The organism is Micromonospora musae (assembly GCF_003626545.1).
GTDB lineage: Bacteria > Actinomycetota > Actinomycetes > Mycobacteriales > Micromonosporaceae > Micromonospora > Micromonospora musae.
Genome location: NZ_RAZS01000002.1, coordinates 1 through 898078 on the forward strand (window position 1 = coordinate 1; position 898078 = coordinate 898078).

General features: G+C 71.7%; 743 protein-coding genes, 1 tRNA gene, 15 pseudogenes and 5 riboswitches. Of the genes and pseudogenes, 411 read left to right on the forward strand and 348 right to left on the reverse strand.

The features are described 5' to 3' along the window. The first annotated feature begins 150 nt into the window (after window positions 1-150). The 4 genes from D7147_RS04360 to D7147_RS04375 all read left to right on the forward strand — a co-directional run bounded on the left by D7147_RS04360 (window position 151) and on the right by D7147_RS04375 (window position 3990). Entirely contained in the window at window positions 151-1383 is a 1233-nt protein-coding gene (locus D7147_RS04360; protein ID WP_120675167.1) for an RNA-guided endonuclease InsQ/TnpB family protein, read from the forward strand. Window positions 1384-1606: 223 nt separating this feature from the next. Continuing rightward, window positions 1607-1954, forward strand: a complete 348-nt coding sequence (locus tag D7147_RS04365) for a L,D-transpeptidase family protein (protein WP_233563004.1) — start codon at window positions 1607-1609, stop codon at window positions 1952-1954. Window positions 1955-2170: 216 nt separating this feature from the next. Further along, a complete protein-coding gene (locus tag D7147_RS04370) occupies window positions 2171-3331 on the forward strand; it encodes a low temperature requirement protein A (protein ID WP_120674008.1) in 1161 nt (386 codons plus the stop codon). Between the two features lie 98 nt (window positions 3332-3429). Then, window positions 3430-3990: a hypothetical protein gene (locus tag D7147_RS04375; RefSeq protein ID WP_120674009.1), complete on the forward strand. Its 561-nt coding sequence runs from the start codon at window positions 3430-3432 to the stop codon at window positions 3988-3990. Window positions 3991-4125: 135 nt separating this feature from the next. On the opposite strand, the gene D7147_RS04380 is transcribed toward D7147_RS04375, so the two are convergent. Continuing rightward, on the reverse strand, window positions 4126-4374 hold the full coding sequence (locus D7147_RS04380; RefSeq protein WP_233562925.1) for a hypothetical protein: 249 nt from the start codon (window positions 4372-4374) through the stop codon (window positions 4126-4128). Window positions 4375-4508: 134 nt separating this feature from the next. On the opposite strand from D7147_RS04380, the gene D7147_RS04385 reads away from it, so the two are divergent. The 6 genes from D7147_RS04385 (at window position 4509) to D7147_RS04410 (ending at window position 9789) form a co-directional block, all read left to right on the forward strand. Beyond that, window positions 4509-5303 (forward strand): L,D-transpeptidase family protein, encoded by a 795-nt coding sequence (locus D7147_RS04385; protein ID WP_158609270.1) that lies wholly within the window; start codon window positions 4509-4511, stop codon window positions 5301-5303. 190 nt (window positions 5304-5493) lie between these two features. Then, window positions 5494-6729, forward strand: a complete 1236-nt coding sequence (locus D7147_RS04390; RefSeq protein ID WP_147437332.1) for a hypothetical protein — start codon at window positions 5494-5496, stop codon at window positions 6727-6729. 11 nt (window positions 6730-6740) lie between these two features. Beyond that, window positions 6741-7073: a hypothetical protein gene (locus D7147_RS32865; protein WP_233562926.1), complete on the forward strand. Its 333-nt coding sequence runs from the start codon at window positions 6741-6743 to the stop codon at window positions 7071-7073. Between the two features lie 108 nt (window positions 7074-7181). Next, entirely contained in the window at window positions 7182-8102 is a 921-nt protein-coding gene (locus D7147_RS32595) for an RHS repeat-associated core domain-containing protein (protein WP_267900754.1), read from the forward strand. A gap of 27 nt (window positions 8103-8129) precedes the next feature. Then, window positions 8130-8831 carry a hypothetical protein gene (locus D7147_RS04405; protein ID WP_147437333.1) on the forward strand — a complete coding sequence of 234 codons (702 nt, stop codon included), beginning with the start codon at window positions 8130-8132 and terminating at the stop codon, window positions 8829-8831. Window positions 8832-8985: 154 nt separating this feature from the next. Next, window positions 8986-9789: a hypothetical protein gene (locus D7147_RS04410; protein WP_120674015.1), complete on the forward strand. Its 804-nt coding sequence runs from the start codon at window positions 8986-8988 to the stop codon at window positions 9787-9789. Window positions 9790-9811: 22 nt separating this feature from the next. Here D7147_RS04410 and D7147_RS04415 read toward each other — a convergent pair whose 3' ends face one another. The 3 genes from D7147_RS04415 to D7147_RS04425 all read right to left on the reverse strand — a co-directional run bounded on the left by D7147_RS04415 (window position 9812) and on the right by D7147_RS04425 (window position 11457). After that, window positions 9812-10087: a hypothetical protein gene (locus D7147_RS04415; protein ID WP_120674016.1), complete on the reverse strand. Its 276-nt coding sequence runs from the start codon at window positions 10085-10087 to the stop codon at window positions 9812-9814. Between the two features lie 47 nt (window positions 10088-10134). Further along, the gene (locus D7147_RS04420) at window positions 10135-10566 is read right to left on the reverse strand and encodes a RusA family crossover junction endodeoxyribonuclease (RefSeq protein WP_120674017.1); all 432 of its coding nucleotides are present in this window, start codon (window positions 10564-10566) and stop codon (window positions 10135-10137) included. Window positions 10567-10752: 186 nt separating this feature from the next. After that, window positions 10753-11457 carry a VOC family protein gene (locus tag D7147_RS04425; protein ID WP_120674018.1) on the reverse strand — a complete coding sequence of 235 codons (705 nt, stop codon included), beginning with the start codon at window positions 11455-11457 and terminating at the stop codon, window positions 10753-10755. 321 nt (window positions 11458-11778) lie between these two features. On the opposite strand from D7147_RS04425, the gene D7147_RS04430 reads away from it, so the two are divergent. The 4 genes from D7147_RS04430 to D7147_RS04445 all read left to right on the forward strand — a co-directional run bounded on the left by D7147_RS04430 (window position 11779) and on the right by D7147_RS04445 (window position 16278). Continuing rightward, on the forward strand, window positions 11779-13065 hold the full coding sequence (locus D7147_RS04430) for an ABC transporter substrate-binding protein (protein ID WP_120674019.1): 1287 nt from the start codon (window positions 11779-11781) through the stop codon (window positions 13063-13065). A 156-nt stretch (window positions 13066-13221) separates the two neighbouring features. Continuing rightward, entirely contained in the window at window positions 13222-14193 is a 972-nt protein-coding gene (locus D7147_RS04435) for a carbohydrate ABC transporter permease (RefSeq protein WP_120674020.1), read from the forward strand. Between the two features lies 1 nt (window position 14194). Next, on the forward strand, window positions 14195-15031 hold the full coding sequence (locus D7147_RS04440) for a carbohydrate ABC transporter permease (protein ID WP_120674021.1): 837 nt from the start codon (window positions 14195-14197) through the stop codon (window positions 15029-15031). Between the two features lie 38 nt (window positions 15032-15069). Beyond that, the gene (locus tag D7147_RS04445) at window positions 15070-16278 is read left to right on the forward strand and encodes an ABC transporter ATP-binding protein (RefSeq protein WP_120674022.1); all 1209 of its coding nucleotides are present in this window, start codon (window positions 15070-15072) and stop codon (window positions 16276-16278) included. Between the two features lie 122 nt (window positions 16279-16400). On the opposite strand, the gene D7147_RS04450 is transcribed toward D7147_RS04445, so the two are convergent. Continuing rightward, window positions 16401-17498, reverse strand: a complete 1098-nt coding sequence (locus D7147_RS04450; RefSeq protein ID WP_120674023.1) for a winged helix DNA-binding domain-containing protein — start codon at window positions 17496-17498, stop codon at window positions 16401-16403. 142 nt (window positions 17499-17640) lie between these two features. On the opposite strand from D7147_RS04450, the gene D7147_RS04455 reads away from it, so the two are divergent. Continuing rightward, the gene (locus D7147_RS04455) at window positions 17641-18024 is read left to right on the forward strand and encodes a hypothetical protein (RefSeq protein WP_120674024.1); all 384 of its coding nucleotides are present in this window, start codon (window positions 17641-17643) and stop codon (window positions 18022-18024) included. Window positions 18025-18305: 281 nt separating this feature from the next. Beyond that, a complete protein-coding gene (gene wrbA, locus D7147_RS04460) occupies window positions 18306-18923 on the forward strand; it encodes an NAD(P)H:quinone oxidoreductase (protein WP_120674025.1) in 618 nt (205 codons plus the stop codon). A 62-nt stretch (window positions 18924-18985) separates the two neighbouring features. Here wrbA and D7147_RS04465 read toward each other — a convergent pair whose 3' ends face one another. Next, on the reverse strand, window positions 18986-20923 hold the full coding sequence (locus D7147_RS04465; RefSeq protein WP_120674026.1) for a chorismate-binding protein: 1938 nt from the start codon (window positions 20921-20923) through the stop codon (window positions 18986-18988). Between the two features lie 256 nt (window positions 20924-21179). On the opposite strand from D7147_RS04465, the gene D7147_RS04470 reads away from it, so the two are divergent. The 3 genes from D7147_RS04470 to D7147_RS04480 all read left to right on the forward strand — a co-directional run bounded on the left by D7147_RS04470 (window position 21180) and on the right by D7147_RS04480 (window position 25601). Next, window positions 21180-22592 (forward strand): FGGY family carbohydrate kinase, encoded by a 1413-nt coding sequence (locus D7147_RS04470; RefSeq protein ID WP_120674027.1) that lies wholly within the window; start codon window positions 21180-21182, stop codon window positions 22590-22592. A 97-nt stretch (window positions 22593-22689) separates the two neighbouring features. After that, window positions 22690-25182 carry a sensor histidine kinase gene (locus D7147_RS04475; RefSeq protein ID WP_233562927.1) on the forward strand — a complete coding sequence of 831 codons (2493 nt, stop codon included), beginning with the start codon at window positions 22690-22692 and terminating at the stop codon, window positions 25180-25182. Further along, window positions 25179-25601, forward strand: a complete 423-nt coding sequence (locus D7147_RS04480; RefSeq protein ID WP_120674029.1) for a roadblock/LC7 domain-containing protein — start codon at window positions 25179-25181, stop codon at window positions 25599-25601. Before D7147_RS04475 ends, D7147_RS04480 begins: the two co-directional genes overlap by 4 nt. Before the next feature lie 239 nt (window positions 25602-25840). On the opposite strand, the gene D7147_RS04485 is transcribed toward D7147_RS04480, so the two are convergent. Both D7147_RS04485 and D7147_RS04490 read right to left on the reverse strand, forming a co-directional pair. After that, window positions 25841-27181: a GH1 family beta-glucosidase gene (locus D7147_RS04485; RefSeq protein WP_120674030.1), complete on the reverse strand. Its 1341-nt coding sequence runs from the start codon at window positions 27179-27181 to the stop codon at window positions 25841-25843. A 244-nt stretch (window positions 27182-27425) separates the two neighbouring features. Further along, complete coding sequence (locus D7147_RS04490) at window positions 27426-28037, reverse strand: DUF3159 domain-containing protein (protein WP_233563006.1); 612 nt, start codon at window positions 28035-28037, stop codon at window positions 27426-27428. 194 nt (window positions 28038-28231) lie between these two features. Between D7147_RS04490 and D7147_RS04495 the strand changes: the two genes are divergently transcribed. Then, window positions 28232-29113 (forward strand): phosphatase PAP2 family protein, encoded by an 882-nt coding sequence (locus D7147_RS04495; RefSeq protein ID WP_120674031.1) that lies wholly within the window; start codon window positions 28232-28234, stop codon window positions 29111-29113. Window positions 29114-29148: 35 nt separating this feature from the next. On the opposite strand, the gene D7147_RS04500 is transcribed toward D7147_RS04495, so the two are convergent. Beyond that, window positions 29149-29520: a VOC family protein gene (locus D7147_RS04500; protein ID WP_120674032.1), complete on the reverse strand. Its 372-nt coding sequence runs from the start codon at window positions 29518-29520 to the stop codon at window positions 29149-29151. Between the two features lie 123 nt (window positions 29521-29643). Between D7147_RS04500 and D7147_RS04505 the strand changes: the two genes are divergently transcribed. The 3 genes from D7147_RS04505 to D7147_RS04515 all read left to right on the forward strand — a co-directional run bounded on the left by D7147_RS04505 (window position 29644) and on the right by D7147_RS04515 (window position 32171). Next, entirely contained in the window at window positions 29644-30312 is a 669-nt protein-coding gene (locus tag D7147_RS04505; RefSeq protein WP_120674033.1) for a maleylpyruvate isomerase N-terminal domain-containing protein, read from the forward strand. Window positions 30313-30562: 250 nt separating this feature from the next. Next, window positions 30563-31723 carry a low temperature requirement protein A gene (locus tag D7147_RS04510; protein ID WP_158609271.1) on the forward strand — a complete coding sequence of 387 codons (1161 nt, stop codon included), beginning with the start codon at window positions 30563-30565 and terminating at the stop codon, window positions 31721-31723. 106 nt (window positions 31724-31829) lie between these two features. Continuing rightward, window positions 31830-32171, forward strand: coding sequence for an MmcQ/YjbR family DNA-binding protein (locus tag D7147_RS04515; RefSeq protein WP_158609272.1), 342 nt, complete (start codon window positions 31830-31832; stop codon window positions 32169-32171). Window positions 32172-32240: 69 nt separating this feature from the next. Here the strand turns inward: D7147_RS04515 and D7147_RS32315 are convergent, their stop codons facing one another. After that, entirely contained in the window at window positions 32241-32414 is a 174-nt protein-coding gene (locus D7147_RS32315; protein WP_158609273.1) for a hypothetical protein, read from the reverse strand. Then, entirely contained in the window at window positions 32399-32680 is a 282-nt protein-coding gene (locus D7147_RS32320) for a hypothetical protein (protein ID WP_158609274.1), read from the reverse strand. The genes D7147_RS32315 and D7147_RS32320 overlap by 16 nt, the downstream gene beginning before the upstream one ends. 284 nt (window positions 32681-32964) lie before the next feature. On the opposite strand from D7147_RS32320, the gene D7147_RS04525 reads away from it, so the two are divergent. Next, on the forward strand, window positions 32965-33327 hold the full coding sequence (locus tag D7147_RS04525) for an SH3 domain-containing protein (protein WP_147437334.1): 363 nt from the start codon (window positions 32965-32967) through the stop codon (window positions 33325-33327). 799 nt (window positions 33328-34126) lie between these two features. After that, window positions 34127-34729: a class I SAM-dependent methyltransferase gene (locus tag D7147_RS04530; RefSeq protein ID WP_120674037.1), complete on the forward strand. Its 603-nt coding sequence runs from the start codon at window positions 34127-34129 to the stop codon at window positions 34727-34729. 112 nt (window positions 34730-34841) lie between these two features. On the opposite strand, the gene D7147_RS04535 is transcribed toward D7147_RS04530, so the two are convergent. From D7147_RS04535 to D7147_RS32330, 4 genes and pseudogenes are all read right to left on the reverse strand, one after another. Beyond that, window positions 34842-35705 (reverse strand): DUF1028 domain-containing protein, encoded by an 864-nt coding sequence (locus D7147_RS04535; RefSeq protein ID WP_120674038.1) that lies wholly within the window; start codon window positions 35703-35705, stop codon window positions 34842-34844. A 46-nt stretch (window positions 35706-35751) separates the two neighbouring features. Beyond that, a pseudogene (locus D7147_RS04540) lies at window positions 35752-36965 on the reverse strand (low temperature requirement protein A). A gap of 108 nt (window positions 36966-37073) precedes the next feature. Next, window positions 37074-38465: an outer membrane protein assembly factor BamB family protein gene (locus D7147_RS32325; protein WP_158609275.1), complete on the reverse strand. Its 1392-nt coding sequence runs from the start codon at window positions 38463-38465 to the stop codon at window positions 37074-37076. Next, a complete protein-coding gene (locus tag D7147_RS32330; protein WP_158609276.1) occupies window positions 38462-39316 on the reverse strand; it encodes a hypothetical protein in 855 nt (284 codons plus the stop codon). Before D7147_RS32330 ends, D7147_RS32325 begins: the two co-directional genes overlap by 4 nt. Before the next feature lie 194 nt (window positions 39317-39510). On the opposite strand from D7147_RS32330, the pseudogene D7147_RS04555 reads away from it, so the two are divergent. From D7147_RS04555 to D7147_RS04565, 3 genes and pseudogenes are all read left to right on the forward strand, one after another. Then, window positions 39511-40467, forward strand: a pseudogene (locus tag D7147_RS04555) (LLM class F420-dependent oxidoreductase); the annotation flags it as partial. Between the two features lie 96 nt (window positions 40468-40563). Further along, window positions 40564-41355: an SDR family oxidoreductase gene (locus D7147_RS04560; RefSeq protein ID WP_120674040.1), complete on the forward strand. Its 792-nt coding sequence runs from the start codon at window positions 40564-40566 to the stop codon at window positions 41353-41355. A 137-nt stretch (window positions 41356-41492) separates the two neighbouring features. Continuing rightward, on the forward strand, window positions 41493-42245 hold the full coding sequence (locus D7147_RS04565; RefSeq protein ID WP_120674041.1) for an SDR family NAD(P)-dependent oxidoreductase: 753 nt from the start codon (window positions 41493-41495) through the stop codon (window positions 42243-42245). 44 nt (window positions 42246-42289) lie between these two features. Here D7147_RS04565 and D7147_RS04570 read toward each other — a convergent pair whose 3' ends face one another. Then, window positions 42290-43096, reverse strand: a complete 807-nt coding sequence (locus D7147_RS04570) for a LysR family transcriptional regulator (protein WP_120674042.1) — start codon at window positions 43094-43096, stop codon at window positions 42290-42292. 113 nt (window positions 43097-43209) lie between these two features. Between D7147_RS04570 and D7147_RS04575 the strand changes: the two genes are divergently transcribed. After that, complete coding sequence (locus D7147_RS04575; RefSeq protein ID WP_233563008.1) at window positions 43210-43437, forward strand: YciI family protein; 228 nt, start codon at window positions 43210-43212, stop codon at window positions 43435-43437. Between the two features lie 59 nt (window positions 43438-43496). Next, window positions 43497-43778, forward strand: a pseudogene (locus D7147_RS04580) (hypothetical protein); the annotation flags it as partial. 27 nt (window positions 43779-43805) lie between these two features. Here D7147_RS04580 and D7147_RS04585 read toward each other — a convergent pair. Continuing rightward, a complete protein-coding gene (locus D7147_RS04585; protein ID WP_120674044.1) occupies window positions 43806-45170 on the reverse strand; it encodes an acyltransferase family protein in 1365 nt (454 codons plus the stop codon). Window positions 45171-45475: 305 nt separating this feature from the next. On the opposite strand from D7147_RS04585, the gene D7147_RS04590 reads away from it, so the two are divergent. From D7147_RS04590 to D7147_RS04600, 3 genes are all read left to right on the forward strand, one after another. Continuing rightward, window positions 45476-45838: a YciI family protein gene (locus tag D7147_RS04590; protein WP_120674045.1), complete on the forward strand. Its 363-nt coding sequence runs from the start codon at window positions 45476-45478 to the stop codon at window positions 45836-45838. Between the two features lie 82 nt (window positions 45839-45920). After that, complete coding sequence (locus D7147_RS04595; protein ID WP_199734107.1) at window positions 45921-47105, forward strand: RNA polymerase sigma factor; 1185 nt, start codon at window positions 45921-45923, stop codon at window positions 47103-47105. A gap of 285 nt (window positions 47106-47390) precedes the next feature. After that, window positions 47391-48143, forward strand: coding sequence for a GNAT family N-acetyltransferase (locus tag D7147_RS04600; protein ID WP_120674046.1), 753 nt, complete (start codon window positions 47391-47393; stop codon window positions 48141-48143). 156 nt (window positions 48144-48299) lie between these two features. Here D7147_RS04600 and D7147_RS04605 read toward each other — a convergent pair whose 3' ends face one another. Together D7147_RS04605 and D7147_RS04610 are read right to left on the reverse strand one after the other, a co-directional pair. After that, entirely contained in the window at window positions 48300-49295 is a 996-nt protein-coding gene (locus D7147_RS04605; RefSeq protein WP_233562930.1) for a DUF1152 domain-containing protein, read from the reverse strand. 91 nt (window positions 49296-49386) lie between these two features. After that, the gene (locus D7147_RS04610) at window positions 49387-50355 is read right to left on the reverse strand and encodes an SLAC1 family transporter (RefSeq protein WP_120674047.1); all 969 of its coding nucleotides are present in this window, start codon (window positions 50353-50355) and stop codon (window positions 49387-49389) included. Window positions 50356-50570: 215 nt separating this feature from the next. Here D7147_RS04610 and D7147_RS04615 point away from each other — a divergent pair, with 215 nt between their 5' ends. The 3 genes from D7147_RS04615 to D7147_RS04625 all read left to right on the forward strand — a co-directional run bounded on the left by D7147_RS04615 (window position 50571) and on the right by D7147_RS04625 (window position 52993). Continuing rightward, window positions 50571-50957, forward strand: a complete 387-nt coding sequence (locus D7147_RS04615) for a YybH family protein (RefSeq protein WP_120674048.1) — start codon at window positions 50571-50573, stop codon at window positions 50955-50957. Window positions 50958-51399: 442 nt separating this feature from the next. Beyond that, window positions 51400-51582 carry a hypothetical protein gene (locus D7147_RS32335; protein ID WP_158609277.1) on the forward strand — a complete coding sequence of 61 codons (183 nt, stop codon included), beginning with the start codon at window positions 51400-51402 and terminating at the stop codon, window positions 51580-51582. Window positions 51583-51859: 277 nt separating this feature from the next. Then, window positions 51860-52993 (forward strand): methyltransferase, encoded by a 1134-nt coding sequence (locus D7147_RS04625; protein WP_120674049.1) that lies wholly within the window; start codon window positions 51860-51862, stop codon window positions 52991-52993. A gap of 3 nt (window positions 52994-52996) precedes the next feature. Here D7147_RS04625 and D7147_RS04630 read toward each other — a convergent pair whose 3' ends face one another. Then, a complete protein-coding gene (locus tag D7147_RS04630) occupies window positions 52997-53650 on the reverse strand; it encodes a site-specific integrase (protein ID WP_233562931.1) in 654 nt (217 codons plus the stop codon). A 166-nt stretch (window positions 53651-53816) separates the two neighbouring features. Here D7147_RS04630 and D7147_RS04635 point away from each other — a divergent pair, with 166 nt between their 5' ends. Further along, complete coding sequence (locus D7147_RS04635; RefSeq protein WP_120674050.1) at window positions 53817-54461, forward strand: hypothetical protein; 645 nt, start codon at window positions 53817-53819, stop codon at window positions 54459-54461. Window positions 54462-54572: 111 nt separating this feature from the next. On the opposite strand, the gene D7147_RS04640 is transcribed toward D7147_RS04635, so the two are convergent. The 6 genes from D7147_RS04640 to D7147_RS04665 all read right to left on the reverse strand — a co-directional run bounded on the left by D7147_RS04640 (window position 54573) and on the right by D7147_RS04665 (window position 60778). Further along, on the reverse strand, window positions 54573-55436 hold the full coding sequence (locus D7147_RS04640; protein WP_120674051.1) for a bifunctional helix-turn-helix transcriptional regulator/GNAT family N-acetyltransferase: 864 nt from the start codon (window positions 55434-55436) through the stop codon (window positions 54573-54575). A gap of 103 nt (window positions 55437-55539) precedes the next feature. Then, a complete protein-coding gene (locus D7147_RS33620; RefSeq protein ID WP_407663309.1) occupies window positions 55540-56058 on the reverse strand; it encodes a hypothetical protein in 519 nt (172 codons plus the stop codon). Window positions 56059-56264: 206 nt separating this feature from the next. Continuing rightward, window positions 56265-57227: a DMT family transporter gene (locus D7147_RS04650; protein WP_120674052.1), complete on the reverse strand. Its 963-nt coding sequence runs from the start codon at window positions 57225-57227 to the stop codon at window positions 56265-56267. 10 nt (window positions 57228-57237) lie between these two features. After that, complete coding sequence (locus tag D7147_RS04655) at window positions 57238-58227, reverse strand: N-acetylglucosamine kinase (RefSeq protein ID WP_120674053.1); 990 nt, start codon at window positions 58225-58227, stop codon at window positions 57238-57240. Window positions 58228-58232: 5 nt separating this feature from the next. After that, complete coding sequence (locus tag D7147_RS04660) at window positions 58233-59480, reverse strand: SIS domain-containing protein (protein ID WP_120674054.1); 1248 nt, start codon at window positions 59478-59480, stop codon at window positions 58233-58235. Then, complete coding sequence (locus D7147_RS04665; RefSeq protein WP_120674055.1) at window positions 59477-60778, reverse strand: D-tagatose-bisphosphate aldolase, class II, non-catalytic subunit; 1302 nt, start codon at window positions 60776-60778, stop codon at window positions 59477-59479. The genes D7147_RS04660 and D7147_RS04665 overlap by 4 nt, the downstream gene beginning before the upstream one ends. Before the next feature lie 795 nt (window positions 60779-61573). Between D7147_RS04665 and D7147_RS04670 the strand changes: the two genes are divergently transcribed. Both D7147_RS04670 and D7147_RS04675 read left to right on the forward strand, forming a co-directional pair. Continuing rightward, the gene (locus D7147_RS04670; protein ID WP_120674056.1) at window positions 61574-61927 is read left to right on the forward strand and encodes a hypothetical protein; all 354 of its coding nucleotides are present in this window, start codon (window positions 61574-61576) and stop codon (window positions 61925-61927) included. A 246-nt stretch (window positions 61928-62173) separates the two neighbouring features. Continuing rightward, on the forward strand, window positions 62174-62476 hold the full coding sequence (locus D7147_RS04675; RefSeq protein WP_147437336.1) for a hypothetical protein: 303 nt from the start codon (window positions 62174-62176) through the stop codon (window positions 62474-62476). Between the two features lie 158 nt (window positions 62477-62634). On the opposite strand, the gene D7147_RS04680 is transcribed toward D7147_RS04675, so the two are convergent. Continuing rightward, window positions 62635-63156 (reverse strand): hypothetical protein, encoded by a 522-nt coding sequence (locus tag D7147_RS04680; protein WP_120674058.1) that lies wholly within the window; start codon window positions 63154-63156, stop codon window positions 62635-62637. Between the two features lie 637 nt (window positions 63157-63793). Between D7147_RS04680 and D7147_RS04685 the strand changes: the two genes are divergently transcribed. From D7147_RS04685 to D7147_RS04695, 3 genes are all read left to right on the forward strand, one after another. Next, a complete protein-coding gene (locus D7147_RS04685; RefSeq protein WP_147437337.1) occupies window positions 63794-64330 on the forward strand; it encodes a hypothetical protein in 537 nt (178 codons plus the stop codon). Window positions 64331-64510: 180 nt separating this feature from the next. Then, window positions 64511-64822 carry a transposase gene (locus D7147_RS04690; protein WP_158609278.1) on the forward strand — a complete coding sequence of 104 codons (312 nt, stop codon included), beginning with the start codon at window positions 64511-64513 and terminating at the stop codon, window positions 64820-64822. 26 nt (window positions 64823-64848) lie between these two features. Continuing rightward, window positions 64849-65745, forward strand: a complete 897-nt coding sequence (locus D7147_RS04695; RefSeq protein ID WP_233562932.1) for an IS3 family transposase — start codon at window positions 64849-64851, stop codon at window positions 65743-65745. A 27-nt stretch (window positions 65746-65772) separates the two neighbouring features. On the opposite strand, the gene D7147_RS04700 is transcribed toward D7147_RS04695, so the two are convergent. Then, the gene (locus D7147_RS04700) at window positions 65773-66468 is read right to left on the reverse strand and encodes a hypothetical protein (protein WP_120674062.1); all 696 of its coding nucleotides are present in this window, start codon (window positions 66466-66468) and stop codon (window positions 65773-65775) included. A 683-nt stretch (window positions 66469-67151) separates the two neighbouring features. Further along, window positions 67152-67943 (reverse strand): GntR family transcriptional regulator, encoded by a 792-nt coding sequence (locus tag D7147_RS04705; protein ID WP_199734072.1) that lies wholly within the window; start codon window positions 67941-67943, stop codon window positions 67152-67154. A gap of 515 nt (window positions 67944-68458) precedes the next feature. On the opposite strand from D7147_RS04705, the gene D7147_RS04710 reads away from it, so the two are divergent. The 7 genes and pseudogenes from D7147_RS04710 to D7147_RS04735 all read left to right on the forward strand — a co-directional run bounded on the left by D7147_RS04710 (window position 68459) and on the right by D7147_RS04735 (window position 73573). Then, window positions 68459-70534 carry a glycoside hydrolase family 36 protein gene (locus D7147_RS04710; RefSeq protein WP_120674064.1) on the forward strand — a complete coding sequence of 692 codons (2076 nt, stop codon included), beginning with the start codon at window positions 68459-68461 and terminating at the stop codon, window positions 70532-70534. 143 nt (window positions 70535-70677) lie between these two features. Then, window positions 70678-71166 (forward strand): YcxB family protein, encoded by a 489-nt coding sequence (locus D7147_RS04715; protein ID WP_120674065.1) that lies wholly within the window; start codon window positions 70678-70680, stop codon window positions 71164-71166. A gap of 153 nt (window positions 71167-71319) precedes the next feature. Then, complete coding sequence (locus tag D7147_RS04720) at window positions 71320-71901, forward strand: DinB family protein (RefSeq protein WP_120674066.1); 582 nt, start codon at window positions 71320-71322, stop codon at window positions 71899-71901. After that, window positions 71885-72121 (forward strand): annotated as a pseudogene (locus D7147_RS04725) (transposase); the annotation flags it as partial. The gene D7147_RS04720 and the pseudogene D7147_RS04725, both read left to right, overlap by 17 nt. Before the next feature lie 62 nt (window positions 72122-72183). Beyond that, complete coding sequence (locus tag D7147_RS04730; protein ID WP_120675179.1) at window positions 72184-72804, forward strand: DinB family protein; 621 nt, start codon at window positions 72184-72186, stop codon at window positions 72802-72804. A 163-nt stretch (window positions 72805-72967) separates the two neighbouring features. Continuing rightward, window positions 72968-73216, forward strand: a complete 249-nt coding sequence (locus D7147_RS32080; RefSeq protein ID WP_147437338.1) for a hypothetical protein — start codon at window positions 72968-72970, stop codon at window positions 73214-73216. A 51-nt stretch (window positions 73217-73267) separates the two neighbouring features. Further along, window positions 73268-73573: a hypothetical protein gene (locus tag D7147_RS04735; RefSeq protein WP_120674067.1), complete on the forward strand. Its 306-nt coding sequence runs from the start codon at window positions 73268-73270 to the stop codon at window positions 73571-73573. 705 nt (window positions 73574-74278) lie between these two features. On the opposite strand, the gene D7147_RS32880 is transcribed toward D7147_RS04735, so the two are convergent. From D7147_RS32880 to D7147_RS33625, 8 genes and pseudogenes are all read right to left on the reverse strand, one after another. Next, window positions 74279-74443 carry a hypothetical protein gene (locus D7147_RS32880; protein ID WP_233562933.1) on the reverse strand — a complete coding sequence of 55 codons (165 nt, stop codon included), beginning with the start codon at window positions 74441-74443 and terminating at the stop codon, window positions 74279-74281. 149 nt (window positions 74444-74592) lie between these two features. After that, window positions 74593-75087 (reverse strand): GNAT family N-acetyltransferase, encoded by a 495-nt coding sequence (locus D7147_RS04745; RefSeq protein WP_120674068.1) that lies wholly within the window; start codon window positions 75085-75087, stop codon window positions 74593-74595. 94 nt (window positions 75088-75181) lie between these two features. Continuing rightward, window positions 75182-77575 (reverse strand): DUF3488 and transglutaminase-like domain-containing protein, encoded by a 2394-nt coding sequence (locus D7147_RS04750; protein ID WP_407663310.1) that lies wholly within the window; start codon window positions 77573-77575, stop codon window positions 75182-75184. Further along, on the reverse strand, window positions 77551-78825 hold the full coding sequence (locus D7147_RS04755; RefSeq protein ID WP_120674069.1) for a DUF58 domain-containing protein: 1275 nt from the start codon (window positions 78823-78825) through the stop codon (window positions 77551-77553). Before D7147_RS04755 ends, D7147_RS04750 begins: the two co-directional genes overlap by 25 nt. Continuing rightward, complete coding sequence (locus D7147_RS04760; protein WP_120674070.1) at window positions 78822-79817, reverse strand: AAA family ATPase; 996 nt, start codon at window positions 79815-79817, stop codon at window positions 78822-78824. Before D7147_RS04760 ends, D7147_RS04755 begins: the two co-directional genes overlap by 4 nt. A gap of 27 nt (window positions 79818-79844) precedes the next feature. After that, window positions 79845-82484 (reverse strand): fibronectin type III domain-containing protein, encoded by a 2640-nt coding sequence (locus tag D7147_RS04765; protein WP_120674071.1) that lies wholly within the window; start codon window positions 82482-82484, stop codon window positions 79845-79847. 150 nt (window positions 82485-82634) lie between these two features. Next, window positions 82635-83396, reverse strand: coding sequence for a fibronectin type III domain-containing protein (locus D7147_RS32600; RefSeq protein WP_199734124.1), 762 nt, complete (start codon window positions 83394-83396; stop codon window positions 82635-82637). A 1800-nt stretch (window positions 83397-85196) separates the two neighbouring features. Beyond that, window positions 85197-85418, reverse strand: a pseudogene (locus tag D7147_RS33625) (tetratricopeptide repeat protein); the annotation flags it as partial. Between the two features lie 220 nt (window positions 85419-85638). On the opposite strand from D7147_RS33625, the gene D7147_RS04775 reads away from it, so the two are divergent. After that, a tRNA-Leu gene (locus D7147_RS04775) sits at window positions 85639-85722 on the forward strand. Between the two features lie 671 nt (window positions 85723-86393). Here the strand turns inward: D7147_RS04775 and D7147_RS04780 are convergent. Continuing rightward, window positions 86394-88157 carry a hypothetical protein gene (locus D7147_RS04780; protein WP_120674072.1) on the reverse strand — a complete coding sequence of 588 codons (1764 nt, stop codon included), beginning with the start codon at window positions 88155-88157 and terminating at the stop codon, window positions 86394-86396. Between the two features lie 173 nt (window positions 88158-88330). Between D7147_RS04780 and D7147_RS04785 the strand changes: the two genes are divergently transcribed. Continuing rightward, window positions 88331-88660: a hypothetical protein gene (locus D7147_RS04785; protein WP_120674073.1), complete on the forward strand. Its 330-nt coding sequence runs from the start codon at window positions 88331-88333 to the stop codon at window positions 88658-88660. Window positions 88661-89124: 464 nt separating this feature from the next. Here D7147_RS04785 and D7147_RS04790 read toward each other — a convergent pair whose 3' ends face one another. Further along, window positions 89125-89394 (reverse strand): hypothetical protein, encoded by a 270-nt coding sequence (locus D7147_RS04790; protein ID WP_120674074.1) that lies wholly within the window; start codon window positions 89392-89394, stop codon window positions 89125-89127. A gap of 418 nt (window positions 89395-89812) precedes the next feature. On the opposite strand from D7147_RS04790, the gene D7147_RS04795 reads away from it, so the two are divergent. Then, on the forward strand, window positions 89813-90124 hold the full coding sequence (locus D7147_RS04795; RefSeq protein WP_158609278.1) for a transposase: 312 nt from the start codon (window positions 89813-89815) through the stop codon (window positions 90122-90124). Then, on the forward strand, window positions 90121-91047 hold the full coding sequence (locus D7147_RS04800) for an IS3 family transposase (protein WP_120674075.1): 927 nt from the start codon (window positions 90121-90123) through the stop codon (window positions 91045-91047). The genes D7147_RS04795 and D7147_RS04800 overlap by 4 nt, the downstream gene beginning before the upstream one ends. A 213-nt stretch (window positions 91048-91260) precedes the next feature. On the opposite strand, the gene D7147_RS32885 is transcribed toward D7147_RS04800, so the two are convergent. The 5 genes and pseudogenes from D7147_RS32885 to D7147_RS04825 form a co-directional block, all read right to left on the reverse strand. Beyond that, a complete protein-coding gene (locus tag D7147_RS32885) occupies window positions 91261-92139 on the reverse strand; it encodes a hypothetical protein (protein ID WP_233562934.1) in 879 nt (292 codons plus the stop codon). Between the two features lie 227 nt (window positions 92140-92366). Continuing rightward, window positions 92367-93573 (reverse strand): annotated as a pseudogene (locus D7147_RS04810) (MFS transporter). A 406-nt stretch (window positions 93574-93979) separates the two neighbouring features. Then, window positions 93980-94693: a DUF1963 domain-containing protein gene (locus tag D7147_RS04815; RefSeq protein WP_120674076.1), complete on the reverse strand. Its 714-nt coding sequence runs from the start codon at window positions 94691-94693 to the stop codon at window positions 93980-93982. Window positions 94694-94766: 73 nt separating this feature from the next. Then, a complete protein-coding gene (locus D7147_RS04820; RefSeq protein WP_199734073.1) occupies window positions 94767-95420 on the reverse strand; it encodes a tyrosine-type recombinase/integrase in 654 nt (217 codons plus the stop codon). 488 nt (window positions 95421-95908) lie between these two features. Continuing rightward, window positions 95909-96709: a pentapeptide repeat-containing protein gene (locus tag D7147_RS04825; RefSeq protein ID WP_120674077.1), complete on the reverse strand. Its 801-nt coding sequence runs from the start codon at window positions 96707-96709 to the stop codon at window positions 95909-95911. 517 nt (window positions 96710-97226) lie between these two features. Here D7147_RS04825 and D7147_RS32340 point away from each other — a divergent pair. The 3 genes from D7147_RS32340 (at window position 97227) to D7147_RS32605 (ending at window position 101074) form a co-directional block, all read left to right on the forward strand. Next, a complete protein-coding gene (locus D7147_RS32340) occupies window positions 97227-97424 on the forward strand; it encodes a hypothetical protein (protein WP_158609279.1) in 198 nt (65 codons plus the stop codon). A gap of 236 nt (window positions 97425-97660) precedes the next feature. Beyond that, entirely contained in the window at window positions 97661-100801 is a 3141-nt protein-coding gene (locus D7147_RS33330) for a discoidin domain-containing protein (RefSeq protein WP_120674079.1), read from the forward strand. 54 nt (window positions 100802-100855) lie between these two features. After that, window positions 100856-101074, forward strand: coding sequence for a hypothetical protein (locus D7147_RS32605; protein WP_199734074.1), 219 nt, complete (start codon window positions 100856-100858; stop codon window positions 101072-101074). Here the strand turns inward: D7147_RS32605 and D7147_RS04845 are convergent. Further along, a complete protein-coding gene (locus D7147_RS04845) occupies window positions 101052-101570 on the reverse strand; it encodes a hypothetical protein (protein WP_120674080.1) in 519 nt (172 codons plus the stop codon). The genes D7147_RS32605 and D7147_RS04845 overlap by 23 nt on opposite strands. 42 nt (window positions 101571-101612) lie before the next feature. Here D7147_RS04845 and D7147_RS33485 point away from each other — a divergent pair. Next, window positions 101613-101710, forward strand: a pseudogene (locus D7147_RS33485) (IS5 family transposase); the annotation flags it as partial. Between the two features lie 137 nt (window positions 101711-101847). Here the strand turns inward: D7147_RS33485 and D7147_RS04850 are convergent. Further along, a complete protein-coding gene (locus D7147_RS04850) occupies window positions 101848-103077 on the reverse strand; it encodes a PucR family transcriptional regulator (RefSeq protein ID WP_120674082.1) in 1230 nt (409 codons plus the stop codon). Window positions 103078-103347: 270 nt separating this feature from the next. Between D7147_RS04850 and D7147_RS04855 the strand changes: the two genes are divergently transcribed. Next, the gene (locus D7147_RS04855) at window positions 103348-104670 is read left to right on the forward strand and encodes a pyridoxal phosphate-dependent decarboxylase family protein (RefSeq protein WP_199734075.1); all 1323 of its coding nucleotides are present in this window, start codon (window positions 103348-103350) and stop codon (window positions 104668-104670) included. 73 nt (window positions 104671-104743) lie between these two features. Beyond that, window positions 104744-104881, forward strand: a complete 138-nt coding sequence (locus tag D7147_RS32345) for a hypothetical protein (RefSeq protein WP_158609280.1) — start codon at window positions 104744-104746, stop codon at window positions 104879-104881. 9 nt (window positions 104882-104890) lie between these two features. Here the strand turns inward: D7147_RS32345 and D7147_RS04860 are convergent, their stop codons facing one another. The 3 genes from D7147_RS04860 to D7147_RS04870 all read right to left on the reverse strand — a co-directional run bounded on the left by D7147_RS04860 (window position 104891) and on the right by D7147_RS04870 (window position 107501). Then, window positions 104891-105388 carry a hypothetical protein gene (locus D7147_RS04860; RefSeq protein ID WP_158609281.1) on the reverse strand — a complete coding sequence of 166 codons (498 nt, stop codon included), beginning with the start codon at window positions 105386-105388 and terminating at the stop codon, window positions 104891-104893. Beyond that, a complete protein-coding gene (locus tag D7147_RS33630) occupies window positions 105334-105609 on the reverse strand; it encodes a thiamine pyrophosphate-binding protein (RefSeq protein WP_120674088.1) in 276 nt (91 codons plus the stop codon). The genes D7147_RS04860 and D7147_RS33630 overlap by 55 nt, the downstream gene beginning before the upstream one ends. A gap of 575 nt (window positions 105610-106184) precedes the next feature. Next, the gene (locus D7147_RS04870; protein WP_233563010.1) at window positions 106185-107501 is read right to left on the reverse strand and encodes a cytochrome P450 family protein; all 1317 of its coding nucleotides are present in this window, start codon (window positions 107499-107501) and stop codon (window positions 106185-106187) included. 811 nt (window positions 107502-108312) lie between these two features. Here D7147_RS04870 and D7147_RS04875 point away from each other — a divergent pair. Next, complete coding sequence (locus D7147_RS04875; protein ID WP_456083612.1) at window positions 108313-110061, forward strand: FAD-dependent oxidoreductase; 1749 nt, start codon at window positions 108313-108315, stop codon at window positions 110059-110061. A gap of 8 nt (window positions 110062-110069) precedes the next feature. On the opposite strand, the gene D7147_RS33635 is transcribed toward D7147_RS04875, so the two are convergent. Beyond that, a complete protein-coding gene (locus D7147_RS33635; protein ID WP_158609282.1) occupies window positions 110070-110618 on the reverse strand; it encodes a hypothetical protein in 549 nt (182 codons plus the stop codon). On the opposite strand from D7147_RS33635, the gene D7147_RS33335 reads away from it, so the two are divergent. Next, window positions 110605-110730 (forward strand): hypothetical protein, encoded by a 126-nt coding sequence (locus D7147_RS33335; protein ID WP_267900751.1) that lies wholly within the window; start codon window positions 110605-110607, stop codon window positions 110728-110730. The genes D7147_RS33635 and D7147_RS33335 overlap by 14 nt on opposite strands. A 142-nt stretch (window positions 110731-110872) precedes the next feature. Here the strand turns inward: D7147_RS33335 and D7147_RS04885 are convergent, their stop codons facing one another. From D7147_RS04885 to D7147_RS04910, 6 genes are read right to left on the reverse strand one after another with little or no spacing between them, the layout of a single operon-like run. After that, a complete protein-coding gene (locus tag D7147_RS04885; protein WP_147437340.1) occupies window positions 110873-111829 on the reverse strand; it encodes an NHL repeat-containing protein in 957 nt (318 codons plus the stop codon). Then, entirely contained in the window at window positions 111829-113025 is a 1197-nt protein-coding gene (locus tag D7147_RS04890; protein ID WP_120674094.1) for a DUF1501 domain-containing protein, read from the reverse strand. Before D7147_RS04890 ends, D7147_RS04885 begins: the two co-directional genes overlap by 1 nt. Before the next feature lie 10 nt (window positions 113026-113035). Next, entirely contained in the window at window positions 113036-114376 is a 1341-nt protein-coding gene (locus D7147_RS04895; protein ID WP_158609283.1) for a DUF1800 domain-containing protein, read from the reverse strand. Further along, on the reverse strand, window positions 114373-115374 hold the full coding sequence (locus D7147_RS04900; protein ID WP_120674101.1) for an ABC transporter substrate-binding protein: 1002 nt from the start codon (window positions 115372-115374) through the stop codon (window positions 114373-114375). The genes D7147_RS04895 and D7147_RS04900 overlap by 4 nt, the downstream gene beginning before the upstream one ends. A 22-nt stretch (window positions 115375-115396) precedes the next feature. Further along, entirely contained in the window at window positions 115397-116194 is a 798-nt protein-coding gene (locus D7147_RS04905; RefSeq protein WP_120674103.1) for a heme ABC transporter ATP-binding protein, read from the reverse strand. Continuing rightward, on the reverse strand, window positions 116191-117198 hold the full coding sequence (locus tag D7147_RS04910; protein ID WP_199734077.1) for a FecCD family ABC transporter permease: 1008 nt from the start codon (window positions 117196-117198) through the stop codon (window positions 116191-116193). Before D7147_RS04910 ends, D7147_RS04905 begins: the two co-directional genes overlap by 4 nt. Before the next feature lie 566 nt (window positions 117199-117764). Here D7147_RS04910 and D7147_RS04915 point away from each other — a divergent pair. Further along, window positions 117765-117977 (forward strand): annotated as a pseudogene (locus tag D7147_RS04915) (IS5/IS1182 family transposase); the annotation flags it as partial. Window positions 117978-118101: 124 nt separating this feature from the next. Next, a pseudogene (locus tag D7147_RS33640) lies at window positions 118102-118261 on the forward strand (transposase); the annotation flags it as partial. Window positions 118262-118449: 188 nt separating this feature from the next. On the opposite strand, the pseudogene D7147_RS04920 reads toward D7147_RS33640, so the two are convergent. Together D7147_RS04920 and D7147_RS04925 are read right to left on the reverse strand one after the other, a co-directional pair. Continuing rightward, a pseudogene (locus D7147_RS04920) lies at window positions 118450-118896 on the reverse strand (permease); the annotation flags it as partial. A 326-nt stretch (window positions 118897-119222) separates the two neighbouring features. After that, complete coding sequence (locus D7147_RS04925) at window positions 119223-122528, reverse strand: S8 family serine peptidase (protein WP_120674109.1); 3306 nt, start codon at window positions 122526-122528, stop codon at window positions 119223-119225. A 430-nt stretch (window positions 122529-122958) separates the two neighbouring features. On the opposite strand from D7147_RS04925, the gene D7147_RS04930 reads away from it, so the two are divergent. After that, complete coding sequence (locus D7147_RS04930; RefSeq protein ID WP_233563011.1) at window positions 122959-123351, forward strand: Fur family transcriptional regulator; 393 nt, start codon at window positions 122959-122961, stop codon at window positions 123349-123351. 204 nt (window positions 123352-123555) lie between these two features. Here the strand turns inward: D7147_RS04930 and D7147_RS04940 are convergent, their stop codons facing one another. Further along, window positions 123556-124278 (reverse strand): class I SAM-dependent methyltransferase, encoded by a 723-nt coding sequence (locus D7147_RS04940; protein WP_120674114.1) that lies wholly within the window; start codon window positions 124276-124278, stop codon window positions 123556-123558. A 116-nt stretch (window positions 124279-124394) separates the two neighbouring features. Here D7147_RS04940 and D7147_RS04945 point away from each other — a divergent pair, with 116 nt between their 5' ends. The 3 genes from D7147_RS04945 to D7147_RS32905 are packed head-to-tail and all read left to right on the forward strand — an operon-like array spanning window position 124395 to window position 125537. Further along, window positions 124395-125243, forward strand: a complete 849-nt coding sequence (locus tag D7147_RS04945) for a class I SAM-dependent methyltransferase (protein WP_407663311.1) — start codon at window positions 124395-124397, stop codon at window positions 125241-125243. After that, window positions 125221-125361, forward strand: a complete 141-nt coding sequence (locus tag D7147_RS32900; RefSeq protein WP_233562935.1) for a hypothetical protein — start codon at window positions 125221-125223, stop codon at window positions 125359-125361. Before D7147_RS04945 ends, D7147_RS32900 begins: the two co-directional genes overlap by 23 nt. Before the next feature lie 23 nt (window positions 125362-125384). Then, on the forward strand, window positions 125385-125537 hold the full coding sequence (locus D7147_RS32905) for a hypothetical protein (RefSeq protein ID WP_233562936.1): 153 nt from the start codon (window positions 125385-125387) through the stop codon (window positions 125535-125537). Between the two features lie 314 nt (window positions 125538-125851). On the opposite strand, the gene D7147_RS04955 is transcribed toward D7147_RS32905, so the two are convergent. From D7147_RS04955 to D7147_RS04970, 4 genes are read right to left on the reverse strand one after another with little or no spacing between them, the layout of a single operon-like run. Then, window positions 125852-126274, reverse strand: coding sequence for a Fur family transcriptional regulator (locus D7147_RS04955; RefSeq protein WP_120674116.1), 423 nt, complete (start codon window positions 126272-126274; stop codon window positions 125852-125854). A gap of 5 nt (window positions 126275-126279) precedes the next feature. Continuing rightward, window positions 126280-127149 (reverse strand): class I SAM-dependent methyltransferase, encoded by an 870-nt coding sequence (locus D7147_RS04960; RefSeq protein ID WP_120674118.1) that lies wholly within the window; start codon window positions 127147-127149, stop codon window positions 126280-126282. Next, window positions 127146-127409: a type B 50S ribosomal protein L31 gene (locus D7147_RS04965; RefSeq protein WP_120674120.1), complete on the reverse strand. Its 264-nt coding sequence runs from the start codon at window positions 127407-127409 to the stop codon at window positions 127146-127148. Before D7147_RS04965 ends, D7147_RS04960 begins: the two co-directional genes overlap by 4 nt. Next, entirely contained in the window at window positions 127406-128719 is a 1314-nt protein-coding gene (locus D7147_RS04970) for a CobW family GTP-binding protein (RefSeq protein WP_120674122.1), read from the reverse strand. Before D7147_RS04970 ends, D7147_RS04965 begins: the two co-directional genes overlap by 4 nt. 160 nt (window positions 128720-128879) lie before the next feature. On the opposite strand from D7147_RS04970, the gene D7147_RS04975 reads away from it, so the two are divergent. From D7147_RS04975 to D7147_RS32090, 23 genes are all read left to right on the forward strand, one after another. Then, window positions 128880-129293 carry a winged helix-turn-helix domain-containing protein gene (locus D7147_RS04975; protein WP_120674124.1) on the forward strand — a complete coding sequence of 138 codons (414 nt, stop codon included), beginning with the start codon at window positions 128880-128882 and terminating at the stop codon, window positions 129291-129293. Between the two features lie 53 nt (window positions 129294-129346). Next, window positions 129347-129583, forward strand: a complete 237-nt coding sequence (gene rpmB / locus D7147_RS04980; protein ID WP_120674126.1) for a 50S ribosomal protein L28 — start codon at window positions 129347-129349, stop codon at window positions 129581-129583. Then, window positions 129583-129750, forward strand: a complete 168-nt coding sequence (gene rpmG / locus D7147_RS04985) for a 50S ribosomal protein L33 (protein ID WP_095565727.1) — start codon at window positions 129583-129585, stop codon at window positions 129748-129750. Before rpmB ends, rpmG begins: the two co-directional genes overlap by 1 nt. After that, window positions 129750-130055, forward strand: a complete 306-nt coding sequence (gene rpsN, locus D7147_RS04990) for a 30S ribosomal protein S14 (RefSeq protein ID WP_120674128.1) — start codon at window positions 129750-129752, stop codon at window positions 130053-130055. Before rpmG ends, rpsN begins: the two co-directional genes overlap by 1 nt. 91 nt (window positions 130056-130146) lie before the next feature. After that, window positions 130147-131619 carry a choice-of-anchor M domain-containing protein gene (locus tag D7147_RS04995; RefSeq protein ID WP_199734078.1) on the forward strand — a complete coding sequence of 491 codons (1473 nt, stop codon included), beginning with the start codon at window positions 130147-130149 and terminating at the stop codon, window positions 131617-131619. A gap of 309 nt (window positions 131620-131928) precedes the next feature. Further along, window positions 131929-133065, forward strand: a complete 1137-nt coding sequence (locus tag D7147_RS05000) for a WxL protein peptidoglycan domain-containing protein (RefSeq protein ID WP_407663315.1) — start codon at window positions 131929-131931, stop codon at window positions 133063-133065. 107 nt (window positions 133066-133172) lie between these two features. Continuing rightward, complete coding sequence (locus tag D7147_RS05005) at window positions 133173-134723, forward strand: TIGR03773 family transporter-associated surface protein (protein WP_120674134.1); 1551 nt, start codon at window positions 133173-133175, stop codon at window positions 134721-134723. Window positions 134724-134948: 225 nt separating this feature from the next. Next, window positions 134949-136502, forward strand: coding sequence for an anchored repeat ABC transporter, substrate-binding protein (locus D7147_RS05010; RefSeq protein WP_233563013.1), 1554 nt, complete (start codon window positions 134949-134951; stop codon window positions 136500-136502). Between the two features lie 58 nt (window positions 136503-136560). Continuing rightward, window positions 136561-137493, forward strand: coding sequence for a choice-of-anchor M domain-containing protein (locus D7147_RS05015; RefSeq protein WP_120675189.1), 933 nt, complete (start codon window positions 136561-136563; stop codon window positions 137491-137493). Window positions 137494-137519: 26 nt separating this feature from the next. Continuing rightward, window positions 137520-138233, forward strand: coding sequence for an anchored repeat-type ABC transporter ATP-binding subunit (locus D7147_RS05020; protein ID WP_407663316.1), 714 nt, complete (start codon window positions 137520-137522; stop codon window positions 138231-138233). Next, complete coding sequence (locus tag D7147_RS05025) at window positions 138233-139171, forward strand: anchored repeat-type ABC transporter permease subunit (protein ID WP_233562937.1); 939 nt, start codon at window positions 138233-138235, stop codon at window positions 139169-139171. The genes D7147_RS05020 and D7147_RS05025 overlap by 1 nt, the downstream gene beginning before the upstream one ends. Before the next feature lie 434 nt (window positions 139172-139605). Continuing rightward, the gene (locus D7147_RS05030; protein ID WP_407663317.1) at window positions 139606-140253 is read left to right on the forward strand and encodes a choice-of-anchor M domain-containing protein; all 648 of its coding nucleotides are present in this window, start codon (window positions 139606-139608) and stop codon (window positions 140251-140253) included. Then, complete coding sequence (locus D7147_RS05035; RefSeq protein WP_120674142.1) at window positions 140250-140900, forward strand: choice-of-anchor M domain-containing protein; 651 nt, start codon at window positions 140250-140252, stop codon at window positions 140898-140900. The genes D7147_RS05030 and D7147_RS05035 overlap by 4 nt, the downstream gene beginning before the upstream one ends. Window positions 140901-141550: 650 nt before the next feature. Next, window positions 141551-142999: a type III PLP-dependent enzyme domain-containing protein gene (locus D7147_RS05040; protein WP_233562938.1), complete on the forward strand. Its 1449-nt coding sequence runs from the start codon at window positions 141551-141553 to the stop codon at window positions 142997-142999. Window positions 143000-143010: 11 nt separating this feature from the next. Next, on the forward strand, window positions 143011-144315 hold the full coding sequence (locus D7147_RS05045; RefSeq protein WP_233562939.1) for a pyridoxal-phosphate dependent enzyme: 1305 nt from the start codon (window positions 143011-143013) through the stop codon (window positions 144313-144315). A 1-nt stretch (window position 144316) separates the two neighbouring features. After that, a complete protein-coding gene (locus D7147_RS05050) occupies window positions 144317-145510 on the forward strand; it encodes an aminotransferase class V-fold PLP-dependent enzyme (protein WP_120674147.1) in 1194 nt (397 codons plus the stop codon). Window positions 145511-145621: 111 nt separating this feature from the next. Then, a complete protein-coding gene (locus D7147_RS05055; protein ID WP_120674149.1) occupies window positions 145622-146383 on the forward strand; it encodes a class I SAM-dependent methyltransferase in 762 nt (253 codons plus the stop codon). 140 nt (window positions 146384-146523) lie between these two features. Beyond that, window positions 146524-147516, forward strand: coding sequence for a metal ABC transporter substrate-binding protein (locus tag D7147_RS05060; protein ID WP_120674151.1), 993 nt, complete (start codon window positions 146524-146526; stop codon window positions 147514-147516). 1 nt (window position 147517) lies between these two features. Then, on the forward strand, window positions 147518-148288 hold the full coding sequence (locus D7147_RS05065) for a metal ABC transporter ATP-binding protein (protein ID WP_120674153.1): 771 nt from the start codon (window positions 147518-147520) through the stop codon (window positions 148286-148288). Beyond that, window positions 148285-149172, forward strand: coding sequence for a metal ABC transporter permease (locus tag D7147_RS05070; protein ID WP_120674155.1), 888 nt, complete (start codon window positions 148285-148287; stop codon window positions 149170-149172). Before D7147_RS05065 ends, D7147_RS05070 begins: the two co-directional genes overlap by 4 nt. Further along, the gene (locus tag D7147_RS05075) at window positions 149156-149995 is read left to right on the forward strand and encodes a metal ABC transporter permease (RefSeq protein WP_120674157.1); all 840 of its coding nucleotides are present in this window, start codon (window positions 149156-149158) and stop codon (window positions 149993-149995) included. Before D7147_RS05070 ends, D7147_RS05075 begins: the two co-directional genes overlap by 17 nt. After that, window positions 149992-150300, forward strand: coding sequence for a metalloregulator ArsR/SmtB family transcription factor (locus D7147_RS05080; RefSeq protein ID WP_120674159.1), 309 nt, complete (start codon window positions 149992-149994; stop codon window positions 150298-150300). Before D7147_RS05075 ends, D7147_RS05080 begins: the two co-directional genes overlap by 4 nt. Window positions 150301-150704: 404 nt before the next feature. After that, a complete protein-coding gene (locus tag D7147_RS32090; protein WP_147437341.1) occupies window positions 150705-151220 on the forward strand; it encodes a hypothetical protein in 516 nt (171 codons plus the stop codon). A gap of 473 nt (window positions 151221-151693) precedes the next feature. Here D7147_RS32090 and D7147_RS32910 read toward each other — a convergent pair whose 3' ends face one another. After that, a complete protein-coding gene (locus tag D7147_RS32910) occupies window positions 151694-152167 on the reverse strand; it encodes a YxiG-like protein (protein WP_233562940.1) in 474 nt (157 codons plus the stop codon). A gap of 212 nt (window positions 152168-152379) precedes the next feature. Here D7147_RS32910 and D7147_RS32095 point away from each other — a divergent pair, with 212 nt between their 5' ends. Then, complete coding sequence (locus D7147_RS32095; RefSeq protein ID WP_147437342.1) at window positions 152380-152778, forward strand: hypothetical protein; 399 nt, start codon at window positions 152380-152382, stop codon at window positions 152776-152778. 142 nt (window positions 152779-152920) lie between these two features. On the opposite strand, the gene D7147_RS05090 is transcribed toward D7147_RS32095, so the two are convergent. Continuing rightward, the gene (locus D7147_RS05090) at window positions 152921-154108 is read right to left on the reverse strand and encodes a hypothetical protein (RefSeq protein ID WP_147437343.1); all 1188 of its coding nucleotides are present in this window, start codon (window positions 154106-154108) and stop codon (window positions 152921-152923) included. A 496-nt stretch (window positions 154109-154604) separates the two neighbouring features. Between D7147_RS05090 and D7147_RS05100 the strand changes: the two genes are divergently transcribed. Then, window positions 154605-156122 (forward strand): HEAT repeat domain-containing protein, encoded by a 1518-nt coding sequence (locus tag D7147_RS05100; RefSeq protein ID WP_233562941.1) that lies wholly within the window; start codon window positions 154605-154607, stop codon window positions 156120-156122. Window positions 156123-156199: 77 nt separating this feature from the next. On the opposite strand, the gene D7147_RS05105 is transcribed toward D7147_RS05100, so the two are convergent. Continuing rightward, the gene (locus tag D7147_RS05105) at window positions 156200-156586 is read right to left on the reverse strand and encodes a hypothetical protein (RefSeq protein ID WP_120674163.1); all 387 of its coding nucleotides are present in this window, start codon (window positions 156584-156586) and stop codon (window positions 156200-156202) included. Window positions 156587-156815: 229 nt separating this feature from the next. Between D7147_RS05105 and D7147_RS32355 the strand changes: the two genes are divergently transcribed. Next, complete coding sequence (locus D7147_RS32355; RefSeq protein WP_158609284.1) at window positions 156816-156992, forward strand: hypothetical protein; 177 nt, start codon at window positions 156816-156818, stop codon at window positions 156990-156992. A gap of 3 nt (window positions 156993-156995) precedes the next feature. On the opposite strand, the gene D7147_RS05115 is transcribed toward D7147_RS32355, so the two are convergent. From D7147_RS05115 to D7147_RS05145, 6 genes are all read right to left on the reverse strand, one after another. Then, a complete protein-coding gene (locus tag D7147_RS05115) occupies window positions 156996-158024 on the reverse strand; it encodes a hypothetical protein (protein ID WP_147437344.1) in 1029 nt (342 codons plus the stop codon). A gap of 58 nt (window positions 158025-158082) precedes the next feature. Continuing rightward, window positions 158083-158613, reverse strand: a complete 531-nt coding sequence (locus tag D7147_RS05120) for a hypothetical protein (protein WP_233562942.1) — start codon at window positions 158611-158613, stop codon at window positions 158083-158085. A 223-nt stretch (window positions 158614-158836) separates the two neighbouring features. Beyond that, the gene (locus tag D7147_RS05125) at window positions 158837-159355 is read right to left on the reverse strand and encodes a hypothetical protein (protein WP_120674170.1); all 519 of its coding nucleotides are present in this window, start codon (window positions 159353-159355) and stop codon (window positions 158837-158839) included. Window positions 159356-159527: 172 nt separating this feature from the next. After that, on the reverse strand, window positions 159528-159770 hold the full coding sequence (locus D7147_RS05130; protein ID WP_120674172.1) for a hypothetical protein: 243 nt from the start codon (window positions 159768-159770) through the stop codon (window positions 159528-159530). Window positions 159771-160498: 728 nt separating this feature from the next. Beyond that, complete coding sequence (locus tag D7147_RS05135) at window positions 160499-161101, reverse strand: DUF3885 domain-containing protein (RefSeq protein ID WP_456083824.1); 603 nt, start codon at window positions 161099-161101, stop codon at window positions 160499-160501. A gap of 787 nt (window positions 161102-161888) precedes the next feature. Next, window positions 161889-162197, reverse strand: coding sequence for a hypothetical protein (locus D7147_RS05145; RefSeq protein WP_120674176.1), 309 nt, complete (start codon window positions 162195-162197; stop codon window positions 161889-161891). A gap of 829 nt (window positions 162198-163026) precedes the next feature. Here D7147_RS05145 and D7147_RS32100 point away from each other — a divergent pair. After that, window positions 163027-163437 (forward strand): hypothetical protein, encoded by a 411-nt coding sequence (locus D7147_RS32100; RefSeq protein WP_147434612.1) that lies wholly within the window; start codon window positions 163027-163029, stop codon window positions 163435-163437. Window positions 163438-163623: 186 nt separating this feature from the next. On the opposite strand, the gene D7147_RS32360 is transcribed toward D7147_RS32100, so the two are convergent. Next, window positions 163624-164037: a contact-dependent growth inhibition system immunity protein gene (locus tag D7147_RS32360; protein ID WP_233562944.1), complete on the reverse strand. Its 414-nt coding sequence runs from the start codon at window positions 164035-164037 to the stop codon at window positions 163624-163626. A gap of 281 nt (window positions 164038-164318) precedes the next feature. On the opposite strand from D7147_RS32360, the gene D7147_RS05155 reads away from it, so the two are divergent. After that, window positions 164319-164762, forward strand: coding sequence for a hypothetical protein (locus D7147_RS05155; RefSeq protein WP_147434613.1), 444 nt, complete (start codon window positions 164319-164321; stop codon window positions 164760-164762). A gap of 458 nt (window positions 164763-165220) precedes the next feature. Here D7147_RS05155 and D7147_RS05160 read toward each other — a convergent pair whose 3' ends face one another. Beyond that, window positions 165221-165712, reverse strand: coding sequence for a DUF1877 domain-containing protein (locus D7147_RS05160; protein ID WP_120674180.1), 492 nt, complete (start codon window positions 165710-165712; stop codon window positions 165221-165223). A 744-nt stretch (window positions 165713-166456) separates the two neighbouring features. On the opposite strand from D7147_RS05160, the gene D7147_RS05165 reads away from it, so the two are divergent. Next, entirely contained in the window at window positions 166457-166858 is a 402-nt protein-coding gene (locus D7147_RS05165) for an Imm50 family immunity protein (protein WP_120674182.1), read from the forward strand. A 159-nt stretch (window positions 166859-167017) separates the two neighbouring features. On the opposite strand, the gene D7147_RS32105 is transcribed toward D7147_RS05165, so the two are convergent. Then, on the reverse strand, window positions 167018-167395 hold the full coding sequence (locus tag D7147_RS32105) for a hypothetical protein (protein ID WP_147437345.1): 378 nt from the start codon (window positions 167393-167395) through the stop codon (window positions 167018-167020). A 573-nt stretch (window positions 167396-167968) separates the two neighbouring features. Here D7147_RS32105 and D7147_RS05170 point away from each other — a divergent pair. Both D7147_RS05170 and D7147_RS05175 read left to right on the forward strand, forming a co-directional pair. Then, the gene (locus tag D7147_RS05170; protein WP_120674184.1) at window positions 167969-168571 is read left to right on the forward strand and encodes a hypothetical protein; all 603 of its coding nucleotides are present in this window, start codon (window positions 167969-167971) and stop codon (window positions 168569-168571) included. 376 nt (window positions 168572-168947) lie between these two features. Continuing rightward, window positions 168948-169178, forward strand: coding sequence for a hypothetical protein (locus tag D7147_RS05175; RefSeq protein ID WP_120674186.1), 231 nt, complete (start codon window positions 168948-168950; stop codon window positions 169176-169178). Window positions 169179-169839: 661 nt separating this feature from the next. Here D7147_RS05175 and D7147_RS05180 read toward each other — a convergent pair. Then, window positions 169840-170376, reverse strand: coding sequence for a hypothetical protein (locus D7147_RS05180; protein WP_147437346.1), 537 nt, complete (start codon window positions 170374-170376; stop codon window positions 169840-169842). A 381-nt stretch (window positions 170377-170757) separates the two neighbouring features. Here D7147_RS05180 and D7147_RS33645 point away from each other — a divergent pair. The 7 genes and pseudogenes from D7147_RS33645 to D7147_RS32610 all read left to right on the forward strand — a co-directional run. After that, window positions 170758-170895 (forward strand): annotated as a pseudogene (locus D7147_RS33645) (hypothetical protein); the annotation flags it as partial. 96 nt (window positions 170896-170991) lie between these two features. Beyond that, entirely contained in the window at window positions 170992-171243 is a 252-nt protein-coding gene (locus tag D7147_RS05190; protein WP_233562945.1) for a hypothetical protein, read from the forward strand. Window positions 171244-172206: 963 nt separating this feature from the next. Further along, window positions 172207-173094, forward strand: coding sequence for a hypothetical protein (locus D7147_RS05195; RefSeq protein WP_199734079.1), 888 nt, complete (start codon window positions 172207-172209; stop codon window positions 173092-173094). A gap of 91 nt (window positions 173095-173185) precedes the next feature. Then, window positions 173186-173590, forward strand: a complete 405-nt coding sequence (locus tag D7147_RS05200; protein ID WP_233562946.1) for an Imm21 family immunity protein — start codon at window positions 173186-173188, stop codon at window positions 173588-173590. A gap of 84 nt (window positions 173591-173674) precedes the next feature. Next, window positions 173675-174643 (forward strand): leucine-rich repeat domain-containing protein, encoded by a 969-nt coding sequence (locus D7147_RS05205; protein ID WP_120674196.1) that lies wholly within the window; start codon window positions 173675-173677, stop codon window positions 174641-174643. A gap of 577 nt (window positions 174644-175220) precedes the next feature. Continuing rightward, entirely contained in the window at window positions 175221-175862 is a 642-nt protein-coding gene (locus tag D7147_RS32915) for a hypothetical protein (protein WP_233563014.1), read from the forward strand. A gap of 553 nt (window positions 175863-176415) precedes the next feature. Beyond that, window positions 176416-176658: a hypothetical protein gene (locus D7147_RS32610; RefSeq protein ID WP_199734080.1), complete on the forward strand. Its 243-nt coding sequence runs from the start codon at window positions 176416-176418 to the stop codon at window positions 176656-176658. A 186-nt stretch (window positions 176659-176844) separates the two neighbouring features. Here the strand turns inward: D7147_RS32610 and D7147_RS05230 are convergent, their stop codons facing one another. Both D7147_RS05230 and D7147_RS05235 read right to left on the reverse strand, forming a co-directional pair. After that, the gene (locus D7147_RS05230; protein WP_120674200.1) at window positions 176845-177363 is read right to left on the reverse strand and encodes a hypothetical protein; all 519 of its coding nucleotides are present in this window, start codon (window positions 177361-177363) and stop codon (window positions 176845-176847) included. A gap of 377 nt (window positions 177364-177740) precedes the next feature. Then, a complete protein-coding gene (locus tag D7147_RS05235; RefSeq protein WP_120674202.1) occupies window positions 177741-178127 on the reverse strand; it encodes a hypothetical protein in 387 nt (128 codons plus the stop codon). A 360-nt stretch (window positions 178128-178487) separates the two neighbouring features. On the opposite strand from D7147_RS05235, the gene D7147_RS05240 reads away from it, so the two are divergent. Further along, on the forward strand, window positions 178488-179099 hold the full coding sequence (locus D7147_RS05240) for a hypothetical protein (RefSeq protein ID WP_120674204.1): 612 nt from the start codon (window positions 178488-178490) through the stop codon (window positions 179097-179099). A 169-nt stretch (window positions 179100-179268) separates the two neighbouring features. Here D7147_RS05240 and D7147_RS05245 read toward each other — a convergent pair whose 3' ends face one another. Continuing rightward, window positions 179269-179973 (reverse strand): DsbA family oxidoreductase, encoded by a 705-nt coding sequence (locus D7147_RS05245; RefSeq protein WP_158609286.1) that lies wholly within the window; start codon window positions 179971-179973, stop codon window positions 179269-179271. Between the two features lie 335 nt (window positions 179974-180308). On the opposite strand from D7147_RS05245, the gene D7147_RS05250 reads away from it, so the two are divergent. Next, complete coding sequence (locus D7147_RS05250; protein WP_233563015.1) at window positions 180309-181373, forward strand: alkene reductase; 1065 nt, start codon at window positions 180309-180311, stop codon at window positions 181371-181373. A gap of 952 nt (window positions 181374-182325) precedes the next feature. Here D7147_RS05250 and D7147_RS05260 read toward each other — a convergent pair. From D7147_RS05260 to D7147_RS05275, 4 genes are all read right to left on the reverse strand, one after another. After that, window positions 182326-183600, reverse strand: coding sequence for a barstar family protein (locus D7147_RS05260; protein WP_233562947.1), 1275 nt, complete (start codon window positions 183598-183600; stop codon window positions 182326-182328). 172 nt (window positions 183601-183772) lie between these two features. Beyond that, entirely contained in the window at window positions 183773-184117 is a 345-nt protein-coding gene (locus tag D7147_RS05265; protein ID WP_120675205.1) for a hypothetical protein, read from the reverse strand. Between the two features lie 52 nt (window positions 184118-184169). Further along, entirely contained in the window at window positions 184170-184514 is a 345-nt protein-coding gene (locus D7147_RS05270) for a hypothetical protein (protein ID WP_120674211.1), read from the reverse strand. A 136-nt stretch (window positions 184515-184650) separates the two neighbouring features. Then, a complete protein-coding gene (locus D7147_RS05275; RefSeq protein WP_147437347.1) occupies window positions 184651-186201 on the reverse strand; it encodes a hypothetical protein in 1551 nt (516 codons plus the stop codon). Window positions 186202-186834: 633 nt separating this feature from the next. Here D7147_RS05275 and D7147_RS05285 point away from each other — a divergent pair. Together D7147_RS05285 and D7147_RS05290 are read left to right on the forward strand one after the other, a co-directional pair. Further along, window positions 186835-187623 (forward strand): hypothetical protein, encoded by a 789-nt coding sequence (locus D7147_RS05285; protein WP_120674216.1) that lies wholly within the window; start codon window positions 186835-186837, stop codon window positions 187621-187623. A gap of 31 nt (window positions 187624-187654) precedes the next feature. Further along, window positions 187655-188131 (forward strand): DUF4279 domain-containing protein, encoded by a 477-nt coding sequence (locus tag D7147_RS05290; RefSeq protein WP_120674218.1) that lies wholly within the window; start codon window positions 187655-187657, stop codon window positions 188129-188131. Between the two features lie 466 nt (window positions 188132-188597). Here the strand turns inward: D7147_RS05290 and D7147_RS05300 are convergent, their stop codons facing one another. The 4 genes from D7147_RS05300 to D7147_RS05315 all read right to left on the reverse strand — a co-directional run bounded on the left by D7147_RS05300 (window position 188598) and on the right by D7147_RS05315 (window position 194281). After that, window positions 188598-190055 carry an SDR family oxidoreductase gene (locus tag D7147_RS05300; protein WP_120674220.1) on the reverse strand — a complete coding sequence of 486 codons (1458 nt, stop codon included), beginning with the start codon at window positions 190053-190055 and terminating at the stop codon, window positions 188598-188600. A gap of 772 nt (window positions 190056-190827) precedes the next feature. Further along, window positions 190828-191937, reverse strand: coding sequence for a 3-dehydroquinate synthase II (locus D7147_RS05305; protein WP_120674222.1), 1110 nt, complete (start codon window positions 191935-191937; stop codon window positions 190828-190830). After that, window positions 191909-192748, reverse strand: coding sequence for a 2-amino-3,7-dideoxy-D-threo-hept-6-ulosonate synthase (locus tag D7147_RS05310; protein WP_120674223.1), 840 nt, complete (start codon window positions 192746-192748; stop codon window positions 191909-191911). Before D7147_RS05310 ends, D7147_RS05305 begins: the two co-directional genes overlap by 29 nt. 72 nt (window positions 192749-192820) lie before the next feature. Continuing rightward, complete coding sequence (locus D7147_RS05315) at window positions 192821-194281, reverse strand: multicopper oxidase family protein (protein WP_120674225.1); 1461 nt, start codon at window positions 194279-194281, stop codon at window positions 192821-192823. Window positions 194282-194620: 339 nt separating this feature from the next. Here D7147_RS05315 and D7147_RS05320 point away from each other — a divergent pair, with 339 nt between their 5' ends. Beyond that, window positions 194621-195742, forward strand: coding sequence for a hypothetical protein (locus D7147_RS05320; protein ID WP_199734081.1), 1122 nt, complete (start codon window positions 194621-194623; stop codon window positions 195740-195742). Between the two features lie 563 nt (window positions 195743-196305). Here the strand turns inward: D7147_RS05320 and D7147_RS05325 are convergent. From D7147_RS05325 to D7147_RS05335, 3 genes are all read right to left on the reverse strand, one after another. Then, window positions 196306-197127 carry an ABC transporter permease gene (locus D7147_RS05325; protein WP_120674227.1) on the reverse strand — a complete coding sequence of 274 codons (822 nt, stop codon included), beginning with the start codon at window positions 197125-197127 and terminating at the stop codon, window positions 196306-196308. Then, window positions 197124-198086: an ABC transporter ATP-binding protein gene (locus D7147_RS05330; RefSeq protein ID WP_120674229.1), complete on the reverse strand. Its 963-nt coding sequence runs from the start codon at window positions 198084-198086 to the stop codon at window positions 197124-197126. Before D7147_RS05330 ends, D7147_RS05325 begins: the two co-directional genes overlap by 4 nt. 129 nt (window positions 198087-198215) lie before the next feature. Then, on the reverse strand, window positions 198216-198821 hold the full coding sequence (locus D7147_RS05335; protein ID WP_120674231.1) for a response regulator transcription factor: 606 nt from the start codon (window positions 198819-198821) through the stop codon (window positions 198216-198218). A gap of 286 nt (window positions 198822-199107) precedes the next feature. On the opposite strand from D7147_RS05335, the gene D7147_RS32110 reads away from it, so the two are divergent. From D7147_RS32110 to D7147_RS05350, 4 genes are all read left to right on the forward strand, one after another. Next, complete coding sequence (locus D7147_RS32110; RefSeq protein WP_147437348.1) at window positions 199108-199296, forward strand: hypothetical protein; 189 nt, start codon at window positions 199108-199110, stop codon at window positions 199294-199296. A gap of 1 nt (window position 199297) precedes the next feature. Then, window positions 199298-201556, forward strand: coding sequence for a TOMM precursor leader peptide-binding protein (locus D7147_RS05340; RefSeq protein WP_120674232.1), 2259 nt, complete (start codon window positions 199298-199300; stop codon window positions 201554-201556). Between the two features lie 35 nt (window positions 201557-201591). Next, window positions 201592-202290: a hypothetical protein gene (locus D7147_RS05345; protein ID WP_147434617.1), complete on the forward strand. Its 699-nt coding sequence runs from the start codon at window positions 201592-201594 to the stop codon at window positions 202288-202290. 167 nt (window positions 202291-202457) lie between these two features. Continuing rightward, on the forward strand, window positions 202458-203606 hold the full coding sequence (locus D7147_RS05350; protein WP_158609287.1) for a sensor histidine kinase: 1149 nt from the start codon (window positions 202458-202460) through the stop codon (window positions 203604-203606). 18 nt (window positions 203607-203624) lie between these two features. Here the strand turns inward: D7147_RS05350 and D7147_RS05355 are convergent, their stop codons facing one another. Both D7147_RS05355 and D7147_RS05360 read right to left on the reverse strand, forming a co-directional pair. After that, window positions 203625-204233: a response regulator transcription factor gene (locus D7147_RS05355; protein WP_120674238.1), complete on the reverse strand. Its 609-nt coding sequence runs from the start codon at window positions 204231-204233 to the stop codon at window positions 203625-203627. 117 nt (window positions 204234-204350) lie between these two features. Beyond that, the gene (locus D7147_RS05360; RefSeq protein WP_120674240.1) at window positions 204351-205871 is read right to left on the reverse strand and encodes a class I adenylate-forming enzyme family protein; all 1521 of its coding nucleotides are present in this window, start codon (window positions 205869-205871) and stop codon (window positions 204351-204353) included. 303 nt (window positions 205872-206174) lie between these two features. Here D7147_RS05360 and D7147_RS05365 point away from each other — a divergent pair, with 303 nt between their 5' ends. Both D7147_RS05365 and D7147_RS05370 read left to right on the forward strand, forming a co-directional pair. Further along, window positions 206175-207680 (forward strand): SagB family peptide dehydrogenase, encoded by a 1506-nt coding sequence (locus D7147_RS05365; RefSeq protein WP_120674242.1) that lies wholly within the window; start codon window positions 206175-206177, stop codon window positions 207678-207680. Between the two features lie 232 nt (window positions 207681-207912). Beyond that, window positions 207913-208089, forward strand: coding sequence for a thiazolylpeptide-type bacteriocin (locus D7147_RS05370; protein ID WP_120674243.1), 177 nt, complete (start codon window positions 207913-207915; stop codon window positions 208087-208089). A gap of 7 nt (window positions 208090-208096) precedes the next feature. On the opposite strand, the gene D7147_RS05375 is transcribed toward D7147_RS05370, so the two are convergent. After that, entirely contained in the window at window positions 208097-208318 is a 222-nt protein-coding gene (locus tag D7147_RS05375) for a hypothetical protein (protein ID WP_120674245.1), read from the reverse strand. Beyond that, window positions 208315-208890, reverse strand: a complete 576-nt coding sequence (locus D7147_RS05380; protein WP_199734082.1) for a hypothetical protein — start codon at window positions 208888-208890, stop codon at window positions 208315-208317. The genes D7147_RS05375 and D7147_RS05380 overlap by 4 nt, the downstream gene beginning before the upstream one ends. A 254-nt stretch (window positions 208891-209144) precedes the next feature. On the opposite strand from D7147_RS05380, the gene D7147_RS05385 reads away from it, so the two are divergent. The 8 genes from D7147_RS05385 to D7147_RS05420 all read left to right on the forward strand — a co-directional run bounded on the left by D7147_RS05385 (window position 209145) and on the right by D7147_RS05420 (window position 221132). Further along, window positions 209145-210206, forward strand: coding sequence for a hypothetical protein (locus tag D7147_RS05385; protein WP_199734083.1), 1062 nt, complete (start codon window positions 209145-209147; stop codon window positions 210204-210206). After that, on the forward strand, window positions 210203-212785 hold the full coding sequence (locus D7147_RS05390) for a lantibiotic dehydratase (RefSeq protein ID WP_120674247.1): 2583 nt from the start codon (window positions 210203-210205) through the stop codon (window positions 212783-212785). The genes D7147_RS05385 and D7147_RS05390 overlap by 4 nt, the downstream gene beginning before the upstream one ends. Further along, a complete protein-coding gene (locus tag D7147_RS05395) occupies window positions 212782-214410 on the forward strand; it encodes a hypothetical protein (RefSeq protein ID WP_120674249.1) in 1629 nt (542 codons plus the stop codon). Before D7147_RS05390 ends, D7147_RS05395 begins: the two co-directional genes overlap by 4 nt. Next, the gene (locus D7147_RS05400; RefSeq protein WP_120674251.1) at window positions 214400-216322 is read left to right on the forward strand and encodes a TOMM precursor leader peptide-binding protein; all 1923 of its coding nucleotides are present in this window, start codon (window positions 214400-214402) and stop codon (window positions 216320-216322) included. The genes D7147_RS05395 and D7147_RS05400 overlap by 11 nt, the downstream gene beginning before the upstream one ends. A gap of 8 nt (window positions 216323-216330) precedes the next feature. Then, window positions 216331-217809, forward strand: coding sequence for a hypothetical protein (locus D7147_RS05405; RefSeq protein WP_199734084.1), 1479 nt, complete (start codon window positions 216331-216333; stop codon window positions 217807-217809). A gap of 70 nt (window positions 217810-217879) precedes the next feature. Further along, a complete protein-coding gene (locus D7147_RS05410) occupies window positions 217880-218797 on the forward strand; it encodes a thiopeptide-type bacteriocin biosynthesis protein (RefSeq protein ID WP_120674253.1) in 918 nt (305 codons plus the stop codon). Beyond that, the gene (locus tag D7147_RS05415; protein WP_120674255.1) at window positions 218794-219966 is read left to right on the forward strand and encodes an FAD-dependent monooxygenase; all 1173 of its coding nucleotides are present in this window, start codon (window positions 218794-218796) and stop codon (window positions 219964-219966) included. Before D7147_RS05410 ends, D7147_RS05415 begins: the two co-directional genes overlap by 4 nt. Next, the gene (locus tag D7147_RS05420) at window positions 219963-221132 is read left to right on the forward strand and encodes an FAD-dependent monooxygenase (RefSeq protein ID WP_120674257.1); all 1170 of its coding nucleotides are present in this window, start codon (window positions 219963-219965) and stop codon (window positions 221130-221132) included. Before D7147_RS05415 ends, D7147_RS05420 begins: the two co-directional genes overlap by 4 nt. Before the next feature lie 130 nt (window positions 221133-221262). Here the strand turns inward: D7147_RS05420 and D7147_RS05425 are convergent. Further along, a pseudogene (locus D7147_RS05425) lies at window positions 221263-221427 on the reverse strand (transposase family protein); the annotation flags it as partial. Between the two features lie 176 nt (window positions 221428-221603). On the opposite strand from D7147_RS05425, the gene D7147_RS32920 reads away from it, so the two are divergent. From D7147_RS32920 to D7147_RS05460, 7 genes are all read left to right on the forward strand, one after another. Further along, the gene (locus D7147_RS32920; protein ID WP_233562948.1) at window positions 221604-222404 is read left to right on the forward strand and encodes a hypothetical protein; all 801 of its coding nucleotides are present in this window, start codon (window positions 221604-221606) and stop codon (window positions 222402-222404) included. Between the two features lie 329 nt (window positions 222405-222733). Then, window positions 222734-222904: a hypothetical protein gene (locus D7147_RS32365; RefSeq protein WP_158609288.1), complete on the forward strand. Its 171-nt coding sequence runs from the start codon at window positions 222734-222736 to the stop codon at window positions 222902-222904. A gap of 194 nt (window positions 222905-223098) precedes the next feature. Next, window positions 223099-223329, forward strand: coding sequence for a hypothetical protein (locus D7147_RS05440; RefSeq protein WP_120674259.1), 231 nt, complete (start codon window positions 223099-223101; stop codon window positions 223327-223329). Window positions 223330-223396: 67 nt separating this feature from the next. Further along, on the forward strand, window positions 223397-223678 hold the full coding sequence (locus D7147_RS05445) for a hypothetical protein (protein WP_233562949.1): 282 nt from the start codon (window positions 223397-223399) through the stop codon (window positions 223676-223678). A gap of 963 nt (window positions 223679-224641) precedes the next feature. Further along, window positions 224642-227596, forward strand: coding sequence for an ATP-binding protein (locus D7147_RS05455; protein WP_120674262.1), 2955 nt, complete (start codon window positions 224642-224644; stop codon window positions 227594-227596). Window positions 227597-227676: 80 nt separating this feature from the next. Beyond that, the gene (locus D7147_RS32370) at window positions 227677-227841 is read left to right on the forward strand and encodes a hypothetical protein (protein WP_158609289.1); all 165 of its coding nucleotides are present in this window, start codon (window positions 227677-227679) and stop codon (window positions 227839-227841) included. Window positions 227842-227855: 14 nt separating this feature from the next. Continuing rightward, window positions 227856-234044, forward strand: a complete 6189-nt coding sequence (locus D7147_RS05460; protein ID WP_120674264.1) for a S8 family serine peptidase — start codon at window positions 227856-227858, stop codon at window positions 234042-234044. A gap of 125 nt (window positions 234045-234169) precedes the next feature. Here D7147_RS05460 and D7147_RS05465 read toward each other — a convergent pair whose 3' ends face one another. The 5 genes from D7147_RS05465 to D7147_RS05485 all read right to left on the reverse strand — a co-directional run bounded on the left by D7147_RS05465 (window position 234170) and on the right by D7147_RS05485 (window position 238935). Further along, window positions 234170-235039 carry a DUF6745 domain-containing protein gene (locus tag D7147_RS05465; protein WP_120674266.1) on the reverse strand — a complete coding sequence of 290 codons (870 nt, stop codon included), beginning with the start codon at window positions 235037-235039 and terminating at the stop codon, window positions 234170-234172. A gap of 225 nt (window positions 235040-235264) precedes the next feature. Then, window positions 235265-235834 carry a DM13 domain-containing protein gene (locus D7147_RS05470; RefSeq protein WP_120674268.1) on the reverse strand — a complete coding sequence of 190 codons (570 nt, stop codon included), beginning with the start codon at window positions 235832-235834 and terminating at the stop codon, window positions 235265-235267. Window positions 235835-236004: 170 nt separating this feature from the next. Further along, window positions 236005-237186: a lactonase family protein gene (locus tag D7147_RS05475; protein ID WP_120674270.1), complete on the reverse strand. Its 1182-nt coding sequence runs from the start codon at window positions 237184-237186 to the stop codon at window positions 236005-236007. 169 nt (window positions 237187-237355) lie between these two features. Continuing rightward, window positions 237356-238435: a glycoside hydrolase 5 family protein gene (locus tag D7147_RS05480; protein ID WP_199734085.1), complete on the reverse strand. Its 1080-nt coding sequence runs from the start codon at window positions 238433-238435 to the stop codon at window positions 237356-237358. A 17-nt stretch (window positions 238436-238452) separates the two neighbouring features. Continuing rightward, window positions 238453-238935 carry a peroxiredoxin family protein gene (locus D7147_RS05485; RefSeq protein WP_120674272.1) on the reverse strand — a complete coding sequence of 161 codons (483 nt, stop codon included), beginning with the start codon at window positions 238933-238935 and terminating at the stop codon, window positions 238453-238455. A gap of 225 nt (window positions 238936-239160) precedes the next feature. On the opposite strand from D7147_RS05485, the gene D7147_RS05490 reads away from it, so the two are divergent. Both D7147_RS05490 and D7147_RS05495 read left to right on the forward strand, forming a co-directional pair. After that, window positions 239161-239835 carry an RNA polymerase sigma factor gene (locus tag D7147_RS05490; protein WP_120675218.1) on the forward strand — a complete coding sequence of 225 codons (675 nt, stop codon included), beginning with the start codon at window positions 239161-239163 and terminating at the stop codon, window positions 239833-239835. Beyond that, the gene (locus D7147_RS05495) at window positions 239832-240056 is read left to right on the forward strand and encodes a hypothetical protein (RefSeq protein WP_120674274.1); all 225 of its coding nucleotides are present in this window, start codon (window positions 239832-239834) and stop codon (window positions 240054-240056) included. Before D7147_RS05490 ends, D7147_RS05495 begins: the two co-directional genes overlap by 4 nt. 25 nt (window positions 240057-240081) lie before the next feature. Here D7147_RS05495 and D7147_RS05500 read toward each other — a convergent pair whose 3' ends face one another. Then, the gene (locus D7147_RS05500; protein ID WP_233562951.1) at window positions 240082-240411 is read right to left on the reverse strand and encodes a hypothetical protein; all 330 of its coding nucleotides are present in this window, start codon (window positions 240409-240411) and stop codon (window positions 240082-240084) included. A gap of 358 nt (window positions 240412-240769) precedes the next feature. Here D7147_RS05500 and D7147_RS05505 point away from each other — a divergent pair, with 358 nt between their 5' ends. The 4 genes from D7147_RS05505 to D7147_RS05520 all read left to right on the forward strand — a co-directional run bounded on the left by D7147_RS05505 (window position 240770) and on the right by D7147_RS05520 (window position 242933). Then, window positions 240770-241366, forward strand: coding sequence for a sulfite oxidase-like oxidoreductase (locus tag D7147_RS05505; protein ID WP_120674276.1), 597 nt, complete (start codon window positions 240770-240772; stop codon window positions 241364-241366). Further along, on the forward strand, window positions 241336-242076 hold the full coding sequence (locus tag D7147_RS05510; RefSeq protein ID WP_120674278.1) for an FAD-binding oxidoreductase: 741 nt from the start codon (window positions 241336-241338) through the stop codon (window positions 242074-242076). Before D7147_RS05505 ends, D7147_RS05510 begins: the two co-directional genes overlap by 31 nt. A gap of 2 nt (window positions 242077-242078) precedes the next feature. Then, on the forward strand, window positions 242079-242372 hold the full coding sequence (locus tag D7147_RS05515; RefSeq protein ID WP_120674280.1) for a DUF6510 family protein: 294 nt from the start codon (window positions 242079-242081) through the stop codon (window positions 242370-242372). A gap of 150 nt (window positions 242373-242522) precedes the next feature. Next, window positions 242523-242933, forward strand: coding sequence for a GNAT family N-acetyltransferase (locus tag D7147_RS05520; protein WP_120674282.1), 411 nt, complete (start codon window positions 242523-242525; stop codon window positions 242931-242933). Between the two features lie 204 nt (window positions 242934-243137). Here the strand turns inward: D7147_RS05520 and D7147_RS05525 are convergent, their stop codons facing one another. Continuing rightward, complete coding sequence (locus D7147_RS05525) at window positions 243138-244055, reverse strand: NADP-dependent oxidoreductase (protein ID WP_120674284.1); 918 nt, start codon at window positions 244053-244055, stop codon at window positions 243138-243140. A 409-nt stretch (window positions 244056-244464) separates the two neighbouring features. On the opposite strand from D7147_RS05525, the gene msrB reads away from it, so the two are divergent. From msrB to nhaA (D7147_RS05560), 7 genes and pseudogenes are all read left to right on the forward strand, one after another. After that, the gene (msrB, locus tag D7147_RS05530; RefSeq protein WP_222864453.1) at window positions 244465-245016 is read left to right on the forward strand and encodes a peptide-methionine (R)-S-oxide reductase MsrB; all 552 of its coding nucleotides are present in this window, start codon (window positions 244465-244467) and stop codon (window positions 245014-245016) included. 9 nt (window positions 245017-245025) lie between these two features. Next, on the forward strand, window positions 245026-245532 hold the full coding sequence (gene msrA, locus D7147_RS05535; RefSeq protein WP_120674288.1) for a peptide-methionine (S)-S-oxide reductase MsrA: 507 nt from the start codon (window positions 245026-245028) through the stop codon (window positions 245530-245532). A gap of 202 nt (window positions 245533-245734) precedes the next feature. Next, on the forward strand, window positions 245735-245875 hold the full coding sequence (locus D7147_RS05540; protein WP_233562952.1) for a low temperature requirement protein A: 141 nt from the start codon (window positions 245735-245737) through the stop codon (window positions 245873-245875). An 80-nt stretch (window positions 245876-245955) separates the two neighbouring features. Continuing rightward, on the forward strand, window positions 245956-246375 hold the full coding sequence (locus D7147_RS05545; protein ID WP_120675222.1) for a low temperature requirement protein A: 420 nt from the start codon (window positions 245956-245958) through the stop codon (window positions 246373-246375). A 169-nt stretch (window positions 246376-246544) separates the two neighbouring features. Beyond that, window positions 246545-247201 carry a TetR/AcrR family transcriptional regulator gene (locus tag D7147_RS05550; RefSeq protein WP_120674290.1) on the forward strand — a complete coding sequence of 219 codons (657 nt, stop codon included), beginning with the start codon at window positions 246545-246547 and terminating at the stop codon, window positions 247199-247201. A 527-nt stretch (window positions 247202-247728) separates the two neighbouring features. Then, entirely contained in the window at window positions 247729-248157 is a 429-nt protein-coding gene (locus D7147_RS05555; RefSeq protein ID WP_120674292.1) for an OsmC family protein, read from the forward strand. Between the two features lie 263 nt (window positions 248158-248420). Continuing rightward, window positions 248421-250347: pseudogene (nhaA, locus tag D7147_RS05560) on the forward strand (Na+/H+ antiporter NhaA). A gap of 26 nt (window positions 250348-250373) precedes the next feature. Here the strand turns inward: nhaA (D7147_RS05560) and D7147_RS05565 are convergent. Beyond that, window positions 250374-250982, reverse strand: a complete 609-nt coding sequence (locus tag D7147_RS05565) for a helix-turn-helix domain-containing protein (protein ID WP_120674294.1) — start codon at window positions 250980-250982, stop codon at window positions 250374-250376. Window positions 250983-251089: 107 nt separating this feature from the next. On the opposite strand from D7147_RS05565, the gene D7147_RS05570 reads away from it, so the two are divergent. Continuing rightward, a complete protein-coding gene (locus D7147_RS05570; protein WP_120674296.1) occupies window positions 251090-252523 on the forward strand; it encodes an MFS transporter in 1434 nt (477 codons plus the stop codon). Between the two features lie 144 nt (window positions 252524-252667). Then, entirely contained in the window at window positions 252668-253408 is a 741-nt protein-coding gene (locus D7147_RS05575) for an SDR family NAD(P)-dependent oxidoreductase (RefSeq protein WP_233562954.1), read from the forward strand. A 327-nt stretch (window positions 253409-253735) separates the two neighbouring features. Here the strand turns inward: D7147_RS05575 and D7147_RS05580 are convergent, their stop codons facing one another. From D7147_RS05580 to D7147_RS05590, 3 genes are all read right to left on the reverse strand, one after another. After that, entirely contained in the window at window positions 253736-255583 is a 1848-nt protein-coding gene (locus D7147_RS05580; protein WP_120674298.1) for a glycoside hydrolase family 15 protein, read from the reverse strand. A 158-nt stretch (window positions 255584-255741) separates the two neighbouring features. Next, window positions 255742-256374 carry a response regulator transcription factor gene (locus D7147_RS05585; RefSeq protein WP_325050635.1) on the reverse strand — a complete coding sequence of 211 codons (633 nt, stop codon included), beginning with the start codon at window positions 256372-256374 and terminating at the stop codon, window positions 255742-255744. An 8-nt stretch (window positions 256375-256382) separates the two neighbouring features. Beyond that, on the reverse strand, window positions 256383-257489 hold the full coding sequence (locus tag D7147_RS05590) for a sensor histidine kinase (protein ID WP_147437349.1): 1107 nt from the start codon (window positions 257487-257489) through the stop codon (window positions 256383-256385). 140 nt (window positions 257490-257629) lie between these two features. Between D7147_RS05590 and D7147_RS05595 the strand changes: the two genes are divergently transcribed. Further along, window positions 257630-258223: a CDP-alcohol phosphatidyltransferase family protein gene (locus D7147_RS05595; protein WP_120674304.1), complete on the forward strand. Its 594-nt coding sequence runs from the start codon at window positions 257630-257632 to the stop codon at window positions 258221-258223. Next, a complete protein-coding gene (locus D7147_RS05600; RefSeq protein WP_158609290.1) occupies window positions 258220-258690 on the forward strand; it encodes a VTT domain-containing protein in 471 nt (156 codons plus the stop codon). The genes D7147_RS05595 and D7147_RS05600 overlap by 4 nt, the downstream gene beginning before the upstream one ends. A 46-nt stretch (window positions 258691-258736) precedes the next feature. Here the strand turns inward: D7147_RS05600 and D7147_RS05605 are convergent, their stop codons facing one another. From D7147_RS05605 to D7147_RS05615, 3 genes are all read right to left on the reverse strand, one after another. Further along, a complete protein-coding gene (locus D7147_RS05605; protein ID WP_120674306.1) occupies window positions 258737-259273 on the reverse strand; it encodes a GNAT family N-acetyltransferase in 537 nt (178 codons plus the stop codon). Window positions 259274-259386: 113 nt separating this feature from the next. Continuing rightward, window positions 259387-259764 carry a PPOX class F420-dependent oxidoreductase gene (locus tag D7147_RS05610; RefSeq protein WP_120674308.1) on the reverse strand — a complete coding sequence of 126 codons (378 nt, stop codon included), beginning with the start codon at window positions 259762-259764 and terminating at the stop codon, window positions 259387-259389. Beyond that, window positions 259761-260177 carry a hypothetical protein gene (locus tag D7147_RS05615; protein WP_120674310.1) on the reverse strand — a complete coding sequence of 139 codons (417 nt, stop codon included), beginning with the start codon at window positions 260175-260177 and terminating at the stop codon, window positions 259761-259763. The genes D7147_RS05610 and D7147_RS05615 overlap by 4 nt, the downstream gene beginning before the upstream one ends. A 225-nt stretch (window positions 260178-260402) precedes the next feature. Here D7147_RS05615 and D7147_RS05620 point away from each other — a divergent pair, with 225 nt between their 5' ends. Next, window positions 260403-260954, forward strand: a complete 552-nt coding sequence (locus D7147_RS05620) for a TetR/AcrR family transcriptional regulator (protein WP_120674312.1) — start codon at window positions 260403-260405, stop codon at window positions 260952-260954. A 241-nt stretch (window positions 260955-261195) separates the two neighbouring features. On the opposite strand, the gene D7147_RS05625 is transcribed toward D7147_RS05620, so the two are convergent. Then, window positions 261196-261753, reverse strand: coding sequence for a hypothetical protein (locus D7147_RS05625; RefSeq protein ID WP_120675229.1), 558 nt, complete (start codon window positions 261751-261753; stop codon window positions 261196-261198). Window positions 261754-261999: 246 nt separating this feature from the next. Here D7147_RS05625 and D7147_RS05630 point away from each other — a divergent pair, with 246 nt between their 5' ends. Beyond that, window positions 262000-262605, forward strand: coding sequence for a TetR/AcrR family transcriptional regulator (locus D7147_RS05630; protein ID WP_120674314.1), 606 nt, complete (start codon window positions 262000-262002; stop codon window positions 262603-262605). Window positions 262606-262716: 111 nt separating this feature from the next. Here the strand turns inward: D7147_RS05630 and D7147_RS05635 are convergent, their stop codons facing one another. Then, window positions 262717-263640 (reverse strand): cupin domain-containing protein, encoded by a 924-nt coding sequence (locus D7147_RS05635; protein WP_120674316.1) that lies wholly within the window; start codon window positions 263638-263640, stop codon window positions 262717-262719. Window positions 263641-263711: 71 nt separating this feature from the next. Here D7147_RS05635 and D7147_RS05640 point away from each other — a divergent pair, with 71 nt between their 5' ends. Both D7147_RS05640 and D7147_RS05645 read left to right on the forward strand, forming a co-directional pair. Beyond that, window positions 263712-265088: an FAD-dependent oxidoreductase gene (locus tag D7147_RS05640; protein WP_120674319.1), complete on the forward strand. Its 1377-nt coding sequence runs from the start codon at window positions 263712-263714 to the stop codon at window positions 265086-265088. Between the two features lie 34 nt (window positions 265089-265122). Then, on the forward strand, window positions 265123-265830 hold the full coding sequence (locus D7147_RS05645; protein ID WP_120674321.1) for an alpha/beta fold hydrolase: 708 nt from the start codon (window positions 265123-265125) through the stop codon (window positions 265828-265830). A gap of 114 nt (window positions 265831-265944) precedes the next feature. Here the strand turns inward: D7147_RS05645 and D7147_RS05650 are convergent, their stop codons facing one another. The 7 genes from D7147_RS05650 to D7147_RS05680 all read right to left on the reverse strand — a co-directional run bounded on the left by D7147_RS05650 (window position 265945) and on the right by D7147_RS05680 (window position 274279). Beyond that, complete coding sequence (locus D7147_RS05650; protein ID WP_120674323.1) at window positions 265945-267180, reverse strand: low temperature requirement protein A; 1236 nt, start codon at window positions 267178-267180, stop codon at window positions 265945-265947. A 546-nt stretch (window positions 267181-267726) separates the two neighbouring features. Further along, the gene (locus tag D7147_RS05655; protein ID WP_120674325.1) at window positions 267727-268068 is read right to left on the reverse strand and encodes a hypothetical protein; all 342 of its coding nucleotides are present in this window, start codon (window positions 268066-268068) and stop codon (window positions 267727-267729) included. A gap of 212 nt (window positions 268069-268280) precedes the next feature. Then, the gene (locus D7147_RS05660) at window positions 268281-270095 is read right to left on the reverse strand and encodes a hypothetical protein (RefSeq protein WP_147437350.1); all 1815 of its coding nucleotides are present in this window, start codon (window positions 270093-270095) and stop codon (window positions 268281-268283) included. Window positions 270096-270316: 221 nt separating this feature from the next. Next, a complete protein-coding gene (locus D7147_RS05665; protein ID WP_120674329.1) occupies window positions 270317-271066 on the reverse strand; it encodes a cation transporter in 750 nt (249 codons plus the stop codon). After that, window positions 271066-271395, reverse strand: a complete 330-nt coding sequence (locus tag D7147_RS05670) for an ArsR/SmtB family transcription factor (protein ID WP_120674331.1) — start codon at window positions 271393-271395, stop codon at window positions 271066-271068. The genes D7147_RS05665 and D7147_RS05670 overlap by 1 nt, the downstream gene beginning before the upstream one ends. A 115-nt stretch (window positions 271396-271510) precedes the next feature. After that, window positions 271511-272749 carry an MFS transporter gene (locus D7147_RS05675; RefSeq protein WP_120674333.1) on the reverse strand — a complete coding sequence of 413 codons (1239 nt, stop codon included), beginning with the start codon at window positions 272747-272749 and terminating at the stop codon, window positions 271511-271513. A 99-nt stretch (window positions 272750-272848) separates the two neighbouring features. Continuing rightward, the gene (locus D7147_RS05680; protein ID WP_199734087.1) at window positions 272849-274279 is read right to left on the reverse strand and encodes an MFS transporter; all 1431 of its coding nucleotides are present in this window, start codon (window positions 274277-274279) and stop codon (window positions 272849-272851) included. A gap of 203 nt (window positions 274280-274482) precedes the next feature. Between D7147_RS05680 and D7147_RS05685 the strand changes: the two genes are divergently transcribed. After that, entirely contained in the window at window positions 274483-275646 is a 1164-nt protein-coding gene (locus tag D7147_RS05685) for a class I SAM-dependent methyltransferase (protein WP_120674335.1), read from the forward strand. Window positions 275647-275743: 97 nt separating this feature from the next. On the opposite strand, the gene D7147_RS05690 is transcribed toward D7147_RS05685, so the two are convergent. The 4 genes from D7147_RS05690 to D7147_RS05705 form a co-directional block, all read right to left on the reverse strand. Continuing rightward, a complete protein-coding gene (locus tag D7147_RS05690; protein WP_199734088.1) occupies window positions 275744-276724 on the reverse strand; it encodes an SDR family NAD(P)-dependent oxidoreductase in 981 nt (326 codons plus the stop codon). 113 nt (window positions 276725-276837) lie between these two features. After that, the gene (locus D7147_RS05695; protein WP_120674337.1) at window positions 276838-277329 is read right to left on the reverse strand and encodes a carboxymuconolactone decarboxylase family protein; all 492 of its coding nucleotides are present in this window, start codon (window positions 277327-277329) and stop codon (window positions 276838-276840) included. Between the two features lie 183 nt (window positions 277330-277512). After that, window positions 277513-278979 (reverse strand): amidase, encoded by a 1467-nt coding sequence (locus D7147_RS05700; protein ID WP_233562955.1) that lies wholly within the window; start codon window positions 278977-278979, stop codon window positions 277513-277515. A gap of 48 nt (window positions 278980-279027) precedes the next feature. Next, entirely contained in the window at window positions 279028-279525 is a 498-nt protein-coding gene (locus tag D7147_RS05705) for a winged helix-turn-helix transcriptional regulator (protein ID WP_233562956.1), read from the reverse strand. A gap of 426 nt (window positions 279526-279951) precedes the next feature. Here D7147_RS05705 and D7147_RS05710 point away from each other — a divergent pair, with 426 nt between their 5' ends. Both D7147_RS05710 and D7147_RS05715 read left to right on the forward strand, forming a co-directional pair. Beyond that, complete coding sequence (locus D7147_RS05710) at window positions 279952-280182, forward strand: hexameric tyrosine-coordinated heme protein (RefSeq protein ID WP_120674343.1); 231 nt, start codon at window positions 279952-279954, stop codon at window positions 280180-280182. 265 nt (window positions 280183-280447) lie between these two features. Then, entirely contained in the window at window positions 280448-281281 is an 834-nt protein-coding gene (locus D7147_RS05715; RefSeq protein ID WP_120674345.1) for a mycofactocin-coupled SDR family oxidoreductase, read from the forward strand. Window positions 281282-281361: 80 nt separating this feature from the next. On the opposite strand, the gene D7147_RS05720 is transcribed toward D7147_RS05715, so the two are convergent. Further along, a complete protein-coding gene (locus D7147_RS05720) occupies window positions 281362-282297 on the reverse strand; it encodes an NADP-dependent oxidoreductase (protein ID WP_120674347.1) in 936 nt (311 codons plus the stop codon). A gap of 110 nt (window positions 282298-282407) precedes the next feature. Then, window positions 282408-283046 (reverse strand): HD domain-containing protein, encoded by a 639-nt coding sequence (locus D7147_RS05725; RefSeq protein WP_120674349.1) that lies wholly within the window; start codon window positions 283044-283046, stop codon window positions 282408-282410. A gap of 393 nt (window positions 283047-283439) precedes the next feature. Here D7147_RS05725 and D7147_RS05730 point away from each other — a divergent pair, with 393 nt between their 5' ends. After that, entirely contained in the window at window positions 283440-284507 is a 1068-nt protein-coding gene (locus tag D7147_RS05730; protein WP_233562957.1) for a GlxA family transcriptional regulator, read from the forward strand. A gap of 77 nt (window positions 284508-284584) precedes the next feature. On the opposite strand, the gene D7147_RS05735 is transcribed toward D7147_RS05730, so the two are convergent. Beyond that, complete coding sequence (locus D7147_RS05735; RefSeq protein ID WP_120674352.1) at window positions 284585-285250, reverse strand: hypothetical protein; 666 nt, start codon at window positions 285248-285250, stop codon at window positions 284585-284587. 421 nt (window positions 285251-285671) lie between these two features. Here D7147_RS05735 and D7147_RS05740 point away from each other — a divergent pair, with 421 nt between their 5' ends. After that, window positions 285672-286346 (forward strand): DUF6891 domain-containing protein, encoded by a 675-nt coding sequence (locus D7147_RS05740; RefSeq protein WP_147437351.1) that lies wholly within the window; start codon window positions 285672-285674, stop codon window positions 286344-286346. 63 nt (window positions 286347-286409) lie between these two features. On the opposite strand, the gene D7147_RS05745 is transcribed toward D7147_RS05740, so the two are convergent. From D7147_RS05745 to D7147_RS05760, 4 genes are all read right to left on the reverse strand, one after another. Next, window positions 286410-287864: an alkaline phosphatase PhoX gene (locus tag D7147_RS05745; protein WP_120674356.1), complete on the reverse strand. Its 1455-nt coding sequence runs from the start codon at window positions 287862-287864 to the stop codon at window positions 286410-286412. Window positions 287865-288054: 190 nt separating this feature from the next. Continuing rightward, complete coding sequence (locus D7147_RS05750; protein ID WP_120674358.1) at window positions 288055-288462, reverse strand: arsenate reductase ArsC; 408 nt, start codon at window positions 288460-288462, stop codon at window positions 288055-288057. Beyond that, a complete protein-coding gene (locus D7147_RS05755) occupies window positions 288459-289196 on the reverse strand; it encodes an aquaporin (protein WP_199734089.1) in 738 nt (245 codons plus the stop codon). Before D7147_RS05755 ends, D7147_RS05750 begins: the two co-directional genes overlap by 4 nt. Further along, window positions 289193-289564, reverse strand: a complete 372-nt coding sequence (locus D7147_RS05760) for an ArsR/SmtB family transcription factor (RefSeq protein WP_120674362.1) — start codon at window positions 289562-289564, stop codon at window positions 289193-289195. Before D7147_RS05760 ends, D7147_RS05755 begins: the two co-directional genes overlap by 4 nt. Before the next feature lie 131 nt (window positions 289565-289695). Between D7147_RS05760 and D7147_RS05765 the strand changes: the two genes are divergently transcribed. Continuing rightward, on the forward strand, window positions 289696-290169 hold the full coding sequence (locus tag D7147_RS05765) for an ArsI/CadI family heavy metal resistance metalloenzyme (RefSeq protein ID WP_120674364.1): 474 nt from the start codon (window positions 289696-289698) through the stop codon (window positions 290167-290169). Between the two features lie 93 nt (window positions 290170-290262). On the opposite strand, the gene D7147_RS05770 is transcribed toward D7147_RS05765, so the two are convergent. The 10 genes from D7147_RS05770 to D7147_RS05815 form a co-directional block, all read right to left on the reverse strand. Next, window positions 290263-291759 carry an FAD-binding oxidoreductase gene (locus D7147_RS05770; RefSeq protein WP_120675235.1) on the reverse strand — a complete coding sequence of 499 codons (1497 nt, stop codon included), beginning with the start codon at window positions 291757-291759 and terminating at the stop codon, window positions 290263-290265. Between the two features lie 205 nt (window positions 291760-291964). Next, the gene (locus D7147_RS05775; protein WP_120674366.1) at window positions 291965-292360 is read right to left on the reverse strand and encodes a VOC family protein; all 396 of its coding nucleotides are present in this window, start codon (window positions 292358-292360) and stop codon (window positions 291965-291967) included. 218 nt (window positions 292361-292578) lie between these two features. Further along, entirely contained in the window at window positions 292579-293811 is a 1233-nt protein-coding gene (locus D7147_RS05780) for an MFS transporter (RefSeq protein ID WP_120674368.1), read from the reverse strand. Window positions 293812-293963: 152 nt separating this feature from the next. Beyond that, a complete protein-coding gene (locus D7147_RS05785) occupies window positions 293964-294548 on the reverse strand; it encodes an NAD-dependent epimerase/dehydratase family protein (RefSeq protein ID WP_120674370.1) in 585 nt (194 codons plus the stop codon). A 402-nt stretch (window positions 294549-294950) separates the two neighbouring features. Next, entirely contained in the window at window positions 294951-295619 is a 669-nt protein-coding gene (locus D7147_RS05790; RefSeq protein ID WP_233562958.1) for a TOPRIM nucleotidyl transferase/hydrolase domain-containing protein, read from the reverse strand. A gap of 65 nt (window positions 295620-295684) precedes the next feature. Next, the gene (locus D7147_RS05795) at window positions 295685-296650 is read right to left on the reverse strand and encodes a phosphotransferase enzyme family protein (protein ID WP_120674372.1); all 966 of its coding nucleotides are present in this window, start codon (window positions 296648-296650) and stop codon (window positions 295685-295687) included. An 80-nt stretch (window positions 296651-296730) separates the two neighbouring features. Beyond that, window positions 296731-297909, reverse strand: coding sequence for a ferritin-like domain-containing protein (locus tag D7147_RS05800; protein ID WP_120674374.1), 1179 nt, complete (start codon window positions 297907-297909; stop codon window positions 296731-296733). Further along, on the reverse strand, window positions 297887-298744 hold the full coding sequence (locus D7147_RS05805; RefSeq protein WP_120674376.1) for a phosphate/phosphite/phosphonate ABC transporter substrate-binding protein: 858 nt from the start codon (window positions 298742-298744) through the stop codon (window positions 297887-297889). Before D7147_RS05805 ends, D7147_RS05800 begins: the two co-directional genes overlap by 23 nt. Then, window positions 298741-299871 (reverse strand): acyl-CoA dehydrogenase family protein, encoded by a 1131-nt coding sequence (locus tag D7147_RS05810; protein ID WP_120674378.1) that lies wholly within the window; start codon window positions 299869-299871, stop codon window positions 298741-298743. Before D7147_RS05810 ends, D7147_RS05805 begins: the two co-directional genes overlap by 4 nt. 303 nt (window positions 299872-300174) lie before the next feature. Beyond that, a complete protein-coding gene (locus D7147_RS05815; RefSeq protein ID WP_120674380.1) occupies window positions 300175-301422 on the reverse strand; it encodes an MFS transporter in 1248 nt (415 codons plus the stop codon). A gap of 121 nt (window positions 301423-301543) precedes the next feature. On the opposite strand from D7147_RS05815, the gene D7147_RS05820 reads away from it, so the two are divergent. Continuing rightward, the gene (locus D7147_RS05820; RefSeq protein ID WP_120674382.1) at window positions 301544-302512 is read left to right on the forward strand and encodes a LysR family transcriptional regulator; all 969 of its coding nucleotides are present in this window, start codon (window positions 301544-301546) and stop codon (window positions 302510-302512) included. Between the two features lie 15 nt (window positions 302513-302527). On the opposite strand, the gene D7147_RS05825 is transcribed toward D7147_RS05820, so the two are convergent. Continuing rightward, window positions 302528-302992: a heme-degrading domain-containing protein gene (locus D7147_RS05825; RefSeq protein ID WP_120674384.1), complete on the reverse strand. Its 465-nt coding sequence runs from the start codon at window positions 302990-302992 to the stop codon at window positions 302528-302530. Window positions 302993-303163: 171 nt separating this feature from the next. Here D7147_RS05825 and D7147_RS05830 point away from each other — a divergent pair, with 171 nt between their 5' ends. Next, a complete protein-coding gene (locus D7147_RS05830) occupies window positions 303164-303823 on the forward strand; it encodes an MBL fold metallo-hydrolase (protein ID WP_120674385.1) in 660 nt (219 codons plus the stop codon). Between the two features lie 9 nt (window positions 303824-303832). On the opposite strand, the gene pdxR (D7147_RS05835) is transcribed toward D7147_RS05830, so the two are convergent. Next, a complete protein-coding gene (pdxR, locus tag D7147_RS05835) occupies window positions 303833-305263 on the reverse strand; it encodes a MocR-like pyridoxine biosynthesis transcription factor PdxR (RefSeq protein ID WP_120674387.1) in 1431 nt (476 codons plus the stop codon). A gap of 118 nt (window positions 305264-305381) precedes the next feature. On the opposite strand from pdxR (D7147_RS05835), the gene D7147_RS05840 reads away from it, so the two are divergent. Together D7147_RS05840 and D7147_RS05850 are read left to right on the forward strand one after the other, a co-directional pair. Continuing rightward, window positions 305382-306098 (forward strand): isocitrate lyase/PEP mutase family protein, encoded by a 717-nt coding sequence (locus tag D7147_RS05840; RefSeq protein WP_120675239.1) that lies wholly within the window; start codon window positions 305382-305384, stop codon window positions 306096-306098. 249 nt (window positions 306099-306347) lie between these two features. After that, complete coding sequence (locus D7147_RS05850; protein ID WP_120674389.1) at window positions 306348-306875, forward strand: GNAT family N-acetyltransferase; 528 nt, start codon at window positions 306348-306350, stop codon at window positions 306873-306875. A gap of 50 nt (window positions 306876-306925) precedes the next feature. Here D7147_RS05850 and D7147_RS05855 read toward each other — a convergent pair whose 3' ends face one another. The 3 genes from D7147_RS05855 to D7147_RS05865 form a co-directional block, all read right to left on the reverse strand. Beyond that, a complete protein-coding gene (locus D7147_RS05855; protein ID WP_120674391.1) occupies window positions 306926-307801 on the reverse strand; it encodes an alpha/beta fold hydrolase in 876 nt (291 codons plus the stop codon). Between the two features lie 261 nt (window positions 307802-308062). Beyond that, on the reverse strand, window positions 308063-309250 hold the full coding sequence (locus D7147_RS05860; protein ID WP_158609291.1) for a low temperature requirement protein A: 1188 nt from the start codon (window positions 309248-309250) through the stop codon (window positions 308063-308065). 134 nt (window positions 309251-309384) lie between these two features. Next, window positions 309385-310236: an oxygenase MpaB family protein gene (locus D7147_RS05865; protein ID WP_120675241.1), complete on the reverse strand. Its 852-nt coding sequence runs from the start codon at window positions 310234-310236 to the stop codon at window positions 309385-309387. 171 nt (window positions 310237-310407) lie between these two features. Here D7147_RS05865 and D7147_RS05870 point away from each other — a divergent pair, with 171 nt between their 5' ends. From D7147_RS05870 to D7147_RS05885, 4 genes are all read left to right on the forward strand, one after another. Then, window positions 310408-310821, forward strand: coding sequence for a YciI family protein (locus D7147_RS05870; RefSeq protein ID WP_120674395.1), 414 nt, complete (start codon window positions 310408-310410; stop codon window positions 310819-310821). Between the two features lies 1 nt (window position 310822). Next, window positions 310823-311968: an RNA polymerase sigma factor gene (locus D7147_RS05875; RefSeq protein ID WP_120674397.1), complete on the forward strand. Its 1146-nt coding sequence runs from the start codon at window positions 310823-310825 to the stop codon at window positions 311966-311968. A 258-nt stretch (window positions 311969-312226) separates the two neighbouring features. Beyond that, window positions 312227-314917: a pyruvate dehydrogenase (acetyl-transferring), homodimeric type gene (gene aceE / locus D7147_RS05880; protein ID WP_120674399.1), complete on the forward strand. Its 2691-nt coding sequence runs from the start codon at window positions 312227-312229 to the stop codon at window positions 314915-314917. 177 nt (window positions 314918-315094) lie between these two features. Further along, the gene (locus D7147_RS05885) at window positions 315095-316825 is read left to right on the forward strand and encodes an FAD-dependent oxidoreductase (RefSeq protein WP_120674401.1); all 1731 of its coding nucleotides are present in this window, start codon (window positions 315095-315097) and stop codon (window positions 316823-316825) included. A 267-nt stretch (window positions 316826-317092) separates the two neighbouring features. Here the strand turns inward: D7147_RS05885 and D7147_RS05890 are convergent, their stop codons facing one another. The 3 genes from D7147_RS05890 to D7147_RS05900 form a co-directional block, all read right to left on the reverse strand. Beyond that, window positions 317093-317848: an SDR family oxidoreductase gene (locus D7147_RS05890; RefSeq protein ID WP_120674403.1), complete on the reverse strand. Its 756-nt coding sequence runs from the start codon at window positions 317846-317848 to the stop codon at window positions 317093-317095. A 146-nt stretch (window positions 317849-317994) separates the two neighbouring features. Then, window positions 317995-318603, reverse strand: coding sequence for a TMEM175 family protein (locus tag D7147_RS05895; protein WP_120674405.1), 609 nt, complete (start codon window positions 318601-318603; stop codon window positions 317995-317997). 425 nt (window positions 318604-319028) lie between these two features. After that, window positions 319029-319940 carry an NADP-dependent oxidoreductase gene (locus D7147_RS05900; RefSeq protein ID WP_120674406.1) on the reverse strand — a complete coding sequence of 304 codons (912 nt, stop codon included), beginning with the start codon at window positions 319938-319940 and terminating at the stop codon, window positions 319029-319031. Window positions 319941-320082: 142 nt separating this feature from the next. On the opposite strand from D7147_RS05900, the gene D7147_RS05905 reads away from it, so the two are divergent. Both D7147_RS05905 and D7147_RS05910 read left to right on the forward strand, forming a co-directional pair. Continuing rightward, complete coding sequence (locus D7147_RS05905; RefSeq protein WP_120674408.1) at window positions 320083-320562, forward strand: MarR family winged helix-turn-helix transcriptional regulator; 480 nt, start codon at window positions 320083-320085, stop codon at window positions 320560-320562. Between the two features lie 289 nt (window positions 320563-320851). Then, window positions 320852-321373, forward strand: a complete 522-nt coding sequence (locus D7147_RS05910) for a hypothetical protein (RefSeq protein WP_147437352.1) — start codon at window positions 320852-320854, stop codon at window positions 321371-321373. Between the two features lie 22 nt (window positions 321374-321395). On the opposite strand, the gene D7147_RS05915 is transcribed toward D7147_RS05910, so the two are convergent. After that, window positions 321396-321674 carry a helix-turn-helix domain-containing protein gene (locus D7147_RS05915; RefSeq protein ID WP_120674412.1) on the reverse strand — a complete coding sequence of 93 codons (279 nt, stop codon included), beginning with the start codon at window positions 321672-321674 and terminating at the stop codon, window positions 321396-321398. 65 nt (window positions 321675-321739) lie between these two features. Between D7147_RS05915 and map the strand changes: the two genes are divergently transcribed. Continuing rightward, window positions 321740-322522: a type I methionyl aminopeptidase gene (map, locus tag D7147_RS05920; protein ID WP_120674414.1), complete on the forward strand. Its 783-nt coding sequence runs from the start codon at window positions 321740-321742 to the stop codon at window positions 322520-322522. A 23-nt stretch (window positions 322523-322545) separates the two neighbouring features. Here map and D7147_RS05925 read toward each other — a convergent pair whose 3' ends face one another. Continuing rightward, window positions 322546-323079, reverse strand: a complete 534-nt coding sequence (locus D7147_RS05925) for a DUF1697 domain-containing protein (RefSeq protein ID WP_120674416.1) — start codon at window positions 323077-323079, stop codon at window positions 322546-322548. Between the two features lie 153 nt (window positions 323080-323232). On the opposite strand from D7147_RS05925, the gene D7147_RS05930 reads away from it, so the two are divergent. Then, the gene (locus D7147_RS05930; RefSeq protein WP_120674418.1) at window positions 323233-324753 is read left to right on the forward strand and encodes a low temperature requirement protein A; all 1521 of its coding nucleotides are present in this window, start codon (window positions 323233-323235) and stop codon (window positions 324751-324753) included. Here D7147_RS05930 and tnpA read toward each other — a convergent pair. Next, window positions 324652-325068 (reverse strand): IS200/IS605 family transposase, encoded by a 417-nt coding sequence (tnpA, locus tag D7147_RS05935; RefSeq protein WP_120674420.1) that lies wholly within the window; start codon window positions 325066-325068, stop codon window positions 324652-324654. The genes D7147_RS05930 and tnpA overlap by 102 nt on opposite strands. 26 nt (window positions 325069-325094) lie before the next feature. Here tnpA and D7147_RS05940 point away from each other — a divergent pair, with 26 nt between their 5' ends. Further along, window positions 325095-326339 carry an RNA-guided endonuclease InsQ/TnpB family protein gene (locus D7147_RS05940; protein WP_199734090.1) on the forward strand — a complete coding sequence of 415 codons (1245 nt, stop codon included), beginning with the start codon at window positions 325095-325097 and terminating at the stop codon, window positions 326337-326339. A 24-nt stretch (window positions 326340-326363) separates the two neighbouring features. Here D7147_RS05940 and D7147_RS05945 read toward each other — a convergent pair whose 3' ends face one another. The 3 genes from D7147_RS05945 to D7147_RS05955 all read right to left on the reverse strand — a co-directional run bounded on the left by D7147_RS05945 (window position 326364) and on the right by D7147_RS05955 (window position 328364). Further along, complete coding sequence (locus D7147_RS05945; RefSeq protein WP_120674422.1) at window positions 326364-326864, reverse strand: hypothetical protein; 501 nt, start codon at window positions 326862-326864, stop codon at window positions 326364-326366. Then, window positions 326861-327619 (reverse strand): SDR family oxidoreductase, encoded by a 759-nt coding sequence (locus D7147_RS05950; protein WP_120674424.1) that lies wholly within the window; start codon window positions 327617-327619, stop codon window positions 326861-326863. The genes D7147_RS05945 and D7147_RS05950 overlap by 4 nt, the downstream gene beginning before the upstream one ends. Window positions 327620-327764: 145 nt before the next feature. Beyond that, window positions 327765-328364 (reverse strand): copper resistance CopC family protein, encoded by a 600-nt coding sequence (locus D7147_RS05955; RefSeq protein WP_158609292.1) that lies wholly within the window; start codon window positions 328362-328364, stop codon window positions 327765-327767. Window positions 328365-328557: 193 nt separating this feature from the next. On the opposite strand from D7147_RS05955, the gene D7147_RS05960 reads away from it, so the two are divergent. The 6 genes from D7147_RS05960 (at window position 328558) to D7147_RS05985 (ending at window position 333133) form a co-directional block, all read left to right on the forward strand. Next, complete coding sequence (locus tag D7147_RS05960) at window positions 328558-328980, forward strand: hypothetical protein (protein WP_120674428.1); 423 nt, start codon at window positions 328558-328560, stop codon at window positions 328978-328980. Between the two features lie 40 nt (window positions 328981-329020). Next, on the forward strand, window positions 329021-329383 hold the full coding sequence (locus tag D7147_RS05965; protein ID WP_120674430.1) for a sigma factor: 363 nt from the start codon (window positions 329021-329023) through the stop codon (window positions 329381-329383). 100 nt (window positions 329384-329483) lie between these two features. Then, on the forward strand, window positions 329484-330368 hold the full coding sequence (locus tag D7147_RS05970; protein ID WP_120674432.1) for an RNA polymerase sigma-70 factor: 885 nt from the start codon (window positions 329484-329486) through the stop codon (window positions 330366-330368). 91 nt (window positions 330369-330459) lie between these two features. Continuing rightward, a complete protein-coding gene (pdxR, locus tag D7147_RS05975) occupies window positions 330460-331857 on the forward strand; it encodes a MocR-like pyridoxine biosynthesis transcription factor PdxR (protein ID WP_120674434.1) in 1398 nt (465 codons plus the stop codon). A 41-nt stretch (window positions 331858-331898) separates the two neighbouring features. Further along, window positions 331899-332315, forward strand: a complete 417-nt coding sequence (locus D7147_RS05980) for a cupin domain-containing protein (RefSeq protein ID WP_120674436.1) — start codon at window positions 331899-331901, stop codon at window positions 332313-332315. A 2-nt stretch (window positions 332316-332317) separates the two neighbouring features. Beyond that, window positions 332318-333133: an NAD-dependent epimerase/dehydratase family protein gene (locus D7147_RS05985; protein WP_120674438.1), complete on the forward strand. Its 816-nt coding sequence runs from the start codon at window positions 332318-332320 to the stop codon at window positions 333131-333133. Between the two features lie 99 nt (window positions 333134-333232). On the opposite strand, the gene D7147_RS05990 is transcribed toward D7147_RS05985, so the two are convergent. From D7147_RS05990 to D7147_RS06000, 3 genes are all read right to left on the reverse strand, one after another. Next, window positions 333233-333859: a LysE family translocator gene (locus D7147_RS05990; RefSeq protein ID WP_120674440.1), complete on the reverse strand. Its 627-nt coding sequence runs from the start codon at window positions 333857-333859 to the stop codon at window positions 333233-333235. A gap of 3 nt (window positions 333860-333862) precedes the next feature. Continuing rightward, window positions 333863-334375 (reverse strand): acyl-CoA thioesterase, encoded by a 513-nt coding sequence (locus D7147_RS05995; protein WP_120674442.1) that lies wholly within the window; start codon window positions 334373-334375, stop codon window positions 333863-333865. 125 nt (window positions 334376-334500) lie between these two features. Continuing rightward, window positions 334501-334716: riboswitch (cobalamin riboswitch) on the reverse strand. Window positions 334717-335431: 715 nt separating this feature from the next. Continuing rightward, on the reverse strand, window positions 335432-340942 hold the full coding sequence (locus tag D7147_RS06000) for an ATP-binding protein (RefSeq protein WP_120674444.1): 5511 nt from the start codon (window positions 340940-340942) through the stop codon (window positions 335432-335434). Between the two features lie 422 nt (window positions 340943-341364). Between D7147_RS06000 and D7147_RS06005 the strand changes: the two genes are divergently transcribed. Next, complete coding sequence (locus D7147_RS06005; RefSeq protein ID WP_233562959.1) at window positions 341365-344727, forward strand: S8 family peptidase; 3363 nt, start codon at window positions 341365-341367, stop codon at window positions 344725-344727. 42 nt (window positions 344728-344769) lie between these two features. On the opposite strand, the gene D7147_RS06010 is transcribed toward D7147_RS06005, so the two are convergent. The 11 genes from D7147_RS06010 to D7147_RS06060 form a co-directional block, all read right to left on the reverse strand. Next, window positions 344770-346806, reverse strand: coding sequence for an AfsR/SARP family transcriptional regulator (locus D7147_RS06010; protein ID WP_120674446.1), 2037 nt, complete (start codon window positions 346804-346806; stop codon window positions 344770-344772). Window positions 346807-346957: 151 nt separating this feature from the next. Beyond that, complete coding sequence (locus tag D7147_RS06015; protein ID WP_199734091.1) at window positions 346958-347482, reverse strand: sigma-70 family RNA polymerase sigma factor; 525 nt, start codon at window positions 347480-347482, stop codon at window positions 346958-346960. A 113-nt stretch (window positions 347483-347595) separates the two neighbouring features. After that, window positions 347596-350412, reverse strand: coding sequence for an AfsR/SARP family transcriptional regulator (locus D7147_RS06020; RefSeq protein ID WP_147437353.1), 2817 nt, complete (start codon window positions 350410-350412; stop codon window positions 347596-347598). Window positions 350413-350531: 119 nt separating this feature from the next. Continuing rightward, window positions 350532-352031 (reverse strand): MFS transporter, encoded by a 1500-nt coding sequence (locus tag D7147_RS06025; protein WP_120674450.1) that lies wholly within the window; start codon window positions 352029-352031, stop codon window positions 350532-350534. Window positions 352032-352144: 113 nt separating this feature from the next. Then, the gene (locus D7147_RS06030) at window positions 352145-353200 is read right to left on the reverse strand and encodes an aldo/keto reductase (RefSeq protein ID WP_120675247.1); all 1056 of its coding nucleotides are present in this window, start codon (window positions 353198-353200) and stop codon (window positions 352145-352147) included. A 273-nt stretch (window positions 353201-353473) separates the two neighbouring features. Next, window positions 353474-354661: a hypothetical protein gene (locus D7147_RS06035; protein ID WP_147437354.1), complete on the reverse strand. Its 1188-nt coding sequence runs from the start codon at window positions 354659-354661 to the stop codon at window positions 353474-353476. A 121-nt stretch (window positions 354662-354782) separates the two neighbouring features. Beyond that, a complete protein-coding gene (locus tag D7147_RS06040) occupies window positions 354783-356522 on the reverse strand; it encodes an ABC transporter ATP-binding protein (RefSeq protein WP_120674454.1) in 1740 nt (579 codons plus the stop codon). A gap of 82 nt (window positions 356523-356604) precedes the next feature. Next, the gene (locus D7147_RS06045) at window positions 356605-358287 is read right to left on the reverse strand and encodes an ABC transporter ATP-binding protein (protein WP_233562960.1); all 1683 of its coding nucleotides are present in this window, start codon (window positions 358285-358287) and stop codon (window positions 356605-356607) included. Then, the gene (locus tag D7147_RS06050) at window positions 358284-359126 is read right to left on the reverse strand and encodes an ABC transporter ATP-binding protein (protein WP_120674456.1); all 843 of its coding nucleotides are present in this window, start codon (window positions 359124-359126) and stop codon (window positions 358284-358286) included. Before D7147_RS06050 ends, D7147_RS06045 begins: the two co-directional genes overlap by 4 nt. Before the next feature lie 11 nt (window positions 359127-359137). Further along, the gene (locus D7147_RS06055) at window positions 359138-360211 is read right to left on the reverse strand and encodes a FecCD family ABC transporter permease (RefSeq protein ID WP_233562961.1); all 1074 of its coding nucleotides are present in this window, start codon (window positions 360209-360211) and stop codon (window positions 359138-359140) included. Then, the gene (locus D7147_RS06060) at window positions 360208-361269 is read right to left on the reverse strand and encodes a FecCD family ABC transporter permease (RefSeq protein WP_199734092.1); all 1062 of its coding nucleotides are present in this window, start codon (window positions 361267-361269) and stop codon (window positions 360208-360210) included. The genes D7147_RS06055 and D7147_RS06060 overlap by 4 nt, the downstream gene beginning before the upstream one ends. 102 nt (window positions 361270-361371) lie before the next feature. Between D7147_RS06060 and D7147_RS06065 the strand changes: the two genes are divergently transcribed. Beyond that, the gene (locus tag D7147_RS06065) at window positions 361372-362415 is read left to right on the forward strand and encodes an iron-siderophore ABC transporter substrate-binding protein (RefSeq protein ID WP_120674460.1); all 1044 of its coding nucleotides are present in this window, start codon (window positions 361372-361374) and stop codon (window positions 362413-362415) included. A 137-nt stretch (window positions 362416-362552) separates the two neighbouring features. Then, window positions 362553-362993, forward strand: a complete 441-nt coding sequence (locus tag D7147_RS06070; RefSeq protein WP_120674462.1) for an OsmC family protein — start codon at window positions 362553-362555, stop codon at window positions 362991-362993. A gap of 15 nt (window positions 362994-363008) precedes the next feature. Here the strand turns inward: D7147_RS06070 and D7147_RS06075 are convergent, their stop codons facing one another. The 3 genes from D7147_RS06075 to D7147_RS06085 are packed head-to-tail and all read right to left on the reverse strand — an operon-like array spanning window position 363009 to window position 366197. After that, window positions 363009-364748, reverse strand: coding sequence for a multicopper oxidase family protein (locus D7147_RS06075; protein WP_120674464.1), 1740 nt, complete (start codon window positions 364746-364748; stop codon window positions 363009-363011). Next, window positions 364745-365197, reverse strand: coding sequence for a DUF6220 domain-containing protein (locus D7147_RS06080; protein ID WP_120674466.1), 453 nt, complete (start codon window positions 365195-365197; stop codon window positions 364745-364747). Before D7147_RS06080 ends, D7147_RS06075 begins: the two co-directional genes overlap by 4 nt. Before the next feature lie 10 nt (window positions 365198-365207). Next, complete coding sequence (locus D7147_RS06085) at window positions 365208-366197, reverse strand: carboxymuconolactone decarboxylase family protein (protein ID WP_120674468.1); 990 nt, start codon at window positions 366195-366197, stop codon at window positions 365208-365210. A 144-nt stretch (window positions 366198-366341) separates the two neighbouring features. On the opposite strand from D7147_RS06085, the gene D7147_RS06090 reads away from it, so the two are divergent. Together D7147_RS06090 and D7147_RS06095 are read left to right on the forward strand one after the other, a co-directional pair. Further along, on the forward strand, window positions 366342-367472 hold the full coding sequence (locus D7147_RS06090; RefSeq protein ID WP_120674470.1) for a sensor histidine kinase: 1131 nt from the start codon (window positions 366342-366344) through the stop codon (window positions 367470-367472). After that, window positions 367469-368131: a response regulator gene (locus D7147_RS06095; RefSeq protein ID WP_120674472.1), complete on the forward strand. Its 663-nt coding sequence runs from the start codon at window positions 367469-367471 to the stop codon at window positions 368129-368131. The genes D7147_RS06090 and D7147_RS06095 overlap by 4 nt, the downstream gene beginning before the upstream one ends. Window positions 368132-368158: 27 nt before the next feature. Here the strand turns inward: D7147_RS06095 and D7147_RS06100 are convergent, their stop codons facing one another. Continuing rightward, window positions 368159-368680 (reverse strand): hypothetical protein, encoded by a 522-nt coding sequence (locus D7147_RS06100; protein WP_120675253.1) that lies wholly within the window; start codon window positions 368678-368680, stop codon window positions 368159-368161. 109 nt (window positions 368681-368789) lie between these two features. On the opposite strand from D7147_RS06100, the gene D7147_RS06105 reads away from it, so the two are divergent. Then, window positions 368790-369260 (forward strand): TspO/MBR family protein, encoded by a 471-nt coding sequence (locus tag D7147_RS06105; protein ID WP_120674474.1) that lies wholly within the window; start codon window positions 368790-368792, stop codon window positions 369258-369260. Between the two features lie 22 nt (window positions 369261-369282). On the opposite strand, the gene D7147_RS06110 is transcribed toward D7147_RS06105, so the two are convergent. Further along, window positions 369283-370224, reverse strand: coding sequence for an RNA polymerase sigma-70 factor (locus D7147_RS06110; protein WP_120674476.1), 942 nt, complete (start codon window positions 370222-370224; stop codon window positions 369283-369285). 183 nt (window positions 370225-370407) lie between these two features. On the opposite strand from D7147_RS06110, the gene D7147_RS06115 reads away from it, so the two are divergent. The 4 genes from D7147_RS06115 to D7147_RS06130 all read left to right on the forward strand — a co-directional run bounded on the left by D7147_RS06115 (window position 370408) and on the right by D7147_RS06130 (window position 372964). Continuing rightward, entirely contained in the window at window positions 370408-370893 is a 486-nt protein-coding gene (locus tag D7147_RS06115; RefSeq protein WP_120674478.1) for a carboxymuconolactone decarboxylase family protein, read from the forward strand. Window positions 370894-371023: 130 nt separating this feature from the next. Continuing rightward, window positions 371024-371674: a tetratricopeptide repeat protein gene (locus tag D7147_RS06120; RefSeq protein WP_120674480.1), complete on the forward strand. Its 651-nt coding sequence runs from the start codon at window positions 371024-371026 to the stop codon at window positions 371672-371674. A 10-nt stretch (window positions 371675-371684) separates the two neighbouring features. After that, entirely contained in the window at window positions 371685-371948 is a 264-nt protein-coding gene (locus D7147_RS06125) for a DUF7161 family protein (protein ID WP_120674482.1), read from the forward strand. A gap of 5 nt (window positions 371949-371953) precedes the next feature. Then, window positions 371954-372964 (forward strand): MFS transporter, encoded by a 1011-nt coding sequence (locus D7147_RS06130; RefSeq protein ID WP_120674484.1) that lies wholly within the window; start codon window positions 371954-371956, stop codon window positions 372962-372964. Between the two features lie 41 nt (window positions 372965-373005). On the opposite strand, the gene D7147_RS06135 is transcribed toward D7147_RS06130, so the two are convergent. The 4 genes from D7147_RS06135 to D7147_RS06150 all read right to left on the reverse strand — a co-directional run bounded on the left by D7147_RS06135 (window position 373006) and on the right by D7147_RS06150 (window position 381799). After that, window positions 373006-373569 (reverse strand): GNAT family N-acetyltransferase, encoded by a 564-nt coding sequence (locus D7147_RS06135; RefSeq protein ID WP_120674486.1) that lies wholly within the window; start codon window positions 373567-373569, stop codon window positions 373006-373008. Window positions 373570-373648: 79 nt separating this feature from the next. Then, window positions 373649-375112: a family 43 glycosylhydrolase gene (locus D7147_RS06140; RefSeq protein WP_120674488.1), complete on the reverse strand. Its 1464-nt coding sequence runs from the start codon at window positions 375110-375112 to the stop codon at window positions 373649-373651. Between the two features lie 11 nt (window positions 375113-375123). Further along, the gene (locus D7147_RS06145; RefSeq protein ID WP_120674490.1) at window positions 375124-377667 is read right to left on the reverse strand and encodes an alpha-L-arabinofuranosidase C-terminal domain-containing protein; all 2544 of its coding nucleotides are present in this window, start codon (window positions 377665-377667) and stop codon (window positions 375124-375126) included. A 79-nt stretch (window positions 377668-377746) separates the two neighbouring features. Further along, a complete protein-coding gene (locus D7147_RS06150; protein ID WP_120674492.1) occupies window positions 377747-381799 on the reverse strand; it encodes a family 43 glycosylhydrolase in 4053 nt (1350 codons plus the stop codon). Window positions 381800-382092: 293 nt separating this feature from the next. Here D7147_RS06150 and D7147_RS06155 point away from each other — a divergent pair, with 293 nt between their 5' ends. Then, window positions 382093-383067 (forward strand): hypothetical protein, encoded by a 975-nt coding sequence (locus D7147_RS06155; RefSeq protein ID WP_147437355.1) that lies wholly within the window; start codon window positions 382093-382095, stop codon window positions 383065-383067. Here the strand turns inward: D7147_RS06155 and D7147_RS06160 are convergent. From D7147_RS06160 to D7147_RS06180, 5 genes are all read right to left on the reverse strand, one after another. Continuing rightward, window positions 383043-383408 (reverse strand): YybH family protein, encoded by a 366-nt coding sequence (locus D7147_RS06160; RefSeq protein ID WP_120674495.1) that lies wholly within the window; start codon window positions 383406-383408, stop codon window positions 383043-383045. The two genes, D7147_RS06155 and D7147_RS06160, sit on opposite strands and share 25 nt — an antisense overlap. Before the next feature lie 72 nt (window positions 383409-383480). Next, complete coding sequence (locus tag D7147_RS06165) at window positions 383481-384191, reverse strand: SDR family NAD(P)-dependent oxidoreductase (RefSeq protein ID WP_120674497.1); 711 nt, start codon at window positions 384189-384191, stop codon at window positions 383481-383483. Window positions 384192-384689: 498 nt separating this feature from the next. Beyond that, window positions 384690-384989: a muconolactone Delta-isomerase family protein gene (locus tag D7147_RS06170; RefSeq protein ID WP_120674499.1), complete on the reverse strand. Its 300-nt coding sequence runs from the start codon at window positions 384987-384989 to the stop codon at window positions 384690-384692. Between the two features lie 42 nt (window positions 384990-385031). Next, a complete protein-coding gene (locus D7147_RS06175; RefSeq protein WP_120674501.1) occupies window positions 385032-385796 on the reverse strand; it encodes an SDR family NAD(P)-dependent oxidoreductase in 765 nt (254 codons plus the stop codon). 228 nt (window positions 385797-386024) lie between these two features. Further along, entirely contained in the window at window positions 386025-387236 is a 1212-nt protein-coding gene (locus D7147_RS06180; protein ID WP_233562962.1) for an MFS transporter, read from the reverse strand. 77 nt (window positions 387237-387313) lie between these two features. Here D7147_RS06180 and D7147_RS06185 point away from each other — a divergent pair, with 77 nt between their 5' ends. Further along, window positions 387314-387865, forward strand: a complete 552-nt coding sequence (locus tag D7147_RS06185) for a TetR/AcrR family transcriptional regulator (protein WP_120674505.1) — start codon at window positions 387314-387316, stop codon at window positions 387863-387865. A gap of 16 nt (window positions 387866-387881) precedes the next feature. On the opposite strand, the gene D7147_RS06190 is transcribed toward D7147_RS06185, so the two are convergent. Next, window positions 387882-389252 carry an aminotransferase-like domain-containing protein gene (locus D7147_RS06190; RefSeq protein ID WP_158609293.1) on the reverse strand — a complete coding sequence of 457 codons (1371 nt, stop codon included), beginning with the start codon at window positions 389250-389252 and terminating at the stop codon, window positions 387882-387884. A 207-nt stretch (window positions 389253-389459) separates the two neighbouring features. On the opposite strand from D7147_RS06190, the gene D7147_RS06195 reads away from it, so the two are divergent. Further along, complete coding sequence (locus D7147_RS06195; RefSeq protein WP_120674509.1) at window positions 389460-392150, forward strand: M14 family zinc carboxypeptidase; 2691 nt, start codon at window positions 389460-389462, stop codon at window positions 392148-392150. A gap of 66 nt (window positions 392151-392216) precedes the next feature. Here the strand turns inward: D7147_RS06195 and D7147_RS06200 are convergent, their stop codons facing one another. From D7147_RS06200 to D7147_RS06210, 3 genes are all read right to left on the reverse strand, one after another. After that, window positions 392217-393620, reverse strand: a complete 1404-nt coding sequence (locus D7147_RS06200) for an FAD-binding oxidoreductase (protein WP_120674511.1) — start codon at window positions 393618-393620, stop codon at window positions 392217-392219. A 257-nt stretch (window positions 393621-393877) separates the two neighbouring features. Next, window positions 393878-394480, reverse strand: coding sequence for a hypothetical protein (locus D7147_RS06205; protein ID WP_120674513.1), 603 nt, complete (start codon window positions 394478-394480; stop codon window positions 393878-393880). Beyond that, the gene (locus D7147_RS06210) at window positions 394477-395355 is read right to left on the reverse strand and encodes an ABC transporter ATP-binding protein (RefSeq protein ID WP_120675255.1); all 879 of its coding nucleotides are present in this window, start codon (window positions 395353-395355) and stop codon (window positions 394477-394479) included. The genes D7147_RS06205 and D7147_RS06210 overlap by 4 nt, the downstream gene beginning before the upstream one ends. Before the next feature lie 204 nt (window positions 395356-395559). On the opposite strand from D7147_RS06210, the gene D7147_RS06215 reads away from it, so the two are divergent. Beyond that, complete coding sequence (locus D7147_RS06215; RefSeq protein ID WP_233562963.1) at window positions 395560-398283, forward strand: AAA family ATPase; 2724 nt, start codon at window positions 395560-395562, stop codon at window positions 398281-398283. A 104-nt stretch (window positions 398284-398387) separates the two neighbouring features. After that, a complete protein-coding gene (locus D7147_RS06220; RefSeq protein ID WP_120675259.1) occupies window positions 398388-398834 on the forward strand; it encodes a VOC family protein in 447 nt (148 codons plus the stop codon). Between the two features lie 207 nt (window positions 398835-399041). Here the strand turns inward: D7147_RS06220 and D7147_RS06225 are convergent, their stop codons facing one another. The 3 genes from D7147_RS06225 to D7147_RS06235 all read right to left on the reverse strand — a co-directional run bounded on the left by D7147_RS06225 (window position 399042) and on the right by D7147_RS06235 (window position 402501). Continuing rightward, complete coding sequence (locus D7147_RS06225) at window positions 399042-400643, reverse strand: tannase/feruloyl esterase family alpha/beta hydrolase (protein WP_120674515.1); 1602 nt, start codon at window positions 400641-400643, stop codon at window positions 399042-399044. A gap of 111 nt (window positions 400644-400754) precedes the next feature. Beyond that, complete coding sequence (locus D7147_RS06230; protein WP_120675261.1) at window positions 400755-401450, reverse strand: TetR/AcrR family transcriptional regulator; 696 nt, start codon at window positions 401448-401450, stop codon at window positions 400755-400757. A 220-nt stretch (window positions 401451-401670) separates the two neighbouring features. Next, window positions 401671-402501: an oxidoreductase gene (locus D7147_RS06235; protein ID WP_120674517.1), complete on the reverse strand. Its 831-nt coding sequence runs from the start codon at window positions 402499-402501 to the stop codon at window positions 401671-401673. 426 nt (window positions 402502-402927) lie between these two features. On the opposite strand from D7147_RS06235, the gene D7147_RS06240 reads away from it, so the two are divergent. Beyond that, complete coding sequence (locus D7147_RS06240) at window positions 402928-404559, forward strand: ABC-F family ATP-binding cassette domain-containing protein (RefSeq protein WP_120674519.1); 1632 nt, start codon at window positions 402928-402930, stop codon at window positions 404557-404559. Window positions 404560-404593: 34 nt separating this feature from the next. Continuing rightward, the gene (locus tag D7147_RS06245) at window positions 404594-404860 is read left to right on the forward strand and encodes a hypothetical protein (RefSeq protein ID WP_199716560.1); all 267 of its coding nucleotides are present in this window, start codon (window positions 404594-404596) and stop codon (window positions 404858-404860) included. Window positions 404861-404938: 78 nt separating this feature from the next. Here the strand turns inward: D7147_RS06245 and D7147_RS06250 are convergent, their stop codons facing one another. Then, window positions 404939-405442 (reverse strand): hypothetical protein, encoded by a 504-nt coding sequence (locus D7147_RS06250; RefSeq protein ID WP_120674523.1) that lies wholly within the window; start codon window positions 405440-405442, stop codon window positions 404939-404941. A 203-nt stretch (window positions 405443-405645) separates the two neighbouring features. Between D7147_RS06250 and D7147_RS06255 the strand changes: the two genes are divergently transcribed. From D7147_RS06255 to D7147_RS06275, 6 genes are all read left to right on the forward strand, one after another. Next, window positions 405646-407001, forward strand: a complete 1356-nt coding sequence (locus tag D7147_RS06255) for a BTAD domain-containing putative transcriptional regulator (RefSeq protein ID WP_120674525.1) — start codon at window positions 405646-405648, stop codon at window positions 406999-407001. 247 nt (window positions 407002-407248) lie between these two features. After that, window positions 407249-407752 (forward strand): PH domain-containing protein, encoded by a 504-nt coding sequence (locus D7147_RS06260; RefSeq protein WP_147437357.1) that lies wholly within the window; start codon window positions 407249-407251, stop codon window positions 407750-407752. A 32-nt stretch (window positions 407753-407784) separates the two neighbouring features. After that, window positions 407785-408252 carry a hypothetical protein gene (locus tag D7147_RS06265; RefSeq protein WP_147434628.1) on the forward strand — a complete coding sequence of 156 codons (468 nt, stop codon included), beginning with the start codon at window positions 407785-407787 and terminating at the stop codon, window positions 408250-408252. Window positions 408253-408411: 159 nt separating this feature from the next. Continuing rightward, window positions 408412-408540: a hypothetical protein gene (locus D7147_RS33340; RefSeq protein WP_267900752.1), complete on the forward strand. Its 129-nt coding sequence runs from the start codon at window positions 408412-408414 to the stop codon at window positions 408538-408540. Window positions 408541-408545: 5 nt separating this feature from the next. Next, on the forward strand, window positions 408546-409703 hold the full coding sequence (locus D7147_RS33345) for a sensor histidine kinase (RefSeq protein WP_147437358.1): 1158 nt from the start codon (window positions 408546-408548) through the stop codon (window positions 409701-409703). Beyond that, a complete protein-coding gene (locus D7147_RS06275; protein ID WP_120674533.1) occupies window positions 409700-410305 on the forward strand; it encodes a response regulator transcription factor in 606 nt (201 codons plus the stop codon). Before D7147_RS33345 ends, D7147_RS06275 begins: the two co-directional genes overlap by 4 nt. Window positions 410306-410327: 22 nt before the next feature. On the opposite strand, the gene D7147_RS06280 is transcribed toward D7147_RS06275, so the two are convergent. Next, window positions 410328-411209, reverse strand: coding sequence for a LysR family transcriptional regulator (locus D7147_RS06280; protein WP_120674535.1), 882 nt, complete (start codon window positions 411207-411209; stop codon window positions 410328-410330). Window positions 411210-411281: 72 nt separating this feature from the next. Between D7147_RS06280 and D7147_RS06285 the strand changes: the two genes are divergently transcribed. Next, complete coding sequence (locus tag D7147_RS06285; protein ID WP_120674537.1) at window positions 411282-412619, forward strand: MFS transporter; 1338 nt, start codon at window positions 411282-411284, stop codon at window positions 412617-412619. Window positions 412620-412688: 69 nt separating this feature from the next. On the opposite strand, the gene D7147_RS06290 is transcribed toward D7147_RS06285, so the two are convergent. Further along, window positions 412689-413993, reverse strand: coding sequence for an FAD-binding oxidoreductase (locus D7147_RS06290; protein ID WP_120674539.1), 1305 nt, complete (start codon window positions 413991-413993; stop codon window positions 412689-412691). A gap of 141 nt (window positions 413994-414134) precedes the next feature. Between D7147_RS06290 and pdxR (D7147_RS06295) the strand changes: the two genes are divergently transcribed. Next, window positions 414135-415562 (forward strand): MocR-like pyridoxine biosynthesis transcription factor PdxR, encoded by a 1428-nt coding sequence (pdxR, locus tag D7147_RS06295; protein ID WP_120674541.1) that lies wholly within the window; start codon window positions 414135-414137, stop codon window positions 415560-415562. 165 nt (window positions 415563-415727) lie between these two features. On the opposite strand, the gene D7147_RS06300 is transcribed toward pdxR (D7147_RS06295), so the two are convergent. Beyond that, window positions 415728-416681, reverse strand: a complete 954-nt coding sequence (locus tag D7147_RS06300) for a sulfite exporter TauE/SafE family protein (RefSeq protein WP_120674543.1) — start codon at window positions 416679-416681, stop codon at window positions 415728-415730. Window positions 416682-416992: 311 nt separating this feature from the next. On the opposite strand from D7147_RS06300, the gene D7147_RS06305 reads away from it, so the two are divergent. The 3 genes from D7147_RS06305 (at window position 416993) to D7147_RS06315 (ending at window position 419134) form a co-directional block, all read left to right on the forward strand. Next, complete coding sequence (locus D7147_RS06305) at window positions 416993-417382, forward strand: YkvA family protein (RefSeq protein ID WP_120674545.1); 390 nt, start codon at window positions 416993-416995, stop codon at window positions 417380-417382. Window positions 417383-417638: 256 nt separating this feature from the next. Next, window positions 417639-418319, forward strand: a complete 681-nt coding sequence (locus D7147_RS32375; protein WP_158609294.1) for a hypothetical protein — start codon at window positions 417639-417641, stop codon at window positions 418317-418319. Next, complete coding sequence (locus D7147_RS06315) at window positions 418316-419134, forward strand: HoxN/HupN/NixA family nickel/cobalt transporter (RefSeq protein WP_120674547.1); 819 nt, start codon at window positions 418316-418318, stop codon at window positions 419132-419134. The genes D7147_RS32375 and D7147_RS06315 overlap by 4 nt, the downstream gene beginning before the upstream one ends. Here D7147_RS06315 and D7147_RS06320 read toward each other — a convergent pair. The 4 genes from D7147_RS06320 to D7147_RS06335 are packed head-to-tail and all read right to left on the reverse strand — an operon-like array spanning window position 419118 to window position 423678. After that, complete coding sequence (locus D7147_RS06320; RefSeq protein ID WP_120674549.1) at window positions 419118-421238, reverse strand: cytochrome c oxidase assembly protein; 2121 nt, start codon at window positions 421236-421238, stop codon at window positions 419118-419120. The two genes, D7147_RS06315 and D7147_RS06320, sit on opposite strands and share 17 nt — an antisense overlap. A 54-nt stretch (window positions 421239-421292) precedes the next feature. Beyond that, window positions 421293-421850 carry a copper resistance CopC family protein gene (locus D7147_RS06325; RefSeq protein ID WP_120674551.1) on the reverse strand — a complete coding sequence of 186 codons (558 nt, stop codon included), beginning with the start codon at window positions 421848-421850 and terminating at the stop codon, window positions 421293-421295. Between the two features lie 26 nt (window positions 421851-421876). Next, window positions 421877-423091, reverse strand: a complete 1215-nt coding sequence (locus D7147_RS06330; protein WP_120674553.1) for a Dyp-type peroxidase — start codon at window positions 423089-423091, stop codon at window positions 421877-421879. Further along, complete coding sequence (locus tag D7147_RS06335) at window positions 423088-423678, reverse strand: copper chaperone PCu(A)C (RefSeq protein WP_120674555.1); 591 nt, start codon at window positions 423676-423678, stop codon at window positions 423088-423090. Before D7147_RS06335 ends, D7147_RS06330 begins: the two co-directional genes overlap by 4 nt. Before the next feature lie 265 nt (window positions 423679-423943). Between D7147_RS06335 and D7147_RS06340 the strand changes: the two genes are divergently transcribed. After that, entirely contained in the window at window positions 423944-424540 is a 597-nt protein-coding gene (locus D7147_RS06340) for a CGNR zinc finger domain-containing protein (protein ID WP_120674557.1), read from the forward strand. A 41-nt stretch (window positions 424541-424581) separates the two neighbouring features. Here D7147_RS06340 and D7147_RS06345 read toward each other — a convergent pair whose 3' ends face one another. Genes D7147_RS06345 through D7147_RS32930 form a run of 5 tightly spaced genes read right to left on the reverse strand, consistent with a single transcriptional unit; the run spans window position 424582 to window position 429739 of the window. Further along, entirely contained in the window at window positions 424582-425265 is a 684-nt protein-coding gene (locus tag D7147_RS06345) for an ABC transporter ATP-binding protein (protein ID WP_233562964.1), read from the reverse strand. Beyond that, entirely contained in the window at window positions 425262-426263 is a 1002-nt protein-coding gene (locus D7147_RS06350; RefSeq protein ID WP_120674567.1) for an ABC transporter ATP-binding protein, read from the reverse strand. The genes D7147_RS06345 and D7147_RS06350 overlap by 4 nt, the downstream gene beginning before the upstream one ends. Further along, complete coding sequence (locus D7147_RS06355; protein ID WP_120674569.1) at window positions 426260-427138, reverse strand: ABC transporter permease; 879 nt, start codon at window positions 427136-427138, stop codon at window positions 426260-426262. Before D7147_RS06355 ends, D7147_RS06350 begins: the two co-directional genes overlap by 4 nt. Beyond that, window positions 427131-428144: an ABC transporter permease gene (locus D7147_RS06360; protein ID WP_120674571.1), complete on the reverse strand. Its 1014-nt coding sequence runs from the start codon at window positions 428142-428144 to the stop codon at window positions 427131-427133. Before D7147_RS06360 ends, D7147_RS06355 begins: the two co-directional genes overlap by 8 nt. Next, window positions 428141-429739: an ABC transporter substrate-binding protein gene (locus D7147_RS32930; RefSeq protein WP_233562965.1), complete on the reverse strand. Its 1599-nt coding sequence runs from the start codon at window positions 429737-429739 to the stop codon at window positions 428141-428143. Before D7147_RS32930 ends, D7147_RS06360 begins: the two co-directional genes overlap by 4 nt. Before the next feature lie 481 nt (window positions 429740-430220). On the opposite strand from D7147_RS32930, the gene D7147_RS06370 reads away from it, so the two are divergent. From D7147_RS06370 to D7147_RS06400, 7 genes are all read left to right on the forward strand, one after another. Continuing rightward, window positions 430221-431210 (forward strand): 3-oxoacyl-ACP synthase III family protein, encoded by a 990-nt coding sequence (locus D7147_RS06370; protein WP_233562966.1) that lies wholly within the window; start codon window positions 430221-430223, stop codon window positions 431208-431210. A 3-nt stretch (window positions 431211-431213) separates the two neighbouring features. Next, the gene (locus D7147_RS06375; protein ID WP_120674577.1) at window positions 431214-432305 is read left to right on the forward strand and encodes a cytochrome P450 family protein; all 1092 of its coding nucleotides are present in this window, start codon (window positions 431214-431216) and stop codon (window positions 432303-432305) included. Next, entirely contained in the window at window positions 432302-434011 is a 1710-nt protein-coding gene (locus D7147_RS06380) for a fatty acid CoA ligase family protein (protein ID WP_120674579.1), read from the forward strand. Before D7147_RS06375 ends, D7147_RS06380 begins: the two co-directional genes overlap by 4 nt. Beyond that, a complete protein-coding gene (locus D7147_RS06385) occupies window positions 434008-435039 on the forward strand; it encodes an NAD-dependent epimerase/dehydratase family protein (protein WP_120674581.1) in 1032 nt (343 codons plus the stop codon). Before D7147_RS06380 ends, D7147_RS06385 begins: the two co-directional genes overlap by 4 nt. Beyond that, window positions 435036-438053 carry a non-ribosomal peptide synthetase gene (locus D7147_RS06390; protein ID WP_120674583.1) on the forward strand — a complete coding sequence of 1006 codons (3018 nt, stop codon included), beginning with the start codon at window positions 435036-435038 and terminating at the stop codon, window positions 438051-438053. Before D7147_RS06385 ends, D7147_RS06390 begins: the two co-directional genes overlap by 4 nt. 291 nt (window positions 438054-438344) lie before the next feature. Continuing rightward, window positions 438345-440960, forward strand: a complete 2616-nt coding sequence (locus D7147_RS06395; protein WP_158609295.1) for a M14 family zinc carboxypeptidase — start codon at window positions 438345-438347, stop codon at window positions 440958-440960. A 174-nt stretch (window positions 440961-441134) separates the two neighbouring features. After that, window positions 441135-442295: a DUF4185 domain-containing protein gene (locus D7147_RS06400; RefSeq protein ID WP_120674587.1), complete on the forward strand. Its 1161-nt coding sequence runs from the start codon at window positions 441135-441137 to the stop codon at window positions 442293-442295. A gap of 264 nt (window positions 442296-442559) precedes the next feature. Here D7147_RS06400 and D7147_RS06405 read toward each other — a convergent pair whose 3' ends face one another. Beyond that, window positions 442560-443318 (reverse strand): SDR family NAD(P)-dependent oxidoreductase, encoded by a 759-nt coding sequence (locus tag D7147_RS06405; protein WP_120674589.1) that lies wholly within the window; start codon window positions 443316-443318, stop codon window positions 442560-442562. Between the two features lie 160 nt (window positions 443319-443478). Here D7147_RS06405 and D7147_RS06410 point away from each other — a divergent pair, with 160 nt between their 5' ends. The 3 genes from D7147_RS06410 to D7147_RS06420 all read left to right on the forward strand — a co-directional run bounded on the left by D7147_RS06410 (window position 443479) and on the right by D7147_RS06420 (window position 447970). Continuing rightward, the gene (locus tag D7147_RS06410) at window positions 443479-444396 is read left to right on the forward strand and encodes an AraC family transcriptional regulator (RefSeq protein ID WP_120674591.1); all 918 of its coding nucleotides are present in this window, start codon (window positions 443479-443481) and stop codon (window positions 444394-444396) included. A 242-nt stretch (window positions 444397-444638) separates the two neighbouring features. Beyond that, the gene (locus tag D7147_RS06415) at window positions 444639-447011 is read left to right on the forward strand and encodes a glycosyl hydrolase family 95 catalytic domain-containing protein (protein ID WP_199734094.1); all 2373 of its coding nucleotides are present in this window, start codon (window positions 444639-444641) and stop codon (window positions 447009-447011) included. 227 nt (window positions 447012-447238) lie between these two features. After that, entirely contained in the window at window positions 447239-447970 is a 732-nt protein-coding gene (locus D7147_RS06420; RefSeq protein WP_120674594.1) for a dienelactone hydrolase family protein, read from the forward strand. Between the two features lie 77 nt (window positions 447971-448047). On the opposite strand, the gene D7147_RS06425 is transcribed toward D7147_RS06420, so the two are convergent. Beyond that, window positions 448048-449532, reverse strand: coding sequence for an FG-GAP-like repeat-containing protein (locus tag D7147_RS06425; protein WP_407663318.1), 1485 nt, complete (start codon window positions 449530-449532; stop codon window positions 448048-448050). A gap of 399 nt (window positions 449533-449931) precedes the next feature. Between D7147_RS06425 and D7147_RS32380 the strand changes: the two genes are divergently transcribed. The 3 genes from D7147_RS32380 to D7147_RS06440 all read left to right on the forward strand — a co-directional run bounded on the left by D7147_RS32380 (window position 449932) and on the right by D7147_RS06440 (window position 456828). Next, a complete protein-coding gene (locus D7147_RS32380) occupies window positions 449932-453225 on the forward strand; it encodes a DUF2961 domain-containing protein (RefSeq protein WP_158609296.1) in 3294 nt (1097 codons plus the stop codon). Between the two features lie 64 nt (window positions 453226-453289). Beyond that, window positions 453290-454735 carry an FG-GAP repeat domain-containing protein gene (locus D7147_RS06435; RefSeq protein WP_120674598.1) on the forward strand — a complete coding sequence of 482 codons (1446 nt, stop codon included), beginning with the start codon at window positions 453290-453292 and terminating at the stop codon, window positions 454733-454735. 71 nt (window positions 454736-454806) lie between these two features. Beyond that, complete coding sequence (locus D7147_RS06440) at window positions 454807-456828, forward strand: N-acetylmuramoyl-L-alanine amidase (RefSeq protein ID WP_233562967.1); 2022 nt, start codon at window positions 454807-454809, stop codon at window positions 456826-456828. Here D7147_RS06440 and D7147_RS06445 read toward each other — a convergent pair. The 7 genes from D7147_RS06445 to D7147_RS06470 all read right to left on the reverse strand — a co-directional run bounded on the left by D7147_RS06445 (window position 456795) and on the right by D7147_RS06470 (window position 462827). Continuing rightward, window positions 456795-457733: an STM4011 family radical SAM protein gene (locus tag D7147_RS06445; protein ID WP_120674600.1), complete on the reverse strand. Its 939-nt coding sequence runs from the start codon at window positions 457731-457733 to the stop codon at window positions 456795-456797. The genes D7147_RS06440 and D7147_RS06445 overlap by 34 nt on opposite strands. Continuing rightward, on the reverse strand, window positions 457730-459055 hold the full coding sequence (locus D7147_RS06450; RefSeq protein ID WP_233562968.1) for an STM4012 family radical SAM protein: 1326 nt from the start codon (window positions 459053-459055) through the stop codon (window positions 457730-457732). The genes D7147_RS06445 and D7147_RS06450 overlap by 4 nt, the downstream gene beginning before the upstream one ends. Then, a complete protein-coding gene (locus D7147_RS06455) occupies window positions 459052-459855 on the reverse strand; it encodes an STM4013/SEN3800 family hydrolase (RefSeq protein WP_120674604.1) in 804 nt (267 codons plus the stop codon). The genes D7147_RS06450 and D7147_RS06455 overlap by 4 nt, the downstream gene beginning before the upstream one ends. Further along, window positions 459843-460946, reverse strand: coding sequence for an STM4014 family protein (locus tag D7147_RS06460; protein ID WP_120674606.1), 1104 nt, complete (start codon window positions 460944-460946; stop codon window positions 459843-459845). The genes D7147_RS06455 and D7147_RS06460 overlap by 13 nt, the downstream gene beginning before the upstream one ends. A gap of 1 nt (window position 460947) precedes the next feature. After that, the gene (locus D7147_RS06465) at window positions 460948-461895 is read right to left on the reverse strand and encodes an STM4015 family protein (RefSeq protein ID WP_120674608.1); all 948 of its coding nucleotides are present in this window, start codon (window positions 461893-461895) and stop codon (window positions 460948-460950) included. A 6-nt stretch (window positions 461896-461901) separates the two neighbouring features. Continuing rightward, window positions 461902-462030, reverse strand: coding sequence for a hypothetical protein (locus D7147_RS33350; protein WP_267900753.1), 129 nt, complete (start codon window positions 462028-462030; stop codon window positions 461902-461904). Between the two features lie 182 nt (window positions 462031-462212). Beyond that, window positions 462213-462827 carry a TMEM175 family protein gene (locus D7147_RS06470; RefSeq protein ID WP_120674610.1) on the reverse strand — a complete coding sequence of 205 codons (615 nt, stop codon included), beginning with the start codon at window positions 462825-462827 and terminating at the stop codon, window positions 462213-462215. Between the two features lie 388 nt (window positions 462828-463215). On the opposite strand from D7147_RS06470, the gene D7147_RS06475 reads away from it, so the two are divergent. Then, a complete protein-coding gene (locus D7147_RS06475) occupies window positions 463216-464103 on the forward strand; it encodes an RNA polymerase sigma-70 factor (RefSeq protein ID WP_233562969.1) in 888 nt (295 codons plus the stop codon). A gap of 90 nt (window positions 464104-464193) precedes the next feature. Here the strand turns inward: D7147_RS06475 and D7147_RS06480 are convergent, their stop codons facing one another. After that, entirely contained in the window at window positions 464194-464928 is a 735-nt protein-coding gene (locus D7147_RS06480) for an SDR family oxidoreductase (RefSeq protein ID WP_120674614.1), read from the reverse strand. A gap of 190 nt (window positions 464929-465118) precedes the next feature. On the opposite strand from D7147_RS06480, the gene D7147_RS06485 reads away from it, so the two are divergent. Next, window positions 465119-466819: a peroxidase family protein gene (locus D7147_RS06485; RefSeq protein ID WP_233562970.1), complete on the forward strand. Its 1701-nt coding sequence runs from the start codon at window positions 465119-465121 to the stop codon at window positions 466817-466819. Between the two features lie 61 nt (window positions 466820-466880). Here D7147_RS06485 and D7147_RS06490 read toward each other — a convergent pair whose 3' ends face one another. The 3 genes from D7147_RS06490 to D7147_RS06505 form a co-directional block, all read right to left on the reverse strand. Then, entirely contained in the window at window positions 466881-469361 is a 2481-nt protein-coding gene (locus D7147_RS06490) for a M14 family metallopeptidase (protein WP_120674616.1), read from the reverse strand. Window positions 469362-469739: 378 nt separating this feature from the next. Beyond that, entirely contained in the window at window positions 469740-470735 is a 996-nt protein-coding gene (locus tag D7147_RS06500; RefSeq protein WP_120675269.1) for a ribonucleotide-diphosphate reductase subunit beta, read from the reverse strand. Window positions 470736-470779: 44 nt separating this feature from the next. After that, window positions 470780-473170 carry a ribonucleoside-diphosphate reductase subunit alpha gene (locus tag D7147_RS06505; protein ID WP_120674620.1) on the reverse strand — a complete coding sequence of 797 codons (2391 nt, stop codon included), beginning with the start codon at window positions 473168-473170 and terminating at the stop codon, window positions 470780-470782. A 132-nt stretch (window positions 473171-473302) separates the two neighbouring features. Beyond that, a riboswitch (cobalamin riboswitch) is annotated at window positions 473303-473521 on the reverse strand. Between the two features lie 254 nt (window positions 473522-473775). Next, window positions 473776-473948: riboswitch (cobalamin riboswitch) on the forward strand. A gap of 27 nt (window positions 473949-473975) precedes the next feature. On the opposite strand from D7147_RS06505, the gene D7147_RS06510 reads away from it, so the two are divergent. From D7147_RS06510 to D7147_RS06555, 10 genes are all read left to right on the forward strand, one after another. Beyond that, window positions 473976-474653 (forward strand): energy-coupling factor ABC transporter permease, encoded by a 678-nt coding sequence (locus D7147_RS06510; protein ID WP_120674622.1) that lies wholly within the window; start codon window positions 473976-473978, stop codon window positions 474651-474653. Beyond that, entirely contained in the window at window positions 474650-474964 is a 315-nt protein-coding gene (locus tag D7147_RS06515; protein ID WP_120674624.1) for an energy-coupling factor ABC transporter substrate-binding protein, read from the forward strand. The genes D7147_RS06510 and D7147_RS06515 overlap by 4 nt, the downstream gene beginning before the upstream one ends. Further along, window positions 474965-475714, forward strand: coding sequence for a cobalt ECF transporter T component CbiQ (cbiQ, locus tag D7147_RS06520; RefSeq protein WP_120674626.1), 750 nt, complete (start codon window positions 474965-474967; stop codon window positions 475712-475714). After that, on the forward strand, window positions 475708-476604 hold the full coding sequence (locus D7147_RS06525) for an energy-coupling factor ABC transporter ATP-binding protein (RefSeq protein ID WP_199734095.1): 897 nt from the start codon (window positions 475708-475710) through the stop codon (window positions 476602-476604). The genes cbiQ and D7147_RS06525 overlap by 7 nt, the downstream gene beginning before the upstream one ends. A gap of 157 nt (window positions 476605-476761) precedes the next feature. Further along, window positions 476762-478651 (forward strand): Na+/H+ antiporter NhaA, encoded by a 1890-nt coding sequence (gene nhaA / locus D7147_RS06530; RefSeq protein WP_120674628.1) that lies wholly within the window; start codon window positions 476762-476764, stop codon window positions 478649-478651. Between the two features lie 450 nt (window positions 478652-479101). Beyond that, a complete protein-coding gene (locus D7147_RS06535) occupies window positions 479102-480535 on the forward strand; it encodes a PQQ-dependent sugar dehydrogenase (RefSeq protein ID WP_158609297.1) in 1434 nt (477 codons plus the stop codon). 114 nt (window positions 480536-480649) lie between these two features. Next, the gene (locus D7147_RS06540; protein ID WP_120674632.1) at window positions 480650-480832 is read left to right on the forward strand and encodes a hypothetical protein; all 183 of its coding nucleotides are present in this window, start codon (window positions 480650-480652) and stop codon (window positions 480830-480832) included. Window positions 480833-481039: 207 nt separating this feature from the next. After that, window positions 481040-482806: a thiamine pyrophosphate-dependent enzyme gene (locus tag D7147_RS06545; protein WP_233562971.1), complete on the forward strand. Its 1767-nt coding sequence runs from the start codon at window positions 481040-481042 to the stop codon at window positions 482804-482806. After that, entirely contained in the window at window positions 482803-485889 is a 3087-nt protein-coding gene (locus D7147_RS06550) for an FAD-binding and (Fe-S)-binding domain-containing protein (RefSeq protein ID WP_120674634.1), read from the forward strand. The genes D7147_RS06545 and D7147_RS06550 overlap by 4 nt, the downstream gene beginning before the upstream one ends. Further along, window positions 485886-486974, forward strand: a complete 1089-nt coding sequence (locus tag D7147_RS06555; RefSeq protein ID WP_120674635.1) for an enolase C-terminal domain-like protein — start codon at window positions 485886-485888, stop codon at window positions 486972-486974. Before D7147_RS06550 ends, D7147_RS06555 begins: the two co-directional genes overlap by 4 nt. A 38-nt stretch (window positions 486975-487012) precedes the next feature. On the opposite strand, the gene D7147_RS06560 is transcribed toward D7147_RS06555, so the two are convergent. Continuing rightward, on the reverse strand, window positions 487013-488788 hold the full coding sequence (locus tag D7147_RS06560; protein ID WP_233562972.1) for a glycoside hydrolase family 15 protein: 1776 nt from the start codon (window positions 488786-488788) through the stop codon (window positions 487013-487015). A 231-nt stretch (window positions 488789-489019) separates the two neighbouring features. Between D7147_RS06560 and D7147_RS06565 the strand changes: the two genes are divergently transcribed. From D7147_RS06565 to D7147_RS06615, 11 genes are all read left to right on the forward strand, one after another. Next, complete coding sequence (locus D7147_RS06565) at window positions 489020-491464, forward strand: low temperature requirement protein A (RefSeq protein ID WP_158609298.1); 2445 nt, start codon at window positions 489020-489022, stop codon at window positions 491462-491464. A gap of 122 nt (window positions 491465-491586) precedes the next feature. Next, entirely contained in the window at window positions 491587-492207 is a 621-nt protein-coding gene (locus D7147_RS06570) for a TetR/AcrR family transcriptional regulator (protein WP_120674641.1), read from the forward strand. A 137-nt stretch (window positions 492208-492344) separates the two neighbouring features. Continuing rightward, window positions 492345-493547, forward strand: coding sequence for an FUSC family protein (locus tag D7147_RS06575; protein ID WP_233562973.1), 1203 nt, complete (start codon window positions 492345-492347; stop codon window positions 493545-493547). 99 nt (window positions 493548-493646) lie between these two features. Then, window positions 493647-494480, forward strand: coding sequence for an ABC transporter ATP-binding protein (locus tag D7147_RS06580; protein ID WP_120674643.1), 834 nt, complete (start codon window positions 493647-493649; stop codon window positions 494478-494480). A gap of 37 nt (window positions 494481-494517) precedes the next feature. Further along, window positions 494518-495504, forward strand: coding sequence for an ABC transporter substrate-binding protein (locus tag D7147_RS06585; RefSeq protein ID WP_120674645.1), 987 nt, complete (start codon window positions 494518-494520; stop codon window positions 495502-495504). Continuing rightward, window positions 495501-497606, forward strand: coding sequence for an iron ABC transporter permease (locus tag D7147_RS06590; protein ID WP_233562974.1), 2106 nt, complete (start codon window positions 495501-495503; stop codon window positions 497604-497606). Before D7147_RS06585 ends, D7147_RS06590 begins: the two co-directional genes overlap by 4 nt. 142 nt (window positions 497607-497748) lie before the next feature. Continuing rightward, window positions 497749-498561 (forward strand): TIGR02452 family protein, encoded by an 813-nt coding sequence (locus D7147_RS06595; RefSeq protein ID WP_120674647.1) that lies wholly within the window; start codon window positions 497749-497751, stop codon window positions 498559-498561. Between the two features lie 229 nt (window positions 498562-498790). Beyond that, window positions 498791-499948 carry a low temperature requirement protein A gene (locus tag D7147_RS06600; protein WP_120674649.1) on the forward strand — a complete coding sequence of 386 codons (1158 nt, stop codon included), beginning with the start codon at window positions 498791-498793 and terminating at the stop codon, window positions 499946-499948. A 139-nt stretch (window positions 499949-500087) separates the two neighbouring features. Further along, window positions 500088-500182, forward strand: a riboswitch (glycine riboswitch). A gap of 266 nt (window positions 500183-500448) precedes the next feature. After that, window positions 500449-502197, forward strand: a complete 1749-nt coding sequence (locus D7147_RS06605; protein ID WP_120674651.1) for an amidohydrolase — start codon at window positions 500449-500451, stop codon at window positions 502195-502197. Between the two features lie 251 nt (window positions 502198-502448). Beyond that, a complete protein-coding gene (locus D7147_RS06610) occupies window positions 502449-503405 on the forward strand; it encodes an alpha/beta fold hydrolase (protein WP_120674653.1) in 957 nt (318 codons plus the stop codon). A 10-nt stretch (window positions 503406-503415) separates the two neighbouring features. Then, on the forward strand, window positions 503416-504303 hold the full coding sequence (locus tag D7147_RS06615) for a thioredoxin family protein (protein ID WP_233562975.1): 888 nt from the start codon (window positions 503416-503418) through the stop codon (window positions 504301-504303). 51 nt (window positions 504304-504354) lie between these two features. Here the strand turns inward: D7147_RS06615 and D7147_RS06620 are convergent, their stop codons facing one another. From D7147_RS06620 to D7147_RS06650, 6 genes are all read right to left on the reverse strand, one after another. Further along, the gene (locus tag D7147_RS06620) at window positions 504355-505170 is read right to left on the reverse strand and encodes an SAM-dependent methyltransferase (protein ID WP_120674657.1); all 816 of its coding nucleotides are present in this window, start codon (window positions 505168-505170) and stop codon (window positions 504355-504357) included. A gap of 218 nt (window positions 505171-505388) precedes the next feature. Next, complete coding sequence (locus D7147_RS06625) at window positions 505389-506075, reverse strand: SDR family NAD(P)-dependent oxidoreductase (RefSeq protein ID WP_120674659.1); 687 nt, start codon at window positions 506073-506075, stop codon at window positions 505389-505391. Between the two features lie 337 nt (window positions 506076-506412). After that, window positions 506413-507084 (reverse strand): acetoacetate decarboxylase family protein, encoded by a 672-nt coding sequence (locus D7147_RS06635; protein ID WP_233562976.1) that lies wholly within the window; start codon window positions 507082-507084, stop codon window positions 506413-506415. 182 nt (window positions 507085-507266) lie between these two features. Continuing rightward, window positions 507267-508232: an ROK family protein gene (locus tag D7147_RS06640; RefSeq protein ID WP_120674661.1), complete on the reverse strand. Its 966-nt coding sequence runs from the start codon at window positions 508230-508232 to the stop codon at window positions 507267-507269. A gap of 4 nt (window positions 508233-508236) precedes the next feature. Beyond that, window positions 508237-509706: a M81 family metallopeptidase gene (locus D7147_RS06645; protein WP_120674663.1), complete on the reverse strand. Its 1470-nt coding sequence runs from the start codon at window positions 509704-509706 to the stop codon at window positions 508237-508239. A gap of 13 nt (window positions 509707-509719) precedes the next feature. Continuing rightward, a complete protein-coding gene (locus D7147_RS06650; RefSeq protein WP_120674665.1) occupies window positions 509720-510865 on the reverse strand; it encodes an ROK family transcriptional regulator in 1146 nt (381 codons plus the stop codon). Between the two features lie 295 nt (window positions 510866-511160). Here D7147_RS06650 and D7147_RS06655 point away from each other — a divergent pair, with 295 nt between their 5' ends. From D7147_RS06655 to D7147_RS06675, 5 genes are all read left to right on the forward strand, one after another. After that, a complete protein-coding gene (locus D7147_RS06655) occupies window positions 511161-512960 on the forward strand; it encodes a peptide ABC transporter substrate-binding protein (protein ID WP_120674667.1) in 1800 nt (599 codons plus the stop codon). A gap of 77 nt (window positions 512961-513037) precedes the next feature. Continuing rightward, on the forward strand, window positions 513038-513997 hold the full coding sequence (locus D7147_RS06660) for an ABC transporter permease (protein WP_120674669.1): 960 nt from the start codon (window positions 513038-513040) through the stop codon (window positions 513995-513997). Then, window positions 513994-514914, forward strand: coding sequence for an ABC transporter permease (locus tag D7147_RS06665; protein ID WP_120674671.1), 921 nt, complete (start codon window positions 513994-513996; stop codon window positions 514912-514914). The genes D7147_RS06660 and D7147_RS06665 overlap by 4 nt, the downstream gene beginning before the upstream one ends. A gap of 12 nt (window positions 514915-514926) precedes the next feature. Continuing rightward, window positions 514927-517059 carry an ABC transporter ATP-binding protein gene (locus D7147_RS06670; protein ID WP_120674673.1) on the forward strand — a complete coding sequence of 711 codons (2133 nt, stop codon included), beginning with the start codon at window positions 514927-514929 and terminating at the stop codon, window positions 517057-517059. Then, window positions 517056-517754 (forward strand): copper homeostasis protein CutC, encoded by a 699-nt coding sequence (locus D7147_RS06675; RefSeq protein WP_120674675.1) that lies wholly within the window; start codon window positions 517056-517058, stop codon window positions 517752-517754. The genes D7147_RS06670 and D7147_RS06675 overlap by 4 nt, the downstream gene beginning before the upstream one ends. Before the next feature lie 9 nt (window positions 517755-517763). Here the strand turns inward: D7147_RS06675 and D7147_RS06680 are convergent, their stop codons facing one another. Further along, the gene (locus tag D7147_RS06680; protein WP_233562977.1) at window positions 517764-519905 is read right to left on the reverse strand and encodes a copper resistance CopC family protein; all 2142 of its coding nucleotides are present in this window, start codon (window positions 519903-519905) and stop codon (window positions 517764-517766) included. Window positions 519906-520120: 215 nt separating this feature from the next. Here D7147_RS06680 and D7147_RS06685 point away from each other — a divergent pair, with 215 nt between their 5' ends. Together D7147_RS06685 and D7147_RS06690 are read left to right on the forward strand one after the other, a co-directional pair. After that, on the forward strand, window positions 520121-520690 hold the full coding sequence (locus tag D7147_RS06685) for a sigma-70 family RNA polymerase sigma factor (protein WP_120675282.1): 570 nt from the start codon (window positions 520121-520123) through the stop codon (window positions 520688-520690). A 78-nt stretch (window positions 520691-520768) separates the two neighbouring features. After that, on the forward strand, window positions 520769-521518 hold the full coding sequence (locus D7147_RS06690) for a zf-HC2 domain-containing protein (RefSeq protein WP_120674679.1): 750 nt from the start codon (window positions 520769-520771) through the stop codon (window positions 521516-521518). 144 nt (window positions 521519-521662) lie between these two features. On the opposite strand, the gene D7147_RS06695 is transcribed toward D7147_RS06690, so the two are convergent. Next, entirely contained in the window at window positions 521663-522211 is a 549-nt protein-coding gene (locus D7147_RS06695; RefSeq protein WP_120674681.1) for a DUF5872 domain-containing protein, read from the reverse strand. 180 nt (window positions 522212-522391) lie between these two features. After that, window positions 522392-524308: a glycerophosphodiester phosphodiesterase family protein gene (locus D7147_RS06700; protein WP_120674682.1), complete on the reverse strand. Its 1917-nt coding sequence runs from the start codon at window positions 524306-524308 to the stop codon at window positions 522392-522394. 176 nt (window positions 524309-524484) lie between these two features. Here D7147_RS06700 and D7147_RS06705 point away from each other — a divergent pair, with 176 nt between their 5' ends. Next, on the forward strand, window positions 524485-524853 hold the full coding sequence (locus D7147_RS06705) for a GntR family transcriptional regulator (protein ID WP_120674684.1): 369 nt from the start codon (window positions 524485-524487) through the stop codon (window positions 524851-524853). Then, window positions 524850-525863, forward strand: coding sequence for a hypothetical protein (locus D7147_RS06710; protein ID WP_120674686.1), 1014 nt, complete (start codon window positions 524850-524852; stop codon window positions 525861-525863). Before D7147_RS06705 ends, D7147_RS06710 begins: the two co-directional genes overlap by 4 nt. 238 nt (window positions 525864-526101) lie before the next feature. Here D7147_RS06710 and D7147_RS06720 read toward each other — a convergent pair whose 3' ends face one another. Together D7147_RS06720 and D7147_RS32940 are read right to left on the reverse strand one after the other, a co-directional pair. Continuing rightward, window positions 526102-527145, reverse strand: coding sequence for an OmpA family protein (locus tag D7147_RS06720; RefSeq protein WP_120674688.1), 1044 nt, complete (start codon window positions 527143-527145; stop codon window positions 526102-526104). After that, window positions 527142-527591, reverse strand: coding sequence for a helix-hairpin-helix domain-containing protein (locus D7147_RS32940; protein ID WP_407663313.1), 450 nt, complete (start codon window positions 527589-527591; stop codon window positions 527142-527144). The genes D7147_RS06720 and D7147_RS32940 overlap by 4 nt, the downstream gene beginning before the upstream one ends. A 410-nt stretch (window positions 527592-528001) precedes the next feature. Between D7147_RS32940 and D7147_RS06730 the strand changes: the two genes are divergently transcribed. Then, entirely contained in the window at window positions 528002-530827 is a 2826-nt protein-coding gene (locus D7147_RS06730) for a M36 family metallopeptidase (RefSeq protein ID WP_233562978.1), read from the forward strand. A gap of 80 nt (window positions 530828-530907) precedes the next feature. Here the strand turns inward: D7147_RS06730 and D7147_RS06735 are convergent, their stop codons facing one another. The 9 genes from D7147_RS06735 to eccD form a co-directional block, all read right to left on the reverse strand. Then, window positions 530908-560934, reverse strand: a complete 30027-nt coding sequence (locus D7147_RS06735; RefSeq protein WP_147437359.1) for a toxin glutamine deamidase domain-containing protein — start codon at window positions 560932-560934, stop codon at window positions 530908-530910. 95 nt (window positions 560935-561029) lie between these two features. Next, window positions 561030-561356, reverse strand: coding sequence for a hypothetical protein (locus D7147_RS06740; RefSeq protein ID WP_120674696.1), 327 nt, complete (start codon window positions 561354-561356; stop codon window positions 561030-561032). After that, on the reverse strand, window positions 561349-561789 hold the full coding sequence (locus D7147_RS06745; RefSeq protein WP_120674698.1) for a YbaB/EbfC family nucleoid-associated protein: 441 nt from the start codon (window positions 561787-561789) through the stop codon (window positions 561349-561351). The genes D7147_RS06740 and D7147_RS06745 overlap by 8 nt, the downstream gene beginning before the upstream one ends. Before the next feature lie 12 nt (window positions 561790-561801). After that, window positions 561802-564198 (reverse strand): WXG100 family type VII secretion target, encoded by a 2397-nt coding sequence (locus D7147_RS33495; protein ID WP_147437360.1) that lies wholly within the window; start codon window positions 564196-564198, stop codon window positions 561802-561804. 58 nt (window positions 564199-564256) lie between these two features. Continuing rightward, window positions 564257-564646, reverse strand: a complete 390-nt coding sequence (locus D7147_RS06755) for a hypothetical protein (protein WP_120674703.1) — start codon at window positions 564644-564646, stop codon at window positions 564257-564259. A gap of 108 nt (window positions 564647-564754) precedes the next feature. Then, window positions 564755-565045, reverse strand: a complete 291-nt coding sequence (locus tag D7147_RS06760) for a WXG100 family type VII secretion target (RefSeq protein ID WP_120674705.1) — start codon at window positions 565043-565045, stop codon at window positions 564755-564757. Window positions 565046-565085: 40 nt separating this feature from the next. Next, window positions 565086-565433, reverse strand: coding sequence for a WXG100 family type VII secretion target (locus tag D7147_RS06765; protein ID WP_120674707.1), 348 nt, complete (start codon window positions 565431-565433; stop codon window positions 565086-565088). A gap of 139 nt (window positions 565434-565572) precedes the next feature. After that, window positions 565573-566979 (reverse strand): type VII secretion protein EccB, encoded by a 1407-nt coding sequence (gene eccB / locus D7147_RS06770; RefSeq protein ID WP_120674709.1) that lies wholly within the window; start codon window positions 566977-566979, stop codon window positions 565573-565575. A gap of 3 nt (window positions 566980-566982) precedes the next feature. After that, window positions 566983-568380 (reverse strand): type VII secretion integral membrane protein EccD, encoded by a 1398-nt coding sequence (eccD, locus tag D7147_RS06775; protein ID WP_158609299.1) that lies wholly within the window; start codon window positions 568378-568380, stop codon window positions 566983-566985. Between the two features lie 222 nt (window positions 568381-568602). Between eccD and eccCa the strand changes: the two genes are divergently transcribed. Beyond that, the gene (gene eccCa, locus D7147_RS06780; protein ID WP_199734115.1) at window positions 568603-572532 is read left to right on the forward strand and encodes a type VII secretion protein EccCa; all 3930 of its coding nucleotides are present in this window, start codon (window positions 568603-568605) and stop codon (window positions 572530-572532) included. A 147-nt stretch (window positions 572533-572679) separates the two neighbouring features. Here eccCa and D7147_RS06785 read toward each other — a convergent pair whose 3' ends face one another. The 3 genes from D7147_RS06785 to D7147_RS06795 all read right to left on the reverse strand — a co-directional run bounded on the left by D7147_RS06785 (window position 572680) and on the right by D7147_RS06795 (window position 577275). Then, window positions 572680-573903 carry a S8 family serine peptidase gene (locus D7147_RS06785; protein WP_120674716.1) on the reverse strand — a complete coding sequence of 408 codons (1224 nt, stop codon included), beginning with the start codon at window positions 573901-573903 and terminating at the stop codon, window positions 572680-572682. Beyond that, complete coding sequence (locus D7147_RS06790) at window positions 573900-575660, reverse strand: S8 family serine peptidase (protein ID WP_120674718.1); 1761 nt, start codon at window positions 575658-575660, stop codon at window positions 573900-573902. Before D7147_RS06790 ends, D7147_RS06785 begins: the two co-directional genes overlap by 4 nt. Before the next feature lie 169 nt (window positions 575661-575829). Beyond that, entirely contained in the window at window positions 575830-577275 is a 1446-nt protein-coding gene (locus tag D7147_RS06795; RefSeq protein ID WP_120674721.1) for a hypothetical protein, read from the reverse strand. A gap of 376 nt (window positions 577276-577651) precedes the next feature. On the opposite strand from D7147_RS06795, the gene D7147_RS06800 reads away from it, so the two are divergent. Continuing rightward, window positions 577652-578467 (forward strand): SDR family NAD(P)-dependent oxidoreductase, encoded by an 816-nt coding sequence (locus tag D7147_RS06800; RefSeq protein ID WP_120674723.1) that lies wholly within the window; start codon window positions 577652-577654, stop codon window positions 578465-578467. A 232-nt stretch (window positions 578468-578699) separates the two neighbouring features. Here the strand turns inward: D7147_RS06800 and D7147_RS06805 are convergent, their stop codons facing one another. Beyond that, the gene (locus D7147_RS06805) at window positions 578700-579509 is read right to left on the reverse strand and encodes an alpha/beta fold hydrolase (protein WP_120674724.1); all 810 of its coding nucleotides are present in this window, start codon (window positions 579507-579509) and stop codon (window positions 578700-578702) included. Between the two features lie 54 nt (window positions 579510-579563). Between D7147_RS06805 and D7147_RS06810 the strand changes: the two genes are divergently transcribed. The 11 genes from D7147_RS06810 to D7147_RS06860 all read left to right on the forward strand — a co-directional run bounded on the left by D7147_RS06810 (window position 579564) and on the right by D7147_RS06860 (window position 598183). Then, a complete protein-coding gene (locus D7147_RS06810; protein WP_199716564.1) occupies window positions 579564-580241 on the forward strand; it encodes a TetR/AcrR family transcriptional regulator in 678 nt (225 codons plus the stop codon). A 144-nt stretch (window positions 580242-580385) separates the two neighbouring features. Further along, window positions 580386-584138 carry a S8 family serine peptidase gene (locus tag D7147_RS06815; protein WP_233562979.1) on the forward strand — a complete coding sequence of 1251 codons (3753 nt, stop codon included), beginning with the start codon at window positions 580386-580388 and terminating at the stop codon, window positions 584136-584138. 104 nt (window positions 584139-584242) lie between these two features. Then, window positions 584243-585157, forward strand: a complete 915-nt coding sequence (locus D7147_RS06820) for a LysR family transcriptional regulator (protein ID WP_120674728.1) — start codon at window positions 584243-584245, stop codon at window positions 585155-585157. Window positions 585158-585233: 76 nt separating this feature from the next. Beyond that, window positions 585234-585794, forward strand: coding sequence for a cysteine dioxygenase family protein (locus D7147_RS06825; RefSeq protein ID WP_120675286.1), 561 nt, complete (start codon window positions 585234-585236; stop codon window positions 585792-585794). Window positions 585795-585813: 19 nt separating this feature from the next. Continuing rightward, the gene (locus D7147_RS06830) at window positions 585814-586914 is read left to right on the forward strand and encodes a YeiH family protein (protein WP_120674730.1); all 1101 of its coding nucleotides are present in this window, start codon (window positions 585814-585816) and stop codon (window positions 586912-586914) included. A gap of 247 nt (window positions 586915-587161) precedes the next feature. Then, window positions 587162-588337 (forward strand): hypothetical protein, encoded by a 1176-nt coding sequence (locus D7147_RS06835; RefSeq protein WP_199734096.1) that lies wholly within the window; start codon window positions 587162-587164, stop codon window positions 588335-588337. Between the two features lie 58 nt (window positions 588338-588395). Then, entirely contained in the window at window positions 588396-590015 is a 1620-nt protein-coding gene (locus tag D7147_RS06840) for a hypothetical protein (protein WP_147437361.1), read from the forward strand. A gap of 57 nt (window positions 590016-590072) precedes the next feature. Then, window positions 590073-593672, forward strand: a complete 3600-nt coding sequence (locus tag D7147_RS06845; RefSeq protein ID WP_120674733.1) for a hypothetical protein — start codon at window positions 590073-590075, stop codon at window positions 593670-593672. Next, on the forward strand, window positions 593669-597022 hold the full coding sequence (locus tag D7147_RS06850) for a right-handed parallel beta-helix repeat-containing protein (protein WP_120674735.1): 3354 nt from the start codon (window positions 593669-593671) through the stop codon (window positions 597020-597022). Before D7147_RS06845 ends, D7147_RS06850 begins: the two co-directional genes overlap by 4 nt. A 270-nt stretch (window positions 597023-597292) precedes the next feature. Further along, complete coding sequence (locus D7147_RS06855; RefSeq protein ID WP_120675288.1) at window positions 597293-597781, forward strand: sigma-70 family RNA polymerase sigma factor; 489 nt, start codon at window positions 597293-597295, stop codon at window positions 597779-597781. Between the two features lie 135 nt (window positions 597782-597916). Beyond that, window positions 597917-598183, forward strand: a complete 267-nt coding sequence (locus D7147_RS06860) for a zf-HC2 domain-containing protein (RefSeq protein ID WP_120674737.1) — start codon at window positions 597917-597919, stop codon at window positions 598181-598183. 69 nt (window positions 598184-598252) lie between these two features. Here the strand turns inward: D7147_RS06860 and D7147_RS06865 are convergent, their stop codons facing one another. Beyond that, complete coding sequence (locus D7147_RS06865) at window positions 598253-602611, reverse strand: ExeM/NucH family extracellular endonuclease (protein ID WP_233562980.1); 4359 nt, start codon at window positions 602609-602611, stop codon at window positions 598253-598255. Between the two features lie 224 nt (window positions 602612-602835). Between D7147_RS06865 and D7147_RS06870 the strand changes: the two genes are divergently transcribed. Together D7147_RS06870 and D7147_RS06875 are read left to right on the forward strand one after the other, a co-directional pair. Then, window positions 602836-603579, forward strand: a complete 744-nt coding sequence (locus D7147_RS06870) for a VOC family protein (RefSeq protein WP_120674739.1) — start codon at window positions 602836-602838, stop codon at window positions 603577-603579. 176 nt (window positions 603580-603755) lie between these two features. After that, complete coding sequence (locus D7147_RS06875; RefSeq protein WP_158609300.1) at window positions 603756-607622, forward strand: S8 family serine peptidase; 3867 nt, start codon at window positions 603756-603758, stop codon at window positions 607620-607622. A gap of 95 nt (window positions 607623-607717) precedes the next feature. Here D7147_RS06875 and D7147_RS06880 read toward each other — a convergent pair whose 3' ends face one another. Then, complete coding sequence (locus tag D7147_RS06880; RefSeq protein ID WP_158609301.1) at window positions 607718-608683, reverse strand: helix-turn-helix transcriptional regulator; 966 nt, start codon at window positions 608681-608683, stop codon at window positions 607718-607720. Between the two features lie 153 nt (window positions 608684-608836). On the opposite strand from D7147_RS06880, the gene D7147_RS06885 reads away from it, so the two are divergent. Beyond that, window positions 608837-609520, forward strand: a complete 684-nt coding sequence (locus D7147_RS06885) for a DUF305 domain-containing protein (RefSeq protein ID WP_147437362.1) — start codon at window positions 608837-608839, stop codon at window positions 609518-609520. A 277-nt stretch (window positions 609521-609797) separates the two neighbouring features. On the opposite strand, the gene D7147_RS06890 is transcribed toward D7147_RS06885, so the two are convergent. The 6 genes from D7147_RS06890 to D7147_RS06915 all read right to left on the reverse strand — a co-directional run bounded on the left by D7147_RS06890 (window position 609798) and on the right by D7147_RS06915 (window position 615129). Then, window positions 609798-611813, reverse strand: coding sequence for an LVIVD repeat-containing protein (locus D7147_RS06890; protein ID WP_120674747.1), 2016 nt, complete (start codon window positions 611811-611813; stop codon window positions 609798-609800). Between the two features lie 155 nt (window positions 611814-611968). Continuing rightward, window positions 611969-612457, reverse strand: a complete 489-nt coding sequence (locus tag D7147_RS06895; protein ID WP_120674749.1) for a DUF2231 domain-containing protein — start codon at window positions 612455-612457, stop codon at window positions 611969-611971. A gap of 139 nt (window positions 612458-612596) precedes the next feature. Then, window positions 612597-613265 (reverse strand): spermine/spermidine synthase domain-containing protein, encoded by a 669-nt coding sequence (locus tag D7147_RS06900; RefSeq protein WP_407663319.1) that lies wholly within the window; start codon window positions 613263-613265, stop codon window positions 612597-612599. A 103-nt stretch (window positions 613266-613368) separates the two neighbouring features. Then, a complete protein-coding gene (locus D7147_RS06905) occupies window positions 613369-613791 on the reverse strand; it encodes an acyl-CoA thioesterase (RefSeq protein WP_120674751.1) in 423 nt (140 codons plus the stop codon). 61 nt (window positions 613792-613852) lie between these two features. Continuing rightward, window positions 613853-614629: a hypothetical protein gene (locus tag D7147_RS06910; protein ID WP_120674753.1), complete on the reverse strand. Its 777-nt coding sequence runs from the start codon at window positions 614627-614629 to the stop codon at window positions 613853-613855. Continuing rightward, window positions 614626-615129: a SigE family RNA polymerase sigma factor gene (locus D7147_RS06915; RefSeq protein ID WP_120674755.1), complete on the reverse strand. Its 504-nt coding sequence runs from the start codon at window positions 615127-615129 to the stop codon at window positions 614626-614628. The genes D7147_RS06910 and D7147_RS06915 overlap by 4 nt, the downstream gene beginning before the upstream one ends. Window positions 615130-615272: 143 nt before the next feature. Here D7147_RS06915 and D7147_RS06920 point away from each other — a divergent pair, with 143 nt between their 5' ends. Beyond that, a complete protein-coding gene (locus tag D7147_RS06920; protein ID WP_120674757.1) occupies window positions 615273-616091 on the forward strand; it encodes a DUF3152 domain-containing protein in 819 nt (272 codons plus the stop codon). Window positions 616092-616214: 123 nt separating this feature from the next. On the opposite strand, the gene D7147_RS06925 is transcribed toward D7147_RS06920, so the two are convergent. Together D7147_RS06925 and D7147_RS06930 are read right to left on the reverse strand one after the other, a co-directional pair. Continuing rightward, window positions 616215-616676, reverse strand: a complete 462-nt coding sequence (locus D7147_RS06925) for a DUF5709 domain-containing protein (protein ID WP_120674759.1) — start codon at window positions 616674-616676, stop codon at window positions 616215-616217. 78 nt (window positions 616677-616754) lie between these two features. Then, window positions 616755-617519: a hypothetical protein gene (locus tag D7147_RS06930; protein WP_120674761.1), complete on the reverse strand. Its 765-nt coding sequence runs from the start codon at window positions 617517-617519 to the stop codon at window positions 616755-616757. A gap of 302 nt (window positions 617520-617821) precedes the next feature. On the opposite strand from D7147_RS06930, the gene D7147_RS06935 reads away from it, so the two are divergent. Continuing rightward, window positions 617822-619408: a DHA2 family efflux MFS transporter permease subunit gene (locus D7147_RS06935; protein WP_120674763.1), complete on the forward strand. Its 1587-nt coding sequence runs from the start codon at window positions 617822-617824 to the stop codon at window positions 619406-619408. 217 nt (window positions 619409-619625) lie between these two features. Here D7147_RS06935 and bla read toward each other — a convergent pair whose 3' ends face one another. From bla to D7147_RS06985, 10 genes are all read right to left on the reverse strand, one after another. Next, entirely contained in the window at window positions 619626-620564 is a 939-nt protein-coding gene (bla, locus tag D7147_RS06940) for a class A beta-lactamase (RefSeq protein ID WP_120675292.1), read from the reverse strand. 285 nt (window positions 620565-620849) lie between these two features. After that, window positions 620850-622076, reverse strand: a complete 1227-nt coding sequence (locus tag D7147_RS06945) for an ROK family protein (protein ID WP_120675294.1) — start codon at window positions 622074-622076, stop codon at window positions 620850-620852. Between the two features lie 109 nt (window positions 622077-622185). Further along, on the reverse strand, window positions 622186-623289 hold the full coding sequence (locus D7147_RS06950) for a substrate-binding domain-containing protein (RefSeq protein WP_120674765.1): 1104 nt from the start codon (window positions 623287-623289) through the stop codon (window positions 622186-622188). 53 nt (window positions 623290-623342) lie between these two features. Further along, the gene (gene mmsB, locus D7147_RS06955; protein ID WP_120674767.1) at window positions 623343-624641 is read right to left on the reverse strand and encodes a multiple monosaccharide ABC transporter permease; all 1299 of its coding nucleotides are present in this window, start codon (window positions 624639-624641) and stop codon (window positions 623343-623345) included. Further along, on the reverse strand, window positions 624638-626185 hold the full coding sequence (gene mmsA / locus D7147_RS06960) for a multiple monosaccharide ABC transporter ATP-binding protein (protein WP_120674769.1): 1548 nt from the start codon (window positions 626183-626185) through the stop codon (window positions 624638-624640). The genes mmsB and mmsA overlap by 4 nt, the downstream gene beginning before the upstream one ends. Before the next feature lie 432 nt (window positions 626186-626617). Continuing rightward, on the reverse strand, window positions 626618-626998 hold the full coding sequence (locus tag D7147_RS06965; RefSeq protein ID WP_120675296.1) for a YccF domain-containing protein: 381 nt from the start codon (window positions 626996-626998) through the stop codon (window positions 626618-626620). 50 nt (window positions 626999-627048) lie between these two features. Beyond that, window positions 627049-627351 (reverse strand): STAS domain-containing protein, encoded by a 303-nt coding sequence (locus tag D7147_RS06970; RefSeq protein WP_147434687.1) that lies wholly within the window; start codon window positions 627349-627351, stop codon window positions 627049-627051. Window positions 627352-627356: 5 nt separating this feature from the next. Then, complete coding sequence (locus tag D7147_RS06975) at window positions 627357-627647, reverse strand: BON domain-containing protein (RefSeq protein WP_407663320.1); 291 nt, start codon at window positions 627645-627647, stop codon at window positions 627357-627359. Between the two features lie 57 nt (window positions 627648-627704). Further along, entirely contained in the window at window positions 627705-628268 is a 564-nt protein-coding gene (locus tag D7147_RS06980) for an STAS domain-containing protein (protein WP_120674775.1), read from the reverse strand. Then, entirely contained in the window at window positions 628265-628651 is a 387-nt protein-coding gene (locus D7147_RS06985) for a hypothetical protein (protein ID WP_120674777.1), read from the reverse strand. Before D7147_RS06985 ends, D7147_RS06980 begins: the two co-directional genes overlap by 4 nt. Before the next feature lie 170 nt (window positions 628652-628821). Between D7147_RS06985 and D7147_RS06990 the strand changes: the two genes are divergently transcribed. The 3 genes from D7147_RS06990 to D7147_RS07000 are packed head-to-tail and all read left to right on the forward strand — an operon-like array spanning window position 628822 to window position 631408. Beyond that, window positions 628822-629496, forward strand: a complete 675-nt coding sequence (locus tag D7147_RS06990) for a response regulator transcription factor (protein ID WP_120674779.1) — start codon at window positions 628822-628824, stop codon at window positions 629494-629496. Then, entirely contained in the window at window positions 629493-630848 is a 1356-nt protein-coding gene (locus D7147_RS06995) for a sensor histidine kinase (protein ID WP_120674781.1), read from the forward strand. Before D7147_RS06990 ends, D7147_RS06995 begins: the two co-directional genes overlap by 4 nt. Further along, window positions 630845-631408 (forward strand): GerMN domain-containing protein, encoded by a 564-nt coding sequence (locus D7147_RS07000; protein ID WP_120674783.1) that lies wholly within the window; start codon window positions 630845-630847, stop codon window positions 631406-631408. Before D7147_RS06995 ends, D7147_RS07000 begins: the two co-directional genes overlap by 4 nt. A 106-nt stretch (window positions 631409-631514) precedes the next feature. Here the strand turns inward: D7147_RS07000 and D7147_RS07005 are convergent, their stop codons facing one another. The 3 genes from D7147_RS07005 to D7147_RS07015 are packed head-to-tail and all read right to left on the reverse strand — an operon-like array spanning window position 631515 to window position 634755. Continuing rightward, window positions 631515-632921 carry an ABC transporter substrate-binding protein gene (locus tag D7147_RS07005; RefSeq protein ID WP_199716678.1) on the reverse strand — a complete coding sequence of 469 codons (1407 nt, stop codon included), beginning with the start codon at window positions 632919-632921 and terminating at the stop codon, window positions 631515-631517. Window positions 632922-632950: 29 nt separating this feature from the next. Then, entirely contained in the window at window positions 632951-633796 is an 846-nt protein-coding gene (locus D7147_RS07010; protein WP_120674785.1) for a carbohydrate ABC transporter permease, read from the reverse strand. Then, window positions 633793-634755, reverse strand: coding sequence for a carbohydrate ABC transporter permease (locus D7147_RS07015; protein ID WP_199716679.1), 963 nt, complete (start codon window positions 634753-634755; stop codon window positions 633793-633795). Before D7147_RS07015 ends, D7147_RS07010 begins: the two co-directional genes overlap by 4 nt. Before the next feature lie 251 nt (window positions 634756-635006). On the opposite strand from D7147_RS07015, the gene D7147_RS07020 reads away from it, so the two are divergent. Both D7147_RS07020 and D7147_RS07025 read left to right on the forward strand, forming a co-directional pair. Further along, a complete protein-coding gene (locus tag D7147_RS07020; RefSeq protein ID WP_120674787.1) occupies window positions 635007-636278 on the forward strand; it encodes an MFS transporter in 1272 nt (423 codons plus the stop codon). 78 nt (window positions 636279-636356) lie between these two features. After that, window positions 636357-637454: an SRPBCC family protein gene (locus tag D7147_RS07025; RefSeq protein ID WP_120674789.1), complete on the forward strand. Its 1098-nt coding sequence runs from the start codon at window positions 636357-636359 to the stop codon at window positions 637452-637454. 58 nt (window positions 637455-637512) lie between these two features. Here the strand turns inward: D7147_RS07025 and D7147_RS07030 are convergent, their stop codons facing one another. Further along, on the reverse strand, window positions 637513-639105 hold the full coding sequence (locus tag D7147_RS07030; protein ID WP_120674791.1) for a GMC family oxidoreductase: 1593 nt from the start codon (window positions 639103-639105) through the stop codon (window positions 637513-637515). Between the two features lie 196 nt (window positions 639106-639301). On the opposite strand from D7147_RS07030, the gene D7147_RS07035 reads away from it, so the two are divergent. The 3 genes from D7147_RS07035 (at window position 639302) to D7147_RS07045 (ending at window position 649438) form a co-directional block, all read left to right on the forward strand. Beyond that, complete coding sequence (locus D7147_RS07035) at window positions 639302-642103, forward strand: family 78 glycoside hydrolase catalytic domain (RefSeq protein WP_199734097.1); 2802 nt, start codon at window positions 639302-639304, stop codon at window positions 642101-642103. Window positions 642104-642217: 114 nt separating this feature from the next. Continuing rightward, window positions 642218-646066 (forward strand): family 78 glycoside hydrolase catalytic domain, encoded by a 3849-nt coding sequence (locus D7147_RS07040; RefSeq protein WP_199734098.1) that lies wholly within the window; start codon window positions 642218-642220, stop codon window positions 646064-646066. Window positions 646067-646210: 144 nt separating this feature from the next. Next, on the forward strand, window positions 646211-649438 hold the full coding sequence (locus tag D7147_RS07045; protein ID WP_233562981.1) for an alpha-L-rhamnosidase: 3228 nt from the start codon (window positions 646211-646213) through the stop codon (window positions 649436-649438). Between the two features lie 153 nt (window positions 649439-649591). On the opposite strand, the gene D7147_RS07050 is transcribed toward D7147_RS07045, so the two are convergent. Next, window positions 649592-650623, reverse strand: a complete 1032-nt coding sequence (locus tag D7147_RS07050) for a LacI family DNA-binding transcriptional regulator (RefSeq protein ID WP_120674797.1) — start codon at window positions 650621-650623, stop codon at window positions 649592-649594. A 317-nt stretch (window positions 650624-650940) separates the two neighbouring features. Here D7147_RS07050 and D7147_RS07055 point away from each other — a divergent pair, with 317 nt between their 5' ends. The 9 genes from D7147_RS07055 to D7147_RS07095 all read left to right on the forward strand — a co-directional run bounded on the left by D7147_RS07055 (window position 650941) and on the right by D7147_RS07095 (window position 661115). Beyond that, on the forward strand, window positions 650941-652464 hold the full coding sequence (locus tag D7147_RS07055; RefSeq protein ID WP_120674799.1) for a sugar ABC transporter ATP-binding protein: 1524 nt from the start codon (window positions 650941-650943) through the stop codon (window positions 652462-652464). A 76-nt stretch (window positions 652465-652540) separates the two neighbouring features. Beyond that, window positions 652541-653602: an ABC transporter permease gene (locus tag D7147_RS07060; RefSeq protein WP_120674801.1), complete on the forward strand. Its 1062-nt coding sequence runs from the start codon at window positions 652541-652543 to the stop codon at window positions 653600-653602. Beyond that, window positions 653592-654656, forward strand: a complete 1065-nt coding sequence (locus tag D7147_RS07065; protein ID WP_233562982.1) for an ABC transporter permease — start codon at window positions 653592-653594, stop codon at window positions 654654-654656. Before D7147_RS07060 ends, D7147_RS07065 begins: the two co-directional genes overlap by 11 nt. 31 nt (window positions 654657-654687) lie before the next feature. Continuing rightward, a complete protein-coding gene (gene rhaS, locus D7147_RS07070; RefSeq protein WP_120674803.1) occupies window positions 654688-655773 on the forward strand; it encodes a rhamnose ABC transporter substrate-binding protein in 1086 nt (361 codons plus the stop codon). A gap of 62 nt (window positions 655774-655835) precedes the next feature. After that, complete coding sequence (locus D7147_RS07075; protein ID WP_120674805.1) at window positions 655836-656189, forward strand: L-rhamnose mutarotase; 354 nt, start codon at window positions 655836-655838, stop codon at window positions 656187-656189. Then, the gene (gene rhaI, locus D7147_RS07080; RefSeq protein ID WP_120674807.1) at window positions 656186-657367 is read left to right on the forward strand and encodes an L-rhamnose isomerase; all 1182 of its coding nucleotides are present in this window, start codon (window positions 656186-656188) and stop codon (window positions 657365-657367) included. Before D7147_RS07075 ends, rhaI begins: the two co-directional genes overlap by 4 nt. 31 nt (window positions 657368-657398) lie before the next feature. Continuing rightward, entirely contained in the window at window positions 657399-659459 is a 2061-nt protein-coding gene (locus D7147_RS07085) for a bifunctional aldolase/short-chain dehydrogenase (RefSeq protein ID WP_120674809.1), read from the forward strand. A 16-nt stretch (window positions 659460-659475) separates the two neighbouring features. After that, window positions 659476-659691, forward strand: coding sequence for a helix-turn-helix domain-containing protein (locus D7147_RS07090; protein WP_120674811.1), 216 nt, complete (start codon window positions 659476-659478; stop codon window positions 659689-659691). Continuing rightward, window positions 659688-661115, forward strand: coding sequence for a rhamnulokinase (locus D7147_RS07095; protein WP_233562983.1), 1428 nt, complete (start codon window positions 659688-659690; stop codon window positions 661113-661115). Before D7147_RS07090 ends, D7147_RS07095 begins: the two co-directional genes overlap by 4 nt. A 23-nt stretch (window positions 661116-661138) precedes the next feature. Here D7147_RS07095 and D7147_RS07100 read toward each other — a convergent pair whose 3' ends face one another. The 10 genes from D7147_RS07100 to D7147_RS07145 all read right to left on the reverse strand — a co-directional run bounded on the left by D7147_RS07100 (window position 661139) and on the right by D7147_RS07145 (window position 670754). Then, the gene (locus tag D7147_RS07100) at window positions 661139-661810 is read right to left on the reverse strand and encodes a FadR/GntR family transcriptional regulator (protein ID WP_120674813.1); all 672 of its coding nucleotides are present in this window, start codon (window positions 661808-661810) and stop codon (window positions 661139-661141) included. 41 nt (window positions 661811-661851) lie between these two features. Continuing rightward, window positions 661852-662703, reverse strand: coding sequence for an amidohydrolase family protein (locus D7147_RS07105; protein WP_120674815.1), 852 nt, complete (start codon window positions 662701-662703; stop codon window positions 661852-661854). Beyond that, a complete protein-coding gene (locus tag D7147_RS07110) occupies window positions 662700-663710 on the reverse strand; it encodes an aldo/keto reductase (RefSeq protein WP_120674817.1) in 1011 nt (336 codons plus the stop codon). Before D7147_RS07110 ends, D7147_RS07105 begins: the two co-directional genes overlap by 4 nt. After that, window positions 663707-664042, reverse strand: coding sequence for an L-rhamnose mutarotase (locus D7147_RS07115; protein WP_120674819.1), 336 nt, complete (start codon window positions 664040-664042; stop codon window positions 663707-663709). The genes D7147_RS07110 and D7147_RS07115 overlap by 4 nt, the downstream gene beginning before the upstream one ends. A 56-nt stretch (window positions 664043-664098) precedes the next feature. Continuing rightward, window positions 664099-665124, reverse strand: a complete 1026-nt coding sequence (locus D7147_RS07120) for an ABC transporter permease (protein WP_187398628.1) — start codon at window positions 665122-665124, stop codon at window positions 664099-664101. Continuing rightward, window positions 665121-666650: a sugar ABC transporter ATP-binding protein gene (locus D7147_RS07125; protein ID WP_120674821.1), complete on the reverse strand. Its 1530-nt coding sequence runs from the start codon at window positions 666648-666650 to the stop codon at window positions 665121-665123. The genes D7147_RS07120 and D7147_RS07125 overlap by 4 nt, the downstream gene beginning before the upstream one ends. Next, window positions 666650-667699: a sugar ABC transporter substrate-binding protein gene (locus D7147_RS07130; protein WP_120674823.1), complete on the reverse strand. Its 1050-nt coding sequence runs from the start codon at window positions 667697-667699 to the stop codon at window positions 666650-666652. The genes D7147_RS07125 and D7147_RS07130 overlap by 1 nt, the downstream gene beginning before the upstream one ends. A gap of 75 nt (window positions 667700-667774) precedes the next feature. Continuing rightward, window positions 667775-668548, reverse strand: coding sequence for an SDR family NAD(P)-dependent oxidoreductase (locus D7147_RS07135; RefSeq protein WP_120674826.1), 774 nt, complete (start codon window positions 668546-668548; stop codon window positions 667775-667777). Next, window positions 668545-669909: an L-fuconate dehydratase gene (locus D7147_RS07140; RefSeq protein WP_120674828.1), complete on the reverse strand. Its 1365-nt coding sequence runs from the start codon at window positions 669907-669909 to the stop codon at window positions 668545-668547. Before D7147_RS07140 ends, D7147_RS07135 begins: the two co-directional genes overlap by 4 nt. After that, window positions 669906-670754 carry a fumarylacetoacetate hydrolase family protein gene (locus D7147_RS07145; RefSeq protein WP_120674830.1) on the reverse strand — a complete coding sequence of 283 codons (849 nt, stop codon included), beginning with the start codon at window positions 670752-670754 and terminating at the stop codon, window positions 669906-669908. Before D7147_RS07145 ends, D7147_RS07140 begins: the two co-directional genes overlap by 4 nt. Window positions 670755-671058: 304 nt before the next feature. On the opposite strand from D7147_RS07145, the gene D7147_RS07150 reads away from it, so the two are divergent. The 4 genes from D7147_RS07150 (at window position 671059) to D7147_RS07165 (ending at window position 677380) form a co-directional block, all read left to right on the forward strand. Next, the gene (locus D7147_RS07150) at window positions 671059-674457 is read left to right on the forward strand and encodes a glycosyl hydrolase family 95 catalytic domain-containing protein (RefSeq protein ID WP_120674832.1); all 3399 of its coding nucleotides are present in this window, start codon (window positions 671059-671061) and stop codon (window positions 674455-674457) included. A gap of 132 nt (window positions 674458-674589) precedes the next feature. Continuing rightward, window positions 674590-675354: a (Fe-S)-binding protein gene (locus D7147_RS07155; RefSeq protein WP_120675310.1), complete on the forward strand. Its 765-nt coding sequence runs from the start codon at window positions 674590-674592 to the stop codon at window positions 675352-675354. Beyond that, entirely contained in the window at window positions 675351-676781 is a 1431-nt protein-coding gene (locus D7147_RS07160; RefSeq protein ID WP_120674834.1) for a lactate utilization protein B, read from the forward strand. Before D7147_RS07155 ends, D7147_RS07160 begins: the two co-directional genes overlap by 4 nt. After that, entirely contained in the window at window positions 676778-677380 is a 603-nt protein-coding gene (locus D7147_RS07165; RefSeq protein ID WP_120675312.1) for a LutC/YkgG family protein, read from the forward strand. Before D7147_RS07160 ends, D7147_RS07165 begins: the two co-directional genes overlap by 4 nt. Window positions 677381-677422: 42 nt before the next feature. On the opposite strand, the gene D7147_RS07170 is transcribed toward D7147_RS07165, so the two are convergent. Then, window positions 677423-678304, reverse strand: a complete 882-nt coding sequence (locus D7147_RS07170) for a sigma-70 family RNA polymerase sigma factor (RefSeq protein ID WP_120674836.1) — start codon at window positions 678302-678304, stop codon at window positions 677423-677425. Window positions 678305-678449: 145 nt separating this feature from the next. Between D7147_RS07170 and D7147_RS07175 the strand changes: the two genes are divergently transcribed. Beyond that, entirely contained in the window at window positions 678450-678914 is a 465-nt protein-coding gene (locus tag D7147_RS07175) for a carboxymuconolactone decarboxylase family protein (protein WP_120674838.1), read from the forward strand. Window positions 678915-679040: 126 nt separating this feature from the next. After that, window positions 679041-680633 carry a glycosyltransferase 87 family protein gene (locus tag D7147_RS07180; protein WP_158609302.1) on the forward strand — a complete coding sequence of 531 codons (1593 nt, stop codon included), beginning with the start codon at window positions 679041-679043 and terminating at the stop codon, window positions 680631-680633. Window positions 680634-680703: 70 nt separating this feature from the next. On the opposite strand, the gene D7147_RS07185 is transcribed toward D7147_RS07180, so the two are convergent. Continuing rightward, a complete protein-coding gene (locus D7147_RS07185; protein WP_120674842.1) occupies window positions 680704-681270 on the reverse strand; it encodes a TetR/AcrR family transcriptional regulator in 567 nt (188 codons plus the stop codon). Window positions 681271-681367: 97 nt separating this feature from the next. On the opposite strand from D7147_RS07185, the gene D7147_RS07190 reads away from it, so the two are divergent. After that, window positions 681368-682585, forward strand: coding sequence for a DUF418 domain-containing protein (locus tag D7147_RS07190; RefSeq protein ID WP_120674844.1), 1218 nt, complete (start codon window positions 681368-681370; stop codon window positions 682583-682585). 144 nt (window positions 682586-682729) lie between these two features. Continuing rightward, window positions 682730-683890, forward strand: coding sequence for a CapA family protein (locus tag D7147_RS07195; protein ID WP_120674846.1), 1161 nt, complete (start codon window positions 682730-682732; stop codon window positions 683888-683890). A 45-nt stretch (window positions 683891-683935) separates the two neighbouring features. Here the strand turns inward: D7147_RS07195 and D7147_RS07200 are convergent, their stop codons facing one another. Further along, on the reverse strand, window positions 683936-684694 hold the full coding sequence (locus tag D7147_RS07200; protein ID WP_233562984.1) for a FadR/GntR family transcriptional regulator: 759 nt from the start codon (window positions 684692-684694) through the stop codon (window positions 683936-683938). 135 nt (window positions 684695-684829) lie between these two features. Between D7147_RS07200 and D7147_RS07205 the strand changes: the two genes are divergently transcribed. The 9 genes from D7147_RS07205 to D7147_RS07245 all read left to right on the forward strand — a co-directional run bounded on the left by D7147_RS07205 (window position 684830) and on the right by D7147_RS07245 (window position 692957). After that, entirely contained in the window at window positions 684830-686116 is a 1287-nt protein-coding gene (locus D7147_RS07205; RefSeq protein ID WP_233562985.1) for an ABC transporter substrate-binding protein, read from the forward strand. 76 nt (window positions 686117-686192) lie between these two features. Continuing rightward, complete coding sequence (locus tag D7147_RS07210; protein WP_199716682.1) at window positions 686193-687143, forward strand: carbohydrate ABC transporter permease; 951 nt, start codon at window positions 686193-686195, stop codon at window positions 687141-687143. After that, on the forward strand, window positions 687140-687955 hold the full coding sequence (locus D7147_RS07215; protein WP_120674852.1) for a carbohydrate ABC transporter permease: 816 nt from the start codon (window positions 687140-687142) through the stop codon (window positions 687953-687955). The genes D7147_RS07210 and D7147_RS07215 overlap by 4 nt, the downstream gene beginning before the upstream one ends. Window positions 687956-687962: 7 nt before the next feature. Beyond that, on the forward strand, window positions 687963-689111 hold the full coding sequence (gene dgoD / locus D7147_RS07220) for a galactonate dehydratase (RefSeq protein ID WP_120674854.1): 1149 nt from the start codon (window positions 687963-687965) through the stop codon (window positions 689109-689111). A 5-nt stretch (window positions 689112-689116) separates the two neighbouring features. Beyond that, window positions 689117-689752: a bifunctional 4-hydroxy-2-oxoglutarate aldolase/2-dehydro-3-deoxy-phosphogluconate aldolase gene (locus D7147_RS07225; protein WP_233562986.1), complete on the forward strand. Its 636-nt coding sequence runs from the start codon at window positions 689117-689119 to the stop codon at window positions 689750-689752. Next, a complete protein-coding gene (locus tag D7147_RS07230; protein ID WP_120674857.1) occupies window positions 689749-690699 on the forward strand; it encodes a sugar kinase in 951 nt (316 codons plus the stop codon). The genes D7147_RS07225 and D7147_RS07230 overlap by 4 nt, the downstream gene beginning before the upstream one ends. A gap of 31 nt (window positions 690700-690730) precedes the next feature. Beyond that, window positions 690731-691960 (forward strand): D-mannonate dehydratase ManD, encoded by a 1230-nt coding sequence (gene manD / locus D7147_RS07235; RefSeq protein ID WP_120674859.1) that lies wholly within the window; start codon window positions 690731-690733, stop codon window positions 691958-691960. Then, window positions 691950-692495 (forward strand): gluconokinase, encoded by a 546-nt coding sequence (locus tag D7147_RS07240; RefSeq protein ID WP_120674861.1) that lies wholly within the window; start codon window positions 691950-691952, stop codon window positions 692493-692495. The genes manD and D7147_RS07240 overlap by 11 nt, the downstream gene beginning before the upstream one ends. A gap of 120 nt (window positions 692496-692615) precedes the next feature. Then, window positions 692616-692957: an MmcQ/YjbR family DNA-binding protein gene (locus tag D7147_RS07245; RefSeq protein ID WP_120674863.1), complete on the forward strand. Its 342-nt coding sequence runs from the start codon at window positions 692616-692618 to the stop codon at window positions 692955-692957. Window positions 692958-692982: 25 nt separating this feature from the next. Here D7147_RS07245 and D7147_RS07250 read toward each other — a convergent pair whose 3' ends face one another. Further along, on the reverse strand, window positions 692983-693555 hold the full coding sequence (locus D7147_RS07250; protein WP_120674865.1) for a TetR/AcrR family transcriptional regulator: 573 nt from the start codon (window positions 693553-693555) through the stop codon (window positions 692983-692985). A 73-nt stretch (window positions 693556-693628) separates the two neighbouring features. Here D7147_RS07250 and D7147_RS07255 point away from each other — a divergent pair, with 73 nt between their 5' ends. Beyond that, window positions 693629-695413 (forward strand): ABC transporter ATP-binding protein, encoded by a 1785-nt coding sequence (locus D7147_RS07255; protein WP_233562987.1) that lies wholly within the window; start codon window positions 693629-693631, stop codon window positions 695411-695413. A gap of 73 nt (window positions 695414-695486) precedes the next feature. Here the strand turns inward: D7147_RS07255 and D7147_RS07260 are convergent, their stop codons facing one another. After that, window positions 695487-696923 (reverse strand): nitroreductase family protein, encoded by a 1437-nt coding sequence (locus tag D7147_RS07260; RefSeq protein ID WP_120674867.1) that lies wholly within the window; start codon window positions 696921-696923, stop codon window positions 695487-695489. Between the two features lie 230 nt (window positions 696924-697153). Between D7147_RS07260 and D7147_RS07265 the strand changes: the two genes are divergently transcribed. The 11 genes and pseudogenes from D7147_RS07265 to D7147_RS07315 all read left to right on the forward strand — a co-directional run bounded on the left by D7147_RS07265 (window position 697154) and on the right by D7147_RS07315 (window position 707395). Further along, window positions 697154-698434, forward strand: a complete 1281-nt coding sequence (locus tag D7147_RS07265; RefSeq protein ID WP_233562988.1) for a multidrug effflux MFS transporter — start codon at window positions 697154-697156, stop codon at window positions 698432-698434. Between the two features lie 365 nt (window positions 698435-698799). Next, on the forward strand, window positions 698800-699561 hold the full coding sequence (locus tag D7147_RS07270) for a DeoR/GlpR family DNA-binding transcription regulator (protein ID WP_120674869.1): 762 nt from the start codon (window positions 698800-698802) through the stop codon (window positions 699559-699561). Between the two features lie 79 nt (window positions 699562-699640). Continuing rightward, window positions 699641-700981 (forward strand): ABC transporter substrate-binding protein, encoded by a 1341-nt coding sequence (locus D7147_RS07275; protein WP_120674871.1) that lies wholly within the window; start codon window positions 699641-699643, stop codon window positions 700979-700981. 59 nt (window positions 700982-701040) lie between these two features. After that, window positions 701041-701976 (forward strand): carbohydrate ABC transporter permease, encoded by a 936-nt coding sequence (locus D7147_RS07280; protein WP_120674873.1) that lies wholly within the window; start codon window positions 701041-701043, stop codon window positions 701974-701976. Then, complete coding sequence (locus D7147_RS07285) at window positions 701973-702842, forward strand: carbohydrate ABC transporter permease (RefSeq protein WP_120674875.1); 870 nt, start codon at window positions 701973-701975, stop codon at window positions 702840-702842. The genes D7147_RS07280 and D7147_RS07285 overlap by 4 nt, the downstream gene beginning before the upstream one ends. Further along, a complete protein-coding gene (locus D7147_RS07290; RefSeq protein ID WP_120674877.1) occupies window positions 702839-703876 on the forward strand; it encodes a zinc-dependent alcohol dehydrogenase family protein in 1038 nt (345 codons plus the stop codon). The genes D7147_RS07285 and D7147_RS07290 overlap by 4 nt, the downstream gene beginning before the upstream one ends. A 156-nt stretch (window positions 703877-704032) precedes the next feature. Next, on the forward strand, window positions 704033-704836 hold the full coding sequence (locus D7147_RS07295) for an SAM-dependent methyltransferase (protein ID WP_233563021.1): 804 nt from the start codon (window positions 704033-704035) through the stop codon (window positions 704834-704836). Between the two features lie 64 nt (window positions 704837-704900). Beyond that, window positions 704901-705020: pseudogene (locus D7147_RS33500) on the forward strand (VOC family protein); the annotation flags it as partial. A gap of 20 nt (window positions 705021-705040) precedes the next feature. Beyond that, complete coding sequence (locus D7147_RS07305; RefSeq protein WP_120675321.1) at window positions 705041-706300, forward strand: RNA-guided endonuclease InsQ/TnpB family protein; 1260 nt, start codon at window positions 705041-705043, stop codon at window positions 706298-706300. Continuing rightward, window positions 706297-706575, forward strand: coding sequence for a VOC family protein (locus D7147_RS07310; RefSeq protein WP_233562989.1), 279 nt, complete (start codon window positions 706297-706299; stop codon window positions 706573-706575). The genes D7147_RS07305 and D7147_RS07310 overlap by 4 nt, the downstream gene beginning before the upstream one ends. A gap of 112 nt (window positions 706576-706687) precedes the next feature. Next, window positions 706688-707395 carry a phosphatase PAP2 family protein gene (locus tag D7147_RS07315; protein WP_120674881.1) on the forward strand — a complete coding sequence of 236 codons (708 nt, stop codon included), beginning with the start codon at window positions 706688-706690 and terminating at the stop codon, window positions 707393-707395. Window positions 707396-707481: 86 nt separating this feature from the next. On the opposite strand, the gene D7147_RS07320 is transcribed toward D7147_RS07315, so the two are convergent. After that, entirely contained in the window at window positions 707482-709044 is a 1563-nt protein-coding gene (locus D7147_RS07320; protein WP_120674883.1) for a hypothetical protein, read from the reverse strand. Between the two features lie 356 nt (window positions 709045-709400). Here D7147_RS07320 and D7147_RS07325 point away from each other — a divergent pair, with 356 nt between their 5' ends. Then, window positions 709401-710192: a maleylpyruvate isomerase family mycothiol-dependent enzyme gene (locus tag D7147_RS07325; RefSeq protein ID WP_120674885.1), complete on the forward strand. Its 792-nt coding sequence runs from the start codon at window positions 709401-709403 to the stop codon at window positions 710190-710192. 33 nt (window positions 710193-710225) lie between these two features. Here the strand turns inward: D7147_RS07325 and D7147_RS07330 are convergent, their stop codons facing one another. Continuing rightward, window positions 710226-711257, reverse strand: a complete 1032-nt coding sequence (locus D7147_RS07330; RefSeq protein WP_120674887.1) for a LacI family DNA-binding transcriptional regulator — start codon at window positions 711255-711257, stop codon at window positions 710226-710228. A 123-nt stretch (window positions 711258-711380) separates the two neighbouring features. On the opposite strand from D7147_RS07330, the gene D7147_RS07335 reads away from it, so the two are divergent. The 7 genes from D7147_RS07335 to D7147_RS07365 all read left to right on the forward strand — a co-directional run bounded on the left by D7147_RS07335 (window position 711381) and on the right by D7147_RS07365 (window position 719371). Next, a complete protein-coding gene (locus tag D7147_RS07335; RefSeq protein ID WP_233562990.1) occupies window positions 711381-712604 on the forward strand; it encodes an amino acid ABC transporter substrate-binding protein in 1224 nt (407 codons plus the stop codon). A 5-nt stretch (window positions 712605-712609) separates the two neighbouring features. Beyond that, window positions 712610-713497 (forward strand): branched-chain amino acid ABC transporter permease, encoded by an 888-nt coding sequence (locus D7147_RS07340; RefSeq protein ID WP_120674889.1) that lies wholly within the window; start codon window positions 712610-712612, stop codon window positions 713495-713497. After that, complete coding sequence (locus D7147_RS07345; protein ID WP_233562991.1) at window positions 713481-714611, forward strand: branched-chain amino acid ABC transporter permease; 1131 nt, start codon at window positions 713481-713483, stop codon at window positions 714609-714611. The genes D7147_RS07340 and D7147_RS07345 overlap by 17 nt, the downstream gene beginning before the upstream one ends. Window positions 714612-714687: 76 nt before the next feature. After that, a complete protein-coding gene (locus D7147_RS07350) occupies window positions 714688-715425 on the forward strand; it encodes an ABC transporter ATP-binding protein (protein ID WP_120674891.1) in 738 nt (245 codons plus the stop codon). After that, complete coding sequence (locus D7147_RS07355) at window positions 715415-716164, forward strand: ABC transporter ATP-binding protein (RefSeq protein ID WP_120674893.1); 750 nt, start codon at window positions 715415-715417, stop codon at window positions 716162-716164. The genes D7147_RS07350 and D7147_RS07355 overlap by 11 nt, the downstream gene beginning before the upstream one ends. Window positions 716165-716276: 112 nt before the next feature. Next, on the forward strand, window positions 716277-717239 hold the full coding sequence (locus D7147_RS07360) for a LamG-like jellyroll fold domain-containing protein (RefSeq protein ID WP_120675330.1): 963 nt from the start codon (window positions 716277-716279) through the stop codon (window positions 717237-717239). 35 nt (window positions 717240-717274) lie between these two features. Next, window positions 717275-719371 carry a PQQ-dependent sugar dehydrogenase gene (locus tag D7147_RS07365; protein WP_120674895.1) on the forward strand — a complete coding sequence of 699 codons (2097 nt, stop codon included), beginning with the start codon at window positions 717275-717277 and terminating at the stop codon, window positions 719369-719371. Window positions 719372-719491: 120 nt separating this feature from the next. Here the strand turns inward: D7147_RS07365 and D7147_RS07370 are convergent, their stop codons facing one another. Further along, window positions 719492-720526: a LacI family DNA-binding transcriptional regulator gene (locus tag D7147_RS07370; RefSeq protein WP_120674897.1), complete on the reverse strand. Its 1035-nt coding sequence runs from the start codon at window positions 720524-720526 to the stop codon at window positions 719492-719494. 212 nt (window positions 720527-720738) lie between these two features. On the opposite strand from D7147_RS07370, the gene D7147_RS07375 reads away from it, so the two are divergent. The 3 genes from D7147_RS07375 (at window position 720739) to D7147_RS07385 (ending at window position 723955) form a co-directional block, all read left to right on the forward strand. After that, complete coding sequence (locus D7147_RS07375) at window positions 720739-721890, forward strand: Gfo/Idh/MocA family protein (RefSeq protein ID WP_120674899.1); 1152 nt, start codon at window positions 720739-720741, stop codon at window positions 721888-721890. After that, window positions 721887-723047 (forward strand): dihydrodipicolinate synthase family protein, encoded by a 1161-nt coding sequence (locus D7147_RS07380; RefSeq protein WP_120674901.1) that lies wholly within the window; start codon window positions 721887-721889, stop codon window positions 723045-723047. The genes D7147_RS07375 and D7147_RS07380 overlap by 4 nt, the downstream gene beginning before the upstream one ends. Window positions 723048-723115: 68 nt before the next feature. Beyond that, window positions 723116-723955, forward strand: coding sequence for a sugar phosphate isomerase/epimerase family protein (locus D7147_RS07385; protein WP_199734120.1), 840 nt, complete (start codon window positions 723116-723118; stop codon window positions 723953-723955). A 229-nt stretch (window positions 723956-724184) separates the two neighbouring features. Here D7147_RS07385 and D7147_RS07390 read toward each other — a convergent pair whose 3' ends face one another. Genes D7147_RS07390 through D7147_RS07400 form a run of 3 tightly spaced genes read right to left on the reverse strand, consistent with a single transcriptional unit; the run spans window position 724185 to window position 726618 of the window. Beyond that, window positions 724185-724928 (reverse strand): amino acid ABC transporter ATP-binding protein, encoded by a 744-nt coding sequence (locus D7147_RS07390; RefSeq protein WP_120674903.1) that lies wholly within the window; start codon window positions 724926-724928, stop codon window positions 724185-724187. After that, the gene (locus D7147_RS07395; RefSeq protein WP_120674905.1) at window positions 724925-725704 is read right to left on the reverse strand and encodes an amino acid ABC transporter permease; all 780 of its coding nucleotides are present in this window, start codon (window positions 725702-725704) and stop codon (window positions 724925-724927) included. Before D7147_RS07395 ends, D7147_RS07390 begins: the two co-directional genes overlap by 4 nt. 44 nt (window positions 725705-725748) lie before the next feature. Further along, the gene (locus D7147_RS07400; RefSeq protein WP_120674907.1) at window positions 725749-726618 is read right to left on the reverse strand and encodes an ABC transporter substrate-binding protein; all 870 of its coding nucleotides are present in this window, start codon (window positions 726616-726618) and stop codon (window positions 725749-725751) included. A gap of 277 nt (window positions 726619-726895) precedes the next feature. Next, window positions 726896-727007: riboswitch (SAM riboswitch) on the reverse strand. Window positions 727008-727273: 266 nt separating this feature from the next. On the opposite strand from D7147_RS07400, the gene D7147_RS07405 reads away from it, so the two are divergent. Beyond that, window positions 727274-727687, forward strand: coding sequence for a nuclear transport factor 2 family protein (locus D7147_RS07405; protein ID WP_158609303.1), 414 nt, complete (start codon window positions 727274-727276; stop codon window positions 727685-727687). 30 nt (window positions 727688-727717) lie between these two features. On the opposite strand, the gene D7147_RS07410 is transcribed toward D7147_RS07405, so the two are convergent. Beyond that, window positions 727718-729829: an amylo-alpha-1,6-glucosidase gene (locus D7147_RS07410; RefSeq protein WP_233562992.1), complete on the reverse strand. Its 2112-nt coding sequence runs from the start codon at window positions 729827-729829 to the stop codon at window positions 727718-727720. A 206-nt stretch (window positions 729830-730035) separates the two neighbouring features. Here D7147_RS07410 and D7147_RS07415 point away from each other — a divergent pair, with 206 nt between their 5' ends. The 4 genes from D7147_RS07415 (at window position 730036) to D7147_RS07430 (ending at window position 733327) form a co-directional block, all read left to right on the forward strand. Next, window positions 730036-730356 carry a hypothetical protein gene (locus tag D7147_RS07415; protein WP_120674911.1) on the forward strand — a complete coding sequence of 107 codons (321 nt, stop codon included), beginning with the start codon at window positions 730036-730038 and terminating at the stop codon, window positions 730354-730356. After that, a complete protein-coding gene (locus D7147_RS07420) occupies window positions 730350-730637 on the forward strand; it encodes a hypothetical protein (RefSeq protein ID WP_120674913.1) in 288 nt (95 codons plus the stop codon). Before D7147_RS07415 ends, D7147_RS07420 begins: the two co-directional genes overlap by 7 nt. 200 nt (window positions 730638-730837) lie before the next feature. After that, window positions 730838-732412 carry a Na+/H+ antiporter gene (locus D7147_RS07425; RefSeq protein WP_233562993.1) on the forward strand — a complete coding sequence of 525 codons (1575 nt, stop codon included), beginning with the start codon at window positions 730838-730840 and terminating at the stop codon, window positions 732410-732412. Between the two features lie 36 nt (window positions 732413-732448). Continuing rightward, window positions 732449-733327 carry an SDR family NAD(P)-dependent oxidoreductase gene (locus D7147_RS07430; protein WP_233562994.1) on the forward strand — a complete coding sequence of 293 codons (879 nt, stop codon included), beginning with the start codon at window positions 732449-732451 and terminating at the stop codon, window positions 733325-733327. Window positions 733328-733444: 117 nt separating this feature from the next. On the opposite strand, the gene D7147_RS07435 is transcribed toward D7147_RS07430, so the two are convergent. Further along, window positions 733445-735505, reverse strand: coding sequence for a glycosyl hydrolase family 28-related protein (locus tag D7147_RS07435; protein ID WP_199734100.1), 2061 nt, complete (start codon window positions 735503-735505; stop codon window positions 733445-733447). 67 nt (window positions 735506-735572) lie between these two features. Further along, on the reverse strand, window positions 735573-737945 hold the full coding sequence (locus D7147_RS07440) for a galactose-binding domain-containing protein (protein ID WP_120674918.1): 2373 nt from the start codon (window positions 737943-737945) through the stop codon (window positions 735573-735575). Window positions 737946-738141: 196 nt separating this feature from the next. Between D7147_RS07440 and D7147_RS07445 the strand changes: the two genes are divergently transcribed. Then, window positions 738142-739323 (forward strand): low temperature requirement protein A, encoded by a 1182-nt coding sequence (locus D7147_RS07445; protein ID WP_120674921.1) that lies wholly within the window; start codon window positions 738142-738144, stop codon window positions 739321-739323. 54 nt (window positions 739324-739377) lie between these two features. Here the strand turns inward: D7147_RS07445 and D7147_RS07450 are convergent, their stop codons facing one another. Beyond that, a complete protein-coding gene (locus D7147_RS07450) occupies window positions 739378-740556 on the reverse strand; it encodes a low temperature requirement protein A (RefSeq protein ID WP_120674923.1) in 1179 nt (392 codons plus the stop codon). Between the two features lie 258 nt (window positions 740557-740814). Here D7147_RS07450 and D7147_RS07455 point away from each other — a divergent pair, with 258 nt between their 5' ends. The 8 genes from D7147_RS07455 to D7147_RS07495 all read left to right on the forward strand — a co-directional run bounded on the left by D7147_RS07455 (window position 740815) and on the right by D7147_RS07495 (window position 750930). After that, a complete protein-coding gene (locus D7147_RS07455; protein ID WP_120675340.1) occupies window positions 740815-741657 on the forward strand; it encodes an alpha/beta hydrolase family protein in 843 nt (280 codons plus the stop codon). Window positions 741658-741971: 314 nt separating this feature from the next. Beyond that, window positions 741972-742757 carry an ABC transporter ATP-binding protein gene (locus D7147_RS07460; protein ID WP_120674925.1) on the forward strand — a complete coding sequence of 262 codons (786 nt, stop codon included), beginning with the start codon at window positions 741972-741974 and terminating at the stop codon, window positions 742755-742757. 76 nt (window positions 742758-742833) lie between these two features. Beyond that, a complete protein-coding gene (locus tag D7147_RS07465; protein WP_120674927.1) occupies window positions 742834-743559 on the forward strand; it encodes an ABC transporter ATP-binding protein in 726 nt (241 codons plus the stop codon). 19 nt (window positions 743560-743578) lie between these two features. Beyond that, entirely contained in the window at window positions 743579-744457 is an 879-nt protein-coding gene (locus D7147_RS07470) for a branched-chain amino acid ABC transporter permease (RefSeq protein WP_120674929.1), read from the forward strand. Continuing rightward, window positions 744454-745566, forward strand: coding sequence for a branched-chain amino acid ABC transporter permease (locus D7147_RS07475; protein ID WP_120674931.1), 1113 nt, complete (start codon window positions 744454-744456; stop codon window positions 745564-745566). The genes D7147_RS07470 and D7147_RS07475 overlap by 4 nt, the downstream gene beginning before the upstream one ends. Before the next feature lie 81 nt (window positions 745567-745647). Beyond that, window positions 745648-746934: an ABC transporter substrate-binding protein gene (locus tag D7147_RS07480; protein WP_120674933.1), complete on the forward strand. Its 1287-nt coding sequence runs from the start codon at window positions 745648-745650 to the stop codon at window positions 746932-746934. A 344-nt stretch (window positions 746935-747278) separates the two neighbouring features. Continuing rightward, entirely contained in the window at window positions 747279-748040 is a 762-nt protein-coding gene (locus D7147_RS07490; RefSeq protein WP_325050638.1) for a TetR/AcrR family transcriptional regulator, read from the forward strand. A gap of 85 nt (window positions 748041-748125) precedes the next feature. Then, window positions 748126-750930: a LuxR C-terminal-related transcriptional regulator gene (locus tag D7147_RS07495; protein WP_233562995.1), complete on the forward strand. Its 2805-nt coding sequence runs from the start codon at window positions 748126-748128 to the stop codon at window positions 750928-750930. A gap of 69 nt (window positions 750931-750999) precedes the next feature. On the opposite strand, the gene D7147_RS07500 is transcribed toward D7147_RS07495, so the two are convergent. The 4 genes from D7147_RS07500 to D7147_RS07515 form a co-directional block, all read right to left on the reverse strand. Next, window positions 751000-751539, reverse strand: a complete 540-nt coding sequence (locus tag D7147_RS07500) for a GNAT family N-acetyltransferase (RefSeq protein ID WP_120674938.1) — start codon at window positions 751537-751539, stop codon at window positions 751000-751002. Between the two features lie 108 nt (window positions 751540-751647). Beyond that, window positions 751648-752721 carry an alcohol dehydrogenase catalytic domain-containing protein gene (locus tag D7147_RS07505; protein WP_120674940.1) on the reverse strand — a complete coding sequence of 358 codons (1074 nt, stop codon included), beginning with the start codon at window positions 752719-752721 and terminating at the stop codon, window positions 751648-751650. After that, window positions 752718-754136, reverse strand: a complete 1419-nt coding sequence (locus tag D7147_RS07510) for an aldehyde dehydrogenase family protein (RefSeq protein WP_120674942.1) — start codon at window positions 754134-754136, stop codon at window positions 752718-752720. Before D7147_RS07510 ends, D7147_RS07505 begins: the two co-directional genes overlap by 4 nt. A 51-nt stretch (window positions 754137-754187) precedes the next feature. Further along, the gene (locus tag D7147_RS07515) at window positions 754188-754853 is read right to left on the reverse strand and encodes a TetR/AcrR family transcriptional regulator (protein ID WP_120674944.1); all 666 of its coding nucleotides are present in this window, start codon (window positions 754851-754853) and stop codon (window positions 754188-754190) included. A 137-nt stretch (window positions 754854-754990) separates the two neighbouring features. On the opposite strand from D7147_RS07515, the gene D7147_RS07520 reads away from it, so the two are divergent. From D7147_RS07520 to D7147_RS07535, 4 genes are read left to right on the forward strand one after another with little or no spacing between them, the layout of a single operon-like run. After that, entirely contained in the window at window positions 754991-756130 is a 1140-nt protein-coding gene (locus tag D7147_RS07520) for an acyl-CoA dehydrogenase family protein (protein ID WP_120674946.1), read from the forward strand. A gap of 23 nt (window positions 756131-756153) precedes the next feature. Continuing rightward, the gene (locus D7147_RS07525) at window positions 756154-757326 is read left to right on the forward strand and encodes an acyl-CoA dehydrogenase family protein (protein ID WP_120674948.1); all 1173 of its coding nucleotides are present in this window, start codon (window positions 756154-756156) and stop codon (window positions 757324-757326) included. Then, complete coding sequence (locus D7147_RS07530; RefSeq protein ID WP_120674950.1) at window positions 757323-757787, forward strand: MaoC family dehydratase; 465 nt, start codon at window positions 757323-757325, stop codon at window positions 757785-757787. The genes D7147_RS07525 and D7147_RS07530 overlap by 4 nt, the downstream gene beginning before the upstream one ends. Then, entirely contained in the window at window positions 757784-759334 is a 1551-nt protein-coding gene (locus tag D7147_RS07535; RefSeq protein WP_120674952.1) for a long-chain-fatty-acid--CoA ligase, read from the forward strand. Before D7147_RS07530 ends, D7147_RS07535 begins: the two co-directional genes overlap by 4 nt. Before the next feature lie 73 nt (window positions 759335-759407). On the opposite strand, the gene D7147_RS07540 is transcribed toward D7147_RS07535, so the two are convergent. Continuing rightward, entirely contained in the window at window positions 759408-760217 is an 810-nt protein-coding gene (locus D7147_RS07540; RefSeq protein ID WP_120674954.1) for an inositol monophosphatase family protein, read from the reverse strand. A gap of 142 nt (window positions 760218-760359) precedes the next feature. Here D7147_RS07540 and D7147_RS07545 point away from each other — a divergent pair, with 142 nt between their 5' ends. Continuing rightward, on the forward strand, window positions 760360-761136 hold the full coding sequence (locus D7147_RS07545) for a maleylpyruvate isomerase family mycothiol-dependent enzyme (RefSeq protein ID WP_120674956.1): 777 nt from the start codon (window positions 760360-760362) through the stop codon (window positions 761134-761136). 3 nt (window positions 761137-761139) lie between these two features. On the opposite strand, the gene D7147_RS07550 is transcribed toward D7147_RS07545, so the two are convergent. Then, window positions 761140-761514, reverse strand: a complete 375-nt coding sequence (locus tag D7147_RS07550) for a hypothetical protein (protein ID WP_120674958.1) — start codon at window positions 761512-761514, stop codon at window positions 761140-761142. Here D7147_RS07550 and D7147_RS07555 point away from each other — a divergent pair. From D7147_RS07555 to D7147_RS07570, 4 genes are all read left to right on the forward strand, one after another. Further along, window positions 761513-762271: a DNA-formamidopyrimidine glycosylase family protein gene (locus tag D7147_RS07555; protein ID WP_120674960.1), complete on the forward strand. Its 759-nt coding sequence runs from the start codon at window positions 761513-761515 to the stop codon at window positions 762269-762271. The genes D7147_RS07550 and D7147_RS07555 overlap by 2 nt on opposite strands. Before the next feature lie 142 nt (window positions 762272-762413). Further along, window positions 762414-762752 carry a PadR family transcriptional regulator gene (locus tag D7147_RS07560; protein WP_120674962.1) on the forward strand — a complete coding sequence of 113 codons (339 nt, stop codon included), beginning with the start codon at window positions 762414-762416 and terminating at the stop codon, window positions 762750-762752. Next, window positions 762749-763576 carry an ATP-binding cassette domain-containing protein gene (locus tag D7147_RS07565; protein WP_120674964.1) on the forward strand — a complete coding sequence of 276 codons (828 nt, stop codon included), beginning with the start codon at window positions 762749-762751 and terminating at the stop codon, window positions 763574-763576. The genes D7147_RS07560 and D7147_RS07565 overlap by 4 nt, the downstream gene beginning before the upstream one ends. Next, complete coding sequence (locus tag D7147_RS07570; RefSeq protein ID WP_120674966.1) at window positions 763573-764256, forward strand: ABC transporter permease; 684 nt, start codon at window positions 763573-763575, stop codon at window positions 764254-764256. Before D7147_RS07565 ends, D7147_RS07570 begins: the two co-directional genes overlap by 4 nt. 6 nt (window positions 764257-764262) lie before the next feature. On the opposite strand, the gene D7147_RS07575 is transcribed toward D7147_RS07570, so the two are convergent. The 7 genes from D7147_RS07575 to D7147_RS07605 all read right to left on the reverse strand — a co-directional run bounded on the left by D7147_RS07575 (window position 764263) and on the right by D7147_RS07605 (window position 771014). Continuing rightward, the gene (locus D7147_RS07575; protein ID WP_120674969.1) at window positions 764263-765486 is read right to left on the reverse strand and encodes an RNA polymerase sigma factor; all 1224 of its coding nucleotides are present in this window, start codon (window positions 765484-765486) and stop codon (window positions 764263-764265) included. A 3-nt stretch (window positions 765487-765489) separates the two neighbouring features. Further along, window positions 765490-765825 (reverse strand): YciI family protein, encoded by a 336-nt coding sequence (locus D7147_RS07580; RefSeq protein WP_120674971.1) that lies wholly within the window; start codon window positions 765823-765825, stop codon window positions 765490-765492. A gap of 86 nt (window positions 765826-765911) precedes the next feature. Then, entirely contained in the window at window positions 765912-766496 is a 585-nt protein-coding gene (locus tag D7147_RS07585) for a hydrolase (RefSeq protein ID WP_120674973.1), read from the reverse strand. A gap of 56 nt (window positions 766497-766552) precedes the next feature. After that, window positions 766553-767965 carry an MFS transporter gene (locus D7147_RS07590; protein ID WP_233562996.1) on the reverse strand — a complete coding sequence of 471 codons (1413 nt, stop codon included), beginning with the start codon at window positions 767963-767965 and terminating at the stop codon, window positions 766553-766555. Next, window positions 767962-768399: a MarR family winged helix-turn-helix transcriptional regulator gene (locus tag D7147_RS07595; protein WP_120674975.1), complete on the reverse strand. Its 438-nt coding sequence runs from the start codon at window positions 768397-768399 to the stop codon at window positions 767962-767964. The genes D7147_RS07590 and D7147_RS07595 overlap by 4 nt, the downstream gene beginning before the upstream one ends. Window positions 768400-768474: 75 nt before the next feature. Then, the gene (locus D7147_RS07600; protein WP_407663314.1) at window positions 768475-770226 is read right to left on the reverse strand and encodes an alkaline phosphatase family protein; all 1752 of its coding nucleotides are present in this window, start codon (window positions 770224-770226) and stop codon (window positions 768475-768477) included. After that, window positions 770226-771014, reverse strand: a complete 789-nt coding sequence (locus D7147_RS07605) for a CDP-alcohol phosphatidyltransferase family protein (RefSeq protein ID WP_120674977.1) — start codon at window positions 771012-771014, stop codon at window positions 770226-770228. The genes D7147_RS07600 and D7147_RS07605 overlap by 1 nt, the downstream gene beginning before the upstream one ends. Window positions 771015-771105: 91 nt before the next feature. Between D7147_RS07605 and D7147_RS07610 the strand changes: the two genes are divergently transcribed. The 8 genes from D7147_RS07610 (at window position 771106) to D7147_RS07645 (ending at window position 777856) form a co-directional block, all read left to right on the forward strand. After that, complete coding sequence (locus D7147_RS07610; RefSeq protein WP_120675346.1) at window positions 771106-772086, forward strand: zinc-dependent alcohol dehydrogenase; 981 nt, start codon at window positions 771106-771108, stop codon at window positions 772084-772086. A gap of 3 nt (window positions 772087-772089) precedes the next feature. Next, the gene (locus D7147_RS07615) at window positions 772090-772488 is read left to right on the forward strand and encodes a 6-pyruvoyl trahydropterin synthase family protein (RefSeq protein WP_120674979.1); all 399 of its coding nucleotides are present in this window, start codon (window positions 772090-772092) and stop codon (window positions 772486-772488) included. Between the two features lie 280 nt (window positions 772489-772768). After that, complete coding sequence (locus D7147_RS07620; RefSeq protein ID WP_120675348.1) at window positions 772769-773794, forward strand: glycosyltransferase family 4 protein; 1026 nt, start codon at window positions 772769-772771, stop codon at window positions 773792-773794. Then, window positions 773791-774693 (forward strand): class I SAM-dependent methyltransferase, encoded by a 903-nt coding sequence (locus tag D7147_RS07625; protein WP_120674981.1) that lies wholly within the window; start codon window positions 773791-773793, stop codon window positions 774691-774693. Before D7147_RS07620 ends, D7147_RS07625 begins: the two co-directional genes overlap by 4 nt. A 64-nt stretch (window positions 774694-774757) precedes the next feature. Beyond that, complete coding sequence (locus D7147_RS07630; RefSeq protein ID WP_120674983.1) at window positions 774758-775720, forward strand: lysylphosphatidylglycerol synthase transmembrane domain-containing protein; 963 nt, start codon at window positions 774758-774760, stop codon at window positions 775718-775720. Window positions 775721-775778: 58 nt separating this feature from the next. Next, entirely contained in the window at window positions 775779-776432 is a 654-nt protein-coding gene (locus D7147_RS07635; RefSeq protein ID WP_120674985.1) for a GTP cyclohydrolase II, read from the forward strand. Continuing rightward, window positions 776429-777127 carry a RibD family protein gene (locus tag D7147_RS07640; protein WP_120674987.1) on the forward strand — a complete coding sequence of 233 codons (699 nt, stop codon included), beginning with the start codon at window positions 776429-776431 and terminating at the stop codon, window positions 777125-777127. The genes D7147_RS07635 and D7147_RS07640 overlap by 4 nt, the downstream gene beginning before the upstream one ends. Window positions 777128-777241: 114 nt before the next feature. Continuing rightward, window positions 777242-777856: a VOC family protein gene (locus D7147_RS07645; protein WP_120674989.1), complete on the forward strand. Its 615-nt coding sequence runs from the start codon at window positions 777242-777244 to the stop codon at window positions 777854-777856. 30 nt (window positions 777857-777886) lie between these two features. On the opposite strand, the gene D7147_RS07650 is transcribed toward D7147_RS07645, so the two are convergent. Continuing rightward, window positions 777887-778591 carry a permease-like cell division protein FtsX gene (locus tag D7147_RS07650; protein ID WP_120674991.1) on the reverse strand — a complete coding sequence of 235 codons (705 nt, stop codon included), beginning with the start codon at window positions 778589-778591 and terminating at the stop codon, window positions 777887-777889. 411 nt (window positions 778592-779002) lie between these two features. On the opposite strand from D7147_RS07650, the gene D7147_RS07655 reads away from it, so the two are divergent. Beyond that, window positions 779003-784621, forward strand: coding sequence for a GH92 family glycosyl hydrolase (locus D7147_RS07655; protein WP_120674993.1), 5619 nt, complete (start codon window positions 779003-779005; stop codon window positions 784619-784621). A gap of 66 nt (window positions 784622-784687) precedes the next feature. Here the strand turns inward: D7147_RS07655 and D7147_RS07660 are convergent, their stop codons facing one another. The 3 genes from D7147_RS07660 to D7147_RS07670 form a co-directional block, all read right to left on the reverse strand. Continuing rightward, window positions 784688-785788, reverse strand: a complete 1101-nt coding sequence (locus tag D7147_RS07660; RefSeq protein ID WP_199734101.1) for an L-dopachrome tautomerase-related protein — start codon at window positions 785786-785788, stop codon at window positions 784688-784690. Window positions 785789-785948: 160 nt separating this feature from the next. Next, complete coding sequence (locus tag D7147_RS07665; RefSeq protein ID WP_199734102.1) at window positions 785949-786491, reverse strand: hypothetical protein; 543 nt, start codon at window positions 786489-786491, stop codon at window positions 785949-785951. Then, a complete protein-coding gene (locus D7147_RS07670; protein WP_407663321.1) occupies window positions 786484-787767 on the reverse strand; it encodes a molybdopterin-dependent oxidoreductase in 1284 nt (427 codons plus the stop codon). The genes D7147_RS07665 and D7147_RS07670 overlap by 8 nt, the downstream gene beginning before the upstream one ends. Window positions 787768-788023: 256 nt before the next feature. Here D7147_RS07670 and D7147_RS07675 point away from each other — a divergent pair, with 256 nt between their 5' ends. Then, complete coding sequence (locus tag D7147_RS07675; RefSeq protein ID WP_120674997.1) at window positions 788024-789088, forward strand: NAD-dependent epimerase/dehydratase family protein; 1065 nt, start codon at window positions 788024-788026, stop codon at window positions 789086-789088. Between the two features lie 101 nt (window positions 789089-789189). Here D7147_RS07675 and D7147_RS07680 read toward each other — a convergent pair whose 3' ends face one another. Continuing rightward, window positions 789190-790578 carry a hypothetical protein gene (locus D7147_RS07680; RefSeq protein ID WP_120674999.1) on the reverse strand — a complete coding sequence of 463 codons (1389 nt, stop codon included), beginning with the start codon at window positions 790576-790578 and terminating at the stop codon, window positions 789190-789192. Window positions 790579-790723: 145 nt separating this feature from the next. On the opposite strand from D7147_RS07680, the gene D7147_RS07685 reads away from it, so the two are divergent. From D7147_RS07685 to D7147_RS07695, 3 genes are read left to right on the forward strand one after another with little or no spacing between them, the layout of a single operon-like run. After that, window positions 790724-791413, forward strand: coding sequence for a glycosyltransferase family 2 protein (locus D7147_RS07685; protein ID WP_120675001.1), 690 nt, complete (start codon window positions 790724-790726; stop codon window positions 791411-791413). Beyond that, window positions 791410-792090: a TIGR04282 family arsenosugar biosynthesis glycosyltransferase gene (locus tag D7147_RS07690; RefSeq protein ID WP_120675003.1), complete on the forward strand. Its 681-nt coding sequence runs from the start codon at window positions 791410-791412 to the stop codon at window positions 792088-792090. The genes D7147_RS07685 and D7147_RS07690 overlap by 4 nt, the downstream gene beginning before the upstream one ends. Further along, window positions 792087-792737: a class I SAM-dependent methyltransferase gene (locus D7147_RS07695; RefSeq protein ID WP_120675005.1), complete on the forward strand. Its 651-nt coding sequence runs from the start codon at window positions 792087-792089 to the stop codon at window positions 792735-792737. Before D7147_RS07690 ends, D7147_RS07695 begins: the two co-directional genes overlap by 4 nt. Before the next feature lie 21 nt (window positions 792738-792758). On the opposite strand, the gene D7147_RS07700 is transcribed toward D7147_RS07695, so the two are convergent. Next, on the reverse strand, window positions 792759-793781 hold the full coding sequence (locus D7147_RS07700; RefSeq protein WP_120675007.1) for a sensor histidine kinase: 1023 nt from the start codon (window positions 793779-793781) through the stop codon (window positions 792759-792761). Next, window positions 793774-794466, reverse strand: a complete 693-nt coding sequence (locus D7147_RS07705; protein WP_120675354.1) for a response regulator transcription factor — start codon at window positions 794464-794466, stop codon at window positions 793774-793776. The genes D7147_RS07700 and D7147_RS07705 overlap by 8 nt, the downstream gene beginning before the upstream one ends. A gap of 163 nt (window positions 794467-794629) precedes the next feature. On the opposite strand from D7147_RS07705, the gene D7147_RS07710 reads away from it, so the two are divergent. After that, entirely contained in the window at window positions 794630-797518 is a 2889-nt protein-coding gene (locus tag D7147_RS07710) for an Hsp70 family protein (protein ID WP_120675009.1), read from the forward strand. A gap of 67 nt (window positions 797519-797585) precedes the next feature. Here the strand turns inward: D7147_RS07710 and D7147_RS07715 are convergent, their stop codons facing one another. The 4 genes from D7147_RS07715 to D7147_RS07730 are packed head-to-tail and all read right to left on the reverse strand — an operon-like array spanning window position 797586 to window position 802767. Beyond that, window positions 797586-799682, reverse strand: coding sequence for an alpha-galactosidase (locus D7147_RS07715; protein ID WP_120675011.1), 2097 nt, complete (start codon window positions 799680-799682; stop codon window positions 797586-797588). A 22-nt stretch (window positions 799683-799704) separates the two neighbouring features. After that, entirely contained in the window at window positions 799705-800529 is an 825-nt protein-coding gene (locus D7147_RS07720) for a carbohydrate ABC transporter permease (protein ID WP_233562998.1), read from the reverse strand. Then, complete coding sequence (locus tag D7147_RS07725) at window positions 800526-801461, reverse strand: carbohydrate ABC transporter permease (RefSeq protein WP_233562999.1); 936 nt, start codon at window positions 801459-801461, stop codon at window positions 800526-800528. The genes D7147_RS07720 and D7147_RS07725 overlap by 4 nt, the downstream gene beginning before the upstream one ends. Window positions 801462-801471: 10 nt before the next feature. Further along, window positions 801472-802767, reverse strand: a complete 1296-nt coding sequence (locus D7147_RS07730) for an ABC transporter substrate-binding protein (protein WP_120675015.1) — start codon at window positions 802765-802767, stop codon at window positions 801472-801474. A 144-nt stretch (window positions 802768-802911) separates the two neighbouring features. Here D7147_RS07730 and D7147_RS07735 point away from each other — a divergent pair, with 144 nt between their 5' ends. The 12 genes from D7147_RS07735 (at window position 802912) to D7147_RS07790 (ending at window position 816588) form a co-directional block, all read left to right on the forward strand. Beyond that, window positions 802912-803670, forward strand: coding sequence for an SDR family NAD(P)-dependent oxidoreductase (locus tag D7147_RS07735; RefSeq protein WP_120675017.1), 759 nt, complete (start codon window positions 802912-802914; stop codon window positions 803668-803670). 38 nt (window positions 803671-803708) lie between these two features. Further along, complete coding sequence (locus D7147_RS07740; RefSeq protein WP_120675019.1) at window positions 803709-804419, forward strand: FadR/GntR family transcriptional regulator; 711 nt, start codon at window positions 803709-803711, stop codon at window positions 804417-804419. Window positions 804420-804484: 65 nt separating this feature from the next. Continuing rightward, window positions 804485-805630: a galactonate dehydratase gene (gene dgoD / locus D7147_RS07745; RefSeq protein ID WP_120675021.1), complete on the forward strand. Its 1146-nt coding sequence runs from the start codon at window positions 804485-804487 to the stop codon at window positions 805628-805630. Between the two features lie 89 nt (window positions 805631-805719). Next, window positions 805720-806547: a hypothetical protein gene (locus D7147_RS07750; RefSeq protein WP_199734103.1), complete on the forward strand. Its 828-nt coding sequence runs from the start codon at window positions 805720-805722 to the stop codon at window positions 806545-806547. After that, window positions 806544-807188: a bifunctional 4-hydroxy-2-oxoglutarate aldolase/2-dehydro-3-deoxy-phosphogluconate aldolase gene (locus D7147_RS07755; RefSeq protein ID WP_120675023.1), complete on the forward strand. Its 645-nt coding sequence runs from the start codon at window positions 806544-806546 to the stop codon at window positions 807186-807188. The genes D7147_RS07750 and D7147_RS07755 overlap by 4 nt, the downstream gene beginning before the upstream one ends. Before the next feature lie 37 nt (window positions 807189-807225). After that, window positions 807226-808101, forward strand: a complete 876-nt coding sequence (locus D7147_RS07760; protein WP_120675025.1) for an SMP-30/gluconolactonase/LRE family protein — start codon at window positions 807226-807228, stop codon at window positions 808099-808101. A gap of 364 nt (window positions 808102-808465) precedes the next feature. Next, window positions 808466-811762 (forward strand): S8 family serine peptidase, encoded by a 3297-nt coding sequence (locus D7147_RS07765; RefSeq protein WP_120675027.1) that lies wholly within the window; start codon window positions 808466-808468, stop codon window positions 811760-811762. A 180-nt stretch (window positions 811763-811942) separates the two neighbouring features. Next, entirely contained in the window at window positions 811943-812524 is a 582-nt protein-coding gene (locus D7147_RS07770) for an IS607 family transposase (RefSeq protein ID WP_120675029.1), read from the forward strand. Further along, window positions 812521-813900, forward strand: coding sequence for an IS607 family element RNA-guided endonuclease TnpB (tnpB, locus tag D7147_RS07775; RefSeq protein WP_120675031.1), 1380 nt, complete (start codon window positions 812521-812523; stop codon window positions 813898-813900). The genes D7147_RS07770 and tnpB overlap by 4 nt, the downstream gene beginning before the upstream one ends. A 76-nt stretch (window positions 813901-813976) precedes the next feature. Continuing rightward, window positions 813977-814549, forward strand: coding sequence for a nucleosidase (locus D7147_RS07780; RefSeq protein ID WP_120675033.1), 573 nt, complete (start codon window positions 813977-813979; stop codon window positions 814547-814549). A 210-nt stretch (window positions 814550-814759) separates the two neighbouring features. Then, window positions 814760-815596 (forward strand): metallophosphoesterase family protein, encoded by an 837-nt coding sequence (locus D7147_RS07785; protein WP_120675035.1) that lies wholly within the window; start codon window positions 814760-814762, stop codon window positions 815594-815596. A 110-nt stretch (window positions 815597-815706) separates the two neighbouring features. Further along, window positions 815707-816588, forward strand: coding sequence for a S1 family peptidase (locus D7147_RS07790; RefSeq protein ID WP_120675037.1), 882 nt, complete (start codon window positions 815707-815709; stop codon window positions 816586-816588). 129 nt (window positions 816589-816717) lie between these two features. Here the strand turns inward: D7147_RS07790 and D7147_RS07795 are convergent, their stop codons facing one another. From D7147_RS07795 to D7147_RS07815, 5 genes are all read right to left on the reverse strand, one after another. Further along, window positions 816718-817338 carry a GNAT family N-acetyltransferase gene (locus D7147_RS07795; protein WP_120675039.1) on the reverse strand — a complete coding sequence of 207 codons (621 nt, stop codon included), beginning with the start codon at window positions 817336-817338 and terminating at the stop codon, window positions 816718-816720. Then, the gene (locus D7147_RS07800; protein ID WP_120675041.1) at window positions 817328-819376 is read right to left on the reverse strand and encodes a penicillin acylase family protein; all 2049 of its coding nucleotides are present in this window, start codon (window positions 819374-819376) and stop codon (window positions 817328-817330) included. Before D7147_RS07800 ends, D7147_RS07795 begins: the two co-directional genes overlap by 11 nt. Beyond that, window positions 819373-820161 (reverse strand): ABC transporter ATP-binding protein, encoded by a 789-nt coding sequence (locus D7147_RS07805; protein WP_199734123.1) that lies wholly within the window; start codon window positions 820159-820161, stop codon window positions 819373-819375. Before D7147_RS07805 ends, D7147_RS07800 begins: the two co-directional genes overlap by 4 nt. 104 nt (window positions 820162-820265) lie before the next feature. Beyond that, window positions 820266-821294: a FecCD family ABC transporter permease gene (locus tag D7147_RS07810; protein WP_120675045.1), complete on the reverse strand. Its 1029-nt coding sequence runs from the start codon at window positions 821292-821294 to the stop codon at window positions 820266-820268. Continuing rightward, window positions 821291-822394, reverse strand: coding sequence for a FecCD family ABC transporter permease (locus tag D7147_RS07815; RefSeq protein WP_407663322.1), 1104 nt, complete (start codon window positions 822392-822394; stop codon window positions 821291-821293). The genes D7147_RS07810 and D7147_RS07815 overlap by 4 nt, the downstream gene beginning before the upstream one ends. A gap of 64 nt (window positions 822395-822458) precedes the next feature. Between D7147_RS07815 and D7147_RS07820 the strand changes: the two genes are divergently transcribed. The 6 genes from D7147_RS07820 (at window position 822459) to D7147_RS07845 (ending at window position 829696) form a co-directional block, all read left to right on the forward strand. After that, window positions 822459-823484 (forward strand): ABC transporter substrate-binding protein, encoded by a 1026-nt coding sequence (locus D7147_RS07820; RefSeq protein ID WP_120675050.1) that lies wholly within the window; start codon window positions 822459-822461, stop codon window positions 823482-823484. Window positions 823485-823680: 196 nt separating this feature from the next. After that, complete coding sequence (locus D7147_RS07825) at window positions 823681-825279, forward strand: pyridoxal phosphate-dependent decarboxylase family protein (protein WP_120675052.1); 1599 nt, start codon at window positions 823681-823683, stop codon at window positions 825277-825279. A 37-nt stretch (window positions 825280-825316) separates the two neighbouring features. Beyond that, window positions 825317-826633, forward strand: coding sequence for a lysine N(6)-hydroxylase/L-ornithine N(5)-oxygenase family protein (locus tag D7147_RS07830; RefSeq protein ID WP_120675054.1), 1317 nt, complete (start codon window positions 825317-825319; stop codon window positions 826631-826633). 74 nt (window positions 826634-826707) lie between these two features. After that, window positions 826708-827301 carry a GNAT family N-acetyltransferase gene (locus D7147_RS07835; RefSeq protein ID WP_120675357.1) on the forward strand — a complete coding sequence of 198 codons (594 nt, stop codon included), beginning with the start codon at window positions 826708-826710 and terminating at the stop codon, window positions 827299-827301. Beyond that, entirely contained in the window at window positions 827298-829133 is a 1836-nt protein-coding gene (locus D7147_RS07840; protein ID WP_120675056.1) for an IucA/IucC family protein, read from the forward strand. The genes D7147_RS07835 and D7147_RS07840 overlap by 4 nt, the downstream gene beginning before the upstream one ends. Before the next feature lie 62 nt (window positions 829134-829195). Further along, window positions 829196-829696 (forward strand): anthrone oxygenase family protein, encoded by a 501-nt coding sequence (locus D7147_RS07845; RefSeq protein ID WP_120675059.1) that lies wholly within the window; start codon window positions 829196-829198, stop codon window positions 829694-829696. A 25-nt stretch (window positions 829697-829721) separates the two neighbouring features. On the opposite strand, the gene D7147_RS07850 is transcribed toward D7147_RS07845, so the two are convergent. After that, window positions 829722-830207 carry a GNAT family N-acetyltransferase gene (locus D7147_RS07850; RefSeq protein WP_120675061.1) on the reverse strand — a complete coding sequence of 162 codons (486 nt, stop codon included), beginning with the start codon at window positions 830205-830207 and terminating at the stop codon, window positions 829722-829724. Window positions 830208-830338: 131 nt separating this feature from the next. Here D7147_RS07850 and D7147_RS07855 point away from each other — a divergent pair, with 131 nt between their 5' ends. From D7147_RS07855 to D7147_RS07880, 6 genes are all read left to right on the forward strand, one after another. Continuing rightward, complete coding sequence (locus D7147_RS07855) at window positions 830339-830731, forward strand: hypothetical protein (RefSeq protein ID WP_120675063.1); 393 nt, start codon at window positions 830339-830341, stop codon at window positions 830729-830731. Continuing rightward, complete coding sequence (locus D7147_RS07860) at window positions 830731-833238, forward strand: DUF4132 domain-containing protein (RefSeq protein WP_120675065.1); 2508 nt, start codon at window positions 830731-830733, stop codon at window positions 833236-833238. The genes D7147_RS07855 and D7147_RS07860 overlap by 1 nt, the downstream gene beginning before the upstream one ends. A gap of 148 nt (window positions 833239-833386) precedes the next feature. Beyond that, window positions 833387-833980: a GNAT family N-acetyltransferase gene (locus D7147_RS07865; RefSeq protein WP_120675359.1), complete on the forward strand. Its 594-nt coding sequence runs from the start codon at window positions 833387-833389 to the stop codon at window positions 833978-833980. Window positions 833981-834071: 91 nt separating this feature from the next. Then, window positions 834072-834482 (forward strand): type II toxin-antitoxin system Phd/YefM family antitoxin, encoded by a 411-nt coding sequence (locus D7147_RS07870; protein ID WP_120675067.1) that lies wholly within the window; start codon window positions 834072-834074, stop codon window positions 834480-834482. 155 nt (window positions 834483-834637) lie between these two features. Beyond that, a complete protein-coding gene (locus D7147_RS07875; RefSeq protein WP_120675361.1) occupies window positions 834638-834946 on the forward strand; it encodes a hypothetical protein in 309 nt (102 codons plus the stop codon). After that, a complete protein-coding gene (locus D7147_RS07880; RefSeq protein WP_120675069.1) occupies window positions 834943-835341 on the forward strand; it encodes a hypothetical protein in 399 nt (132 codons plus the stop codon). The genes D7147_RS07875 and D7147_RS07880 overlap by 4 nt, the downstream gene beginning before the upstream one ends. Window positions 835342-835480: 139 nt before the next feature. On the opposite strand, the gene D7147_RS07885 is transcribed toward D7147_RS07880, so the two are convergent. From D7147_RS07885 to D7147_RS07895, 3 genes are all read right to left on the reverse strand, one after another. Further along, the gene (locus D7147_RS07885; protein WP_120675071.1) at window positions 835481-835873 is read right to left on the reverse strand and encodes an SCO5389 family protein; all 393 of its coding nucleotides are present in this window, start codon (window positions 835871-835873) and stop codon (window positions 835481-835483) included. 224 nt (window positions 835874-836097) lie between these two features. Continuing rightward, entirely contained in the window at window positions 836098-836589 is a 492-nt protein-coding gene (smpB, locus tag D7147_RS07890) for an SsrA-binding protein SmpB (protein ID WP_120675073.1), read from the reverse strand. A 209-nt stretch (window positions 836590-836798) separates the two neighbouring features. Next, window positions 836799-837692, reverse strand: a complete 894-nt coding sequence (locus tag D7147_RS07895) for a LysR family transcriptional regulator (protein WP_120675075.1) — start codon at window positions 837690-837692, stop codon at window positions 836799-836801. 95 nt (window positions 837693-837787) lie between these two features. Between D7147_RS07895 and D7147_RS07900 the strand changes: the two genes are divergently transcribed. Next, a complete protein-coding gene (locus tag D7147_RS07900; RefSeq protein ID WP_120675077.1) occupies window positions 837788-838609 on the forward strand; it encodes an NAD(P)-dependent oxidoreductase in 822 nt (273 codons plus the stop codon). Further along, a complete protein-coding gene (locus tag D7147_RS07905) occupies window positions 838606-839025 on the forward strand; it encodes a RidA family protein (RefSeq protein ID WP_120675079.1) in 420 nt (139 codons plus the stop codon). Before D7147_RS07900 ends, D7147_RS07905 begins: the two co-directional genes overlap by 4 nt. A 42-nt stretch (window positions 839026-839067) precedes the next feature. On the opposite strand, the gene D7147_RS07910 is transcribed toward D7147_RS07905, so the two are convergent. After that, window positions 839068-841296, reverse strand: a complete 2229-nt coding sequence (locus D7147_RS07910) for a hypothetical protein (RefSeq protein ID WP_120675081.1) — start codon at window positions 841294-841296, stop codon at window positions 839068-839070. A 167-nt stretch (window positions 841297-841463) separates the two neighbouring features. Here D7147_RS07910 and D7147_RS07915 point away from each other — a divergent pair, with 167 nt between their 5' ends. The 3 genes from D7147_RS07915 (at window position 841464) to D7147_RS07925 (ending at window position 845773) form a co-directional block, all read left to right on the forward strand. Then, window positions 841464-843131 carry an FAD-dependent oxidoreductase gene (locus tag D7147_RS07915; RefSeq protein WP_233563000.1) on the forward strand — a complete coding sequence of 556 codons (1668 nt, stop codon included), beginning with the start codon at window positions 841464-841466 and terminating at the stop codon, window positions 843129-843131. Continuing rightward, entirely contained in the window at window positions 843128-844585 is a 1458-nt protein-coding gene (locus D7147_RS33505) for an ATP-binding protein (protein ID WP_120675083.1), read from the forward strand. Before D7147_RS07915 ends, D7147_RS33505 begins: the two co-directional genes overlap by 4 nt. Before the next feature lie 138 nt (window positions 844586-844723). After that, window positions 844724-845773: an aldo/keto reductase gene (locus tag D7147_RS07925; RefSeq protein ID WP_120675085.1), complete on the forward strand. Its 1050-nt coding sequence runs from the start codon at window positions 844724-844726 to the stop codon at window positions 845771-845773. 143 nt (window positions 845774-845916) lie between these two features. Here the strand turns inward: D7147_RS07925 and D7147_RS07930 are convergent, their stop codons facing one another. The 7 genes and pseudogenes from D7147_RS07930 to D7147_RS07960 all read right to left on the reverse strand — a co-directional run bounded on the left by D7147_RS07930 (window position 845917) and on the right by D7147_RS07960 (window position 852120). Next, window positions 845917-846432, reverse strand: coding sequence for an NUDIX domain-containing protein (locus tag D7147_RS07930; RefSeq protein ID WP_120675087.1), 516 nt, complete (start codon window positions 846430-846432; stop codon window positions 845917-845919). A 112-nt stretch (window positions 846433-846544) separates the two neighbouring features. Then, window positions 846545-847111: an NADAR family protein gene (locus D7147_RS07935; RefSeq protein ID WP_120675089.1), complete on the reverse strand. Its 567-nt coding sequence runs from the start codon at window positions 847109-847111 to the stop codon at window positions 846545-846547. A gap of 192 nt (window positions 847112-847303) precedes the next feature. Beyond that, complete coding sequence (locus tag D7147_RS07940) at window positions 847304-847942, reverse strand: SRPBCC family protein (RefSeq protein WP_120675091.1); 639 nt, start codon at window positions 847940-847942, stop codon at window positions 847304-847306. Window positions 847943-848100: 158 nt separating this feature from the next. Next, a pseudogene (locus D7147_RS33510) lies at window positions 848101-848451 on the reverse strand (ArsR/SmtB family transcription factor); the annotation flags it as partial. A 27-nt stretch (window positions 848452-848478) separates the two neighbouring features. Then, window positions 848479-850575: a xanthine dehydrogenase family protein molybdopterin-binding subunit gene (locus tag D7147_RS07950; RefSeq protein ID WP_120675094.1), complete on the reverse strand. Its 2097-nt coding sequence runs from the start codon at window positions 850573-850575 to the stop codon at window positions 848479-848481. 34 nt (window positions 850576-850609) lie between these two features. Further along, a complete protein-coding gene (locus D7147_RS07955) occupies window positions 850610-851599 on the reverse strand; it encodes an FAD binding domain-containing protein (protein WP_120675097.1) in 990 nt (329 codons plus the stop codon). Continuing rightward, window positions 851596-852120, reverse strand: coding sequence for a 2Fe-2S iron-sulfur cluster-binding protein (locus tag D7147_RS07960; protein WP_120689859.1), 525 nt, complete (start codon window positions 852118-852120; stop codon window positions 851596-851598). The genes D7147_RS07955 and D7147_RS07960 overlap by 4 nt, the downstream gene beginning before the upstream one ends. A gap of 95 nt (window positions 852121-852215) precedes the next feature. On the opposite strand from D7147_RS07960, the gene D7147_RS07965 reads away from it, so the two are divergent. Next, window positions 852216-852800 (forward strand): nucleotidyltransferase family protein, encoded by a 585-nt coding sequence (locus tag D7147_RS07965; protein ID WP_199734104.1) that lies wholly within the window; start codon window positions 852216-852218, stop codon window positions 852798-852800. A 9-nt stretch (window positions 852801-852809) separates the two neighbouring features. Here the strand turns inward: D7147_RS07965 and D7147_RS07970 are convergent, their stop codons facing one another. The 5 genes from D7147_RS07970 to D7147_RS07990 all read right to left on the reverse strand — a co-directional run bounded on the left by D7147_RS07970 (window position 852810) and on the right by D7147_RS07990 (window position 858969). Beyond that, the gene (locus tag D7147_RS07970) at window positions 852810-854039 is read right to left on the reverse strand and encodes a glycoside hydrolase family 16 protein (protein ID WP_120675103.1); all 1230 of its coding nucleotides are present in this window, start codon (window positions 854037-854039) and stop codon (window positions 852810-852812) included. 316 nt (window positions 854040-854355) lie between these two features. Next, complete coding sequence (locus D7147_RS07975; protein ID WP_120675105.1) at window positions 854356-855735, reverse strand: GH1 family beta-glucosidase; 1380 nt, start codon at window positions 855733-855735, stop codon at window positions 854356-854358. 29 nt (window positions 855736-855764) lie between these two features. Further along, entirely contained in the window at window positions 855765-856604 is an 840-nt protein-coding gene (locus D7147_RS07980) for a carbohydrate ABC transporter permease (protein WP_120675107.1), read from the reverse strand. Beyond that, entirely contained in the window at window positions 856597-857592 is a 996-nt protein-coding gene (locus tag D7147_RS07985) for a carbohydrate ABC transporter permease (RefSeq protein ID WP_120675109.1), read from the reverse strand. The genes D7147_RS07980 and D7147_RS07985 overlap by 8 nt, the downstream gene beginning before the upstream one ends. A 75-nt stretch (window positions 857593-857667) precedes the next feature. Continuing rightward, complete coding sequence (locus D7147_RS07990; RefSeq protein WP_120675111.1) at window positions 857668-858969, reverse strand: ABC transporter substrate-binding protein; 1302 nt, start codon at window positions 858967-858969, stop codon at window positions 857668-857670. A gap of 145 nt (window positions 858970-859114) precedes the next feature. Here D7147_RS07990 and D7147_RS07995 point away from each other — a divergent pair, with 145 nt between their 5' ends. From D7147_RS07995 to D7147_RS08005, 3 genes are all read left to right on the forward strand, one after another. Then, on the forward strand, window positions 859115-860314 hold the full coding sequence (locus D7147_RS07995) for an ROK family transcriptional regulator (protein WP_120675113.1): 1200 nt from the start codon (window positions 859115-859117) through the stop codon (window positions 860312-860314). A gap of 1195 nt (window positions 860315-861509) precedes the next feature. Continuing rightward, a complete protein-coding gene (locus D7147_RS08000) occupies window positions 861510-864137 on the forward strand; it encodes a discoidin domain-containing protein (RefSeq protein WP_120675115.1) in 2628 nt (875 codons plus the stop codon). A gap of 139 nt (window positions 864138-864276) precedes the next feature. Continuing rightward, the gene (locus D7147_RS08005) at window positions 864277-865410 is read left to right on the forward strand and encodes a carboxylate-amine ligase (protein WP_120675117.1); all 1134 of its coding nucleotides are present in this window, start codon (window positions 864277-864279) and stop codon (window positions 865408-865410) included. 27 nt (window positions 865411-865437) lie between these two features. Here D7147_RS08005 and D7147_RS08010 read toward each other — a convergent pair whose 3' ends face one another. Both D7147_RS08010 and D7147_RS08015 read right to left on the reverse strand, forming a co-directional pair. Then, a complete protein-coding gene (locus tag D7147_RS08010; RefSeq protein WP_120675119.1) occupies window positions 865438-867222 on the reverse strand; it encodes an N-acetylglutaminylglutamine amidotransferase in 1785 nt (594 codons plus the stop codon). Between the two features lie 191 nt (window positions 867223-867413). Then, window positions 867414-867836, reverse strand: coding sequence for a MarR family winged helix-turn-helix transcriptional regulator (locus D7147_RS08015; RefSeq protein WP_233563001.1), 423 nt, complete (start codon window positions 867834-867836; stop codon window positions 867414-867416). 81 nt (window positions 867837-867917) lie between these two features. On the opposite strand from D7147_RS08015, the gene D7147_RS08020 reads away from it, so the two are divergent. After that, window positions 867918-869711, forward strand: coding sequence for an ABC transporter ATP-binding protein (locus D7147_RS08020; RefSeq protein ID WP_120675120.1), 1794 nt, complete (start codon window positions 867918-867920; stop codon window positions 869709-869711). A 68-nt stretch (window positions 869712-869779) separates the two neighbouring features. Here D7147_RS08020 and D7147_RS08025 read toward each other — a convergent pair whose 3' ends face one another. Continuing rightward, a complete protein-coding gene (locus D7147_RS08025; RefSeq protein ID WP_120675122.1) occupies window positions 869780-870340 on the reverse strand; it encodes an NADPH-dependent FMN reductase in 561 nt (186 codons plus the stop codon). Window positions 870341-870482: 142 nt separating this feature from the next. Here D7147_RS08025 and D7147_RS08030 point away from each other — a divergent pair, with 142 nt between their 5' ends. Continuing rightward, complete coding sequence (locus D7147_RS08030; RefSeq protein WP_120675124.1) at window positions 870483-871001, forward strand: MarR family winged helix-turn-helix transcriptional regulator; 519 nt, start codon at window positions 870483-870485, stop codon at window positions 870999-871001. Here the strand turns inward: D7147_RS08030 and D7147_RS08035 are convergent. Beyond that, window positions 870998-871831 carry a TetR family transcriptional regulator gene (locus tag D7147_RS08035; RefSeq protein ID WP_120675125.1) on the reverse strand — a complete coding sequence of 278 codons (834 nt, stop codon included), beginning with the start codon at window positions 871829-871831 and terminating at the stop codon, window positions 870998-871000. The genes D7147_RS08030 and D7147_RS08035 overlap by 4 nt on opposite strands. A gap of 107 nt (window positions 871832-871938) precedes the next feature. Here D7147_RS08035 and D7147_RS08040 point away from each other — a divergent pair, with 107 nt between their 5' ends. Together D7147_RS08040 and D7147_RS08045 are read left to right on the forward strand one after the other, a co-directional pair. Then, window positions 871939-872871, forward strand: coding sequence for an ABC transporter ATP-binding protein (locus D7147_RS08040; protein WP_120675129.1), 933 nt, complete (start codon window positions 871939-871941; stop codon window positions 872869-872871). Continuing rightward, window positions 872868-874493: an ABC transporter permease gene (locus D7147_RS08045; protein WP_120675131.1), complete on the forward strand. Its 1626-nt coding sequence runs from the start codon at window positions 872868-872870 to the stop codon at window positions 874491-874493. The genes D7147_RS08040 and D7147_RS08045 overlap by 4 nt, the downstream gene beginning before the upstream one ends. A gap of 140 nt (window positions 874494-874633) precedes the next feature. Here D7147_RS08045 and D7147_RS08050 read toward each other — a convergent pair whose 3' ends face one another. Together D7147_RS08050 and D7147_RS08055 are read right to left on the reverse strand one after the other, a co-directional pair. Further along, on the reverse strand, window positions 874634-875374 hold the full coding sequence (locus D7147_RS08050; protein WP_120675133.1) for a Crp/Fnr family transcriptional regulator: 741 nt from the start codon (window positions 875372-875374) through the stop codon (window positions 874634-874636). Window positions 875375-875484: 110 nt separating this feature from the next. After that, on the reverse strand, window positions 875485-876012 hold the full coding sequence (locus tag D7147_RS08055; protein ID WP_120675135.1) for a hypothetical protein: 528 nt from the start codon (window positions 876010-876012) through the stop codon (window positions 875485-875487). Window positions 876013-876184: 172 nt separating this feature from the next. Between D7147_RS08055 and D7147_RS08060 the strand changes: the two genes are divergently transcribed. The 4 genes from D7147_RS08060 (at window position 876185) to pglW (ending at window position 884566) form a co-directional block, all read left to right on the forward strand. Continuing rightward, entirely contained in the window at window positions 876185-876976 is a 792-nt protein-coding gene (locus D7147_RS08060; RefSeq protein WP_120675137.1) for an adenylate/guanylate cyclase domain-containing protein, read from the forward strand. Between the two features lie 114 nt (window positions 876977-877090). After that, complete coding sequence (locus D7147_RS08065) at window positions 877091-879232, forward strand: hypothetical protein (RefSeq protein ID WP_147437364.1); 2142 nt, start codon at window positions 877091-877093, stop codon at window positions 879230-879232. A gap of 11 nt (window positions 879233-879243) precedes the next feature. Beyond that, complete coding sequence (locus D7147_RS08070) at window positions 879244-880113, forward strand: hypothetical protein (RefSeq protein WP_147437365.1); 870 nt, start codon at window positions 879244-879246, stop codon at window positions 880111-880113. Between the two features lie 79 nt (window positions 880114-880192). Then, a complete protein-coding gene (gene pglW / locus D7147_RS08075; protein WP_120675143.1) occupies window positions 880193-884566 on the forward strand; it encodes a BREX system serine/threonine kinase PglW in 4374 nt (1457 codons plus the stop codon). On the opposite strand, the gene D7147_RS08080 is transcribed toward pglW, so the two are convergent. Genes D7147_RS08080 through D7147_RS08095 form a run of 4 tightly spaced genes read right to left on the reverse strand, consistent with a single transcriptional unit; the run spans window position 884516 to window position 887697 of the window. Next, window positions 884516-885490, reverse strand: a complete 975-nt coding sequence (locus D7147_RS08080; protein WP_120675145.1) for a hypothetical protein — start codon at window positions 885488-885490, stop codon at window positions 884516-884518. The genes pglW and D7147_RS08080 overlap by 51 nt on opposite strands. Further along, entirely contained in the window at window positions 885487-886089 is a 603-nt protein-coding gene (locus tag D7147_RS08085; protein WP_120675147.1) for a hypothetical protein, read from the reverse strand. Before D7147_RS08085 ends, D7147_RS08080 begins: the two co-directional genes overlap by 4 nt. Next, on the reverse strand, window positions 886089-887261 hold the full coding sequence (locus tag D7147_RS08090) for a hypothetical protein (RefSeq protein ID WP_120675150.1): 1173 nt from the start codon (window positions 887259-887261) through the stop codon (window positions 886089-886091). Before D7147_RS08090 ends, D7147_RS08085 begins: the two co-directional genes overlap by 1 nt. Before the next feature lie 7 nt (window positions 887262-887268). Next, complete coding sequence (locus D7147_RS08095; protein WP_120675152.1) at window positions 887269-887697, reverse strand: hypothetical protein; 429 nt, start codon at window positions 887695-887697, stop codon at window positions 887269-887271. A 270-nt stretch (window positions 887698-887967) separates the two neighbouring features. Between D7147_RS08095 and D7147_RS08100 the strand changes: the two genes are divergently transcribed. Next, on the forward strand, window positions 887968-889014 hold the full coding sequence (locus tag D7147_RS08100; protein WP_147437366.1) for a hypothetical protein: 1047 nt from the start codon (window positions 887968-887970) through the stop codon (window positions 889012-889014). 14 nt (window positions 889015-889028) lie between these two features. On the opposite strand, the gene D7147_RS08105 is transcribed toward D7147_RS08100, so the two are convergent. The 3 genes from D7147_RS08105 to D7147_RS32960 all read right to left on the reverse strand — a co-directional run bounded on the left by D7147_RS08105 (window position 889029) and on the right by D7147_RS32960 (window position 890858). Then, window positions 889029-890171: a Shedu anti-phage system protein SduA domain-containing protein gene (locus D7147_RS08105; protein ID WP_158609304.1), complete on the reverse strand. Its 1143-nt coding sequence runs from the start codon at window positions 890169-890171 to the stop codon at window positions 889029-889031. Between the two features lie 64 nt (window positions 890172-890235). Continuing rightward, window positions 890236-890568: a hypothetical protein gene (locus D7147_RS08110; protein WP_233563002.1), complete on the reverse strand. Its 333-nt coding sequence runs from the start codon at window positions 890566-890568 to the stop codon at window positions 890236-890238. Beyond that, entirely contained in the window at window positions 890565-890858 is a 294-nt protein-coding gene (locus tag D7147_RS32960; RefSeq protein WP_233563003.1) for a DivIVA domain-containing protein, read from the reverse strand. The genes D7147_RS08110 and D7147_RS32960 overlap by 4 nt, the downstream gene beginning before the upstream one ends. 319 nt (window positions 890859-891177) lie before the next feature. Between D7147_RS32960 and D7147_RS08120 the strand changes: the two genes are divergently transcribed. The 5 genes from D7147_RS08120 to D7147_RS08140 form a co-directional block, all read left to right on the forward strand. Beyond that, entirely contained in the window at window positions 891178-891417 is a 240-nt protein-coding gene (locus D7147_RS08120; RefSeq protein ID WP_120675159.1) for a winged helix-turn-helix domain-containing protein, read from the forward strand. A gap of 72 nt (window positions 891418-891489) precedes the next feature. Beyond that, window positions 891490-895074, forward strand: coding sequence for a BREX-2 system adenine-specific DNA-methyltransferase PglX (gene pglX, locus D7147_RS08125; RefSeq protein ID WP_120675161.1), 3585 nt, complete (start codon window positions 891490-891492; stop codon window positions 895072-895074). Continuing rightward, window positions 895071-896285 (forward strand): hypothetical protein, encoded by a 1215-nt coding sequence (locus tag D7147_RS08130; protein WP_147437367.1) that lies wholly within the window; start codon window positions 895071-895073, stop codon window positions 896283-896285. The genes pglX and D7147_RS08130 overlap by 4 nt, the downstream gene beginning before the upstream one ends. 127 nt (window positions 896286-896412) lie before the next feature. After that, window positions 896413-897726, forward strand: coding sequence for a hypothetical protein (locus tag D7147_RS08135; protein ID WP_120675165.1), 1314 nt, complete (start codon window positions 896413-896415; stop codon window positions 897724-897726). 50 nt (window positions 897727-897776) lie between these two features. Then, window positions 897777-898078 (forward strand): IS5 family transposase (locus D7147_RS08140; RefSeq protein ID WP_120675367.1); only part of this gene is annotated, 302 nt, incomplete at its 3' end.

Here is an 898078-nt window from a genome sequence, read left to right on the forward strand (position 1 = left end):
GGCCACGAGGTCTCCGGTATGAAGTTCTTGCTTGGTCGCAGAACCAGATACCGGAGGCCTCTTCAGTTGTCGATCACCGCCACGCCGGGACCTTCATCGACCACCACGACTTCTGAAACACGCCTTAAAGCAACATGTACGGTGCTTCTCGTGCAGCTTCGGTACAACTTCCGCGTGTATCCGACGCCCGGCCAGCAGATCGGCTTGGCTCGGGCGTTCGGGTGTGCGCGGGTGGTGTTCAACGATGGGCTGCGTCTGCGTCAGCAGGCACGCGAGGCAGGCGAGAAGTACGTGTCGGACGCCGAGTTGTCCAAGCGGCTCATCACACAGGCCAAGCTGACTCCGCAGCGGGCGTGGCTTTCCGAGGTGTCGGCCGTGGTGTTGCAGCAGGCACTCGCGGACCTGAACACCGCGTACCGCAACTTCTTCGCCTCGATGTCGGGCAAGCGCAAGGGCCGCAAGGTCGCCGCGCCTCGGTTCCGGTCCCGCAAGGACAACCGGCAGGCCATCCGGTTCACCAAGAACTCCCGGTTCACAGTTCTCGACAATGGCCGCCTGCGACTGCCGAAGATCGGCGACTTGGATGTGCGCTGGTCGCGATCTTTGCCATCGGACCCGTCGTCGGTGGCGATCATCAAGGACGCGGCGGGGCGGTACTTCGCCTCGTTCGTCGTGCAGACCGCCGAGGACGAGACGTTGCCGCCGGTCGAGTCCGAGGTGGGCATCGACCTGGGGCTGACGCACTTCGCGGTGCTCTCGGACGGCACGAAAGTGGCCGCGCCGAAGTTCCTGCGCCGCGCGGCGCGCAAGCTCAAGCGGCTGCAACAGGCCCTCTCCCGCAAGCAGAAGGGCTCGAACAGGCGCAAGAAGGCCGTCGTCAAGGTCGCCCGCGCCCACGCGCGGGTGGCCGACACCCGGCGCGACTGGCAGCACAAACTGTCCACGACCATCGTTCGCGAGAACCAAGCGATCTATGTCGAGGATCTGTGCGTGACCGGTCTCGGCCGGACCCGGCTGGCCAAGTCCGTGCACGACGCCGGATGGGCGTCGTTCACAGGCATGTTGGAGTACAAGGCCGCGCGGTACGGCCGCACATTCGCCCGGGTGGACCGGTTCTTACCGTCCACCCGCACGTGTTCCGACTGCGGACGGATCGGCGAGAAGATGGCGCTCAACGTCCGAGCGTGGGACTGCCCGTGCGGCAGTCACCACGACCGCGACGTCAACGCCGCCAAGAACATCAGGGCCGCTGGACAGGCGGACCTCAACGACCGTGGAGCGCAGGTCAGACCACCAGCGATGGCGGCACCGCGCAGCGAAGCGGTAACCCACCCAGACGCCGCGCGGACCACGCGCAGCGTGGAGGGAATCTCCGTCCTCTAGGGCGGAGGGATGTCAAGCCGACACCTACGCGACCTGGAGGCGTACGCGAAGGTGCGGGGTCGCTGGTGGCCCGCCTTGCCCCGACACCGGCCAGGATCGGGTCGAAGGGGTTCAGCGACAACCACACCGAGGGCGTGCCGACCACGCCGACCGGGGTCTACTCGATCGGCCCCACCATGTCGGCATCGCCGCGAACCCCGGCGTCCGCTACCCGTACCACCGGCTGTTCAGCGGCGACTGGTGGAACGAGAACCCGACCTCCCCGCGCTACAACACCTTCCAGCAAACCGCCACCAACCCGGGAGGGAACAGTGAGGCGCTGTGGCAGGAGGTGCCCGCGTACACCCACTTCGCCGTGATCACGTACAACATGGCGCCCAACGTGCCGACGCCGGTGCCGTACGCGGGCAGCGGGATCTTCCTGCACGAGTTCAGCCGCAGCGGCGGCAACGCCACCGCCGGATGCGTGGCCGTCTCGCACACCCATCTGGTCACCGTGCTGCGCTGGCTGAACCCGGCGCTCTCCCCGCGCATCGTGCTCAGCCCCTTCCCGAACCTCGGCCGCTACTGACGCCCCTCGTGGCTCGGCTGCACAAGTTGTCGACCAGCCGCCGTGACCGTGCGCGTCGTCGTCGCGGCGGATCGAGGCGACGGTAACTCGACGAGAGTCCCGTCGTTGGTCGCGATGAGCCGCGAGTCTGCGGCCGCCAGGTGAGCGGGCCTCACCTCGGGAAACGCGACGACCTCGACGTGAACAGGTCAGCGGAGGCAGCGGGGCGGCTGATCGATGACGAGCACGGAGGCCTCCGGGGTACGACGTGACCCCAGGTCGTTCAAACGGGCGACGCTGCTGGAGCTCTTCTTCGACGTCTTCTACGTCGCCATGTTCGCGCAGTTGTCGATGCGGTTCGCCGCGGACCCGAGCTGGGGTGGATTGGGGCAGAGCCTCATCCTGCTGCTGGCCGCCTGGTGGACGTGGTCGGTCACCGCGCTCGCCACCGAGTTCTACGATCCCCGGCTACGGGTGATCCAGATCGTGATAGCCAGCACGGTCTTCGGCGTGGTGCTGATGGCCTGCGCCGTACCGGGTGCCTATGGCGATCGTGGTCTGCTCTTCGCCGGCGCGTACGTCGGCCTGCACCTCGTACGTGGGATCCTGCTCGTCGCCGCGCTGCGTCGGCGCTCCGCGCACGCCCGGGCCCAGCGGTTCCTCTTCTGGTTCTGCGTCTCCGGCTCGCTCTGGCTCGTGGGCGGGTTCGTCGATCCGGCCTGGCGCGCTCCGCTCTGGGCCGGTGCGCTCGTCATTGACTACCTGGCCGCCGCGCTGCGCTACCCAACGCCCCTGCGGGGGCGGGTGCCACTCGACCAGTACGACCAGCTGAGCGTCCACTTCGGCGAGCGGTACCAGCAGATCGCCATCCTGGTCCTCGGCGAGCTGGGGTTGATGGCCACACTGCAATTCGGCGGCGTGGAATACTCTCCCGCCCGGACAGTCGCCTTCCTCGCGGCGATCGCCATCGCCCTGCTCTTCTGGCAGATCTACGTGCTGCAGACCGACAAGTTCGTCGACCGATCGGCACACCGCAATCCGCGAGGTGCGGCGCGCCTCGCGTCGTACGTCTACGCGGTTCTGGTCACCGGGGTGATCGCCACGTCGGCCGGGGTGGAGCTGGTCATCCACCAACCCCTCGGAACCACCCCGGCGACCTGGCTCGTCCTTCTCGTCGGGGGACCGGTGCTCTTCGTGCTCGGGCGGATGGGCTCCGAGTACGTGCTCCTCCGCCTGCTCTCCCGGTCCCGGCTGGGCTGGCTGGCCCTGCTGGTCGTCCTGACTCCGGTGCTGAGCGCGCTGGCCCCGATCTTCGTCACCGTCGTCACCATGGGCGTCCTCGTCGGTATCACGCTCACCGACATGTGGCGCACCCGACGCGAAGCCACGGCACAGTAGCCCGAACGCCGGCCGCCAACCCCGGACCGGGCTCGTGTTATTCACCACGACAGGCAGGTCAGCCCCGGTCCGAGCTACGGTAACGTGAGTCGACTTCCATGGAGTTCCTGTCCCACACAGGCTCGGGGTTCACCGGCGCGCCATTGGGATGTTCGATGGTGGAGAAGCGAAGAACCATGGTGATGACCGGCCCGGCGACGCTGATAGGCGCTTTCCTGCGGGCATCTGTGCAGAATCAGAAGGCGGAGCGGGACGAACTGCGCGCCAGCCTCATTGCGACGAGATGGTGCGATGCGGGCGGGGTCATCGATGAGGCATTTGCGGGAGCACTGCGAGAAAAATTCGGCGAGCAGCCCTCGCTGCATCAGATCAGGAAGTTCACCCTCCGGTTCTTCTGGACCTACAAGAGCGCGAAGCGCATCTGCACGCCGGAGCAGGTGGAGCTGACGCTGAGATGGGGGGTGGGTGAGAAGGTCTCGTTGGATCAGATCGACGGCAGGGTGCTGGAGGCGGTCAAGATGCTGGCGCTGGCCGCCGTCGTAGCAGATCTCGAACTGTCCCCGTCCGAGCTGGACGAACTGTTGGCGCAGGCGGAGCGGCGGGCCTACGTCACCGGCTACCGCGCCACGCTACGAGATCAACCACTGCTGTCGACCTGACGACGCCGGCTGCGGCCGGACACTTCGCATGAGGAGCTGCGCGCGGCGTAACCCGACGCGTATGCGCCCGAACGCGAGCCCGTGTACTCGCCGTTCTGGCTGGCAGGACGCGTGCATGTTCCCGGACGACGGTGGTCAGACGGCGGTGCCGCGGACGATCGCCACGGCGACCCGGCAGAACTCGTCCATGTCCGGGTTGAAGCCGGCCGCGATGTCCGGGTGCAGGCCGGCTCGCGTCTCGTCGAGCAGCCGTTGGCAGACCTGTTCGACCGGCTCGCCGGCGTAGCCGGCGCGGATCCGTTCGGTGGCTGCCTGGAGCGCCGAGGTCAGCTGATCCTCCAGCGGGCCGCGCAGCGCCTTCACCACGGCGATGTCCGCTACCACACCGGACGGTGGGGCCAGGGCCGGGGAGTTGCGGACCCGCCTCTGACCCGCACAGCGGTCCCGGGCCTCTGCTGGACAGGAACTCAGGCTTAAGGGGACATCATGAACATTCTTCGTATGTCACTATGTTCGATATGAAGCGGAGAACATTCGTGCTCGGCGCCGCCGCTGGCGTGGCGGCTCCGGCCCTCGTCGGTTCGACAGCCGCAGCCGCCGCGGGGACGCGGGACAGCACCTGGTGGACGGCGACCGGCGTGGCGTCCTCGACGAACAAGCGGGGGAACGTGACGCCGCCCAGCAACAGGGCTGCGCAGCTGAAGACCCTGCCGTCGCAGACCCAACAGGTCATCATCGTCGGCGGGAGTAGTTACTCCACCACCTACGCGACCCTCGAGACGTACGCGAAGGAGCGGGGCCGCTGGTGGCCGGTCTCCGCGCCGGTGCCAGCTCGCATCGGGTCGAAGGGATTCAGCGACAACCACACGGAGGGCGTGGCCACCACGCCGACCGGGGTCTACTCGATCGGGCCCACCATGTACGGCAACGCCGCCAACCCTGGAGTCCGGTACCCGTACCACCGGCTGGTCAGCGGTGACTGGTGGAACGAGAACCCGGCATCCTCGCTCTACAACTCCTTCCAGCACAGCGCCACCAATCCCGGCGGATACAGCGAGGCGCTGTGGCAGGAGGTGCCGGCGTACACGCACTTCGCCGTGATCACGTACAACATGGCGCCCAACGTGCCGACACCGGTGCCGAACGCGGGCAGCGGGATCTTCCTGCACGAGTTCAGCACCAGCAGCGGCAACGCCACCGCCGGGTGCGTGGCCGTCTCGCACACCAACCTGGTGGCAATTCTGCGCTGGCTGAACCCGGCGCTGTCGCCGCGCATCGTGATCAGCCCGTACGCGAACCTCAACCGCTACTGACGCTCACCGTCGTCACCCGGAGGCCGTCCCGCTCATCCCGAGCGGGGCGGCCCCTGTCCCGTCCCCACCCCGCTGCGGCGCTCGGTCCGCGCCTGCGCTATCGCGCCGCGATCGCCGGACGATAGCTGCGCGTGTATGTCGTTCTCCTAGCTTCTACCCGACGTATCAGCCCTTGACCGGAGGGTAACGGGTGAGAAGGAACCTGAGAGGGCCGCTGATCGCGGCCCTGGTGATGGCGTTGGCCGCCACCGTGGGCGGGACGGCTGTCCTGTCCGACCAGAGACCAGAGGGCAGCGCGAGCGCCCACGACGACGGAACGGGTCTGTTCGACCGGCTGGGCGACGCTGCCCGGGGCCTGGTCGGTGACGGACCGGGCCGGCCGAGGCCGGAGGTGATCAGCGCCGGCCTGTCGGTGCACGAGAAGGCTCCGGCGGCGAAGGTGTGGCCACCGCAGAAGCGGGTCAAGGAGTTGACCGGCAAGCGGACGGCGAACAGTAAGACGTATCAGCTGTCCGACGGGCGGACGCAGGCGGAGATCTCCGCGGCGCCGGTGCACTACAAGGACTCCAAGGGCCGTTACCAGGCGATCGACACGACGGTGCGGCCGACGAACGAGAAGGGTTACGTCCAGGGCAACCGGACGAATTCGTTCACCAGCCTGTTCGGGGACAGCTCCGAGGAGCTGGCGCGGTTCGAGCGGGACGGCCGGAGCATCGAGTTGGGTCTGTCGGGTGCCGCGAAGGCGGTCATGCCGAAGGTGTCGGGCTCGACGGTGACCTACGCCGGCGTGGCGGGCGGCGCGGACGTGGTCTACGACGTCACGCCGACCGCGCTGAAGGAGGAGATCGTCCTGCGCGAGGTGCCGGCCGGGCCGGTGTCGTGGACGTTCACGCTGGGCACCGCGGGGCTGACGGCGCAGCAGCGCGAGGACGGGTCGATCGCGTTCGTGCGCGCGGGCGGCGGTGAGCCGGTGTTCGTGATGCCGCCGCCGTTCATGTACGACGACAAGGACGACAAGAACTCGCCGCACGGGAAGGTGTGGTCGGAGAAGGTCACCCAGAAGGTGGCGCTGGCCGGTGGCCGGTCGACGATCACGGTCACCCCGGATGCGGGCTGGCTGGCCGATCCGGCGCGGGTGTACCCGGTGGTGGTCGACCCGACCATCAAGATTCAGCCGGTTCCGGACGACGCCCAGGACGTGCAGATCTACAAGGGCAACCCGGGGCACGCGTACGGGCAGGATCCGACGACTTGGCCCTTGAAGGTGGGCAAGGGTTACAAATCGGGAGGAGGCGTATTGCCGGTGGGTGGACGAGGTGCTCAGGCTGCGACACGCACGGTAGATGTAGGCGGGAGCTCTATAGGCTATCGAGTCGTGCAGACGGGACCAAATTCGGTGAATGTCGGGACCTACTGGCTGAACTAGTTAGGACGGCTGTGAGAAACCTATTGGAACTGGGGCGGCTGCTCTCTTCGATCAACTGGGGTAAGGGTCGGGCGGACCTCGGGAAAGTCGAACTGGAGTTTCTCGAAGCGGTAACGTTCGCTCCAGCGGATGACATCATCCGTATGCTCGAAACGGTCCTCGACGAGGACTACGCTGGCCTTCCAATTTGGGCCCGCAACCTTGCCTATCGCTTGGCCTGCCTGCAGCGACCCAATGACTCGTCTCTGCTGCGGGAAGCGGCGGCTGACCTCTTCAACCACGGCCCAGACTGGGACCGCATAGCGGCGGAGTTGCGAAAGCGGGCTGACGCTGCGGAGGAATAGGGTCGAGTTGATGGTGCCTGTCGTCGTACTGGCGGCAGGCACCGCTCCGCTTAAGGCCAGTGAAGGAGCGGCAGCTACGGCTACAACCCGCGCACCGACGTCGAGACGCTGACCGACAAGACCGGTGACACCAAGGCCACCTACGGCTACAGCGCGTACGGCAATAACGACGACGCCCAGTTCACGGGCATCGACAAGCCGGACACGGCAGACCCGACCAAGGAGCCCTACAACGCCTACCGGTTCAACGCCAAGCGGTGGGACCAGTCCTCCGGCAACTACGACATGGGCTTCCGCGACTACAGCCCAGGTCTCAACAGGTTCCTGTCCCGCAACAGCTACAACGGTGCTCTGGCCGACATGAGCCTCGGCCTCAGCCCTTTCACCGGCAACCGGTACGCCTTCGGCGGCGGCGACCCCATCAGCGCCATCGAGATCGACGGACACTGCTGGGACTGGGCCCAGGACGTCTGCGACGCCGCGGAAAGCGCGGCAGAATGGGTCGACCACAATTCGGATGCCCTCACTGACCTCGCCGTGGACACCGCCGAAATCATCCTCGGTAGCGCGGCGATCGGTGGCGGCATCACGATGGTGGCTGGGGGCATCTCGGCATGCGTCGCGAGTGTGCCGGCGCTCGTGGGAGTGGTCACCGCTCCCATCACCGGTGCGGCCTGTGCTGGTGGGGCCGCCGCCGCGTTGGGTGGCGGAGCCCTGGCCGTCGGTGGCGTCGCGATGGTCGCTCACGGAGCATCGAACTGGTGGGACGATCTGAAGCGATTCGAGTCCCCGCGTGATGGCGACAGCGTAGGAAGCTGGGAGACGCCCAAGCCTGACAACCCGACGAGGCGCGACGACCGGTGGCTCAAGCGAAACGGGGTCGACCCGCACACGGTCAAGGACGGCTCGCCTGGTCAGGAATCACACTTCGATCTCTACGTCGACAAGAACGACAACATCTTCGCCGTCCGGAAGGGTACGGATCCGAACGAGGGATTGTATGTTGGGAACATGTCGGAATACAAGTGACTAGGCGCGGATTGGAGGGATGGTTCCATGGATGAGGGTCAAGGTTCGGAGGCTGGCTACCCAGGCTTTATGGTGATGCGACCGCCTCGTCTCCTAAAGAACATTGGCACACTCAAGCGCGTCGCGGTGGCCAAACTGGCTGGCATCCGAATGATTAGCGCCTCATTTTCCGGGGAACGCCTGCTGTTTCAGCCTTGGCTGACGGTCATGGTTGACGAGGGTCCTTGTGTTTCTGTCACGGGGGTCTACCGGACCGACACGTCGCTGAGAAACGAGCCGGAGGAGGAGGGTCCGGTCTTCTGCCTGAGAAAGTCCACCTGGCTGTCTGCCGCCGACCTCGCCTTGGTGAAAGGGGCATATGACTTCAGGTCGCATCTGCGGGGCGGCGAGCAGGTCGTTGACTCCTTCGCGTTCGTCAACCGAAGCGCCGGCCGCGAGGCGATCGGTATAACGGAAGAATTCGTCACCTCGATGAACACTTCTGAGTTGACGCTGCGTGCCGCCGACCGCGCCAGTTCTCAATTTCAGTTCATCAAAATAGAGGTAGGGGGCGAGATTCGTGCCTTCAATATCGGATACTCGCCGGTGACGACCTCCATCGACCTGGTGGAGTCGGCACTCCCTGAGTGGTTGGCGTCGGTCGATCGGGCTGTCAATGTTCCGGGATTTCAGCCGGACGGTCCGCTGACCATCAGCATCGACCGATCGGTGCCGGAGCTCATAGGTTAGGCGGGCAACCGCATAGTTAGGAAACGAGGAAGGGTGGGCCCGCCGCTGCGCGGTGGGCCCACCCTAACCGGCGCGACCGTCGCCCCCGCGCCGGCCTCGACCACGCCACCCACCACGTCGGGTTGTCTTCGTCGACCTCGGCTACCGGCCGTCGGTGACCCCCGCCGAGGTGCTGGCCCGGGTGCTGCGTGCGCTCGGCGTGCCGGCCGCCGAGGTGCCGTGTGGGATCGACGAGCTGGCCGGCTGGGTGCGGTCCCGGGTCGCCGGACGGCGCCTCCTGCTCGTGGTGGACGGGGTCACCGGTGCCGAGCAGGTACGGCCGTTGATTCCGGCCGGCCCCGGGCCCGCGCTGATCGTCGCCGGGCAGCGGCACCTGCGCAGCCTCGACGGCGTCCGTCGGATCGACCTCGACCCGCTCAGTGTCGCGGAGGCGAGGCCGCTGCTCGCCAGGTTCGCCGGCACCGACCGGCTGAACGCGGACCCGGCCGCGGTGGCCGAGCTGGTGCGGCTCTGCGCCGGCTCGGTGCTGGCGCTGCGGATCGCCGGGTCACGGTTGGCAAGCCGTCCCGACCTGCCGGTGGCCACCCTGGTCGCGCAGCTGCTCGACGGCCACGACCGGTTGGACCTGCTGGCTTACGAGGACCTCTCGGTGCGTGCCCGTGTCGCGACGGCGGTCGCCGCCGTGCGGTTCGCCGACGAGGTGGCCGGCCGGCTGTTGGAGCAGCTCGGCGAGGCGCCGGACGCCCCGGTTCTGCCGGAGCGGAGCGCGGCCCGGCTGGGGGTCAGCGTGCACCGGGTGTGGCAGGCGCTGGAGGAACTCGCCGACGCGCACCTGCTGCGCCGCGACGACCCGGCCGGCTACCGGCTGCCGGCGCTGGTGCGCGACTATGCGGCGGAGTTGGCGAAGGTTTCCGCGCCGACGCTGACCGGCTGGCGGATCGACCCGGTCGCCGCCTGAGCGCCTCCGGGCCGGGTAGTGGTCAGACGGCGGTGCCTCGGACGATCGCCACGGCGACCCGGCAGAACTCGTCCATGTCCGGGTTGAAGCCGGCCGCGATGTCCGGGTGCAGGCCGGCTCGCGTCTCGTCGAGCAGCCGTTGGCAGACCTGTTCGACCGGCTCGCCGGCGTAGCCGGCGCGGATCCGTTCGGTGGCTGCCTGGAGCGCCGAGGTCAGCTGATCCTCCAGCGGGCCGCGCAGCTTCCGCTGCACCGGGTCCAGCCCGCGCGGGTCGAGCGTGACATGTGGCTCCGACATCGGCGCTCCCTTCGTCGGCGTCCGCGGTACCCCACCGCGGACGTCGGTCAAACCACGTTCGGTACGGCGGCCACCCGCACCTGGTACGAGAAGTCCTCCGCCGGCTTTTCGATGTACGACAGCCGGCGGATCTGCCGGTCGTCGGAGTAGAGCGCGACGTCCACGAGGACGCCGAGGTGGGCGAGGCCGATGTTGGCCACCCGCTTCTTGTCCTGGAGCACCGCGCACACCCCGCCGAGCAGGGTGCTCGCGTCGGAGGTGCGGTGCCCCGGCGGGCAGCGCAGCACGAGGTCCACCTCGATCGGCCCGGTGAGCGGGGTCCAGCCGGTGTGCTGGGCCGCCGTCAGGGCCGCTTCGAGGAGGGCGCGGACCCTCGTCGCCTGCCGGTGCCCGGCGGCGAAGATGGACAGCGCCTCGGTCTTGACCGGTGGCAGGCCGCTCACCTCGAACGTCAGGGCGAGAGCGCGGGTGTCCTGCACGACGGCACCTCCTCGTTGCGGACGATCCTGCCCAACCGGTGGATCGGCGGTGGGTGTTCCGTGGAGAACCAACCGATCGGGCGGGGTGGGGTCGGCCGGAGGCGTATCGACGTCGGCGGCGTACGCGCTGGCAGTGGAGCTAGGAAAAAGCTAATGCACCGGGCGGGCGCTGGGTAGCGTGGTCGCTCATTGGGTGGGACGCGGCGCGAAGGCGCAGAACTCGTTCCCCTCCGGATCGGCCATGATCCACCAGTCGATCCTGTCGTCCCGCTCCCGCAGCAGCGTCGCGCCCGCCTCGATCAGGGCGGTCGGCTCCGGCTCGGTAAGCCCGACGTCCCAGTGCATCCGGTTCTTGACCGTCTTGCGCTCCGGCACGGGCATGAAGATCCAGTAGTCCCAGGGGAAGCCGGCGGCGCCGACCAGGCGCGCGTACCCCTCGTCGCTGGTCTCGATCGTGCCACCGACGACCCGGGCCCACCAGGTGGTCTGCGCGACCGGGTCGGCCGCGTCGACGACCAGCGCCACCGGCCCGGGTCGCGAGCCCTCCTCGGGTGGGAAGGCGCAGAAGACGTTGCCGTCCGGGTCGGCCAGCACCCACCAGCCGAGCTCGGCGTCCGGCTCGCGGACCAGCGTCGCCCCGGCTGCCAGCAGCGCCGTCGGTTCGGCGTCGGCCATCCGCAGGTCGAGGTGGACGCGGGTCTTGCCGGTACGGGGTTCGGGCACCGTGTTCACCCAGATCGACTCGGCGTCGGAGCGGGCGGCCCGTGGGTCGACGCGGGTGTCGCCGTCGCCGAGGTCGACCAGCTTCGCGTCGAGGATGCCGGCCCAGAAGGCGCCGAGCCGGTGGGCGTCGGCCGCGTCGAGGCAGAGGTCCTTGAAGTGCGCGATCACCGTGCCATTCTGCGGGAGCGATGTGACGTTTCCGCGAACCGTTTCCGCTCTCGCCCGCCCTCGTGGGCATCAGCTCCGCGCAACTTCCCCGAAGTTGTCGTGTCGGATGTGTCGGAGGCGACAACTTCCCTGATGTTGCACGAACTGCCCGGCCACCGCGGGGTTGATCGCGTGAGGTTTCGTGGCTCCGCAGGTCGGGCAGTGTTGGGGCCACGAAACGTCCGGGGATCGATCATCGCTGGTCGCGGCCCCGACCGTCTCGCCGTGCGCCGGGGCACGGTGGCCTCCCCGGCACGTGGCCGAGCAGAGGGGGGAGGGGTGATGAACGAGCCCGACGAGGCCGTACGTCGACGCCGACCACGGGTGCGTGCGGTGGCGGCGGCCGCCGCGGTGGCGCTGGCGGCGCCGTTGACGGCCTGCGGTTCCGGTGGGGACGGCGGCACACCCACGATCAACCTGTACTACCCGCCGGAGCAGAACCTGCAGAAGGTGGTCGACACCTGCAACACCGCGGCCGGCGGCCGTTACAAGATCGTCTACCGGGTGTTGCCCCGGCAGGCCGACGACCAGCGGGTGCAGCTGGTCCGCCGGCTCGCCGCCGAGGACAGCGGCATGGACGTGCTGGGCCTGGACGTCACCTGGACCCAGGAGTTCGCCAGCGCCGACTGGATCCTGGAGTGGACCGGGCAGGACAAGGTCGAGGTGGAGCAGGGCACACTCGCCGGCCCGCTGGAGACCGCCCGCTACGAGGACCGGCTCTACGGGGCGCCGAAGAACACCAACGTGCAGCTGCTCTGGTACCGCAAGGACCTGGTGCCCGAGCCGCCGAAGAGCTGGGACCAGATGATCTCCGCCGCACAGGAGCTGAAGCAGCAGGGCAAGCCGCACCAGATCCTCACCATGGGCGCGCAGTACGAGGGCCTGGTCGTCCTCTACAACACCCTGGCGGAGAGCGCCGGCGGCCGGATCCTCAGCGACGACGGCGGCAAGGCGGTGATGGACGAGGGCACCGTACGGGCGCTGGAGCAGCTGCGGAAGCTGGCCACGTCGGGCGTGACCTCGCCGTCGTTCAGCAACGCCACCGAGGACCCGGTGCGGCTGGAGTTCCAGTCCGGCGCGGGCGCGTTCCAGGTGAACTGGCCGTTCGTCTACCCGGCGATGCAGGAGGCCAACCCGGAGCTCGCCAAGCAGGTCGGCTGGGCTCGGGTGCCGGGCATCGACGAGAACACCCCGAGCAAGGTCACCATCGGCGGGGTCAACCTCGCGGTCAGCCGCTACTCGAAGCACCCTGAGCTCTCCTTCGAGGTGGCCAAGTGCCTCCGGAACGAGCAGAACCAGAAGTTCTCCGCCATCAACGACGGCGTGCCGCCGACCATCGAGAAGGTCTACGCCGACCCGGAGATGGCCGAGGCGTACCCGATGCGGGACACCATCGTCGAGGAGCTGAAGGAGCCGGCGGTGCGCCCGCTGACGCCCGCCTACCAGAGCATCTCGACGGTGATGTCGGCGGTGCTCTCGCCGCCGTCGCAGATCCGGCCGCAGCAGACCGCGGACGAGCTGCGCGAGGCCATCGCCGACGCGCTCGAGTCGAAGGGGGTGCTGCCATGAGCGAGCGCAGCGAGCGAATCAGGCAGGTCAGTGCGGTGGAGTCTCATGGTGTCGTCGACCGAAGGGAGGCGACGGCATGAGCGAGAACAGCGAGCGAATCGAGCGGGTCAGTGCGGTGGAGCCTCATGGCGTTGCCGACCGAAGGGAGGCGACGGCATGAGCGAGCAGAGCGAGCAGACCGCCGTCCGGGGCGACGGGCGGCACGCGGCCGTGCCGACCCAACGGTCCCGACCCCGCCGGGCGCCGTTGAGCGAGAACAAGAAGTCCGAACGCAGACTCGGCTGGCTGCTCTGCGCGCCGGCCGCGCTGGTGATGCTCGCCGTGACGGCGTACCCGATCATCTACTCGGTCTGGCTCTCCCTGCAGCGCTTCGACCTGCGCTTCCCCGACGAGCGGGCGTTCGTGGGGCTGGAGAACTACGTCACGGTGCTCAGCAACGAGTTCTGGTGGACGGCGTTCGGCGTGACCGCCCTGATCACCGTGGTCACCGTCGCGGTCGAGCTGGTGCTCGGCATGGGACTCGCCCTGATCATGCACCGGACGCTGGTCGGCCGGGGCATCGTGCGGACCGCCGCGCTGATCCCGTACGGCATCGTGACGGTCGTCGCGGCCTTCTCCTGGCGGTACGCGTGGACGCCCGGCACCGGCTACCTGGCCAATCTGTTCAGCGACGGGGCGCCGCTCACCGAGCGGGCCAGCTCGCTGGCGATCATCATGCTCGCCGAGATCTGGAAGACCACCCCGTTCATGGCGCTGCTGCTGATGGCCGGTCTGGCGCTGGTGCCCGAGGATCTGCTCAAGGCGGCCTCCACCGACGGGGCGACCTCCTGGCAGCGGTTCACGAAGGTGATGTTGCCGGTGATGAAGCCGGCGATCCTGGTCGCGCTGCTCTTCCGCACGCTGGACGCGTTCCGGGTCTTCGACAACATCTTCGTGCTCACGGCAGGCGGCAACGAGACCTCGTCGGTGTCGATGCTTGCCTACAACAACCTGATCCGGGGCTTGAACCTCGGCATCGGCTCGACCATGTCCGTGCTGATCTTCATCGCGGTGGCGATCATCGCGTTCGTCTTCGTGAAGCTCTTCGGCACCGCTGCCCCCGGCAGCTCGGACGACGAGAGGCGTTGAGATGGCTACCGAAACCACCACGCGCGCCAGACTGCGGTGGGGCCTGCTGGACGCCGTCGTGGTCGTCTTCGCGCTGATCCCCGTGCTGTGGATCGCGTCGCTGTCGTTCAAGACCCCGGCCACGCTGACGGACGGGAAGTTCATCCCACGCGAGTGGACGCTGGAGAACTACCGGACGATCTTCGCCACCGACCAGTTCGTCCGGGCCCTGGTCAACTCGATAGGCATCGCGCTGATCGCCACCCTGATCGCGGTGGTGCTCGGCGCGATGGCCGCGTACGCGATCGCCCGGCTGGACTTCCCCGGCAAGAAGCTGCTGGTCGGGGTCTCCCTGCTGATCGCGATGTTCCCGCAGGTGTCGCTGGTCTCCCCGCTCTTCGAGATCGAGCGGCAGGTCGGTCTCTTCGACACCTGGCCGGGGCTGATCCTGCCGTACATCACCTTCGCGCTGCCGCTGGCGATCTACACGTTGTCGGCGTTCTTCAAGCAGATCCCGTGGGACCTGGAGAAGGCGGCGAAGATGGACGGCGCCACCCAGGGGCAGGCGTTCCGGCGGGTCATCGCCCCGCTGGCCGCGCCCGGACTCTTCACCACGGCGATCCTGGTCTTCATCTTCTGCTGGAACGACTTCCTCTTCGCCATCACGCTCACCTCGACCGAGCGGGCCCGTACGGTGCCGGTGGCGTTGTCGTTCTTCACCGGCGCGTCCCAGTTCGAGGACCCCACCGGCGCGATCTGCGCCGCCGCCGTGGTGATCACGGTTCCGATCATTCTGTTCGTGCTCTTCTTCCAGCGCCGCATCGTCTCCGGCCTGACCTCCGGCGCAGTCAAGGGATAGGTGGTAAACGTGCGTAGCCAAGGGATCAGGTGGTAACAGTGGCTGAGATCGTGCTCGACAAGGTGAGCAAGCGGTTCCCGGACGGGACCGACGCGGTGCGGGACGTCGACCTGGAGATCGCCGACGGTGAGTTTGTGATCCTGGTCGGCCCCTCCGGCTGCGGTAAGTCGACCACGCTGAACATGATCGCCGGGTTGGAGGACATCAGCTCCGGTGAGCTGCGCATCGGTGGTCAGCGGGTGAACGACAAGGCACCCCGGGACCGCGACATCGCCATGGTCTTCCAGTCCTACGCGCTCTACCCGAACATGACGGTCCGGGAGAACATGGCCTTCCCGCTGCGCCTGCAGAAGCTGGATCGGGAGACCATCAACTCCAAGGTCGAGGAGGCGGCGAAGGTCCTGGAGTTGACCCCACTGCTGGACCGCAGGCCGGCCAATCTCTCCGGCGGTCAGCGGCAGCGGGTGGCGATGGGCCGGGCGATCGTACGCCAGCCGAAGGCCTTCCTGATGGACGAACCGCTCTCCAACCTGGACGCGAAGCTGCGGGTGCAGATGCGGACGGTGGTGTCCCGGCTGCAGAAGCAGCTCGGCACCACCACCGTCTACGTCACGCACGACCAGACCGAGGCGATGACCCTCGGCGACCGGGTCGTGATCATGCGGGGCGGTCAGGTGCAGCAGGTCGGCCCGCCGCAGGAGCTGTACGACCATCCGCGCAACCTCTTCGTGGCGGGCTTCATCGGCTCGCCGTCGATGAACTTCCTGCACGCCGCCGTCGAGGAGGGCAAGCTGCGGACCGCGCTCGGCGACGTGCCGATCGGCGACCGGCTCCGCCGGGAGCTGGAGGCGGCCGACGCGCCCCGGGAGCTGATCCTCGGGGTACGGCCGGAGCACTTCGAGGACGCCGAGCTGGTCGACGCGGAGACCAGACAGCGCGGCCTGGAGTTCGAGGCGCCGGTGGAGATCGTCGAGTCGATGGGTTCGGACAAGTACGTCTACCTCATGGTGGAGGGGGAGCGGGCGAGCGCCGCCGAGCTGGAGGAGCTGGCCGCGGACGCGGGCGCGGCCGACCTCACCGGCGGTGGGGCGAACCTGGTCACCCGGCTCTCGGCGGAGTCGTCGGTCACCGAGGGGGAGAACCGGCGGGTCTGGTTCAACCTGGAGAAGATCCACCTCTTCGATCCGGCCAACGGTCGGAACCTGACCCTGCACGAGGGGCGGGCCGCCGGAGCGCTGGCGAGCTGAGCGCGGTCACGGAAACGGGCCGGCGGGAATATCCACCGCCGGCCCACGCGACAGCCGCTCGGCGGCGGGAGACTCCGGCGAACACCGCCGCCGACCCGAGCACGGCCTGCCGGGTGCCGGGCCTAGACAGTGTCGGCCCAGCTCACCTCGAGCGGCAGGCCGAGGAACTCGGCGTAGCGGGCGAGGGCGTGTTCCGTCCGGGAACGGTCCAGCTCCGCCAGCGGCGTCACCCCGACCTTGACCCGGGTCTTGCCGATCGTTCGCCGCCAGGTGCCCACCACCCGCCCGCCGGAGACGATCGTGGGTTGGAAGATGCCGTTGTTGCCGGGAATGATCGCGTCGCGGTGGGCCGGATCGAGCATCAGCGAACGGTCCTTGTAGCCCAGCAGGTACTCGTCGAAGCCGGGCAGCACCCGCACGTCGTCGACCGGCACCGGGGCGGCGTCCAGCAGCGCGCCGTCGACCAGCATCTCCTCCCCGTCGACCGTCACGGCGGCCAGGGTGTCACCGGCCGCCGCGAACCCGCGCCGGGCGTCGGTGAGGGTCAGCCCCGTCCAGCCCGCGAACTCGCGGGCGGTCACCGGGCCGTGTGAGCGGACGTAGCGGCGGGCGAGGAGCGCGAGCGCCTCGTCCCGCTCGGGGCGCAGCGGGTTGGGCGCCCACTCGTCCAGCAGCGCGAAGGTCTGCTCCGTGCCGATGTTCGGCGCGACGCAGGTCACGCCGCGCACGCTCGCGTACCAAAGCAGGTGGTAGCCGCGCTGGCCGTCGGTGCCGATGCCGGCGGCGTTCAACGTCTCCAGGCAGCGGGCCCGGGTGAGCCGCCCTCCGGCCAGCGCGCTGCCGAGCACCTCCACCGCACGGTCGGCGTCGGCCTCGTCGAGGCCGAGGGCGGCCCGCCGGGTCGCCGCGGCCGGCAACGAACGGACGCCGGTGAGCTCCAGCATCCAGCGGGCGTCGCGGGCCGGAACGAGGTGGACGGTGCCCCGCATCGGCCAGGTGCGCAGCGCCTCCCGCCGTTCCAGCGCGGACTGCACGTCGGTGAGGGTGAACGCGGGCAGCCGGGCGCCGAGCGACCAGATCCCGCTGGCCACATCCTGCGCTTGCATCGCCCCGAACCACTCGACCACCTCGGCCACCGTGCGCGGATGCGGGACGGGCCGGGGGCCCAGCAGGAGACTGCTCATCCGCAGGGCGAGCGCCTCGCTCGCGGTCAGCCGCATGGGATCCCCCTCCACCGGTCGCGCGTCAGCCTAGGCGTGGCCACCGACAGCTTCGGGTCCCCGCGACGGACAGGCATAACGGCACGGCGAGGGGGGATGCGACGGCGTAAGTACGCGCACCGCGCGTGCGGAAGGGAGAGCCATGACTGCGTCCAGCGAGCCGATGCGGGGCGGCGCGCCGGCCCGGTCCCGGGCCGATCGCACCCCAGCCAAGACCAGCACCGCCGCGACCTTCGCGCTGGTGTTCGGCGTGTCCGCCCTGGTGTGCACGCTGACGGCCATCCTCGCGTGGGCCGGGATCATTCTCGGCATCATCGGGATCATCGTCGGCGTCTTCGGGCTCCGGATGGCCAAGCGGCCGGGCGTGACCGGTCGGGGTGTGACCATCGGCGGCCTCACGCTCAGCATCATCGCGTTGATCCTCGGTCTGGTGTTCATCGCGGGGGTCGCGACGTTCCTCAACAACCAGGGAGCGGCGGACCGACTGCAGGAGCAGGTGGACGACCTGCGTAACCGGGTCTCGTGATCCGGAACGGGGAGGGGCGGGCGGCCGGTACTGCCGTGCGGTGACGCCCGGCGACCGGCCGACCGCCCCTCCCCGCGCCGCGCCGGCCCTCGCGTCGGCCCTCGCGCCGGCGGAGCGCGGTCGTGGACGTCGCCGGGGTTGCCGGCCGCGGCGACCTGAGGCACCCGTGCGGGCACCGAGTCGCCGTCGGCGACATCCCGGCGGACCAGCGCCGTCCGGGGACGTTTGTGGCAGAAGGTGACGGGTAGTCGCCGGAGCTGACACAGGAAGGGGACGTTCCGATGGCTGACCGGGTCAAGGTAGCGGTGATCTACTACAGCGCCACCGGCACCACCTATCAGATGGCGCAGGCCGCCTGCGAGGCCGCCGGCGACGCGGGCGCGGAGGTGCGGCTGCGCAAGGTGCGCGAACTCGCGCCCGACGAGGCGATCCGCTCGAACTCCGGCTGGCACGCCCACCACCTCGAGACCCAGGACGTCCCCGAGGCGATGCTCGACGACCTCTCCTGGGCCGACGTGTTGATCTTCGGGTCGCCGACCCGGTACGGGGTGGTCGCCGCCCAGCTCAAACAGTTCATCGACACCACCGGCCCGCTCTGGAGCCAGGGCGCCCTGGTCAACAAGGTCTGCTCGGCGTTCTGCACGACGGCGACCAGTCACGGCGGCCAGGAGACCACGCTGACGTCGCTCTTCTCGGTCTTCTACCACTGGGGCGGGATCGTGGTGACCCCCGGTTACACCGACACCAGCCAGTTCATCGCCGGAAACCCGTACGGCGCCTCGCACACCAGCAACAACGGCGAGACGGCACCGGACGACATCGCCCTGACCGCCACCGCGCTCACCGCCCGGCGCGCGGTCCAGATCGGCGCCGCCGTGAAGAAGGGCCTCGCCGGTTGAGCCACCGGTGACCGGCGGCCGGGCGGAGGCCTCGCGCCCCGCCCGGCCGCCGTCCCGTCCGGCTAGGCCCGCTCGGCCGTGGATCCGGTCGCGCCCGTCGACTCGAACCGACCGGCGGTCGGCGGCAGCAGCGCCGGCAGCAGCTCGGCCAGGACCTCCAGCCCGTCCGGGCTGAGCACCGACTCCGGGTGGAACTGCACCCCGGCGAAGCCCGGCCCGCGCAGCGCGTGCACCGCGCCGTCGACGCCGTCGCGCGCCAACTCCACCCGGCCGTACGGGGTGTCCAGACCGTCGGCCTCGGCGCGGGCGGTGAAGGTGGCGTAGAAACCCACCCGGCGGGGCGTGCCGAAGAGGTCGACCTCCCGCTGCAACCCCTGATACGGGGCGATTCGCTGGTGCAGCGGCAGCCCCAGCAGGCCGGCCAGCAACTGGTGCCCCAGGCAGACCGTGAGGGTCGGCCGTCCGGCGGCCAGCAGCCCGGCCAGCAGCGCGCGCAGGGCCAGCATCTTCGGATCGGTCATGCTGCCCGGATCACCCGGGCCCGGGCCGACCACCACCAGGTCGTACCCGTCCAGCGGGCCGGGCGCGTGCCACGGCCGCACGGTCACGGCCAGGCCGAGCCCCCGCAGCTGGTGGGTGAGCATGCCGGTGAAGGTGTCCTCACCGTCGACGACCAGCGCCGAGCGCCCGACCAACACCGGAAGCACGCAGGCGCCCGGTGCCCGCTGGTCCAGCCAGAACCGGGCCAGCGGCGCGTTGCGCGCGGCGAGCGCGGCGCGCACCTCCGGGTCGTCGGCGAGCCGCGGCGCCGGCTCCCCGGCGGACCGGGCCGCCTGCGGACCGAGCCCGAGCGCGGCCAGCACGCCCGCGGCCTTCGCGTGGGTCTCCGCCACCTCGCCGGACGCGGAGGAGTGCCGGACGAGGGTGGCCCCGACCGACACCCGCAGCGCCCCGGCGGGGGAGATCTCGGCGGTGCGGATCAGGATCGGCGCGTCCAGGGTCTGCCGGCCGGCGTCGTCGTGGCCGAGCAGGGCCAGCACCCCGCCGTAGTAGCGCCGCCCGGTGCGCTCGTGCCGGGCGATCACCCGGCAGGCGTTCTCCATCGGGCTGCCGGTGACCGTCGGCGCGAACATCGTCTCGCGCAGCACCTCCCGGACGTCGCGGGTGCCCCGGCCGGCGAGCAGGTACTCGGTGTGCGCCAGATGGGACATCTCCTTCAGGTACGGGCCGACCACCTGCCCGCCCTCCTCGGCGACGGCGGCCATCATCTTCAGCTCCTCGTCGAGGACCATGTAGAGCTCCTCGATCTCCTTGCGGTCGGCGAGGAAGCCCAGCAGCGCGGCGCGCTCCGGGCCGGTGTCGCCGTGCCGGAAGGTGCCGCTGATCGGGTTCATCATCACCAGGCCGTCGTCGACGCTGACGTGCCGTTCCGGGCTCGCGCCCACCAGCACCCGGCTGCCGGTGTGGACCACGAAGGTCCAGTACGCGCCCCGCTCGGCCAGCAGCAGCCGGCGCAGCGCCGCGAACGCGGCCACCAGCGGCGGGTCCTGCACGGTGGCGGTCAGCGTGCGGTGGATGACGAAGTTGGCGCCCTCGCCCCGACCGATCTCCTCGGTGAGCACCCGCTCGACAGCGGCGGCGTACTCCTCGTCGGTGACGTCGAAGGCCGCGCCGCTGGTGCGCACCGGGCGGTCGGGGAGCGCCGCGAGCGCCTCGGTCAGCTCGATCCGCTCGTACCGCTCGACCTGCAGGCACTCCAACGGCATCCCGTCGTCGACGCAGGCGAAGCCGCGCTCGGTGATCTGCCGGTAGGGCACCAGCGCCAGGGTGCGCGGGCCGGGTGCGCCCTCGGGCAGCGGGATGTCGGCGAGCCGGTCGACCGTGCGGACCGGACCGGCGAAGAGCTCCAACCCGTCGGCGTCGGCCCGGCGGATCAGGGCGAACGGGCCCGGGTCGGCGCCGGCGGAGACGGCGGCGAGCAGATCGCTCAGGTGGGTCATCGGATTCTCCTGGAGTCGGGCGTCGCCCGGTGCGGGCGGCCTGGGTGCTCTGGGAGATCCGGCGACCGCCTCGACAGGCGGCCGCGTGTGGAAGCTACGCGCGGAGGATGGCCGCCGGGTCGGCGGGCCACCAGCAGGTGAGGTGCGCGGGCATGCGCCCACCCTACGGGTACGCGGGCCCGCGCGGAAGCCGATCCGCGTACGCCGTACCCGACCGATGCCTGCGCCGGACGTACAGCGGGTAACTTGACCGACGATGAACATTCTCGCGCTCGACCTGGGCACCTCGTCGGTTCGCGGGCTGGTGCTGGACGAGGACACGCAGCCCCTGCCCGGCGCCCTGGCGCGGCGCAAGGTCAGCCTGGCCGTCGGCGACGACGGCACCGGGACGTTGGAGGCCCCGGACTACGTCGCCTGTCTGGTCGACTGCCTGGACGAGCTCTCCGAGGCGGGGCACCTGCGCGACGTCGAGCTGGTCGCGGTCTCCGGGCAGTGGCACTCGGTGCTCCCGCTGGACGCCGCCCGCGAACCGCTCGGGCCGGCGCTCACCTGGCTCGACACCCGGCCGGTGGCGTCGGCGTCGATGACGGGCCCGGCCGACCCCGACGACTACCACCAGCGCACCGGCACCTGGTGGCACCGTGGCTACTGGTCGTTGCGGCTGCCGTGGCTGCGCGAGCGGACCGGCAGCCGGGTGACGAGCTTCGCCGGGCTTGTCGAGTACGTGCTGGGCCAGCTGCTCGAAGAGGTGCCGATGTCGATCTCCCAGGCCTCCGGCACCGGCCTGCTCGACCTGCGGACGCTCACCTGGGACGACGAGGCGCTCGGGCTGGCCGGCGCGCGCCCCGGCGAACTGCCGGAGCTCGCCCCGATGCGGTGGCGCGGGCGGCTGCGACCCGAGCAGGCGAAGCGGTGGCCGGAGCTGGCCGGGGTGGGCTGGACGGCCGTGGTCGGCGACGGCGGCGCGTCGAACGTCGGCTCGGGCTGCGTCGAACCGAGCCGGGCGGCGGTGACCGTCGGCACCTCGGCGGCGGTGCGGTTGATGCAACGGGTGCCGGCCGGGCAGGAGCTGCCCCGGCTGCCCGAGCGGCTGTGGCGCTACCGCGTCGACCATGACCACGTGGTGACCGGGGCCGCGTACTCCTGCGGTGGGAACCTCTTCGCCTGGGCCAATCGGGAGCTGAAGCTGCCCGGCGGCGCCGAGCTGGACGCGGCGCTGGCACTGATCCCGCCCGGTGGTGGCCGCCCGGCCGACCCCCGCTACGGCGGAGACCGGCCGCCGGGCCTGGCGCCGGCCGGCAGCGGCGAGCTGCGCGGGCTGAGCTTCGGCACCACGGCGGTGGACATCCTCGCCGGCCTCATGCAGGGCCTCTGCGACCTGGTGGCGCGGGACCTCGAGGTGCTGGAGTCCACTGTCGAGCAGCAGGTGGCGGTGGTGCTGGGCGGCGGGGCGATGGCCGCGTCGGTCTGGTGGCGGCAGGCGTTCGCCGCGGCGCTCAGCCCGCGCGCCGTGTCGCACCAGCGGAATCCGGAGATCGGTGCGACCGGCGCGGCGCTTGTCGCATTGGGACGGTTCGAGGTGGCCGTCGAGTTGGCCGACATCGGCCGGACGGATGAATTGATCTCACCGACCGCGACAGGTCGATCCCGCTCACCGTATTCTTCCTGAGCCTCGGTGGCGCTCGAGCCGTTGACACCGCTCCCTCGCCTGGTTGGATGGATTCCGCTCCCCGGTCGCGGTGGACGCGAGGGGAGGAGGAGGCAGCGTGCGCGTAGGTGCGGGCCCGGCACTCGGCTCGATGGCCGGTCAGCACCGCCGGCGCTTCGACGAACGGGTCGTGCCGCACCGGCGCCGCTCGCCGATGCGGCTGCGCGACTGGCGCCTGCGGACCAAGCTCGCCACCGTCCTGGTGGTGCCGTCGGTGGCGTTCCTGGTCCTGGCCGGCGTGCAGACCAGCTCCCTGGTCGGGCAGACCACCGTGCTCAGCGACTTCGCCGAGCAGGTCGGGATCGGTCGGGAGATCACCACGGCGGTGCACCGCATCCAGCAGGAGCGGGACCGAACGGCGGGGGAGCTCGCCGAGCTTCGCCGGGCGGCGGGCTCGGCCGACCGTAACGCCGCGATCGAGGAGTTGGAGCCGTTGCGGGCGGCCACCGACCAGGCCATCGCGGACCTGCGGCGGGCGGCGGACCCCCTGGCGGACGCGGACGCGTCCTGGCGGGTGGCGTTCTCCGAGGTGCTGGAGGCGTACGACCGGATCGTCTACATCCGCCCTGCCGTGCCGCCCGCGGTGCTCAGCAGCGACACCATCCTGAGCAACTACCACCGGGCGGTCGGTGCGCTGCTCGACCTGCTGGCCGAGCCGAACCCGGGTCAGGACCGTCCGGCACTGAGCGACGCCGTGCTGCGTTACGTGCAGTTCGCGCGGGTCAAGGAGCTCGCTTCCCGGATCCGCGCCGAGCTCTACGCGGCGGCCCGGGCCGGCCGGTACGGCTCGGAGGACCAGGTCGTCCTCTCCGACCTTCGCGCGCAGCAGCTCACCGCGCTCGGCGCGTTCCGGGTCGCCGCCACCACCGAGCAGGTCCGCCGGTACGACCAGATGTCGGTCGACCCGGCGTTCGCCGCCGCCGCCGAGCTGGAGGAGCGCAGCCTGCCCACGACCGGGGTGACGCCCGCGGTGCTGCCCGCGACGCAGTGGTGGGCGGCGAGCGAGCGGCGGCAGGAGCTGCTGGGGCAGGCCGAGGAGAGTGTGCTGACCGACGCGGTCCGGCAGGCCGACGACGCCGCGACCGGGCAGCTGCGGACGACGCTGCTGGTCGCCGGTGGGATCGTCGCGGTGCTCCTGGTCGCGGTGCTCATCTCGCTGCTCATCGGCCGGTCGCTCGCCAGGTCCATGCGTCTGCTGCGGAGCCAGGCCCTACGGATCGCGCAGGTGGAGCTGCCGGACGCCCTGGACCGGCTGCGAACCGTCAGCGGCGGCGTACCGCACATCGACGTCGCGCCGGCTGTGGTCCGGTCGCTGGACGAGATCGGGGAGCTCGCGGAGGCCTTCGTGGCGGTGCACCGCAGCGCGGTGAGCGTCGCCGTCGAGCAGGCCTCGATGCGGCGCAACGTCAACGCCATGTTCGTGAACCTGGCCCGGCGCAGCCAGGTGCTGGTGGAGCGGCAGCTCGAACTCCTCGACGATCTGGAGCGCGAGGAGAACGACCCGGACCAGCTGGAGAACCTGTTCAAGCTGGACCATCTGGCCGCGCGCATGCGGCGTAACGACGAGAGCCTGCTGGTGCTCGCCGGCACCGAGTCCACCCGACGGTGGCAGCGGCCCGTCGGGCTCGGCGCCGTCCTGCTCGCCGCCGCCGCGGAGATCGAGCAGTACCAGCGGGTCCGGCACGAGTCGGTGGCCGACCTGCACATCGTCGGTCACGCCGTCGGGGAGCTGGTGCACCTGCTCGCCGAGCTGCTGGAGAACGCCACCGCCTTCTCCCGGCCCGACACCGTGGTCTCGGTGACCGCCCGCGCCGACGCAGCGGACGCCGTCATCGAGATCACCGACCGGGGGCTGGGGATGAGCCCGGCCGCGCTGGCCGAGGCGAACACCGTGCTCGCCACGCCGCCGGCCGCCGACGTCGCGACGGTCGAGCGGATGGGTCTCTTCGTGGTCAGCCACCTGGCGGCCCGGCTCGGCGTCCGGGTGCGGCTGCACGGTGGGCAGGGGGGCCTGGTCGCTGTGCTCCAGCTGCCGGGCGTGCTGCTCGCGCCGGCGCCGGCGGAGCCGCTCGACGCGGCGATCCCGGCGCGGATGTTGACGACCGGGTACGTTGCGGCCCCGTCGGCCGGTGCGATCGACCTGCCGGTGGCGGGACGCCGGCCGGTCGCGGTGCCGCGCCAGCGCCGACCGCTGCCGGTACGCGCCGAGGACGTGCTCGCTCCCCCCACCGTCGACGGGGGCGGCAGCTGGTGGTCCCGGCAGGGGCCGCCGGCGCCGAAGGCCCCGGGACCGGTCGCCTCGGCCGCGACCCCGGTCACCGGGGGTGTGAACGCGCGCGGGCTGCCGACGCGGGTGCCGATGGCGCAGCTCGCCGCGATGCACGGTTCGGTACGACCCCAGCCGGGGCCGAACGCGCACGACCCGGATCCGGACGCGGTCGGCGGAATGCTCTCCCGCCTCTACAGCGGAGTACGGCGGGCCGAGGCGGAGGACACCACCGAGATACCTGTGCCGCCGACCGGCGGGCACGGCGAAGGAGGACGACAGTGACGACGTTGAGTCAGGAGGCGCGTGACCTCAGCTGGCTGGTCAGTGGCTTCGCCGAGCGGGTGCCGGGTGTCGCACACGCGGCGGTGGTCTCCTCGGACGGGCTGTTGGTGGCGATCTCCGACCACCTGCCCCGCGACAACGCGGACAAGCTCGCGGCGGTGACCTCCGGGCTGATGAGCATCACCTCGGGCGCGGCGCAGATGTTCGACGGGGACGTGGTCAAGCAGACGGTCGTCGAGATGGGCCGTGGCTACTTCCTGGTCATGCAGGTGCGGGACGGCTCGATCCTCGCCACCCTGGCGGCCTCCGACGCCGACATCGGCGTGGTGGGCTACGAGATGGCCCGGCTCGCCAAGCAGGCGGGGGAGATGCTCACCCCGGCGTTGCGGGCCGAGCTGCAGCAGGCGTTGCCGCGCTGAGCGACGCCGCGGGCCCGAGCGGTCGGCTGTCCTCAGGGCGTGTGTCGAAGTCCCTGGCCGGCCTGCGGCGGGCCCAGACGACGACCGGCGGCGTCGGCGCTTCGTTCGGATACGACACCGGTATCCGAACGAATCCCCGCCTTGCCGGACCGCCGCCTGGACTCCGCCTCGGCTCGACCGACGACTTTGACACACGCCCTGAGCCCGGCGCCCCGGGCTCGGGGCGCCGAGTCCGGGGTTCAGATGCCGTTGTCGGCGATGACCGTGCGGTACCAGTGGGCGCTGCGCTTGAGGATGCGCCGCTGGGTGGCATAGTCCACGTACACCAGGCCCCAGCGCTGGTCGTACCCCTCGGCCCACTCGAAGTTGTCGAGCAGGGACCAGACGTGGAAGCTCTCCAGCGGCACCCCGTCGGTGAGCGCCCGGTGCGCGGCGGCCAGGTGGTCGCGGAGGAACGCGACGCGTCCCGCGTCGTCGACGGTGCCGTCGGTGCCCACGGTGTCCGGGGTGGGCAGTCCGTTCTCCGTCACGGTGATCGGGATCGGGCCGTAGTCGCGGGTGACCCGGGTGAGGATGTCGTACATGCCCTCGGGGTGGATCTGCTGCCACTCGGCTTCCGAGGTCGGATGGCGTCGGGCGGTGCCGCCCTGGGCGGTGACGTAGATCGGGGTGTAGTACTGCACGGCGAGGATGTCGATGGGCGCGGAGATGACCTCCAGGTCGCCGTCGGCGATGCCCTGAACCATTCGGCTCTGCGCCCCGAGGTCCGCCAGCACGTCGTGCGGGTAGCGGCCGGTGAGGACGGGGTCGAGGTAGAGGCGGTTCTCGTACCCGTCGTAGAGCCGGGCGGCGGCCGCCGCTTCGGGGGAGTCGTCGGCCGGGTAGCAGGGGTGCAGGTTGAGCGCCGGGCCGATGCGGCCGGGGCCGGTGGCGCGCAGCGCCCGTACGGCCAGACCGTGCGCGAGTTGCAGGTGGTGGGCGACCAGGTAGGCGGCCTCCGGGTCCTGGCGGCCGGGTGCGTGGTGCCCGGAGAGGTAGCCGTTCTGCACGACCGTCTTCGGTTCGTTGACGGTGAGCCAGGTCGGTACCCGGTCGCCGAGCGCGCGGAACATCGTCTCGGCGTACTCGGCGAAGCGGTACGCGGTGTCCCGCGACTCCCAGCCGCCGGCGTCCTGGAGCGCCTGCGGTAGGTCCCAATGGAACAGGGTCGCCATCGGGGTGATCCCGCGTTCGTGCAGGCCGTCGAGGAGGCGGCGGTAGAAGTCGAGGCCGCGTTGGTTGGGCGCGCCGGTGCCGTCGGGCTGGATTCGCGGCCACGCGATGGAGAACCGGTAGCTGCGCAGCCCGAGGTCGCGCATGAGGTCGAGGTCGTCGCGGTACCGGTGGTAGTGGTCGGCGGCGACGTCGCCGGTGTCGCCGTTGCGGACGCGTCCCGGGGTCCGGCTGAAGGTGTCCCAGATCGACTCGCCCCGGCCGTCGTCCTTCGTGGCCCCCTCGATCTGGTAGGCGGAGGTGGACGCGCCCCAGCCGAAGCCGGCCGGGAACCGCAGCGGGGCTCGCCGTGGGGTGGGCATCGACATCTGTTCTCCTCGTGCGCCGGGCGCCCACGATGCGGGAGCGCTCCCACAATTATCGCAGGTAGGCCTGTCGGCACCTGCCGGCGACCGTCCGGTGACCGGCCGGGGGACGAAGCGCGAAAAAAGAGGCCGACGCGGGATCACGCGTGGGACCTCGACGGAGTAACGTACGTCACTGGAGAGGCCGCTCCCCCCGTGGCGGCCTCTCTCCTTCTTTGTGGAGCCGCCGGTTCCCGCCGCCGACGCCTCAGCGCTCCACCGGTTCGACCGGATGGCGCAGCCCGGGGTGACCGGCCGGCAGCGACCGGCGCACCACCAGCCAGCTCACCGCCAACGCCGCCGCCACCAGCGGCCAGGTGAGCGCGACCCGCGCCGCCACCAGCGCCACCACCTGCCCGCCGAGATAGAGCGGAACGAAGACGGCGACCCGCAGCACGTAGGTGGCGGTCCAGACCCAACTGCCCCGCCCGTACGCCCGCACCAGCGCCGCGTCCCGCCGCCACCGGGTGCGTTGGCCGAGCGCGGCGCCGACCACCACACCCAACAGCGGCCAGCGCAGCAGGATGCTGACCGCCCAGGCCAACGTGCTAGCCGCATTGGAGAGCAGTTGGAGCAGGAAGAAATCCTCGGCGCGACCGGTGCGCAGCGCGATCAACGCGGCCACGCAGACCGCCAGCAACCCGATGAGCACCGAACGCGGCCGGTCACCCCGGCGCAGTCGCCAGACCGCCACCCCGGCGCCGGTCACCAGCGCGGCGCCCACCCCGACCCAGATCGACTCGCCGCCCAACAGCCAGCCCACGGCGAACGCCACCGGCGGCAGGGTCGCGTCGATCGCACCCGCGCGGCCGCCGAGCAGATCGGCGAGGGACTCCGGACGTCCCCGATCAGCGGCCTCGGCGTCTCCGGGGCGCTGCGGCGCGCCGCCCGAAGGCGGGACCTCGTGCTGCGGTCCTCCCGCCACCGTCACCTCCTGACCTCGGGACAAACCTAACCGTAGGAAGGAGTCGGCCCACCCGTCGCCCGCATCGAAGCGCTCGCTAACGTTGGCACGTGCGGGCGACGGCGAGGGGTTGGACGGCGGTCTGGCTGGTCCTGTTCGTTCTGGTGCAGGTGGCCGCGTTCCTCGTGGCCTGGCGGGTGGCCGTACACACCGGGCTCGGCCAGTGGGTCGACACAGTGGCGCTCACCGGCAACCGGATCGGGCAAGATCGCATCGACGAGCCGGTCGACCGGATCCTGAACGCCATGTCGGTGGTCTCGTTGCTGGCCGCGACCATCGTGATCGGGTTCATCGCGCTGATGCGGGGCCGGATCGCGCTGGCGATCACCGCGACCCTGCTGATCGCCGGCGCCAACGTGACCACCCAGCTGCTCAAGTACGGGCTGACCCGCCCCGACCTCGGCATCGACCTCGAACGCATCTACGCCGGCAACAGCCTGCCGAGCGGGCACACCGCGGTGGCCGCGTCGGTCGCGGTGGCGCTGGTGCTCGTCCTCCCGGCCAAGGCGCGGCCGCTCGGCGCGTTCGTCGGCGCCGGCTACGCGGCCGCAGCCGGGGTGGCGACCCTCTCCGCCGGCTGGCACCGGCCCAGCGACGCGTTGACCGCGTTCCTCGTGGTGGGGGTCTGGGCGGCGCTCGCCGGGCTGGTCCTGCTGGTGACCCAGCGCGAGCAGGCGCAGGTCTCCACCGCCGACGCGCACCGGGTCGCCGCCATGGTGCTCGGCGTCGGCGGGGTGATCGCCCTGGTGATCTCCGGGCTGGCGCTGGGCTGGTTGACGGATCTGCGCGGCGTCTCGCCGCAGGCGCTCTCCCGGCGGGCGCTCTTCGTCGCGTACGCCGGAAGCGCGGCCGGCATCGCCGGAACGATGGCGGTGGTGATGGCGCTCGTCCTCGCCGTGGTGCACCGGCTGGTGCCGCGCCACCAAGGTTGACGCGGCACCGGCCGGGTGAGCGACCGTCGCGTCGATCAGCCGTTGGGGCGCGACTCGATCGCCTGCAGGGACCACGAGTTCCCGTCGGGATCACGGAAGTAGACGAAGTTGCCCCACGCCTGCGCATCGACCTCGCTCGCCTCGACGCCCGCGTCGAGCAGCTGCTTGCGTGCCGCCTCGGCGTCGGCGACCACCACCTGGATCTCCTGCGTGCCAGGGGTCTTCTCGGTGATGCCGTCGCCGATCACGATGGAGCACGCCGAGCCGGGCGGGGTCAGCTGAACGAACCGCAGGCTCTCGTGCACCCGGTGGTCGTGGTCGGCGTTGAAGCCGACCTTCTGGTAGAACGCCTTGGCCCGGTCGACATCGGTCACCGGTACGGGGATGAGCTCGATCTTCCAGTCCATCGGACCACCGTAGGGCGTGGATACGACAATTCCCGGTCGCAGCGCGGGTGCCCGCCCGTCGAGTCCCGGGACGGCCGGCCGGACAGGCCGCGTGAGAGGGTACCGGCGGCGGACGGAGCAGCTGTGCAGACGGTACGAGCGGCATTCCGGGACGAGTGCGCCCGGCTGGGCGAGGCGCTGCACGGCCTCTCCGAGGCGGACCTGGACCGGCCGACCGACTGCCGACCCTGGACCGTACGCGAGCTGCTCGCCCACGTCCGCAGCGGCGCGGGCCGACTCGCCGACATGCTCGCCGCGCCCGCCCCGCCGCGGGCGGAGGTGGACGCCGCCGGGTACTTCGGGGCGCCGAAATTCACCCCTGAGGTGGACGCCGCCCGCATCGACAGCGGTCGGCGGGAGGCCCGCGAACTCGACGGCCCGGCGCTGGTGGCGGACTTCGACCGGGCGTGGCGGGCCACCGACGTCGCGGTCGCGTCCGCGCCCGCCGACCGGGTGGTGCGGACCCGGCACGGCGACGCGATGAGCCTCACCGAGTTTCTACGTACCCGAGTGGTCGAGGTCGGTGTGCACGGCCTGGACCTGGCCGCCGCGCTCGCCCGCGAGCCGTGGCTCACCCCGACCGCCGCGCAGGTGATCGCCGAGCTGCTCGCCGGTGGGCGGCCGGTCCCGGCCGAACTGGGCTGGGACCCGTTGACCCTGATCCGTAAGGCCACCGGACGCGCCCGGCTCGACGACCGGGAGCGGGCGGTCGTCGCCGCGGCCGGTCTCCGCTGGCTCTCCTTCGGCGGCTGACCCGCCGGCTCACCCCGGCTTGTCGGAACGCCCCCTCCCGGTGACGGCGTCGCGATCCGGTCACCCGCTGCGGTTGCCGACGTTAACCTCGGCGCGTCGGAATGATGGGCGTTGCGGAGGCGGGCCGGTGGTGAACCTTGCGGAGCAGGCGGCCGGCGATCAGCCGTCGTCCACGGTCACCCGGCCACGCGACCGGGCCGCGCCCGCCGGCTGACGGCCGCTGATGCGACCCGGACCATCCGACAAGGGGGTGAGCTGGGAGGAACTCTTCTTCGACCTCGCCTTCGTCTTCGCCCTCACCCAGTTCTCGCAGCTGCTGCACGAGGACCACGGCTGGGCGGGGATCGGCCGGGTGCTGATCCTCTTCGTCCCCGTCTACTGGGCCTGGGGTGGGGTCACCCTCTACATCAACCAGCGCGACACCGATGCTGTGGTGGACCGCGTCGGCGTCTTCACGCTCGGCTTCGCCAGCCTCCTGATGGCCCTGACCATTCCCGGCGCGTACGAGGACCACGGGCTGCTCTTCGTCGGGGTCTACATCGCCAGCCGGGCGCTGTTGGCCGTCCTCGCCCTCCGCAAGCGCCTCTCCTGGCGGAACCTCCTCGTCGGTCCGTACGTCTTCTTCCTGCTCGTGGGGCCGCTCCTGGTCGCCGGCGCGCTCATGGACGGCGCGCCACGGATCGCCTTCTGGGCCGTCGCCGCGACCGTCGACCTGCTGAGCCCCTGGGTGGTGCGTCATCTGACCACCCAGCCCAGGGCGCAGCCCGTGCACTACACCCACCGGTACGGTCTTCTGATCATCCTGGTGCTCGGCGAGTCGGTGATCGAGGTCGGCGCGGTCTCCGTCGACGGTGAGCTGAACCCGGTCCGGCTCACCGCGATCGGCGCCGCCTACGCGATGGTCGGCGTCCTCGCGTGGCTGTACTTCGGTTTCGGCCTGCCGGACTTCCGCCAGGCCCTGGAGCGTGCCGCGGACCAGGTGGACCTCCGTCGCGCGATCCTGGTCTACGGGCACCTGCTCTTCAGCTTCGGGATCATCGCCATCGCTGTGGGCCTGGCCGACACGGTTCCCGCGCCGCTCGACCCGCTGCCGATCCGCGAGGCGATGCTCCTCTTCGGCGGCTGCGCGCTCTTCCTGGGCGCCTTCGCGTACGCCCACTGGCGGATCCACCGGACGATCGCCTGGCGCCGGATCGGTGGCACCGTGGCCTGCCTGCTTCTCGTGCCACCGGCCATGGTGATGCCGGCCCTGGCGGGTGTCGTGTGCCTGATCCTGGTGGTCGCCCTGGTGGCCGCCGCGGAGCAGCTGGCCGTCCGCCGCCAGGGCGGCGACGCGGCCGGCGGCTCGGCCGGGTACCGGCCGTTCAGCGACGAGGACCCGGATTCGGGGCCGGCGACCGCGGGCGTGTGACCACCGCCCGCCGCCGGTCGCGCCGTGTTCGTGGCCGCCACCCCGGGTCCGCTTGACTATCGTCGACGGGGTCCGGCCACTGGAGACGACAGCGAGGAGCCCGTCCGTGATCACTCTGGCTGACCTCCGGGGCTACGCGACGGCGCTGCCCGACGTCGTGGAGCAACCCCACTTCCGGCTGCCCGGCTTCCGCGTCGCCGACCGGCTCCTCGCGCACCTGGAGAAGGGCGACGCGCACGCGATCGTGTGTGTCGGGCAGGCGGAAGCCGGCGCGGCGGCCGCCGATCAGCCGGACGTCTACCAGGAGGTGTGGCGCAACGGCCGAATCTTCGTCGGTCTCCGCGTCGACCTGGCCAGGGTCACCGAGGAGCGCATGCGGGAGCTGGTCGAGCAGGCGTGGCGCAACCGGGCGCCGAAACGCCTGGTTGCCGAGTACGACGGCCGCTGACGCCGGCCACCGGCGCGGTGGCCGGGTTCGCGCCGGGGAGCTGCCCGGACGTCGCCGGGGAGCCGGTGGTCAGCGGCGCGCGGCGGTCACGGGCGCCGTCGATCGGGACCGCGCCGGGTCCGCGAGCAGCCAGCGGGCGGCGCCGGCGACGCCGAGGGTGACGAAGACGGCGAAGCCGAGCAGCGCCACCTGCGGGCTCACGTGACGCAGCGCGATCCCGACGCCGATCACCGGCACGGACATGCCCAGGTAACCGGCGAGGAGGATGTCGGCGAGCGCCTCGGCCCGTCCCTCCGGGTGGAGATGGCGGCGGTGGTGCCGAGCACGCCCCGGAGCATCGCGCCGGCGCTGGCGCCGGCTCCGCTGAGTACCGCACCGATGACGAAGAGGGTGAGGCTCGGCGTGCCGAGCCAGGCGGCGACGACGGCGAGACCGATGCCGGACACCAGCAGCGCCGTGCCGACCGCGAGGCTGCGGCGCAGCGACCAGCCCGGTGCGGTGATCTGCACGAGCACCCCGGCCGCGCAGCGGCGGAACCATCGATACAGCGTTTGCCGCGGGGCGTAGTTCGCGGGTACGTCAGGCCATGACGTACCGGTGCGTATGCCGTCGATGATCTGTCGTCTGGTCTACGTGCACGGTCTTCCCCGCGAGTATTCCGTAGGCAGCAACGGGTACAGGGATGGTAGGCCCGACGCTGTCCGTAGCGGCCCGATGTCTACGAGAAGCGAAAGGTTCAAGCACATCTATCGATGTATGCTGCGCGGGAAGTCACCATTGTGGAGGGAGACCGATGACCACGCGACGAATGAGTGCTCGGCTGGCAGCTACCGTGCTGCTCGCGGCGGCGGTGACCTACGTTGTGCCCGCGACACCGGCGTCGGCGGCTTGCGGGCAGGGCTGGTCGGACCGGAGCAGCCGTACAGCCGTGGTGACGGCAGACGGTGTCCGTTACCGCACCGGGCCGCACACGTCCTGCACCGCCTATGGCCAGGTGAATCGCGGCGTGACGGCGTACCTGGACTGCGCCACGCGCGGCGACACGGTCAACGGCATCGCCGTCTGGTGGCACGCACGCTTCAGCACCGGTGGGTCCGGCTTCATCAGCGGGGCGTACCTCAACCCGTGGGTCCAGTACACCACCGAGAACTGCTGATCGGCCGATCGGCCGGGGCCAGGGCTCGTACTCGGGGACGAACGACCGAGTCCCGGCCGATCGACGGTTCGACGTGGGTCCGATCTGCGCGGCCCGGCAGGTTCTCGCCGCTAGCCCCGCTCCGGCGGGAGCGCGTGTCCTGCTTCGATCGGTGCGCGACGGATGCGCTACCGCGTCTCGGTGAGAAGCACCCGGCGTGGCTCGGCGCGCCGCTCCAACCAGTAGCCGCCGAGGGCGAGCGCGATCAGGGCGTCCTGGGTGAGCAGCGAGGTCGGCAGCCCGAGCAGCCGGATCGGCGGCCCCCCTCCTCGTCGGGTGACGTCCCGGGTATGGCGAGGGTCGGATTGAAGGGGCCGTACCGCAGCAGCGGCAGCAGCGCCGCCACGGCGGTCGCCATCCGCCGGTCGCGCCGTACGCCGCGGATGATCAGCCACAGCATTACGTGGCCGGTGCAGCTGGCGCCGACCATCTCCGAGGTGCCGTGCCAGCGGGCGTGTGGCCCGTACCCGGGCCCCGAAGGTGTGACGCCGGTTCCAGTCGGCGAGCCAGGGCACCACCGTTATGGCTGCGGCGCTGGCGAGGAGCAGTCTCCGGCCCCACCTCGACCGCATGGTGTTCCTCCTCATGCCCGCTCCTCGAACGACCCCGTTCCGGCGCCTGCTTCGATCCCGCGCGCGCCACGTAGCGCGCCATGCACGTCACGTCACATTTCGAGCCGGGGTTCAGCCGGGGCGGGTAGCCTCGCTGCGGTGAGCGCTACACCGAGGACCACCGCCGCCCGCGAGGCCGGAGAGACCCCGTGAGCTGCAGCGTGCTGGGCCGGCACTCGGACGTCGAAGGCTCCGGTCCCGCCCCGCGACCGCAGCGGCCGATTCGGCCGGCGGTGGCCTCCCCACGACAGCAGTGGGCGGTGGAGACGATGGCCGTCGCCCCCGACGACCAGGTGTTGGAGATCGGCTGCGGTCGGGGAACCGCCGTCTCCCTCGTCGCGAGCCGGCTCACGTCCGGGCGGATCGTCGCCGTCGACCGCTCGGCAGCGATGGCCCGGCTCGCGGCCGAACGCAACGAGATCCATGTCGACTCCGGCCGCGCTGAGATCAGGTGTGCGGAGTTCGAACCGGCCGACTACCGGCCCGGCCACTTCGACAAGATCTTCGCGGTCAACGTGAGCCTGTTCTGGCTCGGTGCCACGACCGCACAGATCGAGCGGATGCGTGACCTGCTGGCCCCGGGCGGCCGGCTCTACGTGTTCGGCGAGCGGCCGACCTCCGTGCACGCCACGGCGAACGCCGCCGCCACCGAACGACTGCTCACGAGGCACGGCTACACCACGACCACCTCGCTCGCGACCCGCGGTCAGGGCCGGGTGCTCACCTGCGTCACCGGCACCCCGGCCCGCTGAGTTCGCCGGCCGGCGGCGAGGTACCCGCCGGACGACGGCGGGCACCTCGGTCCCCGATGTGCCGTCCGGCTTCGGCTCGGCGTCGGCCTCACGCGAGGGTTGACCGGGCGGCTCAGGCGCCGGTGCGCGGGGCGGGCACGTGCGGCGCGGCGCGGCGCAGATGCTCCAGCACCACCGGGTCGATGCGCCCCGGGACCAGCCGCTCCTCCAGGTTCTCCATCCCGGCCCAGGAGGCCAGCGTCTCCTCCGGGCCGGCCGGGTCGACCGGGTGGCCGAGCGCGGCGAGTAACGTGCCGACCTCGGTGGCCACCGCGCCGCTGAGGTCGAGCAGGGTCGCCGGGTCGGGCCGGCTGAAGAGCAGCGTGTGCACGGCGAGTAGCCGGTCCAGCTCGGTGACCGGGTCGGGGTGGTCGTCGACGCGCAGGTCCACCACGACGTCGCTGTTGCCGCCGTAGCCGCCGCCGGCCCGCACCACGAGCAGCCCGGCGCTCTGCCGGCCCCGCCGGTCACCTCCGGCCGCGTCACCCGCCCGCAACGCGGCGAGCAGCCGCTGTGGGAACCCGAGCGCCGAACCGCCCAGCCAGCTGTCCCGCATCGCGTCGATGACCTGCGGACCGGCGAGGATGTTGCCCTGCGCGGCCCACCCGTCGCCGGCCTGGCCGCCGGCCCAGTCGTGGCACTTCGCGCCCGTGAACGTGGCGCCCGGGCCGGTGGCGGCGACCACGCCGAGCTGCCGGTGGTCCCGCTCGGCGTCTGCGGCGACCAGGCCGGCGACCACGTCGGCGGCGGCCACCCCGGTGCGGAGCATGGTCAGCCCCTGCGGGCGGTAGGCGAGGTTGGCGCTCGCCTGGGTGGCCAGCGCGCCGGCGTCGGCCTCGGCGGCCGGAACGAGCGCACCGGCGGCGAGGAACTTGCTGGCCACGGCGACGCCGTGCAGCTTGCCGTCATCGGAACGGGCGACGATCGAGAAGGTCACTCGCAGAGACTAACCCGCGCGCCGGCCCATCAACGCCCGTGGATGATCAGAACGGCGGGGCGGCCGGCTCCGGTGGATGTCCGCGCGCCCGGCGGGCGTCCGCCACCGCGACCGCCGCCAGCACCCCAACCGCCGTGGCGCTGGCGGCGAGCGCCGGCGCGCGCACCAGCAGCGGCGCCGACGCGAGGAGCGCCAGCACCCCGATCCACCGCGACGGCGACACCCGCCCGAAGACCTCGTACTCGAATCGGGACCGCCCGGCCAGGAAGAGCGCCGGCCCACCCAGCACCACCGCCACCCACGCCCAGGGCGGTGCCTCCGTCGGATGGTCGACGACCAGCTCGTAGCCGACCGCCACGGCGGAGAGGCCGATCACCATCACCAGGTGCGTGTCCGCCGCGGACCGGCCGATGCTCGCCGGATGCCGGGACTTGGTCACCGCCTCCGCGAGGATCTGCCCGGCCCGCTGGATGTAGATGCGCCACAGCACGACCGTGGTCGCCAACGCCAGCGCGAAGGCGGCCGCGTGCGTGACCCCGTACGGTCCCTTGCTGTACGCGACCCGGCCACCAGAATCGTCTCGCCGAGCGCGACGAGGAAAAACTGCTGGTAGCGGTCGGCCAGGTGCTCCCCGGCGATGTCCCAGCGGGAGATGGTGGACCGGCCAAGCCCGGGCACCGGCCAGCCGAAGCGGGCGGCAAGGTACTCGACGATCAGCGCGGCCGTCCAGAGCGACACCCGCCAGTTCACCGGCAGCAGCGCGCCGACGATCCAGAGCACGCCGGTGGCCGCGAAGGTGAGCGTCATCCGCAGCTTGAGTCGCCGGTACTTGTGCGGGCCGAGCGCGATGAGCAGGGTCAGCGGCCGGGACAGCTGGGCGACCACGTACGCGACGGCGAACATCAGGCCGGTCATGGTGAACGCGCGCGGGATGGCGACCCCCATCACCATGCTCGCCACCAGCGCCGTGATCACGATCCCCTGCACCCACGCGTGCTGCGGGTCGTACCGGCTGGTGGTCCAGGCGGTGCCCTGCCAGACCGACCAGAGCGCGAGGAGCAGCAGCAGGGTCTTCCCGCCGCCGGTGACCGCACTCCACCCGTGCGCGCCCCCGCCGGGCTCGGTGAGGTCCTCGAAGGCGCGGGCCGAGATCCGGGTCAGTGCGAAGACGTAGACGATGTCGAAGAAGAGCTCCAGGAACGTGGCCCGGCCCGGGTCCCGGACCGTGGGCATCAGGTGGTTCTTCCTCCCGATGGCCATGTCAGCGCCCGTCCGCGATCCAGTCCACCCGGCAGTCGTAACACCTCCGGCGGCCCGGCCCGTCGGCAACCGGGAAACCGCCCCGCCGGCCGTGCTTGCCCGACCCGCTTAGGTCAGGCTGTCCAGCGGCAGGGAGAGCGTGGCGGTCTCGGAGAGGAGGTAGAGGCTCGGGTCGACCAGGTGCAGGCGCATGGCGGCCGGTTGCGGCTCGATCGTGGGCAGCCGCTCGCCGTCCGGGGCGCGGAACCGCCAGAGGCCGCCCTCCTTCGTCTGGGAGTCGCTGCGGGGGACGAGGATCGTGTTCCGGGCGATGACCGGTGTCGCGGGACCGAACTGGTCGGGGTGGCGGGCGTGCCACCGCAGCGCTCCGGTGGCCCGGTCCAGGACGAAGAGACCCGTCGCGCCGGAGACGCACACGACACCGTCGCCGACGGCGAAGATGGTGGAGTTCAGGCCGAGCAACTCGGCGGTCTCCCCCTGGGTGCGGTAGGTCCAGCGTGGGCGGCCGGAGGAGAGCTCGAACGCCTTGATCTCGGTGGGCGCGTCGAAGGGCTGCTGGTGGCTGACGTAGAGGGTGTCCTCGTCGGCGTGGTGCTGGTCGAGCCGGGCCGTGAGGAAGGACCAGCGCAACTCGCCGCTGCCGGGGTCGAACGCCACGATCTCGTTACGGAACGGATCGCCCGTTCCGGTCGGGCGGCTCCGCGACCGGTGCCGGCACGTGACGGCGAGGCCCTGCCCGGTGGTGATCAGCCAGGCGAGCCGCATGGGTGAGCGCGGCCAGTCGGTGGTCTCGCCGGGGGCGCGCGGCAGCCAGCGGGCGGCGCCGACGTCCACGTGCCAGCGCTCGGCGCCGGTCTCCGGGTCCCGGCAGGTCAGGACGCCGGTCAGGTCGCGGTCCACGGCCTCGACGAGGATGCGGTCGTTGCCGGCGGTCGGCCACATGAGGCCCAGGGAGCTGTCGGGGATGTCGACCGCCCACCGGATCCGTCCGGTGGCCGCGTCGACGAGGTAGAGGGTCTCCTTCACCTCGGCGGCGACGATGCCGCCCCGGGTGAGGCCGGTGGAGAGGCCGATGTTGCGCAGCATCGTCTGCCGCCACACCTCCCGCCCCTGCGGGTCCACGGCGACCAGCAGACCGTGCTGGGTGTTGTCGTCGTACCCGCCCGCGATCAGCAGCCCGTCAGTCTGAAGCAGCGAGCCGTTGGAGGTGACGCCGGTCGTGACGCGCCAGCGGATCGCCCCGGTGGCGCGGTCGAGGGCGGTCAGCGTGCCGAACCCGTCGAGCACGAACAGGGTTGTGGCATCGTGCCGGGGCTCGATGCCGTACGTGCCGACGGCGGACCGCCACCGGTCGCTCGACGGGGAGTCGACGGGGGCCGGATCGGTGAACGGGCCGCCGGGGGCTGCGCCGGGCGCGGCGGTACGCGAACGCCAGGCCCACGCCGCCGCTCCGACGGCGCCACCTGCGGCGGCGGCGAGCAGCAGGGTCCGCCGCCTCATCGCACCGCGAGCGTGCGGTAGGCGCCGAGCAGCGCGGTGAACCCGGGATGCGTCACCGCGTCGGGTCCGGCGGCCTCGGCGAGCCGGCGCAGCCGCTGCTCGGCGTCGGCGGCGCAGGCACGGATCTCCTCCCCGCCGCCCGGATTCCTCGGCTTCGGCCAGACATAGTCGGTGTAGGCGTCCTCGTCGGTCGTGGCGAACTCGGTGGCCACCCCGTCGGCCCAGTGCACCTCCCGGCCGCCCTTGGACACCCCGTGGACCGAGAAGCGCCACACGGTCAGGACGTCGGCGGTCAACTCCGGGCCCATCGACACGGCGAGGGCGTCGACGTCGCGCGGTGCCACCGCGAAGTTCTGCGGATTGGTCTGGCTCCACGGGCCGGGCAGCTTCGCCGGGAAGCGGAACGAGTAGTTGACGCTGGCGGCGATGCCGCCGCCACTGGGCCGGCCGCAGACCGGCGCCTGCAGCGTCTCGTGCACGACCAGCTTCACGCCGGTGAGCACCGCGGTCTCCTCCGTGGGGTTGCGTAACGTGACCAGCAGGCGCAGGGTCGGCAGGCTCGGTGCGTCGGCGCCCGCCGACGCCTCCGGGTACGGCGACACGCTCGGTCGACCGTCGGTCGGAACATCTTCCAACACGGTGACGGCGGTGGACTCCCCGGCGAACTCCGCCTCGACCAGTTCGAGGCGCTCGTCGGCGGGCGCCGCCGCCTCCGGGGAGTCCGCAGTGGTCAGCTGCAGCACGCTGAAGACGATGGTGGCGACGAGGCCGACGACGGCGGTCACACCGGCGACGGCCTCCCAGGAGACCTTCCGGCCTCCGGCCGGGCGACGCGGCTGAGGGGGCGGCACGAGAGCACCTCGGCTTCCGGCAGCGGCTGTACGGACACCCTACGAAAGGCGAACCTGCCGCCGGCAGCTCTGTCGCGAGCACGACATGCGCCGATGGATCCCCACCGCCGGCCGGTGCCCGATCCCGCCGAACACGGATCTTGCTCCGGTACCCGGTTACCGGGCAGTATCGACCGATGACGAAGCGATGGGGCATGACGGTGCCGCTGACCGCAGTTCCGCTCGCCGACCACGCCGCGGTCTACGCCGCCCTCGACCGGGCCGGGTTCACCGACGTCTGGTCCTCCGAGGTGGCGGGGACCGACGCGTTCACCCCGCTGACGCTCGCCGCCGTCTGGCAGCCGCGCCTGCGGCTGGGTACCGCCGTGGTGCCCGCCTTCACCCGGGGGCCTGGGCTGCTCGCGATGAGCGCCGCCGCGCTGGCCGAGATCGCACCCGACCGCTTCACCCTCGGCGTCGGGTCCTCGTCACCCGTCGTCGTGCAGGACTGGAACGCGGTGCCGTTCACCGAGCCGTACCGGCGGACCCGGGACGTGCTGCGCTTCCTACGTGCCGCGCTGGCCGGCGAGACCGTGGACGGCGACTTCGACACCTTCACCGTGCGCCGGTTCGCGCTGGAGCGTCCGCCCGCCGTACCGCCGCGGCTGGTCCTCGCCGCGCTGCGCCCCGGCATGCTCCGGCTGGCCGGTGCCGAGGCCGACGGGGTCATCCTCAACTGGTTGGCCGCCGACGACGTGCCCCGCGCGCTGGCCGAGCTGGGCGCGCCGGGGCCGGGCTTTGAGGTCACCGCCCGGATCTTCGTCTGCCCCACCGAGGACGCGGCGCACGCCCGGAAGCTGGGCCGCCGGCTGATCACCAGTTACCTCACCGTCCCCGCGTACGCGGCGTTCCACCGCTGGCTCGGCCGGGAGGACGTACTCGGACCAATGTGGAAGGCGTGGGCGGACGGCGACCGGCGCGCGGCCCTCGCCGCCGTGCCGGACGACCTGGTCGACGCGCTCGTGCTGCACGGCTCGCCCGAGCAGCTGCGGCCGCAGGTGCAGCGCTACGTCGACGCGGGCGTCGAGGTGCCCGTACTCGCGGTGCTGCCGACCCCCGAGCTGGCCCCCGGCGGACCGGCGGCGCTGGCCGACCTCATCGCCCGGCTCGGCCCGGCGGCGGTGGCCCCCTCGGCCTCCGGTGCGACGGCGGTGTCGGCTTCGACGTTCGGCTCGGGCTCGCTGCCCGGCCCGGGAGAGGAGAGCTAGGTGAACCTGACCGACCGGGTCGTGGTGATCACCGGTGGGGCGGGCGGCATCGGCGCCGCGCTGGCCCGCCGGTTCAGCGCCGAGGGGGCCGCCGCCGTTGTCGTGGCCGATGTGGACGCCGAGGCCGCCCGCGCGGTCGCCGACGGCATCGGCCCGCTCGCGCACCCCGCGGCCGTCGACGTCACCGACGAGGAGCAGGTCCGCGCCCTCGTCGCCGACACCGAGCAGCGGTACGGCCGCATCGACCTGTTCTGCGCGAACGCGGGCGTCACCACCGGCGGTGGGGTCGAGGTGGACGACGCGGGATGGGACCGCGCCTGGCGGGTGAACGTGCTCGCGCACGTCTACTCGGCCCGGGCGGTGCTGCCGGGGATGCTCGCCCGCGGCGGCGGTCACCTGCTGCACACCTGCTCGGCGGCGGGCGTGCTCACGGCGGTCGGGGACGCGCCGTACACGGCGACGAAGCACGCCGCGCTCGGCTTCGCCGAGTGGCTCTCGGTCACCTACCGGGACCGCGGGATCCGGGTGAGCGCGCTCTGCCCGCAGGGCGTCGACACCCCGATGCTCGCCGACGGGCTGGCCGCCGGTCACCTCGGGGCGCGGGTCGTCGCCGCCTCCGGCGCGGTGCTCACCCCCGACCAGGTCGCCGACGTTGCCGTGGCCGGGCTGGCCGAGGAGCGCTTCCTGATCCTTCCGCACCCGGAGGTCGCCGGGTACGCCCGCCGCCGCGCCGAGGACCCGGACGGCTGGCAGGCCGGCCTGCGCAAGCTCGTCCGCCGCCTCACCACCTGAGAGCCACCTCGACCGATACCCGTCGGGTATCAGTGCTTGCCAAATCGATCATTGTTCCCGCAGCTCCCGCGAGGTGCACTGGCGAAGCGGGCGGTCAACAGGCCGCCGTTCACAGCAGCTATCACGGGAGATCGAACATGGGTCAGCTCGACGGCAGGGTCGCGGTGGTGACGGGGGCCAGCGAGGGCATCGGCTTCGCCAGCGCGCTTCGCTTCGCCGAGGAGGGCGCGTACGTCTACGTCACCGGACGGCGCAAGCCGGAACTCGACGCCGCGGTGACGCGCATCGGTGCGGCGCGCGCCAGCGGAGTGCAGGGTGATGTGACGGATCTGGCCGACCTCGACCGGCTCTTCGCCACCATCGGCGCCGAGGGGCGCCGGATCGACGTCCTCTACGCCAACGCCGGTGGGACACCGATGTCTCCGCTGGCCCAGGTGACCGAGGAGGACTACGAGAACGCCACCCAGCTCAATCTGCGCAGCGCGCTCTTCACCGTGCAGAAGGCCCTGCCGCTGCTCAACGACAACGCCTCGGTCATCCTCTGCTCGTCCACCACGGCCGGCCGTGGGGCGGCCGGCGTCGGGCTCTACGCCGCGGCCAAGGCCGGGGTCCGGTCGTTGACGCGCACCTGGGCGAACGAGCTGAAGGAGCGGGGGATCCGGGTCAACGCGCTCGCGCCGCACACCACGGAGACGCCGATGCTGCGCGGGAACGCTCCCGCCGGTACCAGCCCGGACGAGTTCCTCGCGATGCTGGCCGCGGGGGTGCCGCTGGGGCGGGTCGCCGACCCGGCCGAACAGGCCGCTGCGGCGCTCTTCCTCGCCTCCGACCAGAGCAGCTACATCACCGGTATCGAACTGCTCGTCGACGGCGGCGTCAACCAGATCTGACCGCGGGTGCCGGGCCGGCGCCGGGGCGCCGGCCCGGTCAGCCGTCAGCTCCGCGACGCGACCGCGACCGCGGTACGAACGAGTTGGTCACGCGGAGCCGACCTGGTGGCGCGCGGCCAGGCCAGCACGATCTGGTTGCTCGGCACGCCGAGCACCGGAACGGCGACGACGGAGGAACCGAGCCGGCCGGTCGCGCTCGCCCCGAGTACGACCACGAACTCGCCGAGCGCGATCCGGTCGAGGAGTTCGTCGAGGCCCACCGGCGGCGGCTGCGCCCGGAAGCGCTCATCGCTCTCCAGGTCTTCGACGGTCAGGCTGTCGCGCACGGCGAGCGGGTGCCCCGCCGGAAGGAGCGCCACCGGAGTCTCGGCGAGGAGATCGACCGCGTCCAGCCCGTCGAACTCGTCGGTGCTGCACATGAACGCCGCGTCGGCCGTACCGGAGCGCAGGGCGGCGCCCATGTCGGTGGTGAAGAGAACCTCCACCGGTACCGGATCCGGGCCGCGCCGGTAGGCGTCCAGCGTCTCGGCGAGCAGGCCCACGCCGGTGCCGGCCGGAGCGGCGAGCACCAACCGGCGCGACCGGGCGGCCTGCTGGGTACGCCGTACCCCGCTGTCGAGCGCGCCGAGGATCTTGCCGCTCTCCCGAAGGAACACCTCACCGGCCGGGGTGAGGTCGACCCGCCGGCTGGTGCGATCGAAGAGGCGGACGCCCAGCCGGCGCTCCAGCCTGCTGATCGCCCGGGACAGCGGCGGCTGGGCCATGCCCAGCTCTTCGGCGGCGCGGCCGAAGTGCCGGTGCTCGGCCACCGCGACGAAGTAGACGAGGTCCCGAACCTCCGGTCGATCCATACCCCCAGGGTACCGATCGTGACCGTGGCGATACCTTGCCCGCGGCCGCGACCTGCCCGTTTCGGGCCGGGCCACGCCGTGCCGCAGATCAGATCACCCACCCGTCGTTGAAGGTGATCAGGTACCGCTCCACCGCGATCTGCAGCGTCGAGGCGGTCGACGGCGAGCCCGTCTTCAGCGAAGGCCCGTACGTCGAGACCAAGGAGCACCTCGGCGGCTTCGCCGTCGTGGACGTGCCCGACGACGAAACGGCGCGGTACTGGGCGGGCAGGCTCGCGACCGCGCTCGACTGGCCGCAGGAGGTGCACCGGTTCCGGGGTCCCGGGGCACGCCCGGCGTGACGGCTCCGGGGAGTTCAGCGCGGTGACCGGTTCCACCGCCGAGCAGGCGATCACCCGTCCTCGGCGCGCGGGTCGTCGCCGCCTCCGACGCGGTGCTCACCCCCGACCAGGTCGCCGACGCCGCCGTGGCCGGGCTGGCCGAGGAGCGCTTCCCGATCCTTCCGCACCCGGAGGTCGCCGGGTACGCCCGCCGCCGCGTCGAGGACCCGGACGGTTGGCAGGCGGGCCTGCGCAAGCTCGTCCGCCGCCTCACGCCCTTACCTGCCCGCGCGGTCCGACTCCGCGACACGTCGCTCTCGTGCCGGATACGGTGCGCGGCTTCCCATGGGCGCAGGTCATAGTGGTCCGGCATGGATCCGGTCCGGGTCTCAGTCGCGCGGTCGGCCCGCCGACGGTATTGAGCGCTGGATCCGCAGCACTGCCGCGCCGGCCAGGTAGGCGATCAGCGCGGCCAGCGGCAGACCGATCAGGTAGCTGCCGGTGCGCGGGGCGGTGTTGTTGCTGAAGAGGCCGACCACGGCGGCGGCGAAGCCGACGACGGTGAGCAGTAGCCGGGGGAGCGGGCGCCTCAACAGGTCGGCGACGCCGGCGGGCAGCCACGCCGGTCGGATCCGCGGCCGCCGCTCGCGGCGCAGCTCGATCCGCCCGAAGATGGCGACCAGCGCGGCTAGGACCACGGCCAGCATGATCAGCCAGGGGATCCGGAAGAGCCACCAGGCGGCGCTGCCCACCGCGGGGGAGGGGAGTGCGTTCACGGCATCGAGCAGCCCGGCGAGCAGGATCACCGCGGTCAGGTGCCAGAGGAAGAGGGTCAGCACGACGGCATTGAGCCCGACCACCACCGTCCATGGGCGCAGCCGGCGCAGCCAGCGCTCCGCCCGGTCGCGCAGCAGCATGATCAGCCCGAGCTGGGCGGTGGCCAGCGAGAGCAGGGCCAAGCTCGGTGGCGACATGTTCTGCAGCCGCTCGCCGGGCACATTGATCATGCTGGTCGGGTACGGGCCGACCACCGTCAGCAGGATCAGCGCGAGCAACCCGGCCACCAGCAGCGGTACCCCCAGCCGCGGCCGGATCGGCAGGTCGCCGGTGCGCCAGGCGAACCCGACCTGGTGCATCGCCAGCCAACCGAAGAGGAAGTTGCCGTACCCGAGTTCCTTCGCGCCGAGGACTCGCGCGATGTCACCGAAGAGGAGGAGCACCAGCAACGCGGCCGGTACGGCCAGCCCGAAGCGTTCGTGCAGCGGGTACGTCACCGGGGTCAGCAGCACCACGAACAGATAGGCGGAGAGGAACCAGAGCGGGATAGTGGCGTACCAGGTCACCATCCGGACCTGGGACGGCTCGGCGCCGACCAGCCGGGCCACCAGGCCGGCCACGGCGAGGGTCACCAGCAGCACGGTGGTCGGCCGCATCAGCCGGCCGCTGCGATCCTGGAGCCAGGCCACCGCGTCGTCGCCGCGTCGCCGGTGACTGGTTAGCGACGCGGCGTTGGCGTACCCGCCGACCAGGAAGAAGACCGGCATCACCTGGAACAGCCAGGTGCCGGGCCGAGCGTCCACCAGGTCCTCGAGTGCGGAGCGCCCGACCAGCTGGCCGGCCGCGTCGTGACCGATCGAGCTGATGAGCCAGTGGCCGATCACCACCGCGATGATCGCGAACGCACGGAGCAGGTCGACATAGCGTTCCCGCTCGGCCGGGGTGTTCCGGGCGAGCTGGCTCAACCGGCCCCGCATGTGGCCAGGCTAGTGCCGCGTCAGGCAACGTTTGCCCTGTTGTGATGGGACGCGCCCTGTCCGATGCCGTGCCGGGCGGCACGGGGCCGTCACCGTGTACCGGCGCGCCGCACGTGACTGAGACGTCGCTGAAGCGGGGAAGCACTCCGGCCGGACCAGCCCGGACGCTTCAGACCTGATCGACTTTGCGGAATGGTGTCGTATCGAGGCATCGCCGTTCGTGGAACCTGTGTACGGCAGCCGGCTGGGCCGCCGAACACGAGGAGCCGGGAAGGCCCTCGCCCCGGGACTGAGAGGAGACGCGCATGACGGAGTACCTGATCACCTTCAACGACGAGTGGGTGGCCGAGCACACGGCGGAGGAGTTGCGTCAGAAGAGCACGGCCAGCTGGGCCGTGATGAAGGAGATGCAGGCCGACGGGATCCTGCTGTTCAGCAACGGCGGGCTCGACCGCTCCACCGCGATCTGCAGCGTCGAGGCGGTCGACGGCGAGCCCGTCTTCAGCGACGGCCCGTACGTCGAGACCAAGGAGCACCTCGGCGGCTTCGCCGTCGTGGACGTGCCCGACGACGAAGCGGCGCGGTACTGGGCGGGCAGGCTCGCGACCGCGCTCGACTGGCCGCAGGAGGTGCACCGGTTCCGGGGTCCCGGTGCACGCCCGGCTTGACGGCTCCGGGGAGTCGAGCGCGGTGACCGGTTTCACCGTCGAGCAGGCGATCACCCGTCTCCACCAGGAGGAGTGGGGGCGGATGGTCGCCGGGCTCGCGCGTCGCTTCGGCGACCTCGACGTCGCCGAGGAAGCGACCGCCGAGGCGTTCGTCGCGGCCGCGGAGCGGTGGCCGCGCGAGGGCGTACCACCGAATCCCGGCGGTTGGCTCGCCACCACCGCTGCCCGTAAGGCGATCGACCGGCTCCGCCGCGAGTCGCAGCGCGACGCCAAACAACGGGAGGCCCGGATCGTGTACGACGACACCCCGCCCGAGCCGACCGGCCCGGTCGAGGACGACCGGCTCAGACTCATCTTCACCTGCTGTCACCCCGCGCTCGCGATGGAGGCGCGGGTGGCGCTCACCCTCCGCCTGCTCGGCGGCCTCACCGTCGCCGAGATCGCCCGCGCCTTTCTCGTGCAGGAGGCCACGATGGCGCGCCGCATCACCCGCGCCAAGGCGAAGATCAGCGCGGCGCGCATCCCCTACCGGGTGCCCTCGGCCGACGACCTCCGCGAGCGAATCGCCGGCGTGCTCGCGGTCGTCTACCTCGTCTTCAACGAGGGCTATCTCGCCGGTGCGGGGGACGAGCCGGTACGCGTCGACCTCACCGACGAGGCGATCCGCCTCGGCCGCCTGCTCCGGGCCCTCCTGCCGGAGCACGGCGAGGTGGCCGGCCTGCTCGCCCTGATGCTCCTCATCGATGCCCGGCGGGCGGCGCGGGTCTCCCGCACCGGAGAGCTGGTGACGCTCGACGAGCAGGACCGCGGCGCCTGGGACCGCACACTTCTCGCGGAGGGCAACGCCCTGCTCCGCGAGCGGATCGAGGCGGTGGCGACGGGCGGTGACCCACCGGGGCGCTACCAGCTGTTGGCCGCGATCAACGCCGTCCACACCGGCGTCCCCTCCGCCCGGGACACCGACTGGTCCACCATCGCCGCCCTCTACGGCCGCCTGGTGCTGCTCGACCCCTCACCGATCGTGCGGCTCAACCGGGCGGTCGCGGTCGCCGAGGTCGACGGGCCCGGGGTCGGGCTCGCCGAGATCGACCGGCTCGCGGGGGCCCTCGACGGCTACCACGCCTTCCACGCCGCGCGCGCCGACCTGCTGCGGCGGCTCGGGCGCGGCGGGGAGTCGCGGGCCGCGTACGACCGGGCCATCGGGCTCGCCGGCAACTCCGCGGAGCGCGCCTACCTCACCCGCCGCCGAGACCAGCTCGTCGGGTGACCGACACGTACGGCTGATCCGGCAGCGTCAGCGGGAGATGCGGATGCGACGGTCGGAAGAGAGTTGACAGGCTCGCGTCGGCTGCGGCAATCTGGCAGCCGCCCACGCGACCCGGCGTAGGCACTCTGCATGAGGGAATGACGCCTGTGATCCAGGTAGGCCGAGCGGCCGCCTGAGTGTCGAGCACGTGACGACTGATCGTCGCGCAGCTCCAGCTCGGTTCAGCGGTCCCACGTTTCTTCCGCCGACCGCAGCTTCTCTCCTGCATCGAGGTTCACGTTGAGCATGGATCTTCGTATCCAGCAGTCCGTCGTCGCCAACCTCTCCCAGCGGCCCGCGCCCGTCGAGGTGGGGCCGTTCGTGATCGGGATGGATCCGACGACGACCAGTCCCCACATCAACTACGCGACGCCGCGCCCCGGAACCACCATCACCGCGGCCGACGTCACCGCCCTGGTCGCCGCCTTCCGCGCGGCTGATCGCCGACCGCGCCTGGAGTACGTCACCAGTTGCGCTCCGGAGCTGGAGGCGCTTCTGGTCGCCGCCGGCTTCAGCGTGGAGGCCCGGCACACCTACCTGATCTGTGTGCCCGGCGCACTGCGTAAACCTGCCACGCTCGACCGGCTCTCGCTGTGCGAGCCGGCCACCGACGGTCAGCGCGCCGCGTTGATCAGCGCGCAGAACGAAGCCTTCGGCGGCGACCCGGTCGCCTCCGAGGCCGACGTGGCGCGGCTCCGGCGGATGCAGAGCGCCGGCGGGGTGGCGGTCATGGCCGTCACCGACGACGGCACCTGCGTGGGTGGGGGAGGGGCGTCCCCGCCCGTCGGTGCGGTGAGCGAGGTGGCTGGCATCGCCGTTCGCCTGCCCTACCGCCGCCGTGGACTGGCGGGCGCGATCACCGCCGGAACCACCCGGCGGCTCTTCGCCGCGGGCGTGGAGCTCGCCTGGCTGGAGTCCTCCGGTGAGGAATCGGGACGGGTGTACGAGCGCGTCGGCTACCGACCCGCTGGTCAACGGCTCTACATCGCCGTGGAGTGAGGGCCGCAGCCCGGGCCGCGGTCACCGACCGAGGCCCGGGCCGCCTCCGCGGCTGTCCCGCGGGTCGTGAATGGACGCGCGGGACAGCCGCCCCGGTTGCCGGGTCATCCGGAGTCGCGGTGATCCCTGAGCGGGCGTGGCACACCCCAGGGCTGTTCAGTGTGGATACGCGCGGGGGATGCGGGCGTGCAGGAGTTCGTCGCGGAACGCCTGGATGCGCGCGATGACCTGTCGCCTGCCGATGGTGTTCTCGATGCGGTCGAGGTAGAGGCACCGCGCGGCGAGTTTGTCGAGGTCGACGGTGAAGTAGATGGCCATCAGCGGGTTGACGAAGAGGTCGCCGCCGGTGGTGCGCCGGCTGAACCGGACGTCTCCGAACGCGCCGCTGGTCGCGGCGGCGATCTGCCCCTGGACGATGCTCGGCCGGTCCGGGGTGGCGGCCTGGGCGTCCGCGACGGCATCGCGGTACAGTGCCGCCTCCCGGCTGGGGCCGGGGATGGAGAGTGCGCCGAGGTAGCCGCCGTCGCGGTCGAGTGCGGCGAGGTTCTCCAGCACCTCGACGTGGTTGACGCCGTCGTAGGCGTCGATGCCGAAGCCGAGACTGGTCACCAACTTGACCGGCACGTCCAGCTCGGCCACGGCGGCCAGGCTGGTGATGTCCTCCACCGGGGTGCCGAGATCGCTCTCGTCGCCGCGCAGCAGGATGTCGGTGCCGCCGTCGACCAGCACCACCGCGTCGAGGTCGAGGCGTTCGACCAGGTGCCGGTACGCCGCCCGGAGCGTCTGGACGCCGAGCGGCGGAATGGCGTACACGGTCGACGGCAGCTCCTGCGCCGCCAGCCACCGGGCGAGGGTCCGTTCGGGGAAGTACCAGTCCGGGCTGGTGGTGTCGGGCCGCACCGCCGCTACGTGCTCCGCCACCCATGATTCCCGGTCGATCAGTTCGAGCTCGGAGAAGGAGAGGCTGGCCAGGTGCACCTGCGCGCCGCGGTTCCGGAGGGCGAACGCCAGGGGCAGGCCGGCGTAGACGTCGAATCCCCCGCCCGCTCCGGCGATGAGGATGTTCCGCGCCGGAGCCAGCGCGGCGAAGAGCGGCGGAACGGCCAACGAGAACGCGCCGGATTCGGCCGGCAGCACGGAGCGGTTCGTCACCGCCCAATGATCATCCACGCCCGCTCGCTGACTCCTGGCGGTCCACGGGCCGGACCCCGAGCCGCTGTGCCGGCGCGGACGCGCTCGCCGATCAGCCGGGCGTTGCCGGTGGGGTGGGCGGCGGCAGGAACCGCCCGCGCGCCACGGCCACGACCGACCGTACGGCGATACCGCCGATCAGGATCGTGATGGCGGCCAGCAGGAGGTACGCGTAGATGCGATGACCGGGCGGTTTGCCGTCGCTGATCCAGTGCAGGGCGACCGTCGCCACCGCGGCCCAGGAGAAGGTGAACGACCAGAAGCCCGGGCCGAAGTGCAGCCGCAGGTAGAGCGGGAGCAGGCGGATCTGCGCGAGGACCAGGAGCAGCCCGTACCCGGAGATCAGCATCACCCAGACGTCGATCTCGCCGCCGTTGCGGGCGAAGAGCGCGATCCCGGCCACGGCGGCGGGGGCGATCTCGATCGCGAGCGTCGGTACGAGCGGCGCCGGGAGCCGCGGCCGGGTGAAGAGGCGGTTCATGATCAGCGAGCCGAGCACCAGCCAGCAGATGAGCGCGAGCCCGAACATGACGTCCGCCAGGGTGTGCTGACCGACGATGTGCGCGGCGGTCGCGGCGATGAAGCCGCCAGCCACGGTGGGCAGGAAGTAGCCGGGGTGGATCTGGTCGATGTCGAGCCGGCCGTAGATCCACTGCCCGGTTATCCAGCCGCCGTAGAGCAGGGTGAGGACCAGGAAGATGTCGACGAGGATCCGTCCGACGCTGCGGTTGTGCGGAGCGACGCCCTGCGCGGCGAGCAGCAGCGGGGTGATGACGGCGAGCGAGACGAACGCGCCGGTGACCGGGTCCACCATGTCGTGGACGAAGGTTCTGGGCCGGGGCAGTGCGTACGCCGCGTACGCCACCAGCACGACGATCCAGGTCAGCGCGGCGAGCGCCAGCAGGGCGTTGCCGATCTCCGCCGGTACGTGGCCGTCGCGTCCGGCCACGACCCAGGCGTTGCCCAGGCCGGCGAGGCCGAAGGGGATGCCGAAGAAGTTCGGCGGAATCCGGACGGCCATCTGACACCTTCCCTGGCGGGCGGTCCCGATCGGGCGTTTCCGGTCTCCATCCTGCCCGCAGCCCGATCCGCCGCGCGGTCGATTCGGCCAATCGCGGGGGCGGCCGGGTCGGTGGGTGCCCGCCGCCCGGATGATCATCGGATTTCGGTGTCCCGCGCGCCCGCCGGTGGCGGATTCCCGCCGGTTTCCGTCGGCGAATGGCAACGTGGTAGCCCATGGACAGGGAACACGTTGCCGGCTGGATCGCCGCCTACGAGCGGGCGTGGCGTACGCCGGGCACGAACGCGCTGGTCACGCTCTTCACCGAGGACGCGAGTTACCGGCAGGGGCCGTACTGGACGCCCGTCGCCGGTCTGCCGGCCATCGGCCGGATGTGGGAGAAACAGCGCAAAGGCCCCGACGAGGTGTTCCGGATGACCAGTGAGATCGTCGCGGTCGACGGTGACACCGCGGTGGCACGGCTGGAGGTCCGCTACGGCGACCCGGTCGACCAGGAGTACCGCGATCTGTGGATCATGCGTTTCGCCCAGGACGGACGTTGCCGCCTCTTCGAGGAGTGGCCGTTCTGGCCGGGGCAGCAGCCGGAGAACCCGCCGCAGTGAACTCCGGCCCGAGGAGCCGATCACGGCAGGAGACAGGGTTGAGGAATATCGGAACGAAACCGGCGCTAAGCCGTTGCAGGGTTTGAGAGCGCTTTGACCTGGGGCTCGGCGGGGGCGGAGCCTTCGGCAGTCGTGTTGATCACTGACTGCCTGGAGGTCCGGGGTGTCGAGCAGTTGGGCGTCGCGGACGCGTCGGCGTTGAAGGCGTACGGCGAGCGGGACCGGTTGCGGCGCGGCCCGGTGCGGGTCTCCGGGCCGCAGATGAAGTGGGCGCTTGAGCGGGCGGCGGAGATCGACGCGTTCGGTATGGGTGAGCTGGACGTGTCCGGGATAACGCCGCGGCGGCTGGCGGAGCTGTCGCGGTACGGCGTGGACGGCAAGGCGTCCCTGCTGCGGCGCCACGGCGACTCCCGTCGCCTGGCCACCCTGCTGGCCACCGCGGTTGCCGCCGATCGACTCGGACGCGGATGCGGCGGACGGGTTCGACGTCCGCGACGAGGACGTCGCCCGCCTCGCCCCGTTCGTACGGCACCACATCAACATGCACGGGCGGTACTCGTTCCAGCTGCCGGACATGCCCGGCCGGCTGCGCCCGCTGCGCGACAAGGACGCCACCGACGAGTGATGCGCCGCGTTGGGCGGGGATAGCTCTCCCTGCCCAGCCCATGGGCTGGTTTGCCTGCGGAGAGGTCGCTGTGCGAGCCTCTTACCTCATCTCTCTGAAAGGGCTGGTCGTGACGCTCGGCATGGTTCTCGGCGACTACTCCTCTCGCGCTTCGACGCGGGAGCGGTAGCCCTACCTGCCCTGACACACGCGCCCGTGCTGCAGCACGGGCCGTTTGCCCTGCTCCTCGTCGAAGTGCTCTTCGTGCCCCTGCACGTTCGATCACGAGGAGTACGCGGTGTCCACGATCCACTGGACCGAGACGAACACCCCCCGTTCCGCCCGCTGGCATTCCGAGAGCGCGACACCGCCTCCCAGCCGGATCATCGGAGCGGACGACCGTATGAGAGCCGACGCTGCTTACCGTCTGGCCTGTGACGGCACCGCCTTGCTGTGGCAGGGCGACTTCCACAACGCACGTCAACTACTGCAAGCGATGGGCCGCCGCATCGACCGGAAACCTTCCTGGCAAGGCGGCAGCCCAGCAGAGTCCTTCCACCTGCACCGCAGGGCGCGCGGCCGCCGGGCCCGCGTGCTCGGCAGGCTCATCGTCCGGCTGGAAGACAACTACTGCCTGAACCTGCGCAGAGCCCCCGATGTGCGCCAGGCATGCACCGAGGCGTACGGTCCACCGTCCGAGCCGATGGCCGTCTCGCTCACAGAACTACTGGGCGTGATCGGAGCGCACCAGTGGCGCACAAAGGGCGTGGAGGTACCCGCCCTCGACGCTCGCATTCACCCTCACTACGGCGTGTTCTCCCCAGTCAGGGGCGAATACGTCGACCTCGTCGCACATGCACCGCTCCCCGCACTGGCGGCCCACCGCGCAGGTCGCCGTACCGCATTCGACCTCGGGACGGGGACGGGAGTCCTCGCCGCCGTCCTGGCCCGCCGGGGAATCGATCACGTTGTGGCCACCGACATCAGCCCGCGTGCCCTGTCCTGCGCCCGCGAGAACGTCCGCCGACTGCACCTCACCGGGCACGTCGACATCGTGGGCCCCAGCCTGTTTCCCGAAGGGCGCGCGGACCTCATCGTCTGCAACCCACCCTGGATTCCAGCCCGGCCCACCTCCGCGCTGGAGCAAGGTGTCTACGACCTGGGCAGCAGCATGCTCCGCAGCTTCCTGGACGGACTCACCGCGCATCTCGAACCGGGAGGTGAAGGGTGGCTCATCCTGTCGGATTTGGCCGAGCGCCTCGGACTCAGGACGCGCAGCGAACTTCTGGCCGACATCAAGGCAGCGGGCCTGCATGTGGTGGACAGGACTGATACTCGGCCGCGGCATCCACGAGCGAGGGACACCACTGATCCCCTCCACGCCGCCCGAGCCACGGAAGTCACTTCGCTTTGGCGCCTCGCCAGCACTTGACGATCAGCGCCGGCTGTCGCCGGGGGCGAGCAGGCTGGTGATCTCGGCGATCGCCTCCGGGGAGGGGTGGATGTACTTCCGCACGTTCTCCGGCTTCTTGTGCCGCGACTTCGCCATCAGCATGAGCAGGCTCGCCTCGACCTCGCCGAGGTGGGTCAGGCTCGAATGCCGCCACTCGTGCAGGTCCCACCCGGTGCCGGGCGTGCCGCCGACTGAGGTGTGCTCGTCCAGCAGGGCGCGGGCCTGCCCGTACGACAGCCGGGCGAACCCGGTGTCCGGGCAAACGTCGCGCAAGCTGACGACCTTGCCCGGACCCGGGCGGCGGTGAGTGACGAACACCGTTCCCGCGTACGGCCCTTGAGCAGCCGGGGGCAGAAGGCGGGCGGTGCCGGCGTCCCAGGGCGCCAACACGAAGTCCTCGCGGACCTGACCGCGGCGGCGGGTGCGTGGGCGGGCGCCCTTGGCCTTGACCGGGCAGCGGCGGCCGGCGAGGTCCAGGTCCTCGATGTTGACGTTGAGGATCTCCTCCGCCCGCGCGCAGGTCTCATACAGCATGCGCCACAGCGTCTTCTCCCGCAGATGCACCTCGCGCCGCGCGATCAGCCTGTCGATCGCCATCTTCGAGCGGGCCGGGGTCTCCGAGTCCGGCGGAGTCATCCGCTTCGCCCAGGCCGGGACCGACGGGCCTTCGTACCCGCGCTCGCCGCACCAGCCGAGTATTCCTCAACCCCCGAGACCGCCCCGGACTGTGATGGTCCATACGTTGGACTGTCAAGAAATTTGACTAATATGGCTGACGTCGAATCGCAGAGCAGGAGACGTCATGACCGAGACCCAGTTCGCCGAGTCCACCGAAACCACCGTCGCTGCGGCCGTCGCCGAGTTCGAAGCCGCCTGGAACGATCCGCGTACCACCTCCATCGAGCTGCCGCCGGTCGACGTCAACCGGACCCTCGCCGAGCGGTACGAGGCCGATCCGCCGACCCGGATGACCGGCGCGCAGGTGTGGGACATGGAGGTCAGGAAGGCGTGGGATCCGCTGACCTACATCCCGTACGTGGTCAGCGAGGGTGAGTCGTGGGCGACCACCGACCTCCCGGACGGCCGCCGGCACCTGCGCTCCTCGATCCAGCGGGCCTGGCTGAGCGAGGAGCGCGGCCGAGTCCTCGAGGACGTCTTCACCGACCTCGCCGCCCGGCGGGTGATCTTCCTCGGCCGGCCGCGGTTGGCCGGCCCGCAGGGTGAGACCCTGCTCGCCGACCCGTACCAGCCGCTGTTCCACGTCGAGCACGCTGTGGGCGGCACCGAGGACGAGCCGGTCAACCTGTGGCGGATCGTCGTGCTGACCGAGTCGGTCGACCCGCGCTACGCGGCTGAGTTCGCGAAGGCCGGCGCGGCGGGCGGGCTGCCCGGCTTCCTCGAGATCTACCTCGCCCGCGACCTCGGCGTCACGCTGCGCCGGCGCTGACGCGGCGACCCGGCCGGTCGACGTCCGCACCGACGTCGACCGGCCGGCGGAGATGGGAGCGCCGGTCGCCGACGCTGCCGCGTCGAGGCGTTCGAGGTCGCGCGGTGCCCGTCAGAGGCGCTTCTCGAAGCAGAGCTGGTTGTACGGCGAGGCGCTGTAGACGTCGATCTCGCGGTAGCCGCTGCTGCGGTAGAGCGCGATGGCCTCGGCGAGCGAGCTGTGGGTTCCCAGCCGGAGCGTGCGTACGCCGTGCGCGGCGGCGTCGGTCTCCAGTTGGTCCAGGAGGCGTCGGCCGAGGCCGAGGCCACGAGCCGCCGTGTCGGTCCACAGGTGACGGATCTCCGCGATACCGGGGGAGAGCCGGACCCACACCCCGCAGCCGGCGGGCCGGTCGCGCTCGCAGGCGAGCAGGAGCGCCCCGTCCAGCTCCTCGGGCCGGGTCAACGTCGCGTCGTCGTACCCCTCCGGGAAGCGTTCGGCCAGCTCGGTCGCGTACCGGCGCAGGCACTGCCACGCCCGTGGGTCATCTGCCGCGACCGGGGTGATGGTGACGGTCGCCAGCCGTAACAGCCGCCGGACCTGCTGCTGAGCGGTCACCAGCTCGTCCTGCTCGGCCGGACCGAGCCGGCCGAGCAGGGCGACGACCCCGGCCCGGGATCTCCGGTCGAGGAGGCCGCGTTCGGCCCGGCCGGCGTCGGTGAGCTCGGCGATCCTGGCTCGACCGTCGGCGGGGTGCGGGACGACGCGGACCAAGCCCTGGTCTTCGAGGGTCCGTAGCAGTCGGCTGAGATATCCGGAGTCCAGACCGAGGCGGTCGCGCAGCTCACGAACGGGGGTGCGGTCGCCGATCTCCCAGAGCAGTCGAGCCGGCCCGAGCGGGCGATCGAGGTCGAGGTAGTGATCGGTGAGCAGGCCCAGACGTTCGGTGTAGAAGCGGTTGAAGTCGCGTACCTGCTCGACGAGGTCACTCTCCATCCCGCCGAGATTAGCTGACCGAGGTCAGACAAACCGTCGGCGAACCGGCCCGGATGGTCCGTGACCGCCGGCCGAGGCCGGTAGGTGGGCTCGTGCGTCCGCCTCAGGCGTGCCGGGTCGGGTCGTCGACCCCGGACGGAGGCGTCCGAGCCGGCGGTGCCGGAGAGCGATCCCGGCCGATACCGGTGATGCCGGTCGCCTGTTCATGGGCCCGGTTCAGGATCGTCTCCGCCTCGTGCCGGGCGGCGGTCACGATCCGCTCGGCTTCGCGCCGCGCCTCGGCGCGGTGATCGTCGGCCTGCTCCTCGGCGAGTTCGAGGATCTGCTCCACCCGGGTACCGAGGCCGCTCAGGGTGGGGCGTTGCCCGTCCCGCCGACGTCGCTCCGCGGCGCCCCCTCGTCCCGTGGTCGTCCGGTCGCCGGCCTCCCCGGCGTCCTCGTCGCGGGGGACCGGACCGTCGGGCACGAGGTCGGATTCCGTCGTACCGATGAGGGAGAGCGTGACCCCGAGCGCGGCGACCGCGATGCCCGACCAGAGGGCGGCCGGTCCGAGGGACGGACCGAACGCGGCGCCGACACCGAGCCCGAAGAGGACTGCGGCGGTCTTGGCAGGCTTCCGCATGGATGCTCCTCGGACGTGCGGGAAGGTTTCGTGTTCCAGCATGGCGAGCGAGTCAACGGGCTCGATCACCGACGGAACCTCCGCTGCCCCGGGACTGGTGCCCGGCCCCACGCGCTACCGGTACGCCCTCGCCGTGCGCCACGAACGACGCGGCCGCCGGTCCGGACTCGGGTCCGGGCCGGCGGCCGCCAAGGTTCGATCGGTGGTTACCGTACGGCGACGTCCGGTGCGCCGTGGTCGGGCGTGCGCGGGCCGGCGATGTTCGCTGCCGCCGCCTCGCCGCGCTTCTCGTCGGCGTAGACCATCAGGGTGGACCCGACGATGGCGAGGACGATGCCGATCGTGGCGTAGACCGACGGCACCTTCTGGTAGACGGCCAGCGAGAGGATCACGGTCAGCACAGGTGCCAGGGCGTTGGTCGTGGGGGCCACGATCGAGGCCTTGCCCCGGCTGAACGCCATCACCAGGAAGAGCGCGCCGACGGCGTTGAGCAGCTGGGTGACCGCCGCGAGGGTCGGCGCCTGCCAGGGCGCGTCGAGCGCCAGGCCGCCGGCCATCCAGATGGCGACCGGCACCAGCAGCAGACCACTGATCGTCATCCAGGTGAAGGTGGTGGCGTCGTTGACGCCGACGGTGGCCGCCTTCCGCATGAAGTAGGCCTGCACACCCCAGGCGACGCAGATCAGAATGGCGAGGAGCAGCCACAGTCCACCGGTGGCGGAGCCGTCGCCGTCGCTGACGCTGAACAGCACGACCGCGACCAGCGCGGCGACCACACCGAGCACGGCGAGCCGCGGGATGCGTTCCCGCAGCAGCGCCGTGGCCATCAGCACGGTGATCGCGGGGGAGAGCGCGATCAGCGGGAAGATCAGGTAGGCCGGGCCGATGGTGAGCGCCTTGAACAGCAGCAGCTGGCCACCGGCGCCGGTCAGGCCGACGAGCAGGCCGTACACGGCCGCGATCGGGCGGCGGTCCAGCCGGTTGCCGCGCAGCGCGGCGACGGCCGGGATGATCATGGTGAGGGACCAGACGACGTAGACCATGCCGTCGGGGTAGCCGTAGTCGCTGGTCGGGACGGCGGAGAAGGCTCCCCAGACGCCCCAGAAGAGCACGAGCAGCCCGGCGTACGGGATCCAACTGCGGCTGATGCGGGAGATGGATGTTGTCATCTGCGCCTCCTCAGGGGGCGGTGGCGGTGGGGGTGGGGGTGGAGGTGTTCCTGAGATGCTCGAGCGCGTCGGTGTTCAGTGGGCTGCCGGCCTGCTTCGCCGCGTAGAGCGCCGCGCCGACGACCGGTGAGTAGACGGGCTGACGAAGGTCGTACCCGCCGTGCAGCGCGTGCAGGTGCGCGCGGAAAGCCTCGCGTACCTGTGGCGCGTTGAAGGTGCCGCCGGAGTAGGAGACCAGCACCTGCTCTTCGACGGGGTAGCCGAGCCGGCCGCGGGTGGTCTCCACCAGTAGGGCGAGTTCCCGGCCGGCCTCGGCGAGGATCGCGGCGGCCGCCTCGTCGCCCTGGTCGGCGGCGCGGGTGACCAGGGGGCTCAGCGCCGCGATCTCGCCGCGGTCGCCGTGCCACCGGTTCAGCACGACGTCGATCAGGTCCAGGTCCGCGGCGAGCCCCAGGTGGTCGCGGAGAATGTCCAAAAGCGGGCCGGCGGGCTGCCGACCGTCGCTCATCCGGGAGAACGCCTGCAGGCCACGGATGGCGATCCAGTACGCGGAGCCCTCGTCGCCGAAGAGTTCGCTCCACCCGCCGACGCGCAGGCCGTGACCGGCGCGTTCGCCGTAGGTCATCGATCCGGTTCCGCTGATCACGTTGATGCCGTCCGCGGCGCCCAGCGAGCCGGACCAGCCACAGAGCATGTCGTTGTCCACCCGGTACCGGTCGTGGCCGAGTACCTCCCGGGGCGTCGCGTCGAGGGCCGCGACGTCCTCGCTCACCTCGCCGTAGGTGGGGAGCCCGAAGAAGGCGAAGTCGATCTCGGCCGGGGTGATGCCGGCCTCCGCGCAGACGGCGTCGACGCCCTCCTTGAGGACCCGGGCCACCAGGTCGATGCCTTCGCTGAAGTAGTAGCTGCTCGCGGTGGTGGCCTGGGCCGCTACCGTGCCGTCAGTCCGTAGTAGGCAGAAGGCGGTCTTGGTGCCGCCGCCGTCGACGCCGAGGAACATTCGTCTCACCTCCGGCTGGCGCCACTGTTGACGTCAGCTCTCTCGCTCGTTCGGGCCGGGAGGGCCCTGAGCTGGACCTGTTGCCGGCCTTGCCACGGGCTTACGGGCAGGGGGTGCATGATCGCGCCTTGGACGACCCGGTTGACCTCTCCGCCGGGGAAGGGGTTGTCGGGGGTGAGTCCGAGCGCCAGGGAGAAGTGCAGACCGATCAGCTGCGCGCAGATCACGGCGGGCAGCACCAGCGCGGCGTCGTCCACGTCCTCGACGTCCGGCAGGGTCCAGGTGTTGTCCCGGGCCGGCTGCCCGGGCCGGCTGCTGACCGTGACCAGGTTCCGCTCCGGGACGACCCGTAGCAGCTCGGCGACCATGTCGCGGTCGTACCGGCTGGTGTACGGGTCGTTGGACTCGTAGCTGACGACCAGGGTCTCGTCGTTGAGCACGGATTTCGGTCCGTGCCGGAAGGCCAGCGCGGACTCGGCCAGGGCCACCACCCGGCCGGCGGTCAGCTCCATGACCTTCAGGGCGGATTCCCGGGCCACGCCGTGCAGGGTGCCGCTGCCGAGATAGACGATCCGGGAGTAGCCGCGTGCGGCGAGGTCGGCCGCCGCGGCCGGCCGGGTGGCCAGGATCTGCTCGGCCGCGGTGGCGAGCCGCTCCGCCAGGCCGTCGTCGGGGCCGCCGAGGGCCAGCAGGCCGGCCAGCACCATGCCCGTGAAGCTGGACGTCATGGCGAAGCCCCGGTCGTTGGCCGCCTCGGGCAGCAGCAGCACCTGCCCGGTGGCCGTGTCGGCGTGCCGGGCGGCGAGCCGACCGTTCGCGTTGCAGGTCACCACCAGGTGCCAGCACTCGGTCAGCACCTGGCTGGCCAGCTCGGTGGCGGTGACGCTCTCCGGGCTGTCGCCGGAGCGGGCGAACGACACCAGCAGCGTCGGGACGTCCTCGGCGAAGCAGGCCAGCGGGTCGGCCACGATGTCGGTGGTGGCGACGGCGTCCACCCGCCGGCCCAGCGACGGGCGCAGCGACGAGGCCAGCACCTCGCCGACGTACGCGGAGGTGCCCGCCCCGGTGAGGACGATGCGCAGGTCGGGTCGTTCGAGCAGCGGCTTCAGGAAGGCGGCGTTCGATGCCGCCGACTCCGCCGCCAGTCGTCCGATCTGGCGCCACACGGCCGGCTGCTGGGCGATCTCGCGGCTGGTGTCGAGGGCGCCGCGCCGGCGCAGGTGCTCGACGTCGTGTCCGAGGAGGGTGCTCATGCGGCGCGCCGCCCTTCTGCGGGGGAGGCCGCGCGGCGGTAGCCGCGCAGGACGTCGCGGACGCGGTCGAGGACCAGCTCGACCGGATGGTTGTCGAGGGTGCCGTCGCGGACCCGTTGGTACTGGTCGGGCAGGTACTGGCTGAGCAGCGGCAGCGGGATGGTCCGCTCGGTCAGGTTGCCCAGCAGTCGCTGCTCGGCGGCCTGGATCTCCGGGTCCGGCCAGTAGTAGCGCATCCGGTCGCTGTAGCTGTACCGCCGGGCCAGGCGCTGTTCGGCGGCGGCGCCGGTGTAGTACTTCGCCCAGTGCCCGGGCTCGGCGAGCATCCGCTGCTCGACCACCTCCGGCAGGCGCGAGCGGTCGGGCTCGGGGACGAGTTCGGTCTCGATCGCGGCCAGCGCGAACAGGGCCTCCCGCAGCGCGAAGGTCAGGCCGGGTCCGACCTTGAGCACCGCCCAGTGATCCTCGACCAGGGCGACGAGGCGCGGGACGGTCTGGTAGTCCGTGGAGTGGGCCTCGAAGACCATAGTCGGTTCGTCGTCCAGGATCTGCTGGAGTTCCTTGCTGCGCTCCCGGTCGTAGTCGACGACCCGGAGGTGGTCGAACTCCACGCCCGGCTGGACGACCAGGGCCATCACCTGCGGCCATACGTGATCGAGGCCCTGCTCGGCGAAGGCGATGCGGTGCCGGTCCAGGGTGCTGCGGGCCGAGTCGGCGGTGGTGGGTCGCAGCTCCTCGATCGTCTCCTCGGCGCCGCCGGGGACCGGGACCTCGGTGCCGATGACGTACCGCAGTTGCCCCGCCCGCCCCATCGTGGCGGCGGTCTTCTCGGCGACGGCGAGCATGCGGGCGGCGCGGGCCGCCATCACCTCGTCGCTCAGCGGGGTGTGGTCGTCGGCGCAGGGGTAGCTGCAGTCAAGGTGGATCTTGGTGAAGCCGGCCTCGACGTACGCCGCCACGAGCACGTCGACGCGCGCCATGGCCTCCTCCGCCGGCAACGAGCGCCACCGGTTCGGACCCAGGTGGTCGCCGCCGAGCACGACCCGCTCGCGGGGGAGTCCGGCTCGGTCGGCGGCCTCGTGCACCAGATCGCGGAAGTCCGCGGGTCGCATACCGGTGTAGCCACCGTCCTGGTCGACCTGGTTCGAGGTCGCCTCGATCAACACCAGGTCGCCGTCTTCCCTGGCCTGGACCATCGCGGCCTGCAGGACCAGTGGATGGGCGGAGCAGATCGAGGTGATGCCGACCGATCTTCCCCTTTTGTGCAGGGCGATGACGGTGTCGAGCGGGTTACTCACGGGGCGGTTCCTCCTCCTCGCCGTTGCGAAGCTGGTAACGGACCCTACTGGTATTCCCCGTGGTCGGCTACTGTCTAGCTGGTATGTAAATTGGTCTGCTCCGGGATGGTTCAGAGGTCAGGCGGCGTCCCCGCTCCACAGTGGAGGCCCGCGCGAGCCCGGCGCGGCCCTGCCCGGGAGCCGGGCGGGTGGCGGCCAGGATGCCGACGCCGGAGGGTCGAGGCGCGGATGCGCGCTCGCTCAACGCGCTGGTCGTGGTGCGGAGAAGAGCCAGTCGCCGCCGGCCCCTGCCGAGCCTCGGCGAGAGCGGCTGCACCACCGACGCGTCATACGCCCGCTGTGCGCCGACGACCCGCTGCGCGCGGAAGGCGGGCGAGGCCCGAGCATCTCCGGACACGACGGTGCGCCCACCCGCTCGTTCTGCGAACTCCTTCGGGAGGCCGGCCTGCGGCAGGTTCGGCTGCATGGCCTCCGGGGCGCCGCCGGTCCGCGTCCTCCTCGCCAGGAGCACCACCAGCAACGACAAGCAAAAGGCCTAGGTCATGATCGGCGATCTAGCCGATGACCTGGGCCTTTCAGTGGAGCCGCCTGACGGAATCGAACCGTCGACCTACCAACCGACCTCTTCGTCCCGAAGGAATGATCAGCCGCCGATGAGCTGGCAGGCAGCCAGAGTGATCTGCCGAAACAGTCCGCCATCGTCCATGGGCGTCTGGCCCCGGCCGCCCCGGTGGTCACCCACTCGGTCACTCACCCCCGACCGCCCGCCGTGTGCGATCAGCGAGACTCGGATCTGTGCGGGATGCTGAGCCCACTGCCGAGGAGAGCGCCTTCTTCGCCGAACTCGCGAGGCAGGTACCGGATATCCAGGACTGGTACCACCAGGACGACGGCGGCGCCCTCTGGATGACTGCGTCGTACGACTTCGCCCAGGGCAACCAGATCTACGAGACCCTGCGGCTTGACTATGACGGTAAGAGCCTCCGTGGCGGCTGGAGCCCCTCGTGTCTCAACTGGGACGACGGCGTACGAGCCGACGACGCCTTGATCGACACCACGGGTCCCGATGGACTGCGACTCGATTGTGTTGACCCAACGACCGATGCTGCTGCGGCGGCGGCATGGTTCCGACGGCATATCGACCGCTAGCAGGCCCAACCACGCTGAGAAGCTACGCGGCACTATCAGCTTGCGAATCAGGTTGATCTACACGGAAAGTGACCGATACCAAGGGGGGATAACACAGAGCGTTGATGCAGCGTGCAGCGCGGCTACTGCTGATGCCTGGTGTTGACCGCTGCGTTGGGCACGGAACGGGCACGAAGAACGTTGGGAGGGAACATGGAGGTCACTTCTGGCGGTACCCCCGGGCCGCGTCTTGCCGACCATCTAGCCGTGCGCGGCAACAACGTCTATGGCCGTCTCCCCCATGCCCCGAGGGTGAAGGTCTTGGCCGAGATGTTCGTGCGTGCAGGCTGGCGTGCCCGTGCAAGCTTGTGGACTGAGTATGAGGTCGAGCAACAGTGGGTGTGCATCGAACTGGTCGAGCGGTCGCCTGATGAACGCCTTTTCAGCGGCGTCGTTGATCCGTCCCCTGCAGACGAACTCGGTGCCGTCCTCGCGGGTTTGGGCCTGCGCTACTCGATCGAACTGTGGAGCGACGACGGAACAAGCCTCCTGCGAGAACTCACCGGATGACTCGTTCGGTGTGAAAGAATGATCGGCTGTCGATGAGCTGGGCGAGCAGCAGGTCTTACCTGCGCGAACGGGTCCACCGTCGTCCATGGGCATCCGGCACCGGTCGCGTCCGTCGTCACCCAATTGGTCACTCGGCCCAACCATCGGTGTTGAAGCGGTCACGACTCTGCCGGCAGCACCCCTCGCTGCCGCAACCAGGCTTCGAGTTCCTCAGCGGTCCCGTTCAACGGCGGCTGGTCGTCGGTGAAGTACGAGTAGGGTGCGATGCCCACCCCCTCAACGATGTGACGCGGATCGTCTTCCGGCGCATCCGGGTCCAATTCGTGCGCAGACAGCGACGCCATGGAGAAGATCGCGAATCCGGCTTGCAGGTCAAACCCGATGTCGGATGGAGTGCCGAGGTGCCCTTTGGCGGCCAGGTCGGTCATCACCTCGTCCATGAACCGGTAGGTCAGCTGGACTCCGTCGAAGAAGACCTGGTCGTGTACGCCATAGCCGACTTCGACGAGTTCAATGGCGTCGTCTTGGTCGTATGTGACGACGAGCATCGGGTCCACCGAGTTATAGACGGCCCTGGTATGAGTGCCGGCGTGGACTGGCGGCCCGAGCTTCTGCTCAACTACCCCGCGTGGGTCACCGATCTTCACCGCTTCAACGCCGACCCCAGGAATGATCTCCATCCCCGGATTATGGGCCAACGCCTGCTGGCCGCACAGTCAAGCGAGGGTTGACGCCGCGCGTCGCGATGAGGCCGTGGTGGGGATGCGGCGCGCGCATCACGGGCAGGCCCCTGGCCTGCCGGCGACTGCCGGCCCGAGGGGTCGCAGAGGCAGCCGGGTCAAGGGCGGCCCGCAGGGCCGTCGCGCAGCGACGCGAAGCGCCCTTGACCCTGGAGGGGCGGCCCCGCACACTCCGCGCCGCATCCCCACCACGGCCGGCCGTGACTCGCCCTACGGCGCGGCGGTGCGACGGCCGCCGCGCCTCGGCCGGCTGCCGGCCCACCAGTTCCCCGGTCGACGGTCTGTCGTTCTGCGGCGGCCCACCGGGCTTCCCCGCTCTCCGCGCCAGCCGCCGGGCATCAGGCGCGACGGCCGCAGAGCGACAGCGGCAGCGGCCGGCGCGCGCCCATGCGGCGGCGCGTGCGGCCCGCCAAGGGCCGCCTTGATAGACGTAAGGACAGTCCTCACACACGGCCGGCAGCCGGCTTTGTCCCGTCACGGGACATGCCTGACACTCGCGTCCCACCACATGCTTGACACCACTGGCTGAGAGCGTGTGAAGTCGGCCCGGCTTGTCAGTGCGACCCGGAGGTGACGCGTGGATCCCGGCCGGCTGGAGACCTGGCGCGAGGATCTGCGTAAAGCAGTCGCCTCCGCGGTGCAAGATTTCGAAGACCGCTACGGGTACCCGCCGGACGAGAACGTCGTCAGCGAGCCGGACACGATCGCTGCTGAACAACTCGCTGTCGTCCGTCCCGCCATCCCTGACGACCTCGTAAACCTGTACGCGGCGGTCGGTGTCGTCGACCTACCGGACATCGGTAACGGGTTCTTCCTGCACACGGCCTCCCACGTGGCCCACGCCCAGGAGGCACGGAACCTCTGGCACGTACGCGGCCGACACGACGCCGACGTTGTCGTATTCGCCAGCGATGGCGGCGGCACCCAGTACGCGCTAGCCACGCCTCCCGGATCAGCCGTCTACCGACTCCCACCGGACCTCGTCCTCGACGGCATCTACACCTCAGAAGACCCGCGCTTCGACGTGGCCGCCCCGGACCTGTCTACCTTCCTCGACCGCTTGCTCCAGGCCGTGAAGACGTTCGCTGCATCGAGCACGCCGGCGAGCTTGTGATCGATCGTCTAGCCCCGCTATGGCACACCGATCGAGCCACGCAACTTCCAGCGCTCCTGGCAGACAAGGTGAGACAAGGCGGGCGTCAAACCGATCACCGTCCACGACGCCAGGTGAGCTACCCCCGCTTTCGTGGAGCTTCTTGATCATGGTCTGATGGCCGTGGGGAGGAAGTCGTCCGTGGCAGCACCGAAGAAGTACCCCGATGAGCTACGTCAGCGCGCTGTGCGTTTGTACCGCGAGTCGGACCCGAAGCCGGTGATCCGGCGTCTGGCTGAGCAGCTTGGCGTGCATCACGAGGCGCTCAGAAACTGGATCCGGCAGGCTGAAGCTGACATGGGTGAGCGTCACGACCGGCCGACCAGCGAGATGGCGGAGGAGAACCGCCGTCTGCGCAGGGAGGTCGCCGAGTTGCGGCGGGCGAACGAGATCCTGAAGGCCGCGAGCGCGTATTTCGCGGCGGAGCTCGACCCGACCCGGCGACGGTCATGAGGTTCGTCCACGAACAGCGTGACCAGTTGGCGGTCGCGCTCCTGCTACGGGTTCTGAACATCGGCGCCTCGACCTATTACGCGTGGGTGAAGCAGGCCGAGCAGCCCTGCGACCGCGACGTGGTCGACCTGGGGCTGGTCTCCAACATCCACGAGATCTGGGAGACCTCTGGGCGCACCTACGGCGCGGACCGGGTCCACCGGCAGCTACACCGCGACGGCATCCGTGTGGGCCGCAAGCGCGTCGAGCGGTTGATGGCCGGCCAGGGATGGCAGGGGGCGTTCCTGCGTCGAGGCTGGCGCGGCGGCTCCACGAAGCAGGACCCACGGCACACGCCAGCGCCGGATCTGGTCAACCGACAGTTCACCGCCGACGGGCCGAACCGGCTCTGGGTCGCCGACGCCACCCGCATTCCCTGCGGCGAAGGCGTGTTCTGGCTCGCCGCGGTCCGTGACGCGTTCTCCCGCCGGATCGTCGGGTGGAAGACTTCCGACCGCTGCGACACCGACCTGATCCTCGCCGCCCTCGAATACGGCATCTGGTCCCGCGACGTCCGCGACGGCCAGTTGATCCACCACAGCGACCGCGGGTCGAACTACACGTCGTTCCGCTTCGCGGAACGTTTGCAGGACAACGGAATCCTGCCCTCGATGGGCTCCGTCGGCGACAGCTACGACAACGCCCTGATGGAGAATTTCTGGTCAGCGCTGAAGATCGAACTCGTCTACCGCACAAGCTGGCGGACCCGCGACGAAGCCGAGAACGCGATCTTTGCCTACATCGACGGCTGGTACAACACCCGCCGCATCCAGAAGGAACTGGGCTACCTCAGCCCGAACGAGTACGAGACCGCCTGGCACAGCCGCCAGACCGAACCAGCCGAACCAACTATCGCCGACCCTGCGCCAGCCGGCAGCAGGTAACCACCGCTCCATCAAAGCGGGGGGAACTCACCGGTCGGAGTTGCCGCGCCATCGGCGTACCGCATCCACGATGGCGCCATCGGAGGGCTGGCCGGCGAGTCCGGCCGCGATGCACATCTCTGCGGCTACGGCCGGGTCCGTCTCCACCGCGAGCCGTTGGGCCAGGACGGGTGACATGGTTGCCCACTCCTGCGGGAAGGAGGCGAGCAGATCCGCCATCCTCAGACGAAGGTCCGGGTCGGAATCCTGCAGGACCTGCAGGTACGTGGGGACACCGGCCCGCATTGCCTCATACGCTGCGGCGTGCCAGGGATGGGTGACCGGGCGTTGATACCCGCCATGCTTGCGCCACTCTGGCGACCTGGACAACCACCAGTCCGAACGCTGCGATGCGAGCTCCCTGAGCGTCGGGATGTCGGACGCGGGCCTCGGCGATTCGTACAGCTCGACACAATCGAGGATCGTCCGCAGGAGGCGAGAGGCCACCAGCCGATCCGGTGCCTCCTGATCGGCAAGCAGATCGATCAGATACGGCGCTGCGGTCGCCGCCGGCTCCTCCACCAACCCTTGGTGCTGGAGATGGTCTTCGAGCTGCTCTTCCGCCTCGCCCCGGGCCCCCGGGTCCGGAGATCGAAGCGACTGCAACAGCCTCGGCACATCCGAAGCCGGCCCATACGGACCTTCCAGCGAATCCCAGTCGACGGCGTCCAGGTAGTCATTCACGGCCGGCAAAGTAGCATCGCCGACCGACCGCCAGGCGGATCGAGCGCTGAAAGGCCATATCGGCTGGCGTTCCTGCGACCGGCTGCGCTCCCAATGACCGTTGCTGTACTTCACTGCTGTACGCAAGCAGAAAGGCCACCTCCCGAAGCCGGGAAGTGGCCTTTCACCTGCGTGGGCGATACTGGGATCGAACCAGTGACCTCTTCGGTGTGAAGGAATGATCGTGACCACCTGACCTGCGGCCGGTAAGCCTCTGAGCTGCGTGAACGGTCCCCGATCGTCCATAGCCGTCCGTGGGTGTTCACCTCGATCGTCACTCAGTTAGACACCCACGCCTGGCCCGCCGTTCCGTCTGCCGCCGACCCGCCCGTCTGGGGAGCGGGCCGCCCGGTCCGCCACGTCAAGGCGGCCTTGACGCACGTACGGACGGTGCCGGAACAGACGGAGTTGGCTTTCGTGTCGCGGACCGCGCCCCGGCGGACACCGCCAAAGTGGCGCAGTTGACCCAACTGCGCCCGGCCACGGACCCTGCTCCCGGCGTCGGAGCTGGCCGGGTCAGGCCCGGCCGGCGGGGACACCCTCACCAGAATCCTATATTGAGGGCGGGGCATCCGCCGAGCTGGACGCCCCGACGTCAAGGAAGTCGTGTGCACCGCCCTGGGCGGTGCCGAGGACGAACTCGATCAGGCCGGATTGGTGATGGAGGCCCGGAAGCGGTAGCGGTCGCCGCGGTAGACCTGGACGGTCAGCTCGATCGGGCGGCCTGCCTGGTTGAAGGTGAGCGTGGTCGCCACGAGCATCGGCATGGTGTCGCCGATCTCGAACAGCTCCATCTCCCGTGGCGTCGGGTGCCGGGCTTCGCACGAGTAGTCGGCGACGCGCGGCGTCTGCGGCGGGTCGGCCGCGCGCAGGGTGGCGTAGAGCGAGGCGGTGTTGAAGTCGGTCTCGGCCAGGGCCGGGCAGGCCGCCAGCGGGAGCCGGTTGTGCTCGAGCACGACCAGCAGGCCGTCGAGGAAGCGGAGTCGGTGCAGTTCGAAGAGGTCGGCGCCGGGGGCGATGCGGAGGTCTTCGGCCTCGGAGACCGTCGCCGGGCGGACCGTGGCGGAGAGGACCCGGCTGCTCGGCGTGAGGCCGTTGACGCGGGCGAAGTCGGCGAGGCCCTGCACCTGGGGGGTCGCCTCGGTGGGAGTGGCCGCCGGCGGATCGGGGAGCTGGTCGAGGTCGGCGACGAACCATCCGCGCGTCGACGACGGGCGCACGATGCCGCGCGACTCCAGGTCGGCGAGGGCGGCTCGCAGCGTCACGCGCGAGACGGCGTATCGGGTCGCCAGCGCTCGCTCGGAGGGCAGCCGGTCACCTGGGTGGGCGGCGGTGGCGCGCAGGTCGTCTAGCAGCTGCTTGGCGGTTCGCTCGTAGAGGGGAAGCGCGTCGTCGGCGAACAGGCCACGGGGCATCCGCGTCCTCGCAACAGTCATACCAGCCAACCATACCAGTGCGATCGATCTTTGGAGCCGGACGCCCATGTCCGGCGCGCCGCTCCGCCTCGGGTCGTGGTGAACGAACCAAAAACTACCGGGAACCGGCCATTGACAAGCCAAGAATATACCACCTACGTTCGTCGGGCAGACCATCCGGCGCGGAATGGGGAACCCCACATGCGTGAGCTTCTGCTCGGCCTTGTCGCCACCGGCGGCTCGGGCCGGCATTTGGTATCCCTCTGGTCTGCATCGTGACTTCAGTGGTGAACGAGGCGGCGGCGTCGCGCTCCTTGGCCGATGCCGTCTCGCTCTCCGTGGATGCCAGGTCGAACCAGGTCGACCGGAGCTCGCGGCCGCCCGTACGGGCAGCCGTCGGATCTGCGTGACCCGGTCCTCGGCCCGGCAGTACGTATCGGCACGTTCGAGGTGACCCGATCTCGAGGATCCACAGCGACGAGCGACCGGCGCGACCCGGTTGTAGCGCTGCGCGACGAGCCCGAAGGGAGATTGACATGAGCAACATGAAGCGGCGGACCATGTTGAAGGTGGCACTGGGGGGTGCCGGCCTGACCGCGCTCCCTGCCGTGACCACGGCTGTGGGCGCGACCCCCGCGGCCGCCGCACCGCACCGCGGTCCCGACGTCGTCGGCGTCGGCGACACCTCCATCACCGTGGAGTTCGACGACAAGCTGCACAGCCGGGTGGCCTTGAAGGACGTCGACGTCACGCGCTTCGACGCGAGCGAGGCGCTGCTGCTGGGCGACACCGCGATCGAAGACTTCGCCTACCGTGGACACGAGACCCGTAAGACCAAGCATCACCGGCACGGCGCGGGCGTCCAGGTGACCATCGAGGGCGACTCCAGAACCGGCGTACGCAAGACGGTGGAGCTGACCTCCTTCCAGCGCCTCACCGGCATGATCGTGATGCGGGTGACCTACACCAACAAGTCCGGTGCCGACCTGAAGGTCACCGGGTGGCGCAGCGGAGCCCACCAGCTCCTCGCGAAGCCCGGCGGCTTCTACACCTTCTCCGGCACCACCCACGAGGACCGTCGTGACTGGGTGCAGCCAGTGACGGAGGACTTCGACCAGAAGAACTCGCTGGGGATGGACTCCTCCGACTACGGCGGCGGCACGCCGATGGCGTCCGTCTGGCGTTCGGGCGGGGGCATCTCCGTCGGGCACGTCGAACCCGTGGCGAAGATCCTGCGCCTGCCGGTCCGCAAGACGGCCGTCGGGGCGAGCATCGCCGTCGAGGGCGACGTCGTCCGTACCCTGAAGCCGGGCCAGCAGCTGACCACCGAAACTACCTTCCTGACCGCCCACTCGGGCGACTACTTCGTGCCGCTGCAGCGCTACCGCGACTACATGAGCGACATCGGCCTGCGCGCCCCCAAGACGCCGAAGCCGGCCCTCGAACCGATCTGGTGCGCCTGGGGTTACGAGCGCGACTTCACCGTCGAGCAGGTCGTCGCAACGCTTCCCAAGGTGCGTGAGGTCGGCCTCAAGTGGGCGGTGCTCGACGACGGTTGGCAGACCAACGAGGGCGACTGGGACCTCAACCCGCAGAAGTTCCCCCGGGGCGAGGCGGACATGCGCTCCTTCACCAAGCAGATCCGGGACGCGGGCCTGCGCCCGCGCCTGTGGTGGGCCCCGCTCGCGGCCGACCCCGAGAGCAACCTGTTCAAGTCGCGTCCCGACATGCTCCTGCTCGACCGCGACGGCAACAAGCAGGAGGTGACCTGGTGGGACGCCTACACCCTGTGTCCGGCGTACCAGCCCACTGTGGACTACTTCGTCGGCCAGGTGAAGAAGTTCATCGGTGACTGGGGCTACGAGGGACTCAAGATCGACGGCCAGCACCTCAACGGGGTCACGCCCTGCTACAACCCGGCCCACGGGCACGCCCGCCCCGAGGAGTCGACCGAGGGTCTGGCGCAGTTCTGGCGGGCGGTGCACGAGGCCGCGCACGAGGCGAACCGCAACGCGGTCATCGAGCTGTGCCCCTGCGGCACCGCCTTCGCCTTCCACAACCTGCCCTACATCGACCAGTACCCGGGCTCGGACCCGACCTCGTCCTACCAGGTCCGGACCAAGGGCAAGACGATGAAGGCGCTGATGGGTCAGGGCGCCAGCTACGCCGGCGACCACGTCGAGCTCAGCGACAACGGCAACGACTTCGCGTCCAGCTACGGCGTGGGCGCCGTCCTGTCGACCAAGTTCACCTACCCGGCGGGCCCGGACGACGAGAACGTGCTCACCCCGGAAAAGGAGGCGGTCTGGCGCAAGTGGGTGAGTCTGTACAGCCAGAACATGCTGCCCACCGGCGAGTACCGGGGCGAGCTGTACGACATCGGCTTCGACAAGCCCGAGGCGCACGTCGTGGCCAAGGAGAAGACCCTGCACTACGCCTTCTACGCCGACCAGTGGAACGGCGCGGTGGAGCTGCGCGGTCTGGGCCGGGGCCGCTACCGCCTGACCGACCCGTTCAACGGCGTCTCCCTCGGCACCGTCGACGCCAGGCACAACACGGTCAAGCTGACCTTCGAGAAGTTCCAGCTCGTCGTGGCCGAGCCCATCGGGTGAACTGAACCGAGGTGACGGATGAGCCGCGAGGTCTTCGAATCACCGGAGACCTCGCGGCCCTCCCGTACCGGAGAGCGGTCGTCGCACCAGGTCATCGAGCGACACCGGCCGCCGGCACCTCGACGGGGCACTATCGTTCTGGCGTGCAGATCCGATTTGACGTCCCGGCCGATCCCGCCTACCCGGGCCGCGTGGCCGCCGCGCTCAGCAGTGTTCGGCTGCGCCGGTACGGATATATCGGCGCGGTGCTGGCGGTGGTCGGGGTGATCGGTCTCGCCGTCGCGCAGGGGTCCGCGCGGGGCGACCGGATCGTGCCGCTCTTTACGGCGTTGGTCGTGGCCGGCGTGCTGTCGATGCTGTACGCGCCGTTCGTGCGGTGGCGCGCCCGACGCCGCTCCAGTGGCTACGCCGTCGCGGGCGCCTACGACATCACCGATGACAACATCATGATGCGCAGCGGCTCGGAGTCCGGCGGTATCGCCTGGGACGGGGTCGCCCAGGTGCGGAGCACCCCTGACTTCTGGATCGTGTACGTCGGCCGGATGCCGGCGACCGTGATCCCGCGCCGCTTGATGTCCGCCGAGGATGCCGAGACGCTGCGGGCCTTCATGGCCCAGCGTGGGCTGCTCTAAGGCGTGTTTCGTTAGAGGTTGTCTCACGTGGCAAGTTTCGCGAGCTGTAGCAGGTCAGGGCGGCGGCCATGGCCAGGCCTCGGCTCTGCCGGTCGTTGCGGACCACGTACGGGATCTTGAGACCACGAGTAGCCCATGGCAGGCTCATGCCGCATGATCGATGATTTCGCGAAAGCCAACCTGCACGGGAGGCTGCGGCGGGACCGCAAGGCGCTGCTTTGGAAACTCGACGGCTTGTCCGAATACGACGCCCGCCGACCTTTGACAGCGACCGGGACCAACCTCCTCGGCCTGGTCAAACACGTGGCCACCGTCGAGGCCAGGTACTTCGGCGAGGTCTTCGACCGCCCTTCCCCGGAACCGCTGCCCCGGTGGCAGGACTCCAACGGCAGCGATCTGTGGGCGACCGAGGACGAGACCCGCGATCAGATCATCGCGTTCTACCAGCGCACGTGGGAACACTCGGACGCGACGATCAACGCTCTTCCCCTCGACGCCCCCGGCCACGTGCCGTGGTGGCCGGAGCCTTATGCCGACACGAACCTGTTCGCCATCACGATCCATGTCCTCGGCGAGTCCATCCGGCATGCCGGGCACGCCGATATCCTGCGCGAGGGCCTCGACGGCCGGACCGGGTTACGCGCCGAACACGAAAACCAGATCGACGAGGAAGCCCGTGCAGCCTACTGCGCGAAGATCGAGCAGACCGCCAGGTCGGCTGACGAGGCGGCATGACCTGACCGACGGGCAGTGGGCTGCTCTGGCTCCGCTGCTGCCTGCCGCGCCGAGGACAGGTCGTCGGCCGAAGTGGGAGAAACGACAGCTTATTGATGGGATCCGGTGGCGGATCCGCATCGGCGCCCCATGGCGGAATGTCCCGGCTGAATACGCGTCCTGGCCCACCGTCCGGGGCGGAACGGGAGCAGCTCGCGCGGCCGCTGACCGCCCTGGTCGAGCAGCACGGCCAGCACATGTGAGGGTTGAGCCAGCCGGTTACGCATGGCAAGCTCGTTCGTCATGATCGATGAATTCGCGAAGGAGTACCTGCACAACGACCTGCGCGAGATCCGCGAAACGATGCTGTGGAAGCTCGACGGGTTGCCCGAGTACGACGTCCGCCGCCCGCTGACCATGACCGGAACCAACCTGCTCGGCCTGGTCAAGCACCTGTCGATCTCGGAATCGTGGTACTTCGGCGAGGTCTTCGACCGGCCGTTCCCCGAGCCCCAGCCCCGGTGGAACGACGTCCGGGAGCCCGGCGCGCTCATGTGGGCGACGGAGCACGAGACCCGCGAGGAGATCATCGACCGCTACCGCCGCGTGTCGAAGCACTCGGACGCGACGATCACCGCGCTCGCCATCGACGCCCCTGGCCACGTCCCCTGGTGGCCACGCCCCAACGTCAAGCTGTTCAACATCCTGGTTCACGTGCTCACCGAGACCAACCGGCACGCCGGACACGCCGACATCCTGCGCGAACAGCTCGACGGCGCGACCGGGACGGCGGCCCAGTACGCGAACACGCAACACGATCCGGCGTTCTGGGCAGCCCAGCGCGCGAGGATCGAGCAGGCCGCCAAGGCCGCCGCCGGCGCCAGGCCTGGTCACGACGATGATGCCGGCACCGCGCACGACTGAACCGAGTACCAGATGCAAGCCCCCGTTGTGTGCGCCATTGAAGATCGCCGCGGATGAACCGGGCGGCTTCCCCTGCCGGCTTCGGTCGGAGCTGCCGGAGTGCTAGACATCCGTCCACCGCTACTTGCTCCACATCGCCGGCACGTGTCCGAGCACGGCGAACATGGACATCGACTTGCAGGCGTACTGGTGCGATCCTCTCGGATGCCCGTGGGTGACGGTTGCCTCAGGCTCGGGCGACTACCTCGCAGGAGGCGGCTCCGGCCGCAGATCTAATGCGAGAACCAACTGCTCAAGCAGCGCGACCGTCGGCTGGCAGGGTGCTACTGATATCGATCTGAACGGCACCTCTCTGTGTCAAGTCGTCGGCAACAGAGAGGTCTCCGAAACCATCGTTCTGGTCCAGGCCTGACGCCAGCGTCCTTTCATTTCCGCTAGGTCGTGCTTCGAAGGTGGTACAACGGTGACTGAGTTGACGATCGAGTTCATCGGCGATGACCCACAGGTCAACTTCGCCGTTCAGAAGTGGATCGCCGATCGGGGTGCCCCGGCTGCCACCACCGACTCGGGTGTCGCGGTTCAGGTCAACAGCTGGGACGACTGTGAGCAGATCGGTTCCCTGCTTTCTACCTTCGTTGGGCAAAGAAAGGACTCCTTCGAGTTGCGCATCGACGGCCCCGGTGGGACATCCACTATCCACGAGGTGCGGATGGTGGCTGACGCCGAGTCGATGAAGACCTTCCTCGCCACTTGCGCCTACCTGCAGTGACCATGAGCTGACAGGACTTCCCGCCGGTGGCCGGGAGTGTGGATCTAACGGTGTTGTCGACGCTTCTGGGTGGTACTACGGGGGTGCCGTGAACCGCGCGTGTAGCCCCTGATCGTTAGCTGCCGCCGTCCCGGCGACGCCCGTAACCGGTGATCAGATGACACGGTTTAGTTAGGTACAGCAGGAACGATCACGGGAATCTCGGGAGTTAGGCAGTGAGCAGCGGAGAAGCCGGTTGGCGCCCGCGCCCGGGCGCCTACCGTGCTCCCGAAAATCTTTCCCCAGTCGAGCCCGGCCGCATCGTTGGCCTAGTTGCCAGCTGCGATCTCCGAGGGGCGTACCCCCATGATGCGAGTACCCGGAGCTTCACGGTCAGTGAGCTCGCGATTCTGGAGGACGGGCGGCGCGTGCTCCTGCACGCGGAACGTGGGTTCACTGTCACTGCTAGATCAACCGGCGTCCCGGGTGGTGTCATTCCGCTCGTTGAGAGTCAGGAAAGCATCACCCAGCACGTGTTGAACGCCGTGCTTCCCGACGACGAAGAGTGCGCAAAGGAGCACGCACATCCCCTTTGGTCATGGCTGGCCGAGCTAGCTTGGGCTCGCGGCCTGGAGGCGACCGCAGAAGACCTACGAGGTCTTCCATATCAGGTGGTCTTCACCGACACAGTGACCCGATGGCTCGCGGCTACCTGAGCTCCAACGCCTAGACCTGCATGTCGACCACGCCGGCCACTGCGCCGGCAGGAGGGGCGTAGCCAGGTTCGCGCAGCAGCATCGCCGGTTCGTCGTCGCGGGGGCTGACCGACCACCTCGAGGCGGCGAGGATGTCCCGGCCAGAAACGGCGGCGGCGAGCAGCAGGTTCGCCACCAGTTCCTCGGAGCTGGGGTCGAAGAAGGCGTCGGCGGCTGACGCCGGGCTCGCGTTCGGCGGCGGCGAAGTGCTCGGCGAGGCGACGGCCGCGTGCAGCGCCGGACGCCCACGGCCGCCGGTGAACCGGGCGGAGAGCAGCCGGCGCGCTAAGCAGCCAATCGTTTGGCCATGATGTGCTCCCGGCGGACCCCGTCGGGCATCAGGTCGCCGAGCTCGCCCGTGTCGTGGAAGCCGTTGCGCAGGTAGAGCGCCGAGGCGTTCGCGTTGCCCTCCACCACGGCCAGCCGTAGCGTTCCCGCGCCCACCTGCCGAGCCCACTGCTCCACGGCGCGCAGGAGATGGTCGCCAAGCCCTCGGCCACGTCCGACCGGCGCCACGTACATCGAGATCAGCTCGACGACGCCGTCCCGATCGGTCGGCACCCCGCTGGCCATCCCGACCGGCTGCCCGTCGAGCATCGCCACCACGTTGAACGCGCCGGCGATGGCGAGCCGACCACGCCAGCGGTCCTCCCGGTCGCCGTCGCCCTGCCAGTCGGCCAGCTGCGAACCGAAGGCGTACGGGGCCTCCGTCAGCGCGGCGAGCCGCAGCTCCCGCCAGATCTTCCAGTCACCTTCGGTCAGCACAAGCGTCTCGATCACCCCTGAAGGCTGCCGCAGCCCGGAGAAGCAGGCAATGGCCTTTCGGTCGCATCGTCGACGGGTCGACGAACAGCCGACCCGCACCTCGATCCGGTCAGCGCCAGCGCAGCGGGCCGGGGTGGATGGGCCAGAGCAGCCGCCGCCAGCGGGGACGGCTGGCGCGCAGACCGTCCACGTAGGCCCGGGCGATCCCGGTGGCGCGGTCGGCCTGCTCACCGGTGGCCGAGCCGGGGGCGAAGCCGACCTGGTTGAGCAGGTCGGCCAACTCGCCGACGTCCGCGGCCACCCCGGGCCGGCCCGGCGCGGCGGGCGTCGGCTCGGGCACGGCGTTCCGGGCCAGCCGGGCGATCTCGGTGGCGGCCAGGTCGGCGCCGACCGGCCGGCCGGCCAGCCGCAGCGCGTCCGTGACCTCCCGCCAGGCGCCGGCGATGCGCTCACCGGGGTCACCCCGTCCCAGCCGGCCGCGGGTGAGGGCCCGGCGCATCGCCAGCAGGACGAGCAGCGCCGCTCCGACGAGTAGGAGAAGGCCACCGGTCCCGCCACCCACCAGCACCGCTGTCGGTACGCCCCGGCTCTGCGGGGGCCCGCCCGGTGCTGCCGCGGGCTCCGGTGAAGCGGTGGGCTCCACGGACGGCTGCGGCGCCTCGGACGGCGGTGGGTCCTCCGGCGTCGGGCGGAAATCTTCCTCCACCGGTCGGGGCTCGTCGTCGGGGCGGGGCAGCGGATCGAACGGCACCCAGCCGACCCCGTCGAAGAGCACCTCCGGCCAGGCGTACGCGTCGCCGGCCCGCACCGGCCCGTCCCCGGTCGACTCGAAGCCCACCACCACCCGGGTCGGCAGGCCGGTGAGCCGGCCGAGCACCGCGAACGCGGCGGCGAACTGCTCCGACGTGCCGCGTTGCCCGCCGCCGTTACGGGGACCGAAGAGGAAGAACGCCAGGTTCGGGTACGCGTGCCCGCTCGGCGCGTCCGCGACCAGCCGGTAGTGCTCGGCGAGGAACTCCTCGACCGCCGTGGCCCGGGCGTACGGGGCGCCGTTCTCCTCGGCGAGCTGGGCGGCGAGGCGACGCAGCGGCTCGGGCACCCCGTCGGGTACCCGCAGCACCCGGCCCACCGGGTCGCCGGCCGGTACGTCCGCGATGGAAAGCAGGTTCTCGTCGGGGTGTTCCCGGTCTGAGGTGACCGTGTACCGCAGTCCGGGGGTCAGCCCCTCGGGCCGGATCAGCGTGCCGGTGAGCGGGTCGTACGCCACCCGCGCGCCGCTGACCTCGCGAGGAGTGGCGACAGCCGGCAGCAGCCGTCCGCTCAACTCGCCGATGGTGATCTCCTGCCGGACGGTCTCGATCGTGCTGCCGGACGCCGGGGTGACCGCCGGGAGGATCCGCCCCGCGTTGCGGTATGTCGCGCCGACCCGCCAGGTCACCCCGTCGTAGTTGCTGAGCACCGCCAGCCGGATCCGGGCCCGGTCGCCGCGCGATGGGTCGGCCGGCCCCGCCGACGAACCGGGCGACGCCGTCGCGTCGGAGGCCGGCCGGTCGGTGCGTACCCGCAGTAGCTCCTGCTCGGGGTGCAGCGCCCAGCCGGAGATCCGGACCAGCGGGTTCTCGTCCAGCGTCTCCACCCTCGGCGGTTCGACGTACCGGCGGGGGTCCACCGGCCGGCCGTCGACCTGCGCGACCACCGTCGGACCGAGCGCCGCGACCAGGCCGAGCACCACGACCAGCCCGACCACCGTGCCCGCCGCGAGGCGCAGCCGCACGACGGCCCGCAGTGCCGGCGCCGGCCCGGCGACCGGGTCGACGACGTCCGGCCTCGGCCGGGCGGAGGTGACCAGACCGAGGGCCGCGACCGCCACGAAGACGATGGTGGGCCACAGCGCCGGTGCGGCGTTCGGCCCGACCAGGTAGAGCGCGCCCGCGTACAGGAGCACGGCGGGCAGGTAGCCGGCGAGCACCCGGCCGCTCCGCAGCGCCACCTCCGCGCCCGCGAGCCCGGCCAGCCAGGTCGCCACCAGCGGGACGAGCAGCGTGTCCGGCGTGGGCTCGACGGGGATCATCGCGGTCAGCAGGCGGGGAATGCCGTTACGGGCGGCGTCCACGGTCACCTCGGCCAGGCCGCCCGGCAGGTCGGCGCGGGCCGCGGCCAGCCGCATCGACCAGCCGGTGAAGGCCGCCATGGCCAGCACCGACAGCGGCGCGACCAGCCAGGACGGCAGCCGTCGGGCGGCCACCCCGACCAGCACCGAACCGGCCGCGGCGGCGGCGACGAGCTGGGGCAGCAGCGGGCCCGCGTACACCCGGCCGAGCACCACTCCCGACAACGCGGTCATGACGATGAGCGCGAGCGGCACCGGTGCCGCCCGCAGCGCCGCCACGATCCGACGCCGCCGGCCCGGTCCGCCGGCCGGGTCGCTTCCGGTGGCGTCCCGCTCCACGTCGGCCGCGGCCGGGGCGTCGTGGACGGTCACCACCGGCTGATCCCGTCCCACTCGACGGCGAAGCCCGCCCCGTCGGCCGCGTCGATCACCACCAGCGCGGCCGCGCCCGGCGGCGTCGGCTCGGCCGCGCCGAGCACCCCGACCACCACCGACGGGTACGCGCCGCGCAGTGCCCCGACGTGCCCGAGGTCGCCGCGGCCGCCCGGCCCGGTGAGGAAGACGAGCGTGTCGCCGAGCCGGTCGGCGCGCAGCCGGGTCGCGGTGGCCCGCAGCGCGTCGTCCTCGGCGACGAGTTCGGCGGCGGCCAGCCGGTCCAGCGGAGCGGCGGGGGAGTCACCGCCGGAGCCGGCGTCGCCGTCCCCCGCCCGGCGCGACCGGACGCGCCGGCCCACCCATCCGCGGGCCCCGCCGCGGGCCGGCGCATCGTCGTTCGCCGCCGGACTCCCCGCCCGCTCCGGTGCCACGAACAGCAGGAGCACCGGCAGGTCCGCCCGGTGCGCGGCGGTGACGATCGACGCCGCCGCCTCGCAGCACGCCTCGAACGACGCGGCCCACCCGCCACCGCGCTCCGGGTGGGCGGCGGCCCGGTTGTCCAGCAGCACCACGAAGCGCGGCAGGCTCGTGTCCACGTTCTCCCGCACCATCAGCTGCCCCACCCGGGCGCTGGTACGCCAGTGCACCCGGCGCAGCTCGTCGCCGATCACGTACTCGCGTAACGAGTCGAACGTGATCGAGCCGTGCGGCACCGCGTCGACGCGGCCGTCGAGGCTGCGCCCCGCGCCGGTCGGCACCGCGTCCAGCGGGTGGATCCGCGGATGCACCCAGACCGGTACGGTGCCGCCGTAGGGGCGGGCCGACGTGACCAGCCCCAGCGGGTCCCGGCGGACCACCCGCAGCGGCCCCACCCGGACCACGCCCCGGCGCACCGTCGGCACGTCGTAGCGGACGGTGGTGTCGCGGCCCGGCCGCAGCCGCAGCAGCGGGACCGGTACCGGCCGGTCGCCGCAGCGGTCCTCGGCGAGGAGGTTCACCGCCCGTAGCCGCCCCGAGTTGCGTACGGTCAGCTCCATGCTGGCCGGCTCGCCGCGCCCCACCCGGTCCGGGGAGGCGACGCGGGTGACGGTCAGCCGGGGCCGCCGCGCCGCGACCGCGACGGCGTAGCCGACGGCGACGCCGGCCGCCGCGCCGAGCAGCGTCAACTCGGGGTACGCGAACCGGACGCCGGCGCCGAGCAGCACGAGGGCGGCGACGAGCAGCCCGACACCCCGGGCGGTCAGTACGAGGCCGGTACGACCGGTCACCTCTGCACCGGGGCCGGCTGACCCGAGGGGAGCGGCACCGGCACCGAGGCGACCGCCTGACGCAGCACCTCGGCGGCGGTCACCCCCCGCACCTGCGCCTCCGGGGTCAGCAGCAGCCGGTGCGCGAAGACCGGCTCCACCAGCGTCTTCAGGTCCTCCGGCATGATCCAGCCCCGGCCGTCGATGAGCGCGTACGCGCACGCCGCGCGGGTCAACGCGATGACGCCCCGGGGACTGACGCCCACCCGTACCTGCGGATGGGTTCGGGTGGCCGCGGCGAGGCGCACCGCGTACCCGTAGAGCGGCTCGGCGATGTGCACCCGGCGGGCCATCCGGACCATCTCCCCGACGGTCTCCGTGTCGGTGATCGCGGCGAGCGCCTCCGGGGAGCGCACTGTCGCGCCGCGCAGCACCTCCACCTCGACCGCCTCGTCCGGATAGCCGACGGAGAGCTTGACCAGGAACCGGTCGAGCTGGGCCTCCGGAAGCCGGTAGGTGCCGTCCATCTCCACCGGGTTCTGCGTGGCCACCACCAGGAACGGCTGCGGCACCGGATGCCGGACACCGTCCACGGTGACCGTGCGCTCCTCCATCACCTCCAGCAGCGCCGACTGGGTCTTCGGCGACGCGCGGTTGATCTCGTCGGCGATGACGATGTTGGCGAAGACCGGGCCCGGGTGGAACTCGAAGTCCCGGGTGGCCTGGTTGAAGATGGTCACCCCGGAGACGTCCGACGGGAGCAGGTCCGGGGTGAACTGGATGCGCCGCCACTGACCCTGCACCGTCGCGGCGACCGCCCGCGCGAGCGTGGTCTTGCCGACGCCGGGCACGTCCTCGAGGAGCACGTGCCCCTGGGCGAAGAGGGCGGTGAGCGCCAGCCGGACCACCTGCGGCTTGCCCAACACGACCGCGTTGACGTTCTCCGCCAGGCGGGCGGCGAGGGCGGCGAAGCGCTGTACCTCCGCCTGGCCGAGCGGTTCGGGGGTGTTCACGTGCGTGGCGCTCCTTGCCTGGGCGGGTCAGCAGGTGGGCAGGACGTTGATGTTGTCGCCACCCTCCAGGTTCAGCCAGGCCCAGGGAATGTAGTTCTTCCCGTCGTATGCGACCTGCACCCACCAGGTGCTGCGCTTGTCCCGGTTGTAGATGTAGGCGTACACCTCTTCGCCCGGCTTCTTGCAGTACGCCTTCAGTCGGGTCCCGGGCTTCGCCCACCCGACCTGCCGGTCGTTGTCCTGCCGGGTCACCGCGAAGATCTCGTTGCCGTTGCGGCCGTCCACGTCCCGGTCGCAGTACGTGGCCTCCTCGCCGGAGTCCCCGTTCTTGCAGGTGGCGATGCCGTACAGGGCGTCGGTGGCCTGGGCGCGGGTGGTCGTGCCTCGGCCGGCGGCGTTGCTCGCGGTCACCGTGAACGTGTAGCTCGTCCCCGGGCTCAGACCACTCACGGTGAGGGCGGAGCAGCCGCCGGACTTCGCCGGCTTCCCGGGCGTGCTCAACGTGCAGGTCGCCTTCCCGCCACCGGCGTCCACGGTGAAGCTCACCGTGGCCGAGGTGGTGGTCGCCGACGAACCGGTCACCGTGACCCGCGGCTCGGCGACCGTACGGGCGGTCGCGGTGCTCTCCGGACCGGGCCCGGCCTCGTTGACCGCCTTCACCCGCACGGTGACGTCGCGCCCGTTGCCCAGCCCGTCCACCGTGGCCCGGGTGTCGGTCACCTCGATGCTGCGCCCACCCACGTCCACCAGGTACTTCGCCACCGGCCGGCCGTTCGGCTCCGCCGGCGCCCACTGCAGCGACACCGTGCCCGGCCGGTCCGGCACCGTGGCGGCCCGCAGGTCGGTCGGGCGTCCCGGCGCCGCGTACGGCACCACCGTGTTGCTCACCGGGGAGGCCGCCGAGGCGACACCCCGGTTGTTGACCGAGGAGACGGTGAACGCGTACTGCCGGCCGAACTCCAGCTCACCGGCGGGCACCACGAGTTCGGTCTTCGTGGACTCCCCGGCCGGGGCGTTCGCGCCCGCCGACGAGGCGGTCACCGCGTACCGGGCGATCCGGTTGCCCTGCCCGTTCGCGGCCGGCCACCGGACGACGACGGTGCCGTCCGCCCGCGCCTGCGCGGTGACCCGGGCCGGCGGATCGGGCACGGCCGCCGTCGGCGTGACCCGGTTGCTGCTCCGCGGCGGGCCCGCGCCCTTGGCGTTGACCGCGTGCACCGAGAACCGGTACGTCTCACCGTTCGTCAGGCCCTTGACCTCCACGGCCCGCTGGTTGGCGCCCACCTCACGCCGCTGCCCGGCGCCCTCCACCACGTACCGGATGATCTCGGCGCCGTTGGCGGGCGCCGGCCGCCAGCTCACCCGGGCCTGCGCGTTCCCGGCGGTGGCGGTCACGCTGCGCGGCGCTCCCGGCTTGCCGACCTTCGGCTTCTTCGGCGGGGGCGGCGGCGGGGGAGCCGGCGGCGGGTCACCGCCGAGCACGTCGTTGGCGTACTTGTCGACCTCGCGGACCTGATGCTTGTCGTCCACCACCCGCGCGGTCGCCGAGTCGGGCGCGTTGATGAAGAGGTAGTTCTCCCGCACCTCCAGCTCCAACGGCCCCGCGCTCCGGCCACGGATGGTGTCGACCAGCCTGCCCTGCGCGTCGAACGTGTAGATCAGCCCGGTCGCCTCGTCGGCGCAGTAGAAGCGGTCCGCCCAGGCGACTGCCGGGCGGAGCCGGTCGCCGCTGCCCGGCACCGTGAACGCGCCCACCTCGCCGCCGCCCTCGGCCACCACGTGCACCCGCCGCTGCCCGGGCACCGTGACCGGCACCATCGACCCACTGGTGCGCGCCGGAAGCGCACCCGGCGCGGTCGTCGTGAGCGTCGTCGGCCGGACCTTGCCGCCGTGCACCGTGACCAGCGCGCCGGCGGTGCGGTCGAGCACCGCCACACCGTCGTCCAGGGTGGAGACCACCAGCTCGTGCGCCGGGTCGGCCACGTCGTACGTCTCGACCCGCTCCGGGCTCAGCCCGCCCCCGCCCCCGGCGGCGGGGGCCGAGGCCGGAGTGTCCGGCAGGTCGGCGGCGGTGATCGCGGAGACGGTGCCCTCGCTCGGCACCGCGATCCAGAGCCGACCCGCACCGTCGAACGCGCCGCCGGTGATGCCCGGGGGATACCGGACCGGCTCGCCGACCGGCGCGAGCGAACGTGGATCCAACTGCCGCACGACCCCCTGCACGGCGTCGACCACGAAGGCCGCGTCCTCGTGCAGGGCGACGTTGACCCCCAACCCGGGGGTGGTCCGCGTGGTCGCCGTGATCTGGAGCGTGGCCAGGTCCAGCGAGCTGACCTGCCCGGTGCTCAGGTCGCGCAGGATGAGCAGCCGGTCGGTCTGGGTGACCTCCATCGGATGCCGCCGGGTGCCCGGCACCTCGGTACGCGTGTCGACGCGGGCGGTGACCCCGTTGACCCGGGCCAACTCGCTGCGCCCCGCACTCCACAACCAGGAACTGGCGTCGTAGTTGCTGACCGCGTTGTCGGCCGCGCCGAGCCCGTGGACGGTGAGCCCCATCGCGGCGAGCAACGCGACCACCGTCGCGATGGTGACCAGGCCGCCGCGCGGCCGGCGCCGGCGCCGAGGGGTGCCGGACCCGGTCTTCACCGCGTCGTCGATGGTGGCCACTACCGGCTGCCTTCCGCGTCGTCGTGCCAGGTGACGGCCGCTGTCGGCAACCCCCGGCCTGAGCCGCTGCCATCATATGGGCCAGGTCACAGTCGGGGGAACCCGCAGCGTCCCCCTGTGGACACCGAGCGTGTGCGGAAGATCCTCACGTCAGGTCGTGGGGGTGCCACCTCCACGCGCCGTGCACACCTGCGCGGAGGTGGCGAAGGTCCCAGACGACCAGGCCGCGAGCACGGTGAAGCAGTAGTCGAACCCCGGGTTCAACCCGTTCACCGTGTAGCTGTTCTGGCCCGGGTCCACCGTGGCCATCGCCCGCATCGGCTGCCCGGCCCGACCGCCGACCACCATGAACGGCACCTTTCCGCCGGACGGGTCCGTCCAGTTCAACGTGATCGTGCTCAAGTCGTCGTGCAACCGCACGTCGCCGGGGGGCGGCCCGTTCACGGCCGAGGCCGACGGCGTGGTCGCCGCCGCCCCGTTCTCGCCGCCCACCACCAGAGCACCCACCCCGGTCGCCGCCGCTGCCGCGGCCACGACCACGGCGGCGGTCACCGCCACGGTCGTCGCCGCCCGGCTACGGCCGCGCCGCCCCGGCTCGCCCGGCGCCGGGCCGGTCGACCCGGACGGCGGTCGCTGCGGCCCGCCCGGATCGGCAGCCTGGGTGTTCCAACCGGCGGTCGGCGCGTCCGCCCCGGTCGTTTGCGGCGTGGCCAGGGGCAGCGCTCCGGTCGGGGCCTGCGCCGCCGCGAAGTTCACCGGCTCTGTCGACGGGTGCGGCGCCGGTTCGGTCCGCGGCGTCGACTCGGATGTCGGAGTGGACGCGGGCGCGCCCGCCGGCAGCACCTGCAACTCGGCGGTGACCCCCCACGGAAGCGCGTTCGGCCCCCACGCCGGCGCCGGTGGGATGCTCACCCCCGGCTCGCCGGCCGTGGGCGTGGATCGCGCAGGAGCGGTGGTCGGCGGCGGGGGCACCGGTGATCCGCCGAACGGCGGCGGCGGGAGCGGCGGCACCGGGATCGGCTGCGACTGGCCCCGCGAGAGCACCTGGCCGGTGGCGGAGGCCGACACAGGCCCGGCCTGGCCCGGTGGCGCGCTGACGGGCTGCGGTGCCGCTCCTGGCCCGGCTTGCTGGGGTGGTGCGCTCACGGGCGGCGCTGACACCGGGCCGGGTTGATGGGGTGGTGAGCTCACGGGCGGCGCCGACACCGGCTGGTGCGGTGGAGCGCTGACGGGTTGCGGTGCCGGTCCTGGTTGGGGCTGGTGCGGTGGTGCGCTGACGGGCTGCGTGTTGGTGGGCGGTGCCGACAACGGGCCGGGCTGGTGCGGCGGTGCCGACACCGGATTGGGCTGCTGCGGCGGCGCGCTCACGGGCGGTACGTGGGTGGGCGGCGCCGACACGGGCGCGGTGTGACCGACCGCTCCGGCGGCCGGGGGCGGCGGAACCGGCTGCTGTACCGGCGCCCCGGCCTCGTTCGCCCGGGACGGCGCCGGCTCCTGGACCCCGCCTTGCCGGTCCGCTCGGTCCCGGCTGGGCTCGGCGGCGAGCAGCGGCTCGATCTGCTGGACCCGGATCGTCGGCTTGTCCCAGCCCGGTGAGCCGGCCGCCGGCGACGAGTCCGGGCCGATCGCGGCCTCCCCGGGTGCCGATTGCTCGGGCTCAGCACGGGTCGGCACGGGCTCCGTGCCGGCGGCCGGCCGGGCAGACGTCACCGGCTGCGCCGGCGGGGCGGGGGGCACCGCCGGAGGCGCCGGCATCGGGGGCGGCGGCACCGGAGACCCCGCCAGGTGCGGCGGTGCCGCCGGAGACACCTGGGACGGCGGCACCGCCGCCACGGTGGGCGGTGCCGGCACGGTGCGCGGTGCCGGCGGCGGAGGGACCGGCGGCACGGGCTGCCGAGGCGGCCCGGCGTACCCCGGCGGCGGGGAAGGGATCACCGGTGGCGGCGGGATCGCGGGCGCGGGCGGAGGTGGCGGCGGGACCTGCGGTGCGGGCACGGCAGGCGGCGGCGGGACCTGCGCCGGCGTGGGCTCTGCGGTCGGCGCCCACGCCCCACTCGGCGGAGCCGGCGGCTCCGCCGAGCCGGGCCGCCGGGGGGACGGCGGCGGAACAGGGGCACCGGGCTGCGGCGCCCAAGGCGACGAGGGGGACGCCGCCGCAGCGCCCGGCGCGGCCGGTGAAACCGGGGGAACCGCGGGCGGAGGCGGCACCGGCCCACCGGTCCGCGGCGGGACCGGAGGCGACGGAACCGTGGCGCCGCGCTGCGCCCACGGCGACGGAGGCGGTGGCACCGGAGCGGCAGGGGCCGGCTGCGGAGCCGACGGGAACGGACCCGGCGGCGGCGGAACGGCGGCCGGCGACTGGCTGCCGGCCGCCGGCGAGGCGGTCCGCTGGACCGGCGGCAGGGCGCGAAACGCCAGCGTCGGTTCGGACAGAGCCGCCATCGCGCCGGCCCGGGCCGGGTCGGGCGGCGCGGCGGCCGGATGAGCGACAGGCGGGGCAGTGCCGCCGTGCTGCGCGAGGTACTGACGCGCGGCGCGTACCGCCGGATGATCCGCACCGAGCACCGCCGGCCCGGCGTCGGCGATCCGGGTGTAATTGCGACGGGCCTCGTGCCGATTGCCGAGCTCCTCCGAGACCCCGGCCAGGTCGTAGACGAGGGCCAACATCATCGGGTCCGTCGGCGGCCAGCGGCGCTCACCGGCGGTGTACGCCTCCTCCAGCACCCGCCGTGCGGCGAGCGGGTCGTCGGCCTCCCGATGCAGCCGGGCCAGCAGATGTGCGGTGTTGAGCACGTCCGGGTGGTCTTTCCCGTACGGCGGGCGCGCCGAATCGACGGCCTCGGTCAGCACCTGACGGGCGGCGGACAAGTCGCCCGCGGCGCGCAGAGCGAGCGCCCGGTGCTGAACGGCGGCCAGAGGGGAGGGATGGGACACATAGTCATGCTGCCTGTAGAAAGCCTCCGCACGCTACCCGGACCTGACCGCGTGCCCGAGCTTGCCGCCGTGACCTGGGCAGACGGCGCGCCCAATGGAGCGGGGGAACACGATGTGCATGATCCACGGCGGCCGTGTACAGTAACTCCCCGTGCGGCCCGCCGGGGCGGCCATCGGGATGCGAGATCATCCTGGTCGACACGGTAGGCTGAACGAGTAAGTCCGGGTGGCGGAATGGCAGACGCGCTAGCTTGAGGTGCTAGTGCCCGTATAGGGCGTGGGGGTTCAAGTCCCCCCTCGGACACGTTATCTCCACACGAAGCGTGATGGTTCTTCGTGTTTTGCGTGATCCCCGTCCCGTTGGGCGGGGATTTTTGCTGTCGTGGCGAGGAAGCTCCCCGCCGGGGTGAGCGGGTAGATCGTGGTTTCGGCTTCGATGGTCCACGCGTGGTGGTCACACACAATGATCATGTTGTTGGTGCGTAAGTAGGCGGCAAGCTTTTCTGGGTCGGGGCTGCGCAGTGTGGGATGGCGACCGTGCCCGCGCGACAATCTCTTGGCCTGTGACCGGCCTTTGACGGCACGAACAGCAATCCGTCCGAGCGCAGGGTAGTTGGTTGTGCGATGGGGTGCAGTCAGGGTGCGATCGTCAGCGGCCCGGGCTAGCCAGCTGAATGCGCTGGCTTCGCCCGGTCGCAGCGAGGTCAGGGCCTGCCGACCAGCTTGTGGAATGTTGCTGCAGAGGCCCCGAATGCCGCGCCAGCCGCCAGGGCTGCGGCGGGCAGCGAGTCGCCCGCCAGGTGCGTGAGTACGCCGGTCACCCCTCCGACTGCGGACGCGAAGAACAGCGTCACCGCTGCCCGGAAGCTGATCAACGGCTCTGGTCCCTGGTCCGGTCCTGCGCTCATCGGCCAGCTCGCACACGCGTCTTCATGTGGACTCCTCTCGTCGGGCCGCTCACCACGCACCACGAGGTCAGAACGGCAAGTCGTCGTCGGAATCCATCTCAAACGACGTCGGGCGGCCAGATATAACGGTGGATGTCACATGACCGTCTGCGAGGTTCCGGTCGCGGTAGGTTGTCGAGGCGCGCAAAGGGCGGCTGAATGCGTGCTGCCATGCCTGCTCCATCGAACTCTCCAGTGCGCGTTGACGCGCCTTCAGCGCCCGCGCGGCGAGCCAATGCAGGACGTCCCCAGACGTACAAGTGGCAAGCTCCTCGGCGACAGGCCCACCGGGCCAGGGCCACATCGCGGGCACAACGGTGAACCTAAGGCCAGTCGTGCGAGCGAGGCGTCGAAACCTCGCCACGTTCGCACGTGCGCGCTCCAACTCCGCACGAAGCTCCGGCTCGTCCTGCGCGACGCTCTCGATGACCTGCTCCATCGCCGCCGAAGTTGCCAGGCGCGCATCGGCCACCAGTCGCTGGCGCTCGTCCTCGGTTATCAGGCCGAACCTCATCGCCTCGTCCGCCGGTAGCAGCAGTCTGAACTGCGCTGGCTCGTCGGCCTTCTTTCCATGTTCGGCGTCGAGGTCCGCGCGCCAGTCGATGAGGACAGCCTCCGCGAAACCGCTGACCAGGTCGGACCGCAGCCCGTCAGCCGCCTTCAGCAGCGGCTCGATGCCCGGAATTGGTGTAAGACCGTCGGCGGACACCTTCAGCGGCCAAGCGGCCACACGGTTGCCGAGCGGTACCGTCAGCACCTTGCCAACAGCGGCCCAACTCGCGTGCGGCTCTGGGAGCATCCCGCGGAAGACCTTTGCTTGCCAACCATCTCGTATCGCGACACACCAGCCGGGTGGACGCACGACTCGGGTAGCAGAGGTGCGAACTTCGTCGCCGGTCAGCCATGCCTCAAAATCCTCCAACTCGACAGCCCGCTCGGCCCGCCAGACGGCAGTCCCGCCGCGGCCTGTCCAGTCGTAGGAGCTGAGCCCGGTGGTGTACTGCGTCCGTAGGGCGCCGCTGCCACCGTCCTCGTCGGTGATGGCGAGGTCGAGTCGGATCTCGTTCCACGCCATGCCCTGTTCGTACAACATCACCTCGTTGGCCTCTGCCTTTGGACCAGTGAGTAGATCGCGGGCGATGGCGTTGGCCACCTCGAACCGGGCATCGGAGTGCCAGGCGATGTCATTCTCGAGTGCTTCGGCGACCCGCAGCAGCCGTCGCTGGGCGTGGTTCGGGTGCCCCCCGGGTGCTTGGAGGGCGTTGCGCACATCTTCGGCGGTGAGCAACACCGCCTGCTCGGGAAGGGTGCTGGTAGCCGCCGCGGCCAGGTGCCACAACCCCATTGCCGCGTGCCGGCGGAGCGTCGGTGGGAGGCCACGCAGGTAGTCGTCGTCGAATGGCTCCTCGAAGGCGATGGCGGTCATGACCGCGTCAGTGAGCAACCTCGCCTGGTAGTCCCGGTGTGCCCGAACCGATTGGCCTGGCAGCCGCAATGACATCGCACGGGCTCTCATCGAAATGCCGGGCGGTAGCCGCAACCGCAGAGGCCTGGCTGTGGAGCGGCCTGCGCGGGAGTCCAACTTCATCCGCTGGGGCGTCGGGTAGCGCAGCAGGGTGGCGATGTGACTCAGCCGGTCCGGTTCGGGCAGCTGCTCTTGCCGGGCAACGTGGTCGGACAGCAGCTGACGTACTGTCTCGTCGCGTGAGCAACCCCGCCTCGCCACGATCATCGCGAGCGCGTCGTGGGCGCACACAGGCAGCCGGACGTTCGTCTCCTCCCGCTCGGCCATACCCCATTGTCCGACGCCGCCCACAATCCATCCCGGTCGTCCCACCACTCCGTCGGCAGATGGAGCGCGAGTCGGCCAGTGAGCCGTTAGCTGTTCAGGCGGAATTCCGGGCAAGGCTGCGGGTCACCGTTCCGGCGCACCCGCCCCGAAGACGGTCATGTTTAGATGCCTCTATGACTGAAGCCGCCTCGTTGACCTCTACGGAGGTGCCGACCCTCCGGGTCGTAGCTGATCTCGGCGAAACGCCACCGCTGGCTGACGTCGCCAACTACCTTCGTTTGCTGCGCCACCTCTGCGACACAGCGGCATTCATGGTTGACCCGACCAATGAGAGCCGGCACTACCTCATAGAGGGCGCGCAATATCGGCGCACTCGGGACCCGGGCGGATTCGCGGTAGCTCGGCTGTCTCTCGCAAGCCCGCTGGAGACGATCCTTGTCACCGTGGCGCAGGACATGAAGCCGGTGGCGTACGCCGTTGCTGCCATGGCTGCCGTAAAATAAGGGTTGACCCTTGTCATGGACTGGCAGAAGCATCGGCTGGACTTGCAAGAGCGGCGGCACAACCTTCGACCTGAGACAGAACTTAGCCGGGAAGCCGTCGCGTCGCGGATGGTCGACGACATGAACTATGTGGCCGTTAGGACCATGGGGGCTCACGGCGTAATGGTCGAGCCGGGAGACGACATACGTAACCTCCAAGTCCAAACCGCAGCGGCGCACGCAGTCAATGAACTCGCGAACTACCCCCTACTTGCTGCGGAGTCTGACCCGCCCAGTCCGCCCCGTCAGCGGTAGGGCGGGCTCGGGCGGACGGGCGGACCGCCCCACGGGTACAGCTGAGATCCCGCCCCGGAAACGCCGAAACGCACCGCATCCGGGCGGACCCAGGGCGGGACGAGTGGCGGTGTGGGGGCGGAACGCAGTCCGCGTGCTCGGGCTCGTACTCGTCCGCCTCGGGCGAGTAGCTACCCGCCCCGGCGTCGCCTTCGGCCTCCTGACCAGTGGCTCCCGCCGGGACCAGGGGCGACCCCGTTGGCGTCCTGCGGGTCCGGCAGGGGCGTGGTGTGGCGCTGCGACCAGTACGCCACGGCGAACGGGGCGACGATGGCGAGCACGCCTACGACCGCCTCCTGTACCGCCTCGGGCACGTCCAGGCCGAAGATGGCGAGCACGGCGACGACGGCACCGACGCCAGACACGATCGCGGCACGGTTGACGATGGGCTGACGGTTCACGGGCGGGACCTTTCGGTGGTGTGGCGGGGCCGCCTCACTCGGCGGACTCCGTACAGGTGTGGATGGTCTTGGCACCCTCGGTCGTGAGGACTAATACTGCAACGGCAGTTGTCAGGGGTAGCCGCGTCGGCGGTAGTGGCAGGTTTGGGCTTGGTGTTGGCGTCGTCTGCGCCATCGTGACCAGGCCCAGACCCGCTCGGACGAGTGCGTTGATCGCACTACGAGTGCGGTGAGCAGTCTTCGGATCTCCGGTACCGTGTAGCCGATCATCATGCCGTCGCCGGAGCGGGATCCCCTTTTGCGGTACGGGATCGGGCGACGGACAGCCACGCGTGGGCGGCCATGGACAGGGTGAGCTACCCCCGCTTTCGTGGAGCTTCTTGATCATGGTCTGATGGCCGTGGGGAGGAAGTCGTCCGTGGCAGCACCGAAGAAGTACCCCGATGAGCTACGTCAGCGCGCTGTGCGTTTGTACCGCGAGTCGGACCCGAAGCCGGTGATCCGGCGTCTGGCTGAGCAGCTTGGCGTGCATCACGAGGCGCTCAGAAACTGGATCCGGCAGGCTGAAGCTGACATGGGTGAGCGTCACGACCGGCCGACCAGCGAGATGGCGGAGGAGAACCGCCGTCTGCGCAGGGAGGTCGCCGAGTTGCGGCGGGCGAACGAGATCCTGAAGGCCGCGAGCGCGTATTTCGCGGCGGAGCTCGACCCGACCCGGCGACGGTCATGAGGTTCGTCCACGAACACCGTGACCAGTTCGCGGTCGCGCTCCTGCTACGGGTTCTGAACATCGGCGCCTCGACCTATTACGCGTGGGTGAAGCAGGCCGAGCAGCCCTGCGACCGCGACGTGGTCGACCTGGGGCTGGTCTCCCACATCCACGAGATCTGGGAGACCTCTGGGAGCACCTACGGCGCGGACCGGGTCCACCGGCAGCTACACCGCGACGGCATCCGTGTGGGCCGCAAGCGCGTCGAGCGGTTGATGGCCGGCCAGGGATGGCAGGGGGCGTTCCTGCGTCGAGGCTGGCGCGGCGGCTCCACGAAGCAGGACCCACGGCACACGCCAGCGCCGGATCTGGTCAACCGACAGTTCACCGCCGACGGGCCGAACCGGCTCTGGGTCGCCGACGCCACCCGCATTCCCTGCGGCGAAGGCGTGTTCTGGCTCGCCGCGGTCCGTGACGCGTTCTCCCGCCGGATCGTCGGGTGGAAGACTTCCGACCGCTGCGACACCGACCTGATCCTCGCCGCCCTCGAATACGGCATCTGGTCCCGCGACGTCCGCGACGGCCAGTTGATCCACCACAGCGACCGCGGGTCGAACTACACGTCGTTCCGCTTCGCGGAACGTTTGCAGGACAACGGAATCCTGCCCTCGATGGGCTCCGTCGGCGACAGCTACGACAACGCCCTGATGGAGAATTTCTGGTCAGCGCTGAAGATCGAACTCGTCTACCGCACAAGCTGGCGGACCCGCGACGAAGCCGAGAACGCGATCTTTGCCTACATCGACGGCTGGTACAACACCCGCCGCATCCAGAAGGAACTGGGCTACCTCAGCCCGAACGAGTACGAGACCGCCTGGCACAGCCGCCAGACCGAACCAGCCGAACCAACTATCGCCGACCCTGCGCCAGCCGGCAGCAGGTAACCACCGCTCCATCAAAGCGGGGGGAACTCACACCATGATCAAAGACACGGAGACCTCTCTGTCCCCAACGCCTTGACACAGAGAGGTGCCGTTAGCGAGACAGCCCCACGGCGCATTCACGTCGACAAAGTCGCGCGGCCAGCGGCAGATGAGGTCGACGTGAGCGAGACAATTCGCGCGCCCGGTGGTAGCGGCGATGGCTGGCTTGGACTGCTAGAAAACGTAGCTGTGTGGTCCACCGAACCATCGGCTGAGGTACTCAGATTGAATGTCGCCGGTCAGCAAGCCTGCTAGTGAAGCGCAGAAGCCAGCCTGATAACACTCCCAGTAGGGTCCTCTTTCCTTGAGCACCACCGGCCATTCGTTTGGTGTGATGCCGGGCTTGACATGCCAGAAGAGGAAGTCGCCGTTGCCGGTGTGTCCCCACGAGATCAGATCGTCGCCGGGCTCGAACCATGCCGGGACGTCTGCACGGTTGGATGCCCAGCGGGACGCATCGCCCAAGCGCCGACTCCCCGAGCAGTCTTCGGGCCCCGCGAACTCCGGACGAACACACTCGTGCGCGTAGGCATTGTGTTTCGCCAGGTCCGCCCAGTCCTCGGCGGCCCCGGGACCGCACACCGTGAGATGGTCGTCGACCATACCGACGCCGTACGCGTCGATGAACAACTTGTAGTCGCCAGGAAGTGCGACACCCAAGTCAGCCTCAACCGGCGACCAGTCCACTCCAGTCCCGGCACCGAGTTCCGGTAAGAGGAGCATCCGAGCGAGGTGTGCTGCGGCGTCCTTCGGGGACGAAGATCGGTCGCCGACCGCGCCGGTGTCCTCGACCAGACGCTCGCCGGAGACGATGTCGTCCGGCCGGAGCTGGTCGCCACCTGTACCAGTGACGACGGCGTAGGAACTCGAAAGCTCCACCACTACCAGGTCAACAGTCCGTTCGCCCCGACCGTTCTCACGGCAGGCAAGGAGGAAGCGTTCACCAGGGCGAGCCCAATGGCGTGGGTGATATCCCGGCTCGCCCTCCAGCCGCCAGCCTTGAGGTACTGCCGATACTGACTCGATGAAGAAGCTGAGCTTCTCACTACGCACGCTTCTCATGATGCACGACCCGCGCGGCATCCAGCATCAAGCAGAGTCTTGTTGACCAGGCCGGAGCCTGCCCTGATGGGTGAGAGTCGAGCAGCGTTCCGGGCATCCACGACAGGCCGGAGCGGCGCACTCTCATCGGCAAATCCGGATGCGGTGTCGGAGCCGTCTTCGCCTGGGCGCCCGGCCCTGAACACCGGGGTACCGCTGTTCAGGGCCGGGTGGGGTTGTTAGGCGGTTGCTTCGCGCAATCGGTGCCAGGCGAGGGTGGTGACCGCGGTCATCACCGCGGCGGCGATCCAGAACGGGGTGGTGATCTCCCAGACGCTGGCGAACAGACCGCCGAGGAGGGAGCCCAGCGCGGCTCCTCCGAGGTCCAGCAGTGCGTATACGCTGCCGACCCGACCGCGCAGGTGTGCGGGCACCGCCCGCTGCCGGACGGAGGCGACGGTGATGCCCCAGACCATGGCGTGGATGCTGAACACGACCAGGATGACCGCGGCCACCCAGGGTGTCGTCGTGGTCGCCAGGGTCACGTGCGTGACGACCTCGATGACCAGGCCGGCACGTAGCACCGTCGTGGTCCCGAAGGCTCGGGTGAGCTTGGCGGCGACTGTCGTACCGAACAGGCCGCCCACCGCGAAGGCGGTCAGCAGGAAGCCGTAGCCGACCTCGGACAGGTCCAGTCGCTGCCGGCAGTAGAGAACGAACACCGCGAACGCGGCACCGAACGCGATATTGCCCACGCCCATGGTGACGGCGAGGGTCCGCAGCAGCCGGTGCCGCCACAACCACCGCACACCGGCGGCGATCTCGCCGCGCAACGAGACCTGCGGCTGGCGTTGCTCGGGTGCGGGAACCGGTCGGATACCCGCTACCAGAGCTGCGGCCACAACGAACGTGAATGCGTCTAGCCCGAACGGTGCGGCGGCGGAGATGACGAACAACCACGCGCCCAACGGTTTGGCGACGAACTGGTTGCCGATGGTGAAGCTTGCGTAGAGCCGGGCGTTGGCGCTGGGCAGCTTCTCGGGTTCGACCACCGACGGAAGTAGGGCACCCATGCTGGTGTCCGCGAGGGTTTTCTCCGGTACCGAGCAGGAAGAGCACCGTGTAGATGATGGGCACGGTAACGGTCTCGGTCGCGATGGTGGCCGCCAACCCGGCGAGCGCGGCGGCACGTACCAGGTTGACGGCAACGACTAGCCGGCGCCGGTTGAGCCGGTCGACGTAGGCGCCGCTGATCAGTGCGAACAGCAGCCAGGGCAGCTGCTGGGCGAACGCGGCTCCGGCGATGAAAGCCGGACTGTCACTGACGGAGGCGACCAGCAGCGGGCCGGCGGCCATGGTGACGCCGTCGCCGATGTTGGACACCGCCGAAGCGGTCCACAGTTTGGTGAAATCCGCGCCCAGACGCGCGGATACAAGGGCACGCAAAAGAGCTCCTCGAGCCAAGAAAGGGAAGACGGTCGTAGGACCGCCCCGCGGCGAGGAGCACCGCACCGCCGGCTGGGTCTCTCCGGCGGCGAACGATCAGTGCGCGGTGTGCTCTCGCGGCGAAGCGGGGACCGTGACCATGGCGAGGCGCATCTCAGCTCCTAACTGTGGATCAACAACCCGAGCAGGGTAGCCGGGTCGCCGTTGCGGCTCAAGCGGATACAGACATGACCGGACAGGCGATGACGGACCCTGTCGCAGTGACCTGTACGCACGCACATCGGCACGTCCGGAAGCGAGTCATCCTGGCGAACAGTCGCCGAAAGTAGCGAGCACTTCGCGGCAGATTAGTGCACGTGATCATGGCGATCGGACAACGCCAGCTGCGGGGCTGATGGGCGACTGCTCAGGCGACTTCGTAGCAGCGGCGTACGCGGTCCAACCGGCCAGCGCGCAGGTCGGCGTCTGGAATCCAGAAGGAGACGTTGACGACCTCGCCCCACGTCGTGCCCGGTTCCGCCTCGACTTGTAGAAGGGGTCGGTGCTCTGGCGGATGGGACGTATCGGTGTCGCAGTAGCCAAGCAGACGATGCCGGGGTGCCTGCAACAACGGCCGAAGCTCCTCCAGCAGATCGATCAGCTCGACGATGTGGATGCCCAGCGCCTTGTCGGCGTCATCACGCAGGTTGGGTAGAGACGGCATCAGGATGGCGTCGAGTGTCAGGGCGGGGATGGTGGCTACCGCTTCTGCTCCGGACCCGGTGGGCAGGTGCAAGACCTGGCAGCCGTCGTCGCCGTGCTCGTAGTCGTAGGTCGCGGAGAACTCGTCGTCGTGGAAGAACAGCAGGTACCCCTGGCGTGGGAATGGCCAGTCGGCGCCCAGGATCGGGGCTATCTGCGCGCAGTCCGCTTGCGCCAGCAACAGCATCGGCGTTTCCCGGTAGACGGGCCACGCGAATGGTCGGGTCCTTGGCGCGCCGCCGATCATGCTGCCGTTCGCCGACGCTTCGGTACGTACGGCAAATCCGACCGATGGCCGTGCTAGAGCAAGGAAGCTGCCCGCAATCTCCGGCACCAGTCGGCGCCTGATGATGGCTTGAAGATCAGGGGAAAGATCCATCGCGGCGAGTCTTCCATAGTCTGAGCCTCGGGGCGCCCGCGCCGCTGTTCTCGGCAAAGGCGCGAGCGGCTGGCTATGTCCCGGAGGCCGTGTACGCGGCCAGGATGTAGTCGGGGCGCCGGTCGAGGTTCTTGCGGGCCCGGTCGTAGCGCTTGGTCGTTCGCGGGTCGGCGTGGCGGGCGGCGATCTGCACGTCGCGCAGGCTGACGCCGGCGTCAAGCATCGTCGTCACGAACGTGTGACGCAGCATGTGGGGATGCATCCTCGGCATCCGGATCCCTGCTGGCTGGGCCAGGTGCGTGAGCCGGCGGGTGGCGGCGTGCCAGTCCATCCGCCCGCCGAGTGTGTTGCGCAGGATCGGCCCACTGGGGCGGTCGTCGACGGCCCGGTCGATGGATCGGGCCACCGCCGGTGGTAGTGGGACCAAGACGACCTTGCCGCCCTTGCCCCGCACACGCAGTACCCGGTGGCCGTGCTCCTCGCCCAGGTCGGCAATATTCGACCCGCAGGCTTCGAAGATCCGCAGCCCGAGCAGGCCCCAGAGCGCGACCAGGGCGAAGTCGTTCGGGTTGCTCGACAGTCGGGCGGTAGTAATCAGCGCCTCGAACTGCAGGTGACCCAGCCCGAGGGTCGGCGACTCGGCCGGCACCGTGGGCCGGCGGACGTAGTCGGCCGGCGAGTGCTCCAGGATGGCGTCGATGACGCAGACCCGATAGAACCCGACCACGACCGACAGGCGCCGCGAGACCGTGGAGGGCTGGTAGCGACGTACGTCCTGAAGTCAGCGCACGTACCGCTCGATGTCCACCCGCGCGGCAGCCAGCGGGTCGAGAACCTGTTGGTACACCATCGTAGGAAAACCCGCAGGTCGGAGTCGGTATGGACGCGAGTCTGCCCACGGTAGCGGCCCAGGAAGGCGGACACCGCGGCGCGCAAAACGAGCTGATCGGTCGGTACGACGCTGGAAGCGGAAGGAGGAGGGGCAGCCATACATCACCGTGCGTCACCAGCGGCGATGAACGCCGGCCCACCCGGAGCGGCAGAAGAGGATGTCCTTGACGCCGATGCACGCTGGGAGCGGATACCGGCCAGTTCGTGGTGGCGGTGGTGCCCGGTGATCGCCGCCCGACTGCACCGCCGGGGTGCCGCTGGCGGAACGAGAGGCGCCGTCCCTCCCTCCGGTCGGGGACGGACGGCTTCAGGCGGCGCTCGGGGTCAGGACCCCGAGGCGGCGGCCTCCCGCACGAGGTCGAACATGAGCCGGGCGTATGGCTTCAGCACACCCTTGCTCGAGTAATCCACCTCGCGGAACAGAAGTTGCCGTTGGCCGGTGCCGACCTCCCGGTCGAGCATCCGCCGCAGCGACCGCTCGACCCTGGCGGTGAGATCGTCCGCCGGCCGGTCGACCAGCGGCGCCAGCGCACGCTGCAGAGCGGCCTCGGCGTCCGGGAGGTACAGGTAGTCCGTTCCGGTCGGCAGGCGCTGCCGGGTCAGGTCGACGCCGTGGCGGAAGTCCACGCCGACCAGGTCGGCCCCGGAGAGGTCGTTGCCGTGGATCTCGTTGGATTCCCGCAGGGCGAGCGCCCGGTACCCACGGGGTTCCGCCCGCCCCTGCTTCTCCAGGAACGCCAGGTTGCTCGTGAACCGCTCCGCGGAGCCGGGCGGTGGAGCGCCCCAGAACGTCGTCGACCTGATCCGCCCAGTGAACACGCAGTCGACGAGTTCCAGGTAGTCCGCCTTCAGACCGCGGATCTCCGCGTCCCGGAAGGTGCAGCCGACGAACCGCGAGTAGCCGGCCGTGCCGGTCAGCACCGCGCCGTCGAAGGAGCACCCGACGTACTGCGACAGCTCCATGCCGGAGCCCAGCGCCACGTCCTGGAACCGGAGTCCGTCGAAGCGGCACCGCTCGAAGCGGGCACCGACACCGACGAGCCCTGTCAACCCCTGCACGGAGTAGTCGACTCCGACGACCTCCTCGTGCTCGACGACCAACCGGTTGCCCTGCTCACCTGCCACGATCCACCCTTGCCGCTCGCACCCGCTACTTCTTCCAGTTTTACAAGGCGTAGTCGCACGTCAGGTAGTCGCCGCCCTACCGGCTACCGGAGTAGGGTCCGTTCTTCGATCACCTGGACCCTTGCGGCCCGCATCGGGCGACGCACGCTCATCGGCAGGAGCGGATGCACCACACGATCGACGACGGATCGTCGTAACGGAACGTCACGATGCCCCCCAAACCGGTCTTGCGGGTTTCGCTGAGTCCGCGGGTCGACTCGCGGACGGTTGAACGTCGGACGTGCCTCGCTCGCCTCATCGCCCGTCTGCACAACGCTGTGCACGGTCAGCTGTACCCGGCTGTGCACGTTGACCCGTACACCGACACGTGCCCTTAACGTGGAAGAGGGGCCGAGGTAGGACGGTGGGTTGGACAGCATTCTGTCCAGCCCACCGTAATCACCGACGCAGCGCGTGCCTGGCGGGGCCCGCAGGTTGGGCCCTACCTCCGCTGCGCGCAGGGCGTCAGGGAGGGCCGGTGACCGCCTGGTGGCGCATCGGTTCCTCGGTGCCCTCTCACTGGTCAGCCTTGCGCCGGCTGTCGTGCTGCGCGTGTCAACGCCGGCTGAATCTTGACCACCGCACGCGAGCCCTGCAACTCATCGAGCGGCTCTGGGGATTCGTCGAGGTCGACCCACCGCAGCCGTCCGCGCTGTCGGCTCCGCCTGAAAACTGACCCCGTGGTTCCGCCCGGAACAGAGGGCCGGTCGGCGAAACTGCGACAGATCGCGGGTTTCGCCCGCGGGTACAGGTAGTGCGGCAAGGTGTCGTGGCAAACGATGTAGGAGTCTTGCTCGCGGGCCTGCGTGACGAGGGCACGCAGTCGTCCCGGTGCCCCTTGACATCCGGAGAAGATCATCGGAGCCTGTGGGGATTGAGACAACGTTGTCAACGGGGGAGCGAGGCCATCCCATGTCCGATTTCGCGTTGAGCCGCAGGCGACTCCTCGTCCTTGCCGGTGCCATCGGCAGCGGCCTCGCCATCGCCTCGCCCGCCGGCAGCGCCCAGGCCGCGCCGCTCGCGCCCACGTCGCCGGTCGCGGCCACCGACCCGGTCGCCGCCACCTACCACGCACTGCTGCTCGCCCACACGCGATGGTCGGAGCAGCAGTGGGATCCGGCGCTCAACGCCTACCGTCTCGCGGACTTCCGCTTCGCGGTCGTCCTCGGCAACGCGGTCCTGCTCAACGCGCCCGGATACGACGCGGCAGCCGCTGGCGTCGACCGGGACACCCTGCACAGCCGCACCGTCGCCACCATCCGACGGTACGCGGCCACCAACCGCCTTGCCGGCGGCACCGAGTGGGGCCAGCGACTCTTCTGGGACAGCACCTTCGAGCTCTACTTCATCCTGGCCGCCCGGCTGCTCTGGGCCGACCTGGACGAGGCGACCCGCACCAACGTCGACAGCATCGCCCGCGGACAGGCCGCGTACGCCTCCGACCTGGGCACGGGTGACGACCCGCTCAGTGGCGACTGGACGCCGAACGGCCTGACCGGTGGCTGGATCGGTGACACCAAGCTCGAAGAGATGGGCGTCTACGCCCAGGCGATCGCGCCCGGCCTGGCCTGGGCGGCGGACGACGACCGCGCCGCCGAGTGGCGCGAACGGTTCCTCACGTGGACGATCAACGCGACCGGACTTCCCCCCGCCGACCGCGCCAGCCACGCCGTCGTCGACGGGCGGACGGTCGCGCAGTGGAACACCGCCCACAACATCCACGACTCCTTCCTGGTCGAGAACCACGGCTCCTTCGGGCCGCACTACCAGGAAGAGCTCTGGCGTACGGCGGGCCGCACCGCAGCGCACTTCCTGACCGCCGGCCAACCACTCCCCGAGGCGCTCACCCGGCAACCCAACGGCGCTGAGCTGTGGCGGACCATGCGACTGATGGCCAGCGACGCCGGCGAACCGTTCATGCCGATGGTCGCGGACCGCTACCACCTGTACGGCCGCGACGTCCTGCCGCTGGCCTTCCTCGCGCAGGTCCAGGGCGACCGGCACGCGGCCCGGGCCGAGGCGGACCTGGCCGACCGGCTCATGCCCTACCTGAACTACCCGCCCGAGGACCGACTTACCAAGTTCAGCGGCGAACCGAAGTACGAGCCGGAGGCGCGGGCCGAGGTCGCGATCAGCTATCTCTTCCACGCCTGGCGGGCCGCCAACGGCGGTGTCGTCCAGCCGGTCGACAGCACCACGTTCTTCACCGCGGCCGCCGGCACGAGGGACTTCGGGGAGCAGGCCGGCCTGACCGCCCAGCAGACCGCGACCGCCTTCGCCGCAGCGGTCAGCAAGACCGGCTTCGTGTCGTTCCTGTGGGCCCCCGCCCACGACAACTGGCTGTTCGACACGCGGGCCGCGTCGCTGCTGCCGAGGCAGTCCGCGCCCGTCCTCAGCCGCACCTCCGCCACGTACACCGTGGCGCGCGACGGTGTCGACGCCACCGCCACCGTCCTGCGGGTCGCCGGCGGCACCGCCGGATACGCCACGCTCCCCACCGGCACGGTCGTGTACGCCACCACCGGCATCGCGGAAGACGAGGGCGTCCTCACGCTGTTCAACCTGGACATGCCCGGCGTACCCGGGCTCACCGGCACCCGCACCTTCACCGGCGAGCAGGGGTCCGTCACCCTGGCCGGACAATCGGGCCTCGGCGACGGCGGGACCGACCAGGTCAGCCTCCCGCCCCGGTCAGCCCGGTGGGTGCGGATGCTCGGCCAGGCCCCCGCCACCCAGTACGGCTACTCGCTGTTCGCGCTCGCCGTGCTGGACGCCCGCGGCGTCGACCTCGCCACCGGCCGACCCACCACCGCCTCGTCGGCCGACCCGGCCTACCCCGCCCGAAACGCCACCGACGGCAACACCGGAACCCGCTGGGCGGTGGCTCGCGAGGAGCGCGCCCGCCCGGACAGTTGGCTCGCCGTCGACCTCGGCGCGCCGACGGACATCAGCGGCGTACGCCTGGACTGGGAGGCCGCCTACGGCACCCGGTACGTCATCCAGACCTCACTCGACGGCGTCACCTGGAGCGACGCGGCGGTGGTGCCGGACCGCCCGACCATCGCCGGCTCCTGGCTGGACGTCGACGGGCGTGCCGGCCTGGTGGTCCACAACGGCCAGAACCCGATCACGGTGACCGGCACCAACGTCACCCTCTCCAGCGGACCGGCCGCCGGCAGCACCCGGCTGATCGTCGAGGGGTACGCGGACGCGAACCACACGGCCCTGGCCGCGGCGGCGTCCCGTGCACTGCCGAGCGGCGGGCCGGAGGCGTTGCGGGTCAGCGACGCGGACGGATACCTCAGCGTGTTCAACCTGTCCGACGAGGACATCACGACGGCCACCGTCACGCTCCCGCAGCCCACGACGCCGCGCCTGTACCGCGGGAGCCAGGTCACCGGATCCGGCACCACCGACTACCAGGTCGACCTCGCCGCCGCCACCGCACGCGTCGAGCCACCCCGGTTCACCGCGACCCCGGTAGCGCCCGCGGGGGCGGTCCCCACCGGCACCCGGTTCGACGTCACCGACTCCCACCACCTCACGATCACCGCACCCGCCGGCGACATCGTGTCGGTACAGGTGGAGTGCGCCGCCAGCGGTGCCACCCGTCGGGTGACCGTACCCGCTGGTCGTAGCCGCGACGTCGAGTTCGCCGGTGCGCCGGTGACGCCCACCAGCGACCTCGCCCGGTCCCGGACGACCTACCCGACGTCGCCGCTGCCGGCCGGCATGACCAACCCGTCGGCGGCCGTCGACGGCGACCCGGGTACCTCCTGGGAGCCCGGTCCGACCGGCCGGATGGTGATCGACCTCGGAACGCGCCAGGACCTCGCCTCGCTCCACCTGACCTGGACCCCCGGTCGGCGCCGGCCGGTCACCGTGGCGGTCTCCGCCGACGGCCTCGACTACGTCGAGGTCACCTCCGTCGCGCGTCCGCGCCCGGAATCCGACATCGCCGTCCGGACCTCCGGGCGCTACGTGGCGATCGCGGTCGCCGACTGGCGGCACGGCGACGCGCGGCTGACCCACGTGGAGGTCTTCCCGGCCTGATCCGTCACCGGCGGTGGGCTGCTGACCGCCGAGGCGTTCCAGGCGCTGGGCAACATGCTGGGCACCAGCAGCGGGTCGCACACGCTGCACTACCTGATCGAGGACGCCTTCCTGGCCGGCGACGAGCTGTCCGACACGTTCCTCGCCCAGGTCCAGGGCCACCCCTCGTACGCGAGCGCTTGTTGCTCGGCCGGCAAGGAGATCGCCTCCGCGCCCTTCGAGCCACGAAGCGGTTGCCCCGATGGTTGCCTCAGTCGTCGGCGGCGACGATGAGAAAGATCTGCCCGACCGAGCGATCGATGAGCACGAACTCGTGAAAGTAGTCGTGCACACGTCCCCAGTCATGATTCGCCTCATCACCGAGCTCGCCGAGGTAGTAGATGCCATCGGCTGCGGCCAGGCGGGCGAACACCTCCCGCTGCAGATCAGCCTCCAGCTCGGTGGGCATGTCCCAGAGCGGATCCAACCAGTCACGCAGGATCTGTACGGCCTTCTCCTGGCTGATCGGCTCGTAGAGTTCGGGAGTAATCAACCGCAGCCAATACGGGCCGTGCCGGAGCCCCTCCGGCAGCACTCCACCACCTGCATAGTCGTCCCGGAACTGCTCATGCCCGATGAGTGCGGCAAGCAGCCCTCTATCGTCCGCGGACTCCGCTGAGAAGTGGAGCTGCTTGATGTCGACCCATCGGAACCCGTGCGCCTTCGGATCCGGAGCGTAGCGTCGAAACTTGATGAAGGAGCTACCCGCGTGAGTGAGCGCGCTGTCCATGGCAGCAGCCTAGAAGGCGGGCAAGAGGCCCTGCCGATCCACCGACCGGCGTCGTCGGTATCGCGGCTCGGTGGGCCTCAACAGCGAACCTCATCCGTCGGCTGACCGGCACGGCCACGCCGTCCTGGCGCGACGCATGACACCGAGCCTGAGCAGACCGTCGATCCTGGAACTGAGCACCGAACGCGAAGGTGCCACCGGCATCACGGCCGAACGGCTACGCGAGCAGATCGCCACACTTACCGACCAGCTCACCGCGGCCGACGTCGCGCAGCCTCTAACGATCGGGATCTTTGCCGTCAACGGCGTACGCGGACTGCTCGCCTCGCTGGCGCTCGGCGAGCGCGATGCTCAGCAGCGACCGTTGTAGACCGTCCAGGGTTCGGGGATCCCAGCCAGTGAGGTGTTGCCAGCGGTCGAGCCGGTACTTGACGGTGTTGGGATGCACGTGCAGGGCCTCGGCGCTGGCGGTGATGGAGAAGCCGTGGCCGGCGTAGGCGCGGACGGCCTCGCACAGGTGCGCCTGCTCCGTCGCCCGGCCCGAGTCGAGCAGCGGGCGGAGCCGATCGAGCTGCGGGGACAGGGTGGCGAGCAGCCAGGAGGAGCTGAAACGGACGACCTCCCCGGCGGGCGCGCCCTGCGCGACGCCCAGCGCGCGCTCAGCGTCGATGACGCTCTCGGCGGCGCCGACGAGGCCGGGACGGGGCAGGCCGAGCCCAGCGGTCGGTTGCCCGTCGAGACCGTCCAGCGCCTGGATCACGCGCTGCTCGGGTAGCCCCTGCGAGACGACCACCAGGACCCGGCCGCGCACCATCGCGCACTCGGCGCCGCCGTTGTCCCGCAGGCGCCGCCGCAGGTGGTCGAGGTACTCGGGCGCGGCAGGTGGCGCCGGGCAGCAGATCGCCTGGAACAGCCCGTCGGGGTCGAAGCCCAGCGCGCGCGCCAGCATCTCGGTCTCCTCGGCCGTGGCGCGACCGGCGTAGAGCGCGTCCAGGAACTGGTGACCGAGTCCGATGCGGATCTCGTCCCGTGACCGGGCGGCCTCGGCGTGACCGTCGGCGAAGGCGCTGGTGTTCCTTCGCAACCAGATCAGCGTCAGATCGACCAACTCCAGGACCAGCGACGTCTGCTCCGGCTCGTCGGGGCGTGCGCGAGCGGCCAGCGCGTTCCAGGTGTACTGGTACGCCCGGTGGTAGGCGCCGAGCACCACCTCGACCGGGAGCCCCTGCTGGGCGCGGCGGCGGCCCAGCGCTCGCGCGTGATCGGTCTCCGTGGCGGTCGGCGGGCGCCGTGCCGCCAACCCGGCCAGGAGCAGTACCGCCTGCTCGTGGATCCAGGCCTCGTGTTCCGCCCGCGACACGTTCACGTACGCGGCGGGCTGGTCTCGGCGGATGTCATCCATGATCTGTGTCACCAGGGTGGCGAGGCCGCTCTCGACCTCTCGACAGATCGCCGCGACCGCCGACCAGTCACGGGTGGTGTCGTCCTGCGTACTGCTGCGTGTCACGGGGGCGCCATTCTGTGGATTCCACAAACTCCGGCCAGGATATCTCAGGAAAAGTGCCCTACACGGTCTGAATCTTGGCGAATAACGTGAATCTAGAGCTGAAGTGCGGAAGCGCGTCGCCGTTGCCGAGCGGCGGCGGATTCACGGAGAGACGGTATGAAGCACACTTATCCCCTCGAGCCTGATCACGCCGAGATGGTCCGTACCGGACGTCTGGTCCTTGGGCGCGCGGTCGACTTCATTGAGAGTCTGCCGGATCGGCCCGCCTTCGTGGCCGACGAACCTGACGCTCGCGGGCGTGTCGGCGCCCTGCTGGTCCCGCCCCCGGAGGGACCGCAGGAACTGTCGGAACTCCTGGATCGCATCGACGCGGCGGCGGGGCAGGCGATAGAGACCACCGGTCCCGGCTTCCTCGGGTACGTGCCGACCGGCGGCCTCTACGCGGGGGCGCTCGCCGACCTCTACAAGAGCGCACTCAACCGGTACAGCACCCTCGCCGCCGCAGCCCCGGGCATCACGGCGATCGAGGAGAGCGTCGTCCGGTGGATCGCCCGCGACGTCTTCGGGCTTCCCGGCGGTAGCGGTGGCCTACTCACCAGCGGCGGATCCATGGCGAACTTCTCCGCCGTCATCGCGGCGCGGACCGCGCGGACCGTGCGGTCCGGCGCGAACCTGTCCGACGCGACGATCTACGTCTCCGAGCAGACCCACCACTCCGTCGGCAAGGCCGCCATCCTGGCCGGGTTCTCGCCGTACCGGATCCGGGTCGTGCCGGGCGCCGACGACCTGCGGATGGACCCGGTGGCCGTGGCCGACATGATCAAGGAGGACCACCTCGCCGGGCTGCGTCCCACCATGCTGGTCGCCACCGCCGGATCGACCGACACCGGCACCGTCGACCCGCTGCACCGGCTCGCCGACCTGGCGGCGCGCGAGGGCATGTGGTTCCACGTGGACGCCGCCTACGGTGGCTTCTTCGCGCTCACCGAGCGCGGCCGCGCGCGACTGGCCGGCATCGAACGGGCCGACTCCATCACCGCCGACCCGCACAAGAGCCTGTTCCTTCCGCTCGGGGTCGGTGCCATCCTGGTCCGCGACCGAACCCGCCTGGCCACCGAGCAACTGTCTGCTCCCTATCTCGACGACGTGACCTCCGACGACCTGCTGCCCGACTACGCCGACCTCGGGCCGGAACTGACCCGCGAGGCACGTGGACTGCGGGTCTGGCTGCCGCTGCACCTGCACGGAATCCGGGCGTTCCGGGACGCCCTCGACGAGAAGCTCGACCTCGCGACGATCGCCTTCGAGCGGCTGCGCGCGATACCGGAACTCGATCTGCCCTGGACGCCGGAGCTGAGCACCGTCGCCTTCCGGGTACGCGCCGAGGGCCGCACCGGCGCGGCGGCACGGCGGGCCGACGAACGTACGACTCGGCTGCTGGAACAGGTCAACGCCAGCCGCCGCGTCTATCTCAGCAGCACCGTCATCCGGGGCCGCAAGGTGATCCGGATGTGCATCCTGTCGCACCGTACCCACCGCGACCGTGTCGACGAGGCGCTCGACCTCGTAGAGAAGGCCCTCGCCGGCCTCTAGTGAGTGTGCGGCCGGGCGGGCGAATCTGATGAGGACGGATGGTGGCAGGCGGTGAAGTGAAGGCGAGAGGGCGATGACGAACCGTGTGACCAGCGCCGAGGGCGAGGCCGCCGACGTGCGCGGAGCGGCCGGGGCCGGTGGCGAGGCTTCCGGCGGGGCGGTGAGCGCCGGACCGGACTGGGACGCCACGACGGGCCACCGCCGGCAGTAGCTCGGCCAGCTACGGGGCGCCGGCCTGTCGAGTGGTATAAGTGTTGAGGCGGACGCCGAAGCTGATGATAAGGTCCGCCGAATCGATGATTTCGCGGGTAACCGGTCCGGCCAGCCCGCCCGCAATACCCAGGTCGAACGGATCGCCACGGAACAGGTCCTTCGCCTTGAGACTCGTCGTCCTGGGCGCACCGATGCGCTCCGCCAGCCGCAGCAGGGAGGTACGCGCGGAGATGGGCCCGTGTCCGGCGAGCATGACAGTTTTTCGCGCTGCGGTGATCAGATCCACGGCCCGCCGGATCGCCGTCGGGTCCGGGTGAATCCTCTGCGAGGCCGGTAGGTCCAGCGGAACATCGCGGTACTCGATGTCCTGCCACGTGTCGTCCGACGGAATGTTGAACACGACGGGACGGCGTTCGACGATGGCCCGCCCGATGGCCACCGCCAGGTCCGCTAGCGCGCTCTCAGGTGTCCGCGCCTGCTCGAACCCTGCGCCGGTGGGCAGCACAACGTCACGCTGCGGGATGTCCTGGAGGTTAGTTCGGCTGCCGGTGGCCCCTTCACCAAGCCGGTGAGCGTGTTGGTGAGGGCGGGACCGTGCGTAACCGTGACCACACCCAGCCCACCGGTCCGGCTGGGGTATCCGAACCGCATGAACATGGCGCCCGCCTCGTGCGCGGCGCCGAGGTAGTCGCCCCCGTCGAAGACAAAGCTCTGGACGCAGAACATGTTCGGCGTCGCCGATCAGCCCGAACATCGCCTGTACGTCGCGGCTTGCCAGGCACATGCATGCGCCGCATGCAGCTTCATCCTAGGTACCCCGCAGACGGCCTGGGTTCGAGCCATCGCATAACGGCTGGCGTCGACGGCCTCGGATACGAACGCCTCCGGCAACCAGCTCGCATGGTTGTCCATGGCAGGAACGCGAGCCTGCGTCCAAACGTTCACACCAGAGACATGCCTCACGGTCTGTCACCGAAATTGCCTGGACTACCCCTCGTCGACGTCGTCCCACCGATCAGCCATGCAGGTGGCGTCTATCCCGACAAGCGGATCGTCACATCCACACAGCACGCAGCCGAGTACCCGATAGGCGAGGACAACAACAATCACACGCACCAGGCCGGCGTAGATGGCGAGGTGTCCGGGGCTGGCGAACGTGCTGCCGTCGCCGACGTCGAGTCGGATCCCAGTCCCTCAGCGAGGATTGAGCGGCGGATAGCCGACGAGACGTGCGGCCTCGGCGACGACGCCGAGCCGCACGTCAACTCTGTCCGCTGTAGATTATCGGACCGGCCGGCGCCTCAGGCGGGGTCGGCCGTCGTCCTCTCGCCCACGGCCGTCGGCGTGAACCGCACCGGCAGGCTGAGCGGACCGCGCATCATGCCGGTCGGCGTCCAGGAGAGTCCCGGCAGGTCGGCTGCCGGGCGCAGGTCGGGGAACCGCCGCAACAGTGAACCGATCGCGATGAACGCCTCCAGTCGGGCGAGCGGGGCGCCGAGACAGTGGTGGATACCGTGCCCGAAGGCGATGTGCCGGGCCGCGGCTCGCTCCACATCGATCACGTCGGGCTCACCGCCGTTCTGCTGAGGCGCATCGCGGCTCGCGGAGCCGAGTGCGACGGCCACCACGTCGCCGCGCCGGATCTGCCGCCCGCCCAGTTCCAGGTCCTCGGCGACGTACCGGTTCGTGGACAGCTCGACCGATGAGTCGTACCGAAGAAACTCCTCCACCGCGGTCGCCATCAGCTCGGGCCGGCCGCGCAGCAGGTCGGCCTGCTCCGGCTGCCGGAACAACCCGATCATGGTGTTGGCCAGCAGATTGACCGTGGTGTCGTGGCCAGCGACGACGAGCAGCACTGCGGTACCGAGCAACTCGGCCTGGGTCAGCTGGCCGTCCTCCTGGTTCTGGACCGCGATCAGCGCGGACAGCAGGTCGTCTCCCGGTTCGGACCGCTTATGTTCGATCAGAGCGGCGAGGTACTGGTTGAGCTTGAGCGCGGCCGCCCGCTGCTCGTCGGACAACCGGCCCAACGTGGCGCTGGTCCAGCTGCGGAAGTCGCGTCGCTCCGGCCCCTCGGGTACACCCAGCAGCTCACAGATGACTGTGATCGGCAGCGGGCCGGTGAACGCCTCGACCAAATCGACCTCGCCCTGTGGTGCCATCGCGTCCAGCAGGTCGTCGGTGATCTGCTGGATACGCGGGCCGAGCTGTTGGATACGGCGCGGGCTGAAGGCGCCGGCCACCAGGCGCCGCAGCCGGGTGTGCGTGGGCGGGTCGGATTCCAACATGTTTCCGCCAAGCCCCACCCCGGGCTTGTTCATGATGAAGCCAACTGCCGCGAGCGCCTTCTCCGCCGGGGTCGAATCCTTCAACAATGCCGGATGGGTCAGCGCGATACGCGCCTCCTCGTAGCTGACCACTACCCACGCTTCGAGGCCGCTGCCGAAGCGGACCCGATGAACCGGTCCCTGTGCGCGGAGCTCGGCATATCGACGGAGAGAGTCCGCCTTGAATTCGGGGGTGATGGTCAGCGCCGGCCGACGCTGATCGACCTCGGTTCCGCTACCGTACGACATACGACGCTTATCTCCCTGGTAGGGCGAATGTTGAGAGAACATTCCCGCCAACAAAGTGACCCTGTTCGAATCGAATTCGTAGGTCTATTTCGTGAACGATGTTTCCGGCGAACCTGGTCGGTGGTTTCAGCTGATAGAAAGCAATATGCAAATGTCCGCCTGTGCCGCACGTGTCGCCGAGCCAGCCAAAACCAGGTGCACTGGCCGGTCACGTGATCTCGGATCGGCCGCCGAGGCACTGCCGTAGCCTAGCGGTTAACAGGACTGTATAGTCCAGACTAGGGTCCCCGGGAAGTGCTGTTGGCCACGGTCGGATGATCGTGGGCGCCAGCAAGCAAGCGCCCGAACGTTCCTCCCGACCTGTTCGGCACCCGAAGTAGGCTGCCGGACTCGGCGGGGCGAGACCAGGCTCACAGCCTGAACGGCGGTGTCTCGAAGTCCTAGATTGGACCAATTGGTCGACAACGTATGTGCTTCCCGTCGTGACCACGGTGTTGATTGCTCCGTGGGCGGCCGTGCCTTCTACCGAGCCTCACCGCGGGTTCCCGTCGCTGAGGTCGCGGCGTGCTGCGGCCTCCGGTCGGCTACCCACTTTCCCAAGCATTCCGGGCGCGCTTCGGCATGCGTGCACAGACCTGCGTCGGCAGGGGTGGGTCCGCCGGTAGCTATTTGATTCCGCCACAGTTTCGTATTTCCGCCGCGTTACTGCCTGTACTTCCTGGGGCAGCGCCGCGCCGTAGCACACAAGGTCACGCGAGTGGCACCTGCTCGCACGCCGAGCACCGAAGTGGAGAGAGCGATCGTGGATTTAAACGACGGGATAGCGGAGACGCGGCTTCCCCAGGGTTCGATGGTGACGACCGACGTCGTGGTCGTCGGCTCGGGCCCCGCGGGAGCAGGAGCCGCGTTGTTCCTGTCCACGCTGGGCATTCCGAACATCATGATCACGAAGTACCGTTGGACCGCCAACACCCCGCGGGCGCACATCACCAACCAGCGCACGATGGAGATCTTCCGTGACCTGGGCATCGAGGATCAAGCGCTCGCCGACGCCACTCCGCACGAGCTGATGGGCGACACGGTCTTCTGCACCTCCATCGCTGGCGAGGAGATCGGACGGATCCTTACCTGGGGGACCCATCCGGCCCGGTTGGCCGACTACCGGCTCGCCTCACCGTGCCTGCCGGCCGATCTTCCCCAGACCTACCTGGAACCAATCCTGGTGCGTAACGCGGCGCAGCGAGGTACCCAGGTCCAGTTCTCCACCGAGTACCTGGGGCACCGGCAAGACTCCGATGGCGTCGACGTCGACGTTCGGGACCGCCTTACCGGCGAGCAGTACACGATCCGGGCCAAGTACCTCATTGGAGCTGACGGCGCCCGCTCCAAGGTCGCCGCCGACCTCGACCTTCCGACGGAGGGTGCGATGGACATCGCCGGCTCGATGAACATCACCTTCAAGGCCGACCTCGCGGCGTACGTCGCGCACCGGCCTTCGGTGCTCTACTGGGTGCTACGTCCCGGTTCGGACATCGGTGGAATCGGAGCCGGGCTGGTGCGGATGGTGCGGCCCTGGAACGAGTGGCTCGTCGTTTGGGGCTACGACATCAACCAGCCTCCCCCGGTCGTCGACGAGGCGGCCGCTGTCCAGATCGTGCGCAATCTGCTGGGTCTGCCGGATATCGACGTGGAGATCACCGGCACGTCGTTGTGGGGCAACAACGAGATGTACGCGACGCACCTGCAGTCGGGGCGCGTGTTCTGTGCCGGAGACGCGGTCCACCGTCACCCGCCGAGCAACGGACTGGGGTCGAACACCTCGATCCAGGACTCCTACAACCTCGCCTGGAAGCTGGCAGCCGTTCTCCGTGGGCAGGCCGCGCCTTCGCTGCTGGACACCTACTCGGTGGAGCGGGCTCCAGTGGCCAGGCAGATCGTTCAGCGCGCGAACAAGTCCAGCCGCGAGTTCGTCCAGTTCTTCGAGGTGCTGGGCCTGCTCGACGCCAAGGATGAGGCCGAGATGGTCGCGCGCATCGAGGAGCGCAAAGCCAACACTCCCGAGGGGGCAGCCAAGCGGGCCGCACTGGTGTCGGCCATGGAGCTGAAGAATTACGAGTTCAATGCCCACGGCGTCGAGCTGGGGCAGTTCTACGAGTCGGATGCGGTAACTTCCGACGGCACTCGCCGGCCGGAGCCGAGCCGGGACTCGGAGCTGTACTACGAGCCGTCCACCGTTCCGGGATCCCGGCTGCCGCATGCTTGGGTGGGTGATGCCCGGCACAAGATTTCCACTCTCGATCTGGCACCGATGACGCAGTTCACGCTGTTGACCGGTATCGCTGGGGAGCCGTGGGTGGCGGCTGCCGACAAGGTCAGCCACGAACTCGGCGTGCCGCTCGAGGCCGTGCTGATCGGCCCTGGGCATCGAGTGACCGACCTGTACTACGACTGGGCACGGCTGCGGGAGATCGACGAGGACGGCGCGCTCCTGGTGCGTCCGGACAAACACATCGGCTGGCGGTCGATTCGGCTGCCCGCCGATCCGCACCGAGCGCTGCACGAGGCGATGTCAGCGATCCTCGGTCGGCCGGTTGCGGCGTGAGAGTCAGCTCACCCAGGAGACGCTGCCGCAGCGGGCGGTGCTTGCGCCTTAGAGACCGGGTGACCGGGTGACCGGGTGAGCGCGAAGCCGCTCAACGTTGATGCGTTGAGCGGCTTCGCGCTCGAGGGCGTTGGCCCAGCGGATTGCTTGACCAGCCGTACGTATAGCCATCGGTCGAATTGATTGCTACCTCGACGATGACCTCGGAGATGGCCGTCAACCGCCACGGCTACATCGCCGTCTTCATCGCTGGCTTCAGCAGTGTCGAGATCGTCGGCACATGCCAACGGCTCGGCAGCCCCCAGGCATCCGTGTGGGACCGCGTTCACCTGTCCAACGTCGATGCGCTCGGCGGCGCCATCGCCTACGACGAGGCCGAGGACCAGATCCTGCCGCATATCCACGTCAGCATCGGCCTCAAAGGAACACAGCGCCGCCGGCAGCCGCTCGCCCTTGACCCGGAGCAGGGGGCCCTGCGTGGTCACAAAAACGGTGGCCTGCAGCGGCTTGGCCTGCGCTTCGGCGGTCGAGCCGGAGGTGGCTGTGACAACCTTCACCGCCCCGCAGGGGCTGGAGAGCTTCCTGACCGACCCGGAGCGGGTCGCTTTGCGGGCCGCGCTCGGCGACGCCGCGCCGGTCAGCCAGGTGCTGCGGGTCCACGACGTCTGACGTTGGGATGTGGGGACGGGTGACCCGGCCGGGTGACCCGTCCCCACACTCACCGACAGGGCCATCGCCACCTGGCAGCAGCCTGTGCAAGCGGTCTCGTCCCGCGCGATGTACCTCCGGGGCGTCGCATCATGCGGCCGAGTTACACCGTCGGGTAGACCTGGAGTCGATGGTGTGCGGTGTCCGCCACCAGCACGTCCCCGTCTGGCAAGGCGCAAAGCCCACCCGGCCGCCCCATGAGCTGTTCCCCGGCTGGATCTGCGGCTGCGTCGCGGCGTTGGGCGATGGTGTCGAACTCGGCGAGCCGCTCCCGCCCCCACGGTGACAGATGCGCCGACCCGTACCACACCCCGATGCGCCGCAGCCGTTGATCGAAGCGATGGAGGCAACGGTGCCCCCAGTCGGAGACAACGAATCCGCCGTCGGGCATGGGGAGCACTGCGCTTGGCCGCAGGAACGGCTCGCCTCCAGGCGAACCGAGTGCCTGTCGGCACGTTCCCTGAGGGTCGAGGACCTGGATTCGGTCGTTGCCCCAGTCGGCTACCCAGAGGTGCCCCTCGCTATCGCCGTTCACCATCCACGGCCGACGGAATTGGCCCGGCCCCAGGCCGGTCGAGCCAACGACGGCGATCGGCGCGCCGTCCCAGGTGAGTCGCTGCAGCCGGTCGTTACCCGCGTCGGCAACCCAGATGCCATCCGGGTCAGCGGCGATACCGGCGGGGTGATCGAACAGGCCAGGCGCCGTCCCGGGACCGCCGATGCGGCTGATGAACCGTCCGTCGCTGCCGAACACCGTCACGGTGTGGCTGTGTTCGTCGGTCACGGCGATCCGACCTGTCCCGTCGGTGGCCAGCGCCACCGGGGCCATCAGCTGGCCGGTCTCGGAGCCATGCCCTGCGAACTCCGCGACCACGTCGGCATCAGGGTCGGGTCGATCCAACACGCTGACACGCACGGCGCGGCCGTGCGGCGAACTCCAGGAGGTTGAGCGGTTGAGCACCAGCAGGTGTCCCGTTGCCTCGTCGAGGCAGGCGTCAACCGGGTGAGCGAACCCCCGAGACTTGTTGCCCCATACGCCGATACTGAGTGCTGCGGTCATCACGCCACCGTCCGATCCAGCCGTAGGCTTCCCAACGCCTTGCCGAGCACCGCCGCAGCGTCGACGTTCAGGAACCGCTGAAGGATCGCGGTATACACCTCGCGCAGGTCCAACGATGGGCGCAGGTCACCGTCGATGCTGTCCTCGCGGCGCAGGCTGGGCATGTCACCGTAAATGCCGCCGGCCACACCGTTGCCGACCAGGAACGCGACTCCAGCTCCGCCGTGGTCGGTCCCGCCGCGGGACTCGGCGATACGGCGTCCGAACTCGGAATGGATCAAGATCAGAGTACGATCCAGTGGATCGCGCTGTGCCAGGTCATCGAGGAACACAGTGACGGCCTCGCTCAGATCGGCCAGCAGCCTGTGCTGCGTGGCGAACTGGTTCTCGTGCGTGTCGTAGCCGTCATGGGTGGTGTGAAAGATCTGCGCCCCCACACCGGCAGTGGCGATCCGCGCGATGATCTCCAGGCGCGCGGCGATGGGATTGAACGGCGGATACTGCACATCGGTCTCGCCGCGATCGGGAACCGCGTCGAAGGACCGGATCCCACGTATCGCCGATACCCCGACCTGTTGCGCCGAGCCCCACGGATTGGGGAGCGCCCGGCCCTGGTACAAGCTGGCCGCAAGTGCGGCCAGATCGGCATGAGCGACACCCCCAGCGCCGCCGCCGCGGCGGTCGGCCGGCGAAAGCAGGCCGTATCCTCCGATCGACTCCAGCGACGCCGCCATGACGCCAGGGGCGGCCAAGGCCAGCGGCATCGACCGGCCGATGTTGGTCAGTAGCACCGGGTTGTCGTGCTGCGGGTCCAACACCGACGCGACTCGGCCCAGCCACCCGTCACTGCGGACCTGGTGCGGTTCGGCGGTGTGCCACACGTCCAGGGATCGGAAGTGCGACCGGTCCCGCTCCGGGTAGCCCACGCCCAGCAGCACGGCCAGTCTGCCCTGCTCGTACAGGTCGCGGAATCCGGTAAGGGCGCCATGCAGGCCTAGCGAGTCGTTGATCGGCAGCACGCCCGACCCACCCGGCACGTCCTCGCGGCCCGGACGACGCAGTGTCGGCAGCTCAGAATCCGGCTGCAGGGCGAGGGTCGGGCGGACTGCGATGTAGTGCGGATCCGTGAAAGGCACGACGGTGTTCAGGGCGTCGTTGCCGCCGGCAAGGTGTATCACTACGAAACTGGAGGACATGGCCTTCCTTTCAGCAGTACTGGAACTCGGGCACTGCGACGGCAAGGGTCATGGCCCGACCGCTGGCGGGTCCCCCGTCGTCGCCGAGGCGCCCGATGGCCCGCGCCAACGAGTCCCGCGACTGCTCCGACACGTCATCAAGGTCAAGCGCCGACAGGCAGGCGTCCAACACGGGAAGCCCGGTCTGCTCGGCGCGGCTCGCCAGCAACGCTGACGCGCCGACCAGGCGGGCGGCGAAGTTGATCCGCTCCAGCAGGTTGGCGCCCTGGAGCCACGCCTCGCCACTGGCCCAGCCGGCAACGTTGGGTGGCGTCAGCAGGCGTTGCCCCATGAGGGCGGCCGCGTCGACGAGCTCACCGAGCCGGTGGTCGGGAACTGACCAGGACTGTGCGGTCCGGGCCAGTCCCACCACAAGCTCGACCGGCGACTTCACTTGTACGCGGCGTACTGCCGGGTCGAGAAAGCGGCGGCTGGTGAAGAGGGTGCGCAGCACCGCGCGAATGTCGCCACCGGTCAGGGTGAACGTGTCCGCCATGGCAGCGACGGTCTCAGGGTGCGGGCTCTGCTCGGAGAAGAAGAGGTACAGCCGGGTTGCGATGTATCGGGCTGTAGCAGGCTGCGCCATGATCGCCGCAACGACGTCGTGGCCGTTGGCGACATCTCGGCCCAGCATTTGTTGCGGGCTTCCGTGGTGGCGCTGCGCGTCGTAGTGGAACCACATCGGGCGAGCCCCGAGGTGGAACGCCGACGGCCCGGGACGGACCGACCACCCGGTGAAGGCCAGGGCGCTGGCGTGCACATCCTGTTCGTCATAGCTGCCGCGCCCCATCGAGAACAACTCGAGGAGCTCCCGGCCGAAGTTCTCATTGACCCGGTCGGCCGCACTGAGCTGGTTGTCCAGCCACACCAACATCGCGGGGTCGAGTGACAGCCGGACCAGCAGGTCCGCGAAACTGCCCAGGCCGTGTCGGCGGAACATCGCGAACTGGGCTGCCTGATCGACGCCGGCGTTGCCGTCCTTGAACGCGGTGGCGAACAGCCCGTGCCAGAACAGCGCGACCTTTTCCCTCAGGGGGTGTCCGCTGGTGATCAGTTGCCACATGACCTCGGGAGCGGCCATCGCGGCCTCGATCGGCAATTCGGTCGCAGGGAGATGCCGGTGCACGAGGTACTGCTCGTCATCGGCGGGCGGAGGTGGGCTCAGCAGCCGTTCGACGGTGGCCCGGTAGCCGAGCAGCTCCGCCTGGTCCAGCTCGGCGTCGGTCGGCGTGAAACCCGCCCTCCGCAGCAGATGGGCCAGCTCCGCCCGCGGTTTCCCAGCGGCAGCGCGATGCGCATGCGTCTGCGTCACTGCACCTCCCGCGCGGCGTTCGGGTCGTGCAGCCACTTGGCCATCAGCTCAAGTCCCTCGATCCCGGCCTGCGCGGGGGAGAACATCCGGTCGGGCAGCACCAGGATCCGGTCCTTCGCGATGGCGGGAACACTGGCGAGTGCCGGATTCTTCAGGAATCCGTTGGTGAGCTTGTCGAGACCGACCCCACCGGAATCCAGCGTCACGATATGGGTCGGTGCCGCCTTGACGAGCTGTTCCGGATCCAGATAACCACTGCTGTCGAAGCCTGCGTCCTCGATCGCGTTCGCTGCTCCTGCGAGCGTCACCAGGTCATGGTTGATGGTCCCCGGTCCGGTCGCGTACGGGCCGTTGTCGAGCCACATGGAGATGAACACGACCCGTGGCTTCACCGTGCTCCCGGCAACGGCCTCCCTGACGGCATCCAACCGGCCACGCAGTTGACCGACCAGTTCGGTCGCCTTCTGCTCGGCGCCGAGCGCTTCACCGATCAGCGAGATGTCTGCCAACGCGTCAGTGGTGACGCTCGGGAAGTGGCTCAACACGAGGGTGGGCACGCCGGCCTGCTGCAGCACCTTGAGCGCGTCGCGCTCGGTGTCGTGAGCCAACGTGATGAGCACGAGGTCCGGGTTGAGCGCGAGAATCTGTTCCGGATCATTCGCTACCGTTCCGACGGTGTGCCCCACCTGGCGCGCTTCAGCGGCGAACGGACTGTGCCGGTCTTCGGTGGACCACTCGGGGACGCCGATCAGCCGATCCGGGCCGACGAGGGAGAGCGCGATCTCCGCGGCGTTGGTTGACGCCGCGACGATGCGCTCGGGGCGGGATTTGATGGTGACGTCCCCCAGGTCCGTTTTGATCGTCCTGGGGTAGCCGTCGGCGGCCGCGGGGTGCTGGTCCTCACTCGCGCCGGCGCCCGCGCAGGCCATCAGCGCTGACGTCATGATCAGCGCCGCGACCAGCGCCAGAGCGCGGCGTACGGCGGTTGGTGCTCTCATGTCATTCCTTTTGAGGTAGTTACTAGGACTTGTTGTTCGGGGTCGGGATGTGACGCAGCGCCGTCACGGTCTGCGCGCCGGTGTCGGGACTGGGGCGCACAACGCTGTGCACGTGGTATGCGTCGCGCAGCAGGTCCGCGTCCAAGACCTTCTCCGGTGGCCCGTCGGCGCTGACGCGGCCGTCGACGAGCAGGACCAGCCGGTCGCACATCCGCGCCGCCAGGTCGAGGTCATGGACCACGACGATGACCGCGAGCTGCTCGGCGGCCAGGTCCCGGACGAGCTCCAGGACCCGGAGTTGGTGGCTCAGGTCGAGTGCGGACGTCGGTTCGTCGAGCAGCAGAGCGCGGGGCTGCTGCACGAGTGCCCGCGCGATCGCCACGAGCTGGCGTTCGCCGCCGGACAGGGTCGTCACGTTCCGGGACGCGAATGCGGAGATGCCGACCTTCTCCAGTGCCGCTGTCGCGTGGGCAGCATCCGCGGCGCCCTCCGCCTGGAAGCGCCCCAGGTGGGCGTGCCTGCCCAACAGGACGTAGTCACGGACGCTGAAGTCGAACTGCATGACCGGGTGCTGCTCGACAAGTGCCAGCTGCCGCGCCAGCAACCTGGGCCGCGCGCGGGCGACGTCCACTCCCGCGATCGTGATCTCGCCCTCGTCGGGGATGACCACGCCCGCGATCGCGCGCAGCAGCGTGGACTTGCCGGCGCCGTTGGGCCCGATGATGCCCACGACCTCCCCGGCGGAGGCTGCGACATCGACCGCGTGGAGGATGCGGGTGGCGCCCTGACGCAGTCCCACATTGCTGGCGTTGACGATCATCGAAGACCGCCCGTGGTCCCGCGCCGCCGCAGCACCAGGGCCAGGAAGACCGGCGCCCCGAACAGGGCAGTGACGATGCCCACCTGCAGGCTGGTGGGGCTGAAGGCGATGCGCGCGATCAGGTCGGCCAGGACCAGGAACGCCGCGCCTCCGAGCGCGCTGGCGGGCAACAGGATCCGGTTGTCCGGACCGATCACGAGGCGCAACGCGTGCGGGACAACGAGCCCCACGAAGCCGATGACCCCGCTGACGGCCACCGCCGCACCGGTCAACAGCGAAGTAAGCCCGAGGATCACCACCCGTTGGCGGGCCACGTCGAGCCCGGCCGCACGGGCACCGTCGTCACCGAGCAACAGGACGTTCAGGTCTCGTCCGAACACGGTCAGCAACAGGCAACCTGCCACCACCGGTGCTGCGGCCAACTGGACGTGCTGCCACGTTCTGGCACCGAGCCCGCCTTGCAGCCAGAAAACGATGCCGCGCAACTCCTCGTCGTTCGCCGCCGTCGCCACCATGATCGAGATGAGCGCGCCGAAGAAGGCGCTGACCGCGATGCCGACCAGCAGGAGTGTCACGGGGCCCCGGTTGCGGCGCAGGGCGGCAACCATGAAGACGAAACCCATCGCGGCGACGGCACCGACGAATGCTGTAGCCGGCAGCATCCAGGGGGTGAGCGCCGTCCAGCCGAAGTAGATCGCCGCGACGGCGCCGAGCGCAGCGCCGGAGGAGACTCCGATGACGCCCGGCTCCGCCAGTGGATTCCGGAAGACCGCCTGCATGGTTGCCCCCGCGATGCCCAACGCGGCACCCACCAACGCGCCGACGAGCACCCGCGGCAACCGGATGTAGTTGATCACGGTGGCGTGCTGCCCACCGGCTTCGTCGCCCGGAAGAGGCAGTCCGAGGTCGTCGGCCAAGGCAGTGACCACCTCGAGCGGGGGAATCCGGACCGGCCCCAACGCCACACCGGCGACGACAGCGACTGCCAGCCCGCAGGCCAGCACACCGCACACCACGAGGAGCCGGAGGACGAACCGTCGGGGCATTGTCGCTTCAGCCCCGGAAGTCGCCGGCTCTCGGCCGCGTACCGGAGCGCTCTCCAGCCGGAGGATCGGCCGGATCTCGGCTGCCCTCGCCATCAGAGTTCGACCCGAGTGGCGCGCAGATCGCGTACGGCGGTTTCGGTGCTGTGACGGCCGATCGTCCGCATGCCCTCGACGGGCATCGCTGTTCGGACGTGCCCGCCGAACGCGGACATCCGGTGCCGCCGCCTCTGCGTTCTGGGGGACGACCGGCGCGCAGGCCGTAGTCGAGTTCGGAAGACGGACTTGCCGAACGTGGGTTCACGTGTGGTGACCCGGTGGTGCCTTGACATGCTCTCGCCTTAATCGGAAACGGTAATCATTTTCGAATAACGTAGCGATAGCGCCTGGCCAGCGCAAGTCGTGCTCGACCCGGTCAGGCGCCGGATAGCGGGCGGCGGCGAGCTACCAGCGTGCCCAGCAGGAGTCGTTCGTTGTCCGTGATCGTCCGTTGGGCCTCGCGCTCCAGGTGCGTCAGGCGCACATCGTTGTCGGCGCTAGGTGTTAGAGCGGCTCGGCGGGAGGTGAACCACCTGGCCGAACGCATCAGCGGCCAACGCAAGCAACGCCGATCCAGGTGGCGGCGCCTCGAACCCGGCCGGCAGGCGCTGCTCGCTTTGGGCCATCTGCGCAATGGCGACACCTACACCCGACTTGCGGCCGGCGTCGAGATCGGCGTCGCCGCCGCCTGGCGCGCCGTGGGTATGGTCCAGCTGCCGGAACATCGCCAGCGCGGTCTTCGCCGAATGAAGATCCTCATCGTCAACCCGGTTATGGTGTGTCCTGCCGACCCTGCAAGGATCAACCGTCGCCCATGTGCTGGTGGTGCGTCGCGGTGAGTTGACCGATGAGGCGTGGGTGGTGATCTTGCCGCTGCTGCGGAGCCGGGTGGTACACGAGGGCGGTGGCGGGATCACCGTCAGGTCATCAACGGGATTTGTGGACGCCGCGTACGGGTGCGCCGTGGTGTGACCTGCCGGAACGTCTGGCCAGCCTTCACCTGGTCGTCGTCAGGGTCGGGTAGCCCGCACTGGAGCCGACCGGCTGCCTAAATCCGCCGGTTGCTTGCAGCCTCGGGGCGTCGCGGCGGCTACTCGTACGGATCAGCGGGGGCAGTCACCTCGCGCCACGAGTCGACCTGGACGTACGGGATTTCTTCGTCGTTGATCGGGTCGCGTCAGCGGTGGCGGCGAGCACGATGGGGTTGATCGCTGGGGCGGCGAGCAGGAAGGCGAGTGCGGCGGCCGGGGTGACGCCGCTGCGGATCAGGGAGCCTGCGATCGGCACGGCGCCGCATTCGCAGCCTGGGAGTACGACGCCGGCGACGCTGGCCACGGGAACGGCGAGGGCAGGATGCCGGGGGAGGGCGCGAGCCCAGAAGGACCGCGGTACGAACACCGCAATCGCTGCGGAGAGGAGCACGCCGAAGACCAGGAAGGGTACAGCCTGCACCATCACGGAGACGAACACCGTCGTCCACGTCGCGAGGGCCGGTGCGGCGAGCAGGTCCGTCAGTTGTTGACTCATTACGAGCAGGAGGAGCAGCAGGACGGTGAGGATCTCCAGGGAGCCGATCCGGTTGCCAATCAATGATCGGGCTGCGCTGAGGCGGTCCGCCAGGGCATGCGGCTGGTCCTCAGCCGACAGCGAGGCGTCCGTCTCTTTCTCACCGGGTGGGGCGATGCGCTCGGGTGCGGCCAACGCCGGCTCCCTTCTCTTCCTGATCGCTCAAGCGGGGCTCTGCAGCTGTCATGGCAGGGGCTCGGGCGGGCTGCGCGCTGAACCCGCGTATCCAAGCTCGGCGCTGGTCGGGTGGATCCAGTCAGTGGCGCGCGCCCTCGGGATCAGGGTGCCGGTAGCTCCTGGGCGAGCCGGGGCTTGGACTTTAGACGTTGGAGCCCGCTCCCGCGCCTAACGGGAGCGGGCTCCAACTCCGCTTTACGCCATTAGCTGACGGCGCCGATGTGGACGGCCCCACGGCCGACAATCGCGCCGTCGGCCGTGACGACGGCGAGCTCGCCATACAGCTGTCGGCCGGCCCCCGGAACGGATTGGGCGGTCACCGTCCCGTTGAGGGTGGCGGTGGCACCCTGGGGCAGGGCGAGGGCGGTGACGGGAGTGGTGAGCGCCCCCAGCGACGGGGCCGAGAACGAATCCCGGTAGTCGTAGGCGGTGGTGGTGCCCGGCCCGTCGACGGCGTACCCGTCGACGACCACCCGGTAGGTACCCGCCAGCGGGTTGGTGATGGTGACGGCCTCCTCGGAGTCACCGTCGGCTGACTGCCCAACCGCGGTGTCGTCACGGAACACCGTCAGGTCCAGGTCAGCGCCGAGGTTGGCGGTGTTGCCGATCCTGGCGGTGAAGCTCGTCGCACCGGCCGGCACCTCGACCAGATACTCCTGCTGGGCGCCCTCGGCGATGGTCGGCCGCTCGGCCTGCACGCTGGACAGGGCGCCACCCCGACCGGTTACCGCGACCGGGCCGAAGGCGTTGGTCAACGTCCAGCTCGCCGCGGTCGGCTGACCCGCGGTGACCGTCGGTAGTTCGATCACGTCCGGCTCGACCGTGACACCCTGCACCCGCGCCTGCAGTTGGAACGGGTTGTTCAGTGACGGCGAGGTCCGTCGTGACTCCACCTCGATCTCCCAGACCCCGGCGATCGGGTTCTGGTAGTCCCGCTCCTGCGGCTTGCAGGCAGCCGCGTCGGAGAAGTTGGTGTAGCAGGCGGTGCTGGCCGTCGGGTCCACCGGCACGCCGTACGGGTTGATGGCGATGAAGCGGGTCTGCGACCCGGTGGCGATGCCCGACAGGTTCACCTGCAGCGCACCGGCGCCCGCAGGGACTGTGACGAAGTACGAGGTGAAGTTGTTGCGCTGCACTGATCCTTCCGCCGAGAAGGAGAAGCTCGGCTTGGTGACGTCGTTGGACGCGACGACGACGGCGGACACCTCGAAGTCGATCACCGAGGTCTTCGGGTCGTCCACGGTGACGATGGTGCCGTGCGCGCCGGAGGACCTCGGCTTGGCGGTGATGCCGACCGTCACCGTCTTGTTCAGCGGCAGGATGACGGACTTCACTGCGGAGAACGTGCCGTCGTTGCCGCGTAGGGCCAGCTTGTGGATGACGGATCCGGCCGGGCCGCTGGTGCGGGTGAGCTTGACCTGGTAGGTCCGGCTCTGACCGATCTTATGCCCACCTTCGCCCGAGGCGCAGCGGTTGTAGACGCCGGTGCCTCGGTTGGGGTTCGGCACGAAGCGGTTCAACTCGCGGTCGTAGCGGGTCAAATTCTCTGACAGCTCAGAGCAGACCGGGGCGTCGGAGCTGTACGACCGCGTCTCGACGTTCTTGGCGAGCAGCTTCCACGCGCCCGGCACGTTGACCATGCCGTAGCCCTGCGCGTAGGTCGGGACGTCGGCGATCGGCTTGCCGGAGGTGTAGATGGCGCGGCGAAGCGCGGCCGGGGTGACACCCTTGTCGGTGGCCTTGGCCGCCGAGAGCAGCAGCGCCGCGGCGCCGGTGGCCTGAGGAGCAGCCATCGACGTGCCGTTGAGCATCTGGTAGCCCGCCGGCAGCGGGTAGCCGGCCTCAGGCACTGGGATGCCCGGCTGCCAGGTCGGCGCGGTCGAGATCGCCGATCCGGGAGCGGTGATGTTCGGCTTGAAACCGCCGTCCTCGCGCGGGCCGCGGGAGGAGAAGTTGAACAACGCGTTGTTCGTACGCACCACCGAGCCGTAGTTGGCCAGCCAAGTGTCCTTGCTGATGTTCGCCGCGACGCTGACCACGTTCTCGGCGACCGACGGGTCTCCGACGGTGTTCAGGCCGGGGCCGGAGTTGCCGGCGGAGATGAACAGCTGCACCCCGTAGATGCTGATCAGGTCGTTGTACAGCTGGGCGCGGGCGTTGGAGCCGTCGTTGAGCGTCGGCAGGCCGCCGATGGACATGTTCACCACGTCCACACGGCGGTTGATGACCAGGTCCGCCATGCCGGTCGTCAGCGCCGCGGCGGTGCAACCGCCGCCCCAGGAGCAGGCGCGGGCAGAGACGATCTTCGCGCCCGGAGCGGCCCCGTCGAAGGCGGTGTTGCCGAGCATGTCGTTCGCGGCCGTGATACCCGCGACGTGCGTGCCGTGGGTCGCCTCGATGATGCCGATGTTGACGTAGTCCGAGGTACCCGGGATGTTCAGCGGCGTGGTGTCCACGTCCTCGCGGTACTCCACGACGAAGGGCATCTGGTCACGCACAGCGGTGGCAGGGTTGTCGGTGCCGAAGTGGCCGATGTCGAACCGCTCGCGGTACGGGCGCATCAGGTTCTCGTCGGTGAAGGAGTTGTCCTGGTCGACGTCGACCCAGATGTCGTGGCTCTGCGGGTCGTACAGGATGCCCCACACGTCGGTGGTGTCGCCGTCGCGGTTGACGTCACCGCCCGGGTCGCTGGCCGCCGTGATGGACTCCCGGAAGACGTTGAATCGGTAGGTGCCCGTCGGTGCGGTCCAGGTCGCGCCGGCGGCGGTGAAGGAGGGCCCGGTCACCTCGGTGTTCATCCGCCGCCAGGTGCCGTCGTTCTCGGTCACCGGGTCCGTCGCGGTGACCCAGTCGACGATCTTCCGCTCACCGGTGGTGGTCTTCTGCAGCGCCGGCTGATCCAGGTCGACACCGGAATCCATGATGCCGATGGTGACCCCGCGCCCGTCCCACTTCGGGTGGGCGGCCTTGAATGCCTCCGCGCCGGTCTCGTGCGTCGGCATGTACGGGTTGACGGCCCGGGTGCCGGCGCCGGGTCCCGCGAGGGTGGCGGCTTGCTTCACCGACTTTCCGCCGCGAGGTGCGACAGCGGGCGTCGGGTCCGGCACCGGAATGACCTCGTCAAGGTCGACAGCGGCGACACCGGGCAGCGTGGCGGCCTTGACGGCCTTCGTGGTGGGCACGGTGGCCAGGACGTACCCGATCTGGTCGAAGCGCCGGTTGATCGTCCCACCGAGTGCCTTGATCCCGTCCGCGACCGCGTTCGCTTCGCCCTTTTCCGCGGCCACGATCAGCGTCACCGTCGGTGCGTGCTTCGCGGTGGCCTCGGCGAGGAGCTTGGCGTCATGCGCACCCAACGCCTCGGCAGGGGTCGCCTGCGCATTGTCGGGTGTGGAGGGGGTGGCGCTCGCGGTCGCGGTGCCACTCGTGACGGTCACGGCGCCAACGGCCAGGACCGATCCGAAGAGCGCGGCCAATGTTCGCCTGCTCAGGTTTCGGGATTCACTCACGTTCTCTTCCTCCAGAGAACAGGGCCCTGTCGATGCAGGGCGCGCGTGAGGGAATCCTTAGTGGTGTTGGTATTCGGTGTCGAGAGCCGAATCGACGTTGTGACATCCCCGTGACGTGGCGCCACCGTCGCCCCTCGCATCCACGACCCATGAGGCCGCGTAGTCGCCCGCCTCCGGAGGGCCTCGAACCGTCGTGCGGAGGGGCCGGGTGGACGCTGCCCTCCCGGTCAGTTCCGGCTCGGGTCGAGGCTGCGAGCGGTGGCGCGAACTGGCCGAGGGCTCGCCGGGATCGGAATCCGATCGGCGGCACCCGATAGGTGGCGTGGGCGCTGACACCGGACGACGCATAATGGCATGGCGGCAACAGGCCGTGTGCCGGCGGTCGGCCTGCGGCCGGCGTGATCACGAGAGGGCGACGGTGGACCAGGCGATGCCAAATGTGACTCGCAACACGCGGCAGCGGAGCGAGGTGCTGGCGTTGTTGCGAGAAGTCGAGGGCTTTCACACGGCGCAGCAACTGCACCAGATGCTGCTCGCCCGGAACGCGCGGGTCGGCCTGACGACCGTCTACCGGACGCTGCAACTGCTCGTGGACGCCGGCGACATCGACTCCACCCGACTGCCCGGGGGCGAGCAGCTGTATCGGCGGTGCGGCCAGAGCAAGCACCACCACCACTTGGTCTGCCGCGACTGCGGGCGAACGGTCGAGGTCGCAGGACCGGCCGTCGAGCGGTGGGCGGACCAGGTAGCGGCTCAACACGGCTTCACCGACGTTGGTCACACTTTGGAGATCTTCGGTACGTGCGCTCAATGCTCGCGTTGATTCTTGCCTCGCTACGGCAGTATCCGGTAACGCCGCGTGAACGACCCGCCGCCTTCTGCTCGATTCCGCTCGTGCGGTAGGCGATCGTGTCGTTGCGGTTGCCCGGGTGCGGTTCACCGACAGCGATGACCAGGCGGGTGGGCCAGGCCTCGGCGTTTCGAGACGCCCCTGGAGACCCTGTCGAATGAACGCCCGACGTCGCCGCTAGGGTCGGCGCACCGCTCGTACGACGTCCAGTGGCCCGATCTCGCCGACCAGGCCCGCCTCGTCCAACTCGGCGAGTAAAGCCTCGCCCGAGATGGTGTGCCAGCGGTAGTCGGTGTGATCCTCCCGCAGCGCGGTGCCGTCGTTGTCCAGGACCCGGTAGCGCATCCGCCAGGTCACCGCGTCCGAGCCGGACGGTTCGCCGGAGCCGCCACCTTCGTACGTGTGCCGGCCGACCCGCACGGTGCCGAATACCGAGAACGGGAGCGGTGCCGGCTCGGCTGGTGGTTGCAGGTTCAGCACCAGCGGTGCGCCGGGTGTGAGACGTTCGGCAGTCCGGAGCAGGAACGCCCGCCGTGCGTTCGGGTTGAGGTGGCCGATCATGTTCATCGCCAGGACGGCGCCGAGCCGAGTGGGCAGGTCGACGCTCAGCGCGTCACTGGCCACCACGGTTACCCGTTGCCGCAGGTCGGGGTGCGCTGCGATACGGGAGAGCAGTACCGCCCGCAGTACCGGCGACGGTTCCACCGCGACCACGTCGCCGTGCGGGATGACTGTGGCGAGGACCTCGGTGCCCAGTCCGCTGCCGGCGCCGACGTCGAGCAGGGTGGTGTCACCGTCGGCGCCGCGCAGCGCATCCGCCACTGGTGTCCGCAGGACTTGCCAGGCCTGCTCGCTGAAAAGGTGGAGGTATTCCCCGGAGACGCGGTACTCGTCGCTCATGCCGCCACCGTAGTGGAAACCGTTTCCGTTATCACGTAGGCTCGGGTTCTCGCCACCCGCCGCGTTCGGCGACTGGTTCGCCGTCTCCGGTCGGCCCTGCCCGACGAGAGGAGCACATGCTGATGACGGATCGAGCGCGGTCAAACGCTGCCGTCGAGGTGTTCGAGCAGGCTGCGTCGAGCTACGACCGGACCGGCGTCTCCTTCTTCGGCCCGTTCGGCGCCGAGCTCGTCAGGTGCGCCGGCATTCGACCGGGTGATCGTGTCCTCGACGTCGGTTGCGGTCGCGGAGCAGTCCTGTTCCCCGCCGCGGATGCCACCGGGCCCACCGGGCGTGTCACGGGCATCGACCTCGCGCCTGCCATGGTCAGCTTCACCGCGGAGGACCTCAGACGGGCCGGCCTGACCCACGTCGACGTGCGGGTCGACGACGCCCAGCAACCCGACTTCCCACCTGGAAGCTTCGACGCGATCCTGGCCGGTCTGGTCGTCTTCCTGCTGCCCGAGCCCCAGCAGGCACTGCGCACGTACGCGCGGCTGTTGCGACCGGCGGGCAGATTGGCGGTCAGCACCTTCGCGGCCCAGGATCCGGCTTTCGTCGCCGCGATGGACGCGTTGGCTGCACACCTGCCTGCGGACCAGCCGCGACCGGCGCCTGCGGCCGATCCGTTCGCTGACGAGCGGACGATAACGGCGACCATGGCGGTTGCGGACCTTGCTGTCATCACCATCCGGGACTACCAGGTCGAGAGCAAGTTCCGCGACGTCGGCCACTGGATGGAATGGATGTGGTCGCACGGCGGGCGGGCATTGCTGCGACACATCGTGCCCGAGCGTCGCGACGCCGCGATCGCCGACGCCGCCCGGGCGCTCGAACCCGCGCGCGTGCCCGACGGTGGCCTGGCCCTGACCACCGCGATCCGGATCACCGTCGCGACGCCGCGTGCCGGCGCCCCCGCTTCGTGAGCGTCCCGACAACAGTCGACAGCACGGCGAGGCGCTGACGCTGCTGCGCGAGGTCGAGCGCTTCCACTCGGCGCAGCACCGGCATCAGGTGCTACTGGCCGAGGAGGCTCGAGTCTGACCAGCGATTATCGGACACTGCTATTGCTGGCCGAGTCCGGCGCGGCCGACCCCGCCCGGCTGCCCGGCGCTGAGCAATTAGCCGTCCGGTGCGGCCAGAACGGGCACCACCATCACTTGGTGTGCCGCGACGGCGGACGAACGGTGAAGGTCGCCGGCCCCGTCGTGAAGCTGTGAGCCGACCCGGCTGCTGTCCGAGCGCCGCTTCACTGACGTCGGCCGGCCCGGAAAATCTTCGACACCTGCGCGGGATTCGGCCGCTGACTGTTCGCGACCGAGCCAGGGTTCGGATTGGGCCTGACTCGATGTCGTCGGCGACCGTGCGCGGCTGTCCGGCTCGGAGTTTTTCCAAGAGCTTGTGCCAGGACGTGCGGTGCCGCCGCCCCCCATGATCAAGTCGACCGGCGGGCCGGCGCCTCGGCGGTCTGCCGAGATGACGATCCGGGCAGCTGTCGGACCGCTCGTCACCTGGTCGGGCACACAGGCGGCGGCTACGTGGTGGCGCAGGTCGCACAGGTGCCCCGCAGGTCGAGCCGGTCGGCGTGCGGGATGAAGCCGGTGTGGTGGTGCAGCTCGCGCAACCAGGTTGCCACCAGATCGGGCGGGCACTCGAGCACCGCGTCACACCCGTCGCAGATCAGGTGCTGGTGTGGCGCCACCCCGCAGTGGCGGTAGGCGCGTTGGCCGTGTAGCTCGAACGTGTGGAGCAGCCCGGCGTCGGCGAGGCTGTGCAACGCCCGGTAGACAGTGGTCAGGCCGATATGTCGGTCAGTGCGGTTCAGCTCGGCGTGTACCGCCTGGGCGGTGATCGGGCGGGAGCGTCCGAGCAGCAGCGCCAGGACGGCCCGGCGCTGAGCTGTAGGGATCAGGCCCGCGACCTGTAGTTGTTGGTCGGGCACAGAGGGCGTGGTCATGGTGATCAGGGGCGCACGCCGACGTGCACGCTGCGAGCGGAGAGCCGGAACAGGTCACCGCGGTGTCCCAACCACTGCTCGTCCGCCGGTTCGAGGAGACGGTCCCAGGCGTCGAGATCGCCCGCGCTGAGCAGGCCGGTAGGTCGCAACCAACCGACCCGTCGGCTGAGGTGTGCCAGTACGGCCCGCCGTGCGGTGTCGTGCAGCGGTGGTGGCTGTTCGTCCAGCGTCGTGCGTGTGGTGACCGGCGACAGACCGGCTCGGCGCAGCGCCTCGGTCCACCCGTATGGCATCCGCCGGCTGCCAGGTAGGTCCGCGCGCATCCGGGTGAACCATCGGTCCTGCGCGGACTGGAGCCTCGCCTCTAAGCCGGGGTCGCCCAGGCCTATGTCCCAGGGCAGGTGCTGTTCCGGCAGGCCTCCCTCGGCGAGCGCGAGTCGTCCACCGGGGGCGAGCAGGCTGGCGAGCGTGCTGATCGCTGCCTGCTGATCGCCGAGATGGTGTACGGCGGCCGAGGCCCAGACGAGATCAGCCGGACGGTCGAGAGTCTCCCGCAAGGCGGGTATATCGTGGCGAATATCGGCGTGACGCACCTCGACGCGTATCCGCGGATCGGACCACGCGTTGCGGATGTGATCCTGGGCTAGGTCGACCACGGCCGGATGCCCGTCCACCGCGACCACCTGACCGCAAGCCATCATGCGGGCGATCGCGAGAGCCATCCCGGCGGCACCGCATCCGACGTCGACCGCGAGCCGGTCGGCGGGGCCGACCAGCTCGCGGGCAATCGTCAGGTACCAGGCCCGGTCGCGCCGAGCAGCGTCGACCAACTGCGGCGCCAGCTCGGCCCAGTCAACGGGAACGTCGGCACTCATCTGCCGCTCTGCGGTCCGCGGCGGGCGTACTTCTTGCGGAACTTCTCGACTCGACCGGCGGTGTCCAGCAGGCGCTGCTTGCCGGTCCAGAACGGATGACTCGCGGAGGAGATCTGGACGTCGATGACGGGATAGGTGTTGCCGTCGGTCCACTCGATGGTCTGGTCGCTGGTGGCGGTGGATCGGGTGAGGAAGGCGAAGTCGGCGCCCTTGTCGCGGAAGACGACGGGCCGGTACTCGGGGTGGATTCCGGGCTTCATGCGGGCTGAGCTCCTTCGGTGTCGGTGTCGGTGTCGGTGTCGGGTTCGGCCAGATCTTCGGTGCCGAGCGGAAAGCAGCCGGCGAACGGGTCGGGGTAGCGGCGCCAGGCCTCCTCACCGTCGGCGAGTTCGGCGTCGGTGAGCAGGCAGCCGGCGAGGGTGCGATGCAGCGCGACGGGGTCGACGTCGAGGCCGATGAAGACCAGGTGCTGGTGCCGGTCGCCGTAGTAGGGGTCCCACTCCAGCGCCGCGGCGAGCCGGCGCTGGTCGCACACGTGCTCCCACCGGTCCTCGGGAAGGCTGACCAGCCAGTGCCCGAGGGAACCCATCGCCAGTCCACCGCCGGCGAACTCCCACGCCACCACCGTGTCCGGCTGACTGGCGAGCCAGAAGTGGCCACGAGAACGGATCATCTCGGCGTTGACGTCCTCCAGGACGTCGTGCAGCCGCTGGGGGTGGAAGGGGCAGCGGGCGCGGAAGACGGTGGAGACGACACCGCAATCGGCCTCCGGTTCGTGCGCGCCCAACGAGTAGCCCTGCAGGCCCCGGGCGAGGACGCCGGGGATCTCCGGTCGGTGCCGGTCGGTGTGGCGCAGCTGGCGGGTGAGCGCGTCGGCGTCCACGAGGTCGTCGTCGACCCGGAAGTGCGCCGCCCACGGAGCCATCCGCTCCAGCAGCACGGTCAACCTGCTGGTGTCGAAGGCCCCCTCGCGGGACTGCCCCCAGAGCACCAGGGTGTCGGCGTACTCGATCTGCCGGACCACGACGTCCGCCAGTGCCCGGTTGTCGTCATCGGCGGCCTGAATGCCGAGCGTTGTGAGGTCGTCGGTGCTGGCGAGGGCATCGAGCAGGTGCTCGGCGTCGAGGACGGTGACGTAGGAGTCGACCCGGATCAGGTCGGTGATTGGGGCGCCGTCGACGAGGCAGTAGGTGCAGGCGGCCGCGACCGCCTCCGGTTCCACCACTTCGGGCAGCATCAGCACCAGGTCCTGACCGGGGTTGTGGCGGGCGAGCCGGACGAGGGTGGGCAGGACGTCCTCCCGCAGGGTGCACGAGATGCAGCCGTGCCTCAGGTTGGTCCGCTCGTCCTCGATGATGCCGGTGCCGGAGCGGACCACCCGGCGGACGACACCGTCCCGGATCCCGGTGAGGTCGTGTCGCACGAGCAGCAGCGACGGGTCCGCGGCAAGCAGCGTACGGGCGACGGCGAAGGTCGTCGTCGGCCAGAACCCGGACAGCACGGTCAGCGACGGGCGGGTATCGGCGTCGGCTGTCGCGACGTGGGCCGGGGCCTGTGGTGACGACGACATGCTGTTCCTCTCGACGTACATGAAAACGATTGTCATTCTAAGCAGATGGAAGCTGCTAACGCGAGCGAGCCCCTGGGGTCGCGACTGGGTCAGCCGAGCCAGGACGACAAAATCCTCACCGTCACGGTGCAGGTGAGGCTTTGATCCCGGTGCCCCTGGCGTGGATCTCGGCCGGTTCGAGGCCCTGCTGGCCCTGCTGGATGGGGGCGCCCTGTCGCCCTCCCCGCTGGCCGACGGGGAGGGCCCGCGTCTGCGGATTCATCCTGAGGCGCGAAGCGTGTACCGCGGACGCACCGAGATCGCGCTGACTCGGCGGGAGTACGACCTGCTCTGGTGCCTGGCCGAGCATCCACGTCAGGTCTTCACCCGACGTCAACTGCTGGGCCGCGTCTGGGGGCATCCCTACACGAGTCCGCGCAGCGTGGACGTCCATGTCCGCCGGCTGCGCGTCAAACTCGGCGCGGATGTGCCGGTGGTGACCACGCTGCGTGGCGTCGGTTACCGCCTGGGCGCCGACTGCTCCGTGGAGATCATTCGGGACCCCGGCGCGGGTCTGACCGAACGGGTGATGTAAAACTGAAAACCGTTGTCGTTACCGTGAGGGCCAGAGCAAGAGGAGCGGCCACTGTGTCCAGACGTTGTGATGTCACCGGCGCGCAGCCGAGTTTCGGAAACGCCGTATCCCATTCCCACCGGCGCACCCGGCGCCGCTGGAACCCGAACCTGCAGAACCACCGCTACTGGCTGCCGTCCGAGCGTCGCTGGGTGCGCTTGACCCTGACCACCAAGGCGCTGAAGACCGTCGACCGCAAGGGCATCGAGAAGGTCGTCGCCGAGTTGCGTGGCCGGGGAGTGAAGCTCTGATGGCCCGCCAGACCGATGTACGGCCGATCGTGCGGCTGCGCAGCACCGCGGGAACCGGCTACACCTACGTCACCCGCAAGAACCGGCGCAACGATCCTGATCGCTTGGTCCTACGCAAGTACGACCCGATCGTGCGCCGACACGTCGAGTTCCGTGAGGCGCGCTGATGGCCCGCAAGAGTCTCGGCAACCGGCAGGCACGCCGCGAGGAGCTGGTGGCGCGGCGCGCTGCGGCGAGAGCCGAGCTGAGGCGCCTGATCAGCCATCCCGACACCGAACCCGAGGTCCGTGCCGACGCGGTACGCCGGCTGAGCCGGCTGCCGCGCGACTCGAGCCCGGCTCGGCTGCGTTCCCGCGACCAGATCGACGGCCGCCCGCGCGGCGTGCTGACCCGGTTCGGGCTTTCTCGGGTGCGGTTCCGGGAGTTGGCCCTACGCGGCGAGCTGCCCGGGATCCGCAAGGCCTCCTGGTGACGCCGGCGATCAACGCGCCTCCGGAGGTACGCCTGCAATCGCGGCCACATGCACCACCGCGCGCAGGGGCGCGCGGTGTGAAAGGGGAGGTATGAATGCAACATTGAGGGCTCGCGGTTTCGCGGCCCTGATGGCCGGGGCGGTGGTGGTCGCAGGCACGGTACTGGCGCCCGCCGCTGCGTCGGCGGCCGAGAAGGTGGTGCTTTCCAAGGGGCACACCGACGCGGTCGACGTGCACTACGAGGGTGGTGCGCTGTCGTTGAAGGTGCACGACGACACGGTCAGTCCGTCGGTGACGCGGGATCCGGTGGACGTGACGTTCCAGGTCCTTCCGGACGCGGCGATGGCCGTTCCGGATGATCCCCGGTTCGCCTTCCTCGGGCCGGTGGGGAGCCAGGTCTGGCTGCTGCCAATGACCCAGGACCCGGACCTGCTGTGGCCGGGCTGGAACACGACCACGCTCAACTCAGGCGTGTTCGCCGGGGACAAGGTGCGGTTGAGCCTGGTCGACGTGCAAGGGCCGGGCAACGTCACGCTGTTCACCCAGGACGCGTTCGGTGGTCCGATCATCAAGTTCCGCGGCGATGACGGCCTTCCGGATGCGATCGATGTTCCGGTGCACACCCACGCGCACTCGAACTGGGCGTTCAGCGCGTTGGGCAGCTACACCCTGAAGTTCCAGGCCGACGCGACGCTGACCAGCGGCACGACGGTCAGCACCGGGCCGGTCGACTACTCGTTCGTCGTCGGCGAGCTGCCCGGCGGCGGACCGGAGGTCGGCCTGTCGGTCAGCGGCATGGCCGAGGAGTACCAGCCCAACGACACGGTGACGCTCAACGCCGTGCAGACGCCGCAGACCGAGCTGGATCACTACCACTGGTTCAGCAAGTGCCCGGGTGCGGACGACTACACGATCATCTCGGGTGAGGCGGGCGCGAGCTACTCCTTCACGGCGACCCGTGAACTGAACGCTTGCGAGTACGTGGCCAAGCTCTACGACGACGACCACGAGGTCGTCGCGGCCAGCGAGCCGGTGACCCTCTGGGTGGCGTTCCCGCCCGAGGAGCCGGGCACCTCGCAGACGATCACCGCGTCGATCGACGAGACGCAGGGCTCGCTGGTCATCAGTGTCAACCCGGACGACCGGGCCGTGGTGCTGCCGCCCGCGCAGCTCGGCCCGGCCGGTGACCGGTGGGAGAGTAACGGTGAGCTCCGACCGGTCACCGTGACCGACACTCGTGCCGGCCAGCCGGGCTGGAGCGCTTCCGGGCAGGTCCCGGCGGACTTCACCGGCCCGGACGCTGCGACGTTCAGCGCCGGCTACCTCGGCTGGACCCCGCAGGTCCTGGCTCAGGGTTCCGGTCAGGGCGTGGTCGCCGGTCCGCAGGTGGCGCCGTACGTCGTCGGGACCGGTGGCGGTCTCGGCAACAGCGCGGTGCTGGGCTCGGCGCCGGGCGGCGCTGGGCGGGGCACCGCGCAGCTGGGCGCGAGCCTGCGGCTGAGCGTGCCCACGGAGACGGCAGCCGGTACCTATACCGCCACCCTCACCCTCACCGCGATCTGATCGCTTCGATCCGTCCGGTGGTCGGGCGTTGAGCTCGGCCACCGGACGTCTGCGGGGTGGGCGTGCCGTTGCCGCGACCCGCCCGCCCCGCACCTCCTCTCGTCCTCCAGGAACGGACACCGTCCCCCAATGCGTCTGCTCGCATCCATCGCCGCCGGGATCGCCCTGCTTGGCGCTTCGCCCGCACCAATCACCTCGGTGCCGGTCACCTTCGCGGCGACCGGGTCCTGGTCGAACGCATCCACGCTGACGGCAGCGTCGACCGCGCCGCTCGACAGCGCCCTTGCCTCGGGGGCTGCCGTACCGGCGCTGGCCGCGCCCACCCCCTCCATCCCGGCGGGCCAGCCCGGGACTTCGGCTCCGCCGTCTCCTGCATCGCCGGGTCCAACCGCCGTGACATGGGGAGTGGCACCGTCAAGCGCGAAGGGCCCGAACGGCCGAGCGGCGTTCAACTACAAGCTCGACCCGGGCGCCACCCTGACCGACTACGTCGCGGTCACCAACCACTCGACGCGCCCGGTCACTCTGAGCCTCTACGCCAGCGACGCGTTCACCACGAAACAAGGCGGATTTGACCTGCTGGCCGGCGGCCAACAGCCGACAGACGTGGGCTCCTGGGTCCGCCTCCCCAGCCGTACCCTGACCATCCCGTCGACGTCCCGGCTGGACGTCCCGTTCACGCTCACGGTGCCGCGTAACGCCACGCCGGGGGACCACGCCGGGGGAATCGTCGCCTCGCTCGCCGCCGCGACGGCTGATGCGCAGGGTAATCAAGTCTCCGTCGACCACCGGGTCGGCGCGCGGATCTACCTGCGCGTGACCGGTGAGCTACAACCCGCGCTGACCGTCGAGAACCTGCGAGTCCAGCACACCGGCTCCCTCAACCCTCTTGCCGGTGGCACGCTCAGCGCCACGTTCACCGTCCGCAACACCGGAAACGCGCGGCTCTCCGGGCAGCCTGCGCTCGGCGTGGCCGGACCGCTCGGCCTGGCCAGGCGGTCCGTGGATGGTGCAGCCCTGCCGGAGATCCTGCCCGGCGCCGAGCTGACCACCACCGTACGTATGTCGGGTGTCCTGCCGCTGATACGGCTGACCGCGAGCGCGACCGTCACGCCTGCCGCTGTGGGTGACCAGGTCCTCGACCCGCCACCGCGGGCCGGCGCGGCGGAGGCCACCGTCTGGGCAGTGCCCTGGCCGCAGCTGGCCCTGCTGGCCCTGCTCGCCCTCGCTGGCTGGGCACTGATCGTGGCCCGGCGCCGGCGGGCGGCGCAGCTCGCTCAGGCGGTGGCCGCCGCCCGGGAGGAGGGCCGCGCGCAGGCCGGCCGGGAGGCCGGGCAGGCGCCGGACGGACCGGATGCCACGGCGGACACCGGGACCAGTGTGCAGCCGCAGGCGGCCGGCGACGGTGGAACGCGTACCCGACAACCGCCCGATGCCGGACGTTGATCGTCCCGGTGAGCGTCCCGCCAACCGACAAACCGCTATCGACCACACGGGAAAGGACGAGAAGTGACTCGGCTACACCTGGGGAGCCACCAGTGAGGATCAGAAGTATGCGCGCCGGTGCCGCGAGCCTCGCCGCCGTCGTGCTGGCATTGGCCCCCACAGCGACGCCGGCCTCCGCGGAACCGGTAGCCGTCACCGCAGCCGGCGCCGACCTAACCTCGGTTGCACTCGACGGCGACTCGATGTCGCTGCGTTTCCGGGACGCCTTGCAGGCGGCCAGCGGCGCGACCGGGCGCAACCCGGCCGACGTGGTGCTCGGGCCGGACGGCGGCCTGGCTGGCAGGGTGCCGGCCGGCGCAGCCTTCGCTTTCCTCGGACGTCCGGGCCACCCCGTGTGGTCACTGTCCGCCGGTGACACCGGGTTCCCCGCCCTGGACACCACCGGGGTACGCCCCGGCGCCGTCACCGGCGACCAAGTGACCCTCGCTCTGCACTCGACTGAGGGGCCCGGCACGTTCACCGCCTACACCCTGTCCGCCCCCGGCGCGGTGACCCCGCTGTTCGGCAGCGGTCCCAGCGCCAAGCGGTCGGTGCAGCTGCCGGCCGGCACGCGTACCGGCGGCCTGGTCTGGGCCTTCGACGCAGCCGGCGACTACCGGCTAACCCTGACCGCCTCGGCCGTACTACGTTCGGGGGAGAGGGTGCGCACCGAGGCGACGTACCGGGTCCGCGTTCCGGCGATCGAACCGGCCGAGCAGTCGATGCCCGCTCCGCTGAAGCCGGCCGCGCGACCGGGCGCGCAGGCATACGCTGCGCCGAAGCCCGCCGCCGCGCCGAAGCCCGCCTCGGTGCCGAAACCCGCCACCGCGCCGAAGGCGGCGGGCACCACTGCGGCGGGCCGTCAGGTGATCAGTGACGGGCACCTCGACATGGGCCCGCAGCTGAACGGAGACAGCTGGACGATCCGGATCAAGGATGACCGCAGCAGCCCTCCGGTCTGGCGGGAGACCGCCGACGTAGTCCTGCACGCCAAGGACAAAGCGAAGCTGACGGTGCCCGCCGGGGCCGACTTCCTCGGCAAACAGGGCGACACCGTGTGGCTGCTGCCGCAGACCCAGCAGGCGGGTGTCGTCTGGCCCGGCTGGAACACCCAGCACGAGTCCGTCGTGTCCGGCCTCAAGGGCAACGTCACGTGGACGCTGAAGGGGGTCAACGGGCCCGGCCGGTTCGCCCTCTACCTGACCGACTCTTTCGGCGGCGAGGACATACTGTTCGACTCCACCAAGCCGTTCCCGCAGAAGTTGGATATTCCGCTCAACACCCACGCGCACGGCAACTGGGCGTTCGGCAAGCCCGGCCTGTACCGCCTCGCGGTGCAGATGAGCGGAACCACCACCGGTGGCAAGGCGGTCACCGACACGAAGACGCTCACCATCGCCGTCGGCGACAGCACCGATCCGAACGCCGGCTTCGGCTCCGGCGGTGGCGGGGACGGCGACGACCGTCCGGATCAGGGCGGTGGTGGAGCTCTGCCGCGTACCGGTGCGGGTTGGGTGCTGACGGCCGGAGCGATCGGGATTGTCCTCGTGGCCGTTGGTGTGCTGCTGCTGCTCGTCAGCCGACGTCGCCGCGTAGGCCTCGGCGACGCACGGCCCTGAGATTCTTCCCGGTCCTGGAGGAGCTGGGGCGGCCTCGCCATCATCGAGGCCGCCCCGGGGCACGCAAGCTATCCGATAACAGTTCTCATTTTCATGTTAATGTTCTGGCGACGTCCGCAGGGCGGCAGTGGCTCCACGTCTGCGCTCGGGCCGAGGCTTCAGGGGGAAAAGGTGCGGACGTTCGCTGCCGGCGGGGTACACGCACGGGCTCGCCGCGGGGCACAGCTGCTGCTGTTTCCGGTCCTGATCGCGTTGTTGGCCACCGGCTGCCGGGCGGAGGCGCCATTGAGCGCGCACGACGAGCGCGTGCAGATCGTCACCACCACCGGAATCCTGCGAGACCTGGCAGCGCACGTCGGCGGTGACCGGGTGGCTGTCACCTCGTTGGTGCCCGACGGCGCCGATCCGCACAGTTACGAGCCATCGCTGCGGGACATCCGCGATGTCGTCTACGCCGACGTCGCGTTCAGCAACTACCTGCTCCTGGAAGAACAGGCCGTCATCAAGGCCCTGGACGCCAACCTGCGCGCCGGCGTACCGAACATCTCGCTGGCCGAAGGGGCGGTGAAGTACGCCGCGGAGATCATCCCGCTGGTCGAGGACGTCTCGCTGGACACCATCTGGCTGGGTATGCGGGTGCGCGGCACGGGCGCGACGCACGGCGCGAACCGCTCATCCGACGTGCTGCTCAGCGCGACCGCGGCGGACGGCCCGGGCCGAATGTTCGCCTACCTGACCGAGTCCTTCGGCAACCCATCGTTCTACGTCGACACCGCCGACGGGTTCGACCCCGCCGACGGCTACCGGGACGACACCGCCACCCTTCCGCCGGACGCGCACACGCACATGAGCTGGGCGTTCACCAAGCCCGGTGTCTACCGGCTGACCATGCGCGCACGGCTGGCCGTCGACCCTGAAGCCGCACCCATCCCGATGGGCGAGCAGAGCTTCACCTTCGCCGTCGGGGTGGACCCACACTCGGTGCCGGGCATGGCCGGCGCAGAGGTGCTGCACTCCGGACACGCCGACCTCACGGTCGATCTCGACGAACGAAGGCTCTACCTGTTCGCCGACCCGCAAGGCAGCGGCGAGGCGAATCAGCGGGTGTACGACCCCGACCACACCGTGATCGAAGTGCCGAACAAGGCCCTGCTCGAGGTGCCCGGCGACCGGAAGTTCCGGTTCCTCGGCCGCCCCGGCACGCAGGTCTACCAGTTGCCGCAGGCGGTCCTGGGCAAGCACGTGCATGGTGAGATCGACCCCCACCTGTGGCAGAACGTTCGTAATGCCATCTCCTACGTTGAGCTGATTCGCGACACCCTGATCAGGGTCGACCCGCAAGGCGCCGCGACCTATCGCGCGAACGCCGCGACCTACATCCGAGAACTGGAAGCGCTCGACACCTACGTCCGCGACACGATCGCCCAGATCCCCCCGTCACGACGGCATCTGGTCACCACTCACGACGCGTTCGGCTATCTGGGCCAGGCGTACGGCATCCAGATCTCCGGCTTCGTCACCCCGAACCCCGCCACCGAACCGAGCCTCGCCGACCGTCGCCGGCTCACCGAGACGATCCGCAACCTGCACATCCCCGCCGTGTTCCTGGAACCGAACCTGGCGGCCCGCTCCACCACCCTGACCGAGCTGGCCGATGAGAAGGGGCTACGGGTGTGCCCGATCTACGGCGACACCTTCGACCGCAAGGTCACCAACTACCTCGACATGATGCGGTTCAACGCCGAATCGCTGCGCGACTGCCTGACCACGGCGAAGTAAGGGAGAAACAGTGACGGCAGGACAGGCGCGACCGCCCATCCGCACCACCACCGCCATCATGCGCTGCGCGCTCGCGACGCTGATCATGCTCTTGGTTGCCCAGACCCCCGCGGCAGCCCAGGAGCCGACACCCGACCTGAGCCAGTCGATCGCCGCGGACCAACCCCTCGCCACCGGCCGGGCCACGCTCACCACCGGGCATGTCGACATCGGCCCGCGCTACGTCGACGATCGGTGGGCGCTGCTGCTGCACGACGGCACCCAGGCGCAGCTGGCGTGGCGTGATCCTGACGAGACTCTGCTCCGGGTCTCCGACGCCGCGCTGCAGACCGTGCCGGACGATCCGACGTACGCGTTCCTCGGCGTCGACGCCGGCAAGCGGGTGTACGTGGTGCCGCAGACGCAGAACCAGGACGTGGTCTGGCTCGGCTGGAACACGCAGGATCCCCGGGTGATGCAGACCATCGACCGCGGCGTCACGCTGACCATGCTCCGTGTACACGGGCCGGGAACCCTGACGACGTACCTCCAGTCGGGTAACTTCGGCGCGCCTCAGCCGCTGTGGCGATCCGCGGACTCCGCGGCTCAGCCCTTCTGGGCCGAGGTCAACACCCACACCCACGCCAACTGGGTCTTCACCGAGCCCGGCGTCTACCTGGTCGCGGTGCAGGTGTCCGCCGATCTGATCACCGGTGAGAAGGCATCAGCGACCGGCACACTGCGCTTCGCGGTGGGCGACGCGACCAGCGCGGACGAGGCCTTCGCCGCCACGGCGGAGATTCCCGTACCCGACGGCCAGGCAGCACCCGGCCAGGACCGGGCAGATGCCGACGATTCGGCCGGTGGCTCCCAGCCGCTGCTGATCACGGCGTTGACCGGAACGGCCGTTGTGCTCGCGCTCGGTCTGATCGTCCTCGTGCTGCGCGGGCGCGGCGCGAGACGGCGGGCCGAGCAGGAACGTCGTACGTCGCCGTCAGGAGACCAATCGTGAGAGCTCTAGAAATCGAGAAGCTGGATGTGGACCTCGGCGGTCGGCCGGTCCTGCGGGATGTACAGCTGCATCTCGATCGCGGCGAACTTGTCGGGCTGCTGGGCCCCAACGGCGCCGGGAAGACCACCCTCCTGCGCGCCATCCTGGCGCTGATCCGCACGCGCGGCGGCCGAGTGCTGGTGGAGGGCAAGCCGACGCGCCCCGGCCGGGCCGGGATCGGCTACGTACCCCAGCGCCACGAGTTCAGCTGGGACTTTCCGATCTCGGTGGAACAGGCCGTGATGAGCGGTCGTACCGGTCGGATCGGTCTGCTGCGCCGTCCCGGCGTGGCTGACTGGCGGGCGGTCGGCGACGCGCTGGACCGGGTGCAGCTCACCGAGCTGCGGCGCCGGCCAGCCGGTGAACTCTCCGGTGGCCAACGCCAACGCGTCCTGGTCGCGCGCGCTCTCGCGCTCGCACCGAGCATCCTGCTGCTCGACGAGCCGTTCACCGGACTGGACATGCCCACCCAGGAACTGCTGGGCGACCTGTTCACTAGCCTCGCGCAGGAGGGTCGCGCGGTGCTGATGACCACCCACGACCTCGTCGCGGCCGTGGACTCCTGCACCCGGTTGGTCCTGCTCAATCGCCGAATCATCGCCGACGGACGCCCGGCGGACCTGCAAGACGCCGAGCTGTGGACGCAGACCTTCGGGGTGAGCGCGACCTCCCCGCTGTTGAAGCTCGTGAGGGCAGCCTGATGTCGATCACCGACTTCCTCACCGACCTGTTCAATCCCGACCTCGCGTTCCTGCCCAAGGCGCTGGCGATAGCGGTCATGTCCAGCATCGTCTGTGGCGTCGTCGGCTGCTACGTCGTCCTGCGGGGAATGGCATTCATCGGCGACGCCGTGGCGCACGCGGTCTTCCCGGGCGTCGCGGTCGCCTTCGTCCTGCAGGGCAGCCTGGTGCTCGGTGGTGCGGTCGCCGGGACCGCCACCGCGCTGCTGATCGCGATCTTCTCGCAGAACCGGCGCGTCAAGGAGGACTCACTCATCGGCGTCTTCCTCGTCGCCGCGTTCGCCCTCGGTATCGTCATCATCTCGCAGGCACCCGGCTACGCTGGATCGCTGCAGCAGTTCCTCTTCGGCTCCATCACCGGCATTCCGGATCGCGACCTTTACCTGGTCGGGGGGACCGGCCTGGTCATCCTCAGCCTCGTGCTGGCCCTGCACAAGGAATTCGTCGCGGTCTGCCTCGACCGGGAGATATCCCGCTCCATGGGACTACCGGTCTTCTGGCTCGACATCGCCCTCTACGTCCTCGTCACCCTGGCTGTGGTGATCTCCCTGCAGACCATCGGCAACATTCTGGTCCTAGCCCTGCTGATCACCCCCGCGGCGGCCGCCCGTCTGCTCACCGACCGGCTCGCCGTGATGATGCTGCTCGCGCCGACGATCGGCGGCGTGTCCGCGCTCGTCGGGCTGTATCTGTCCTGGAGCTACGACACCCCGGTCGGGGGCACCATCGTCCTGGTCGCCACCGCCGTCTTCCTCGCCGCCTGGCTCTTCGCCCCACGACACGGCTTGGTCATTCGGCGTTGGCGACGCCCCGCCGGGCATGATCTCGGCGACGACACGGATCCGGGCCGCCAACTCCGTCCCGCTCGGACGCCCGACGCGGCACCGGCGGTGCGGTAGAGGCGGACGAGGGCGCCCCGCATGGGCGGTGGCGTTCCGCCGTCCTCCGCTGATCAGGCGCGGACTTCCGTCGGGTGACCGATGCCGCCGCTGAACGTTGGTGCCGGGTGCCGGGTGCCGGGTGCCGGGTGCCGGGTGCCGGGTGCCGGGCTGACCGGCAGGAAGGACGCCGGTCTCGGCCTCGGAGGCTCGGCCGCCACAGCCCGTTCTCCGCGGTGTTTCCGATGCCGTCGGGCGGGCTCGATCCCGGATCATCGGGGTTGACCGTCCGGCCCACCGCCCGGCCCGGGGCGGTGGGCCGGACGCCCAGTCGAAAACGCATCGCGTCGTTTCCTCCCAGCTCTATCGCGAAGAATCCGAAACGACTATCGTTTCCATTAAGCGCCGGTCCGCTCGGGACCGCCGCCGAGAGGAATTTCTTCGTGCATAGCACCATGCGTCATCTGCTGGCGTCGGGTGTACTGGGCGTAGCACTGGTCGCCACTGCCCTGCCCGCGCAGGCCGCCACCACCACGTCCAGCGTGGTCTTCAAGAAGGGTCACCTCGACGTCGTCGACGTAGCCTACGAGGACGGTGCGCTGGAAATCGGTGTCCATGACGAGGAGAACGACGTCGAGTACGGCACCGACGAGGTCAACCTGATCGTCAAGCGTCAGGCCAGGGTCACCGTTCCCGCTGACCCCGCCTTCGCCTTCCTCGGCACTCCGGGCGTGTCCAAGGTATGGATCCTGCCGGAGATCCAGAACCCCGACCTGATCTGGGCGGGCATCGCCGCGGAGGAGATCGAGGCCGGCGTCTTCACCAACGACGCACTGACCCTGTCCGTGCAGTCCGTTACCGGCCCCGGCCAGTTCGCCATCTACACCGAGAACGCCGTCGGTCAGCCGGGCGTCCTGGCCGACAGTGGCGACGGCCTGCCCGACAACATCGCGCTGACCGCCGGTGACCACACCCACGCCAACTGGGCGTTCGACAAGGCCGGCACCTACCGCGTGACCGTTCGCGCCACCGGTACACTGGCCGCCACCGGCCAGCAGGTGACCTCCGATCAGGCCACGCTCCGCTTCACGGTCAAGGGATGAGCGCGATGCGTACCCACAACCGGTTCTTCACCGGTCTCATCCTGACCGCGGCACTGCTCACCGGCACCGCTACGCCCGCCATCGCCGCACCGGTGGTGCTCTCCAGCGGCCACGTCGACGTGATCGACGTCGACTACGCCAGCGGCGCTCTTACCGTCAACGTCCTCGACGGCACCGGCACCACCGACGTCGAACGCAACCCCGCCGACGTGCTTTTCCGGGTACCCAACACTGCCAAGATCACTGTGCCTGGCGGTTCGGCGTGGTCCTTCCTCGGCACGGACGGTCAAGCCTGGGTCCTGCCCCAGGCAAGCGCCGCCGGTCTGCTCTACGCCGGCTGGAACACCACCGAAGTGCCCAACGGCGTCTTCCAGAACAACCGGGTCACGTTCAAACTCACCAGCGTCTCGGGCCCAGCCGGCTTCAGCGTCTACACCGTCTCCGGCGGCGCTCCCACCGTGCTCTTCGACAGCGGCAACGGCCTGCCCGACAGCCTCAATGTCAACCGCAACGTCCACGCCCACGTCAACTGGGGCTTCGATGCCGCCGGCACCTACGCCGTCACCTTCGAGATCACCGGGAAGCTCGCCTCCACCGGTGCCACCGTCAGCGCTACCAACACCTTTACCTTCGAAGTGCTGCCTTAACAGTCGGTACCTGATTCCGACGTCATGATAGATGTCCGCTCCCGTTAGGGCGCCTGTGCTGCGGGGGTCATGTCGGCGCGGCGCCTACTCTTCGTAGGCGCCGCGCGCGACCGGACGCCGTCGGCGCCAAGGCGTCTACATGTAGGCACTGGCCGAATCCGCACGCCGAGGAGATCGGTGCGACGTTGCGTGCGGCCGGTAGTAGTTGGCATGGACGCTGGACTTGACGTCAGTCCGAAACTGATCACGTTCTCAGCCCGCCGAGGACCGTGGTACCGCCACAGGGCGGCTCCCGGAGGTCTCGGTGGCGAGGAGACCACGCCGCTACGGAAAGTGGGTCGGTTGCCTCATTATCTCGCCTCCGGCAGGGGCCGGTCCGCCTAAGGGGTCGGGTCGGCTGGTCTGTGAGCGGAAGGCAGCGCCGCCCGCGTCTTCGTCCCAGAGTTTCCCGAAATAGTAGACAGAGGTATTTGCGTAGAAGTCCGACGCATGCGTAGTTGCCTATGTGTGACGTGTACTAAGTTGCTTATTCCGCACCCCTTGGCGGGTGCCGGAACATCGGTTACGTTGAATCAGGACGCCGCTACGAAGCATTCCGGCGAGAGAAGTAGGCGGCACCCGTGGCGCCACGGCTCACACCAGGAGTCGCATTGCCCCTCTACCTGTCTCCACGGATCGAGCCGACACTGCAGTCGGCGCTGGACGAAACCGCCCTGTTGGCGCAGCTCTCCGATGCGTTGGGATCTCCGCTCGGAGTTGTCCTGCCACAACAGCTGGCGGACAATGTCGGCGCATTCCGTTCAGTCTTCTCCGATCACCGACTTGCTGGTCACATCTATTACGCGCACAAGGCGAACCGGTCGAGCGCCCTGGTGCGCGAACTCGCCGCTACGGACGCGGGGATCGACGTGGCGTCGCTGTCCGAGCTGCAACACGCGCTTGGTGCCGGCTTCGTGCCGCAGCGCATCATGGCGACCGGCCCGAAGAATCAGGAATTCCTCTGGCTCGCCGCCCGCACCGGTGTAACCGTCAATGCCGATTCGGTCGCCGAGCTGGTACAGCTGGCCACACTCGTCACGGATTGGGCGTTGCCGCGGGTACGCGTGATGGCACGTCTGTCGGACTTCAATTCGTCGGGCGTGCGGCTGAGCAGCCGCCGCAGCCGCTTCGGAACGCCGGCGGCCGCGGTGACCGTGCTTCTCGACGTGGTCGAGAAGCACGCCGACGCCCTGGATCTGGTCGGTGTGGCGTTCCACCTGGACACCGTGGGGCTGCCGGAGAAGATCGTGGCAGTAGAGGGCTGCCTCGACGCGTTGGACGAGTGCCGCCGACGCGGGCTGCGGCCATGGTCGGTGGACATCGGTGGTGGCTTCGGCGTGGACTACCTCGCCGACGGTGCGCAGTGGGAGCAGTACACCTCCGCATTGACTGAGGCGGTGCTCGGCAAACGGACGCCGTTGACCTGGAATGCACACGGTTACGGTTTGCGCGCAGAGGGCGGCCACCTCCGGGGCTCCCTTAACCTCTACCCGGCTCATCGGCCGGTCTCCGGACCTGCGTACCTCGATCGGTTGCTGCGGTCCACCGCGCCCACGCAGCGCCGCCCCCTCGGGACACTACTGCTGGACAACATGTACGACCTGTACGTCGAGCCGGGTCGGGCCCTGCTCGACCAATGCGGCTTCGTCCTGGCCAAGGTTCTGGAGGTGCGCGACGAGGCCAACGGCGACACGTTCGTGAGACTGGAGTGCAACGCACGCGATGTCAGCCTCGAGGAGCACGGCGTGCTGATGGACCCGGTAGTCGTGCACCGAACCGTCCCAGCCGGTCCCAAGCCCGCCGAGGCGTATCTGTTCGGCAACCTCTGTCTCGAAGCGGATCTGATCACTCGACGCAAGGTCTTCCTGCCTTCCCGGCCCAGTGCCGGGGATTGGCTGGCCTTCGTTAACACCGCCGGCTACCTCATGGACTTCAGTGCCACACAGGCATTGCGGCAGCCGGTCGGCCGTAAGGTCGCGATGTACCGCGACGACGGCGCGTGGCGATGGTGCCTCGATGAGCAGTACTGGCCCGTTCACCATCGTGCGGAGGCAGCATGAGATTCGAAACGATGACCGATGCCGTCGGCAACACCCCGTTGGTGCGCATCGATCCCACCGTGCACACGCTGCGCAACATCGACTTGTACGCGAAGATGGAGCTGCTCAACCCGTTCGGCTCCCTGAAGGACCGCGCCGCGTGGAACATGGTCCGGCCCCTACTGACGCAGGCCGTCGCGCGCGGTGACACCGTCGTCGAGCTCTCCAGCGGCAACACCGCCAAGGCCCTCGCGGTCATCGCCGGCATGCACGGGCTCGCCTTCAAGAGCGTCACGAATCGTATGAAGGTCGCGGAGATCAAGGACCTGTTGCTGCTGCTCGGCGCGGAGATAGATGAGTTGCCCGGGCAGGCCGAGTGCCTCGATCCGACCGACGCCGACGACCCGCTGACCCGGATGTACCAGCGGCTAGCCGCTTCGGGCGGCGGCTATCTGCACACTGACCAGTACTTCAACGAACTCAACGTCGACGCGCACCTGCACGGCACCGGCCCGGAGATCATCAAGGATCTGGATGGCAGGGCCCCGGACTACTTCATCGCCTGCGTCGGGACGGCCGGTTCCTCCACCGGGGTCGCGGCCGCGTTGCGCCAGCACAATCCCGACGTGCGGGTCGTCGGGCTCGTGGCACACAAATCCGACTTCATCCCCGGCATCCGTACGATCGACGAGGTGCACGAGGTCGGCCTCTTCGACCCCGGCGTCTACGACACGGTGGAAACGATCACCGCCGACGACGCCATCGACGGCCTTCTCACTCTCGTGCGCCGTTGCGGCACGCTCGCCGGGCCGACCGGCGGCGGTGCCTACCAGGGCGCCGTACGCCACCTGCGCGCGATCGACGCCGAGCTCACCGAACGCCGTACCGCGGTCTTCATCGTCTGTGACCGCGTCGAGAGCTACATGAGCTATCTGCGGGAGCGGCGCCCCGAGCTGTTCGGCCGGCCAGCGCGGCGCAACTCGGTCGACACGGTGACCGAGGCGGACCTACGGCGGGCGGCGGTCGTGGACGTCGCGGCGGCCGAGCGGTGGATCGCCGAGCGCCGAGGGTTGGTAATCGACCTACGCAGCTCGTTCGCATATCAGGCGCTGCACATCGATGGCTCGATCAACATCGTCGACGAGATCTTTGCCGAGCTGTTGCACGGCGGGCTGCCGTTCGGTCGCCGCCAGCCGGTGTTGCTGGTCTGCCCGGTGGGGGAGAAGTCCGCCCGTTACGCCGCCTTGCTGACCCGGATGGGGCATCCGGACGCGCGCTCGCTCGAGGGCGGGATCATCGCCTGGCGTGACGCCGGCGCCGAGCTCGTGCGCGATTGACATGGAGGCACTCGACGAGCTGCGCCCGTGGCAGGAAGAGTTGCGCGCCCAGTTCCCGCTCATCACCGCCAACCCCGATGCGGTGTACCTGGACAGCGCCGCGACCTCCCAGAAGCCGCAGGCGGTCCTCGACGCGGTCCTGACCTACCTGACCACTGGCAACGCCAACGCGGCGCGGGGCACATATCCGTGGGCGAACCGGACCACCACCCGCATCGAACAGGCCCGCGACCGGCTGCGCCGCTTCCTCGACGACCCGGCGCCGGGGCGTTCCGGTGTGCACTTCGTCAGCGGCACCACCGAGGGCCTGCGCGCCATCGCCCGCGACTGGCTCGCCTCGCAGCTACGCGACGGCGACGACATCATCGTGCCCTTCGCCGATCATGCCGCCAACAACACACCCTGGTTGGAAACCGCGGAGCTGCTGCGCCACCGCGGCGTTTCGGTTGGCGTCCGGCCGATGCCGTACGACGCCGCCCACGACTACGACACCGACCGGCTCGCCGCGATGATCAGCGGCCGGACCCGTCTGATCGCGGCGACTCACGTACACCACGTCTACGGCAACGACATGAATGTGCCAAGACTGCGCGCGGCCGTCGGGCCAGACATCCCGATCTGCCTCGACGCTGCACAGGGCGTGGGACACCTGCCGTTGTCCACCGCGACGAGCGACGTCGACTTCGTGGTGTTCTCCGGGCACAAGGCGATGGCGCTGCCAGGCACCGGCGCGATCTGGGCGCGCAATGAACGCGGTCCGGAGTACACGCCCGCCGGCTGGCACGGCTCACCCAACACCAGTGGCATCATCAGCCTGGTCGCCGCGCTGGACTGGCTCGACGCCGCCGGCGTGGCCCGCGTCGCCCGCTGGAACACCGCCCTCGGCGCACGGCTCACCGACCGCCTGCGCACGCTGCCCAGCTTCGAGGTGCTGGGCTGCCAGAGCAGCCTGGCTGCCGACTCTCCGGTGCAGCAGCGCCAGGGCATCGTGACCTTCCGACATCGCTTGGTCGGCTCGAACGACCTTGGCTTCATCCTGGCCGCGCACGGGCTCATGGTCCGCGCGGACGGTCACTGTCAGGGCGACCAGGGTGAGAAGACGGCATCCGTACGGGTGAGCCTGCACGTTTACAACACGACCGAGGAAGTGGACCGGTTGCTGTCGGTCCTGGCCGAGCTCGACCGCGACTCCTGACCGACACGCACGGGATACGTCGGTTCTTCCGTATGGAATCACCTATGCTGCCGGTAATGGCTTCCGTTTTCACGTAGCCCTTTTCGTCCGCGCGTCGTTTCGGAGTCACCCATGGCAACAACCACCGGCGCGCCCGGCACCGCGCTCGATCGCACACAGGCCATCCGGTGGCGTCAAACCTGGGCCCAGGTCATGGGTGGATTCGTGCCCCACCTCGCCAGCCTCGAGGAGACGCTGTGCCGTGCCGCCGAGACCGTACGCGGCCGGGCGCCCAGCCGGGTGCTCGATCTCGGTGGCGGGCCCGGTGTGCTTGCCGAGCGGATGGCTCGGCGATGGCCCGATGCTGCCGTGACTCTGATGGACCTCGATCCGGTGCTCCTCGCGCTGGCGCGCGGCGCTCTGGACGGCGAGGTGCGGACATTGAAGGGTGATCTGTCGTCGCCAGGGTGGGTGGCCTCCGCGGGTGGCGACCATGACCTGATCACGGTGGTCATGACCCTGCACTACCTGCCACCGGTCCAGGTGCGCGCGTTCTACGACGACGCCCGCCGCTGTCTGGCGTCCGGTGGGTTGCTCATCGTCGCCGATCTCATGCCCGACGACGGAGTCCCGTCACTGATGAGCGCGCTGGATCCCGCGCCGGACGAGGCTGCCGCGGAGTTGGCCTGGGCGCAGTGGTGGGGCGGCGTGGGAGAGGTGAAGGGGCTGCGGCCGCTGCTCGCGCAGCGAGCAGCGGCTTTCAGGGAGCGCCCGCCGGCCGAATTCACCGCTCCGGCGTCATGGCACGTCGCCATCGCTCGGGAGGCCGGATTCGGGGAGGCTGGGATCCTCTGGCGATGTGGCAGGCACGCGGCGTTGGCGGCAGTGGCCTGAGATCCGGCCCGGTCGCTCCCCGACGAGGCGCCTCAGTGCGCCCGCGATGGGGCGGACCCGTGCACTCATGGCCATCTCGCTATTAGACGATACTTAACGAAAACGATTATCGTTCCTGACCTCAGGAATGGAGTGTCTTCGTGAAGCATCGGCAACGTACCTTCGTAGCCGCGGCCACCGCCGCGGCGCTCGTTCTTCTCGGCGGCTGTGGCTCGGGCGACGACAACGCCGCCGGGGGCGGCAGCGACGCCGCGTCCGGCAACAAGCTCGCCGTGGTCGCCACGACCCCCGAAGTGGCCGACTTCGTCCGCAACATCGGCGGCAGCGACGTCACCGTCACGCAGATCATCAAGCCGAACGTCGATCCGCACGACTACGAGCCCACCCCCGCGGACATTCAAGCGATCGGCAACGCAGCCATCGTGGTGAAGAACGGCGTCGGCCTCGAGAAGTGGCTCGACCAGACCATCGAGTCGGCCGGCTTCAAGGGCACCGTCGTCGACTCCAGCCAGGGGGTCACGCTACGCGAGGGTGGCCATGAGGAGAGCGAGGGAGGCCAGGACGAAGGCGAGGGCGAGCACGAGGGCGAGGAGCACGACCCGCACATCTGGCACAGCCCGCTAAACGCCAAGACGATGGTCGCCAACATCGAGAAGGGCCTCGCCGCGGCCGACCCCGCACACGCCGCTGCCTTCGCCGGCAACCTGAAGAACTACTCAGCCCAACTCGACAAGCTCGACGCCGACAACGAAGCCGCCTTCGCCAAGATCCCCGCCGACCAGCGCAAGCTCGTGACCAACCACGACGCCTTCGGCTACTACATCGACCGGTACAAGCTGCAGTTCGTCGGCTCGGTCATCCCCAGCCTCGACACCTCCGCCGAGCTGAGCGCACAGCAGCTCAACGACCTCGTCGCGAAGATCAAGGCGACCGGTACGAAGGCCATCTTCGCGGAGAGCTCGCTGCCGCCGAAGAGTGCGGAGGCGATCGCCAACCAGGCCGGCGTCAAGGTCATCAGCGGTGAGGACGCCCTCTTCGGTGACAGTCTCGGCGCCGAGGGCACGCCGGAGGGCACCTACCTCGGCGCAGAGCAGCACAACACCCAGGTCATCGTCGCGGGCCTGGGCGGCTGACATGGGCGATGTCGCGGTGGCCGACGCCGCCCTTCATTACTCCGGGGTGAGCGTCGGCTACCACGGCACGCCAGTGCTCACCGATGTCGACCTCAAGCTGGCCTCCGGGCAGCGCCTGGCCCTGGTCGGACCGAATGGCGCCGGCAAGTCCACGCTGATCAAGTCGATCCTCGGGCTGGTGCCGCTCCTCACCGGCACGGCCACCGTGCTCGGGCGTACGCCGACCCACGCCCGGACCCTCACCGGGTACGTTCCGCAGACCGACTCGCTCGACGCCGACTTCCCGGTCACCGCGGCTCAGGTCGTCATGATGGGACGCTACCGGCGCATCGGCTGGTGGCGTCCCACGCGTGCCGCCGACCGCCGCGCGGTCCGCGAGGCGCTCGACCGCCTTGGGCTGGCCGACCACGCGGGGAAGCACTTCGGCGTGCTCTCCGGTGGTCAACGCCAGCGGGTGCTGCTGGCCCGAGCCATCGCCGCCGAGCCGCAGCTGCTGCTACTCGACGAGCCGTTCAACGGTGTCGACGCCCTCAGTCAGGAAGCCATCCTCTCCGTCCTGCGCCAGCTCAGCACGGCCGGGACGACCCTGGTGCTCAGCACCCACGACTTGACCCTCGCTCGCGAGCTGGCCGACACGATCTGCCTGCTCAACGGCCGGCAGTGGGCGGTGGGCCCGCCCGCCGAGACACTGACCGTCGATACGCTGCGCCGCGCCTACGGCGGCCACGCTATCGAGGTGGATGGCGGCCGCACACTGCTGGTGGAGACGTGATCGAGCCGTTCACCGTGCCATTCATGGGGCGAGCCCTGGCCGAACTCGCGCTGCTGGCCCTCATCTGCGGACCGGTCAGCGTCTTCGTCTTCGCCCGCCGCCTGTCCTTCGTTTCCGACGCGCTGACGCACACCGTGTTTCCCGGCGTCGTCATCGGATTCCTGGCGGGTGGCATCGAGGGCATCGTCGTCGGGGCGCTGTGCGCCGGTGTCGTGACCGCGGTCGTGCTGACCCTGCTGACCCGCGGCGGGGCGCTGTCCGACGATGCGTCCACCGCCGTGGTGCTCACCGCCATGTTCTCGATCGGCGTGCTACTCGTATCCCGACGCTCGTCGTACACCTCGGATCTGACGTCGTTTCTCTTCGGGCGCATCCTGACGGTGACACCACGTCAGCTCATGGAGACCGCCGTGCTGGCGGTGGTCATCCTCGGGCTACTGCTGATCATGGCCCGCGCCCTGATTTTCCGGACCTTCGACCCGGTCGGGGCGGCCGCGGCCGGCTTCCGGATCGCCTGGCTCGATCTGTGTCTCAACATCATCGTCGCGCTGGTCGTCGTCGCTGCGGTGCGCGCCGTCGGCACCATCCTTGTCGTGGCGTTGCTCATCGTGCCGGCCGCAGCCGCCCGCATGCTCACCTCACGACTACCCGCGATGGCCGCCGTCGGAACCGGCCTGATCCTCGTCGCCGCATACGGCGGCCTACTGGCCAGCTGGACCGCCTCAATCGACTACGGCATTTCGTTGACCTCGGCGTCCGCCGTCGTCCTGCTGCTCGTGCTCGCGTACCTGCTGCTGCTCCCGCTGGGCGCGCTGCGCCTGAGGCGCAGCCGCAAGCAGATGGTCCCCGACGCAAGGAGATCGCCTCATGAACTGGTGGGATGACGCGCTGCACCGGGCCACGGCCGAGGTGCTGCTCGTCGGCGCGCTCGCCGGACTCATCGGCGTCCACGTCGTGCTGAACAGGCTGTCCTTCTTCACCATGGCACTGACCCACGCCACGTTCCCCGGCGTGGTGGCAGCCTCCATCATCGGCGTCAACATCCTCCTCGGCGGCGTGATCGCGGGCGCGATGGTCGCGCTGGGCGTCGCCGCGCTCAGCCGTCGACGCAGCCAGAACGCGGCCGCGGCGACCGGCGTGATGCTCTCCGGTGGCTTCGCGCTCGGCGCCGGACTCGTCGCCACCCAGAACGGCTTCAGCCGGGACCTGACGTCGTTCCTCGTCGGATCGATCCTCACGGTCAACCCGCAGGACCTGCTGACGACCGCCGTGGCGCTCGTCGTCGTCGCGGCCGTCCTGACGGCCTGCGCCCGACCGCTGCGATACACCGGCTTCGACCGCATGGGGGCGCAGGCGGCCGGCTTCGCCACCGGCGCCTGGGACGTCGTGCTCCTGCTGACCATCCAGGTGGTGGTCGTGACGATCGTGCCGGCCGTCGGCACGATCCTCGCCCTCGCCCTCATCGTGGCGCCGGCCGCCGCGGCACGCCAGTGGTCACACCGGCTGAGTATCATCACCGCGCTGGCCGTCACACTCGGCGCTCTCAGCGGACTCGGCGGCCTGTACGCATCGAGCCACTGGAACGTCGCCGCTGGTGCGAGCATCACATTGACCGCCACCGCGATCCTGGCGCTGTCGACGGTGCTGTCCCGGCTGGCCAAGTCCAGGTTTTCGGCGGCCGTCCGCTCCCGCTTGATCCCCGCATGAGCACCGCCCGCCTCGACGAGACGAGATCCACACTGGATCGCGCGGTCGTCGTGCTACGCGGCATGGCGTACGAGCACCGGTTACACATTCTCGTCTTGCTGCAGGCCGGCGAACAGACTCCAGCCTCGCTGGCGGAGGCCATGTCCACGGATTCGACAACCATCGCCCGCCATCTGCGGTACCTCAAGGACGCCCGGCTGATCCGGCGCAAGCGCCGCGGGCGACACGTCACTTACATGCTGCACGGGGAAGCCACCAGGCGGCTCATCGTGGATGTGCTGCACTACGCCGAGAACTCGGCCTGAATCGCTGGGACCAGGTCAACCGAACCGGCACTCCGGCGCGAAACGGTCTTCTGACTTGGCTTCACTCCGGGGCTGTCGACCCGGCCGCCTGCCCCCCGCAGCCGACGCTGGGGATGCTACTGATGGAGCAGTGGGCCTACCTGTGCGGCGTTCTGCTCGCCGACGAAGCGGTCAACTCGCACTGGTCCGCCCCGCACAGGGGCTCGGCCCGCGTTGCGTACGTGCCTTGTTCGCGGGCTGTACCTGTCGCACTCTCCCATCGCCCGCGCCCATGGATCGACGATGGCACAATGCCGGCGTCTTGTAAGAGGGGTATCGCGGGGAGAGTCATGGGTGACGTGAGCGGGTCGGGAGTTAGTCGCCGTAGCTCTTTCTGGGCGTCAGTGTCGGGCGTCATCACCGCCGTGGCAGCGCTGCTCACTGCGGTCGTTGGCGCTTGTGCCCTTGCCTACCAGGTATCCAGATCGGAGCCCTTGGAACCTAATTCCCCTTCCAATCAAACTCCTGCTACGCAGGCTCTCGGCCAAACCTCCAGCCCGTCAGCAGCAACGGGCCAGGCACGCGGACCTCTCTGGCACGGGACTCTGCTGTTCGATAACAATGGCGTCGACTTCGATACCACTCCACCGACCGCGCAACTCAGCACCGGCATCGACGTCTATGACGGAGGCGGCAACCAAATCGTCACCTATGGGGCGTCGCACAAGAACGTGGCGAAGTGGGCTATAGCGGGCGAGCCGACCGCCACCGCGTGCGCGGAGCTGCTTGGGCTGTATGGCGTAAACACCGCGGTTTACGATCAAGGCACGGTCTACTGCGTCCGTACACGTGGTGCCGGCCGCATTGTTTATCTGAAATTCTTAGGTCCGCGCGACGGCGCTTACGAGATCGAGGCCACGATCTGGCCTTCGCTCCGGTGATGCTCGTGGAGCCGCACGTCGCGCCGGCTCTGTCGCTGGTCCGTCTTCCTGGCGCGTTGGCGCCGCCGTCATGGCTTCCTGGCCGTCAGATCGAACTCGTGACGAGGAGGGCTCTGTGATGGCTCCAAAGCCACTGCAAGTACTGCTGCACCTCCTCCGGCGTGGCGACCCAACCGTGTTCGCCACCTACACGCAGACCGCCTACCAGGAGCCACCAAAGCCCTAGAACGTGGAGCATGCGCGGGGGGCTATCAAATTTGAGGGATTCCTGTGAGACAGTTCTCTGTGCGGGATCGCAAGTACGCCGCACTAATCGTGCTGAGCGACTATAGCGATTATGATGCGATGGAAGTTGTCGAACTTATCGATAACGGGCATGGTCCGCTTCTCCTTGAATTCAGGATGGATGAACGCTCGGCGCGATTGAGTTTTATCCTTCCGGAAGTCGAGATTCCCTTGCTTCGGGCAGCCCTTCAAGTTTTCGAAGAAGAGTTTTTTGAGCCAAGGCGGGCTGCGGGGGTTACGTGCCCACCTTGGTAGGGCGATGGAAGTGGCATTCTCACCTTCGAGAACATGGGGGAATCGCGAGCTTTAGACGGTAACGCTGCAGGATGACTACCGCGACATGGAGCTGTCGCGGTAGTCATCCGCAATTGTTGCCATCTCACTGCCCACACGTGGCCGTCGAGATCCGGCCCGATCTCCGGGTCCGTCAGCCGCTCATCCAACGACTTGCGCCAGATGTCCGGGCTCAGGGCGGTGCTCACCTCGGCCTGTACGCAGTGCTTGAAGAGGTATCGGAGGTGTGCTGGCTGGATGCCCGTGCTCGGGTCGGCGGTCGCGTAGACGATGACCTCGTAGTCGCGCATGTAGTTGGTGTAGGCGTGGTACACCACGGCCTGGTCGAACACGTCGTCCAGCGCGCGGCGCAACTCGGCGATCTCCACACCGCGTGTTCTATCAGGCGCGCCGCCGGCCTTGAATTTAGAAGAAGATCGCAGACGGCTGTTTGTGCGGGCGCGTTCCCAGCTGGAACACCCGGTCATCTGAAACCTGAGCGTCCAACTCGAGGCTCTGCCCAGGCGTCAGAAGTGACGGGTGTCTGGGCAGTGAGGGATGGATAGAGTTGACAACGGCAGTTGGCCTCATGTTGCGGGCTGTGGCTCGACGGGATAATGGCGCGTTCGAGCACTATCGAACTCATGTAAACCAGGATCCAGGAGAAAGAGAGCAACTCTATCCGCTGCTTTTTGAGGTGTTTCGTTTTGCTGTACATCTGAGGTTTGCCGACGATGCAGCTATCGAACACATCCGGGAATTTCTTAACCGACCCCGCTTGTTGCTGTGGCCTGACAGGGGATTTTCGAAGGCCAAAGCGGAAGCTCTGGTAAGGTCGGCTCTCGGGGAGTGTGGCCTTGTGGCTGGGATCGCGACTGGAGACGTTGTCGTCATCCGCATGCAAGTGTTCACGTACCTTGTTGAAGATATGCAGCTGGGCGACCCGGAACTGGATGCACTTATCGCCCAAGCTGAGCAGTGGGTTGCTGCTCCGCAGTGACAGGTCGGTAGCTGGCCTCTGGGCGAGCACCTGGACTGCCGATGAGCTGTGCCGTCGAGCTGTGTGGCCGGCTTCTGCGGGTCCCTATACCTGCTGTACCGGTCAGATTGGCAGCATGCTCTGATTCACCGATGGTGTTACATCAGCGTAGTTCTAGCTGAACGCCGTCCTCGGTGAGGTAGCGGACGAGGTCGTCGAAGGTGACGGCGGGCAGCCAGCTCTTTCGGTCGTAACCGGAGACTAAGTGGGTGCGCGCGACCTCGGAGTTGTGCCAGATCAGGCGGAAGCCGGGGGTCGCGCCGCCGCCGCCGGTGGCGGCATTCTCGTGTAGCCAGAACAGGTCGCCGCCGAACCAGCCTCCTGGGCCGTTGACGGCCTCCCCGATCGCGCAGAAGAAGGCGTCAAAGTCAGTGACGTATTGTCCGTCCAGGTGATACGCCGTGTCCGCGGGCTTGTCTGGAGCATGGTTCCGATGGACCACAGCTGCCCGTACCCAGAGGTAGCGGTCACTGCGGTCGAGCTCTGCCCACAGGTTGGGTTCAGTCGGGCCGCCGGCGCGCCACATGTCCCAGAGTGGGCGGTCATTGGTCGCCAGCGGCTCCGGGATCCGCGCATCCACCATGACGTCAACAAGGTCGTCACCGAGGTTGGACGGGCGCGTGGCTATGACGCTTCCGAACACGCGTTGTCCCCAGCCCATCGTGTGAGCCGTGCCGTCGACGCGCACGTGGGCCAGCTCGGCCTGGAACGACCCGCTGAGCCGGCGACGGCAGCCCAGCAAGGTCAACGGCGGACCCGGCGGCCAGCTGTCCGGCCGCTCGTGGAACAGGCCGGCGATGCCACGGCACTCGCCGGCCGGCGTTTCTTCGCTGGATCCGTTCGCCGTCGAGCACGCGAGCAGCCGGTAACCGAAGACAGCGGGCGCGATGGTGCCGCCACGATTGTTGTCGCTGTCGCGGCGATGGCCTTCGAGATCGATGTCGAGCAGGCCGGATCCGCCCGCGGCGGGCCGGTGACCGACGACGCGGACATTGAGCAGCTCCTCCATGCTCTCGTAGCACTCCTGGCACGAGGCCTCGCACCTCTCGCTCGCCGGGCGGCCGGGGACGTGTGCGCCCTCGAGAACGAAGTTGCCGAACCAGGTCGGCCCCGTGCCGTCGATCGCGGTGAGAAGCGGTCCGGACGGCGCGCAGCTCAACAGGGTGTAGCGCTCGTGCAGCGGCTCGTGCGGGAACACGCGGTCGACGAAGAGCCCGTCGATGTCCGTGTATTCGGTGATGGTGGCGCCGGTTTCCTCGTCGAGCAGGCGCCAGCGCATGGGGATTGACACGTGGTGACCTTAACCAGCGGGCACGCTTTGCGGCCGACGTGCAAACCGGCGGAGTACGACGCGGATCTGCAAGACGTCCGCTTCTGCCAGCCTTTGGTATGCGACGGCAGGCGGTGCACCATCACTCACCGCAGTGACGCCCGCGTTTGCTCAGCATCCGACCATCCTCGAGCTATGGGTGCCGGCCGAGGGATTCGATGAGTTCAACCACACATCGTCGGGCTGATCGAGGTTGTCCACGAGTTCTGGCCTGGCAGCTGAACGGGCTCGCGTGACCGGCGTGGACTCGTTTTGAACGGCCGGTGAGGGGTCCAGCATCCACTGGGCAGGGAAGTCGAGTGCCGGTGTCAAGTCGGCTGCAGTGCGGGGTCGATGACTGGGCCGAATCTAGTTCGATCGGGATTGTCGGCTCGGGCAGGATGGCGGGGTGATCTGGGGGAGACGGGGCAGTGGGGTTCAGTCGTCGGCGGTAGCGGAAGGCACCCCTCTCGGGGCGGTGCACGTCGCGGTCGACGGTGCCGCCGCCGGCGGGTGGGAGGCGTTGAACCATCTGGTCGAGGTGCTGATCGAGGTCGATGCTGCCGGTGACGAGGTAGTGGCGCGATCGGCGTTGAAGCTGGTGGCCGGCGTTGCGGGTTTGGTGGCCCGGCTGGACCGGCACGCGCGGCAGGCGCCCTGGTACGGCCCGTACCAGGAGGGCGCGTTGCGGCGGGTCGGGGCGCGTTTCTCGGTCGCGACCTCGGGGCCTGTCGCGATGGCGCTGGCGAGCATGCACGGTGACGGGCGGATCCGGGAACGCGCGGTCACGGCGATGGTCGGTCGGCCGTGCCCGGAGGTAATGCCGTTCCTGGTGCTGCGTACCGGTGATTGGGTCAAGCCGGTACGGGATCGGTCGCGTGCCGGGCTGGCGTTGTTGCTCGCCGACGATCCGGGTGGCTATCTCCCGGCGGTGCTGCCGATGGCGTTGCGCCTCGACGCGCGCCTGCGAGGTGGCTTCGCCGTCACCCAGATACGGGCGGCGTTGCTGTCGGCAGCTGACGAGGTGTGGCGCGGGCTGCTGGGATCGGGTGGCCGCCGGCAACGCCGGTTCGTGTTCGACATCGTCCTGGCTCAGGGCTGGCTGCGTCTGCCCGACTACGTGACCTGTGCCGAGGCTGACTCGGATGTGGGGATTCGGGTCCGGGCGGCGGACGCGGCCTGCCGTGAGGCGGTCTGGACCCGCCGGCATGACGTTCTGCGTCGCCTGGCCCGGTCGGTTCGTGCCGAGGTGCGGGTGGTGGCGTTGACCGGGCTGGTCCGGGTCGGTCAGGACAGCGACGTTGTCGCGTACCTGGACGACGACGCGCCGCTGGTCCGGGCGGTGGCCCGGGACGCGGCCCGGCGGCTCGGCGTCGACGCCCGGGAGCATTACCGGACCACGGTCAGCGACGGAGAGCCGGCGCCGGGTGCGATCGCTGGGCTTGCCGAGACCGGCTCGGCAGCGGATGCCCCGCTGCTGCGGCCGCTGCTGACCCACCCGCAAGCCAGGGTCCGCGGCCAGGCGGTACGAGCCCTGCGCCTGCTCGACGCGGTTGTGGCACGGGAGGTGCTTGCGCTGCTGCGGGATCCGTCGCCGGCGGTGGTCCGGGAGGTGACCGCCGCGCTGGGGCCCTTGCCCGGTGCCCTGCCGCCGGGCCTTCCGTGGCAGCTGCTCGGGGACGCCCGGATGGAGTTGCGTCGGGCCGGCTATCGCCTCCTGCGTGGCCACGGCGTCGACGTCCAGTTGCGCGCTGGCCTGGTCCTCACCCTCGACCCGGACTCTCGCCTGGCCCAACGTGGCAAGGCCGACGTGACCCGCCTCGCCCGCGACGGCGCACGAACCACTTGGCGCCGCAATCCACCACCGGAGCTGCCGGTCACCGCCGCGCAGCACGGTGAGCTCGCCGCGTTGGCGGCACGAGCGGCGGCGGCACTCGGCGAAGACACCAGCCTGATGCTCACCAGCTGGCTGGCGCGTACCCGCCCCGGGGCATGAGTGCGATCCCCGCCTCACAATGGTCCGTGACTCATCCCGGGCCGGCGGATCTGCTCGTGCGCCTGCGTACGGACATGTCAGGTGTTGAGGCTTGCCCATTGCGCGCAGGTCGGCAGCCCTCCGTAGTCCAGCCGGTAGGCAATCGCGCGCTCGGTGGCCGAATCCAGGGTCTCGGGCAGGCGATCGAACGAGCCGGGCCAGACATCCAGCAGCGAGAAGACTTCCTGGCCGTCCCGCATCGTCAGCAGCAGCATGCACCGCCAGTGCGGGGAAAACTCAGGCCGCCGCCCCGCCCGGTGCACGACCACGGGGCGTAGGTAGTGCACGGCCTCAAGGGCGGCGTGTTCGGCGAGCCAGCCGGCGCCGTGGTTGCGGTTGAACCCGTACGCAATCGCCTCGGCATCCAGCCGGATGAGTTCGGCGGTGTCGATCGCCTTGACGGTTCGGGGAACGCCGGACAACACACCCAGAGTCTTCCACGCGCCCGGACCAGGCTCCAAGATCCCCTGATCGGCGAGTGCGGGAGGTGCGGTCCGGCATGCTGGCCGGAGGACGCGTGAAGCCGTGCGTGGCGTGGCCTGGCCGTATCCCGACAACCGGTTCCCGCAGCACCTCGGGGTGCTCCAGCGCACTGTGCTCGAAGGCACGGAGCCGGCCAGATCAGTAGCCCATGACGCTGAGGGTGACTGGCTGGTGTCCGACGATGTGAACGATCCGTACGGCAACGCCGTCCTGGTCTGCGTGGAGCATCTGGTCGCGGCGGACGGCACGATCGCCGAACTGGCCGCGATGCCGCCAAGCATCGAGGCCTGGCGGCCCGACCCGGGCGAGCCCTGGCGTTTAGAGCCGCTCACGTACGCCGACGCGTAGGCCTCATCCGGTGCCGGTGGATCCGTCATCTGATGCCGCGAGGTCGTGCATTACTGCTTCGGGGAGGGACGGATTGGCTGCCGCAGCGGCGGCAACGCTGGTGTCGGCGTCGGTCAGTAGTTGGATGATCGTCTGTGCGGGCAGTGCGGGATGGCTCGCGGCTACATCGCCGCGGATGCCGGGAGTCGGATCCTGCGCGAGGGCGCGGTAGGCGCCCTGCGGCAGGTCGGTTCGGACGGCAAGCCGCCAGCGCACGTGTATCGACGGATGCGCGGTGAAGCGGCTGACGGTCTCGGCGGGCGTGCGTGGATTGAGGGTGAGCGCGTAGTCCAGGTCGTGCAGTGCGTCCTGGTGCCCGCCGTCGCAGCTCCACTGCTCTGCCAGCCGATGGCCGGAGCCGTCACATGCCGGGCACAGTTCTGCGGCCGGCGCGCGGCGCTCGGCAAGCGCGACGAGAAGGTGACTCGGTACGTGTTCGTTGCAGGCCAGTGCTCGGCGCACGCTCAGATGCGGATGGGTTGCGAGCCGCTGCGCCAAGGGGTCGCTGATCCTCGGCGATCTGGCGGCCTCGGCGACCACCTCCAGGTCCGGGTCGTCGGCGAGGGCGGCAACAACGTCGGCTGGCAGATGCGTGGTCGCGGCGAGAGCCCCACGGATGGCCGGGTCTGGGCTGGCGGCGAGCCGCCATGCCCAGTCCTCAGGGATCGGCGCGATGTCCGCCATGGCGATCACGACCGGTGGGTCGAAGCGGTCAACCTCGTCCGGCGGCAACAGCCCGCGCGACAGCAGACGAATCACAACATGGGCGTCACCGCGGCGAGCCAGGAGGCGGATCTGGTCTCCGCTGAGATCGTCTCGCTCGGCCAGCTCAAGCCACACCGACGGGTCGCCCAGCGCAGTCAGCTGTTCAACAAGGGAGGCTGGCAGGGCAGGGTTACGCGCCAAGCCGGAGCGCAACTCCCACAGTCTCTCCTCCTCGCCGAGCGCGCCTGCTGGTCGCTCGGTCCTGCGCCCCGGCGGATCGCTAGTCATCGGAGCGCCTGACGGCGAGAACCTGCACGGGCCCGCCAACTGATCAGCTGTGACCGCATCAAGCTGGCCGTTGTCTTGCCGTTCGGCGGGCCGGACCGCCGTACAGATGCACACGCTGATCGACGTCACGGTCAGCGACGGCGCTGAGGAACAGGTCCGGTCGAGGTGACGCGGATGCGACGTGCACCGTCCAGGCCTCGTAGTACCAGCGGGCGGAGCAGGCGCAACCGGTGAACCGGAAATTGGCCCGGAATCGGCCGTACTGACCAGGTCGGAGCGTGAACATCCGGTACGACGTGCGCCAAGCCGGGTACGCAGCCCCGGCGGGGAGACGCTTAATCACCACGCCGTCTGCGGTGAGGTCGACACGTAGCCCGACCGCCCGCACCGCCTGAACACCCGAACCGACGGACGACGCAGGCCGGTAGCCGTCAGCCTCGTCAGCCAGAACATCGTGCACGACGAGCGTCTCGCCCGCCGGCAGCGGCGGAAGTTCATACGCCTCCGCGACCGACCGACGTCGCACCGCGTGCGTCGCCCCGCGGGCGTGGGCACCCCAGCGGACCCGGACACGTTGCACGACGAGCACGGCGACCAGGATGCTGGACGACGCTGGGTAGCGCCACCACGTTTCGGCCGTTCGACCCCCGAACGGAGGTGCCGGCGGGCCCGAGGGGGTGAGCCCGGCCGGGCCGCGAGAATATCGGCCGTCATAGCTGCCCTACGGAGCCACGATCGCTATGGCGTGCGGGCGGCGGGGGAGAGCCGCTCGTACTCCGAGACGCACCAGTGGCTGTGATCCCGCATCACGTTCACGTCTGGTCGACGTTCCACGCCTGCGGCAGATCGCTGCCACAGACGTAACAGATGAAGTCGCCGTCCTTGACCACGCTCAGTTCCTTGCAGTCAGGGCAGCGACGGAACACGAACTCGCAGGTAAACCCGCCCGGGTGATCAAGCCCCACCTGTTTCAGAGCCGCCGCCACCGCTGGCCAACAACGCGGTTCGGGACAGTAGCCGGTGGACTGGTTGCTGACCTCGCTGACCGACCACCCGTCCGGCCGCCGCACCAGAGCGATCTCTCCGGCTGCGAGCACCGTACCGCCACCAGCGCATGCCACGTGTTCGCTGCGTCGGGCCGCCAACCGCAAGACACCAGCGGTGTCAACCACGTACGTGAACGGCTCTGCCAACTCTCGCGCATCCACCGAGGCCACCCAGTCGGCGAACTCCTCCGCCGACCGGATCAACCGCCCCTCATCACCCTGCAGCGCGACCACAGCGATGTCCGCAGGCCCTACATAGCGGTAACGCTGCTGCTCAACAACCACCACTCGACCGTAGCGCCCTTCTGAAACACGGCCTAAGTCTGTTCCGGCAGCGTTCGTACGTGCGTCAAGGTCCACTTGACGTCGCGGGCCGGGCAGCGCTCCTCGGAGGAAGGGTCGGCGGCATGCGGAATGGCTAGCGAGCGCAGGCGAGGAGCGAACTGGTGAAGGCCATCTAGGCCAAGTCCTCGGGCTTCACCTTTCCCTTCCTGAGAAGGTTCCTAGCGAGGAGCAGGCGGCCGAGGATGGCCGCGTAGACGTTGCTCATCAACACCAGGAATGCTGCGCCGAAGTCGCGCTGACCGGCCAACATCAGGGCAGGAAGACCCGCGAACAGCAGGACGGGCAACATGAAGAGCCACAGAGGGAACCGCAGGTAGTAGAGAAGGGAGGGGGCAGAGGGCTTAGACGAAGCCATTAGAACCTACAGAGACTAGGAGGCCGGAAGCCCGCCCGCGGACTGAGTGACCAGGTGGGTGACGACCGGAGCGGCCGACGCCGGTTGCCCATAGACGATGATGGAACGTTCCGCAGGTCAGCCCAACTACGCGCCCAGCTCAGTCACGCCTGATCATTCCTCCGGGACGAAGAAATCAGTGTGCGGTATCGGCGTGTGGATCGCCAAGCCACCAGACATCGTGTGTTGTCCATGCTTCGGCGACACCGGAGACGCAGAGTGTGGAGCCACCGTCGAAGTCGAGGACCAAGCCCCCATCTGGTCCCACTGTCACTACGGCGACCGTCAGGTTCAGCAGCTCAAGCAGCGCATGCAGCGGCCCGGCGGGATCGTCGGGATGCCAGGTCGAGAGTGTGCGACGGTGGTGGGCGAACCTCACAGGTCGTATCTATGGACAGACGCAGCTCCGTTGGCCTGCCGATCTCCTCGTCACTACTGAACGTGATGAAGGGCCAGGCTTGCCTAACGCCGATCTCGACGACAAGAAGGCCGGCGAGAGAGTACGGGTCGTGGGGCACGGCCTCAAGGTACCGGCCCAGGCAGGGTGACAAACCGAGTGACAACAGATGTGGACGGCGCCGGACGCCCGGGGACGTTCATGGATTGTTTCCACAGCTCCGGGTAGATGGAGCCGGAGGTGACCACGCCGTCATGGTTGCCTGGGGTCAAGGGCGATGGCTCGGCGGCATCTAGAGCCCGGACGATTGCTGGGAAAGCCATTCCGGGTGCTGTGCCTTCAGCGCGTCCCGTTGCTCGCGAGTGGGCAGAACGACATCGGCTCCACCGTCGTAGGGGTGATACAGCCATCGGAGATCGGTCGGCGCGAGGATCACGTTCGCCAACTCGTCGTCGGCGACGGCCCTCAACAGGACGTCAATCGCGCCCCGTCGCCAGGGAATCGTCTCTGCATAGAGCTGTGTATAGGTGCGGTGCTCGGGCTCTTCCTCGGGGTCTTCTAGCAGGGTCTGCCAGTGCCATGCCGACGGCGCGATTTCTGAACGCCTCGGCCAGATCTGGGGGGTGGTTGCCGGGCCCTCTGTCCATTCGCTGGTTACAACAAGAAGGACGGCACCTGGATCGAGCTCTGACAGCACCGCGTGATGTCGGTCGAGCACTATCGCGTACTCGGTCTCGTTGTCTGCGTACCGCTTCGATCCTGGCAGGCTGTGGAACCTCACCCAACGATCCGGGTATCGGCCGCGAAGCCAGTGGGCGAAGGGAGGGCACTCGGGCCAACGCTGCTCCCACAGTTCGGTCAGGGCCGGCGGGTTCAGCTCCTGGCTCGGTGTCACCGCCTTGTTGTACCTCAGGTCTAGGAGGGTCGCTCGCCCGGGGATCAGGGGGTGGACTACCGACGGATCTCGTCGCGCACGAAGGCCAGCCACTACGTCATGCACGAGGGCGTAGCGTGACCGGTGGGTGCCCGTCGGTCAATGAGTCGAGCACCGGTGTGACGACGGAGGTTGCGCGTTCGAATCCCGTCGACCGCCCGCCCCTACGGCGCCGCCGTGAGCCGTGCCCGTTGCGTGCCCGACACAGCGGTCAACACCAGCCAAAGGCGGTCCGTGCACGGCTCCGAGGCGTGGCCGATGGTTCGGCGACCAGCCAGCACATCCTCTGAGACTGCAAACCAACCCGATTCCCAAGCTGACAGTTCAGTTGGGTCAGGACCAGATCGCCGGCTCTAGCTGGTTCGGGCGGGCCCGGAACTGGGTGGTTCCGTCCTCGGCTTCCACGTGGTCGAGAGCAGTGCTGACGACAAGGACCTGGTCCTCCTGCTGACCGACGACATGGCACCTCACGAACGCCGGCCGGGGCAGAGCAGCGCCAGGACGGCTGTCGTCATCCATGAAGAAGATAGGCATCTTGTCCAGCTCCGACCCCGGGAGCCGGGTCCGTGGCCGGGCGAGGTTGGGTCAACTGCGTCACTGTGGCGGTGTCCGCCGTGGGTGCGGTCCGTGACACGAGAGCCGACTCGGGCTGTTCAGGCAGCGCCGTACGTGCCGTCAAGGGCCGCTTGACGTGGCGGGCCGGGCGGCGGCCTGCGCCCGCGGCGGGCCGACGGCGGAGATGAAGGTGCTACTTGGCCGTCTGCATCGGCTGACCGGTCAAGGCGCTGTAGCAGACAGTAACTAAGATCATGACGCCGGCGACTGCGAAAGCTGCGCCCATCACCCGTTCCAGCAGGATGAAGCGCGCTAGACGCTCCCCGTGTGGAACGTCGGGGAGCCAGCGCCACGGCGGGACTCGCTGTAGCACGCTTGCCGCGGACATCGATCGCCGCACGTGCCATTCCGTCACCCCGCGAAAGTTGGAGGCCATGGCGACGCCTACGAGGCTCACAGCCGGGCCGATGATGACAGCGGCCACGACACGCCAGGTCTCCATCTGACCCCTCCCGGTGTGGTTACTGGATCTTAGTTGGCCACCCCGGCAATTGGGGGGCCAGCGAGCGTAGCCGGTGACAGCAGTGTCTCGGGCTCGGAGCACACATGGGGCGCAAGACAGCGTGAAACGTCGGCAACCAGCGACCAATGGTGTGAGCCACGGACAGGCCGTGACCAGGATGCCGAGCAGCTTGACGCAGGTCAGGCCAAGGCGGCGCTCAGTCCCGCTTCAACGTCTGACCCTCGGGCTGGGTGACCAACTGGGTGACGGCCGGGGCGGCCGACCCCGGACGCCCACGGACGTCCACGGACGATGGGAGACTGTTCAGGCGGCTCACCCCGGCTACTCGCCCAGCTCATCGACGATTGACCATCCTTTCGGGACGAAGAGGTCAATCAGCCCGAAGCGTTCACGTTACTGCTTGCCGCCCCACCACACGGCCAGCAGTCCCACGAGCCCGACGAGGACGACGCAGCCAAGCCCGACGCAAATGAGCAGAGCGGCGGCGGCAAGAGGCCCAAGTTCCACCCCCGGACACTAGGCGGCTGGCAAGCCTGTGCCCGAACGGTGCCCGATGCAGTGGTTAACAGGGGCATGGGCCGACGTGGCAGATCTATGCAAGTCGACGTTGCGTAGCGTTTTTCGGTCAGACAGTTACCGAGGGTGCGGATCAACGCGCGTCCCAAGCTGACAGTCTGGGAGCCACCCCATCTCCCGGGTGCCCGACTCCCCGCTGGGTAGCCGGTCGAAGCAAATTGTGTGCCGCTAGCGTGCCATTGGGGAGAGCAGTGGGGGAAGCCGACGGCGGACATCGACACAAGGCGAGTACATGAATAAGGGAAAGACCGTGCTTGTGGCCGCTGGCCTTCTGGCAGCGCTGTTGCCAGGTGCCCTTGCCTGGCGGGCACTGTGGCCGGTCCGCATCGACACTCTGTGCGGGGTCTTCCAGTCCCGCCAGGGTGGGGTCATCCAGATCACGCCAGATCACGCCTTCACGGTGTCTGAGGCCCTGTTCGGGCCCAACGCGGACGGGTCTACGGACACGATTTCCGGTAGCGGCCAACTTGGTCCGGACGACCTCGCACCTGATGGTCAGGTAGTTCTGCGGATGAAGGATGCAAGAGCACAACTTGAATTGAACACTCAGCGCAGATGGCGGGGTGAGGTGAGCTTGTGGCAGTGGGCCGACGACCCGGGCACTGGTGAACGCGAAACCTTCGTCCAGAAGTCTGCCTGCTAGGCGCGGACGGGTCCGCCTTCAGTCCGTAAGAGGTCACGGAGGGTGGGGGAGCGGTGAGAGATGACGGAAGGCATTTCCGCTGCTCGGCCACCATGTGTCCAGATCGGCAGGGCGGGCAGTTGATCTCGTAATGCGTAGGTCGGGGAGGCTGCACGGTCTACGACTGCCCGGCGGGGAGATTCCCTCTCATCGAGCCAGAAACCGCAGGATGGCGTCCCGAAGCAGTCGGTCCGGGTCGCGAGGCCTGAGGTCAGGATCGGAGAAGGGATGGCCGGCAACGAGCTCAGCCAGAGACGACGCCAGTCGCTTCCGTTCCGCTCGTAGGCTCGACCATGCCGAGTCGGGTAGCCGCAGCACGTTGGAGAGCAGGTCGCCCGGGTAGTAGTCGCCCTCGGCCAAGGGATCTCGGAGCAGGACCTGAACTGCGAGGGGCAACAAAGCCGGCACGCCAATCTCTTGACCCAGCATGATGCGCAGGTCTTCGACCGTGAACTCAGCCAACGGCTTGCGTCGCAGCTGCGTACAGAGTGTCACGAGAGCCGAGGCGTCCGAGCCGGGGTCCGGCCAAACGTTCCGCTCAAGCTGCTCGATGGTCGTCACTGCGGTCAGGATAGTCCGCATGGCAACTCTCGGTCGCGATGAGGTTGGCGGACCATCCACGAGTCGGTAGCCACACGGCCCAGCGGGCGAGAGCGGGCACGAGGCGTAATCAGATTGGCCGCTAGCAGCAGGCGTTCCGGGCATCACGACCGGCCGCGGTGCCCTCCCAAACTGGCGGTCCTGCGGAGCAACGGAAACCAAGCCCCGCCCGCTGCGGTATGCAGGGTCTACTCCGCGACGAAGATGCCCACGCCATCTTCCAGGCGACACAGGTACTCACGGTGCGAATCAACCTGATTCCGAAGCTGACAGTACGCTCCGACAGCGACTTACAGCTTCTCGCTGGTTTGATTGAGGTGCGCGTGTCAGAGCCGTTCGGTGCTTTAGAGCCGCGCGAGTCCAGCCGCGGCCGGCGACTGGTCCTGGCTGGCATTGGTCTGGCTGTCCTGGGGCATCTGCTGGCTCTCGTCGCTGTCGTGGGCGCTGCACGATCAGCCGGAGGCGGTCGGGGCAGCGATGTCGACTTGGAGGCCGGCGGTCGCTTCGGCGTCGCTTATGCAGTGCTGTGTACGTACCTCGGCACGCAGACAGTCCTGTTGGCTGGCGTGGTCATCGCGTCCGCATACGGGGGCCAACGGTTGAAGGTAGGGCTGATCGCAGGCTGGGGTGGTGGCTTGGTGTTGACCGTCGGCGTTGTTGTCGCCTGGTTTGTACTCGGTGCGTAGCCGTCGACAGCAACGAACCTGGACGCCCGCAGCCAGCGCCACCCGCAGCCGGAAGGTCCTTCGAGGTCATGGATGCGAACGGACGCCGCTGGACGACGCGTCTAGAACTTGTAAGCGAGAGGTCGCCGGTTCGATCCCGGCCGGGGGCTCCGATTCCACCAGGCGAATCCCGGCGGGCGTCGCCGCGAGTGAGCGGGTCGACAGCAATGCGGTTCATGACAGCCGTCCGTCGAGCTTGTCGAGCGCCTGACGCATCGCGTCAAGGTCGACGTTCGACCGACGGAGCCCGACCAGCTCACCTCGTCGAAGACCGATCGTGTTCAAGGTGGCCCTTGACAGGCCGTGAGTCCGCCGACGGAAGCGGATTGGCCGGCTGCCTGCCGTGTCGGGTCTCAGGACCTCCGTGACAACCCGGTCGGGATGTGGGTGACACGTCCGGCTAGACGATCTTGTAATGATCAGTCCCACCAAAGAGCAATCGCGAGCCGTTGCCGAGCGGCGTACAGGTAGAAGTCACGCACCGCGGCGAGGTGGTGGTGCAGGTATGCCCGCGGGTGTCCGTCGAACCTGGGCATTCTGAGGGTCGCCAATGCGGCCGCAGCCTCGAGAGGCACTGCGGCCAGTGCCACTCCCGGATCCATGTTGCCGAGCAACTTCGCGACGTCAGCGACGGCGTCAGGTTCGAGCGCCGTTACTGGGTGCTCCTCGCGGTAAGCCGGATTGATCTCCGCATCGCCCGTAAACGCCCGTCGCAAGGTAGTGAGGCTTGCACGGGTGACGTGGCTGATTTCGCAGGCCCGCAGGATGGGAGCCGGGGACCAGTCGAGGTCCAGGTGGTCGGACGAAGGGATCAGCTCAAACGAGCAGAGGTTGTCCAACTCCTCAGCCGACCTGCGGCACGCGGCAAGCTGGTCCGCAGAGAGTCGTGCCAGTTGCTGCGTTACGGCCACGGACGAAGTGTCTCAGGCCCGAACCCGCAGGTGTGTCCCGGCTTGATCGAAGCGACCGCCGGTCGCAGCGGGCAATCCCCGCTCGCAGCAGGCGCATCGGCCGGAAGGTGTAGCGCAGGTCTTGATATCGACCTGTCACAGATCCCGAGACCCGAGACCCGACAGCCGGCCGCCGGCCGGTGCGGGAGAACTTTTTGTACATCTATCAAGGCGGCCCGCAACGGGCCGCACGCGCCGCCGCCTTGGGCGCGCCGGCCGCTGCCGCTGTCGCTCTGCGGCCGTCGCGCCTGATGCCCGGCGGTTGGCGCGGACAGCGGGAAGCCCGGAGGGCTGCCGCAGAACGACAGGCCGTTGACCCGGTGGTGTGGTGAGCCGGCAGCCGGCCGGGGCCCGCGCGGCCACGAGCCCGCGCGGCGTAGAGGAGGCACGCCGGCCGCGTCGGCGAGCTGGCCCACCGTGTGGGGACGCGGTCACTGCGCCGCCGGCGGGGGCGCAGCGGCTCCAGGATGGCCGGGGCTCCGTCCGCGCGTTGCGGTCAGTGGGTGGTTGCGGTAGGCCATCCCGCCAGCCGACGACCCGGGCAAGCCGAGCAGACCACCGCCCGGCCCGCCAGCGTCCGTACGAGCCGTCAAGGTCCGCGTGACGTGGCGGGCCGGGCGGCGGCCCGCTCCCCAGGATGGCGGGTCAACGGCAGGCGGGATGGCAGGATCGGCCTCGTTCTGACGAGCAACGGGAGGTGCCAGGATGTCTGGCTGGGTTGATCTCTTGAGTGAGTCGCACGGCATCCGGGCGATTTACGGCGAGGACCTGCCGGCACTGACGTCGGTTGACCTCCATGAGTTGGTCCTTCATCGCGACGGGCCGCGCGCTACGTTGCGCTTTGACCTTTCTCAGTTCCCCAAGTCGCCACCGAAGAAGTGGGCGGATCAAGGCTTCAACGTCGTTCAAGTCCAACTCACACTAGAGGATGTGCTGCACCTGACCATAGCTGGTTGGACGACCCGCGCTGTGCTTGACATCAATGTCGAGCCCACGGGCAAGGTGCTCTCGTTGAGGGCAAACAATGGCCCGGTGGGCATCAGCATTGACGCCCGATGGCTAGTTCTGTCGCACCTGTCGGCCTATTGCCGTGCCTCGGCTGAGTGACTATCTGGGTGAAGACGGGTACGAGCGGCGGACGTCCACGGACGATCCCGGATGGTGCCGCAGGTACATGCCTATGACCGCGCAGGTCAGCGAGCCGTGTTGGTTGCCTGGGGTCAAGAAGTCGCCGGGTTGACATCCATAGGAGCATCGGGATGGCGGTCAAGCGCCTGCTGCCGTCGCTTGCGGTTGACCATGTTGCTTAATCTCCAGCGCCCACCGATGAGCAAGCGCATTGGCAGCGTTGCGCCCCTGAACGTCGATCCGATAGACTCTGTCGCCGATTGTGATCGAATAAGCCACCACCGGCCACTTGCTTGTGGTGGCCCGTAAGGGCCAAATGATCGTGGTCGCTACGAGAGCAGCAATCCAGTTCAGCAGGTAAAGAGCCAGCGGTATGACGTTTAGCGCGAGTACGATCCCGGTCGTATCGACGGAATCGATGGCCCATCCCTTGTAGTCAGGTCGCCAAGCCAGGCGTCGGCGCCCTACTCGCCACGTTGCCCATACCCCGGCCTCATCCTTCGCAACCACCCGCACGTCGAAATTCTGCTCCAGCCGCCAGAGGCGTTCCGACCCCGAGTGACCAACTGGGTGACAACGGAGGCGAGCAAGAGTGGACGCCCACGGACACTGACGGACCATTCCGGCAGCTCAGCCCGGCTACTCCCGCAGCTCATGGCCTCGTGATCGTTCTTTTACACCGAACGAGTCGCGAGCCGACAGCGGCACGTTGCCGAGTTCCGCTCTTGAGTCGTCAAGGCGGTCCGCAAAGCGCGCCGCGCCGGCCCGGCCGGCCACACTGACGGATGACAAGACCTTGAAGACCTCGGGGCTCCGGCCCCGAACTCCGACCCTCCTCAGAGATCAGCCGGGGGCGGATCACCTCGCCGGGCACCATAAGGGCTACCAGCCTCCCCGGACAGGGTCGAGGTCGCTCGTCCGGTGGGGTGCTCCACCTTGTCTCGGTCCGGAGAGGCTGGACGGTCTGACGACTGCCCGACGAGGAGTTCCGCTTGCAAGCGCGGCAGATGGCAGGTAGTTGTATCAGCGATGCTGACATGGCCCCATGCGGTCGGGTGGGCGCATTTGGGTCGTTGGCACACTGACGCAGTGTCGGTTCTTGAGGAAGTCCGCCGTGCCAGGATCACCCATCGTCTCCTGATCGGAGTCACGGGCGGTTGGCTCTCCTTGGTGGCCTGCAACTACCTGGCATACCCGCTGTTCGACACGCTGTCTTTGTTCGCTCTGCTGGTGATGGCAGCGTGCTGGTTGTTGGCCGTGGGCGGCTCCGTGGCCGCTCTGGTCGCGCTGCTGCTTCTACGAGCGTACAGCTGGGCTTCCGGTGCGCTGGTCGTTGCCCTTGGGCTCGGGCTGGTTGTTGGGACCACGAACTGGGAACGCACATACGTTGACAGCCAGTTCGGCCTACACCGGAACCAACTGGCCGAGCTGGCCGAAAGCCACCGCGCCGGCTCGCTACCGCCTAATGCCGCTTTGCCGTGGCAGCTCAGGTACCTGTCTATCGACGGGCGGGCGCATCGGCGCGATGGCGCGCTGTATCTGCCGGTATGGCAGGACTGGCGAGCTGAGAGCGGGGTCGGTCTCGGGTACTTCCCGACCTCGCCGGGGCCGGACACCCTGGTTGCTACCGCGTCTGGCGACATGGGCCACCCGGTGCGGTATCTCGGGGATGGCTGGTGGTGGGTCGCCTAGATGTGGGCCGACCAAGGGCCAGTAACCGTGGCGCCCGGCGGTCATGAGGGGGCACGACCGGCATCCGGCTCTGCCGCCGGCCGCAGGCGTTTCGGGCATCACGGCCCATTGAGCGCGCTCTTCCAAATTGACGGTGCTGCGGGCCGCCTCTGGGCCGTCTGGGCCGTTCCTGAGCCGTCAAGCGCCGACCGAAGATGACCGAGAACGACCAGCAGCACCCGAAGAAGTAGCAGGTCAACCACCACATACGGGCGGCTGATCTGGCGGGCGACGGGCGAGTCAACCTGTACGCCGGATACAGCTAGTGTCTGCTGCCGTGGAGTTCGCTGCGGGAGTCCCTAGTCGGTGGATTGTGACCCTGCGGTCTGGCGGAGTCATGGAGCTGGCGGCTGACGCGTATAGCGAAGAGGACGGTCAACTGCTCTTCTACGTGTTGGTCGAGGCAGATGCTGATGAGCAGGATCAGATGGTGACCGACCGACGGACACCTAACGATCCACGACGCGTTGGCATCGTGGTGGCCAGGCTGCCGGCAGCCGAGGTTGTCGACCTCTACACCGCTCCGTCATGGTCCGACGATGGCAGCAGTGTCGATACGACCACCTGACTGTCGGCGCGGGGTGCGGCTGCCGACAGAAATGATGACAGCAACCGGCGCGGACGGAGCCGGCTTCACCTGAGCGGAGCTGGACGGTTGGCCGAGACCGGCGACACGAGCGGACCGACCCGGACGACGCGCCCAGAGCTTGTAAGCGAGATATCGCCGGTTCGATCCCGGCCGGAGGCTCCGATTCCACCAGACGAATCCCCGGCGGGCGTGAGCCGGCTGACAGCAACGCGGTTCAGGACAGCCGTCCGTCGAGGTTGCCGAGCGCCTGACGCATCGCGTCGAGGTCGACGTGTGGTTGCAAGACGCGGGGCCCGGGGGACGGAGTCCGACCGACGGAGCCCGACCAGCTCGCCTCGTCGAAGATCGATCATGTTCAAGGTGGCCCTTGACGGGGCCGCACGCACCGCCGCCTGGGCGCGGGCCGGCCGCTGTCGCTGTGCGACGGTGGACCGCGTTCCTCGGGTCAGGGGCCATGGCGCAGCAGCTCACGTGGCGGTGGTGGTTGTTTGGGGATAGGGATTGCAGGCTCAGACCTGTCGTCCGGACGAACAAAGCGGGGCGATCAGACGGACGAAAGTCCAGGTCACGTCCCGCTTCGTGTACGTGCCAAGCGAGCCCGAATCATCACGCGGCCCGGAGGCTGGTCTGTTGCGCCGGCTTATCCCGCGGGTGACCCGGTAGGCGCCGGCATGTCGCACTTGTGGAACCAGCTAAGCCACGAATTGTCCCGATTGCCGTCGTAGATGACAAGAGCTGGCTTTTCCTCGTCATGATCGACCCCGAGCTCCAAGACGTCCGAGGACTTCTTGCCGTCGAGACTGTGGTAGCTGAGGTCCAGGAACGGCCAGCCCTGCGTCGTGACCCGGAAACTCCATGTGCCCGATCCGGAGGTCGGAGCGACGCCGTCGAACTCCATCCGGATGCGGTATCCATCCACGTAGTTCGGATCACCCAACAACTCGTCCAGGTGAGTCTTCGAGAGTCGGGTTATCTCGAAGGTGTCGTCGGCCTTGAGGGTGAGAATCTCCTGCTCCGAGCCGCACCACACGCCAGGCATGTCCTGTTCCTCGGGCAGCGGTGACGACGGCGAGGCGCAACCGGCGGTGACTACGGCCACGACCGCCAGCATTGCCGGCCAGCGGCGAAAAGGAGCCAAATTCGGCCGCCCACCAAGCCCAGCCGGACTGAGTTCCATCAGTTCTCCTTAGCCGGCAGAACCGGACCAGGGCACCGGGTGTGGCCGCCGCAAGTGCCGCCGGCTGGTCCGGGGGTCTTGCGCCCGCCGGGCGTGATACGACCCTCGAACCTCCATTCGATCATGGTCAAAATCGTAAGGAGCAACCGGGTCACCGTTGCTATCGACAGCAACGGTGACAGCAACGGGCCGAGACGAGGGCGGCCACCGACTCCCGAGCGCGGACAGTCGTCCGAGGTCGCAACGAGCACGGACCCTGCTCGTCAGAGCACTCAGTTCTTCACCCTAAGAGACGCTGCGTCACGGCGGTGAGGCCGTCGCCTATGCTCAGGCACTGCGCAACGCCATCCGCCAGGACCTCGAACGCAACCCTGCCACCGCGTCCACCTCTTCCTCGCCGGACCTGGCGGCCTCGCACTGCTGCTGGGACATCGCTGGAATAGGGCCGCTCCGACAGGGGTCTATGAAGACCTCGGTGCCGGGCACGGCTACGTGTCGGCGTTCGAGGTCGACGCGTAACTCGGTTGCGAGCAGCGCGGGCAGGAAATCGCGGAAAGACTGCACCGGCGCGCGTAGTGCTGACTCAGGAGATCATCGATGCATGGGGATAGTCAGGTGAGCAAGGGAGAGCAGGTCGTAGACCTGAAATTTGTGGCGGCGCGAGGGCGCAGTGTCGAGGTTTGTTTCGAGCCGGTAGGTGCCACCTTTTCCCTGAGCGACGGCGACGCGGTCTTTCTCCGGACCGCAATCTCAAACGTGGCCTCGCTTGAGATTGTCTCGTGGCCTAACGGGATTGGGGTTTGGGTTCCCTACCCCGGCGACTATGCGATTATTGACTCAAACGGTAGCGAAATCGACACGCTCTGACCTCCTCCCCCATAAGAGAGGAGGGGTGATCCGGGTGTGCGATGTTTGCGATGATATTCAGGCGAGAGCATCAGGAGTGAACGCGCGGGTGCTGATCTGAAGCCCTGCCAAGTGTCACCTGGAAGGGCCCGGCTATCGTCGTGCGATTCGGCGGCCCGGCTTGGTTGCCGAGGTCGACGACGCGGACCAGGTGATCGAAGCCCAACGGCGAGTGACCGAGCGGCGAGTGCGGGAGTGTAGCCTTGCAGACCGTGGGCCCGGCGAGGACGTCACCGCTGTGACTGACGACGGAGCCGTGTTGATGCTTATCCCTCACTAGTTGTCGTCTAAGGCGTTAGCGCAAGCTCATCACTAATGTCGATTATGGATATCTGGTCGGCGTCTCCCCGGCGTTAGTGCCACTGGTGGGGAGAAGCTCTATTTCTGGTTCGATGCCAACGGCATTTTCAGGGAGTCGACCGTGAGTGACATTTTTGAGCAGGTTAAGAGTCACGTAACTGGCTGCAGACTGGGCCATGGTGCACATTAGAGAAGGGCCTGCTGGCTATCCATATAACGAAATCCTTTGGTCTGCACTCGACCGGCTGGCTGGCGCTGACCTGCTGCAAGCCCCAGGGGTGTATCTACATGGTGAGGATGACTTCCGAGCCTGGCTAGCTGATCTTGATTGCTAGTCGGCCAGCTGGCTACGGAACTCAGAGTCGATCCGGCACCCCATGGCTCAATGGAGCCCGAGTTGTCGGTAGACCTCGGCCTTGTCTGCGGGGTCGGCGTCACGGAGCACGGCCGCGATGTCCCCGAGGGCGGTCACCAGACTCGTGATCTCTGCCCGGGTGTTGCCCATCTTCGCTTGGAGTTCGACTTCGGCGCGGGTGCGTTCTGCCTGGGTTTGTGCGATCTAGCCGGATGGTGCTGGCCGGCGTTGTGCGAGCCGGGGCGCTGCGTGCCCGTACGATCTCGGCCGTGCATACCACCCCACCGGCTCCGATCGATATGTGTGCCGTCTTCCCGCAGTTGTGTGCGTTTGCGCGGAGCACCACCCGGCTGCATCCACGGAAGGGCTCGCCGTCGGAAGAGCAGAGCTCAGTTGGCGGGCCGCTGCTCTGGCCGGCAGACGAGCCGTGGCCGGCCTGTGACGGCATCGGCCTGGACGACCATCCAGGCGAGGCTGGGGTCCCGCTCGTGCCGGTGCTGCAATTGTTCGCCGATGATGTGCCCGAGCTGCCGTTCCCCGAGGGCTCGGACGTGCTGCAGGTGCTGTGGTGTCCGTTCGACCATGATCCCTGGAGCGCTCCGCTTCCACGCTTGCGCTGGCGGCGACGATCAGCGATCGGACCCCGGCTAACGGCGATGCCGGCACCGCATGAGGACGCCGAGGAGTGGTATGTGCCCGACCCGTGCGTCGTTGATCCCGAGCGGGTGGTCGAGTACCCGTCGTACGACCTACCGCGCGAGGTGTGGTCACAGATCCAGGAAGCGGCCCGGCGGGTCGAGGCTGACCATGGCTGGGAGTACGACACCGACCTGGCGGTCGCCCCCGGGATCAAGGTCGGCGGCTACCCCGGCTGGACGCAGTCGCCTGACTGGCCGGTTTGCCAGTGCGGGCTTCGGATGCAGCATCTGCTCACCATCGCTACCTGGGAGTTCAACCGAGGCGACGAGCAACGTTGGGTCCCCCTGGAGGAACGGCCCGCAATGATCGGCTGGGGCTTCGATAGCCGCGCTGACCATCCGTGGCGGTCGCTCCAGAACCCGGCAGGATTGATGCTCGGCGACGCCGGAGGTATCTACATCTTTGTCTGCACAACGTGCCCGGGGCGCCCCTACGACCACCGATTCGACTGCTCCTGAACAGACAGGATCACCGACGACAGCGTTCCGCCGCGTCTTGGCCGGGCACTCATGTATCGCCGGCCTGGCAAGAACGTGGGAGGTAGGGCCATTGCACTACACGTGGGTTTCGTCGGCTGGCGGACCGCTGCTCGTCGCTCCTCAATCGGCCTTATCACTGTGGACCGGCGCTGATAGCACAGATGGCCCCGTGGAGAGCCGGGCGTGCGCGATCGACGGCTACGTCGGTGTGGTCGCCATCGGTCAGCGGCAGGCGCTTGCTCTGTGTGACGAGCCGGCTATGACGACGTACCTACCCTCGGAACGGCTGTTCCTGCGATGGTCCGCGACGTACGAGGAAGACGACCTGGTGAGTGCTGCACGCCGAGCGGTACGTGATGGCGTGAACTCGGACGCGGAAGAGGATGTCCGCTGGGCCGGTGGACGGGACGGTCGTGATGTTCGATTCGGCGTGGCCCGGCGCCGAGTTGAGTTAAGTCGTACACCACCTCTGTAGACGCGACCGGAGCGGGTGACCCCGGCGGAGCTCGTGTGATCAGGCGTGGCTTGTTCGGCAGGTTGTAGAGGAAGGTCATCGGCGATGAGCGGTGTGGTGGAGGTGCGCAGTCCTGTGGACTTCGGCCAGCTTCGCGCCAGGCTCGGGGCGGCGGACGTCGTTCAGTTCAGTCAGCCGCTCACCGAGGCGGAGTACCGGTCGCTGGCCGCGCTGTTGGCCGAGCATCCGACAGTTCCGCTGCGGGCCTACGGGTCCGACGACGAGCTTGCGACGCTACGGTTCCTGCGCTGGTTCCCGCACGTGCGTCGGTTCAGCGTCGCTGAGTTGCGTCACTTGACCGATTTGGCGCCGTTGGATCAGTTGAGCGCCGATGTTGACTACCTCGACATCGGCGAGACCCGCAAGCCCGTCCACCTCGGCCCTGTGGCCGAGTTTCGCCGGCTTCGCAGGCTGAGGATCGTCGGGCACCGGCGTGGCCTCTCCGAACTGCTGAGCGCCAACCCGGGCCTGCGGGAACTATCGCTGTGGCGGCTTCCCGTGGACCGCGTCCTACCGGTGATTGCCCTGCCATGCCTGCAGGCCTTGGCGCTGACCCTTGGCTCGCTGACGAACAGCGAATGGCTCACCCAGATCCCCACGCTTCGCTACCTGGCGCTGCGCGGCGTTCGAGAAGTCAGCGACCTGACCCCGGTGACACGCCTACCCGCACTGCAGTGGCTTTGGCTGGAAACACTCACCGTCGAAAGGCTGCCGCACTTCGGCTCCGACACCAAGTTGGCGCGCGTCGACTGCATAGGGATGCGTCACCTCCGCCACCCGGAAGCCCTCCAAGGCCTCGCCGCCGCACCCCAGTTGCGGGAGCTTCTAGTCGCGGCGCCGCATCTGCCAGTCGACGCGGTCGTCTCCCTCGTTGACCATCCGACACTCGAACGCGCCACGATCGTATTGGGCAGCCAACAACGCGACCGCGACGCCGAGGACCTCCTGCGGCTGCCACCACCACGCCCGGACACGCAGTTCGCCACGATCCACGAGCTGACCCGCGTCCTGTGACCCGAGGCCCGTTGGTTGAGGCGGCGGTGATCCGACCCGGGGGAGCTGTTCGGGAGCTTCCGGGAACGGCCAGCTTAAGAAAGGTCCATGGCGCGTAGGTCACCTGGTGCGCGTCGTGCGCAGTCGAAGTTGGCCGGCCGAGATGCCGGCAAAATCCGTCCCATCGAGGGCCTGTCGAGCCGCGCAAACGCGGCGATCGTCAGACTCCAGCTCCGACATCCGGAGATTGGCTCGGTAGCAACCGGCCGGCTATCGTCGTGCGATTCGGCGGCCCGGCCGGTGGTTGGACCCTCGTCTAGACGACTGTTCCTGTGCGAGCTGGGATCCGGTGGACCAGCGGGCGTTTTGGAGAGGTGACGCCTGTTGCCACCGGCCGCCGACACGAGTTGCGGCGTGTCGTCAACGTGTTGGACGAGGAGTTTTCCGTAGGACGCTGCCTGATCCTCGAGCGGCCGATCTGAGTGCCTGGCATGCCCAGGCATGACGGCGGCGGCCGCAGGAGCGGCGAACGTAGCGAGTGCCGGATACGCAACTGTTGGCAGCTGGGAACGTCGGCTTGAATGACGTGGTGATCACGATGCAGGCAGTCGTCGAGGTGCCGATGTTCGACAGCGGGTCGGCGCCGCCGTGGCCGGTGGAGCAGTTGGCGCCGGGCTCGCGGCTGCTACTCAACGCGGACTGCACTGATGAGCGGGTCGGGTTGATCGTTGCGGCCCTCGCGAATCGGATCGATGTGGCGCCTCCTAGCGGCCGGAATGAGGTTGTGGACGCGCTGCTGGCCGAGGAGTTGCTCTTCGTTGCTGGTGGTTTGCAGGTGGTTGACACCGAGAGCGGGACGAACGTGGTGCCGGGTTGTTGCGTTGGGCTGGAGGACTGGCGGGATTGGGCACAGGCGCTCGCTGGCGGCTCGCCGTGGCTGGGACACGATCCAGGCCCGGAGGTGGAGGTAATCGGTGAGGATCTCCGGGTGTGGCAGGACGGTGGCCCGAATCGTCATCGCGGACGATGGGCCGGGCGCCATGTCAACATTCCGCGTCGTGCATTGCCGGGGCTGCTGCTGCGCGTTCGGCGGGACCTGGTGGGCTTCCTGGACGCCCTCGCCGGGTGGGCCGAACGGTCCGGACTGGGCCAGCGAGGGAGTGCCTTGGTGAAGGCGGTCGACCAGAACTTCGCCGTCACGGTGCCGTTGGAATTGCCTGCTGGCCAATCGAATTGGTGATCCCGGCGGTGTTCCGTCAGGCGAGCTCAAGATCCTCGGCGACTCGCGGGCCGCGAGAAGCGACCGCCTCTCCCGCTGGCGCGACCGGCTCCTACTCTTGATTCCTCAACGCCTTCGTCCTCGCCACACCGCTACCACCAGCACACACCCTGCAGTGGTCAACCTGGCGACGAACATCCCAAACCCGCGCCCGCCGATCTCACTACCCGCGCAGACGAGCCACGTGACATTGGAGTACTAGACTCGCCCAGCCGGTAGAGGCGGCCGCTCACCTCGACCACGTAGACCGGTGGCAATTAGCTTGCCGTGCTCTTGGTAGAGGGCTCCGAGCGGCGACTTCTCGCCCAGCCCTTCTTCGAGTTGATGGTCGAGGCTCATACGCTACGTTGACCGAGTGCCCGTACCTCGGCTGATTCCTATAGCGCACGAGCCTTCCTACCGTACGGACAGAATTGGCCACTACGACGACGGGTTGTTCCTCGCGTCGGCGTGGGACCACCACGCATATGTGCACCTCTTCGGCCACGATGGGACGTACCGGCATTCAACGATCATGCGCGTCACGGATCGAGCTGCGCTCGACGAGGCGCTCGAAGGACTGCTCGCGAGCCTGCCCGGCAAGTCGTACGGCGACATCGCGGTTCAACTGTTCCAGACCCACCAAGACGGCATCGTCTTCGGTCTGATCGATGAGTCCGGCGACCGGGCTGGCGACGGCGGCCACGTCGACTGGGTCGAGCTGTACCCAGATCGCCTCGGATTTCACGAGCCATGGGATGGGCTCTACGACACCTGACGCTGGGCCGATCAGCCGCGAGACTCGGCGCACTACGACGGCCCGATGACGGCCTCGCCGCATCCCACTCTGTGTCGTGCGCGTTGGCCGAGCAGAGCAGACGCAACTGCTGCGCTTGTTGCTCAGCCGGCAAGGAGATCGCCCCCGCGCCCTTGGAGCCACGCAGCGGTTGCCCCGATGGTTGCCTCAGTCGTCGGCGGCGACGATGAGAATGATCTGCCCGGCCGAGCGGTCGATGAGCACGAACTCGTGAAAGTAGTCGTGCACACGTCCCCAGTCATGATTCGCCTCATCACCGAGCTCGGCGAGGTAGTAGATGCCATCGGCTGCGGCCAGGCGGGCGAACACCTCCCGCTGCAGATCAGCCTCCAGCTCGGTGGGCATGTCCCAGAGCGGATCCAACCACTCACGCAGGATCTGTACGGCCTTCTCCTGGCTGATGGGCTCGTAGAGTTCGGGAGTGATCACCCGCAGCCAATACGGACCGTGCCGGGGCCCGTCCGGCAGCACTCCACCACCTGCATAGTCGTCCCGGAACTGCGCATGCCCAATGAGTGCGGCAAGCAGCCCTCGATCGTCCACGGACTTCGCAGAGAAGTGCAGCTGCTTGATGTCGACCCATCGGAACCCGTGCTCCCTTGGATTCGGGGCGTAGCGTCGAAAGTTGATGAAGGAGCTAGCCTCGTGAGTGAGCCCGTTGTCCATGGCGGCAGCCTAGAAGGCAGGCGAGAGTCCCTGCCGATCCACCGGACAGGCTCCAGTGGGCGTTCGTCCAAGCGTTCGTCTGTGGGCCGCTTTCGCCGCGCACCGCCAGGACCCACGGTTTAGGAAGTGTGGACACGGGCGGAAGCCGCTCGGCAGTAGCCTGGCATGACCTACGCCGCCACGCTGGCTGCCACTCCAGAAGCTGACCGCCGTTGACTGTCGTCGCCCATCCGGACGGGCACGACGGGATCGAGCCGGCCGCGCTCGCACCGTCAGTTTGGAAGAGCGTGCTCAACCGGCCGTGATGCCCGAACGCCTGCGGCCGGCGGCGGAGCTGAATGCCGCTCGTGCCCGCTCATGACCGCAGCGCAGCCCGTTTACTGGCCCGTGGATGGCCCGGCCTGCAGCTCCTCAGGAGCGGGCCGAAGCAGACCTAGCTGCGGGTCGAAGCAGACAAGGCCGTGCTCGGCCGCAATTCGTGCAGCACCGGCCGACACCTCTTCACAGCGGCTGTACACCATCGGGAAATAAACGATGGGTCCCGATGCCTCCCTGATCAGTGGCCCGGTCGACCACGGACTCCGCTCATCCTCAGTAAGGTCGATCCATCTCTCGAGAAGGGCCTCGACGTAGGCTTGGATACGCGGGGTCGCCGGCGTTCGTCCCTCGCCGGTGTACCGCTCGCGGAGCGCCTTTAAAGTCGCCAGCGCCACGGCGTTGTCAGCGGGCCTGTCACCTTCCCACACCGCCAAGTCGTAACTCACGAGCGGAGTGTGCCAGTCAGCGCTGACCCTGTCGCGCAGTGGCTACGGGGTGAGCGATGAAGAGCGGATCTCCCGTCCGGGGAGGCTGGTAGCCCTCGTGGTGCCGGCGAGGTGATCTGCGGCGGCATCTATGAGGAGGGTCGGGGTTCGGGGCAGCGCCCGAGGCCTTCAAGCTCCTGTTGTCCGTCAACGTGGGCGGCCGGCCCGGCCGATGCCGCCCGGAGGTCGCCAGCAGCCCGGCGCCGGGCCGGCGCGGCCTGCTTTGCGGGCCGCCTTGATCCTCTGGAGGGCAATTCGGCAGTCTCACCAGCACGCAAGTTGTCGTGTCACGGGACATGCCTGACACTCGCGTCCCACCAGATGCTTGACATGATCCATATCGGTTGGTCGGGTGGCTTCCTGAGCCGGGAGACGGCTACCGCAGGGAGGGCTGAGGACATGGAGGTGCTCGACGTCCTGGCGGCGTTCGGCTCAACCGGCCGGGTCGGCCTTCTTCATCCCGGCACCCGTTTACAGGAGGTCGTCGCCGCCTACGACATGCCATGGGACATCGGGCGGATCGACAAACGCCACAGATGGCCGCACCTGTACTCCTACGGCGACGTCGAGCTCGTCGTATGCCGCTGCCGGATCATCACCTCAGTGACAGTCCAGACCTGGCGAGGGACGGTTGAGCTGCCGAGCCCGGCACAGTCTGGCGAGGTCGTCGCCGTACCCGCGCGACTGACCTTCGCTCAGGTGGCCGACGCCCTGGCCGCCGCGGACTGCCAGTGGGAACGACTCAAGCCGATCGAGGGACAGTGCGGGCTGCGCACCCTGCCTGAACGCGTCGACTTCACCTTCGTCACCGACGACGGACCCGATCCCGTGCTGCACGTTGCAGGCACCTGGGCCCACGAACACGACTGCATGGCGGCGTCAGCCGTCGACGCTGCCTTCGCCGACGACTTTCCTCCCGAGCAGGACAACTGACCACGTGATTAAGGCTTGGACCTGTTGCCCCGGCAGGATTTGAACCTGCGACACACGGTCAGGAAGTCCACTCGCAGTCAAAGGGATGGGAGCTACCGCAAAGCTAATCGTCTTGCTCCGAGCTAGTACCGGCTCGGAGCAAGACGATCTCTCTTGGTACATCTGTCACTCAGACGGCGCAGGCTCCGTCCGGTCCGCACTGCTCTCCTTCTCCAAAAGGCATGCGCAACGCGGGAGTGGGGTGGCTTTCGTCCCAGGCCCGACGCAGGGCGCGGGTGAAGGTGGCGCGGTCCACGCCGCCTCCGATGCCGTACTTCTGATCGATCACGATGAAAGGGGTGCCGTGCGCGCCCATCCGCTGGGCACGGTACTGCTCCTCCTCGACACGCGTCTTGTACCTGCGGGAGACGAGCACCTCGCGAGTCTCGTCCTGATCGAGGCCGATCTCACCGGCGAACTCGATCAGCTGCTCCATCGTCCACAGCTGTCGGTTGTATCCGAAATGTGCGTTGAACATCTCAGTCCACGCCTCGTGGTGCTTGCCCTGATCGGTGGCGTACGCGAGGAGCTCGTGGGTGAGGTCCGTCGGGCCGAGGGTGCGGTCGATGGCGTGGTACCCGCCGAAGCCCTCCTCGTCGGCGGCGATCTCCACCGGTCGCAGCACGTTGTTCATCTGCGCGATGGTCATCCCCGCGTTCAGGCTCAGCTGCGTCTGGGTGATGCCCTCAGGCGGGATGCCGGGGTGCACCTGGAACGAACGGTGGATGATCTCTACCTCGTCGCCGTGCTCGAAGTCGGCCACGGCGTTGCGCAGGCGCTGCTGGGTCATGCCGCAGATGGGGCAGATGATGTCCGACCACATCTCGATCTGCATCATGCTTCCTTTCTTGCGATTTGTGCGTGACCCCATGATGAGTCAGATTCGAAACACTTACAAAAGGCACATCCATGTGCGCGAGGAGGTCTCATGACAGGCGCTCACACCGGTGTACGCGCAGCCGTCAGGCAGGTGCCCGGCCCCTGCGCGCACTGGAACGACGATGACGCGGACGTAGGCGCAGCGCTCATTGCCGGCGACGCCTTCGCCCCACCTCGCATTACGAACATGAGTGAGTGTTTTGTAGGCACGGTGCGGTGCTGAGACGATTGGCCCCTGGCGGGCGGCTCGGGCCATACGAGCGTCCCTGGAAAAAGGAAATGATGTTGGACATGTTCTCCCCGGCGACGTTCGGATCGGTTCATCTTGAGAACCGGATCGTGCTCGCCCCGATGACGCGTCTTCGCGCCCACGCGGACGGTTCGCCGAGCCTGGACATGGCGACGTACTACGCCCAACGTGCGAGCTTCGGGCTGATTGTCACCGAGGGTGTCTTTCCCTCCCTGGAAGGACGCGCGTACTTGAATCAGCCAGGTATCGCGACGAAAAGGCACGCCCAGGGGTGGCGTCGGGTGACGGATGCGGTGCATGACCGTGGAGGCAGCATCTTCATGCAGATCATGCACGCAGGCATGGCTACACATTCAGCGGTCACCGGCGGTTCGCGGCCGGTCGGGCCAAGCGCGACATCAGCAAAAGGGCTGGCCCGCACACAGGGCGGCAAAGTGGCTATGCAAGCCGCTCGATCCTTGTCTGAAGACGAACTGCGAGGCATAGCCGCATTGTTTGCTGAAGCCGCTGAGCGTGCAGTTTTCGCAGGCTTCGATGGAGTGGAGGTTCAGGGAGCCAACGGGTACCTGCTCCATCAGTTCTTCGCGCCCAGCACCAACAACCGATCCGATAGATACGGCGATTCTCCGGTCAATCGAGCCCGTCTTGCAGTGGAGGTCGTCTCAGCAGTTTCGAGCGCGATCGGTGCTGAGCGCACCGCCCTGCGAATATCACCTCGGCACCATTCGCATGGGATCAACGAGTACAACGATGACGCCACGAACGACACCTATCACGCGGTGGTCTCGGGTATCGCCCCACTGAACATGGCCTATCTGAGCTACTTACCGGAAGTCACGTCTCCGTTCGCGCAGGAACTGCGTGAACTGTTTGGCGGTCCCTTCGTTGTTAACACCGGCCCTCGAACAGAAACGACTTACCAAGAGGCCGACCGCCTGGTGAGCGGAGGTTTCGCTGACGCTGTCGCAGTCGGCCGCGCCGGGCTCGCAAATCCTGACCTGGTTCGGCGATGGCGACACGGGCTCGAGCTGAATCGCCCTCGGATGCAGCACTTCTACGTCGGTGGCGCGAACGGGTATACGGACTATCCCGAACTGGCAACTTGATCCGCGGCTCATTCAGTTGATCGTCCGGCCCCACCAAAGACGCGTCGCACCCATGACGGAGAATCCGATGTTCCGGGTGGCGAACGGATGGGCGAGCACGATCTTCGCCGTTGTCGTCCAGCGCCAGGGGGCGAGCTTCTGCTTTGGCGAACATGTTCCGAGGCTCTGAGTGGCGCATCGAGTGGCTGTGAGGAATTCAGCAGCGCTGGCTGACCACGCTCGTGATCTCTGCCTGGCTCCGATCATTGCCGGGTGTTGCCGATCTTCGCTCCGAGTTCGAGTTCGGAGCGGGTAAGTTCTGCCGGGGCTGGCCGGGGCTGGCCGGGGCTGGCCGGGGCTGGCCGGGGCGGGGCTGGGCGACGGGCGACGGGTCGCCACAGGGCAACTACGGCCACAGGCGGACGGACTCGCGCGCCGGTGGTAGCGGAGAGTTAGAGGGTTCAGGGCGTTGACTTTGGCTTCGGGTGATGGGGTTGAGATGAGCGAGTGGAAGCCGGTGGTGTATCGAGGGGACGGGGCGTGGATTGGGATCATGCCTGACGGCCGTCTCGGCGTTGGTGTGGAGTCGGAGGGCCGCGCCACTCTCACAGGCTCGGGGTTTGTTCCCATGTGGCCGTACCTGGAACGCGATCTTCCTGCGGTCTTGGCTGAACTCTCCCGAGCGTGGGCGGATCTCGGGCAGGGAGGAGTGTCCTCTCCGGAGGAGCTTTTTGAGTTGACGGTCGAGTCGGCATGGAAGTCCGGTCGTTCGTACTGGATGCAGCTGGCCGCTCCATGGGCTATTGAAATGTCTCGCCGAGACGGCTTCGATCAGGATGTCGTTCTGAGACTCCTTGCCGAGATGGCGGCCTCTGATGTGTTGTCGTCCGGAGTGCGGAAGCAAGCGCAGCGTGCTTGCGAATAGACGCGCAGGGCCGACCGTTCTTCGGGCGTGGCGAGTTGTCTTGCTCTTCTAGCGCAGGTCGACGTTGACCTGGTGCTCCGCGAGCATGTCTAGTAGGTAGTCCATGGTGGTCGATGCGCTCAGCAGGTGCCGGTCGTAGCCGGTGACGAGGTGGGCGCGCGCGGTGGCCGAGTCGTGCCACACCAGCCGGAATGGTGTCCGTGCGCCGAACCCTCCAGTGAGGCAGTCGTGGAGAGCATTGAGGTTCCAGCCGAAGTATCCGCCCGGCCCGTTGATCGCCTCGCCGATGGCGCAGTAGAACCCTTCGATGTCAGTGACGAATCGGCCGTCGAGGTTGTACGTGGTGCCCGCGGGCCGGTCCGGCGTACTGGCTCGGTGGGCGAGCGCTGCTCCGGCCCAGTGGTGGCGCAGGTCGCGGTCGTAGCCGGCCCAGACGTTCTTCTCCGTGGGCGGACCGGCGTACCAGTGCTCAAGAACGCGGAGCGCCCCTGCTGGTAGTGGCTCCTGCGGGTCGCTGTCGATGGTCATGTCGAGGAGCCCGGCACCGAACCGCGATGGTTCGCTGGCCTGGATCGTTCCGGACACCCCGGCGCCGATCACCTGGCTGGTCGAACCGTCGGCGGTGACCATGCGAACGTCGGCACGGATCCGGCGTCGGCGGAGGCTCGCCTTGGTCGACTGCCCGACCGTCTCCAGCGCGGCGAGTAGCAGTGGTTCCGGTTGGCAGCCGAGCAGCCGGACCTGCGGCACCGGCGGTGCGGCTTGCTCGCGGAACACGCCTGTGACGTCTCGGCAGGTCCCGTACGACCGCTCGTCCGAGCCAAGGAGGACGAATTCGGTGACGTCGCCGGGACGTGTCACCGCCTCTGTGCGGTCGTAGACGTAGACGAACCCGTCGAGGTCGATATCCACGGTCTCCGGCACCGTCATGTTCGGTCGTTGGGCGGTGACGACGACGTCGGAGAGGTACTCACCCCACCACGGTGGTGGGATGCCTGGCGATGGGGGAGGTGCCGTTATCGCGACATCGCCGAGCCAGGATCGTTCGGTGCTGAGCGCCTCAGCGGGCAGCCGGTCGAGCAGCTCGGCGAGCGTGCCAGCCGCGGTGCAGCCGACGAGCGTGAACCGTTCCCGCGGCCGGGGCGGCAAGTCGACGAAGAGCCCTTCGACCTCCCGGCACAGCGCCAGCGGGGTGTCGAACTCGTAGGACCAGTCGGAGCCGACCTCGCCGAGGAGCAGCCAGCGCGGACCGACGGGATGCTTCCACTCCCTCCGCCGCTGCTCCGGCGGAAGGTCGGGACCGGGACCAGCACTCGTCGACACGTCGCGACCCTACAAGCCGGATGCGTCCTGGCCGACAGGCCTTTCGTCGTAAGGCGAAGCATGCATCCGTACCGCGTCCGGCTGCTACTACCGGTCGCCGGCAACGGTCGGCGATGGTCCGGACCGGATGGGTACTGCTAACGCCAGGCCGGTCGTGCCGAGCGGATGTTGGCTAGGTGTGCTCCCCGTCGAACGGTTCGTCGCTCCACCGCCACCACGCCTCGTTGCCGTCGATGTGAAGCAGGAATTCAGGAACCTCGTGCCCCTCCGGAGACCGAAGCGTCACGGCGCTCCGGATTTCCTCGTACGCGCGCTCCCAGGACTCGACGTCCACATCACCAGCATCAAGCAGGCGCAGCTCCTCGGCGAAGAGCGGCCGCACCTCCGCGAGCCCTTCCCTCTGGTCGACCCGAGCGTTCAACCACGGAAAGTCGCCGCCGGTCACGACGAGATCGGCAAGTACCCGGCCGTCGTCGCGCCGGTGCAAGATCCAAGCGCTACCGTGATGATCGCTCACGATGACGACGTTAGTCAGAGCCACCACTTCTCGTGTGTACGCCCGGGCGGCTTCAGTCCGGACCTTCGGATCGGACGCCGGCGCTGACTATCTCCCCGCTGCGAACGAGTTCTCGGATAGCTGTAGTCATGGCCGGCACGCCCGGTCCCGGCACGATCAGCTGGTCAGCGGCCCAGAAGTAACTGCCGTCCGCGACTTCGCCGGTCTCCTTCCATCTCGCGAGCAGGCGGCGGACCTCGTCGAGGGTGAGGATCGTCAGCGCCCAACTGGAGCCATCAGGAAGGTCTACGAAGGCATCTACGTTGGCTGCGGACTCCTCGGTCGTGTCGGGACCGAGAAGGAACCGGGCCACGAATGTCGGCTCCGTGATGGTCACGTACGTATCGGCTGCGCCCATGAGCGCTGATCATGCCGGCCACGGATCGGTGCGCCAACCAGAACTTTGCCCCGTGGGTTGTGGCACGGGTGGACGTCGAGCGGTACGTGCTCAACAGCCACTCTCACGCGTTCAAACGGCAGGTGGGCGCGGATCGCTAATCCAGCGGACGGCCTTCCAGAGCCGCGCTCATTCGTTGCTTCACGTCCTGATCCGGCTCGGCGCTGATCGCCTGCCGCAACCGGGACTCCGCGTCGCTGGGCCAGGCGCTTCGGGGCCAGGCAGCCAACGTCCGCACGGACATGTTCCGGTTGCGAATGACCGGGCTGGCTATTGACGCGGCGATCAGTGGCCAGCCGACACCGGGCCACTTGTCGAGATCTTGAACGAGGAAATCGAGACATTGGTGGGCAGCCCACTGCCGCCCAAGCCCGAGCTCCCTGCCAGGACCCGAGGCGACTTCATCCAACGGGAGGACTTCGACCGCGAGATCGATCACCTCGCCGATGCTGTCTCGGTCCACCTGCCGGACGGCGCTGAACCACTTGCCCGACTCCAGGGGCTCTACCCGCAATTGCTGCAGCAACGTGTGCAACGTCGAGATCCCCAGGATGTTACAGGCTCGTTCGGCCCGCCAGAACATCACCGGATCGGCCGACTCCAGGGCCTCAAGGGCCATCGGCGGCCACCCGGCGCGGCCGATGAGTTGCTGGCACTCGGCAGCGAACTGCAGGCGGGCTGCTTCGTCCCAGCCGCCGTCGGGCCACCCCTGGCTCGGCGCGGAGTCGGAGACGAAGTCTCGGATCGCGCCGACTGCCAGCAGATGCTGCAGATCCGAAGCGCGGTCCCGCATCAGCGTCAGGTAGATGCGGGTGACCGCGGCACCGTCGGTGTAGTCGTGGATGTCCTGTGCCGGCCCGCCAGCGAACAGAGCCATCAGGAGATCACCTGTGGCACGCAGCAGTTGGTCGTCCACCTCGTCGGCACTCAACGCAGCCAGCAGATCGCCCCGGGACGCGGCCAGGTACGCCAGGTACTCGTCCATGACCGTATTGCGGAACCCCTCGCGCAGAACCCAGTCGAGAATCTCGCGCCGTTCGGTGCCGGCGAGACGTTCGACCAAGTGAATTCGCCCCCAGCCACGCACTTGCTTGGCGAGGTGCCAGAGATCGTCGTCGGCGTGGTCCTGCCCGTTGTCGAGCGCGACTGCGGCGTAGAGGGTGAACTCCTCGTGACGACCCAGCGTCAGCAGCACCTCGCGGTGCAGGTCGGCCGGAAACAACCCGAGCAGAGCGATCCCCAGCTTCACCGGTCCTCGATGTGCGGAATCCGTGGCGAGGTGCATGGCCACCTTGTGGAGACGGCCTCCGTCGATGCTGCTTTCGCGGATGCGGCCGATCAGCGAGTCGATTGCGCTCAACAGGTCATCGGTGCTCTTCGCGCGTTCGTAGAGACGGGCAAACTGACGGCGCGCGAGCCATCCGCCCGCAGCCACAGCCTTGACCGCGGCGAACAAGCTTCCGGCGACGTCAGTCTCGCGGATGGCGACGTGGTGGCTGACCACGCCGTCCCAGGCGCCGGAGGCGAACTTCAGCTGGCCCGCGACGTGCTCCTCGTCCGGGAGCACCACGTCGTCGAGTTCGCTGCCCTCCGCCAGCTGCACCTGCAGAAATCCGTAGATAGAACGCGGATCGGGATCGTGACTCACGGCCGCGCACGATACCGGCCTGATCATGCAGCGGCCGACTCATTTCCGCCCCTGTGAGCCCGAGCGTGCCTCTTCAAGCGCCTGAACTACGCCCTGCACCCCTGCCCGATGAGATACCGGGTGTTCGCCGCGCGCGGCGCGCGCCAGATCGCACCTTGTCGTGGGCGCGGGCCAGGTCGGCGACGGCCATCGTCGAGACCTGTGCCAGGACCCGTATCCCGTGCGCCGTGCGGAGGTGTGGAATCTGTACGTTGTCGACATCGACCTCGACGTCAGCGACCGGGGACCGTTGGAGAGCCTTCCTGCCATGCGTCAACGCGTGACCAGCCGCATGCTCAGACGGTGCGGAGTGTCCGGTGATTGGCCCAATATGGTGGATGGGTCGCTCAACGCACTCCAGAATGATCGCGTGACAGCAGGGGATGTGTGTGCGGAGGACTCGAGGCTGGGAAATCATGTCCACGTATCGCCGCAGTTCGCGACACGGGTAGTCCGCCTGAGTTCCATCGAGCCACGTGCGAACGACATCAAGTTAATCGGCAGTGATGACGACGGTGTGGGGTACAGCCTCGGGTTCCGTCCAAGGGCGATGGCCCTGCGGGTTCAGTCCGCCTCCCTGCCGGACGAGGCTGCGTGAGCCGGCTCATCGCTCACGAGCTGATGACGCTCGGTACCACAAGCCCCCGGCTCGGGATCGACGGGTCCACAATGCCGAACCGCTACCTGACCGTCGACGGTGTTCCTGCCTACCAGATCGGCTATTCGTGTGGCACCTGCGGGCTGGTCCTGCGCCGCCAGTCCGGTGTTCCGAGGGGATCACTATCGGCGGCCGCCGTACGAGATCGTCTCAACGCCGGGCTGGACGGGCTCGACATGGAAGTCATCGACGCTTTCGCTGCCCGACTGCCGCGCGGTGACTACCAGGTGATGCTGGTGGACACACTGCCGACGCTCGTCGCGCCGGGCTCAACCGGTGACTACTTCGCGTTCGACGGGCCGGCCGGCTGGCGCAACGAAGAGTTCGAGGACTCCATCGACCCCGCCAACAGGAGCTACTACCGACTCGATCGTCAGGGTATCGGCGACCATGAGGAACTGTTCGAGTTCGCTGTCCCGATGGGCGACCCGGCCGCGCTGGACGCCGATGTCGTCGCACGGTACGTCCGCGCGCCCGGCCGACCGACTGCCGTCGCCTTCGGGCTGCTTGACATCGAGAGCCCCTGGTTCAGGCGGGAACGGCACTGGGGCCTGTTCCACTTCCTGCTCGACGGACATCACAAGACAGCAGCTGCAGCGTCCAGCAACGCGCCAATCAGGCTGCTCACCTTTGTCTCGGCCGGTGAGTCGCTGGCTTCCGGCGACGAACTGTTGAGTCTCCCGGAGATCATCCGCGTCGGCGGCCAGAGCAGGGCGGACCGATGACAGCCACGGACGTTTCGGATCGGGTCACTCAGTGCTGATTTCCCAGTACGCCTACTTCGCGCTGAAATCGGCAAGCGTGCCCGCATCGGAGATCGCCGCCCGCCTGGGCATCGAGTCGGACGGAGCCGTGATCCGAGGCAGCCGCCGCCCGGCTAATCCAGTGATCCCGGCCGCGCACTGCTGGCAGGTGGTCTGCCGAACGCCGGGCATGACCGTTGACGAGCAAATTTCACACATCGTTGATCGCTTGTTTGTGCACGCTCCGCAGATCGGCGTGCTCGCGGCCGAGCTCGACCGGACAGACGGTAGCGGGTCGGCCGTCCTGCAAGTCGTGCGGGTTTTCGAGCCTCCTGCGGGCGAGCCGGAAGACCTGTCTGGGCAGGTTGACGGCCTGGAGAAGCTGCCCGGACAGCATCAGCTGCTGGGCTGGCACGTTGACCGGCGGACGCTCGAGTTCCTCCGGCTCACGGGCGCCGAGCTAGACATCGACGAGTACGCCTACGGCTGACGGTGTCGAAGCACCCGGAGTTCGGAGTACAACGTTTTCCGGACATGCTTGCCGCGGCGGCCCTTGGCGGTGATGCGGAGCGACTGGTCGGCGCACCTGACCGGGCCTTGATCCAGCGGTTCCCTGTCTCGGCAACGCGGCTGTGCCTGACGGGCTATTGTGTCCGCCTGTTGAGTCCCAGAAGTTGAACAGCAGTTCGCCGACGTTAATCGGTTTCCAATAGGTGATGTGGTCCTGCTCGTGGGGGCCGAGGGCGCTCAGGTCGGCCTGTGACAGCGGGGCTCGTAACTGCATGACGTCGAGTACCTGGGCGTCTGTCAGGTTGGCGATGGCGGCAGCAAGGTCGGAGTAATCGACGAACGTGACGGTGATATCGCCGGTGCGAGCACCCTGTGTGGTGGACGGGCGACGGCGCTGACCGTGTCGGCCGGAGCCTGGGCGGCCGACGGCGGGGCGGGCGCGCTGATTACCAGGCGCAGGGCGCGTAGTCCTTCAGGAAGCAGCCGTACAGGTCTTCGCCCTGTTCGCCGCGGACGATCGGGTCGTAGACCCGGGCCGCGCCGTCGACCAGGTCCAGCGGGGCGTGGAAGCCTGCGTCCGCCAGCCGCATCTTCGTCGGGTGGGGCCGCTCGTCGGTGATCCAGCCGGTGTCGACGCTGGTCATCAGGATGCCGTCGGCCAGCATCTCCTGGGCGCTGGTGCGGGTCAGCATGTTCAGCGCGGCCTTGGCCATGTTGGTGTGCGGGTGCCCCGGTCCCTTGTAGCCGCGGGCGAACTGGCCCTCCATCGCCGATACGTTCACCACGTATTTGCGGCGGGCGGTCGCTGCGGCCATCGCTGGTCGCAGTCGGCTGACCAGCACGAACGGCGCGGTCACGTTGCACAGCTGCACTTCGAGCAGCTCGACCGGGTCCACCTCGTGCACCCGCTGCACCCAGCTGTTGACCGGGTCGAGGTCCGGGACCAGACCGCCGGCGTCGATGGCGGTGGCTGCCGCGATCCGTTCCGGCGAGGCGGAGCCGCTGGTCAGCGCCAGCGCGGTGAGCGCCTGCGGGGTGACCGGGGTCGACTGCGGCGGGGCGATCAGGCCCGCCGGGTCGCCCTGGCCGGCAGGTTTGGCGAACGTGATCAGCTCTGGCAGGGGGCCGTCCGGCAGGGCCGCGGCCTCTGCGGCGACGAGCTGCGCGTATGCCCCGGGCGTGCGGCGGACGGTCTGCGCCGCATTGTTGATTAGGATGTCGAGTGGTCCCTGGGCGCTGACCGAGTCAGCGAGGGCGATCACCTGGGCGGGGTCGCGCAGGTCGATCCCGACGATCCGCAGACGGTGCAGCCAGTCCCCGCTGTCCGGCATCGCGGCGAATCGGCGGACCGCGTCGTGCGGGAACCGCGTGGTTACCGTGGTGTGCGCGCCGTCGCGCAGCAGCCGCAGCGCGATGTACATGCCGATCTTGGCTCGGCCGCCGGTTAGCAGGGCGCGCCGGCCAGTCAGATCGGTGCGGGCGTTCCGGCGCTCCCGGTTGAGCGCGGCGCAGGGTGGGCAGAGCTGATGGTAGAAGGCGTCCACCTCGTGGTAGCGCTGCTTGCAGACGTAGCAGCCGCGCGGATTGTGCAGGAGGCCGGCCGTGGCACCTACGGTGGGCGAGGCGAGCGGGATGCCCTGGGTCTCGTCGTCGATCCGGCCCGGGGCGCCGGTGGCGGTGGCTGCCGTTACCGCGCGGTCGGCCGCCGCGATGGCATCTCGGCGTTCCTCGCGTCGCCGCTGCTTGATCATTTTGTAGAGCTTCGCGGTGGCCCGTTGCACCCGCACCACGTCGGGGTGATCGGGAGGCAGGTCCTCCAACGCCTCGAAGACGCTGAGACAGGTCTCCAGCCGTTGACGGTCGATGCCGTATTTGCCGGTTTCGGTGATGTTGTCCGCTGTCATGCCGTCGCTGTCTCGTCCCGTTCCCTGCGCCGGATCTACCCGGCCCACCCCAAGTTCGACCCGGAACTGTACGCACCGCACGGTCGCCGATGCATCCCGCATCTGTTCAACAGCCCACAGATCATGGATGCCAACCTCGCCGGTATGACGGCCACCACGGCCTGCTCCTGTGCCGGCTACTTGCCGACCAGCGCCGCCATTCCGGACCGGCTAGAGTTGTGCGAGCTTCAAGGTCATGCCGATCGTCATCGGCGGCGGGGTAATGGTTCGTGTCACCCCTTGGACACAATTTAGTACATGATCCACTTGGGGTTGCCTGAGCGGACACGATCCGGGCCGTTGGCCTATAGGTCAGCTTGAGTCCCAGCTCGCGGTAGATCAGTGTCTTGTCCGCGGGATCCGCGTCGCGGAGGACTGCGGCGATGTTTCCTAGGGCTTCGACGGCTCGGCGCCGACTTCGGAGTCATCGAGCCGCCGGAGCTTGTCGCTCACCTGAACATGCTCGCCAACCGGTGCCGACAAGCCGCTGGCGGCACATGATTCGATACCCCGTAGCCTCTCGGGGTTCACCGCCGTCCGGGTCGAGTCACGTCGTCGGCCTGCGGTGGTCGGCACCGCGATAAACGCCCTGCACCACCTACTGGCCGCGCCGACGTTGCGCGGCTGGACGCCTCTCCGCCCGTGGCGGTGGAGCGCACCGGGTCGCCGCACAGAGGCGCGCCCCGCAGGCCAGCGAACGCCTGCAGGGCGTGTATCTGCGCGGAACCGTCACTCACTGTTCGCGGCAGAACTCCTCAATGGGGTAGCCGACGTGCCGATCGGCGGTGGGAAGGTGGCCCAGGATCCGGTCCCCGGGCTGCAGTTCGGTCGAGTTGAGCACCACCGCGTCGGGCCCGAGCACCCGCACGTGCCAGTCGTCCTGAAGGATCAGGTTGACCGTCTGCCCATTCGGCGCGACCGCGTCGATGGAGATCAATGGCCGGGTCTCGATCTTGACTCGGCCGACCGTGACCAGCCGGGTCTGACCCTTGGTGGTCACCGCGAGCACTTTGCTGCCCGCCTCCAGCTCGCTCAGGTAGTGCGTCCGCCCGTCCGCCGCGACGGTGTACGAGTGGATGGCGCCAGCGTTCACCCGGAACGGCCGGGTCGGCATGTACGGCAGGGGATGCGTCTCGCTGACGCAGAGCACCATTCCCTTGGAGTGGGAACCCACCAGGATCCCCTCGTCCTGCCCGAAGTACGTGCACGTGTCCACGCAGGCGCGTTCGCCCATGCCCACGTGCCGCGTCCGGGTGACCTCCAGCTCCACCAGTGGGATCTCGCCGTGCTGGCCGGTCGCCGCGCGGCGCAGCGCGGTGGCGTCTCCCACCGACCGGGCGGCCATCAGCACCCCGTCGGAGCCGACCTCCAGCACCCCGAAGAGAATCTCGGCCTCGGGCACGTCGTGGGCCACCGTGACGATCGTTCCCTCGGACTCGGCCGCCGCGGCGAGCACGATCTCCAGCGGGATCTTGGTGGGGTCGCGGAAGTCCAGGACCGCGATCTCCTCTTCGCGGGCCGCCGTACATGCCTCGGCGAGAGTCGGCGCGTCGACGATCTCGACGTACCGACCGAAGCGCACGCCGGGGTGCGCCGCCTGTTGCGTGGCCCGCTCCGCGCTCGGGCCGGGCAGCACCACCGTGTCGGCCTCCCCGAGGTGATCCGGCAACTCGCCGCCGCGCAGCAGCAGAACCTTGCCCAGTGTCGGTGGCAGGCCCGCGAAGGCCGCCGGGTCGGACGCCACCACGGCGTCCAGACCCTGGTGTACGGCCTCTTCGAGAATGGCTGCGGTCGCCTCGCGGGCTGCCCGGATGTCAAGCCAGCACAGTCTGTTGCCCGTCATGGTGTCCTCCCTCTAGGTCGTCGATCTGTTCCATCGGGTAGCGATGCACCAGCCGCGCCACCCTGCGCGCCAGCTGCTCCGGATCATGGGCCTGGAAGAGGTTGCGACCCATCGCCACTCCGGCGGCCCCGCCGGCCAGCGCGTCGGCGACGAAGCGGAGCAGCTCGGTCTCGCTGCCCCGTCGCGGCCCGCCGGCCACCAGGACCGGGATCGGGCAGATGCTGGTGAGGTCGAGCATCCCCGCCACCGAGCCGGGATAGACCGTCTTGACCAGGTCCGCGCCGAGGTCGGCGGCGATGGTGACCGCGTGTGCGAGCAGGGCTGGATCGCGGGGATCGTCGATCCGTGGCCCGCGCGGGTACATCATCGCCATCAGCGGCAGATTCCACCGATCGCACGAGTCGGCGATCCGGGCCAGGTCCTGAATCTGCTGGTGCTCCTGCTGCGAGCCGAGGTTGACGTGCACGCTGACCCCGTCGGCACCGAGGCGGATCGCCTCCTCCACCGCCGTGACGACGTACTTGGCGTCGGGGTCGGGAGCCTGGCTGGTGCTCGCGTTGAGGTGCACGATGAGCGACATGTCGGCGAACCTGTCCGGGCCGATGTGTCGCATGCTGCCCTTGTGCACCACGACCGCGTCGACTCCGCCGCCGGCGAGCTGGCCGACGAGCCGGTCGATGGGCTGGCTTGGCGTCACCACCGGGCCGTCGGCGATGCTGTGGTCGACCGGCGCGACGACCAGACCGGCGGTGCTGTGATGGTGCAGTCGGCGTAGTCGCAACGACCGTGCCGAATGGCTGTGTAGGGGCATTTTCATCCTTCCTGTCCCGAAGGTGTGCGGCCCGGTCCGGTGGGCCGGGGGTCTCTTTCGAGCAGGTCAGGATCAGACGACTCTGAATTGGGCCATCATGCCCATCCCGCTGTGGTCGACCATGTGGCAGTGATAGGGGTAGACACCGCGCCAGGTGTTGAAGGTCGCCTGTAGGCGCACCGACTGGCCGGGAAAGATGGTCACGGTGTCCTTCAAGCCGGACTCGGTGGGGTCGGCCGGGTTGGGCCCGCGATCGAGCACCCGGAACTGCACCAGGTGCATGTGGAAGTTGTGGGGAATGGTGGTGTTCGCGTTCGTAACCGTCCATTCCTCGGTGGTGCCCCACGCGATGGTGGTGTCGATCCGAGCCGGATCGAAGACCTTTCCGTCGATGTACGCCCGGTGGCCCGTCCCCGGTTCGTCCATTCGCAACTCCACCTGCCGCCGCACCGTCGGGGTGGGCAGCGTCGGCAGCGTGCGCAGCCGGGCCGGCACCGCGCTGCGATCCCGCGCCGCTGCCGGTACGACGTCGAAGCGCATAACCTGGCCGACCTGGTCCGTCGGGCCTGGGCCCATGAGGTTCTCCAGCACCACGGAGCTGCCCGGTGCGTAGCGGGCGAAGTCGACCACCACCTCCAGCCGCTCCCCGGGGGACAGCAGCAGGTACGACGTGTCGACCGGCGCCTCCAGCAGCCCGCCGTCCGAGCCGATCACGTTGAAGATCCCGCTGTCGGCGAGCCGCAGCAGGAAGATGCGCATGTTGCTGGAGTTCACCAGGCGCAGCCGGTACCGCCGCGCCTGCACCTGGAAGCGGGGCGTCGGCCGGCCGTTGACCAGGATGGTGTTCCGGTTCTCGACGTCGTCCATGGTCCAGACCAGTTGCGCGTCGGCGTCGAAATGGGCGTCGCGCAGCACCAGCGGGACGTCGAAGGAGCCGCGCGGCAGCGGCAGGGCCTCCTCGGTGGCGTCGGTGAGCAGGTAAAGGCTGCTCAGCCCGCGATAGAGGTGCTCGGCCTCCATGTGGTGGGTGTGGTCGTGCATCCACAGCGTGGCGTGCGGCTGGTGGTTGGGGTAGGCGTAGACGCGCTCCTCGCCGGGGGCGATCGTCACACCGCCGGAACCGTCGTCGCCCGGCGTGGTCGCCCCGCCGTGCAGGTGCACCGCGGTCGGCATGTCGAGCCGGTTGCGCTGCTGGACCACCACGCGGCGACCGGAGCGGGCCCGGATGGTGGGGCCGGGCAGGTCACCGTTGTAGGTGTAGACCTCGGTGCGGGTGCCGGGCAGGATCTCCAGCCGGCGGCGGTGCATGGTGACCGAGTAGTAGTCGGTGGTGGCCGTCCGACGGACCGGCCGCAGTGTCTGAGGCACCGTGAGCGGAACGGTGAACGGCGCCGGGACGGCGGCCGGCGGCGCGACGGTGGCCGCCGCGGCGGGCGTGTCGGCCAGCCGGTCGGCGAGGCTGGCGAGGCCACCGGTCGCGCCGAGGATGCCCGACGCCGCACCGAGGCGCAGTAACTGACGACGAGTGGACACGGTGGTCCCTTCCAATAACGGGGTGGTGCGAATTCCGGTGCGTCCGGCGGCCCGGTCCGGGCCATTGCGCCACGCCTAGATGATGAGGCGCAAAACGCCTTCCGTAAGGTGTCGGCGGGTCGGTCGGGGACACTTGTCATCGTCCCGCTGACGTTCCGTCATGTGCGTTTTTCACGGCCGTGCACAAAGCGGGGTGACACTTGTCAGTGGATCGTTTCCAGCACTTTCCCGCAGTGCTCCGAGGCCCGGATGATCCGAGGCGGAACGGCCGCCGGTAGTCGGCGGAACCGCTCATCCGAACCGGCACCAGTGGACGGTTTCCGATGCCTATGGGAGGTCATGGAGATGCTGGCTGACGCCGTGCCACCGCACACCGTGGAACTGGACACGACCGGCGTGACCGGTCTGCGCCTGTACACGCGTGGGCCGGTGAGCCTGCCATGGCTCGCCGACCACGTCGTACCGGTCGCGCGGGCCCTTGCCGAGGGTAGTGGACGCATCGTCTATCTCAGGCGGGGCTGGTTGCACGGCCCACACGTGGACATCATCGCCCGGCGCGCCTTCGGCCCGCCGCCGCCATGGCACTCCATCGCGGCTCAGCTCGACGCCGGGCCGCTGGACCCCGCCACCGCACTCACCGATGAGGTGTACCTGGCTCAGGCAGAGGAGTTCGGTCGGCTGGAGGGGTTGCCACAACCGTACGGCGCCTTGCGGACGCACGGCCTGGTGGAGTTCCTCTGGGCCGCCGGCATGGAGGAGTCAGCGCCGGCGTTCAATCAGCTCAAGGATGTGGTGCGCGGCATGCTCGGCCGGCCGCTGATGCGCCTGGTCGACGAGCTGTCCGCCCACCCGGAACGGGCGACCGTACGCCTCGCCGAGGCGTTCGTCGCGCTCGCCGACACGCACGCCCTCGGCACCGCGTACGGGGCCCTCTCGTTGCGCTGGCACGCGGAGGCCTTCCTGGCCTGGGCGAAGCCGGCCGGCAAGGTCCGGACCACCTTCGCCAACCGTCTCGTCAAGGAGGGCGACCAGATCCGACAGGTGGTCGCAGACCGGCTCGCCGACGCGGCGTCACCGGCCGCGTCGGGCTGGCGGGCCTCGCTCGGCTACTGCGCCGGCGCACTCGACAATGCGGCTGCGAACGGGGTGCTAACCCCGGACCTGGTCGACTCGGTGGGCCCGGACGGCGGGCCGCGGCGGCGCCTCGCCGGTGAACCGGACAGCGACTTCCACCGGGCGGTGGGGGAGTCGGGCGTGGCCGAGTCGCCGTCGCCGTTCTTCGCCTCGTACAGCTTGCTGACGAACCTGTTCTACCAGCAGCTGCCGCTGTTGACCGTGTCCCCGCTACAGCGCTACTACATGTGCCACGCGATCGCGGAGACCGTCGACGACGTGCTGGGAGAGCCCTGGCAGGAGCGACTGCGCAGCCAGCGCTGGAACCTCACCGCCTTCGCCCACTGACGCCCGGCGTCCGCAGCGTCCGATCCACTGCGCCCGATCCACGGCCTCGGCCGAGGATCGGGCGCCGTCGCCTGTGCCGGACGGTGCACCGCCGTGCCGGACGATGCACCGCCGTGCCGGACGATGTACCGCCATGCCGGTCTCACCGCCGTGCCGGCCCTGCCCGCCGCCTGGCCGTGCCGGCCCTGCCCGCCGCGCGGCCATGCCGGTCGGGCCGGTCCCGTCGCCCATCGGTTAGCGCGACCCGCACGCAGGCCCGGGAGGGCCCGACCCTGCCCCCGCATCCAGGAGCTCCGGATGCCAGGCGGCCGTACGGCCCCTCGGCAGACCCGGGAGGGTCACCGAGGGGCGCGTTCCACCGTGAGCGATCCAGCTGCGTGAGCACGTCCCTGCCCCGCTGACTGGGCGCCTGCGTCCACGCCGTGCCGCGCCCCTGCATCGGACAGGGTGCCGCAGCCGCAGCCGCAAACGAGCGCGGCGACGTCCGGGCGGCGAGCTCCGGAACCAGGGCCGGAACTCACCGTCCGGACGCCGCCGTGCTGGCGGGCCGGTACGGCCGCGGATCACTCCGGGCGCGGGTCCCAGCGGAATCGGCGGACAGCGATCAGGGTGCCCAGCACACCCCAGGCGAGCAGGATGCCGTGCTGCTTCCAGTGCAGGCCGTCGCCGGTGGTGAACGCCGACAACAGGGCGTCGTTGAACGGCTTCACGGGCAGCAACCCAGCCAGGGTGTTCAACGTGTCGGAGTGGATGGGGAAATAGCTTCCCGAGATGAAGACGAGCGGAAACTGCACGAACTGCACCACCGCGGGGGCCGCCTCGGAGTTGCTGACCAGAGAGGCGACCGCCGCACCCAGGGCGCAGTAGCAGACCGAACCCAGCAGCAGCGTGACACCGACCGAGGCCCAGTCGGCGGGCACCGGCGCGTCGTACAGCGCGCCCACACTCACTACCAGGACGACGTCGATGACGCTGACCATCAGGCAGTGTGCGAGGAGCCCGGCGAAGTAGATCCAGGCCGGCAGCGGGGTGGCGTGCAGTCGCTTGAGAACGCCGGTCTGCCGTCGGGCGGCGAGCGCGATGGCGAGCTGGCCGTAGCAGGCCCCGAGCACCGACACGGCGGCGATCGTCGCCGTGTAGTACTGCATGCCGGTACGGCCGTAGAAGAAGTCGCTGGCCTCCCCGCCACCGAAGACCGCACCGATGATGGCGATGAACGCGATCGGGAAGACGAACGTGAAGATCATGGCCTGTGGGTTGCGCCAGAACGACAGCTGCTCGTACCGAATCTGGTGGAGCAGCACGGCCAGGTCGCTGCGGCGGCGGGACGGGCGGTCGGTGGTCTCGTCGGTGGGGCCGACGGCGACGGGATTCAACGTGGTCATGCTGCCCTCCGGTTCCTGCGGCGCTGCCGACGTGACGTGGGCGCGGCTTCGGGCCGGCCGGCGGCGTCGCCGGTCAGGCTCAGGTAGACGTCCTCGAGGGTGGGCTGCTCCACCGCCAGTCGGTGCAGCGACGTCCCGCGTGCCAGCGCCCAGCCGGTCAGCCGGTGCAACGCCTCGGTGGCGTCGTCCACCTCGAGGGTCACGTTCGTCTCGTCGACCTCGGTGGGGACGACGGGCAGCTCCTCCGGTGCCACGCCGTCGGGCCGGGCGAAGCGGATCCGGGTACGGGCGGTGTCTCGGCCGCCGATCGTCTCCGGGGTGCCCTGTGCCACCACGCGGCCCGCGTTGAGCACCACGATCTGGTCGGCGAGCGCCTGCGCCTCGTCCATGTAGTGGGTGGTCAGCACGACGGTGGTGCCGAGATCGCGCAGGCTGCGGACGACCTCCCAGGCGCCGCGGCGGGCGGTCGGGTCGAAACCCGTGGTGGGCTCGTCGAGGAAGAGCAGCTTCGGGTCGCCGATCACGCCGAGGGCGAGGTCCAGCCGGCGCTTCTGCCCGCCGGAGAGGTCCTTCACCTTGGCGTCGCGCTTCTCGGCGAGTCCGACGAGCTCGACCACCTCGTCCACGTCACGCGGGGCCGGGTAGTAGCCGGCGCTGCGGGCGACCGTCTCCCGCACACGCAGGTGCGGTTCCACCGCGATGTCCTGGAGCACCAGGCCGACCCGCTCCCGCAGCCAGCGTTGCTCGGCCCGGTCGCCCGGGTCACGGCCCAGCACCTCCACGCGGCCGGCGTCGCGGCTGCGGAGGCCCTCCAGGATCTCCAGTGTGGTGGTCTTGCCCGCGCCGTTCGGGCCGAGGAGGGCGACGATCTCCCCCTGCTCGACGGTGAAGCCGATGCCGGCCACGGCCTCGTGGTCTCGGTACCGCTTGCGCAGTCCGTCCACGACCAGGGCGCTCATCGGGGGTGCTCCGGTGCTGTCACGGTCTTTCCCTTTCGATTGGTTTTCCCGGACGCTAGGGCGTCCGGCGGCCGGAGAGCGGCGTCGCTGACCGACATCACCGCAGGCCGGGACAGATGTCACCGGCGGTCAGAGCCAGCCCTGCTCGTAGGCGATGCGGGCGGCGTCGAAACGGTTGCGCCCTTTGAGCTTGCGCATCGCCGAGGAGGAGAGGTTGCGGACCGTCCCGGCGGAGAGGAAGAGCTCCTTCGCGATCTCCTTCACCGAGGCGCCGCCGACGGTGAGGCTGAGGATCTCCCTCTCGCGGTGGGACAGGGCCTGCGCCCGCGCCCCGGGTGGCCCGATCAGGGCCGGGTCGATGGTGAGACAGCCGGCAGCCACCCCGCGGACCGCGCCGACCAGGTGGGACAGGCGCGCGTGTTTCGGGATCACGCTGAGAACGCCCGCCTCCACCGCGCGATCCACCAGGGCTCGCGTGGGCGAGGCGGCGATCAGCGCGACGCCGCAGGAGGGGAGTGCTTCGCGTACCTGACGGGCGAGTTGAAGGCAGTCCGTGCCGGCCATCCCCATGCTCAGGATCACGATGGAGGGACGCAGCTGCCGGACCGTGGCGACCACGTGCTGGCCACCGTTGACGAGACCGACGATCTCGAAGCCCGAAACCGTCCGCAGAGTCTCCGCGAACGCGTCCAGGACCAGAGCGTGGTCGTCGCAGACGACAATTCGAATGCTCATTGGGCCACCCCGCTGGTGAGAGGATTCGCCGGTGGCCGGCGTTGCGGAGGCCAATCCGACGTTGCCCAAAAGCATGGCGACGCGGCCGTGATCGGAACAGTGCACCGATCCCGAGGCAAACATGAAATTGCACAGCCGGCGAACCTGAAATTTTCATGCCGCGCCGACGTGTGTTTTTCACATCGGGTCGGTGACGTCGGCACTGGTGGGGTCGCCCCCGGCGACGACACCATTTTCCCAACACAGGGCGAACATGATCCCTGCCCCACCTGAAACGAGGATCACCATGACGCACTCATCCGCACCCAACCGCGACTCCCGTGTGGCGGGCACCGCCAACGCCTTCGGCCCCGCCGCTGCGAACTCCGGCCTGCGGATCAGCCAGCACGACGCGTGGACGACGTCCGACACCCCGGCCACCACCTTCACCTGGATCTGCCTGGCGGACGCCGCCCACGACGAGCGGGCCGCCTGAGATGACCGGGGTCGCGGAGCCGTCGCTGGTGGGCTTCCGGCGGCACCTGCGCCCGGAGGTTATCGCCGGCGAGGCGACGTACCTCTTCTCGGAGCACGGTGTGACGGCCGTCCAGGCGGCCCGGATGGAACACCTCACCCCGCTGCTCGACGGCACCCGCGACGTGGCGACCGTGCTGCGGGAGGCCCCGGAGGAATGCGCGGGCCTGGTCCGTGACCTGGCCGACGCCGGGCTGCTCGTCGCCCGTACGCCCAGTGTCGGACAGCACGACCCGCGGGCCGTGGCGTACTGGGAGTCGGCCGGGCTGGACAGCGGTGCAGCGACCTCCGCCCTGACCGGTGCCGCCGTCCGGGTCCAGGCCGTGGGCGGGGTCGACGACACGGCGGTACGCGAGGCCTGCGCCACCGCCGGCCTCGCCCTGATGACCGGCGAGGGTACCGCCGACCTCGACGTGGTGCTCTGCGCCGACTACCTCGACGCCGAGCTGGCCGCGGTGAACCGGCGGCAGCGCGAGACCGCCCGGCCCTGGCTGCTGGCTCGCCCGGTCGGCACCCAGCTCTGGATCGGCCCGGTGCTGCGACCGGGTCAGGCCTGCTGGCACTGCCTGGCGCACCGGCTCTGGTTGCACCGGCGGGCCGAGGCGTACGTGCAGCGCGTCCTCGGACGGAACGGACCGGTGCCCCGTCCCGTCGCCGCCGTGCCGCCGTCGGCCGCCGTCGCCGCCCAACTCGTCGCCCTCGAAGCGACGAAGTGGCTGGCCGGCCACCGCTACGCCGGTCAGCAGGCGGTGTGGACGGTGGACACCCTCACCCTGCAAGGGCGGCATCATGAGCTGCGGGCCCGCCCACAGTGCCCCTCCTGCGGCGACCCGCAGCTGGTCCGTGAGCGCACCCGCCGGCCGGTCACTCCGGTCAGCCGGCCCAAGGCGTCGACCGACGGCGGTGGCCACCGGGCGCTCTCACCGGAGCAGGTGTGGCAGCGGTACGAGCACCTCGTCAGCCCGGTCACCGGGCTGGTCCGGGAGATCCGCCGGGACACGCGCGGGCCGGAGTTCCTGCACTCCTACCGTGCGGGCGCCAACCTGGCCCTGGACGTGCGCGGCCTGGACGACCTGCGCCGCGGTCTCCGCAGCGAGCACGGCGGCAAGGGCGCCACCGCCGAGCAGGCTCGGGTGAGCGCGCTCTGTGAGGCGCTGGAGCGCCAGTCGGGCACCTTCCACGGCGACGAGTTGTGCATCCGGGCCCGCTTCTCCGAGCTGGGCGACGAGGCCGTCCACCCCAACTCGGTGCAGTTGTTCGACGATCGCCAGTACGCCGACCGTGCCGCCTGGAACGCCCGGCACTCGGCGTTCCAATACATCGGCCCGCGCTTCGACGAGCAGGCCGAGCTGGACTGGACGCCGGTGTGGTCGCTGACCGCCGGGCGGCAACGCCTGCTCCCCACCGCCCTGCTCTACTACGGCACCCCGGCGGAGGCCAGCCAGCGCTGCCTGCGGGCCGACTCGAACGGCAACGCCGCCGGAGCCAGCCTGGAGGACGCGATCTGCCAGGGCTTCTTCGAGCTGGTGGAGCGGGACGCGGTGGCGCTGTGGTGGTACAACCGCACCCGGCAGCCGGGGGTGGACCTCGACGCCTTCGCCGACGGGTGGATGGTCGAGCTGCGGCAGGTACACCGCCGGCTGCACCGGGAGGTATGGGCCCTGGACCTGACCGCCGACCTGGGCGTGCCGACGTTCGTGGCGCTGTCCCGGCGGACGGACAAGCCGGCGGAGGACATCGTCTTCGGCTTCGGTGCGCATCTCGACCCGGCGGTGGCGCTGCGCCGGGCACTGACGGAGGTCAACCAGCTGCTGCCCGCCGTGGTGGAGGTGGACGCAAAGGGGCGTGGGTACGCCTGCGACGACCCGGAGGCCCGCCGCTGGTGGGCCAGCGCGACCGTGGCCAACCAACCCTGGCTGAGGCCGAACGCCGAGGTGTCGGCCCGCACGCCCGCCGACTACGGCTACGTCCCGGGCACCGACCTGCGCGACGACATCCATACAGTGCAGAGAGCGGTGACGGCGCGCGGCCTGGAGCTGCTGGTGCTCGACCAGACGCGGCCGGACATCGGCCTGCCGGTGGTGAAGGTGCTCGTACCGGGACTGCGGCACTTCTGGGCCAGGTTCGCGCCGGGGCGCCTCTACGACCTGCCGGTCCAACTCGGGCGGATCATGCGTGCCACCCGGTACGAGGACCTGAACCCGATCCCGATCTTTGTCTGATCCATCAGCGCGTCGCCGGAGTGAGGAGGGCCCACGTGAGCAGCCACATGTCGTGGCGGCAGCCCGGCCGGCAGGTCAGGACGGTCGCTCTCTGGTCGTTCCCGGAGGACGTGCTCGTGGAGACCGGCGCCCCGGACGGCAGCGTGCTGCTGCTGACCCGGTGGGGTGAGATCCGGGTGACCGATCCGGATCCGACGACGGTGGAGTCGCTGCGCCGGATGAGCTTCGGCCCGGTGTCCCTGGAGAACGTTCTCCGGGGTGTCGCGGACGACAGCGTCGAGGACCGGCGTCGCCGGCTCTCCGCGCTGCTGGACCGCCTTCAGCACGTGGTGGTCCGGTCGGTGGGCCTGGCCGACGGCCTCGGTCCGTGGCTCTCGGCTCTGCCGCTGACCCCGAGGGCGGTGTTCCGCTTGGCGCCGCCGCCCGCGGACGGCCTGGTGTGGCTCTCCCCGGCGGTCCAGACGCGCCGCGAGTCGGGTGGCCTGGTGCTGGAGGTGCCCGGCGGCGCATACCGGGTGGTCCTGCACCGCCCGGACGGCGGCCGGCTGGTCGACGCGTTGGCCGCGCCGAGCACCGTGGCGGCGCTGGCGGTGGCCGTCGGACTGCCGGCGGCGCTGGTCGGCGAGGCGGTGGCGCATCTGCTCGCGACGGGCGTGGCGGTCACTGGCACGCATGCCGAGCGCGCTGCGGCGACCAGTGTGGACACGCAGTCCGCGAGGCGGGCGCACGAGTGACGCCGCCCCCCCGCTCGGGTGACGCAGACCTTAACATCGAAGTCCGCCGTCATCGCGGATCCGCCGCGAGGGCCTGAACGCGTAGGCTCGCGCGGGAGGATCGGCGCTCGGGGGGCGTGCACATGGACCAGACACCGTCAGACGATTCAAACCGGATCAACGACGACGTGCGCACCGGTCCCACGGCGTCGCGACTTGCCCGGGTCGTGGTCGCCACCGTCGTCACCGGGCTCAGCCTGGTCGCGCTGCTCAACATCATCGAGACGGCGCAGGGGCCCCGCGCGGTCGTGCTCGCCCTGGTGGCGATGAGCGGCCTCCTGTCACTGCAGCTGTTCTTCCTGACCGATCGGGCCCGTCGGCTCCCCGGGTCGGCCCGTCTGGGGCTGCTCGTCGCCCAGTCGCTACTCGGTTTCCTACCGTTCCTCGTCTTCGGCCAGTCCTGGGTCGGGATGCCGGGCTTCGTCGCGGGCAGCTTCCTGCTGATGCTGGCACCTCCCCGCTCCGTCGTGGCCTTCGCGGCGACGGTGTTCGGCACCCTTGTGATTCAGTCGGCGATGACCACAGAGGTCCTGCTCGTCGCGTACACGACGGTGTCCACGGTGCTGACCGGTCTTATCGTCTACGGGTTGTCCCAGATGTCCATCCTGGTCCGTGAGCTGCACGCGACCCGCACCGAACTGGCCCGGTTGGCGGTGATCCGGGAACGGCTCCGTTTCTCCCGTGACCTGCACGACCTGCTCGGCTACAGCCTCTCCGCGGTCACCCTCAAGAGCGAGTTGACCCGGCGCCTGATGGTCCGCAACCCGACCCGAGCGCTCGCCGAATTGGACGACATCCTGGGCATCTCACGACAGGCGCTGGCTGACGTACGGCAGCTCGCCAGCGGCTACCGCGACATGTCGCTGGGCGACGAGGCCCGCTCGGCGCGGTCGGTGCTGGCCGCCGCCGACATCCAGGTACGGATGGAGATCGATCATCCCGCGCTGCCGCAGGCGGTCAGCACCGTGCTCGCCACCGTGCTCCGCGAGGGGATCACCAATCTGCTGCGGCACAGCAGGGCGCGCAACTGCGAGGTGCTGGTCACCGAGCAGGGCGGGCGCGTGCTGCTCACCATCGCCAACGACGGCGCCGACCAGGGGCCCGGCCTACCGTCCGAGCACGGGGGCAGCGGGCTGCGCAACCTCTCCGACCGGGCCGGGGCGCTCGGCGGCCGCCTGGTCACCTGCTGCTCCCCGGACGGCTGGTTCCGGCTCCGGGCGGAGCTGCCGGTCAGCCTGCCCGCCGCCCTGGAGGCGCCCGCCCAGCTCGCGTCCTGACCGGGCCGGGAGGCCGGGTCAGAGCCAGCCGGCGTCGCGGGCGATCCGGATCGCGTCGATCCGGTTTCGGGCGTTGAGCTTGGTCACCGCGGTGGTCAGGTAGTTGCGGACGGTGCCGGGGGACAGGAACAGCCGCGTGGCGATCTCGGTCGGCTCGGCGCCCTTCTCGGTGAGCCGGAGCACTTCGGCCTCGCGGGTGGTCAGCGGGCATTCGGCGCTGTCCCAGGCGGCGAGCGCCAGCTGCGGGTCGACCACCCGGCGGCCCGCCGCCACTCCCCGGATCGCGTCGGCCAGGATCTCCGGCGGGGCGTCCTTGAGGATGAAGCCGGCGACGTGCGCCGCCATCGCCCGGCGCAGGTTGCCTGGCCGGCCGAGGCTGGTCAGCATCAGGCAGCGGCAGCTCGGCAACTGCTCGCGCAGCAGACCTGCCGCGGTCAGCCCGTTGATTCCCGGCAGGTCGATGTCGAGCACCGCGACGTCCGGCCGTTGCGCCAGCGCCGCTGGCAGGATGTCGTCACCGGACGCCACCTCGGCGACGACGTTGATGTCGGGCTCCAGGGCGAGGAGTGCCAGGAGGGCGCCGCGGACCATGTTCATGTCCTCGGCGAGCAGAACCCTGATCGTCACCCGGCCAGCTTCGCATCAACGCGACGTCAGGGGACACTCGTCCTACCAGCACGACTCTCCGGCCGAACGTCGTCACGCGGCGACCCATCCGGATGTGCCATCCCGACTGAACGGAGGTTAATCGGCGGCGGCGCGGAGGGCGACGCGGTCGGGTTTGCCCGACACGGTCAGCGGCAGCGCGTCGAGGAACGAGAAGCCGGCCGGCACGTGCGCCGGGGAAAGACCGGCGGCGATGTGGTCGCGCAGCTGGGCAGCACCACACCGGACCCCTGGACGCAACTGCACCGCGGCGTGGGCGGTCTCGCCGTGGCGCGGGTCGCGTCGGTCGTACACGACGGCGTCGGCCACCGCCGGGTGGGCAAGGAGAACCCGCTCCACGGTGGACGGATGAATCTTCAAGCCGTTCGCCTTGATCACGCTGCCGATGCGTCCGACGAGGTGGAGGTAGCCGTAGCGGTCGAAGCGGGCCAGGTCGCCGGTGCGCATCCAACCGTCGTGCATCGTCTGCGCGGTCAAGGCCGGGTCGCCGAGGTAGCCGGCCAAGGTGGTCGCCGCGCGTACCCAGACCTCACCGGTGACTCCGCGAGGCGTTGCGGTCCGGCCGTCGGCCTCGCGGATCTCCAGATCGACCCACGAGAAGGGTCGGCCGACGCTGGCCAGGAGCTCCGGCTCGGTGTGATCGAGCGGGGTGAGGGTACACATGCCGCCGGCCTCGGTGCTGCCGTACAGCTGGGTCAGCCGTTCGCCGAAGAGCTTCACCGCCTGGGCGACCCGGGTCGGAGCGGCGTAGGTACCGCTATAGAGCACCTGGCGGAGCGAGGGCAGCGCTCGCCGGGCGGCCTCCGGCCGGTCTACCAGTTGGTAGAGGTGCGGCACCGCCAGGTAGACGTCCGTTACCCGGTGCCGGACGATGGTGTCGACCACTTCGTCCAGGTCGAAGCCGTCGCGGAGCACCACCGCGCCCCCGCCGATCAGGACCGCGTCGACCATGGTCGCCGTGGCGTGGCTGACCGGAGTCACTGACAGCATGGTCACCGGCCAGTCCGGCGAGCCGTCCCCGGCGGACACCCGGATCCGGTTGTCGCGGGCGCCGAACGTTTGCTGCACCAGCTTCGGGTCACCGGAGCTGCCGCTCGTCAGGTCGACCACCGCGATGTCGTTCGGGTGCCAGGCGGCGGTCGGAAGGAGATTCGACCGGTGCTGGCGCAGCTCGTCGGCGGCCAGCACCGTCAGCGAGGGCGCCGCGGCGGCCAACTCCCGACCCCGCCCGGCGTTCGCCGCGTCGACCACGAGGGTGCGGGCGCCGGTGGCGTTCAGCACCCGCCGGCGGGCGACTGTCGAAAGATGTTCACCGTCGGCGCGGGCGTTCATCGAGCGCACGTGCGTGACGGTGGCGCCGAGCAGGTGCGCGGCGTACCGGGTGACCAGCATGGCCGGCACGTTCGGCTCGGTCAGCACGGCCACCGTCTCCCCGCGGGCCACACCGGCGCGGGTCAGTCCGATGGCGGTCGCCAGGATCGCTGCGGCGAGCTCGCCGCCGGTCGTCGCGCCCTCCGGCCGGTACAGGACGGGCCGTCCGGGTCGCCGTTGCAGGGCGTCCAGCAGCCGCCGTACGTAGTGCGCCTCGCCGGTCTCCACCGTGACCTCCCCGTCCGCAGCCTCCGCCCGCCGCCGAGCAGGGCGGGGACCCGGCCAGCCTCTGCCCGGACCGTTCGCCGGGCCAGCGCCACCACGATGTCCGTCACGGATGCGGGTACGGGTGTCACGAACCCGGCATGACCGGTGTCACCGGAGTGAGGTGCGAGCGTCATCCGTCGATGACGGCGGCCGGGGTGGCCGGGGACAGTGGCGGCGGCGCCTCGTTGCGTCGTGTCCGGCGAGGTCCGGAATCCGTGGCGGCGAGACCCGAGGCCCAGTCCCGCGACGGAAACGGAGTGCACCATGCAGACGCCAACCCCCACCGACGGCACGGTCGTCAGGTTCCGCGACGACGCCCGGGCGGAGTTCCAAGCCGACCGGGTCGTCCTCACCAGCCCCGCCGGGGTGGTCGCGATGCGGCAGGTCGGCAGCGGGCTCGGCGCGGCGCTACGCCGGCTCGCCGACGGGCCGGTCGACCCCGCCGTCCTGCTCAGCGGGTTGACCGGGCGGGAGGCCGCCCAGCTGCGCGGGTTTCTCGACCGGGCGCCCCACCTGCTCGCCTGGGGCGTCGTCGCGGGTGGCCACGAAATGCTGCGGCTTGAGCGGACCTCGCCGGGAACGCAGTACGCGCCGGTCACCGTGGCGCCGGCCGTCCGGGTGCGGCTGTCCCGCTTCGCCTTCTGCCGCACTCGGGAAGGCGCGCTGGTGCTGGAGTCGCCGTTGGCCCGGCACCGGGTGCTCCTGGTGCACCCGGTGGCCCGACGCCTGGTGGCTGAGCTGGGCACCCCGCGTACCCCGACGGAGTTGGCCGGCGACGACCTCGACGTCGCGGCGGTCGGCACGCTCCTGGGTCATCTCGTCGGTGCGGGCCTGGTCGACGCGGCGGACAGCGCCGGCGGCTTCGAGTCCGAGGTGGATCTGACGCTGCGCCAGTGGTCCTTCCACGACCTGCTCTTCCACTCGCGCACCCGCCCCGGTCGCTACGACGACCCGATCGGCGGGATCTACCCGCACCGGGGGGAGATCCCGCCGCTGCCAGCCGTCAAGGAGCCGCCGGCGGGCCGCACCGTGGAGCTGTACCGGCCCGAGCTCGACGAGGTGCTGGCCCGGGACCCGGCGTTCACCGTGGCGTTGGAGGGCCGCCGGTCCATCCGCTCCTACGGCGAGGAGCCGCTCACCTTGCGCCAGCTCGGCGAGTTCCTCTACCGGGTGGGTCGGGTGCGGGTGCTGCGCGGTGCCGAGGGCGACCCGACCGGCAACGAGATCGTGGGGCGGCCTTATCCGACCGGCGGGTCGGCGTACGAGATCGAGCTGTACCTGACCGTGCGCCGCTGCGCGGGCCTGGACGCGGGGATCTGGTTCTACGACTCCGCGGCGCACCGGTTGGTGCTGGTCAACGACGAGCCGGCGGACCAGGCGGCGATGTTGGACATCGCCGCGGGAGCCACCGGCGGCGAGGCGGACGGTGACGTGCTGATCACCCTGACCTCCCGCTTCCAGCGGCTGTCCTGGAAGTACGCGGGCATCGCCTACGGGATGACGCTGCGGCACTGCGGGGTGGTCTACCAGACGATGTACCTGGTGGCGACGGCGATGGGGCTGGCGCCGTGCGGGCTGGGGATCGGCGACGCCGACCTGACCGCCCGGGTGCTGCGGCTTGACTGGCTGCGAGAGACGTCGGTGGGGGACTTCCTGCTCGGCAGCCGGCCGGCGGGTGAGCTGGGCACGTGGCGCACCGAGGACGGCTGGCAGCTGCTCAACGGTGCGGACTGGGCGCTGCGCGCCGGCGAGGAGCTGGGGCTGGGATGACCTGCCGAAGCTTCGTTCCACGGGCCGTCCGGGCCTGGTGTGCGCCTTCTCCGACAGGCACTCATCTCGACCCGGGCGGCCCTTTCGCGATTACGGCCGGCGCCGGTGTAATTGCCACCGTGATATGTGTCAGCAGGCGCTGACAAAGCATGGACACGGTCGTTGGGCGGGGCCAGAATTGATTTCACCGGAAGGGTTGAAGGAAAGCCCTTAAAACAGAAGGAGAAATGACATGAGCATCGACGAGACCACCGCGGCCCAGGACGACAAGACCTTCGACTCGTTCGAGATCGCCGACCTGGAGGTCCTCGAGGTCGCCCAGGGCGTGGCTCTGCCGGAGCTGGGCGCGTCGAGCGGCAGCATCGGCACCTCGTCCTCCTCCTCGACCTGCTCGTCCAGCACCTGCTGAACGACCGTCACGGTCGGACCGAGACCAGCCGGACCGGCGACGGGACACAGTGGATGAACGATGGCGAGAGCCAGCCGGCGTCGGGCGCATCGAGCGGCCACCCCGGGGCGCCATCGCCCTCGCCCACCCGCTCGTCCAGCACCTGCTGACGCGGCTGACGTCGGCTGTGCTCGTCCAAGTCGAAGTTGGACGAGTGCAGCCGACGTCGGTGCGCCTGGCCCTCGCTCACCCGCGCCGGGACACGTCCAGCGCGGTGGACCAGAGCGCGACGGCGGCCGGCAGGCCGACCACCGCGCGTACGGTTCCGTTACTCGTATCAAGACCGTACGCTGTCGCGCCGGCCGCGGCCACCAGGATCAGCAGTGCGCCGGTCCACCAGTAGCCGGGGACGTCGAAGATCCGGGCCAGTGGCAGGAAGTGCAAGCCGACGACCAGGCAGACGGCCACGACGATCAGCCCTGGTGAACCGGCCCGAAGCAGCCCGAAGACGGCGGCCAGGATCAACGCGGTCTGGGCCAGGTTGACCAGGTGGAACCACCGCATCGAATGCGGGTGGACGCGGCGGACCCGGGACGGACCGCGCGCCCGCAGCCGCCGGCCCGCCATCAGGAGAGCGCCGGCGCCGACCACGGCGGCCAGGTCGAGGGCGAGCCGGACGCCGGTGGGCACCGGTAGGCCGGTCACACCCACGATCAGCCAGAGCAACCCATAGATGACCATCGTGACGACGCCCATGGCGAGCGGGTCTCGGCGATTCACGGACTCGCCGCCCAATTGACGCGCGCCGGTGTCAGCTGACATGGGCAGACCTTAGCGTAGGTCGCTCAAAAGGCGCAAACCACCCGCCGGGACGAGCCGTCAGCGAATTGCTGACAGTTGTCAGGAACATTGTTGTTCGATCGCCGCGCGGGTCGAGAATCGAATTCCCAGTGAATTTCCTGCTCGTCGAGACAATTCCGGAAAGGTGCGTCGACATGACGACCGAGGCGTATGAGCCGGCCACCGACGTGATTGGTGTGCGGCTCCACACCAGGGGGCCCGTGACGCTTCCCTGGTTGGCACGATCCGTGGTGCCGGTGGCCCGCGCACTGCACGACGACGGCAACGCCGTCGTCCACCTCCACCGGGGCTGGCGGCACGGTCCCCACGTCGACATCGTCGCGTACGGCGGCGCCGGGGGCGCGGCGAACTGGGCCACCATCGCCGCACAGCTGGACGCCGGCCCACTGGACCCGGCCCGTGCCCTCAGCGAGGAGGACTACCTCACGCAGGCCCGCGAGTTCGGACGGTTGGAGGCGGTGCCCCCGCCGTACCTGCCGATGGCCGAACATGGCGCGGTGCAACTGCTCCGCCGGGAGGACAGCGGCCCCCGGCAACCGGCGCTGCGCGCCCTGGCCGGCTGGGAGGTGGCGCAGAGCGTCCTGACCACGCCGCTGCTGGACACGGTGGACGAGCTGGCGCGCCGGCCCGAGCAGGGCACAGTACGCCTCGGCGAGGCCTTCGCGGCGCTCGCCGACTCGTACTTCCTGGGGCTGGCGCACGGCGTCTACTCGTTCCGGTCGCACGTCGAGGCCTTCCTGGCCTGGGCGCGGCCCACCCGGGACGTACGCCCGGCATTCGCACAGCGGCTGGCGCGGGAGGCGACGGTGCTGCGCCCGGTAATCGAGCAACGGCTCGCCGGCACCCCCAGCGGCCCGGCGGCGGCCTGGCGGACGGCGTTCGCCTACTGCGCCGGCACCTTCGACGCGGCCGTGACCGACGGCACGCTCAGCCTCGACCTCCTGGACGAGATCACCGGCAGTGTGGACACCGCCGCGATGGGCCCGCCCAGCGCCCCCGACGTGGTGCCGACCGGCGACCAGCCGGACACCGAGTTCCACCGCAGGGTCGCCGCATCGGGCGCCTACGACCGGACCACCCAGTGGTTCGCCGCATACCGCGTGCTGATCAACCTCTTCTACCAGCAGCTTCCGCTGCTCACCGTGTCGCCGATGCAGCGCTACTACATGTGCTACGCGATCAGCGAGCTGGTCGACGAGGTGCTCGGTGAGAGCTGGCAGGACCGGCTAACCCGTGACCGGGTCCGGGTCGTCGCGACCGCGGGGAGGGCGGCATGACCCTCGCCCCCGCCGCCCCGGCGCCTCTCGCCCCGATCAGCACCACCTCGCCGGCGGAGCCCCTCTGGCAGTTGCGGATCAACCCGCTGCGCCGGGCCCGCCTCGCCGACCCGACGCTGCGGGCGCTCCTGGCCGACCTGACCGACGTGGACCGGGCGCTGTCCGACAGTGCCGCCCGCTGCGCCGACGATCTCTACCGGCTGATCGGTGCCAGCTCCGACGAGGCCGAACGCAAGCGCCTGGTGGAGGCCCGCCGCGCCATCTCCCGGGACCGGGAGCCCCGCACGGACCTCACGCATCTGCCCGCCGTGGCCGCCTGGGTCGCCGCCCGGCATCGCCGCGACGAGCTGCGGGCCCGGCTCATCGCCGAGCATCCGGCGGCGGCCGAGCGGGAACGGGGGACCCTCGCCGGGCTGTTGAGCGACGAGGACCTGCGCCGTTCGCTGGCTCTGCTCGCTCCCGAGGTGCACGAGGAGGCCGAGCGCTACCGGGCCGCCGTGGCCACCGGCCAACCGGTCGCCGCCCGAGGCCGCAAGTCCGAGCGCGGCCTGATCCAGTACGTCACCCGGGCCATGGTCCGGACCAGCCCGCTGGCCCGGTTCACCGCTGTCGGCATCGCGGTGCCCGGCCCCGAGGGGGTCGACCCGCGCAGCGTGCCGTTCACCGGGGCGCACTCGTTCCCCAGCCTGGACCGCGTCATGATCGCCTATGTGCTGGGCGGGCTGAACCCACCGGCGGGCGCGGCGCGGCTCGGTGCCTGGGTGGGGCTCTCGCCAACCTCCGCGGTGGAGCCGGAGCAGGGCGCGCTGTTCTTCCTGCGCCCCACCGAGGGCGGCTACCAGCGCCTCTCCGCACCGCTGCGGGGCCCGATCAAGCTGCTGATGGACGCGATCGCCATGGGCCCGCGTCCGGCCCGGGCGGTGGCCGGATACGTCGCCACGCACGCCGGCTGCCCACTGCCCGACGCCGAGCAGATCGTGCTGCGGGCGCTGGACAGCGGCATCCTGTGCACCTTCAACGAGGCCGAGAACGGCGACGCCGACCTGGCCGAACAGCTGGACCGGCCGGACACCCTGGCCGCCGACGCCCTCGCCGACGTGCGTGCCGGGTTGTCTCGGCTGGCCGACGGGCCGGTGATGGAGCGGGGCGCCGACCTGGCGACCCTGCGCGCCGACCTGGCCCGGGTCAGCGGGCTGGCGCAGCGGCCGGCCCAGGTGATGGTGGAGGAGGACTACCTCCTCCCGCCGGCCACCGTGGACACCGAGCCGGTGCGGGGCAACCTGGCCGACCTGGGCGCGGCGGTGGAGCTGCTGTCGGTCTTCGACTGGCTGCACGACGTGCGCATGATGACCACCCGGGCCTTCGTCCGGCGGTTCGGCGCCGGCGCCTGCGTCCCGCTCGCCGACCACGCCGACGAACTCGTCGAGGCGGTGTCCGCACAGGCTGTGGCGGCCGGGGAGTACGCCGCGACGCTCACCGACGACAGCCCGGTCGGCGACGACCCGCTGCTGCGCCTCTACGCGCTGCGCCGCCGGATCATGGCCTGGACCCGGGCGGAGATCACTCGAGCCGCCGAGGCGGGCGAGCCCGAGGTGCGGTGGTCCGCCGAGCAGGCGTACGAGCTCGTCGCCGAGCTGCCCGAGGAGTTCCGGCGTGACCCACTCAGCTACGGGGTGCTCGCGCAGTGGGCGGGGGACCGGCTGGTCGTCAACGACGGGCTGCCGGGGCACGGCATGCTCTACTCCCGCTTCCTCGACGGCGACCGGCGGCTCGGCGGGCGGGCGCTGCCGTACCTCGCCGACCGGCTCGCCGAGCGCTTCGGCTGGGACGGCGCACGGGTCGTGGAGGACCTGGGGCTGCACCGACTCAACGTCAACGCCCATCCCCGCGTGCTGCCGGACGGGTTGGGCCCGGACGACTGGTACGCGCTGCGTCTGGTGCACGATCCGGACACCGACACGCTCGCGGTCACCGATGCCGACGGGCAGCGGCTGCGGGTGCTGCCGCTGGGCACCGGGCACCCGGGGCTGTTCCCGCCGCCACTGTCGGTGGCGTCCTGCCTGGCGACCGGCGGCCGACTCAACAACTACCTGCTGGACCTCTGGCACGGCGGCAACCCGTGGGACCGAGCCCGTACCCGGATCGCCCCGCGGATCGCCGTCGGCGATGTGGTGCTGAGCCGCCGCCGCTGGTACGGCGGCGCCGAGCTGGACGGGGCGCTGGCCGCGCCGGAGGGCCCCGAGCGGTTGCTCGCCCTCACCGGCTGGCGCGGCCGGTACGGCGTACCGGAGGAGGTGGTGGTCAAGACCGCCTTCGACGACGAGGCGCCCCGGTCACTGCGCCCGGCCGACATCATGCCCCGCCGGCAGAAGCAGAAGCCGCAGTACGTCGACCTGACCTCCGCCCTCGGCACCCGGGTGCTGCCGCGGATGCTCGAGCGTCGGGCCGACGGGAAAGCCGTGGACTACCTGGAGGAGGCGCTTCCCGGGGTGGTCGACGGCACGCACGCCTACGAGTGGGTGGTCGAGATCGGCAGGCGCCCCGGCGGCCTGTTCCAGTACGGAGGGAAGAAGTCATGAGACTGCGCGCGCGACCGTACCTGCACTACGCGCCGACGCCCGACGGCGTCTACCTCGCCGGGGGCCGCGACCAGCTCGTCCTGCGGGGCTCAACGCTGCTGTTCCGGGTCGCCGACACCTGTGTGCCGCTGCTGGACGTCGGCACCACCGAGGACGAGATGGTGACCGCGCTGGGCGAGCGGGCCAGGCCGGTCGTCCGCCACCTGGTCGACCAGCTACGGGGGCACAACCTGCTCCTGGATTTCGCGGCGCACACCGTCGCCGAGCCGGACGAGGCCGAGCGGCAGCGGTGGGCCGGGCCACTGGCGTACCTGGAGGCGGTCTCCGCGGATCCGTACGCCGCCTTCGCGGCGGTGCGGGCAGCGCGGGTGGCGGTGGTGGGCCCCGTCGAGGTCACCGGGCCGGCGGTGCGGGGGCTGCTCCGGGCCGGGATCGGTGCGGCGGAGGCGCGGGATGCGGCCGACGACCTCAGCGGATTCGACGCGGTGATCCGCTGCCTCGCCGCCGGCGAGGCGCCCGAGCCGGCCGCGGCGCCGGTGCTGCCGGTGCTGCTGGACGGCCGGGTGCTGGTGGCCGGACCGGTGGTGACCGACACCGCGACCGCCGCCAGGTGGCCGGCGTGGCGGGACCGGGTCCTGGACCAGGCTGCGGCGGAGTCCGTGCCGCCGCCCGCTCGTCCGGTCGCGGACGCGCTGGCCGGTGCGCTCGCCGCGCACCTGCTGTTCACGGTCATCGCCGGTCAGGACACCCGCCGGGACGCATACGTCGTGCATTCCGACGCGCTCACAGCTGACCGGGTGGTGCTCGGAGCGCCGCTGGCCGACGACGAGCGCTGGCACCTGCTGGACGACGCCCAACCCGTTCCGCTGCCCACGATCGACGACCTGACCCCGGCCGTCTCCGCCCTCACCACCCGCTGGACCGGCCCGTACACCCGGGGTGACCGGGAACCGGAGCTGCCCCAGCTACCGCTGTCACAGCGCGAGCTGGCGTACCGCGACGGCCGGACCGGCTCGGTCTTCGCCGGTGGGCCCGACCTCCAGACCGCGTACGTCGCGGCGGCCATCGAGGGGATGCGGCGGGCGCCCGACGGCGGCGCGGCCGGACTGACCGAGGAGACCTGGCTGCTCGACGGCGCACTGCGGCTGCTCGCCGCGGAAGCCGAGCCGGCCCCCACGTTGGACCCGGCCGAGCTGGACCCGGAGACGCACCGGATCCGGCAGAGCCTGGGTGCCCAGCCGCACGTCGTCGACCTGCGCGCGGTACCCGGCCTGGACTGGCGGCTGGCCCGGGTGCGCACCCCGGACGGGGAGACGCTCGGCGTGGCATGGGGGCCGGACACGGACACCGCCGTCCGGGCCGCCGTGGGGGTGGCTGTCACCGCCGGACAGGTCGAGGCAGCTGGCGGCGAGCCGGCACCCGCCCTGCACACCGACGCCCTGCTGCTCGCCGATGACGGCGTGGTGCACGCGCTGCGCAAGCAGGTCACCGCGCTGGCCGCGGCGACCGGCCGCCGGTTCCGCGGCCGCGCCCGGCACGCCGATCCCGTCCTGGGTGAGCTTCCGTTCTGGTACGGCCCGGTCGAGGTTACCGGCGACATCGAGGAGCAGACCGATGGGCACTGACACCGACCGGCCCAACCTCGGGCCGGGGTTCGCCGCAGACGCCGCCGACGAGTGGCTCACCGCGCTGGCCCCCCTGCTCGCGGTCGACGCCACCGTGACGCTCGACCGCGGATTCGACCTGAACTGGCAGACCGGGCAGTGGCGCCGCAGCGCCGCCGACGGCCGCGAGCACCTGTCGGTGCGGGTGTACGACGACGAGGTGCAGATCGGCCCGCGCTGGGCACCGGGCACCGACGCCGGCTGCCCGGTCTGCGCCGAGTCCCGCGAGCGTTCGGTGCTGGAGCACCCGTTGCAGGCCCGCCTGGACCTCAACCGCTGGCGGACCGGCACCGGCGACCCACTGCTGCCGGACCTGCTGGCGGCGGCTGCCCGGAACCTGGCGGACGTGCCGCTGGCTCCTGGCGAGCTCGCTGTGGTCGGCCCGGCCGGTGTGCGGCGGCACCGGATCCCGCGGCACTTCTACTGCTCGTCCTGCGCACCGCGCTTCCACCCGGACCTGGACTGGCGACCGGAGTCGCTGACCCTGCGCAGCCACCCCGCCGCACCGGGCGACCCCACCCGGGCCGCGGACGGTGCCCGCCTGGTCGTTCCGGGGGCGCTGCGGGACCGGGTCGTCGACGAGCGCTTCGGCCCGGTCCAGAAGATCATCTTGGAGTCGGCCGCGCCCTTTGCCATGAGCATGTCGATCATGCCGGACGCGCCGGCGTGGGGACACGGCCGGGCGATGACCTTCCGGGAGGCCGAACCGGTCGGCCTCATCGAGCTCTACGAGCGCCTCGGCGGCTTCCCGTTCGACGCGCCAGTGCTCCAGGGGCTGACCTACCGTCAGGTCGCCGACCACGCCCTCGACCCGGCCACCCTCGGCGGGCACACCGACGAGCAGCTCGCCCACCCCACCGCCCGGGTGCTCCCGGTACACCCGGACAGCCCGATGGACTGGGTGTGGGGCCACGACCTCAGCACCGGGCGGCCGGTGCTGGTACCCGCCGAGATCGGCTTCTACCAGTACGAGTACCGGTACAAGTTGAACCGCCGGGCCGCCCGCGCCGCGCGCCGGGCCAACCCGCGGGAGAACCGCAAGCACTTCTACGACTCCTCCAGCGGCTGTGCCGCCGGCTCCTGCCTGGAGGAGGCCGCCCTGCACTCGCTGCTCGAGCTCGCCGAGCGGGACGCCTTCCTGATCGCCTGGCACCGGGCCACCCCGCTGCCGGTGATCCCCACCTCGACGATCACCGACCCGGACAGCAAGGCCCTCATCGACCTCATCAACGCTCGCGGCTTCGACGTCCACATCCTCGTCGCCACCCAGGACGTGGCCCTGCCGATCGTGTGGACCCTCGCCGTCAACCGGACCGGCGGATTCCCGGCCACCTTCCACTCCGGAGGGTCCGGCGCCAACCCGGCCACCGCCATCAGGGGCGCCCTACGGGAGGTCGCCCAGCTCGTCACCGACCCGCAGGACCCGGACACCTCCGACATCGAGCCGATGCTGGCCGACCCGTGGAACATGGAGGAACTGGTCCACCACCCCCGCTACTACATGCATCCGGCCACACTGGCCCGTGCCACCGCCGTGCTGGGCGGCCCGGAGACCACGATCGCCGAGGCGTTCGGCGACTGGCCCGGCCAGCTCGAGCGGGCCGCCGCTGGTGACGTTCGGGGCGCCCTGGACCACGTCCGGGAACTCTACGCAGCAGCCGGCATGGACCGGATGGTGCTGGTCGACCAGAGCACCCGGGAGCACCGGGACGTCGGCATCTCGGTGGTCAAGATGGTCGTACCCGGCATCCTGCCGATGTGCTTCGGCCACGCCCAGCAGCGGCTGCTGGGCCAGCCCCGGCTCGCCGCCGCGCTCGCCGGCACCGCCCAGGCCGGACGACCGCTGCCCTACGACCCCCACCCGTTCCCGTGAGCGCCGGGATGCGGGTTCCCGCCCCGTACACCGACCACACCATCGGCCGGGAGTCGCTCTGGTACGCGTACGCCGCCGGGGCCGACGAGACCGTGATCCCACCCTGGCTGTCCGAGCCGGTGCCTCCGATGGAGACGCACGTCCACCCGCCCACCCCAGCCGCCGCCGTCGGAGGCACCCGCCGGCCACTGCCGTACGGGACGGCGGAGCTGCTGTCGCGCACCGCGTACCCGCACGGGCAGGTGGCGGGGGAGGTGGCTGACCCGCTCGGGCACGCCCTGGTCGCCGCGTACGGGCCGCAGTGGTACGACCCGGACAACGTCTACAACCCCCACCGCGGCTATGCCTCGCCGCGCTGCCTGTACCCGGTGCAGGTCTTCGCCGACGACGGAGAGCACTGGACGCTGCTGGATCCCGACCGGCACGCGCTGACCACCCTGTCGGTACCCGGGCATCCGCCCCGGGCCCGGCAGCTCGCGCTGACCGGTCGCTACACCCGCATCCCGCGCGGCTACCGCTGGTTCCGCGGCTCACTGGTCGCCATCGAGACCGGCTACGCGCTGCGCGCCCTCGCCATCGGCCTGCACCACTTCCGGGTGCCAGCGTGGGTGCGGCTGCCCGACGCCGGGGCCGGCGCGGTCCTCGCCGAGGTGGGGCTCGACCCCGCCTGGGAGTGGTCGCTGCCGGTCACCGTCGGGTTGGGTGCGCCCCCTCTCGTGCCCGGCCCGACGCCCGCCGACCCGCCCGCCGAGTCACCCGATCCGGTCCTCGCCGAGGTGGCGGCGGTGAACCGGGCGCAAGCGTTCACTGACCCACCCACCCGGCTCGGCTCCGGTGTGCCGGCGGACGCGGCCGCCGCACCGACCGCGCCGGACTGGGCGGAGCTGACCTGGCGTCGGAACTCGGGACGGATGCCGGCGGGCCGGCCCGGCTTCGACTCCCGGCGTCGGCGGCTGCCGGCGGCGGTCGTGCACGACATCACACGCTGGCTGGCTGTACCGGCACCCGGGCCCACCCTGGCCGCCGTCCGCGACCGGATCACCGTCTCGGTCGCCCTGCGCGACATCGACGGGTACGCCGACGGCGTGCACCGGGTCGGGCCGGACGGCGAACTCGTCCTGCACCGAGCCGACCGGGAGATCACCACGAAGCTTGAGGCGACGTACGGCTACCCGCTCACCCCGACCGACGGCTGCGGCGTCCGGCACGCCTCCATGGTGTGGTTCCTGTCGGTCCGCCCCCGGGAGCTGAACGCCGCCTACGGGCCGACCGCCTGGACGGCCACCCAGTACGCCGTCGGCTGGGCCGCGCACGGCCTCTCCCTCGCGGCCAGCGCGGCCGACCTGTACGCCCGGCCGGTCCGGGCGTTCGTGGAGAACGCGACACGGAACCTGCTCGGTCTGGCCGGCGACGAGATGATCGCGCTCGCCGTGGTGGTGGGCACCCCGCGGCACGCCAGCGGCGGGCTGCTCGACATCAGGTTGTGAGGAGAGGTGCCGTGAGCGCGAGCAGTTACCCAGGTTCGCGAGCCCCGCAATCGAGAACAAAGGAGATGCCGTGACCCAGACCGTGCTCCGCCCCGACCACGCCGCGACCCGGCCCACCGAGTGGAGCTCGTGGCACCTGCACCTCGCCTCCGACGCCCGCTCGGTGCAGGACCGGGTGATCCAGGAGGTGATCCGGCCGGTGGCCGCCGAACTCGACGGTCGGCCCTGGTTCTTCATGCGTTTCTGGCAGGCCGGCACTCACCTGCGGTTCCGGGTCGGCGACCTGGGCTCCGAGGCGTACCACCGGGTGGAGGAGGCGTTGCGCGACCGGCTGGCCGAGGCTGGCCGGCTGGCCGACGACGAGGAACCCCTCGACGAGGCCGGCTACCGGGCCGGCGCGGTGACCTTCGCCGCCACCGAACGCGGTGCCGACCGGCAGGTGCTCGACCTGATGCCGCCGGGCGTGCATCGAGCCGTTTACGAGCCGGAGCACCTGCGCTACGGCGGTCGGTCGCTGATGCCCGCCACCGAGCGGCTGTTCCAGCTGTCCAGCGAGCTCGTCGTCGCCATGCTGCCCAGCCGGCCCTCCGAGGGGCTGCGCACCGGGCTGGGACTGCGAGGCACCATCGCCGCCGCGGCCGCCCTCGGCGGCCCCGAGCGGCAGGCCGAGTTCTACCGCCGCAGCATGGACGCCTGGCGGGTGTGGGCCGGCCACTCCGGCACCACGCCTGAGCAGCTGGCCGCCCTCTGCGCCGTCGACGCCACCGGCCCGGTCCCCGACCCGGACGCACACGGCCCGTTCCGCCGTTGGCACGCCGCCATCGCGGAGCTGGCCGAGCAGATCGCCGCCAGCGGCGACACGCCGCCGGCCCAGATCCTCTTCTCCCACGTCCACATGCTGCACAACCGACTCGGCCGCAGCCTCTTTGAGGAGCTGCGCACCTACGCCTGGCTCGCTGCGGCGTACCCGGACGGAAACCCGTCATGAGTAGCCCGCGGGTGGCGGTCGTCGGCGCCGGCATCGGCGGGCTGGCCCTGGCCGCGGCCCTCGACGCGGCCGGCACGGCCTACGAGGTGTTCGAGCGGGCCGACCGGCTCACCGAGGTCGGCGCCGGCGTCCAGCTCTCCCCGAACGCGGTCCGGCCCCTGCACCGGCTCGGCCTGCGGCCCACGCTGGACTCCCGGGCCGTCCGACTCGCCGCGGCGCAGATCCACGGCTGGTCCGGCCGTCCGGTGGCCCGCACCGAACTCGGCGCAGCCTGTGAGGTGCGCTTCGGCGCGCCGTACCTGGGGATGCACCGGGCCGACCTGCGCGACGCCCTGCACGCGCGGGTGGACCCCACCCGGCTGCATCTGGGCCGGCCATTGACCAGGGTGGATCGTGACGGCGAGGAGGTGGTGCTCACCTTCGCCGACGGCCGCACCCATCGGGCCGACGTGGTGGTCGGCGCGGACGGGCTGCGGTCGGCGGTCCGCGCGGCGCTCGTCCCGGACACGCCGGTCTTCTCCGGCCTCGGCGTGTTCCGTGGGCTGGTGCCGATGGACCGGCTGCCGGCGGGCGCCCGTGCGCCGGTGGCCCGGATGTGGCTCGGTCCGGGCAGGCACTTCGTCTGCTACCCGGTCAGCGGCGGCCGGGCACTCGGTTTCGCCGCCATCGCACCCCTGCGCCGGCCGCCCGTGGAATCGTGGTCCGTCACGGTGGATCCGGCCGAACTGGTCGCCGCCTTCGACGGCTGGCACGCCCCGGTCGCCGCCGTCGCGCAAGCCGCCCGCGAGGTCCGCTACTGGGCGCTGTGGGACCGGGAACCGTTGACCGCCTTGTCGGTCGGGCGGGTCACCCTGCTCGGCGACGCCGCCCACCCGATGCTGCCCTTCCTTGCTCAGGGCGCCAACCAGGCCGTCGAGGACGCCGTCGAGCTGGCCTCCTGCCTCACCGGCGCCTCCCGCGCCGACGCCCCTGACCGGCTGCTGCGCTACCAGCGGCAGCGCATGCCCCGGACCACCGCCGTGCAGAGCGCCTCTCGCGCGCAGGCTCGGCACATGCACCTCGCCGACGGCCCCGAACAGGCCGCCCGAGACGTGGCGCTGCGCCAGGCCGCCGACCTGGACGCCCGTGCCTGGCTGTACGGGTACGAGCCGGGCGGGGTGGCGGCGTGACACGGGTCGCGATCGTGGGCGGCGGAGTGGCCGGCCTGGCCGTCGCCGCGCTGCTGCGCCAGCACGGGGTGCCGTACCGCATCTACGAACAGGCGACCCGGTTCACCGCCGTCGGCGCCGGCATCCAGCTCTCCCCGAACGGGGTGCGGATCCTGCGCCGGCTCGGTGTGGGCCCGACGCTGCGCGAGCACGGCGTCGCCGCCGAATCGATCGAGATCCGACGCTGGGACGACGGCCGGCTCCTCTGCGCCCTCCCACACGGCGACGCGTGCGTGACCGCCTACGGCGCCCCGTACGTGCTTATCCACCGTGCCGACCTGCAACGCGGCCTGGTCGGGCTCCTGCCGGCTGCCGACCTCGGGCTCGGCCGGCGCGTCGTCCGCGTCAGCGAGGACGACGAGCAGGCCACGCTGCACCTCGCCGACGGCACCAGTGACACCGCCGACCTGGTCATCGGCGCCGACGGTGTGCACTCCGTGGTGCGTCCCGCGCTGATCGACGACACCCCACGCTACTCCGGCTACGCCGTCTGGCGCGGCCTGCTCCCGGTGGACGAGGTGCCCACACTGGGCCGCGTACCCCGGGTGCTCTTCTGGTTCGGGCCCGACGCCCACGTCACGTACTACCCGATCGCCGCCCGACAAGCGGTGCACGTCAGCGCGGTCTGCGCGCAGAGCGCGGAGACCGGCGACCCTGCCGTCGAGGAGCTGACCGCCGCACTGGACGGCTGGCATCCCGAGGTGCTCCGGGTCATCGGCGCGGCCCGTGGGGTCAGCCGCTGGGGACTGTACGACCGGGAGATCGCCGGGCCCTGGCACAGCCGTCGGCTGGTGCTGCTCGGCGACGCCGCCCACCCGACCCTGCCGTACCTGTCGCAGGGCGCCAACCAGGCGCTGGAGGACGCCCTGCTCGTCGCCGACCTACTCGCCGCGGACCCGGCCACCGCCCTCAATCGGTACGAGCGGGCGCGCCGCCCCCGGGTGGCGGAGGTGCACCGGCAGGCCCGGCATCGGGCCGCCCTCTTCCACCTGCCCGACGGGCCAGCGCAGCGCGCCCGCGACGAGGAACTGGCCCGGCAGGTCGACCTGAGCCACCTCCGGTGGCTCTACGGCCACGACCCCGACGCGGAGCTGGCGCACGGCGCGTCGACCGGCGGGAGCGGATAGATCGACCCACGAACCTGTGCGGAAAGCGGCGCTGACTTCGGCGCCCACACGGATCGGCTGGCCCGGGCGATCGAGGGCCAGCGCCCTGGCCGCGATGCCGCCACGCATCCGGCCTGGCGGCCCAACCCGGGCGAGCCCTGGCGTTCAGAGCCGGGTAGCCCTTGTCCGCGAACGTCATCACCTCGGCGCTGCTCAGCGCGTCGACGATGCCGTGAACGCGGGCGGCGCTCAGGTCATGAATGGCACCGGGCAGCGCCGCCGATGCCCAGACCAGGCGACCCGCAGCGTCCGCGAGGTGGCTCAGGGTTCGACTGGACAGCGGAATCGTGGCGGGGTAAGACAGCACGGCGAGGCTCCCGGTCGGGGCATCGGATCTTGGTCGACTGCTGTCTTACCTGGAGCCTCGCCCTCATCGATCTCCGGGTTAGCCGCACCCGCCGTGACCAGCACGATCACGATGAAAAGGGCTCATTGGGCAGCGCTGAGCAAGGAAACCAAGCCGCGCCCGCTGCGGTATGGAACTCGCTGAACCCGATCAACGTCAAAGCTGATACAGCTTCAACCTACGCGGACGTCGACGTGTCCGACTACACCTCTTCGAGCGACAGTCGGGCGGGCTGGTTCGACTGCAGCGCGGGCGCGGACGACATCAAACTGAACACACACTGGATGGACGGCTACAACGACTCGCAGAAGCACGCGGTGGTGACCCACGAGTTCGGGCACTCTCTCAAGCTCGCCCACGGGCCGGAGATCGCGGTGATGGACACGTGCCCGGCCTGTTACAACCCGAACATGAACAACAACCTGCAATCGTGGGACATCAACTCGTATCACAACGTATGGGGGGTACTGAGCATGAACCGCCGCCTTGTTCGACCGCTGGTCGCAGGCGCCGCCGCCGTCGCGGTGGCCTCCGGCGGATGGTTGGCCTACGACTCGCTGCGGGCGGGTGACATGCACACGGTGCACTCGTCCTACGCGTTCGATGTCACCGACGAGACGAAGGTCGCCGGGTTTGCCGACTACGTCGTCGTCGCGACGGTAAACCGCGTCGCGGAGGTGCAGGAGCGCGACGGCGCGCCCTACACCGTCTTCGACGTGACGGTGGACAAGACCCTCAAGGGCGAGCCGGTCAAGACGCTGCGCGTAGTCCAGCTGGGCGGAACCCTCGGCAAGGACACCTGGCAGGTGGAGGGCGAGTCTCTGCTACGGCCCGGCACGACCTACGTGCTCGCGGCGAAGACGGAGCAGGGGCGTGGGACGCATTAGCTGGTGGGCGGGGCGGATTTCCCGGTCGTTGACCGGTCCGCGACGCGTGCTGGCGGTGGCCCAGTGGTCGAGTGGCAGGACAGCGTCGCCCGCCAACGGTGGCCCTAGGAACTCCCGAAGAGCTCCTGACCGCCGTCCTTCGACCGAACACCCCTGGCCTGTCGCCCCGATCCCGGGCGACAGGCCAGGGGTGTTGTGAGGTAACCGGGCCGCGGGCACTCCTCGACGAGCTGCTCGTTCTTCGTCGCCGTCGACCATTGATCGCGGCTGAGGGTCCCCACCTCATATGGAGGTAAGGACCCTCAGCGCGGCTCGAAAGGAGTGAAGCCATGCCGGCCGTCGTTGATGCTGTCATTCCCAGCGACAATGGACTGTTCCTGGTCCGAGACGTCAATGCCGAAAGCTTCGAAGCTCGACTGGCGGCCTTTCAGGCATCCCGCATCATCGTCGGCGGCGACAAGAGCCTGGTCGACAGCCGACGGCGACGGCGCCGCAGGTGACGCGACTGGCTCGGTGACTGTTGTGGGCGGACTCTTCGACTGGCTCAGCTGCTGATCGGTGAACAGATGGCTATGGACAAGACCCTGCTGTTGGGGGCCACAGATCCTGATTGGGATCCACGGATGAGCGAGGTCGTGGCGGACCTCGAGGTGGTGTTCGGTTTCAAGCTTCCCCGGAGCCGGCGGGAAAGGAGATGTTCCTCGGGGGCGACGATCGGAGTCACGCGTGGTTGACGCTGGAGGGGGAGGATTGGGAGCCGTTCCGCAGCCATCCCTGCAACCTCGACGTCGCGACCGGTGAGCCGGAGTTGCTGTACGTGACCTCTTTGTTCGAGCGGTCGGCCGGCCTCGCCCGGTATCGCGTGATCCTGTTGCTGGACGACGCCTGCGTCCGGTCGACGCACTTTCCACGCGAGGAGTGGTGACTCGACCAGGCGGCCGCTGGCGCGCGCCACCACCGACGGCGTCGCCGTCTGCGTCTACCCTTACCGGGTGAGCCTTCCACCCGACCGGTACGCCTCAGCCGGCGAACCGGGGCCCGACCAGGCGCCCCGGCCGGCACCGACACCGGAGGCTCTGGAACTGCCCGACGACGTGAAGGATCTGGAAGGCTGGATCGTCGCCGTGCTGCGGGCCGCACCCGTCGACCAGATCTTCAGCGCGTCCGCCCGTGCTGAACGGCTGGCCACAGAGCGCTTCGGAGCGACGGCGACGGTGGCAGCCCTGCGACGGGTGCTGCCGATGGAGCTGGCTGCCCGCTTACCCCCGCCGTGACCGGCTCCCGGCCGATCAAAGACGGCAGTCCGGCGAGGCTCACCGCTCTTGCCGCAGATAACAGGGCCGCGCCATGTAGCCGCCAGAGGACGTCACCGTAGGCGACCCGTGCTGGTGTTGGGCGTGACCAGGGTCATGAGTGTCGTCCCGGGTCAGGGCCCCGGCAAAGTCGCGTGACGGGGTCTGGCTTGTGGAAGTTGGAGGGGAAGCGCCGCTGTTGGTGGCAGCAAGACGGGCATGACCCGACCGGAAGATCATCAAAGGCAACCAGCCCCACCTGCACCGCCAACTCACCGGCCTGCCCTGGCGGACAGTCCCGGACGCCACCCGCGACTGCGACCGCGGGCACGGCCGCCGCGAGATCCGCAGCCTGAGGATCCTGACGACCTCCACCGGCATCGACTTCCCGCACGCCGCCCAAGCCATTCAGATCCGCCGCCGTAGACGCCGCCTGGACCAGCCGAAACGCTTCACCACCGAGACCGTCCACGCCATCGCCGACCTCCGCGTCGACCAGGCGAGACCGGCACAACTGGCGGAGTGGATCCGCGGCCACTGGTGAAAACAAGATCCACTGGGTCCCCGACGTCACGTACGACGAAGACCGCAGCCAGAGCCGCACCGGCACCGGCCCCGACGTCATGGCCCGCCCTACGCAACGCAGCCATCGGCGCCCTACGCCTGACCGGGGTCACCAACATCGCCGCCGCCAACCGACACCACGCCCGTGACAGCACCCGCCCACTGGCACTACTCGGCATTACCTGACGACTTTGCCGGGGCCCTGGCGTCTCGCGGCCCATCGGGGCGCTTGGCCATGCACCTTGACGCGGACGAAGACGCCCGGAGGCGGCGGGCCAGCCACGGCCTCGACGGCGTCAGCCCGAGGTCGAGCTGAGCGTCCCGCGAGGCGAGTCGTGGGATGCTCTTGCGCCTGAGCACCGGAGAGGGAGATCATCACGCATGCTCGACCCCTCGCCGGAGGACAACACAACTTCACCGACAGTTTCCACGCCGCACTTCGTTGGTCGTGATCGGGAGATGGCGGCGCTCCGGGACGCCTTGGCCCGGCCGCCGGCGATCGTGCTGGTGGAGGGCGAGGCGGGGATCGGGAAGAGTCGACTGCTGCGAGAGTGGTTGGCCGCGCCGGACCAGCGCAGCGCCTTGGTCTCGGTGTGCCCACCGCTTCGCGAGTCGCTGACGTTGGGGCCGATCGTCGACGCGTTCCGGGGGATCGACGGGCCGGTGTCGCGGTTGCCGCTCACCGACCTCGCGGGGGCGTTACGGCCGCTGTTTCCCGAATGGTCCGCTGACCTGCCGCCCGCGTTGCCGCCCTTGGACGACGCGAAGGCGGCGCGGCATCGCCTGTTCCGCGCCCTGGACGAGCTGCTCCGGGCGCTGCGTGTCGACGTTCTCGTCCTCGAGGACGCGCACTGGGCCGACGAGGTGACTCTGGAGTTCCTGCTCTTCGTCACCTCCCGACAGCAGTCGGACGGGCCGAGCCTCGTGATCTCCTATCGGCCGGAGGAGGTGGACGTCGGATCGCTGCTGCTGCGGCTGACCTCCCGGTTGCCTGCCGGCGTGACCCAGCTGAGGATCGCCCTGGCGCCGATGGGACCCCCCGACACGGCGGCGCTGATCTCCTCGATGCTGGACGGCAACCCGATATCGCAGGAGTTCACGACGTTCATGCACGAGCGGACCGGCGGTGTTCCGCTGGCGCTGGAGGAGTCGGTTCGCCTCATGTGCGACCGCGCCGACCTCGTCTTCCGCGACGGGCAGTGGGTGCGGCTGAAGCTGCGCGAGCTACAGGTGCCGCCGACGGTGCGCGACTCCACCCGGGAGCGGGTGGGCCGTCTGTCGCCGGAGGCGCAGCAGGTGTTGCGAGCCGCGGCCACGTTGGCCGAGCGCGCCTCGGTGGCCACGATCGCGGTGACCGCCGGTCTGTCACCGGCCGCGTGTCGCGGCGCTATCGCGGAGGCGGCCGATGCCGGCGTCCTGGACGGGGACGACCGCGGCCAGTGGCGGTTCCGGCATGTGCTGGCCGCCACGGCCGTCTACGAAGCGATCCCGTTGACCGACCGCAGGCACTTGCACCTACTGGCCGGCCGGGCGTTGGAGGACATCCATCCGCCGCGGGTCGCCCGTCTTGCCCGCCACTTCCGTGAGGCGGGTGAGACGCGGTCCTGGGCGCGATACGCCGAGCAGGGCGCCGAGCTGGCCATGGCCTCGGGTGACCACACCAAGGCTGTCGACCTGCTGGTCGACCTGTTGTCGTCGTCCGAGCTGGCGCCGGGGGACCGGGCCCGGGTCGCGCGCATCGCCGGGGTAGCCGCACTGGGCCGTCGTGAACCCGTCGACGAGGTCTACCACCGGGTGATCCGTACCCTGCGCTCGGTGCTGGAGACCCCCGGTCTCTCGGCACGCCAGCAGGCCGAGATCCGCAACCCCCTGGGTCGGCTGTTGATCACCGGGGGTGAGGCGCAGGCCGCCCTCGGCGAGCTCGAACAGGCGGTGGCCAACCTCGACCATGACCCGGTCGAGGCGGCTCGGGCCATGACCTATCTCGGCTGGGCCTATGCGGGACCGTGGCCGGCGTCGACTCATCGCCGTTGGCTGGATCGCGCCGCCGAGCTCACCGCCGGATTCGACTCTCCCGCCGAGCGGTTGAACCTGGCCGGCAACCGGGCCGCCGCGCTGCTCATGCTCGGCGAGGAGGAGGCCTGGGACGTCGTCGCCGACCTGCCTGTCGACGGCGCGACCTCGGCGGAGCGGCTCGACGTGGCCCGCATCCACGCGAACGTCGGGACCGGGGCACTGATCTGGGGTCGGTACGCCGACGCGGAGGAGCACCTTGCCGTGGCCATGCGCCTCGCCGAGGCCGAGCAGGCGTCCCGCTTGCAGTACAACGTCCGGCTCGAACAGGCCAACCTGGCGTGGCTCACCGGCCGGTGGGAGGGTCTCGCGGAGCGGAGCGCGGCACTCGCCGACGCCGACCGTGACCGTCCGGCGCACTACCTCGGCAGCATTCGGCTCGCGGCCCGGCTGGCCGCCGCGACCGGACGGCGGCGCGCCGCGGAGGAGCAGTTCCGGCTGGTCCTCGAGGAGTCCGCCCGGCTCGGCGCGGTCGACGACACGATGGAGGCCGCCGCCGCGCTGGCCAGACTGTGGCTGACGGACGGAAACAGCGGGCGGGCGCTGCAGATCACGGACGAGCCGATGGAGACGGTCCGGAGCAAGGGCATCTGGGTCTGGGCGACGGACCTCGTCCCCGCCCGGATCGAGGCGCACCTCGCCGCGGGCGACCTCAAGTCCGCGACCCGCCTGGGCGACCAGTTCGCCAGAGGTCTGCGTGACCGTACGGCGCCCGCGCCACGCGCCGCGCTCACCGTGTGCCGTGCCCTGCTGCTCGCCGCGGCCGGAGACCACGCCCGCGCGGCGACGGCGTACGACGGGGCGGCGCGCGCCTGGGGCGCGCTGCCGCGCCCCTACGACGCGATGCTCGCCCGCGAGCGTCAAGCCGAGTCACTCATCGCGCAGGGCCAGAGCGACAAAGGCCGGGAGCTGCTGGCCGCACAGTACGAGCAGCTGTTCCGGCTCGGCGCCCGCGGCGACGCGGACCGGGTCGCACAGCGGCTCCGCGAGCACGGCGCCGAGGTCCCGCGGCTGTGGCGCGGCGGCCGACGAGGGTACGGCGACCAGCTCTCGCCTCGCGAGCTCGACGTGGTTCAACTGGTTGTCGCCGGTAAGACGAACCGGGAGATCAGCCGGATCCTGGCCAAGTCCCCGGCCACTGTGGATCAGCAGCTGCGTGCGGCGATGCGCAAGTTGAAGGTGACCTCGCGGACCGCGCTCGCGGTCAAGGCGGTGGAGGCCGGAGTCTTCGCCGAAGAAGATCCTCTCGATGAACCGTCGTGAAAATTGACGTATCCACTGGATAGCGACGGGCACTCGGCCCGCCGAGCATGACTCCATGATTCATAGCCCTTGGGCAGTGCATGCCTGAGCGACCTGTCGCGCGGAACGACTCGGCCACCGAGCACCAGCCACCACCCGAGCTGCCGCACGAGCCGCACCCCGGCGACACCTCCGACGCCCGCGACCCCGACGGTACGGATGGTGCCGACGACCACCAGAGCCACGACCCCTACCAGCCCCTGTAGGCCGAAGGACCCCCATGAGACTCAAAGCCCTCGCGGCAACACTAGCCGTAGCGGTCGGCCTGAGCGCGATCCAGGCGCCACCGGCGTCGGCCGCCGAGCCGGATCCCGGCGCGGCCGCCAACAAGATCGCGTCGAACCTGAAGGACCGCTTCCGCACGCAGCCGGCCTCCGACTTCTGGATCACGTTCGACACCAAGGCCGACCTCGGGCCGGCGAAGAAGATCACCGACTGGACAGCTCGCGGTCAGTTCGTCTACGACGCCCTGAAAGCAGCAGCGAAAAGCTCCGCGGCGTCCGTCACCGCCGAGCTCGACGAGGCGGGCGTGAAGTACACGTCCTACCCGCTCGTCAACGCCGTGCTCGTCAAGGGCGGCACGCAGCAGCTCGCGCTCGACGTCGCCTCGGTCGGGCAGGTCGCCGAGATCCACGCGACGCCGCAGGTGGCGCTGGTCGACCCCGTGGAGGAGAAGACCCCGGCCGACCGGGCGGCCCGCCCGGCCAGCCCGAAGACCGCCGCCGACGACGGCACGGTCACGTGGGGTCTGGACGCCATCCACGCCCCGCAGGCGTGGGCCATGGGCGCCACCGGTGCGGGCATCACCGTCTCCAACCTCGACTCGGGTGTCCAGTTCGACCACCCCGCCCTGGTGCACCAGTACCGCGGCACGAAGGCCGACGGCACGGTCGACCACAACTACAACTGGATGGCCACCCGGGGCACGTGCACGGGCGCGCCGTGTGACGACAACGGACACGGCACGCACACCATGGGCACCATGGTCGGCGTCGACGGCACCAACCACGTCGGTGTCGCCCCGGACGCGCAGTGGATCGCGACGAACGGCTGCTGCGACAGCAGCGGCGTCGAGTCGCTGCTGGCGTCCGGCTGGTGGCTGCTCGCCCCGACCGACCTCCAGGGGAACAACCCCGACCCGTCCAAGCGCCCGCACGTCGTCAACAACTCGTGGGGCCAGACCGTCGAGCACGCCTTCGACGACTTCTTCCAGGCCATCGACGAGGCCTGGAGCGCCGCGGGCATCTTCAGCGTCTGGTCCTCGGGCAACACCACGCCGTACGCGGCCTGCGACACCGTCTCCTCGCCCGGCTCGGCCACGAGCGCCTACTCCGTCGGCGCCTACGACTCGGACGGCAACCTCGCGTCCTTCTCCCGCAAGGGCGAGGGCGAAGGTGACCGGATCAAGCCCGAGATCTCCGCTCCGGGCGTCGCCGTCCTCTCTTCGTACCCGAACAACAGCTACACCGAGATGGCCGGCACCTCGATGGCGGCTCCCCACGTCGCCGGCGCCGTCGCCGACCTGTGGAGCTACGACCCGACCCTCATCGGGCAGGTCGAGGAGACCCGACGCCTGCTCGCCGATTCGGCCGTCGACGTCGACGACACCGAGTGCGGCGGCACCGCCGACTTCAACAACAAGTACGGCGAAGGCCGACTCGACCTCGTCCGCCTGCTCGAGCTCGCGCCCCGGCAGGGCGGCACCCTCACCGGTGTCGTCACCGCCGACGGCAAGCCGGTCCCCGCTGCCGAGGTGACGATCAGCGGACCGTTCAGCCGGTCGATCGGAACCGACGAGGACGGCCGGTTCACGACGAACCTGCCGGTCGGCGACTACCGGCTCAGCACCAAGGTCTTCGGCTACCTGACCGCGACCGCCGACGTCACGATCTCCCTCGGCCAGGACAGCTCGGTCAAGCTGCCGCTCACGGCCGCCGCGAAGCACGACATCAGCGGCCGCGTCGTCGACGACAAGAAGCAGCCCGTCCCGAACGCCGACGTGACCGTCAAGGACACGCCGCTGAAGGCGGTACGCACGGACGCCAACGGCGCGTTCACGGTCGCCGGTGTTCCGGAGGGCGGGTACACGCTGAACGTCAAGCCCAACGCCTGTTTCTCGCCCACGACCGTCCCGCTGACCGTCGGCGCGCAGAACGAGTCGCTCGAGATCTCCGTCGGGCTCGTCGTCGACAAGGGCGGCTACAGCTGCGCCGTCTCCGAGGGCGAGTACCTGCGCGGCACCGACCCGGTCGAGTTCCCGAGCGGCGTGTGGGCGACGGTGAAGCTGCCGTTCCCGATCGCGCTCTACAACGGCAGCCACGACAGCCTCGGTGTGAGCCTGCGCGGCGTCATCTCCCCGGACACCTCCACCGGACCCGGCAGCGGCGGGGCGGGCGTCTTCCCGTTCTGGCTCCAGACCCCCGTGGAGTTCGCCCCCGGTGGGGGAGTCTTCACCGCAGCCACCAAGGTCAACGGCGAGGACGCGTTCGTCGTCGAGTTCCGCAACGCCAAGCTCTGGGCCTACCCGACCCGGACGGAGTACACGGAGCCGGTCAGCTACTCGGCCACGCTCACCCGCTCCGGCACCGTGATCTTCGGGTACGGCGACGGCGTCGGGACCGACGACCCGGTGACCGCCGGCGCCACCGCCACCACCGGCATCCAGGGCTGGGCCGGCGTCGACGGCATCCGGTTCTCCGAGAGCGCCCCGGTGCTGCACGACGGGATGGTCGTCACCTACGACCTGCCTGACTTCGGTTACCTCGACGCGACGGTCGTCGACCAGAACGACGGACAGCCGGTGGCCGGGGCCGAGGTCTCCTTCTCGAACAAGTCCGGGCTCGTCGAGACCGTCACGACCAACGGCACGGGCGTCGTGCATCGCCAGCTTCCGGTCGGCGACTACACCATGACGGTGGACGCGCCGAACTACCAGATCGGGACGTACCCCTTCTCCCTCGACAAGCTCTACGCGAAGGCCAAGGTCGACGCGCGGCTGACCACGGGTGTCGCCGGGCTGAAGGCCGACGGCCTCGACGCGCTGCTCGGCACCGACCAGAACGGTGTGGGCTCGCTGACGCTGACCAACAACGGCTCCGCCCCGCTCACGTACACCTTGGGCGAGGCCGCGCGCCACCCCGAGCTCGACACCACGGGCGCCACCGCGCGCACCGGGACGGGTGCGGACAGCACGATCGACCTCACCGCCTGGAAGGCCGGCGCGAGCGGCATGAAGCCGTCGAACGCCGACGGCAAGGCTGCGACCGCGAAGGCCGCGGAGGCACAGGCGGCCGGCAAGGTCGGCGTGACCTCCGGCGGCGACGTCATCACCCGGATCCCCATCCCGGGCACGATCGCCGAGAAGGAGCCCTCCGGCGTCGGGTACGACGGCGACGTCTGGGTCCACGACTACAACAAGCGGACCAACACCGCCTACACGGTGACCGGCAAGCCGACCGGAAAGGTCTTCGACGCGTCGTGGAACCCCGCGTACCGGGCCTTCGACATGGCGCTCGACACCAAGACCGGTGACATGTGCCAGATGGAGGACAGCCCGGCCAGCTTCATCCACTGCTTCGACCGGAAGACCGGGAAGGAGACCCGGCAGGTCAAGGGTGACTGGTCCACCCTGCAGCTGACCGGACTCGCCTACAACCCGACGGAGGACGTGTTCTACGTCGGTGGCCGGGCGAACGGCATGATCGGAACCGTCGCCGGGACGTCGCACGACAACGCGGGCGCGCTGCTCTCCTTCTGCGCCCCGCCGCTGCCCGAGGTGATGGGTCTGGCCTACAACCAGGCCTCCGACACCATCTGGTACACCGACCTCACCACGAACCGGCCCACCCGCCTGCTGCAGGTCGACCCGGACGACTGCTCGCTCGTCAACGCGTGGTGGTTCCCGGGTCAGAAGGCGACGCAGGGCGGCGGCCTCGAGACCGACTCGACCGGGGCGCTGTGGGCGGCGGACCAGGTCGCCGACGACGTCGTACTGGTCGACGTCGAGGACGACCTGCTCACCGACCTGCCGTGGCTGTCGCTCTCCTCGGCCGGCGGCACCCTCGCCCCGGGCGCGTCGACGACCGTCAAGGTCTCGATCTCCTCGAAGGACGCCGAGCCCGGAGTCCTCGGGGCGAACATCGTGGTGCGGTCCGACTCCGGACGTCAGTCCAAGACGTACGTCCCGGTGACGCTCACCACCACGAAGTACCAGGTCGGCGTCAACGCCGGCGGCGCGAAGCTCACCGACGGCTCCGGCTACACCTGGTCCGCCGACCAGCCCGCCGGCAAGAAGGCGTGGGGCTACGAGGGGAAGACGAAGGTCACCTCCACGAAGGCCGGGATCGAGGGCACGACGGACGACATCCTGTTCCAGTCGCAGCGCACCACGCCCGACAAGCAGTTGTTCTACCGCTTCCCGGACGCGCCGAAGGGCACCTACGCGATCGATCTCGGGTTCGCCGAGATCGAGAAGGTGGCCAAGGGTAAGCGGGTCTTCGACGTCGTCGTGGACGGGTCGCTGACGGAGTACGCGTACGACCCGGCCGCGGCCGTGGGGCAGAACACCGCCGACTGGCGCACCGCCGTCGTGAAGCACGAGGGCGGTCCGCTGACCGTGGAGCTGCGGGGCTCGAAGGGCCTGAAGGCCCCGACCGTCGCCGCGCTGCGGGTGACGCTCGACCCGCGCGCTGACGCGGCGGAGCCGGATCCCCAGCCCGAGCAGCCGGACCCGGGCCCCGTGCCGGTGGCTCCGGCCGGTCGCTCGTACTCGATGAAGGTGACCGACGGGCTCTACCGCCAGGGCACTGAGGAGTCCGGGTGGCACGGCGACGACAGCTGCGGCGTGCTGTGGTTCGACTCCAGCTTCCTGTTCCCGTTCTACGACACGGCCTGGGACGGCGTGTGCGTGACGACGAACGGCCAGCTGATCTTCGACCGAGCCAGCGCCGTGGGGAGCAACACGGAGCTGCCGTCGCCGTACACGTTCGACGCGATCTACCCGTTCTGGGACGACCTGGTCGTCGACGACGAGGCGAACATCTACTTCGGCAGAACCGAGGTGGACGGCCTGGCCGCTGAGGTCATTGAGTGGCGCAACGCCACCTTCTACGGCGAGCCGGCGGCCCGGGTGAGCTTCTCGGTCACCCTGATCGCGGACGGCCGGATCCAGATCGGCTACGGCGACGGCGTCGGCGGCGACAACCCCCTCACCCGGGGATCGTCGGCGACGGTCGGCGTGGAGAGCCTGACCCGCAACCCCGCAGGTCAGTACTCCTTCGACCAGCCCATCCTCAAGGCCGGCCTGGGGCTGGAGTACACCCTCCCGGCCGCGGGCACGATCGAGGGCACGGTCACCGACAAGAACGACGGTAAGCCGATGGCGGGCGCGATCATCACGCTCAAGGGGCCGAACGGTGAACGGGTCATCACGACCGACGCGAAGGGTCGGTGGAAGGCCCAGGCGCTGGTCGGCGAGAACACCGTGGAGGTGTCGTCGCCGAACTACGTCACCGCCAGCCACCCCGTGACCATCGCCAAGAAGGACCAGGCCGAGGTCGTCGACACGGCGTTGACCACGGGCATCGCCACCGTCACCGGAGCTGACCTCGACTGGCTCCTCGACAAGGGCCAGAAGGCGACGGCCGACGTGACCGTCACCAACACCGGCTCCGCCCCGCTCCAGGTGCGGATCAGCGAGCAGCAGCGCACCAGCGACGGCGGGCACGAGGCCGCCGACCTTCCGTGGCTGAGCCTCAAGGGCGCGGCCGCGACCGGCACGGTCACGCTGGCGGCCGGGGCGTCCACCACGGTCACGGCGACGGCCGACAACGCCGGCGTCAAGCCCGGCGTACTCGTCGGGGACGTGCTCGTGGCGACGAACGCCGGCAAGGGCGAGACCCAGCTCAAGTCGGTCCGCCTGGCGACCTCGGCCTACTGGCGGGGCGTCGACGTGGGCGGATCAGGGTACGTCGATGCAGACGGCTTCTTCTGGTCGCCCGACCAGGCGCTCGGTTCGCGGCCGTGGGGCTACGTCGGCGGCAAGGCGCGTACCACCAAGGCCGACATCGCCGGCACCGAGGACGACGCGCTGTTCCGCACCCAGCGGACCGGCAAGACGTTCAGCTACGTGTTCAAGAACGCCCCCGCCGGGACGTACCGGATCGGCCTCGACTTCGCGGAGATCGAGAAGGTCAAGGCCGGCGAGCGTGCCTTCGATGTCCTGGTCGACGGCAAGGTCGTGCTCTACGACCACGACGTCCAGGCGAGGGCGGGTGCGCTGACCGCGGAGCTGAACACGGTCACCGTCGCGCACGCCGGCGGCGATCTGAAGATCGAGCTCAGTCGCGAGAAGGGCGAGGGCGACCCGATCCTCAACGCCCTGAAGGTCCAGGAGGACCCGCGCCCGTGAGTTAGCCGAACCGGTTCGCAAGCAGTGGTCAGAGCCTCCACGGAGAAGGATTGCCGTGGAGGCTCTGACCGTTCCTACCGACTTTGCGGCGGCCGTCGTTCGCGCACCTGTGCTGGCGACTCAGGTCACCTGGTCAGGAGTGGCTCCCAGCCGTCGCGGTGGCGCAGGCCGCGAGGTTGGAGCCGGATCTGGTCGTGCGCTGTTCCGGAGACCGGCTCGGTTCGTATCGTTTCGGGCCGGTCCACCACGACGCAGACGTCCTCGCCGGGCCACCACCAGCCGCAGGAGCGGGCCAGGCCGGCCCAGGCGTCGAGGTGTTCGGCTTCGTCCGGCCCGTACCGGGCGAGGCCGAGTCGCCGCAGCACGTCGTAGTAGGCGATCCATGACGCGTCCTGCTGCCCGTACCAGCACACGGGCAGCGGAGCGTCACCGGCGAGGGCCGCGCGTACGGGGAGGTAGTACCCGTGCGCGAGGCTGCGGTGCAGTGCCGTGCGTACGCCTTGATGCAGCACGACAGCGAGCGGAACTCCGTTGTCGAGCGCGCGTAGCGGCGCCAGCTCGGGCCACGGCTCCTTGGTCTTGCTCCTGCGCACCGGTGACAGTTCGGGATCGGTGTGGGTGACGCCCGCGCTGAGCGCGCCACGCAGCTGGGAGGCGATCATGGCGATGCCGCCGGCCAGCGGTGGTGTCCCGCGCGGCCGGGGGTCCCTGATGCGCTCGTAGAGCTGGTCGAGGGTGGGCCAGCCGGTGATCAGGGGGCGTGCCTTCTCCGGCGAGTCGACCCATTCGAATCGAGGTCGGGGCCGTGCTGCCCTGGCGTAGATGGCGGTCAGGCACCGCTCGGCGGTCGACCTGTCAGTCGGCTGGGTGGAGAGGGCGTGGTCCAGCCACTCCTGGCGAATTCGGATGGCCTGCTGCCACAGGTCGTGAGGGCTGCCGCTGCGATCGGCCTGTGGAGGATTCGCGGCGTCGCTGCGCCGCGCGGGGGCGCTCACAGCGCCAGGGCGTCGCCGCCCTTCCGGTACGAGATCATGGAACGACTATGGCCCACCGCGCGACGCCGACGCAAGGCGATTCTCCACCTGCACGGTCCGGTCGCAGGACGACGCCATTCCGCATGCGCAGACCCTCGTCGGGCATCACGGTGCACCGGTTGGCCCAAGGGCGGGGTACGCGCGAAGCTGCCGCACCGAAGGTCACAGTGCTCGCAACGGGCTGGATCAGGTGGTTTTCAGGTCGGCGGCTCCAAAGGAGACACTGAAGCGCTTGCACCAGATGGAGACGCTCCGGAAGTCCGCCGGATCCACGGAGGCCGGGAGTTCGTACACCTGGTCGCCGCGGTTGCCCTTGAGGCGGGCCACCTCGATCCAGCTGCCGTCGTCGAACACCCGCCAGCCGGCCGGCCCGCTCTTCACCGGCTGGTCGGTCAGCCATACCCGTAGGTCCGGCCCGTTGGACGTGTCGAGATCGCGAAGGACGAGCTGGTGCCGGCCGTCGGCGAGCCGGACGATCTCCGCACTGCCGGTCGTTTCATGCTCGTGAGTGATGAAGTCACCGGCGGAGACGATGCGATTCGCGCCCGGCCTCGTGGCGGCCGGGCGGGACGTAGCGTCGGCGGACGCGGAGCCGGTCGGTGTGGGAGCCCTCTCGGCGACCGGTAGCGCCTCGTCGACGCGAGTGTCGGTGAACAGTTTCCACGGCTGAAACCAGAAGAGCCCGAAGGCCGCGATGATTACGACCACGGTCACGCTTGCCCAGATCAGCGGCGGCCGTACTCGCTTCGTCCACATGCTCGCCAGAGTACGTCGCACCGGTCGTCGAATCGGCGGCCATCCATTTCCAGATTCTTACGGCTGTTCCGCTCACGAGATGCGGTGCGACGGCGGCCGCTTCCGGCAGTTTCACGCACAAACGCTGGTCCCGGTCGCGTCTGCGGCCGGGACCAGCGGTGGAGCTGAGCTCAGGAGGCGGCGATGCCTTCCATCCCGATGCCGTTCTCGAACTTCGGCAGCCCCTTCACCTCGGTGACGAGTTTGAGGGAGCCGTCCTTGCCCACCTCGTAGCCCTGCACGTTGCCGGCGGCGGCGTTCTGGACGTACAGGAAGCCGTCGCTGGCGGTCATGTCGATCGAGCCACCGCCGGTGTCGGCGGCGACGGCCTTGACGAGGACGAGCTTGCCGTCGCGGTCGACCTTGTAGGAGCTGATGGTGGAGCTGCCGGCGTTGGCGACGAAGAAGAAGTCGCCGACGCGCTGGATCCAGCACGGCGCCTGCTGGCCGTTGGGCACCGACGGCCCGATCTGGTCGAGTCCGCCGTCCTTCTCCAGCTCGAACCGGCTGAGCTCGTTGCTGCCGGATTCGGTGACCAGCAGTGTGTCCTCGGTGTCGAAGGTGAAGCCGAACGGGGTGTTGCCGGCGTCGCTGATCACGGGGTGTCGGGACAGCTCGCCGTGGCGGCCGATCTCGTAGCTGAACATCACGTTGGCGGCCTTCGTGCTCACCAGCACGAACTCGCCTTCGGGATCGATCTCGACCTGGGCCGGGGCGGTCATGAAGGCGGGCGGGTTCCCGTTGTGCAGCCCGAGTGACCGGTGCGCGCCCTCGATCGGCGACAGCCGGTCCTTGTGCAGGCGGAAGCCCTGAACGGAGCCTTCGCCGCCGGCGTTGAGCACGTAGACCAGGTTGCCCCGAACCGCCACGCTGACCGGCAGCAGGCCGTGCGACCAGACGACCTGGAGCTTGTCGAGCTTGGTGCCGTCGACCCGGAACACCGTCACGGTGTTGCTGCCGGCGTTGACCGCGAACAGCAGCCCGTCGTGATAGATCAGCGACCCTTGCGACGCCAGCGCGTCGCCCGGCGCGCCGACGGTGAATCCGCCGAGGCCGCCCGTCTCGAACTCGCCCTTCGGGGAGAGGTGGCCGTCGTCGTCGCGGTCGTAGACCTTGACCGTGTTGCCCTCCGCCTTGTTCGTCTGGACGAACAGCGCACCGTCGTCGCCGTCCTCGTGGTGCTGTCCGTGGCCACCACGGTCGTCGTGCCGGTACTCCGGTCCTCCGCCGTCGGCGAGAGCGAGCCCCGGGAGCGCCCCGACGCCGGTGAGCCCGGCGAGGAGCGCGGCAGTGGCGAGCGTTTTGCGCTTCATGATCTACCTTCCGGTCGTGACAGCCGCAAACGGGAAGAACTCTCCTGTTTGCAGGCTATGGCCACCTAACGTCGCGCCCGGGCTGTTTACCCAAAAGGTGGATATCCGGCATATTCGTCCCAGCATCCTGTCGGATGCCCATGCTGCCGGTCTCACGGACGGTGGCCCGTCACAGTCCGAGTCGTCCCAGCCTCGAGTTCGTCTCGGTCACCACGTCGGTGAGGTCCCGGTAGGGCTCGTCCCACGGGTCCTTGAGCCCGAAGCCCCGGTGCGGATTCTCCAACCAGCTGCACCAGTGCCAGCCCAGGCACCAGGGCCGCTCGGCGAAGGCGTCGGCGGAGGCCGCGTAAGCCAGGCCGCGTTCCCGTTGGTTGAGGAAGGAGCCGGTACGACCCGGGCTCATCACGGTCGGACACCAGTTGCCGGTGTCGGCGATGAGGACCGGCCTGCCGGTTCGTTCGTGCCACCGATCGACCATGTCCAGGGCCGCCTCCAAGCGCCCGGCCTCTGGTCCGGGAAACAGCTGTACGGAGAGAACGTCGACGTACGACGCCATGGCATCGAGCACCGGCTCGGGCGCGCCGACCCGACCGCCGTAGCGGTCGCCCAGGATCAGGTGGTGTGGGTCGTGCCGCCGGATCGCCTCACTGGCAACCCGGTAGTACGCCTCGGCGATGGCCGCCAGCTCTGCCGCTGGGTAGCCGGCACCGGTCGGGTGCCGGCCCCAGCAGGGGACGTCGACCAGGAAGTAGCCGAGCAGGTTCGGGTCGTCGGGCCGGCACAGCGTACGGGCCAGGTGGTCGCACCACTGTGCGAAAGCGGGCTCACGCGGATCCCGGTACGCCGGCACGCCGTTCCAGTGCTCGATCTCGGCGACCCGCAGCGAGAGCGTATACGGCACACCGGTGCCGGCGAGTTCGTCGGGCGGCAGCCCCTCCGAGTGACCCAGGTCGACGACCCGCCCCTCCGTGGACAGTCCGCTGCCGCTGACGTACTCGGAGGTCCAGCCCACGGTGTTGAATCCCCACGACGTCATCTCCGGGATCAGGCCCTCGCGGAGCCAACGTCGGCGCGAGCCGCCGTACCGGGACCGGTGAATATCGAGGTTGTGGGGGTAGCGCAGGTTGGTGTCGTCGGCGTGCACGATCCCGATGGAGCGGAACGGCTCACCGCCGGGCGTACGCAACCGCCAGCCGTCGCGGTGCTCCACAGTGAAGGCGGGCGGATTGCTGGTCATCTCCTGGGTCACTTCCTCGGTGGTCGACGCTACGCGGCCTGATGCTCGCGCAGGTAACGGACCAGGCCGGCGACATCCTCGGGGACGAGGCGCCCGATCGCCCCGCTGGAGTAGACGCTCACCACGACCTTGCCCTCCGGATCGAGCACGAACCCGGTCGACTGGAGATACCGCGGGTCGTCGTTGACGAACGCACCGGTCGCCTCGGCGAAGGCGTCCGGGTCGGCGCTGTGACCCACCGGGAACTCCAGGCCGTGCTCGGCGATCGTCTGCTTCGTCGTGGGCTCGTCATCGACCGATACCGCGACCACCTTGACGCCGAGTTCGGCGAGCTTCCCCAGCGACCGCTGGAAGGCGCGCAGCTGCGCGTTGCAGTACGGGCACCACGAGCCGCGGTAGAAGAGCACCACACCGAAGCCACCGGCGAGGGCGTCGGGCACTCGCAGGGTCTCCCCGTCGGGTAGGGAGAGCGTCAGCGCGGGAAAGTGCTCACCAGGCTGTAGCAGGCTCATTCTGAATCTCCTCGTTCGGTTTGCGCCGGGCACCAGAGCGGTCCTGCCGCGAACGGATCGGTCATGTCACTTTGGCGACGAGTTCCGAGCGAGTTCTTACCGCCGGGAGACCGCCGTCACATCGCGGGCCGCGAAGGCTTCCACGGCCCGCCCGACCCGGTCCGGTCCGCCGTCGATGATTCCGGCGGACGCCCCGGGTCGGCCGTGGCTACAGTTCGGTGCGTGATGCCGGCAGACCCGACGACGTTGGACGACAGTCCGGACACCTCAGGCCGACTCGACCCGGAGTCGGCCGAATGGGTGCGCACGCTCGGTGGTCGCGGCGCGGAGCGGGAGGCGGCTGTCGTGCGGCTGCACGAGCTCCTGCTGCGGGTCGCGCGCGGCGAGGTACGGCGCCGTAGCGGGTTGCTGCGCGTCGACGGCCCGGAGCTCGACGACCTGGCGCACCAGGCGGCGGCCGACGCGCTGCTGGCGATCACCAGCAAGATCGGCCAGTTCCGGGGGGAGAGCCGCTTCAGCACCTGGGCCTACAAGTTCGTGATCTTCGAGGTGTCGAGCAAGATCGGCCGCCACTTCTGGCGCCGGCCGCAGGTGCCATTGGAGGCCGAGGAGTGGGAGCGGTTGCCGGACCGGTTCGGCCTCGACCCGGCCCGGGAGTCCGAGTGGCGCGAACTGATCACCGCGCTGCGCCGGGCGGTGGAGACGGAGCTGACCGAGCGTCAGCGCCAGGTCTTCGTCGAGATCGTGCTGAACGGCGTACCGTTGGACGCCCTGGTCGCGCGGCTCGGCTCGAACCGGAACGCGATCTACAAAATCATGTTCGACGCCCGGCGTAAGCTGCGGACCGCTCTCGCCGCTCATGGGTATCCGCATGACAACACCTCGGAGCCGCAGCGATGAACGACATGTCCGCACTCGACCGTCTCCTGCACACCGACCCCGAAGACGTGGGCTGCGGCCAGGCGATGGAGATGCTGCACCTGTACGCCGAACTGGCCGCCACGAACGCCGAGGCGGCGGCAGAGCGCTACCGAGGAGTCGCCGCCCACCTGCGCGCCTGCGGCCCCTGCCAGGAGGACCTCGAAGGTCTGCTGGCCGCGATCACCGATCCGAGGCTCTGAGCCGCCACCACTCGTCTCCTCGCGGTCAGCGGTACCGGCCGTCGTAGCGGACTCCGCTGCGGGCATCCGTGAAGCTGACGCCGACAGGTACGCCCTCCTCGACGATCCACCGGATCGTGTACGTGGCCCGGTACGTCGGCGGCCAGAACGAGGCGAAGGTCCCGTCTCCCGTGACGGACCACTCGCCGGCTGACGGTGTGCCCCTGTCGACGTAGGTCGTCCGGCCCTCCGCCGTGAACGATTGAGTCGCGCCGTCGGAGAAGACGAGCTGTGCGGCGGTCAGGGCGGCGATCATGTCCACCGCGGCGACCGGCTGGCCGTCGACCACGTTTCCGCCGGTGGGAACCGGGTTCATCGAACTCTCCTAGCTATCATCCGTGGACCTTATCGTCCGTTTTATGTTCTGCAGGGGAGGCGCCTGTCGGATCCGGGAGGACGCCTCCCCAGGGTTGTCGTATGTACTGCTGCTGGCATCAGCGGTAGCTTTCCGCTGCGGTTTGCCGGGCAACGTGGGGCCAGCCTATCCTGGACGTGATAGTCCAGATAATATGCCTGGGACCACGGACGGCCCGGTCCCCGCCATGGAGAACCTCGTCATCCGGGCACTCGCTGGCGATGGCGCCGTGGGCAGGTGTCACATCGACACCAATCGACTGCATGGAAGCGCGGGCGGCAGCGGGAACGTGGCCGCCCGGCCACCTGGAGGGGGACGTATGGCAGTGATCACACGCGGCTTCGGCGGCCGCAGACGCGACGACACCGACCTCCCGCCCGGCCAGTACCGCACGGACGATTTCCCGGTGCTGTCGGCGGGGCCGACGCCGCGCATCAGCCTCGACGACTGGGAACTCGCCGTCGTCACCGAGACCGGCGAGCGGAGCACGTGGTCGTGGGCGGAGTTCACCGCCCTCCCTGCCGACGAGCCGACCGTCGACATCCACTGCGTCACGCACTGGTCGAAGTTCGGCACGAGCTGGCGGGGCGTCTCGCTGGACACGTTGCTCGCCGACGTCGAGACCGCGGCCGAGTACGTCGTCGCCCACTCCTACGGCGGCTACACCACGAACATCCCGATCGAGGACCTCCTCGACGGCCAGGCCTGGGTGGCGTACGAGTTCGACGGTGAGCCGCTGGTTCCGGTGCACGGCGGGCCGGCCCGTCTCCTCGTTCCGCACCTCTACTTCTGGAAGAGCGCGAAATGGCTACGGACTCTGGAACTGCGTCTCGACGACGAGCCCGGGTTCTGGGAGACGGCCGGGTACCACAACTACGGGGACCCGTGGCGCGAGCAGCGGTACCGGGCAGACTGACCTGGCAGTCGGCTACCGTCGCCGCCACCCGGGCGGAGACCGCGACGGCGCGGACGCTGATCCTCGACGTCGACGGCTGGACAGGTCACCTGCCGGGCCAGCACATCGACGTCCGGTTGACGGCCCCCGACGGCTACACGGCGCAGCGCAGCTACTCGATCTCGTCCGCCCCGGGGCCCGAGCGGCTCGAAGTGACGGTCCAGGTGGTGACCGACGGTGAGGTCTCGCCGTACCTCGTTGAGGTTGCGGAGCCGGGCGACCAGATCGAGATCCGCGGGCCGCTCGGCGGCTGGTTCGTACGCCGACCCGCCGACCCGCGCCCGGCGTTGCTGATCGGCGGCGGGTCCGGCGTGGCGCCGCTGATGTCGATGGTGCGTGCGGCGACGAGCCCCACCCGGCTGCTCTACTCGACCCGGTCCCCGTCCGACGCGCTCTTCACCGCGGAGCTCGCCACTGCGGGAGCCGCAGCCGATGGGCTCGTCGCAGTCACGCACGTCTACAGCCGGGTCGCGCCCGCAGGCTCTCCGGTCCCACCCCGGCGGTTGGACGCGGACGACCTCGCCCGGGTCGTCTGGCCCCGCGATGCCGACCCGGTGGCGTTCGTCTGTGGGCCCACCGGATTCGTCGAGACCGTTGCCGACCTGCTCGTCGGTGTCGGTCACGATCCCGCGAACATCCGCGCTGAACGTTTCGGACCGACCGGAGGATGACCATGTCGACCATCAACGGCGGAGGCGACGACGCGGCCTGGGTGGACGGCAACGCCCTCGCCGGACCGCTCGGCGAGATCATGGGGACCGACCTCACCGTCGCCGAACTCACCTGCGCAGGGTGCCGGACGACCCGCCCGCTGGCCGCGATGCGGGTGTTCGACCGAGCGCCCGGCCTCGTCGCCCGATGCCCCGGCTGCGAGGCAGTCGTCCTGCGCCTGGTGCGTACGGCCGACCGCGCGCTGGTCGACCTGCGTGGGGCGCTGCTCCTCAGCCTCCCGATGCCGACCGCCTGAGCGTCGAGAATTCGGTCAATCGCGCTCCTCCTGACGACGTCGGGGTCTCCGACGTCGGTTCGTATTGTCCGAGGCGAGATACTTTGCACTGTCAGCGACCTGACCGAGCGCGCTCAGGCCGCTGATCAGACAACGAGATCAGGAGAAGATATGCCGGGCAACGCCGAGAACATGGTCACGTTGACCAGTCCGGAGCATGATTCGGGTGGCTCGAACCTGTCCGGAGCCACCGGGCACGACGCGGAAGACCTCGTCATCACCGACAACAGCGAGCTCGGCATCTACGAGGCCGCGATAGGGGGCCGGACGGCCGCCGGCCTCGTCTACAGCAGGGTCGGGAACCGCGTCGTCCTGTCGGCGACGTCCGTGTTCCCCGAGTTCCGAGGCAGGGGAGTGGCGGGGAGGCTCGTCGCGGGCGTCCTCGACGAGCTGCGCGTCCAGGGCAAGACCGCCACCGTCACGTGTCCGTTCACGGCGGCGTTCGTCAATTCTCATCCCGAGTATGCCGACGTTCTCGACCCGGTCTTCCCTGGGCCGCACGTAGCCGGGCACGGGAGTTGAACACACGCCGACGCGTCTGACGTCGCGCTCATCGCTGGAGCAGCACGGTCGGCCGGGGTGCGCAGGGACTACGCGCGCTAGGGGCAGGGCTGGCTGCGGACGTGTACGGGCACGTCCGCAGCCCCGCAAGTGACGAGTCGCCCGAACCGGCCTACCCGGTCGGCGCGGGTCGACAAGGCGGGCAGGACCTCTGTCCCTGGCGCCCTACGGACGAACGCGGACGACGGTCTTGCCGGTGGTCCGCTTGGTCGAGTTGAAGGTGGCGACGGCGTCGTCGAGGGTCGTGACGTTGCCAATGTTCGTCCGCAGCCGGCCGTCGCGCACCCGCTGGACGATCTCCCCGAGCTGAGCGCGGTCGGCCTCGACGACGAAGTCGACCGCCAGGCCGTCCGCGGGCCGCGTCTCGACCGGCCCGACGACGGAGACCAGCGTGCCTCCGGCTCGGACCAGGCCTGCGGAGCGCCTCCCGATCTCGCCGCCGATGACGTCGAAGACCAGCTCGACTCCGCCGATGTCTTCGAGGGCGTCGTTCTCGAGGTCGACGAACTCCTGCGCGCCGAAGTCGAGCGCCTTCTGCCGGTCGGCAGCGCGCCCGGTGCCGATGACGTAGGCGCCCGCCTCGCGTGCGAGCTGCGTCACCGTCGAGCCGACCGCGCCGGCCGCTCCGTGCACGAGGACGCTCTGCCCCGCCCGAAGGCGGCCGTGGTCGAACAGCCCCTGCCACGCGGTCAGGCCCGAGATCGGCAGGCTCGCGGCCACCGTGAAGTCGACGTCACCGGGCAGCGGCGCGAGGTTGCGGGCCTCGACGGCCACGTACTCCGCCAGGGTGCCGTCGCGCGTCCAGTCGGTGAGGCCGAACACCCGTTGTCCCACGGAGAGTCCCGTGGTGCCGTAGCCGAGCGCGGTGACCACTCCGGCCAGTTCGTGCCCGGGGATCGACGGCGTCCGGTCCCGGCCGAGGCGATCGGTCCAGGTCGAGGGCCACGACAGCTCCGTCGGTACGAATCCGGACGCGTGAACCTGAACGACGACGTCGTTCAGCGCCGGCTCCGGCTCGGGCCGCTCCACCAGCGTCATCCCAGCCGTTCCTGCCGCCTGGTCCGTCACCACGATCGCTTTCATGCGAATTGTCTCCTTGCTCGTTGTCTCCAGCCGGCCGCCCTGGACCCCGCCGGTTCGCTCCGTGCACTGATCAACGCGTGCCGGGCAGGTCGTTCCTTTCCCACCGAATCGCGAACTGTGCTCGTGGCACCCGGTTTTCCGAAAGTGGCGCAGCGGTCCTAGCTCGGAGCCGGTGGGCAGGCCGGATACTTCGCCGCCAGCGGGGCACCCAGTAGGGCGCCCCGAACCTAGTCGGGGCATAACTGGTCGGTCAAGTCCACTTTCGGAGCCCGGCGGAGGCCGCGTTGAGTGCAACCCATCCCAGGCTGAAGCGCCCAATGATGGTGCTGGCCGGCCGCCTCTGGGCTCCGTCTCTGGACGCTATAGTCCATGGAAGGCGAGGGCTGCGGGAATAGAGTCGGCCCGCGAGGTGTCTGTACCTCTGCGTGCCCAGGCGCGCTTCGCCTGGTTCCTCAGCTTCGCACCGAAAGACGGGGAGGGGAGAGCTGTGCCCGAGCAGGCCCAGTACCACAAGAACCCGGAGGCCGTTTCGCGGCTCAACCCGGAGCAGTACCGCGTTACCCAGCAGGACGGCACCGAGCGCCCGTTCGCCAACGCCTACTGGGACAACCACGAGCCCGGCATCTACGTCGACGTCGTGTCCGGCGAGCCGCTGTTCGCATCGGTCGACAAGTACGACAGCCGCTCCGGCTGGCCGAGCTTCACGAAGCCGATCAGCAAGACCAACGTCGTCGAGCTCCAAGACTCCAGTCTCGGGATGATCCGGACCGAGGCCCGCTCGCTGTACGGGGACAGTCACCTCGGCCACATCTTCGACGACGGTCCCGCCGACAAGGGTGGACTGCGCTACTGCATCAACTCCGCGTCGTTGCGCTTCGTCCACCTCGACGACCTGGAGAAGGCCGGGTACGGCGAGTACCGCAAGCTGTTCACCAGTGACAAGAACACCGACGACAAGTAAGGGGACGACGTGACCACCGAAAAGGCGATCCTCGCCGGCGGCTGCTTCTGGGGTATGGAGGAGCTGTTCCGCCACCAGCCCGGCATCGTGTCGACTCGCGTCGGCTACAGCGGCGGCGACGTCCCGAACGCCACCTACCGCAACCACGGCACCCACGCGGAGTCGATCGAGGTCCTCTACGACACCGAGAAGACCGACTTCCGCGCGCTGCTCGAGTTCTTCTTCCAGATCCACGACCCGTCGACGAAGAACCGCCAGGGCAACGACATCGGCACCAGCTACCGCTCGGCGATCTTCTACACGAACGACGAGCAGAAGCGGGTCGCCGAGGACACGATCGCCGACGTCGACGCCTCGGGCCTGTGGCCCGGCAAGGTCGTCACCGAGGTCACCCCGGCGGGCGACTTCTGGGAGGCCGAGCCCGAGCACCAGAACTACCTGCAGACCTACCCCAACGGTTACACCTGCCACTTCCCCCGCCCCGGCTGGAAGCTGCCGAAGCGGGCATCGGCCTGACACCTCCGGCGCGCGGACCTCGGGTCCGCGCGCCGGCTCGGGCCGAGGTGGTCGGCCGGAGCGAGGAGTGGACCTCACCGGCGTCCGTCCGGGTAACGCGGTCGCTCGATCCGGTCCGGGACGGCACGTCCGCGGTTCCCGCCGCTGCCGTATGCCAGCTATGCCCCAGAACTGGGGCATAGCTGGCAGAACGGGCAAGTCGATGACGAGGGGCAACGCGGCCGAGCTGATACGGCAAGCCGGTGATCCACAGCGGGCCACGTTCCTGGAACTCTTCTTCGACCTGGTGTTCGTCCTCGCGCTCACGCGGCTCTCACGCGATCTGGTAGCGGATCTCGGATGATCCTCCGGCCGTTTTGATCGAGGATCACCGCGAACCTGGCCGAGCGCCACCAGCAGTTCTTCATCATCGTGCTCGGCGACATGATCCTGGTGACCGGCCTGGCGCTGGGCAACGGCGGCTTCACGCCGGACGGGGTCGCCGCCTCCGTCGGCGCCGAACTCGTCATCGCGAATCCACTCGGGCGCACCCCGCCGGCCTGGATCGCCGTCATCCTCGGCGGACCCGCGCTGTACCTGGCCGGACGGGCCCGCTTCGAGCACGCGGTGTTCGGTCGGGTGTCCCGGTCCCGACCGATCGGCATCCTCGCGCTGGCCGCGCTTGCGCCGGCGATGTTCCTCCTGCCGCCGGTCGCGGTCGCGGTCGCCGCCGCTGCTGCCCTCGTCCTGACCGGGATCGCCGGAGCCGACGCGGCCCGCGCCCGCCGAAACCCGTCCGAGCCGCCGTCCCCACCCGGCCAGCGGTGGGGACGTCTTGTCTGCCGGGCCTATATACGGGACTAAATAGTCCAAAATGAGACTCGCTCAATGATGTTCCGTGGATGCAACGCCCATTAACGATGCTGGTGCGCACCCTTCTTCTATCTTGATGTGGTCGAATGCGAAATAAGATTGAACGGACTCCACGGTCCAATTCTCAGTGGATTCCTCGGCGCGTCGATACACTTGACCAATGGGCGACGAGCAGGGGTCTGCGCCGACGAAGCCGCGGAGGATCAGTCAACGGGGCATCGCGACGCGAGAGCGGATCCTCGAGGCCGCGAACCGGCTGATGTTCGTACGCGGAGTGAACGCGACCACCCTTGACGACGTCCGTGAGGCGAGTCAGACGAGCAAGTCCCAGCTATACCACCACTTCGCCGACAAGCAGGAGCTCGTACGCGCGTTGGTCCGATATCGGGGCGCGCTCGTGCTCCAGCGCGAACGCGGAGGGCTGGAACGGCTCAGATCGTTCTCCGGGCTGGTCCGGTGGCGTAACGCGCTGGTCCAGGCCAACTCCCTGAACAACGGCAAATACGGGTGTGGCCTCGGGTCGATGGCTGTCGAGCTGTCCGATCAAGATGAGCAGGCCCGATCGATGCTGTCGGAGACGTTCGCGGCATGGGAAAAGCTGATCAGCGATGGTCTGCACCGGATGCGCGACAGCGGCGCGCTGCGTCAGGAAGCCGAACCGGAGAAGCTGGCCACCGGGTTGATGGCGGCTCTGCAGGGTGGCTACCTGCTGGCGAATACCGCGCACGACGTCGGACCCATGGAAGTCGCTCTGGACATGGCGCTGGAGCACATCAAGTCGTTCCTCACGGAGCCGTCCGGCGAGTCGACCCGCTGATCGAGCCTTCTCGTCGTGATCGTGCTGGTCGCGGCGGGTGCGGACAGTCCGGAGGTCGTTGCGGGTGATGCCGCCGTAAGCAACCTCGGCGGCGTCGATCCCGGTGGCGACGACTCGACTCGGCCGGCAGGCCCTCGACTCGGCCGGTAGGCCTACGCGGCAGCATTCCGGCGAAACTGCCCTCGCCTGGTTGGGCGGCGACGGTCGCCGCCCCGACGCGGGTACGACCGTACACCGCGCACCTGCTGGACCGATGGGTCCATCCCTGGGTTCGGCGTCGGCCGGGTGCAGCCGAGGGGTCTTGGGTCTGTACGCCGCCAGATGCAGCTAGAGACGCCGGATGGCGACGTCTGAGTGGTTCTGGTGGCTGGCGAGTAATTGGACTATCCAGTCCGCGAAGGCTAGCCTGCTGAGGCGCCCGGTCATGGGTAATACCTGGCCGCGGCCCCCGCTCGGACTGCGGCCCGGCTACTGCCGGATCCGCGTACCGGACTGTCACTACCGAGATCAAGAGGAAGGCGCGGCTGATGGAAACCGATCGGGACCGTGTCGTCGCATCCGCCCGAGCTGTCCTTCCGCTCAATGAGCGTCGGCGCACGGAGCTGACCAGCCGCGGCTTCACGTTCGTCGCCGACGAGCCGCACAACGGCGCGCTCGGCGAAGGCCCGACGCCGACGGAGTACCTGTTGATGGCGCTCGCGTCGTGCACCGCTCAGACGCTGCGGCAGTACGTCGACTACAAGTACGACAACGCCGGTGACATCACCGTCGAGATCGACTACCACGAGCCCGAGCAGGAAGGCGCAGAGCGCTACCTGAAGCGCACGATCACGCTGAGCGAGGAGCCCGATCCCGACGACCTGAAGGTGATGCACGACATCGCCGAGAGGTCGCCGGTGACCCTGCTGATTCAGTTCGCGTGGAGCGTGCGGACCGAGTTCGTCGGGCCGCGCTGAAATCAGGCCGCCTGCTGCTCGGCGATCGTGGCCGAGCAGCGGGCGCCGGTCTTTCCTCCCCAAGCGGCGACGGGGTTCCGTCGACCGCGACAGCCTGTTACGCCATGCGGCGACGTGCCCGCGGCGCGGGCTGTGGCGACCGCGAACCGATCCAGGTCGCGGCCCGGCCGCACCGATCCTGCTGAACGACCGCTACCGGGCGGCCGGCGCTGCCTCGTGGCCGTCGCCGGCGCCCCGGAAGGTGACGTGTGACCGAAAGCAAGATGAGCGACCGAACGATCTGGATGCGGAGTCTGGCGACACCGCTGCGAGCCTTCCTGCGAACCGAGGCCGGCAGCGCCGGCGTGCTCGTGGCCGCCATCGTCGCCGCACTGCTCTGGGCCAACCTCGACCTCGGCTCCTACGAAGCCGTCTGGCGCACCCAGTTGGCCCTGCGGCTCGGGAACCTCGAACTCTCCCGCGACCTGCACACCTGGATCAACAGCGGCTTGATGACGCTCTTCTTCCTGGTCGTCGGCCTTGAGACGCGGCGCGAGTTCGACCTCGGCGACCTACGCGACCGGCGACGCTTCGTGCTGCCCAGCCTGGCCGGCGTGATCGGCATGCTGATCCCGGTGCTGATCTTCCTGGCGGTCAACCACGGCGGCCCGGGCGCGCACGGCTGGGGCGTGGCCATGTCGACCGACACCGCCCTCGCGCTGGGCCTGCTGGCACTGCTCGGCCGGGGCGTGCCCGACCGGGTCCGAATCTTCCTGCTCACCGTGTTCGTGGTCGACGATCTGATCGCACTCGTCGTCATCGCCCTGGTCTACAGCGACGACATCAAGATGATGCCGATCATGGTGGCCGTGGCGGCGTTCGCGATCATGCTGGCGATTCGGGCGGCCGGCGTACGGCGTGGCTCGGCGTACGTGCCGTTCGCCGTCGTGATGTGGGGCGCGCTGCTGGTCAGCGGAGTCGACCCGGTGGTGGCCGGACTGGCCATCGGGTTGACCGCCTTCGCCTACTCTCCGGGCCGAGCTGAGCTCGAGCAGGTCAGCGGGCTGTTCCGGTCGTTCCGTGAGCAGCCGACGCCCAAGCTCGCGCGTACCGCTTCGATCGGCCTCGCGAACACGCTCTCGCCCAACGACCGCCTTCAGCGCATCTACCACCCGTGGTCCAGCTACGTCATCGTGCCGCTGTTCGGCCTGGCCAACGCCGGTATCGGCATCGACGGTCCGTTCCTGGCTCGGGCGTTCGCGTCGCCTGTCACCTGGGGCGTGCTGCTCGGATTCGTCGTCGGCAAGCCCCTCGCCGTGATCGGCACCTCGGCCGGGCTCACCTGGATCTCGCGTGGCCGCGTCCGCCCGGCCGTGGGCTGGGCGGGCGTGCTCGGTAGCGGCACGATCGCCGGTGTCAGCTTCACGGTGTCGCTGCTGATCGCCAGCCTGGCCTTCACCGGCGACCAACTCGCCGAGGCCAAGGTCGGGGTGCTCAGCGCCGCGATCGTATCCTCGGCGCTGACCTGGACGGTGTTCCGCTTCACCAACCTGCTGTCCAAGGAGAAGCGCACCCGGGCGCTCTTCGGCGACGTGACGGAGCTGATCGACCTCATTCCGGAGGTCGACGAGAAGTACGACCACGTCCGCGGCCCCGCCGATGCGTCGGTGACGCTGGTGCAGTACGGCGACTTCGAGTGCCCGTACTGCGGAAAGGCCGAGCCGGTCATCCGGCAGTTGCTGGGCCACGCCGATCTGCGTTTCGTGTGGCGTCACCTGCCCCTGTCGGACGTGCACCCCCAGGCCCAGCTGGCGGCCGAGGCCGCCGAGGCGGCGGCCGCGCAGGGCAGCTTCTGGCAGATGCACGACCTGCTCCTCGACCACCAGGAGAAGCTGAACATCCCGGATCTGATCAAGTACGCCGGCGACCTGGGTCTGGACCAGAACCGGTTCCACGACGACCTGATCAGCCATGCCCACGCCGCCCGCATCGACAGTGACATCGACTCGGCCGACAACAGCGGAGTGTCCGGTACTCCGACGTTCTTCATCAACGGCCGCCGCCACTACGGCGCCTACGACATCAACACCTTGACGGCCGCCATTCGGATGGCCCGAGCCCGGGCCCGCCTCGGCCGCGAGGCGCCAGCGACGATCCGAGAGCAAGAGGCTCAGCGCCGATAGCGATACCGGCGAAACAGCTCCCGCGTAGGGCCCCCCGCCCTCAAGTGGCGTGGGTCAGCCCCGGCCGGTCGCGGCGCTCCCGCCCCGTACGGTCCGGATCCGCAGGTGCGCGCGCTCGCCCTGGACGCCCAGGAGGCTGAGGATCTCCACGGGGTGCTCGTCGGCGTTGCCGAACCAGTGCGGGGTGTGGGTGTCGAATTCGGCCGCCTCACCGGGACCCATGACCAGATCCTTGTCCCCGAGGACCAGGCGCAGGCGGCCGTCGAGGACGTAGAGCCACTCGTAGCCCTCGTGGCTGGACTGCTCGGGCTCCGGTGAGCGCATCTTGGGCGAGATGATCAGTTTGTAGGCCTGCAGGCTTCCGGCCCGCCGGGTCAGGGGCAGCATGGTCATGCCGTGCCGGGTGACCGGCTTGAGGTGCAGGCGGGGATCGCCGGTCTGCGGCGCCCCGATGATCTCGCTGATGTCGACGCGCAGCTCGCGCGCCAGGGGGAGCAGGAGTTCCAGGGTGGGACGGCGCTGGCCCGCCTCCAGGCGGGAGAGCGTGCTCAGGGAGATCCCGGTGGCCTGCGCGAGGTGGGTCAGCGACAGGTTGCGCCGCGTACGCAGCCCTCGCAGGCGGGGCCCGACGGCTGCCATCGTCGACGCGGTCTCGTCATCCATGCCCCCAATATTGCCACCGCAGCAAGGATCTTTGCCTCTTCGTCCGAACGGTCCGACTGTGTCAGCAGGTGCCCCGACCAGGGGTGACGCCGGACAGGAGAGGTGCGATGACCCGAGGCAGCTTGCTCACCGCCCCCGCGGGTGGGCACGACAGCGAGTCGACATCAGGGGCCGGTGCGACGATGGCCGTGGTGATCCTGGTGCTGACACAGTTGATGTTCGTCGTGGACACCTCGATCGTGAACGTGGCCCTACCCGACATCGGACGTGAACTGGGCTTCTCCGACACCGGGCTGTCCTGGGTCGTGACCGCCTACGCGTTGACCTTCGGCGGGCTGATCCTGCTGAGCGGCAAGGTCGGCTCCATGATCGGCCCCCGCCGTGCCCTTCTTCTCGGCGTGTCGGTCTTCGTGATCGCCTCGATCGCCGGAGGTCTCGCCACCTCGGCGGAGCTTCTGGTGGCCGCCCGCGCCCTGCAGGGCGCCGGCGCTGCTCTCGCCGCGCCCAGCGTCATGGTGCTGATCATGGGCAGCACCGATCCCGGCCCGCAGCGCTCGCGCGCGATGGCGATGTTCGTACTCGCCGTCGGCGCCGGAGCGGCGGTCGGTCTGCTCGCGGGTGGGGTGCTCACCCAGACCCTCGGCTGGGAGTGGGTGATGTTCGTCAACGCACCGATCGGTCTCCTGGTCCTGCTCGGCGCCCTGCGCAACCTGCCGGAACTGCCGCGCCGACGCACCTCGCTGGACGTCGGTGGCGCCGCAGCCTCGATCGTGTTGATGGTGGCCCTGGTCTTCGCCTTCACCTCCGCCGCCGACCGAGGCTGGACCAACCCCCTGGTGCTGGGCGCGTTCGCCGTCGCCGTGCTCTCCCTGCTGCTGCTCCTGGTGGGTGAGCGTAGGCATCCGCACCCGGTGATGCCGCTGGCGTTCTTCGCCTCCATGCGCAGCGCGGGCCCGCTCCTGTCCATGCTGGTCGTTCCGGCCGGTCAGGTCGGCTTCCTGTTCTTCACCACGTTGCTCACCCAGCAGGTCCTCGGCTTCACCCCGATCCAGACCGGACTCGCGCTGGTGCCGTTCACGCTCGGCCTGATCGCCACCAACCAGCTCACCCCACGGCTGCTGCCGCGCCTGGGCGAGCGCGCCATCGGCGGTACCGGCCTGGCCGGCCTGGTGCTGGGCATCACCTGGATGGCGTCAGTGGCCGCCGACGCCGGCCCGCACACCTCGATCGTCACGGTGCTGCTGCCTTCGGTCCTGCTCGGCGCGGGCGCGGGCGCGACGTTCGCGCCCGTCACCGCCGTCATCATGCACCAAGCCCCCGCCGAGCACATCGGTGCCGCGGCCGGCCTCAACCAGGGCCTGCAGCAACTCGGTGGTGCGATGGGCCTGGCCATCCTCACCAGCGTCCTGGCCACCGCCGGCGGCCTGGACCACGGCCTGGGCGCGACCCTGCTGGCCACCGCGGCCTTTCCGTTGGCCGGCCTGATCCTCTTCGGCGGGTGGGCGCGCCGGATCCCCGCCCCCGAACCCACCCACGCGTGACACGCCACCCGCGACCTCGCCACGGGCACCCGCAAACGAGGCGCGCTGCCACCGCGCCCGACGGCCCGCCGGTGACCGCCACGACACCCATGCGCACCGCCCGACAGACCCGCTGACACCACCCGCACGATCAGAGGAAGCACCATGATGAGCCAGGACCTCGCCCACCGGACCGCCCTGGTCACCGGAGCCACCGCAGGCATCGGCCGCGCCACCGCCCTGGCCCTCGCTGCGCGCGGCGCCGACATCATCGTGCACGGCCGCGACCGGGAGCGCGCCGCCGACACCCTTCGGCAGATCGAGGCGATGGGCGCCACCGCCCGCTTCGAGCCCGCCGACCTCTCCGACCCCGCACAGGTGATCGCGCTGGCCGAGCGCGCCGGCGACGTCGACATCCTCGTCAACAACGCGGGCATCTTCCAGTTCGCCCGCACCGCCGACAACGACCCGGCCACCTTCGAGGCCCACATCGCCGTCAACCTGCGCGCCCCGTACCTCCTCGTCCAGGCCCTCGCCCCGGGCATGACCGCACGCGGCCACGGCGCCATCATCAACATCAGCAGCGGCGCCGCCAGCACCCCCGGCCACGGCAGCGGCATCTACGGCGCCACCAAAGCCGCCCTCGAATCCCTCACCCGCGTCTGGGCCGCCGAGTACGGCCCCGACGGGGTGCGCGTCAACGCCGTCGCCGCCGGCCCCACCCGCACCGAAGGCACCGCCGCGTACGGCCCCGCCTTCGAATCCGCCGGACAGGCCGTCGCCCTCAAGCGTCTCGCCGACCCCGAAGAGATCGCCGGCACCATCGCCTTCATGGCCTCCCCGGAGGCCAGCTACGTCAACGGCGCCACCCTCAGCGCCATGGGCGGGCAACCTGCCCTCGGGTAGGGCCCGCTGATCGAGGGAGCCGTGCTACCGAGATGCGGGCCAGTGCTCCGCCCTTCAGGGCGGGGGTGAAGGCCCGCGCGGGAGGGCCGCCAGGCCCGAGCGTGCCCGTGACCGTGGCAACGTCCCGTCGGGCTCCGGCGATAACCAAGCCGGGGTCTAACGCACCACCGTCGCCGCAGGGCTTGCGGAGACGATAAACGCCTGTGGAGTGGACGTAAGACCGGAGCAACCTTCGGCGGATCGCGGTGAAGCAGGAACCCACCCGGGCGTTGCGCGTTCCGTGCGCGGCGCGGAGGGAATCCCCGCCATTCATGGCGGCGGAGGAAGTCAATGGCGGCGTCGGGCGTCGGCCTCGGTGTCGAGCAGGTCGTTCAGCGTCAGCGCCGAGTTGATCAGAGACAGGTGGCTGAACGCCTGTGGGTAGTTGCCGATCTGCTCACCGGTCGCCGCGATCTCCTCGGCGTAGAGGCCGAGGTGGTTGCTGAAGGTGGACATCTTCTCGAGGGTGAGCCGGGCGTCGTCCAGGCGGCCGGAGCGGGCCAGCGCCTCGACGTACCAGAACGTGCACATGTTGAAGGTGCCCTCATGCCCGGGGAGGCCGTCGGGGGAGTGCACCGGGTCGTACCGGTGGACCAGGCTGTCGGAGACCAGCTCCCGCTCGATCGCGTTCAAGGTGGACCGCCAGAGGGGGTCGCTCGGCGTCACGAAGCCGACCGCCGGCATGGCGAGCAGCGCGGCGTCCAGCATGTTCTCGTCGTACGCCTGCACGAAGCTGCCGCGTTCCCGGTGGTACCCGCGGGCCATGACCTGGTCGTAGATCAGGTTGCGTTGCTCGGCCCAGCGGGTGGTGTCGCCGGGGCGGCCGGTGCGGGTGGCGAGGCGGATGGCCCGGTCCAGCGCGACCCAGGACATCACCCGGCCGAAGGTGTAGTTGCGTGGGTGGTGGCGGCTCTCCCAGATGCCGGCGTCGGGCCGGTCCCAGTGCTGGCAGAGCCAGTCGACGAGCCGGACGGTGCTCTTCCACACCTGGTGCGAGACGCGGATGCCCTGCTCGTCGGCGAGATGCATGGCGTAGAGGGCCTCGCCGTGGATGTCGAGTTGAAGCTGGTCGGCGGCGCCGTTGCCGATCCGCACCGGGCTGGACCCCCGGTACCCCTCCAGATGGTCGAGCACCTCCTCGTGCAGGTCCGAGGAGCCGTCCACCCGATACATGATCTTCAGCGGGTCCTGGTGGTCACCGGCCTCACGGATCCGCTCGTCGAGCCAGTTCATGTACCGGCTGACCTCCTCGGTGAAGCCGAGGCCGAGCAGCGCGTGCACCGAGAACGACGTGTCGCGTACCCAGGTGTAGCGGTAGTCCCAGTTACGGGTGCCGCCGACCAACTCGGGCAGCGCGGCGGTGGGCGCGGCGATCATCGCGCCGGTCGGCGCGTACGTCATGAGCTTCAACGTGATGGCCGAGCGCTCGACCATCTCCCGCCACCGCCCGGTGTAGCGGGAGCGCTCGACCCACCGCCGCCAGTAGTCCCGGGTCCACTCGAACATCCCCTCGACCTCTGCCGCGGAGATGGTCCGTGGCTCCGTGCCGGCCGTCTCCAGCACGATCCCGCCGGTGTCACCCTCGTTGAGCGTGCCGTACGCGATCAGGTCGCCGTCCTCCAGGCGGACCTCCCCGGTCTGCGCCCAGAGCTGCCGTACCGGGTCGACCGGGTTGAAGGTGAGCGTCGCCGACGGGCTGCGGAACAGGTACCCGTTCGGGTGGCGCTCCAGGTCGTGCCTCTCCCGGGCGTAGTCGAACCGGGGTCGGCACTCCACCCGGAAGCGCATGCTGCCCCGGACCATGGTGACGATGCGGACCAGGCGGTGCGAGTCGGTGGCCAGATCACCGGTGACCGGCATGAAGTCCATCACCTCGGCGACGCCGTCCGCGCTGATGAACCGGGTGATCAGGATCGGGGTGCCGGGCAGGTAGAGCTGCTTGGTGACGTATCGGACGTCGTGCGGGGCGATGCGGAAGTAGCCACCGCGTTCCCGGTCCAGCAGCGCGGCGAAGATGCTCGGCGAGTCGAAGCGCGGCGCGCAGAACCAGTCGACGGTTCCGTCGCACGTCACCAGGGCGGCGGTCTGCAGGTCGCCGATGAGCCCGTGGTCCTCGATCGCCGGATAGCTCTCCACGCCGCCTCCCGGTCTCGACAGCCTCCTGCGCAGTAACCTAAGGGACGAATTGTCCGGGTCGGCCCGATTCGTGGTCAGCCACCCGCGCGTGCTCGATGCGCCTCGACTGCTCCGGGGCGCGGAGACCCGCCACCGCTACGCCCCCGTCCGGGCACGAATCATGCGAGGCCGGCCTGGATGGCGAGGATGGCGGCTCGCACCCGGTCGCGGCTGCCGGTCTTCGCCAACACGTTCGCGACGTGGGTCTTGACCGTGCTCATCGACAGATGAAGACTCCGCGCGATCTCGTCGTTGTTGAGCCCGGCGCCGATCAACGTGAGCACGTCGGTCTCGCGTGCGGTCAGTTGGTAGGCGGCGAGGTCCACGCGGGTGGCCGGGCCGGTCGACCGCACACGTTCCAGAACCGCGCCGGTGATCTCGGCCGAGAGGATCGCGCCGCCGGCCGCGACCGTGCGGACGGCGGACAGGAGGTTCTGGGCGCTACTGCGTTTGAGGAGGAATCCACGCGCTCCCGAGGCGATGGCGTCCAGGACGTAGGCGTCATCGTCGAAGGTGGTGACGATGATGACGGCCGGGGCATGGGGAATCGCGGCCAGCTCCCGGGTGGCCTGCAGGCCGTCCAGTACCGGCATGCGGATGTCGACGAGGGCGACGTCGATGCGGGGATCGCGGCGGACGGCATCGAGGAGCTGCCGCCCGTCCGCGGCTTCGGCCGCGACGTGGATGTCCGGCTGGGAGCGCAGGATCTGGCTGAAGCCGTCGCGGACCAGCTGCTGGTCGTCGGCGATCACGACACGGATCATGGCCTGGCCACCGGCAGGACGGCCTCCAGTACGGTACCGCCGCCGGGGCGCCGGTTCACGTGTGAGCTGCCGCCGAGCGCCCGCGCGCGTTCCTCGACGCCGAGCAGCCCCGAGCCGCGCGTCACGGCCCGGGGCGGACCGATCCCGTCGTCGCTCACCCGCAGCCTGGCCTGGTCGCCGACGCGGATCAGCTCGACCCAGGCGGTCGTGGCGTTCGCGTGCCGGGCGATGTTGGTGACGGCCTCCTGGACGATGCGGTATGCCGCCAAGACGCCCACCTCGTCGAGTCCCGGCTCGGCGTCGAGCCGGACGTGCACCGCCACACCCTGCTGGCGCAGCGGCTCGGCGAGCAGTTCGTCGATGTCGGAGAGGCGGGGCGGGGCGCTCACGGCCACCGGTGCGTCCGGGTTGCGGAGATGTACGACGAGCGTGTCGAGCTCGCGCAGAGCGGTGCGGCCGCTGTTCGCGATCGTCCGCAGCGCCACCGCCGGGTCGCTGCTGAACTGTCCGGCCTCGGCCTGGACCACCATCGCGGTGACGTGGTGACCGACCACGTCGTGCAGTTCGCGGGCCAGATTCGTGCGCTGCGCGAGCCAGGCGGCCTGGTCACGTAGCTCGGCCGTCTCCCGGGTGAGCGCGTTGCCGCGGGACCACGAGCGCATCAGGACAGCGAGGAGATAGCCGGCCGCCACGAAGGCGAAGGGCTGTTCGTAGAGCCCGCGATGGTTCAGCAGGGCGACGGTGAGGGCACCGGCGGCGCCGGCCAGACCGGCCGCCCAGCCCAGCCACGGTCGACGGGCCGGATCCTCGCAGGTCGAGACGAACACGAGAGCGGCCGCCGCCAGACCCAGCTGGACCGACTCACCGGTGCTCACTATCGCCACGAACCCGGCGCAGGCCGCGAAGACCAGGGCCCGAGCGCCGGGCGGCAGGGCCATGGCCGTGAGGGCGGCGGGCAGCACCAACCACACCCAGCCCGTCGGTACGAGCACGTCCTGGTCGACCGTCGTGACCACGACTGTGACGATCACACCGGCCGCGCCGTAGGTGAGCCGGCGCGCGCCTCTGAGGCTGCGGACCCATTGCCCGATCGCGGTAACCACCTGCACAGTCTCGATGATCCGCCCTGGGCCGGCCAGGTACCCAGGTACCGGTCCGGTCGGTACCCCGGTACCGCGGCCGCGCCGAGGGTCGGCACCCCGGTACGTTCCGCCGGAAGGGCCAAGAACCGGAGCCTGCAGGTGTGACTCTCGTCGACTCCCGGCCCGTCCTGCAGGTCGGCCCGCTGCTCACCATCCCCAACTGCATCACCATCATCCGGACCCTCGCGGCCGTGACGCTCGGCATCGTCGCTCTCGCCTCCGGTTCGGTCGCCTTGATCGCGGTGGCGTACGGCATCTACTGGCTCGGTGACATGCTCGACGGCCTCGCCGCGCGGTGGCTCGGTCAGGAGACCCGAGCCGGCGCCGTCCTCGACATCGTGAGCGACCGGGCCTGCACTGCGGTGCTCTGTGTCGCCCTGGTCGCCCTGGTTCCCGATGTCTCGCTGGTCGCCATGGTGTTTCTGCCGTCGTTCATGGTCCTGGACACCATGCTGTCGCTGGTGTTCCTGTGCTGGCCTGTGCTCAGCCCGAACCATTTCCATGTCGTCGACCGGCGCGTATGGGCATTGAACTGGTCGCCGCTGGCGAAGGCGGTCAACACCGCCGGGGTCATCGGTGCTGTGGCCCTCGGGCAGTACTCGGTGGCGGTGACTGTGGCATTGGCCGTCCTCGCGGTCAAGGCGTGGTCCGCCGTGGCGGTGGCCAGGCTGCTGAGGCGGGACGGCCGGGCGTGAACGGTCTCGTGGAGGCTGCGGTCGCGCTCGGGTACGGGTTCGTCTCGGCCCTCGTCCCGGTCGTCAACGCGGAGGCCTACGCCGTGGTCGCCGGGCGTCCGGGCGGGTACGCCGTGATCGCCGTGGTCGCCCTGGCGGTCGGGCAGACCGCGGGAAAGCTGCTGCTGTTCGAGGCCGCTCGTCGCGGAACCGGCCGGCTGGCCCGGAGGCTCGCACGACGCAACAGATCGGGGCGCGCGGCCGCCCGGACCGCCCGCTGGACCGAGCCCGTCCAGCGCTGGCTCTCCGGCCGCCGCACCGGTCTGCCGACGGTGCTGCTCTCCGCCTCCGTCGGCGTCCCACCACTCGTCCTGGTCAGCGTCGCTGCCGGAACCGCCGGCCTGCGCCGCTGGGAGTTCGCCGTCGCATGCCTGCTCGGACGGGTACTCCGCTTCGCCGTCCTCGCCCTGCCCGCGACCCTCGCGTGACCCCGAACAGAGCCGCGGCGGCTCAGTCGTCTTCGTGCTGACGGAGTCAGCCGAGCTTCTTGACCAGAGTCTCGAAGGCCAGGTCGCGACGGCGGGGCAGGCCGAACCGCTCGTCGCCGTAGGGGAACGGGGTGACTTCTCCGGTGCGGACGTAGCCCCGCCGCTCGTACCAGGCGATCAGTTCGTCCCGTTGGGTGATGACCGTCATCCGCATCTCCCCGGCGCCCCACTCCTGCTCGGCGTGGCGCTCGGCCACGTCGAGCAGCTCGCGCCCCAGCCCGCCGCCCTGCTGCGAGGGTGCGACGGCGAACATGCCGAAGTAGGCGTGGTCATCGCGGCGCTCCACCTGGCAGCAGGCGACGAGCCGGGCCCCCTCCTCGACGACGAGCACCGAGCTGTCCGGGCTGGTCACCGCGGCGGTCACCATGTCGCGGTCGGTGCGCTGGCCGTCGAGCAGGTCCGCCTCGTGGGTCCAGCCGGCCCGGCTGCTCTCCCCCCGGTACGCCGACTCGACCAGGTCGACGAGGGCGTCGACGTCGGCGAGGCCGGCGATCCGGACGGTACGGTGCGTGGTGCTGGTCATCGGCGGAACTCCAGGAGTAGCGGCAGTCGGTGAACCATCGTATGCGGCCGACCAGGACGTCTACTCGCACCGGACCGCGATGAAGAGGAGGTGGAGGAGATGAGGAAGGGCGGTCATAGGCGGATGGCAATGCCGATCCTGCGGTCACGTCGCCCGAGGAGCAGGTCGAACCCGAACACCAGCCGGGCGATGGGGTAGCGGCGGGCCATGAGCCGGCGTACCCGTGCCGTCTCGGTCCGGTCCAGTAGTCGGGCCTGGCCCCGTACCGTTGGCGCGCCGGCGGCGACCCGGCCGTTCGGGTCGCACGGTGTCACGGTCACCGTGGCGTTGTTGCGGATCCTTCTGACTTTTCCGCTCTTGCGCTGGGTGAGCACGAAGAGCTCGCCTGCGTCAGCGACGAGCCCAACGGGGGTGGGGACCGGTCGTCCGTCCCGGCGGTAGGTGGTCACGGTGGCGTACCGGGTGTGGGCGATCTCGGCGGGCACGCTCATGCGGGAATCGCGTCGGTTCGCCGGTCCAGCCAGGACGCCCCCGCGATGGCCGCGGCACCGAGCGCCTCCCAGCCCGCCGCGTTGAGAAACGCCCTGGGCGCGCGACCCGTGGCCGCGAGCCCGGTGAGGCCGGCCGCCATCAACAAGCGGCGGGCCATGACGTACCTGGGAAAGCCGGGCCAGCCCTGCGCCGCCCCCAGCAGATAGGCCCCGCCCTCGCCGATCGCGGCGAAGGAGCTGCTGCCCAGCACGGCTGTCGTGTGGTCACCCGGTCCCCGCTCGGCGGGGCGCTCGAATCCGGAGAGGCGCTGTTGGCGGTCGGGGCTGACCACGCCCAGGGTCCCGAGGGCGGCACCGACCGCCCCCAGGCACGTCAGGGTCCAGAAGGTGGCTCTACCTCGTCCAGCGTTCATCTCTTCACTTCCTTGCATGTCTCGTTCGGTCGCCGGGCACGCCGGTGGCGGGACGCCGGCTCTGCCAGATCGACCAGGGTCGGGCGCCGAGCCTCGGACCCGCGCCGAGCCGGACCGCCGGATTCCAGGGCACGACATTCTCCACCGAAAGTGGTAGTGACATCACCGTTTTAACGGTAGCGCTAAAGTGGTGGTGTTGCCACCACTTCGATCGGAGGTCCGAAGATGCGGGCACCCCGCCGGGACCAGCTCCGCAACCGGCAACGGTTGATCACGGCTGCCCGCGAGGCCTTCACCGAGCACGGCCCGGAGGTCGCCCTCGACGAGATCGCACGCCGGGCCGGCGTCGGGACCACCACGCTCTACCGGCACTTTCCGGAGAAGGAAGGGCTGATCGAGGCGGTCCTCGACGACCTCGCCGCGGCGGTACGGGACAACGCGGAGCGCGCCATGCAGAACAGCGATCCGGTCGGCGCCTTCCGGGCGGTGTTCAGCCAGAGCTGCGACATGTCCGAGCAGGAGGTGGCGACGTTCGCCCAACTGGCTGGCGCCGGCAACCGTGCCGACAAGCACGCGCAGCGTCTGATCACATCCGTCGTCGGCCCGGCCACGGATCGGTTGCGATCCGCCGGCCGGCTGCGCGCCGGCATAACCGCCGATGACATCGCGACCTTCGTCCGCATGACCCTCAGCGGGGACGGCGACGAGGCTCGCGGTAAGGCGATCCAGGTCATGCTCGACGGCCTCGTCAGTCCGCAAGACGCCACGGCGACCTGACGTGGCCGCGTCCGGCCTGCTCCGAAGACGGCGTCCGGCGTGGCGGCTCACCACTTCCCGAGCGCAGTGCGGCCGGTCGGGAAGTTGCTCCAGCGCCTTGCTGGACAGCGGAATCTGGCGGGACGGAACAGTGCAGGCGAGGCTCCCGGCCGTGGCAGCGGACCTTGATCGACTGCTGCCTGGCCGGGAGCCTCGCCGTCATCTGTTTCGGGCTCAACTGACCCCGCCCTGAGCTACAGGGTCAGTCGCCCTTCGCGGCGCGGCCGAGGCGGATCGCCGAGATGAGGAAGAAGATGGCGCCGGGGATGGCGTAGCCGATCGCGTTGGTCAGCGTCGGGTTGTCCGCGGCGGCGCCCGCGATGAACGCCCCACCGGCGAGTACGGAGATGCCACCGCTGATGATCATCGGCCACTGGCCCCCCATCCTGCGCCGGGTGACCCCCACGAGCAGCTGGATCAGCCCGGCCACGATCGCCCACGCACCCCAGACGCCCAGCACCGCCGGAATGCCGGAGGTGCTCGCGACGGCGAGACCGACGGCGGCGAGCAGACTGACCGTGACGTTCGCGTAGAGCAGGGCGGGGGATCCGGTGGCGCGCGACGCGCGGGCGTCGATGATCGCGGCTGCCACGTCGAAGAGCGGGTAGAGCACGAGCAGCGTCACCGCGAGTGGGCCGAGGTGCTCGGCGGTCGTGAACGCCACGAGGGCCCAGACGATGGCGAACGCGAAGCGGACGAGGTACAGCCGCCGCAGGGCGGCTGCCGTCGTCGAGATGCCGGGCGCGGCAACGGTGGTCATGGTGATCCTCTCGGGGTTCCCTGTCGGAGCGGCGGTCGATCGGCGGGTGCCGGTGAGCTGGTCGATCAAGGGGCGTGGCCGGCTCGGCAATCAGGTAGAACGAACGTTCTGTCTCGGCCAATCATGAACGGCTCACTACGTACTGTCAAGACGGAACGTTCTGTCTACCGGTGGCACCGAGGTCGGAGCGCGGCCGCGACGCGGCGCGAGGAGTGAGACGGAACGTTCTGTCGCTACCATGGAGTCATGGCGAGCAGCGAAACCGACGTCCGGCCGTCCGAGGCGCGCCTGCGGCTACTCGGCGCGGCTTCCCGGATCTTCTATGCGGAGGGAATCCACTCGGTCGGCGTCGACCGGATCGTCGCCGAGGCGAGTGTGACCCGGGCCACCTTCTATCGACACTTCCCGGGCAAGGAAGATCTCGTCCTCGCCTATCTGCGCGGGGCCGACCAGGCCATCCGTGGCCAGGTGGAGGAGGCCGTCACGGCCGTCGCGGCCGGCCTGCCGGCGAGTGACGCGCTGCGGGCCATCGCGGCGTCGATCGCCGAGGGCATCCGGTCCTCCGGCTTCCGCGGCTGTGCCTTCCTGAACGCCGTGGCCGAGTACCCCGACCCCGACCACCCCGTACATCAGGCGGTCCTCGCGCACCGGCAATGGTTCCTCGACACCGTCACCACCCTGATGGCGCGCATCGAGCAGACCTCGGCCGAGTCCGCCGCGCAGCACTTCGTCATGCTGCGCGACGGCGCCATGGCGGCCGGCTGTCTCTTCGACCCCGAGTTGATCTGCGAGACCTTCCTCCGCGGCGTCGACGGACTCGTCCAGACGCATGCCGCACGGCAGCCGTCCTGACCGCTTGAGCGGTGGGGTTGGTCGGCGCGGCTCGATGACCCGGCGGCTCCGTGCGCACGCTCGGTCGGCGATCGCCGCGCGAACCGGCGGATCCTCGACGCAGGGCGGCGGTCAGCGGGCGTTCGCCGCGGCGTGCCGGCGTAGGCGCGACGGTGTGGTGCCGGTGATGGTCCGGAAGGCTTTGCCGAAGGCGGAGGGCGAGTGGTAGCCCACGGCGGCGGCGATGTCATCCAGGCCGCGGCCGGTGGTGGTCAGCAGGTCGGCTGCGATGATCATTCGGGTCCGCGTCAGGAAATCCGCGACGCCCATTCCCGTCGTCGCGGAGAAGCGCCGGACCAGCGTGGCCCGGGAGACCCCGGCGACACGCGCGAGGCTCGCGATCGTCCACCGTCGCTGCGGCTCGTTCACCACGGCGTCGACGACGGCCCGCAGGCTCGCGTCCGTCACGGCGGTCCATGGCGTGAGCAGGTTCGCGGTCGACGGAGCGCCGCGTTCGTCGCCGCGCAGGACGAGCACCAGCAGCGCCTCGCAGAGCGACGCGAGCAGGGCGCCGGTGCCCTGGGCGTCGAGTGCGGCCTCGCTGCGCATGAGCTCGCCGAGCGGGTGCAGTGGCGAGCCGGCTCCGAGGCCGAAGGAGGCGTGCACGATGTCGGGCAGGCCGGCGAAGAGGAGTTCTCCCGCCCCCGGCTGGTAGGTGTAGTGGCCGCAGAAGAGGTCGACGGCGGGGGCGTCCTCGCCGCGCAGGGTGGTCACCGAGTCGCCGGTGTGCCGCCTGGAGGGCAGCGGTGGCCCGTCCGCGACGACCCGTATCCGGTGCCGCCCGGCGCGCGGAAGGATGAGGACGTCTCCGGCGTGCAGCTCGACCACCCGATCGTCGATCTCGGCCACGCAGTCGCCGTCGAGCAGCAGGTGGAAAGGCACCTGCCCGGCCGCGCCGGGCGGATTGTCCAGGACGTGGGTGCCGGCCAGCAGGCAGCGCACATCGACGGCGCCCTCCAGGCGAGCCGAGCGGATGATTCTGCTGATCGAGTCCATGAGCCGATCACGATAATACTTGAGCCTCTTCCGTCTTGTCGGATCGCTCGCTCCGGTGAAGTCTGGGACCCATGACTTCACTGCACGCGGATCTGCTCGTGATCGGCTTCGGCAAGGGCGGGAAGACCCTCGCCGCGACCATGGGCCGCCAGGGTCGCCGAGTGATCATGGTGGAGCAGTCCGCGCTGATGTACGGGGGGACGTGCATCAACATCGGCTGCGTGCCGACCAAGGCGCTCATCCATCGCGCGTCGGTCCGGCCGCAGGACGCCGACCCGAGGTCATGGTTCGCCGACTCGGTGGCGTGGACGGCCTCGCTGACCTCGATGCTGCGGAAGAAGAACTTCGAGATGCTGGACACCCTCGACTCCGTGACGGTCGTGACCGGCACCGCCGCCTTCCTCGACGAGAAGCGGGTCGAGGTCACCGCCGGCGACGACCGGATGGAGATCACGGCGGACACCATCGTCATCAACACCGGCGCCCAGACGGTGGTTCCGGAGATTCCCGGCCTGCGCGACAGCGCCCACCTGATCACCGGTACCGACCTGATCGGCTCGCCCGACCTGCCGCGCCGGGTCGCCGTCGTCGGCGGGGGCTATCAGGGGATCGAGTTCGCCGCGACGCTGAGCCACTACGGCGCCGAAGCGACAGTGCTGGAACGCGGCGGCCGCATCCTGCGCCGCGAGGACGACGACGTCGCCGAGGCGGCCGAGAAGATCCTCACGGACCAGGGCGTCACCTTCGTCACCGGAGCGAAGGTCACCCAGGTCACCGACTCCGGTGCCGCCGCGGTCGTCCACTACGAGGCGAACGGCACGGCGGGCCGGATCGAGGTGGACGCCGTACTCGCCGCCGCGGGGCGGGCACCGCGTACGGCGGAACTGCGACTGGACGCCGCGGGCGTACGCACCACCGACAGCGGCGCGATCGAGGTGGATGAGTACCTCCGGACGAGCCAACCGCACATCTTCGCGGTGGGCGACGTCAACGGCGGGCCCCAGTTCACCTACATCTCCCTCGACGACTACCGGATCGTCGCCGACCAGCTGACGGGCGAGGGGAACCGCTCCACAGCCGACCGGGTGGCCGTGCCGTACACCCTCTTCATGACACCGCCGCTGGCCCGCGTCGGCCTGACCGAGACCGAGGCGCGCGCCACCGGCCGGCCTGTGCGCGTGGCCGCCAAACCGATCGCGGCCATCGCGGCGATGCCCCGCGCCCGCATCCTGGACGACGTCCGCGGGCTGATGAAGTTCGTGATCGACGCCGAGACCGACGCCATCCTCGGAGCCGCGCTGCTCAGCGTGGACGCGCAAGAGCTGGTGAACACCGTGGCGCTGGCGATCCGCAGCGGGGTGACCGCCGGCGGGCTGCGGGACGCGATCTGGACCCACCCCAGCTCCACCGAGGCCTTCAACGAGGTACTGGCCAACGTGGTGCGCTGACCCGACCGCGGCCACAGTCTCAAGGAGACACATCATGACGAGCAACCCCACCACCGCGACGCACCAGCTTCGGCCCGGCCTCGCGCTCACCGTGCGCGCGGCCGGACACGGTCGGCCAGTGCTGGTGCTGCACGGCGCCGGCGGTCCCCACACCATCGACTCGCTCCTCGTGCACCTCGCCGACGGGCAGCAGGTGCTCGCACCGACCCACCCCGGCTGGGACGGCACCACCCGCCCCGAGAGCATGACCAGCGTCGCCGATCTCGCCGCCACCTACCTCGAACTGCTCGAAGCAGAAGGGCTGAGCGAGGCGACAGTGGTCGGCGTCTCGTTCGGCGGCTGGGTGGCCGCCGAGATGGCCGTGCGCGACCGGGACCACCGCGTCGGCCGGCTCGTGCTCATCGACGCCATCGGCCCGCAGATCCCCGGACACCGCCCCGCCATGCCGAGCAACGCGCCACCGGAGAACCTGGCCGCGCTCCGCGCCTACACCCGAGACACCCTGGAAGACCCGACCCTGCTGGACCGGGCCCGGCTCCGTACGATCCCCGAACTCCTCGTCTGGGGTGCGGACGACCCTGTCGTCAGCGCCGAATTCGGCCGCCGTTACGCCGACGCCATCCCCGGCGCACGTCTCGTCCTCATCCCGGGTGCGGGGCACCTGCCCATGCGGGACGCGCCCGAGGCGACGTTCGCCGCCATCGACGCCTTCCTCGCGGAGGCCGCCCCCACGAGAAGCTGACTGCCGGGCGATCCGACGACCCGCCCAGGCGCATTCATCGACTCGGTCGTCGGCGAAGCAGGGCGGTGGCTCAGTACTGCTGCGGGCCGACGGAGCGCTTCAAGTTGGCCGCGGTCACGCCTCGGGCTCGCGATTGCCGGGCGTCTCCCGTGCAATCGGCGAGGCGAGATCCTCGAGCGGCCGCTGCCGGCTCCGCAACGCGTCGACCAGCGCGATAAGAGCCAGCACTCCGGCCACGACGCTCAGTCCGACCATCGGCGACCAGCGCGCCAACGCCGTCGTGACCAGCAGCAGAACCACCAAGCCGATCACCCGCGACCTGGGGACCCGGCCGAAGATCTCGTAGTCCAGCCGAATCCGAGCGAGGAGGAAGAGCACCGGGCCGCCCACCACGAAGAGCAGCCACGTCGGCCGCGGCGGCCCGAACGGTTGCGCGATGACCAGCTCGTAGCCAACCGCGGTGACCAGCACGCTGAGTACGATCAACGCGTGCGTCCGTTCCGACGCCGTACCCAACTGGCCGGGCAGGCCCGCCCGCCCCAACGCCTCGTTCAGCAACCGGCCGGCGCGGTGAAAGTAGATCCGCCACAGCACCGCGCTGGTGATGAACGCGATCCCGAAGGCGGCCGCCCGCTCCGCGGAGTAGTCCACGCCACCGAAAGCGGCGCCGATGACCAGAATCGACTCGCCGAGCGCGATGAGGAAGATCTGCTGGTGACGTTCGGCCAGATGCTCTCCGGTGATCCGCCAGCGACCGACCGCCGCGGCACCGAGCCGAGGCAGCGGCCAGCCCAGAGCCCAGGCGAGGTAGTCCACCGCCAGCGCGGCAGCCCACAGCGACAGGCGAAGCCGGTCCGGGCCCAACGCGCCGACCAGCCAGAGCGGTGCGGAAAGCGCTGACCAGGCGGCGAGTCGGAACGGCACCAGCCGCCGTGGATGGCCACGCAGTGCGGCCGCGACCACCAGCGGCCGCACCACCATCACCATCAGGTACGCGACCGTGAACGGCACCGCCCGCTCCTCCACGGCGCGCGGCAGCGTCACCGCCATCACCAGGGCGGCGAACATGGTGCCGATCACGACCGCCTGAATGATCGACCGTTCCGGCTCGTAGCGACTGGTGATCCAGGTGGTCTGCGACCAGATCAACCAGAGCGCCAGGAACAGCAGCAGCGTACGACCGAGCCCGCCGACGAGCGCCCAGCCGGTCTCGTCGCTGACGTCGGCGAACCGTTGCGAGACCCGGGTCAGGGCGACGACGAAGGCGAGATCGAAGAAGAGCTCCAGGAACGTGGCACGCCCCGAACTCGCTTCGGCGCGCAGCAGCGCAGCACCGCGTCCCGCCGCCATCGTCCGCTCCCGTCCGCCCCTGGCACCAACGAGTTGGCCGGCGGCCCTGACCGAACCGACAGACGGGTGTGGGGGCCGGCCGGCTGCTGGCCCCCACACCCTGTGACACATGCCCGTTCGTCATGTCGGCACGTGACCAGCGGATCCCGCACGATGCTTCTATCCGTGGTCGGCGGTGTCGGCGAGTCGGTACACCTGGCACCGACTTCGATCGGTGCGAGGCGACCGTCGGCCGGGCCGCCCAGGAACCAGGCCTCCACGGCGGGCATCCGGGTTCCCCGGATCAGGGCCGTGTCGTTTGAGGGCCCGGTCGGATCGGCTGCTGGCCGGCAGGGGCGTACAGCACTGAGGCCAACCGCGGCTGTCTGCGCCGACGCGGGATCAAGGCGGCCATCCCGGGAATGCACGGCGCGCCGTGCGCTACGAAGCCACCGTTCACGTCGCCTCGATCAGCATCTGGCTCCGGGGCCTGAAACGACACACGTAGAACATGATCTCGAATCTCACCCCGTGCCCTGCGGTTGCCGACCGAGGCGGCTCCAGCTCCTAGTCCTCGACGTCCACGTCCACGTCGATGTTCCCGATGCAGACGACGGTGTTGTTGGGCTGAGTCTGGTTGTCGTTCGTCGTCTCGACCGACGCGGACTGCTCGTAGCTGACGTCGCTGTCCTCGATCTTGTTGTCGCTGATGATCTGGTTGATGCTCACCTTGTTGGTCTGCTCGCTGTTCGCGCAGGCAACCTCGGTGCGGTCCGAGGCCTGTTCGTAGGGCCGCTCCGAGGCCTGTTCGTACGGCGCGGCGTGCGCGGCAGCGGGCGTGCCGAGCAGCAGGGCGCCGCCGCCCAGCGCCACCCCTACGGCGAGCTTGGTCAGAAACCTCTTCGACATGTCCCTCACTCCCTCCTGGTCGTCTCGGGCAGACGAGCCATGACGAACATAAGAAGGATTCATGTCCGCTCGGAGCGCTTTCCGGGTTTCTGACGCAAGCAGGCCTTCGACTGCTATACGAAGTCGCCTCACATTTCCGGGTGATAGGCCTGGTTCAGTCTCGTCTGCGGCGACTCATGGGAACGTTTGGCTGTACCCCTGATGGGACTGCCTCAGCCTCCGTTGGAGCGGAGTGACTGGCGACCGGTCTCCTCATTTGGCTCGTTGTCCGCCGCAGGCTTGCCCAGCCGGGCCACCCAGTCGACGAACTCCGCGTCCTGCCTCGCCAGCGGCTCGCCGTCCGCCGGGGTGCCCGCGCCGTCCCCGTCGGCCCGGGACTTGCTGCGCCGGAACAGGCCCAGCCGGCCGCTGGCCCGCCCGCCGGCCCGTCCCGCCTCGACGACGGATGCCGGGCCGGTCGGCGCGGTGCCGGTCGCGGGCGGGGGCCCGGCGCGCCGGGCGCTCGCGAGGGCGTCCCAGTTCGCGGCCAGGTTCAGGTTGGGCAGGGGCGGCCGGTGCCGGGGTGGGAGCGCCGGCTCGAGCCTCTCTTGCTTGCCGGCCGGTTGGATCGCCTCGGCGCCAGGAGCGGGCTCGGTGGAGGGCGGCACCCGTCGCGCCGGAACGACCGGCCAGGTCGACTGAACCTGCGTCCGGTCGGTCTTCGGCGGTTGGTACATCCGGAGGGTTCCCGGGGCGACGAGTGCCCCGCCGGTCGGCATTCCGTCGGGCCCGATGTTGTCGGCCTCCGTCTCCGCCGTTCCGGAGTCGTCCCCGCCGGATCCCGCGGGAAGGTGGGCCGCCGTCGCGGGGATCGGTTCCGATGTCTCCGAGGTGTCGTCGAGATCGGCGGGTACGGCGCGGGCCGCCGGCACGGTGGCGACCGCCGGTGCGGCGGTCCGCGGCGCGTGGTCGGCCGGTACGGCGCTGTCGTCCCAGTCGCCGGGCGGCGCATCGAGGCTCAGCGGTTCGGCGGCGCGCGGGAGCTCCGCTGCGATTGCACCGGTGACCGGCAACGTGCCGGCCAGGTCGGCGGGCCCCGGCTCGTCGGCCGGCGTCATGGCCTGCGGCACGGCCGCGTCGACGGAGAGTGGACGGAGGACCTCGGTCGGCTCGACCGCCTCCTCATCGGCCGTGCGCCGCAGGAGCGGCCAGCGGAACGACGCGACGACGGCCGAACCGAGCAGACCGGCGACGACGGCGAGCAGCGCGGTGTAGTAGGGCGTGATCTGGTACCGGTCGACGGCCTCGCCGGGACCGGCGGTCAGGTAGGCGAAGGCGACCAGCACCGGGCCCGCCGCGCCGGTCGCGCCGTTGACCAGCGGCGGATGCCCGCGCCGGCGGGCCAGCCCGCTGGTCACCGCGCCGAGGAGCAGGGCTACCGCCGGCAGGATCAGGATCGCCTGTCGTTGGGCCGCCTCCGCGCCGAGCCCGACCGGTTCCAGCACACCGAGCCGTACGGCGGGCAACACCCCGGCGGTCGCCAGCGACGGGACGACCGGGACGAGCGCCAGCAGCCAGACCACGCCGCCCACCGCCGCCATGTTCCAGCCCAGCGGCGGCTTCACCAGTGCGGCGATCGCACCACCCGCGCCGACCAGCGCGCCGAGGATCGCGCAGATGCCGACGGCCCAGATCGGGTCCACGGAGAGACGCTCGGCCGCCTGGACCGGCCGGACGCAGAGCGGCGCCACGACGGTGGCGCCGAGCGCCGCGGTGGCGGCGATCGCCACCAACCTGCCCGTGCTTCCCGGCTCCCCGTAGCGGCGGGCCAGGCGTGCGGTGACGACGGTGCCGGCCACGGCGGCGTATGCCGCGAACCAGCCCACCCAGACGAGCTGGGCAGGCCACTGGTTCACTGTGGTGTCGGCGGGTGCGCCGGTGAGCTGGACGATGCCGAGGCCGAACGCGATGCCGAGCTGACCGGCACCCGCGAGCACTCCCAGCCCGAGCGCTGTGAGCAACAAGTTACGCCAGGTACGAAGGACCATGTCCGGAACGTTACGCAACTGATGCAGACATTTACGGCGAAATGCTGGATTTCACATCGGACTGCAGTGTCGACGGTCACCCTCAGTGCGGGTCAGGCGCGCGGTTCGGGTGCTGCCGCCACTGTGGCCAGCATGTGGACGACGTCCGGGTGGTGACGGTCGCCGCGTCGGCCAGTGTGGAACGTCGAGGCGCGGGTCCAGCCCGCTCCTGGTCGGCGCGTTCAGGTCGCGTCGGCCGCGCAGCAGGAGCAGCCCGGCCGGCATCCGCACGCATCGACCCCGCCGGCGCCGGGCTCACCGGCGGCGGCGTCGGTGCGGGGGGCGTTCAGCGGGACGGCGCAGCAGGCGTCACCGCGCCACGCCTCGCGACCCTCCTTCACCGCCACCGCGGCGATGACCAGCGCGGCGATCGGGTCGGCCCAGGACCAGCCGAAGAGACTGTTCACCCCCAGACCCACGAGCAGTACGCCGGAGAGGTACGTGCAGAGCAGGGTCTGCTTGGAGTCCGCGACCGCCGAGCGTGAACCGAGTTCCCGCCCGGCGCGGCGCTGCGCGTACGACAGCACGGGCATGATCGCCAGCGACAGCGCCGCCAGTACCAGCCCGATGCTGGAGTGCTCCGCCTCGGCGCCGCCGACGAGCGCCCGTACCGACTCCACAGTCACGTACGCGGCGAGGGCGAAGAACGAGAACGCGATGATCCGTAGTGCGACCTTCTCGCGTGACTCGGGATCGCGGCCGGCGAACTGCCACGCCACCGCCGCCGCGGACGACACCTCGATCACCGAGTCGAGCCCGAAGCCGATCAACGCGGTCGACGACGCGAGCGTGCCGGCGGTGATCGCCACGACCGCCTCGATGACGTTGTAGGTGATCGTGGCGGCGACCAGCAGCCGCACTCGCCGGGCGAGCACCTGACGGCGCGCGGGCGGCGGCCCCGCCGGGGGCCGACCGATCAGGGGCAGGTCCATCAGCAGCAGCCCTTCTCGTCGGCATCCGGGCAGGCGGCCGGGTCGACCGCCAACACGAGACCGAGCAGGTCCGCCAGGGCGTGTGCCAGGCGGCCGTCGGCCAGCTCGTAGCGGGTGCGGCGGCCCTCCGGCACGGCGACCACCAGGCCGCAGCCACGCAGACACGAGAGGTGGTTCGACAGGTTCTGCCGGGTCGTGCCGAGCAGGTCGGCGAGCTCCGCCGGGTAGCCCGGCCCCTCGCGCAGCGCCAGCAGCAGCCGGGCCCGCGTCGGATCGGAGAGGGCGTGACCGAAGCGGGCCAGCACCTGGCCGTGCGTCAACGTCTCCACTCGTCGGACAGTACAGCATGCGATGTACTAAGCCGCGAACTCGGGCGTAGTCGCTCCGAGCCGGTGGCGGAACAGGCGGGTCTCCGCGGCCCTCCGCCCGTTCGCACCGCCTGGTTCACACCCGGGCTTCCACGCGCTCCGGCGCGGGGTCGAGCGGCAGGTCGCGCAGCCGGCGGATCGGGGTCGAGAGGTAGATGATCGGGGAGAGCACGGTGAGCGCGCCGAAGATCAGCAGCGTGGTGCGGGCACCGAGCGGCCCGGCCAGGGCGCCGGCGAGCAGGCCGCCGAGCGGGATGGCGCCCCAGGAGACGAACTTGACCGTGGCGATCACCCGCGAAAGCAGCTCCGGGGGGCTGGCGAGCATCCGGTAGGTGCGGGTGGTCACGCTGAGCACCACCGAGCAGCCGGCGAAGACGAGGTTGCCGACGGCGAAGGCGAGGTAGCCGGCGGTGCCGGTGCCCAGCGGGATGACGAGCGCGCCGGCCACGCTGACGACCGCCGCGATGATCAGGCCGCGTGCGGTGCCGACCCGATCGGTGAACCGGGTCGTCAGCGCGGCGCCGATGAGCGAGCCGAGGCCGTCGACGGCGATCAGCAGGCCGACCAGGAGCGGCGGGGCGTGCAGCTCGCGCAGCAGGTAGTACGGGAAGAGGGCCAGCATCGCGCCGGAGACGAAGTTCGTCGCGGTGGCGTCCCACATCGCCGGCCCGATGATCGGGTGGCGGAGCACGTAGTGCCAGCCCTCGCGGATCATCGTGACCATCGGGGGCCGCTCGACCGGTCGCTGCACCCGCCGGGCCGGAAGGGTGCGCAGCAGCGTGGCGGAGATGAGATAGCTGACGGCATCCACGAAGAGCGTCGGCACCGCGCCCAGCAGCTGCACCGCGAGCCCGCCCAGCGACGGCCCGCCGAGCTGCGCGGCGGCATGCGTACCGGAGGTGAGGCTGTTGCGCGCCTGCAACTGCGCCGCCGGCACGATCTCCGGCAGGAAGGTCTGGTTCGCCACGTCGAAGAGCACGTTGGCGAAGCTCGTCACCAGGGCGACCGCGACCAGCTGCGCCACCGTCAGGGCGTCGAACCACCACGCCAGGGGGACGGACGCGATGGCGAGCGCCCGGATCAGATCCAGGGCGACCTGCATGCCGCGCAGCGGCAGGCGCTGCACGATCACCCCCGCCGGCAGGCTGATCAGCAGGTACGCGAGATAGCCGGCCGCCGTGATCAGACCCATCTCGAACGCCGACGCGTGCAGCACGGTCAGTGCGGTCAACGGCAGGGCCAACCCACCGACCGCCGAGCCGAAGAGGCTGGTCGTGCCGGCGACCCACCAACGCCAGAAGACAGTAAGTTTCATAATGGAACTGACCATAGTGATGGCTGCGCGGAAAGTCGACCTCGCCCTCCAGACCCGCGACGCGCCGGCGGAGGGCCGGGCCGGATCGCGGGGAATCGGTCAGGACGCCGGAGCGCCGCCCCGGATCGCGGCCGCCTCTTCCTCGGTCGCCACCACCGGTGGCGCCGCCGGCATGGGGCGGCGGGCGGTCTCCGGCGCGAAGTACACCGCGATGCCGCCGACCAGCCCGGCCGCCACCAGCAGGAAGGCGGGGGCGATCAGGCTGTGGGTGCCGTCGACCAGCGCCGCGGCGACCAGCGGCGTCGTGCCGCCGAAGAGCGAGGTGGAGATGTTGTACGTGATGGAGAGCGCGCCGGCCCGTACCCGGGTGGGGAAGAGCGTCGGCAGGGTGCCCGGCTCGGTGCTGTCGAAGCAGAGGTACATCAGGCCGACGAGCAGCGTGCCGAAGAAGACGGCGACCACCGTGCGTTGCTGGATGATCAGGAAGGCCGGCACGGAGAGGACGACCAGCAGGACGCAGCCGGTCATCATGACGGGCCGACGCCCGACGCGGTCGGAGAGCCGGCCCGCGAACTGCAGCAGCACCATGAGGATCACCAGGACGACCACCACCACGATCAGCGAGGTGTTCTGGGAGAAGCCGAGCTGCGCCGACAGGTAGCTCGGCAGGTACGCGGTGAGCATGTAGCTGGGCACGTTCAGCACGAGGACGAGGCCGAGGCAGACCAGCAGCGGGCGGCGCTGGTGGCGGACCAGTTCCTTCGCCTCCCTGCGGAGCCCGGCCGAGCGCTTCGGCGCGCGGGTCTCCAGATGCTCGAAGGCGGGCGTCTCGGTCAGCCGCAGGCGCAGGTACAGGCCGACCAGGCCGAGCGGGCCGGCGACGAGGAACGGGATTCGCCAACCCCAGGAGTCGAGGTCGGCTGTGGACAGCACGCTGGTCAGGAGCGTCACCAGCGACGCGCCGAGCACGAAGCCGGTCAGCGTGCCGAACTCGAGCCAGCTGGCCACGAAGCCGCGCCGGCGGTCCGGCGAATGCTCGGTGATGAACGTCATCGCCGAGCCGTACTCACCGCCGGTGGAGAAGCCCTGGATCAGCCGGGCCAGGAGGAGCAGCACCGGGGCCCAGACGCCGACCTGGGCGAAGCCGGGGAGCAGCCCGACGGCGAACGTGCCGAGCGACATCGTGATCACGGTGAAGACGAGCACCCGCTTGCGACCGATGCGGTCGCTCAGCGGGCCGAAGAAGAGGCCACCCAGAGGACGGACGAGGAAGGCCGCGGCGAAGGTCGCGAACGACGAGAGGAGCTGCGCCGACTGGCTGGCCTCGGGAAAGAACACCCGCCCGATCGTCACGGCGGTGAAGCTGTACACCCCGAAGTCGAACCACTCGATCATGTTGCCGACCGCGGTCGCCGCGACGGTACGCCGGAGATCGCCGAGGCGGACGACGGTCACCGCACCCGGGTCAGGGCGCCCCGCCGCGCCGTCACCGGTCGGGGCCGAGCCGTCCGGACCGGCGTCTTCGCTCATCTCGTACGCCCTCCTGGCCTGCGTTGTACGACCGCGGCGGGCGGGCCCGTCCCGATCGCGGGGAGGCGCATTCCCGGCCGCGGGTTCGCGAAACGCGCTCCCATTCGTTCCGGCTGCCGACCGCGGTTCACCACCCGCCACGACCGGGCCTTTTCGTCCGGCGATGGTGTCCCGGAGCAGGGGGCCTGTGGGACCATCACCGCATGAGGCGGACCTTGGCCGACGTGGTCGGCCGGCGTTACGAGGGCTACTTCCGCGACCGCACTCCCGTGCCGTTCGAGATCGTCGACCGTGACGGCGCTACCCACGGCTTCGGGGTCAGCGAGGCCCTGCCACCCCGGTTCAGTCTGGTCGTCCGCGACGACGTCGGTCAGCAGGCGCTGCACTCCCTCGACCAGCTCCAGGTGGTCCTCGCGTACCTCGCGGGACACCTCGACGTCGAGGGTGATCTGTTCGCCGCGCTGACCATGCGCCGGTTCTTCTCCGACGTGCACCCGATCGCCTTCCTCGGCCGCTGGCTGCCGGCCCTGGTGCACGGGCGGTACGGCCACGACCAGCGGTCGATCTCCCGGCACTACGACGAGGATTCCGACTTCTTCCTGACCTTCCTCGACACCCGGCACCGCTGCTACACGGAGGGCGTCTTCGCGCGGGACGACGAGGCGCTGGAGGACGCGGTGACCCGCAAGCTCGACCTGGCACTCGACGCCATCGGCGTCGGTCCGGGGGACCGGGTGCTGGAGGTCGGTGGCGGGTGGGGAGCGTTCGCCGAACACGCGGCGCGGCGCGGCGTGGCGGTCACCACCGTGACGCTGGCCGCCGAGTCCGAGCGTTTTCTCACCGACTTCTTCGCCCGGGAGGGGTTGCCGGTCACCGTGGTGCGGGAGCACTTCCTGCGCTACCGGTCCGCCGAGCCCTTCGACGCGATCGTCAACATGGGCGTGACCGAGCACCTGCCCGACTACCGGGCCACCCTGCGGGCGTACGCCCGGCTGCTGCGTCCCGGCGGGCGGATCTACCTCGACGCCCTCGCCATGCGGCGCAAGCAGCATGTGTCCACGTTCTTCAAGCAGTACGTCTACCCGGGGAACTCGGCCCCCCTGGTGCTGCACTCGTACCTACGGCAGGTGGCCCGATCTCCGTTCGAGCTGCTCGACCTGGAGGACGACCGGCACAACTACTTCCTGACCTGCCGGGCCTGGGCGCAGCGGCTGGACGCGCGGCGCGAGGAGATCGTCGCCCGCTGGGGGGAGCCGCTCTACCGCCGGTTCCGGATCTTCCTCTGGGGTTCGGCCGCCGGCTTCGACACGGGTCTCGTCCAGGCGTACCGGTGGGTCCTCATCCGCACCGCGGCCCGCCCGGCCTGACCCGACCGAGGCCGGGCGCGGCCCGACCTCGGCGCCGAGCGGACCGGGTACGACGGGTACGCGGTGCTCGACGCCGGAGGCCGGATCGTGCGTCTGCTTACGCCACGGCTCCGGTCACCGCGAGGGTGTACTCCCAGAGCCGGTCGGCGGCGGCGGGATCGACGGACCACTCGGCCACGCCGGCCATCGCCCCGGGACCGTTCGCCAGCGTGTGCGGGCCGCCCTCGACGACTTCGGCCTCCTGGTTGTGCTCGAAGTAGCGCCCGGTCACGCCCTCGAGCATCGGCGCGGCGGCGAGCAGGACCGTGGTGGCGGCCCCCTGCGCGGGCGTCTTGTAGTAATCCGGAGTGAGCAGGTAACCGTTCGCGTCCATGGCGCCGAGCGCTTGCAGGGTGGCCGGGTCCATGTGCCGCGTCAGGTTCGTGTGGATCGAGCCCGGCGAAGCGGCGTTGGCGCAGATCCCGTCCTCGGCCCAGCGACGGCTGAGCGCGACGGTGAAGAGCGTGTCGGCGGCCTTCGACTGCGCGTACGCGATGAGCGGGTCGTACGGCCGCCGCTCGAAGTGCGGATCGTCGAAGTCGAAGCCGGCCAGCAGTTGCGCGCTGGAGCTGACCATGACCACGCGCGGACCGAAGCTCCGCGTGCGCCCGGTCGACCGGAGGGCCGCCCGCAGGCCGGTCACCAGAGCGAAGTGGCCGAGGTAGTTGGTGGCGAGCTGCATCTCCCAGCCTGCCGCGTTGAGCTGGCGCTCGGGGAGCGCCATCACGCCCGCGTTGGCGACGACGGTGTCCAGCGGGCCGTCCCACTGGTCGCAGAAGGCACGTACCGACGCCAGATCGGCGAGGTCGAGTGCGGCGACGGTGGTGCCCGGGAACTCCTCGACGATGGCCTTGGCGGCGGCAGGGTTGCGGGTGGCGATCGTGACCTGGGCGCCGGCGCCGGCGAGCGCGCGAGTCGTCTCGCCTCCCAGCCCAGACGCCCCGCCCGTGACGATCATGCGGCGTCCGGTCAGGTCCACCCCGGTGAGGATCTCCGCCGCCGTGGCGCGCACGGAGAAGGGGGTAGTGATGAGTGACATGGCTGGTCTTCCAATTCTCGATGGAGCAGGCCCGCGCGACACGCGACGACGGCGGCGACCGGAAGGCGCCCCGGTGGCCGGAGGGTGCGGCGGGCGTTGCGGGGGAGGGCGCGTCAGGCGGCGGCGGTGTAGTGGCCGGGGACCATCCGGGTGGAGACGCCGAAGCGGTTGAAGGCGTTGATGGTGGTGATGGCGGCGATGAGGTGGGCGAGTTCGGTCTCGTCGAACTCGTTCGCGGCGCTCGCGTACACCTCGTCGGGGACGAAGCCGTCGGTGAGGACGGTGATCGCCTCGGTCAGCGCGATCGCGGCGATCTCCCTCGCCGTGTAGAAGTGCTTCGACTCGGTCCACGCACCGAGCTGGATGATCCGTTCCGCTGATTCGCCGGCCGCCAGCGCGTCCTTGCTGTGCATGTCGAGGCAGAAGGCGCAGTGGTTGAGCTGGGAGGCGCGGATCTTCACCAGGTTGAGCAGGGTCGGTTCGATGCCCTGCCGCGCCGCCGTGTCGAGCCGGATCATGGCCTTGTAGACGTCGGGGGCGAGCTTCATCCAGTCCAGGCGCGGGGCGTGCTCGGGGAGCCGCTCCGTGCGGTCGTTGATCGTCATGCCGGCAACGGTACGGCTCATGTGGCCCGGAGATCTGGTCCACTTTCGCGGTAGATCTCCGGGCCAATTCGGAGCTTGTCCCACCGCCGCTCTGCGGCGCCTACCTGCCTCCGGGCCTGGCCGGGGCCCGCGCTTCGCAGCTGGCCGCGCGGGCCCCGGCGTGCCCTCCGGGGGAGGGTCAGGTCAGTCGAGGTTCGGTGCCGCGAATCCGCCGAACTCCCGCTCGAGCAGCTCCGCGAAGCGGATGGGCGTGTGATCCTCGAAAATCGGTCCGATCAGCTGAACGCCGATCGGCAGACCGTCGCGAGATCGGGCGACGGGGGCCACCGTGGCCGGGTTGCCGGGCGCGGAGGCGACGCCGGCCCAGACGAGCTGGTCGGGGTAGTCGTACTCGACGCCGTCGACGGTGATGCGGCGTGCCCACTGGTCGGCACTGTGGTCGTGTCCGAAGGCGGTGGTGGGCGCCGCCGGGCAGAGCACGACGTCGAACTGCGTGAACAGCGCGGCCCAGGCGGCCCGGTGCCGGGTGCGGAGCGCGTCGGTCTCGAGCCAGTCCCGGTGACTCAGCGCCGCTCCGCGCGCCCGTTCGGCGGCCAGGCTGACGTCGCCGCTGTCGATCTGCTCTGCGGCCTTGCGGACCTGTTCGTAGGCGTCCGGCGGGTAGGCGGCGGCGACAGCGGCAAGCAGGAGGCGCATGTAGAGCCGGGCCGCCTCGGTCTGATCGGGCAGGAGCGGGCTGTGCCGCTCCACCCTCGCGCCCGCCGCGGCGAGCTTCTCCGCGAGGCCGTCGATCGCCGCGGCGACCTCGGTCGAGGTCGGAATGGCCGGATGGCTGTCCAGGACGAGGACTCGGTAGTCGGCCAGGCGGTCGTGGCGGGCCGGTGGCGGTTCGTGCCGGTACGCGACGCCGAGCCCCGCCGCCTCCGGCTCGGCCAGCAGGTCGAGCAGGAGCGCGAGATCGGCGGCGGTGCGGGCCATCGGGCCGATGACGGCGAGATCCCGGTCGTACGACAGCGGCGGCGTCGCCGGTGGCGTGTGCCCCCGCGACGGCAGCAGGCCGAGCGAGGGCTTGTGCGCGTACACCCCGGAGAAGTGGGCCGGTAGCCGCAGCGAGCCCGCGATGTCGGAGCCGAGTGACACGGGGCCGAACCCGGCGGCGAGCGCCGCGGCTGAACCACCCGAGGACCCGCCCGGCGTACGGCTGGTGTCCCACGGGTTGTTCGTTGTGCCGTACAGCGGGTTGTAGGTCTGCAGGTCGCCGAGTGCGATGGGGACGTTCGTCTTACCGAGGATCACGGCCCCGGCGGCCTTGAGCCGCGCGACCGCGAGGGCGTCCTCGGCCGGAACGAAGTCCTTGAACGGCGGAATGCCCCAGGTCGTCGGCAGCCCCGCGACGTTGAACGACTCCTTGACCGTCATCGGTATCCCGAGGAGAGGCCCGCCGGCTCCCCGCGCCCTGGCCCGGTCGGCCTTCCGCGCCGCGTCCAGGGCCCGATCGAAGTCGCGCACGGGTACGGCGTTGAGCTTGCCGTCGTAGCGGTGGATCCGCTGGATCACGACCTCGGCCAGCTCCACGGCGGACACCTCGCGCGCCTCCAGTGCGGCGGCCAACTCCCGCACCGTCGCGTACGCGTAGTCCTCGGTACTCAACATCCACTCCTTGGTGATCCACCCTCGGCGGGGGATCGTGCGCGTCGGTCAGCTGCTCGGCGAGTCGACCCAGTCGCCGTTCGCGACGATCGCGAGACCGTCGGGGTCGAGGCTTCGACCGGATTCCGTACGCGGGCCGATCGTGACCGGCTCACCGGTGCTGCGTTCGACGAGTCGCAGCGGCCCGCCCTCCTCGGCCTGCAGGTGCTTGTTGCCCCACTGCATCAGGGCGAAGACCGCGGGGAGCAGGTCCTTGCCCATCTCGGTCAGCAGGTACTCGTCGCGAGTGCGCTTCCCCGGCTCCTGATAGGGCTGCTTGACGAACAGCCCGATCTCGGTGAGCTGCTTCAGCCGAGCCGCGACGATCGCCTCGCTGGTCCTCGTCCGGCGAGCGAAGTCGTCGAAGCGCACCGTGCCGCACAACGCCTCGCGAAGGATCAACATCGACGAGCGCGTGCCGATGACGTCCATCGCCATGGCGATCGAGCAGTTCTCCAGCCGCCAAGCGCTCCGGTCGGCGAGCACTCCCGCGAAGGTGATCGACACAGCCCCTCCCATCAGTCAGGTCAGCTGGTCCGGAAGCTACCACCTGACTACTAACCATCAAAGCCAGCTCCGCTGTGACCTTCCGAACGGACGGTGACGCCTCGATCCATGGCACGCTCGGGTCGCGATCGTCGGGGCGCTGTTCCGTCGGCCGGACGTGCGCGCCGGTGGGCCCTCGGTGCGCTCGACACCGCAGCGAACCGGGACGGTCCGGGCCCCTGGCCGCATTGAACCGCGAGGGCGGCCCGCTCGTGATCACCACACACGACCGGGCCGCCGCCGCCCGACCACCGGGCCGGGCGGCGACCGCCGACCCACCTCACCGCGAGGCGGATCCGAGGGTGTTCGTGCGCTCCGCGCACTGGCCGACCAGCGCTCGCCGAACACGCGCCGCGGCCCGGCGATCCGTGACAACAAGGAGGATAAATGTCCGATTCATGGCTTCCCACCCTGCGTACGGCGACCCCGGAGGAGGGATTTCAGCTCGCGATCAAGCTTTCGCGGATCGGGGTGAAGATGACCCAGCCCTCCGCGGAGGTGCGCGAGAGGCTTCGCCCCGAGTACGCCGAGAGCGCCGACAGCCTGATCGCCAGCTCTCAGGTGATCGCGCTCAACTTCCAGACGGTCGCACAGGCGAACGACTTCTGGCGGAGCTGACCGGCTCGCACCCCGATCCGCCGGCGCACGGCAGGCGTTCGTCCGCTGCGACGCGTCCGCCCGATGGCCGGCGGGGCCGGGCTTCAGTGGCGGCCCGTCCGACGACCTCTTCGTCGGCGGGCCGCCGCCATGCCGCAGGGTGACGAGATACGCACACCACGTGTAATTGCTTTGTCAAGCAAGTAGTTCTAGGTTGGGGCCTGCGTCCCACGACGCGAAGTTCCTTCCATGCGTGTGCACAGAAGCCAGTTACAGGAGGTTCACCATGGCAATGGTGACGAACAAGGTCGCTCTCATCTCCGGGATCGCCCGAGGGCAGGGCAGGTCGGACGCGGTGCGGCTGGCCGAGGAGGGCGCCGACATCATCGGCTTCGACATCGCCGCCGACGACCCCTCGGTCGAGTACCCCCTGGCCACGAAGGAGGACCTCGCCGAGACGGTCCGTCAGATCGAGGCCACCGGCCGGCGGGCGCACGTCGCGGTGGCGGACGTACGCGACTACGACGCGGTGGAGAAGGTCATCACCGAGGGGACCGACAGGTTCGGCCGGCTCGACATCGTCATCGCGAACGCCGGCATCGCCCCCGTCACCAACCAGCTCCGATTCCGCCGGGACACCTTCGTCGCCGCGATCGACGTGATGCTGACCGGCGTCTTCAACACGGTCTATCCGGCGATCCGGCACATCAGGGCCGGGGGCCAGGGCGGTTCCATCGTCATCCACGGTTCGACGATCGGCGTCGTCGGCGGCATCCTCACCGAACCGTCCCCCGGAGAGATCGGATACGCCGCCGCCAAGCACGGAGTGGTGGGTGTCATGCACACCCTCGCGAACGCGGTCGCGGCCGACCGCATCCGGGTCAACGTCGTACACGCCACCGGCGTCAACACGCCGATGGTCGTCAACGAGGCGATGGGCCGCCACTTCCAGGACCACCCCGAGATCGCGAAGATCGTGGTGAACCCGCTACCGGTTCCCGGCGGAATGCTGGAGCCGGCGGACGTCACGAACACGGTCCTGCACCTCGTCTCCGACGCGGGGCGCTACATCACCGGGCAGTCGGTCGTGGTCGACGCCGGCTACACCACCTACCGCTGACGCCGATGCCGACGCCGGGGCCCGTCGGCTTGCCGCCCGCCCGGCGAGGCCCCGACGAGGCTCCACCACGATCTCCACGTTCAAAGTGCCGTAGGCCCCTCGTCCGCGACCCGGATGATCGTCTTGCCGGGCGTGCGGCGATGGCGGGTGAACGCGGCGGCCGTCTCGGAGAGCGGTCGCACGTCACCGACGAGGGGCGTGAGTCGTCCGGCCCGGAGACGCTGGGCGAGATCGGCCAGCCGGGCACGGTCGGGCTCGACGACGAAGAAGACGGCTCGCCCGTCCTCGGGCTGCACCTCGGGAGGCGCGGCGATGGTGACGACGGTGCCACCGGGGCTTACCAACTCGGTCGATCGCGCCAGGATGTCGCCGCCGATGACGTCGAAGACCACATCCACCTCGCCGACCTGCCGCAGGTCGTCGGTGGCCAGGTCGAGGAAGGTGTGCGCGCCGAGACCGAGCGCGACGTCGCGGTCGTCGGCCCGGCCGGTGCCGATCACGCGGGCGCCGACCTCCCGCGCGAGCTGGACGGCGATCGAGCCGACGCCGCCCGCGGCGCCGTGCACGAGGACGGTCTGGCCGGTCGTGAGGTGGGCGTGGTCGAAGAGCCCCTGCCACGCGGTGAGCCCGGAGATTGGCAGCGCGGCGGCCACCGTGTGGTCGATGTCGGCCGCGAGGGGAGCGAGGTTACGCGCCTCCACCGCGGTGTACTCGGCCAGCGATCCGTCGCGGGCCCAGTCGGTCAGCCCGAACACCCGCTGGCCCACGGTGAGGCCGGTGGTGCCGTAGCCGAGTTCCGCCACGACTCCGGAGAGCTCGTGCCCGGGGATGGTGGGTGTCCGGTCACGGCCGGCGCGGTCGGTCCACGTCGCCGGCCAGTCGAGCTCTCCGGGGGTGAAGCCGGCCGCGTGCACGCGCACGATGACGTCGTTCTCCGCGGCATGGGGATAGGGCATGTCGGTCAGGGTGAGTCCACCGACACCCGCGTCCCGGTCCCGCACGGTGATCGCTCGCATGCTCGAAATCCTTTCCGGAAGGTTCGTCGATATGGCTGGTGGCCCCGCTTCCGCCGACGGCCTCGCTGCCGGACCGGTCCACATCGTTCGCCGCGTGGCCTCGGGTCCGGTCAGCTCGACCAGGGCGAGCCGAGAATCAGCTGGACCGTCGTCGGGCGCTGGAAGCCGGGGATGAAGTGCTCGAGGATGTCGGAGTTCATGTTGCCGTTCGTCGTCTCGGGGCGGTCCTTGAGCCCGTCGACGTGGGCGCGCAGGAACTCGTTCTTGAAGTCCCCCCGCGGGTGGGCGGCGAGGATCTCATTCACCTGGTCGGGATCCAGCCCGTCCAGGCCGATGCCGACCACATCGGTGGCGATGCCGAGCTGCGTGATCGCGATTTCCGGGCCCATCCGATCCGGGATGCCGAGCGTGGTGTGCAGCGCGATCGCCGTCCAAACGGTCTCGGCGGCGGCCGGGGAGAAGCCCCGCTCCAGGAGGAACTTCCGCGCGTGGTCGGCGCCGTCGACCTCGAAGCGCTGCTTGACCTCGGAGAACGGAGTCAGGAGGCCGAGGTCGTGGAACATGGACGCCAGGTAGAGCAGCTCCGGGTCCACCTTCACACCGAGCTGCTGAGCCTGGATCACGCCGAACAGGAAGGCCCGCCGGGAGTGGTGGTAGATGACGGGGCGGGTCGTCTCCTGGATGAGCCTGGTCGCTTCGGCGACCGCCGCTGTCTCAGGAATCTCCAACCCCGCGATGACCTCTGGCATTACCTCTGACCTTTCGGAAGGGTGCTGGCTGTAGAGCGTCTGTCCGACTCCCATGCTGCCCACCGACCGTCTCGCGCCGCCGCCTTCGTCCGGCCAGGAACCACTCAAATGCGGACCACGCCTCAGCCGCACCGCGTACGGCCGACTCCTCCGCGATGGGGTGCGACTTCGCGCCGTACGGCGCAGCTCGTCCCGCCCGGCGCCCGGTGTCGGGTTTGTCGCGAGCGTCGACCGGGCGTCGGCTGCGGCGCGACGCTTCTCGTGGACCAGTTCGCTCGTGCTTACCCGCTCTGCCGCCTCGAATGAGGCAGCCCACCGAATTCCGGGTGACCGGCCGACCGCCGTCCTCAGGGATCCCACTGATCGCCGATTACGGTGTGCTACCAATGGACGGTGTCCTTGCCTCCCGCGTCGCCGACCCACCGGCGGTCCGTGCCACCGGAGTCCCGCTGGTCGTCGCGCGAATCCGGCTCCGGGGACCTCCCGGTGGCGAACGCCGGCCCCCACCGCGTGGTGGTCTTCGCCTACGACGGTGTGACGCTGCTGGACCTCGCCGGTCCGGCGGAGGTGTTCAAGGAGGCGAACCGGTTCGGCGCCGACTACCGGATCGCACTGCTGTCACCGACGGGTGCGGACGTCACCTCGAACCTCGGGGTCCGGGTCGCTGTCGACGGCGACCTCTCCTCGGACGCGGCCTCCGACACGTTGCTGGTGCCCGGATCCGACCTCTATCCGCGTACCCCGGTCCCCGGCTACCTGGCGGACGCCGTGCGGATACCGGCGGCCGTGGCCGGCCGGGTCGCGTCGATCTGCACCGGGGCGTTCATCCTCGCCGCCGCCGGCCTCCTCGACGGCAAACGCGCGACCACCCACTGGCAGGTCACGCACGAACTCGCCGCCCGATGCCCGACGTGCCGCGTCGAGCCCGACGCGATCTACGTCCGCGACGGCAGCACGTACTCCTCGGCGGGGGTGACAGCCGGCATTGACCTGGCGCTCGCGCTCGTCGAGGAGGACCACGGCGCGGACCTGGCGCGCCACGTCGCCCGCGCCCTGGTGGTGTACATGCAGCGCGCGGGCGGGCAGTCCCAGTTCTCCGCGCCGTTGCAGGGGCCGCCGCCCCGCTCGCCGGCGCTCCGCACGATCACCGACCTGGTGACGGCGCAGCCCCGCCGGGACCACTCGCTGGGTGAGCTGGCGAAGCACCTCAGCGTCAGTACCCGGCACCTCACCCGGCTCTTCCAGGACGAGCTCTCCACGACACCGGCCCGCTACGTGGAGAACATCCGGTTCGACATGGCTCGGGCCCTGCTCGACCAGGGTTACACCGCGACGCAGGCCGCGACCCTCGCCGGGTTCCCCAGCTACGAGAGCATGCGGCGGGTCTTCGCGAGGAAGCTGAAGATCAGCCCGGCCGCCTACCAGCGCCGATTCAGCACGACCCGCCTCGCGAGTGTGTGACCCGGAGGGTACGGATCACCGGCGTCGGACCCTCACGCCGGCGGCCGAGTCGCCCGCCGGCGTGAGTCCTCTGTCGATCAGGCGGCGGACGGTCCGTTCTGGACTCGACTGATCAGATCGTGCAGCGGCTTGGTGCCGCTGCCGACCATCACCCCGGTGATGATCGCGTCGATCCAGACGGCCAGCCCGTTCCAGTCCGGCCCGGCCACCGCGTGCAGGACATAGAACCCGGTTGAGCTGGACGCAACGGTCGCCAGCCCGCTCGCGAGCCCCCACGCGACGATCGTGCGGTTCGCCTTAGCCCGGGCCATTGCCGCTCTCGCGGTGGTGACGGCCTCCGACGAGACGTCGGCACGGTTGCTCGCGGCGGCCAGCGTCCGCTCCAGCGCGGCCTCGGCGCGGCGTCCCGGAAGCCACCGGGAGAACGGTTCCAGGATCCGTTCGAGCGCCGCGGCGAAGACCAGCAGGGTGAGGAAGACGGCAGTGGTGTCCGACGGTTCGATCTTCGCCGGGTTGGCGCCGCTGCTCCAGACCGTCCAGGCGACGAAACCACCGGCGGCCATCAGTACGAACGCGGCGACCACCGCGCCGGGTCCGGCCTGCTGCGACGCGACCGCGAAGGGAGTGACACCCGGGTCGGCCTCCGTCGTCGGAGCCGACTCACTCGCCCCGTCGGCCCCGGAGCTCGGCCGCGGCGCGACAGCGCGGCCCTGCGCCATGTCCGTACCACTGGCCTCGGACATTTGTTGGATCAAGATTTCCGACCAACCTCTCGACTGTCGCACTCACGGGCAGCCGCAACCGTTCCGGATTCTGACCGCCGTGCGCGCAGGCGCACAGACATCGTTTGATGCGGGAGGTTACGTCACGACAAGGGTCGCGACAATGCCTGTTGTGTCGACCGGGCGTCGATCTCCGACCACTATCGACGCCGGCCCCGATGAGCAGCGAGAACGGTGGATAAAAGCCGGATGAGACTAAAGCCACATAGGACGAATTGAACCGATGGCCATTCCGAAGCGGAGGCGTCCGGAAACACAAAGTGATAGCGCCGGATCGCAGGCTTTCCCCAATTCGACGGACGATCGCCCCAGGACGTCCACCGAACCGTCGACGGGGGGCCACCGGCCTCGACTGTCACAGGCCCGTGTGACGATCCGCGCCGTGACTGGATGGAGCTACAACGATCGCCCCGAGGGCGCCGGTTTCCTCACCGAGCGGATCGCGGAGCCGGGTCGAGGAGAGATCGACGGCGAGATCTGGAACTGGGTCGTACGCGGCGAGGATGACGCCGACGAGTTCGTGGACTACTTCGACGACGACGAGGAACGTCACGGCGCCACCGACGAGGAGCTTCGGGCGGCGTACCGGAGTGCGGTGGCCGCCCGGCGGGAACAGCAGGCCGCGTGGGGGGAGGTGCGGAGCAACCTCACCGCGGCCTTCGCCGAGCTCAACGAACTCGGCGTGCTGGCCCGGGAGAACTTCAGCTGCTGCGGCACCTGCGCGGCGGCCGAGATCCACGACGAGCGGGACGACTCCCGGCACTGGCACGGATACCTCTGGTACCACCAGCAGGACACCGAGTCGCTGATCGCGCGGGAGGACGGCGAGGTCTACCTCGGTTACGGCGCCTACCCGACGCCGGACTTCGACGAGGACGCCTACGCCGCGCTGCCCGAGGCCGAACAGCAGGCCCGCTACCACGCCGACCTGGAGCGAATGCTGGACGAGATCGCCTTCCCGGTGCTGCGCCGGCACGGCATGCGGGTGGAGTGGAACCGCAAGCAGTCCAGGCGGATCCGGGTCACCGGCGCCCAGTGGTACGCGCCGATGAGCTGAACTCCGCCCGCGCGGTGGGGGCCAGGCCGCTCGCCTGACCCCCACCCGGTCGATCCGACCCGGTCAGCCCAGGTACTTCTCCCAGGGCCCGGTGATGGCCAGGGTGAGGCCCGGGTCCTGCATGTTGACGAAGAGCATCTTGCCGTCGGCGCTGAAGGTCGGCCCGCAGAACTCGGAGTCGTTGAGCTGGTTGCGGGCGATCGCGTACGTCGGGCCGCCGGGGATCGCGCTGAGCACGTGGGACGCGCCGGAGCCGTCCTCGGCCAGCACGAGGCTTCCCCACGGGGTGACGGTCACGTTGTCCGGGCCGTCGAAGGTGAGGTCGTTGTACTTGACCGCCGTACCCTCCTCGGACTGGGTCTGGTGCGGGAAGTACGTCACCAGCTGGATCGTCTGGGCCTTGTAGTCGTAGAACCAGACCATGCCGTCGTGGGGCGCGGCGTCAGCCGGGAGGTCGCCTTCGTCCCAGGCGTACGAGTTGACCACGTAGACGCCCTCGTCGGTGCCCCACACGCCCTCGAACTTGCGCCCGCGGGTGACCTGGCCGTCGGCGAACTGCTCACGCACCGGCTTGGTCCGCGCGTCGCGCTCGGGCACCGGAACCCAGCGCACCGGGAACGGGCGGCCCAGCTGGGCGGAGGTCAGGTAGGCGACGTCCGGCAGCACCGAGCCGTCGTCCATGATGATCTGCATCGCGGCGAGGACGCCCGCGTTCGGAGCGAGGCGGGGGAGCACACCCGGGCCGAGCTTGACGCCGTGCGGCGCCGTCCAGCGGTAGAAGAGGCCGTTGGGGCCGTCGGCGTCCTCGGAGAGGTAGACCTTCGTCCGGTCCTTGTCGATCGCCAGGGCCTCGTGGGCGTAGCGGCCCAGGCACTTGATCGGCGTCGGGTCCGCGCCGCCGTCGGCGCGCACCTCGAAGACGTACCCGTGATCCTTCTGGAAGACGCCCGACCGGCCGCCCTCCTCCCACTTGTCGCCGGCCCGGTCCTCGGTCTCCTCGCAGGTGAGCCAGGTCCCCCACGGGGTCGGTCCGCCGGCGCAGTTCGCGGCGGTGCCGGAGAGGGCGACGAACTCGCCGAGGTTACGGCCCGAACGGTCGGTCTTGATCACGGTGCAGCCACCGGCGTCGACGGCGCCCGCGTCGTAGACCGTGCCCTTGACGTGCGGCACACCGAACTCGCCGCCCGGGTCGATCTCGTGGTTCTGGATCAGCGTGTAGCGGCCGTGGCCGGCGTCGTAGACGGCCATGCCGTCGTGGGAGGAGGGGGTGACGCCCTGGCCGCGGTCGAGGCGGGTGACACCCGTCCGCGTCACGATCGTGTAGCTGAAGCCCTCCGGCAGGGCCAGGATGCCGTCGGGGTCGTCCACGAGCGGCGGGAAGGGCACGTGGCCGGCTCCGGCCGGCGGGCGGGGACGACCCGGGTGGGCCTGAGCCAGGGACGGGAAGGCGCCGGCGACGGCGATGCCCACGCCGGCGGCGGCACCACCGGCGAGGAACGTACGACGAGAGGAAGGCACGTGGATCAGCTCCTGGTCAAGACAGTTGCGACGATCTGCAGCCAACTCCTGCGGGCGGACGCCGACGCGTCACTCAAGGGGGCACTCGGTGACATGGAGGTAAAGAATCAGGGCTGCTCGCGCATCGTCCAGGCGGCGGCGTGCTCCCGCGGACCCTGCTCGTCGACGGCCGCCGCCGACCTCCGAGCCCTCAGGGCTGCGGGTGGAGGTCGCCGAGGAGCTTCTCGACGCGGGCGCGGATGTCGTCGCGGACCTGGCGGACGACGTCGATGGGTTGGCCGGCCGGGTCGGTGAGCTTCCAGTCTTCGTAGCGTTTGCCGGGGAAGACGGGGCAGGTGTCGCCGCAGCCCATGGTGACGATGACGTCACCGGCTTCGGCAGCGTCCCAGGTGAGCCGCACGGGGACTTGGTCTGTGATGTCGATGCCGACTTCGCGCATGGCCTCGACGGCGACGGGGTTGAGCTGGTCGGCGGGTTCGCTGCCGGCGGAGCGGACTTCGACGGTGTCGCCGGCCAGATGGCGGAGCCAACCGGCGGCCATCTGGGAGCGGCCGGCGTTGTGGACGCAGACGAACAGGACGCGGGGCTTGTCGCTCATCGTGCTTCGGTCTCCTGGGTGAGGTGGGGTACGACGACGGCGTCGGCGGCGTCTCGGGCATGGGGATACCAGGCGGCGAGCGCGGCGATGGCGAGCAGGCCGCCAGCGAGCTGGGCGGCCACGAAGCCGGGCACCGAGGTGGGGGCGATGCCGGCGAAGGTGTCGGTGAAGGCCCGGCCGATGGTGACGGCGGGGTTCGCGAACGAGGTGGACGAGGTGAACCAGTACGCCGCACCGATGTAGGCGCCCACGGCAGCGGGCGCGGCGGCGGTCCGGCCGGTGCGGGCGAGGGCGAAGACCAGGACGACCAGGCCGGCGGTGGCGACCGTCTCGGCGAGCCACAGGTTCCCGCCGGTGCGGTCGGTCCGTGACCAGGCGGCGGCGGGAAGGTCGAACATGAGGTTCGCCAGCACGGATCCGGCGATTGCGCCGGTCACCTGAGCGACGGTGTAGGCGGCGAGGTGCGAGGCGGTCAGGCCGGTGCCGGCGCGGCGGCCGAGCCACCAGTCGACTGCGGACACGACGGGATTGAAATGGGCGCCGGACACCGGCCCGAACGCCAGGATCAGCGCGCCCAGCGCGAGGGCGGTGGCGATCGCGTTCTCCAGGAGCTGGAGCCCGACATCGCCGGGAGAGAGCCGGGCCGCGGCGATCCCGGACCCGACGACGGCGGCGACCAGGAGCGCGGTTCCGGCGAACTCGGCCGAGGCGCGTCGGGCGAGGGTGCGGCTCACGCGCCGGCGGGGGTGGCCGTGCCGGGCAGGTCGAGGAGCGCGCCGAGCTGGCGGAACGCCTCGGGTCGGACCCGGTACCACACCCACGTGCCCCGCCGTTCGGAGTCGACCAGGCCGGCCTCGCGCAGCACCTTCAGGTGGTGGGAGATGGTCGGCCCGGACAGGTCGAACGCCGGAGTCAGGTCGCAGACGCACATCTCGGGCACCGAGGCGATCATCGACATCAACCGCAGTCGGACCGGGTCGCCGAGGGCTTTGAACATCGGCGCGACCATCGCCGCCTGCTCGGCGTCCATCGGGCGTACCGCCAGGGGTGCGCAGCAGCCCACCGCTTGAAGGTCCACGACCGGCAACGTCTGTTTCGACATTTCTCTAGGTTGACAGATCTCGAAACAGGGTGCAACGTGGGGGCTGATTCGAAAACCATCTAGACAACGGCGGCGTGCCGCCGCCCGACTCCGACGTCCGTTGACCCACCATCACCAGCAGGAGGTTCCCCATGTCCCGCGTCCAGCTCGCCCTGCGCGTGTCCGACCTCGAAGGTTCGGTCGCCTTCTACTCGAAGCTGTTCGGCGTCGAGCCGGCGAAGCGTCGCCCCGGCTACGCGAACTTCGCCGTCGAGAACCCGCCACTGAAGCTCGTACTTCTCGAAGGTGAGGCCGACCAGCCCACCGTCATGGACCATCTGGGCGTCGAGGTGTTCAGCACCGACGACGTCAACGCCGCCACCGCGCGTCTCACCGACTCCGGCCTCATCACGTTGGAGGAGAAGAGCACCGAGTGCTGCTACGCGCTGCAGGACAAGGTCTGGGTGCGCGGCCCCGGCAACGAGCCCTGGGAGGTCTACACCGTCAAGGCCGACGCCGAGACGCTCGCCAAGACGACCGAAGGGGAGTGCCGCTGCGGCGAACCGAACGGTGTCGCGGCGGAGCAGGCGACGGTGGCGAGCGGCGCCGGATCGCGCTGCTGCTGAACGAAGGAACGTGCGCGCCTGACCGTGGGCAGGTGTCAGGCGCGCACGCCTCCGCTGCCGACGACGACCGCTTCCGCGAGGGGCGCGGTCGGGTCAGCAGGTCGCCGGCGGGACGCTCTGCTCGTACTGGAAGACGTTGTGGGGGTCGTACTTCGCTTTGATCTTGCGTAGCCGGTCGAAGTTGTCTCCCCAGTAGGCGGTCTCCCGCTCCGCCATCCCGATGTTCGGCACGTTGACGTAGGCGCCGTTGACGTAGGGGCGCAGTGCCTGGCTGAACTCGGCGATCCAGGCCTGGGCGATCGGCGTTACCGCGTCGCCGCTGTCCGGCTCGCCACGAGTGCCCCAGCCGGCGCCGGGCTCGGAGTAGAAGAGCGCCCTGCGGTGCGGGAACGCCGTACCTCCCTGGGGTTCGTTCGTCTGCGCGCCCCTGCCGAACGCCTGGGTGAAGAAGTTGCTCTCCTCCGAGGGGGCGTCCTCCATGAACCCGCGGATCACGCTGATCGCCTTCTTCGGGAACGGCTCGTTGGTGAACTGCGAGAAGAACTTCCAGTTCGCCGGCTCGTCCTCGATCGGGACCTGGAAGCCGGAGTAGATGTCGCCCCAGTTGCCGAGCTGCACAGTGACCTGTGGGCTGCCGATCGAGAGGACGGGCTCCAGCAGGTGCCGGGCCTCTGCCTCCGATCCCTCCGCGAGCACCCCGAAGAGCAGGATCTCGGACTTGTGGATCTCCAGTTGGGTGCCGAGGCGCGGGTCGGTGAACGGCGCGGAACGCTGCCACGTGTCGAAGACAGCGTGCAGGTCGTCGAGGCCCTCCCAGGTCGCTTGCAGGTAGGCGACGCTGCGCAGCGGAGCCGCCTGGTACGTGAGTGAGGTGACGATGCCGAAGTTGCCGTTTCCCGCGCCGCGCAGCGCCCAGAGCAGGTCGGAGTGGTGGTGCAGGTCGACCTCGACCGCCTTCGCCCCGTCGGCGCCGTGCGGGAGAACGACCTCCGCTCCGATGAGGTTGTCGCAGGCCATGCCGAGGTAGCGGGTGAGGAAGCCGAAGCCGCCGCCGAGAGTCGCGCCGGAGAGGCCCACGCTTCCCTCGGTACCCGTCGTCGCGGCGAGGTCGTGCTCGGCGAGCGCGGTGACCGCCTCCAACTGGTTGAGCCCCGCGCCGACGCGTGCGACGCGGGCAGCGGTGTCGATGTCTGTCGACTTCAGCTCGCTGACGTCGATCACGATGCCGTTGTCCACGTTCGACCAGCCCTCGAGGCTGTGCCGGCCGCTGCGTACCCGGAGCGCGACGTCGTTCTGCCGCGCCCAGGTGAGGGCGTTGACCACGTCCTGGGTCTCCTGGGCGAAGACGATGACCAGCGGATAGCGGACGAAGAGTTCGTCCCAGCCGAGGCTGGCGTCCGCGTAGTCGGGGTCCTGGGGCCGGACGATGCGACCGGTCAGTCGTGCCGGCGGGTGCTTCTCGCTCGACGACCACCCCGCGGTGTCGGCTGCGAAGCCCGGGGTGCCTCCGGACAGGAGGCCCGGAAGAGCCACCGCCCCGGCGCCGACGGCGGTCGCCTTGAGTAGCTTGCGACGGGAAAGGTCGTGCATGATCCGCATCCTCTCGATCGGGCCACGCCGGCTGCCGATCAAGAGGACTCTTGCCTGTCAGCGGACGTGCCAACCGACGGTATTACGAGAGGTTTTGTCCGGGTTGTGAGTCTTTGTCGTAATAGCCCGCTCGGGTGATTCCCGCCCGGCCACGGCAGAGAGCGGTCGGGGCGGCCACGTCACGGTGCGGGTGGGCACTCGCGGCCTAGCTTCGCGGTGCGAGGGTGCGCAGGACGCAGAACTCGTTGCCCTCGGGGTCTGCCATGACCACCCAGCTCCGGTCCGCCCCCTGGCCCACATCCGTCCTGGTGGCGCCGAGGCCGAGCAGCCGGGTCACCTCGTCCTCGGTGCTGCCGTCGATCGGGCTGACGTCGAGGTGCAGCCGGTTCTTCGCGGTCTTGCCCTCGGGCACCCGGATGAAGAGCAGGGTGGGCGGCATCTGGCGGGCCCGAACCTGCTCGACGGTCGGCACCCAGGAGCCGATCTCGACCTTGCTCTCGCCCTGGTCGATCACCGTGAAGTCCAGGACCTCGCACCAGAAGGCGGCGAGCCTCTCCGGATCGTGGCAGTCGACGGTCAACTCGGTGAACCTGCTTGTCACGACTCTCCCCGATGGTGTGGACGAGGTTGAGGACCAGGGACATCAGACTTGCTGACCTGGCGCATCGGATGCGTGCGGAACCCCCGGTGGGAACAGGTCCGCGAAGGATCGGTTCCCACCGGGGGCTTCACGCGTTGGCCAGTATCACCCATTCCGGCGCGCCCGATGGCGGTCGGGTCGGCGTCGCTCCTTCGACGTGGAGGGCGACGATGCGTCCGTCAGCTGCGCGCCCGCCGGGTGATGCGGGTCTGGGCGGCGAGGCTGATGAGCGTGAGTAGAACCGTCAACGCGGTGTAGCAGACGACCGCCGGCACCTCGCCGAGTGGGCCGGTGAGCTGCCCCTCGACGACGATGGGTAGCCCGAAGGCGACGTACGAGACGACGTAGATCCCGCCGACGAGTCCCGCGCGCTGGTGCGCCGCCGCGAGCGGGAAGACCAGGCGCAGCGCGGCGGTGAAGGACGCGCCGAAACCGACACCGGCGATGGCCTGCCCGATGATCATGATGGCCAGGCTCCCGGCGAACACCCCACCGATGATGCCGAGGGCCCCGACGAGGGACGCGTAGATCCCGATGGTCATCGCTCGCCGTGGATCGAGGCGGGCGAAGGTCAGCCCGACGACGGCCGCCACCGCCGGGGCGATGAACCCGGTCACGCCATTGAGCACACCGCTGTCCAGGTGGAAGACACTGCGGACCATGCTCGGGGCCAGCCCGCCGGAGAGCCCCGCGAGCATCCAGACGGCGGCAACCACCGGCGCCGCGGCGGCGAACTCCGTTCGGGCGGCGGGCGGAACAGCGACGCGCGGAACCATCGAGCGGAGCGCGCCCGAGGTGCGGGGCATCGTCTCCGGCGACAGGGCGATGACGACCGCCCCGAGCACCGTGAGGGCGATGAGGACGACGAAGACGATCGTGTTCGCCGTGGCCGTGAACTGGATGGCGAGACCGGCCAACAGCGAGCCGGCACCCAGACCGCCCGTGAGGCCGACACTGCCGAGGATCGTGCCGAGTCTCTTCCTGTTCGACGGGGCGAGCTCGACGAGCGCCGCGGTGAAGGCGGCCGTCGCCGCGCCGCTGGCGACACCTTGCACGATGCGCCCGGCGATCACCCAACCCACATCGGGGGCGACGAGGAACAGGACGTTCGACGCCAGCTGGATGACAAGCGCGCCGACGAGCACCGGACGCCGTCCCACATGGTCGGAGAGCGACCCCAGCGTCAGGACGGCGGCGAGGAAGCCGATCGCGTAGACCGCGAAGGCCAGCGTGAGCAGTGACGGCGCGAAGTTCCACTGCTGGCGGTAGAGCACCAGCAGGGGGGTCAATACACCCGCCCCGAGATACAGGCTGGTGAACGCGAGCGCCGCGCCCGGCAACGCCAGCCCGGCGGGGAGAGTACGCCGCCGGCGGGTCGCGGGCGCGTCGATGGTTCCCGGAATCGAGGACATGACAGCTCCCTGGAACGGTCGCGCGTGGCGATGCGCGAGCCGATGAGTTGGTGAAGGTGGAGAGGGAATCCGCGGCCGGGCCGGACCGTCGTCGGCCGGGAACTGGTCCACGGGCGAGTTCGGTGCGCGGCCCGGCGCCCGGATGGTGATCGTTAGTCGGTGATGACGACGACGCCCGACGGCGCATCCAGCAGCTCCACGGTGCGCGCGGCAGCCCGGTCGATCTGGACTCGGGGCTCGGCGGGGATCTGCTCTTCGTTGTAGGTGCCGGGCCCGTAGAACTGCCCGTAGCTCAGCACCACACCACCCTCGGCGAGGACGTTGCGCTCCAGCTCGGCGACGGCCCGGGCGTCGGGCCCGTCCGGCAACTGCCAGGCGACGGTCTGGGCCAGGATCTTCGGCGATCCGCTCTGCCGGGCCGCCTCGATCAGGTTCTGGTTGCCCTCGGTCCGGATGCGGGCGTTCAGCTCCGCATGATCACCGATCTTCTCCACCTCGTCCGGCAGATCGGTCAGCTCGTTCAGGATGACGTCCGGTTCGAATTCGCGAACCGCCTTGATCAGGGCGTCCCGGTCGAAGACGTCACACAGGATCGGCTCGGCGCCGAGCTGCGCCAGCAGCTCCGTCTTGTCGGACGAGCGAGTCATGCCACCGACCACATGCCCTGCCTGAACCAGCCGGGGGATCAGCCGCCGCCCGATCACACCGGACGCGCCGGCGAGAAAAATCCGCATCATCGCTCCCAAACAATCGTGGTTTCGTAGGTCGAGCCACGTGCGCCACCCGGGCCGCACCGGAATCTGCCCGGTTTCAGGCGGGCTGTGTTCCTTGCGTCCGCTGTCCGAATGTGGGTGCCTGCTTCGTGGTTACGGCCGCAAAGTTACGCGCCAGGTGGCACCACGATCTGGTCCAGTTACACGGCGAGTCCGTGGGCCAATTAAGCGTCGACCCGACCAGCTGCCGAGACGTGCGCGGCCTGGTGGGACGGTCGATCGCGACCCGTTCACCGCCGCCGGCTCACCGGGGTCGGACGTGCTCCGCCGCCCAGCACCGAGCGGGTGACGTGCTCCGCCGACCGGCCGGGCGGGCGGGGCGGGGGAGGGCCGATCAACAGCTCGGCGGCGGGTTCGTGGCCCAGGTCAGAGGGCGCTGAGCAACGCGTCGAGCGGCCGCGGCAGGCGGTCCCGGGCGACGGCCGCCTCGACGAGCAGGCGCGCGTACCGCTGGTTGCGGCGGGAGCTGCTGCGCAGGAACCGCCACAGTTGCGCCTCGGGCTGCCGGCCGCGCCAGGCGGGCTGGCTCTGGAAGGAGTGGAACGACCGGAGGTCGCCCTGCGAGTCGAAGAGCGCCTCGACCTCCTCGGTACCCAGGGCGCGGATCAGCTCGTCCTCCAGGTCCTTGTCGCAGACGTAGAAGCCGAGGCGCTCCATCTCGCCGCGCGTACGGGGCGAGCCGACCTGGGCGGCCTCCAGCCCACGCCGGAACACCGCCTCCTCACGCACGTCGCAGAGACCAGCCCGTCTGACCCGTGGGCCCAACGGGGCCAACCTGGTGAGGAAGTGGCCGATCGCGTGTGCCCCGCCGATCGGCACGATCACGACCCGCTCCGCCTCGAGGTCCCGGCCTCGGCCCACGGCGGCCGTCTCCAGCGCGATCTGATCGCTGATGCCCTCGACGAGCACCACGGCCAGGGCGGACTCGACCTTCGCCAGCGCCCGGGCCGTCGCCCGGATCGAGGCGGCATTGCCCCCGAGGTGGCCGTCGAGCGCGTCGGCCGGGGAGGTGTCAGCCTGTCGGGTCGTGGCCATGGCCGCAATCATCGATGATGTGCCTCTCGTCCGACCAGGGATTTAGGGTCTGATCAACGGGGGAGTCAGGCCGCGTAGCCGGGGTCGGCGACGGTCTCGGCGATGCGGGTCAGCCAGTGCAGGTCGTTGGCGCGAGACTCCGGGCTCGCCGCGGAGTTGAGGATGCCGTCCAGGAACGCGGCGGCGTCGTCGAGGTGCCGTTCGCCGCGGTAGTAGCTCAGCGTGGTCCGGTCCACTTCGTACGGGCCGTAGCCGGTGCGGAAGAGCGCGGCACGGTGTGCGTTGATCGGATGGTCGCCGAAGTCCTGGCTGTAGACGAACATCAGGTCCCGTTCGCGCGGCGCGAGGATGGGCGCGTCCCAGTCCACGGCGTGCAGGGGGCCGTCGCCGTCGGCGATCAGGTTGCCGGGGTGGATGTCGGCGTGGCAGATGACGTGTCGACCCGGCGGCACGTGGCCGGCGAGCTGCTCGACCGTCTCCGACAGGCGGTGCAGCGCGGCACCGTACCGGGCCCAGAACGCGCCGAGGGCTTCGCTCGCCGCGGCCTGCCCGCCGAGGAGGCGCAGCCGCTCACCCGCGTTCGATCGGTAGGTCTCGCTCGGCAGGTCCGCGGCGATGTCGGCGCTCGGTGCGACCGCGTGCAGCCGGCCCAGGAACTCGCCGTACTCGGTCCACTGCCGGTCGGCGAGACCACGCCCCCAACGGCTGCCGCCGTCATGGAACGGGTAGAGCAGCAGCTGGTAGGCGCCGAACCCGTGGCTCGATCCGCCGTCCGGCAGGTCGATCGGTGCTACGACCTGCCGGACGCCCTGCGCCCGGAGGAAGCCGGGCAGCCGGGTGGCCGCCCGGCCGAACTCGCCGTGGCGCAGCTTCAGGAAGTAGCGCCCGCCCTCGGACGTCTCCACCCGGTACGCCCATGCGTGCCCGTCGAGCCCGACCGGCATGAACGTGAGACTGGTGAGGTCCACCGCCCAGGCGGCGGCCACCTCGGTCGCGAGTAGCCGCTCGTCGACATCAGGCTTGTCGATCACAGCCGGAGCGTCGCAGCCGGCGGCCCACCCGGCAAGGCGGTTTCGTCTGCCTGCGCCGGCGGTGGCGAGACAGGCCACGTTCACATGAAGTTGCGGGTGTGCAGCGCGGAGAGCGCGGTCGCCTCGTCGGCCGGGAAACCGATGTATTCGAGCCGCCGGCGGCGACCCTCGTCCATCGCCTGTTGCAGGCGGAGCACCTCCTGCCAGCCGTGGCTTATCGCTGCCGGCGTCCAGGACCCGGCGGCGAGGACGACCAGCGCGTCGAAGACCTGTTTGTTCAGCCCGGCCGTGTCGGCGAGGGCGGCGTGACGTCGCTCGACAGCCGTACGCAGCCGGTGCAGGAAGCCCTGGTCCGCCCGGACCACATGGGCGGTGTGCGCGACCCCGAAGGCGACGTGTCGGGCCTCGTCGCGGGCGGCGAGTCGGGTGACGTCCGCGGTGACCCGGTCCGGGGCATGCCGGTGCAGGAAGTGCAGCAGGTCCAGGAAGCTGCCCTCGCCCAGGACGGAGAGGAGGAACGAGGCGAGGGTGAAGTCGGGCTCCTCGATCAGGGTCTGCAGCGACGCCCGGCCACCGGCGCCGGAGAGCCCGAGCACGTCCCGGTTGAGCAGGGCCCGCCGACTGAAGATCTCCACGTGCCGCGCCTCGTCCGCGGCCTGGGCCGCGAGCAGCTGCATGACCTCCCGGAAGTGCGGATGCAGCCGGGACAGCAGCCGGGCCGGGATCATCAGCGCCGCCTGCTCGTTCTCGACCAGGTAGGTCATCACCTGGACGACGGCGTCCTCGACGTGCTCCGGCAACGACCCGGCCGCCGCCCAGTCCACTGCGGTCGCCGGATCCCACTGGTTCGCGGTGGCCTGGGCGTAGAGGCGAGGTGCGAGGTCGGCCCAGACCAGGTCGCGGTCGACCCAGTCGACCGCCAGGGCGGGGCCGCCCGGCTCCACCAGCGCGCCTCGGGCGGCCAACCCCCAGTGGCGGCTGGCGTGCGCGACGACGTCGTTGGCCGTCGCGCCGGCCCGCTGCGCGTCCCGCCAGCGGTCCAGATCGGCGTGGCCCCGGATGATGGTCGGCCCCTCGACCGCCGGGTCGAGCCGGTGCCCTTCGGCGCGGCACCAGGCGGCCAGGTGCACGCCGAGCGCGGGATGTCGGCCGCGTACCACCAGCCGGTCACCGGGCGTCAGCCCGGCCAGCGCCCGCTCGACCAGGAGGTGACCGCCGGAGTCCAGACCGAGATCCTCAAGGTCGATAGTCGGCGGCACCGAGTGCTCCCCGGGGATCGTAGAAGTCGGTCTCCGTGACCGCCCTGTCCAGCGCCGCGTAGCGGTCCGTCCGGCCGGGCAGCCACTGCTTCAGCCCCTCCAGGTCCAGCAGCGGCCGGGCCGAGTCGTCCGCGTAGGACATGCCGAGCAGCAGCTTGCCGAAGTGGTCGACGAGTGCCGGGTCGGCGGCCGGCCCGGCGGTCAGGTTGCAGTGGTCGTACGGCGCCGTCTGGGCGAGGACCCGCACCGATCCCGCCGGCAGCGTGCCCTCCCGCCCGAAGAGCAGCAGGTTCGCGTCGAGCAGGCAGGCCGCGTCCGCGCGCCCGGCGCGCAGCGCCTGCGCGGCGTCCCGCTCCCCGCCCACATGGTCGCCGTGCAGGCCGACCCCGACGTCGAACCGGAGCAGCTCGATGTCCACCTTCGGGTCCAGGCCGGCGGCGCGCAGCAGCGCCAACGGCAGCAGGGTCGCCTGCGGCGAGTCGACCGCACCGGTGGCCACCGTCCGGCCACGCAGGTCGGACAGAGTCTGATGCGCCGAATCGGCTCGCACCACGACGACCGAGGTGAGGTCGCGATCCGTGTCGCGCATCGCGATCGGACGTACCGTCGTGTCCTGCGCGCGAGCCAGCCGCTGGGCGCGCAGCCAGGCCAGGGGAGAGTTCCAGGCCAGGTCGATCCGGCCGGCCAGCAGCTCCTCGACCTGCCGCTCGTACTGCGAATAGAGGACGTAGTCCAGGTCGAGGCCGCGGTCGCGGAACCAGGACCGGAAGCCGGTCCAGATGGTCACGACCTTCGGGTCGTAGGCGACGGCGCCGAGCAGCAGGGTGTGCCTCACGCGTCGGCTCCGTCCAGCAGCGGCAGGCCGCACAGCGCCCGCCCGACGAAGTCCAGCAACGCCGGCGTGGTCGGCGCCATCACCCGGGCGGCCCGGGAATCGCGGAAGCGGCGTTCGATCCCCAACTCCTTGCGGAACGCGGCGCCGCCGCACGCCGTCATCGCCAGGTCCGCGACCTCGGCGGCACCGCCGTCCGCCGCCGCCTTGATCTCCAGGACGAGCAGTTGCGCGTCGTCACGTCCCTGGGCCAGTGCGGTCAGGGTGGTGTCCAGGAGCGCCGCGGTGCGATCGGTCTCGATCCGCATCCGGGCCAGGATCGCCCGGGACTCCGGCTGCCCGGCGAGCGACCGGTTCAGGTGCTGCAGCCGGGTACGGGTCAGATGCTCCGCCGTCTCCCGGGTCACCGCCTGCATCAGTCCGATGCTCGCGGCGGCGTTGAGCAGCAGGAAACAGGGCAGCACGGCGGTGAGCGCGAGGTCCAGGCCCGCGCCGTCGGGGCCGAGCCGGGCGCTGGCGGGCACCAGCAGACCGTCGGCGGTGACCGGGCGGGAGTCGTTGCCGCGCAGTCCGAGCCCGTCGAACTCCGGGCCGATGGAGAGTCCCGGCGAGCCGGCCTCGACCAGCCACAGCGACATCGGCCCGGCGGCGGTGAGCGGCCGGCTCGACCAGACGTAGCTGTCCGCCTCGCCGGCCGAGGTGACCCAGCTCTTCCGGGCGTCCAGACGTACCTGCCCGCCGTCGTCGGTGGCCGTGCTCACCGGCGCCCAGAAGTGGCTGCGTGATCCGGCCTCGGAGAAGGCCAGCGTGCTCAGGTGCCGTCCGGCGGCGATCTCGCGCAGCACGTCGCCGGAGTCCGTGGCGGTCAGCGCGGCCACCGCGCTGTAGTGCATCAGGGTGACCATCGCGGTCGACCCGCAGGCGGTCGAGAGTTGCCGGATCACGTCCGTGGCCGCGCGGAGATCCTGCCCGCCGCCGCCGTGTTCGCTCGGCACCGTGAGGGCGAGCAGGCCGACGTCCGCCAACGCGTCGACGGCCTTGCGGGGAAAGGCGGCGGACCGGTCGACCTCCAAGGCCTGGGGTACGACGATCTCCTCGATGATCCGACTCAACGACTCGTGATGTCCCATTGTCTTCCTCCCCAGATGCAGAGTGAACCGACCTGTGGTGGTGCCAGTGGCCTGGGAATCCGGGTGGAACGGGTGACTGCGCCCACCGGTTCGGTGGGGGTGTCCGGTGTGAAGTGGCTCGGAGAGCGGAAGCGGCAGACGGCGCCGGAGGCCAGGTGCTGAGTGGGTGTACTGGCTGGGCAACAGCGTAGTTACGGAACGCGACGACCGGAAGAGGCTCCCATCGATCGGTCATCGTGCCAGCGCCCGCCGCGGCAGCGAGCGGGCCACCCCGGCCTAACCGGCCGCTGACGTCGCGGCGAGTCAGCCGGCCGGGACCCGCTCGGCCGGCTGGGCGGGTGGGCGTACCAGCAGGTCCGATCGTCGGGGCAGCAGGAGCGGGGTGGCGAGCAGGAGGACGCCGGAGAGCGCGATCGCGGCGAGCGGGCCGACGAGCGTGGCGAGCAGGCCCCAGATCACCATGAGGGTCGCCTGCGTGAGTCTGCTGCTGACGCTCCAGGTGGTGAGGACCTGGGCGGCGCGGTCGGCGGGAGTCCGTTGCAGGCGTTCGGTGGCGTGGATCGGGTTGAAGACGCCCATGCACGTGATCAGCAGGCCCTCGACGACGATCACGGTGAGGAGTCCGCTGAGGCCGGGCTGGAGAAACGCGAGGCCGAGCGGGAAGAGCGACCGCAGCCAACCGGAGACGGTCATGACGCGGTACCGGCCGTGACGCCGCACGAGGCGTGCGCAGAGCCGGGCCCCCACGAAGCCGCCGAGTGCCGGGAGGCCGAAGGCGAGACCGTACTGCCAGGCGGGGAAGTGGTACTCGCCCAGCAGGAGGAGGGCGAGGAGCGGGGCGGTGGCCATGATCAGGCCGCCGACCAGAGTCGAGTTGAGGAACAGTCGCCGTAGTACGCGGTCGCGCAGGATGAACCGCCAGCCGTCGAGGAGGTCGGCGCGGCGCAACCGGGTCGCCGGGTCGCGGGGCGTCGCGACGTCGCCGCCGCGGATGCGGAGCACCCCGAGCGCGGAGAGCAGATAGCTGATCGAGTCGGCCAGGATGGTGACGACCGGGCCGAGCAGCCCGCTGAGCGCGCCGCCGAGGGGCGGTCCGGCCGCCGTCGCCACCCAGCTCGTGCCCTCGAATCTCCCGCTCGCGATGAGGAGGTGATCACCGCGGACGAGGTGTTTCAGGTACGCGCCGGAGGCCGCGGCGAAGGTGATGCTCGCGGCCCCGGAGACGACCGAGACGACCAGCAGTTGGCCGTAGGAGAGCGAGCCGAGGAGATACGCCGCCGGGACACTCGCCATCGCCAGGAACCGGGCCAGGTCCATAGCGATCATCACCGGACGCTTGGGCCGGTGCTCGACCCACGGCCCGAGCGGGAACGCGATGATCGCCGCGACGGCGAGCCCGGCGGCCTCCAGGAGCGAGACCGCGAAGGCCGATGCGTGCAGCTCCCGGACCGCGATGAGCGGGAACGCGCCGAAGGCGATCCACGTGCCGTAGGTGCTGACCGCGTAGGCCGACCAGAGCCAGCCGAAACTGGCGCCCAACTTTACGCGCACGTCGCCTCCGGGGACAACTGATGGTGGTGTCCCTGCATCAGATCGGCCGGGAAAGCGCAGGGTCAAACAACCGCTCCACGGCGAGCCACAACGATCAGTTGGGCAGGCATAGGCTGGGCTGGTGGATACCGAGGCGGTGCGATCGTTCGTCCGGGCGGCCGAGTTCGGGCAGTTGCAGCACGCGGCCGACGAGCTGGGCGTGACCCAGCAGGGGATCTCGAAGCGGGTCGCCGCCCTGGAGCGGGAGCTGGCGGTGCGGCTGTTCACCCGTACCGCCCGGGGGGTCGAGCTGACGCTCGACGGTCAGGCGTTCCTTCCCCATGCGCGGAGCATCGTCGCGGCCGTCGATCGGGCGGTCACCGCGGTCCGGCCGGGCTCGCGGGCGCTTCGGATCGATGTCCTCGGCCTACGGAGCGCGCAGGCCGTCGTGCTGCACGACTACTGGCGGTCGCACCCCGAGACGGAGCTCGACGTGGTGACGCTCAGGGTCGACGACCCGCACGTGGTGGCCGCCGCCGTGCGGGCCGGCGAGATCGACGCCTCGTTCCGAACCGTCACCGATCCGGCCACGCTCCCGCCCGACGTACGGATGGTCCACGCCTTCGACTCGCCGCTGGAACTCCTCGTCGGCCCCCGGCATCCGCTCGCCGCCGCACGAACGGTGACCCCACGCCAGCTGCGCGAGCGTCGGATCTGGGTGCCGGGCATCGTGCCTCGGAGCGAGTGGGCGGAGTTCTACGACCAGCTCGCCGCCGCCTTCGACCTGCGGATCGACGCGGCGGGCCCGAACTTCGGCACCGAGGTGCTCCTCGACGCCCTCGCGGACTCCGCCGACGTGGCCACCCTCGTCGGCTCGCGCGACCGGTACCTCTGGCCGGCGAGCCACGACCTGCGCCGCATCCCGATCGTGGACCCGGCGCTCGTCTACCCGCTCTCGCTCATGCTCCCCGAAACGGATCCGCATCCGGGACTTCGGGCGATCATCGAGCACTTCGCGAGCCTGACCCCGATCCCCGAGACGGCCTGGCTCCCTGCCTGGGCGGCGGCAGCACGCCGCAGCGCCGACGAGATCGCGGACACCCGCCGCTGACGGGCGGGCCGCGCGTCAGCGACCGGAGCGCTCGGTCTCCAGGAAGAGTCCGAGGGCCTCCACGACCAGGCGGTGGTCGTCGAGTTGGGGCAGGCCGGAGACGGTGACGGTGCCGACCGGGCCGGTGCCCTTGAGGATGATCGGGAAGCAGCCGCCGTGCGCCGCGTAGCGGGCCGGATCGAGGTGGGCCTGCTCCTCGAAGGTGGTGCCGCGGTCGCGGAAGCTCTGGCCCACCCGGTAGGAGCTGTGCCCGAACCGGCGTACGACCCGGATCTTGCGTTCGATCCAGTCGTCGTTGTCGGCGGAGGTGCCGGGCAGCGCGTAGTGGAAGAGCTGGTGGTCGCCGAGGCGGATGTCGACCGTGATGGCGTGGCCCCGTGCCCGCCCCAGCTCGACCAGGCGGGTGCCCAGGGCCCACGCGTCGTCGTGGTCGAAACGGTCGAACTGGAGGCGTTCCTCCTGCTCCTGAAGCTCTGCCATCACGGTGTGCCGCTCCCTTCCTCGTTCGTCACAGCGATCTAAACAGAGCGGAAGCCGGCGAGGCGCCACGGTGTGCCTACCGCAACAGCTCGGCGGCGGGCCCGGCCGTGACGCGCCGGCGCGTGCCACCACGGATGGCATGGGCGGCACCCGGTCGGGTACGCGACGACGATGCGCGTCACCAAGTACCTGCACTCGTGCCTGCTCGTCGACACCGGCGCCGCCCGGCTGCTCATCGACCCCGGCCGGTTCACCTTCGTCGAAGGCCAGGTCACCCCGGAGGACTTCGGTGACCTCGACGCGATCGCCGTGACCCACCACCACCCCGACCACGCCGACCCGGACGCCCTGACCGCGATCACGCGACGCACGGGGGCGCCGCTGCTCGGCAACCGGGAGAGCGCCGAACACCTCGCCGGGTACGGCCTGACCGTCACCGTGCTCGAACCCGGACGGCACCACGTCAACGGCGTGACCATCGACGCGATCCGTGCCGACCACGAACCGGTGCTCGCCGACGAGACCCCCGCCAACACGGCGTACCTCGTCGATGGTCGCGTCCTGCACTGCGGCGACTCCCTGCACCCGGTCCTCTTCGCCCACCGAGGCGTCGACCTGCTCGCCGTGCCCGTCCTGGGCCCGTACCTGACCGAGCGACTCGTCGCCGGCTTCATCGCCCAGCTCCGGCCCGCAGCCGTCGTCCCGTTGCACGACGGCTACGCCAAGGACTTCTTCATCACCCAGCGTTACGACACCTACCGCCCCTACGTCGAGCAGCTCGGCATCACCTGGCACGACCTGATCAGGCCCGGCGACACGGCGACCCTCTGACCGGCGGGCCTACGGCATGACTCCGCAGAGCGCGTCCAGCGCGCCCGCCCACGCGCTGTCCGAGGGGGCCGCGTAGTTGACCACCAGCCCGTCCGGCTCGGCCGACCGCCAGCCCGGGTCGGCCAGTTCGTGACGGAAGTCGGCCATCGGGGCCACCGCCAGGCCCCGGTGGGCCGCCGCCTGGACCACCGACGCCTCGGTGCCGAGCGGGAGCTCGAGGACCGCCTGCAGCCCGGCCGCCATCCCGGTCACGCGGACGCCGGCCGCCCGCTGGGCCAGCGCCGCGACCAGCTCGTCCCGGCGGCGCCGGTAGCGCACCCGCATCGAGCGCACCTGACGGTCGTACGCGCCGGAGGCGATGAACTCGGCGAGCGTCAGCTGCTCCACCGCGCTCGACATGTAGTCGATCTCCCCCTTGGCGGCCACGATCTCCGGGACCAGCTCCTTCGGCAGCACCATCCACCCGAGCCGCAGCGCGGGCGCCAGCGACTTGCTCGCCGTGCCGAAGTACACCACCCGCTCCGGGTCCAGGCCCTGCAGCGCGCCCACCGGCTGGCGGTCGTATCTGAACTCGCCGTCGTAGTCGTCCTCCAGGATCAGCCCGCCCGTGGCGCGGGCCCAGTCCACCGCCGCCGTGCGTCGCTGCGGGGTCAACGCGACCCCCGTCGGGTACTGGTGCGCCGGGGTCAACAGCGCCGCGCCGACCCCGCTCAATCCCGCCAGGTCGTCGGTGCGCGCGCCGTGCTCGTCGACGTAGAGGGGTGGGATCCGCAGGCCGGCGCTGGTCAGCAGGTCGCGATAGACGTCGAGGCCGTACGACTCGACGGCCAGCGCCGGGACCCGCCGCGCCCGAAGCACCTGCGCCATCAGCGTCAGACCGTGGTGGAAACCGGCACAGATCACGATCCGATCCGGCGTCGCGTACACCCCGCGAGCCCGCGCCAGATAGTCCGCGAGGGCGGTACGCAGCTCCACCCGGCCGTGGGCGTCGCCGTAGCCGAAGGCGTCGTTCGGGGCCGTCGTCAGCGCCCGGCGGGCGGCTTTGAGCCACTCCGCGCGGGGAAACTCGGCGAGGGTCGGCGTACCCGGCAGCAGACCGTACGTGGGACGGCGCTGGGCGGGCCGGGCGCGAGCGGCGGCGGGCGCCGCGCCGCGCGGTTCGGCCCGCTTGGCCACCCGCGTTCCGGAGCCCTGTCGGGCGGTGAGCCAGCCCTCGGCGACGAGTTCGGCGTAGGTGTCGGCGACCGTGTTGCGGGCGATACCGAGATCGGCGGCGAGTGAGCGGGACGACGGCAGCCGGGTGCCGGGCACCAGACGTCCGCTGCGGATGGCCTCCCGCAGGGCGTCGGTGAGCCCGGCGCGCAGCCCGGAGCCGGTCAGGTCCAGATGCAGGTCGGCACCGGAGACCGACGGGGCGGAACTGGACCAGGAATCTGTCACGGAAGTGGACCGTATCGCAGTGCCACCGGCGACGTAGCGTTGCCGGCATGACGATCAACGACGGCGTGGAGCGAACTCTGCGCTCCGACGCCCCGCACACCCTCGGGGCGTGGCCAAGATGACCGCCGCTACCTTCCGCGCCCTGCACCAGAACCGCGCCAACGGTGACCCGCTCGTCCTGCCCGGACCGTGGGACGCGGCGAGCGCCCGGGCCTTCGTCGAGGCCGGCTACCCCGCGTTGGCGACCCCGAGCGCCGGGATCGCCGCCTCGCTCGGGTACGAGGACGGCTCGACTCCGCCCGACGAGATGTTCGCCGCCGTGGCGAGAATCGCCCGCGCCGTCGCCGTCCCGGTCTCCGCCGACGTCGAGGGCGGGTACGGACTTCCGCCCCGGGAGCTGGTCGGGCGGCTGCTGGACGCGGGTGCCGTCGGCTGCAACCTGGAGGACTCCGTGGAGCACAGCACGCTCAAGGATCCCCAGTGGCACGCCCAGTGGCTGGCCGAGGTGCGGGCGGAGGCGGGTGACGACCTCTTCATCAACGCGCGCGTCGACACCTTCCTGGTCGGGACGGGCGACCCGGATGACGCCGTGGCACGGGCGCGGCTGTACGCGGCCGCCGGCGCCGACTGCGTCTACCCGATCATGGCGCCGGCCGAGGTGATCCCGCTGCTTCGGGCGGGCATCGAGGGCCCGCTCAACCTGGTGGGAACGCCGGAGAAGGAGGCGGTGGCCGAGCTGGCCCGGCTGGGCGCGACGCGCATCACCTTCGGTCCGCAGCTGCAGTGGCACGCGCAGAGGGCCACCGCCGAGCTCGCGGCGCGGCTACGCGGCTGAGGCCCAGCGCCCCGCAGCCGCCACTGGATCGGCGCTCCAGAGCCGCGACTGAGGGCGTTTGCGAGGCTGGCCGGGTCCGGGGTTTGTTGACGCGGACCGCGTCCAGCAGCGCCAGAAGTTGGGGGTTGTCGCCGGCCTTTGTCGGGGGTGAGCAGGATCGAGCTACCCACAAGAGGTTCCGTCTCGGCCTTGACCGCCGCGCTGCATAGGCTGGCGTCTCATCCGACGCACCGCGACGAGGATCAGCACATGTGCAGCAGCACCAGGATCCGCCTGATCGAGCCCACCGACGCCGCCCTGATCGCCGCGCATCGGGTGCGGGACTTTGAGGCTTTCCGGCAGTGGGAACCAGCCCAGCCGGCCGACTTCTTCACCCCGGAGGGCCAAGCGGAGCGGATCGACAGGCTGCTGGCCGGATACCGGGCCGGCACGGTCTGGCCGGGAGTGGTGCTCGCCGATGAGCAGGTGATCGGGCAGGTCACGGTCGGAGGCATCCTGCCTCAGCCGCACCTGCGCCGCGGCTCCGTCGGATACTGGATCGCCACCGTCGCACAGAACCAAGGGCACGCCGGGCGCGCCGTCGGGCTTGTACTCCGGGTGATGACGGACGAACTCGGGTTGCATCGCGCCGAGGCGTCCACCGATCTGGAGAACCTGCCGTCGCAGCGGGTGCTGCGCCGCAACGGGTTCAACCCGTACGGTGTCGCGCACTCCTCGATTCTCCTCGACGGGAGTTGGCGGGACGGGTTGCTGTGGGAGCGGGTCCTCGGCGACTAGGTTCTGCCTGGCGGATCATGAGTCTGGCCCCATGATCGGCAGGACACGTCCTAGCCGAGAAAGGTCAGCAACTGCCGTGCGGTCTCCTCCGGGGCCTCCTCCGGAATGAAGTGTCCGACCGGCACCGGACCGCCGCGGACGTCGTCGGCCCATTCTCGCCAGATGGCGAGCGGATCGTCGTAGAGCTTCGCGACCGCACCGTGCTCGCCCCAGAGGAAGAGAACGGGGCAGGTGATCCTCCGCTCGCCCCGGTCAGTCTCGTCGTGCCGGTAGTCGACGCTCGCGGCGGCCCGGAACTCCTCGCAGATCGCGTGGACGGTCTCCGGGTCGCCGAACTTCGCGACGTATTCGGCGCGCACCTCGGCGGGGAAGGCGTCCTTCACCGTCGGCCAGTTGTCGAGCATGAAGTCGACCAGGACGGCGGGGGCGGCGCCGATGAACCGCTCCGGCACCGGCTCGGGCGCGGCCAGGAAGGACCAGGCCCAGTAGGCGAGGCCGAACTCCCGGTCGGCGCGGTTCCACGCGTCGCCGCCGGGAATGACGTCCATGACGGCCAGCCGCAGGACGGCGTCCGGCTCGTCAAGGGCGAGCCGGTAGGCGCACCGCGCTCCACGGTCGTGGCCGACGAGCCGGAACCGGTCGTAGCCCAGGCTCCGCATCACCTCCAACTGATCGCGAGCCATCGCCCGTTTGCTGTAGGGCTCGTGGCCGGCGGTGCTGGCCGGCGTGCCGCTGTCGCCGTACCCACGCAGGTCGGTGGCGACCACGGTGTACCGCTCGGCGAGGTGCGGCGCCACGTGACGCCACATGAGATGCGTCTCCGGTATGCCGTGCAGGAGCAGCACGGGCGGCCCGCTGCCGCCCCGGCGTCCGTGGATCGTCGCGCCCGAGGTGGTGACGTCGAACTCCTCGAATCCGTCGAACACGAGCAGGTCCCCTCCGGTGTCTCCTGAATGCTCCCGTCCCGGCCTCGCGGCCCCCGGCGCAGCGGCGGGTGAGGGGTGTGCCGGCGGCGAGGCGAGACGACCAGCGGATCGCAGGCCCGGGAGCGATGGAGCGAGGCGGACGGGCAACCGGAGCGCGGCTGCCCGCCTCGTTGTTCGACGTTACCAACGCCGGCCGTGGCAGACAGGGCTTCTCGCGCGCTGCAACCTCGGCCGCCGAGGTGGGGAGGGGCGCCGGCCGGATCACCAGCGGGTGCGGACGCGCCAGCGGGTGCGGTACACCGGCCGCCCGTAGTGCGGGAGGAAGGCGATCGCCACCATCGCGCCGGTCGTGATGGCGGCGACCGCGAGCGGCGGTAGCTCCCGCAGGGCCGGTGCCGCGAGCGCCAGGACGACCACGCCGAGCGGCAGCCGCCACAGCATCGCCCGGAACACCACCAGCGCGTATACGCTGCGTCCGGCGAGGAAGACCGCCGGACCGGCGACCACGATGGCCAGCTCCGTGACGGTCGTCTGCCCCAGGGGATTCATGGCGACGATGTCACCACCGGCGGCGATCAGCACCACGCCGGAGACCATGACCAGATGCGCGTACGCCGCGACCAGGGCGAGCCGGCCGGGATTGCGGGACTCGTCGATCCCGGTGGCGAGGTGGTCGGCGACGTAGACGATGTAGATCCGCCACATCGTCACCGTCATGACGAAGAGGAGGACCACCCCCATCGTCCGCAGTGACACGAACGGCGGGTCCCCGTAACGCCGCACCCCGACCAGGACGATCTCGCCGAGCGCGACGATGAACATCTGCCGGTAGCGCTCCGACAGGTGCTCGCCGGCCACCCGCAGCTCCTCCGTGGTCGCCCGCCCGAGTCTCGGCAGCGGATATCCGAAGAAGCCGACCGCGAAGTCCGTCATGACCGCCACCCCCCAGAACACCAGCCGGACCCCGCTGGGCAGGAACGCGCCGACCACCCACAGCACACCGGTGGCGCAGAACCAGATGAGCACCCGCATCGGTCGCGCGCGCAGCGCGTGACCACGCAGGGCGGTGACGAGGATGAGCCCGCGACAGAGGTGCAGGCCCACGTACGCCCCGGCGAAGGCGATCCCGCTGGCGTCCTCGAAGGCGCTGCTGACGGCGAGCGACATCAGCAGACCGCCGAAGAGTACGAGCAGGACGATGAGCTGGACCAGTGGCAGGCCGGGGTCGTACCAGTCGGTGGTGTAGGCGGTGACCGTCCAGACCCACCAGACGGCGGCGAGCAGGACCATGGTCTCCAGCGCGTGGTTCCAGCTCAGGTTGCCGGTCAGTCGATCGGAGAGCCGGGTGAGGGCGACGATGAGGCCGAGGTCGAAGAGCAGCTCCAGGTAGGAGATCCGGCGGGGGGCGTCCGGACTGCGCAGAATCCACCCCGACCGCGCCTGTGCCACCGCCTCCTCTTCCGGTTTGTCCCGTTCGAACTTCGTACCATGCCGAACCAGGCGTGGCGGGACCTTTGCCCGCACAACCGGACATGACCGGCGTGAACTCGAGAAACCCACGCATTCAGCCGCCGGGGGCTCGGTCAGTCGTCCTGCTGCGGGCCCAGCCGGCTGATCTCGTACCCGTCGGGGTAGCTCCTGGTCGTGATCCCGTCCGTGAACAAGGCGGTCGTCCGCGGCTTGCCGAACCAGCGCTGCGACCGGGAACGGCCCGTCAGCACCAGGTGCAGGCCGGCTCGGACGGGCCAGGCCGGCCGAGCGACCTGCGTCGCCTCCCGCAGCCGCTCGTCGTAGAGGGCGGCGACCATCGCGTCGCCCAGCGGCGCGAGCGCCCGGGGGATCCGGGCGAGCATCAGCATGCGGGTGGCCCGCTCGACCGCCGCCGCATGCTGGTTGGGCCGCAGATGCGCGGCGTCGTGGACGTCGAACCAGGTCTCGAACGCCTCGTAGGAGTCGGGGATGCCGGTGATACCCATCCGGCGGCCGAGCTCCCCGTAGAAGCGGTGGGTGGCGCGCAGCTCGTGGCAGCACGGACGGCGCCAGCCGTAGCGCTGCAGCCACCGGGTGGGGATCACCACCAGGCAACCCAGGACGTAGAGGTAGTCGTCGTTGCTGATGTCGTACCGGCGGTGGATCTGGTTGACCCGGCGCAGGGCGTCCCGGCCGCGCTGCTCGTCGAAGCCGTTCAGCACCATCTCGTACATCAGGATGCCGGTGTCGTCGATCCGCTTCTGCGTACGCTCGGTCAACTCCCCGGTGACCGCGTGCACCGCGGCGATCGACGGGAGGGAGAAGGACCGGTTGAACGCCAGGTTGAGCCCCAGCTTCAGGTCCCACGGGAACTCGTACCGCAACATCGCCTGGTAGATGGCCAGGTGGTCGTGCTCCGGATCGAGTGCGCGGATGCGAGCGAGGTTGGCGTAGCGGGCTCTCATCGGTGGGCAGCTCCGATCGGTGGTCACCGGGTAGGGTTTCGACGCCGCCCGCCATCATGCGGCAAGCGGTCAGAAAAAAGTTCCGCCGGTGATGTCGAGAACCGGTGCCCGGCTCCGTCCCCGCTGTGAACGCGACGAGAATGGGTCGCACCAGCATCGAGGAGAACCACGATGGCCAAGTACCTGCTGCTGAAGCACTACCGTGGCGCCCCGGCCGCCGTCAACGACGTGCCGATGGACCGGTGGACGCCGGAGGAGATCTCGGCGCACGTGCAGTACATGAACGACTTCGCGGCGCGACTCGAGGCCAACGGCGAGTTCGTCGACGGCCAGGCGCTCGCCCCCGAGGGGACGTTCGTCCGGTACGACGGAGAGGGGCGACCGCCGGTCACCGACGGCCCGTTCGCCGAGACCAAGGACCTCATCGCCGGCTGGATGGTGATCGACGTCGACAGCTACGAACGGGCCGTCGAGCTCGCCGGGGAGCTCTCGGCCGCCCCGGGGGCCGGCGGGAAGCCGATCCACGAGTGGCTGGAGCTGCGTCCGTTCCTGACCGCGTCGCCCAACGTCGCGGACTGCCACTGAGGTGGACGAGCTCCTGCTCCGGAGCCTCACCCCGAAGGTGCTCGGGATCCTCGTCCGCCGCGGAGCCGACTTCGCGGCGGCCGAGGACGCCGTGCAGGACGCCCTGATCGAGGCGGTCCGGGTCTGGCCGGCCGAACCGCCCCGGGATCCGAAGGGCTGGCTCGTCACCGTGGCCTGGCGCCGGTTCCTCGACATGGCCCGGGCGGACGCCGCCCGCCGCCGACGTGAGGAGCTGCTCGACGCGGAACCGGCGCCCGGGCCCGCCCCCGAGGTGGACGACACGCTCCAGCTCTACTTCCGCTGCGCCCACCCGTCACTGACCCCCTCGTCGGCGGTCGCGCTCACACTGCGCGCCGTCGGCGGGCTGACCACCCGCCAGATCGCCCGGGCCTACCTGGTGCCGGAGGCGACCATGGCGCAGCGCATCAGCCGGGCCAAGCGGACCGTCTCCGACGTACGGTTCGACCAGCCCGGCGACGTCGCCACCGTGCTGCGCGTGCTCTACCTGGTCTTCAACGAGGGCTACTCCGGCGACGTCGACCTCGCCGCCGAGGCGATCCGGCTCACCCGGCAGCTCGCGGCCGCCATCGACCATCCCGAGGTGGCCGGGCTGCTCGCCCTCATGCTGCTCCACCACGCCCGGCGGGCCAGTCGGACCACCGCCGACGGGACTCTGGTGCCCCTCGCCGAGCAGGACCGGGGCCGGTGGGACACCGGGTCGATCGCCGAGGCCGTCGAGATCCTCCAGGCGGCCCTGGCCCGCGACCGGCTGGGCGAGTTCCAGGCCCAGGCCGCCATCGCGGCACTGCACGCCGACGCGCTCACCGCCGAGGAGACCGACTGGGTGCAGATCGTCGAGTGGTACGACGAGCTCGCGCGCCTGACCGACAGCCCGGTCGTCCGGCTCAACCGGGCGGTGGCCGTCGGTGAGGCCGACGGAGCGCGTGCCGGGCTGGCGGCGCTCGCGGAGCTGGACGACACGCTGCCCCGCTACGCGGCGGTGGCGGCGTACCTGCACGAGCGCGACGGCGACCTGGCGACGGCGGCGCGGCGCTACGCCGAGGCGGCCCGGCAGGCGCCCAACCTCGCCGAGCGCGACCACCTGACGCGCCAGGCCGCCCGGCTCAACACCCGCCGGCGTAGCTGACCCGGCTTCCCGCGCCGGCCTCAACCCCGGTCGGCCCCGCGCGGGGCCGACCGGGGCCGAGGTGGGCCGCCGCCCGGTGCCGCGTACGTCACACCTCCCGTGCCCGCTCGGCCGTCACGAATCGGTGCACCGGTCGGTCCTACCTGGCGGACCGGCAGTGCGGCTCGGCCCGAGCCATCCCGCCGGCAGGACCCTGTCTCACCGTGTCGACCTCCCGCCCCGGCGACGAGAGGTCGGAACCGTCGGAAGGCGGCCACCATGACCGACATCGCGCGAAAGCAGCCGAGCGCGCTCGACCAGATCCCGGATCGAGACCCCGAGGAGACCGCCGAGTGGGCGGCCTCACTCGACGCCGTCACCGCCGCAGCCGGTCCGCACCGCGCCTCGTACCTCCTGCGCCGCACCCTCGAACACGCCGAGGGCGCCGGCCTCGGGCTGCCGAAGCTGCCGGAGACCGAGTACGTCAACACCATCCCGACCGCCGCCGAGCCGGAGTTCCCCGGCGACGAGGAGATGGAGCGGCGGATCACCGCCTGGAACCGGTGGAACGCCGCGGCGATGGTCAGCCGCGGCAGCCGCTACGGCCTCGGCGGCCACCTCGCCACCTTCGCCTCCGCCGCCTGGCTCTACGAGACCGGCTTCCAACACTTCTTCCACGGCAAGGAGGCCGACGGCTCCGGCGACCAGCTCTACATCCAGGGCCACGCCTCCCCGGGCATCTACGCCCGCGCCTTCCTCGAGGGGCGGCTCACCGAGGAGCAGCTCGACCGGTTCCGGCAGGAGGCCGGCGGCGACGGCCTCCCCTCCTACCCGCACCCGCGCCGGCTGCCGTGGCTCTGGGAGTTCCCGACCGTGTCGATGGGGCTGGGCCCGCTGTCGGCGATCTACCAGGCGCGGTTCAACCGCTACCTGCAGCACCGCGGCATCAAGGACACCTCCGCCTCCCGCGTCTGGGCCTTCCTAGGTGACGGTGAGATGGACGAGCCGGAGTCGACGGCCGCGCTCGCCCTCGCCGGTCGCGAAGGCCTGGACAACCTCACCTTCGTGATCAACTGCAACCTGCAACGGCTCGACGGGCCGGTGCGCGCCAACCTCAAGATCGTCCAGGAGCTGGAAGCCCAGTTCCACGCGGCCGGCTGGAACGTCGTCAAGGCGCTCTGGGGCACGGCCTGGGACGACCTCTTCGCCCTCGACACCACCGGCGCGCTCCTGCGCCGGCTGCGCGAGGTCCCCGACGGGCAGTTCCAGACGTACGCGGCCCGCGACGTCGCCTACATCCGCGACCACTTCTTCGGCACGGATCCGGCGCTCGTCGAGATGGCGAAGGTACTGACCGACGCGAAGATCGCCGAGTGCTTCCACGTCTCGCGGGCGGGCCACGAACCCCGCAAGGTGTACGCCGCCTACCGGGCCGCGGTCGAGCACCGGGGCGCGCCGACCGTGATCCTCGCCCAGACCGTCAAGGGTCACACCCTCGGCTCCGGCTTCGCCTCGCGCAACGCCAACCACCAGATGAAGAAGCTGACCGGCGAGGAGTTCCGGGCCCTGCGCGACCTCCTGGAACTCCCGATCCCGGACAGCAGGCTCGACGGCGACCTGATGCCGTACGCCCACCCTGGCGCAGACTCGCCGGAGGTCCGTTACCTCCACGAGCGCAGGGCCGCGCTGGGCGGCCCCGCCCCGATCCGCCGGGTCCGGCCGGTGGTGCTGCCCGAACCGCCCGCCAAGGCGTTCGAGACCCTGGCCAAGGGGTCCGGCACCCAGGAGATCGCCACGACGATGGCCTTCGTCCGCCTCGTCAAGGACCTGATGCGGGACCCGCGGACCGGCAGGCGCTGGGTGCCCATCGTCCCGGACGAGGCGCGCACCTTCGGTATGGAGTCGCTCTTCCCGAGCGCCGGGATCTACTCCCCGCACGGCCAGACCTACGACCCGGTCGACCGGGACATGCTCCTGTTCTACAAGGAGGCCACGAACGGGCAGATCCTCCACGAGGGCATCACCGAGGCCGGTTCGATGGCTGACTTCACCGCCGCCGCCACGTCGTACGCCACCCACGGCGAGCCGATGATCCCGTTCTACATCTTCTACGCGATGTTCGGCTGGCAGCGCACCGGCGACCAGATGTGGGCGCTCGCCGACCAGCTCGGCCGCGGCTTCCTCATCGGCGCGACCGCCGGCCGTACCACGATGACCGGCGAGGGCCTGCAACACGCCGACGGCCACTCGCACCTGATCGCCTCCACCAACCCCGCGGCGATCGCCTACGACCCGGCCTTCGCCCACGAGATCGCCGTGATCGTCCGCGACGGCCTGCGGCGGATGTACGGACCGGACGCGGAGGACGTCTTCTACTACCTGACGGTTTACAACGAGCCGAAGGTCCAGCCGGCGATGCCGGCCGGCCCGGACGTCGAGGAGGGCATCCTCAAGGGCCTCTACCGGTTCAGGACGGCCGACGCCCAGTTGGCCGCGGACGCCCCGCGCCTGCAACTGCTCGCCTCCGGCACCGCCATCCACTGGATCCTGGCGGCCCAGCGGCTCCTCGCGGCGGACTGGGGGGTGGCGGCCGACGTGTGGTCCGCCACCTCCTGGAGCGAGCTGCGTCGCGACGCGCTGAACTGTGACGCCGCGCAGCTCCGGGGCGAGGACCGGACACCGTACGTCACCCGGGTGCTGGACGGCGCCCCCGGCCCGGTGCTCGCCGTCAGCGACTGGATGCGGGCCGTCCCGGACCAGATCAGCCAGTGGGTGCCGCAGGAGTGGCACTCGATCGGCACCGACGGCTTCGGCCTCTCCGACACCCGCGAGGCCGTCCGCCGCCACTTCGGGGTCGACCCGGAGTCGATCGTGGTCGCGGCGCTCGCCGCCCTCGCCCGGCGCGGCGACGTCAAGCCCGAGACCGTTCAGCAGGCCCGTGAGCGCTACGGGCTCTCCGCCGACCGCTGAGCGGCCGTCACGAACAGTGACCCGCTCCGGTCCCACCTGACGAGCCCGCGTACCCCCTGGCGCGGGCGCGACGAGGCCACGACCACGGCGTCAGACCGCCGTGCGGCTGGCCTCGACCGGCCGCCCCCCTGACCGCACAGGGGGGCGGCCACCCCTCACCGCAGAACGGGAAACACCATGAGCAAACTAGAACGACGCCTCTCCACCTCGGTCCTGGTGATCGGCACCGGCGGCTCCGGCCTGCGGGCCGCGATCGAACTCGCCGAGCGCGGCGTCGACGTCCTCGCCGTGGGCAAGCGACCGAAGCTGGACGCCCACACGTCGTTGGCGGCCGGCGGGATCAACGCGGCGCTCGGCACGATGGACGCCGAGGACAGCTGGCAGCAGCACGCCGCGGACACCATCAAGGAGAGCTACCTGCTCGCCAACCCGCACACCGTGCAGATCGTCGCGCAGGGCGCCGCCCGGGGGATCCACGATCTCGAACGCTTCGGGATGGGCTTCGCGCGGGAGGAGGACGGCCGGATCTCCCAGCGATTCTTCGGCGCCCACAAATACCGCAGGACCGCGTTCGCCGGTGACTACACCGGCCTCGAGATCCAACGCGCCCTCGTCCGGCGCGCCACCCAACTCTCCGTCCCCATCCTCGACACCGTCTACATCACCCGCCTCCTCGTCCGCGACAACGTGGTGTTCGGCGCGTACGGCTTCGACGTGAACGACGGCACCCGCTACCTCGTACACGCCGACGCGGTGATCCTCGCCGCGGGCGGGCACACCCGGATCTGGCGCCGGACGTCCTCACGTCGGGACGAGAACACCGGGGACTCGTTCCGCCTCGCGGTCCTCGCCGGCGCCCGCCTGCGCGACCCCGAACTGGTCCAGTTCCATCCGTCCGGCATCCTCGAACCCGAGAACGCGGCCGGGACCCTCGTCTCGGAGGCCGCCCGCGGCGAGGGCGGCATCCTCCGCAACGCGGTGGGGGAGCGGTTCATGGAGCGCTACGACCCCGAGCGGATGGAGCTGTCGACCCGCGACCGGGTGGCGCTCGCCGCGTACACCGAGATCAAGCAGGGCCGGGGAACGCCGAACGGCGGGGTCTGGCTCGACGTGTCGCACCTGCCGCGCGAGACCATCATGAACCGGCTGCCGCGCGTCTACCAGATGATGCTGGAGCTGCAGATGCGCGACATCACGACCAGCCCGATGGAGATCGCGCCCACCGCGCACTACTCGATGGGTGGCGTCTGGGTGCGCCCGGAGGACCACGGCACCGACGTCGCGGGCCTCTACGCGATCGGCGAGGCGGCGAGCGGTCTGCACGGCGCCAACCGCCTGGGCGGCAACTCGCTCATCGAGCTGCTCGTCTACGGCCGCATCGTCGGTGCCACCGTCGCCGACTACACCGCCGGGCTGGACGCGCAGCGGCGTTCGCGGGAGGCCGTGGGCGAGGCTCGCGCCGAGATCGACGGGCTGCTCTCCGCGGACGGCCGGGAGAACGTCCGCGCGCTGCAACGGGCGATCCGCAACACGATGACGGAGCACGCCGGTGTGGTCCGCGACGAGCAGGGGCTGCGCACCGGGCTCACGGAGCTGGGCGCAATCGAGGACCGGATGACCGACATCGGCGTCCACCCGGACATCGCGGGTTATCAGGACCTGGCGCACGCCTTCGACCTCAAGGCCTCGGCGCTCGCGGCGCGAGCCACTCTGGAGGCCGCGCTCGAGCGGCGTGAGACCCGCGGCTGCCACAACCGGAGCGACTACCCGAACCTCGACCCCACGCTCCAGGTCAACCTCGTCTGGTCGCCGACGGCGGGCATCGTCCGCGAGGAGATCCCACCGGTCCCCACGGAGATCGCCGAGCTGATGCAGGACGTGTCGACCGTCGGGAAGCTCGTCGAGTAGTCGTCGCCGTGGCGTTCGGCCGCCGTCCTCGGCCGAATGCCGCCGGCGCACCGGCGGGGGCGGGCGCGGGCCGACACCTGCGCCCTCCGCCGCCATGCGCGAGCCGGGCCGGTTCACCGGCCCGGCTCGACGTATTCGTACGGCCGCAGGCGCGACAGCGGCCGACGGCAGACGGTCGCCGGGCCCCGCGAACGGGGCCCGGCGACCATCTCCACGCCGGCTCGCCGCCGGCCTTCGCCCGCCCGGGCGTCGACCGCGAGCCGCCGCCTACTCGGCGGGCTTGTTCTGCACCAGCCAGTCGGCGTACGCGACCTTGCCGAGGAGCGCGCCGTCGCCCGGCACCAGGCTCCGCTCCTCCAGCTCGGACCCGAAGTAGTGCGCGTGCGGGTCGGTGACCACCTCGCGCGGGTCGCCCGCGGCGGCCAGCACCTTCCGGAAGAACTCGTCCATCCGGCCCTGCTCGGGCCCGGCGATCTCGACCCGACCGTTCAACGGCGAGCCCACCGTCACCCGGCCGAGCGCCTCGGCCACCTCCTCGCCGGCCATCGGCTGGAAGAGCACCGGCGCGATCCGGACCACGCCGCCGTCCGTGGCGGAGTCGGCGATGCCGGGAACGAACTCGAAGAACTGCGTCGCGTGTACGAGCGAGAACGGAATCGAGGACTCCTCGATCAGCTTCTCCTGCGCGATCTTCGCGCGGAAGTAGCTGTTCGCGGCGAGCCGCTCGGTCCCGACGATCGAGAGCGCCACGTGGTGACCCACGCCGGCCGCCGCCTCCGCCGCGAGCAGGTTGCGGGTGGAGGTCTGGAAGAACTCCATCACGGCGTGCTCCTCCCACGAGGGGGAGTTCGACACGTCGACCACCACGGACGCGCCGGCCATCGCCTCGGCCAGGCCCTCGCCGGTGAGGGAGTTGACGCCGGTGTTCGGCGACGCCGCCACCGCCTCGTGGCCGTGCTCGCCGAGCTTCGCGACGAGCTTCGACCCGATCAGGCCGGTGCCGCCGATTACCACGATCTTCATCTGAAGCCTTCCCATTTGCCTTGAGCGTCAGTTGTCATCCGTCACCCGCTACGACCGGACAGCCTGCCGGCCTGTGACATCCTCCGGCGTTCCGATCTTGAATTCCTGCCGCCGGAGCGACTCCACCCGGAGGCCGGTCTCGCGTCCTACTGCGCCGGCTCGTGCTCGCGTACCATCCTGGCGATCCGGCGGTCCGGGACCACCCACACGATCACGATGGCGACGAAGCAGACCAGCGCGATCCCCACTCCGACGCGCCCGCCGATCAGCAGGGCGGCGAGGATTCCGACGACGTCGAACGCCACGGAGAACTTGCCCTTGAGGTCGGTGCCGACGGCTTCCCGCAGCGGCGAGTCCGGCCCCTGCTGCCGGATGATCACCTGCTGGAGCACGACGTACGCGACGGCCGCGCTGAGCAGGTTGAGACCGTAGACGACGACCGGGGTCTCTTCGAACCTCGACTCGGAGACCCAGGTGGTGGTGAACGGCACCAGCGACAGGCAGAACAGCAGTCCCAGGTTGGCCCAGAGCACGGCGCCGTTGACCCGCCGGACCAGGTGGAACATGTGGTGATGGGCGTTCCAGTAGATGCCCACGTAGACGAAGCTGAGCAGGTACGTGAGCAGGCCAAGGCCGGTGTCGTGGACGAGGCCGGGAAGGTCGTGCCCCTCCGGCACCCGCAGCTCCAACACCATGATCGTGATGATGATGGCGAGCACACCATCGCTGAACGCCTCGACTCGACTGGTCCTCACCGCGCCGCTCTTCTCCTTCCGATGCCCGGACTCCGGTCCCCGAACCCGCCGCCGTCGTCGCCGTCGTCGACGGCGACGCGTGCGCCCGCCGGGGCACCGACCGGTACGAGGTCGGGCCCGCGGCCAGGAGGCAGGGGTGAGGTCGTCGGCGACGTTGCCGGGGCCTCGCCCCTGCCGGTTCGGGGGCTACGCCGGGATCCGTGCGCCCGCTTTCGGTGGGCATGCGCTTCTCCCGGCGTCTTTTCGTTCTCCGGCAGTCGAGACAGCGCAGCAGCGGAATCTGTGACAGGCGCGGTGGATCGATCACGCCGGGCCGACGCGCGGGCCCGGCGGCGGGAGAGGGGTGGGAGAGCAGTGCCGCGTCGTGCCTCGGGCTCTGGCTCGAGGCACGACGCGGCTACGGGGTGGGGCGTGCTCAGCTGGTCTCAGGGCACCAGCACCACTTTGCCGCCGGCGTGACCGCCGTCGCTGAGCCGGTGCGCCGCGGCGGCGTCCGCGAACGGGAGGACGGCGGCGACGGTGGCGGTCACCTCGCCGCGGACGAGACGGTCGGCGAGCGCGGCGAGGTCGGCCGCGGATCGCTGCTCCGGTCCGGCGGTGAAGACGACGCCGAGATCCGGCGCGGAGCCGTCGGCGATCGTGACGATCCGGTCGGTGCCACCACGCAGCTCGATCGAGTCCGGCAGGGCGTTCTTGCCGGCCACGTCGAGCACCGCGTCGACGCCGTTCGGGGCGAGCGCGCGGACCCGCTCGACCAGTCCCGGGCCGTAGACGGTGGGGATGGCGCCGAGTCCCCGTACCCGGTCCTGGTTCGCCTGGGCGGCGGTGCCGATCACGGTGGCGCCGCGGTCGGCGGCGAGTTGTACGGCGATCTGGCCGACGGCCCCGCTCGCGCCGTGGATGAGCAGGGTGTCCCCGGCGCGGACCCGCAGCAGGTCGAGACTGCGGGTCGCGGTCTCCAGGGCGACCGGCAGCGCCACCGCCGCCGCGAAGTCCAGGTCGTCGGGAAGTTTGGTGTACGTGCTGGCCAGTGCGAACTCCCCGTAGGCCCCGGCGGGCGCGTCGGCCCAGCCGACGATCCGGTCGCCGACGCTGACGTCGGTGACGCCGTCGCCGAGGGCGTCGACGACCCCGGCGACGTCCACCCCGAGTACGGCGGGCAGCGGGGTCGTGAAGATCGCTTCCATGGAGCCGCTGCGGATCTTGCCGTCGATCGGATTCACCCCGGCGGCCCGGACCTGGATGCGGATCTGCCGCGGGCCGGGGGTCGGCTGCGGCAGTTCGGCGACCTGCAGCACCTCGGGCCCGCCGAACGAGTAGAACGTGATCGCCTTCATGGTCGACTCCTGGTTCTGTGGATGACACAGCCCGTCCATCAGGATTAGCTGTCTAGGACAGGTAACTGACCGTGGGGGTGGCTGTATTTCGCATCCACCAGTGACTGCCACCACTGCTGACCAGGTCAGGTAATCTGCCGCCATGGGGACGGGTGACACGCCGGGCGAGGGCGAGCTGCCGGAGACCGCTCTCGGTGGCCCGATCAGCTACGCCATCGTCCGTCTCGGCCGGATCCACCGGTTGCGCGCCGCGCAACTGCTGCGAGAGGCCGGTCTGCACACGAGTCAGGAGTTACTGATGATGCGTCTGTGGGACTCGGGCCCACAGCGACAGGTCGACCTGGCCGCCTGGTTCGACACCGACTCGGCCAGCATGAGCCGTACGGTGCAGCGCCTCGAACGCGCCGGCTACGTGCGACGGGTGCCGGACCCGGACGACCGGCGGGCCACCCTGGTCGAGCCCACCCCGGCCAGCCTCGCGCTGCGGCGCGAGGTCCAACGGATCTGGACGGAGCTGGAGCGCCTGACCGTCAGCGAGCTGACCGCGGAGCAGCAACGCGCCGTGCTCAGCCTTCTTCGGCAGATGGAGAGCAGCCTGCTGGAACCCTCGGCAGCCGATTAGTCCGCCAGGTCGGCTCAGGGATGTCGGTGCACGACATCCCTCGCCCGGTACTCCCGAGGGGGAGCGGGATCCCCCGGGCGGGTGTGCTGCCACCGCCGGAACCCTGCGACGTTCGGTATGGCGACGGGCGCGCTGAAGCCCGGTGGCCGGACGAGAAGCATCGGACCGTGCGAGGGCGAGGCGTGGCATGGCTCAGGCGACCAGGCAGGCAGTGGCGGGGGCGACGGCACGGTGCGCGCCGCCGCCGCGATGGGCACGTTGGGCGGGACATGCGGCATGGGTGGCGCCGGTGCTCGGCTTCATCCCGCTCCACGTCCCGTGGATCCTCGGCATTCCGCTGTTCGCCAACCCCGGCCCGTTCGGTGAGTGGTATCAGGGCCGCGGCCCCGGCGTCGGGGACCACCCGGTCGAGGGGTTCCTCGGTATGCCGGCCGGTGCGTTCTACCTGGGCGTTCTCTGTATTCTCGCCGGCCTCGGCGGGGTGCTGGCCCTCGGTCTCATCAGCGACTGGGGCCTGACCTTCCCTCGCTGGATACCGCTGCTGCGTGGCCGCCGGGTCCCGCCGTGGCTCCCGTTGACGCCCACCGTTCTCGGCTCCGCGCTGATGATCGGCTACTCGCTGACGCTGCCCACGCAGCTCTTCGAGCAGCTCGACACAGCCGGCCCGCAGGACATCTTCACGACCACCGGAGTTCTTATCGGCCTGCCGCTGCTGGTGGCGTGGGAGATCGCGTTGCCGGTGGCCGGGTGGTCCTACTACCGCCGCACTCGTCGCGTCGAGGGCTCATCCGGCTCTCGGGGTCGACGCTAGGCGTACCGACCGGGGGCGCGGCCTACGAGGCCAGCCGCGCGGGTGCGGCGGCGCGTTCGGGTTGGTTGATCTCGGCCCAGACCACGTCGAGGGAGAGGCCGAGGACGTCGGCGATCGCCGCGATGGTCGAGAAGGCGGGGGTGGCCACGCGGCCGGACTCGATCTTCCGAAGGGTCTCCGGCGAGACGCCGGCGTCCAGCGCGGTGAGGAGCATCGAGCGCTCCCCCCTGGCGCGTCGCAGGAGGGCGCCGAGGCGCTGCCCGCGTTCGACCTCCGCGGGGGTGAGCGGCAACCTGACCATGGGCCGATTCTAGTACCGGGATACTATGGCCGGGATAGTTATTGGATGTGCGAGGAAGGCGGCACATGATCGAGCTCCTGAACCCCACCGACCTGCCGCGAGCGAGGGAGACGGGCGCCCTGGTCGCCGAGATCCTGCAGACCCTGAAGGGCCGCAGCACGGTCGGCACCAACCTGCAGGAGATCGACAGGTGGGCCCAGGCCATGATCCTGGAGGCTGGAGCGCAGTCCTGCTACGTCGACTACGAGCCCTCCTTCGGGCGCGGGCCGTTCGGCCACTACATCTGCACCTCCGTCAACGACGCCGTCCTGCACGGTTTGCCGTACGACTACACGCTCGCCGACGGCGATCTGCTCTCCCTCGACCTCGCCGTCTCCAAGGCAGGGGTGGTTGCCGACTCCGCCATCAGCTTCGTCGTGGGCGACTCCGCGCCCGCCGAGAGCGTCGCGCTGATCGACGCGACCGAACGCGCGTTGCGCGCGGGGATCGCCGCCGCCGGACCCGGAGCCCGGGTCGGTGACCTCTCCCATGCCATCGGTTCGGTGCTGAGCGAGGCAGGCTATTCGATCAACACGCAGTTCGGTGGTCATGGCGTCGGATCGACGATGCACCAGGACCCGCACGTGTCGAACACCGGGAAACCCGGTCGTGGATACAAGCTCCGCTCCGGGCTCCTGCTGGCGCTGGAGCCGTGGGTCATGGCGGACACCGCCGAACTCGTCACCGATGCCGACGGCTGGACGCTCCGAAGCGCGACCGGCTGCCGGACAGCGCACAGCGAGCACACGATCGCCATCACCGACGACGGAGCCGAGATCCTCACCCTGCCGAAGCAGACGCACGGGTGAGGTCGAGGTCAGGGGTGCCGCGCTCAGCGCATCATGGCGAGGAGCTTCTCCACCGTGTTCCAGTTGCGCACGGTCGCCGGCGGGCCGCCCTTGATCCTGGACAGGGCCTTCATCAACGGGCTGTCCCGCTGCCCACCCGGGCACCAGATGTACATCTCGGTGCCGTCGACGGCGTAGCGGTCCGCGCCGAGATCGACGCCGGCCAGCTCCTCCTCGACCGGCCGGTCGGGCGGCCGGGCCAGGAACGAGACGACGTACCTCGATCCGTCGTTCGCCACGGCGGCGAGCGGATTCCTCGCCACCACCCGGGCCATCTCGTCGCGGCTGCGTAGGAACACCTCCACCGGCATTCCGAACCGCTGCTCGAGCGCCCGTTCGATCAGCGGTCCCAGCTCGTCCGGCGGCCGGTCGGAGTCCAGCACCACGTTGCCGCTCTGCAGCAGCGTGGCGACGTTGCCGTACCCCTCCTCGGTGAGCAGAGTGCGCAGGTCGGCCATGGCGACCCGCCGAGCCCTGCCGAGGTTGATGCCGCGGAGCAGCACCGCGTAGCGGGCCATGTCACTCCTTTCGCGCAGCTCGCTGCCGATACTGGTGCAACGAAGGCCCAGGATCATCGGCTACTCGGGTTGAACTCAGCTCAAGTCACCACCGTCGGTGCAGGCACGCTGGTCCGATCAGGAAGCACGACGAGCCCTCGACCCCCGCCCGAGATGGTTACCGCGAGAGCGGCGAACTCGTTGGAGGGGCAGATCACCGACGCGGGTAGGGGGCTGCGTGAGCATCCGCGGTTACAGGCTGCGGTGACCGGCACCGGAGAGTCTCGGCTCGTTCGCGGCGAAGCCAGCTCGCAGCGCGCCACCTTTCTGGAGCTCTTCTTCGACCTCGTCTTCGTCTTCGCGCTCACCCGGGTCTCCCAACGGCTGATCACCGAGCTCGACGCGGGCCGGCCCGGCCTGCTGTTCGGCCTGGGGCAGACGATCCTGCTGCTCCTGGGCATCTGGCTGGTCTGGTCCTTCACGGCGTTGACGACCAGCCGGCTGGACCCGGACCGGCCGCCGCTCCAGATCGTGGTCGTGTTCAGCATGTTGGGCGCCCTGGTGATGGTGATCGCCATGCCTGAGGCGTTCGAGGAACGAGGCCTCCTCTTCGCCGGCGCGTACGTGGCGATCCAGGTCGGCCGGCCGCTCTTCCTCCGGCTGCTCAACGCCGCGGAAGCGGTCATCTCCAACCGGTTGATCTTCTGGCTGGGGCTCAGCGCGGTGCCCTGGCTGCTCGGCGCGTTCGTCGGCCCGCCGTGGGCCCGGGCCGCGCTCTGGACCCTGGCGATCGTGCTCGACTACACCGGACTCGTCAGCGGGTGGCCCACCCCGAGGCTCGGCCGGTGGCGGCTGCCCGGTCGGTCGCTCGCCGGTGAGCATCTGGCCGAGCGGTATCAGCAGTTCCTGCTCATCACGCTCGGCGAGTCGATCCTGGTGTTCGGCACGACGTTCAGTGGTACGAGGCTCGACCTCGATCGATCGGTCGCGTTCCTGCTGTCGTTCCTGACCACCGTGCTGCTGTGGCGGGCCTACTTCCACCGGGCCGGCCGGCTGCTGGCGGCGGCGATGACCAACGCCCGCCGACCGGACGCACTCGGACTGGCGCTGTCCCACACCCACCTCGTCATGGTCGCCGCCATCGTGCTCACCTCGGTCGGGTACGAGCTGTTCATCGAACACCCGCGCGGGGAAGTCCCGCTCGTCTGGCTCGCCGCGATCCTCGGCGGGCCCATGCTCTTCCTGGCCGGAACAGCACGTTCGTGTACCAGCTGCTCGGCCGGGTCTCCTGGCCCCGGGTCGGCGGACTGGTCGCCATGGGACTCCTGGTGCCGGCCGCGGTCCACCTCCCACCGCTCGCGGTCGGAGCCATGGCCGCCGCGGTGCTGGCAGCCGTCGTCGGTGTCGACGCCATCCTGTACGGAAGCCGGGCGGCCGGACCACCGACACCCCCGGCCTGGGAACCGGCCCGGACGCGGGCGCGCCTCGTCGGCGGGATCGTTTCCCCGCTACCGGAATGCGGCCCAGTGCTCCGGCCTTGAGGCCGGGGGTGCAGGCCCGTGCTGGGAGGGCCGTCAAGGCTCGAGCAGTGCTTTAACCGGGACGGTTCTGCTGCTCGATGTACTGCTTCACGACGGTCAGCGGTGCGCCGCCGACGGACCCTGCGAAGTAGGAGCCCGACCACAGCTTGTTTGACTGGTAGTAGTGGTGCACGAGGTCGGGGAATTCCTGCCGTAGCCGGCGGGAGGAGACGCCTTTGAGGCTGTTGACCAGCCGGGTGACGGCCATCTTGGGCGGGTAGTACACGAGTAGGTGGACGTGGTTGTTTGCGCCGTTGAACTCGATCAGTTCGGCCTCGAAGTCGGCGCACACGTCCCGCATGATCGCCTCCATGCGGGTCAGGTGCCGGTCGGCGAACACGTTGTGCCGGAACTTGGTGACGAAAACCAAGTGGACGTGCATCGCGAAAACGCAGTGTCTGCCGGTGCGGATATCGTCAATGTCAGGCATAGACCAAGATGATACTGTGCCTTCTTGTGCAGCTCCGGTACCAGTTCCGCGTCTACCCGACGTCCGGCCAGCAGATCGGTTTGGCTCGGGCGTTCGGGTGCGCGCGGGTGGTGTTCAACGACGGGCTGCGCCTGCGTCAGCGGGCCCACGAGGCGGGCGAGAAGTACATCTCGGACGGGGAGCTGTCCCGTCGCCTGATCACCGAGGCGAAGGCGACGCCCGAACGGGCGTGGCTTTCCGAGGTCTCCAGCGTGGTGTTGCAGCAGGCACTCGCGGACCTGAACACCGCGTACCGCAACTTCTTCGCCTCGGTCTCGGGCAAGCGCAAGGGCCGCAAGGTCGCTCCGCCTCGCTTTCGGTCGCGCAAGGACAACCGGCAGGCCATCCGGTTCACCAAGAACTCCCGGTTCAAGGTGCTCGACAACGGCCGGCTCAGGTTGCCGAAGATCGGCGACCTGCAGGTGCGCTGGTCCCGATCTTTGCCGTCGGAGCCGTCGTCGGTGGCGATCATCCGGGACGCGGCCGGGCGGTACTTCGCCTCGTTCGTCGTGCAGACCACGGACGAGTCGTTGCCGCCGGTCGACTCCGAGGTGGGCATCGATCTGGGCCTGACGCACTTCGCAGTCCTGTCCGACGGCACGAAAGTGACCGCGCCGAGGTTCCTGCGCCGCGCCGCCCGCAAGCTCAGAAGGTTGCAACAGGCCCTGTCCCGAAAGCAGCGCGGGAGTCAGAACCGCAAGAAGGCAGTCGTCAAGGTCGCCAGGGCGCACGCCCGAGTGGCCGACACCCGCCGGGACTGGCAGCACAAGCTGTCCACGACGATAGTTCGCGAGAATCAAGCGATCTATGTCGAGGACCTGTGCGTCGTCGGTCTCGGCCGGACCCGGCTGGCGAAATCCGTGCACGACGCCGGATGGTCGTCGTTCACGGGCATGGTGGAGTACAAGGCCGCCCGCTGGGGGCGGACCTTCGGGAAGATCGACCGGTTCGCGCCCACGTCGCGCACGTGCTCGACGTGCGGCCGGATCGACGGACCCAAGCCGCTGTCCGTCCGGTCGTGGACATGCCCTTGTGGCGCGGTCCACGACCGGGACGTCAACGCGGCGATCAACGTGTTGGCCCAGGGACGCTGGGACAACCCAAACGCCTGTGGAACGCGGGGCAGACCGGCACTCGTGCCGGCACCGCGGCCGACCTCACGTCGAGAAGCAGGAATCCGCCCGCACGCCGCGTGTCCCACACGCAACGTGGAGGGAATCCCCGTCCTTTAGGCCGGAGAGATCGTCAACAGGCGATTATCCGTCGGCGGCTCCGGTCGGCGGCCGGATTGGTCGCTGCCGCCGTCGCTGTGCCGCGTCCCGGACGAGGGACAGGACGATGACGAGCAGGCCGAGCAGGGCGACGACGGCGTTGCCCGCCGTGAGGAGCACCGCCTCGCCGAGGCCGGCGTGGTCGAGGTGTGTCAGGTGGAAGAAGAAGTGCGGCACGGCGAAGGTGGAGAAGGCCGCGGCCGCCGGGATGGTGAAGACGGACCGGGGTACGGCGAGCGCGATGCCGAGGACGACGGCGATCCCGAGCGTGGCGCCGCCGAAGTCTCGCGCATAGTGCTCGCTGAACGGCGGCGTGAGGCTGACCGTCGGGAAGTTGTCGTAGAAGTTCTCGGGGAAGGTCTGGTTCCAGAGCCCGACGACGAGCTCGTCGAGGAAGATGATCGCCAGTGCGATCCGGATCAACGCGGTGATCCGCCGGCCCCGGGTGTGGCTCTCCGGCGCGGCGGGATCCCGGCCTGCGCTCACCAACCCCGCCTGCTCTGCGCCACCGGGCTCGCCAGCCACTGGTCGAAGGTCTGGGTGCCGCGTGGGCCGGCGCCGGTGGGCAGCAGGGCGCCCTCGGCCATGGCCCGGCCGACCGCTCCCGGGAGGCGGACCGGCAGGACGACGCGACGACTTCCCCGGGCACGTAGCAGCCGCCGAGCCATCTCCGGCATCCGCAGCTGCTGTGGGCCGGCGAGGTCCGGCACCAGACCGGCCGGCTCCGCCACGGCGAGGTCGACCAGGCAGCGAGCGACCTCGCGGGCCGCGATCGGCTGGCTGAGCAGCTGGGGCACCGCCGCGACCGGTCCACGGGGTGCGATCCGCTGCGCGGCGAACTCGTGGAACTGTGTCGAGCGCAGCACCGTCCCCGGCACCGCGCCGTCCAGCACGAGCGCCTCCTGCCGTCGTTTGCCCACGTAGTAGCCGATGTCCACCCGGTCCACGCCGACGATCGACAGGACGACGTGGTGCCGTACGCCGGCGCGCCGGCCGGCGGCGAGCAGGTTGCCCGTCGCGGTGCCGAAGAACTCCTCCGACCTCTTTCGGCTGATCGTCGACAGGTTGCTCACGTCGATCACGACCGCCGCCCCGGTGAGCGCCTCGGCCAGCCCGGTGCCGCGGACCAGGTCCACGCCCGCGGAGCGCGCGATCACGACGGGCTCGTGGCCGCCGGCCCGTACGGCCTCGACGACCCGCCGTCCGATCCAGCCGGTCCCGCCGGCTACCGCGATACGCACCGAGCCACCTCCCGATCCGCGTTCGCGTCACGCCACCGGCAGGTCGCCGCCGGGAGCGACGGCGGGCGGGGGACTGCTCGCTCTGCTGTCATGTCGGTCCTATCTGTCCGGAGCCCTCGGCCGGGCCGAACCTCGGCAAACCGCACTAACGGGTGGAGTCCGCGCGCTCGCCGGTCGGGTAGACACCCCGCGCGAGCGCGATGATGGCGAGCAGCAGGGCGAGCACGGCGGCGCCCGCGGCGGCCTGCAGGGCGACGAGTCCACCGGAGGTGACCCGAGCCCGGAACGGATTCGCGGCGACGGCCGCCGCCGCTTGCGCCCCGACGGTGAACTCGGACGTGCCGGCGACCGGATGCCCGTCGGTGAAGGTCGCCCGCCAGCTGATCCGGTACCCGCCGTCCGGCATGCCCGTCGCCACCTGTTGGGTGAGGGTCGCACCCTGGACCGCCGGTCGGCCGCCGGCCCAGTCCCGCCCCGCGCGGTCCGTGATCGTGACGGCGCCGACCTGGCTGATCTCGGCGGCGAAGACCACGGCGACCTGTCGCGGGGCATCCGGCAGCGCCGCGCCGTCGGCCGGCGCGATCGACCGCGTCGCGCCGTGGGCGAAGACGGGGGTGGGTGCGAGCGCCGGCGAGAGACCCACGGCGAGCGCGACCGTGACGAGCAGTCTGACCGTACGTCGGGTGCGGGCAGCCCGGCCGGGTCTCGACCTGCCGATGCCACCCGCCGTGCCGCGCCTCTTCATGGCCTGCTCCCTCCGTCGCGGCCGATCCCACCGTTCGGGAAGTGGACCGAGCGGGGACCTCGATTCGTGACAGCCGGCGCTCGCCGTTCGCCGGCTGTCACGAATCGGGGGGCCGCTCGGTCCGTAACAGGTGACAGCTCGCCGGTGGCGGCACCTCGGAGGTCGGCCGGGCCAGCGTAAGGAGCACCAACTCATGACCGTCATCATCCGAATCGCCCTGGCGATCCTGTTCGTCGACAACGCCATGATCGGGGCCTGGAACGCGATCTCGCCGGCGAGCTTCTACAGGTACTTCCCGACGGTGGACCTCACGCCGCCGTTCAGCGAGCACTACGCGCGCGACTTCGGCGCCGCGTCACTGGCGATCGCGCTGCTGCTGGGCATCGCGGCGGTCAAACCCAAGGCGCACTACGTCATCCCCGCCGCGGCGGCCTACTCGACCTTCGGGGTGCCGCACTTCTTCTACCACTTCGCGAACATGGAGAACGCCACCCTCGGCGAGGCGCTCCTGCTCACCATCGGAAACGGAACCGTGGCGCTCGCCGGCCTGCTGATCATCCTGCTCACGGTGCTGCGCGACCGCCGGGCGGCGCGGCGCGCTCCGGCCGCCGGCTGACACGGTCCGACCCGGCCCCGCGACAACCCTGGGAGGATTGATGGTCCCCGAATCCCGCCGGTCACCCCGGTCCAGCGCGCTACCGAGCACGTTCTGCGCGGTCGTCGCCGAGCGGCGCCTGCTCAGCAACCTCGCGTACTGCCTGCTCGACTCGGTCGGCGCGGCCGAGGTCGCCGTGCAGGAGACGTACACCCGCTGGTACACGATGCCGGACGAGGAACAGGAGCGGATCGACAGGCCGCTCACCTGGCTCGTCGGCACCCTCGTCCGGATCTGCGTCGACAGGCGCGACTCATCCTCGCGGCACGCGGGCGGCCGGGCCGTCGACCCGGCGGGCCGCCCCGATCCGGCGGGCCCGACACCTCGCCGGTTCCGCGCCTGGCGGGAGGTGCCGAAGCTGTAGTCCGCGCGTGCGGGGTATCCACCGTCGGGCGCGGAGCCACCGGAAGCGACATCACGCTCGGCAGTTTCGATTCAGGCACGGAAGGGATGAGGCGGCGAAGATGGCAGGGCGAGGGCATGAGGAGACGTTGATCGACGCGCTGGAAGTGTTCGACGCGGTCCGTCCCCGGCTCTTCGGCATCGCCTACCGGATGCTCGGTAGCGTCACCGAGGCGGAGGACGTCGTGCAGGACGCCTGGCTCCGCTGGCAGCAGACGGATCGCCGCCAGGTGCGGGATCCGATCGGTTTCCTGGTCACCGCGACCGCTCGGCTCGCGCTGAACGCCGCCACCTCGGCTCGCGTCCGGCGGGAGCGCTATCCCGGGCTCTGGCTGCCGGAGCCCGTCGACACCTCCGCCGACCCGACGCTCCTGGCCGAACGGAACGAGTCGCTCGAACTCGCCGTGCTGCTGTTGTTGGAGCGGCTCACCCCGGCCGAGCGCGCGGTCTACGTGCTGCGCGAGGCGTTCGACTACCCCTTCCGCCGCATCGGTGAGGTGCTCGGCATCGGCGAGGCGCACGCGCGGCAGCTCGGCAGACGCGCCCGTACGCACCTGGCGCAGGAGCGGCACGATCCGGTCGGCCGTACGGACCACGGCCGCCTGCTGCAAGCCTTCCTCGCCGCCGCCCGCTCCGGGGACCTCGGCCAACTCGAGGAGCTGCTCGCCGAGACCGCCACCTCCCACGCCGACGGCGGCGGCGCCGTACGGGCCGCCCCGGCGCCCATCGTCGGACGCGACAACGTCGCGCGTTACATCCTGGGACTGGTCCGGAAGTACGGAGACGACCTGTCGTTGGAGATCGTCGAAGCCAACGGTCAGGCCGCGATCCTCGCGTCGCGGGCCGGAACGGCCGTCGCGTTGCTCACCGTCGACGCCTCACCGGAGGGCATCGAGCGGGTGCTGATCGTCCTCAACCCGGAGAAGCTGGCCCAGTTCCGACGATGACCGGTCGAGGCCCCGTGATACGCCGACCCCGAACCCTGGCGAGTCGTCACCGAACCTGCCACAGCCACCGCACGAATGAGATCGTTGGACGGTGACGGAGTCACTCGACCTGCACCTGGAGTTCGATCGAGGTGCGGGATCCCCGGGCCGCTCGCTGGAGAACGCCCTGCGGGAGAGCATCCGGACCGGCCGGCTGCGGGCCGGGACACGCCTGCCCGGCAGCCGCAGCCTCGCCGCCGACCTGGGCCTGGCTCGGGGCACGGTGGTGCAGGCGTACGCGCAGCTGGTGGCGGAGGGGTGGCTGGTGTCGACGGCCGGCTCGGGCACCCGCGTCGCGGACGTCCGGCACGATCCGCCCGACCTGCTGCGCAGCCCGCGACCGTCGCCGGTCTCCGACCCGGTCATCGAGCTGCGGCCGGGGATTCCCGACCTCGGCTCGTTCCCCCGTACCGCCTGGGCGGGCAGCGTTCGTCGGGCCCTGGCGTCGGCGTCCCGCGAGGCGTTGGACTACCCGGATCGACGCGGCCTGCTTCCGCTGCGAGCGGCGTTGGCCGACTATCTCGCGCGTACCCGGGGGGTGCGCTGCGACCCGGACGCCGTGGTGGTCACCGCGGGCTTCACCCAGGGGCTCTCCCTGCTGGCGCGGGCGCTGCACCGGCGCGGTGTACGCGCCATCGCCACCGAGAACCCCGGTCTGGCCCCGCACCGTAAGGTGCTCCGGGCCGCGGGCCTGACGGTCACCCCGCTCACCGTCGGCGCGGGCGGGGCCGACCCGGACGAGGCGGCGGGTCAGGCCGCGCTGCTCACCCCGGCACACCAGCATCCGACCGGAGCGGTGCTCGCGCCGCAGCACCGCTACCGCTTCATCGCCTGGGCGCGCCGGCACGACGCGTTCCTGATCGAGGACGACTACGACGGCGAGTTCCGCTACGACCAGCGGCCGGTGGGCGCGATGCAGGCGCTGGCGCCGGAGCGGATCGTCTACGCCGGCAGCACCAGCAAGTCGCTGGCGCCGGGCGTACGCCTGGGTTGGTTCGTGGTGCCCGAGCCGCTGCGCCGCGACTTGGGGGAGGTGATCCTGGAGGCCGGCGCTGCGGTCTCCGCGATCGACCAGCTCGCGATGGCCGGCCTGCTCGTGGACGGCGACTACGACCGGCACATCCGTCGCATGCGTCTGATCTACCGGCGGCGCCGGGCGGAGTTGGCCGAGCGCCTGGCCGAGGTGACCAGCACCCCGCTGGAGGGGATCGCGGCCGGTGTGCACGCGCTGCTGCCGCTGGCCTCGGCGGCGCAGGAGCGGCTGCTGATCCGGGCCGGGCACGGCCAGGGCCTGCACCTGACCGGTCTGCACGGCAGCGGCTACTGGCACGAGCCGGCGGACGAGCGGCAGGCGGCGGCCCTGATCCTCGGGTACGCGGCGCCACCCGCGCACGCCTGGCGAACGGCGCTGACCCGGCTGGGTCAACTGGTCCAGCAGAATGCTGCCTGACCGGTCCATTTCACTGGTCCGGATCGGGCTACGTTCGATGCATGCAGAAGATGAAGATGGGAAACAACGAAGCCACGCTGCTGGGTACGGTCATGCCACCGGAGCTGCCACCGGGCTCGCACGTGATGACGGCGATCATCGAAATGCCGGCGGGCGACCCCGGCTCGCCACCGCACCGGCACTCCGGTCCCGTCTTCGGCTACCTGCTCGAAGGCGAGATGATTTTCGAACTCGAGGGTGAGCCGGAGCGAGTGATCAAGGCCGGTGAGGCGTTCTGGGAGCCCGGCGGTGACGTCATCCACTACCAGGCGGCCAACAACCTGCCCGACCAGGCGGTCAAGTTCCTGGTCGTCATGGTCTGCGCGCCGGACAAGGAGATGCTGGTGCTGGTGAGCCCCGAGGAGCTCGAAGCGCGCAAGGACCGCAGGGCGCCCCGGCCGACCGACGGAGCGGCCTGATCATGCGGATCCTGCTCGCCGGCTCGACCGGCGTCATCGGCCGCCGACTCGCGCCCCTGCTGACCGCCCAGGGGCACCAGGTCGTCGGCCTGGCCCGCAACGGACCGCTCGCCGTCGACGTCTTCGACCGGGACGCGGTGGCCGCCGCCGTGCGCGACGTCCGGCCCGACGCGGTGCTGCACCAGCTCACCAGCCTGAGCACCGGTGACCGCGCCGCCAACGCGCGGCTGCGCCGGGTCGGCACCCGCAACCTCGTCGACGCGGCGCTCGCCGCCGGGGTACGCCGGATCGTGGCCCAGAGCATCACCTGGGCGTACGAGCCGGGCGCCGAGCCCGCGACGGAGGAGACCCCTTTCGACCTGCACGCCGTCGAGCCAAGGCAGCACACCGTGGCCGCTGTCGCCGCGCTCGAATCCGCCGTGCAGGAGGCGCCCGAGTGGGTCGTGCTGCGGTACGGCACGCTCTACGGCCCGGACACCTGGTACGCCCGCGACGGCCTGATGGCCCGGTTCGCCGCCGCGGGCCAGCTCCCCGCGGACGCCGACGTCGCCAGCCTGCTGCACGTCGACGACGCCGTGGCCGCCGCGGCGGCGGCCCTGGAGTGGCCCACCGGCACGGTCAACGTCTGCGACGACGAGCCCGCCGCCGGCAACGTCTGGGTGCCCGCGTTCTGCGCGGCCGCCGGGGTTCCCGCGCCCGCGCCGACCGAGGGCGAACGGAACGGCTGGGCCCGGGGAGCGAACAACCACTACGCCCGCAAGCACCTCGGCTGGGTCCCGGAGCACCCCTCCTGGCGAACGGGGTTCAGCACCCTGTGAGCCGTCCACCCCGCCACGGCACCGGCCGCCCGGCCCACGGCCCGGCCGCCCCCGCGCGGCTCCGCCGTGCGGAACCGCCCCCGGTGCCGGGCGGGCGCCCTACGAACTCGTCGCCAGGCGGAGCCCGAGGGCGACGAAGGCGACCGCGCAGATCCGGTTGATCCGCCGGGCCCAGCGGCCGTCGGCCAGCCGGCCCGCGAGCCGCCCCGCACCCACGCCGAGAGCGATGTCGACGGTGAGCTGCACCGCGACGAAGAGCGCGCCGAGCAGCACCAGCTGGGCGGTGACGTCGCCGGAGGCCGGCGAGACGAACTGCGGCAGGAACGCCACGCTGAACAGGATCATCTTCGGATTGAGCAGATTGGTCACCAGTCCACGCAGGAACGCCCGGCCGGGCCGGGCGTCCGCTCCGTCGGTGGCGATGGCGGGTCCGCCGGCGCTGCGCAGCGCCCGCACCCCGAGCAGGACCAGGTACGCGGCGCCGGCCCAGCGGATCACGGTGAAGAGCACTGGCGAGGCGGAGATCGCCGCCGCGAGGCCGCACACCACCGCCGTGACGTGCACCGCCTCACCGGCGGCGACACCGAGCGCCGCCACCACCCCCGCACGGGCGCCGTAGCGGGCCGCGTTGGCGAGGACGAACATCATGTCCGGGCCGGGGGTGAGCATGAGGACCACGATCGCGGCGAGGTAACCGGCGAGGGCGGCCGCGGAGAGACCGAGCACGTCTCAGCCCTCCTCGGCGTCACCGAGCAGGGCGCGCCGCAGCGCCAGCCGGTGCTCGCGGCGGATCTCCGCCTCGCGGTAGCGACGCCGGTCCTCGTCGGTGTGCGGCAGCAGCGGCGGCACCCGACGCGGCTGGCCCGCGTCGTCCACGGCGACCATGACCAGGTGCGCGGTCGCCACGTCGACCGGCGGCACGGCCCGGTCCCACCGGTCCGCGGTGACCCGGACCGCCAGCTCCATCGAGCTGCGTCCGGCCCAGGTGATCCGGGCGTCGACGTGCACGACGTCGCCGACGCGGACCGCGCGCAGGAACGCGGTCTCGTCGATGGCCGCGGTGACAGCCGGCCCGTCGGAGTGCCGGGCGGCGACGACCCCGGCGACCGAGTCGATGAGGTTGAGGATCCGGCCACCGTGGACCGTACCCATCAGATTGGTGTGGTGCTGGTCCATGATCTGCGACAGCGTCAGGTGGGACGCCGACGGCGGCCGGCCGGCGAGGGTGATGGTGTCGTGCACAGTGTGGTTCGTCCGTCCTCGGGAAGCACACCACCGACCCCGGTGAGCGCACGTCGAGGACGCGCCGACGGCTGCGGCGCCTCACCCGCCCGACCCGCCCGCGAGGTCGACGGCAGCGCACACACCTCGTGTGCGCAGCGCGGGCAGGTCTTCGGACTCGCGGGCGTGACCGGTGCTCACCGGTCTTCTACTGGCCGTCGCTTCCCAGGCAGGTAGCCCAGTGCCGATGACGGCGGTCGTTCCCACTCACCGCTGCGGGGCAGTCCCGGATTTCCACCGGATTCCCTCTTACGACGTACGGCCGGATCACGACCGGACGAACCAGCGCCACCCGGCAGCCTACCGCGCGTCGATCGACCACCGGGCAGGGCGGACGTCGGCTGTGAGCTATCCCCGGCCGGGCGGGGGCGGTTCATCCTGCCGGGCCGGTGGGCTGCTACCACGGCCGTCGTGGGGTGTTCAACGTCGGCGGCCCGGCCACGATTCTGGCCCGAGGATGCCACCGGTCACACCCCGAGAGCGAACCAAACCGCCCAGCCGGGGGCGGCGCACCCCAGCCCGCGCCGCCGATGAACCGGACATCGTTCGTCAATCACCCCGGCCGCGACCGGTGATCGACTCGGGTTCCTTGAAGTCGGCCATTCACGCGGCCGGGACACCCCGACGTCAAGGAAACCGAGTCGATCTTCGACGCGCAGGGGGCGATGAGCGCGATGTGTCCGGTTTGCGAGGCCGGGAGAGGCAGCGGGCAGTGCCCAACGACCGGGCTCTGCCCCGGGGGTGTCGGCCCGATCCGCGTGAAGGTCCATTCGAGGGGCCGCGCGGGGCCGCAAACCGGGACACCGCGCGCCAATCACCCCGATCACCAGTAGCCCGGGGGCGATCAGGGCGATGTGTCCCGAATGGGGTACCGGCGGGGCGGCGGGGCCGGTGACCACCGCGGGTGGGCGCGGTGCCGGGGGCGCTGCCGGGCGACGCGGTCGGGAGGGAGCTCCACCCCGCGTCGCCCGAACCGGTGAGCCGTGCGCCGGTTCCGCAGCGGCCCGCCGTTCGCCGTCAGGTCATCGCGATGTGTCCGTCGGGCGCCTGGCGCGGCCGCTGGACCGGTCGGCGCAGGTGCGCCTCGATCGCCTCGATGATGCGTGGACGCAGGTCGGCGGTGCGGATCACCGCGTCGACCGAGCCGACCTCGACGGCCCGCTGGACGCTGTGCACCCGGTCGAACTCCGCCGCCACCTCGCCGAGCTTCTCCGCGCGGACCGACGAGCGCAACTCGCCGAGCTCGGCGGTCAACGTGGCGCGGTCGGTGCCGGCGGCCGCCGCCACGCGGGCCTCCAGCTCCCGCACCCGCGGGTCCGCCGCGGTACGGGCGTCCACCTCGCCGGTGAAGACCACCGCTGCGGCCGGGGCCCCGCCGAGCACCGAGGCGAACGAGCCCTCCAGCGCCAGCACGGTCATGTTGGGGTTCAGCGCCTTGGAGAAGACGACGAACGCTCCGCCGTGGTACCGCGAGATCACGCAGAAGACGATGGGCCCGCGGAAGTTCACGATCGCCCGGCCGATCTCGGCGCCGTACTCCAGCTGCAGCTCGCGCAGCGACTCGGGCGAGCCGTCGAAGCCCGAGAGGTTGGCGAGCACCACCAGCGGCCGGTTGCCGCTGGCCGCGTTGATCGCCCGCGCGGCCTTCTTCGACGAGCGGGGGAACAACGTGCCGGCGGTGTAGGTGTCCGGGCCGTCGGTGGGCGGGAAGCCACGCCGCGGCACCGACCGGGACTCGATGCCGAGCAGGCACACCGGAACCCCACCGAGGTGTACGTCCTGCACCACAGCGGTCTCGGCGTCGGCCATGCCCGCCCAGCGCTCCAGCACCGCGTGGTCCTGGTCGGAGAGGGCGCGCATCACCGTCCGGATGTCGAACGGCTTCTTGCGGTCCGGGTTGGCCGTGGCGGAGAAGATCTCGCCGACCGTGCTGAAGTCACTGCCGGCCACCACGTGCGGGAAGTCGGAGACGTCGCGGTCCACCGGGTCGGTGCTGCCCGCCCGCCGCGGCGCGCCCTCACCCGGCGCCACGTACGTGTGCTCGTAGTGCGCCATCAGCACGTCACGCGCCCCGGCCAGGTCCGGCGCCCAGTACTGCGCCTGCCCGTTCGGGCCCATCACCCGGTCGTAGCCGCCGATACCGAAGTTGTCCTCGGCGGACACCCCGCCGGAGAAGTCGAGCGCTTGCTTACCGGTGAGCACCATCGCCGAGTCCGGGGTCATCACCAGGATGCCCTTGGTGTGCATGAGCATCGTCGCCTCGGCGTTCCAGTACGGCTGGGCGCCGACGTTGATGCCGGCGACCACGATGTTGATCTCGCCACCGCCCTGGGTGAACTCGACGATCCGCTTCAGCGCCGCGGCCACCCAGTCCATGTTCTCGGTGCCGGACGTCATGGAGATCCGCGCGCCGGCGGAGAGCGCGTACCACTCCACGGGCACCCGCATCCGCTCGGCCAGGTCCAGCGCGGCGATCACGCGACGGCACTCCGGCTCCGACAACGCGCCCAGCGCCTTCGTCGGGTCACCGAGCAGCACCACCCGGGTGACGCCCTCGGGGTGCCGCGCGGTCGCCGTGCTGACCACACCCGCGATGATGGCGGCGCTGTTGCGCCCCTTGGGCCGGTCGACCGGCACCAGCGCGTGATCGTCGTCCAGGTCGTATTCGACGAAGTCGCCGAGCAGCCGGGTCAGCTCGTACGGGTACACCGTGTTGCGGCTGCTGGCCCGCAGCACCTTCAGCCGGTAGTCGTCGAGCGGCTCGATCGCCTCGACCGGCGGCTCACCGACGGTCAGCTCCGCCCCGCCGGCGCCGTCGAAGGAGATCCGCACCCCGATCTTGGTCAGCTCGCCGGTCGTACGGTTGCGCTGGCGGGCGATGAAGAGGATCTCCTCCAGCCCGGCGCCCGCGGTCGTCGGCCGCACCCGGTTGGCGATGATCTCCATCTCCTCGCGGGTGAGGTCGCTCGGCGGCCAGACGTAGATCACGATCCGGTTGGTGTTGAAACGGACCTTCGACGGCCGGCGCGACTGCGCGCGCCGGATCGAGTCGAGGCAGGCGGCGACGGCGTCCTCGGTGGTCGGCAGCGAGACCAGCCGACCGTCGTGCTCACGCAGCTCGGTCAGGTCACGCACCTGCGCGAACGCGACGAGGCGCTGGTCGGACGGGTTCTCCCGGGCCACGCTCTGGAAGAGGTAGACCTCCTCGTCGGCGGAGGGCAGCCGGGTGAGGTCGAAGTTGTGCAGCCGTTCGAGCTGCATCCGCTGCGCGATGTACGGGTGCAGGCCGCGGATCAGCCGCTCCTCGACCATCCCGCCGTCGGACGGACGGAACGTGTAGTGATGGTGCATCACCGCGCCGCCGCGACCCGCGACGGTGGTGGTGAGCCGGCTGACCTGCGGCGGCAGCGGGTGCGCGTTGATGACCTCCAGCAGCGCGGCCACCGTCGCGTCGAAGTCCTCGGGCTGGTTCTCCCAGGCGAGGTAGATGTCGGCGTCGATGGCCTCGCCGCCGCTCGCCAGCTCACCGAGCCCGCGCAGCGCGTCACCCAGCGCGTCGAACCGCACCGCGGCGGAGACCACGCTCGACTCGGCCCGCTCGGCGACCACGAACGTGCAGCCGGCGACGGCCCGGGTGGTGACGGCGGTGAGCGCCTTGTTGCCGTAGTACCGCCGGGTCAGGACCTCCAACATGACCGCGTTGTCGAGGTGGTCGTGGACGAGCCGCTGACCGAGCAGCCGGACCAGCGGCTCGGTGCTGCGTACCATCTCGGCGATGCGCTCGCGGCGGTCCGGCGCCTGCGGGTGCACGTCCAGGTGACGCAGGTGCTTGCGGACCTCGGCGTAGACGCGGGCGCGGTTGCGGCGCAGCAGCGGCTGGGCGAACCAGGCGAACACCACGCCCCGGGCGAGGTCGGCGAGCACCGGGAAGCGGACCTGCGTGGCGGCGATCAGCCGCTCCAGCGCGAGGCCGGCCGGCTCGTGCAGCGCCTCGTCCGGCGGCGACTCCCGCAGCCAGGTGCGCAGCAGCGTCGCGACGACGGTGGCGTCGGCGGACGCGCGTTGCTGGGCGAGGAAGATCCGGAACACGGCGGCTTCGAGTTCGGGGGAGCGCTCCAGCTCGCTGATCCCGTAGTGGCCGAGCGCCTTGGCGAGCTTGGCCTGGAACGCGCTCGGCAGCCCGGCCCGCTCCACGTCGAGGCTCTGCAGGTAGGTGTGGAAGTACTCGCGGGCGCTGTGGATGTGGCTCGCGCCGCCGTCCTCGCCCGTCGGCCGGTTACGGGTCAGCTCGGCGAGGTCGACGAAGAGGTTGACGAGGTCGACCTCGGCGGCGAGCGGCCGCTGGCCGTCGTCGGCGGCCGCCTGCCGGGCGGCCAGGTAGTCGTCGAGCACCCGACGGTTGTCGTGCGGGTCCACGTCGAAGCCGAGCAGCAGCCCGCGCAGGTCCTCCTGGCCGCGCGCGGCGCGCTCCGCCGCCGGGACCTGGTCGACCGCGGCGGGCAGGTCCAGCTCGACGGGGGCGGCGGCCGGGCTCTCCGTGACCTCAACGGTCCCGTCGGCCGGCTCCAGCCGCAGCAGCGTGGCGCCGGCCTCCACCTGGCTGCCCACCGCGACGGCGCACTCCTTGAGCCGCGCCTTGAACGGCGCCCGCAGCACCGTCTCCATCTTCATGGCTTCCAGCACCAGCACCGGCGCGCCCGCCTCGACCTCGGCGCCGACCTCCAGCGGCGTGGCCACGACCAGCGCGGGCATGGGGGAGCGGAGGACACCGCCCTCGTCCCGGCTGACCCGGTGCGTGACGCCGTCCACCTCGACCAGGAAGATCGGTCCGTGCACGCCGGTGAGCAGGCGGTAGCGGGTGCCGTTGACCGCGATCTGCCCGGTGTGCCGGTCGAAGCGGTCGACCTCGACGTCGGCGGTGCGCACGTCACCACCGGCTTCGACACCGACGCGGAACCGGTGCGCGCCGATCCGGGCCACCCGCACGCGGTAGCCGACACCGCGCAGCTTGAGGTCGAGCGGGCGGCCGCTCTTGTGCTGCACCTGCGGACGCCCACCGGCCGCCGTCGACAGCAGCCGCTGCCGCTCGACGCCCTCCTCCTCCTCGTACGCCTCGATGGCGGCGGCGGCCAGCGCGACCGCGGAGTGCTGGTGGGCGACGAGCCGGCCCTGACCGCGGACCCGGTCGATCCAGCCGGTGTCCGCGCTCGCGTCGATGACCTCAGGCTGGTCGAGCAGGTCGAGTACGAAGCTCTTGTTGGTTGCGCCGCCCTCGATGATCACCGTGGTGTTCGCCATGGCCCGGCGCAGCCGGCCCAGCGCCTCGTCCCGGTCCCGGCCGTACGCGATGACCTTCGCGATCATCGAGTCGAAGTCGGCGGGGATGGTGTCGCCCTCGCTGACGCCGGTGTCGACGCGGATGCCCGGCCCGGCGGGCAGGTCCAGCCGGGCGATGCGACCGGGGGAGGGGGCGAAGTCGCGGTCCGGGTCCTCGGCGTTGAGCCGGGCCTCGACGGCGTGCCCGCGCTCCACCGGCGGCGTGCCGTCGAGCCGCCCGCCCGAGGCCACGTGCAGCTGCGCCTTGACCAGGTCGAAGCCGGTGGTCAGCTCGGTGATCGGGTGCTCCACCTGCAGCCGGGTGTTGACCTCGAGGAACGCGAAGAGCCGGTCACCGGGGTGGTAGAGGAACTCCACGGTCGCCGCGCCCCGGTAGCCGACGGCCACGGCGAGCCGCTCGGCGGAGGACTTGAGCTCGGCCGCCTGCGCCGGGCTGAGCACCGGCGAGGCGGACTCCTCGATGACCTTCTGGTTGCGCCGCTGCACCGAGCAGTCGCGTACGCCGAGCGCCCACGCGGTGCCCTGACCGTCGGCGATCACCTGGACCTCGACGTGCCGAGCGCCGGTGACCAGGCGCTCCAGGAACACGATGCCGCTGCCGAACGCCCGGGCGGCCTCCTGGCTGGTGCGCTCGTAGGCGTCAGCGAGCTCGGCCGGGTTCGTGACCACGCGGATACCGCGTCCGCCGCCGCCCGCGGTCGCCTTCAACATCAGCGGGTAGCCGATCTCGGTGGCGGCGGCCAGGGCGGCGTCCAGGGTCTCGACCGCGCCGCGGCTCCACGGCGCGACCGGCACGCCGACCTCCTCGGCGATCAGCTTCGCGCCGATCTTGTCGCCGAGCTTGCGCATCGCGTCCGCGCTCGGGCCGACGAAGGTGACCCCGACCTTCTCGCACAGCTCGGCGAAGGCCGGGTCCTCGGCGACGAAGCCCCAACCGACCCACGCGGCGTCGGCCCCGGACTCCACCAGCGCGCGCTCCAGCACCTTCAGGTCGAGGTACGGGCGCGCGGAGGCGGGACCGAGGTCGTAGGCGATGTCCGCCTCGCGGACGAACGTGGCGGTACGGTCCACGTCGGTGAAGAAGGCGACCGTCTCGATCCGGGCCCCGGTCTCCGCGGCCAGCTCCCGGACCGCGTGGATGAGCCGCATAGCGGCCTCACCTCGGTTGACGATGGCAACACGGCTGAACACCCGAAGACCCCCCGGCAGACCCCACACGTATGCGCCGGGGCAGGAAAAGCCCCGGTAGTGATCACCCTTCCGCCGTCCGGCCGGCCGCGCCATGTCGTAACCGCCGAACCCGGGACCGCATCGTTTGTAGGAACCGTACAAAACTCTTTGGCTTCGCGCTCGCTCATCCGGTGTGGCCTGGCCCGGCGAGTCGCGGCCGGTTTCCGGCGTGCACGGCGCGGCTGGGCCTCGCCGGCGGGATCGGCGAACTTCGCCCGGTTCTCCGACCCTTCGTGGTCATCGGTCCGGAAAATCGCCGCCGAACCGGCCGGATCGCGGCAGCTCTCGACGGGCGGAGAGTGACTCAGGTCACATGGACTGAACTTTCACCGGGCCGACACGTCTGGAGCAGCCGAACACCCCCTCGCATTCATCAAGGGAGCATGATGCGATCAGTCCGCAAGTTATCCGCGCTGGCAGTGCTGGTGCTGGGCGTCTCGGCGGTGGCGCCGGGCGGTTCGCCCGCGTCCGCACAGCCCCGGGCCGCGGAGCCGGCGACCACACCCACGGTCGCCGAACGGGCGACCACCGCCGCGGTCGCGGCCAAGCCCCGGACGGTCACGCTGGTCACCGGCGACACCGTCCACGTCAGCGCGGTGAACGGCCAGACCGCTGTCGACGTCGTGCCGGGCAAGGGCCGGGAACGGATCCCGTTCATCACCCACAGCGCCGGCGAGGACGTCCGGGTGATCCCCGCCGACGCCCTCGCCCTGCTCAACCGCGGCAAGCTCGACGCCCGGCTCTTCGACATCTCGACCCTCGTCGAGTTCGGCTACGACGACAGCCGGGCCACCCTGCCGCTCATCGTCCAGCACGGCGGCACCGCCCCCGGCGGCCTCGCCGGCGCCCGGACCACCCGGACGCTCTCCGGGGTGAGCGCGGTCGCGGAGAGCCGCGCGGACGCGGTGTCCTTCTGGAACGGCATCACGTCGACCGCGAGCGGCACCGAGCGGCGGCTGCGGACCGGGTTCGACAAGATCTGGCTCGACGGGCTGCGCCAGCCCACCCTCGACGTCAGCGTCCCGCTGACCGGCGCGCCGCAGGCCTGGCAGGCCGGCTTCACGGGAGCCGGGGTGAAGGTCGGTGTGATCGACACCGGCGTCGACCAGACCCACCCCGACCTGGCCGGCCGCGTCGCCGCCGCAGAGAACTTCACCGCCGACCCGGACACCCTCGACCGCGTCGGCCACGGCACCCACGTCGCCTCCACCATCGCCGGCGGCGGAGAGGCCTCGCAGGGCCGGTACAAGGGCATGGCCCCCGGCGCCTCCCTCTACAGCGCCAAGGTCTGCGTCGAGGAGGGCTGCCCGGAGTCGGCCATCCTCGCCGGCATGACCTGGGCGGCGCAGCAGGGCGTCAAGGTCGCCAACATGAGCCTCGGCGGCGCGGACAGCCCGGAGACCGACCCGATCGAGGCGGCCGTGGCTGACCTCACCCACCGCTACGGCACGCTCTTCGTCGTCGCCGCGGGCAACAGCGGCGAGGCTGGTGAGTCCACGGTGGACTCGCCGGGCAGTGTGGCCGAGGCGCTGACCGTGGGCGCCGTGACCAAGACGGGCGAGCTGGCCTCCTTCTCCGGCCGTGGCCCGCGCGCCGGCGACGCCGGCATCAAGCCGGACATCACCGCGCCCGGCGTCGGCATCGTCGCCGCCCGCAGCTCCGCCTCCGAGCTGCCGGCCGCCGAGAACCCGCAGTACACCGGCATGAACGGCACCTCGATGGCGACCCCGCACGTGGCCGGCGCGGCGGCGATCCTGGCGCAGCAGCACCCGGACTGGACGCCTGAGCGGATCAAGTCCACCCTGATGGCAGCCGCGCAGCCGAACGCCACCATCGGGGTCTACGAGCAGGGCGCGGGCTTCCTCGACGTCGCCCGGGCGACCCGGCAGACCGTCACGGCGACCCCGGTCAGCGTCGCCTTCGAGCGGACCGGCGCCGCGCAGCAGCGCACGATCACGTACGCGAACAGCGGCTCCACCCCGCTCACCCTGGCCCTCGCCCTCGACGCCAAGGACGCCGACGGCGCCCCGGCGCCGGCCGGCCTCTTCAACCTCAGCGCCTCCTCGGTGACGGTCCCGGCCGGCGGCACGGCCACCGTGACCGTCGACGTGCGGGCCGGCACCGACCTGCCCGACCGCTACTTCGGTGGCGAGGTGACCGCCACCGGCGACGGCGTGCAGGTGCAGACCCCGGTCGCGCTCGACATCGCCCGGCAGCGGCTGACCCTCAAGCTCGTCGGGCCCGACGGCGGAGCGCCCACTCCCGAACAGGGCTGGGCGACGGTCCTGACCGACCTGGACCGGCAGACCGTGCTGGTGCTCGGCGATCCCGCCACCACCACCTACCGGGTCCGTCCGGGCCGCTACCTGGTCCAGACCTACCTGCAGAGCGGCGACCCGAACTTCCCGCAGGTCACGTCGTTGGTGCGGCCGAGCCTCGACCTGACCCGGGACCAGTCGCTCACCATGGACGCCCGTCAGGCGAAGCCGATCGCGGTGTCGGTGCCGAACTCGAAGGCCACCATGATCTTCCCCGAGTCCGGCTGGACGATCCGGACCGAGCAGCCGCAGATCTGGGGCAGCAACGACCCGTACGGCGTGCTGATGAACCTTCCCTTCGACCACGTGCGGACCGCGCAGATCGGGCCCGGCAAGACGCCCGGCTTCGTCTCCTACGTGCACGGGATGTGGGGCCAGGTGGCCGACGACGGCAGCCTGCACAACAGCCCGTACGTCTACCGGGTCTACCTCTACGAGCCCGAGAAGATGATGACCGGGCTGACCCGCAAGCTGCGCACGAACGACTTCGCCACCGTCCGCTCCCGGGTCAGCGCGGACGTGGCCGACGTGCCGGTCTCGCGGACCGCCGTCGCGCACGCGCCCGGCAACTCGCCGGTCTACCGCGACGATCGCGTCATCCCGCCGAGCTTCACCTACGACGCGCCGAGCACCTTCACCGAGTACTACAACCAGGACAAGTCGGCGGTCTGGCAGTCCACCTCGGCCCAGCAGGGGTACACGTACTACCAGTCGCCCTGGACCAGCTTCAAGCCCGGGCGCACGTACGACGTGAAGTGGGCCAACGGGGTGATCGGGCCGGTCTTCCCGGAGCCGAACTTCGGCCAGCAGTACGCCACCCGCTACTGGGGCGACACGATCGGCGGACCGGGGCCGCTGCACGGTGACGGTGCCGGGCACATGGGTTTCCGGCACCCCGTCGGCGGCAGCGTGCAGGTGAACCTCTACCGCAACGGGACCAAGATCGGCGACGCGAACCAGGCGCCGTGGACCTGGGACGTGCCCGCGGAGAAGGGTGACTACAAGCTCAGCGCGAGGTTCCAGAGCGACCCGGCCTTCACCCTGTCGACTGTCGTCGACGCGGAGTGGACCTTCAAGTCCGGCCGGGTGGCCGACGGCGAGCTGGTGAAGTTGCCGATGACCGCGATCCGCTACACCCCGGAGCTCGACATCGACAACCGGGCGCCGGCCGGGCGGCTCTTCGCGATCCCGGTCTCGCTCGACCGTCAGGTCGGGGCGGCGCCGGGCCGGACCCGGACGCTGACCGTCGAGGCGTCCTTCGACGACGGCAAGAGCTGGCGGAAGCTCACCGTGCTGCGCCTCGGTGAGAAGGCCGTCGCCCTGGTGTACAACCCGAAGGGGCACGGCTTCGTCTCGCTGCGCGCCGCCGCGAGCGACACCGGCGGTAACACGGTCAAGCAGACCGTCATCCGCGCCTACCGGTACTGACGGTGCGCCCCGGACGCGGCGCCCACCGGCGCCGCGTCCGGGTCACCGGCGCCGCTGCGGCCGGTCGCGGCTCCGCCGGGCGGGCGGCGAGTCCGTGACGTACGCACTTCGCTTCTCATGGTCGTGGACCCGCTCGACGGCGGCGTCGCGCTCGGCGGTCCCGTCATGTTCCTCCCCCAGTTCCACGGCGTAGGCGCGCACCAGATCGTGCATCCGCCACCGCCCGTCGCCGGGCCGCACCAGCAGCTGCGCGCCGAGTTCGGCGAGCAGGTCGCGGGCGGCGCGCACGGAGAGGCCCCCCAGCGCAGCCGCCGCTTCAGTACTCAACTCCCCGGTCGGATGCAGGGGCAGCAGCCGGAAGAGTCGGGCCGCTGCGGGCGTCAGAGCCCGGTAGGACCAGGAGAAGACCGCCTCCAGATCGGCGTGTGCCTCCCCGAATCCGGTCAGCCGGCCGTCGGCCTCGGCCAGCTCGGCGGCGACCGCGGGCAGGCCGAGTGCGGCTCGGCCGACGCTGCGGGTGGCGACCAGCGCCAGGGCCAGCGGCAGCCGGCCGCACCGCGCGACGATCTCGTCGACGGCGGCCCGGTCCGTGGTCGCCGCCTCGCCGAGGCGTCGAACGAGCAGTTCGCGGGACTCGGCCTCGGTCAGCAGATCGAGGTGGATCGGGTGGGCGCCAGCCGGTCCGCCCCCACCGGCGATCCGGCGTCGGCTGGTCGCGATGACGAGGCTGCCGCCGGGCCCGGGCAGCAGGTCCCGGATCTGGTCCCAGTCACGGCAGTTGTCGAGCAGGATCAGCGTCCGGCGCTCGGCCAGGATGCCGCGATAGAGGCTTGCCTGGGCGGGCGGCTCGGCCGGGATGGTGGCCGGCGCGACACCGAGCGACCACAGGAAACCGCGCAGCGCCTCCGCCGGCGTCATCACCGAGCCGCCGGCGTCGAAACCGCGCAGGTCCGCGTGCAGCTGCCCGTCCGGGTAGCGGGCGGCCAACCGGTGCGCCAGGTGCACCGCGAAGGTGGTCTTCCCGACGCCGGGCATCCCGTCGACGACCAGCGCGGTGGCCTGCGGGTCCGCGGCGAGCAGCTCCTCGGCGGCGGTCACGGCGGCCCGGCGGCCGATGAAGAAGGGATGGTCGGCCGGCAGCTGCGCCGGCGGCTCGGCCCGGACCGGCCGCGACGGCTCCGGCCCGGCCGACGTCCACGAACCGGCGGTCGTGCCGCCGGGCGGCGCTCCCGGCCGAACGAAGGCCGGAGAGTCGGCTTCGGCCTCCGCGCCGTCGCGCGGCGCCGCGGACCCGGCGAGGGCCGGTCCGACGCTCCCGGACCCGGAACCCGCGGTCGGGCCGTCGTGGCCGAGCAGGCGGTCGCGGGCCGCACGCAGCTCGAAGCCCGGCCGGATGCCGAGCTCGGCGGCGAGCCGGTGCTCGATGTCGGCGTACGCGGCGAGGGCCTCGACCCGCCGGCCGTCCGCGGCGAGCGCCTGCAGCAGCCCCGCCTGCACCGCCTCGTCCAGTGGCTCGTACTCGGCGGCCAGCCGGATCGCCGGCAGCACCAGGTGCGCGCAGCCGGCCCGCAGCGCGGCGTCGGTCGCCGCCCGGACGGCCGCGAACCGCTCGCGGTCGACCGCGACGAAGTCCGGATGAACCCGGTCGCCGGTCCGCAGGCCCGAGGCGCACCGGTCGCGCCAGAGCGCCAGGGCGTCCCGGTAGAGCGCGACGGCCGGCTCGCCGGAGCTCTTCGCGGCCTCGGCCACCAGACGCCGGAAACGCAGCAGGTCGAGCGACTCCCCGTCGATCCGCAGCCGGTACTCGGCGCCGTCGCGGATCAGCACCGAGCCCGCCGCCCGCGTCGGCAGGCCCGGCTCGAAGCGCCGCCGGAGCAGCCCGACGTGCCGGTGCACCACGTTGACGGCGCTGGGTGGGGGGTCGGATTCCCAGAGCAGGTCGACGAGTTCGGCGACGCTGACCGCGTTCCCGGCCCGGACCAGCAGCAACGACAGGATCAGCCGCTGCTGCCGGGTGCCGGGTTCGATCTCGGACCGCCCACGCCGGACGCGCACCGGGCCGAGGACGTCGAACGACAACGCGTCTCTCGAACCGATGCGATCCCTGCCGAGCCCGATGGTGCCGATCAGCAGAGCATGGCAGGCCCCACCTCAGGTGGGCGGGGCGCGGGGCGACGAGGTGAGCGCCGACTCAGCGGCCGGATCCACCGGTCGGCGGCAGCGTCCCTGCTCAGGCCGCTTCGAGGCCGCTGCGCAGCGCGCGCAGCGCGTAGTGGGTCCGGGACTTCACCGTGCCGATCGGCAGACCCAACCGGCCCGCCACCTCCTCCGGCGACCGGCCGACCAGGTAGACCTCGGAGAGCAGGCTGCGCTGCGCCGCGCTCAGCCGGCCGAGCGCGTGCCGCATGGCGTACGACGCGAGCGCGCTGCCGGTGGTGTCGTCACCGGCGGGAATCCAGGTCATGTCGACGAGATGGACCTCGGCCGGACGGCCCCGCCGCAGCCGGACGCCGTCGATGACGAGCCGCCGGGCGACGGTGAGCAGCCACCGGCGGGCGGCATCGGACTCGGCCGGCACGGAGTCGAGGTGTCGCCAGGCCCGCAGCATCGTCTCCTGAAGCAGATCCTCGGCGGTCTGCCGTTGTCCCTGGGTCAACACGAGCAGCAGACGCAGCACGGCACGGGCGTGCTCCGCGTGCAGCGCGGTCATGCGCTCGGAGTGGTCGGCCGGTGGTTCGTCGGATGCCCGGAGCACGGTGTACCCCCACAGACTGAGCAACGGCGAGTCGAGGCACGAGCCTATGGACGAGCGATGCGAATGGACTGACGTGCCAGTGCGAATCGAGTGCCGTCGCCGATCGCAGCCGGTCAGGGACTCGACGTGACCGTCGCGAGCAGGTCGGCCAGCCGCCGGCCGGTGCGGGTCTGCGCGTACGGGATCAGGGCCAGCGCCTCGCGCCACGCCCGCAGCGCGGCGTCCTGCTCGCCGGCGGCGGCGAGGGCGTCGCCGAGCAGCGCCAGCACCTCCGCGGCCGGCGCCGGCGCCGAGGCCTCCTGGTAGGCGACGGCTGCCTCGCGCCAGCAGTCGACGGCCATGCCGAGCTCCCGGCGGGCGGAGTGCGCCCGGCCGAACACCTCCCACGCCTCGGCGATGCCCAGCCTGTACTGCGCCCCGCGCGACAGCGCCATCGCCTGCTCGGCGCAGCGCACGGCCTCGTCCGCCCGGCCCAGCTCGGCGTTGCTCACGCCCAGGACCGCGAGGGCGTCGGCGAGCAGCTTGTCGTCCCCGACCGTCCGGGCCGGCCCCAACGCCGCGGAGACCGCCCGGACGACATCCTCGTGTCGCCCCTGGGCGCCCAGGATCATCGCCCGGTTGATGTTGGCCCGGATCAGCTCACCGAGCAGGCCGAGCCGGGTGAGCAGCTCGACCGCCCGGTCGAGATGCCCGAGCGCAGCCTCGTGCTCGTGCCGGAAGTAGGCCGCCCCGGCCAGGCTGCGGTGCATCCGGGCCTGCCCCACCAGGTCGCCGCCGGCCCGGGCGGCATCGAGGGCCACCTCGCCGGTCGTCGTCCACTCGACCCACCGGCCGCTGCGGTCGAAGAACTGCTGCATGCCGAGGGCGAGCTGCCAGGCCTCGGTGTGCCGGCCCTGCCGCGCGGCCCGGGCGACCAGCGCCGTCAGCACCGGCCGCTCGGCGGCGAACCAGCGCATCGCCTCCCCCTGGTCGGCGAAGCGCAGCGGCGCCTCGCCCGGCCCCGGCTCGATCATCGGGTGGTACTCGGAGGTCAGTAGCCGGCGGTGCGCCTGGAAGCTGGTGGCCCGGTAGAACCGCAGGCAGCGCAGCTCCGCGGCGGCGCGCTCGGCCGGGCTGTCGTGCTCCTCGCCGAGCTCCGCGGCGTAGGCCAGCAGCAGGTCGTGGGTGCGGTAGCGGCCCGGCCGGTCCTCGCTGATCAGGTGCGCGCGGCTCAGTTCGCCGACCAACGTACGACCGGTCCGCAGCGCAACGCCGGCCAGACCGGCCGCCCCGGCGACCGAGATGTCGGGGCCGGGATGGATCGGCAGCAGCCGGAAGAGCCGCGCGGCCGGGGCGGAGAGCGCCTGGTAGGACCAGGAGAAGACGGCACGCAGCCCGGTCTGCGGGTCGTCGCCGTCGAAACCGTCCAGACTCCCGGGCGCTTCGGCCAGCTCGGCGGCGATCTGCGCCGGCGACGTCCGCGGCAGGCCCGCCGCGCGGGCGGCCACCACGGCCAGCGCGAGCGGTAGCCGTCCGCAGCGGGCGATGATGGCGTCCACTGCGGCCGGGTCCGTGGCGACGCGGCCGTCGCCGAGCGGACGCAGGAGCGCGGCGCGGGCCTCGTCGATGCTCGGCAGGCCGACCGGCAACGGATGCGCGCCGGCCGTGGTCAGCAGCGTGCTGAGCCGACCGCGGCTCGTGACGATCACCAGACAGCCGGGGCTGCCCGGCAGCAGGTGCCGGATCTGCTCGGCGTCCCGGCAGTTGTCGAGCACGATCAGCAGGCGTCGGCCGGCCAGGCTGCTGCGGTACAGGCCCGCCTGCGCGTGCAGCTCGGCGGGTATGCCGTCCTGTGGCACCCCGAGCGAGCCGAGGAAGCCGCGCAGCGCCTCGGCCGGGCTCATCGCCGGCTCTCGCCCGTCGTATCCGCGCAGGTCGACATAGAGCTGCCCGTCGGGGTAGGCGGCGGCGAACTCGTGGGCGAGGTGAACGGCGAGGGTGGTCTTGCCGATCCCGGGCATCCCGTCGATCGCGAGCACCGTCGGCCCACCCGGACGCGCCACCAACGCGCGGGCCTCGGCGACGAGGTCGCCGCGACCGGTGAAGAAGGGCAGGTCCGGCGGCAGCTGCGCGGGCCGGGGGAGCGGCGCCGGCGACCCGGTACGCGCCGCCGGGGTGCGCTGGTGCAGCAGCCGGTCGTACGCCTCCCGCAGCTCCTCGCCCGGATCGATGCCCAGCTCGTCGGCGAGCCGGCGGCGCACCACCCGGTACGTCTCGACGGCCTCCGCCTGACGGCCGTCGGCGGCCAGCGCCAGCAGCAGCCGGCTCTGTAGCGACTCGTCGAGCGGGTGCAGTTCGGCCGCCTGCCGCAGCGGCACCAACACCGCACTCATCCGGCCGCAGCGCTCGGCGGCGTCGGCGGCCTCGCGCACCGCCTGGGCGCGCTCGGCCTCCACGGCGAGGAAGGCGGGGTGCAGGCGGGAGGCCGGTTCCAGGCCGGCGGCGCACCGGCCGCGCCACAGCCGCAGCCCGTCGAGGGAGTGCCGCAGCGCCGACTCCGGATCGCCGTCCCGCAGGCTCCGGCCGGCGAGCCGGCTCAGCGACCGGAACTTCAGCAGGTCGAGGGAGTCCTCGTCGGCGTGCAGCCGGTAGCCCGAGAGCTCCCGGGGGAGGTACCGGCCCGCCGACCGCGTGGGCAGGCCCGGTTCGAGCAGTCGCCGGAGCGCCCCGACGTGCCGGTGCACGACGTTCGCGGCGCTGGCCGGGGCGTCGTCGTCCCAGAGCAGGTCGACCAGCTCGGTCAGTGAGACGGGTGAACCGGCCCGGGCCAGCAGCAACGCGAGGACGAGGCGCTGCTGGCGGGCGCCCAGGTGCAGCTCGGCCCCGGCGCGGACGACCCGGATCGAGCCGAGCACCGAGAAGTCGATCGCCTCGTCCGCCTCCGCCCGCACACCGGAAACGGTAACCGGGCTGATCAGCGTCGAAGCCTGCGGCCACGGGCCGGGCGTGCCCGGGGGCCTGCCCGTACTCACGACGGACAGGCCCCCTTGGCGGATTCCGGTCGAGCCGGTCAGTGCGCGAGCACGGGCACCTGGCTCTCGTTCCCTTCCCCGTCACCGGTCTGCGCCGCCGGGCCGCCCTCCCGCCGGGCGTTGACGAAGACGACGACGATCGCGGCCGCGGCCAGCATCACGCCGACGGTCCACCACATCGCGGTGACGTAGCCGTGCACCGCCGCCGCGTTCGCCAGTTGCGGAGTCGGCGTGCCGGTGAGGTGCGTGGCCAGCCAGGCGGTGGTGGAACCGGCGGCGACGGTGTTCAGCAGCGCGGTGCCGATCGAGCCGCCGATCTGCTGCGAGGTGTTGACCATCGCGGAGGCGACACCCGCGTCACGTGGCTGCACACCGTGGGCGGCCAGGTGCATGGCGGTGATGAACCCGACGCCCAGGCCCAGGCCGAGCAGGGCCATGCCCGGCAGGATCGGCCAGAGGTACGAGCTGTCGACCCTGAGCTGGGTCAGCAGCAGCATGCCGAGCGCCCCGGCCAGGAATCCCGGTGCCATCAGCAGGCGTGGTGCGACCCGGTGCAGCAGGCGGGGTCCGATCTGTGCGGAACCGATGACCAGGCCGATCACCATGGGCAGGAACGCCACACCGGTGAGAACCGGCGACCAGGCCTTGACCACCTGCAGGTAGTAGGTGATGAACAGCAGTAGACCGAACATGCCGATCACGGCGATACCGAGCCCGAGGAAGGCACCACCCCGGTTGCGCTCGGTGAGTACCCGCAACGGCAGCAGTGGCGCCTTGACGACGGACTCCACGACCGCGAACGCGACCAGCAGCACCACCGCGGCGGCGAACGAGCCCAGGGTCCAGGCGGCCGTCCAGCCGTCGGTCTCGGCCCGGGTGAACCCGTACACCAGGCTCACCAGGCCGAGGCTGGCCAGCAGCGCGCCCGGGATGTCGAGTCGGTTCGTGTTGCGCGAGTGCGCCACGTCGCGGATCACCAGCACGGCGCCCACTCCGGCGACCAGCGTGATCGGGACGTTGACGTAGAGGCACCACCGCCAGTCGAGGTACTCGGTGAGCACCCCGCCGAGGATGAGGCCGAGCGCGCCGCCGCCACCGGCGACGGCGCTGAACACACCGAACGCCTTGGCCCGCTCCCGTACCTCGGTGAAGGTCACGGTCACCAGGGAGAGCGCGGCCGGGGCGAGCAGCGCGGCGAAGAAGCCCTGTAGTGCTCGGGCGCCGAGCAGCATGCCGGTGTTGACCGCGAAGCCACCGATCGCCGAGGCGGCGGCGAAGCCGAGCAGACCGACCAGGAAGGTGCGCTTGCGCCCGGCGATGTCGGCGATCCTGCCGCCGAGCAGCAGCAGCCCGCCGAAGGCGAGCGTGTAGGCGGTGATCACCCATTGCCGGGTGCCGTCGGAGAAGCCGAGATCGTGCTGTGCGGCGGGCAGTGCGATGTTGACGATCGTGGAGTCGAGCACCACCATGAGCTGGGCGAGCGAGATGACGAGCAGCGCTGTCCAGCGTCTCGGGTTGGGCGCGGCTAGGGCAGACATGAACGATTCCCCCGTATGTCTCTGAGATTCGACGATTTGTTGCTCCCGATGACCGCCCCGACCGGCCCCGACCGGGGTCGGCGGCCGGCGCCGGGGCGGACGACGGGCTGTTGCTACGCCGGGTCCGGCACGGCGACGCCGCGCTGCTGCGGCACCCGCGTCGGGGCGAACATCTGCTGGATCCAGTTCGGGTAGGCCGTGGGCAGGGCGCTGACGGCGTCGAGCTCGGCCAGGTCCTGCTCGGTGAGGGTCAGGTCGGTGGCGGCCACGTTGTCCACGAGCTGCTCCACCTTGCGGGCACCCACGATGACGCTGGAGACGGCGCGCTGGGCCAGCAACCAGGCGATCGACACGCGGGCGGGGCTCACCCCGTGCCGGGCGGCGACGGCCCGGACGACGTCGAGTACGTCGTGACCGCGCTCCCGGTCGATCGGCGGGAAGTCGTAGCCCGACCCGGCGTGGCGCGAGCCCTCGTCGGTCACACCGTCGCGGGTGACCTTGCCGGAGAGGAACCCGCCGGCCAGGGGGCTCCACACCGTCAGTCCGACGCCCTGCGCCTCGGCCATCGGCACCAGCTCCCGCTCGACGTCGCGCCCGAGCAGCGAGTAGTAGACCTGCGCCGAGACGAACCTGGCCTGGTGGTGTTGCGCGGAGACGCCGAGCGCGTGGCTGATCTGCCAGGCGGCGAGGTTGGCGCAGCCGAGGTAGCGGATCTTGCCCTGCCGGACCGCGTCGTCGAGCGCGCTCAGCGTCTCCTCGATCGGGGTCAGGTGGTCGAACTGGTGGATCTGATAGAGGTCGATGTGGTCCGTACGCAGCCGGCGCAGGCTGTCCTCCAGGGCCCGCATCACGTGCAACCGGGAGAGGCCGTTGTCGTTCGGGCCCGGCCCGACCGGCGAGTACAGCTTGGTCGCCAGTACGACGTCCCGTCGGCGGTCCTTCAGCACCTGGCCGAGCAGCTCCTCGGACTCCCCGTCGCTGTAGAAGTCGGCGGTGTCGATGAAGTTCACGCCGGCGTCGAGCGCCGCGCCGACCAGGCGATCGGCCTCGGACGGCCCCAAGGCGCCCAGAGCGCCCCAGACCGGGTGGGTCGCACCGCCGAACGTCATGGTGCCCAGCGAGATCTCGGAGACCCAGACCCCGGTTCGCCCCAACAGGCGGTATTTCATCATCCACTCCTCGTTGATCGTCCGGTCCGGCGAGCCGGCCGGCGGCTGACTAGACAGGGTGTCTAGACAGCGTGTCCGATGCGAGGCTACACCGGGCCACGGCAGGGCGACCACACGCGAGTTCGGCGCAGGACGCAGCGCCCCGCGGCGCTGAGGAGTCGCCACCGGGCCGCGACGTTCATCCCGTCGACGGGCACGAAGGGCGGATTGTGCGGAAAAGTTGCGGCCTGGCCGACGCCACCCGGGGCAGCGCGCGGCCGGTACGCCGCGAGCTCAGCGGCGGGCGCGCTCCAGCAGTTCCCGGGCGGCCGCGTGCAGCGGGTGATCCCGCGGGGCGACCCGCTTGACCTGCCGGGCGATGTCGATCGCCACCGCGGCGTCCTGCTTGTCCCCGGTCCGCTCGTACCGATCCAGATGAGTGGCGCCGACGTCGAGGATCCGCTCGGGGCGCTCACCGTGCTCCGGTGGGGTCGCCTCGACCGCCTGGTACGCCGCGACCAGCGCCGCCTCGAGGTACGTGGGGTCGCCGGTGCGGGCGTACCGCAGGCGGTGCGTCTGGTGCAGCGCGTGGAGCCGGCCGCCCAGCCCCGGGTCCCCTACGGGGGTGGCGCTCACCGCCGACCGGATCAGCTCGAACGCGGCATCGAGATCGGCGAGATCCTGCGAGACGTGCGCGTAGCGGGTCAGCCTCGCCCGGCCCAGGTTCGACAGGTACATGGGGCGGTCCTCGTGGTCGGCCGGCGCCGCCGACAACGCCTGCTCAAGCGTCACGATCGAGGCCGCCAGGTCAGCGCTGTTGCCGGCACCCGCGAACCGGAGCTGGAGGTAGCCGCCGAGCGTGGTGAGCCGGTTGGTGTACCTCGAGTCGTCGGGCGGCGTCTCCGCCAACACCGCCCGGGCGGTGTCGATGGCGTCCGTCAGGTCCGCGACCTCGCCGGTGCGCCGGTAACGGAGCTCCTGGGCCTCGGCGAGGTTCATCCGCAGCGGCAGGGGATCCGTCCCGTCGTCGACGGCGGCCCGCACGGCGTGCCGGGTCACCGCGATGACCGCGTCGACCTCGTGCAGCGGTGAACCGGCGAAGGTGAAGACGGCCACCCGCTGCGGGCTCAGCCGGACCGGCTGCGCCGGCACCTCGGCGAGCGCCCGCAGCTGCTCGGTCAGCTCGGGAACCCGGTCGGACACCGGTCGCAGCAGTGGCTCGGCCCGGCTCAGATCGCTCTCGTCGTCGCCGGTCGACCCGGCGAGATGTCGGGCGTAGTACAGGAGCGCGGCGGCGTGCTGCGCGTCGACCAGTGGCGTCCGGCCGCCGCGCGCGAACCGGCCACCCGGCAACTCACCGGCCACCACCAGCAGCGCCTGCGCGTCGCGCAGCCCGGCCGGGTGACACACATCCTCCGCGTCCCCGGAGTTCAGGTACCGGTTGACCCGGGCGCGTACCGACGCGAGCAGCTCGTCGAACATGGCGCTCTCCCGAGTTCGTCCGGACTCCAGGTCCACGAAGGACTCGGTCAGCAAATCACCCGTACGGCACGGACACCAGACAACTATCGATGAATTCGGTCGGTCCTCGACGGTCTCCCGCTCACTCCGACGCGAGGTGTGGCACCCGCTGGTCCGACCAGGCCTGCCACAGGGTGGCGTACCGGCCGCCCCGCTCGGTCAGTTCCCGGTGGGTGCCGACCTCGACGATCCGGCCCTCCTCCAGCACCACGATCCGGTCCGCCGACACCGCCTGCGTCAGGCGGTGCGCCACGATCAGCGCGGTACGCCCGGCCAGGGCCGTCGCGGCCACCCGTTCGAGCAGACGCGCCCCCGCGCTGCCCGCCTCGGCGGTGGCCTCGTCCAGAATGGCCACCGGCGGGTCCCGCAGGATCAACCGGGCGAACGCCAGTTGCTGCGCCTGCGCCGCGGTGAGGACGTGCCCGCCCGCGCCGACCTCGGTGTTCGTACCGTCGGGCAGCTGCTCCACCCAGCTCAGCGCGTCCACGGCGGCCAGCGCGGCACGCACCTCGTCGTCGGTGGCGTCCGGGCGGGCCAGTCGCAGGTCCTCGCCGAGCGGCCCGGCGAAGACGTGCACCTCCTGCGTGATCAGCGCGACCTCCCCGGCCGGCACCGCGACGCTCCCGCCGGTCACCGGGTGCACACCGGCGATCACCTTGGCCAGGGTGGTCTTGCCCGCTCCGCTGCTGCCCACCAGGGCCACCCGTTCCCCCCGGCGGATCGTCAGGTCCACACCGGTCAGCACCGGCCGCCCCGGTACGTAGGCGAAGTCGACCCCGCTGACCACCACCGCGTCCGGCGTCTGCGCGGGCGTCACCGGCCGCCGGGCGGGCGGGTCCAGGTCGGCGACCCCGACCAGCCGGTCCAGCCCCGACGCGGCGGCCTGGGCGTCGTCGACCAGGGCCAGGGCCACGTTGATCGGGTTGAAGAGGCCATGGAAGTACAGGGCCGCCGCGGTGGCCGTGCCGATGCTCACCGCGTCCCCCCGCACCAGCAGGAATCCGGTGGCGAGCACGGCGGCCAGCCCGGCGAACTCGGCGACGTGCAGCCGGGCGTAGAACCGGGTCTGCAGCGCGACGCCCCGCAACAGCAGCTCCACCGCCTGCTGCGACTTGCCGGCGACCCGGTCCCGGTGCTCTTCGGCGATCCGGAAGGCGCGGATGGTCGGCGCGCCGTCGATGGTGGCGAGCAGGTGATGCTGCTGCGCGGCGACCGCCACGCGCTGCCGCGCGTAGAGCGGCACGGCGCGATGGGTGTACCAGCCGACCGTGTAGACCTGCACCGGCACCGCGATCAGCGCCGCGACCAGGAAGCGCCAGTCGAGCACCGCCATCCCGGCCAGGGTGAGCACGATCGTGAGCAGGGCCCGGGTGAACTCGGGCAGCGCGCTGCGGGCCGCCTCGGCGACCACCGCCACGTCGTTGGTGACCCGGGAGGTGAGGTCGCCGGTCCCGGCGCGCTCGACGCGCTCCAGCGGGAGGCGCAGGGCGGCGGCCACGAACCGTTCCCGCAGCCGGGCCAGCATGCCCTCACCCACCTGGGCGAGCAGGGCCACGCCGAGGCCGGCCAGCGCCGCCTCGGCGATCGCGCCGCCCACCAGCCCGGCGCCGGTGAGCAGGAACTCGCCGGTGCTGCCCCCGCCGGTCGCCAGATCGACGATCCGGCCGAGCAGCGGCGGGGTCACCAGTCCCGCGGTGGTGCCGGCGACCAGCAGGGCGAGCGCGCCGGCCAGCCGGGCCCGGTGCGGCCGTACCAGCACGCGCAGCCAGGCCCGGGTGCGACGCCCGGTGGCGATCGGCAGCGGTGTCGGCTCTGCGGTCATGGCTGGCCCTCCGTCGGCGTGCCGCTGTGTTCCGTACGCCCGAACGGGTTGCCGGTCACGCGCCGGAGTCCGGTGCGGCCGGTCATGCCAGCACGGTCTCTCGGTAGCCGGCGTCCCCGGCGATCAGGTCGGCGTGCGTGCCGCTGCTCTGCACGGCGCCGTCCCGCAGGACGACCACCCGGTCGGTCACCGCGAGCAGCGCCGGGCTGCTGGTCACCAGGACGGTGGTCAGCCCGTCCCGCATCGACCGCAGTCGCCCGGCGATCCGGGCCTCGGTCACCGCGTCAACGGCGGTGGTGGGGTCGTGCACGATCAGCACCGGCGGGTCGCCGGCCACCGCCCGGGCGAGCGCGATGCGCTGCCGCTGCCCACCGGAGAGCGAGCGGGCCTGATCGCCGAGCACGCTGTCCAGACCGTCCGGGAGGCTGCGCGCCACCTCATCGGCGTCGGCCGTGGCCAACGCCGCCGCCACCCGGTCGGGTCGGGCGCGCCCGGCCAACGAGACGGCGTCGCGCAGCGTGCCGTCGAAGAGGTCGGTGTGGTGTTCGGTGGCGAGCACCACGGCCCGCAGCGCGGACGGAGCGAGCTCGGTCAGCGCCACGCCGTCCAGTCGGACCGACCCGGCGGCCGGGTCGCGCACGCGTCCGAGCACCCGCACCAGCTCGGCCGCCTCGGCCGGGTCGGCGGCGACGACGCCGAGCAGCTCGCCGGGGGCGATGTCCAGGTCGACCCCGCGCAGCGGCGGGCTGTGCAGACCCCGCAGCGTCAGTGCGCCCCGGGCCGGGGTGACCGGGCTCGCCGAGCCGCCGGTCACCGCGTCGGGCGCGTGCAGCACGGCGGCGATGCGGCGGGCGGACGCCCGGCCCTGGGCGAGGTCGGCGCCCACCCAGCCGAACGTCGACAGCGGCCCCACCAGGAACTGCGCCAGGCCGAGCGAGGAGATGAGCTGACCGACGCTGACCTGGCCACGGACGGCCAGCAGGCCGCCGACGACCGCGATGACGGCCAGGAAGGCTCCGCTGAGCGTGGAGACCACCCCCTGGTAGGCGGCCTCCGCCCGGGCCGCTCGTACCGTCGCGGCCAGCGCGCTGCGACTGCGCCGCCGGTAACGGGCGACGGCGGCGCTCTCGGCCCGCAAGCCCTTGATCACGCGGAGCCCGGCGACCAGGTCGGCGGCGATGCCGGAGGCCTGCGCGCCGTGCTCCTGCTCGGTCTCGCTGCGTCTCTCCAACGGCTTGCCGAGCAGGCGGGTGAGCAGCATCAGCGGAGGGGTGCCCAGGAGCACCAGCAGTCCGAGCGGCAGCGAGATGGAGAGCAGCAGGACTGCCGTGAAGACCACTGCGACGACGGCGGCGACGCCGGCGGCCACCGCGACGGCGACCGCGCCGACCCGGGACGCGTCGCTGGTGGCGATCGAGACCAGGGCGCCGGGGAGGCGGTCGGCCTCGGCGCCGCCGCGCGCGTCCAGCACCCGCCGGGTCACCCGCAGGCGCAGGTCGTGGGCGGCCTGCTCGGCGGCCCGCTCGGCGGCGCGCGCGCCGTAGCGGAAGCTGTAGCTCAGGCACAGGTAGACCGCGGCCAGCACCCCCAGCCACAGCGCGAGGCTGCCGACGCCGCCGGCCACCGCCCGGTCGATGATCACGCCGATCAGGAACGGGACCGCGGCCTCGCCGGCCTGGTGACCGGAGAACATGACTGTGCTCAGCGCGATGGTGCGCCGCTGCCCGGCGAGCGCTGCGCCGAGCACCGTACGACGGCCGGTCACACGGTGGCCCGGTCGACCACGCCCGCCGCCGCGCCGCCGCGCGCCGCCCGCCGCCGCTGCCGGTCGGCGGGCACCACCATCGGGGTGTCGGTCTCCGGGTCGGTCATCACCCGGCAGGGCATCCCGAAGACCGACTCCACCAGCTCCGCCGACATCACCTCGGCGGGAGCGCCCTGCGCGACGACCGCGCCGTCGTGCATCACGATCAGCTCGGTGGCGTACCGGCAGGCCTGGTTCAGGTCGTGCAGCACGGCCACGATCGTGCGGCCCTGCTCGTGCAGCTCCGCGCAGAGGTCCAGCACCTCGAACTGGTGGGAGAGGTCGAGGAAGGTGGTCGGCTCATCGAGCAGCAGGATCGAGGTCTGCTGGGCCAGCGCCATGGCCAGCCAGACCCGCTGGCGCTGCCCGCCGGAGAGCTCGTCGACGAAGCGGTCGGCCAGCTCGGTCACCTCGGTCTGGCGCATCGCGTCGGCGACCGCGGCCTCGTCCTCGGCGGACCACTGCCGCACCAGGCGCTGGTGCGCGAAGCGGCCGCGGGCGACCAGCTCCTCCACCACCGTTCCGCCCGGCGCGACCGGCGACTGCGGCAGCATGCCGAGCTGCTTGGCGACCTGCCGGGACGGGTACGACCCGATCGCCCGGCCGTCGAGCAGCACCGTGCCGGAGTGCGGCTTCAGCACCCGGGCGAGCGAACGCAGCAGGGTGGACTTGCCGCACGCGTTCGGGCCGACGATGACGGTGAACGACCCGTCGGTGATCTGGACGTCGAGATCCCGCACGACCACTCGTCTGTCGTACGCCAGGGTCAGCGCCTCGGCCCGCAAGCGCGCCTTGGTCATCGCCGTGCTCCTTATCCGCGGTTGCGGCGCTCTCGGAAGAGCAGCCAAGTCAGGTAGAGACCGCCGAGCGCGCCGGTGACGACGCCGACGGGGATGTCGTTGCCGGGCAGGACGTGCTGTGCCCCCCAGTCGCTGGCGCTCAGCAGCGCGGCACCCATCAGCGCGGCGGGCAGGACACCGGCGTGCGGGGAGCGGGTCAGCCGGGTGGCCAGCGGCGGTGCGGCCAGCGCCACGAACGCGATCGGCCCGGCCGCCGCGGTGGCGCCCGCCGCGAGCCCGACACCGGCGAGCGCCAGCACCGCCCGGCTGCGTTCGACCGGAACGCCCTGCAGCTGCGCCGGTTCGTCACCCAGGGCCAGCAGGTCGAGATGCCGGGCGTGGTAGAGCACCACCGGCAGCAGCACCGCGACGGTGCAGCCGACCAGCGTCACCTCGGTCCAGCCGTGGCCGTTGACGCTGCCGATCAGCCAGACCTGGGCGGCGAGCGCCTCGTCCAGTCGGCTGCGGTAGATCAGGTACGAGTTCGCGGCGTCGAGCAGCGCGTACATGCCGACGCCCATCAGGACCAGCCGGAACGGCTGCACCCCACGGCGGAACGCCAGCAGGTAGATGGCGACGGCGGTGGCCAGGCAGCCGAGGATCGCGCCGACCGCCACCTGGAATCCTCCGCCGCCCAGCACCAGCAGCACGATCAGCGCGCCGGTCGCCGCGCCGACCGTCATGCCGACGAAGTCGGGGCTGCCGAGGGGGTTGCGGGTCAGGCCCTGGAAGACGCTGCCGCTCGCGCCGAGCGCCGCCCCGACGAGCAGGGTGATCAACACGCGGGGGAGTCGCAGCTCGTGCACGATGAAGTCGGTGCCCGGGTCGCCCTGGCCGACGAGGCTGCGCAGCACGTCGGGCACGGGGACCGGGAAGTCGCCGCTGGAGAGGTTGACCAACGAGACGGCGAGCGCCGCCAGCAGCAGCGCGGTGCCGACTAGCAGCGCACGCAGGTGCACCCGCAGCGAGAGCCGGCCGGCCCGGCTGCGGATCACCAGCTGGGTCGTACGGCCGGAGCGGCGCAGCCGCAGGACGGGGGCGGTCACAGCGCGCTCAGCCGGCGTCGGCGGCACAACGCGATGAAGAGCGGGGCGCCGAGGAACGCGGTGACCACTCCGACCGGCATCTCGGCCGGGGCCACCAGGACCCGCCCGATCACGTCCGCGGCCAGCAGGAGGGTGGGGCCGAGGACGACCGAGTAGGCCAGGATCCAGCGGTGGTCCGAGCCGGTGAACATCCGGGCCGCGTACGGGACGGCCAGGCCGACGAACCAGATCGGACCGGAGGCGGCGGTCGCGGCGCCGCAGAGCAGCGTCACCGCGAGGATGCTCAGCGCCCGGATCCGGTTGGGGTGCGCGCCGAGCGAGGCGGCCGAGTCGTCGCCGAGGTTCAGCGCGTTGAACTGGCGGCCCAGCGCCAGCGCCAGCAGGATGCCGGCCACCAGGAACGGGGCCACCTGCATGATGGCGGCGCTGTCGCGGTCGGCGAGGGAACCGACGTCCCAGTGCCGGTACCTGTCGAACGCCTCCCGGTTGGTGACGAGGACGGCCCAGACGGCGGCGCCGAGCACCGCGGTGAAGGAGACCCCGGCGAGCACCTGCCGTTCCGGGGTGGGTGCGCGGCCGGAGCCGCCGAGCGCGAAGACGGCCGCCGAGGTGAGGGCGGCCCCGACGATGGCGAACCAGACGTAGCCGGTGGCGGTCCCGACGCCGAGGAACGCGATGGCGAAGACCACGCCGGTGGCGGCGCCGAGGTTGACGCCGAGCAGCCCGGGCTCGGCCAGCGGATTGCGGGTGAGCGCCTGCATGACCGTGCCGGCCAGGCCCAGCGCCGCGCCCACCCCGAGGCCGAGCAGCGTACGGGGCAGCCGCAGCTGGTGCACGATCGCCGCGGACGGGGAGCCGTCATCGTGCCAGAGCACCTGCCAGACGGTGCCCAGGCCGAGCGAGCGGCTGCCGACCGCGACACTCAACGCCACGGCGACGGCGAGTGCGACGAGGCCGACGCCGAGGCCGGCCCAACGACGGCGGGTACGGGACCGCGGCTCCCGCGACGTCTGCTCCGCTGAGGTGGTCGGCGGCGCCGGGAGGGTGCCGGTGGTCAACAACGCTCTCCGCCCATCCGCGTTACGTGAGTTAGGTGAGGCTAACCTACACTCCGCTCCGAGGTCACCGACGTGGGGCCTCGCCTGCAGAAAGGAACAACCGTGCGGCTAGCCTCAATCCGGCGTACCGCCACCGTGGCGGCGACCGGGCTCGTGCTTCTCCTCTCGGCGTGCGGGGGCGGATCGGAGCCGCCGGCCACCTCGTCCAGCGGCACCGCCTCCGACTCCTTCCCCGTGTCGATCGAGCACAAGTTCGGCACCACCACCGTCCCCGCCGAGCCGAAGCGGATCGTCGTGGTCGGACTGGTCGAGCAGGACGCGCTGCTGTCGCTGGGCGTCGTCCCGGTCGCCACCAGCGAATGGTTCGGCGAGAAGCCCGGCGCGATCTGGCCGTGGGCCGAGGCCGCGCTCGGCGGCGCGCCCCGACCGCAGGTGCTCACCAGCACCGACGGCGTCCAGTTCGAGAAGGTCGCCGCGCTGCGGCCCGACCTGATCCTCGGCATCTACTCCGGGCTGACCGCCGACGACTACGCGACCCTCGCGAAGATCGCCCCGACCGTGGCGCAGCCGAAGGGGGCCGTCGACTACGGGGTGTCCTGGCAGGACCTCACCCGTACCGTCGGCGCCGCGGTCGGCCGCAAGGCGCAGGCCGACCGCGTCGTCGCCGACGTCGAGGGGAAGATCGCCGCGGCGCGCAGCGCGAACCCGGCCTTCGCCGGGGCGACCGGCCTGATGGCCACCACCTACGAGGGCTACTACGTGTACGGGCCGCAGGACCCGCGCGGCCGCTTCCTCACCGACCTGGGCTTCACGCTGCCCACCGGGCTCGCCGAGGTGACCGGCGCGGAATTCGGCGCGAACCTGAGCCGGGAGCGCACCGACATGCTCGACACCGACGTGCTGATCTGGCTGGTCGACAAGTACGACCCGGACAAGGCGAAGGTGCAGGCCGACCCGCTCTACAGCAAGCTCAAGGTCAAGACCGAGGGGCGCGACGTCTACCTGGAGAACGAGGAGATCGTCGGGGCCGCGACCTCCTTCATCACCCCGCTGAGCCTGCCGTTCCTGCTGGAGAAGCTGGTTCCGCAGCTGACCGCGGCGGTCGACGGCGATCCGGCGACCGTGGCGCAGCGGGCCACCGCCTGACGATCCGGTGGGGAACCGGTCCCGGACGACCGGTTCCCCACCGCGCCGGCCCGCGCGGCGTGACCGCCGAGCGGTCTCACCCACCCCCGTCCGGGCCGGTGGCTCACGCAGCGGGAAACCTGGGTAGCGTGCCTGTCATGAGTTCGGACACCTTCCGCTCGGTGGAGATCGAGCGCACCAGCCTCGGGCAGTACGTCGTGCGGAACGTCCGCGGCGGGTCGATGTCGGTCGGCACCGGTGAGGACGGCAGCTTCACCCCGGTGGAGCTGCTCCTGGCCGCCATCGGCGGCTGCACCGCGATCGACGTCGACCACATCACCAGCCGCCGCGCCGAACCCGCCCACTTCACCGTCAACGTCACCGGCGACAAGATCCGGGACGAGAGCGGAAACCGGATGCAGAACCTCAAGGTCGAGTTCACCGTGACCTTCCCGGAGGGCCCGGAGGGCGACCAGGCACGCGAGGCGCTGCCCCGGGCGATGCAGCAGTCACACGACCGGCTCTGCACCGTCTCCCGCACCGTCGAGCTCGGCACCCCCGTCTCGACGGTCGAGGCGGCCGGTCCCGACCGCGACTGAGCTTCCCGGCGCGGGTCACCGGTACATCAGGTGCAGCATCATGCCGGCGTCGGCGTGCGGCAGGTTGTGGCAGTGGTTCGCCCACATTCCGGGGTTGTCCGCCCGGAACGCCACCTCCCACACCTCGCCGGGGCGTACGTCGAACGAGTCCCACCACAGCGGACTACCGGTCGCCGGCGTACCGTCGCGGGCCAGCACCAGGACGTGATGCCCGTGCAGATGCCACGGGTGCACCACCAGTGATCGGTTCACGATGGTGAACTTGACGACGTCGCCGAGGCGGACGACCTGCGGCGGGATGTCCGGAGCGGCCGCGCCGTTGACGGTGTGGGCGTAGCGCGGAAGCAGCCCCCGCAGGTCCAGGCCGCGGTCGAGCACGAGGGTGAACTCCCGATCGAAGCGGGACCACGGCACCGGTGAACCGGTGCCGTAGCTGAGCGGATCCAGCACCGGCCACGAGCCGGTCGCCGTCGACACCGGCCCGGTCGACCAGACCGACCGGCCGTCGACAAGGAGCGCCACCGGTGTGGCGGGCGCGGTGAACACCAGGTCGTAGCGCCCCCCGGCCGGGATCAGCACGGCGGTCTCCGCGACCGGCGTCGGTCCCCGCAGGTCCGAGCCGTCGATCGCGGCGACCCGGAACGGAGCACCGGCCAGGGCGTACCGGTGCGTCGTGCTGTCGGTGTTGATCAGTCGTAGCCGTACGGGCACACCCGCCTCGACCGGCTCCGTTCTCGCCACGGGCAGCGACAGGCCCGCCAGCGTGTGCACCGGCACCGTGACGTCGACGCCGGTCACCGGCGCCGGGCGCACCACCAGGACCCCGTAGAGCCCCATCCGCACGCCGACGTCGGAGACCGAGTGCGTGTGGTACCAGTACGTGCCGGCCTGGTCGGCGCGGAACCGGTAGACGAACTCCTGCCCCGGTGACACCGCCGCCTGGGTCACGTCGGGCACCCCGTCCTGGTCGTTCGGCACGTCGTACCCGTGCCAGTGCAGCGTGACCCCCCGCTCGATGTCCCGGTTGCGCAGCGTCACCTCCAGGACGTCGCCGACGGTGGCGATCAGCTCCGGCCCCGGAACCTGCCCGTCGAACGCCCACGCCGCGACGTCCCGGCCGCTCACCCGTACCGTGGCGGTCCCGGCGGTCAGTGTGAACCGCTTGGTCGGCTCGCCCACCGGCTGCGCCTGCCGATATTCGTGGTCGTGGGTCCCGGCGGGGGAGGCCTCCGGGGCGGCGGTCAGGCCCGTTCCGGTGACCAGCGCCGCGACCGCCACCGCGACGGCCGCCCGGGACACCGCCCGCGACGGGCGCGGACCGAGCAGACGCCACGAGACGACGGTCGCCGCGGCAACCCCGGCGACCGCCAGCAGCGCCACGCCCGGCGACACCGGATAGCCGTGCAGGACGGTGACGAGCAGGGCGCCGCTCCCGGCGTAGCCGGCGAAGAGCAGCGGGACAGCGGCGGAGCGGATGTCGGCCGGCGGTCGCAGCAACCGTGCCCCGGCGACCGCCACCGCCACCAGCGACAGTGGCGTGGCCACCACGACCTTCTCCGCGGCGAACCACCAGCCGGCGCGGGCGAGCGCGGTGATCGTGACGGCGCGGGCGAGCGTGCCGAGCAGCGCGAGGACGGCCAGCCCCAGTGCGAGCCGACGACGCCGGGCGGCCGACGCGACGCCACCGGCCAGCCAACCGGCGGTCGCGAGGAGCGCGATCGCGAGGTCGGCCGCGAGCAGCGAACCGGTGCTCACGCCGGCTCCGCTTCCCGGACGACCACCCGCTCGGCGTCGGCCGGCGCCGGGTTGGCCAGCTCGCGGGCCGCCCGGAGGAGACCGACCACGACGTGCACCGCGATGATCCCGTTGACCGCGTGCAGCCCGGCGACGGTCAGGCCGACCGGAGTGCTGGCGCCCGAGGCGTCGGTGAAGGCGTTCGCGAACATGGCGAGCAGGGCTTGCAGGACGACGAGAGCGAGCGGCAGGGCCGCCAGCCCGACGACCCGGCCCGGCGCCCTCGCCAGCGCGGCGAGCAGGATGGTGAGCAGGGTGAGGACGGGGATGATCACCATTCCGTTGACGCTGTGCAGTGCGTACGCGCCGTCCCCCGCGGGTTTGGTGAACGCGCCCACGGCGGCGAAGACGAACTGGAGGGCGAACGCGACCAGCAGCAGAGCGCTGACGAGGACCAGGGCCTTACGCATGAGAAACCTCCTAGAGTTCAGCGGGGGAGAGGGTCTGGGCGACGTGGTCGGTGGCCGTGATCGCCCCGTAGGCGACCAGCCGCACGAGATCCGCGTCGTCCGGATGGGAGAGCCGCCAGAGGGCGACGTCACCCGAGCGGATCGCGGCGGGCGCGAACGCCGCCAGCAGGGCAATCCGCGTGCCGACGCGGTCCGCGCCGGGCAGGTCCCGGATCAGGTCGGCGGCCCACTCCGCGGGCCGGGTCGGGTGCCGCCCGTCCTCCCAGCGCACGGTCGCCTCGACGGTCCGGCGCGCGACGTCGCCCAGCAGCTCTCCGCCGCGCCCGGCGGCGTCCCGCAGTGACGCGTACGCGACGCCGACGGGGCTGTCGCCGGCCCAGGCCGGTGGCGACGTCGTGCCGACGCCGAGGAGGGCCAGGCCGCGGCCGGGTTCCTTCGGCGCCCGGGCGGTCGTGGCGTGCAGCCGACCGCCGGCCGAGCGCACCAACGGGTAGCGCTGCACGCCGCCGGGGAGCAGATCCGGGTCGAGCAGCGCCGAGACGATCCGGTTGACGAAGTGGAAGGCGAGCGCGGTGCCGGTCACCTCGGGGCGGTACGGGCTGGCCCAGTCGGCCGCCTCCGGGGTGCGGCTCGCCTCGGCCCAGGCGACGAGCGCGGCGTGCCTCGGCTCCGCCGGCGTTCCGCCCCGGGCGACGACCTCGGCCAGCTCGTGCTCGCCGAGCGCGTGCAGCAGCATCACGTGGGCGTCGACGCAGAACCGGCAGCGGTTGGCCCGGGACACCGCCGACGCGACGAGCTCACGGTCGACCCGGGACGCGTCCCCGGCGAGCAGGGCCTCGCGCATCAGCGCCCACGTCGCGGTCAGCAGCTCCGGCGCGACCGACAACGCCCGGAAGGTGGGCGCCGGCCCGAGGAACTCGTCCCGCAGCTGCCGGTAGACCTCCGCGGTGCGGCCGGTCGCGGCCTTCGGGGGAGCGGGGGTGAAGAAGCGGTACGTCATGGCGTCGATGCTCGTCCCGGCGGGCCGGAAGGGCGTCGTGCCGCCGCAGGCACTTGCCGGGCCGCCGCTACCACGTCCGCGGTACGCCTCAGCTACCGCAGCTGGAGGATGCTCCAGTGACGACGGCCGTTCTACAGTTCGTCCATGCGCCGCGACCTGCCGTACGCCCTCAGCGGCCTCGCCCTCGGCCTCCTCCTGCTCGGCAACGCCGCGCTCGCCCCGGACGCCGCACCGGTACACGCGATCGACGTCGCCCTCGTCGTGGTGATGGCGGCCGCCCTGGCGGCGTGCCGGCGGTACCCGGCGCCGGCGTTGATAGTGGTGAGCGCCGCCATGCTGGCCCTCCACCTCCGGGTGCACCCCGGCCCCTCCGCCGCCTTCCCCGTCCTCGGCGCGGTCTACGTCGCCGCCTGGCGGGGACACCGGACGACCGCCGCCCTGGCCAGCCTCGTCTTCCTCGGCGGCTTCCTGGCCCACGACATCTCGGTGGCACCCGCCGGCCGGCCCGGCCAGCAGATCGTCGAGCGGACGTCCCTGCTGCTGGGCTGGTTCGTGGCCGCCAACGTCGCCGGGCTCGTCGGTCGGCAGCGCCGGGCGTACCTGGAGCAGGTCGAGCAGCGGGCGGTGGAGGCCGAACACACCCGCGAGGAGGTGGCGCTGCGTCGCGCCGGGGAGGAGCGGCTGCGCATCGCCCGGGATCTGCACGACTCACTGACCCACAACATCTCCGTGATCAAGGTGCAGGCGGGGATCGCCGTGCACCTGGCCCGCAAACACGGGGAGGAGCCGGCGGCCGCGCTGCTGGCGATCCAGGAGGCGAGCGGCGCCGCGATGCGGGAGCTGCGCGCGACGCTGGGCGCCCTGCGCTCACCCTCCGACGGGGACTGGGTCGGGCTGGCCCGGGTGGGTGAGCTCGCCGAGCGGACCCGGGCGGCCGGCGTGCCGGTGCAGGTGACGGTCACCGGTCAGCCCCGGGAGCTGCCCGGCGAGGTCGACCAGGCCGGATACCGGGTCGTCCAGGAGGCTCTGACCAACGTGGCCCGCCACGCCGGTCCCGCCACCGCGCGGATCCACGTCGAGTACGCCCCGGCGCAGCTGACCGTCTCCGTCACCGACGACGGCCGGGCCGCGCCGGTCGGGTCGCCGACGCCCGGGGTGGGCCTGCGCGGCATGAGGGAGCGGGTCACCGGGCTGGGCGGCACGCTGGACGCCGCGGCCCGCGACGACGGCGGGTTCGGGGTGCGCGCCACGTTCCCGCTGGACGGTTCCGCGTGATCCGGGTCCTGCTCGCCGACGATCAGGCCCTGATGCGGGCCGGTTTCCGAGCCTTGCTCGACGCCGAGGACGACCTGGAGGTCGTCGGTGAGGCCGTCGACGGCGCCTCGGCCGTGCAGCTGACCCGGCGGCTGCGACCGGACGTCGTGCTGATGGACGTGCAGATGCCGGGGCTCGACGGCATCGGGGCGACCGGGCGCATCGCCGCCGACCCCGACCTCGCCGCGGTCCGCGTCCTCATCCTCACCAACTACGGGCTCGACTCCTACGTCTTCGCCGCCCTCCGCGCGGGCGCCAGCGGGTTCCTCCTCAAGGACGCCGACCCCGCCGACCTGCTACAGGCCGTCGCCGTCGTGGCGCGCGGCGACGCGCTGCTCGCCCCCGCCGTCACCCGTACGCTGATCAGCGAGTTCGTCGCGGTCCCGGCACCGCCGGACCGGACGGCCGGGCGCGAGGTGCTGACCGCCCGCGAGCAGGAGATCGTCGAGCTCGTCGCCCGGGGGCTGAGCAACGACGAGATCGCCGAACAGATGGTGATCAGTCCGTTGACCGCCAAGACGCACGTCAACCGGGCGATGACGAAGCTGCACTGCCGTGACCGCGCTCAACTGGTCGTGTGGGCGTACGAGTCGGGGCTGGTGACGCCGCGCCGTCGCTGACACCACGTCGCCCAGCGGGCGCTCGGTTCAGTCGCACACCGTCTCGGCGTAGCGGGCGAAGTCCTCTCGGGTGCGGTACGTGGCGACGTATCCGCCGTCCGTGTCGCCCTCCCAGTTCTTGGTGAGGATCGTGTTCGGGCCGACCCGGTCGCGTAGCTCACTGACCCGGAACGGGAAGTCGTCCACCGCGCCGCCGTCCTCGTTCCACGCCCGCAGGTCGTAGATCTGCTCGTCGTCCAACGTGGCCGCCGCCAGCTTCGTCCGCCAACCGTCCGCCGGGTCGAGCAGTACCACGTCCTCCGTCTCGCGGGCCCGGCGATCCTGCTCCCGCTCGAGCTGGATCACCCTGCCCTTGACCCCGCCGTTGTCCATGCCCCGGTAGAGGGTGATCACGACCGCCCCCTCACCCCGGCACCAGTCGAACACACCGACCAGCCGGCCGTCGGGGTCCAGTCGTACGCCGACCGCGCCCTCGATCGGGGCGCTGCAGCCCGTCAGGCAGGCCAGCACCAACGCGCAGATGAGTCCCAGCAGCCCCGTCCGTCGCATCCTCACACGGTAGGTGCCGACGGTCACCACGCGGTCACGCCGACGAAACGGCTCGGCAGGCGGTCGGTGCCTTCAGGTTGATGCCCGGTAGGGCGGGTACCGGACCACCATGCCTGCATCCACCTGGATCACGACGGCGGCGGCCGTCGCCGCGACGGCCGCCGCCGGCAGCCTGGCCACCGATCCCTCCTCCCGCTGGTACCGGCGGTTGCGCAAACCTCGCTGGCAGCCGCCGCCGTCGACGTTCCCCCTGGTCTGGACCCCGGTGTACGCGCTCATCGCGGTGGCGGGCGCCCGCACGCTGGAGCGCAGCAGGGGAGACGAGCGTGCCGCGTTCGCCCGTGCCTACGCGCTGAACCTCGCGCTCAACGCCGGCTGGACCGCGCTCTTCTTCCGCGCTCGTAGACCCGCCGCCGCGCTCACCGAGATCGCCGCGCTCAACGCGTCCAACCTCCTGCTGCTGCGCCGTGCCGTGCGTACCGACCGGGTCGCCGGCCTCGCGCTGGCCCCGTACGCCGCCTGGACGGTCTTCGCCACCGCGCTCAACGGCGCCGTCGTACGCCTCAACCGCGACAGGTGATCGGCTCCTGGCAACCCGTCGCTCAGCGGCTCAGGGAGGTCTCCCGCTCCATGTGCGACAGCTTCTCCGGATTGCGCATCGCGTAGAGACCCGTGACGAGGCCGTCGTCGATGCGTACCGCCACGACGGTGTCGATCTCGCCGTCCTGCCGGAAGACCAGCGCCGGGTAGCCGTTGACCTGCGCCGGCAGCAACGTGCCCACGGCGGCGATCCGGCCCAGCCCGGCGGCGAGCACCCGGGAGACCTTCTCGACGCCCACGATGGGGCGCGGAACGGCCTGCTTGAGCCCGCCACCGTCGCCCAGCATGACGACGTCCGGCGCGAGGATGTCGAGCAGCTGCTGCAGGTCGCCCGTCTCGACGGCCCGTTGGAACGCGTCGAGCGCGTCCCGGGTCTGGGACGCGGAGACGATCCCGCGTGGTCGCCGCGCCGCGACGTGCGTCCGTGCCCGGTGGGCGATCTGCCGGACCGCGGCCGGGCTCTTCTCGACGGCCTCGGCGATCTCGTCGTACGCCAGATCGAAGACCTCGCGCAGCACGAACACCGCCCGCTCGGTCGGCGTGAGCGTCTCCAGCACCAGCAGCATCGCCATCGAGACGCTCTCGGCCAGCTCGACGTCCTCGGCCACGTCCGGCGTGGTCAGGAGCGGCTCCGGCAGCCAGGAGCCGACGTAGGACTCCTTCCGGCGGCGGAGCGTGCGCATCCGCCCGAGCGCCTGGCGGGTGGTGATCCGCACCAGGTACGCGCGCTGGTCCCGTACGGTGAGGAGGTCGACGCTCGTCCATTTCAGCCAGGTCTCCTGCAGGACGTCCTCCGCGTCCGCGGCGGAGCCGAGCATCTCGTAGGCGACGGTGAAGAGCAGGTTGCGGTGGGCGAGGAACGTCTCGGTGGCGGGGTCGGGGCGGTCGTCGAGGTCACCGCCCGAGCCGCGTTCGTCAGGTGTGGTCCGCGCCGTGCCGGCCATGGCTGGCTCCTGTTCACTCTCGGCTGGGTCACCCACCAGATGCCGGGCCGCGCCGTCGTGTGACATCGGAACGGTACCGTCCGGTGTCGTTGTGGCGCGGGTCACCTGTGCGCCGCTGTCACAGCGGCCGGGTCACCGGCATCTCGTGTTCGTCCAGCACGACAGCACGAGGAGGACGAAGCCGTGACCACTCGATTCAACCTGTTCGACAACGAGGTCTCCGTCAGGTTCGCCAAGCGGTTCGCCAACGCCGGCCTGGTCATCCACCAGTCCTCGCTGCCGGCCTCCACCCAGGAGCTGGTGTCGCTGCGGGCCAGCCAGATCAACGGCTGCGGGTGGTGCATCGACATGCACACCAAGGAGGCCCTGGCCGCCGGCGAGAGCGCCGTCCGACTCAACCTGGTCGCCGCCTGGCGCGAGTCCACGGTGTTCACCGAGGCCGAGCAGGCCGCCCTCGCGCTCGCCGAGGAGGGCACCCGGCTCGCCGACGCCCACCCCGGCGTCTCCGACGAGACCTGGGCCGCAGTACGCAAGCACTACGACGACGACCAGATCGCCGCCCTGGTCTCCCTGGTGGCCCTGATCAACGCGGCCAACCGGCTCGCCGTGATCGTGCACCAGCGGGGCGGCTCCTACGAGACCGGCGCGTTCGCCGGCTGGTCCAGCTGAGCGGCGGCGAGTCCGGCCCGGCCCGGGTTCGACCCGGGCCGGGCTGCCGGCCGTGGTCTCGCGGACCGCTGCTCGTTCAGCCGAGGCGTAGAGTCGTCTGCGTCGATGTCCCGGGCCGGCGGAGGTGGCCATGGCTGGTTTCCGGAACTGGGTCACCCTGATACGCGTGCACCGCGCCGGCCGGCGCGCCGCCGCACGTGTCGAACGCGGTGACCCCGCCGCCGGGGCCGAGGCCCTGACCCAGGCGATCGCGCTCGCCGACCGGCAGTGGGGTGCCGCCAACCCGCAGTCGATCGCGCTGAGGAGCAACCTGGTCCACGTACGTCTCGTGCTCGGCGACCTGACCGCCGCCCGCGAACTGGGCGAGCGGACGGTCGCGCTCTCCCGGCAGGTGCTGGGCGAGGACCATATGGTGACCTGGAACGCGGTCAACAACCTGGCCCTGGTGGTCCAGGCGGACGGCGACCCGGCTCGGGCCCGTACCCTGCACGAGCAGGAACTCGCCGCCTCCCGCCGGCTGCGCGGCGCGGCCCACCCGGACACGATCACCTCGATGAGCAACCTCGCGCAGTGCCTCTTCCGGCTCGGCGAGGCGGAGGCCGCCCACGACCTCTTCGAGGAGGTCGCCCGGCTCTCCCGGGACGTCCACGGCGCCGACGACCCGAGGACCCGCGTCGCGCTGGACAATCTGGCCCTCGTGGCGGTCGCCCTCGGCGACCTCGACCGAGCCCGGCAACTGCATGAGGAGGCCGTCGACGGGCTCGGGCGCGCCGAACCCTAGGGTCTGCTTGATGGGGGAGAACCAGGACCGCACGCCGCTGCGGTACGACCAGACCGGGCTGCGCGGGAGGCTCGCCCGCGTCCTCGTCGCGGAACCCACCGACGAGATCGACTGGCCGGCCGACCTGCCGGCCGGGATCGAGCGGGTCGTCATCCTCGACGACACGCCGAACCCGCATCACACGCTGCGGGTGTGCCCTCCCGGCGAGACCACACGCGTGGCGTTGGTCGTGTTCGACCAGTTGGCGCTCTGCGACGACCCTCCGGAGGTGTGAGGACGATGGATCCGCGACGCATCGAGCTCAACCGGCGGCACAGCCGCGAGATGGGCGTGCTCTTCTCGACGTTCCTCGACGCTCATCCGGACGTCGAGTCCGAGGTGGACGGGGCGCAGTTGACGGCGGAAGAGGATGCCGCCTGGGTTGCCTTCAGCGCCCAACTCCTCGGCCGGCACCAGGCCGAACGGTCCGCGCTCGCGGACGTGCTCGAAGCCGAACTGCGCGGCGACGACCCGCGACCCGGTACGCGGCAACGCGGCCGAACGGCAGATCGACCGTCGCTGCTTGCCGCGGAGCCGCGCGTCCGTATGCTTTCAGGCGTGACTGCGCCATCCCCCGGCACCGCCAACCCGGTTCCCCCGAACGGCCCCCGCGCCAGCGTGATCCTCGTGATCGGTGGTGACGGCCCAGCCCCGCTCCGTCCAGCCTGGATGCTGATCGGGCCAGCGCTCACCGCGTTGCTGGGCGTCTACCTGCTCGCCGTCACCTTCGGGCCGGGCGGGTCCGCGATGCGAATGGCCCTGCAGCTACCGGATTCGGCGATCCCGTGGAGCTTCGTCGCCTACCTGCTCCCGGCGCTGCTCGCGACTCCGCTCGGTTTCCTGCTCGGCCGGCGCTGGCCGACCGCAGTGACGCTGCCCGCGGCCGTCGTGCTGATCCTCGGATCGCTGCTGACGACGCTGGCCGCGGGGAGCGGTTCGCTGCTGTTCGGCCGCGCGCTGACCGGGATCGCGGCCGGTGTGGCGTGGGGCGTCACGGCGGTGCTCGTCGCGCAGCTGAGGGCGCAGCGCGCCTGGGCGATGCCGCTCGTCGTCGGCGCGGCAGTGCTCGCGCTCGGGTTCGGAGCCGTGGCCGGGGCGCTGCTGACCCGGGGGCTCACCTGGCGCACGCCGTTCCTGCTGGCCGTGCCGCTCGAAGTGGTGGCGGTGCTGGCCACCGCGGTGACCGGGATCGTCGTGCTGACCCGGCGCCCGTCCGGGCCGGTGCAGCCTCCGGCCGCGCCGCTGGTCTGATCCGGCCGGCGCAGCCGGGCATGGTCTCCTGAGACCGGCCCTCACGCGGGGTCGGGCGGCCGGCTGCCGTGGTCGGCCTGATACTGCTCGCGGGTGGTCGCGTGAACCGCGACGGGCCGCTCATCTCCCGGTACGGCCGTGTGGAACTCGCACGGCAGGCCCAGCTTCTCCATGACCCGCTTCGATCTCGTGTTCTCCACGTGCCGAATGCTGACGATCCGGTCCAGGTCGCAGACGTTGAAGCCGAACCGTAGGACCGCCGTGGCGGCCTCGGTCGCGTACCCGTGCCCCCAGAACCTGCGATCGAGCCGCCAGCCGATCTCCACCGTCGGCAACACCTCGGGGAGGAACTCGGGCACGGCGAGCCCCACCCAGCCCGCCCAGGCGCCGCCCTCCCGCAGCTCGACGGCGAACAGACCGAAGCCCTGGGTCTCCCAGTCCCTGATCATCTTGCGGAGAGCCTCGGCGCTCTGGTCACGGTCACGTACCGACCCGTCCCGGATGTAGCGCATCACCTCCGGGTCGGCGTTCAGGCTCGCGATAGCGTCGAGGTCGTGCTCGCGCAGGCCGCGAAGGGTCAGGCGCTCAGTGCCGAGAGTGATCACCTGTGCAGTGTCGGCGCTGCCACCTCGTCTCGCCAAATCGGCGTCGTCTGCCGGGGATCTCGTCGAGGGGCTCGCCCGGTCAGCTGAGCCAGAAGGTCGACTTCGCGCGGGACGCCCTGCCCACCGTCAGGGCACCCCGGTCGTGGTTGACGTAGCTGCCCCGACGATCCGACAGCTCCAGCGAGACGGCGTTGCTGTTCGCCAGGCCGGGCACCCTGCGGAAGCTGGCCTGCGCGACGAACCCGTCGCCCTCCTGCACCGGCTCGATGCGCAGGCTCGTTCCGTCGACCCGCCAGTAGCGGTCCGGGAAGTTCACCGACTGGAGCGAGACGGTGCCCTCGCCCGCGAACCCGGGGACGAACCGGAACTGGGAGTCGGCGAGCTCCCGTACGCGCGGGTCGACGCGGAGCGCGTACGTGTGGTGACGTACGAACGTCGACGGGGCGTCGGCGGGCGACAGCCGTACGATCGGGCCGCCCCGGCCCACCGGCACCCCGAACAGCGGAGTTCCGTCAGGGTGCCAGTAGAGGCGCTGCGCACGGGCGTGCCGGTTCGGGTCGTAGAGCGGGTCACCGACGATGTCCCGGTAGTCCCGCGCGTGGTAGACGAGCACGTCGGTCTCCCCGTCCTCGGCTACGGTGAAGCTGTTGTGCCCGGGGCCGTACTGCCCCGTCTGCTCGTCGGTGGTGAGGACGGGGTCGGGGTTCTTGCTCCAGGTGGCCGGGTCGAGCAGGTCGGCGCGGGCGTCCGCGGTGAGCAGCCCCATGCAGTAGCGGGCATCGGTGGCGCTGGCGGAGAAGGTGACGAAGACCCGGCCGTTGCGCTTGATCACGGCCGCGCCCTCGTTGACCCGGAAGCCCTGCACCTCCCACGACTTGGTGGGGGTGGCGATGCGCGCCGGGTTCCCGGTGATGGTGAACGGTGAGGTCATCCGGGCGATGTAGAGGTTGCTGTTGCTGCTGATCTCCGGTTCGCTCTGCGCCCAGACGAGGTAGCGCTCCCCGCGGTGCTCGAAGGTGGTGGCGTCGAGCGAGAAGCTGTCCCACGGGGTGATGATCTGCCGCGGCGCGGCCCAGCCGCTGACGTCGCGGGGGTCGGCGGCGGTGGACGCCATGACGTACATGCGGATCCGGAAGACGTCGTCGGCGTCACCGGCGGCGAAGTAGAGGTACCAGCGGCCGTCGATGCGGTGCAGCTCCGGGGCCCAGATGTGGCCGCCCATCCGGCCACCGGCGGGACGCCGCCACACCACCGCCTCGGCGGCGTCGCCGAGCCCCTCGATGGTCGGTGCGGCGCGCACGATGAGCCGGTCGTACTCCGGCACGGAGGCCGTGAAGTAGTACTGGCCCCGGGTGCGGGGGGTGACGAACGGGTCGGCGCGCTGCCACACGAGGGGGTTGGCGGTCGGGGCACCGTAGATCTCACCGTCGGTGGGCGGGGCCGCCCAGGCGTCGGTGCCGGTGGCGGCGGGTAGGGCCAGCCCGGCCGCGGCCACGCCGAGGCCACCGCGCAGGAGGGTACGCCGGCTGAGGGGAGTGCTCATCGCTGCTGCTCCTACTTCGTCTGGACGCGGATGAAGGTCACCGAGTACGGCTCGAAGGTCCGGGTGAAGGTGGGCGCGACGCCCTTGATGGTGCTGGTCCTCGGCTTGATGAGCTGCGCCGTACGGGTGTTCAGCTCCTCCGGGTCGCCGCTGATGACGGTCAGCTGCGCCTTGTTCGCGACGCGGACGCCGGCGCCCAGGTTGATCGTGGTGCGCGCCGGCGTGGCCTGGGCGTTGACCACCTTGACGATGAGCTGGCCGGCGGCGACGTCGCGGGTGACGACCTGGGCGAACGGTTCGGTGACGGCGTTGTCGTCGAAGCTGCCCCACACCTGCCCGTCGAGCAGCAGGGTGACCTTCGTGCCCCGGATCTGGACCTTGATGTCGTACGCGCGGCCGGTCTCGATGGTGTTGGGCTTGGCGATCAGCGTGGTCTTGCCGCCGTTCACGGCCTTCTCCACCGCGCCCTGGGTGTTGTTCCAGCCGCCCAGGTTCCACCAGTAGTAGTTGCCGGTGTCCTTCACCCCGAAGCCGACGAGGAACCCCTCGGCGCCGGAGAGCTTGGTCGCCTTGACGTCGAGGTCGTAGTCGCGCCAGTTCTCGTCGCCCGCCTCGACCATGGTGTTCTCGGCGGCGGTGTCGGACTGGACGTAGCCGCCGTCGACGACCGACCAGGCGCCGCGACCCGCGATCGGGGTCCACCGGTCGGCGCCGGCGGAGAAGTCGTCGTGGAAGAGCTGCGTGCCGTCGGCCGAGGTGACCAGCACGTCGTCGTACCTCGCCGCGGTCCGCCAGGTGGAGAGCCCGACCGCCCCGGTGACCGGCTCGGGCGTCCGCGTCGCGCCGCTGAAGGTGCTCGGCACGACCCGGTCACCGACGTTGGTCATGAAGAGCTTCTGCACCTCGTAGCTGGCCGAGCCCCACGACTGGTCGTTGTCGAACCAGATCATGTCCGGCCGCCACTGGACGTAGTCGATGTTGGCCAGCAGGGGAGCGTAGGACGCCATCGTCACCACGTCGGCGTTGCGCTCCAGGCCGGTCAGGTACGCGCCCTCGGCCAGCGCGTTGTAGAGCTTGTTCTCCTGCGACGCGAACTCGCCGAGCCACACCTTCGCGCCGGAGCGGTCGTAGCTGTCGTAGCGCCTGTTGTTCTGCAGGAACCAGTCGGGGCTGTTGTAGTAGTGCTCGTCGACCATCTCCACCCCGTTGGCGCGGTTGAGTTCCCACGCCCGGTCGAAGGTGGCGCCCATGTCATCGGGGCCGGAGTTGCTGATGATCGTGATGTCCGGGTACTCCGCCTTGATCGCGTCGCGGAACTTCACGAAGCGGGCCATGAAGGCGTCCGGCAGGTTCTCCTCGTTGCCGACCTCGAGACGGTCGAGGCCGAACGGCTCGGGGTGGCCCATCGCCGCGCGCTTCGCGCCCCACGTCGAGGTGGCCGGACCGGTGGCGAACTCGATGAGGTCGAGGGTGTCCTGGATGTGTCGTTGCAGCAGCGCCTCGTCGTCGACGGCCCGGTTCTGGCCGCAGCCGGTGACGAGTGCCGGCACCACCGGCACCGCCTTCGCGCCGACGTCCTCGGCGAACTGGAAGTACTCGTAGTAGCCGAGGCCGTAGGACTGGTTGTAGCCCCAGAAGTTCGCGTTGGTGGCGCGCTCCTCGACCGGCCCGACGGTGTCCTTCCACTGGTAGGCGCGGGCGCGCTGGTATCCGCTGGCGGCGTCGTAGCCGTACATGCTCCCGGTGTTCACGATGCATCCGCCGGGAAAGCGCACGAAGCCGGGGCGCAGCGCGGCGATCTTCTCGGCGAGGTCCTTCCGCAGGCCGTTCGGTCGACCCTTGAAGGTGTCCCGGGGGAAGAGCGACACCATGTCGAGGCGCAGGGTGCCGGCGCCGCCGGCCTGCACCGTGAGGCGCGCCGCGTCGGTGGTGCCGGTGGCCACGAACGTGCCGGTGTACCGGCGCCAGGTGTCGCCCCGCACGCTCACCCGCACCGCCGTGGCGTACGTCGTCGTCCCGGCCTGGTCGCGCAGGCTCACCGTCAACGGGGTGCCGCCGGCCGCGTCGGTGCGCGCCCAGACCGAGAAGTCGTACCGCTTGCCCTTCTCCAGCGCGACGCCGGTGTTGTAGCCGGCGTTCTGCACGCCGTAGGCGCCGGCACCGGTGTTGCTGAGGGTCAGCTTCAGGTAGGTGCGGTTGCGTTCGTTGAGCCGGGCGTCGTCGTCGACGGTGGCGGCGGTGCCGCTGCCGCCGGCGGAGGAGACGGCGCTCCAGGCGGTGAGGCCGGTGTAGGAGCCGTTGTCGACCGGGAGGTACTCGAAGGACCGGTTCTGCACCAGCTCGGCGTAGAGCCCGCCGTCGGCGGCCCGGTTGATGTCCTCGAAGAAGACCCCGTACATGTCCGGGTCGATCGCCGGGCCGGTGCCGCCGGAATCGACGTCGATGGTGTAGTCGAGGGCGGCTGTCGGGTCCGCGCCGATTGCGGGGGCGCCGGCGCTCAGCCCGGCGGCCACGATCGCGGTGACCAGGCCCGCGACGAGGCGGTACGTACGCATGGTGATCGGCCTTCCCTGTCGGCGGTGGCGGGTGGGCGGGGCGGGCAGCGCCGGGATGCGCTGACGCCCGCCCGCGGGGTCAGGGCGCCAGCGGTGGGACGCCTCCGAGCGTCGGGACGACGCGGGCGATGGTGCCGTCGGCGTTGAAGCGCAGGCGGTCGATGGTCACTTCCCGGTGGGTGCCGTCGCCGCCGGGGATGGCGAAGCGGTGGTAGGCGATGTACCAGTCGTCGGTGCCGGGCGCCTGGATCACGCTGTGGTGGCCGGTGCCGAGGATGCCGAGGCTGGCGTCCTTGCCGAGGATCTCGCCCCGGTTGACCAGGCCGTCGGCCATCGGGCTGGTCGCCGTGGCGGAGCCGACGCGGTAGTTCTCGCTGCGGGTGTCGTCGATCGACCAGCTCAGGTGGTAGGTGCCGGCGCGCTTGGCCATGAACAGCCCCTCCCGGAAGCCGGTCAGGCCGGTGATCCGCTTGACCTTCGTGGCGTCGTACGACGTCATGTCGGGGTTGAGTGGAACCACGTAGGCGTTGCCGTTGCCCCAGTAGAGGTAGCTGCGGCCGTCGTCGTCGGTGAAGACCGCGGGGTCGATGGCCTGGCCGCCGTCGGGGTTGGCGGCGACCAGCGGTTTGCCGAGCACGTCGGCGAAGGGCCCGGTGGGGGAGTCGGCGACCGCCACCCCGATCTTGGCGTCGGCGCAGAAGTACAGGTAGTACTTCCCGTTCTTCTCGATGGCCGCCGGCGCCCAGGCCCGCCCGTCGGCCCAGGAGACGTCCGGGCCGAGGTCGAGGATCGTCGGGTGCTCGGTCCACTGCGCCAGGTCCTTGCTGGACCAGGTCTTGAAGGTGGTGCCGGACCAGCCGGGAAAGCCGTCGGTGGTGGCGTAGATGTAGTAGGTGTCGCCGAAGCGCACGATGTTCGGGTCGGCGTTGTAGCCGGGCAGGACCGGGCTGTTCATGGTGACCGCCTTGACGGTCCAGGTACGGCGGCTGCCGTGCGGGCCGGTGACGGTGTACGTGACGGGCTCGGTGAAGTCCCGCTTCGCGCCGTTGCGCGGGGTGAGGCGGGCGCGGTCGCCGATCCCGAACTCGGGCGCCAGCCTGGTCACGTCGGTGCCCGGCCGGACGGGCAGGGTGACGGTGTTCGTGTCGCCGTCGATGATGGCCGGGACCTTGAGCGCGTCCAGCTCGACCGAGCCGATGGCGGTCTCGTTCCCGGGGAGGGCGAGCACCTGCCTCGCCGACAGGGCACGGTTCCACAGGGTGAAGCCGCGCATCCGGCCCTTGAAGTAGCGGTCGGAGGCGAAGAGCGAACGGCCCAGGTGGTTGGCGGTGGTGATGCCGCCGCCGAGGTCGCCCGGTCTCGTGGTGACGCCGCTGTTGCGGGCCACCTCGACCCCGTTGTCGTAGAGGCGGGCGACGCCACCGGCGAGGGTGTAGGTGATGGTGTGCCAACCACCTCGACCGAGGTCGCGTCCGACGCCGGTGTTCTGCTCGGTCGAGTACGTTCCGCTCGCGATGGCGGTGCGGTACGCGTTGCCGGTGGTGAAGAGGTAGCCGTTGCCCGCGCCGTTCGTGGTGTTGCCCAGACCCCAGATGAAGTACGGCGTCGCCTGCGCGGGGTCGACCCAGACCTGGGCGGAGACACTGACGTCGGAGAGACCGGTCAACAGGTTGTCGGGCAGGTCGACGTAGCCGTCGTCGCCGTCGAAGGTGAAGGCGTCACTGCCCCGGGTGACCCCGCCGCGCAGGACGGCGTCGCGGCCGTTGCCGGAGCTGTCGGCCACCGTCGTGCCGGTACCGCCGGTGAGGCGGTAGTCGGCGATGACGCCCTGCTTCGTGGCCGGCGCGGGTGCGGGGCCCTGGCGGAGCCGGTCGAGCTCGGCCCGGGTGACGGGCAGGACGGTGCCGTGCCGGGGATGGGCCGGCAGGTCGTACCCGGTCGACATGGTGAACCGGCCGCCGTCGAGGTCGGTGGTCTCGAACGGCACGTAGCCGCGACCGCCGAACTCGTCGATGAAGAGGTACCACTTCTCCTCGGTGTTGCTCTTGAAGATCGTCGGTCCCTCACCGCGGGAGATGCCCTCGCTGTCGTCGGTGGCCTTGCCGATGCACTCCTGGACGAAGTCCCAGCTCGGGTCGCGCAGCCGCGTCGACTTCTCCTCCAGGATGAACTTGCTGCACGGGGTGGTGGAGGTGTTGTTCCGCTCGTCCTTGGTGAAGCGGTAGTAGGTGCCGTCGTCCTCGACCACCGTCGAGTCGATCACCGAGTACCCCGGGTCGACCCATACCCTCGGCTCGCTGAAGGTGCGGAAGTCGCGGGTCGTCGCGTACATCATGCGGTTGTAGGTGTCGCCGGTGTGCGCGGTGTCCTCCGGCGCGTAGAGCTTCGAGGCCCAGAAGACGACGTACGCGCCGATCGTGTCGTCGTAGTAGGCCTCGGGCGCCCAGGTGTTCCCCGCGGTGTCGGGGGAGACGCGTACGTGCCGCTGCTGCGACCAGTTCACCAGGTCGGTCGACTCCCACACCTCGATGTACTTGCTGCCGCTGCGCTGGGCGGCGTCCCAGTCACCGTTGCCGTAGATCTTCAGGTCGGTGGCGATGAGATAGAACCGGTCGCCCTCGGGGCTGCGGATGATGAACGGGTCCCGCACCCCCTCGTCGCCCGCGCTGGAGGTGAGGACGGGTCGGCCGCCGTTGAGCTCGTCGTACTTGAGCGGGTCGTTGCCGCGGCTCGCCGCGAAGTAGATCTGCTCGCCGTCGGCCGTGCCCTCGCCGGTGAAGTAGGCGAAGGCGTACCCCTCGAGCTTCTCCTTCTTCGGCAGCGGGAGGACGGTCAGGGTGAAGTGGCGTACGGCGCTCGCCCGGCCCTTCGTCGCGCGTACGGTGAGCCGGGCCCGGGCCGCCTTCGCGCCGTGCTTCGGGCGGGTGACCTCGCCGGTCGTGGTGACCACCCGGGGGTCCTTCGTGCTCCAGCTGAGGGCGACGTCGCGCTCGCCCCTGGTGGGCAGGGTGATGTTGCCCCGGACGGCGTCCTGGTCGTGGATGACGATGGCCGCGAGGGCGTCGCCGACCTTCTCCCGGTCGCTGAGATCCTCCAGGACGGTGACGGTGAAGGCACGGGTGACGCGGTGGCCGGCGTAGGTGACCGCGGCGGTCAGCGTGACGGTGGCGTCTCCGGAGCGGGGCGCGGGGCGGGTCACCACGCCGGTGTCCGAGACCACCGCCGGGCTGCTGGAGGACCAGGTGACGGTCGAGCCGCCGACGCCCCGGGTGGGCAGGTCGAGGTTCTCGGTGACGGCGGTGGTGTCGCCCAGGTCGAGCGCGGCCGCGTCGGCGGCGGCGCGCCCCGTGGCGGTCTGCTCGCCGAGGGCGCGGGCCTCGTCGGCGGTGACCGCCCGGTCGTAGATGCGGAAGTCGCGGACCTGACCCTTGAGGTACCGGTCGGCCGCGTAGACGGAGCGGCCGAGGTAGTTGGCGGTGGTGCTGCCGCCACCGATCGCCCCGGGCGTCAGGCTGAGGCCGGCGGAGCGGGCCACCTCGACACCGTCCTCGTAGAGCAACGCGGTGCCACCGCCGAGGGTGTACGTGATGGTGCGCCAGCTGCCACGGGTGAGGTTGCGGCCGGTGGTGACCGTCTGCTCGGTCGACCAGTTGCCGCTCGCGATCGAGGCGCGGAAGGCGTTGCCGGTGGCGAAGAGGTACCCGTTGCCGACCCCGTCGGACCCGGTGTTGCCCAGCCCCCAGACGAAGTACGGCGTCGGCTGGTCGGTCGCCACGTTGACCTGCACCGACACGGTGACGCCGTCGAGACCGTTCAGGACGTCGTCGGGCAGCCGGACATGGCCGTCGACGCCGCCGAGACGCAGACCGTCGGGGCCCTGCCAGGTCGCGTCGCCGCTGACGGTGCCGTGGCGTCCGTGACCGGAGCTGTCCGGCACGGTCGTACCGCTGCTCTGGGTGAGGTCGTAGCGCAGCACGAGACCGTCGTCGAGGGAGGCCGCCGCCCCGGCCGGGGTCGGGGTCACGACGCCGACCAGGCCGGTGACCAGCGCGGTGAGGCCGGCGAGTAGTCGGCGGCTGCGGCGACGTGGGCGACGGCGCGCCGGGCGGAGCGGGGCTGGCGGCGAGGACATTGCCGGGCTTCCTCCTGTGACTCGACGGAGCGGGCGTCAGGACGGTGGTGCAGCCGGTCGGTGGCCGAGACGCCGCGCTCCGACGGAGGTGCTCGGCCCGCCAAGCGAGCGTTAACATGCTCGGGAATGAGCGCCAACGTACGCACATGTATCGATCATGTCAATATCGCTGCCAGTGTCGATGTCCTCGATCGGCAAAGATGGCCGCAAGGATTGACAAGCCCGTATGTTTACGTTCACAAGCCGTTCGGGCGATGGGTGGGCGGCGAGGTCGACACGAAGGACGGGCCCGGGTGATTGCACGGCGTCTGAGGCCGCGCGCATCGCGCACCAGGCCCGCGTCTACATTCGGGTCCGTCGAGGAGGTGGCAATGGTCGCGGTAGGACCCGATGGCGCGTTCTCCGTGAACAGTGTGGGACTCGCTCGCGCGCCGTTCCCGTTGAGTTTCAGTGTTCGCGCAACGAAGGGCTCCTGGCTGGTCCATGCCACCGCAGCGCAGGCCGCGGAACTGGCCGATGTGCTCATGACCGTGGCGGGCGACACGATCGTGATCGTGGGCCTGGAGACCAACAGCTTTCTGGACGAGAGTTACCGTCCCTGGCGGCCGTCGCTGATCGCGGCCGAACAGGGCGTCGGCTATGAGGCTCACGACGTCGGCGTACTGGCGTCCGGTGTCGTCGGTCTCAGCGACGAGGCTCTGGTGATCCGCCGGGACGACCTGCCCAGATTTCTGGCCGGTTGGTATCCGTACGAGCTGACGATCATCGACGTGCCGGGTTCGCCGACCACGGGGCGCCTTGACGAGATCATTCTCGCGGTAGGAACGGCCGGGCATGATGAGCCGATCCTGCCCTCCCTTACCGGCTCCCGCCTCTTCTTCTCCGGTCACGACGACTGCTATGTCGCGGTCGAGTCGACGGACCCGTCGCTGCCCGCGGCGATCATGAGCCGTCTCCTGGCCCTGCTGGTCGGCTCGGCGCTGGTCGACGACGCCGTCGTCGACGTGCCGGATCCCGACGTCGAGGCGCTGGAGAGCCTCATCGAAGAGAGCCGGCACTGGGTCGGCGTACTCGGTGTCACGACGCGCGACGCGGTGACCGTCGATCTTCACGCGGTGCCCGAACCGTGGCGGCTCGGTGAGCCGCCGGTCCCGGCGCGCGTCGACCGCCGCGCGGTCTACGACATCACAACCGGCGGGTGGCGGCTGCAGGACCCGGTCGCTCCCGCGTCAGCCCGTCCGGCTCATCCGAGCCGGGACACCTGGTAGTGGCTGATGAGCCAGCGCTCGCCGACCCGCCGCACGATCACGCTGAGGTTGACGGTCACCACCGGCCGATCGGTGAAGGCGAAGTCGACGCTCAGGTAGCCGAGGACGAGATCGTCGGCGAGGCGACGGGTCTCCTTGATGTCGTACGCGGCGGTCATCCCGATCGGCTGCGAGTCGTAGTACTCGGCGACGGCGGCGGGGCCGACGCCGTACGGGTGCAGGCCCTGGAAGATCGCGTCGTCGGTGAAGTACGACGCGACCCGCTCCGGTTCGTGAGCGTCGACGGCGGACTGCCACTGGTCGAGGACGCTACGAAGGATCTCGGTCTCCGTATTGGTCATGATGGTCTCCTCTGCTGTTGGGCGCGGCGGGCAGCGCCGAGAGCCGCTGCCCGCCACGGCTTTTGAACTGTCTCAGTGCCCGGCGCTCTGGCCGCCGTCGACGTGCAGGATCTCGCCGGTGACGAACCCGGCGTTCTCGAGGTAGGTCACGGCCTCGACGATGTCGTTGATCTCGCCCAGTCGGCCGACCGGGTTCAGGCCGGCGAGGAACTCGTGGAGCTCGGCGGAGTGCATCGGGGTGCGGATGGTGCCCGGCGAGACCGCGTTGACCCGGACGCCGCGGGTGGCGTACTCGATCGCCAGTGACTTGGTGACCGCGTTGAGGCCGCCCTTGGTCAGCGACGCCAGCGCCGACGGCAGGCTGGAGTTGGGGTGGTCGACCACGCTGGCCGTGATGTTGACGACGTGGCCGCCGCCGCCCTGGGCGATCATGGCGGCGATGGCCCGCTGGGACACCTCGAAGAACCCGCGCAGGTTGATCCCGGTCACCAGGTCGTAGTCCTCGGCGGTGTACTCGGTGAACGGCTTGGCCACGAAGACGCCGGCGTTGTTGACCAAGGTGTCGACGCGCCCGAACGTGCTGATTGCCTGATCGATGACGTGGGCGCCGACGGTCGGGTCTGCGATGTCACCGGCGACCGTTAGCACCAGGGGGTCATCGGACGGCGCGATCGAACGCGAGTTCGCGACGACGGCGTAGCCGAGCTTGCGGTAGGCGGTTACGAGCGCCGCGCCGATGCCCTGGGACGCCCCAGTGATCACGGCGACTTTCTGCGTACTCATCGGTTTCCTTCTTCTGGCTGGTTGAGGACGTGCCTCACCCGCACCGCGCTGGGCGGTGCCGGTCGGAATGCATGTGGGGTCGGGTGGTGATCGTTCCGCTGTACAGACACTCCACGGGCCGGTCGTATTCCCGCGGCCCCCAAATTTCCTTGGACTGTTCGGTCCGGTGTCTGGGTCCGGAGGCGGCCGGAAGGCGGCGATGACCCTGACGTGTGACCTGGGCAAGGCGGTCGAAACAGTAGCACCCGGTTGATCCAAGACTGGACTCGATGGACCAGTTGGAGCGCGGCCGGGTTCGGGGCATCCGGTGGGGTGCGTCCGCGCGACGAATTGCCCGACTTGCCCACTGATGCCGATTTACAGCTGCTCGAACAGGCCGACGGACTGCGCGCGTCGCGCCACCGGCGCTCCGTAAACGAACCGGTCCGGCTCGGTCACGTCAAGGGCTCCTCCGCCGTCCGGGCGAGGGACGCTCCGGTGCCGGTGGACACGGGCGCATCAGCGGGCCGGTCGACCCGGGTCGCTCGGGTGCGGCGACAACGGCGTGACCGTGTCCTGTCGCCACGCGCGCAACGGCATCGACGCCAGTAGGAACTCCAGCTGATCCGCGTCGTCGGCGTCGAAGAGTCCCCACGTCCGCCACTCGCCGGGGGCCAACGGCGGTCGCCACAGCCGTAGCAGATTCCCCTGCGCCACCAGCTCGGCCGTGCGTGTGGCCTCCCGTGCGCGCATGGCGGCGACCTCGTCGTCCGTCGTCCCCTCCGGCACCGAAGTCACCATGTCGACCAGGAACTCCACCGCTCTCCTCCGTCCGTCGGCGGGAACCGCACCCCCCGGCCGTCACCAGGCGGTGGCGCCGCCCTCGGCCGGGAAGTTGGACCCGGTGAGGTACGACGCCCGGTCGGAGGCGAGGAACGCCGCCAGTTCGACGATCTCCTCGGGCTGGGCGAAGCGCTTGAGGAGCGTCTTGCGGGTGATCGCCTCGCGGGCCGCCTGGTTGTCGCCGAGGTCGCGGTCACTGGCCGGCGTCAGGACGGGGCCGGGGCTGATCGTCACGGCCCGGATCCCGACGGGCGCGCCCTCCAGGGCGAGCTGCCGCGTCATGCCGATGACGCCCGCGTTCGCCGCGCAGTGCGCGATCATCGGAGGGAACTCGCCGGCGATCATGCCGGCCTCGGAGGCCACGTTGATGATGACGCCCCCACCGCGCCGGACCAGGTGCGGCCACGCGAACTTCGACACGAAGAAGGGGATGTCGAGTTCGCCGGCGATCGTCGCCCGCCAGTCCTCCACCGAGAAGTCGGGCATCGGGCCGAAGCGCTGCGAGGCCGCGTTGTTGTAGACCACGTCGAACCCGCCGTAGGCGACCGCCGCCTGCTCGACGAAGTCCCGAGCCTGCTCCGGATCGGTGAGGTCGATCGGCGCGATGCCGGTCATCTCACCGCCGGCGCTCCGGACCAGTTCGACCGTCTCGTCGTTGCCGGCCGGGTAGAGGTCGCACCCGACCACGGTCGCGCCCTCCCGGGTGAAGACCAGCGCGGCGGTGCGGCCCATCCCGCCGCCGGTGCCGGTGATGAGCACTACCTTCCCGTCGAGGGTTCCCATCGCGCTCCTCGTGCTTCGCGGTCGGGGCGGCTCGGTCGGGCGATCATCTTGAGACGCCGTCAGTGCGGAATCCGGCACCACAGCGCGCGCCGAACCATCCACTCCTCGGCTGCGAAGGCTCCCGACCACGCCTGACCGCCCGCTATTTCGCACGGTACGTGGCGCTGGAGCGCAGCGGCCCCGGAACCAACGGAAAGCCGTTGCGCTGGTCCGTGCTCGACCGGTGGGTCAGGCCCGGCTCGGGAGTCGTTGCGCCACGAACGTGAATCCGCTCAGCACGATGAGGACGATGGCGTAGCAGGCCGCCGTGGTGCGCAACCCGACAGCGGTGGAGGCGAGCCCGGCGATGACGGCAGGGACGCTGAAGGCCAGGTACGCGACCGTGTACGCCACCGCGAAGAGTTCGCCGCGTTCGGCCGGGCCGCCGAGGCGTACCACCGCGCCGAAGCTTCCGAGCACGGCGGCGCCGAACCCGACACCGCCCACGACGGTGCCGACGACCGCGAGCGTCACCGTGCCGCCGAGCACACCGGCGAGGGTGATCGCGGAGCCGAGCGCGAGCAGGAGCGCGCCGGCGTCCAGGACTCTGCGGCCGCTCTGTCGGTTGCGCAGCACGAACGCGGTCAGGGCGGAGCTGCCGCAGAGAACCGTGATGACGAGGCCGCCGATCAGATGGTTGGTGAGCCCGAAGACACCGGCCGCGACCGAGGGGCCGAGCGACAGGTACAGGCCACCGAGAGCCCAGGTAGCGACGAGGATCGGCACGAGCGGGTAGAAGGCCGCGCGTAGCCGCGCCGGGACGCCGAGCCGCGGCACGAGCGAGGCCACTCCGCCCGGTCGCCGCGCGGACGTCTCGGGCATCACCGCCACGGCCGCCACGGCCAGCAGCATTCCGGCGAGGAACAGGAGGTAGACGAGGTGGGTCGGGGCCGGGCCGTACTGCACGAGGACGCCGCAGCCGAGTGCTCCGAGCGCGAGCCCACCGGTCGGGGCGATCCCGTTGACCAGTCCGGCGCGGCCCGGCGCGTGGGGCGGGTTGAGGTCGACGAGGGTGGCGCTGAGCGTGGTGATCGCCGCACCGGTCGCGATGCCTTGCAGGGTCCGGGCGACGAAGAGCATCCAGACGTCGCCGGCGATCGCGAACAGGAGGAGCGAGAGCGCCTCCAGGCCGATCGCGGCGGCGAGGACCGGACGGCGCCCGACGTGATCGGAGAGCGCGCCGACCACGAGCAGTGACCCGATCAGCCCGACCACGTACACCGCGAAGACGGCGGTGAGCGTGGCCGCGGAGAAGTGCCACTGCTGCTGGTAGACGACGTAGAGGGGGGAGGGGGCGCTGGACGCGGCCGGGAAGAGCACGGCGATCACGGCGATCACGGCGAAGCTGACCGGTTGGGACAAGCGGCGTGGCGTGGACCGGACGGCGAGTGACTGGGACAAGATGCACTCCCTAAACGCAGTGATTGTTGCGTTAGGGATGCTAGCGCTAACGCAGTTATCGCTGCAATAATGGGTTTGTGTCGAAGCCCAGCACGAACGCGAGGCCCGGCGGCCGGTCCGCGCGGGTGCGTGCCGCCGTGCATCGCGCGGTCACGGAACTCCTCGCCGAGGCGCCGGCCGAGGCGCTGACGCTGCCGGTGATAGCGGATCGTGCGGGCGTGCACCCGACGACGCTCTACCGCCGTTGGGGATCCACCGCCGACCTGCTGGCCGACGTGGCGACCAGCCGCTTCAGCGGCGACCTCGTGGTCCCCGACACCGGTTCCCTACGCGACGACCTCAAACGCTGGACCACGGACGTCGCCACCGACCTCACCGACCCGGACGGGCTGGCGCTCATGCGGGCCGCGGTCGGATCCGGGGCCGGTGCCAGCCGCGCCTGCATGGCCGACCGGCACGCCCAGCTCGCCGCGATCCTCGACCGGGAACGCGCCCGCGGCGGCACGGCGCCGGAGGTGGAGTGGGCCGCGGACGCGCTGCTCGGGCCGCTGATGTATCGCGCGGTGTTCACCAACAACTCTCTCGAACCCGGCTGGGTCGACGACCTGGTCGAGTCGTTCCTGGCCTGACGGCAGCCGGCCGTCGTCAGCGGTGGGCCTCGCCGAGGACGCGGGCGATCCGCGTGTGCTCGTCGTGCCGCAGCGTGGTGGCGATCCGTACGTGCGACCCCCCGTCGCCGTGCACGGTGAACGGCGCGCCGGAGGCGATGCCGATGCCGTCGGCGGCCAGTGACCGGATCGCGGTCGCGGCGTCGCCGACGGGAACCCAGACCGAGAGTCCGGCGATGCCGGTGGGGGTCAGCCCCTGCTCGCGCAGGGCCTCGACCATCAGCTGCCGGCGCTGCCGGTAGGTGACCCGGGCCCGGTGGATCGTCTCCCGGGTCTGCGGGTCGGTGAGCATCTGCGCCAGGGCGCGCTGGGTCAGCACGGAGGGCCAGCCGCCGGTGGCCATCTGCCGGGCGCGCACCCGCGAGACGACCCGCCGGATCCCGGCCAACGCCCCGACCCGCAGGTGCGGCCCGTGCGACTTGTTCCAGCTGCGGACGAGCAGCGTCTTCCCCGGCAGGAACTCACCGAACGACACGTCGGGAGTCGGGGCGAGCTCGTGGGCGCCGTCCTGCTCCAGGATGACGATGTCGCGGTCGGCGAGCATCGGCATCAGCGTGCGGGCCCGCCGGCGGGAGAGCGCGTGCCCGTACGGGCTGGCCATGCGGGTCTGCAGGAGCAGCATGCCGGGGCGGGTGGCCAGGGCCGCCTCCAGCGACTCCGGCAACGGGCCCTCGTCGTCGCAGCGCACCGGCACCGCCTGGGCCCGGTGGTCCTCGACGATGTCGAGCAGCGAGGCGGCGGCGACCTCCTCGACGATGACCCGGTCGTGCGGGTGCAGCAGCACGCCCGCCACCCGGTGCAGGGCGTCGTGGGCGCCGCTGGTCACGGTGAAGTCCTCGGCCTCGAAGGGCCAGGTGGCGCGCAGCACCGCCGCCAGCTGCCCGTCCACCGTGTCCTCGGGGTACGTCCGCCAGTGCGTCCCGGCCACGGCCACGGCCATCGGACCGGCCAGGTCGGGCAGCAGGGCCGGATCGGGATACGCCGTGGAGAGGTCCAGCCGCACCGGCGGCGGGGGCGGCAGGCTGGCGAACCGGCGGCCGGCCAGCGCCCCGGGCCCACGTACGAAGCTGCCGCGCCGGCGGTCGCAGTGGATCAGGCCGCGCTGGCGCAGCCGGGCCCAGGCGGAGGCGATCGTGGTGGGACCGACGTGCAGGGCGGCGGCCAGCGCGCGCACGGTGGGCAGGCGCAGACCCTGGGCGAGTTGACCGGAGTGAATGAGATCACCGAGGTGATCGGCGATTCCGCGAGCGGAGCGGTCGGTGAACATCAATGCGAGTGCGCTGGCGTGCAGGCGTTCCGGTCGTCGCACGAGCGCCGCGTCCACGACCGGATCGAGCGTGTCGGTCAACCGCGGTTTCGACAGCTCGGCGATCATGGTTTTTGATACCGCGTGAGCTGAAGCCGCGGCAACCATGTTGAGCCATTCTTGAGCTTTCCGGGCCGTGGAAACGCGAACAAACGCGAACAGCGGAGCCACTGTGGAGACCGGTGCGTCCGGTTACGGTTCAGCCACAGTCGATCGACGAGGACTGATGCCGAGCCGGAAGGTCCGCCGATGCTCAAGACCCGTCCACCCCTGCTCTACGGCGCCTGCGTGGCCCTGCTGGCGCTGGTCGGAGCCACCGCCACCGCACCGGTCGCGAGCGCCGCTCCCGACCTCGCCCGCGCCGCGGCGTTCGCCCGGGCAGCGAACATCCCCACCCCCGAGCAGCACTTCGGCTTCAAGATGGGCGCGGAGGGAAAACTCGCCTCATATCCCGACGTGCTCACGTACATGAAACTGATCGCCGAACGGTCCGACCGCGTCGACTACAAGACCATCGGTCCGACGACGATGGGCAACGAATACGGGACCGTCATCATCAGCTCGCCGAAGAATCTGCGCCGCCTGGATCGGCTGGTCGAAATCAACCAGAAACTCGCTGATCCGCGCAGCACCAGCCCGGAGGAGGCCCGCCGGCTGGCCTCGGAGGGAGTGCCCTTCTACCACCTGGAAGCGACCATCCACTCCAGCGAGGTCGGCAACGGGCAGGCGATCAACGACATCGTCCACCGCCTCGCCACCGAGGACTCGGACTTCACCCGGAACATCCTGAACAACTCGGTCGTCGTCCTGGTGCCGTCGCAGAACCCCGACGGGCAGCACCTCATCATCGACCACTTCAACCGGACCGCCGGCACCGACTACCGGCGGACCTTCCCGGACCTGTACCACAAGTACACCGGCCACGACGACAACCGGGACTGGACGATGTTCACCCAGGTCGAGGCGCGGTACCGGCTCGAACTGGAGAAGAAGTACCGCCCGGCGATCGTGCACATCATGCACCAGAAGGGCAACTCGGGCAGCCGCATCTTCGTACCGCCCTACGGCGGCATCACCAGCGAGAACGTGCCGGCGAACATGAGCTCCTCGGTCTCCGCGATCGGCCAGCACGCCGCCCGGGCGCTCGCCGCCGCCGGTAAGACCGGAGTGGGCAGCCTCGACTACCACATCTTCTGGACCCTGGAGCAGCCCGTCGGGTACTTCCCGTTCACCGGCTCCGGCGTCTACCTGACCGAGATCGCCTCGGTGACCGACTACGCGTACCCGCAGAAGTCGCAGGACGGCCGTCCGCTCGGCCCGCAGCAGGCCCGGATGAACCTCATCGAGCCGTATCGCTCGGACACCTGGACCCTGGCCGACATCGTCGACTACGCGAAGATCGCCACCTACGCCGGCATGGAGTACACCGCGAGCAACGGCGAGAAGCTGCTCTACGACAACCTGTACGCCGTGCCGCACGAGTACCTGACCAAGGGCGTGCCGTCCGGGACCTTCGCGTTCGTGGTGGACGCCAAGCAGCGTGACCCGTACGCGACCTTCGAGATGCTCCAGCGTCTGGAGTGGACGGAGGTGGAGATCGAGCGTGCGAAGTCGGCGTTCGTCGCCGACGGGAAGCGCTACGACGCCGGCTCGTACGTCGTCAAGATGCACCAGCCGCGCGGCAACTGGGCACATCAGGTCCTCGGCACCGACCAGTACCCGGAGGTCCGTGACTGCGGCGAATGCCCGGTGCTGCTGCCGTACGCCGAGGCGACGACCAGCCTGCCGCTGCAGCTCGGCGTGGACGTCGCCGAGGTCCGCGCCCCGTTCGAGGCGCAGCTGGAGCGGGTGACCTCGGTCCAGCCGCCGCAGGTGACCATGCCGCCCGCCCCTCGGGCCAAGGGCGCCTACCTGGTCCGCCCCGAGTCGTACGGGACGATCCAGATCGTCTCGGCGTTGCAGGACGCCAACATCCCGACCTTCCGCGGCGCCAAGGGCTTCACCGCGAAGGGCGTCGACTACCCCGCCGGCACCTACATCGTGCCGGCCACCCCGCAGGCGCGGAACACACTGGCGACCGCGTCGGCCAAGGTCGGCCTCCAGGTCGCCGCCGTGGACCAGACCCCCAAGGTCGCCGGGGTGCAGCTCAAGCCGAAGACCCGGGTCGGTCTGCTGCGCGGGGTCGGCAACATGCCCGGCGGCTGGGACATGTGGCAGTTCGACCAGTACGGCGTCAACTACGACGTGGTCTCCGCCCAGGACTTCCAGCGGAAGTCGCTCAACGAGCTGTACGACACCATCGTCGTGTCGTCCGGGGTCTCCCGCGACGACATCGTCGAGGGCCTCGACCCGGCGCAGTACGACGAGGCGTACTCCTGGGCCTACGGGGTGGGCGAGAAGGGCTGGCGCAAGCTCCAGCAGTTCGTCCGCAACGGCGGCACACTGCTGGCGATCGGCGACTCGGTGCAGACCGCCCAGCAGCTGCTCGACCTGCCGATGAAGCCGGCGCTGCCCACCAGCGACGACGAGTTCGTCACCGGTGGCAGCCTGCTCAACCAGGAGTTCGACCCGAACGACCCGGTGGCCTGGGGCATGCCCGAGTCCTGGCCGGTCTGGCTCTACGACACTCAGGCGTGGGAGCTTACCGGCGACTCCGGCAAGGTGGTGTCGAACTACCCCGCCGAGGGTGAGGTCCTGGCCAGCGGCTACCTGCGCGGCGCCGAGCACATCCGGGGCGCCACCAACGTCGCCTCCTTCGACGTCGGCAAGGGCCAGGTCGTCACGTACGGCAGCGAGATCACCTTCCGGACGTTGCCCCGTTCGCAGTACAACCTGCTCTACAACGCGATCTACCACGGCCCGGCGGCCGAGGTGGACGCGACCGGGGTCCAGCAGTTGCGGCCGCAGTTCGGCCCCGACGGCGCACCCGTCAAGCGCTGACCCGCCGGACCCCCACCCGCTCCGGGTGGTCACCCTGCACGGTGACCACCCGGAGCGGCACCGCGTTCACGCCGCGCCCGACGGCGCGGGGAGGATGTTGTGGTTGATGCGGAACATGTTGCCCGGGTCGACGGCGGACTTGACCTCCGCGAGCCGGCGGTACGTCTCCGGATCGTAGGCCCGCGCCACCGCCCCGGCCGTCGTGTCGTAGCCGGTCAGGAAGTTGGCCTGCCTGCCGCCGGTCGTCCAGGGGGCCACCGCGTCGGCGATCTCGGCCAGCGGCGCACGGAACTCCTCCGCCCGGCCCGGAGCGTCGAACATCGCGCCGGAGAGCTGGAAACCGGCGTCCCGGTTGCCGACGGCGTTCGGCACGCGGGGTGCGCGGGCGAGCGCACCGCCGAGCTGGCGGATCTCGATCACCCCGGCCGGGGTGTCGACGCCGGGGCCGGCGGCGGCGATCAGCGCCTCGGCGGCCGCCGCGGGGAACTCGCGGAGCAGGGTCGACATCTCGTACGTCGGCGTCGGCTCGACCGGGTCGGAGTGGATCCCGGCGATCGCCGTGTACGGAATCTCGGCCACCGTGTCGAGCAGCGCCGGCGCGGTGGCGCGCAGCTCGGCGATGAGCCGTTCGCCGTCGTCGGCCGATCCCAGGTAGGCGATCCGCACGTGCACGCTGAACCGGTCGCGCAGCGGCTCCGGCACGGACGGTGCCGACCGCAACCGCAGGAACGCGAGCGAGACGGAGAGCTCCGCCGGCGGGGCCGCCGCGATCCGCCGAAAGGCGTCGACCACCTGCTCGACGTGCTCTCCGGCGAAGTAGAGCCCACCGCCGTACAGCCGCGTCACCGGCACCAGGCCGATGGTGAGCGAGGTGACCACCCCGAAGTTGCCCATGCCTCCCCGGATCGCCCAGAACAGGTCCGGGTCGTGCTCCGCGTCGATCTGTCGGAGCGCGCCGTCCGCGCAGACGATCTCCGCCGCGCTGACATGATCGGCGGCGAAGCCGTGCAGGCGGCCGAGGGTCGGGCTGATCCCGCCGCCGAGGGCGTAGCCGACCACGCCGACGTTGGGTGACGAGCCGGCCAGCGGTACGAGGCCCACCCCGGTGCCCGCCTCGATCAACTGCTGGGCCGGAACGGCCGCGCCGATCGTCCCCGTACCCGAGCGCGCGTCGATGCTGACGCCGTTGATCCGGCGCAGGTTGACGAGGAGCGCGCCGTCCGCGGGGACGACCGCGCCGTGGCCGGTGGCGACCAGGGCGACCGGCAGCGCGTTCGCGGCGGCGAAGCGGACGGCGGCCTGCACGTCGGCGGCGGAGGTGGCGCCGACCGCGAGGGCCGGGCGTTGGACCAGGGCCGTGTTCCAGGCGGCGGTCTCCGCGCCGTACCCCTCGTCGCCGGGGGCCAGCACCGGGCCGGCGACCGCCGCGGTGAGCCGGGCCAGGTCGTTCTGGTTGATCACGTACGTCATCCGTGGCCTTCCTGCCCTCGTCCCCGGCGTGCAGCTCTTCGTCGTCGAGGGGCGCGGGAGCAGCCGTCGATCCGGCCGCCCACGCGGGTGATCCCCGCGCGCGCCTACCCGATCTGATCGTCGCGGGGTGGCGGGTCGTGCGGGCCGGGTTCGCAGAACCGGCGAAGATCATCGAGCTGCGCCGTGGCCACCCGCTTCGACGAGCCGGCCGTCCACCACCAGTCGACCGGCGACCGGGCGGGCCTTCGTAACGGGCCCTAGTCGCTCGCCAGGTCGCGGCCGATGGTGAGGCTCGCGACGACCAACGCCGCGACGGCCCACAGCACGGCGATCAGGAGCCCTCGCGTGTCACCTGACCCGGCACCGAGGAGGGAGGTGAACGGCAGGGGCAGCTTCAACTTGCCGATCAGCCCTTCGACGAGGACGAACCAACCGGCGCACCCGAGAAGGAGCCAGGTCGACCGCCGCACGATGGACGCGCAGGCGGCAGCGAGGATCGCGATCACCGGCACGGCGGTCAGCAGGTGGCCGTACCGCTCGGTGTCGCCCTTGAACAGCACGGTGAGGCCGCTGGCCGCCACGAAACCGGTGGCCACGACCATCGCCGCCACCACCTGGCCGCTGAGCACCACCAACCGTCTGGGCTGCGACAGGTAGAGCAGGACGGCGGTCCGGTGCTGGTGGTGCTGCGCCACGATCATCGCGGCGAAGCCGAAGGCGCCCATGCCGGTCAGTAGCCGCCAGGCGTCGATGTTCACCGCGCCGAGGAGCAGGCCGAGCAGGGTGAAGATGACCAGCGAGATCCAGCTCGACCGGATCGTCGCCGCGCGGTAGAGGTCGCTGCGAATGACGGAGATCATCGGCTGCCCGCCAGGTCGAGGAAGATCTCCTCCAGGTTGGGGGGATCGACGGTCAGTTCGTGCAGCGGCACCCGGGCGTGGAAGGCGATCTCACCGACGTGCTCCGACGTCAGGCCCACCACCTCCAGGGCGTCGCCGTTCCTGGTGACCCGCCCACCGGCGCTCTCCAACACCTGCCGCAGCCGGCGCTGATCGCGGCTACGGATCCGCAGGCGCGAGGCCGTGGCGCCGTACAGGCTGGCGAGCGGTGCCTCGCACGTCACCTGCCCCTTCACGATGACCACCACGTCGTCGATGAGGTGGGCGAGTTCGGCGAGCAGGTGACTGGAGAGCAACACCGTCCCACCGAGGCGGGCGTGCTCGCGCAGCAGTCCGCGCATCCACGCCACACCCTCGGGATCGAGACCGTTCGCCGGCTCGTCGAGCACGAGAACAGGCGGGTCGCACAGGAGTGCCGTGGCCACCGCGAGCCGCTGCCGCATGCCCAGGGAGTACTGGCCGGTGCGCTGGTCGGCGGCGTGCGTGAGGTCGACGTGATCGAGCAGGACGTCCACCCGCGATCTGCTCGCACCTACCATGATCGCTTGGGACACCAGATGTGCTCGGCCGGACTGGCCGGGGTGGCAGATGCCCTGCTCGAGAACCGCGCCGACCTCGCGGGTCGGATGCGACAGGTCGCGGAAGCGTCGGCGGTTGATGAGCGCCTGACCGGCCGTCGGCCGGGTCAGCCCGAGGAGCATTCGGAGAGTCGTCGTCTTCCCGGATCCGTTGAGTCCGAGGAATCCGGTGACCCGGCCCGGTCGTGCCTCGAAGCTGACCCCGTTCAGCGCCCGTACGCGGCCGTAGACCTTCGTCAATCCAAGAGCCTGAATCATGTAGGTCGACACACTTTCGCGAGCTGTCATCTCCTGCACTCGGACATCGAGGATGCTCTCACGAAACCGATGGGTGTCAGCGTCGTCGAGCCGCGCATCGCCCCGCTTCGTGCCGGGCCGCGCATGCTTACCGAGGTGTCCGACCAGCTCCGGAGCGCGAACGTGCCGCCGTGCCCGCGAAGCGCCCGTGTAGGCTCCGATCACGTGCCCCGTACCACCGACAGCCCGGCGCTACGCGGCCGCAGACGAGAGACCGACCTGCTCAACGGCCTGCTCCGGGAGGTCCGCGCCGGAAACAGCCGGGTGCTGGTGCTGCGCGGCGAGTCGGGCGCCGGCAAGACGGCACTGCTGGACTACCTGACCGAGCACGCCCGGACCAACCGCCTGACCCGGGTCGGCGGGGTCGAGCCGGAGTCCGAGATCGCCTACTCCGCGCTGCAGCATCTCTGCGCGCCGCTGCTGGACCACCTCGACCGACTCCCCGAGCCGCAGCGCGCCGCCCTCTCCGTCGCCTTCGGGCGCAGCGTCGGCGAACCCCCGGAGGGGCTGCTCGTCGGGCTCGCCGTGCTCGGGCTCCTCGCGGAGGCGGCCTCGGAGCAGCCGCTGGTCTGCATCGTCGACGACGTGCAGTGGCTGGACCGGATGTCCGAGGTCATCCTCACCTTCGTCGCCCGCCGCCTGGACGCCGAGTCGGTCGCGCTGGTCTTCGCCGTCCGCAGCCCCGGCGACGAGCAGATCCTCGGTGGGCTGCCGGAGCTGCGCGTCGAAGGGCTGCCCGCCCCGGACGCGCGGGCACTGCTGGACTCGGTGCTACCGGGACCTGTCGACGACCACGTACGCGACCGCATCGTCGCCGAGACCCGCGGCAACCCGCTGGCGCTGCTCGAACTGCCGCGCGGCCTCAACCCGGCGGAGCTGGCCTTCGGCTTCGGTGCCCAGAGCGCGACCCCGCTGGCCGGTCGGGTGGAGGAGGGGTTCCAGCGACGGATCGCCGCGCTGCCGGCGCAGACCCGCCGGCTGCTGCTCACCGCCGCCGTCGAGCCGGTCGGCGACGTCCCCCTGCTGTGGCGTGCGCTCGACCGGCTGGGCCTCCGGCCGGACGCCGCCGCGCCGGCCGAGGCGGCCGGCCTGGTCGAGTTCGGCGCCCGGGTCCGCTTCCGCCACCCACTGGTCCGCTCGGCGAGCTGGCGGTCGGCCGACGCCGCCGAGCTGCGCGACGTGCACCGCGCCCTGGCCGAGGCGACCGACCCGCGGCGGGACCCCGACCGCCGCGCCTGGCACCGCGCGCACGCCGCCGTCGGCCCGGACGAGGAGGTCGCCGGTGAGCTGGAGCGCTCCGCCGACCGGGCACTCGCCCGAGGTGGCCGAGCCGCGGCGGCGGCCTTCCTCGAACGGGCGGCCGAACTCACCCCGGACCCGACCCCGCGCGCCGCGCGTACCCTCGCCGCGGCGCAGGCCCAGCTCCAGGCGGGCGCCCCGGCCGAAGCGGCGGAGTTGCTGGCCGCCGCGGAACTCGGCCCGCTCGACGAGCTGCAGCACGCCGAGGTCGCCCGGCTGCGCGCCCAGGTCGCGTTCACCCTCAACCCGGGGCGGGCCGCCGGACCGGCGCTGCTCTCCGCCGCCCGCCGCCTCGCCGACCTCGACGTTCACGCCGCCCGCACCGCGTACCTCAGCGCGGTGGGCGCCGCCGTGCACGCCGGCCGGACCGGCGGCGACGACCTGCGCCGAGCCGCCCAGGCGGCCCGTGGCGTCCTGGCCGGCGACGACGCGACGGGTCTGCTGCTGACCGGGCTCACCACCTTCAGCCTCGACGGGTACGCGACCGCCGTACCGGGGCTGCGCCGAGCGCTCGACGCGCTGACCGCGGACGAGGACCTGTCCCTGCTGTGGCTGGCCGCGCCGGTGGCGCACGAGGTGTGGGAGGACGAGGCCTGGTACCGGCTCACGGAACAGGCGGTCCGCTTCGCCCGCGCCACCGGTTCGCTCTCCCTGCTGCCGACGGCGCTGGTCTTCCGCGCCGGTGCGCTGGTCTTCGCCGGCCGCTTCGCCGACGCGTCGGACCTGATCGAGGAGTCCCGCGCGCTCGAGCAGGCCACCGGGCTGGCCATGCACCCGTCTGCCGCGCTCACCCTGGCGGCACACCGCGGCCGGGAACGTCCCGCGATCGAACTGATCGATGCCACCGTCCGCGAGGCCGAGGCGCGCGGGCAGGGCCGGCTGATCGGCCTGGCCGGCTACGCCAAGGCGGTGCTCTTCAACGGCCTCGGCCAGTATCCGGCCGCGCTGGCGGCCGCCCGGTCGGCGGTCGAACACCCGGACCTCGGCGTCTTCAGCTGGACACTCGGTGAGCTGGTCGAGGCGGCCACCCGCGCCGGGGAGACCCTGGTGGCCGCCGAGGCCCGCGACCGTCTCGCCGAGCGCACCGGCCCTGCCGGCACCGCCTGGGCGCGGGGCGCACAGGCCCTCGCCGACGCGCTCACCGCGGCCCCGCAGCACGCCGAGGAGCACTACCGGGTGGCGATCGAGCGGCTCGCCGGCACCCGGCTCGGGCTGCAGTCGGCCCGGGCCCGCCTGCTCTACGGCGAGTGGCTGCGCCGGGAGAACCGGCGCGGCGACGCCCGGACCCAGCTCCGCGACGCGTACGAGACGTTCGCCACGGCAGGGGCGGAGGGCTTCGCCGAGCGGGCCGGCCGGGAACTCGGCGCCACCGGGGAGACGGTCCGCAGGCGGGCCGCCGACGTGCCCGTCGAGCTGACCCCGCAGGAGTCGCAGATCGCGCGCCTGGCCGTGGCGGGACGGACCAACCCGGAGATCGGCGCGGTGCTCTTCCTCAGCCCGCGTACCGTCGAGTGGCATCTGCGCAAGGTCTTCACCAAGCTCGGCATCACCTCCCGCCGGGAGCTGGCCGCGGCGCTGCGGGAGCGGTGACCCGGGGTCGCCCCAGGGTGTCTCCCTGGGGCGAGCGCACCCGGCGGCGCGCGAGGGTGGGTGCCGGATGCCGGAGGGCATCCGGATTCGCGCAGGAGGACATGATGGTGGACTACCAACTTGAGCTGATCGTGTTGCCGGTGGCGGACGTCGATCGGGCCAAGGAGTTCTACACCCGGCTCGGCTTCCGTGAGGACCTCGACTACGTCGGCGGCGAGGGCTTCCGGGTGGTGCACTTCACCCCGCCGGGCTCGCACTGCTCGATCGTGATCGGCGAGGGCATCGGCACCGCCGCGCCGGGTTCGACGGAGAACGTGCACCTGATCGTCAGCGACATCGAGGAGGCCCGCGCCGACCTGCTCGGGCGGGGTGTCGAGGTCAGCGAGATCTTCCACGACGCGGACGGGGTCTTCCACCACGCCGGTACCGAGAAGCGCGTGCCCGGCCTCTACCCCGGCCGGCGCTCGTACGGCTCGTTCGCCTCGTTCACCGACCCGGACGGCAACCAGTTCATGCTCCAGGAGATCACCGAACGCCTGCCCGGCCGCTGAGCCGCCGCCCCGCACTGCCGGCGTCCGCCTACCGCTCTTCGCGGTCGGCGGACGCCGTCTGTCGTTTCCGGCGGCTGCGGCCGGCGGCCGGTTCCCCGGGGAGCGCATCGGGCGCGATCCCGCCCCGGTGCTGGTCTTTCCGCCCCGTCACGACGGCGGTGGCCCCGGGGTTCTCCCCAGGGCCACCGCGTGTGGTTGCTACTCCGGTCAGGCGGGGGTGCAGCGGTAGCTGGCGGCCGAGTCCGGGTCGCCGTGGCCGAGGTAGCGGGTCACCTGCGGGTAGCGGCACACGTTCCGGGTGACCGTCTCGCCGTCCGCGCCGGTGGTCGCGGCGGCGAGGGTGGCCGGAGCCTCACCCTTCTCCACCCAGTCGACCAGCGCGCCCAGGTCGTCGACCGGGTAGGCGCCCGGTCCGCCGCCGCAGTGGTTCACGCCGGGCAGGAGGAAGAGTCGGTAGAAGTCGTCGACCTTCCGGTCACCGCCCAGGAGACGGTTGACCCGCTCGCGGTAGTCGACGGTGCCCTGCGTCGGGATGAGTTCGTCGCTCTGACCGTGCCAGCTCAGCAGCTTGCCGCCGGCCTTCGCGAACGCCCGCAGGTTCGCGTCGTCGGTGCCGATCACGTCGTCGAACTGTCGTTGTGACGCGCGGAAGAGCTGCGCGAACGACCGGTAGGTGAGCTTCGTGGTGTCGAAGGACGGGTCCTGCGTCACGAAGTACTTCGCCCAGAGGTCGGCGACCTTGAAGGGTCCGCCGTAGGCGGCGAGGGCGGCCAGGCTCGCGCCCTTGTTCGGCCCGTACCAGAGCTTCTTCCCGCTCGGGGAGACCGGCCCGGCCCAGATCTTGCGGACGGCGTCGGCGGTCGCCGCCGAGATGGTGATCTTCCTGCCTTCGCAGACGACGGTGGTGCCGACCAGCCGGCGGGCGTCCCAGTGGCAGGTCTCCGGGTCGTCGATGATGCCGTTGCCGACCCCGTCGAGGTTGTCGCAGGCCTTGATCGCCGCGTCGGTGAAGGCCTGCAGCTCACACTGGCTCGGCTGCACCTTCTCCTCGTTGAAGACGGCCTGCGACCAGAGCGTGGCGATGGCGAAGCGGTCCCAGTTGATCGCCGGGGCCTTGGCCAGGATGCCCTGGAAGTCCGTCGGGTGGTCCTGGGCCTCGGCGTAGCCCTGACGGCCGCCGGTGGAGCAGCCGTTCCAGTACGCGTAGCGCACGGCCTTGCCGTAGAACCGCTTCGCCACGTCCTTGCCGACGATGGCCATGTCGTGCAGCGAGCGGGAGGCGAAGTTCTCCAGCAGCGGGGCGTTGACGGTGCCGGCGGGGGTGAGGGCCCAGCCGCTCACGTCGAGCGGGTTCGCGCCGACGCCCGCGTCGGTTGCCGCGGCGACGTAGCCGTCCTTCACCGCCGCGACCAGCGGGGCGCCGAGATCGCCGGCGAGGTAGGCGCTGCCGCCGGTGGCCTGGAACCGGCCCGTCCACCGCTTCGGGTCCTGCGGCAGGGAGACCTTGACGGCGACGTGGTCGTTCGCGTCACCGTGGGTCAGCGTGACAGTGACGTCGCATCTGGCCGGGACGTCCGTGATCGGCGGGGGAGTGGGCAGCGGGGGCACGTCCGGGAAGGTGACCGTCCCACCGGCCTGCGCGACGGCGGTCACCGACTCCACAGTGGCGCCGGGCGGCGCGGTGACGGGCATCGCGGCGCACGAGATGGTGACGGGTTCGTGGTGTACGGGGTTGGCGTGGGCGGCCATCGGGATCAGCGCCGCCACGGCGGGGACCGCCGCCAGCGCGAGGATCAGACTTCGTTTCATGCCGCTCACCCTCACCCGGCACGGGTCGGCATCGCCCCAGGGAGACACCCTGGGGCACCCCCGTGACAGGGCTCGGGCGGCGGGCGCCGCGCACCTCCACCGCGTGGCCCGCTAGGCGCCGGGCGTCGGCGGCTCCGCCGCCAGCAGGCCGCCGACCACGACGAGAAGGGCGCGGCTGAGCCGGGAGGTGAAGTCGACCCGGGAGTGGGCCAGCAGCGGGTCCTCGACGGCCTCCACCACGGCGGGGGAGGGGTTGGCGAACGGCCAGAACCCGGCGACCAGCACGATCGTCAGGGATACGAGTTCCCGGGACGCGGGCCCGGTCAGCGCGGGAATGCGCTCGCGCAGCAGCCCGGCCAACCTGACCTGCAGCTCCGCGTGGGTGAGTTTGAAGGCGCGGACGGCATCCGTGGAGATGTTGCGCTCCAGTTCGGTGCCGAGCGCGCTCCAGAGTTCGCAGATCAACGGGCGGCGGGCCAGCGACCCGGCCAGCGCGTCCAGCACGGCGGCGGGCGACGACGGCCCGGCGGGCGAGGCGGCCGGCAGTTCGGCGGGAAGGTCGTCGAGCCACTCGTCGAGCGCTTCGTTGAGCAGCGCGAAGAAGACGGCCTCGCGGGTCTCGAAGTAGCGGACGACGTTCGTCTTCGAGAGCCCGACGCGCCGGGCCAGCTCACGCAGGCTGATCTCGCTCACCGGCGACTCGGCCAGGAGTTGGGCCGCCGCACCGAGGATGACTCGCCGGCGTGCCTCGCGCTGCTCCGGATTCCGGGCGCGCTGGAAGTTCAACTGCTCACCGGTGCCACTCATCATCCCGTACCTCGGTCGATCCGGCGCGCCTTGAACGCCGCCGGCCGCAACCATACGTCAAGGGGGCCTGACTCCGTGGTGCTCGCGCACCGCCTCCGACCTGGGGATCGGTCGGAGCGCAGGGGCCGATGGGGTTGCCCGCTCGCCCTCCCCGGCCGGTGACCGGCCGGGGAGGGTGAGCGGGGCGGTCAGGCGCGCCGCGTCCGGGCGTCGGCGCCGCTCACTCGTCGAAGGCGATCGACTCGCTCACCGTCCGCCACTTGGCGTCCGAGGCGGCGAGGTCCGCCGCCACGGACTGCGCGACCGCGAACGCGTCGCCGCCGAGCAGCAGTCGCCGCGGCGGATCGTGGGACTCCACCACGTCCATGAGCACCTGGGCGACGCGTGCCGGGTCGCCCGGTTGCCGGCCGTTCGCCGTCCGGTGACGCTCCACCTGAGGTTCGATGACCGGCTTGTACGCGTCACTCATGGGCAGCATGGTCATCGAGGAACCGGCCCAGTTCGTCCGCATGCCGCCCGGCTCGGCGACGGTGACCCTGATGCCGAAGCCGGCGACCTCCTTTCCGAGCACCTCGGAGAAGCCACCGACCGCCCACTTGGCGGCCTGGTACGCGCCGAGGCCCGGCACGCCCACCCGTCCACCGACGGAGGAGATCTGGATGATGTGGCCGGCGCCCTGTTCGCGCATGACGGGCAGGGCGGCGCGGGACACGTTGACCACGCCGAAGAAGTTCGCCTCGATCTGGGCGCGGAACTCCTCCTCGGGCATGTCCTCGATCGAGGCGACGTCCGCGTAGCCGGCGTTGTTCACCAGCACGTCGAGGCGGCCGAACGCGTCCACGGCGGTGGCGACGGCCGCGCGCGCCGCGGTCGAGTCGGTCACGTCCAGGGCGACGGTGCGGATCCGCTCGCCGTACTTCTCGACGAGGTCGTCGAGCTGCTCGGGGCGGCGAGCGGTGGCCAGCAGGCGGCCGCCCGCGGCCAGGACGGTTTCGGCGAGTTCGCGGCCCAGACCACGAGAGCTCCCGGTGATCAGCCAGACCTTGTCCATTGACGTACCCCATTCTCGTGCTGCACCGGATCGTGGTTGCCGTCGATGCCCCGCGTCCGGTGGATCAGGTGATCGGAGTGATGTGGCCCGGGGCGGGGTCGGCCGAGGCGGCTTCGTCGCACCCTTAGAGGCCAGTGGAACCTTATGGCGTCAAAGATAACGGGCCAGTGGCCTGATAACAAACGGGCCAACCACCGTCGCCCTGCCACCGGCCGCCGAAGATCGGCTCGGTGCCGGCCGATGAGCTATCCTTCGCCGGTCACTGGAGATCGGAGCAGACGTGGCAGGTGACGACGACATCTCCGGGTGAGAGCCCGGATCGGCCGCCGACGCGCGCAGGATCGCGCCGTCGCCGCGGCCACCGTCGTCGTGCCCTGCTCCCGCCGGGCGCCGCCGTGCGCGCCCGCGTCTTCTCCGAGGTACTCCATGTCTCACGGGCAGCGACCCGCACTGATCGCTCACGACCTCGTCCGCATCCGGGGCACGCGCCGCGTCCTCGACGGGATCTCCCTGACCGCCACGCCCGGACACCGGATCGGACTCATCGGCGAGAACGGAACCGGCAAGACCACCCTGCTACGAATCCTGGCGGGGGTGGACGAACCGGACAGCGGCACCGTGACCCGCCCACCGGACCTCGGCTTCCTGCACCAGGAACTGCCCTTCACCCCGACGGCCACCGTCGCCGAGATCCTCGACGACGCCCTGCGTGAGGCGCGCAGCGACCTCGCCGACCTGGACCGGCTCGGCACCGCGCTGGCGTCCGCCACCGAGGAGAGCGAGGAGCACACCCGACTGCTGGCCGCGTACGGCGAGACGCTGGAGCGCGCGCAGGACCGCGACGCCTGGGACGCCGACCGACGGGCCCGCACGGTGCTCGCCGGGCTCGGACTCGACGGGATCCCGCACAACCGGACCCTGGCCACCCTCTCCGGCGGTCAACGGGGCCGGCTGGCCCTGGCCGCGCTGCTGATCCGCCGTCCGGCGGCGCTCCTGCTCGACGAGCCCACCAACCACCTCGACGACGCGGCGGCGACCTTCTGCGAGGAGCAGCTGCGCACGATGCCCGGCGTGGTCGTGGTGGCCACGCACGACCGCGCGTTCCTCGACGCGGTCTGCACCGATCTCGTCGACCTGGATCCGGCGGTCGACGGCCCGGTGCGCTTCGGCGGCAACTACACCGCGTACCTCGCCACGAAGCGCGCCGAGGCCGAGCGCTGGCGCCGCCGCCACGACGAGGAGCAGCAGCAGCTCGCCGAGCTGCGGGTGGCCGCCGCCGTGACCGGGCATCAGGTCGCCCACGGCCGTGCCCCTCGGGACAGCGAGAAGATGGGGTACGGGCACACCGCCGGCCGCGTGCAGAACCAGATCTCCCGCCGCGTCCGGGACGCCACCCGTCGGCTGGAGACGCTCGAACGTCACCAGGTCGCCGCGCCACCGGAACCGCTGCGCTTCCACACCCCGCTGCTCGCCACCGACGGCGGCGACGAGGTCGCCGTGGCGGTACGGGGGATGGTGGTGCCCGGTCGGCTCCGGCTCGACCGGCTCGACGTCGCGGCCACCGACCGCCTGCTGGTGAGCGGTCCGAACGGCGCGGGCAAATCCACCCTCCTCGCGGTACTTGCCGGGCGTCTCGCCGCCGAGGGGGCCGTCCGGCGGCGGCCCGGCCTGAGAGTCGGTCTGCTGACCCAGGACACCTCCTTCGACGACTCCCGACGGACCGCGCGGGAGATCTTCACGGCCACCGTCGGAGCGGCACGGGCCGAGGAGGTACCCCTCTCCTCACTCGGGCTGCTCGCCGCCGCCGACCTCGACCGGCCGGCGGCGGCGCTCTCCGTCGGCCAACGTCGCCGGCTCGCGCTGGCGCTGCTCGTCGCGGACCCACCGGAGCTGCTGTTGCTGGACGAGCCGACGAACCATCTCTCGCCGCGACTCTGCGACGAGCTGGAGGAGGCGTTGGGCGCGGGGCCGGGCGCGATCGTGCTCGCCAGCCACGACCGACGACTGCGCTCCCGCTGGCAGGGCCGGGAGATCACCCTGGTCGGCGGTCCTGAGTAGCGCGAACAGCCTCGTGGTCGAGCGGCTGCTGGGCGTGGACTCGAGGGTGATCCCCGCCGCCGAAGCGTGGTCGGGGGCCGAGCACCAGAACGTGGGCATCTTCTACCAGGTCCGGATCACCGGTGGCACGCTCCGGCCCGAGGTGAACGGCTCGGTCGCCGAGTCGGTCTGGACTCCGATACCCGAGGTGGCTCGCCTGTGTCGATCATCGCTGGTGGACGTCGGTCTCGCGCTGGCGCAGACCCTTCCGGCCACCGGCCACGTCCCGTACGTCCCGGTCGGCGGCCTGATCCAGCACTGAGACGCCGTGTCGACGCTCCTGACCGATCTGCCCCCGGGTCGACGAACCGGGCGCAGATCGCTCAGGTCGACGAATCGCCTAGTCCACGTCGGTGCAGACGTCGTGGGTGCTGCCGTGCACCATCGTGATGGTCTTGTGGACGTAGGTCGGATCGAACTCGACGACGTACACGCCGTCGACGATCCAGATGCCGCGTGGCAGGCTGCCGGCGTTCTCGCGGAAGCCGAGCAGTACGGGTCCGGTCACGTACCAGGTCATCGAGCCGTCCGGGGCGTATTCGACAAGTGAGGTGCCGCTCGCGTCCACCCGGGTGACGGCCCCGCTGTCGAGGTTCGTCACCTCGTCGATCAGCTTGCCGGTGTACAGCTCCCGCCGGGGCGAGCCGTCCGGGTACTCCGCGAGCACCAGCTTGCGGACCTCGTCCACGACGGGCTGAACGCGGACGGCGAAGTCGCACCGCGCTCCGGCCGGCTGTTCGAACCCCTCCTGCGGTGCGGGCACCCAGCCTCCGTGCCCGGTGCCGCCGGCGACGGCGGGAGCGGAGGTGGACAGGCTCGCCACGACGACAGCCGCAGCCACCATCGACCTGACAGTCAATTTCCTGATCATGCTTACTCCACGCTGTTCGGCGGTTGGGCCTGACCAGCGTCGTCAACTCCGCTCACCAGATGCTGACCGTCCGCCGGCGTCCGAGCCGTCCACCCGCCGTTCCCCTTGGGTCCGGACTCACCAACGGCTCACCGGGCGCGACCACCTAACGTAGGCGCGGAGGAGGTACGACCGGCATGCAGTTCCGACTACTCGGACCGTTCGAGGCGCACCAGGACGGCCGGCGTGTCGAGCTCGGCAGCCGACGACAGGAGCGCTGCATCCTCGCCGTCCTCCTGCTCGACATGGGACACCTGGTCACCACCGAACGCCTCATCGATCTGCTGTGGGACGGGCGGCCACCGTCGTCGGCGCGCGGTGCCGTGCACACCTACATCGGGCGGCTGCGCACCGCGCTGGCACCGTACGGCGCTCAGATCCGCACCGGCGGCGACGGCTACCTCGTGGAGCGCGAGCACCACGTCGACGTCGACGAGTTCAGCCAGCTCGCGCACAGGGCGAGCGCCACCGCCGACCCGGCGCGGCGGGTGGAGCTGCTCGACCGGGCGCTGGCGCTCTGGCGGGGTCCGCTGCTCGCCGGCACGGCCGACGGTGAGCTTCGTGACCGGCTGCAGGGGCCGATCGAGGAACTCCGCCTCGCCAGTCTCGAACTGCGGGCCGAAGCGCAGCTGGCCCTCAATCGTCACGGACCGGTGATCAACGAGTTGACGCCGCTCGTCGCCCGGCACCCGACCCGCGAAGAGTTGGTCGGTACGTTGATGACCGCCCTGTACCGGGGCGGCCGGCAGGCCGAGGCGTTGGCGCTCTACCGGGCGACCCGGCGGGAGCTGGTCGAGGAGCTGGGCGTCGAGCCCGGCATGCGTCTGCGGGAGGTGCACCGGCGGATCCTGCACGACGACCACCGCCTCGAGCGGCCCGGCCGGCCCGTGTACGAGGTGCGGGTCCAGGAGGAGTCCCTGCCGTGGAGTGTCGGCGGACACCCGGCGCTCGAGTTCTGCAACACCTTCGCCGGCTGGGGACACGAGCCGCCGCTGCCGGGCTCCGAGTGGCTTCGCACGTACCGCACCCTGGCGGTGTGGACGGGCCACCTGGGGCTGGCCGACGACGCGGCGGTCAGCCGCCTGATCGAACTCGCGCGCCGCGACCCCGACACGGCCGACGCGGAGCTCGACGCCGGCCGCGCTCTCCGCGCCCGGCTGTACGCCTGCCTCACCGATCCCGGCGACGGTGCGGCGTTCGACGCGGTGGCTCGGCACGCGGAGGCCGCCGCGAAGACACTGGTGTTCCGGCGTGGTGTCGACGGCCGTGGCCGGTGGTGGCCGGACCTGGTCTCCGGCCTCCGGCTGCCGGTGCACGCCGTCGCCTGGAGCGCCGCCGAGCTGCTCGCCGACCCTCGCCGCGCCACCATCCGGGTGTGCCCTGACGAGAGGTGTGGTTGGTTGTTCCTCGACGAGAGCGGGATGCGCCGATGGTGCAGCCTGGCCACCTGCGGTCGGACCGCGGGCGAGGCACCTTGCCACAGCCGTTCCTGACGCTCTCGGCACGGCACGGCATGCCACGGCGGCCGGGCGGCGGGTCTCGTACGGGCCCGGCGTTCACCGGCTGTCGATCGATCAGACGTACTTCGTCTCCGCGAGCGACCTCGAAGCGGTACCGAATCTTGATCATCAACACGTACGCGTTTGCGTTGTTTCCGGCCCGGCTGCGTCCTCTGTCATGATCGCCGACGCTCGCCCCGGTGATTAACATCCTCGCGTCACTCGAACGGGGGAGATCACTGTGGACCTTCATCGCAACTGGAAACCCTACGCCCGTGGACCGGCGTTGCTCGCGTTGGCGCTGGTCATGGCGTTCTCGCCGCAGATCCTGGCGGCGATGGGCCGGGAATTCGTCTTCGGGGACTGGGTCGGCTACCTGCTGGCTCTGTTCGGACTCATCGGTGGGATCAGCGCGGTACGGGAGAGCCGCCGCGCGTTCGCGGTCCGCGTCGACGAGCAGGGCGTCACCTGGGTGAACGGGACGGCCACTGTGGTCTTCCCGTGGGCGGAGGTGAGCCGGGTCTCGGTGGAGAAGCGGCCGAACTCCGGAGAGCTCAACCGCCCCAGCCTGCTGACGGTGTGGACGACCGACACGGTGGAGCGGGCGCTACCGGCCACCGTTCAGCTGACCGGGCTCCGCGGTTACCAGCTGGCCGATCTGCACACCGTCAAGGAACCGGCGGACCAGGTGGTGGCAGCGCTGCGCCAGTACGGCGGCGACCGTTACCCCGCAGCCGTCAACTGACCGGACGCGCCGTCATCGAGCAGGAGTCCCTCATGTCCGTAACACCTCTGCCCGGGGACGCGACGTCCCCAGCGCTTCGCCCGCCCGCCGACGGGGAGTGCCAGTTCTGCGGCGGGCAGCCCGCAGTGCGGACGGCTTTCCAGTCCGTCACGAGCATCGTGATCCTCTACGTCATCTCCAGCCACCGCGGCTGGATGTGCCGCAGTTGCGGCCTCGCCATGTTCCGCCACCACGCGAACCGCAGTCTGCTTCTCGGCTGGTGGGGAGTCGGCGTGATCGCCGTACCGATGCTCCTGATCATCGATGGTTTCCGGCTGCGGCGCCTGCTGCGGCTCGACCCGCCCCGGCCGACGCCGGGTGTGGCGGCACTCTCGCCGGCGCCGCTCGACCCGGGCAAGCCGGTCCTCGCCCGGCCCGGCGCCATCCTGTCGATCGTCCTGGTGGCGATCATCGTCCTCGCGGTCGGCTGCGGGATCGCCGCCACCCTCGCCACGAGCTGACGCCGCACCACCACGACCGGCCCGGCCTCCGTCCACATGCGGGGTGCCGGGCCGGTCGGCATGCCGCCGCCGTGGCCCGTTGGTGCGGGACATTTGTCCCGGCCGGCCGGGTACCGGCGGCTCTGCCGTCGTCCCGCCCGCGTACGTAGCGTGGCGGAGGTGGACGACATCGCGGTACGCCGCACCGGACTCACCCGACGGTTCGGAGCGGCACGAGCCGTCGACGACCTCGACCCGACCGTCGCGCGGGACACCACCCTCGCCCGGCTCGGGCTGCCGCTACGGTGACCGACATGGCCGGCGCCACCCCTGCCACGGGCCCCGTCGAGCGAAGCCGGCGACGGCGCGGGCTCCTGCTCGTCGCGGCGCACACGCTGTGGCTGTGGCTGCTGCTGCCACCGGCCGCCGCGATCACCCGAGGGCAGATCGACCACGCGCCCACGGCGACGGTCGGGCTGATCGTCTTCGCGCTGCTCTACCTCGCGCTGGTGGCGGTGCCGGTGGCGGAACTGCCGGTCCGACCGGCGCTGCACCACGGCGGGCTCGTCCTGCTCGCGCTGCTCGGGGTCGGGCTCGCGGCGGCGTACGCCGGTGCGCCGGAGGGCTGGCCGGTGCTGCTGATGTACGTCTGCACCGCCGGCGCCGTGGGGCTGGTCCGGGTGGGGTGGGGACTCGGCTGGGTCGGCGGCAGCACCGCCGCCGTCCTGGTGATCGGCGTGGCGCACCGGCTGCCGGCGGACGACATCGCCCAGCTCGCGCTGATCACACTGCTCGCCGGTGCCATGACCCTGGCCTTCGCCCGGGTGGCCCGCCTGGTGGAGGAGCTTCGCCGCACCCAGCGTGAGCTGGCCCGCACGGTGGTGGAGCGGGAACGGCTCCGGTTCGCCAAGGACCTGCACGACCTGCTCGGCCACACGCTCTCGCTGGTGGTGGTGAAGGCCGAGGTGGTGCGCCGGCTCGCCCCGACGGATCCGGGCCGGGCCGCGGGCGAGGCGGCCGACATCGAACGGATCGGACGCACCGCCCTCGCCGAGGTCCGCGAGGCTGTCACCGGCTACCGCGAGCAGAGCTTCGGCCGGGAGCTGGAGAACGCGCGTATCGCCCTGGCCGACGTCGGCATCGTGGTCACCGTCCGGGAGTGCGGGCACCCGCTCGACGTGGCGGCGGACGACGCGTTCCGCTGGGTGCTCCGGGAAGGGGTGACGAACGTGCTGCGACACAGCCGGGCTTCGCGGTGCGACATCGAGGTCAGCGCCGACGTGGACGGCTCGGTGCTGACCGTACGCGACGACGGCGTGGGCGGTCGGCCGGAGCCGGGCAACGGTCTGCGTGGGCTCACCGAGCGGGTCGAGCAGGCGGGCGGCACCCTGCACGTCGGCCCGGCGCGCGGCCGGGGGCTGCTGCTCACCGCCCGGCTCCCCGCGCGCGCCGCCGGGCCGGTGACCCCGTGATCCGGCTGCTGCTCGCCGAGGACCAGGGCATGATGCGCGGCGCGCTGGCCCTCCTTCTGAACCTCGAACCCGACATCGAGGTGGTCGCCGAGGCCGGGACCACCGCCGAGGCGCTCGAAGCCGCCCTGCGGCTCCGCCCGGACGTGGCGCTGTTGGACATCGAGATGCCCGACGGCAGCGGCCTGGACACCGCGGCCACGTTGCGGGAGCAGCTGCCCCGGTGCCGGGTGCTGATCCTCACCACGTTCGGCCGCCCCGGCTACCTCCGGCGGGCGATGGAGGCCGGTGCGGCGGGCTTCCTGGTCAAGGACGGGCCGGTCGAGGAGCTGGCGGTGGCCGTCCGGCGGGTGCTCGCCGGTGAGCGGGTGATCGATCCGGCTCTCGCGGCGGCGGCGCTCTCGGCCGGCCCGAACCCGCTCACCGACCGGGAGCGGCACGTACTGGCCGCGGCCGTGGACGGTGCCACGGTCGCCGACATCGCCGTCCGTCTGCACCTGTCGGAGAGCACGGTGCGCAACTACCTGTCGGCCGCCATCGGCAAGACCGGCACCCGCAACCGGATCGAGGCGGCCCTCAGCGCCCGGGCCAACGGCTGGCTCTGAAGCCGGGTCCGCGCCGGCCGGGTCACTCGGATCGTCGCGCCGTCGGGCGCCGCAGTCCGAGGCGACCGGGAAGCCGGTTCACCACCGCGGCGAAGACGTGCGGAGTGGGTTTGCGGGTCACCAGGAAGAGCGTGAGCCGGCCGGGTAACGGCGCGGCCGAGAGACGATCCCCCTCCTGCCGGTAGGCGAGCCCGAACCCACGGGGCAGGACGGCCGGGCACCCCGAGAGCCGTGCCGTCCGTACCGCCGTCTCGGCGGTGGCCGCCGTGCGAGGCCGGGCACCAAGGCCGGAGAGTCGCTGGTTCAGCGTGTCCGCGGACATGTCGTAGGTGTAGGTGACGACATCGAGGTCGGCGAACGGCCGCCGGCCACCTCGCAGCGACACGGCCGGTGGAGTCAGGACGGCGAGTCGGTCGTCGGCCACCGGTACGGCGCCCACGGTGGCGGGCAGACGCATCTGGTTGGCGACGGCGACGAACGCCGCGTCCAGCGACCCTTCGCCGACCCACTCCACGAGCCGATCGCCGTGGTCCGTCACCTGGTTGACCGTCGAGTCGGCCAGCAACTCGTCGAGCGCCGGAAAGAGCAGCGGGGCGAGGCTGCCGAACGTGCCGACGTTGAACGTGCGGGCGCGCGCTGCGGCGCGGACCCGGTCGAAGACCAGCCCCAAATGATCGAGGACGTGGTCCGCCTCCGCGCGAAACGCACGGCCGGCCGGAGTCGGCCGCGCCCCGGTCGTGTCCCGGTCGAAGAGCCGTTCGCCGATCCGCCGTTCGAGCGCCGCCAGGCGGTTGCTCGCGGCCGGCTGGCTGATCAGCAGTTCCCGCCCGGCGGCCCCGAGCGAGCCGTGCCGGGCGATGGCCTCGACCAGCCGGAGGTCCTCGACCGAGGGGAATGAGGTCATATCGTCAGGCTATGGGCTGCCCTGCCGATCCGCCATCTACCAGCGGCTTCTTTCCGACCGAAGGATGGTCGCGTGAACAACGGACGCGACATCGCCGCCATGCTGACAACCACCTTCGTGACCTGGATGGGCCAACGTACGACCGCCGTGGCGCTTCCCCTCGTCGCGCTCGCCGAGACCGGATCCGCATGGTCCACCGGGCTGGTCGGGGGAGCGGTCGGGCTGCCCATGCTCGCCTCGCCCTGGTGGGCCCGGGGCCTGCGTCAACGCCTGACCTCCGGCAGGGCCCTCGCCTGGGTGCTCGCGGTTCAGGTGACCGGCCTGCTCGTCGTTCCGGTCGCCGCGGCCGTCGGCACGGTCGGCGCCCCGCACCTCGCGGCAGCCGGGCTCGTCACCGGATGTGCCACCGCCCTCAGCGGGCCGGCGCAGCGAGCGCTGCTCTCGGACATCGGCGACAGCCTCGGCGCCACCGTCGCCACGAGACTCCTGACCTGGCAGGACTTCCTGCACCGCAGCACGATGATCCTGGCGCCGCCGGTGGCCGGCTGGGCCGTCGCCGCCGCTGGGCCGTTGCCGTTGCTCTGGGCGGAGGCCGTCGGTGTCGGCGCGGGAGCCCTCCTCCTGCTCACCGTGCGCGGCGCCGTCTCCGTCGCCCCGCCCGACCGCCCGGCCGACGCGCCGGCCCTGCGTCACGTGCTCGCACGGCATGCGGACATCCGCCGGGCCGTGACGATGTCGGGAGTCGGCGGGCTCGTGTGGTTCGCCTTCACCCTCGGCCTGGCGATCCTCGGCGCCCAGACCGGGCGGCCCGGACTGCTCATCTCCGCCGGCATGACCGGCTACGGCCTGGGCTCGCTCGCCGGTGCCCTGCTGGCCCCGCTGCTCGTTCCGCGGATGCCGGCGCTCGCGACGATGGCGACCGGATGGGCCCTCCTCGGCGTGGCGTTCATGGTCCTGCCCGCCGTGGCATCGTCCCTGGTCCTGCTGGGCTGCGTGGCCGCGGCCGGTGGTTTCTGCATGCCGCTCGGCATCGGCGCGCTCAACCGGCTGATCAGCACCCAGAGCTCCGGCCCGGACCGCAGAGCCGCGTTCGCGGTGGAGAGCCTCGTGCACGACGGGGCGGTCTCGATCGGGCTGCTCGCCGGGGGAGCAGTCATCGGTGCGGTCGGCGCGGGACCGACTCTCGTCGCCGCCGGGGTCGCCCAGGTCGCCGTCGCGCTCCTCGCCGGCCCGTGGCTGAGAATCCCTCGCCGATTCCGCCTCCGCCGCCCGTCGCGAGTCGCCATGGACGAGGGGCGCGGCGACGTTCGCGCCGCCGCCGGCGGGCTCGGGACCACGGCGACCGGTGCCGGTCGCGGGCGCGTGCCCGGCACGGACGGCGCGCGGCGGCAGCACGCGCAAGCCCGGTAACCGTCCGCCGCACCACGGCCACCGGCCCTGCGCGCGAAGCAGCGGCAGGGCCGAGGTGGTCGAACCGCGTCAGCCGCCCACCGGGAAGTTGGAGCGGACGAGGTTGCGCGGGTCGTGGCGACGCTTGACGCCGCGCAGTCGGGTGAGGACGGCGGGCGTGAAGGCGTCGGACACGCTCTCGGTGGGGTTGAGGAAGGTCAGCGGCTTGCGTCCGCTGACCGGGAGAGCGTCGGCGAGGGCACGCTGCTTGACGGTGACCTGCTCGGCGGTCGCCGGGTCGGTGGGGATGCCGAACAGGTAGAGCGCGTAGGGCTCGGTCAGCGGGCCGTGCGGGCTGTCGGACGGACGGGCCAACGCGCCGCCCAGGTGCCGGATCTGCACGCTCAGCAGTGGTGCGATCGGGTCGGCCAGCAGGGTCTCGGCCGCGGCGTCGTCGAGACGGGTCAGCAGCTCGCCGCGGGAGAGGCCCGCGCCGGGATCGGTGGGTTCGGCGGTGATACCACCGAGCTCGGAGACCTGCATGGCCCGCCTGCTGTCGGAGATCGGGCGGGGCAGGTGGTCCAGCGGGCCGAGTAGGTCGCGCGCCTCCCGCTCGGCACCGAGGTAGGTGACGTCGACGGCCACCATGGGATCGGCGCCGGGGAAGTGCAGCAGGTCCAGCCAGACGGTCAGCTCGTTCGGCGCGACGGCGGTGATCTGTCGGTAGGCCTCCATCACCTCCGGTGCGTGCGCGGCCGACCAGAGCACCCGGCCGCCGAACAGGCGCGGTGCGGGCTGCAGGGCGAGCTCGATCGCGGTGACGATCGCATAGTCACCGCCACCGCCACGCAGCGCCCAGAACAGGTCCGGGTCGGTGTCGGCGGTGACGTGCCGCTGTCGGGCCTCGGCGTCCACGATGTCGAAGGCGGTGACGGCGTCGGAGACCCAGCCGTACGCGCGGCCGAACCAGCTCAGTCCGCCGCCGAGGGCCACGCCCGTGACGCTGACCACGGGGGAGCTGCCGGGCAGGCCGGTGAGGCCGTGCTGCGCGGTGGCGGCCTGGACGCGGCCCGACGGCACGCCCGCGCCGACGAGAGCCCGGCGGGTGGCCGGGTCGATCTTCAGGCCGTCCAGCCGGCCGGTGCGCAGCAGGATCGTGCCCTCGGCGCGGCCGGTCGCGCCGTGCCCGTTCGGCTGGACCGCGATGGCCAGCCCGGCGGAGCGGGCGTACCGGACGAGCGCGACCACGTCGTCGGCGTCGGCGGCCTCGACCACCGCCGCCACGGACTGCTCGACGGCCAGGTTCCACGGCCGGCTGGCAGCGTCGAAGTCGGTGTCTCCCGGCAGCAGGACCCGGCCTCGGACGACCGAGCGCGGCAGGTGCGGAGCGTTCATGGTGCTGTTCCTTCCGATTGGCAGGCGACGACGTACCGGGCAGTTCCGGCGGAGGCGAGTCGAGGGCCGGGGCGGCGGTGTCCTCGCTCGTCATGATCACTACGCTAGGACGGCGAAAGACCGTGGGTAGGGTGCATTCTCATGGCAGGTTCGTGGGTCAATTTGGCGGAGCGGCTCGGCAGTGACCTGCATCTGGAGCTGACCGGTCCGGGCAGCCGCCGTGCCGCGCTGACCCGAGCCCTCCGCAGCGCCGTACGCGACGGGAGGCTGGCCGCCGGTGCCCGACTGCCCCCGTACCGCTCGCTCGCCGCCGACCTCGGCCTCGCCCGCAGCACCGTCGCCGCCGCCTACTCGGAGTTGGTTGCCGAGGGGTGGCTGGTCGCCCGGCAGGGATCGGGCACCCGGGTGGCGCGGCGCACCGAAGCCGCCCGGGTCCCGCGCGTGCCGAAGCCGACCCCCACCCGTCCGGCCGCATCCGTGCACAACCTGCGGCAGGGCCAGCCCGATGCCGCCTCCTTCCCCCGTGTGGCCTGGCTCGCGGCGGCCCGGCGCGCGCTGAACGCCGCGCCCAACGAGGCCTTCGGCCCGGGTGACCCGCAGGGCCGCCACGAACTACGCCGGGCGCTGGCCGAGTACCTGGCACGGGCGCGCGGTGTGCGGACCACACCGGACCGGATCGTGGTGTGCTCCGGCTTCGCCCATGCGCTGCGGCTGCTCTTCGGCGGTCGGGTCCTCCGTGGTCCACTGGCCGTGGAGTCCTACGGCCTCGCCTTCCACCGTGCCGTGCTGGCGGCGGCCGCCGTCCGTACACTCCCGCTCACGCTCGACGAGGACGGTGCCCGTACGGACGAGTTGGCGGGCCTTCCGGGAGTACGGACGGCGCTGCTCACGCCCGCGCACCAGTTCCCGACCGGAGGACCGTTGCACCCGGAGCGGCGGATCACTGCGGTGGAGTGGGCCCGAACCTGCGGTGGCCTGATCCTCGAGGACGACTACGACGGCGAGTTCCGCTACGACCGGGAGCCGGTGGGGGCGGTGCAGAGCCTCGACCCGGAGCGCGTCGTCTACTTGGGCTCGGTCAGCAAGAGCCTGTCGCCCGCGCTGCGCCTCGGTTGGCTGGTGCTGCCCGAGCACCTGGTAGCCCCCGTCCTGACCGCCAAGGGTGAACGGGAGGCCTGGGCGAGCGTGATGGACCAGCTCACCCTGGCCGACTTCATCGAGTCTGGCCACTACGACCGGCACCTTCGCCGCATGCGCCAGCGCTATCGCGCTCGCCGGGACCGCCTCGTCGCCACTCTCGCCGCACAGGTTCCGCACATAGCGCCCACCGGCATCGCCGCCGGACTGCACGCGGTGCTGCGGCTGCCACCCGGGACCGAACGCTCCGTGGTCGAGGCCGCCGCCCGGCAGTCGATCGCCCTGGACGGGCTCGCTGACTTCCGCCATCCGGCCGCCGTCATGCCCGGCCACGACGGCTTGGTCGTCGGCTACGCCACCCCGTCCGACCACGGGTACGGGCCGGCGCTGGAAGCACTGGGTCGAATCCTCCCGCCGCCCGCCGAGGGCTGATCCTGCCCCGCTCCGACCGACCGGCCCACGGGTCGTCCACTGTCCATGCTCCCGCCCGCCGCCGTTGAATGTCGCGCCGTTCGGCCCGCCCACGTCGTACGACCGCCACGGGTCGAACGACGTGGGCGGGCCGGGCCGGAGCGCGAGCCGCCGGGTGGGCCGACGTCAGACCGTCGGCGTGCCGGCCTTCGCCGCGGAGGTCCCGCCGGCCGTCGCGGCCGCCTCGGCCTCGGCGATGATCTGCCGTTCCTCGTCGCGGTGCTTGCGGTACTGCTGGAACGACCACCCGAGGGCGGCGGCCCAGGCGACGTAGATGACGGCGTAGCAGGCGTAACGGACGCCGTCGGAGGCGTCGATCCAGTCGCTGCGCAGCAGGGTGCGGGTGTTGGTGAGGACGATGATGCCGCCGACGGCCGAACCGAGGACGCGGGGCGGGATGTGCCGGACCAGCCAGGCGGCGATCGGGGCGGCGATGATGCCGCCGATGAGCAGCGCGGCGACCCACGTGTAGTTGACCCCCTCGGACCCGATGCCGATGATGAACCCGACGCTGGCGGCCACGGCGACGAGGAACTCGCTCGTGTCGATCGAACCGATGGTCTTGCGGGGTTCGAGCCGGCCGCTGGCCAGGATCGCCGGCGTGCCGACCGGGCCCCACCCGCCGCCGCCCGTGGAGTCGACGAACCCGGCGACCACGCCCAGGGGTGCGAGGAACCGCTTGCGCAGGGGCTTGCCGAGATTGCCCTTGGGCAGGCCGACGGCGGTGAAGCGGACCAGGATGTAGAGGCCGAGGGCGAGCAGGATGATCGACATCAGCGGCGCGGCGGTCTCGGTGGAGAGGCTGGAGAGGAACGTCGCTCCGGCGAACGCGCCGACCGCACCGGGTATGCCGATCTTCGCGACGACCTTCCAGTCGACGTTGCCGAACCGCCAGTGCGAGGCGCCGGAGACGAGCGTGGTGCCGATCTCCGCGAGGTGGACGGTGGCCGACGCGGCGGCGGGATTGGTGCCGATGGCCAGCAGCAGGGTGGTCGAGGTGACGCCGTAGGCCATGCCGAGGCTGCCGTCGACGAGCTGTGCGCCCAGGCCGACCAGGGCGAGCAGGAGCAGTCTTCGCACGAGTTCTCCAATCGGGGTGGGGAGGTGGCGAGTCGGGCGACGCTGCCCGGCCGGCGGATCGGTGCGGGTGATCTGACTACTATTCCTACTTGTTTGGTGGAGAATACGGTCGGCATGGAGGCAGGGCAATACCCCGTTCGACTCCGCCTCGCGGGCGTAGTGACCGTGATCGTCGTCCGCCACGGTGGCCGGGCTCCACACACGACCGACTCGCCGCTGCTCCGCCCTGGTCATCCATCGGCGGTGGCTCGGCCGACACGTCCGTCGCCCGGCGGGCCCGTGCGGAAAGCGGTCTGGCGTAGCGTGCAGTCGTGCGTACCTGGCTGATCGGTCTCGGCGTCGCCGCCGCCTGCCTGGTCGCGACCTGGGCGCTGCTTCTGCTGCTGGCTCGCCGCCTACCGCCCGGCACCGCCCGGGACCTGGCCGCGTTCGTCCCCGACTGCGTGACCACCGTCCGCCGGCTCCGCAAGGACCCCCGTGTGCCCGGCCGGGCGCGGCTCGCCATCATGATCGCCGGGCTGTGGGTGATGAGCCCGATCGATCTGATCCCCGAATTCCTCCCGATCATCGGTCCCCTCGACGACATCGTCGTCATCGCCCTGGCGCTGCGTTACGCCGCACGTCAAGTGCCTCGCGACGTGCTGCTCGGCGCCTGGCCCGGAGATCCACGCCTGCTCATCCGGCTCCTCGGCGGGCGATAGCTCCCATCGTCCGGCACTCCACGGACGAGTCCGCGCGGCCGGGCGCGCAGCGGGCCGCCGAGCGCTAGCAAGGTGCCTCGGGTCGATGAAGCGCCGACGTGGCTGATCAACACACTGTTCACACCGTGGTCCGCTGCTCATCACTGGCTCGGACCTGCCCGTTTCCGAAGGCTCGCCAGACTCGCTGCGGTTCGACACGACAAGACCCGGAGCGTTCTCCTTGCCCCCGCACCGCCGTCGTCGTTGGCGCGGCGCGGTGTGCGCCCTCGCGCTGGCGGCGTTCGCCGTCACCGCCGCCGTCACGGCCGCGCCCGCGCCAGCGGCCGCTCACCCGTTCGGTGACCCGCAGACCGTGGACGTCGCGCGCGACGAACAGCGGCCCGACGTCGTACGCGTACGCTGGCGCGTCGGCGGCCCCGACGACCTGACCCTGCTCGGCGTCTCCCTCGGCCTGCTGCCGAAGGACCGCGTCCTCTCCGACGGAAACGTCGACTACCAGTACTCGGATCCCGGGCTGGTCGGGGCGTCCGAGAAGTTCCCGGCCTACCTGCTCGAACGGATCACGGTCACCGGTGACGGGCAGCCCTGCGTCGGCAGCGTCGAGCCGCCCAGAGCGCTCGCCCGAGCCGGCGCGACCGCCGACTTCACCTGCCCCGGACCGGTCGAGACCGCCACGGTCCGCATGCGGATGCTCACCGACCTGAACTCCGCGTACCGCGCGCTCGCCACCGGCCCCAACGGCCAACGCGAGGTGTACGACTCGGTCCAGGAATCCCACGACTGGGTCCTGACCGGCGGGCCGGCATCGCAGAGCGCCAACCTCGGCCGCAGCGCCGCCGTCCAGCTCGCCGCCGTGGCGGCCGGCGCCCTGCCGGTCGTGGTGGTGGCGCTGGTGCTGCTCCGCCGGTTCAACCGTCGCCGAAAGGTCGCCGCATGACACCCCTCGCCGCCGTCCAGGCAGCGTCCGTTCCGGACCAGCTCCAGGACCTCATCCACTCGCCGGGCGTGACACCGCTGGCCTTCCTGCTCGCGTTCGTCGCGGGCGCCGGCCATGCGGTCGCGCCGGGGCACGGCAAGAGCCTCGCTGCGGCGTACCTCGTCGGCTCGCGCGGGCGCGTCCGGGACGCCGCCTGGCTGGGTGGCTCGGTCGCCGCCATGCACACGATCTCGGTGCTGGTGATCGGGGTCGCGTGGACGTTCCTCTCCCTCGCGAACGTCATCCGGATGGAGGCGCTCACCACCTGGCTGCAACTCGCCGCCGGCCTGGTCGCCGTGGCCACCGGCGTCTGGCTCGTCCGTCGGCACCTGCGCGGCGGCGGTCACGGGCACTCCCACAGTCACGATCACGGCCACTCCCACAGCCACGATCACGGTCACGACCACGGGCACACCCACGATCACGGGCACAGCCACGAGCACACCAAGCGTCCGGGTCTGCTCATGCTCGGCATCTCCGGCGGTCTCGTGCCCTCGCCGTCCGCCTTTCTCGTCCTGGTCACCGGCCTGTTCCTCGGCCGGGCCGCCTTCGCGCTGCTCCTGGTGCTGACCTTCGGGGTCGGCATGGCCGTCGTCCTCTTCGGTGTCGGCCTGCTCGCGATCGCCGGCAACTCGGTCGTCGTCCGTGGCGCGAACTCGCACGCCCTCCTGCGACTGGCCACCCGGGTCGCCCCCGTGCTCGCCGCCGTCGGCATCACCGCGCTCGGCCTCGGCATCACCACGGTCGCGGCGGCCCATCTCACCACCGTCGCCTGATCTCACCGCCCCCGTGCCCGTCACCGCTGGACCGGTTGACGTCGGCGAGGAAGGCGTTGTACCGGGCCAGGTCGTCCTCCTCGCCGGTGGCCGCGGCCCGGTCGGCCGCGCGGTCGAGGCGGGCCTGTTCGCGCCGGTCGGCGCGGATCCACTGGCGGACGAGCAGGCCCATCACGAACGCGGCCGGAAGCTCCCCGAACGCCCAGGCGATGCCGGCGCCCAGCTGCTGGTCCTCCAGCAGCGGCGCCGCCCAGCCGGGGTGGACCGAGACGTACCAGTCGGGAGCGATGACCGTGGTGGTCTGCATGAGCGCGAGGCCGAAGAAGCCGTGCGCCATCATCGCGATCAGGTGGACGAGCACCAGGATGGGGTGGGGAACCCGACGGCGGCCGGGGTCGATGCCGATGAGCACCCAGAACAGCAGGTAACCGGAGACCACGAAGTGCGCGACCATGGCGAGGTGGCCCAGGTGGGAGCGCATCAGGGTGCCGAGCAGATCGCTGAAGTACAGGCCGAAGAGGCCGCTCGTGTAGAGGGCCAGTGCGACCACGGGATGGGTCAGCAGCCTGGTGGATCGGCTGTGCAGGGCGCGCAGTAACCACTCCCGGGCACCGCGGACCTGCGGGTCGGCGGGCCGGCGCAGGGCACGCAGGGCAAGGGTCACCGGGGCGCCGCCGACGAGCAGGATCGGAACCACCATGGAGAGCACCATGTGCTGCGCCATGTGGGCGCTGAACAGGACGTACGCGTAGCGGGCGAAGCCGAGCCCGGTGAACGCGGCGAACACCAGTAGCCCGGCCAGCCAGCTCGCGGTGCGGGCCGTCGGCCAGGAGTGCCCGGCCCGACGCAGCCGCCGCACACCGGCCAGATAGGCGTACGCCCCGACGGCGGCCACGGTCAGGAAGAACAGGTCCGGGAGCGGCCGGCCGAGCAGGTTGCCCGGTGTCGGGGCGGCGGGCATGGGGAAGCCGAGCAGTTCGGTGATCGGATCGGCGTCGACCGGGTCGGACGCGACCGGGGTGGGGCTGCGCGACAGCGCCACGGCCAGCCCGAAGGTAGCCGCGAAGAGCACCAGCTCGCCGGCCGCCAACCGGGCGAACGCGCCCCGCCGTCGATCGCGCAGCGCGGGCAGCGTCGCGGAGCGGTGTGCCGCACCGACGAGACCCAGGACCGTCAGGGCGAGGAGCTTGCCGCAGACCAGCCACCCGTACCGGGACTGCCAGAGCTGCTCCACCGCGCCCAACCGCACGGCAGCGTTGGCCAGGCCGCTGACCGCCACGGCGACGAAGCAGCCCAGGGCGAGGCGACTGTATCGGGCGGCCGCCTCGGCGAGCTGTCGACTGCGGCGGACCATCAGCAGCGCGGCCAGGGCGCCGACCCAGAGCGCGGCGGCCAGGATGTGCAGCACGAGGCTGCTCACCGCGGTCTGGTGATTGCCGGCCCCGGCGGCGTGTCCGGTGAACGCCGGGGGCGTCACCGCGACGAGGGCGAGCACCGCCGCCGTGGCCGCGAGTCCGCGCGACACCCCCACCCGGGCCAGCACCGTCACGGTCACGGCCAGCCCGGCCTGGAGCAGGAGGGCCTGCCCCTGGGAGATCGAGGTGGCGAAGCTGACCACGGTTGCCGGGCTGAGCCGCTGCGGCGGCACGCCGAGGACGTCCGAGACCGTCAGCGCGATCAGCGCCAGCGCGGCGGCCGCCCAGCCGGCGGCGAGCGGCCCGGCCCGGCGCAGCAGCAGCCAGCCGTGCGGCGACACGCTCGACCCGTCCCCCGGTAGCAGGAACGCGGCGGTGACCAGCAGCCCCACGGTCACGGTGGCGAGCGCGTCACCGAGCAGCCGGATCGATGGCAGCGCCCACGTGGTGACGGGCCCGGGATCGGGGAGGCCGGGGATCGCGACCGCGAGCGCGCCGCCGGCGCGCAGGGCGATCACCAGCACCGCGGCGGCGGCCGCCGCGGCCGCGAGCGGGACGAGGGCCACCCTGCTGCCGAAGCGGTGGCCGGGTCCGGGCGCCTTGACGCTCGGGACGTCGCGGACCGCCGTCGCGGGAGGCGCGTCCGGGGTACGGGACGGCTCAGCCTGGGGCGAGCGGATGTCTGACATGTGCTTCGACCTCGGCAGTGGGGAACGGCGGAAGGGTGCTTCCGCGTGGTGGGGTCAGGCTGTGCCCCGGCATCGCCGGAGCAGCACCACACCCCCGGCGACGACGATCACGAGGAGTACTCCGGCCGCGAGGGGCCACGGGCCGGCTCCGGCGGATCGGCCGGACGAGGTGGCCGGGCCGGCGGCACCCGGCGTGGAGACGGCCGGCGCGGGACTCGCGGTCGGGTCGTCGACGGTGAAGGCGTAGGAGCCCTGCACGGGATGCCCGTCGGCGGAGACGACGCGGTAGGCGACGGTGTACGCGCCGTTCGCGAGGGGCCGGTCGATCGTCACGGTCCCCGTCGCATCGGCGACGACGGGCGCGCCGGTCGGAACCTTCCGCTGCTCGGCGTCGCTGAGCACGATGGTGGTGAAGGCCGGGTCCAGCTTCTGCAGGAACGTCAGGCTGATCCGCGTCGGCGGCGCGGTGAGGCGAGCGGCCGCGGCGGGTTCGGACGCCCGGAGTGTGTTGTGCGCGGCGGCCGGCGAGGCGGGCGCCACCAGCACCGCCACGGCGACCAGCAGTGCGGCGATGCGGGCGGCGGCGTGGGGACGACGAGGACGTGTGCTCATGGTCTGTCTTTCCCGGTCGGTGTCGCTCAGCCGAGCAACTGCTGGCCGATCCAGCCGCCGTCGGGGCAGCCGGGTGGGATGGCGAAGACGGCGGAGCCGATCGGAGTGGTCCACTCGTTGAGCAGGTCCCGTTCGGCCAGGCGTCGCTGGATGGGCAGGAACTGGCGGGTGACGTCGGCCTGGTACGAGGTGAAGATCAGGCCACTGTCGGCGTGCCCGTCGGCGGTCGGCGTGCCGTCGTAGTTGTAGGGGCGGCGCAGGATCTTCTGCCGGTCGTCGGTGACGTGGGCGCGGGTGAGGTGGGAGAAGTCGGGGATGACGGTGAGCCCGTCGGGCCCGATGGCGGCGAAGTCGGGTTCGTCGTGCTCGGCCGTTCCGGTGAGCGGGGCGCCGGTGTCGAGGCGTCGGCCGACGGCGAGTTCCCGGTCGGTGCGGCCGAGCAGGTCCCAGGTCTCCAGGTTCATGCTGATCCGGCGGACGACCATTGTGGTGCTGTCGCGTAGCCACGCCGGCCCGTCGGGCACCCAGACGGCCGCGTCCGTCGGCGCGCCCGGCGTCGGATTGGCGGTGCCGTCGAGCTGCCCGAACAGGTTCCGCTGCGTGCGGCCGGGCTCGGCGCCGGCGGTGCGCCGGAAGCCCTGCTGCACCCAGCGGACGGCCGCGAACGGTCGGCTGTCCTTGATCACGACCCGCTGCGCGTGGGCGACGGTGAGCGGGTCGTCGGCGCAGATCTGGAGCAACAGATCACCGCCGGACCAGCGCGGTTGGAGCCGGTCGATGCGGAACGCGGGCAGCTCGGCCACCGACGGCGGTCGCCGGTCGCCGAGGCCGGCGGCGGCGTAGAGGCCGGGGCCGAAGCCGAAGGTGACGGTCAGTCGAGCGGGGAGGAGCCCGAGCTCTGGTTCGGTGTCGGCCAGCGCGGGCCGACCCCGGGTGAGCCGGGCGGCGTCGTCGGAGAGCAGGCGGAGCAGTCGGCCCAGCGCGGCCCGGTCGGTGCCGGGCTTGAGGGTGAACGCCACGAACGTGGCGTGCGCCTGCGGTTCGGTGGCCACCCCGGCCTGCCGGGCGCCGTGGAAGGGCTCCACCGCGCCGCCGACCTGCGCCACCGGCACCTGCACGGCACCCGGCCCGTCGGCGGTCAACCGCAGCGTGGCGGCCCCGGTGAGCGCACCCCCGGTGGCCAGGGCGCTGCCGGTGAGCAGGCCACGCCTGCTCACCGGTCGATCGGAGGTCGTGGTCACGAGACCGGGCTCGTGCTCGTTCCCGGCGTGGTGGACATGCCCGGCATCGGCTCGCCGTGGCCGGGGTCGTAACTCTCCTGCGCGCCGGTGAACGGCTTCGCCACCGCCTGGAACGTCTGGGCCTTCCCGTCGGCGAAGGTGAGCGTGAAGGTGAGCTGGTCACCGGCCTTCACCGGCTGCTTCAGGTCCATCAGCATCAGGTGGTCGCCGCCGGGCTCCAGCGTCGTGCTGCTGTGCGCCCTGACCACGATGCCGCCCTGCTTGGGCTGCATCACCATCTTCCCGTCCTTCATGGTCATCTCGTGCAGCTCCATGGGGGACACCTCGGTGGCGGCCGCGGTGACCGTGACGTCGCTGTTCCCGTCGTTCACGAGCGTGCCGAACGCCGCGGTCATCCCGGTGTCGGCCGCCTTGACCCACGGGTCGCGGATGCCGAGCACACCGGCCGGAGTGCTGGCCGACGCCGACGGGCTCGGCTCCGCCGCCGACGACTGGCCGCAGCCGGCCGCGCCGAGCGCGAGGCAGGCCGCCGCGGCGGCGAGCAGGTGGACGCGGCGACGTCGGCTGCCGACGGTCGTGCTGGACATGGGCGTTCCCTTCAGCGATGGACCTGTTGCCCGTTGGTCGATCACGGCAAAAGGAAAGTTCCTGGGCGAAAGTGATTGATTTCACCGGCCGTCCGGGGAACTTCCGGGTCAGCCGGCCCGACGGCCACCGGCCCGTACCGAGGGGTCCCGCGCTGCGCACACCGCCGGGTAGTCGCCCCGCAGCGGTTCCTGGTTCCCCGGCGCGAGCGGCACCGGATACCGGAAGGTCGGGAACTATCCGCGCCCGTCGGCCGACCTTCACCACATGGGCGCTTGGTCAGGCACGGCCATCACGACGTGGGCGCAGCGCGCGACCGTCGTCGCCAACACCGACTTCGGGAGACTCTCCGACCTGGAGGCGCTGCTCGCCGACGCGGCATCCCCCGAGCTGTCGGCCGGCCCGGACGACCTGACGCTGGCCCGTACCGCCGCCGCCGGCCTGCGGGAGGCGTTCCTCCGTGCCGGTGACGGCGATGCCGGCGGCAGCGCGGCGACCCTGAACATGGTCATGGCCCGGTTGTACGCGCGACCGCGGGTGACCGTCGACGACGAGGGTTGGCGGACCTACGTCGCCGGACGTGGTGGCTCGCCAACCGCCGAGTATCTGGCCAACGCGGCCTGGGGGCTGGCGCAGTGGGTCGGCCAGTACGGCCCGGACCGGCTCGGTCGGTGCCGGGCGTCGAGATGCCGATCGGTCTACCTGGTCCGCCGCTGGGCCGCCCAGCGGCGCTACTGCAGCGAGCGATGCGCCAACCGGATGTACGCGGCGGCGTTCCGCAGGCGACAGGCCGGGCTCGGTCAACCGGCCACCGACGAGAGGCACGCCCCGGCGGATCGCCCGCTTCCAGCGGCGCGCGGCTGAGGGGGCCCGCGAGGGGAGAGAGCCCGGTCGCGCGGGCCGGCTCACCGGGCCGGCGCGGTCACCGCCCCCGCGAGGTCGACGATCCGGTCGGCCCAGCGCTCCATCAGGGCCTCGTCGTGCGTGATGACCAGTACGCCCGCGTTCTGCGCCCGCTGGTAGTCGGCGATGACGGCGGCGACGTGGGCCTGGGTGGAGGCGTCGAGCATCGCCGTGGCCTCGTCACAGAGCAGATAGTCGGGGCGGTGCACCAGGGCGCGGGCGAGACAGGCGCGTTGCAGCTGCCCGTCGGAGACCGCGTGCGGTCGGCGGGTGAGCAGGTCGGGGGTGAGCCCGACCAGGTCGGCGAGCTCGGCGACCCGCTCGCGGACGCCCGGCTCGGGTGCCCGGACGGCGCGCAGCGGTTCGGCGATGAGGTCGGTCAGGCTCAGCCGGGGATCGGCGGCGGCACGCGGGCTCTGGAACAGGACTGCCACCCGGGTCCGCAGCCCGACCAGAACGGCGTACCGCACCCCGGTGACCGGGGTGCCGTCGATGCTGACCCGCCCGCCGTCCGGGCGGTGCAGCAGGGCGAGCACCCGGACCAGGGTGGACTTGCCGCAGCCGGACGGGCCGCACAACCCCACCGTCTCACCCCGCGCGACGCTCAGGGTGACGCCGTCGAGCACCACCTGACGGTCGTAGGCGACGCGCACCTCGTCGGCGAGCAGTTGCTGCGAGCTGGTCACGGGGCGGCTCCGGGGAGGATCGGGTGGTGACAGGCGACCGTGCCGTCGCCCGCCGATGACGGCTCCGGCCGGCCCTCGCAGGTGTCGGTGCGTCGCGGGCACCGCGGCGCGAAGGCGCAGCCGGTGGGGAGGGCGGTCAGCATCGGCGGGTGGCCGGGTACCGGCCGGAAGGCCCGGTCCGGCAGCGCGTCGAGCAGCGCCGCCGCGTACGGGTGGGTGGGGGCGGCGAAGAACTCGCCGCCGTCCCGGTGTTCGACGACGCGGCTGGCGTACATGACGGCCACGGTGTCGGCGACCCGGCGCGCCGCCGCCAGGTCGTGCGTGATCAGCACGACGGCGGCACCCGCGTCACAACGGCGGCGGAGCAGGTCCAGGGTGTGGTCGACCAGCGGGCGGTCCAGGCCGGTGGTGGGCTCGTCGGCGATCAGCAGCGGCGGATCCGTGGCCAGCGCGAGGGCGGTGACCAGACGCTGGGCCATGCCGCCGGAGAGCTCGTGCGGATAGCGGTCCAGGTCTCCCGGGTCGAGTCCGACATCGACGGCGAGCCGGTCGGCCTGCGCGCGGTCGCGTCCGTGGGCCCCCAATGTCTCCCCGAGCAGCCGCCGTCCGGTGCGGACCGGATTCAACGCGGTGGCGGGACTCTGCGGGACCAGCCCGATCCGGCGACCACGCACCTGCCGGGCGAGGTGGCGTTGGCCGCAGCTGACCAGGTCGACCGGCTCGGTGTCCGGCTGGTGCAGCAGCGCGCGGCCGGTGACGGCGGCGTTGCCCGGCAGCAGCCCCAGCAGGGCGTGGGCGAGCACCGACTTGCCGCAGCCCGATTCGCCGACGACGGCGAGCAGTTCGCCGGCCCGTACCGTGAGGCTGAGGTCGGTGACGGCGTGCACGACCGCGTCGCGTAGCCGGAACCGGACCCCGAGCCGCTCGACGGAGAGCAGCGGCGACGGCTGCGGATCGGCCGGGCGCGCGGGCGTGGTGGCCGGCTGGGTGGTGGTCACAGTTGCAGCTCCGCTCTGACCCGGGGATCGAGGCGGTCGCGCCACCGGGCGGCGAGGACCGCGATGGCGAGGGTGACGACGACGATCACCGCGCCGGGCACCAGGCTCGCCCACCAGGCTCCGGTCAGCAGCGACCCCTCACCGTCGCTGATCATGTTGCCGAGGGACGCGAGGTGCGGTGGCAGGCCGAGGCCGAGGAACGACAGCGCGGTCTCGTGCCACACCGCGTGCGGGATCATCAGCGTGGTGGCCAGCGCCAGCCGGGGCAGCACGTGCGGCAGCAGGTGGCGTACGAGCACCCTTCCCCGGCCGGCTCCGCCGCTGATCGCGGCGTCGACGAAGGTCCGGGTGCGGAGGCTCAGCAGCTCGGACCGGACGATGCGGGCGGTGGAGAGCCAGTGGGTGAGCCCGACGGAGGCGATCACCGCGCCGAGGCTGGGCCGCAGCATGGCCACGATGAAGATGCCGAGCAGCAGGTGCGGCAGCGCGGCGATGGTGTCGACGATCCGCATCAGGACGCGATCGACGCGTCCGCCGAGCGTACCGGCGATCCCACCGATCAGGCCGCCGATGACGGTGGCGACCAGCGCGGCGACCGCGCCGACGAGCAGCGAGACGCGCAGGCCGTAGACCGCGCGGTGGGCCACGTCCCGGCCGAGGTCGTCGGTGCCGCCGAGGTGGCTCCAGGACGGTGCCAGCCGGGTCTGGTCCAGCGCGACGGCGCTCTGGTCGAGCGGCCAGACGATCGGGGCGAGCAGCGCGCCGCCGACGGCGACGACGAGGACGAGCCCGGCCGTGACGACACCGGCCCGGCGGGGCCGCAACCGCAACCGCAGCGGACGGGGCAGCGCACGGCGGGCAGTGAGGTCAGCCATCGAGTCGCACCCTCGGGTCGGCGGCGGCGTAGGCGAGGTCGGCGGCGAGGTTCGCGGTCAACACCACCGCGGTGGTGACCAGGGTGATCGCCGCCAGCAGCGGGAAGTCGCTGCCGAGCGCGGCCTCGACCGTGACCGCGCCGAGGCCCGGCAGGGAGAAGACCGTCTCGACCAGCACCGCCCCGCCGACCAGCTCCGGCAGGTGGGTGCCGACCAGCGTGAGGAACGGCAGCAGCGCGGTACGCAGCGCGTGCCCGAAGAGCACCGTCCGTCCGGGCAGTCCGCGGGCCCGCGCCGCGAGCACGTGGTCGTCGCGCAGGCTCTCCGCGACGGCATCGCGGACGAAGAGCAGGAACCACGGCGCCTGGGAGATCGCCAGCACCGCGACGGGCAGGATCAGGTGGTGCGCCACGTCCGACCAGGAGGTGCCGGTCGCGGTGACGTCGGTGAGCCCGCCGGCCGGAAACCAGCCGAGGGCGAGTGCGAAGACGGCTATCGCGGCCAGGCCGATCCAGAAGACCGGCATCGACTCGACCGCGTAGGCGGCGGCCCGCAACCCGCGGTCGAAGAGCCCACCCCGGCGGTACGCGGCCAGGGCGCCCAGCAGCAGGCTCGCGAGCAGGACCACCGCCAGGGTGACGCCGATCAGCAGCAGCGTCCAGCCGGCGCGGGCGGCGAGCACCGAGGTGACCGGCTCGTGCCGGCTCGTCGACCAGCCCAGGTCGCCCCGGATGAGGTTGCCGATCCACCGCAGGTACTGCACCGGCAGCGGGTCGTCGACGCCCCAGTTCGCGCGGATCTGCGCCAGGTTCTCCTCGCTGGTGGTGAACGCCGCCGCGCCCGCGTACTGCTTGGCCGGGTCGACGGGCGACGCGGCGCCGAGCGCGAACATGCCGACGCTGGTGGCGACGAGCACCGGTACGGCGACCAGGAGTCGGCGCCGGACCACCACCGCCGCCCCGGCCAGCCGGCCGGAGCGACGGCGGGGCGGGGCGGTGGTGGTCACGACCGGGTCCAGGTGTCGATGTTCCACCAGAGGCTGTTCGCGACGCCGTGCTCGTGCGCCTCGACCCGGGGGGAGACGCCCTGGACCGAGGACTTCAGCACGTAGCTGTGCCGCAGGTAGGTCAGGAACAGCCACGGCACGTCAGCGGCGATCTGCTTCTGGAACGTCGCGTACGCGGCCTTGCGGCGGGCCGGATCGGCCTGGTCCCGCCCCTCCTGCAGGGCCTGGTCCGCCACCGGCGAGCGGTACGAGCCGGGGTTGAAGTAGCCCTGCCCGGCGAAGCGCGAGTGGTACAGCTTGTACGTGACGAAGTCCGGGTCGTACGGCGTGCCGTACCCCATCAGCAGCGCGTCGGACTTCATCCGCGGGTCGATGGCGTCCCAGGTGAGCCCCTCCGGCGCCACCTCGATGCCGACCTTCTTCGCGTCCGCGGTCACCGCCAGGGCCAGGTCCTTGCGCAGCGTGTCGCTCGCCGGGTACATGAGCGTGAAGCGGGCCGGGCGGCCGTTCTTGACGCGTACCCCGTCGGGGCCGGGCGTCCAGCCGGCGGCGTCCAGCAGCGCGGTCGCGGCCGTGGGGTCGGCGGTCGGTTTCCCCGCGATCGACGGCTCGGCGAACTCGGAGGTCGGCGGGACCGGACCGAACGCCGGGTCGCCGGAGCCACCGAGGATGCCGGCGACCATCGCGGCCCGGTCGACGGCGAGGCTGAGCGCCCGGCGGATCGCCACGTCGGCGAGGACCGGGTTGCCCATGGGCAGCATCACGCCGCGGTAGTCGGCGGTCGGCACCTGCTCGACCCGGTACGCGCCGTCCGGCGCGAAACCGGCGGCGAGCTTCGGCGGCAGCTCCGCCGCGTCGAACTCACCGGCCCGCATCCGCTGGGCACGGACGTTGTCGTCCTCCACGAAGGCGACCACCACCCGGTCGTTCGCCGGGCGGCCGCCGAAGTAGCGCTCGTTCGCCGTGAGCACCAACCGGTCGCCCGGCGTCCAGGACTCGACCCGGTACGGGCCGGTCCCGACGGGCTTCCGGTTGAACTCCGCCTTGTTGATGTCCTGCCCCGTCAGGAGTTTGGCCGGGACGACGCCGAGGGTGAGCCGCTGCAGGAACGGCGCGTACGGGTAGCGCAGCCGGAACACCACAGTGGCCGGGTCGGGCGCGGTGATCGACTCGACCATGTCGAGGTCGGACCGGAGCGTCGAGTCCACCTTCGGGTCCAGCACCGCCTGGTAGGTGAAGGCGACGTCGCTCGCGGTCAGCTCGCCACCGTCGTGGAAGAGCACGCCGTCGCGGAGCTTCGCGGTCACCGTGCGGCCGTCCGGGGAGAAGGTCGGCAGCTCCGCGGCCAGGCCGGGGACGAGCCGGTTGCCGGCGTCCCGGGCGACGAGGCCGTCGAAGATCAGCGAGGCGCCGTCGACGCCGTAGTTGAGCACCGGGTTCAACGTGTCGGACTCGCCCGCGGTGGCGACGACCAGCGTCGCGCCGCCGGCCGAGTCCTCGGGGACCTCCGGGGTCGAACAGCCGGCCAGGGCGAGCAGACCGGCCGCCGCGGTGGCGACCACGAGGCGTCGGAGAGTCGGACGTAACCGGATCACGAAAGCTCCTGCGGGTAGGGGAGGGGACGTCGGGGGTGGTGCCGGCCGTGGCCGTGACCTGAGTGACCAGGGTGGCATAGCTGCAAACCCTTGGCAATTACTGCATTTGTGCATTACAGCCGGGCGGCGGATGTGTGAATGCGGCGCGGTCGTCCGTGAACGTTGAGCGGCAAGCGCGGAGGGGACCCACGGTGGCGTGACGACCCGTCGGCGGCCTACGAGGTGACCGCCCCGCCGGGGCGGCCGGCGCGTGCCCGTCCGTCTCGTCGCGAATGGAGGGTCGGCAGGGGCGCGGAGCACGCACTGACTTCCGTGCATTCCACAACGGGTCACCAGGTGATCCGGCCGATCCTGGCGACGCCGCCTGGTGACTCTCCTCACCGAGCGGCGAAGGGGCCGTGGCTGTACTCGGCGAGGCCACTGCACGATCATCTCCGGCATGGTCCACAGCCGAAGCGCCGACGCCCCACCAGCGACCAGGGTGGGAATAACCTCCGCCGCGGCCGCCCTGCCGGAGCGGGTGGTGACGAGCGCGGAGCTTCAGGAACAGGTCGAACGAGCCAGCGGCATCGCCCTGCCGCCGAGGCTCTTCTCGCGAATGACGGGTATCGAGACCCGGCGCATCGCCGGCCCCGACGAGCACGCCTCCACGCTCGCCGTCCGGGCCGCCCGCACCGTGTTCGACAGCGCCGCCGTCGCGCCCGACGACATCGACCTGCTGATCTTCGCCTCCGCGTCCCGGGACATGGCGGAGCCCGCCACCGCGCACATCGTCCAGGCGGAGCTGGGCACCCGTGCCCACGCTTTCGACCTGACCAACGCCTGCAACAGCTTCCTGAACGGAATCGACACGGCACGGACGTTCCTCCTGGCCGGGCGGGCGCGACGAGCCCTGGTCGTGACCGGCGAGACGCCGACCCGGTCGATGCGGATGCGGGCGTCGAGCGCGGCGCAGGTCCGCTCGTCGTTCGCCGGCTACACGTTCGGCGACGCCGGCGCGGCCGTGCTGGTCGAGCAGGTGCCGACCGGCGGCATCCTCGACGTGCAGACGGCCACCTTCTCGGAGTACTGGACGATCGGCGGGATCGACGGCGGCGGCTCCCGGCACCCGCGCGGCGACGAGCACACCTACTTCCACGGCGACGGCGGGAAGCTGCGCTCCGTCTTCGAGCGGGTCGGCCTGGACGTGCTCCGCACGGTCCACCACCGCACCGGCTTCGACTGGTCGGACTACGAGCGGGTGCTCGTCCACCAGGTCACGCTGCCGTACTTGAACCGCTTCGTCGAGCTGGCCCGGGTGCCGGCGGAGAAGCTGATCGTCACCGTGCCCGAGCTGGGCAACGTGGCCAGTGCCACCATCGGCGTGCAGCTGGCCCGGGCCGACGAGGAGCTGCCCAGCGGGTCCCGGGTCTTCTGCCTCGGTCTGGGCGGCGGCGTCAGCATCACGACGATGGTGTGGGAGAAGTCCTGACGTATGGCCCCGACCTCACCGGGGCGGCGCCGCGACCGCCGGGTCTACCTGCGGAGCCACCCCCTCCTCTTCGCCCTGCTCGCCGTCGCCCGTCGGGCGCCGGTGCTCCGCCTCGGCCGTACGGTGCTGGTCAACGGCACCGAGGCGTACCTCCAGGCGCTCACCGAGGTCGCCCTGGACCGGAGCGCGGCGGGTACGACCGGCGGGAACGCCCGCCGGCTCACCGGCGGCGAGCTCCTCTTCGACCAGGAGGACGCGGCACACCGCCGCGCCCGACGCGAGCTCTCGCACGTCTTCAACTCCGCCGGGGTAGCACGAACCCGTCCACTCTGGGCCGACGTGCTACGGCGGCGACTCGCACTCCTCGCCACCGGCGAGACGATCGATCTGGTGGACGTCGCGGCCGAGCTGGCCGGCGTGGCGACGGTGTCGCTGCTCGGCCTGAACGCCGACCCGCATGCGGTCGCCGCCGCGGCCCGCGCCGCCGCCGCGGCGGCCGTACGCGCGGAGCTGCCGGGTCCGCGCGGGCCGGGGCGGGAACGCGCCACCCGGGCCGCCGTCGACCGGCTGGCCGGCGTGCTGGCCGGCGCCGCCGTCGACCCCGCGCTGGCCAGCATGATCGCGGTCGCGGCGGTCAACACGACGGTCGCGGCGATACCCCGCGCCGTCGCCTGGTGCGCCGACGACCGGCTCTGGTCCCACGCCGCCGACCCGGAGCTGCTGCCGACGCTCGTCGCCGAGCTGCTGCGGGTCACCGCGCCCAGCCCGGTCCTGCCGCGAGCGGTCGCGGCGCCGGGTGAGATCGGCGGCTGCCCGGTGCGCTCCGGCGACCGGCTGATCCTGGTCGCCCGGCATGCCGCGTACGCTCACGAGATGGGACCCGACCCCGTCGCCCCGATGACGCCGCGGATCTCACAACTGGTGTTCGGAGCGGGCACGCACAGCTGCCCCGGCGCCGGGCTCGCCCGGGCCCAGCTCGCCGACACGTTGGCCGCGCTGGCTCCGTACCGGCCGGTGGTGGTCTCCGCCCGAGCCGATCGGCGAGCCGCGTTGCCGAGTTGGGCGACCCTGCGGCTGCGGGCGGTCAGCCGATGACCACGGGGAGTCCGCCGCGGGCGACGGTGGCGCGGCGGGAGGTCCTGACCTCTCCCGGAGACCGGTTGCGTGCCCACGCCGCGGCGTTCGGCGACAAGCCGGCACTGGTCTTCCCGGCCGCCACGGGACAGACCCGGAACACGACGTTCGCGGAGCTCGACGCGGAGTCCGACCGGTACGCCGCCGGGTTCGCCCAGGTCGGCATAGAGACCGGCACCAGGACCGTCGTCATGATGCCGGTCGGTGACGAGCTCGTCGCGGTCATCTTCGGCCTGCTCAAGCTCGGCGCGGTACCGGTCATCGTGGACCCGGGCATGGGCCTGCGTCGGATGCTGCGCTGCTACCGCGCCGCCGGGGCCCGGGCCTTCATCGGCGTACCGGCCGGACAGGCCATCCGCGTCCTGCGACCGGACGCCTTCGCCGGGATCCGGACGGTCGTCACCGCCGGTCGTCGCTGGTGCTGGGGCGGCGCGACGCTGCGCGGGCTGGCGGCGACCACGGCCGCGCCACCGAGGCCGGCCGTCGAGGCCGACGACCTACTCATGATCAGCTTCACCTCGGGGAGCACCGGCAGCGCGAAGGGGGTCGAGTCCACCCACGGCGCGTTGGCGGAGATGGTCCGGCAGACGGGCACCCACTACCGGCACACCCCGTCGGACGTCTGCCTGGTCACCTCGCTCTCCTTCGCCTTCCTGCACCTGCTGACCGGCTCGACCTGCGTGCTGCCGGAGATCGACTTCGCCCGCGTCGCGGACGCCGAACCGGCGATGATCAGCGACCTGATCCGGCGGTACGGGGTGACCGCGATGTTCGGCTCGCCCGCGCTGCTCGACCCGCTCGCCCGGCACCTCGACGAAACCGGCGAGCAGGTGCCGACGCTGCGCCTCGTCGTCTCCGGCGGGGCCCCCGTCGCGAACGAGGTCGTGGCGCGGCTGCGACGCGTACTGGCCCCGCAGGGCGGCCGCATGCACGTCACGTACGGCGCCACCGAGGCGGTCCCGATCGCGTCCATCGAGGCCGGCGAGCTGCTCGACGAGGTCCGGGCCACCGCTGCGAACGGCGGCGGCACCTGCGTCGGCCGGCCCGTCGACGGGGTCGACCTGCGCGTCATCCGCGCCACCGACGGACCGATCCCCGACTGGACGGCGGTTCGACCGGTCGCGCCGCACGAGATCGGCGAGATCGTGGTCAGCGGACCGACGGTGAGTCGCCGCTACCTCGGCCCGGCCGCCGCGAACGCCAACGCCAAGATCGCAGAGGGGGAACGGATCTGGCACCGGACGGGCGACCTCGGTCGGGTCGACGAGCAGGGCCGGGTCTGGTTCGCCGGCCGGTCCAGCGACGTGGTCCACACCGCCGACGGCCCGCTCTACCCGGTGCCCTGCGAGACCGTGCTCGACGAGCACCCGGAGGTGCGTCGCACGGCGCTGGTCGGGGTGGGTCTCCCCGGCCGGCAGCAGCCTGTCGTCTGCGTCGAGCTCCGCCCCGGCGTGCCGGCGACGCGACGGCTCGGCATCGAGCGCGAGCTGCGGGAGCTGGCGCAACGGCACGAGGCGACGCGGTGCCTCACGGAGTTCCGCTTCCACCCCGCGTTCCCGGTCGACGTACGCCACAACGCGAAGATCGACCACGGCCGGCTGGCCGCCTGGGCGGCGCGTACCCGAACGGGCGGAACCCGCCGTCCACGTCGTACGGAGGCCGCGTGAGAGCGCTCATCACGGGTGGCTCCGGCTTCCTCGGCGGTCACCTCGTCGACGAGTGCGTACGCCGGGGCGACCGGGTACGCGTGCTGGTCCGTCCGACCAGCGACCTCGGCCACCTCCGCACCGTACCGGGCATCGAACTGGTCAGCGGCGACCTGACCGACCCCGCCTCGCTGCGCTCGGCGGCCCGCGGGGTGGACGTCATCTACCACTCGGCCGCCCGGGTGCAGGACTTCGGCACCCGCAGCCAGTTCTGGGCGGCCAACGTCACCGGCACCCAGCACCTGCTGGCCGCCGCCCGGAGCGCCGGTGTGCCCCGGTTCGTCCACGTGAGCAGCCCGAGCGCCATCATGAGCGGAGGCAACCAGGTCGACATCGACGAGAGCGTGGGCTACCCGGACCGGTTCCTGAACCTGTACTCGGAGACGAAGGCCGTCGCCGAGCAGTTGGTGCTCGAGGCGAACGACGGTGAGTTGACCACCTGTGCCATCCGGCCGAGAGGCATCTGGGGTCCCCGGGACCGGACCGGTTTCCTGCCCCGGCTGCTGACCAGGATGTACCGGGGCACACTGCCCGACCTCTCCGGCCCGGCTCCCGTCCTCGCCTCCCTCTGCCACTGCCGCAACGCGGCCACGGCCTGCCGGCTGGCCGCGACCTCCGACCGGGTCGGCGGCCGGGCCTACTTCATCGCCGACGCCGAGCGCCTCGACGTCTGGGCGCTGATCGCCCGGGTCGCCGAACTCTTCGGCCTCCGAGCGCCGACCCACCGGATTCCCGGCCCGCTCCTCACCGGCGTCGTCGGCCTGTTCGAGCTGCTGTGGCGGGTGCCGCTGCTCGCCCGCCGCCCACCGCCGGTCTCCCGCTACGGGGTCGCCCTGCTGACCCGGACGGCCACCTACGACACCACGGCGGCGAACCGGGACCTCGGCTATCGCCCGGAGGTCGACCTGGAGACCGGCCTCGTGCAGCTCAGGAACTGGGTCGAGCAGATCGGCGGCGTCGCGGCACTCGCCCGCGGGGCCCGAGGGTGAGCTTCTCCCGCCCGATCTCCCCGATCGAGCGGGGCTACCTGGCCGGCGCCCCGCTGCTGCCTCCCTTCGCCATCCAACTCCTGGTCGAGGGGGTCGGATCGATCGACGAGACGGCGCTGCGCCGGGCGGTGGCCGTCGCCTCCGAGGCCTGCCCGGGGTCCCGGCTGGTCGGCCGCGGGCGACTCTGGGTGGACAGCGGCCGACCACCACCGGTCACCGTGCTGCCCGCGCTGGACCTCGACGGTGAGGCGCTGCGGCGCCCGCTCGACCCCTCGACGGGCCCGCTCAGCGAGGTGCTGTTCGTTTCCGGCGCGGCGACGACGATCGTCTTCCGCGCCGCGCACGCCACGATGGACGCCCGGGGCGTGCTCGTCTGGGCCACCGACGTGCTGCGGGCCCTGCGACACGAACGCCCGCTCGGCGCCCGCTCGCCGGTGACCGACGACGCGCTCCGTCGACGGGTCGCTGCCTCGCCCGCCCGGTTGAGCACCGGCCTGCGGTGGCGTACCCCACTCGTCGGCGCGACGGCCCACCGCCGGCACCGCTGGCGGCGCACCACCATCACCGGGAACCAGCACGCTCTGGTCGCGCGGACGATCGCGGCGATCGGCGCGGCGGCCGGCCGGCCGTCACGTTTCATGGTCCCGGTCGACCTGCGCCGACACGAGCGCACCCTGGCCGCGACCGGGAACCTGGCGCTGCCCGTCTTCCTCGACGTGACACCGGACCAGCCCTGGGCGGAGGTCCACGAACTCCTGCTGCGGGCGCTCGCCGACCGTCGGGAGCTCGCCGTCTCCGCCGCCGAGAGCTGGGCCGGCCGCCTGCCCCGCCCGGTGCTGCGCGCCGGCCTCTCCGCCGCCGAGCGGGTCAGCCGCCGGTGGAACCGGGGGATCTGCACGGCCGCCGTCTCCCACCTGGGCCGGATCGACCTCGACGCGTTCTGCACCGACACGTTCACCGCCGGCACCGTCTACACCCTGCCGGTGCACGGACCCTTCATTCCGGTCGCGTTCAGCACGACCGAGCTGCCCGGGCACATCGAGCTGACCATGTCCCACCCGAGCGGGCCCGGTGCCGAGCAGGCCGCCGAGACCCTGCTGGCCGCGGTCACCGCGGCGCTCGGCCCGACGGGCGTCCCATCCGTCACCGCCGGGCCGCGCGCCCCGGCGCCCCGAACCGGCCGTACGCCGCCACCGGACGAAGCGACCGTCGGCCCGACCGTGGTGGACATCTTCGCCCAGCGCGTCCGGCAGACCCCCGATGCGATGGCGTTGACCGGGCCGCAGGGCGCGGTCACCTACGCCGAGCTGGACCGGCGCGCCGACGTGGTGGCCGAGCGGCTGCACCGCCTCGGGGTGGGGCCGGGAGACGTGGTGGGTCTGCTGGCCGACCGCACCCCGGCGGCGATCGGCGCGCTGTGGGGCGTGCTCAAGGCCGGCGCCGCCTACCTGCCGCTCGAACCGTCGTACCCGCCGGGTCGGCTCGCCTTCCTGCTCGACGACGCCGGTGCCGCGCTCTGCCTCGCGCAGCGTCGGTTCGCCGACCGGCTCGGCCGGCGCCGCGTCCTGATGCTCGACGACCTGCCGTCGAGTGGCGCGTCCGCGCCAGCCACCCGGCCGGCCCCGACCGACCTGGCCTACCTGATCTACACCTCCGGTTCCACCGGACGGCCGAAGGGCGTCCAGGTCGAACACCGCAACCTCACCGCGTACGCCGCCTGGGCGCTGCCGCGCTACCGGGTCGACCGGAGCACCCGCTTCGCGTTCTTCACCTCGATGGCGTTCGACCTCGGCGCGACGGCCGTCTTCCTGCCGCTGCTCGCCGGTGGCAGCGTCGAACTGGTGCCCGGGGAGATGACCCCACCGCTGCTGCGCCGGATCATCGAGGGCGGAGGCGTGAACGCGCTCAAGCTCACCCCGACCTACCTCGACCTGATCAACCGGCTCGACCTCGCTCCGGCCCGGTTCCGAACCGTGGTCGTCGGCGGGGAACAGCTGCCGGCGGCGGTGGCGGCCCGCGCCCAGCGGCTCTTCGGCTCCGGATGCGACATCGTCAACGAGTACGGGCCCACCGAGACGACGATCGGCTGCGTCGTCGGCTCCTTCGACGCCGAGCGGGACGGCTCCGCCGGCCCGGTGCCGATCGGGGAGCCGGTGCCCGGCACCGGTGTCCTGCTGCTCGGCCTCGAGGGGGAAGCGGTTCCCCCGGGCACGGTCGGCGAGCTCCACCTGACCGGCACGCAGCTCGCCCGGGGCTACCTGAACCGGCCCGAGGCGCAGCGCGAGCGCTTCGTACGGCTGCCCGACGGCACCCGCGCGTACCGTACCGGCGATCTCGGTCGGCTCCGCCCCGACGGGCTCCTGGAGTATCTGGGCCGCACCGACGAGCAGGTGAAGATTCGCGGGTACCGGATCGAGCCGGGAGAGGTCGCGGCTGTCCTGGCGGAGCATCCGGCGGTCGCCCGCGCCGTGGTGCTCGCGCATCCGCAGCCCGCGAGCAGGCAGATCCGGCTGCACGCCTACGTGACGACGCGGGAGCCGGTCACCGAAGCCGCGCTGCGGGCCCATCTGGCCGGGCTGCTGCCACCTCCGGTCATGCCGGCGACGTTTGCCGTGCTGGAGCGGTTTCCGCGGACCTCGAACGGCAAGGTCGACACCGCCGTCCTGCTGGCCGCGCTCCGGGACGAGGCCCCCGTTCCGCCGGTGGTGGACACGCCGGACCCGACCGCCGGGGTGGTGGCCGGGATCTGGTCCGAGGTGTTGCGGGTGCCGGTCGACGCCGGCGACCCGAACGCCGACTTCCACCGGCTGGGTGGGGATTCGTTGACCTTCCTGGAGATGCTGGACCGGGTCTTCCGGCGCTTCGGCGGCGACTCCGGCGGGGATGCCCTCGCGGCCCTGCGGGAGGTGACCGCCGACCCGACTCTCGGCGCCGTGTGCCGGGTGCTGCGGGCGGCCCCGGGCGCGGCCGCCGCCGGCCGGCCCGAGGACCGGCGCGGCCGAACCTCCTCCTGACGCGCGCTGCTGCTCGCCCTGACGCCCGCCCCTCACGCGCGGCCGGCCCGCAGCGCTGCCGCCCACCACCGTGCCCGTACGGCCGGCGCGTTCAGCCTTGCGGTAATGGCCCGGATGTTGACTCGAACTTACGCATGTTGATATTTATATGTGTGAAAGCGAGGTGAGAATTCGCCTGGCCCGGCAGCGATTACCCCTGCCCGGAATTCGACACCCGTCGGAATCCAGGAGCCCTGCTGCGGCCCCGATTCGACAGTCGTCCAGCATGACGCCGACGCAAGGAGAATGTCTGTGCGCACCTGGCGGAGGAGGGCGCTGCTACCCGCAGCCGCTCTGCTTGCACTGACCCTGCCCCTGAGTAGCAGCCTCGTTCTGAATTCGGCCGCCACCGCGGCCCCGCGCATCACCAGCCCCGAGCAGTTCTTCGGCTTCCCCCTCGGCTCGGAGGGCAAGCTCGCCCGCTGGGACGATCTCGTTCGCTACTACAAGCTCGTCGCCGACCGCTCCGACAAGGTGCTCTACCAGGAGATCGGCAAGACCGCGGCGGGCCGGCCGTTCCCCCTCCTCACGGTCAGCTCCCGGGAGAACCTACGGAACCTCGACCGGATCAAGGAGGTCAACAAGCGGCTCGCCGATCCGCGTGGGCTGACCGAGGTGGAGGCGAAGAAGCTCGCCGCGCAGAGCAAGCCGGTCTTCCTGCTGGAAGCCGCGATCCACTCCACCGAGGTGGGCACCGCGCAGGTCATTCCGAACATTCTTCACCGGCTCGCCGAGGAGAAGTCGACAACGATTTCGGAAATCCTCGACAACGTGGTGGTGCTCATCATTCCGGCGCAGAGCCCGGACGGCACCAAGTGGGTCGGCGACCATTTCAACGAAACCGCGGGGACCAACTACGCGCGCACCTATCCCGACCTCTACCAGAAGTACATCGGGCACGACGACAACCGTGACTGGTTCATGTTCACCCAGCCCGAGACGCAGATCAGCGTCGCCCTGCAGAACGAGTGGAAGCCGCAGGTCGTGCAGAACCTGCACCAGATGGGTAACGCCCGGGGCCGGATCTTCATCCCCCCGTACCTGTCGCCGAACGACCCGAACATCGACCCCATCACCGTGCAGCAGACCAACTCGCTCGGCATGGAGATCTCCCGAAGCCTGACCGCCGAGGGCAAGAAGGGCGTCAACTGGGGCTCGACCTACGACTACTGGACGCCGTCGCGGCAGTACATGACCTACCACGGCGCGCCGCGCATCCTCGTCGAGGCGGCGAGCGCGCAGGACCTCGCGTACACGTACCGCAGCAGCGACGGCGGCCCGATCGGTCCACAGGAGCCGGACACCAACTTCATCGAGCCGTACGACCAGTCCACCTGGACGCTGGCGCAGATCGTGGACTACCTCGACACGACGGTCTTCGGCGCGCTGAGCAACGTCGCCAAGTACAGGACCGAGTGGCTCTACAACTTCTACCGCACCCAGCGCAACGCGGTCGAGCCGAGCGCCGACAAGCCGTTCGCCTACGTGGCGCCGGCCGGCCAGCGGGACCCGTTCGCCACGTACGAGCTGCTGAAGACGCTGCAGACCGGTGAGGTCGAGATCGAGCGGGCCATCTCGGCCTTCACGGCGAACGGCAAGCGCTACGAGGCCGGCTCCTGGATCATCCGGTACGCGCAGCCCTACGGCCGCTTCGCCAAGACGCTGCTGGAGACGCAGGACTACCCGGACCTGCGGGAGTACCCGGGTGGCCCGCCGCAGAACCCGTACGACGTGACGGCGCAGACCCTGCCGATGCTCCTCGGGGTGCAGGTCGACACCATCGCGAAGCCGTTCACCGTCTCGACCAGCCGGGTCAAGCAGGTGCAGCCGGCCGCCCCGGCGTTCCCCGGTGACCCGGGCAGCCGCGGCGCCTACCTGGTCGGCCCCGAGTCCTACGGCACCGCCATGATGATCGCGGCGCTGCAGAAGGCGGGTGCGGAGACCTTCCGGGCCGGCGCCGAGTTCTCGGCCGGTGGGCGCAGCCACGCGCCGGGAACGCTGATCGTCGAGCCGAGCCGGGCGGCGCGGACCGCGCTGCAGGAGGTCTCCCGTAAGACCGGTATCCCCGTCTTCGGCGTGGCCCAGGCCCCGCGGGTGGCGGCGGAGCAGCTCAAGGAGAACACCCGGGTCGGCCTCTTCCGTGGCGTCAACAACATCCCCGGCGGCTGGATGAAGTGGCTCTTCGAGCAGTACGACATCGGCTTCGAGGAGGTCGTCGCGGCGGACTTCGCCGGTGACCTCAACGCGAAGTTCGACACGATCGTGCTGCCGGCGGGGATCAGCCGCGCCGACATCGTCTCGGGCCTGAACCGGGACCGTTACCCGGCCGAGTGGGCCTGGGCGTACGGCGTCGGCGAGGAGGGTTGGGCGGAGCTGCGCAAGTTCGTCGAGGACGGCGGCACGCTGCTGGCCATCGGCGACTCGGTGGCGACGGCGCGCCAGCTCGCCTCGCTGCCGATCACCCCGGCGCTGCCGACCGACGAGCACGTCTTCTTCTCGCCCGGCAGCATCCTCAACCAGCGCTTCGACACCACGGACCCGGTGGCCTGGGGCATGCGCCCCGACACCCCGGTCTGGTTCGGCGAGGACGACCAGGCGTACAACGTCGAGGGTGGCGACGTCGTCTCCTCGTTCCCGACCTCGGGCGAGCAGCTGCGCAGCGGCTGGCTGATCGGCGGCGAACACCTCAACGGCAAGGCCAACGTCGTGAAGCACCAGGTGGGCGAGGGTCTGATCGTGACCTTCGGTAGCGAGCCGACCTTCCGTACCTGGTCGCGTGACCCGAGCAAGCTGCTCTTCAACGCGATCTACCACGGACCGTCCACCCCGGTGGAGGCCAGCGCGCTGCCGGGCGCGCTGGGCGGCTGACCCTGGCGTAGCAGGGCGGCTACGGAGGGGGCCGTGTCCCAGCCACGGGACGCGGTCCCCTTCGCGCCGCCGAGCAACCGAGCCCGGCGGCGGTCCGATCTTGACCCATGGGTACGGAATGTGAAAATCTCGAACGATCTTGAAAGTGTCGTTCGGGCCCGTGGAGGAGGGGACATGCGCCGCAGCCGTGTCTACGGAGGACTCATCGCGCTGATCGTCGGCTCGACGACGGTCGCGGCCGGGCCGGCGACCGGGGCGGGCGCGAACGTCGCGGCCGGCGGCGGCTGCGCCCCGGTCGTGACGGCCGCCCGGCCGGCGGTCGGCCTCCAGCAGAAGTGGGCGCACTTCGGCGACGGCGCCGGCGCGGGGGAGTGGGCCGGTGGTGACGGCACCTACTCGACGCCGCTACCGGACGGCCGTACCGCGTGGCTCTTCAACGACACCTTCCTCGGGCCGGTCGGTCCCGGCCGGAGCATCACCCCGCACGCGCCGGTGCACAACACGATCGTGACGGCGGACGGCCGCAGCGACCGGCCGACCGGCACCATCCTGCGCGGAACCGCGGAGAACCCGCTCCCGATCGTCGGTCCGGCCGGCACCGACGAGCCGTGGTACTGGAACGGCGACGGCATCGTCGACGGCGGCAAGCTGTACGTCTTCGAATTCCAGCAGCGGACGGCGGGCGAAGGCCACTTCGGCTTCGAATGGATCGGCACCGACCTCGCGTCCCTGTCGTTGCCGGATCTGCGGCTGCGTGAGGTCACTCCGACCTATGACGGGCACGGCATCCAGTGGGGCGTGGAGCTGCTCCGGGTGGGCGGGTACATCTACATCTACGGCACCGGCGCCGAGTGGCCGGGCAAGCAGGCCCACGTCGCGCGGGCCCGGGCCGGCCACCTCGACGGCGCCTGGGAGTTCTACACGGGCAGCGGCTGGTCCCCGAACGAGGCCGACTCCGTCTCGATCCTGGACGAGGTCGGCTCCTCCTACGGCGTCGCCGAGGTGCAGGGCCGGTACGTGCTCGTCACCACCGACAGCTACCTCGGCTCCGAGATCTACGTCCACACCGCGTCGACGCCGTTCGGCTTCGCCGGCACCGAGCGGGTGCCGGTCTACGACACCCCCGAGGGGCAGCCGGAGTTCGACGCCGACGCGGACGGTGACATCTACACCTACAACGTGGCCGTGCACCCGACGATGAGCGCCAGGAACAGCCTCGTCGTGTCGTACAACGTGAACAGCACGAGCATCGCGGACCTGTACGGGGACATCAGCAACAACCGGGCGCGCTACCTGGACCTGCGGTTCGCCCCCGGGCACCGCCCCTGCCGGTAGCCCCGACCCGCGGCGTGCTCCGCTGACCCGTATCCAGGCGAGGTAAGGCGTGCGGTCACGGGTCCGTCCCGTGGCCGCACGCCTGCCGCCCGCCCGAGCTAGGGCGTGTGTCAAAGTCCCTGGCCGGCCTGCGGCGGGCCCAGACGACGACCGGCGGCGTCGGCGCTTCGTCCGGATACGACACCGGTATCCGAACGAATCCCCGCCTTGCCGGACCGCCGCCTGGACTCCGCCTCGGCTGGACCGAGGACTTCGACACACGCCCTAGAGGTTGAAGCCGCCGGCGACCTCGATGTCCTGCGCCGTGATCCAGCGCCCCTCGTCGGAGACGAGCGTCGCGATCACCATGCCGATGTCGTCCGGCTCGCCGACGCGGCCGAACGCGGTCTTCGCCGCGAGGGCGGGGATCACCTCGGGGTAGCGTTCGAAGGCGTTGTCGGCGAGTCGGGTACGGGTGGCGCCGGGGGCGATCGAGTTGACGCGGATGCCGCGCGGGCTGAACTCCTTGGCCATGTACCGGGTCAGCACCGTGAGGCCGCCCTTCATCGAGGCGTACGCCGAGTAGCCCGGCTCCAGACCGGAGTGCAGCGCGGCGTTGCTGGTGACGTTGACGACCGCGCCGCCGTCGGCCAGCAGCGGCAGCAGGGTCTGGGTGAGGAAGTACGGCCCTTTGAGCAGCACCCGCATGAACCGGTCGAAGAGCTCTTCGGTGGTCTCCTCGAACATCGCCATCTGGCCGAAGCCGGCGTTGTTCACCAGGATGTCGAACGTGTCCCGCTGCCAGGTGTCACGCAGAACCGCCTCGATCGAGTCGCGGAAGGCCGGGAAGGTCTCGCTCCGGCCGACGTCCAGCGGCAACGCGACCGCGCTGCCGCCCTCCTTCTCGATGGCGGCGACGGTGTCCCGCGCTCCCTCCTGGTTCCTGCCGTAGGTGAGCACCACACCCACTCCGCGCTTGGCGATCTGGATGGCTGCGCTCTGTCCGATGCCGGAGCTGGCGCCGGTGACGATGGCGACCCGCATGGTTCGCCCTACCTCTCCGTTCGTGGAGCGCGGCAGCGCTCCGGGGAATTGGGGTTGACCCAATACAACCTCCTGAGCTGCGCAGGTAGTAGAACGATGGTCTTGGAGACTTGCACGATCCTCCAAGCCCGGAGAGCAGTGGGTGTGCTTCAATCGGGTTGTGCCCCTCGACGAGCTGCGGACGTTGCTGGCCCGCCATGCCCGCCCGGATGGCGCCACCGCCATCGACGGTGTGCTGATCTCGAAGGTCGAGCGGGTGGACCCACCGTCGGCGTCGATGTCCGGCACGGTCTTCGCGCTCATCGCGCAGGGCGCGAAGCGTCTGGCGCTGGGCGACCGGGTGTACGAGTACCGCGCCGGTCAGTACCTCGTCGCCTCGGTCGACCTGCCGGTCACCGGTCACTTCACCGAGGCCAGCTCGCGACTGCCGGCCCTGGGGCTGGGCCTGGTGCTGCAACCCGCCGCCGTGGCCGAGCTGTTGCTGCAGGCCGCCGCAACCGATCTTCCGCCGGTGGGCGGCACCCCGCCGCTGGGCATCGCGGTCAGCGACGCCCCCGGCGAGCTGCTCGACGCGGCGATCCGTCTGCTGCGCCTGCTCGACACTCCCCGCGACGTCACGGTGCTCGCCCCGCTGATCAAGCGGGAGATCCTGTGGCGGCTCGTCAGCGGTGAGCAGGGGGCGGCGGTTCGCCAGCTCGGCCTCGCCGACAGCAGCCTGGCGCACGTCTCCCGGGCGGTGCACTGGATCAGGGACCACTACGCCCACTCCTTCCGGGTGGAGGAGGTGGCCCGCAGGTCCGGCATGAGCGTCTCCGCCTTCTACCGCAACTTCCAGGCGGTGACCGCGATGAGCCCGATCCAGTTCCAGAAGCAGATCCGGCTCCAGGAGGCCCGGCTGCTCCTCGCCACCCACCCCAACGACGTCACGGGCGTGGGCCGTCGGGTCGGCTATGACAGCCCGTCGCAGTTCAGCCGCGAGTACCGCCGGCAGTTCGGCGCGTCACCCAGTCAGGACGCTTCCCGCCTACGCGGCTCGGCGGTCACCGTGACCCGCAACCCCGCGCCGGCGCTGCCCTGACGAACGGCGCGCTGCCCGGTCGTCGAACCCCGCGGCCGGGCCGCAGACGTGGGGTGACCGGATAGGACGGTGCTCGCCGCAGCGCGGCCACCCAGGACATCGGTGGCTGTTGACATCCCAACGACAGGCGTTCATATTTTATGAAAACATCGGAGCGCTCACGAGATGAGCCGCCTGCCGTGCCGGGAGTTGCCGGATTTCGCGCGACAGAGGTCCGATGTATACGTCGGAAGGAAACCACCGTGCTCGAGTCGTCACGTCGTAACTTCCTCCGCCTCACCGGCGCGGCCGGCGCCGGTCTCGCGCTCGTCGGCGCCCGGCCGTTCGCCGCGCACGCCGCGCCGGCCCGCCCCGCCGAGGCCGCGCTGGTCCCGGAGGCCGAAGCGACGACGCTCTGGTACCGCACCCCGGCCCGCGAGGACCAGATCATCCGCGAGGGGCTGCCGATCGGGAACGGGCGCCTCGGCGCGCTCGCCGGTGGCGGCCCCGCCGAAGACGTCGTCTACCTCACCGACGGCTCGTTCTGGACCGGCGGGCGTAACGACACGCTGCAGAGCGACGGCCAGCTCCCGTACGACTCGAACGGCTTCGGCAGCTTCGGCCTGCTCGCCCAGGTGCGCATCGCGCTCACCGGTCACACCCCGGACGCGTACGCGGACTATCGCCGGGCGCTCGACCTCAGCAACGGAATCGTGTCGGCGCGTTACCGGATCGGGAGGACGACCTACCGCCGCGAGCTGTACGCCAGCCACCCCGACGACGTGATCGTCCTGCGGCTCACCCGCTCCGGCGGCGGCAGCCACACCGGCGCCGTATCCCTGGTCGGCACGCACGGCGAGGTCACCACCGCCTCCGGAGGCCGGGCGAGCTTCGCCGGCACCCTGGCCAACGGCCTGCGGTACGCCGCGGCGCTCACCGTGATCGGCGTCGGCGGCCGGGTCGGCGTCGATGGCTCCAAGGTCACCTTCGAGGACTGCAGAGAGGTCCTCGTGGTGATCTGCGGCGGCACCGACTACTCGCGGGACGCCGCGCGGAACTTCCGCGACCCGGGAACCGATCCGCTCGCGCTCGCCCGGGCGAAGGTCGCTGCGGCCGTGGGTGTCGGCGCGACCGAGCTGCTCGGCACGCACGTCGCCGACTACCGGCGGCTCTACGACCGGATGCGGCTGCGCCTGGGGGAGTCGACGCCGGTGCAGCGGGCGCTCGACACCTGGTCGCGGGTCGCGGTGCGCTACACCGACCCGAGCACCCCCGACCCCGAGCTGGAGGCGATGTACGTCCAGTTCGGCCGGTACCTCACCATCACCGGGTCACGTGACCGGCTGCCGATGAACCTGCAGGGCATCTGGGTGCACAACAACAACCCGGACTGGTACGGGGACTACCACACCGACATCAACATCCAGATGAACTACTGGCTGGCCGACCCGGCCGGGCTCGGCGAGTGCACGCAGGCCCTGGCCGACTACTGCGTGTCCCAGTTGCCGGTCTGGACCGACGTGACCCGGCGGCTCTTCAACGACCCCCGTAACCGCTTCCGCAACACCAGCGGAAAGGTGGCCGGGTGGGCGGTCGCCTTCTCCACGAACATCTACGGCGGCAGCGGCTGGGCCTGGCACCCCTCCGGCAACGCGTGGCTCTGCAACTCGCTGTGGCGCCACTACGAGTACAGCCTGGACCGTTCGTACCTGGCGAAGATCTATCCGGTGCTCCGGGGCGCGGCCGAGTTCTGGCAGGCCCGGCTCGTCCCGACCACCGTCACCGAGCCGGACGGCACGACCCGCGAGGTGCTGATCGACGACACCGCCTGGTCGCCGGAGCACGGTCCGGACGCGAAGGGCATCACCTACGCCCAGGAGCTCGCCTGGGACCTGTTCCAGCAGATCCGGATCGCCGCCGAGGTGCTCGGCCGGGACGCGGAGTTCGCCGCCGAGGTCACCGACCTCCAGGCCCGGCTCTACCTGCCCCGGGTCAGCCCGAAGACCGGCTGGCTGGAGGAGTGGATGAGCCCGGAGAACCTCGGTGAGACCACGCACCGGCACCTCTCCCCGCTGATCGGCTTCTACCCGGGCGACCGGATCAACACCGACACCAGCCCGAAGCCCCTGATCGACGGGGTGCGGGCCCTGCTCACCGCACGAGGCATGGACAGCTACGGCTGGGCCTGCGCATGGCGGTCGCTCTGCTGGTCCCGGCTCAAGCACGCGGAGAACGCCTATCAGCTCTACCTGACCGTGCTGCGGCCGTCGATGAACAACGGCAACGGCACCTCGGCCAACCTCTTCGACATGTACAGCCAGGGCAGCTACACGATCTTCCAGATCGACGCCAACCTGGGCGGCGCCACCGCCGCGCTGGAGATGCTGCTCTACTCCCGGCCCGGCGTCATCGAGCTGCTGCCCGCGCTCCCCGATGCCTGGGCGGACAGGGGTGAGGTGACCGGCGTCGGCGCGCGCGGCGGCTTCGAGGTCGATCTGGCCTGGCGTGCCGGCAAGGTGACCAGTGTGACGATCCGCAGCGTCGGCGGCACCGAGACAGAGCTGCGTGCGGGTGGTTGGCGAAGCCGGATCACCGTGCAGCCGGGCAGGTCCGTCACGCTGACCCCCGGCCGCTGACGCGCCTGGCGGAGCCGGCCCGACCGGCCAGGACCCAGCCCCGACGGGTCCTGGCCGGTCGATCCGGCGGGGCAACGGCGGCGGCTCGCCGTGATACCTTCGGCGTCGCCGTGCGCCGCTGCGAACCGAGGAGGTGAGACCGATCAACGCTGTGACAGGTCGGGCCTCCCTCCCGCGCGTGGCCTAGGGAGTGCCCGCAGAAGGCATCCCGAAAGGCTTCAAACGCTGTGCAATTCACCTCTGAGACGTCGTTCGACGGCATCCTCGAACAGCTCTTCACTCTTGGCGATATCCCTGGCGTGCTCTGGACGCGCGAAGGCGCCGTCGGTCCTCGCCCCCTGATCCTGATGGGGCACGGCGGCGGTCAGCACAAGAAGGCCCCGGGCATGGTTGCCCGCGCGCGCCGCTTCGTGACCGAGGCCGGCTTCGCGGTCGCGGCGGTCGACGTGCCCGGTCACGGCGACCGGCCGAAGGACGAGGAGTACGACCGGATCGCGACCGAGAACCAGGCTCGGGTGGCGGCCGGAGCGGAGTTGGCACCGCTGATCGCCGACTTCCAGGCGCTCGTGGCTCGCCAGACCGTTCCGGAGTGGCGGGCGGTGCTGGACGCGGTCCAGGCCCTCGGGCACGTCGGCCCGGGTCCCGTGGGTTATTGGGGCGTCTCGTTGGGCTGCGGGCTCGGCGTGCCGTTCGTCGCCGCCGAACCCCGGGTCCGCGCGGCAGTGCTGGGGCTGGGCGGGGCGCTGGCCTCGGCCGACGCCGTCGGGCGGATCACCGTTCCGGTGGAGTTCCTGGTCCAGTGGGACGACGAGCGGGTGCCACGGGCCCAGAGTCTGGCGCTCTTCGAGGCGCTGGCCTCGACCGAGAAGTCGCTGCACGCCAACCCGGGCAGGCACGGGGAGATCCCGGCCTTCGAGCTGGAGAGCGCGCTCCGGTTCTTCGCCCGGCACCTCGGCTGACCTCGCCGCCGGGCGTTCGGTACGCGCCGATCGGGATCCTCCCCGATCGGCGCGTACGCGGAACGCGATCAACGTGCTCAGAGGGTGGTCTCGCCGTTGAGGCCGAAGAAGTCGTGCCATTTGGCGCCGCCGGTGAAGGCGGTGCCGGTGGAGAGTCCGACGTAGACGTCGTTGAGGGTGCCTTTGGTGAAGACGATGATGTCGTCACGCCCGTCGCCGTTGACGTCGCCGAGGTAGGGGAACTCGCCGGCGAGGCAGAAGAAGTCGTTCCATTTGATGGTGGTGCCGGCGAAGCTGGTGCCGGTGGAGGTTGCGGCGTAGACGTCGGCGTTGGCGTTGCAGGTGAAGGTGACGATGTCGTCCTTGCCGTCGCCGTTGATGTCTCCGACGCGGGGCAGCTCCGAGCCGACGGCGAAGAGGTCGTGCCAGGTTTGTGCCGCGCCGAAGGCGGTGCCGGTGGAGAGGGCCACGATGACGTCGGAGGCGGAGGCCGGTCCCTGGGTGAAGGTGATGAGGTCGTCCCGGCCGTCGCCGTCGACGTCACCGAGCGCCGGGTACTCGCCGGCGATGGAGAAGTACTCGTGCCACTTCACGGCCGTGCCGGCGAAGGACGACCCGGTGGAGAGCGCCACGTAGACGTCGCCCGCGGCGTCGTGGGTGAAGGCCACGATGTCGTCGCGGCCGTCGCCGTCCACGTCGCCCACCGCCGCGACCTCGGCGTTCGGCGCGAACCAGTCGTGCCATTTCGTGGCACCGGCGAACGCGGCGCCGGTCGACAGGGCGACGTACACGTCGGCGAGCGTGCCGTGGGTGAAGGCCACGATGTCGTCCCGGCCATCGCCGTCGAAGTCGCCGGAGAGCAGTGTCTCGCCGTCGAGGCCGAAGAAGTCGTTCCACTTCACCGACGTCCCGGCGAAGGACGAGCCGGTCGAGGAGGAGACGTACACGTCGTTCGTCGCCCCCTTCGAGAAGGCCACGACGTCGTCGCGGCCGTCGCCGGTGAAGTCCGTGGGGGAGCCCGCCAGGTATCGACCGCCGGTGCTCGACCCGCCGCAGTTGTCGCTGACCAGGAACCGCTGTTGGTACTGGCCCGGATAGGGGGCCAGCGACACCCCGTTGATCACGATCGGCTGACCGACCCCGTTGAAGAGTTGCTCGTAGTGCACGTGCGGGCCGGACGAGTTGCCGGTGCTGCCCGTGACGCCGATCTGCTGGCCCTGCTGGACGTAGGCACCGTCGGGCACCGAGTAGGAGCTGAGGTGGAAGTAGTAGGTGGTCCAGCCGCCGCCGTGGTCGATGACGACGTAGTTTCCGGCGCCGCCGGGCTGGGAGTAGCGGCGGGCCACCCCGGCGGCCGAGGCGACCTGGGGGGTGCCGCCGGTGATCCCCCCGTCCGCCCGTACGAAGTCCAGCGCCTGCCGTACCTCGGCGCTGTGGTGGCTGTAGGTCCATCGCTGCCCACACGGGAAGGGCGCCTTGAAGACCGGCGCGGCGAGCGCGGGCACGGGCTTCGCCACCGCGCCGGTCAGCACGGCCGTGGCCAGGAGGAGCAGTGCGACCAGACTGCGACGCACGGTGTCACCGTAGCGGCGGGACATGTCGTGACTCCTGTCGGGAGATGGTCGGGGGACGGTGCGACAGGCGGCCCCACCGCCGTTCGGCCACGTCCGGAGGGCAGCGCACCGGCACACCGCGTACCTCGGCGTCGCCCGGCCCGACGCGCTGGCACGCCGCTCGCGACGACGGTCCCCTGTGGACTCCAGCGCGGCGCCCGGCTCCCGGGCTGCTGGCAGAAGTCAAGCCGCACAGCTCGACACTTGTCAATGCCTGATGGCCTGGACTGAAAATTTCATTCTTCGCCGCAAAGCAAGTCGGCAACCATTGACAATCGTCGCTGGCCGCAGTTAACTCCCGGGAAATCGATTGCCCGCTATCCCGACGGCACCTGCGAAGGGAGACCGATGAGGCTACGAACCCCCCGCTGGCTCGCCGCCGCCGTCGCGGCGGCGCTGGTCACGACCATCTCCACGGCGGCGGCCGCCACCGGGCCGAGCGCGGCCGCCACCGGTGCGAGCGACGCCGGCCGAGCTGTCGCGGCCGCCGCCGACAAGGGCCCCGTCGGGTGGGACGCCTACCGTCGCCTCGACCGGCTGCCCGAGCTGTCGGGCGGAACCCGGACCCGGCAGTTCTCCAGCTTCGCCCGCGACGGCTCCAACGACGACGGGTTCGTCGGCACGTACTCCTGCCTGCGCCAGTCCGGCGGCTGCGTGGTCGCCGAGGATCGCGGCGCGGGGGAGGTGCAGTCGATCTGGTTCACCCGGGACGAGGGCAACGTCACCGCCACCGGCTGGATCCGCATCGAGCTCGACGGAGTCGTCGTCGTCGACACCGGGCTGCAGAACCTCGTCAACGGCGGTCTCGGCAGCCCGTTCGTCGCGCCGCTGGTCAGCAACGCCGACCAGACGTCCGGTGGAGTCACCGTCAAGGTGCCGATGCCCTACCGGGACTCCATGCGGATCACCACCCAGCGCAACCCGCTCTTCCACCACGTCACGTTCCGCGAGTTCGACGACGCGACAGGGGTGTCCCGATTCGACCCCGCCGACCGGGCCACCGACGTCGTCGACCTGCTGCGCGCCGCCGGCACCGGAGACCCGAAACCGCCGCAGCCCGGCGCCGGCACCACGGCCGCGACGGTCACCGTACCCGCCGGTGGGGCGGCCACCCTCGCGACGCTGAGCGGACCGAGAGCGATCACCGCGCTGCGGCTGCAGGTGCCCGACAGCGCGGCCGGCGAACCGGTGCTCTCCGGTCTCCGGCTCCGGATCACCTTCGACGGTCGTACCACGGTGGACAGCCCGGTCGGGGAGTTCTTCGGCAGCGGCCTGGGCGAGCGTCGGGTCCGCTCGTTGATGTTCGGCATGGACGACGCGCCCGGCGGCTGGTACAGCGCCTGGTGGCCGATGCCGTTCCGCTCCACGGCGACAGTCGCGCTCGCCAACACCAGCGGCACGACGGTCAGCGGCGTTCGCGCGGAGATCACCTCCGCCCCCGGCACGCAGTGGACCGACGCGCTCGCCGCGACCGGGCCAGCCGGCTACTTCAGTACCCAGTCCCGGCGGGCGGAGACCGTCGGTGGGACCGACTGGATCGTCGCCGACCAGACCGGCCGCGGCCGCTTCGTCGGCGTCTCGCAGACCATGCGCGGGCACATCATCGGCGGGAACACCCGCAACTATCTCGAGGGCGACGAGCGCGTGCACGTCGACGGTTCGCCGACCCCGCAGATCTACGGCACCGGCACCGAGGACTTCTACGAGTCCGGGTGGTACTTCAACCGGGGCGAGTACAGCGGCGTCTTCACCGGCAATCCGGCGCACCTGTTCCGCGCCGCTGGATGCGCCGACGAGTGCGACGCCACGTACCGCCTGATGATCGGTGACGCCGTCGCGTACGGCACGGGTCTGCGCTTCGGCATCGAGCACGGACCGGTCAACGACATGCCGGCGAACTACGCCTCGACGGCGTTCCTCTACACGCAGCCCACCGTCGCGTCACGGCGGACCGACGCGATAACCACCGGCGACGCCGCCAGCCGGGCGAGCCACACGTACACCGACTCGGCGACCCAGTACCCGTTGAGTTCGAGCTTCGAGGGCGACGACGACAACGTCACCGAGACGGCCCAGGTCCGCGCCGCGACCGCCGCCGTCCGGTTCCGGATCGCGCTCGACCCGGCCAACCAGGGCGTACGGCTGCGCCGCCACGCCGACCAGCTCAGCGGCTACCAGCAGGTGGCCGTGTCGGTGGACGGCGCCACGGCGGGCGTGTGGTCGCAGCCCCTGGGCAACGCCCGGCAGCGGTGGCTGGCCGACGAGTTCGTGCTCCCGGCGGCGCTGACCAGCGGCAGGTCGACGGTCACCGTGACGCTCGCCCCCGCCTCGGGCGCGCCGGCCTGGACCGCGGCCCGCTACCTGGTCGACAGCGTCGTCGCACCGTTCACCGACACCACCGCGCCGGGGGCGGTCACCGGGCTGGCGCTGGGCGGCGGCCGGGTGCACGCCCTCGGGCTCTCCTGGTCGCCGTCGACCGACGACGTCGGGGTGACCGGCTACCGGGTCTACTCGGCCCGGACGCCGGGGGTCGCGATCACGCCCGGCAACCTGGTCGCCACCACCCGGTCGACCTCGTTCCGGCACGGACCGTTGCCGGCGGGCCAGACCCGCTACTACCGGGTCGTCGCCGTGGACGTCGCCGGGAACACCGGGCCGCCCTCGGCCGAGGTGTCGGCCGGCACCCGGCCCCGCAACGTCAGCGACGCCAACGGTGACCGGCGCGACGACGCGATCGACTTCACCCGCGGCAGCGCCGCCGACGTCTTCACCGCCCTCTCCGACGGCACCCGGTTCGTGCCGGACGGTCGGTCGTGGAACGACTTCTTCGCGGCCGGCGCGGAGATCCCACTCACCGGCGACGTCAACGGCGACGGCCGGGCCGACATCATCACCTTCACCAGAGGTGAGAACGCGGACGTCTACGTCGGGCTCTCCACCGGCTCCGGCTTCGCCGCGGGCGTCAAGTGGCACGACTTCTTCGCCGTCGGCACCGAACTCCCGGCCGTCGGCGACGTCAACGGCGACGGCCGGACCGACATCATCACCTTCACCCGGGGCGAGAACGCCGACGTCTACGTCGCGCTCTCCACCGGCTCCGGCTTCGGCCCGGGGGTCAAGTGGCACGACCGCTTCGCCCTCGGTGCCGAGCTGCCGGCGGTTGGTGACGTCGACGGGGACGGTCGCGACGACATCGTGACCTTCACCCGGGGCGGTACGGCCGACGTGTTCGTGTCCCTCTCCGACGGCACCCGCTTCGTCGAGGACGGGTGGAAGTGGCACGAGAACTTCGCCGTCGGCGACGAGCTGCCGGCGGTGGGCGATGTCGACGGGGACGGTCGCGACGACATCGTGACCTTCACCCGGGGCGGTACGGCCGACGTGTTCGTGTCCCTCTCCGACGGCACCCGCTTCGTGCAGAACGCCTGGAAGTGGCACGAGAACTTCGCCATCGGCGACGAGACGCCCGGAGTGGGCGACTTCGACGGCGACGGCCGGGCGGACGTCGTGACGTTCACCCGAGGTACGGCGGCCGACGTGTACGTCGCCCCCTCCGACGGCGGGCGGTTCGGGCCGACGGCCAACCGGTGGCACGACCAGTTCGCCCCGAACGACCACCTACCCCGGCCGAGCGTGCCGTGAGACACCTCCAATCGACCCCGACGCGACCCCGAACCCACGCACCACTCACCGGTGAGGAGCCATCGTGAGACGCAAGCTTCTGGCGATCCCGCTCGCGCTCTGCACGGCCCTGGCGGCAGTGGCCGTCGGCGTACCCGCCCAGGCGGACCCGATCGGCACCCTGGCCTGCCCGTCGATCCCCGCCAACCATGACCCGGCCATCACCCTGATCGTCTACCGGGTGGCCCGCGCCCACAACGTCAACGACAAGGTGCTGCTCTCCGCCTTCGAGGCCGGTTGGGTGGAGTCCCACATGAACAACCTGCCCTGCGGTGACAAGAGCTCCCTCGGGGTCTTCCAGCAACGCTGGGACTACGGCTGGGGCACCCCCGAACAGATCATGGACCCGGTCTACGCCACCACCCAGTACGTCACCCGGGCCATCGTCTGCGACAGCAACAACCCCGGCTTCACCGCGGGCCAGGTCGCCCAGTGCGTACAGCGCTCCGGATTCCCGGACCGCTACGACCAGGTCGCGGCGAAGGCGCGGACGCTGCTCGCCGAGGCGGCCCGCACCCACGCCATCGCCGGCGGATCGCCGACCGACGTCACCGGCGACGGCCGCGACGACGTGCTCACCTTCACCCAGAACGGGCTGGCCGACGTCTACGTCGCCACCTCCACCGGCTCCGCCTTCGCCGGCACCTCGGCGAAGTGGAACGACTTCTTCTCCATCGGCGGCGAGACCGCGTCGAGCGGCGACGTGAACGGCGACGGCCGCGACGACATCGTCACCTTCGCGCACAGCAACACCGGCGACGTCTACGTGGCGTTGTCGAACGGCTCCGCCTTCGGCGGCGGCCAGAAATGGCACGACTGGTTCGCCCCGGGAGCGGAGATCGGCGCGGTCGGCGACGTCGACGGTGACGGCCGCGACGACCTCGTCGCCTTCACTCACAACCCGGCCGGCGACGTCTACGTGGCGCTCTCCACGGGCACGTCGTTCGGCCCCGGGCAGAAGTGGCACGAGTTCTTCAGCCCGTTCGGCGAGTACCCGGCGGTGGGCGACGTCGACGGCGACGGCAAGGCCGACCTCATCACCTTCACCCAGGGTCCGGCCTCCGCCGCCGACGTGATCGTGGCCCGCTCGACCGGCACCGCCTTCGGCGCGGCGCAGAAGTGGCACGACCTCTTCGCCGTCGGCTCGGAGCTGCCCCGCGTCGGTGACGTCAACGGCGACGGCAAGGACGACATCGTCACCTTCACCTGCGACGCCAACGCCGACGTCTACGCCGCCGTCTCCACCGGTACGTCCTTCGCCGGCACCACCGTCAAGTGGAACGACTTCTTCTGCCTGACGGGCGAGTTCCCCTACCTCGGCGACTTCGACGGCGACGGGCGTGACGACATCGTCGTCTTCACCAAGGGCGCCACCAACGACGTCTACGTCGGTCTCTCCACCGGCACCGCGTTCGCCGGCGGCGCCAAGTGGCACGACTTCTTCGGCCTCAACGGGGAGGCGACGCTGTGAAACCCGAACTGGAGACCCCCATGGCAGGAACCCGTCCCCGCCGGCGCCGTGGCGCCGTCACCCTCGTTGCGGTGGCACTCACCGCCGCCACCGTCGGCCCGGCCGTGCCCGCGGCGGCCGACAGCCCGGCCCGTACCGCGATCGACTCCGCCTTCGAGCGAGCGGCGAACGAGTTCGACGTGCCCCGGGACCTGCTGGTCGCCGTCGGATACGGCGAGTCCCGGCTCGACGGGCACGACGGCGAGCCCAGCCAGGCCAACGGCTACGGCGTCATGCACCTGGTGAGCAACCCGACCCGGCACAGCCTGGAGTGGGCCGCCGCGTTGACCGGCGAACCGGTCGCCAGGTTGAAGGCGACCACCTCGGCGAACATCCGGGGTGGCGCGGCCGTGCTGCGGGACCTGGCCGACGCGCAGGGGCTGACCGCCGACGACCGTGACCGGATCACCGCCTGGTACCCGATCGTGGCCGGCTACGGCGGAGCGGTCGACGACCCGACCGCGCGGCTCTACGCGGACCACGTCTACGACCTGTTGCAGCAGGGCATCCGCGGCGCCGCTCCGGTGCGTCCGCACCGGGTCGAGCCCGAGCGGGGCCGCTACGCGCAGGTTCCGCCGGCCGGCACGCCCTCGTCGAAGCTGGCGGCCGCCGCCGTGCCCGAGTACGCTCCGGCGCGCTGGATCGCCGCCAACGGCGCCAACTACGGGGCCGGCAGGTCCAGCCGGATCACCACCGTGATCATCCACGTCACCCAGGGCTCGTACGCGGGCACCATCAGCTGGTTCCAGAACCCGGCGGCGGGGGTGAGCGCGCACTACGTCGTCAAGTCGAGCAACGGTGAGATCACCCAGATGGTGCGCGAGGGCGACACCGCCTACCACGCCCGCTCCGGCAATGCGTACGGCGTGGGCATCGAACACGAGGGGTACGTGGACAACCCGGCGTGGTTCACCGACGCGATGTACCGCTCGTCGGCGGCGCTGACCCGCTACCTCTGCGACAAGTACGGCATCCCGAAGAGCCGGGCCGGCATCAAGGGGCACAACGAGATCCCCGGCAACACCCACACCGACCCCGGGCCGAACTGGAACTGGAACTACTACATCTCCCTGGTCAACCAGGGCGGTACGGGCACCGGGTCGGCGTACCTCGCCGGTTCGCCGACCGATTTCACCGGTGACGGCAAGGACGATGTCGTGGCGTTCACGCACGGCGCGCTCGCCGACGTCTACGTCTCGACCTCCACGGGGACCGGCTTCGCCGGCACGTCGGTGAAGTGGAACGACTTCTTCGGCCTCACCGGCGAGACGCCGCTGACCGGAGACTTCAACGGCGACGGCCGGGACGACATCGTGGCGTTCACCCACGGCTCACTCGGCGACGTGTACGTCGGGCTCTCCACCGGCACGGGATTCGCCGGCGGTGCGAAGTGGCACGACTTCTTCGCGCCCGGCGCCGAGGTGCCGGCGGTCGGGGACGTCAACGGCGACGGCCGGGACGACATCATCACCTTCACCCATGACGCCGCGGGCGACGTCTACGTGGCGCTCTCCACCGGCAGCTCCTTCGGCCCCGGGCAGAAGTGGCACGAGTTCTTCTCGATCGCCGGGGAGTATCCGGCGGTGGGCGATGTCGACGGCGACGGCCGGGACGACCTCATCACCTTCACCCAGGGACCGGCCTCCGCCTCCGACGTCATCGTGGCCCTCTCCACCGGCACCGCCTTCGGCGCGGCACAAACCTGGCACGACCTCTTCGCGGTCGGCTCGGAGCTGCCCCGCGTCGGAGACATCAACGGCGACGGCAAGGACGACATCGTCACCTTCACCTGCAACGCCAACGCCGACGTCTACGCCGCAACCTCCACCGGCACCAGCTTCGTAGGCACCACCATCAAATGGAACGACTTCTTCTGCCTCGCCGGCGAGTTCCCCTACCTCGGCGACGTCAACGGCGACGGGCGTGACGACATCGTCGTCTTCACCAAGGGCGCCACCAACGACGTATTCGTCGGACTCTCCACCGGCACCGCCTTCGCTGGCGGCGCCAAATGGCACGACTACTTCGGGCTGACCGGCGAGACCACACTCTGACCGACAGTTCGAAGGGGAAGCGCCGGCCCGGCCAGGGCCGGCGCTCCGTCGTGCTGGCGCGGCCAGCCGGCGGGGATGCGCTCCAGCACCCCGCCGGCGAAGACGTCCCGCAGGCCGAGGGGCTTGAGGTGCACGTATCCGATGTGGCAGTCGCAGATCGCGTTGCCGCACGGCCGAGGCTTCAGAGCGGCCCGCCACGAGCCGTCGTAGAGGTTGCCGATGGGGCTGGGGATGAAGTGGCAGCGGCGCACCGTCCCGTCGCCCAGCACGGAGACGGCCGTCTCCCCCGCGTGGCAGGGCTCGCCGAGGGAGAGGTGCGGCCGGACGCTGTAGCCGAAGTGCGGGTCCAGCTCGGTCCAGGTCGCCTCCTCGGCGGCGTCATAGCGGTGCCCCTCGGCGGCGTTCACCCAGAGGTAGACCTCCTCCGGCAGGGCCGCGCGCAGCGCCCGCGCCTCGTCGAGGTGCTCCGGAAGCCCGACCACCCCGACGGAGTACCGGATGCCCAGCTCGGCCAGGCGGGCACAGCGCCGCAGGAACTGCTCCCGCTCGACCTGCCCCGGATGGTAGGTGGCCCAGAGCGCGGCGGAGCCGGGGTCGGCGTCGGCCAGCCAGTCGACCCGGGCGGCCAGGTTGGTCTGGATGGCGACCCGCTCCACGTGCGGCAGCTGGGACAGCGACACCATCGCCTCCCGGTACCAGCTGCGGGTCAGCCCCTCGCCCCACGGGGTGAAGAGCACGGAGAGCGAGACGTCGGTGGTCGCGGCCACCCAGTCGGTGAACCGGGTCAGCGCCGTCCGGTCCGCCCGGAGCAGCTCGGGCGGGTCGCGCCGCTTGGCGAACGGGCAGTACGGGCAGTCGTAGTTGCAGCTCGCCAGCGGCCCGCGATAGAGGATCGCCAGGTTCATCGCGGCACGTACCCGGTCATCGCCTGGTGGACCTGCGCGGAGGTGAGCCACGGGCCGACCGCGTCGGAGTGGGCCAGCCCGGCGGGCGTCAGTCGCAGCCCGCCGTCGGTGGCCCAGCCCCGCTCGACGAGCCGGCCGAGCTGGGGGAAGTCGTCGGTCGGCGGACGCCCGAACCGGGCCCGGTAGGCGTCGGCGTCGACCCCTTCGGCGCGCAGCAGCGACTTGAGCAGCCACCGGCGGCGCTGCTCGGCGCCGTCGAGGTAGAAGCCGAACTCGGCGTACCCGAAGTCGTCGGCGTCCCGGGCGAGGTAATCGTCGAGCACCGCCCGCACCTCGGTCACGCTCACCGCGTAGTCGAAGGAGTAGTGCAGGGTCGTGGTGTAGGAGCGTGCGCCGCACCCCAGCCCGACCATGCCGTCGTCCTGGCAGCAGTAGTCCGGACCGTCCGGGGCCGGCACGTCCGCGCGGCGGAACTGCCGCATCGACTCCTGTCGGTAGCCGGCCGCGGCGAGCGTCTCCACGGCCTGCCGGTAGAGGGCGAGCCGCTGGGCGTCCCAGTCGGCGCGGGCATGGGCCCGCCTGCCGAGCCCGGTGAGCGGCCGGACGTAGAGCGGGTAGAGGTAGAGCTCCTCGGGCCGCCAGGCCAGCGCCGCCGCCAGGCTCTCCTGCCAGGTCTCGGCGGTCTGCCCGTCGATGCCGTAGATCAGGTCGATGTTGAGCACCGGGATCCGGGCGTCGCGGATCGCGCCGAGCGCGGCCTCCACCTCGGTGCGGCGCTGCGGCCGGCCGGCGGCGCGCGCCTCGACGTCGAGGAAGCTCTGCACGCCGATGCTCACCCGGGTCGTGCCGTACGCGGCGAGCACCGCGAGCCGGTCCGGGGTCGCGGTGGCCGGTGAGGTCTCCACCGACAGGGGTACGCCCGGCAGACGGGCACCGATCGTGCCGGTGGCGATGTCGAAGAGCTCGGTCAACTCGTCGGCGGTGAGATAGGTCGGGGTGCCGCCACCGAACGCCGCCCGCGCGTACCCGGCGTCGTCGCCGAGCGCGTCGGCGACCCGCCCGGCCTGTCGCCGCAGCTGCCGCAGGTAGGCGGTGACCTGCTCCTGCGGGGCGTTGGCCCGGGTGAAGAGGTTGCAGAAGCCGCATCGCATCTCGCAGAACGGCACGTGCAGGTAGAGGAAGAGGGCTTCCCGTGCCTCGGCCCGCCACACGTCCGCCAACCGGGGGCGCGGCCGCAGCGGCCGGTACGACGTCTTGTGCGGGTACGCGTAGAGGTACTGCTGGTACGGCGAGCCGTCGAGGCTCGGGTCGTTGCTGGTCACCATTCTCCCGGTCGCAGGGTGAAGTGAGCGTACGGAACGGTCCACACCACGTCGTGGCCGATCCGGTGGCCGGTGTGCCCGTCCTCTCCGTAGGCGGTGCCGTGGTCCGAGCAGATGATCGTGAAGACCGGCCGGCCCCGGCCGGTGACCAGGTTGAACAGTCGATCGATCCGCCCGTCCACGTACCGGAGCGCGGCGGTGTGGCTGGCCAGGCTGTCGACCTCCGCGCCGGGCAGGTGGTGCCGGTTGGGCTGGTGCATCGCGGCGACGTTGAGGAAGGTGAAGAGCGGCCGCGTCGCCGGCACCCGGGGCAGCACCTCGGCCAGCCGGTCGAGCTGCGCGTCCAGGCAGGTCGGGGAGGTGACCCCGAACTCCGACTCCCAGTGCGCCTCGGCGAAGAGTCCCGGTAGCACCGCGCCGAGCGGACTGTGCCGGTTGAAGAAGCCGACCCCGCCCAGGCAGAGCGTGTGGTAGCCGACGCCGGCGAGGGCGGTCGGCAGGTCCGGCTCGTCGAAGACCCAGGTCTCCGCTCCGGAGGTCTCGCTGCCCGGGAAGGCCGCCGCGTAGAGCCGTTCGTGCCGGCCGGGACCCGCCGGGGTGGGCAGGAAACCGGCGAAGAAGGCGTGGTGCGCGGCGTAGGTGAAGCTGGCGGGGGAGTGGCGTCGCTCCCAACGCCCGCCCGGCAGGGCCCGGGCGAGGTTCGGGGTACGCCCCGCCGCCGCCTCCGCGACGGCCACGTCGTAGCGCAGCGTGTCGAGGGTGACCAGGAGCAGGTCGTGGCCGCCGATCAGACTCCGCACGGGAGCACCTCCCGAACCGGATCCGCCTCGACGGCCGCCCGCCAACGCCGCCACCGGCCGCTGGTGAGCGCGTGCACCTGCTCGGCGTAGCTGTCGCGCCCGTCGGCCAGCACCCCGGGCAGCAGGTCACCGAAGGCGTTGACCTCGGCCACGGCGTGCCGACGCCAGCCGGCCAGGAACATCAGGTCGATCCCGACGTGCAGCGAGCCCGGGAAGCACGCGGCGACCCGTTCGCAGGTCTCCATCGCCGCCGACCAGCCCCGCGGCCCGGCCGCGGCCCGCAGCTCGGCGAGGTCACCGCGCGCGTTGCCGAGGTGCAGGTTGGTCATCGGTCCGCGGGCGGCGCGGACCACCGCGTGCGTCGGCCGTCCCGCGACCACCAGCACCCGCACGTCGACCACCCGGTCGCCGAGGCCGGCCTTCGGCAGCCACCGCTCGACGTGCAGGCCGTCCGGCGCGAGCCGGTCGACGATCGCGGCGATCTCCGGCTCGTCGGTGTAACGGCGTACCCGCAGCGAGTTGAAGAGCGCGTCCGGGGTGTGCTCGATGGTGGTGACCGCCTGCACCCGCCCGGGTCCGACCGCGAGCGCGATCACCCCGGCGGCGGAGGAGCCGTGCGCGGGCTTCACGAAGACCCGGGCCCAGCCGGCCGCCGCCATCGCCGCGCGCAGCTGGGCGTACCCGCCGACCGGCGGCAGCGCCTGTGGCACCGGCACCCCGGCGGCCGTCAACACGGCGTGGCAGCGCCGCTTGTCGCAGAGCACCGCGACGTCCTCCGGCCCGTTGAGCAGGTCGGCGCCGCCGGCGGCGACCCGCGCCAGGCCGTCGACCAGACCGGCGTACGCGTCGGCGAGGCCGACCAGCTCGCCGGGCCGGGCGGTGGTGGCCGCCCGGCGCAGCATCCGATCGACCTGTGGGTCCTCGCCGGGCGAATCCACCCGCACCAGCGCACCGGCGGGCGGTGGCGCCGCCCCGGCCAGCACGTCGGCCCAGGGCAGCACCTCGGGTCGGGGCAGCCCCGCAGCGAGCACGGCGCGCGTGAACATCTCCACCCGGCGATTGGCGGGGTTACCGACGACGGTCAGCCGCATGTCACTCCGACACCGCCGTGTAGCGGTAGGTCTCGCCGTCGTACTCGTCGGGCTTCTCCTGCTCGGAGACGTCCACCTGGACGCCGGGCAGCGCGGCGACCACCGACGCCGCCACCTCCTCGGACATGAAGTGGTGGTGCAGGTCGAGCTGGGCCAGGTGGGTCAGCGGCTGCCCGGCCAGCAGCGCGGCGGCCCCCTCGTCGCCGAGGGTGCCCAGCGACAGGTCCAGCCGGTCGAGCCGGCGGACCACCGGTGCGGCGGCCACCGCACGCGCCACCTCGTCGGCGGTCTCCGCGTTGCGCAGCCCCAACCGGGTCAGCTGCGGGAAGAGCTCCCCGGCCAGCAGCGGCGCCAGGTCCGCGGGCGTCGCGTCGCCGCCGTATTCCGAGGTGCCGAGCCACAGCTCCAGGTCGGTCAGCGCGGGCAGGTCGGAGTCGAGCACCGCGCCGACGAACTCGCGCGACAGGCCGCCGCTCTCCACCGCCAGCTCCCGCAGCCGCGGATGCCGGACGGGGGAGAAGCGGAAATCCTCGCCGCCGCGTACCCGCAGCACCTCCAGGGACGGGAACGCCGCCAGCAACTGGCTGACGTCACCGACCTTCATCCAGGAGACCTCACACTCCTCGCCGGTCATGTCGCCGAGGAAGAGGGCACGCAGCGCCGGCAGGCGGGGCGCCGCCTCGCAGAGCTGCGCGATCGGGGCGGGGTTGAACGCGGCGTAGCCCCAGGCCCCCACGACCAGCGACTCCACCGTCGGGCCGGTCTGCGCCACGAACTGCTCGAACCCCACCTGGAACGCCTCGGAGAGGACGTCCTCGGCGTCGTCGTCGAAGTCCCAGCGGGAGAAGCGCCACGAGACCGGACCGTCCACCTCCGGCAGCGGACCGTCCTCGGGGACCTCGACGACCGGTCGGCCGGCGAAGGAACGTGCGTGGGATCCGAAAGCCATCGTCGATCACACCCCGGCCGAGTGGTCGCGGCACTGCCCGCCGTCGTAGCTCGTGGGCTCCGTGGCCTCGACCCGGCGGGCCGTACCGGGCGGCACCGGCAGCCCGGCGAACGACGGAACGTCTGGATGGATCACGGCAACCTCCGGTCCCACTGCGGCAAGGGCGGCGGAACCGTAACAGGCCACCCCGACACGTCGGTGCGCGGTGGCGGCGCGCATACAGGCCACTGTGGACGGCGGGGCGGCGGTACGTTTCCTACGCCGCCGGCGGGTCGGACCGGTCGGGTCGCCCGTGGGGAGCAGCTCCTACGAGCAGCTCACGCCGGGGCCCCGTGTTCCCGGATGGCCCGGTCGATGCGGCGGTCGGGGACGATCCACATGATCGCGATGGCGACGTAGCAGGCCAGGGCGATCCACACGCCTACGCGCCCGTCCCGGTCGATCGTCAGCGCGCTGAGGATACCGGCGATGAGCAGCGCCGGAGAGAGCTTGCCCTTCAGGTCGAGGCCGAGGGCGTCGCGCAGCGGCGAGTTCGGCCCCTGCTGGCGGATGATCACCCGCTGGAGCACGTAGTAGGCGACGGCCGCGCTGAGCAGGTTGAGACCGTAGACGACGACCGGGGTCTGCTCGAACCTCGATTCGTCCACCCAGGTGGTGGTGAACGGGATCAGCGACAGGCAGAACAGCAGTCCCAGGTTCGCCCAGAGCACGTCGCCGCTGACCTTCTCGACGAGGTGGAACATGTGGTGGTGGTTGTTCCAGTAGATGCCCACGTAGACGAAGCTGAGCAGGTACGTGAGCAGGCCGACGCCGCTGGTGTGGAAGAGGTCGGAGAGATCGTGGCCCTCCGGCACCCGCAGCTCCAGCACCATGATCGTGATGATGATGGCGAGCACGCCGTCGCTGAACGCCTCGAGTCGGCTGGTCCTCACCGCGCACCCTTCCCTAACTACGGTCGGTTCGCCTCGGACGTCCCGTGGCGCCGTTTCCCGGTCGACCGCGCACGCCGCGAATCTCCCCGGCGCACGATATAGGTGCCGCGAGCTGCGCTGTGTCCCCGACCGCGAACGGGTCGGACGCCGGGGATCGACGTACCCACGGTCTCGGATTGGGAGACGATGAGCGCGTGGGCCGGGGTTTCGACCGCTGAAGACGGGCCGTGGGCAGCCGCTCGATCAGGTTCTTCCGCCCTCGTCGGTTTCGTCGTCAACGTCACTGCTGCGCACCGCGCCTTGGCGTTCGCGGCGGACCCGGCACACGATGGGCTCGGGGGAACCCAACGGCAGGATCGGACGGGGGCGAGCGATGGCGGATTCCGGGGTGGATCACGAGCCGGTCGGGTCGGACGATCTCGAGGAGGCCGCACGGGTCTTCACCGACGTCCGGCCCCGGTTGTTCGGGATCGCGTACCGGATGCTGAGCAGCGCCAGCGAGGCCGAGGACCTGGTGCAGGAGGTGTGGCTGCGGTGGCAGGCGACCGACCGCAGCGCCGTGTTGAACCCGGCGGCGTTCCTGGCGACGACCACGACCCGGCTGGCCATCAACGCGCTCCAGTCGGCGCGGAGGCGGCGTGAGACGTACATCGGACCGTGGCTGCCGGAACCGGTCGACACCAGCGCGGATCCGTATCTGGGGGCGGAGCGCGGCGCGGCCCTGGAGTTCGCGGCGCTGCTGCTGATGGAGAAGCTCACCCCCAACGAACGTGCCGCTTATGTCCTGCGGGAGGCGTTCGACTACCCGTACGCCCAGATCGCCGACATCCTGGGGTCGACCGAACCGGCGGTGCGCCAGCTGGTGAGCCGGGCGCGCAAGCACATGGCCGAGGAGCGCCGTACGCCGGTGAGCCCGGCCGCGCAGCGGGAGCTGCTGACCACCTTCATCGCGGCGGCCCGCTCCGGCGACCTGGCCGCGTTGGAGCGGCTCCTCGCGGCGGACGCGACAAACATCGCCGACGGCAACGGCCGGATCCGCGTCTCCCGCCGGCCGGTGGTGGGGGCGCAGCGCGTGGTGAAGTACCTCTCCGCGCTGAGCTGGTTCTGGGCGGACGTCGAGGTGGAGTGGGCGACGACGAACGGCCAGACGTCCGCCGTGCTGCGGCAGAACGGCAGCGTCTACGGGCTGCTCACGGTCACCGCTTCGAGTGACGGCATCGATCAGTTGCTGTGGATGGTCAACCCGGAGAAGATTGCGGCGGCGTCGGTGACCTGAGGGCCCTCACAGCGGAGGCGGACCGTTCGGTCCTGGCTGGTGACCACCCGAGGGCGGGGCCCGCACGCGGGTCGTGCGGGCCCCGACGGGTCAGCGCGCGAGGAATTCCCGGTAGGTGGTCTTGAAGATCACCGCGTCGGCCTCGGCGAGGAGGGCGTTGCCGGAGGCGGCGGCGAAGAGGCCGGCGCTGTCGTCGGTGACGACGGCGCGCTGGTCGCCGCGGGCGGCGAGGGTGATCCGGCCCAGCTCGTCGAGGGGGAAGACCTCGGGGCCGCCGACGTTGCGGGTGCCCCGCAGCGGGGCGCCGACGGCGACGTCAGCCACGGCCCGGGCCACGTCGGCCGAGGCCATCGGCTGCACGAGCGTGGCGGGCAGACGCACGGTCTTCTCGTCGGAGGTCCAGGACATCGCCGCGTCGACGAACTCGAAGAACTGGGTGGCGCGGACGATCGAGTACGGCACGGGGCCGGCCTTGAGGATCTCTTCCTGCAGCACCTTGGCCCGGTAGTAGACCAGGTCCGGCACCTTCTCCGCGCCGACGATCGAGAGGATCACGGCGTGGCCGACGCCGGCCGCGTTCGCCGCCCCGAGCAGATTGTCCATCGTCGTCTGGAAGAACGCGGGCGACGCCTCGTCGAACGTCGGCGAGTTCGTCAGGTTGACGACGACATCGGCTCCCGCCATCGCCTCGGGCAGCCCCTTTCCGCTGATCAGATCCAGGCCGGTGCTCGGAGAGTGCGGCACTGCCTCGTGCCCGCCCGCGGCCAGGATCTTCACCACCTGAGATCCGATGAGTCCGGTGCCTCCGATGACAGCGATCTTCATGTTCGTTGATCCTCCTGGTTCCGGATGGGAGTCGTCTCCACCTCGTACGACCGGGCAGCCGGGCGAGTTGTGACAGCCGACCTCGGTTCGAGCTGTCACAGGCCGGGGGACCGTCCGGTCTTGGTTGGCGGCGACCACGGGCGTGACCCGTCCCATCTGTACCAGATTCCACCCATGTCACGGAGGAAAGATGAGCACCCCACTCGGCGACGGCGCCTTCCTGCACGAGCTCGAGGCCAACGTGAGGACGGAGCTGACCGAGGCCGAACGGAGCCGGCCGGTCGACGCGGCGGTCGACGAGTGGCTCCTCGATCCGGCGGATGCCCAGCGCGACGAGGTCGGACTCCGCAGCCTGCTCGGTGCGGTCCAGGCCCTGGCGGGCGGCCCCGGACCCGGCGAGCCGTCGACCGCAGTGCCGGGCGGCGGAACATCGGCGGGGCATGCGCCGAACGAGCCCGCATCCGGCCCCACCCCGGGGGAGAATCGGCAGGTGGGCAGCGCTCCGTCACCTCCGCGCGGCAGCCGCGTGGCCGCCCGCGACCACTGCCTCAGCCCGGTACGCTCCGTCGACCGGCCGACCGGCGCGGCCCGTTACGGACGGATGTTCCGCGACCTGGCCCCGCTCGGCACCGACCCGAAGTTGCTGATCCGCGCGGGCGGTGACGGTGGGATCTGTGCCGCCGCAGAAGCGTTGGACCAGCTGAACGCCGGCGGCGACGATGCTGCCGAGGCCGCCGGTTGGCCCTTCTTCGGCCAGCTGATCGCCCACGACATCACCGCCGACCGCTCGCCCATCACCGGCGGGGTGGCCGTCGAGGCGCTGCGCAACGCCCGCGCGCCCATGCTCAACCTGGAGATCATCTATTCGGACGGCCCGATCGGCTCGCCCTACCTGTTCGACCTCGCCGACCCGGCGAAGTTCCTGCTCGGCCCGGACGGCGGCGACGTGCCGCGCAACCAGCAGGGAGTGGCCCTGATCGGCGACCCCCGCAACGACTCACACGTCTTCGTGCTGAGCCTGCACGTCGCCCTGCTGCACGCGCACAACCACCTGGTCGACCTGTTGCGCGCGGGCGGGATGCCCGAGTCCAACGTCTTCGACGCGGCACGGACCGCCCTCACCTGGCACTACCAGTGGACGGTGGTCCACGACTACCTGCCCCGGCTGGTCGGAGCGCCCCTGGTGCGGCAGGTGCTCGCCGAGGGTGGCCGGTGGTTCGCGCCGCGGCCGGGCGAGGCGTACATCCCGCTGGAGTTCGCCGACGCCGCCTTCCGGTACGGCCACGGCCAGATCCGGCACACCTACCGGCTCGTCGACGGCGGCGCCGCAGTGCCGGTCTTCCCGGACCTGGTCGGCTTCGGCCCGCTCCCCACCGACCGGCGGGTGGATCTCACGCAGCTCTTCGACGTTCCCGGCCGCCCACCCGCCCAGCGGGCCAAGCGCCTCGACGGCCGGCTCCCGGCCAGCCTCATCGGGCTGCCCGAGCAGGTGACCGGCACCGTCGACGCCGCCGCCTACCGTTCCCTGGCGGTACGCGACCTGCTGCGGGGCGAGGCCACCGGCCTGCCCAGCGGCGAAGCGGTCGCCCAGCTCATGGAGGTGACGCCGCTGAGCCCCGACGAGCTGGCGCAGACCTGGCCGCACGGCACTCCACTGTGGTTCTACATCCTCAAGGAGGCGGAGCATCGCGGTGGCGGTGACCGGCTCGGCCCGGTCGGCGGTCGGATCGTGGCGGAGGTCCTGATCGGGCTGCTCCGCGCCGACCCGGGGAGCTACCTCCACCGGGAGCCGGACTGGGTGCCGGAGCTGCCCGCAGCCGGAGCCGTCTTCGGCCTGGCCGACCTGCTCACCGCCGGCGACTCCCACGATCGGCCGTCCGGCGCGGCCTGATGCGGGCCCGTCGCCTCGTCAGTGCGGGGTCGACCCACGCTGACGAGGCGACGGTCACCGGCTACCTCTTGTCGATCCTGATGGTCGCCGTGCGGTAGCTGTCGCGCTTGCCCTTCTTGGTCGGGTCGTAGTTGTTCTCGACGTTGCCGGCCGCGTCGACCGAGAACCACTTGAACGTGGTGGTCGCGGTCACGTGGAACACCTGCCCCGGCTCACGGAACTCGGTCGCCTCGTAGCGCTGCGACTGGAGCGTGGGCCGGCTGCCGTCCGTCGTGTAGTAGACGGTGGCCGGCTCGTTCGTCTCGAAGCGCACGTCGACCGGCGCGCGGTACTTCCCGCCGCCCGGTACGAGCGTGGACTTCGGGTCCTTCTTGTCCTTGCCCCAGTCCGCCGCGACCCGGAACATCTCCATGATCCCGTTGGCGTACTCCATCGTCTCGGAGTGGCCGCTGACCAGGTTCGGGTCGCCCTCCCACGGCGGCTGGAACGAGCCGCCCTGCCAGTTGCCGGTGGCCGGGTTGTAGACCGAACCGCCGACCTCCCAACCGAAGGCGTAGATGCCGTAGGTGTGGTACAGGTCCTCGCGCACGTTGCCGGCGGAGGAGTAGAGGACGTCCGACGAGCCGCCGACGTTCTCCGGCGTCACGACGGTCTCCCGGTACGCCTTGACCTGCGAGAGGATCCGGCCGGCCGACTGCCAGTAGAACGCCTCGTCACCCAGCGGCGGGCGCGGCGTGGTGATCCGGCCGTCGGCGATGTACGCGCCCGGCTGCCAGAAGAGCTGACCGCCGTTCGAGTGCACCGACATCATGAACTTGATGTTCCGGTACTTCTCGACCAGCCAGATGATGTTCTGCGACTCGGGCTCGGAGAGCTCCTCCGGCCCCTGGTAGGTGCCGCTGGTGCACACCGTCGAGCCGCCGGCGTAGCCGTCGTGGCCCGACCCGACCCGGTAGTTCCGGTTCAGGTCGACGCCCCAGGAGTCACGCCGGCCCGGGTCGGCGTTCTCGTCCGGGCAGTGGTTCGTCAGGTTCTTACGCTGCGAGGCGAAGTTGTAGAAGCTGTAGTTCGCCCCGTCGGGGTTGTTGGAGAGGATGAAGAAGACGTCGGTGCCCTCGACGATCTTCTTGGTCTCCCGGTCGGTCCGGTAGTTGTGCACCAGCCGCTCGGCCGACTCCAACGAGGTCGTCGCCGGCACCCACTCGCGGGCGTGGTCCTGCGCCTGGATCAGGACGCCGGGCTTCGTGCCGTCGCGGTGCTTGCCGATCCGCAGCACCGGGATCGTCGCCGGGCCGCGGGGCACCTCGCCTTCCGGCGCGCCGACCCGCTTCTGGTCGAGGAAGTCGGTGAGCGCGACCGGGCCACCGGTTGCCGCGACGATGCCGGTCCCGGTGTTGGTCCGGTACGGGTGCGCCCGGTCGACGAGGCCCGCGGACTGGGTCTCCAGCGCCGTCGCCACCTGGGCGGCCGTGCTCGCGAGCGCGCCGGCGGCGTCCTTGGCGAGCAGTACCCGGATCGCCTTGCCGGTCACCTCGACGGCGAGCGGGAGGTCCGCCCCCGGGCGCTCGACGAAGTCGACGGTGATGTCGTTGCCGCCCTCGTGGCCCCACGCCGCCGAGCTGACGACGACCGCGGACTGCCCGGTGCCGCCGATGGTGGCCTGCGCCTTGCGCTGATAGCCGTTGGTCTTGTTCGGCAGGTAGATGATCTGGGCGATGTCCGGGTACTGCCGGGCGATCTCCTTGGCGCGGCTGTAGAGCTGCTGCGGGGTCTGGTAGCCGTCGACGAAGTCGGACTTGTAGCCCCGGTTCTCGGTCAGCGGCGGCGGGGCGTTCTCCAGCCAGTCGGAGACCTTGCCGGTGGTGACGCCGCCGGTCGAGCTGGTGACCCGGATCTGGCTCGGACGCTCGTCGAGCTTGAACAGGTTCCGGTGGAACATGTACTGCCCCGAGTCGACGAAGCGGCTCATCGTCCGGGGGAAGCCGAACGAGGTGCCCCGGCCCGAGTCGTTCTCGAGCTGCATCCCGACGACCGGGTCCTCCTGCTGCCCCTCGGTGGTCCGCGCCTCGACGTAGAGGAAGCCCTGCCCCTTGGTGGTGAACCAGTCGGCGCGGACGACCCGGACCGTCTGCTCGTGGCTGAGCGGCGCGACGGCCTGCCGGCCGGCGGCCTGGAACCCCCCGTCGGCCTGCTCGTTCCAGGCGAAGCCCTCGTCGGCGCCGAGGATCCGGACGCCCATCGACTGGAGTTCGGCGACCTGCTCGGCGGTCACCACCGCCTCGCCCTCGATGCCGGTCGGCACGCGCTTGACGCCGTGCTCCAGGTCGAACCCGGCGGCGACCACCTTGTCCAGCATGTCGGCGCCGGTCAGCTGGAGGCGTACCAGGCGTACCGATTCCTGAGCCTCGAGGTGCGATCGCTTCGCACCCGCGCCGGCTGTGGGGTGCGCGGGGTCCGCGCCCGCCGGCGCGGTCGCCATGAGGACGCTTCCCGTCATGGCGGTCAGCGCGAGAAGCGCGACGTTGAGATGCCTGCGTCGCATACTCCCCTCCTTCCGTGTGCGGTCAGTGGTTGATCCTGGCCCGCCCAGGTGCCGACCGCTCCGATCTACTGGGGACTGACGCGCTGAACTCGCCCACGGTGGACCGTGGTGGCAGGACGGGGATCGCGGTCGTGAGACGGGTCGAGAGGGCTGTGGGCGAGCCGGGTGCGGTGATCGTATTCGCAATCCTCACATCGATGGCTGACGTGCTGCGGATTTGAGGATTACTTGAGGCAACGCCCACCGGCGTGCGTCCGGGCCGGGAAACGGGGCGGGCCCGCCGGGCGCGGATCAGGTCGATCCGCGCCGGGCGGGCCCGGAGGGTGGTCTGCGCGCTCCGCACCGGGCGTCGGACGGCCCGGTGCGGAGCGCCGCCGGTCAGAAGTCGTCGTCGAAGGTGACGCTGCCCGTCACCGCGACCTGGTACGCCGAGACCCGGCGCTCGAAGAAGTTCGACAACTCCTGCACGTCCTGCAGCTCCATGAACGCGAACGGGTTCGCCGAACCGTAGAGCGGCTCGATGCCGAGCTGGGCGAGCCGGCGGTCGGCGACGTGTTGCAGGTACTCCCGCATGTCGCCGAGGGAGAGCCCGGAGACGCCCTGCTCGAGCAGGTCCTCGGCGAACTGCACCTCGCACTCGACCGCCTCGGCCAGCATCTCCCGCACCTGGCTGGCCAGCTCGTCGTCGAAGAGTTCCGGCTCCTCGCGCCGTACGGTCTCCACCACGTCGAAAGCGAAGGCCATGTGCATGGACTCGTCGCGGAACACCCAGTTGGTGCCCGAGGCGAGCCCGTTGAGCAGGCCGCGGGAGCGCAGGAAGTAGACGTAGGCGAACGCGCCGTAGAAGAAGAGCCCCTCGATGCACGCGGCGAAGCAGATCAGGTTCAGCAGGAACGCCCGGCGGTCCTCCCGGGTCCGCAGCTCGCGCAGCTCGAAGATGGAGTCGATCCAGCGGAAGCAGAACTCGGCCTTGCGCCGGATGGACGGGATGTTCTCGATCGCCGCGAACGCCGCGAAGCGTTCGCTGTCGTCCGGCACGTAGGTGTCCAGCAGGTTCAGGTAGAACTGGACGTGCACCGCCTCCTCGAAGAGCTGGCGGGACAGGTAGAGCCGGCCCTCCGGGCTGTTGACGTGCTGGTAGAGGTTGAGCACCAGGTTGTTGGCGACGATGGTGTCGCCGGTGGCGAAGAACGCGACCAGCCGGGACACCAGGTGCCGCTCGGCGGGGGAGAGCTTCGCCAGGTCGGCGAGGTCGGAGTGCAGGTCGACCTCCTCGACGGTCCAGGTGTTCTTGATGGCGTCCTTGAACCGGTCGAAGAAGTGCGGGTACCGCATCGGACGCAGCGTCAGGTCCATGCCGGGGTCGAGCAGCATCTGCCGTGCTTCGGCGCCGGTGGTGCGGGGTTCGGGGATCGTGGTCACTGGCAGGCCTCGCAGCTCTCGGGGTTCTCCAGGGAACAGGCCAGCGCCTCGTCGTCGCTCACGGCGACGATCGGCTTCACCGTCTGACCGACGGCGACGGTGGCCTGCTGGATGCGGGTCGCGGGACGCGACCGCAGGTAGTAGGTGGTCTTCAGCCCGGACTTCCAGGCGTGGAGGTACATCGACGACAACTTGCCGATGGTCGGCGCGGCCAGGAACAGGTTCAGTGACTGCGACTGGTCGATGAACGGGGCGCGGGCGGCCGCGAGGTCGATCAGGGCCCGCTGCGGCAGCTCCCAGGCGGTGCGGAACAGCTCACGGACGTCGACGGGCAGGTCGGCGATCCCCTGCACCGAGCCCTCGGCGCGCTTGATCTGCTCCCGGATCGCGGGCGTCCAGAGCCCGCGCGCCTTCAGCTCACGCACCAGATACGTGTTGACCTGGAGAAACTCGCCGGACATGGTCTCGCGCTTGAACAGGTTGGAGACCTGAGGCTCGATGCACTCGTAGCAGCCGGCGATCGAGGCGATCGTCGCGGTCGGGGCGATCGCGACCAGCAGCGAGTTGCGCAGGCCGTGCGCGGCGACCGCCGACCGCAGCGCGGCCCACCGGGCCGTCTGGCTGGGCTCGACGCCCCACAGGTCCGGGTGCAGGTCGCCCTTGGCGGCGCGGGTCTCGGCGTACGCGGGGTGCGGGCCGAACCGCTCGGCGAGCCCGGCCGACGTCTCCAACGCGGTCAGGAAGATCTCCTCCTGCACCCGGGTGGAGAGCTCCCGGGCCTGCGCGGAGTCGAACGGCAGGCGCAGGGTGAAGAAGGCGTCCTGCAGGCCCATCAGCCCGAGCCCGACCGGCCGCCAGCGCGGGTTCGACGCCGCCGCCTGCTCGGCCGGGTAGTAGTTGATGTCGATCACCCGGTCGAGGAAGACCACCGCGGTACGCACCGTCGAGCGCAGCTTCTCCCAGTCGACCCCGTCGGCGGTGACGTGCGCGCCGAGGTTGACCGAGCCGAGATTGCAGACCGCGGTCTCGGCGTCGTTGTTCACCTCCAGGATCTCGGTGCAGAGGTTCGACAGGTGGATCGTGTTGCCGGGCGCGCCGGTCTGGTTGGAGAGCCGGTTCGACGGGTCCTTGAACGTCATCCACCCGTTGCCGGTCTGCGCGAGCGTGCGCATCATCCGCCCGTACAGCTCCCGGGCCTTGACCGTCTTCACGGCCTTCTTCTCGGCCGCCCGGTACGCCTCGTCGAACTCCTCGCCGTACAGGTCCGGCAGCTCCGGCGCCTCGGACGGGTCGATGAGCGACCAGTCGCCGTCCGCCTCGACCCGCCGCATGAACTCGTCCGGGATCCAGTTCGCCAGGTTGAGGTTGTGCGTACGCCGGGACTCCTCACCGGTGTTGTCGCGCAGCTCGAGGAACTCCTCGACGTCCGGGTGCCACGGCTCCAGGTACACGCAGGCCGCCCCCTTGCGCCGGCCGCCCTGGTTGACCGCCGCGACGCCGGCGTCGAGGGTCTTGAGGAACGGCACGATCCCGTTCGACCTGCCGTTCGTGCCGCGGATCAGCGCGCCACGGCCGCGCACCCGCGACCAGGCGATGCCGATGCCGCCGGAGAACTTCGACAGCTTCGCCACCTGGTGGTAGCGCTCGTAGATCGAGTCCAGCTCGTCGCGGGGCGAGTCGACCAGGAAGCAGGACGACATCTGGGTGTGCCGGGTGCCCGAGTTGAACAGGGTCGGCGAACTCGGCAGGTACGCCAGCGACGACATGAGCCGGTAGAACTCGATCGCCTCGACCGGTGTCTCGGAGAGGCCGCACGCCACCCGCAGCAGCCAGTACTGCGGTGTCTCGACCACCAGCCGCGACTGCGGGTGCCGCAGCAGGTAGCGGTCCGCGACCGTGCGCAGGCCGAAGTACTCGAACCGCAGATCACCGGCCGGTTCCACGGCGTCGTCCAGCTTGCGCGCGTGACGTGCCACGAACTCGGCCGTGTCGTCGCCGATCAGGCCCAGACCGTGGGCGTACCGGATGGACTGGCTGAAGCTCTCGACGCCCTGCCCGCGCACCTCCTTGTCCACGTAGGCGGCGAGCAGCCGCGCCGCGAGCTTCGAGTACTGCGGCTCCTCACCGATCAGCTCCGCAGCCGTCTGGATGGACAACTTGTCCAGCTCCGCGGTGGTGGCCCCGTCGTACAGCCCGCTGATCGTCCGGGTGGCGACCCGCAGCGGGTCCACCTCGCCCAGGTCGGCGACCCACCGCTCCACCGCCCTGACGATCTTGTTGACGTCCACCGGCTCGGTGTCGCCGTCGCGCTTACGGACCTGCATCACATGCCGACGCTGCTCCGGCACCGCCTGATCGACTGCCGCCTGCTCCTGCGTCGCCGTCATGTCCCCTCCTCACGCATGTCCACTGTCGACGAACGCGCAGGAGGAACGCCACTGGCCGCCTCACGGCAGGCCGGCCGTGACCGGCCGGCTGATGGCGTCGGCCGTCCCGCGCGGCCTCCGACCACCGCACGCGACGCGTGCGGCGCGCTGGCAGGTCTTCGGACTCGCGGGCGTGACCGGGGGAGACCGGTCGCCTACTGGCCGTCGCTTCCCAGGCCCGTCGGGCCCAGTGCTCGATGACGGCGTTCGTTCCCACTCACCGCTGCGGGGCAGTCCCGGATTCGCACCGGGTTCCCTCTTGCCTCGGCCGCCCCGTGCAGGTGCGGCCGAACCAGCTGCGTGAGACACCATATATGCCGCCGTCGGCGGGTCGGCAACACCAGATGTCGCGTCCGCGTGTCGCCTTTCTCTCACCGTCGCCCGGGCGCGTGCCGTCCGCCGCGATGCCGTGGCCGGGAGCATGTCGTCCACCGGGGCGCCGTCGTCGTCGGTCGGGCGACCGGCGTCGTCCCCGGGTCGGGCTCCGTCCGGTCCGGACGCCGCGGCCGGGGGCGGCGTACGTCACGCTGCCCGTCGGGCGCTTGCCCCGCCCGGTGACGGCCCGATAGCCTCTCGCCCGTCAAGGTGCACGGGAAGCCGGTGAAATGCCGGCGCGGCCCTCGCCACTGTGACCGGGTAGCGATCTCCGAGAAACGCCACTGGGCCCATCCGGGCCTGGGAAGGCCGGAGTGAGCGTCGATCCGGAAGCCAGGAGACCGGCCTTGACGGGATCTCATCCACGAGGTGCTGGAGAGGAAGGTCGTCGATGCACATCGCCGAGGGGTACCTCCCCCCGATACAGGCCGCGGCGTGGTTCGCGGTGTCCACACCGTTCGTCGTCCACGGCAGCCGGGCGCTGGTCCAGCAGGTCCGCCAGGACCCGGAGTCGAAGCTGCTGCTCGGCGCCGCGGGCGCGTTCACCTTCGTGCTCTCCGCGTTGAAGATTCCCTCGGTGACGGGTTCCTGCTCGCACCCGACCGGCACCGGCCTGGGGGCGGTGCTGTTCCGACCGCCGGTGATGAGCGTGCTCGGCGGCATCGTGCTGCTCTTCCAGGCGGTGCTGCTCGCGCACGGCGGGTTGAGCACACTGGGCGCCAACATCTTCTCGATGGCGATCGTCGGCCCGTGGGTGGCGTACGCGGTCTACGCGCTGATCCGCCGGCTCGGCGGCGGACTGGACGTGGCGGTCTTCGCCGCGGCGGCACTGGGCGACCTGGCCACCTACTGCGTCACCAGCGCCCAGCTGGCGCTGGCGTTCCCCGACCCGGCGACCGGCTTCGTGGGCGCGCTCGTCAAGTTCGGCGGGATCTTCGCGGTGACCCAGATCCCGCTGGCCGTCAGCGAGGGGCTGCTCTCGGTGCTGGTGGTACGCCTCCTGACCCGGGTCAGCGGCGACGAGCTGCGCCGGCTCGGCGTGCTGCGGAAGCCGGCGGTGCAGGCGTGAAGCGCTTCTCCCGGGTCAACCTGCTCCTGCTGCTCGCGGTGGTGCTGCTGGCGGTGGCGCCGGTGGCGCTCGGCCTCGGTTCCGGTGAGGAGCCGTTCGCCGGCGCGGACGCGCTCGCCGAGCAGGCGATCGTCGACGACCACCCCGACTACGAACCCTGGTTCTCGCCGATCTACGAGCCGCCCTCGGGCGAGGTGGAGTCCGCGCTCTTCGCGCTCCAGGCGGCGCTCGGCGCCGGTTTCCTCGGCTACTACTTCGGGGTCGCCCGGACGCGGCGGCGGTACCGCATCGCCGAGCAGCCGCACGAGTAGGTGTTCGCTCTCGACGTCGCGGCCCACACCGGCCCGTGGCGGTCACGGCACCCCGGGGAGAAGGCGCTGCTCTCGCTCGGGTTGCTGGCCTGCGCGGTGATCCTGCCGCCGTGGCCGGGCGCGCTGCTCTCCGGCCTGGCGGCAGCGGTGCTGCTCGTCGGGCCGGCACGGGTGTCGCCGGCCGTGGTGCTGCGGGCGGCGAGGGTGCCACTGCTCTTCGTGGCGACGTCGACGGTGCCGCTGGTGGTGACGGTGCACGCGCCGATCCGGCTGACGGTCAACACCGCCGGCTTCGGCACGGCGGCGCACACGGCCGGCCGGTCGGTGGCGGCGCTGACCTGCCTGCTGCTGTTCAGCGCCACCACGCCGCTGTCGGAGGTGCTGCCGAGGCTGCAACGGCTCGGGGTGCCCGCGGCGGTCACCGAGGTCGCCGCGCTGACGTACCGGATGCTCTTCCTCCTGGTGGAGAGCGTGCGCGCGGTCCGGGAGGCGCAGGCGGCCCGGCTCGGCTTCCGGACCTGGCGCACCGCCTACCGGTCGCTCGCCGGGCAGGCGGGCGCCATCTTCGTGCGGGCGTTCAGCCGGGCACGGCGCCTCGAGGAGGGGTTGGCGTTGCGGGGATACACCGGTTCGCTCGCGGTGCAGGTCGAGGCGCGACGGATGTCGCCGCCGTTCCTGGTGGCGAGTGGAGGACTGCTCGTCCTGATCGTCGCGGTGACCGCCGCCGTCGTCGTCGGGCCACAGTGGTGACCGATCCGCTGCTGGACGTCGCCGGCGTGCACTTCGCCTACCAGCCGGGCCGTCCGGTCCTCTCCGGCGCCGACCTCCGCGTCGAGCCGGGCCAGCGGTTGGCCGTGGTCGGCCCCAACGGGGGTGGCAAGACGACCCTGTTCCGGCTCGCCGCCGGCGCGCTGACGCCCGGCGCCGGCCAGGTCGCCGTCGCCGGTGTCCGGGTGCGGCACAACCGGACGGGCCTGCGCGCGCTACGACAGCAGGTGCAGCTGGTGCTCCAGGACCCGGACGACCAACTCTTCTCCGCCAGCGTCCGGCAGGACGTCTCCTTCGGGCCGGTCAATCTGGGGCTGCCGCCGGAGGAGGTCCGACGCCGCTGCGACGAGGCGCTGACCGCGCTCGGGGTGGCCGCGCTCGCCGACCGTCCGACCCACCTGCTCTCCTACGGCCAGCGCAAACGGGTGGCCATCGCCGGGGCGGTGGCGATGCGACCCCGGCTGCTCATCCTGGACGAGCCGACCGCCGGGCTCGACCCGGCCGGGGTGGAGGCGTTGCTGCGGACGTTGGACGACCTGCACGCCGCCGGCACCACCGTGGTGCTCTCCACCCACGACGTCGATCTCGCCTACCGCTGGGCGGACGCGGTGGCCGTGGTCGCCGGGGGTGAGGTGCGCACGATGCCGGCGGCCGCGGGGCTGGCCGACGCCGGCCTGCTCGCCGCGGCGCACCTGCTGCCGGCCTGGGCTCCGCTGGTGCACCGGTTGCTCGACCGGATCCCCGGGCTGGCCGGCGCCCGCCCCGGCTCGGCCGCCGACCTCGCCGCGCTGCTCACCGCCGAGTCGGAGCGGGAAGCCGGCGGGCGACCCCCGTCGCACGGGGAGACGGCAGGCAGCCGGTCCGCCGGCTGACCCGGCTCGTCCGCCACGGTGTCGCCGGGGCCACCGAGCTGCGTGTTCCGGACCGGACCGCCGCGGTGTGCCGGATCAGCGCCGAGCGCACTCCACCGGACAGCTAGGGTGAATTGCCGGAATCCGGACGGCAGGGGAGACGGTCGAGGAGAGCGCGATGACGAGAGGCGCCGGCCGACCACGATGGTCCGGTCAGACCACGTGGGTCGGCCGGTTCGACGCCTCGCTCCGCTCCTTCCTGCGTACCGAGACCGGCAGCGCCCGCCTGGTCGTGCTCGCCACGGTGGCCGCTCTCGTCTGGGCGAACGTCGGCCTGTCGTCGTACGAGTCGTTCTGGCACACGCCGCTCTCCCTGCGACTCGGCGACTGGGAACTCGCCCGCGACCTGCGCGGCTGGGTCAACAGCGGACTCATGACGATCTTCTTCCTGGTCGCCGGGTTGGAGCTGCGTCGCGACTTCGACATCGGGGAGCTGCGGGAACGGCGGCGGCTCACGTTGCCGCTGCTGGCCGGGCTCGGCGGCATGCTCGTGCCGATCCTGATCTATCTCGCGATCAACGCCGGGAACACCACCGCGGCCGGTTGGGGCGTGGTGATGGCGACCGACACCGCGCTCGCGCTCGCCACGCTCGCCATCCTCGGACCACGCTTCTCGGATCGGCTGCGCGGCTTCCTGCTGACGGTCTCCGTCGTCGACGACGTGGTCGCCATCGTCGTGCTGGCCGTCGCCTACCCGGAGCACCCGTCGCCGCCCGCGCTGCTCACCGCGGGCGGGATCTTCGCCGTCGTCCTGCTGGCGCGGGCGACCGGGTTTCGGTACGGGCCGATCTACCTGCTGCTCGGCGTGGCGGCCTGGGTGGCGGTCTCGGTCTCCGGCGTCGACCCGGTCGTGGTGGGCCTCCTGATGGGTCTGCTCACCTACGCCTACGCCCCGAGCCGGGTCGACCTGGAGCGCACGAGCGACCTGTTCCGCCTCTTCCGGGAACAGCCCACCCCGCAGTTCGCCCACTCGGTGCGCGCCGGTCTGGTGGCCGCGCTCTCCCCGAACGACCGCCTGCAGCACCTCTACCACCCGTGGGCGAGCTACGTGATCGTGCCGCTCTTCGCCCTGGCCAACGTCGGCCTCGTCATCGACGGTGAGCTGCTGGCCCGGGCCGTCACCTCTCCGGTCACGCTCGGTGTGGTCGTGGCGTACGTGATCGGCAAGCCGGCGGGGATCATCCTCACCTCGCGCCTGGTGACCGTACTCACCCACAACCGGCTCCGGCCCCCCGTCGGCTGGGGCGCGGTGACCGGCGTCGGCACGGTCTCCGGCATCGGATTCACCGTCGCCCTCCTGGTCGCCTCCCACGCGCTGAGCGGTCCGGCGCTGGACGAGGCGAAGCTCGGCATCCTCGCCGCGACGGTGGTGTCGGCCGTCGTCACCTGGTCGGTCTTCCGGCTCGCCGCCCGGCTGCCGGCCGAGCGGCGCGCCCGCGCGTTGCTCGGTACCGCGGAGGAGATCGTCGATCTGCTGGTGCCCGTCGACATGGACCGGGACCACATCCGAGGGCCGGCGGACGCGCCCGTGACGGTCGTCGAGTACGGCGACTTCGAATGCCCCTACTGCGGGCAGGCCGAGCCGGTGGTCCGGGAGCTGCTGGCCGAGTTCACCAAGATCCGGTACGTGTGGCGGCACCTGCCGCTCACCGAGGTCCATCCGCACGCCGAACTCGCCGCCGAGGCCGCCGAGGCGGCCGGGGACCAGGGCGCGTTCTGGGAGATGCACGACCTGCTCTTCGAGCACCAGGACGCGCTGGGCACCGTCGACATGCTCCACTACGCGGAGCAGCTCGGCCTGGATCTGGACCGGTTCCGGGACTACCTCGCCGAGCGCCGCAGCGTCGACCGGATCGGTGAGGACGTCGACTCGGCCGACCTCAGCGGGGTCTCCGGAACACCTACCTTCTTCATCAACGGCCGCCGCCACCACGGTGCGTACGACATCACCGCGCTCTCCGCCGCGGTGAAGGGGGCGTTCGCCCAGGCGAAGCTGCGTCCCGAGTAGCCGACCGGCAGCTTCCCCGATTCTTCGAAATTCATCGATCGATCGTGAACCGGTCCCACCCGCTCCGCGTGCCTACCAGTGGGGCCCGGTCTCGGCGCGACCGCCCGACGAACGTGTCGGTGGGTTCGCCGGCCTCGGCCCCCGGGCGGGGTGCCCGACGGCAACGAGGCCCGGCGGTCGTCGTCCGGGACCGGCCGTAACGCCCCTGGCTTGTGCCCGCGTTGAACAGGGAGGAGGCCACCACCACCGAACCACGCGAGGCGCCGGGTCACGCCCGGCGACACCGTCCACGGAATTCGCGTCATCAGTCGGGAAGAAGGGAAACCTGGCATGCCCGTACGACATGTCCGTGCCGTCGACCCAAGCCGCAAGCCCCCGGACCCACCCATCGGATCCCCTGACGATCGTGTGCCGCCACCCCGACGCCGTCGTACCCGAAGGAGCGTCGCGTTGCTCGCCCTGGCCGCGACCGGGCTCTCCGTGACCGTGACCGGCGGGCCGGCCAACGCCGAACCGGGCGGTCCCACGATGCTCGACCCGAAACTGGCGGTGCGCACGGCCGTCACCGGGCTGGTCAGCCCCACCGGCATGGCCTTCCTCGGCGACGACGACATGTTCGTGATCGAGAAGACGACCGGGCGGGTCCAGCGGGTGGTCGACGGAGTCGTCGCCGGCACGCCCCTCGACCTCGCCGTCAACTCCGCCTCCGAGCGAGGACTGCTCGGCATCGCCCTGCACCCGCGCTTCCCGGCGAACCCCGGGGTCTATCTGTACTGGACGGAGAGCACGACCGGCGCGGACAGCAACGTCGTCACCGAGACCGCGCAGCTCGGCAACCGGGTGGACCGCTTCGTCTGGAACGGGAGCACGCTCACCTTCGACCGGAACCTGATCCGCATCCGCGCGGTGCAGGAGGACGTCGGTCAGCCGGCCCGCGGCAACCACAACGGCGGGGTGCTCAGCTTCGGCCGGGACCGGAAGCTCTACGTCTTCACCGGCGACCTCGGCCGGCGCGGCCGACTGCAGAACCTCACCTGCGGGCCGACCGCCACCTGCCCGGGGCCGACCGTCGCGGACGACCAGTTCGGCGGCCCGGCGCCGGACCGGGCCCACCTCAGCGGCGTGGTCCTGCGCCTCAACGACGACGGCAGCACGCCGATCAGCAACCCGTTCTTCCGGGCCGGCGCGAAGATGGGCGGCGAGGTCGGCGCCACCGTCCAGAAGATCTTCTCCTACGGCCACCGCAACGGCTTCGGCATGGCCGTCGATCCCGACACCGGGAACGTGTGGATGCAGGAGAACGGCGATGACAGCTTCAGCGAGCTGAACCGGCTGGAGCCGGGGATGAACGGCGGCTGGATCCAGATCGCCGGGCCGGTGGGGCGGGTCGACCAGTTCAAGGAGATCGAGACGACGTTCGGTGGGCAGAACCTCCAGCAGCTGCGCTGGCCGCCGACGAACATCGCGGACAGCCCGTGGACGGCGCTCCGCCGGCTCTTCATGCTCCCCGGAGCGCACTACAGCGATCCGGAGTTCAGCTGGAAGTGGGAGGTCGCGCCCGGCGGGCTGGGCTTCCTCGACAGCCGCCGGCTCGGCCCGCAGTACGAGGGTGACCTCTTCATGGGGGCCGCGACCGGGGCCCTCAACGGGGGATACCTGTTCCGCTTCGACCTGACCGGCAACGGCCGGCAGGTCGCCGTCTCCGATCCCCGGCTGAAGGACCGGGTGGCGGACAACCTCGCCAAGCACGAGATCACGGAGAGTGAGAGTCTGCTGGTCGGCCGCGACTTCGGCGCCGTCACCGACATCGAGACCGACCCGGACGGCAACCTCGCGGTGCTGTCGCTCACCAACGGAGCGGTCTACACGATCCACCGGCGCTGACGGGGCCCGTCACCCGCGGTGGGACCCGCCCGTTCGCCATGCCGGACGGGCGGGTTCCTCCGTTTCGCCGCTGGTCGGCACGGGTACAGGCGTGCCGGCAACTCGCGGAGGGCGGTGGACGCCGTGCACCTCGGTCGGCTCGGTGACCTGCTGGTGGGTACGGTCGGCGACGCGGCGGCGAGCGTCGCCGACGCTCGCCGGGGGCTCCGGCGCCGCCCGCTCCCCGCCGGCGGGCTCGTCCTCGCCGCCGGTCTGCTCGCCGGGTACCTGATCGCCCGCGCCCGGCGAGCCGCCTGATCACACCGCCTCCGCCGCACGCCGTCGGCCGGGCCGGCCGAATCCACCGGTGGTGGTGACATCTCGTACCCGTCTGGCGTTTACCGCCCCGGACGACGGGTAGCCGCCGCCAAGTTCGCTCTGCCGGATGCTGTCCGGTTCCGCGCTCGCGCAGCTGTGGCCCCGACACCGGTCGGGGGCGGGCGAACCCGGAGCGAGGAGGGCGACGTGCAGGAGATCGTTGGCGAGTGCCTGGCCCGGCGACTGGCGGACTGGGGGGTCGACACCATCTTCGGCCTGCCGGGCGACGGCATCAACGGCCTCATGGAGGGCTTCCGCCGGCACCGCGACAAGATCCGGTTCATCCTGGTGCACCATGAGGAGGCCGCCGCCTTCATGGCCACGGGGTACGCGAAGGCCACCGGCCGGCTCGGCATCTGCGCCGCCACCTCCGGGCCGGGCGCCATCCACCTGCTCAACGGCCTCTACGACGCCAAACTCGACCACGTGCCGGTGCTGGCGATCACCGGCATGCAGGAGACGTCGGTGCTCGGGTCCAACTACCAGCAGGAGGTGCACACCACGCAGCTCTTCCAGGACGTGGCCGCGTACAACCTGATGATCACCAACCCGCAGCAGGTGCCCGGGGTGGTGGACCTGGCCATCCGTAACGCGCTCGGCAAGCGGACGGTGGCCCACCTCTCCTTCCCCAACGACCTCCAGGTGGCTCCGATCACCGGCGACCCCTACCGGCACGTCAGCCCGGGCAAACCCCCGAAGAGCAGCACGGTGCTGTCGCAGCCGCCGGTGCCGGCCGCGCAGGCCGACCTGGATCGCGCCGCCGAGGTGCTCAACGCCGGCCGGAAGGTGGCGATGCTGGTGGGCGTCGGCGCCCGCGACGCGCGCGACGAGGTGCTCGCCGTGGCCGAGGCGCTGGCCAGCCCCATCGTGAAGACTCTGCCCGGAAAGATGGTGGTGCCCGACGACCATCCGCTCACCACCGGCGGTCTCGGCCTGCTCGGCACCCGACCGAGCGAGGAGCTGATGGAGGAGTGCGACACCCTGCTGATGGTGGGCACCTCGTACCCGTACGGGAAGTACCTGCCCGAGCCGGGTCAGGCGCGGGTCGTGCAGATCGACGTGGACCCGAGTCTGATCGGGCTGCGGCTGCCCGTCGAAGCCGCCATCACCGCCGACGCGCGGCTCGCGCTGGGGCAACTGCTACCGATGCTGCAGGCGCGTACCGAGCGGTCGTTCCTCGGCAAGTACCAGAAGTCACGCGACGCCTGGCTCTCCGACATGGTGTCGCTGCGGGACCCGGACCGCAATCCGATCGCGCCGCAGTACCTGATGGGCTGCGTCGACGAGGCCGCGACCAACGACGCGATCCTGACCTGCGACTCCGGCACGGTCGCCACCTGGTCGGCCCGGCACTGGACGATCCGCGGCGAGCGGGAGTACTACCTCTCCGGCAACCTGGCCAGCATGGCGCCGGGCCTGCCGTACGCGATCGCCATGCAGCACGCCCATCCGGGACGCCAGGTCATCGCCTTCGTCGGTGACGGTGGCTTCGCCATGCTGATGGCCGAGTTCCTCACCGCGGTACGGCACGACCTGCCGGTCAAGGTGATCGTCAACAACAACAACTCGTACGGCCAGATCCTCTGGGAGCAGATCATCCTCGGCTACCCCGAGTACGCCGTGCGGCATCGGCAGCCGGAGGCCGACTTCGCCGCCTGGGCGCGCGCCTGCGGCGCGTTCGGCGTCAAGGTGGCCGACCCCGCGGCGTTGCCCGGCGCGATCCGGGAGGCCCTCGCGCACCCCGGTCCCGCGGTCGTCGACTGCGACGTCAACCCGAACGAGCCGCCGATGCCCGGCAAGATCCGCTACGAGCAGGCGAAGTACTTCACCGAGTCGTTCCTGCGCGGCCAGCCACACAAGATCGCCACGCTCGCCAGTGTCGCCCGCGACAAGTTCAACGAGTTCCGGTCATGACCGGGATCCTGCTGCCCGCCCCGGTACGCCGGCCGGCCGAGCCGGCGCAGGACATCGATCTCAACGCGCTCGCGGCCGAACTGCGCGCCGAGGTGGACGGCGAGGTCCGGTTCGACGCCGGCTCGCGGGGCGCCTACTCCACCGACGCCTCGAACTACCGGCAGGTGCCGCTCGGCGTCGTCGTACCCCGATCCGTGGAGGCGGCGGTGGCCGCCGTCGCGGTCTGCCGTCGCCACCGGGCCCCGCTGCTGTCCCGGGGCGGCGGCACCAGCCTGGCCGGTGAATCCACCAACACCGCCGTCGTGCTCGACTGGTCGAAGTACTGCCACCGGCTGCTGGAGGTCGACACCGACTCGCGCACCTGCCTGATCGAGCCGGGCATCGTGCTCGACACGCTCAACGAGCGACTCGCCCCGACCGGCCTCCAGTACGGCCCCAAGCCGGCCACGCATGACCACTGCACCCTCGGCGGCATGCTCGGCAACAACTCCTGCGGCGCCACCGCCCAGCGCACCGGCAAGGTGGTCGACAACATCGTCGAGCTGGAGGTGCTGCTCTACGACGGAGCCCGGATGTGGGTGGGGGAGACCGATGACGAGCAGTACGCCGAGATCCAACGCCGGGGTGGCCGGCGCGCGGAGGTCTACCGGCAGCTGCGAGCCCTGCGCGACGAGTACCTGGCCGACATCCGCGCCCGCTACCCGCAGATCCCGCGCCGGGTCTCCGGCTACAACCTCGACAGCCTCCTGCCCGAGAAGAACTTCCACGTCGGCCAGGCACTGGTCGGTTCCGAGGGCACCCTGGTCACGATCCTGCGCGCCCGGCTGAAGCTGGTCCCGATCGTCCCGGCCAATTCGCTCGTCTTCCTCAGCTACCCGGACATCGCCGCCGCCGGGGACGACGTGCCGCGCGTCCTGCCCCACGAACCGATCGCCCTCGAGGGCATCGACGACAAGTTGATCAACTTCGAGCGACGCAAGAAGCTGCACCCCGCGGCGCTGCAGGAGCTGCCCAGCGGCGGCGCCTGGCTGATGGTCCAGCTCGGCGGCGACACCCCGGAGCAGGCCAAGGCGGCGGCGGACCGGCTGATCGCCGAGGTCCGCCGCGACGGCGGGCCCACCGTGCACGAGTTCGCCGACCCGGACGCCGAACAGCGGATGTGGGAGGTCCGCGAGTCGGGGCTCGGCGCGACCGCGCACGTGCCGGGCGCGGAGAGCACCTGGCCCGGCTGGGAGGACTCCTCCGTCGCACCGGACCGGCTCGGTGACTACCTGCGCGACCTGCTGCGGCTGTACCGCGAGTACGGCCTCGAACAGGCTTCGGTCTACGGCCACTTCGGGCAGGGCTGCGTGCACAGCCGGATCCCCTTCCGGCTGCGTAGCGCCGAGGGGATCCGGCAGTTCCGCTCCTTCATCGAGCGCGCCGCCGACCTGGTCGTCTCCTACGGCGGCTCGTTCTCCGGCGAGCACGGCGACGGCCAGGGCCGCGGTGAACTGCTGCCGAAGATGTACGGTGACCGGCTCGTACGCGCGTTCGGGCAGTTCAAGGCGATCTTCGACCCGGACGACCGGATGAACCCCGGCAAGGTGATGCCGCCGTACCCGATGGACAGCCACCTGCGCCTCGGCGTGGACTACAACCACGGCGGCGTGCAGACCGTCTTCGCCTACCCCGACGACGGGGGAAGCTTCGGTGAGGCTGTGCTGCGCTGTGTCGGCGTGGGCAAGTGCCGCCGCGAACACGGCGGGGTGATGTGCCCCTCCTACATGGTCACCCGGGAGGAGGAGCACTCCACCCGGGGACGGTCCCGGTTGCTGTTCGAGATGCTCGACGGCACCGGGCGCGGTGGCGCCGTCGCCGGCGGTTGGCGCTCCACTGCCGTACGGGACGCGCTCGACCTCTGCCTCGCCTGCAAGGGCTGCAAGGCGGACTGCCCGGTCAACGTGGACATGGCCACCTACAAGGCGGAGTTCCTGTCCCACCACTACGCCGGCCGGATCCGGCCGCGCACGCACTACTCGATGGGCTGGCTGCCGGTGGTCGCCGTCGCCGCCGGGGTCGCGCCCCGCACCGTCAACGCGCTCGCTCAGGCCCCCGGGCTGACCTGGCTCGCGAAGCTGCTCGGCGGGATCGACCAGCGGCGGCGCATCCCCAGCTTCGCCCGCACCTCCTTCCAGCACTGGTTCGCCGGGCACCGTCCGCACGGTGACGGATCGCGGGGTGAGGTGCTGCTCTGGCCCGACACCTTCACCAACCGGTTCCACCCGGGAATCGGGCAGGCGGCGGTCGAGGTGCTGGAGGCCGCCGGTTGGCGGGTGCGGGTACCGGCGGGTCCGGTCTGCTGCGGACTGACCTGGATCTCCACCGGTCAGCTCGGCACCGCGAAGCGGGTGCTGCGCCGCACCGTGGACGTGCTGCGCCCGTACCTGCGCGCCGGCACTCCCGTAGTGGGGCTGGAACCGAGCTGTGCCGCGGTCTTCCGCAGCGACGCCCACGAGCTCTTCCCCGCCGACGACGACGTGCGCCGGCTGCGGGAGCAGACCGTCACCCTCGCGGAGCTGCTGCACGAGCACACCCCGGGCTGGCAGCCGCCGCGGCTTCCGGTGCGCGCGCTGATCCAGACCCACTGCCACCAACACGCCGTCCTGGGTACCGCCGCCGATCAGGCCGTGCTCGCCGCCGCCGACGTCCAGGCGGAGTTCCTCGACTCCGGCTGCTGCGGCCTGGCCGGCAACTTCGGCTTCGAGCAGGGGCACTACGAGGTCTCCGAGGCCTGCGCCGAACGGGTCCTGCTGCCCGCCGTACGGGACGCCGCCGAAACCGACGTGCTGCTGGCCGACGGGTTCAGCTGCCGTACCCAGGTCGAGCAGAGCGCGTCCGGCGGGCGGGCCGCGATCCACCTGGCCGAACTGCTCCGCGCCGGCCTGCACGGCCCGACCGTGCCCCCCAGGCCGGAGCGGAGCTGGTCGCAGCGCCCCCACCCGCCGTCCCGCCCCGCCCGCCTGGCCGCCCTCGGCCTGACCGGCCTGGCCGCGCTGGGGCCTGCCGCGCTCGCGGTGCGGGCCGCGCTCCGCCGACGGTGAGCGGTCTGCGGCTCGCCGTCGAGGCGTACCAGGTGCCGACCGACGCTCCCGAGGGCGACGGCACACTCGCCTGGACCAGCACCACCCTGGTGCTCGTGCGGGCCGAGGCGGACGGTGTCACCGGCATCGGCTGGACGTACGGCCCGCGGGCCGTGGTGCCGGTGGTGACCGACCTGCTCGGTCCCGTCGTCGCCGGCCTGGACTCGGACGACGTGCCGGCGGTCTGGTCGGCGATGCAGCGGCGGCTGCGCAACGCCGGCCGGCCGGGCGTCGCCGGGCTGGCGCTCTCCGCCGTCGACTGCGCCGTCTGGGACCTGAAGGCCCGCCGCCACACGATTCCGCTGGCCCGGCTGCTCGGCACCGCCCGCCACCGGGTCCCCGTCTACGGCAGCGGTGGGTTCACCACCTACGACGCCGAGCGGCAGCACCGTCAGCTCGCCGGCTGGGTGCACGACGACGGCATTCCCCGAGTGAAGATCAAGATCGGGGAGTCGTGGGGGAGCGAGGTGGCGCGGGACGTCGACCGGATGACCGCCGCGCGGCGCACCATCGGCGACCACGCCGAGCTCTACGTGGACGCCAACGGCGCCTTCCAGCGCAAGCAGGCCATCCGCGTGGCCCACGCTGTCGCCGACCTCGACGTGCGCTGGTACGAGGAGCCGGTCAGCTCCGACGACCCGGTCGGGCTCGGACTGGTCCGGGACCACGTCCGGCCCGACGTGGCGGCGGGCGAGTACGGCTACGACCTCGGCTACTTCCACCGCCTGGCCCCCTACGTCGACTGCCTCCAGATCGACGTGACCCGGTGCGGTGGCATCAGCGAGTTCCTCCGCGCGGCGGCGGTCGCGGCGGCCGCCGGGCTGGAGGTGTCCGCGCACTGCGCACCGCACCAGCACCTGGCGGTCGCCGCGGCCACCCCCAACCTGCGGCACATCGAGTGGTTCCACGACCACGTGCGGATCGAGTCGATGCTGTTCCACGGCGCCGTGCGGGCCGTCGGCGGCAGCGCACCCGTCCCGCTGGAGGAGAGCGGCAACGGCCTGACCTTCCGTACCGACCGTGCGGAGCCGTACCGGGTGGCGTGACACGCCCAGGACGCCGGCCGCCCCTGCCCGGTCCGGCCTCAGCCGACCTCGGTCTGCCCGAGGACCAGGGCCGTCTCCAGCATCAACGCGTGCACGAACGCCTGCGGCAGGTTCCCGCGCAGTTGCCGCTGGCCGACGTCGTACTCCTCGGTGTACAGGCCGGCGGGGCCGCACGCCGCACGGTTGCGCTCGAACCACCGCAGCGCGGACACCCGGTCGCCGGCTTGCCACGCCGCGAGCGCCGCCGTGAACCCGCAGAGCAGGAACGCGCCCTCGGCGTCGCCGAGCGGCCTGCGGTCCGGCCGGAACCGGTACAGGTAGCCGTCACGCTCCAGCTCGGCCAGCACCGCACGGCGGGTGGCCTCGGTACGCGGATCGTCCGCCGGTACCGCCCCGCGAATCCCGGGCAACAGCAACGCGGCGTCGACCCGCTCGTCGTCGTAGGCCCGCTGCCAGCGCCCGGAGGAGTGCCGAGCGTGCGCCCCGACGTCGGCGAGGATCGCGTCGGCGAGCGCCGCCCAGCGCCCGGCCACGGCGGTCGGCGCCACCCGGGCGGCGGCTCTCAGCCCGGCCACGCAGGTGAGCTTCGAGTGCGTCCACTGCTGGGCGGGCAGCTCCCAGATGCCCGAGTCCGGTTCGCGCCAACGTTCCTCGACGATCCGGGCGGCGAGGTCCAGCGCCCGCCACGAGTCGTGCGGTAACCGGTCATGGTGGGCCGCGGCGGCGAGCAGGAGCAGGACCTCCCCGAACGCGTCCAGCTGGAACTGCCGCCGGACCCAGTTGCCGACCCGCACGGGAGCGCCCGGGTAGCCCGGCAGGAAGTCCAGGTCGGTCTGCGGCGGCACGGTCCCACCGGAGACGGTGTAGGCGGGCGCGAGCCGTTCGCCGTCGGCGAGCACCCGCGCGGTGAGGAAGGCTGCCGCCTCGTCCAGCAGCTCGTACCGGCCGGTCAGGGCGGCGGCCTGCCCGGCGAACGACTGGTCCCGGATCCACGCGTACCGGTAGTCGTAGTTGCGCCCGGCGTGGGCCCGCTCCGGTAAGGCAGTGCTCGCCGCCGCCACCATCCCGCCGCCCGGGCTGGTCAGGCCCCTCAGCACCGCGTAGGCGAGGGCGGCGTCCCGTTGCGCGTCGCCGCCGGCCAGGCGGGGTGTCGATGCCCGCCACCCCTGTTCGGTGATCCGCCAGAGCACGTCCGGGTCCGGCGGCGGCTCGACGAGCGGATCGACCGAGACCTCCAGCACCAGGTCGTGCCGCTCGCCCTTCGGCACGTGCAGCTCACCCTCGAGTGCCTCGTCGTGCGTGAGACGAAGCCGGTCCCCGGCGCTGTGCCGTACGTGCAACTCGCCCGTCCGGGCCGTCCACGAGCCGTCCGCGCGACGAGCGTCGACGAGCGGGGCTCGGCCGAAGTCGGCCCGGGGATCGAGCCGCACGCGGACGAGCGCGTCGCGGTCCAGCGCGTGGACCCGCCGCAGCAGCACCACCCGACGGGCGTCGCCGGGGAAGAGCAGTGCCTCGCGGGACTCCACGACGCCGTCGGTGGTCACCCAGCGGCTCACCCAGATCAACGACCCGGGCTCGTAGTGCCCGCTCCAGACGAACCGTGGGCCTACGGGCTCGACCAGATAGCGACCCCGCCCACCCAGCAGACCGCTGAAGAGCGGGGGATCGGCCCAGCCGGGGGCGCACAACCAGACCACGTCGCCGTCGGGGCCGATCAGCGCGCCGCGATGGCCGTCCGCGAGCAGCGCGTACTCCCGCAGCACCTGGGGTGCGCTGACCAGTCGTACCCGGGTCGGATCCCCGTCGTCCGACACGGCGCACCTCCTCCCGTCGCCACCGCCGAACGCTCCCGCTACCCGCTGCCGGGCGATCCACACCAGGTGGGCGCGCCGACTCGCGGTGACCGCGCTGCGCCGACCGCCGCCGGCCGCCCCGGGCCCATGCCTCGCCGGGTTCCCGAACCCCGGCCGGCGCCGGTTCCGTGCCCGCCCGGGCCATTGGCTGTTTCCGCGTCCGAACTATGTCCGCATAGGCACAGTAAGTGGGTGGACGACGGCGGGGAGGCGAACTCGCAGCGTGCGTTCGGGGCCGGTGGAGAGATCAAGGCCGCGACACACGGCGGGGTGACGCGCGCGGAGCTCTTCCTGGACCTGGTCTTCGTCTACGCCTTCATCAACGTCACCCACCTCATGGCGGAGGGCCCAGCCCTGGACTCGTTGCTCCAGGGCGGGCTCGTGGTGCTGCTCATCTGGCGCAGCTGGTGCGGGTACGCCTGGGTGGGAAACCTGGTCCGGCTCGACCGCGGCGCGTTGCCGATCGCGGTCTTCGCGGTGGCCATCGTGATCCTGCTCGTCGCGGTCGCCATTCCGGAGGTCTTCGTCAACCACTCGTTCGGGTTGGTCGGCCCGCTCGTCTTCGTCGTCGGCTTCCTGGCGACCCGGATCGGCTCCCTGCTGATCGTCTCCCGGGCCCGGCGTGGCGGTCCCCGCTGGTCGTCCAGCCCCGCCCGGCGCGCCTGGCTGCCGCTCGCCGGCAGCCTCCCACTACTGCTGTGCGCGGTCCTGCTGCCCCAGCACCTACCACCCGGGCTGGCCACGGAGATCCTCCAGCTCGTGCTCTTCGCGGTCGCGATCGTCGTCGACTACTTCGGGCTGCAGGCGGCGGGGGCAGGGACGTGGCAGCTGACGTCGGCCCGGCACTGGGCGGAGCGACACAACCTGATCATGCTCATCGCGCTCGGCGAGACGATCATCTCGATCGGAACGAGCCGCGGCTTCGGCGGCGACGTCCCCGTCACCTGGTCCATGCTCGCCGGGGCGGCGCTCGGGCTCCTCGTCGTGGCGTTCCTGTGGTGGGCGTACTTCGACATCGCGTCGCCCTCCGGCGAGCAGGCGCTGGAGGGCACCCCGCCCCAGCACGTCCGGTCGCGCCGGGCCCGCGACGCCTACACCCTGCTGCACCTGCCGATGATCGGCGGGCTGATCCTGGTCGCGTTCGGGCTCAAGAAGGCGCTCGGCGGGACGCCCATCGGTGAACCGGAGCACTGGACCGCGTCGGACCTCGGGGCTCTCTACGGTGGCGTCTTCCTCTACCTGCTCGGACTGGTGGCGTTCGAGTGGCGTACCGCCCGACGCATCGGTCGCGGCCCCGTGCTGGGCCTCGTCCTGGTGGCGCTGCTCTCCGTGCCGGCCCGCGGCCTGACGGCTCTGGGGTCGCTCACCCTCCTCGCCGGCGCCCTGGTCTGCCTGGTGATCGCCCATCTGACCGTGCTGCGAGGTCGTCACCAACAATTGCACCGCGACGTCGAGGAGACAGCGTCTCGGGAGGTCGACGCCACCCCCGAGGAGCTCTTCCTGGACCTGGTCTTCGTGTACGCGTTCATCCAGGTCACCGTGCTGATGATCCGGAACCCATCGGTGATCGGGGTGCTCCAGGGGTTGGCCGTGCTGGCGCTGCTGTGGTGGTCGTGGGTCAACTACACCTGGTTCACCACGACGATCCGCAGCGCGGGCAACGCCCTGCGGCTCGTCGTCCTCCTCGCGGTGGCACTGACCCTGATGCTCGGCATCGCCACTCCCCAGGCGTTCGGCTACATCTCCGGCGGACTGCCCGGGCCGCTGATCGTGGTCACCGCGTACGCGGCGGTTCGCATCCTGCACCTGGTGGCGTTCTGGTGGGTGCTCCGGCACGACGCGGAGCTCCGCGCCATCGTCGCCCGGGCGGCCGTGCCGACCGGCGTGGGGATCGCGCTGCTCTTCGGCGCGGTGTCGACCGGGGTCGTGACGGAGAAGCCGGTCAACCCGATCAGCACGTTCTGCTGGACCGTCGCCCTCGTCGTCGACGTGGGCGGCGGCTACCTCATCCGGTCCCGCAACTGGCGGCTGCGATCGGTCAGCCGGTGGATGGGCCGCTTCAACCTGATCATCCTCATCGCGCTCGGCCAGGCGGTGATCTCCACCGGCATCGCCGCCGGCGACCCGCCCGTCTCGATGGCCACCTTCCTCGCCGTGGGGCTCAGCGCCGCGCTGATCGCCGCGCTCTGGTGGACCTACGTCGGCAGCGACGTCGTCGTCGCCCAGCGCTTCGCCGAGCTGCGCACGAGCGGCGAACGTGGCGCGCTGGCCCGGGACGCCTACGCGTACCTGCACCTGTTCCTCGTCGTCGGCTTGGTGCTGGTCGCCTTCGGGTTGCGTACCACGCTGCCTCGGCCGGGGCACGACCTCGACGCTCCGGCGACGGTCGGGCAGGCCACGCTGGCCTGCGGAATCGTCGTCTACCTGCTCGCCGACCACCTGATCTGGCGACGCGCGAACCGTCCGATCGGTGGCCGGCGGGCGGCCAACCTGGTCGTCGCCGCGCTGGCTCCGGTGACGATCCTGCTGCCGATCATGTGGGCGTTGGTCGTCCTCACGGTGGCGCTGGTCCTGGCGCACCTGATCGGACGCAAGGCCATCCCGTCACCGGGCGCCGTGCTCGGCGACGGCAGATGAGCCCACGGCGACGGGGGAGCGTCGCGGGCCGGGTTCGTGCGGGTCGTGCGGGGCCTCGCCGACAGGCGGTCCGGTGCTCCGCGCCGGCTCCTGGCGGCCGGTGTCCCGATACGATCCGGTCCGTGGGGGTGGGCAGATATCACTCGCCGCGGCGCGCCGACGCCGCGGCGGCGACCAGGGCGATGATCCTGGCCGCCGGGCGCGAGCTCTTCCTGAGCCAGGGGTACGCGGGAACCACGGTGCCGCAGATCGCCCGGGCCGCCGGGGTCGCCGTACCCACCGTCTACTCCAGCGCCGGTGGGAAGGCCGACATCCTGGCGGCGCTGATCGAGCCGATCACCCGCGATCCCGCGGTCGCCGAGACGTTGGCCGCCATCGGCGGGAGTGCGGACGCCATCGAGATCCTCACGCTGCTGGGAGAGGGCGTGCGGCGGACCCACGAACGTCACTGGGACGTCATCGTCGAGCTCTTCCCGCAGAGCCAGTCGGAGCCGGCCGCCGCCGAGGTGTACGACCGGATCCTGCGCGCGTACCAGGAGGCCTTCGGCGCGGTGGCCGACCGGCTCGCCGACCTCGGTGCGCTGCGCCCCGGGCTGAGTCGTGACGACGCGCTCGACCTCCTCTGGTTCTACCTGGGACAGGCGGCCTGGCCCACGCTCGTGCGGGACCGCGGCTGGTCGTTGGAGCGGGCGGCGCGCTGGCTCACCGCCCAGGTCACCGGCGCGCTGCTGCCGGTCGGCTGAGCCGCCGCGCAACGGATCGGCCGCTCCGGCGCGGCGGTGCTCCCCCCGATGCCGGGGTCGCCCGTGGGCCGTCCTCCATCGCGGTCGGCCCGCGCGGTTGCCCGGTTTCTCGGACGTCGTCGTGGTACGAGTGCCCGGTGGATGCTGACGAGCGGGAACCGGCCGCCGACCGGTCACGCCGCGACCGGGTGACCGAGCGCGTCCGGGCCGCCGTTGTCGGAGCCCGGGGCCGAAGCCGCCGGGCCGGTCGGGTGCGGCTGCACCAGCTCGAAGTCGCCGTGGTCATCTCCCTCCAGGCGGGACTCGCCGCGGCGCTCGCCTGGTCGATCGGGCACGACCTGCTGGGTAACCCGTCGCCCGTCTTCGCGCCCTCCGCCGCGGTGGGCACGATCGTCGCCGCGCTCGGCCAGCGCGCCCGCCGCACCGCCGAACTGCTCCTCGGGGTCGGACTCGGCATCGCCACCACCGACTTCCTGCTGACGTTCCTCGGTACCGGGTTCTGGCAGACCGGGTTCATCGTCGGCTGCGCCATCCTGGCCACGCTCCTGCTCTTCGGGCGCGGCGGGGCGGCCGTGGGGCAGGCCGGGGGCACGGCGGTGCTGCTCGCGACCCTGGCTCCGGCCCAGAAGGATCTGGAGTGGCCGCGCATCGTCGAGGCGGCGGTCGGCGGCGCAGTGGGCCTCGTGGTGGTCGCGCTGCTGCTTCCGATCAATCCGATGCGGATCCTCGACCGCGACGCGGCCCCCGTCTACCGGTGCCTGGCCGATCAACTGCGGGAGATCGCCGCCGCCCTGGCGACCCGCGACCAGCAACGGGCGGTCCGCGTGCTGGACCGGCTGCGCGGCATGGGGCCGGACCTCGACCGGATGCACCAGGCGCTCAGCGGCGCCGAGGAGGTGGTCAGCCTCGCGCCGGCCCGTTGGCGACGCCGTCGGGACGTGGAGCGGTTCGCCCGCGCCACCGTGTACCTGGAGCGGGTCATCGAGCACAGTCGAGGGCTGGCCCGCCGGTCGGCGATGGCGCTGCAGTACGACGAGCGGATTCCTCCCGACCTGCCCGCCGGCGTCGGCGACCTCGCCGACGCGGTCGAACTCCTGCGCAGTGAGCACCGGGCGGGGCGTCCCGTCGAGCGAACCCACCAGCGGGTTCGGGACGCCGTGCAGCGGGCCGGCCGAGCCCAGGCGCTGGGGCTGGCGGACTTCGGCGACGCCGTGGTGACCCAGCTGCGTACCGCCGCGAGCGACCTGCTTCGCGCCGCCGGCTGCGACCCCAGCTCCGCGAACCGCGAGGTACGGAACGCGATCCGGCGCGGCGAGGAATCCGTGCGCGGCACCGGGTAGCCGCGCGCCGGGCGCGGTGGATCTGCGCCGGGTACGCCGTGCGGGCGTGACCGGGCCCCACCTTGACAGCGGAACACTCGATTAGGTTAGCCTAACCTCATGTCAGAGCGGACGCCGTTCACCGGCGGCGAGCAGAGCTTGCGGGGGAGCGACCTCCGGTTGGGCTACCACGGGGTGACCGTGGTGCATGATGCGGCGATCACTCTCCGCGCCGGCGCGGTGACCGCTCTGGTGGGCCCGAACGGCAGCGGCAAATCCACCCTGCTGCGCTCCCTGGCTCGGCTGCACCCGATCGCCGCCGGCACGGTGCACCTCGCCGGCGGCGCCACCGCGGCCGGCCTGCCGGCCAAGGAGTTCGCCCGCCGGGTCACCCTGCTCGCGCAGAGCCGGCCGGTGCCCAGCGGGGTCACCGTCCACGACGTGGTCGGCTACGGTCGCCACCCGTACCGGGGGCGGTGGCGCGGCGAGGACCCGCAGGGCCCCGCGGCCATCAGCCGCGCCATGACGGTCACCGGCGTGGCCGCGATGGCCGACCGTCCGGTGGACGAGCTCTCCGGCGGTGAGCTGCAACGGGTCTGGCTGGCGACCTGCCTGGCGCAGGACACGCCGGTGCTCCTGCTCGACGAGCCCACCACCTTCCTCGACCTGCGCTACCAGGTGGAGATCCTCGACCTGATCCGGGACCTCGCCGACGACCACGACGTCGCCGTCGGCGTGGTGCTGCACGACCTCAACCACGCCGCCGCGGTCGCCGACGAGGTGGTGCTGCTGCACGACGGCCGAGTCCGGGCCACCGGAACACCCGGTCAGGTCTTCACCGAGCAGGCCCTCACCGAGACGTACGGCATCCGTATCGAGGTCTCCGCCGACCCGGTCAACGGGCTGGTGACCACCCGTCCCGTGGGTCGGCACCTGACCCGCATCCCGGTCTGAAATCCGAGCACGTCACACACCCACGAGAAAGACTCCGATGAACCGTATCCGCGTTACCGCGATCGTCGCCGCGGCGGCCGCGCTGCTGTTGAGCGCCTGCGGCACCACCGAGAAGAACACCACGCCCGAGAGCTCGGCCTCCGCCGCCGCGACCGGCCCGGTGACCGTCACCGACAGCCGCGGCAAGGAGATCACCCTGAAGGCGCCGGCGACCAAGGTGGTGGGGCTCGAGTGGGGTGAGGTCGAGATGCTCGTCAGCCTCGGCGTCATGCCCGTGGGCGTGGCGGACCCCAAGGGCTACGGCACCTGGGTGACCGCCGCCAAGCTCGACCCGGGGGTCAAGGACGTCGGCACCCGCGGGGAGCCCAGCGTGGACTCCATCGTGGCCCTGCAGCCCGACCTCGTGGTGATGGAGGACGACCGGGGCGGTGCGCTGGTCAACCAGATCGAGAAGTACGTCCCCGTGCTGGTCGCCAAGGGCAGCGACGCCAAGGACAACCTCGGCCGGATGCGTACGGACCTCGGCATGATCGCCAAGGCGGTCGGCAAGACCACCGAGGCCGAGAAGCTGCTCGGCGACTTCGACGCCGCCCTCGCCGACGGCAAGAAGAAGATCGCCGACGCCGGTGCCGCCGGCCGCCCGTTCGCCATCGCCGACGGCTGGAAGGAGGGGAGCACGGTGAGCATCCGGATGTTCGGCCAGGGCGCGCTCGTCTCCCAGCTCGGCATCCAGCTCGGCCTGACGAACGCCTGGACCGGCAAGACCGACGAGGCGTGGGGCCTGGGCCAGACCGACGTCGAGGGGCTGACCGTCCTCAAGGACCCGAACCTGCACTTCTTCTACAACGCCTCCGACGGCGTCGACGTCTTCGCCGACGGCCTCGCCGGCAACGCCATCTGGAAGTCGCTGCCCTTCGTCCAGCAGAAGCACCTGCACCGGATGCCCGACGGCATCTGGACCTTCGGTGGGCCGCTCTCCGGTAAGCAGTACATCGACCAGTTCGTCAAGACCTACGCGGTGTGAACACCCTGACCGCGCCCCCGCGCCCGGAGCCGGCCCTCGCGCCGGCTCCGGCCGGGCCCCTCGCCAAGCCCCGCCTCGTCGGGCTCTTCGTCGCCGCGATCCTGCTCACGCTCGTCGTCGCGGCGGTCCACCTCACCCAGGGCACCTCCGCCGTCGGCGCCCTCGACCTGCTGCGGCTGGCCACCGGCGGCGACGACGAGGCGGCCCGCGTGCTGATCGCCTCCCGGCTGCCCCGGTTGCTCGCCGGCCTCACCATCGGCGTCGCGCTCGGCTTCGCCGGCGCCGCCTTCCAGTCGGTCGCCCGCAACCCGCTCGCCTCGCCGGACACCCTCGCCGTCAACGCCGGCGCCCACCTCGCCATCGTCGCCGTGGCCGCGTTCGGGATCGCGCTGCCCGCGCTGCCGGCTGGCGCCCTCGCCTTCGGTGGCGGCATCGCCGCGGCGGCGCTCGTGCTGGCCATGTCCGCCGGTGGACAGACCGGCACCACCCGGCTCGTGCTCGCCGGCTCGGCCACCGCCATGGCGCTCAGCTCGGTGACCACCCTGCTGCTGCTCCTCTTCGAACAGGCCACCATCGGCCTCTTCGCCTGGGGCAACGGCTCCCTGGTGCAGAGCGACCTGGTCGCGGTCCGCGAACTCGCGCCGGTGATCGGCCTCGCCGTCGTGGCGCTGATGCTGCTCGGGCACCGGCTGGACATTCTCGGCCTCGGCGACGACACGGCCACCGTCCTCGGTCTCGACGTGCGGCGCACCCGGGTGCTGGTGACCCTGCTCGCCGTCCTGCTCTCCGCCGCCGCGGTGACCCTGACCGGCCCGGTCGCCTTCGTCGGCCTCTGCGCGCCGGTGATCGTCCGCCTGCTCGGCCGGGTGGTGCCCGGCGTGCACCGGCACCGGATCCTGCTGCCGCTCTCCGGCATCACCGGGGTGCTCATCGTGCTCGGCTCCGACATCCTGCTGCGGGCCGTGATGGGCGGGCAGGCCGGCGTCGACATCCCCACCGGGGTCGTCACCACCCTCTTCGGAGCGGCCGTCCTGATCTGGCTCGCCCGACGGCACCGCGACGCCGGCCCGACCCGCCGCCCACCCGGCGGCCACGCGGCCGTCCGCAGCTCGACCTTCCACCGCTCGGTGGTCGCCGTGGCCGCGCTGCTCACCGTCGGGGCGGTGCTGGTCGGCATGCTCGCCGGGGACACCTGGGTGCTGCTCGGCGACATCGTCAACTGGCTGAACGGGAACACCGGGCCCGCGTACACCTTCGTGCTGGACCAGCGGTGGCCGCGGGTCGCGGCGGCGTTGCTCTCCGGTGCGGCCCTCGCGGTCGCCGGCACCACCGTGCAGGCGGTCTGCCGCAATCCGCTGGCCGAACCGGGCATCCTCGGCATCACCGCCGGTGCGGGCCTGGGTGCGGTCTCGCTGCTGACCTTCGTGCCGCTGGCCGGCGTCTGGGCCGTCTCCGGCGTCGCCGGGCTCGGCGCCCTCCTCGCCTTCGCCCTCGTCTACGGGCTCGCCTGGCGGGGCGGGCTCAGCTCGGACCGGCTGGTCCTGATCGGCTTCGGGGCCTGGCAGGGCGGCTTGGCCCTGATCACCTTCCTGATCGTCTCCTACGATCCGTGGAACACCGGCAAGGCCCTCACCTGGCTCTCCGGCTCCACCTACGGACGCACCGCCACCCAGGTGCTGCCGGTGGCGATCGCCCTGCTGGTCCTCACCCCGGCCGTGGTCGCGGCTCGGCGGGAACTCGATCTGCTCGCCCTCGACGACGACACCCCCCGGGTGCTCGGCGTCCGGCTGGAACGAACCCGGCTACTCGCCCTCGGGGCGGCGGCGCTGCTCACCTCGACAGCGGTCTCCGCCGTCGGCGTGATCGGATTCGTTGGACTGGTGGCGCCGCACCTCGCCCGGGCGCTCGTCGGTGGCCGGCACGCACGGGTCCTGCCGGTCGCGGCACTGCTCGGCGCGTTGCTGGTCAGCGTCGCCGACACACTCGGCCGTACCGTCATCGCGCCCGCGCAGATCCCCGCCGGCCTGGTCATCGCCATGATCGGTACGCCCTACTTCGTGTGGCTGCTCTGGCGCTCCCGCGCCACCGAGCGGTCCCGATGACGGCGGGGGCGCCTCGCCGGTGAACCGTCGCGGCTGCTCGACGGGGTCCGGGGTGGACGGAATACCGGTTGCCGGTGGGGGATCGCCTGCCTAGCCTGCTGGCTGTGCAGACCCCCACCCTCGCCCTGCGGCGGGCGCACCAGTGAGCAGTCGTCTCCGTGAGATCGCCCGGCATTCGGTGGCGATCGTCGAGTCGGGGCGGTACCGCTCGGGCTCCGGCGTGGAGGTCGACCTCGGCGAGGCGGTACCCGCCGCCATCGCCGGCACCCGGCACCATCTCCCGGACGATGTGCTCGTCCCGCCAAGCGCAGCGGTGGGCGCCGGTGTCGTCGAGGTGACGTACGAGACGACGTTGCAGGCCGCCCGGCGACTCGGGTCCGGCGCCGCGGCCCTGGTGTTCGCCTCGGCGAAGAATCCGGGCGGTGGGTTCCTCGGCGGGGCGAAGGCGCAGGAGGAGAGCATCGCCCGCTCGTCGGCGCTGTACCCGTGCCTGCTCGCCGCGCCGGATTTCTACGCCTTCCACCGGGCCCAGCGGGATCTGCGCTACAGCGACCGGGTGATCTACTCGCCGGGCGTGCCGGTGTTCCGCGACGACAAGGGTGTGCTGCTCGACGAGCCGTACGGCACGTCGTTCCTGACCGCCGCGGCCCCGAACCTCGGCGCGATCGTCCGCAACCAGCCCGAGCACGCCTCCGACGTGCCGGCGGTGCTGGCCCGGCGGGCCCGGCGGGTGCTGGAGGTGGCCGCCGCGCACGGACACCGGAGGATCGTGTTGGGCGCGTGGGGGTGCGGGGTGTTCCGCAACGACCCGGCCACGGTCGCCGGCGCGTTCGCCGAGGCGCTGCGGGCGGTGGGCCGGTTCGACCTCGTGGTCTTCGCCATCCGCGACGGTCTGGCCGGCACCCCGGTGTACCGCGCCTTCGCGGAACGTCTCCCGGGTGCCGCCGCGGGCTAGCCGACCGGCCACCCGGCGGCCCGTCCGTCGGCGGTGCGAGGGCGTCGGCGGGGCCGGCGGCTGCGGGTGGAGGTCCGGCAGCAGCGGACCTCGGGGGTGGGCGGAGGTTCGGACTTTCCGGACGTGCGGCCGTGGGGGAGGGCCTAGCCTGAAGGGCGCCACCGCTTCCTCGGCCGCAGGGAGCGGTTCGGCCGCGAATGGCCGCGACGAGGGCAGGAATGGCTGATCGATGACCGGGGCGAGACCGTCGGGGCTGATCCGGGATCCCCGGTCCTCGAGTCGATCGACGCTCCTGGAACTGCTCCTCGACGTCTTCTACATCGCCACGTTCGCGCAGTTGTCGATGCAGTTGGCCCGGGACCTCTCCTGGCGTGGGCTGGCGAATACGGTAATCCTGCTGCTGGCCGCCTGGTGGACGTGGTCGGTCATCGCGATCGCGACCGACTTCTTCGATCCCCGCGAGCGGGTCATCCAACGGGTTCTCGCCACCGGCATGCTCGGGGTGGGCCTCATGGCGGCGGCCATTCCGAGCGCCTTCGCCGAGCATGGTCTCCTCTTCGCCGGCGCGTACGTCGGCATCCACCTGGCCCGCGGGCTCATGCTGGTGCGGGCGTTGCGCGGGCACTTCGCGCAGCTCCGGGTGAAGCTGTTCCTGTTCTGGTTCGCCTTCTCCGGGCTGCTCTGGCTGGCCGGCGCGCTCACCGATCCGGAATTGCGTCGAGCGTTATGGGCTGCCGCCCTCGTAATCGAATACATCGTCGCCGCGCTGCGCTTTCCGACGCCCGGGCTGGGCCGGGTTCCACTCGAACAGTACGACCGGTTGACCCCGCATTTCGGCGAGCGATACCAGCAGATCGCCATTCTGGTGATCGGCGACCTGGTGCTGGCCTCCACGCTGAAACTCAGCATTCTGGGCTTCGCCACCGCGCGGGTCGTCATCTTCCTGGCGGCTATCGCCGCGGCGCTGCTGCTGTGGCAGATCTACGTGTTCCGGACCGAACTCCTCGTCGAGAAATCGGTGCGCCGGCATCCGCGTCGCGCGGTGCGCCTCGCGCCGTACGTCTACGTCGTTCTGGTGGCCGGGGTGATCGCGACGACCGCCGGAGTGGACCTCGCCCTCGCCGAGCCGTTCGGAAGCACGCACAGCGGTCTGGTCGCGCTCGTGGTCGGCGGCTCGTTCCTGTTCCTGCTCGGACGGGTGATCTTCGAGTACGAGCTCCTCGACCGGCTCTCCCGATCCCGGATCGGCTGGCTGGTGCTGATGATCGCGGTGATGCCGGCGCTGAAGCTGCTGGCCCCGATCTTCGTCGTGATCGTCAACGCCGGCATCCTGTTCGGCGTGACCCGTACGGATGCGTGGCGGGGTCGGCGCGACGCTGCCGCATAGTCCGGAGCCGATCCGCTGAGCGGTTTCATCGACCTGATTTCGTCGTGTCGACATCGAAGGCAGCCGAATCCTTGACTGAGCAACCATGGGACGAGGGTTGACATTCGGCCGCCTTCTGCGTTGGATCAAATAAGCCGTTTGAGGAGCTGCAGGAGAGTCCTCCCCCTGGCCAAGGGGGGCGCCGAAGGAGCAACCTCCCCGGAAACTCACAGGCCCAAGTACTGCAGTTCCGAGGCGCCACTGGAGAGCAGCGGCATGCGCCGCTCACCGAAGGGGGAAGCCGGCGAGAGCCGGGGACACTCTCAGGTACACAGACAGTGGGGACGGAGGGCGCCCGCCGCGTCCAATGGTCAGCCGGCTCATCGTCATGCCTCCGATCCCCCCTCCAGCCCTTCCTCCCGACGCGACTCCGTGACTCCGGGTCGCCGATCGTCCCTGGGCTTGTCGATGACCCGTCAGCGTGGCCGGTTGATCAGCTCTCAATCGAGGAGCGTTGCACCATGTGCGAAACCGATCATCTCGATCCGTCGGGTTACAGCCGTCGGGACCTGCTGGGGCTGCTCGGCATGGCCGGCGCCGGGTTGGCGATCGCCCCCGCGCTGGCGGCGGACCCGGCCCTGGCTGCCGCGTCGGACCTCGCGCTCGACCCGAAGACGATGCCGTCCGATCTCGTCAACTACGAGCCGCCGACGAACCTCGCCGTCGACTCGCAGGCCAAGGATGCCGCGATCTCGTGGATCGACCGCCAGTCGGAGCGGATCGCCGGTCTGAACGACCGGATCTGGGAGTACGCGGAACCCTCGCTGGCGGAGTGGAACTCCTCCTGGGCGGAGGCGCAGTTCCTGGCGGCCAACGGGTTCACGATCGAGTGGGGTGCGGGCGGCATGCCCACCGCGTTCGTGGCCACGTTCAGCCACGGCACCGGCAAGCCGGTGATCGGCTTCAGCGGCGAGTACGACGCGCTGCCCGGGTTGTCGCAGGAGAAGGGGAACCCGAAGCACAACCCGCTGGTCTACCACCATGACCCGTACGCCCCCACGTACGGCTTCGGCCACGGCTGCGGGCACTGCGCGCTGGGTGCCGCGGCTGCCGGCGCCGCGGCGGCGACGGCGGCGGCCATGAAGGCACGCAACCTCGACGGCACCATCAAGTTCTTCGGCTCCACGGCGGAGGAGCAGCTCGTCGGTAAGTCGGTCGCGGTGAAGGCGGGGGTCTACCGGGGGCTGGACGCCTTCGTCGACTGGCACCCGGCCACCAACAACAGCACCAGTTGGAGCTCGGGCAACGCGATGTACAGCGTCGCCTTCCACTTCCTCGGCACCGACGGTCACGGCGGCTCCCCGCTGGAGACCAGGTCCACCCAGGACGCGGTCACGGCGATGGCGATGCTCACCGAGTTCCTTCGCGAGAGCGACATGGCGCACACCGCCCGTATGCACCATGCGATCCGGCAGACGGGGCAGGCGCCGAACGTCTTCCCGACGCTGTCGAGCATCTGGTACTACGCGCGTGAGGGCAGTCCGGCCCGTTCGAAGGTCCTGATGGACAAGATCGTCAAGTGCGCGGAGGCAGCCGCGCTGGCGACCGGCACCCGGATGGAGCACCGCATCATGGGCGGCGTGTGGAACAAGCTCGGCAACAAGCGCGGCGCCGAGCTGATGTACGCCAACATGACGCAGGTCGGCCCGCCGACGTTCTCCGAGGCCGACCAGCGCTTCGGCAAGGCGCTGCAGCGGTCGAACGGTTCGGCGGAGACCGGCTTCTCGGGCACGATCAGTGAACTTCGACCTCCATCACCGGTCTTCATGGGTGGCGGCTCGACCGATGTCGCCGACATCAGCTGGCAGGTGCCCACCATCTCCATGGGCACCGCGCACCAGCCCGGCGGTACGAAGAACCACTCGTGGCACCACACCGCCACCGCGGCAGCGAACCCGGGGCACGTCTCCATGCTGGCCGCCGCGAAGTACCTCGCGGCCACCACCGTCGACCTGCTGACCCAGCCGACCATCCTGGCCGAGATGAAGGAGGAGTTCGACCGACGCACTTCCAAGATCAAGTGGAAGAGCATGCTGCCGAACGACTATCAGCTCCCGCTCTACGAGCCGCCGAAGTGGTTCCTGCAGCGGACCGGACAGTCCTGGCCCCCGCGCGGGGTCAAGTGGCCGCCCCGGCGGATCGTCTCGACCGAGACCGCTCCGGACCTCGGGCCGGACCTGCCTCCGTCGAACCTTCCCCCGCTCGACTAGCGCAACCCGCGCCGCCGCCGAAGTTCACGTGAGCGGCTCGCGGCGGTGACACCTGGTCCGGTGTGGTGTCGGGGTCGGCCCCGACACCACACCGGATCGGCCGTCTCCGCGCCGACGCCGGAAAGCCGCATATCGGCTCGCCCGCGCCCGCGCCCTGGTTAGGCTGACCCTGCCATGACCCTCGGTGGCCTGCGGCGTGAGGGGCCGGCGCCTTCGTCGCGCGCCGGGTCGCGAGGCGAAAGGAGATCGTCGTGAGCTCGTCTTCGGCGCGGTACCCCGTCGCGGAGGGTCCCGGCACCGTCTCGCAGGCTCCGCAGCTCCCGGCCGGCTTCACCGACACCTTCGCCAGCCACTACGTGGAGGCCGGCGGAGTGCGTCAGCACGTGGTCGTCGGTGGTGCGGGTCCGCCGCTGCTGCTGGTGCACGGCTGGCCGGAGAGTTGGTACGCCTGGCGGCTGGTGATGCCGGCGCTCGCCCGGGACTTCGAGGTCATCGCGGTCGACCAGCGTGGCATCGGGCGCACCGACAAGCCCCGGGAGGGGTACGACAGCGCCACCCTCGCCAACGACCTGGTCGCGCTGATGGACGCGCTCGGCCACCAGCGGTTCGCCGTCGTCGGCCACGACACCGGCTACATCATCGCCTACGCGCTGGCGGCGGACCACCCGGACCGGGTCGAGCGCCTGGTCGTCGCCGAGATCCCCGGGCCGCCGGAGGTGTCCTCCGGACCGCCGCTGTTCCTTCCCGCGCCGGTCAACAACAAGGTCTGGCACATCGCCTTCAACCGGGTCGACGACGAGCTGACCGAACAGCTGGTGAGCGGCCGGGAGGAGATCTTCTACGGCTACGAGTTCGCCATCCAGGGAGGGGAGCCGCTGCCGGACCACGCGCTGCGGTACTACTTCGACCTCTACTCCGACCCCGACGTCCGGCGCGGAAGCTTCGGGCTCTACCGCGCCTGGGACGCCACCCTCGCCCAGAACGAGCAGCGTAAGAGCCGACGGCTCGGGATGCCCGTGCTCGGAATCGGCGGAGAGCAGAGCTGGGGTGACCGCCCCGGGCAGGCCATGACGGCCCTCGCCGACGACGTGCAGACCGTGGTCATTCCCGGTGCCGGCCACTGGCTCGCCGAGCAGGCGCCCGAGGAGCTGCTCGCGGCGCTGACGACGTTCCTGGCTCCGTACCGGGGCGGGACGGCCGGCGGATGACGAGATCACGGTGACCGTGCGGCTGCCGCCCCTCGACGTCCGACGGTGGGTGAACTCGCCACCGCTGACACCCGACGCGCTCGCCGGCCGGGTCGTCCTCGTCGACATCTGGGAGTACACCTGCATCAACTGGATCCGCACCGCGCCCTACGTCAGGGCCTGGCACCGCGACTACGCCGACCGGGGCCTCACCGTGATCGGCCTGCACGCACCCGAGTTCGAATTCGGCAAGCACGCCGAGAACATCGACCGGGGCATCCGGGACCACCAGCTCAGCTATCCGATCGCGCTCGACGACGACTTCACGGTCTGGTCGGCCCTCGAAAACATCGCGTGGCCGGCCCGCTACCTCTTCGACGCGGACGGCAAGCGCGTCGCCCGGTGGATCGGGGAGGGCGAGTACGACCGGACGGAGGCGGTGCTCCGGCAGCTCCTGGTGGACCGGGACCCCGATGTCGAGCTGCCCTCGGTCACCCCGGAGGTGGCTACCTTCGCGGCGACCGAACAGCCCTCGTACGCGGGGGTGACCGAGGAGACGTACCTCGGCGTCGACCGGCGGCTGCCGGGCGCCTTCGAGCTGACCGGCGACTGGCGCGACAGCGGGGACTACGTCGAACTCGTGAGCGGCGCCGGCGAGCTCGCGCTGCCGTTCGACGCCGGTGAGGTGAACCTCGTCGTCGAACCCGGATCGTCCGGCCGGGCCGCGCTGCGGGTGCTGCTGGACGGGCGGCCGGTGGCGGACCGCGGTGGCGCCGACGTCGACGCGGACGGCGTGGTGCGCGTCGACCGGCCGGGCATGGTCCGGCTCGTCGCCGGTGCGGCGCGCGGAGACCACCTGCTCACCCTCGTCGCCGAGGAGCCCGGCTGCCGCGCATACGTCTTCACCTTCGGCCCCTGACCGCGAGAGCGGCCGAGGCGCTCAGGCGAGCAGGCCGGGTCCGCGGCGAACCTAGGGGACCCGGCCGACGGCACCCAGGCCGGCGCTACGCCGGGGGTCGTCGGCGAAGTACTGCGGGTCGTCCGGGGCGGGGCGCCACAGCGGTAGCCACACCACGCCCGGTTCGACGAGTTCCAGCCCGGCGAAGAAGCGCTCGAACTGCGACCGGCTACGCAGACCGAGCGGGGTCGTGGTGCGCCGCCGGTAGATGTCATGGGCGACGTCGAGCTCGTCCTGGTCGTGCCGTACCTCGTCGGTGGTCGCGTGCGACATCACGAGGTGGCTTCCCGGCGCGAGCGCCGCGCGCAGCCGGTCGACCGCGCCGTAGGCGACATCGTCGTCGGGCACGAAGTGCAGCACGGCCGCCAACAGCAGACCGACCGGCCGATCGAGGTCGAGCAGGGCGTTGACCTGCGGGTGCGCGAGGATGCTCGCCGGCTCGCGGAGGTCGCCGTGCACGGCGGCGGCCAGCTCGTTGCCCTTGAGGATCTCCTCGCTCTCCGCCACCGCCACCGGGTCGATGTCCACGTAGACCACCCGGGTCTCCGGCGCGATCTGCTGGACGATCTCGTGGACGTTGCCCACGGTGGGGATGCCGGAGCCGACGTCGAGGAACTGCCGTACGCCGGACTCGGCGAGGTGACGTACGGCGCGCCGCAGGAACGCCCGGTTGGTCCGGGCCAGCTGTGGCCCCAACGGAAGCACCCGCATCATCGCCTCGGCGGCTTCCCGGTCGGCCGGGAAGTTGTGCGTGCCGCCGAGGTAGTAGTCGTAGATCCGGGCCGCGGTCGCCGGCTTCGCCTCGTTCTCGTCGCTCGCACCGACCATGCCGGTCCCCTCCGTCGGTAGTGCGCGGTCCTCCGGGTCTCGCCCGCGCCGCCGGGCGTCAGGTCACCGGCCCCGCACGGACGTCCACAAGGGATGAACCGACACCCTACCGCCGGGTGCGTTCCGGCGCAGCCCCCCGGCGGCCGCCGCACCTGATACGCCGAACGGCCGCCGGGAATCCCCGGCGGCCGCTCGGCTCACGGCTGTGTCGACCGGGTTCAGCCGGCCAGGACCCCACCCTCGATGAAGAGTTCCTGCGCGTTGATGCCGCCGTTGCGCAGCAGGAAGTCGGTCGCGTCGACGATCTCCGCCATCGTCACGAGCCGGCCGATCGGGGTGCGGGCGACGTGCGGGTGGTTGGGCATGTCGCGCCACTTCGGGCTGTCACCGACGATGCCGGAGTGCAGCGCGTTGATCCGGTACGGCGCGATCTCGACGGCGAGGGTCTTCACCAGGCCGGTGAGGCCGGCGTTGTGGGTGGTGACCATCGTGGATCCGGGGTACGGGCGGTCCTTGGCGACGCCACCGAAGAGCACCACCGACGCGCCGGGGCGGAAGCGGTCGCGCAGGACCCGCACCGTCTCGGCGTAGCCGACCAGCTTGATGGTCACCGAGGTGATCGCCGCCTCCAGGTCGAACGCGCCGAGGCTGTTCGGGGTCTGGCTGGTGGCGGTGATGACCAGGTTGTCGACCTCGGTGACGTCGCCGAAGGCGGCGGCGATGGTCTCCGGTCGGGAGAGGTCGGCGCCCAGCCCTCGGGTCGCGCCGCCGATCTCCGCGGCGACCTCCTCGGCGCGCGCCTTGTCCCGGCTGGTGATGACGACGGTGTCCCCGCGGTCCGCGAAGTGCTGTGCGATGGCCCGGCCCAGCCCGTTGCTGCCGCCGACGATGATGGACGTGCTCATTGGCCCTTTTCCTCCCACCGGTCATCCCTTGATCGGCAATTACCGACAGTAGCGCGGCGGCGTTCGGGATCCGCTCCGGGATGCCGGGCGAGCGCGCGGTCCCGCAGCCGGTGGTGGCCGGGGTCACACCGACTTCTCGTGGCGCGGCGAGGAGACCCCGGCGCTGCTGGAGCCGCCGTACCACACGCCGGAGGACACCATCGCCAAGAACATCAGCCTCGAGCGGCTGCAGGTGTCGCTGGAGCTGATCGGTTGCGCCACCTGCGCGACCGCCCGCTGAACGTTCCGCCCGTGGTGCCGGAGCTGGCGCCACGGGCGGAACCCGGGATTCCGGCGGTCAGTCGAGCACCGACTCTCCGCCGGGATAGGCGAACGACGAGCGCGGCGAGTAGAAGCCCCAGACGACCTCCAGCGGATCGGCCGGGCGCAGCGCGTACACCGGGTGCTCGGGCTCGAGGAACTCCAGCGACTCCACCTCGAAGGGGTCGACCGGCTCCGCCACGAAGGGGTAGTTGCCGCTGACGAAGGCGCCGTCGACCCGGGTGAGGTAGCGCAGCTGCCCCCGGTTCACCGCGTCACCGGTGCGCCCGACCCGGGCCGTCGCCCTGATCACGGGCACGCCGTCCGCATCGGTCGTGGCGACCAGCCGCTTGCCCCGTACCTCGATGGTGGTGGTCCCCGCCGTCGCGGGCACGCCGCGGGCGGTGGCGTACGCGCGGACGACCGGACTCGAGTTGAAGTAGTGCGTCCACCAGCGACCGGGAGTGATCCCGTCGGGGGCGTCGACCCCGGAGAGGTCCGGCCCGATGTACGTCAGCGAGTAGGCGCCGAAGCCGGAGGTCTGCCCCGGGTCGTCGACGACGTACTGGTTCATGAAGACCTGCCGGTTCGGTGCGGGCTTCAGCCCGTCGGGCACGAGCGCGGCCACGGCCTCGGGGTCGGCGGGCGTCCACCCGAAGTAGAGCATCCTGCTGTTCACGACGAGCTGCGGAGCGACGAGTTCGGTCACGAGGGGTCCCTTCCGCGTGGCATCGATCTGTAGTCGCGACGCTACGGAGGGGTCACCCGGCAGACAACGACGGATTGCCGACATGCGACGGTCCGGTGCGACGCCGTCCGGCGCGGCTCGACCGGTGTCCCGGCCGGGGCGACGAGCGACGCCCGCCCCGGCCCGGATCCGGTGATCCGCCGTCAGTCGGTGGGAGGCACCTGCTCGGGGGCGCCCCAGCCGTCCGGAACGGGCAGACCTGCCTCCCGTCGGGCCAGCACTGCCGCGCCGATCTGTGCGGCCTGGGCGCCGAAGGCGGAGCGCAGCACCGGTGGCGGCGTCCGCCAGGCGAGGGCCGCCCGGAGGGCGTCGCGTACCGGGTCGAAGAAGAGCGCGCCCGCGTCGGCCAGCCCGCCACCGAGCACGATGCGAGCCGGGTCGATGGTCAGGGTGAGAGTGGCCAAGGCGGTCCCCAGGGCCCGGGTCGCGTCGTCCCACACGGTGCGGGCCACCGGATCGGTGGCCACCGCGTCGGCGATGGCCCGACTGTCCAGTCCGGACGTTCCGCCGGCCCGGGCGTAGCGGCGGGCCAGGCCGCCGGCGGAGGCGTACACCTCCAGGCACCCCCGCTGGCCGCAGGTGCAGGGCTCCCCACCCGGGTAGACCGGGATGTGGCCGACCTCGCCCGCCGAGGCGGTCGCGCCGGAGACCGGCACGCCGTGCACCACCACGGCCGCGGCGATGCCGGTGCCCAGCGGCAGCAGCAGGAAGTTGTCGAGTCCGCGGGCCGCCCCGCCCACCGCCTCGGCGACGCCGGCCGCGCGCGCGTCGTGCCCGACCGCGACCGGAAGTTCGAGGTCGTCGCCGATCAGGGCGCGCAGCGGCACGTTGCGGAATTGGAGGTTGGCGGCGTACCGCACCACCCCCTCGACCTCGTCGACGAGGCCCGGCGTGACCACCCCGATCGCGGCGGGGGTGACGCCGAGGGCGAGCGCGTCGTCGCGCAGCCGGCGGCAGAGCGACCGGACCGCCTTGACCGGGTCGTCGTCCGCCTGCGACGGCACGACCAGCGAGTGCCGGATCTGGCCGTCCTCGCCGACCACGGCGCCCTTGATGGTCGTCCCTCCGACGTCGACGGCGAGGACGCACTGCTCTTCGGGTCGGGTCACGCGATCACCCGGTCACCACGGTGAGGTCCGCGGTGAAGTCGCGGTCCAGCGGGAACATCGGCCGCAGCACGTTCTGGTACGGCAGCCGCAGGAGGTCCTGGTCGACGCCGCCCGGTGTGAGGGCCAGTCGCCAGTCGCCGGCCGCGTCGAAGAGTTCGGGCTCGAGATAGCCGATCTTCACCACGACGAGGTCGACCTGGTCGACCGCGATCCCCAGTCGTGCGTAGGAGCTCAGCAGGCGGTACTGCATCCGGCGGGACGTGACGAGGACACTGACACCGCCGACCCGTACGCTCGCGCACCGCCCGCCGTCGGGGTCGTCGGCGACCGCCTCCAGGATCCCGTCGAGGGGCAGCGGCCCCGGGTCGCGGGAGTCGATCCGCCCGCCCACCGTCACCCGGACCGGTGCGCCGAGCGGCTGGTCGGCGATCTGCGCCACCGCCTCCGGGTCGACCAGCGAGGCGAAGACGGCGCGGCGGGAGCCGTCGCGCAGCTCCGGGCGGGCCAGCATCCGTTCGAGGGCGAAGGTGACGTCGTCGGCGCCGCCCGCGCCGGGGTTGTCGCCCGAGTCGCTGATGAAGAAGGGTCGCCGGGCCGGGTCGGCGACCGCGGCCAGGGCGGTGTCGAGGCACTCGTCCATGGTGCCGGTGGGGGCGACGAAGGCGAACTCCTCGCGGGCCTCCCAGAAGTGGCCGCCGATCTCACGCGCCGCCTCGGCGGTGGCGTCGGCGTCGGTGCCGGTGACCACCACCGCACCCTGACAGCGCGGCTGGTCGGCCCAGGCGAACCCGATCCAGATCGCCGCGTCGACGATGCCGTCGCGCGCCTCGACCTCGGGGATCCGCGCGTAGAGTCCCCGGGCCGGCTCCTCGCGGGTGCTGGTCATCTCGCCCGGCAGCAGGATCGGCACGTGGACCAGAGCCTTGTGCGGGCGCTGCCGCCGGCGCAACGCCTCGACGAGGTTCCGGGCGGCGCGCTCGCGGGTCTCCCAGACGTCGACGTGCGGTGCCGTGCGGTAGCAGGTGAGCAGGTCGCAGGCGTCGAAGAGCACCTTCGAGACGTTGCCGTGCAGGTCCATCGCCGCGGAGACGAACGGCTCCGGCCCGATCGCCGAGCGGACGGCGGTGACCAGTTCGCCCTCCGCGTCGTCGAGCCCGACGACGCTCATCGCCCCGTGGATGTCGAGCAGCATGCCGTCGAGCGGGCCGGCGGCGGCGAGCTTCTCCACCAGCTCCGTGGCCCAGGCCTGGTACGTCGCCGGCTCCACCGCACCGCCGGGCAGGGCCCGGGCGTGCACGAGCGGGATCCACTCGACGTCGATCGCCCAGGGGCGGGCGGGGGAGAGCCAGTCGTATCGGGCCAGCAGCGCGTCGCCCCGAGTGACCTCGAAGTCGTCGGCGCTGCTCAGGTGGGGCGAGAAGGTGCTGGACTCGATGTGGATTCCGCCGATGGCGATGCGGAGTGGGCGTGGCACGGGTGGTGGCTCCTCAGGAGAGTCGTACGTCAGCGGTCGTGCGCAGCAGGTGCCCGAGGCCGACCAGGGCCGCGTCCGGGCCCGCGATGCTGGCTTCGATGGTCAGGGACTGGGTCATGGAGGGTAGGCAGCGTTCGTAGAGCATTCCGCGGGTCGCGGCTACGTAGACGTCGAGGCTGGAGAGGGCGCCGCCGATGACGACGCTGTCGGGGTTGAGGAAGTTGACCAGGCCGGAGAGGGCCACCCCGAGCAGCCTGCCGGCGTGGCGCACCATGGTCACCGCGGTCGGGTCGGCGTCGCCCACCGCCGTCACGATCTCGGCGACCGTGGTCGCCGACGAACCCTGCTCGGCCAGCTCGCGGGCGAGGGCCGCGCCGCTGGCGACGGTCTCCAGGCAGCCCCGGCTGCCGCAGGAGCAGTGCCGCTCGCCGCCCTCCGCCACGGGTACGTGGGTGACGTCGCCGCTGAGCCCACGACCGCCGCGGTAGATCTGCCCGCCGCTGACCAGGCAGGCGCCGATGCCGGTACCGGCCTTCACGTAGATCATGTCGCCGGCCACCCGGCTCCGGGTGACGTACTCGCCGATGGCCGCCGCCTTGGCGTCGTTGTCGACGACCACCGGCACCTGGAAGCGGGCGCTGAGGTCGGCCCGCGCGTCGACACCGCTCCAGCCGGGCATCCGGGCCGGTCCGACCAGGCGCCCGTGCGGGAACTCGACCGGGCCCGGCAGGGCGACGCCGACGCCGAGCAGCGGCTCGCCGGGCGCGGACGCCGACCGGAGTCGCGTGACCGTCGCCGCGACGACGTCGAAGACGTCGCCGGGGCCGGCGGCGATGTCGATCGCCACCTCCTCGGTGGCGCGGAGCCCGCCGCCGGGCGCGCACAACCCGACCCGGGCGTGCCGGCCGCCCAACTCCGCGACGGCGAGGAACCCCTCGGCCTCCCGCAGTCGCAGGATCCGGGGGCGACGCCCGCCGGTGGACCGACCCACGCCCTCCTCCAGGATCACGCCCTCCTCGAGCAGCCGGCGCACCACCGTCGTGACGGTCGAGGGGGCGACCTGGAGCGCCTCGATGAGGTCCGCGCGCGAGCTGGCCGCACCGCTGGCCAGCAGGTGAAGCGTCTGATCACGCAGAGTGGCGGAGATCGGTGCTTCCAAGATGTCTCTCCTTGCTCGGGCGGTCCTCCGGCGGCGCTGCCCAGTGTGTCGCAGGGCCAAAGCAAGGTTGCGCTCCGGAGTCCGCGCGGGAGAGCATCTTTCGATGCCTCGCCGACTTCGATCATAACCCGGCGAAAGTCAGCGAATAAAGAGGGAACTTTTCGTTGACTCAGAACTTCGGCATGGATAGATTCTCCGCGTTGATCGTCGAGGATCGGCACCAGGCGGCGGTACCTGTGGCAAAGCCGCCGGCGCCCGGAGACGCGGGGCACGTGCACATCAATCGAGGAGACTCATGAGGAGCAGAATTCCGGGGCGCGCCCTCCGCGGCGCCGTGGCGCTGGCGAGTGCGCTCGCCCTCGGGGCGGGCCTGGTCGCCTGCGGCGGCGGTTCGTCGAAGGACGGCGGCAGCCAGGGCAAGGACACCGTGACCGTCGCCCTCCGCACGCCGAACTGGATCCTGCCGATCTCGGCGCCCGGCTTCACGCAGGGTGAGAACGCCATCTTCGGCCAGGCGCTGTACCGGTCGCTCTACCAGTACAAGCTGGACGGCTCGGCGCACTACAACATCGACCCGAAGCGCTCCATGGCCGAGCCGCCCGCGGTCAGTGACGGCGGCAAGACGCTGACCATCACGCTCAAGGACAACACCTGGTCCGACGGCAAGCCGGTCACCACCAAGGACATCCAGTTCTGGTACGACCTGGTCACCGCGAACAAGGACAAGTGGGCGTCCTACCGGGCCGGCGGCTTCCCCGACAACATCGCGCAGTGGACGATCAAGGACGACAAGACCTTCTCGATCACCACGAAGCAGGCCTACAACACCGCGTGGTTCGTCGACAACCAGCTCAACCGCATCACGCCCCTGCCGCAGCACGCCTGGGACAAGGACTCCGCCACCGGCGCGGTGGGCGACCTGGCGAGCACTCCGCAGGGCGCCAAGAAGGTCTTCGACTTCCTCACCGCGGCCTCGAAGGACCTGAAGACGTACGACTCCAACGACCTGTGGAAGGTCAACAGCGGCCCGTGGCAGCTCGCGAAGTACGTGCCGAGCGGTGAGGTGACCCTCGCCGCCCAGCCGAAGTACTCGGGCGAGGACAAGCCGAAGCTGGCCAAGGTCGTGCTGCGGCCGTTCACCAGCGACGACAGCCAGTTCAACGTGCTGCGCGCCGGTGACGTCGACTACGGGTACGTGCCCGCGGCGAACGTCTCCCAGGAGGGCTACCTCAAGTCCAAGGGCTACACGATCTCGCCCTGGTACGGCTGGTCCGTCACCTACCTGCAGCTGAACTTCAACAACCCGAAGACCGGGTCGCTGTTCAAGCAGCCGTACCTGCGGCAGGCCATGCAGATGCTCATCGACCAGCCGACCATCAGCAAGGTGGTCTGGTCCGGCACGGCGGCGCCGACCTGCGGCCCGGTGCCGGCGAAGCCGGGCGCCAACGGTACCGACGCCGCGGGCTGCGTCTACTCGTTCGACCCGGCCAAGGCCAAGGAGCTGCTGGAGGGCCACGGCTGGAAGGTGACGCCGGACGGGCAGACCACCTGCCAGACGCCGGGCACCGGGGCCAACCAGTGCGGCGAGGGCATCGCCGCCGGCGCCGCGCTGAACCTCACCGTCACCAGCCAGACCGGCTTCGCCGCCACCACCAAGATGTTCTCCGAGATCAAGTCGCAGATGTCCAAGCTCGGCATCCAGCTGACCATCAAGGAGGTCCCCGACTCGGTGGCCGTCACCCCGGCGTGCAAGCCGACCGAGGCGACCTGCTCGTGGGACATGTCCTTCTTCGGCTCGCAGGGCAGCTGGTACTACCCGGCCTTCGCCAGCGGTGAGCGGATCTTCGCCACCGACGCCCCGGTGAACCTGGGCAGCTACAGCAACGCGGAGGCCGACCGGCTCATCGAGGCCACCCAGTTCTCCGGCGACGAGAGCGCGCTCAAGGCGTACAACGACTTCCTCGCCAAGGACCTGCCGGTGCTCTGGATGCCGAACCCCGTCTACCAGAACTCGGCGTACCGCTCGGGCCTGCAGGGCGTCGAGCCGCAGGACCCGATGAACCTCATGTACTTCCAGGACTGGTCCTGGAAGTGACCGATCACTGATCGTCCCGGCCCCGGCGGCGCGCACCGCGCCGCCGGGGCCCCGACCGGGGAGGAGGAACCGACCAGGTGGTCCGGTACCTCATCACGCGCCTGGGCCAGGCCCTCGTCGTCGTCGTGCTCGTCACGGTGATCGCGTTCCTCATCCTGCACCTGCTGCCCGGCGGCGCGGCGCGCGCCACGCTGGGCAAGGAGGCGACGCTGGATCAGCTGGCGGCGTTCAACCACGAGATGGGCTACGACCGGCCCTGGATCCAGCAGTACCTGATGTACGTGCAGCGCCTGCTGCACGGCGACCTCGGCTACTCGTACCAGCTCAACCAGTCGGTCGTCGAGGCGATCACCCAGCGGCTGCCGAAGACCATGGTGCTGTCGCTGCTGTCGACCCTGCTCGCCATCGTGCTGGCGATCCCGCTCGGGGTGATCCAGGCCGTACGCCGCAACCGCTGGCCCGACTACACCATCACCTCGCTGTCGCTGCTGGCGTACGCCACGCCCATCTTCTTCATGGGCCTCATGATGATCATTCTCTTCTCGCAGGTGTGGCCGATCCTGCCGCCCGAGGCGCCGCAGGGCTTCACGGTGGGGGAGGTGCTCGCCGACCCGGCGGGGCTGGTGCTGCCCACGATCACGCTCGCCATCGTCACCATCGCGGTCTACTCGCGGTACGTCCGCTCCACGATGGTCGACAACCTGAACGAGAACTACGTCCGCACCGCCCGCAGCAAGGGCCTCTCCGAGCGGCGCGTCGTGCTGCGGCACACCCTGCGCAACGGGCTCTTCCCGGTCATCACCCTGCTCGGCATGTACCTGCCGGCGCTCTTCAGCGGGGCGCTGGTCGTCGAGTCCCTGTTCAACTTCCCCGGCATGGGGCAGCTGTTCTGGCAGGCGGCGTTGAAGCGTGACTTCCCGATCCTGCTCGGGGTCACCGTCATCATCTCGATCGCGACGGTCGTCGGCGCCCTCGTCGCCGACCTGCTCTACGCCGCCGTCGATCCCCGGGTCCGACTCCGCGGGAGTTCGTCATGACCACACTCTCCGACGCGGGCCGCCCCGGCGCCGCCCCCGATCCGGCCGACGCCGCCGAGGCGCCGGTACGCGGCCTCTGGCGGCAGGGGTTCGTCGTCTTCTGCGAGAACCGGCTCGCCCTGGTGGGTCTGGGCCTGTTCATCCTGCTGGCCGGGCTCTGCTTCCTCGGCCCGCTCTTCTACCACACCGACCAGGTGCACACCGACCTCGCCGCCGTGCACCTGGCCCCCGGGGAGCAGGGGCATCCGCTCGGCACCGACGGGGTCGGTTACGACCAGCTGGGCCGGCTCATGCTCGGCGGTCAGACCTCGATCATCGTCGGGCTCGCGGCCGGGATCCTCGCCACCGCGGTCGGCACGATCTGGGGTGCCGTCGCCGGCTTCGTCGGCGGGTGGGCCGACACGGCGATGATGCGGGTGGTCGACGCGATGATGTCGATCCCGTCGCTCTTCCTCTTCATGCTGCTCGCCGCCATCGTCACCCCGAGCGTGCCGATGCTCATCGTCATCATCGGCGCCTTCGCCTGGCTGGGGCCGGCCCGGCTGGTCCGCGGTGAGGCGTTGACCCTGCGCTCCCGCGAGTACGTCCAGGCCATGCGGGGGATGGGCGGCACGGGCGGCCGGGCGGTGCGCCGGCACATCGTGCCGAACGCCATCGGAACGGTGATCGTCAACGCGACCTTCCAGGTCGCCGACGCGATCCTCTACGTCGCGTACCTGTCCTTCCTCGGCCTCGGCGTCCCGCCGCCGGCGGCGAACTGGGGCGGGATGCTCTCCGACGGCCTCGCGGACACCTACAGCGGCCACTGGTGGCTGCTGTACCCGCCGGGAATCGCCATCATCCTCATCGTCCTCGCCTTCAACTTCATCGGCGACGGGCTGAGGGACGCCTTCGAGGTCCGCCTCCGTCGCCGCTAGCAGGAGCACGAAATGAGCGAATCGACCGAACCGAAGGTCCGGCAGCACCAGGCGGCCGGGGACGGGACCGCCGTCCAGCCCCTGCTGGAGCTGCGCGATCTCGACACCGACATCGCCCTGCGCCGCGGCACGGTGCACGCCCTCGACGGGGTCAGCCTCGAAGTCATGCCGGGGGAGACCCTCGGCGTCGTGGGCGAGTCGGGCAGCGGCAAGACGATGACCGCACTGTCGATCATGGGCTTGCTGCCGCAGGGCGGCCAGGTGACCGGGGGACAGATCCTCTTCGAGGGTCGGGACCTGCGATCGCTGCCGGCCGACGAGGTACGCCGGACCCGTGGGGTCCGGATGGGCATGGTCTTCCAGGACCCGCTCACCTCGCTCAACCCGACGATGCGGATCGGGTACCAGGTCGCCGAACCGCTGCGGGTGCACGAGGGAGTCGGTAAGGCGGAGGCCCGCGAGCGGGCCGTCGAGATCCTGCGCCGGGTGGGAATGCCCCGCCCCGACCGGATCGTCGACAACTACCCGCACGAGCTCTCCGGCGGAATGCGGCAGCGGGTCGCCATCGCGATGGCGCTGGTCTGCTCCCCGCGCCTGCTCATCGCCGACGAGCCGACCACCGCGCTCGACGTCACCACCCAGCGGCAGATCCTCGAACTCATCGACGACCTGCGGGAAGAGTTCGGGATGGCGGTCATCCTGGTCACCCACGACCTGGGTGTCATCGCGGGCCGCGCCGACCGGGTCGCCGTCATGTACGCCGGACGGGTGGTGGAGACCGCCGCGACCGCGGAGCTGTTCCGAGCGCCTCGGCACCGCTACACCGAGGCGCTGATGGAGGCGCTGCCCGAGACCGCGGTCCGGGAGGCCGGCAAGGAGGCCCGGCTCTACAGCATCCCCGGCCTGCCGCCGGACCTGTCCCGGCCGCTCACCGGCTGCCGGTTCGCGCCGCGCTGCCGACACGTCACCGACGAGTGCCGGAGCACGGACGTCGCCCTCTCCGGCGGCGAGCACCAGTTCGCCTGCCTGCACCCGGTCAGCGGGACGCCGACCGGGCCGGTCACGCTGCCCGCCCCGGTGGTGCGCGAACCGGCGCCGGTGGAGGCGGCGGCCCCGGTACGCGTCGAGTCGACGGCGACGCCCGTCCTGTCGGTGCAGAACCTGGTGAAGAACTACGCCGCGCACGGCCGGGGCCTGCTGCGCCGGAACGCGGGCCAGGTCAGCGCCGTGGCGGACGTCTCCTTCGAGGTCGCCCCGGGGGAGACCTTCGGGCTGGTCGGCGAGTCCGGCTGCGGGAAGTCCACAGTGGGTCGGCTGGCCGTGGGGCTGGAGCGGCCGAGCGCCGGCCAGATCCTGCTCGACGGCACCGACCTCGCCGGGCTGGCCGGGCGGGAGCGCCGCCGGATGCACCGCCAGGTCCAGCTGATGTTCCAGGACAGCTACGCCGCGATGAACCCGCGGATGCGCGTCGACGCCATCCTCGCCGAACCGCTCGAGATCCAGAAGGTGGGCGACGGGGCGGCGCGGCGGGCGCGGATCACGAGCCTGCTCGACCAGGTCGGGCTCTCCCGGCGGGTCCTGGAGCGCTACCCGCACGAGTTCTCCGGCGGTCAGCTGCAGCGCATCGGGCTGGCCCGGTCGCTGGCCCTGCAGCCTCGGCTGATCGTCGGCGACGAGCCGGTGAGCGCGTTGGACGTGTCGATCCAGGCGCAGGTCCTCAACCTCATGCGGGACCTGCAGCGCGAACTCGGCCTGGCGTACGTCTTCATCAGCCACGACCTGTCGGTCGTCGACTACATGGCGGACCGCATCGGCGTGATGTACCTCGGCAAGCTCGTCGAGGTGGGGCCCGCCCGGGAGGTGGTCCGGGCCGCCCGCCACCCGTACACGCAGGCGCTCATCGACGCGGTACCGTCCATCACCCCGAGCGCCACGGCGGCCCGGGACGGTGTCACCATCCAGGGCGAGCTGCCCAGCGCGCTGAACCCGCCCACCGGGTGCCGGTTCCGGACCCGCTGTCCGCTGGCCCAGGAGATCTGCGAGACGGAGCCGCCGCTCGCCGGCGACCGGCACCAGGTGGCCTGCCACTTCCCGCTGCGCCCGGAGGCGGATGCGGTCTCCGCACAGACCGGGACCGCCGCATGACCACTGTGGAGATCTGCGTCAGCGACGTGCCGACGGCCCTGGTGGCCGAGACGGCCGGGGCCGACCGGCTGGAGCTCTGCGCCGACCTCGGCCAGGGCGGCACCACGCCCAGCCTCGGCACGGTCGAGGTCGCCCTGCGCACGTTGCGCAGCGCGGGGGTACGGATCATGGTCCGCCCCCGTGGTGGGAACTTCCGGGTGACCGAGGTCGAGGAGCAGGTCATGCTCGCCGACATCGCCGCGATCCGCCGGCTGCCGAACCCGCACGACCTTGCGGTCGGGGTGGTGGTCGGCGCGGTCGCCGCCGACGGCCGCCTCGACCTGCCCGTGCTGGGTCGGCTGATCGCGGCCGCCGGGCCGCTCCCGGTGACCGTGCACAAGGCCTTCGACGAGGTCGACGACCAGCTGCGGGCGATCGAGGAGATCATCGACCTCGGGGCGGACGCCGTGCTCACCTCCGGCGCGGCGCCCAGCGCGCTGGCCGGTGCCGCCCGGATCACCGAACTGCGGCAGCGCGCCGGCGACCGGTTGCGGGTGATCGCCGGCGGCGGCATCCGGTCGCACAACGTCCGGCAGGTGCTCGCGGAGACCGGGGCGCGGGAGGTGCACCTGCGGGCGCCGGTGCCGCGCGACGGGCGGGAGGCCACCGACGGCGACGAGGTCCGCCGGGTCGTCGCCGCCGTACGTACGGGCTGACCGGGGCGCTCAGCCCACGTCGATCGTGTACTGCGCCGTGTGCACCGCCCCGTCGACCTGGAAGTCGAGGAACGCCCGGTAGCGCCCCGGGCTCGGCGGCGTCAGCCAGAACTTGACCGCCCCGTCGACGAGTTCCGGCTCCGGATGGACGTGCACGTAGCCGAGGTCGCCCTCGCGGACGACGACCAGGTGCCCGTACGCGCCCAGGTAGCGCTCGACCGGGGCGGGCGTACCGGCGCGGGTGATCCGGAACGAGGTGGGGGACATCATCCCCACCGTGGGCGTCCCGTCCATCGACACCGTGAACGGCCCGGCGGTCGCCTGCGGCTGGGGCGGCGGCAGCGCGGTCGGGGTGTGCGCGCCCGGCACCTGGTGGTCGACGCCGAGGACGAGCGGCAGTTGGGTGCCGGCGGCGGTGGTGACCGAGAAGTCGGCGTAGACGCGGTAGCCGCCGGCCCGGGGCAGCGTCAGCGGGATGCTCCAGGTGCCGTCGGCCGCCATCGTGGGATGCAGGTGCTGGTATCCGGTCAGGTCCCGACCGACCACGATCAGGTGCAACGTCTTCTCGTGCACGACCGCGAAGCGGGTGGCGGCCCGCCGGTCGGCGCCGATGATCTGGAAGCGGTACTCGGCGGCGACGCCCGCCGGCTGGGACCGCTGTTCCGGCTGGAGGCGGTACCCGCCGGCGCTGACCGTCGTGCCGGACACCTGGGTCTGGCCGGCGCCGCCGTCGCCGGGATGGCTGTGCGGGCCGGTACCCGCCGGGTGCTGGTGTCCGTCCATCGCCGACATCGCCTGCCCCGCGACGACGGGCGCGCCGGCCGGGCTGGTGCCCGCCCGCGCGTCGGCGCCGGTCCGGGGGTCGCCCGCGCCGACGCGTCCCAGCCCGAACCCGGCGACGAGCGCCACCACCAGGCCGCCGACGAGCAGCGCGAGACGCGCGTTGCTCAGTCGGGGCCGGAGCGTCGCGGCGGCCGCCGCACCTTCGGGCGAGCCGCCGGGACCGGTTGCGGGTCGCGGGTCGTCGTCCGTCGCCGGGCCGGCCCCCTGCTGCCTCGGCACCACGGATCCGGTGGCGGTTCGCGGGCCGCTCTCCGTCGTGGCGCCGGCCCCGCGCTGCCTCGGCACGGCGGACCCGGTGGCGGTTCGCGGGTAGCTCTCCGTCGTGGCGCCGGCCTTGCGCTGCCTCGGCACCGCGGACCCGGTGGTGGCGGTGACGGTCGTGCCGCCCCTGCGTGCCGCGGGGACGGCAGCGGGCCGCCCCCGGTTGCCGGAGGCCGGCTTGGTGACCTTGGCACCGGTGCCGGTGCGACGTCCGGCGCCGCCGCCTGCTTGGGCCCGGGCGCTGCTGCCTGCTCGGGCCCGGGCGCCGGTGCCCCGCCGGGCGGCGGCCCCCGCGGCGCGGGCCCGACCCGCGGTGCGGTGCCGCCACACGGCGAGGAGGATCAGCGCCACCGCCGCCACCGCCGAGCCGGTCCACGCCATCCAACCGAGGCCGCCCTCGTCGTCGGCGCGGTCGGCCGCGGCGGCCGCCGGGGGCGGGGACGACGCGACGGCCGGCGCGGCCGAGGGGCTCTGCGGCGTCGCCGAGCCGGTCCCCGGGTTGCCGTGTTGTTCGGTGGCCGCGATCAGCGCCGGGTCGGGCTGGTCGGTGGGGGGCTGCCAGCCCCGCGGGGCCGCCGTCGTCGCTCCGGTGTAGCGGAAGGTCGTCGCGCCCCGGACGGTGTCGCCGTCGGAGGCCACCGTCAGGTAGCTGATCGAGTACTGCCCAGGCCGCGGCAGGTGGGCGATCCGGACCACCGCCGGAAACCCGGTCGAGTACTCGCGCGGCTCGAACTTCCCGTCTACCAGGAAGTACTCCCGTACCGGCTGCTCCAGTGGCTTCGGTTCGCCGTTCGTCCAGCCGTCGTCGACCCGGCCACCGCCCGGCGCGGTGATGGTGAAGTAGGCGTTGGCGGCGACCCGCTCGGTGAAGTAGAGCCGGACCTCCGCCGGCGGTCGGCTGACCGCCGAGCCGTCCGCCGGTGTCGCGGTCGCCAGGGTGCCGTGGGCAGCGGCGGGCGGGGCGGACGCGAGGACCGCGATCGCCGCCGCGAGGACGAGCGCGAGCAGGCCCGAGACGATGCGCCGGAGAGCCGGGGGGAGAGGCATCATCGCATTCTCACGACCGTCGAGCTTCAATCAAGACTTCGATAACTTTTTATACGTATGGCAAAAGTTCTGCCCCGACCGACTCCAACATCGAGTCGGACGGTACGAAACTTCCTACCTTGTACGGCGCGGCACCGGATGGGATACGCTGCCCCGAGCTACTACAGCACGTCGTAACTGCCCCCGGGGAACCGGCGGCGTGACCGGAGGTGGAGATGGCGGACGACGAGGCGGAGATCACCGGCTGGGCGCTCGCCGCCGCCAAGGGTGACCGGGCCGCCGCCGCGCGGTTCGTCCAGGCGACCCAGCCGCAGGTCCGGCGCTTCCTCGCCGCCCTGACCGCCCCCTCGGAGGCGGACGATCTGGCGCAGGAGACGTTCCTGCGGGCGGTGCGGTCCCTCCCGTCGTTCGCCGGCCGCTCCTCCGCCCGGACCTGGCTCTTCACCATCGCCCGCCGGGTGGCCGTCGACCACGTCCGCGCCACCGTCGCCCGTCCCCGCACGGTGCCCGTGCCGGACGGGTACGACACCGCGGACCTCCACCGCAGCGGGTTCGACCGGCAGGTGATCCTGGAGCGGCTGATCGCGGAGTTGCCGGCCGAGCGGCGCGAGGCGTTCGTCGCCACCCAGGTGCTGGGCCTCTCCTACGCCGAGGCCGCCGAGGTGTGCGACTGCCCGGTGGGCACGATCCGCTCCCGGGTGGCCCGCGCTCGGGAGGATCTCCTCGTCGCCATGGACGCTCGGCCGGGATCGGGGGCGCGTCGTGGCGGTCACGAGGTTGGCTGACGCCCGCGAAGCCGCTGTGACCTGCGTCGGGGCGAAATTCGCGGGAACCAACGCCGCCGCTGCCACGACTATCGGTACATGAGGTGTGAGCAGTGGCGCGAGGTCCTGTCGGCGCAGCTCGACGGCGAAGAGACCTCCGCCGAGCGGACGGCCGCCGAGGCTCATCTCGCCGGGTGTGACGACTGCCGGACGTGGTTCGACCGGGCAGCCGCGGTGACCCGCCGGGCCCGCCTGTCGGTGCCGACGGCCGGACGCGATCTCACCGACGTGGTCCTGGCGGCGCTGCCCGCGCCCGAGAAGCGCCCTCGGCGCAACCGGTTGCTGCTCACGCTCCGCAGCGCGCTGGGCCTGGTCGGCGCCATGCAGCTCGTCCTGGGGCTGGTGCAGATCGCGCGCGGAGCCGCCGACGGGCACACCCATCCCGCCGGGGCGCTGGCGGCCGGCCACCTCTGGCACGAGTCCGCGGCGTGGAACGTCGCCGTCGGCGCCGGGTTCCTCTTCGTGGCGGCCCGGCGCACCCCGCCGACCGGTCTGGTGCCGATGCTGAGCGCGTTCGTCGGCACCCTGGTGCTGCTCTCGGCCAACGACATGGTGACCGGTCGGGTGGAGGTCACCCGGCTGGTCAGCCACGGATTCCTGCTCGCGGGGTACGCGATGGTCATCGCGCTCTCCCGGCCACGACTGCACCCGGACGGCCCCGCCACCCGGGGTCGCGGCGACGAGACCCAGTGGCGGCTTCCGGTGGAGGAGGAGGCGGCCCCGCCGACCCTGCGACTGCTGCCACCGCACCCCGGCTCGGCGCACCATCGGGACCGTACCGCCGCCTGACCGACGCCCGGGGGCGGCTGTCCGGGTCGCCGGCCGTGCGGCGCTTCCCGAGGTCGGCTGTCCGGGTCGCCGGCCCTGCGGCGCTTCCCGAGCTCGGCCGCCAGGTCGCCGGCCGAGGCCGGGTGCCCGGGCCGGCGGGGGCGGTCAGCGCCGGTCGAGCTCCGATTCCAGCCGCCGGACGAGCGTCTTGCGGCCCTTGCCGCCGCGCTCGCGTCGCAGCGCCGTCCTGAGCTGGCCCGTCTCGAGGTGGGGGACCTGCTTGACCGCCTCGGCCACGCGCAGGTCCAGCAGCCGGTCGACGGAGGTGGCGGCGCTACGCGCCCGTTTGGCCGGTCCGGTGTTCGGTACGAACTGCCTGCCGGAGCGCGACGCCTTCCGCTTCTTGACGTCGGTCGCGCGACGTTCCTCGGGGGAGAGCTTCTCCCAGGCCCGTTTGGGCAGGTAACGGCTGGTCTCGCCGTCCTTGCGCGCCCGCGTGCCGCCCTGCCTGGTCTGCCACTGCTCGTTACCCCAGCGCCGCAGGTTCCGTTGCCGCTCGTCCCGCGGACCCTGGTAACCCCCGCCGCGCTTCTGGTACTCCTTCGTCAGCAGCTGCGACTTACGCGCCGACCACTGTCCCGGCCGCCCGCCCTTGTCGGAGGCCTGGATCTCGTCCTTGAGCTTCTGTCGCAGCTCCGGATCCGTGTACCGCATGGCGAAGGGCTACCCGGGCCCGAGCGGCCTATGCGTGGCCGCGAATCGTCGACGGAGGGGCTCGCCGTGCCCGGTGCGGGGCGGCGGTCGCCAGGGCCGGCCGCTCCCGGGGTCAGCCGGGGGAGGTGACGAGGAGCCCCCGCCGTCGGCCCGGACGGCGGGGGCTCCACAGTGCGGGGACTAGCGCAGGGCGAGGGTCCGGGCGTCGGCGGCGATGACGCTGGCGACCTCGGCGGGCACGGTCCTGCCGGCCTGCCGGTCGACCCAGCTGGCCAGCTGGGCGTACTGGCCGTGTGCCAGCTTGACGGCCATCGTGTCGACGGCGGACGGGTCGGCCCCCGAGGTGAGGATCAGGTAACCGAGCCCGGCCTGGCTGACCGTCACGGTGAAGGTGCTGGTCGCGGTCGCGGTGCCCTCCGGACCGGTCACCTCGGCGGTAACCGTGTGCCGGCCCGCCGTCAGCTTGGCCAGGTCGAGCTTGCGCCCGGCGGCCGACTTCTTGCCGTCGAGGGTGACGGTGACGGTCTCCGCGTTGGTCGCGGCGACCGCGATCACCGGGGACTGGGCGCGGTCGAGCCGGGCGCCGTCGGCCGGCGAGGCGATCTCCACGGTGGGCTCGGCGGAGGCGCGCTGCGTGAACGCCGAGTTCCAGCCGACCAGCTCGGCCGCGCGGTTGGTGATGATCGCGTCGGTGCCGATCCGCTCGAGCCGCTGCCAGAGGCCGGCGGAGTCCATCGTCCAGGCCATCACCGCGACTCCGGCGTCGTGCAGCGGTGCGATCACCTCCGGCTTGGCCAGCAGCGCGTTGCCGTCCGGGTTGTACGCGGTCAGGTGCAGCTCCTTGGAGATCGCCACCGGATCGGCGTCGAGGCTGCTGCGGAGCAGACCGAGCGGCAGCTCGGGGGCGAGTTCGTAGGTGTACCTGAGCGCGTCGACCTCGAAGCTCTGGACGAAGACCCGACCCATCATCTGCTCGTCGCGGATCACCTGGATGATCGTGGCGACCTCGTCCTTCGTGTGCTTGCCCTTGATCTCCAGCAGCAGGTTGCCGCCCCGGGTACGCAGGTCGGCGAGCTGCTCGGCCAGGGTCGGCACCCGCTCGCCGACGTACTGCGGAGCGAACCAGGAACCGGCGTCCAGGGCCTTGATCTGCGCGGCGGTCAGGCTGCGGATCTTCCCGGTTCCGTCGGTGGTCCGGTCGACGGTGTCGTCGTGCAGGATGAACGGAACGCCGTCCTTGCTGGGCTGGACGTCGTTCTCGATCCAGTCGGCGCCGCCCCTGCGGGCGATCTCCTGCGCGACCAGGGTGTTCTCCGGCGCGGCGGCGGAGGCGCCGCGGTGTGCGATCACCGTGAACGGGCTGCCCTCGGGGCGGATGTAGCCGTTCGGCGGCAGCTCGGTGACGACGACGTCGTCGTAGGAGACGGTTCCGCCGTTGACGAAGAGCGCCTGGACGCCGTCGGTGGACCGTTGGAGGCTGCTGGTGCGCATCATCTCCCGCCCGTCGAAGATCCAGCGGGCCTGGCTGCCGTGCACCTCGACGGCGACCCGCACGTCCCGGCCGGTGCCGGCGGCGTACGGTGCGGAGGCGGTGTTCGTCACCACCCAGGCGTTGGCCGTGGTCCGCTGGGCGAACTCGAGACCGTTGGCGGCCGTGGTGCCGCTGCGCATGGTGGCGATCCACCACGGAGTGGCGCCGTCGGCCGGGACGTCGATGCCGAGCGAGGCCCAGCGGGTGGCGGCGGAGACCGACTCGAAGCGCATGGTCGCCTCGAACCGGAAGTCGTTCAGGTGCCGACCAAAGGTGATCTTGTTGTTGGCGCTCGCGCTGGCGGAGGTCCCGTAGAGCCGGCCGTTCTCGACCTTCCAGGCGCCGTCGACCGCGTTCCATCCGGCGGGCAGCGCGCCGGAGGAGAAGTTCTCCGAGACGACGACGTCGCCCGGTTCGGCGGCGGCGGGGGACGAGGTCGTGATGGCCACCGCGGCGGCGCCGCCGGCGACGGTGAGCGCCGCGGCGGCGGCGACGGCCCGGGTACGCGTCAGCACGGACCCCGTGGTGGCGCGGCCGGACGGCGATGATGCGGAAGGGACAGTCATGGCCGGGACGGTACGAAGCGGCCCCGAATGCGTCCTCAATTGAGCGTGGCCGTCGCCGGAACGTCAGATGTACGTGCCCGGCCGTCGTTCATGGGGGCGGTCGAGCGACGGCCACTCTGGACGGCCGACTACGAATCGCCCGCCGCATGCTTCACTTGTTCTAGTAGTATGCGAACATGTTGTTCAGTGTGGTGCCGGAGAGCGGGATGCCGCTCGCCGAACAGATAGCGGCCAGCGTGCGCCGAGCGTTGGCCGACGGCGCGGTGCGGCGCGGCGACCGGCTGCCGGCCGCCCGGGAACTCGCCGACACCTTGAACGTCAACATGCACACGGTGCTCCGGGCGTACGCGGCGCTGCGCGACGACGGGCTGATCGAGCTGCGGCGCGGCCGTGGCGCCGTGGTGACCGGGGCGGTGCCCCGGGAGCAGGCGCAGGTGATCGAGTGGGTGCGGCGTCTGGTCGCCGATGCGAGCCGCGCCGGCGTCGGCCTGGAGGAGCTCGTCGGGATGGTACGTAAGCATTACGCGAAGGAGATGGGCGGATGAGGAGAGCACGGTGGATCGCCGGGATCGGGCTCCTGCCGGGCGCGTTGCTCGCGGGTGCCACGGCGACGACGCTCGCGTGGCGGGGACGCCTGCCGGACCGGCTGCCCAACCAGGGCGGCGTCGGCGACCGACCGGTGGAGACGACGATCCCGGTCGACACCCTGGCCGCGCTCCTGATCGGAGTGGCCCTCGCCGCCTGGATCGCCGGGCTCGTCGCGTTCCTCGCGGCCGGTTGGCTGCCCCGTACGCCCCGGCACTGGCTGCGCGCGGGCATCCAGGTCGCGGTCGCCGCCGTCGCCGGCGCGGTGCTGACGATCCTGCTGATGGTGCTGAACGCCGCGCTCGACGCGGCCACCGCCGCCGACGTGCGGATCTCCTGGGCCTACTTCGCCGCGACGATGGCGACGCCGGCCGGGGTGGCCGTCGTGTCCGGTCTCGTGGCGCTGCTGCTGGCCGGCCGGGCACCGGCGCAGCGCCCCGATCCACGCCAGCCGACCGGCGTCGCCGCGACGGTGGCGACCGACCGGCCCGCCCCGGCGGGCGACGGTGAGCGGCTGCTCTGGTGGGAGTCGCGCTCGCTGCGGCCGGTGGTGTGGGCGGCGGCAGCGCTCGCGATCACCGGACCACTGCTCGCCGCCCTGCTGGTGCCCTTCGTGGGCGTCTCCGGCTGGGCAGGGCTGGCACCGACCGTCACCGCGCCCATCCTGCTTCCGTTCACCCGCTACCGGCTCGCCATCGACGCGCGCGAGGTCCGCCTCGCCTTCGGCCTGTACCGATGGCGCCTGCCGCTCACCGCCATCGCCTCCGCGGAGGAGGCCCGACTGGACGCGTCGACCTGGCTCGTCCGCGGCATGTTGCGCGGCGCGACCGACCCCACGCTGCCGCTGCTCCCCGGCCGGGTGCTGGCCCTCCGGCTGACCGACGGCACCCGACGGCTCGTCACCTGCCGGGACGTCGCCACGGCGGTCGAGGCCGTGAACACCCTGCGCGCCCGCGTCGCCGCCGGTTGAGCCACCCGCCGTCGGGAGCCCGCTGCCGGGCTCCCGACGGCCGACCGCGCCGCCGACCGCGCCGCCGACCGCGCCGCCGACCGCGCCGCCGACCGCGCCGCCGACCGCGCCGCCGACCGCGCCGCCGACCGCGCTCACCGACCGCGCCGCCGACCGCGCTCACCGACCGCGCCGCCGATCGCGCCAACGATCGCGCGAACCGACCGCCCCGCCGGGCGGTCGGCTCGCGCAGCCGGCCTCAGGTGCCGTCGTCGGTCGGTGGGGGCGTCGCGGTGACGACCAGTTCGACCCGCCGGTTCTGCGCCAGCCCGCCCGCGCTGGTCTCGGCGACCTCGGGACGGGTCTCGCCGTACCCTTCGGCGCTCAGCCGGTCGCCGGCCACGCCGTGCCCGGCCAGGAAGTCGTGCACCGCCTGAGCGCGGGCACGGCTGAGGACGAGGTTCGACTCGGCCGAGCCGGTGGAGTCGGTGTGGCCCTCGATCCGGATCCGCGCGCTCGGATTGGCCTTCAGGATCCGGGCCACCGTGACCAGGCTCCTTCGGGAGGCCGAGGTGAGCGAGTCGCCGCCGCTGTCGAACGTGAGCCGGGGCAGCTCACCCAACCGCCGTCGTACGTCCGGGACCTCGATCCGGTCGTCGACCACCGCCCCGGTCCGCCGGGCGGCGCTGAGCACCGCTTCCCGGTACAGCTCGGAGGGGGCGGTTCCGGTCAGGGTGAGCGTTCCGCGGTGCAGCTCCACCCGGGCGTCGGGACCGTCGCCGCCGAACGCGCGGAGCACCTCCGGAAGGCCGGCGAGCGCCCCGTCGCCCACCTCCGGGTCGACCGTGAGGTCGTCGTCGACGGCCCCGGCGCCGTAGGCGGCCACCGCCGCGTCGACCAGCGCGGTCCGGGACTCCGCGGTGGGCACGGTGCCACGGAGGGACGCGCCGCCGTGACCCAGGGCCACCGAGACGGTGGGCGGTACGCGGAGCGGCGCCGCGGGGATCTCGGACTCGACGGCCCGTACGCCCGCCAGGGCGCGGACGACTCCGCGGGCCCGGTCGGCCTCGGCGGCCGAGCCCGCCCTCAACTTCCCGTCACGTCCGGTGAAGGTGACCCGTACGTCGGAGAGGCCGGCCGCGTGCAGCGCCACAGTGGAACGCTGGGCCAGGTCGGCCTCCATCCGGTGCCGGTTCGGCAGCTGCTGGGCCGTGCCGAGTACGGCCAGACCGAGTATCGCCACGATCAGCGCGACCAGCGGGCTGAACCGGCGCTCTCGCCTCGGAGCAGGAGTCTTCGTCATCGGGCCCGCCCCACCGGCTGCGCCTGCGCCGCCGTCTCGACGTCCCGGCCCGCCACCAGCCGCTCGGTGAGTTCGCGGAATCCCGCTTCGTCGCCGTCGGCGAGCAGCCGGGCCTGGCGGCCCCAGGTCACGAGACTGGGTGCGAAGGTGAGCCCGGCCGCCTCGATGGCCGTGCGCCGGGTGTCGTCGTCGGCCTCGGCGAGCTGACCGAAGGTGTGGATGCCGGCGGCGCGCAGGGCGGCCGCCATTTTCGGACCGATGCCCTCGATCCGCTCCAGGTCGTCGGGACCGGTGCGGACGGGCTCGATGGGCAGGGGCGTGGCCGCGGCGGTGTCGGTCGCGGGCGGCGCCGGCCTCCGGCTGCCCCAGGCGAGCCAACCGACGAGCAGCCCCAGCAGGAAGGCTGCCAGGATGATCAGGAGTGACTGGTTGATGAACCAGGCCATGCGAGGCCTCCGAGAAGAAGCGTACGGGGATGGGATGCCGCAGCTCGGACGGCATCGGACGCCTCGTTCGAGGTGAAGGATGGCGACCGGCATGGACGTGGCCGCCAGGGGCCGTCCCGAGCGCGGACTGCGCGACATCCTATGTGGACGGTTGACGGCGGGCGGCAGCCGGAAGCGGCGAGGCGGCGAGCGGCCGGGCGATTCCGGCCGCGACAGCCGTAGGAGTGATGAGTGTGAATGTTTCGCCACTCGTCGGATGAACGGCGCGGGGCGGCACCGTAGCGTCGATGCGTTTCGTGCCGGCACGGTCGCCGCACGTGACCGCCGGTTCGGCGCCGCGGGAGCTGGCGGCGCGGGGCTGCGGCCCTCGTGCGACGGCCACCCGGCCCCAACTCCCGAAGGGAGCATCGGTGCCCCGACAACTCTCCCGTGGGCGACGCCATGCGGCGTTGCTACTCTCCACGGCGCTAGTCGCGTCCCTGACCCCACTGGTCGCCCGACCCGCGTGGGCCGAGCCGGAGGGGGCCGGCCCGGCCGCACCGGCCTTCCTCACCGGGCCGAACGAGGGCGCGCCGAACGAGATCGCCCTCCGGTACCTGCGGGCGCACCCAGCCGAGTACGGCGTACTCGCCGCCGACCTCACCGACCTCGCTGTGGCGTCCAGCTACACCAGCCGGCACAACGGCGTGACCCACGTCAACCTGACCCAGCGTCACCAGGGCCGGGAGATCTTCGGCGCCACCGCGACCGTCAACGTCGCACGCGACGGCAGCGTCGTCTTCGTCGGCGACACCCTGGTCACCGGGCTCACCGAGCCGGCCCCCGCGGCCGCGCCCCTCGACGCCGTCGAGGCGGTCCGGGCCGCCGCCGACGCCCTCGACCTGGCCGAACCGGCCACCCCACGAGTGATGAGCCGCAGCGCCGACCCGGCACAGCGCACCGTCGTCTCCGGCAGCGGCATCTCCGAACAGCCCATCCCGGCGCGGCTCGGCTGGCAGCCCACCGAGAAGGGGCTCCGGCTCGCCTGGCAGCTGGTGATCGACGACTCCACCGACGTCCATCTCTGGAACGCCACAGTCGACGCCGCCACCGGCGATCTGCTGGGCGCCGACGACTGGACGCACCAGGACGCCCCCGTCGAGCTCGCCGCCACCCTGGGCCGCCGGGAGGCGCCGACCCCGGCGATCGCCACGACGAACGGCCACACCCGGCGGATCACCCCGCCGAACCCGGTCCGCGACGGATCCAGCTACCGCGTCTTCGAGTTCCCCAAGGGGGATCCGAACGACGGCCCGCAGAGCCTCGTGCGAAACCCGGCCGACGGGACCGCCTCGCCGTACGGGTGGCACGACACCGACGGCGCGCCGGGCGCCGAGCACACCACCACCCGGGGCAACAACGCGCACGCCTACACCGATCAGGACGCCAACAACCAGGTCGACCCGGGCAGCCCCGCCGAAGGCGGCGCCGGCCTCACCTTCAACTTCCCCGCCGACCTGAACGAGCACCCGCAGACGTACAACGACGCCGCCGTGGTGAACCAGTTCTACTGGTGCAACGTCGTGCACGACCTGACCTACCGGTACGGCTTCGACGAGGCGTCCGGCAACTTCCAGGTCAACAACTACGGGCGGGGCGGCAACGGCGGCGACGACGTGCAGTGCGAGGCGCACGACGGCTCCGGCCAGAACAACGCCAACTTCTCCACCCCGGCCATGGACGGTGGCCGGCCGCGGATGCAGATGTTCCTCTGGCCCGGCAACCAGTTCGGCCTGCCGAACACGGTGACGATCGACGCGGGCCCCGCCGCCGGCACCTACGAGGCGGAGTACGCGCGGTTCACCCCCGCGCCCACCAGCGCCGGCTTCGCCGGCCAGGTGGTGCAGGTGGACGACGGCGTCGACGCGGTCGGTGACGGCTGCACGCCATACACCCTGCCCGCCGGCGCGATCGCCGTGCTGGATCGGGGCAGCGCCTGCAACTACCACGCCCAGGTCGTCAACGCCGAGGCGGCGGGCGCGGTCGCGGTGGTGGTCGTCAACAACGTCGCCGGCGCACCGGCCGTCATGAACGGCTCCATGGACCCGGAGGTCGGCATCCCCGCCGTCATGGTGAGCCAGGCCGACGGGGCCGCCATCAAGGCCGGCCTGCCGGCCACCGGCCGGGTGCAGCGCAACCTGGACCGCCCCGCCATGCGGGACGCCTCGTTCCGCTCGGAGACGATCTTCCACGAGTACGGCCATGGCGTCTCCAACCGGCTGACCGGCGGCCCGACGATCAACTGCCTGACCGGTGAGGAGCAGATGGGGGAGGGCTGGAGCGACTTCCTCGCCATCGCCTCGCTGCTCAACCCCGCCATCGACGACCCGGAGCAGGCCCGCGGCTACGGCCAGTACGCCCTGTTCCAGGAGAGCCGGGTCGGCCCCGGCATCCGGCCGCGGCCCTACTCGCGGAACATGGAGATCCAGCCGTTCACCTACGACAGCATCAAGACCGGCGGTTGGCTGGACGGCACCTCGCTGGCCGCGCCGCACGGCATCGGGCACGGCTGGGCGGCCGTGCTGTACGACATGACCTGGGATCTCGTCGACCGGCACGGGTTCAACCCGAACGTCTACGAGTCGTGGCGCACCGGCGGCAACAACCTCGCCCTCCAGCTGGTCGTCGACGGCCTGAAGTTGCAGGGCTGCGGCCCCGGCTTCGTGACCGGCCGCAACGCCATCATCGCCGCCGACGCCGTGCTCACCGGTGGGGAGAACGCCTGCACCCTCTGGGCGTCCTTCGCCCGACGCGGCCTCGGCTACAGCGCCGTACAGGGCACCACCGGACGCAACGACAACTCCGAGGCGTTCGACACCCACCCGTCCTGCCGGGCCGACTTCATCGGTCGGGCCGCGCAACCGGCCCTGAACACCGTGACCGCCGGCAGCGCCGTACCGATGAAGTTCCAGCTGCCCCGCAAGCGCGGCCTGGACATCCTGGCGAGCGGCTCGCCCTACTCACGGCTCGTCGACTGCGACACCCTGCAGACCGTCGGGCCGGACGGCGCGATCACCCCGCGACCCCTTCCGGTCGCCGCCCGCAACCCGGGCGGGTCGCGGATGACGGTCGACGGCAAGGGCCGGTACAACTACCCGTGGAAGACCGACCAGGCGTGGGCCGGCAGCTGCCGTGAGTTCGTGCTGACCCTCGACAACGGCTTCCAGCACCGCGCGTACTTCAAGTTCCGGGACTGACCCGGCGCGTTCGAGATCGGCGGGAGCGTCCCCAGGTGGGGGCGCTCCCGCCGACCGTTCCGGCGGCGACGGACCGGCGGTCAGGCCGGCTCCGGTTCGTCCTCCCGTACCACGTGCCCGGCGGGATCGATGCGCAGGCGGACCCGGCTGCCGTCGCTGAGGGTCACCGTGAGGTGCACGTACCGACGCAGGTTGTGCGCGATCAGCCGGGCGGTGAGCACCGGATCGTAGGTCTCGGGGGCGAACCCGTCGGGCGGAGTGAGCGCGGCGTCGTACTTCCGCACCAGGTCGATCAGGGCGGCGGTGCGGGTGCGTACCGCCTCGATCTGCGACGGCGGCGGCGACGCGATGCCGGCCATCTGCCACATGAGCTGGTAACGGGCCTCGCCGCGCTGCTGCCGCAGCCGCTCTGCCGCCGCCGGATCGTGCGACGTGAGCTGGTCGATCGCCCACTCCTCGACGACCAGGTACCGCTCGTAGACCTGCCGGGAGACGGAGGCGGAGAGGACGACCTGGTTGGTGCGGGCGTGGCCGCGGATGTAGCGGGAGACCTGCTCGGCGACGGTGAGGTGGTCCCCGCCGAGCCGTAGCGCCCCGCTGAAGAGCTGGTCGAGGTTGTGGCGCGGGGTGTGCGCGTCGGGCCGGGGCCACCTGCTCGGGTCGGTCGCCGGGCCCGGCTCCGCCGCGCCCTCCAACTGCTCCAGCAGGTCGACCACCTCGTAGCCGAAGAGCTGGGCGTAGACCGGACCGACGATCGGGTCGCTGACGAACCTGCCGTTGGGGATGGACTCGACGCCCTCCTCGACGCGTTCCGCCTCGAGGTGACCCTTGAACCGCATCTCGACCGCGTAGAGCCGCCCCTGCTGCTTGAGGTGCTGCTCGTAGCGGTAGTTGACGGTCTGCCCGATGCCGTCTCCGCGCGGTGCGACCCGAGACTGCTCGGTGTTCAGTCCACCGCTGTGCGAGTGCGCCGGGTCGGTCGGCGCGGCGGCGTCGTTCACCCCCAGCGGCAGGTTCTGGTTGACGCCGCCCACCACTGCCCCGCGCAGGTGACTCCGGTTCGCGCTGACGCTCGTACCGGCCTGGTCCTTCGCGTACCGCCCGGTGCCGCTGCCCTCGATGGGGTAGAGCACCTTGAGGTGGTAGAGGTCGCCCACCAGGTACAGGCTGGCCCGGGTCCGGGAGTGGCCGGGCAGGAAGATGTCGTCCGCGAGCTTGTGGCGTCCGCCCGCCACCGCCTTGTGCAGGAAGTTGCTGAGGTGGCTCGGCGAGAGCAGCGGTGGCAGGGTGACCGACGAGCGGAAGGTGGCGTCGTTGGCCTCGGTGCCGAACATCCGGCCCAGCAGGTCCCACCCCACGGTGAGCGCGTCGTCGAGCCGGGCGCTGACGATGTACTTGTCGCCCGGCAGCCGCGTGAGCGGCTTCAGGTTCCCCTCGTCGATGGAGTGCGGCAGCCGGCGGGCCTCGACGATGCTGTGCGGCAGCCGCAGCACCAGCTCGCCGTCGAAGCCGCGCCGCACCGGCTCGTGATGCCCGGTGACGTGTCGGTAGATGTCGGTGAGCAGGTTGTTCACCGGCCGGTTGGGCATGTTGAGGCGGGTGACCTCGACGTCGAAGGAGACAGCCGAGCGGGCGAGGTAGTGGGCGACCCAGTCGTAGACGGTCTGCTCCTCGGTGCTCTGGTGCGACTGGGTCACGCCGGAGCTGGTGCCACCGGAGAAGTTGGCGTCGACGGCGCCGCTGGTGTTCGAGGTGTTCCCCGCGCCGCCGAACTCGGTCTTGGCCGGCGAGAAGCCGTACGAGATGCCCTTCGACCGGCCCTCGCTCTGCCCGCTGTGCGCGTGGCTGTAGTTCTCGATGCCGAACCTGTTGACGAAGTCGAAGATCTCCGGGCGGGACTTCAGCGTCAGATTCAGTTTGATCTCCACCACGTCGGCGAGGAGCGGACCGACCCGGTTGGCCAGGAGCAGGGTGGTGCCGTGCAGTTGCAGGAGGTCTTCGCTCATCGGCTGCAACCGGGTGCCGGAGAAGAGTCCGTCGATCATGTCGAGGCCGCCGACGAGCTGCCCCATGACCACCTTCTCGCCGACGACGCGGCGGTACCACAGCTCCAGACCGCTCCGATCCGCCTTGTTCGGCGTCCACTGCGTACGGTGGGCGCCGAGCAGCCCGGGCGCCGCCGTCTCGATGGCCTCGCGCAGGATCTCGATCGGGCGGATCGTCGACCGGTCCGGGGTCGCAGCCTCCGCCGGGACGGGCGTGGTCGCCGGGCGGGACGGGCCGGCCGGGGTGGGCGTGTCGGTCGCCGGGGCGGGCCGATGGAACTTCAGCGATTCGATGCCGCTGTGCCCCAGGGTGACCGGGCCGCCCGGCTCCAGGTAGTCGGGGATGTTCAGCTCGTCGGCGCTCGTCAGCCCGAGTTCGAGGAGCCGGTTGCTGAGGGCGTCGTGGGTGGGGTCGTCCAGCAGGAGCCGCAACGCCGCCCGCTCGTCCCGGTTCGGGTCCTCCGCCAGCCCCTCGGCCTCCCGGTCCAACCGGTCCAGCACGGTACGCACCACCCGTGCGTCGAGTTCGAGCCGCTCCTCGGGATCCCCGTTGCCGTCCTTCCAGCGCCGCAGCGCGTCCATCACCTGCCCGTGGTCGACAGGCAGGCGGCCGTCACCGAACCCCTCGAGCGCGTTGGGCTCCGGAAGCAGGTAGACCATCGGACGCTCGCCCACGTGCTCCGCGTCGGGCCGGTCCACCCCCGTGGGCCGGAACTTCCCGTGCGACTCGCGGACGCCGCTGACCGTGAGGTCGACGGTGCTCACGAAGGCGTACGCCCGGTGGAAGCTGAGTTCCAGGATCTCCTTACCACCGGTGCGCGACATCGACTTCGACTTGTTCCAGCCGAGCCTGAACCAGGCGGAGCTCTGGCCCGCGATCGAGGAGAGGTTGTCGACGTCGGACAACGGGACCTTGAGCTTGTCGTCACCGGAGACCTTGATCCCGTGACCACTGCTGCGCGAGTGGGAGGTCTGGGAGAGGAACAGCTTGATCAGACCGGCGACGAACTTGTCGGGCGTGGCGCCGACGAAGGCGCTGGGGCCGAGCGCGCCGTGCACCCCGAGCGCACCCTGCTTGTGGCCGAAGAACCCGGACTTGAAGAAGTTCTCGGACCCGTACTCGTCCTGCAGGATCTCCTTCAGGTACGACCGCACCGAGACCGTGCTGACGAAGTTCGCCACGTCCTCGTCGCCCGGCCGGCCGGGACCGGTCAGCGTGGGCTGGAGGTCGCGCGCCGCCTGGAGCAGACCGGTGGCGTCGATGTAGTAGACGACCGCCTGCTCCATCACGCTCGGGTCGGTGGGCTCGCCCGTCGGCACCGTCTCGAGGTGCTGCGTGTTGATCGCTGGTATCAGGTGCACGGTGGACGCGCCGTCGACCGTGCCGCTGTTCCAGGTGCGCCCGCCACCGCGGAACCGACGGGCCGCCCCGTCCGGCCCACGCCGGCGGGTCCAGTGGTCGTACTCGACGCGGGCCCGGAACCGGCTCGGCAGCCGGTACTCGTTCGAGGCGCCCGGATACTCCAGCAGCTGAGGCTCGTTGAGCACCCGCCCGGCGGTCTGCGACGCGCCCTTCGTGTACGCGTACTCCAGCCCGATGCCCCAGGTCTGCATCAGCCGCACCCCGGCCGAGAAACGGGGACCGACCGAGAACGTCCGCGACCCGCTCGCCGAGTACGAGGCGGCGCTGCCACCGATCGACAGGTTCACGAGGTGGTACTCGTTGGTCCGCCGCCGCAGGTGGGCGGAGTTGTTGTTCTCGCCGAGCCGGCCCAGCTCGGCGGGGTCCTGGGTCGCCTCCAGGGTCACCCGGGCCTGCCGCAGCCGCCCGTCCTTCGGGTCGCCACGCAGGGTGAAGGAGAAGCCGTCCTGGTGGAGCTGGTCGTAGTAGGCGGAGAAGGCGTTGCTGGAGACGAACTTGTTGACGTCGGAGAGGTTCGCAAAGCGGCTGTTGCGGCCGATGTGCACGTCCGTGCCGAGCTTCGGGTTCTTCGCGAACGGATGCCGCGAGCGGTGTGGAACGTACCCGGTGCGGCGCAGCTCGGCCAGGATCTGCCGCCGCAGCTGGGCGGCGACGTGGTCGTCGACCTTGGCCAGCCCCATGCCGATGCCCCGGCCCCGCGCCACGTGGTGCGGCAGGATCGCGTCGTGCAGCTCGCTCGCCGGGGTACTGCCGTCGTCGATCAGCCCCGGCGCGTAGGGGACGGCCGACGTGCCGGGTGGCAGCGGCTGACGGAACGAGGTGAGGTCGACTGGATACCGGTGCGTGAACGCCTCCACCACCGGCAGGCGGAGCATCGCCGTGCCGGTCACCCCGGTGATGCGCCGCGGCTCGGCGTCGGGCCGGCTCGACGCGCTCAGCTCGACGTCGTGCCGCAGGTCCTCCTGGTAGGCGGCGGTCGGGCCGGTGTACCGCGAGACGTGCACCCAGATGCCGGTTCGCCCGGCGTTGATCGCGTCCTGGTTGGTCCAGCTCCAGCCGAAGCCGACGTTCGGCCCGAGCACCAGCCCCGGCAGGGGTACGAGATTCAGCTCGCCGCTGGCCCGCAGCTCGCTCTGGTTGGCGAGACCCGAGTTTCCGCTGTGCGCGATGATCGCGGTGCTGACCCGCTCGATGTGCGACTTGGCGCTGGTGGCCCCCTGCCGGCGGGCCGTGCCCGGCACCCGGCTGGTGTGCACGTTCAGCTGGGCGACGACGTTGCCGTGCTTGTCGTGCAGCGTGATCGGGTAGCCCTCTTCCCGGTCGTTGATCGCCGCGTCGAGGTTGATGCCCAACTTCCACAGGGTCTGCCGCAGCTCGCGGCGCTCCGGGCCGTCCGCGGCGAGCTCCAGGCCCATCTCCCGCAGCCCGTTCACGATCTGGTGGTAGAGCTCGGGTAGCCCGGTGAGCCCGGTGGCCGAGTAGGTGTCCGGGATCCGCTGTTGCCGAGCCTCGAACTCCGCGCGCAGCCGGTCGTCGGTGGGCGGCGCGGCGACCACCTGCGGCTTCCCGTCCTCCAGGTAGTGGTCGGGGATCCAGACCTCCATCGGCTCCTGGCCGGTCGGATGCTCGGCCGCGCTGGACCACTCCGGTGGGAGGTCCGCCCAGGCCGGCGCGGTGTCTCTGCGGGCCCAGGGCACCGACGGCGAGGCATCGTCGCGTACCCGCAGCGTCCAGTTCGGGGTGTACGAGACCAGCGTCGAGTCGATCCGGTTGTCCTCCACCCGGCCCGACTCGGCGTCCTTGACGTTGGTCGTGCTGCGGTCGACCTTGTTGGCCGTGCCGGCGACGCTCACGCCGAACCGGACCACCTGCAGCAGACCCGGCGCGATGCCGACGCCGACCCCGAATCCGAGGCCGGCGCGCAGCGCGCCCGCCTGTCCGGAGTTGGTGTGCGAGGTTCCGCCCGTGTTGAAGCCGCCGGTCGTCGCCTGGTTCGCGTGGTAGATCTTCTTCGGGTCGATCGCGTCGGCGCGACCCTTGCCCTTCTCGTTGGTGCCGGTCGAGCCCTCGTCCTCGGCGTCCCAGTCGTCGATCGCCGGCCGCGCCGGCTGCGCGTACCCGGGATCGGGCGCGAGCGCGGCGTCGGTCGGGTCGAGCCGGACCAGCAGCTCGACCGTGCCGATCTGTACGAGGTGGCCGCCGCCGACGAGTTCCCGGTAGTTGCTGAGCAGGCGGGAGGCCAGCACTGTGCGGTCGTTCTCCGGCACCTGCACACCGCGCGCCTGCACGGCCGCCACGATCCGGTCGACCACCTCGTCGAGGTAGGGCAGGGTCCGGTGCGGAATGCCGATGGTGTGCACGATCGAGTCCGGCCTCGGCGCGCGTACCGTCGCCGGCTCGCTGCCGGAGGCCTCCGGCGAGTTCTCGTCGGGCTTCGGCGCCGCGTCCGCGGGGTCGCCCTCGACGTCGGCGGGCCGGCGGATCGCGTCATGCCGATCGGACGCCGGCACGGTGGGCATCACGTGGCCGTCCGCGGTCACCACGAGACGCAGCACCGGTGCGTCGGTCAGGTCGAGGGCGGCCGTGCTGTTGCGCGGCACGACCTGGACCCCGCCGGGGTGGACCAGCTCCACCCGCACCCCGAGCACCTGCGCGAGCACCTGCGCGATCCGCCGGGGCGTGTGCGCGGGCAGGTCTGCGCCGGGCGTGGTGAGGCTCCTGATCCACTGCAGAACGTTGTCGCGCCGGGCCCCGAGGACCTGCGGCGAGAGGCCCAGCAGGGGAGCGGCGGTGCCGCCGGTGGCCGCCAGGTCGGCCTGCAGCAGCGTGGCGAGGGCGTGACGCAGCGCGGGCGCGGTCCAGCCGGCGAGCCCGGCGAGCCCCGGCTGGCCGTGCGCGGCGGCCTGCAGCAGCGCCTCGAAGAACGCGTCGGGTCCGGGAGGGGTCCACACCGCGCCGGCGCCGGCCTCGGCCAGCCGGGCGGCCTGGAAGTCGGTGAGCCGGTTCACCGTCGTCGAATCCCGCGGCAGCACCGCCCAGCTCGCCGGGTCCGGCGCGGGGGGCGGCGTGGACGCGGCAGCGGCGGCCCGGGTCCGGCTCAGCAGGTCGGCGAGGGTGCTGCCGGTCGCCGGCGCGGTCCCGGCCAGCGCCTCCGGAAGGGATGCGGCGGCCGTGTCGGGCGCCGGCAGGGGCACCTCGGCGCCGTCGCCGAGCACGCTCTGGAGGAACAGGTGCAGGACGCCGAAGGAGGCGACGTCGCTGGGCAGATGCCCCGCCGCGCCGGAATCCTGCGTGACCAGGACCTGCTCGGCGTCGGCCCGCAGCAGCGCCGGCGCACCGCTGCGGGGGGCGGTGGCCAGCAGCTCGCCGTCGTCGGTGGCGACCAGAAGCACGGCTCCCCGCCCCTGGTCGGTGGGGCCGGTGAGGATGGTCTCCCCGTTGGGGAAGACCATGGCGATCGGGCGCTCGATCAGGTTGGCGGTGAGCGTGAGCATCGCCTGGAGCTTCCCCTCCGCGCCGTCGTCGAGGTGCAGCGCGGTGAGGATCGCCGCCGGCACCTGGTCCGACGGCAGGCCGTTGCCGATCCAGGTGGTCACCTCGCGGACGGTCGCCTCGTCGGTGTGGTCGAGGCCGATCCGGGGGCCCGGCGTCTCGTCGCCCCGCAGCTCCGCCAGGATCATTCCGGCGATGGTGGTCGGCCACGCGTCGGGAGGCTGGCGGGTGAGCAGGTCACCGCCGGGCAGCTGGTAGTGGGTGAGGGTGGCGGCGATCGCGGCGAAGATGCTGTTCTCCTGGGACACCACCGCGCGCAGCCCGAAGTTGTCGAGGACGTCCGCGGTGGGGCGGGCGAGCGCCCCCGGCCGGGTGGACCAGGCGAGGGCGTCCGCCACCGGCGGTTCCGCGACGGGGCCGGTCAGAGCGGGCAGCGCGTTCGTTCGGAACGCCTGGTAGGCGTTCAGGGCGCCGTCGGCGTCGGCGGGGGCGAGCGTGCTGGCGGCCGGCAACGTCGACGCCGCGGAGCGGGTTGCGTCCGCCGGTGGCTGCACGGAGCCGCCCTGGCGCGGGGAGTCGGTCACGGTCGGACGCGCCGCCGGCCGGGGCGTGCGCGGCGCGCCGCCGCGCGATCCAGTGGTGCCGCGCGCGGTGACCTGCCGCGCGCGGCGGCCGCGACGGCGTCCACCCGACGGTGGCCCGTCCGTGCGGGCCCGGGAGGGTTCCGACGCGACCGTCTCCTCCGGGGTCCACGGATCCCAGCGCTGGTCGCCCAGCCCGTCCCGGGCGGGCGCGCCGGCGCCGCCGAGGCGACCGGGTTCGCCCGCCGGCACGCCGACCCAGATCCGTGCCCAGTCCCGGCCAGGACCGCGACCGAACGGGCCCGCGCCGGGCAGCGGCGTGGTCACCACGCGGCTGGTGAGCGCCACCTCGCTTCCCGGCCCGGCGTGCCGGGCCAGCAGCTCCTGGAGGGTCGCGGTGAGCCCGGCCGCGCGGGAGTCGGCGATCCGCCGGCCCGGTCCCCGGCGGGTCCCGTCCGAGCCGGGAAGCGCGGGCAGCACCTGCTCGACGAGCCGGTCGACGAGCCGGCTGCTCTGGCCGGGCCCGACCTCCACGTGCAGGCGCAGCGGCGGCAGTCCCTCGTCGGCCCGGCGGGCCGACTCGGCCGCGATCGAGCGGACGTAGGCGTCCAGCTCGGCCCGGTTCGCCCAGGAGAGTTCGATCGTGCCCGGATCGAAGACGAACGTGCTGTCGAGGTCGCGCCGGAACGGTGGTGCGGGCAGCGGCGCGGGACCCTCCCGCAGGAACCGGTCGATGAGGTCGCCCGCCAGGCGCTCGGTCTCGTGCCGCTCCAGGTGGTCGTTCGTGCGCAGCAGGTCCACCACGCGGTCGACGAGTTCGGTGCGCCGCACGGGGGCGAGCGTGCCGACGGTGGCGGGGACGCCCGGTTGCCGCTGCCGCTCCGCGATCACCTCGTCCGCCCACCGCCGGTACGTGCGCAGGTCCGCCGCGGACATGGTCGCCAACCGCTGCCGCACCTGCCACGGCTGGCTCGTCGTCGCGCTGAGCGGCGTCACCTGGCCCGGGTCGGTGCGGGTGCGCCGGGTGGGCTCCAGGGAGGTCAGCGCGGGGGTGTGGGCGCGCCGGTCCGGCACGTGCCGGGGGCCGGCGGCGCGCGGGTTCGCCGCCGGTCGCGGATTCGGTTTACGGAGGACCCGTCGCCGTCGCGGCGCGGGCGGGTCGGCCGCACCGGTACGCCGGACGTCGCCCTCCCGGGCGGAGGTCTCCGACGTGGTGGCGGATCGGCTGTCGATCGGGGTGTCGAACCGTACCGTGGTGCGTCTCTCGGGCACGGTGGAGCGGCTGTCGGGCGGAACGTTCGGGGTGTCGGGGATCGAGGCGGGCGGCTCGGCCAGCACCGGCGCCGGTGGCGGTGTCGACGCCATCGCCGCCCCCGACGCCTCCGGCCCCCAGATCTGCGAGCTGGCGGGCCACGGCGCGCCGATGTTCGCCACCTTCGCTCCCGGCGCGACGACCGAGGTGACGTGGGCGCCCACGCGACGAACCGTCGTCACCGGCGGCACCACCTGGTTCTCCTGCGTCTGCCAGATCCGCGTCAGGTAGCGCACCGCGATCAGCTCGGACCGACTGTTCGGGAGATACCCCATGAGGGCCGGGCTGTCGGTACGCGCCGGCGCCCGCTCCACCGCCGAATCCTGGTACGTCGTGGCCGAGGGGTGCGCTGCCGCGCTGCGCCTCGGCACCCCGAAGATCCGCCGCTGCTCCGGCCCGGTGCCGGGGAGGGACGGGTACTCGTCGTACAGGCCCAGCAGGTGCAGCATCTCGTGCAGCAGCACGTCCTGCACGAGCTTCTCCGTGGCGGCCGGTTCGTCGCCGGCCAGCAGGCTGACCGGCCAGTTGCCCGAGTCGGCGTTCGCGGAGCCCGGCAGCGATTTCGGCACGGCGATGACGTGGTGGGCCCAGTCCTCGGCGGTGAACACCACCTGCACGTGGAGCTGGTCACCGCCGGGCAGGTTCAGCCGCTCGTTCAGCCGGCGGACCGCCTGCTCCGCGTGCCGCTGCAACTTCGTCACGTCCGACCAGGACACCCCGCTCTGCGGCTTCAGGTGCAGGCGCAGCCGCAGGACGCGCACCGGAGTCGACGACAGGAGGGCACCGTCCGGGTCGTGCTGCTCGACCAGGACGCGGGCCGCGTCGTAGCGCACCGTGGAGCCGGACCAGCTCAGCATGCCGTCCCCGCGAATCGGGTCGGTGACGTCCCTGACCTCGGTGTCGACCGTACGGAACGATTCGCGGGGCAGCGCCGAGACGACCGCGTCCAGCCCGGCCGCCGGCGAGCCGGCGCGCCACCAGCCGTCCTCCCCGACCAGGGCGCTGCTCGTGTTCCAGGCGCTCAGCAGGTCCGGAACCGGGTCGGCCGGATCGTAGATCGCCGGTGGCAGCCCGGGCGGCACGAACTTGATCACCACGGGCGAGGGCTGCGGCGTCGAGCCCGGCGCGGTCGTGCCCTGCGGTGCCGCGCGCATGCCGGTGGCAACGACCCGCTCCACGATCCGGGTGACGGACTCGCTCGTCGGCGGCGTGTGCCCCGCCCGTCCGGCCGCCGCCGCGGCGGCGATCTCGTCGGCGTCCGGCGGCGGATCATCGGCGTCCCGTGCGTCGTGGAGCCGGTTGACCGCCGCCATCGCGGCTCGATCGGCGGCGTCGTTCGTGAGCGCCTGCCGGACCGCGTCGTGCAGCTCCACGACGAAGGCCTGCCGGACCTCGTCGCGCGCGGCGCGGGCCGCGTCCTCGTTGCCGAGGCTCTCGTCGTACTGCCCCAACAGCTCGATGCGGGGTGGCCGGGCCGCGCTCCGGTCGGCCGTCACGGCGAGCGGCGCGACCTCGGCCGCGATCTCCCGCGCGACCGCGCGGACGCTCTCCGCCCCGCCCGGTGGCGGCCACGGCAGGTCCAGTTGCCGGGCGCGGACGAGGCTCTCCCGCTGGCCGGTGAGCGTGCGCGGCTTCGGAGGCGCCACCGCTTCCCTGCGGTACGCGAGCTTGACCCAGTCCGACTGCTTCGACCAGTTCGCCGGCGGCTGGAGGGTGAACGAGACCCGGGCCTGCGGCACCGTGGCGTGGCCGTTGCGCTGCGCCCAGCGAACGAGGCGCAGGTTCGCCTCCCGGTTGAGCACGGCGGTGAGCCACTCCCCGAGCGTTTCGAGCGTGGCGGGATCGCCGTGGGCGGCGATGGTCAGGTCGAAGGCGAGCCGCTCGTCGGCCTTCGGCCCGCCGGGCCAGAGCCGGTTCAGCGCGGCGTCGCTCGTGGCGACCTCGGCCCGGGCCCGGATCCAGTCCACCGTCTTCTGCGTGGGCGCCCCGTCCGACGGCAGGTCCGCCGCCGGGTCGTCCGGCGGCAGCTCGTCCAGCTTGTCGCGGAGCGCCTCGCCGAAGAGGGGCGCGGTCGCGTCGGTCGGCTCGACGATGCGCGCGAGTCCGGCCGTACGCAGGGTGTTGACGGAGGAGGCCGGCCGGGACCCGAACGGCCGGAGCTGCCGGGTCAGGGGCGGAGGCGGTGCGGCCAGCTCCGTGAGCACGTCACCGTCCGGTGGGGACTGTGCCGGCGCGCCGGGGAGCGGGTGCGGCAGCGACCCCAGCGTCTCCCGCTCCCGGGCCTGCCGGTCACGGTCGCCGCCGGGCGTCGGCGCCACCTGCGAGCGGGCCGGCGATTCGGCCGGCCGGCCGGCCTGCGGTGTGCCGGCCGGTGGTGGTTCGTAGGCCGGCGGGTCGACGTAGCCGGGTGGGGCCGGCGTCGGGGGGTTCTGCCGGCCGGCGCCGGCGGTCTCCAACCGCAGGTTCCCGTTGGCGTACGCGCGGACCCGCGGCCGGTCGGCCACGACCGCGGCCAGGTCGACCAGCTGGTAGCTGCGCCGCTGACCGTTGGCGAACTCGACCGACACGTCCCGCACGTAGCGGCCGGGCACCGCGATCCGGGTCTGGACGTACCGCTCGTCGGGGTGCAGGACGGCCAGCTCCTGGTGGCGCAGCCAGCCCTCGGCCGTCCGCGCGCCGGCCTGCCCCAGGGTCGCCGGCAGGGGCAGCCAGCGGGGCTGGTCGGTCACCGGCACCGGGGCGGTGTCGAAGGCCCGGCGGGCCGCGGTCAACACCTCGGCCGCCACCGGCGTCTCCGCCTGGGCGAGCGCGTGGACCGCCGCCTCGCCCGAGTACGCCCGGCCGCCCGGTCGCCGGCCACCGGTCAGGTCGGTGAGCAGCGTGGCCAGGCTCGACCGGCGGATCTGGGCGACGCCGCGCTGCTCACGGTTGGTCCAGACCGCGTTGCCGCCCTGCCGGGCGGCCCAGTGCTGGTCGGTCTCGCGCCCCTCGACCCTGCGCTGCTCGCGACGCTGGGAGACCACGATGGCGTGCTGCTCCAGCGCCTGGTGGAACGGGGTCTCCGGCCAGGCGATGTCACCCGGTGGATAGGGCAGCACCACGATCGGCCGGTCCTGACCGTCGCCGGTCGGCGGCAGCATCGACTGCACGTACTGCTCGGCGGTGATCCATTCACCGTCGGCCGTCGACCGCAGCAGCGTCCCGGGTGGGTGACCGTCGACCGTCTGGTCGTTGAGCAGCCCGGTCTCGACGCGGACGCGGCCGAGCGAGTCCGGCGGGATGCTGTCGAGCAGCAGAGCCCGGACGGCGGCGTGCGCCTCCGTCGCCACCAGCTGGCCGTCGGCGTGCTCGTTCACCCAGAGGTCCAGCTCGTGCCGGACCGGCTGACCCTCCGCGTCCGGCACGGTCAGGAACTTCGGCGCCAGGACCACCAGGTGCTGCTCCGGGTCGCGGCCGGAGCGGGGCAGGGTGACCGTTCCGCCGTGCAACCCGTCGGGCAGCTGCACCTCGACGGTCCGCTCGCCCGGCCCCGGCACCGGCCGCAGCACGCCCAGCCGCAGCCAGTCGCGGACCCGCTGGAGCCGGTCCGCGGGGTGCTCCGCGTCGCCGATCGGCACGCGTACCCGGGACCCGAACGGCCCACGGTCGGGCGCGGCCGGCGGGATCGTGGCCGAGTAGGTCGGCAGCACCGGGTACTCGCCGTCGTCCAACCCCTGCTCGGCGGCGAGCCGGGCGGCCAGCGACGCGTCGGTGTAGCCGTACCGGTTGGGCTCGCCCCGCAGCCGGGCACGGACCTCGGCGTGCAGGTCGATCGGCGGAGGTGTGGTCGACCGGGCCATGGTCAGCGCCGTGGGCAGGTCCCTGTAGAGCGACCCGTGCAGGATCCACCGCGGCCCGGACCGCCACCCGACCCAGTCCCAGACCGACGGCGCGGCGGGCGCCGACACCAGGACCGCGGCCGGAACCGACTCGCCCCGGCGACGTCGGTCGTCGATCACCGCCTGGAGGTCGCGCGCCGCCGTCGCCGACCGGTTCAGGTCGGCGTCGTGCAGGTAGAGCAGGAGGACCTGGTCCGTGCTGGACGGAAGCAGGTCGTCGAGCAGCTCGGAGACCTCGACCAGGCCCGTCTGACCGGTCGTCGCGAGATGCGGCGGGTCCATGTCGAGGGAGGGCAGCACGGCCGCCACCACGGTCGCGCCCGGCGGGGCGGTGAGGCGTGCTGCGGCCGCCTCCAGGTCGGCCGCGGTGACCGCGCCCTCCGGCGGTGGCGGGAGCAGCCGTACGCCGTTCGCCAGCTCCCGGGTCCAGCCGGGCTTCGGGTGCAGCTGTTCGGTGGTCAGGGCGCTCTGCGGCGGGCCCGGGAAGTCGTCCGAAGTGGCCGTGGACGCCGGATCCTCGGCGGTCGAGCCGGTGCTCGCGGGCCGGATCTGACCCAGTTCACCGTTCTCGTCGAGGACCAGCTGCACCGTGCCGCCGAACACCGCCGGAAGCGGCTCCCGGCCCGACAACCGGTCGTCGAGGCGGAAGGCGGTGAAGGTGTTCCCCTGCCGTGGCTGCGTCTCGACCTGTACGAGCCGGTCTTCGTCGAGCCGTTCGACCAGCACGACGTGCATCAGGTCGTTCGGGATCGACACCCAGACCGCCGTCACCGCGCCCGGGCGCAGCTCCGCCAGCCGCTCCAGGTCCGAGTCGCGGAACCGGCCGCCGAGCTGGCCGGCGATCGTGTCGACGTCCCGCTGCCCCGACTGGTCGTCCCGCTCGCGGTTGCGGGCGCCCAACGCGGTGAGCAGGCCCCGTACCCGGGGCGCGCAGTCGGCGCTGGTGCCGTCCCACTCCGGCAGGGCGGTCACCGCCGTCCGCACCGCCTGCGACACCTCGGCGGACGGGTCGGCGGCGACCTCCGGCCCGTCCGGGGTCATGCCGGGGTAGCGGCGCGTCGGCGGGTCGAGCAGTCCGTGGGCCGCGCCGCGTGGACTGTCCGCGCCCGGCGACGCCGGCAGGACGGCGCCGGGCGCGTCGGCGGCGGTGTGCAGGGTGGACCGGAGGTCGGCCGCGTGACGTTGCGCCTGAAGCAGGTGGTGCGCGACCTCGGGGGCGGGTGTACGCAGGTCGCTCAGCCGGTCCAGGAGCACGGTGAGCTGGTCGGCCGCCATGCCGACGCGGTCGCGCCGGCGCGCCGACGTCGCCGCGAGGTCCCCGTCCGCCGCGGTGTGCACGCCGACCAGGACGGTCGCGGTCTCCTCCGGCGACAGCAGCGGCGGCCTGTCGTCGGAGGCGCCCAGCCCGAGCAGCGCCTCGATGTTGCGCACTGCGGCGAAGAGGCCGTCGAGCCGGCCCTCCGAGGCCGTCTCGCCCCACCACCGCGTCGCGTCCTGCACCGCCTCCAGGTGCTGCCGCCGATCGCGGGACTCCCCGAGGCTCAGCGCGCTGAGGTCGGTCACCAACTGATCGGCGAAGTCCCGCCGGGCGAACCCGTCCGGCGACGGCGTCGCACCGGAGTCCGGCGCTGCGAGCCAGCGCGGCGACCGCGGTGAGCGCGGCAGCAGCGGCGACGCCGGCGAGGGCGGCGCGAGTCCCGCCGGGCGGCCGGACCGGCGCGGCGTCTCCGGGGTGATCGGCGGGCTGTCGAGGAAGCGCGGCCGGCGCGGGGTGGTGGCCGAGCCGAGTGCGGTCAGCGGCGTGTTGCCGGTCCGCCGCGGCGCGACCGTCACGGGTCGGGACAGCTCCGCCAGACGCCAGCTGCCGGGCGGATCCTGACCGGGCTCCTCGACCAGGCCCAACCGTTGCCGGACGACCGGCGGCAGGTCGAGCACGTCGACGTCGACGGGCCCGTCGGCCTGCTCCGGTGGCACCAGGGTCCGGTCGGTGACCGTACGGACCCGATCGGCCAGCTCGGGGGTCTCGAGGATGTACTCGACCACCGCCTCCCAGGCGGCGGCCGGGTCGGGCAGACCGTTCACCACCGGCGCCACACCCGTCAGGTGCAGGTCGCCCTCCCGGTTGTGCAGACCGCGGACGAGTGTGGCGGTGACCCGGGCCAGCACCTCCGGCACCTCGTCCGGCAGGTACGCCCGCTGCGGATCGAACGGGCGACGGGACATCCAGCTGTTCGCCGCGCCCATTCGGAGCTGACGCAGGTGCGGCAGGTCCGGGAAGGGCCTGCGGTGGCCGACGTCCTGACTCAACCGTGCCAGGTTGTCCGGGCCGGTACGGCTCATCACCGAGTGCCGGCGGGGTCGCAACGCCGGTTGGCGCACCCACGTCTCCGCCGCCTCGCGCCGTTCGTCGTCCGGGACCGGCAGCAGCGTGCGTTGGGTCTTGCCGTAGTTCTCCTCCAGACGCTCCAGGTAGCGCCGGAAGAAGGGGTGGCCGCGGGAGGAGAAGAGCGACGAGTTGCCCACGAGCTGGCGATCCGGCTGGGCGTGTACGGCGTACCCGTCCTCCTGGAAGAGGGTCATCACCTCGTCCAGCCAGGCCGGGGTGCTCGTCCCGTCGTCGAAGTGGAGCACCGCCCGCGACAGCGAGTTGTCGCCGTCGGTCGGCCATCCTCCGAAGAGGACCGGCAGCAGCACCTTGACGATGTCGGCCGCCGCCGCGTAGCCGCGACCGTGCTGCTTGTTCAGCTCGGCCAGCAGGAAACGCTGGATCGGCAGGCCGAGTTCGGCGTGGAAGACCTCGTGCACGTTGATGAGGCGGATGTTGTGCCGTTGCGCCCACACCAGCATGTCCCGGACGGCGTCGAGGCGATCGTTCTCCGTCTCCTCGACGCTGCGGAACTCCGGCATCCGGGCGGCCGCGAGGAACTCGGCCCGGGTGACGTCGGTGAAGAGGTTGGTCCGGAACCCCGCCCGGCCGGTCCGGCGGGCGAAGGCCTCGATGTTGCGCCGGAAGTCGTCGGTCGCGGCGGTGCCGGTCAGCGGGCCGCCGAACCAGATGGCGTGCCCCATCAGGGGCAGCTCGATGACGTCCGGCAGCCTGCGTAGCTCCTCGGGCAGCCGCGAGGTGTTCGGGGCCCACCGCCGCCGGTCCGGGGTGCCCTCCTGCGGGTTCGGCGCCCGTACGTCCTGCCAGACCGTCTCGGGGTAGGCGGGCAGGTCCTCGGGCCGGACCTGGTAGCCCGCCACCCGGTCGGGCTGCGTCATGTCGAGGAAGTCGAAGAACGCGTAGAGCTGGTCGGTGTACAGCTGGTCGTAGGAGAAGCCGTCGGCCAGGAAGTCCGGCATCGGCGCGGGTTCCAGCAGGCCCAGCAGGTCCGGTCCGAGCACCCGGTCGGTGGGGTGCGGCGGGGGCGGCGGCTGTTCCCAGGCGTACAGCTCGTTCAGCAGGGCTGCCGCCGGCCCGTCCACCGGCGGCAGCAGGCTCCCGGCGCGTACCGGGACCGGCGGCACGACCAGCGGCGGCAGGGTCGGGCGCAGCGACCCGGACGTGCCGCGCCGCGTTCCCGGCCCGGAGCCGGAACTGCCGGGGACCGGACCGGACGGCGTGCGGCCGTCACCACCGGTGTCGTGGCGCTGCGCGTCGTCGCGGTTCTCGCCGTTGCCGAGGGTGCCGGCCGTGCCGCTCAACTCGGCCGGGTCGACCGTCGCCGCGCCCTCCGGCCGGGCGACGTCCCCGCTCAGCGGGAGGAACAACAGCTCACCGACGTACGCGGGCATCCGGGCCAACCCGCCGTGCTGCCCGTCGAGGAAGACCACACCGGTCTCGTCCCGCAGCACGTTGAACGCGTGCGACGTGCCGCCCAGACCGGCGGCCGTCACCGGATCCCGGACGAGCAGCACCCCCCGCGTCCCGGGCGGCGCGGCCGCCATCGCTGCCCGGACCGCCCCGACCTCCGTCCGGTACACCGGCGGCGCGGCATCGTCCGGCAACCCCAACCGCTGCCGCTGGTAGTTCAGCAGGTGCTCCTCCGGCTGGGCGAGCTCCGGCGGCGCCTGCCAGCTGGAGTTCCGGCCCTCGGCTGCGTTCATGTCCGAGACGATCACGGTGAGCACGCAGTTCGTGTCCGACCTGCTCGGATTGACCAGCGCCAGCCAGGGGTACGCGGCCCGCGCCGCCGCGTCGTCGGCGAACCGGGACGGGATCACCCGGGCCGGTCCACCGCCGGGACCTCTACCACCGCCCGTTGCGGGCCCCGCACTGCGACCGGTCCGACCCGCGTCCGGGTCCACCCCGCTCTCCTTGGCGCTGTCGGGGTCGCCGAGGTCGATGAGGGCCGGCTCCGGCGCGATCTCGTCGATCCGTCGCACGAGATCGCCGACGAGCACGTCCAGCTCCGGAATTCCGGTCCGCAGGTCGGGATCGGTCGTCGCGGCCGACCGCAGGGTCTGGGCGAGGACGTCCAGCTGTTGCCGGACCGCCGGCAGCTGCTCCCGCCACGCCGGGTCCAGCGGCTCGGCGGTGAGCCGGTCGAGGCTCGCGCTGAGCACGTCGTGCGGCCCGTCGACGGCGCGCCGGTGCGCGAAGGGCAGCCGGAACGGGTTGTTCACCGCCTTGAGCAGCGTACGCAGGTCGTTCGCGAGCTCGGTCGGTTGCTCCCGGTCGGTTCGGCCGACCTCCGGCGTCGACGTCGAGCTGTCCCGGGCCGCCTCGGGGCGCGGCGGTAGGGGCGGGCGGTGGGACGCCGGGTCGGGGGAGTCGGACGCCTCCAGCACCAGGTCCGACAGGTCCACCACCAGCCCCGACCCGTCGAAGTCCGGGATCGCGTCCGGGTCGTCCGGCGCGGGCGGAGCGAACTCGGCCGGGTCGTTCTCCCCGGTGAGCGCGGCGTCGTCCGGCTCCGCCGCCGTGAGCTGGTCGGACTGCACGAAGTGGCTCCAGCCGTCTGCCGGACGCTCGACGAAGGTGATCGGAAGCCGGGAGGGTACGACGAACCGCAGCTCCGCGTCGGAGTCCCCGACCATCCAGCTGTACGAGTCGACGATGGCGACCTCGTAGCCGGGCGGGACCTCGTCGAACTCGGTGCTCTCGGCTCGCAGCAGGAAGCGCTCGCCGTCGACGATCCGCGCGGCCGCCGTGGCGGGCAGCATGACGAAGTTGCGGCCCCAGACCCACTCCCCGGGCCGGCTCAGGACGGCGTCGGTCGCGTCGCGTTCGTAGCGCAGGTTCTGCGCCATCCGCGCGTTGGTGTCGGCGGAGTGCTCGTCGGGCATCCGGTCGACCAACGCCGAGTGCAGTGCCCCGTCCGACCAGGTGTCGACGGGCGCGGCGACGACCTCGACGGTCTCGTCGCTTCTGCGCACGGTGGTGAGCGGGGCGACCGTGCTGCTCTCCTGGATGTACGCCAGCTCCCAGAGGTAGCGGGCCGCGATGATGTCCGGCCCGCCGGCCCGGCTGACGTCCTGCATCAACGCCGACGGCAGGTCGGGTCGGCGGGGGCTGCGCCAGGTCGGCGGATCGCGGTACGCGTTCCGGAAGACCGAGGCGGTGCTGTGCACGCCCTCCGCGGCCCCGGCCGCCAGGTACTCGTCCGGCAGGCCCAGCAGGTGCATCACTTCGTGCAGGACGGAGTCCCGGATGCGCTGCGTGTCTTCCTGCGGGTCGGGCGGGGCCACCTCCGGGTCCGCTTCGGCAGGTCGTAGGACGGTCACCGGCCAGACGCCGGAGGTCATCGAGCCGGTCTTCGGCACCCGGATCACGTGGTGCGCGGCGTCCGCCGTGTCGGTGAACTCCACGACCAGGTGGAACTGGTCGCCGTCGGGGAACCGGAAGCGGCCGTTGATCTCCTGGGCGATCGCGGCGCGGGCATGCGCCATGAACGACTCGACGTCCGCGTCGGCGACGCCCTCCTGCGGAACGAGATGGATCCGGGTACGGAAGATCCGGACGGGCTGTGACGTCGCCGGTCCACCCGACGGCCCGGTCTCTTCGACGGCGACGCGGGCCACGTCGTACCGGACGTCGGCGCGGTAGTAGTCGAGCAGCTCCGGGTTGCCACGGGATTCACCCGCTTCCGCCGACTCGGCGTTGACCAGCCGGAACGCCGACTCCGGCAGCTCCGCCAGGATCTGGTCGACGTCGGGGACGGCGGAGTCGGCGCGCCACCAACCGGGACCGGCGGTCGATGCCGGGCTCAGCCGCCAACTGCTCAGGTACTCCATCCGCGGACGCTGCTGGTCGTCCACCGGTGGCGGGGCCGGGGGGAGGGTGTACTCGACATCCACCGGCTGCGGGTGCCGCTGACCCGGCTCCGCACCGGCGACCGGGCGGGCGCCGTAGCTGTACCCGATCCTGGAGACGACCTCGCTGACCTGCGCTGCCGTGGCCTGCTCGCCGGTCAGCTCGGCGATCCGCCGGTTCACCTCGGCCTCCAGGCTCCGCTGGAACCGCTGGTACACGGTGAGAGCGCCACCCACCCCGTCGTCGGGGTGCCCGTCGAGCTCGTCGTACCGCCCGACCAGGCGCACCTGCGGCGCGGGTAGCTGCGGGGCCGCCCCGATCGGCTCCACGGACCCGGCGAACCGGTGTCGTCCCACCGCCGCGGCCGCGACCTCCACTGCCAACGCGTCGATCGCCGCGCCGGCCTCCTCGGCGGGCTGCCCGGTGGACGGGTCTCGCCGCACCTCGATCGTCCGGCCGCCGCCGATGAGCGCCCGCTGACCGCGGGACGTCCGGGGTTTGGCGGTCGCCGGCACCTGCTCGACGGCGCGGAGGCGGACGCGGTCCACGGCGGGGGCTCCGTTCGTGGCCGCGGCTTCCCGCACCACGGAGAAGCGCACCCGCGTACGCGGGATGGCCGGCGCGTCGCTCTGACGTTGGCTCCATCGGGTGAGGCCGAGGGTGAGCTGCAGGTTCACCTGGCTCGTCAGCCACGCGACGAGGTCCGCCTCCCGCGCCTCACGCGCGGTGCGGTCGGCCGTGGTCTCGCCGGTGGGGACGGGCTGGAGGCCGAGCTCGACCTCGACGGTGAGCGGCCGTGGATTCGTGGCCGGCCCGGTGCCGAGCAGCGCGGCCATGGCGCTGTCCGTCGTGGCGGCCCGGGCCTGGTCCCTGATCCAGCGGATGGTCCTGGTGGCCACGGCGGCGCCGCGATCCGGTGCCGGATCCTCCCCGTGCGCGCTGCGCGCCTCCCGGACGTGCTGTGCCAGCTCGCTTCCGGAGAGCACCGATCCGTCCGGCCCCGCGACGATGTCGAGGAGACCGGCCTCGTGCAGCTCCACCGGATCGGTCCAGAGGATCGGGCCGCTCGGCGCCGCCTCCGCGTCCGGCGCGGCGGTGCTGACGTCCGTGGTGGACCCGCTCGCCGCCTGCGGGTCCGGCGCGGCGGTGCTGGCGTCCGTGGTGGACCCGCTCGCCGTCGGGGGCGGCGGTGGGCTGGGCTGTGCCGGGGCCGGGTGCGGCAGTGGGGGGCGCCGATCGCCGGGAGCGGACGTCGGCGTCGACCCGTCCGTCGCGGGCGGCGTCGGGGAGAGGCTCGGGTGCACGGTGACGGCCGAGCGCTGCTCCGGGGGCGGTGACAGCGGATGCGGCAGGGGCCCCAGGAACGCCCGGCTCCGGGCTGCCCGGTCCTGATCGCGCCGACGCGCGCCCTCGGCGTCCTCCGGAAGGATCGTGCCCGGGGTGACCGAGTCGCTGTCGGACTCGGGTGACGTGCCGCTCTCCGGGGCGGACGTGCCGGGCTCCGGCGGAACGACGGTCTCCGGCGTGGAGGCGGTGGTGTCGGCGACGGTGCCGGGCGCGGGTGGCGGGAGGGTGCCGGGTGCGGGCGCGTCGGACTCCGACGGCGCGACGTCGGCCGGCGTCGGCGTGGCCGGCCCGGGCGGTACGACGTCCGTGGCCGGAGCCGGCGGCCCCGGCGGTACGAGGTCCGTGGCCGGGGCCGGCGGTGGCTCCTGCGCCGGGCGGCGGGTGAACTCCTCCGGCACGAGCCGACGGTTCTCGATCGTCCCGCCCGACGGGTCGATGAGCAGGACCCTGGCGTTTCGCGGATCCCCCTCGACGGGAATCCGACCGTCGGAGGCGCCGTCGGGATCGGGGGTCAGCCGCGCGTCGCCGGTCTCGTGCGGGTCCGTCCAGAGGATCCGGCCGTCCGCGGTGTGGTAGACGGCGAAACCGCGCTCGTTGCCGTCGCCGTCGGTGTCGAGGACGAGCGCGGTGCTGCCCGGCCCCGACCTGCGTACCGCCTCGGAGACCGCGTCCCAGGACGGGGTGCGGCTCCAGTGCTCGACGGTGGAGAAGTCGTCGGGCTCGGGCCGCTCCCCGGTGACCAGGTGTTCGGCGTCGGGCAGCGGCCGTACCCCCGCCGGGTACAGCTGTCCGGCGAGAGCGCCGAGCACGGTCAGCTCGTCCGCGTCCGGCCCGGCCTGCTCGACGGCCCGGTCCGTGGCCTGGAGCAGACGCGCGGCGGTGAGCATGCGCCCGTTCACGACGAGGTCGTCGCGGCGCGGGTCGTCCGGACCCAGCAGGGCCTCGGGCGAGCGTTGACTCTGCCCGTACAGGCCCTCGGGCGACGGCACGGTGACCGTCCGGCCGTCCGCCAGGTGCACCACCAGCGTCAGCCCGTACTGGTAGAAGGTGTGCGGGGCCTTGTACTCGGTGTTGCGCTCGGCGATCTCGGCCAGCTCGGCGGTGAACTTCTCCCCGGAGTGGCTGCCCGCCTTGCCGCCGAGCCGGGCCCCGGCGGATCTGGTCTTCCCGCCCGGCACGGCCGCCGCGTCGACAGTCACTCCCGCGTCCCAGCCGCGCGAGGAGCCGCTCTCCACGACGGGCTTGGTCTCCTCCTGGGTGTACCGGCGCGCCTTCTCGGTGGGGTTCACCGGCATGCCGTTCTCGTCGAGCAGCTGCGCGACGTCGGTCAGGACGATGCCGAGCCGGACGTCGGTGCCGGGCACCCGGTACTGGTGGTCGAGCAGCTGCTGGATCCGCGGGCGCAGGTTCGTCTCCGCGATGAACTGCCCCGGGTCGACGAGGACGTCCCCGAGGGCGAACCCGGTGAGCCCCAGCAGATGGCGGAAGACGAGCTGACCGAGCAGGTTGGTCGGCGCCACCTTGGCGGAGAGCTGCGTCTGCGAGCCGCCCGGCTCCAGCGCCCGGATCAGGTCCCGGCCGAGCTGCTCGGTGATCGGCAGGGCGATCGGGATGAAGGTGGGGTCGGCCGCGACGAGGTCGTTGAGCCCCACGCCGCGCGGCGCTGACTCACTCCACGCCTGCGCGCTGATCGGCTCGTCGTCCGCGAGCAGCGGCTCCCAGCGCTGCGAGTTGTTGTCGGCCGGCCCGGTCAGGAACGCGGGGAGCAGCCGGCGCACCGATCCTGCCTGCGGCCGCGGATCGACCATCTCCCAGGCGTTGCGCTGCGGGTCGATGAGCGCCCGCAGCGTCGGGAAACCGGTCGTCAGGGGCATCAGCAGCGACCGGACCGCGTTCCCGACCACCTGCAGCTGCAACGGCATCTGATGCGTGTAACGCATCTCCACGGTGAAGTGGACCTGGTTGGTCAGCTCGTGCGACCCGGAGGTGCCGTACCGGAAGATGTCCTTGGTGGCGTGCTCCTCGCCGTGCTCCCGCGACGAGGACCAGTCGTAGTCGACCCGTCCCGTGCCGCCACCGACGCCCGCGGCCCCGGCCCCGCGTCCGCGACCCACGAAGCCGACCTTGGCCGACCAGCCCGACGACTCGCTCTCCTCCGTGGAGTCGAACCCCTGACCGCGCAGGGTCAGGTTCACCTCCGGTCGCGGCCGGTCGGAGGTGACGGTCCCGAGGGACGCGCTGACCCGGACGAAGAGGTAGCCCGTGCCCAGCAGCGTGCCGGGCACCACGAACCACTCCTGCACGCCGCTGCCGAACAGCTCGAAGGCCTCGACCTCCAGCGCGTCCAGCGAGAACGTCTTGGTCAGCGCCTTGCGCAGCATCGGCGGTGGCCCGCTGTCCGCCGGCGGCAGGACACCCCGCTCGGTCAGCGTGTCGAGGATCAGCTGCAGGGGCGGATCGTCGGTCTGCAGCCGTTCGACATGGCTCGCGGCCCGGCCGAGCTGGGGGTCCAGCTCCCGCCGCGGGGCCGGCGAATCGGCGAGGGGGACGGTGCCGGGCAGCCCGAGTTCGTGCGCCATCCGGTTCGGCACCTGGAACTCCATGCCGTTGTGGACGTCGACCGTCGCCCAGCGCTGCACCGCCGCCGGGTCGGAGCCACGCCAACCCTTGACCGTCACCGTGAACCGGACCAGCTCGGGTCGGTAGCTGTGCACCGGCCCCTTGTAGGTGGCGCGGGTGACGTCGATGCTGCCGGATCCGCTGGACGCGGAGCGACCGGACTCCGTGGCGGCGTGTGCGGAGACGTAGCCACCGCCGATGTTCGACGCCGCCGAGTCGTCGGCCGTCCGACGGCCGCCCGAGTAGTACGCGCCACCGCCAGCGCCGATCGAGACCGCCTGCTCGGTCTCCTCCGCGACGTCGAACTGGGACGCCGCCTGGGCGTACTGCTCGATCTCCACCGCCTCGCTGGTCCCGAGGTGGGGCACGTCGTGCACCGAGGCGGTGATCTCGGCCTCCACGGTCATGCCGTCGCGGGTGCCGAGCGGGATGGTCCAGCGCTGCTCCGAACTGGTGAGGGCCGGCAGGTTGGCGCTCAGCTTGGTAGGGACCGCGAGTTCGGCGTCCCACAGCTCCACGGGCCACTTCGACGGGTCGAGGTGCCAGTCGGCGGCGAGGCCGTGCGCCTGCCCGTAGAGGCGGGCCACCGTGGCCGGAAGCTCGTGCAGCTCCCCGAACCGGGGGTACACCCCGGTGACGCCCTCGCGCTCGAACGGCACCGCGCCGGGCAGCGGCGGCGGTGGGCGGTTCCCGTGCGTCTGGACCGTGACCCCGACCGCGGCGATCTCGGCGGCGGTCGGGGTCGTGGCCGGCAGGTGTTCGACCGGTACGACCACGTGCTGCTGCACGTCCGGGCCGTCGATCAGCCACCTCGTGGGCGCCCCGTCGTCCGGCCAGACGGTGACCTCGTACACCAGGTTGTAGTCGTGCTGGACGACGTCCTTCGTGGTCTCCGTACGCCGGTAGCTCTTCAGCGTCCGCGAGTGGCCGCGCTCGGTGCTGCGCTCGTACGACCCGTCGACGTGCAGACCCGCCAGTTGTCCCCGGACGCTCTTGTCGTATCCGAAGGAGGCGTTGGCCGAGAGACCGCCGTGCAGCCGCTGCTTGTTGGTGACGCCGGCGCTCACCTTCGCCGTCGACATGGCCCGGTTGTTGACCGGCATCGGGTACGTGCTGCTGCCGATCCACTCCCGGGGGTGCGCGGTCACCAGCACCTTGTACCGTTCGCCGTCGATGTCGAAGGTGGTGAAGATGCCCGCCCGCACCCGCGCCGGGTCGGCCTCCAACGCCGGCAGCCCGTAGCGGATGGAGGCGAGCCGTCGCACCTCGCCCCACGAGTCCGTGCCCGGGGTGAGGTCGTCCATTCCGAGCCGGTTGCGCAGCTCGCGAACCCGGCCGACGGTGTCCCGCAGCGCGGTGAGCACCTGCGGCATGACCCGCTCGCCGCCGGGCAGGTGGTTGGTGGTGCCCGGACCGTCGCCCTGCCGCGCCGCCATGAGCAGCGGCTCCCGGTCGGCCGCCTGGTCCGGCCGGAACGGCGCGCGGACCTGTGGCGCGTTGCGCCGGGGCGCGCCGAGCCGGTTCGTGGCCTCCTCGGCGGTGACCGGTGCCGTCGGCGTCACGGTCGGCACGACGGCCCCGTACCAGTGCGGTTGCGCCGCGGCCGGTGGCAGGGGCTTGCCGTGGTGCTGCCGCTCGAACGCCTCGGCGTCGGTCGTCGGGACGCCGAACTCGGCCATCACCCGGGCGTCGAACCACGGGATCCGGTGGGTGCTCGAGTCCACCTTGACGTTCACCGACACGTCGGCGGCGTACCGGGCGTGCTCGGCCGAGCGGACGAGGATCGTGTGGTTCATCGCGCCACCGCCGACGTCCTGCGAGACCGACTTGCCCCACTCCATCCCGACGTTCGGCCCGAGCCCGCCCCGGTCGTTTCCGGCGGCGGTCGCGGTCAGCCCGCTCGGCACGACCCGGGGCGCGAACCCGAAGGAGTAGGAGCCGGAGCGGGTCTCGGAATCCCCCTGCGCGGCGCCCAGGTCGTCGCGGACCGACACACCGTCGGTCTCGCCCAGGCGTTGCAGCCGGCGCACGACGAGTTCGACGGTCACGTAACCCCGGAACTCCTTGCCGGTGCCGATCGGCGCCGTCAGCTGCTCGGACATGTCCCCGCCGTTGAGCAGCCACCGGCTGCGTCCGCGCGCGGTCCGTTCGTTGAGCAACTGCTGGGTGACGTGCTGCGAGACCGTCGCCACGGTCTGCGCGGGCAGGTCGTGGTCGCGGAGCTGCCGGTGCAGCGCCGCGACGGCCGGGGTGTAGTCGATCGCGGTCAGCACGTCGTGGGCCGTGGCCGGCCCCGGCTTCGCCCCCTGGTCCGGGTCGACCGTGGCGCCGGTACGCGGCCGCTGGTCCCGCCCGACGTACTGCTCGGGGAACTTCACCACCAGCAGGCCGTCGTCGGGGTCGAGTTCCCGGGTGTCGCCCCAGCGCCGACCGTCGACGAACACGTCGACCGCCAGCCCGCTGGCGTAGCTGGGCCCGCCGTTGAAGAAGAGCTTCCGCCCCGAGATCACCCGATCCGACGAGCTGACCGAGTGCGAGTTGGCGTACTCGGCCTCCAGCGGCAGCCCGATCGGCATGAGCTGGAACTTGCGGGGGAGCTTGAGGATCAGGTCCGGGCCGGTGCTCAGCTCGCCCGGCTTCTTCTGGTCCCGGGCCGAGCTGGACGCGGTCGAGTTGAAGGCGACCTCGAACTTGTTCCCCTGCGCCGGGCGGGCCGGCACGGGCTTCGCCGCGTGCAGGCGCGGCTTGATCCAGACCAACCGGCCGTCGATGACCTCCGTCCAGCCCTCGCGCAGCAGCTTGTCCCACCGGTCGGTGTTCGCGTCGGCGGAGGCCAGGTCGACCAGTGCCGCGGCGCTGACCGGGGACTCGTCCGGCCGGTTCGCCGCGGGCGGGGTGTGGCCGTCGATGCCGAGGAGCGCGGTCAGCCGCGCCCGTACGCCGTTGCGCAGGCTCTCCGACTCGGTGACGGTGGCGTTCGGCGCGCCGTCCGGCAGCGCGGCCACGATCTGCGCGGCGACCCGCCCCGGGTCCGCGTACCCGGCCGACTGGATGCTCATCGCGCCCGTCGCGCCGTGCTCGATGTACCAGGGCGGCTGCGGTACGTCCTCCGGCGGGTTCACCGGCTCCGCGGGCGACTCGGGGGTCGACCCGGGGGTCGACCCGGGGGTCGACCCGGGCTCGGCCGGTGGATCGGTGACGTTCGTCGGTGTGTCGACGACCGACTCGGGGGTCGACCCGGGCTCGGCGGGTGGATCGGTGACGTTCGTCGGTGTGTCGACGACCGGCGCGTGCTCGGCCGGTGGATCGACGACGTCAGTCGGCGTCTCGGCCGTCGATGCGGGTCCCGCCGGTGGTTCGGTCGTTACCGCGGGTGTGGCCGGCGGTGCCGACGACGGCTCGGCGGCCAGGTTCTGCGGGCCGCCGTCCACCGCCCGGCGGGCGCGCGCCGTCAGCTCGTCGACGGCCTCCGGGTCGAGGCCCGCACGCGCGAGCGGGTTCACCGGCTCGACCGGCAGATCGACGGCGAAGCGCACCCCCGGTCGCAGGCCGGGCGGGAGCGGCGGGACGCCCTCGCCCTCGACGGCGGTGAGCGGTCCGGTCGTTTCCGGGCCCCGCCCGGGCGCGGCCGGCGCCGGGGTCGCCGACGCCGGCGGCGGGACCGGGGTCGTCGGCTCGCTCACCGGCCCGTCCGTCGGCGGCACCGCGGGGGCCGTCGTGGAGGTGGCGGCCGGCTCGACGAAGGACGCGGGTCCGGCCGGCGGCGGCGGGCCGGGCGTCGGAGTCACCGCCGTGAGCTCGGCCGGCAACGGTGTCACGGTCGCCGGCACGGCCACCGTGTCCGGCACGGCGGAGGTGAGGACCGGCGCAACCGTCACCGGGGCGGGTGCCAGGCTCTCGTCGCTCTCCCGGGGCTGGTCGGCGGAGTTCGCCGACGCCTCGCTCACCGACGTCTCCGGCGTGGGCGGGGCCGCCGGTGGGGTGGGGGAGCGCCGCCCCCGCCGGAACAGGGCACCGTAGCGGTGATCGGTCGGCGCGTCGACGATCGCCCGCGCGACGGACTCGGACTCGGGTCCGGCCGGGAGCACCACCGGGGCCGGCTTTCCGGCGTCGGGTCCGTGGGCCGGTGGCTGCTCGGTGAGCGGGATCTCGCGCCCCGTCGGGTCGAGGATCAGCACCCGCGCGGCGATGGCGCTGCCCAGCTCGTCGCGGGTGACGAGGCGGCTCCCCTTCGGCTGCTGCGGCTCCAACCACTGCAACGGTTCGAAGAGGTCGGTGGTGTGGTAGAGCGCGAAGGCGTGGCCGATGCCGCTGGGCTGCTGCCACAGGACGAGCGCCATGCTGCCCGGCCCGGCCTGGGTGACGGCCCGCTCGACGTCCGCCCAGGACGAGGTCGGGCGCCACGTCGCGCCGCCGCCGAGCCGGTCCGCCACGTGCCCGGTGCCGACCTTCAGGTCGTCGGTGCTCCGGCCTGCTCGGGCGATCGGCGCCCGCTTCTTGAAGACCGCTTGCTGGATCGCGATCAGCTGGTCGACGCAGAGCTCCGGATCCGGCTGCCCGTCCGGGTTCCCGGACTGCGGGCGTACCCGGTCGGCGACCTCGTCGACCAGCTGCTCGACGCCGTCGCGGTCGAGCCGTACGGCCGGCTGGTCCCCGAACTGCGGCACCTGCGACGGGACACGCCGCGGCCCGTCGCTCTCGGATCCGGGTGGGGTGTCCCGGCGCGTGCTCTCCGCTCGCCGCCCGGCGGTGTCGTCGAGAGTCGTAGCCGGCGTCGGGCTCGCGGGCCCGCCCGGCGTGGACGCCGGCGCGTCGCCGGAGTCTCGGTACGGGTTGTTCGACCCGAGCCCGTCGGTGGGCGCGGGGGCCGGAGTCTCGACGGAGTCTCGGTACGGGTTGTTCGACCCGAGCCCATCGGTGGAGGCGGGCGCCGGAACCTCGGCGGCGACCCGGAAGGGGTTGTTCGTTCCGGTCTGATCGGTGGCCGTGGGGGTGGGCACCCCTGCGGAGGTTCGGAACGGGTCGTCCACCCTGCTCGGACCGTTGCCGACGCCGGAGCCGTTCGCTGGGCCGCCGGTGCCGTTGTCCCGGATCGGCGTGGGCTGCGACGTCGTCCCGGTCGACGCGGCGGGGCCGTTGGCGGCCGTGCCGCTGCCGGTGCCGGTCGACCCGCTGCCGGTCGTGGTGGTGCCGCTCGTGGTGGTGCCGGGTCCGGTCGTGGTGGTGCCGGTCGTGCCGGGTCCGGTGGTGCTGGTGGCGCCGGGTCCGGTGGCTCCGGTAGTGCCGGGCCCACCGGCGGGCGACGGGGCGGCCGGTCCGGCGGCGGGTGTTCCGCTCCACGTGCCACCCGCGGCCGGCGGGCCGCTGTCGACCGAGGTGCCGTCGCCCTGACCGGTCGTGTCGGCCGTGCCGGAGGTGTCGGGCACGCCGGTCGTGCCGGTGGTGTCGATCGTGTCGAAGGGGCCGAACTCCACGGGCACCACGGTTATCGGTGGCGGTATGTAGAGGCCCTCCTCGTCCGGCGTGGTCGAGCTGCTCCCGGAGTCGGAGTTCGTCGAGCCGTCGGAGACATCCCTGGTGGGGGAGTTCGGCCCGTTCGCGTCGGTCGGGCCGTCGCCGGGGTGCTGCTGGTCGACGCTCGGCGGGTCGGCGTAAGGCGGGGGCGTGACCCGCGTCGGCCCGTCGTCGCTGTCGTCGCCGCCGGGCCGCGCGCCACCCTCCGCGCCACCCGTACCGGTGCCCGAGGTGTTCCCACCGTTCGAAGCTGCGCCGTTCGAGCCCGCGCCGTTCGAAGCTGCGCCGTTCGAGCCCGCGCCGTTCGAGCCCGCGCCGTTCGAAGCTGCGCCGTTCGAGCCCGCGCCGTTCGAGCCCGCCCCGCCGGTGGAACCGCCGCCACCGGATGCGCCCCCGGTGCCACCCGCCGATCCGGGTGTGGTCGAGGGTGGCGCCGTCGCCTCGTCGTAGGACGGTGGCGGGTCGACCGGTATCGGCGGGCCGCCGACGGGCGGTCCGTCGCCCGAGGAGCCCGCGCCGATGCCGCCACCGGGACCGTGGGTCTCCATCCGGAGGTGGGTTCCCGCTATCGTGCCGAGTCCGCTCAGCAGGCCGGAGAGGGCGCCGGAGACGAAGGTGGCCGGTGTGCTGCTCCACTCCCAGCCCTCGCCCGTCATCGCGCCGTAGGTGCCCTCGCCGACGACCTCGGTCGCGCCCTCGTGCAGCGTCTCCCCGGCGAGCGACTGGTGCCCGGCCGCCGGGTCGTGCTTGCGGTACGGCGGCGGCGCGTCGGGGTCCTTCTTCGTGTACGGGGGCGGGGCGTCGGGGTCGTTCTTCGAGCCGGAGTACGTCGGTGCGTTGTCGGACTCCTTGACCACGGTCTCGATGACGGGCTGCTTGACCGGGGGCGGGAGCGGGCCGTCGTCCTTGATCGGAGCCGGGGTGGGCAGGTCGTCCCCGGCGCCCTTTCCCGGCGGTGGGACCGGCAGGTTGCCCTTGCCGAAGAGCTTGTTGAAGATCGCGCCACCGCCGGCGCCGAGGACCATGCCGACCACCCCGATCCAGGCGCCGATCTCGGCGGCCTTTCCGGTCTGGTCCCAGTTCCAGCCCTTCTGGTTGCCCTCCGAGATCATGATGCTCTGCGCGATGATGTCCATGAGGACCTGGAGGCCGACGCCCATCGCCTGGCTCATCGCCACCGCGTAGATGAGCTTGGCCAGCCATCGGGCGATCATCAGCTTCTCGACCAGCAGGCGCATGGCGAGCTTCTCGAGGACGCCGGGCACGAGCCAGGCGATCGCGAGCGCGATGGCGACCTCGATCATCAGCTGGATGACCGAGAGGAAGATCATCAGCTTGGCGTACTCGACCTGGTTCGCGGTCTTGTCCAGCTCGTCGCCCATCCGCCGGACGTACCGTGACGCGACGCCCAGGAAGCCGTCCTCGGAGAGGAAGCCCTCCATCGACTCGACGAAGGCCTGCTCGGACTTGCCCATCACGCCGTCACGGATGTTGTTCACCCCGGTGATGAGCAGCGGCACGACGCGTTCGATGCCGTCGGCGGTGTCGCCGAACGCCTCCGCGATCGCGCGCACCTTGTCGGGGTTGGTGGCCGGGAACTCCTCGCCCGAGAGCCACTTGAGGAAGGCGGCGGCCTCGTCCGACATCTCGATGTCCACGGCCGTCACACCTCCTCGTCATTGAGGGAGGGGCCACACCGCCGCTGTGCGGTGTGGCCCCGGAAACTCACTCCGGGCCGACGCTGGCCCGTAACTCAGTGCCGACCGCCACCGTCGCCCTTCGGCGTCGCGAGGTCGATGTTGGTCTCCTCCACGCGGGACAGTAGCGAACGCAGCGAGTCCACCTTCGAGCCGTCTCCCCGGGAGAGCCGGACGAGGCCGTCGATGATCGACGTGACCAGCTCGATCTGGGTCTTGAGCCCGTCCTGGATCTGCTTGTCCACCTCGGCGCGCACCCCACCGGGCGGATTGTTCAGCTCGACCACCGAGGCGAAGTTCTTGTTCACCGCGGTCATCTCGCGCTGCGCCGGGGCGAGCTTGCCGCTACGCAGCAGATCGGTGTCGGCTCCGACGCTAGCCACGGTTCACCCCCGGCTCCCCGCCGGCCGGCGACTTCGCCTCGCCGAACGACTCGTTGATCGACTGCATCGCCTCGTCGAACATCTGGTCGGCGGTCTTCGAACCGCGCAACAGACCGGCCAGCGGCAGTCCGGGCGGCAGGATCGACTCGAACAGCTTCATCGCCTTCTCCCGAGCCTCCTCCCGCGCCGTCTTCTGCGTCTCCACCAGAAGACTGGCCAGCTCCGCCGGCGCCATCGTGCGGTAGGCGTTCGTCGGGAACTTGACCTCGACCAGGTCACCCCGACCGTCCACGGTGACGCTGACGGCCCGGTTTCTGGCCGTCACCGTCGTCTGCGCCCCCGACATCTGCTGTTCGACACCGCTGATCGCCGCCTTCTTCTCCTCGAACTCGGCGTACGCCTGCTCGATCCGGTCGTACAGCGGACTGGTCATCTCGTTCTCCTCTCAGTTGGCGCGACGGACCTGCTGGCCACTGCCCCGACCGGGGCCGTACGGGGAGCCGGGCGTCTGCGGCGCGGCCGGCGACCAAGGGGTGCGCTGCCCGCTCGACGGCTCGGGGAGCTCGTCGCGGCCGATCACCGCGGGGGCCACGTCCGGGTCGGTGCCCCAGACCTCTTCCTCCTCGGCCAACCAGGTGGTGCGCTCGCGCTCCTTCTCCTGCTGGTTGCCCGCCCCCATGCCACCCATCGGCGGCATCATGGGCGGGTAACCGCCGGCCGGTCCGAACGCGCCGGGCGCGCCGTTCATGCCCGGCTGGTTGACGCCGGGGACCAGGTTGAGACCGTTCAGCCCGGCGCCGGCCGGTGCCGGACCCAGCGAACCGACCATCATCCCGTTGGGGTTGTTGGAGCCCGACCCGGCGCCGCCGTTGCCGAGACCGGCGCCACCGAAGTCGTCGAAGGCGTGCCCGCCCGAGGCGCCACCGAAGAAGTCGTTACCCCCGAGGCCGCCGGTGCCCGAGCCGCCGAGACCGGGGAAGTTCCCGCCGTCGCCCGAGCCGCCGAGGCCCGGGAAACTGCCGCCCGCGCCGGGGCCGTCGGAGCCGCCGAGGCCGGGGAAGTTGCCGCCCGCACCGGGGCCGGCGGAGCCGCCGAGGCCGGGGAAGCTGCCGCCCGTACCGGGACCGTCCGAGCCGCCGAGGCCGGGGACGGTGATGCCGGACCCGGAGCCCGAGCCGCCCGATCCGCCGAGGCCGGGGAAGTTCCCGCCGGCACCGGGACCACCGAGATCCGGGAGATCGTCGATGGAGGACGGCCCCTCGTCGAAGTCGCCACCGGTGGTCGGCCCGTTCTGCGACGGCGGTTTGTCGTCGTTGCCCCGCGGACCGTTCAGGCCGCCGAATCCGGGCAGGCCACCGAGACCGAGGTTGCCGCCGAAGCCGGCGCCGCCACCCGCGCCCGATCCCGACCCGGTCAAACCCTCCAGCCCGGTACCGCCGCCGCCACCGTTGCCGTTGCCGAAGAGCCCGTTGGTGTCGAGGCCGCCACCACCGCCGCCTCCGCCGCCGCCGAAGAGGCTGTTCGCGTCGAAGCCGCCACCACCGCCGCCTCCGCCGCCGCCGAAGAGGCTGTTCGCGTCGAAGCCGCCACCACCGCCGCCTCCGCCGCCACCCTTGTTCAGGATGTCGTCGAGGTTGATGCCGCCGCCGCCCCCTCCGCCGCCACCGCCCTTGTTGAGGATGTCGTCGATGTCGAGCCCGCCGCCTCCTCCGCCGCCACCCTTGTTGAGGATGTCGTCGAGGTTGATCCCGCCGTCGTCGCCTCCGCCGTTGAGGTCGTCCTTCGACGGCGGCGGGGGCGTGTACGTCCGGGGGTCGACCAGGTTCCGGTAGGTCGTCTCGAAGCTGTCGTGCAGGTTGCGGTACTGCGTCGTCATCGCGTCGTTCAGCACCTTCGCCGCCTCGGCGAAGAACGCCTTCATGTTGTTGTTCAGGCTTTCGAGTGCCTTGTCCGCGTGGATGAAGTCGTACGTCTTCGGCCCGTTGCCGATGTCGATCGTGATGGGCCAGGTCGTGAGGTCCTTCCAGACCACGAGCAAACCGTTGTCCCAGGCGCGGCCGTTCCAGTCGTCGGTGTCGTTGCCCAGTTGGTCGACGGCCCGCTCGAGGTCGCGCATCGCGGCCTCGGCCATCGCCCTCGGGCTCCGCCCCGGGTGCCTGTCGAAGGCCTCCCACGCCTTCCCTATCTCCGTGAGGAAGGTCTGCACCGCGTCGCCGTTGCGGTGCAGCATCGCCACCCAGTCGTCGGCGGTCTTGAGGTCCTCCCGGAGCAGCACCATCTCGTCCCGGAGGTTCGTGAGCGACTCACGAAGCCCCTCCGCCGCCGCGCCCTTGAACCCGTCGCCGAGGTTGTCGACCTCGGTCTTGAGCTGCTGGGACGCCGTGTCGAGCCACATCGCGAGGTTGTAGAAGCTCTCCGCCGACTCGTGCAGGGTCGCCGGGTCGAGCGGCGGTGGCAGCGGCGGACGGGACAGCGCGTCGTCGGAGCTCTTGTAGAACTGGTTCCAGTAGTCGTCGGGCGCGTAGTCGCCCGACTTCTCGTACCAGTTCACCTTCCCCTTGATGATGTAGAACGCGGCGTGGGACTTGCCGATGTACCCGTCGCCCTCGTAGTACCACGCCTGCGCCGTCCGGCGGTAGAGGGTGAACTCGTTGTTCGCCGGCGTACCCATCGGGTCGTCCCACGGCTTCGCCTTCGAGTTCACGTAGAAGCCGGAGTTCGAGAGGCTGATCCAGGTCGGCTCGGTGAACTGCCGGGAGTCCATTTCGGACGCGCCGAGCACCTCCCGCATGCCCTGTTCCCAGGCCGGCAGGCTGTTCGGCAACGGATTTGGCTGAGTCATCGGGACCTTCGTTCACCGCGGAGCAGACGGTCGTGAGGGGGTCGGTGTCGCGGACCGGTCAGGGGGTCTTGTTGCCGTTACCGGTCGGGCCGTTGTTGCCGAGACCGGTCGACGACGCGTACGAGGTGTTGGCGTTCTCGATGTCGTCACTCGAGGCGATGATGCGCTCAAGATTCTGGCCGTAGCTCGACAGCTTCTGGTCGTACGCGGCGAGCCGCTGGTCGACCTGGCCGCCCACGGTCCTGATCCGCTCCCGCAGGTCCTTGCCGGCGGTGAAGTTGTCCGTGCCGGTGCGGACCACGAGGCTGTTGAGGTGCCCGCCGTGCGGGTGGGCCATGTCGTTGGGGTTCGCTCCGGCCCGGACCGTGGTGACCTGGTTCCTGATCCCCTTCAGCTTCTGGACCACGCCGCGCAGGTACGCCTCGTCGATCTTGATTTCTTTCGGCACCGCTGGATCCCTTCCCTTGATCTCTCGCTCTGGACAGGTCCCGGCCGGGCGGCGCGGGTGCTTCCGGGCCGCCCGACCGGCTCAGCCTGTGCCGGGGTGAGCCCCGGGTCAGGCGACGAAGAGAGTCGCGCCCTGCTGGTCACCGGCGTGGTAGTTGTCGCCGATCTTGCGCAGCTCGGCGACGGCCTTCGCCGTGCCGCTCTCCACCATCCGCATGCCGTCTTCCCACTTCTTCTGGACGGCGTCGTAGTTGTCGATCGTCTGACCGGCGTTCTCGCTCAGGAAGACCTGAACCTGGGACTTCAGCTCGTCGAGGGACTGCCGCAGCCGCTGCGCGACGCTCTCCAGCTGGCTCGCCGCGGCGTCGACGTCGGAGAGGTCGACGGTATAAGTGGCCATTGCTCGTTTCCTTCCTGCCTGACGTGTCGTACGGAAAAGATCAGTTGGTCCAGCTCGCCTTGGGGGTGAAGGTCTCCGTCTGCAGCGAGATGCTGGCCGCCGCCGCGATGTTGTCGTCCTCGGTGGAGTCCGTGATCGCCGCGAACCGCTGCATGGAGCCGCTGATGTCGCCGAGCCCGGAGCGGATCTGCACGATCCCCTGCGAGATCTCCTGGAGCCCCTGCTGGTAGCGCATGGACGCCTCGCCCAGCCAGCGGGCGCCGAGCTCCGAGGAGCTGCTGATCACCGTCCGCTCCGCCTGCTCCAGCTCGTCCACCATCCGCTGGAAGGCGTAGATGACGCCGGTTCTGGTCTCGTCGTCGGATCGCTGCTGAGTCCAACTAGCCACGGCCTTGCTCCTCTCGTCCGCTCTCTCCGGGACGACTCCACCCGAGCCGTCACCGCACTTCTGCCTTGCTCTCTCCGGTCGCCCGGCGACCGTCGGGTGATCGCGTGCCGGTCGCTCGCCGGCGCTGCTGGAAGGGCGATCACCCCCCGCCCGCGGCGGATTCCAGCAGGGGTCCGGTGGGCAACATCTCCAGGAGCTGTCGGGGCACCGGGCGGGCCGAGGCCGGCGGGAAGCCGAGCTGGTTCGCGACCGTGCTCGAACCCACCGGATACTTGATCCCGGCGTCGGTGACCAGGTAGAAGCCCGACCCGGCGGCCTGGTCGGCCCGGCCCGCCAGCACCAGGCCGCCGACCCCGGGCTGCACCTCGACCGCCTCCGCGCTCGCCGAGGTGCGGGTGACGCCGACCCCGTCGGAGAGGGTCGTCGCGGAGGGGGCCGGCAGGTCGGCGGTCACCTCGACCGCACCGCCCGACATCGAGTGGCGTATGCACCAGGTGCCCTGCTCCGGCGTCTTCGCGAGGCTCGGCGGGGTCGCCGGCAGCGCCGCCACCCAGGCCGGCTGCGGGGCGACCGGCAGCGCGACCAGGGCGGCGGGGCTCAGCTCCCGCGGCTGCACCGGCCGCCCGTCGTACACCTCAGCGGTCGCCGGGTCGGCGGCGACGATGGCGTACGCCATCGGGCTCAGCTCGGCCAGGCCGTTCTGCTGGAGCAGGTAGCGCCGCTCCGCGCCGTCCGGCGTACGGGCCGTGAAGAGCTCACCGACGACGCCGCGCCGACCGTCCACCGTCGGTCCCGGGCTGCCCCGCCCCGGCACCTCCGGCGGCGCGATCTCCGCCCCGACCGGTACGGACTCCAGCCAGCCCGCCTCCACCGGGAGCGCGTTGCGGTCGTAGCCGAGCACCCGGGCCAGCCACGGCTCGGTCAGCCGCAGCCGCCGACCCTGCCAGACCAGGAAGCTCTGGCCGCCCGAGGTGACCAGGATCGCCTGGTCCCGATCGAGGGGCCGGTCCCGGCGCGCGCCGCCGCTCGGCTGCTCGATGCGTACCGTCGTCGCCGTGAAGGTCGTGCCCGCGTCGTCCGGCATGGCCAGCGCGCAGACCGTCCACACCTGACGGTCGACGGCGGTCGTGGTCGGCAGCGCGTCGGGCGCGCCCGCGATACCGAGCGGCTGACCGTGCGCCACGTCCCGCAACGACTTGCCGGAGACCGAGACGACCTTGGGCTCGGCGCCGAAGAGCAGCCGCGCCGACGTGTAGTTGAGGACGGGACGCAGCAGGCCCTCGTCGTAGACGTAGCGGCTGCCGGTCTCCTTCTCCACCACCAGCACGCCCGGCTGCCGCCACTTGGTGGCCCCGCCGGGAAAGAAGAATCCGAAGATCACGAAGCCGACGAAGACCACCGCGGCCACGAGCACCCCGGAGACCGTGCCGACCACCATGCGCCGGTTCGGGTTCTCCAGGCCGTCCGGCTCGGCGGCGATCAGCGCGCCCGTCAGTCGGCCCAGCACGTACGTCTGGGCCTGCACCTGGTCACGGCGGGACTGCACGGCTCAGCCCGCCAACGCCCGGGCGGCCGCGTACGCCCCGAGCACGGCGAGCAGCACCGGCACCATGGCGACGGTCGCGGTGAGCTGGACGACGTCGCCGATCCGCGCCCAGTACGGCATGAGCCGCCGGTCGGGCAGCAACCGCCCCAGCAGGAAGAGCAACGCCCCGGCCAGCGGCAGCAGCGTCACCGGCGCGAGCAGCCGGAACAGCGACGGCGCCCCGGCCAGGCTGATCACGGTCAGCGCGGCGACCCCCACCACCGCCGGCAGGGCGTGGGCGAGTCGGTGCCACGCGCTGGTCATCGTGCGCAGCGCCAGCAGCCGGACGAGGGCGACCAGCCCGAGCAGGGTCCAGGCGGCCCAACCACCGGAGACGGCGACGAGGAGGAGGCACCCGACGACGGCGGCCGCCGCGCCGGCGTACAACCCCGTCATGTACCGGTCGGCCACGGCCGTGCGCTCCAACAGCTTCTCGCTCGGCTCCGGGTCGATGTCCTCCTGGAGGTGCTCCGGCTCCGTGGGCAGCGGCGCCAGGCGGATGCGGGCGAGGCGGAAGGCGACCAGCGGGATGCGTACCGTCGCCACCGTGGCGGCCACCGCGACCACCGCGGCCGACTGGCCCGCGTCGAGCCCGACGAACGCGGTCAGCGCCGAGCCGACGGCGGCGAAGAGCGCGCAGCTGACGACGGCGGCGAAGAGCGGCCCGGCCCAGCCGACCAGGACCGCCGCCAACGCCGCCACCACCAGCGCGGAGACCGAGGCGGTGAAGACCTGCGGGCCGGCCACGACCAGCGGGGAGCTGTCCCGGGTCAGATCCGGGGCGATCATCCCGGCCAGCCCGGCGAAGCCGATCGCGGTCACCGCCGACGCGAGTCCGAACGGCCGGTCCGCGCCGGCCCGGGTGAGCCCGAACGCGCCGGCCAGCGCGAGCACCGCGACGGCGGCCGCGCAGAGCGCCCGGGCCAACGGCGGACCGGGCATGGCCAGCGTGACGGCGCCGAGGCCGGCGACGAGGACGAACGCGCCGAGCGCGGTCCACCGGATCATCTCGGGGCGCCACAGCCCCGACCGGGTACGCACGCCGGTGGCGAGGCCGTCGGCCAGGTCGTCGAAGTCGACCGGAGGCAACTGGTCGGCGCGGGGACGCAGGAAGACCGTCTCCCCGTCCTGCAGACCGAGCAGCGCGACGGTGCTCTCCTCGTCCAGGGGCGGGCCGCCCAGCCGTTGCAGCACCCAGCCGCGGTGCGCCAGGCCGGCGTCGGCCAGGTTGTCACCGAGGTGATGAAGCAGTGCCGGAAGAAGGTCCGCGACCAGCACGTTCGCCGGTACGGCCACCTCGATCTGCCGCCCGGGACCGGACACCACGAGGCGGCACATCTCCGCGGGGGCGGTGACGCTCATGCCCACACGACGGTCCGCGAACCCCGCCGGTTCAAACTTTCCCCGCGAACTGGTTGCCGAAGGCATTGACCCGAACCGGCTCCGGCTCCGTCGTAGAGGTGTCGGGCGGCGACGCACGCGAGCCCGACGTGAGCGCAGGAGGCGGGCGACGCCCGTGACGTGGAAGGCTGCCCCTTGAGTACGGTGCTGTTCCGACGCCCCGCACGCCGCAACGGCCCGGAGATGCCGTCCGGTGAGATCAGTCTCCAGGAGCCACCGGCCCTGCCCGAGCCGCAACGCAACGGGCTGCGGCAGGCGTTCCTGATGCTGCCGATGGCGCTGATGTCCGGTGTCATGGTGCTGCTCTTCATCAGCCGCAGCGGCGGCGCGTTCACCTGGATCATCCTGGCGCTGATGGCCGTCGCGCTCGGTGGTCTGGTGGTGGGTCAGATCGCCGTCGGCGGCATGGAACGCAAGTCCCGGCTCGGCGGTGACCGCCGCGACTACCTGCGCTACCTGGCGCAGAACCGCAAACGGGTACGCCAGCACGTGCTGCGTCAGCGGGAGGCGAGCGACTGGCAGCACCCGGAGCCGAATGCCCTCTGGTCGTTGACGATGACGTCCCGGCGCTGGGAGCGACGCCCCACCCACCCGGACTTCCTCGAAATCCGGGTGGGCACCGGCGAGCAGCGCCTCACGGTGCGGATCACGCCGTTGCAGACCAAGCCCATCGAGGACCTGGAGCCGCTGGCGGCCAAGTCGCTGCGGCGGTTCATCCGCGCCTACACCACCCTCGAGGACCAGCCGATCGCGTTGTTCCTGCGCGGTTTCGGGCAGATCCGGATGTCGGGGGAGAAGGAGCAGACCCGGGCCGTCGTCCGGGCGCTGCTGGTGCAGCTGGTCAGTTTCCACGCCCCCGAGGAGGTCCGGCTCGCGCTCTGCGTCGCCGACGACACTGTCGCCGAGTGGGAGTGGACGAAGTGGCTGCCGCACCTGCAGCACCCGACCGATCAGGACGCCGCCGGCGCGGTGCGGCTGGTCGGCAGCACGGTGGAGGAGGTGGAGCTGCGGCTCGGCGAGACCTTCACGGCCCGGCCACGGTACGAGTCGGGCGCGGCGCCGAGCCGGGAGGAGCCGTACGTCGTCGTGGTCCGTGACGGCGGGCGACTCGGCAACGGCAGCCGGATGGCGACCGCCGGCTACCGCAACGCCGTCCTCATCGACCTCGACGACGCCACCCCGGCCGCCGGTAAGGGGGCGCTCTGCCTGGAGGTCGAGGGCGACGACCTGCTGATGGTCCGGCAGGACCGGGTCGGCAGCGAGGTGCGTACCCGGCTCGCCACCCCCGACCGGCTCGGCGTCGCCCAGGCCGCCGTGGTGGCCCGGACGCTGTCGCCGTACCGCCTCGGGGTGGTCACCGAGACCCCGGCGGACACGTTGAAGACCGACTTCGACCTCGGCGCGATGCTGCAGATCCCCGACCTGCGGCAGCTGGACCTCAGCCGGCTCTGGGCGCCTCGTACGGTGGGGGAGCGGCTGCGGGTGCCGATCGGCATCGACGCCACCGGCCAACCCGTCTCGCTCGACCTCAAGGAGTCCGCGCTCGGCGGCATGGGGCCGCACGGCATGCTCATCGGCGCCACCGGCTCCGGCAAGAGCGAGCTGCTGCGCACCCTGGTGCTCGCGCTGGCCAGCACGCACTCCTCGGAGACGCTGAACTTCGTCCTCGTCGACTTCAAGGGCGGCGCCACGTTCCTCGGTCTCGACCGGCTGCCGCACACCTCCGCGGTGATCACGAACCTGGCCGACGAGGCGGCGCTGGTCGGCCGGATGCAGGACGCGCTGCACGGCGAGATGGTGCGCCGGCAGGAGCTGCTGCGTCAGGCCGGCGGGTTCAGCTCGGTGCTGGAGTACGAACGGGCCCGTACCCAGGGCGCCCCGCTGGACCCGCTGCCCACCCTCTTCGTGGTGGTCGACGAGTTCAGCGAGCTGCTCGCCACCCACCGCGACTTCATCGACCTGTTCGTGATGATCGGGCGGCTCGGCCGGTCGCTCGCCGTGCACCTGCTGCTGGCCAGCCAGCGCGTCGACGACGGGCGGATCGCCCAGCTGGAGTCCCACCTGTCGTACCGGATCGGGTTGCGGACCTTCTCCGCCATGGAGTCGCGCTCGGTCATCGGGGTTCCCGACGCGTACGAGCTGCCGCCGGCCCCCGGCAACGGGTACCTCCGGACCGACGTGTCGACCCTGATCCGGTTCAAGGCGGGGTACGTGTCGGGCCCGTACCGGACCACGAGTGCCCGGGTGCGGCAGGAGATCGTGCAGCAGCAGGTGGTGCCCTACTCGCTGGAGCACGTGCCGTTCCGCGAGCCGGAGCCGGCGCAGGTCGAGGAGGCGGTCGAGGAGCCGGCCGACGGCGACGAGGCCACCGCCGAGCGCAGCGTGCTGAGCGTCGTGGTGGAGCAGCTCATCGACCAGGGGCCGCCGGCGCACCAGGTGTGGCTGCCGCCGCTGGACGCCTCGCCGACGCTGGACCAGCTGCTGCCCACTCTCGCGCCCGACCCCGATCGCGGGCTCACCGCCGTCGACTGGCCGGGCAACGGAATGCTCGTCGCGCCGGTGGGCTTCGTCGACCGGCCGTTCGAACAGGTACGGGACCTGCTCCTCGTCGACCTCTCCGGCGTCGGCGGGCACGTCGGCATCGCCGGCGGACCGCGCAGCGGCAAGAGCACCCTGCTGCGTACGCTGATCAGCAGCGTCGCGCTGACCCACAGCCCGCGCGAGGTGCAGTTCTACTGCCTCGACTTCGGCGGTGGCGGGCTCGGCGCGCTGGCCGAGCTGCCGCACGTCGGCAGCGTCGCGGGGCGTCTCGACACCGACCGGGTGAGCCGCACCGTCGCCGAGGTGACCGGCCTCATCGTGGATCGGGAGCGCCGCTTCGCCGAGCTCGGGGTGGACGGCATGGGGACCTACCGGAAGCTCCGCGCGGAGGGCCAGGTCACCGACGACCCGCACGGCGACGTCTTCCTCATCGTCGACGGATGGTTCACGCTGCGCCAGGAGTTCGAGACGCTGGAGAGCGCCGTGCGGCAGATCGCCGCCCAGGGCCTCAACTTCGGCGTCCACCTGGTGCTGACCGCGTCGCGCTGGTCGGAGGTGCATCACGCGATGCGCGACCAGATCGGCACCCGGCTCGAACTGCGTCTCGGTGACCCGGTCGACTCCACCATCGACCTGCGCCTGGCGGCCACCGTGCCGAAGCTGCCCGGTCGTGGCCTCACGCCCGAGAAGCTGCACTTCCTCGGCGCGCTGCCCCGTATCGACGGGTTCGCGGACGCGTCCACCGTGACCGAGGCGGTTCGAGGCCTGACCGCCATGGTGGGGGACTTCTGGGACGGCCCGGCGGCCCCGCCGGTGCGTACGCTGCCCGCGCTGCTCCCCGCCGACACGCTGCCGGTGCCCGACGGCGACGTGCGCGTCGCGATCGGTCTGGACGAGGCCGGGATGCAGCCGGTCTGGCACGACTTCGGCGACGTGCCGCACCTGACGGTGCTCGGCGACACCGAGAGCGGCAAGACGAACATGCTGCGCCACCTCGCCCGGTCGGTGATGGCCCGGTACACGCCCGACGAGGCGCGCATCATGATCGTCGACTATCGCCGACAGCTCTTCGACTCGGTGCCGCAGGAGTACCGGCTGGGCTACTCCGTCTCCACCGACTCCACCCGGGAGACGGTGGCGGACGCGGTGGCCGGGCTGGGGCCGCGCATGCCGGGCGCCGACGTCACCCCGGAGCAGCTGCGCCGCCGGGACTGGTGGACCGGACCGCAGCTCTTCGTCCTGGTCGACGACTACGACCTGCTGGCCGGGCACGACAGCCCGCTGACGCCGCTGCTGCCGTACCTGGCGCAGGGCGCGGACATCGGATTCCACCTGGTGCTGACCCGGGGCGCGGCCAACGTGCTGCGGATGTCGATGGATCCGCTGATGCGCCGGATGCAGGAGACCAACAGCCCGGACGTGGCGCTCTCCTGCCCGCCCACCGAGGGGCCGCTGCTCGGCAACACCAAACCGCGTCACCTGCCGCCGGGGCGGGCGCTGCTCTGCACCCGGCGCGGGGCGCGGTTGATCCAGACGGCGTGGAGCCCGACGGAGGTGGAGCAGCCCGCCTGACGACGTCGCGGCTGGGCGGGGCCGGGGCCGGTGCCGGGGCAGCTCGACAGCGTCGGCTCGGCGCCACCGCCGCCGGGGTGGTGCCGCGTCGCCCCGGCTGCGGGTGTCACCGCCGCGCCGCCTGGTCCCCGGGTGTCCGGGACCGGTTCACGGGCGCCAGCGGCGGCGGCGGCCCCACTTGACGGTCATCGCCGAGAGGTACGCGAGCCCGGCCAGGCCGACCATGCCGGCCGCCACGGAGCCGGCGATCAGCGTCGTCGGCTCGCCCGGATCGGCCGTCGGCAGCGGCCGCAGGACCTGGGGCTGCGACGGCACCGGCGTTCGGCCCAGCTCCAGCGCGGTGACCGCGTGGTACAGGTCGAGGGTGCCGTACCCGACGCTCGGCGCGGGCCACGAGCCGAGCGGGTGTTCGGCGGTCAGCTCCAGCCGGCGCCGGACGTCGGCCTGGGAGAGCTTCGGGTAGTGGGCACGGATCAGCGCGGCGGCCCCGGCCACGTAGGCGGCGGCCACCGCCGGGCCGGCGACGGCGTAGTGCCCGTCACCGCGCGGTGCGACGCTGACCGCGTCGGAGGCGGGCGCCAGCAGGTCGACGCCGGCCTCGGCCGGGGACTTCTCGGTCGGTACGCCCTTGGCGTCGATCCCGCCGACGGCGAGGACGTCGGGGTGCGCCGCCGGATACCAGGGGGCGGGCTTCTGGGTGGTGCCGGCCGGTCTCGTGTCGTCGGAGACGGAGGCGACGAGCACGACGTCCCGGGTGACCGCCTCGCGGATGGCGGCGCGGAGCTCCGCGTCGGGAGCAGAGGTTCCGACTCCGAGCAGGACGACGTCGGCCTTCGCGGCGGTCGCCGCCCGGATCCCGGCGGCGATCGCCCCCGGGGCCACCTTCCCCTTTCCGTCGACGATGCGGATCGGCAGGATCGTCGCCTCGGGCGCCACCCCGACGAACGCGCTCCCGGTGACGGGCCGGGCCGCCACGATGCCCGCGAGCGCGGTGCCCCGGCCGTAGCAGTCCCGGTCGGCGGCGCCGGAGCCCACCACGTCGGTGCCGCGCCGTACCGCGCCGCGCAGGGCGGTGGCGCCGGCGCTCACCCCGGTGTCGATCACCGCCACCACGACGCCCCTGCCCCGCGTCAGCGGCCACACCGCGGACGGGAGCATCCGGCGTAGAGCCCACGGCGCGGTGTCGGCCACCGTCGGTGACTCGCCCACGCAACCCCCGGTGACCTGCGGCAACGCGGGCGGTTCCGCGGCCGTGGTGGTGCGCTCCGCAGCGGCCGTACCCGCCTGCGCCGGCACCGCCGGCACCGCGCCGACGACTCCGGTGATCAGTAGCGCCGCGACCACCGCGCGGGCCCGAACCGGCGAGGTCACCAGCGTGCGCCGGCCGGGTCGGTCCCGGACGTACCGGCGGCGGTCGCCACGGTGGTCGCCTCGTCGGTGGCGTCGGCTCCGCTGCTCGCGTCGTCGGCGGTCGGCTCCGGATCCTCGCCGGGCGTGGCCGGGCCGCCGTCGTCGGTGGCCGTGGCGTCGTCGGGCCGTTCCCGCCCGGCCGGCTCGCCGCCGTCCCCGGCCTCGTCGCCGGTGTCGTCCGTGGCCGCTTCGCCGCCCGCGCCGGGACGCCGGGCCAGCAGCGCGATCGCCGCGATTCCCGCCACGGCGAGCAGGGCGATGACGAGGATGCGCAGCGCGCCGGAGCCGCCCGCGTCGTCGGGGGCGGGCGGTGCCTCCTCGGCGAGAGTCGTGACGACGGCCGCGTTGGGGTCGATCATGCCCCAGCCGGTCGCCGGGTCCGCGTCGGGACGTCCGGCCCGGTCGGCCGTGGTCTTGATCCGGTGGGTGACCTGCGCGGCGCTCAGGTTCGGGAACGCGCTCCGGACCAGGGTCGCCGTGCCGGCCACGAAGGCGACCGCGTACTGCGATCCGCTGCTGGCGCGTACCCCGGAACCGCCCGCGCCGAGGCTGGCCACGTCGATGCCCGGCGCGATCACGTCGGCCCCGGAGGGCTGGTAGTTCGCCGCGGGCTGCCCCTCCGGGCCGACGCCGCCGACGCGCAGCAGGGCCTCCGGTCCGTCGCCCGCGGCCGGTGACGGCGAGGCGGCGGTGCCGGTCGCGGCGGGCGCCACGACCACGACGTCGTGTTCGGACGCCCGGCCGATCGCCTCCGCCACGGCCGGGTCGGCGAGGTCGACGAAGGCGCCGAGCGCCACCACGCGGGCCCCTGCCGAGACCGCGACCTCGATGGCGGTGGCGGCGTCGGCCGGCTTGGACTGCGGCACGTCGCCCACCACCCGCAGCGGCAGGATGGTGGCCTCCGGTGCGACTCCGACGACCGGCGCCGCGGCGGCACCGGCCGGCGGGGTGTCCGCGGGGCGGGCACCGATGATGCTCGCCATCGCGGTGCCCGAGCCGAGGCAGTCGACGTCACCCCGGCCGCTTCCGGAGGGGATGTCCGCGCCCACGGCGACCCGTCCGCTGAGCTCCGGGAGGCCGGCGTCCACACCGGAGTCGACGACCGCGACGAGCACCCCCGCGCCGCGGGTACGGCCCCAGGCCTGGTCCGGGGCCATCCGTTCCTGCGCCCAGCCGGAGCCGGGGCGCGACGGCACGGAGTTGGCGCACTGGGACGAGGCCGGCGGCCGGTTGCCGCCGGGCTTGGCCGGCGGCTTCGGCGGCTGAACCGGCGGCACCGGCGGCGCCTGGTCCGGTCCCGACGACGGTTGGGTGGGCAGCGGTCCGATGCGCACGCCGTCCCCGACCGCGTCCCAGGGCAGGATGAGCGTCCAGCCGGCGCGCAGCTGACGGGAGTCCGTCAGGCTCTGACCGTCGGCCTGCCGACGGCCGACGTTCAGCCGGTAGAGCTCCTCGGCCCGGTTCGCGGCACCGAGCAACCGCCCGGCGATCGCCGCCAGGCTCTCCGTGCCGTCGGCGCCCGCCGCCACGGTGTAGTACTTGACGAACGCGCCGTTCTGCGCGTCCGCGCTGGGAGTGGGCGTCGCCGGTGCCGCGACGGACACCAGGGCCGGTCGGAGCGGGTCCGATCTCTGACCCGCACCGCTCAGCTGCGGCAGCGCGGCCACCATCGCCACGCCGCCGAGCAGGATGGGCCAGGCCCGCACCTTCGCCGTCACCGCCGGCCTCCTTCGCCTCGCCGTCTGCTCGCGGGTGATCCGCGGTGGAACGCGCAGTCGCCCTCACCGACGACGCTGCGCCCCGCCCGCCGGTTCAAAACTGCAGTGGGTGATGCCGAGGAAACGCCGCCGACCGGCGCGCCGGAGGTCGGCCGGTGGCCGAACCGGCTCAGCGCGCCGACCCGGTGACCCGTACCGACCAGCGCGATCGCACCACCTCGCCGACCAGCACGGGCAGCATCCGATGGCCGGTACGGGCGGCCAGTCCGCGCGCCGCGGTCAGCTCCGCCCCGCGCAGGCCACCGCTGAGGATCACCGCGGGTCCGGTCGCTGTCGCGCCGATGCCGGTCGCGTCGGCGAAGCTCGCCAGCCGGCGGTACTGCCTCGGAGCGTCCGGGCCGAGCGCGTCGCCCACCACGAACACCGCCGCGCCCGCCGCGTCGAGCTGCGCGGCGAACGCGAGCGCCTGCCGGCGGGCGACCGGCGTCGCGCCGGTGACGGTGAGGACGTCGGGCGCGGCGGCGAGGTCGACGAAGAGCCGTCGCTCGCCGTCCCGGCCGAGGACGACGGGCATCGTGGCGTCCGGGAGCTGTCCGTCGCCGATCCACGCGCAGGGCGTCTGCGCGCTGCCGTCGCCCGCGGTACCGAGCAGGCGTACGTCGAGACGATCCGGGTCGGCCGTCAACGACTCCAGTTGCACGGCGACCCGACCCGACGTGGTCAGCAGCGAGACCGGGCGGACGACGACCACTGTGGTGGTCGCGACCTCCATCGGCGGGGCCGGGGCGGGCTCGCCGTCGTCGGGATCGACGGTGCCGGTCGGTCCGTCGGCCTCGGGCTCGACGCTCTCGGTCGGCCGGGCCGTCGCGGCCGGATCGCCGGTCGCCGCGGGATCGCCCGGCTCGGTGACTCTCGGCTCGGCGGGTTCGACGGTCTTCGGCTCGCCCGGCTCGGCGATATCCGGCTCGGCCGGTTCGGTGATTCCCGGCTCGGCGGGTTCGACGGTCTCCGGGGCGGCGGACCGGGGTCGTGCGCCGCCACGCACCAGTCGGAGCACGACGGCGAGCAGAACCGCCATCACCACCAGCCCGGCGGCGCCGACCAGGTACGGGGTGGCGCCGGCACCGTCCTTCTCGGCCGCCGACCCGTTCGCCCGCGCCTCGGACGGTGCGGGCAGTGGCCCGACGCGCACCGCCGAGCCCTTCGCGTCGGGCGGGAGTTCGAGGATCCAGCCGGGTTGCAGCGCGGTGAGCGGCTCGGTCAACGTGCCGCCGTCCGGCTGCGGGCGGTCCCGGTTGAGGGCGAAGATCTCCCGGTACCGGTTGCCGTCGCCGAGCGTCTGCACCGCGATCTGGTACAGGTACTCGCGTTGGCCGTCCCGGGGCGGGCCGACCACGTAGTAGCGGGTGGTCGAGGGGCTCGCCGGGGTGCCGGCCGTCGCCGTGGGCGCGCCGGCCCGTACGGGCGGGCCCGACCGGGCGGCGGTCAGGTCGACCGGGCCGGCCGGCGCGGTCCCGAGCACGGCCGACGGCGGCTGGGCGGCGCGTGGCGGGGTGGCCTGAGCCGCCACGGGCGTGAGGACCGGGGCGAGGCCGAGCAGGAGACCGAGCAGCAACCAGGGGCGGCGGGGTGGTCGCGCGGCGCGGGTCGCGACCGCCGGTGGCCGATCGTCTCCGCGCCGATGAGGTCCGCTCCCGGCCCACCTGCCCATTCCGCACCATCCCTCGCGAACGCTCGCCCCCGCAGGTTCGGCCCAGACCGTACGCGACCCGGTTCCGGGCGGGCGAACCGCGTTGGACGGTGTCCCGGCGCGGCCCGGTGACACCGGCTCGCCGCTGCCCGGCGGCGTTCGAGGGTCCGTCGGGGACGGTGCGGGAGCTGCCCGGCCGTCGATGTCGACCGGTCCGGCGGTCGGCCGCGAAAGTCGGCCGGGTGGCGGCGGGGGCGGCAATGATGGCCCGGGGAGACGGCGCGAGGGGAAGCGATCAGCGATGAACGACCGGAACTCCGCGACCGTGCTGCTCACCGGGGCGACCAGCGGGATCGGCGCGGCGGCGGCGCGGCTGCTCGCCGGTTCGGTGCGGCGGCTGATCGTGCACGGTCCGGAGCCGGCCTCGGAGGTGCGACCGCTGCTCGACGAACTCCGCTCCGCCGGCCGGGCGGAGATCGGGTACGCGTCGGCCGACTTCGACCGCCTCGACGACGTCATCGCCCTGGCCGAGCAGGTCGCGGACACCACCGATCGGGTCGACGTCGTGGTCAACAACGCCGGCCGGCCCGGTGCGCCGCGGCGGCGGCACAGCCACGACGGGTACGAGGCGACGTTGCAGACGAACTACCTCGCGGCGGTCCTGCTCACCGAGCGTCTGTTGCCGCTCGTGCCCGAGACGGGGCGGGTGGTGCACGTGGCGTCCGCGACGCATCTCTCCGCCACGTTCGAGCTGGACGATCCGCAGCTGCGGCGTGGCTACGAGCCGACCGCCGCGTACGCCCGCTCGAAGCTCGCGCTGGTCGCCCACGCGGCCCGGCAGGCAGCCCACCTCCGGCCGGAGATCGTGAGCGTCCACCCCGGGATCGTGTCCACCGCGCTGCTGCACGCGATGTTCGCCGTCGAGGGCGAGCCGGCGTCCCGGGGTGGCGCGAACGTCGTGGCGGCGGCGCTGCGGCCGGGCCTGCCCAGCGGCGCGTACCTGGACGAGCAGCGGGTCGCCGAGCCGGCCCGGCAGGTGCGGGACGCGACGTTCCGGGAGGAGCTGCACCGGCTCACGATGACGCTGCTCGGGCCCTGGCTCGACGGTCGCCGCTGACCGGTGGCTAGGGCGGGTGTCAAAGTCCCTGGCCGGCCTGCGGCGGGCCCAGACGACGACCGGCGGCGTCGGCGCTTCGTCCGGATACAACACCGGTATCCGAACGAATCCCCGCCTTGCCGGACCGCCGCCTGGACTCCGCCTCGGCTCGACCGAGGACTTCGACACCCGCCCCAGTGGCGGTAGGACTTCAGCTCCGCGTCCGGCCCGGGCGGGTGGAACCGCGGCTCGGTCACGCCGCCGTCAGGAAGGCGGTGAGTGGTTCGACCAGCCGGGCCGGCGCTCGGTTGATGCCGTCGTGGCCGGCGCGCGGGACCGGCAACACCCGCATCCGGGGCAGGACGGGTGCCAGGGACGCAGCGAGCCTCGGATAGTGCGGCGGCCCGGCCTGCCCGTAGGCGAAGAGCACGTCGGCGGTGATGGCGGCGTACTGCTCGGCTGGGCCGTCGTGCGCCGCGATCTCGGCGGTCTCGTAGAGCGTCATGTCGAGCAGCTCGCCCATCTCCCGCCCGACGGGGTGGCGCAGGAGCAGCCGGGTGAGGGCGGTCTGCACGGCGAGGGGCAGTCGGGACGCGAGCGACTGCGGGTTGCCCGCCGCGCCGACGATGGCGAGCGCGCGGGCGGTGTCGCCGGTGCGCAGTGCCGCGCGCGCCGCCGGGATGAAGTCGGCCTTGAAGATGCCGTCGACGGAGACGGCCGGGTCGTAGAGCGCGAGCCGGGCGATCGGCATGGTGAGCGCGGCGCGTAGCGCGATGAAGCCGCCGGAGCTGTGCCCGACGACCGCCCGCGCCCTGGTCTGCGCAAGCACGGCGCCCAGGTCCTCGATCTCCTGCTCGACGGAGTAGGGCTCGCGGCGGGCGGGTGCGTCGGCTCGGCCGCGCCGGTTGTAGAGGTGCACGGTGCAGCGCTCGGCGAGGGCGGCGGCGAGCCTGCGGTAGGGCTCGACGGTCACACCGCCGCCGTGCACGATCACCACGTCCGGGCCGGTGCCGGTCGAGTGGAGCACGATCTTCTCACCGTCCGGTGCGATGACTCGTTCCATGAGCGCCCACCCTTCTCGTAACTGCGAACGACGTTTGCAGTTTACAGTGGTTCGGTGAACGACGCGACCCCCGGAACCGGCCACACCCAGCGGGAGTCGATTTTTCGGCGACCCGTACGCGGAAGCCGGGGCCCGGCCCCCGCACACAGCCGGGACGACATCGTGACCGCGGCGATCGCGATCGCGGACGCCGACGGGCTGGCCGCGGTCTCGATGCGAGCGGTCGCCGCCCGGCTGGAGACCGGCGCGGCCTCGCTCTACCGCTACCTCTCCTCCCGCGACGACCTGCTGGACCTCATGGCCGACCGGGTCGCCGCCGAGCTGCGCCCGTACCCGGAACCGGACGGCGACTGGCTGGACACCCTGGTACGCCTGGCCCGCGCGCAACGGGCGGTGCACGAGCGCCACCCGTGGCTGTTCGAGCTGAGCCAGCGGGCCTCCGCCATCGGTCCGGAGGCGCTCGCCTTCTTCGACGCCTGCCTGCGGGTCATGGCACCGGTGGAGGCGCCCTCCGCCGCCAAGTTCGAGGCGATCGGCATGATGAACGGCGTGGCGATCCTCTTCGCCCGTAAACGCGCCGCCGGCGAGTCCCTCACCTTCGTCGGGTTCGACCTCACGCCGTACCCGCATCTGCTCGCCGCGCTCAGCCGACCGGCCGCCACGCCGGCGGCGGCCATGGACCTCTTCGAGCGCGCGCTCCGCAGCCTGCTGCGCGGGCTCCTCACCGCCTAGCGCAGCGGCCCAGCGCGACGGCGGCACCGCCGCACGACGACGGCATTGGTGAGGATGGTGCCCCGCGCCCCGGCTCACCCGGCCGGACAATCGATTGCGATCATGCTCCGCGACGTTCCGCCCCCGATGAACGGAGCCGCATCGTTGAACACACCTCCGATCCGCCGACGCGACGCGCTGCTCGCCGCGGTGCTCGCCCTCGCGCTGGGCGTCGGCACGCCGGCGTCCGCCGCACCGGCCGGTAGTGGCGCCCCCGTGCCGCCGGCCGAACCACCCACCCGGGTCCCCACCGGCGCTCCACACACGATCACCCTGATCAACGGCGACCGGGTCACGGTCACCCCCACCGCGGGCGGGGTCGCCACCGACGTGCGCGGGCCGGCCGGTCAGCCGGTCGGCGCCCAGGTCGTCACCTACGGAGACGACACCTACGTCTATCCCGACTCGGTCACCCGGTACGTCGCGTCCGGGCTGCTGGACCAGCGGCTCTTCAACGTCACCGAGCTGATCGAGGACGGCTACGACGACGCGCACCGCCCCCGGCTGCCGCTCATCCTCAGCTACACCGACGCCGCCGCCCGGGCCAAGACCGCGCCGACCGGCGCGACCCGCCTCCGCGACCTGCCGAGCGTGCAGGGCGCCGCCGTCGAGGCGGACCGCAGCCAGGCGGCCCGCTTCTGGAGCACCCTCACCGGCACCACCGCCGGGGCCCCGGCCGCGAAGCAGTCCCACACCGAACCGGTGCGGTTCACCGGCGGCGTGACGAAGGTGTGGCTCGACGGCAAGGTGCGCGCCGCGCTGGCCGACACCACGGCGCAGATCGGCGCGCCGCAGGTCTGGGCCGGCGGCAACACCGGTGCCGGCGTACCGGTCGCCGTCCTCGACACCGGCGTCGACGCCGAGCACCCGGACCTGGTCGGCCAGGTCACCGAGGCGCGCAGCTTCGTGCCGGGCCGGGAGGTGACCGACCGCAACGGCCACGGGACGCACGTCGCCTCGACCATCGCCGGCACCGGCGCCGCCTCCGCCGGCGCGGAACGGGGGGTCGCCCCCGGCGTGCGACTGCACGTCGGCAAGGTCCTCGACGACACCGGCGAGGGGCAGGACTCCTGGATCCTCGGCGGCATGGAGTGGGCCGCCCGGGAGGCGAAGGCGCGGGTCATCAGCATGAGCCTCGGCGGTGACCCGAGCGACGGCACCGACCTGCTCAGCCGGGCGGTCAACCAGCTCAGCGCCGAGACCGGCGCCCTCTTCACCGTCGCCGCCGGCAACTCCGGCCCGGACATGCAAACCGTCGGTGCGCCGGGCAGCGCGGACGCGGCCCTCACCGTGGGCGCGGTGGACACCCTCGACCGGCTCGCCGTCTTCTCCAGCCGGGGGCCGCGCCGCGGAGACAACGCGCTGAAGCCCGACATCACCGCCCCCGGCGTGGACGTGCTCGCCGCGCGCTCGCAGTACGCGCCCGAGGGCGAGGGGCCATACCTGACGATGAGCGGCACCTCGATGGCGACCCCGCACGTGGCCGGCGCGGCCGCGCTGCTCGCCGCGACCCATCCGCAGTGGAGCGGGCGGCAGCTCAAGGACGCCCTCATGAGCACGAGCAAGGTGACCCGGCAGTACGACGCCTACCGGGGCGGTACGGGGCGGGTCGACGTCGCCGCCGCCGTCTCGGCGACCGTCTTCGCCACCGGCGTCGACTTCGCCGCGCTGCGCTGGCCGTACGAGCCCGGGCAGCGGACCGACCAGAAGGTGACCTACACCAACGGCGGCGACACCCCGGTCACCCTCGACCTGAGCGTCGAGGCGCCCACCGCCCCGCCGGGGCTCTTCACCCTCGACGCCGATCAGGTCACGGTGCCCGCCCACGGCACCAGCACCGTCACCGTGCACGGCGAGCTGGACCGGATGGCCGACGAGGACGGCTACGCGTACGCCACAGTGGTCGCCGCCGGCCCGGCCGGCGCCCCTCGCCTGCACAGCCTGGTCGGGCTCGACAAGAAGGGGCAGCGCGTCGGGTTGACCGTCACCACGAGGGACCGGGACGGCACCGGGCTCACCGGCCAGCTCCTGCTCAAGGACATCACTCGGGACGTGGTGCCGGAGCTGCACCAGATCGACGAGAGCGGCCGACTCGCCCTGCAGGTACGGCCCGGCACCTACAGCCTGCTCATGCAGGCCGACGTGCCCGGCGTGCACGGTCCGCACTCGGTCGGCCGGGCGATGCTGGTCGCCCCCGAGGTCGTCGTCGGCGACGACGCCCGCACCGTCACGTTGGACGCCCGGACGCTGCGGCAGGTCACCGCCGTCACCCCGCAGCGAACCAGCCTCGCCGGGCTCGGGGTCCACTACTTCCGCTCCTACCCCGACCGCTACCGGCTCTCCGACAACTACCTCCTCGACCCCCGCTACGACAGCCTCTGGGCCACCCCGACCGGCCGCAAGGTCGAGCGGGGCGCCTTCACCCTGGGCTTCCGCTGGTCCCTGATCCAACCGCCGCTGACCGTGGCCGGCAAGGGCGACGACTACGACGACCTGAGGATGCAGAGCGGCTCGGCGATCGGCCCGCAGGGGCGGCACGACCTCGACGCCGTCTTCGTCCCGGGCGGGACGCCGGCCGACGTCGCGCGCGCCGGGGTGCGTGGGAGGGTCGTGGTGGTCCGGCACACCGACACGCCCACCGCGCTGGCGCAGGCCGACGCGGCGGCCGCCGCCGGGGCCCGGCTGATGATCGTCGTCAACGACGGGTACGGGCGGCTGGACGCCTGGGCGGACGTGCCGGACCCGAAGACCCCGTTGCCGGTCGCCTCGCTCGGCCGGGACCAGGGCGAGGCGCTGATCGAGCGGATCCGGCGGGGCCACGGACGGCTCACCGTCGAGGGGCACGCCAGCCCGGAGTACCTCTACGACCTGGTCGACCGGCACGCCGGCGCGGTGCGGGCGGAGCTGACCTACCGCCCGCGCGGCAAGGACCTGGCCCGGGTCGAGGTGTCGTTCCGCCACCCGAACCCGGGCACCGGGGTCTGGCTCCGGTACAACGTCTCACCGGACGAACCCACGACCGCGTTGAGCGCGGTGCCGGTGCCGTTCCCGGCGCAGGGCGGGCGCACCGACTGGCTCTCCGCCGACGCCGGGAACGAATGGCTGGAGATGGTGAACCTCGCCCCGCTCGTGCTCGGCTCCGAGCCGGTCGCCTACCCGGCGGGGCGCCGCACCGAGCAGAGCTGGTTCGCGCCGGTGGCCCGGCCGCGGGCGCCGCAGCGCTCGATGCTCTTCAGCCCGCCGGTGCTGGTCGGCGAGTGGCTGACCGTGCCCGGGCTGCCGAGCTGGGGTGACGCGGAGCCGCACCACCACGGAATGACCTGGGGTGCCGAGGTCGCCCAGACGACCAGTCTCTACCAGGGCGCGGAGCTGATCACCTCGATGCCCGGGGGTGGGGTCGCGGCGGCGGTGGATCCGGCGCGGCCGGTGCGGCTGGTGACCGAGGCGACCCAGGACGCCGTCTCGCCGTACTCGACCCGGACCGTCACCGAGTGGGATCTCAGGTTCCCCGACGTGGACCCGGACTCGGTGCGGCAGCTGCCCCTGATCCAGCTCGACTACGGCGTGGCGACCGACCCGGCCGGGCGCGCCCGCCGCACCGACGAGCTGACCGTCTCGGCCGGTCACCTCGCCGGGGCGTGGCACGCCGGGGCGATCCGGACGGTCGGGGTCGAGCTGTCGTACGACGACGGCCGGAGCTGGCAGCGGGTCACGAAGCTGCGGGCGGAGCACGACGGCTGGCGGCTGCGGCTCGCCGCGCCGAAGTCGGCCCGATTCGCCTCACTCCGGGTGACCGCCCGGGACGCGGTCGGCAACACGGTCACCCAGACCGTCGTACGCGCCTTCGGGCTGCGGTAACGGTGCCGACGCGGGCCGGTCGGGGCGGCGACGTCCCCGGCCGGCCCGGTGGTCCTGCTCACCGAGCGTGGGCGGGCGCCGAGCGGCCGAACTATGCTGCGACGGTGTTCGACTCGCGTCACATCCGGACGTTCCACGAGGTGGTCCGGACGCGGTCGTACTCGGCGGCGGCGCAGGCGCTCGGCTACACGCAGCCGGCGATCTCCCAGCAGATGAAGGCCCTGGAGCGGGAGGTCGGCACCCCGCTCTTCACCCGGGTGGGGCGGCGGCTGCGGCTCACCGAGGCGGGGGAGACGCTGGCCCGCCACACCGAGCACATCCTCGGCAGCATGTCGGTCGCCCGGGAGCAGATGGCGGCGATCGCGCGGCTGCGCACCGGCCTGGTACGGGTCTGCGCGTTCCCCAGCGCCAACGCGACCCTGCTGCCGGAGGCGATGGCGTTGCTCGCGGTCGAGCACCCTGGCATCCGGGTGGAGCTGCTCGAGGACGAGCCCCCCGACTCGCTGCGGCGCGTGGTGCAGGGCGAGAGCGACGTCACCCTCGCCTTCACCTATCCCGGCCTGCGGGAGGAGGTGCCGGCGGAGCTGGTGGAGATTCCGCTGCTGGAGGACCAGCTCACCGTCCTGCTGCCGGTGGGGCATCCGATGGCCCGTCGCCGCGCCGTCCAGCTCGGCGACCTCGCCCAGGAGCGGTGGATCGCCGGCTGCCTGCGCTGCCGTACGAACTTCGTGCACGAGTGCGCGCAGCTCGGGTTCACGCCCGACATCGTCTTCACCACCGACGACAACCTCGCCGTCCAGGCGCTCGTCGCGCAGGGGCTCGGCGTCGCGATGATGCCCGGCCTCAGCCTCTCCTTCCTGCGCCGGGACAAGGTCCGGGGGAAGCCGCTGGCACCCGCCTCCCGGCGTCAGGTGTCGGCGTACGTCCTGCGCGAGCACCTGCGCATCCCGGCGACGGCCCGGCTGCTGGAGGCGCTCGCGGCGGTGGCGGGCCGGCGCGCCGACCCGCTCGAGGCGTGATGCATAAGCGTTCCTTGGGTTCGGCCAAGAAACTGTAGTTGGACGTGATGGGTCACGCTCAGTCACCATGGACGTCATGACCACTCCGACCGTCACACCTGTGACCACCACCGCCCGCCTCGCCCGGCTGGTCGAGGAGATCCGGGCCGTGGTCGACCGTGGCCTGCCGCCGGACCTGACCGCGTACCTGGTGGGGGAGCGGCTCGCGCCGCACCTGGGCGCCTCCGACCTGCTCACGCCCGAGCAGTGCGAGGGAGACCCGGAGCGCTACCGGCAGCACGTCCTGCATGCGGAGCGTGACGGCGGCTTCTCAGTCGTCGCCCTCGTCTGGCTTCCCGGTCAGCGGACCTCGATCCACGATCACGTCGCCTGGTGCGTCACGGGGGTGCACCAGGGTGAGGAGCACGAGCGGCGCTACCGGCTCGTCTCGGACGGCCTCGCCGCCCGGCTCGTCGCCACCCAGGACGTGGTGAACCGTCAGGGCGAGGTGTGCGGTTTCGCGCCTCCCGGGGACATCCACCGGGTCTGGAACGGCGGCGACGGCACGGCGATCTCGCTGCACATCTACGGCGCCGACATCTCCCGTCTCGGATCCAGTGTCCGGCGGGTGTACGCGCAGCCGACCGACGAGAAGTGAACGGGACACGGGTGCCGGTATGGCACTGACCGGCACGACCGCGCACGCGAGCGAACCGGCGGGTGTGGCGAACGGCGGAACCGGCGCCGACCGGACCGGGGCCACGAGTCGCTCGGACGGTCGACGGATCCTCCCCGGGCTGGTCGCCGCCGCCGTCGGGGCGTCCGCCGCCTGGGCGGTGCACTGGTTGCTGCCCGCCGTGCCGGTGCTGACCGCCGCCGTCGTGCTCGGCATCGCCGCCGCCCACCTGCCCGCCGTTCGCGATCGGGTGCGCGGTGCGGCCCGGCCGGGGCTGAGCGTCGCAGGCAAGCGGCTCATGCGGGTGGGCATCGTGCTGCTCGGGCTCAAGCTGAGCCTGCAGGACGTACGCGAACTCGGCTGGCCCAGCGTGGTGATGGTGATCGCGGTGGTGACCGCCACCTTCGTCGGCACCTGGTGGCTGGGCCGCAAGATCGGGCTCCCCGGTGACCAGCCGCTGCTGATCGCCGCGGGCTACGCGATCTGCGGGGCCTCGGCGATCGGGGCGGTCAGCGCGGCGACCCGCAGCGACGAGGAGGACGCGGCCGCCTCGGTCGCGCTGGTGACGCTCTGTGGCACGCTCGCCATCGCCGTGCTCCCGCTGCTGCACCAGCCGCTCGGGCTCGACGACGCGCAGTTCGGCCGGTGGGTCGGCGCGAGCGTGCACGACGTCGGTCAGGTCGTCGCCACCGCGCAGACCGCGGGACCCGCCGCTCTGGGCGACGCGGTGCTGGTGAAGCTCATGCGGGTGGCCCTGCTCGCCCCGCTGGTCGCCGTGGTGGTCGTGGGGCTGCGACGGCGGGCCGGCGGGCCGGAGTCGGCCGACGGGTCAGGCGCGGGACGGCCCTCCCTGGTGCCGCTCTTCGTCGTCGGCTTCCTGGTGATGATCGCGGTACGCAGCACCGGCTGGCTGCCCGAGGGCGTGCTCGACGGCGCGGCCCTCACGCAGGAGATCCTGCTCTCCGCCGCCCTGTTCGGCCTCGGCAGCGCGGTCCACCTGCCCACCATGGCCCGTACCGGCGGTCGGGCCGCCGCCCTCGGCCTGAGCGCGTGGGCGGTCGTCGCCGGCGTCTCGTACGCGGGCGTACTGCTGACGACCTGACCGGGATCGTCGCGACCGGGAAGCACCGCGAGCGGCGCGCCCGGCCGCTACGGCCGTGGGTCTCCGTTGGCGAAGATTCGCCCTGGATATACGGATTGTTCATCGTGTGTCCGGCTACCCACCGCGCCGATCGGAGGTGCCGTCGCGGCGGGATTGAACCGGAGCGCGTCCCCGACCGTCGACCGTCGTGGGTGACCGGGACGGGGCACCGGCCGACCGCGACGGCGTGGAGAGGAAGCAGGGGTCGATGACGCAGACCGGCGAGGTACGGCAGGAGCAGGCCGCCTTCCATCAGCTGCTGCTGCGGATGGCCGGTCGGCTGCCCGACGAGCTGATCGCGGAGGCCCGGCGCTGGCTCGTCGCGGGCGAACTCGTCGAGATCGCCCAGGCGGTGGTCTTCGCGGCGCTCGCCGCCCGGGTCGCGGTGACCGAGGCCGAGGCCGCGCTGCTCGCCGAGGCTCTCACCGCCGCAGGTGAGGACGTCGAGGCGCTCTCCGACCTGGAGCGCTCCGAAGCGGACCCGCAGCCGCTGTACGGCGTGGCCCCGGTCAGTCCCGAGGTGCTCGCGGAGCACGGCGACGCCGTGCCGTACGCCGTCGACCTGACCCAGCCGTACGACGGACCGGGCGGAGCGGACGAGGTCGACGCCGCCGCCGTCGCCGCGATGCCGTCGCTCACCGCGGACGCGTCCCCCCGGGCGCTCTGGCGCACCTGGCGGTTCCCGGCGATGGGCACCCAGTGGCCGCCGCCGCGTCGGGTCTACCTGCTGCAGGCCGACGACGAGGCGGTCCTGCCCGCCCTGGCCGCCGGACTCCAGGACGCGCTGAGCGCCGCCGGGGAGGAGAACCCGCAGGTGGAGGCCTTCGTCGACGCCGACGGACTGCCGGCCTACCAGCGCACCGCCCTCGGCTTCTCCGCGCTGCTCTGGACCGCGGCACCGAGCGAGACGCCCGCCGTGGCACGGGTCTTCGACACCTTCGAACCCGGCGTCGGCCCGGGCTTCGAACCCGACCACCCGGAGCTCGACGAGAGCGAGGCGGAGCGGGTGGCGCGCTACCTCGACGAGGGCGTGCCGCTGCTCATCACGCCGGACCTCGCTCCGGACGTGGTCGACCCCGCCCGGCAACCCGTGGTGCCGACCGCGTTCCGTACCGACGGGCGGTGGATCTGGAGCGACGCGGTCAGCTACTACCTGCGCGGCTACGGCCTGGCGCCCGATCCCGCGCTCCTCGCCGACATCCGGCGGAGCGGATACCAGCCGCCCGAGGTCGACGCCGTGGCGCTGCACCGGACGCTCTCCGTCCTCTACGCCTCGGCGGCGAGCGGGGTCGACGACGCCGACCGGTCCGAGGTGGCCGGCGGCGGGAACGAGCCCGCCGACAGCGGGGACGTGGCCGGGGAGGCCATGGCGAAATCGGTTTGAACCGACCACGGATGATCTCCGTCGTACAACCGAGCACCTGGCTTAGGGAGATCGAACAGTGTCCATGGCCTCCGGAGGTGGCGTACGGTCCCGACTGCGGCGTGCGCTGCTCGGGCTGGGCGTACCCCGTCGCCTCCTCGGCCGCCCGGCCCGCCGCTGGACGGCCGCGCTGCTCGCGCTCGTGCTCGCCGGCGCGGCCGGAGTCGTGGCGAGCTCCGGCTTCGGCAGCGCCACGGCGGGCCAGGCCCCGCAGCTCGTCGGTCGGCCGGTGCCGGCCGCCGACGCGCGGATCGTCGCCGCGGCGGCGCTCTCCTGCCCGGTGCTCACCCCGGCCCGGCTCGCCGGGCAGCTGATGGCCGCGTCCGGGTTCGACGCCACCGCGCGGACCTCCGCCGGCAGCGGCCTCGCGGGACTCTCCGACGCGTCGTGGGAACAGTGGAAGCCCGGTGTCGCCGCCCGCCGGGGCGACCACGCCGCCGCCGTCGCCGCCCTCGCCCACCTCACCTGCGACCTCGTCGGGCAGGTGCGGCAGGCCGGCGTCGAGGGCGACGCGTGGCTGCTCGCGCTCGGCGCGTACCACTCGGGCGTCGCGGCCGTACGTGAGGCCGGCGGCATCCCCGCCCCGGCCCGCGAGTACGTCGACACCGTCGCCGGCTACGCCGCCTGGTACGCCCGCCAGCCGCTGGCCGGCTTCGACACCCCCACCACGGCCACCGGTCCGGTCGGGGTGGCGCCCGGCCGGGGCACTCCCGCCAAGCCGGTGCCCGACGACTACCTGGCGGCCGTACGCGCGGCCGGCGCGCACTGCCCCGCCCTCTCGCCGGCCCGGGTGGCCGCCCAGTTGATGGCGGCCTCCGGGTTCAACCCGAACCTGCTCGGCGCCGACGGCGGACAGGGCATCGCCCAGTTCACCCCCGAACGCTGGGCCCGGTACGCCCCCTACGCCCAGGTCGCCTCACCCTGGGACCCGGGCGCCGCCGTCCCGGCGCTCGGCCGCACCATGTGCTCTCTCGTCGACGAGCTGGACGGCGTGGGAGAGGACCCGTACCTCGCGGCGCTCGCCGCGTTCCGGGCCGGCCCCGAGGCGGTACGCCAGGCCGGCGGCGTGCCGGAGAGCGCGACGGTTCGGGACTACCTCAACCTGGTCTCGACGTACGCGGGCTACTACGGCGGCGACAAGCGGCTCGCCGACCCCGCACCGCCGAAACCGCCCCGGACCCCGGCCGCGACCCGGACACCGCACGCCCCCCGACCCACCACCAAGCCGGGCACCGGTTCGACCACGCCGCCGTCGCCGACCCGGACGGTGACCCCCGCGAAGCCGCCGCAGCGGCCGCAGTGGCAGACCCGAGTGGTCAACGGCACCTCGGTGCTGCGTCCGGGCGGGTCGTGGCGCACCAACCGGCTGACCTTCTCCCTCGCCTCCGACGGCAACCTGGTCCTCAACGACCAGGGCCGTCGAGTGTGGAGCGCGCAGACCGGTGGCAAGGGCGCGGACCAACTGGTCTTCCAGGACGACGGCAATCTGGTGCTCTACACGCGAAGCATGGCGACGATCTGGAGCACCCGCACCAACGGTCACGACGGCGCCATCCTCGTGCTGCAGAACGACGGTAACGTGACGATCTCGCAGAACGGCCGGACGCTCTGGCAGACGGGCACGGCGAAAGCGGGCTGACCCGCGACCTCGACCCACTCCGTTCGTCCGTCCGTCGAAAGCGAGGTGATCCGCCCCATGCCCCCGGGCTGGACCGATCCGCCGCCGACGGCCGACGTCACCGTGGAGGTCGTCGGTGACGCGCTGGTGCTGCGTACCGAGGCGGACAGCCGTGCACCGCTCGTCGCGCTGGCCGCTGCGCTGCCGGTCGAGGCCGGGCAGAGCGCCGTGCTGAGCGCGGCGACGGTGACGGGCCGGACGGACTTCTTCGAACTCCTGCCGGACCTGCTGATCGAGCACCTCGGCGGCAGCGCGGGCGCGGTCCGGGTCGTCGCGACGGGCGCGTACGCCGACTCCGTCCAGCCGGTGCCCGCCGCCCGGAAGCTGGCCGAGTGGGTGGGGCAGGACGTGCTGGTGCCGGTGGTCGGGCTGATGGTGGCGCCGGACGGCGTCCACCTGCTGCCGGCCGACGCGCTCGGCTCGATCTGGGTGACGTGCTCGCCCGACGGCCCGCCCCGCCCGGCGGCCGTGTGGCCGCCGCCGGCCCCGGCGGGCACTGAGCCGGTCCCGCCCTCGGCGACGTCCGAGCCGCCGACGGAGCCTGCGCCCGCGCCGACGGAGCCTGCGCCCGCGGCCGCGGAGTCAGCGCCTGTGCCAGCGCCCGCGCCTGAGCGAACGGAGCCCGAGCCTGCGCTCGCGCCGACGGCACCCGAACCCGGGCCTGCGTCCGCGGTGCCGCAGCCGGTGCCCGCGCCGGCCGTACCGGACCCGGCAGTCGTCGACGAGCGTCCGGACGTGGTTGTCGAGGTCGAGCCGGTTCCGGTGGCGGTCGCCCTGCCACCGGCGGCCGTGCCGGTTCTGCCGCTGGTCGTCACACTGCCACCGGCCGCGGCCGTGGCGCGGCCCGAGCCGGTCGAAGCGCTCCCCGAGCCGCAACCCGCCCGGGTCGAGGCGGTTCGCGAGCCGGAGCCGGAGCCGGAGCCGGAGCCGGAGCCGGAGCCGGTCGAGGTGGTTCCCGAGCCGGAACCCGCCCCGGTCGAGGCGCTCCGCGAACCGGAGCCGGTGCCGGTCGAGGCGGTCCCCGAGCCGGAGCTGCCCAGGGTCGCGCCACCGCAGCGAGCGTTGCGGGCCGAGTGGCCGGACGGGGGACCGTGGTGGCTCGTGTCCGGGAAGGACGGCGTGGTCGCCGTGCCGCGCGAGCGTCCGCCCCTCGTGTGGCTGCCGACCCGTTCCGTGCCCGCCGCGCCGGCATCGAGCGAGGCCTCCGTCCCGCCGCCCGACCTGCCCGGGGTACGTACCCGCGCGGGCTGGTCCTTCGTGGACGAGCCGACCGACCGGCTCGCCCCGGCGCTGGTCGGCTTCGTCGTCGAGGTGACCGTCGACGCGACCGGTTTCCGGGTCGGTGGTCGACCGACCCCGCCGCGCAGCTTCGCGAAACTGATCGCGGCCTGCCGCCCGGACGCGCGCCAACCGGTCGTGCTCGTCTCCCGGGGCGTGACGGTCGCCGGCCCGGCGGCCGACCTGCTCTACGGTGGCCTGGCGGACGCGCTGGCGGTCCATGTCTACGCCGCCGACGGGGAGGTGCAGCACGCCAGCAGCGGACTGCTGCGAACCACCGGCGTCTTCCGCCGTTGGAGTCCCCGGCGGGTCCGGTCGGGCGACGGGCGACCTACGCGTCAGGTCCGAGTGGTCGGCCAGGTGCTACCGCCGCTGCCCGGTACGGTCGGCCGTCGAACCGCCCCCGCCGACCGGCCGTCGGCCACCACGACGGCCCGGCGCGTCCCGCCGCCCGTGGCTCCGCCCGGCGCCGAAACGGCAGCGGCAGCGGGGGTCCGGACCGTTCCGCAAACTCCGCCCGGTACCGGTCCGGCAGCGGCAGCGGAGGTCCGGACCGTTCGGCCGGCTCCGCCCGGCACCGATTCGGTGCCGACAGTGGAGGCCGGGACCGACCCGCCGCCCGTGGCTCTGCCCGGTATCGGTCCGGCGTCGGCAGGGCGGGAGGCCATGGCAGCGGACGCGCCGAGCAGCGACGACCCGTCCGTGCGGCCGGACGCGCGGCCCGGCTCGCCAGACCGGACGGACGGCCACTCGGAGCCCGGAACGGATGCCGGAGCCGGCCACCAGCCCGAGGCGCTGTCCGGGACGGACTCGCGACGGGTGCCGACGCCCGCGGACCGCCCGGAGACCGAATCCGTCGCCGCGGCGGGCGCGGAGGCGGGCCCGCACTCGGTCGGAGTGGCCGACGACGCGAACTCCGAACCCGTTCCGGAGCCCGAGCCCGTTCCGGAGCCGGAGCCGGTGGCCGCCTCGGCGGCCGCCCTGCTCGACGCGGAGCGTTGGCGCATCCGCTCGGCGGTGCCGCCGATCGCGGCGCGACAGGCACCGCCGCCGCCGTCGGAACCGGCGGCGCCCGCGCCGGCCTCGACCGGTCCGACCGCCGGGTCGCCCTCCACGTCGGCCGGGCCGGCGCCTGCGGCCGGGCCATCGGCGCCCACCGGGGTGCCGGCGGCAGGGGCTGCGGCCGTGGGAGAGCTGCCCGGGCCGGTCGCGGTCGTGCCGGCCGGCGATCCGGGCCTGCCGACCGGGCCGGCCGCACCGGCGGCCGGCGATCCGGCAGCCGGCGATCCGGCGGCCGGCGCGGCGGAGGACTCCGACCCGGTCGTACCGGTCCGGGTCAGCCTCCCCGGCCCGGCGGCCACCGTCCCCGGCCCGCCCGCCGGGTTGGTCGCCGCCGCCACCGGCCGGGTCGACACCGGCACCGAGGAGCCACCCGCCGCAGCCGTCGAGCCCTCCAGCGGTGGCCCGGTGAGCGCCGGCGGCTCCGACGCGGCCGAAGTGCAGTCCGCTGCCGTCCCGGTGCGCCCGAGAGCGCGCTGGCTCCCGAGCGCCGACCCGGAGTTGACCGTCGCGAACCGGGCCGCGCTGCGCCAGGCGGTCGGCGGTCGGTACGACGCGTACGCGCGGGTGGTCACCCGGACGCTGGCCGAGTCGCCGGGGCTACGGGCCGCGGTGGGCGCCGTCGCCGACCTCGCGGCCGGGCTGGTCGCCGTGCGGGCGTACTGCGACGGCGAACGCGAGCGCGTCAACGAGGTACTCCGCGGTGGCGGCGACGAGGAGGAGAGCGGGCGGGTCGAACTGCTGACCCGCTGGGCCACGTACGGGCTGCGCCGGCTGCCGTCGGTCTTCGGCCCGGTCTTCCGGCCCGGTCCCGCCGACTTCGCGCAGGCCCACGCGTACCGGCCCGGTGACGTGCTCGCCGAGCCGGCCTTCGTCGACGTGGATCTGGCCGCCGGTCCGGTGCCCCCGTCCGGGGTGGAGTTCGCCATCTGGTCGGTGAGCGCCCACCGCCTCGGCGGGCTGGCCGCCGACGGCGGGACCGGGGCGGCCGTCTTCCAACCGGGCAGCAGGTTCCTGGTGCTCGCGGTCGAGGAATCAGCCGGGGGTGACGCCCCGGTGCGGGTGATGCTGCAGGACCTCGCCGCCGCGCACCGTGGCGAGCCGCGCCGCGGTGGGCGCGACGACTCGGAGCGGATCCTGGCGAAGCTGCGGGCGGTGCCGCGTACCGGGGCGAGCCGGACGACGAGCTTCGCGCCGGGGCTGGACGACGAGGGCCGTCCCTTCCGGCCGCCGGCGGAACCCGCCGGCGCCGCCGTGCCGAACAAGGGTGGGAGAGCGTGAGCAACGGCATGCTGCTGGTGTCCCAGACGGACCCGGGATACCTGTCGACCATCGAGGAGGCCGTGCGGGCCGCCGGGCCGGGCGCGACAGTCGTCGTCCAACCGGGCACGTACCGCGAGAAACTGCGGCTGACTCGGGACGTGGTCGTCACCGCGGAGGACGGGCCGGGCACGGTCACCATCGACGGTGGGGACGGTGTGGCGGTCTTCGCCGCCCGGGGCACGGCGACGTTGCGCGGCCTGACCGTGCGGGGTGGTGGCGCCGACCTGCCCGCCGTGCAGGTGGGGCAGGGCCGGCTGAACCTCGCCGACTGCGAGGTCGTCGGGCAGGGCATCGTGGCGGTGCACGCGCCCGGCGGCGCGTTCGAGCTGCACGACTGCCGGGTCAGCAATCCGGCGGGCGCGGGCTTCCTGATCGACGGCAGCGCCACCGGCGAGGTCGTCCGGACCACCGTGCGCGACGTCGGCAGCGCCGCGATCGTGATCACCGGGGGCGCCGATCCGGTGTTCCGCGACTGCACCCTGGCGGACGGGCGCGGCGCGGGTGTGCTCGCCACGAAGGGTGGCCGGGGCAGTGTCGTGGGGTGCGACATCAGCGCCGTCGAGGGCCCGGCCGTCGCCGTGGAGGAGAACGGCGCGGTGCGGGTGGTGCGTACCACCGTGCACGAAACCGCGGGCGCGGGCGTCTTCGTCGCCGGCGGCACACCGACGTTCGAGGATTGCGAGTTGCGTGACCTCGGTGGCCACGGGGTGGTCCTCTCCGGCACCGCCGACCCGGTGCTGACCCGCTGCCGGATCAGCGGCACCGCCGGCCACGGGCTCTACGCGTTGGAGAACGCGACGGGTGTCTTCAGCGACGGGGAGATCAGCGGCACCGAGTCCGCCGCGGTGGCCGTGACCGGCTCGGCCGCGCCGCGGGTCGAGGGGGGCCGGGTGTCCGGCGAGGAGGGCGTGGTGCTGCTCTTCGACGGGGAGGCGGCCGGCACCGTACGCGGCGTGACCGTGCACGGTGGACGCGACGGCCTGCTGGTGCAGGGCGGGGCTCACCCGGCGATCGAGAACGTCACGATCACCGACTGCGCCGAGTACGGTCTGCGGGTGGCCGACCGCGCCGGGCCGACCGTGAGCGGCGCGCGGATCGACGGGGCCCGCGGCGGTGGCGCCCTGGTCTCGCGCGGCGCGACTCTCACGATGACCGAGACGACCGTCCGCAACGGCGCGAACGCGCTGCTGATCGCGGCGGGCGGCGCCGCCACGGTCACCGCCTGCGAGTTCGGTGGGGCGCGGAAGGCGGGCATCCTGGTGCAGCAGGAGGCCACGCTGACGTTGGCCCGTACCCGGGTGCGGGGCAGCGGGGGGCCGGGGATCCGGTTCGGGGCCGGCTCCTCCGGTCGGCTCGACGGCTGTGAGGTGCTGGAGAACGCCGGCGACGGGCTGCTCGTCGAGACGGTGGAGCCGGTTCGGGTGCGCACCAGCACCATCGTGGGCAACGGCGGTGAGCCGATCCGGCTGACCGTGCCGGGGGCGGTCGACGTGGACGACTCGCGGGCGTCCCGGCCGCCGTCGGCCGGCGAGTCGGCCCGGCCCGAGGAGCCCCCGGCCCGGCCGGGCGCCCCGGCGAACCCCGATCCCACCGGCGACCCGTCCACCGCCACCCCAGCGGCCACCGCGGTCGTCGCGCCGCCGGCCGCGCCCGTCGATCCGGCGACACCGCTGCTGGCGGAGCTGGAGGCGCTGGTCGGGTTGGCCGGCGTGAAGCACGAGGTCGCGACGCTGGTCGGGCTGCACCGGATCAGCCAGCGTCGGGCCGCCGCCGGCCTGCCGGCGCCGCCGATGTCCCGTCACATGGTCTTCGCGGGCGCGCCCGGCACCGGTAAGACGACGGTGGCCCGGCTGTACGGGCGCATCCTGGCCGCGCTCGGCGTGCTCAAGACCGGTCAACTGGTCGAGGTCGCCCGGGCCGACCTGGTGGCCGAGCACATCGGTGGCACGGCGGTGAAGACCACGGAGAAGTTCAACGAGGCGCGCGGCGGGGTGCTCTTCGTCGACGAGGCGTACGCGCTGGCCCCGGTGGAGAGCGGCGGCGGCCACGACTTCGGCCGGGAGGCGATCGACACCCTGGTCAAGTTGATGGAGGACCACCGGGACGAGATGGTGGTCATCGTCGCCGGCTACTCGGCGCAGATGCGCCAGTTCCTGGACGCCAACCCCGGTCTGGCCTCCCGGTTCTCCAAGACCGTCGAGTTCGAGAGTTACGCGACGGAGGAGTTGGTCACCATCGTCGAACGGCTCTGCAGCACCCACCACTACTCCCTGGAGTACGACACCCGGGTGGCGCTCGCCAACCTCTTCGACGGGATGAACCGGGACGCGAACTTCGGCAACGCCCGGGTGGCCCGCAAGGTGTTCGAGGAGATGATCGGACGGCAGGCGTACCGGCTCTCCCAGGCCGGTGACCCGTCCGGCGTCGAGCTGGCGCAGTTGCTGCCGCAGGATCTGGGCGCGCCGGCGGGGACCGGGGTGCAGGCCGGGGTGGCGCGCGACGACGAGCTGAACCGGCTGCTCGGCCGGCTGAACGCCATGATCGGCCTGTCCGGGGTGAAGCGGGAGGTGGCCGACATGATCGACCTTCTGGCCACCATCCGGACCCGGGTGAAGGCGGGCCTGCCGGCGCCGTCTGTCTCCCGGCACCTGGTCTTCTCCGGGCCGCCCGGCACGGGCAAGACCACGGTGGCCCGGCTCTACGGCGAGTTGCTGACCGCATTGGGTGTGCTCGCCGGTGGGCAGCTGGTGGAGGTCGCCCGGGCGGATCTGGTGGGGGAGTACATCGGACACACCGCGCAGCGCACCCGGGAGGCGTTCGACCGGGCTCGGGGCGGGGTGCTCTTCATCGACGAGGCGTACACGTTGGCGCCGCCGGACGCCCGGCAGGACTTCGGTCGGGAGGCGATCGACACGCTGGTGAAGCTGATGGAGGACCACCGCGACGAGGTGGTCGTGATCGCCGCCGGGTACGAGGAGGAGATCGAGGCGTTCCTCGCCGCCAACGCGGGTCTGGCGTCCCGGTTCTCGCGCCGGATCCACTTCGCCAACTACGACGCCAACGATCTGGTCGCCATCTTCCAGAATCTCGCCGCGGCGAGTGGCTACGAGTGTCCGGGGCAGACGCTGGCGGCGCTGCGGCAGCACTTCGAGCATGTGCCGCGCACGCGGACCTTCGGTAACGGCCGGTACGCGCGGCAGGTGCTCGACGAGACGATCACGCGTCAGGCGGGCCGGATCCGTTCGCTGCGCGACCCGAGCGTGGAGCAGCTGCGGATGCTCCTGGTCGAGGACGTCGCGACAACATGAAGGGTTTTCAGTGTTGTGTCGCGCCTGCCGGCGTTTGTAATGATTTCGTGAATGTTTCGCTTGATTGGCCGGAGGCTGCCCGTATGCTTCACCGAAGCTCCAGCGTGGATCCGTCGACACCCGACGAACCGCGTTCCGGGGCGGGGCGGGGTGTGACGGTAACCGGGGAGGCAGTCGTTGTTGGTGCCGGCCAAGCTCGTCGGCACGGCCCCTTCCGGCACCGGTGGTGGTGACGGAGGGCCGGGCGACGAGGCACGGGCGCAGGCCCGGATGCGCGAGGTGCACGCCGAGCACGCCGAGCCGCTCTACCGTTTCCTGCTGCGGCTGAGCTGGGGCGAGCGGCAGCTCGCCGAGGACCTGCTCCAGGAGACGATGCTGCAGGCGTGGCGGCACCTCGACCGCCTGCCCGACAGTAGCGAATCGGTTCGCCGGTGGCTCTTCATCGTCGCCCGGCGGATCGCCATCGACGCGGCGCGGGCCCGACAGGCCCGACCCACCGAGGTAGGCCTGAACGACCTCACCCGGCTTCCCGCCAGCGGCGACGTGACCGAGGACGTGGTGGCCGTGCAGACGGTCCGTCGCGCCCTGCCGAAGCTGACGCCCGCCCACCGGGCAGTCCTCATCGAGCTCTACTACCGCGGCCGTTCGACGGACGAGGCGGCGGCCCGCCTCGGCATCCCGGAGGGGACCGTCAAGTCGCGCGCACACTACGCCTTACGGGCATTACGGGCTGCCATCGGTCGTACCGACGCGGATTGACGATCCGTGGCGAGGTCGGAATGCGCGAGTGCTGACCCGGACGGGTGTCCACGTCATACAGTGACTGCCAGTTCGAGGATCGCCCTGACCTGCGCCAGGACGGCGGCCGGGTCACCGAGAAGATCTGGCGCGCTGATGACCGACGATGGCGACGGCACCCGCGGGTGTGCCGACTGCGGGACGTACCTGCTGGGTGCGCTCCGCCCCGACGCCGTGCTGGCCTTCGAGGCGCACCTGCTCGACTGCGCCCGATGCCGGGCCGAGTGCGAGGAGCTCGGGCCGGCGGTCACCGCCCTGACCGGGCTCGGCCCCGACGAGGGGGTCGGACTGCCCGACCGGGCCGTTCGAGCGGTCCGGCGCGGGAGCGACACCCGCAGCTTCCCGCCGGCCGGCGTCGACTGACCCGTCACCTGTGGCCCGGGTGCCCCCGTCCGCGGCCGGATCCGGCCGCGGACGGGGGTCAGCATCCGGTCAGAGCCGGGCGCACTGGCCCGTCGCCGGGCCCTTCACCGTGTTGGGCCGGCTCTCGTTCACCGGCGCCGGGGTGTTTCCGGAGCAGCTCAGCGGCCCGCCGACGGTGTTGGCGGCGACCACGACCGGCTGGCTGCCGGAGTTGCCGGTCACGGTAACCGGCCCGCTGACCGAGACCGAGTCGATCCGTACGCCACCGGTGTTACCGGTGAGTGAGAGCGGACCGTTCACCTTGCCCGCGCCGATCCGCAGCCCGCCGGTCGCGCCGGAGACCGCCACCGGGCCGGCCACGGTCGCCCCGGAGAGCTCGAAGAGCACCGGACGGGTGGCGGAGATCGGACCGTTGACGGCGCCGCCGGTGACGATCAGCGACGCGCCCGGGTGGACCGTGACCGGCCCCGCGATGGTGGCGTTCTCCAGGCAGGTCAGGCCCGCGCTGACGACCAGTGGCCGGGTGTACCGGCCGGTGATCGTCGTGGTGCACTGCGGGCCGCCCTGGCCGACCGTCGACCGCGGCGCGGTGTCCGCGGTGACCGGCGAGTTCGCTGCGAAGTAGTCGACCAGCATGGTGAGGTCGTTGTCACCGGTGGTCGCCGGGTCGGTCCCGCCGCCGAGCGCGGTGAAGTTGTCCCCGCCGGCGGCGAGGAACGAGTTCACCGTGACGCGGTACGTGCCCGACGGGTCGACGGCCGCTCCGTTCAGCTTCATCGACGTGATCCGCGAACCCTTGGGCGCCTCGGGGTTGTAGGTGTAGCTGAACCCCTTCGAGACGCCCAGCCACAGCACCGGACGCGACGCGCCGTCGGGCTGCCACTGCTGCTCCAGCGCCTGCTTGATCTCGGCGCCGGTGTAGCTCTTGGTGACCACGTCGTTCGCGAACGGCTGGACGGCGAAGGCGTCGGCGTACGTCACCGTGCCGTCGGTGCGGTAGAGCAGGTCGGCCCGGAGCCCGCCCGGGTTCATGAACGCGATCTGCGCGCCGCCCCGACCGGCGTCCTTCGTGCCGGCGAGCTGCACGTCGGCGACGAGGTTGCCGAGCGCCGACTCCTTGCCCCGATCCTCGTTGCCGTCGGTGTAGGCCCGCTTGACGTCCGCGGTGATCGACCCCAGGTGCTCCTTGCCCAGCTCGGCGGCCTTCTCCTTGGCGGTCGCCACGATGCCGGCCACCGCCGGGTCCTGCGGCGCGCCGACCACGTCCACCAGCGCCGCGTCGGCGGTGGTGACCTGACCGGCCTCCGGGTCGTACGTCAGGGTCAGCTTGCCCAGCCGCTTGCCGTAATCCTCGGCCTGCAGCACCGGACGCAGCCGGTCGGTGCCGGGGACGGGGAGCTCGAAGGCGTACGGCTGGTGGGTGTGACCGCTGACGATGGCGTCGATGGTGGCGTCGACCCGGGTGAACGGACCGAAGACCGGGTCGGCGGCGAGCGCCTCGGCGGAGTCGATGTGCTCCGTCGCGGCGCCCTCGTGCGCGAGCAGCACCACCACGTCGGCCTCGCCGTTGTCCGGGTTGCCGTCCTTGAGCTGACCGGCGACCAGGTTCGCCTCGGCGACCGGGTCGCGGAAGGTGAGCCCGGCGATGCCGTCCGGGCTGACCAGCGACGCGGTCTGCTTCGTCACCACACCGACGAAGCCGACCCGGACCCCGCCCACCGTGCTGACGGAGTAGGCCGGCAGCTCCCGGGCGTTCCCGCGGTACACGTTGGCGCCCAGGTACGGGAAGTCGGCGCGGTCGGAAACCCGGCCGGTGAGGTCCGCGGCACCCTTGTCGAACTCGTGGTTGCCCACCGCCGAGGCGGCGAGACCCATCTGGTTCAGCGCGTCGATCGTCGGGTTGTCCCCGTCGATCGCCGAGATGAAGGTGGAGGCGCCGATGTTGTCGCCCGCGGAGACGAACGCGGTGTTCGGGTTCTGCGCCCGCAGCTGGCCCAGCAGGCCGGCGAGCTGGGCGGCGCCGCCGACCGGCTGGCCGTCCACGGTGGCCGGGGACTCCAGCCGGCCGTGGAAGTCGTTGACGGTCAGCAGCTGCAGGTCGACCGGCTTCGCGCCGGTGCTGATGCCGACCACGAGGGGGTTGTGGTCGCTGGCCCGGTACGGGCTCGGCTCGTAGAAGGCGGGCAGGCCGTCGTACTGGAACGCGAACGACTCGACCGCGTTGATCTGCCACACGTCGACCCCGGTGACCCGGGCCGCCAGCGACGGCGAGGCGAGCGCGTGGTCCAGGGAGCCGGACTCGCCACCGAAGACGTAGGTGGCCTTGCCCGTGTCGTTCAGATCGCGGTACTGCTCCCCGTAGAGGACCTGCATCGGGTCCTCGTGGGTGTACGCGTTGAAGTCGCCCAGCAGCAGCACGTCCTCGGTGCCGCTGTCGGCCTTCACCTGGTCGACGAAGGTGGCCAGCGCGTGCGCCTGCCGGACCCGGTCGCCGTTCCAGGACCCCTGACCGTCACCGGTGTCGGCGTTGTCGCCCGTGCCGGTGCCGCTCTTGGACTTGAGGTGGTTGGCGACCACGATGAACGACACGCCGTCCGCGGTGAACGCCTGCGCGATCGGCTCGCGGGCGTTGAACCAGACGCTCTCGTCGTTCACCGAGCGGGCCGGGCCCTTCGGCTGCGCCTTCGCCGGCTTGAAGATGATCGCCGTGGTGATGAAGTCCTGCGCCGCCGGAGCCGGCAGCTCGGCCGGGCTGCGGACGTAGTCCCAGGTGCCCGCGCCGTCCTTGGCGTTCAGCGCGGCGACCAGGCGCTTGAGCGCCTGCTGCGGGTCCTCCGGGTTGAAGCGGACCGAGTTCTCGATCTCCTCGAGGGCGACCACGTCGGCACCGAGGGCGCTGATCGCGGAGACGATCTTCGCCTCCTGCCGGCCGAGCGCCGCCTCGTCGGCCGCGCCCCGGGCGTCCCCGCCGAAGTGGACGAAGTAGTTCAGCACGTTGAAGCTCGCCACCCGGAGGTCACCGCCGACGTTCACCGGCGCCGAGGTCCGCGGGTTGGTGGCCTTGAAGGTGGTCCGGGCGGGAGCGGCGGTCTCCGCGCTGACCGGCAGCGTCGGCTGCAGCCGCCACTCGTCGAAGCCGTACGACAGGACGGACGGCCCGAAGGCCTCCACCGAGTCGCCGACCCGCAGCGGGCTCTCCTTCGACACGTACGGCGGCAGCAGGCCGCCGGTGGAGAGGTTGGTGGTCCGGCCGTCGTCGACGAGGATCCGGCCGCGCTCGTTGGCGGCCGCCACCTGGTGCGCCTCGTCCGAGCCGGGACGGGCCAGGTCGGTCGGGTTCGCGGCGGGACGGTCGCCGGCGGCGAGCACGACCTCGCCGTACCGGTTGGTGTTGTAGACCTCGGAGACGGTGTACGCGCCGACCGGGGCGACCAGCATCGACTCGACCGACTCACGGGCGGCGTCGTCGAGCGGCAGGCTGACCGGCACGGGCGCGGGCAGCGGCGCGTCGTGCGCGCAGACCTGCACGTCGGCCTTGGCGCCGATGGTGACCTGGGTGAGGCCGTTGAACTCGCTCAGGGTGCCGCTGACCCGCACCCGGTCGCCGATCGCCACCGACGGGTGGTTGGCGGTGCTGGTCGTCAGGTAGACGAAGACGCCGTCCGAGGCGGTACCCGCCGTGACCGGCCGATCTCCGCCGCTACCGGCGCTCTGCACGTAGACGCCGTTGTAGCCACCGGTGCGGTGATCGGCGGTGACCACGCCCTCGACGGTGACCCGGGTGCCCGCCAGCGGGGTGGCGGCGCCGGTGCCCTGGACCTCGGCGATGGTGTGGTCGACGGTGACGGTGCAGCCCACCGGGGGCTCGGGGTCGTCGTCGCCACCGCCGGCCTGGTTGAGGCTGCCGAAGCTGTTCGGCGCGGCCTCCCGCCACGTCCCGTCGAGCTTCTGCAGGGAGTGGCCGGCCGGGGTGGTCGCGGTCTCCGCGACGCCGAGGTCGACGGCGGTGCGCCCGTTCGCCGGCCCGCCGGACGCCGTCATGGTGCCCTCGTAGCTGAGGAACTCGGCGACCGTGCCGTCCGGGGCGACGAGCGCCACGCCGTCGGGCGACCCGTTCTGGATCCCGTCGACCGGGTACGACGCGACGACCACGCCCGTGGCGGGCACCGTGCCGCTGAGGGTCCGCGTGTTGTACGCCGCGTTGTTGGCGCCGTTGTAGAGGACGACCTGCCAGCCGGTCAGGTCGTAGCCGACCGGCGCCTGGATCTCGATCGCCTCGCCGGTGTCGGTGCCGGCGTTGTCGTAGTGGATCTCACTGACGAAGGGCGTGGTCGCCGTCGGCGCGGCGACGGCGGTCGTACTGCTGGCCAGGGTCAGTGCGCTGCCGGCGAGCAGCACGCCCACCGCAGCCAGTGGTCGTCTGGTCATGTGCCTGTACATGAAACTCGGGCCTCCGATGGGAGTAGACCGTCGGAGGATATGGGCAACGGGTGTCCGCGCGGGAGCCGCCAGATGTACGAGACCTGCCTGGCCACCTGTGGTGACCTGCGGGCGGAAGGCGGCCGCGGGCAGCCGATCGTGGTCGATCCCACAGCGCACGGCCCGCCGCTGGCACAATGGCCGGACCGTAGAGCCGGAGCCGGGAGGCCAAGGTGAGCGAGGAACGCGTCCACCCGAACGAGACCATCCTGCCGCTGCTGCCCTGCGTGTCACCCCAGGAGACCCTGGCTTTCTGGCGGGCGCTCGGCTTCGCGGTGACCTGGGAGCAGACCAGGCCCTACCTCTACCTGGCCTTCCGCTGGAGCGGGTTCGAGCTGCACTACGGCAACGCCGCCCCCGGCGTCGACCCGGCGGCCGAACAGACCGGCGGATGCCTGGTGCTCGTCGACGCGGTCGCGCCGTACCACGCGGCGTTCAGCGGGGCCATGCGTGCCGCCTACGGCAAGGTGCTCGGCAAGGGGCTACCGCGGATCACCCGGTACCGGCCGGGCGCGTCGCGGTTCAGCGTCGTCGACCCCTCCGGCAACACCATCACCTTCATCCGCCGGGACGAGCCGGAGGAGCTGGAGTACGGCGGCTCGAAGGACCTGGTGGGGTTGGCCCGGGTGCTCGACAACGCGCGGATCCTGCGCGAGTTCAAGTCGGACGACCGGGCGGCGTTCCGGGCGCTCAACTCCGGGCTGCGCCGGCACGGCGACGCGGCATCCGCCGTCGAGCAGGCGGTGGCGCTCGCCGGGCTGATCGAGCTCTCGATCGCCCTGGCGGAACCCGAGCGGGTGCCCGACTGGGGTGCGCGGCTCCAGGCGATCCGGCTGACCAGGTCGGAGCGGGACCAGGTGCGCCACGCCGTGGCGGATCCGGCCGTGCTGGAGCCGTGGCTGCCGGAGGTCGACTGACGGCGGCGGGCACGCCGAGGTGACGCGGTGATGTCGGTGGGACCAACCGGTGGTGGCGGAGTTCCGCCATGTCCGGGCTCCGCCAGCGATCATGCCGCCCGTCGGGCCGTCCGTCGCCCCAGAATCTCCGACGGCGCTGCCGGCCTCCACCGGTGGTCGCCCGGAGGAGGGAATTCATGCGCAGATCCAGATACGGGGCGCGCCGCGCGAGCGCCACGGTCGCCGCGGCGCTGACGGCGTTGCTCGTACTGCCCACCGGTGCCGTCGCGGCGACGACCCCGACGCCCACGAGCGGCATCGTGGAGCCGCTGCGGAAGGTGGACCCGCAGCTGCTCGCCGCGGCACGCGGCGGCACCAGCACCACCTTCATGGTCGACCTAACCGGGGAGGCCGAGCTGGACGGGGCGGAGCTCGACCGCGTCGAGCGCGCCGCCGGTGGTCGGGCCGGCCGGGTCGCCCGCACGACCCGGGTCTACCAGACCAAGGTTGCGCACGCGGAGCGGACCCAGCGCGGACTGCGGGAGCTGCTGCGGGACCGGCACGCCGAATTCACCCCGTTCTGGATCGCGAACGTCATCGAGGTGACCGGTGATCTGGACCTGCTGACCGAGCTGGCCGGCCGTTCGGACGTCGCCCGGATCACCGCGGTCGGCGTGACGACGCTGGAGGAGCCGGTCCGTACCGCCGGCGCGGACGCCGACGACGCGCCGCTGCTGTGGAACCTCGGCGCGGTCGGCGCCGACAAGGTGTGGCGCGAGTACGGCACCCGGGGCGAGGGCGTCGTCGTCGGCAGCGTCGACTCCGGGGTGCAGTACGACCACCCGTCGCTGGTGCGCCAGTACCGCGGCAACAACGGTGACGGCACCTTCACCCACGACTACAACTGGTACGACCCCACCGGGTTCTGCATGTCCGAGGGGCCCTGCGACAACGCCGGGCACGGCACGCACACCGTCGGCTCGATGGTCGGCGACGACGGCGCCGGGCACGTCACCGGGGTCGCCCCGGGCGCGACCTGGATCGCGGCGAAGGGCTGCGAGCTCACCTACTGCACCGACGCGTCGCTGCTGGCGGCCGGGCAGTGGATGCTCGCCCCGACCGACCGCGACGGCGCGAACCCCCGCCCGGAGCTGTCGCCGGACATCGTGAACAACTCCTGGGGCGGCACCGGCGGCGACCCGCACATGTACGACGCGATCGTCGACTCCTGGGTGGCCGCCGGCATCTTCCCGGTCTTCGCGGTCGGCAACGAGGCGGAGCAGGCGCCGGAGCCGTGCGGCTCGGCGGGCCACCCCGCCACCAACCCGCAGACGTACGCGGTCGGCGCGACCGGCCCGGACGGCCTGATCACCGCCTTCTCCAGCCGCGGTCCGGGCCGCGACGGCGCGGTTCGGCCGGACATCACGGCCCCCGGCGCGCAGATCCTCTCCACCCTGCCCGGCGGTGAGTACGGCTACATGGACGGCACCTCGATGGCCGCTCCGCACGTCGCGGGTGCGGTCGCGCTGGCCTGGTCGGCGGTGCCGAACCTGCGGCGGGACGTGGCGACCACCCGGGAGCTGCTGGACCGCACCGCGCACGACGTCGACGACGCGCAGTGCGGCGGCACCCCGGCCGACAACAACGTCTACGGCGAGGGCCGGCTGGACGCCTACGACCTGGTGACCCAGGCCTCGACTGCGCAGCTCGGGGGCGTCGTGGTGCACGCGGAGCGCGACGGACGCCCGCTGGCCGGGTCGCGGGTCACCCTGACCTCCGACCTGGTCACCCGGACGGCCCGCACCGACGCGCACGGCACGGTCCAGCTGGGCCGGGTGCCGGCGGGGGAGTACACGCTGACCGCGACCTACTTCGGACAGCGGACCCAGCGGCGGACGATCACCGTGTCGCAGAGCGGCACGGTGAACCTGACCCTGGACCTCTCCGAGGTCGCCCCGTGGCAGCCGGTGGGCGGCCGGGTCACCGACCCGAACGGCGAGCCGGTCGCCGGCGCGCGGTTGACGCTCGCCGACGAGTCGTTCCCCGGCTTCGTCACCGACGCCAAGGGTCGTTACGCAGGGACGCTGCCCGAGGCCGACTACGACCTGCTGGTCGAGTACGGACGCTGGCTCGCCCCGCGGACGGTCGCGGTGACCGTGGACGGACCGGAGACCGTCGACGTGGCGCTCGCCGCCAAGGCCGACCGGCACGGCTACGCGGCCGGGGTGGTCGCCGGCAAGTGGGACGACGGCGGCAAGGTGCTCGCGCTCACCGGTGACACCGCGAGCAAGGGGCTCGACCTGCCGTTCCCGATGACCTTCTACGGCACCACGTACGACCGGATCACCGTGCACACCGACGGCTACCTGACCTTCGGCACGGACGCCGCCGCCTCTGTCGGCGCCAACGGACCGCTGCCCGCCCCGGCGGTGTCGGCTCCGGCCGTCTACGCGTTCTGGGACGACCTGGTCCTGGACCACGCCTCGACCGTGCGGACGAAGAGCACCGGGTCGGGGAAGAACCGGCAGCTCCTGGTCAGCTGGGTGCGGGCCGCGCTCAAGAGCGACCCGAAGGTTCGGGTCGACGTGCAGGCGCGGCTCGGCGAGAACGGCACCGTCGCCCTCCGGTACCGCAAGCTCGGTGCCGGTTCGGCGGCGGCCGGCGGCTCGGCGACGGTCGGCATCGAGGACGGCAGCGGCACCGACGCGTTGACGTACTCGCGGGACGAGGCGGTGCTCGACGCGGAGGCCGCGGTCACCTTCGAGGTGCCCGGCCGGGGCCTGCTGCGCGGCACGGTCCGCGACGCGAACGACCGTCAGCCCCTGGCGGGCGCGACGGTGCGGGTCGAGTCGCCGAACGCGCGGCTACCGATCACCGCGACCACCGACGCGGAGGGCTTCTACCAGCTGGAGGCGCCGGCCGGGCCGGTCACCGTGACCGCGATGCAGCCCGGCTACGAGCTGCCGCCGGCCACCGCCACCGTGGTCGAGACCAGGGTGGTCACGCAGGACCTCGCGCTGCGTACGCCGCTGCTGCTGGCGAACCGGAGCGCGGTGTCGGTGAGCGCCCGGGCCGGACAGACCCGGACCGCGACGGTGACCCTCGCCAACAAGGGCGACCTGCCGGCCACCTGGTTGGCGAGGGAGATCGACTCGCCGACCCCGCCAGCGGGTGTGCCCGGCAAGGTGCTCGGCTCCTTCGCCGTGAAGGACTTCTACTACGCGTTCGGTGTCGGCTACCGCAACGGCGAGTTGATCGTGTCGAACTCGTACCTGTTCGGACAGCTGCAGCGCTTCTCCACCGACGGCACGTCGCTGGCCAAGGGGGTGCTCGACATCGGCGGCTGGCCCTCGGACATGGCCTACGTGCCGGGGCGGGACCTGATGTGCGCGCCGAAGATGTCGATCGTCGGGGAGCTGCCGATCGTCTGCTTCGACCCGGACACGTTGGAGGTCAAGGAGACGATCAGCGGGACGTGGGCGGGCAAGCTCTACTACGGGCTGGCCTACCGCGCCGCGGACGACACCTTCTACCTCAGCGGCGACGGGGTCATCCGGCACCTCGCCGGGGTGTCTCACTCGCAGCCGGGCTCGGTGCTGGGGGAGTGCACCCCGCCGGTGCCGTGGATGACGGGGCTCGCCCTCAACGAGGAGCAGAACGTGCTGTGGGGCATCAACCAGGATGCGAAGGAGTCGATCTGGGCGATGGAACCGGACACCTGCCGGGCGCTCGCCTCGGTGCCCGACCCGGACCCGAACCCGCTGAGCGGCGCCGGGCTCGACATCGACGAACAGGGCAACCTCTGGACGGTGGCGTTCCGGAACCAGCCGTTCGCCAGCAAGGTCTACCACGTGGACGGCTCGCTGCCCGGGTACAGCGACGTGTCGTGGCTGTCGGCCGGAGCCTCCGGTGCGGTGGCGCCGGGGGAGAAGGCCACGTTGACCGTCACGGTCGACACCACCGGCCTGGCCCCGGGCAGGTACGTCGCCACGCTGCTGGTCACGAACAACGGCGCGAAGGGGGCGGCGACCCCGGTCACCGTCTCGGTGACCGTCACCAGGTGACCGTCGGGCCCCGCCGGCCGCTCGCCGGGTGGCGGGGCCCGCTGCGGATCCTCGCGAACCGTCCCGCCGCAGTTCGGTGGGGCGGTTCGTGGGGGTCAGAGCCAGTTGTTGCGGGCGACGAACCAGCCGAGCTGCATCCGGGTGGCGCTGCCGCTGACGTCCATGAGCTGCCGCAGCCGCCGCTGCACGGTACGCAGTGAGATGCCCAGCTGGGAGGCGACCGCCTTGTCCGGCAGCCCGGTCATCAGCAGGGAGAGGATCTGCCGGTCGGTCGGCGTCGGCACCGTCCAGCGGTCGGCGTCGTCGAGCACGGTGGTGGCCGGGGCGAGGCGCAGCGGCGTGGCCCGCTCCCAGATCTCGGTGAAGAGCGCCACGAGCACCTCGACCCAGGTGGCGCCGCGTACCACCAACGCCCAGGGCTCGACGGTGTCGTCGCGGGACGGGAAGGAGAGCAACCCCATCCGGCGGTCCGCCACGGCGAGCTTCGCGGGGACGTCCGTGGCGACCCGGGCCTGCTCGCCGGCGGCGATGAAGCGACCGATGTGGGTCGAGGCCCCCGGCCGTTCCAGGCCGCGCCGGTCGTAGACCACGCGGAAGCGTACGCCCCGATCCAGCAGCTCCAGCTCCGCCGGGTTGTCGGAGAAGTCGGCCGCGTACGGGGGTCGCTCGAACCCGAGCACCTCCTCCTCGGCGCCGCGCAGGAACTGGTCGAAGGTCTGCAGGATCGCGGTCACCCCGACGACCATCTGGACGCCCGGATCCGCCGGCTCCGCCGCGCGCTGCTGCCGCAGCCACTCCCGCAGGTCGATCCGCGCCTCCTGGAGTTCGCGGATGCGCTGGGTCAGCAGGGAGTCGATGGCCAGGTCGGGGGAGGTCGCGGCGGCCTGCTCGCCGGCCACCCGGACGAGGCCGTGGCGGGTGAGCGCGTCGAGCGCCGCGACGACCTGACCGGAGTCGGCGGCGAAGCGCTGCGCGAGCTCCGTCGCGGTGCCCGGGTGCCCACCGGCCAACGCCAGGTAGAGCTTCTCTTCCAACTCGGTCAGACCGAACGCGCTCAGCACTCTCCACCACACCCGACTCGCTCGGCCCCACCGGTGGCGCGGGGCGCTGCGTTGATCTTGGAGCGTTCCCATCAGGAGCGTCAAGGGCTGCTGAGCAGCCCACCCGTCCGGCCTCTCGTGGGACGGGCCGAATTCCGCTACGGTGATCGAATCGTGTTCTCCTCTCGTCGCCGTATCGTTCTCGCCGCCGTGGCCGCCGCCGTCGTCCTCGGTGGGGCTGCCGTCGCCGCGGCCCAGCTCACCGACGACGCCCCGGCGGGGCCGGTCGCCGCGCCCCGGGTCGTCCAGCCCGGCGCGCCCGGTCAGAGCGGCCGCGCCCTCTCGCCGGCCGAGCAGTCCCAGCTGCCCGCGCCTCCGAAGCACACCGCGGCCGACACCCAGTTCATGCAGCGGATGATCGCGCACCACGTGCAGGCGCTGGACATGACCGGGCTCGTCGCGGAACGCGCTACCAGCAAGGAAGTCTCGCTGATCGCCAAGCGGATCGAGACGTCGCAGCGCGACGAGATCGCGCAGATGCAGCAGTGGCTCACCGACCGCGGCGAACAGCTCCCGGGGCCGCACGAGCACCACGCCGACCACGACGCGGTGATGCCGGGCATGCTCACCCCCGAGCAGCTGGCGGAGCTGGCGAAGACCCGAGGTGAGCAGTTCGACCGGCTCTTCCTCGACCGCATGATCCGGCACCACGAGGGCGCGCTCACCATGGTGCAGCAGCTCTACGCGGCCGGCGGCGGGCTGGAGCCGGCGAGCGACCGGTTCGCCCGGGAGGTCAACGCCGACCAGGGCATCGAGATCCGCAGCATGCGGGAGCTGCAGGCGCGCCTCGCCGGCTAGGGCGGGTGTCGAAGTCCTCGGCTCGACCGAGGACTTCGACACACGCCCTACGGCCCGTTCCCACCAGGCTCGCCCGAGGTGCCGTCACGCTCGCCGCCGCTCCCTCACGGCGATCTGGTAGCGCCGTTCCCTGACGGCGATCCGGTAGCGCCGAGCACGCCGACGCCCATCATCTCCTGGCCCGCCACCGGTGGGGAGCGCGCCGAGGTCGGGACGACGCGAGGGCCGCGCCCTGCCGAGGCAGGACGCGGCCCTCATCGAACCGTTGCGGCGTACGTCAGTCGAGGCTGGCGCACTGTCCGCTGGTCGGCCCCGACACCCGGTTGGCGGCGTCGAGGTTGATCGGCGCCGGCGCGTTGCCGGTGCACGCGAGCGGGCCGCGCACCGTGCTGTCGGCGATGATCGGCTCGACCGACCCGGTACGGTTGCCGGTCAGCACGGCCGGACCGTGGATCTCGCTCGCCACGATCGCGGTGCTGCCGCGCGTGCCGGTGATGCTGACCGGGCCGCGGACCGTGCTCTCGTAGAGGTGCACGGCGGCCGCGTTCGCCGCCGACACCGGCCCGGAGATCGACGAGTCGAACGCGAGCAGCGAGGCGCCCGGACGTACGGTGACCGGCCCGTTGACCGTCGCGCCGTTCAGGCAGGTGACCCCCGAGACCGTCAGCGGCCCGTTGTGCCGCTTGTCGATCGTGGTGGTGCAGGTCCGGGCCAACTGGTCGAAGCGGGCCCGAGCCACGGCGAAGCTCGGCGCCCAGCTGACCTTCGTCTGGTGCTGGGCGTTGAACTGCGGCATCTGCACCTCGCGGGCCGCGGCGATCTCCGCCGCGGTGAGGTGCTCGCTCGGCCGCAGCCCGAGCACGTCGAAGCCACGGGCGATCTCGCTGCCGTAGATCTCACCGTTGTACCAGTACGCCGACCAGAAGCCGCCCAGCACGTTGGTGGTGGGGCTGATCGGGCCGCGGTCGAAGTAGGCGATCTCCCGCGGGTGGGCCGAGTCGGTGAAGTCCATCAGCGAGATGCCGCCCTGGTACCACGCCTGGACGAGGATGTCCCGACCCGGCACCGGGATCAGCGAGCCGTTGTGGGCGACGCAGTTCTCCTGGAGCGTCTGCGGAACGGGCAGCTTGTAGTAGCTGGCGAACTTCAGCTTCCGGTCCACGATGTCGAAGATGGCGTTCGCGCCCCACTGCGGCTGGTCGGTGTCGCGGCACCGCGCGCCGGTGCCGCCGCCCCACTCGTCGGTGAAGACGACCTTCTTGCCGTCGTTGCTGATCGTCGCCGAGTGCCAGTACGCGAAGTTCGGGTCGGACACCTCGTCGATCCGCACCGGGTTCGCCGGGTCGGAGATGTCGATCAGGATGCCGTTGCCCTCACAGGCACCGGCGGCGAGCCCGATCGCCGGGTACGCCGTGATGTCGTGGCAGGCGTCGGTGACCGGCGACGGTCCCCACGGGCTGCCCGACGGGTGGGTCGTGGTGGGCGGGGTGTTCTGCAGGCCGTCGACCGCGCCGGTCTGCGGGTCGGCGAAGAGGCGCGGGTTGTTGACGACGGCGGCCTGCTCCGGCGCGGCGACCGGGACCTTGATGACGTCGATGCGCCAGCGTGCCGGGTCGGTGCCCGCGGCGGGCGTGTTGTTGCAGCCGGCCATGGTGGTCGCCGGACGGACACCCGCCGTGCCGGAGACGTAGACATAGACGTTCGCGCTGTCGTCCGGGTCGGTCACCAGCGTGTGGGTGTGCGAGCCGCGGCAGGTCTGCACGGCGGCGACCTGGACCGGGTTGGTCACGTCGCTGACGTCGAAGACGCGTACGCCCTGGAAGCGGGTGCCGGCGGCGGGGTCGGTGCCGCAGTCCAGCCGGCCCCGGGTCTCCTCGACCGACATGAAGAGCAGGTTCCCGTGGACCGACACGTCACCCTGCCCGCCCGGACACACCACGCTGCTGACCAGCGTCGGGTTGGCCGGCTGCGAGACGTCGTAGACGTTGAAGCCGTTGTAGTTGCCCTGGAAGGCGTGATTGCCGCCGAAGGCGAGGTCCGAGGCGACGAAGCCGAAGTCGCCGGGGTTCGCGGGGTTCACGAAGCCCGCCGGCTTGTCGCGGTGGGCCAGCAGTTCGAGGTCGCTGATCGCGCTCTGCGCGTCCAGCCAGCCCGCGCCGAGCCCGATCCGCGGGTCCGGTTCGGACTCCTGGCCCGACGCGGTGCCGGGCAACAGGGCTACGAGGAGAGCGGCGGTTGCCGCGGCGCCGAGAAGGCGACGTCTCCTGCCTGGGGTGCGATGGATCTGGGTCATGCGTCTCCTCCAGCCGCGGTGTCCCTCCTGGTCACGATGCGCATCGACACGCGTTTACACCGCGGTAAGTAAGGACCGTACCGCCTGCCGGTCAGTTTGGATCATGTAAATATTTGCGGAGGACGCGAATTCGCCATAATTCCCGGACCGTGGGATCACAGTCCCTCCCAGACCGCCTTCGCCCCCGAGTCGCCGGTGCGGATCACGTAGTACAGGGCCGCCGCGGCGGTCAGCAGTGCCAACCCCCGCAACGACCAGGTCAGCGCCGGTCGATTCGACGCAGCGGCCGGGCTCCCCGTGGGGGCGACGAGCCGGACCAGGGCCAGCGCCACCACCGCCGCGCCGATCGTCGCGTACAGGGTCAGGTTGCCCAGATCCTGGTGGGCCTCCAGCCTCGGCAGGTACTCGGGGCTGACCTGGTTCGCACCGCGCAGGCGGGCGAGGAAGGCGTCCCCGGAGAGCTTCGTCAGCAGCGCGGAGGCCGGTGCGCCGACGGCGAGCAACCCCAACACCCAGCGGGTGTGCGGGCGGATCACGGGGACGAAGGCGTAGCCGACGCTGAGCAGCGCCAGCAGCGGCACGAAGACGACGGCGGCGTGGAGCACGAGCGGGTGGGCGGGAATGCCCATGAACTCCTCGAACATCGGGCTCTCCTGTGGATGAGGGGGAGGATCGGCCGCGTACCGGCAGCGAACGCTATCGGTGCGGCGGCGCCCCTGTCACCCCTGTCGTCGCCGGCCGTCGGCCGCGTGCCCGTCCGCGCCCGGTCGCTCCGTCGCCGGCTCAGCGGCGGGTGCGCCGGGCCAGGTAGACCACGTCCGGCTCGCCGCGCGGCACCTCGACGCGGTGCGTGGTGACCGGCCCGATCAGCGCCGCCAGCCGGGCGGCGTACGCCGGTGCGGCGGCGGCGCTCCAGGCGGCCAGCACACCGCCGTCGGTGAGCCGTTCGCGCAGCAGTTCGAGCCCGTCGTCGCCGTAGAGCGCGGCGTTGTCCTGGAAGACCGTCCACTCCGGACCGTTGTCGACGTCGAGGCAGATGGCGTCGAACAACTCGCCGGTCGTACCCAGCCAACGCACGATGTCGTCGTTGACGATCCGGACGCGGGCGTCGTCGAGGGCGTGCTCACTGAAGTGGGCGAGGCTGTCCCGGTGCCAGTCGATCAGCGCCGCCTCGATCTCGACGACCACGATCTCCGCCGGAACCGGGGAGGCCACGGCCTCGGCCAGGGAGAAGCCCACCCCGAGGCCCCCGATCAGGATCCGGCCGCCGGCCGGCATCGACCGCAACGACTCCCGGACGAGGAGCCGTTCCGACGTGCCGGCGCGGGTGTCCATCAGGAACACTCCGTTGCTGATGATCTCCAGGTGTTCGGCACACCGCCGGAGCACCAGCTCGCCCCGCTCGGTCACGACCCGGTCGACCACCGTAACCGCCTCGTTCACCCGGCCAATCTATGCCAACGGGCAGGGCGGGCCGGCGGATTTTCCGACCGGCCGACGAAGCGGAAAGGCCGTGCCGAATTGGGCGGGCCGCCGCGACGGGTCAACCGGCGGTTCAGAGACCGAGCGGCGTCGGATCGGTGGCGAGTTCGCGGAACCGCGCCCGGGGGTCGGGGACCAGGCGGCGGGCCGACAGGTCGAGCAGGCCACCAACCCCGGTCAGCGTCGCGACCGGGCTGCCGTCCGGCCGGGTGTAGTCCTGCTCGATCCGGAACGTCTTGCCCTCGCCCCAGCGGAACGCGCAGGACACGTCGACCTCGTCACCGCCGCGCAGCTCACTGAGGTAGCGCAGGGTGACCTCCAGCGCGACCGGACCCACGCCGCCGGCGAGGAGCCGCTGCTGCGAGATGCCGGCGGCGCGCAGGCACTCCCACCGGGCGTGCTCGCCGTACTGGAGGTAGACCGCCTGGTTCAGGTGGCCCTGGGTGTCCAGCTCGTAGCCGCGGACGGTGACGCGTACCCGGAAAGGATCTTCCACGGCCCCGAGCCTACCGGTGGGTAGCGGACGCACCGGTGGTCGGTACCGGAGGGAGGCCGACTCAGAGCCGTGCGCCGCGCTTGTCGTAGGCGAGGATGCCGTCCAGCCGTACACCCGGGGCGAGCGTGGTGGGGTCGAACCAGAAGATCACCACGCGCGGGTCCGCACTCCAGCGCGCGAGCTCGGCGTTGACCTGACGGCCGTCGACGGTGCCCACGATCCGCATGGCCGGTCCGACGAAGTATCCGAAGGTGGGCACCGGCGGGACGAACTGGCGCTCACCCTGCTGGTCGTAGCCGATCTCGTGGAAGCCCTCGTGGCGGTCACGCCCCGCGACGTCGTTGATCAGGACGTCCGGCGTCAGCCTCCCGTCGGTGTCGCGGCGCCCGGCGACCAACCCGATCTTGACGCGCGGCACCGACGGCACATCGACCGGTACGAAGTAGAAGACACGCTCCTGCGCGCCGTACCGGATACCGCTGGAGACCACCGCGCCGGTCGGCTTCCGGTCCGTGCCGCCGGGGCTGACCGGGGTGCCCGTCGTGGGTCCGGCGGTGGGCGGCGTCTCGGGCCCGGCGGTGGGCGTCGCCGTGGGCGCGGCGACGGACGCCGTCGTCATCGCGTCCGCCGGTCGCTGTGGTGGCGGGCCGCCCGGACGCAGCGCCACCGGGACGGCCACCGCGACCGCCAGCACCAGCCCGGCCGCGCCGGCGCCGGCGAGACGCCGCCGCCCGCGCAGCCGCCGACCCTCGCGTACGACCGCGGCCAGGTCGAGCATGCCCTGATCGGTCGACTCGGTCACCCGCATGGCCTCGCGGAGCCGGTCCGCCTCGTTCATCGGCGGGTCCCGTGCACCCGCGGCGCCCCGGCGCCGACGCCGCGCAGCTTCTCGAGGGCTCGGGAGCTGGTGCTCTTCACCGTTCCCACCGAGACGCCGAGTTCGTGGGCCACCTGGACCTCCGGAAGGTCGAAGTAGTAGCGCAGGACGACGATGGCGCGTTCGCGCGGGCTCAGCGTGCCGAGGATCGCGAAGAGCCAGCGCCGGGTGGCCACCGCGTCGGCGACATCGTCGTCACGCTGCTCGGGCAGCTCCTCGGTCGGGTACTCCCGGATCGGCCGCCGCCAGCGGTCGACGAGGTGGTTGACGAGCACCGACCGGGCGTAGCGGTAGGCGTCGTCGCCGCGGATCCGCGACCAGGAGGCGTACGTCCGGGCCAGCGCGGTCTGCGCGGCGTCCTCGGCCTCGTGGCGGTCACCGGTCATCAGGAAGGCCGCGTGCACCAGCCGGCCGGAGGCGGCGCGGGCGAACTCGACGAACTCGGTGTCATCTCGTGCCATGTCCGCCCGCTCCGCACCTCACGACGATCAGGACGAGTGGGGAGCGCGAAAGGTTGAGTCCGCGAGTGATCAACTTTTCGGCCGCCTCGCGCGTCCTTTCTCCGACGCGCCACCGGTGGACGGTGTGCGGCGAGGGGAGACACATGTCGAGGAAGACTACGCGCCGCAGTGCCCTGCTGGCGCTGCCGGTGGCGGGGCTGCTGGGGCTCCTGCCGGCCGGGTGCGGCCAGCCGGCGTCGGGCGGGCAGCCCGCGTCGGGAAGCCGGCCGACGTCCGCGCCGCCGGTCCGGTTGGTCAACCCCGCCGGCCCCGTGCTGTCGCCCTCGGCCTCCTCCCGCCCCCCGGTCGCGATCAACTACCCGGCCGAGGGCGGCAACCGGTGGCGGACCGCGGCCGCCGAGTCACCCGCCCCGCGCGGCAAGGGTGAGCTGATGCGCTACCGAGTGTCGGTGGAGCGGGACATCGTCGGCATCGAGACCTCGGCCTTCGCCGCCGAGGTCACCGGGTACCTGAACGACGAGGAGGGTTGGACCGCCGACGGGTCGCTGACCCTGCGCCGGGTCGGGCCGGGGCAGCCCGCCGACTTCACCATCTACCTCGCGACCCCGGGTACCCGCGACGAGCTCTGCGGCGACGTGCCGGACGGCTACACGTCCTGCCGCAACGGCGCGCGGGTGGTGCTGAACGTGGCGCGCTGGGTGAAGGGCGTGCCGCGCTACGGCGCGCCCCTGGCCACCTACCGCGAGTACATGGTGAACCACGAGGTGGGGCACCGGCTCGGCCACGGGCACGAGCGCTGCCCAGGCCGTGGCGAACCGGCGCCGGTCATGCAGCAGCAGACGCTCGGCCTGCACGGCTGCACCGCCAACGCCAAGCCGTACCTCGACGGCGAGAGTTACCACGGGCGCTCCGGCGCCTACGACGACCCCATCCCGCCCCGCGAGCGCGGCCGGGCGGGTTGAGGGCCCGTCACCGGGACCTTCGCCGACGTCAGCCGCCGCCGTAGCAAAGATGAGCGTGGCCGACCGGCCAGGCCCGCGTCCGAGGCAGCGGGGTTGCCGCCATTGCGGTGAGGCGGAAGCGCCTCACCGCAACGGGCCGTCGCCCATGCCGTTCGGGTCGTCCACCAGGTGGACGGCGGCCTCCTCCGCGCTGGCCGCGCCGGCGTCGAGCCCGGCGTCCCAGGCCACCGCGTCGGGCTCCTCGTCGTCGCCGAAGCCCTCGTCGTAGGCGACGAGGCGTCCCGCCCGCGGGTCCTGCTCGTCGCCCCGCCGGATCAGCTCGTCCTCGTCGTCGGCCACCTCCGCGTACGGGTCGATGTCGGGCTCCTCCTCGGCGAGCAGCTGCTCGAGCGACTCGCCCGCCCGCTCCTCGGCAGGGGTCGTGCCGTACCGGTTCGCCCCGGACCAGTGGTCCGCCGCAGCGATGCCGGTGTCGAGGGGATCACTGATCCGATCGCCGTCGAGGGTGTCGGAGGCGTCCAGCACCCCGTCGTCCTCGGCGACGTTCCACTCCTCGATGCGGTCGATGTTGTCGGTCTCGCTCACGGCAGTCTCCCCTCGTCGCCCCTGCGGCGGCCCCCAAGCCTAGAACCTGCCCCGGCCGATCGTGAGCAGGGGACACGTTCAGTGGCGGGACTCCCACGAAACGGAGCTGGGGGCCGGTACGGCCGCGGTCGCCGGACGCCGGCGCAGCCGCGCCGCGCCGACGGCGATCAGGCCGAACCCCCAGATGAGGAGCACCACCACCCATTGCGCCCAGTGCACCGCGTCCGTCTCGCCGGAGAGGAGGTTCTGGAGCGTCGCGTACGGGGTGAGCCACGCCCGCGCGGGCCGCAGCGAGTCGGCGGCGCCGAGCAGGCCGTAGAGGCCGAGGGGCAGCACGATGCTGGCGAGGGCCGCGACCACGAAGGAGCCCAGCAGCAGCCCCAGCCCGATGCCGACCAGCTGCGCGACGACCTGGACCAGGACGCTGCCCGCCACGATGGTCCCGGCGTGCCGCCACGCGCCCGGCGCGACGCCGTCCGGGGCGAGGGTGAGCGCGGCGGCGCAGGCGACGACTCCGATGAGCCCGACCGCGGCGGCGAGCAGCGTCGCGGCCAGCACCGTGGGGCCCAGCCGGACGGTGCCGGGCTGGCGCCGCAGGTCGTGGGCGAGCAGGGTGCCGAGGAACGGCACGGCGACCGACATGAGGGCCTGCACCGGCTCCGCGAGCGCGGCGAAGGTCAGCTCGTCCGGTGGGACGGCCGCCGTGAGCCCCATCGCGGCCAGTACGCCGACCAGCAGGGTGACCGCGATCAGCCAGCGCCGCGGCGCGGTGCCGACGCCGCGACGCACCCCGTCGAGGGTCGCCGCCCCGAAGCCGCTGCCGTCAGTGCCCGCACGCTTCATCCGAGCCCCCCGTTCGCCGTCCGGCCATGGTCGCGCATCGTGTGTGCGAAGTCACCATCGGATTGACGTCACGATCCGGCGGTGGCCCGGTTGACCCAGCGGGAAATTGGACGAACGCCGTCGTACCGCGACGGAACGTCACCGGATCGGGCCGGGGTGGTCGGGCTAATCCGGGGGCGGCCTGTCGGAGGTGGTCGCTACTCTGCCTGCGAGCACTCGCCCTCCGCGAGCCGTGCCTTCCGCAGTACGGCGCCACCCCCACCGCTCACCATCCGTCAGCGAGACCGACGTCAGGAGTTTGTGTGACCCAGCAAGTCACCGCGGCACCGGAGAAACTGGACGCCGCGGTCCTCAAGGTGGCGGGTGTCGTCGTCCTCGGCGCGATCATGTCGATCCTCGACGTGACAGTGGTCAGCGTCGCGCTGCCCACGTTCCAGGACGACTTCGACGCCTCGTACGCCCGAGTCGCGTGGACGATGACCGGCTACACGCTCGCGCTCGCCACGGTGATCCCACTCGCCGGGTGGGCCGCCGACCGGTTCGGCACCAAACGCCTCTACATGACCGCGTTGGCGCTCTTCACCATCGGCTCGGCGCTCTGCGCCACGGCCGACTCGATCGGGCAGCTGATCGCCTACCGGGTCCTGCAGGGCCTCGGCGGTGGCATGCTCATGCCGCTCGGCATGACGATCATGACCCGGGCCGCCGGCCCGAACCGGATCGGTCGGCTGATGGCCGTCCTCGGCATCCCGATGCTGCTCGGCCCGATCGCCGGGCCGATCCTCGGTGGCTGGCTGATCGACGCGGCCGGTTGGCACTGGATCTTCCTGATCAACATCCCGATCGGCATCGCCGCCCTCGTCTACGCGCAGTTCGCGCTCCCGAAGGACGCGCCCGAGCCGTCGGAGTCCTTCGACTTCATCGGCATGCTGATGCTCTCCCCGGGGCTCGCCCTCTTCCTCTACGGCATCTCCACGCTGCCGGAGGCCGGCACCTTCGCCGACCCGGAGGTGTGGGGGCCGATGTTCGTCGGGGCCGCGCTGGTGGTGGCGTTCGTCGTCTACTCGTTCCGGCCCCGGCACCCGCTGCTCGACCTGCGGCTCTTCGCCAACCGAAACCTCACGGTCGCCACGGTGACGCTCTTCGTCTTCATCATCGCGTTCATGGGGGCGGGCCTGCTCTTCCCGAGCTACTTCCTCCAGGTTCGCGGTGAGTCGACGCTGGCGGCGGGTCTGCTCATGGCGCCGCAGGGGATCGGGGCGATGATCACGATGCCGATCGCCGGCACGCTCGCCGACCGGGTGCCCGTCGGGCGTACGGTGCCCTTCGCGCTGGCGCTCATCGTCGTCGGGTTCTTCTCGTTCACCCAGATCGACCCGAACACGTCGTACGTGCTGCTCTGCGGCTCGCTCTTCGTGATGGGGCTGGGCATGGGCGGCACCATGATGCCGATCATGACGTCGGCGCTGCGGACGTTGAACGCGCACGACGTGGCGCGCGGCTCGACGCTGGTCAACATCCTCCAGCAGATCGGCGGCTCGGTCGGCGCCGCCGTCATGTCGGTGATCCTCACCAACGAGCTGAACGGCTCCCGGCCGATCCCGGGGGTGACGGAGCCCGGCGGCAGCAAGCCGTTCACCGAGGCGGGGCTGGCCATCGCCAGCCGGCTGCGGCCGGAGCTGCTCGACCAGTTCCCGGTCCCGCAGGGGCTCATCGACCGAGGGCTCGACTTCGCGGCTCGCGCCTTCTCCGGCACGTTCTGGGTCGCGTTCGCGCTGGTGGCGCTCACCTTCATCCCGGCCGCGTTCCTGCCCCGCCGGCGGGTGCGCACCGAGCTGCCCGACGGTGGGCAGGGCGAGGAGTCCCGTACGCCAGTCGTCATCCACTGACGCTTGTCGGGCCGCCGGGGAGCTGTTCCCGGCGGCCCGGCCCGGCGCGGCGCGAACCCCGGCCCGGCGGGGCGCGAACCCCGGCCCGGCGCGGCGCGAATCCCCGGTCCGCCGGGCCGCGAACCCTTGGTCCGCCGGGGCGCGAACCCCGCTGAGCCGGGCGACCGGCTGCGTCCGACCCGTCGGGATCGATCGGGGAGCGGCCGGCGGCGCCGGCTCAGGGACGCAGCGCGTCGACGACGATCCGGGTGGCCCGGGCGATGAGCGCGTCGTCGTACGGGGCGTCCCGGGTGTCGCGGCTCGACATCACGGCGAGGACGATCGGCGCACCCTCCGGCGGCCAGAGCACCGCGATGTCGTTGCGGGTGCCGTACCCGCCCCCGCCGGTCTTGTCGCCGACCATCCAGCCGGCGGGCACCCCCGCGCGGATGAGTGTGTCACCTGTCGTGTTCCGTCGCAGCCACCCGTTGAGGACGTCCCGATCCTCCGGGCTCAGCGCGTCGTCGACCGCGTACGCCCGTAGGTCGGTGGCGAAGGCCCGGGGCGTGCTGGTGTCCCGGCGGTCGCCGGGTCGTCCCTCGTTGAGCGCCGTCTCGTAGCGGTCGGCCTCCGTGGTCGTGTCGCCGAGCCGGCGGAGCTCCCGCTGGAACCCCTCGGGGCCGTCCAGGCGGCGCAGGATCAGGTTGGCGGCGGTGTTGTCGCTGTACCGGACGGCGGCGTCGACGACGTCGCGCAGCCGCATCCCCGTCGTCACGTGCTTCTCGGTGACGGGGGAGTGGGCCACCAGGTCGCTGCGCGAGTAACGGACGACCTCGTCGAGGTCGGCCGCCGAGGTCCGGTCGAGCAGCACGGCGGCGGCCAGCGCCTTGAACGTCGAGGCGTACGCGAAGCGCTCGTCGGCCCGGTGACCTATCGTCGCCCCGGTCCCGGTGTCGACGGCGAAGACGCCGAGTCGCGCGTCGAACTCGGTCTCCAGCCGACCGAACTCCCGGTCCGGCGCCGGTACCGCGGGCGGCGTGCCGGTGGCCGGGGCCGCCGCGGTTCCGGTGCCGCTCGGGGTGGCCGGGTGCCCCTTCGGGCCACAGGCCGCGAGGCCGGCGAGGATCGCCGCCGCGCAGGCCACGGCGGCGCCGCCCCGTGTGCTCGGAAAACCCATCGGCATACCTCCAGACGTCGCGGACGTGCCACTGAACTGCCGAGGGGAACACGCGCGAACGCCGGGCCACGGTTGCCTCCCCGGGCGACGAACCCACGCTGGGCGGCGAACCCACGCCGGGCGGCGGCTAACCGGCGCCGGGCGGCGGAGGGGCGGCCGGCCGTGCGCCGCCGCGAGCGTCTCGCCGCCCGGTCTACCGGCGGCGCCGTCGGGGGTCGGTGTGCGGCACGGACGGCCCGCAGGTCCGCCGGTGGGGCGCGAAGGCGGGCTCGGCCGCGGATCGGGTCAGGCGGCGGAACCGATGTGCAGGGGGTCGGCCAGCAGGTGGGCGAAGGCGAGTTCGGCGGCGCCGATCAGGGCGGCGTCGGGTCCGAGCGCCGCGGGAAGTAGCTGCACGTGTTCGCGGGAGGCGGGCAGTGCCAGCTCGTCCAGGCGCTGGCGGACGACGTCCGCGCCGGAGAGGTAGATCTCGCGCAACGACCCGCCGAAGACCACGGTGTCCGGGTTGACCACGTTGACCAGGTTGGCCACCCCGAAGCCGAGCCAGTCGGCGACCCGCGCGACCGCGGCCGCGGCCTCCGGCTCCCCGTCGGCGGCGGCCCGCAGCACCTCCTGCACCGCGCCGGGCGTGGCGTTCCGACCGGCGTGGCGCAGCAGCGCGGCCTCGCCGATCTCGGTCTGCCAGCAGCCGCGTGAGCCGCACTCACAGGGCAGGCCGCCCGGGTTGACCACCATGTGGCCGACCTTGCCGCTGCGGCCGCCGTGGCCGACCACGAGCCGGCCCTCGATGATGATGCCGGCGCTGACGCCGTGCGATCCGTGCAGGTAGATGAGGTCGTCCACGCCGGCGGCCACGCCCCGGACGTGTTCGGCGAGGGCGGCGATGTCGGCGAGGTCGCCCGCGAGGACGGTCGGCCCGGGCCGGCCGTCGCCGAACGCGGCCTCGATGTCGGCGCGCAGCGTCTCGTCGGGGCCGCCGATGCGGATCCGGCCGTCGCGGTCGCGGGTCGTGTCGGTCACGGCGACCGCGACGCCCACACGGATCGAGTCCGCGGCCACGTCCCGGTCCATCTCGTGGGCCAGGGCGGCCAGCGGGACCACCGCGTCGACGGCGGACGTCCCGGCGGGTCGGGGGGTGTCGCGTAGGTCGAGGACCCGTCCGCCGAGGCCGATGCGGGCGACGCGCAACCGGTCCGGCTCGATGCTGAGCGCCTGGGCGTAGACCCGGTTGGAGCGGGGGCTCACCACCAGGGAGGGGCGGCCGCGGCGGGTCGTGACGGGCGCGCCCTCGGTGACGAGGCCGGCGGCGGCGAGGTCGGCGGCGAGCGCCCCGATGGTGCTGCGGTTGAGGCCGAGCCGGGTGGTCAGTTCGGCGCGGGAGGTCGGGCCGTGGACGTGCACGTGGCGGAGCACGGCGCCGAGGTTCTGCCGGCGGATCTCCTCCTGGCTGGCACCGGGCGAGGGGGACGCCGGGACGGCCGGGGTACGACCGGGTCGGTGGAGAGCGGACAGCGGGGGGCGCACAGCCGCACCTCCTTCCGTCTGTCAGGGCCGTTCGGTCCGGGAAAGACGAAGGGTCCCGGAAATATCTCCGGGACCCGACGTCTACCTGTGGTGCTACTTACTTGGTCAGCGGCGCGAGCTTCGGGTCGTTCGCGTACGCCTCGGCCGCGTTCGCCTTGGTGACGGCGACCGGCGGGAGCAGGAAGGTGTCGACGACCTTCGAGCCGTTGTTGTAGGTCTTGGTGTCGTTCACCTGCGGGGCGTTGCCGGCCTGCAGGGCCTTCACCATGTCGATGGTCTGCTTGACCAGCGTGCGGGTGTCCTTGTTGATCGTCATGTACTGCTCACCGGCGACGATCGACTTGACCGACTCGACCTCCGAGTCCTGGCCGCTGACGACCGGGACCGGCTTGCCGGCGCCCTTCACCGAGGTGATGATCGCGCGGGCCAGCGTGTCGTTCGGGGAGAGGACGCCGTCCAGCTCCTTGCTGCCGTAGGTCGAGGTCAGCAGCTGGTCCATGCGGGCCTGCGCACCCTCGGCCTTCCAGCCCTGGATGGCGGTCTGCTTGATCTCCTTCTGACCCGAGGCCACGACCAGGTTGCCCTTGTCGATCTCCGGCTGGAGCACGCTCATCGCGCCGTCGAAGAAGACCTTCGAGTTGTTGTCGTCCGGCGAGCCGGAGAAGAGCTCGATGTTGTACGGGCCGTTCGGCTTCTTGGCCTTCATGCCGTCCAGCAGGGCCTGGCCCTGGAGCTGGCCGACCTTGAAGTTGTCGAACGCGACGTAGTAGTCGACGTCCGGGCTGTTCACGATCAGCCGGTCGTACGCGATGACCTTCGCGCCGGCCTGGTGCGCCGCGGCGACCTGGGTCGACAGCTGCGCGGCGTCGGTCGCGCCGATGACGATGACCTTCGCGCCCTTGGTGACCATGGCGGTGATCTGGGCCTGCTGGTCGGCGACCGTGGTCGACGCGCCCGCGTACTGCACGTCCGCCTGGAAGCCGGCCTCCTTGAGGCCGTTGGTGAAGAGGTCACCGGCGAGGACCCAGTTCTCCGAGGTCTTGGCCGGGAGGGCGACACCGATCAGCGAGTTGGCCGCGAAGCCCTTGGCCTCGCTGCCCGAGCCGCCGCTGGTGCCCTCGTCGCGGCCGGAGCCGCAGGCAGTGAGGGCAAGCATCGCGATGGCGCCGACGGCCACCGTCTTGCCAATGAACTTGCGCATTGGGGTGGTTGCCTTTCTTGAGGGATGGTGCGGTGAGTTGCGGCCGGCGGGCGTCAGCCGGCGACCGTCGTCTTGGCGGGCTCATGCTCCGCGCCGGACGATGGCGTAGGTGCGGCCGGCGTATCCCGGCGGAAGGAGCGCGTGAGGCTTCCGATGATCGAGAAGCGTCCCTGGCTCTTGTTGTAGACGTCGACCGCGACGGCCAGCAGCAGGACGAGGCCCTTGATGATCTGCACCTTGTCGGTGCCCACGCCCTCGAGCTGGAGGCCGTTGTTGAGCACGGCCATGACCAGACCACCGACGATCGAGCCGCTGATGGTGCCGATGCCGCCGGCGACGGCCGCGCCACCGATGAAGACCGCGGCGATCGCGTCGAGCTCCCAGCCGTTACCGTCCTGCGGACCGGAGGCCGCCGAGCGGGCCACGAAGATCATGCCCGCGAGCGCGGCCAGGACCGACATGTTCATCATGACGAAGAAGTTGACGCGCTTGAGCTTCACGCCGGACAGCTCCGCGGCGCGGGCGTTGCCGCCCACCGCGTAGATGTGCCGACCGCCCGCCGTGTTGCGGGTGAAGAAGGAGTAGACCAGCACGAGCGCCACCAGGATGATGCCGGAGACCGGGAAGCTGGTGCCCACCCGACCGCTCGCGAAGCGCAGCGAGACGAAGACCAGCACGCCGACCATCACGGCCATGCGCAGGATCGAGATCCACATGGGGATCGGCTCGGCGTTCATCTCCTTGCGGGTCCGACGCGCGGCCAGCTCCCGCCACACCACCGCGATGCAGCCGGCCAGGCCGAGCAGCAGCGTCAGGTTGTTGTAGCCGGTGTTCGGCCCGGTCTCGGGCAGGAAGCCGGAACCGATCACCCGGAAGCCCTCCGGGACCGGGATGGTGTTCGCGTTACCGATGAACTGGTTGCCGCCGCGGAAGAGCAGCATGCCCGCCAGGGTCACGATGAACGCCGGCACCCCGATGTACGCGACCCAGAAGCCCTGCCAGGCGCCGATGACGGCGCCGATCGCGAGGCCGAAGAGGATCCCGACCGGCCAGGGCAGGTCCCACTCGGCCATCGCCTTGGCCACCAGGATGCCGGTGAACGCGGCGACCGAGCCGACCGAGAGGTCGATGTGCCCGGCGACGATCACCATCAGCATGCCGATGGCCAGGATCAGGATGTAGGAGTTCTGCTGGAACAGCGCGATCAGGTTGTCCGACCGCAGCGTCAGCCCGTTTGTCCAGATCTGGAAGATCAGGACGATCACCACGAGCGTGAAGATCATCCCGAACTGACGGGCGTTGGAGGTGGTCCCTCCGAAGAGGTTCTTCTGGAGATCCTTGAGTCGGCTCATCGTGTCTGCATCTTCTTAGTCGAGGTCATCAGCTTCAGGAGGGTTTCCGGGTCTGCGTCCTGCCGGGCGACTTCGCCGGTGATGGTGCCTTCCGACACCGTGTAGATGCGGTCGCAGAGCCCGATCAGCTCAGGCAGTTCCGAGGAGATGACGATGACGCCCTTCCCCTGGTCGGCGAGCCGCTGAATGATCCCGTAGATCTCGTACTTCGCCCCCACGTCGATGCCGCGGGTCGGCTCGTCCAGGATCAGCAGGTCCGGGTCGGTGAACATCCACTTCGCCAGGACGACCTTCTGCTGGTTGCCGCCGGAGAGCTTGTTGACCCCCTCGTCGACCGTCGGGGTCTTGATGCGCAGGCTCTGGCGGTATGCCTCGGCCGCCTTGTACTCCTCGACCGCGTCGAGGACGCCGTGGTGCGTGATCTTGGACAGCTTGGCGGCGACCGTGGACGTCTTGATGTCGTCGAGCAGGTTGAGCCCGATCGCCTTGCGGTCCTCGCTGACGTACGCGAGCCCGTTGGCGATCGCGTCCGCCACGCTCTTGAGGACGATCTGCTTGCCGTCCTTGGTGATCGTGCCGCCCTGGTAGAGGCCGTAGGAGCGGCCGAAGATGCTCATCGCCAGCTCCGTGCGGCCCGCACCCATGAGGCCGGCGAAGCCGACGATCTCGCCGCGGCGTACGGCGAAGTTCGAGTGCTTGGCGACCAGCCGCTCGGCGGAGATCGGGTGCCGGACGGTCCAGTCGCGGACCTCGAAGAAGACCTCGCCGATCTTGGGCGTGTGGTCCGGGAAGCGGCTGTGCAGCTCCCGGCCGACCATGCCCCGCACGATCCGGTCCTCGTCGACGCCGTCGCCCTTGACGTCCAGCGTCTCGATGGTGTGACCGTCACGGATGATGGTGATCCGGTCGGCGATGGCCTCGATCTCGTTGAGCTTGTGCGAGATGATGATCGAGGTGATGCCCCGCTCGCGGAAGCCGCGCAGCAGGTCCAGCAGGTGCTGCGAGTCGTCCTCGTTCAACGCTGCGGTCGGCTCGTCGAGGATGAGCAGCTTGACGTTCTTGGCGAACGCCTTGGCGATCTCCACCAGCTGCTGCTTGCCGACACCGATGTCCTTGATCAGGGTGTCCGGGTCCTCCCGCAGGCCGACCCGGGCCATCAGCTCCAGCGCCTGCCGGTTCGCGGCCTTCCAGTCGATCGCGCCGTTCTTGCGGGGCTCGTTGCCCAGGAAGATGTTCTCGGTGATCGACATGTGCGGGATGAGGGCGAGCTCCTGATGGATGATCACGATCCCGGCCCGCTCGCTGGCCCGGATGTCCGAGAAGCGGGAGACCTCGCCCTTGTAGACGATGTCGCCGTCGTAGCTGCCGTACGGATAGACCCCGCTGAGGACCTTCATCAGCGTGGACTTGCCCGCGCCGTTCTCCCCGACGATCGCGTGGATCTCGCCGGCGCGCACCACCAGGTTCACGTCGGACAGGGCCTTGACCCCGGGGAACTCCTTGGTGATGGAGCGCATCTCCAGGAGGATCGGTACGTCGCTCATTGTTCGCACCACCTCGCCAACATCATGGATGCCTCCGGAAGCGTCTGGCCCTACTGGTTTTGTTGCCGTCGGCAACGTATTCGGACCAGAGGACCGTTCGCAAGCTGGGGCCCATCAATTCCGTAACAACCCGGTAATAATGACCCCGCGTCTGCCCTGGTCACCATGTGGGACGGTGCGATCCGTGCCACACCCGTAGCGGATAGTGACGGTGGGCATACGCTCGTCATCACCTCTCCGGGCCCGGTTTCGGCACCGGTCTCCACCGGTGTCGGCCGCAGGGCAGGCATGATCATGGCAGGCGTTCCTGGAGGCTCGACACCGCCCTCTCGTCCGGGTACGGTCCGTGCCCGGTTGCACGCGAACGCCCCCATGACGTGTTTCGGCCCCTGGCGACCGGTTGGCCGGTTCCCGTCCCGGTCGCTCAGCGGCTCAGGGCAGGTCGGCGACCTCGCGGCCCAGCGGCCAGAACGCCGCCGGCACGAGCTTGAAGTTGGCGATGCCGAACGGGATCCCGATGAGCGTGACGCAGAGCGCGACCCCGGCGACGATGTGGGAGAGCGCCAGCCACCAGCCCGCGAGCACCACCCACAGGACGTTCGCCAACCCCGAACCGGCGCCTGCGCCCGGCTTCGGCACGAGGGTGCGGCCGAAGGGCCAGAGCGAGTAGTTCGCCAGCCGCAGCGCGGCGACACCGAACGGGATCGTCACCACGAGCAGGAAGCAGATCAGCGCGGCGATGCCGTAGCCGACCGCCAGCACGATCCCGCCACCGAAGATCAACCACAGCACGTTCAACACGAAACGGATCATGCTGTCCAGCATGACCGTCGGACGCCAAGGCACGCGTTCGGCGTCGCGGGTCAGACCAGCAGGCCCCCACCGCCGTGCAGCCGCAGCTCCCGACCGACCACGGTCGGTGCGTGTGCGACGGTGACCAGGGTGGCGGCGGAGGACGCCGCGCAGATCGCCGCCGCGAGCGGCCCGGCCGCAGCCGGGTCGACGTCGAGGACGCCGGCGAAGTCCACCTCCAACCTCCCGGGGCGCCGGGCCCGCAGTGTGTCGGAGAGCACATCACGGAAGCCGGCCAGGTCGGCGTGCCCCACCGAACCGCGCAGCACCAGTACGACGACGCCCGTCGAGCGGATCACCGACGTGATCGACAACCCGCTCATCCCCGTCGGCGCCGACGCCTCGGCGGGCGGAGGGTGTTGCAGACGTCGAAGACGCCCGGCACGTCCCACGCCAGGTCGCCGGCGACCCGGCGGACCTCCGGACTCGCCACCCTGCCGGAGAGGATCACCACTGCGTTCTGCACCGTGACCTCGATCTGCTGGTGGCGGGTGGTCCAGTCGATGCCCAGCCGTTGGGTGACGAGCGCGGCCAACCGGGCGTCGTCGTTCATCGGCCCCGGTGCCTTCAGGTAGCGGTACAGGGCGTCGTCGGGCCAGGGCGGCATCAGGTTCCTCCGAGGATGGGCGCGGTCGCGGGGTTGCCGGCACGGACCGGCCGAGCTGGGTCAGGGCGAGGTGTCGGCCGGCACCCGAAGGGCCGCCTCACGGCTCTCCGCGACGGGGAAGACCCCGTCGAGGCGCATCGTGTGCAGCACGGTCAGGACGAACCTGGAGGGCGCGACCAGGCAGAGCGTCGCGTCCCGTCGTCGGGCCTCCTGGCGGGCGCGGACGAGGAGGCCGAGCCCCGTCGAGTCGATGACCTGCACCTCGCTGAGATCGACGAGCACGAGGTCGTCGTGGTCGACCGCCTCCCGCAACGCCCGCCGCAGCGCCTCCTGCGGATCCCGTTCGACGGCCGCGGGCTCCCCGCCGACCTCGTCCAGGTAGTCGATCCCGAGTGCCCGCTCCTGCGCCGCGGACCCGGCGGTCGAGCCGTCCGCGAAGAGGGTCAGGCTGCACCGGGGGCAGTGGTGCGGGCCGGCGGCGAAGGGAGAGCCGACCCAGTCGTTGGAGAAGACCAGCGTCCAGACGACCTCGGCGTCGGGCAGGACGGGGGCCGTACCGGTGATCGTGTCGCCGCAGCCGTCGCAGATCAGGGTCATCAGGTGATCCGTGGGCACGACGGTCATCGCAACTCCTCTCGTTCGTTCGTCGGCCGGGAACGGGGATCCGGCGGCGGCCGGTGGCCCGCGGGACCAGGCTCGTCCGGGGCGTCGGCCGCCGCCGGGTGCGCTCGCGACGGCGGGGCGGCCACCGTCGCGCCGGTGGTCAGGAGCGCGAGCAGCACCGCGCCGCCGGCGCAGCCAACCTGGACGGTCAGCCGCAGGCCCGGGAAGCTGTCGAGGTCGGCGCCCGCCAGCCGCGCGACAGTGGAGCCGAGCAGCGCGGCCGCCACCCCGAGGGCGAGAGTCAGCCAGAGCGGCGCCGCACGCCGCCCGGGCAGCGCCCACCGGCCGAGCACGCCGACGGCGAGCCCGACGAGCACTGCGCTCACCAGCGCGCTGCCGCTCACGTGCCCCTCCCTCGTCGCAGTCGCCCCGGCGGGCGACCGCGTGGCGTCCGACAACCACCCTCGGTGGCGACCGTGGAGGCACCCGCTCGGTTCCATGACAGTTCCGTGACAAATCAGGGGAACGGCGGCCACGGTTGGGCGGGGAGAGGCGGGCCGAGGATGATGCCGATATGACGGCCGTGCTGGTGATCGAGGACGACGACCGTATCCGGCTGGCGCTCCTGCTCGCACTGGAAGAGGAGGGTTACCGGGCGTACGGGGCGGCCACCGCGGAGGAGGGGCTGCGCCGGCAGCGCACCGACCCGGCGGAGAACGTGCTCGTCGACCTGATGCTTCCGGGCATGGACGGTTTCGAGTGCATCCGGCAGCTGCGCCGCGACGACGACGTGCCGATCGTGGTGGTCAGCGCCCGGGACGACACGCATGACATCGTCGCCGCGCTCGAGGCCGGGGCCGACGACTACGTGGTGAAGCCGGTGGCGATCAAGGAGCTGTCGGCGCGGCTGCGGGCACTGCGACGGCGGGGCCGCACCGGAGCCGCACCGGTCAGCAGCCACGTCTTCGGCGACCTGGAGGTCAGCCCGGAGGCGGGGGAGGTGCGCCGGGCGGGTCAGGCCGTGCCGGTGACCCGTACCGAGTTCCGGCTGCTCTGCGAGCTGGCCGAGCACGTCGGACGGGTGCTCTCCCGCCGGCAGCTGCTGCAGCGCGTCTGGGGGTACGACACGGGCGACGAGCGCCTGGTCGACGTGCACGTCGGCCGGCTGCGGCAGAAGATCGAGGACGACCCGGCCAACCCCCGGCACCTGGTCACGCTCCGCGGCCTCGGCTACAAACTGCAGCGATGACCCGCCTCGGACTGCGCGCCCGGGTCACCGCCGCGTTCGCCGTCGGCGCGTTGCTGCTGGCCGCGTCGATGGCGCTCTTCTCGTACGACCTGACCCGGCACTCGCTGCTCGAGGAGCGGGAGCGGACGGCGGTGCGCGCGGCCTACTTCGACGCGGCCGTGGTGCGGACCGGACTCGACACGGAGGACCCCGACGTCGTGGCGGTGCTGCGGTCCCTGGACACCGGCGCCGGCCGCCGCCCGCTACTGCACCGCGACGGCCAGTGGCACAGCCGCTCCGCGGAGACCGACGGCAGCCCCGTCCCGGAGGAGCTGCAGCGCGTGGTGCGCTCCGGCGAAGCCGCCGTGCAGCGGATCACCGTGGCCGGGCAGCCCACCCTGCTCGTCGGCGTTCCCATCTCCGGCACCACCAGCTACTACGAGCTCACCTCCCTGCGGGAGGTCGCGCAGACGCTCCAGGTGGTGGCGCTCACGCTGACCGCCGTGGCCATCATGACCGCCGGCTCCGGCGCGGCCCTCGGCTGGTACGCCACCCGACACAGTGTGCGCCCGCTCACCGCGGTGGCCGACGCCGCCGAGCGGATCGCGGCCGGCGACTACACCACCCGCCTCGACGTGGTCACCGACCCCGACCTGACCCGACTCTCCACCTCGTTCAACCGGATGGTCGACGAGTTGGTGGAGCGCATCGACCGGGACCGGCGCTTCGCCGCCGACGTCAGCCACGAGCTGCGCTCGCCGTTGCAGACGCTGGCCGCCGCGGCGAGCGTCCTGAGCCGGCGGCGCGAACATCAGGACGAGCGGACGGCGACGGCGGCCCGGTTGGTCGCCGAGGAGGTGGACCGGTTCCAGCGCCTCGTGGACGACCTCATCGAGCTGGCCCGGACCGAGCAGCCCGCACAGCGGGAGCTGGTCGACGTGGTGACGCTGGCCCGGGAGACCTGCCGGGCCCGCGGTCTCCCCGACGAACTCGTCCGGGTCGAACCCGGTGCCGCGACGCAGTGGCGGGTGGACCGACGCCGGTTCGAGCAGATCCTGCTGAACCTGCTCGACAACGCGGCCCGCTACGGCGGGGGTCCGGTCGCCGTCCACCTCTCGGCCCGGCTCCCCGACACGGCCGTGCTGGTGGTGGACGACGACGGCCCGGGGGTGCCCGCCGCCGACCGGGAGGCCATCTTCGACCGTTTCGTCCGTGGCCGGGCCGCGCACGCCCGCGCCGACACCGACGGTACGGGTCTCGGGCTGGCGCTCGTCGCCCAGCACGCCAGCGCGCACGGCGGACGCGCCGGCGTCACCGACCGTCCGGAGGGCGGAGCCCGGTTCCGGGTGGAGCTGCCGGGGGCCGTGCCGTGAGCCGCCGTCTCCTCGGCGGGGCCGTGCTCGTCGTGCTCCTCGGTGGCTGCGGGGTGCCGGTCGACGACGCGCCCCGTCGCGTGCGGCCGCCGGCCGGTGCCTTTCCGACGGCGGTGACCGCCGGCCCGACGGCCGCGTCCGGGCGGGTGACGGAGGCGCTCTGCTTCGTCCGGGAGGGCCGGCTCGACCGCGCCGGACGACGGCTGGACAGCCTGCCCGGCATCGACCTCCACCTCCAGCACCTGCTGGCCGGGCCGACCGCCGGTGAACGGGAGGCCGGCTTCGCGAGCGCGCTGCCCGGCACGGTCAGCGTGGCGGGCGTACGGATGAACGGGACGCTCGCCGAGGTGGACGTCCGGGCGGCCGGTGAGGAGACCGGCCGCAGCGACGAGGTGCTCGCCTTCGGGCAGATCGTCTGTACGCTCACCACTCGCCGGGACGTGGACCGGGTCTCGTTCCGCCGCGACGGGCGACCGTTGGACGTGCCGCGCGGGGACGGCTCGCTCTCCCGCGCGCCGCTCGGCGCCCTCGACTACGCGCCGCTCATGCCGGTGCGCTGAATCCCCGTCCGGGAGGCGGCTCTCCGGTCCGGGCCGGGCCCCCGAACAGAGTTCGGCCCCGCTCCCGCCGTGCGGCGCGGGAACGGGGCCGACGAGCCTCCGGCGGTCAGCCGGCGACCGACTGGTTGTACTCCTTGATCGGGCCGGCCATGGCCTGCTCCTGCTGCTGCAGCGCCGTGCGCGGGTCGGTGCCGCTGAGCACCGCCGCCTGCATGGCCTGCTCCGCGGCCTTGCGGGCCTGCGGCATGGCGCCGAGCAGGCAGCCCTGGGTGGCCTTGCTCAGCGGGGTGTTCTGCAGCTGGGTGATCGCGGTCTGGAACTGCGGCCGCTGCGCGACCCACTGCTTGTCCACCTCGGTCTCCAGGGCGCCCTTGCTGATCGGGAAGTACCCGGTCGAGGTGTGCCAGGTCGCCTGGACGTCCTTGTCGGAGAGGAACTTCACGAACTCCCACGCGGCGCGCTTGTGCGCGTCGTCCTTGCCCTTGCCGACGACCCAGAGCGAGGCGCCGCCGATGATCGGGCCGCCCGCGTCGGTGGCGTTGATCTTCGGGTAGTTGCCGGTGGCGATCTCGAACTTGCCCTGGGTGCTGGTGAGGAATCCACCCACCGAACCGGTCGACTCCAGCGTCATCGCCACCGTGCCGGCGGTGAAGGCGTTGTCGGCGGTCGTGGTGTTGCTGTCGAGCTTGGGCGCGAGCCCCTCGTCGACCATCTTCTTCCACCAGGTCAGCAGCTTGACGTGGTCGTCGGTGGCGAGCTTGACGGTGGTGCCCCGGCCGTCGCGGCCGTTGCCCTGGTCGCAGTACTCCTGGTTGCCGGCGGCGGTCCACTGCTCCAGGAACCAGCCGTAGAGCGCGGCGCCGAAGCCGTACTGGGTGACCCGGCCGCCGGCGTCCTTGACGGTCAGCTTGCGGGCCGCCTCGGTGATCTCGTCGAGGGTCTTCGGCGGGTTGGCCGGGTCGAGGCCGGCCTTGGTGAACGCCGTCTTGTTGATGTAGAGCAGCGGCATCGAGGTGTTGAACGGCATCGAGTAGAGCTTGCCGTCGACCGAGTAGTAGCCCGCGATGTTCGGCTGGATGTCCGAGGTGTCGGTCTTGTCGACGTCCACGAAGGACTGCACCGGCACCGTCGACTTCGAATCGATCATGAATCGGGTGCCGATGTCGTAGACCTGGACCACGTCCGGCGCCTGACCGCTGTTGAGCGCGGCCTTGTACGCCGAGAGGGTGTCGTCGTACGTGTTCTTGAACTGGAGGTTGACCTTGACCCGGCCCTTGTTCTTCGCGTTGAACTGGTCGGTCAGCTGCTGGAGTGCCTCACCGTTCTTGCCGCTCATGGCGTGCCAGAAGTCGATCGACACCTCGCCCTTGCCGTCCAGGGCGCTGGCGGCCGGCGCCTCGGTGCCGCCGCCCGCGGCGTCGTCGTTCGCCGTGGCCGAACCGCAGGCCGCGGCGGTGGCCGTGAGGGCGGCGAGCGAGAGCCCGACCGCCACCCGGCGCAGGGTGGTACGCACTGTGCTTCCTCCTAGGGATTTTCTCGGAACTACTTGACCGCGCCGGCCGTGAAGCCGCGGACGAGCCAGCGCTGGCCAAAGACGACCAGCAGCAACGTCGGCAGCAGCGTGATGGTGATGCCGGCCAGGAGCACTGCGGGACTGCCGCCCTCGTTGTCCTTGAGGGCGAAGACGGCGGTCTGCAGGGTGTTGAGGGAGTTGTTGCTGGACGAGATGATCAAGGGCCAGAAGTACATGTTCCAGCCCTGGAGGAACGACCAGACGGCGATGCCGATCAGCGCCGGCCGGGTCGCCGGCAGCAGGATGGTGAGCAGGAAGCGCAGGTGGCCGCAGCCGTCGATGACCGCGGCTTCGCGCAGCTCCGCCGGGAACTGCCGGAACGCCTGGCGCAGCATGAACACGCCGAAGCCGCTGGCCAGGAAGGGCAGGATCAGGCTGAGCCGGTTGTCGTTGATGCCCAGCGACCGGATGAAGAGCGCGTTCGGCACCACGATCGACTCGTACGGCACCATGATCGTGGCCAGGAAGAGCCAGAAGACCGGTCGGCGCAGCGGGCTGCGCAGGAAGACCAGGGCGTACGCGGCCAGGCACGACGTCACCAGGTGGGCGAGCATGATGCTCACCCCGACGAAGAGCGAGTTCATGAAGGCCGGGGCGAGCGGCACCACCGGCTGCCGCCAGGCGGCCCGGTAGTTCTCCAGCGTCCAGTGGCCGGCGAAGAGCTGCGGCGGCTGGTGCAGCAGCGCGTTCGACGGAAGGAAGCCGCCGACCACGGTGAGCAGCACCGGGAAGAGCAGCACCACGGCGGCGATTACGAGCCAGAGGTACGTCAGGACGGTCGGCACCGGACCGGGCCGGTTCACACTTCTGCTCACCGGTAGTGCACCCGCCTCTCCAGGACGCCGAACTGCACCACGGCGATCAGTACGCCGACCACCAGCAGCACCAGGCCCTGCGCGCTGGCCAGTCCGAAGTTGCTGTTGTTGTTGTGGAACGCGTTGTCGAAGATCGAATAGACGAGCGTCCGGGTGTGTCCGTTCGGGCCGCCGTCGGTCATGATCTGCACCTGCCCGAGCGCCTGCAACGCGGTGAGCGTCGTGGTGACCACCGCGAAGAAGATGCTCGGCGAGATCAGCGGCAGCACGATGCTGACGAACTGCCGCGGGCCGGTGGCGCCGTCGATGCGGGCCGCCTCCAACACCTCCTCGTCGACGCCGGCCAGGCCGGCGGCGAGCACCAGGAGGTTGAAGCCGGAGACCATCCAGACGGTCACCCCGACGACCGTGGCCATCGCCCAGCCGGGCTCCGTGGTCCAGTTCGGCGCTGGCAGGCCGACGAGGCCGAGCACCCAGTTCACCGGCGACACACCCGGATTCAGCATGATCAACCAGACGACGCTGGCCGCCGAGACCGAGTACGCGAACGGCAGCGCGAACGCGGTCCGGAAGATCCGCATCCCGGGCAGCCGCTGGGTCATCGGCGCCGCGAGGGACAGGGGGAGCAGCACCCCGGGCACCACGACCAGGACCGTGAAGACCAGCGTCTGCCAGAGCACCGTGCCGAAGGCCGGCGTCAGCAGCTCGTGGAAGTGCCGCAGCCCGACCGAGCGGGTCGGGTTGCCCAGGATGTCGTTGCCCCGGGTCGACAGGTACACCGCCTGGAAGAGCGGGAAGATCACGAAGACGCCGAGGCCGGCCAGGCCGGGCAGGGTGAAGAGCAGGCCGAGGGCCGCCTCACGGGCCCGCGCCGGTCGCGCGGTCCGGCGGATGCCCCCGGGTGGCCGGTGCACGTCACCGGCGGGCACGCCGGTGGCGGTCAGAGTCGGAGCTGTCACGCGGGGCAGCTAATCCAGCCCGCACGTCCGGCCGGCGTGCGCAGGAGGACGGGCAGGTGACCACTCGCTGTCGCCGCCGTGACATTGCGCTACGCAGCGTCACGGCCGCGCAGCGTGAATCGGTGGTGACGCAGTGCTCAGGCTGTCCTTTGTCGACACGACCGACGACCATCCGTAACCGAAAACGCCGCCCCGGGACGCCTCGCGGCGACCGGCCGTTCACCGGCGGCCCGGCCCGGTACCGTTCTGGCATGGTCCGTGACGCGAGGACGACCGACCGCTCGTTGTGGCGGGACCGCGCCTTCGGCACCTACTGGTTCGCCCAGTCGCTCTCCGCCGCCGGTGACGCGTTCGCCTTCCTCGCCGTACCCCTGCTGGTGCTGCACGCCACCGGCTCCGTCGCGCAGATGGGCCTGCTGACCGCCGTGGCCGGCGCGGCGGCCGTGGGCGCGGGCGTCTTCGGTGGCGTCCTGGTCGACAGGTACGACCGGCGCACCCTGATGATCGTCGTGGACCTCGTCCGCCTCGTGCTCTACGGCCTCATCCCCCTGGCCTGGCTCGCCGGCCCGCAGGTCTGGCTGCTCTTCGTCGTGCTGCCGATCTGCGAGGCGGCCGGGATGCTCTTCCAGATCGCCGCGGTCGCCGCGGTGCCGACCCTGGTGGACCGCGACCGCATCACCGAGGCGAACGGGCGGTTGCAGGCCACCTTCGCCCTGGCGGCGGTGGGCGGGCCGCTGCTCGCCGGAGTGGTCTCGGCCCGGCTGGGCCCCTCGTCGGCGCTCGCCGTCAACGCGGCGAGCTTCGCCCTCTCGGCCGCCGGCCTGTCGCTGATCCGGTTCCGGCCGCGCGACGACGCCGGGGCCGCCGTCGTCCGGCGGGAGAAGCCGCTGGCCGAGTTCCTCGCCGGGGCCAGGTTCCTCTGGCGTGAGCCGGTGCTGGGCGCGTTGACCGTCCTGCTGTCGGTCTTCATCTTCCTGACCTACGGCTTCACCGACGTACTGGTCTACCACGTCAAACACGACCTCGGCGGCACCGACGGCACGGTCGGCACCGTACTCGGGCTGGCCGCGTTGGGCACCGTCGCCGGGGCGCTGCTGGTGGCGCCGCTGCGACGGCGCCGCGGCTTCGGCACGGCGTGGATCGGGGCGCAGCTGGTCTGCGGTCTCGCCCTGGCGGGTGTCGGTCTGGCGGGCTCGATCCCCGCCGTGACCGTGCTGACCGCGGTGTACCTCTGCGGCGTCAGCGTCGGTGGGATCTCCTCCATGTCGCTGCGCCAGGAGATCACCCCGGACCACCTGCTCGGCCGGGTCACCTCCGCCTTCTGGAGCACGCACTACTCGCTCGGTCCGGCCGGCGCCGCGGTGCTGACGTGGGCCGCCGGCCGGTACGGTGCCGCGGCCGTCACGGTCGTCGCGGGGGCCGGCTGTCTCCTCGTGGCGCTCGGCGGACTCTGCACACCGATCCGGAGCGCCGGATCGCCGCGCGCGACCCGGAACGCCGAGCCGGCGCCGGCCGCGATCTGACGGCGCGCCCGACGTCTGGGCTGTCCGGGAAGGACCCCGTGCCGTACCGGCGACCACCCTGGACCGTAGAGTCTCGCCGTGATCGAGATCAGTGCGCAGGTCGACCTGTTCCACCCCGCAGACCGGGTCTGGCACGCATTGACCGACCGGGAGCTGCTCGGCCGGTGGTTCGCCGAGACGACGGTGGCCGTCGACGAGCCGGGCCGGTTGCTCTTCGCCACGGCGGGCCTGCCCGGCTTCGACGACGCCGTCGGGGCCGAGGTGGTCGAGCAGCGGGCGGCGGAGCTGGTCACCATGCGATGCCTGGAGGCCGGCCGGCGGAGCCTGCTCACCTGCACGCTCACCGCCACGGCCGAGGGCTGCCGGCTGTCGCTGCGGGAGACCCTCCAGGACGGGGAGTGGAGCCCGGCGCTGCGCGCCGCCCGGGAGCAGAGTTACCAGCAGGCGCTGGCCAACCGGCTGCCCGCGATCCTCGACTGGTTCGCCTTCCAGCAGGTCGACCTGCGACGCGGGGTGGCCGGGATGACGACCGAGCTGCCGGTGCTGGAGTGGGCGGGTGCGGCACGCTCGCGCGGCCGACGGGGCGTGGTGCTCCTCGCCGCCGGAGTCGGTGTGCTCCTGGCCGGCGGCGCGGCGGTCTGGGCGCTGCGCTCGGAGCCACCGGAGCAGACCGGCGCGCACCCCGCTGCCACGCCGACGGCGACGGTCACCGGATCGGCGGCGACCTCGAGCCGTCCCGCCCCGAGCGCCTCGTCCGCCCGGCCCGACCGGACGGCGAGCGCGAGCCAGCGGCCGAGCCGTACGCCCACCGGGAAGCCGTCCCGGACGCCCAGCTCCGCGCCGCCGCAGCAGCAGTCGCCCGACCCGGTCATGACGGCGCGCTACTCGAACGTCAACAGCCGCCTGCTCGGTTACACGGGCGAGGTGGCGGTCAGCAACCCGGGCGACGTGGCGGGAGCGGAGTGGACGGTCGTCGTGACGTTCGACGACGACAGCGAGGTCGGCAAGGTCAACGGCGCCGAGTGGCGGCAGGAGGGGCGGACCGTCACCTTCACCGGGCCGCCGCTGGCGGCCGGGCAGTCGCAGACGATTCGGTTCGACGTACGCGACTCGGCGGCGTTCGCCAAGGGGCCCGCGAGCTGCGCGATCGACGGCAGGCCCTGCGAGGGGCTCTGACCCGCCCGGATCCTCCAGGCGTTGCCGAGCTGCCGATCGACGAAGGCCCTGCGGGTGTTCAGCGGGCCCGGATCAGGTCGGCGGCCCGCCAGGCCAGGGCCATCACCGGGGCGTTGAGGTAGCCGGAGACCAGCACCGGCAGCACCGAGGCGTCGACGACGCGCAGCCGCTCCACGCCGCGTACCCGCAGCTGCGCATCGACCACCGAGTCGTCGTGCGGGCCCATGGCGCAGGTGCCCACCGCGTGGTAGCCGCAGTAGCCGTGCTCCAGCGCCGCCCGGACGATCTCGTCGTCGTCCTGGACGGTCGGGCCGGGCAGGGTCTCCGCCGAGACGCGCTTGGCGATCGGGTTGGTGGCGAAGAGCTCCCGCAACCGCCGGAAGGCGCCCACCGCCACCTGCCGGTCGTACGGGTGGCGGTAGTAGTTCGCCACGATGCGCGGGGCGGTGCCCGGGTCGGCGGAGGTGATGGCGAGGCTGCCCTCGCTCTCCGGTCGGGTCACCGTGACCAGGCCCATCAGCCCCGGCTCGCGCTCCAGCTCCAGCGCCCTACCGGGCCGCCGCGGCGCCGGTGAGAAGGGCGCGAGCAGCACCTGCGCGTCCGGACGGTCCACCTGCGGGCCGGAGCGGATGTACGCCCCGACGTCGGAGACCGGGAGGGCGAGCGGCCCGCGACGGGTGAAGAGGTAGCGCAGCGCGGCGACCGCCTGGCCGGTTCCGCTGCTGAGCGCGGCGTTGTAGCCCCCCGGGGCGGCGAGCCGGAACTGCAGCGGCGCCGACCGGTGCTCCCGCATCCCGGCACCCACCCGGGGACGGTCGAGCAGCACGGGGACACCCGCCGCGCGCAGCGTGTCGGCCGGGCCGATGCCGGAGACCTGGAGCAGCTGCGGTGAGGCGAGCGCACCGGCGGCGAGGATCACCTCGGCCGCGGCGTAGCAGTCGACGACCTGGCCCTGCCGCTCGGTGCGTACGCCGAGAGCCCGCCCGTCGTGGATCAGCAGCCGGAGCACCACCGTCTGCACGGCGACGGTGAGGTTGGGGCGGTCGCGTACCGGGTGCAGGAACGCCGCGGCGGCGCTGATCCGCCGACCGTCGCGGATGGTCGCCGTGACGTAGCCGATCCGCTCGTCGTCGTCGGCGTTCAGGTCGTTGACGCGCCGCCAGCCCAGCTCCTCGCCGCTGGCGATGATCTCCTCGCAGAGCTCGTCGGTGGCCGTGGCGGTGGAGAGGCGCAGCGGCCCGCCTGCGCCGCGGACCTCGGAGGCGCCGAGCGGATTGTCCTCCAGCCGCTTGAAGACCGGCAGCATCGCGTCCCAGCCCCAGCCGGGATTGCCGCGGCGCTCCAGCTCGTCGTAGTCGAGCCGGTCCCCGCGCCCGTAGACCATGCCGTTGATGGCGCTGGAGCCGCCGATGATGCGGCCCCGCTGCCAGATCTCCCGCTGTCCCGGCGCGGCCTCGGCGGGGTAGTGCCAGGCGGTGCGCCGGTCGTCCATCAGCCGGCTGAACCCCTTGGGGATGCGGACGTAGGGGCTGCGGTCCCACCCGCCCGCCTCGATCAGCAGGACCGTCGTGCCCGGGTCCTCGGTCAACCGGTTGGCCAGCACGCAACCGGCCGCGCCCGCACCGACCACGATGTAGTCGTACTTCTCCACGAGGTTCTCCCCGTCTCGCCGGCACCGCCGGGACCTACCGTAGGCCCTTGATCACGCAACGGGAAGGGGCGTCACGTTCGCGGAGCACGCCCATCGATCTCCTTCGTGGCCGGATCCGGCCACGAAGGACACCTTCACACGGCTCTGACGAGCACGTAGCCTGCCTGAAACGATTCATAGGGTGGAGGAGGCAGGCGTGACCCCTCGGACCATCGACCACCGGCCGCTGTCCGGCAGACGCCGCGCGATCGTCGTCGCGGCAGCCGCGACCGTCGTCGCCACCGTCCTGGCCGGGGCCCCGCCCGCGTTCGCCGCCCGGGGACACGCGCCGGCCGCGCCGACCGCCCTCACGGTCGACGACCGCGCCCACCCACTCGACGTCGAAGGCACCCCCTGGTTCGGCTGGCTGCCCCGCGACGTCGACCCCGGCGAAGCACAGACCGCCTACCGGATCACCGTCACCACCAGCGGCGGCACGCGCGTCTGGGACTCCGGCAAGGTCGCCTCCGACCAGCAGTCCTACGTGCCCTACACCGGCCCGCCGCTGCGCGCCGCGGCCGCCTACCGGTGGACCGTGCGCACCTGGGACCGCACCGGCCGGCAGTCACCGGCCGCCACCGGGGCCTTCGAGACCGGCATCTCCGACAGCCAGTGGGAGGGCGCCGCCTGGATCCGCCGCGCCACCACCGAGGCCGACGACTACACCCTCGCCCGCACCGAGGTCCGGCCCGCCGCCGGCCGCGTCGTCCGGGCCCGCGCCTACACCTCGGCCGACCACACCTACGAGCTCTACCTCAACGGCGTCCGCGCCGACCGCGGCACCTCCTTCGGGTACGCCGGCGAGGACTACTACCAGGTCGCCGACGTCACGCGCCTGGTCACCGCCGGCAAGCCACTCGCCATCGGGCTGCGGTACCACTGGTACGGCAGCGGCCAGGGACGCCCGGCCGGTTCGCGCGGCGCGCTGCTGAAGCTGGTCGTCGAGCACGCCGACGGCACCCGGGAGGTGTTCGGCACCGACGGGTCGTGGCGGGTGGCCCGGGACACCCGGTTCGTGGCCGGCGCCGAACGGCGCAACGGCGAGGGCGACCGGGTCGAACGGCAGGACGCCCGGGCCGAGGTGACCGGCTGGAACCGGCCCGGTTTCGACGACGACGTCGCCCCGTTCGCGGCCGCCGAGGTCATCGGCGCGCACCCCACCGCGTCGGCACCGCACCTCATCGCGCAGGAGACCCGGCTGACCGAGCGGCGGGTCACGCCGGTCGCGCTGCGTACCGCCGCCGACGGCACCGTCGTCGCCGACTTCGGCGTGGTGATCCCCGCTCGCCCCGAGGTACGGTTCCACGCCGGCGTGGCCGGGCACACGGTCCCCATCCGGGCCGGGTACACCCTCACCGAGACCGGTCGGGTCGCCACCTCCACCCTGCTCTCGCAGGGCACCGACATGAGCTTCCCGTACCTGCAGACCGACGGCGCGCAGGAGTTCCGCGCCTTCACCCACCTCGGCTTCCGCTACCTGGAGATCCCCGACGCCGGCGAGCAGATCGCGCGGCAGGACGTCTCCGCCGTCGTGGTGCACAACGACGTGCCGCACGGCGGGAAGGCCACCTTCGCCAGCTCGGATCCCACCCTCGACGCGGTGTGGGAGATGATGACGCGCTCCGCGCTCTACTCCGTCCAGGAGGCGTTCGTCGACACCCCCACCCGCGAGAAGGGGCAGTTCCTGGGCGACGCGGCGAACATCTCCTACGCCACCATGGGCGCGTTCGGCGAGCGCGACGCCACCCAGCAGGCCATCCGGGAGTTCCTCCGCTCGGCCACCCGCTACTGGAACACCGGCGACGACCGGGGCCGCTACAACGCCGTCTACCCCAACGGCGACGGCAAGCGGGACATCCCCGACTACTCGCTGATGTTCGTCGACTGGGTGTGGCGCTACTGGCTGGAGACCGGCGACCGGGGCCTGCTCGCCGAGGCGTACCCGGCCATCCGGGACACCGCCGACTACGTGCTGCGCCACATCCCGGCCACCGGTCCCACCGCCGGCCTCGTCACCGAACTGGCCGGCGGCAGCGGCGCGTACCGCTTCGGCATCGTGGACTGGCCCGAGCCCGGCCGCTTCGGGTACGACATGAGCGCCGCCGCCCGGACCACCATCAACGCCCAGGGTGTCGACGTGCTGCGCACCGTCGCCGAGGCGGCCCGCGCGCTCGGGCGGCCCGCCGCCGAGACGGCCGCCTACGACGGGCACGCCGCCGCCCTCAGCGAGGCGATCAACGCGAAGCTGCGCCGCCCCGATGGCGTCTACGTCGACGGGCTGTCGGCCACCGGCGAGCCCAGCGCCCACGCCGGTCAACACTCCACCTCGTACGCGGTGGCGCACGGGGTCGCCCCGCGGGCCGATCTGCCGGCGCTCGCCGGGCACCTCGCGTCGATGGGCATGAAGCAGGGGCCGATGACCGCGCACTGGCTGCTGCGGGCGCTGGCCGACGCCGAACGTCCGGACGCGGTGCTGCGTCTGCTGACCAACGCCGACGACCTCGGCTGGGCCGACATCCTCGCCCAGGGCGGCACGTTCACCTGGGAGGCGTGGACCCTCGACCCCGGCAGCAACTTCAGCCAGTCGCACGGCTGGGGCGCCCAGGCCGTCGTCGACGTGCAGGAGACCCTGCTCGGTGTCCGTACCGCCGCCCCCGGCGCCGCCCGGATCGACGTCGTGCCGCCCGCCGTGGGGCTGGACCGCGCCTCCGGCGTCGTACCCACCCAGCGGGGGCCGGTGCGGCTCGACTGGCGGCGTACCGGCTCCGGGCTGCACGTCGACCTGGACGTGCCGGTCAACGTGACCGCCCGGGTCGCCCTGCCGATCACGGACGGCAAGGGCTACCGGTCGGTCGGACCGAGCAGGGCCACCTACGTCGGGATCGAGAACGGTCGCGCCGTGTTCGAGGTGGGCTCGGGTCGCGCCAGCTTCCGCCCGACGGGTACCCGACCCCGCTGACCCGCCGGCCGGGGCCGGCGGCGGTCCGTCCGTCGCCGACGTCTGGTCCGCGCACCGCTGCCGGCCGGAGCGCAGCCCTGACCATCACCGCCACCGCAGCCAGGAGGAGACCCGATGGCGCAGACACCACGACCGGCCCCGACACCGGGATCGGAGCTCAGCCGCCGATCCCTGATGGGGTGGGGCGTCGCCGGCGCCGGAGCCGTGGCGCTCGGGGCCGCCGCGACCGAGCCCGCGTCGGCCGCCCCGCCGCCCGGCGCCGGGGCCGGGCCGCTGGCGGTCGACGACCTGCGCACCGAGTACGCCGACCGTCCACTCGGCACGGACGTCGGTGCGCCCCGATTCTCCTGGACCGCCACCGCGCCGGGGCACAACGCCGGACAGAGCGCGTACCAGGTGCTGGTGGCCAGCCGCCCGGACCGGCTGACCCCCGAGTCCGCCGACGTCTGGAACTCCGGTCGGGTCTCCTCGGCGCGTTCGGTGGGCGTGGCGTACGACGGCCCTGAGCTGGACCCGCGCACCCGCTACCACTGGCGGCTACGGCTCTGGGACCGGGCCGGTCGCGCGACGCGCTGGAGCACCCCGACCTGGTTCGAGACCGGCCTGCGCGACGAGGGCTTCGGAGCGGCCCGGTGGATCGGCGCCGAGCCCGACCACGCGAGCGAACCGCTCGACCTGGCCGACGCCGCGTGGATCTGGTCGCCGGACGCCACCGCCGGGAACGCCCCGGCCGGTGTTCGCTGGTTCCGGGGCCGGCTCCCGCTCCCCGACGGCACCGACATCGCGGTCGCGCAGCTCGTGGTGACCGCCGACGACGACTTCACGGCGTACCTCGACGGGCGGCAGGTGCTGCACGCCCCGCCGCAGACCGACGGCTGGAAGAACGCCAGGGCCGCCGACGTCACCGCACTCGCCCGCGCCGCCGACGGTCCCCTCACCCTCGCCGTGGTCGCCACCAACCGCCCCGGCCCGTCGGTGAACCCCGGCGGACTGATCGCCAAGCTGGTCGTCACCGCCACCACCGGCGAGCGGCTGGTGCTGGTGAGCGACGGCTCCTGGCGCAGCTCCGACACCGAGCGGGCCGGCTGGCCGGAGCCCGGGCACGACGACACCGGCTGGGCGGCGGTGGCGGTGCTCGCCCCGTACGGCCAGGGGCCGTGGGGCAGCCAGGTGCAGGTCCCGCAGCCGAACGCCCTCGACCTGGCCGGCGCGGCCTGGGTGTGGGGTCCGGGCGCGACGACCGGCAACGCGCCCGTCGGGCCGCGCTGGTTCCGGGGTCGGCTGGCCCTGCCGCAGGCGACCGAGGTCAGCTCCGCCCGGCTGATCATGAGCGCCGACGACGACTTCACCGCCCACCTCTCCGGCCGGCTCGTCCTCTCCGCGCCGCAGCAGACCGACGGCTGGCGTACCGCCCGGGTCGCGGACGTCACCGAGCTGGCCCGGGCGGCCGTCGGCGGTGAGCTGGTGCTGGCCGCGATCGCCACCAACCGTGGCGGCGCGTCGGTCAACCCCGGTGGCCTCATCGCCAAACTCGTCGTACGGACCGCGGACGGCGGCGAGCTGGTGCTCGTCTCGGGCGCCGGCTGGCGGACGGCCGGCGGGGACGAGCCCGGCTGGGAGCAGCCGGGCCACGACGACTCGGCCTGGGCGCCGGTGGTGGTCCTCGCGCCGTACGGTCAGGGGCCGTGGGGCAGCGGCATCGAGCCCCCGGTGGAGGAGCGCCCCGCGCCGCTGCTGCGGCGCGCGTTCCGGATCGACAAGCCGGTGACCCGGGCCCGGCTCTACGCGACCGGCCTCGCCTACCAGGTGCTGCACCTCAACGGCGAGCCGGTCGGAACTGCCGTGCTGGACCCGGGCTTCACCGACTACGACGACACCGTCCTGTACGTGACGCACGACGTCACGGGGCTGCTGGTGAAGGGGCGCAACGCGCTCGGCGCGGAGCTGGGCCGCGGCTTCTACGGCATGACCACGCGCAACGTGTGGCGCTGGCACCAGCCGCCGTGGCACGGTGAGCCGCGGCTGCTCGCCCGTCTCGTCGTCGAGCACCCCGACGGGTCGCGTACCGAGGTGGTCAGCGACGACGGCTGGCGCGTCACCACCGGCCCCACCGTCTCGAACTCGCTCTTCGCGGGGGAGAGCTACGACGCCCGCCGGGAACGTCCGGGCTGGTCGACGGCGCGGTACGACGACGCCGACTGGGCTCGGGCGAGCGTGCTGGAGGCCCCCGCCGGCACGCTGCGGGCGCAGGAGCACGAGCCCGTTCGGGTCGTCGAGTCCGTCGCCCCGGCCCGGCTCACCTCCCCGCGCGCGGGCGTCTGGGTGGCGGACTTCGGCCGGACGACCGCCGGCTGGGTGCGGCTGCGGGTGACCGCCCCGTCGGGCACCGTCGTCCGCCTCCAGTACGGCGAGAAGCTGCGCGACGACGGAACGGTGGAGGCGTCCACCGGGCACGTGCAGGGCGGCCGGTTCCAGGTGGACGAGTACGTGGCCCGGGGCGGCGGCGAGGAGGTGTGGGAGCCGCGCTTCTCGTACAAGGGGTTCCGCTTCGTCCAGCTCGACGGGCTGCCGGGGGCCGCCCGCACCGGCACGGTGACCATGCGCGTGGTGCACTCCGACGTCCGCGACGTGGGTGAGTTCCGGTGCAGCGAACCGCTGTTCGAGCAGTTCGAGCGGATGATGCGCCGTACGGTGCGCAACAACCTGCACGGCATCCCCACCGACACCCCGATGTACGAGAAGAACGGCTGGACCGGGGACGCCCAGGTCGCCGCCCCCACGATGGCCGGTCAGCTCGACCTGTCGCGGTTCTTCACGAAGTGGCTCGGGGACCTGCGGGACGCCCAGGTCGCCTCCGGTCAGGTGCCGGTGATCGTGCCCAGCGGCGGCTGGGGATACCAGGAGTTGGCGCCGGCCCCGGAGTGGACCACCGTCTACCCGTACCTGCTGCGCGAGATGCACCGCTGGTACGGCGACGACCGGCTGCCGCGGCAGCACTGGCCGGCGGTGACCGACTACCTGGAGTGGGAGCTGGGCCGGCTCGCCGACGGGCTGGCGGTGACGGCTCTCGGGGACTACCTGTCACCGGGCACCGGCGGAAACCCGCCCGAGGACACCCGGCTGACCGCCACGGCGTACCTGCACCGGGCGCTGCTGGCGACCGCCGAGCTGGGTGAGCTGATCGGGCAGGACGCGCAGGCCGCCCGGTTCCGCGTGGCGGCCGCTGGCCTGCGGGACCGGCTCAACGAGACCTTCCTGGACCGGGCGCGTGGGCTGTACCGCACCGACCGCGATCCGGGGTACCGGCAGACGTCGAACGCCGTGCCGTTGGCGTTCGGTCTGGTGCCGGACGACCTGGTGCAGGCGGTGGTGGAGAACCTGGTGGCCGACGTCCGCGACCGGGGCTGGCACCTGAACACCGGCTGCCTCGGCACCAGCGTCCTGTTGCCGGTGTTGACTGCGCACGGCCACGCCGACGTGGCGGCCCGGGTGGCGTTGCAGCGCACGTACCCGAGCTGGGGCTACTGGGTGGAGAACGGCGCGGACACGATGTGGGAGATGTGGCCGACGTCGACCCGCTCCCGCCAGCACTACTTCCACGGCACGGTGGTGCAGTGGCTCTACGAGCACGTCGCTGGTCTGCGGCCGGTCGCCGACGGCTGGGCCCGGTTCGTCGTCCGGCCCGACGCGCGGGCCGAGCTCTCCTCGGCGTCGGTGGCGGTGCGGACCGTACGCGGCCGGGCCTGCGCCGCCTGGCGGCGGCACGGCGGCCGGTTCGAGTTGACCGTGCAGGTGCCGGTGGGGGCCACCGCCGAGGTCCACGTGCCCACCGCGCGGGCCGGCGACGTCGAGGCGTCGCCCGGTGGGCTGGTGGCGGCCCGGCGGATGGAGTCCGGCTACCTGGTGCACACGGTGGGCTCGGGCAGCTGGCGCTTCGTCAGCAGCTCGGCGCCGACCGCCTGACGGCAGCATCGGCCGGGCCGCCCGGCCCTGGCCAACCCCGGTGATCAGAGGATTCGCGTCATCCGGAGCCCGGATGCTGTCGCGAGTCTTCCAGGGCGAGACGCCAACGCCGGCGCCTGGGCGCCGACGGGAAGGAGGGCACCAGTGTCGAGAGTGAACCACCGCAAGCGCGCACTCATGGGGGCGGGCCTCTGCCTGATCGTGCTCGCGTCGCAGGCATTGACCGCTGGACCGGCTGCTGCCGGTCGCGGCGGCAGCGCCCCCAACGTCCGGGTCGTCGATCTGCAGGTCGACGGCAGGTACGACGAACCGCTGGGCATCGACAACACGGCTCCGACGCTCGGTTGGCAGATCAGCGAGACCCACCAGGCCGCAGCGCACCCGTGTCACCGGCCCCGAGCGCGTCAGGCGTGCCCGGGCGATCGGCAGACCGCCTATCAGATCCAGGCGGCGGCCGACGAGTCGGACCTCAGGCGCGGGCGGCTGATCTGGGACTCGGGCAGGGTCGCATCCGGCGTGCAGTCGGGCGTCCGCTATGCGGGCGCACCCCTCGCCTCCGGCGAGCGGGTCGTGTGGCGGGTACGCGTCTGGGACGCCGACAAGCGTGCCTCGGACTGGAGCGGGACGTCCTCCTGGGAAATGGGTCTGCTGCTGCAGAGCGACTGGGCACCGGCCCGCTGGATCGAGTACCCGGGCCGCACGGAGAACCAGGCCATGCCGATCTTCGCCCGCCAGTTCTCGATCGATCGCCGCAAGCGGGTCAGCTCAGCCCGCCTGTACCTCTCCGGCGTCGGGCTGCACAAGCCGACCCTCAACGGCCGGACTCTCACCGACGAGGTGCTCGCCCCCGGCAACTCGAACTACCAGCTCTCCAGCGAGTACCGCACCTACGACGTCACGAAGGAGTTGCGTACCGGCGGCAACACCCTCGGGGTGCAGCTCGGCAACGGCCCGGCGTACGTGCGCCGCAGCGTCACCAACCCGGCCGTCGGCCGTACCGCGCCGTACTCCTGGTGGCAGAGCCAGCTCAAGGGCAGCGGTGCCCTGGGCGCGGACGCCGCGGCCGGCGCCACGACGGTCAAGCTCACCGACGTGACGAACTACCACGTCGGGGGCAGCATCAACATCGACACCGGCGACGGCGGCGACCGCCTCGAGTCCCGCACCATCACCACGATCGGCACCGCCGGCGCCGACGGCACCGGCATCACGTTCACGCCGGCACTGGCCGGACCGCACACCGCCGGGGCGCTGGTCACCGGGTCCGGTAACAACATCGCCGCGAGCGACGCGAGCGCCGGCGCTGCCGTCACCCCACGTCTGATCGCCCGGCTCGAGATCTCGTACGCGAGCGGACCCGGCGACGTCATCGTCTCCGACCGCAGTTGGCGCACCGCGCTGGGACCGCTCGTCACCGACGCGTGGTACTCCGGCGCGGACTACGACGCCCGCCGCGAACAGCCCGGCTGGGACAGCCCCGGCGCTGACCTGTCCGCCACCGCGAAGCGCCGCGACGGCACGGCCACCGGTTGGACCAACGCCGGCATCGCCCCGCCGCCCAACCTGGCCACGAAGCTCGTCGCCCGCGCGGCCGAGCCGGTCAAGGTCGTCGAGACGTTCACCCCGGTCTCCGTGACCAACCCCGCGCCGGGCACCTGGGTCTTCGACTTCGGGCAGAACATCGTCGGGTGGCCGGAGCTGCGCCTGCCCGGCGGGGTGCCCGCGGGCGCGACCGTCCGCATGTCACCCGCCGAGTCGCTCGCCGCCGACGGCACAGTCGACCAGGCCTCGCTGATGGGGGGTGGTGGCAGCCGCGGCCGGGACCTGTTCAACACCTACACGACCGCCGGGCTCCCCGGCGGCGAGACCTGGCACCCGGACTTCAACTACTTCGGGATGCAGTGGGTTCAGGTCACCGGCCTGCCGGAAGGGTACGTCCCCACGACGGACACGATCCGTGGCCTGCGCGTGCAGGCCGCCACCCCCACGGCCGGTGAGGTGACCACTTCCAACGCGCGGGTCAACCGCATCCACACGATGTCCCGGTACTCCTTCATGAGCAACATCATGTCGGTCTTCACCGACTGTCCCGGCCGGGAGAAGCTTTCGTACCCGGCGGACTACACCATGCCCATGGGCGCCATCCACCGCAACGAGCAGCTTGCGGCGTACCTGCGCACGACCATGCACCACCTGGTGGAGGGGCAGTCCGTAGCCGGCACGCCGATGTTCGGCAACGTGGCCCTGAAGACCCCCGTCTACGACTGGGGCTACAGCGGCCGCTTCGGTGACGAGATCAACTGGGGTAACGCGATCATCCTCGTGCCGGCGATGCTCTACGAGCTCTACGGCGACACCCAGACCATGGCCCGCTACTACGACCGGATGGTCGACTTCGCCGACTACATCCAGCGGGAGAAGGTCGGCACCGGCGCCGACGCGCACATCGTCGACGCTGCTCTCGCCGACTGGGTGTCGGCCGACCAGACCTCCGGCCGGATCACCGGCACCTGGGGCTACCACGTGATGATCAGCAAGCTGGCCATGATGGCGGAGCTGACCGGTCACCAGGCAGACGCCGAGAAGTACCGCACCCTGGCCGCCGACATCAGGACGGCGTTCAACGCGCACTTCTACAACACCCAGCTGCGCCGCTACACCGCCGACGGCAACGGTGGCGCCACGGGTGCCACGCAGACGGCCCAGGCACTGGCGTTGGACGGCGGGCTCGTTCCCGACGGGGAACGCGACGCCGTCCTGGACGCTCTCGTCGAGTTGGTCTACGCGTTCCACCCCGAAGGCGACGGCCCACACTTCAGCGGCGGCACCATCGGCATGGCCCCCACCGTCCGCGCCCTCGCCGCCGGTGGCCGCGACGACGTGCTGTGGGACCTGTTGCAGGAGGACGAGCAGCCCAGCTACGGCTACTTCATGGCGTCCACCACCGCGAACCCCGGCGGCATGACCACCATCGGGGAGCGGTGGAACCGGGGCGACTCCAAGAACCACATGATCCTCGCCCAGATCGAGGAGTGGTTCCACAGCGGGCTCGCAGGAATCCGGGCGGCGGACGGTAGCGTCGCCTACCGGGAGCTGGTCATCCAGCCGAAGGTTGTCGGCGACCTGAGCTTCGTCAAGGGCAGCTACCGGACGCCGGCCGGACTGGCCCGTTCCGAGTGGTCCAGGACCGACGGCCGGTTCCGGCTCGCGGTCACCGTGCCCACCAACACCACGGCGGAGGTCCGGGTGCCGCTGAACGGCGGACAGGTGGTCGCGAAGCCGGAGCGGGCCGAGTTCGTACGGATCGACGATGACGATGCCGTCTATCGCGTCGGGTCCGGGTCGTACACCTTCACGGCCGTCACGCGATAGACGGCGGGCCGGGTGCGGCGTCCACAGCCGGACGCCGGGCCCGGCCCGATCCGTTCTTCGCAAGCGGTGTCCGGGCCACTCCGGCTGATCAACGAGATCCGGCCCGCTCCCTCGGGTCACGTCCCCGCCTCGGCGATGAATGCGTCGGGCTCGTCACCGCCGGGCCCGCCGGACCTGGTCGCTGGAGCGGCGGACGACGAGCTCGGGTTGGAAGACGACGTGCCGGTGCTGGTGGGCCACGCCGTGCTCGGCCTCTTCAAGGAGCAGCTCCGCCGCGGTGCGTCCGAGCTGCTCGCGGGGTTGGCGGACGGACGACAGCGGCACGGCGGCCGCGGCGGCGAACTCGATGTCGTCGTAGCCGACGATCGCGATGTCGGCGGGCACCCGCAGACCGCGCGCGGTGAGTTCCTGGAGCACGCCGAGGGCGAGGAGGTCGTTGGCGCAGAAGACGGCGGTGGGCCGTTGCCGGGCGGGCAGGGCGAGCAGGTCCTGGGCGGCCCGCCGCCCGGCGGCGACGGTCAGGCTGGTGGTGGCGGCGACGCGCAGTTCGGCGCCCGCGCCCCGGTCCTCCAGCGCGGCGGCCGCGCCGGCGTGCCGCTCCGCGACCTGGGCGATGGAGAGCGGTCCGCCGACGTAGGCGATGCGCCGGTGCCCCTGGTCGAGCAGGTGGTCCATGGCGAGCCGACCGCCGAGGACGTCGTCGACCGCCACCGAGCAGCGGCTGGCCCGGCCGGTGCCGCGATCGACGAGCACGACGGGGATGTCCCGGTCGATGAGCTTCTCCAGGTGGGGTTGGGGGCCGTCGCCGACGGGGGTGATGAGCACACCGCGGACGCGTTGCTCCTCCAGCAGTTCGAGGTGGCGGCGCTCGCGGGCGCTGTCCTCACCGCTGTTGCAGACGATGAGCATGGCGCCGGTCTCCTCGACGACCTGCTCGGCCCCGCGGACCATGTCGGTGAAGAAGGGGTTGGCCACGTCCAGCACGACGATGGCGATCGTGCGGCTCTGGCCCGCGCGGAGCTGGCGGGCGGAGTCGTTGCGGACGTAGCCGAGTTCGGCGATGGCGTCGAGAACCCGCTGCCGGGTGGTGGGGGAGACCATGTCGGGCCGGTTGAGCACGTTGCTCACCGTGCCGAGGGACACCCCGGCGTGCCGGGCCACCTCCTTGATGCTTGCCCCTGCCATCGCTACCTCGACGATCCGTACGTGATGGGTCCGGCGACCGTGCGGGCCGCGGCGCGCTGATCCCCGGTTCGTGCCCCGGCAGCCGCGCGGGGCGGCCCCGCCGGGCGATCGTCGGGGAGTCTATAGCGGCTAAAACGTTTCATCCAGTTGACCCGGCTGGTGGCGGAGCTGTTCGCCGTTCACTCCGGACGGAGCAGGGCGACGGCCTCGGGGCCGGTCGACGGCGGGAACGAAATGGCATCGAAGTCTTGACGCTTACGAATGTCTCCCCCTACCGTCCATGCACGACGCATGAAACGATTCAGGAGGGGATCGGATTGAGCCCCGACTCACCGGGCGCGGACCGCGCGCCGCTGCTGGTCTTGGAAGGCGTGACGAAGTCCTTCGGCGCCGTCGCCGCACTGCGCGGGGTGCACCTGGCGCTGCACCCCGGCGAGGCGCACGCCCTGGTGGGGGAGAACGGGGCCGGGAAGTCCACGCTGGTGAAGATCCTCGCCGGCGCTCACGCCCCGGACGCCGGCCGGCTGGCCCTCGACGGCCGCCCGCTCGAACTGCGCGGGCCCGCCGACGCCCGGGCCGCCGGCATCGCGGTCATCTACCAGGAGCCGACGCTCTTTCCCGACCTCTCCGTCGCCGAGAACATCTTCATGGGCCGCCAACCGCTGCGTGGCCTGCGCCGGATCGACACCGCCGCGATGAACCGCGACGCCGCGCGGCTCTTCGCGCGCCTCGGCGTCCGGATCGATCCCACCCGCCCCGCCCGTGGCCTCTCCATCGCGGACCAGCAACTCGTCGAGATCGCGAAGGCGCTCTCCTTCGACGCCCGGATCCTGGTGATGGACGAGCCGACCGCCGCGCTCTCGGGGGTCGAGGTGGAGCGGCTCTTCGGGGTCGCCCGGTCGCTCTGCGAGCGTGGCGCGACCGTGCTGTTCATCTCGCACCGCTTCGACGAGGTCTTCGACCTCTGCCAGCGGATCACGGTGCTGCGCGACGGCGCGTGGGTCTCCACCGACCGCACCAGCGACCTCACCGTCGACGCGGTGGTGCGCCGGATGGTGGGTCGCGACGTCTCGTCGCTCTACCCGAAGCAGGACGCCCCGCTGCGGGACACCCTGCTGGAGGTCCGTGGCCTCGGCCGCGCCGGCGTCTTCTCCGACGTGTCGTTCACCGTCCGGGGTGGTGAGATCGTCGCCCTCGCCGGGCTGGTCGGCGCCGGCCGCAGCGAGGTCGCCCGCGCCGTCTTCGGCGTCGACCGCTACGACGCCGGCGAGGTACGCGTCGCCGGTGAACCCCTGCCGGCCGGCAGCCCGCGGCGGGCGATCGCCGCCGGCCTGGCGCTGGTCCCCGAGGACCGCCGCCAGCAGGGCCTCGTGATGGAGCTGTCGGTCGAGCGCAACGCCACCCTGGCCCGCCGCCGGGCGCTGAGCCGGCTGGGCCTGCTCGTCGGGGGAGCCGAGCGGGTGGAGGCCCAGCGGTGGACCCGCCGGTTGCAGGTGAAGACGTCCCGGCTCGGCGCGGCGGTGGCGACCCTCTCCGGCGGCAACCAGCAGAAGGTGGTGCTCGCCAAGTGGCTCGCCACCGAGCCGCGGATCCTGATCATCGACGAGCCCACCCGCGGCATCGACGTCGGCACGAAGGCCGAGGTCCACCGGCTCCTCTCCCAGCTGGCGAACGAAGGGCTGGCCATCCTGATGATCAGTAGCGAGCTGCCCGAGGTGCTCGGCATGGCCGACCGGGTCCTCGTCATGCACGAGGGACGGATGGTCCGCGAGCTGTCCCGGGCCGAGGCGGACGAGACCTCGGTGATGTTCGCCGCCACCGGCCAAGGAGCGGCGGCATGAGCGAGCGGCAGCGAGCGAATCATCGGTGCAGTGTCGTGGTGCCTCATGGCGGTGCCGAGCGGAGCGAGGCGGCGGCATGAGCCTCACGGACACCGGTACGCCGGACGACCTCGCCGGTAGGCGCTCGTCCGGGGACGACCGCCGGCGCCCGGGATTCACCGAGCGGCTGCTCGCCGTACGCGAGCTGAGTCTGCTGCTCGCGCTCGGTGCGCTGGTCCTAGTCACCACGCTGCGCAACGACCGCTTCCTGAGTGGGCAGAGCGTCAAGGACCTGCTGCTGGGCTGCGCGATCCTGGTCATCCTCGCGGTCGGCCAGACCCTGGTGATCGTCACCCGCAACGTCGACCTCTCCGTCGGTTCGATCCTGGGTCTGGTCGCCTTCTGCACCGGGTCCCTCTTCCTCGCCGCTCCGGGCCTGCCGTGGCCGGTCGCGTTGCTGCTCGGGGTGGCGCTCGGGGCTCTCTGCGGGGCGGTGAACGGCGGGCTGATCGCGGTGGCGAAGGTCCCCGCGCTCGTCATCACGCTCGGCACCCTCTACGCGTTCCGCGGCATCGACTACTACTGGGCCTCCGGCCGGCAGATCAACGCCGCCGACATGCCCCGGTCGTTCCTGCGCCTGGGCAACCAGACGGTGCTCGGCGTGCCCGTGCTCTTCCTGATCGCGGTGGTCGTCGTCGCCGTGGTGGGCTACTACCTGCGTGCCTACCGCGGCGGACGGGAGCTCTACGCCATCGGTTCGGAGCCGGCCGCCGCCCGGCTCTCCGGCATCCCCGTCGGTCGGCGCGTCTTCGCCGTCTTCGTGGCCAGCGGGGCGCTCGCCGGCCTCGCCGGCGTGCTCTACGCGGCCCGCTTCGGCACCCTCGACGCGGCCGCCGGAACGGGCCTGGAGCTTCAGGTCGTGGCGGCGGCCGTGGTCGGTGGGGTGGCCATCTTCGGCGGCAGCGGCAGCGCGTACGGGGCGGCGCTCGGCGCCGTCCTGCTCACCACGATCGGCAGTTCGCTGGCCGTCCTACGCATCGACCCGTTCTGGCAGCAGGCCGTGGTCGGCGCGCTCATCCTCGCCGCCATCGGCCTGGACCGGCTCCTGGCCCTGCGGACGGCGGCCCGGCTCAGAGGGAGAAGCGCACGTGGCGCATGACAGCCTGTACGCCGCACCGCCGTCGGCGGGCGCCGACACCGAGCAGACGGCGGGCCGCCTGACCGGGCTGCGTGCCGCGCTCGGTTCCTGGGACGCGGCCGTCGTGGCGGCGCTGGTGCTCGCCGTGCTGGTGGCCGGTGTGTCGGTGCAGAACTTCGCGACCGGCCGCAACGTCCAGTTCCTGCTGCTGGACCTGGTGCCGCTCGCCCTGCTGGCCCTGCCCATGACGTTGATCGTCGTCACCGGCGAGATCGACCTGTCGGTGGCGAGCACGGTGGGTCTGTGCAGCACCCTGATGGGGCAGCTCTGGCTCTCCAGCGGGCTGTCGCTGGAGCTGATCTGTGTGCTGGTGGTGCTGCTCGGCGGCGTGCTCGGCGCGGTCAACGGCCTCTTCGTCACCGGTTTCGGCCTGCCCTCGCTGGCGGTGACCATCGGCACCCTCGCCCTCTACCGGGGGCTGTCGTTCGTCGTGCTCGGCGACCAGGCGGTGGCCGACTTCCCGGCGAGCTGGACCGCCGCCGCGGTGCGGAACATCCCCGGCACCCCGATCCCCGCCGCCGTCCTGCCGGTGCTGCTGCTGGCGCTGGTCTTCGGCGTCGTGCTGCACGCGACGACGACGGGGCGGGCGCTCTACGCGATGGGCAACAACGACCAGGCGGCCACCTTCGCCGGGGTCTCCGTGGCGCGGACGAAGTTCTGGCTCTTCGTGGCCTCCGGCGCGGTGTGCGGCCTGGTCGGCGTCTTCTGGACGCTGCGCTACGCCAGCGCCCGCGGTGACAACGCGACCGGGCTCGAACTCACCGTGGTGACCGCCGTGCTGCTCGGCGGCGTCTCGATCTTCGGCGGCCGGGGCGCGCTGCTCGGCGTGGTCGCCGGCGTCCTGCTGCTCGGCGTCCTGCGCAACGCGCTGCAGCTCGCCGACGTCGACGCGAACGCGTTGACGATCGTCACGGGCGCCCTGCTCATCGCCTCGGTCGTGCTGCCCAACGCGGTCGCGGACCTCCGTGCGCGGCTGCACCGTCGACGACAGCGCGCGAACCCCGTCGCGCCCTGATTCCCCCACCACCAACCCCGGAAGGATATCGATGTCCGCGCACCGCAGAGGTTTCCGATTCGGGGCCACCGGCCTCGCCCTCGCCGCTCTGCTGCTCAGCGCCACGGCCTGCGGCGGCACCACCCGGGAGAACTCCGGCGACGACTCCGGCGCCGGCAACCAGGCCAGCGGCGCCGCCAACCCCGACGCGCAGCTCAAGGAGGGCCTCAAGATCGCCTTCCTGCCGAAGCAGGTGAACAACCCGTACTTCACCGTCTCCGACAACGGCGGCAAGACGGCGGTCACCGAGATCAAGGGTGAGTTCAAGGAGGTCGGCCCCTCCGAGGCGAGCGCCTCCTCCCAGGTCAGCTACATCAACACGCTGTCCCAGCAGGGCATGGACGTGATCGTCACCTCGGCGAACGACCCGAACGCGATCTGCGGCGCGCTCAACCAGGCGAAGGCGGCCGGCGCCAAGATCGTGACCTTCGACTCGGACACCAAGCCCGAGTGCCGGCAGATCTTCGTCAACCAGGTGACCGCCGAGGGCATCGCCGAGAACCAGGTCAAGCTCATCTCGACGCAGATCGGCGGCGCGGGCGAGATCGCCATCCTCTCGGCCACCGCCAACGCGACCAACCAGAACGCCTGGATCGAGCTGATGAAGAAGGAGCTGGCGAAGCCCGAGTACAGCAAGATCAAGCTGGTCACCGTCGCATACGGCAACGACGACGACCAGAAGTCGTTCCAGGAGACCCAGGGTCTGCTGCAGTCGTACCCCAACCTCAAGGGCATCATCTCGCCGACCACCGTCGGCGTCGCGGCCGCCGCCCGCTACCTGAGCGGCTCCCAGTACAAGGGCAAGGTCAAGCTGACCGGTCTGGGCACGCCGAACCAGATGCGCCAGTACGTCAAGGACGGCACCGTCGACGCCTTCGCCCTCTGGAACCCCGCCGACCTGGGCTACCTCGCGGCGTACGCGGGCGCCGCGCTGGCCTCCGGGCAGATCACCGGCGCCGAGGGGGAGAAGTTCACCGCCGGCAAGCTCGGCGAGTACACCGTCGGCACGGACGGCGTGGTGGTCCTCGGCCCACCCACCGTCTTCGAGAAGAACAACATCGACCAGTTCGACTTCTGAGCGCCCGGTGGTGGTGCCGGTGCCCCGGCGCCGGCACCACCACCCGCGCCGACGGGAGAACCATGCCGCGCGTCTGCTTCACCCTCCAGGTCGACCCGGAACGGCTGGCCGAGTACCGCGCCCACCACGAACGGGTCTGGCCCGAGATGCTCACCGCGCTGGCGGAGTGCGGCTGGCACGACTACTCGCTCTTCCTCCGCGAGGACGGCCTGCTCGTCGGGTTCCTGGTGACCGACGACTTCGCGGCGGCCCAGGCCGCCATGCAGGCCCGCGACGTCAACGCCCGCTGGCAGGCGGAGATGTCGTCGTTCTTTCTCGACCTCGACCAGGACACCCCCGACCGCGCCATGCGGCCGCTGGACGAGGTCTTCAACCTTGCGGCTCAGCTCGCCGCGCAGACGGGAGAAACGCCATGACCCACCCCGACGCGCCGACCCGTGCACGGGTCACGCAGGCCCTGCGCGCCCAGCGCATCGAGACCCCGTCCTGGGCGTACGCCAACTCCGGCACCCGTTTCAAGGTGTTCCCGCAGGAGGGCGTGCCGCGTGACCCGTACGAGAAGATCGCCGACGCGGCGATGGTGCACCGGCTCACCGGGGTGGCTCCCACCGTCGCGCTGCACATCCCGTGGGACCGCGTCGACGACTACGCGGACCTGGCCCGGTACGCGACGGAGCAGGGCGTGACGCTGGGCGCGATCAACGCCAACGTCTTCCAGGACAACGACTACCGGCTGGGCAGCGTCACCAATCCCGACCCGGGAGTCCGGCGCAAGGCGATCGACCACCTGCTCGAGTGCGTCGACATCATGGACCGCACCGGCTCTCGGGACCTGAAGCTCTGGTTCTCCGACGGCACCAACTATCCGGGGCAGGACGACATCCGGGCCCGGCAGGACCGGCTCGCCGCCGCGCTGCGCGAGGCGTACGACCGGCTCGGTGACGACCAGCGCCTGCTGCTGGAGTACAAGCTCTTCGAGCCGGCCTTCTACGCCACCGACGTACCCGACTGGGGCACCGCGTACGCGCACTGCCTGGAGCTCGGGCCGAAGGCGCAGGTGGTCATCGACACCGGCCACCACGCGCCCGGCACCAACATCGAGTTCATCGTGGCGTTCCTGCTGCGCGCCGGGAAGCTCGGCGGCTTCGACTTCAACTCCCGCTTCTACGCCGACGACGACCTGATGGTCGGCGCCGCGGACCCGTTCCAGCTGTTCCGGATCATGCGTGAGATCGTGGGCGGGAACGCGCTGCGGCCGGAGGCCGGGATCGCGTTCATGCTCGACCAGTGCCACAACATCGAGCCGAAGATCCCGGCGATCATCCGCTCGGTGCTGAACGTGCAGGAGGCCACCGCCAAGGCGCTGCTGGTCGACGCCGACGCGCTGGCCGCCGCCCAGCGCGCCGGTGACGTGCTCGGCGCGAACGCGGTGCTGATGGACGCGTACCACACCGACGTCCGTCCCCTGCTCGCCGAGCTGCGGGCCGAAGCCGGCCTGGACCCCGACCCGATCGCCGCGTACGCCCGCTCCGGCTACTTCGAGCGCATCCGCACCGAGCGGGCCGGCGGGCAGCAGGCCGGCTGGGGCGCCTGACCACCATCGAACGAACAGGGACGTGAGGACGATGCACTCCGAGGTTGAGGCGCTGATCGCGCGGAGCAACCGGCTCGGCGCCGACCCGAGCACGACGAACTACGCCGGGGGCAACACCTCGGCCAAGGGCCGGGCCACCGACCCGGTCACCGGCGGCCCCGTCGAACTGCTCTGGGTCAAGGGCTCCGGCGGCGACCTCGGGACGCTCACCGAGGCCGGTCTGGCCGTGCTGAGCCTGGACCGGCTGCGCGCCCTGGCCGACGTCTACCCGGGCGACGCCGGCTCGGGCGGCCCGGTCGATCCCGCGCGGGAGGACGAGATGGTCTCGCTACTGGATTACTGCCGGCACGGGCCCGGTGGGGCGGCGCCGTCGATCGACACGGCGATGCACGGCCTTCTCGACGCGGCCCACGTGGACCACCTGCATCCGGACGCCGGCATCGCGATCGCCGCCGCCGCCGACGGGCCCGAGCTGACCAAGGAGATCTTCGGCGACCGGGTGCTCTGGGTGCCGTGGCGCCGACCCGGCTTCCAGCTCGGGCTCGACATCGCCGCCGTGGCGAGGGCCAACCCGCAGGCGATCGGCGTGATCCTCGGCGGGCACGGCATCACCGCCTGGGGGGCGACCGGCGAGGAGTGCGAGCGGCGCTCCTTCGAGATCATCCGGACCGCGCAGGCGTACCTCGACGGGCACGGCCGGGCGGAGCCGTTCGGCCCGGTGATCGAGGGGTACGCGCCGCTGCCGCCGGACGAGCGCCGGGCCCGCGCGGCCGCCCTCGCGCCGGTCGTCCGGGGCCTCGCCTCGACCGACCGGCCCCAGGTCGGGCACTTCACCGAGAGCGACGTCGTGCTCGACTTCCTCGCCCGGGAGCGGCACCCCGCGCTCGCGGCGCTCGGTACCTCCTGCCCGGACCACTTCCTGCGTACCAAAGTGCGTCCGCTCGTGCTCGACCTGCCGCCCAGCGCGCCGCTGCCCGAGACGGTCGCCCGGCTGCGGGAGCTGCACGCCGCCTACCGCGAGGAGTATCGGGCCTACTACCAGCGGCACGCCACCGCGCAGAGCCCGCCGATGCGCGGCGCCGACCCGGCGATCGTCCTCGTGCCGGGGGTCGGCATGTTCAGCTTCGGCGCGAACAAGCAGACCGCCCGGGTCGCCGGGGAGTTCTACGTCAACGCCGTGAACGTCATGCGCGGCGCGGAGTCGGTGTCGCGGTACGCCCCGATCGACGAGGCGGAGAAGTTCCGCATCGAGTACTGGGCGCTGGAGGAGGCGAAGCTCAAGCGGCTGCCGAAGCCGAAGCCCCTCGCCACCCGCGTCGCCTTCGTCACCGGCGGCGGCTCCGGTATCGGCCGGGCGACCGCTCGCCGGCTCGCCGCCGAGGGCGCCTGCGTGGTGGTCGCCGACCGCGACGGCGCGGCGGCGGCCACCGTCGCCGCCGAGCTCGGCGACGCCGACGTGGCGGTCGCCGTCACGGCCGACGTCACCGACGGTACGGCCGTGGCCGCCGCGCTGCGCACGGCGGTGCTCGCCTTCGGCGGGGTGGACCTGGTCGTCAACAACGCCGGGCTCTCCATCTCCAAACCGTTGCTGGAGACGACCGAGGCGGATTGGGACCTGCAGCACGACGTGATGGCCAAGGGCTCGTTCCTGGTCTCGCGCGAGGCCGCGCGGATCATGACGGAGCAGGGGATGGGCGGTGACCTCGTCTACATCTCCAGCAAGAACTCGCTCTTCGCCGGCCCGAACAACGTCGCGTACGGCGCGGCGAAGGCCGACCAGGCGCACCAGGTACGCCTGCTCGCGGCCGAGCTCGGCGGGCACGGCATCCGGGTCAACGGCGTCAACCCCGACGGGGTGGTGCGCGGCTCCGGCATCTTCGCCGGCGGGTGGGGCGCCAGGCGCGCCGCCGTCTACGGGGTGCCGGAGGAGAAGCTCGGCGAGTTCTACGCGCAGCGCACCCTGCTCAAACGGGAGGTACTGCCGGAGCACGTCGCCAACGCGGTCTTCGTGCTCACCGCCGGCGAGCTGTCGCACACGACCGGATTGCACGTCCCGGTCGACGCCGGTGTCGCCGCGGCCTTTCTCCGCTGACCCGGGGCGGTGCCGGATGACGACGGAACAGGTGGTGGAGCCGGTGCTCGACGCGGAGGACCTGCGGCTGCTGCGCCTGCTGGCGACCGGGCTGCCGCTGGAGACCGTGGCCCGGCGGATGGGGCTCTCCGAGCGGACCGTACGCCGCCGGGTCCGGGCGGTCTGTGACCGGCTCGGCGTGGCCGCGCCGATCCAGGCGGTGGTGTGGGCGGCCCGGCGGGGACTGCTGTGAGCCTCCGCGTCGCCGCCGTGGACCTCGGCGCGTCCAGCGGCCGGGTGATGGTCGGTCGCGTCGGCCCCGACGTCCTCGACCTCACCGAGGTGCACCGGTTCGCCAACGAGGCGGTGCGGCTGGCCGGCACCCTGCACTGGGACATCCTCGCCCTCGCCCGAGGGGTCCTCGACGGACTGCGCGCCGCCGGCCCGGTGACGAGCGTCGGTGTCGACTCCTGGGCCGTCGACTACGGACTCCTCGACGCCTCCGGCGCGCTGCTCGGGAATCCGGTGCACTACCGGGACTCGCGCACCGACGGCGTCGCCGAGCGGCTGGCGACGCGGCTCGGGCCCGAGCGGCTGTACGCGACGACCGGGCTGCAGCAGCTGCCGTTCAACACGATCTACCAGCTCGCCGCCGCCCGCGGCACACCCCAGCTCGACGTCGCCCGGTGGCTGCTGCTGATCCCGGACCTCGTGGCGTACTGGCTCACCGGGGAGGTCGGCGCCGAGGTCACCAACGCCTCGACGACCCAGCTCTACGACGTGCGCCGGCGGGCCTGGGCCACCGACCTGATGGTCGACGCCGGGATCCGGCCGGAGCTCTTCCCGCCGCTGCGCGAGCCGGGCAGCCGGATCGCCCCGGTGCTACCCGCGCTGGGGCTGCCGGGTGAGCCCGAGGTCGTGGCGGTCGGCTCGCACGACACCGCGTCGGCGGTGGTGGGCGTGCCGGCGTCGGGGGAGAACTTCGCCTACATCTCCTGCGGCACCTGGTCGCTGGTGGGGGTCGAGCTCGACGCCCCGGTGCTCACCGCGGCGAGCCGGCGGGCGAACTTCACCAACGAGTCCGGCGTCGACGGCAGCATCCGCTACCTGCGTAACGTGATGGGTCTCTGGCTGCTGCAGGAGTCGATGCGGGCCTGGGGCACGGCCGACCTGCCGGAGCTGCTGCGCCGGGCGGCCGACGAGCCCGCGTTCCGGTCCGTGGTGGACCCCGACGACCCGGCGTTCCTGCCGCCCGGCGACATGCCGGCCCGCCTCGCGCAGGCCTGCCGGCGCGCCGGCGAACCCGTGCCCACCACACCGGCCGGCACCGTCCGGTGCATCCTCGACAGCCTGGCGCTGGCGCACCGCCGCGCGGTACGCCAGGCGCAGCAGCTCTCCGGTCGGCAGGTGGAGACCGTGCACGTCGTCGGGGGCGGCGCTCGTAACGCGCTGCTCTGCCAGCTGACGGCGGACGCCTGCGGGCTGCCCGTGCTCGCCGGCCCGGTGGAGGCGACCGCGTTCGGCAACGTGCTGGTACAGGCGCGGACCGCCGGGGCCGTCGAGGGTGACCTGGCGGCGCTACGGGCGCTGCTGCGCGAGACCCAGCAGGTGGTGCGGTACGAGCCGCGCGGGGCGCAGGCGGCGTGGCGGGCCGCCGAGGAGCGGCTGGGTGTTTGACGGGCGGGCGTCGGGCCGGCCGGTCAGAGGACCCGGCGCAGCCACTCCTCGACGCCCGCGACGTGCACGGTGGCCCAGGAGCGGGCCAGGTCGGCCTGCCCGGAGGCGACCGCGTCCAGGATGGCGGCGTGCTGCTCCCGGGTCCTGGCGACGGCGCCCTCCTGGGTGAGGCCCCGCCACACCCGGGCGCGGGTGGTCGGGCCGGAGAGGCTGTCCAACAGCGACGTGAGCACGTTGTTGCCCGCGCAGACGGAGATCAGCCGGTGGAACTCCAGGTCGTTGGCGACGAGCTCGTCGATGGTCGGGTCGTCGCCGAGCCCGTCGAGGACGCCGCGCAGCGCGGAGATGTCCTCGGCGGTCGCCCGCTGCGCGGCCAGCGCGGTCGCCCCCGGTTCGAGGATCCGCCGAACCTCGAGGAACTCCAGCACGGTGTCGTCGCGGTGGAAGTCGACGACGAAGCTCAGCGCGTCGAGCAGCAGGGCCGGGTCCAGGCTCGTCACGTACGTGCCGTCGCCCTGGCGTACGTCGAGGACCCGGATGAGCGACAGGGCCTTGACGGCCTCGCGCAGCGAGTTGCGGGAGAGGCCGAGCCGTTCGGCCAGGTCGGGTTCGCGGGGCAGCCGGTCCCCGGGGCGCAACTCACCGGCGATGATCATCTGTTTGATCTTGTCGATCGCCTCGTCCGTGACAGCCACGTTCTCCTCCGCCCTCTTCGCACCGCAGGGTATGGGACCGCTCAGCGTCGGAGCCGGTAGGTCCGCGTGGCGGTGTCACCGAACACCGCCGACCGCTCCCGCTCGGTCAGCGGCGGCAACGCCTCGGAGAGCGCGGTGAGCACAGCCTGGTAGTCGGCGGCGAGCCGGCACACCGGCCAGTCGGACCCGAACATCAACCGGTCCGGGCCGAACCGGTCGACCGCCTCGGTCACGAACGGCCGCAGGTCGGCCACCCGCCACCGGTCCTGGTCCGCCTCGGTCACCAGCCCGGAGAGCTTCGCCGTGACGTTCGGTCGGGCGGCCAGCGCCGCGATCGGTGCCGCCCACTCGGCCAGCCCGGCGGCGCCGGCGCGGATCCGCGGCTTGCCCAGGTGGTCGAGGACGAACCGCAGCTCGGGAACGTCCCCGGCGGCCCGGGCCACGGCGGCGAGTTGGTCGACGCGGCACACCACGTCGAGGGCGAGCCCCGCGTCGGCGATGGCGCGCAGGCCACGCCGGACCGGCGGCCGGTCCAGGTAGTCCGGATCCGTCTCCGCCTGCAGCTGAGGGCGTACGCCGACGAGCAGGTCGCCGCCGGGCAGCCGCCGGTAGCCGGCGATCGTCTCGGCGAGCCCGGGGTCGGCCGGGTCCACCCAGGCCACCACCCCGGCGATCACGGTGCAGCGCCGCGCGTACCCGAGCAGGAGGCCTGCTTCGTCGGTGTCGCAGCGGCCGCCCTCCACGAGCACCGTCCGGTCGACGCCGGCGGCCGCCAGTTCGGGCTCCAGCTCCGCCGGACCGAACGAGCGCCGGATCGGGGCGAGTTCGGGCGCGTCCAGCCAGCGGTAGCCGTCCTCGACCCGCCAGAGGTGGTGGTGCGCGTCGACGATCACGCGGCCACCACCGGGGCCGTGGGCAGAGCGGCGTCCGGACGCAGCAGCCCCTCGGCGACCAGCTCCGCCCAGAACTCGCCGGGTGGAGGCTCCGCCGCCGCCAGTGCGACGTTGCGCCGGACCTGCTCCGGGTCGTGCGCGCCGACCACCACCGCGGCGACGGCCGGGTGCGCGGCGGCGAAGGCGAGCGCGGTGGCCGGCAGCGTCGTTCCGTGCCGGGCACAGACCGCGGCGATCGCCCGGGCCCGGGTGAGCACCCCGCCCGGCGCCTCGGCGTACTCGTAGGGCAGACCGGGGTGCGGATCGGGCACGGCGAGCAGTCCGCTGTTGAACACACCCGAGTTGAGCACCGAGACTCCGCGTCGCGCACACTCGGGCAGCAGCGTGTCGAGGGCGGGCTGCTCCAGCAGCGTGTACCGGCCGGCGACCATGACCGCGTCGATCTCGGTCTCGGTGACGAACCGGTGCAGCACCTGGGACTGCTTCGACCCGACGCCGATGGCGCCGACGACACCCTGGGTCCGCAGCTCGTGCAGCGCCGGATAGGCCTCTTCCAGGGCGGGCGCCTGGTGGTCCTCCGGGTCGTGGATCAGCGCGATGTCGATCCGGTCGAGGCCGAGCCGCAGGAGGCTCGCCTCCAGGGACCGGTGGATCCCGTCCGCCGTGAAGTCCCACACCCGCCGGTGGTCGGCCGGCACGTGGAAGCCCTCGGGGTCGCGCCGCTCGGAGCCGGACCGGTCCGGTACGAGCAGCCGGCCCACCTTCGTGCTGACCGCGTACTCCTCGCGCGGCAAGGTGCGCAGCGCGTCGCCGAGCCGGCGCTCGGAGAGGCCGAGACCGTAGTGGGGTGCGGTGTCGAAGTAGCGGACGCCGCTGTCCCACGCCGCCCGGACGGTGGCGATCGCCTCCGCCTCGCCGATCGGCGTGTAGAGGTTGCCGAGCTGCGCGCAGCCCAGCCCGACCCGGCTCACGGTCACCCGGGACCGCCCCACCCGGCCCCCGGTCACGCCGTCGCTCCGCCCGGCGCGGCGGGCAGCGCCCAGACCAGGGGCAGCCCCGTGTCGGTGCCCGAGTAGTCGTCGGTCACGTCGAGCAGCGTCGCCATCCGGGCCTGCCACCCGATGTTCGCCGGGTGGTCACGCAGCTCGTGCCGCATCCGCTGGTAGTCCTCGACCTCCACCAGGTGGAACAGGTCGAGTCCGTCCCGCCAGATCCACCAGCCGTGCACGCCGGCCGCGCGGATCGCGGTGGCCAGCTCCGCCGGTACGGTCGCGTGGACGTCGTCGTACTCGTCTTCGCGGCCCGGCTTGAGCCGGGTGTGCAGTGCGATCCGCCGCATCGGCGCTCCTTTCCGCTGCCGGTCGGGGCCGCCCACGGCGGCCGGGGCGATGAGGGTCAGTCCTGGGCCTTGCCGGAGGTGAGCCGGGCCAGGATCAGCGCGACCAGGATGATGGCGCCGTAGATGGCCTGGATCCACTGGGCGGAGACCCCGGCGAGGGTCAGGATGTTGTTGATCAGGCCGAGGACGATGACACCGCAGAGCGCGCCGAAGAGCGTCCCCTTGCCACCGTCGAGGCTGATCCCACCGATCACCGCCGCGGCGAAGACCGTGAAGATCATGCCGTCGCCCTGCGCCGCCGCGACCGAGCCCAGCCGCCCGGTCATCAGCAGGCCGGCGAGCGCCGCGAGCAGGCCACCGATCATCAGGACCACCCAGACCACCCGGTCGGTACGGATGCCGGCGGCCCGGGCCGCGTCGGTGTTCCCGCCGATCGCGTAGACGGAGCGGCCGTGCCGGAAGTAGCCGAGCGCGACGATGCCGACCACGAAGAGGGTGCCGCTGATCCAGATGGAGGCCGGTACGCCGAGCCACACCGCGCTGCCCAGGTAGAGCACCGAGGGTGGGATGTCGAAGAGGTTCTGGCCGCCGGTGATCCCGATCTGGAGGCCACGCAGCACGATCAGCATGCCCAGCGTCACGATGAACGCGGAGAGCTTGAACCGCAGGATGAGCAGCCCGTTGAACGCCCCGATCGCCAGCCCGGTGAGCAGGCAGAGCACGATGGCGAGGCCGGCCGGAAGCTCGGTGCCCAGCCCGTTGCTCGCCGCCGGGATGACCAGCGCGACGGCGAGCGCCGGAGCCAGACCGATCGTCGACTCCAGCGAGAGGTCGAACTTCCCGGCGATGAGGATGATCGCCTCGGCCAGTACGAGCAGCGCCAGCTCGGTCTGCTGTTGCAGCACGTTGGTGATGTTGGCGGAGCTGAGGAACACCGGGTCGATGAGCGCGCCCACCACGACGAGCAGGAGGATCGCGGGGACGAGCGCGAAGTCCCGGAGCCGGGCCAGGGGTAACCGACCGCCACCGGGCCGGGTGCCGCCGCTCGTCGGTGGCTTGGCGATCGTCTCGGTGCCGGTCACGGCTGCTCCACTCCCTCCACTGCGGACACCAGGTCGGCGTCCGTCCAACCCCGGGGCATGTCCCGGATCACCTCTCCGTGGAACATCACCAGCACCCGGTCGCACGAGCGCAGGTCGTCCAGTTCGTCGGAGACGACCAGCACGCCGGCGCCTCCGGCCGCGGCCTCGTTGACCGCGCCGAGCAGCGACGCCTTGGACCGGACGTCCACGCCGGCGGTGGGGCTCACCATCACCAGCGCCTTCGGGTCGTTGGCGAGCGCGCGGGCCAGGACGACCTTCTGGGCGTTGCCGCCGGAGAGGTCGCTGACCGGCTGGCGCGGCCCGTCGGTCTTGATGTCGTACGTCCGGATCATCCGCTCGGCGGTGGCCTGTTGCCGCGCTGGGGCGATGATCCCGGCGGGGCCGAGCCGGCCGGCGATCGGCATGGTGGCGTTCTCGGCCACCGACAGCAGCGGCACGAGGCCCTCCCGGTGCCGGTCCTGCGGCAGGTAGCCGAGCCCGGCGGCGATCGCCGCGGGCACCTGGCCCGGCTTCGGGTTGCTGCCGGCGATGGTCACCGTTCCGGCGTCGGCCCGGCGCAGCCCCGCGATCGTCTCGGCGAGGGCCACCTTGCCGCTGCTGCCCGAGCCGATGAGCCCGACCAGCTCGCCGGCGCGCACCGTCAGGTCCACCCCGTCGTAGTAGCCGGCGAGGCGCAGGCCGCGTACGTCGAGGACCACCGGCGCGGTGGCCGGGACCGGTGGGCGGGCGACGCCCTCGGCGAGCGCCCGGCCCGTCTCGCCGGTCATCGCGGCGACCAGCTCGTCGCGGGAGAGCGCCTCGACGGGTTCGGTGAGGATGTGCCGCGCGTCGCGCAGCACGGTGACCCGCTGGCAGACCTCGTACACCTCCTGGAGGTGGTGCGAGATGAACAGGAAGGTGACGCCCGTCGACTGGAGTTCGCGCATCCGGTCGAAGAGCCGGTCGATGGCGGCGGCGTCGAGCTGCGCGGTCGGCTCGTCGAGGATGATGAACCGGGCGCCGAACGAGAGCGCCCGGGCGATCTCGACGAGCTGCCGCTGCTCCACGGTGAGCGAACCGGCGAGCGCGGCCGGGTCGACGTCGACGCCGTACCCGGCGAGCAGGTCGGCGGCGCGGCGGCGCAGGCCGCGCCAGTCGATGAGGCCACGGCCGGACTGCCGGTTCAGGAAGAGGTTCTCCGCGACGGTCAGCGTGGGGATGATCGTGGACTTCTGGTAGACGCAGGCGACCCGCTGCCGCCAGGCGTCCCGGTCCGCGAGCGCCGGAGCCGGTGCGCCGTCGAACCGGATCTCGCCGCCGTCCGGCCGCTGGAGCCCGGTCAGGATCGACACCAGCGTGGACTTCCCGGCGCCGTTGCGTCCGACCAGCGCGTGGGTCTCCCCGGTGCGCACGGCGATGCCGGCGGAGTGCAGCGCCACGGTAGCCCCGTACCGCTTCGACACGTCGCGTGCCTCCGCGGCCGGGATTCCGGCCGCGGAGCCCGCGTTCTGCTCCTGACTGGTCATCACTTGCCGATCTGGTTTCCCCAGAGCGCCGGGTCGTCGACGTTCTCCTTGGTGACCAGCGGCGCGGCGAGCTGGTCCTCCAGGCCGTTGCCGATGTCGATGATCGTGCTGTCGTGGTCGGTCGGACCGGCCTGGAAGGTCTTGCCCTCGGCCGCCGCCTTGGCGTAGTAGAGCGCCCACTTGGCGTAGAGGTCGGCGGGCTGGGAGACCGTGGCGTCGATCTCGCCCTTGCGGATCGCCTCGAACTCCTGCGGGATCCCGTCGTTGGAGACGATGAAGATGTGCTTCGGGTCGGTGGGCGGGACCAGCAGGTTCTTCGACCGCAGCACCTGCAGCGTCGGCGCCAGGAAGACCCCGCCCGCCTGCATGTAGACGCCCTTGATGTCCGGGTGCTGGGCGAGGCGGGTCTGGAGCGCGGCGGCCGCCTTGGCGCCCTCCCACTCGGTCGGCTCCTCGAAGATCGTGATCTCGGGGAACTTCGTCTTCATGCACTCCGCGAACGCCTCCGAGCGGTCCCGCCCGTTGATCGAGGAGAGCGAGCCCTGGAACTCGATCACCTTGCCCTTGCCGCCGAGCTTCTCGCCGAGGAACTCGCAGGCCTTCTGCCCGTACGCCCGGTTGTCGGCCCGCACCACCATGAAGACCTTGCCCTTGTCGGGGCGGGTGTCGACCGAGACCACCGGGATCTTGCGGGACTCCAGGGTGCCCAGGGTGGAGGCGATCGCCCCGGTGTCCTGCGGGGCCATCACGACCGCCTTGGCGCCCTGGCTCACCATCGCCTGCACGTTCGCCACGAGCTTCGAGACGTCGTTCTGCGAGTTGGTCGGGGACATCAGGTTGACGTCGTACTCGTCGGCGAACTGCGGGACGTACTTGGCGTACGAGTTCCAGAAGTCGGAGTCGGCGCGGGGCAGGTCGATGCCGATCTGCGGCCCCGACCCGGCCTGGTTCCCCGACCCGCCCGAGGACGAGTCACTACAGGCGACTGTGGTGAGGGCGAGGATCGCGCCGAGCGCGATCCCGATCGGGGTTCTGACGGTATGTCTCACGGTGCTCCTCCATCGGTGGATGCGGTGGGTTTCTCGGTGCACATCGGAGGTCCCGGTCGGCTCGGCGCGCCGGGGTCAGCCGGGTGGAGGTTCGGGACGCAGCCGCAGCCCGTGCATCCCGCCGTCCACGGCGAGCACGCTGCCGGTGGTCGCCGCGGCGAGCGGACCCGCCAGGTAGGCGATCGCGGCGGCCACCTCGTCCGCGCTCACGAGGCGACCGGTGGGCTGCCGGGCCCGCAGCGCGGCGAGCTCGCCCGCCGGGTCGTCGGCGGCGTCGAGCAGCCGACGTACCCAGGGGGTGTCCACCGTCCCGGGGTTCACGCAGTTGACCCGGATCCCCTCGCGCACGTGGTCGGCCGCCATCGCCATGGTGAGCGCCTGCACGGCGCCCTTGCTGGCGCTGTAAAGCGCCCGTTGCGGCAGGCCCGCCGAGGCGGCGATGGAGCAGGTGTTCACGATCGCCGCGTGCGCCGAGGCGCGCAGGTGCGGCAGCGCGGCCCGGGTCACCCGGGCTATCCCGACCACGTTGACGTCGAGCACCCGATGCCATTCCTCGTCGGAGTTCTCCTCGACGCTGCCGCGCGCGCCGATCCCGGCGTTGTTGACCAGTACGTCGATGCCGCCCAGCGCGTCCGCGGCGGCGGCGACCGCGGCCCGGACGCTGCCGTCGTCGCGCACGTCGGCGGCGAGCCCGAGCAGCGGAGAAGGCACACCCTCCGGGTTCAGGTCGAGGCACGCCACCCGGGCGCCGCGGTCGGCGAGCAGGGTCGCGGTCGCCAGGCCGATGCCGGACGCCCCGCCCGTCACCACCGCCGCCAGGCCGGCGAACTCGTTCCGGTCGGCGCTCACCGGGCCACCTCCGCTCCGGGCCGTTGCGGCGTCGCGGGTCCTCGAACCGGTTCCGGCTCGGCGGACGCCCCCGACCAGACGGGACCGTCCGGGTACGCGTAGTCGGCGAGCGTGCGGGGCCGGATGGTCGCGCTGAAGCCGGGCGCGGTCGGTGCGACGTACCGGCCGTCGCGGATCACCACCGGGTCGACGAAGTGCTCGTGCAGGTGGTCGACGTACTCGATGACCCGGTCGGTGAGCTCGCCGGAGACCGCCACGAAGTCGAACATGGACAGGTGTTGCACCAGCTCGCAGAGCCCCACCCCGCCGGCGTGCGGGCAGACCGGCACGCCGAACTTCGCAGCCAGCAGCAGGATCGCGAGGTTCTCGTTGACGCCCGCGACGCGGGTCGCGTCGATCTGCACGTACGAGACCGCGTCGAGCTGGAGCAACTGCTTGAAGAGCACCCGGTTGGCGATGTGCTCGCCGGTGGCGACCCGCATCGGGGCCAGCTCCCGGGCGATCGTGGCGTGCCCGAGCACATCGTCGGGGCTCGTCGGCTCCTCGATCCAGTGCGGGTCGAAGCGGGCCAGCTCGCGCATCCAGGTGATGGCCGTCGGCACGTCCCAGCGCTGGTTGGCGTCGACCGCGATGGGGAAGTCCGGCCCGCACGCCTGCCGGGCGATGGTCATCCGCCGGATGTCGTCGGCGAGGTCGGCGCCGACCTTCAGCTTGATCTGGCCGAACCCGTCGGCGACCGCCTCCTTGCAGAGCCGGCGCAGCTTGTCGTCGTCGTAGCCGAGCCAGCCGGGTGAGGTGGTGTACGCGGGAAAGCCGGAGCGCAGCAGGTGTTCCTCGCGTTCGGCCCGGCCCGGCTGCGCGGCCCGTAGGATCCGCAGCGCCTCGTCCCGGGTGAGCGCGTCGTCGAGGTAGCGGAAGTCCACGAGGTCGACGAGCTCCTCCGGGCTCAGCCGGCTCAGCAGCCGCCACAGCGGCAGCCCCTCCCGTTTGGCCCGCAGGTCCCACAGCGCGTTGACGACCGCCGCGATCGCCATGTGCATGACGCCCTTCTCCGGGCCCAGCCACCGCAGCTGCGAGTCGTGCACGAGTTCCCGCCAGAAGCCACCGAGGTCGGCGAGGATCGTCGCCACCGGTCGGCCCACCAGGTACGGGCGCAGCGACGCGATGGCGGCGGCCTGGACGTCGTTGCCGCGTCCGATGGTGAAGGCGAACCCGTGCCCCTCGTGGCCGTCGCCGGAGTCGGTGCGCAGCACCACGTACGCGGCCGAGTAGTCCGGGTCGGGGTTCATGGCGTCGGAGCCGTCCAGCGCCCGCGAGGTCGGGAAGCGGATATCGGAGATGTCCAGCTCGGTGAAGATCATGCCTGGGCCACCACCTGACGCTGCCGGCCCAGCCCGTCGATCTCCACCTCGACGACGTCACCCGCCGTCAGGTACGGCTTCGGGTCCGGCTGGCCGAGGGCGACCCCGGCGGGCGTTCCGGTGTTGATGACGTCCCCCGGGTGCAGCACCATGAAGTGGCTCAGGTAGCGGACGATCTCGGCCACCGGGAAGACCATGTCCTTCGTGCTGCCGTCCTGCCGGGGCGTGCCGTTGACCCAGAGGCGCAGCCGCAGGTCCTGCGGGTCCGGGACCTCGTCGGCGGTCACCAGGAGGGGGCCGAACGGGTTGAAGGTCTCGCAGGACTTGCCCTTGTCCCACTGGCCGCCGCGCTCGAGCTGGAACTCCCGCTCGGAGACGTCGTTGGCGATGGCGTACCCGGCGACGCAGGCCAGCGCCGCCTCGGTGTCGGCGAGGTAGCGTGCCGGCCGGCCGATGACGACCGCGAGCTCGACCTCCCAGTCCGTCTTGGTGCTGCCCCGGGGGATCAGGACGGGATCGTCGGGGCCGACGACGGTGTCGGGCGCCTTCAGGAACACCACCGGTTCGGCGGGCAGTGGCGCGCCGGTCTCGGCGGCGTGGTCCCGGTAGTTCAGCCCGATGCAGACGATCTTGCCGGGGTGCAGCGGCGGCCCCACTCGCAGGCCGGTGCGGTCCAGCACCGGCAGCTCGTCCACCGCGATCGAGGAGAGCCGGGAGAGCCCGTCGTCCGCCAGGAAGGCGGCGTCGAGGTCGTCGATCACCCCACGGAGGTCGCGTATCCGTCCGGTCTCGTCCAGCAGCGCCGGGGTTTCCCGACCCGGCGCACCCACCCGCAACAACCTCACGCGTCGCTCCCCAGTACCAGTGCAGCAAGACATCCGATGTCTATCAGTGACTGGGGCGCTTCACAAGACCGTGCCATCGACGAAGACCGTCCTGATAGTACGAATGGTCTGGCTAACGCCCACTTTCCTTGCTGTCGGCGGACGGCATTCCAGCTCGGATCGATGAAGTCAAGTGCTTGTTGTGCCGGGCCGTCCTTTGTAGCCTCGGCGTGAAACATCCGAGGTGCCACCGTGCGCGGCCCTCGTGGCGGCGCGGCCGCGTCAGGAACCATCCCCGGCCCCTCGGACGATCCGGAGGCAACTCATGGACGACCTCTCCCGGTGGCGGCTCCCGCTCCGGTCGACGGCGACCGCGCTCCTGGCCGTGCTGGTCGCGGCGCTGCCCGTCGGGTCGACGCCGTCCGGGGCGGCCACCACGGGCGCCCCCACCCCGAACGCCGCCACCGCGGACGCCGGTGATCCACTCACCCTCTGGTACGACGAGCCGGCCGCCGACTGGGAGACCCAGGCGCTGCCGATCGGCAACGGCGCCCTCGGCGGCATGGTCTTCGGCCGGGTGGCGACCGAGACGGTGCAGTTCAACGAGAAGACGCTCTGGACCGGTGGACCGGGTTCGGCCGCCGGCTACAACTTCGGCAACTGGACCTCGCCGCGCCCCGGCGCCATCGAGGAGGTGCAGCGGCTGATCAACGAACGCGGCCGACTCAGCCCGGAGGAGGTGGCGAGCCGGCTCGGCCAGCCGAAGAGCGGGTTCGGCTCGTACAACACCTTTGGTGACCTGTCGCTGCGGCTCACAGAGGACCCCGGACCGGTCCAGGAGTACCGCCGGGAGTTGAACATCGGCCGCGCCGTCGCGAAGGTCTCCTACCTCGACGACGGGGTGCGCTACACCCGGGAGTACTTCGCCAGCTACCCGGACCGGGTCCTCGTCGTGCGGATCAGCGCCGACCAGCCGGGCCGGATCGGCTTCACCGCCGGCGTCACCGCGCCGAACAACCGGTCCCGGGCGGTCACCGCGAGCGGCGGCCGCATCACCTTCGCCGGCGCGCTCAACGACAACAAGCTGCGGTTCGAGTCGCAGATCCAGGTGACCGCACAGGGCGGCGCGGTGACCGACGGCGCCGACGGCACCGTCACCGTGCGCGAGGCGGACGAGGCGACGCTGATCCTGGCCGCCGGCACCGACTACGCCCCGACCTACCCCCGCTACCGGGGCGCCGACCCGCACCCGGCGGTCACCGCCACCGTGGACGCGGCGACCCGCAAGACGTACGCCGAGCTGCTCGCCGCGCACACCGCCGACCATCGCGCCCTCTTCGACCGGGCCCGGCTCGACATCGGCCAGGCGATGCCCGATGTGCCGACCGACGAGCTGCTGCGCGGCTACACCGGCGGCCCGTCCCCGGCCGACCGGGCCCTGGAGGCGCTCTTCTTCCAGTACGGCCGCTACCTGCTGATCGCGTCGTCGCGGGCCGGTTCGCTGCCGGCGAACCTGCAGGGCGTCTGGAACAACTCCACCAGCCCACCCTGGGACGCCGACTACCACGTCAACATCAACCTCCAGATGAACTACTGGCCGGCCGAGCTCATCAACCTCTCCGAGACCACCGCGCCGCTCTTCGACTACGTCGACTCGATGGTGCCGCCGGGGCAGGTGACCGCCCGGGAGATCTACGGAAACCGGGGCTGGGTGGTGAACAACGAGACCAACATCTACGGGTTCACCGGGCTGCACAACTGGGCCTCCTCGTTCTGGTTCCCGGAGGCCGGGGCGTGGCTCGCCCAGCACTACTGGCAGCACTACCAGTTCACCCGGGACCAGCGGTTCCTGAGAGAGCGCGCGTACCCGGTCATGAAGCAGCTCGCGCAGTTCTGGCTCGACGAACTCGTCGTCGACCCGCGCGACGGCAAGCTCGTCGTCTCTCCGAGCTACTCCCCGGAGCAGGGCGACTTCACCGCGGGCGCCTCGATGTCCCAGCAGATCGTCTGGGACCTCTTCACCAACACCGTCGAGGCCGCCGGGATCATCGGCGGCGACAACGCGTTCCGCAAGGAGCTACGGGCCGCGCTCGCCGACCTCGACCCGGGGATCCGGGTCGGCTCGTGGGGCCAGCTGCAGGAGTGGAAGGAGGACCTGGACGACCCGCGGAACGAGCACCGGCACGTCTCCCACCTGTTCGCCCTCCACCCCGGCGCCCAGATCACCGCGCTGGACGACCCGGAGCTGGCCGAGGCGGCCCGGGTCTCGCTCACCGCGCGAGGCGACGGCGGCACCGGCTGGAGCAAGGCGTGGAAGATCAATTTCTGGGCCCGCCTCCTCGACGGCGACCACGCGCACAAGATGCTCACCGAACAGCTGCGACAGAGCACCCTGCCCAACCTCTGGGACACCCACCCGCCGTTCCAGATCGACGGCAACTTCGGCGCCACCTCCGGCGTCGCGGAGATGCTGCTGCAGAGCCAGAGCGGTGAGGTCCAGGTCCTGCCGGCGCTGCCGAGCGCCTGGCCGAACGGCTCCGTGAGCGGGCTGCGTGCCCGCGGCGACCTCACCGTCGACACGACGTGGTCGGCCGGCGCGGCGACCGAGATCGCGGTCACCGCCGGACGCGCCGGGGAGGTGCGCCTGCGCAGCCCGCTCTTCGCCGGCCCGTTCCGGATGGTGGACGCCACGACCGGCAAGCGGGTCGACGTCGAGGCCCGCGGTGGGCGGCTCACCTTTCCGGCCAAGGCCGGACACCGCTACGTCGCCACCGCCGGCGTCGCCTTCACCGTCGACGCCCCGTCGACGCTCGAGGCCGACCGGTCGGGGACGGTCTCGGTGACGGTCGCCGCCGCGCAGAACCTCCCGCCGTCCCGCCTGACGCTGGCGCTGCCGGCCGGCTGGAGCGCGCGGCCCGCCCGGTTCGAGGTGCCGCGCCTGCGCTCCGGCGACTCCCAGGTCTACCGGTTCACGGTCACGCCGACCCGGGAGGCCGCGCCGGGCCGCAACCGGATCGAGGCGCGACTGGTCACCGAGGACTGGCGGGCCTCCGGCTGGACGGCCATCGCGCTGCCCGTGCCGCCGCCCTGCGCCCGGCCGGCCCCGGACCAGCCGCTCGTCGCCTGGGATCCGGAGAGCGGCGACACCGTGCCCGACCGGTCACCGAACGGGCGCACGGCCACGGTGCAGACCGGTGCCGCGTACGTCGCCGACGGGCCGACCGGCACGGCGCTGGCCCTCGACGGCGCCCGCTACCTCCGGACCGCCCCCACCACGCTGGGCTACCTGGAGACCGCCACCTTCGCCGCAGAGGTCAAGGTGACCACGAGCGGCGGCTACCGGCGGCTCTTCGACTTCCAGCCCGGCGGCGACCCCGGCACCGACGGCGTGCTGATCGACCTCACCCCCGACAACCGGGTGCGGTTCATCGGCTCCGGCACCGGCGTGACCAGCAACGCCGTGCTGCCCGTCGGCCGGTACGTCGACCTGGTGGTCACCATGGACGACGCCGGCACCGTCACCGTCTACCTCGACGGCCGCGCGGCCGGAACAGTCAAGGTCCCGGACGGCGGCATCGTCGGCTGCGCCACCCGGGAGCTGCGGTTCGCCGCCGACCAGGACGGCGGGCAGCGCCTCACCGGCGAGATCGACCGGGTGGCCATCCTGCCCGAGGCGCTTCCGGCCGACCAGATCACCACCTGGCAGAGCCGTGCCTTCGGCTGACACCGCCCGGATCGGGCCCGCCCACCGTCCCCGCCGGCGGCCGGCCCGGCCGTTGCGTGACGCCGGCCGAGCTGATCGAATGACCGAGGCCGGTGCGGATCGGGCCGACCAGAACCCGAGAGGCGGGTGACGATGCGGGTCGCGCTCTTCGTGACGTGCCTGGCGGACACGCTCTTCCCGGCCGCCGCCGAGGCGACCGTGCGGCTGCTGGAACGCCTCGGCCACCAGGTCGTCTTCCCGCCGGAGCAGACCTGCTGCGGGCAGATGCACGTCAACACCGGCTACTCGGCGCAGGCCCTGCCGCTGGTCCGCCGCCACGTACGCGCCTTCGAGCCGTACGACGTGGTGGTCGCCCCGTCGGGCTCCTGCGTCGGATCGGTACGGCACCAGCACGCCTCGGTGGCCCGCAACGCCGGCGACGAGCGGCTGGCCTCGCGCGCCGAGGCGGTCTCGGAACGCACCTACGAGCTGTCGGAGTTCCTGGTGGACGTGCTCGGGGTGACCGACGTGGGCGCGTACTACCCGCACCGGGTCACGTACCACCCGACCTGCCACTCGCTGCGCCTGCTGCGGGTGGGGGACCGGCCGCTGCGGCTGCTGCGGGAGGTCCGCGGCCTCGACCTCGTCGAGCTGCCACAGGCGGAGCAGTGCTGCGGCTTCGGCGGCACCTTCGCCGTGAAGAACGCCGACACCTCCACCGCGATGCTCGCGGACAAGCTGCGCCACGTCCAGTCCACCGGCGCCGACGTCTGCACGGCCGGCGACGCCTCCTGCCTGATGCACATCGGCGGGGGACTGGCCCGGCTACGCACCGGCGTACGCACCGTGCACCTGGCGGAGATCCTCGCCGCGACCGAGCGCAGCGGCAGCATCGGCCGGACGGCGGTGCGGGCATGAGGCGTACCTTCCTCGGCATGCCGGCGACCGCGCCGCGCGGAGTCGGGCACCTGCGCGGCGAGGAGCCCTTTCCGGCCGCTGCCCGGCGCGGCCTCGCCGACCCCCAGCTGCGGCGCAACCTGGGCCACGCCACCACCACCATCCGCGCGAAGTCCGGCGCGGTCATCGGCGAACTGCCCGACTGGCAGGCCCTGCGCGAGGCCGGGGCGGCGATCAAGACGGACGTCCTGGCCCGCCTGCCGGAGCTGCTGGAACAGTTGGAGGTCGCGGTCACCGCGGCCGGCGGCATCGTGCACTGGGCGGCGGACGCGGTGGAGGCGAACCGGATCGTCACCGAACTGGTCGCCGCGACCGGCAGCGACCGGGTCATCAAGGTGAAGTCCATGGCGACCCAGGAGATCGGCCTCAACGAGGCGCTCGAAGCGGCCGGGATCAGCGCCGTGGAGACCGACCTCGCCGAACTCATCGTGCAGCTCGGGGAGGACCGGCCGAGCCACATCCTGGTGCCGGCCATCCACCGCAACCGGGCCGAGATCCGCGAGATCTTCCTGCAGGCCATGCCGGGCGTCGACCCGTCGCTCACCGACGATCCGCCCGCGCTCGCCGCCGCCGCCCGCCGCTTCCTGCGCGAGACGTTCCTGACCACGCGGGTCGCCGTCTCCGGCGCCAACTTCGCCGTGGCGGAGACCGGCACCCTCGCCGTCGTGGAGTCCGAGGGCAACGGGCGGATGTGCCTCACCCTGCCCGAGACGCTGATCACCGTGATGGGCGTCGAGAAGGTGGTGCCGACCTGGCGGGACCTGGAGGTCTTCCTGCAGCTGCTGCCCCGCTCGTCCACCGGGGAGCGGATGAACCCGTACACCTCGATGTGGAGCGGTGTCACCCCCGGCGACGGGCCGCAGGCGTTCCACCTGGTGCTGCTCGACAACGGCCGCAGCGCCGTACTGGCCGACGAGGTGGGCCGGCAGGCGCTGCGCTGCATCCGCTGCTCCGCGTGCCTCAACGTCTGCCCGGTCTACGAGCGTGCCGGCGGGCACGCGTACGGGTCGGTCTATCCGGGGCCGATCGGCGCGGTGCTCTCGCCACAGCTCACCGGCGTCGAGGAGAACGCCTCGTTGCCGTACGCCTCGACGCTCTGCGGCGCCTGCTACGACGCCTGCCCCGTGAAGATCAACATTCCGGAGCTGCTGGTGCACCTGCGCGACCGCGCGCCACACCCGAAGGCCGAAGCCGCGGCGATGGCCGCGGCCGCGTACGTCATGGACCGGCCGGCGCTCTACGCGGCGGCGCAGCGGGCGGCGCGGCTCAGCCGGTTCGCCGGCCGCCGTGGTCGTGGGCTGCCCCCACCGCTCTCCGGCTGGACCATCGGCCGGGACCTGCCGCAACCGCCGGAGCACACGTTCCGCGAGTGGTGGGCGCAGCGGTGAGCGGCCGGGAGGAGGTCCTCGCCCGCCTGCGCGCCGCCCGCGGCGCCCCGCCGCGGGTACCGGCCGAGGCACCGCGCGACTACCGGCCGGCGGGCGGCGACGCCGACCTCGACCTGCTGGTGGACCGGCTCACCGACTACCGGGCGACCGTGCACCGCTGCGCCGAGCCCGAGGTGGCTGAAGTCGTCGACGCCGTCCTCGGTGGCCGGCGGGTCGTGGTCCCGCGGGGGCTGCCCGAACGGTGGCTGCCCGCGTCGGTCACGGCCGTGACCGACGACGACCTCAGCACCGCGGAGGTCGCCGCCGCCGACGGCGTGGTCACCGCGGCGGCCGTGGCGGTCGCCGAGACCGGCACGATCGTCCTGGACGGCGCCCCCGACCAGGGTCGGCGGGTCATCACCCTCCTGCCCGACGTGCACATCTGCGTGCTGCGGAGCGAGCAGGTGGTGGCGGGGGTGCCGGACGCGGTGGCCCGGCTCGACCCGCGACGCCCACTCACCTGGATCAGCGGGCCCTCCGCCACCAGCGACATCGAGTTGAACCGGGTCGAGGGCGTGCACGGCCCCCGGAACCTGCACGTGGTCCTTCTGACGTCCTGACGTCGGCACCCGCTGCTCACCGGGCACCGACGCCCCGCCCGATCACCGCCGCGCCGGGTCGTCCGGCACGAGGTCGAGGGACGCGATGTGCTCCGGGTCGGCCACCGCCTCGATGCCGATGATCCGGTCGGTGACGATGAAGGCGAGCACGATGCGGGTCCGCCCACGGATCACCACGACCGCGCCCGGCGCGGCGTCCACGTACGCGGGGACCGCGCCCTCCGCCCGGCCGTTGAAGAAGGCGGCGACGGCGGCCGCGCCACGGGTCTCCGCTGTCGAACCCATGCCGACGGCCACCGGATCGGCCCGGAGTACGACGTGCGGATCCAGCAGGGTGACCAGGTCGTCGAAGCGACCTTCGCGGGACGCGGCGAGGAACGCCTCGACGACCTGTCGCTGGCGCGTCGGATCCGTCTCCCGTACCTCGCCGCCGAGCTGGACCCGCCGGCGGGCCCGGCTGGCGATCTGACGGAGGGCGGCGGGGCTGCGGTCGACGACGGCGGCGATCTCGTCGAAGGAGACCGCGAAGAGGTCGTGCAGCACGAAGACGAACCGCTCGGTGGGCGCGAGAGTGTCCAGGACCACCAGCAGCGCCCGGCCCACCGACTCGGTGAGCACGGCCTCCTGCTCCGGGTCGGCGGGCGCATCGACCGCCGGATCGTCCGTCGCGTCGCCACCGTCCCACGGCTGCTCGGCGCGGGCGGCCCGGGAACGCAGCCGGTCGAGGCAGACCCGGCCGACCGCTGTGGTCAGCCAGCCGGGCAGGTTGTCGATCCCGTCGGTCTGCGCCCGGGTCAGCCGCAGCCAGGTGTCCTGGACGGCGTCCTCGGCCTCGACGCCGGAGCCGAGCATCCGGTGGGCCACCGCCCGCAGGTGCGGACGGTGCTCCTCGAACCGCCGGGCCAGCAGGTCGGCGTCGTGCATGTCGGAACACTCCTTCGCCGAGGCGCCGGTGTGACGGCAGCCACATCTGTCACGCGGTCGGGGTGGCGGTCGACATATCGGTGAACGGGCCGGGACGTCGTACCGCGACGGACGCCGGCCAGCCTAGAGGGAGGGACGGACAGATATGACCACCGAACCACGCATCGCGAACCCCGCGGGTCTGCTGCCGGACGCCGTGCAGGCCGTCAACCTGCTGTACAAGGCGGCCCACTCGGCCGGCGTGCCGCAGCGCACGCTGGAGCTGGTGCACCTGCGGGCCAGTCAGATCAACGGGTGCAGCGCCTGTGTCGACTCGGGAGCCCGGGGGATGCGTAAGGCGGGCGAGACCGACGAGCGGCTCTTCGCGGTGGCCGTCTGGCGGGAGACGCCGTACTTCACGGAGGCCGAGCGGGCCGCGCTGGCGCTCGCCGAGGCCGCCACCCGCCTCGCCGACCGGCCGGACGCGGTGCCCGACGACATCTGGGCGGAGGCCGCCCGGCACTTCGGGGAGAAGGAGCTGGCGGCGATCGTGCTCTGGATCGCCACCACCAACTTCTTCAACCGGATCAACGCCACCACCCGCCAGCCCGCGCCGCAGCACTGGGGCTGACCCGCGGCGGTGGACCGGGACGGGCGGCGGCTGCCGGTCGCCACCCGCCCCGGTCCACGACGGGTCGGCTGGTCCGACGGGCACACGGGGCTGTGGGTCGCCGCCCGGGACCCTATGCTGACAACCGTGCGGGATCGACGGCTGGCACTGCTCTGGTCGGCCTTCGCCGTCGTCGCGCTGGTCTCCATCGCGCTCGTCCTGCGACGCGAGGACCGCCTCTCCGACCTGCACATCTACTACGGCGCGCTGCTCGACCTGCGCGCGGGGCGTCCGCTCTACGGGTACGTCGCCGAGAACGGCGGCCCCTTCACCTACCCGCCGTTCGCGGCGCTCGTGCTCTGGCCGATCACGCTGCTCTCCGAGCCGGTGGTGCAGGTCGTCTGGCTGCTGGCGACCTGCGCGGCGGTCGTCGCCGTGGCGGTGCCGGTGGGCGCGGTGCTGGCGCGCGGACGCTCCGGGCGGCACGTGGCGGCGGCGGTCGTGGCGCTCGCGCTGATGCTCTCCGCCCCGGTGCAGAGCAACCTGCGCTTCGGTCAGGTCAGCATCTTCGTCGTGCTGCTGGCGCTGCTCGACGGTATGGAGGTCGTCCCACCGCGCCTGCGGGGCGTGCTCGTCGGGGTGGCGTCCGCCATCAAGCTCACCCCGCTGCTCTTCGTGCTCTACTTCCTCGCCGCCGGGCGCTACCGTGACGCGGCTCGCGCGGCGGCGACCTTCGTGGCCTGCGCCGGGCTCGCGGCCGTCGTCCTGCCGGGGGAGAGCTGGACCTACTGGGCCGGAACGGTGCTGCAGACCAGTCGGATCGGCAACCTCGCGTCGCTGGGCAACCAGTCGCTGCACGGCATGCTGCTGCGGCTCGGCGTCGAACCGGTGTCCCTGCCGCTGCTCTGGGCAGGCCTGGTGGCGGCGATCTGCGCGGTGGCGCTGCTGCGCGCCCGGCAGTTGGCGGCGCAGGGGCTGCCGGGGCACGCCGCGGTGCTCGTCGGTTGCGCCACCGTGGCCGCGTCGCCGGTCTCCTGGACGCATCACCAGGTCTGGCCGGTGCTCGCCGCGATGCTGCTCATCGGCGCGTCGGGGGTGGCCCGGAGGGCGGCCGGCGTGGCGCTGCTGACCGCGATGGTGGTGTCGCTGGGCGCCGCGTTGAGCGCCGTCTCCATGCGACCTGGTGTGCAGTTCCTGTTCGAGAACGCCCGCGCGCTCGGCGTGGTGGCGCTCTGCCTGACGGGTTTCGGCGGGGTCGCGGTGGTGGCGGCCCGTTCGAGACGCCCCCGGGCCGCCGGTCGCGCCTGGCTCCGCACCGGGGTCGCGGCCGCGACGGCCGTCGCGTTCTTCGCCGTGCAGCCGCTGCCTGCGGGGGCCGACCCCACCTTCAAGGCGTACGCGCTGGACGACGTGGTGAACCCGCGTTACTTCTTCGTCTGCCGCGGACCGGTCGCCTGCGCGTCGTACGACACCGGTGGGCCGGTCACCTTCGGCACCCGCACCGAGAAGACGAAGGTACGGGTGAACGGAGTGGTGTCGACGGAGGTGGCGCGGCTGGAGTACCACTCGGCCCCGGGCGGCGCACCCCGCGTCATTCCGCTGCTGTCGCCCTATCCGGGGCCCCGGGTCTTCTCGTTCCGGTCCGCGACGATGACGCACGGCCGCCTCGTCGCCTACGGTGCCGACGGCCGACCGATCGCCACCTTCGACGACGAGCTAGCCGCCGCGTTCGGCCAATAGCCGGGGCGGCCCGGTCAGTCCGGGAAGTCGTCACAGCCTGACGCGCCTGCTGCCGTTCGCCGACCGCCGGTCAGCCGCCGGCGGGGAGCAAAGCCCGCACGGCGGTGGCCAGCTCCGCGCCGGAGGGAGCGTGCTCCGGGTCGAGCAGCCACTGCACGGTGAGACCGCTGATCAGCATGAGCACCAGGGAGCCGACCGCGCGGGCGGTCCCCGGTGACGACTCCGGGTCGACGCCGAGCATGGCGGCGAAGGCCGGGCGGCCCGCCTCGAACGCCGACGCGATCCGCTCGCGCAGCTCCGGCTGGTGGTCGGTCTGGGTGAAGACCTCGACGCTTGCCGACCAGAGCGCGCGGTTCTCCTGGATGGACGCCGCCACCTGGTCGCAGACGCTGCCGAGCCGCTCCAGCGGCGGAAGGCTCTGGTCGACCTCCATGGTCCGTCCGAGGGTGTCGCCCCATTCGTTCATCGCCTCGATCATCGCGGCGGTGAGCAGCGCGTCCTTGGAGCCGAAGTGGTAGCCGATGGAGGCCAGGTTGGTGCCGGAGGCGGCCACGATGTCGCGCGCCGTGGTGCGGGCGTATCCGCGCTCGTAGAGGCACTGCCGGGCGCCGGCAAGAAGCTGATCTCGATGTCCCACGTTGCCACAGTAGCCGGTGACTGGTCGCCTGTATAAGACGATCGTCTTATACAGGCGTCATAGACAAACGTATAGATGCGGTCCTAGAGTGACGGACATGACGAGCCCGACGCACCCCGCCGCGGTGGAGACCAGCGAGTCCGCCGCCCCCGCCGCCCCCGCCCGGCTGCGCGACGTCGACGCCCTGCGCGGCTTCGCGCTCCTCGGCATCCTCGTGGTGAACATCGCCTTCTTCGCCACCGCGTTCCCCTGGCACGGCATCGACGATCCGGCCTTCACCTCCGGGGTGGACGACGCGGTCCGCGCGACGGTCGCCCTCCTCTTCGAGCTGAAGTTCTACCTGCTCTTCTCGTTCCTCTTCGGATACAGCTTCACGCTGCAACTGGAGTCGGCCCGGCGACACGGTGCCTCGTTCGTGCCGCGTTTCCTGCGCCGGCTGGCCGGGCTGTTCCTGCTCGGCGTCGCGCACGCCCTGCTCTTCTTCCACGGCGACATCCTCACCACGTACGCGCTGCTCGGCCTGGTGCTGCTGGTCGCCCGCCGGATCCGGCCCCGCACCGCGATGATCTGGGCCGGCGTCCTCATCGGACTGGTCGCCCTCCAGATGGTGGGAGCGGCGGTCACCGGAGCGAGCCTGACGGCCGAACCGGCTGCCGCCCTGGCGGAGGGGCGGGCGTCGACCGAGGCGCTCGCCGGCAGCCCGGCCGGTGTGATCGCCGAGCACCTCCGGTCGATGCCGCAGATGCTGCTGGGTCTGGCCTCGTTGCAGGCGCCGGTCGCGCTGGCCGCGTTCCTCGTCGGTCTCGCCGCCGGCAAGCGCGGCATCCTGTCCGAACCGCAGCGGCACACCCGGCTCTGGCGGCGGCTCTGCCTGGTCGGCTACCCGGTGGGTCTGGCCGGAGCGGTCGTCTTCGCCAGCACCGGAGGGACCACCGGACTCGACCCGGTGGCGCTCGCCCTCACCGTGGTGACGGCCCCGCTGCTGGCCGCCGCGTACGTCGCCACGCTCTTCCAGCTCTTCCGGACTCGTCCGGGCGGGAACCTCTCCCGGGCGCTGGCCCCCGCCGGGCGGATGGCGTTGTCCAACTACCTCGGTCAGTCGGTGATCTGCGCAGTGATCTTCACCGGCTGGGGCTTCGGCCTCATCGGGCGGGTGTCGCCGCTGGTCGCCGTCCTCGTCGCCGTGGCCGTCTTCGCCCTCCAAGCGGCGGTGAGCGCCTGGTGGATGCGGGGGCACCACTACGGCCCGGCCGAGTGGCTGCTGCGGGCACTGACCAACGCGACCGTGCCGCCCTGGCGGCGCCGGGCGGCGTAGAGCGAGTGGGGGAGCACCGCCCGGGCGGACCGGCCCGGGCGGTGCGCTCATGCCGTCGGCAGGCCCAGGTGGTTGAGGTGGAGCACGGGGGAAGTTTCGACGTTCCCGCCGCGGGGCGCGGCGCGACCGGCATCATGTGCTGTCATGAGGAAGTCACCCGCCGTGGCGGTGTTGCTGGTCGCCGTGCTGGCGGCGGGCTGTGAGGCGTCCGAGCCCGAGTCGTTCGTCCGGCCGGCCACGCCGTCCGCCCCGCCCACCAGCGCCGCGCCGCCGACCACGCTCACCGTGGCTGCGGCCGGTGACCTGCTCGTACACCCGGCGCTCAGCGAGCAGGCGGCCGCCGACGCGCGCCGGGCGGGGCGCGACGGGCACGACTTCACCCAGATCCTGGCCGCCGTGAAACCTCGGGTGAGCGCGGCCGACCTCGCCATCTGCCACCTGGAGACGCCGCTCGCCGAGCCGGACGGCCCCTTCACCGGCTGGCCGAACTTCAGCGTCCCGCCACAGTTGGCCGACGCCGCGGCCTGGGCGGGCTTCGACACCTGCTCGACCGCCTCCAACCACTCCCTCGACACCGGAGTGGAGGGCATCGCCCGAACGCTGGACAACCTGGACCGGGTCGGCCTGCGGCACACCGGCATGGCGCGTACCGCGGCGGAGGCCCGCCGGCCCAACGTGCTGGACGTCAAGGGCGTCAAGGTCGGGCACCTGTCGTACACGTTGAGCTTCAACGACATCCCGCTGCCGGCCGGGCGGCCGTGGGCCGCCAACCTGATCGACGCCGACGCCATCCGCGGCGAGGCCCGCCGGGCCCGGGAGGCCGGCGCGGAGATCGTCATCCTGTCGATGCACTGGGGTACGGAGTACCAGCACGAGCCGACCGCCGACCAGTCGGACCTGGCGCGCGAACTGCTGGCCTCGCCGGAGATCGACCTGATCGTCGGGCACCACGTACACGTGGTGCAGCCCTTCGAGAAGGTGGGCGGGAAGTGGGTCGCCTACGGCATGGGGAACCTGACCACGCGGTTCGCCGACGGCTCGCAGGAGCGCTCGCAGGACGCGGTGGTGCCGCAGTTCACCTTCACCCGTACGGCGAACGGTCGCTGGGCGGTCACCGGGGTGACGGTGCTGCCGACCTGGATGGAGTACCGGCCGCAGGCCCGGGTGGTCGACGTGACCGCCGCCGCGGCGGACCCGGCCGCGCCGGCGTTGCGTCGTGCCCACTACGCGGCGGTGCTCCGGCGGATCGCCGGGCTGGTGGACCAGCGGGGCGCGGTCGCCGCCGGGCTGCGCATGCCGCACTGACATGTCGGGGAAGCGGCGGCGCTCCCGCTGACCCGTCGCGCCGCCTCAGCCTCGGCTGGGCTCGCCGGTCTGCTCCCAGAGCGATCTCATCTCGTCGAAGGCCTGCTCCATCAGCTCCACCATGGCCCGCCGGGCGCGCTCGCCGTCGTGCCGCTGGATGGCCTGGGCGACCTCGGCGTGCAGTTGGAGGGCCTGCTCGTGCGGGTGGTGCGGCATGAGGTGGTGCTTGTGCCGGCCGGTGAGCACCTCCGCGATCAGGTCCTGCAACCGGAGGAACATCTCGTTGCCGGAGGCGCGTAGCACCCGGCGGTGGAACTCGATGTCCAGGCTCAGGAAGCGCTCCTCGTCGCCGGCCTTGCCGGCGGCCCACATCTTCGCGGCGAGCCCGACCAGGTCGCTCGCCTCGTCGTGATCGGCCCGGGTGGCGGCCAGCAGGGCGGCGTGCGGCTCGACTGCGGTGCGCAGCTCGGTGATCGACCTGAGCTGGGCCATCCGGCCGGCCGAGGCGAGCCGCCACCGGATGACCTGCGGGTCGAAGACGTTCCAGGAGGTCGCCGGGCGGATCAGCACGCCGACCCGGCGGCGCGTCTCGATGAACCCCATCGAGGCCAGCACGCGCAGCACCTCGCGGATGACCGAGCGGGACACGGCGTACCGGTCGACCAGCTCGTCGATGTTGAGCACCGATCCGGGGGCCAGCTCGCCGCCGCAGATGGCGGTGCCGAGGTGTTCGAGGACGCGCGCGTGCAGTCCGGTCTCGGCGGGGGCGGTGCTGACGGGGGCCCCGGAGGCGGACGATTCCACGCCACTGATCATATCAGTTAGATCAACGCCTTGAATAAGTCTGCTTTTTGGGCCTAGCATCCCGACGTTAAGCAGATGTAAAAAGCGAGGTAGCGCCTCGTCGAGGCGATGACCGCGACAGAAGGAGAGACAAGCGTGCGACGTAGATCGATACTCGGCACTTCTCTGGCCGTGGTCGCCGCGATGGGCCTGACCGCCTGCGGTGGCGGGGACAGCGGCGAGGGCTCCGACACGCTGCGCATCACCCTGGTCAATCACGTGTGGACGGAGAACATCAAGCAGGCCCTGCCGGAGTTCGAGAAGCAGTCCGGTCTCAAGGTCGAGGTCACCCAGCTCGGTGAGGACCAGCTCTCCGACCAGTACAACGTCAAGCTCAACGCCGGGTCCAGCGACATCGACGTGATGATGTACCGCCCCCTGCAGGAGGGGAAGCTCTTCGCCAAGAACAAGTACCTCGCCGACCTGACCGACCGCACCAAGTCGGACGCCGGCTTCGAGTTCGGCGACTTCCAGCCGGGGCCGGTGGAGGCCACCACGTACGAGGACAAGGTGGTCGGCGTACCGATCATCACCGAGCAGGAGGTCCTCTACTACCGCAAGGACCTGCTGGAGAAGTCCGGCTTCACCGCCCCGCCGAAGACCCTCGACGAGCTCAAGGCGCAGGCGACGAAGGTCGAGGCCGACAACCCGGGCGTGGCCGGCTTCGTGGCCCGCACCGGCAAGGCGGCCGCCGTCACCCAGTTCTCCAGCTTCCTCTACAGCTTCGGCGGCGACTTCGTCGACGGCAGCGGCAAGGCCTCGGTCAACACCCCGCAGGCCAAGCAGGCGTACGCCTACTACGGCGGGATGCTCAAGGACCACGGCCCGGAGAACATCAGCACCGACATGAGCTGGTCCGAGGCGATGGCCATCTTCACCCAGGGCAAGGCCGCCTTCTACACCGAGGCCAACTCGCTCTACAAGAACGCCACCGATCCGGCCAAGTCGAAGGTCTCCGACACCGTCGGCTTCGCGGCCTTCCCGGCCGGGCCGGCCGGCTCGAAGCCGTACAACATCCCCTCCTGGGCGCTCGGCGTCAACGACGCCTCGGAGAACAAGGACAACGCCTGGAAGTTCATCCAGTGGGCGGCGGGCAAGGAGCAGTCGCTGGTGCAGCAGAAGGCCGGCGTCCCCGGCGCGCGCGCCTCGGTCTGGGCCAACCCGGAGGCCACCTCGACCTACCCGAAGGACCTCGCCGAGGCCACCACGGTCAGCACCGCCAACGGTGTCGGCCACGACCGTCCGCTGGTCGTGAAGGTCGCCGAGGCGCGCGAGATCGTCGGCCAGCCGATCGTCGACGCGATCACCGGCAAGGACTCGGCCGCCTCGGCGGACACGGCCAACGAGGCGTTCCAGAAGTTCCTCGACGACGAGGCGAAGTAGCCCGACCGTGACGGTGGCGGAGCCGACCGGGCTCCGCCACCGCACCGGTCACGGCCCCTGCGAACCGGAGACCCCGATGTCCACCGTCACCACCCCCGACACCAGATCACCCGAGGCCCGCCCGGCTCTTGCGGACGGGTCGGCCTGGTCGCGCTGGGCCAACGCACACCGCAAATGGCTCTTCGCGGCACCCGCGATGGCGTTCGTCGCCGTGCTGATCGTCTTCCCGGTGGCCTGGACCGGGTACCTCAGCCTCACCGACGCCGAGGGCTCGGTACGCGCCGAGAGCGAGTTCATCGGCGTCCAGAACTACCTCGACGTGCTCACCGACACCGACCGGTTCTGGCCGGCGGTCTTGCGTACGGTCGCCTTCACCGGCGTCGTGCTCCTCGTCGAGGTCGTCCTCGGCATGGCGATCGCCCTGCTGCTGTGGCGTCCCTTCCGCGGCGAGCGGTGGGTACGCGTGGCGATCCTGCTGCCGCTGGTGGCCACCCCGGTGGCCGTCGGCATGATGTGGCGCCTGATCTTCGATCCCAACATCGGGATGGCCAACCAACTGCTCGGCTGGGTCGGCATCGGCCCCCAGCCCTGGCTCTCCGGCCAGCACTCGGCGTTGCCGACGACGATGTTCATCGACATCTGGCAGTGGACCCCGATGGTCGTCCTGATCCTGCTGGCCGGGCTCACCTCGCTCTCCGACGAGCCGCAGGAGGCGGCGCGGATCGACGGCGCCAGCACCTGGCAGCGGTTCCGGCACGTCACCCTGCCGCTGCTCATGCCCACCGTGGTCGTGGCGATCCTGCTGCGCGGCATCGACGCGCTCAAGACCTTCGACATCCTCTACGCCACGAAGGGCCGCGGCGGCGGGTCCTTCCACGAGGTGGAGACCCTGAACGTGTACGCCTACGGGCTCAGCTTCGACTACAACGACTACGGCGTCTCGTCGACCGTCCTCATCATCTTCTTCCTGATCATCATCGGGGTGATGTGGGCGCTGACCTACCGCAAGAAGGGGCTGGAGCGATGAGACCGAGCCGGTCGTACCGCATCTTCCGGACGGTGGCCCTCGCCGTCGTGGTGCTCGGCCTGCTGGCGCCGCTGCTCTGGATGATCCTGGCGTCGCTGAAGACCAACGTCGACATCTACGACAGCGGCAAGGCGTTCGCCTTCACGCCGACGCTGGACAACTACACCAACGTCCTCCAGCGCGCGAACTACGCCCAGTTCATCGGCAACAGCCTCTGGGTGGCGTTCGCCGCCACCGTGCTGTCGCTGATCCTGGGCGTGCCCGCGGCGTACTCGATGAGCCGGTTCACCATGCGCCGCTCGGCGTTGGTGGTGCTGATGGCCCGGGTGATCCCGGGGGTCTCGCTCCTGGTGCCCTGGTACTACGTCTTCTCGAACCTGCGGATGGTCGGCGGGTTCACCGTGCTGATCCTGAGCCACATGTTCGTGTCGCTACCGCTGATCGTCTACATCATGATGGGCTACTTCGACGGGCTGCCGACCGAGTTGGAAGAGGCCGCCCTCGTCGACGGGCTGACCCACATCGGCGCGTTCCGGCGGATCACGATGCCGCTGTCGGTGCCGGGCATCGCCACCGCGGGCATCCTCTCGTTCATCTTCTCCTGGAACAACTTCATGTTCGCCCTGGTGCTCTCCGGCGCGGACACGAAGACGCTCCCGGTGGCGATCTTCGACTTCGTCGGGTACGCGAGCATCGACTGGGGTGGCCTGATGGCGGCGGCGACAGTCGTCACCCTGCCGATCATGGTGATCGCGTTGTTCGTGCAGAAGTACGTCGTCTCCGGCCTCACCGCCGGCGCCACGAAGGGTTGAGCACGCCATGACGACGATCGCACGGGTGGAGACCTTCCTCGTCGCACCGCGCTGGCTCTTCGTCCGGGTCGAGACCGACTCCGGCGTCGTCGGCTGGGGCGAGGCGACCTGCGAGGGCCGGTCGGAGACCGTCCGCACCGCCGTCGAGCAGCTCGGCGAGCTGCTCATCGGCCGGGACGCGCTGCGCATCGAGGACCACTGGCAGGTGCTCACCAAGGCCTCCTTCTACCGGGGCGGCCCGATCCTGGCCAGCGCCGTCGCCGGCCTCGACCAGGCGCTGTGGGACATCGCCGGAAAGCACTTCGGCGCGCCGGTGCACCAGCTGCTCGGCGGCCCGGTCCGGGACCGGATCCGGGTGTACGGCTGGGTCGGCGGTGACGAGCCCGCCGAGGTGCGCGACCAGATCGCCGCCGCCGTGGAGTCCGGTCTCACGGCGGTGAAGATGAACGCGTCCGGCCGGATGAGCCCGGTCGCCTCGGTCGCCGAACTCGACGGCGTGGTGCGACGGGTCGCCGCGGCGCGGGAGGTGCTCGGCGAGGAGCGGGACGTCGCCGTCGACTTCCACGGCCGGTTCACCCTCGCCAACGCCCGCCGGGTCGCGCCGCTGCTGGAGCCGTACCGGCCCTTCTTCCTGGAGGAGCCGGTGGTCCCGGAGAACTCGCACCTGATCGGCGAGTTCGTCCGCTCCACCAGCACGCCGGTCTCCACCGGGGAGCGGCTCTACAACCGGCAGGAGTTCCTCCCCGTGCTCCAGGCCGGCATCGCGGTCGCGCAGCCGGACCTCTCGCACGCGGGCGGCATCACCGAGGTCCGCAAGATCGCCGCGTTGGCCGAGGTGTACGACGTGCAGCTCGCGCCGCACTGCCCGCTCGGCCCGATCGCGCTCGCCGCCTGCCTCCAGGTCGGTTTCGCCACGACCAACTACCTGATCCAGGAGCAGAGCATCGGCATCCACTACAACCTCGGCGCCGAGGTGCTCGACTACTGCCTCGACAAGGCGCCGCTGACGTTCGTCGACGGGTACGTCGAGCGGCTGCGGGCGCCCGGCCTCGGCATCGAGATCGACGAACACGCGGTGCGTACCGCGGACAAGCGTGGACACGCCTGGCGCAGCCCGACCTGGCGGCACCTCGACGGCTCCTACGCGGAATGGTGAATGACATGACGCTCGACCTCACTGCCGAACTCGCCGCGGCCCGCATCCTCGCGGTCATCCGCGGCACCTCGGCCGCCGGCGCGATCGCCGCCGGCACCGCGCTGCTGGAGGAGGGGGTGCCCGTCGTCGAGGTCGCCCTCACCACGCCGGACGCGACCCGAGCCGTGGCGGCGCTGCGCGCGGTCGCGCCCGAGGGAACCCTGGTCGGCGCGGGCACCGTGCTCACCGCCGCCGACGTCGCCGACGTGGCCGCCGCCGGGGCGCAGTTCGTCGTCACCCCGGCCGTGGTCGAGTCGATCGCCGAGGCCGCCCGCCGCGACCTCCCGGTGGCCGCCGGGGCGTTCACCCCGACCGAGGCCTACACGGCCACCCGGATGGGCGCCTCGGCGGTGAAGCTCTTCCCGGCCTCGGTGGGCGGCCCGGCGTACCTCAAGGCCCTGCGCGACCCGTTCCCGGACATCCCGTTCGTCGCGGTCGGCGGGGTCAGCCTCGACGACGTGCCCGGCTACCTGGCGGCCGGCGCGATAGCGGTGGGCGTCGGCGGGCCGCTGGTCGGCGACGCCGCGTCCGGCGGCGACCTGGGCGCGCTGCGCGAGCGGGCCCGCACCTACCTCACCGTCCTCAAGGGAGCACACGCATGACCCCCGACCTGCTCACCTTCGGCGAGGCCATGGTCTCGATGCGGGCGGCCGGGCCGCTGGCCACCGGCGCGCCGCTGAGCATGCACGTCGCCGGCGCCGAGTCCAACGTGGCCGTCGGGGTGGCCCGGCTCGGGCACCGTGCCGCCTGGGCAGGTCGGGTGAGCACCGACGAGTTCGGCGAGTACGTCCTGCGGCAGCTGCGCGCCGAGGGGATCGGCGTCGACGGGGTGACCCGTGACGCCGAGCGGCAGACCGGCCTGATGTTCCTGGAGCAGCGCTCGGCCGACCTGACCCGGGTCCAGTACTACCGCGCCGGCTCGGCCGGCTCGGCGCTGGGCGTCGACGACCTGAAGGCCCCGCTCGCCGCCGGGGCGCGGATGCTGCACCTGACCGGCATCACCCCGGCCCTCTCCGACACCGCGCGGGCGGCGACCGGCTGGGCGGCCGAGGCCGCCGCGGCGGCCGGCATCCCGATCTGCCTCGACGTCAACTACCGCGCCCGGCTCTGGTCCCGCGACGCCGCGCGGGCGGCGCTCACCCCGCTGGCGACGTACGCGTCGACCATCATCGCCTCCGCCGACGAGCTGGACCTCGTCGGCGAGCCGGACGCGGACGAGTCCACGGTCGCGGCCGAGCTGCTGCGGCGCGGCGTGCAGACCGTGCTGGTCAAGCTCGGGGCGGAGGGCGCCCGGGCGTACACCGCCGACGGTGTCGAGGAGGTCGGCGTGGTGAGCGTGACCGCCGTCGACACGGTGGGCGCCGGGGACGCGTTCACCGCCGGCTACCTCTCCGGCTGGTTCGACGGGCTGGACCTCACCGGCCGGCTGCGCCGCGCGGCCACCCTCGGCGCCTTCGCGGTCTCCACCCGCGGCGACTGCGAGGGTCTGCCGCGCCGCGCCGAACTCGCGCTCCTCGACGGCCACGAGGCAGGCAGCGTCCTGCGCTGACCCTCACCACCGCAGAGAAAGGCACCACCCCTTGAAGATCGTTGCTGCCGACGTCGTCGTCACCAGTCCCGACCGCAACTTCGTCACCCTCAAGATCACCACTGACGAGGGGTTCACCGGCCTCGGCGACGGCACCCTCAACGGCCGGGAGCTGAGCGTCGCGTCGTACCTGCGCGACCACGTCGTCCCGCTGCTGATCGGGCGCGATCCGCACCGCATCGAGGACACCTGGCAGTTCCTGTACCGCTCCGCCTACTGGCGGCGCGGGCCGGTCACCATGGCCGCCATCGCCGCCGTGGACGTGGCCCTCTGGGACATCAAGGCCAAGGCCGCCGGCATGCCGCTCTACCAGCTGCTCGGCGGCGCCTCCCGGACGGGGATCATGGCGTACGGGCACGCCTCCGGGCGGGACGTGCCGGAGTTGTTCGACTCGATCCGCCGCCACCTCGACGAGGGCTTCAAGTCGATCCGGGTGCAGACCTCCGTACCGGGCATCAACGCCGTCTACGGGGTGGCCACGCAGCCCAGCGCCGGCGGAAAGCGGTACGACTACGAGCCGGCGCAGCGCACCCCGCTGCCCGCCGAGGAGGACTGGGACACCCGCGCCTACCTGCGCCACCTCCCCGGCGTCTTCGAGGCCGTACGCAACGAGTTCGGCCCGGAGCTGCCGCTGCTGCACGACGGGCACCACCGGATGACCCCGATCCAGGCCGCGAAGCTCGGCAAGGCGCTCGAACCGTACGACCTGTTCTGGCTGGAGGACTGCACCCCGGCGGAGAACCAGGAGGCGTTGCGGCTGGTCCGCCAGCACACCACCACTCCGCTGGCGATCGGCGAGGTCTTCAACACGGTCTGGGACTACCAGACCCTGATCCGGGAACAGCTGATCGACTACGTCCGCTCGGCGGTCACCCACACCGGCGGCATCACCGCCATGCGCAAGCTGCTCGACTACGCCGCGCAGTACCAGATCAAGAGCGGCATCCACGGCCCCACCGACATCTCCCCGGTGGGGATGGCCGCCGCCCTGCACCTGGACCTGGCGATCCACAACTTCGGCATCCAGGAGTACATGCGGCACGGGACGCTCACCGACGAGGTGTTCCGGCAGTCGTTCACCTTCACCGACGGCTACCTGCACCCGGGGGAGCAGCCGGGTCTCGGGGTCGAACTCGACGAGGCGGCCGCCGCGAAGTTCCCGTACGTGCCGGCGTACCTGCCGTTCAACCGGCTCAAGGACGGGACGATCCATGACTGGTGAGCGGCGGCCGACCCGGCACGTCGTGGTCATGGGGGTCTCCGGCTCCGGCAAGACCACCGTGGCGCGGGGGATCAGCGAGGCGACGGGGCTGCTCTTCGCCGAGGCGGACGAGTTCCACCCGGCGGAGAACGTGGCCCGGATGCGGGCCGGCGTGCCGCTGGACGACGCCGCCCGCCTGCCCTGGCTGCGTGAACTCGCCGGCTGGATGGCCGCGAGGGCGGCGGAGGGCCGCTCGACGGTGCTGGCCTGCTCGGCGCTGCGGCGGTCGTACCGGGACGTGCTGCGCCAGGGACCGCCCACCGTGGACTTCGTGCACCTGGACGGGGCGGCGGAGGTCATCCGGGACCGGATGGCTCGCCGCACCGGGCACTTCATGCCGGCCAGCCTGCTCGAGTCGCAGCTGGCCACCCTGGAGCCGGCCGAGCCGGACGAGTCGGTGCTCGTGCTCGACGTCTCGCTCAGCCCGGAGCAGCTGGTGGCAGCGGCGCTGCACGGCCTCGGCCTGCCGACCGTGACGCCGGTGGGGGAGCGCTAGCCAGAGCGGCCGGGCGGCGGGCGTCCGGTCCGGTCGCGCCGCGCGGCGTAGCGCCGGAGGCTCTCGGCGCGCCCGCCACCGGTGCGGGTGGTTGTCGGTGGCGGGCGTTACGGTCATCGCGTGGTGACCGTCGCCGACGTCCGAGCCCTCGCCCACACGCTGCCCCGCAGCAGCGAGCACCTGATCCGTGACCGGGTGAAGTTCCGGGTCGGGTCGCTCGTCTACGTCGCGTTCAGCCGGGACGAGGCGTCGATGGGCTTCGGCTACCCGAAGGAGGAGCGCGACGCCCTGATCGCCGCCGAGCCGGGCCTCTTCTGCCTGCCCGGCGCGTCCGACCTGCGCTTCAACTGGGTCTGCTGCCACGTCGCGCGGCTCGACCAGCAGCACATGACCGAGCTGGTGACCGAGGCGTGGCGGATGTGCGTGCCGAAGTTCCTGGCGCGGCAGCGCCTCGGCCGTTGACCGCCGGCTCGTCGCGGGTGGGCGGTCAGGCCGCCTTGACGGCGATCGCGCCGTCGACCGTGCGCAGGATCAGGCGCAGCACCTCGTGCCGCGACGTGCCCATCGTGGCCTGGTAGGACCAGCCCGCGTAGAGCTGGGACCAGATCAGGCTCTGCACCCAGTCGGCCGGAAGCTCGGGGTCGATGGTGCCGTCCCGGTGTCCCCGTTCGACCATCGCCGTGAAGTCGGGATCGCAGCCCGCCGGCTCCTCGCAGCTGGGGTCGGCCGACGCCGGCGTGGCGGTGAAGAGGAGCGACAGCACACTGCCCAGGTCGAAGTACTCCTCGCAGAGACGTCGTACCGCGGACGCCCCGCTGCCCTCGGTCATCCGGGCCTGAGCCGTCGCGCGTTCCAGCCGGGCGTCGGCCTCGGCGGTCACCGCCCGCAGCAGGTCGGCGCGGTCGGCGAAGTAGCGGTGCAGCGTGGTGCGCCCCACCTCGGCGGCGGCGGCGATGTCGCCGAGGGACGCCGCCGGGTTTCGCCCCAGCACGTCGATGGCCGCGTCGACGATCGCCTGCCGGGTGCGCGCCCGGCTGCCGGACACCTGGGCCTCGCTCACCACGCGAGAATACCAACGCGCCAATGCGGCGAAACGCTTGCCCGAAACGGAACAGCAGTGTTCCAATCGGGAGGTGCCTGCCTCCGGTTCCGCCCTCCTGCCCCGCCTGCGGACGCTCCTGTCGTTCCTCGCCCCGCACCGGCGCACCCTGCTCCTAGGGCTCGTGCTCGGCCTCGTCGCCAACGCGGCGGGGCTCGCCACGCCGATGGTCACCAAGTGGGTCCTCGACACCCTCGGCTCGGGCGAGCCGATGACCCGCCCGATCGGCGTGCTGCTGGCGCTCGTCCTGGTCGGTGCGCTCATCACCCTGTGGCAGTGGCGGCTGCTCGGCACCCTCGCCGAACAGGTCGTGCTGGACGCCCGCACCGCGATGGTCGGCCGCTACCTGCGGGCCCGCGTCGGTGACCTGCACCGCCGCCCCAGCGGCGAGCTGGTCACCCGGGTCACCTCCGACGCCGCGCTGCTGCACGAGGCGTCCGGCAGCATCATCGGCCTGGTGAACAGCACCATCGCCCTGCTCGGCACGCTCGTGCTGATGGGTGTGCTGGACCTGTTCCTGCTCGGCTGCACCATCGTGGCGGTGCTCGTCGTCGCCGCGGTGATGGGCGTGCTGCTACCCCGGATCGCGAAGGCGACCACGGCCGCCCAGGAGTCGGTGGGCCGCCTCGGCGGGACGCTGGAGGGGACGCTGCGCGCCATCCGGACGGTCAAGGCCAGCCGTGCCGAGGGGCGACTGGGCGAACGCGTCATCGCCGACGCCCGGGACACGGCGGCGCACAGCGTGCGGGCGGCGCGGATCAGCGCCTCCGTCTGGACCGTCGCGTGGACCGGCATCCAACTGGCCGTCATCGCGATCCTCGGCATCGGCGCCTGGCGTGCGCAGCGGGACCTGCTCGAGATCTCCAGCCTGATCGCGTTCCTGCTCTACGCCTTCCAGCTCATGGGACCGATCAGTGAGCTGACCCAGAACGTCACCGCGTTGCAGGCCGGCATCGCCGCGGCCGGACGGATTCGCGAGGTCGAGGCCATCGGCGTGGAGTCCCCGGCCGCTCCGGCGGCCGTGCCGCTGCCCGCGCACCGCCCGGCCCCCGACACCGATCAGCCGGTGCTCGCCTTCCGGGGCGTCACCGCCCGGTACGGCCCGGACGCCCCGCCCGCAGTGAGCGGCATCGACCTGGAGATCCCGAGACGGGGGCACACCGCCATCGTCGGCCCCTCCGGCGCCGGCAAGACCACCCTCTTCTCGCTTCTCCTCCGGTTCCTCGAACCCGAGCACGGCGAGCTGCTGCTCGACGGCCGCCCGTACGCCGCACACAGCCACTACCAGGTGCGCGCCCGCCTCGCGTACGTCGAGCAGGAGACCCCGGTGGTGCCCGGCACCATCCGCGACAACGTGCGCTTCGGCCACCCCGACGCGACGGAGGCGGAGATCCAGGAGGTCCTGCGGGCCGTGCAGTTGGACGAGAAGGTCGACTCGCTGCCCGAAGGGCTGGACACGCCGCTGGCGTCCACGGAGGTCTCCGGCGGCCAGCGGCAGCGCATCGCGCTCGCCCGGGCCATGCTGCGCACCCCGGACGTGCTGCTGCTCGACGAGGCGACCGCCCAGCTCGACGGTCTCACCGAGGCCGCGCTGCACGAGTGCATCCGGCAGCGGGCCGCGGCGGGCGCGGTGGTCACCATCGCGCACCGGCTCTCCACCGTCCTCGACGCCGACCGGATCGTCGTGCTCGAAGAGGGCCGGATCCGGGCGCAGGGCACGCACGCCGAACTGCTCGCCTCCGACGAGCTCTACCAAAGGCTGGTGCGGGCCCTGCGCATCGCCGCCGACCAGGACGTGGTCGCCGCCGCCGTGGCGTGACGACGCCGCCCCGGCCCCGCCCGGCCGTCGCCCGCAAGCCGGACCGCGACGGGACGGCGGAACCCGCAGCCGGTCACCCGCGGAGGCGGGGGAGCACCGGGCGGATCTCGACCGGAGCGCCCGGCCGGCCACCGGGGCGCGAGGCGTACTCCGGCACACCGACGCAGGTGAAGAGCAGGGTGGCGAGATCGTCCGGCTCGTCGAGCAGGCCGGGAACCTCCGAATCCAGGAAGGTCATGCCCGAGGCGCTCGCGCCCAGCGCGTACGCGGCCAGATGCAACCGCCCCTCGACCAGACCGGCGGTGAGCTGGGCGTCGCGGTAGGTGCGGTCGTCGAGCGGGGCGGCCGGCGTGGCCGCGATGACGACGTACGCCGCGTCCCCGGCGAGCGCCTGGTCGAGGCAGATCCGCAGCAGCTCGTCGCGCAGCTGCGCCGACCGCTGGGGCCGGGCCAGGTCGGGCCACCGGTAGCGGCCGGGGGTCACCCCGTCGACGCCGTGCACGGCGACGTGGTGCGGCACGTCCACACCGCGCAGGGCGGCCGCCAGCGGCCACTCCAACAGGGCTCGGGGCAGCGTCCGGGCCCGGTCCATCCGCCGCTGCGAGCCGCGCCGACGGATCACCTCGTCGAGCGAGTCGGACGGCGGCACGTCGCGCAGGGTGGGCCCGTCCGGCCAGGGCGACCCGAGGGCGTCCCGCTCGCCGGCGCGCTGCGCCGCGGTGCAGAGCGGCAGCTCGACCGGGGGCAGCTCACCCGGCGTGGCCGGTCCGCCCGGCTCGATCGCCGGCTCGCCGTCGCCGAGGGAGAGCAGGGCCAACGGATACTCGTGCACCCCGTCCGCGCCGACGAGTCGGCGCAGCGTGGCGTCGGGGAAGAGCGAGCGCAGCCTTGGGGCGAGGCCGGCGCCGGCGGCCGCCGCGGTGAGCTGCGAGAGCAGGGTTCCGGCGTCCCAGTAGAGGTGCCGCCAGCCGCGCTCGGCGTAGCGCCAGCCGGTGCGCCAGGGCACGCCGGTGACCACGAGGGTGGTGACCGTGCCGGCCGCGGCCGGGGCGACCCGCAGCAGCGCGTGCTCCACCGGGTCGTACCAGTACACCCCGTCGGGCACACCGGCCACGCCCCGGGTGCTGGCGTAGAGCTCCAGCGGGAACCGGTTGCCCGCCGACCCGGAGGCGCGGAAGACGACCGGTCGTCCGTCGCGGACGGCGGTGCGTACGACGCCGGCGCCGAGGAAGAGCACCCGGCCGAGCTGCGCCGCATCCAGCGGTCGTGCGGTGGACGCCACGCCGGCGAGGACGGCCGTGGCGGGCACGCCCGGGTCGGGCAGGTCACGTGGCAGAGGTACGACGGGCAGCCCGGCCGGGTAGCTCTTCAGCGGCGGTGGCATCGTCGCGGGGTCGTTCGGGACCAGATCATGGCGTACGCGGGGGTCCTCGGCGGGCACGTCCCACTCGCGATCCGGCACGTACGACGTCAGGCGGTGCAGCAACCCGGCACCGGATTCGAGGTCCATCCGATCATCCTGCCAGCGGTCGGCGGCGTCACATTCGGCGCCCGCGCGCTCGTCGGGATCGATCGGAGCGGGTCCGGGCGTCTTCCGAGCCTTCCGCCCGAAACGGGCGTGTGAGGTGAGGCACCTTCGGCCCGGCCGGGAATGAGATGAGCCGCCGACGGTTTGGTGGCAGGTGTGAAAGCTGCACGTACGCCCGCACACGTCCGCCACAGACCGACCGGGGAGAGGGCATGACCTCCGCCCCCACCCGTACCGAGGCTCCCGCCGCCGGGAGTTCCGGTGAGGTGATGACCACCGCGCGGCGGCTGCGACTGGTCCTGGTGCTCGGTTCGCTGACCGCTATCGGTCCGCTCACCATCGACATGTACCTGCCGGCGCTTCCGGAGATCGCCGTCGACCTGCACACCACGTCGGCGGCCGTGCAGTTGACCCTGACCGGGACGCTCGCGGGCCTCGCCGTCGGTCAGTTGCTGATCGGCCCGCTCTCCGACGCGGTCGGCCGGCGCAAGCCGCTGCTCGCCGGCGTCGCCCTGCACATCGTGGCGTCGGTGCTCTGCGTTCTCGCGCCGAGCATCGGCGTGATCGGCGTGCTGCGGGTGCTGCAGGGGCTGGGCGTGGCGGCCGCCTCGGTGGTGGCGATGGCCGTGGTCCGCGACCTGTTCGACGGCGCCGCCTTCGCCCGGCTCTTCTCCCGCCTCATGCTCGTCGTCGGTGTGGCGCCGGTGCTCGCCCCGACCCTGGGCAGTGGGCTGCTGCGCTGGTCGGACTGGCGGGGCGTCTTCATCGCCCTCGCGGCGTTCGGCCTCATCCTGATCACGGTCGCGGCGTTCGGTCTCCCGGAGACCCTGCCGCCTGCGGCACGCCGCCGCGGTGGTGTGCTCGCCACCGCCCGCGTCTACGGCTCGCTGCTGCGGGACCGTACGTTCGTCGGGCTGGTCCTGGTCACCGGTCTGGCCATGGCGGCGCTCTTCGCGTACGTCTCGGGGTCGTCGTTCGTCTTTCAGGAGCAGTACGGCCTCGACGAGCAGCAGTTCGGGATCGCGTTCGGCGCGGGCGCCGTCGGGCTGATCGCGGCCACCCAGCTGAACGTCCGGCTGCTGAACCGGTACTCGCCGCAGCGGATCCTGATCGCCGCGCTGGGGCTGGGCACCGTGGCCGGCCTCGTGTTGACGACCTTCGCCGTGACCGACTTCGGCGGCCTGCCGGCCGTCCTGGCGTCGCTGTGGGTGGTCCTGTTCGCGGCGGGCCTGGCCATGCCGAACGCGCCGGCGCTCGCCCTGTCCCGCCACGGTGAGTCGGCCGGCACGGCGGCGGCGATGCTCGGCGCGGTGCAGTTCGGCGTCGGCGCGTTGTCGGCGCCCCTGGTCGGCGCGCTCGGCACGGGGGTCGTGGCGATGGCCGTGGTCGTCGCGGGCGGCATGATCGCCGCCGTCGCCGTGCTCTTCGTGGTCGTGCGCCCGGCGCAGCTGGGCGACCTCGCACCGTCGGCGGTCACCGTGGCGGCGCACTGACCGGACTGCTGTCTGCCGAGCAGATCCTGAGTTGAGCGGCCGGCGGGGCTTATGCCCCGCCGGCCGTGACTGTCTGTGCCGGCTGGGTTCGCCCTCCGCTCGCCCGCCGATACGCCGATGCGCGCCGCTTCGGCGCGGCCGCCGTTGCCCGATCGTGCCCCCGGAGCGAGGACGGGCAACATCCGGGCATCCACCTTGCCCAAACGGGCGCACCTTTTGCCAGCTATCGATCCACTTGTTGGTATTGATGCGCCCGAGCGCTGGCCGCAACCGGGCAGGAATCCTCCGGAATTCGCCCGATGCGATGGGCGTCACACCCGCGTAACGGTGTTAAAAATTAGCGACCGACGGGCGGGAGGTGAGCGATGAACTCGATGGAGCGCCGACAGCGCATCCTCGCCTCCGCCCGTGAACAGGGCTCGGTCGACGTGCAGAAACTCGCCGCCGATCTGGCCGTGTCGCCGGAGACCGTCCGGCGCGATCTGCACCGGCTCGAGCAGCAGGGGCTGGTGCGGCGTACCCACGGCGGCGCCTACCCGGTGGAGACCGCCCGGTTCGAGACGACCCTCGACACGCGGACCACCCGACTGGTGACGGAGAAGCGCCGCGTCGCCACGGCGGCGGCCCAGCTGCTGGGAGACGCCGAGTCGGTCTACATCGACGAGGGCTACACCCCCCGGCTGATCGCGGAGGCGTTGCCGGCCGAGCGCGCGCTCACCGTGGTCACCGCCTCGCTGGACACCGCGGCGATCCTCGCCGCGTCGCCCGCCACCACGGTCCTGCTGCTCGGCGGCCGGGTCCGGGGCCGCACCCGGGCGACCGTCGATCACTGGGCCGTCGACATGCTCGCCGGTTTCGTGATCGACCTGGCCTTCGTCGGCGCGAACGGGATCTCCCGGGAGCACGGCCTCACCACCCCCGACCCGGCCGTCGCCGCGGTGAAGGCGCAGGTCATCACCGTGTCCCGGCGCGTCGTCTTCGCCGGCGTGCACACCAAGTTCGGCGCCAGCAGCTTCTGCCGCTTCGCGGACGTCGCCGACCTCGACGCCGTCGTCACCGACGTCGGGCTGCCGGCGTCCGAAGCACACCGCTACTCGCTGCTCGGCCCGGTGGTCCAGCGCGTCTGACCACCGGACCGGCCATCTCCCTCACCACCGAAACGGATCCTGGAGGTTCACTGTGTCCAGAAGATGGTCTCCGCACCGTTTGCGACCCACCCTGGCCCTGGCCCTGGTGGCCGTCCTCGCCGCCGCCGGTTGCTCCGGGGCCGGCGGCGGATCCTCCGACGGCGGCGACGGCAAGAGCATCACCGTGCTCATGGTGGGCAACCCGCAGATGGAGGACCTCGCCAAGGTCACCGCCGAGAACTTCACCAAGGAGACCGGCATCGAGGTCCGGTTCACGATCCTGCCCGAGAACGAACTGCGCGACAAGGTCACCCAGGACGTCGCCACCCAGGGCGGCCAGTACGACGTGGCGACCATCGGCGCGTACGAGGCGCCGATCTGGTCGAAGAACGGCTGGCTGCACGAGCTGAGCTCGTACGCCGACGCCGACACCGGCTACGACAAGGCCGACCTGCTCCCGCCGATGGTCACCTCGCTCTCCGGCGAGGACGGCAAGCTCTACGCCGCCCCGTTCTACGGCGAGTCCTCCTTCCTCATGTACAACAAGGAGCTCTTCGCCGCGAAGGGCCTGACCATGCCGGAGCGGCCGACCTGGCAGCAGGTGGCGCAGTTCGCCGCGCAGCTGGACGACGAGAAGGCCGGCGTCTCCGGCATCTGCCTGCGCGGGCTGCCCGGCTGGGGCGAGCTCTTCGCCCCGCTCACCACCGTCGTGAACACGTTCGGCGGCACCTGGTTCGAGAAGGACTGGACGCCGAAGGTGAACGCGCCCGAGTTCGTCGCGGCCACGAAGTTCTACGTCGACCTGGTGCGCGAGCACGGCACGCCCGGAGCGCCGCAGGCCGGCTTCACCGAGTGCCTGAACACCTTCGGCCAGGGCAAGGCGGCCATGTGGTACGACGCCACCTCGGCCGCCGGCACCCTCGAGGACGCCTCAGCCAGCACCGTCGCCGGCAAGGTCGGCTACGCGTACGCCCCGGTCGACAAGACCAAGTCGTCCGGCTGGCTCTGGGCGTGGGCGCTGGCGATGCCGAAGACCACCAAGCACGCCGACGCCGCCTGGAAGTTCATCTCCTGGGCCACCGGCAAGGAGTACGAGCGGCTGGTCGGCTCCTCCCTCGGCTGGTCCCGGGTGCCGGCCGGGAAGCGGCAGTCCACCTACGCCATCCCGGAGTACCAGCAGTCCGCCGCGGCCTTCGCCGACCTGACGCTCAAGTCCATCCAGGAGGCCGACCCGAAGAACCCGGGCATGCAGCCGCGCCCGGCGCTCGGCGTGCAGTTCGTCGGCATACCCGAGTTCGCCGACCTGGGCACCAAGGTGTCCCAGGAGGTCTCGGCGGCGATCGCGGGCAGCACCACCGTGGAGAAGGCGCTCACCGACGGCCAGAAGCTGGCCGAGGAAGTCGCCAAGGAGAACCGGTAGCCACCGGCCGGGGGCGGCCGCCGTCGGCGGTGGCCCCCGGCCCGACCTGAGGTGAACCGATGACACAGACACTCGCCACCGGCGCGGGCCCGACGCCGCGCGCCCCGGTCGCGGCTCCCGCCGGCCGGCGCGCCGCAGACCGGTGGAGCCGCCGGGCGCCACTGCTGCCCGCGCTGATCTTCGCGATCCTGGTGACCCAGATCCCGTTCCTGGTCACCCTCTACCTCTCCACCCTCGACTGGAACGCGCTGCGCCCCGGTGAGCGCGGCTTCGTCGGGCTCGCCAACTACGCCGAGGTGCTCACCGACACCCGGCTGCGCGCGGCGTTGACGAACACGGTGGTGCTCACCGCCGGGGCGGTCGTCGCGTCGGTGCTGCTCGGGCTCGGGATCGCGATCCTGCTCGACCGGAGGTTCCCGGGCCGGGGCATCGTCCGAACCCTGCTCATCACCCCGTTCCTGGTGATGCCGATGGCCGCCGCTCTGCTCTGGAAGCACGCCATCTACAACCCCGCGTACGGCCTGATCAACGGGATCCTCGGCGGCAGCACCGACTGGGTCTCCCAGTATCCGATGCTCTCCGTCGTCGCCACCCTGGTCTGGCAGTGGACCCCGTTCATGATGCTGATCATCCTGGCCGGGCTGCAGAGCCAGTCGACGGAGATCCTCGAGGCGGCCCGGGTCGACGGTGCCGGCGCCTGGCAGGTCTTCACCCGGATCACGCTGCCACACCTGCGCCCGTACCTGGAGCTGGGCGCCCTGCTCGGCTCGATCTACCTGGTGCAGACCTTCGACGCGGTCTTCACCATCACCCAGGGCGGGCCGGGCACCGCCACCACCAACCTGCCCTACGAGATCTACCTGACCACGTTCCGCAAGTTCGAGTACGGCGAGGCGGCCGCCGCCGGCGTCGTGGTGGTGATCGGCACGATCGTGGTGGCCACCTTCGCGCTGCGGGTGATCTCCAGCCTGTTCCGGATGGAGGGTGCCCGATGACCGCCGTACGCTCCGCGTCCAGCGCCGACGCGCCCGCCGGCCGTCGCTCCCGGCGAGCAAGCCCGGCCGCGGCGACCTGGACCGTGCTCGCCTGGCTGGTCGGGCTGCTCTTCTTCCTGCCGGTGCTCTGGATGGTGCTCACCGGCTTCAAGCGGGAGGTGGACGCGGCCAGCAACCCGCCGACCTGGTTCTTCACCCCGGTACTCGACGGCTACCGGCAGGTCTTCGACCGGGACATCACCCCGTACCTGCTCAACTCGCTGATGGCCAGCCTGCTCTCGACGCTGTTCGTGCTGCTGCTGGCCACCCCGGCGGCGTACGCGTTGTCGATCCGGCCGGTGGCGAAGTGGCGCGACGTGCTGTTCTTCTTCATCAGCACCAAGATGCTTCCCGCGGTGGCCGCGCTGCTCCCGATCTACCTGCTGGTCAAGGAGTTCGGCCTGCTCGACAACGTCTGGACGATGATCGTCCTGTACACCGCGATGAACCTCCCGCTCGCGGTCTGGATGATGCGCTCCTTCCTGCTGGAGGTCCCGCCCGCGTTGATCGAGGCGGCCGCGGTGGACGGCGCGAGCGTGCTCGTCACCATCCGCCGGATCCTGTTGCCGATCGTCGCGCCCGGGCTGGCCGCCACCGCGCTGATCTGCTTCATCTTCAGCTGGAACGAGTTCTTCCTCGCGGTGAACCTGACCGCGACCCGGGCCGGCACCTCACCGATCTTCCTGGTCGGTTTCATCACCTCCGAAGGGCTCTTCCTCGCCCGGCTCTGCGCGGCCGCGACGCTGGTGTCGCTGCCGGTCGTGCTGGCCGGCTGGATCGCCCAGAAGCAACTCGTCCGTGGACTCTCGATGGGGGCGGTCAAGTGAAAGCAGCGGTCATCGTCACGCCGGGTCAGATCTCGATCGAGTCGGTACCCGACCCGACGCCCGGGCCACGTGACGTGGTGGTGCAGGTCGCCGGGTGCGGCATCTGCGGTACCGACCTGCACATCCTCGACGGCGAGTTCGCCCCGGCGTATCCGATCGTTCCCGGACACGAGTTCGCCGGCACGGTCGTGGCGGCGGGTCGCGACGTCACCGAGCTACGCGTCGGCGACGCCGTCGCGGTCGACCCGTCGCTGCACTGCGGCGAGTGCTACCAGTGCCGCCGCGCCCGGGGCAACCTCTGCGAGCGGTGGGCGGCGATCGGGGTCACCGTCTCCGGCGGGGCCGCCGAGTTCGCGGTGGCCCCCGTGAAGAACTGCTTTCCGCTGCCCGAGGGGGTGGCGCCGGGGGACGCCGCGCTGATCGAACCGCTCTCCTGCGCGGTCCGCGGCTTCGACGTCCTGCCCCGGCGGCTCGGCGACCACTACCTGATCTACGGGGCCGGGACGATGGGGCTGATGATGCTGGAGCTCGCGAAGCGCTGCGGTGCCGCGAGCGTCAGCGTGGTGGATCCGAACCCGGCCCGGCTGGCCACCGCCGTCCGGCTGGGCTGCTCGGCGTCGGCGCCGAGCGCGGCCGAGCTGACCCGGGCCCGCGGCTGGGACGTCGTGATCGACTGCACCGGGGTGCAGGCGGCGATCGACGACGGCCTGGGCCGGGTCGCGCCGGCCGGCACGTTCCTCCAGTTCGGTGTCTCCGAGTACCGCACGCGGGCGACGATCGAGCCGTACCGGATCTACAACCAGGAGATCACGGTGACCGGGTCGATGGCGGTGCTGCACAGCTTCGAACGGGCCGGGGAGCTCTTCGCCGCCGGGATCCTCGACCCCGAGGTCTTCATCAGCCACCGGTTCCCGCTGGAGAGCTACGCCGAGGCGATCGCCCAGTTCCGGGCCGGTGTCGGCCGGAAGATCGAGATCGTCGGCCTCGGCGAGGCGGCCCGCGAGCCCGCTTCCGCGCAGGTCGGTCACGCCTGAGCGGCCGCGACGCCCCCACCGCCCGCACCGGCGGGCGGTGGGGGCGAGCGCCGCGCCCTCGGTCGGCCGGTTCGCGGCGCATCCAATAGGCTGCGCTCGTCGGTACCGGCCGATCGAGGGGAGACGATCGTGTCGCAGCGTGAGGACGGCGTCGGAATCCAGGAGATCCCACCCTCCGGAGTGGACGTCCGGTTTCCGCACTCGGCTCGGGTGTACGACTGGTGGCTCGGCGGCAAGGACAACTTCGCCGCCGACCGGGCGATGGGCGCGGCCCTCGTCGAGGCGATCCCCACCCTGCGCGAGATGGCCAAGGAGAACCGGCGGTTCGTCCACCGGGTGGCCCGCCACCTGGTGGGGGAGGCCGGCATTCGGCAGTTCCTCGACATCGGCACCGGGATCCCCACCCGTCCCAACCTGCACGAGGTTGCCCAGGCGGTGGCGCCGGAGACCCGGGTGGTCTACGTCGACAACGACCCCATCGTGCTGGCGCACGCCCGGGCGCTGATGATCAGCACCCCGCAGGGGCGTAGCGAGTACCTCCACGCCGACCTGCGCGAGCCGGAGAAGATCCTCTCGGACGCCCGACTCACCGAGACCCTGGACCTGGATCGACCGGTGGCGCTCACCCTCATCGCGGTGCTGATGCTGCTGCGCGACAGCGACGACCCGGCCGGCAAGCTGCGCGCGCTCATGGACGCCGTGCCCTCGGGGAGCTATCTGGCGATCACCCACCCGACCGGAGACTTCGACCCGGCCGCGATGAACGCCGCGGTGGCCGCGGCCACCCAGGGCGGCATGACCCTGGTGCCGCGTACCCGCGCCGAGGTGGAACGGTTCTTCGCCGGGTGGGAACTGGTCGAGCCGGGGATCGCCCCGGTCGCGGCGTGGCGTCCGGAGGAGGGCGCCGGGGGCGACCCGCACGCGGCGTACTACTGGGCCGGGCTCGCCCGCAAGCCGTGAGGTGTGCCGGCGCCGCCGGCGGGTACCCGCGCCACCGGGACGAGCTCCGGGAGGCGCGGTGGCGATGGAGGCGCCGGACTACTTCCGGCCGGAGAACGGGGTGGTCCTCACCCATCTGCTGATCGTGCGGGACGTGGACCGTTCGCGGGAGTTCTACCGGCGGGTCCTGGGCGCGACGCCATCAACCAATGGCAGAGTGCAGGAGTGCTGCTCCGTTACAACTTCCGCGTCTGCCCGACACCCGGCCAGCAGCTTGAGCTGGCCAGGGCGTTCGGATGTGCACGGGTGGTGTTCAACGACGGGCTCAGGCTGCGTCAGGCGACACGGGAGGCGGGCGGAAAGTACCTCTCTGACGGGGAGTTGTCGCGCCGTCTGATCACCGAGGCGAAGCAGACTCCGCAGCGGGCGTGGCTTTCCGAGGTTTCGGCGGTGGTGTTGCAGCAGGCCCTGGCCGATCTGAACGCCGCGTACCGCAACTTTTTCGCCTCGATCTCGGGCGAGCGCACGGGCCGCAAGGTCGCCTCGCCTCGGTTCCGCTCACGCAAGGACAACCGGCAGGCCATTCGGTTCACGAAGAACTCCCGGTTCAGAATCCTGGACAACGGCCGCCTGCGACTGCCGAAAATCGGGGACCTGCATGTGCGCTGGTCGCGGGCGTTGCCATCCGAGCCGTCGTCCGTGGCGATCATTCGAGATGCGGCTGGCCGGTACTTCGCATCGTTCGTCGTGCAGAGCGGACAGGACGAGGCGTTGCCGCCGGTCGACTCCGAGGCGGGTATCGACCTGGGGCTGACGCACTTCGCGGTCCTGTCGGACGGAACCAAGATCACGGCACCGAAGTTCCTGCGCCGCGCTGCCCGCAAACTCAAGCGGTTGCGACAGGCGCTCTCCCGCAAGCAGCGCGGGAGCCAGAACCGCAAGAAGGCCGTCAAGAAGGTCGCTCGCGCTCATGCGCGGGTGGCCGACACCCGGCGGGACTGGCAGCACAAGCTGTCCACGGCGATCGTTCGCGAGAACCAAGCGATCTACGTCGAGGACCTGTGCGTCGTCGGTCTCAGCCGGACCCGGCTCGCCAAGAGCGTCCACGACGCCGGGTGGGCCAGTTTTACCGCGATGTTGGAGTACAAGGCTGCCCGCTACGGGCGCACGTTCGGCCGGGTGGACCGGTTCTTCCCGTCCACCCGCAGGTGCTCGGACTGCGGGCGCATCAACGGCAAGATGGCGCTCAATGTCCGGGCGTGGGACTGCCCCTGCGGAGCAGGCCACGATCGGGACGTGAACGCGGCGCTGAACGTGTTGGCCGCCGGGCAGGCGGACAACGGAAACGACCGTGGAGCGCAGGTAAGACCGGGATTCGTCCCGGCACCGCGCCGAGAAGCGGTAACCCACCCGGACGCTACGCGGTCCGCGCGCAGCGTGGCGGGAATCTCCGCCCTTCAGGCCGGGGAGGATGTCAAATCGTGATCAACGACGAGGGCGGCCCGACCGACGACAAGCCGACGGTACGGGCCCAGGCCCCGGCCGATCCGGATGTGCTGAGCAGCGCGCTGAACGTCCGGGTCACCGACGTCCGGGCGGTGTACGAGCAGTGGCGTTCCCGGGGCGGCGAGTTCCTGACCGAACCGAAGGACCACGGCGCGGAGATCCGCTGCTACCTGCGGGACCCGGACGGTTACCTGATCGAACTCGGCCAGGGCACCGGGATCCTGGCGGAGGCGGGCGGCACCGAGGGCGGCTGAGGCGGGCGGGACGCGTCCGGGGGAGATCCGCCGAGTCACCGCCGCGGCGGAGGCTTTGGCGATATTTTCGCACTGTTGGCCGGATATACCCGGAGGCGGAGCGGAGAGGGTCATGCCAACGGGGAGATCCTCGCGACGCCGCCGACCGCCCCGGCCACTCGGTGTGCCCGTGCTCGCGCCGGTGCCGGGTGGCTGGTGGTTCGACGGGCTGCTGCTCGCCGCGCTCGCCGCGCTCACCGCCGCCCTGATCTGGTGGCGGCCGATGCTGCGGCTGGACATCGTCGTACGCGACTGGTGCGACCAGCACCGGCCCCCGCCGGTCGACACGATGATGTACCTGTTCGACCGCGTCGGTCAGGGCGGCGCGCTCACCACGCTGACCGTGCTGGTGTCGTTCTGGCTGGCCTGGCGGCACCGGTCGGTACGCCCGATCATCCCGGCCGGGCTCGCGCCGATCATCAGCACCCTGCTGATCGTGGGGTTGAAGCGGTGGACCTCGCGCGGCGCCCCGCACCACGGCTCGGTCGAGATGTTCGCCGACGGGTGGGAGGAGTACTACCCCTCCGGGCACGTGAGCAACGGCATCGTCTACTTCGGCGTGCTGGCCATGCTGCTCGCGCCGTACCTGCCGGTGCTCGCCCGCCGGTTGCTGATGTGGGTGCCGGGCGTGCTCGTCTTCATCGGCACCACCTACCTCGGCTACCACTGGTTGACCGACAGCGTCGGCGGTTACCTGCTGGGCCTGCTGATCATCCGGGCGCTGCTTCGGGTGCCGTGGCGGACGCTGCCGCTGCCGCGGTGGCTGGACCACTCCCGCTGACGCCGAACGGCGCTCCGGTCCTCGACAATCCGCGTGCGGGGTGGGTCGACAGGTTGCCGCCGACCCGCCCCTGCGCGGGGCGCGCCCTACCGCCGCTCGGGCACGATCACGTTGGAATGCGCGCCGGTCTCCGGCTCGGCCGGCGGCTCCGCGACCAGATGCGGAGCGGGCCGCTCGACGGGAGGTGGCGTCTCGGCGGGCCCGCCCGGCGGCTGCTCCTGCGGGTGTGCGACAGGTTCGACCGGTCGCTGCGTCTCGGCCGGTGCGGTCCGCTCGACCGGAGTCGGCGCCGGTGCCGCCTCGCCCGGTTCGGCCGCCGCCTCGACCTGCGCGTGCGCGGGCCCGCCGTTCGCTCGCCGCCGGCCCGGCTCGCGCGTGCCCACCGTCGGGTACTCGGCCGTCTCCGCGCCGCCCGCCGCGGCCGCCATCACCGCCGCGGCGGCCAGGTCGGCCACCCGCTTCGCCTCGCGCTGCACCCGGGCACGGACGTCCTTTGCGTGCCGTTCGGCCAGGTCGGCGGAGCGGCGTGCCTCGTCGAGCCGGGCCGCCTCGGTGGCGAGTTGCTGGCGGACCTCCTCCAGGCGTCGCTGCGCCGTGCCCAACTCGTGCTCGGTCGCCGACTGCTCCTGGTGCGCCCCGGCCAGCTTCCGCTGCGCCGCGCCCAGCTCGGACTCCACCTGCGTCAGCGCCTGCTGGCGCACCGTGACCTCCCGGTGCAGCTCGGTGAGCTGCTCCTGGTGGGTGGTGGCCTGTTCGTCGGCGCGCTGCCGCACCTCCGTCGCGTACTGCTGCGCCTCGGCGATGAGGGAGCCGATGGTCTGCTCGGCGGCGCTGCGCTGGTTCTCGATCTCCCGCTCGGCGGTCGCCCGTTGCTCGGCGATCTCCTGCTCGGCGGCGGTCCGCCGCTCGGTGACGTCCCGTTCGATGTTCGCCTGCCACTGGGCCAGCTCCTGCTGGCTCTTGCTCCGGGCCGCCTGCAGCTCCTGCTGGATCTGCGTACGCGCCGCGCGGGTCAGCGCCTCGGAGGCGGCTCGGGCCTGCTCGACCTGCTGGGCGCTCTGCTCGCTGATCCGCTTCGCCTCCTGGCGGGCCCGCTCGTGCGCGGCCTCCCCGTCGGCGCGCAGCTTCTCCGCCGCCTCCCGGATCTCGGCGATCTCGGTCTCGACCGCGGTGCGGCGCTCCTCGTACGTCTTCTCCTGCTCGACGCGGCGCGCGGAGAGCTCCTCCTCCAGGTCCTGCAGCGCCCGGGTGGCTCGCTCGCGCGCGTCGACAAGCGTCCGTTCCGCCTCGGTCTGCAGCTCCCCGGCGCGCTGCGCGGCGGTGTCGGCGATCGCCGCGCCCTGCTTCTCGGCCAGCGCGAGGATCTGGTCGACCATCGGGCCCAGATCGCGGAACGACGCCCGGTCGGGCTGGTTCGGGCGGTGCCGCAGCTCGGTCAGCTCGGTGTGCAGCTGCTGCATCTGCGCGGTCAGCTCCCGGACCTGTCCGGTCACCCGGTCGCGCTCGGTGGAGAGCGCCGCGAGCTGCCCGTCGAGCTGCTCGATGTACCGATCGACCTGCCGCTTCTCGTAACCGCGCAGCGCCAGCTCGAAGCTGGGTCGCGAGCCGCGGTTCTCGCGTACCGCGAACGGCTCTTCGCCGTTGGACATCCGACATCCTCCGTACGATCCTGCCGTCCCCACAGGGCATGGGGTCGCGCAACGCTACCGTCGTGCCGACGCCGGACCGTCATCGACCCGGCGCTCCTGCCACGGGCGCGCCCGTCGCGCGTGGACGCCGGTCGCCGCCCGGCGTCCCGGACGGTCGGTGGCCGTCGAGCCACCGCCGGTGTCGGCCGCGGCCCCCGAGGCGTCTCCGGCTCGAAGGCGTCGAGAGTAAAGCATGGCAAAGACCTCAGCACGGCGCGGGTCGCCCGGGCGCGCGGCATGATGGTCAGCGGCGCCGGTCCCGGCCGGCTCCGCACCTCGCGGGCGGGCGGCGGCGCCGCGCAACGAACAGGAGAGACATGTCTTCGATCGCAGACCAGACGATATCGGCCCTGCGTGGCGGGCACGACGCGCTCGTCGCGTTCGTCGGGAAGCTCGGCCAGGAGGACCTGGTACGGCCCTCCGGCGCCAGCGACTGGCAGGTGTCCCAGGTGCTCAGCCACCTCGGCAGCGGAGCGGAGATCAACCTGGCGGCGCTGCGCGCCGCGAAGTCCGGCGGCGCGACGCCGGGCGGTGACTTCAACAAGTCGGTCTGGGCCCGGTGGGACGCGATGTCCCCCGCCGAGCAGGCCGCCGGCTTCGTCGAGTCCAACCAGCGGCTCGTCGAGGAGTACGAGGCGTTGGACCCGACCACCCGGGCGCAGCTCCGGATCGACCTGGGCTTCCTGCCCGAGCCGGTGGATGTCGCCACCTCGGCCCGGATGCGGCTCAGCGAGTTCGCCCTGCACCAGTGGGACGTCGAGGTCGGATTCGACCCGTCGGCGACGGTGTCGGCGGAGGCGGTGGCGCTCCTGCTCGACAACGTGGGGGCGATGCTCGCCTGGACGAGCCGCGCGGACGTCCTCGGCGGACGACAGGCACACCTCACGGTGCGGCTGGAGGAGCCGTCGCGGCTCTTCGGGCTGCGGCTGGGCGAGCGGGTCGAGCTGACCGACGCCCCCGAGCGGCCGGACGGCGAGCTGGTGGCACCGGCCGAGGCGTGGCTGCGCCTCACGGTGGGACGGCTCGGCGCGCAGTACACGCCGGAGGCCGTCCGGCTGACCGGGCCGGTGAGCCTGGACGAGCTGCGTTCCGTCTTCCCCGGCTTCTGAGCCGCAGCTGCACCGCTCCGGCGCCCGCCGTGGTCAGGCGGGCGCCGGACCGGTGGAGTCCCGCACCACGAGGGTGTGCCCGGTGGGGCGCCGACGCGGCCGGTTCGACCTGGGCTTGAGCGCGAGCGCGAGCGCCGTGCGGCCCATCTCGGTCATGGGCAGCCGGACGGTGGTGAGGCTGGGCGCCAGGTCGGCGGCGACCGAGACGTCGTCGAAGCCGACCACCGACACCCGCTCCGGCACCGAGATGCGGCGGGCGCGTAGCACCGCGAGCACCCCCATCGCCATCGCGTCGTTGAGCGCGATGACGGCCGTCGTTCCCGGATGGTCGCCGAGGATCTGCTCGGCCGCCACCCGCCCGCCCTCCCGGGTGAAGTCGGTGTGCACCACCGGCAGTTCGGCGAGGTCCAGGCCGTGGCCGCGCAGCGCCGAGGCGACCCCGGCGAGCCGGTCGGTGACGGTGGTCAGCCCCGGCGTCCCCGCCGCCACCGCGATCCGTCGGTGCCCCAGCGCCAGGAGGTGCTCGGCGAGCGCCCGCCCGCCGGCCTCGTTGTCGGGCAGCACGGCGTCGGCGCCGAGGGAGTGCCGCCCGATGACCGCGACGCGCCCGCCGAGGCTCTGGTACGCGGAGAGCTCCGCCTTCGTCTCCGCCTCGACCCGGGTGTCGGTGTAGCCGGAGCCGGCGATGAGGATGATGCCGACCCGCTGAGCGATGAGGTGGCGGATCTGGCGCAGCTCGAAGTGCGGGTCGCGCCCCGAGTGGCAGATCTGCACGAGCAGCCCCTGCTCGGCGGCGACCTCGATGACCCCGCCGGCGATCTCGGAGAAGTACGGGTCGTCCACCTGGTGCACGACGAGGCCGACGGTCGAGCTGGCGCCCCCGGCGAGGGTGCGCGCGTACGGGTTGGCGACGTAGCCGAGCTCCTGGGAGACCCGCCGCACCCGGTCGGCGACCTCCTCGCTGACTCCGTCCCGGCCGGACAGGGCCCGGGACGCTGTCGCCAGTGACACTCCGGCCCGCTCGGCGACGTCGACGAGGCGCAGCCTCGAGCCAGGCTTGGGCATCAGCGACTCTCCTGAGACATCGATGTCGGCACCTTCATCTATTGCCAGTGACGTAGGACACACCCTAGAGTACGAAAGCGCTTTCGCAAGCGCTTCCAGCCCGGTGCAAAGGAGCCTCCGAGCATGTCCACCCGGTTGACGAAGATGAGATGGGCGACGGCGTTCGGCGCGACGATGGCCCTCGCGCTCGCCGGTTGCAGTGGTGGCGAGGAGGGCTCGACCTCCAGCGACGATCCGATCGTGGTCGGGATCTCGTTGCCGCTCACCGGCGACTTCTCCGAGCCCGGCAAGGGAGTCCAGCGCGGCTACCAGGCCTGGGCGAAGATCGTGAACGACAAGGGCGGCCTGCTGGGCCGCCAGGTCGAGCTGAAGATCCTCGACGACCAGTCCAACGCCGACCGCGTCGTCTCCGACTACGAGCAGCTCATCGGCCAGGACCAGGTCGACGTCGTGGTCGGTCCCTTCTCGACCCGGCTCGTCGTGCCGGCCGCCCGCGTCGCCGAAGAGTACGGGATGTTGTTCGTCGAGCCCGCGGGCGCCGCGAAGGAGGTCTTCGAGCAGGGCTTCAAGAACCTCTTCTACGCCGCCCCCGCGGTGGCGAACGACCACTACAACCACCTCGCCGAGTACATCCTCGGTCTGCCGGCCGGGCAGCGCCCCACCACCGCGGCGTACGCGGCGATGGACGACCCGTTCGCGCAGGGCACGGCGTACGGGCTGAAGGAGAAGCTCGAGGCGGGCGGTGTCCGCACCGTGGTCGACGAGGTCTACCCGCCGAACACCACCGAGTTCAGCGGCATCGCCGCGAAGATCGCCGCGTCGAAGGCGGACCTCGTGGTGGGCGGCTCGCAGTACCAGGACGGCGTGAACCTGATCGTCGCCCTCCAGCAGCTCGCGTACCAGCCGAAGCTCGCCGCGTTCTCCACGGCGCCGACCAGCCCCGAGTTCGCCGCCGCCATCGGCGACAAGACCGAGGGGATCCTGGCCCCCACCGGCTACACCCAGAAGGCGCCCTACCCGAGCAACGTCGAGTTCGTGGAGAAGTACACCGCCCAGTTCGGCACGCCGCCGGAGGAGGACGAGGCGAACGCGTACACCACCGGCCAGGTCGTCGCCGCGGCGATCACCGCGGCGGGCTGCGCCGAGCAGGGCGAGTGCCAGCAGAAGCTCATCGACTGGGTACGCGGCAACACCGTCGAGACGGTCGTCGGCCCGCTCAGCTGGGACGCGACCGGTAAGCCGCAGGGCGCCCACATGATCCAGCAGTGGGTCGGCGGGGAGATCCAGATCGTGCTCCCGGCCGACGCCAAGGAGGCCGACATCGTCTACCCGAAGCCGGCCTGGTAGCCGCGATGACGTCCGGAGCGCTGATCTTCCAGAGCGTCATCCTGGGTCTGCTCCTCGGCGGGCTCTACGCCCTGCTGGCCTCGGGCCTGACGCTCTACTTCGGCATCATGCGGGTGGTGATGATCGCCCACTCGGCGTTCCTCATCCTCGCCGCCTACCTGGCCTGGTGGTCGCAGACCCGACTCGGCGTCGACCCGCTGCTCTCCCTGGTCGTCACGGTCCCGCTCTTCTTCGCCGCCGGGGTGCTGCTGCAACGGGGCCTGCTCGCCCGGCTGCGCCCCGCCACGCTGACCATGATGTCGGTGCTGCTGACCTTCGCCATCGCGGTCATCATCGAGGGGCTGCTCGGGTACGCCTTCACCGGCACCCAGCGCCGCATCCAGCTCGGCTACGGCACGGCGAACATCGAGCTCTTCGGCGCGCGGATCGCCGTCGTGAAGCTCATCGCGTTCGGTCTCGCGGTGGCCGCGCTGCTCACCCTCTACCTGCTGCTGAAGCGCACCACGTTCGGCTGGGCGCTGCGCGCCACCATCCAGCACCCGGACGCGGCCCGGCTGGTCGGCATCGACACCAACCGGGTCGCCGGCTACGGCTTCGGCCTCGGGCTGGCCACCGCGGCCGTCGGCGGCACCGCGCTGGCCCTGGACACCACCATCTACCCCTCGCTGCACTGGCACTGGATCGGGCCGCTCATGGCGATCATCGTGGTCGGCGGGCTGGGCAGCGTGCCCGGGGCCGCGGCCGCCGCCATGGTGCTCGGCCTCACCCAGAGCCTGCTGCAGATCCCGCTCAACACCACCTGGGCGCAGACCATCTTCTACCTCGCGCTCTTCGCCACGCTGGCGTTCCGCCCGCAGGGATTCTTCGGAGGCCGGCTTGCCCAGCGCTTCTGAACCGGTAACCACCCTCGCCGCCCGCCGGCCGGCGGTCACGGCCGGTCGGGCCGCCCGGGGCGTCCTGCTCCTGCTGCTCGTCGTCGCCGTGCTGTCGTTCCCCTCGCTGGCGCCCAACCCGTACATCCTCTCGGCCGGCATCCTCGTGCTGAACTACGCCCTCCTGTCGACCTCGTGGAACTTCGTCGGCGGCTTCACCGGCTACATCTCGCTCGGGCACGGGGCGCTCGCCGGGCTCGGCGCGTACGGCACCGCCCTGCTCGTGACCAGGGCCGGCGTGCCCAGCTTCGTGGCACTCGTCGTCGCGGCCCTCGCCGTGGCGGCCCTCGCCGTGCCGATCGGCTACGCGGCGCTACGGGTGCGCGGCGCCTCCTTCGTCATCGTCTCCATCGCGTTGGTGCTGGTCCTGCTGCTGGTCTTCCAGAGCTGGGCCTCGTTCACCGGCGGCTCGCGCGGGCTGACCGTGCCGCGCCCCTTCCCCGACCTGCTGCGCCCCGAGCACCACCGGGTCTTCTGGTTCCTCTTCGCCGGGTTGCTGGCGCTCGCGCTGCTGGTCTGGTGGGTGATCGACCGTTCCCGGTTCGGCCTCGGCCTCAAGGCGATCCGGGAGGACGAGGACAAGGCGGAGGCGCTGGGCATCCCGACCTTCGCCTACAAGCTCGTGGTGTTCGTGGTGTCGGCCGGGTTCACCGGGGCCGCCGGTGGCCTGTACGCGCTCTGGTTCGGCGACCTCGACCCGGTCTTCCAGTTCTCCATCCTGACCGGCTCCTACCTGGTGCTGATGGCGCTGCTCGGCGGGGTGCGCAGCCTCTTCGGCCCGCTGCTCGGGGCGCTGGTCGTCGGAACGGCGCTGGAGTACTTCAAGGTCGAGTACGGCAGCACCCCGCTGCACCTGGTCGCCACCGGCCTGCTGCTCGCCGTCGTCGTGCTCTTCATGCCCGACGGCGTGCTGCCGGCGGTCAGCGCCGCGATCGACCGGTTCCGCCCGGCCCAGCAGTCGATCCGGGAGGTGACCGCCGCCGAGCTGCGCGAGCAGCGTGAAGGCGGCGCCGGGGCGGAGAGCGAGCTGGCCGGAGCGGGCCCGGCGGCGTCGTCCACGAAGGAGCGAGCATGAGCGAGCGGAGTGAGCGAATCATCGGGTGCGGTGCGGCGGAGCCTCATGGCGGCGGCGAGCGGAGCGAGGTGCCGGCATGAGCGAGCGGGCGCTGCGGACCGAGGGCCTCACCAAGGCGTTCGGGGGAGTGGTGGCGCTCGACGGCGCCAGCGTCGCCTTCCGGCACGGGCAGGTGAACGCGCTCATCGGGCCGAACGGCTCCGGCAAGACGACGTTCTTCAACTGCGTCACCGGCATGATCCGCGCCGACTCCGGCCGGACCGTCTACCGGGGACGGGACATCACCCGGGCCGCCCCGCACGCGATCGCGCACGCCGGCCTGGGCCGTACCTTCCAGCTCTGCCGGGTCTTCCCCCGCATGTCGGCGCTGGACAACGTGCTCGCCGCCGTACGCCCGGCGGGCCTGCTCGGCCGGTTGCGCGGCGCGCACGGGCGGGCCGAGGTCGACCGGGCGCGCGGCTGGCTGACCCGGCTCGGCATCGAGCACCTCGTCGACGTCGAGGCGCGGAACATGTCGTGGGGGCAGCAGAAGCTGCTGGAGCTGGCCGGCGTGCTGATGGCCGATCCGGAGACGGTCCTGCTGGACGAGCCGGCGGGCGGGGTCAACCCGGCCCTGCTCGACCGGATCGGCGGCCTGGTCCGGGAGCTCAACGCCGAGGGCCGCACCTTCGTCATCGTCGAGCACAACATGGACCTGGTGATGAGCATCAGCGACCACATCGTGGTCTTCGACCGTGGCCGGCCGATCGCGGAGGGGCCACCCTCGGTGATCCGCGCCGACGAACGCGTGCTGGGGGCCTATCTTGGCGTCTGAGATCGAACTCGTCGACATCCAGGCCGGCTACGGGCGCGCCGCGCCGGTCCTGCGCGGGCTCTCCGTCGCGGTGCCGGCCGGCTCCGTCGTCTGCCTGGTCGGCCCGAACGGCGCCGGCAAGTCCACGGTGCTGAAGGTGGCCAGCGGGCTGCTCCGGCCCCGGTCCGGGCGGATCCTCGTCGGCGGCCGGGAGGTGACCGGTCAGGGGCCGCAGGCGATGCTCGCCGCGGGCGTCGCGCACGTGCTGCAGGGGCACAGCGTGTTCCGCGAGATGACCGTGGCCGAGAACGTCCTGCTCGGCGGCTACACGCTGCGCGACAAGACCCGGGTCGCCCGCCGGGCCGAGTTCGTCAAGGAGCTCTTCCCGGTGGTGGCGCAGCGCTGGGGGAGCCTCGCCGGGCTGCTCTCCGGCGGCCAGCAGAAGCAGGTCGAGTTCGCCCGGTCGCTGATGGTGGACCCGAAGGTCGTGCTGCTCGACGAGCCGTCCATGGGCCTGGACCCGAAGGCCACGGCGACCGTCTTCGAGCAGGTCGTGCGGATGCGCGACGCGGGCACCGCCGTGCTGCTCGTCGAGCAGAACGCCCGCCGGGCACTGGAGACCGCCGATCTGGGCTGCGTACTCGACCTGGGCCGGGTGCACATCTCCGGTCCCGCGCCGGAGCTGCTGGCGGACCCGCAGCTCGGCGAGCTCTACCTCGGCGGCCGGCCCGCCGAGCCCCCGGTCGTTCCGAAGCGCTGACGGCCGGCCCGTACGGCACCACCGCACCATCGACATAGCGAGGTCCGGTCACCGGGGTAAGCGTTTACCGGGACCGGACCGACGAGGTTCGTGGCACAGAGAGGTGTACGCGATGTCCAGAGCAGGACGCGTCGCCGCCGCCACCGCCGCCGTGCTGGCGGCCGGGGTGCTGGCCGGTGTCGCCGCGCCACCCGCGTCGGCCTTCCGGGCCGGCCCGCGCGACGTCCACCCGTCCCTACGAGACGACCTGGTCGCCTTCTACGACTTCGATCATCCGGTCCCCGGCGACGAGGCGCTGGAACGCGACCAGGGGCGCTCCGGCACCGAGATCGAGCTGGTGAACGGCGCGGCGGAGATGCGCGTGCGGGACCGCGCCTACGCCGGCAGCGGCCGGGCGTTGCAGACCCGGCAGGTCGAGCCGACGGTCGCCGGCAACGACGACTGGAAGGCCGGCATCTACTCGGCGAGCGGCGTGCGTACGCTGCGCGCGTTCAACGCCGTCGCCGGCACCACGGTGATGGGCTGGTTCAAGGTCGAGATGACCGAACCGAAGCCGAACTCGAACACGACCGACCCGGCCGATCGCTACAACGCCATCGGGCTGGCCGGGGTGCTGACCGGCGACTCCGACGGGCACGGCGTACGGGCCCTGCTGGAGCTGATCGACGTGAACGGGGAGTTGCGGCTGGTCGCGCTCGGCCGGCGGCTCGACGGGGGCAACTCCCAGACGTTCGCCGCCGCGCAGGACTGGCGCACGCTGCTGCCCGCCGGGCGGTGGGTGCACCTCAGCGCCACGTTCGACTTCGGCACCGGCGCGATGGCGCTCTACCGCGACGGTGTGCCGCTGGCCGGCTTCTACACCCGTACCGACGACCCGTGGCTCGTCGCCGGCCCGGGCCCGCACGTCACCACCGCCTCCGACCCGCGCGGCATCAAGATCGGCGGCAGCTATCCGCAGGACAACCGGGAGCAGAACCCGTGCGACTGCCGGATGGACTCGTTGATGTTCCTCGACCGGGCGCTCGACGCGCGGGAGATCGAACGGCAGTACCGGCACATGACCCACCGACGCTGATCCACCTCCCGTCCCCCTCGAGAATGGAGTGACCTGTGCGCATCTCCACTCGCCGCCTGCGCAGATCGGTGACCACGGCGGCGCTCGCGACCGCCGCGCTCACCCTGTCGCTGGTGGCCGCGGCGCCCGCCCGCGCCGCCGACCCGATCTACGATCCGGTGCCCGAGGCACAGACCCAGAGCCGCCTCGGGCTCGTGCTCAGCGAGTACACGTCGTTCCCGAAGTCCGAGCCGACGCCCGCGCCGACCGACGCGCGGCTCATGCGGCAGGCCCGGATCAACACCATCATGGAGATCCCCGACGGCTCCGGTCGCCGGGCCGTGCCCGACCTCAACGGCAAGCTCTACGTCGTCGAGAACGGCGTGCCGCACGTCTATCTCGACGTCGCGGCGACCTTCGCGCCGAAGTTCTTCTCCGGCCGGGGTCTCGGCCAGGGCTTCGGCTACGTGGCCTTCCACCCCGACTTCAAGCGCAGCGGCAAGTTCTACACCGTCCACACCGAGCAGGCGTCGCTCGCCACCGAGGTGCCGGACTGGTCGCAGACCGGCACCATCTTCCACGGCATCATCACCGAGTGGACGGCGAGCGACCCGGCGGCCGACACCTTCGCCGGCACCCGCCGGGAGGTGCTGCGGATCGGCTTCGGCGGTCAGGTGCACGGCATCCAGGAGATCAACTTCAATCCGGCGGCGAAGAAGCGCGGCCCGGACTACGGCATGCTCTACCTCGCCGTCGGCGACGGCGGGCTGGGCGTGCGCAACACCGACCCGCAGAACCTCGCCCTGCCGCACGGCAAGCTGCTGCGGATCGACCCGCTGGGCACCAACGCCGCGAGCGGGCGCTACGGCGTCCCGCCGTCGAACCCGTTCGTCGGGCGGGAGGGGGCGCTCGGCGAGATCTACGCGGTCGGCTTCCGGGACCCGCACCGGTTCAGCTGGGACCGGCAGACCGGCAAGATGTACCTGGGTCACATCGGCGAGCACGCCATCGAGGCGATCTACGAGGTGCGCGCCGGCGACAACTTCGGCTGGAGCGAGCGCGAGGGGGCGTTCCTCTTCGACAAGACGTCGACCGCGCCCTGCGACAAGATCTTCCCGCTCCCGGCCGACGACGAGCAGTACGGCTACACCTACCCGGTGGCGGCGTACGACCATGATCCGGCGCCGGGCTGGAACTGCACCTCGGACGTGGGGGTCGCGGTGGCCGGTGGGTTCGTCTACCGGGGCCGGGACGTGCCGGCGCTGCGCGGCAAGTACGTCTTCGGTGACCTGGTCGACGGCCGGGTGCTGTACACCGAGGCGAAGCAGATGCGGCGTGGGGGCGGGCTCGCCCCGATCCACCGGCTGGCCCTCTTCGACGCCGCCGGCGCGGCGGTGCGGATGCAGGACCTCTCCGGCCCGGGCGCGCCGGGTGACCCGAACCGGGTCGACCTGCGCTTCGGCACCGACGCACAGGGCGAGCTCTACATCCTGGCCAAGGCGAACGGAAAGATCTGGAAGGTGACCGGCACCCGCGAGTTCGCCGACGGGCAGCCCGGCACGACGAAGGTCCGGGACACGATGCGTCCGACGAACTGGCGGCCCGTCACGCCGGGGAAGTGGCGGTTCACCGGAAAGGAGGTCATCCTGGCCGAGGCGGGCGTGCAGCGGCCCGGCCCGCGCCGCCCCTTCGAGTACGCGGTGCTGACCGCGGGCCCGGAGTTCGCGGCGGTGGACATCACCGCGAAGGTGCGGCTGGACACTCCGGTCGAGGTGACCAACCGGGATGTGATCATCGTCTTCGGTTACCGCTCGGACACGGAGTTCTACTACGCGCACCTCTCCACGGACAACACGATCCTGCCGCACAACGGCATCTTCAAGGTCAACAATGCTGACCGGGAGCGGATCGACTACCAGTGGAACGGCCGGTCCCGGGGCGCCGCCCCGGCCGTCGTCGACGCCGACTGGCACGACGTCCGGGTCCGGCACCTGCCGGCCACCGGCGAGATCGCGGTCTACGTCGACGGGTCGAAGGATCCGCTCATGACGGCCCGGGACACCACGTTCGACTCGGGTCGGGTGGGCTTCGGCTCCTTCGACAACGTCGGTCGGCTGCGTGACCTCACGGTGCGCGGCACCCCGGCGCTCTGACCATCAGGTGGGGGCGGCGGCACACCGCCGCCCCCACCTGGCCGCCTTCCGTGGCCGCCCCGTCGTCGATCATGAGGTCGGCGGCCGAGTCGATCTTCGTGGGCCCCGCAAACCTCATGGTCAACGGGGCTGGGGCAGGCGGGGGGTGCTGGCGCGTACGACGACCTCGCCGGCCACCCGGTGCACCCGGGGTCGCGCCACGCCGTCGTCGAGCGCCATCCGGACGGCGAGCGCGCCGATCTCCTCCAGCGGGATCCGCACGGTGGTCAGCCCCGGGTTGACGTCCCGGAGCGTGGCGATGTCGTCGAAGCCGGCGATCGCCATGCCGCCCGGCAGCTCGACGCCCCGGTCGCGCAGCGCCGCCATCGCGCCCACCGCCATCACGTCGTTGACCGCGAAGACGCCTGTCACGTCCGGGCTCCGGTCGAGCAGGCGCTGCATGGCCGCGTACCCGCCGTCGCGGGTGAACGGCCCGGACACGACGTGCTCAGCGGCGAGCCGGCCGCCGTGGTGGGCGAGCGCCTCCCGGAAGCCGGCGACGCGCTCGCTCGCGGTGAGCAGGTCGGTCGGGCCGGCGAGCACCGCGAACCGCCGGTGCCCGAGGTCGTGCAGGGCGTGGCCGAGGTCGCGCGCGCCCGCGTGGTTGTCGATGGAGATGGTGTCCACCGGCAGGCGGGGCTGGCTGACGGCGACCGCGCGCCCGCCCTCGGCCTCGAACGCGGCGAGCTCCTCGGCGAGCTGGTCGGTGGCCGCCCGGTCGTCGGTGCGGCTGCCGACCACGACGACCACGCTGGCCCAGTGCCGGCGGAACGCCCCCACGTAGTCGGTCTCGGCCCCCGGGCGCCGCTCGGTGCTCGCCATGGTGACCAGCAGGCCGTGCGCCTCGGCCGCCCGCATCACGCCGGCGGCGACGGCGGAGAAGTAGGGGTCGGCGATGTCGTGCAGCGACAGACCGACGATGTTGGTGCGTCCGCGGGCCATCGCCTGGGCGTGGGCGTTGGGGGAGTAGCGCAGCTCCGCCGCCGCGCGCAGTACGCGCTCGCGCAGCTCCTCGCCCACCACCCGGTTGGCGCTGCCGTTGAGCGCACGCGAGGCGGTGGCCAGCGAGACGCCGGCGCGCCGAGCCACGTCGTGCAGCGTGACGGAACCGGTCACGACACCGTCCTTTCCCGCGGGCGTCGGACGGAAATCGTCCGCAGCCAGCGTAGGAACCGGCCGATCGCGTCGTCAAACCCTGATGAGCTGGGCTTCTCCCATCCACCGGGGCCGATCGGCACCGGCGGTGACCGGCCGATGTGGACGGGGCTTGCACCGGCGGCGCGCTCTGCCCTACCGTCTCGGTAAGCGCTTTCCCAAGGAGGTCGTCGATGGCCGCTCGCAAGCTCGGCGTGGTGATGAACGGGGTGACCGGCCGGATGGGCTACCGGCAGCATCTCGTCCGATCCGTCCTCGCCATCCGGGAGCAGGGCGGGGTGGCGCTCTCCGACGGCACCCGGGTGCAGCTCGAGCCGCTGCTCGTCGGGCGGAACGCCACCAAGCTGGGTGAGATCGCGCAGCGGCACGACCTTCCCCGATGGACGACCGACCTGGACGCCGCTCTGGCCGACCCCGACTACCCGGTCTACTTCGACGCCCAGCTGACCCAGATCCGGGAGAAGGCGCTCATCAAGGCGATGGACGCCGGCCGGCACGTCTACGCCGAGAAGCCGAGCGCCGAGTCGTTGGCCGGCGCGCTCGAACTCGCCCGGCACGCGCGCCGGGCCGGGGTGAAGAACGGCGTGGTGCACGACAAGCTCTACCTGCCGGGCCTGCTGAAGCTCAAGCGACTGGTCGACGGCGGCTTCTTCGGCCGCATCCTGTCCGTACGCGGCGAGTTCGGCTACTGGGTCTTCGAGGGCGACTGGCAGCCGGCCCAGCGGCCCAGCTGGAACTACCGGGCGCAGGACGGTGGCGGCATCGCGCTGGACATGTTCCCGCACTGGAACTACGTGCTGGAGAACCTCTTCGGGCGGGTACGGGCCGTCACCGCCCGGGTGGTCACGCACGTGCCGCACCGGTGGGACGAGCAGGGCCAGCGGTACGAGGCGAGCGCCGACGACGCCGCGTACGCCATCTTCGAGCTCGACGGCGGGGTGATCGCCCAGATCAACTCGTCCTGGGCGGTCCGGATCAACCGGGACGAGCTGGTGGAGTTCCAGGTCGACGGCGTCGAGGGCAGCGCGGTGGCGGGGCTGCACCGCTGCCGGGTCCAGCACCGCACGGTCACCCCGAAACCGGTCTGGAACCCGGATGTCGCGGAGACCCGGCACTTCCGTGACGAGTGGCAGGAGGTGCCGGACAACGCCGTGCTCGACAACGGCTTCAAGGCCCAGTGGGAACAGTTCGTGCGGCACGTCGTGGAGGACGCGCCGAACCCGTACGACCTGCTCTCCGGCGCCCGTGGGGTGCAGCTCGCCGACGCCGGGCTCCGCTCCTCCCGGGAGGGGCGCCGCGTCGAGTTGCCGGAGCTGACGGCGTGAGCACCGTGCGGCTGCCCCGTCCGGACGGGACCGTGGAGCAGCGCCGGCTGGCCGAGCCGGTCGGCTGGTCCCGGCCCGCCGGGCCGATCACCTCCCGGATCGCCTTCGCCGCCGCGCACGTGGTCGCCGACCCGCTCGGCGACAACACCCCCGGCGCGCCGGCGGTCGTCGACTGGGAGGCCACCCTGGCGTTCCGCCGGCACCTCTGGTCCTACGGGCTGGGGGTCGCCGAGGCGATGGACACCGCCCAGCGCGGCATGGGCCTGGACTGGGCCAGCACCCGCGAGCTCATCACGCGCAGCGCCGCGGCCGCCCGGGAGGCGGGCGGCCGGATCGCCGCGGGCGCCGGCACCGACCACGCCCCGGCCGACCTCGCCTCGCTCGACGAGGTCACCGCCGCCTACCGCACCCAGATCGAGGTCGTGGAGGCGAGCGGGGCACAGGTCATCCTGATGGCCAGCCGCCAGCTCGCCCGGCTGGCTCGCGGCCCCGAGGACTACGCCAAGGTGTACGCTCCGCTGCTCGACGAGGTCTCCGGCCCGGTGATCCTGCACTGGCTGGGCCCGATGTTCGACCCGGCCCTGGACGGCTACTGGGGCTCGCCGGAGGTGCCGGCCGCCACCGCCGCGCTGCTCGACCTCGTCGGGGGGTACGCGGGCAAGGTCGACGGGATCAAGGTGTCGCTGCTCGACGCCGGGCACGAACGGAGGCTACGGGCGGCCCTGCCGGCCGGCGTCCGCCTCTACACCGGCGACGACTTCAACTACCCGGAGCTGATCCGGGGCGACGGTACGCACCACAGCGACGCCCTGCTCGGCGTCTTCGCCGCCATCGCCCCGGCCGCCTCGGCCGCGTTGCAGGCCCTCGACGCGGGCGACCCGGCGCGGTACGACGAGACGTTCGCACCGACGCTCCCGCTGGCCCGGCATCTCTTCGCCGCCCCGACCTGGTACTACAAGACCGGCATCGCGTTCCTCGCCTGGCTCTGCGGCCACCAGCCCGGCTTCACCATGGTGGGTGGCCTGCAGAGCGCCCGGTCCGTGCTTCACCTGGCCGAGCTGGTCCGGCTCGCCGACGACGCCCGGCTGCTGCCCGACCCCGACCTCGCCGCCGCAAGGCTGCGGGCGTTCCTCGACGTCGCCGGAGTGCCCCGATGACCGACGCGCTCTCCACCATGGACACTCTCGACGTGCCGTCCGGCCGGCCGGCCGGGGTGCCGACCCCGATCCCCGGTGACCCCCGGCTGGCCCGGCTGTCGCTCAACCAGCGGACCACCGAACGGTGGTCGGTCGCCGAGGCGGTCGCCGGCTGCGTACGGGCCGGCCTGCCGGCGGTCGGGCTGTGGCGGGAGCCGGTGCAGGAGATCGGCGTGCCCGCCGCCGCCCGGCTCGTCGCCGACGCCGGCCTGCGGGTCTCCTCGCTGTGCCGCGGCGGATTCCTCACCGCCGCCGACCCGCAGCGGTGGCGGCAGGCGCTCGACGACAACCGGCGCGCCATCGACGAGGCCGCGGAGCTGGCGGCGGCCTGCCTGGTCATGGTGGTCGGCGGGCTGTCGGAGGGCTCCCGTGACCTGGCCGGCGCCCGGGACCGGATGGCCGACGGGATCGCCGAGCTGGCGCCGTACGCGGCCCGACGGGGCGTACGGCTGGCCCTGGAGCCCATGCACCCGATCTTCTGCGCCGACCGTGGGGTGCTCTCCACCCTCGGGCAGGCGCTCGACCTGGCCGAGCGGTTCCCCGCCGAGCAGGTGGGCGTGGTGGTCGACACGTTCCACGTCTGGTGGGACCCGGACGTCCTCGGCCAGATCGCTCGCGCCCGGGGCCGCATCGCCGGCTTCCAGGTCTGCGACTGGATCACCCCACTGCCGCCGGACGCCCTGCTCTCCCGGGGCATGATGGGCGACGGGCACATCGACTTCCCGCTGCTGCGCCGCGCCGTCGAGCGGGCCGGCTACACCGGTGACATCGAGGTGGAGATCTTCAACGCCGACGTCTGGGCGGCCGACCCGGACGAGGTGGTGGCGACGCTGGCCCGCCGCTACGTTACGCAGGTGCTACCCGACTGAGCGGTCGCGGAACGCTCAGGCAGCACCTTGCGGAGGCGACCGGCGGCGCCGGCGACGGCGCGGCTCAGAGACTGTCGGGAAACCCCGGGGCGAGCGAGGCGGAGTCCAGGCGGTGATCCGGCAAGGCGGAGATCCGTCCGGATACCGGTGTTGTATCCGGACGAATCTCCAACGCCGCCGGTCGTCGGCTGGGCCCGCCGCAGCCGCCGCAGGGTTTCCCGACAGTCTCTCAGAGCACCTGGGCCAGGAACCGGCGCAGCCGCGGGTGCTCGGCCGCCTCGAAGACGGCCGCCGGCTCACCGGACTCCAGCACCACGCCGTGGTCCATGAAGGCCACCGTGTCGGCCACCTCCCGCGCGAAGCCCATCTCGTGGGTCACCACCACCATGGTCATGCCGGCGGAGGCGAGGTCGGCCATCACCCCGAGCACCCCCTTGACCAGCTCCGGGTCGAGCGCGCTGGTCGCCTCGTCGAAGAGCATCACCTGCGGCTGCAGCGCCAGCGCACGGGCGATCGCGACCCGCTGTTGCTGCCCGCCCGAGAGGTGCCCGGGACGCGCGTCCGCCTTGCCGGCCAGCCCGACCAGCTCCAGCTGGGTCCGGGCGAGCGCCACCGCCTCCTCCTCGGGCAGCTTCTTGATCCGACGCAGCGCCAGGGTCACGTTGCGCAGCACGCTCATGTGCGGGAAGAGGTTGAACTGCTGGAAGACCATCCCGATCCGCTGGCGCAGCGCGTCCGGGTCGTCGGCGAGCACGCTGCGCCCGTCGAGCAGCACGTCGCCGCGGTCCGGCTCGATGAGCCGGTTGATCGTCCGCAGCAGCGTCGACTTGCCGGAGCCGGACGGCCCGATGACGCAGGCCGTGCCGCCCCGGGCGACGTCCAGGTCCGCCCCGCGGAGCACCCGGTTGGACCCGAAGGCCAGATGGACGTCGCGTACGGCCAGGCTGACCGAGGTGCTGATGTCGACGGTCATCGCCCGCTCCCTCCCGCCGCGCCCGGCAGGGCCAGGTCGGCGTCGTCGATCTCGTCGGCCAGCTGGGTGGCGAGCCGGCCGTGCCGCAGCCGGGCGTCGATCGCGTTGACCACGTGGGTCAGCGGCACGGTCAGCGCCAGGTAGAAGAGACCGGCCAGCAGCAGGGCCGACTCGTTGCCGGTGGTGGCCGCGTAGTCCTGCCCGATCCGGAACAGCTCCCGCTGACTGGCCACCAGACCGAGGAAGTAGACCAGGCTGGAGTCCTTGATGAGCGCGATGAGCTGGTTGACCCAGGCCGGCAGGACCCGGCGTACGCCCTGCGGGATGATCACCATCCGCATCGCCTCGCCCCAGGAGAAGCCCAACGCCCGGGCACCCTCCAACTGGGCCGCCTCCACCGACTGGATGCCGGAGCGGAAGATCTCTCCGATGTAGGCGGCGGCGATCAGGGAGAGCGCCAGAATGCCCAGCGGGTACGGGTTCGGGCCCCACACCTGCATACCGAGCGGCGCCAGGCCGACGCCGATCAGCAGGATGGTCGCGGCGGCCGGCAGCCCCCGGAACACGTCGGTGTAGACCCGCGCCGGCCAGCGCAGCCACCGGGTGCGGGAGATGCCGGCGATCGCCAGCAGCATGCCCAGCACCGAGCCGAGCAGAGCGGCGGAGACCGCGAGGATCAGCGTGTTGGGCAGCCCGACGGTGAGCATCTCGGGCAGAGCCTCGCGCATCGACTCCCAGTCGAAGAACGTCTCCCACAGGGTGCGCAACGGATCCATGTCTCGCCTCTCCTACCGTTCCGCTCGCTCGTCTCGTCGTACCGTCAGGACGTGGCCGACGCGGACGCGGTCGGCGCGGCCGGGACCGCCACGGTGCCGCTGCCCGGCTTGAAGTCCGCGGGGATCGGCCGGCCCGGGTAGTACTGGGCCTGCAGCCGGCTCCACGTGCCGTCGGCGATCACCTCGTCGAGGCCCTTGTCGAGCGCCTTGCGCAGGGCGTCGTTCCCCTTCGCCACCGCGTACGCTGTCGGTGCGGGGCTGAGCAGCTTCGCGGCCACGGTGATCTTCCCGCCGCTCTCCGCGGCCGAGGTCTCGCCGATCTCGGCCGGGGCGATCCAGGCGTCCGCGGTGCCGGCCTTGAGCTGGTTGATCGCGCCGTTGTAGTCCGGCACCCGCACCGGGTCGAGCCCCTTGCCGCTGGCGTAGTCGTCCTGGACGGTGCCCTGCACGACGACGACCCGCTTCCCGGTCAGCTCGTCGAAGCTCTTGATCGACGAGCCGGCGGGGACGTCGAGTCCGAAGTAGCCGAAGTCGTACCCGTTGCCGAAGTCCACAGTCTTCTTGCGGGCCTCGGTGATGGTGATCGAGGAGCTGCCCACGTCGAACTTGTGGTTGTTGACCTGGGCGAGCAGCGCGGAGAAGTCGGTGCCCACGAACTCCACCTTCAGGCCGATCTTCGCGGCGACCGCGCTGAGCAGGTCGTTGTCGAAGCCGGTGAACTTGCCGTCCTTCAGGTACACGTTCGGCGGGGCGTCGCTGAGCGTGCCGGCGCGCAGCACCCCCGGCTGGAGCAGGTCGTACGGGTTCTCCGCGCCGGCGGAGGAGTCGTCGCCGCAGGCGGTGAGGGTGGCGGCGCCGAGGATCGCGACCGCGCCGACGGCGACCAACCGGGTCAGGGAAGGAAGGAATCGCACAGGTGTCTCCGGGTGTCGGTAAGCGGCGGGGCACGGACGTGCGCCGCCGACGGTGCGCCGGACGGGCACACCGGTGGGAAGTTCGGACTGGCGGGAGAGGTCGCGGTCAGCGCCGCGCGCCGGCGGGACAGCCGGCGCTGCACACCCACATCATGTCGACGTGCCGGCGTCGGGTCAGCGCCGGCGGCCGGGGCCGCCGAACGGACGCGGGGAGACCGACCGAGATGGGGTGCGGGAACGACATTGGCTCTCCTAGGTCGTTGCTGACCTGGGAACCAGGCCACGCTTGCACCGGATCGACTCCGGTGCCCGGTCCTCACCCGGGGCACCCCACCGCGGAGGAGGGTTGCCGGCCAGCAAGCCGGGGCTTGACGCTGGCACTCATGACCTGCGCAAGAGGTTAACAGCCCGGTACGGACAGTCGTCCAGCCGTTATGACGACTCTCACGCACGCGGTGATCGCCGGGGGCTCCGTGCCCGCCTCGGGGTCGGCACGCCGATCCGGATCGATCGGAGCGGCAAGGCCCGACGGCGGCGGGAGGCGCCGGGAATGCTCGGATTCGCGGCGGTCGGCTCGATAAGGTGGCGGGGAGCCCGACGCCGCGGCGCGGTCGCGGGCCGCCGGTGGTCGGGCCCGTGGAGGGGTGGTGACGTCATGGCAGCGAACCGGGACATCGTCTCCCGGGCCTTCGCGGACTGGTCCGCCGGCTCCGCCGGCATCACCTACCTCTTCGCCCCGGAGATGCGCTGGGAGATCACCGGCAACTCGGCGGCCTCCCGCGTCTACCGGTCCGCGGAGGAGTTCGTCGAGCAGGCGTTGCGGCCCTTCGACGCCCGGTTCGGCGCCGACAGCCCGTTCCGTCCGGTGACCGTGCGGGCGATTTACGAGGACGCCGACACGGTGGTGGTGATCTGGGACGGCGCCGGTGTCACGGTAGCCGGGGACGCCTACTCCGACACGGTCGCGTGGTTCCTGACCTTCCGCGACGGCAAGGTGGTCGACGGGACCGCCTTCTTCGACAGCACCGCCTTCAACGAGCTGTGGCGGGGGGTCCAGCCGGCCGGGTGACGTACCGGGCCGACGGGAGCGGCCGCCCGGTCATTCGGCGGGGCGTACCTCGCCGTGGGAGCCCTCGGCGTGCAGGTCCCAGCGGCGGCCGAACGCCGGAACGCCGAGCAGGCGGATCGGGCCGAACGACTCCGGGAGGTGCGGCGCCAGGACCAGCCGGCCGTCGACCGCCTCCAGCCCGAGCAGCGTACGCAGGAAGAGCAGCGGGGCTCCGCTGGCCCAGGCCTGCGGGTTGCACGCCGTGGGGTAGGGGACCGGCCGCCGCCCGAACCTGCGGTCGTAGCCGGAGAACGCCTCGGGCAACCGGTGCTCGGAGTAGGCGGACGCCTCCATCATGGCCTCGACGATGCGCTGCGCCGCCTCGTGCTGGCCGTAGCGGGCGAGCCCGGCCGCGATGATCGAGTTGTCGTGCGGCCAGACGGTGCCGACGTGGTAGCCGATGGGGTTGTAGCCGCTCTCCGCGGTGGAGAGCGTGCGTACGCCCCAGCCGGAGAACATCTCGTCGGACATCAGCTGGGCGGCCACCAGCCGCGCCCGCTCCGGTGGCACGATGCCGCTCCAGAGCAGATGGCCCATGTTCGACGTCATCGAGTCGATCTGGCGGCCGTCGCCGTCCAGGCCGACCGCGTAGTAGCCGCCGCGCTCCGGCACCCAGAAGTCGCGGTCGAACCGCTCCTGCAGCGCCGCCGCCTCGGCGCGCAGCCGCTGCGCCGAGGCCGGGTCCCGGATCGGCCCGTCGGCGAGCTCCGCCATGCGGATCTTCGCGTCGTACGTGTAGCCCTGCGTCTCGCAGGTGGCGATCGGCAGTACCGGAATGGTCCCGTCGGCGAACTGCACCCCGTCGGGCGAGTCCCGCCAGCACTGGTTGCCCAGCCCCTCCCGGGACCGGGTCGCGTAGCCGACGTAGCCGTGACCGTGCAGGTCCCCGAACTCGTCGATCCAGCGCAGGGCGGCCAGGGCGTTCGGCCACAGCTGCTGCACCAGCTCCTCGTCACCGGTCCAGCGCCAGTACTCGGAGAGCAGGACGAGCCAGAGCGCGGTGGTGTCGGCGCCGCCGTAGTAGGGCTGGTAGGGCTTCAAGCCGAGCTGCGTCAGCTCGCCGCTGCGGAACTCGTGGAAGATCTTCCCGGGCTCCCGGTCGGTGAAGTCGTCGTGATCCTGCGCCTGATGGGTGGCGAGCACCAGCAGCGTCCCCCGCGCCATCGCGTTGCCGAGCGCGACGGTCTGGTAGCCGGTGATCAACGTGTCCCGGCCGAACACGGTCATGAACCAGGGCAGCCCGGCGGCGTGCAGCACCACCGGCTCGCCCCGGATGCGCTTCTCCAGGCGCATCGACGCCAGGTCGGCGGCGGACTTGCGGTACATCGCGACCATCCGGTCCGAGCCGGCGTCCAGCCTCGGCACGGAGGCCAGCCAGCGGGCCGAGGGGTCCTCGGCGTCACGCTCGAAGACGTCGCCGAAGCTGCGGGCGGCCGGCTGGAACTGCTCTTCGCCGCAGTGCAGGGGCACCCGCAGCTCGCACCGCCACGCCTCACCTCGGGACAGTCGCAGGTGCCAGACGAGCGAGTCCCCGTCGACCTCGGTCGCCGCCGGCTCGGCCTCCACCCGCACCAGGGCGTAGTAGCTGCCGTTGCGGTAGGCGAAGCAGAGCGAGGAGCCGTCCCGCTCGTGCCGGCGGACGATCTGCGGGGAGCGGTCCCGGCCGGACTCCTTGATCTCGAACAGGTCGGCGAAGTCGGTGCCCACGGCGAGCCGCAGCCGCAGCTCGACCGGGTCGGAGCCGAAGTACCGCAGCTCGATGCGCTCGTACATGCCGTCGCCGACGAACCGTTGCCGACGGACGCCCACCCGGTTCGGCGGCAGGTCCGGCAGCTCGGTGTTGGCGAGGAAGAAGGCGGCGGAGAACGGGTCGACGGTTCCGGAGCCCAGCACCAGCAGCGGCGCGTCGTCGAGGGTGAGTTCCCACCGGTCGAGGAAGCGGGTGTCGTCGTGCACCAGCCCACCGATGGTGCCCTTCGGCACGTCCCCCGAGGCGTTGGAGAACATGAACGTGCGGCCCTCGAGCACGCCCACGGCGTCCGGCCCGAGCTCCGGCGGCAGGTCGCGGCAGGCCCCGCTGGCCACCCGCTCGACGGAGTCCACGTCCGGCCACGGCTGCGCCGGTGTGCGTCGTCGTTCCGCAGCCGTCACGTGCCCCCCAGCCGGCGGTACCGAGCCTGCCCTTACCGCGACCCTATGTCCGGGCGCCCCGCCGCCGTGGCGGCATTGACCAAGATGACACGCCGCTGGATAGATGAATCTGGATCGGTTTGGTAGCGTCGGCGAGTCCGCGCGAAGAGGGAGGCTCGATGCCGGGAACGCTCCTGCGCGCCGCCGCCGTGGCCGTGGCGGCCGTGCTGTCGGTTCCGCTCGGGGCGGGCGCCGCCCACGCCGATCCGGTCGTGCCCCGGCACGCCGTCGTCAGCTGCCAGAGCGCCAGCTTCTACGCGAACTACGACTCCGCCCGCGGGCCGGTGGGGCTGAAGCGGGTGCTGGGCCACGGCGACAAGATCGGCCACACGCCGGGCGCCCACCCCGTCTACAACGGCTGGGCCGCCTCCTTCGACTTCGGTCCGAACGACTGGGGCTATCTGCGCATCGAGTGCGTCGGGGGGTACGACTCGTGGTGAGAGCGCTTCGGCGCGCGGGCGTCGTCGTCACCGCCGCCGCGCTGGTCGCGAGCGTCGCCGCTACCCCGGCGCGGGCCGCGTACGGCACGGTCGGCGAGCGGGAGACCGTCTGCGCGGTCGACCTCTTCGTCCGTACCCAACCCAACGGCGCCTGGATGGGCACCCTGTACCAGGGCCAGACGTTCCTCGTCGAGGGGCCGCGCAGCGGCGGTTACGTCTACGGCTTCGCCTACGGGCACATCAACCGACGCGGCTGGGTCCAGGACGGCTGGTTCTGCTGACCGTCCCGCCGGGCTTCGAACCCGTCCCGGCCCCGTACCGGCCGCCGGGGCGCGCGCGACGCTGACCTCCCCGTCCCCACCGAGCCCCGCACCCGCACCGGTGATCCGCCGCGCGCTGCGCCCGTTCGGCCTCCCCGACCCGTGCCCAACCGCCACAGTGGTGACGGAACGGTCACCGCGGCGACGGCGGGGGGTGCTACGTGGAGGGGCTGGTGCTTCTCGTGGTGCTGGCCGTCACCGTGATCGTCGGAACCACCATCGGTGGTCGGTACCGGGTCGCGCCGCCGGTCCTGCTCATCGGCATGGGCGCGCTGCTGGCCCTGATCCCGCCGCTGTCGCACGTGGTGCTCCAGCCCGAGGTGGTGCTGGTGCTCTTCCTGCCGGCGATCCTCTACCGGGAGGCCCTGACGACCAGCCTGCGCGAGATCCGCGCCAACCTGGTCGTCATCAGCCTGCTCGCCGTGGTGCTGGTGGGGCTCACGATGCTCACCGTGTCGTTCGCCGCGCAGGCGCTCGGCGTCAATCCGGCGGCGGCCTGGGTGCTCGGCGCCGTGCTGGCCCCCACCGACGCCGCCGCGGTCTCCGGCCTCGCCAAGCGAATGCCGCGCCGGCTGCTCACCACCCTGCACGCGGAGAGCCTGATCAACGACGGTACGGCGCTGGTGCTCTTCTCCGTCACCGTCGGCCTGCTCGCCGGCGGCACCGTGCCGTCGGCGCTGGAACTGGCCGGGGAGTTCAGCCTCTCGTTCGTCGGTGGCATCGTCGCCGGGCTGGTCGTCAGCGGTCTGGTGGTGCTGGCGCGCCGCCGCATCGACGACCCGATGCGCGAGGGAGCGCTCAGCGTGCTGACCCCGTTCGCCGCGTTCCTGCTGGCCGAGCAGGCGCACGCGAGCGGCGTACTGGCGGTGGTGGTGGCCGGGCTGGTGCTCTCGTACGCCGGGCCGCGGGTGATCCGGGCCCGTTCCCGGCTGGTGGCGTTCTCCTTCTGGGACCTCTCCACGTTCCTGATCAACGGCGCGCTCTTCGTGCTGCTCGGAATGCAGATTCCCCGGGCGATCCGCAGCGTCACCAGCGTCTCCTTCGGGCGGGCGGCGGTCATCGCGACGGTCGTGACGCTGGTGGTGGTGCTGACCCGGGGCGCGTGGATCCTCCTGTCTCCGTACGCCCTGCGCGCGGTCGACCGCCGCGAGTCGCAGCGCGCTGCCCGGGTGGGGTACCGGATCCGGATCGTCGCCACCTGGACCGGATTCCGCGGCGCGGTCTCGCTCGCGGCCGCACTGGCCGTCCCGCTGACCGCACACGGGCACCAGGTCCTGGAGCGAGATCTGATCATCTTCTGCACCGCCACGGCGATCCTGGCGATCATGTTGGTTCAGGGCACCACCCTGCCGCTGATCATCCGCTGGGCGGGCCTCACCGGGGATCCGAAGCGCTTCGAGGAGGTGCGGCGGGCCCGCGTACGGGCCGGACAGGCGGGGTTGTCGGCGTTGCCGGAGATTGCCGCGCGGGTCGGCGCGGACGACGACGTGGCGGGTCGGGTCCGCACGGACTACGAGGCCCTCCTCGAGGACATCCAGAGCGCGGAGCAGGAGGGGGGCCCGCCACGGGCCAGCGAGCGGGAGCGGCAGCTGCGGCTGGGCCTGATCGAGCACAAACGCCGGGAGATCACCCGGATGCGTGACGCCAACGAGATCGACGACGTCGTGCTGCGTGACCTCCAGGCCGCGCTGGACATCGAGGAGATCCGGCTGCTCGGGCCGGAGGCGCCGCAGTAGCGGAGGGTACGGGTCGGTGAAGGAGAGGAGAGCACGGTGGACGAGGCGGGGAGCAGCACGCCGCTGCACGGGCGCGTCGCCGTGGTCACCGGTGCGGCGCGCGGCATCGGGCGGGCTGCCGCGGTCGCGTTGGCCCGGGCCGGCGCCGACGTCGCCGGAGTGGACATCGCGGGGCCGGTGAGCCCGATCCTGGACTACCCGCCGGCCACCGGCGCGGACCTCGACGAGACGGGCCGGCAGGTCGAGGCGTACGGGCGGCGCTGGCTTGCGCTCACCGCCGACCAGCGCGACGTCCGGCAGGTGCGGGCGGCCGCCGACCGGGTCAGTGACGTGTGGGGCGGGGTGGACATCGTCTTCGCCAACGCCGGCATCCAGGCGTTCAAGCCGCTGCTGGAGATGACCGACCCCGACTGGCACGACCAGATCGACGTGAACCTGACCGGTACGGCAAACGTGCTGCGGGTCTTCGCGCCGCTGCTGCTGCGCCGTGGCGGCGGCCGGATCATCGTCACCTCCTCCACCCAGGGCCACCACGGCACCAAGTTCGGCGCGGCGTACTCGGCGTCGAAGTGGGGCATCATCGGCCTGATGAAGTCGGCGGCGCTGGAGTTCGGCGCGTACGGCATCACGGTCAACGCGGTGATCCCGGGGCTGATGGACACGGCGTTGACCCGGCACCAGGACCGGTACGCGCAGGCGCTCGCCGAGGCGGGGCGTACCCCGTCGGGTGACGTGACCCGGGACGAGCCGGCCGCGGTGGAGGCGCTGCGCGCCCGTACGCCGCTGGGCGTGCCGTGGGTCGCGCCGGAGGACGTGGCGCCGCTGGTGGTCTTCCTCGCCTCGGACGACGCCCGGATGGTCAGCGGCACCGCCTTCGCCGCCACCGCCGGCGACAGCGCCCACACCACTCCCTGACCCCCTCGGGGGCCTGTCCCCGTCGATCGTGAGGTTGACGGGGGAGTGGATCTCCACATCCCCCGCCAACCTCATGATCGACACGACTGGGCGGGCGGGCGCCGGGTCAGGGGGCGGTCAGGGGGTGGTCCAGGGGGTGGGCGGGGGTGGCGGGGTCACCGGCGGGCGGTCGTCGCAGGTGATGGTGTTCGGCAACTGCCAGTCGGCGAGCCAGCCACCGTCGTTGCCACCGAGGTCGGTGAGGCCGAACTCCGAACCGGCCGGGGTGAAGTGGAAAGAGCCGCAGTTGTTGACGCCGACCGCCCCGACGTGCCGCGCGTCGACGTTCTGGAAGGAGGCGGAGCCAGCCGTACGGGCGCTGACCACCGACGTGCCGGTGCCGTCGACCCGGATGTCGCGGAAGTGCACGTCGCTGATCGAGTAGAGGTCCTTCACCGCCCACTCGCTGACCAGCATGACCGCGTTGTAGGTGCTGTCGAGGTACGCGTCACCGGTCACCTCGACGCGCGCGTCGATGCTGCGATCCAGGGCGTAGAACCAGATCGCGCCGAGCCCGATCTTCCAGTTCAGTTCCCAGGTGCCGGCCCGGACCGTCGTGTTGTCGCTGATCCGCAGGTGACCGGTGAACGGCTCCGCGCCGAAGCGGGACCCGACCTGGATGGCGCTGCCCTCCCGTACCGGGTCGGCGATCAGGTTGCCGGTCACCGTGTTGTCGGCGCCGCCGTAGACGGCGATGCCGTTGGCGAGCACCGGTGACTGCACGGTGTTGCGGGCGAAGGTGTTGCGCGCGTTGGCCGTCTGCTCCGACCACATCGCCAGGCCGTCGTCACCGGTGTTCCGGACGAAGTTGTTCTCGACGAGCGAATCGGTCACGCCGGTGTGGAAGTTCAACGCGTCGGCGATCTGGTCGACGATGATGTTGTCGGTGACGCGTACGTTGCGCATCGGCCCGTCGAACCACAGGCCCACCTTGGTGTGGCGCAGGTACAGGCCGTCGATGGTCGAGTCGCTCATCGCCCCACCGACCGCGTTCACCTGGTCGGTGTCGATCCGTTCCCGCACGTCACCCTCGATGGTGAAGTCGGAGAGGTGGACGTTGCGACTGCCGCCGTCGGCCGCGTCCCGGCCGTAGAAGCCGACGCCGGTGTGCACCGAGCCGTCCGGCGCCGGAGTGGGCAGGGCGACCTCGCGGCCCTTGACGGTCGTGTACCAGTTGCCGGCGCCCTCGATGGTCACGTCGTCGACGATGATGTGCCGGTTGACCTGGTAGGTGCCCGGTGGCAGGTAGACGGGCAGCCCGGTGCGCCGGGCGAACGCGATGGCCCGTTCGATGGCGGGGGCCGCGTCCCGGCGGCCCGTCGGGTCGGCGCCGAAGGCCAGCACGTTCGCGGCGAGCAGGCGTACCTTCGGCGGACCGACCAGCTCCGAGTCGAGCAGGTCGATGACGGTCCACGCGGCGTTGCTGCCCGCCGGGACGGTGAGCCGGATCCGGTCACCGGCCCGGTAGGTGCGGCCGAGCAGCAGCCGCTGCTCGTCGTAGAAGTGGCTGGGCCGGAAGGGCTTCTGGATCACGGGGTACGGGGTGGTCTCCGCCGGCACGCAGGAGCACTCGGTGATCCACCAGTCGGGGTGCAGCAGCTCCGCGTCGGGGTCGTTGGTGAACGGGTACTGGTTGTAGAGCCACGCGTACTGCGAGGTCAGCGTCATCGTGCGGATCCGCTTGCCGTTGCCGGCGACGTCCAGCGGCGCGGTGATGCCACCGCCGGTGGGCGCGTCGGGAATGCTGTAGCGCACCGTGATCGCGTTGGCCGCCGCCGGCAGGGTGAACTCGACGTGCTGGCCAGGGGTCAACCGGACCGCCCGCCGCCCGGACGCCTCCGAGGGCAGCGTGTACGCGTTGCGGTCGGGGCCGATGAGCTGGCCGTTGGTGACCGCGTTCTCCGCCTCCTGCTCCAGGAAGGCGACGCGGGCGCCCCGGCCGGCGACAAGCTGCGGATCGAGGGCGGCCCGGGTCACCACCGGACCGGCGGCGCGGGCGGCGTCCCGGCTGGTGGCGGCCTCGGCGGGCGCGCCGGCCAGGAGGCCGAGCGCCGTGGCGAGCGCGGTCACGGCGGCGACCGCCGCCCGCCGGCGCCGGTGGCGCGGGAGCGGCAGCTCCGCGCGGATGCTCCGGTTCATGGCAGGGCTCATCTCTTCTCGGTGGTGGGGGTGGTGCGGGGCCCGGCCTCGCCACGGAGGCCGGGGTTCAGGCGGTGTAGACCTCGAGCTGGGAGAGCTGCCCGGCGGGCCAGCCGGTGTTGCCGGTGACGTGGACGCGTACGTACCGGGCCGAGGCGGCGGGGAACGTGAGCGTCACCTGGTTGCCGGTGGCCGGGTCGAAGCGTCGGCCGGCGGAGGCGACGAGGTCGCTCCAGCCGTTGCCGTCGGCGCTGCCCTGCACCGAGAGGGTCTGGGTCCGGGCCGACCAGGCCGCGGCCGGGGGCAGCCGCAGCACGACCCGCCCGATCGTGCCGGCCGCGCCGAGGTCGACCCGCACCCACTGGGGGAAGGCGTTGTTCGCGCTCTCCCAGTAGCTGTCCGGATTGCCGTCGACCACGTTCGCGCTGCCGTACGACTGGGTCTGGCTGCTCTGCGCGGTCGGCCGACCCCGGGCCAGGTCGGTCTGCGCCGCCGGGTCGGTGGTCACCGTGACCGCGTTCGACGGCGGCGACGAGGTGCCGGCCGGGTCCAGCGCCACGACCGTGAAGGTGTACCCGGTGGCGGGGCTCAGCCCGGTGACGGTGGCCGAGGTGCCGCTGGCCGAGGCGACCGTCGTCGTGCCCTGACGGACCTGGTAGCCGGCCACCCCGTCGGCGTCGGTGGAGGCGGACCAGGCGAGCGAGACGCTGGTGGCGGTCCGGCCGGTCACCGTGAGGTTGCCGGGGGCGGTGGGTGGGGTGGGTGTGCCGCCGGCGGCGTACACCTCGACCTGGGAGAGCTGCGCCGCGGGCCATGCGGTGTTCCCGGTGACCGTGACCCGGACGTGCCGGGTGGGGGTGGCCGGCAGCGCGACGGCGGCGGTGTTGCCGGTGGCCGGGTCGAACCGGATCCCGGTCGTCGCGACGAGCGTGCTGAAGGACGACCCGTCGGCGCTGCCCTGCACCGAGATCGTCTGGGTCCGCGCCTCCCACCCCGCGGGCACCGCGAGGACGAGCCGGTTCACCGGATGGCCGGCGCCGAGGTCGACCTGCCACCACTGGGGAAAGGCGTTGTTGGTCGTCTCCCAGTAGCTGCCCCGGTCGCCGTCGACCGCGTTGCCGGCTACGTACGGCCCGTGCTGGCTGCTCGCCGTGGCCGGTCGGCCGGCGGCCAGGTTGCCGCTCGGCGGCGGACCGCCTCCGATGACCGGCGGGGTCGGGCGTACCGGGGTGAGCGGGAGCTGCCCCTTGAACATCCCCCCACCGTCGGCGGTGATCCGCAGATAGTAGTCGGACGAGCAGAAGGTGCCGTCCTCGTCGAGCGCGCGGATGCCCGCCCCGGCGGGCGTGCTCGCCTGCGTCTCGGAGGTCTTGGCGATCTGGTTGCCCTCGTTGAACTCGTCGAACATCGAGACGTAGAGCCCCTGCGCGCCGAGGCGGGTCAGGTTGTAGAGGTGCCGCCAGTAGAAGTCGCCGTGCCGGCGGTGCCCGGCCGAGAGGTCACCGGGCATGACGCAGGGTTGGTAGTCGATGCCGTGCGCGGCGCAGTCGGCGAGGTCGGGCACGTTGACGTTGGTGTGGAACCAGTCCAGCCCGTCGAGGGTGCCGGTCCGCCCGACCATCCAGGGGGAGATCATGTCGAAGGCGCGGTAGACCTCGCCGAAGCCCGGCCGGGAGTCGTTGATGCCCTGCCGCCAGTAGGTGGGCACGCCGCCGATGACGTAGCAGCCCTGCGCCTTGAACCACTGGATCACGTCGAGGCAGGGCGCGGGCGCGAACGGGCGCCCGTCGTCGTCGAAGCCGAACCCCCAGACGCAGACCACCGGCCGGCCGTTCTGCCGCGCGTACGCCGGCGAGGCGGTGTGCGCCGACATCTTCGTCGTCCAGTCCTGCTTGATCTGGGACTGCATCGACGTCCAGCCGGTGACGTCGTACATGATGTAGAACTTGCGGCCGAACCGCTCGGCGGCGCTACGGACCTTCACCGTCATGGCGTCGCGGGTCGGCCCCTCGTCGCCGAACGGGTTGAACCGTTGGAGGGCCGCGGTGTCGCAGCCGTGCTCCTGCATCCACCGGAAGTGGGTGTCGACCGTCTGCTGGTCGTAGGAGGAGAAGAGCTGGGCCGGCTGGCCGTTGCCGAGGTCGGGGTAGGCGGTGGTGTAGCCGTGGGTGTAGTCCCGCAGGTCCGGCCAGGACACGATGGTGGTGTTCGCCGGTGACGGGGGCTGGAAGCGATCCCGGCTCCAGTGCCACCAGCCACCGATCGGCGCGCCGTCGCCCGGGCAGCTGAACCAGCCCTGGTAGCCGACGGTGATCTTGCCGACCACGTCGCCGGGCGGGCTGGCCGCGGTGGCCGGGGCGGGCGCGGTCAGGTCGGGAAGGGTGGCGAGCGCGGATCCCGCCGCCATGGAGCCGATCAGGGTGCGACGGGTGAGCGCCATGGGGATGGCTCCTTCGCCGGTCGGAGGAATTGACGGCCATCATGCCAGCCCGCGACTTTGCCTCGCAATAGCCCGACTGCTCTATGAAAGATCAGGTCGATCGCGTTGTAAGAAGTGGATGAGATGCGTCCATGGCGTCGATGAGCCGTACTGTCGGCGGGTAGGGGACGGCGCGGGTGGGACCGGGTGACACGCGATGGCGATGGCGGCGGAAGGCGGCGCCGAGACGGCTCGGGAATCCGAACGCCCGTTCTTCGTGGAGCTCTTCCTCGACCTGGTCTACGTCTTCGCGCTGGTCTCACTGGCCAAGACGTTGGTGAACGACCTGAGCTGGACGGGCACCGCCCGGACGCTGGTGCTGCTCTTCGCGTTGGCGCTGATCTGGGCGTTGACGACGTGGGTCGGCGGCACCTCGGGCCTGGAGCGCGCGTCCGTACAGTCGCACATCATCGGCGTGGCGGCGGCGAGTCTGCTGCTGGCCGCTGTCGTGCCCGGCGCGTTCCACGATCGCGGGCTGCTCTTCGCGGGCACCTATCTCTTCATCCACTTCGGCTCGATCTCCTACTTCCTGTTCTTCGCCAGGGACCCGGCCGGACCACGGCGCAGCGGCAGAATCGCCTTCTGGGAGGCGGTGGCGGCGATCGGTTGGATCACCGGCGCGCTCTCAGACGGCCCGGCGCGGTTGGGGCTCTGGGCGCTGGCGATCGCGATCGAGTACGCTGCCGGCGCCTTCGGTTGGCCGGTCCCCGGGCTCGGTCGCTCGCAGTCGCTGGAATGGCGGCTGGGGGGCGGGCGGGTGCCCGAGCGGTACCGGCAGTTCATCGTGGTCGCCTTCGGAGCCGCCGTCCTCACCACCGGGACGACGTTCAGCCAGCACGAGTACACGCTGGACCGCGGTTATGCCCTCGTGGTGGTCTTCACCATCGTGGTGCTGATGTGGCGGATCTACATCTACCGGGCGGGCGAACTGCTGACCGAGGCGATCGCCCGGTCGGCGGACCCGGCCCTGCTCATCCGCGCCGCCGCGGTCTGCCACCTGGCGATGGTGGCCGGCATCGTCGGCGGGGCGGTGGCCGGCGAACTCGTCGTGGCGCGCCCGTTCGGCGACACGCCGCCGTCCTGGGCCGCCGTCCTCCTCGGCGGACCGGCGCTGTACCTGATCGGCCGGGCGCTGCTCGACTACACCGTGTTCGGGAGGATCTCCCGCTCCCGGGTGGTCGGGCTGGTGCTGCTGTGCGCTATCGCGCCGGCCTCGGCGCTGCTCCCGCCGATCCTGGTCGCGCTGCTCGCCATGGTCGTCCTCGCCCTGATCGCCGCGGCTAACCTGGTCTCCACCCGGCTGCACGCCCGCACGCCGGCGCCGCCGGCGCTCGGCTGAGCGTCCTGCTCCCACGGCCACCGGTCGGTCGGAACGTCCGGCCGACTCGGCGGGTCAACCGGTCGGGACGCCGACCAGCCGTGAGCGGGGCGCCGCCGACTCTCCGACCAGGATGACCAGCAGAACCAGGTTCGGCACCACGAGGACGCCCAACGGCGGGAGCATGGCCACCGCCGGAGCGAGGGCGCCGAGCGCCACCACGCCAAGGGCCCGGGACCAGAGCAGCCGGCCGGTCAGCACCGCGTCGAAGAGGCAGCTGCCGACCAGGAAGATCGCCGGCCCGCCGAGGGCGACGGCCGTCCATGCGGCCGGCGTGGGGCCGAGTGGCCGTTCGATCACCAGCGAGAAGCTCATCGAGGTCACCAGCACGCCGGCCACCATCACGAGATGGCTGTACGACGTGGAGGTGCCGGGCCGCACCCGTTCGACCGCCGTGAGCCCGGATGGGGCGAGGAGTTGCTGCGCCCGCTGGAAGTAGAGCCGGAGGAAAAGAATCCCGCCGCTGAACGCGACAGCGGCGGACGTGACCTCCGCTGCCGTGAAGTCGCTCGTGCTCAGCCCGAGGCCGATGGTGAGGATCAGCTCACCGACCGCGATGAGGTAGATCTGCTGGTGCCGTTCCGACAGGTGCGAGCCGGTGAAGATCTGACTGGCCAGCTCGGTGCGCCCGAGTCTCGGGGTCGGCCAACCGATTCGGGCCGAGCCGAGGTCGACGGCGACCGCGACCGCCCAGAGCGCCAGCCGTGCCGTCCCCGCCATCAGCGCCCCGACCACCCAGGGGGTGGCGGTGACGATGAACCAGAAGAACACCCGTACGCTGCGCGCCTGGATCGGACGGTTCACCCGCGTTCCGGGGATCAGCACGGCGTCGCGGACCACGTGGATGCCGAAGTACCCGGTGACGAAGAGCCAGCCGTACCCGTCGAAAGCTTGCGGCACCGCGATCGCCATCACCAGCGTCCCGAACATGACCAGCAGGACCGTCGCCTGGATGATCGGCAGCCGCGGATTGAACAGGTCGGTGAGCCACGCCGTGAGCACCCAGACCCACCACGCCGCCATCAGTAGGACGGCCGTCTCGGCCGCGCCCCGCAGGGTGAGGTCTTCGGCGAGCCCAGCGGCGATCCGGGAGAGCATGAAGATGTAGGTGACGTCGAAGAAGAGCTCCAGGAAGGTCGGATACCCGGGCTCGCCGCGCCGACGCAGGATGCGGGGGAGCGGAGCAGAGGTCACCGCGTCTGCCTCCTCTGACGCGCACCGTGGACGCCGTGACCGGTGAGGGCCACTGCCAACGTATCCACCACCGCCGGGTGGCGGACCGGGAACGCTGCTCGTCACCCCCGCGGGACCGGTGATTTCGCCGATGCGTTGAGCAGCATCGTCGCTGAGACTGATGCACGTCGATATACCTCCGACCGCCAGGGAGTGCCCGACGTGTCCTCACCCACCACCCACCCCCGCTCCGTGCTGTCCCGCGTCGCCCGTACGGCGATGGCCGCCGCGCTGGTCGCGGCGGGCGCCCTCGCCGCGTCGGCCGGCCCGGTCCAGGCCGCCGAGAACCCGTACGAGCGCGGCCCGGCCCCGACCGTCGCCTTGCTGGAGGCGAGCCGTGGCCCCTTCAGCACGGGTTCCCAGACCGTCTCCTCGCTGAGCGTCACCGGCTTCGGCGGCGGCGTCATCTACTACCCGACCGACACCAGCCAGGGCACCTTCGGCGCGATCGCCATCTCGCCCGGCTACACCGCGGCCTGGTCCAGCATCAGCTGGCTCGGGCCGCGAATCGCCTCGCACGGCTTCGTGGTGATCGGCATCGAGACCAACTCCCGGCTCGACCAGCCCGCGAGTCGAGGTCGGCAGCTGCTCGCCGCGCTCGACTACCTGGTCGAGCGGAGCTCGGTGCGCACTCGCATCGACGGCTCGCGGCTCGCCGTGGCCGGTCACTCGATGGGCGGCGGCGGCAGCCTGGAGGCGGCCGCGTCCCGGCCGTCGCTGCAGGCCGCCGTGCCGCTCGCTCCGTGGAACCTGGACAAGACCTGGAACACGCTCCAGGTGCCCACGCTGATCGTCGGCGGTGAGAACGACTCCGTCGCCCCGGTCGCCAGTCACTCGATCCCGTTCTACAACAGCATCCCGGCGTCGGCGGAGAAGGCCTACCTGGAGTTGAACGGCGCGAGCCACTTCTTCCCCCAGACGGTGAACACGCCGACGGCCCGGCAGGCCGTGGCCTGGTTGAAGCGGTTCGTCGACGACGACACCCGCTACGAGCAGTTCCTCTGCCCCGGCCCGAGTGGGGTGCAGATCGAGGAGTACCGCAACACCTGCCCCAGCGCCTGACCACCCGGGGGTGGGGCGGCCGAACCCCGGCCGCCCCGCCCCCGCGCCCCCGCCCCCGCCCTGTTGATCATGAAGTTATTGCGCTCGGCGACGGCGTGTCGCGGCAATAACTTCATGATCAACGGGGTGGTCCGCGGGGGCGGGACCTCGCCGGCGTGTGTCCGGTCGGAAGTCTCGCCGGGTCCGGCCGTCCGGCCGCTGGCGCGCCACTCGAAACGGCGATTGGATCGAAACATCGAAAGTATTGACGCGGTATCCGAGAAAAGTACACTGCGAGTGTAAATAGCGACCCGCCACGACCCGGGGGATGGGTGATGGAGGAAGGCCTCGCGCTGCACCACATCGGAGTGCGCTTCGGCGGCCTCACCGCCCTCGACGACGTCTCCCTGCGGGTGCCTCCCGGCCGGGTGGTGGGCGTGATCGGCCCCAACGGCGCCGGCAAGACCACGCTGTTCAACGTGATCTGCGGATTCGTCGCGCCGGAGACTGGTTCGATCACCCTCGACGGTCGGCCGCTGCGGCCGCGTCCGCACCGGCTGACCCGGCTCGGCATCGCCCGGACGCTACAGGGCACCGGGCTCTTCGCCGGGCTGACCGTCCTGGAGAACGTGATGGCCGGCGCCTCGCACACCGCCCGCGCCGGCTTCCTCCCGGCCCTGCTCGGGCTGCCGCGCAGCGACCGCGACGAGGCCCGGCTGCGCCGGCACGCCCTCGACGTCCTCGACGAGCTGGGAGTTGCCGCGCACGCCGACGCCGCGCCGGGCACACTCCCCTTCGCCGTACGCCAGCGGGTCGCCCTGGCCCGCGCCTTCGCCGCCCGGCCCCGGCTGCTCCTGCTCGACGAGCCCGCGGGCGGCCTCGGCGGTGAGGACATCGCCGAGCTGGCCCAGCTGATCCGGCAGCTGCCGCAGCGCGCCGCCGACCCGTGCGCCGTGCTGCTGGTGGAGCACCACATGGACCTGGTGATGTCGGTCTGCGACGAGCTGGTGGTGCTCGACTTCGGTCGGGTGATCGCCGCCGGCACCCCCGACGAGGTCCGCGACGACCCGGCGGTCACCGACGCCTACCTCGGCGCCTCCGTCGACGAGGCGGCGGCATGAGCGAGCGCAGCGAGCGAATCATTCGGTGCTGTGCGGTTGAGTCTCGTGCCGTCGCCGACCGGAGGGAGGTGGCGGCATGAGCGAACGCGGCGATCTGCTGGTGGTGCGGGACGTGGTGGCGGGCTACGGCGCCGCGCCGGTGCTGCACGCCGTCGACCTCACCGTGCCCGCCGGCACCATCGCGGCGGTGGTCGGCGCGAACGGCGCCGGCAAGACCACCCTGCTGCGCACGATCTCCGGCGTGCTGCGTCCGCAGGCCGGCCGGATCCAGCTGGCCGGGGAGGACCTGCGGGGTGTCCCGGTGGAGCGGCTGGTGCAGCGCGGCATGGCGCACGTGCCGGAGGGGCGCGGCGTGATCGGCGAGCTCACCGTCGACGAGAACCTGCGCCTCGGCGGGCTGTGGCGGCGTGACCGGGCCGACGCCGCTCGCGCCCTGGAGGAGGTCTACCAGCTCTTCGAGCCGTTGGCCCGGCGGCGGCGTCACCTCGGTCACCAGCTCTCCGGCGGTGAGCGGCAGATGCTCGCCCTCGGCCGGGCGCTGGTCGGGCGGCCCCGCCTGCTGCTGCTCGATGAGCCGTCGCTCGGGCTCGCGCCGCGGGTGGTCGCCCGCATCATGGCCCTGCTGCGGCAGCTGCGCGACGACACCGGGCTCACCGTGCTGCTCGTCGAGCAGAACGTTCGCAGCGCGCTCTCCGTGGCCGACCAGGGCGTGGTGATGTCCCTCGGCCGGGTGGTCACCAGCGCCCCCGCCGCCGACCTGCGCGACGACGTCGACCTGCGTCACGCCTACCTCGGTTTCTGACCATCCTGGAGGGAGAACCTTGGACCGCTTCGTCTTCCTCACCCTGGACGGCCTGTCCCGGGGAGCGGTCTACGCCGCGTTCGCGCTCGCCCTGGTGCTGATCTGGCGGGCCGCGCGGGTCGTCAACTTCGCCCAGGGCGCGATGGCGGTCGCCGCGGCGTACGTGGCCTACAGCGTCGCCTCGGCCACCGGCTCGTACTGGCTGGGTTTCGTGGTCGCGCTCGTGGCCGGGCTGGCGCTCGGCGCGCTGGTCGAGCGGGCCGTGATGCGGTACGTCGACCACGCCTCACCACTGAACCCGGTGATCGTCGCGCTCGGGCTGGTGCTGCTGATCCAGGCCGTCCTCGGCATGGTCTACGGCAGCGAGTTCCGCCCCGCCGAGGTGCCCTTCTCCCGCGGCGCGTTCACCGTCGGCGGGTTCGCCGTGCTCTCCCCGTACGACCTGTTCGTCTTCGGTGCGGTCGCGGTGGTGGTCTGCGCGCTCGCGTGGATCTTCGCGCGGACCGCGATCGGCCTGCGGATGCGGGCCGCGGCGTTCGCTCCCGAGGTGTCGCGCCTGCTCGGGGTGAACGTCGGCGGCATGCTCACCCTCGGCTGGGCGCTCGCGTCGGGGGTGGGCGCGCTGGCCGCGATGTTGGTCATCCCGACCGAGCTCGGTCTGCATCCGCACGCCATGGACCTGGTCTTCGTCTCCTCGTTCACCGCGGCGGTGGTCGGCGGGCTGGACAGTCCACCAGGCGCGCTGGTCGGTGGTCTGGTGGTGGGACTGGTGCTCTCCTACGTGAGCGGCTACGCCGGCAGCGATCTCACCCCGCTGGCGGTGCTGGTGCTGCTGCTGGCGGTGCTCCTGGTCCGTCCCGGCGGTCTCTTCGCCCCGGTCGCGGCGAGGCGGGTGTGAGCGCCACCTCGGCGGCGACGCCGCCACAGCAGCGGGCGACCGGCGGGGCCGGCCGGTCGGCCGATCCGCGCCGGGGCAGCACCCTGCTGCGTCACCTCGCCGTCGCGGCGGTGGCCGGGCTGCTGCTGCTCGGGTTGAGCTACGCGGTCGAGCCGTTCCGCAACTTCCAGATCGCCACCGTGGCGGCGTACCTCTGCGCCACCGCCGGGCTGACCGTGCTCACCGGGCTCAACGGGCAGCTGTCGCTGGGGCACGGGGCGCTGATGGCCACCGGCGCGTACACCGTCGCGTTGTGCCAGAACGCCTTCTACGACCGGGGCGCCACCGGCGGTCTGCTGCTGCTCGTCTCGCTGGCCGCCGCGGTCGTCGTCACGGTCGCGGTGGGTGCGGTGGTGGGGGTGGCCGCGGCCCGGCTGCGCGGCCCCTACCTGGCCGGCGTCACCCTCGCGGTCGCGGTCGTGGTGCCGGCGCTCACCGTCACGTTCAACGGCGTGTTCAACGGTGAGCAGGGCCTGTCGGTGCCGGTCGAGCCGCCGCCGCTGGCGCTCGGCGTGTACTTCCCGTACGAGCGGTGGCAGCTCTGGATCGCCGGCGCGGCCACGCTGCTCACCCTGCTGCTCCTGGCGAACCTGGTGCGCAGCCGGTACGGCCGGACGTTCCGGGCGGTGCGCGACGACGAGGTGGCCGCCCGCCTCGCCGGCATCCACGTCGCCCGCACCCAGGTCCTGGCGTTCGTGGTCAGCGCCGCGACCGCCGGCCTCGGCGGGGCGCTGCTGGCGGTGCTCGCGCAGAGCGTCTCCCCGGGCGCGTTCGGGCTCACCCTCTCGCTCTTCCTGCTCATGGCCGTGGTGATCGGTGGCCTGGGACGGCTCGCCGGCGCGGTGTGGGGCGCCGTCCTGCTCGTCGCGTTGCCGGACCTCAGCCACTCGGTGACCGACCAGCTGACCCTCTCGGCGGCGGCGGCGCAGCGACTGGAAGGCAACCTCCCGCTGGCGATCTTCGGGATCACCCTGGTCGTGGTCATGCTCGTCGCCCCCGGCGGCGTGCAGGGCCTGCTGTCCCGGCTCGGCCGCGCGCTGCTCGCCCGCTGGCGGGCGCGCCGCTCCTGAGCCACTGGTCCGGCCTTCCCCCTGTCCGGGCGCCCCACCCTCCACCACGAAACCCCCATCGAGGAAAGGTCGGTGTTCCCCATGCACCGTACGGCGCGACGCGGTCTCGTGATCGTCAGCACCATCGCTCTGCTCATCGCCACGGCCGCCTGCGGCGACGACGGCGGTTCCGGCCCCAGCCGCGGGAACGTGCCCGGTGTCACCGACACCGAGATCCTGGTCGGCACCCACATGCCGCTCACCGGGCCGGCGGCGGCCGGCTACTCGAAGATCGCCCCGGCCACGAAGGCGTACTTCGACTACGTAAACGCCAACGGCGGGGTGCACGGTCGCAAAATCAATTACAAGATCATGGACGACGGGTACAACCCGGCGAACACCCAGCAGGTGGTGCGCCAGCTGGTCCTCCAGGACAAGGTCTTCGCGATCCTCAACGGACTCGGGACGCCCACGCACACCGGCGTGCTCGACTTCCTCAAGACCAATCGGGTGCCCGACCTCTTCGTCGCCTCCGGCAGCCGCAGCTGGGACCAGCCGGACAAGTACCCGGGCACCTTCGGGTTCAACCCGGACTACACGGTGGAGGGCAAGATCCTGGCCCAGCACGTGAAGACCACCATGCCGGGGCGCAAGGTCTGCTTCCTCGGCCAGGACGACGACTTCGGCCGGGACAGCCTCGCCGGGGTGGAGAAGATCCTCGGGGCCGCCGGGGTGGCCGTCAAGCAGACGTACGTCACCAGCAACACGAACGTGGCGCCGCAGATCGGCGCGTTCAAGGCGGCCGGTTGCCAGGTGGTCGTCCTCGCCACCGTGCCCGGGTTCACCGCGCTCTCCATCGGCACCGCGGCCCGCCTCGGCTTCAAGCCGCAGTGGGTGGTCTCCAACGTCGGCGCGGACCACCCGACCCTGGCCAAGCAGCTCGGCGAGGCCGCGCCGCTGCTGGAGGGCATGATCGGCGGCAACTACCTGCCGATGCAGAACGACGCCGCCAACCCGTGGATCCAGCTCTTCACCCGGATCAACAAGGAGCACAACGGGAACGCGGAGTTCGACGGCAACACCGTCTACGGCATGTCCGTCGGCTACCTCTTCGTGCAGGCGCTGCTCGCCGCCGGGAAGGACCTCACCCGGGAGGGCGTGCTCGAGGCGGTCGGCAAGGGCGGCTTCCAAGGGCCGGGCCTCGTGCCGTTGCGCTTCTCGGCTGACGACCACTCCGGCTACGGCGGCGAGCGGCTGACCCGGGTGAGCGGGGGAGTGCAGAGCTACTTCGGGCCGGCGTACGAGACCGACGAGGCGGACGGGGCGGTCAACGAGTACACCGCGACGCCGGTCCAGCCGCCGGCCAACGGGGTGCCGACCGGCAGCTGACCCGCTTCGCGCTCCCGTCGAGCCCGGTCACGGCACGTCCTACGCCGTGGCCGGGCTCGATCCTGTCCTGCCGGGTTCCCGGTTCGGCCCGGGCCGCCCGGCGAGGGTAGCCCGCTGCGCCCGCCGCCAGCGTTGACCGGGCCGCGCGGCCCTCGTAAAATATGCACTGTGAATGCAACTTCTGGTCGGCTCGGCGGGCGGGCCGCACTCGTCGCCGCGACGCCGGGCGGGCCGGAGCCGGTCGGGTTCGCGGCGTCCATGGCCGCCCGGCGTCGTGCCGCGCCCCCGTTCGGGCCGGCGGTCGTCGCCCGTCGGATCGGGTCCCCGCCGCCGCTGCCGCCAGCGTGGTCGCTGCTCCCGGCGTCGGCGTCGCCGTCGCCGTCGCCGTCGCCGTGGTCGTGGTCGTGGTCGTGGCCCGAGGTGATGGCGCTGATCACCGCCTGTCTAGACTCGCCGTCGGGTGGGCCGCGACGGTGGTGAGGGGGCGCGAGCGGATGAGCGGGGCGGCGGCTCCGGGCCGCGTCGACGGGCGGACGCTGCGCTCCGAGCGCACCCGCGCGGCCATCGTCGAGGCGCACCTCGACCTCATCTCCGAGGGCGACCTGCGGCCGACCGGGGAGCGGATCGCCGAGCGGGCCGGGATCTCGCTGCGGACGCTCTGGACCAACTTCAAGGACATGGAGACCCTCTTCGAGGCCAGCGGCGCCGAGGTGCTCCGCCGGCAGGACGCCGCGTACCGGCCGATCTCGCCGACGCTGCCGTTGGCCAAGCGGGTCGACGCGTACTGCCGGCAGCGGGCCCGGCTGCTCCAGCTCATCGCCCCGTCGGCCCGGGCCGCGCAGATGCGTGAGCCGGTCTCCGACCAGCTGCACCGCAACCGGCTCAAGCACATCGAGCGCGTGCGCGAGGAGGTCGAGGAGCTCTTCGCCGCCGAGTTGGCGCAGGCCGGCCGGGGTCGCCGGCAACTCGTCGACGCGATCGTGGCGGCGAGCATGTGGCCGGCGTGGTCGATGCTGCGCGACGGCCTGGGGCTCGGGGTGGACCAGGCGCGAGCGGTCACGACGCGTACGGTGCGCGCGCTGTTGGCGGAGGTCGTCCGGGACTGACGCCGGCCCGTGCCCCGGCGTTCTCCGGCCTCTTTCCAACCCGCATCACATAGGCGACACTGAATGTATGGTTACTGCATCACCAATGCAAATAACCGTACTGCGCGGTCGGGATGAGGAACGCCGGGCGATCCGGCGGCTGCTCGCCGGCCCGACCGACGCCGGGGCGGCCCTCGTGCTGCACGGCGAGCCGGGCTCCGGGCGCAGCGCCCTCGTCGGCTACGCCCACCGGCACGCGCGCAAGTTCGCCCTCCTCGCCTCGACCGGTCTCGCCGACGAGGCGAGCCTGCCCTACGCCGGGCTGCAGCGCCTCCTCGACCCGGTGCTCGACTGCGCCGGTGAACTGCCGGCCTTCGACTCCCGGCTGCTGCGACGGGCGCTGGCCGGCTCCGGCTGCCCGCCCGAGCGTCAGCTCGCGCTGGGTCTCGCGGTGCTGCGGCTGCTCGCCGTCGTCGCACGGAGCCGGCCACTGCTCTGCACCATGGACGACGTCGACCTGGGTGACCGGCCGACCGCCGAGGTCCTCGCGTTCGCTGCCCGGCGGCTGCGGCGGCTGCCGATCGCCGTCGTGCTCACCGCGACGTCCGCGCCCCCCGGCGGGCTGCCGAGCTACCGGCTCGGCCCGCTCGACGAGAGCGACGGCGCGGCTCTCCTCGCCGACCGGCTGCCCGAGCCGCCCGTCGGACCGGTGACCGAGGCGCTCGTCGCGGCCGCCGGAGGCAACCCGCAGGCCCTGGTCGACCTGGCCGGAACGCTCACCGCGGCGCAGTGCCGGGGCGACGAGCCGCCGCCGACGACGCCGCCGGCCGACGGCGCGTTGGGGCGCGCCTACCGGTCCCGGCTGGATCGACTGCCGGACGACACCCGCGGGATGCTCCTGCTCGCCGCGCTCGACGAGGACGGTGCACCGGAGACCCTGGTCCGCGCGGCCCGCGCCGGCGGCGACTCGATCGCCGACCTCACCCCCGCCGAGCGGGCCGGACTGGTTCGGGTGGAGGCGCACCGGATCACGTTCCCCCACCCCGTCGCCCGATCGGCGGTCGTGACCGCTGCGCCGATCGCCGAGCGTCGGGCGGCGCACGTGCGCCTCGCCGGCGTGCTCGACGACCCCGCGCAGAGGCTGGCTCGGGCCCTGCACCTCGCGGCGGCCGCGGCGGGTCCGGACCCAGCGCTCGCCGGGGAGCTGGAGGCGGCCGCGGTGACCGTCGGCGGGGCGCGCGCCTCGGTCGCGTTGGAGCGGGCCGCCGAACTCGGCGACGACCCCGCCCGGGTCGCCGAGCGGCGGGTGGACGCCGCCCGGTACGCCTGGGCCGCCGGCGAGACCCGGCGCGCGCAGCTGCTGCTGAGCCGGGTCCCGACCGGCCCGGTCGCGCCGTCCGGGACCGGCCCGGCCGGTCCGGGGCGCGGCGGCGCGGTGCCGGGCCCGGCCGCGCCCCCGGCCGGTGGCCGCGCCGACCTGCTCCGCGGCGAGGTCGAGCTGCGCTGCGGCCGGACGCCCGCCGCCCTCCGCGCGCTGCTGGCCGCCGCGGACGTGCTGGCCGGCACCGACCGGCCGGCGGCGCTGTCGGCGCTCGCCCGGGCCGGCGAGGCACTCTGCTTCTCCGGCGCGCAGTACCGGTACGCCGACCTCGCCCGCCGGGCGCGGGTACTCGCCCGCCGGGCGCGGGTACTCACCCGCCCCGGCGATCCGCCCGAGGTCGAGCTGACCGGCACCTACCTCGCCGGGGTGAGCGCGACGCTCCGCGGTGACCTGGAGCAGGCCGGCCCCGCGTTACGTCGGGTCGTCGTGCTCACCGGCCAGCTCACCGGGGCGGCGCTCACCCCTGCCCTGCTCTGCTGGGCGGCGTCGGCGGGCCTGCTGGTGGCGGTGGACGGCGCGGCGCACCGGCTCGCCGAGCGGGCCGTCGAGCTGGCCCGGGAGCGCAAGGAACTCTCGGCACTGCCACGCGCCCTGGAGCTGCGGGCGATCGCCGAGTACTGGCTCGGGCGGCACGCGGCGGCGGCGGATAGTTCGCGGGAGGGGCTGCGGATCGCCCGCGCCACCGGCCAGGCCAACGTGGCGGCGGTCCACCTGGGAATGCTCGCGGTGCTCGCCGCCGTACGCGCCGACCGGGACGTCTGCCTGCGCCGGCTCAGCGAGATCGGCGACGGGCCCGCACCGTACAGCCGGCCCTGGGCGCTCGCGCAGTGGGCCGTCGCGGTGCTCGACCTGACCGACGGCCGGCACGCCGCGGCCGCCGCCCGTCTCGCCGCGCTGGCCCGCCCGGGCACCGGCCGCGGTCAGGTGCTGGTCCAGGTGATGGCCACCCCCCACCTGGTGGAGGCCGCCCAGCTGTCGCACCGACCGGTCGCCGTCGCCGCCCTCGCGCTCTTCGACAGGTGGGCCAGCAGCACGGCGAGCCCGTCGCGGCGCGCCCTGTCGGCCCGCTGCCACGCCCTGCTCGCCCCGCGCGGCAGCGACGAGGCCGAGGAGCGGTTCCGCACCGCGCTGCGGCTGCACCCCGTCGACACCGGTGTCTTCGAGCGGGCCCGCACCGCGCTCCTGTTCGGCCGGGAGCTGCGCCGGGCCCGTCGACCCCGGGACGCGCGTACCCACCTGCACGACGCCTGGGAGACGTTCACCCTGCTCGCCGCCGGAGCCTGGGCCGACCAGGCCACCGCGGAGCTGCGCGCGGCCGGCGAGTCCGTCGGCGCGCCGGACCCGGCCGCGGCGCGGCTGTTGACCGGCCAGCAACTGCGGATCGCACAGCTGGTCGCCGAGGGCGCCACCAACCGCGAGGTCGCCGCCCGGATGTTCCTCTCCACCCGGACGGTCGACCACCACCTGCGCAACATCTTCCACCGGCTCGGCGTCCGGTCGCGTACGGAGCTGGCTCGGGCACTTCCTTAGGGCGGGTGTCAAAGTCCCTGGCCGACCGAGGACTTCGACACACGCCTGGCAGCACCGCCGGGCCCGGGTTCAGGCAGACGGCGTGACCGGGGGCCGCAGGCCGAGCCACTGCTCGGCGTCCCAGGCACGGAACCGCTCCACCTCGGTGAACCCCAGCTTCGCCGCGAGGCGCATCGAGCCGACGTTGGCGGTCTGGGTGGTGAGCACCACCGGCTCGCCGGGAAGGACGCCGTCGAACCAGTCGAGGGCCGCCGCGCACGCCTCGGCGGCGTACCCGAATCCCCACGCTCGCGGCAGGAACAGGTAACCGAGATCGGCCTTTCCCGCAGCGGCCGGGCGACGGTGCTCCGTCGCTCTCCTGAGCAGGATCTGACCGATCATCGCCCCGTCGAGATCGACGACGAAGCTCCCGGGCCACCGCTCGGGCGTTCCGGGCAGCTCGCGTTCCAGCTCGTCACGCGGCCGGGGGCCGCCGAGGTAGGTGTTCACCTCCGGCGACGCCAGCAGCTCGATGAACGCCGGGCGGTCCCGGGCCGCGGACTCGCGGAGCACGAGCCTCTCGGTCCGGATGGGCTCGGGCGGCCAGGCGACGGGTCCGAGTTCGGTCATGGCGGCCAGCCAATCAGCAGATTCGGCAGCGATCAAGACCTGCGAACCGGTCGATGCGCCGGCCTGGCCCGCAACCGCAGCTACCGGGCCAGGCCCGACGAGCCGGCTTCACGGGACGACGACGGTGCGGGCGCCCTCGCCCCGGGCCATCCGGTCGAAGGCGGCCGCCGCGCCGTCCAGGTCGGTCCGGTCGCTGATCAGCGGCGCGAGGTCCAGCGAACCGTCGAGCACCGACCGGGCCAGCGCCGGCACGTCCCGGTCCGGGTCGGACGAGCCGTAGACGGAGGAGCGCAGCGTACGGGCCGAGTGGAAGATCTCCAGCGCGCTGAGCGGCACCACGTCGTCCTTGGCACCCATACCCACCACGGTCACCGTGCCGCCCCGGCGGGCGGCCCGCCACGCGGCGCGGATGGTGCTGCCCCGCCCGACGCACTCGAAGGCGTGGTCGGCGCCCCGCCGGTCGGTGCGTCCGCGTACCGCGCGGCTGAGCGAGTCGTCGGAGAGCAGGAACTCGGTCGCCCCGGCGGCGAGCGCGAGCTTCGCCTTGGTCGGCGACACGTCGACGGCGAGCACCGGGTCGGCGCCGGCGGCCCGGGCGGCGCCCACGACCGACAGCCCCACCCCGCCGAGGCCGATCACGACGACGGATTCGCCGCGCGCCACCCCGGCGGTCCGGCGGACCGCGCCGACCCCGGTCAGCACGGCGCAGCCGAGCAGCGCGGCGGCTTCGAACGGCAGCTCGGCGGGGACCGGGATGACGGCGGTCTCGGGGACCACCACCTCCTCGGCGAGCGCGCCGAGGCCGAGCGTGACGTGCAGCGGCTCACCGGCCGCCGTACGGCCCCGGGCCATCGCGGGCACGCCACCGCGCTCGCAGAGCCACGGCTCGTCGCGCCCGCAGTACCAGCACCGGCGGCACGGTGGCGCCCAGTTGAGCACCACGTGCTCGCCGGGCGCGACCCGGGTGACGTCCGCACCGGTCTCGGTGACCACGCCGGCCGCCTCGTGGCCGAGCGCGAGCGGGTACGGCGCGGCGACGGTGCCGTTCAGCATGGAGAGATCGGAGTGGCAGACCCCGGCCGCCCGTACGGCCACCCGCACCTCGCCCGGCGCCGGGTCGGGCAGCTCGACCTCTTCGACCCGGGGCGGCTCGCCGACGCCGCGGGCGACCAGCGCCCTCACCGCTGGATCGCCTTCGTCTGGAGGAACTCGGCCAGTCCGTGGCGGCCCAGCTCCCGGCCGATGCCGGACTGCTTGTACCCGCCGAACGGGGCGAGCGGGTTGAACGGGGCGCCGTTGACGTCGACCGCGCCGGTGCGCATCCGCCGGGCCACCCGGAGAGCCCGCTCCTCGTCCGTCGACCAGACCGCGCCGGCCAGGCCGTAGCGGGAGTTGTTCGCCACGGTCACGGCGTGCTCGTCGTCGTCGACCGGGATGATCGCGAGGACCGGGCCGAAGACCTCCTCCTGGGCGAGCGCGCTCTCCGGGTCGACGTCGGCGAGAACGGTCGGCGCGACGTACCAGCCGCGGTCGGGCACCGGGGCGTCCGGGCCGCCGGCGACGAGTCGGCCGCCGTCGGCGAGTCCGCGGGTGACGTGCCCGAGCACCCGCTCCCGCTGCTCGGCCGAGACGAGCGGGCCCAGCCGGGTGGCCGGGTCGAACGGGTCGCCGAGCCGGTAGCCCGCGGCGGCCTTGCCGGCCAGCTCCACCGCCTCGTCGTAGCGGGACCGGTGCACGAGCATCCGGGTCCAGGCGGCGCAGGTCTGCCCGGAGTTGAGGAACGCGTTGCCGACCCCGACCTTCACGGCGGTCACCAGGTCGGCGTCGTCGAGGATCACGTTCGCCGACTTGCCGCCCAGTTCGAGCGCCACCCGAGCGATCCGGTCCGCCACGAGGTGCGAGATCCGTCGGCCGGTCGCGGTGGAGCCGGTGAAGGAGACCATGTCCACGTCGGGGTGGGCGGCGATCGCCTCGCCGACGACCGGGCCGGTGCCGGTGACCAGGTTGACGACGCCCGGCGGGAGACCGGCCTCGTGGATCGCGTCGAAGAGCAGGTACGACACGAGTGGGGTCAGCTCGGCGGGCTTGAGCACCACGGTGCAGCCGGCCGCGAGCGCCGGGGCGAGCTTCGCCACCACCTGGTGCAGCGGGTAGTTCCAGGGGGTGATCGCGCCGACCACGCCGACCGGCTCGCGGACCACAGTGGAGTTGCCGACCGTCTCCTCGGCCGCGGAGTGGGCGGCCAGCTCGACGTAGCTGTACAGCACGGTGAGCGGTAGGCCGGCCTGGACGCGGGAGGCCACCTTCAGCGGTGCGCCCAGCTCCAGCGCCACGGTGCGGGCGATCTCGTCGGCCCGGGCGGAGAGCGCGGCGTGCAGCCGGTCCAGGTGCGCGGCGCGCTGCGTCGGCGTGGTCGCGGCCCACCCGTCGAAGGCGGCCCGGGCAGCGGCCACGGCCCGGTCCACATCGGCGGCGGTGCCCGCCGGCACGGTCGCGATGACCTCTTCGGTGGCGGGGTTGTGCACCGGGAGGGGCGAGGCGTCGGAGGGGGTGACCCAACGACCGTCGAGGTAGAGGTCGGTCCGTGCGAGATCCATCGCGCCCCTCACGTGTGTCGACAAAACTAGCGGTGCAAGTTTGGACTGACCCTAGTACGCGTCAGCGGCCGGCGGGAGGGGCGGCACCGGCCCGACCTGGCGCTCGTACGTGCGCGACAGCCCGTCGACGAGCGCGTCCAGGCCGAGCGCGAACGCGCCCTCGTCCACCTGCTGCTGGTGCTCGGGGAGCCGGTGCGCCTGGGTCAGGTGCGGGTACTGCTCCGCGTAGAGCCCCGGGTCCTCGACGAAGCCACGGGCGAACGAGCCGAGCGCCGAGCCGGCCACGAAGTACCGCATCAGCGCGCCGATGTGGGTGGCCCGGGCGGGCGGCCAGCCCGCGTCGACGAGCCCGCCGTAGACCGCGTCGGCCATGGCGAGCGCGGCCGGTCGGCGTCCCGGGCCGCGGGCCAGGTACGGCACGATGTTCGGGTGCGCGGCGAGCGCCGCCCGGTAGGAGAGGCCCCAGCGGCGCAGCGCCTCCCGCCAGTCGACCTTCCCGAAGAACGACACGTCCACCTGGGACGTGACGCTGTCCGCGACCGCGTCGAGGATCTCGTCCTTAGTGGCGAAGTGGTTGTAGAGCGAGGGCCCGCGTACGCCGAGTTCGGCGGCGAGCCGGCGGGTGGAGAAGGCCTCCAGCCCCTCGGCGTCGATCAGCGCGGCGGCGGCCTCGATGATCCGCTGCCGGCTGAGCAGCGCCTGCCGCGGCCGGGGCATCCCGTTCTCCTCCTTCGCTCGGTCGCCGGGCGGGTCGCCGCCCGGTTGCGGGGTCGCCGGCTGCCCGGTGGCCCGCCGGAAACTCTGCCACAACCGGGTCTGGACGGACTTTAACTTGCAGCGCTAGTTTATGCCTCATGGACCTGCGTCTCTCCGCCGAGCAGACGGCGGTCCGCCGACTCGCCGCCGAGTTCGTCGACCGAGAGGTGCGGCCGCACGCGGCCCGGTGGGACCGGCACGAGGCGGTCGACCCCGCGATCGTCGGTCTCCTCGGCGAGCTGGGCTTCCTCGGCCTGACCGTCCCCGAGACCGACGGCGGCTCCGGCGGCGACCACCTGTCGTACTGCCTCGTGCTGGAGGAGCTGGGGCGCGGCGACTCCGCCGTACGCGGCATCGTCTCCGTCTCACTGGGCCTGGTGGCCAAGTCGATCGCCGCGCACGGCACCCCCGAGCAGCGGGCGCGGTGGCTGCCCGGGCTCTGCTCCGGCGCCGCCCTCGGCTGCTTCGCCCTGACCGAACCGGGAAGCGGATCGGACGCCGCCGCGCTCGCCACCCGGGCCGTCCGCGACGGCGCCGACTGGCTGCTCACCGGCACGAAGACGTTCATCACCAACGGCACCACCGCCGACGTCGCGCTCCTCTTCGCCCGCACCGGCGGCCCCGGTCACCGCGGCATCACCGCGTTCCTGGTCTCCACCGAGAGCCCCGGCCTGTCCCGCCGCGAGATCCGCGGCAAGCTGGGCCTGCGCGGGCAGGCCACCGCCGAGCTGCACCTGGACGGGGTGCGGGTGCCCGACGCGGCCCGCCTCGGCGACGAGGGCGCCGGATTCCGTCTCGCGCTCGGCACCCTCGCCAAGGGACGGATGTCGGTCGCGGCCGGCTGCGTCGGCATCGCCCAGGGCTGCCTGGACGCGGCGGTCACCTACGCCGGGCAACGCACCCAGTTCGGCAAGCCGATCGCCGGTCACCAACTCGTGCAGCAACTCCTCGCCGTCGACACCGCCGCCGCCCGGCTGCTGGTCTGGCAGGTGGCCGACCTGATCGACAGCGGGCAGCCCTTCGCCACCGAGGCGTCCATGGCCAAGCTCTTCGCCAGCGAGGCCGCCGTCCGCGCCGCCGACAACGCCGTGCAGGTCTTCGGCGGGTACGGCTATATCGACGAGTACCCGGTCGGCAAGTACCTACGGGACGCCCGGGTCGCCACCCTCTACGAGGGCACCAGCCAGATCCAGCAACTGCTCATCGGCCGCGCGCTCACCGGTGTGACCGCGTTCTGACCCCTCACCACCCCGGAGGAACCATGGACTTCGCGCTCTCCGACGAGCAGCGGGCCATCCGCGACACGGCCCGCGACTTCATCACCCGGGAGGTCGTCCCGCTCGAACAGGAGCTGCTGCGCCGCGAACGCGCGCACCAGCCCGGCCTCGACCGCGGCGAGCTGCGCGAACTGCAGCTCAAGGCGCGCAAGTTCGGCTTCTGGGGCCTCGCCACGCCCCAGGAGTACGGCGGCATGGACCTGCCCGCCGTCACCCAGTCGCTGATCTGGACCGAGATCGGCCGCTCGTACGTGCCGTTCCGCTTCGGCGGCGAGGCCGACAACATCCTCTTCCACTGCGACGAGGAGCAGAAGCGGGAGTACCTGCTGCCCACCATCGAGGGGGAGCGGTTCAGCTGCTTCGCGATCACCGAACCCGGCGCCGGCTCCGACGCGGCCAACATCAGGCTCAGCGCCCGTCGGGACGGTGGTGACTGGGTGCTCAACGGGGAGAAGACCTTCATCACCGGCGGCAACGAGGCCGACTTCGCCATCGTCATCGCGGTCACCGACCCGGCGAAGGGCGCCCGGCGCGGCGGCGCCACCGCGTTCCTCGTCGACCGGGAGATGGGCTGGCGCTCCGAGTTCATCCAGACGATGGGGGAGGGCGGCCCGGCCTCGCTGGTCTTCGACGACGTACGCGTGCCCGACCGCAACATCCTCGGCGAGCCGGGGCAGGGCTTCACGCTCGGCATGGAGTGGATCGGCAAGGGTCGCTACACGATCCCCTCGCACGCGGTCGGCATCGCCGAACGGGCGCTGGGGATGGCGATCGCGTACGCCAACACCCGCGAGACCTTCGGCCGTCCGATCGGCGAGAACCAGGCGATCCAGTGGATGATCGCCGACTCGGAGACGGAGCTGGAGGCGGCCCGGCTGCTCATCCTGCGCGCGGCCTGGACGGTCGACCAGGGCCTGGATCCGCGGCACGCCTCCTCGATGGCGAAGCTCTACGGCGCCGGCATGGTCAACCGGGTGGTGGACCGGGTCCTGCAGATCCACGGCGGCATGGGCTACACCCGCGAGCTGCCCATCGAGCGGTGGTACCGGCAGGTCCGGCTCTACCGGATCTTCGAGGGCACCGACGAGATGCAGCGGCTCATCATCTCCCGCGACCTGCTGCGCGGGTACACCAAGCTGGGAGGGCAGCTGGCATGAGGACCTTCGCCTCGATCGACGAGCTGGCCGCTGCGGTCGGCGAGACCGTCGGCCCCGGCCCGTGGCAGGCGATCGACCAGAAGCGGGTCGACCTCTTCGCCGACGCCACCGACGACCACCAGTGGATCCACGTCGACCCGGAGCGCGCCGCCGCCGGCCCATTCGGCGGCACGGTCGCCCACGGCTACCTCACCCTGTCGCTGCTGCCCGCGCTGGCCGGCACGCTCTACCGGGTGCAGGGCGTCGGCATGGGGGTCAACTACGGGCTCAACCGGGTGCGCTTCCCCGCCCCGCTGCGGGTCGGCAGCTCCGTACGGGCCAGCGCCACCTTCACCGACGTCTCCACCGTGGACGGCGGGGTGCAGGTGGTCAACACGGTCACCGTCGAGACCGACGCGGGCGGCAAACCGGTCTGCGTCGCCGAGACGGTCAGCCGCCTCTACCGGGCGGTGGCCCGATGACCGCCCTCTCGCTCGCCATGGTGCTCGCCGAGTCCGCCCGCCGGCACGCCGACACCGTCGCCGTGGTCGACGGCGAGAGCCGGGTGACCTACGCCGAGCTGTGGCTGGAGGCGCGCAGCTACGCGGCCGGGCTGCGGGAGCTCGGCATCACGCCCGGCGACCCGGTGGCCCTGCTCGCCCCGAACGTGGTCGACTTCCCCCGCGTCTACTACGGCGCGCTCGCCGCGGGCGCGGTGCTGGTGCCGGTGCACCTGCTGCTCACCGCCGACGAGGCCGCGTACGTGCTGCGCGACAGCGGGTCGAAGGCGCTGGTCTGCCACACCTCCCAACTCGCGCTGGGCGCGGCCGCCGCGGCCGCCGCCGGCGTACGGCTGGTCACGGTCGGACCGGCGGGGCCCGGGGTCGAGGCCACCCGCCTGGAGGACGTGGCCGAGCGGGTGCCGCCGCTGCCGTCGTACCTGACCCGCGAGGCGGAGGAGACCGCTGTGGTGCTCTACACCAGCGGCACGACCGGGGTGCCGAAGGGCGCCCTGCTCACCCACCTCAACCTCGTGCTGAACGCCACGGTGAACGTCTTCGACGCGAACGACGCGCGCGGCGACGACGTGGTGCTCGGCTGCCTGCCGCTGTTCCACAGCTTCGGCCAGACTGTGGCCATGAACGGCACGTTCCGCATCGGAGCGACCCTGGTGCTGCTCGCCCGGTTCACCGGAGCGGACGCCATCGACCTGATGCTGCGCGAGCGGGTGAACGTCTTCCACGGCGTACCGACCATGTACGTGGCGCTGCTGGAGGCGGCCCGGGGCCGCGACGACCTGCCCCGGCTGCGGCTCTGCGTCTCCGGTGGCGCGTCGCTGCCGGTCGCCGTCCTGGAACGCTTCCACCGCACCTTCGACGCGGCCGTCTTCGAGGGCTACGGGTTGTCCGAGACGTCGCCCACGGCCACCACCAACCAACCGCACTTCGGCACCCGCGCCGGCACCGTCGGCCATCCCGTCTGGGGCGTGGAGGTGGAGATCGCCCGCGCCGAGGTCGACGACCGGATCGAGCTGCTCCCCACCGGCGAGCTGGGCGAGATCGTCATCCGGGGTCACAACGTCTTCGCCGGCTACCTCGGGCGGCCCGAGGCGACCGCGGAGACGGTGGTGGACGGCTGGTTCCGCAGCGGCGACCTCGGCCACAAGGACGCCGACGGGTTCGTCACCATCGTCGACCGGAAGAAGGACATGATCATCCGGGGTGGCTTCAACGTCTACCCCCGGGAGGTCGAGGAGGCGCTGGCCCGCCACCCCGCCGTCGGCCAGGTCGCGGTGATCGGCCTGCCCGACCCGCGTCACGGCGAGGAGATCTGCGCGGTGGTGGTGCCCGATCCGGGCGGCCCAGGCGCGCCGAGCGAGGCGGACCTGATCGACTGGGCGCGGGAGCACCTCGGTCGGCACAAGTACCCCCGCCAGGTGCGCTACGTCGACGCCCTGCCGATCGGCCCCAGCCACAAGGTGCTCAAGCGGGAGCTGCGGCGGACGATGACGGCGGAGTCGGTCGACTGACCCGGCGGCCTGACGGTGGAGCCTGCGGGCCGCGGCTCCACCGTCTGTCGTAACCAGCTCCTCGTCCGCGTCGCTACCGGGCGGGGTCCGCCGCGAACTGACTGCCGACGAGCGCCAGCAGGGCGGCGTGCGTGTCCTGATCCGCCGCGACGACGAGCCCGCCCACCCCGGTGTGCAGGGGCTGACCCTGGATGCCGGTCACCACGCAGCCGGCGGCCTGGCACAGGGCGATCCCGCTGGCGAAGTGCACGCTGTCACCCAGGTGGCCGTCGGTGACGTAGGCGGCCCGGCGGCCGGCCGCCACCCAGGCCACCGCCAGGGTGGTGGAGACCACGCGCGGACGGAAAGCGGCCACGAATTCCGGGTCGGCCAGCAGCCGGACGGCCCGGAACGCCGGATCGTTCGGAAACGGCGGGTCGAGGTTGACGTCGACCAGCCGGGACTCGGCCGACGGCGTCAACCGCTCGTCGACGCCGTCGCGGCGCACGTACGCGCCCGTGCCGTCGGTCCAGAACACCTCGCCGGTGAACGGATCGGCCGAGGCGGCCACCGTGACGCCGAGGCGTGTCCGCAGGGCGACGTTCACCGCCACCAGCATGGTGCGCACGGCGTAGTTCAGCGTTCCGCAGAGCGGGTCGACGAGCCACCTGCGCTCCGCGTCGTCGGCGCCCGTGCGTCCGCTCTCCTCGCCGGTCACGGCGTCGTCCGGTCTGGCGGTGCGCAGAACCTCGATAATCGCGTGCTCCGCCTCGATGTCCGCGGCGGTGGCGAAGTCACCGCCGGACTTGTCGACGCGCGCCAGCGACGCCCCGTACTTCGCCCGTACGACGGCGGCTCCCGCCTCGGCCGCCGCTATCGCCAGATCCCGGTCCTCGATCGACATACGTCCACGATAGAGATCACCCGCGGATGGTCGATCGGCGCGGTCGCGGTGCACGGCCTCCGGTCCTGGGCCGGAGGTCCCCGCCGTACCGGCTGGGAAAAACCGCTGTCGGGAAATTGGGTCATGATGATGAACTACCGCCGTGCACAAGACTCTGGAGTTTCCCGATCTGCTGCGGCTGATCGACGAACGTGCCACCGCCTTCCGCGCCGCGATCGCCGCCGCGCCCAGCCTCGACCTGCCCGTGCCGACCTGCCCCGGGTGGACGCTCTCCGACCTGGTGCAGCACATCGGCGAGGGCCGCCGCCGCTGGGCCGCCACCGTCGCCGCCGGGCCGGACGCCACGTCCAGGACCCCGGCCCAGGGTGACGCGGTCGCGCCGCAGGAGCGCGAGGCCGTGCTGACCTGGCTGGCCGCCTCGACCGAGCTGTTGCTGGCGACCCTGCGGGAGGCCGGCCCGGACCAGGGCTGCTTCACCGGCTGGGGTAACACGCAGACGCCGCACACCGCCGGTGGCGTCGCCCGGCACCAGGTCCAGGAGTTCGCGGTGCACACCTACGACGCCCAGCTCACCGTGGGCGAGCCGGCCGCACTGCCGGTCGAGGTGGCGCTCGACGGTGTCGAGGAGACCCTGTTCATCACCTGCTTCACCACGAGCGCCTGGCCGCACAAGCCCACCGCCTTCGACTTCCACGCCACCGAGGGCCGCTCCTGGCGCCTCACGGCCGACGGCGACGGTGCACGTACCACCCGGCTGCCCGCTGCCGGCGAGGACCCGGACGCGGCAGGCATCTCCGTTCGCGGCACGGCCAGTGATCTGGTGCTCTACCTGTACGACCGCATTCCGGCGCACTCCCTGCAGCTCGACGGGGACCCGGAGCTGCTCGATCTGCTCCGCGCCTGGGAACCGGAGGACTAGGCGCTAGTCCCGGTGGTCCTCGTCGGCCGGAATGATCGACTCGCGCTGCTCCAGGGCGTCCGCCGGATTGGCGTCCTCGGGCAGGGCGGTGAGCGAATCCTGCTCGCCCGCCGGTGGTGCGCCCTGCTCGGCGACGTCCGCCTCGCTGACCTCCAGCGGTGGCGTGGTCGGGGTGACGTCCTGCGCCGAGTCGTCCACCACCGTCTGCCGCTGCTCCAGGGCGTCCGCCTCCGGTGCCGCGCGCAGTGGGTCGTCCGGGTTGACGGTCATCTCGTATCCCTCCAGCCGGGCCTGCTTCCCCCTTAGTTCCCCGATCCGGTGTCCGAAACCCGGGCACCGGGGGTGAAACGCCACCACGGCCGGGTACGCGTCGGCCATGCCCGAGGGCCACCTCATTCATCGGTACGCGCGGGCGCAGCACGCCGCCCTCGCCGGCAGCACCCCGACGCTCACCAGCCCGCAGGGCCGCTTCGACCCGGGCCCGTACGCCGGGCGTGCCCTCGCGGCGGTCGAGGCGTACGGCAAGCACCTGCTGTACCACTTCGACGAGGCCCCGCCCCTGCACGTGCACCTCGGCATGCGGGGACTCTGGCTGCGCCACGACGACCCCGCCGTCGCGCCCCGCAAGGGGGTGCGGCTGCGGATCGCCACCGGCGCGGTCGCGTACGACCTGATCGCGCCGATCCGGTGCGAGCCGCTACCGGGCGACGGTGAACGCGCCCTGCGGGCCTCGCTCGGCCCGGACCCGCTGCGGGCCGACGCCGACCCCGACGAGGCGGTGCGCCGGCTGGCCACGGCCGGCGGCGCGGTCGGCGCGGCCGTACTCGACCAGTCGCTCTGGGCGGGCATCGGCAACGCCTGGCGCGCCGAGCTGCTCTTCCTCGCCGGTCTCGACCCCGACGCCCGGCGGATCGGCGCGCCCGCCGCGCGGCGGCTCTGGGAACTCGCGGCGGAGTACCTGGCGCTCGGGCGGGACGCCGGTCAGGTGGTCAGTGACCCGACTGCGCCGGACGAGCGGTGGGTCTACAAGCGCGCCGAGTGCCGTCGGTGCGGGGCCCCGGTGCGTCGCTGGGAGCTGGGTGCCCGCACCGCCTACGCCTGCCCGGTCGACCAGCCCGCCGCCCCGCCGGGCTGACCTCGGCGGCCCGGCCTCCTTCCGCGTCGCGCCGACCGATAGATAGTTGCGCAACCTAGGTGGCGCGGCTATCGTCCGGGCTCATGATCTCAGGAGCGGCGTCCGCCGCCGTCGTCCGCGCGGCGCGGCGGTAACGGCCGGAATGGACCAGGAGAGACGGGCGCAGTGGCTGCGCGGGGTGCTCGACCTCTGCGTGCTCGCGCTGCTCAGCCGGGGCGAGTCCTACGGTTACGAGCTGTCCCAGGCGCTGCGGGCCCACGGGCTCGGCGCCGTGCAGGGCGGCACCCTCTATCCGGTGCTGCTGCGGTTGCAACGATCCGGCCTGCTCACCGCGCACTGGCGGGAGGGGCGGACCGGCCCCGCCCGCAAGTACTACCGGATCAGCCCGGCCGGCAGCGCGGCGCTGCGCGCGGCCGCCACCGACTGGAGCGCCTTCGCGACGAGCGTCGGCGTGATACTGACCGAGGAGGCGAAGCGGTGAACCACGATGCCTGGCTCGCCGCCCTCACCGGCGAACTGCGCCGGCACGGGGTGGGTCCCGACCTGACCGGACACGTGGTCGCCGAGGCGGCCACCCACCTGGCCGAGAGCGGGGAGCCGCCGCTGGAGGTCTTCGGCCCGCCGCAGGCGTACGCCCGGGCGGTCGCCGACAGCCTCGGCGGCCCCGACCAACGCCCGCCCCGGCGGCGGCCCGGCCCGGTACGGCTCAGCGCGCGGGGCATCACCAAGCGCTACCGGGGTCGGACCGTCCTCGACCGGGTGGACCTCACCGTGCGGGCGGGGGAGATCGCGGCCGTCGTCGGCGCCAACGGGGCCGGCAAGAGCACCTTCCTGCGGATCTGCGCCGGCCTGGTGAGCCCGGACGCCGGGACCGTGCAGGTCGACGGGGCGCTCGGCTACTGCCCGCAGGACGGCGGCACCGCCGAGTTCCTCGACCCGGACGAGCACTTCGTGCTGGTCGGCGCGGGCCGGGGCCTGTCCCGTGGGGCGGCCCGGCGGGCCGGCCGCACGGGGGCTGCCGCGCTGGACTGGACGCCGCCGGCCGGTACGCAGGCCCGGCACCTCTCCGGCGGCACCCGGCAGAAGCTGAACCTGGTGCTGGCCCGGCTGGGCGAGCCGGACGTGCTGCTGCTCGACGAGCCGTACCAGGGCTTCGACCGGGGCACCTACCTCGACTTCTGGCACGAGGTGTGGCGCTGGCGCGACGCCGGGAAGGCGATCGTGGTCGTCACCCACCTGCTCAACCAGCTCGACCGGGTCGACCTCGTGCTCGACCTGACCGCCCCCGGGGAGCGCGCCGCATGACCAAGATCCTCGTAGTGGCCGAGTCCGCGCTGCGTGAGCTGCTGCGCCGCAGGTCGGTGCTCGTCATCCTGCTGCTGTTGCCGCTCGCCTTCTACCTCAGCCGCCGCGGTGACCACCTCGGCCAGTCCATCCGCTTCGTCTGCCTCGGCCTCGGCTGGGCGCTGAGCACCGCGGCGCTCTTCGCGGGCAGCGCGGCGCGCGGCATCGAACCCCGGCTGCGGCTCTCCGGCTACCGCAGCGCGCACCTCGTCCTCGGGCGGCTGCTCGCGCTCTGGACGGTCGGGGCGCTGCTCTCCGCGCCGTACTTCGTGCTCGTCCTGGTCGACCAGCACGACGTCCGGTACGGCGCGATCGCCCTCATCATGGCGCTGACCGTGGTCGTGGCCGCGCCGTTCGGCCTGCTGCTGAGCGCCGTGCTGCCGCGCGAGCTGGAGGGCACGCTGGTGCTGCTGACCGTGGTCGGCCTGCAGATGGTGATGGACCCGGCGGACCAGGCCACCCGGGCGCTGCCGTTCTGGTTCAGCCGGGAGATCGGCACCTACGCCATCGACCACACCGACGGCGGGTACCTGACCCGCGGGCTGACCCAGGGGATCACGTTCGCGGTCGTCCTCACCCTGCTGGTCGCGGTGGCGGCCGCCGTGCGGCTGCGCCGACGCCGGCACCTGCGCTTCGCGTAGGGGGCGTCACGCAAGACCGGGTGCCAGCTCGTCGGCCCGGCTGCTGAGCGCCCGGCGCTCCGTCGGCCCGTCGCTCATCGCGGCGGCGGCCCGGAAGAGGTGGGCGGCCCGCGTTCGATCGCCCCGGCGGGCCGTCAGCTCCGCCTCGACGGCGAGCGCCGGCGGGTAGCCGTCGAGCGCGCCGCCGGCTCGCGCCTCCGACAGCAGGGCCAGGCCGGCTGCCGGTCCGTACGCGTAGCCGTGCGCCACGGCGCGGTTGAGCCGTACGACCGGGGTGGGTTGCCGCTCGACGAGCCGGTCGTACCAGCCGGCGATGGCCGTCCAGTCCGTCTCCGCGCTGCTGCGGGCCGTGGCGTGGCAGGCCGCGATCTGCGCCTGCACGGCGTACGGGCCGTCCTGGCCGGCCCGCGACAGCACGTCGAGCCCCTCGGCGACGGCGGCGTGGTCCCAGCGGGAGCGGTCCTGCCGGTCGAGGGTGAGCAGGTTGCCGTCGGCGTCGCGGCGGGCGGCGCGGCGGGAGTGCTGGAACACGAAGAGCGCGAGCAGGCCCGAGACCTCCGGCTGGCCGGGCAGCAACCGCTCGACCATCCGGGCCAGGCGGATCGCCTCGTCGGCGAACGCCGGCTCGCCATCGGCGTCGTAGCCCCGGGTGAAGAGCAGGTAGAGCACGGCCAGTACCCCGGGCAGCCGCTCGACCAGCGTCCGCCCGGTCGGCACCCGGTAGGGGACACCGGCCTGGGCGATCTTCGTCTTGGCCCGGGTCAGCCGCCGGGTCATCGTCGAATCGGTCACGAGGAAGGCTCGCGCGACGTCGGCGGTGGGCACCCCGCAGACGGTCCGCAGGGTGAGTGCGACCCGGGCCTCCAGCGCGAGTGCCGGGTGGCAGCAGGTGAAGATGAGCCGCAGCCGGTCGTCCACCACATCCTCCTCACCGGTGGCCGGCGGTACGGTTTCCTGATCGGCGAGCAGCGCCAGTTCGCGCAGCTTGCGGCGTTCGACGTCGGCGCGGCGCAGCACGTCGACGGCCCGGTTCCGGGCGACCGTCATGAGCCAGCCGCCCGGATTCGCGGGCACACCGTCCCGGGACCAGCGCTCGACCGCGAGCGCCAGCGCGTCCTGGGCGCAGTCCTCGGCGAGCGTCCAGTCGCCCGTGACCCGGATCAGCGCGGCCACGATCCGACCGAACGACTCCTGACTTGCCGTGGCGAGCGCCCGGGACGCGTCCGACACGGATCAGGCGTTCGGGTCGAAGAACGGGCGCAGCTCGATCCGGCCCGCGTACGCCATCGGGTGGCTACGGGCCACGTCGATCGCCTCGTCCAGGTCGGCACACTCCAGCAGGTCGAATCCCACGATCACCTCCGTGGTCTCGGCGAACGGGCCGTCGCTGAGCAGCAGCTCACCTCCCCGGACGCGGACCGTGGTGGCCGCGGTCGGGGGTGCGAGCCGGTCGCCCATCAGCCGTTGGCCGTTCGCGTCGCGCTCGGCCACCCACTTCTCGACGTCGGGCGCCGCGGTCGGGTCGGTGTCCGGTTCGGTGTCGGTGCAGACGAACATCAGGTACTTCATCGCTCACTCCTCGGTGTGGTGCCTTCACCAGGGTGACGAACGGGTCGGCCCGTTCCGGACAGCGCCCGGACGGAAATCTTCGCCGATCAGCTGCGGGTACGTGCCAGCAGCTCGATGATCTCGGCGGTGGTGCCGGTCTCGCCGAGTCGGGGGAAGATCCGCTCGACGCTGTTGCGGTGCCCCTCGGCGTCGAGGTCGGTCATCGCGTCGGTGGCCAGGGTGACGTGGTAACCGTGCTCGTGCGCGGCGCGGGCCGTCGACTCCACGCCGATGCTGGTGGCGATGCCGCCGAGCACGATCTGGGTCACGCCCCGGCGGCGCAGCTGCAGGTCGAGGTCGGTGCCGTAGAAGGCGCCCCAGTTGCGCTTGGTGACCACGAGGTCGCCCGGGTGGCCGCCGAGCTCGTCGACGAGCACGTCCCAGCCCTTCGGGCGGCTGCCGCCGGCCGGTCCGCGATCGGTTCGCCCCGGGGCGGCGTCCGCGCCGTCGGGAGCGGTCGTGACCCGGACCAGCACCACGGGAGCGCCGTGCGCGCGGAAGGCGTCGGCGAGCTGGACGCCACGGGCGACGATCTCCGCCGCCGGGTAAGGGGCGGTGGGCGCGGCGACGATGCCGCGCTGGAGGTCGATCAGGACCAGCGCGGTACGCGGGTCGAGAGTGGTGAGGGCCATCGGTTCGTTCCTTCCGGTTCGGTGGGCGGGGCCGGCCGGAGCCGCCCCGAAGTGGGTCAGGCCGCCGTCGTCGAGTCGGTCGGCCTGCCGATCCGCCGCAGCGAGCGGTCCACCAGGACCACGAGCAGCAGCAGTACGACGCTGACGAGCATCACGAGCGCCAGCTCGTGCAGCCCGGCGGTGTCCGCGCCGTCGCCGAAGGTGGCCGCGCTGGCGGCTGCGGCCACCATCGCGCCGAGGTAGGTGAAGGTGCGCAGCAGCCCGGCCGAGGACCCGATCCGGGCCGGTTCGGCCTGGTGGTAGAGGGCGTTCTGGTTGGCCAGGCCGAGCAGCCCCTGGGGCACGCCGGCGAGCATCGCGACGGCGACCAGCAGCCAGGTGCCGCTGCCGGGATGCACCACGAGCAGCAGGCCGCAGGCGGCGAGCTGGGTGACGGCGCCGACCAGCAGCTTGCCGCGCACCCCGCGCCGCCGGCCGGTCAACGCCGAGACCGCGATCGCGGTCAGGAAGAGCGGTAGCAGGATCAGCCCGGCCGTCGAGGCGGAGAGCCCCCGGCCCTCCTCGAGCCACTGGGTGTAGCCGTAGAGCCAGGCGTACGAGACGGTGAAGGTGAGCAGGTTGCGCGCGTACGTGGCGATCAGCGGCAGGTTCCCGCCGAGCACCCGCAGGTCGAGGAACGGGTCGGTGGTGCGCAGTTCGCGTACGACCAGCCCGGCGCCGGCGGCCACCGCGACCGGGAGCAGCCAGAGGTACTCCACCCGGGGGTTCATCAGGAGCAGCAGCACCGCGCCGAGCAGGCCGGCGAAGAGCGCCATCCCCGGCAGGTCCAGCCCGCCGCCCGGCGCGGTCGCGGTGCTTCTCGGCATCCGCATCGCGCCGAGGATCAGGCAGGCCGCCGAGAGCGGGATGTTGACCGCGAAGATGGTGTGCCAGCCGCCGAGCCCGATCAGCAGGCCGCCGAGGGAGGGCCCGACGGCGGAGACGGTCTGCGCGGAGATCGCCAGCGCGGTGAGCACCCCGCCCGGGTTGTCCTGCCCGGTGCGCCGCGACTCGTGCCGCAGCAGGGACATGGCGGCCGGGTAGCCGGCGCAGGTGCCGATGCCGAGCAGCACCCGGGCCACCACCAGCACCCCCAGCGACGGTGCGACGGTGCCGAGCACGCCGGCCACGCCGGTCAGCGCCGTGCCCACGAGGTAGAGCCGGCGCGGTCCGTACCGGTCGACGAGCCGCCCGACGACGGGCTGCCCGACCGCGGTGGCGAGGTAGAGGGCCGAGACCAGCCAGGCCGTACGCGACGGGGGCGCGCCGAACGCCGCCCCGATCGGGATCAACGCCACGGCGATCATCGACGAGTTGATCGGGTTGAGCACCGCGCCGAGGATCATCGGCGCGACGAGTCGGCGGTCGAAGCCGGTCGGTCGGCGGTCGCTCCGCCTCGCCGCCTCCGCTCCGGTGGCGGGGGCGGTCACGATCCGGTCAGGCGGTCGAGCAGGGCGAGCGCCTCGACGATGGCGGCTCGCTCGGCGTCGGTGTACCGCTCCTGGAGGGCGCGGGCCAGCCACTCCTCGCGGGCCTGCCGGTCGCCCGCCACGCGCGCCTGCCCGGCGGCCGTCAGCGACACGAGCTGCCGCCGGCCGTCGGTCGGGTCGGGCGTACGGGCGATGAGCCGCTGCTCGGTCAGCGGGGCGAGGATCGCGGCCATCGACTGCGGCCGGACCCGCTCGGCGGCGGCCAGGTCGCTGGCGGAGGCCGGGCCACCGGTCGCGAGGCGGCTCAGCACGGAGACCTGGGAGGGCGTGAGTCCGTTGCGGTCGGCGACCTCACGCAGTTGGCGGCGGAGCCGGCTGAACACGACGCGCAGCTCGTGCGCGGCGCGTACGGCTTCGGCGGAGATCCCGGTCACCGCTTCACGGTAGAACCATCAGCTCAGACTGCACAGTTCAGGCTGAAGACTGTGAGCCGTGGAACAGCCGGCAGGTCACCGCCCCGGATGGGCGAGCGCCGCGCCCGGCGTCGACCCGAACGCGGTGAGGAACCGGTCGCGGAACGCGTTCATCGGCCAGACCGGGGCGTCCGGCCCGGGACGTAGCCCGTCCTGCCAGCCCCAGTCGGCGATCCGGTCGAGCACCGCCGGATCCCGCGCGACGATCGTGATCGGCACGTCCCGGCCGGCGTCCGGGCCGGTCACCACCGGCGCCGGCTGGTGGTCGCCGAGGAAGATCAGCACCAGGTCCTCGTCGCCGTACGTCTCGACGTAGGAGATCAGCGTCGCCAGCGAGTATGCGATCGCCCGCCGGTAGCCGGTTCGGGCCTCGTCCGGTGCGCTCTCGATACGGTTCGCGTCCCGCGCGAAGATCGAACCGTCGCCGACCTCGTCCCAGCCGACGAGCCGGGGCACCGCCGTCCAGGGCGAGTGGCTGGAGATCAACGGGATCTCCGCCATCACCGGTGGCCGGTCCGCCTCGGCGCGCTCGGTGCGCTGGAAGCGTGCCAGGGTGTACTGGTCGGGCATGGGGGCGTAGGCGAACTTCGTGCCGCGGTAGCCGAGCGCGGCACAGTCGTAGTAGCGGTCGTAGCCGAAGAAGACCCCCTCCGGCCAGGGCTGGGTGGCCGCCGGCAGCACCCCGACCGTCCGCCAGTCGGCCCGGCGGAACGCGCCGTTGAGGGTGAGCCGGTCGCTGGCGAGCAGGGCCCGGTGGCGCTGCTCGTTGTCGATCCAGAGGCCCGACAGCAGGGTGTCGTGGGCCAGCCAGCTCCCGCCGCCCGCGGTCGGGGAGGTGAGGAAGCCGCTGCGTGCCGCGTACCCCTGCGCCCGCAGCCGGTCGTACCCGGCGTCGAGCACCGGGTTGACCTCCGAGGCGAGCCCCGGGTCCTCGATCGCGCTGCGCCCGTAGCTCTCCACGAACGTGAGCACCACGTCCTTGCCGCGCAGACCGGTGAGCAGTTGGTCGCCCGGGGCGTCCTGGAACGGGTCGGCGACGATCTCGGTGGCGAAGGCGTCCCGGTCGCGCAGCCGCTCCCGTACCTGCGCCGCGTGCGCCCCCACCAGGGTGCTCGTCCCCGAGTCGGCCACCGGCACGCCGAACGCGGCGCACGCCACCCACACCACCGTCAGCACGGCGACCGCCCGCGTCGAGGCGCGGTCGTGCCCCGCGACCGCGCGGGCCACCCGCCGCACCGCGACAGTCATGGAGAGCAGCAGGGCGGCGGCGAGCAGCGCCGCCCCCACCGCGGCGCCGATCGCGCCGGTCCGGCCCGCCGCCTCGCTGACGAAGCCGAACGCGTCGTCCAGCAGCGACCAGTCGAGCACCAGGTCGAACGGCCGGGCCAGGGTCGTGTGGAAGCCCAGGTCGGCGACCTTCAACACGGCCAGCGCGCCGAGCAGCGGGCCGGCCACCAGCGCGGCCACCCGTCGCCCGCGCGGCGGCAGGGCGAGCAGCAGGGCGAGGCCCAGCAGCCCCTCCAGGGGGATGCGCAGGAACGTGCCGACGGTGAGCCGGTCGGCGCGGTCCGGCCCGACCAGCACCGCGAAGAGCAGGAGAGCGGCGAGCCCGGTGAGCGCGCCGGAGGCGATCCGCCGCCACAGCGGCCGGGCGACGCCACCGTCGGGCGCGCTCTTCCCGGCCGGGAAGGGCTCCGCGTCCGCCACGGTCACGCCCTCCCCGGGCGCGGCGGTCGCCGGTTCGGAGACCCGGTCGTCGGTGCGGCGGCGGGAGGCCCGAGACGACATCACAGCACCCACCCGTCGCCACGGGACCCGGCCAGCGCCGGCGGTCGCGCCGACGTGGTCTCCGGGTGCGGCTGCGCGGGCAGCGTCGGGCGGAAGCCGGGGCGCAGCGGGCGGTGCCGCCACAACCAGAGCACGTCACGGCCGAACGACTCGACGAGCAGGGCCAGCGCCACCACGATCAGCAGCGTCGTCGGCGTGCCCGGCAGCAGGGCGGCAGCGGTCAGCACGATCCCCTGGGTGGCCGCGACCACCTTGCGCCAGTGCCGGGGCGGCAGCGTTCCCCGCATCAACGGCAGCGCCCAGCCGGCGACGACGAACGCGTACCGCATCCCGCCGATGGCGAGCACCCAGATCCCGGCGTACGGGGCGACGTGCACGCTCAGCACGAGCAGCAGGAACGAGTCGACCTCCATGTCGAAGCGCGCCCCGAGCTCGCTGGCGGTGCCGGTGCGGCGGGCCACCTTCCCGTCCACGGCGTCGAGCAGCAGCGCCACGGCGGTGAGGGTCACCAGCAGCCCGGTCGGCGCGGGCCGGCCGATCGCGTCCGCGGTCAGCGCGGTCACCGCGCCGACCAGCACCGACCGGGTGAGCGTCACCCGGTCCGCCGGGCCGAGTCTCTCGGTTCCGGCGCGGCGCATACCGCGGGTCAGCGCGGCGCAGCTCAGGACGGCGTAGCCGACGCCGGCCAGCCAGCCCGCGCCGCCCAGACCGACCGTCCCGGCCAGCGCGGCGAGGATGACGACCTGGCTGACCAGACCGACCAAGGGACCAGTTCGAACCGTTCGCACCGTGCCTCCGTGTTTATGATCGACGCCCCTGCCAGGGGACACGGAATTGGTGGCCGTTCGGTTCGACCGGCCGCGCAGTGAGGAGCAGCCGGTGACCCGTGAGGCCCACGCCTTCTGGCTCGACACGCCCGGGAACGGCGAGATCCGTCCGGTACGGCTGGCGGATCCCGGCCCGGACGAGGTGCTGGTGCGTACCCGCTGCTCCGGGGTGAGCCGGGGCACCGAGACGCTGGTCTTCGCCGGTCGGGTGCCGGTCGACCAGTACGCGGTGATGCGCGCCCCGTTCCAGGAGGGCGAGTTTCCCGCGCCGGTGAAGTACGGCTACCTCAACGTCGGTGTCGTCGAGCAGGGGCCGGTCGACCTGCTGGGCCGCACCGTCTTCTGCCTTTACCCGCACCAGACCGCGTACGTGGTGCCGGCCTCGGCGGTGGTGCCGGTGCCCGACGGGGTGCCGCCCGGGCGGGCGGTGCTGGCGGGCACGGTGGAGACGGCGGTGAACGCGCTCTGGGACGCCCCGCCGCTGGTCGGCGACCGGGTCACGGTGGTGGGCGCCGGCATGGTCGGCTGCTCCGTCGCGGCCCTGCTCGCCCGTTTCCCCGGCGTGCACGTCGAACTGGTCGACACCGACCCCGGCCGGGCGGGGGTCGCCGAGGCGCTCGGGGTGGACTTCGTGTCGCCGCAGCGGGCGAGCGGCGGGCGGGATCTCGTGGTGCACGCCAGCGCCACCGGCGCCGGGCTGCAACGCTCGCTGGAGCTGCTCCGGCCCGAGGGCACGGTCGTGGAGCTGAGCTGGTACGGCGACCGGCCCGTGGAGCTGTCGCTGGGCGGGGCGTTCCACAGCGGACGGCTGACCGTCCGCGGCAGCCAGGTGGGCATGGTCGCGCCGGCCCGGCGGGCCAGCCGCAGCTACGCCGACCGGCTCGGTCTCGCCCTGGACCTGCTCGCCGATCCCGTGTTCGACGCCCTGATCACCGGCACCTCCCGCTTCGCGGAGCTGCCGGACGTGCTGGGCCGCCTGACGTCGGGCGAGTTGCCCGCGCTCTGCCACCTCATCACCTACGACGAGGAGTAATAAGTGTTCAGTGTGACCGTCCGTGATCACATGATGATCGCCCACAGCTTCCGTGGGGACGTCTTCGGTCCCGCGCAGCGCCTGCACGGCGCGACGTTCGTGGTCGACGCCACGTTCCGCCGCGCCGAGCTGGACGAGGACGGCATCGTGGTGGACATCGGCCTGGCCACCGACCAGCTCAAGGCGGTCCTCGGCGAGCTGACCTACCGGAACCTGGACGACGAGCCGGCCTTCGCCGGGGTGAACACCACCACCGAGGTGCTCGCCCGGACGGTCGCCGACCGGCTCGTCGAGCGGGTGCACGCCGGTCAGCTCGGCGCGGGGGCGCGCCACCTGGACGGCATCACCGTCACGCTGCACGAGTCGCACGTGGCGTGGGCCAGCTACGAGCGGTCCCTGTGAGCGCGAGGAGTGAGCTTGCGAGCCCCGCAGTCGCGAACGGAGGGCAAGTTCGGTGAGCGCGAGGAGTGAGCTTGCGAGCCCCGCAGTCGCGAACGGAGGGCAAGTTCGGTGAGCGCGAGGAGTGAGCTTGCGAGCCCCGCAGTCGCGAACGGAGGGCAAGTTCGGTGAGCGCGAGGAGTGAGCTTGCGAGCCCCGCAGTCGCGAACGGAGGGCAAGCTCTGTGACGGGGGCGGCGACACGGGCGGCCGCCGCGGCGGGTGGCACCGGGGGCGCCGGTGAGGTGCACGTCGTACTGCCGAACGACATCGACGACCCGGGCTCGCCGAGCGGCGGCAACCGGTACGACCGGCGGCTCTGCCGGGGCCTGGCCGAGCAGGGCTGGACGGTGCGCGAGCACGCGGTGGCGGGGGAGTGGCCCCGGCCGGACCGTTCTGCCCGGGCCGCGCTCGACGAGGGGCTCGCGGCGCTGCCGGACGGCGCGACGGTCCTGATCGACGGCCTGATCGCCTCGGCGACGCCGGAGGTGCTGGCGTCGCACGGCGACCGGTTGCGGCTCGTCGTCCTGGTGCACATGCCGCTGGACGACGAGACCGAGGCGCGGGCCCTCGCGGTGGCGCGGGCGGTGGTGGCCACCAGCGGCTGGACGCGGGACCGGTTGCTCGACCGGTACGGCCTGCCGGCCGACCGGGTGCGGGTCGCCGAGCCGGGGGTGGACCCGGCGTCGCCGGCCACCGGCAGCGGCACCGGCGGGACGCTGCTCTGCGTCGCCGCGGTCACCGCCACGAAGGGCCACGACGTGCTGGTCGAGGCGTTGGCGCAGGTCGCCGAGCTGTCGTGGACGTGCGTCTGCGTGGGTGCGCTCACCCGGGATCCCGGCTTCGTCGTCGAGCTGCGGGCGCGGCTGACCGCCACCGGGCTCGCCGACCGGGTCCGGCTGGCCGGGCCGTGCACGGGGGACCGGCTCGACGCCGCCTACGACGCCGCGGACCTGCTCGTGCTGCCGTCGCGCGCGGAGACGTACGGCATGGTGGTCACCGAGGCGCTGGCCCGCGCCGTCCCGGTGCTCGGCACCGCCGTCGGTGGTCTGCCGGAGGCGCTGGGCCGGACGTCCGGCGGCGAGCCGCCGGGGCTGCTGGTCCCGGCGGGCGATCCGACGGCGCTGGCCGGCGGGCTGCGCCGCTGGCTGGGCGACGCCGACCTGCGCACCCGGCTCGGCCGGGCCGCTCGGGACCGGCGGGGCACGCTCACCGGCTGGTCGGTGACGGCGTCGCGGGTGGCGACGGTGTTGGCGGGGGTGGCGGCGTGACCACTGTCGTGTCGCCGTTCGCGGTGTGGCTCGGGCTCCGGGAGGCCGCCGACGCGGCGGCCCGCTCCGGTGAACTGGTCGACGCGCTCCGGAAGCGGTTGCCCGCCGGGCCGCTGACGATCCACGACCTGGGCAGCGGAACCGGCTCGATGCTGCGCTGGCTGGCCCCGCGCCTGCCCGGCCCGCAGCACTGGACCCTTTACGACCGTGACCCGGCGCTGCTCTCGTTGGCCGCCACCGGTGCGGCCGTCGCCACCGCCCCGACCGTGGGGACGGCCACCGTCACCCCGGAGGTGGCGACCACCGCCGGCGCGGGCGCCACGACCGCCGCCGTACCGGCCAGGGTCAGCGCCGCCGACGGAAGCCCGGTCACCGTGGCGACCCGGTGTGCCGACCTGACCCGGCTCACCGACGCCGACCTCGCGCAAGCCGACCTGGTCACCGCCTCCGCGCTGCTGGACATGCTCACCGCCGAGGAGGTCGAGCGGGTGGTGGCGGCCTGCGCGGGCCGGCCCACCCTCTTCATGATCTCGGTGGTCGGGCGGGTGCGGTTCAGCCCGGCGGACCCGCTCGACGCGGAGATCGCCGAGGCGTTCAACGACCACCAGCGCCGCAGCGTCGGCGGCCGGCGGCTGCTCGGACCGGACGCGGTCGACGCCGCGGTCGAGGCGTTCACCCGGCACGGCGTGCCCGTCGTGACTCGACCCAGCCCGTGGCGGCTCGGCCCGGACCAGGCGGAGTTGACCGCCGAGTGGTTCCGTGGCTGGCTCGCGGCGGCCGGTGAGCAGCGTCCCGACCTGGCGCGACGGGCGGCCGGGTACGCGCGCCGCCGGCTCGCCGAGGCGGCCGCCGGCCGGCTCACCGTGCTGGTCGAGCACGAGGACCTGCTGGCCGGCTGAACCGTTCGGGCCCGCCGCCCGTGCCTATCAGGGAGAGCGATCTTTCGATGGGGGGCCGGCGCGGATGTTCTGGGCTTGGGCGCGGACACTCGGCGTCCTCGGGCTGCTCGGCGTACTGCTGTGGCGGGTGGGCGGCGGCGCGGTCCTCGACGGTCTGGCGCTGATCGACGGTCGGGCGCTGGCGGCGGCCGTCGTGATCGGTGCGGTCACCACGGTCTGCGGCGCGTGGCGGTGGAGCCTGGTCGCCGGCGGGCTGGGCGTACGGCTGCCGCTGCGCACCGCGGTCGCGCACAGCTACCGGGCGGTGTTCCTCAACGCGACGCTGCCCGGCGGGGTGCTCGGCGACGTGCACCGGGCGGTCAGCCACGGGCGGGACGCGGGGGACGTCGGCCGCGGCGTACGCGCCGTGGTGTGGGAGCGCACCGCCGGCCAGGTCGTCCAGGTGGTGCTGGCGCTGGTGCTGCTCGCCCTCCTCCCGTCACCGGTGCGCTCGTACCTGCCGGTGGTGGGTGGGCTGCTGGTGGCCGCCGTGCTCGGCGCGGCGCTGGCGGCCCGGGTGCTGCCGCGGGCGGGGAGGTCCCGCTGGGCGCGGGCGGCGCGCGCGGTCGCCGGCGACGTCCGGGCCGGTCTGCTCGCCCGGCGCACCTGGCTGGGCGTCCTGCTCGCCTCCGCGACCATGGTCGCCGGGCACCTGGCCACCTTCCTGCTCGCGGCGCGCACCGCCGGGGCCACCGCGCCGCTGTCGCGGCTGCTGCCGCTGACTCTGCTCGCCTTGCTGGCGATGGGGCTGCCGCTCAACGTCGCCGGGTTCGGCCCCCGGGAGGGCGTGGCCGCCTGGGCGTTCGGCGCCGCCGGCCTGACCGCCGCCCAGGGGGTGGCGACCGCGACGGTGTACGGGGCGCTGGTGCTGGTCGCGAGCCTGCCGGGCGCGGCGGTGCTGCTCGGTCGACGGATCCCGAATCCGCTTCAGCTCGGCCGGCGGACCCTGCCGCTCTTGGGACGGCGGGAAGCTGCGCAGCGTGGTTGAGTGTTGAACGGGGCGGTACGCGCGGCCGGGCCAGGCCGCGCCGGACGTAAGGAGACGCATGTCGGAAGCACTCCCAGTCGCGACGATCCGTACCCAGGTGACCGTGCCGCTGCGGTTCCCGGACGGGTACGCCACCAGCGCCCGGGTGTTCACCTTCAAGGGGCTGGTCGACGGCCGGGAACACCTGGCGTTCGGGCTCGGCGACTGGGCGGGAGCGCTCGACCGGTACGCCGACGGCGGCCCCGCGCCGCTGGTCCGTCCGCACAGCGAGTGCCTGACCGGCGACGTGTTCGGCAGCCAGCGCTGTGACTGCGGCCCGCAGTTGCGCGAGGCGGTCGAGCGGATCGCCGAGGCCGGGGGTTTCCTGCTCTACCTGCGGCAGGAGGGGCGGGGGATCGGCCTGTACGCGAAGCTCGACGCGTACGCGCTGCAGGACGCCGGGCTGGACACGTACGAGGCGAACGTGGCGCTGGGTCACGGCGAGGACGAACGTGACTACAGTGCCGCCGCGCAGATGCTCGCCGCCCTCGGCGTCCCCGGCATCGTGCTGCTGAGCAGCAATCCGGAGAAGGCCACCGGGCTCGACCGGCTGGGTGTGACGGTGACCGAGCGGGTGCCGACCGGGGTGTACCTCTCCCCGGTCAACGCCGAGTACCTCGCGGCGAAGGCCAGCCGCGCGGCCCGCACCCCCGACCTGCCGGCCGTTCGGTGACCGCCGGGCCGGCGCGGCCGTACGTGCTGCTGAGCTGCGCGACCTCCATCGACGGCTACATCGACGACGCGACCGACCAGCGGCTGCTGCTCTCCAACGACGACGACTTCGACCGGATCGACGAGGTGCGGGCCGGCTGCGACGCGATCCTCGTCGGCGCGGGCACGGTACGCCGCGACGACCCGCGGCTGCTGATCCGCTCGGCGGGGCGGCGCAGCGAACGGGTGGCTGCCGGTCTGCCCGGTACGCCCGCCAAGGTGACCATCACGGCCCGCGGTGACCTGGACCCGGCGGCCCGCTTCTTCACCGCCGGGGAGGCGGAGCGGCTCGTCTACTGCGCCTCGGGCGCGCTGGAGAAGACCTCCGAACGGGTCGGCGCGTTGGCGACCGTGATCGACGGCGGCGAGCCGCTGGGCCTCGCCGAGGTGCTCGCCGACCTCGCCGCCCGGGGCGTAGGCCGGTTGATGGTCGAGGGCGGCGGCAGCGTGCACGCGCAGTTCCTCGCGGCGGGGCTGGTGGACGAGCTGCACCTGGTGCTCGCGCCGTTCTTCGTGGGCGACTGCCGGGCGCCGCGGTTCGTCGCCGACGGCCGGTACCCGTGGCATCCGGGGCGGCGCGCCGCCGTGGCGGAGGTCCGCCAGATCGGGGACGTGGTGCTGGTCCGTTACGCCCTCTCCGACCGCTGTCCGTCCTGATCGGGGGGCGGTCCGGCGGGGGGCGGGGCGATGCGGGGAACGGGGCACCCGGCGGCCGCGGACGCAGTAGGTTGATGTTGCGGAAGGTGCGGTGACCGAGCCAGGGAGGCCACGATGCCGGGTGCCCGGAGTGACGCGGCGAGCATCGAGAACGTGGACATGAAGCTCGAGGTCGTGATCCTGCCGGTCGCGGACGTGGACCGCGCGAAGGAGTTCTACCTGCGCCTCGGGTGGCGGCTCGACCAGACTCCGCCCGGGATCGTCCAGTTGACGCCGCACGGCTCCGGGTGCTCGGTCCAGTTCGGCCCGGACCTCACGCCGGCCGCACCCGGTTCCGCGAGCAACTACCTGGTCGTGTCCGATCTCGAGGCGGCCCGCGACGCCCTGGTCGGCGCCGGGGTCGACGTCGGCGAGATCATGCACGTCACCCCGCAGGGCCCGGCGAGTGGGCTGGATCCCGATCGGCGCAGCTACTTCTCGCGCGCCACGTTCAGCGACCCCGACGGCAACACCTGGCTGGTGCAGGAGATCACGACCCGGCTCCCCGGCCGGGTCGAGGCCGCGGAGACGTCGTTCGCTTCGAAGAGCGACCTGGCGAGCGCGCTTCGTCGGGCGGAGGCCGCCCACGGCGAGCACGAGAAGCGCACCGGGAAGACGGACCCGGACTGGCCCGGCTGGTACGCGCAGTACATGATCAGCGAGCAGGCCGGCACCGAGCTGCCCACCTGAGCCCCCACTACGACCAGGAGATCTGGTACGTCAGAGCATCGTCGCCGGCACCATCTCCAGGACGTCGACGCCGTCAAGCCCGATCAGCTTTGACATCCCGGGCGACTTCTTGTCCAGGGGGAGCTCGAACCGCACCGAGTCGCGCATCGACTGCCGGTCGAGCTGCGTGGCCAGATCACCCTTGCCCTGACACTGCTCACGCAGGCGCTCGTACGCCGCGTCGCGCTTCTCGGCCTCGACCGACTCCGCGTGCGGCAGCGCCCGGACGGCCCTCTCCACGGCGCCCAGCTGCTCTGCGGTGGCCGTTGCTTCCATCCGGACGATCACCCCGATCCGCGATGGCAGCGGATCGGCTTCGGCGATGCGGAGCACGACCGAGCCGACCTGGTCGACCGTGCCCATGACGAGTTCGATCGCCTCGGCGGCCAGCGGGTCGGTGACGGTGGCGTGGAACGACTCCGGCACGTACTCGGGATTCAGCTGCGCGAGCAGGTCGGGCTCGTCTTCCAGGGTCTCCTTCTGGCGGGCGTACGCCTGCTCGCGCGTTTCGAAGGCGACGCCTTCGACGCTCGGCATCGAGCGCAGCCGCTGCTCCACCGCGCTCTTCTGCTCGGGTGTCACATCCTGGTCCAGGATGACGGTCACCGTGGTGTGCGCGGACTCCGCCGGCTCGGTGGTACAACCGGACAGGGTCAGCAGGAGCACGGAGGCCAACACCGGCACGACACGACGCATGGAGTCGGATCGTAATTGCTCGAGGCCTCTGCGGTGGACCCGCCGCGAACGACCGGACAACGGTTCCCGATGTTGCGGTTTGATCAACTCGTTGACACGGCGGTGTTTCGGCCGGGACTATCAGCGACGGTTCAGTGGCCTGCGTTCGGTGGGTCACCGGTCCGCATGACAACGATGTCAGGCCGCGACCGTGAAGGAGAGCGCCATGCCGAGATCGGCGGGTCCCGCAGCAGGACTGCGAGCATCCTGTCCGGCGGTGCCATGACGGCCTGACGTGCACTCCGACGGTCGGTTCGACCGGCCTGAGCACCTCGCCACACCATCCACACCAGACGGGCCGCGCGATCGCGGTCCGCTTCGCCACCACCCTCGACGTACTCGACGCGGATCGAGTCGAAAGGCCCTACCTGCATGTCGTACCCCTCATTCGCGCGCCCCTCGTCGCGCCGACTGCTCGCCGCGGTGACCGCGGCGATGCTGCCGGTGGGACTGCTCGTGGGCGCGCCCCTCGCGAACGCCGCGCCCACGACGACGCCCGGAGACTTCAGCTCCTCGTTCGAGGCCGCCGATCCCCAGCCCGTCACGAGCACCGTCGAGGTCGGCAAGGACGGTAAGCCCGTCCAGGCGAACCTCAGCGGCAAGGTCGCCACCCTGCCCGACAGCCTGCTCGGCAAGGTCGCCGCGGTGACCGCGAGCGCCGACAACCCGCCGAACGAGATCGCCGCGATGCTCAAGGACGACGACTCGTCGACCAAGTGGCTCGCGTTCGAGAAGACCGGCTGGGTGACCTACCGGCTCTCCGCGCCCGCTGTGGTCGCGCGGTACGCGCTGACCTCTGCGAACGACGCACCGGGCCGCGACCCCAAGGACTTCGTCCTGCAGGGGTCCAACGACGGTGAGACCTGGACCGACCTGGACAAGCGCGCCGACGAGAAGTTCGACGGCCGGTACGCCGCCAAGGTCTACAGCTTCACCAACAAGACCGCCTACGGCTACTACCGGCTGAACGTCACCGCGAACTTCGGTGACGCGCTGCTGCAGCTCGCCGACTGGAACATCGGCGACGGCTCGGACGTCCGGCCGCCGTCCAACCCGATGTTCAGCGTGCTCGGCGGCGGTCCGGCCGACGGCTACACCACCAAGCCGGGTGCGGGCTTCACCGGAACGGCCGCCCTGCGCTACGCGGGTGGCGCCGAGGGCGACGGCCGGGCGTACGCGACCAACAAGCTCTTCGACGTCCGGATCCCGGTCGGGCCGAAGACCCGCCTCTCCTACAAGATCTTCCCCGAGTTCACCGGCGACGACGGGCAGTACCCCTCGACCTACGCGGCCGTCGACCTGCACTTCACCGACGGCACGTACCTCAGCGGTCGCTCCCCGCTCGACCAGCACGGTTACCAGCTCACCGCCGCCGGTCAGGGCGCGGCGAAGGTGCTCTACGCCGAGCAGTGGAACGCGGTGCAGACCGACGTCGGCGCGATCGCGAACGGCAAGACGATCGACCGGATCCTGCTCGCGTACGACAACCCGCAGGCCACCGGGAAGACCCGGTTCCAGGGCTGGCTCGACGACGTCGAGCTGACCGGCTCGCCGGAGCGGATCGACGGCTCGAAGCTGACCAACTACGTCGACACCCGGCGTGGCACCAACTCGACGGGCGGCTTCTCGCGCGGCAACAACCTGCCGATCACCTCGGTGCCGAACGGCTTCAACTTCTTCACGCCGGTGACCGACGCGGTCTCCGACTCGTGGCAGTACCACTACGCCCGCTACAACAACGAGGCCAACCTGCCCACCCTGCAGGGCCTCGCGATCTCTCACGAGCCGAGCCCGTGGATGGGTGACCGCAACCAGATGTCGGTCATGCCGGTCACGGGCGACGGGCCCCTCACCGGGTCGCCGGCCAGCCGGGCGGTCGCCTTCAGCCACGACGACGAGACGGCGCGGCCCGACCACTACCGGGTCTCGTTGCAGAACGGCCTGGTCGCCGAGGTGTCGCCCACCGACCACGCCGGCGCCATGCGGTTCACCTTCCCGTCCGGGCAGACCACCGGAAGCCTCGTCTTCTACAACGGCACCTTCAGCATCGGCACGGACGGCACGTTCACCGGCTGGGTCGACAACGGAAGCGGCTTCTCGGCCGGTCGCAGCCGGATGTTCGTGGCCGGCTCCTTCGACCGGGCGCCGACCGCCTCCGCCGCGACCTCCGCCACCTTCGACGTCTCGTCGAACCGTCAGGTGACGATGCGCATCGCGACCTCGTTCCTCTCGGTCGACCAGGCCCGCAAGAACCTCGACCTGGAGGTCACCGGGAAGAGCTTCGACCAGGTCCACGCCGCCGCCACCGCCGCCTGGCAGGAGCGCCTCGGCCGGATCGAGGTACGGGACGCGAGCGAGACGCAGCTGGTGACGCTCTACTCGAACCTGTACCGGCTGAACCTGTACCCGAACTCGCAGTCGGAGAACACCGGCACTGCCGCCAAGCCGCACTGGCAGTACGCGAGCCCGGTGTCGGCGCCGACCGGCTCCTCGACCGCCACGCACACCGGCGCGAAGATCGTCGACGGGCAGATCTACGTCAACAACGGATTCTGGGACACCTACCGCACCGTGTGGCCGGCGTACTCGCTGCTCTACCCGGACGTGGCGGCCCGGATCGCCGACGGGTTCGTCCAGCACTACCGCGACGGCGGCTGGATCGCCCGCTGGTCGTCGCCCGGCTACGCCGACCTGATGACCGGCACCAGCGCGAACGTGGCGGTGGCGCAGGCGTACCTCAGCGGGGTGAAGCTGCCCGACCCGCTCGCCGCGTACGACGCCGCCGTCAAGGACGCGACCGTCGCGTCCGGGCGCAGCGAGGTCGGCCGCAAGGGCGTGGAGACCTCGCTCTTCCTCGGCTACACGCCGACCTCCACCGGTGAGTCGGTGTCGTGGGCCCTGGAGGGCTTCATCAACGACTACGGCATCGGCAACATGGCCGCGGCCCTGGCGAAGGATCCGACCACGCCGAAGTCGGAGCGCGACCGGCTCAAGGACGAGTCGGAGTACTTCCTGCAGCGGGCCCGCAACTACGTCCACCTCTTCGACCCGGAGACGAAGCTCTTCCAGGGTCGGGACGCCGCCGGGAACTTCCTCGACGGTGACCCGCTGGACTGGGGTGGCGTCTACACCGAGACCAACGGGTGGAACTTCGCGTTCACCGCGCAGCAGGACGGTCAGGGCCTGGCCAACCTGTACGGCGGGCAGAAGGCCCTGGAGCGCAAGCTCGACGAGTTCTTCGCCACCCCGGAGAAGGCCGACCGTCCCGGCGGCTACGGCGGCATCATCCACGAGATGCTCGAGGCGCGTGCCGTGCGGATGGGGCAGCTCGGTATGAGCAACCAGCCGTCGCACCACATCCCGTACATGTACGACTATGCGGGCGCGCCGGCCAAGACGCAGGCGAGCGTCCGGGAGATCCTGCAGCGCCTCTACGTCGGCAGCGAGATCGGCCAGGGCTACCTGGGTGACGAGGACAACGGCGAGATGTCGTCCTGGTACGTCCTCAGCTCGCTGGGCATCTACCCGCTGCAGGCCGGCTCGTCCCAGTGGGCCATCGGCTCGCCGCAGTTCACCCGGATGGTCGTGCACCGCACGAACGGCGACATCGTCGTCAACGCGCCGAACAACAGCACGAAGAACGTCTACGTGCAGGACGTCGAGGTCAACGGCAAGAAGCAGCGCGGGCTCTCCGTCGACGTCTCCGCGTTCGCCCGGGGCGGCACGATCGACTTCCGGATGGGCGCCAACCCGTCGTCCTGGGGCAGCGGCAAGAACGACGCGCCGCCGTCGCTGACCAAGGGCAACGACGCGCCCGAGCCGCTGCAGGACACCACCGGACCGGGTCTCGGCACCGCGACCGCGACCGGCGGTCAGGACGCGGCGAAGCTCTTCGACGACTCGTCGGTCACGCAGCTGACCTTCACCTCGGCGACGCCGCAGGTCAGCTGGGCGTACCGCGGCAAGAAGCAGAAGCCGGCGTACTACACCCTCACCTCCGGGGCGGCCCAGGGCGACCCGGCCGAGTGGCGACTCCAGGGCTCCAACGACGGCATCACCTGGAGCACCGTCGACTCCCGCAAGGGCGAGGTGTTCCGGTGGCGGAACCAGACGCGTCCCTTCAAGATCGACAAGCCGGGCCGGTACGCCGCGTTCCGCCTCGTCGTGACGAAGACCGTCGGCGCCGCACAGCCGAACCTCGCCGAGATCGAGCTGCTCGCCGGCGGTGACCTCGAACTCGGTGGCGGCGACATCGCGGTGACCGCCGCGGGCAGCGTCGACGCGTACGCCGGCGCGCCCGTCTCGGTGCCGCTGGCCACCGTCACCGGCGGCGACGCCGAGGGCTACCGGGCCACCATCGACTGGGGTGACGGCTCCCCGGTCACCGAGGGCACCCTGACCCTCAGCTCGCGCGCCGTCTACCGGGTCAGCGGCTCGCACACCTACGCCACGCCCGGTCACCACCAGGCGAGCGTCACCGTCACCGACGGCGACGGCCAGGGTTCCGCGACCGTCGGCGTCGACGTGGCCTACGCCCCGAGCGGCGGCCTCGTCGCGTCCTTCGACACCGTCTGCGTCGGCGACGAGGGCGTCCTCGCGGCGAACTGCGACGCCAAGCAGTGGGCGTACTCGCGGGCCGCCCTGACGGCGGCCGGTGTGACGCAGGGCGAGCGGCACCAGGTGCCGGGCACGTCGCTGCACTTCACGCTGCCGGCCATCCCGGCGGGGCAGCCGGACGACGCCACCGGCAACGGACGCACGATCGCGCTCGACCTGCCCGACGACGCCCGGAGCATCTCGTTCGTCGGCGCCGGCACGCAGGGCAACCAGAGCACGACCGGGACGGCGACGTTCAGCGACGGCAGCACCGCCGCCATCCCGATCCAGATGAGCGACTGGACGCTGGGCGGCAACCCCAACGGCACGCCGTCCTACGGCAACCTGGTCGTCGCCAAGACGGCGTACCGGCTGCACGGCACGAGTCGGGACGGCGCCCAGCCGTTCCTCTTCGCCACCGCGCCGTACCAGATCCCGGACGGCAAGACGCTGGTCTCGGTGACCCTGCCGACGCAGACCGGTGACCCCGGCTCGGCCGGCCGGATCCACGTCTTCGCCATCGCCGACGACGGGACGCCCGCCGCCGAGCTGGCGGTCGCCGCCGCGAAGGACCAGACGGCCACCGCCGGTCAGGCCCTCGCCACGAGCCTCGGTTCGGTCAGCGGCGGCGTCCCCGACGCCACCGGCTACCGGGCGCGGGTGCAGTGGGGTGACGGCACGGTTCCGCAGGACGTCACGATCGACGCCTCCGGCGCGCTGAGCGGAACCCACACCTACCTGCGGGAGGGCACCTACACGGTGCACGTCACCGCGTGGGACACCCGCTCCAGCAGCACCGGGACCTTCACCGTGACCGTGGGCGGCGGCAAGCGCCAACCTGCGATCGCGACCTCGGCGTCGGCCTCGGTCGCCACCGGCGACACGATCACCGTCAACGGCAGCGGCTTCGCCGCCGGCGAGCAGGTGACCGTGACGCTCGGCACCAGCCCGGCGCGGACCATGAAGGTCACCGCCTCCGCGGCGGGAGCGGTGCGGGCCACGATCGCGACCTCCGACGCGGCGCAGCCCGGCCGCTACGCGGTCACCGCCACCGGCGCGTCCTCGCGGACGCCCGCGACGGCCACCGTCCAGGTGACCGAGCAGGCGCAGGCGCGGACGTACCAGCCGCGGGCCGGGCTGCTGACCACGTCGGGGCCGCGCGGCACGGCGATCATGGTCGAAGGTCACGGGTTCGCACCGAACGAGGCGGTCACCGTCCGCTTCGGTGCCGGCCTCGCGATCAGCACCGTGCGGGCGAACGCCGACGGCGTCCTCTCCGGTGTGGTCGTCAGCGTCGCCGGCGAGGCGAAGGTCGGCTCGACCAGCGTCACGCTGACCGGCGCCGACTCGAAGACGCAGATCGCGTTGCCGTTCCGGGTCACCGGCTCGAACTGAGCCTGAGGTAGTACCACCGCAGTGGGCGGGCCGGGTGTTCCCGGCCCGCCCACTCTCGTTCGCCGGTCAGCGCAGCAGCACCGGCCCGGCGTCGATCGGGGTCCGGAACAGGGCGTACGGCTTGCGCCGCCGATCCTGCCCGCCCTGGTAGTTGGCCTGCCGGTGCAGCTGGTTGGCGATGACGTAGAGGTGCCCGTCGGTGGCGACCGACATGGTGTCCGGCCAGAGCAGACGCGGGTCGTGCAGCAGCGTCTCGAACCGCCCGTCGGGCCGCCGCCGGAACACCGCGTTGTGCTCGTAGGCGGTGAAGTAGAGCCGTCCCGCGTCGTCGCTCTCCAGCCCGTCCGAACCGGTGCCCTTGTCGCCCTCGTCGACGACCGCGTCGGCCACCTCCTCCTCGGGCATCGACGCGTCGGCGAGGGCGTCGGTGGAGACGCTGTACCAGTGCCGCGACATCAGCGGGCAGTAGTAGAGCCGGGCTCCGTCGGCGCTCACGGCGATCCCGTCGGAGCCCATCGAGAGCGGTTTCGGCGGGCCGTCCGGCGGACGTTGCAGCAGCGGCCGACCCTCGACCATCGGCCGGTAGCCGTGCAGCGACTCGGCCTTCGTCGACGGGTGGTCGTGCAGTCGCCGCCAGGAGTGGCCGCTGGCGAGGTCGACGACCACGATGCCGTTCGGGCCGTCGCCGGCGGAGTCGGTGAGGTAGGCCAGCCCGGCGCGGCCGCGCCGCAGGTCGAAGCGGACGTCGTTGAGGTACGAGCTGGGCAGCGCCACGTCGGGCGGGAACGTGATCACCTGGGCGACCTGATCGGTCTCCAGGTCGACGCGGACCAGTTTCGGGCCACCCGGCTTCGTCGGCCGCATCAGCGGACTGCCGGTGTCCACCACCCAGAGCCGGTCGGCCGGATCGACCACCACGCACTGCACCGACACGAACGCCTGCGCGTCGTCGTCCCCGCCGGGGGAGTTCCACCGCTCGTCCGGGAACGGCACCTCCCGACCGTCGCGCAGCTCGACCACCGTGGCCGGCGGGTCATCACCCCATTGCGGGAAGTTGACGAAGATCCGCCCGGTGTGCGAAACGGTCACGCCCGTCGGCATCGGCCCGGTGAAGGTGTGCACCAGCTCCAGCTCGCCGAGCGGCTCGGCGCCCACCGGCCCGTTCACGCCGCGCCCCGGGCGGCGGCGCCCTGGCGGGGCGTGGGCCTGGCCAGGCTTCCCATGGACGTACCCCCTCGGTGGTGGCGGCGCGGGCCGGTGCCGCGAAGGACCCGCCCCCGTGCTTCCCGGCGAGGCGCTGCTGAAACCGTCCCACCGTCCGGCCCGGTCACCCTCGCTCGACCCGCTCAGCACTGCGGCGAACCGTTCGCCACCGGGCCCACCTGATCGCCCACAGCACGGCGCTGAGCAGGAACAACGCGCCGCTGAGCACCAGCCAGCGGCCCAGGAACGGGGTCCGCTCCTGGCCGGTCGCGGCCCGGTAGGTGTCCGCGCCCCAGCCGAGCACCCCCGGCAGGTAGACGAGGAAGAGCAGGGCGGCGCCGAGCGCCGGCACCCGCACGTGGTTGAGCAGCGCCAGCCGGGCCGCCGCCCGCCCCGCGTCGCCCGACGGCGCGCCCGACGGCGACGGCCGGGCGGGTACCCCGACCGCGGTGCGCAGCCCCCGGTCGAGCAGCGCGTAGAGGGGGAAGAGCACCAGGTCGTGGAGGATCACCGCGCCGACGAACCAGAGCAGCATCCGACCCGCCGTGGCCTCGCCGGCCACCCGCAACGCCACCCAGCCGGTGACCACGAAGCAGAGCAGCAGGACGAGCAGGTGCCGGGGACCGGCGCCGTATGCGGCCCGCAGCCGCGCGAAGAGCTCACCCATCGGCGCGGAACTCGATGCTCGCCACCCACTTCGTGCAGTGCACCCCGGGCAGCGCCGGGACGATGACCCGGGCCGGGAAGCCGTGGTCGGCGGAGAGGTCGGCCCCGTTGACCCGCAGCGCCAGCAAGGAGTCCGGATCGCGCACCTGGTTCGCCTGGAGCGTGGCTTGGCGGAACAGTCCCGCGCGCTCCAGCGACTCGACGTGCGCCGCCGCCGGGTCGGGCACCCCGGCGAGCGCCGCGAGGTCGCGCAGCCGTACGCCGGTCCAGGTCTGCGTGGTCGACCAGCCCTCGACGCAGGCGATCGGCAGCCGCGCGGTGTGCTGCGCCATCGCGAGCAGCCCGGCGCGGTCCAGGGTCACGGTGCGCCCGCCGCCGCGCAGCGTCAACCGCCAGCCGGGGCCGGTGTCGGCGGGCCGGATCCCCGCCGCCGCGGCGCTCCGGTTGATCTGGAACCCGTTCGGCCCGTCGCCCGGGTCCTGACCCCGCGGCAGCAGCCAGGCCGTGCGGCGCAGCGGGCCGTCGACGTGCTGTCCGACGGTCAACGCGGCCAACAGCAGCGAGCCGCCGCCGACCAGGGCGACCGCGCCGCGCCGGCTCACCGTGGGTGGGCCCGGCCTCACCGGCACCAGCCCGTCCGGGTCCGGAGGCTCGGGCCGGGTGGCGGCGCGGGGCGTACCCAGCTCGGCGCCGGGCGGCCGGGACCGCAGCGCTGTCACCAGCCGGGGCAGCTTCAACACCACGTGCACCACGAGCGCGGCGGTGAAGACCCAGGCCCCGAAGTAGTGCGCCGTGTAGAAGTCGAAGCCGAAGACGTACGCGTACTGCGTGTTGAGCAGGCCGGTGGCGATCTGGAAGAGGATCCCACCGACGAGCAGCAGCAGGGAGAGCCGTTCGAGCACCTGCGCCACCGAGCGGGCCGGCGGCCAGTCGAAGAGCTTCGGCACCACCGACCAGAGCTTCGCCAGCACCACCGGCACGATGACGATCCCGAGCCCCACGTGCAGCCCCTGGGTGAGCTGGAACAGCCACGCCGGCCGGGTCGGCCAGTCGAAGGGCGGCAGCCGCAACCAGCCCACGTCGAACGGGAACGCCTGCCCGAACTGCGGGCTGTACGCGGCGTAGTCCAGCAGGCCGGTGACGATGACCAGCGGCAGCGTGACGAGCAGCACCAGGCCGTAGAACGAGGTGAGCCGCGGACCCCGCAGTGGGCTGCGCCAGCCCGTCGTGACCGCGTCGGCGCCGGGCGGCCGATGCCGGTCGAGGGCCTGCCACAGCGCCCGGGGCGAGCCGTGGTCGCCGGCCGGACCGGTGCGTTCCCCGGCGGACGGATCGCTGGCTGGCACTCGTGCCTCCTCCTCGATCGGGTGGTCGACTTCCTGGTCATCGTGGCCGACCGTCGGGCCCGGTGGCCGGGTTTGCCGCATTACCGGAGGCTTACCGACCCACCGGCCGGGCGCCACCTGTTGCCAACTCCTTACGGGTTCGCCGTACCGGCCCGCCGGCTGTCCGACTGGCCTACCGTGACCGGACATGCGGGTACTGGTCACCGGCGCGGCCGGGTTCATCGGATCGCAGGTCGCCGACCTGCTCGTCGCCGAGGGGCACGAGGTGGTGCCGCTGGACGCGCTGCTGCCGCAGGCCCACGGCGCGCAGCCGCCGGAGTGGGCGCGCCGGCACGACCTGGTGCGGGGGGACGTCCGCGACGGCCGGCTGCTGGACCGGCTGCTGCCGGGTCTGGACGCGGTCTGCCACCAGGCGGCGATGGTGGGGCACGGCCTCGACCCGTCCGACGCGCCGGAGTACGCCGGCCACAACGACCTCGGCACGGCGGTGCTGCTGGCCGCGATGTACCGCGCCGGCGTGTCCCGCCTCGTGCTGGCCAGCTCGATGGTGGTCTACGGCGAGGGGCGCTATCACTGCGCCGCGCACGGAGTGGTGCGCCCGTCCCCACGCCGGGCACAGGAGATGGCGGCCGGCCGGTACGACCCCACCTGCCCCCGCTGCGACGAGCCGCTCACCCCGGCGCTGGTGCCGGAGGACGCCCCGCTGGAGCCGCGCAGCACCTACGCGGCCAGCAAGCTCGCCCAGGAGCACTTCGCCGCAGCCTGGGCCCGGCAGACCGGCGGGGGAGTGTGGGCGCTGCGCTACCACAACGTCTACGGCCCCCGCATGCCCCGCGACACCCCGTACGCCGGGGTCGCGTCGATCTTCCGGTCCGCGCTCGCCGCCGGCCTGCCGCCCCGGGTCCTGGAGGACGGCCGGCAGCGACGCGACTTCGTGCACGTCACCGACGTGGCCCGGGCGAACCTGCTGGCGCTCACCGCGCCGGCGCCCACGGCCGCGCTGGTGCCGGTGAACGTCTGCTCCGGCGAGCCGCACACCGTCGGCGAGCTGGCGCAGACCCTGGCCGACGCGATGGCCGGCCCGGCCCCGCTGGTCGTCGGCGGCGCGCGGGCGGCCGACGTGCGGCACGTGGTCGCCGACCCGGGCCGCGCCGCCGAGCTGCTCGGCTACACCGCCCGGGTCGGTTTCGCCGAGGGCGTGGCGGGCTTCGCCACCGACCCGCTGCGCGAACCGGCGGTCCTGTCGAGCTGACCCGTCTCGGCCTCGGGCCGTCGCTGTCATCGATCCACCGCCCTTCGCCGCCGCCGATCCGGGCCGGGCGGTCTGCTCCGTCGCGGGCGTGCGCCCGGCCGTCAGGAGACCGTCCAGAGCAGGTGGTTGACGGCGAGCGCGGTGGCCACCTGCCCGGCCAGCCACCAGTGGCGCGCGCGGGCGGGCAGCAGCGCGGCGGCGGCCAGCAGCCAGACCGCGAACGGCAGCCAGATCCGCTCCACCTCCGCCTTGCTCAGCCCCGACACGTCCGCCGCGGCCACCGCCACGGCGGCGGCCAACGGCAGCACGACGGCCGGGCCGGCGTCGCGTACCGCCGTGGCCAGCGCCGCCCGCCGCCAGCCGGCGCGCGCCCGGCCGGTGGCCGCGGCCACCGCCCGGCGCAGCGCCGGGCCGACCACCGGGCCGGCGCAGAGCAGCAGCGCCGCCAGGTTCGCCCAGACCCAGTAGGCGTACGGCCGCTCGGCGGCCCAGCCCTGGTAGTAGCGCTCGACGAGCAGCCGGTACCCCTCCCACCAGTGGAAACCGGCCAGGGTGAAGGCCACCGCCACGGCGAGCACCCCGACGCCACCGGCGAGCAGCGCCCGCAGCCGGGCCGCCGGGCGCAGCACCAGCACCGCCAGCGCGAGCGCCCCGACCAGCACGAAGCCGTACGACAGGTAGAGCGCGAAGCCGAGCAGCACGCCGCCGAGCGCGGCGGCGGTGGGGCCGCGTACCGCCAGCAGGGCGAGCCCGGCGGCGACCACCCCGGCGAAGAGCGCGTCGGCCGACACGCCCATCCAGACCGCGCCCGGCAGCAGCACCAGGAACGGCACCACCGCGCGGGCCGCCTCCGGGGCGCCGAGCGCCCGCAGCGTGACCGGCACCGACACCGTGACCGTCGCCCCGACCAGGACGCAGGCCAGCCCCGCGGCGGCACCGCCGCCCAGGCCCACCCGGTCCAGCCCGACGAAGAGCAGCAGCGCACCCGGCGGATGCCCGGCGGTGTGGGTGGACCACGATTCGGGCCGGAAGTCGAGGATCCGGGAGGTGAACCCGGCCAGCATCGCCGGGATGTCGGTCACCCCCGGCACCTCGGTCAGGTACTCCGCCTGCGCCGTCAGCCGTCGGGTCAGCCCCGCCGACCAGCCGTCCACCAGCGCCAACGACAGCGTCCAGGCCACCGACGAGGCCCAGCCGGCGGCGAGCAGCGCACCCCATCGGGCGGTACGCGCCCAGCGCACCCCCCAGCCGAGCACCGCGACCGCGATCAGCAGCGCGGCCGGCGTGCCCCAGCCCAGGTGCGGCTGCCATTTGGCGTAGAGCGGCGCGGCGTCCGCGTACAGGCCGACGTCGCGCCGGTTCAGCACGAGCCCCACGCCGACCGCGACCCCGAGCAGCACGACCTCCACCGCGAGCACCGCGAGGTCGGCGCGGTGCCGGTGTTCTGCGGCCCGGCCGGGAGCGGCGGTGAGCGTGGGTGCGGAGGCCATGACCAGGGGACGGTACGACGGCGCGACAGCCGGCGGGGGCGGAACGGCCGCGCCGTCACCGTCCGGTAAGAATCGCCCGCGCGGTAAGCGTTCGGTAAGGACGTTCCGGCCCCGGACGACCCGGCCGCGACCTAGCGTCGGCCTCATGCCGACCCAGAACGACCCCACCCCGATCGACGTCGTGCTGCCCTGCCTGGACGAGGCCGCCGCGCTGCCGCAGGTGCTCACCGCCCTGCCCGCCGGGTACCGGGCGATCGTGGTCGACAACGGCTCCCGGGACGGCTCGCCGCAGGTCGCCGCCGGGTACGGCGCCCGGGTGGTGCACGAGCGGCGGCGGGGTTACGGCGCCGCCGTGCACGCCGGACTGGAGGCCGCCCGGACCGAGCTGGTCTGCGTGCTCGACGCCGACGGCTCGTTCGACCCCGGGGAGCTGCCGGCGCTGGTCGCCCCGGTGGCGGCCGGCGCGGCGGAGCTCGCCGTCGGTCGTCGCCGGCCGGTCGGCGTGGGCGTCTGGCCGTGGCACGCCCGGGCCGGTACCGCCCTGGTCGCGGCGCTGCTGCGCCGCCGAGGCGTACCGCTGCGCGACCTCAGCCCGATCCGGGTCGCCCGTCGCGAGGCGCTGCTCGCCCTCGGCGTCACCGACCGGGCCTTCGGCTACCCCCTCGAACTGCTGATCCGCGCCGCCGCCGCCGGTTGGCGGATCCACGAGGTCGACGTGCGGTACGCGCCGCGCGCGGCCGGCACCCGCTCGAAGGTCTCCGGCTCGGTACGGGGCACGCTCCGGGCGACCCGCGACTTCGCCGGTGTGCTGCGCACCGTGGACGGCCCCCGGTGACCGTGCTGCTGGTGGCGGCGAAGGCACCGGTGCCGGGTGCGGTGAAGACCCGGCTCTGCCCGCCGGCCAGCCCCCTGCAGGCGGCCCGGATCGCCGCCGCCGCGCTGCGGGACACCCTGGACGCGGTCTGCGGCACGCCCGGCGTCACCCCGGTGCTCGCCTGCGCCGGCCGGCTGACCGACGCGCAGGACGCGGCCGGCCTCGTCACCGCCCTGCGCGGCTGGACGGTGCTGGCGCAGCGGGGCGGCGGGCTCGGCGACCGGCTCGCCAACGCGTACGCCGAGGTGGCCGCCGCCTTCCCGGGTCGCCCGGTGCTCCAGATCGGCATGGACACCCCGCAGCTGACCCCGGCCGGGCTCGGCGCGGCGGTACTGCGCCTGGCCGGTGCCGAAGCGGTGCTCGGGACGGCGGTCGACGGCGGCTGGTGGGCGCTGGGGCTGCGCGAGCCGCGGGACGCGACGTTGCTGCGTACGGTGCCGATGTCCACCCCCCGCACCGGCTGGCTCACCTGGTCCGCGCTGGAGGATCGGGGCCTGCGTCCCGTGCCGCTGCCGCTGCTGCGCGACGTCGACGAGTGGCCCGACGCGCTCGCGGTCGCCGCCGAGGCGCCGTCCGGCCGGTTCGCCCGACAGGTCGGTACGGTCCGCCGGGCGATGGTGTCCGGAAGCCCCGGATGACCGTCGACGGCTTCGCCACGGCACTGCGCGACCGTGACGGCGAGGGGCACTGGCTCGTGCACGGCGACGGCGTACGGCAGCGCCTGCCGGTTCGTCGGTGGCACGGTCCGGCCGAGCCGGTCACAGCCGAGGTGGTGGCCCGCTGCGTCGGCCCGACGCTCGACCTCGGCTGCGGCCCCGGCCGGCTCACGGTGGCGCTGGCCCGGGCCGGGGTCACCGCCGTCGGGGTGGACCTGAGCGCGTACGCGGTCGCGGCGGCCCGGGCCCGCGGGGCCGTGGCGCTGCACCGTGACCTGTTCGCGCCGCTGCCCGCCGAGGGCCGGTGGGCGCACGCCGTCCTGCTCGACGGCAACATCGGCATCGGCGGCGACCCGGTCGCGCTGCTGGCCCGCTGTCGGGCCCTGCTCGGCGTGGCGGGCACGGTGCTGGTCGAGCTGGAACCGCCCGGCCTCGGGCTCTGGCAGGGCGACGCCCGGGTGGCCTCGCCACGGCGGCCGGGGACGAGCACCTTGGGGCCGGTGTTCCGCTGGGCCCGGCTGGACATCCGCGCGGTGCACCAGGTCGCCGCGCACGCCCGGCTCACCGTGCGCGGCGTGTTCCGGCGGGGCGGGCGCTGGTTCGGCGAGCTGGCCGTACCGGCCGCGTGACCGAACCTCGGAGCGCCCCGGTCAGCCGGCGGCGGCGGGCAGCCGGACGACGAACCGGCATCCGTCGGCCGTGTTCCGCACGTTCACCCGACCGCCGTGCGCCTCGACCAGTCCCCGCACGATGGCCAGGCCCAGCCCGCCGGAGCTCTCCCCGTTGCCGCCCGGCGGCGTACGCGCCGGCTCGCCCCGGAAGGCCACGTCGAACAGGCGCGGCAGGTCCCGCTCCGGAATGCCGCCGCAGGTGTCCGCCACCGCGAGCCAGACCCCGTCGTGGTCCCGGCCCCCGTCGACCTGCACGGTGCCGTCCTCGGGGGTGTAGCGCACCGCGTTGAGCAGCAGGTTGCCCACCACCCGGGCCAGCTCGGGCTCGCTGGCCAGCACGGTGGGCCAGCCGGAGTCGGCGGCCACGAGTCTGATCCCCCGGGCGGTGGCGAGCGGCGCGGCGGCGGCGAGGGCGTCGGAGACCACCTCGCCGAGCGACAGCGAGGCCGGCGAGAGCCGCAGCGCGCCCGCGTTGATCCGGGAGAGCTCGAACAGGTCGTCCACCAGCCGGGTCATCCGGTCGGTCTGGACGCGGATGCGCCGGTGGTACTCGGCGACCGTCGCCGGGTCGTCCACCACCCGGTCCTCGAGCGCCTCGGCCATCGCCCGCAGGCCGGCCAGCGGCGTACGCAGGTCGTGGGAGACCCAGGCGACCAGGTCGCGGCGACCCTTCTCGATCCGGCGTTCCCGTTCGCGCGCCTGGTCGGCCCAGACCGCGGCGACGGCGAGGCGCCGACCGAAGTACCAGCCGATGGCGAGGCTCACCGCCGCCGCGGCGGCCACGGTGAGCAGCACGACCTGGAGGTCGTGGGCGGAGAGGAACATCGCCTGGGCGACCACCGCCACGCCGGCCACCACCGCCGCCACGGTGATCGTGAGCAGCACGCAGACGTGCACGGTGATCGACCGGTGGCGCAGCAGCCGCAGCGCGAGGGCACCGGCCAGCCCGACGCCGAGCGCCGCCGCCAACGCCAACCCGAAGATCAGTGTGAGGTCACGCATCGGCGGGCTCGTAGCGGTAACCGACACCCCACACGGTGACGATGCGCCGTGGCTCGGCCGGGTCGTCCTCGATCTTCTCCCGCAGCCGGCGTACGTGCACGGTCACCGTGGACTCGTCGCCGAACGTCCAGCCCCAGACCCGCTCCAGCAGCTCGGCGCGGCGGAACGCCCGCGCCGGGTGCCGCATCAGGTGAGCGAGCAGGTCGAACTCGCGCAGCGTGAGGGACAGCTCCCGGCCGTGCAGCCGGGCCACCCGGGGACCGGTCGCCACCTCGAGACCGGCGTCGACGAAGAGCTCCGCCTCCGGCGGCGCAAGCTCCTTGGATCGGCGTAGTACCGAGCCGACCCGCAGCACCAGTTCCCGGGGGGAGAAGGGCTTGCCCAGGTAGTCGTCGGCGCCCAGCTGCAGGCCGAGCACCCGGTCGGCCTCGTCGCCGCGCGCGGTGAGCATGATGATCGGTACGCCGTCCGACCCCTGCCGCAGCCGCCGGCACACCTGCAACCCGTCCAACCCGGGCAGCATCAGGTCGAGCACCACCAGGTGCGGCCGGCGTTCCCGCACCGCGTCGAGCGCGGCCAGGCCGTCCCCGACGTGGTCGACCTCGTAGCCGGCGTGCTCCAGGTAGCGGCAGACCACGTCGCTGACCGTCCGGTCGTCGTCGACCACCAGCACCCGCTGACTCACGTGCACCTCCCCGCGCCCACCCTAACCAGGGCCTTCGGCGAGCAGCCGGGGCGAGATGTTGCGGCTTCCTTACGGTCCCACCCGGCTGACCGGCCGGTCAGCGGCGCGGTGGTGGCTGCGTACGATGCGGGACCGGGCATCCTCACGGCGGAGGTATCGGTAGATGGCAGGCCAGCACGACGGCTTCGCTCTCGGTGTCGACCTCGGTACGTCCAACACGGTGGCGGTGCTGCGCTGGCCGGACGGGCGTACCCGACCGCTGCTGGTGGACGGTCAACCGATCATGCCGTCCGGGGTGTACGCCGATCCGGACGGTGGGCTGCACGCCGGGCTGGACGCCCGACGGCTGGCGCAGGCCGACCCGCTGCGGTACGAGCCGAACCCGAAGCGCCGCGTCGACGAAGCGAGCGTCCGCCTCGGTGAGCGTGACCTGCTCCCCGCCGAGCTGCTCGGCGCGGTGCTGCACGCGGTCGGGCGGGCCGCGGTCGAGGCGGCCGGTTTCCTGCCCCCGGCGGTGCTCACCGCCCCGGCGACCTGGGACGACGCCAGGCGGCAGGTGCTCGGCGAGGCGCTGCTGCGCGCCGGCTGGCCGCAGGTCGCCGAGCACACCCTCGCCGGCCCGACCCCGCCCGGCACCCGGCTGCTGCGGGAGCCGGTGGCGGCGGCCCGTTACTACACGGAGGTGTTGCGTCGCCCCGTCCCGGTCGGCGAGGCGATCGCGGTCTTCGACTTCGGGGGCGGCACGTTGGACGTCGCCGTCGTACGCAACGAGGGCGCCGACCCGTGGGGCGACTCGGGCTTCACCGTCGTCTCCTGTGGTGGGCTGCCCGACCTCGGCGGCCTGGACGTCGACGCGGCGCTGCTCGCCCGGGTCGGCGAGCTGGTCGCCGGGCGGTACCCGCGGCAGTGGGCGCGGCTCGCCGCGCACGCCGACGCGGTGGCGCGCCGCGACGCCATGCAGCTCTGGGAGGCGGTACGCGGCGCGAAGGAGTCGCTCTCCCGGGGCACCGTCGCGCCGGTGGTGGTGCCCGGCGTGGCCGAGCCGGTGCGGCTGACCCGCGACGACGTCGAGCGGGCCGCCCGTCCGTTGCTGGAGCGGGCGGTCGCCGCCGCCCGGGAGGTGATCGGCGCGGCCGGGCTCACCCCCGAGCGGCTCGCCGGGCTCTTCCTGGTCGGCGGGTCGTCCCGGATCCCGCTGGTGGCCCGGATGCTCCACGCCGATCTGGGCATCGCGCCGACCGTGCTGGAACAGCCGGAGCTGCCGGTCGCCGAGGGCGCGTTGACCGACCTGCCGCTGCGCGGCCGGGCCCCGGCGGCGGTGGGTGCCGGTCCGCTCGTCCCGGCCCAGCGGCCGGCCCCGACGGCGGTGGAGCCCGGCCCGTCCGCTCCGGCGGCGCACCTGCCCGGTTCGGTCTCGGCGGGGCCGGGGTCGGAGGCGGCCGTGCCGAGCCCGCCCGGCGCGTCACCTGCGCCGGGACTCGCGGCGACGCTGCCGGCCGGCGTCGGCGCCACCCTCGTCGACCGGCCCGACTCTCCCGCCGCCCCGCCGTTTCCCCGGCCATCGCCGTTCGGCGAACCCGCCGCCGCGCCGCCCGCCGGCCCTCCCGCCGGGCACCTCGGCGGACCGGCCGCGCAACCCGCGCCGGCCGGCCCGCTGTTGTCGCCGTCGTCCGGTGCGGCCGGTGCGCGGGCCGGCCGGCGGCGGGTGGGCTGGATCGTTCTCGGCGCCGTGCTCGCCCTCGCCGGGGTGGCCACCGCGACGCTGCTCTACCTGACCCGGGACCGTTATCCGGGGCTGGACTTCCACGCGCTGCAGGAGGTGAAGCGGGTCGCCGCCGGCAACGAGCGGTCCGTCGGCATGTGGACCGCCGTACTGGGTGACCGCGGGTATCTGGCGTACCGGCGAAGCGACGGACGGCTGGAGGTGACGGCGGTCGACGCCGCCACCGGCGCGGAGCTGTGGCGCAAGCCGACCGACGTCGCCGCCGACGACTGGGAGCGGATCGTCGCCGTGCCGGGCGCGGTCGTCGCGTACCCCAGCGAAGCCGCCACCAGTGAGCCGCGGGAGATGGTGGTGCTGGACGCCGCGACCGGCGCGCAGCGGTGGAAGCGCGCCATCCGCGGCGACGACGACGTCTACTTCACCGACCGGGTGGCGGTGCTCGTCGACCGGGCCGGGAAGCGGCTCGTCGGTCTGCGCCTCGACGACGGCGAGCAACGGTGGGACCTGCCCAACCCGCAGGACGAGTACGGCGGCGCCCGCACCACCGTCGTGCCGGTCGGCACCGACGAGGCGGAGGCCGGGCCCGGGTATCTCGACGGTGGGTCCCGGGATCCGTGGCGGGCGACGGGGCGGCGTCTGCTCCAGGTCGGCGCGGACCGCTCCGTGCGGGTGATCGAGATGGACAGCGGAGCCGTCGCCGGCAGCCGGGGCAACGTCGCCGACCTCGACGACCTGCTCGTGGCGCACGAGGACCGGCTCTTCGTCGCCGCCGACGAGGGCGGCTTTCAACTGCTCGGCTACGACCTGAACGCGCTCTCGGCGCAGCCGGTGGTGCTCTACCGGGCGCCCGACGAGCGGCGCCGGCCGGAGGCGTTGGTGGCCTGTGGCGAGCACCGCGCCTGCCTGCTGGAGGTGCCGGACGCGACGGCCGAGCGGACCATCGTGGTGGCGGCGACCGAGGGCGAGACGCCGAAGAGCTGGCCGGCGCCGAACGCGAGCGTGCTCGTGCCCGTCGGCGAACGTCTGTTGGTCCGCCGGACCGGCACACCGGCCACGAGCACCCTCTTCGACCCGGACGGCACGGCGGTGCTGCGGGATCGGCGCGGCGTCGCCGTCCGGCTCGACGCCGGGAACCTGCTGGTCTTCGCGGAGCCGGCGAGCACGGTGGAGGCCGACCGCAGTGTCGCCGGGGTACGCGCGGGCACCGGCGAGGTGACCGAACTGGGCGAGCTGGTGGGCGTACGCAGCAGCACCTGCTCGTGGAACAGCCGGGTGATCACCTGTGGCGCGGAGAAGGACTTCGTCATCTACCGCTTCGCGGCGGAGTGAGCGCCGCGCCTGGCTCGCCCGTGAACCCGCCCGGCCACCCGTCGCGGGCGGCCGGGCGGGTGGGCGTTCACTCCCGGTCGAGGACGATCAACTCGGCGTCGTGCGTCGGGGTCCACTGCACCGGCACCCCGACGGCGCTCAGGTGGCTGCCCGAGTAGCTCCGCTCGTCGTGCCGGTACCGCCCCGCCGGGTCGAGGCCGCGCAGCGGCAGCCGGACCGGGCGCGACGGCAGCTGGCCGGGGCCGTCCGACCGGCCGGTGTGCCAGGCCAGCACGACCACCCGCCGCCCGTCGGGGGAGGTGTACTGGACCGCGCAGCGGGCCTGGTCCGGCCCGCCGATCAGGTGCACCTCGCCGTGCGTGACGACCTCCCGGATCTCCTTGTACCGGGAGATCCAGTCGGCGGCCTCGGCGCGCTGCTGCGGCGTCCAGTGCCGGATGTCCGCGCCGATGCCGAGCACCCCGGCCATCGCGAGGACGAACCGGAACGCCAGGGACCGCGGCCGTGGGTCGAAGATCCCGGGCGCGTCGGTCACCCAGGAGCTCAGCAGGTGCGGGGCGTTGGCGTGCAGGAAACCGTGCTGGATGGCGAGCCGGTCCAGCGGGGCGGTGTTGTCGCTGGGCCAGAAGATGTCGGCCCGGGCGGCCATGGCCAGGTCGGTGCGCGCGCCACCGCCGGCGCAGGACTCGATCAGCACGTCCGGGTGGTCCCGGCGCAGCCGCTCGTAGATGCGGTGCAGGGCGCTCACGTGCGCGCCGTCGAGGTCCAGCGGCCCGTCCGCGCCGGCCCGGCCGGGTTCGGTGCGCGGCCGGTTGAAGTCCCACTTCAGGTACGCGATGTCGTACCGGCGCAGCAGCCCGTCCAGCGTGGAGTGGACGAACTCGGCCACCTCCGGCCGGCCCAGGTCCAGCAGGTACTGGTTGCGGATCGGGGTGAGCGGCCGCCCGTCGACCTGGTAGACCCAGTCGGGGTGCTCGGCGTAGAGCCGCGAGCGCGGGTTCACGCACTCCGGCTCCACCCAGAGCCCGAAGCGCAGCCCCAGCCCGCGTACCTCGGCGACGAACGCCTCGAAGCCGTCGGGGAACTTGGCCGGATCGGGCGTCCAGTCGCCGAGCCCGGCGGTGTCGTCGTCGCGGCCGACGAACCAGCCGTCGTCGACCACGAAGGTCTCCACCCCGAGGTCGGCGGCGATCCCGGCCAGTTCCAGCTGGCTCTTCGCGTCGACCGCGAAGTAGGTCGCCTCCCACGAGTTGTAGAGCACCGGCCGGGGTACGAGCCGGTCACCGGCGAGCACCCGCTGGTAGCGGTGCCAGACCCGGGCCAGCCCGTCCAACCCGGCGGTGCTGTACGCCCCGGCGACCTCCGGCAGGGTCAGCGCACCGCCCGCCGGCAGCTCCAGCGGCCCGTCCGGCAACCGGCGTCCGGCCCGGACCCGGGTGAGCCCGCCGGTGTCCCGCTCCGCGGTGATCTCCCACGAGCCGGTCCACGCCACCGCAACGGCCCAGGCCGGGCCGTCCGGCTCGGCCCGGTCCCGTACCGCGAGCCACGGCACGTGCAGGTGCCCCGGTACGCCCTGGCTGCTGCCGATGGTGAACGCCCCGTGCTTCAGGTCGACGTGTTCGAGCTGGAACTCCTGCGACCACTGGCCCCACTGGTGGCTGAGCAGCGCGCCGTGCGGGGTGGGTACGCAGAACCCGCCCGAGCCGACGCGAGCCAGCTGAAGAGGCTCGGTGCCGGTGTTGGTCAGCTCCACCCGGCGCCGGACCACGTCGGTGCCGGCCGCGACGGCGTACCGCAGCACCGCGCGCAGCCCGGTGACCGGGTCGGCGAAGGTGACCGCGAGAGTGCCGGCGGCCGGGTCGTGCGCCGCCTCGACGAAGTCGAACGCCACCCGCCGGTGCCCGGTGGTCGTCTCCACCACCAGGTCGGCGCCGGTGAAGGGGCGGTCCGCGTCGGTGGCGTACTCGATCGGGGCGGCGTCCCCGGCGGTGAGGAACGGCACCGGCCCGTCGTACGCGACGGGGGAGGGGCCGTCGCTGACCCCGTGCGGCCCCCACGCGCCGAGCTCCAGCCAGCGCCCGTGCGCCGGCACCGTCACCACGTACTCGGTGTGCGCCCCGCGCAGCGTCCACCGCCGCGTGGTCTCCGTACCGTGCTCGCTCACTTGCTCTCCTCCGTGCAGACGCTCACTTGACCGCGCCGATCGCCAGGCCGCCGATGAAGTGCCGCTGGAAGCGCAGGAAGACCGCGACGGTCGGCACCGCCGCGATTACCGTGCCGGCGGCGATCACGCTCCACGAGGAGACGAACTGGCCCTGGAGCGCGAGCAGCGCCGGGGTGACCGGCATCCGATCGTCGGTGCGCAGCACCGTGATGGCCCAGAGCAGGTCGTTGAAGATCCAGGTGAAGGAGAGCGCCCCGAGGGCGGCCAGCGCCGGTCGGGTCAGCGGCAGCATCACCCGGGCGAAGATCTGCGCGGGGCCCGCGCCGTCGATCGTCGCCGCCTCCTGGATCTCGCCGGGCAGGTCGCGCATGAAGCCGTGCAGCACGAACGTGTAGAAGCCCAGCCCGAAGCCGACCTGAACGGTGATCAACGCCCAGAGGGTGTCGTACAGCCCGGTCAGCTCACTGAACTTCTGCACCGGGATGAGCAGGATCTGTGGTGGCAGCAGGTTGCCGGCGAGCATCAGCAGCAGGATGGTCCGCCGGCCGGGGATCCGGTAGCGGCTCAACGCGAACGCCGCGACCGCGGCCAGCGCCAGGCTCAGCACCACCGAGGGGACGGTGACCAGCAGGCTGTTGATCAACGCCCGCAGCTCGCCGCCGTCGACCCACGCCTGCCGGTAGGTGTCGAGGGTGAACGAGTGCGGCAGGCTGCCCACGCCGTTGGCGGCGATGTCGTCGAAGGTGCGGGTGGACATCACCACCACCCAGATCACCGGCCCGAGCCAGAGCAGCGAGAGCAGGATCATCCCGGTGTGGAAGGTCCCGGTGCGGAGCTTGCGGATCACGCTTCCTCCCGGAATGCGCGGACGAGGTAGCCGAGGATGACGGCGAGCGCGAGCACGAAGATCACCACGGCGATGGCCGACGCGTACCCGAGCCGCAGGCTCTGGAAGGCGGCCGAGTACATGTAGGTGCTGAGCAGCTCGGAGGAGTGGTACGGCCCGCCCTTGGTCAGCGACCAGACGATGTCGAACGAGCGCAGCGAGTCGATCACGATGACCGAGAGCACGACCGCGTTGACGCCCTTGAGCTGGGGGACCGTCACGTACCACAGCCGCTGCCAGCCGTTCGCCCCGTCCATCCGGGCGGCCTCGTGCAGCGCAGGGTCGATCGCCTTGAGGCCGGCGAGGAAGAGCACCATCACGTAGCCGATCTGCCGCCACAGGGCCGGCAGGATCACCGCGTAGAGGGCGGTCTGCGGATCGGCGAGCCAGGGCCGGATCAGGTGTTCCAGCCCGATCGTGCGCAGGATCTGGTCGGCCACCCCGTCCGGCTGGTAGAAGACCCGCCAGACCAGGGCGGTGACCACCAGGGAGAAGACCACCGGGGTGAAGAGCGCGGCGCGGTAGAAGCCGACGCCCCGCCGCTCCTTCTGCAGCAGCAGCGCCATCCCGAAGCCACCGACGACGGAGAGCCCGCCGAAGAGGACCAGCCAGATGACCGTGTTGAGCAGGGCGCCGCGGAACGTGGCGTCCCCGGCCAGCTCGACGTAGTTGTCGACGCCGATGAACTCGGGTGGCGTCTGGCCGTCCCAGCGGGTCAGCGAGAACCAGAATCCCTGCAGGGCCGGCCAGAAGACCCAGATGCTCTCGACCGCGAAGGGCACCAGCACGAACGCCACCAGCAGCGGCGACAGTCGGTTCGACCGTCGCCGCCGCCGGGGAGCGCCGGCCACCGTGGACGCCGTCGTCCCGGGTGTCTCGGCGATTGTGGACACGTTTGCCACGTCAGCCCTTGAAGACCTTCTCGGCGGACGCCTGCCACTCGCGGAGGATCGCGTCGATCTGGTCGGGCTTGTCCATGAACTTGGTGAGCGCCGTGTCCGCGGTCGGCTGGAGCGCGTCGCTGGAGTCCCGGTTGAAGAACTGGGTCAGCTCGGCGGCGCTCTCCAGTATCGCCTTGCCCTTGCTCACCAGCGGCGAGTCGGCGGCCTTGGCCTTCGGGTGCACCGGCAGCACGATGCCGGAGCTGGACTTGACGTACTCCTCCTGCGCCTCGACGGAGGCGAAGTACCTCAGCAGCTCCTTGGTGCCGGCCGGGTTGGCGCTCTTGGCGCTGGCGAAGAAGCCGTCGGTGGGCGCCTCCTCGGCCACCGGCACCGCCGGGTCGATGATCGGGAAGCGGAAGAAGTCCAGGTCGCCCAGGGCGTCCTTCGGCGCGGCGTCGGCGAAGAAGGTGCCGATCAGGAACATGCCGGTCTTGCCGGCGAGCAGCGCGGTGGTCGCCTCCTGGAACGGGTACGCCTTGCCCTTCGGGTCGAAGTACGGCAGGACCTCCCGCCAGCGGGTGAGGACGGCCTTGACCTTCGGGTCGTCGAAGCGCTGCTTGCCGGCGAGCAGTTCGCGGTGGAACGGGGCGCCGTTGATGCGGATGTTGAGGTAGTCGAACCAGGCCGAGGCGACCCAGGGGGTGTCGCCGAGGCCGATGCCGATCGGCGGGACGCCCTTGCTCTTCAGGGTCTCGCAGACGGCGAGGAAGTCGGCCCAGGTCTTCGGCTCCTGGACCCCCCACTTGGCGAAGTTGCTCTTGCGGTAGAAGAAGCCCCACCAGTAGTTGGTCATCGGCACGAAGACCTGCTTGCCGGCGGCGTCGGTGGAGAGGGTCTTCAACGACTGCGGGTACTCACCGAGCCCCTGCCACACGTCGGAGACGTCGAGCAGCAGGCCCTTGCTGGCGTAGTCGTTGGCGACCGAGCCCGCGTACCAGGTGTAGAGGTCCGGCGGGTTGGCCGACGTCAGGTAGGTCGGCAGCTGGGTGCGGAAGGTCTCCGAGGCGATCGTGTTGACCGAGGCGGTGCCCTTGCCCAGCTTGTTGAAGTTCTCGGCGAGCTTCTCGATCGCCGTCTTGGCCTGCGGCGAGGAGAGGTTGGACTGGATGGTCACGGCGCCGGAGCCGCCGCTCTTCGCCGGTCCGCTGGCGGAGCTGGCGCAGGCGCTCAGCAACGAGCCGGCGCCGAGCGCGCCCAGGCCCGCGAGCCCGAGGTTGCCGAGGAATCGGCGGCGACCGGGATCGAAGTCGGTCACAGGTGGTCCCTTCCTCATCGACACGGTGCGACGCGGCGCTCGGTGTCGGTCTCGTTAACGGTGTGACCAGAAGGTTGCATCCGGGGTACTCTCACTGTCAAGATGTATTCGTAATTAATGGTTAAACGGTGCCTGGGGTGATCGATGGATCCGGTCGTACGCCGATTGGACGGCAAGACAGCGGTGGTCACCGGCGCCTACGGCGGGATCGGCGCGGCCACGGCACGTCGCCTCGCCGCGGAGGGGGCCCGCGTCGCCCTGCTCGACGTCCGCGACCCCGCCCCGGCGACCGAGGCGCTGACCGCCGCCGGTGGCGAGGGGCTGTCCATCGTGGCCGACGTCTCCGACGAGGCGTCCTGGGCCGCCGCGATCGACCGGGTGCGCGCCGAGCTCGGCCCGGTCGACATCCTGGTCAGCAACGCCTCCACCGTCGAGATCGCCCCCGCGCACCGCACCAGCCGGGCATCCTGGGACCACCAGCTCGGCGTCAACCTCACCGCCGCCTTCCTCGGCGTCCGGGCCTGCCTCGACGACCTCGTCGACCGCTCCGGCGCGGTCGTGCTGATCTCCTCGGTGCACGCCCTGATCGGGCTGCCCGGCCGGCCCGCCTACGCGGCGGCGAAGGGCGCCCTGGTCGCCCTCGGCCGGCAGCTCGCCGTCGAGTACGGCCCCCACGTACGGGTCAACAGCGTGCTGCCGGGCCCGATCCTCACCGGCGCCTGGGACGGCATCGGGGAGGAGGACCGTCGACGCAGCGTCGCGGAGACGGTCGCCAAGCGATTCGGAGCGCCGGAGGAGGTCGCCGCCGTGGTCGCCTTCCTCGCCTCGCCGGACGCCGCCTTCGTCACCGGCACGAGCCTGGTGGTGGACGGTGGATGGACCGCGATGAAAGCCTCGGCCTGACAGATCGAGACCGACGAGCGAAGAAGGCGCGAAGAGCATTGGCACAGTACGCAGGCCGTGGTGTCCATGGACACACCGTCGAGGTGATCGCCCGGCGCATCCTCACCGGGGAGATCGCCGAAGGCGACACCTTGAACCTCGCCGCGCTCCAGGAGGAGCTGGACGTCAGTCTCACCGCCCTCCGCGAGGCGCTCAAGGTCCTCACCGCGAAGGGCATAGTGGACGCCCGGCAGAAACGCGGCACCTTCGTCCGGCCCCGCGCCGACTGGAACCTGCTCGACGGTGACGTGATCCGCTGGCAGTTCGCCGACGGGGCCGATCCGCTCCTCATCGACCAGCTGCACGAGGTCCGCTCGATCATCGAGCCGGCCGCGGCGCGGCTGGCCGCCTCCCGGGCCAGCGCCGAGGACGTGGCGGCGCTCGACGCGGCGCTGGACGCGATGTCCGACGCGCGGGGCCGGCCGGCGGCCGCCGTCGCCGCCGACCTCGCGTTCCACCGGGGCCTGCTCGCCGCCACCCACAACGAGCTGCTGGTCCGGATGGAAGTGGTGATGAAGACCGGGCTCGCCGAGCGCGACCGGCTGGTGCACGGCCGCGACAGCGACGACGATCCCGTCCCCAGCCACCGCGCCGTGGTCGACGCGATCCGCGCCGGCGACGACCGCGCCGCCGAGGCGGCGATGTGTGAACTGCTCGCCAAGGCCGTGCGGGACGTCGAGAAGCTGCGCGGACCAGACGGCGACCGGTGAGTACGACCAGTGAGTGCGACCAGTGAGCTTGCGAGCCCCGCGGTCACGAACGAAGGGGTAACGCAGTGAAGATCGAACGGATCGAGACCTTCCTGGTCGCGCCGAGGTGGTTGTTCTGCCGGGTGGAGACCGACACCGGTCTGGTCGGCTGGGGCGAGCCGGTGGTGGAGGGGCGGGCCGAAGTGGTCCGCGCCGCGGTCGAGGTGCTCGCCGAGTACCTCGTCGGGGAGGACCCGCTCCGCGTGGAGCAGCACTGGCAGGTGCTGACCAAGGGCGGCTTCTACCGCGGCGGCCCGGTCCTCTCCAGCGCCGTCGCCGGCCTGGACCAGGCGCTGTGGGACATCACCGGGCAGGCGTACGGCGTTCCGGTGCACGCCCTGCTCGGCGGGCCGGTCCGGGACCGGGTGCGCATCTACTCCTGGATCGGCGGGGACGAACCCGCCGAGATCGCCGACGCCGCCGCCGAGCAGATGGCCGCCGGACTGACCGGGCTGAAGATGAACGCCTGCGGCCAGCTCTCCCCGATCCCCACCCCGGCGGAGATCGACGAGGTCGTCGGCCGGGTCGCCGCCGCCCGGGCGGTGCTCGGCGACGAACGCGACATCGCGCTGGACTTCCACGGCCGCGCCGGGCTCGCCGCGGTGCGCCGCATCCTGCCCGAGCTGGCGCCGCTGCGGCCGTTCTTCGTCGAGGAGCCGCTGCTCCCGGACCAGGCCCACCACCTGCGTGACGTGGTCGCCAGCTCGCCGGTGCCGGTCGCCACCGGCGAGCGCCTCTACTCACGGACGGAGTTCCTCACCCCGTTGCAGGCCGGGGTGTCGGTGGTGCAGCCCGACCTGTCGCACGCGGGTGGCATCTCCGAGGTACGGCGGATCGCGGCGCTCGCGGAGACGTACGGCGCCCTGCTCGCGCCGCACTGCCCGCTCGGCCCGATCGCGCTCGCGGCCAGCCTCCAGGTGGCCTTCGCGACGCCGAACTTCCTCATCCAGGAGCAGAGCATCGGCATCCACTACAACGGTGGCTCGGAGCTGCTGGACTACCTGATCGACCCGGAGCCGTTCCGGTTCACCGACGGGCACATCGTCCGGTTCGACGGGCCCGGCCTCGGCATCACCATCGACGAGGCGGCGGTGCGGCGGGCCGCGAAGAGCCCGCACGCCTGGCGCAACCCGGTCTGGCGCCACCCGGACGGGTCGTTCGCCGAATGGTGACGCCCACCGGGGCGCGGCCGCACGAGCCGGCCGGTCCGCGCCCACAGCCGGCGCCCACCGCCGGGACCGGGCCCGATCCGGAGTGGCCGGTGCCGCTGCGCGCCGAGGTCGATCTCGCGCTGGGTGGACGCTGGACCAGCCTGCGCGGCGGCGGGCGGGAGTGGCTCTGGCTGGGTCCCGAACCGGGTCGGGAGGGGGTCTCGCCGGGCGCGGCCTTCGTGGACGCGGGCGGGCTGGAGGAGTGCCTGCCCACGGTGCGGGGCAACCCCGACCACGGTGACGTCTGGTCCCGCCCCTGGCGGGAGACGGACCCCGGCACCGGGGTCGTCGACTGCCCGCAGTTCACCCTCACCCGCCGCCTCGCCGAGCGCTCCGGTGTGATCGTGGTCGACTACCGGCTCGCCGCTGACCCCGGGTACCGCTTCCTCTGGGCGGCACACGCCCTGCTCGACCTGTCACCGGCGGCCCGACTGGAGACGCCCACGGGCACCTCGACGCGGTTGCATCCGGAGGCTGCCGCGCTGCTGCCGCCGGAGACCTGGCCGGCCGGACGGCCGTGGCTTCCCGGCGACTGGCCCACGCCGGCCGGTCTGGCGCTGGACGCCCTCGGCCCGGACGACGGCACCGCCGTCGGCGCGGTGCTGGTGGACTGTCCCCGGGTCCGGGTGGTGGACGCGCCCGACGTGCTCACCTTCGAGCTGGCCTGCGACGGCCAGCCGGTGGGCGTCGGGCTCTGGCGCAACCTGGGGGGCTGGCCCGAGGCGGCCCCCTACCGCAGCGTCGGCGTGGAGCCGATGCTCGGCGCCGCCTTCGACCTGGCCGACGCCGGGCCCGAGGACGCGGCGCTCGTCCCACCGAGCGGGGAGGTCGCCTGGCGGCTGACCGTCTCCGCGCACCGACAGAGAGGTCCCCGGTGAACCTGACCGACGCCCTGCGTACCCACCGGCTGCTCGCCATCGTGCGCGGCCCGGACCCGGAGGCGGCGCTCGCCGCCGTCCTGACCCTCGCCGACAGCGGCGTGGCCCTGATCGAGGTGTCGTTGACCAGCGCGGACGCTCTCGGCACGCTGCGTCGGGCCCGGGCCGCGCTCGGTCCCGACTTCGGCCTCGGCGCGGGCACCGTGCTCAGCGTCGCCGACGCTCGCGCGGCCGCCGACGCGGGGGTGTCCTTCCTGGTCACCCCGGCGCTCGCCGAGAGCCTCGACGAAGCGCCCCGGCTCGGGCTGCCGGTCCTCGCCGGTGCGCTCACCCCGACCGAGGTGCTCGGCGCCCGGGCGGCCGGCGCTGCCGCGGTCAAGCTCTTCCCCGCCTCGATCGGCGGGCCCGGCTACCTCGGGGCGCTGCGCGACCCGTTGCCGGACGTCCCGTTCGTGCCCGTCGGCGGGGTGGACGCCGAGAGCGCCCGGCAGTACCTGGCTCGGGGCGCGGTGGCCGTCGGGGTCGGCTCGCCGCTGCTCGGCGACGCGGTGCGCGGCGGTGACCTCGACGCGCTGCGCGCCCGGGCGGCCGCCTTCCGCGCGGCGGTGGCCGACGCGCCGGCCGTACCGTCCCCGCGCTGACCGAGGCCGGACGCCGACCACCGACCGAGGAGGAGAGATGGAGCTGACCGAGCCGACCGCGTGGAGCGCCGACCGGCTGGAGCTGGGTGAGGGCGCCCGCTGGGTGGACGACCGGCTCGTGCTGGTGGACCTGCTCGCCGGGCGTCTGCTCGGCACCACCGGCGACGGCCCCGCGCCGCTGGCCGAGCTGTGCCGGCTGGACGTGCCGCTGGGTGCGGTCGCGCCGGTGGCCGGAGAGCCGGGGGAGTGGCTCGCCGCCGCCGGCACCGGCGTCGCCCGGCTCGGCGCCGACGGCGGGCATCGCGTCGTCGCCGAGCTGGAGGGTGGGAATCCCGAGCCGGCCCGGATGAACGACGCGGTGGCCGACCCGCACGGTCGGTTCTGGGCGGGCAGCATGACGTACGCCGGAACGCCCGGCGGCGGCTCGCTCTACCGGATCGACCCGGGGGCCGCGCCGGTGCCGGTGGTGACCGGGCTGACCATCGCCAACGGCCCGGCCTTCGACGGCGCCGGCACCACCATGTACCTGGCCGACACCCCGCGCGGGCACGTCGACAGGTTCTCCGTGGACGTCCGCACCGGCGCCCTCGGGGAGCGGACGCCGTTCCTGCGGCTCGACCCGGCCGAGGGCGCCCCGGACGGCATGACCGTCGACGCCGAGGACCACCTCTGGGTGGCGCTCTGGGGCGGCTCGGCGGTGCGCCGCTATCGGCCGGACGGCGTGCTGGACCGGGAGATCCGGCTGCCGGCGGAGCAGCCCACCAGTGTCTGTTTCGGTGGCCCCGGGCTGCGCCGACTCTTCGTGACCACCGCCGCGTACGGCCTGACCGACCCGGGGCCGCTCGACGGTGCCCTGCTCGCCGTCGACGTGCCGATCGCCGGCCGGCCCGCCGCGTCGGTCCCGGCCGGCTGACGGGGCCACGCACCCGGACGAGGTCCGGGCTTGGTTGATCGACTCGGGTTCCTTGATGTCGGGCTGTTCCAGCCGTGCGACACCCCGACTTCGTGGAACCCGAGTTGACCATCCACAGCAGTGACGAGCGCCCGGCGGGATCGCCGGGCGCTCGTCCACGTGGGGCCTACCCGACGAAGGGTTGCCATTACGTGATCTTCGGCGGGCTCGACAGCCGGGCGATGATCCACAAGCATTGGCGTCCGGGCGAGTTATCGCATTGACAGTGCGAAAACCGCCGCACGGATCCTCTTCGGACAGGGCGCGTTCCCGGCTGCTGCGAACCGGCCGGTGGCGTGCTCTGCCGCCATGCAAAGGAGCACGCATGCGAATACGCCGTTCGACCCCTTACGGCGCGCTTGCCCTCGTGACCGTCGCCGGGCTGCTGATCGGGGGCGGCCCGGCCAGCGCCGGCCCCACACCACCGGCCCCCGCCGCGACCTCGGCCGAGGCACCTGCCGCGACCTCGGCCGAGGCGCCGGCGGTGGCCGAACCCACTCGGCAACCGACCCGCACCCTGACCCTGATCACCGGCGACCGGATCGAGTCCTCGTCCGGCCGGATCGCGGTCGTCCCGCGCCACGGCGTGCAGTTCCTCCGCTACCAGCACGGCGACGACCAGTACGTGGTGCCCTCCGACGCGCTCGGGCTGCTGCGCCAGGATCGGCTCGACGAGCGACTGTTCAACGTGACCCAACTCCTCGCCGACGGCTTCGACCGACGCGGGGAGCTTCCCCTGATCGCCTCCGACCTGACCGGCATGCGCGGACTGACCGCGCAGCGACGCCTCGCCTCGGTCGACGGCTTCGCCACCGAGATCCCGGTCGCCGACCTGGCGCGCAACTGGCCGACGCTGCGCGGCTCGCTGCGTACCGGAAAGCTCTGGCTGGACGGCATCCGCAAACCCGCCCTCGACGTGAGTGTGCCCGCCAGCGGCGCCCCGGCGGTCTGGGCCGCCGGCTACGACGGCTCGGGCGTGACCGTGGCGGTGCTCGACAGCGGGATCGACAACACCCACCCCGACTTCGCCGGGCGGGTGCTCGCCCAGCGGAACTTCGTCACCGACTACGAGACGACCGACGACGACCTGGCCGGGCACGGCACCCACGTCGCCTCCATCCTGGCCGGCACCGGCGCCGCCTCCGGCGGTCGCTACCGGGGCATGGCGCCCGGGGCGAACCTGCTGGTCGGCAAGGTCTGCTTCAGCTACCAGGGCCTCGGCGCGGCCTGCCCCGACTCGGCGATCCTCGAGGGGCTGCGCTGGGCGGCCGAGTCCGGCGCGCGGGTGGTCAACCTCAGCCTCGGCGCCGACGACCAGCCCGGCATCGACCCGATCGAGGCCGCGGTCAACGACCTCACCGCCCGGTACGGCACCCTCTTCGTCGCCGCCGCGGGCAACAGCGGCTGGGTGCCGCAGTCGGTCGGCTCACCGGCCTCGGCCGACGCCGCCCTCGCCGTCGGCAACGTCGACAAGACCGGCGCGCGCAGCTGGGACTCGGGCCAGGGCCCCCGGCTCGAGGACTACGCGGTCAAGCCGGAGATCACCGCCCCCGGTACGGCGATCACCGCGGCCCGCTCCGCCACCGCCGACGTCGCCCCGGCCGGCGAGCAGTACGTCTCGTTCAGCGGCACCTCGATGGCAAGCCCGCACGTCGCGGGCGCGGCGGCGCTGCTCGCCCAGGCGCACCCCGACTGGCGGGCCGGCCAGCTCAAGTCGGCGCTGATGGGTTCGGCACGGCCCAGCGCGACGATCGAACTCTTCGGTCAGGGCGCCGGCCAGCTCGACGTGGCCAGGGCCTTCACCCAGCCGGTCGCCGCCGACCCGCCCGTGGTCAACTTCGGCTTCCGGTCGTACCCGCACGACGCCCAGGACGTGATCAGCCGGCCGGTGACGTACCGCAACGACGCCGACGCGCCGATCACCCTGCGGCTGGCCGTGACCGGAGACCTGCCGGCCGGCGTGATCACGTTGGAGAGTGGCACCCTCACCGTGCCCGCGCACGGGCAGGCCTCGGTCCGGCTCACCGCCGACACCCGGGCCGGCGGCGCCGCGTACGGCACCTTCGGCGGTCGGCTGGTCGCCACCGCGGACGGGGTGAGCGTCCAGACGCCGTTCAGCGTCTTCCGGGAGCAGCCCTCCGCCGACGTCCAGCTGAAGGTCACCGCCCGGACCGACGCCCCGCAGGAGGTCGTCACCCAGCTCGGCAACCTCGCCACCGGCGAGTTCGTGGTCAGCTACGACAGCACGGAGACGCTGCGGGTACCGATGGGGGACTACGTGGTGCTCAGCATGGGCATCAGCGCCGACGGCACGGGCACCGTGCTGGCCAACGGCCGGATGACCATCGACCGGTCGACGACGCTGGCGCTCGACGGCCGCCGGGCCCGGCCGGTGGACATCCGGCTTCCCGACCGGGACGCCGCACCGGTCATCGGTGAGGTCGAGGTCCAGCAGACCGGCGCGCCGCAGCTCTTCGCCATGAGCCTCACCGGCGATCCGGGCTCCATCTACACCGCCGACCTGGGCCCGAAGAAGGTCGCGGGGCTGATCACCTCCGTGACGGCGCTCTTCGCCCGCCCCGACCGCAACGGTGACTTCACCGCCAGCCCGTACACCTACCAGACCGGGTGGTACCAGACCGGTTCGTTCGTCACCGGCTTCACCCGCCACCTCGACCGACGCGACGTGGCCGAGGTCCGGGCCGGCTACGCGGCGGCGGCGGTCGGCGGCGTGGGTACCCGGGTCAACTACCCGGTGATCCCCGGCGTCGACTACCCCGACGGCCTCGTCCTGCCCCGTACGACGCTGCCGGCGCAGCGGACCGAGTACTACGCCGGCAACCTCGGCTGGGAGTCGACCTTCGAGGAGGGCGTCGGCGCGGGGGCGGACTACCGTCGTCTGTCGGAGCTCACCGCGCAGCGGACCGAGTACCGGGCCGGGAAGGACTACACCGAGCGGTGGAACTACGGGGTCTTCACCACGCCGATGACCCCGGCGTTCCCGGAGTACCCGGTGGTCGAGCGGCGGGGCAACGAATTCCTGCTCCGGCTCGACGGCTACGCCGACGCCGCCGGCCACCGGGGCTCCGCCGACCCGGCGGGGCTCACCGGGAAGCTGGCGCTCTACCGCGGTGACACGCTGGTCGAGGAGCGGGCCGGGGCGTACGCCGGAATCGACGTCGGTGAGCCGGGACGGTCCCGCTACCGGCTCTCGTACGGCTTCACCCAGCCGGCGCCGACGCGGCTCTCCACCCGCGTGGAGACCGTGTGGGAGTTCGACTCGGCGTACACCGCCACCGGCACTGCGCTGCCGCTGACCGCGGTCGGCTTCGCACCTCGCCTCGACGGCACCAACACGGCGAAGAAGCACGGCCTGGCGGCGGTGCCGCTGACCTTCACCCGACAGGCCGGCGCCGGCAAGATCGCCAAGGTGGAGGTGGAGGTCTCCTACGACGACGGCGCCCACTGGGCCAAGGCGCCGGTGCTCTCGCTGCTGGGCAGCCACACCGCGGTGGTCGGGCACCCGGGCCGGGCCGGCTTCGTCTCGCTGCGTGCCCGCGTGGCCGACTCGGCGGGCGCGGTGGTGACCACGACCGTGATCCGGGCGTACGAGCTGCGGTAACCGCCGATCGCACGCTGGTGGGGCCGTCCGGTGTCGGACGGCCCCACCACCGTCTCCGGGTCCCGCGCCGAGGTCGGAGCCGCCCGCCTTCGGGCGTCGGCCGGGGAGTCCCGGTGTGGGGGTAACAACTGCCGACGTGTTGGGGTTCTTTAGCGCTCTTTGGGTTGCTATGGTGCTCGTGTGAATTTGAAGGAGTGGGCGGCGTCGACCGGCATCGCGTATATCACCGCGCGGCGGCAGTATGCGGCGGGAACGCTGCCTGTTCCGACGTACCGGGTTGGCCGGCTGATCATGGTGGGGGAGCCGGTAACCGGCGTCACCACCGGCACCGGGCAGACCGTGGTGTACGCCCGGGTGTCGTCGGCCGATCAGCGGCCGGACCTGGATCGGCAGGTCGCTCGGGTGACGGTGTGGGCCACCGGGCGGAAACTCGCGGTCGATCGAGTGGTGACTGAGGTCGGCTCGGCCCTCGACGGGCACCGCAAGAAGTTCCTCGCCCTGCTGAGCGATCCGGCGGTGACCACCATTGTGGTCGAGCGCCGAGACCGGTTCGGCCGGTTCGGCGCTGAGTACGTGGAGGCCGCTCTGTCCGCGCAGGGCCGTCGGCTGCTGGTGGTTGATCCCGCCGAGGTCGATGATGACCTCGTTCGGGACGTGACCGAGATCCTGACGTCACTGTGCGCCCGCCTGTATGGTCGCCGCGGTGCCGCGAACCGCGCCCGCCGCGCGGTCGAAGCCGTCACCGAGGACGGTCCTGCGTGAAGACGATCCAGGCGTACCGGTTCGCTCTCGACCTCAGCCGCGGCCAGGAACGCGCCGTCCTCGCCCACGTCGGCGCGGCCAGGGTCGCGCACAACTGGGCTCTCGCCCAGGTCAAGGCCGTGATGGACCAGCGGACGGCGGAGCGTTCCTACGGTGTGCCAGACGAGCAGTTAACGCCGTCGCTGTCGTGGTCGCTTGCCGGGCTGCGTAAGACGTGGAACGCCGCGAAGCCTGAGGTGGCGCCGTGGTGGGCCGAGGTGTCCAAAGAGGCGTTCAACACCGGCCTGGACGCTCTCGCGCGTGGCTTGAAGAACTGGTCCGACTCCCGTAAGGGCAGGCGGGCCGGGCGCCCGGTCGGATTCCCTCGCTTCAAGTCCCGCCGCCGCACCACACCCAGCGTGCGGTTCACCACCGGCGCGATCCGCGTCGAACCCGACCGCATGCACGTGGTGCTGCCCAGGCTGGGCCGGTTGAAGCTGCACGAATCCGCCCGCAAGCTCGCCCGCCGTGTAGACAACGGCACCGCGCGGATCATGTGCGCCACCGTGCGTGGTGAAGGCGGCCGCTGGCACGTGTCTTTCACCGTCGAGGTCGAGCGTGCCGAATGCATCCCGGCCCGGCCGGACACGGTGGTCGGCGTGGACGTCGGGATCAAGCACCTCGCGGTGCTCTCCACCGGAGAGCTCGTACCGAACCCGCGCCACCTGGTGGCCGCGCGGCAGCGGATGCTCTCACTGGGCCGGTCCCTGTCGCGTAAGAGCGGCCCGGACCGGCGCACCGGACGGCGGCCGTCGAAGCGGTGGGAGCGGGCGGCGGCCCGGCTCGGCCGCGCGCACGCCCGGGTGGCGAACGTGCGCCGCGACGGTCTGCACAAGCTCACCACTCGACTCGCCACGACGCACGGCACGATTGTGGTCGAAGATCTCAACGTGGCCGGGATGATGCGCAATCGGCGGCTCGCCCGGCATATCGCCGACGCCGGGTTCGCCGAGATCCGTCGACAGTTGGCGTACAAGACCTCGTGGAACGGTGGCCGACTGCTCACGGCCGACCGCTGGTACCCGTCCTCGAAGACCTGCTCGGGTTGTGGCGCGGTGAAAACCAAGCTGGCCCTGTCCGAGCGCGAGTACGAATGCGAGGCGTGCGGTCTGGTCATGGACCGTGACCGCAACGCCGCGCTCAACCTGGCCGCCTTGGCGGCTGAGTTCGACACCGCCGGGAGTGGCTCGGTGGCAGCACGTGGAGCCGACCAGAAGACCCACGCGCGCGGGCAGGTGGCTGTGAAGCGTGAACCCGGCACGGCGTCAGCCGGCAAGACCGGGACCGTCCCACCGCAAGGCGGGACAACCGATCGTGCGCTCACCAAAGCGCGCTAAACGGTAACGGTGACGCAGGTTATCGCCGCTCGGGCCCGCGACCGGTGCGGTCCGGTCCGGTCCGTACGATGCGCCGGTGATCCTTCGTGGCAAGATCCGGTCCGATGCCCCGCTGCTCGTGCTCGCCCTCGAGGAGGAGGCCGCGCACCTCGACACCGACCTGCCGGTGCTGGTGACCGGGATGGGCAAGGTCAACGCGGCGACGGCCCTGGCGGCGACCCTGGCCGGCGGCGTACGGCCGAGCCTGGTGGTCAACCTCGGCACCGCCGGTGCGCTGCGACCCGGCTGGGACGGCCTCCACGAGATCGGCAGCGTCTTCCAGCACGACCTCGACACCGAGCTGCTGCGCAACCTCACCGGGCACATCTGCGGCGCGCCGCTGACGCTCGGCACGCAGCCGACGGTGCTCGCCACCGGCGACACGTTCGTCGCTGACGACGCGACCCGGGCCCGGCTCGCGCAGCGCGCGGACCTCGTCGACATGGAGGGGTACGCGATCGCCTCGGCCGCGGCGCAGGCGGGGGTGCCGTGCCGGCTGATCAAGCGGGTCAGCGACGAGGCGGGCGACGGTGCGGTGCGCAGCTGGCAGGAGTCGGTGGACGCCTGCGCCCGCGACCTGGCCACCTGGCTCCGCAGCGAACTCTCCTGACCCCCTCCCGCCCCTCCCGGCCGGTCTCCCGCGTCGATCATGACGTTTGCGGGTGGCGCGTCGGCGGGTCGCGCCGGTCAACCTCATGATCGACGACGGGGGAGTCGAGGGGCGTAATCTACTGCGGACCGTCGGGTGGGCAGGGGGTACGGGCGTGGGGGTGCGGACGATCGATCGTCGGACGGCCGCCGCAGCCGGTGGCCGGGCCCGGTGAGCGGGGGACGACTGCTCGCGGTCAGCGACCTGCACGTCCGGTACGCCGAGAACCGCGAAGTCGTCGACGGGCTGCGCCCCGGTGCGGACGACGACTGGCTGATCGTCGCCGGTGACGTGGCCGAGTACTTCGCCGACGTCCGCGCGACGCTGGCGCTGCTGCGCGACCGGTTCCACACCGTGATCTGGGCGCCCGGCAACCACGAGCTCTGGACGCTGCGCGACGATCCGGTCCAGCTGCGTGGCGAGGCGCGCTACCGGGAGTTGGTCTCGACCTGCCGCGAGCTGGGCGTGCTCACCCCCGAGGACGCGTACCCGGTCTGGCCCGGTCCGGACGGCCCGGTGACCGTCGCGCCGCTGTTCACGCTCTACGACTACTCGTTCCACGCCCCCGGCACGGTGAACAAGGAGGAGTCGCTGCGCCGGGCGTACGACGCCGGGGTGGTCTGCACCGACGAGATGCTGCTGCATCCCGACCCGTACCCGGGGCGCGACGCCTGGTGCGCGGCCCGGGTGGCGTACACCGAGCGGCGGTTGGCGGCGATCGACCCGGGGCGGCCGACGGTGCTGGTGAACCACTTCCCGCTGGTCCGCGAACCGACCCGGATCCTGCGTCATCCGGAGTTCGCCCAGTGGTGCGGCACCACCCGTACCGCGGACTGGCACCTGCGTTTCCGCGCGGCGGCGGTGGTCTACGGCCACCTGCACATCCCGCGCACCACCCGGTACAACGGGGTCCGCTTCGAGGAGGTGTCGCTGGGCTATCCGAGGGAGTGGCGGCCGCGCGGCGTCGCTTTCCTGCCGCGCGTGGTGCTGCCCGCCGCGCCGGCCTGACTTCGCCGACGAGCGCGGCGCGATCCGCTCCCCGGTGGGGCTTGAAGGCCGCCCGAACTCGGCGGATGCTGGATGCGCATCGACAATCACCGATTGGATCGGAGGCTCGGATGCGTCGTCTCCCGCTCGTCGCCCTCGTCCTGACCGCCCTGCTGCTCGGCACCCCCGCCGCCGCGCAGGCAGAACCCGACGCCGGACCGGCCCGCGCCGACGCGGCCGCCCGCCCCGACCACGGCGCCGCGGCGCGCGTGCTCAGCGAGGTGCGTACCGCCGGTGTCACCTGGGGGATCGACCCGGCCACCGGTCGGATGACCCTCACCGCCGACGAGACCGTGACCGGCCCCGCGCTGGCGGCGCTGCGCGCCACCGCGGCCCGGGCCGGCGCCGAGCTGCGCCGGGAACCCGGCCGGCTGAGCACGCTGATCGCGGCCGGCGAGGCGATCTACGGCGGCGGCGGGCGATGCTCGCTCGGCGCGAACGTCCGCAGTGGCAGCACCTCCTACTTCGTCACCGCCGGGCACTGCACCAACGCGGCCGGCACCTGGTACGCGAACGCGGCCGGCACCACCGTGCTCGGCGTCCGCACCGGCACCAGCTTCCCCGGCAACGACTACGGCGTGGTGCGCTACACCGGCACGATCCCCCGCCCCAGCGCGGTCTACACCTACCCGGGCCTGCTCCCCGTCCCCGGCACCGCCACCGCCACCATCGGCCTGGCGGTCTGCCGCAGCGGTTCGACCACCGGCGTGCGCTGCGGCACTATCACCGGGCTGAATCAGACGGTCAACTACTCCACCGGGGTGGTGTACGGCCTGATCCGCACCAACATCTGCGCCGAGCCCGGCGACAGCGGCGGCCCGCTCTACGTCGCCGCGACCGGCCGGATCGTCGGCGTCCTCTCCGGCGGCAGCGGCAACTGCACCAGCGGCGGCACCACGTTCTACCAGCCGATCGGGGAGATCCTGGCCGCGTACGGCCTGACGATTCCCTGACCCGCCCGGTGACCGGCCGGTGGCGCGCTCGCCGCCGGCCGGCGTCCGGCCGTCAGCGCCCACGGGCCGCCGTCAGCGCCTACCGGCCGGCGTCGCGCCAGCAGTGCCCGCCCGGAAGTCGGCCCGCCGTCAGCGCTCGGCGGCGGTCGGCTCGTCGCCGGTGGCGCTCGGCCGATCCTCGGTGGACGGCCTGTCGAGGAAGAGTAGCCGGGCCCGCTTCTCCGGCTTGTCGATCAGCGGCCCGAGCCGGAAGCCGGCACGCAGCAGCCGGGCGACCGCCCGCTCGTTGCGCGCGTCCGGCTCGGCCAGCAGCCGCCGCCGGCCCGGGTCGGCCCAGACGAAGTCGAGCAGCACCCCGAACAGCCGCCCGGTGAAGCCCTGCTCGGAGGCGGGCGCCGGGCCGACGAAGAGGTGCAGGCCGAAGTCCCCGGGCTGGACCGGGTAGCACTCGCCGACCGGGTCGGCCTCCGGCTGGTACGTCTGGAACAGCGCCACCGGCAGCCCGTCGCGGTGCACCAGGTAGGCGTGGTGCGTCGTCAGCGAGTCCAGGTACGCGTAGATCTCCCGCACCCGCTCGCGGTCGGCGTCCAGCATGCCCCAGAACCCGGCCCGCTCCTGCGTCACCCAGCCGTGCAGCAGGTCGACGTCGCCCTCCGGGTCGATGGGGCGGACGGTGACCCGGCCGAACCCGGTGACGTCCCGCTCGTAGCGGTGCGGGTCGGTCCCGGTGATGTCCTGGTCAGTGGTCATGACGCTCCTCGGTGAGCTGGTCCCAGTCGGTCGTCACGGGCAGCAGGTCGCCGGCGAGCCAGGCCGGCGTCTGGTCGTGGTGGTGCGGGTCCCCGCGCACCCCGCAGGCGCCGAAGGGCACCACCCAGCGGCTGCGGTCGCGGTCGCCGAGGTCCCAGACGTAGCGCGCCGCCGGCCCGCGCAGGCAGTCGTGGGTGACGCCCGGCACGCTGGAGGTGGAGAGCACACAGTCGTGGTCCCCGGCCAGGCCCGGCACCGGCGCCCCGTCCGGCTCCGGCAGCGCCCGCCACGGGGTGAGCCGGTGCAGCTCGCCCCAGCGCGGCAGCTCCTCGTCCGACACCTCCTCGACGGCGGCGCGCAGCAGCGCCTCGGTGGCCTCCTCGGGCAGCAGGCCGCTGCCCAGCACCGCCTCGACGGCGTGGGCCACCCGCGGCGCGAGCGCCAGCCAGGGCCGGAACACCTCCGGATACGCCGGCGGGTCGGCGAGCGGGGCGAGCGCATCGTGGGCGGCGAGCCGCCGGACGAGAGCCGCCCGCACCAGCGCGTACGCAGTGGCGTCGCGGCTGCCGGCGTCCATCCGGCGGTCCCAGCCCAGCAGCCGGTCACGCAGGGCGGCGGCGGCCGGAGTGAGCCCGGTGAGCGCCGCCAACCGCCCGATCAGAGGGCCTGCCGAGGCGAGGTAGGTGTCGGTATGGACGGTCGCCATCGCCTCGGCCGTCCAGCCGCCGCCCGCGTCGAGCAGCTCGCGGATCCGGTCCGCCCGGTGCGGTGGGGCGAACTCGACGCCGAGCGGCGTGGCGAGCCCACGGGCGTTCGCCATCACCGCGACGTCGCCCACCTCGGCGCGCGGCATCGGCGCGTGCCAGCCCTCCCAGGCGTGCCGCGCCGACCAGGCGGGGACCACCCGCAGCCGGTTCGCCGGATGCCGCACCGGCACCGCCCCGGCGACCCGGTGCAGCAGCCCACCCGAGGTGTCGGCGGCCTGGAGCACGTTGACCGGCTCGATCCAGCGGTCGACGGCCGCGTCCACGTCGGCGACCGTCCGGGCGCGCAGCAGGGCCGGCAGCGCCCCGAAACCCAGCTCCGCCAGCACCCGGGGCGGATAGCGGAGGCTGATCGCCGTTCCGTCGTCCGGGCCGCCGATCACCACCGGCCCGCGAGCGGTCTCCACCACCTCGACGTGGACCGGCTCACCCCCGGACACCTCGACGGTCTCCGTGTGCGCGGCCGCCGGCTCCCAGCCGTCCGGGCCGTACGCCTCGACGGCCGCGCCGCGGCGACGCAGCCGCTCCGCGTAGAGGTCCTGGTAGTCGGCCATCGCGTTGGTGATCGCCCAGGCCACGCCGCCGGTGTGTCCGAAGTGGGCGAGGCCGGGCACCCCGGGCACCGCCAGACCGACCACGTCGTACTCCGGGCAGGCCAGCCGGATCTGCTGGTACATGCCGGGGTCCTCGATGAAGCGGTGCGGATCCCCGGCCAGCAGGGCGGCCCCGTCGGCGGTGCGCTCACCGGCGAGCAGCCACCCGTTGCTGCCCGTCGTGGCGGGCGCGTCGGCGGCGAAGAGGTTCATCCACCGTTCGCCGAGGCGCTCGGCCACATGCTCGCGCCACAGCTTCGTCGGCAGGTTGGCGAAGAGGACGTGATGGGAGAGCCAGACGGCCAGCGGGGTCCACGGCTCCCACCGGCCGGGCGCCAGCCCGACGGCGGCGAACTGCGGCGCCCGCGCCGCCCCGGCGGTGAGGCCGGCGTTGACCCCCTCGACGTAGGCCCCCACCCACGCGGCGGTGGCCGGATCCAGAGCGGCGTGGCAGCGGCGGGCGGTGTCCGTCAGCCGCGCCTGCCGGGCGAACCGGTCCCAGCCCAGCTCGTCGGCGCCGAGGAAGGCCGCGCTGGTGCCCTGGGCCCGGTGCCGCTCCACCTCCAGTTGCCAGGCCCGGTCGTACGCGGTCACCCGGCCCTGCGCCGCCGCGAGCGCCGTCTCGTCGGCCGCCCGCAGGTGCGGGACACCCCACGGGTCGCGGAAGATTCGGGCGGTCACGCCGGCTCCGGGGCGAGCTGTGCGGCCGGTCGACGCGCGGCCGGCACGACCAGCGGGGTGCCGGTCTCCGGGTCCTCGATCACCCGGCAGGGCAGCCCGAACACCTCCTCGACCCGCTCCGCGGTGACCACCTCGGCGGGTGGCCCGGCGGCGACGACCCGACCGTCGCGCATCGCGATCAGGTGGGTGGCGTACCGGGCGGCGTGGTTCAGGTCGTGCAGCACCGCGACCAGCGTGCGGCCCTGCTCCTCGTGCAGCCGGGCGCAGAGGTCGAGGATCTCGATCTGGTGGGCGATGTCCAGGTAGGTGGTGGGCTCGTCGAGCAGCAGCAGCGGGGTCTGCTGGGCCAGCGTCATGGCGATCCAGACCCGCTGGCGTTGACCGCCGGAGAGCTCGTCGACGGCCCGGTCGGCGAGGTCGGCGACGCCGGTGGCCGTCATCGACTCCTCGACGACCCGCTCGTCCTCGCGCGACCACTGCCGCAGCAGGCCCTGGTGCGGGTACCGGCCCCGGGCCACCAGTTCGGCCACGGTGATGCCGTCCGGCGCGATCGAGGACTGCGGCAGCAGACCGAGCGTACGGGCGACCTGGCGGGCCGGCCGGCGGTGGATGTCCTCGCCGTCGAGCAGCACCGCGCCGGTCGTCGGCTTGAGCATCCGTGACAGCGCCCGGAGCAGGGTGGACTTGCCGCACGCGTTGGGCCCGATCACCACCGTGAAGGAGCGGTCCGGTACGGCGACGGTCAGGTCCTCGGCGATGGTGCGCCGGTCGTACGCGAGGGTCATCCCGGTGCCGCTGAGCCGAGGAGGGCCGGCCTGCATGGATGGTGCTCCGTTCTCGTCGCTGGTGTTCGGGGCGGTTTCGCCGTCTGCGGGACCCGCGGAAATGCTCACAACCGGCCCGCCCGCCGCTGCACGGCCAGCAGCCAGACCAGGTACGCCCCACCGATCGCGCCGGTGATCGCGCCGGCCGGGAGCTGGTGACCGGTGAACGCCCGCTGGGCCAGCAGGTCGGCTCCCACCAGCAGTGTCGCGCCCACCGCCATGGCGGGGAGCAGGTTCGGCCCGGGTGAGCGGGTCAGCCGTCGGGCCAGGTGCGGTGCGGTCAACGCCACGAACGACACCGGCCCGGCGGTCGCCGCCGCGAAGGAGACCAGCAGCACCGCCGCGGCGAGCAGCACCATTCGTAGCCGCCGCACCGGGACGCCGAGCGCGGCGGCGGTGTCGTCGCCCATCTCCAGCATCCGCAGCGCCGGACCGCAGCCGAGGAGCACCAGCGGGGCGAGCACCGCCAGCACGATCAGCAGCGGCAGCGCCTCGGACCAGCCCCGCCCGTCCAGGCTGCCGGTGAGCCAGAGCACCGCCCGGGCCGCGTCCATCAGCGGCGCCCGGGTCAGCAGGTAGCCGTTGACCCCGGTGAGGATGGCGGTGATGCCGATGCCGACCAGGATCAGCCGGTAGCCGTGCACGCCGTTGCGCCAGGTGAGCAGGTAGACGACGAGGCCGGTGGCGAGGCCGCTCGCCACGGCCGCCCCGGAGAGGGCGAGGCTGCTGCCGCCGAGCACCACCACGACCAGCGCGCCGGTCGACGCGCCCTGGGTGAAGCCGAGCATGTCGGGGCTGCCCAGCGGGTTGCGGACCAGTGACTGGAAGACCGCCCCGGCCAGCGCCAGGGCCGCGCCCACCAGCAGCGCGGTGACCAGCCGGGGCAGTCGCAGCTCGTGGATGATGAACTCCTCGGCCGGGGTGCCGCCGCCGAAGAGGGTGCGCAGCACGTCGGCCGGGGTCATCGGGTAGTCGCCGCCGGCGACCGCCAGCACGCCGAGGCCCGCGGCGAGCAGGGCGCAGCCGGCGCCGACGGCGAGCGCGCGGGGGCGGAACCGCAGGGAGAGCCCGCCTGGGGTACGCAGCACGGTCACGGTCGGGCCACCCGCCTGCGCAGCACCAGCCAGAGGAAGAGCGGCCCGCCGAGCACGGCCGTCACCATGCCCACCTGGAGTTCGCCGGGGCGGCCGAGCACCCGGCCCAGCACGTCGGCGCCGAGCAGCAGCGCCGGCGCGAGCAGTGCGCAGTAGGGCAGCAGCCAGCGCAGGTCGGGCCCGGTGAGCGCGCGGACCAGGTGCGGCACGAGCAGGCCGACGAAGACGATCGGCCCGCAGGCGGCGGTGGCGGCCCCGCAGAGCAGGGTGACCGCCGTGATGACGGCCGCCCGGATGAGTGTGGGTCGCGCGCCGAGGGCCCGGGCCGCGTCGTCGCCGAGGGCGAGCGCGTTGAGCGGGCGCGCGGTGACGAGCGCGACCAGCAGGCCCGCCCCGATGAACGGCGCCACCCGGCTGACGGTCGCGGTGTCGGCGCTGGCCAGCGAGCCGACGGTCCAGAAACGGAGCCGGTCCAGCGAGGCGGTGTCGAGCAGCATCACCGCGCTGACGTACGAGTAGAGGGTGGCGTTGAGCGCCGCGCCGGCCAGCGCGAGTCGGGCCGGGGTGGCGCCCCGCCCGCCGCCGACGGCGTAGACCAGCGCGGTCACCGCCGCCGCGCCGAGCAGCGCGAACCACACGTACCCGTTGAGGGCCGTCACGCCGACCAGTGCGGCGGTGGCCACCGCGGCGGAGGCGCCCGCGTTGATGCCGAGCAGACCCGGGTCGGCGAGCGGGTTGCGGGTGAGCGCCTGCATGACCGCGCCGGCGACGCCGAGCGCCGCGCCCGCGAGCAGGCCGAGCAGCGTACGCGGCAGGCGCATCTGGTGGACCACCGCGTACTCGGCCGAACCGCTGTCGCGTAGGCCCGACCAGACGTCGGCGAGGGGTAGTTGCTTCGCCCCGACCGTGATGCTGAGCACGATGACGGTCGCGAGCACCGCCACGGCGGCGACGAGGCCGACCGCCCGTACGGTGGCCCGCCCGTGCCGGGTCGGACCTGGTGCGGTGGCCCTCGCGGTGATGCCGGGCGGTGATGACTGGACGACGGACAGTGTGGGCTCCGGTGGGGGTGAAACGCCGAACGAGACTTGACAGCGAATTAGGTTAGGTTAACCTAACCGCGCTGTCCATGCTCACTCTGGACCCCGATCGAAAGACGACACCATGCTCAGTTCCACCTCCGCCCGTCGCCTCTCCCGCCGCGGCCTCCTGGCCGGCGGGGCCGCCGCCTTCGGCCTCCTGCTGACCGGCTGCGGCGACGGTGACCCGGCGGCCCCGTCCAGCGGCGACGGTGGCCCTTGGACCTTCACCGACGACCGAGGCGAGAAGGTGAGCGCCGAGAACCGGCCGGCCCGGGTCGTGGCCTTCACCGGCACCGCCGCCGCGCTCGTCGACTTCGGACTCGACAAGCAGATCGTCGGCGTGTTCGGTGAGACGAAGCGGGCCGACGGCACGACCGACCCGCAGGCCGGTGACCTGAACGTGGAGAGCATGGAGATCCTCGGCAACGTCTGGGGAGAGTTCAGCGTCGAGAAGTACGCCGCCTCGCGCCCCGAGCTGCTCGTCACCCACATGTACGACCCCGGGGCGCTCTGGTACGTCCCGGACGAGAGCAAGGACAAGATCCTGCCGCTCGCGCCCAGCGTGGCGATCACCACCGCCCGGGTGCCGATGACCACGCCGATCGAGCGCTACGCCCGACTCGCCGAGTCCCTCGGCGCGGACCTCTCCGCGAAGAAGGTCACCGACGCCAAGGCCCGCTTCGAGGCGGCGGCCGAGTCGGTCCGCCAGGCGGTCAAGGCGAACCCGGGCATCAAGGTGATGGCCGCCTCCGGCAGCCCGGACCTCTTCTACGTCTCCAACCCGAAGGTCAGCACCGACCTGATGTACTTCGCCGAGCTCGGGGTCGACATCGTGGTCCCCACCAAGCTCGAGTCGGGAGACTACTTCGAGGCCTTGAGCTGGGAGAACGCCGGCAAGTTCCCGGCCGACCTGATCCTGCTCGACAACCGCAGCACCGCACTGCAGCCCAAGGACCTCGCCGCCAAGCCGACCTGGGCGCAGCTGCCCGCGGTCAAGGCCAACCAGGTCACGCCCTGGGACGCCGTGCCACGGTTCTCCTACGCCGGCGCCGCGCCGCTGCTGGAGCACCTCGCCACCGCCATCCGCTCCGCGAAGAAGCTGAGCTGACGCCGCGGGGCGGAGCCCCGACCGGGACACTCCACAGTCGACCGGCCTCGTCCTGACACCCGCGGCACCCGCCGCCCCGCTCCGGCACCCCGTCCGCCACGCCTGCCCACCCCGCCGTCCTGCCGCCCCACCCGGGCGGCGGGTTCCGGCTGCCCGAGATCAGCTCCGTCCGCAACCGAGTGTGGAGGACCTTTCCATGAGTCTGCCGGCGTACCCCGTCGAGGCCGTTCCGAGCCCCTCCGGTCCGCCCGCCCCGACCCCGCCCGGCCCGGCCACCCCGGCCCCGGTCGAGGCCCGGCCCGGCTCCACCGCCGCCCGGGGGCATCTCTTCAACGGCGGGACGACCGCGCGGTACCGCGCGGTGCTCGCCGACGGCGTCGGCCGGGTCGCGCGGCGGGCCGCCGGTGTGGAGCGGCCGTTCACCGGGATCACCCCCGCCGAACTGGCGCCCCGGGTCTCCGGCATCGACCTGGACCGGCCGCTCGACGACACAACGGCCGCGCTCGACGAGCTCGACGAGGTCTACCTGCGCGACGCGGTCTGGTTCCACCATCCCCGCTACCTGGCGCACCTGAACTGCCCAGTGGTGATCCCGGCGCTGCTCGGCGAGGCGGTGCTGACCGCCGTGAACTCCTCGCTGGACACCTGGGACCAGAGCGTCGGCGCCACCCTGATCGAGCGACGGCTGGTCGACTGGACTGCGGAGCGGATCGGCCTCGGCCCCGCCGCCGACGGGGTCTTCACCAGTGGGGGCAGCCAGTCCAACCTCCAGGCGATGCTGCTGGCCCGGGAGGAGGCGAGCCAGGCTGCGCCGAGCCCGCAGGCCCGCGCCGAGCTGCTGCCCCGGCTGCGGGTGCTCACCTCGACGGCCGGCCACTTCAGCGTGCAGAAGTCGGCGAAGCTGCTCGGGCTCTCCCCGGACGCGGTGCGCACGATCCCGACGGACGCGCAGCGGCGGATGATCCCGGCGGCGCTGCGCCGGGAGATCGAGCGCTGCCGCCGTGACGGCCAGATGGTGATGGCCGTGGTGGCCACCGCCGGCACCACCGACTTCGGCTCGATCGACCCGCTCGACGAGATCGCCGGGATCTGCGCCGCGGCCGGCGTGTGGCTGCACGTCGACGCGGCGTACGGCTGCGGCCTGCTGACCTCGCCCACCCGCCGGCACCTGCTCGACGGGATCGAGCGGGCCGACTCGGTGACCGTGGATTACCACAAGTCCTTCTTCCAGCCGGTCAGCTCCAGCGCCCTGCTGGTCCGCGACCGGCGGGTGCTGCGCCACGCCACCTACCACGCCGACTACCTCAACCCCGCCCGGATGGTCGAGCAGCGCATCCCCAACCAGGTGGACAAGAGCCTGCAGACCACGCGGCGGTTCGACGCCCTCAAGCTCTGGCTGACCCTGCGGGTGATGGGGCCGGACCAGCTCGGTGAGCTCTTCGACGAGGTGGTGGAGCGGGCCGCCGGCGCCTGGGAGCTGATCAGCGAGGACCCCCGGTTCGAGGTGGTGACCAAGTCGCCGCTGAGCACCGTGGTCTTCCGCTACCTGCCCACCGGGCCGGGCCGGGGCCTCGCCGACGGGGCGAACCTGTACGCGCGGGAGGCGCTCGCCGCCTCCGGGGCCGCCCTGGTCGCCAGCACCACCGTCGACGGCCGGCACTTCCTCAAGTTCACCCTGCTCAACCCCGAGACGACCCTCGACGACGTCGGCCACGTGGTGCAGCTCATCGCCGAGCACGCCGGCCGGTACGTGCACGAGCGGACCACCGCCGACCTGGCCTGCCGGGTCGGCTGACCACCGAAGGCCTGCAAACCGCCCCGGGAGGGCCGTCATGTCCACACACGACTTCATCGCGATCGGCCTCGGCCCCTACAACCTCGGCCTGGCCTGCCTCACCGCGCCGATCCCCGAACTGGACGGGGTGTTCCTGGAGGCCCGGCCGGGCGTCGACTGGCACCCCGGCATGCTGCTCTCCTCAGCCCGCCTGCAGACGCCGTTCCTGGCCGACCTGGTCAGCCTCGCCGACCCCACCTCGCCCTACTCGTTCCTCAACTACCTGAAGGAGACCGGGCGGCTCTACCCGTTCTACATCCGGGAGAGCTTCTATCCGCTGCGCAGTGAGTACAGCGCGTACTGCCGGTGGGCCGCCGCGAAGCTGCCGAACCTGCGCTTCAACCACGAGGTCACCGACGTCGAGTACGACCCGACCGACGGGCGCTACGTGGTGCGGGCCCGGATCGGCGCGGGACAGGAGGGCGGTGACGCGGGGGAGACGGTCACCTACCGGGCGCGGCACCTGGTGCTCGGCACCGGCACCCCAGCGCACCTGCCGAAGGCGTGCGAGGGGCTGGGCGGCGACCCGGTGCACACCTCCCGCTACCTGGAGAACCGCGCGGCGCTGCGGACGAGGCGGAGCATCACGGTGATCGGCAGCGGGCAGAGCGCCGCGGAGATCTACCACGACCTGCTCGGCGACATCGACACGTACGGCTACCAGCTGAACTGGGTCACCCGCTCGCCCCGCTTCTTCCCGCTGGAATACACCAAGCTGACGCTGGAGATGACCTCACCGGACTACGTGGACTACTTCCACGCCCTGCCGGAGGCGACCCGCTACCGGCTGGAGTCCGAGCAGAAGGGGCTCTTCAAGGGCATCAGCGCGGACCTGATCGACGCGATCTTCGACCTGCTCTACGAGCGGAGCGTGAGCGGACCGGTGAACACCCGGCTGCTCACCAACACGGAGCTGGAGAGCGCCGGGTACGACCCGGCCACCGGCACGTACACCCTCGGGCTGCGGCACGTCGAGCAGGAGCGGGACTTCGCCCTCCGGACCGAGGCGCTGGTGCTCGCCACCGGCTACGGCTACCGGCCCCCGGCCTTCCTCGAACCGGTCCGGGACCGGATCCGCTGGGACGCGCACGGGCGCTTCGACGTCGCCCGCAACTACAGCATCGACCACACCGGCCGGGAGATCTTCCTCCAGAACGGCGGCACCCACACCCACAGCGTCACCTCGCCCGACCTCGGCATGGGTCCGTACCGCAACTCCTGGATCATCCGGGAGCTGCTCGGCCGCGAGCACTACCCGATCGAGAAGAGCATCACCTTCCAGGAGTTCGGCGCACCGGCGGGAACGGCGTCGTGAGCAGCCGGGACGAGCCGGGCACCGCGGAGCCGCGCACGGCCGGCGAGGTCGTCTTCAGCCGGCTCGACGCACGGTTGGGTGAGTTCACCCTGCGGCCGGTCGAGCCGGAGGCCGACGCCGCGCTGCTGCACTGCTGGGTGACCCACCCCAAGGCCGCGTTCTGGCTGATGCAGGACGCCGACGTGGCCGAGGTGACGCAGGAGTACCGGCGCATCGCCGAGCACCCGCACCACGAGGCGTACCTGGGCCACTGGCGCGGCCGGCCGGCCTTCCTGGCCGAGCGCTACGACCCCGCGCGCGTCGAGCTGGTCGGCCTGTACGACGCCCACCCCGGCGACGTGGGCATGCACTTCCTCTGCGCGCCCGCCGACGCCCCCGCGCACGGCTTCACCCGCGCGGTGATCACCACGGTGATGGCCTGGCTCTTCGCCGACCCGTCGACGCGACGGGTGGTGGTCGAGCCGGACGTGCGCAACACCGCCGTGCACGCGCTGAACGCCGCCGTCGGCTTCGACGTCGTCGGCACCGTCACGAAACCCGAGAAGGACGCCCTGTTGAGCATCTGCACCCGCGCCCGCTTCCACACCACCACCGGCCTCGGCTCGGCCAGCCGCCCCGGCCCCGCAGCCGTCACCGGCGTACCCAGCACGGACGGAGCCTCGGCGTGACCGTGTTCGACCCCGTCGCCCACCTCGCCCCCGCGCACTGGGCCCGAGCCAACCGGCTGCTGGTGCGCAAGGCCCTCGCCGAGTTCACTCACGAACGGCTGCTCGCCCCGGAACCCACGGCCGCGCCCTCCGGCGCCACCGCCGCGGAGCCGGCCGGCTCCGGCGACACCCCGAAGTGGTACGTGCTGCGCAGCGACGACGCTGCGGTGACGTACCGCTTCGCCGCCGTCGTGCGTAGCCTCGAGCACTGGCAGATCGACGCCGCCAGCATCACCCGGCACCGCGGCGACGACGAGTTGCCGCTGGACGCGGTCGACCTGATCATCGAGCTGCGTGCCGCGCTCGGGCTCTCCGACCAGGTCCTCCCGGTCTACCTGGAGGAGATCACCTCCACGCTGGCCGGCATCGCGTACAAACTGGACCGCCCGCAGCCGACCGCGAAGGAGCTCGCGGGGGCCGACTTCCAGACCATCGAGACCTCGATGACCGAGGGGCACCCCTGCTTCGTGGCGAACAACGGTCGGCTCGGTTTCGGCATCGACGAATACCACCGTTACGCCCCGGAGGCGGCCCGCCCGGTCCGGCTGGTCTGGGTCGCGGCGCACCGCGACCACGCGCAGTTCAGCCACGGCGCCGACCTCGACTACGACGCCCTGATCACCGGCGAGCTCGGTGCCGAGACGCTCTCCCGGTTCGAGGCCGTTCTGGCCGGCTTCGGCCTCGACCTGGACGACTACCTGCTGATCCCGGTCCACCCGTGGCAGTGGCAGAACCGGATCGCCGTCACCTTCGCCGGCGAGGTGGCGCAGCGTCGCCTGGTCTGCCTCGGTCCCGGGCCCGACGAACACCTCGCCCAGCAGTCCATCCGCACCTTCTTCAACCTCACCGACCCGCACCGGCACTACGTCAAGACCGCGCTCTCCGTGCTCAACATGGGGTTCATGCGGGGGCTCTCGGCCGCGTACATGGCGGGCACCCCGGCCATCAACGACTGGCTCGCCGACCTGATCGCCGCCGACGAGGTCTTCACCGCGACCGGGCTCACCGTGCTGCGGGAGCGGGCCGCCGTCGGCTACCGGCACCAGCAGTACGAGGCGGCCACCGACCGGTACTCGCCGTACCGGAAGATGCTCGCCGCGCTCTGGCGGGAGAGCCCGGTGCCGAGCCTGGGGCCGGGGCGGCGATTGGCCACCATGGCCTCGCTGCTGCACGTCGACCACGACGGCGGTTCGCTCGCCGCCGCCCTCGTCGCCCGGTCCGGGCTGACGCCGCAGGCGTGGCTGCGCCGCTACCTGGACGCCTACCTGACCCCGCTGCTGCACGCCTTCTACGCCTACGACCTGGCCTTCATGCCGCACGGCGAGAACGTGATCCTCGTCCTCGACGACCAGGACACCGTCGAGCGGGCGATCTTCAAGGACATCGCCGAGGAGATCGTCGTGATGAGCCCCGACCGGCCGCTGCCGCCGGCGGTCGAGCGGATCCGGGCCGACGTGCCGGAGGAGGAGCGGCTGCTCGCCATCTTCACCGACGTCGTGGACTGCTACCTGCGGCACCTCTGCGCGGTGCTGGCCGAGGCCGGCACGCTCACCGAGGAGACCTTCTGGCGCACGGTGGCCGGCTGCGCCGCCGACTACCTGGCGAGCGTCCCGCACCTGGCCGAGCGGATCGCCCGGTACGACCTGTTCGCGCCGGAGTTCGCGCTCTCCTGCCTGAACCGGCTCCAGCTGCGCAACAACCAGCAGATGGTCGACCTCGCCGACCCGTCGGCGGCGCTGCAGTTCGTCGGCACGCTGGTCAATCCGCTGGCCCCGTACGCGCCCGCGCGCTGAGGCCGACGCCGTCGGGGCGACCGGGGTGGCCCGGACGTCCCGACGGCGCGTCTAATGACCCGATGACCATGCTGCGCACGCTGAGCCTGCTCGCCGCGACGGTGACCACGGGCCTGATGGCCGGCCTCTTCGCCGCGTTCGCCTACTCCGTCATGCCCGGCCTGGCACGTGCCGACGCCCGCACGCTGGTCCTCGCCATGCAGCGGATCAACGAGGCCATCCTCAACGGCTGGTTCCTCGGCTGCTTCTTCGGCGCGCTGCTCCTCACCGGCACGGCCGCGGCCCTGCACGCGAGCGGCGACTGGAGCGCGGCGCTGCCCTGGATCGTGGCGGCGCTGCTGCTCTACCTGGTCGTCCTGGTGGTCACCATGGCGCTCAACGTGCCGCTGAACAACGCCCTCGCCCAGGCGGGTGACCCCGACCGGCTCGCCGACGTCGCGGCGGTGCGGGACCGGTTCGCCCCGGCGTGGATCCGCTGGAACCTGGTGCGCGCGGTCGCCTCGACCGCCGGCTTCGTGCTGCTCACCTGGGCGCTGGTGGTGCACGGGCGGATCGCCGGCTGAGCCCGGCCGGGAAAGACCGGCCCGGTCAGAACTCGCAGTACATGACGTGCAGGCCGACCCGGCCGAGGGTGGGGTGCCGGAACGCGCCCGGCACGGTGCCGACCACCGTGAAACCCTCCCGCAGGTACACCTCGACGGCCGCCCGGTTGGACTCCACGACCGCGTTGAACTGCATGCCCGCGTACCCCTGCCGCCGCGCCCAGTCCAGCGCGTCCCGGCAGAGCGCGGTGCCCACACCGCGACCGCGCGCGTCCGCCGCCACCATGAAGCTCGCGGTGGAGACGTGCGAGCCGGGCCCGGGGCGGTTGGGGCCCATCTTGGCCGTACCGAGGACCCGCTCGCCGTCCACCGCCACCGCGGTACGTCCCGGCGGGACGTCCACCCATAGGTCGTACGCCTCGTCGGCGGTCAGCGCCGGGTCGTAGACGAAGGTCTCCTCTGCCCGGACGACGTCGGAGATGATCGGCCACACCTGCGCCCAGTCCTGCGGGGCGAACTCCCGGATCCGCACCCCGGCAGGCTAGGAGCGCCGACCCGGCGAGGCAACCGGGTTTCCCGCCGGGCGGCCGTCGAGGGTGCGGTGCCGGTGGCTCGGCCGTCAGGGGCGCCCGCTGTCGGTGCCCGACCCTAGACTCCGCGGCCATGGTGATGGTCAAGTTCATCGACGAGACCACGAGCGGCGCCAAGGCCGACGCGTGGCACCTGGAGATCTTCGAGGAGCGGCTGGCGCTGCGGGAACTCATCCGCCGCCGGGTCTTCCAGGAGGTGGCCGAGTACAACGCCGGGCAGCCCGAGGTCTTCCGCGGCCTGGTGCAGCCCAGCGACGCCGAGCGCACGCTCAACGGCTACCGGTTGCGCGAGCCCCGCCGGGTCGACGCCGAGCAGCAGTACGATCGCGCGATCGAGGCGTTCGGACGGAACGGTTTCGTGGTGCTCGTCGACGACCGGCAGGTCGACCACCTCGACACGGAGGTGCAGCTGCGCGCCGGCACCGAGGTCTGCTTCCTCAAGCTCGTCCCGCTGGTCGGTGGCTGATGAGCGCCCACGACAAGCACGTCGCCAAGCTCCGGCGGCTCGCCACCGGCGACGACCTCGCCGCGATCGTCACGGAGCTGGCCTGGCTCGCGCGGCACTTCCACGGCGGCTGGTACTACGAGGGCCCCCGGATCGCGGGTGCGCTCGACGCGCTGCCCGACGACCGGCGGGCCCGGCTCGCCACCGCCCTGGTCGACCGGCTCGCGGCGGGCGACCCGTCGGACGCCGACGGCGAGGCCGAGGCCGAGGCGTTGACCACGCTCGTGGCGTTGCTGCTGCGCAGGTTCGGCGAGGCGGTCGCCGTCGCCGACCTCCGGCGGCTGCTCGACCACGCCACCGGACGGTGGATCTGGTGGCTCGCCGACGAGTACGCCCAGCTTTGCCAGGTGGTGTACGAGACCGACGGAACTCTGCCCGGGGAGGTCGTCGCGGTGCTGCGCCGCACCGAGGTCACCGGCTACGGACCCACCGGTCTGGTACGGCAGCTGCTCCAGCGGGTCCGGGAGCCGGTGCTGAACCCGGGTGAGGCGTGGAGTGACCTTCTGCTGGCCGAGCTGCCCGCGCTCGGCGCCGACTGGCCGGAGCTGGTGGCGCACGCGCGGAGCGCGACCTCCGCCCGCCCCTCCGACAAATGGGATCGGCAGGCCCGCGCGCTGCTCGACCGGGTCGGGGCTGACCTCTACCGCAAGACGGCGCTCACCTGGCTGGCGCAGGTCGGTCGCCCCCGCACCGTCCCGATCCTCGCGCGCGCTCACGAGCAGGACTTCTCCCAGGCGTACGACCCGTACAACTCGACGGCCCTGCGTGGGCTCATCTGGCTGCTCGCGCTCGCCGCCGAAGGCGCGGACGCCGAGGTCGCCCGGGAGCTGGGGCGGCTGGTGGAGACTTCGCTGCGCAAGGTTCCGGGGATCGGCCCGCGCAACCCGAAGGTGGCCAACGCCGCGGTCCACGCGCTCGCCCGCCTCGACGGCGAGCCGGCCCTGGCCCAGCTCGCCCGGCTCTCCACCCGGGTCACCTTCAAGGGCACGCTCAAGGAGCTGCACAAGGCGCTCGACGCGCGCGCCGCCGCGCTCGGGCTGTCCCGGGCCGAGGTCGAGGAGCTGGCGGTGCCGACGTACGACCTGACCCGCGTGGGCCGGCGGGTCGAGACGTTCGGCGACGTCACCGCCGAGCTGGTGGTGCAGGGCGCCGACGTCGCGCTGCACTGGCGCAACGCCGCCGGCCGTCCGGTGCGGACGGTGCCCGCCGCGGTCCGCCGCGAGCATCCGGAGCGGTTGCGGGAGCTGAAGGCGGCGGCGAAGGACATCGAGAAGATGCTGGCCGCGCAGGCCGAACGGCTGGACCGGCAGTTCCTCGCCCGACGGCGCTGGCGGTACGCGGCGTGGCGGGCGCAGTATCTGGACCACCCGCTGGTCGGCACGCTCGGGCGGCGGCTGATCTGGCTCGTCGACGGCGTGCCGTGCGGCTACGCCGACGACGCGCTGCGCACCGTCGACGGCGCGCCGGTCACGGCGGCCGACGACGCCGAGGTGACGATCTGGCACCCGATCGGCCGTGACGTCGCCGAGGTGCTCGGCTGGCGCGAGTGGCTGGAGCGCCACGCCGTGGTGCAGCCGTTCAAGCAGGCGCACCGGGAGGTCTACCTGCTCACCGCCGCCGAGGAGCGCACCGAGGTCTACTCCAACCGGTTCGCCGCGCACGTGCTGCGCCAGCACCAGTTCCACGCGCTCGCCGCGGTGCGGGGGTGGCGCAACCGACTCCGGTTGATGGTGGACGACGAGTACCCTCCGGCGACCCGTGAGCTGCCCGAGTGGGGGCTGCGCGCCGAGTACTGGGTGGAGGGGGCCGGTGACGACTACGACACCGGCGCCACCGACACCGGCACCTACCTGCGGGTGGTCACCGACCAGGTCCGCTTCTACCCGCTCGGCGCCGCGGAGAACAGCGCGCACGCCGGCGGTGGCGGGTACGCGCAGTGGATCCCCGGGGGCAGCGAGCCGACCGGCCCGCTGCTGCTGGAGCAGATCCCGCCGCTGGTCTTCAGCGAGGTCATGCGCGACATCGACCTCTTCGTCGGGGTGGCCAGTGTGGGCAACGACCCGACCTGGCAGGACGGCGGGCCGGAGGGCCGCTACCGGGAGTACTGGCAGTCGTACAGCTTCGGTGAGCTGTCGGCGACCGCCGAGACCCGGCGGGACCTGCTCACCCGGCTGCTGCCCCGGCTGGCCGTCGCCGACCGGTGCCGGATGGAGGGGCGCTTCCTCGTGGTCCGTGGCGACCTGCGCACATACAAGATCCACCTCGGGTCGGGGAACATCCTGATGAGCCCCAACGACGAGTACCTCTGCATCGTGCCGCAGCAGTCGGGGTCCGCCGGCAACGGTGAGCTCTTCCTGCCGTTCGAGGGCGACCGGATGCTCGGTGTCGTGCTCAGCAAGGCGCTGCTGCTCGCCCGGGACACCGAGGTCACCGACCCGACGATCGTCTCCCAGCTGCGCCGTCGCTGAGTTCCCGCCGTGCCGCCGGCGGCCCCGCGACGGGCCGTCGGCGGCACGGTCCGGCCCCGGACGTCCAGGGTGCGAAACCGGGTGGCCGGGGCGGCCCGCAGGCGACATGATCGGCTCGTCCCGACCCTCGATCAACCACGGGAGTGCCGTGTTCGCGCTGCGCCTCACCTCCGATGTCGAGCTGCGTCCGCTCGAACCCTGGCGGGCCGAGGAGTTCCTCGCCCACCTCGACCGCGCCCGGGAGCACATCGCGCCCTGGGTGGGACCGTCCTTCGTGGCCACCGACCTCGACTCGGCCCGGGCGGTGCTGCGCCGGTACGCGGACCGCTGGGCCCGCGACGCCGGCGGGATCTGGGGGCTGTGGCGGCGCGACACGCTCGTCGGCGGCGTCATGCTGGTCTCGTTCGACGTCTCGCTCGGCGTCTGCGAGGTGGGTTGTTGGCTCGAACCGTCGGCCCAGGGCCATGGGCTGGTCTTCCGGGCGGTACGCCACGTCGTCGACTGGGCGGTGCGCGAGCGCGGCGTCCACCGGGTGGAGTGGCGCACGAAGCCCGACAACGTTCGCAGCATCGCTCTGGCCCGTCGGCTGGGGCTGCGGCACGAGGGCACACTCCGCGCGGTATACCCGGGACCGTCCGGCCGGATCGACATCCAGGTCTGGTCGGTGCTCGCCGACGAGTGGCGAGCGTCGTTCCCCGTCGAGGGTGGCGAGCCGGAAAAGGATCCGCGCCCCGTCGGGTGACCGGCGAGGTCCGGTCCGTGACCGCACGCCATCCGTGTCGCGTCGCGGCGGTCGACGCCTTTCTGTCGTACCCCCGCGGCAGCATGCATCCATGGCCGTCTCCGCGCTGACCCCCCACCCCGATCAGCCGCGATCCCTGCCGTTGCGCGAGGTGCGCACCCGGCTCACCCAGCTCGTGGCGCTCGCCGAGTTGACCGGCGCGGTCACGGTCGTGACCCGCGACGGTGATCCGCGCCCGGTCGCCGCGATCGTGCCGGCCGGTGCGGCGCGCACCCTCGCCCAGACCACCGCCGACGCCGACCGGCTCGCCGCGGTCACCGCCGGTTGGGCCCGCCGCCTGGAGGAGCAGCGCCAGCAGAGCAGCCGTCGGCACGCCGCCGAGCTGCGCGCGGTCCGGGCCGCGTTGGCACAGGCGTGGGCCGAGCTCGACCGGCGGGCCGAACCCGGCGACCGAGCCCTGGCCCGGCTCCGGGCCGCCCACGCCGACCTGCTCGCCGACTGATCCGGCTCGGGCGATCCTTCGCGTCGTCGAGCTCGGCGTGCCGAGTCGCGTCGGCGCGCCCTGTCCCGGCCGACCCGTGCGCTGCTGACGGAGGCGACGATCGCTCACCGTGGTTCACAGCCAACTCGCGGTGCTACTGGCATATGCTTCTCGGTATGACCAAGCCGGTGAGGAAGCTGTCGATCTCTGTTCCGCCGGACGTCGCCGAGCGCCTGGAGCAGGAACCCAACGCCTCCGCCTATGTCACCCAGGCGGTCCGTGACCGGATGCGCCTGGACGCCCTGGACGCCGAGTTGGCGCACACCGGTATCGAGATCAGCGAGCAGGGGGTGGCCGAAGCCCGCGCCCGCCGGGCCGCCGTCGAGGCCGAGTGGCCGGCCGAGCGCCGCCAGTCCGTGCGCGACCGGGTACGCCAGCACCTGCTCGACGAGGCCGACAGCACCCGCCAGCAGCCGGCCGCGTGAGCCCCGACGACGACCGGCCGGTCCGGTTGCTGTTGGACCGGTCGGCGCTGCTTGCCTACGTCGCCGGCTCCCTGCACGTCGGCGAGCCGTTGCACGAGGTCATTGAGGATCGCAACCGCTTCGGCGTCACCGCCATCACCGCCGTTGAAGCCCTGGCCCTCGTCGGCGACCCGAAGGACCGGGCCGCCCTGCACCGGCTGCTGGCCCTCGACGCCTGCGCGGTGCTCTCCACCAGCGGCCACTCCTGGCAGGAACTGAGCTACTGGCGCAGCTACACCGGCCGCGTCGACCTCGCCACCACCGTCATGGCCAGTTTCGATCACGACGCATCGATCCTGACCCGCGAGACCAGCTACGGCGACGGCGAACTGCCCGTGATCTACATGCCGGAGTGACATCGCCGAACCGGGTCTCGGCGGAGTCAGCAGCTCGCTGTCTCGAAGGTCTGCACCGGCCCCTCCGGCCTCGGGTCCAAGGCCGGCGAGGGCGCGGCGCGCCGCCGCCCGGACCATCCGGCCCGGGCAGCGGCTCGGGTCAGCAGTTGCGCAGCTCGGGTGACTGGTTGAGCAGTTGACCGCGCGGCGAGACGAACTCGCGGTACGCGGCCGAGTCGACCGCCGCTGGTCGGAACGCGGCGACCCGGTGGCAGTTCTGGAACGCCAGCTTCACCTTGAAGTGCCGCTCCAGCCCGGCCCGGATGGCGTCGCTGGCCAGCGCGCGCAGCAACTGCCCCCGGTCCGCCTCGGTCGGCGGCGGCACCAGGTTGTCGGCGCGTTCGGCTCCGCCGGCGTCGAGGTCGGCGACCACGCGGCTGACGGTCTCCCAGGCGTACGGCAGGGAGGCCCGTACGCAGGCGACGAAGTCGGCGTCGTCGACCGGGCCGCGTTCGGCGGCGTCGAGCAGGGCCGGTGGGACGGTGAGGGACATGCTCATCCTCCATTCAGCAATGACAACCGTTTCCATTAACGGTTGAGAGTCGAGCACAACACGGCGTGGGGAATCAGTCAACGCGCCACGGCGTGCCCATTCCGGACACGCCGCACCGGAGCTGTCCGCCTGCCCTGGTCCCACCGCCGGCCTCGGCCGGGTGCTACCGGTGCTCGGCGGTCCCGGCGCCCAGGGCGGTCACCGGTGACGGACGCGGGCCGGCGTCAGGCCCGCTTCGTGCGGCCCTTGAGGTGACGGCTGAACTCCCGGGCGATCTCCCGGTTGGCGTCCCGCTCGGCCAGGGCCTGACGCTTGTCGTACGAGCGGCGGCCCCGGGCGAGCGCCAGCTCCACCTTGGCCCAGCCGTTCTCGAAGTACATCGACAGCGGCACGAGCGTGATCCCGCCCTCCCGGACCTTGGCGAGGATGCGTTCGATCTCCACCCGATGCAGCAGCAGCTTGCGGGTGCGCCGCGGCTGATGGTTGGTCCACGTGCCGTAGCCGTACTCGGCGATGTGCAGTCCGTACAGCATGATCTCGCCGTCGCGCTCCTGGGCGAACGCGTCGACCAGCGACGCGCGCCCCTCCCGGAGCGACTTCACCTCGGTGCCGGCCAGCACGATCCCGGCCTCGTACGTCTTGAGGATCGTGTAGTCGTGCCGCGCTTTCTTGTTCGCGGCGATCAGCCGGCGCTCGGGCTGCTTCGAGGCGTTCACCCGGCCGAGGATAGCCGGACGCGGGCGCGCTACCCGCCTCGCTTGCGGCGAGCCCCCAGCGGCCGCCGCACGACCGTCCGCCGGACCTCGCCGCCGCGCGACCGTCCGCAGGGCCGCGCCGGTGCGCGACCGTCCGCCGGGCCGCGCCGGGGCGGGCCGCGCCGGGGCGGGCGGCGGCGAGCGGTCGGGTCGGGTCGGGTCGGGTCGGGTCAGAGCGTGGCGGCCACCTCGGCCAGGAGGGGGAGCAGCGCGGCTACGGCGGGGGGTCGGTGGCGGTGGGCGACCACGGCCGCGTAGACCTGCCGGGTCGGCGCGTCGTCGGGGTGCAGCCGGAGCAGGGCGAGGTCGGCGGGGGCGGCCCGGACGGCCAGTGCGGGGATCAGCGCGACGCCGAGCCCCGCGCTCACACAGCCCAGCTTTCCGGTCCAGTCGGCGGCGACGATGTCGATTCGCGGCCGGAAGCCGGGCGGCATGCTGGCCCGCATGAGCGGATCCGCCTGATCCGTGGAGCCCGCGATGAAGGACTCCTCGGCCAGCTCGGCCAGGCGTACCGTGTCGCGCCCGGCGAGCGCGTGCCGGCGGGGGACCGCCACCAGCAGGCGCTCGTCGAGCAGGTGACGCAGGTCGAAGCGGGTGGTGTCGAGGGGTTGGTCGGGTGGGGCGCTCACCACAGCGAGATCCGTGTCGCCGGCGAGCAGCCGTTCCAGCAGGGCGGGCGTCCGGTCCTCCACCAGGGAGACGCCGACGTCGGGGTACGCGGCGCGGAAGTCCGCCAGGGCGCGTGGCACGAGCGCGGCCACGGCGGTCGGGAAGGCGCCCACCCGAAGGCGGCCGGCGCCCAGCCCACGCAGCGCGTCGAGCTCGCGGCGAGCGGTGGTCAGTCGGTCGAGCACCGCCTCGGCGTGCGGGAGCAGGTGGCGTCCCTCCTCGGTCAAGGTCACGCCGCGCGGCAACCGGTCGAAGAGCACCACCCCGAACTCCGCTTCGAGCGCGGCGATCTGCCGGGACACGGCCGACTGGGTGTAGCGGAGCTCCCGCGCCGCTGCCGTGATCGACAGGTGCCGGGCGACGGTCCGCAGCACGTCGAGCGCCTCGATCTGCATGCGGCGAACGTTAGCCGCTGACATGCCGTATGGGCATGGCAGGCATGTCGATCATTCGCTGGTCGCATGCCGAGCGGCCGCCTACGGTTCCAGTCATGTTGAAGATCGCCGTACTCGGCACCGGGCGGATGGGGGCGGCCATGGCCCAGCGCCTCTTCGCCTCCGGCCACTCAGTGACGGTCTGGAACCGCACGGCCGGCCGTACCGAACCGCTGCGCCGCGCCGGCATCGCGGTCGCCGACTCGCCCGCCGACGCCGTCGCCGGGGTGGACGTCGCCGTCACCATGCTGGCCGACCCGACGGCCGTGCACACCGTCCTGTTCGGACCGGCCGGCGCCGCGGCGGCGCTCGCGTCGGGTAGCTGTCTCGTCGAGATGTCCACCATCGGCCCGGCTGCGGTCCGAGCCGTCGTCGACCGGCTCCCGACCGGGGTGCACCTCGTCGACGCCCCGGTCGGCGGGAGCGTCGCCGCCGCGGCGACCGGGCGGCTCCGGGTGTACGCCGGTGGATCGGCCACCGCCGTCGAGCGCGTCCGCCCGCTGCTGGAAGCTCTCGGCACCGTACGCCATCTGGGCCCCACCGGCAGCGGCGCGGCGGCCAAGCTGGTGCTCAACACGGCGCTGCTGATCGGGGTCACCGGCGTCGCCGACGCGCTCGCCGTCGCCCGATCCGTCGGCCTGGACCGGGACGTCGCGCTGAACCTGCTCGGCGACGGTCCGCTCGGCGCAGCGCTCGCCCGGGCCACCACGACCGACGCCGACTTTCCCGTCACGCTGGCCGAGAAGGATCTCGGCCTCGTGCTCGACCAGCTCGCCGGGGCTGCCGCGCCCCTGGTCGGCGCCGCGCGGGCGGCGCTGGCCACCGCACCCGACGTGGGGGCGGACATCGCCGCCCGCACCGCCGAGGAGCCTTCGTGAGAATCGTCCTGGACAACCCGCACACCGTGGCCGCGCCCTTCCGGGACCGGTTCGCGCACGTGGCCCGGCTCGATCTGACCGGTGGTGCCCTGCTGCTGCTCGCCGGCCAGGTCGGCGTCGACGACGACGGCCTGGTGGTCGCGCCGGGTGACGTCGTCGCACAGTCCGAGCGGATCTTCGAGATCGTCGACGGCGTGCTCGCGGCGCACGGCGCCGGCCTCGCCGACGTGCTGCACATCCGCAGCTTCCTCACCGATCTCGACGATCTGCCCGGGTACGCGGCCGTCCGGCGGCGACTCTTCACCGGGACGCCGCCACCGGCCAGCACCACCGTCGAGGTGAGTCGGCTCTTCCTGCCCGGCGCGGTGATCGAGGTCGAGGTCACCGCCGCAGTGCCGGCCGGCCCACCCGGCTGACCCGCCCGCGCCCGGTCGAGCAGCCGGGGCGCGCCGCGGCGGTCAGGAGGTCTCGGTGCGCAGCCGCCCGGCGAGTTCCCGGACTGACTCGGTGAGCCGGTCGTCGGACTCGCCCGGCCAGTGCCCGAACATCGGTGGTGGCACGCTGTCGCTCGGCGGCGCCACCACGTCGCGGGGGTCGATCTGCCGCCGATCCACCGAGGCGGCCGGGTCGTCCGCCGCTTCCGGGTCGCCCTCCCGGTGCGGGGAGAAGATCCAACTGCCGATCTGGTCGGTGTCCCGCCAGATGTTGATCCACCGCCAGCCGACTCGCCTGCCCACCTCCCGCAGCACCTCCTCGTCGACGTAGGCCGGGAAGAGGTGGGAGTAGAGCCGGCGCAGCGGTGAGCCGTAGGTGAGCAGGGCGACCCGTTCGCCCACCCCGTCGGGCAGCTGCAGCACGGCCGCCGCGAGCAGGACCGACCCGTGGCTGTGCCCGGAGAGCAGCACCCGGTTGCCCCGCCCGACCAGGTAGGTGATCCGTCGGGCCAGCTCGGGCACCGCCCGCTCCGCGTAACAGGGTGGTGCGAAGGGGTGGCTGCCGCGCGGCCAGAAGGTGCCCAGATCCCAGATCACCCCGACGTACCGGCGGAACTCGGCGGTCCGGTAGGCGAAGATGCCGCCGATGACCAGGCCGAGCAGGATCGCGGCGATCACGTAGCTCCCCGCGCCCAGGAAGAAGTTCACCAGGTCGCCCGGGATCCCGAGGTAGCCCTGGACGATGTCCGCGGGGAACCGCCCCATCAGCCCGAGGACGCTGGTCGCCAGGCCCAGCCCGATGAGGCAGGCGTACACCATGGTGATCGGCTCCAGGTGCTCGGTGAACCGGGCCCGGGCGATGGTCCGCTGGACCTGCCGCAGGCGCGGCCCCGCCTCCGGCGGCGCGTCGGGGAAGTCGTCGGCGACGATCCTCGCGGCGATGCGGTACCTGCTCCGCCCGGAGACGAGGATCACCACCCCAGCCATGATCAGCGTGCCGAGCACCGCCAGCCCGAATCCGAAGATCGCCCACTTGTACGCCGGCGGCGGGCTGATCATCAGCCGCTCGGCCGTCGGCTGGTCCCGATTGAGCAGGTCCGCCACCCGGTAGACCAGCTCGGAGGAGAACGCCACCGCCAGCCCCGTGGCGACCGCCGCGATGACCGGCGCCCCCCACCCCTGCCGCGTGCGGTGCAGGCCCCGGCTGCGCAGTACGACGAGACCGATGCCGGCGAGCAGCAGCGTCTGGGCGACGAAGACCCACGCCAGGGTGGCGCCGTAGCGGGGCAGGCCGAGCCCCGCCGGCCACGGCGCCGGGTCGACCAGGATCACCACCACGACCAGCACGCTCAGCCCGCAGGTGACCGTGCGCAGCGCCCGCGTGGCGAGATCCGCAGTCGGACGGGGCCCTGGATGGTCGATCAGGTTCCGGGCGCAGACCATCGCCATGCAGGCCACCAGGACGGCCGCCACCAGCACCGCCAGCACCAGCGACACCAGGGAGGCGCCGGGCCCGAGACGGGCGGCGAGCAGGCTCGCGTCGAGCGTCGCGAACGCGGTCGCGACGTGGATCGAGCGCAGCCGCCCACCGAGTGGCGCCGAGTCCCATTTGCCCACCTCGCCGAGCCGGTACGTGCCGGCCCCGGCGGCCGCCGGTGGCCGGAAGACGTTGAACGGGCGGCCGGGCCGCGCTCCGAGCCACCAGATCAGGGCGATGGCCCCGGCCGGAACGAGACTGAGCACCGCCAGGCGCAGCCCGATCGGCTGGGTGCCGAGCCAGGAGAGCCAGTCCCGGCCCCGGACACAGCGCGGCGCGGCCATGCACTGCCAGGCGACCAGATCCAGGGCGGCCCCGACGATGGAGAGCACGTAGAGCCCGGTCAGGGTGAGCCCGAGCAGCCGGCACAGCGCCTTCATCAGGGTGTGCGAGCCGGTGGGGTTCGGACTCATCCAGGCCGACACGTTGCAGAGCATGAACGGCAGGAGGAAGACCAGCGACAACGTCCGCACCGCGGTGCCGGAGGGCAGATCGCTCCAGCGGTACGCCTCGACCGTGACGCCGCCCGGGCCGGCGCTGTCCGGGTAACCGGGCCGCGGGCGGAAGAAGCCCCCGTTGCTGTCCCCGGCGACCTGGTACGCGTGCGGCCGGTCCAGCACCTGCTCGGCGCCGGCCCCGGAGACCCCGTGCACCCGTAGCTCCACGACCTCGCCGGCCCCCGCCGGCCCGGCCGAGGGCGCTGGCGTCTGCGACATTGGCCCCCCGGAGGTGTCTACGGCAGCCCGGGCCGCGGCGCCCCGCCGGCGCCCGGCCCCGGTTACCCGCCCCGACGCCTGCCATTCGTGCGACACCGCGGTACCACGCCTCTTCCCGGGTACGCCTCGCCGAGGTGCCGGTGACCGACGCGGCGGGAGGTGGTTTCATGGGCGCCATGGCGAACCCGGTGATCCTGACCGTCGACGACGACCCGGTGGTCTCCCGGGCGGTGGCACGCGACCTGCGTCGCCGCTACGGCGAGCGGTACCGGGTGGTGCGTGCCGGGTCGGGCCCGGAGGCGCTGGACGCGCTACGCGAGATCAAGTTGCGCGGGGAACAGGTGGCGTTGCTCCTCGCCGACCACCGGATGCCCGAGATGACCGGAATCGAGTTTCTCGAGGCGGCGATGGACCTCTTCCCCGCCGCCCGCCGCGTGCTGCTCACCGCGTACGCCGACACGGACGCCGCGATCGAGGCGATCAACGTCGTCGACCTGGACCACTACCTGCTCAAGCCCTGGCACCCGCCGGAGGAGAAGCTCTACCCGGTCGTGGACGGTCTGCTCGACGCCTGGGCGGCCACCCCGGACGCGGCGCTGACCGAGATCCGCGTGGTGGGGCACCGCTGGTCCGCCCCCTCGTTCAAGATCCGCGACTTTCTGGCCCGCAACCTCATCCCGTACCGCTGGCTGCTCACCGACGACCCGGAGGGCGCCCGGTTGCTCGCCGCCGCCGGTGCCGGTGAGACGGACGTGCCGCTGGTGGTCACCGCCGAGGGCAAGACCTTGATCGCGCCGTCGGCGGCCGAGCTCGCCAGCGTGGTGGGGCTCGCCGTGGAGCCGACCACCGACTTCTACGACGTGGTGGTGGTCGGCGGTGGCCCGGCCGGTCTCGGCTCGGCCGTGTACGCGGCGTCGGAGGGGCTGCGTACGGTGCTGGTGGAGCGGCGCGCCACCGGCGGGCAGGCCGGGCAGAGCAGCCGGATCGAGAACTACCTGGGCTTCCCCGACGGCGTCTCCGGCGCCCAGCTCACCGACCGGGCCCGCCGGCAGGCGCTCAAGTTCGGCGCCGAGCTGCTCAGCACCCGGGAGGTGGTCGGGTTGACCGAGGCCGGCGGCGCCCGCCTGCTCCGCTTCGGCGACGGCACCGAGATCGCCGCGCACACCGTGGTACTCGCCACCGGCGTCTCCTACCGGGTGCTCGACGCCCCCGGCGTGGGTGACTTCACCGGTCGGGGGGTCTTCTACGGAGCCGTCTCCACGGAGGCGCCGAACTGCGTCGACGAGGAGATCTACATCGTCGGCGGGGCCAACTCCGCAGGTCAGGCGGCGGTCTTCTTCTCCCGCTACGCCGCCCGGGTGCACCTGCTGGTTCGGGGCCCCGACCTGACCGCCTCCATGTCGCGTTACCTGATCGACCAGCTGGAGCAGAGCGACCGGATCACCGTGCATCCGCACACCCAGGTGGTCGGCGCGGCCGGCGGCGACCACCTCGAACGGATCACGATCTGCGACAGCCGCACCGGCGAGGTACGCACCGCGCAGACCTCCTGGCTCTTCGTCTTCATCGGGGCGGAGCCGAGGACGGAGTGGCTGGACGGGGTGCTGGCCCGGGACCGGCGCGGCTTCATCGTCACCGGCCCCGACCTGGTCACCGACGGCAGGCCGCCGGCCGGCTGGGCGCTGCAGCGCGACCCGTACCACCTGGAGACCAGCCTGCCGGGGGTCTTCGCCGCCGGCGACGTGCGCTCCCAGTCGGTGAAGCGCGTCGCCTCCGCCGTGGGCGAAGGGGCGATGGCCGTGTCGCTGGTGCACCGCTACCTGGAGGCGCAGTGAGCACCCCGACCGACCGGCTCACGCCGGAGCAGCTGCGCACCCTGTTCCTGTTCGAGTCGCTCGGCGACGACCAGCTGGCCTGGCTCGCGGAGCACGGCCGGACGGAGCAGCGCGCCGGCGGCACTGTCGTGTTCGGCGAGGGCGAGGCCGCGACCTGCTTCTTCGTCCTGCTCTCCGGCTCGGTGACGCTCAGCCGGCGGGTCGGCGACGACGAGGTGGAGCTGAACCGGACCGCCCAGCGGGGGGTGTACGGCGGGGCCACCCAGGCGTACCTCGACGGCGAGACCGAGCAGGTCTACCGCAACACGATGCGCGCGAACACCGACGCCGAGTTCTTCGTGCTCCCCGCGGAGAGCTTCGCGCAGGCCGTCCGCACCTGGTTCCCGATGGCGATGCACCTGCTGGAGGGGCTCTTCATCGGGATGCGCAACACCCAGACCCTGGTGGGGGAGCGGGAACGGCTACTCGCCCTCGGCTCGCTCTCCGCCGGCCTCACCCACGAGCTGAACAACCCGGCCGCCGCGGCGGTGCGGGCGACCTCGGTGCTGCGCGACCGGGTCGCCGCGATCCGGAGCAAGCTCGCGATGATCGCCGACGGCCGCCTCGACGGCAGTGGCCTGCACCGTCTCGTGGAGTTGCAGGAGGAGGCGGTGGCCCGGGTGGCGGGCGCGCCGAAGCTCAGCCCGATGGCCGTCGCCGACGCCGAGGACACGCTGACCGACTGGCTGGACGAGCACGGGGTTCGGGCAGCCTGGGACCTGGCGCCGATCCTGGTCAGCGGCGGCGCGGACACCGAGTGGTTGACCCGGGTGCGCACCAGCGTCGGCCAGGCCGACCTGGAGACGGCGATCCGGTGGCTCACCTACACCGTCGAGACCGAGCTGCTGATGCGGGAGATCGGTGAGGCGGTCACCCGGATCTCCGGCCTGGTCGGCGCCGCCAAGCAGTACTCCCAACTCGACCGCGCGCCGTTCCAGGTCGTCGACGTGCACGACCTGCTCGACGCCACGCTCGTGATGTTCAAGGCGAAGATCCCCGCCGGGGTCCGGCTCGTCAAGGAGTACGACCGGAGCCTGCCGCCCGTGCCCGCGTACGCCGCGGAGCTGAACCAGGTCTGGACCAACCTCATCGACAACGCGTTGGGCGCGATGGGGGAGACGGGGACGCTGACGGTCCGCACCGAGCGGGCGGGTGAGCTGCTCGCCGTGGAGGTCGCCGACACCGGCTCGGGCATTCCGCCGGAGGTGCGCCCGCGCATCTTCGAGCCGTTCTTCACCACGAAGCCGGTGGGCAGCGGCACCGGTCTGGGGTTGGACATCTCGTACCGGATCGTCGTGCACAAGCACCACGGCGACATCCGGGTGCGCAGCGAGCCCGGCGACACGGTCTTCCGGGTGCTGCTGCCGCTGACCGTCGAGCGCCCGTCCACGCCGGATCCGCTCCCCGCGCCCTGACCGTCCCCGTCGGTCGCCGTCACCGAGCCCGGTGCGGCGATCCCACTGTTGACCTCCAGAGCACTCGAACTCCTACCGTGAGCCGCACGCCCGCCGGGTCTCCCGGCGGGCATCGGTACGACGACGGGGAGTTCAGTCATGCGTTACCGCGTTCTCGGCGGCACCGGCATCCAGGTCAGCGTCCACGCGCTGGGCGCGATGATGTTCGGCGCGGTCGGCAACCCGGACCACGACGAGTGCGTCCGGATCATCCACTCCGCCCTCGACCGGGGGATCAACCTCGTCGACACCGCCGACATGTACTCCGCCGGTGAGTCCGAGGTCATCGTCGGCAAGGCGTTGCGGGGCCGGCGGGACGACGTCGTGCTCGCCACCAAGGTCCACTTCCCGATGGGGGAGGGGCGCAACCGCAGCGGCAACTCGCGGCGCTGGATCGTACGGGCCGTCCAGGAGAGCCTGCGGCGGCTGGGCACCGACTGGATCGACCTCTACCAGGTGCACCGGCCCGACCACACCACCGACGTCGAGGAGACCCTCGGCGCCCTCACCGACCTGGTCCGGGACGGCACGATCCGGGCCTTCGGCTGCTCCACCTTCCCGGCCGAGGAGATCGTGGAGGCGCAGCACGTCTCGCAGCGGCGGGCGCTGGGCCGGTTCCGCACCGAGCAGCCGCCGTACTCGCTGCTCGCCCGGGGCATCGAGGCGGACGTGCTGCCGGTCTGCCAGCGGTACGGCATGGGTGTGCTCACCTGGAGCCCGCTCGCCTCGGGCTTCCTCTCCGGCCGGTACCGCGACGGTCGCCCCGCCGACCTGACCAGCGGCCGCGCCACCCTCACCCCGGCCCGCTTCGACCCGGCGCTCCCCGGCAACGCCGCCAAGTACCGGGCGGTCGAGGAGCTGGCGGCCCTGGCCGGGCAGCTCGGCTGCACGCTGCCGCAGCTGGCGGTGGCGTTCCCCGCCGCGCATCCGGCGGTCACCTCGGTGCTCATCGGGCCGCGCACCATGGCGCAGCTCGACGGGCTGCTGGCCGGCGCCGAACTGACCCTCGACGACGCCGCGCTCGACCGGATCGACGAGATCGTGGCGCCGGGCACCGACCTGTACGCGGCCGACGGGGTCTGGCGTCCGCGGGCGCTCACCGACCCGGGGCGTCGCCGCCGACCCGTCGTCGACCGCGCCGCCGCCTGACCGTCAGCGGGCGGTGCCGAAGCCGGGCGGTGGGTGGCGGTGCCGGTGGCGGCGTCCCCGGCGTCGCTGCCCCGCGCGGAGACGGCACGCGGCGCGGCCGGCACGCCGCCCGGCGTCGCTGTCGACGCCGGGCGGGACGCGTTTCAGCCGGCGCGGTGGGCGGCCAGGAAGTCGGCGAGCACCCGGGTGTGCGTGTCGAAGGCCAGCTCGACCGGCTCGGTGAGCACCAGCCACTCGGTGGCCTCCTCGGTCGGCGCCGACGCGGGAAGCTCTTCGGCGCGTTGCTCGGGCAGCACGCCGAAGACCATCATCGTGCCGCCGCGGGGCGCGGAGTGCACCGCGAAGAGCGTGGCGTCCCGCGCCGACGCGACCAGGCCGGTCTCCTCCCGCAGCTCCCGGACCAGCGCCTCGTCCCACTCCTCGCCGTACTCGATGAAGCCGCCGGGCAGGGCGAGCTGCCCGCGGGCGGGCTCGATGTCGCGCCGGACCACCACCACGCCGACGCCGGCCGGGGTGCGTACCGGGAGCACCGCGACCGCCACCGGCAGCGGGTTGCACCAGACCGTCTGCCCGCAGACCGCGCAGACCCGCGGCCAGCCGGCCGCCGCCGGGTAGCTCGCCCCGCAGAAGGAACAGTGAGAGTACGGCGCACCGGTCATGCCGCAGCACGTTACCCGCGTGATCGACCGATGCCACAAGATCCACTCGACATCCAGGAAGTCGGGCTGTCCGAGTCGCCCGGACAGCCCGACTTCCTTAAAGACGAGTCGATCAAGTGCCGGTGGTGTCGCGGAGGGTGTCGCGGGCGTCCATCAGGGCGAAGCCGAGCAGGTTGGCGCCGCGCCAGGCGCCCGGGTCGTCGGCGTGCGGGTCCGTGGCGGCGAGCCCGATGCCCCAGACGCGATCCATCGGGCTCGCCTCGACGAGCACCCGGTCGCCGGTGCCGAGCAGGAACTCCCGCAGCTGCGGGTGCTGGCCGAACTTCGCGACGTTGCCCGCCACCACGATGTCGTAGCGGGCGGCCGCCCATCGGGTCTCGTCGAAGCCGCGGACCTGCCGGCCGAGCGACTTGGCGCGGTGCGGGTGGGCGGCGGCGAGGATGCGCTCGGCCGTCTCGACGTCGCCGAAGAGCCGTGCCTTCTGCCACATCATCCAGTGCTCCGCGGTGGCGAAGCTGCGGTCACCGTCGCCGAACGGGGCGGGCCACCACTGGCTGAGGCACCCCGCGCCGACGCTGCCGTCGCGCTGCGGCCGGTGGCCCCAGAAGAAGAGGTAGCGCACGCGCTGGCCGGCGCGCACGGCGGCGGTGAGGTCGTCGACCGAGCGGGGGGAGGGCATGGACGCAGTGTGCCGGAGAACACCGACAAGAGCGACTCGGTATCCGTGAAGTCGGGCCGTCGGGGCGTGCCGGAGAGCCCGACTTCCTTGACTCCGAGTCGATCACACCGCAGGACCGCGCCGCGCCCCGGTCGGCCGGGACATCCCGCGCCGCCCCGCCCAAGTCGGGCCGGTCGTCCGCGACGCGGTGGCTCAGGCCGAGACGCCCGTGTAGAAGGCGGTGACCTGCTCGGCGGCGGCGCGGGCGGCCTCGGGGTCGGTGCCCGCGGCGACGCTCGCCTCGCGCCAGCGCTCGCTGGCCAGCGTCATGAAGGACCGTCCCTCGGCCGAGGCCGACCACGCCTCGGCGTCCTCCGGGCGGACGCCCGCGCCGGGCGCGCCGAAGTACGTCGCGAGGCCGAGCAGCCCGAGGTCCCAGCCGATGCCGACCGCGCCCGGGCCGAACTGCGCCCACCGGTCGTCGTCGACGTGCGCGATGTGGTGCAGCTCGAAACGGGTGCGGTCACCGTCCTGCGGGGTCAGCCGGACCTCGATCCAGCTGACCTCACCGCCGTACTCCCACGTCGCCGTGAAGCTGTGCGGCGGGTCGCAGGTCTCGACGACCCCACCGGCGTTGCCCTCCAGCTGGTATCGGCCGCCCAGCCTCAGCTCGCCGGAGATCGGCAGGAACCAGCGGGGGATCCGCTCGGCGTTGGTGCAGGCGTCCCAGACGTCCTCGACCGGCGCGTCGTACGTCTGGCCGATGGTGGTCACGCGGGCCTCGCCGGCCTCCAGCGTCCGGCTGCCGACCTGCCGCCGGACGGCGTTGATCTGCTCGGTGGCGTCAATCATCGTGCTCTCCTGTCATCGGGGACTTCCGTGGCTCGCCGCCGTGGCCGCTGGCCCTGGTCGGTGGACGGTTGCCGCCCTGGCCGCTCGCCCCCGCCGGTGGGCGCCGGCCGGCGCGGCCGTTCGTTCGGGTCGGTGGTGGCCTGCGGTGGCGGCCCGTCGGGGGTGTCGCCGGACTGGTCCCGCAGTCGCCGTTCCCGCTTGCCACGGGCGAGCTCGGTGGCGAGCGCGCTCAGCGGTGGGGTCCAGAACCGGCGGAAGTGGTCGAGCCACTGGTCGACGTCGTGCAGCGGGCGCGGGTCGACCGCGTAGAGCCGGCGCGTGCCGTCGGGCCGGACGGTGGCGAACCCGTTGAGGCGCAGGACCTTCAGGTGCTGTGAGACGGCCGGCTGGGAGATGCCGAACTCGCGCTGGATCACCGCGCAGATGTCGCCCGCGGTCGTCTCGCCCCCGGCGAGCAGCTCGAGGGTGCGGCGCCGCACCGGGTCGCCCAACACGTCGAAGGCATGCACCCAGAAGTTATATCAGCGCCAGGTTAATTAAGTAAAGGATGATGAGCCGGCGAGCTTCTCCAGCCGGATCGGCAGGTCGCGCACCCGTACGCCGGTGGCGTGCCGGACGGCGTTGGCGATCGCCGCCGCCGAACCCACGATGCCGATCTCGCCGAGCCCCTTCACCCCGGTCGGATTCAGGTCGGAGTCCTCCTCGTCGACCCACTCCGCCTCGATCTGCTCGACGTCCGCGCACCCGGCGATGTGGTACGTGGCGAAGTCGTGGTTGACCCAGTCGCCGTACCGCTCGTCGAGCAACCCCTCCTCGTGCAAGGCCATGGAGATTCCCATGGTCATGCCCCCGATGAGCTGACTGCGCGCGGTCGTCGGGTTCACCACCCGGCCGACCGCGAACACGCCGAGCATGCGGCTCACCCGGACCTCACCGGTCTCCGCGTCCACCCGTACCTCGACGAAGTGCGCGCCGTACGCGTAGCGGGCCATCGGCTTCTGGGCCCGGATCTCGTCGGCGGTGCTCGCCGCGACGGTCAGCCCCTCCGGCGGCAGTGAGCCCGAGTGGTGGCCGAGCCGGTCGCGCAGCTCCTGGCAGGCGCGGGTGAGCGCCCAACTCCACGAGGCGGTGCCCATCGAACCGCCGGCCACGCCCGCCGGGGGCAGGTCGCTGTCGCCGATCCGGATGGTCACCCGCTCCGGTGGTACGTCCAGCGCGTCCGCGGCGATCTGCCACAGCGCCGTACGGGCCCCGGTGCCGATGTCGGTCGCGTTGATCCGGACCAGGTAGCCGCCGTCGGGCAGCGCGGTGGCCGTGGCGGCCGACGCCCGCGCCCGAGCGGGGTAGCTGGCGCCGGCCACCCCGGTGCCGACCAGCCAACGTCCCTCGCGGCGGGCACCGGGACGCGGGTCGCGGTCACCCCAGCCGAACCGGCGTGCGCCCCTGATGAGGCAGGCGACGAGGTTGCGGCTGCTGAACGGATGCCCCTGGTCGGGGTCGACAGTCGGTTCGTTGCGGACCCGCAGCTCGATCGGATCGATCCCGCAGGCGGCGGCGAGCTCGTCCATCGCCGACTCCAGGGCGTACGCGCCGGGGCACTCGCCCGGCGCCCGCATCCAGAACGGGGTCGGCACGTCGAGGCGGACCAGCCGGTGCGTGGTGCGCCGGTGCGGCGCCGCGTACATGCTGCGGGTGTAGACGGCGGTCTGCTCGGCGAACTCGGTGATGGTGGAGGTCTGGCTGATCGCGTCGTGGCAGATCGCCGCGATCCGACCGTCCGCGTCGGAGCCGAGCCGTACCCGTTGGATCGTCGGGGTGCGGTAGCCGATCGGCCCGAAGAGCTGCTGCCGGGTGAGGGCGAGCCGAACCGGCCGGTCCACCTGCCGGGCCGCGAGCGAGGCGAGCACCACGGCCGCCTTCGGGTAGCCCTTGCTGCCGAACCCGCCGCCCACGTGTTCGCTGATCACCCGCACGGAGTCGCGGGGAATTCCGAACAGCTCGGCCAGGGCGGCCTGCACAGCCGTCGAGCCCTGGTTGGAGTCGTGCACGAGCAGCCGCCCGTCGCGCCACTGCGCCGTGGTGGCGTGCGGCTCCATCGGATTGTTGTGGTACGCCGGAGTCCGGTACGTGGCGTCGACCCGCACCTCGGCGGCGTCGAACGCGGCGTCGAAGTCCCCCTCGCTGGTGTCCGTGGGATAGCTCGGATTGACCTTCTCCGGTCGGTACAGGCCGGGGTGGTCGGCGGTGAGCACCGTGCTGTGCGGCTCGGTGTCGTAGTCGATCCGGACCTGACGCGCGCCCTCACGGGCCGCCTCGATGCTCTCCGCCACGACCAGGGCCACCAGTTGACCGCGGTAGTGCACCGCCGGGTCCTGCAGCAGGTACAGCTCCGGTTCGACGTCCGACGAGAGCCGCGGGGCGTTGCCGTGGTGCAGGACCGCCAGCACGCCCGGCACCGCGAGCGCCGGGTCCGGGTCGATCCGGGTGATCCGCCCGCGCACCGCCGCCGCGGGAACCGCCCAGCCGTACGTCACGTCCTCCAGCGGGTACTCGACCGCGTACCGGGCGGTGCCGGTGACCTTTTCCGGGCCCTCCAGACGGGGGTGGGCCCGGCCCACCGCGCCCGCGCTCACGGCTCCGCCCCGGTCCGCACGCCGAGCCCGCCGCTCATCGCCGCGACTCCGCCAGCTCGGTGAGGGCGCGGACGGTGACGGCGCGGATCAGCGGCACCTTGAACCCGTTGTGCCGCAACGGGCGCGCCGCCGCGAGCTCCGCGTCCGCGGCCTGCCCGGCCAGCTCCGGGGTGAACGGCCGGCCGCGCAGCTCCGCCTCGGCCCGGTAGGCGCGCCAGGGTCGGTGCGCGACCGCGCCGTAGGCGAGCCGGACGTCACGCACCACGTCCCCGTCCAGGTCGAGCACGGCGGCCACCGAACCGACCGCGAAGGCGAACGAGGCCCGATCCCGAACCTTGAGGTACGCCGACCGGCGCGCGGCCGGCAGCGGTGGGATCCGTACGGCGGTGATCAGCGCACCCCGTCGGAGGGTGGTCTCCCGCTCCGGGTGCTCGCCCGGCGACCGGTGCAGCTCGACGAAGGGCACGTCCCGGGTTCCCTCGGGCTCCGCCACCTCGACCACCGCATCGAGGGCGGCCAGCGCGACGGCCAGGTCCGACGGGTGGGTGGCGACGCACTCCTCGGACCAGTCCAGGATGGCCAGCTCGCGGTTCTGCCCGTGCCGGGCCGCGCAGCCGCTGCCCGGATCCCGTTTGTTGCACGCCTTGCCGGTGTCCTGGAAGTAGAAGCACCGGGTGCGCTGCAACAGGTTGCCGGCGGTGGTCGCGATGTTCCGCACCTGACCGGAGGCGGCGGCGAGCAGCGCGCGGGCGAGCACGGGGTAGTCCCGGCGTACCACCGGGTGGGCGGCGAGTTCGCTGTTGCGTACGGTCGCACCGACGCGCAGGCCGCCCTCGGGCAGCGGCTCGACGCCGCCCAGCGGCAGCCGGTTGACGTCCACCAGCAGGTCGGGGCGCTGCACGCCGAGTTTCATGAGGTCGACGAGGTTGGTGCCGCCGGCCAGGTACGCCGCGTCGGGGTCCGCGTCGAGCAGCGCCACGGCCTCGTCGACGTCGGTCGGGCGGCGATACCGGAACTCCCTCATCGCTCGCCCGCCGTCTCCCGGATCGCGGCGACGATGTGCGGGTACGCCCCGCACCGGCACAGGTTGCCGGCCATCCGTTCGCGGATCTCCGCGTCGGTCGGCCGTACGACGCCGGTGAGGTCCTCGGTGACCGCACTCGGCCACCCCTCGGCGAGCTCGTCGAGCACGCCGCGCGCCGAGCAGAGCTGACCCGGCGTGCAGTAGCCGCACTGGAACGCGTCCTGCGCGACGAACGCCTCCTGCAGCGGGGAGAGCCGGTCGGGCCCGGCCAGCCCCTCGACGGTGGTGATCGAGCAGTCGTCCAGGGTGACCGCGAAGATCAGGCAGCTCTTCACCCGCCGCCCCTCCAGCAGCACCGTGCAGGAGCCGCATTGGCCGTGGTCGCAGCCCTTCTTCGCGCCGATGAGGCCGAGGTGCTCGCGCAGCGTGTCGAGCAGCGTCGTGCGGTTGTCCAGCGTCAGCTCGCGGCGATCGCCGTTGACGGTGAACGCGACCCGGGACGACCGTTCGTCGCCGGCGATCGAGGCGCTACCGGAGCGATTCTGCACCCGCTCATAGTAGCTTTGTTCACACTAATCGGGAGAAAACCGACAGCTCTTGTCTGGCTGGGGGACGCGTGGCGAAGGGCAGGGTGGCCGGGCTGCTGCTCGCCGCCGGCGCGGGGCGTCGGTTCGGCCGGCCGAAGGCGCTCGTCGAGTTCGCCGGCGAGCCGCTCGTCCGCCGTGCCCTGCGCCTGCTGGCCGCCGGGGGCTGCGCCCCGGCGCACGTCGTGGTCGGCGCCGGGGCGGACGACCTGCCCCCGCTGCCGGAGGCGGTCCTGGTGCACAACCCCGACTGGTCCCGGGGGATGGGCCTCTCACTGCGCCTCGGGCTGGCGTCGCTGCCCGAGGACGTGGCGGCCGCCGTGGTGGTCCTCGTCGACCAGCCGCTGCTCAGCCCGGCGGCGGTGCGCCGGGTGCGGGCCGCGTACGCCGGCGGCGCAGTCGTCGCGACGGCCACCTACGCCGGGCGTCCCGGCCACCCCGTGCTGCTCGGGCGCGAGACCTGGCCGCTGCTCGACCGGTACGCCACCGGCGACCGGGGCGCCCGCGACCTGCTGCGCGCCCGGCCCGACCTGGTGGTCCGGGTGCCCTGCGACGGTGTCGGCGTTCCGCTCGACCTCGACACCCCGGCCGACCTCGCCCGTGCCACCCCGCCGTGACCGTGCCGGTCAGCGGCGCCACTTCTGGTTGGGGCCGCCGGTGCACTCCCAGATCTGCAGCCGGGTGCCGTCGGCTGAGCTCGCTCCGGTCGCGTCGAGGCACTTGTTCGCCTGCGGATTCACGATGTCCCCGGCGGCGCTGAGGACCCAGCGCTGCGCGGCGCTGCCGTTGCAGTCCCACAACTGCACGGGTGTGCCGTTGGCGGTGCCGCCACCGGCCACGTCGAGGCACTTGCCCAGCGCCCGCACCGAACCGTCCCCGGCCCAGGACCAGCGCTGCGCCGCGGTGCCGTTGCACGTCCAGAGCTGCACCGCGGTGCCGTTGGCGGTGCTGGCGCCGGCCACGTCCACGCACTTGTTGCCGTAGCCGACGATCGGCGCGCCGCCGCCCCCGCCGCCGGTGTCCCACGCCTGCACCCGGACGTAGTCGACGACCATCTGCTGCGGGAAGACCGTCGTCCCGTCAGGGGAGCCGGGCCAGTTACCGCCGACCGCGACGTTCATGATCATGAAGAAGGGGTGGTCGAAGACCCATCGGTTGCCGCGCAGGTCGGCCGGGGTCTTGCGGGAGTACTGCACGCCGTCGAGGTACCAGGTGATCGAGTCGGGCGCCCAGTCGACGGTGTACGTGTGGAACGCGTCGGCGAGTGCCTGCCCGCCCGGCAGGGAGGTCTGCCCGGTGACCGCGTTGCCGCCCGAGTAGCCGGGCCCGTGCAGGGTGCCGTGCACGGTGGAGGGCTCGCGCCCGACGTTCTCCATGATGTCGATCTCGCCCCGGTCGGGCCAGGAGTTGCTGCTGGTGCCGAGCATCCAGAAGGCGGGCCAGAGCCCCTGGCCGCGTGGGATCTTGATGCGAGCCTCGAACCGGCCGTACGCCTGGGCGAACGTGCCGGCGGTCAGCAGCCGGGCCGAGGTGTACTGGCAGCTGCCGTACCAGCAGTTGTGGTTGGCGGGGTTCTCCCGGCGGGCGGTGATCACGAGGTTGCCGTTACCGTCCAGCGCCGCGTTGCGGGTGCTGCTGGTGTAGTACTGCAACTCGTTGTTGCCCCAGCCGCCACCACCGATGTCGTACTTCCACTTGTTCTGGTCCGGCGGTGTGCCGGCGGGCCCGTTGAAGTCGTCGGACCAGGTCACCGCGCCGGGTGCGGCGGCGGCGGGTGCGGCGGTGGGTACGGTCAGCGCGGCGCTGAGCCCCACGACGGCGAGCGCCAGTGCGGCGACGGCACGAAGTCTGCGCATGGGAGGCCTCCCTGCGATCTCGGATGTCCGGACCCTCAACCCGTCCGGCGGACGGGAACTGTAAGGAAACCGGTGAAATAGACTGTCAACAATCTATGAACGCTCCGCCCTTGTGTCAAGAGAGCGCTCTCCCCGCGCGGGACTCCTCGGCGCCGCCCGTTGATCATGACGTTGACGGGGGAGCCGATCTCCAAGGCCCCGCCAACCTCATGATCGACGGGGAGGGCCGGGGGTGGGGAGGGTCGGGGGTGGGAATGGGGAGGGCCCCGGGTGCCGTTGGTGCGGCACCCCGGGGCCCCGGGAGGTGGATACGGGCTCAGGCCACCGGCGTGGTGGTGGCGCCGGCCGCACCGGCGAGCCGCTGGTGGGCGCGGATCAGTTCGGCGTAGCGGTGCCCGCTCGCCTTCATCGTGCGCCGCTGCGTGGCGTAGTCGACGTGGACCAGCCCGAAGCGCTTGTCGTAGCCGTACGCCCACTCGAAGTTGTCCAGCAGCGACCAGACGAAGTAGCCGGCGAGCGGAACCCCGCGGGCCACCGCCGACGCGCACGCCACCAGGTGCTCCTCCAGCTGGTCGGTGCGCTCCTTGTCCTCGACCGTGCCCTCCGCGGTGACCGTGTCCGGCCACGCCGACCCGCTCTCGGTGACGATGATCTTCGCCGGCCGGTACTCCTCGTGCACCGAGACCAGCAGCTGCTCGAGCCCGGTCGGGTAGACCTCCCAACCCATCGCCGTCTCGACCGCGCCGGGCACCGGCACCTGCCGGGCGTACGGCGGGGGCCCCGCCGGGTCGTCGACGACCAGCTGACGGAAGTAGTAGTTCACTCCGAGGAAGTCGGTCGGGGTGGCGATCACCGCGAGGTCGCCGTCGCGTACCGGCGGCTCGATCCCGTAGGTGGCGATCATGTCCGCCGGGTAGCCGCGCCCGTGGATCGGGTCGAGCCACCAGCGGTTGACGTGGCCGTCCATCCGGCGGGCCGCCGCGACGTCCTCGGGACGGTCGGTGGCCGCCTCGATCGGACTGAGGTTGAGCACCAGCCCGATCGACGCCGGGCGGGCGGCGTTCGCCCGTACCGCCTGGGTGGCCAGGCCGTGTCCGAGCAGCGTGTGGTGGGAGGTACGCACCGCCCGGTCGAGGTCCCGCTCCCCGGGGGCCATCTTGCCCTCCAGGTGGCCGATCCAGGAGACGCAGAGCGGCTCGTTGACCGTGTTCCAGTCGGTCACCCGGTCGCCGAGCCGGGCCGCGACGATCGCCGCGTAGTCGGCGAACGCCTCGGCGGTGGAGCGCTCGGGCCAGCCGCCCCGGTCCTGCAGAGCCTGTGGCAGGTCCCAGTGGTAGAGCGTGGCGAAGGGCCGGATGCCCTCGGCGAGCAGCCGGTCGACCAGCCGGTCGTAGAAGTCCAGTCCCGCCGCGTTGACCGCGCCGCCCCCCTCGGGCAGCACCCGGGGCCAGGCCACCGAGAACCGGTACGCGTCGACGCCGAGCCGGCGCAGCAGCGTGACGTCCTCGGGCCAGCGGTGGTAGTGGTCGCAGGCGACGGCACCGGTGTCACCGTTGTCGACGTTCCCGGGAGCCGCCGAGAAGGTGTCCCAGATGGACGGAGATCGTCCGTCGACGTCGACGGCCCCCTCGATCTGGTACGCCGCGGTGGCGACGCCCCAGAGGAAGTCGGGCGGCAGCTTGGACAGGTCCGGCACGGGTTGGTTCTCCTCTGCGGTGGATCGAATCACTTGACAGCGCCGGCGGTGAGGCCGGCGACGAAGTAGCGCTGCAACGCCAGGAAACCGGCGACGACGGGCACGCTCACCACCAGCGAGGCGGCCATGATCTGGTTCCAGTAGACGTTGAACTGGGTGGAGTAGCCCTGGAGGCCGACGGCGAGAGTACGGCTGCCCTCGTCGGTCATCACCGAGGCGAAGAGCACCTCACCCCAGGCGGTCATGAACGCGTACACGGTGACGGCGACCACGCCCGGTACGGCCGCCGGCAGGATCACCCGGAACAGGATGCGCAGCGGACCGGCGCCGTCGACCTGCGCCGCCTCGTCGAGCCCGCGCGGGATCGAGTCGAAGTAGCCGACCAGCATCCAGATCGAGAACGGCAGCGAGAAGGTCAGGTACGTGATGACCAGGCCGGTACGGCTCGCGTACAGCTCGATCCCGGTGGCGTTGCCCAGGTTGACGTAGATGAGGAAGAGCGGCAGCAGGAACAGGATGCCGGGGAACATCTGGGTGGAGAGCACGGTCACCGAGAAGAGACCCCGGCCCCGGAAGCGGTACCGGCTCACCGCGAACGCCGCGAAGATGGCGACCGCCACCGAGCAGACCGCAGCGACGCTGGACACCACCAGGCTGTTCACCAGGTAGCGGGCCAGCGGCACGGTGCTCCACATGTCGACGAACGGTTGCAGCGTCGGCCGGCTGGGCCACCAGGTGAAGCCGTTCTGCACGTCCTGCAGCGGCTTCGCCGCCGAGGTGACCATCACGTAGAGCGGAATGACGACGAAGAGGGTGAGCAGGGTCAGCACGATCCGTCGGCCCCAGCGCTCACCGGCGGTCTCACGCATGGTCCCTCCGGCGGTTCGTGATCAGCAGGTAGCCGGCCGAGACGACCAGCAGGAAGAGCAGCAGCGCCACCGACATGGCCGAGCCCGAACCGAAGTCCCAGGTCTTGAAGGAGCTGCGGTAGATGTGGATGGAGATCAGGTCGGCCTGCGCCGGCGCCGAACCGCCGAAGAGCACGTACGGCGTGTTGAAGTCGTTGAACGTCCAGAGGAAGAGCACCAGCAGCAGGACCAGGTTCACCGGGCGCAGCATCGGCAGGGTGACCGAGCGCAGCCGCCGCCAGAACCCGGCGCCGTCGATCGCGGCCGCCTCGTAGAGCTCGTCCGGCACGTTCTGCAGGCCGGCCATGAGGCAGAGGAACGCGAACGGCCAGCTGCGCCAGACCGAGACGATGAGCAGCGACCAGAAGCTGTTGTCGCCGATCAGCCAGAACGGCTTGTCGTCGAGCAGCCCGAGCTGGTCGACGAGGACGTGGTTGACCAGGCCGGTGTCCCGCTGGAGCAGGAAGCTCCAGGTGATCACCGCGGTGTAGACGGGCAGCGCGTACGGGGTGAGGAAGAGCGCCCGCAGAATTGCCCGGCCGCGGAACGGTCGTTGCAGCACGACCGCGCCGGCGATCCCGAGCAGCCAGGCCAGCCCCACCGAGAGCAGGGTGTAGACCAGCGTGACCCAGAACGAGTGCAGCAGCTCGCGGCCGGCCACGCTGTTGAAGTCCAGCGTCGCCTTGTAGTTCTCCAGTCCGATGAAGGGTGCGGTGGACCAGTCCCGGATGTGGAACTGGGTCAGCTCCAGCAGGCTCATCCAGACCCCGACCACCATCGGGATCACGTGGATGGCCAGCTCCAGGACGACGGCCGGAACGAGCAGCAGGTACGGCAGGAGCGAACGCCGGGGGCGGCGGGGCCGCCGGGCCGGGGCCGGCGCCGCGGTCGCGGCCCCGGGGTCGCGCCGGTCGGGGCGGGCACCCGACGCGGTGGTACTGGTTGCCATCAGGATCCTCTCGGCAGGTGGTGGCCGTGGCAGGGCCGGTGGGGCGCCCCACCACGGCCACCTGTGACGCCGGGGTCAGCGCATCTTCTGCTGCGCGTCGCTCAGCTTCTTCTTCACCGAGTCCTCGGTGACCGGGCGGCCGCTGGCCGCGTCGGCGAACAGCTCCTTGATGGCGGTGCCGACCAGCGTCTCGAAGGTGCTCTCGTCAGGCACCTGCGGCAGCGGGGCCGCCGAGGTGGAGAGCGTCTCCTGGAGCACCTTCTGCTCCGGGGCGCTGAACGCCGGATCGGTGCCGACGGTCTTCACCGCGGGCAGCGAGCCGTACGTCTTGTTGAGCAGCGTCTGCTCCTCGTCGCTGGTCATGAACTTCACGAAGTTCAGCGACGCGTCCTTGTTCTTGGTGTGCTTGAAGACCGCCATGTTGATGCCGGCGACCATGCTGTTGACCTTCTTGCCGCCCGCGGGCGGGCTGGCCAGGAAGGGCACCGGTGCGATCCCGTACGCGTCGGGGGCCATGTTCTGGGTCTTCAGGTTCGACCCGGCGGCCTGCCAGAGCAGCATCGCCGCCTTGCCGTTGGCGAAGTCGGAGACCGACTGGTTCTGCGCGTACTCGGCGTTGCTCGGGTTGGTGATCTTGTCGGTCGCCATGAAGTCGACGTACCGCTTCACCGCCGAGACGTTCTGCGGGGTGTCGAACGTCGGCTTGCCGGACGAGTCGAACCACTCGCCGCCGTACTGCTGGCCGAAGGCGAAGGCGTGGTGGGCGTTCTCGTTCGGGTTGGCGCCCTCGATCGCGAGCCCCCACTTGCCGCCGGTGGTGAGCTTCTTGCCGTACTCGGCGAGCTGCTCCCAGGTGGTCGGCGGGGCGGTGATGCCGGCGTCGGCGAACGCCTTCTTGTTGTAGTACAGCGCGTACGCCAGGCTGTAGAGCGGCACGGCGGCCGGCGGCTTGCCGGGTGCGCCGGCGGCGGCCAGCGCGGCCGGGACGAAGCGGTCCTTGCCGCCGACGGCCTGCAGCGTCGCGTCGTCGAACTCGACGAGCGCGCCGGTGGCCTGCAACGACGCCGACCAGGTGTTGCCGATGTTCACCACGTCCGGGCCCTGACCCGAGGTGGCGGCGGCGAGCAGCCGGTTGAGCAGGTCCGACCAGGGCACGACCTCAAGGTTGACCTTGATGCCGGTCTGCTTCTCGAACTTGTCCAGCTCCGGCTGGAGGATGGCCTTGTCGGCCTCGAGACTGGCGCCCTGGTTGCTGGCCCAGTAGGTGAGGGTCTTGCCGGAACCGCCGGCGTCGTCGCCGGAGCCGCCGCAGGCGGTCAGCGAAGCGGCCGCCAGGACGGCGGCGGTAAGTATCCCGAGTTGACGTCTCGTGGACACGATCAGCCCTTCCGATGCAGTGGTGGGGGTAGGGGGGTTACATCAAGGCTTAAATTATGTCGTCATTAAAGTGTCTGCTGGTGGGGTCGTCAAGCACGGGGAGCCGTACAGTCGCTCGGGACGACCGACGGGATCGAGGTGCCGAGTGGAGCTGGCGAGAGCCACCAACCGGAGCGTGCGACTGCGCAACCGGGGTTCCCTGCTGACCAAGCTCTTCCTCGACGGGCCACTGACCCGGCAGGATCTGGTGCGCAGCACCGGCCTGAGTCAGCCGGCGGTGAGCAACGTGGTCAGCGACCTCATCGAGGAGGGGCTCGTGGCCGAGGCGGGCGCCGCCGAGTCCGACGGCGGCCGGCCCAGCATGCTGCTCCGGATCGCCAGCCGGTTCGCGTTCCTCGTCGGGGTGGACGTCGGTGAGACCCGGGTCCGCGTCGAGTTGTTCGACTTCGCCATGACCCTGCTGGCCAGCGCCGAGTACCCGCTCGACCCGGCCCGGACCGAGCCCGCGGAGGTGGCCGGCCACGTGCTCGCCGGGATCGACGCGGTGACCGGCGCCGCCGGGGTCCGCCCCGCGGACGTGCTCGGCGTCGGCATCGGCGTCTCCGGCGTGGTCTCGCAGGGCGAGCACGCCGTGGTGCACGCCCAGGCGCTCGGCTGGGACCGGGTACCGCTCGAGCAGCTGATCGCCGCCGGCACCGACCTGCCGTTGCACATCGACAACGGGGCGAAGACGCTCGGCCAGGCCGAGATGTGGTTCGGCGCCGGCAAGGGCGCACGGCACGCCGTCTTCGCCCTGGTCGGCTCCGGTGTCGGCGCGGCCGTGGTGGCCGGCGGCGCGACCTACCGCGGCGCCTCCAGCAGCGCGGGGGAGTGGGGTCACACCACGCTGGTGTACGGCGGGCGGCCCTGCCGCTGCGGCGCCCGCGGCTGTCTCGAGGCGTACGTCGGCGCGGAGGCGATCATCGACCGCTACCGCGAGGCGCGCGGTGGCCGCCCGGTGCCGGGTGAAGATGAGGAGTCCCAGCTCAACGCGCTGCTCGACGCGGCGGCCAGTGACGCGACAGCACGCCGGGTGCTCGACGAGACGGCCGCCTACCTCGGCGCCGGCGTCGCCAACCTGATCAACCTGTTCAATCCGGAGCGGGTCGTGCTGGGCGGCTGGGCGGCGATGGCGCTCGGTGATCTGCTGCCGGCCGTACGCGAGGCCGCCGGCCGTCAGGCGCTGCGCCAGCCGTACGAACAGGCCTCGATCGAGCTGTGCCGGCTGGGTGTGGACGCGGTCGCTCTCGGCGCCGCGACGCTCCCGGTCGCCCGCTTCCTCGCCGACGGAGGCGTACGCCGCTGACGCCCCCGCCCGCGTCGCCCCCGCCCGCGTCGCCCCCGACCCGCGTCGCCTCTGCCCGCGTCGTCGCCGCTCGCCGGTCGTCGGATGTCGGTCGTCGGCCGTCGCTCCTGCCAGGGTCGTCGCAGGTCGCAGGTCGCAGGTTGGCGTGAGGTCGTGCCGACGCTGGTGACGTCGCTGCTTGCGTCTGCCGTCTGCCGTCTGCCGGTCGCTGGTTGACGCGAGGTCGTGCCGATGCCGGTGACGCTTTCGTCGGCGTCGTCGGGCGCGCCACTCACCAGTCTAGGTAAGGTCGCGCCGACGCTTTGGAGCTGAGTCAACAGCGACATCGGGCGCCGGAGCCCCGGGAAGCCGAGGCCGCGCCAAGGATGCGTGCCATGGGTGGTCGTTTCGATCGTCACGCCCGCCCGGGACGAAGCCCCGCGGTGACGCCCGGGCGCGTCGACCCGCCGCCACGCGACCTGCCGAACCGCCGACGATCACCGTGAAACGGTGCGGCCGAGCCCGGTCGACACCGACATGAACCGAACTCTCTGCCCACGCCTCAGCCCGTCGATCATGAGGTTAACGCGGATTTTGATCTTCCCGACCCCCGCTAACTTCATGATCATCGCCGGAAGCCCGGAAGCCCGGAAGCCCGGAAGCCCGGAAGCCCGGAAGCCCGGAAGCCCGGAGGCCCGGAGGCCCGGAGGCCCGGAGGCCCGGAGGCCCGGAGGCCCGGAGGCCCGGAGGCCCGGAGGCCCGGAGGCCCGGAGGCCCGGAGTCGGAGCCGGAGGCGGGACGGGGCGGGTCGGGGCGGGGGTGGGACGGAGGTGGGGTAGTGGGGTTTCCCTGCTTGGTGCCGTGGCCTTCGTGCGTCGTTGGGTCGACTCGTTCGCGACATCAGCTCTAAAGCCACCGAAGGGCACTACCCGCTCCCGTCGGCCGGGGCGCCGTCTCCCGCCGGCCGGGGCGCCATCCCCCGCCGGCCGCGTGCCGTCTCCCGGGGGTGGCGCATCGTCCATAAACGACCTTCGGGATAAATAACAGTGTTATAGATCGATGTCTTGACGTCGTCGCGACGCCCCCGTAACACTCCATCGAGAGCGCTCTCTCGACCCCCCGGCGCCGCCTCGGCGGCATCACCCCGGCGCCGGCGGTCGTACCGGTCCCTTCCCGTCTGCCCAGCGTCCGCAGCCCTCTACCGACAGGGAACGTCATGACATCTCGTGTTTTATCCGTGCCAGCTTCCCGCTGGCGGCGGCGCGCGCTCATCGGGCTCGCCGTGGCGCTGGTCGCGGCGCTCAGCCCGGCGGGCGTCGCACCACCCGCGCAGGCCGCCCCCACCCTGCTGTCGCAGGGCCGCCCCGCCACCGCCTCGTCCACCGAGAACGCCGGCACCCCGGCCGCCGCGGCGGTCGACGGCAACACCGGCACCCGCTGGTCCAGCGCGTTCAGCGATCCGCAGTGGCTCCAGGTCGACCTCGGCACCCGGGCCACGATCAGCCAGGTGACCCTGGTCTGGGAGGGCGCCTACGCCCGCGCGTTCCAACTCCAGACCTCCGACGACGGCGGCACCTGGACCACCGTCCACAGCACCACCACCGGCGCCGGCGGCACCCAGAACATCACCGTGACCGGCGCCGGCCGCTACGTGCGGATGTACGGCACCGCCCGGGGCAGCGCCTACGGCTACTCGCTCTGGGAGTTCCAGGTCTACGGCGAGACCGGCGGCACCACACCGACCTGCGGCAGCGCCAACGCCGCGCAGGGCCGACCGGCCACCGCCTCCTCCACCGAGAACGCCGCCCTGCCCGCCTCCGCGGCGGTCGACGGCGACGGCGGAACCCGGTGGGCCAGCGCCGCGAGCGACCCCCAGTGGCTGCGGGTGGACCTGGGCGGCACCCAGACGATCTGCAGGGTGGTGCTGACCTGGGAGGCCGCGTACGCCCGGGCCTTCCAGCTCCAGACCTCGGCCGACGGCAACGCCTGGACCACCGTCTACAGCACCACCACGGGCACCGGCGGCACGCAGAGCCTGACCGTCAACGGCAGCGGCCGCTACCTGCGGATGTACGGGGCCGCCCGGGGCACCGCGTACGGCTACTCGCTCTGGGAGCTGCAGGTCAACACCACAGGCGGGGGCGGCGACCCGTCGATCCCGCCGACCGATCCGCGCAACCCGAACTTCGGGCCTAACACCTTCGTCTTCGACCCCAGCACCCCGACCGGCACCATCCAGAGTCGGTTGAACACCCTCTTCGACCAGCAGGAGGAGAACCAGTTCGGCCCGCAGCGGTACGCGGTGCTGTTCAAGCCGGGCACCTACACGGCCGACGTCAACCTCGGCTTCTTCACCCAGGTCGCCGGCCTGGGGATGAGCCCGGACGACGTGAACCTCAACGGCCACGTCCGGGTCGAGGCGTTCTGGATGAACGGAAACGCCACCCAGAACTTCTGGCGCGCCGCCGAGAACCTCTCGGTGACCCTGCCCGCCGGCGTGACGGTGGAGCGGTGGGCGGTCTCGCAGGCGGCCCCGTACCGCCGGATGCACCTGCGCGGCGGGCAGAACCAGATCCAGCTCTGGAACGGCGGTGACGGCTGGTCCAGCGGCGGCCTGATGGCCGACACCAGGATCGACGGCCTCGTCGTCTCCGGCTCCCAGCAGCAGTGGTACTCGCGCAACAGCGAGTTCGGCAACGGCTGGACCGGCTCGGTCTGGAACATGGTCTTCCAGGGCGTCGCCGGCGCACCGCCGCCGCACTTCCCGAACCCGTCGCACACCGTCATCCCGCAGTCCCCGGTTGTGCGGGAGAAGCCCTTCCTCTACGTCGACGGCACCGGCGAGTACCGGGTCTTCGTACCGGCACTGCGCAGCAACACCACCGGCACCAGCTGGTACGGCAAGACCCCGGCCGGCTCGTCCATCTCGCTGTCGCAGTTCTTCGTCGTCCAGCCCGGCACGGGCGCGGCCACCATCAACGCGGCGCTCGCCCAGGGCAGACACCTGCTCTTCACCCCGGGCGTGCACCACGTCACCGAGCCGATCCAGGTCAACCGCGCCGACACGGTGATCCTCGGTCTCGGTCTCGCCACCATCCAGGCGGACAACGGCACCGTGGCCATGCGGGTGGCCGACGTGGACGGTGTGAAGGTCGCCGGCATCATGTTCGAGGCGGGCACCACGAACTCGCCCGTGCTCATGGAGGTCGGCCCGGCCGGCTCGTCGGCCAGCCACGCGGCGAACCCGACCTCGCTGCACGACGTGTTCTTCCGCATCGGCGGGCCGCACGTCGGCAAGGCCACCAACACGCTCACCGTCAACAGCGACAACGTGATCGGCGACCACATGTGGTTGTGGCGGGCCGACCACGCGGCCTCCGGCGTACCGACCGGGTGGACGCTGAACACCGCCGACACCGGGCTGACCGTCAACGGCGACAACGTCACCATGTACGGCCTCTTCGTCGAGCACTACCAGAGGTACCAGACCGTCTGGAACGGCAACGGCGGGCGGACGTACTTCTATCAGAACGAGATGCCGTACGACCCGCCGAACCAGGCCGCCTTCATGAACGGCTCGACCCGGGGCTACGCCGCGTACAAGGTGGGCGACGGGGTGACCAGCCACCAGGGCTGGGGCATGGGCAGCTACTGCTACTTCAACGTCAACCCCGCGGTCGTCGCCGAACGCGCCTTCGAGGCGCCGACCAATCCGAACGTACGGTTCACCAACCTGGTGACCGTCTCCCTCGGCGGGGTCGGCACCATCAACCGCGTGATCAACAACACCGGGGGCACCGCGAACACCGCCAACCAGCAGGTGTACCTGACCGCGTACCCGTAGCACCGACTGCTCGCCCGACGGGCCCGGCCGGACTCCTCCGGCCGGGCCGCGAGCGTTTGCCGACCCCGGCGGCGGGAACGCGGAGGCGGCCGGTAGTGCGACGCCCGGCGCGTCGCCTGACGAAACGGACGCCGAACGCATGACGTACCGTCCGACGATCGCCACCGCGGTGCCCGACCTCACCACGCTGACCATCGGGGTGGAGGAGGAGTTCCTGCTGCTGGACCCGCGGACCGGGGAGAACCTGCCGGTCGCCCAGCGGGTGCTGACCGGGCTGCGCGGGGCGGCCCGCGACCAGAGCCGGCAGGAGTTCCGGCACAGCATGGTGGAGATGGTCACCCCGGTCAGCGTCGACCTGACCGAGCTGCGGGCGCACCTGGTGGCACTGCGACGCTCCGCCGCTCAGGCGGCCGAGTCGGCGGGCGCCCGGCTGGTCGCAGTGGGCGCGACCCCGATGCACGAGCCACATCGGACGGTGCCGGACAAACCGCGCTACCACGCCATGTCCCGCCGGTACGGGCCGGTGGCACACGACCCGGCGGTCTGCGGATGCCACGTGCACGTCGGGGTGCCGGACCGTGACCTGGCCATCCAGGTCTGCAACCACCTGCGCCCCTGGCTGCCCGTGGTGCACGCGATCGCCACCAACTCGCCGCTGCACGACGGCGCCGACACCGGGCACGCCAGCTGGCGTTCGATGCAGCTGGAGCGCTGGCCGAGCCTCGGCCCCACCCCCTACTTCGACTCGGCTGCCGACTACGACCGCACGGTCGAGGAGTTGATCGCCGCGGGCGTCATGCTCGACGCGGCGATGGTCTACTGGTACGCGCGGCCGTCGGCCGCGTACCCGACTGTGGAGATCCGGGTCGGGGACGTCTGCCCGACGGTCGACGACACCGTGCTCGTCGCCGCGTTGCTGCGCGCCCTCGTCGCGACGCTCGTCGACGAGGTGCGCGCCGGGGTGCCGGCGTCGCCCGTCCGCGACTGCCTGGTCTCCGCGGCGCACTGGCGGGCCGCCCACGAGGGGATGGACGGCACCCTCATCGACCTGCGACGCGGTGGCGCCCGGCCGGCGTGGGAGCTGGCCGACGAGCTCTTCGCCACGGTCTCCCCGGCGCTACTGCGCCACGGCGACCTGGGGTACGTGCTGGATCAGCTGACCCGGCTGCGCGGGGAGGGCACCGGCGCGACCCGGCAGCGGCGGATCCTCGACGCGACCGGCGACCTGCGCGCCGTCCTCGCCGAGCTGGCCGCCTGGACCACCGCCGGCTGACCCCTGCCGGGCTCGCCCCGGCCAAGATCAGGTGACGCCGTGGGACTGGAGCCAGAGCTCCAACAGGCCGAGCTGCCAGAGCTTGTTGCTGCCCGCCGCCGCGGCCGCCCGGTCCGGCTCGGCGAGCAGGTGCGCCACGTACTCGGGCCGGAACAGGGCCCGCTGCCGGGCGGCCGGCGACTGCAACGCCTCGACCACCAGCTCGCGTACGGCACCGTCCACGTTGCGCAGGGCGGGCACCGGGAAGTAGCCCTTCGGCCGGTCGACCACCTCGGCCGGCAGCACCTCCCGGGCCACCTCCTTGAGCACCCCCTTGCCGCCCCCGGCCAGCTTCTGCTCCGGCGGGCAGTGCGCGGCGAGGGTGACCAGGTCCTGGTCGAGGAAGGGGGTACGCACCTCCAGGCCCCAGGCCATGCTCATGCTGTCGACCCGCTTGACCGGATCGTCGGGGAGCATCAGGTGGGTGTCCAGCCGCAGCACCGCGTCGACCGCCGTCTGCGCCCCGGGCGCCGCCAGGTGCGCGTCGAGCAGGTCCCGGCTGGCGTCCCGGTCCAGCGCGTACGCCGGCCCGACCACCTGGTTCAGCTCGGCGTGGTCCCGGTCGAAGAACGCCGCCGCGAACTCGTCGGCGGCGCCCTCCCGGGGCACCCGCGCCAGCGGCTGGTGGTAGGCGTAGCCGGCGAACACCTCGTCGGCGCCCTGCCCGGACTGGGCCACCTTCACGTGCTGGGCCACCTGTTCGGAGAGCAGGTGGAAGGCGACCACGTCGTGGCTGCCCATCGGCTCGGTCATGGCGAGCACGCTGCGGCGTACGGCGGGGACGAGGTCGTCGTCGGTGAGCCGGATGCGCTGGTGGTCGGTGTCGAAGTCGCGCGCCACCAGGTCGGAGTAGTGGAACTCGTCGCCGGACTCGTCGCCCCGGCTGTCGAAGCCGATGCTGAACGTCCGCAGGTGCCGCTGGCCGGCCTCGGCGAGCAGCGCCACGATCAGGCTGGAGTCCAGGCCGCCGGAGAGGAGCACGCCGACCGGGACGTCGGCGACGAGCCGTCGGCGGACGGCGGTGCGCAGCGCCTCCCCGACGGCGTCCTGCCAGTCCCGGGCCCCCATGGCCGCGTCGGCCGGTTCCCGCACGTAGTCCGGCTGCCAGTACACCTCGTCCCGGCTGCGCCCGTCAGCCTCCAGGATCCGCAGGGTGGCCGGTGGCAGCTTGCGGACGCCACGCAGGATGGTCCGGGGCGCGGGCACGATCGAGTGCCAGGAGAGGTAGTGGTGCAGCGCCACCGGGTCGATGCCGGTGTCCACGTCGCCGGCGGCGAGCAGCGCCGGCAGGCTGGAGGCGAACCGTAGCCGGCCGGGCGTCTCGGCGAGGTAGAGCGGTTTCACCCCGAGGCGGTCGCGGACCAGCACCAGTCGCCGCCGCGCCCGGTCCACCAGGCCGAAGGCGAACATGCCGACCAGGTGGTCGACGAAGCGTTCACCCCAGTGGGCGTACGCCACCAGGATCACCTCGGTGTCGCTGGTGGAGTGGAACGAGTAGCCGGCGTTGCTCAGCTCCTCGCGCAGCTCGGGGTAGTTGTAGACGCAGCCGTTGAAGACCAGCCCGAGCCCGAGGTCCTCGCGGACCATCGGTTGGCCGCCGGCCTCGGAGAGGTCGATGATGGTGAGCCGCCGGTGCCCGAGGGCCACCCAACCGTCGGTCCAGAGCCCCTCGCCGTCCGGGCCCCGGGAGCGCATGAGCTCGGTCATCCGGGTCACCGCCGCGACGTCCGGCGTCGACCCGTCGAGCCGGGCCTCCCCGGCGATGCCGCACATCAGCGCCGGCCGCCGGTCGCACCGCTGAGCAGGCGTACCACGAGGCCCTCCCGTCACCCGCCGGTCCCGTCGATCGGACGGGCTCGGCTACCCGGCGTTCCGGTGGCCAAACCCGGGCGGGCCGGGCCGGGCCGTTCCGGGGGCACGGCGGGTCGGGCCGCGTGGTCCGGGGCCGGCTCCGCGCCGGCCGGTCAGCCGTGCAGCGTACGCAGGATGCGGGCGAGCTCTGCGCGGTCGCCGGGGGTGAGTTCGGCGAACAACCGCTCCGCCTCGGCCTGGCGGCTGGCCCGGATTCCGCTGCTCGTGCGTACCCCCTCGGGGGTGAGCGCGACCAGGGTCGCCCGCCGGTCGTTCGGGTCGGGGCGGCGCTCGACCAGCCCGCGTCGCTGGAGGTCGTCGACCACCTCGGTGGCGGAGCGGGCCGCGATGCGCAGGTGTTCGGCGAGCGCGCCGGGTCGCAGTACGCCGTGCCGGGCCAGGACGCCGAGCGCGCGCGCCTGGCTCGGGCTGACCTCCCACGGGGCGAGGGCGTCCCGGGTGCGGTGCCGCAGCAGCCGCGCCACCTTCCAGAACGCCTCGGCCAGGCTGTCGTCGTCGCCGTCGACCTCGATCACGCGGAATACGGTAGCAGGATGTACGGTTGTTCCCTCATGATGAGGCAACCTCAGTAAAATTCGATCGGAAGGTGCCCGCTTTTGGAGCCCAACCCCCTCGGCCGCGACCGCGGCCCCCGTACCGTCAGCCCGACGGAGAAGGCGCAGGCCCGGCAGGTGTCGCTGCGGCGCATCGCCGGGCTCTTCCGCCCGCACCGGGCCGCCCTCGCCGTGGTCACCACGATCATCGTGGCCTCCTCGGTCCTCGCGATGGCCTCGCCGTTCCTGCTCCGGCACGTGATCGACCAGGCCCTGCCGGGGCGCGACCTGCCCCTGCTGGCCTGGCTGGTTCTCGGCATGGTCGGGGTCGCCGCCGTCACCGCCGTGCTCGGGGTGGTGCAGACCTGGATCTCCACCCGGGTCGGGCAGGAGGTCATGCACCGCCTGCGCACCGACGTCTTCACCCACCTGCAGCGCCAGTCGCTGAACTTCTTCACCCGCACCCGCACCGGCGAGGTGCAGTCGCGGATCACCAACGACATCGGCGGCATGCAGTCGGTGGTCACCTCCACCGCCACCTCGATCGCGTCGAACCTGACCACCGTGGTCGCCACGGTCGCCGCCATGGTCGCGCTCTCCTGGCGGCTGTCGCTCGTCTCGCTGCTCATCCTCCCGCCGGCCATCTGGCTCACCCGCCGGGTCGCCCGACTCCGCCGGGAGATCACCGCCCGACGCCAGCGGGAACTCGCCGACCTCAACGTCACCGTCGAGGAGAGCCTCTCGGTCAGCGGGGTTCAGCTCGCCAAGACCCTCGGCACCGCCCCGGCACTGGTCGAGCGCTTCACCGCCTCCTCGGCCCGCCTGGTCGACCTGGAGCTGCGCAGCGAGCTGGCCGGACGCTGGCGGATGGCCTCGATGAGCATCGTCTTCGCCGCCGTTCCCGCGCTCATCTACCTCGGCGCCGGCCTGCCGGGCGCCGCCGGCACCCTGAGCATCGGCACCCTGGTCGCCTTCACCACGTTGCAGAACGGGCTGTTCCGGCCGCTGATGATGCTGCTCAACGTGGGCGTCTCACTCACCTCGTCGCTGGCGCTCTTCGCCCGGATCTTCGAGTACCTGGACCTCCCGGTCGAGGTGGCCGAGCCGGTCGAGCCGGCGCCGGTCGACCCGCGCCGGGTGCGCGGACACCTGCGCCTGGAGGACGTCACCTACAGCTACCCGGGCAGCGACACCACCGCGGTCGCGGGGGTCACCCTCGACGTGCCCGCCGGCACCGGACTCGCCCTGGTCGGGGAGACCGGCTCGGGCAAGAGCACCCTCGCCGCCCTGGTCAGCCGGCTGCACGACCCGACGAGCGGACGGATCACCGTCGACGGGACCGACCTGCGTGACCTGCGCCTGGCCGACCTGGCCGCGGTCGTCGGCGTGGTGAGCCAGGAGACCTACCTGCTGCACACCACCGTGCGGGAGAACCTGCGCTATGCCCGGCCGGACGCCACCGACGCGGAGATCGAGGCGGCGGCCCGCGCCGCGCAGATCCACGACCTGATCGCGAGCCTGCCCGACGGGTACGACACGGTCGTCGGCTCCCGGGGCCACCGCTTCTCCGGCGGCGAGAAGCAGCGGCTGGCGATCGCCCGCACCCTGCTGCGCGACCCCCGGGTGCTGATCCTCGACGAGGCCACCAGCGCACTGGACACCGAGACGGAACGGGCCGTGCAGCGGGCCTTCGACGAGCTGGCCAGGGGGCGTACCACGATCACGATCGCGCACCGGCTCTCCACCGTCCGCGACGCCGACCAGATCGCGGTGCTCGACCACGGCCGGATCGTCGAGTGCGGCACCCACGACGGCCTGCTCGACCGCGACGGCCGCTACGCCGCGCTGGCCGCCTGAAACCCCTCAGGACACGACACGAGGACGGCCGCGGAGGTTCCCGCGGCCGTCCTCGGCTCTGCGTGGATTCAGTTCCCGCGCAGGTGCGCCAGCGCGCTGCTCCAGGCGACGACCTGGTCGAGCATGGTGTTCAGGGTGGGCTCGTGGGACGGGCTCGGCTTGAAGACGCTGTAGTTCTCGAAGTCGTTGACGAACGAGAGCGCCACCTGGGCCCGTACGTCGGCCATCATGAGCTCGCCGGCGATGAGTCGCAGGTGCTCGACGGCCCGGGCGCCACCGGCGGAGCCGTAGCTGACGAAGCCGACGGCCTTGTTGTTCCACTCGGCGAAGAGGTAGTCGATCGCGTTCTTCAGCGCGCCCGAGGTGGAGTGGTTGTACTCCGGGGTGACCATCACGAACCCGTCGTACGACCCGATGGTCTTGGCCCAGCTCTTGGTGTGCGGCTGCGTGTACTGGCCGAACGAGGGCAGGTTGGTCTCGTCGAGGTGTGGCAGCGGGTGGTCGAGCAGGTCGATCAGCTCGAACTGCGCGTCCGTGCGCTGCTTGGCGTGCTCGAGGACCCAGTGGGCGACGGCCTCGCCGTTGCGGCCGGGGCGGGTGCTGCCGAGGATGATGCCGATCCTGGTCATGCGGATGGTGCCTTCCCGAAGTCGTTGCCTGACGCCACCACACGCTAGACAGATGTTGATTGGTCAAGCAAACACCGGGGCCGTGGCCGCCGTCACAGCGCCCCCGGCTGGGCGCTCCGCCGCCGGAACTAGGATGGGCGGCATGTCCGGCGTCTCCGGCGAACCGCGCAAGCCCCTCGACCGCGACGAGGAGGCCTTGGTCCGCACCCTGTTCCGGGTGATGTACCTGCTGCCCCGGGCCATCGACGCCGACATGGTGTGCGACCGGCAGCTGCCGCTCACCGAGTACACGGCCCTGATGCGCCTCTCCGAGGCGCCCGAACGGCAGCTACGGATGAGCGAGCTCGCGTTCGCCTGCCACCTCTCGCTGAGCGGGATGACCCGCACCATCACCCGGCTGGAGACGCAGGGCCTGGTGCGCCGGGTCCGCAGCCTGGAGGACGCCCGCGGCTGGAACGCCGTGCTCACCGACGCCGGCTTCGCCCGGCTCACCGAGTCCTGGCCGAGCCACCTGGCCGCCGTACGCCGACGGTTCCTCGACCACTTCGAGGGCGTCGACCTCGCCCGCCTGGCCGACGTCTTCGCGCACGTCGGCACCGTGGTGGAGCCGCACGACGGTGACGGCCGCTCCGTCGCGGAACCGTCTCGAAACTGTCGCTAAATCGTCTCGTTACTCTCGCCGGCCGGTGCCAGGTGGCGGTAGACGGTGGCCCGGGAGACGTTCAACGCGGCCGCTATCGCGTCCACCGAGTGGTCCCCGGCGGCGTACATCCGCCGCGCCGTCTCGACCTGCTCGCGATCGAGGGCGCGGGGTCGGCCCGGCCGCCGTCGCGGCCCGGCCCCGCCGTGGTCGACGCCCACCCGGGCCGCGCCGATCACCGACGGCGCGGCTCGCCCGCTCCGCTTCGGCTGCCCGGCCGTCACGCCGGCGGAGAGTCCGGTGTCCACTGTCGCCGTCAGCAGGTGACGCACCCCGTCGAGCATGTCGGCGCGGAGCACCTCGTCGGGAACGTCGGCGAAGAAGACGACCGGGTCGCTGCACATGGCGACCGCCTGCACCGCCCGCACCCGCTCCCGGCGTCCGGCCTGCGGACCGGCGATCAGGTCGTTGGCCCGCATGGCGATCCGCATCAGCCGGTGGTAGGTGTCACCCCGGGTGATCAGGGCGATGTCGTGGAAGAGCATGCCGAGGGGGCGGCGGTGGGCGAGCATCGTGTCCACCCAGCCCTCCAACACCACCGCACGGGCCCGCTCGGTCGGCAGCCCCTCCGCCGCGTCGAGCAGCCCCTCCAGGTCGCCGAGCAGCGGCTCGACCAGGGCGGCGAGCAGGTTCTCCTTGGCGGGGAAGTGGTAGAGGATGGCGGCCTTGGTCAGCCGCAGCCGCTCACCGATCTGCCGGAGCGAGGTGCGCTGGTAACCGTGCTCGGCGAAGAGGTCGAGCGCGGCGCGCAGGATCCGGGACCGGGTGTCGTCCACGGGCTCGGCGGTCATCCCGCCAGCGTAGTCGCCCTTCTGACCGACGGGCGGAAGCCCGTTGATCCGGCTGACCGTCGGTCAGTACAGTGAGGACGTCGAGGTGTCATCCGCCGGGAGGGGCCATGGCCGTCATCGCGATCGACAAACTGGTCAAGACGTTCGGCGCGGTTCGCGCGCTCGACGAACTCGACCTGCGGGTCGAGGCGGGGGAGGTGCACGGCTTCCTCGGCCCCAACGGCGCCGGCAAGTCCACCACCATCCGCATCCTGCTCGGTCTGCTCCGCCGCGATGCCGGCGAGGCGCGGGTGCTCGACGCCGACCCGTGGCGCGACGCGGTACGCCTGCACCGCCGGCTGGCGTACGTGCCCGGCGACGTGAGCCTCTGGCCCAACCTCACCGGCGGAGAGGCCATCGACCTGCTCGGCAAGCTGCGCGGCGGGCTCGACCGGCACCGCCGCGACGAGCTGCTGGAGCGCTTCGACCTCGACCCGACCCGCACCTGCCGCACCTACTCCAAGGGCAACCGGCAGAAGGTCGCCATCGTCGCCGCCTTCGCCTCCGACGTGGAGCTCTACGTGCTCGACGAGCCGACCTCCGGCCTCGACCCCCTCATGGAGTCGGTCTTCCAGGACCAGGTCCGGCGCATCCGCAGCGCGGGCGGCACGGTGCTGCTCTCCAGCCACGTGCTCGCCGAGGTCGAGGCGCTCTGCGACCGGGTCAGCATCATCCGCGAGGGGCGCACCGTCGAATCCGGCACCCTCACCGAGCTGCGCCACCTCACCCGCACCGCGGTCACCGTGGAGACCGCCCGGCCGCTCACCGGCCTCGCCGAGCTGCCCGGCGTGCACTCCGTACGGGAGGCCGACGGGCGCACCCACCTGGAGGTCGAGCCGGCCCACCTCGACGAGCTGCTCGGTCACCTCGTCCGCTTCGGCGTGCGCGCGCTGAGCAGCGCCCCGCCCACCCTGGAGCAGCTCTTCCTGCGCCACTACGGCGCCGACGGAAGCCGGGTCGCCGAGCAGCGCGCCACCGAGACCCCGGCGGCGCTGCGGTGAGCGCCTTCACCGGCACCGGACGGCTCACCCGACTCGCGCTGCGCCGCGACCGGATCCGGCTCGGCATCTGGATCTTCGGCACCCCCCTGCTCGGCTACGCCCTCGCCGCCAGCGTCGCCGGTGTCTACCCCGACGAGGCGGCCCGGCACGGCTACGCCACCACCTCGGCGTCCAGCCTGGTCGCCCGCGCCTTCAACGGCCCCATCGCCGGCACCGACCTCGGCGCGGTGGTGGTCGCCGAGACGTACGCGACGCTGGCCGTCCTCGTCGCGCTGCTGAGCACCTTCGCGGTCGTCCGGCACACCCGGCAGAACGAGGAGACCGGCCGGGCCGAGCTGCTCGGCGCCTCCGTGGTCGGCCGGTACGCGCTGCTCACCGCCGCCCTGCTGGTCGTCGTCGGGGTGAACCTGCTCGCCGCCGCGCTCCTCGCGGTCGTCTTCGCCGGCGCCGGGCTGCCGCTGGCCGGATCCCTCGCCGCGGCCGCCGCGATCGGCGGCGTGGGAGTGGCGTTCACCGGCGTCGCCGCCGTCACCGCCCAGCTCACCGTCACCTCCCGAGGCGCCAACGCGCTCGCCGCCGCGGCCGTCGGCCTCTCCTTCCTGCTCCGCGCCGCCGGCGACGTCTTCGGTGAGCAGAGCGCCGACGGCACCCGGGTGGAGAGCGCCTGGCCGTCCTGGCTGAGTCCGATGGGGTGGGGCAACCAGGTACGCGCCTACACCGGCGAGCGGTGGTGGACGCTCGCCCTGCCGGTCGCGCTGCTGATCGCCGCCGTGGCGCTCGCGTACGCGCTGGCGCAGCGACGGGACCTCGGCGCCGGCCTGCTCGCCGCCCGCCGCGGACCGGGGCGCGCCGCGACGTGGCTGCTCAGCCCCGCCGGGCTGGCCTGGCGGCTGCAACGCGGCACGCTGCTCGGCTGGGCGATCGGTGTGGGCGTGCTCGGCATCTCGATGGGCGTCGCCGCCGACGAGTTCAACGCCATGATCGCCGAGAACCCGGCCGCCGCCGAGGCGATCGCCGCGATGGGCGGCGGCGCCGAACTGGTCGACGGGTACCTCGCCGCCATGCTCGGGCTCTACGCGCTGGCGATCGGCGCGTACGTCGTGCAGGCCCTGCTCCGGGTACGCGCCGACGAGGCCGACGGGGTGCTGGAGGCCGTCCTCGCCACCGCCGTGAGCCGCGGCCGCTGGCTCGGCACGCAGGTGGCCGCGGCGCTGCTCGGCGCGACCGTGCTGCTGCTCCTCGGCGGAATCACCACCGGGATCGGCTACGGCCTGGTCGACGGCGACCCGGTGGGGAAGGCGCTCGCGCTTTGCGGCGCCGCTGCGCTGCGCCTGCCGGCCCTGCTCGTCGTCGCCGGGGTGGTGACCGCCCTGTTCGGACTGCTGCCCCGCTGGTCGGTGGCGCTCTCCTGGGCGGCGCTCATGGTGTTCCTGCTGCTCGGGCAGCTGGGCGCGGTGCTGGAGCTGCCGCAGGGCGCGCTCGACCTCTCGCCGTACACCCACGTGCCCGCCGCGCCAGCAGTCGACCCGACGGCGCTGCCGCTGCTGGTCCTCGCCGCCGTGGCGGCGGCCCTGCTGGCGACCGGCGCCGCCGCCTTCCGCCGCCGTGACACCCCCCGCTGACCGCGCCGCCTCGGACCGGCCGTGCTCATGATCCGTACAACTTCAGGGAAGTTGTCCCCTCCACCGCCCCCGGAGGCCACAACTTCCCTGAAGTTGCGCTGGGCTCGCACTGCATCTCAAACAGCGGACGCGCTGGGTCCTCAGAGGCTTCGGTCCATCCATTGCTGGCTGCTGTCAGGCATGTGAGCGAGACGTCGAAGGGCGGCCAAGTCTCTCACGATGATCTGTCGGTACCCGGTTTGGAGCACGTCGGCCTCGCGGAGTTCGCGGAGCGCCTTCTCCACCGTGGGCTCTGCTGCACCGCACAAGGATGCTAACTCCTGTTGCGTCAGCGCGATCCCGACGGTACGTCCGGCGTCGACGACCTGGCCATGGGCCGAGGCCAGTTCCGCCAGGATCCGTGCCAGCCGCACCTTGGCCGGATACGACGTGAAGTCGATTCGGCGCCGATTTGCCCAGCGGAACCGAGCCGCAGTGGTGCGAGCCAGGGCGAGGGCCGCTTCGGGTCGACGATGCAGAAATGGTGACCAGTCACGTTTGTAGATGACGCTGATCGAGCCTGCCCCGCAGCTCGTTACCGTGGCCGTCCGTGGCGTGTCGTTGAGCGCGGAGATCTCGCCAACCAGGTCACCCGACACCCGGATGGCCAGGAGAGCTTGTCGCCCGTCGACCAGATTGACCGTTACTTTCACCACCGCCTCACGAAGGAGGACCAGGTGGTTGCCCACCTCACCTTCACGCAGGATGCGATCTCCGGGCTTGATCGGGATCGTGGTTCCTAACCGGAGCATCTCGGTTCTGATGTCGGGATCCAGACAACCGAGCAGTGTGCCGACAGGCCAGTCCCGATCGATCGTCGGTCGGTGATGCTGATGCCCCATCGCAGCCCCCGTTCATCAAGGTCATCTTGCTGCTCAAAGATGACAGCGACCAGCCGGTGGGTGGATTGTTTCCGATGAGTGAGCTCGACAGAAGATGACCGGGGCACGGGTTAGCCCATGAAGACGGTGAGGACGAGCCATGCGGCCGCGGCGCAGCCAGCGGCGAAGGTCCACGGCAGGGCGGCCCTTACTCGCTGGTGCTTCTCCTGAGCGATGCCGGCCAGCAGGGTCACCAGTGTCCAGGCTTCCCGCGGCTCGCCCTGCTTGTGGTGGAGTGCCGCAAGCGCTGACGTCGAGGTAGCGGCCGGGAATCCGAATCTGTTGGGAAGGGCAGGTCCAGACGCTCTGGGCTGAAAGCCCAGCGCGAGGTGGCGGGCGGCAACGAGAAGCGTGAGCAGGAAGAGCACCGCGACTCCGCCGGCGACCGGAGCGGCCGGTGAACCAGAGACGAAGGTGATCGGGGCCTGCGCCGTACTGATCATGAGTGCTGCCAACGCGCCTTGGAAGCCGGCCAGCCGAGCAATCTTCATGTCGGCGTGCTGGATCGACTCCTGATGCAGGCGCACAGCCTGGAGCGCTGTCTCCACACTCGCGTCGGGCCACTCGTCGCGCAGTCGGTTCGGCAGAGGGATCGTCATATCTCGAGTGAAGCTGTGTGGACAGCGCCGTACCTCGTCCAAGTACGGTTTCCCGTTTTTCCGACAGCCCCGACGATCAAGTTCCGGACACCCCGTACTTTGATGGCTTTCCCATCGGCAGCGATCGCTATAAGTGACATGGCCTCAGGGTTCGAGTGTCAGGAGGAGCGAGATGGCGATATCGCAGCCAAGCCGGCGGTTGATCATGGCCGTGGACATGGAAAGCTACAGCCGCCACGACGACGCCGGGCAGGCGCGAGTCCAGACCGATTTCCGGCACCTCATGCAGCGGGCGGCCGAGCAGTGTGGGCTCCAGCGCACCGGGTGGGAGATCCAGCCGACCGGAGATGGCGAGCTCGCGCTCTTTCCTCCGGGTACGTCCGAGCCCCGGGTCATCGCTGACCTCGTGCCCGCCATGGATCGGATCCTGCGCGATCACAACCGCGACGTTGCGCCTCATGCCAAGGTCCGGCTACGCGTCGCGATCCACCAGGGCCTCGTCACGAAGACGGAGAATGGCTACGCCGGGTCCGCTGTGGTGGCTGCGGCCCGCTTGGTCGACGCGGACCCCCTGAAAGATGCCTTGAAGCGGTTTCCACAGGCGACCGTTGTCATGATCGTCTCCTCCACGATCTTCCGAGAGGTGGTGAGCCAGTCCTACAGCGGCATCCGGAAGGAGCGTTACGGCCGGGTTGACGTTCGCGTCAAGTCCTTCGCGGAGGATGCCTGGATTTTCGTGCCAGATGAGGACTTCAATCTGGCGGCACCGTCCCCGTCGCGCACGTACGATGCCTCCCCCTGCGGCGACGCCGAGGAGGCGCCGCAGCCGGCGCCGCCGGCGACGAGCGGGAGCAGGTTCAGCTTCGGCACCGTCACGAACCACGGACCGACGGTCTTCGGTGACCATGCTCGGATAGCGGGGGCCGCGGAATCACCCCGCGGTGATGGGGCTTCGTGGCGATGACAGACAGTCCGCAATCGCCTAAGAACGTGCCACCAGCCGCTTCGGAGAGCGCGCCGAGCGAACGGGACGGTGAGGCGGAGCGAAATCGTCCCGCCGCCCGCTCGGGCGGCCCCAGTGAAGAACCGTCTGAACCCACTTGGGGGCCGCCAGGAAGAGTCGGAAGTGCAACCTGCTGTGCCCATTGATGATGAGAACGATCCGGAAGAGGGCGTTGGAACGCGGTCGGTCTACGACCATCCCACGTTGCGTCGCCTGCTCTCGCCGCCGCGCAGCAGCTTTCGAATAGACGACCTGACGAACGCAGGCCCGAGCGCGTTCGGCGACCACGCGACCGTGATCGGCAGCATAAGCTTAGATCGGAGCGAGCGCAGGAAGGAGTTTTTCTCTGACCGGGTTTCTGATCTGACGCGTAGATGTCGGACGTTCATCCAACCGCAGTATTTCGCCGACCTGCAGCAGCGCCTGCGACGCAACCGAATAGTTGGCATCGCCGGGCTTCCGAAGACCGGCCGGATGACTGCGGCGTGTATCGCGCTCGCAGAACATCGGTCAGCCGACCTGGTTAGAAGGATCTTCCCGCGGGGGGCAGACATCGTAGCTCACCTGCGAGAAGATCCCGAGATCATCGAGAAGGGGTCCTGCTACATAATCGAGATTGCTGACAGGCAGTTGACCGATGTGCTCCGATCTCTTGAGCCGATCTTCGAGGGGCGGGACTCCAGCGCTATCATCATCCGAGACCTCAGATCATCCGAGGACGAGCTGCATCGGGCAGAAGTCTTCCACGAGCCCCCGGATGCGTCTCTGGAGATCTTCCGCCGACATCTCGCGCTCTACCTCGATGGCAAGTGCGTGGCGGATTGCGGGACCTGTGCCGGGAACTGCCATGAGGCGTACGTCTCCGAACTGCTGACTGAGCCGGTCAAGCGGTCGATAGGTCTCATGCGTTCTCCGAGAGAGTGCGCCCACTACGCAGAACGAATTGCGGCAGAGTTGCCGAGAGGCCAGGCGATCGCGGCCATCCTTCCGTCCGAGGCTCGGCGGCGCCGGGAAGAGGCGCGACGAATCCTCTTGCTGACCGAGCGTCCGGACGAGGGCTACCACAATCGGTCGGTGCAACACCGCCGTGCACTCCGTATCGCCTACGCCGTTTTTGCCGGTCAACCCATGGCCAGCGTCTCTGAAGGTGCCGGTCTGTTGCTGGAGAAGCTCGACCACCTCTTCGCCGAGCCCGTCATCGGGCGACCTGCTCTGCTGAACGACCTGCCGAGCCTGCTCGGGAGAGAGCTCTGTTCGGACTGGCACAGGCCTGTCGACGAGGCATGCTCGACGCAGCGGGTGACCAGGGTTGCGCAGGTCGACGCAGAGGTGGTCACGGCAATGCTCGACGTTGCCTGGAACGACTTCGACAACACCCGTCCAGCGCTGATCGAGTGGGTTGACGAACTCGCGTCTCATCCAGAGCTAGGTTTCAGCGAGTGCGCTGCGGTCGCCGCGGGAATTTTCGCCACCCATGACTTCGACCACGTCTACTCACGCGTGATCCGGCGTTGGGCTCGTGACCGGAGGTGGCGGGTGCGGCGGACCGCAGCGGCCGCCATGGTGTCAACGGCGAACCTTGACGGCGCTGATCAGCTTGGCCTGGCATCGAACCGCCACGTACGGGCCCTCGTCAATGCCGAAATCGAAAACCTGGCTCGCTCGACCTCTCCGCTCGAACGGGATACGGCAGCGATGGTCTGGGGATTGGGCTACATCTCACGTAACCCCAGCCAGGCGGCGCGAGCGCTCACCGTCGTGGCAACCAATGCCACTGGGTGGCGCACGCGCAACGTGTCGGACGCGATCGAGAGGTTGTTCGGAACGATCGGTAACTCCTGGACGATCGGGATGCTGTCGTGGTGGCTCGACAGCAGCAACCCGGCCCTGCGTAGGCACGCGGCACAGGCATTCTTCGACTGGGTCGACCGCCTTGCGCCCACCTCGCGCCGCCGGGAGTTGTTTGCGCTCCTGGACGCCGGACCTACGCAGGTGGACCACATGGCCTCACTCTGGCGAGTTGTTCTGCTCGATCCGCGATTCTCCGTCACGGCGTGGCAACACCTCGCCGAGTGGTTGAAGACCGGCGCCAGCGACCCTCAGTTGAGCGGACCGATTCGCAGCCTGATCCGCCGGCTCGCCGCCGATCCGGCTATCCGTTCCCGGCTCACCTACTGGCTTTCGCGAGGCTCGGCGACCACCACCTCCGCCGCGTGATGGGAGTGAAGATGACCACCGATAATGCTGGCCCCATGAACTCGGATCGGCCCCACATCGTGCCCAAGTTTCGTCAGCTGGCGGATCGCGTCCGTGCTGCCGCCGCTCGTTTCCAGGGCCCACCCGCCCCCGACCTCACTCAGCGTCGACGCCATCCTCGACCGATCATCGTCCCCGCCCGGGGGTACGTCTTCTCGTTCCACATCGATGTGATGTTCACGTGGTACTCGGAAGGGCTCCGCGAGGACCAGCTCGGGGCGTGGTCGGTGCACTTCGCCGACCTCGCTCGCCGCGATGTCGAGCACCAGGCGGCGGATCTTGCCCGGCATTTCCACCCGCACCAGCCCGGCTCGCTCGAGATCCAGCTCAACCGGCTCCTGTCCCGCGCGCATCGTCGCTACGAGCGACGTGACGTCGTCCTGCACTGCAAACCGGAGGTGCGCGTCCGCCTTGACGAGGACGTGAAGTCAGAACTCCGCCACGCCCACGTACAGCGACTTCGCGCTGAGAGCGATCACGAGCTGACGCTGCGCCGGATACAGCTGACCGACCAGATCACCCAACGCTGGATCGCGTTGATCGACCGCCTCCGTCGCGACCCACTGGCTCACGCGGCCCTCCTACTCAGCGACCAGCAACTCGCCGACGTCCTCGACCAGCATGTGTTCAAGGAAGAGAGGTCGAAGGTCGAGGACCTGGCCGCGCGGCTCACGGACGCTCTCAGCCGTAGTGGTCGAGTCGGTGAACCACTCGAAGAGCACGAGGCGACAGAGATCATCAAGCTGCTGAACGACATCCTCAAGGATGGAGGAGAGACTCCGCCGGATGTCGGAATCAACGGGAATAGCCGGCATGCCTCCCGCTCATCGGGAGTCTCCTGACAATGCGGTGCCGTCTCCGGTGATGACGCGCGGTGGTGCAGGTCAGAGTGAGGAGCCCATCACCCCTAGGATCTCTGACATGCAGGAGGGCCGGTGGACGACGATCACGCCGTCGCAGTTCGCGCACGAGCGGGAGGCGCTGGCGCACGTCCAAGCGCTCCTACCCGATAGTGAGCCGTACCGGGCCTGGTCGAACTTCACCTTCACCGCCCAGACCGGTCACCCGTACGAGGTCGACCTGCTGGTCGCCGGGCCCGGCGGTCTCTACCTGATCGAGATCAAGAGCCTGAACGGGCGGCTGACGTCCAGTGGCTCCAACTGGATCCAGCAAGCTCCGAACCGAACTCGCACCTTTGACAACCCCCTCCACCTTGCGGACGCCAAGGCCAAGAAGCTGAAGTCCTTGCTGCAGGTCGCCGCGTCCCGGCGGCGGGGACGAACAGTCAAGATCCCGTTCGTGCAGGCAGCGGTGTTCCTCTCCAAGCCCGGCTTGCGCGTCGACCTCTCCGAGCACCATCTGCACGGGATTTACGGCCCTGAGACAGCACCCGGTCACCAGCCCGGCCCGCTGCCGGCGATCAGCACCCTGCTCCGGCGCCCACCGCAGGACGAACGCCAGCGGGTCACGAGGGAGGTCTCAGCGGCGCTGCCCGACCTGCTGGCGGATATCGGCATCGCTCGCAGCCGCCGGCACTACCAGATCGGCTCGTGGGAGCTGGAACCGCGACCGTTCGACCTCGGGCCCACCTGGCAGGACCACCACGCCCGCCACCGTGACCTGGAGCGCGAGCACCGGCGAGTGCGCATCTACCTCGTCGAGCGCAACGCGGTGCAGGACGAGCGGGCCAGCATCGAACGTGCCGCCCGGCGCGAGATGCAGGTGCTGCACGGAATCAGCCATCCCGGCATCGTGCGGGTCGACGCAATGGAGCAGCATGAGGCCGGCCCCGCGCTGATCTTCCGATACGACCAGCGGTCGATGCGCCTCGACCACTACATTGCCCAGTACGGCGACCGCCTGGATCCGCTCAGCCGGCTCGCGATGATCCGCCAACTCGCCGAGACGGTGGCTTACGCGCATCGCCGGCGGCTGCACCACCGAGCTCTATCGGCCCGCAGCGTGCTGGTCAGTCCGGGACGGCGGAGGAGGGGCGGCAGCGAAGACGAAGCGTGGTTGACCCCGCAGCTACAGATCAGCGACTGGCAAGCGGCGACCCGTGGTGTCGACAGCACGGGCGGCACGAGCGCCGAACCCGTGGCCCTCTCGTCTCACGCGGCCACGCACATCGAACTCTCGGCCGAGGCATATCTCGCGCCGGAGTTGAGCACTACGCAACCCGACCCGGTCGCGATGGACGTCTTCGGCCTCGGCGCGCTGTCGTATCTCGTGCTCACCGGCCAGCCGCCCGCGGCGAAGCGACCGGAGCTGCTCGCCCGGCTCAGCCGAGACAACGGCTTGCGGGCCGCCGCGGTTGCCGACGGGATCAGCGAGTTCGCGGACGAGATGATCCAAGCGGCTACTGCTCCGGTGCCCGGCCAGCGGCTCACCACGGTGGCCGAGTTCGTCGAGATGCTCCAGGTTGTCGAGGACGAGCTGACGGCACCGCCGCCCGGCTCGGTGCATCCGGAGGAGCCGGAGCAGGTCGATCCGCTGGAAGCCCGCGGCGGCGATCAGGTTGGCGAATGGAGAATCACGAAGAGCCTTGGCACGGGTTCGACCTGCCGGGCGTTCCTCGCACGCAACGAGCGCACCGGCAAGGACGAGGTGCTCAAGGTCGGCCTCTCCGACGAGAAGGCGGCCCGGCTCGCGCACGAGGCGCGCGTGCTCGCCCCGCTCACCGACTCCCGGGTGATCCGGCTGGCGCGCCCCGAGCCGCTGCAGCTCGGCACTCGCACCGTGGTCGTGCTCGAACACGCCGGCGACCACACCCTCGCTCGAAAGCTGCGCGACGACGGCCGGCTCACCGTCGACGAGCTGGAGACCTACAGCGACTACCTGTTCGGCGCTCTCGACTACCTGGAGGGCGAGGGCGTATATCACCGCGACATCAAGCCGGACAACATCGCCATCCGGATCCGCCCGAACCGCACACGCCAGCTGGTGTTGTTCGATTTCTCCCTGGCCGGCGTGTCGGTCAAGGAGATCAACGCTGGGACGCCCCGCTACCTCGACCCGTTTCTCGGCACCGCCAACCGCCCTGTCTACGACAAGCACGCCGAGTGGTACGCCCTCGCGGTCACCCTGCACGAGATGGCCTCCGGCGAGCTGCCTGTCTGGGGCGACGGTGGCACCGAGCCGCAGCTCACCGACGGCCCGCCGGTCCTGGCCGTGGAGGCGATCGACCCGGCGATCCGCGACGATCTGGTCGCCTTCTTCGGGCAGGCTCTGCACCGCGACCACCGCAGGCGGTTCGCCTCGCTGAAGGACATGCGCGACGCCTGGCACCAGGTCTTCCGCCGCTCCGACGCGAGCACGCCTGTCGGCACGGACCACCCAGAGACCGAGGCCGACGAGCTTGACGAGACCGTCGCCGAAGCGGCCAGAGACGACGCGGCTGGCAAGGCAACTCGGGCGACCGCGCTGGAAGCCGCAGGTCTAACGCCCCGGGCGGTCTCCGCCGCCCACCGCCTCGATGCCAGCGCTGTCGGCGAACTGCTCACCGTGGCCAACCGGCTCGCCACCCTCCCCGGCCTCGGCGCGAAGACGCGCCGAGAGCTGCAGCGCCGGGTCAAGGAGTGGCGCACCCGACTCGGCGAGCGGGAGACCATCCCCACCACGCCCGCCGCGCGCAAGGCGGCCACCGCCGAGGCAGCGACGGAGACCGGCGACGCCGATCTGGTACGTGTCGGCCTCGACGCGATCGCCACGCTCTTGACGCCCGCAAAGAACGGCCGCAACGGCACCGAGATCGAGGCGACCCGCCTGCTGCTGCACCTGCCCGACGAGTCCGGTGCGCTGCCCGAGCTGCCGTCCTGGCCGCAGCAGCCGCAGGTCGCCGCCGCGCTCGGTGTCACCGCGGCGCGAGTGGCTCAGATCCTCGGCAAGCAGCGCAAACGCTGGGACGGAATTCCGGTGGTCGGGAGTGTGCGTACTCAGCTCGTCGAGCTGCTGCGCGACGGTGGTCGGGTGATGGGGGTCGGCGAGCTGGCGACGGCATTGTTGGGGAGCCGAGGATCGGTCCGCACCGGTGATGCGCTGCGCCATGCAGTTGCGCTCGCCGCCGTGCGTGCCGCAGTGGAGGTCGACGCCCTCGCCGACGAGCCCCGGCTACTGCTCCGCCGGCATGGCGAGCGACTGCTCGTGGCGCTAGAGGCCGGGGAGGACGACGGCCCGGAGACGCCAGCCGCGCCGGCGTTGCTCGACTACGCCGACGCGCTCGGAAAGGCCGCCGACAGGCTGGCCGCCAGCGAGGTGCTGCCGAGCCCGGCGACCGTACTGCGTACCCTCGCGGCGGTGACCGCGCCCGGCGGTGCGGCCGACGCGATCGACGAGCGCCGGCGGGTGCTGCTCGCCGCGGTTGCCTCCGAGCGGGCCGCTGCCACCGCGCGGCTGGAGCTCTACCCACGAGACCTCGACCCGGTGCGGGCGCTGCGACTCGCCCAGGCCGGCGTGGTGCCCCCGGCAACCACTCCTGAGGGCCGGCGCGGTCTGACCCCGGAGCAGGTCGCCCAGCGGGTCACCACACGTTTCCCGGAGCTGACACCCTTGCCGGCGCACCCGAAGCTCGACAGGCTCCTCGCCGAGGCGGGGTTCGAACTGCGGTGGGACCGTGACCGCTACGTACCACCGCCACCCCGTAGTGGGTCATCGTCGATGTCGATCGTGCAGCGTCGGCCGTCAGCCACCGCGCCGCCGAGCCGGTGGGCGGCGGAGTCGCCCGAATTGGCGGCGGCGATGCGCTCCGAGGAGCGGCTGGCTGGCGCACTGTCCGGCGGCGGCTTCCGGGCCCTGACGGTACGGCTCTCGCGTTATCCGCTCGCGCGCGAGGAACTGGCTCGGCGCTTCCATGCCCGGCCAGTGAACGTCGCCGCGCGTTTCCTGCATCATCTGCGCGTGCTCGTGGACGAGACGCCGAAACCGACCTGGGAGACGGTGCTCGGGGCCGACAACGCGGCGCCGAACACACGGCCCGCAATCAAACTGGGGGAGTACGTCGAGCGGGCTTGGCAGCTGACCGTGCCGGCGTTGCGCGCCGAGTTGGGCGACGGTGACGGTCCGCTGCTGTTGCACGACGCGGCCGTGCTGGCCCGCTACCGAGCAATGGAGCGGCTCTTCGAGTTGGCGGATGCGGCGCGGGGTGGCGGGGGACAGCTCTGGCTGCTCTGCCCGATGGAGGACCCGGCGCTGCTGCCGAGGCTGGACACGGCGGTGGTGCCGGTGGGCGACAACGAGTGGATCCCGTTAGCCGACGCCTGGATCGTCAACGCCCACCGCAGCGCGGTCACTGCCTGACGCCACAGGTGGAGTGACCTTCGGCGGCCGGCCATCGGCCGTTCGCGCGGCGTCGTTGCCGACTGCCTGCAGGCCACTGCGCGCGTATGCGGGCGCCTCGTGGGCGAGCACGTCCATGCTTTCCGGTGGGCGGGCGACGGCGAGCGCCGGTGAGCCGTGCAGCTCCCACACGCCGGCCTCGACCCAGCAGAGCTGCCGGTACTTCTCCGGCGCCATGGCCTGCGAACCGAAGTCCCAGCCGACGGCTGACACTGGTCGGCCGTCGAACTGCCGCCGGGCTCGCTCACGGTAGGTGTCCCTCGTGACTGTCTCGGGATGCAGGAACGAGAGATCGAAGCCATTCTCGGCCAGCCCGAACGCGGCCAGACCGAAGAGCATCGTGCAGTCGATGCCGCTGCCGGCGCAGTAGTCGGCGATTCGTGCCGCGCCGTTCACGGCACCCGCGAAGGACAGCACGTACAGGCGGCGGACCGGATGGAATCGCTGGTACTCACGTAGTGCCGCCACGATGGTCGCGCCGGAGGCGACGGTGTCGCCGATCAGTAGCGTCGATCCGCCGGCGTCGAAACGCGCGTAGGAGACCTCGACGGTGGCGTCGTCCGACGCGACAGCCACTCTGCTGGTGGAGACGATGTTCGCCGGGAGGTTCCGGCCCGCTTCGAGGGCGACCGCTTCTGCCAGCTGGTAGATCAGACCCTTGCTCAAGATGGTCAGCTCGGCGAGATCCGCACCGTCGAGTTCGTCCCGGATATGTCGGATGAACTCCCGGCTACTGGCGAGGCAGACCCGCCGGAACGGTAGCTCCAGGAGGTTCCGGTCGAACAGCAACGCCTCCAGATTCTGGTTGTGAACGAGGTGGAGACCCGTGACCCCCGTCCTGGCGTCGACCGGTTCGACGATGCTCGACCCGGTGTCCTCGATCATGCCGTCGTGCTGGTCGCTGCCGGAGCGGAGGATTCGATCTTTCGTAGTGCCTGAAGCATTGGCGCGTCGATGTCGAGCACGTGGTCCTTGTACTCGGTGAGGGCGGCGGAGAGCCACTCGGGGCGAGGTTGAGAGGCCTTGGGCCGGTGGGCCAGCGCCACGAGGGCGCGGCCGGCCGCGGTGAAGTCTTCGACCACCTCGGTGGCCAGAGCCGCCACATGAGGATGCACGTAATCAGTCACCCGCACACCCCGATATTCCAGGACGTCACTGCGGTACTGCGAATTGCGGGGCGCGACCACGATCACCGGGGTACCGAGCGTCACTGCCGCCGCCATCTCCACCCCGATGCCGATTCCGCGGCGCACTCGCGCATCGACGACGACGGCCGTGGCAACCATCACCTGGTACATGTCCCGGCCGAACTGGCCGAGCGTGTTGCCGGCGTCCGGTATCGGGTCATCAGGGTTGAGAAAGACGACATCGCAGGGAGCCGCGCCGCTGACGACCTCCTTGCGCTCCACGTCCGTCCAGCAGAGACGCTGCTGATCGGCGGCACCCTTCATGATCGATCCAGAACAGTAGACGGAAACCAGCATTAGCGAGTCCTTCGGTCGGGGTCTGTCTGATTCAACGCGACATCGAGTCTGTTGGCGACGACCGATACCACGGTGTGTGCCTGCGGAATCGTCGTCGCGTTCTGGAACCGGATCTGTTTACGACCGCGGATCACCGCCTCGCGCAGCCGAGCCCGTAACACCGGGTGCTGTGTGGCTGTCGCGATGGCGCCGAACTCAGGCGTCGCACGTAGCGAGAGCAGGTCGCGCCAGCGGGTGCCATGGTGGACGAGATCGTGGATGCCGAGCCAACTAAGGCCGAGGTCGAACGCGCGGGCGGAGAGCACCCGATCCGCGAGGGACGACCGCAGCTGGCGGATCCCGCAGGAGAAGTCGCCGAAGTCGAAGTCGGCGACGATGGCGGCGTCGAGGTCACGGAGGTAGCTCGCCAGGTATTGACGAGACAGAAACATGTCGACTCGAGAGCGCTCCTCGGCCTCCAACGGAACCGGAACCGTGGCGCGGACGAACCTTCCGACGAACGCCTGCCCTTCGAGCCGTTCCGGTACCTCCCGCAGGTGCGTCTCGACGTCGCCGGCTCGATCGGGCCACCTGCGCGAGACGCTGACGAGCGTGCTGGCCAGCTGGCCGTGGGAATCCAGCGCGTCACGCCAGCTCTGTGCGATGTCGGAAGCGGTGTTCTGCGCGTAGCGGGGCCGCCAGACGAGCCCGTCGATGAGCCTGCGGTGCGGAGTCAGGTCGTAGGGGTTGCGTGCGTCGCCGCGGTATTCGACGGCCTTGTGCTCGACGTACGAATCGAGGTCAGCGATGTGCGAGGAGTAGTGGACGACGCCGCGCACGACGAGGGGCCTGATCCGGGTGAGGAAGACCGACAGGACCGGCACTTCGAACAGGTACGAGGCGGGAAGGACCAGCTCTTCGTCGGTGGCGAGCACCGCCAGCCGCGTGGCGTGCAGCGCCTGGGACAGGTCGGTCTCGGTGAAGCGAGCGGTCGGCGGTCGGCCGTAACAGGACCGGATCTCGGGGTTCAGGTATTGCAGGAAGATGGGCCGCGCGCGGTCGTACGTCAGAGGTGTGGTGAAGCGTTCCTCCGGATAGAGGCTGAGCTGCTGCGCGGGCAGATGCAGGTGCAGGTCCCGGCCTGCGACGTAGCCGTCACGACGCGGGTTGATGTCCTGCTGGTGCATCGTCACGTGTCGCTCATGGTGCCGCGTCGGGCCGGCCGACGGTGAGGTCGCGGCCCGCGGTGTATGCATCCCGGCCTGCAGTGATGTTCTGCCGCACGGTGGTCGACCTGTCGCCGGCGACGCCGGACTCCTCGATCGCGGCGACCAGGTCCCGCACGGCGTCGGCGAAGCTCGCGTCGTCGTCCAAGCGAGCCTGCAACCAGCCCGCCCACCGCGCTGTCTCCAGGGCGGACGCCTGATCCCTGTGGTCCTGCGCCGCGCTGAGGACGCGCTCCCGTGACTCCTCCAGGGCGCGGTCGAGCCGCACCGTAGCGCCCGTCTTCTCACGACCGAGGACCCGCGCCGCGCGATCCTTCATGCCGAGCCACACGTCCGAGACCATGGCCTGGATCAGAGCCGCGCTCGCTGCGGCGGCCAGGCCTGCTGCCGACAGGTCGTCCATGGATCACCGCATCTGAAGTGAGGGCGCGCCGAGGGGGAGCGGGCACCGCCAAGTATGCCAATGCGCGAATGTGTGTCAAGGACGGGCCGAAGCCAGCACCATTGATCAAGAGCCCACGAAGATCGCCTGGCTTGATATCGATTCTCTTTCTCGCAGGACTGCGCGAACCGTGAGGACAGCGCGTTCATCCGCCACCGGGCGTCCTGGCACATCCCGCTAACTGGTGCAACTTCTTCCTCACACGGCGGATTCTTCGATGTACACACTGGTATGACCGGTGACCTGTCGATAACTTCGCATCATGACGACCACCGTGCGGGATCGCGTCGCGGCGTTCTGGGACCGCCCATCCCCAGGGCCGCGGCCCTTGTCGAGCAGGTGCCGACCCTGTCTGCAACGCGCATGACTTTGGCCTCTGACACCGCGGCCACCGCCACCCGCATCGAGAGACTCGGTCAGTACATGACCGAACATGTCCTGGGGCCGTCCGGGAGCTGCGTCTGCCGAAGGCTCGGCAGCTGCCGGCAGAGCGTGCTGAGTGTGCGTCGAGGGACTTCCCCACGGACAGCGACCTTCGCCGCGGGCCAGCTCTCTCACGTCGGCCACCACTACGACCTGATGCTCGACGGTGTGCCGATGCGCACCCTGGTCATCGCCATGGAGACCGGACGGGCGCGAGAAGGCGTGACGCTCAAACAACGTCACGCCGAGGTCATGCAGTCCGCCAGTCTGGCGTTCACCGCCCGAAACCCGCACATGCGGGGTGTCACGAGCGCCCTCCGGCTCGCCCTCGGACAGGAACCCGGGCCTGACCGGGCCGGTGAGTTGCTTCGTCTGAACAGCACCCGTTCGCCGGTGCATCTGTTCGACGCCTTTGCCATGGCCAACATGCGCCTGTGCTCCGCCGTCGTCAGCGGCACGAGCAAGTCCCTAGGCAACCCGACGATGAGCCGGAACTGCGCCCCGCATCTGGTGGCCACGATCAAGATCCTCGAGCCGACCCTCTGCATCGTCCAGGGCGTCGAGGTCTACAAGGCGCTCACGACGCTCATGACCCGCCGCCGCCAAGTCGCGCCGAGCCTGGAGAGGGCACGTATCGCCGGCGTCGACACGCTGGTCGCGGCGTTCACCCATCCGTCCGCCATGAGGTTGACCGACCACTGGGGGCGGCTGACCAGCGCGCCGTACCTGTACGGAACGGTCGCTCCGACGCTGCGGGCCGCGCACCAACTCATCGCGACCCCAGGTGTGCAACGCAGCAAACCGGTCGGACCGCAACGGCGCCCCAGGGGTCTGAACCGTCAACCGCCGACGTAGCTGGAAGTCGCGCTCTACGGATGGCGCGACGCCTCGGCTTGAGAGAGCCCAAGGGCGTTGGTCGCTCCGTCGATCAACTGCTTGTAGGTGATCACCTCGATCCGGGCGAGGTGGCTGCTGTAGGTCCGCAGAACCTCGTTCATGTCGGCCTCGTCGAAGTCCGGTTGGAAGCGGGGATGGCCCACCACCACCGTTGCCGCAGCTCGACGTACATCCACGCCGTGTTGGTCGAGGATGCGCGAGCGGTCTTCGTCGAGTGCGAGAAGGTAGTTCATCACCTGCCCCACCGCACGGTGCACCTCTCCGTTGGGGATCAGGCCGTTGCGCTGGTGGGTCATGATCCGCACGTTTGCCCGCTTCAGCTCCACGACGTGTAGCGAGCCGTCGGGGCGGAGCAGAGGGATGTCGAGTTCACTCCCGGCGACGAGGCGGCGGCGGCCGAGGCCCGAAAGAAACGACCCACCGAATATCCAGAGATTTCCTTGGAGCTGGTACTGGAGGTCGGCCTCGGTACTGTGCGGGTTCTGAACGGCCGTCGTCAGCTGCTGGAGAGCGTCTGATCGCAACTTGAGCTGGGCGAGGTGAGCCAGCTCCTCCAGGCTCAGCTCCTCAGTGCTCGTGGGCCGGCTCACGTCGGCGTCAGCCTGAGCCGGGCGCTCCTGGAGCGTCAGCCGCCTGGTCAGCACCTCTAGCAGCCATGCAGAGGACTCTCGCTGGCCACGAAGCACATAGTGTCCGGCTTGTTCCTCGTCTTCGGAGATGGCGGACCCGGACTCGAATACACCGACAAGGTGCTTCTGAATGTCGGTGACGGTGGCGGACGGGTTCTCGGCGAGGAACGCGCGTATCGACGACAGGACGACATTGCCGAAGGCCTCTGTGGTGCGACGGATGAGCCCTAGCAGGCTGTGTCCAGTTCCCGGGAAGAGCTGATACTTGATCTCCACGTCGGGGCGGAGCATGGTGTTCATCGCGTAGGCCAGCGCATCCTCGATGCGCTCACTCGCGAGCAGGTCCTCCTCTTGCCGTGCGGCGCCCTCCGCGTAGCGGAGCAGGGACAACAGTTCCTTGCCGCCGCGGTACGAGCTCCGATCGCCCATGTGTCGTAAGGCGTCTTCAAGGAAGCCACGGACATGGTCCGAGACGCCGAGCTCCATGATCTTCCCGATCAGGATCCGTAGGGTGAAGTCAGACCTTGTTCGCACGTGATCCGGCACCTCATCAGCTCGAGCCGTAGAAGAGGCACCGATCATGCAACGGACCCCCGACATGCAGGCCTGCGCCATTGCCAATCGGTGGGGCGCGCGGATGGGTGGAAAAGTCGTGCATATTGGCGACGTACCGAAGACCCGCCAGTTGGACGTAGAGCTCGCGTTTGGCGGTCGCCTCACCGCGTCGGTTGAGCACGTAGCCAGTCAGCCAGATCCATCCGGGGTATGTCGGCCGGTCGCAGACCGAGACGATGCGGACGGTCAGTGCGCGTTCCCCGGCAAACTGCACCGACGCCCGACCGTCGACGATCAGCAGGTCACCGGAGGAGGGCAGCGCGGTCACCAGTGACCGGGGTTGGGGCGGAACTCCTGCACCGGCCGGCACTCCCGCGCGTGCATCGTCTGCCAGTCGCGCAGTGCCCGCTTGACCCGGTCGTTCTCCTGGCTGAGCAGCCGTACCGTCTCGTTGAGGGTGGCCAGCTCGTCGGCCATGCGGGCCTGGAACTCGCGTACCTCATCGGGGTCGACGCCGCGCCGGCGCGCGGCGAACTCGCGGGTCCGCACCTCGTGCGGCGTCAACCGGCCCGGGTAGCCGGCTGGGTAGGGCTGGCCACCTCGATACACCTGAGCCACGACGATCCTCTCCAGAGCAGACGGGAGCGCGGAAGGTCCCGGCGGTGGGGTTTGAAAGGGCGGGTCGCCCGCGCGGGGGCCGCGGGCGACCCGCCCGCTCTGCCGCCGCAGCTCGATTGAGCGGTACGACAGCAGAGCAGTCCGGTGGGTCGGGACGGGCATACGCACCCGCCCCGACCATGGGGATGCCTCTCGTTCTTGTTGCCACGCAAGGGTGGAGGCGGTTCCCAACTTAGCTGTCCCAGTCACCCTAGTCAAACTGCGAGTTGTTGCACGGTGTCGTTGCGTGATCGAATTGGCGTGCCACGCAGGGGGAGTCATGCCGATCACCGCCGACTACATCCGCATCGCCGACGAGATCGTCGCCGACATCAGAGCCAAGAAGCTCAAGCCGGGCGACAAGCTGCCCTCCATCACGCAGCTTGCCGCAGCGCATAAGGTCAGCCCGTCCACGGTCAAGCAGGTCTACGTGCGGCTCGAAGCCCTTCGGGTGATCTGGCGGCATCAAGGCAAGGGTGTCTTCGTGAACGATCCCAAGCTCTGGATGCGGGAACCGTAGGTAGCGGCCCGGCGACGGAAACGGGCCTTACGGGTAACCCCGTCCTGCCGCCGCGACGACTAGAGTCGTCGCGTGATCGACCGGAAGCTGCTCTTGTCCGACCTGCAGAAGCAGGTCAAGAACCTTGAGAAGGACCTGCGGGAGCAGGCCGAGTCGGTCGAGGAGGTACGCCTCAATCTGCGTGGCGAGTACGACCACGCATTCAAGGTCGGGCGTACCGCCGCCACCTGGGCAGCCTGGCGGGACGAGCGGGTCACCCAGGTCGCCGTCGCCTGGGTGCTCGGCACCGTCTTCGTACGCTTCTGCGAGGACAACGGCCTGCTGCCCGACCCCTTCCTGGCGGGCCCGGGGGACCGGCTAGTCCTTGCCGAAGAGGCTGAGGCGCAGTTCTTCCGGGAGCAGCCAGACAAGACCCTCCGCGACTGGCTGCACCAGGGCTTCGGCGCCATCGCCGGCACCCAGGCCGGCAAGTCGCTCTTCGACAAGCGGCACAATCCGCTCTACCAGATCCCGCTGTCCCACGACGAGGCGAAGAACCTGATTGCCTTCTGGCGGCGGCGCAGCGAGGCCGGCGGCCTGGTGCACGACTTCACCGACCCGGAGTGGGACACCCGCTTCCTCGGCGACCTCTACCAGGACCTCTCCGAGGCGGCCCGCAAGACCTATGCCCTGTTGCAAACGCCGGAGTTCGTCGAGGAGTTCATCCTCGACCTGACGCTCACCCCGGCGATCGCCGAGTTCGGCCACGACGTGGTCAAGATGATCGACCCGACCTGCGGCTCGGGCCACTTCGTCCTCGGCACCTTCGATCGGCTCCTGAAGGAGTGGGAGCAGCACGCCCCCAACCGCGACCCTCACGAGCGGGTACGCCTCGCCCTCAACGCCGTCCACGGCGTCGACATCAACCCCTTCGCCGTAGCCATCGCCCGCTTCCGCCTCCTGGTCGCCGCCCTCCGCGCCAGCGGCATCAAGACGCTCGCCGACTCGTTGGGGTACGTCTTCCCGATGAACCTCGCCGTCGGCGACTCGCTGATCAAGCGGCGACAGGCCATGCTTTTTGGTGAGGACCCGATGACGGAGTTCGCTTACGCAACGGAGGACGTGCACGAGCATCCCGGTATCCTCAGCCCCGGCCGCTATGACGTCGTTGTGGGCAACCCGCCTTACATCACCGTCAAGGACAAGGGCCTTAACGAGGCCTACCGCGAGATGTACGACGCCTGCGCCGGCAAGTACGCCCTGTCGGTGCCCTTCGCTCAGCGATTCTTCCAGCTCGCCAAGCCCGGCGACGGGGACGGCAAGGGTGCCGGGCAGGTCGGGCAGATCACCGCCAACTCGTTTATGAAGCGCGAGTTCGGCAAGAGGATGATCGAAAAGCTGTTCGCCATCGACGTCAACCTGACCCACGTCATCGACACCTCCGGTGCCTACATTCCCGGCCACAGCACCCCGACCGTCATCCTGATCGGTCGCAGCACCAACCGGAACCGCGGGGGCACGATCCGCACTGTGATGGGCATCCGCGGCGAGCCCAGCGCCCCGGCGACCCCCAGCCAGGGGCTCGTCTGGCAGGCAATAGCCGAGCAGGTTTCCCACCCAGGATCACAGAGTCTGTGGGTGGATGTTCTGGATATCCCGCGGGCGACGATGGCCTCCTACCCTTGGAGTTTAACCGGTGGTGGTGCATCGCGCCTTATGTCCGCCATCGAAGATGCTTCAGCCGAATTTCTAGGACGGCAGGTCCCCGGACAGGTCGGCCCTGCCAGTTTCGCAGGCATGGATGCCCCGTTCTTTTTGACGAGAAGCTGGCACAGGCGAGCCAACACCCCTGGTGTTATGGCCCGTCCTCTCGTCACGGGCGAAAACCTGCGCGACTGGGAGTTCGTCCAATCGGACGTTGCCCTGGTTCCTTATGATCAGCGGGGCAACTTGATCAGCTTTGACGATAAAGCTGCCTGGGGACGGCACCTTTGGCTTATGCGTCGCGCACTTCAGTCCCTTACAGGCTTTGGAGGAACTACCCGGCTCGACTCCGGCGAGCCATGGTGGAGCTGGTATCGGTGGATTAAAGACCGGTACCTTTCTCCGCTCTCCCTAGCCTTCGCTTCTGTTGCAACCCACCCTCATCTGGTGCTCGACCGTGGTGGAAAGGCATTCAACCGTCATGCGCCGGTGATCAAGTTGGCGGAGGGAGCGTCCGAGGACGATCACCTGCGGCTGCTCGGCGTACTGAACAGTTCGACCGCCTGCTTCTGGCTCAAGCAGGTCAGCCACAGCAAGGGCAACGCGACGGCATCGAGCGGGATGCCCGACCAGCCTTGGTCATGGAACTGGGAGTTCACGGGTACCAAGCTGCAGGAGTTTCCGCTGCCGGCTGGGTACCCCCTTGAACTTAGCCGGGAGATCGATGGCCTGGCGCAGCGGCTCGCCACGGTGGCCCCGGCGGCCGTCGCGGCCTCTGGCGTGCCCACCCGCGACCGGCTGACCACCGCTCGGGACGAGTGGCGCTCGGTCCGCGCGCGGATGGTCGCGTTGCAGGAGGAGTTGGACTGGCAGGTCTATCCGCTCTACGAGCTGCTGGACGAGGAGTTGACAGCCCCGGCCGGCTCGGCGCCGGAGCTGACGCCGGGGCAACGGGCCTTTGAGATCGTGCTCGCTCGCAAGGTGGCCGCCGGAGAGATACAGACGAAGTGGTTCAGCCACCACGGGCATGTGCCGATCACCGAGCTGCCAGCGCACTGGTCGGACGAGTACCGGGCGGTCGTGGAGCGGCGGATCGCGGTCATCGAGGGCAACCGCAACATCGGGTTGATCGAGCGGCCCGAGTGCAAGCGGCGGTGGGCCAGTGACGGCTGGGACGTGATGCAGCGCAAGGCGCTGCGCGACTGGCTGCTGGACCGGTGCGAGGCTCGCGAGCTGTGGTATCACCACGTCGACGGCCTGGAGCAGCCGCGCCCGCTGACCACTGCCCAGCTCGCCGACGAGCTGCGCCGCGACGCCGACGTGCTCACCGTCGCCGGCATCTACGCGCCCGGTCAGGATCTCGGCAAGGTGATCGCCGATCTGGTCGCCGACGAGCACGTGCCGCACCTGGCCGCGCTGCGCTACAAGGACTCCGGCCTGTCCAAGCGCGCCGACTGGGAGCAGGTGTGGGATCTTCAGCGGCAGGAGGACGCGCTGCCCGACGAGGCGGCGAAGCGGGAACTCCGCAAGCAGATCCCGGTGCCGCCGAAGTACACCTCGGCGGACTTCCTCAAGGGCAGCTACTGGAAGCACCGGGGCAAGCTCGACGTGCCCAAGGAGCGGTTCATGTCGTACCCGGGTGCCAGCCGCGACGGTGACCCGTCGCTGCTGGTCGGCTGGGCAGGCTGGGACCACCGCGAGCAGGCCCAGGCCCTCGCCACCCTGATCGTGGCTCGTGAGCAGGAGGACGGCTGGGACGGCGACCGGCTGCTTCCGCTGGTCGCGGGGCTGCGCGAGCTCCTTCCCTGGGTACGCCAGTGGCACGGCGAGTTCGACCCGCTCTGGGGCGCTTCGCCGGCGGACATCTACGCCGGCTTCCTTGCCGAGACCACCAACCGGCTGCACCTCACGGACGAGGCGCTGACGTCGTGGCGCCCGGCGAAGGCGACCCGCGGTCGTAAGGCCAAGGCGTGACGACCGAGTCAGTGCCGACCGGCTTGTGGTCGGCGGACGACGTCGAGGAGCTGACCGAGATGCTGGCGGCCCGCCGGTCGCGGCTGTGGCAGCTCACCCAACCGGCCGACCTCGCGGCTTGGGTGTTCGCCGACCCGGAGCCGGCACCGCTCGATTCGGCGCCGGCTGCCCTCGACGGTCACTGGGCCGACGGGCTGGATGAACCGCAGCGTGCTGCGTGGGCCCTCGCCGGATGGGTGGCCCGGATGACGGTGCCCGACGCGGCACCGACCGCCGGCCGGCACTGGCTGCTGTCGCGGGTGAACGAGGGCCACGGTCCGCTGCTGCGACTGACCGTCGGAGTGCTGGAAACCCTCGGGGTGTACGAGTCCGGTGAGGAGGTGTGGCTGCGGGTGGCGGGGGCACCCGTCGTGCACGCCATGGATGCGGGTGCGGCCGACCTGGAGGAGTGGGGACGGCGCGGCATCGACATGCAGGAGGACCGGACGAAGACCCTCGCCGAGGAGAAGCTGCTCCTCACCTGCCCGGACATCGACACGGCGCTGTGGTTGCTCCGGCAGCCGCCGGTCATGGCCGCCGCCCGGATGCTCAATGCCTGGGTGGCGGCCGGCCCGTTCCCGTTCCAGAGCCGATACCGGGCCGAGGTCGCCGGTCGAGCATGGCAGGCCGCCGAAACCCTGCTCGCCGGTGCGCCACCCGCCGAGACCGGCGCTCGGGGCTTCGATCGGGAGTACGCAGGGCCGGCGGTGCCGGCCGACCTGCCGGCGCAGCGGTCGTTCGACGCGGCCGCCTACCGGGCCGGAGTGAGTGAGCACGATCGGCTGTGCCGGGCGCTGATCAACCACCTCACCGCCGAAGGTGTACGGGTTGGTGCGGGACTGCACGGCGTACCGGTGGATCTGGCCTGGCGGGACGCCGACGGGCGGCAGTTCATCGCCGAGGTGAAGAGCTTGGTCGGGGATAACGAGATCGAGCAGCTTCGGCTGGGTCTCGGCCAGGTCCTCGAATACCGCCACCGCCTCGCGGCACGCGGAGTCGTCGCGACGCCGGTCCTGTTCGTCTCGAGATGCACGGACCGTTCGTGGCCAGCCATCTGCAGAGACAACGGCGTCATCTTGCTACAGGGTCAGGGTGACTCGGAGTGGATGGCGGCGCTGACGAAGGTCCACCGTCCCGGGGCCGCTCCTATCCGGCCATCTTCACCCGACTGAATGTCCGAAGTGCCCGACAAGGAATAGCGGCGACAATTTGGTCAAGGTCGTCTGTGTGCGGCCCGAGGCTGTTGTTGGTATCGCAACCACTGCCTAGGGTGATGTCAGTTTTGGGGGAGGGGCAGGCGTGACCACTGATAACAATGTGCCCGTGCCAGTGTGGACACTCGCTACAGAGGCCGTGGATGTGCCGGACGTGCTGGGTGATGAGGGCATGACGCCGGGTCGACTCGCTGAGTTGAGAACAGTCCTAGCAGCACTTGCGGATTCTCCCGTCGCCAGCCTGGAAGCGCATCCGGTGTCAACCACACGCGATCGGAGCGGTGGGATACCGCTTCATGCGGCCAGTCCGCTCGCTCAGCAGTTGTCGCACCTCGTGGCTCAGACGGCGAGGTCAGCGCCTCCGACGTTGAACGTCGCCGCTACCGGTGACGTGCTCTACAGAATGGTGGTGCCGGCGAAGGTCGCCGCACAGGTCGGCAAAGGACTTGTCAGACCCATGGCATCGAGGGCATCCGCAGGAGGTATTCACAGTGCGCTGGTCAACTCCACCGGCATCGCAGCCCAAGCCACGTTCGTGCCCGTCGCTGGCAAGGCTGCTGTTGCAGGTGCGGCAACCGGCTCGGCCACCACGGCTGGTGTGGCAGCGGCCAGCGCCGGAGCGTTGACAGTGGCCGCACCGCTCGTGCTGATGGCCGTCGCGGTCGGCGTCAGCGCCTACGCGGATCATCAGCGCCAGAAAGCAATCGAGCGAATCACCGACCTCCTGGAGCAGCTGCACGAGGACAACCTGGAGAGCGAGCGAAACGCCCTGGACGGTTGTCGTGACGCGATCGACAAGGCGACGTCGGTTCTCCTCGACCAGGGCCGAGTCGGCCTGTCGTTAGGGCTGGATTCCTCGTCGTACGCGATCAACACGGCGATCGAAGGAATCAAGCGTCGGCTCATGAAATGGCAACAGGCGCTAGCTGCGCTGCCCGACGGCCCGGTGGAACTCGGCACGTTGACGAAATCGTTCCCTGGTGTCAACGAGGAAGGTGGCACATTCCGCGCACACGTGGAGCTTGCCCGACTCGCCATTGCTCTCAAACGCCGAGTGCTCGTCCTTCAAGCAGTTGAACACGCTCAACAGGGGGATACGGGCAATCCGTTCAAGAGCTTTATCGGGAGCCTCCGCGACGACGAGCGTCGCGTGGACGAGCTGGAATCAGGCATCACCTCAATCCTGCTTCGACTGTCGGCTCTCGAGCTGAAGCGTCCCGGCGGTTTCCGCAGCATCATGTTTACACAGGGTGAGGTCGACGACCTGCTCAAAGCCGCATATCGGCTGCGCGCCTTGGGTGACGGCCTCAACCTGGGAACCCACCAAGCTGACGTGGCGATCGAGATCGAACGAAGCGGTGACGGGTCGCTCGTAGTATTCCCTGCAGTCGCCGCCTAGGGCGTGTCCTGTCGATCTTGTAGTGGTTGATGGTTGACGATGTGCCGGTGGTGCGTCGTGGTGAGTTGACCGATGAGGCGTGGGTGGTGATTGCGCCGTTGCTTCCGGAGCCGGGTGGTGCGCGGGGGCGGTGGCGGGATCACCGTCAGGTCATTAACGGGATTCTGTGGAAGCTGCGCACGGGTGCGCCGTGGCGTGACCTGCCGGAACGTTTCGGGCCGTGGAAGACCTGCCACGAACGGTTGCGCCGGTGGACCGCTGACGGGACGTGGGATCGGATCCTGGCCGCGGCGCAGGTGCATGACGACGGGACACCGGTGCAGTGGACAATCAGCATCGACTCGTCGATCGT

Excerpts from the sequence above, each read along its gene's own strand:
- D7147_RS04370 (WP_120674008.1), top strand. The coding sequence starts at position 2,171 with ATGACGAGCACGGAGGCCTCCGGGGTACGACGTGACCCCAGGTCGTTC.
- D7147_RS04375 (WP_120674009.1), top strand. The coding sequence starts at position 3,430 with ATGGAGTTCCTGTCCCACACAGGCTCGGGGTTCACCGGCGCGCCATTG.
- D7147_RS04385 (WP_158609270.1), top strand. The coding sequence starts at position 4,509 with ATGAAGCGGAGAACATTCGTGCTCGGCGCCGCCGCTGGCGTGGCGGCT.
- D7147_RS04405 (WP_147437333.1), top strand. The coding sequence starts at position 8,130 with ATGGATGAGGGTCAAGGTTCGGAGGCTGGCTACCCAGGCTTTATGGTG.
- D7147_RS04415 (WP_120674016.1), bottom strand. The coding sequence starts at position 10,087 with ATGTCGGAGCCACATGTCACGCTCGACCCGCGCGGGCTGGACCCGGTG.
- D7147_RS04430 (WP_120674019.1), top strand. The coding sequence starts at position 11,779 with ATGAACGAGCCCGACGAGGCCGTACGTCGACGCCGACCACGGGTGCGT.
- D7147_RS04435 (WP_120674020.1), top strand. The coding sequence starts at position 13,222 with ATGAGCGAGCAGAGCGAGCAGACCGCCGTCCGGGGCGACGGGCGGCAC.
- D7147_RS04440 (WP_120674021.1), top strand. The coding sequence starts at position 14,195 with ATGGCTACCGAAACCACCACGCGCGCCAGACTGCGGTGGGGCCTGCTG.
- D7147_RS04450 (WP_120674023.1), bottom strand. The coding sequence starts at position 17,498 with ATGCGGCTGACCGCGAGCGAGGCGCTCGCCCTGCGGATGAGCAGTCTC.
- D7147_RS04455 (WP_120674024.1), top strand. The coding sequence starts at position 17,641 with ATGACTGCGTCCAGCGAGCCGATGCGGGGCGGCGCGCCGGCCCGGTCC.
- wrbA (WP_120674025.1), top strand. The coding sequence starts at position 18,306 with ATGGCTGACCGGGTCAAGGTAGCGGTGATCTACTACAGCGCCACCGGC.
- D7147_RS04465 (WP_120674026.1), bottom strand. The coding sequence starts at position 20,923 with ATGACCCACCTGAGCGATCTGCTCGCCGCCGTCTCCGCCGGCGCCGAC.
- D7147_RS04470 (WP_120674027.1), top strand. The coding sequence starts at position 21,180 with ATGAACATTCTCGCGCTCGACCTGGGCACCTCGTCGGTTCGCGGGCTG.
- D7147_RS04485 (WP_120674030.1), bottom strand. The coding sequence starts at position 27,181 with ATGTCGATGCCCACCCCACGGCGAGCCCCGCTGCGGTTCCCGGCCGGC.
- D7147_RS04500 (WP_120674032.1), bottom strand. The coding sequence starts at position 29,520 with ATGGACTGGAAGATCGAGCTCATCCCCGTACCGGTGACCGATGTCGAC.
- D7147_RS32315 (WP_158609273.1), bottom strand. The coding sequence starts at position 32,414 with ATGTCCGTGCCGGTGATCGGCGTCGGGATCGCGCTGCGTCACGTGAGC.
- D7147_RS04525 (WP_147437334.1), top strand. The coding sequence starts at position 32,965 with ATGACCACGCGACGAATGAGTGCTCGGCTGGCAGCTACCGTGCTGCTC.
- D7147_RS32325 (WP_158609275.1), bottom strand. The coding sequence starts at position 38,465 with ATGAGGCGGCGGACCCTGCTGCTCGCCGCCGCCGCAGGTGGCGCCGTC.
- D7147_RS04565 (WP_120674041.1), top strand. The coding sequence starts at position 41,493 with ATGGGTCAGCTCGACGGCAGGGTCGCGGTGGTGACGGGGGCCAGCGAG.
- D7147_RS04570 (WP_120674042.1), bottom strand. The coding sequence starts at position 43,096 with ATGGATCGACCGGAGGTTCGGGACCTCGTCTACTTCGTCGCGGTGGCC.
- D7147_RS04585 (WP_120674044.1), bottom strand. The coding sequence starts at position 45,170 with ATGCGGGGCCGGTTGAGCCAGCTCGCCCGGAACACCCCGGCCGAGCGG.
- D7147_RS04590 (WP_120674045.1), top strand. The coding sequence starts at position 45,476 with ATGACGGAGTACCTGATCACCTTCAACGACGAGTGGGTGGCCGAGCAC.
- D7147_RS04595 (WP_199734107.1), top strand. The coding sequence starts at position 45,921 with ATGGTCGCCGGGCTCGCGCGTCGCTTCGGCGACCTCGACGTCGCCGAG.
- D7147_RS04600 (WP_120674046.1), top strand. The coding sequence starts at position 47,391 with ATGGATCTTCGTATCCAGCAGTCCGTCGTCGCCAACCTCTCCCAGCGG.
- D7147_RS04610 (WP_120674047.1), bottom strand. The coding sequence starts at position 50,355 with ATGGCCGTCCGGATTCCGCCGAACTTCTTCGGCATCCCCTTCGGCCTC.
- D7147_RS04615 (WP_120674048.1), top strand. The coding sequence starts at position 50,571 with ATGGACAGGGAACACGTTGCCGGCTGGATCGCCGCCTACGAGCGGGCG.
- D7147_RS04630 (WP_233562931.1), bottom strand. The coding sequence starts at position 53,650 with ATGACTCCGCCGGACTCGGAGACCCCGGCCCGCTCGAAGATGGCGATC.
- D7147_RS04635 (WP_120674050.1), top strand. The coding sequence starts at position 53,817 with ATGACCGAGACCCAGTTCGCCGAGTCCACCGAAACCACCGTCGCTGCG.
- D7147_RS04640 (WP_120674051.1), bottom strand. The coding sequence starts at position 55,436 with ATGGAGAGTGACCTCGTCGAGCAGGTACGCGACTTCAACCGCTTCTAC.
- D7147_RS33620 (WP_407663309.1), bottom strand. The coding sequence starts at position 56,058 with ATGCGGAAGCCTGCCAAGACCGCCGCAGTCCTCTTCGGGCTCGGTGTC.
- D7147_RS04650 (WP_120674052.1), bottom strand. The coding sequence starts at position 57,227 with ATGACAACATCCATCTCCCGCATCAGCCGCAGTTGGATCCCGTACGCC.
- D7147_RS04655 (WP_120674053.1), bottom strand. The coding sequence starts at position 58,227 with ATGTTCCTCGGCGTCGACGGCGGCGGCACCAAGACCGCCTTCTGCCTA.
- D7147_RS04660 (WP_120674054.1), bottom strand. The coding sequence starts at position 59,480 with ATGAGCACCCTCCTCGGACACGACGTCGAGCACCTGCGCCGGCGCGGC.
- D7147_RS04680 (WP_120674058.1), bottom strand. The coding sequence starts at position 63,156 with ATGGAGATCATTCCTGGGGTCGGCGTTGAAGCGGTGAAGATCGGTGAC.
- D7147_RS04705 (WP_199734072.1), bottom strand. The coding sequence starts at position 67,943 with ATGACTGTTGCGAGGACGCGGATGCCCCGTGGCCTGTTCGCCGACGAC.
- D7147_RS04710 (WP_120674064.1), top strand. The coding sequence starts at position 68,459 with ATGAGCAACATGAAGCGGCGGACCATGTTGAAGGTGGCACTGGGGGGT.
- D7147_RS04720 (WP_120674066.1), top strand. The coding sequence starts at position 71,320 with ATGATCGATGATTTCGCGAAAGCCAACCTGCACGGGAGGCTGCGGCGG.
- D7147_RS04730 (WP_120675179.1), top strand. The coding sequence starts at position 72,184 with ATGATCGATGAATTCGCGAAGGAGTACCTGCACAACGACCTGCGCGAG.
- D7147_RS32080 (WP_147437338.1), top strand. The coding sequence starts at position 72,968 with ATGGACATCGACTTGCAGGCGTACTGGTGCGATCCTCTCGGATGCCCG.
- D7147_RS04780 (WP_120674072.1), bottom strand. The coding sequence starts at position 88,157 with ATGGCCGAGCGGGAGGAGACGAACGTCCGGCTGCCTGTGTGCGCCCAC.
- D7147_RS04785 (WP_120674073.1), top strand. The coding sequence starts at position 88,331 with ATGACTGAAGCCGCCTCGTTGACCTCTACGGAGGTGCCGACCCTCCGG.
- D7147_RS04800 (WP_120674075.1), top strand. The coding sequence starts at position 90,121 with ATGAGGTTCGTCCACGAACACCGTGACCAGTTCGCGGTCGCGCTCCTG.
- D7147_RS04815 (WP_120674076.1), bottom strand. The coding sequence starts at position 94,693 with ATGGATCTTTCCCCTGATCTTCAAGCCATCATCAGGCGCCGACTGGTG.
- D7147_RS33330 (WP_120674079.1), top strand. The coding sequence starts at position 97,661 with ATGTCCGATTTCGCGTTGAGCCGCAGGCGACTCCTCGTCCTTGCCGGT.
- D7147_RS32605 (WP_199734074.1), top strand. The coding sequence starts at position 100,856 with ATGCTGGGCACCAGCAGCGGGTCGCACACGCTGCACTACCTGATCGAG.
- D7147_RS04845 (WP_120674080.1), bottom strand. The coding sequence starts at position 101,570 with ATGGACAGCGCGCTCACTCACGCGGGTAGCTCCTTCATCAAGTTTCGA.
- D7147_RS32345 (WP_158609280.1), top strand. The coding sequence starts at position 104,744 with ATGACGAACCGTGTGACCAGCGCCGAGGGCGAGGCCGCCGACGTGCGC.
- D7147_RS33630 (WP_120674088.1), bottom strand. The coding sequence starts at position 105,609 with ATGTTCTGCGTCCAGAGCTTTGTCTTCGACGGGGGCGACTACCTCGGC.
- D7147_RS04870 (WP_233563010.1), bottom strand. The coding sequence starts at position 107,501 with ATGTTCTCTCAACATTCGCCCTACCAGGGAGATAAGCGTCGTATGTCG.
- D7147_RS04885 (WP_147437340.1), bottom strand. The coding sequence starts at position 111,829 with ATGACCGCAGCACTCAGTATCGGCGTATGGGGCAACAAGTCTCGGGGG.
- D7147_RS04890 (WP_120674094.1), bottom strand. The coding sequence starts at position 113,025 with ATGTCCTCCAGTTTCGTAGTGATACACCTTGCCGGCGGCAACGACGCC.
- D7147_RS04900 (WP_120674101.1), bottom strand. The coding sequence starts at position 115,374 with ATGAGAGCACCAACCGCCGTACGCCGCGCTCTGGCGCTGGTCGCGGCG.
- D7147_RS04905 (WP_120674103.1), bottom strand. The coding sequence starts at position 116,194 with ATGATCGTCAACGCCAGCAATGTGGGACTGCGTCAGGGCGCCACCCGC.
- D7147_RS04930 (WP_233563011.1), top strand. The coding sequence starts at position 122,959 with ATGCCAAATGTGACTCGCAACACGCGGCAGCGGAGCGAGGTGCTGGCG.
- D7147_RS04940 (WP_120674114.1), bottom strand. The coding sequence starts at position 124,278 with ATGAGCGACGAGTACCGCGTCTCCGGGGAATACCTCCACCTTTTCAGC.
- D7147_RS04945 (WP_407663311.1), top strand. The coding sequence starts at position 124,395 with ATGCTGATGACGGATCGAGCGCGGTCAAACGCTGCCGTCGAGGTGTTC.
- D7147_RS04955 (WP_120674116.1), bottom strand. The coding sequence starts at position 126,274 with ATGACCACGCCCTCTGTGCCCGACCAACAACTACAGGTCGCGGGCCTG.
- D7147_RS04960 (WP_120674118.1), bottom strand. The coding sequence starts at position 127,149 with ATGAGTGCCGACGTTCCCGTTGACTGGGCCGAGCTGGCGCCGCAGTTG.
- D7147_RS04965 (WP_120674120.1), bottom strand. The coding sequence starts at position 127,409 with ATGAAGCCCGGAATCCACCCCGAGTACCGGCCCGTCGTCTTCCGCGAC.
- D7147_RS04970 (WP_120674122.1), bottom strand. The coding sequence starts at position 128,719 with ATGTCGTCGTCACCACAGGCCCCGGCCCACGTCGCGACAGCCGACGCC.
- rpmG (WP_095565727.1), top strand. The coding sequence starts at position 129,583 with ATGGCCCGCCAGACCGATGTACGGCCGATCGTGCGGCTGCGCAGCACC.
- rpsN (WP_120674128.1), top strand. The coding sequence starts at position 129,750 with ATGGCCCGCAAGAGTCTCGGCAACCGGCAGGCACGCCGCGAGGAGCTG.
- D7147_RS04995 (WP_199734078.1), top strand. The coding sequence starts at position 130,147 with ATGAATGCAACATTGAGGGCTCGCGGTTTCGCGGCCCTGATGGCCGGG.
- D7147_RS05005 (WP_120674134.1), top strand. The coding sequence starts at position 133,173 with ATGCGCGCCGGTGCCGCGAGCCTCGCCGCCGTCGTGCTGGCATTGGCC.
- D7147_RS05015 (WP_120675189.1), top strand. The coding sequence starts at position 136,561 with ATGCGCTGCGCGCTCGCGACGCTGATCATGCTCTTGGTTGCCCAGACC.
- D7147_RS05025 (WP_233562937.1), top strand. The coding sequence starts at position 138,233 with ATGTCGATCACCGACTTCCTCACCGACCTGTTCAATCCCGACCTCGCG.
- D7147_RS05030 (WP_407663317.1), top strand. The coding sequence starts at position 139,606 with ATGCGTCATCTGCTGGCGTCGGGTGTACTGGGCGTAGCACTGGTCGCC.
- D7147_RS05035 (WP_120674142.1), top strand. The coding sequence starts at position 140,250 with ATGAGCGCGATGCGTACCCACAACCGGTTCTTCACCGGTCTCATCCTG.
- D7147_RS05045 (WP_233562939.1), top strand. The coding sequence starts at position 143,011 with ATGACCGATGCCGTCGGCAACACCCCGTTGGTGCGCATCGATCCCACC.
- D7147_RS05050 (WP_120674147.1), top strand. The coding sequence starts at position 144,317 with ATGGAGGCACTCGACGAGCTGCGCCCGTGGCAGGAAGAGTTGCGCGCC.
- D7147_RS05055 (WP_120674149.1), top strand. The coding sequence starts at position 145,622 with ATGGCAACAACCACCGGCGCGCCCGGCACCGCGCTCGATCGCACACAG.
- D7147_RS05065 (WP_120674153.1), top strand. The coding sequence starts at position 147,518 with ATGGGCGATGTCGCGGTGGCCGACGCCGCCCTTCATTACTCCGGGGTG.
- D7147_RS05075 (WP_120674157.1), top strand. The coding sequence starts at position 149,156 with ATGAACTGGTGGGATGACGCGCTGCACCGGGCCACGGCCGAGGTGCTG.
- D7147_RS05080 (WP_120674159.1), top strand. The coding sequence starts at position 149,992 with ATGAGCACCGCCCGCCTCGACGAGACGAGATCCACACTGGATCGCGCG.
- D7147_RS05115 (WP_147437344.1), bottom strand. The coding sequence starts at position 158,024 with ATGACTAGCGATCCGCCGGGGCGCAGGACCGAGCGACCAGCAGGCGCG.
- D7147_RS05130 (WP_120674172.1), bottom strand. The coding sequence starts at position 159,770 with ATGGCTTCGTCTAAGCCCTCTGCCCCCTCCCTTCTCTACTACCTGCGG.
- D7147_RS05145 (WP_120674176.1), bottom strand. The coding sequence starts at position 162,197 with ATGGAGACCTGGCGTGTCGTGGCCGCTGTCATCATCGGCCCGGCTGTG.
- D7147_RS32100 (WP_147434612.1), top strand. The coding sequence starts at position 163,027 with ATGAATAAGGGAAAGACCGTGCTTGTGGCCGCTGGCCTTCTGGCAGCG.
- D7147_RS05165 (WP_120674182.1), top strand. The coding sequence starts at position 166,457 with ATGTCTGGCTGGGTTGATCTCTTGAGTGAGTCGCACGGCATCCGGGCG.
- D7147_RS05175 (WP_120674186.1), top strand. The coding sequence starts at position 168,948 with ATGGAGCTGGCGGCTGACGCGTATAGCGAAGAGGACGGTCAACTGCTC.
- D7147_RS05180 (WP_147437346.1), bottom strand. The coding sequence starts at position 170,376 with ATGGAACTCAGTCCGGCTGGGCTTGGTGGGCGGCCGAATTTGGCTCCT.
- D7147_RS05205 (WP_120674196.1), top strand. The coding sequence starts at position 173,675 with ATGAGCGGTGTGGTGGAGGTGCGCAGTCCTGTGGACTTCGGCCAGCTT.
- D7147_RS32915 (WP_233563014.1), top strand. The coding sequence starts at position 175,221 with ATGCAGGCAGTCGTCGAGGTGCCGATGTTCGACAGCGGGTCGGCGCCG.
- D7147_RS32610 (WP_199734080.1), top strand. The coding sequence starts at position 176,416 with ATGCGCGTCACGGATCGAGCTGCGCTCGACGAGGCGCTCGAAGGACTG.
- D7147_RS05230 (WP_120674200.1), bottom strand. The coding sequence starts at position 177,363 with ATGGACAACGGGCTCACTCACGAGGCTAGCTCCTTCATCAACTTTCGA.
- D7147_RS05240 (WP_120674204.1), top strand. The coding sequence starts at position 178,488 with ATGCTTGACATGATCCATATCGGTTGGTCGGGTGGCTTCCTGAGCCGG.
- D7147_RS05245 (WP_158609286.1), bottom strand. The coding sequence starts at position 179,973 with ATGCAGATCGAGATGTGGTCGGACATCATCTGCCCCATCTGCGGCATG.
- D7147_RS05250 (WP_233563015.1), top strand. The coding sequence starts at position 180,309 with ATGTTCTCCCCGGCGACGTTCGGATCGGTTCATCTTGAGAACCGGATC.
- D7147_RS05270 (WP_120674211.1), bottom strand. The coding sequence starts at position 184,514 with ATGGGCGCAGCCGATACGTACGTGACCATCACGGAGCCGACATTCGTG.
- D7147_RS05300 (WP_120674220.1), bottom strand. The coding sequence starts at position 190,055 with ATGACAGCGGACAACATCACCGAAACCGGCAAATACGGCATCGACCGT.
- D7147_RS05305 (WP_120674222.1), bottom strand. The coding sequence starts at position 191,937 with ATGACGGGCAACAGACTGTGCTGGCTTGACATCCGGGCAGCCCGCGAG.
- D7147_RS05310 (WP_120674223.1), bottom strand. The coding sequence starts at position 192,748 with ATGCCCCTACACAGCCATTCGGCACGGTCGTTGCGACTACGCCGACTG.
- D7147_RS05320 (WP_199734081.1), top strand. The coding sequence starts at position 194,621 with ATGGAGATGCTGGCTGACGCCGTGCCACCGCACACCGTGGAACTGGAC.
- D7147_RS05325 (WP_120674227.1), bottom strand. The coding sequence starts at position 197,127 with ATGACCACGTTGAATCCCGTCGCCGTCGGCCCCACCGACGAGACCACC.
- D7147_RS05330 (WP_120674229.1), bottom strand. The coding sequence starts at position 198,086 with ATGAGCGCCCTGGTCGTGGACGGACTGCGCAAGCGGTACCGAGACCAC.
- D7147_RS05335 (WP_120674231.1), bottom strand. The coding sequence starts at position 198,821 with ATGAGCATTCGAATTGTCGTCTGCGACGACCACGCTCTGGTCCTGGAC.
- D7147_RS32110 (WP_147437348.1), top strand. The coding sequence starts at position 199,108 with ATGACGCACTCATCCGCACCCAACCGCGACTCCCGTGTGGCGGGCACC.
- D7147_RS05340 (WP_120674232.1), top strand. The coding sequence starts at position 199,298 with ATGACCGGGGTCGCGGAGCCGTCGCTGGTGGGCTTCCGGCGGCACCTG.
- D7147_RS05365 (WP_120674242.1), top strand. The coding sequence starts at position 206,175 with ATGCAGACGCCAACCCCCACCGACGGCACGGTCGTCAGGTTCCGCGAC.
- D7147_RS05370 (WP_120674243.1), top strand. The coding sequence starts at position 207,913 with ATGAGCATCGACGAGACCACCGCGGCCCAGGACGACAAGACCTTCGAC.
- D7147_RS05380 (WP_199734082.1), bottom strand. The coding sequence starts at position 208,890 with ATGTCAGCTGACACCGGCGCGCGTCAATTGGGCGGCGAGTCCGTGAAT.
- D7147_RS05390 (WP_120674247.1), top strand. The coding sequence starts at position 210,203 with ATGACCCTCGCCCCCGCCGCCCCGGCGCCTCTCGCCCCGATCAGCACC.
- D7147_RS05395 (WP_120674249.1), top strand. The coding sequence starts at position 212,782 with ATGAGACTGCGCGCGCGACCGTACCTGCACTACGCGCCGACGCCCGAC.
- D7147_RS05400 (WP_120674251.1), top strand. The coding sequence starts at position 214,400 with ATGGGCACTGACACCGACCGGCCCAACCTCGGGCCGGGGTTCGCCGCA.
- D7147_RS05405 (WP_199734084.1), top strand. The coding sequence starts at position 216,331 with ATGCGGGTTCCCGCCCCGTACACCGACCACACCATCGGCCGGGAGTCG.
- D7147_RS05415 (WP_120674255.1), top strand. The coding sequence starts at position 218,794 with ATGAGTAGCCCGCGGGTGGCGGTCGTCGGCGCCGGCATCGGCGGGCTG.
- D7147_RS32365 (WP_158609288.1), top strand. The coding sequence starts at position 222,734 with ATGCCGGCCGTCGTTGATGCTGTCATTCCCAGCGACAATGGACTGTTC.
- D7147_RS05440 (WP_120674259.1), top strand. The coding sequence starts at position 223,099 with ATGTTCCTCGGGGGCGACGATCGGAGTCACGCGTGGTTGACGCTGGAG.
- D7147_RS05455 (WP_120674262.1), top strand. The coding sequence starts at position 224,642 with ATGCTCGACCCCTCGCCGGAGGACAACACAACTTCACCGACAGTTTCC.
- D7147_RS32370 (WP_158609289.1), top strand. The coding sequence starts at position 227,677 with ATGCCTGAGCGACCTGTCGCGCGGAACGACTCGGCCACCGAGCACCAG.
- D7147_RS05460 (WP_120674264.1), top strand. The coding sequence starts at position 227,856 with ATGAGACTCAAAGCCCTCGCGGCAACACTAGCCGTAGCGGTCGGCCTG.
- D7147_RS05470 (WP_120674268.1), bottom strand. The coding sequence starts at position 235,834 with ATGTGGACGAAGCGAGTACGGCCGCCGCTGATCTGGGCAAGCGTGACC.
- D7147_RS05475 (WP_120674270.1), bottom strand. The coding sequence starts at position 237,186 with ATGAAGCGCAAAACGCTCGCCACTGCCGCGCTCCTCGCCGGGCTCACC.
- D7147_RS05485 (WP_120674272.1), bottom strand. The coding sequence starts at position 238,935 with ATGAGCCTGCTACAGCCTGGTGAGCACTTTCCCGCGCTGACGCTCTCC.
- D7147_RS05490 (WP_120675218.1), top strand. The coding sequence starts at position 239,161 with ATGCCGGCAGACCCGACGACGTTGGACGACAGTCCGGACACCTCAGGC.
- D7147_RS05495 (WP_120674274.1), top strand. The coding sequence starts at position 239,832 with ATGAACGACATGTCCGCACTCGACCGTCTCCTGCACACCGACCCCGAA.
- D7147_RS05500 (WP_233562951.1), bottom strand. The coding sequence starts at position 240,411 with ATGAACCCGGTTCCCACCGGCGGAAACGTGGTCGACGGCCAGCCGGTC.
- D7147_RS05505 (WP_120674276.1), top strand. The coding sequence starts at position 240,770 with ATGGCAGTGATCACACGCGGCTTCGGCGGCCGCAGACGCGACGACACC.
- D7147_RS05515 (WP_120674280.1), top strand. The coding sequence starts at position 242,079 with ATGTCGACCATCAACGGCGGAGGCGACGACGCGGCCTGGGTGGACGGC.
- D7147_RS05520 (WP_120674282.1), top strand. The coding sequence starts at position 242,523 with ATGCCGGGCAACGCCGAGAACATGGTCACGTTGACCAGTCCGGAGCAT.
- D7147_RS05525 (WP_120674284.1), bottom strand. The coding sequence starts at position 244,055 with ATGAAAGCGATCGTGGTGACGGACCAGGCGGCAGGAACGGCTGGGATG.
- D7147_RS05540 (WP_233562952.1), top strand. The coding sequence starts at position 245,735 with ATGACGAGGGGCAACGCGGCCGAGCTGATACGGCAAGCCGGTGATCCA.
- D7147_RS05545 (WP_120675222.1), top strand. The coding sequence starts at position 245,956 with ATGATCCTGGTGACCGGCCTGGCGCTGGGCAACGGCGGCTTCACGCCG.
- D7147_RS05550 (WP_120674290.1), top strand. The coding sequence starts at position 246,545 with ATGGGCGACGAGCAGGGGTCTGCGCCGACGAAGCCGCGGAGGATCAGT.
- D7147_RS05555 (WP_120674292.1), top strand. The coding sequence starts at position 247,729 with ATGGAAACCGATCGGGACCGTGTCGTCGCATCCGCCCGAGCTGTCCTT.
- D7147_RS05565 (WP_120674294.1), bottom strand. The coding sequence starts at position 250,982 with ATGGATGACGAGACCGCGTCGACGATGGCAGCCGTCGGGCCCCGCCTG.
- D7147_RS05570 (WP_120674296.1), top strand. The coding sequence starts at position 251,090 with ATGACCCGAGGCAGCTTGCTCACCGCCCCCGCGGGTGGGCACGACAGC.
- D7147_RS05575 (WP_233562954.1), top strand. The coding sequence starts at position 252,668 with ATGATGAGCCAGGACCTCGCCCACCGGACCGCCCTGGTCACCGGAGCC.
- D7147_RS05605 (WP_120674306.1), bottom strand. The coding sequence starts at position 259,273 with ATGACCAGCACCACGCACCGTACCGTCCGGATCGCCGGCCTCGCCGAC.
- D7147_RS05610 (WP_120674308.1), bottom strand. The coding sequence starts at position 259,764 with ATGAGCGTGCCCGCCGAGATCGCCCACACCCGGTACGCCACCGTGACC.
- D7147_RS05615 (WP_120674310.1), bottom strand. The coding sequence starts at position 260,177 with ATGAACGCTGGACGAGGTAGAGCCACCTTCTGGACCCTGACGTGCCTG.
- D7147_RS05620 (WP_120674312.1), top strand. The coding sequence starts at position 260,403 with ATGCGGGCACCCCGCCGGGACCAGCTCCGCAACCGGCAACGGTTGATC.
- D7147_RS05625 (WP_120675229.1), bottom strand. The coding sequence starts at position 261,753 with ATGACCACCGTTGCCGCGCCCGGCATCTCGACGACGGCAGCCGCCCTG.
- D7147_RS05630 (WP_120674314.1), top strand. The coding sequence starts at position 262,000 with ATGGCGAGCAGCGAAACCGACGTCCGGCCGTCCGAGGCGCGCCTGCGG.
- D7147_RS05635 (WP_120674316.1), bottom strand. The coding sequence starts at position 263,640 with ATGGACTCGATCAGCAGAATCATCCGCTCGGCTCGCCTGGAGGGCGCC.
- D7147_RS05640 (WP_120674319.1), top strand. The coding sequence starts at position 263,712 with ATGACTTCACTGCACGCGGATCTGCTCGTGATCGGCTTCGGCAAGGGC.
- D7147_RS05645 (WP_120674321.1), top strand. The coding sequence starts at position 265,123 with ATGACGAGCAACCCCACCACCGCGACGCACCAGCTTCGGCCCGGCCTC.
- D7147_RS05650 (WP_120674323.1), bottom strand. The coding sequence starts at position 267,180 with ATGGCGGCGGGACGCGGTGCTGCGCTGCTGCGCGCCGAAGCGAGTTCG.
- D7147_RS05655 (WP_120674325.1), bottom strand. The coding sequence starts at position 268,068 with ATGTCGAAGAGGTTTCTGACCAAGCTCGCCGTAGGGGTGGCGCTGGGC.
- D7147_RS05660 (WP_147437350.1), bottom strand. The coding sequence starts at position 270,095 with ATGGTCCTTCGTACCTGGCGTAACTTGTTGCTCACAGCGCTCGGGCTG.
- D7147_RS05665 (WP_120674329.1), bottom strand. The coding sequence starts at position 271,066 with ATGGACCTGCCCCTGATCGGTCGGCCCCCGGCGGGGCCGCCGCCCGCG.
- D7147_RS05675 (WP_120674333.1), bottom strand. The coding sequence starts at position 272,749 with ATGAAACTTACTGTCTTCTGGCGTTGGTGGGTCGCCGGCACGACCAGC.
- D7147_RS05680 (WP_199734087.1), bottom strand. The coding sequence starts at position 274,279 with ATGAGCGAAGACGCCGGTCCGGACGGCTCGGCCCCGACCGGTGACGGC.
- D7147_RS05685 (WP_120674335.1), top strand. The coding sequence starts at position 274,483 with ATGAGGCGGACCTTGGCCGACGTGGTCGGCCGGCGTTACGAGGGCTAC.
- D7147_RS05690 (WP_199734088.1), bottom strand. The coding sequence starts at position 276,724 with ATGTCACTCATCACTACCCCCTTCTCCGTGCGCGCCACGGCGGCGGAG.
- D7147_RS05695 (WP_120674337.1), bottom strand. The coding sequence starts at position 277,329 with ATGACGATCAACGACCGCACGGAGCGGCTCCCCGAGCACGCCCCGCGC.
- D7147_RS05710 (WP_120674343.1), top strand. The coding sequence starts at position 279,952 with ATGTCCGATTCATGGCTTCCCACCCTGCGTACGGCGACCCCGGAGGAG.
- D7147_RS05715 (WP_120674345.1), top strand. The coding sequence starts at position 280,448 with ATGGCAATGGTGACGAACAAGGTCGCTCTCATCTCCGGGATCGCCCGA.
- D7147_RS05720 (WP_120674347.1), bottom strand. The coding sequence starts at position 282,297 with ATGCGAGCGATCACCGTGCGGGACCGGGACGCGGGTGTCGGTGGACTC.
- D7147_RS05725 (WP_120674349.1), bottom strand. The coding sequence starts at position 283,046 with ATGCCAGAGGTCATCGCGGGGTTGGAGATTCCTGAGACAGCGGCGGTC.
- D7147_RS05735 (WP_120674352.1), bottom strand. The coding sequence starts at position 285,250 with ATGTCCGAGGCCAGTGGTACGGACATGGCGCAGGGCCGCGCTGTCGCG.
- D7147_RS05750 (WP_120674358.1), bottom strand. The coding sequence starts at position 288,462 with ATGAGCGACAAGCCCCGCGTCCTGTTCGTCTGCGTCCACAACGCCGGC.
- D7147_RS05760 (WP_120674362.1), bottom strand. The coding sequence starts at position 289,564 with ATGTCGAAACAGACGTTGCCGGTCGTGGACCTTCAAGCGGTGGGCTGC.
- D7147_RS05765 (WP_120674364.1), top strand. The coding sequence starts at position 289,696 with ATGTCCCGCGTCCAGCTCGCCCTGCGCGTGTCCGACCTCGAAGGTTCG.
- D7147_RS05770 (WP_120675235.1), bottom strand. The coding sequence starts at position 291,759 with ATGCACGACCTTTCCCGTCGCAAGCTACTCAAGGCGACCGCCGTCGGC.
- D7147_RS05780 (WP_120674368.1), bottom strand. The coding sequence starts at position 293,811 with ATGTCCTCGATTCCGGGAACCATCGACGCGCCCGCGACCCGCCGGCGG.
- D7147_RS05785 (WP_120674370.1), bottom strand. The coding sequence starts at position 294,548 with ATGATGCGGATTTTTCTCGCCGGCGCGTCCGGTGTGATCGGGCGGCGG.
- D7147_RS05790 (WP_233562958.1), bottom strand. The coding sequence starts at position 295,619 with ATGGCCACGACCCGACAGGCTGACACCTCCCCGGCCGACGCGCTCGAC.
- D7147_RS05810 (WP_120674378.1), bottom strand. The coding sequence starts at position 299,871 with ATGGGACATCACGAGTCGTTGAGTCGGATCATCGAGGAGATCGTCGTA.
- D7147_RS05825 (WP_120674384.1), bottom strand. The coding sequence starts at position 302,992 with ATGGCAGAGCTTCAGGAGCAGGAGGAACGCCTCCAGTTCGACCGTTTC.
- D7147_RS05830 (WP_120674385.1), top strand. The coding sequence starts at position 303,164 with ATGCGCGTCACCAAGTACCTGCACTCGTGCCTGCTCGTCGACACCGGC.
- D7147_RS05840 (WP_120675239.1), top strand. The coding sequence starts at position 305,382 with ATGACCGCCGCTACCTTCCGCGCCCTGCACCAGAACCGCGCCAACGGT.
- D7147_RS05850 (WP_120674389.1), top strand. The coding sequence starts at position 306,348 with ATGTGCAGCAGCACCAGGATCCGCCTGATCGAGCCCACCGACGCCGCC.
- D7147_RS05865 (WP_120675241.1), bottom strand. The coding sequence starts at position 310,236 with ATGAGAGCCCGCTACGCCAACCTCGCTCGCATCCGCGCACTCGATCCG.
- D7147_RS05870 (WP_120674395.1), top strand. The coding sequence starts at position 310,408 with ATGGCCAAGTACCTGCTGCTGAAGCACTACCGTGGCGCCCCGGCCGCC.
- aceE (WP_120674399.1), top strand. The coding sequence starts at position 312,227 with ATGACCGACATCGCGCGAAAGCAGCCGAGCGCGCTCGACCAGATCCCG.
- D7147_RS05885 (WP_120674401.1), top strand. The coding sequence starts at position 315,095 with ATGAGCAAACTAGAACGACGCCTCTCCACCTCGGTCCTGGTGATCGGC.
- D7147_RS05890 (WP_120674403.1), bottom strand. The coding sequence starts at position 317,848 with ATGAAGATCGTGGTAATCGGCGGCACCGGCCTGATCGGGTCGAAGCTC.
- D7147_RS05900 (WP_120674406.1), bottom strand. The coding sequence starts at position 319,940 with ATGAAGGCGATCACGTTCTACTCGTTCGGCGGGCCCGAGGTGCTGCAG.
- D7147_RS05905 (WP_120674408.1), top strand. The coding sequence starts at position 320,083 with ATGGGGACGGGTGACACGCCGGGCGAGGGCGAGCTGCCGGAGACCGCT.
- D7147_RS05915 (WP_120674412.1), bottom strand. The coding sequence starts at position 321,674 with ATGGTCAGGTTGCCGCTCACCCCCGCGGAGGTCGAACGCGGGCAGCGC.
- map (WP_120674414.1), top strand. The coding sequence starts at position 321,740 with ATGATCGAGCTCCTGAACCCCACCGACCTGCCGCGAGCGAGGGAGACG.
- D7147_RS05925 (WP_120674416.1), bottom strand. The coding sequence starts at position 323,079 with ATGGCCCGCTACGCGGTGCTGCTCCGCGGCATCAACCTCGGCAGGGCT.
- D7147_RS05930 (WP_120674418.1), top strand. The coding sequence starts at position 323,233 with ATGGTTACCGCGAGAGCGGCGAACTCGTTGGAGGGGCAGATCACCGAC.
- tnpA (WP_120674420.1), bottom strand. The coding sequence starts at position 325,068 with ATGCCTGACATTGACGATATCCGCACCGGCAGACACTGCGTTTTCGCG.
- D7147_RS05955 (WP_158609292.1), bottom strand. The coding sequence starts at position 328,364 with ATGAAGAGGCGCGGCACGGCGGGTGGCATCGGCAGGTCGAGACCCGGC.
- D7147_RS05960 (WP_120674428.1), top strand. The coding sequence starts at position 328,558 with ATGACCGTCATCATCCGAATCGCCCTGGCGATCCTGTTCGTCGACAAC.
- D7147_RS05965 (WP_120674430.1), top strand. The coding sequence starts at position 329,021 with ATGGTCCCCGAATCCCGCCGGTCACCCCGGTCCAGCGCGCTACCGAGC.
- D7147_RS05970 (WP_120674432.1), top strand. The coding sequence starts at position 329,484 with ATGGCAGGGCGAGGGCATGAGGAGACGTTGATCGACGCGCTGGAAGTG.
- D7147_RS05980 (WP_120674436.1), top strand. The coding sequence starts at position 331,899 with ATGCAGAAGATGAAGATGGGAAACAACGAAGCCACGCTGCTGGGTACG.
- D7147_RS05985 (WP_120674438.1), top strand. The coding sequence starts at position 332,318 with ATGCGGATCCTGCTCGCCGGCTCGACCGGCGTCATCGGCCGCCGACTC.
- D7147_RS06005 (WP_233562959.1), top strand. The coding sequence starts at position 341,365 with ATGATGCGATCAGTCCGCAAGTTATCCGCGCTGGCAGTGCTGGTGCTG.
- D7147_RS06025 (WP_120674450.1), bottom strand. The coding sequence starts at position 352,031 with ATGTCTGCCCTAGCCGCGCCCAACCCGAGACGCTGGACAGCGCTGCTC.
- D7147_RS06030 (WP_120675247.1), bottom strand. The coding sequence starts at position 353,200 with ATGAAATACCGCCTGTTGGGGCGAACCGGGGTCTGGGTCTCCGAGATC.
- D7147_RS06035 (WP_147437354.1), bottom strand. The coding sequence starts at position 354,661 with ATGTTCGACGAGCTGCTCGCGTCGGTACGCGCCCGGGTCAACCGGTAC.
- D7147_RS06040 (WP_120674454.1), bottom strand. The coding sequence starts at position 356,522 with ATGACCGCAGAGCCGACACCGCTGCCGATCGCCACCGGGCGTCGCACC.
- D7147_RS06050 (WP_120674456.1), bottom strand. The coding sequence starts at position 359,126 with ATGACCAAGGCGCGCTTGCGGGCCGAGGCGCTGACCCTGGCGTACGAC.
- D7147_RS06070 (WP_120674462.1), top strand. The coding sequence starts at position 362,553 with ATGAGTTCGGACACCTTCCGCTCGGTGGAGATCGAGCGCACCAGCCTC.
- D7147_RS06080 (WP_120674466.1), bottom strand. The coding sequence starts at position 365,197 with ATGCGTAAGGCCCTGGTCCTCGTCAGCGCTCTGCTGCTGGTCGCGTTC.
- D7147_RS06085 (WP_120674468.1), bottom strand. The coding sequence starts at position 366,197 with ATGACGTACCGCTTCTTCACCCCCGCTCCCCCGAAGGCCGCGACCGGC.
- D7147_RS06090 (WP_120674470.1), top strand. The coding sequence starts at position 366,342 with ATGCGCCGCGACCTGCCGTACGCCCTCAGCGGCCTCGCCCTCGGCCTC.
- D7147_RS06100 (WP_120675253.1), bottom strand. The coding sequence starts at position 368,680 with ATGCGACGGACGGGGCTGCTGGGACTCATCTGCGCGTTGGTGCTGGCC.
- D7147_RS06105 (WP_120674474.1), top strand. The coding sequence starts at position 368,790 with ATGCCTGCATCCACCTGGATCACGACGGCGGCGGCCGTCGCCGCGACG.
- D7147_RS06110 (WP_120674476.1), bottom strand. The coding sequence starts at position 370,224 with ATGGCCGGCACGGCGCGGACCACACCTGACGAACGCGGCTCGGGCGGT.
- D7147_RS06120 (WP_120674480.1), top strand. The coding sequence starts at position 371,024 with ATGGCTGGTTTCCGGAACTGGGTCACCCTGATACGCGTGCACCGCGCC.
- D7147_RS06125 (WP_120674482.1), top strand. The coding sequence starts at position 371,685 with ATGGGGGAGAACCAGGACCGCACGCCGCTGCGGTACGACCAGACCGGG.
- D7147_RS06130 (WP_120674484.1), top strand. The coding sequence starts at position 371,954 with ATGGATCCGCGACGCATCGAGCTCAACCGGCGGCACAGCCGCGAGATG.
- D7147_RS06140 (WP_120674488.1), bottom strand. The coding sequence starts at position 375,112 with ATGAGCACTCCCCTCAGCCGGCGTACCCTCCTGCGCGGTGGCCTCGGC.
- D7147_RS06145 (WP_120674490.1), bottom strand. The coding sequence starts at position 377,667 with ATGCGTACGTACCGCCTCGTCGCGGGCCTGGTCACCGCGATCGTGGCC.
- D7147_RS06150 (WP_120674492.1), bottom strand. The coding sequence starts at position 381,799 with ATGTCCTCGCCGCCAGCCCCGCTCCGCCCGGCGCGCCGTCGCCCACGT.
- D7147_RS06160 (WP_120674495.1), bottom strand. The coding sequence starts at position 383,408 with ATGACCAATACGGAGACCGAGATCCTTCGTAGCGTCCTCGACCAGTGG.
- D7147_RS06165 (WP_120674497.1), bottom strand. The coding sequence starts at position 384,191 with ATGAGTACGCAGAAAGTCGCCGTGATCACTGGGGCGTCCCAGGGCATC.
- D7147_RS06175 (WP_120674501.1), bottom strand. The coding sequence starts at position 385,796 with ATGGGAACCCTCGACGGGAAGGTAGTGCTCATCACCGGCACCGGCGGC.
- D7147_RS06195 (WP_120674509.1), top strand. The coding sequence starts at position 389,460 with ATGCTCAAGACCCGTCCACCCCTGCTCTACGGCGCCTGCGTGGCCCTG.
- D7147_RS06200 (WP_120674511.1), bottom strand. The coding sequence starts at position 393,620 with ATGACGTACGTGATCAACCAGAACGACCTGGCCCGGCTCACCGCGGCG.
- D7147_RS06205 (WP_120674513.1), bottom strand. The coding sequence starts at position 394,480 with ATGATCTCCGTCATTCGCAGCGACCTCTACCGCGCGGCGACGATCCGG.
- D7147_RS06210 (WP_120675255.1), bottom strand. The coding sequence starts at position 395,355 with ATGATTCAGGCTCTTGGATTGACGAAGGTCTACGGCCGCGTACGGGCG.
- D7147_RS06220 (WP_120675259.1), top strand. The coding sequence starts at position 398,388 with ATGGTGGACTACCAACTTGAGCTGATCGTGTTGCCGGTGGCGGACGTC.
- D7147_RS06225 (WP_120674515.1), bottom strand. The coding sequence starts at position 400,643 with ATGAAACGAAGTCTGATCCTCGCGCTGGCGGCGGTCCCCGCCGTGGCG.
- D7147_RS06230 (WP_120675261.1), bottom strand. The coding sequence starts at position 401,450 with ATGAGTGGCACCGGTGAGCAGTTGAACTTCCAGCGCGCCCGGAATCCG.
- D7147_RS06235 (WP_120674517.1), bottom strand. The coding sequence starts at position 402,501 with ATGGACAAGGTCTGGCTGATCACCGGGAGCTCTCGTGGTCTGGGCCGC.
- D7147_RS06240 (WP_120674519.1), top strand. The coding sequence starts at position 402,928 with ATGTCTCACGGGCAGCGACCCGCACTGATCGCTCACGACCTCGTCCGC.
- D7147_RS06250 (WP_120674523.1), bottom strand. The coding sequence starts at position 405,442 with ATGGTGGCTGCGGCTGTCGTCGTGGCGAGCCTGTCCACCTCCGCTCCC.
- D7147_RS06255 (WP_120674525.1), top strand. The coding sequence starts at position 405,646 with ATGCAGTTCCGACTACTCGGACCGTTCGAGGCGCACCAGGACGGCCGG.
- D7147_RS06265 (WP_147434628.1), top strand. The coding sequence starts at position 407,785 with ATGTCCGTAACACCTCTGCCCGGGGACGCGACGTCCCCAGCGCTTCGC.
- D7147_RS33345 (WP_147437358.1), top strand. The coding sequence starts at position 408,546 with ATGGCCGGCGCCACCCCTGCCACGGGCCCCGTCGAGCGAAGCCGGCGA.
- D7147_RS06280 (WP_120674535.1), bottom strand. The coding sequence starts at position 411,209 with ATGACCTCATTCCCCTCGGTCGAGGACCTCCGGCTGGTCGAGGCCATC.
- D7147_RS06290 (WP_120674539.1), bottom strand. The coding sequence starts at position 413,993 with ATGAACGCTCCGCACCTGCCGCGCTCGGTCGTCCGAGGCCGGGTCCTG.
- pdxR (WP_120674541.1), top strand. The coding sequence starts at position 414,135 with ATGGCAGGTTCGTGGGTCAATTTGGCGGAGCGGCTCGGCAGTGACCTG.
- D7147_RS06315 (WP_120674547.1), top strand. The coding sequence starts at position 418,316 with ATGACACCCCTCGCCGCCGTCCAGGCAGCGTCCGTTCCGGACCAGCTC.
- D7147_RS06320 (WP_120674549.1), bottom strand. The coding sequence starts at position 421,238 with ATGTCAGACATCCGCTCGCCCCAGGCTGAGCCGTCCCGTACCCCGGAC.
- D7147_RS06325 (WP_120674551.1), bottom strand. The coding sequence starts at position 421,850 with ATGAGCACACGTCCTCGTCGTCCCCACGCCGCCGCCCGCATCGCCGCA.
- D7147_RS06335 (WP_120674555.1), bottom strand. The coding sequence starts at position 423,678 with ATGTCCAGCACGACCGTCGGCAGCCGACGTCGCCGCGTCCACCTGCTC.
- D7147_RS06340 (WP_120674557.1), top strand. The coding sequence starts at position 423,944 with ATGGGCGCTTGGTCAGGCACGGCCATCACGACGTGGGCGCAGCGCGCG.
- D7147_RS06355 (WP_120674569.1), bottom strand. The coding sequence starts at position 427,138 with ATGGCTGACCTCACTGCCCGCCGTGCGCTGCCCCGTCCGCTGCGGTTG.
- D7147_RS06375 (WP_120674577.1), top strand. The coding sequence starts at position 431,214 with ATGGCCCCGACCTCACCGGGGCGGCGCCGCGACCGCCGGGTCTACCTG.
- D7147_RS06380 (WP_120674579.1), top strand. The coding sequence starts at position 432,302 with ATGACCACGGGGAGTCCGCCGCGGGCGACGGTGGCGCGGCGGGAGGTC.
- D7147_RS06400 (WP_120674587.1), top strand. The coding sequence starts at position 441,135 with ATGCGCCGCAGCCGTGTCTACGGAGGACTCATCGCGCTGATCGTCGGC.
- D7147_RS06405 (WP_120674589.1), bottom strand. The coding sequence starts at position 443,318 with ATGCGGGTCGCCATCGTCACCGGCGCCAGCTCCGGCATCGGACAGAGC.
- D7147_RS32380 (WP_158609296.1), top strand. The coding sequence starts at position 449,932 with ATGAGGCTACGAACCCCCCGCTGGCTCGCCGCCGCCGTCGCGGCGGCG.
- D7147_RS06445 (WP_120674600.1), bottom strand. The coding sequence starts at position 457,733 with ATGAACCTGGCGATCCTCTATCGCGGGCCGCTGGCGAGCTGCAACTAC.
- D7147_RS06460 (WP_120674606.1), bottom strand. The coding sequence starts at position 460,946 with ATGCGGCTGACCGTCGTCGGTAACCCCGCCAATCGCCGGGTGGAGATG.
- D7147_RS06465 (WP_120674608.1), bottom strand. The coding sequence starts at position 461,895 with ATGGCTTTCGGATCCCACGCACGTTCCTTCGCCGGCCGACCGGTCGTC.
- D7147_RS06480 (WP_120674614.1), bottom strand. The coding sequence starts at position 464,928 with ATGAAGATCGCTGTCATCGGAGGCACCGGACTCATCGGATCTCAGGTG.
- D7147_RS06485 (WP_233562970.1), top strand. The coding sequence starts at position 465,119 with ATGAGCACCCCACTCGGCGACGGCGCCTTCCTGCACGAGCTCGAGGCC.
- D7147_RS06490 (WP_120674616.1), bottom strand. The coding sequence starts at position 469,361 with ATGCGACGCAGGCATCTCAACGTCGCGCTTCTCGCGCTGACCGCCATG.
- D7147_RS06500 (WP_120675269.1), bottom strand. The coding sequence starts at position 470,735 with ATGCTGCTCGACCCCGGCATGGACCTGACGCTGCGTCCGATGCGGTAC.
- D7147_RS06505 (WP_120674620.1), bottom strand. The coding sequence starts at position 473,170 with ATGACGGCGACGCAGGAGCAGGCGGCAGTCGATCAGGCGGTGCCGGAG.
- D7147_RS06510 (WP_120674622.1), top strand. The coding sequence starts at position 473,976 with ATGCACATCGCCGAGGGGTACCTCCCCCCGATACAGGCCGCGGCGTGG.
- nhaA (WP_120674628.1), top strand. The coding sequence starts at position 476,762 with ATGACGAGAGGCGCCGGCCGACCACGATGGTCCGGTCAGACCACGTGG.
- D7147_RS06550 (WP_120674634.1), top strand. The coding sequence starts at position 482,803 with ATGACCGGGATCCTGCTGCCCGCCCCGGTACGCCGGCCGGCCGAGCCG.
- D7147_RS06580 (WP_120674643.1), top strand. The coding sequence starts at position 493,647 with ATGTCAGAGCGGACGCCGTTCACCGGCGGCGAGCAGAGCTTGCGGGGG.
- D7147_RS06585 (WP_120674645.1), top strand. The coding sequence starts at position 494,518 with ATGAACCGTATCCGCGTTACCGCGATCGTCGCCGCGGCGGCCGCGCTG.
- D7147_RS06600 (WP_120674649.1), top strand. The coding sequence starts at position 498,791 with ATGACCGGGGCGAGACCGTCGGGGCTGATCCGGGATCCCCGGTCCTCG.
- D7147_RS06605 (WP_120674651.1), top strand. The coding sequence starts at position 500,449 with ATGTGCGAAACCGATCATCTCGATCCGTCGGGTTACAGCCGTCGGGAC.
- D7147_RS06620 (WP_120674657.1), bottom strand. The coding sequence starts at position 505,170 with ATGGTCGGTGCGAGCGACGAGAACGAGGCGAAGCCGGCGACCGCGGCC.
- D7147_RS06625 (WP_120674659.1), bottom strand. The coding sequence starts at position 506,075 with ATGAGCACGTCCATCATCGTCGGCGGCAGCAACGGGCTGGGCCGGGCC.
- D7147_RS06655 (WP_120674667.1), top strand. The coding sequence starts at position 511,161 with ATGAGGAGCAGAATTCCGGGGCGCGCCCTCCGCGGCGCCGTGGCGCTG.
- D7147_RS06665 (WP_120674671.1), top strand. The coding sequence starts at position 513,994 with ATGACCACACTCTCCGACGCGGGCCGCCCCGGCGCCGCCCCCGATCCG.
- D7147_RS06670 (WP_120674673.1), top strand. The coding sequence starts at position 514,927 with ATGAGCGAATCGACCGAACCGAAGGTCCGGCAGCACCAGGCGGCCGGG.
- D7147_RS06675 (WP_120674675.1), top strand. The coding sequence starts at position 517,056 with ATGACCACTGTGGAGATCTGCGTCAGCGACGTGCCGACGGCCCTGGTG.
- D7147_RS06680 (WP_233562977.1), bottom strand. The coding sequence starts at position 519,905 with ATGCCTCTCCCCCCGGCTCTCCGGCGCATCGTCTCGGGCCTGCTCGCG.
- D7147_RS06685 (WP_120675282.1), top strand. The coding sequence starts at position 520,121 with ATGGCGGACGACGAGGCGGAGATCACCGGCTGGGCGCTCGCCGCCGCC.
- D7147_RS06690 (WP_120674679.1), top strand. The coding sequence starts at position 520,769 with ATGAGGTGTGAGCAGTGGCGCGAGGTCCTGTCGGCGCAGCTCGACGGC.
- D7147_RS06695 (WP_120674681.1), bottom strand. The coding sequence starts at position 522,211 with ATGCGGTACACGGATCCGGAGCTGCGACAGAAGCTCAAGGACGAGATC.
- D7147_RS06700 (WP_120674682.1), bottom strand. The coding sequence starts at position 524,308 with ATGACTGTCCCTTCCGCATCATCGCCGTCCGGCCGCGCCACCACGGGG.
- D7147_RS06705 (WP_120674684.1), top strand. The coding sequence starts at position 524,485 with ATGTTGTTCAGTGTGGTGCCGGAGAGCGGGATGCCGCTCGCCGAACAG.
- D7147_RS06710 (WP_120674686.1), top strand. The coding sequence starts at position 524,850 with ATGAGGAGAGCACGGTGGATCGCCGGGATCGGGCTCCTGCCGGGCGCG.
- D7147_RS06720 (WP_120674688.1), bottom strand. The coding sequence starts at position 527,145 with ATGACGAAGACTCCTGCTCCGAGGCGAGAGCGCCGGTTCAGCCCGCTG.
- D7147_RS32940 (WP_407663313.1), bottom strand. The coding sequence starts at position 527,591 with ATGGCCTGGTTCATCAACCAGTCACTCCTGATCATCCTGGCAGCCTTC.
- D7147_RS06745 (WP_120674698.1), bottom strand. The coding sequence starts at position 561,789 with ATGACCAGTCCGCTGTACGACCGGATCGAGCAGGCGTACGCCGAGTTC.
- D7147_RS33495 (WP_147437360.1), bottom strand. The coding sequence starts at position 564,198 with ATGACTCAGCCAAATCCGTTGCCGAACAGCCTGCCGGCCTGGGAACAG.
- D7147_RS06760 (WP_120674705.1), bottom strand. The coding sequence starts at position 565,045 with ATGGCCACTTATACCGTCGACCTCTCCGACGTCGACGCCGCGGCGAGC.
- eccD (WP_158609299.1), bottom strand. The coding sequence starts at position 568,380 with ATGAGCGTCACCGCCCCCGCGGAGATGTGCCGCCTCGTGGTGTCCGGT.
- eccCa (WP_199734115.1), top strand. The coding sequence starts at position 568,603 with ATGCCGTCCGGTGAGATCAGTCTCCAGGAGCCACCGGCCCTGCCCGAG.
- D7147_RS06800 (WP_120674723.1), top strand. The coding sequence starts at position 577,652 with ATGAACGACCGGAACTCCGCGACCGTGCTGCTCACCGGGGCGACCAGC.
- D7147_RS06805 (WP_120674724.1), bottom strand. The coding sequence starts at position 579,509 with ATGGAACGAGTCATCGCACCGGACGGTGAGAAGATCGTGCTCCACTCG.
- D7147_RS06825 (WP_120675286.1), top strand. The coding sequence starts at position 585,234 with ATGACCACTCCGACCGTCACACCTGTGACCACCACCGCCCGCCTCGCC.
- D7147_RS06830 (WP_120674730.1), top strand. The coding sequence starts at position 585,814 with ATGGCACTGACCGGCACGACCGCGCACGCGAGCGAACCGGCGGGTGTG.
- D7147_RS06835 (WP_199734096.1), top strand. The coding sequence starts at position 587,162 with ATGACGCAGACCGGCGAGGTACGGCAGGAGCAGGCCGCCTTCCATCAG.
- D7147_RS06845 (WP_120674733.1), top strand. The coding sequence starts at position 590,073 with ATGCCCCCGGGCTGGACCGATCCGCCGCCGACGGCCGACGTCACCGTG.
- D7147_RS06855 (WP_120675288.1), top strand. The coding sequence starts at position 597,293 with ATGCGCGAGGTGCACGCCGAGCACGCCGAGCCGCTCTACCGTTTCCTG.
- D7147_RS06860 (WP_120674737.1), top strand. The coding sequence starts at position 597,917 with ATGACCGACGATGGCGACGGCACCCGCGGGTGTGCCGACTGCGGGACG.
- D7147_RS06865 (WP_233562980.1), bottom strand. The coding sequence starts at position 602,611 with ATGACCAGACGACCACTGGCTGCGGTGGGCGTGCTGCTCGCCGGCAGC.
- D7147_RS06875 (WP_158609300.1), top strand. The coding sequence starts at position 603,756 with ATGCGCAGATCCAGATACGGGGCGCGCCGCGCGAGCGCCACGGTCGCC.
- D7147_RS06890 (WP_120674747.1), bottom strand. The coding sequence starts at position 611,813 with ATGACCCAGATCCATCGCACCCCAGGCAGGAGACGTCGCCTTCTCGGC.
- D7147_RS06895 (WP_120674749.1), bottom strand. The coding sequence starts at position 612,457 with ATGTTCGAGGAGTTCATGGGCATTCCCGCCCACCCGCTCGTGCTCCAC.
- D7147_RS06910 (WP_120674753.1), bottom strand. The coding sequence starts at position 614,629 with ATGAACGAGGCGGACCGGCTCCGCGAGGCCATGCGGGTGACCGAGTCG.
- D7147_RS06915 (WP_120674755.1), bottom strand. The coding sequence starts at position 615,129 with ATGGCACGAGATGACACCGAGTTCGTCGAGTTCGCCCGCGCCGCCTCC.
- D7147_RS06920 (WP_120674757.1), top strand. The coding sequence starts at position 615,273 with ATGTCGAGGAAGACTACGCGCCGCAGTGCCCTGCTGGCGCTGCCGGTG.
- D7147_RS06930 (WP_120674761.1), bottom strand. The coding sequence starts at position 617,519 with ATGAAGCGTGCGGGCACTGACGGCAGCGGCTTCGGGGCGGCGACCCTC.
- bla (WP_120675292.1), bottom strand. The coding sequence starts at position 620,564 with ATGGGTTTTCCGAGCACACGGGGCGGCGCCGCCGTGGCCTGCGCGGCG.
- D7147_RS06950 (WP_120674765.1), bottom strand. The coding sequence starts at position 623,289 with ATGCGCAAGTTCATTGGCAAGACGGTGGCCGTCGGCGCCATCGCGATG.
- mmsB (WP_120674767.1), bottom strand. The coding sequence starts at position 624,641 with ATGAGCCGACTCAAGGATCTCCAGAAGAACCTCTTCGGAGGGACCACC.
- mmsA (WP_120674769.1), bottom strand. The coding sequence starts at position 626,185 with ATGAGCGACGTACCGATCCTCCTGGAGATGCGCTCCATCACCAAGGAG.
- D7147_RS06965 (WP_120675296.1), bottom strand. The coding sequence starts at position 626,998 with ATGATCCGTTTCGTGTTGAACGTGCTGTGGTTGATCTTCGGTGGCGGG.
- D7147_RS06980 (WP_120674775.1), bottom strand. The coding sequence starts at position 628,268 with ATGACCGTCGTGCCCACGGATCACCTGATGACCCTGATCTGCGACGGC.
- D7147_RS06990 (WP_120674779.1), top strand. The coding sequence starts at position 628,822 with ATGACGGCCGTGCTGGTGATCGAGGACGACGACCGTATCCGGCTGGCG.
- D7147_RS06995 (WP_120674781.1), top strand. The coding sequence starts at position 629,493 with ATGACCCGCCTCGGACTGCGCGCCCGGGTCACCGCCGCGTTCGCCGTC.
- D7147_RS07020 (WP_120674787.1), top strand. The coding sequence starts at position 635,007 with ATGGTCCGTGACGCGAGGACGACCGACCGCTCGTTGTGGCGGGACCGC.
- D7147_RS07040 (WP_199734098.1), top strand. The coding sequence starts at position 642,218 with ATGGCGCAGACACCACGACCGGCCCCGACACCGGGATCGGAGCTCAGC.
- D7147_RS07050 (WP_120674797.1), bottom strand. The coding sequence starts at position 650,623 with ATGGCAGGGGCAAGCATCAAGGAGGTGGCCCGGCACGCCGGGGTGTCC.
- D7147_RS07060 (WP_120674801.1), top strand. The coding sequence starts at position 652,541 with ATGAGCCTCACGGACACCGGTACGCCGGACGACCTCGCCGGTAGGCGC.
- rhaS (WP_120674803.1), top strand. The coding sequence starts at position 654,688 with ATGTCCGCGCACCGCAGAGGTTTCCGATTCGGGGCCACCGGCCTCGCC.
- D7147_RS07075 (WP_120674805.1), top strand. The coding sequence starts at position 655,836 with ATGCCGCGCGTCTGCTTCACCCTCCAGGTCGACCCGGAACGGCTGGCC.
- rhaI (WP_120674807.1), top strand. The coding sequence starts at position 656,186 with ATGACCCACCCCGACGCGCCGACCCGTGCACGGGTCACGCAGGCCCTG.
- D7147_RS07085 (WP_120674809.1), top strand. The coding sequence starts at position 657,399 with ATGCACTCCGAGGTTGAGGCGCTGATCGCGCGGAGCAACCGGCTCGGC.
- D7147_RS07090 (WP_120674811.1), top strand. The coding sequence starts at position 659,476 with ATGACGACGGAACAGGTGGTGGAGCCGGTGCTCGACGCGGAGGACCTG.
- D7147_RS07115 (WP_120674819.1), bottom strand. The coding sequence starts at position 664,042 with ATGCGGCGGATCGCACTGCACACCCGGCTCAAGCCGGGCCGCGAAGAC.
- D7147_RS07125 (WP_120674821.1), bottom strand. The coding sequence starts at position 666,650 with ATGACCAGTCAGGAGCAGAACGCGGGCTCCGCGGCCGGAATCCCGGCC.
- D7147_RS07140 (WP_120674828.1), bottom strand. The coding sequence starts at position 669,909 with ATGATCTTCACCGAGCTGGACATCTCCGATATCCGCTTCCCGACCTCG.
- D7147_RS07150 (WP_120674832.1), top strand. The coding sequence starts at position 671,059 with ATGGACGACCTCTCCCGGTGGCGGCTCCCGCTCCGGTCGACGGCGACC.
- D7147_RS07155 (WP_120675310.1), top strand. The coding sequence starts at position 674,590 with ATGCGGGTCGCGCTCTTCGTGACGTGCCTGGCGGACACGCTCTTCCCG.
- D7147_RS07160 (WP_120674834.1), top strand. The coding sequence starts at position 675,351 with ATGAGGCGTACCTTCCTCGGCATGCCGGCGACCGCGCCGCGCGGAGTC.
- D7147_RS07170 (WP_120674836.1), bottom strand. The coding sequence starts at position 678,304 with ATGCACGACGCCGACCTGCTGGCCCGGCGGTTCGAGGAGCACCGTCCG.
- D7147_RS07175 (WP_120674838.1), top strand. The coding sequence starts at position 678,450 with ATGACCACCGAACCACGCATCGCGAACCCCGCGGGTCTGCTGCCGGAC.
- D7147_RS07190 (WP_120674844.1), top strand. The coding sequence starts at position 681,368 with ATGACGAGCCCGACGCACCCCGCCGCGGTGGAGACCAGCGAGTCCGCC.
- D7147_RS07195 (WP_120674846.1), top strand. The coding sequence starts at position 682,730 with ATGAGGAAGTCACCCGCCGTGGCGGTGTTGCTGGTCGCCGTGCTGGCG.
- D7147_RS07210 (WP_199716682.1), top strand. The coding sequence starts at position 686,193 with ATGTCCACCGTCACCACCCCCGACACCAGATCACCCGAGGCCCGCCCG.
- D7147_RS07215 (WP_120674852.1), top strand. The coding sequence starts at position 687,140 with ATGAGACCGAGCCGGTCGTACCGCATCTTCCGGACGGTGGCCCTCGCC.
- dgoD (WP_120674854.1), top strand. The coding sequence starts at position 687,963 with ATGACGACGATCGCACGGGTGGAGACCTTCCTCGTCGCACCGCGCTGG.
- D7147_RS07225 (WP_233562986.1), top strand. The coding sequence starts at position 689,117 with ATGACGCTCGACCTCACTGCCGAACTCGCCGCGGCCCGCATCCTCGCG.
- D7147_RS07230 (WP_120674857.1), top strand. The coding sequence starts at position 689,749 with ATGACCCCCGACCTGCTCACCTTCGGCGAGGCCATGGTCTCGATGCGG.
- D7147_RS07240 (WP_120674861.1), top strand. The coding sequence starts at position 691,950 with ATGACTGGTGAGCGGCGGCCGACCCGGCACGTCGTGGTCATGGGGGTC.
- D7147_RS07260 (WP_120674867.1), bottom strand. The coding sequence starts at position 696,923 with ATGGACCTCGAATCCGGTGCCGGGTTGCTGCACCGCCTGACGTCGTAC.
- D7147_RS07265 (WP_233562988.1), top strand. The coding sequence starts at position 697,154 with ATGACCTCCGCCCCCACCCGTACCGAGGCTCCCGCCGCCGGGAGTTCC.
- D7147_RS07270 (WP_120674869.1), top strand. The coding sequence starts at position 698,800 with ATGAACTCGATGGAGCGCCGACAGCGCATCCTCGCCTCCGCCCGTGAA.
- D7147_RS07280 (WP_120674873.1), top strand. The coding sequence starts at position 701,041 with ATGACACAGACACTCGCCACCGGCGCGGGCCCGACGCCGCGCGCCCCG.
- D7147_RS07285 (WP_120674875.1), top strand. The coding sequence starts at position 701,973 with ATGACCGCCGTACGCTCCGCGTCCAGCGCCGACGCGCCCGCCGGCCGT.
- D7147_RS07315 (WP_120674881.1), top strand. The coding sequence starts at position 706,688 with ATGCCAACGGGGAGATCCTCGCGACGCCGCCGACCGCCCCGGCCACTC.
- D7147_RS07320 (WP_120674883.1), bottom strand. The coding sequence starts at position 709,044 with ATGTCCAACGGCGAAGAGCCGTTCGCGGTACGCGAGAACCGCGGCTCG.
- D7147_RS07325 (WP_120674885.1), top strand. The coding sequence starts at position 709,401 with ATGTCTTCGATCGCAGACCAGACGATATCGGCCCTGCGTGGCGGGCAC.
- D7147_RS07330 (WP_120674887.1), bottom strand. The coding sequence starts at position 711,257 with ATGCCCAAGCCTGGCTCGAGGCTGCGCCTCGTCGACGTCGCCGAGCGG.
- D7147_RS07335 (WP_233562990.1), top strand. The coding sequence starts at position 711,381 with ATGTCCACCCGGTTGACGAAGATGAGATGGGCGACGGCGTTCGGCGCG.
- D7147_RS07340 (WP_120674889.1), top strand. The coding sequence starts at position 712,610 with ATGACGTCCGGAGCGCTGATCTTCCAGAGCGTCATCCTGGGTCTGCTC.
- D7147_RS07350 (WP_120674891.1), top strand. The coding sequence starts at position 714,688 with ATGAGCGAGCGGGCGCTGCGGACCGAGGGCCTCACCAAGGCGTTCGGG.
- D7147_RS07360 (WP_120675330.1), top strand. The coding sequence starts at position 716,277 with ATGTCCAGAGCAGGACGCGTCGCCGCCGCCACCGCCGCCGTGCTGGCG.
- D7147_RS07375 (WP_120674899.1), top strand. The coding sequence starts at position 720,739 with ATGGCCGCTCGCAAGCTCGGCGTGGTGATGAACGGGGTGACCGGCCGG.
- D7147_RS07390 (WP_120674903.1), bottom strand. The coding sequence starts at position 724,928 with ATGACCGTCGACATCAGCACCTCGGTCAGCCTGGCCGTACGCGACGTC.
- D7147_RS07395 (WP_120674905.1), bottom strand. The coding sequence starts at position 725,704 with ATGGATCCGTTGCGCACCCTGTGGGAGACGTTCTTCGACTGGGAGTCG.
- D7147_RS07405 (WP_158609303.1), top strand. The coding sequence starts at position 727,274 with ATGGCAGCGAACCGGGACATCGTCTCCCGGGCCTTCGCGGACTGGTCC.
- D7147_RS07415 (WP_120674911.1), top strand. The coding sequence starts at position 730,036 with ATGCCGGGAACGCTCCTGCGCGCCGCCGCCGTGGCCGTGGCGGCCGTG.
- D7147_RS07435 (WP_199734100.1), bottom strand. The coding sequence starts at position 735,505 with ATGAACCGGAGCATCCGCGCGGAGCTGCCGCTCCCGCGCCACCGGCGC.
- D7147_RS07440 (WP_120674918.1), bottom strand. The coding sequence starts at position 737,945 with ATGGCGCTCACCCGTCGCACCCTGATCGGCTCCATGGCGGCGGGATCC.
- D7147_RS07445 (WP_120674921.1), top strand. The coding sequence starts at position 738,142 with ATGGCGATGGCGGCGGAAGGCGGCGCCGAGACGGCTCGGGAATCCGAA.
- D7147_RS07455 (WP_120675340.1), top strand. The coding sequence starts at position 740,815 with ATGGCCGCCGCGCTGGTCGCGGCGGGCGCCCTCGCCGCGTCGGCCGGC.
- D7147_RS07460 (WP_120674925.1), top strand. The coding sequence starts at position 741,972 with ATGGAGGAAGGCCTCGCGCTGCACCACATCGGAGTGCGCTTCGGCGGC.
- D7147_RS07465 (WP_120674927.1), top strand. The coding sequence starts at position 742,834 with ATGAGCGAACGCGGCGATCTGCTGGTGGTGCGGGACGTGGTGGCGGGC.
- D7147_RS07480 (WP_120674933.1), top strand. The coding sequence starts at position 745,648 with ATGCACCGTACGGCGCGACGCGGTCTCGTGATCGTCAGCACCATCGCT.
- D7147_RS07495 (WP_233562995.1), top strand. The coding sequence starts at position 748,126 with ATGCAAATAACCGTACTGCGCGGTCGGGATGAGGAACGCCGGGCGATC.
- D7147_RS07500 (WP_120674938.1), bottom strand. The coding sequence starts at position 751,539 with ATGACCGAACTCGGACCCGTCGCCTGGCCGCCCGAGCCCATCCGGACC.
- D7147_RS07510 (WP_120674942.1), bottom strand. The coding sequence starts at position 754,136 with ATGGATCTCGCACGGACCGACCTCTACCTCGACGGTCGTTGGGTCACC.
- D7147_RS07515 (WP_120674944.1), bottom strand. The coding sequence starts at position 754,853 with ATGCCCCGGCCGCGGCAGGCGCTGCTCAGCCGGCAGCGGATCATCGAG.
- D7147_RS07520 (WP_120674946.1), top strand. The coding sequence starts at position 754,991 with ATGGACCTGCGTCTCTCCGCCGAGCAGACGGCGGTCCGCCGACTCGCC.
- D7147_RS07525 (WP_120674948.1), top strand. The coding sequence starts at position 756,154 with ATGGACTTCGCGCTCTCCGACGAGCAGCGGGCCATCCGCGACACGGCC.
- D7147_RS07530 (WP_120674950.1), top strand. The coding sequence starts at position 757,323 with ATGAGGACCTTCGCCTCGATCGACGAGCTGGCCGCTGCGGTCGGCGAG.
- D7147_RS07535 (WP_120674952.1), top strand. The coding sequence starts at position 757,784 with ATGACCGCCCTCTCGCTCGCCATGGTGCTCGCCGAGTCCGCCCGCCGG.
- D7147_RS07540 (WP_120674954.1), bottom strand. The coding sequence starts at position 760,217 with ATGTCGATCGAGGACCGGGATCTGGCGATAGCGGCGGCCGAGGCGGGA.
- D7147_RS07555 (WP_120674960.1), top strand. The coding sequence starts at position 761,513 with ATGCCCGAGGGCCACCTCATTCATCGGTACGCGCGGGCGCAGCACGCC.
- D7147_RS07550 (WP_120674958.1), bottom strand. The coding sequence starts at position 761,514 with ATGGCCGACGCGTACCCGGCCGTGGTGGCGTTTCACCCCCGGTGCCCG.
- D7147_RS07560 (WP_120674962.1), top strand. The coding sequence starts at position 762,414 with ATGGACCAGGAGAGACGGGCGCAGTGGCTGCGCGGGGTGCTCGACCTC.
- D7147_RS07570 (WP_120674966.1), top strand. The coding sequence starts at position 763,573 with ATGACCAAGATCCTCGTAGTGGCCGAGTCCGCGCTGCGTGAGCTGCTG.
- D7147_RS07580 (WP_120674971.1), bottom strand. The coding sequence starts at position 765,825 with ATGAAGTACCTGATGTTCGTCTGCACCGACACCGAACCGGACACCGAC.
- D7147_RS07585 (WP_120674973.1), bottom strand. The coding sequence starts at position 766,496 with ATGGCCCTCACCACTCTCGACCCGCGTACCGCGCTGGTCCTGATCGAC.
- D7147_RS07600 (WP_407663314.1), bottom strand. The coding sequence starts at position 770,226 with ATGTCGTCTCGGGCCTCCCGCCGCCGCACCGACGACCGGGTCTCCGAA.
- D7147_RS07630 (WP_120674983.1), top strand. The coding sequence starts at position 774,758 with ATGTTCTGGGCTTGGGCGCGGACACTCGGCGTCCTCGGGCTGCTCGGC.
- D7147_RS07635 (WP_120674985.1), top strand. The coding sequence starts at position 775,779 with ATGTCGGAAGCACTCCCAGTCGCGACGATCCGTACCCAGGTGACCGTG.
- D7147_RS07645 (WP_120674989.1), top strand. The coding sequence starts at position 777,242 with ATGCCGGGTGCCCGGAGTGACGCGGCGAGCATCGAGAACGTGGACATG.
- D7147_RS07650 (WP_120674991.1), bottom strand. The coding sequence starts at position 778,591 with ATGCGTCGTGTCGTGCCGGTGTTGGCCTCCGTGCTCCTGCTGACCCTG.
- D7147_RS07655 (WP_120674993.1), top strand. The coding sequence starts at position 779,003 with ATGTCGTACCCCTCATTCGCGCGCCCCTCGTCGCGCCGACTGCTCGCC.
- D7147_RS07665 (WP_199734102.1), bottom strand. The coding sequence starts at position 786,491 with ATGGGTGAGCTCTTCGCGCGGCTGCGGGCCGCATACGGCGCCGGTCCC.
- D7147_RS07675 (WP_120674997.1), top strand. The coding sequence starts at position 788,024 with ATGCGGGTACTGGTCACCGGCGCGGCCGGGTTCATCGGATCGCAGGTC.
- D7147_RS07680 (WP_120674999.1), bottom strand. The coding sequence starts at position 790,578 with ATGGCCTCCGCACCCACGCTCACCGCCGCTCCCGGCCGGGCCGCAGAA.
- D7147_RS07685 (WP_120675001.1), top strand. The coding sequence starts at position 790,724 with ATGCCGACCCAGAACGACCCCACCCCGATCGACGTCGTGCTGCCCTGC.
- D7147_RS07695 (WP_120675005.1), top strand. The coding sequence starts at position 792,087 with ATGACCGTCGACGGCTTCGCCACGGCACTGCGCGACCGTGACGGCGAG.
- D7147_RS07700 (WP_120675007.1), bottom strand. The coding sequence starts at position 793,781 with ATGCGTGACCTCACACTGATCTTCGGGTTGGCGTTGGCGGCGGCGCTC.
- D7147_RS07710 (WP_120675009.1), top strand. The coding sequence starts at position 794,630 with ATGGCAGGCCAGCACGACGGCTTCGCTCTCGGTGTCGACCTCGGTACG.
- D7147_RS07735 (WP_120675017.1), top strand. The coding sequence starts at position 802,912 with ATGGATCCGGTCGTACGCCGATTGGACGGCAAGACAGCGGTGGTCACC.
- D7147_RS07760 (WP_120675025.1), top strand. The coding sequence starts at position 807,226 with ATGGAGCTGACCGAGCCGACCGCGTGGAGCGCCGACCGGCTGGAGCTG.
- D7147_RS07765 (WP_120675027.1), top strand. The coding sequence starts at position 808,466 with ATGCGAATACGCCGTTCGACCCCTTACGGCGCGCTTGCCCTCGTGACC.
- D7147_RS07790 (WP_120675037.1), top strand. The coding sequence starts at position 815,707 with ATGCGTCGTCTCCCGCTCGTCGCCCTCGTCCTGACCGCCCTGCTGCTC.
- D7147_RS07795 (WP_120675039.1), bottom strand. The coding sequence starts at position 817,338 with ATGACCACTGACCAGGACATCACCGGGACCGACCCGCACCGCTACGAG.
- D7147_RS07805 (WP_199734123.1), bottom strand. The coding sequence starts at position 820,161 with ATGACCCTCGCGTACGACCGGCGCACCATCGCCGAGGACCTGACCGTC.
- D7147_RS07820 (WP_120675050.1), top strand. The coding sequence starts at position 822,459 with ATGCTCAGTTCCACCTCCGCCCGTCGCCTCTCCCGCCGCGGCCTCCTG.
- D7147_RS07825 (WP_120675052.1), top strand. The coding sequence starts at position 823,681 with ATGAGTCTGCCGGCGTACCCCGTCGAGGCCGTTCCGAGCCCCTCCGGT.
- D7147_RS07830 (WP_120675054.1), top strand. The coding sequence starts at position 825,317 with ATGTCCACACACGACTTCATCGCGATCGGCCTCGGCCCCTACAACCTC.
- D7147_RS07845 (WP_120675059.1), top strand. The coding sequence starts at position 829,196 with ATGACCATGCTGCGCACGCTGAGCCTGCTCGCCGCGACGGTGACCACG.
- D7147_RS07855 (WP_120675063.1), top strand. The coding sequence starts at position 830,339 with ATGGTGATGGTCAAGTTCATCGACGAGACCACGAGCGGCGCCAAGGCC.
- D7147_RS07860 (WP_120675065.1), top strand. The coding sequence starts at position 830,731 with ATGAGCGCCCACGACAAGCACGTCGCCAAGCTCCGGCGGCTCGCCACC.
- D7147_RS07870 (WP_120675067.1), top strand. The coding sequence starts at position 834,072 with ATGGCCGTCTCCGCGCTGACCCCCCACCCCGATCAGCCGCGATCCCTG.
- D7147_RS07875 (WP_120675361.1), top strand. The coding sequence starts at position 834,638 with ATGACCAAGCCGGTGAGGAAGCTGTCGATCTCTGTTCCGCCGGACGTC.
- D7147_RS07885 (WP_120675071.1), bottom strand. The coding sequence starts at position 835,873 with ATGTCCCTCACCGTCCCACCGGCCCTGCTCGACGCCGCCGAACGCGGC.
- D7147_RS07895 (WP_120675075.1), bottom strand. The coding sequence starts at position 837,692 with ATGCAGATCGAGGCGCTCGACGTGCTGCGGACCGTCGCCCGGCACCTG.
- D7147_RS07900 (WP_120675077.1), top strand. The coding sequence starts at position 837,788 with ATGTTGAAGATCGCCGTACTCGGCACCGGGCGGATGGGGGCGGCCATG.
- D7147_RS07910 (WP_120675081.1), bottom strand. The coding sequence starts at position 841,296 with ATGTCGCAGACGCCAGCGCCCTCGGCCGGGCCGGCGGGGGCCGGCGAG.
- D7147_RS07915 (WP_233563000.1), top strand. The coding sequence starts at position 841,464 with ATGGGCGCCATGGCGAACCCGGTGATCCTGACCGTCGACGACGACCCG.
- D7147_RS07925 (WP_120675085.1), top strand. The coding sequence starts at position 844,724 with ATGCGTTACCGCGTTCTCGGCGGCACCGGCATCCAGGTCAGCGTCCAC.
- D7147_RS07930 (WP_120675087.1), bottom strand. The coding sequence starts at position 846,432 with ATGACCGGTGCGCCGTACTCTCACTGTTCCTTCTGCGGGGCGAGCTAC.
- D7147_RS07935 (WP_120675089.1), bottom strand. The coding sequence starts at position 847,111 with ATGCCCTCCCCCCGCTCGGTCGACGACCTCACCGCCGCCGTGCGCGCC.
- D7147_RS07940 (WP_120675091.1), bottom strand. The coding sequence starts at position 847,942 with ATGATTGACGCCACCGAGCAGATCAACGCCGTCCGGCGGCAGGTCGGC.
- D7147_RS07955 (WP_120675097.1), bottom strand. The coding sequence starts at position 851,599 with ATGAGGGAGTTCCGGTATCGCCGCCCGACCGACGTCGACGAGGCCGTG.
- D7147_RS07970 (WP_120675103.1), bottom strand. The coding sequence starts at position 854,039 with ATGCGCAGACTTCGTGCCGTCGCCGCACTGGCGCTCGCCGTCGTGGGG.
- D7147_RS07980 (WP_120675107.1), bottom strand. The coding sequence starts at position 856,604 with ATGCGTGAGACCGCCGGTGAGCGCTGGGGCCGACGGATCGTGCTGACC.
- D7147_RS07985 (WP_120675109.1), bottom strand. The coding sequence starts at position 857,592 with ATGGCAACCAGTACCACCGCGTCGGGTGCCCGCCCCGACCGGCGCGAC.
- D7147_RS08000 (WP_120675115.1), top strand. The coding sequence starts at position 861,510 with ATGACATCTCGTGTTTTATCCGTGCCAGCTTCCCGCTGGCGGCGGCGC.
- D7147_RS08005 (WP_120675117.1), top strand. The coding sequence starts at position 864,277 with ATGACGTACCGTCCGACGATCGCCACCGCGGTGCCCGACCTCACCACG.
- D7147_RS08010 (WP_120675119.1), bottom strand. The coding sequence starts at position 867,222 with ATGTGCGGCATCGCCGGGGAGGCCCGGCTCGACGGGTCGACGCCGGAC.
- D7147_RS08025 (WP_120675122.1), bottom strand. The coding sequence starts at position 870,340 with ATGACCAGGATCGGCATCATCCTCGGCAGCACCCGCCCCGGCCGCAAC.
- D7147_RS08030 (WP_120675124.1), top strand. The coding sequence starts at position 870,483 with ATGTCCGGCGTCTCCGGCGAACCGCGCAAGCCCCTCGACCGCGACGAG.
- D7147_RS08035 (WP_120675125.1), bottom strand. The coding sequence starts at position 871,831 with ATGACCGCCGAGCCCGTGGACGACACCCGGTCCCGGATCCTGCGCGCC.
- D7147_RS08040 (WP_120675129.1), top strand. The coding sequence starts at position 871,939 with ATGGCCGTCATCGCGATCGACAAACTGGTCAAGACGTTCGGCGCGGTT.
- D7147_RS08050 (WP_120675133.1), bottom strand. The coding sequence starts at position 875,374 with ATGGGGCATCAGCATCACCGACCGACGATCGATCGGGACTGGCCTGTC.
- D7147_RS08055 (WP_120675135.1), bottom strand. The coding sequence starts at position 876,012 with ATGACGATCCCTCTGCCGAACCGACTGCGCGACGAGTGGCCCGACGCG.
- D7147_RS08060 (WP_120675137.1), top strand. The coding sequence starts at position 876,185 with ATGGCGATATCGCAGCCAAGCCGGCGGTTGATCATGGCCGTGGACATG.
- D7147_RS08070 (WP_147437365.1), top strand. The coding sequence starts at position 879,244 with ATGACCACCGATAATGCTGGCCCCATGAACTCGGATCGGCCCCACATC.
- pglW (WP_120675143.1), top strand. The coding sequence starts at position 880,193 with ATGCAGGAGGGCCGGTGGACGACGATCACGCCGTCGCAGTTCGCGCAC.
- D7147_RS08080 (WP_120675145.1), bottom strand. The coding sequence starts at position 885,490 with ATGATCGAGGACACCGGGTCGAGCATCGTCGAACCGGTCGACGCCAGG.
- D7147_RS08085 (WP_120675147.1), bottom strand. The coding sequence starts at position 886,089 with ATGCTGGTTTCCGTCTACTGTTCTGGATCGATCATGAAGGGTGCCGCC.
- D7147_RS08095 (WP_120675152.1), bottom strand. The coding sequence starts at position 887,697 with ATGGACGACCTGTCGGCAGCAGGCCTGGCCGCCGCAGCGAGCGCGGCT.
- D7147_RS08100 (WP_147437366.1), top strand. The coding sequence starts at position 887,968 with ATGACCGGTGACCTGTCGATAACTTCGCATCATGACGACCACCGTGCG.
- D7147_RS08105 (WP_158609304.1), bottom strand. The coding sequence starts at position 890,171 with ATGGAGCTCGGCGTCTCGGACCATGTCCGTGGCTTCCTTGAAGACGCC.
- D7147_RS08120 (WP_120675159.1), top strand. The coding sequence starts at position 891,178 with ATGCCGATCACCGCCGACTACATCCGCATCGCCGACGAGATCGTCGCC.